A 922746-nucleotide genomic window follows, 5' to 3' on the forward strand; every position below is an offset into this window, starting at 1 on the left:
GAAGTAACCGTGCAACGAGTGCACCTGGTAACGCGGGTCGACGGTGCGCACCGCCGACACCAGCGACTGGCCGGCCACATGACCGCCGAAGGTGCGCTGCAGAAATCCCGATTCCGGGCTGAAGGTGCTGCCCCGGTAAATGTTGACCTCGAGCTGCTCGAGATCGAGGATCTCTTCGATCGACACTGACGGTTTACCAGCCGCGCTCGGCCAGGCGGTGCGGCTCCGCGATCTGCTCGACGTTGATGCCCACCATCGCCTCGCCCAGGCCACGAGAAACCTTGGCCAGCACGTCCGGATCGTCGAAGAAGGTGGTGGCCTTGACGATCGCGGCGGCGCGCTGCGCGGGATCACCGGACTTGAAGATGCCCGAGCCCACGAACACACCCTCGGCGCCGAGTTGCATCATCATGGCCGCATCGGCCGGAGTCGCGATCCCGCCTGCGGTGAACAGAGTGACCGGAAGCTTGCCCGCCCGGGCCACCTCGACCACGAGCTCGTAGGGCGCTTGCAATTCCTTTGCCGCAACGAACAATTCGTCTTGCGCCAAGGACGTCAGGCGACGGATCTCACCACCGATGGCGCGCATGTGCGTGGTCGCGTTGGACACGTCACCGGTGCCGGCTTCGCCCTTGGACCGGATCATGGCCGCGCCCTCGTTGATGCGCCGCAGTGCCTCACCGAGATTGGTCGCCCCGCACACGAACGGGACGGTGAACTTCCACTTGTCGATGTGGTGGGTGTAGTCGGCGGGGGTGAGCACCTCGGATTCGTCGACGTAATCCACGCCGAGGCTCTGCAGAATCTGCGCCTCGACGAAATGCCCGATGCGCGCCTTGGCCATCACCGGAATGGTGACCGCGGCGATGATGCCCTCGATCATGTCCGGGTCGCTCATCCGCGACACCCCGCCCTGAGCGCGGATGTCGGCGGGTACTCGCTCCAGCGCCATGACCGCGACAGCGCCGGCGCCCTCCGCGATGCGGGCCTGCTCCGGGGTGACGACGTCCATAATGACGCCGCCCTTGAGCATCTCGGCCATGCCGCGCTTGACGCGCGCCGTTCCCGTCACTGCCTGGCTCGACTGTGCGCCGCTGTCCACTAGCCCCTTCTCTCCTCGAACCATCGCGCTTCCACTCTAGTGGTGAGTGACAACCGAGTTTTCCCGCCGTTTCCGATCAGTGTTCGACAGCTGTTCAATTGGTGGGTGCGGCGACAGCCACATTGTGCTACATATTGCGACAGCTATTTGCGCAGGCCGTAGCAGCTGGTGCGAATCAAAGGGGTGCCATCCCTGGTCACACCGGCAGTGGCGGTGGGCCGAGAAGAGGCTCGGATATGTTGCCGGATTTCGTGCTATTGCCGCCGGAAATCAATTCCGCGCGCATGTATGCCGGACCGCGCTCGGGAACTATCTGGGCAGCGGCGGCGGCCTGGGACGCATTGGCCGCTCAGCTGGCGGCAACGGCAAGCGCCTTCCAGTCGACGGTGTCGACGCTGACCGGCGGGGCGTGGCAGGGTCCGGCGTCGATGACGATGGCCTCGGCGGCCGCCCCGTATGTGCAGTGGTTGACCGGCACGTCGGCAAAGGCAGAGCTGGTGGCCGTCCAGGCCCGGGTATCGGCGGGTGCGTTCGAAACGGCGTTCACCGCCACGGTGCCCCCCGAGGTCGTCGCGGCCAATCGCGCCCTGCTGATGACGCTGATCGCGACCAACATCCTGGGGCAGAACACCGCGGCGATCGCGGCGACCGAGGCCGAGTACACCGAAATGTGGGCCCAGGATGTGGCGGCCATGACGGGCTACGACGCCGGCACCACCGCGGCCCAGGCCGGATGGACACCGTTCAGCGAGCCGCCGCTGACCCTGACGAGCCTGCCCACCCCGACGTACACGTCGTTCCTCGAGCAGCTGATCAACTCCGTGGTCAATTCGCTGGCCCAGCAGCTGACGAACCCGATGTCGCAGCTGCAGATGCTCTCGACGCCCGCCCAGTTCGCGATGCAACCCATGCAAATGGCGATGGGCCAGCTCATGTCCGGCGCCAATCCCCTGATGAGCGCTGCCGCCGGCGTCCCGGCGATCGATCCGGTGCTGGCGTCCACGGTCAGTCCGGGGGTGGGCGGTGGCGCGAGCGCGGCGCAGCTCACCGGCAGCGTGGCCTCGGCAGGTATGGGCCGGGCCGCCACGATTGGGCCGTTGTCGGTGCCCGCAACCTGGGCCAATGCCACGCCGGCCGCGCCCCAGGTTCCCGCCGCGACCGGGGTGGCTGGGGTGGCCGGGGCCGCGGCGGGCCCGGTATCGGCGAGTGTGGCCGCAACGTCGCCGCTGCCCTCGATGAACGTGCCCGGGCGATTGATGAGTGCCGTCACTCCGGCGGTCGCCGCGTCCCGCAAGGGTCTGGTGCCCCGCCCGGTGCTGGACTAGCCAGGGCCGCCCGATGGCATACGTGATCACCGACCCCGACGCGATGGCCACGGCAGCCGACGAGTTGCAGAACATCGGTGCGTCGCTCGAAGCGACGAACGCGGCCGCGGCGGCTCCGACGACGGGAGTGCTAGCGCCGGCTACGGATTCGGTATCGGTGCGCACCGCGGCATTCCTGGACGCGCAGGCGGCGCAGTATCAGGCGCTCAGCCAGCAGGCGGAACTGTTCCACAGCCAGTTCGTGCAGACCCTGATCGCCGCGAAGAACGCCTATGCCGAAACCGAGGTGTCCAACGCGGCCGCCATGCAGTCGACGTCGGGCCAAAACATCGCGCTGATCATGGGCGGCACCGGGAACCCGTCACCGGATCTCAACTACATGACGTCCATCGAACAGGCCTACCTCGCCCAGAACTACTCCGGCTACACCCTGATGAGTCTGCAAACGCCCGAACAGTTTTGGCCGGTGACCGGCATCAATGACGTCACCTTCGGCAGGTCTGTCTACCAAGGCTTCGCGATACTGAACAACGCGATACTCGAGCAAACCAATCTCGGCAATCACGTTGTCGTGGTTGGGTATTCGCAGAGCGCGACGATAGCGAGCCTGGAAATGCGCTATCTGCAGGCACTTCCGGCCATCCTACAGCCGCGTTCGGACTTACTGAACTTCATGTTGCTGGCCAACCCGAACAATCCGATGGGCGGCATTCTGACGCACTTCATCCCCGGCTTCGGTACGTTTAACTGGCCGACACCGCTCACGACGTCCTATGCGACCTCGATTTTCACCTTGCAATACGACGCCGTCGCCGACTTCCCGATGCACCCGTTATGGCTTCCGTCGGACGTCAACGCGCTGTTCGGCTTCCTGAACCTGCACGGCACTGTGCCGTACCTGCCCGCGGCACAAGTCGCCAATGCCATCCCGAGCCAGATCGGCAACCTGAGCTTCTACTTCATGCCGACCGCGCAGCTACCGCTGCTGGATCCGCTGCGGATGCTGCCCATCCTGGGAAATCCGTTGGCCGACTTGCTGCAGCCGTTCCTCAAGCCGATCGTCGACCTGGGCTACGCGCCCGGGTTCCTGCCGGCGCTCAACCCGGTCAGTGTTGCCGGCTACGTCAGTCAGGGTGCCGCGGCCGGAATCACGAACCCGCTGGTTGCCGGACTACCACCGCTGGCCTCCAACGCCATCGCGAGCGGGTTCTAACTCAGCGGATGGACTGCAGCTGGGGCAACCGGCCGGGTGCGTCGTTGTCGGCCACCGCGATCGCGTCGCCAAGCAGTTCGGACAACTGGCGCGGGTACACGGTCTGTCCCGCGGCCACCAACTCGGCGATGTCGTTGGCGTCGCACCAGCGGTGACAGTGGATGTAGCGACGTTCCAGCTCGGTTCGGCCCGTGCAGACCGGCTCGAAGCGCGTAGCGCGCCGCACGAAGAAGAACTCCTCGCTGTCGATCAGGGCGCCGTTGAATTCGAAGACCTCGTCGCGTCGCCAGATCGGCCCGAGCATCTCGGCCGCTGCCACCTGTAAACCGGTCTCTTCGGCCAACTCTCGCGCGGCGGCCACGGCCAACCGTTCGCCCGGGCGCACCTCCCCACCGACGGTGAACCACCACCGCGGCGCCGATTCCTCGATCGCCGGATCCGAGCCGCAGAGCAACAGGACCGCGCCGGTCTCATCGAGCAACACCACCCGCGCCGAGGTCCGGTGTTTGGGCACCCCATGACCGGTGTACGCCAACGCGTGCGGTCGCTCAACGATCTCGAAATAGCTTGGCAGCGCGGCTGTTCCGCCAAGCCGAAGGGCGCGCACCGGGCGCCGTGCGCCCAGCGCGAGGGTGTCGCGGACCGCGTCGTTGTGGAATCGGCGGGCCAGCAACACCCGGGCCTCGGCGTCGGACCACTCGGCGATGAGACCGGCCGGCAGCGCCGCCGGGTCGACCATCGCCAGTGCCGCCGACAGCTCGTTTTCGGCGTTCTCCCGGGATTGACGGGGCGCCCGCTCGGCGGCGTCGGCCAAAGCGGCCAGCCGTCGGCCTTCGGCGGAGCCACCGTAAGCGTCGATCGCCACGGCACGCGCGACGACCGCACGCCGCGCCAGCGCGCTGTCGAGGGCCTGCCAGGACAGGTCGTAGCGAATGTTCAGTCGGTTCAGTCGGTGCGCTGTCTGCAGCGCCCAGACGCCGACCGCCGCCAATACGAGGATCAGCACGATCAGCAGGGTGATGACGAGAAGCGGCCAAGCCATCAGCCGGCCACCTTGACCTTGACGCCCGAGCCGGCGACCGTCTCGTACACCCGCATGATCTGGCTGGCCACCACCGGCCAGTCGTAGCGGGCGACCGCTTCGCGGGCCGCGGCCACGTAACGTTCACGCAGCGCGTCGTTTTCGAGCATCTCGATCAGCCCGTCGGCCAGTCCGACGGCATCGCCGACCGGCACCAGCCGTCCGGCGTCGCCGTCGCGCAGCACGCGGCGGAACGCATCCAGGTCGCTGGCCACCACCGGCGTACCCGCGGCCATCGCCTCCACCAGGACGATGCCGAAACTCTCGCCGCCGATGTTGGGCGCGCAGTAGACGTCCGCACTGCGCATCGCCGACGCCTTTCCGGCATCGTCAACCTGACCGAGGAAGCACATATGCTTCGCCAAAGATCCTGCTTCCGAACGCAATTCATCCTTGTCACCGTGGCCGACGATCAGCACCTGCAGGTCCGGAAAGCGTTCCACCACCCGCGGTAACGCCTCGAGCAGCACCTCCATGCCCTTGCGCGACTCGTCGAAGCGGCCCAAGAACAGCACCGTCTTGCCGGGCCGCGGATACCCGTCGAACCGGGGCGCCGAGGCCAGTGCGGCGACGTCGACCCCGTTGGGTATCTCGACCGCGTCGGTCCCGAGCGCCTCCATTTGCCAGCGCCGGGCCAGGTCGGACACCGCGATGCGGCCGACGATCTTTTCTTGCATGGGCCGCAGCAGGCCTTGAAAGACCGACAGCGTCAGCGATTTGGTGGTCGAGGTGTGAAAGGTGGCCACGATCGGGCCTTCGGCGATGTTCAGGGCCAGCATCGACAGGCTCGGCGCGTTGGGTTCGTGCAGGTGCAGGACGTCGAAAGCGCCTTCGGCAAGCCACTTCTTGACCTTGCGGTGGGTCGCCGGGCCGAACCGGAGCCGGGCCACCGAGCCGTTGTAAGGAATCGCGACGGCCTTGCCGGCGGAGACGACGTACTCGGGCAGCACGGCGTGCGGCGACGCCGGAGCCAGCACACTGACCTCATGCCCTTGGTCGCGCAACACCTCGGCCAGCTGCAAGACGTGCGACTGCACCCCGCCCGGCACGTCGAACGAGTAGGGACAGACCATCCCGATCCGCATCAGGCTTCCTTCAGCCAGGTGCGTCTGTCCTCGGAGAGGTCGGCCAGCCACTGCGGCTGCAGCATGTGCCAATCCTCGGGGTGGGCGGCGATGTTCTTGGTGAAATGATCGGCCAGCAACTGGGTGACGGTTCTGACATCCCCGCTGGAACAGTCCAGCGGCGGGGAAATGGAGACGGGCCAGCCGTCCGGCTCGTTCCAGCAATGCGCCGCGCACAGCGCCGCCCCGGTTTCGATCGCGAGCTTCGCCGGCCCGGCCGGCATCCGGGTGGGTTCGCCGAAGAAATCGACTTCGACACCGGTGCGGGTGAGATCGCGCTCGGCCATCAGGCACACCACCCGGTTGGCTCGCAGCCGCTCGCACAACACCTCGAAGGGGGGCCGGTCGCCGCCGGACAACGGCAGCACTTCAAAGCCGAGGCTTTCCCGATAGGCGATGAAACGCCGGTACAGCGACTCGGGTTTGAGTCGTTCCGCGACAGTGGTGAAGGTGCCGCGGGTCTGCGCCAGCCACACCCCGGCCATGTCCCAGTTGCCGCTGTGCGGAAGGGCGAGCACCACTCCCCGGCCCGCGGCCAAGGCCGCGTCGATATTGTCGGCCCCCCGGAACGTCTCGTCGATCCGACGTGCCAGCACCCGGTGGTCCATCGTCGGCAGCCGGAAAGCCTCGCGCCAGTAGCGGCCGTAGGACGCCAGCGAGGCCCGCATCAGCGTGTCCGGCACCTGCGCGGGCGACACCCCGATGACCCTGGCCAGGTTCTTGCGCAGCTGGTCAGGGCCGCCGTTGCGCGCCGCGTAGCGGGCGCCGGCGTCGAATACGTTGCGCGCGGCGAACTCCGGTACCGTTCGCACCGCCATCCAGCCGGCGGCATAGGCCCAGTCACTCGCGGTCCTGGTCAACAGGTCGCGCGGCGCCGTGAGGGCCTTCAGGCCGGCTGGAGTGGAGATCACGGCGTGCCCGCTTCGCTGCTGCCCGGACTGGGCGGTAAGGGTTCGGCCGCGCCGGGCGACGTCCGCACCCTGTGCAACCGCTGCAGGCAGGTGACCACGCTGGCCGCCGCCAGCACCCACATCGCCACCGGCAGCGCCGGCGGCCAGGCGATGAACGGAAAGTCCGACACACCGGCGCCACCCAGCACGATGATCAGCCGCTCCGGTCGTTCGATGATGCCGCCGTCACCGCACAGCCCGCTGGCCTCGGCCCGGGCCTTGATATAGGAGATCACCTGGGAGGTGACCAGGCAGATCAATGTCGCTGCCGCCAGCGGTTTGTCGTGCAGGCCAAAGACAATCCACCACAGCAGCCCGCCGAACACCGCGCCGTCGCTGATGCGGTCGCATGACGCGTCCAGCACCGCACCGAAGCGGGTGCCACCGCCCCGCTCCCGCGCCATCGCGCCGTCGAGCATGTCGAATACCGCGAAGAACCAGACCACGCATGCGCCGGCGAACAGCTTGCCCATCGGGAAGAGCGTCAGCGCCCCCGCCACCGAGGCAACGGTGCCCAGGACGGTGACCGCATCCGGGGTGAGACCGATTCGCAGCGCCGCCCTGGCTGCCGGAGTGGTGAGCCGGGCGAACGCGGCCCGAGACAGGAAGGGCGCCTTACTCACGACTGTTTAGCCCACTCCGTCGCGAGCAGCTGACGCGTTTCACGCAGCAACTGCGGGATCACCTTCGCGCCGCCGACGATCGTGATGAAGTTTGCGTCTCCGCCCCAGCGCGGCACCACATGCACATGCAAATGTTCGGCCAGCGACCCGCCCGCCGATGTCCCCAAATTCAGGCCGACGTTGAAGCCGTGCGGCCGCGACACGTTCTTGATCACCCGAATCGCCTTCTGGATGAAGGCCATTAGCTCCGCACTCTCGGCGTCGGTCAGGTCTTCGATCTCAGACAGCCGCCGGTAGGGCACCACCATCAGGTGCCCGGGGTTGTACGGGTAGAGGTTGAGCACGGCGTAGACGAGTTCACCGCGCGCGACCACCAAACCCTCTTCGTCGGGCAGTTGCGGAATGTCGGTGAACGGCTCCTCGGCTTTGCCGTTGTCGCGCTTCGTCGGCGCCTCGGCCAGATACGTCATCCGGTACGGGGTCCACAACCGCTGCAGGTGGTCAGCCTCGCCGACACCCCTGTCGAGAATGGTGTCCTCGCCGCGATCGGCGCTGTCCTGCTCACCCACCGCCGGCTACCTTCACCAGTTCTTGTGTGGGAGCGGCGTTCTCGCGGTCCGCGATCCACTTCACGATGGTATCGATCGCAGCGTCGAGCGGCACGCCGTTGATCTGGCTGCGGTCACCGAAGCGAAAGCTGATCGCCCCGCCCTCGACGTCGCGGTCACCGGCCAGCAACATGAACGGGACGTGCTGGTTGGTGTGGTTCACGATCTTCTTGGCCATCCGGTCGTCGCTGGTGTCGACCTCGACCCGGACACCTCGCGACCTCAGTTGCGCGGCAACATCTTTCAGGTAACCCGCGTGTTCGTCCGCGACCGGGATGCCGACCACCTGAACCGGCGCCAGCCACGCCGGAAAGGCCCCGGCATAGTGCTCGGTGAGAATGCCGAAGAACCGCTCGATGGACCCGAACAGCGCCCGGTGGATGAGCACCGGCCGCTGCCGGGTGCCGTCGGACGCGGTGTATTCCAGCTCGAATCGGTCCGGCATGTTGAAGTCGAGCTGAATGGTCGACATCTGCCAGCTGCGCCCCAGCGCATCCTTGACCTGCACCGAGATCTTCGGGCCGTAGAACGCCGCACCACCGGGGTCGGGAACGAAATGCAACCCGGAAGCCAAGGCGACCTCCCGCAGGACTTCGGTGGCCTCGTCCCACATCTCGTCGGAGCCGGAGTACTTCTCCGGGTCTTTGGTGGACAACTCCAGGTAGAAGTCGTTGAGCCCGTAGTCGGCCAGCAAGTCGAGCACGAACCGCAGCAGCGAGGTCAGCTCGTCACGCATCTGCTCTCGCGTGCAGTAGATGTGGGCGTCGTCCTGAGTCATGCCGCGCACCCGGGTCAGCCCATGTACCACGCCCGACTTCTCGTAGCGGTACACGCTGCCGAACTCGAAGAGCCGCAACGGAAGCTCGCGGTAGGAGCGGCCGCGTGACCGATAGATCAGGTGGTGCATCGGGCAGTTCATCGGCTTGAGGTAGTAGTCCTGCCCGGGCTTGCGCACCGTCCCGTCCGCGTTGAACTCCGCATCCAGGTGCATCGGCGGGTACATGCCGTCGGCGTACCACTCGAGGTGACCCGACGTGATGTACAGCTGCTCCTTGGTGATGTGCGGGGTGTTGACGAACTCGTACCCGGCCTCGATGTGCTTGCGCCGCGAGTACTCTTCCAGCTCGCGGCGGATGATGCCGCCCTTGGGGTGGAAAACCGCCAGGCCGGAACCGATTTCGTCGGGGAAGCTGAACAGGTCCAGCTCGACGCCCAGCTTGCGATGGTCGCGCCGCTGCGCCTCCTCGAGCAGCTCCAGGTGCTTGTCGAGCGCCTCCTGCGACTCCCAGGCGGTGCCGTAGATGCGCTGCAGGCTGGCGTTGCTCTGGTCGCCGCGCCAGTAGGCGGCCGAACTGCGGGTGAGCTTGAACGCCGGGATGTGCTTGGTGGTCGGAATATGCGGACCGCGACACAGGTCACCCCAGACCCGTTCGCGGGTACGGGGATTGAGGTTGTCATAGGCGGTGAGTTCGTCGCCGCCGACCTCCATTATCTCGGCCATCGTGTCGGTTCCGATGGACTTGTCGTCGACGAGTTCGAGCTTGTAGGGCTCGCTGGCCAGTTCCTGGCGCGCCGCATCCTTGGATTCGTAGACCCGCCGGTCGAAGAGCTGGCCGTCCTTGACGATCTGGCGCATCCGCTTTTCCAGCTTGGCCAGGTCTTCTGGAGTGAACGGCTCCGCCACGTCGAAGTCGTAGTAGAAGCCGTCCGCGATGGGCGGCCCGATGCCCAATTTGGCCTGCGGGAACAGGTTTTGTACGGCCTGGGCCAGCACGTGTGCGGCCGAATGCCGGATGACGCTGCGGCCCTCGTCGGTGTTGGCCGCGACCGGGACCACCTCGGCGTCGGTGTCGGGCGCCCAGCTCAGGTCGCGCAGCTTGCCGTCGGCGTCGCGCACCACCACGATCGCGTCGGGGGTACCCCGGCGCGGCAACCCCGCCTCCCCGACCGCCGCGGCCGCGGTAGTCCCGGCAGGAACCCGGATGGGGGCTGCTGGGACGGACTGTGCGGAGGCGCTCATCGGGTTGGTCTCCAGGGTTTCTGCGGGAATAGATCAGTGATTAATCGATGCCATGCTATCGGGGCGCGCCCCGACAGGCCCAAGCCGTTACGGCACCGGACTTTCCCGCCGGCACGCATGATCGCTCGGCCGACCCCGCCCCGCGGCGATCCGATCGAACCCCTGCCACCACTTCGCGTTGCCCGGACGCCATCTTGGTGTGCGCTGGCAGTCACCTTCTGTTCATCTAAGTAGGTTGCCCGGCAACGGTATTCGGCCGACCTTGTCCCCCAATCGGTGACGCAATTCCAACCCATTGGCGGATTCCGCGCCGGGCTCGGTCTTCCTAGCCTTATCGCCATGGCCACCGCCAGCGTCACCAGGTCTGTCGATCCTCGGCAGGGAGTTTCGATCGCGTACCAGATCAGCCCCGGTCCGTGCGCTGACTGTTCGGAATGGCTGGTGCTGGTCCACGGCACCTTGCAATCCAAGGCCGTGTGGGAGCGCTTCGGATATATCGATGAGCTGACCCGGCATTTCAACGTCGTGACCATCGATGTGCTGGGCCACGGACAAAGCAGCAAGCCGCATTTTTCGGCGCTCTACGACACGACGTTTCTCGCGCTCGACATTTGTGCGGTGTTGGACGATATCGCGATCCAGTCCGCCCACTACATCGGATACTCGCTGGGCGGCAGAATCGGCTTGGCGATGGCGATGCTTCATCCGGAACGGATTCGTTCGCTGGTAGTCGTCGGATCGTCGCATTACCCTCAGCACGACCTCGTTGACAGGTTCTTCTGCCGTGGCGCGATCGAAATCCTCGAGACCGACGGAATGCGTGCCTTCGTTGCTCAATGGCAAGAGGCACACGATTTCGTACTGAGCGCCAAAAGCCTCGACCGCTTGGCCGGTCACGATCCCCTGGCACTCGCCGCCTACCTGCGCTCCTGCCAGTCGGAGTCGGGCATCGACCAGCACCAACTGTCGGCGATCAAGATTCCCACGCTCATCTGCGTCGGCACCGACGACACTTTTCGTTTCGACGAATCAGTCGAACTGGCGAAACTCATTCCCGGCGCGGAGTTTTACGCACTCGCGGGCAAAGACCACGGTCAAACGATAACGGCGGGCGCGCCCGAACTTCTCGCACAACTGACCATGTTCTTCGGTGCGCGATACGCCGATGTCGAGGCCACCGGATGGGCCGCCTGAGCTGACCCCCTAGGGCTGGCCGGGTTTGAGTTTCACGAACAACGCATCGGCTTCGGCCAGCAGCGTGTCGCCGTCGGTCAACCTGCCCGACACAAAGATTTTGCGGCCGTCGGCCTGGTCGATGCCGGCGTCGAACTGCAGCTCTTTTTCGATCGGCACGATATTGCGGTAGTTGATCTTCAGGTAAGCGGTGCGCTGACGGGGGCTGCCGGTGAGCACCGACGCGGTCAGGCCGAGCACGGTGTCGAACAGCATGCCCAGCGACCCGCCGTGCACGGCGCCGTTGCGGCCCAGGTGAAACCGCCCGAAGCGGGCCGTGCCCTCGATACGCCCGTCCTCGGTCTTGCGGGACGACAACGGCACGGTGAGGATATTGCCGCGCACCGGCAGGTCCATCCGCCGGCCCGACGGCGACGCCCATTCGTCGGCGTCGTACGGGCTCAGCAGCGCGGACAGCTTCTCCAGTGTGTCCGCGGCCTCGCTGATGACCTCGTCGGGCGCGTCGACGGCACGCGCGTGGTCTTGCAACTTGCGCACGGCGTCGATGAACCGGCCGTAGTCGGGCCCGCCCTGAGTCGTCGGTACGGGTGGATTGAATCCCCCGCCGGGGTGTTTCTGATGCTCGACGGCCACCAGAACACCGTATTGGGTGCCCTGCTACTGCGCTCCGGCAGCCGCCAGGGTCTCGAACTCGTCGTCGCTGAGCGTGATCTCGGCGGCGGCCACGTTCTCCTCCAGGTGCGCCACCTTCGACGTGCCCGGAATCGGCAACATCACCGGCGAGCGCTTCAGCAGCCAGGCCAGGGCCAGCTGCGACGGTGACGCGTGGTGGTCGTCGGCGATCCGTTTCAGCGGGCCGTCGGCAGCGGCCAGCGGCCCGGCCGCCAGCGGGAAGTACGGGATGAAGCCGACACCCTGTTCGGTCGCGGCGTCGAGTAGCGGTTCGGCCCGGCGGACCGTCAGGTTGTACATGTTCTGCACCGACACGATCTGGGTGATCGTCTGCGCCTCGTTCAGCTGATCGACGTTGACCTCGGACAGCCCGATGTGGCGGATCTTGCCCTCGTCCTTCAGCTTGGCCAGCTCGCCCACCTGGTCGGCCAGCGGCCACTTGGGGTCCACCCGGTGCAGCTGCAACAGGTCGATGGTCTCCACACCCAGGCGGCGCAGGCTCATCTCAACTTCCTGCCGCAGGTAGGCCGGGAAACCCATCTCGATCCAGACATCCGGGCCCGTCCGCAAAAAGCCGGCCTTGGTCGCGATCACCAGGTCGTCGTAGGGATACAGCGCCTCGCGGATGATCTCCTCGGAGATGTAGGGGCCGTAGGAGTCCGCGGTGTCGAAGAGGTCCACGCCCAGCTCGACGGCGCGGCGCAACACCCGGATGCATTCGTCGCGATCGGCGGGTGGGCCCCAGACGCCCTTACCGACGATGCGCATCGCCCCGAACCCGAGGCGGTTGACGGTCAAATCGCCGCCGAAAGTGAACGTTCCGGACGCTTCGGCAACAGTTTTCGAGTTTTGTGCAGTCACGCATCCGACCGTACGCTCCAAGCGCATTCGCGCATTCGCGCATCCCGGCGTGGCAAGCTGGCCGGGTGGACCTTGCAGCACTCGAGGAACTACCGCTGACATACCGGGAGGTCGGTGCGACCGCGTCGGGTGAGCAGCCCGCCGGATATCACCATCAACACGTCGAGCGTCAGATCGGCACCGGCAGACCGCGATTCGAGCAGGCCGCCGACGCCGTACTGCACTGGGGCATGCAGCGCGGGTCCGGCCTACGCGTACAGGCCAGCTCCGAGGTCGTCGTGCTCGACGCGGTGGTCGTGGTGCGGCTAGGTTTTCTGCCGGCGCCGTGCCGAGTCGTCTACCTGGTCGACGAGCCCGACCTCCGCGGGTTCGGCTACGGCACCCTGCCCGGCCACCCGGAGTGCGGCGAGGAACGCTTCGTGGTGCGCCGGGACCCGGCGACCGACGCGGTGTTCGCCGAGGTGTCGGCGTTCTCCCGGCCCGCGACGTGGTGGAGCAAGGCCGGCGGACCGGTGGTGAAGATCGGCCAGCGCGTCATCGCCAAGCGCTACCTGCGTGCGGTCTGACCGCTACGCCCCCCAGCCGGCCAGCAGCCGGCGCGCGCCGGTGCACATCGCGTCGATGACCTCGGCGACCGACGCGTCGTCGCGGATCATGCCGACGCCCTGACCGGCGTCGACCGGGGCGATGCTGCGGTCGTCGGCGTCGATCGCGGCGGCCAGCTCGTCACAGGCCGGCGCATCGAGCGTGTCCTCCTTACCGGTCCACCGTGCGACGAAGTCATTGCTCAGCACGCGCGACGGGAATCGCGCCGGCCACGGCAGGCCCTTGGCGACATCGAACGCCCGGGTGACCGCGGTGTCGGTCGACCGGGCCGCGATCAGCGCCTCGCGGCTGCCATCGCCGGTCAGCGCCTCCGGACACGCCGCCAGGCGCGTGCCCACCCAGGCGCCGCTGGCCCCGGCGGCCAGCACCGCGGCCAGGCTGCGCGCCGAGGCGATACCGCCACCGGCGAGCACGGGCACCGACACGGCGTCCAACACGTCGTCGAGCAACGGCAGCGTGCCGAGCTTGGTATCGCCGTGCCCGCCGCCCTCGGAACCGCGCGCGACCAAGATGTCGATGCCCGCGTCCACCGCCTGACGGGCGCCGAGTGAGTCGTAAACCTGTGTGACAGTGGCGATTCCGGCGTTGTGCGCGTGAGCGACCCACGACCAGTCGGTGCCGAAGCTGACCGACAGCAGGACGGGCCGCGCCGCCAGGGCGTCATCGAGCAGGCCCGCCTCGGTGCGCATCACCCAGTCCACCAGGCCGATTCCGAACGTGCCGTCGACGTGTTGCAACTGGGCCGCCAGCAGCTCCCTGGTCGCGACGCTGCCCATGCCGACCATGCCCAGACCACCGGCGGCGCTGACCGCCGCGGCCAGCCGGCCACCCGCGACGCCGCCCATCGGGGCGTTGACGATGGGCACCCGCAGGCCGAGCTGCGTTGACCAGGGCGTGGACAACATGTCAGCTAGTGCGCCGCACCGGGCTGGCTTTTCAGCACGGTCAGCATCACCACCGAATCCTGCACCGCGTGCAGGGCATGGCGCCGCGGCGGAATCGCGATATGGTCGCCGGTTTTGCCGTCCCAGGAGTCCTCGCCGGCCGTCAGGCGCACGTGACCCTGCAGCACCTGCAACGTCGCCTCGCCGGGGCTGTCGTGTTCGGACAGGTCGTGGTCGGCGAGCAAGGCGAGCACGGTCTGCCGGAGTTCGTGGTCGTGGCCGCCGTGGATGGTGTGTGCGGCCCGTCCGCTGTGCGACTGCCGGGCTTCGGCCAGTTTTTCGGTGGCCAGGCTGGTCAGTGAGATCGATTCCATTGGTGCGTCCCCTTGGTGTGACGGTGGGCTATCCGTGGTTTCAAGCGGTCAATAGGAGTATCCCCGCCACGATCAACGCCACGACCTTGACCACCTCTAAACCGACGTAGGCGTAGTGGGCGCGGGACCGGGGCGCATCCAGCCCGGCGAGCACTTGGTCCGAGCGTTGGGTCAGCTTGGGGCGCACGGCGATCAACTGGATCGCCAGCATGGCGTACGCGACGGCAAACGCGACGCCGATCCGCATCGGCATCGGGCCGTCCACCACGACCGCCAGGGTGACGATGGCGAACGCGACCTCGACGGTGTTGAGCGCGCGAAAGACCAGGCGTCCGATACCGAGCCCGATCTGCAACGTGACGTTCGGCGCCCGGAATTTCAGCGGTGCTTCCAGGAACGAGATCGCCAGCACCATGCCGAGCCAGACGAAGGTGACCGCCACGGCGACTGCCATTTCGGTGCTCACAGCTAGGCCTCCTGCAACTCGAGATGTGCGATACACAGATCGGGTTCGACGAACGCGTCGAGACGCTCGACGGCGACCGGGGCACCCCAGGTTTCCAGGGCGCCCTGCATGAGCCCAAGGTGCACGGGACAGACGACGGCAGTGCGGTTTTCGGCGAGCTCCAGGAACGGGCAGTGCCGCAGGCCGACCTGTTGCTCCCCGTCTGCTCGCCGGCGCTCCGGTGCGAAGCCAAGCTGATCGAGCACGTCGACCAGGTGGCCGATGGCCTTGTCCGGGCTCGGCGCATCCGCCGACGATCCCGCACCCCAATCCAGCTGGCGCCCCCACGCCCGCCCGGCGGCCAGCGCCTTGGCGGCGGGATCCGTATCGGACGCGAACGCCATCGTCAGAATCTCGGCCAGCAACCGGTAGTGCCGCGTGCCGCCGCGATCCATCTGCCGGACCGCCCGGAACATCAGGGGCGGACGCCCCGGACCCTTGCGGCCCGGCTCAACCCGTTCCACCCGGTCGTCGCCGACCAGGCTGTCGAGGTGGAAGCGAACGGTGTTGGGATGCACGCCCAGCACGTCGGCGATCGCGACGATGGTCATCGGCTCCCGGGACGTTCGCAGTATCCGCAGTACCTCACGACGGCGACTCGCGGACTCCCCCGTTGACGTGGCGATGCTTCTCACGCTCCTTCGGAAACGTCGGCTTTCGGCTCGGCGGCGACCAGCGGCGCATCGACGCCGAGTGCACCCAGCTTCGCCGCTCCGCCCGGTGACCCCAGCGGGGCGTCGCGCCCCGGCAGGGTTTCGGAGAAAAACGCCTCATTGTCGGCCAGGTGCGGCTGCAGCGCGTCGGGCAGGTCGTCCTCGTAGTAGATCGCCTCGACCGGGCATACCGGCTCGCAGGCGCCGCAGTCCACGCATTCGTCGGGATGGATGTACAGCGCCCGGGCACCCTCGTAGATGCAATCCACCGGGCATTCGTCCACACATGCCCGATCCATCACATCGATGCAGGGCTTTCCGATAACGTACGTCATGCGCTAGAGTTTACACAATCACGATTGTGAAAACTAGGAAGGACGGGAAAGGCCATGGCTCCCATGTCAAGTCGCGCCGACGACAGCGTTGCGGGCCACTGGCTGCTGGCGCGGCTGGGGAAACGCGTCCTTCGCCCCGGCGGCGTCGGGCTCACCCGCACGATGCTGGCCGGCGCCGAGGTGACCGACGCCGATGTGCTCGAGCTGGCGCCGGGCCTCGGCCGCACCGCCGCCGAGATCCTCGCCCGGACGCCCCGGTCGTACGTGGGCGCCGAACAGGACCCCGAGGCGGCCGAGACGGTTCGTGGCGTGATCGCCGGGGCCGGGTCCGGGACGGTCCGGGTCGCCGATGCCGCGGACACAGGATTACCCGACGCCAGTCGCGACGTCGTGATCGGCGAGGCGATGCTGACGATGCAGGGCGATGCCACCAAACACGCCATCGTCGCCGAGGCCGCGCGCGTGCTGCGTCCCGGCGGCCGCTACGCGATCCACGAACTCGCACTGACCCCCGACAACGTCTCCGAGGAGATCAGCACGGAGATCCGCCAGTCGCTTGCCCGCGCGATCAAGGTGAACGCGCGGCCGCTGACCATCGCCGAATGGTCAGGGTTGTTGTCGGATCACGGCCTGGTCATCGACCGCGTCGTGACCGCGCCGATGGCGCTGTTGCAACCGCGGCGGATCATCGCCGACGAGGGGCTTTTCGGCGCGCTGCGGTTTGCCAGAAACCTGCTCCTCAATCCGGACGCCCGCAACCGGGTGCTGACGATGCGCGCCACGTTCCGCGAGCATCGCGAGCGACTGACCGCTGTCGCGATTGTCGCCCGCAAGCCGGACGACGAGTAAGGTCGATTGCTGCGGACGCCGCATTCGACGCCGGCGTTGAACTTAATCGACATTATCGTTGGTTTTAATCAGCAATTTCCCTGGCATATATCCATGTACCCCTAGGGTATGTGCCGTGTCCGACCCCTCGGCGTACACCGGGTACGCGCATGCCTCGCGCGGCCGTCGTTCGTCGCCTCACTCGGGTGACGACCGGGAGAAGGCGATTCTGGCCACCGCCGAGCGGCTCTTGGAAGAACGGCCGCTCGCCGATTTCTCCGTCGACGATCTGGCGAAAGGCGCGGGCATCTCCCGGCCCACCTTCTACTTCTATTTCCAGTCGAAAAACGCGGTGCTGCTGTCGTTGCTGGACCAGATGAACACCAAAGCGCACGCAGCCCTCAAATCGCTGCGCGCCAAGCTGTCCGGCGACCCGGCGACGCTGTGGCGCGACCGCATCGAGGCGTTCTTTGAGGTCTCGGGATCGCACCGCGCGGTTGCCGTGGCCGGTGCGGCGGCCAAATCCACCAACCCCGAGGTCCGCCAGCTGTGGTCGGCGCTGATGCAGAAGTGGATCTCGTTCACCACCACCGCGATCAAGGCCGAACGTGAGCGCGGCGCGGCGCCGGACACCATCTCGGCCGAGGATCTGTCCATCGCGCTGAACATGTTGAGCGAGCGGGTGATGGCCGCGACGTTCACCACCGAGGAGCCGGCGATCCGCGAGGATCGGGTGATCGACACGCTGGTGCACATCTGGCTGGCCAGCATCTACGAGGACGGCGTCGCCTCCGCCGGGCTGGCCCTACGGGGTACCGCGGCTTCGCTTGCCGAGTACCCGCTCGGCGCGACCTAGGGTCTCGTCGATCAACCGGTCGACGGCGCCGAAATAGGTTGACGACGGCGGCTTCCCGGCCAAGTCGGCGATTGCCCGCTGTTCACCGAGAACGTCTGCCGCACCGAGGTTCTCGGCCATCCGCGCGGCATGCACCCGCAGCCCGGCCAGCAGCTCGCCGCACTGGGAGCCCGCGATCACGGTCCGCCGGGCCAGGGTCCGCAGCGTGTCCCATTCGGCATGCCAGGCGCCATCGGGGCGTTCGTCAATGGCCAGCGCCGCCGCGGTGTGCAGGGTCGCCGCCAACTGCGGTGCGGATAGCGCGGCCCGCCGAATCAAGATGGACAGCACCGGATTACGCTTGTGCGGCATCGACGACGACCCGCCGCGCCGTTCGGCGGCCGGCTCGCTCAGCTCGCCGATCTCCGGTCGAACCAGAATGACCACGTCCGAGGCGATCCGGCCCCAGCTATCGGTGCACCCGAGCAAGGCATCCGCCGCCGCGGTGACCGGCGCCCGGGCGGTATGCCATGGCGCTCTGGCGCCTAGGCCCAAAGCGGCTGCCGCACTGCGCATTGCCCGCTCCGCAACCTCCGCCGGATCGCCCGCGCCGGTGCGCAACGCCGCGAGTTCCGTCGTGGCCGACCAGGTTCCGACCGCACCGCCGACCTGGACCGGGGTGGACAGACCGGAAAGCCGTTCATACGCGTCGACGACACCGTTGCACCATCCGGCCGCCTTGGCGCCGAAGGTGGTGGGCGCGGCGTGTTGGGTGAGCGTGCGGGCCACCATCGGGGTGCCCCGATGCGCGTTCGCGAGGACGGCCAGTGTTGAAACCTGTTCGCGCAGCTGTGTTCCCAGCTCGTCCGCGACGGCGCGTACTCCCAGCATCAGCGCGGTGTCCACGACGTCCTGGCTGGTGAGCCCGCGGTGGATCCACGGGCCGACACCGGGCTTGGCACGCTGGCGCAGCAACTCGACCAAACCGACGATCGGGTTGCCGGTGTTCTCGGCGGCGACCGCGAGCGCCGCCACGTCCTCGTCGTCCACCAAGTGCGACAGGTCGGCATTTTCAGCGTCGGCGGGCGCCAGGCCGGCGGCGGCTAAGGCACTCAGCCAGGCGGATTCCACCGCCACCATCGACCGCAGCAGCGCCCGATCGGTCATGTGCTCGCCGGCGCGGTGATCTCCCGGCCACAACAGATTGGTCATCCCCCAGCGCCCCGATACGCCAGAAACACGGTCTCGCGTGGACCCTGCAAGTGAATGTCGAACCGGTATTCCGCTCGACTTTCGGCGACACACAACAAGGTTGCTCGCCGGTCGGAATCGACGGCCCGCAACACCGGGTCGGCGGTCAGGTCTGCGCCGGGCAGATACGCGCGAGTGAACAGTCGGTCCAACAATCCGCGAGCGAAGACGGTGAGGGCGAAGAACGGCGGCCGTCCCGGCGCCACGGTCGTGAAGCTGTAGCGCCCGGCGGCATCCGTTGCGGCCCTGCCCCATCGGGCGTCGGCTTGCCAGAGTTCGACCACGGCGTCCGGGATCGGCTCGCCGGCCCCGTCTTGGACCGTGCCGTGCAGCCGGATCGCCGCGACGTCCGAATCATCGACCAACACACTGTCGCAAGGCAACCCGAGGTCGAGGAAGGGTCCGACGGTTTGCCCTGGGGTGCAGGCTAATTCAGTCATGCTCGGCCTCGGTCCAGGTGCTGCCCGCCAGCACGATGTCCCATCGATACCCGGTCGCATACTCCGGCTCGGTGAGGCCGTGGTCGTAGCCGGCGATCAGCCGTTGGCGCGCAACGGGATCCACGACCGATTGGAAGATCGGGTCCAGATCGAATAGCGGGTCGCCCGGGAAGTACATCTGGGTGACCAGGCGTTGGGTGAATGCGGTACCGAACAGCGAGAAATGGATGTGCGCCGGGCGCCAGGCGTTGTGATGATTGCGCCACGGATAGGGGCCGGGCTTGACGGTCAAGAATCGGTACGTCCCGTCGGGCCCGGTCAGGCAGCGGCCCGCCCCGATGAAGTTCGGGTCCAGCGGAGCGGGGTGCTGGTCGCGCTGGTGGCGGTAGCGGCCGCCGGCGTTCGCCTGCCAGATCTCGATCAGCTGGCCGGCCAGCGGTCGGCCGGATTGGTCGAGCAGCCGCCCGGCCACGATGATGCGCTCGCCGATCGGCTCTCCCGGATGGCCGGCCGTCAGGTCGGCGTCGCGCGGATCGACACCACGCTCGCCGAAGCACGGCGCGCAGCGCTCGAGCTCGTGGGGATCCACAAGCAGCAGAGGTTGTTTCGGATGGCGTAGCGCGCTGCTGCGGTACGGCGGATAGTTCAGCCGCGGCCCGGGGCCCGCACTCGCGCCGTCGACATGCCGGGCCGCGATTTCGGCGATCTCCGCCGTGATGTCAGCCTGCGACGCGACGCGCTCCGGTGCGGCCCTCACGAAGCGTGAGGCTACCCGCCCAATTGACCAGCCCGGGCATTCTGCGGGATTCTACTTAGAAGAAGATATTTCTGTATAGCAGAAGTGATGAGGTACCCGTGGCAGACGATTTCGAGGACGGCGTGTTCGAGAATGTGCGCCGCGGCATGATCCCCGCGCACATCTACAACGACAAGCAGCTGTTCGGCCTCGAGAAGGAGCGGCTGTTCAGCCGGGCGTGGACGTTCGTGGGCCACGAATCGGAGATCCCGCAGGACGGCGACTACGTGGTGCGCCGGGTCCTCGACGATTCCTTCATCCTCACCCGTGACGCCAAGGGCGACATCCGGGCGATGTTCAATATGTGCCTGCACCGCGGCATGCAGGTGTGCCGGGCGGAGATGGGGAATGCCTCCAACTTCCGGTGCCCGTATCACGGCTGGACGTATCGCAACGACGGACGGCTCACCGGCCTGCCCTTCCACCGCGAGGCCTATGGCGGCGACGAGGGCTTCACCAGGAGCGCCCACGGCTTGCTGCCGGCACCGAACTTCGCCAGCTACAACGGCCTGCTGTTCATCAGCATGGATCCGCACGCGAAGCCCTTGGAGGAATTCCTCGGCGACTTCCGGTTCTATTTGGACTTCTACACCAAGCAGAGCACCGGCGGCCTGGAAGTGCGGGGGCCGCAGCGCTGGCGGATCAAGGCAAACTGGAAGATCGGCGCCGAGAACTTCTCCGGCGACATGTACCACACACCGCACACGCACGCGTCGATCGTGGAGATCGGCCTGTTCCGAGAACCCAAGGCGCAGAAGCGCAAAGACGGCGCGACCTACTGGGCGCAACGCGGCGGCGGGACCACCTACAAGCTGCCGCCGGGCAGCTTCGAGGAACGAATGCGCTATGTCGGCTATCCCGACGAGATGATCGAGCGGATCAAGGGCGTGTGGACACCGCAGCAACAGCGGGTCGTCGGCGAGGACGGGTTCATGATCTCGGCGGCCACCTGCTTTCCCAACCTGAGCTTCGTGCACAACTGGCCCCGCGTAAGAGACGGGGTGCACGACCGGCATGACGAGGTGCTGCCCTTCATCTCGATCCGCTTGTGGCAGCCCATCAGTGAGAATGAAACCGAAGTCTGCTCGTGGTTCGCGGTGGACTCCGCCGCGCCACCGCAGTACAAATTGGATTCCTACAAGGCGTATCTGATGTGCTTCGGCTCGACCGGCATGTTCGAACAAGACGACGTGGAGAACTGGGTGTCGCTGACCACCACCGCGGGCGGCTCGATGGCACGACGGCTGCTGCTCAACAGCCGGATGGGCCTACTGTCCGACGATCGCCCGGTGGTCGAGGCGCTGCCCGCCGAGTCCTTCCACGGCCCGGGGCGCGCGCAGGTCGGCTACAACGAGTACAACCAGCGCGAGTTGCTCAAGTTGTGGGCCGACTATCTGCAGGGGGTCGGCGTATGAGCCCGAATTTTTCACGAAAGGCCTTGCCGTCGTTACCTTTTGATGACCCCCGGCATCTGCAGGCGCATCAGTTTCTGGTCGACGAGGCGTACCTGCTGGACGCCCAGCAGTACGAGCTGTGGCTGGAAACCCTGACCGACGATATCCGCTACGTGATGCCGGTCCGTGTCACGACCGCACGCGGCGCCGGGTTCGACACCTCTCCGGGGATGGCGCATTTCGACGAGGACAAGTACTCGCTGCGCCAGCGAGTCGCGCGGATGGGCACCGAACACGCGTGGGCCGAGGACCCGCCGTCGCGGCTGCGCCACTTCGTCACGAATGTGCGGACATTCGAATCCGACGACGCACACCTGGTGGTCGAATCCGCCGAACTGCTGTTCCGCAGCCGCGGCGACGTCAACGAGAGCGCGCTGCTGTCCTGCGGTCGCGAAGACCTGCTGCGCTGGTGCGATGATCGATGGAAACTCGCGCGGCGCAGGATCGACGCCGACGAGTCGGTATTGCGGATGCAGAACCTGGCGGTGTTCCTGTGAACGACGAACTCGAGCGGTTGACGGCAGGCGCGGTCGGCGAACCGATCACGGTCGCAAACGAATTCACCGAGGTCGTGATACGGCGAGTCGACACCCGCAATGGATCGAGACTGCTGATCCGCGCACCGCGAACGGGGCGGTGGATCAGCCTGGACGCACTAGAGGTGGAGGCACTGACGTGGCAGAACCCGGCAACGATGGCGGCGATGGTGGGGAACTCTCAAGCGCCGCTGCTCCCCGACCCGGAGTGACCACTTGGTTGCACGACAAACGTGCATTGGTGGTGGGCGGCGGATCCGGAATCGGCCGGGCCGTTGTCGACGCCTTCCTCGGCGAGGGATCCAGAGTTGCTGTGCTGGAACGTGATCCGCAGAAATGTGGCGCGCTGGCCGGGCAGCTGCCCGACGTTCGGGTGGTCGAGGGAGACGCGATCACCAGCGAGGCCAACCACCGCGCGGTCGCCGCGGCGGTCGATTCCTTCGGCGGGCTCGATATCCTGGTCAACTGCGTGGGCGTCTTCGACTTCTACCGGGGCGTGGCCGATCTCGACGCGGACAACCTGGCGGACGCATTCGACGAAATGTTTCGCACCAACGTGCTGAGCCATCTGCAGTCCGTCAAGGCGGCGATCCCCGTGCTGCGCAACGGGACCGAGCCGTCGATCATTCTGACCGAGTCCGCGTCGTCGTACTACCCCGGCCGCGGTGGCGCGTTGTACGTGTCGTCGAAGTTCGCCGTGCGCGGGCTGGTGGCGTCGTTGGCGCACGAGCTCGCGCCGCAGATCCGGGTCAACGGCGTGGCACCCGGCGGCACGCTCAATACCGACCTGCGTGGCCTGAACAGCCTGGGACTCAAGGACACCCGCCTCGACGACTACCCCAACCGGGCGCGCGACGTCGCCGCCCGCACCCCGTTGAACGTCGCGCTCTCCGGAGCCGACCACGCGTGGTCGTTCGTGTTCTTGGCCTCGGGCCGGTCGCGCGGCATCACCGGTGAGACCATTCACCCGGACGGGGGATTCGGCATCGGCACACCGAAAGTGGAGCCACGATGACCGGCGAGCTGGACAGCCAGCGCGCGCTGGTCGCCCTGGCCTGCCGGGTCGCCGCCGCCCGCGGCCTGGTCGACGGGATGCTCGGGCACCTGAGTCTGCGCGTCGACGACGATCACCTGCTCGTGCGCTGCCGCAGCGACTCCGATACCGGTGTGGCCGACACCGCGCCCAGCGACATCCGCCTGATCCGATTCGACGGCAGTGCCGGCGCAAGTGGCGAACTCGACGGGTACCGCGTCCCCAACGAATTGCCCATCCACGTCGAGACCATGCTGGCTCATCCGCGGCACCGGGCCGTCGCGCACCTACACCCACCGGCGGTCGTCGCCGCGGATCTGGCCGGCATCACGATTCGGCCGATCTACGGGGCCTACGACATTCCCGGCGCCTGGCTCGCGCGCGACGGCGTGCCCGTTTACCGACGCGCCGTGTTGATCCGCAACAGCGCGCTCGGTAAGGACATGGTGGCCGCGATGGGTGACCGGCCGGTGGTGATCCTGCGCGGACACGGAATCACCAGCGCCGCAGCCACTGTGCCGCAAGCAATCCTGCAGGCGATCAGCCTCGACGAGCTGGCCCGAATGTCGTTGCGGGTGCGTTCGGCCGGAGGCACGCTGCACGACATCGACGACGCCGACTGGGACGACCTGCCCGATTTGGGGCCGGCCTTCACCGCCGATGCCGCCTGGCGCCACGAGGTCGCCCGGCTGCGAGCCCACTGACCTCGAAGGTCACAAGTTCATATCCTCCGGCGACACTCGACGGTTACAGACCGGATTGCTCGCGCGCCCCGCTTAGCCTTGCAAAGGTTTCAACCGGATCAAGGAGTGCACACGTGACCGAAATGGACCGGCGGCGGTTCCTGGTCGCGCTGGCAGCCACCGTCGCTGTCACGGGGATCTCGTTGTCTACCGCGAACGGCCCCAAAGAAACGGTGGCCCGAGCCGACGTGATCGGATCCGCGCCCAACCCGGTCGCACCGGCGCCGCCGAAGTTGTTGCCGCCGCCGGGCCCGGAGGCGCGTGTCACCCTGCCCGGCGGCTCTGTGCTCAAACAGCTTCCCGGCAACGGCGATCTCTTGGCGTGGACGGTCGACGACGGCGTCGACACCGATGTGGTGCGGGCCTACACCCAATTCGCCAAGGACAGTGGCGTGCGGCTGACCTATTTCGTCACCGGCGTCTTTCGCTCCTGGACGGAGAATGCCGCGCTGCTGCGCCCGCTCGTCGAGTCCGGGCAGATCCAGCTGGCCAACCACACCTGGACGCATCCGGACCTGACGAAGCTGTCGCCGAAGCAGATCGCCGACGAACTGAAGAGCACGGACGAGTTCCTGCGGACTACCTATGGCGTGGACGCCGCACCGTATTTCCGTCCGCCGTACGGCCACCACAACGCGGTCGTCGACGCGGTGGCCGCCGACCTCGGCTACCAGGTACCGACGCTGTGGAACGGCGACTTGCGCGATTCCGCAGTGCTTTCCGAAGACCAAATCGTCAAGCTCGCCGACCAGTACTTCGCGCCGCAAAACATCGTGATCGGCCATCTCAACCACGCACCGGTCACCCATGTGTACGGGCAGTTGGTGGAGATCATCCGGGCCCGCCAGTTGCGCACCGTCACGCTCAACGATGTTTTCCTCCGAGCCGAAATCCCTTATCGGACACCGAGTTTCGCTAGCTGAGCAGCCGTCTCAGCCCAGCTGATCGCCAATCTCCTTGGCCGCCTTGATCAGTACGGCCGCCGTGGACGCGTGCTGCGCGCTGTCGAGCCGGTGCTGTGGAGCGGCCGCATTGAGCGCGAGTCGCAGGCCGGGAGCGCGGGTCGGTATCGGTACCGCGACCGAGGCGACGCCTTCCTCGCTCTCCTCCCGGTTGATGGCGTAGCCGCGCTCGCGGATGCGGGAGAGCTCGTCCTCCAACTCGGCGCGGCTGCCGATCGAACGCGCGGTGATGCGCTCCAGTTGCTCGTCGGGCAGCAGCGCATGCAATTCCGGCCGCGACAACTGGGCCAACATGACCTTGCCCGTCGAGGTGCAATGCGCCGGCATCGTGCGGCCCAATCGGGAAGCGACCCGGACGGCGGCCGGGCCCTCGACCGCGGCGACGAAACGGACGTTGGCGCCGTCGAGCATCCCGATGTGCGTCGTTTCCCGGAGCTGGTCGGACAGTCCGCGCATGACCGGTGTGGCGGAGCCCTGAATGTCGATGCGGCTGAAGATCGCAAACGCCACACCGGTGAGCGACGGACCGGGCAGGTAGGCCTTGGACACCGGGTCCTGGCGGACGAAGCCGCGATAGGTCAGCATCGCCAGCAGCCGGTGCGCGGTGGACGATGCGACACCGAGATAGCGGGTCGCCTCGCTGAGCCGGATCTGAGGCTGCTCGCCCAGCAGGAGCAGCAGCTTCAGCGCGTTGTCGACCGATTCGATCGGGTACTGCGGCACAAGAGAATCGGCCGCCGGCTCGTTCGCGGCCTGCCGCTCCTTCTTCTGCACGAGTTCACGGTACTCAGTGGCCGCAATCGCCACACCCGTCTCTGTCCGAGTGGGCATGCAATCTGCCCGCCTCCGAGCGACAACGCCGCGTCGGCGACACGACGGCCCCCATCAACTCCTCAGTTGTCGCTCAGAGGCGGGCATAACGGCAACCGCCTCCGCCGAAGGCCATCGACAGCCACCCCGGGCCGCACGCCTCACAGCACGCTCAGGACCGACGCGCCGAGCAACCCCGCCACGACGACCACGACCGTTGCTGTCGCGATGGCCTTCCATCCGAAGCTGCGCGCGACCATTGCGACACCGGGCACGCTGATGGCGGGCAGGGTGATCAGCAGCGCCCCGAGCGTGCCCGACGAGGCGCCCAACAGTGCCAGGCTCTGCAGGATCGGTATCTCCCCCGCCGTCGGAATGACCAGCAGCGTGCCGACGATCGCGGCGAGCAGAACGATCAGCAGGCCTTGGTGCCCAGGGCGAGTCAGCGTCACCAGCCACCCGCGGAACGCCCCGACGACAAGCACCATGATCGCGTATTCCGGCAACAGCACCAGACACAAGCAGAGCAGTGAGCGCACGAATCGTGCTGCGGCCCCGGCAGATTCGTCATCATCCGGCGCGATCGCGTCAGTCGGCGGTGGTCCGACCCCGCGGGCACCGGTGACCAGTCCCACCGCCACCCCAACGCCGATTACCGTCGCGATGCCGACGACTGCCCTGGTCAGCGACCATTGCCAGGGAGCCACGAAGAACAGGAAAACCAGTACCGCGGGATTCAGCAACGGGTTCCCGAGCCAGTAGGCGATGGCCGCGGTGCGCGTGACGCCGTTGCGCCGCAACGTAACAGCAACCGGCGCGGCACAGCACGTGCACATCATCGATGGAGTGCTCGCGACTCCCCCGGCCAGCGCGCTCGAGACCAAACCGCGCCGGTTCAACACCCGCGGCAGCCACGCCCGCGGCACCAGCGCCTGCACCGAGGAACTGATCAGCAGCGCCACCACCAGCGCCGGCCAAATCGAGGCAAAGTACGCGTGAAAAAACGTCGTCGCCGCGTGCCACGTCGGAGCGTCCCCGGCCCGCACGCCACCGACCGCCAGGATGCTCGACCCCGACCAGTGATGAGTCCGCTGCGCCGCCAAGGCTTTGCCGACATACGGCGTCCACTTCGCCCACAGCAGACCGACCACGAACACACCCAACGTGACGAGAACGCCTATTGTGACGCTCGTGCGACCCCGGCTCGAGGTGCGTTCAGACATCTTGTGCGGCTTGGGCTTTCGCCCACCGGTAGTCGGCCTTGCCGGACGGTGACCGTTGCAGACGGTCGCGGAAGACAACCGCCTTCGGCAGCTTGTAGCGCGCGATATGACGAGCTGCCTCGGCGACGATGCTGTCGGGGTCGGCGTGCTGCCCGTCGGCCAGCGCGACGATCGCGACGACTTCGTTTCCCCACCGGGTGCTGGGTCGGCTCGTCACCACCACGTCGTACACCGCCGGGTGCTCGGCGATCGCGGCCTCGACCTCTTCGGCGAAGATCTTCTCGCCCCCGGAATTGATCGTCACCGAATCGCGGCCCAGCAGCTCGATCTCGCCGTCGGCGAACCAGCGGGCACGATCGCCGGGCACCGAGTGCCGGATCCCTTCGATCACCGGAAACGTCCGCGAGGTCTTTTCCGCATCCCCCAGATATCCCAGCGGGATCTGGCCCTGCTGGGCGAGCCAGCCGATCTCGTCGGCGCCCGGCGACAGGATCCGGGTCAGGTCCTCGCTGACCACCACGGCACCCGGGTTCGGGGCGAAGCGGCCGGTCGCGCTCTTCTGGCGATTGGAGGCCTGGACCATCTGGGCCCCGGATTCCGAGGCGCCACCCGCGTCCAGGATCGTCAGGTGCGGCAGTAGGTCCAGGAAACGCTGCTTGAGCGGTGCGCTGAGCGCGGCCCCGCCGGTGACCACGACGAGCAGCCCGGACAGGTCGTAATCCCCGGACTCGAGTTCGTCGAGCAGCGGCCGCCCGAAGGCGTCGCCGACGAAGGACACCGACATCACCCGTTCACGGCTGGCCAGCGCCAACGCCTCGGCCGGATCGAAGTGGGTGGTCGTCGGAGCCATCACGAACGGCCGGCCGCCACACAGGCTGATGAAGGACGCCCACTGCGCCGCGCCGTGCATCAGCGGTGCGCACGTCATCGAGCCGGGCCCCTGCAGCCGTGATCGCTCGACGACGTCCTCCAGGCTGGTCACCGGCTCGCCACCCCACGCCGGCCGTCCGCCCATCGCGTTCATGTAAATGTCGTGCTGGCGCCACAACACCGCCTTGGGCATCCCGGTGGTGCCGCCGGTGTAGAGGATGTAGAGATCGTCGGGCGACAACGCAACATCCAGCGGCTCGTCGGACACCGACGCCAGCAGCTCCTCGTAGCGCACCGCCCCGGGCAACGGGGCGTTTCCGGACTCGTCGTCGACGTGGATCAGCCGCATCGGCGGCAGCTGAGATTTCTGCAGCGCCCCGGCTAGCGTCGGGCCGAACCGCGCCTGATAGATGACCGCTTCCGCACCGGCATTGCCCAGCAGATAGACCAATTCGTCGGCGACGTAGCGATAGTTCACGTTGAACGGGGCAACCCGCGCCAGGTACGCGCCGAGCATGCCCTCGAGGAACTCGTTGCAGTTGGCCATATACAGCCCGAGATGACTCTGCCCCGATTCGTGCGGCGCCAGCTCGTGGCGCTCGCGGTGCGCGCCCAGCCCCCATGAGTGCAGTGCCCGTGCGAGCCGCCGGGCGCGTTCGTGAGTTTGCGAGAAAGTGAATCGTCGGTGTCCAAATACAATGCAGTCGCGATCGGGATTGGCGGCCGCCACAGCCGAGAACACTTGGGCGAGATTGAATTCCATTGACTCTCCTCACGCCGAGCGATCCGGCGTGAGCCACGCTACAACAGCGTTTCGCGGCGGATATCGCGCATCAGAATTCGGATCGGGATTAGTCTCGTGGGCGTGTACGGGGCTAGTGAGGCCGGATACCGCCGATTCGTCGCCATCGGTGATAGCCAGACCGAGGGCCTATGGGATGGTGACGAAACCACCGGCCTGCTGGGATTTGCCGACCGACTCGCCGTCATGCTCGATTCGCTCTACCCGGGGTTGCAATACGCCAACCTCGCGATCCGCAGCAAGCGGCTGAGCGACGTGCTCCGAGAGCAGGTCCCGCAGGCGCTGGCGATGCAGCCGGATCTGATCACGGTGTGCGCAGGGATGAACGACGTCATCCAGCCCGGGCGAACCTTCCCCAATGCCCTTGCCGAGCTCGATATCCTCTACGCGGCGCTCGCCACATCGGGCGCGACGGTGGTGACGACGACGTTCCCGAACGTCGCGCAATTCCTCCCGTTCGGCCGGATCGTGTCAAAGCGGCTTGCCCGCATCAACAATGCGATCACCGAGGCCGCCGAGCGTCACGGGTTCCGGCTCGTCGATCTGTTCAACGCGGCATCGATGCGCGATTGGGACACGTGGAGTTACGATCGCGTCCACGCGTCCCCGAAAGGGCACATCTTGTTCGCCGCCGCGGCCGCGGAAGCTCTGAATTTGCCTAACAGCAGCCATGATTGGGCCATGCCGCACCCCGACCCCACGCAGTTGTCGGTCACGCCCGGCGGCTACGGAAAGCTGCGCTGGACGCAGGAGAACTTCTTCCCTTGGGTCTGGCGCCGGATGCGCGGCCTGTCCGCGGCCGACGGGCGATTCCCCAAACGCCCGGAGTTGGAGCCCGTCCGCGTCCTGGATGACGCCGCGCCCACCGACGACATTGCGGCCCGCGGCCCGCATCCCTGAGGCATCCTTGACCCATGAACGTCGAGGCTTTGCTGCATTCCATCCCACCGCTCGCGGTCTACCTCGTGGTCGGGGGTGTGGTCGGGGTGGAAAGCCTGGGTGTGCCGCTTCCCGGCGAGATCGTTCTGGTCAGCGCGGCGCTGATGTCGTCTCATCACGACCTTGCCGTCAACCCGATCGGTGTCGGCGTCGCCGCGGTGATCGGCGCGGTGATCGGCGATTCGATCGGCTACTCGATCGGGCGTCGCTTCGGCATGGGGCTCTTCGACAGGCTGGGCCGGCGCTTCCCGAAGCACTTCGGTCCGGGGCACGTCATGCTGGCCGAGCGCCTGTTCGATCGCTGGGGAATCCGGGCGGTGTTCTTCGGGCGCTTCATCGCGCTGCTACGGATCTTTGCCGGGCCGCTGGCCGGCGCGCTGAAAATGCACTACCAGCGGTTCCTGGCCGCCAATGTCTCGGGCGCCATCTGCTGGGCGGGGGGCACCACCGCGCTGGTTTATTTCGCGGGCATGGCCGCCGAACGATGGCTGGAGCGGTTCTCCTGGATCGCGCTTGTCATCGCGATCATTGTCGGCCTCATCGCCGCAATCTTGCTGCGCGAACGCACATCTCGCGCGATCGCCGAACTCGAGGCCGAACACGCCGCGCAGCACGGAAGCACCGCCGCCGACCCGGCTTGACTGCTCGGGCGGCCGAGCTAGCCGGCCGCCTCCTCGATCTCGACAACGGTCGCCGGCCGGTGTTGCTCGATCAGAACAATCGCCATCTTCTGGGCGCGCCGAGCGGCCTCCAGGTCGCCGACGGCCGCCAGCACGATGGCCCCCTTCATCAGGATGTGCCACGACGAGGCGAAGTCCTCGACGTCGGTGAGCCCGGCCGCCAGCGCCCGGCGGTGCACGATGTCGCGGACGTGTTCGATGTGCGCGATGCTGGCTTGCCCGGCGGGGTGATCGGCGCCGAGCTCCAGCAGCACATTGATGAACGAGCAGCCTTCAAAGCCGTCGCGGAGCTGGAACCACTCGTGCATGACGTCAAAGATCGCCAACAGCTGTTCCTCGGGCGTCGTGCCGCGCTGCTCGGACTGCGCCTCGATCAGCCCGTGCGTCCAGATCTGTTCGCGGCGCTCCAGGACGGCCAGCACGAGGTCGTTCTTCGTCGCGAAATGCCGGTACAGAGTCGCCTTGGCCACGCCGGCCCGCTCGATCACCTCATCGGTGCCGACCGCACGAATTCCACGCCGGCTGAACAGCTCATATGCCGCATTCAGAATACGTTCATGGGCAGACGGAGCGGCAGGCACGATATCGGAGGTTGCCATATTTCGGCTTACGATACTCTTAGCCGCCACAGGTAGACAGACCGCCCTGTCTCGTTATACAAAGGAGATCCGCAGGTTCGCGGAAAGTCTGTCTTCAGACCCCAGGACGGACATCCATCGCGGCGCCATCGGTGCCGGTCGATTAGGAGTCCCAAATGAAGACATTTACCGATCTCGCTCCCCCCGCGTCTAGCCCGCGTTTGATGCTCAGCACCCGGCTGGTCTACGAGCTTGGCGATCCGCACAGCACGCTGCGGGCGACCACAGATCGCCGCGGCGCGGCCGTGCTCATCTATGCGGGCGGCGAGATCGACGCCTGCAACGAAGAAACCTGGCGCCGCCTGGTCAGCGAGGCGGCCGGCGTCGTCACGGGCCAAGGCCCGCTGATCGTTGACGTCACCGGACTGGATTTCATGGCCTGCTGCGCGGTCGAGGTGCTGGCCGAGCAAGCAGAAATCCTCCGCCGGCGCGGGGTCGAACTGCGGTTGGTCAGCCCGCAGCGGATCGTTTCCCGAATTGTCGACGCGTGCGGGCTCAGCGCCGTGCTGCCCATCTACCCGACCGCCGACTCCGCGCTGGCTCGGTAGCGACATACATTGAGCCACAGTCGCCTTCTCGGGCCGAAAGGCTGATCGGGCTGGATGCGTCACGTACCCACCTTCGGCGTGGAGGAGGAGTTCCTTCTCGTCGACCCCGAGACCGGCGAACCGGCGCCACGAAATAACGAGGTGGCCGCGGCGGCCCAGCGTCGTGGCGTGCAGCTGCAGCTGGAATTGACCAGCTGCCAAGTCGAAACCACCTCAGGTGTGGCCGCGAGCAGCGCGGAACTCGGTGCGGAACTCACACTGCTGCGGCGCACCGCGGCGCAGGCCGCCGAGGCCACTGGAGTACGGCTGCTGGCCCTGGGGCTACCGCCCGTCACACCGCACGAATTTCCCGTCACCGACACCGAGCGTTATCGGGAGATCGGTGAAAAGTACGGGATGGTCGCGCATGAGCAAGGTATCTGTGGATGCCACGTGCACGTCGAGGTACCCGGCCGGGCGGCCGCCATCAAGGTCAGCAACTGGCTGCGACCGTGGCTGCCGTCTTTGCTTGCGCTGTCAGCGAATTCGGCGCTGTATCGCAATACCGACACCGGCTACGCCAGTTGGCGCAGCATCCTGTGGCGGCGCTGGCCGGCCGCCGGCGCGCCGCCGTTCTTCGCCTCGCCGGAGCAGTACGACCGCACTGTGCGCATGCTGATCGACAGCGGGGTGATCCTCGATCGCAAGATGGTCTATTGGGACGTGCGCCCGTCGGCGAACTTCCCGACGGTCGAGGTGCGGGTGGCCGACGTACCGGCGACGGTCGAGGAGACGGTGCTGCTTGCCACGTTCATCCGGGCCGCGGTGATGACGGCGCTCGAGGCCGACGGCCGCGGCGATGACGGCGGGCGGCTGCCGCCGGCCGTGCTGCGGGCGGCGTACTGGAAGGCCGCCCACGACGGACTGTCCGGACACTTGATCGACTCGGTCGACAGCGCGGTGCCGGCGCGTCAACGACTGGACGCACTGGTACGACGGATCCGCCCGGCGCTGGACGAACTCGGCGAATACGACCGCGTCACCGAAGAACTCGACCGCATCATGGCGCAGGGCAATGGCGCGATGCGGCAGCGCGAGGCCTGGCAACGGCGCGGCGACATGATGGACGTCATCAACCAGGCCGCGGCCGTCACTGCGGGCTGATCGCGCTAAATCGTGACCAGGCGATACAGACCGATCAGGCCGACCACGATGATCGTGGCGCGCAACGCATTCGGCGACAACCGGCGTCCGTAGCGCGCTCCCACCCAGCCGCCGACCAGCGAGCCCACCGCGATGATCCCGGCAACCGGCCAACTGATCCGATCGAAAGCCACCAACGTATAGCCCACCGCTGCAACGACATTCACCAATAGCGCCAGCAAATTTTTCGCCGCGTTCATGCGCTGCACCGACTCCGGCAGCAACGCCCCCATGACGCCGACCAGCAGGATGCCCTGGGCGGCGGTGAAGTAGCCGCCGTACACGCCGACGGCAAACGTTCCGATGACGAGTACCGCCATCCGCGCCGGCGTGACATGCTCGGGCGATCGTCCGGCGTCTTCGGCCCGGCGGCGCGCCCAGGACTGAATGCGCGGCCCCGCCAAGACCAGTAATAGCGCGAGCACCAGCAATACCGGCACGATCTCGGCGAATACCGTCTCGGGCAGATGCAGCAACAGAAACGCGCCCAGTGCGGCGCCGGCCAGCGATGCCGGGATCTGCCAACGCAATCGATCCCATTGTCCGCCCAGTTCGGCGCGGTAACCCCAGGTGCCCGACACACTGCCCGCCACCAAACCGGTGGCGTTGGACATCGTGGCCGTGACCGGCGGATAGCCGAGGGCGACGAGCGTCGGGAACGTGATCAAGGTCCCCGATCCGACGAGCGCATTGATTGCGCCGGCGGCGAACCCGGCCAGGCCGATAAGAACGACATGCGAAGCCAACACTTCCAAAAACTTTAGTCGGCGCCCGCATTGGGCCGGCATTCGTGCAGCTCTACGGCTTTCGGTCAGGCCGGGGGTGCTTCGGAGCCACGCCCAACGCCGGTGCGCAGCTTGACCGAGGCCGAATACGCCAGGCTTCGGAAATGCAGCACGGGGTCGTCGGACGGTTCGATGCCGTCGGTCACCCGCATCGGGTCGAATACGACGATGTCGCCGTCGTGTTCGCGCTCGGTGTCGAGGCCGGTGATTTCCAGGGTGCCGACGGTGACCGTCTCCACGCTTCGCCATGGCGCCGACGGGTCGATCGTCGAGTCCTGCGGCCCGGCGATCTGCACGCGGTAGTCGAACCGGACCGGCCCTTGGGCCAGACGCGTATTCAGCTCGTCGGTGAGGAAGTCGCGGCCCACACCGCGGGCATCGGATCCCGACAGGTAGCTCTCGCCCGCGGCCGGAATCAGGTGGTAGCGAACAAATCTGGCGTTGCCGTCGACGCTGATCCACCGGAAGGCGTGCAGGCCGTGGTACTCGATGGTGGCATAGCTGGCCGGCACCTTGTTCGCGTCGCGCACCACCGGCAACGCACCCAGCAGCCGGGGATGGGTAACGAAGTACTTCGCCATGCGCAGCGGCGTCGTCAGACCGGGCCGCATCGCCTTGAGCAGATCGACGAAGCCCTCCGGCTTGTCGGAGACGAACAGCCGGGCGGTCTGCGTCGACACGTCGGTGGTGGATCCGTCGGGCAGGGTGAACTTCACCGCCATCCCGCGCACTCCCGATGCGCCGTCGGGCTGTTTCGGGTTGCCCGATCCGTTGGAGAAGCGGATCAGCGCCGGGACTTCGCTGCCGTCGAGATGCTTTGCCCGGGACAGGGCCGCCGCATCGCGGGTTGCCGTGAACGTGCCGCGGTACAGCGTGCCTTTCGCGTGCAACGCCCGAGCGCCCGGTTGAGCTCCCCCGGTACCTCGAATCGCCTCGATCGCATCGTCAGGAGTGACCATGCGCGAATCTTAAGGCGCTATTCGGGAAAGCCGAAGAGTTTGACGACTCCGTGATCGCGGCCCGCGGTGTAGCCGCCGTCGACGGCGATGGCCTGACCGCTGACGAACGACCCGTCGAGCGACAACAGGAACGCCGCCATGGCCGCGACCTCGTCCGGCCGGCCGAGCCGTTGCAGCGCATGCTCCTCGGTGATCGAGGCCAGCGGACCTTCCATCCCCGGCAGCCCGAAAACGCTTTGGGCCATTGGCGTATCGATGAAACCGGGGCAGATGACGTTTGCCCGGATGCCGCTCGGGCCGTAATCGAGCGCGATGTTCTTGGTGAGCAGCACCACCCCGCCCTTGGCCGCGTTGTAGGAGCTGCCGCCCGCGGTGCCTTCCAATCCCTCGATGCTCGCGACGGTCACGATCGAGCCGCGTTCGCCGTCGACCCGGTCCTGCTCGATCATCTTGGCCAAAGCCGCCTTGGCCACCAGGAACGTGCCGGTGAGGTTGATCCCGATCACGCGATCCCACTCCGCGCGGTCGAGCAGATGGACGGGGCCGCCCCCGGCGACACCGGCGGCGTGGAAGGCGCCGTCGAGGCGGCCGGGCACCGCGGCCAGCACTGCCTCGATGGCAGCCTCGTCGGTCACGTCGGCCGTCACGAAGTGGAAGTCGGGTCCTAAGTCGGGTGGGGATTCCAGGTCGGCCCCGATGACTGTTCCGCCCTCGGCTATCAGCCGCCGCGCGGTAGCCAGGCCGATGCCCGACGCTGCGCCCGTGACGACGAACGTGCGATGACGGGCGCGATCAACATTGACCATGTGTTGATTCCTTCATCAGGGGGTTTGCCCAGCAATGGTTACATACGTTGTCAACAGGATTCTGCTAGGCCGTAACTCCCAGTGTCCCACTAGCATTTTCCATGTGGAGTTGCGTCACCTTCGTTATTTCGTAGCAGTCGCTGAAGAGCTGAATTTCGGTCGTGCCGCCAAGCGGTTATGCATTGCCGGACCATCGCTTTCGCAGCAGATCAAGGTCCTCGAGCGGGATCTGCGGGTGCGATTATTCGATCGCGACCGGCGTTCGGTCACCCTCACAGCAACGGGTGCGGCGTTGCTTCCGCTGGCCCGCACGCTGCTGGATCAGGCAGATCAGTTGCGCCGGTCGGCAATCGGGCTGTCGCTGGCCGAACCCGTGCGGGTCGGCTATGCGCAGTGGCTTCCCCCGGACCTGGCCGATCGAACCTCCTCGGTGGCGAAGGTGCACATCGACACGTGGGTGCTGCCGTCGCACGCTCAGGTCACTCGGGTCGCCGAGGGCGGCGTCGATTTGGCGATCTGCGGGGTGCGCTCTTCCGACCTGGACCGGCATGGCCTGAATGCGCATCTCATTGGCGCCGAACAGCTCTACGCGGTCAGCGTCGGCTCGGACACTTCTCCGGTCGACGCGGCCGACGCGGTTGTGCTGCTCGACGCCGACTCCGGCAGCTGGTTTTCGTGGAACCGGTACGGGGAGCAATTCGCCAGGGAGACTGGCGCTCGCACGGTGCGAATCAGCGACGGCGGGCTCGCTGCCCCAATGTTTTTCGAGCACGTCCGCCGACTGGGCCGGCCGGTGCTCAGCTCCCCCAAGGCCCAAACCGCCGCGCTGCCGGCCGACCTCGTGCAGCGCCCGATTGCCGCGCCCGCACCCTACTGGACGTGGTCGCTGGTGTGGCGGCGCATCGAGAACCGCGAAACCGTGCGTGGGGTGATCGACGCGCTGACCGCCGCCGCCGACCTGCCCGACCTTGACGAGGCTTGGCTGCCCTTCACCGACCCCTACCGGTCGCGGACGCGAATCGCCTTGGCAACGGCGTGATTACGCGGCTCACACCGTGGAGCTGATGCGCTCGGAAATCCCCAGGATCGACTTTCCGTAGACCTCATAGCCGACCGTCGCCTGCAGGCCCGCGTGCCGCGCCGCGGTGTTGGCGTCTCGCCAATACTGTTGCAGTTGGCTGGATTCCACGAAACTTCCGGCACCGTGCGCATCAACCAGGATCGACAGCGCGTCGACGACCTGTTGGGCGGCATAGCCGAGCCGGGCGCGGAATTCCGCACGGGCGGCGTAGCCGAAGGTTCGGCCATCGGCCGCGGCAGCATCGAGCGTGGCGGCCATGTCGTACGCGTGCAGCCGCGCCGTGGACAGCCGCATCGTCGCCTCCGCGATGCGTATCTGCAGCCCAACGGATTCGCGTTGCCGCGGAATCGTGGTACCGGCCAACGGCTTGGTCTGCGCGTTGTCCACCACGAAACGCAGCGCCGCGCGGCCGACTCCCAGCAGCGGGGCCAGCAGGGGCACCATCACCGCCGGAACCGACGGCAGCCGGTACATCGGCTCGTCAACCGGCAGCGGCCAGTCTCCCTCGGCTATCGCGCCGAGGGAGACCGCCCGGTCGTCCGGGACGAATACGTCGTCCCCGACCCATGTGTCACTGCCGGTTCCCCGCATACCGACAGTGCGCCAAGTGTTTTCCAGGGTCAGCTCCGCGGCCGGCATGGCGCACAGCATCGCCTCCTCCGGCTCGCCGGGCAGGACCGCGCCCAACAACGCCCAGTCCGCGTGATGGGCGCCCGACGCGTAGGGCCATCGCCCGGAGACGCTCAGCCCGCCCGGCACCCGCTGAGCGCGCCCGGGGTGGGTCGACCCCGCGAACCGTGCGTCGGGATTCACGCCGAAGAACTCCTCTTGAGCCGGTGGCGAGTACCGCGCCCCCATCCAGCTCCCGGTCGCGCCGAGCACGACCAACCACGACGCGGAGGCGTCGGCCTCGGCCAGCGCCTCGCCCACCTCCAGCACGGTACGAACACCGGCGCCGTAGCCGCCGAAGCGCTTGGGCGTCTGCAGCCTAAACATCCCGGCGTTGGTGAGGGCGGCGTTGACCGGGTCGGGTAGCCGGCGAAGCGCTTCAGCCGTTGCGGCGTGCTTACCCAAAATCGGTTGCAATGCGCGGGCTTGGGCGACGACTGCCTCGTGGGTCGGGAGGTCGCGGGCCAGGACACTGTGGTTCATCACAGCTAATCATTCGCGGTGTGCGGCGCCTTTAGCCATGACCGGTTTGCTCCCAGGATAGAGGCTCCTACTCTCACCGAACTCGTTGTGGACACGGTGACTAGCCTTGGCTTGACTGAACTTGGGGAACCCATTGAGCTTCGATGAGCGGAGAGAGTAATGCCACCAGCCGACGTCAGCACCGGCACGACGGAGACGCTCGTCGGAATGGTCGAGCAGCACGCGGGGCACCGGCCCGACGACGTTGCGATCCACTTCGGCGAGCGGCAGTGGTCGTGGGCACAGTGGGCGTCGCGGATTCGCCAGGCAGCCGGAGTGCTGCGGGCCACCGGTTTGCGGCGTGGCCAGGTGGTGGCTTTCCTGGACAAGAACCACCCCGCCTGTCTGGAAATCCTGCTGGGAGCCACCTCGATCGGCGCGGTGGCCACGATCGTCAACTGGCGGGTGATCGGCGACGAGCTCGTCCACGTGCTCAATGACAGCGGCGCGCGCGTGCTTGTCGTCGGCGCCGAGCTGGCGCCCGCGGTCGAGGCAATCCGCGCGAAAGTCCCGGGCGTGGAGCGCATCATCGTGGTGGGCGGCCCCGACGACGAATACGAGTCTCTGCTCGCCGGGGCGTCACCCGTCGACGTCGATCCCGACGTCGCGGACACCGACGCGGCCATCACGATCTACAGCTCGGGCACCACCGGGCGCCCGAAAGGTGTTCAGCTGACCCAGCGTGCGCTGGTCAATCACATCGTGAATCTGTCTCCGCCGTTCCCGTTTTCGGAAGGGGACGCCAACTTGGTGGCCATGCCGCTCTTCCACGTCGGCGGTATCGCGTACGCCTTTTTCGGCATCCGGGCGGGCGCACCGACGTTCCTGACTCGTGAGCCTGAGGCGGCGACACTGATCGGTGCCGTGAAAGCCGGTGCGACGCATGCCTTTTTGGTGCCGCCGGTGATCGGTCGGTTCCTGGATGCCGGACAACCGGCAATCGCGGCGATGTCGGGTTTGCGCTACCTCGTCTACGGAGCGGCACCCATGCCCCTGCCGTTGCTACAGCGCGCGCTCGCGGCATGGCCCGAGATGAACTTCGTGCAGGTGTATGGACAGACGGAGCTGTGTGGCGCAATCGCGGCGCTGGACGCGGACGACCATCGCAATTCCAGTCGGCCCGAGCTGCTCACGTCGGCCGGAAAAGCAGCCCAGGGCAACGAGATTCGCATTGTCGATCCGGAGTCGGGCGACCTGCTGCCGCACGGCGAGTCCGGTGAGATCTGGGTGCGCAGCGATCAGCGCATGATCGGGTATCTGAATCGGCCCGAGGCGACCGCCGACACCATCACCGCCGACTACTGGCTGCGCACCGGCGACATCGGGCGCCTCGACGAGGACGGCTACCTTTTCATCGAGGACCGGCTCAAGGACATGATCATCACCGGCGGTGAGAACGTGTACGGCCCCGAGGTGGAAAGCGTGCTCCTCGAACATCCCGGGATCGCCGATGCCGCAATCATCGGTGTGCCCGACGATCATTGGGGCGAATCGGTCAAGGCGATCGTCGTTGCCGACACCGAGTTGGAACCCGCCGAGATCATCGAGTTCTGCCGCCAGCACCTGGCCGGCTACAAGTGCCCGAGAACGGTCGATTTCGTGGCCGAACTGCCCCGCAATGCGAGTGGCAAAATCCTGAAAAACCAACTCCGCGAACCATATTGGAAGGATCGCGCCCGCAAGGTGTAACGCCGGGCTGCACGATCCACGACGAAAGGGTGATATGAGCAGGCCGTTCGAATCCATCAACACCGGCGTCGCCACTCATATCGGCCGCTACGCCGACGCCGTCCGCGTCCCCGCGGGCTCCGAGGTCATCTACACCTCCGGCACGCCCGGACTGCGTCCCGACGGAACGCTGCCGAAGGACTTCACCGAAGAGGCCACCCAGGCGTGGCGCAACGTCGAGGACGCGCTGAAGCGGGCCGGCGCGAGGTTGTCCGACATCGTCAGCGTGCGGCAGTGGCTGACCGACGCCGCCGACATTCCGGCCTACGCGGCGGTGCGCTCGTCGGTGATCAGACACGAACCCGTGTTCATGCTCGCGGTGGTCCCGGCGCTGGTCTGGCCGGATATCCGGGTGGAAGTCGAAGTCACCGCGATCCGCCGACCGGCGATGTTATAGCCTGCTCTCGACCCGATATCGATTCTCCGCGAATGCAATCAGGGGCGACATGGGCGATGTAGTCGACGCGAAGCGACGGGACGGCGCGATCGCGGTGCTGGGTGGCCCTACCACGGTCATCGACATCGCGGGCCGCAGGATCGTGATGGACCCGACTTTCGATCCGCCCGGCCCCCATGACTACCTGAACAAACTGACCGATCCGGCGGTGAGCGCCGACGACCTGGGGCAGGTCGACGTGGTACTGATCAGCCACGACCAGCACCCCGACAATCTGGACACCGCCGGCCGCCGGATGGCCGAAGCGGCGCCGCTGATCGTCACCAACCCCGGCGCCGCGGGCCGCTTCGGGCCGCCGTCGGTGGGGCTCAAGCCGTGGCAGTCCTTTTACCTGCCCGGTGGACCCGGACGCGTTGCGGCACAAGCGGTTCCGGCCGTGCATGGTCCGGCCGACGGCGTGCGCGACATGGAGGGCCACGTCAACTGTGAGGTAACGGGTTTCGTGCTGTACGGGCCCGGCCTGCCCACCATCTATCTGAGCGGGGACAACGCCTCGATGAGTGCGGTCGGCGAGGTAGCCGATCGTATCGGCGAAATCGATGTCGCGGTGCTGTTCGCGGGGGCCGCGAGCGTGCCGACCAAAGAGCGCGGGCGCCCGCTGACGCTGACCTCGGCCCGCGCGGCCGCGGCCGCCGAAGTCCTGGGCGCCAAGGTGGTGATACCGGCGCACGTCGACGGCTGGGCCCACTTCAGCGAGGGCCCGGCTGAACTCACCGCGGCGTTCGACCAGGCGGGTATCAGACGACTGCTGCGCACGGCCCCGCACGGCGAGTGGATCGACCTGAAGGACTAGGCGCGCAACCGCGTCACAGCCGGCCCTCGGTCCGCAGCTCCGGGTGCACCCAGTCCGGCGAGCGCCGCTCCTTGAACGCGCGGACGCCTTCGCGCGCCTCCGCGTCCATCAGGCTGCTGGTCATGCCGATGCGGTCGTAGAGGCCCAGATAGTTGTCGATGCTGGATTTGATGACGTTGCGGGCGCGCGGCGCGGTCCGGCAGCTCTGCGCAAGCAGGTCGCGGGCCACCTCGAACAGGCTCTCGTGCGGCACGACCCTGGTCACCAGTCCCCAGTCGAGAGCTTCCTGCGCGGTGAGCACCCGGCCGGTGAACATCAGGTCGCGGGTGCGTACCGGCCCGACCAGACGCAGCAGCATCTGGCTGTAGTAGGTGTCGGCGTAGCCGCGGAACAGCTCGGGAACACGGAAGGTCGCCCGCTCGCTCACCACGGACAAATCGCTGCAGAGCGCGATCTGCATGCCGCCACCCTGGCATAGCCCGTTGACGGCGGAGACGATCGGCTTGGCCGAGGTCCGCACCGCGTCGAACGGCGTGACGTCCATCCCCAGCGCGGCGCCGAAGGTGATCCAGTCGTCGACACCTCCCCCGCCGGTCATGTCACCGCCGGGCGCGAAGACGTCCCCGGTGCCGGTGATCAACAGCCCGGCCAGGCCGGGGTCTCCGTTGACAAGGCCTACGGCATAACGGATTCCGAAGTACATCGCCGGCGTCATCGCGTTGCGCGCCTCGGGGCGATCGATGGTGCACACCCCGATCGGTCCCTGGCGCTCGAAGGACAGATACGGGGTGCCCAGCCAATCCCCGTCGGGGGGCAGGGGTGTGCTCTGCGGGGTCTGCGTCACGGGATCCCTCTCGCATCGGCTCGCTACTGAAACTCTTACAGTATGCGCAAGACCCGGCACCGCCGACGGCCGCCTCTACACATATGGCAACGTCGCGACCTCGGTGATCTCGGACATGCTGAAGAGCAGGTTGCGATGCTTGTCCTGCAGCGCGGTCGTGGACTCGCCGACCGGCTTTCCGCACTGGGGGCAGGTCGTGATGAAGCGCGGCTGGTCCTCTTCGTCCGGCCAATACCGGCGCGGCCCCACCTGGGCGCCGGGGTCGTAGACGACTTGGTGTTGCGGGGCCTCTTTGAGAATCCGGCCCACCGGATGCGTTTGCGGGCACTCGAGTTTCAGCGTGCCAATACCTTCGTTGTTAACCATTGCTCGTCCCCGTCCTTAGTTTCGTCCGATGCTCATTGTTGTCCTCACGCGCTGGGCGTGAACGTGTAGGTCTCGCCGTTGGCGAGGTAGACGAATTTCGTCTGCGCCGACGAGGCCTCGGCGGCCTTCTTGAAGTCGTCGAGGCCCGAGAGAAACACCGAGAAGTCGTTGTAGTGGATCGGGATCGCCGTTCGCGGTTGGGTGATCTCGACGGCCCGGACGCCCTGCTCGCCCGTCATTGTGACGACGGTGACCAGGAAGGTCGTGCCACCGGTGTGGATCAGGCCGAGGTCGATGTCGGGGTAGCGGCGCGGGATGTCCTCGAGGTCGTCGACGAGCATCGTGTCCCCGGTGATGTAGAGCCGGTAGAGCTGCTCGCCGTTGCGGCTGAAGTCGAGCAAGTGACCATTGACCGGCATCAGCAGCTCATTGACCGCCTCCTCGGCGGAGTGTTTGCCCGGCATCGCGGTGATCGTCAGCGTCGCGTCACCCTTGTGCACCTGCAGGGATTCCCAGGTATCCAGCGGGTAGCCCCGTTCGAAGCCGAGGGCACCGAGCTTGCCCACCGCGTCGGCCGTCGAGACGATCGGCAGTGTCTTGTCTAGTTCCTTCGCTGCGACGTCGTCGAAATGGTCACCGTGGTAGTGCGACAACACGATCAGATCGATCGGGGGCAGGTCGGCGATCTGGCAGGCCGGCTCGACCTCGCGGCGCGCCCAGATGCCATGGCCCAGAAACACATGCTCGCCCTTGTGCAGGAAGGCCGGATCGGTCAGGATCGTCAGGCCGCCGAAACGGATCAGGGTGGTGGCGTTGCCGATGAAGTAGACATCGCCCTCGGTGAAATCCGCTGTCCCCGTGCTGGTTAGCTCTAAGGAAGTCATTCTGCCCTCTCCGGCATGAGCTGGTGTTGTCGCCGCTTCAGTCTGAGCCAGATCGCACGGGCATGCCAGGGGGTGACTAACCTCAGCCACATGCCCGCGGATGCCAAGCACTCGACCAAGGTTCGCATCCTGCGCGCCACCGCAGAGCTGATCGCCAAGCAGGGGTACGCCGCCACCTCCACCCGCGATATCGCGGCCGCCGTCGGAGTCGAGCAGCCGGCCCTCTACAAGCACTTCTCGGCCAAAAGCGACATTTTCGCGGCACTGGTGCGCCTTGCCCTGGAGTGGCCGGGCGAGCTGGCCGATGAGCTTGCGACGCTGCGCGCGCCGGCGGTCGTCAAGCTGCACCGCATGTTGCGGGAATCCCTTGACCATCTGCATACCTCGCCCGAGGTGGTGGTCTCGGTCATCGCCACCCCAGACCTGTGGCAGGACCGCTTCAGCGCAGAGCAGCAGCTGGCCGCGAAGATCGAGCACGCGCTCGCCGATCTGATCGAAGCGGCGCAGGCCGAAGGTGACGTGCGGGCCATCAACCCGGTATCGGCGTCGAGGCTGTTGCAGGCGCTGTTCGACGCGCTGACGCCGTCACTGAAGGTCAGCCCGGACGAGATCCTGGATTTCGCGATGGTCGCACTCCTGGCCGACCCCGCTCGGTTAGACGAAATCGCTTCTGCTGCAGACGGTTTAGACGTCCAGACCACCCGACCGAGCATCGAGATCTAGCCGCTCGCCGCCTTGAACCAATAAGCCGGCGCGCTGTCGCGGGCTCGCTTTTGCGCGCAACACCTAGGCCACGCCGCCGGCGGCGTCCAGTTTGGCGGCGAACAACGCTTGACATCTGGTTATCGACTGATAACCTATGTTCAAGTTATCAAGCGATAACCACACCGACCGCAGTAAGCAGCCAGGAGACGAATCGCGATGACAAAGACGCTGAACGTGGAGTACGCGGAGCTGATCGCCCGAGCAGGCGAGCTCGACGTTCCAATAGCGGGCGTACCGACCGAAAACGGCCACGCGCCGTGCGCTCTCGAGCTGGCCGCCCGGGCGGCCCAACAACTCGGCTTCTCCGCCGACAACATGCGGATCTACCTGGACGCCGGCGAACGCGAGCACGGACGACTGGCGCAATCGCTGCGGAATGCGGCCAAAGCCTACGAGGAGACCGACGAGCTGGCGGCGGACGCCATGGTCAACGAGACGTCCGTGGCCGCGGTAGCGCCCCGTCACCCGGATCGCGACGTGGAGCCGGTGATGCTGACCAGCACGGTTGCCCTAGCGGCCTCGGACCCCATCCCCTACTACCCGACCAAAGAGGCGGCGAAGGCCCTGATGCAGGGTGACCAGGGCAGATCTCTTCTCGACTTCGCGGATGAGTGGGCGGCCTACCTGCGAACGCTGTCACACGCCAGCTTCCGGTTCCGCCCCTTCACGGATTGGGACAGCGACGCGAGCGACGCCGTCGAACAACACTTTGATCTGGATCGGGCGTGGTTGGACCAGATGGCCAGACTGTGCGGCCAGTTGTCCACCCAGGCCCGAAACCTCGTTGCGGCGCACCGTTGGGCAGTCAGCGAGCACCCCACCCTCGCGCAGCTGCGGCAGCTCGACGAGCGATGGATCTCGAACCAGAGCGTGCCGGGCTGGGAACGATGGGGGAAACCTTCGCTGCTACGGCTCTACGCGCAGTACCAGGCGAAGTCGGAGGCGGTGCTGGCCGAATACGAGCAGCGGGCGGCTTTGGCGCCGGTCAATCCGCCGCGGCCTCCCGTCGCCTACCAGATCGATGAGCCGGCCGCGCCCGGCCCGCGACCCGGACCCGGTGACGCCCTCCCCCTCCCGACCGACGGTCTGCCCTCCTTCCCGGGCGGTATCCCCGCTTTGCCGTCCGGCGGTGCGCCGCAGGCGCCGAGCGACTCGAGGCTGACCGACGCCGTGACGAACTCCAAAGCGTCGGCGGGGTCCGCCAAGGCGGGGCTCAAGCCGGCATCGATCGGCGCCGGCCTTCCGGCGATGCCGAAGATGCCGTTGCAGCTCGCGCCGGACTCGGCGGCGATGTCCCGGCCCTTCGCGGTCGCCGGCGGCGGTGTCCCCATCCCGGCCGCGTACGCGGCATTGAACAAAGGGGGTGCGGGTATGGGAATGCCGATGGGCGCCGCGCCCGCCGGCCAGGGTCACGAGGCCGGTAAGAGCAAGCGCGTGCAGCAGGAGGGCGAGGCGCTGTACACGGAGGACCGGGCCTGGACCGAGGGCGTTATCGGTCGACGCCGGGCCTCATAAATTCAGCGCGGGCAGCACGAGAGTGTCGGTGACTTGCCGCAGGAACTTCGCGTCGACGGTTTGTCCGTTGACTACTCGCAGCAGGCTCATTGCCGTGAGGACGTTGGCGACCAGCGACCAGTCGCGGTCGGCGGGGATTTCACCGCGGGCCACGGCGCGGGCCAGAATAGTCGTGATCTGACGTCCGCCCCGCAGCAGCATCAAATCGTCGATAGCCGTGGCGAGTTGGGGATCGCGAGTGGCTTCCAGCGCCACGCGCAGCAGTAGGTCGTTGGTGATCAACCCGTTGTCGAAGCGCACCGCGCGGTCGATGAGCACTTCGATGTCGCCGGCCAAACTCCCGGTGTCGGGGGCGTCCTCGGTACGCAGATCGGGTCGCCAGTAGACGAGGACATCGGTGATCAACGCGGCCTTCGACGACCAACGCCGGTAGATCGCGGCCTTGCCGACACCGGCGCGCGCGGCGATGTCGTCCATGTTCGTGGCGTCGTACCCGTTCTCGGTCAATGCGGCAAGAGCGGCGTTGAGGATCGCGGGATCACGGGATCGGTCCAGCTTGCCAACTGTGCGTTGGCGAAGCTTCGATTCCATCTCACTCATGACGCTGCCCTACACGTTCGTCAGTTGCGGGACGGGCTCGGTGTTGCTCTCCGGCTCCGGGGTCTGCTTCTTGCGCATCTTGAAGGTGTCCAGCGGCCACCAGAACCAGCGGCCCAGCGCGGCGGCGATCGACGGCGTCATGAAGGCCCGCACGATAAACGTGTCGACGAGCAGGCCTATCCCGATCGCGGTGCCGAATTGCCCGATCACCACCAGATCGCTGACGACCATCGACGCCATGGTCGCCGCGAATATCAGGCCGGCCGCGGTGACCACCCGGCCGGACGCGCCCATGCCCCGGATGATGCCGGTGTTGAGGCCGGCCGGTATTTCTTCTTTCAACCGGGAGACGAGCAGCAGGTTGTAGTCCGACCCGACGGCCAACAGAATGATGACCGTCAGCGGCAGCACGATCCACTGCAGTCCCACCCCGAGGATGTCCTGCCAGAGCAGCACGGACAGACCGCATGCGGTGCCCAGCGACGCCAGCACCGTACCGACGATCACCAGGGATGCCACCAAGCTGCGGGTGATCAGCAGCATGATCGAGAAGATCAGGATCAGCGTTGCGATGCCGGCGATCGTCAGGTCGATCTTCACGCCGTCCTGCATGTCGCTGTACATCGAGGCGGTGCCGGCCAGCGACACCTTCGCGGACTCCAGGGGAGTTCCCTTGATCGCGTCGGCAACCGCCTGCTTGACGCCCTGGACGTGGCGGATGCCGTCCACCGAGGCGGGGTCACCCTGGTGAGTGATGATGAACCGGACCGCCTTACCGTCCGGCGAGACGAACATTTTCAGTCCGCGTTTGAAGTCGGGGTTTTTGAAGACTTCCGGCGGAAGATAGAAGCTGTCGTCGTTCTTGGCTTCGTCGAAGTAGTTGCCCATCATCGTCGAGCCTTCGGCGTTCTCTTGCATGTGCTGCTGGATACCCGCCATGGAGCTGTGGGTGGACAGCATGAAGTCGCGCATTCTCTGCATCGACTCGATGGTCTTGGGAAAGTCGGCAAGCAGTTGCGGCATCAAGGTGTCGAGCTTGTCGATGTCTTTGGTTGTTTTCCCAATGTCGTCGGCCATCACGTCGATGTCGTCGAGCGTGTCGAATATCGACCGCAACGAGAAACACACCGGGATGTCGAAACAGTGCTTCTCCCAATAGAAATAGGACCGAAACGGGCGCCAGGTGTCTTCAAAATCGGCGACGTGCTGCCGCACTCCCTCGATATCACCTTGCAAGACGTGCATATCGCCGGTCATCTCGTGGGTGGTTGCGGTCATCTCCTTCATGACGCCATACATGTGCTGCATGACGGCGATGGTTCTGCCCATCTCGTCGGCCTGCTCGAGCATCGACGCCATGCTGTCGTTCATGAATTTCGCGGTCTGCAGGGTGCTGGAACTGTTCATGGCGATCACGAACGGGATCGAACTGTGCTCGATCGGCGCGCCCAGCGGCCGGGTGATGGTCTGCACCCGCCCGATGCCGCGTTCGTGGAAGACGCTCTTGGCGATTCTGTCGATGATCAGCATGTCCGCCGGATCGCGCAGATCATGGTCGGCTTCGACCATCAGCAATTCCGGATTCATGCGCGCCGGGGTGAAATGCCGCTCGGCCGCTGTCTGCGCGACGTTTGCCGCGATGTCCGGCGGGGTGAACTTCTTGTCGTTGTAAGTCGGGACATAGGTCGTCAGACTGATGAACCCGATCACCGCGACAAACGACGCCACGACGATGATCGGCACCGGCCACCTCGTCACCATGGTGCCGACCTTGCGCCAACCCCGTTCCGACACTTGACGTTTCGGATCGAAGAAACCGAACTTGGACGCGACCGTGAGCAACGCGGGAGCCAGCGTCAGGCCCGCCAGCATCGTCACCACCAAGGCGATGGCGCACGGTATGCCCATCGTCTGGAAGTACGGAAGCTTGGTCGCGGTCAGGCACAAGCAGGCGCCGACGATCGTCAGACCCGAACCCAGGATGACGTGCACCACGCCGTTGTAGGCGCTGTAGTACGCCTGCTCTTTGTCTTCGCCGCGTGATCGGGCTTCGTGATAGCGGCCCAACAGGAAGATGAAATAGTCGGTTCCCGTGGCGATGGTCAGCATCGTGACCATGCTGACGGCGTACGGGGTGAGGCCGATGATGTTCAGATTGCCGGCGGTAGCCACGATGCCTTCTGCGGCATAGAGCTCGAAGCGGACCAGAATCAACGCAAGGATCGCGTTCTTCAGCGAGCGATAGATGATCAGCAGCATCACGAAGATGACGCCGATCGTGATCAGCGTCATCAGGTCCATGCTGTTGTGGGCGGCGATCAGCGTGTCGGTATTGAGCGCGGTGTTGCCGGCCACGTAGGCCTTGACCCCGGGCGGCGGCGGGACCTCGGCGACGATCTTGCGGACCGCGGCGACCGATGCGTGGGCGGGGGTGGTGCCCTGCGCACCGTCGAGGAAGACCTGCACGTAGGCGGCCTTGCCGTCCGGGCTCTGGGAGCCGGCGGCGGTCAGCGGGTCACTCCAGAAATCCTGCAGGAACTGGACATGCTTGCTGGCCTTGAGCTTGTCGACGATCTTGTTGTAGAAGATGTGCGCGCTGTCGCCGAGCTTCTCGTCGCCTTCCAACACGACCATCGCCGAGGAGTCGGTGTCGAACTCCTGGAACTTGTGGCCGATGTTCATCATGTCTTTGAACGCGGTCGCGTCCCGCGGAGTCATGGGCACCGAGTGCTTGCCCGCCACCTCGCCAAGCGCCGGCGTGAACAGCGTGGTGCCGACCGCGACGAGAACCCAGAACAGGATGATCGGCACCGCCGTGACGCGGATCAGGCGGGCGATGCGGGAGCGAGAGCCGGGCTCGTTACTCATACGGATTTCACCAAGCAGTAGATGAAGGGTTGGTATTCGTCGAGGCTGCGGTCGTCGCGGACTTGGCCGTCGACGATGACCCGGCATCGAATGTGGCGCATCCCGGTGTCACCTTGGGCGACGATGTTGGCCGACATCGACGGCAGGGTCGTCACGATGGTGTACGACCACGGCAGCGGGGCGTTTTCGACGAGGTGGGGTTGCCCATTTTCATCGAGGTAGTTGACGCTGACGCTGCCGCCCGATGGGGCCGTGACCTCGTAGGTGATGTGCTTGGGATTGAAGGGCTTCGTCTCGGCATTCACTTCGCCCCTCGCGACGGCGGTATTGGCACCGAAACTGGCGCGAACGCGAAGCACGACGTATCCGCCGAGTGCGATAACCACGACAAGGAGTAGCGGTATCCACGCCCGCTTGAACAGTCGATACATCCGCCACCTCCTCCACTACCGGCCACTGCCGAGCGCCGCACCCGCAGACGGAACTTGAGTTCCACTTTTGGGTAGTTCAGAACTGTACAGCATTGGGGAGTGCTCCAGCGAGACAGGTTGCCCGGGACTTCCGGACGTAGCGCCGGCGTCCGCGCAACGCGCGTGCGGCAGTGTGCGGGCTTGAATCCCTTGGATGCCGGGATGTTTGGGTGAGGTCAGCGCTATAGCAGCGCGGTGATCTGCGGCATTGCTGCGCGGGCCGCAACGCGCCCGGCCTCGCGGGCCGCGTCTATCTGGTGGAACTCCAGGAACCCGATGGCACGGATGTCAGGGCGGATGACGACCTGCACCTGTGCTAGGGCGGATTCGACAGCCATCTGGCCACCGATCGCCATCGTGCGCAGGAGGGTGTCGCCGATGCCCGGCACGTTCGGCGGACTGTCCGGCCGCGTCGAGGAGTCGTCGGGCTCAAACCCGACGTTCACCGCGATCAGTGGGCCCTCGGAGCCCGCCAGTGCAACGGCGGGAATGCCTTCCAGCACAGCGCCGTCCACATGCAGTTGACCGTTGTAGACCTGGGGCGGATAGAGGCCAGGCACTCGCAGCGAACACCCAACGGCATCGGCGAGTGGGCCCCGGCGGTGCACGACGGCTCGTCGGGCAACCAAATCCACACTGACACAGCGGAACTGCTTCGGCAGCTCCTCCACTAGCCGTTCTCCGAAGGCATCCCGCAGCAGGGCCGCCGTGCGTCGACCACGAATCAACCCCTTGATCGGCACCGTATAGTCGCCGAGCGGATTACGCCGAACGAAGCACTCGTATATCTGCGCATCCACGGCCGCCGCATCAAGGCCGGCGGCTGCGGATGCGGCAATGATCGCCCCCATGCTGGTACCGGCGAACCGATCGACCGTGACCCCGGCCCGTTCCAGCTCCTCGAGTACCCCGATGTGGGCAAGACCGCGTGCGCCTCCGCCTCCGAGAACCAGCCCAATTGACCGGCCCGCGATACGCGCAGCCAACGGGCCCAAGTCATTTGGCAGGCGCCGGTGGTCGACCGCATGAACCGATCGCGGCGTAATCAGCTCCTCCCAGAGGCGGCGATGCTCCCGGCTGGCGGGCGAACCGGCCAACACGAGGTCGGCGCCGACCGCGCGCGGCGGCAGCGGCGCCGTCGGTGGTGCCGGATCTCCGGCTACGAGCACAATCCGATCGGCGACGCGCAGGCAGAACTCCAGCCAGCCCGCGTCGTTGACCGAGGCATGCAGCACTACCCGGTCCGCGGCTTGCTCGGCGCGATCGAGGCCATCGCGGTCGACTCGGCCGGGATCCACTACCCGAAGCCGCGCCGACAGCGCGGTAACCAGTGCACTGGCCACCGACTGCACGGGCGCGTCGGCGCCGACACCGATAACCGCGACAACCACCGCGGGTGAGGTCGGGCGAGGCGCGGCCGGTGGCGGTGCCTGGTGCAACCGGATTGCCAACGCCCGAATCAGCGCCGTCAGCGCGCCACGCTCGGCGATCCGGTCAAACTGGGCCCAGGTGAGCCGCAGCAGCGTGGAGTCACGCAGGGCCCGAATCGACGCTGAACGGGGCGCGTCGACGAGCAGGCCGAGCTCGCCGACCACCTCGCCGCGGCCCAGTTCTCTGAGCACGATGTCCTGCTGGAGCACCTGCAGGCGACCCCGGCACAGCACGTAGAGGCAGTCCGACGCATCACCCTCGTGAAACAGATACGAGCCGGCCTGCAGCTCAACCTCCTCGGCGTGGTGCGCGAGTTCCGCTACGGTGACCGCGTCCAGTCCGGCGAACAGGGGCAGACGCCCGAGCAGATCGGCGTCATTGGTTACTGCCGGCACTCGCTCGACCGGTGCGACCGCCCGCGACGGTCCCGAAGGCTCGAAATGCGGCGCGACCGCGGACGCCGGCTTGACAGCCTGGGCATGCTCGTTGCGGGTGCTGCCCAGGAATACGGCTCCGATCGAGATCGCGAGAAAACAGCATGCGGCCATGACCCATCCCCGCCGTAGGGCCTCCTCGGAAGCGCCATGCTCCGTCTTCCCGATCAGGATCACCAGCACCGCGACGCCGGTCGCCGAACCGAATAGGCGTGCGGCGCCGTTGACAGCCGACGCGGTGGCATAGTTGGCGCCCTCCGGAAGCCGCGCCAGCGCCGCACTACCCAGCAGCGGCGAGACCGCGCCGAGGCCGATCCCCTGCAGCAGTTGGCCTGGCAACCACACATGGAGGAAATCGGGTTCGGGCCCGACGCGTAACAGGTACCACCCCAGGCCCGCGGCCCAGATAAGAGCGCCGACCATGACGATGACCCGATGCCCGCGCCGGTCGGCGACGCGGCCGAGCACCGCCGCGATCACGGCGGCAACCAGCGCGGCGGGCGCGACCGCCAGAGCCGCCTTCAACTGCGAGTAGCCCCATACGTAGTTGAGGTAGAGCACATGGGTCAGGAAGTAGCTATAGGAACCGGCGACCGCGACGGCCGACAGGAGGTTGCCCGCCACGAATGACCGGATGCGCAGCAACGCCGGATCGATCAGCGGCACGGGGTGAGACCGCGAGCCCATCACGAACCCGACCAGAGCCAGCCCCCCGGCCACCAACGAGCCGGTGACTCCGGCGCTCGTCCAGCCCCACTGCCCGCCCTTGACCAACCCGAGAGCCAACAGCCCGAGCGCCACGGCCAGCAGCGTCGCACCGCGCAAATCGGGTAGCCGCCGGCGTCCCGGAGCACGGCTTTCGACGAGCACCCGCGAGGCGACCGTCAGCATGGCGATGCCCAGCGGAAGATTCGCCAAAAACACCCACCGCCAGCCTCCCCACTGCACGAGCAGCCCACCGATCGGCGGGCCCAGGCCCGCCGCGATTGCTGCTGCCGCACCCCACAAGGTCACCGCGTGCGCGCGGCGTGCAGCGCCGAAGCCCTCGACGACCAGTGCCAGAGACGCGGGTACCAGCATCGCCGCCCCGACGCCCTGGAGCACGCGGAAGCCAACCAGCGCCTCGACGCTGCCTGCGGCGGCACATAACCCGGACGCAACCGTGAACAGCGCGACTCCGAATACGAATATCCGCCTGCGTCCGAACGCATCTGCCAGCCTGCCCGCCACCACCATGAAGACCGCAAAGACGAGGCTGTAGCCGTTGAGTATCCAAGACAGACTGCCGATGTCAGCAGCCGGGAAGGATCTTCGGATGTCGGGAAACGCGACGGGAACGACGGTCGTGTCGAGGAAAGTCAGGAAGGCGCCGGAAGAAGCGACCAGCAGAACCGCTACCGGCGACGGCTGGCGGCGATGGGTCAGCAGCACCAAGTCCCTGGCGGTCCGCAAAGAAAAGCGCGTCCCACCGACGCGCACGCGGCGACGGGGTGTGACCTCGGCGACCGAGGGCACTGGCCCATCGCTCATCGTTCAACCTCCCTGTCCTCGCGGCAGTCTACGGTTAGACGGCCTCCGTATCGATCCGATTCGCCCGGTCGGCACCGAAGTTGCGGGCCCCCAGCGTATTAGGCGGTTATAGTCCAGCGATCAGAACCTGATGGGAAGCTCATCATCGTCATAATCGCGCGTTCTCAACGTCGATTCTCGTTGAGGCAGTTCATTGTTCACCTTCACGACACTGTCAACACCTGAAATGCCGAGGGCCGACACGGTAAAATCCCGCCCGTGCAAACGAGATTGCGTTTTGCGGGGTGGTTTCTCCCATTGTCGATGCCCCTCGGAGTTGGCCCCATGAACAGCAAGGCGCGCGTTGAGGCAGGGACGCTGCACGTGAAGATGGGGTGGGCCTTTAACGCCGACATCCCGTTGACGTCGATCACGAGTATGAAGGCGATCACGAGGGCCGAGGCGAAGAGCGCCCGGATTTACGCGCTTGGTGTGCACGTTTGGGGCGACCGCTGGTTGGTCAACGCGTCGTTGGACGGGCTGGTGGCCCTGACGATCGAGCCAGCAGTACAGGCGACGGCGTGGCGAAAGTCGGTGCCGCTCAAGGAGTTGTGGGTCAGTGTGGCTGACCCAGATGTGCTCATCGCCGCGTGTACGGCGAACTAGCCGGATCGCACGCGTCAGTGTCGTCGTAAACTCGTTCTCGAGTTTCGTTGTGGCCCAACATGATCCCTGCTCAATGGTCGTCCTTTGGCAGCAGCAGCGCGCGGACCAAGGGTCGGGGCCCGACGGGGCGAAGTAGCTCACTGGCCGGGCGGGGCCGCACTTTCTGCGGCCACCAAAACCAGCGTCCAAGCAGCACCGCGAGGCTCGGCGTCATGAAGGAGCGCACGATCAGCGTGTCGAACAGCAGACCCAGCCCGATCGTGGTTCCCATCTGTCCGATGACCCGCAAATCGCTGAAGATAAACGCGGCCATGGTGACGGCGAATACCAGGCCGGCGAACGTCACGACCGAGCCCGTCCCACCCATTGACCGAATAATTCCGGTTTTCAAGCCGGCCCCGATTTCCTCTTTGAACCGGGAGACCAGCAGCAGGTTGTAGTCCGATCCCACCGCCAAGAGCAGAATCACCGACATCGCAAGCACCATCCAGTGCAGTTCAATGCCGAGAAGGTCCTGCCAGACAAGCACAGAGAGCCCGAAAGAGGCGCCCAGCGAAAGCAACACGGTGCCCACGATGACGACGGCGGCAACCACACTTCGGGTGATGATCAGCATGACGATGAAAATCAGACCGGCCGCGGCCATCCCGGCGATCAGGAGATCATATTTGGCGACTTCGCGGAGGTCCTTGTTCGCCGAGCCGGTGCCGCCGAGGTAGATCTGGGCGCCCTCCAAAGGGGTTCCCTTGATGGCCTCCTCGGCGGCCCGCTTGATGGGGTCGACGTGGGAGATGCCTTCGAGGCTGTCGGGGTTTCCCACATGGGAGATGATGAAGCGCGCGGCCTTGCCGTCCGGTGACAGGAACATTTTCTCACCCCGCTTGAAGTCGGCGTTGTCGAAAACCTCGGGCGGTATGTAGAACGAGTCATCGTTTTTCGCGGTGTCGAAGGCCTTTCCCAGAGCGGTTGAATTCTTGCTCATGGTGTCCATCTCGTTGTAGAACGACGACATCGTGCTGTGCATGCTCAGCGTCATGTTCTTCATGACCTTCATCGACGCGATCTCCGGTGGTACCTGCGCTTGCAGCTGCGGCATCAGCGAATCGAGGACGTCAAAGTCTTTCGTCAGATCTGCCAGCTTCTCGCTTAGCTTGTCGATGCTGTCCAGTGCGTCGAAGATCGACCTCAGCGACCAGCACACGGGGATGTCGAAGCAGTGTTTCTCCCAGTAGAAATAACTCCTGATCGGCCGCCAGACATCTTGGAAATCTTCGATCCGATTTCTCAATTCATCCGTGACAGCCGAAACGTCATGCGTTACACCGTCCATGTGGTGAGTATTTTTGACCAATTCGCCCATGACGTTATACATGCGCTGCAGTGCATCCATCGCTTGCTGCATCGCGTCAGCTTGCGTCAGCATGTCGGCCATGCGGTCCTTCAGATACTTCATGTTCTCGATCTGCCCCGTGTTTTGCATGCTGATCAAGAACGGTATCGAGCTATGCGCGATAGGAGTGCCCAAGGGCCGGGTTATCGCCTTCACCTGCGCGATGCCGGGGATGTGAAAGACGCCTTTGGCCACCCTATCCAAGATGAGCATGTCTGCCGAATTCCGCATATCGTGATCCGACTCGAGCAACAGGATCTCGGGATTTATCCGCGCCGATGGAAAATGTCGGTCCGCCGCCGCGTACGCGATATTGGCCGGCGTATCGTTAGGCAAGTAGAAACGAAGGGCGTAATTTGGCTTGTATCCAGGCAGGGCCAGCAGGCCGATAAGGGCGACCGCGACCGACACCACGAAAATCGGTGCGGGCCAACGGACAATCGCGGTTCCCGCCCGTCGCCATCCCCGAGTGTCCATGTTTCGCTTGGGGTCGCAAAGCTTGAGGAAACTGCCCATGGTCAATATGGCGGGCGCCATCGAGAGGGCGCCGAGGACCGCGACAAGCATGGCGATTGCGCACGGAAATCCCAGCGTTTGAAAATAGGGGAAATGAGTGAAGCTGAGACAGAACATTGCGCCGGCAATGGTCAGGCCCGAACCCAAGACCACATGGGCTGTCCCGTGATACATCCTATAGACGGCCGTTTCCCTATCCGTGCCGGCGTGACGCTCTTCTTGGTAACGGCCAAGAAAGAATATCGCATAGTCGGTACCGGCGGCGATGACTATCAGCACGACCAGGTTAACCGCGAAGGTTGAAAGCCTAATGATGTCATAGTGAGCCAGAAAGGCGACTATTCCCCGAGCGGCGCCCAGCTCAATAAATACCATCGCCAGGACCACTATTACGGTGACAATAGAGCGGTAGAAAAAAAGCAACATCAAAAAAAGCACCGCGATACTTATCAGGGTGACCTTTGCGATACTTTTGTCGCCGACCTCGGACTGATCGGCAGTGACCGCCGCGGGGCCGGCGACGTAGGCCTTGACGCCGGGCGGAGCCGGTGTGGTGCCCACGATGTGCCGCACGGCCTCGACGGATTCGTTCGCCAAGCTCTCACCTTGGTTGCCCGCTAGAAACACCTGGACGTAGGCCGCTTTGCCATCCGAGCTTTGCGAGCCGGCCGCCGTCAGCGGATCCCCCCAGAAGTCCTGGACGTGCTCGACGTGCTTCTTGTCCTGCGAAAGCTTGCGGACCAGCTCGTCGTAGAAACGGTGGGCCACATCACCGAGCGGCTGGTCGCCTTCGAGCACGATCATGACCGCGTTATCGGAATCGAACTCGTGGAACACCTGGCCGACACGCTTCATCGCCTGCAGCGAGGCCGCCCGCTGGGGGGCCACCCCTACCGTGTGACCTTTTGCAACCACTTCGAGTTGCGGCACGGCGATATTCACAATGGCGGTGAGCCCCAGCCAGAACAGGACGATCGGCACCGCAAACCGGTGGATCGTCCGCGACAGCAAAGGCGGGGACACAGATGGTGTGGGTTGGTCGCTCATGCGGACTTCACCAGGCAGTACGTCTGGGCTTTCACTCCGCTAATGGGCCTTTCGTCCTTGACGACCCCATTCACGATGATGCGACAGCCGATAAAGTCTGCGTCGCTCTGAGCCACCACATTGACACTGACTGAGGGCGCCGTCGTGGTTACCGAAAGCGACCACGGAAGCGTGGTATCGAGAATCTGCTGCGGCTGAGCGTCTACATCTAAGTAGTTGATGGTTGCGACGGCACCGGGAACGCCGAAGACTTCGTAGGTCACCTGCTTGGGGTTGAACGGCTTGGTGTCATCAGACATGGCACTGACAGCCGGCGGGCGGGGGTCAACGCCAAAGATGCCGCGCACCCGATAGACGGCCAACCCCACGACAGCCACCACGGCCACGATGATCAGTGGCATCCACATTCGTGTTACCACGCTCGTAACCGAAATGCCTCTCACCCAACGCCTTCCGTTAAACCCACGAACACTCTTGCCCGGGCTTCCCTTGAAAACATGGGCTTCCTTACGCCGTCTGGGGTCGTATGGCCGTGATCTTCTCGTAGTCGACGGTTGGCAGCAACCTGACTGAAACTGTGTCGACGCCGGGGCGCCTGTTGCCTCACGTCGAAATGAATCGCCCCGGCGTGCCCGGTCACTTTGTTTTTGAGCTCCCGACCGGACCGTGGGGCCGGTGTTCACCGTAGTGCGCCGCCTTCGGTTCCGCTGGTGAAAGTCTCGGTACCGTCCGTATTGTCTGTGGCGGTTTGGATCAGTGACGCGTCGGCCAGCGGCTTGTTCTTCAGCGCCGTAGTTTGGCGGCGGTCTCGGGCGAATTCTTCAGCTGCTGCCGTTTACCCGAATTGGCTCTATTGGCTACCCGATGAGCGCAATTGACTTGTCGCCGGGGCCCGGGGTGGGTAGGCATGGCCAGCAAAGCCCTTGCCGGGCACCGGCATGGCCCGTGGTAGCCCATCCGGCGACCGGATCGAGCAAAAAATGTCGCCCTGACCGGCATAAACAGCTTGTGTGGTCCCGGCTGGGATCGAACCAGCGACCTTCCGCGTGTGAAGCGGACGCTCTTCCACTGAGCCACGGGACCGGCACCGAGAGGCGAACGAGGGAGAAGACTAGCACGAACCGCCGGTTACCAGCACGTGCCTTATGCGCCTCCCGGGGTCGCGCTATAGCCTAGAGCGACAACGCGCCGAGAGATTTGTGTGCGCCCGTTCAGGTGGACTATCGTCGTCCTTCGCACCGGGCGACGATCTCGCCCGTTGCGCGCGGATGTAGCGCAGTTGGTAGCGCATCACCTTGCCAAGGTGAGGGTCGCGGGTTCGAATCCCGTCATCCGCTCGAAGGTGTAAGAGGCATCAATCCCCCGCGGTGGAGTGGCCGAGTGGTGAGGCAACGGCCTGCAAAGCCGTGCACACGGGTTCGATTCCCGTCTCCACCTCCAAATTTTTCTCCCAGCGCGATTAGCTCAGCGGGAGAGCGCTTCCCTGACACGGAAGAGGTCACTGGTTCAATCCCAGTATCGCGCACCAGAGTTCCACGCAGCTCATCTACGGTAGTTAGATACACAAACAACAGGCCCATGACCTCAATGTGACCTGACCATCCTCGATGGACTACGAGACAGCATTCGACGCAGATACTGAATGCCCTTCAGGCCAACACGATCCACCCGCCGCTCCCATCGTGGAGTCCGGCATGGCAAAAAGTAGTGCCGCCGCCCGGTCAGGTAGCCGCCTCCGGCGGCACGCCCGTTTCCCGTCGCATTCCCGGCTTAGGCTCGGAGGTATGAGTGTGGACGACGACGAGGCCGACCGCTGGCGAGGCCTCACCGCTGGGGGTGCTCGGTTCCTCGCCGACGCGATGGAGCGTTACGAGGCGACGACCCTTGGTGGGCTGCTAGAGATATGGCGCTGTGAGGGTGTCACCGTCGAGGGCGTCGAATCCGGTCCGGTGGAGGCGCTGGTACGCGCCGAACTTGCCTACTTGGGTATAGACCCCGATACCAGGCCACCGCACCTGACCGTGATTGACGGCGGGACGCCGTAGCCGATGCACGCGGCGACGTCGTCGAATTCGGTTCCAAGCACCATCGGGGAACCAAGCAAAGAAGTAACGTTCCGCCTGCTGTCAGTTTGCCAACTAGAGAGGAACAACTCGTGGATGACGAATGGCAGGTAGTGGAGGGAACCGGAGGCTGGATGGCCATGCCGGGGTTCGGTGAGATCGACCCGCGTCGTGACAACGAAGCGGGGGGACGCCAGTACTTCACAGCCAAGACCGACAACGGCGAGGTCGCACAGGCGAAGGGCGAATTCATCACCGAAGGCCCTGCAACTTGGCACTACGTGCCTGACTCGCCCTTCTGGTTGGCCGACAGTACCGGGCGCTGCGTTGAGGTCGAGATCTCCCACTTGCCGGGAGGCTGCTACGCCGTGAACTATCGCCCCGGACACTGGCCCACCGACCTGACCGGCGGCTGGTAGCTCACCCGGTCCGTAGTTTCTTGGTGCTCCATTGCCCCAGCTCTGATCGCCAGGTGACGGTCACCTGGACCTGCTGACGCTGCTTGCCGTCGATGAATTCTGCAAGGGTTCTCTCGGCTTTCCGCCGAGACTCACTGCCCTCCGGTCCCATGAAGAGGTCTGGGCCCTTCACGAGTGCGGGGCCGTCTTCCGCCCGACTGGGCAAGCGGAACTCGACGTAATGTGGCCGCTCGTCGGAGGAGTCGATTTCGTCCCGATACGGCCGCACCACATCAGCTTCCTCGGTCACGTGCTCAATTCCATACCTGGCTTTAACGGTCACTTCGTACGCGTTGTCCTCGCCAACGTTGACAACCCGGAACCGACCGGGGTCATCGTTCACTCGGCCGGCTATCCAGTCCACCACGGATCTCTCGGTGGCCAACACGTTCGCTGAACGCGCCTCTGAGACGGCCTTTCGCCCGTAATGGACTGCCGCCCAGAGTGAGCCACCGGCCAGGATGACCGTAGCGATGGTGAGCAGAAGCATGGCGACGTTCACAGTGCTGAATGGTATGGCGTCGAATCCGGTAACTCCGTGGCGTTGCTTGAGGAATTAGCAATCATCGTCACCCTCCCATGCCGCAAAAGATGCCACCGCAAACATTGGCATGCCCCGACGGCTTGTCCGCACGCTGGAATACGGTGTGCGGGTGTCGCGTGGAGGATGGGTCCAGCAGAGCGGCGTCGAGACGATGCTGGCGCAGGCGTATGTGCGTGCACGCGGCGGGTACGTTGCGTTCCTCGACGAGACATTCCAGCTTGATGACTCAGATGCTAACCGCCGCGCCGAGTTCTACATGCTGTCCGCGGTCGTCGTTCATCGTGACGATCTCGCGGAACTCCGCGGAGGTCTACGCGAGGTCGTTGGTGGAGATTTCTGGCACACCTCCGACGAGCTAAAGACCCCCGAAGGTAGCGCTCGCGCGCGGCGTGTCGCCGAGTTTTTAGGTGACCCCCAAGGCAGCGAGGTGGGGATCGTAGCTATCAAGACCCCCGTCGCCGAGGGTGCGGGTGACGCCGCGCGCGCTGCCTGTTTCCGCCAGGTTGGGCGAATTCTGTGCGCAGGAGGCACGCCGCTGGTCGACGAGGGGGTGCACCTGATGATCCTTGAGCAGCGCCGTATGCAGAGAAACCGCAGCTACGACACCAGCATCGTCAAAGACCTGCGGAAGGAAGGCGCACTCTGCCGGCACTGCCATATGATCCAGATATCGCCAAAACACGAACACTTGCTGTGGCTTCCAGACTTGGTCTCATCGGCGGTACGGCACCATCACCTGGGCCAGAAGAGCGGCGTCGACCTGTTTGCGCCGCTGGCGCACATCCTGCACGTATCGAACTGCCCCTAAAAACAGAGCAGCCCCGGCGTGCCGTAGCTATAGACCGGGGCCAGACAGATCGTGGGGCCGAAGCCGCAGAATCCGTACCTTGCTCGCCTAAGAGTATGCCACTTCCATGATCACGTGTCCACAACTCCATCGAGGGATACGTCCTGTTCAGCGCACTGGCGGCCAGATGTGCGACCGGTCACACCCAGGCCTGTTTTTATTTTCCGCGGCGGTAGATAGAGAGACCGCGACAGGGGTCGCGCATTGTCGCCGCTGAAAATCCGCAGTTCAACGGCCGCACGTGCAATAGATCACGATCAAGCTGAGGTTCATCACTCGGACTCGTCTGGGTAGTCGATGGTGTGCCGCAGCGCGCTGCGCAGGACCCTGATGCGGTCGGGATCCGGAAGCCCTATCTCCGACTGCGGCGCGATCCGCAGTTCACCGCGTTCAGCAAGGTCCCGCAGCTGCTGTTGCTGCTCTTCCGGCAACCTGTCGACGTACTCCTTGGCCATCACCGTCGAGCCGCGAACCACACCCAGATTCCGGTCGGAGTTCGGATGCACGTCGGGGCAGTCGGCCATGCAGCAACCGCACCACGTGTACTTGGCGAGTGTTGAGTCACCGGGATCCTCGCTGCGGATCGACGGCTCCACGCACCGCCCGTCAGCGGTGGGATGCTGCTCGGGGCAGGCGCACCGCTCAGAGGGAATGGCCTCGGTCATGGCTGCAGCATGACACGGCGCACCGACAAGGGGCGACCGAGTTTCGTTGCACAATGCGACCTGTATCGAGACCCCTAGTGGTGCGTACATCCTCCTGATCCGGCGCCGAGGTCGACACGCCACACCACCAGGTAAAGCGTGGAGGGAATACACCACGCGGGGCTCGTTTGCTATTGCGATGGGGGCAAGGGGTTTCACTCCCCTTAGTGCTTATCTCGAAGCCGCAGGTCAACCGCCATAAAGGTTTGCCCGGCACCGTCCGCGTCAAATTGCATGTCAGCAAATCCTGGATGCGCAACTTTGCTCCGACGCATCGAATTCACTTCAGTGAAGTTAAGTCGATTAATCACAACGTATTTGGATCTTTATAGTGCATTTGAGATGGCTTTAACATCTCACCTCACGGAATCACTCCGCAAATTTAGCTGGCTATGAGAGCCGGGCCCCGGCGACTGCGTCAACAGTCCCGGGGCGTGACCGACCGGAAGGGGTCGATGACATGAGTATTGCTCCACAAATGCCTGCCGCCAACATCCCGCTACCCGCCGGCGCTGTGTTCGGTGACGTGTGGGAGGACGGCCATCGCGTCGTTTTCGGCGCGAACCGCGGCACGGATCACCTGGTTGTTGAGGCGACGACGCTCCAGCGCACTGACGGCACCATCGCGGAGCGCGGGAGACGCGACGGACGCCCTATCGATGCGCCGCATCTCGTCGTGCACGACGACACAGGCTCGGTGATCAGGGTCTACCTGGATCAGGCCGCTGGTCTGATTGCTGGATTGGCTGAAGTCGTCGGTGATCTCGAGCGCTGGATTGACGAGACGGCCGATGCTGGCGATCACACCGCGAGACAGGTGAGATACACCCTGCTCGAGGCCACGCAGCTGCTGCTCGGCGAGAACCACGGGCTGCGCAACCCGCAACTCTGGGTCGCCAGACGACTCCGGTCCGGTGAGTTCACGGGTCAGAGGATCGGACGCCAGTGGTTCATGCGGCCGGCCGACATCGAAGCCGCGCAGGATGCCATGGCCTCCAAGCTGAAGCCCCAGCCAGCGCTCGAACCCGAGCCGGAACCAATGCCGGCCCCGCTCATCGTGATCGACGGACTGTCCGCACGCAGCCGCAACCGGTTGATGAGAAGTGCTGGTGCATAGGCATGCGCTCAGGGACTTGGTCGAAAGATAAGGATTCGCTTTACGTTTCGCGGTCTAGAGAGTTATGACTGCAGCATGGATGATCTGCTGACTTCGGCAACGGGGTTGCGTACGCGGCCGGCACGGGAACTTGCTTGGTCACTCGACGGGGACGGGGGTACTCGCGCGGTGCGTACCCCCGCCCAGCGCCGTCCTGAACCGTCCCAGCCGCCTACGGAGCCGGTGTCGTGGGGGTGGGCGTGGGCGCACGTGGCTGCGTTGCTGTTGTCGTGCTTGGGCGCCGCGTTCGTCCTCTGGGTGGTGTTGTCGATCTGGCTGGCGCCGACCGACCACCAGCCGCTATCCCCGGATGCCAACGTCACGCCGCCACCCGCAGACGTGTGAACCGGATACCGGTAGGTGACGTCCAAGTAAGTAATCGGCCCGTCCTCGCCTCCCTTCGCGGGCGGGCAGGTTTTGCTCAATTCTGTCGGCGGATGGTCGTAGGGTTTGAGAATGTTCCTCCACGTCTCGTACCTTGACAACGAGCCCACGCCGTCCGTCTTCTCGATACCGCTGAGCAAGAGTCCGGGTGGCAGTACCCGAGAAGCGACTATTGTCGTGGACCCGTTCGGACCCGATCGCGCGGCCATGTTCGAGGAAGGCTACGAATTCGACCCGGACAATGTGCCGACCCCGGAAAAAGCGGGGATCAGCCTCAACCTTTCATTAGCGGAGGCAGAGGAATTGGCACGACGATTGGTCCTCGTTGTGCAGGCGGCGAAACAGGGCGAATTCAGCGGTATGGGCGAAGAGCTCAACCGCCACACGCGTGAAACACGACTAAAAGAATCGTGGGACGCGCTCATGGCTGACGACCGTGATGAGTAAAGACGCGACCTAGGATCGGCGGACCGAGATCTCACCGATGGGTGTGTCGGTGCTGAGGGCGATGAGTTCGCGGGCCATTTGTTCGATTTCGCCTTCGTGCCGGGCTTGGGTCAGTTGGTCGATCTCGGGTACGTGGATCATGTACCAGCGGCCATCGCGGGTGACGCTGTAGTCGTAGGTACGCACGGGCGGCCTCCTTCGCGTGGGCAAGAGAGCCACCTTAGCCGCAGGTGCGCAATTTTCCCACCTCCGACGTGTTGCCAGATACCCTGTGGCGCATGGGATGCACCGTCGATGAGTAAGAAGGGCGACAACAGGCGCGCCAAAGAGCGCGCCAAGCAACGGGCTAAGTCATTGCGCCGCCGTACCAACCCCCCGGATCCGAACCGCACCCCGAAGCCGAAGCCGAAGCCAGAACCTGTTGCCGAGCAACAGATTACGCCTGGACAACCACTCAAGCGGATGGGGCCACCCGGCTCCCCGAAGCCGAAGACGCCTGCCGGCCCAATCACGCCGGACATCCTGTCGAAATCCGAATACATGTCGATCGAATGGCCACCGGTAGCGCCGGGCGCTCCGTCCATCCAGTTCTCAATGAAGATCACCAAGCGCACCGTGAACCGCACCCGCAAGACGATCGAGATCGAATCGATACCCCTCGAAGACACCATCCACCCCAGGACGCTGCCCTTCGACCCACCGTTGCAGCAGTACGGCAAAGGTGACGCGAAAGGTTTCCGCCACAACTGGGAGAAGTTGGACTACGTGTTCGGGCTACCCGACCCCTACGCCTTCCCCCAAATCCAGGTGCAGCAGGAAGACCGCGAAGGCATCGAGCGGTATATCAAGATGTGCCGGCGGCTTGCGACTTTCAGCGTGATCAACGACGAAACCAAGTTGTCCGCGGCCGCACCCACGGGCCCCGACAGTTGGCGCGTCCAGGTAGTGGACTACCCCAGCGACGAGAGCTTCATGGGCACATCCGCCGCTTTCCGACAGCTGCACAACGACGGTGAGACAGCCTCATTCACCAACGCGCACAATGCCTTGTTCAAGGCAATGAAAGCGTTGCCGGAAAAACACCAATCCACGATCAAATATGTTGTGCCGCAATGGCGTGCCGCCCGCGGCAAGCTGATGAACCAGATGCTCCAAACGCTCACCGCGCTCAAAGCGGGCAATGCTACCCTCGACAACCCGGTCAGCTACGGCAACGTCAACCCCGACGAACTGATACGCACCTTCAACTACGGTGACTCGCTGCATTTCGGAGATTCACGCGGCCAGCTGGATGACTTGCTGGCAGACCCGTTTCATGAGGCGTACTACAAGTACGCCGCCTTGCTCTCGATCGTCGGACTAAGCCATCTATACTTCGGTTTCGCCGTCTTGCTCGATCGTGCGCTTGGCGGCGTGGCCTGACAAGCGTGCCGCATTGTGGTTCGCAAAGTTGTCGGTGGCGCCGAGTAGCGTCCGCGGTGTGAACCTTCGTGAGCGGGCGGTATTCAAGGCGGCGCAGGATATCTGGGCTAGACGGGTAGACCGGTCTCCGCTGACGCCATCGCGCAAGCAACCGGATTCGACGACGAAACTACGCAGCAGATATTGGAGGCGCTTGATGCTAAGGGATACTTTAGCGATGCGCTTCGCGGCGACGACAGAATCGACGCCCTAGCTTTTGATCACTTGTCAGCAAGGCGCCGATTCAATTCTGCGGATCGCGCGGCGACGAATTCGACCGCTTCGACGACGCGGGCCCGGCGCTCCTCGGCGGTAGCCTTACTACCGTCGTCGCAGGTGGGGTCTGGTGTCTGCCCGTCGTGCACGGTTCCATCATCCCACCCTGCGTCTTAGGGTGGGATGACCATGACAGATCAACCAGATCCACCCGAGAATCCGGTCGCCCGCATCATCCGTGATTATCTTGGCGGCGGCCGGCAGGACCGGCTCATCAAGGCTCAGGAGGTTGTGTAAGCCGTCGCCCAGCAGATTCAACCCGTCGGTGTCCCGAGTGAGCGTCATCAACCCACCGCCGCCCGCGCAATGACTTGCAGCGCCGAAAAGCGTTCTGCGCCAACGAGACTACGAAAGCGTCGCTTATGAGAAATCTCGGCCACCTTCTGCCCCCGAGAATCACAGCAGTCGTCGTTGCGATAGCCTTGGCGCCTCGTCATCGAGCAAAAACGTGTCCTCAGCCTTACTGCCGTCACCCTCGGCGGCCGATCCCGCCGGCTTCGTCTCCGGGCAACTTGGACCGACGGACCGTGGCCTCTAACTGTTGGCGAAGGCACGCTCGCATGCGAAAAACTCGGTGCACACCTACGCCGGGTAACTTTCACTACCGGCGGCGCCATCTACCGGGTCAACGGCACCGCTAAGGCGGCTCACAAGTACGCACACCTAGACCAAATTTGGCGTGACAACCCGGACATCCCCGGCACCAAGATCAATATCGGGCCACTACTCGACCGCGGGTTAGCCCTGTGTTAGCAATCGGCCCCATCGTCGCCAGACGAAAGGCTAACCTCCCAATCCATGAGGATTTTCGCTGCGCTAACCACGGCATTCCTGCTCGCCGGCTGCACATCAAATAGCGCACAGCCACCGTCGACCATCACCGTGACAGCGTCGTCGCCGGGTAAATCAACCGCCGCGTCGGGGCCGATCACCCTGCCGGACTTCACGAATCAGAACGCTGAGATCGCCCGGAAGAAACTTGAGAGCCTCGGCTTAACCAACGTAAAGCTGACCTCGGCTAACCCGAAATACACCTTCGTCATCCAAGCGGCGAACTGGACCGTCGTGAGCATGGAACCTCCGGCCGGAACCGTTGTACAGCCCGGCGACCCAGTCATTGTGAAGGTAACCAAACCATGAAGACCATGCGCGACCTAAGAGGTGGTTCGGCTTGCGCGTAACCAGACTCGTCGTTCGGACGTGGCGTAACCTCCGCGACGTCGATCTGCAGGTAGACCCCACAGCGCCCTTGGTTTGTCTGGTCGGTGAGAACGGGACCGGCAAGAGCGCCATTCTTGAACTGCTATCCACCGCGGCGCACCAGTTTGGTATTGCTCAGGGCGTCGAGATGGCCCGCGGCGACCCGTTCGAAGAAGAGCACGACATCGAAGTCGTCGTTTTGGTGCCGCGGACGGATCTGGCGGAGCTTCCCGAGCATCTAAGAACACGACTCGAAGCCGACGGCGAGGAATGGAACGGCGAGCTTCATCTCAAAAGCCGCCGTGTCCTCGCGACTGGCGCTAACGAGAGGATCGTGACGGCTGGCGGAGTTTCTGCCCAGGACCCCTCTGCCGAGCTCGCTCACTTCGTAATGAACCAGATCCGGCAGCGCCTAGAGACGCAGCATCTTTACCTCGATGCCGACCGGGCCTATCCGCCCATACAGATCGAGCCACACCGCCTTGCCGATATTTACCAACAACAGTGGGAAAACCCTGAATTCACACGCCAATGGAGCCACAGGCCCACGCGGACGCTATACGAGGAGTGGATCAAGTACTTCATCGGCGTCGAGGAGCGTACCGCTACCCAGCACATAACAGGCATCCGGCGGGCTCGGGACGCGGGAACGGCCGAGCCGGTCTTCGTTGACCCTTTTGACAGCTTCCGCGACACATTGAACGAAGTGCTACCGCACTTACGTTTCGTGGGCGTCGAAGCGACTTCGCAGCGACGCACTCCGCTCTTCGATAGCGCTGGAATGGAGCTCGCGTTCTCTCGTCTTAGTGGAGGCGAGCGCGAGATCGCCTTTTTAGTAGGTCAACTCGAGCGGTTTCGGCTTCGACGTGGACTGCTGCTCATCGATGAGCCAGAGCTCCATTTAAATCCCGACCTTCTCCGCAATTGGTTGGCCTTTTTACGCGACACCGTAAAGGACGGACAAGTCTGGATTGCGACGCACTCGCTTGAGGCGGTCGAAGTGGCAGGGCCAAGTTCGACCTTCGTCTTTGAACGCGATGCAGCCGCCCGGACGGTCACCAATCCAACCCTGCTCCAGGGACGACCAGTGCTATCGGCGCTGTCGGCCGCGGTTGGATCGCCGGCGTTCGCCATAAGCAGACTTCGATTCGTCTACATCGAGGGCGACCGGCAAAGCCGCGAGCGTGAACGCTTTTACACCGTGTGCGGTGGCCAGGATGTCAACCGCTTCCTCGAGGGCGGGAGCTGCGGCGAGGTGCTGCGGCGACTTCAGTACCTGAAGGATTTGGCCGCGGACACGGACGAACAACTGCACATCGGCGGCGTGATCGATCGAGACTTTCGCCCGGCGGCCGAGCGGCTGCAGATCCAGGCCCAGTCACCTGTACACGTTCTCGGATGTCACGAGATTGAAAATCTCTACCTCTACCCCGAGACAGTGGCTGTGCTTCTGGAAAGGAGCGGCCGCCAACCCGACGAAGCCCGGGTTGTAGTACAGGCCTGCGCGGACGAACTAGCGGGTCTATGGGTGGTACAACATGCTGCAGCCAGGTTCCCGAAGGACAACGACGTTCCCAAAACAGCGATGAGTGCTCTGAGTGACGCGAACAAATCACAGCTGGACGCTGACTGGAATAGCCGACGATCGGTATCTGTGGCCGCAATCGCGCCTGGGGTGCAACAAGATTGGGGACAACTATTGGACGCTGCAAAAACTACCTACGAGACCGACCGGCTGACCGACGACTGGTATCGACGATGCGTAGGCAAGCAGACACTCGCAAAACTCGCCGACGCATTGGAATTCAGGTCCACCGATGCTGTTGAACGACAGGTAGTTTCGTTATGGAACGCCGACGGCGCCGCCTTGCCCCCCGATCTACTCAAACTGCGCGAGTACGTAAACGGACTCGGTTGAGCTGACGACGCCGGATTGCGGTGCTCACGTGGTCTTCCATACCAGCGGTAGGCGGTCCGGTTTTGTCGCGCCCTGGCAGACGATGGCCGGCGTGAAGCCGGGCTCGATCTCGAATTCCGTTATGCGCTTTAGCCATTCGTTCAGGAAGATCGTTAGCTCCGTGTGGGCCAGATGGAAAGCGGGGCAACGATGGATCCCGGCGCCGAAACCCAAATGACGCTGCCGTCGCACCGCGCCGCCGTCAGCTGTCAACACCAACTCGTCACCGCTGTCTTCACGGCCCGCGCTCTCCAGGGCCAGCCACACCACCGCACCCGGAGGGATGGCTACATCGCCGAAAACGACCTCCCGGGTGGTACTGCGCCAGATCGCCGGGCTCGAAACCGCGAGACTAAACGTTCGCGACGTAACGACCTGCGAGAACGTGGAAGTGTTGACGACCCGCAGACAACGCCGTGGACGATTCCGACATACGCGCGGAGATGGTGGCTGCGTGGTGCTTATCGCCCGTATTCGGATTTGATGCGCCCAGACGTACGCCGATGTGGGCGCTACCGTTCAACCATGGCCGAGTACCCCGCACAAGCCTTGGACCTGTCGTGGTTCTACACGCTCAATCTGCACGACCGGGTCAACCTGCTGAACAATCCGCGTCAATCACTCATAGCTCAGTTCGTTGAACGCATTCTCGCCCAAGTCAAACAGCACGGGATACAGCAAGAGGTCGTCGACGAATCACAATGGAACGGCACCTCCAGCTGGAGGCTCGATGAGTCAATGAGGGCAAAGCTTGAAGAGGAAAGTCAAAAGCTGGACAGGTGGTTCGATTCACTGACACCCACCGAGCGCAACCACGTCATTGCGCACCGTCGCGACGAGGGCTCGCAAGCCGCGACCACGGCGTCGGGCGTCGACGTACGCATGGCCCATGCCTATCTCGACATGAAGGCAACGAAACTTGGTCGACCCTGAGACGACGAGGTGCTGCAGCCGTTCGTCGCGCCGCGGTGACCCTCACCCGGTGAGGATCGTCGGGAAGGGGCTGCGCTCGGCGGGCAGGTCGGCGGGAAAACACGGCGAGATCGCCTGCAGCGTGGGCGCATACCCGGGCTGATACCGAGCGACGATCTGCAGGATGTATCCGTCGGGCGCATAACCGAACCGGTTGGGCTTGTAGAAGCCGTCTCGCTCGTATACCTGCCAGCCCCAGCTCTTCCAGATGTCGCCGGTCTTGGCGACGAGCATGTTCGTGTCGGTGCCCGCCGGTAGCGTGAGGTCACCGTTCGTCGCGAATTCCATTGGCGGGGTGCCTGTTTCAACATCCTTACACGGGTGAACGGTGCCACCACCGGCGTAGCGGCTGGCGTCCAGCGTTGTTCCGGGCGGTAACGCCTGCAGTGTCTTCTTGAGGTAGCCGATCACCGTATCCTGGGCCTGCTGTTGGGTTTTCGGGACGACGGGCTCGAGCTTCCATCCCGGCGGGGGTGGTGGTGTTGCTTCCATGGATGGTCCTCCAAGGGGAGTGGCGCCGGTCGGTGTGGGCGATCCCGGCGGGCGGTCGTGGCTGCAGGCACCGACGAGCATGACGATCAACGCGGCGCCGAGAACTCTGGCACGGCTCATCACGCTCAGCCTCCCCCGGCACTCGGAATGGCCTGCGGCGGTGGAACGCCGGCGATGACCGCACCCAAATTGAGCAGTGCTGGGTTTCCCTCACTCCAGTAGCTGCTGTGGGCCGCCACGCTCGGGGTCAGTCCGAGCGGGTCGCTGCTCGGTCCGGCCGCCGCGAACAATCGCGTCGCACCGAAGTCGTTAGCCGCGGGATCGTGGCCCAGCGTCATGTCGGTCACCAGCTCGATGATGTCATTGCGGGCCCGCATGGCATAGACATTCGCACCAGGATCCAGACTCAGGTCGCCGGCATGCGCGACGAGCATGCCGGGGCTGCCGACCGCGACGACATTGTTGGCGTCGAGGTGATGCCCACCGGATGCGGCCGCACCGACCAACGTTGAGCCGTAGCTGTGCCCGATCACCGTGTCGATCGACGGCGCTCCCACGTGCGAGGCGCGCTGCCCGCTCTCGAAGGCATCCAACGCTCCCCCGCCCGCCCGGGCCCGATCGGGCCACGCCGCTTCGAAGAGATCCATCGGACGGTCGTAGCCCATCCAGGTCGTCACCGCCACATCGCCCGGCCGCAAGTTGGGGTCGGCCACCATCGCGGAGTTGTACATCGCCAGGGACTTCAGGTCGCTGCCCTCGAAGGCCGCGAGGTCTTGGCCGGTGCCGGGCACCAAGATCGCATTGCGCTTGGCGTAGTCGGGGTTTCCGATGGCCACCGCCCCGTGGCCCTGGTCATCGATCAGCCCGAGGTAGCGCCGCACGCCGTCCTTGCGGTCCAACGCGGTCTGCACCGCCTGGTAGCCGTCGAGGCTGTGCCGGGCCGCCAGCAGTTGGGGGGCCAGCGCGTTGAATTCGCCGGTCGTCGCGTCGCTGTGATCACCCATATATATCTGGGCCGCCAGTTCGTCGACGCGATGCTGCAGACGGTCGGCGTCGGCCTGCGTTTGTTGCGCAAGCTCGGGCAGATGAAGCCGGTTGTAGTGATCCCTGCCGAGATGGTCCTGGGGATCCCACGGCATTCCGGGGTGATTGCCGATGTTGTGGTCCTGGCCGTAGATCCAGTCCTTCTCCTCCGGCGTGAGCTTGTTCCAGAGGTCGGCGAACTGCTTGGGATCCTGCGGCACCGGCTGTTCCAACGCCCGTTGCACGTCGGGCCGGTTGTCATGGGGCCCAGTCGGAATGGGTGCGTCGCCGTCGGCCATATTGATCGCCGTCGCCAACTCCTGGTCCACGGCGTTGGCCTCGGCCACGATCGCGTTCAACCGGGTCTGCAGCTCGGCACGCTGCGTCTGCATCTTCGCCCATTCGGCTGCGGTGTAACGCAATTGCGGAATCGCCACCACCTGGCTGGTCGCGGCGTCGACTTGTAGCCGAGCGGCGGCCGCGTCTGCGCGCAGCTTCGCGAGGTCGCCCTTGACCTTGTCGATTCCGCCGGCGGCCTGCTCGGCGGCCTGTGCGACCGCGAGCGCCTCGTTCCCGTGCGCGTCGAGGTCTTGTCGAACTGCCGCGTTCTGGTGCGCGGCGGCTTCTCGGGATGCACCCTCCCAGGTGGCGAACACCGAGAGCGACGCCAACTCACGAGAGGTGCCGAACGCGCTCTGCGAGCGCGCGGACGCCGCGTGAAACACCTCGCGCACCGCTTCGGCGTTCCACCGGTCAATGTCTGCGACCGATAAGGCCATACCCCACTGTTCTCAGCCGCGCCCACTGAGCGCGGCGGCCCGGGCAGCAACATCGGCGAGTGCCTGCGCCCGCGCCGCCTCGGCGATCGCATGCTGGACCGCGGCGTCTTGCAGCGCGAATCCATGATCGCCGACCTTGCCCACCAACGCCTGTGACACCGGCAGCCACCGAGCCGCCCGCGCGCTCAGCGCGGTCGCCGATGTACCGGTCCACCCGTACTGAGCCGCCTCCATCCGGTTGTCGGCGGTCAGGAACCCCGCCGCCAGATCCTCGGCGTGACCGCTGACCTGCCTTCCCGAAGTCGTCAACTGCTCCACATCGATCTTGATGTCAGGCACCGTCGGATCCCCCTCCCGGCTGGTGATAGGCCGCAATCAAAGGCCCGCATCAGTAGCCGGAGCGTAGGCGCACCGGGCGCTGAACGCACTTCACCCCCGTCCAGCGGTCGCCGGCGACGGCCTACATGCCGACAGTTGTAACTTTCCGGGGTAAAGCGGCCCGTAGGTATGAATTCGCCGCTCGGCGCAGACTCGGGGAATTACTCATAACGGAACTTACGAGAGCGTCAAACTCGAAGGTATGGATTTGCCAAAGAGGGCAGACTTGACGATTTATCAAGACGTTATTGGTTGCCAACGATCGACGCCAAAGTCGCTGGAATTTCTTGATTTTGGCGGATTAGATGTCTTAGGTTTGTGGTGCTCCGGGCGGAAATCATTAACGTTGCAGCGGGAGGGCAAAATGCAGACCATAGCGCTAGTAGTTGTGGCGATGATTGGCGCGTTCATGCTCGTATTCGGCTTCGGCAACGTTGGCTGCTTCAGCGAGTGCGCCGGCAACGCGAGCGGAATCAAGTGCTCTTCCTGCGACTCTCCGTCCGACGGCCAGACCAAGCTGGGCTACCACTACTCGGCCCACTAGCGCTTCCACGAGCACCGGCGAGTCAAACACCGGTGCTGAGCCTGCTCAGTCACCAGGCAATCTGCCGATCCCGATCGGCATCACGATCTGTTCAGGTGCCATCAAAGCCAGGGCAACCTTTGCAATACAGTTCTGCCAATTTCCCCGACAATCATGATCGACCCGTGCGCTATCAAGATCGGATTAATCTGTAGTTAAGATCAGATAACTGCCAATCAAGATCATTCGCTCGGGAGACCAAGATCGATCGCTGAGCACGCATCGGGAAACATATGAATTCTCTCGAGCTGCCGATTTCGCCGGTACGCCGTGGCGAAGTGTGTGGTAATGCCCAGTCGCCTACTCCCGTGGGCGTCGGGGGAATTCGGGGCCCGATCAAGCGGCCACAGAGTTCATGGATCGCTCACCGCACTTGGGTGGCGCGCAATTACCCGATGGCCAATCCGCCGGTGGCGATGATCGCCAGAACCAGCTGCGGGCCACCCCAATGGTCTTGACAGACAAGAGAATTCGACAGCACTCCCGTACGATCGCCGCTGCGGCATGAGAATTCGCGCTTCGCCGTATTGAGAGTGTCAGCCGAAAAATTAAGTGAAGCGGCCACCGAGGATCCTCCCGGTGGCCGCCTCGTCGGCCATTAAATGATGCTAGCTTTCGGTCGCGATTCGCGTGCCGTTTTCGCAAGTTCTTGCCGAGATCTGAAACTCGCAGCACAGACGCCCACAACAGCGCAGGTCACGGCCCCCGGCGGCGGTACGTGATGCTGTTGTGGCTGCGGGTCTTTCAGCGAGCCAGCGGCTTGTAGAACACCAAGCCGTTGCCCTTGTTGTCGTAGACCACGGCACGGCGTTCGTGGGCATCGTCGTACGGGCCCTTCACGATGCCGCCACCGCTGGCCTCAACCGCCTTGGCCGCCGCATCGACATCAGCGGTCTTGATTCCGACGACGACCTGCCCGGGTATGGGATGGTCCACATCGGTCGCCAGTGCGAGGGTGACCGGGCCACCGTCGAGAGCCGCGAAATGGGCGCCATCGCGGAATTTCAGTGGCATTCCCAAGGTCTCGCTGTAGAACCGGATCGATTCGTCCAAGTCGTCGGTCGACAAGATGATCATCTTTACTTCGTGCTCGCTCATCGGGTGCCTCCTGTGCACTGAGTTTCCACCCTAGGCAGCAATCGTGCCCCGGGTCAGCGGCGGAAGACCACCCATCGCATCGCGCTGTACATGTACACCGCTTCGCACAGGCCCGCCACGATTCGCGACAGCTGGTATTGCAGCCCGATGGCCGACAACAGCGTGGTCACCCCGAGGATGAAAGCCAGGTAGTTGATGACGACCACCACGACATAGACGGCGACCTGGGACCCGACCGCGCCGTGGGACTGAAAGTTGAAGGTGCGGTTGAGCACGTAGCTGAGCGCAAACGCGCACGCGTAAGCGACCGAGACCGCGATCGGCACCGCAAGGTCGAGCCCGTCACGCAGCGTGGTGAGCAGCGCCAGATCGACGCTGAAGGTGAAGCCGTTGATCACGCAGAAGCCGAGAAAAGTCGGTGCGATCACCGAGCCGAGCCCGAACGGAAGCCGGCTGACCACGACCTCGCAGAACTTGTGGAATCGGTCGACCGGGCGCGCCCTGTTGACCTGCGATTCGGCTGTCACGCGGCTACCGTCCCATGACCGGGTATCCGCGACGTGATCAGTTGGCCAACTCTTCGCTCGCCGGGCGCATCACTTCGCGGGCAGCTTCACGACCCGGTCGCCGGTGTAGTCGGTGATGTAGATGTTGACGGCCTTGTCCACCGCGATACCGCTGGGGTGGTTGAGCCCGACGAAGGGCAGCACGCTCTGCCGCTGTGTCCCGGCCTCCATCTTGAGCACCCGGTTATTCGTGTAGTCGGTGACAAAGATGTCGCCCCCGCTGTCCACCGCAACACCGCTGGGGTCCCCGGGGGTGAACAGGCCGCTGAACGGCACCACGGACTGGGTGGTCGAGTCGGCCGCCAACATCACCACCCGGCTGTTGCCCGAGTCGGCGATGTAGACGTTGCGCGCGTTGTCCAGCCCCACGCCCTCGGGCCCGTTGAGGCCGGTGAACGGCAACTCGATCGGGGTGTTCGAGCCGGGGGCCAGCTCCAGCACCCGATTGGCGTCGGTGTCAGCGAGATAGAGAGCACCCGCATCGTCCGTCGAAACACCCTGGGGCCGGTGCAGGCCGGTGAACGGCAGCTCGATCGGGGTGTTCGAGCCGGCCGCCAGCTTCAGCACCCGATTGTTGTTGGTGTCAGCGACATACAGGTTGCCGGCGTTATCCGCCGCCACGCCCTCGGGCGAGTTGAGACCCGGAAAGGGCAGCTCGATCGCCGTGCTCGAGCCCGCCGGCAGCTTCAGCACCCGATTGTTGGCGTCGTCGGCGACATAGACGTTGCCGGAGGTGTCCACCTCCACATCGGCTGGGTGACCAAGCCCGTTGAACGGCAACGTGACTTGCGGGCCGTAGGGAGGACCGCGGTGCTGGGCGGGCGCCGCGGTCCGCGGGCCGTGCAGCCACACGGCGATCACCACGGCAGCGACAACGACAACCACCGTCAGCAGGGCAGCCGGAATCACGATGACCGGCCGGCGCCACCACCGGCGCGGCGGGCCCTCGTCGTCGGGTTGCGGCAGCTCGAAGGGTTCCCCCCAGTCGGGCGGTTCGTCGGCAGGCGGAGCTGGGGGCGCCGCGAAATCCGGGTCGCCGGCCGGCGGGACCCGCGGTTCCATCGGCGGCAGGGCCGGCTCCTCGTAGTACGGGGCGGCCGGGGCCTGCGGTGGGGGCATCGGCGGGGGTGCGTCCCGACGGTGTCGGTCGGCCGGTGCGGTGATGGCGTCGCGGGCGGCGTGGGCCAGCTCGACGGCGGTGGCATACCGGTTGGCGGGGTCTTTGGCCATGCCGGTGGCGATGACGTCGTCGAGGCGCGGGGGCACGCCGCGCTGGGTGACAGACGGTCGAGGCGGCGGCGTGCTCAGGTGCGCGGCGAACAGCCACGTGTCGCCGGCGAAGGGCGGCTGTCCGGTCAGGCATTCGTAGAGCACGCAGGCCAGCGAGTAGACGTCGGCGCGGGGGTCGGCCTCGCGAGCCCCGGATCGCTCGGGCGCCATGTAGTGCCAGCTGGCTATCTCGTTGTCGGAGTTCGACAATCGCGTTTCGTACCAGGGCGCCAAACGGGCGATCCCGACGTCGACCAGATAGGCGAAGTCGTCGCGATCGAGCAGGATGTTGGAGGGTTTGACGTCGCCGTGCACCAGACGGACCGCGTGCGCGGCGTGCAACGCCTCGGCCACCTGCTCGATGATGTGCACGGCGCGGGCCGGCTCGACCGGCCCGTCGGCCAACACCTGTTTGAGGTTGCGGCCTTCGATCAGCTCCATGTCGATATACAGGTGCTGGTCGATCTCGCCGAAATCGTGGATCGGAATGATGTGCGGGTTGTTCAGCCGTGCGGCCGCGGTCACTTCCCGGCGGAACTGCTCCGCGATCGCGGGATCGGCGGCAAGCTGTGGCGGAAGCAGCTTGATCGCGGCAGTGCGGTCGGCGATGTCGGTGTCATAGGCGCGCCACACCTCCCCCAGGTCGCCCCGGCCCAACAACTCGACGAGCCGATAGCGACCAAACCCCTTTCCCTCCACCGGCTCACCATACCCAGCCGGGTACGTATTGGGATGTCACGGCCGGGCCGTCTTCCGGCAGGTGTCGAAAGCGAGCCGCCTGCGGTATCCGGTTCCCCCACACGGTGATTGGGATCGACGCCGCCTGGAGCGTTCAGCAAACTTTCACTCGAATAACATCACGGTCACCAAAAGCGACTGATGGCGACCCGAAATGCCCACAACGGCCTCGGACCCGAAGTGGCCGGTCTACGACTTGGGCGCTTTTTGGGCGTCGATATCCATGTCCGGGCAGAACGCCTCGACCGCGGCGAAGGCGATCACCTTCGTCTGCTGCTGGCTGTAGCCCATGTTCTGAATACGCTGCAGGGCCTGATCCGGTGGGAGGAGGTTGTTGCGCAGCTCGTTGCACAGATTCGTCCCTATGTGGACGATCGAGTCGTGGTTGGCGTACTTGATGTTGTTCTGGTCGAGGTAGGAGATGTAGTCGGCCGTGTTTTCCGGCTCAGCGTTCGCGACTGCTGGCACTGACCACAGCAGTGCGGACAGGGCGATGGAGGACGCCGCTAGTGCTGTTTTCATGGATCTGAGCATAGAATCACGCCCGAACTTTTACGTGAACTACAAGCAAACGACAGCCCTCACGACCCGCCGCAGCAAAAATCGACAGCGCGAGTTGCCACGCCGATTCGACCAGGATCGCTAGAGTTCCCGAGTTAATGGCAAGACTGACCGACCTCGCCCCTCCCGCGACCCGGGCGACCGTCAAGAACATCGCGGCCGGGATGCTCTGCGCCGCCGGCGTACCGGCGTTGGCCCGGCGGCGTCACCGCGATGCGCTCGCGATCGTCATGTTCCATGGCGTGGAAGACGAACCGCTGTCGCCGGCGTGCTGGCATGTACTGGACTCGGCCAGGTATCGCCGTCAACTCGAATACATCCGCGAGCACTTCAACGTCCTGCCGCTCGAGGAGGCCCTCGAACGGCTTGCCGCGGGGACGTTGCCGCCGCGCGCGATGGCGATCACCTTCGACGACGGCACCCGCAACCTCGCCACGCACGCGGTCCCGGTGCTGCGCGAGCTGGGGTTGCCCGCGGCGGTGTTCCTGGCGACCGGCCCGATGGGGAGCGACGAAACCCTTTGGCCCGACCGGCTTTGGCTGGCGATCGCACGCACCAGCGCGACCGAGGCCGATCTGAGCGCGCTCGGTCTGGGCACTCGCTCGCTCGACGGGACGGCCAGCCGTGGCGCTGTCTATGCGGCCGCGGTCGCCCGGCTGAAAGACTTGGCCGACGCACAACGGATCGCGGTGCTGGACGAGATTCTCGGCGCACTGGACGACGGCGGCGCCGGTGGTCCGTTCCGGATGCTGTCCTGGGACGAAGCACGTGAGATGGCCGACGACGGTCTGGTGACGCTCTATCCGCACACGGTGACTCACCCGATCCTGGCCCGCTGCAACGACGACAAGGTCGAGCGGGAGATCGCGGATTCGTGTGCGACGCTGGAGCGTGAAACCGGTCTCACCCCAACGATTTTCGCTTACCCGAATGGGCGCCTGCAAGATTTCGATGCCCGCGCGAAGGACGCCTTGCGCCGCCGCGGGGTGCGCTGGGCGCTGTCGACGACATTGGGTTTCGCCGATCGTGGCTGCGACCCGATGGCGTTGCCGCGGTTGGCGGTGGGCAGCGATTCGTCGTTCGGCTACTTCCGACTGATGGTCTCGGGCGGGCTGCCCCGCCGTTAGCGCGTCACCGCGACGCGGCGGCAAGCCACAGGTCGTGCAACGCCTCCCGCCAGTGGGCGACGTCGAACTCCTTGGCACGCGTATACGCCGCTGCCGCCAGGCGATTACGCAGCTCGGCGTCGACGATCAGGGACTGCAGCGCCGCCGCCAGTTGCTCGGGCTCGCCGGGGCTGATCAGTACGCCGTTCACTCCGTCGGTAACCACCTCCGGTATGGCCCCCACCGCGGTGGTCACCGGCACGACGCCGCTGGCCATCGCCTCCAGCACCGCCATCGGAAGGCCTTCGCTGTAGCTGGGCAGCAGAAAGATCGCCGACTCGGCCAACAGCCGATCCCGCTCGTCGGGACCGACCCAGCCGACAACCGCGATGGTGTCCTCGAGTCCGCTGCCGCGGACCAGCTCGCGCACCTCGTCCACGTCCCCGTCGCCGGCCAGGGTGACCCGCAGGTCGTCCCGAATATCGTTGGGCAGCATGCCGATAGCACGAACAAGGTCGTAGCTGCCCTTGTTTTCGCCCAGCCTGCCCAGCGCCACCGCCCGCAGCGGCTGCTCGGTGCGCGGGGACGGGGCCAGGGCAGGTACCACCACGGGGTTGTAGAGCACGCGGGTGCGGGACTCGTCGACGCCGAGGCTCGCGCACGATTCCTTGACGTGGAATTCGCCGAGCACCACCGAATAGTCGGCGCGCAGCGCCAGGCGTACGGCGCGACCCACCGGCCGCGGTAGCTCGTCGAGCCAAGAGAAGAAGTACGTGGTGTGGCCGTGGACGATGGTCGGGACGCCGCGCAGTCGCGCGACGAACAGCGGCACGGCCTTGCGGACGATGCTGCCGCGCCACGAATAGTGCACGTGAAAGACGTCGACGAAGCCGAACAACAGCAGCGCGGATGCTTTGAGCATGCCCGATATACCCGTCCACATCCGCACCGCGAGGGAAGCGTCGTTGTAGGTGGGCACCAGCCGGACGCGGAACCGTGCGTCGCCGTCCTCAAGCAGCAGACGCATCATCGTCGCCATGCCGCCGCGGCTGTTCGGCCCGGCCGGGGCGTTCCCGATCGTCAGCACCCGGACCGGAAGGCGCGCTGGCGCCTTCATTTGCGTGTCACCCCGCGTACCCCCCGATCAAGCTAGCTTCACCACAGGACACTGCGAAACAGCAGGGCGTCCGCCACGAGTCCGACACCGACGACCAGAAACAATATTCGCACCGAAATCGGGCCGTAGCGAGTAAGGCCGCGCACGATCGCACGCTGTATCCGGACGGCTCGGGTGGTCTTTCGAGTGGCCAGAAACAGAATCACCAGCGACGGCGTGAGCGCCAGCGTCCAGTAGACGTAAATCAGCAGCGGCCACATCGGCGGTCGCGGATGCAACGCGGCGAGCATGGCCAACCCGGTGAGGTACGGAATTGAGGTCGGCGCCTGCCCGGTGCCGATCGCGGCGCCAAGAATCCCGAGCAGCCAGGGACGCTGCCGCATGGCCGCCAGCGCCCACCCCGGAGCCGACGTTTGCGCGGTCAACGGAAAGTAGGCCAGGCACATCAGCACCACGCCCAGCAGCAGCTGGCCCCAAAACCGAAGCGCCGGTGTGATTTTGAAGTCAACCGCGTGCGTCAAGAAGCCGAGTCCGAGGACCGTGCAGACGCCGAACGTGGTGGTGATCGCGAACAACCCAACGACGAAGCTCAAGCCGCCAGGGAGCGGCGATCGGCGATCGAGTCGGCTGGCGTAGACGACGGCTGACACGACACCCACGTTGAGGACATTCAGCGAGTCGAGGAAGGCCAGACCGGCGAGCGCCAGCAAAAGAGCTTCCATGTTCGCACCGAAGTTACTGCATCGCGTCCCGGACCGCCTTCACGTGCGGACATAACGGGGCGTCCGGTTGAAAAATAAGAGGAAAGTAAGAATGTCACGTGCGCGCTGTCGCGGTACCGGCTTGCGCTGGACCGGCACGACCGGCAAGGTCGAACGGTCGACGTGTAGGTATCTCCGCAAGTGAGGTTCTCCCTTGAAATTTGCGCTCGCCGGCTACGGCAGCCGCGGCGACATCGAACCCTTCGCGGCCGTCGGCAGGGAGCTGCTGCGTCGAGGTCACGACGTGTCCATGGCGGTCACGCCCAACATGATCGGCTTCGTCGAATCGGCGGGGCTTACCGCCGGTGCCTTCGGGCCGGATCCGCCGCAGAACAAGGACTTCTCGCACACGACGCTGCAGAACCCGATCCTGATGATGTCCGCGTTCACCGAGAGCATCCGAGCGGCGTGGGTGCAGTGGGGCACGTCGCTGCTGGCGCTCGCAGACGGTGCCGACCTGGTGTTGACCGGAAAGAGCGAGCAGGGACTGGCCGCCAATGTCGCTGCACACCATGACATTCCGCAGGCCGCGCTGCACTTCTTCCCGGACGGCGCGGCGAGCCCCAACGAGATGCTGGCGCGCCTTGGGGTCGAGGCCGAAGATGCTCAGCGCACCGAACTGGGCCTGCCCGAAGCAACCGGGTCGCCCGCGCTGGAAATCCAGGCCTACGACAAACTCTGCTTTCCCGGACTGGCCCAACAATGGGCGGAACAGGGTCTGCGCCGGCCCTTCGTCGGCTCACTGACTTTGGAGTTGCCGGCGGATTCCGACGCCGAGGCCTTGTCATGGATCGACGCCGGGACGGCACCGATCTACTTCGGCTTCGGCAGCGGCGTACGGGTCACCTCGGCCGAGACGGTCGCGGTGATCGCCGAGGCCTGCGCACAGTTGGGTGAGCGCGCGCTGATTTGCAGTGGCCCCAACGACTTCACCGCCGTTCCGCATTTCGACCACGTCAAAGTGGTCGGCGAGGTGAACCATGCGACCGTCTTTCCGGCGTGCCGCGCGGTCGTCCACCACGGCGGCGCCGGCACCACGGCCGCGGGCCTGCGGGCCGGAGTCCCGGCGTTGATCCTCTCGCTCGGGGTGGACGATCAGCAGGTTTGGGCGGCGACCGTGCAGCGGTTGAAAGTCGGTGCGGGCCAGGAGTTTCGGGCGACCACCCTGGATTCGTTGGTTGCGGAGCTGCGGTGCATCCTCGCCCCGGAATACGCCACCCGGGCCCATGCGATTGCCGCCCTGATGGCCGCGCCCGCCGAAAGCGTCACCCGCGCCGCCGATCTCCTGGAGGAGGCCGCCCGCGCCGGCCGCTAGTGTTATATCAGCCACGGCTGTATTGTTTGGCCTATGCTGACTTGTGAGGCGCGGGAATCGGCGCTGGCCCGACTGGGGCGGGCGCTGGCGGATCCGACGCGATGCCGGATTCTGGTGGCGTTGCTCGACGGCGTGCGCTACCCGGGCGAATTGGCGTCCCAGCTTGGCTTGACCCGATCGAACGTTTCCAATCACTTGTCGTGCCTGCGCGGGTGCGGTTTGGTGGTGGCCACCTACGAGGGACGACAGGTCCGTTACGCATTGGCCGACGCGCACCTGGCCCGCGCCCTGAGGGAACTGGTCCAGGTGGTGCTCGCCGTCGACACCGATCAGCCGTGCATTGACGAGCCCGCGGCCAGCAAGACGGGTACGGCGCGATGAACGACAAGGATGTCCCGAGCCCGGTTGGCCCGACGTTGCCGATGTCGGCGCCGGAGACAGACTGCTGCAATGACGGATGCTGCAGCACCGAGACCACGAATCTCGTTGACCCACAACGGCGTGCCGTGTTATCGCGACGCGTGCGGCTGCTCGTCTCTGCCACGATCACCTACAACATCGTCGAGGCCGTCGTCGCGCTCTCGGCCGGCGCGGTGGCGTCGTCGGCCGCGTTGATCGGGTTCGGGCTGGACTCGGTGATCGAGGTCTCCTCGGCGGCCGCGGTGTACTGGCAGTTCTCCGGGAGCGACCCCGAGGCCCGCGAACACGCCGCGCTGCGGGTCATCGCGCTGTCGTTCTTCGCATTGGCCGGCTACGTGACGGTCGAATCCATTCGGTCGCTGGCCGGCGGCGAAACCGCTGGATCCTCCACCGCCGGAATTATTTTGGCGGCCGTGTCGCTGGTGGTCATGCCGCTGCTGTCGTACGCACAGCGCCGCGCCGGCCGCGAGCTGGGTTCGGCCAGCGCCGTCGCCGACTCCAACCAGACCCTGCTGTGCACCTACCTGTCCGGCGTGTTGCTGGTCGGGCTGCTGCTGAACTATCTGTTCGGCTGGGCCTGGGCAGATCCCGTTGTGGCGCTGGTGATCGCCGCCGTGGCAGTCCGGGAGGGCCGGACCGCCTGGCGGGGCGAGCACTGCTGCTGACTTAAACGTGCTGGGCTGCAGCACATTTAGTGGGTTAGCCGGGCAGCCCGGCCTTGATGGCCGCGTCCTGCTTGCGCGCCACATCCAGAGCAACCTCCGCCGGCACCGGGTCGTTCGGCGCGCTCTCGAACTCGATAAGCGCGACGACCTTGCCCTCGCCGAAGATCACCGACGTCTTCGCCTTGCTGCCGTCGGGCGAGGGCCCCGAAACGATCGTGCCGCCGACGCCCACGTCGGCCGGTGCCGGCGTCGCACCCTTGATCGCGCCGTTCTGCGGGTCGACGTAGGACTTGGTGAGCGAGTCACGGTCCTTGTCCGCCGCGCCGGGGTCGGGATAAACCAGCAGCGAGTCGGTGACGCTGCGCGAACCGGCCTGGTTGGTGAACACACCCTCGATGCCCGGCGCCGGGTCGGTGAGCGGCCGCGTCTTGGGCGGGTTGAAGCTATCGCCCGGCACCACGATGTCGGTGGCCTTGATCAGCAGGCCGCTGTAGTCCGTAGGCTGCGCGGCACCGCTGGTCGACGTCGATGCGGCCGACGAGGACGTCGCGGACGAACTCGTGGTCGACGATTTCGATGACGACGACGGGCTGGGCGACTTGTCGCCGCCACACCCCGTGACCGCTACGCCGACCACCAGCGTGGTTGCCGCCAGACCCGCTGCGGCCACCGATACCTTCTTCACGATTGACTCCCTTGAGTGTCGTCCCGATTTGCTAGCGTCTCGCGCAACATAGCGGATCCTGGGTGAGCTGGAAATGAATCACCTTCAACAATTCCCCGATTAACAAACCACACCGCGGCGCCGAACGCTACCGCCAGGGCATCGGTCGCATTGCGGGAATCCGAACGGCGGTCGATGGCTTGCCGGGCGCTCAGCCCCGGCGGAACCGTTCGCGCATTTGCGGGTCGTTCTCCCACCACAGCCCCGAGGGGGCGGCCTGTTCGCTCTCGGCGGCGTCCGTGCGGTCCAGCTCGGCATCGACCTGGACGGCGTTCGCCCGTTCGTCGCGTGACAACGCGCGCATCAACAGCAGCACGAACGGCAACCCGACCACATCGCCGAGAATCCACAGCACCCCGGCGCCGATGGTCTGGTCGAGCCGCTGATCCGGACCCCAGGAGCGGTGCAACGCCGAGTAATACGCCGAGGCGATCAACGAGCCCTGCCAGATGACCAGCCCCAGCAGCCCGTCGCCCAGCGTCTCGGCGACCGAGATCAGCAGCGAGATCAGCTGCGGGTATCTGCGGGGCACCGGATCGGATTGCAGTCGGGCGTAGAAGTAACCAAACCCTATGACTACCAATACTATTCGGGTAGGCACGCCGATCCACTCGTGTTCCAGGGCCGCCGTGTACCAGGGCGTCAGGTAGAGCAGCCAAGGCGTGGCGAGCATCGCCAGCGACGTGGTCAGCGGGTGCACCAGCACGCGGGCCCAGCGCGTCCCCAGCACCCGGTCGATGCGCTCACGGCCGACCGCGTCGCGCAGGACGGTGATCGGCCTGCCCTGCGCGAGGAAGAACGGCACCACATACAGCAGTAGCAGTACCTGCAGCGCACGCATCCAGAACAGCAGGTAGGCGTAGCTGCCGATCGCGCCGACGGTGGCCAGGGCCCAGAGCACCATGCCGACGCCGAAGCATCCGGCCTGCGCCGATCCCACAGCTCGGGTGTCGGTTCGGGTCCGCCGGTAGCACCAGGCGTACGTGACCGCGATCAATACGATCGCGGTGGCCGAGGTGGGATCCAGATACCAGGTCCGAACCAGGGCGCCCCATGTCAGCGGGCCCGGATCAATGGGCATAGCCCCCAGGGTATTGCCGCCGCTTAGTTGCCGGCCGCGCCCTCGGGCTTGGGGCCCCGACCCTCGCCGGTCAGGTAGTGGGGGCAATACGAACCGGCCGCGATGGCCGTGAACTTCGCCGCACCGTTATCGGCAAATCCGGGATTGTGCAGCTGGAGATTGTTGACGATTTCCTGGTCCGAATGTCCCGTGTCGACCAGCTCACACACCGTCTTGCCGACCGATATCGCGGCGGCCGGGTCCTGGAAGGTGAGCCCGGCGTCCTTGAGCTCCTTGAGGAAGGCGGCGTCGGCCGCCGGGTCGGGCGGTGGGCTGGGGCTCGGGCTGGGGTCGGCGTGGGCGGGAACCGCCAGGGCAATTGTGATGGCGACGCTGAGCAGCATCATGAGGCGACTCATAGCTCCACGATCCCAGAGATGCGTCCGATGTGCATCCCGCCTAGTCTCCCGCGCGGCACGGCTTCAGATGGTGTTGGCTAGGACGACGTGGCTGCCATCTTGATTGTTCTCGATGTCTTTGTCGGCATCATCGCCGTGGTCGGGCTGATTTTCACCTGGAATCGGCTGCGCGGGCGCCGCAGAAGATCGGGCGCCAAAGGCGTCGTCCTGGTCGTCGATCGCCTCACCCCGCGCCGAAAGAATATTGTCCGCCTGCAAGTGAGCCTGCGGATGGTCGGACCGACCGTGCGCTACGAGGTGGGACTCGATCTCGAAGCGGACGGCAACCCATTCGACGTGTCGACGCCCAAGCCGGAGATACGTCCGTCGATGGGCTGTGAGGACGACGAAATGTCTTGGGGTTTCGAGCTTTCCGAAGACGAGCTGGACAACGTCTGGATCGTCGCCTCGTGGATGGCCGCCGAAAACGCCGACCTCCAGATGGCCGCGATCGCGTCGAATCTGGGCACGGCGGAAACCTACGAATGGCGGTGGGCGGCCGACTGGCGCATCTCGGGCGCCGGCCACTGGCGCAAACGACGAAGCCCGACGACTCCCCCACGCAGCATGGTGGGCATGGGGCCGCTGGAGCTGGGCCGGGCACCCGGGCGGGGGCGCGCAGCGCGACCCACGGCGGACCCCGAAGAACAGGACTAGCGCGCCGCTACTGTGGGCCGCTGGTGGCGGTGGTGTGCGGCAGCGCGCTGGGGCAGTAGGCAGTGGCCGCGATTGCCGCGAACTTGGCGGCGTTGTCCTCGCGCAGGCCGGGGTTGCGATCTTCGACGGTCTTGACGACATCGACCATCTGCGTGCCCTGACCGACCGCTTGACACACCCACTTACCCGCCGCGATCGCCCGGGCCGGATCCGGGAAGGTGACACCGGACGCCTGCAGCGCGGCAAGGAATTGATCATCCATCGGATCGGCGTACGCCGGGGCGGCCGTGCCGACCATGGCGACGGCGCTTATCAGCAGCAGGATGCGTCTCATAGCCTCCTGATCGTCGCAGACCAGCGGCAAACTCGCATCCCACTCTTGCGCGCCGCCGACAAATGGCGCGCCGCGACCGACCGAGCGCTGGTCACGACGGCTGACCAGGGTCGTCGACGCCGTCCAACCCCTCCCGTTCGGCGGAGTCGGTGTGCAATTATTCGAGGATGCGCCGCTGGCTGATCGTCCTGTCGACCTGGCTCGTCGCCGCCGCGAGCGTCACCGCGGCCGGCGTTGCCGCTCCGCGCGCGTGGGCGGGGGACGCGCCGATCGGGCACATCGGCGACACCCTGCGGGTGGACACCGGCACCTACATCGCCGACGTCACCGTCAGCAGCGTGGCTCCCTGCGACCCGCCGCCCGGGTTCGGCTACACCCGCAGCGGCGTTCCGATCAAAAGCTTCCCCGGCAGCACCCCCACCCGCGCCGACGTGGCGGTCCGCGCGATCCAGGTGCCCAACCCCTACGTCATGGCGGCCGCGTTCAGCTTCGACGGCGTGACTCCGTTCGCCGACGCCTACAAGCCGCGCGCCAGCGACGCACCCGACGCGCTGGACAACGTGCTCGGCAACGCGCCGAACGGCGCGATCGTGCGCGGCGGGGTGTATTGGGACGCCTACCGCGATCCGGTCTCCAACGTCGTGCTGCTGGACCGCAAGACCGGCAGGCACCTCGCGCAGTGGAACCTCTGACACTGGCCATCCAGCGCGTCGCGACGGATTCCGTCGACGTTACAGAGCTGGCTAGCGTTGCGGCCCTTACCTTTCCACTCGCATGCCCGCCCACGGCGACGCCGGAGAACATCGCGTCCTTCGTCGACGCCAACCTGACGCCCGCCCGCTTCGGCGACTACCTCACTGATCCGAACCGGGCGATTCTCACCGCGCGGCGCGACGAGCGAATTGTCGGTTACGCCATGGTTGTTCGCGGGGTCTCCGACGACGCCGGCGTGCAGCGAGCGGTCGACATCCGGCCGGCCGCCGAGCTGTCCAAGTTGTATCTGCTACCCGACTACCATGGCAGCGGGGCATCGGCGGCGCTGATGGAAAGTGCGCTGGCGGCCGCCGCCGACTGGAACGTGCGCTGCGTGTGGCTTGGCGTCAGCAAGGCAAACCAACGCGCACAACGCTTTTACACCAAGAGCGGATTTAAGATCAATGGCAGCAGGACGTTTCAGGTGGGCGATCACCTCGAAAATGACTACGTCATGATTCGCGAGGTTGGGTAGCCGCGGCGGTCAGCGCCAACAACCGTGAGGTGGCCCGCAGGTACTTCTTTCGGTAGCCGCCGGCCAGCATCTCTTCGCTGAAGATGGTGTCCAGCTTCGCGCCGGACGCCACCACCGGAATGCCGGCGTCGTACAGGCGATCGGTCAGCGACACCAGCCTCAGCGCGACGTTCTGATCGTCGATGCCGTGCACGCCGGTCAAGAACACCACCGTGACACCCTCGATCAGGCTCAGGTAACGCGACGGGTGCATGGTCGCCAAATGCGCGCACAGCGCATCGAAGTCGTCCAGCGTCGCCCCCGCCACGCCGGCGGCGCGCTCGACGACCTCGTCGTCGGACAGCGGCTGCGGCGCGGGCGGCAGACCGCGGTGCCGGTAGTCCGGGCCTTCTATCCGCACGGTGGTGAAAATGCTTGCCAGCGTGTTGATCTCACGCAGAAAATCCTGAGCGGCGAAGCGGCCCTCGCCCAGCTGCTCGGGCAGCGTGTTGGAGGTCGCGGCCACCGACACTCCCCGCTCGACCAACGACGACAGCAGCCGCGAGACCAGCGTGGTGTTGCCCGGATCGTCGAGTTCGAACTCGTCGATGCACACCGCCGTGTAGTCGGCCAACAGGTCGATGCATTCGGCGAAACCGAACACCCCGGCCAGCTGGGTCAGCTCGCCAAACGTCGCGAACGCCTTTTCGCGAGGGCCGGGCAACTGGTAGTAGGCCGAAGCCAGCAGATGCGTCTTGCCGACCCCGAAGCCGCCGTCCAGGTAGACGCCCACACCGGGCAGCAGCGCCCGTTTGCCGAACAGCTTTCGCCGGCCCGCGCGGCGCTCGGTGGCCTGACGGCAGAAGTCCTGACACGCCACCAGGGCGGCGGCCTGCGTCGGCTCCGCGGGATCGGGGCGATAGGTCCCAAAGCTCACGTCGGCGAACGTTGGGGGCGGCCGTAATTGGGCGATCAGCCGTTCCGGCGACACGCTCGGATGCCGATCGACCAGATGCTGCACGCGCCCGGAACCATCCGCCGACGTGGACCCGTGCATGCGAAAACTCTAGCGGCGTGCTGCAATCGTCCTCATGCCCGACGCTGGCACCGGCAGAGCCGCCGAGATTCCACTGACCCTGCTCGGGTCGGGGCGCGAACTCGACGACGGCGAACTCCCCCAGCTCTACGCCTACCCGGACGGGGACAAGACCTGGGTACGGGCGAATTTCATCACCAGCATCGACGGCGGGGCCACCGCCGACGGCAAATCCGGGTCGATGGCCGGGCCCGGCGACCGCGTCGTCTTCAACCTGCTGCGCGAACTCGCCGACGTGATCGTCGTCGGCGCGGGCACCGTGCGGGTCGAGGGCTATTCCGGAGCGCAGCTCGGCGTCGCCCAGCGCCAGCAGCGGCAGGCCCGACAGCAAACCGAAGTCCCGCAATTGGCCATCGTCACCAAGGCCGGTCGACTGGACCGGGATTTGGGGGTGTTCACCCGGACCGAGGTGGCGCCCCTGGTGCTCACCTGCACGGCCGCCGCCGACGAGACCCGCCGCCTGCTGGGCGACCTGGCCGAGGTCGTCGACTGTTCCGGCAGCGATCCGGGCAACGTCGACGAGACCGCGCTGCTGGCGATCCTGCGGGGGCGCGGCTTGCGTCGCGTGCTGACCGAAGGCGGGCCGATGCTGCTTGGCTCGCTGATGCAGCAAGACCTGCTCGACGAGCTGTGTCTGACGATCGCGCCGTATGTCGTCGGCGGGCTGGCCCGGCGCATCGCGACGGGCCCCGGCCAGGCGCTGACCCGGATGGACTGCACCCACATCCTGACCGACGACGCCGGCTATCTGTACACGCGCTACGTCCGGGCATAGCCGGGCGAAACAGCGCGGCATGGCTACTGTGGTCGGCATGAGTCGGCACTTCTGGTCCGCGACCACCCTGGTCGCGGTCACCGCGCTGCTGACCGCGTGCGTTCCGGGCCTGGCCGCCGACCCGCGCTTCGCGACCAATGCCGGTGCCCGGCCGCAGGGCGCGGCCCCGACGAAGCCCCCGCCCGCCGGTCCGCCACCGATCGCCGCCCCCAAGAACGACTTGTCGTGGCACGACTGCACGTCGAAGGTGTTCAACGACGCCGGCGTCCGCAACGCCCCCTCCGGTGTCCGGCTGGATTGCGCGACCTACGACGCCGACCTCGACCCGGTCAACGGCGGATCGGGAACCGTGACCGTCGGCGTGGTGCGCGCCCGGTCGAACCAGACTCCGAACGACGCCGGCCCGGTGGTCTTCACCACGGGCACCGACCTGCCGTCGTCGGCGCAGCTGCCGGTGTGGCTCTCCCGGGCGGGCAACGATCTCGTGGCGGCCCACCCGATCGTCGCCGTGGACCGCCGCGGAATCGGCATGTCGAGCCCGATCGACTGCCGGGATCACTCCGACCGCCAGGCGATGCGCGATCAGGCGCAATTCCAGAGCGGCGACGACCCGGTCGCGAATCTGTCCGACATCTCCAACACCGCCACGACCAGCTGCACCGACGCCATCGCGCCGGGCGACAGCGCCTATGACAACTCGCATGCCGCCTCGGACATCGAACGACTGCGCAGTCTCTGGGATGTGCCCTCGGTCGCGTTGCTCGGCATCGGCAACGGCGCCCAGGTCGCGCTGGCCTACGCGGCGTCGCGGCCGGACAAGGTCGCCCGGCTGATGCTCGACTCCCCGATTGCGTTGGGGGTCAACGCCGAAGCGGCCGCCGAGCAACAGGTCAAGGGCCAGCAGGCCGCGCTCGACGCCTTCGCCGCGCAATGCGTCGCGGTGAACTGCGCGCTGGGTCCCGACCCCAAGGGCGCCGTCAGCGCGCTGCTCGCCGATGCCCGGGCCGGCAGGGGGCCCGGCGGTGCCTCGCTGGCCGAGGTCGTCAACGCCATCACCGTCGCGCTGGGCTTCCCGTCCGGCGGCCGCGTCAACGCCACGACGAGCCTGGCCAACGCGCTGGCCGCCGCCCGCTCCGGCGACACCAACCAGCTGACCAGCCTGATCAACCACGCCGATGCCACCCAGGACACCGACGGTCAGTTCGTCAACTCCTGCAGCGACGCGATCAACCGGCCGACCCCGGACCGCGTTCGTGAACTCGTGGTTGCCTGGGCCAAGCTCTATCCGCAGTTCGGCACGGTCGCCGCGCTCAACCTGGTCAAGTGCGTGCACTGGCCCACGATCTCGCCGCCGGCACCGCCCAAGGAACTCAAGGTCGACGTCGTGTTGTTGGGCGTGCAGAACGACCCGATCGTCGGCTCCGAAGGCGTCGCCCAGACGGCGGCCACGATCATAAACGCCGGCGCGGCCAGCCGTCGGGTGATGTGGCAGGGCATCGGCCATGGAGCCAGCATCTATACGCCTTGTGCGGTCCCGCCGCTGGTCGGCTACCTCAACAGCGGCAAGCTGCCCGCAACCGACACGTACTGCCCCGCCTGATTCTCCGGTCCGGCGCGCCGGTGTACGGTGCGCTGGTGACGGCAGCTGATTCGACTCGATCCGGCTTGCGCGACCGGGCGCTGGCCGCGTTCAGCCCACCGACTGGCCCGCCTAGTACGGCGACAATCCTGCGGTCGGTGCTGTGGCCGGTGGCTGTCATGTCGGTGTTGCACCGCAGCATCATTCTGACCCTCAACGGCAATATCACCGACGACTTCAAGCCGGTGTACCGCGCGGTGCTGAACTTCCGGCACGGCTGGGATATCTACAACGAGCACTTCGACTACGTCGACCCGCACTACCTGTACCCCCCCGGCGGCACCCTGCTGATGGCGCCCTTCGGCTACCTGCCCTTCTCGCCATCGCGCTACCTGTTCATCCTGATCAACACCGTCGCGATCCTGATCGCCTGGTACCTGCTGCTGCGGCTGTTCAAGTTCACGCTGTCCTCGGTGGCCGCGCCCGCCCTGCTGCTGGCGATGTTCTGCACCGAAAGCGTGACCAGCACGCTGGTGTTCACCAACATCAACGGCTGCGTGCTGCTGGCGGAGGTGCTGTTCTTGCGCTGGCTGTTGGACGGGAAGGTTAGCCACCAGTGGTGGGCTGGGTTGGTAATCGGCCTGACGCTGACGCTCAAACCCGTGCTGGCCCCGCTGCTGTTGCTGCCCCTGCTCAACCGCCAATGGCGAACGCTGGTGCCCGCTTTCGTCGTGCCCGCCGTCATTAACGCGGTCGCCTGGCCGCTGGTCAGCGACCCGATGGACTTCGTCACCAAGACGCTGCCCTACATCGGGGGCGTCCGCGATTACTTCAACAGCTCGATCGAGGGCAACGGCGTGTATTTCGGCCTGCCGACCTGGCTGATCGTGTTCCTGCGGCTGCTGTTCACGCTGCTGGCGATCGGCGCGGTGTGGCTGCTGTACCGCTATTACCGCACCCGCGATCCACTGTTCTGGTTCACCAGCTCATCGGGCGTGCTGCTGTTGTGGTCGTGGCTGGCCCTCCCGCTGGCCCAGGGCTACTACTCGATGATGCTGCTCCCGTTCTTGATGACGGTGGTGCTGCAGAACTCGCTGATTCGAAACTGGCCGGCCTGGCTCGGGATCTACGGCTTCATGGCGCTGGACGACTGGCTGATCTACCGATACATGCGATATGGCCGCGCGTTGCACTACCTGAAGATCACCTACGGCTGGTCGCTGCTGCTGATCGTCGCGTTCACCGTGCTGCTCTTCCGGTACCTGGACGCCAAGGCCGACGACCGGCTGGACGACGGGATCGATCCGCCCTGGCTGACGGCCGAGCGTGAACGAGCTAGCGTGGATGCATGACTTCCTCCGACGTGTCGCAGCCCAAGGTGCAACTGTCTGACGACGAGTGGCGCAAGAAACTCAACCCGGAGGAGTTTCAGGTACTGCGTCGGGCCGGCACCGAGCGGCCGTACGTCGGTGAGTACACCGACACCAAGACCCAGGGCGTCTACGAGTGCCGGGCCTGCGGGGCGGAGTTGTTCCGCAGCACGGAGAAATTCGACTCGCACTGCGGCTGGCCGTCGTTCTTCGACCCGGCCAGCTCGGACGCGGTGATCCTGCGCCCCGACCACTCGATGGGCACCACGCGCACCGAGGTGATCTGCGCGAACTGCCACAGCCACCTCGGTCACGTGTTCGCCGGTGAGGGTTACCCGACGCCGACGGATCAGCGGTACTGCATCAACTCGATCTCGCTGCGCCTGGTGCCGGCCGAGGCTTAGCGTTTCCCAGCCGTCACAAGAATCGGTGGACATGCCGATCTGCCCGCCTCTGAGCGACAATCCCCCGCGGCACCCATGCTTCTCCGCGGCGCCCATGCTTCTCGCCGGCCGCTGCGAACCCGGTTGTCGCTGTGAGGCGGGCAAAAACCCACTGGCCTCCGCTGGTGACAGATGTGACGGATAGCGGCTTGCCGGCCGACCCGTCGCACGCTTTCGTGGCGGCGTCGGCTGCTGTACCGTTGCCCCAACGGTAAGGGTGTACAGCTACGGATCGGGAAGTGGCGAACATGACCAAAGACGACATGATCCTGATCAGCGTCGACGACCACATCGTCGAACCGCCGGACATGTTCAAGAATCACCTGCCTAAGAAGTACGCCGAAGAGGCGCCGCGACTGGTGCACAACCCAGATGGCAGCGATAGCTGGCAATTTCGCGATGTGGTGATTCCGAACGTGGCGCTCAACGCGGTGGCTGGCCGGCCGAAGGAGGAGTACGGGCTCGAACCGCAGGGGCTCGACGAGATCCGGCCCGGGTGTTGGCAGGTCGATGAGCGGATCAAGGACATGAACGCGGGCGGGATTTTCGCCTCGATCTGCTTTCCGACATTTCCCGGGTTCGCCGGCCGGCTGTTCGCCACCGAGGACCCCGAGTTCGGCCTGGCCTTGTTGCAGGCCTACAACGACTGGCACGTCGAGGAGTGGTGCGGGGCGTATCCGGCCCGGTTCATCCCGATGTGCCTGCCGGTGATCTGGGACCCCGAATTATGCGCGGCCGAGGTGCGGCGCAACGCCAATCGTGGCGTGCACGCGCTGACGTTCACCGAGAACCCCGCGGCGATGGGCCGGCCCAGCTTTCACGACGACTACTGGACGCCGCTCTGGGAAGCCTTGGTGGACACCGACACCGTGATGAACGTGCACATCGGCTCCTCCGGAAAGCTGGCAATCACCGCGCCCGATGCACCGATGGACGTGATGATCACGCTGCAGCCGATGAACATCGTGCAGGCCGCCGCGGATCTGCTGTGGTCGGCGCCGATCAAGAAATACCCCGACCTCAAGATCGCCCTGAGCGAGGGCGGCACCGGGTGGATCCCGTATTTCCTGGAGCGGGCCGACCGCACCTACGAGATGCACTCGACGTGGACGCACCAGGACTTCGGCGGCAAGCTGCCCAGCGAGGTGTTTCGCGAGCACTTCTTGACGTGCTTCATCAGCGACGACGTCGGAATCCAGCTGCGCCACCAGATCGGCATCGACAACATCGCGTGGGAGGCCGACTACCCACACAGCGACTCGATGTGGCCCGAAGCGCCCGAACAACTGTGGGATGTTCTCGGCGGGCACGGTGTCCCGGAATCCGACATCGACAAGATGACGCACGAAAACGCCATGCGTTGGTACTCGTTCGACCCGTTCTCCCACCATCCGCGCGAGCAGGCCACGGTGGGCGCGCTGCGTCGCGCGGCCGAAGGCCATGACGTGTCCATCCGCGCGCTGAGCCATCACCAGAAGGGCGACCGGGTCACGAACGCTTTGGCCGAAGCGACCCGCGGCAACGCTTAGTCGACGCGGGTGGCGTGGACTTCCCAGAACGGGGCGTGCACCCGCCCATTGACCAGCCAGGGTTCCATCGCGCGGAACCGTTTCAGCATGTCCTCCGCCTGCTCGGCCATATCGGGATTGCGCGCGGCCATCATCTCGATGCTCTCCGCGCTGATGTTGACCTGGTAGGTGGTGGTGCCCAGATAGGTGATCTCCCAGCCGCCGGCCGGCAGCACGTCACGAAAGTCCTTCTCGGACAACGACCGCATCATCGTGAAACCGTTGACGTCGTGCGCGCCGAACTCGAACATATACAGCCGCGCACCCGGCTTGGTTGCCCGCCGCAGCGCCTGCGCGTACGTCTGTGCAAGCTCGGGCTCGCTGCTGAAGGTGTGATAGAACGCGCAGTCGACGACGGTGTCGAACCGGTTCTCCAACCCTTCCAGCTTGGTGGCGTCGGCCAGCTCGAAATTCACTGACACACCGGCTTTTTGGGCGTTATCCCGGGCCCGCTCCAGGGCGGTCGCCGACCCGTCGATGCCGGTCGCCGAGTACCCCTTGGACGCGTAGTAGATCGCGTGATGCCCCGGGCCGGTGCCCGGGTCGAGCACCTCACCCTTGATCGCGCCCAGCGCGACCAGCTGCCGGACCACCGGCTGCGGACCGCCGATGTCCCACGGCGTCGCGGCGGGCAGGCCATGCGACGTCCGCTCGTCGCGGTACATCTCCTCGAAACGGGTGGGATCGTTCGGGTCGAAATCGGTTGTCATGGCAGTGAATTCACCAGCTGCTCGATCGGCACCCGCGGCCCGGTGAAGAACGGGGTCTCCTCGCGGGTGTGCCGCCGGGCGTCGGTCGCGCGAAGTTCGCGCATCAGGTCGACGATGCGGTGCAGTTCGGGTGCCTCGAAAGCCAGGATCCATTCGTAGTCGCCGAGCGCGAACGCCGGAACCGTGTTGGCGCGGACGTCCTTGTACTCACGCGCGGCCATGCCGTGCTCGGCCAGCATGCGGCGGCGTTCCTCGTCGGGCAGCAGGTACCACTCGTAGGACCGCACGAACGGATACACGCAGATGTAGGCGCCGGGCTCCTCACCGGCCAGGAACGCCGGAATGTGGCTCTTGTTGAACTCCGCCGGCCGGTGCAGCGCCACGCTGCTCCACACCGGCGCGCTGACCTGGCCCAGGGCGGTGGTGCGGCGGAAGTCGGCGTAGGTGGCTTGCAACGCTTCGACCCGCTCGGCGTGCGTCCAGATCATGAAGTCGGCGTCGGCCCGCAAACCCGCGACGTCGTAGAGGCCGCGCACCACGACGCCGCGTTCTTCCTGCTGCTTGAAAAACCGGGTCGCGTCGTCGATTACGGCGTCGCGCTGCTCACCGAGCTCACCGGGTTCCACCGAGTACACCGAGAACATCAGGTAGCGAATCGTCGAGTTGAGAGCGTCGAAGTCGGTCTTGGCCATGAGACCTATCGTGCCACTTCCGTGTCCGCAACCTCGACGGCCCTGATCACCCGCTCAACGGCCTTACCGGCCGCGCCGATACAGGCCGGCACGCCGATCCCGTCGAGGTAACTGCCCGCCACGGCGATCGTCGCCGGCAGACCGGCACGCAAATGCGCGACGACGTCGGCGTGGCCCGGCCCGTACTGGGGCATCGCCTCGATCCACCGCTGCACGCGCGCATCCACCGGCTCGACGGCCAGCCCGAACACGGTGGCCAGGTCGTCGACCGCCCAGGCCAGCAGCTCCCCGTCGGAGGCGGTGGCGGCCAGATCGTCGCCGAATCGCCCGAACGACAGCCGCAGGAATTGCAGGTCGTGCCGGATGCCCCATTTGCGCGACGACAAGGTGATCGCCTTGCCGCGCAACTGCTCACCGCTGGCCGCCAGCACACCGGAGCACTCCGGGAACGCCGTGTCGCCCGGCACGGCGAGCGCGACCACCACCGACGACGCGCTCTCGATGCGGCGCGCCGCGGCGTACGTCTGTGGAGCCACACGAGAGATCAGGCGCGCCAGCCGCGGGGCGGGGATGGCCAGGATCACCGCGTCGGCATTCCACTGCGCGCCGGTGTCATCGCGCAACGCCCAGCCCTGCCCGGCCCGGTCGAGCCGGTCCACCGCGGCCCGAACCCACCGCGGCCGGCCGCGCTCGACGAGCTCGTCGATCAGCACCTGATAGCCGCCGTCCAGCGCGCCGAACACGGGCGCGCCCGTAGCCGGCGGCAACCCCTGGCGGACCGCGTCGGTCAAGCTGGTGGCGCCGCGATCCAGCGCCGCCGCCACGCTGGGGGCCGCCGCCCGCAGCCCGATCGTGGCCGCCGAGCCCGCATACACCCCGCTCAGCAGCGGGTCGACGGAACGCGCCACGGTCTGCTCGCCGAACCGGTCGCCCACCAATTCCGCCGCGGCCGGGTCGCTTCCGGGTTGCCAGTCCAGCGGGCGACCCGGCTCGGCGTCGATGCGCGCGACGGTGGCGTCGTCGACCAGTCCGGCCACCGACGCCGCCGACGAGGGAATCCCGACGACCGTGGCCGCCGGCAGCGGGTGCAGCTCGGCCTGGCTGTAAATCAGCGGGCGGGCGCCGGTAGTGCCTAGTTGACGATCCGACAGGCCCAGCTCGGCCAGCAGTGCCGGCATCTCGGGCCGGCGCAACACGAATGCCTCGGCACCCAGGTCCACCGGCCGTCCGCCGAGCTGCTCGGTGCGCAAGATCCCGCCGAGCCGCTCCCCCGGATCGAACAGCGTGATGCTCGCGTCGTCCCCGGCCGCCACACGCAGCCGGTAGGCCGCGGTTAGGCCGGAAATACCGCCGCCCACAACACAATACGACCGGGGGGTCATAGCGAGTGGACCAGTGACACCAGGTCGGTCAGCACGCCGGGGTCGGTCTCGGGCAGCACGCCGTGACCCAGGTTGAAGACGTGGCCCGCCGCACCGGCGTCGACAGCGCGGCGGCCATCGTCGACGACGGCGCGCGCCGCACGTTCCACCACCGGCCAGCCCGCCAGCAACACCACCGGATCGAGGTTGCCTTGCAACGCCGTGCCGGACCGCACCCTGGCGGCGGCATCGGTGAGCGAGGTTCGCCAATCCACCCCGACGACCGTCGGGCCGGCTTCGCCCATCGCGCCCAGCAATTCGGCCGTCCCGACCCCGAAATGTGTCATCGGCAGCCCGTGTTCGGCCAACGTCGCGAACACCCGGGTGCTGTGCGGCAGCACGTATTGGCGGTAGTCGGCCAGCGACAGCGTTCCCGCCCACGAGTCGAACAGCTGGATAGCGTCCACCCCGGCGTTGATTTGGCCGCGCAGGAATTCCACGGTGAGATCGGTCAGCTTCGACATCAGCGCGTGCCAGCTGGCCGGTTCGGCCAGCATCATCGCCTTGGTGCGGGCGTGGTTGCGGCTGGGGCCGCCCTCGACCAGGTAGGACGCCAGCGTGAAGGGCGCACCGGCGAATCCGATCAGCGGCACCTTGCCCAGCGCGTCGACCAGCAGCGAAACCGCCTGGCAGATTGGCTGAATTGCGTGCGGTTCAAGGGGTTTCATCGCTTCGATGTCGGCGTCGGTGCGGATCGGGTGTGCGATCACCGGTCCGACATCGGGGACGATGTCCAATTCGATGCCCGCGGCCCGCAGCGGAACCACGATGTCGGAGAACAGGATCGCGGCGTCGACGTCGTGGCGCCGGATGGGTTGCAGGGTGATTTCGCAGACCATCTCGGGCTCGAAGCACGCCCCCAGCATGCTGGTGCGTTCGCGCAGCGCCCGGTATTCGGGCAGCGAGCGCCCGGCCTGCCGCATGAACCACACCGGCACCCGGCCGGGTTTGCGGCCGGTGACGGCGGCCAGGTAGGGCGATTCGGGAAGCTCGCGACGAGTGCTCATCGGTCTCAATGCTGCCACTGTGCTGGTCTCAAGGCCGGGCGGCACCCCTGGAGCACCAGGCCATGCTGCGTAACATCAACCCGGTGTCAGTCGCACCGATCTCGGTCAATTACGACGAATTCCCCAGCCTCCGCTTTGAGCGCGGCGACAACGGTGTCCTCACGGTGGTTCTCGACGCTCCCGGGCTGAACTCGGTCGGGCCACAAATGCACCGCGATCTCGCCGACGTTTGGCCGGCCATCAATCGCGATCCCGACGTGCGGGCCGTCCTGATCCGTGGTGAGGGCAAAGCGTTTTCGTCCGGCGGCAGTTTCGACCTGATCTCGGAGACCATCGGCGACTACGAGGGCCGGATTCGCATCATGCGCGAGGCCCGCGACCTGGTGCTCAACATCGTCAACTTCGACAAGCCGATGGTCTCGGCGATCCGGGGCCCCGCCGTCGGCGCCGGCCTGGTGGTGGCGCTGCTCTCGGACATCTCGGTGGCCGGGCGAACCGCCAAGATCATCGACGGGCACACCAAGCTCGGCGTGGCGGCCGGCGACCATGCCGCGATCTGCTGGCCGCTGCTGGTCGGCATGGCCAAGGCCAAGTACTACCTACTCACCTGCGACACCCTGCTCGGCGAGGAAGCCGAGCGCATCGGCCTGGTATCCCTCTGTGTCGACGACGACGAGGTGCTCCCGAAGGCAACGCAGGTCGCCCATGATTTGGCACAGGGAGCCCAGAACGCGATCCGGTGGACAAAACACAGCCTTAACTACTGGTATCGCATGTTCGCGCCCGCCTTCGAGACGTCGCTCGGCCTGGAATTTTTGGGTTTCAGTGGTCCCGACGTGCAAGAAGGCCTGGCCGCGCATCGGGAGAAACGACCGGCCCGATTTAACGGCTGAACAACCGTCTGAGCAGGCTAAACGGCGATTGATGACGACGTGACACAACCAGGTAACAGCTTGGTCGCGACGGGTTTGGAAATCGGCGCGCCTGTCGCGGCGTGTCAGGCGATAGGTCTAGCGTCGAACGCTGTGACCCGCGCATACGACGATGCGGAGCGGGAGCGACGAGGAGGAGTTGCGCCAGTGACCTCAGTCGAACCGGCCCCATTCCGCGAGGCGGTGGCGGCCATGAACGCCGTGAACGCCCGGCCGGAGATCGAGCTGGGCCCGATCCGGCCGCCGCAACGCCTGGCGCCCTTCAGCTACGCGCTGGGGGCCGAGGTGAAGCACCCCGACCTCGAGATCGTCCCCGAGCGGTCGGAGGGCGACGCGTTCGGCCGGCTGATCCTGCTCTACGACCCGGACGGCGCCGACGCCTGGGACGGCACCACGCGTCTGGTCGCCTACATCCAGGCGGACCTGGACTCCACCGAGGCCGTCGATCCGCTGCTGCCGGAAGTGGCGTGGAGCTGGCTGGTCGACGCGCTGGAGGCCCGGACCGACCAGGTCACGGCACTGGGCGGTACCGTCACCGCCACCACCTCAGTGCGCTACGGCGACATCTCCGGGCCGCCGCGCGCCCACCAGCTCGAGCTGCGGGCCTCGTGGACGGCGACCACACCCGCCGTCGGCGCGCATGTCGAAGCGTTTTGCGAGGTGCTGGAGCACGCCGCGGGACTCCCGCCGGCGGGAGTCACCGACCTGAGCTCGCGGTCACGCGCCTGACATGGGCGAACCGGCGGACCCTAGGCCCGACGGCACCGCGCCCGACAGCAGCGCGCCCGGCAGCGCCGAACCCGAACCCACCCCGCTGCTGCACCCGGCCGAGGGCGTACCCGAACTCTCGGTGACCGTCGGCCAGATCGCGGACGCCGCACAATTCCTGGACAGCGGGCGTGGGCCGTTTGCGGTGGACGCCGAGCGGGCGTCGGGTTTCCGCTACTCCAACCGCGCGTACCTGATCCAGATCCGGCGGGCCGGTGCCGGGACCGTGCTCATCGATCCGGTCAGCCACGGCGCGGATCCGCTGACGGCGCTGCGGCCCGTCGCCGAGGTGCTGGGCACCGACGAGTGGATCCTGCACGCGGCCGACCAGGATCTGCCGTGTCTGGCCGAGGTCGGCATGCGCCCGCCCGCGCTGTACGACACCGAGCTCGCCGGGCGCCTGGCCGGATTCGAGCGGGTGAACCTGGCGGCGATGACCGAACGGCTGCTGGGGCAGGGCTTGGTCAAGGGTCATGGCGCGGCCGACTGGTCCAAGCGGCCACTGCCCGCAGATTGGCTCAACTATGCGGCGCTCGACGTGGAACTGCTGGTCGAACTGCGTGCGGCGATCGCCGCGGAGCTGGCCGAGCAAGGCAAAACCGATTGGGCTGCACAGGAATTCGACTATTTACGCAGCGTGGGAAGCAGGGAGGCCACGCCGCGGCGCGACCGCTGGCGGCGCACGTCGGGCATCCATAAGGTGCGCGACCGCCGGGCCCTGGCCGCGGTGCGCGAACTGTGGACCACCCGCGACAACATCGCCCAGCGCCGCGACATCGCGCCGCGCCGCATTCTGCCGGATTCGGCCATCATCGAGGCCGCGATCGCCAATCCGAAGACGGTCGAAGACCTGGTCGCGTTGCCGGTGTTCGGCGGGCGCAATCAGCGTCGCAGCGCGGCGACGTGGCTGGGCGCGCTGGAAGCGGCCCGCAAGAGTCAGGACCCGCCGGAAGACGCCGAGCCGCCGAACGGCCCGCCGCCGCCGGCGCGGTGGAGCAGGCGCAAACCGGAGGCGGCCGCCCGGCTGGAGGCGGCCCGGGCCGGGCTGTCGGAACTGTCGGAGCGGGTGAACATTCCGTCCGAGAACCTGGTTTCGCCCGACCTGGTGCGGCGACTGTGCTGGGACTGGGCGGACGCGCCCGACCCGGTCGAGGCCGTCGAAGAGTTCTTGTGCACCGGCCAGGCGCGGGCCTGGCAACGCGAGCTTGTCGATCCCGTGCTGGCGACCGCGCTACAGCCGCCACCCAAGCCCGAGCCCGAGGGCTAGTCGAGGTGCTCGCGGATCTCCGCTTCGGACTCCGAACTGCCCAGGGCGGCAACCCAACCGGTGATCCGTCGGGCCACGCCCTGGTCGGTCAGCCCGAGATCGGCCAGCACCTCACCGCGTGAGCCGTGCTCGTAGAACTCCTGATCCAGGCCGACGTCGCGGCACGGGATGTCGATCTCCGCGCGGCGCAGCGCGGCCGAAACCGCTGACCCCACACCGCCATTGACGCCGTTGTCCTCACATGTGACGAGCAGTTTGTGCTGCACCGCCAGTTCGAGAACACCCTCGGAGACCGGCAGCACCCACCGCGGATCGATCACGGTCACACCGATCCCCTGGTTATGCAGCCGCTTGGCCACCGCCAGCGCCATCGAAGCGAACGCACCGACAGCCACCAGCAGCACATCGTGGTTCAGCCCGTTGGCGGGCACCGCGAGCACATCGACTCCCGACCGTTGCTCTACGGCCGGAATATCTTCGCCCACATCGCCTTTGGGGAACCGCAGCGCCGTCGGGCCGTCATCCACCTCGAGCGCCTCGCCGAGTTCTTCGCGCAGCCGGGTGGCGTCGCGCGGGGCGGCCACCCGCATGCCGGGCACGATGTTCAGCATCGACAGATCCCACATGCCGTTGTGGCTGGCGCCGTCGGAACCGGTGACCCCGGCGCGGTCGAGCACGAGGGTGACGGGCAGCTTGTGCAGCGCCACGTCCATCATGATCTGGTCGAACGCCCGGTTGAGGAACGTCGAGTAGATGGCCACCACCGGGTGCATCCCACCCATCGCCAGCCCGGCCGCCGACGTCATCGCGTGCTGTTCGGCGATGCCGACGTCGAACAGGCGGTCCGGGAACCGTTGCCCGAACGCCGTCAGTCCGGTCGGACCGGGCATCGCCGCCGTGATCGCCACGATGTCGCGGCGCTTTCTGGCGTATCCGATCAGCGCCTCGGAGAAGGTCGCCGTCCAGCCCGGGCCGGGGATCTTGGTTGCCTGGCCGGTGGTCGGGTCGATCGGTGCCGTGGAGTGCATCTGTTCGGCCTCGTCGGCCTCGGCCGGGGCGTAGCCCATGCCCTTGCGGGTGGCGACGTGCACAATCACCGGGCCGCCGAAGCCGCGGGCCCGGCGCAGCGCGGCTTCCACGGCGCGTTCGTCGTGACCGTCGACCGGGCCGACATACTTCAGCCCGAGGTCGGTGAACAGCAGCTGCGGGGCCAGCGAGTCCTTGATGCCCGCCTTCACGCTGTGCATGAAGTGGTAGCAGATCTCGCCGATCAGCGGCACCGCCCGCACCACGTCACGGCCCTTTTCCAGCACCTGTTCGTAAGCGGGCTGCAGCCGCAGCATGGCCAGGTGATCGGCGACACCGCCGATCGTGGGTGCGTAGCTGCGGCCGTTGTCGTTGACGACGACGATCACGGGGCGACGGGAGGCCGCGATGTTGTTCAGCGCTTCCCAGCACATGCCGCCGGTCAGCGCGCCGTCCCCGACGACCGCGACCACGTGCCGGTTGCGGTGCCCGGTCAGCTCGAACGCCTTGGCCAGGCCGTCGGCGTAGGACAACGCCGCACTCGCGTGGCTGGACTCCACCCAGTCGTGCTCGCTCTCGGCGCGCGACGGATAGCCCGACAGGCCGCCCTTTTTGCGCAGGGTCTCGAAGTCCTGGCAGCGGCCGGTCAGCATCTTGTGCACGTAAGCCTGGTGGCCGGTGTCGAAGATGATCGGGTCGTGTGGTGAGTCGAACACCCGATGCAGCGCGAGCGTCAGTTCGACCACGCCGAGGTTCGGTCCCAGATGGCCCCCGGTCGCAGCCACCTTGTGGATCAGGAACTCGCGAATCTCCTGAGCCAGATCGCGAAGTTGCTGTTGCGAAAGGTACTGCAGATCAGCGGGGCCGCGGATCTGTTCGAGCATCAGGTCAGTCTACGCAGCCGAGGCCGGATCTAGCCTCCTACGAGGGGCCGAACAGGTCGACCAGGGTGTCCCGAAGTTCGGGATCGGCCAGGACGACGACCTCGTCGCCGGCCTCCAGTTCGGTGTCACCCCGCACCGGCACCAGGCCGGTGGCGCGGACGACGATGCTCACCCAGATATCTCCGGCATGGTCACCGAGACCCTCGATGGTGCACCCCTCGGCAACAGACCCCGAGGCGACGCGCAGCCGATGGACCCCCTCGGGTTCGTCCTGGAGCCGGACACCTATCTCCCATGGCTGCGTCTCGACGGTGCGCATCGGCAGGCGCAGCAGTTGTGCGATCCCGGGCACGGAGCTGCCTTGCACCAGAACGGAGAAGACGACGACGACCACCACGATGCCGTACAGACGCTCGGCGTCGGCGACGTGGGCGGCCCGCAGGAACTCGCCCAACAGGATCGGCACCGCACCCTTGAGCCCGGCGACAAGGATGAAGGTGCGTTCGTTTCGCTGCAGCCGGACCGGAATCAGGCATGCGCCCACCGCGATCGGCCGAATCACCACGGTCAGGGCCACGCCGAGGATCAGCCCGGGAATCCACACGTCGGGATGGGCAAGCACGTTGAGATCGACGGTCAAACCCAGTACGGCGAACGCGACGATTTCGGCCAGACCGGCCAGGGCGGCGTGGAATCGCTTGATGTCGGGTTTGTAGGGGGCGCGAGCGTCGCCGATCACGATGCCGGCGACGAACACCGCCAGAAATCCCGAGCCGTGCGCGAGCGTGGCAATGCCGTACAGCATCAGGCTGGATGCCAGCGTCCGCAGCGAGTAGAGGCCTTCACTCGGCAATGCCACCCGCCGCATGAACACGAGCAGGGCGCGGCCGCCGACGACGCCGACGACCAGGCCGATCGCCATTTGCAGAACGAATTGGACTCCCACACTGGCGAAGCCGGCCGCGCTGAGGCCACCGGCGGCGATCAGGCTGCCCATCAACGAGATGCCGACCGGATCGTTGGCGCCGGACTCGCCCTCCAGGATGGTGCTACTGCGACCGGCAATCTCACGCTTGCCCAGGACGGAGAAGACCACGGCCGGATCGGTGGGAGCTACCGCGGTGGCCACGAGTACCGCAGGGAACCAACCGATTCCGCACGCGTAGTGCAGCACGACTGCCGCGCCGGCGGCGGTCAGGGCGGTGCCCACGACGCCGACCGACAGGATGGGGAAGACCGCCGCGCGGAAGCGCGCGAGCCCGATGTGCATTCCGCCGTCGAACAACACCAACACCAACGCGATGGTGATGATCCGCTCGACGTTCGGCTCGGACGGCGACTGCACCGCGGGCACGGCGTGCACGGCCACGGCAGCGCCGACCAGCACGAGCAGGGCGACCGGGATTTTGACTCGCTCGGTCAGCCGGTTCGCCAACACCGCAACCAAACCGACGGCACTGCAGAACAAGACGATGAGTGCGTAGCGGACTGTCTCGTTCACGATGACGGCAATCCGCCTGCCCGGGTCAGCAGCGCCACGCACTCGGTGTGATGAGTCAGCGGGAAAGCATCGAACACCTTGATCTTCTCGACGGCATAGCCATGACCGAGGTACAGGCCGATATCACGAGCGAAAGACGCTGCCTCGCAACCGATATGCACGATGCGCGGAACCCCGGCTGCGGCCAGCAGGTCGATCACGTCGCGCCCGGCACCCGATCGCGGCGGGTCCAGCACCGCCACGTCGGCGCCGGCTTTTTGCATCGACACCGCGCGCCGCACCGAATCGGTGACGATGTCGAGCTGCGGCAGATCAACCAGCGCGGCCCGCGCGGCACGCGTCGACGCGCGGGAGGTGTCGACGGTGAGGACCCGCCCGGACTCCCCCACCGCATCGCCCAGGGCGGCGGCGAAAACCCCCACACCGCCGTAGAGATCCCACACGCTCATGCCGGCGCCGGGCTGCGCCCAGTCGGCGACCAGGCCGCTGTAGACCCGCGCCGCATCGCGGTGCGCCTGCCAGAACGCGGTCACCGGCACCTCCCAGCTGCGCCGCCCGACGCGCTGGGTTGCCTCGTAGTTGCCCTGCACCACATTGGTCGTCGTTCGCCCGCCCTGGCGCAGGGTGCGCACCACATGCCGGCGTCCGTCGTCGTCGACGGCGACGTGCAGCTGCGCAGTCGGAGACAAATCGGCCGCCGAACAGGCCTGGGCCAGCCCGTCCAGCATTCCCGGCGGCAACTGCGCGCAGCGCAGGTCGGTCACCAGCTCGTCGCTGTGGTAGCGGTGAAACCCGGGGCGGGCGTCCGCGCCCACCTCGAGGCGCACCCGGGTGCGCCAGCCGGTCGGGCCGGAATCCGAAAGCGGTTCCGCCTCACCGCTCCAGCGATGGCCGCCGAGGCGCTCCAACTGGTTGGCCACGACTTGCGCCTTGAGCATCCGAACCGCCTCCGGGGCAGCGAATGCCAGATCACAACACCCGGCGCCATCGACCCCCGCGATCGGACACAGCGACTCGGTCCGGTCCGCCGATGCCTCGAGGACTTCGACAACCTCTGCGTGCCAATAGGATCCGCGGTCCGCGGTGACCCGCACCCGCACCCGTTCGCCGGGTAAGGCGTAGCGCACGAATACCACCCGGCCTTCGTGGTGGGCCACGCAGCTGCCGCCATTGGCGGGGGCACCGGCAACCAGCGTCAGCTCCCCGGGTGACGGCGACGGCTCGGCACTCATACGTTTTCCTCGTCGAGGCGCTTCAGTCGAAGATTCCGCGGCGGGCGTCACCGGGAGCCGCGTGCGGCTGCAGGGTCTTGAGCCGCTCCGACGAACTCAATTGCCAGGGAACCGAAGTCACCATCACGTTGGGCATGAACAGCAGCCGGCCCTTGAGCCGAAGGGCACTCTGATTGTGCAGCACCTGCTCCCACCAATGGCCGACGACATACTCCGGGATGAAGACCGTCACCACGGTGCGCGGCGAGTCCTTACTGACCCGCTTGACGTATTCGAGCACCGGACGGGTGATGTCGCGATAGGGCGAGGCGATGACCTTCAGCGGCACGCTGATCTCGCTTTCCTCCCAATCATGCACCAGCGCACGGGTTTCCACGTCGTCCACGCTGACCGTGACGGCCTCGAGAACATCGGGGCGGGTCGCGCGCGCATAGGCCAGTGCCCGCAGGGTCGGTAGATGCAGCTTCGACACCAGCACCAGCGCGTGGTTGCGGCTGGGTAGCACCACGTCGTGCTGGGCAGCTCGTTGCTCCTCCAATTCCCGGGAGACGGTGGCGTAGTGCTTACGGATCATCTTCATGATGACGAACAGCACCGTCATCGCCACGATGGCGATCCACGCCCCGGCAAAGAATTTGGTGACCAGGACCACCAACAGCACCGCACCGGTGGACAGCAGGCCGACCGTGTTGATCACGCGCGAGCGCTTCATCTGGCGCCGCACCTTCGGGTCCGTCTCGGTGCGCAGCAGCCGGGTCCAGTGCCGGACCATGCCGATTTGGCTCAGCGTGAAGGATATGAACACCCCGACGATGTAGAGCTGGATCAGCGCGGTCACCTCACCGCGGAACGCGACGACGAACGCCAGAGCCGCGGCCGACAGGAACAGGATCCCGTTGGAGAACGCGAGGCGGTCTCCGCGCGTGTGCAATTGGCGCGGCAGGTAGCTGTGCTGCGCCAGCACCGAGCCGAGTACCGGGAATCCGTTGAAGGCGGTGTTGGCCGCCAGCACCAAGATCAGCGCGGTCACCGTGGCGATGAGCAGAAACCCGATGCGGAAGCTGCCGAACACGGTCTCGGCCAGCTGCGTGACCAGTGTCTTCTGCATGTAGCCGGCCGGGGTGCCGGTCAGCTGCGTGGCGGGATCGTCGACCAGCTGCACGTGTATCTGCTGGGCCAGCACGATGATGCCCATCAGCAGCGTCACCGCGATGACACCCAGCATCAGCAGAGTCGTTGCGGCGTTGCGCGACTTGGGTTTCTGGAACGCCGGCACGCCATTGCTGATCGCCTCGACACCGGTCAGCGCCGCGCAGCCCGACGAGAATGAGCGGGCGAGCAGGAACGCGAACGCGAACCCGACGATCTGGCCGTGCTCGGCATGCATCTGGAAGGCGGCGGATTCGGCCCGCAGCGGGTTGCCCAGCACGAAAATCCGGATCAGCCCCCACCCGATCATCACGACGACCCCGACGATGAATGCATAGGTCGGGATCGCGAAAGCCACCCCGGACTCGCGGATCCCACGCAGGTTCAACGCCATCACCACCACGATGGCGACCACGCAGAACCACACCTTGTTCTCGGCCACCAGCGGAACCGCCGAACCTATGTTCGCCATCGCCGACGAGGTCGAAACAGCAACGGTGAGAACGTAATCCACCATCAGCGCACTGGCCACCACCAGGCCGGCGGTCTCACCCAGGTTCGTGGTGACGACTTCGTAGTCGCCGCCGCCGGACGGGTAGGCATGCACGTTCTGCCGGTAGCTGGCCACCACGACCAACATGACCGCGGCCACCGCCAGCCCGATCCACGGCGTCAGCGCGTAGGCGGCCGCTCCGGCCACCGAGAGCATCAGAAAGACTTCCTCGGGCGCATACGCCACCGAGGACAGCGCGTCGGAGGCGAACACCGGCAAGGCGATGCGCTTGGGCAGCAGGGTGTGGCTCAGCCGGTCGCTGCGTTGCGGCCGCCCGATGAGCAACCGGCGCGCTGCGGTTGAAAGTTTGGACACGAGAGCCAAGAGTAAGCGCAACAGGCCATGCCGGTAGCGTTCCGTGGGCGAGAATGTTCCCGACGGAAATCGGCTGGCCACAAAGTTTGCCGATGGATTGACACTTACTCCGACCCAGCCGAGAGGACCTGACGTGCGGGTGGTTGTAATGGGCTGCGGCCGGGTGGGCTCGTCGCTGTCCGACGGGCTGTCCCGAATTGGCCACGATGTCGCGGTGATCGACCGTGACAGCTCGGCGTTCAACCGGCTGAGCCCGGAGTTCGCCGGCGAGCGGGTGCTGGGCCAGGGGTTCGACCGCGATGTACTGCTGCGAGCGGGCATCGAGGAGGCCGACGCGTTTGCCGCGGTGTCAAGCGGGGACAACTCCAACATCATTTCGGCGCGGTTGGCTCGCGAGACGTTCGGCGTTAACCGGGTGGTGGCCCGCATTTACGACGCCAAGCGCGCCGAGGTCTACGAACGCCTCGGTATCCCAACGATTGCCACCGTGCCGTGGACCACCGATCGGCTGCTCAACGCGCTGACCCGGGAGAGCGAGACCGCCAAGTGGCGGGACCCCACCGGCACGGTCGCCGTCGCCGAGGTCGTCCTGCACGACGACTGGGCGGGGCGGCGCGCCACCGATCTGGAGCAGGCCACCGGCGCGCGCGTGGCGTTTGTGATCCGGTTCGGCACCGGCATCCTGCCCGAGCCGAAAACTGTCATCCAGGCCGGCGATCAGGTCTACATCGCCGCGATCTCCGGCCGCTCAGCCGAGGCGGTGGCCATCGCTGCCCTACCGCCCGCCGAGGACATCGATTCGGGGGCGGGGCATTGAGCCCGCACCGCCCGACCGCGACTAAGGAGCGCCCTAGATGAAGGTAGCTATCGCCGGTGCGGGTGCGGTCGGCCGCTCGGTCGCTCGCGAGCTGATCGAGAACAACCACGACATCACCCTGATCGAACGCAACCCCGACCACGTCGACGTCGACGCGATCCCTGCCGCGCACTGGCGGCTCGGCGACGCCTGCGAACTGAGCCTGTTGGAATCGGTGCACCTCGAGGATTTCGACGTGGTGGTCGCCGCGACCGGTGACGACAAGGCCAACGTGGTGCTGTCCCTGCTGGCCAAGACCGAGTTCGCGGTGCCCCGGGTGGTGGCCCGGGTCAACGACCCCCGCAACGAATGGCTGTTCACCGACGCCTGGGGAGTCGACGTCGCGGTGTCCACTCCGCGGATGCTGGCGTCGCTGATCGAAGAGGCCGTGGCCGTGGGCGATTTGGTGCGGCTGATGGAATTCCGCCGGGGCCAGGCCAACCTGGTCGAGATCACCCTGCCCGACGACACGCCTTGGGGCGGCAAGCCGCTACGCCGCCTCGAGCTGCCCCGGGACGCCTCGCTGGTGACCATCCTGCGCGGACCGCGCGTGATCGTGCCGGAGGGCGACGAGCCACTGGAGGGCGGCGACGAGTTGCTCTTCGTCGCGACCACCGAGGTCGAAGAGGATCTGCGCAAACTACTGCTGCCGGCGGTCGCGCCGCCTGCCAGCTAGTCGGCGACGGTGTCGGCGTCGATCGCCGGGCCGAACGCCTCGCCGGTGCCGGCGATCGCGCGCTGAGCGGACTTGATCGCGACATAGGTCACCAGCGCGGCCAGCGCGGTCAGCGGCCAGCCCATCCCGATGCGCGCCGCGGCCAGCCAGCCGGTCTGGTCGGCGTCGTAGAGCAGTCGCTGAACGACGAACCGCGCACCGAAGACCAGCACCCAGCACAGCGTGGCGATGTCGAACGCGTAGACGGCCCGGGACACGTCGCGCCAGCCGCGATCACGCCCGGTGGCCCAGCTCCAGGCGTAGCCGACCAGCGGCCGGCGGATCACGACGGAGACCGCGAAGACCACCGCCCACAACAGCGAGACCCAGATGCCGAGCAGGAAGTAACCCTTGGACGCCCCGACGATGTAGGCGATCAGCGCGCAGACGGCGACTCCGATGAACCCGGAGAAGGCCGGCTGCACCGATTCGCGGCGAATCAGCCGCCACACCAAGACCAGCGCGGCCACCCCGAGTGCGGTGCCGATCGCGGACACCAGGCCCAGCAGGCTGGAAGCCGCGACAAAGGTGACGACGGGCAGCGATGAGTAGATGAGACCGCCCACCCCGCCTAGCTGGCTCAGCAGGCGTTCTGGGTTGATGCGGTTAGACGTGTTACTGGGCAGAGTCAACGCTGAATTTCGTAGTGCGGGTTGTAAATGGCCTTGGTTCCGTTCTCCAGCTTGCCCATCCGGCCGCGCACCCGCAAAGTGCGTCCCGAGTCGATGCCGGGGATGCGGCGCTGGCCCAGCCATACCAGGGTCACCGTGTCGCTACCGTCGAACAGTTCGGCCTTCACGCCGCCCGCGCAGCCCTTGCCGTTACATTCCACGCTGCGCAGCGTGCCCACCATCGTGACTTCTTGGCCACGTTCGCAGTCGATCACGCGCTGTGCGCCAGTGCTGGCGACCTCGTCGGACAATTCCTCGGAATCGCGTTGCTCCGGGTCCTCCGTCAACCGACGGGTGAGGCGGCGCAAATAACCTTGAGCCCCCATGGCCACTCCTGACAATTCCGAAAAAGCTGCGGTGCTTTCCTCTGTGCCAACGGCCACCGTAGACCCGATAGTTCCCCGGCGCCAACCGAATCAAACTGTGATTTTGGAACGTTCGTCGCGCCGGGCAATATCGGAGCGTGGGTGTCGATCTGCGCGGTGTCACGACCGTGCTGTTGCCCGGAACCGGATCCGACGACGTTTACGTCAATCGGGCGTTTTCCGGACCCGTGCGCAATGCCGGCGCACGGCTGGTCACCCCGGCGCCGCGGCCGGATCGTTTGGTCGACGGATACCTGGCCGCGTTGAACGACGCCGCGCGCGAAGGTCCGATCGCCGTCGGCGGAATCTCGATCGGGGCCGCGGTGGCGGCGGCGTGGGCACTGGCGCATCCAGGCCAAACCGTTGCGGTGCTGGCCGCGCTGCCCGCCTGGGCGGGGCCGCCGGGGTCGGCGCCGGCCGCGCTGGCGGCGCGGTATTCGGCGTCACAGCTGCGCGCCGATGGTCTGGCCGCAACGACCGCACAGATGCGAGCCTCCAGCCCGGCCTGGTTGGCCGAGGAGCTGACCCGGTCCTGGCTTGCCCAGTGGCCGCTGCTGCCCGATGCCATGGACGAAGCGGCCGCCTATGTCGCGCCCACCTGTGACGAACTCAACACGCTTTCGGCTCCGCTCGGCGTGGCCGCAGCGGTCGACGATCCGATCCATCCGCTGCAGGCCGGTGTCGACTGGGTCGCCGCCGCGCCACACGCGGCGCTGCGGACGGTGACGCTCGACCAGATCGGCGCGGACAGCGCCGCGCTCGGGGCGGCCTGCCTGGCGGCGCTTGCCGACGCGTAGCCGTCAGAGGCGGGCTAGCCGCCGGTGGTGGTGCGCAGCTGCTGCATGGCCGATCCATCCACGCTGCGGCGCGCGGCCGGCTCGCTGGGCGGCTCTTGCGCGTCGGGTTCTCCGGAGGCCTGCTGCGCCTCGGCCTGCTGCACGGCGGCCTGACGCAGCTGCTCGGCCATCGGCTCGGGAAGGTTCACGGCCAGCGGCGTGCGCACCGGCAGCGGGGTGTCGCCGCGGCGAACCACGGTGTCCGCCAACGCCGCCCGCGCCTCGTGCTCGAGTGCCTCGATCGTTTCGTGCGGGCCGTTGATGACGCAGCGGATCATCCACCGGTAGCCGTCGACCCCGATGAAGCGCACCACGCCCGAAGCGGTGCCGACCACCTCGCGGCCCCACGGGCCGTCCTTGATGCTGACTTCGGCCGAGTCCTTGCGCAGCGAGTCGGCGAGCTCGGCGGCCACCTCACGCCACAGGCTGCCCGTCTTGGGGGCGGCGTAGGCGGCGATCGTGAACCGGCCATTGGGCGTGACGACCCACACCGCACTCGGGACGCCGGTCTCGGTCAGCTCGACCTGGAGCTGGCCGGCTTCGGGCATCGGGATGAGCACCGAGCCCAGATCGAGCCGGGCCAGCTCCGCGACCGACGGGTCGTCGAAGTCGTCGATGTCGAACGGGCCCTCCACCTCGTCGTCGAACTCGTCGTCGACCGGGTCGCCTGCGGACTCGGCGTCGACCGGCGCGACGGCCGTGTCGTCGCTGTCGTCGTCTTTGCCTGAACGTTTACCGAATGCCATCACAAACTCGCATGTCCGCCGGAGGAACCGTGACCACCATCGCCACGGGATGTTTCGGCCAGCCCGGCCTCGTCGAACGACCCGACCTCGACCAGCTCGACCAACTCGACCCGCTGCACCAGCAACTGGGCGATCCGATCGCCGCGATGCAGCACGATCGGCTCGGCCGGGTCGAGGTTGATCAGCGAAATCTTGATCTCGCCGCGATAGCCCGCGTCGATCGTACCCGGGCTGTTGACGATCGAAAGTCCAACCCGCGCAGCCAATCCCGAGCGCGGATGCACCAAGCCGACCATTCCGAACGGGATGGCGACCGCCACACCAGTCCGGACCAGGGCGCGGTGCCCCGGGTCCAGCGTGACGTCTTCGGCGGTGAACAGATCAACCCCCGCGTCGCCGTCGTGTGCACGGCTGGGCAGCGGGAGCTCAGGGTCGAGGCGAACAATGGCCAGACTGGTCGACACGGGGCCAAAGACTACCCTTGACCGCGTGTCGAGTACGCGCGTCGCGCCGCACAGCGTGCGATATCGCGAGCGGCTGCGGGTCCCATGGTGGTGGTGGCCACCGGCCTTCGCGCTCGCGACGCTGATTGCTGTCGAAGTCAATTGGGGTGTCAGGGCGCTCCCCGACTGGCTGCCGTTCGTCGTGCTGTTCATCGTGGCCGTCGGGGCGCTGCTGTGGCTGGGCCGTACCGAGATCCGGGTCACCGCCGGCGACGACGGTGTGGCGCAGCTGTGGGCCGGGGAAGCCCACCTGCCGGTCACCGTGATCGCCCGATCCGCGGAGATAGCGCCGACGGCGAAGTCGGCGGCACTGGGACGTCAGCTCGACCCCGCGGCGTATGTGCTGCATCGCGCATGGGTCGGACCGATGATTTTGCTGGTCCTCGATGACCCAGACGACCCGACGCCGTACTGGATGGTGAGCTGCCGTCACCCCGAGCGGGTGCTGTCGGCATTGCGCAGCTGACTTACGCCGCGCAGTCGGTGCAGATCATCACGCCGTTCTTCTCGCTGGCAAGTCGACTGCGGTGCTGCACCAAAAAGCAGCTCGAGCAGGTGAACTCGTCGGCTTGTTTCGGAATGACCCGAACCGATAGTTCCTCGCCAGACAGGTCGGCGCCAGGCAGTTCGAAGTTCTCGGCGGACTCGGATTCGTCCACGTCAACAACGGCCGACGCCGCCTCGTTGCGTCGAGCCTTGAGCTCCTCCAGCGAGTCCTCCGAAACGTCATCCGTTTCGGTACGCCGTGGAGCGTCATAGTCGGTAGGCATCGTCCAATCCCCTCACATGCCTGCGTTACCTCAAGCAACGCTTTGTACCAGCGTCGAACGCATCCACCAAACGATTCGTGCCCGGATCCCGGTGTATTCGGTTGTGATTTACCTCACACCCCCGAATTGACCCTCATATTTGCCTTTAAACAGTGGATTTAGTGTGCGGCTAGAGTGCACCTGTGGTCGCACAAATCACCGAGGGTACAGCCTTCGACAAGCATGGTCGGCCGTTTCGGCGACGCAACGCCCGACCCGCGATTGTCGTGCTGGTTTTCCTGGTGTTGGTGACGGGCGTCGCGTGGACGGTGGCGCTGACGCGACCCGCGAAAGTTCACGAAGCGCAATCTTGCAACCCGCCCCCACAGCCGGCGACCGGATCGGCGCCGGCACAACTCGGCGAGCAAATGTCGCGCAGTGCGATGGCCGACGTGTCGCCGGCCAAACTCAGCGACACCAAGGTCCGGGTTCTCAACGCCAGCGGCCGCGGCGGCCAGGCCGCCGATGTCGCCGGCGCGATGAAGGACCTGGGCTTCGCCCAGCCAACCGCGGCCAACGACCCGCTCTACGCCGGCGCCCGGCTGAATTGCCAGGGCCAGATCCGCTTCGGGACGGCCGGACAGGCCACCGCCGCCGCGGTGTGGCTGGTCGCCCCGTGCAGCGAGCTGTTCAACGACAACCGCGCCGACGACTCCGTCGACCTCGCGATCGGCACGGAGTTCAGCGCGCTGGCCCACAACGACGACATCGACTCGGTACTGGCCAGCCTGCGTCCCGGTGCTACCGGCTCGTCGGATCCCTCGCTGTTGTCGAAGATTCACGCCAGCAGCTGCTGACTCAGTCCTCGATCGGCGCCAGGGCGTCGAATCGCTCCAGGGCCGCCAACAGTGCGTCGGCGATTCCGGGCGCGGCCGCCACGACCAGTCCGGCGCCGCCGACCTGCCCGTCCGGTGGCGGCACCAACACCCGCGCGCCGGCCTCGGCGGCGATCAACGCGCCCGCCGCGAGATCCCACACCTGCAGCCCGTGCTCGTAGTAGGCGTCCAGCCTCCCGGCCGCGACCATGCACAGGTCCAGCGCCGCGGAACCGATGCGACGCACGTCGCGGACCAACGGCAGCAGCTGCGCCAGCAGCGCCGCCTGGGTGGTGCGGCGCCCGATCGAATACCCAAAGCCGGTGCCCAACAAGGACATCGACAGATCGTCGACGTCGGCGCACCGCAACGGGTGCGTGCCCTGCGCGTCGATGACGTGCGCGCCGAGACCCTTTGCCGCGGAATAGATCCGACCCCCGACGACGTCGGCGACCGCGCCGGCCACCGACACGCCATTGACCTGCACGCCGACCGACACCGCGTAGGCCGGGATGCCGTAGACGAAATTCACCGTGCCGTCGATCGGATCGAGCACCCAGGTGACCGCGTCGTCGGAGACTGCTCCCGGCTCGGCCGGCCCCCCGCCCTCTTCCCCGAGAATCGGTTCGCCAGGCCGTAATTCGGCCAACCGATCGCGCAGCAGCCGTTCGGTCTCGGTGTCGACCACCGTCACCGGATCGGTCGGTGTGCTCTTGGACCGCACCGCGTCACTGTCGGTCCCGCCCGCGTGGGCGCCGAACACCTCGGCGCGGCGAGACCGCACGAACTCGGCGGCTTCGGCGGCCAGCGTTTCGGCCACCGAGCGCAACTGCGCGGGAACTTCGTCGGATCGCGTCACCGGTCCATCGCAACACAGTCGGCCACCGCGGCGCAGACCGGCGATGCCCCTATCGGATTGCCCGACCGCAACGCCCGTCGTCGTTAGCTAAGGTGTGACACAGCCCAATCTCGCCAAGGAGATGTCGATGACGAGCACCGACTCGGACACGGACACGCCCGGTAACGGGGCAGCCTCCGGCACGCCGCAGCGTCGCGGATTCGGCATCGACGTCGGCGGCAGCGGCATCAAAGGCGGAATCGTCGACCTGGACACCGGCCTGCTGATCGGCGACCGGGTCAAACTGCTGACACCGCAACCCGCCACGCCGCCGGCCGTCGCCGAGACCATCGCCAAAGTCGTCAACGAATTCGGCTGGACCGGTCCGCTCGGCGTGACCTACCCCGGCGTCGTCACCGACGGCATCGTCCGGACCGCCGCCAACGTGGACCGCGCCTGGATCGGGACCAGCGCGCGCGACGTGATCAGCGCCAAGCTGGACGGCCAGGCGGTCACGGTTCTCAACGACGCCGACGCGGCCGGGCTCGCCGAGGAGCGCTACGGGGCGGGCAAAGGGCACGAGGGCCTGGTCGTGTTGCTCACCTTCGGAACCGGCATCGGGTCCGCCCTGATCCACAACGGGAAGCTGATACCCAACACCGAGTTCGGCCATCTCGAAGTCGGCGGCAAAGAGGCCGAGAAGCGCGCGGCGTCCTCGATCAAAGACAAGAGGAAGTGGAGCTACCCACGCTGGACCGAAGAGGTGACCAGAGTGCTGATCGCGATCGAGAACGCGATCTGGCCCGACCTGTTCATCGCCGGCGGTGGCATCAGCCGAAAGGCCGACCAATGGGTGCCGCTGCTGAAAAACCGCACCCCGGTGGTGCCGGCGGCATTGCTCAATACCGCCGGGATTGTCGGTGCCGCGATGGCGTCGACCGCGGACGTGACGCACTGAATTTTCCCCGCTAGGGCGGTACGAGCGCCCACTGTCGTTACAATGGTCCACGGCGACCGCCCGACAGAAAGCGTGCGACCAGTCACGCTCATACCAACGCCGACATTCGACATAGCAGACACTTTCGGTTAACCATGCCCAAACCCACCGAAAGTGAGTCCAACCGAAGGGGTGTAAGTGGCAGCGACCAAGACCAGCGCGGCAACCGATGAACCGGTGAAGCGCACCGCCACGAAGACTCCTGCCAAGCGGCCCGCAGCAAAGGCCGCCAATGGCGCCGCGCCGGCGAAGCGCGCGACCAAGACCGCTCCGCGGGCCGCCAAGCCCGCCGATGACACCGAGGCAACCATCGAGAAGAAGCCCCGCACCCCCGCCAAGGCCGCCGCGGGCAAGGCGCCGGCGGGCCGCGGCACCAAGGCCGCAGCCAAAGACGGCGACGACGAGAACCCGGAGGGCGTCGACGAGAACGCCGCCGAGGAACTCGACGGCGAACCCGACCTCGAAGTTGTCGAGGACCTCGACATCGAAGCCGAGCTCGTCCTCGACGACCTCGAGGATGTCGTCGCCGAGGAAGCCGACGCCGAAGTCGTCGTTGACGGCGACGCGGACGACGACGCCGAAGAGAGCGCGACCGTCGCGAAGCCGGCAGTGGCCAAGAAGCCGGCCGACGAGGACGAGGAAATCGCCGAGCCCTCCGAAAAGGACAAGGCGTCCGGCGATTTCGTCTGGGACGAAGACGAATCCGAGGCGTTGCGGCAGGCCCGCAAGGACGCCGAGCTCACCGCGTCCGCGGACTCGGTTCGTGCCTACCTCAAGCAGATCGGCAAGGTGGCACTGCTTAACGCCGAGGAAGAGGTCGAACTCGCGAAGCGGATCGAGGCCGGTCTGTATGCCACCCAGCTGATGGCCGAGCTGGTCGAGCGCGGCGACAAACTGCCCGCCGCCCAGCGCCGCGACATGATGTGGATCTGCCGCGACGGCGACCGCGCCAAGAACCATCTGCTGGAAGCAAACCTGCGACTCGTGGTGTCGCTGGCCAAGCGCTACACCGGCCGCGGGATGGCCTTCCTCGACTTGATCCAGGAAGGAAACCTGGGTCTGATCCGCGCGGTCGAGAAGTTCGACTACACCAAGGGATACAAGTTCTCCACCTACGCGACGTGGTGGATTCGCCAGGCGATCACCCGCGCGATGGCCGACCAGGCCCGCACCATCCGCATCCCGGTGCACATGGTCGAGGTGATCAACAAGCTGGGCCGCATTCAGCGCGAGCTGCTGCAGGACCTGGGCCGCGAGCCCACGCCTGAAGAGCTGGCGAAGGAAATGGACATCACGCCGGAGAAGGTGCTGGAGATCCAGCAGTACGCCCGTGAGCCCATCTCGCTGGATCAGACCATCGGCGACGAGGGCGACAGCCAGCTGGGTGACTTCATCGAGGACAGCGAAGCGGTCGTGGCCGTCGACGCGGTGTCGTTCACGTTGCTGCAAGACCAGCTGCAGTCGGTGCTCGAGACGCTCTCGGAGCGCGAAGCCGGAGTAGTACGGCTGCGCTTCGGTCTCACCGACGGCCAGCCTCGTACCCTCGACGAGATCGGCCAGGTCTACGGCGTGACCCGCGAGCGCATCCGCCAGATCGAATCCAAGACCATGTCGAAGTTGCGCCACCCCAGCCGCTCCCAGGTGTTGCGCGACTACCTCGACTGACCGGAGTTACCCGACGACCAGCACACCGGGGTGTGCTCATCTAGGGTGTGGGCGTGGCCGTCGGTACTGGCGTCAAATCTGGGTCAGTAGCGCGTCGCCGAAACGCACTCCTACTGCTCGCGTTAGTGATGTTCGCCGGCCTAGTGGCGTTGGCAGCCCTCTCGTTTGAGCAGGAGGGGCACGCGTCGGGCGTGTCCGGCGATAGGAACCTGACCGACGGCGTTCGGGTCCATGCCAACCTCGAAAAGATGGTTCCCGGGGATCCGCAGTTAACGGTTCGCCTCGATTTCGAACCGAGAGGACGCTACGCCCAGGATGGGGTCTTCCTTGCCCAGCGCGTCCGGGTTGTCGCGGTCGGCGGCGCCGGTCTGGTTGACGAATCGTTCGCCGCCGGCGGCGTGATGACGCCCAGCACCCTCCCTGTTGCGCTCGAGGGCGGCGATGTCAGCCAGTACCCCTTCGATAGTTACAGCGCGCTTTTCGGTGTGCGCGTCCTCACCGGTGATGGCGCCCCGGTCCCCTCGGTGCTGATCGTCGACGGGTCTATCCATGGCTACACCATCGACATTGCGGAGCCCACCCGGGAGCCGAACGGCGGCAACGACTTGACGATCGGCGTCTCCCGCGGATCCGCTACATGGATATTTGCGGTGTTCATCATGATGCTGATGTGGACGGTGACGGGCCTCGCGCTGTTGCTCTCGGTGAAGCTGATCCGCACCGGTGCCGCGATCGACACCCCACTGATTTCACTGCTGGGTGTGCTGCTGTTCGCCTTTACGGCCATCCGCAACTCGATGCCCAACGCACCGGCCCTCGGCGCGCTCGCCGATTACCTGTCCTACTTCTGGTGCGAGGTGGCACTCGGTCTCGGCCTGGTCGCTCTGCTCATCTTCCGGATCCGCCGAAGCTGAGTGCCGCTCCGGTCCAACAGCGCAAATCGACTGTCTTGCAACATGTTCCGTAGTCGTATCTACGCCGATGAGCTGGCGGAGGCTACTGTGGCCGGATGTCCGCCAACCGCAAACTCATCTCGTCACGATCCGACTTCGAAGCGACGGTCGGGTACTCGCGCGCGGTGCGGGTAGGCCCGTACGTGGCGGTTGCCGGCACGACCGGCACGGGACCCGCGGATGACATCGCCGCTCAAGCCCAGGACGCCTTGCGCCGCATCGGAATTGCGCTCGACGAGGCGGGCGCATCGCTGAACGACGTGGTTCGCACCCGCATCTACGTGACCGATATTTCCCGGTGGCGCGAGGTCGCGGCGGTGCACGCGCGGGTCTTCGGGGAGATACGGCCGGCGTCAACGATGGTCGAAGTCTCGGCGCTCATCGCGCCCGAGCTGCTGGTGGAGATCGAAGCCGACGCCTACCGGGAGCCGGTAGAAGGGTCCTGAGCACCCGCGATCGGGGCGAAGGTTCCCCCGGGATCCGGCGAATAAACGGTGACCCATTTCACAGCGGCGACAGGCAGCGGTCCGTACAGGTGCGGGAACAGCATCGCCGCCGGATCCGTCGGCACGCCTGGCTCCCACCGCACGGGCGAGTCCAGCAAAGCCGGGTCGATGTGCAGCAGCACCAAGTCCCGGCGACCGTGGAAGAGCCGGTTGGCCGGCAGATGTACCTGCTCAGGCGCGGAGAGATGAATGAAGCCGGCACCGCCGGCCTCGGGGCGGATTTCACCCCGCGACTTGGCGTCCGACCACTCGTCGGTTCCGCACAGGTGTACGAGCTGGTCAGGAGCGAAGGTCACGGTCGTTAACTCTAGAAAGCCCGACGAAACCCAACGTTTACAGCCCGTGAGAAACGACACACCTGATAACGATCGGGGAACAACGCTAAAACGCCGAACGTCTGAGAAAGTGGATCAAAGAGAACGGAGAAGCCCAATGATTGCAACTCTGACAACACGCGAGCTGACTCGAGCCGACCGCTGCGATCGCTGCGGTGCCGCAGCCCGCGTACGCGCCAAGCTGCCTTCTGGAGCCGAACTTCTCTTCTGCCAGCACCACGCTAACGAGCACGAGGCAAAGCTTGTTGAGCTCGCCGCCGTGCTGGAGGTCAGCGAAAGCTAGTCCCAGCGAAACTCACCCGTTCACAATGTGAGGTGTGGGCGCACTCGTCGGTAATGCTGGACCGGTATGAGCGAGCAGACCGCAAAGCCGTCGCGCCACCACATTTGGCGAATCACGCGTAGGACTCTGGTAAAGAGCTGGGACGACTCCATCTTCGCCGAGTCCGCACAGGCGGGTTTTTGGTCGGCGCTGTCGACACCTCCGCTGCTGTTGGGAATGCTGGGCAGCCTGGCTTACGTGGCTCCGCTGTTCGGGCCGGATGCGCTGCCCAGCATCGAGAAGAGCGCGATTTCGGCGGCGCACAGCCTGTTCTCGTCCAGCGTCGTCAACGAGATCATCGAGCCCACCGTCCGCGACATCACGGCGCACGCCCGCGGCGAGGTGGTCTCGCTCGGCTTTTTGCTGTCGCTGTGGGCGGGGTCGTCGGCGATCTCGGCCTTCGTCGATTCCATCGTCGAGGCCCATGACCAAACGCCGCTGCGCCACCCGGTGCGCCAGCGGCTGTTCGCGCTGTTCCTGTACGTGGTGGGCCTGGTCGCCGCCGTGGTGGCCGCGCCGGTCCTGGTCGTGGGTCCGCGCACGGTGTCCGAACATATCCCGGACGCCTTGGCCAACGTGCTGCGCTACGGCTACTACCCGGCACTGGCCCTTGGACTGATGATGGGGGTCGTCATTTTGTACCGGGTGTCGCTGCCGGAACCCTTGCCGACGCACCGGCTTATCTTCGGCGCCATCCTGGCAACCGCCGTGTTCGTGATCGCGACGCTGGGCCTGCGGGTCTATTTGCGCTGGATCACCAGCACCGGCTACACCTACGGCGCGCTGTCCACACCGATCGCGTTTCTGTTGTTCGCCTTCTTCGGCGGTTTCGCGATCATGATCGGCGCCGAACTCAATGCGGCGATCCAGGAAGAATTCCCCGCGCCCCGCACGCACGCGCACCGGCTGCGCAAATGGTTGTTCGCGCGTTCGCCCGCCCTGAAGAAGACCGCCGAGGCGTTATCGAATCCGGTGACGACGAATCCCGCCACCCAGGACCGCGATGTGGTGCCGGCGGAACCGCCGACCTGATCAGCCCTTCTTGAGCTGCTCGTAGATCTTCTTGCAGTCCGGGCACACCGGTGAGCCCGGCTTGGCCGCCCGCGTCACGGGAAAAACCTCTCCGCACAACGCGACCACATGGCTACCCATCACCGCGCTCTCGGCTATCTTGTCCTTCTTGACGTAGTGGAAGTACTTGGGGGTGTCGCTGTCGGTCCCGTCGTCGACGCGTTCGTCGGTATCGGTGCGTTCGATCGTCTGCGTCTGCATACCTGACATTGTGCCTGCCAAGGCGCCCCAACCGGAATCGGCCAGATGTGGGACAGTGGAGTAATGAGGCGCGGCCCGGAGTTAGGGTTCGACGACGACGGTCGTCCGGTTCTCATCACCGCCGCCGAGCCGTCGTACGAAGAGCAGCATCGCGCGCGCGTCCGTAAGTACCTGACGATCATGTCGTTTCGCGTCCCGGCACTGATCCTGGCCGCACTGGCCTACGGCGCCTGGCACAACGGCCTTATCTCGCTGGCAATCATCGCCGCGTCGGTGCCACTGCCCTGGATGGCCGTCCTGATCGCCAACGACCGGCCGCCCCGCCGCAAGGACGAGCCCCGGCGGTTCGACGATTCCGCCCGGCGCACCCCGTTGTTCCCGACGGCCGAGCGACCGGCACTCGAGGCGCCGCGACCCCCGCAGCCGCAACCGGGCTCGCCCGGCCGCGAGTACAACCCGGGCCACGAATACGACGCCGGCCCCGGTTAATCGGCGCCAGAACACACTTCTCAGGACATTCTCAGGTCGTCGGCACATTTGTGCACGTCAAAGCGTGTGAGATGACGGCGGCGTGGGAACTCTCAGGGCTGATATGTCGTTTAACTCCATGACAGCTACAAGCCAATCGGGAGGCCGCCATGGCGAATGCCATCACAGGCAGGATCGACACCAGCGATCTAGATGCTCAGAGCCCTGCAGCGGACCTCGTGCGCGTATATCTGAACGGCATCGGGAAGACGGCGTTGCTGACCGCCGCGGACGAAGTCGAACTGGCAAAGCGCATCGAGGCCGGACTGTATGCCGAGCATCTGCTCGCAACGCGGAAGCGCCTCGGCGAGAACCGCAAACGCGATCTTGCCGTCGTCGTACGTGATGGTCAGGCCGCGCGCCGCCACCTGCTGGAAGCGAACCTGCGTCTGGTGGTTTCGCTCGCCAAGCGCTACACCGGCCGGGGGATGCCGTTGCTCGACCTGATTCAGGAGGGCAACCTCGGACTGATCCGCGCGATGGAAAAGTTCGACTACACAAAGGGATTCAAGTTCTCGACATACGCCACGTGGTGGATCCGGCAGGCCATCACCCGCGGTATGGCCGACCAGAGCCGCACCATCCGGCTGCCCGTTCACCTCGTCGAGCAGGTCAACAAGCTGGCGCGGATCAAGCGGGAGATGCACCAGAACCTGGGACGTGAAGCCACCGACGAAGAACTGGCCACCGAGTCTGGAATTCCGGTCGAGAAGATCAACGATCTGCTCGAGCACAGCCGCGACCCGGTAAGCCTGGACATGCCGGTCGGTTCCGAGGAAGAAGCCCCGCTGGGCGATTTCATCGAGGACGCCGAAGCGATGTCCGCGGAGAACGCGGTGATCGCCGAACTGCTGCACACCGACATCCGCAGTGTGCTGGCCACTCTCGACGAGCGCGAGCATCAGGTGATCCGGCTGCGTTTCGGCCTGGACGACGGCCAGCCGCGGACGCTGGATCAGATCGGCAAGCTGTTCGGTCTGTCCCGCGAGCGGGTCCGTCAGATCGAGCGCGACGTGATGGCCAAGCTGCGCAACGGGGAGCGCGCCGATCGGCTGCGCTCGTACGCGAGCTGAGGCGCCCCACTCAGCCAGGTAGCGCCGACAGTATGCCCGCCGCAATTACGCGGCGGGCATACTGCTTGCCTAGGGCATGCGTTAAGCCCATTTCGGCAGCTGGCCAAGTAGACTCGGCGTCAATGGAGGGTGCTGAATGAACGACCTGGTTGATACCACCGAGATGTACCTGCGAACCATCTACGACCTCGAGGAAGAGGGCGTAACGCCGCTGCGTGCCAGGATCGCCGAACGGCTCGACCAGAGCGGGCCGACCGTCAGCCAAACCGTCTCCCGGATGGAGCGCGACGGACTGCTCCACGTGGCCGGTGACCGGCACCTGGAACTCACCGACAAGGGCCGGGCACTGGCCGTCGCCGTCATGCGCAAGCACCGCCTCGCCGAGCGACTGCTCGTCGACGTCATCGGGCTGCCGTGGGAAGAAGTGCACGCCGAGGCATGCCGGTGGGAGCACGTGATGAGCGAGGATGTCGAGCGCCGGCTGGTGAAGGTGCTCAACAACCCGACCACCTCCCCGTTCGGCAACCCGATTCCGGGTTTGCTGGACCTGGGCGTAGGCCCGGATTCCGGTGCCGACGACGTCAACCTGGTCCGGCTGACCGAGTTGCCGGCGGGATCGCCGGTCGCGGTCGTCGTCCGCCAGCTCACCGAGCATGTTCAGGGCGACATCGATCTGATCGCGCGGCTCAAGGACGCCGGCGTCGTGCCGAACGCGCGCGTCACCGTCGAAACCGGGTCGGTTGGGGTCACCATCCTGATACCCGGCCACGAGAACGTCACGCTGCCGAACGAGATGGCGCACGCGGTCAAGGTCGAGAAGGTCTGATCCTCTGCTAACCCGCACAGCGGCCGAATGCCCGCCGCGGCGGTAGCCGCACCCCGAGCCGCTTGGCCAGCCGGTACCCGGTCGCCGCGAGTTCGCGGATCTGTTCCGGTCGCAGACCGGACTGCAACGCCATGTCCAGCATGCCCGCCATCCGATGGTCCGGATCGCAGCGCAGCGCGGCCTCCAGCGACACGCCGGCCAGCGGGCCGTCGCCGCGGACGTAGGCGCTGAACGCGAGCAACACCAGCGCTTCGATCCGCCACGGCGCGGGCAGGACCCGCGCCAGCGACGCCCACAACGCCTCGGCTTCCCCGGCTTTCTCGCCGACTGCGAGGGCGTACAACGTGTCGCGCACCTGCACGTCGTTCAGCGCGCAGCCCAGGGCGGCCAGCTCGGCGTCGGACAGCGATTGCCCGCCGCCGACGCGACCGGCCGCGGCCATCGCGCTCTCCAGGTCGCGACGGCTACAGCCCGTGGGATCGGTGCGATGCGCCGCCGCGCGGGTGGCCGCCTGCCGGCTGAGCAGACCGGCCAGCGCGGCGGTGCGGGCCGGATCCTCGACGGCCAGCACCGCCTGCAGGTCGGCGCGACGCGCATACAGCCGCCGGCCGTCCAGCACCGCCGCAGCGGCCAGGGGCGACGCGGACGGATCGTCGACCGTGCCTCTCGCGCCGCAGTCGTCCACGCAATGCCAGCGCCCGCCGCGGGCCACCCGGTCCACCACGTGCGCCGCCCGCAGCTCAATGTTGTGCTCCGACAACACCTCTGCGAGCATCGCGCACAGCTGCCGGTACTCCTCGTTGCACTGCGGGCATCCGGCGCCGTCCTCGTTGACGATCACCGCGATCGCGGCTTCGGGCGCCGCCGAGGCGGCGACCTCGGCCAGGTGCCCGATCCGGCCGGCGAGCTCCGGACCGAGGTCGACCCTCAGCACGGCTCCCAACTCGCCGCCGTCCAACGACACCAAGACCAATGAATTCTCTGGAACGAAGCCGAGAACGGCCGGTAGCGCGGCGATCAGTGCGCCGGGGCGGTTCAGCTCGAAATCGGGTGCGTGCGGTCTCATGAGGCCCAACGCTGGTGGCCGCCACCGTCAGACCGCGCTCGCGCAACGCCGTTGAGCCATTCGTCTGTGGAGAAAGTCTCGACTGTGGGCTCTATCGTCTATCCCATGGGATCGATGCAGGAATACGACATGATCGTGATCGGCTCGGGGCCCGGCGGACAGAAGGCCGCCATCGCCTCGGCCAAGCTGGGCAAGTCGGTGGCGATCGTCGAACGCGGCCAGATGCTGGGCGGCGTGTGCGTGCAAACCGGCACCATCCCGTCAAAGACGTTGCGCGAGGCGGTGCTCTACCTCACCGGGATGAGCCAGCGCGAACTCTACGGCGCGAGCTACCGCGTGAAGGAGAAGATCACCCCGGCCGACCTGCTGGCCCGCACCCAGCACGTGATCGGCAAGGAAGTGGACGTGATCCGCAACCAGCTGATGCGCAACCGGATCGACCTGCTGATCGGACACGGGCGATTCGTCGACCCGCACACCGTCGAGATCGAAGACCCCACCCGACGCGAAAAGCTAACCATCAGTGGCAAATACATCGTGATCGCCACCGGCACCCGGCCGGCGCGGCCGTCCGGCGTCGAGTTCGACGAACACCGGGTGCTCGACTCCGACGGAATCCTCGACCTCAAGTCGCTGCCCACCTCGATGGTGGTGGTCGGCGCCGGCGTGATCGGCATCGAATACGCGTCGATGTTCGCCGCACTGGGCACCAAGGTCACCGTCGTCGAAAAGCGCAGCGACATGCTGGACTTCTGCGACCCCGAGGTCATCGAGGCGCTGAAGTTCCACCTGCGCGACCTGGCGGTGACGTTCCGCTTCGGTGAGGAGGTGACCGCGGTCGACGTCGGCACGGCCGGCACCATCACCACCCTGGCCAGCGGCAAGCAGATTCCCGCCGAGACGGTGATGTATTCCGCTGGGCGCCAAGGGCAGACGGACCACCTCGATCTGCACAACGCCGAGCTGGAGGCCGACAACCGCGGCCGGATCTTCGTCGACGATAACTTTGCGACCAAGGTGCCCCACATCTACGCCGTCGGCGATGTCATCGGCTTCCCGGCATTGGCCGCCACCTCGATGGAACAAGGCCGGCTGGCCGCCTACCACGCGTTCGGCGAAGCGTGCGAAGGCATTACCGACCTGCAGCCGATCGGCATCTACTCCATTCCCGAGGTCTCCTACGTCGGCGCCACCGAGGTGGAACTGACCAAGGACGCGATCCCGTATGAGGTCGGGATGGCCCGCTACCGGGAGCTGGCCCGCGGCCAGATCGCCGGCGACTCCTACGGCATGCTCAAACTGCTGGTGTCCACCGACGACCTCAAGCTGCTCGGGGTGCACATCTTCGGCACCAGCGCGACCGAGATGGTGCACATCGGACAGGCCGTGATGGGGTGCGGCGGCACCGTCGAGTATCTGGTCGACGCGGTGTTCAACTACCCGACCTTCTCCGAGGCCTACAAGGTGGCCGCGCTCGACGTGATGAACAAGGTGCGCGCGCTCAACCAGTTCCGCCGCTGACGATCTAGCAGGTGTCGTCCAGGTCGACCGGTATCGGATCGCCCGGACCGCCGGCTTCGGCGCGGGCCAGTAGCGCAACGATGTGGTCGTCGAACGGCGCGGAGTAGGACACGTTCTCGGCGCATCCCCCGCGTTCGAGTCCGCCGATCAGCCCGACGACGGTGGTGCCGCTGACCCACGGTGCGCCGCTGGTGCCGCCGACCAGCCCCTGACAGACCAATGAGGGAAAGCCGCCGTCGGTGACCGCGGTGCTGCCCTGACAGCCGATCGGCGAGCCGCCCACACCGGTCGGATAGCCCACCACTGTGACGTGGCTACTGGGCGGCGGGGCCATGCCCAGGGTCAGCGCCAAACCGGCCCGCGACTCCACCGAACCACCGTGGTCGCTGTTGACCCGCGCGATCGCGTAGTCGGCGTGCGGATCTTTGCTCGCGACCCAGCGTGGATCCAGGTAGACGTTGTCGGCCGTCCAGAGATCGGGTGGCACGCCGTCGCCGGACAATCCGGGCACGAAGGTGATCTGGGCAGCTCCGGCCAGGCAGTGCGCGGCGGTCAGCACCAGGTTGCCGGCCGCGGAATGCAGCACCGAGCCCGTGCACACGTGCTGGGCGCTGCCATCCAGGAAGATTGCCCCCACCCGCCGGTCCGGATCCACCGGGCCCGCAACCGCGCCCGGTTCGGGCTGGCTGAGGCGCTGGACGGTCTTGCTCGTTTTCGGCGCCTGCGTACTGGTGGGCAGCGACATGTGCAGCACCGGTCGCCCGCACGACGCCAGTAACGTCGCCAGGCCGACCAGTGGGCATAGCAGCAACATCCGGACGCGCATCGCGTCCCATCATGCCCGACCAGGCCGGTGGAAGCTGAATTCGACGCCTCGCGCTGCGACACCTAGATTTGCTGGCAGATGCGGTACCGCCGGAAGTGTTCCATCCGGATTACGTTCGAGCGTCATCCCGTTTCAAGTACTGGTGCCTGTTGATTCGGGGGACACTGGTTAGGGCACCCTGGAGAAACCCCCGAGAGGAGGCAAACCCGATGTCTAACGAGCACAGCGACGACGATCTGTATTACCAGCCGGGCCAACCCGGTATGTACGAGCTGGAGTTCCCGGCTCCCCAGTTGGTGACATCGGACGGCCGCGGCCCGGTGCTGGTGCACGCTTTGGAGGGCTTCTCCGACGCCGGCCACGCGATACGGCTGGCCGCTACCCACCTGAAAGCCGCCCTGGACACCGAGCTGGTCGCGTCGTTCGCGATCGACGAGCTGCTGGACTACCGCTCGCGCCGGCCGCTGATGACCTTCAAGACCGACCACTTCACCAGCTACGACGACCCGGAGCTGAGCCTGTACGCACTGCGCGACAGCGTCGGCACCCCGTTTCTGTTGCTGGCCGGGATGGAGCCGGATCTCAAGTGGGAGCGCTTCATCACCGCGGTGCGTCTGCTGGCCGAGCGGCTCGGCGTGCGGCAGACGATCGGCCTGGGCACCGTCCCGATGGCCGTTCCGCACACCCGGCCCATCACGCTGACCGCGCACTCGACCAACCGCGAATTGATCACCGATTTCCAGCCGTGGATCTCGGAGATCCAGGTGCCCGGCAGCGCGTCGAACCTGCTGGAATACCGGATGGGTCAGCACGGACACGAGGTGGTCGGCTTCACCGTCCACGTCCCGCACTACCTGACGCAGACCGACTACCCCGCCGCCGCCCAGGCGCTGCTCGAGCAGGTCGCCAAGACCGGGTCGCTGGACCTACCGCTGTCGGCGCTGACCGAGGCAGCAGCCGAGATCCGGGGCAAGATCGACGAACAGGTCGAGGCGAGCGCCGAGGTCGCTCAAGTGGTGGCTGCACTCGAGCGCCAGTACGATGCCTTCATCGACGCTCAGGAAAACAGGTCGTTACTAACACGCGACGAAGACCTTCCTAGCGGCGACGAGCTTGGTGCCGAGTTTGAGCGATTCCTCGCCCAGGAGGCGGAGAAGAAGCGCGACGACGACAACCCGGCGTAAACGCCCGAGGGGACGCGACAGCAAGGTGGCGAGATGACTGAGCGGAAGCGCAAGAGCAATCTTCGTCCAGTGCGCGAAGTGACCACCCCCCGGCTCGAATACCGCACCATCCACGGGTACAAACGAGCGTTCCGAATCGCCGGCTCCGGGCCGGCGATTCTGTTGATTCACGGCATCGGCGACAACTCCACGACGTGGAATACCGTGCAGGCCAAGCTCGCTCAGCGGTACACGGTGATCGCCCCCGATCTGCTGGGACATGGGCAGTCCGACAAACCGCGCGCCGACTACTCGGTGGCCGGCTACGCCAACGGAATGCGCGATTTGCTGTCCGTGCTCGATATCGAGCGGGTGACCATCGTCGGTCACTCACTCGGCGGCGGCGTGGCGATGCAATTCGCTTACCAATTCCCCCATCTGGTCGAGCGGCTCATCCTGGTCGCCGCGGGCGGTGTCACCAAGGACGTCAACGTCGCGTTCCGGTTGGCCTCGCTGCCCATCGGGACGGAAGCGCTGGCGCTGCTGCGGCTGCCCCTGGTGCTGCCGGCGGTCCAGCTGGCGGGACGAATCGCGGGCCTGGCGATCGGATCCACCGGGTTGGGCCGCGATCTGCCGAATGTGTTGCGCATCCTGGATGACTTGCCGGAGCCGACGGCCTCGTCGGCGTTCAGCCGGACATTGCGGGCCGTGGTGGACTGGCGCGGACAGATCGTCACCTTCCTGGATCGATGTTATTTGACCGAGGCCATTCCGGTGCAGATCGTCTGGGGCACCAAGGATGTGGTGGTCCCGGTCCGCCATGCGTGGATGGCGCACGCCGCGATGCCGGGCTCCCGCCTGGAGATCTTCGCCGGCTCCGGCCACTTTCCGTTCCACGAAGACCCGGCCCGCTTCATCGACGTCGTCCAGCGCTTCATCGACACCACCACACCCGCCGAATACGACCAAGCCGCGCTTCGCGGGTTGCTGCGCACCGGCAGCGGCGAACGCACGGTCACGGGGTCGGCCGACACGCGCGTCGCGGTGCTCAACGCGATAGGTTCCGACGAGCGCAGCGCGACTTAGATAATTGGTTTGACCCGGCCCGTACAGTCGGGCCATGGGCATCGATGTGACGGTGTTGCGTGTCTTCACCGACCGAGACGGCAAATTCGGTAATCCCTTGGGCGTCGTCGACGCCAGTCAGGTCGCGCCTGCCGATCGCCAGCGGCTGGCCACCCAATTGGGTTACAGCGAAACGGTATTCATCGATCTTCCGGCCGCCGATTCGGCCACTGCCCATGCCGCGATCTACACCCCGCGCACCGAGCTTCCGTTCGCCGGGCACCCGACCGTCGGGGCGTCGTGGTGGCTGCGGTCAATCGGTAGGCCGATCAACACGCTTGCGGTGCCGGCCGGCATCGTGCAGGTGCACTACGAGGGTGATCTGGTGGGCGTCCGGGCCCGCTCGGAATGGGGCCCCGAATACGCCATGCACGAATTCGATTCCGTCGAACAGCTTCTCGCGGCCGACCCAGTCGATTTTCCCGACGACGCCGCGCACTACTTGTGGACCTGGATCGACCAGTCCGCCGGCTCGTTGCGCTCCCGAACGTTCGTCGCGAATCTCGGTGTGCCCGAGGACGAAGCGACCGGCTCAGCCGCGCTACGGATTACCGACCATCTCAGCCGCGACCTGAGCATCACCCAGGGCAAGGGATCGAGGCTGGAAACCGTCTGGAGTCCCGAGGGCTGGGTTCGCGTCGCCGGCCGCGTAGTCAACGACGGTGTGACACAACTCGACTGAGCGGCTCAGGCCTTTCGCTGCAACACCGCGGCGAGATGATGCTGCAGGGGTTGCCCGACCGCACCCATCTGCACCGAGTACGAAAGTTGATCACCGTCGATCCGCAAGGTTCGGCCAAGCGCGGAAACCTCTTTGGCGGTCGGAGTCAATCCGACCGATGTAGTGGCCAGCTCGATTTCGATGAGATCGCCGGTCACGGAAAAGGAGCCGACCTCGATTTCGGTGACACCGCTGGGATGAGCCAGCACCAGCTCGACATGACCGGGCGCCGGCACACGAAGGTAGCCGGTCTCGGCATGCATCGGTTTGCCGTCGGCTGCCCCTTTGGTCTTTTGCGCGTAGGCCAGAAACGGTTTGCCCACATGGGAAAACACAATCTCTTCGAGATACTCGAAAGGCTGGATCGTCGGGTATTCGCCCGAACCACGGCCGGCCCAGGTGCCGAGCAGTGGCGCGAGGGCCGCGAGATCGGGATGCAAATCGCCGGGCATGCGGGTCAGCTCGGTGTCGATACTTTGCGATGCTTGCGAAGCGCCGCGATCTCGCGTTCGAAATCGTCGGCCGACGAAAAGGACCGGTACACCGAGGCGAAGCGCAGGTACGCCACCTCGTCCAGGTCACGCAACGGCCCGAGGATCGCCAGGCCGACCTCGTGACTGGGGATCTCCGGGGAGCCGGCGGCACGCACGGTGTCTTCCACTTGCTGGGCCAGCAGATTCAGCGCATCCTCATCGACCTGACGGCCCTGGCACGCGCGGCGCACACCTTTGATGACCTTTTCCCGGCTGAACGGCTCGGTGACACCGCTGCGCTTGACGACGGCCAGAACCGCGGTTTCTACCGTGGTGAAGCGTCGCCCACACTCCGGGCAGGACCGCCGGCGCCGAATGGCTTGGCCTTCATCGGTTTCCCGAGAGTCGATCACCCGCGAATCGGGATGGCGACAGAACGGGCAATGCATGACCGCTCCTTCGCTGTGCCGGCATCTCGGAAGAACACTCCGAGCGTACCTGTGCGCTCCCCCGCCGGGCCAATGCAGCCACGACACGTCCGCTGCCACCGACGGGAGAACCGAGGAGCCTTGGCGTAGAGCAGTTTTCGCACTACCGGCCGTGCGGTCAGCCGACCGGTGCGATCAGGGTCTGACCGGCGGCCAGTGCCGGCGAGCTCAGGTTGTTGAGTTCGCGGATACGGTCGGCGACCTGACGGGCCGGCGCTTCCGGCGCAACCCGGTGTGCCACGTCCTGCAGGGACTCGCCCGGCTCGACCTGCACGACGGACAGCCGGTCCGGCACGGGAGCCGCCGCAGCGCCGGCGTCGCCGTTGGCGATCTGACCGAGATTCGCGACCAGGCCCAGCCAGAGCGTGATGATTCCGGCCATCAGGGCCAGCCCCACCGTCGTCCCGAGCGTGACCGGACGGCGGCGATGCGGCGCGGCCGACATCGAGACGCCGGTACCGCGGTAGCGCATCGGCGCCCCGGCCGGCCGGGACTGCACGGACCTGCGCGCCGGCAGCACGCGATCCTGGTCATAGCGAGGCCGTGCGACCGGCCCATCGCTCGGGCGCCGCACGTTGCTGGTCCGCGGTGAGACTGTGTGCATGAGCGTCATGTGCGTTCCTCCGGTCAACTAATCCTCGCTCGTGTGTTCGACACTATCGCTCGTGTGTTCGAAATCCGAACATTTGAGCGAAGCGTGTCGCACGAGCAAAACGCTAGACCACGCCACCGACAACTTCTGTCCGATCGCTGTCAGTGCCATGCAGCACAAGTACCCGGTCTTTTCGAGAGTTACACCATTGTTATTCGAGGAGTTACGCGGATCACTCCCCCGGACCCGCCGAGCGGCGACACGCTAGTCGAACACATGTTTGATTCTTGGGTTCATGGGGGCTACATTCAGTGCCATGAGCGACAGCAACGACACCTCAGCAACCCGCACCGGCGGCCGGTTGCAATCCGTGGATTCATCGCTTACCCAGCGCCAACGCACCATCTTGAACGTCATCCGCGAGTCGGTGACCAGCCGTGGATATCCGCCGAGCATCAGGGAGATCGGCGATGCGGTCGGCCTGACGTCGACCTCCTCGGTGGCTCATCAGCTGCGCACCCTCGAGCGCAAGGGATACCTGCGCCGCGACCCGAACCGCCCCCGAGCCGTCGATGTGCGCGGCGCCGACGACGTGGCGGCGGCTGCGGCGCCGACCACCGAGGTCGCCGGGTCCGACGCGTTGCCGGAACCCACGTTCGTCCCCGTGCTCGGGCGTATCGCGGCCGGTGGACCGATCCTGGCCGAGGAAGCCGTCGAGGACGTCTTCCCACTTCCCCGCGAACTGGTCGGCGAGGGCACGCTGTTTCTGCTCAAAGTTGTCGGCGACTCGATGATCGAAGCCGCGATCTGCGACGGCGACTGGGTGGTGATTCGGCAGCAGAACGTCGCCGACAACGGCGACATCGTCGCCGCCATGATCGACGGCGAAGCGACCGTCAAGACGTTCAAGCGCGCGGGTGGTCAGGTGTGGCTGATGCCGCACAACCCGGCGTTCGATCCGATCCCCGGCAATGACGCGACCGTGCTCGGCAAGGTCGTGACGGTGATCCGCAAGGTATAGCGCCGGGAAGTCCGGCGCGTCAGTCGGCCTTCACGAAGCCGTTGACCAGCGCGGCTTCCTCGGTGGTGAACCAGATCTCGGCAAGCGTGTCGTGGTAGAGGTCGCTGTCAGGCGTGTAGTACAGGCCGAAGCGAGGGCTCGCCTTGATCGGATAGCCGTCGGGTATCTGGTACGGGTCTTCCAAAGGCAGGTGGATCGTCGGGCGCCCGACCGGGCCCAGTGCACCGATGGCCGCGGCCGGCGCGAAGTCCGCCTCGTCGTCGGCGTCCGCGGCCGCGTGCCGCCCGGCTCTGGGCGAGACGCCGGACGCGGCTCCGAGCGCAGCCGCAAGGCCGGATGCGCCCCCGCCCGCGGCAGCACCACCCGCGCCGGCACCACCCGCAGCGGCCGCACCGCCCGCGCCGGCAAGATCCGGAGGCGTGTGCGGCACGGCGACATCGGGATACGCGGCCTCCGGCTCTTCGGCGGGGTAGGCGGCATCGGGATGGCCGGCACCGGGGCGAGCGGCGTCGAGTGCGGTGTGCGGGACGGCGACGTCGGGATAGGCCGCGTCCTCATCCTCGGCAGCCGGATAGCCCGCCTCCGGGTAGGCGGCATCCTCTTCGGCGAATTCCGGATAGCCCGCCTCGGCGGCGGCACCCGGATAGGCGCCTTCCGCAGCGTCGGTGTAGTCGTCCTCCGCGACGACATCCGCCGATGCGACCTCCGGCACATCGGCGCCGTCGGGGTAGCCGGCTTCCGGGAGCTCGTCGCCGTAGCCGGCCTCGAACAGGTCGTCCGCCGACACCAGCGGGATGGAATCGGTGTCGACCGAGTCGGGATCCCGCTCGTCGACCCCGAACTCGTCCCATTCCTCGTCGGATACCGGCCGCGCCGGCTCGTCGTACCCCGCGTCCTCGTCCAGCTCGGCCGTTTCGGGTGAATGCGGCCACCGGGCCAGCGGCGCGTCATCGGCGTCCCGGTGCTCGGGTGCGTGCGCGTCGCTGAACGACAAGTGTTCGGTGGAGCCATCTCCGTAGCCGGGTTCCCAGCGCGGCTCACCCGAGTCGTCATAGCCGCCGACGTCGACGTCGCGCTCCAGGTCGTAGGGCGCGCTGTTGCGCCCGGCGCGGTGCCGGCGCCACCGCAACGCGACGAACACCGCGAGCAGCACCAGAATCAGCAGCGGGACCAGGGCGAACAGGTACCACCAGCTCCAGCTGAACCACTTCTTGGCGTGCGCCGGCATCGCCGTACCGCTCGGCTGGTTCTGCCCCGACACCTGCAAGCCGGACAACAGCGGAGCCAGGTTGGCCGGGTCGGTGGAGAAGGTGTTCTTGGCGCGGTTCCACGAGATCTTGCCGCCGGTGAACTTCTGCGAGATCACATCGCCGTCGACGGACTGGTCGCCGACCGGCGCGCCCAGCTTTCCGGTGGGACCACGCAGCTTGTCCCACGCGGCCTTCATGGCACCGCGCACCACGAACGCGCCGTGGTCGGAAGTCCAGAAGATCACCGGCTTGTCGGCCGCCGAGAACGTGACGATCCGGCTGTTGGGGCTGACGCCGCCGTCGGACTCGTTGGCGGTCGGGAAGCCCAGGTCGCTGCTGACCGGGCCACCTACCGCCTCGTACTTCGCCAGAATGTCGCTTTCGACGGCGGCCGCCCCGGTGCCCGGGCTGAAGAACACCTTGCCGCCGGCGAAGTTCTGGACGATGCCGTCGCCGCCGATCGGATTCTGACCGCCCTGCTTGGCGCCCAGCGGACCGTTGACGCCGCCGGCCGCGCGCCAGGCCATGTTGATGGCCGCGGCGGGATCGATCGCTACCTGCAGACCCTTGAGCTGGTCGGCCAAATTCGCTGGCTCAGTGGTGAATTCCTTGGTTTTGCGGTTCCACGAGATCTGGCCGCCGCCGAACTTCTGCGAGGACACCTCGCCGTCGTAGGTCTCGTCGGAGACCGGGGCGCCGAGCACACCGCCGGAGCTGCCGAGCTTGTCCCAGGCGGCGTTCAGGGCACCGCGGACGACGAACGCGCCATGATCGGGCGTCCAGTAAATCACCGGCTTGTCGCTGGCCGAGAAGGTCGCCACTCGGCTGTCGGGTCCCGCCAGCCCGGGCACCTCATTGATGGTCGGAAAGCCCAGATCGCTACCGGCCGCGCCGCCCAGCATGTCGTACTTTTCCAGGATCGGCCCGTAGATGAATTTGGCACCGGTGGCGGTGGTGAAGTACATCTTGCCGCCGTCGAAGTCGCATACGAAGCCGTCGGCGACGGGGTAGACATCGCCCTTGCGGGGGCCCAGTGGTGAGGTGTCGCCGCCGGCCTTGCTCCACTCGGCCATGATCGCGGCTTCGGCGTCACCGATCGGCGACGCGGAAACGGTAGGTGCCATTAGCACGATGGCCAACGCGGTGGTCGCCACGCTGATCAGCGCCCGACCGGCGAGCCTGCGCACTTGACCTCTCTTCCCGTTCACCAAGCCTCCCAGCCGACGGATATGCCCTTATGTATGGCCATGCCCGTACCCTGCGGCCCCTGCGAGCGGTTGGTAACCCAAACCCGGGTTACGAACCCCACCGAGTTCGTATTATCGCCGGGCTCGCATAACTTTGCTCCAGCGAACGAGAAATACGAAGGCAATTCGCGAATATTACGAAAACGGAGACCACTCCGATGTCGAAATGATGCCGGATGACGATCATGTCGCGACCGGCCCTGCCCCAGAACACGCCGAGGGCGGGTGATTACGCGCTCCAGGTGGCCCAGGGACATGCGCCGACCGTAGGCGGGGCGCCGGCCATCCACTCGAGCAAAGGAGCTATTCATGGGCAACGACTATTTTGCCGCAAACCCAAGCAATGACAGCGTAAGCCGACTAGTTGTGCTTGGTTCGTGTCACCTTCCGCGCGGGCATCGCGCGCCCGTCCACGAATCGTCGTTGCGTGACAGCGAGATTGGTTCACCGCCGCCGACGTTAGCCGATGGGGGTCGCGATCATGCGGCTAGACCCCGAGGCTGCGCCCGATGATCTCCTTCATGATCTCGGTCGTACCGCCGTAAATGGTCTGCACCCGGGCGTCCAGATAGGCACGCGCGACTGGATATTCGCGCATGTAGCCGTAACCGCCGTGCAGCTGCAGGCAGCGGTCGATCAGGTGGACCTGCTTCTCGGTGCAATACCACTTGGCCATCGCAGCCTGCTCGGCCGTGAGTTTGCCCTCAAGGTGCAGCGCGATGTAGTTGTCGACCATGATCCGCACCACGGTGGCCTCGGTCGCCAGCTCGGCCAACACAAATCGGCTGTTCTGGAAGCTGCCGATCGGCTTGCCAAAGGCCTTGCGCTCCTTGGTGTACTGCAGCGTCTGCTCCAGCACGCTCTCCATCGACGCGGCGGCCATGATGGCGATGTTGATCCGTTCCTGGGGCAGGTTCCGCATCAGGTAGATGAAGCCCTGGCCCTCCTCGCCGAGCAGATTCTCGGCCGGCACATGCACATCGGTGAAGGACAGTTCGGCGGTGTCCTGTGCGTCCAGGCCGATCTTGTCCAGATGACGGCCGCGCTCAAAGCCTTCCATGCCGCGTTCGACGACGAGCAGCGAAAACCCTTGAGCGCCTTTGTCCGGATCAGTCTGGGCGACCACGATCACCAGGTCGGAGTTGATTCCGTTGGTGATGAACGTCTTTGCACCGTTGAGCACATAGTGATCGCCCTGTTTGACCGCGCGAGTCTTGATGCCCTGCAAGTCGCTACCGGTTCCCGGCTCGGTCATTGCGATCGCGGTGATCAGTTCCCCGGTACAGAACTTGGGCAACCAGCGCTGCTTCTGCTCGTCGGTCGCCAGCGACAGCAGGTACGGCGCCACGATGTCGTTGTGCAAGCCGAATCCGATGCCGTTGTAGCGCCCGGCGGCGGTTTCCTCGGTGATGATCGTGTTGTACCGGAAATCGGGATTGCCACCGCCGCCGTATTCTTCGGGCACCGCCATGCCGAGGAAGCCTTGTTTGCCGGCCTCGAGCCACACGCCCCGATCGACGATCTTCGCCTTGTCCCATTCGTCGTGATGCGGGGCGACGTGGCGATCCAGGAAAGCCCGGTAGGACTCGCGGAACAAGTCGTGCTCGGGCTCGAACAGGGTGCGCTGGAACTTGACGGCAGTGCTCATCGATGACCTCCGGCGAATGGGACTTGCCGCCCAACATATACCAACCAGACGGTTGGTCGGCAGCTGACCCCGGGCCGTTCGGGGTCAGACACTCGCCCGCCGATGCCGCCGCGTCGCGGCTAGGAGACCTCGTCGCCGGCGGCGCCGAATTGCCGCAGGCTCGCGGCCAGCGCCACCGGAACCCGGGCCTTGATCCGCGTCCCCTCGGAGTTGTGCTCGGCCTGCTGGACGCGACCGTCGGCGTGCACGCGCGCCACCAAATCACCGCGGTCATAGGGAATCACCACGTCGACCGCGGTGTCGGTGGGAGCGGCGAGCTCGGCCATCCGACGGCGCAGCGCGTCGATGCCGTCGCCGGTGCGTGCGGAGACGAACACCGCACCCGGCAGCCCGTGCCGCAGCTTGGCCAGCATCAGATCGCTGGCGGCGTCGGTCTTGTTCACCACCAGCAGTTCGGGCGGCGAATCCCCCTTATGGTCGGAGATCACCTCGGAGATCACCTGACGCACCGCGTTGATCTGGGCGAACGGGTTGACGTCGGAACCGTCCACGACGTGCACCAGCAGATCGGCGTCGACGACCTCCTCCAGCGTCGAGCGGAATGCCTCGACAAGCTGGGTGGGCAGGTGCCGCACGAATCCGACCGTGTCGGTCAGTACGAACGGACGGCCGTCGTCGAACTCGGCGCGCCGGGTGGTGGGCTCCAGGGTGGCGAACAGCGCGTCCTGCACCAGCACCCCGGCGCCGGTGAGCGCGTTGAGCACGCTGGACTTGCCGGCGTTGGTGTAGCCGACGATCGCGATCGACGGCATGTCGCTGTGCAGGCGGCGACTGCGCTGGGTGTCCCGGGCCTGCTTCATGTCCTTGATCTCGCGGCGCAGCTTGGACATCCGCTCGCGAATACGGCGCCGGTCGGTCTCGATCTTGGTCTCACCGGGACCACGCAGTCCGACCCCGCCGCCGCTGCCGCCGGCCCGGCCACCGGCCTGCCGGGACATCGACTCACCCCAACCGCGCAGTCGCGGCAGCATGTACTGCATCTGCGCCAGCGACACCTGCGCCTTGCCCTCGCGGCTGGTGGCGTGCTGGGCGAAGATGTCGAGGATCAGCGCAGTCCGGTCGATGACCTTGACCTTGACGGCCTTCTCCAGCGCGGTCAGCTGCGCGGGCGACAGCTCGCCGTCGCAGATCACGGTGTCGGCGCCGGTGGCCACGACCACTTCGCGCAACTCCTGGGCCTTGCCCGAGCCAATGTAGGTCGACGGGTCGGGCTTATCGCGGCGCTGGATCAGCCCCTCGAGCACCTGCGAGCCGGCGGTTTCGGCCAGGGCGGCCAGCTCGGCCAGGCTCGCCTGATTGTCGGCCGCGGTGCCCTCGGTCCAGACGCCCACCAGCACGACGCGCTCCAGCCGCAGCTGTCGGTACTCGACCTCGGAGACGTCGGTGAGTTCGGTGGACAGCCCGGCGACGCGGCGCAGGGCAGATCGGTCTTCGAGAGCGAGTTCGCCGACGCTGGGCTCGGACGCGGGACGACCAGCGGACCGATCGTGGTACGGAGTTTCAGGATGTGTCATAGGCAATTAGCAATAGTGCACGCGAAATCCGTGCCGTGCATCCAAATTATTGGGCGTTCCACCAGTCCTCGCTAACTAGGCCACGGGCCAACAGCACCGACGGCCCCCGCAGGTAGCTGGTGGCGTCGGTGATCGTGACGACGACGTCACCGCCGGGCACGCGCACGGTCAGCGTCCCGGTGTCGGCCCCGGCGTCGGCGAGTGCGGCCACCGCCGCCGCAACCGTTCCGGTTCCGCAGGAACGGGTTTCGCCCACCCCGCGCTCGTGGACCCGCATCTGCACCACGCCCTCGGCGGCCGCGGTCAGCACTTCGACGTTGACCCCTTCCGGGAACTGCGCCCGATCGAACTGCACCGGCGCGGCGACATCCAGCGCGGCGAGCTCGTCGCCGGTCAGCTGGGGGTCGACGCACGCCAGGTGCGGATTGCCCACGTCGATCGCCAGCCCGCTGAAGCGCCGGCCACCGACTATCGCCTCGTAGGCCGGTCCCCCGCTGCCCAGCCGGTTGGCCTTGCCCATGTCGACGGTGACGTCGGCGGTGGTGGCGTCGGCGTGGTGCAGGGTGACCATCCGCGGCCCCGCCAGCGATCCGACGACGAACTCGTCGCGGGACTCCAGCCCGCTGGCGCGCAGGTAATGCGCGAACACCCGCACGCCGTTGCCGCACATCTGCGCGGTCGACCCGTCGGCGTTGCGGTAGTCCATGTACCAGTCGTCCGCACCGACGCCGTCGGGCAGTCGATCGAGCACGCGGGCCTTGAGGACAGCACCCGCGGTGGTGATCCGCAGCACGCCGTCGGCACCCAATCCGCGGCGGCGGTCGCACAACGCGGCCACCCGTGCCGCGGTGAGCCGCAGCTCGGCGTCGAGGTCGGGCAGCAGCACGAAGTCGTTCTGGGTGCCGTGGCCCTTGGCAAAGATCACCTGTTTAGGGTACGTGGCGCCAGGCCCGCAGGGTGTCCGCGACGAGGCGAGCCCGGTCGGACTCGGTCGCCGCGCCCACGTCGACCCAGTGCACCCGGTGGTCGCGCCGAAACCACGACCGTTGCCGTCGCACGTAGCGGCGGGTGCCGACAAACGTCAGCTCCTGCGCGTCACGCAAGGCTTCGGGCTCGTCGGCATCCAGTGCGGCGAGCACCTGCGCGTAGCCCAGCGCGCGCGACGCGGTGACGCCGTCGCGCAGGCCCTCACGCAGCAGGGTGCGTACCTCCTCGACCAGACCGTGGGCGAACATGATGTCGGTTCGCCGGGCCAATCTCTCGTCGAGAATTGTTGTGTCACAGTCTAATCCGACGATCGCAGTGCCCCACCGGGGAGCGCCGATCCGGGGGGCGGACGCCGCGAACGGCTGGCCGGTGAGCTCGACGACCTCGAGCGCGCGCACCGTGCGGCGGCCATCGGTGGGCAGGATCGCGGCGGCGGCGGCCGGGTCGCGGCGGGCCAGCTCGGCGTGCAGCATGCCGACTCCGACCTCCGCGAGGCGCTGCTCCCAGCGCGCCCGCACCGCGGGATCGGTCGCGGGAAACGTCCAGTCGTCGAGCAACGACTGGACGTAGAGCATCGAGCCGCCCACGATGACCGGCACCGCGCCGCGGGCCGCGATCGCCTCGATATCCGCGGCGGCGGCTCGCTGATACCGGGCGACGGTCGCGGTCTGGGTGACGTTCAGGACGTCGAGCTGGTGATGCGGGATGCCGCGGCGCTCGTCGACGGGCAGCTTGGCGGTGCCGATGTCCATGCCGCGGTAGAACTGCATGGCGTCGGCGTTGACGATTTCGGCGCCCACCTCGCCGCTGAGTTGCTCGACGGCGTCGAGGGCCAGCTGCGACTTGCCGGTCCCGGTGGGGCCGATGATCGCCAGAGGTCTCATGGCTGCCAGGCTCCGGCGAAGTACCCCACACCGTAGGGCGCTCCCCGGTACAGCTCCTTGGCCGAACGCGGCCCCGGCTCCGTCAGCCCGGCCAGCACCTGAAAGGCGACCCGCCCGAGAATCTGGTCCGACAACCGGCCCACGGCTGCGTTGTCGCCGTTCGCCAGGGCGTCGTCGAGATCCAGCTGGGTGTCGGCGCTGCCGGGGTCATAACCGCCGGGCGCGCCCGGTGTCAGGGTGTTCGCGCCGTCGGCGACGACCAGCACGCCGACCGGATCGGGCGCCTGGTCGATCTCGGCGCGCAGCTGTCTGCCCAAACCCAGCGCGGTGTCGACGTCAAGGCCGGCGTCGTAGACGCGCACCTGCGCGACGGCCTCGGGCCGGGCCTGGCCGCGCAGCCAGCCGGCGATCAAAGCACAGAGCGGGAAGTCGGCCACGGACTCGGGAGGTTCGGCGGCCCGCGGCGAGAGCTGGACCCGCACGTCGGCTCCGTAACCCGCAAAGCTGCCGATCCCGTTGGGGCCCAGCACATCGTCGGCGTCGCCCGTCCCGATCGCGACCCACCGCGACGGCAGCAGCGCGGCAGCTGCCAGCACCGCCGTGGCCAGGTCGGCCAACTCGGCGGCCGCTGCCCCGGCGAGTTCGGGGACCAGCATCGGCGTGGAGGGAACGATCGCGATGGCGCTCAGCACCAGATCAAACTAATCGACGCGCACTAGGTCAACAGGCCAGCCGGCCGGGCCGTTGCGGTCAGCTGCTGCACTCCGCCTCGGCGAGCCGGACCTCGCCCGATCTGCGCAGTGCCTTTTTCGCCAGCTTCTCCGCGAGACTGCTCGACATGGTCGCGGCCTCACCGCGGGCCAGTGCCACGGTCGCGACGGCCACCACCACGACGCCGAAGCCCAGCACGACCTTCGCTGTCCCGTTGCAGTCCAGGTACTCACCGAGCACGGCCATGCCGAGGATCGAACCGACGACCGGTTTGGCCACCACGGATGTCGGCAGTGAGGCGGTCAGCGAACCGGCACGGAACGACGACTGCTGGAAGATCATGCCCGCGAGCGCGGCGGCGATCCACGCGTAAAACTCGGGCGCGGTCAACAGCGCACCGACGCCGTCTCCGACAATCACCACCACGGCTTTGGTCAGCACCGCGAACAGCGCCAGCGACGAACCGGCGACGATGGCCAGCAGCACCGCGGCCACCGCGCCGTGCCACTTCCGCGCGCCCCACAAGCAGAACGCCAGCGCCGGGCCCATCACCAGGGCCACCACTATCCAGGTTTGCACCGAGCCCCGCGAGGCACCGGGATCCGGATCGCCGACGACGACCACCACGGCCAGCGCGGCGGCCAGCAGCAGCGCCCACGTCCATTCCCAGCGGGTGACCGAGCGCCGGGTCATGCGTGCGTAGATCGGCAGCGCGAACAGCAGGGCCGTCACCTGCAGCGACGTGACCAGCATTACGGAGCCCATGGTCAGCGCGGCGGCCTGCAGCGCGTAGTTGGCGATCGCGCCGCCGGCGCCGAGCCACCACTTGCCGTCGCGCACCGACATCCGGAAGAGCTCGAGGTGGCCCACCGGCTTGTCGGTGATCTCCTGCGCTGAACGCTGACGGACGACATTCCCCAGCGCTGACGCGAACGCGGCGAGCAGGGCGAGAACAACCGCGATATCTGTCTTCTCCATCTGCGACCTCCTCCCCGGCGCGCGGCCCCGTGGGCCATCCTCTGCGGTGGGTATTCCCTACCCGTTTCGGAACCGTTTCCGTCGTGTACGCAGTGAAATCACCCGCGCTACTTCGGAAGAAACGGTCCTGCGCTATACCTAGTTCACGAACCTATGTACCGGCTGTGGCACCGCTGTGGCTGGCTGGTGACGCCCGATAGGACCGAGAACCCCCAATGGTGTCATAGCCGGACCCCACCCCCGCTATCTTGACGGCACCCCTTTAGCCCCACAAGTACCAACAACACCAATTGTCTATCACGGTACCGGGCTTCGCGTGGTCGCCCTATGGCCCCGGTAACGGTGGAATCGAACCGTTATCCGGGCCGGGTAACGGGATCTAAGCCGGTTGCTCGGCGGCGCCATCCAGCGCGGCCTCGACGCGTTTGCTGGTTGCGACGGCGTCGACGCGGGCAAGCTCGACGGTGGCGGCCGCCACCACCATCGCGGCCGCGATCAGGGCGACCATCCCGCCGCGGCCGGTGTTCAGTGTCTCGCCGAGGACGATGACACCCAGCAAAGCCGCCACGACGGGCTGGGACACCTGCAAGGTCGGCATCGAAGCGGTCAGCGCGCCGGCCCGGAACGCCGACTGCTCCCACGCGAAACCTCCGAGCGCGACCAGCAGCCAGGCGTACAACTCCGGGCTGACGAACACCGCCCAGCCGCCTTCGCCGAGCCGATGGACGACTCCCTTGGTGAGCACCGCGAAGATCCCCCAGAGCGAACCCGAGACGAAGGCGAACAGCACCGCGGCCAGCGTGCCGCCCCGGACGCGGGCCGCCACGATGGACCCGATCAGCAGCGGCCCCAGCACCGCCACGACGTAGGCCCAGGTCTGCAGCGACGCGTTCGAATGACCCGACCGCGGGTTGCCGACCGTCACGATCACGCACACCGCGGCGGTCAGCACGGTGGCCCAGATCCACTCCCGGCCGGACACCGTGCGCTGGGCCAATCTCGCGCTGATCGGCAACGCGAACAGCAGCGAGAGGACCAGCAACGCCTGCACCAGCAACACCGAGCCCTGGTCCAGCGCGGCCGCCTGCAAGGCGATGCTCCCGATCAGGATCAGCACGCCCCACCGCCACCGTTGATTGCGGGCCAGCTTGGCGAACAGCTGCATCTGGCCGAGCGAGGTGTCGGTAATCCGGTGCGTCGCGCGTTGCTGGAGAACGTCGCCGATCGCGACGCACAGCGCGGAACTCAACGCGAGCAGCGCGGCGATATCCACCTTGTCCATGTGCCGATTCTCTCCGAAGTAGCGGGCGGTTCACGAGTGAACATGCTGGGTGCACCCACCGTTTCACGGCGGGTCGTTCAGCTGGCGATCATCAGGTTGCGGCATACGGCCCGCCAAGCTGCTTGAATACTGGTGGAATCGGTGACGGAGCAGCTGTCGATACAGCAGGTCTCCCGACCGTAGAGGCGCCGCTAAGCGCGGCAGATGCGCGGGTAAGCAAGCGCGCGAAAGGGTGTAGAAGATGGTGACGAGCGCATGACCGACGACGAGTCCCGCCCCAGCGACGCGCCCAAGCCGGCACCACGTCCCGGGCCGCGACCGGGTCCCCGTCCCGGGCCGACACCGCGACCCAGCGCGCACCCGGTGGTGTTGCCCCCGACCAGCAACCCGCACAAGTACGGACGCGTCGACGACGACGGGACGGTGTGGCTGGTCAGCTCGGCCGGCGAACGCATCATCGGCTCCTGGCAGGCCGGCGACCGTGAGGCGGCCTTCACCCACTTCGGCAGGCGATTCGAGGACCTGAGCACCGAGGTCACGCTGATGGAGGAGCGGCTGGCCTCCGGGAGCGGCGATGCACGCAAGATCAAAGCCAACGCCGCCGCGCTGGCCGAGACGTTGCCGACGGCCTCCGTGCTGGGCGACATCGACGCGCTCGCGGGCCGGCTGACCACCCTGGTCGAGCACGCCGACGCCACGGTCGCCGCCGATCGCTCCCGTCGCGACGAGCATCGGGCCGCGCAGACCGCCCGCAAGGAAGCGCTGGCCGCCGAGGCCGAGGATCTGGCCACCAACTCGACGCACTGGAAGGTCGCCGGGGACCGGATGCGCGAGATTCTCGACGAATGGAAGACGGTCACCGGCCTGGATCGCAAGGTCGACGACGCGTTGTGGAAGCGCTATTCCGCGGCGCGCGAGGCGTTCAACCGGCGGCGGGGTTCGCACTTCGCCGAGTTGGACCGCGAGCGCGCGGGCGTGCGGCAGTCCAAGGAGCGGCTGTGCGAGCGGGCCGAGGAGATGTCCGATTCGACGGACTGGGCCGGCACCAGTGCCGAATTCCGCCAGCTGCTGACCGAATGGAAATCGGCGGGGCGCGCGACCCGCGAGGTCGACGACGCGCTGTGGAAGCGCTTCAAGGCCGCCCAGGATGCGTTCTTCTCCGCCCGCAATGCCGTGACGGCGGAAAAGGATGCGGAGTTCGCGGCCAACGCCACCGCCAAGGAGGCGCTGCTGGCCGAAGCCGAGAAGATCGACACCAGCAACCACGAAGCCGCCCGGGCGGCACTGCGGTCGATCGCCGACAAGTGGGACGCGATCGGCAAGGTGCCGCGGGAGCGGTCGGCCGACCTGGAGCGGCGGCTGCGCGCCGTCGAGAAGAAGGTGCGCGACGCCGGGGAGGCAAGTTGGGTCGACCCCGAAGCGCAGGCCCGAGCCGAGCAGTTCGCGACCCGCGCCGAGCATTACGAGCAGCAGGCCCGCAAGGCCGCGGCGGCCGGCCGGAGCAAGGAAGCTCAGGAGGCGCAAGCCAACGCCGAACAATGGCGGCAGTGGGCCCAAGCCGCCGCTGAGGCGCTGACCCGCAGGTCCTAGCGGCTCTCGGCCTGGTCCGGGGGCGTCTCGGCCCCGGGGTCAGCGGGGGTGTCCTGGTCGCCCAGGGTTTCCAGCAGCGTCCTGGACTGTTGCTCGGCGCTGATCCGGCGCCGCTGCTCCTCGGCCGCGAGCTGCACGATCGTGCGCGACCACACCACGCGGGCCCAGTGGAACGTCAACAGAATCACGGTGATCCATGCCACCCACAGCCCGATGCCGGGGCCGGGATGACCGGCGGCCGCGGTCTGGCGTGACCACACCGCCAACAGCCCGGTCGCGCTGGCTATCGACGAGCCCGCCAGCGCGATCCAGGCCAGCGCCCAGCGGCGGGTCAGCAATGCCAGCATCGAGAATCCGACGCCGAAAACCAGTGCCAGCCAGGCGAAGACCTTCGAAGGCAGCGACAGCGCGGCCGCACCGGCGCCGTGACTGCTGAACAGCACGTCCCAGCCGCGGACCTGGCCGGTATGCGGCAAGATGAACGATCCCAGCAGCACGAACACCAGGATGGCGACGATGAATGCCCTTGGGCCGGGGTCGATTTCGCGTGCGACGCGGCGTTCTGCGGCCTCGATCTCGGCGCGCAGTGCGTCAAAGTCCGTGTGTTCTTTAGTCATCGGGTACATCCCAGGGGTTCGACTTGTTCAATGGCCGGCCCAATGCCGGGCATGCCCAACCCGATGCCGCGCGGGCGCCGGCCGGCCGCGTGCGCGTCACCGGCTCTGGTGCGACGGTGGGTCAGGATGCCGGCGTCGGCGATCAGGTGGTGCGGCGCGGCCTCGGTGACCGCAGTGGTGATGATGTCGCCGGGGCGCACCGAGGCGTCGGCGGTGAAGTGCACCAGCCGGCCGTCGCGCGCCCGCCCCGTCATCCGTGCGGTGCGGGCGTCCTTGCGGCCCTCGCCGGTGGCGACCAGCAATTCGACGGTCTGGCCGATCAGTTCGCGGTTGCCCTCCAGCGAGATCTGCTCCTGCAGCTCGATCAGCCGCATATAGCGTTCCTGCACAACGGTTTTCGGTAGCTGCTCGTCGAGTTCCGCGGCGGGGGTGCCGGGTCGCTTGGAGTACTGGAAGGTGAACGCGGCCGCGAACCGGGCCCGGCGCACCACGTCGAGGGTGGCCGCGAAGTCCTCTTCGGTCTCCCCGGGGAATCCGACGATGAGGTCGGTGGTGATGGCCGCATGCGGCATGGCCGCCCGCACCCGGTCGATGATGCCGAGGTAGCGCTCGGCGCGATACGAGCGCCGCATCGCCCGCAGCATCCGGTCGGACCCCGACTGCAACGGCATGTGCAGCGCCGGGCAGACATTCGGCGTCTGCGCCATTGCCTCGATGACATCGTCGGTGAACTCCGCCGGGTGCGGCGAGGTGAACCGCACGCGTTCCAGCCCGTCGATGCCGCCACAGGACCGCAGCAGCTCGGCGAAGGCCCCATGGTTACGGGGCAATGCCGGATCGGCGAACGAGACGCCGTAGGCGTTGACGTTCTGCCCCAGCAGCGTGACTTCCAGCACGCCGTCGGCCACCAGCGATCGCACCTCGGCCAGGATATCTGCCGGGCTGCGGTCGACCTCCTTGCCCCGCAGCGACGGGACAATGCAGAACGTGCAGCTGTTGTTGCAACCGACGGAGATGGAAACCCAAGCGGCATAGGCAGATTCGCGGGCGCTGGGCAGCGACGACGGGAACTCCTGGAGTGCCTCGACGATTTCCACCTGGGCGACTTTGTTGTGCCGGGCCCGGTCGAGCAGGGTGGGCAGCGACCCGATGTTATGCGTACCGAAGACCACATCGACCCAGGGCATCTTGCGCAGCAAGGATTCTCGGTCCTTCTGGGCCAGGCAGCCGCCGACCGCGATCTGGAAGTCGGGATTCTCACGCTTGCGCGGGGCCAGATGGCTGAGGTTGCCGTAGAGCTTGTTGTCGGCGTTTTCACGCACCGCGCAGGTGTTGAAGACCACCACATCCGCGTCGGCGCCCTCGTCGGCGCGGTGGTAGCCGGCGGCCTCGAGCAGGCCCGCCAACCGCTCGGAATCGTGGACATTCATCTGACAGCCGTAGGTGCGCACCTGGTAGGTACGCGCCGAAGCCACTGTCGAAGTCACGGGGCCATGGTACGGCGACCGGGGCCTACCCCATTAACGCGCAGCTAGACGCGGCGGCGTTCCCGTTCGGCGTTCAGCTCGGCGAGGACAACCTCGCAGGCCAGGTTCTGGCTGTAGCCACGGCGGGCCAGCATTCCCACCAGCCGGCGAGTGATCCGCGCGTCGTCCCCGCTGAGCGTGTCCCGCCGCAACTTGGCCCGCACCAGCTCTTCGGCCCGGTCTCGCTCGGCACCGGCGTCAATGCCGGCCAGTGCCGTGTTGATGAGCTCTTTGTCGACGCCCTTGGTGTGCAGCTCGGCGGCCAATGCGCGCCTGCTCTTTCCCGCCCTGGTGTGCCGGGACTGCACCCACTGCTGGGCGAAGTCGGCGTCATCCACCAGCCCGACGGCGGCCAGCCGGTCGAGCACCCGAGCACTGACGTCGTCGGGGTATCCGCGTTTCGCAAGCTGACCGGACAACTCGGCCCGGGTGCGCGACCTCGCGGTGAGCAGGCGCAGGCACAGTGCCCGCGCCTGCTCTTCGCGGGAGGGCTCAGAAGTCGACGGGTGCGGGCAAGACGTCGTCATCGGTCACCACGGCACCAATGCCCAGCTTTTCCTTGATCTTCTTTTCGATCTCGTTGGCAACGTCGCCGTTCTCCACCAAGAAGTTGCGGACGTTCTCCTTGCCCTGGCCGAGTTGTTCGCCTTCGTAGGTGAACCAGGAACCGGACTTGCGAATGAAGCCCTGGTCCACACCCATGTCGATCAGCGAGCCTTCCCTGCTGATGCCACGGCCGTAGAGGATGTCGAACTCGGCTTGCTTGAAGGGCGGCGCCACCTTGTTCTTGACGACCTTGACCCGGGTGCGGTTGCCGACCGCGTCGGTGCCGTCCTTGAGCGTCTCGATCCGGCGCACATCCAGGCGCACGGACGCGTAGAACTTCAACGCCTTTCCACCCGTGGTGGTTTCGGGGCTGCCGAACATCACCCCGATCTTCTCGCGGAGCTGGTTGATGAAGATCGCCGTGGTTTTTGAATTGCTCAGCGCGCCAGTCATTTTCCGCAGCGCCTGGCTCATCAGCCGGGCCTGCAGGCCGACGTGGCTGTCGCCCATCTCGCCCTCGAGCTCCGCGCGCGGCACCAGTGCGGCCACCGAGTCGATGACCAGAATGTCCAGGGCGCCGGAGCGGATCAGCATGTCGGCGATCTCCAGGGCCTGCTCCCCGGTGTCGGGTTGGCTGACCAGCAGGGAATCGGTGTCAACGCCGAGTTTCTTGGCGTAGTCCGGGTCCAGGGCGTGCTCGGCGTCGATGAACGCCGCGACGCCGCCGGCCGCCTGGGCATTGGCCACCGCGTGCAGGGCGACGGTTGTCTTACCTGAGGACTCCGGGCCGTAGATCTCCACGACCCGGCCGCGGGGCAGGCCACCGATGCCCAGGGCCACGTCCAGCGCGATGGATCCGGTCGGAATGATCGAGATCGGCTGACGTGTCTCGTCGCCGAGACGCATCACCGAGCCTTTGCCGTAGCTCTTCTCGATCTGGGCCATTGCCAGTTCGAGGGCCTTTTCGCGGTCGGGCGCTTGCGCCATGGTGTCTCTCCTGTAGTCGTCGTTCTCTGACCGGTATCGGTCGGTTGGCCGTGACACTAGAGAGACCCACCGACAAGTCATCGTCGAACGATCCCCACAGTAGACGAACACCTGTTCGATTCAAGTTCGACACGCCGCGGGAGTTACGTGTGGCAATATCGGCTACCGAAAGGGCGCCGACGGGCTGCATGAACTTGAGGAAACCGGTGCGAATCCGGTGCGGTCCCGCCACTGTGATCGGGCACATCCGAGACCCGAGAGCCAGATACTCACCGCCGGCGCTTCCTCACTAGACGCTGGGGCGGATCTCCCCAGAGAGGCTGGATGCGCACGCATGGATATCTCCGGCGAGCTTGCCGAAATATCTTCCTACAAAGGGTTTTTCGCGCTGACCGTGGGCGGCGCGGGGACAGGTTGGCACCCGGTCCGCCAGGACTACGCCGACGGCTTCGCCGGTTTGATCGACACCACCGCGAAGCGCTACAACACGACGGACGTACGGATCGGCGCCTCGCTGGTCCACCTCGGCCACGCCACCCGGCTGTGGTCACCGGTGCTGGCCTGCGCGTTGGCCCACGGCGTCGTCCCGGACCTCAAAGACCTGGAACGCGCCGACGACGGCGCGCAGTTGCGCCTGCCCGAGCCCGCCGGAGAGCCGGTCGAGCACATCTCGGCGGAATTGTTGTATCGCCTTGTGGTGCAACACCATATGCAGCCGTTCGCGGCCGGCCTGCAGGTCAAACTGGCGCCCGCACTGCTGGCGGGCAACATTTCGTCCGCGCTCGTCGGCGCATCGCGCGCACTGCTCATGGCCCGGCCCGACCTGCGCGCGCGGATCGTCGAGAGCACCGAGTCGCTGCTGGAAACCGGCGTGCTGTCGGGATCCGGCGCGATCACCGGCTCACATCTGGGCTTCAAGCGCGACAGCTGCTGCCTGTTCTATCGCCTGCCCGGGCGATCCGTCTGCGGTGACTGCGTGTTTCGCGAGGCACCACGGTCCAGCAGGCGTTGAGTGTGCAGCCAGGGCGGGCAGTGTGCGCCCAGGGCGGCCTGGATGCACACTCGCGAGCGGGCGAGCGGGTCAGCGGGTAAGGCGGCTCACCACTGCTCGCGGGGCACGTCGAAGTCGACGCACAACGCCCGCCAGACGTCGCGGGGTTCGGCGCCGTCCTCGATCGCCTGGGCGGCGGTCCGGCCCTCGAAACCCGGCAGCACGTGATCTACCAGCACCGATGCGCCGTACGCCGCGCCAAACCGCAGCACCACCCGCTCGTTGAACTCCGTCAGCCGCACGCCAGCCAACATACCGAGCACGGTCATTTCGCGAGCGCCAGCGCCTGGTGGCATACCCGCACCGGGTCGGCGACGCGGTGGAGGCCGGACGCGGCGGTGCGGGCGGCCTCGCGGTAGCGGGGGGTTGCCAACACGTCGTTGACCGCCTCCACCAACACCTCGGCGGTCAGCGGCCGAATCAGCCGCGCGCTGCCCTGCCGCATCACCCGGTTCGCGATCTCCCACTGGTCGCCGCCGCCGGGCACCACCACCAGCGGCACGCCGGCCAGCAGCGTCTTGGCCACCATTCCATGACCGCCGCCGCAGATCACCAAATCGGCGTGTGCCAGCAGCTCGTCCTGACGCCCCAGCCCGACGAGGGCCCACGGCGGCACGGTCAGATCCGGTCCGGCCAACCGGGACACCAGCAGGCGCGACCCCACCGGCAACGTCTCCCCCGGTGTCAGGCACCCCAGCGCGACTTCGGCCAGACCTTCGGTCCCGATCAAGGCGGTCGACGGCGCGATGACGATTACCGGCCCGGAGCCGGCGGGCACTTCGAGGATGTGATCGGTCGGCTCGAAGTGCAGCGGCCCGACCACGACGGCCTCGGCCGGCCAGTCCGGGCGGGACACTTCCAGCGCGGGCAGCGTGGCGATCAACCGTCGCAGCGGCCCGGGATCGCGCGCCGGCAGGCCGATCTCGGCCCGGGAGATCTCACGCTGCGCCAGGCCCGCACGCACCGAGCGCGCCGTCAGCGCCCGCATCGTGGCATCGCGCAGCCGGCCGCGGACGCCGGTACCGGGCGCCAGCCCGCTGCCGATCGGTGGCAACCCTTTCGACGGCAGGTACAGCGGGTGCGGGCTGAGCTCGATCCACGGGATCCCGAGCAGCTCGGCGGCCATGCCGCCGCCGGCCGTGATGACGTCGGACACCACCAGGTCGGGTGCCAGGTCGCGCAGCGCCGGCACGTTGAGCACCGCCATGGCGGCCGCACGCCGGTGGATTCGGGCCCCGGCGTCGAGGTCCTCGTCGGTCGCGGTGAGGCCGTCCAGCGCGACCGCCTCGATGCCGGCGGCGCGGGCGGCTTGGATCCATTCCTCGCCGGTGAACAGGGTGGGCTCGTCGCCCGCGTCCCGGAAGCGCTGACACAGCGCGATCGCGGGAAACGAGTGCCCGGGATCCGGCCCGGCGACCACGGCGACTCGCACCGCCTTACCCTGCCACAGCGCCCGGCGCCCACGCGCCTACGCTGGCACCATGACCGAGCTGACTGGGACAGCCGTCGCGAACACGCGCACGGTCGAGACTTTTCTGAACGCCCTGATGGATGCGGACTTCGAGACCGCGGATGCCTCTCTGGACGACAACCTCGTCTACGAAAACGTCGGATTGCCGACGATCCATGGCCGGGCCCGAGCCATGAAGCTGTTCCGCCGCATGGACGGCCGCGCGGGATTCGAGGTCAAGTTCCACCGCATTGCCGCCGACGGCGACGCGGTGCTCACCGAACGCACCGACGCGCTGATCTTGGGCCCGCTGCGCCTGCAGTTCTGGGTGTGCGGCGTGTTCGAGGTGCACAACGGGCGAATCACATTGTGGCGGGACTACTTTGACTTCTTCGACATGACCAAGGCGTTGCTGCGCGGTCTGGCCGCGGTAGCGATTCCGTCGCTGAGACAGACGCTCTGACCTAACGGCGCGGTAGTCCGCCGAGTTCGTCGAATGCCTGCGCCCAACCGGTCAGGCGATCGGTGGCCTCGACCAGTTCGGCCCGGTAGCGCTGGTGTGCGGCCGCGAGCCCGGCATCGGCGTTACCGTTCGCCGAAGAAACCAATTGCGCTGCGGCGGTGACCATTTCGTTGTACTGCCGGACGCCGGCGCTGAGCTGCGCGGTGAAGGCGTTGATGGTCGGCACCAGATACGCCCGCGACGATTCCGAGTTGTGCGCCGCGCGCTCCATCGACACCACTTCCGCGGCGGTGGACGCCATCGCCGCCGAGGTCCTGTTCGCCGCCGCGGTCAGGTCGCTGATCTCGGCGGCCGGCAGCATGGCGCCGCGCTCGATGACGCCCAGCAACGAGAAGAACCCGCGCTCGGAGGCGCCGAGCGCATACATCGCGGGTCGCGCCGCGGAGCCGGGGGGCGGCAGCCGGCGGGTGCTGACAGGCCGGCTGGCCGGCAGCGGCTCGGACTTCAGCCAGTGGTAGCGGAAGAACAACAACGTCGCGGGAATCACCTCGAGGACCGCGATCGCACCGGTGATCTGCAGCAGCAACACGAACCAGCCCCACCACGCCAGCACGGCCGTGACCAAACCCCAGAACACGCTGCCGACGGCGAAGATCCAGGCCCACCGCAGCGCGCGACGACGACGGCGCAACAGCCGGGCCCGCGGATCGGAGGCCGCGCTGATCTTCTGGGCGACGAAGCCGAAAAGGTCGGCGGCGGTGTCCAGCCCCTGCTGCAACACTGCCCGCACGAGGCCGTGCTGCGTTGCCTTCACCGCCATGTCACACCGACCGCTGGGCTACTGACCAAAGGGTTTCTCGGCGACCTGTCCATCGGCGCCCTCGGCGGGCGCGGGGGTGGCCGGGATGGCTCCGGGAGCCGCGGGTGTGCCGCCCGTCGGCAGGGCTTCGCCACGCATCGAGGCGCGGATCTGCTCGAGCCTGGAATGACCGGCCATCTCAACGCTGGCCTGCTGGACCTCGAGCATGCGGCCCTGCACGGAGTTCTGCGCGAGTTCGGCCGAGCCGATCGCGTTGGCGTAGCGCCGTTCGATCTTGTCGCGCACCTCGTCGAGGCTCGGGGTGTTGCCCGGGGCGGCGATCTCGCTCATCGACCGCAGCGACGCGCTGACCTGCTCCTGCATCTTGGCCTGCTCAAGCTGACTGAGCAGCTTGGTGCGTTCGGCGATCTTCTGCTGCAGCACCATGGCGTTGCGTTCGACGGCCTTTTTGGCCTGCGCCGCCGCGCCCAGGGCTTGGTCGTGCAGCGCCTTGAGGTCTTCAACGCTTTGCTCCCCGGTCACCAGCTGGGCCGCGAACGCCTCGGCGGCGTTCGTGTACTCGGTGGCCTTGGCGGCGTCTCCGGCGGCGGTGGCCTGGTCGGCCAGCGTCAGCGCCTGACGCACGTTGACTTGGAGCTTCTCGATGTCGGCCAGCTGCCGGTTGAGCCGCATCTCCAGCTGGCGCTGGTTGCCGATCACCTGTGCCGCCTGTTGGGTCAACGCCTGGTGGGTGCGCTGGGCTTCCTCGATGGCCTGCTGGATCTGGATCTTGGGGTCGGCATGCTCGTCAATTTTCGAGTTGAACAGCGCCATGACGTATTTCCACGCTTTGACGAACGGATTGGCCATGAGTTAGCTCCGCCTTCGCTTCTTGTGCCGGTTGGGCTTGCCGCTCAATTTAACGGGTTGGAGCCGATCGCCCCACCCTCAGGCCACCGCGAGCGACGCAACCTGCGGGATGACCACCTTGGTGGTGGCGTCGATGGTGGACGCGCTGGCCTCGGCCGTCTGCGCGGCTGCCGCGCGTTCCTCGTTCGCCATCCGCTCACCGGCGTCGGTGAGCACCGTCGACAGCGGAACCTCCAACGCGTCGCAGATCGCGTTCAGCAGCTCGCTGGAGGCCTCCTTGCGGCCACGCTCCACCTCGGAGAGATACCCGAGGCTCACCCGCGCCGTGTCCGATACCTCGCGCAGCGTCCGTCCCTGTGTCGTTCGGGCCAGGCGCAGCACCTCGCCGATGACCTCGCGAACCAATGGCGACATCCTGCTCTCCTTCGTCCGGCAAAGCCGCTCCATCAGGACAACGCCGGCACCGGCCGTCTAGGTTCCCGTCCGCCGCACTTCCTTGACGGTCGAGGCCACGTAGTCGATCCCGGTGACCACGGTCAGCACGATCGCGGCGGCCATCACCACCGAAGCCGCCACCAGGAACGGCCCCGACAGCGGCAGCACGAACAGCCCGATCGCCACCGCCTGGACAAAAGTCTTGAGTTTGCCACCCCAGCTGGCCGGTATGACGCCGCGGCGAATGACGGCCAGCCGCAACACCGTCACACCGATCTCGCGGATCAGGATCAAAATGGTCACCCACCAGGGCAGGTCGCCGAGCATCGACAGTCCCACCAGCGCGGATCCGATCAGCATCTTGTCGGCGATCGGATCGACGAATGCGCCGAATTCGGTCGCCATGCCGTAGTTGCGGGCCAGCAGGCCGTCCAGCCGGTCGGTGATGCACGCCACCGCGAACACGACGAAAGCCACGATCCGCGCCACGGTTTCGTGGCCGCCCCCGGCGAACAATGCGAGCAGGAAGATCGGAACCAGCACCAACCGCAAAAGCGTGAGGACATTGGCCAGGTTGGCGATGCTGACGCGTCGCGCCACCGGTCCTGTCTGCGGCTGCCCCGACACGGCAACAGAATAGCTGTTGACCAGCGCACCCGCGCCAGATGTCAATACTGTTACCCGTGACCGAACGTTCTCGGGATAGCCAGCAGGTCGTCGTCCGGCGCGCGCGAACATCTGACATACCCACGATCAAGCACCTCGTCGACACCTATGCGGGCAAGATCCTGCTGGAAAAGGCCCTGGTGACGCTGTACGAGGCCGTCCAGGAGTTCTGGGTGGCCGAGCTGGACGCCCGCGTGGTCGGCTGCGGCGCGTTGCACGTGTTCTGGTCGGATCTCGGCGAGATCCGCACCGTCGCGGTCGACCCCGCGGCGACGGGCCACGGTGTCGGCCACGCGATCGTCACACGGCTCCTCGACGTCGCGCGCGAGCTGCAGCTGGAACGGATCTTCGTGCTGACCTTCGAAACCGAGTTCTTCGGCAGGCACGGATTCACCGAGATCGAGGGCACGCCGGTCACCGCCGAGGTGTTCGAGGAGATGTGCCGCTCCTACGACATCGGTGTGGCCGAGTTCCTGGACCTCAGCTACGTCAAGCCGAACATCCTGGGCAACACCCGGATGCTGCTGCTGCTCTAAGCGCTACCCGCCGTCGTCATCGGATCCGTCGGCGTTGGCGCCGCCGCGGATCAGCGCCAGCGTTCCGGCCAGCTCGTCGGGTTTGACCAGCACCTCGCGCGCCTTGGAGCCCTCGCTGGGCCCGACGATGCCGCGGGTCTCCATCAGGTCCATCAGCCGGCCGGCTTTGGCGAAGCCGACCCGCAGTTTGCGCTGCAGCATCGAGGTGGAGCCGAACTGGCTGGACACCACCAGCTCGACGGCCTGCAGGAAGACGTCCATGTCGTCGCCGATGTCCGGGTCGACGTCGGTGCGCTCGGCGGTGGGCTTGGCGGTGGTGACGCCTTCGGTGTATTCGGGTTCGGCCTGGTCCTTGCAGGCGGTGACGACGGCGTGGATCTCCTCGTCGGTGATGTAGGCGCCCTGCAGCCGGACGGTCTTGTTGGCACCCATCGGCAGGAACAGGGCGTCGCCCATCCCGATCAGCTTCTCCGCGCCCTGCTGGTCCAGGATCACCCGGCTGTCGGTCAGCGACGACGTCGCGAACGCCAGCCGCGACGGCACGTTGGTCTTGATCAGCCCGGTGACGACGTCGACCGACGGCCGCTGGGTGGCCAGCACCAGGTGGATGCCGGCGGCGCGGGCCTTCTGGGTGATCCGCACGATCGCGTCCTCGACGTCGCGCGGCGCGGTCATCATCAGGTCGGCCAGCTCGTCGACGATCGCGACCACATACGGGTACGGCCGGTATTCGCGCTGGCTGCCCAGCGGCGCGGTGATGGCGCCGGATCGCACCTTGGCGTTGAAGTCGTCGATGTGACGCACCCGCGACGCCTGCATGTCCTGGTAGCGCTGCTCCATCTCCTCGACCAGCCAGGCCAGCGCGGCGGCCGCCTTCTTCGGCTGCGTGATGATCGGGGTGATCAGGTGCGGAATGCCTTCGTACGGCGTCAGTTCCACCATCTTCGGATCGATCAGGATCATCCTGACCTCTTCCGGGGTGGCCCGCGTCAGCAGCGACACCAGCATGGAGTTGACGAAGCTGGACTTACCGGAGCCGGTGGAGCCGGCCACCAGCAGGTGCGGCATCTTGGCCAGGTTCGCCGAGATGAAATCGCCCTCGATGTCCTTGCCCAGCCCGATGATCAGCGGGTGGTGGTCGCGGCGGGTCGAGGGCGCGGTGAGCACGTCGGCCAGCCGCACCATTTCCCGGTCGGTGTTGGGCACCTCGATGCCGACGGCGGACTTGCCGGGGATCGGCGCCAGCATGCGCACGCTCTCGGTGGCCACCGCGTAGGCGATGTTCTTCTGCAGCGCCGTGATCTTCTCGACCTTGACGCCCGGTCCCAGCTCCACCTCGTAGCGGGTGACCGTGGGACCGCGGGTGCAGCCGGTGACGGCCGCGTCGACCTTGAACTGGGTCAGCACCTCGCCGATGGCCTCGGCCATGACGTTGTTGGCCGCGCTGCGCTTCTTCGGTGGGTCGCCGGGGACCAGCAGCTCCATCGAAGGCAGCGTGTAGGGGCCTTCGACCACCCGGTCCTGCACCGGGGTGTCCTGCTTTTTGGCGGCACGACGGCGGGTCTTGGCTTCGCCGGGTCGCAGAGCGGGCTCGGGGATGGTGGGAGTTTCGTCCGGCAGCGGGTCGTCGAGGGCGACCGGCGCCTTGTCGGCCGACGGCCACGCCTGCGGCTCCTTGTCGAGCGCGCCGTCGTCGTAGTACCCGTCGGAAAAGTCTTCGCGCGCTTCGCCATCGGCGTAGTCGTAGTCGTCCTCGTCGGCGTAGAGCTCGTCCACGAACGGCGTGCCGAACAGTGCTCGCATCATTTCGGGCAGCTCGCGGATCGTCGTGCCGGTCAGCAACAGCAGCCCGAACATCGCACCGATGAACAACAGTGGCGCGGCGATCCACGGCGTCAGCCCGTCGGCCAGCGGGCCGCCGATCGCAAAGCCGATGAATCCCGCTGCGCGACGGCGTAATTCGGGGTCGCCCGGTGAACCCGACCAAAGGTGGCGCAGACCGAGCAGCGAAAAGCCGATCATGGCAGCGCCCAGGATCAGTCGCGGCCGCGCCTCGGGATTGGGTTGGGTGCGCATCAGCAGCACGGCCACCGCGCCCAGGACGGCCGGCAGCGCCAGGACGCCGGCACCGATGAACGTGCGCAGCACCGCGTCGACCCACGCGCCGATCGGTCGCGCGGCATTGAACCATGAACTCGCGGCGACCACGACGGCAAGGGCGAGCAGCACCAGCGCGATCCCGTCGCGGCGGTGGCCCGGATCGATGTCACGGGCCCGCCCGATCGACCGTGCCGCGCCGCCGGTCCCCCGGGCCGCCATCAGCCAGGTCGCCCGCAGCGCGCGCCCGCCGGTGATCCCGGCGGCGACGAGCAGGGACCGGTTGTGCCGCTTGGCCGGCCTGCTCGGCTTCCTGCCGGCCTTCTTGCGGGCAGGTGCCGGTCGCGCACTTCGTGACCCGCTGGAGCGCGAAGTGGCCTTTGACCTGCTCGTTCGAGTTCCGGAGCGGGCAGCGGTCTTACTAGCCATGGGGTCCAGCCTAGTCGCACTAGCCCCATATTCACCATCTGCCACACGGGTCACAAAACCGTGACAATTCGGACATCGGGGCGCCTCGGCGGGCCCCGAAATGACTGATACCACTGCCTTCCGCCCGCGGCGGACATGCCGGCAGCCGGCAATTCTCGGTGAGTAGGGTGACAACCATCCCCACCGTTACCCCTCAAGGAGCTCCGCATGCCCGTCGTCGTCGTCGCCACCTTGACCGTCAAGCCCGAGTCCGTCGACACCGTCCGCGACATCCTCAAGACCGCGGCCCGAGAGGTGCACGAGGAGCCGGGCTGCCAGCTGTATTCGGTGCACGAGTCGGGTGAGACCTTCGTCTTCGTCGAGCAGTGGGCCGACGAAGAGGCGCTCAAGGTGCACAGCGCCGCGCCCGCGGTGGCCAAGTTGTTCACCGCGGCCGGCGAGCACCTGGCCGGGGCGCCGGACATCAAGATGCTGCAGCCGGTTCCCGCGGGCGACCCGGACAAAGGTCAACTGCGCCGGTGACGGTGCGGCCGCTCGACGGCAAAGTCGCGCTGATCACCGGTGCGGCCCGCGGTCAGGGCCGCGCGCACGCGGTTCGACTGGCCTCCGACGGGGCCGACGTGATCGCCGTCGACATCTGTGCGCCAATCGCCAGCGTCCGCTATGCCCTGGCCGCGCCCGAGGACCTGGCGGCCACCGTCAAACTCGTCGAAGACACCGGTGCCCGCATCGTGGCGAAACAGGCCGATGTGCGTGATCGCGCGTCGCTGTCGGCCGCGGTGCAGGCCGGCATCGACGAGCTCGGCCGACTCGACATCGTGGTGGCCAACGCCGGTATCGCGCCGATGCAATCCGGTGACGACGGCTGGCGTGATGTCATCGACGTCAACCTCACCGGCGTCTACAACACCATCAAGGCCGCGATACCCACCATGGTCAAACAGGGCAGCGGCGGGTCGATCGTGCTGATCAGTTCGAGCGCCGGGCTGGCCGGCGTCGGCAGCCCGGACGCCGGTTCCGTCGGCTACGCCGCCGCCAAGCACGGAGTGGTCGGGCTGATGCGGATATACGCGAATCTGCTTGCCAGGGAAATGATTCGGGTCAACTCGATCCACCCCTCCGGCGTGGAGACGCCCATGATCAACAACGAGTTCACCCGGGAATGGCTGGCCAAGATGGCCGCCGCGACCGACACGCCCGCAGCGTTGGGCAACGCCATGCCGGTGGAGACGCTGGACGCCGAGGACATCGCCAACGCGGTGGCGTGGCTGGTGTCCGACCAGGCCCGCTACATCACCGGCGTGACCTTGCCGGTCGACGCGGGCTTTTTGAACAAGTAGCGGCCATGGCCCGAAACCCCGCTGCGCAGACCGCTTTTGGCCCGATGGTGCTGGCCGCCGTCGAGCAGAACGAACCGGCCGGGCGTCGCCTGGTCGACGACGACCTCGCGGACCTGTTCTTGCCGGCCCCGCTGCGCTGGCTGGTCGCGACTACCCGAGCGGCACCGATCCGCCGGCTGATGATTCGCGCATCGGAATGGGCCGGCCCCGGGCTGTGGGCGAATCTGGCCTGCCGCAAGCGTTTCATCGCCGACAAGATCACCGAATCGCTCGATGACATCAATGCCGTGGTCGTCCTCGGCGCCGGACTCGATACCCGCGCCTACCTGCTCAACCGGCGGGTCCGCATCCCGGTCTTCGAAGTGGACCTGCCGGTCAACATCGCCAGGAAGGCCAAGACGCTGCAGCGGGTGCTGGGCGGTCCGCCGCTCTCGGTTCGTTTGGTGGCCTTGGATTTCGAGCGCGATGACCTGCTCACCGCCCTGGCCGAGCACGGCTACCACACCGACTACCGGGCCTTCTTCGTCTGCGAAGGCGTGACGCAGTACCTCACCGAGGCCGGTGTGCGGCGAACACTCGACGGACTGCGCGCGGCCGCTTCGGGTAGCCGGCTGGTGTTCACCTATGTCCGCCGCGACTTCATCGACGGGACGAATCGCTACGGCACCCGCACGTTGTACCGCAAGGTCCGTCAGCGTCAACAACTTTGGCATTTCGGTTTGGACCCCGACGACGTCGCCGGGTTCGTCGCCGAATACGGTTGGCGGCTGATCGAGCAGGCCGGACCGGACGAACTCATTGCGCGCTACGTCGAACCCACCGGCCGCAAACTCAGGGCGTCGCAGCTGGAATGGTCGGCGTATGCGGAGAAGACGTAGCGTCGCCGTTACGGCGTGATCAGCGGTCCAAGAGCTGTCTGTCGATGTTCTCGCTCGCTTCGCCGTCGGCGCTTCCGTAGACGGCCTTCGCGGTGCGCAGCTTGCCGGCGAGCTTGGTCGAGGCCTGGCTCATGGCGTCGGCGGTCTTTTTCCGCGCCGCCGCGGCCTTGGTGAAGGCCACGTTGGACACTCCGCTGACGACGCCGTGGGTGACCCAGGTGGCGACTTCCACATTGGCGCCCGCCGATGCCGGGGTCGTGGCCTGGGTGGCCGCTTGGTCTTGTTTTGTCGCTAATGTGTCGAGGTGTTCTGGTGTGACGGCTAGGTCGGCCATGGTTACTTCTCCTTCAACGCTGATCTACTGAATACCGCTGGGCTGCAATGACTCTTCGCTACGGGCCGGCGCCACCGCAATAGGTGCGCGCTCGGCCGCACCCGCGCCCACGGCGCCGCCCGCGGGGGCGGCTTCTTCGCCGACGAGCTCGGGCCGCACCGGCTCGCGCTCCTGCGCGTCCGTTTGGGCGAGCTGACGCAGCTGTCCCCTGGCCTGGTTGACCAGAGTGTCGGGCTGAGACACCCGGCCGGACAGGTTCGTGGACTGCCCCGACATCGCGGCCGCCTGAACCAGCGTGGGCATGGTGCCCGTGGGCGTGGACGGGGACGCGTAATCCGCCGCGGGTGCCGCGGGTGCGGCGGCGCCGCCAGGGCCGGCAGCGCTCAACTGAGCGTCTTGCCGCACGCGTTGCTCAGCGCGTTCGCCGGCCGGGGCGGCCGGCGACGCGACGGGCGGGCCGCCGGCGATGGCGGATGCCGTCGACAGGCCGGCCGAGATGGCCTCGAAGCTCGACACCGTGGACCCGCCCACGACGGACACCGCCGACTGAGCAACCGAATCGTTTTGCACGATCCCCGCGACCAGCTGCGCATAGCTGTCGGCCAACGCATCCGCCTTTTTACCGTTCTCGATCGAATAGCCGAGCAAAGTCCCCAGGAAGGCGACGGCAGCCGAAATCCCCAAACTCGCAACCGTGATGGCGAAGATTTTCGCCACGGCGGGGCCGGCCGGGGCTGGCACCGCCACCGTGAGAATCAACTCGATGATGAGAGCGGTTGTAAGGAGATCGTTCAATATGCCGAAAGCCAATTGCATATGGGTGACCCACTCGCCCTGGTTTTTCACCAGGGCCGCCAGCTGGCTATCCAGATCGGCCATTTTCTGCGCCACACTCTGCAGTGCCGTGTCCAGGTCGGCATAGGCTTCCGACGCGTCACCCTCCCAACCGGTGTCGGGAAGTGCGGACTTCAGCTGTCCGGCGAGTGAAGTGAATTGCTGTGAACCGGTTTTCAGGGAAGCACCATCGTAGGGCGTCCCGAATCCGGTCGTCAGCTGCAACAGCTGGACGGTGGTGATGGTCCAGGAGATGATGCTAGCCGCTTTGGCGAAGTCGTTGACGCCCTCTTTTCCGCCCATCCGGGCCTGCATCTGGATCAGATCACCCTGAGACATGTTCTTGATGTAGCGAGACATCACCTTGCCGCCGATGGCAGCCCCAAAGGACCCAAGGTCGGCCGCGGTATTGGTCGCCGTCGCCGCGTAGCCTTCAGCGCCCGGTTCAGAGCCGCTCCAGCCACCGAAATCGAGGCCCAGGCCAGCGCCTTGTTGACCCAGGTTGGCCAGGCTGGTGATGCACCTGGCGGCGGACGCAAATATAGACATCGGAGATTCCCTTCATGGTTGACCGCCCCTGTCGACGATGAACCTAAGCAACAGTTGCGTATACGAAGCGTAACCCCGGTTCCGGTGTGGTTACGACACCAATTTTTTGCGCGACAATTGCAAATGAAAATTGGATTCACTCAAATAAACTTGCGGTAAACGTGTGCATTCGGAACGGAAAATCGGCTCTAAACTCAAGGAGATACTGGACCGAAAACGTGACCAGTCGACACCGGACCAATGCTGCTCCCGACACGGAAGGACGCCGATGACCGCCCAAATTCACCCGCAGGTCGCTGAGGCACTGCAGCAGGCAGAGCAATTTCAGTCGATTCTCGACGACCATCTGCATCGAACGGACACGGATACCTTCACGGCCACCGACGAAACTGAAACCGTCACCGTGACTCTGAATGCGCAGCTGGTGTTGATCGACCTCAGTATCGAGCCGGGCCTGCTCAGGCTGGGCGCCGAGACGGTCCAGGAGCGCATTAACGACGCGCTACGGAAAGCGGAGGCCGCGGCGACCGCGACCAACGAGGCCGAGGAAGAGCGTCTGGTCGCGTCGCTCGCCGAAATTACCGGCTCGCTGAGCAGCATCTTGGGCGTGACCTGATCGGGCTGCGCCGGCGTCAGCGCACCGGAAAGTACTGCAGCAGTTTATGTTTCGTGCAAGCGCGTCACACTTCGATCACGGTCGGCACGATCATCGGGTGTCGGCGATAGGTTTCGCCCACCCATTTGCCGACGGTGCGCCGTACGCCCTGAGCGATCCGGACCGGGTCGGTCACGTGGGCGGCGGCCAGCGCTTCGAGTTCTTCGGAGACCTTGCGTACCAGGGGCTCGAGCGCCTTGGGATCCTCGGAGAACCCGCGCGAGTACAGGTGCGGCGTCGTCGCCGCACGTCCGGTGCCGCGAGTGAGCACCACCGTCACCGCGACAAACCCCTCGGACAGGATAAGCCGCTCGCCCAGCGTGATATCGCCGACATCGCCGGTGACCAGCCCGTCGACGAACATCATGCCGACCGGCACCGCGCCGGCGATCGATGCCCTGCCGCCGACCAGATCAACGCTGACACCGTTCTCGGCCAACAGGATTGACTCCTCCGGCACCCCGGTGCTGGCGGCCAGCTTGGCATTGGCCCGCAGCATGCGCCAGGTGCCGTGCACCGGCATCACATTGCGGGGCCGCACGCCGTTGTACAGGAAGAGCAGCTCGCCGGCGTAGGCGTGGCCCGAAACATGCACCCGGGCTTGGGCATTGGTGACCACCCGGGCACCGATCTTGGACAGCGCATCGATGACGCCGTAGACGGCCTCCTCGTTGCCGGGGATCAGCGACGACGACAGCACGACCAGGTCCCCCGCGGTCAGCGTGATACTGCGGTGTTCGCCGCGCGACATCCGCGACAAGGCCGCCATCGGCTCGCCCTGGGTGCCGGTGGTGACCAGCACCACCCGCTCGGGCGCCATCATCTCGGCCGCCCCGATGTCGATCAGGTCGGAATCGTCGACTCGCAGGAACCCCAAGTCCCGGGCGATGCTCATGTTGCGCACCATGGACCGCCCGACGAACGACACCCGCCGGCCCAAAGCCACTGCGGCATCGATGATTTGCTGCACCCGGTCGACATTGGAAGCGAAGCAGGCCACGATCACGCGACCTTCGGCACCGCGGATCAGCCGGTGCAGGGTCGGGCCCACCTCGGTCTCGGACGGCCCGACACCGGGATGCTCGGAGTTAGTCGAGTCGCACAGGAACAGGTCCACACCGGCGTCGCCGAGCCGCGACATGCCGGGTAGATCGGTGGGCCGGCCGTCGAGTGGGGTTTGGTCGAGCTTGATGTCGCCGGTGTGCAAAACCGTTCCCGCGCCGGTGTACACCGCTATGGCCAGGGCATCGGGGATGGAGTGGTTCACGGCGAAGTATTCGCATTCGAACACGCCGTGGCGGCTGCTCTGTCCCTCTTTGACTTCGACAAAAACCGGCTTGATGCGGTGCTCGCGGCACTTGGCCGCGACCATCGCCAGGGTGAACTTGGAGCCGACCACCGGGATGTCGGGCCGTAGCTTGAGCAGGAACGGGATCGCCCCGATGTGATCCTCGTGCGCATGCGTCAGGACCAGCGCCTCGATGTCGTCGAGCCGGTCTTCGATGTGACGCAGGTCGGGCAGGATCAGGTCGACGCCGGGCTCGTCGTGCGTGGGAAACATCACGCCACAGTCGATGATCAGCAGCCGGCCCAGGTGCTCGAAAACCGTCATGTTGCGGCCGATTTCGCTGATGCCACCGAGCGCGGTCACCCGCAACCCACCTGCGGTCAACGGACCTGGCGGGCTGAGGTCTTCGTTCACCTGTCGATCACCTGAGTACCGAGGCAGCGCGCATGTCGGCGGCCAGCGCGTCGATCTGCTCCGGTGTCGCGGGTACCTGCGGCAGCCGGGGATCGCCGACGTCAATGCCCTGCAGGCGCAGACCCGCCTTGGACAGCGTGACGCCGCCCAGCCGGCCCATCGCGTTGCACAGCGGAGCGACCGCGACGTTGATCTTGCGGGCTGTGGCGATGTCGCCGGAATTGAACGCGGACAACAACTCTCGGAGCTGGCCAGCGGCCAGATGAGAGATCACACTGATGAAGCCGATCCCGCCCATCGCCAGCCAGGGCAGGTTGAGCGCGTCGTCCCCGGAATAGTAGGCCAATCCGGTTTCGGCGATGATCTGGCCGCCGCCGTGCAGATCGGCCTTGGCGTCCTTGATCCCGACGATGTTCGGGTGCGCCGCCAGCGCGCGGATGGTGTCGAATTCGATCGGAACAACCGACCGCGGCGGGATGTCATACAGCAGCACCGGCAGCTCGGTCGCGTCGGCGACGGCGGTGAAATGTGCGATCAGCCCGCTCTGCGGCGGCCTCGAGTAGTACGGCGTGACCACGAGCAGACCGTGCGCACCTTCGGCGGCGGATGCCTTGGCCAGCTTGATGCTGTGTGCGGTGTCGTAGGTGCCCGCGCCGGCGATGACGCGGGCCCGATCGCCCACGGCTTCCAGCACGACGCGCAGCAGCTCGAGCTTCTCTTCGTCGGTGGTGGTCGGCGACTCGCCGGTGGTACCCGAGACGACCAGGCCGTCGCAGCCGCCGTCCACCAGGTGGTTTGCCACCCGCGCCGCGGCGGCGGTGTCCAGCGAGCCATCGGCGGCGAACGGCGTCACCATTGCGGTCAGCAAGGTGCCCAGACGCGCGGGGGCATCGAATCCGACGGAACTCACGGTCCCAGATTACCTGGCGGTGCCAAGCCGATTTCGCCGCCGCGCGCGTCAGGCTTCGGTGGCTAGCGGGCTGGTCGCGACCTCGGTCCCATCGGCCAGGGTGGAGATCTCGAAATCGGCGAATACCGCCGGTGCTACCTCGATGAGCTGACGCAGGCATTCGATGGCCAGCCGCCGGATTTCCACGTCGGCATGCTCGCTGGCGCGCATCGCGACGAAGTGCCGCCAGGCGCGGTAGTTCCCGGTGACGACGATGCGGGTTTCGGTGGCGTTCGGTAGCACGGCGCGGGCCGCCTGCCGGGCTTGCTTGCGCCGCAGCACGCCCAATTTTTCACCGGGCGACGCCCCGGCGAACTTGGCTTCGAGCTTGGCCAGCAGTTCGGTGTAGGTGGCGCGGCTGGCGTCGGCGGCCGCGGCCAGGATCTCCCGCAGTTCGGGGTCGTCCTCCAGGCCCGGCGGCACGACGATCTGCGAGTCCGCCTCCGGCACGAAGCGCTGCGAGAGCTGCGAATAGGAGAAGTGCCGGTGCCGGATCAGCTCATGAGTCAACGACCGCGAAATGCCGGTGATGTAGAACGACACATTCGCGTGCTCGAGCACCGAGAAGTGGCCGACGTCGATGATGTGTTTGATGTAGCCGGCATTGGTCGCGGTCTTGGGGTTGGGTTTCGACCAGCTCTGGTAGCAGGCCCGGCCGGCGAACTCGACCAGCGCCGGCCCGCCGTCGGCATCGGTGGTCCACGGCACGTCCGGTGGAGCCAAGAACTCGGTCTTGGCGATCAGTTGCACGCGCAGCGGCGCCGTCTCGGCCACGGCGCTTACCTTAGCGGGGGTCTTGCTTGATCCGGGCCTTGCCCGACATCAGCAACGGCAGCAGGGCATCGCGGAAAGCCGACAGCCGCAGGGATTCGCTGCGCCGCGCGTGACACAGCGCACCCAGACCGGCGATCGTCTGCGCCGCATCGGCGGTCAGGCGCCGAACGTCGTGCACCGCGACATCCATCAGGTCTCGCGGCGCAATGCGTTGGTGGCTGGTCGAGGTTCCGGCGACCTGCTGCTGCAGTCGCTGCGAGACGCCGGGTTGCCGTACCGCGGCCCACAGCGCCGAGGTGTCGACACCGTCGGGTTTGAGCACGACGAATTCCGTACTCGCCACTGCCATTTCGGCGGGCAGTCGCACCACATTCCAGATCCGCGGGATCCGCGGGTTCAGCTTGGCGAACAGCACGCACGGTTCGGTCAGCTCGAGCTTGCCGCTTTTCACGGTTGCGCGATCGACGCGCCGGGGTGTGGCGCCGTCGTCGAACGCCGGAAGACTGAAATGCGCGACGACGTCGTCGAATCGCTCCGGTCCGCGCACCACTGTCGACCGGTGCGCCAGACTCGACAGTGGCACGTACTCGGAGACCGACTCGACGAGGGCGAGCATCAGCCGCTCGGCGGCCGCGATCACCCGTTCGTTCGCGGCGACCTTGTCGTCGAAAGCGCCGAGCAGCGCGGCGATCCGCTGCCGCTGGCGTCCGGGAACGGTCCGCACCGATACGTCGCGCAGGATGGCCTGATTGAGTAGGGGCTGCCCCGATCCGGCCCGGTGATCGCCCAGCCTGCAGGTTTGCAGCGCGTAATACCAATAGCGGGTCTCCGCGGGCTCTTTGGCCCGGCACACCAGCGCGTTGTCGGTGACCCACACATCGGAATCGCAGTAACGCACACTGCCGCAATAGGATCCGACGCGACCGAGCACGATCAGCGGGCCGCTCGCATTGGGTTGCGCGGCATAACCGATCGCGCCGTTGGCGCCGTAGACGGGAATCCGCCCATCGGGCACCCGCGCCGGCGAGCCGCTTCCGGTGCGGAAGTCGAGATACTGGCCGAGCGTCGCCGTCAGCACAACCGACGCACCTGCTGTCGCACCACCGATTCCAACCGCGCGGATTCGTCCAGCGCCGTCAGCAAGTCCTGGGTCAGCCGGGCGACCTTTGCCTCCGCCGGCTCCGCGTCCTCCTCGGCGGTGGGAGCACCGACATAGCGTCCCGGTGTCAGCAGGTAACCGGCGGCGGCGATGTCGTCGCGCGATACGGATTTGCAGAACCCCGGAATATCCTGATAGCCAACGCCCTTCGCGGCGGCCGACTTCGAGCCGCACCAGGCGTGATAGGTGTCGCCGATCCGGACGACTTCCTCGTCGCTGAGTGCGCGTTCCGCGCGGTCGACGAGATAGCCGAGCCCGCGGGCGTCGATGAACAACACCTGCCCGGACCGGTCTCCCTTGTCCGTCGCAAGAAACCACAGGCACACCGGAATTCCGGTGCTGCGAAACAACTGCGCGGGCAGCGCGATCATGCAGGACACCAGGTCCGCGTCGACGATCCGCGCGCGAATGTCGCCCTCCCCGAGCGCGTTCGACGACATCGAACCGTTGGCCATCACCACCCCGGCCTTGCCGCCCGGCGCCAGCTTGGCGAGGATGTGCTGAATCCAGGCGTAGTTGGCGTTGCCGGCGGCGGGAACACCGAAGCGCCAGCGGGGGTCGTGTTCGTCGCGGGCCCAATCCTTGATGTTGAACGGTGGATTGGCCATCACGTAGTCCATGCAAATGCCGGCGTGCAGGTCCTCGACGAACGTGTCGCCCCGGGCCAGGCCCGCGTTGTCGATGCCGTGGACGGCGAGATTCAGCTTCGCCATGCGCCAGGTCTGCTCGACGCCCTCCTGACCGTAGATGCGGACATCTTGGGGGTCGCCGTCGCGGGCGGCGATGAAATTCTCGGTCTGCACGAACATCCCGCCCGAGCCGCAGCACGGGTCGTACACCCGGCCGCCCGCCGGTTCCAGGACCTCCACGATCAGCCGCACGACACTGGGCGGGGTGAAGAACTCGCCGCCCCGTTTCCCCTCCGCCCGAGCGAAATTGCCGAGAAAGTACTCGTAGACCTCCCCCATCAGGTCGCGCGGACGCTCTTGCGGGCGCAGTCGCGCGTCGTCGAGCAGACGCACCAGCTCACCGAGCCGGCGCTGGTCGAGGTCTTCGTAGATGCGCGGCAGCAGTCCGGCCAGGGCCGGGGTCGCCGCCATCATGGCGCCCATCGCATCGTCGACGAGCCGACCGATGTTGTCGGCTTCCGCGTTGTGCGCCAACATGTTCCATTGCGCCTCGTTGGCGTACTGAAGGAACACCAGCCCGAGCACGACGTCCTTGTACTGGCCGGCCGACAGGGAGCCGCGCAACTTGTCGGCCGCTTTCCAGAGCGTGGCCTTGAGTTCCTTGTCGGTCGCCATCAGCTAACCCGCTTCGCGGCGGTGCGCAACTGCGCGGCCAAGTCGCCGCGGCCCGAGACGGTAAACCCGCCCAGGCCAAGCCAGGACGCCATCGAACCCAGCTCGCCGGCCAGCGCGGCGGCCACCCGGGAGCGCGGCGCCTGCGGCTCGCCGAACGCGCCCACCACCCGCAGCGTGTCGGCGGCGCGATCGGCCTTGAGGTCGACCCGCGCCATCAGCTCACCGTCCACCAGCAGCGGCCACACGTAGTAGCCGTACTGGCGCTTGGCCGCCGGCGTGTAGATCTCGATGCGGTAGTGGAAATTGAACAGCCGCTCGACCCGGGGCCGGAAGAAGATCAGCGGGTCGAACGGACATAGCAGCGCGGTGCCGCGATCCAGCCGGGGCACCGATCGCCGGGCATGCAGATACGCGGGCGCCGACCAGCCGTCGACGTCCACCCGCTCGATCTCGCCGGCCGCCACCAGCGCCGCGATGGCGGGTTTGACCTGCTGCGCGGACAGCCGGAAGTAGTCGCGGATGTCGGCCTCGGTGCCCACGCCCAGCGCGGTCGCCGCGCGCAAGCAGAGCTCGCGGAGGGCTTCGGCGTCGTCGACCTGGCGGGCCAGCACGCTGGCCGGCAGCACCCGCTCCACCAGGTCGTAGTGGCGGGCGAACCCGACCCGGGTGGCCGTGGTGAGCACCCCGGAGGCGAACAGCGCCTCGGCCACCCACTTGGTGTCGCTGCGGCTGCCCCACCAGCTTCCTCGCGGGCCGGCCGTTTCGGCCTCGAGATGGGCCTCGATCTGTCCGGCGGTGCTGGGCCCGAGTTCGCCGACGGCGCCGACGATCTTGTCGGCGAGCTTTGGATTGGCCTTGACGATGTGGGTGCCCCATCGGCCGTGCCGGTACTGGCGCATCCGCCAGCGCAGCAGCGGCCAGTCGTCGACGGCCATCAGCGCGGCCTCGTGCGCCCAGTACTCGGCCAGCAGCCGCGACGAACGGGGGCCCCAAGCGGCGCGGTCCAGCACGTCGCGGTCGTAGGGGCCGAGCCGGCTGAACACCGGCGCATAGTGGGCACGCACCGCCACAGAGACTGAATCCAGTTGCAGCACTTGAATTCTCGAGATCAGCCGGCGCAGGTGGGCGCGGGTGATCTCACCGCCGGGTCGCGGCTCGGTAAACCCTTGGGCCGCAACGGCTATCCGCCGGGCCTGCGCAGCGGTCAGCCTCCTGATCGACACGCGCCGAGAATACCGGTCAACCGGGCGCCTTCAGCGCAGGCTCACCCCGCGCTGAGCTTCTCATCCTCCGGCACCGCGGCACTGGCCTGCGTCGGATTCTTTTGGTCGTGGTACGCCGCCTCGAGAGCGGCCGGAATCGTTTCCAGGTCGCGATAGACACCCATCAGTTGTTCCAAGACCTTGATCCGTTGCTCGCTCGCGGCGTCCACCGCGCGGCGAGCCTCCTCGCGATCCCGGTCGACGCGCGCCTTGGCGTCGGCGAGCAGCTGCTCACGAGCCTGCTGGGCGTCGTCGCGCATGCCGGCCAGTTCGGCCTCGAGCGTTTCCTTGGTTTCGCGATACTGCGCCTCCATGGCCTTTTGCTGCGCGGCCAGATCCGCCAACACCTGTCGGTGCTTGCGTTGTTCGGCCTCGATTTCCGCTTCGGCCGCGGTGATCAGCGCCTCCGCCTCGGCCCGCGCCTCGGCCTGCATCTCGGAAATCTCGTCGACGGTGCGCGCCAGCATCTTTGCCATCCGTTGCTGCATCGCGTGGGGCGCGGGCGAGGTATCGGTGAGCAGGGCGACCTCCTTGCGCAGCGCGGCCGCTTCCTCACCGGAGTCCTTCAGCCGGGCTCTCAGACTCTCGACGTCGTTGAGCAGCAGATTCTGCTTGGTGGTCAACATCTCGATGTGGGCGTCGACCGAGGCCGCGTCATAGCCCATGAACTTGCGGCTGAATGCCATTGCCGGTTCGGTGATCACTGCCAATTTCCCCTCCCTGGAAATGCCGTAAACCGCGCTGCGCCGACCCCACCGACCCCCGTCGAGTATGTCAGGCCCGGCCGTCGAGGCCGCGGCGAGCGCTCAGGGTCGACGATAGCTGTGAAACCGATACCGCAGGCCAGAGCGGCTGACCTGCCATTCCCCCGTCTCGCCGAGCCACGTCTCGTCGAGCATCGGGGCCAGCGCGTCCTCGTCGTCGAGCACCAGGTCGATCTCGATCTCGGTGACCTCGCATCGGGTGGCGCGCGGCAGCGCGAGGTGGTAGACCTGGGCGCCGCCGATCACCCACGCTTCGGGGTCGGTCAGGGCGGTATCCAGGGAGTCAACCACTTCGGCACCGGGTGCGGTGAAGTCGTCCTGGCGGGACAGCACGACATTCCTGCGCCCGGGCAACGGCCGCACCTTGGCCGGCAACGAGTCCCAGGTCCGCCGGCCCATGACCACGGTGTGGCCCACCGTCACCTGCTTGAAGCGGGCCAGGTCTTCGGGCACATGCCAGGGGATGTCGCCATTGCGGCCGATGACACCGGATGTGGACTGAGCCCACACCAGACCCACTTGGCAACAGCGCCGCTTCTCCTCATCGCTCCGCTCTGCATCGTCGTCGGCGCGCGTCATACAGCGACGGGAGCTTTGATCGCCGGGTGCGGATCGTAGTTCTTGACGACGACGTCGTCGTAGGTGTAGTCGAAGATCGAATCCCGTTGTGCCAAAAGGAGTTCCGGGTACGGTCGCGGATCGCGGCTGAGCTGGGTCCGCACCTGGTCGAGGTGGTTGTCGTAGATGTGGCAGTCACCGCCGGTCCAGACGAACTCGCCGACGCTCAAGCCCGCCTGGGCCGCCATCATGTGGGTGAGCAGCGCGTAGCTGGCGATGTTGAACGGAACACCCAGAAACAGGTCCGCGCTGCGCTGGTAGAGCTGGCAGCTCAGCCGCCCGTCGGCCACGTAGAACTGGAAGAACGCGTGGCACGGCGGCAGCGCCATCTGCGGGATTTCGCCGACGTTCCACGCCGACACGATGTTGCGCCGGGAGTTCGGGTCGGTGCGCAGCAATTCCAGCGCGGCGCTGATCTGATCGATGTGCTCACCCGACGGGGTCGGCCAGGATCGCCACTGCACGCCGTAGATGGGGCCGAGATCGCCTGTGTCGCTTGCCCATTCGTCCCAGATCGTGACGCCGTGCTCCTGCAGCCAGCTGACGTTGGAGTCGCCGCGCAGGAACCACAGCAACTCGTAGACCACCGATTTGAGGTGGACCTTCTTGGTGGTCAACAACGGGAAGCCGGCGGACAGGTCGTAGCGCAACTGCCGGCCGAACAGGCTGCGGGTTCCCGTCCCGGTGCGGTCCGATTTGGCCGAACCCGTCTCGAGGACCAGGCGCAGTAAGTCCTCGTAGGGAGTGGGGATCGGCACGCGGTCAGCTTAGCCGCGATTGTGCGGAGTAGAACGGGTGCCATGCCGAACATTACCGACACCATCACCACCGCCGACGGGACCTGCACCGTCCAGCTATTCACCCCCGAAGGCCCGGACACCCAAGCCCCCCACCCCGCCGTGATCATGTACCCCGACGCCGGCGGCGTCCGCGATACCTTCCAGCAAATGGCGGCCAAACTGGCCGGATTCGGTTACGCGGTGCTGCTGCCGGACGTGTACTACCGCAACGCCGACTGGGCACCGTTCGACATGGCCAGCGTGTTCGGCGACGAACAGGAACGCAAGCGGCTGTTTTCGATGATCGGCAGCCTCACCCAGGACAAGGTCACCAGCGACGCCCGGGCGTACTTCGACTACCTGGCGGCGCGCCCCGAAGTGTCCGGCGAACGCTTCGGGGTGTGCGGCTACTGCATGGGTGGACGCATCTCGGTGACGGTGGCCGGCCGGGTTCCGGACCGCGTGGCCGCCGCGGCGTCCTTCCACGGCGGCGGCCTGGTATCCGACACCGCGGACAGCCCGCACCTGCTGGCTCACCGGATGAACGCCACGATCTACGTGGGCGGCGCCGAAAACGACGCGTCGTTCACCACCGACCACGCCGAACAGCTCGACAAGGCGCTGACGGCGGCCGGTGTGCGGCACACCATCGAGTGGTACCAGGCAGCTCACGGCTTCGCGGTGCCCGATAACGCCCCTTATGACGCGGCCGCCGCGGAGCGGCATTGGGCGGCGATGACGGAAGTCTTCGGTTCGGCCCTGCCGCGCTAGCGCTTTTCCAAGCTCACCGCGTCGAGCAACAACTTCGCGGCCGCCGCCGCACCGTCGGTGCGCATCGTGGCCGCCACCTCGTTCGCGCGGGCGCGGGTGTCGTCTGCCAGGACCAGCTCGAGTGCGGCCGGCAGGGAGCCGTGCGGCGGAGTCGGACCGTCGCATGCGGCGCCGATGCCCAGCTCGGCCACCCGGCAGGCCCAGTACACCTGGTCGGCCCCCTGCGGCACGACGAGCTGGGGCACGCCCGCTCGGGCTGCCGTCGTCGTCGTGCCGGCGCCGCCGTGGTGCAGGACGGCGGCCACCCGCCCGAACAGCGCCTGCTGGTTGACCTCACCGACAGCCATGCAGTCGTCGCGGTCATCGATGGGGGCCAGGTCGGCCCAGCCATGGGAAAGCAGCACACGCCGACCCTGGGCGCGGATGGCCTCGATCGCCATCGGGACGACGTCCTTGGAACCCCACAGCGGCATGCTGCCGAAGCCCACGTACACCGGCGGGGTGCCGGCGTCCAGGAACTCCTCCAGCTCCGCCGCGAGTGGGCGCTCGTCGTGCAGCAGCCACGCCCCGGTCTGCACGACGTGCAGGTCCGCCAGCGGCTGCCATGGGCCCAGCGCCGGGTCGGCGGCCAGCCACGGGTGGTCGGTGTAGGCGTAAGTACGTACGTCGCTTACCGGGGGCAGACCGATCGCCGCCCGGTGGCTGTTGAGCGTCGGGCCGAACAACGTATTGGCGTTGTGGGCGTTGTGGTTCCACATCACCCGGTTATCGATCTCGCTCGTCCCCATGCCGCGGCCGACGTACTCCGGCGGCGGGTGGTAGGGCGATGGCAGGTGGGTCGGATGGTAGCTCGCGTAGACGTAGTGGATGCCGAGTTTGTCGGCCACCGACCGCGCGCCGGCCGCCGTCCACACCAGGGCGGTCGACACCACCGCGTCGCATCCCTGCGCGACGTCGGCGACCGTGTCGAACTGTGCGGCGAGCAGCCCGAGCACATGCCCGCGCACATCCTCCTCCGACGACTGCGTCGCCGCGGTCGTCACCGCGCGTACCGACGGGCCGAATCCCACCAGCGGAATCCCGAAACCGGCTGCCCGCTCGGCAAATTCGTCGTCGGGCGGCGCGCACACCACCGCTTCCGCGCCGAGCGCCTGCAGCTGCACCGCGAGTCCCAGCAGTGGTTCGACGCCGCCGCGCGAATCGTATGTCGACAACAAGACGCGCAAGTCGCTACTCCCTCAGGCGATTACGAGACCGGCAGGTCCACCAGGCCGGCCAGCCGGGCCCGATGACGGTAAGCGGTACCGAACGCCAACTGATCGCTCTTGGCCCGCTTGAGGTACAGGTGGGCCGGATACTCCCAGGTCATACCGATGCCGCCGTGCAGCTGCACACACTCCTCGGCGGCGTGCACCGCGATTCCGCTGCAGTAGGCCTGCGCGATGGCCGCGGCGATGCTCGCGTCGGGATCTTCGGAAGCGCAGGTATCCGCGGCGTAGCGCGCCGCGGCCGTCGCCGAACCGACCTCGAACCACAGATCCGCCAACCGATGCTTGATCGCCTGATAGGACCCGATCGCACGGCCGAACTGCTTGCGCTGCTTGGCATAGGCCAGCGTGGTCTCGAAGCACCACTGCGCCACCCCGAGTTGTTCGGACGCCAGCAGCGCCGCACCGGTCTCCAGCGCGGCCGCCACGGCCGCGTCCGCCCCGGGGCCGGCTCCGACCAGGGTTGACGATGCCGCCGAAAACTGGACATTAGCAAGCGGTCTCGTCATGTCCAGGGCCAGCAGCGGTGACACCTCGACCCCCGGCGCACTGCGGGAGACGGTGTGTAACTCGATGCCGTCGGCGCCCGCGACCGGCACCACCAGCACGTCGGCCTCGGCGGCGCCGGCGACGCTGCTGACCGTCCCGGTCAGGCCGTCGGTGCCGCTGCTCACCCCCGCGATCGGATCGCCGGGCGCGGTGGACAGCGGCACCACCAGCGCCGCGGTCGGCTCGCCTTGGGCCAGCGCGGACAGGGTTTCGGTCTCGCCGGCACGCAACAGCGCGACCGTGGCGAGCACCGCGCTGGACAGGAACGGTACCGGCGCGACCGCCCGGCCGATCTCCTCCATCACGACCGCGGCCTCGCGCGCACTCGCGCCGGCGCCGCCGAGCGACTCCGGCACCAGCAGCCCGGCCACCCCCAGCTCAGCGGCCAGCCGCCGCCAGACACCGGAAAAGTCTTGTGGCGTTGGGTCATACGCCCGGGTCACCACCTCTGGCGCACACTGTTCGGCGAACAGTTGGCGGACGCTGTCGCGCAACGCCTGCTCGGTGTCGGAGTAGAGCAAGTCCCCGATGCTCATCGGTCCAGGTCCTTCCAGGCGACATCCTTGTCGACGCGGTGTTCGCCGGGCAGCCCGAGAATCCGCTCAGAAACGGTGTTGCGCAAGATTTCCGACGTGCCGCCCTCGATCGAGTTGCCGCGCGCCCGCAGGTAGCGATACCCGGGTTCGCGACCGATCAAGTCGACGACTTCTGTTCTGCGCATGGTCCAGTCGTCGTACTGCAAGCCGGACTCGGCGTGCAGCTCGATGTCGAAACCCGAAAGAGCTTGCGCCAGTTTGGCGAAGGCGATCTTCATGCCGGCGCCCTCCGGTCCGGGCTGGCCCGCGACGGCCTGCTGTCCGAGCCGTTGCCCGGCCAGTCGAAGTACTTCGGCCTCCACCCAGAGCCGCATCAGCTCGTCGTGCATCGCGCCGTTGCGCAGCCCCGGCTCGTCACGCCACGCCCGGGTGATCTTCCCGATGATCCCGCCCTCGCGCGGAACGCCGGAGCTGGCACCGATCGCGACCCGCTCGTTGTTGAGCGTGGTGGTCGCGACTCGCCAGCCACCCCCCACCGGGCCAAGCCGATTCGCGTCGGGCACCCGGACATCGGTGAGGAACACCTCGTTGAACTCCGCCTCGCCGGTGATCTGACGCAGCGGCCGGACGTCGACACCCGGTTGCGTCATATCGCAGACGAAGTAGGTCAAACCCGCGTGCTTGGGTACCGTCGGGTCGGTACGGGCGACCAGGATGGCCATCTGCGCGTGCTGCGCCATCGATGTCCACACCTTCTGCCCGTTGACAATCCAGTCGTCGCCGTCGCGGACCGCGCGCGTGGCCACCCCGGCCAAGTCCGACCCCGCACCGGGCTCGCTGAACAACTGACAGTAGACCTGCTCGCCGGTGAACAACGGGCGCAAGAACTTTCGCTTCTGCTCATCGGTGCCGAAGGCCGCGATCGTCGGGGCCGCCATGCCCATCCCGATGAAGTTCTTCACCGTGCCGCCCACCGGCGCGCCGGCCGCGGACAGCCGCGCGTTGACCGCTTCCTGCGCTTTGCGCGGCAGATCCAGCCCGCCGAAGCCCTGCGGCAGGTGTACCCAGGCCAGGCCGGCATCGAATTGCGCGCCAAGGAAATCGCGCGGCTTGGTGGTCGCCGGGTTGTGTTCGTCCAGCAGCGCCTGTATCCGTTTGTCGAGATCGTCCGGACTCATGATTTGCTCCCGGGCCGCATCTGGAAGCCCTGCGCGCCGCCCAGCAGCAGACCGCCGTCCATGACCAACGTCTCACCGGTGATCCAGCTCGCCGCGTCGGAAACCAGGAAGGCCACCGCGTTCGCCACATCCTCGGGCTCACCGATGCGACCGAGCGCAATCTGCGACGCCAGCGGATCCTCGTGGTCCTTCCACAGCGCCTCGGCCAATTTGGTGCGAACGACTCCGGGAGCGATGGCATTCACTCGTATGCCCGGCGACAGTTCCAGGGCCAGTTGTTTGGTGACGTGAATCAGCGCCGCCTTGGTGGCGTTGTACAGCCCCATCGCCGGGGACTGATGCAGCCCGCCGATGGAGGCGGTGTTAACTATTGCGCCTCCGTGCTCGCCCATCCATGCCTTGACAACAAGCGATGTCCACAGCAGCGGAGCCCACAGATTGACTTCGAAGATCTTGGTGAACCGCGCGTGATCCTGGTCGATCAGCGGGCCGTACGCCGGATTGGTGCCCGCGTTGTTGATCAAAATGTCGACGCTGCCGAACGTTTCCAGGGTGAGGTCCACGCAGTTGCGCGCGGCCTCCTCGTCGGCCGCGTGAGCACCGACACCCAAGGCCCGTCCTCCGACTTCCGCTGCGGCCGCAGCCGCGGCCTCCTGCTTGCGGGCGGTCAGCACCACATTGGCGCCCGCGGCCGCCAACTGCTGCGAAATAGCCAATCCGATTCCGCGCGAGGCCCCCGTGACAATCGCAGTACGGCCGGTCAAATCCAGTGAGGTCATCGTTGTACACCTTTGTTTGTGGGGGCCCGAGTTCGCTAGCGGAGAGCGTCGATTGCCATCAATAATCTTTTCCAGAGAGGTTTTGTCCGCGCGCGTGCGTGGTATGCGAGTCGCATGTTAGCGAAATTGACCTTCCTGAAACCACTGGTGGTCGGCGGCGCTGTTGCCGCCGCAATCGCTGCCGCACCGATCGCCGCTGCGGATAGCTTTGCGACCGGCCCGACAATGAGCGGCCCGGCGCCCACCCACGTCATCTTCAAGGACGACCCGGGTGGCGGCGGCTGCGACCCCAACGGCAACTGCGGGTCCGGTGGCCAGAACAGCGGTCCGGGTGGCGGCCCGGGTGGCACCGGCTGCATCCCGGGCGTCGGCTGTGGCTCCGGCGGCCAGAATGCCGGCCCGGGTGGCGTTCCCGGCGGCACTGGATGTCTGCCGGGCGTTGGCTGCGGATCCGGCCACGCCTGATTCCTCTCCGGCACGACCCTTCAGGCTCCCGTCAGCCTGGTGATCCAGGCACGGGAGTCTGAAGGGTCGATTACGTCATCCAGCTCGAACGTCGTGGCGGCCCGAAGAGCCTTACCGTGTTGGTAGGCCGCCGCCACAAGCTTTTCGAATAACTGCTCACGTTCGGCGGCATCGGCCGCGGCGGCCAGCTCCTTGCTGAAGCCGAGGCGTACCGCGCCTTCCAAGCCCATGCCGCCGATCTCCCCCGTCGGCCAGGCGACGGTGAATTGCGGGGCGTGAAAAGAGCCGCCCGCCATGGCCATTGCGCCCAATCCATAACCCTTGCGCAAGATGATCATTCCCAGCGGCACCGTCAGCCGCGCACCGAGCACGAACATCCGGCCGAACCGGCGAACCGCCGCCTGCTTTTCCGCGTCCGGCCCGACCATGAATCCCGGTGTGTCGCACAACGAAATCACCGGCAGCCGAAACGATTGGCACAACGTAAGAAAGTCGCCGGCCTTGTCGGCGGCCTCGGCATCGATCGCACCGCCCAGATGGTGGCTGCTGTTGGCCAGCAGCCCATAAGCCACGCCCTCGACCCGGACGAGCGCGGTGACGATGCCGACGCCGTAGTCGGGGCGCAGCTCGAGGACGGAGCCGACGTCGACGATCGACTCGATCGCCCGGCGCACGTCGTAGGCGCGTAACCGATTCTCCGGCACCACATGTCGGGCCAGCCGTGGCTCCGGGGCTGCCCAGTCGGCGACGCGGCCCTGAAAGTAGGACAGATATTGTTTGGCCAGCGATACCGCGTGCGCCTCGTCCCGCGCGACCAGGCTGACCACCCCGTTGTGCCGCTGCACGTCGATCGGGCCGATCGCCTCGGGCGGGTACACCCCGAGCCCGCCGCCCTCGATCATCGCCGGCCCGCCCATTCCGATGTTGGCGTCCGGGGTCGCGATGATCACATCACACACCCCGGCCAGCGCGGCATTGCCGGCGAAGCAACGCCCGGAAACGATGGACAGCAACGGCACCCGGCCGCGCAGCCCGGCGAGTACCCGGAAGGTCGGCACGTCCAGCCCGGCCGCACCACCGACGTCGGTGTCGCCGGGCCGTCCGCCACCGCCCTCGGCAAAAAGCACCACCGGCAAGCTCTTTCGGGCGGCCACGTCGAAAACCCGGTCCGTCTTGGCGTGGTTGCGCATGCCCTGCGTCCCGGCGAGCACGGTGTAGTCGTAGGACACCACGACCGCCTCGGCAGCCGCCCGCCCGAATCGATCGGCGCCGATGGTCGCCAATCCGGCGACCAGGCCGTCGGCCGGGGTGTTGGCGATCAGATCCTCGTCCGAGCGCCGGCTGCGTTGCGCGGCAATGGCCAGCGCGCCGTATTCGACGAAGCTGCCGTCGTCGATCAGGTCGGCGATGTTCTCCCGGGCGGTGCGGCGACCCTGCTTGTGCCGCTTGGCGACTGCCGCGTCACGGCCCTCGTCAAGGGTGCGCAGATGGCGTCGCCGGAGTTCGTCGAGGTCGGCACGAGGGCGGTCGAGATCGACTGCGGCGATGGCGGATTCGTCGCCGGTGCTGGCTCCGGTGCGGGCGAAGACCACCAGCGGATCTCCGGTTCCGACGACCTGGCCGGGTGTCACGAGATTGCGGATCGTGCGCAGCGCATCCGGCGCGACGAGCACATGCTGCATTTTCATCGCTTCCAACACGACCAGTTGCCCGCCGGGCGAAACCTCGGTGCCCTCGGGTGGGATTTCGACCACGGTGCCGGCCAGCTGGGCGCGCAACGCTTCCTCACCGGGATACAACTCGACGGACGCCACCCGCGTGTCGTGCTCGTGGGTCAGCGCCGCGGCCGCCAGTTCAGGCAGCTTCGCGTCGAGGAAGCCCGTCGTCACCTCGCCCGACTGAATCTGCTTGTCGGACAAAAGCTCTTGTAGGAAGGCGAGGTTTGTCCGGACACCCTCGACACCGAACTCGGCCAGCGCGGTGCGCGCCTTGCGCAGCGCCGCCGGGAATGACGAACCGCGGACATGGGTGATGACCTTGGCCAGCAGGGAGTCATAGCGCGCACTCAACGCCAGCCCGGTCCGGCCGAAGGTGTCGACGCGCACTCCCGGACCACTCGGCGGTGAGAACACCGTCAAGACGCCCGCCCCGGGTAGCACGGTCCCATCCGCCGTCAGGGTTTCCATGTTGACCCGGGCCTGTATCGCAATGCCGCGCCGGGCGGCCGGCTCGCCGATGACTTCGTCACCGTCCGAGGCGATTCCGGACGGCAGCCCCAGCTGGTAGTAGGAGGCACCGCCGGCGATGGCGAGCGCGGCGGCCACCAGGTCTACCCCGGTGGTCTCCTCGGTGATCGTGTGTTCGACCTGAATGCGGGGATTGACTTCGAGGAAGACGAACTTCTCACCGGCCACCAGGAATTCCACGGTGGCCAGCCCGCGCAGGCCGGCTCTGCCGCACAGCCGGGCCGCGGCCAGGTGCAGCTCGCGACGCAGCGCATCCGAAAGTCCTTGCGCGGGCGCTATTTCGATGATCTTCTGGTAGCGCCGCTGGATGCTGCAGTCACGGTCGCCGAGGGCAAGCGCATGCGTTCGTGGCCCGGCCGGCGCGGCGACAATCTGCACCTCGATATGCCTGGCGTCCTCGAGTAGCGCCTCGGCGAACACCGCCGGATTGCCGAATCCCAGTTGCGCTTCCGCGGCACACTGGCGGTAGGCGTTGTCGATCTGGTCGGCACTGTCCACCCTGCGCATACCGCGGCCTCCGCCGCCGGCCAGCGCCTTGATCATCACCGCTCCGTCGTGGGCGGCGAAGAATGCCCGGACTTCCTCGACGCTGCTCGGCCCCACGGTGGCCGGCAACACCGGCACGCCGGCGGCGACCGCGGCGGCACGCGCCGACGATTTGTTGCCGACCACCTCGAGCACGTCGGCGTCCGGCCCCACGAACGTGTACCCGGCGACCGCACACGCACGAGCGAAATCGGCGTTCTCCGAGAGGAAGCCATAACCCGGATGAATCAGCTGCGCGCCGGCATTTTTCGCTGCCGCCAGTATCGAGGACTGGTCCAGGTAGGCGTCGGGACCGCTGCCCGGCAGACCGATCGCCTCGTCCGCCGCATGCACATGCGGACTCTCGGCGTCGTCCTCGGCGTAGACCGCGATCGTTTGCATGCCCAACTCGGTGGCGGTGCGGATGATCCGAAGCGCGATCTCGCCGCGATTGGCGATCAGCAGCGTCGCGTTCATCGGAGCGGATCGCCCCATTGCACTTCGCCGCGAAGCCGGGCCTTGAGTAGTTTGCCACCGGCGTTGCGCGGCAGCGCTTCTGATGCCACCATGACGTACTGCGGAACCTTGTAGTCGGCCAGCTGCCCGCGGCAGTGCTCCAAGACGGCCGACACGTCGATTTGTGTGTCACCGCCGAACAGCACGGCTCCGACCTTTTCCCCCATCACCTCGTCGGGCACCGCCAGCACGCAGGCATCCGCGACGGTGGGTGCGCCCAGCAGCACCGCCTCGACCTCGACGCTGGAGATATTCTCGCCGCCGCGATTTATGATGTCCTTCAGCCGGTCGATGATGTGCACCCGTCCCGCGGCGTCGACCCGAGCCACGTCGCCGGTGTGCAACCAACCGTCGACGATGCTGGCCGCGGAGGCATCCGGTCTATTCCAGTACCCGGCAGTCACATTGGCTCCACGCACCACCAACTCGCCCACCATGGGATCGTCTCCGCTGGGGATCACGCCGAGGTCGACGGCGGGGACCGCATACCCCACCGAGTCGGCGTGGTCGAAAGCATCCCGGTCGGGCAGCACGGTGATCAGCGAGCCAGACTCGGTCATGCCGTAGCCGTTGAACACAACGGCTTGCGGAAACGCGTCTTTCACCGACTGCACCAACGATGGCGCGATCGGCGCTCCGCCGTAGCCCACCCACCGGACACCGGACACATCGGTGTCGGCGAATTCCTTGTGCCGCAGCAATAACGAGTAGATCGCGGGGACGGTCACCATCAGGGAAATGCGCTCGGCGGTCAGCGTGGCGATCAGCTCGTCCAGGTTGAGCGAGGGCATGATCACCGATGCTCCCCCGACCCGAACAGCGACCAAAAGCTGAGTGTTGCAACCGGTCACGTGGAACAGCGGCACCGAGATCAGGGTGCGCAGCCCCTCACCGGCATCGTGGGAAAAGCCCGCACTCCGAACCGCATTCTCGGTGTTGGCCACAAACGCCTCGTGCGTCGTCGGCACGCCCTTGGGCCGGCCGGTCGTGCCCGAGGTGTAGAACAATGCGGCCGTGTCGGCCTTTTCGAGTCCCTCGGCCACATACGGTTGCCCGTCGGGCAGCGGCGCATCCGCGGCCAAGTCCACCCGCGCCCCCGAATCCGACAGCACGAACTCGACCTCGGGCTGCGCCGAGCGCGTATTGACCGCCACCGCGATGCCGCCGGCCATCACCGTGCCCCAAAACGCCAGCACCCAGTTGATTCCCGCCGGGTAGCGCACCGCGACACGGTCACCGCGTTGCACACCGGCCGCGCGCAGTCCGCCGGCGACCCGCGCGGCGCCGTCCCACAGTTGCCGGTAGGTCAATCGCCCGGCACCCACTTCGACGACGGCCTCGCTGTCGGGGCGGTGGTCGAGCTGCTCGGCAAGCATGTCCAGCAGCGTGGCCGGCAGATCGTCGTAGCGCGGGACACCGTCGCTGTCGCGGGACACGCCCGTCGCCGGAAATGGGTTCTGATCGCGCGGGACTTCAATCACTGGAGGCATACCCGATCCTTACTATCCGGTGTCCTATCGTGATAGCGGTGACGATCGACGATTCCGCCATCATGCCCGAGGCGTTCTTCACTGTCGATGGCGACTCCTACGTTCCGGGAGCGCTGACGCAAGGGCCGTGGGGTGCGGCGATGGGCGGTCAGATCGTCGGGGGCCTGTTGGGTTGGGGCATAGAACAATCGGGCATCGATCCCGACTTCCAGCCCGCCCGGCTGACGGTCGATCTGTTGCGACCGGTGCTGCTGCGGCCGGTGCAGATTCACACCTCGATACAGCGAGAAGGGCGCCGCATCAGGCTGGTCGACGCCGCACTGATTCAGCGCGACACCGTCGTCGCGCGGGCCAGTGCGCTGTTTCTGCGCCGCGGTGACCATCCCGATGGCCAGGTGTGGTCCTTTCCGGTGCAGATGCCGCCGCTGCCGACGTCCTACGACGGCTTCCCGGCCGACATGCCGTTTCTCATCTGGGGATACGGGGCCACCTTCGAAGGCAGTCCCGGCATCGCCGCGGGCGAGTGGGAGCAGTCCCACGCCCAGAAGTTCGCCTGGGCCCGGCTTTTTCGCCCGATGGTGCACGGCCACCCGCTGACGCCGTTTACCCGCCTGGCCTTCGCCGGTGACATCACGAGCTCGCTCACGCATTGGGGCACAAGCGGATTGCGCTACATCAATGCCGACTACACCGTCACCGCGAGCCGATTGCCCGACGGCGAATTCATCGGGCTGGCCGCCCAAAGCCACTACGGCACCGCCGGGGTGGCCACCGGCGCGGCCACCCTGTTCGACTGCCACGGCCCGATCGGCACCAGCTCGGCACTGGCCGTGGCCCAGCCGGCCGACGCGTTCAAACCGACCCACACCTAGCCCATCAACGTCGCGGCGAGCGTTCCGCCCAGCTCGTACGCTTGCTCCCGCACCGCGGCGTCGACGGCGCCGACCACCTCCAGCACCTCGGCGGCTTGGGCCAGCGACAGCCCGCTGGCCAGCTTGTTCACGGCCGCGGCAGCGCCGACGGTGTCGTTGTTCCCGTGCACCCACAGCCCGTAAGGACGGCCCGACACATGGTCGAGGCTCGGGTAGTACACGGTGTCGAAGAAGTGTTTGAGCGCACCGGACATATAGCCGAAGTTGGCGGTGGTGCCGAACAGATAGCCGTCCGCATCGAGCATGTCGGGCAGTGTCGCGGCCAATGCCGGCCGGGAGACGACGTCGACGCCGTCGATCTCCGGATCGTTGGCTCCGCCGAGCACCGCTTCGAGCAGCTCGCGGGTGGCCGGCGACGGAGTGTGGTGCACGATCAGCAGCGTCTTGCTCACGGGCGTGCCTCCAACTCGACGGCCGTCTTCATGGCCTCGCGAGCGCGACGGCGATCCCCCGCGTAGTCGTAGGCCCGGGCCAGCCGATACCAATGCCGCCAATCGTCGGGATGGGCTTCCACCTCGGTGCGCACGGTGGCGAACAGCTCGTCGGCCGCAGCGCGCTGGATACGACCGGACGGCCGCCGTGGCAGTGCGCTGGCATCGAGTTCCATTCCGTCGTCGGCGATCAGGCGGGCCAGCTTCTGGTGCGCGAATCCGGCCCGCAGCGTGGTGATCATCGCCCACAGCCCGATCACCGGCATGATCAATACCGCCAGCCCGAGGCCGACGGCGGCGGCCCGGCCCGAGGCGATCATCGCGACGGCCAACCGCCCCAGCAGCACGAAGTACAGCAACATCGCCGCGCACAGGAACGCGATCAGCAATTGCGTGCGCAGCGACCTGCTCATTGCAGGTTGAGCAGGGGCTCCAGCCCCACCGTCAGCCCGGGGCGTTCCCGAACTCGGCGCACCGCCAGCAGCACGCCCGGCACGAACGACGTGCGGTCCAGGCTGTCGTGGCGGATGGTCAACGTCTCGCCCTCCGTGCCGAACAGCACCTCCTGGTGCGCGACCAGCCCGGCCAGCCGCACCGAGTGCACCGGAATCCCGTCGACGTCGGCGCCACGCGCACCCGGCAGGCCGGTGCTGGTGGCATCGGGGTTGGGCGGCAAGCCTTTTCGGGATTCGGCAATCAGCTTGGCGGTTCGGGTCGCGGTGCCCGACGGGGCGTCGGCCTTGTGCGGGTGATGCAACTCGACGACCTCTGCGGAGTCGAAGAAGGGGGCGGCCTGCTTCGCGAAATGCATGGACAGCACGGCGCCGATCGCGAAGTTCGGCGCGATCAGCACGGAGGTATTCGGGCTGTCGGCAAGCCAGGACTCGACCTGCTGCAGCCGCTCGGCGGTAAAGCCGGTGGTACCGACCACGGCGTGAATTCCGTTGCCGATCAGGAACTCTAGGTTGCCCATCACCACATCGGGGTGGGTGAAATCGATCACGACCTCGGTATTGTGGTCGGTCAGCAGGCTCATCGGGTCGCCGGCGTCGACCTCGGCGGACAAGGTCAGGTCCTCGGCGGCCTGCACACCGGCCACCATCGCCGACCCGACTTTGCCCTTGGCTCCCAGCACTCCGACCCGCATGTTCTTCACCCTAGACGGGCGGTCCCGCGGGCTTTGTCCACAGTCGCGCCTTTGTCCACAGGCGGCGTTACTGCGCTGGTTCGAGCCGATCAACCGGCATAAAATTCGAACATGTATTCGATCGAGCTTCCGGACGAGGTGTCCGCTGCCCTGGACACGCTGGACGCCGGCGACGCCGCAATCCGCGGCCTGGACTTCGATGCATTGAGCCCCGCCGGCCGGCTGCGCGTGCTCGAACGGATGGAGGCCTCGCGCCGACGGCAGATCGCGTCGAGCCACGACGTCATGGCGAGCCTGGCCATGGAGGAACCGGCCGCCGTGGGTGGCCCGATCCACAAGGTCATTGCCGATTGCCTTCGAATCAGTTACGCCGAAGCTCGCCGACGGGTTCGGGATGCCGAACAGCTCTCTGCGCGTTTGACTCTCACCGGCCAAGAGTTGCCACCGGAGCTCCCGGCCACCGCCACGGTTTGGCGAGAAGGCCGGCTCGACGCGCAGCACCTGCGCGTAATCCAGACTTTCGTCCGCGACCTCCCGGACGCGACACCCGCCGATACCGTCGAGGACGCCGAGCGATTTCTGGCCAAACAAGCCACCAAACTTCGCCCCGATCAGCTGGAAAGGGCCGCACATCGGATTGCGCTGCACATCAACCCCGACGGGAAGTTCTCCGACTCCGACCGCGCACGCCAGCGCGGCTTCGCGTGGTGCGGTCAGCGCCGCGACGGGATGAGTATCGGAAAACTCATCGCCTCACCGGAATTGCGTGCCAATCTCGACGCGTGGTTCGCGCGATTCGCCGCGCCCGGCATGTGCAACCCGGATGATGAATACCCTTGCACCACTGACGAACCCGCCGATGATCTGGTTAGCCATGATGCGCGAACGCCGGGACAGCGTCAGCACGACGCGCTCAATGCCTTGGTACGAGGCCAGTTGGGCGACCCGAAGCTCGGTCAGCACAACGGGTTGCCGGTCAGCGTCATCGTGTCGACTACGCTGCAGGAGCTGACGACGGGCACGGGCCGAGCGGTGACGGGCGGTGGAACGCTGCTGCCCATGCGAGATGTGATCCGGATGGCCAGCCATGCCTACCACTACCTTGCCGTATTCGACGAGCATCAAAGTCGGCCACTGTATCTGGGCCGATCCCGCCGAGTTGCCACACCGGATCAACGCGTGGTCCTGTACGCCAAGGATCGCGGCTGCACGCACCCGGGCTGCGACGCGCCCGGCTATTGGTGCGAAGTCCACCATGTCGACGAATGGGCCGCGGGCGGCGGAACCGATGTCGATAACCTCACGTTCGCATGCAGACCCCACCACAAACTAGCCGGAACGGGTTGGCGAACAAGGAAATTAACCAACGGCCGCACCGAGTGGATCCCGCCGCCGCAGGTTGACCTCGACGCGCGCACCAACGACTACCACCACCCGGAAAGAATTCTGGGTGACGACGAAGCGTGCTGAGGCTAGAGGTTGAACCGCCCGGCGAATCCGCGCAGCGGAAGGTCCGCACTGGTGATCAGCCCCGGCGGTGCCGCCACCACCGACCTGATCGAGGCGAGGGCGGGCATGCCGGTCACGGTCATGCCGATGGAAGCGAAGTTGTCCGGGTTGGACAGGTCCACGCCGGGCTTGGGGAAGATCATGTGCTTGTTGTAGACGCAGGGATCGCCCTTGATCTGAGTGATGTAGCAGCCCTTGATATCCCAGTGCGGATCGGTGTGCGGCGTCATCTGCCATTCCAGATGCGTCTCTACCCGGGGCACCCCGTCGACCATGCCCTGGTACTTGATGTAGTTCCCGCCCAGGGATCCCTTGGGCAGGATGTACCAGCCCAGGTCGACATCCTTGGTGCAGGCTCCCAACTCATAGCTGAACTGGACCTCGTCGAGTTTGACGTCGAAGCAGTCGGCCATCATCAGCACACTGTCGGCGAACACGCGGGTGTACTTTTCCAGCTTGGCCGGGATCGACGGATCATCCACGGGCAGGCCATAACCCACCTCGATCCAGGTGTCTTTGGAATGGTGACACGACACGTCGACGGACTCGATCGTGGTGACGTTTTCGATGTCGGCGACGTCGGCCGAGCACACTACGCCGAGGATCTGGTTGAGCCCCGGGTTCATCCCGGTGCCGTAGAACGTCGCACCGCCCTTCTCGGCGGCCTCGGCCAGCAGCTGGCTCACCAACTTGCCGGACGGGTGCGGGTGGTTGGTGTCGCGGTGCCACCCGGTGATCCAGTCGGCGGTGGTGACGATATCGATGCCCGCCTCGAGCACCTCTAAGTAGAGATCCTCGTCGGGGAACACACCGTGAAACGTCAGCACGTCGGGCTTGGCGGCGATGATCTCCTCGATGGTCCCGGTGAACTTCACCCCGTTGGACCCCACACCGGCGAACTCGCCCGTGTCCTTGCCCACCTTCTCCGGCGAATAAGCGTGCACGCCAATGAGTTCGAGATCGGGCTGGGTCGCGATCCGCCTGATCATCTCCGAACCGACGTTTCCACTTCCGACCTGGAAGACGCGAATCGGTCCAGCGGGTGCATTCATTGCGTTCAGCCTTTCTGGGATGCTGCGTACACTTCGGCGGCACTGCCACCGATGCCGTCGGGATAGAACTGCTTGGCCCACTTGCGAATTGCGGTGAACCCCTCGTACTCGTCGGTGGCCAGCGCCGGCGGATCCGAATACCGTTGGTGCTGCCAGATTTCGACGTCCTGCTCGAACTGCCGGATGACTTCTCGGCCGAACTCCTGGGCCTTCGTCTCGGCCCGGACCGGATCCTTATGCGGCGTGCGGCCGATGTACACCATGAACCGGACATCGGAGGTGCACTCGTCGACCGGGGTGATCGCCGAGATGGTGCGGTTGTCGACCATGCCCCAGCTCTTGGTCACGGCGATACCCAGCCCGCCGTTGATGGCCTCGACGCCGCTGTTGACGTCCTCGATCCGCTGTCCGTCGTCACCTTCGAAGGTGATCGTGAAATCCACGAAAGACACCGGCTCGGCGAAGTCGTGGCGGGTGAAGACCGGCACGATGGGCGTGTTGTGCACATACTTGAAGTGCGCGAAGTCCACCCCGTTTTCCAGCACGTACTGCGGATGCAGCTCCAGGCCGGCGCGGTACAACCGCTGCTGCGGGTAGTAACCGTCGGTGCCGCTGCCATCGCCGAACGCGGCGAACACGTCCGGGGCGTCGAAGAACGGCTCGCGACGCTCGACGTCGTGCCAGATGTAGACGGACTCGTTGCGCTCCACCACGGGATAGGTGCGCACTCGGCGGCCCCGGTTGGGGCGGTCCTGATAAGGAATGCACACGTTGCGGCCCTCGTTGCTCCACTGCCAGCCGTGGAACGGGCACTGCAACACCTCGCCGACGACCTTGCCGCCGTAGCCCAGATGCGCACCCAGGTGCTCGCAATAGGCATTCATGACCGTGAGCTGGCCAGAGTCGGCCCGCCAGGCAACCATCTCCTGGTCGAAGTACTTCATCTTGTGGACGTCCCCGACGCCGATCTCCTCAGACCAGGCGACCTGGAACCATCCGGTGGGTTTCATCGACAACGGCGGCTTTGCCATCAGAGCTGCCCTCCTCGCATACGAATGATAGCGGCGCCGGCCAACAATCACAGTACCCTCTATGAAAAAGTTAGTCTGCTCGGCCGTCGCAGGCAAGCCATCGATTAGGATCGGCCGATGGCGCAGCGGGCTACCAGGCACGTCTCGGAGGCCGGCATCGTCGGCCGGCGGCCGAACCGGCGCGGCAGCGCTACTCGCGAGAACATGCTCGAGGCCGCGCTGCGGTCACTGGGCTCGGGCGAACCGGGCTCGGTGTCGGCCAATCGCATCGCCAAAGAGATCGGCGCCACCTGGGGCGCGGTGCAGTATCAGTTCGGCGACACCGACGGTTTCTGGGCGGCCGTGCTGCACCGCACCGCCGAGCGACGCGAGGCGACGTTCTCGACCCTGTCGACACCGATCCGACCGAACGCGCCCCTGCGCGAGCGCGTCAGCGCCATCATCGAAACCCTCTACCGCGGTCTGGCGTCGCCGGATTCACGCGCGATCGAAAATCTGCGCGCGGCCCTCCCCCGCGATCCCGACGAGCTGGAACGGCTCTACCCGCGCACCGCCGCGGAGTTGTTCTCCTGGGGCAAGAGCTGGCTGGAAACCTGCCAGAACGCCTTCGCCGGACTCGACGTCGACCCGGACCGGGTCCGCGAAGTGGCCGCACTGATCCCGGGCGCGATGCGTGGCCTGGTGTCGGAGCGTCAACTCGGGTCCTACGCCGACCTGGACATGGCCCGGCGAGGTCTGACCAACGCCCTGGTCGCCTATCTGGAGCACTCCGGGGTCGAATGACCTTAAGGTGGCCGTGTGAAATCCAAGGACGTCAAGATCCGTAGAGCCGGGCCAAGCGATTTCGAGAAGGTCGCGGCGATGCACTATCCGGTGTGGCGGCAGTCCTTGGCCGGAATCCTGGAGGATCACGTGCTCGACGTGATCTCGACACCGAAATTGTGGGCCACGGTGAAATATCCGGAAGCGCTGATGCAGCCGGGGTGGGGCATGTGGGTTGCCGAGTCTCGCGGCAAGCTACTGGGGATGACGGTCTTCGGGCCCGACGCCGCCAATCCCAACGACGTGAAAATCGACGCCCTCTACACCGCGCCAGACGCAAAGGGGCTCGGCGTCGGTGTGCGCCTACTCAACAAGGCCGTGCGCTCGAACCCGTCGGGTGACGTGATCTTGTGGTGCGCGGAAAACAACGCCGAGGCGCGACAGTTCTACGAAGAAAATGACTTTCAACTTGACGACCGCACCCTGGTCTGGGAGCCGCTGCCCGGTGTGAGTGTGTCCCACGTCGGCTATCGACGTCATCAACAGGCGCCCGAAGACTGACCGCTCAGGCGTCGATGACGAGCAGGTCGGCTTTGGCGCGCGACACACAGACCAGCATCTCATCGTCGCCCACCGCGGTGCGCCCGCGGTGATCGACCTGTCCGGCAAGCACTTTGACCTTGCACGTCCCGCAGAAGCCCTGCTGGCACGAGTACGGAGTGGTCGGATCGAGGTCGCGCATGACGTCCAGCGCGGACCGATTGGCCGGAACACGCAGCAACCGCTGCGAGCGCGCGAGCTCGAGCCCGAAGGGGACGCCGTCGACGACCGGCGGCGGGCTGAATCGCTCGTAATGCAATGGTGCGTCGGCGTGTTCGTTGCGGGCCATCCGGACCGCCTCGAGCATGGCGCCCGGGCCGCACACGTAGACGGCCGTCGTCGGCCCGACGCCGACGAGCAGGTCATCGACGTCGGCACACCGGCCGTGTTCGTCGTCGGCCCAGACGGTCACCCGGTCCGGCGCCACCGCCACCACTTCGTCCAGTAACGGCATGTACTCCCGGCTGCGCCCGGCATAGATTGCCCGCCAGGTGATTCCGCGCTGCTGGGCTACCTGGATCATCGGCAGAATCGGCGTGACGCCGATGCCGCCGATCACAAACAACACCTCGCGCTCTGCCGTACCGAGGTAGAAGGCGTTACGCGGGCCCTCGAATACCAGCGTGTCGCCCACGTCGAACGCATCGTGCATTTCGATCGAACCACCCCCGCCGTCGGCGATCCGGCGGACGGCGATGCGGTAGTCCGTGCGACGCCCGGGCGGACCGCACAGCGAGTACTGGCGTCGCCGCCCCGACGGCAGCACCACGTCGAGATGCCCGCCGGGGGTCCAGGACGGGAGCAATCCGCCGTCCGGGTCGGCCAGCGTCAGCGCGACCACGTCGGGCGCGACGAGTTCGCGCTTGGTGACGACGGCGGATTGGGTGCGCCGCACCGGCTTGATCCGCGCGGGCTCCCACCGCGACACCGCGTTGAATCCGTCGTACAACACCCGGATCCCCCACAGCACCGTGCCGAGGCGGTCGCGTTCGCGCCGGCCGTACAAGTCGGCGGGCCGACTGGTCCAGATGCTTTCCCGCACAGGCAAATCCCTTACGTCGGTCGAATGTCCAACCGCGCGAGCAGCCGAATCGCTCCCGGGCTGATCCGGCGCATCGCGTAGCCGATCCTGGACTCGGCGGCGATCGGTAACACCGCCGGGCCGGTCTTGATCGCCTTGACGATCGCCTCGGCGACGGCTTCCGGAGTGTAGTTGCGGCGCCGGTAGGCCACGTCGGCCTTGTCCCGGGCGCGCTCCTGTTCATCGTCCGACATCCCGGCATAGACAGTACTTTTCGCGATATCGGTGTTGACGAATCCGGGGCACACCGCAGTGACGGTGATGCCCTCGTCGGCGAAATCGGCTCGCAGCGATTCGCTGAACCCCAGCACCGCCGCCTTCGAGGTGCTGTAGGCGACCATGGATTTCGAGGGTAGGTAGGCCGATGCGGAGGCCACGTTGATGATCGTGCCGCCCTCGCCACGTTCGACCATCTGCGCGCCGAAAGCCCTGCTGCCGGAGATGACGCCGCGCAGGTTGATCCCGATGATGTCCTCCCAGTTCCCCGGGCTGGTCTCCAGAAACCGGCCGGCCATTCCGATGCCGGCATTGTTCACCAGGATGTCGACCACGCCGTGATCGTTAAGGACTTGTGCGGCAAGGTCGTTCATCGCCTCTTCGTCGCTGACATCGGCCTGGTACACCGCGGCCTCGGCGCACGCGGCACGAACGGCGTCCGCGGTTTCGTTGGCCGCGGCGAGGTCTCGATCGACGATGACCACCTTGCGGGCACCGTGACGGGCCAGTTCCACCGCGGTGGCCCGGCCGATGCCGGCGCCCGCGCCGGTGATCAGCGCGAGCTTGCCCGGTATCTCGTGCGGACCGGCGAGTACGGACGGCGCACTGGCGGGGACCGTGCCACCGGCGCTGCGATCGATCCACTCGCTGGTCAGCCGGGCCACCACGTCGGGACGCGACGTCACCACCCAGTGACCGCCCTCGATCGAAACCACTCTGCCCCCAGCGGGAATCGCGCCGGTAAAGCGCTGCAGAGCAGGCGTCACGAACAGGTCCATCCGCGGCACCAGCACCTGGACCGCGACGTTGGTTTTCGGTAGTTCGCGTCCCGGCAACAGCATCGGCGACGGCATGTTGGCCCGGTACAGGTTCAACCCGTTGACATAGTCGGCGATCGAGCGCGGCGTCGCGCGGCGTTGACTACGCGTGCTCGATCGGCCGATGCGTTCCACGGCCTCAACGACTTTCACGCCAATTCCGGAATGAAACGCCACTTCGGGCACGCCCGGGCACAGAAAGAAGCCGATGTAAGTCGACGCCATCAGCTGCCCCGCGACCTGGCCCAAAGTCCGGGGATTGCGCGCCGACCGCAAGAACCTGCCCGCGTACTGCAGGTGGGGGCCCGAGATCGAGGTGAACGAGGCGATCTTGTCCATCACCGATTCGTCGGTGATGGCCGCCCAAGCCTGAATCGAGCCCCAGTCGTGCGCCAGCAGGTGGACCTGCTCGACCCCCAGGCTATCGATCACCGCTGCGAGATCGGACACCAGATGCTCGAAGGCATAGCCGGATTGCTTTGCGGGACGCGATGATTCGCCGGCACCGCGCACATCGTAGGCGACGAAGTTGTATCGGCCGGCGTAGTTCTGCGCGAACTCCTCGGCGACCGGATCCCAGACGTGGTGGTTATCGGGCCAGCCATGAATGGCGAGGATGGTCGGGCGCGTTGCGTCGATTTCGGTGTAACGATGGACGGCCAGGGCCACGCCGTTGGATGCGGTGAATCCGAAGTTGATGGTCATAGATCAGTGCGATGCCCTCGCTGCAGGAGAGACGGCCAGATAGTCGACTGCTTGCCCAAGCCCGCCCAACTGCGAGGGGTGGAAGCCCGGCCGGTAGTAATCGGCGATACCACGCACGAATCGTAGCGGGCCGGGCAGCAGGCCCCGGCGGGCCGCGTTGACGTAATCGCGCCAGCGCGGCTTGGCGCCGGGCGCCAGCAGTGGATCCACCGAATACAGGAAGCGCACGCCGCGAATCCAGAGCAGCAACATCGCCGGCGAGACGACCAGCTGCGCGCGCACCTGCCGCCAGTACCCGGCCTGCAGATGCTTCATGGTGTCGAAGGCCACCGCCTTGTGCTCGACTTCCTCGGCGCCATGCCAGCGGAGCATGTCCAGCATCACCGGATCGGTACCGATCGCATCGTGCGCCGGAGTGTTCAGAATCCACTCGCCCAAGATCGCGGTGTAGTGCTCGATCGCGGAGATGAACGAGACCTGCTCGAGCAGCCAACTGTCCTGGCGCCGCTTGCTCCACCCCGGCCGCGACCCCAGCACCTTCTCGAACATCCACCTGACCTGGCCGGTGTAGGGCGTCACGTCGATACCCCGCGCGTCGAACCGGTCGAGCACGCCCGAGTGCGCCTGAGAATGCACCGCCTCCTGGCCGATGAATCCCTGCACGTCCAGTCGGAGCTGGTCGTCGCGGATCAACGGCAGCGCCCGCTTGAACACCTCCACGAAGAACTCCTCACCCGCGGGCAGCAGCAGGTGCAAGACGTTGAGCATGTGCGTCGTGAACGGCTCGTTGGGCACGTAGTGCACCGGTAGCTTCGCCCAGTCGAATGCGACATCACGCGCCTCGAGCACGAGACGCTCATGGTCGAGCGACGCGTCGTGCGGACCCGCGGCCTGGTCGTCGACGGTGAACATATGGCCCCCTACCTGCGCGTTTACTCCGACCAAAAGTCGTCTCGGTGAACATCGGGCATGACAAGTATAAGTTCGCGCCGCGGATATGCGAAACCGCCGGTACCGGGTTTCTGCCGCGCTGTCTAGATCGGCGCTGCCCCACGGAGATGTTCGAAGATCAATGAGGTCTGAGTTCCGGCGACGTCGGCGTCGGCGTTGAGGTTCTCCACCACGAACGACCGCAGGTCCTCGGTGTCGCGGGCCGCGACGTGCAGGATGAAATCGTCTGCACCGGCGAGGAAGTAAACGTCCATCACCTGGCGCCGGCCCCGGATCTGGTGGATGAAGCTGCGGATCTTGCCGCGCGCGTTGGACTGCAGGGTCACCGAGATCATCGCCTGCAGCGGCATGCCCGCCGCGACCGGGTCGATGTCGGTATAGAAACCCCGGATCACGCCGAGGTCCACCAGCCGACGTACCCGCCCGTGACATGTCGACGCCGCGATCCCGACCGCCTCGGCGAGCGCATTGTTGGTGATACGGGCGTCGGCGTGCAGCAGGCTCAGAATTCTGCGGTCCACGGCGTCGAGGTCGGCGGGCCGAACATCCTTCGGTACATCACCCAGTCCATCCACGATATCCGTTGACTTATCAGTCATATGCCGATCTTATGGAATTAACATCAGCCTGTTTGCCGCTTGGTCGAAATTTCTTCACAATTGAGGCATGCGAGTCGGTATTCCCACCGAGACCAAAAACAACGAATTCAGGGTGGCCATCACCCCGGCTGGCGTCGCCGAACTGACGCACCGCGGCCACGAGGTGCTCGTCCAGGCCGGCGCCGGAGAAGGGTCGGCCATCACCGACATGGAGTTCAAGGCGGCGGGCGCGCAGCTGCTCAGCACCGCCGAGCAGGTGTGGGCCGACGCCGACCTGCTCCTCAAGGTCAAGGAACCGATGCCGGCCGAGTACGCGCTGTTGCGCTCCGGGCAGGTCCTGTTCACCTACCTGCACCTGGCCGCGTCGAGCGCCTGCACCGACGCGCTGTTGACCTCCGGCACAACGTCGATCGCCTACGAGACCGTGCAGACCGCCGACGGCGCGCTGCCATTGCTGGCCCCGATGAGCGAAGTCGCCGGCCGGCTGTCCGCTCAAGTCGGGGCGTATCACCTGATGCGGACGCGGGGTGGCCGCGGCGTGCTGATGGGCGGGGTGCCGGGCGTCAAGCCCGCCGACGTCGTCGTCATCGGCGCCGGCACGGCCGGTTACAACGCGGCCCGGGTGGCCAGCGGCATGGGAGCCAGTGTGATGGTGCTGGACCTCAACATCGACAAGCTGCGGCTGCTCGACGCCGAGTTCACCGGGCGCATCCAGACGCGCCACTCGTCGGCCTACGAGCTCGAAGGTGCCGTCAAACGCGCCGACCTGGTGATCGGGGCCGTCCTGGTGCCCGGCGCGAAGGCGCCGAAGTTGATCACGAATTCGCTTGTCGCACAAATGAAACCGGGTGCGGTGCTGGTGGACATCTCGATCGATCAGGGCGGGTGCTTCGAGGATTCGCGGCCCACCACCCACGACGACCCGACGTTCGCGGTGCACGACGCGGTGTTCTACTGCGTGGCCAATATGCCCAGCGCGGTTCCGAAGACCTCGACCTACGCGCTGACCAACGCGACGATGCCGTACGTGCTCCGGCTCGCCGACCAGGGCTGGCAGCAGGCATGCCGGTCGGATCCCGCTCTGGCGAAAGGCCTCTCGACGCACCAGGGCGCGCTGCTGTCGCAGCGGGTGGCCGCCGACCTGAGCCTGCCGTTCACCGAGCCGGCCGGCGTGCTGGCCTGATTCTCAGCCCTGCCCGGTCAGCCAACCCAGCACCGATTTCGTCACCTCGACGATCAGCGGCCGCAGCGCATCGGCATCCCGATTCGCCGACTGCGAGCGCGTCATCAGCGACAGCGACGCGCGTTGCCCATTTGGCCCGTAGACCATGCCGACGTCGTTGGTGCTGCCGTAATCCCCGGTGCCGGTCTTGTCGGCGGTGGTCCACCCCGGCGGCAGGCCGGCCCGCATGCTCGAGGTGACATTGCCGCGCATCCACTGTTCCAGCTGGCTGCGCTGGGTATCGCCGAGAACCGTTCCGGTGAGCAGGTTTTGGACTCCGGTGCCCAGGGCCCGCGGGGTGCTGGTGTCGCGCGGGTCGCCGGGGATCGCGGTGTTCAGTTCGATCTCCCACCGGTCGAGCCGGGTGCGCTGGTCGCCGATGGAACGAGCGAAGTCGGTGATCGCAGGCGGTCCGCCGATCTGCGCCAGCAGCAGGTTGGCGGCGACGTTGTCGCTACGCTGCAACGCGGCCGCACACAGCTGCGCGAGTGGCATGCTGTTGCCGGCCTGCGGCGCGGTCACCGGCGAGTTGGGCAGCAGCGCGGCGGGATCGATGAAAACCGGTTGTTGCAAATCTAATTCGCCGCGCTGCGCCTTCTGCAGCACCCGCGCCGCGGCATAGGCCTTGAACGTCGAGCACATCGCGAACGGGTCGTCGTCGCGATGTGCCAGCGCGCGCCCCGACCCGAGATCCGTCGCGAAAAGCCCGATGTACGCATTGAATTGGCGCTCGAGCTCGGCCAGGCGATCGTAGACCTGCGCCGGATCGGCGTGCGCGCTTGCGCAGGCGCTCAGCGCCGGGACCGCCAACGCGGCCAGCAACATCCGCCGGCGTGTCAGTTGTGGCACGGCGGGCTAGTCGTTGGGCGTGAGGCTCGCGACGATATCGGCCACCGGACCCGGCTGTGCGTCGCGGAACGACGTTCCCGCCCAGAGGTTCATGCCCTGCGGATCTTCCCGCTCGGCCGCGGCTTCCCGGATCGGCAGCGTCATCTGGTTGACCTCGGGATAGCCCAGCGGCGCCACGTTGTCGAACAGACGAATGAATTCGTTCTCCAGGCTGCGCGCGTACCGGCCCGAGAACGCGCGCGTGACGATGGTCTTGGCGAAGAGTTGATTCTTCATGGCGACGCGTTGCCCGGTGGTGGTTCCGGCTTCGTCGGTGAGCAGCAGGGCGGTTCCCACCTGTGCGGCCACCGCTCCCCTGCGCAGCACGCCCGCGACGTCCTCGGCGGTGCCCAGCCCCCCCGCGGCGATGATCGGGATGTCGCGATGTGCCCGGTGGATGCGGTCGATCAGCTGATGCAGCGATTCGCTGCCGGGGTCCATGTCGGGCGCGAAGGTGGCGCGGTTCCCGCCCGCGTTCGGACCCTGGACCACCAGGCTGTCCGCGCCGGCGGCAACGGCCACCCCGGCCTCGTAAAGCGATGTCACCGTGACCATCACCAACAGCCCAAGCGCTCCCAACCGCCGGATCACATCCGGCGACGGCACGCCGTAGGTGAAGGACACCAGCTCGGGGCGTAGGTCGGCGACGACTTCGAGCTTGCGCGCCCAGTCGTCGTCGTGGCCGAATTCGGGCCGGCCCACATAAACCTGGTAGTGCTCGGCGATCGCTTCGAGTGCTTCCGCGTAGAAGTCCAGCGCTACCCAGTCGGCGACACTGGGTTGCGGCACAAGCAGGTTCACACCCAGCGGGCCGGTGGTAGCGGCGCGCGCCGCGGCGACGTTCTCAGCAAACTGATCCGCGCTCACGTACCCGGCGGGGACGAAACCAAGTCCGCCCGCGTTGGACACCGCCGCCGCCAATGCCGGGCTGCCGGGTCCGCCCGACATCGGTGCGCCCACGATGGGCACCGCGATATCCCAAAAACCCAGTACCATCCGGCTAATTTACCATCGCCCGAAGTTGTTGCGGCAGAGATCGTTTCGAAGCATACGGCCCGAGGACCGCGGCACCGTAGCGCTTGGTCAGCAACTGGCCCGCCACCGCGTTGACCTGATCGACGGTGACGTCGTCGATCTTCCGCAGGGTGTGCTCGATGCTGCGGTGCTTGCCATAGTTCAATTCACTGCGACCGATGCGGCTCATACGAGAACTGGAGTCTTCCAGGCCCAGCACCATCCCGCCACGCATGGAGCCCTTGGCGATGCGGCATTCGGCCTCGGTGATGCCGTCGCGAGCCACCGATTCGAGCACGTCGGTCGTCACCCGCATCACGTCGGCGAACCGCTCGGGCAAGCACGCGGCATACACCGAGAGCGCACCGCTGTCGGAGAACATGTCGACCGAGGAGTAGACCGAGTAGGCCAGCCCGCGCAGCTCGCGAACCTCTTGGAAGAGCCGGGAGCTGAGCCCCCCGCCCAGCGCGGTGTGCAGCACCGACAACGCCCAGCGATGTTCCCAACCGCGTCCGGGGGTGCGCACGCCCAACAACACGTGGGTCTGCTCGGCGTCCCGTTTGGCCACCGACAATGCGGGTTGGCCGCCGACTCGTCCGGCGCCCTTGCGTGGCGAAATGGGCTGGCGCCCACGCACCAGACGCGCCCCGAAGTGCTCGCGCACCAAGCCGACCACCTCGTCGTGGTCGACATTGCCGGCCACCGCGACGACCATCCGTTCCGGCGTGTAGCGCCGCATGTGGAAGGAGTGCAGTTGCGACCGGGTCATCGCCGACACCGACTGCGCGGTACCGATCACGGGACGCCCGAGCGGATGATCGCCGAAGAGCGCCGAGAGGAACATGTCCCCCAGTGCGTCCTCCGGGTCGTCGTCGCGCATCGCGATTTCCTCGAGCACGACATCGCGTTCGAGCCCGACGTCTTCGACGGCGCAGCGGCCGTTGAGGACCACGTCGGCGACGAGATCGACGGCCAGTTCGAGGTCACTGTCGAGCACGTGCGCGTAGTAGCAGGTGTGCTCCTTGGCGGTGAACGCGTTCAGCTCGCCGCCGACGGCGTCCATCGCCTGGGCGATGCCCACCGCGGTGCGGGTCGGCGTCGACTTGAACAGCAGGTGCTCGAGGAAGTGCGCCGCACCGGCAACGGTCGCGCCTTCATCCCTCGATCCGACACCGACCCATACCCCGACGGACGCGGAACGCACCGCGGGCAGGTACTCGGTGACCACCCGCAGGCCGCCCGGCAAGGTGGTGCGGCGCAAGGTGGCCTGCGGTGCAGGTTCAGCCTCGGCGGCGTGCTTGCCCCGCCGCAGGGCACCCGATCGGCCGGGGCGCGCCCCGGCCGAGTCGTCAGCTGCTGGCCGTCGCGGCATCGGCTGGCGCGGTCTCCTGAGGAGCATCGGCGGGTGCGGCGCCGTCTTCTTCGACCAGGACCAGCGAGATCTTGCCCCGCTTGTCGATATCGGCGATCTCGACGCGCAGCTTGTCGCCGACGTTCACCACGTCCTCGACCTTGGCGATGCGCTTGCCCCTACCGAGCTTGGAGATGTGCACCAGACCGTCACGGCCGGGCAGCAGCGACACGAAAGCACCGAAATCCGTTGTCTTGACCACGGTTCCGAGGAATCGCTCGCCCACCGTCGGCAACTGCGGGTTGGCGATGGCGTTGATCCGGTCGATCGCGGCCTGCGCCGAGGGGCCGTTGGTGGCGCCGACGAACACGGTGCCGTCGTCCTCGATGGAGATCTGGGCACCGGTCTCTTCGGTGATCGAGTTGATCATCTTGCCCTTGGGGCCGATGACCTCACCGATCTTGTCGACAGGCACCTTGATGGTGGTCACCACCGGCGCGTACGGGCTCATCTGGTCGGGCTCGTCGATGGCCTCGGCCATCACCTCGAGGATGGTCAGCCGCGCGTCCTTGGCCTGCGCCAGCGCACCCGCGAGGACCTGCGACGGGATTCCGTCGAGCTTGGTGTCCAGCTGCAGGGCCGTGACGAAGTCCTTGGTGCCGGCGCACTTGAAGTCCATGTCGCCGAATGCGTCCTCGGCACCCAGGATGTCGGTGAGGGTGACGAAGCGGCGCTCGGTCTTGCCGTCGACCTCGACGTCGTCGGAGACCAGGCCCATCGCGATACCGGCCACCGGCGCCTTCAGCGGCACACCGGCGTTGAGCAGCGCCAGCGTGGACGCGCAGACCGAACCCATCGACGTGGAACCGTTGGAGCTCAGGGCTTCCGACACCTGACGGATCGCGTAGGGGAATTCCTCGACGCTGGGCAGCACCGGGATCAGGGCCCGCTCGGCGAGCGCGCCGTGCCCGATCTCGCGCCGCTTCGGCGAACCGACGCGGCCAGTCTCGCCGGTGGAGAACGGCGGGAAGTTGTAGTGGTGCATGTAGCGCTTGGAGGTTTCCGGCCCCAGCGAGTCGATCTGCTGAGCCATCTTGACCATGTCCAGCGTGGTGACACCGAGGATCTGGGTCTCACCCCGCTCGAACAGCGCGCTGCCGTGCGCGCGCGGCACGATGGCGACCTCGGCCGACAACGCACGGATGTCGGTGATGCCGCGACCGTCGATGCGGAAGTGGTCGGTCAAGATGCGCTGGCGGACCAGCTTCTTGGTCAGCGACCGGAACGCGGCGCTGACCTCTTTTTCCCGGCCCTCGTAGGTCGCCGAGTCCTTAGTGAGCCGCTCGAGCACCTCGGCCTTGAGCTCGTCGGTGCGCGCGTCGCGCTCGGCCTTGCCGCCGATGGTCAGCGCCTTGGCCAGCTCGTCGGTGGCCACCGAGGCGACCGAGTAGTAGACGTCTTCCTGGTAGTCCGGGAACGTCGGGTACTCACCGACGGGCTTGGCGGCCGCGTCGGCCAGCTCCTGCTGCGCGGTACACAGCGCGGCGATGAACGGCTTGGCGGCCTCCAGGCCTTCGGCCACAACGGTTTCCGTCGGCGCCTGCGCGCCACCCTCGACGAGCTCGATGACCTTTTCGGTGGCCTCGGCCTCGACCATCATGATGGCGACGTCGTTGTCGATCTTGCGGCCGGCCACGACCATGTCGAACACGGCATTCTCAAGCTGCTCGACGGTCGGGAACGCGACCCAGGTGCCGTCGATCAGCGCGACGCGCACGCCCCCGATGGGGCCGGAGAACGGCAGCCCACTGATCTGGGTGGAGGCCGACGCGGCATTGATCGCCAGCGCGTCGTACAGGTCGTTGGGGTCCAGGCTCAGGATCGTCACCACGACCTGGATCTCGTTGCGCAGGCCGGAGATGAACGACGGCCGCAGCGGGCGGTCGATCAGCCGGCAGGTCAGGATCGCGTCCGTAGAGGGCCGGCCCTCGCGACGGAAGAACGAACCGGGGATGCGCCCGGCGGCGTACATCCGCTCCTCGACGTCGACCGTCAGCGGGAAGAAGTCGAAGTGCTCCTTGGGGGACTTGCTGGCGGTCGTCGCCGACAGCAACATGTTCTCGTCGTCGAGGTAGGCGACGACGGCGCCGGCGGCCTGCTGGGCCAGCCGGCCGGTCTCGAAACGAATGGTGCGGGAACCAAAGGTTCCGTTGTCGATTGTGGCGGTCGATTCGAACACGCCTTCATCAATTTGAGCTACAGACATAGGTGTCCGTACAGCCTCTCTAGGTTATTCAGCTTTTTCGCGTGGTCACACGCAACCCGCAGAGGGTTCGGAGCAACCCTCGCGAAACTAGAGTCTGAATGCGGCTACGGCCATCGATCGAAGCGGCCGACCTGCCCCAGATCCGGAGAGCCCGGCTGCCACTACCGAAGACCGCCCGATACAGACCGGGCTGCTTCCGTCGTGACACGCTGGAACGGAACACACGGATCTGTGCGTACCGCACCATTTGTTCGGGCCAGACAGGCCCAGAACGCTCTCACTCTACACTGGCGAACTTGGCTGGCCAGGAAGGCGTGGGAGAGGGCCAAGCGTCAGCGACGCAGGCCCAGCCGATCGATCAGCGAGCGGTAGCGCTCGACGTCGATCTGCGAGATGTACTTGATCAGCCGGCGCCGGCGACCGACCAGCAGCAGCAAGCCGCGCCGCGAGTGGTGGTCGTGCTTGTGCACCTTGAGGTGCTCGGTCAGGTCGGCGATCCGCTTGGTCAGCAGCGCGATCTGCGCCTCCGGCGATCCGGTGTCGGTGTCGTGCAGGCCGTATTGGCCCAGAATTTCTTTTTTCTGTTCGGCAGTAAGCGCCACGAAATAACTCCATCAATAGGTCCGCGAAGGTTCAAATGTCAGGCACGGCCGCCGCGAACCGCAGCACGCGCCGATGTCGTCCGGCAGTTTAGCAGCCAAGAGGCGCCCGCCCCGAATCGTCGGCGGCGCGGTGTCAGTCGCCGACGAAGTCGAGCGCGTCGTCAAACGCGTCGAGCGCGTCTTTGAACGCGTCCCTGAACGCATCGTTGAGCGCGTCGACGTCCAGCTGCGGTTGGATTCCCGAGGTTCCCGCCAGGCCGGGTGACGACGCCGATATGCCGCCGAATCCGGGCAGGGCCGCGGGAGTCGGCGCAACCGGTGGCAGCACCCCAGGAGCGACGGTCGCGGGGCCGAACAGGCCGGTGGGGCCCGCCGAGCCGCCGGGCAAGACGGTGATGATGTTGCCGGGGCCGACGACAAAGAAGCCGCCCTGCGTGATGGGAACGGTGTTGCCCGCGTTGACGGTGAGGTAGCCGTTGACGATGAGGGTGCCGCCGTTGTCGACGAGGAGGGTGGCGGTGGCGCCGTTTCCGGTGCCGCTCACGCCGACGGTCACGGTGCCGTCGGGGCTGATGGTGAAGGTGCCGCCGTTGCTCACGGTGAGGATGCCGCCGTCGGTAAGGGTGAAGGTGCCGCCGCCGTCGACGGTGACGGTGCCGGCGTCGGCGAAGGTGCTGCCGTGGGCGACGGTCAGGGTGCCACCGGGGTTGATGGTGATGGTGCCCTGGTCCAAGACGGTGACGACACCGCTGGGGTCGACGGTCAGCGTGCCACCGTCGGCGACAACGCCGCCGGGCGTGATGGTCAGGCCACCGCCGTCGACTGCGAGGGTGCCCCCGGGGTCGATGGTCACTGTGCCGCTGTCGATCAGGGCCCCGTTGGGGTCGACGGTCAGGAGACCGCCGCCATCGACGGTCAGGGCGCCGCCGGGACTGACGGTCACGCTGCCGCCGCTGTCGACGTCGAGGGTGGCGCCGGAGTCGACGGTCAAACTCCCCGCGTCACTCAGGACACCACCGTGGCTGACGGACAGCGTGCCACCGGCGTCGACGTCGAGGGTGCCGTTGACGTTCAGAGTCCCGGCGTTTTCGACGGTGAGGGCGCCGGCGTCGTTCAAGGCGCCGCCGGCATCGACAGTAAGGGTGCCGCCGTCGTTGAGGATGCCGCCGTTGGCGATGTCGAGGGTGGCGGTGTCGTTGACGGTGAGGACGCCGTAGTCGCTGAGGGTGCCGCCGGGTTGGATGGTGAGGCTGCCGCCATCGGTGAGGCTGCCGGTGCTGTAAACGGTCAGGGTTCCGGCGTCGTTGAGGGTGGCGCCGGGGTCGACGGTGAGGATGCCGTAGTCGTTCAGGGTGCCGCCAGGTTGGACGGTGAGCGCGCCATCGTTAGTGAGGGTGCCGGCATTGCTGAGGGTGCCGTAATCATCGAGCGTGGCGCCGGGTTGAACGGTGAGGCTGCCGTCGGCGGTGACATTAAAGGTGCCGCTGTTGGTCAGGGTGCCGGAGTCGGTGAGAGTGCCGTAATCGTTGAGCGTGCCGCCGGTGTTGATGGTCAGGTTGCCGTTGTTGGTGAGAACACCGCCGTCGTTGAGGATGCCGCCGCTGTTGACCGTCAGAGTGCCGTAGTCATTGAGCGTGGCGCCGGGTTGCACGGTGACCGTGCCGCTGTTGGTCAGGATGCCGCTGTCGTTGACAGTGCCGCCGGTGTCGATCCAGAGCTCGCCGCCGGTGTCGACCGTGAGAGCGCCACCGTCATTGACGGTGAGGGTGCCGCTCTCGTCGTAGAAGCCGCCGGTGTCGATGGTGAGGCTGCCGCCGTTGGTGAGGTTGACTGCCCCGCTGTTGTACAGGGTGCCGCCGTCCGTCAGCGTTCCGCCGTCGTTGAGGACGGCTCCGGTGGCGATGTGGAATGTGCCGCCATGGTCGACGCCCAGCGCGCCCTCATTGGTAAGGGTGCCGTAGTCCCAGAGGGTGCCACCGGATTGCACGGTGAAGCTGCCGCCGTTGTCGACGGTGAGGGCGCCGGACTGGTCGACAGCGAGGATGCCCGCGTCGTTGAGGACGCCACCGGATTGAACCGTCACGGTGCCGGCGTCGGTGAGGGTGCCACCGTCGCCGACGCTGATGGCGCCACCGGAATCGACGGTGAGAGTGCCGCCGCCGTCGACGCTGAGCGTGCCGCCGTCGGTGACGCTGAGGCTGCCCGCGTCGGTGAGCGTGCCACCGCTGGAAACGGTCAGGCTACCGCCGTCGTCGAGTGTGCCGGTGCTGTAGACGATCATGGATCCGGCCTCGTTGAGAGTGCCGCCGGGGTGGATGTTGAGTACACCGCCGTTGCCCAGGCCGACGTTGTCGTTGAGGGTGCCGAAGTCGTCGAGTATGCCGCCGTTGTCGATGAACAGGTGGCCGCCGTTCGTGAGGGTGCCGCCGTTGTTGATGGTGAGACTGCCCGCATCGTCGAGAGTGCCACCGACATTGACGTTGACGGTGCCGGCGTCGGTGAGGGTGCCACCGTTGTAAACGGTGAGGTTCCCGCCGGTATCGACGGTGACGGTGCCGGCGTGGTCGACGGTGAGGGTGCCGAGGTCGTTGAGCCCGCCGCCGTTGGTGATGTTGAGGGTGCCAGTGTCGTTGACGGTGAGGGTGCCGTAGTCGTTGAGGGTGCCGGCGTCGTTGAGAACCGCGCCACTGTTGATGTTGAGGCTGCCGCCGTCGTTCAGGATGCCGCCGGCCTGGATGTCGACGGTGCCGTAGTCATCAAAGACGCCGCCGTTGACGTTCAACGTGCCGGCGTCGTTGAGTTGGCCACCGGTTTGGACGATGAGACTGCCACCGTCGTCGACGGTGACGGTGCCGCCACTGTGGACGAAGACGCCACCGCTGTTGGTGAGGGTGGCGGCGTCGTGAACGCTCAGGGAGCCGCCGTCCTCGACGTCGACGACGCCGGGGCCGTCGACATTGAAGGTGCCGCCGTCGTCGAGGACGCCGCCGTTGTAGACGGTCAGGAATCCGTCCTCGTTGAGGGTGGCGCCGGGATGGACGGTGAGGGTGCCGTAATCGTCGAGGGTGCTGTCAAAGTTGACCGTGAGGGTGCCGTAGTCGTCGAGGACGCCACTGGACTGGACGGTCAGGGCACCGGCGTCGTTGAGGGTCCCGGCGTCGGTGACCGTAAGAGTGCCGCCGCTGTTCACGGTGAGGGCGCCGCCGTTGTCGATGGTCACGCTGCCGTCGCCGACGGTCAGGGTGCCCCCGGAGTCGACCGTGAGGGCACCGCCGTCGGTGAGGCTGCCGCCGTTGCTGACCGTGAGGGAGCCGCTGTCGGTGAGCGTGCCGCCGGCGTTGACGGTAAGGCTGCCGGAGTTGGTGACGCTGAGGGTGCCGTTGTTGGTGACAGTGCCACCGTCGGAGACGGTGAGGGAGCCGCCGTCGGTGTAGGTGCTCCCGCTGTCGATCGTCAGGGTGCCTTGGTCGGTGACGGTGACGGTGCCGGCGTCGGAGGTGAGCGTGCCGCTGTTGGTGAGAGTGCCGCCGTCGTCGAGAGTGCCTCCGGGGTTGACGGTCAGGGCACCGTTGTTGGTGAGGGTGCCACCCGAGTCGACGCTGATGTTGCCGTAGTCGGCGACGATCCCGTTGTTGGTGAACGTGCCGTAGTCGGCGACGACGCCGTTGTTGGTGAGAGTGCCGCCGTTGGTGAAATTGCCGTAGTCGAATAGGGTGCCGCCGTTATTGAGAGCGCCGCCGTCGTCGACGGTGAGGGTGGAGAAATTGGTGAGGGTGCCGTTGTTGGTGAGCGTGCCGCCGCCGTCGACGGTAAGAGTGCTGGCGTCAATGAGGCTGCCGCCGTTGTCGACCGTCAGGGTGCCGCCATTGGTGACGGTGAGGGTGCCGGCGTCGGTGAGGGTGCCGCCGTTGCTGACGGTGAGGGTGCCGCCATCGGTGAGGGTGCCGCCGCTGTTGATGGTGAGCGAGCCGCCGTCCGTGAGGGTGCCGCCGTTGGAGACGGTAACTGTGCCGCTGTCGATGGTGAGGGCGCCGTCGTTGGTGAAGGTGCCGCCGTTGTTGACGGTGAGGATGCCATCGTTGGTGAGGGTGGCGCTGTCGTTGACGGTGAGGTAGCCGGCGTTGTGGACGGACAGGGTGCCGTCATTGGTCAACGTGCCGCCGCTATTGATGGTGAGGGTGCCGTAGTCGTCAAGAATGCCGCCGCCGTGGACGGTGAGCGTCCCCTCGTTGGTAACGGTGCCGGCATTGGTGAGAATGCCGTAATCGTCGAAGGTGCCGCCGGTGTCGACGGTCAGGGTCCCATCACTGCTGACGGTCAGGGTGCCGCTGTTGGTGAGGGTGCCGGAGTCGGTGAGGGCGCCGTAATCGTTGAGGGTGCCGGCGGGATTGACGGTCAGGGTGCCGTCACTGTTGACGATCAAGGCGCCGCCGTCGTTGAGCGTGCCGCCGGCGTTGACAGTCAGCGTGCCGTAATCGTTGAGCGTGCCGCCGTTGGTGACGGTCAGGGTGCCGCTGTTGGTAAGGATGCCGCCGTCGTTGAGAGTGGCGCCGGTTTCGACGTAGACCTCGCCGCCGGTGTTGACCGTGAGGGCGCCCCCGTCATTGACGGTGAGGGTGCCGCCATCGTCGAGGAAGCCGCCGGCGTCGACGGTGAGAGTGCCGCCGTCAGTGACGTTGATAGTCCCGCCGTTGGACAGGGTGCCGCTGTCGGTGAGCGTGCCGCCGTCGTTAAGGACGGCGTCGGACAAGACGTAGACGGTGCCGCCGTGGTCGACCGTGAGGGTGCCGCTGTTGGTAAGCGTGCCGTAGTCGTAGAGGCTGCCGCCGGATTGCACGGTGAGGGTGCCGCCGTCATTGACCGTGAAGACGCCCTCGTTGTTGAGGATGCCGGCCTCGTTGAGGGTGCCGCTGTTGGTGAGGGTGGCATCGGGGTAGACGGTCATGTTGCCGGTACTGCCGTTGGTGAAGGTTCCGCTATTGGTGATGCTGGCGTCGGAGTAGACGTTCAGCCCCCCGTTGTTGGCGAATTGGCCACTGTTGATGAAGGTGCCGGAATCGAGGAGGGTCCCGTTGCTGGTGAAGCTGCCGCCGTTGGTGAAGGTGCCGCCTTGTGTGATCTCGATGAAGCCGCCAGCGTCGGTGGTGACCGTACCGCTGGCGTCGACGTTGAAGGTGCCGCCATCGACGAGAGTGCCGCCGTTGCTGATGGTCAGGCTGCCGCTGTCGGTGAGGGTGCCGTTGTTGATAAGTGCGGCCCCATCACTGACCGTGAGGGCGCCGTTGTCGGTGAGGATTCCGCCGTTGCTGATGCTCAGGGTGCCGCTGTCGGTGAGGGTTCCGCCGGAGCTAACGGTCAGGGTTCCGCCGTCGGTGACGGTGCCGCCGCTATCGACGGTCAGGGCGCCCCAGTCGGTGAGGGTGGCGCCGTTATAGACGGCGAGGATGCCTTCGTTGTTGATGGTCATGGTGCTGCCGGGACCGACGTAGATGCTGCCGTAGTCGTTGAGGGCGCCGCCGTCGGTGACGGTGAGAGTGCCGGGGTTGACGCCCAAGATGTCGCCGTCGTTGAGGACGCCGCCGGAGCTGACCGTGAGGTTGCCGGCGTCGGCGAGGGCGCCGTTGTTGGTAAGGACACCGCCGTTTTCGATGGTGAGGCTGCCGCCGTTGTCGATGGTGAGCGGGATGCCGCTCTGGACGGTCAGGGTCCCGGCGTCGTTGAGGGTGGCACCGCTCTGGACGGTGAGGGCGCCGGCGTCGTTGAGAGTGCCGCCGCTATCGATGGTCAGGCTGCCGGCGTCATTCAGCGTGCCGCCGCTCGAGACGTTAAGGATCCCGTCGTCATTGACGGTGAGAGTGCCGGCGTTGTCGAGGGTGCCACCGGTTTGGACGGTCAGGGTGCCTGCATCGTTGAGGGTGCCGCCGCTTTGGACGGTCAGGCTGCCGGCGTCGTTAAGGGTGCCCCCGGATTGAACGGTCAGGGCGCCGGCGTCATTCAGCGTGCCGCCGCTCGAGACGTTAAGGATGCCGTGGTTATTGACGACGAGGGTGCCGGCGTCGTTAAGAGTGCCGCCGGATTGGACGGTCACCGTACCGACATCGGTCAGCGTGCCACCGGTTTGGACGTTCAGGGTGCCGGCGTCGTTGAGGGCGCCCCCGGTATAGATGTTCAGACTGCCGGAGTCGTTCAGGACGGCACCGCTCTGGACGGTCACGATGCCCTGGTTATTGATGATGAGGGTGCCGGCGTCGTTCAGGGTGCCGCCGGATTGGACGGTCAGAGTGGCGGCATCGTTGAGCGTGCCACCGGTTTCGACGGTCAGAGTGGCTTGGTTGTTGACCGTGAGGACGCCGGCGTTGGTGAGGGTGCCGCCGTTGTTGACGGTGACCGTGCCGGCGTCATTGAGGGTGCCGCCGGCTTGAACAGTGAGAGCTCCAGCGTCGTTGAGAGCGCCCCCGGTCTGGACGGTCACGGTGCCGTGATTGCTGACGATGAAGGTGCCGGCCTCGTTGAGAGTGCCTCCAGTTTGGACGGTCACGGTTCCGGCATCGTTCAGCGCGCCGCCGCTATTGACGGTCAAGGTGCCGCCGTCGGTGACGGTGACGGCGCCGGAGTCGTTGATAGCGCCCCCGGTTTGGACGGTCAGGGTGCCGCCGTCGTTAACGGTGACGGTGCCGTTCGATGTGACGCCCAAGGTGCCGCTGTTGGTGAGGTTGCCACCGTCGTTGATCGTGACCGCGCCGGCGTCGTTGATCGTCCCGCCGGTCTGCACGTTGAGCGCGCCGGAGTCGGCGAGGGTGCCGCCTGGATTGACGGTCATGGTCCCGGCGTCGTTGAGGGTGCCGCCGGTTTGCACGGTGAGCGTGCCGGCGTCGTTGAGGGTACCGCCGGTGTTGACGGTGACTGTGCCGCCGTCGCTGACGGTGAGCGCGCCGTTGGACTGAACGGTCAGCGTGCCGCTGTCGGCGAGGGTGCCACCGTCGTCGACGGTGATCGTGCCGGCGTCGGTGAGGGTCCCGCCGGTTTGGACGTTGAGGGTGCCGGAGTTGGTGAGGGTGGCGCCGTGATTGACGTTGAAGATCCCGGCGTCGTTCAGGGTGCCGCCAGTTTGGACGTTGAGGGTGCCGACGTCGGTGAGGGTGCCAGCTCTGGTGAATGTGCCGCCGGTGGTGCCCTGATAAACGTTGAGAGTGCCCCCGGACTGGACGTTCAGGGTGCCGGTGTCGGTGAGGACGCCGCCGGTGGGGTTGGTGGCGGTGCCGTTGAAGACATTGATCGTGCCGGCGTCGTTAAGTGTCCCGCCGGTCGGGACGTTGAGGGTGCCGTAGTCATTCAGGACGCCGCCGTTGACATTCAGCGTGCCGGAGTCGGTGAGGGTGGCGTTTTGGCTGACGGTGAGGGTGCCGCCGTTGATGTTGAGGGCACCGCCGGTGTTGACGGTGAGGTGGCTGGTGGCACTGATGTTGATAGTGCCGGCGTCGTTGAGGGTGCCGTCGGGGCCGACCGTGATGCCGCTAGCGACGTTGATGTTGACGGTGCCGTAGTTGCTCAAGGTGCCGGTGTTAGTGATGGTGCCATTGTTGGTGAGCGCGATGGAGCCGCCGTCGTTGACGGTCAGGGCGCCGCCGTTGGTGAATGTGCTGCCACTGTTAACGGTGAGGGTCCCGCCGTTGGTGAGCGTGCCGCCGTTGATGGCGGTGCTGCCATTACTGACGGTCAGGGTCCCGCTGTTGGACAGGGCGCCGTCGGGGCTGACGGTCAGGGTGCTGCCACCGTCGACAGTGAGGGTGCCACCGTTTGTCAGGGTGCCGTCGGCGCTGACGGTGAGGCTGCCGCTATTGAGGTTGACAGTGCCGCTGTTGGTGAGGGTGCCGGCATTGGTAAGGGTGCCCGGACCAGTGACGGTGACGGTGCCACCGTTGGTAAGAGTGCCGCCGGTAGGGATGGTGAGAGTGCCGGCGTTGGTGAGGACACCGCCGGTGTTGACGGTGAGGGTGCCAGCGTTCGTAAGGGTGCCGGCATTGGCAAGGGTGCCGCCGGTGTTGACGGTGAGGGTGCCCGCGTTGGTGAAAATGCCGCCGGTTTGGACGGTGAGGGTGCCGCCGGTGTCAACGGTGAGAGTGCCGCTGTTGCTGAGGGTGCCGCCGAAGCCGACGGTGATCGACGTGTACGTTCCGCCGGGACCGACGGTGACGGTTTCGCCCGAGCCGATGGTGAAGGTCTGGCCAGAGCCAATGGTGAGGTTTCCGTTGGCGTCGACGGTTCCGCCGTTGGCGGCGGGCTGTGCCAGCTGGGTCAGGTTTTGGGTTTCGGCCTTCGCCGTGTCGGCCGCGCTCTGCGCCACCGCGCGAGTCTGAGCATCCTGCCCGCTGTCGTTGGTGGTCTGCGGCGGTTCGTCGTACGAGGTCAAATCGCCGGCGGCCGACGCGTCGACGGCATAGCCGTACATCGCGGTCGCGTCCTGGACCCACATCTGCATGTACTCGGCCTCGGTGGCCGCGATCGCCGAGGTGTTCTGCCCAAAGAAATTCGTCGCCACCAACGCCGCCAACTGCACCCGGTTGGCCGCGATCAGCGGCGGGGGCACCGTCATCGCGAACGCCGCCTCATACGCCGCCGCGGCCGCATACGCCTGAGCCGACGTCTGCACAGCCTGGGCGGCACTGGCTTCCAGCCAGGCCACATAGGGCTCGGCCGCCGCCGACATCGCTATCGACGACGGGCCCACCCACGCCTGGCCCAGCCCGGAGATCTGCGCGGAATACCCGGTAGCGGCGGACTCCAGTTGGGCGGCCACCGCCTCCCAGTTCGCGGCCGCCTCCAGCATCGGCCCCGACCCGGGGCCGGTGTACATGAGTTCCGAATTGACCTCAGGCGGCAGCAACCCAAAATCCACGACAGCTCCCCTTATATGGCGTGTTGAGAGTCGGCACAGCTCAGCCCGTGCAGCGAAACTAACACGGAACCCAAGTGATCACTTAGTAAATAATCCGACAGACTTAAGAAAACCAAGTGACCACTTGATTACGTCGGCTGAAAGATCCGGCTGGGCGCGACGGCGCCGCCCGCGCGCGCTCAGTCGGAGAGCAGGTTGCGGGTCCGGTCGGTGTCGGCGGCGATCGCCTCCACCAGTTCCTTCACCGAATCGAACCTGTGCTGTCCGCGGATGCGGGCGACGAAGTCCAGGGCGACATGCTGCCCGTACAGGTCGGCAGTGGTATCGAGGACGAACGCTTCGACGGTGCGGGTGCGTCCGGAGAACGTCGGATTGGTGCCGACGGAGACGGCGGCCTGATAGCGCTCGCCAGGGACGACGGTTCCCGTCACCGGCCCGTGCCCGAGCACGGTGAACCAGGCGGCATAGACGCCGTCGGCCGGGATCGCCGAGTACATCGGCGGCGCTACGTTCGCGGTGGGAAAGCCCAATTCGGCCCCCCGCCCGTGACCGCGGACCACGACGCCTTCGACGCGGTGCGGGCGGCCCAGTGCCTCGGTGGCCGCCACCATGTCGCCGGCGTCCACGCAGGAGCGGATATAGGTCGACGAGAACGTCACGGTCTCGTTGCTGAGGTGCTCGGACAGCAGTGACATCGACTCCACCGCGAACCCGAACCGCTCACCGGCCTTCCGCAGGGTGCCAACGTTGCCCAGCGCCTTCTTGCCGAAGGTGAAGTTCTCCCCCACCACGACCTCGACGACGTGCAGGTTCTCCACCAGCAGCTCGTGGACGTAGCGCTCCGGCGTGAGTTTCATGAAATCCGTGGTGAACGGCATCACCAGGAAGACGTCGACACCCAATTCCTCGACGAGCTCGGCACGCCGGGTCAGGGTGGTCAGCTGCGCCGGGTGGCTGCCCGGATAGACCACTTCCATCGGATGCGGATCGAACGTCATCAGCACCGCCGGCACGTTGCGTGCCCGCCCGGCTTTCACTGCGTGCGCAATCAATTCGGCATGACCGCGGTGCACGCCGTCGAACACCCCGATCGTGAGCACGCATCGGCCCCAGTCAGTGGGGATCTCATCTTGGCCGCGCCACCGCTGCACGACCGCAAGCCTACGGTGCACACCGACCCGACGCGCCGTAGGATCCCGATTCCGCAGCACCGGCGTGCGCGTTTCGCGATATCGACGCCGACTGTGCCGGTCAGCACGCCACACCAGACGTAGATTGCCTAAACTTTTCGGTTGTGAGGGCTGACGAAGAGGCTGGCGGTCTCACCGCGGTCGGCCAGGACTATCTCAAGGTCATCTGGAATGCCCAAGAGTGGTCCGTGGAAAAGGTGAGCACCAAGATGCTGGCCGACCGGATCGGGGTGTCGGCCAGCACGGCCTCGGAGTCGATCCGCAAACTCGCCGAGCAGGGGCTGGTCCACCACGCGAAGTACGGCGCGGTGACCCTGACCGACGCCGGCCGGCGTGCGGCGCTGGGGGTGGTGCGCCGGCACCGGCTGCTGGAGACCTTCCTGGTCAACGAGCTCGGATACGGCTGGGACGAGGTGCACGACGAGGCCGAGGTGCTCGAGCACGCGGTATCGGATCGGCTGGTGAACCGCATCGACGCCAAGCTGGGATTCCCGCAGCGCGACCCGCACGGCGACCCCATCCCGGCGTCCGACGGCCAGGTGCCCACCCCGCCGGCGCGACAGCTGTGGGCGTGCGGCGAGGGCGAAACCGCGACGGTCGCCCGCATCTCCGACAAGGACCCGGAGATGCTCCGGTATTTCGACAGCGTCGGGATCAACCTCGACTCGCGGCTGCGGGTGGTGACCCGACGTGAATTCGCCGGCATGATCTCGGTCGCGATCGAAGCGGCCGACGGCGCCGAGATCACCGTCGACCTGGGCAGTCCGGCCGCCCGGGCAATCTGGGTCGTCGCCTAGCCTTCAGTCCGCCAGCAGACCCTTGGCGATGTGGGTGACCTGCACCTCGTTGCTGCCGGCGTAGATCATCAGCGACTTCGCATCGCGGGCCAGCTGCTCGACCCGGTACTCGGCCATGTAGCCGTTGCCGCCGAACAACTGCACGGCCTCCATCGCCACCTCGGTGGCCGTCTCTGAGGAGTACAGCTTGACGGCCGACGCCTCGGCCAGCGTCAGCGGCTTGCCGGCCTGCTGGCGTTCGATGGTCATGAACACCATGTTCTGCACGTTCATCCGGGCGACTTCCATCTTGGCCAGCTTCAGCTGGATCAGCTGGAACTGCCCGATGTTCTTGCCCCACAGCGTGCGGGTCTTCGCGTAATCCACACAGAGCCGGTGACATTCGTCGATGATGCCCAGCGCCATCATCGCGATCCCGATCCGCTCGGCGGCGAAATTGTCGCGGGCGCTTTCGCGTCCGTCCCCGCTGGCGTGCTGCTCGTTTTCGCCGAGCAGCCGGTCCGGGCTCAGCCGCACGTTGTCGAAGAACAGCTCGCCGGTTGGCGACGACATCATGCCCATCTTCTTGAACGGCTTGCCCTGCGTCAGGCCTTCCATCCCCGCGTCGAGCACGAACACCAGCACCGGCCGGTTGCGTTTGTCCACCTTGCCATCCGGAGACGCATCGCCCTCGTCCAGCTTCGCGTAGACGACCAGCACGTCGGCGTAGGGCCCGTTGGTGATGAAGGTCTTCTGCCCGTTGAGGATGTAGTCCTGTCCGTCGCGCTTGACGTAGGTCTTCATGCCGCCGAACGCATCCGAACCGGAGTCCGGCTCGGTAATCGCCCACGCCGCAATCTTTTCCAGCGTCATCAGCTCGGGCAGCCAGCGCTCTTTCTGGGCCAGCGTGCCGCGGCTCATGATGGTCGCCGCGCCCAGGCCGAGGCTGACCGATGCGGTGCTCAGCAATCCGATACTGACCCGCGCGATTTCGGAAACCAGCACCGCGACCATGGATTGCTGGCCGCCCATGCCGCCCGAATCGTCTGCGCTGTCCCGCTTTTCGCCCCTGGGTTCACCGCTGGCCTTGGCACGCTCGCGGTCCAGCATCTTCTTGACCGACTCGGCGGCCATGGCGTCGAGGCCGAACTGGCTGAAAAACTTCCGCGCGATCGGATACGGCGACAGCGCACCGGTTTCCAGTTCGTCCAGATGAGGGCGGATTTCCTTGTCCACGAACTGACGAACGGCATCCCGCATCATCACGTCGGTGTCGGACCACTCGATCATTGCACTCCCCCCGGCCGCTTAGCGCTCAGCGCTCGGCCCGCTGGTACGCGGTGACGACCGCGGCGCCACCCAGCCCGATGTTGTGTTGCAGTGCGGCGCTGACGTTGTCGACCTGACGCTTGTCGGCCAGGCCGCGCAGCTGCCAGTTCAGTTCGGCGCACTGCGCCAGCCCGGTCGCACCCAGCGGGTGACCCTTGGAGATCAGGCCACCGGACGGGTTGACCACCCAGCGTCCGCCGTAGGTGGTGTCGCCGTTGTCGATCAGCTTGGCCGCCTCACCCTCGCCGCACAGACCGAGGGCTTCATAGAGCAGCAGCTCGTTGGCCGAGAAGCAGTCGTGCAACTCGATCACCTGGAAGTCCTCCGGGCCCAGACCGGACTGGTCGTAAACTCGTTGCGCCGCTTGCACATTCATGTCGTAACCGATGAGTCCCTTGGCGCTGCCGTCGAAGGTGGACTTGAAGTCGGTCGTCATGGCCTGTCCGACGATCTCCACCGCCTGGCCGGCCAGTCCGTGGCGGTCGACGAATCCCTCCGAGGCCAGGATCGCCGCACCCGAACCGTCCGACGTCGGCGAGCACTGCAGCTTGGTCAGCGGGTCGTAGATCATCTTCGCGCCCAGGATGTCGTCGAGGGTGTACTCGTCCTGGAACTGCGCGAACGGGTTGTTCACCGAATGCTTGTGGTTCTTGTAGCCGATCTTGGCGAAGTGCTCGGCGGTGCTGCCGTACTGCTTCATGTGCTCGCGCCCAGCCGCGCCGAACATCCACGGCGCCGCCGGGAAGGCGAACTCGCTGATCTCGGCCATCGCCTTGACGTGCTTGTCCATCGGGTTGGTGCGGTCTTCGTAGGTCGTCGCCAGCGATCCGGGCTTCATCTTCTCGAACCCCAGCGCGATCGTGCAGTCGGCCAATCCGCCGCGAATCGCCTGTGCCGCCATGAACAACGCGGTGGAGCCGGTCGAACAGTTGTTGTTGACGTTGACGATCGGGATGCCGGTCAGGCCCAGTTCGTAGAGTGCGCGCTGCCCCGCGGTCGACTCACCGTAGACGTAGCCGACGTAGCCCTGCTCGATCTCGCTGTAGTCGATGCCCGCGTCTGTCAGCGCGTTGGTCCCCGACTCCCGCGCCATGTCCGGGTAGTCCCAGCCCTCGCGGCGGCCCGGCTTCTCGAACTTCGTCATGCCGACGCCGATGACATAAACCTTGTTGGACATCTTGCTGGACATTTATGCCCCTTCCGAACGGTAGGCCGCCTAGTCATCCCAGTGTGCAACGCGGCCCAACCAACCGCTCGGCCGGGACCCGCTAGAGCGTCGCGGTCGTCCCCTGCTCATTACCGCCCCGCCTGCGTAGGCTCGGATGAAGACCCACAACGAAAGACTCATGACTATGAAGGCAACGGTTACCCCGGACGCCGCCCACGCCATCGCGGACATCGCCCAGCGCCACGGGCTCTCTCAAGAAGCGGTGTTGTCCATGCTGGTTGCGCTGCGCGCCGGTGGCGGCACCATGGCCCAGTTCTCCATTCCCGAGCTCGGCGGCGGCGGGCAATGGATGCGCGGCGGCATGACGATGGTCGGCGACATGTTCGACAACGCACTCAAGGCCCGCGTCGACGCCCTGTGCAACGAATTGGCTCAGCTGCTTGCCACCACCGCGGTATTTCCACCCTCGACCGCGCACGCCGAGGCGGGGCTGTTCGGTTCGAACAACTGGTGGCCCGCCGATCTCGGCGTCCCCAGCTCCGCGGGCGGACAGAACGACGTGCGCTACGCGTTCTTCCCCGGCAGTCGGCGGCTGGCGATCCAGATCGGCGGTGTCACAAGGGTTTTCGATACCGGTGAGCACCACATCGGTGGCGTGCAACAGCAGCAGGGCGGCGGGTACGGCTCGGTGATCTTCACCAGCCAGCTGGGCACCTTCGGGGTGTCCAGCTTGCGGGACCTGGGTGTGCAGCAGGCGGCGCACAGTTCGGGCGCGACGCCACCCCCGGCCGCGGCCCAAGCCGCAGCGCACCCGCCGCAATACCAGTCGCAGCAGCAATCCGGCCCGCCGCCACAGTTCGTTCCCGAGATGCCGCGGTCCGCACCGGAGGCACCGCCGGCCAAGCCCCCCTCCGCCGGGTCCGAGGATCCCGCGACCATCGTCGCGGCCATCGAATCGCTCGCCGGGTTGCACCAGCGCGGCATCCTCTCCGACGAGGAGTTCAGCACGAAAAAGGCCGAACTGCTCGGCCGACTCTGACCCGCTAGAGCGTCGCGGGACGAATCACCACGACGGACTTGGTCCGCGAACCCTCGTCGCGCAGCAGCGCGATGACCCGGCCGTCGTCGTCGCTGGCGGCATACACACCGTCGATGCCGGCCGGCGACAAGGACCGCCCGTGGCTGGCCGCCTCGGCTTCCTCGGGGGTCAGGACGCGGCGCGGGAACACCAGCAGGCACGCGTCGTCCAGCGTCCAGCTCAGCCGCGGCCCCTCGGCGAGTTCGTCGAGCGTGCGCGCCTGGTCCAGCTCGAAGGACCCGACGCGGGTGCGCCGCAACGACGTCAGATGCCCGCCCACCCCGAGCGCGGACCCGAGGTCGCGGGCCAGCGCGCGGATGTAGGTTCCCGACGAGCAGTCGACATCGACGTCGAGGTCGATGACGTCGCCGGACCGCCGGGTCGCCGACACCTCGAACCGGTCGATGCGTACCGGGCGGGCCTTCAGTTCGACGGCCTGGCCCTCGCGGACCAATTGATACGCGCGCCGGCCGCCGACCTTGATCGCGCTGACCGCCGACGGCACCTGCTCGATATCGCCGCGGAACCCGGCGACCGCGGTGGCGATCGCCTCGTCTGTCACGTGTTCGGCCGAGATGCTTTGCAGCAGTTCACCTTCGGCATCCTCGGTAGAGGTGGTCTGGCCCAGGCGGATGGTGGCTGCATACGACTTCGAGGACGCCGTCAACAGGCCGAGGATCTTGGTGGCGCGCTCGACCCCGATCACCAGTACGCCGGTGGCCATCGGGTCCAGTGTGCCCGCGTGGCCCACCCGGCGGGTGGAGAAGATTCGTCGGCAGCGCCCCACCACGTCGTGGCTGGTCATTCCGGCCGGCTTGTCGACAATGACGATGCCTGGGCCGGTGGGGCTTTCGGTCATAGGACGATCGCGGTGAGCACGAGTTCGCGGTCGACCGACCAGCGGCCGCGCAGCGCGGTCAGCGGCGGACCCGACAGCGCCTCCGGATCGATCAAGATCTGCGAGACGAACGTGCCGCCGGCCGGGCCGTCGGCCTCGAAACTGATGTGGGCGTCTTCGAAACCCAGCCATCTCTTGGTCAGGGGGTACCACGCCTTATACGTTGCTTCCTTGGCGCAGAACAGGATTCGATCCCAATGCAGACCGTCCGGCATGGCCTGGGGAATTTCGGTGCGCTCGGCCGGCAGGCTGATCGCATCCAGCACGCCGTTGGGCAGCACGTCGTGCGGTTCGGCGTCGATGCCCACCGAGCGCACCGCGGCACTGCGCCCCACCACCGCACCGCGATACCCCGTGCAGTGGGTGAGGCTGCCGACCACGCCGTCGGGCCAGCAGGGTTCGCCCTTGTCGCCCTTGAGGATTGGCACCGGCGGCAGACCCAGCTCACCCAGCGCGATCCGGGCGCAGTACCGGACGGTGACGAATTCGTTGCGCCGCTTGGCAACCGACTTGGCGACCAACGGCTCTTCTTCGGGCAACGGGGCCAGGCCCGGCGGGTCGGAGTACACCTCCGAATACGCCATCGAATGCGCCGTTTCGACGGTCGCCGGCAACACCGACGACACCAGCATCTCTGCGGTCATCCCGATTGCCGCTGCCGCAACTTTTCCCGGAACTGCGCGGCCTGCGCCTTCATCTCGGGAGTGATCACGAAGTGACCGCCGAAGTCGTTGAGGTAACCCGGGGCGTACTGCGGGTCCGGCAGCACCTGGCGCAGCCAGCTGTAGGGCTTGCGGCGCCGCCACTCCCGCGGGTAGCCGACCGAGACTTCCTCGAAGCGCACGTCGTCGTACCAGGTAGTCCGCGGAATGTGCAGGTGGCCGTAGACCGAGCAGATGGCGTTGTAGCGGGTGTGCCAGTCGGCGGTCTTGGTGGTCCCGCACCACAGCGAGAACTCCGGGTAGAACAACGCGTCGCAGGGCTCGCGCACCAGCGGGAAATGGTTCACCAGGACCGTCGGCGTCATCCAGTCGAGCTGTTCGAGGCGGGCCCGGGTGATGTCCACCCGCTCGCGACACCAGGCGTCGCGGGTGGGGTACGGCTCCGAGGAGAGCAGGAATTCGTCGGTGGCCACGATGTTGTTCCGGCGCGCGATTTCCAGGCCTTCGGCTTTGCTCCGCGCCCCCTCTGGCAAGAAGGTGTAGTCGTACAGCAAGAACATCGGCACGATCGTGGCCGGACCGCCGCGTTCGGTCCACACCGGGAAGGGATGTTCCGGCGTGACCACGCCCATCTCGTCGCAGATGTTCACCAGGTAGTCGTAACGCGCCTTGCCGAAGACCTGATTCGGATCGCGATTGGTGGTCCACAGCTCATGGTTGCCCGGCACCCAGATCACCTTGGCGAACCGGCGTCGCAGCAGGTCAAGGGCCCAGCGGATCTCGTCGGTGCGCTCGGCGACGTCGCCGGCGACGATCAGCCAGTCATCCGGCGAGGACGGATGCAGCGATTCGGTGACCGGCTTATTGCCCATGTGACCCGTGTGCAAGTCGGAGACCGCCCACAGTGTCGGCTGTCCCCCGTTAGTCGCGTCCCGCGTAACCACAAGTAACCAGCCTAACGATCCGGCGCGGTGACCCCCGGTCCCGCTGCGACTTTCGGCCGTCACAACCTGTCAGTTAGAACAAGTTCAGGTTTGGCTGTGACCTCGCGCACGTGACTTGTACACTCCCGGCAAAGGGATGGCCGAGGGCAGGGGTGTCATGTTTTCCAAGGTGCGCCTGGTCGGGGCGCTCGGTGCGGTGCTGACAGCGGTCATTGCGGGCACGGTTGGCTTGCAAGGCGCGTCGCCCGCCCCGACCGGCGGCAAGGCCGTCGATCTGCGGTCTACGGCACAGCCGCTGGAAACCACGATGAAGAGTCCGATCATCGCCACCACCGACCCGAGCCCGTTCGATCCGTGCCGGGACATCCCGTTCGACGCTTTGCAGCACCTCGGGCTGGCGTTCACCCCGCCCGAGCCGCAGGACGGGCTGCGCTGCCAGTTCGACGCGGGCAACTACCAGCTGGCCGTCGAGCCGATCATCTGGCGTACTTACGAGCAGTCCCTGCCGCCGGACGCCCTGGAGACCACCATCCAGGGACACCGCGCCGCAACGTACTGGGTGCTCAAGCCGACCTACCACAACAGCTACTGGTTCTTCTCCTGCATGGTGGCCTTCAAGACCAGCTACGGGGTCCTGCAGCAGGCGCTGTTCTACTCGACGGTGTACTCCAACCCCGAGGTGGACTGCCCGTCCACCAACCTGCAGCGGGCCAACGACCTCACGCCGTACTACAAGTTCTAGCCCGGCCCCGCGTGGGTCGGCACGATCTGTTGTGACTGAACCGTTTTCGAGTCGCAGCAAAGTATCGATGCCGGTCGGCCGTAACCTGATGGACGTGAGTACGACGTCGACTCGTTCCGGGGAACCCGCGCTGCACAGCCTGACTCAGGCCGGCGTCAACGCCGCGAGCCGGCTGCTGGGTCTGCGGCCGGCCACCACCGGTTACACCGTGAATCGAGTCGAAGTCCCGATGCGCGACGGGATGCGGCTGGTGGCCGATCACTACGCACCGACCACGTCCAGCCCGGCCGGCACCGTGCTGGTGCGCGGACCCTACGGGCGGGGATTTCCGTTCTCGCTGTTGTTCGCCCGGCCGTACGCCGCGCGGGGCTACCACGTCGTAGTGCAGAGCGTGCGCGGCACGTTCGGGTCCGAGGGTGTTTTCGAGCCGATGGCCAACGAGGCCGCCGACGGCGCCGACACCGCCGCATGGCTGGTCAAGCAGCCGTGGTTCACCGGCCGCTTCGCCACCATTGGCCTGTCGTATCTGGGTTTCACGCAGTGGGCGTTGTTGCAGGACCCGCCGCCGGAACTGGCCGCGGCCGTCGTCGCCGTGGGCCCGCACGATTTCCACGCCGCGGTGTGGGATACCGGCTCGTTCACCATCGACTTTCTCGGGTGGAGCAACATGGTGTCCCACCAGGAGGACGCCAGCCGCCTCCGGGCCGGGATCCGCCAGCTGCAGGCCCCGCGCAAGGTCGCACGGGCGGCCACCGGGGTGCCGTTCGGTGAGTCGGCGCGCGCACTGCTCGGCACCGGGGCGCCGTGGTTCGAATCCTGGGTAGCGCACCGCGATCAGGATGACGCGTTCTGGGAGCCAATGCGCTGCGGCGCCGCGCTGGACCGCGTGCAGGTGCCGGTCTTGCTGATGGGCGGCTGGCAGGACGTCTTTCTGGGCCAGACGATGCAGCAGTATGCGCACCTGCGCCGCCGCGGCGTGGACGTCGCGCTCACGGTCGGCCCCTGGACCCACACCCAGATGCTCAGCAAGGGCCTGTCCAGCAGCGCGCGCGAGACCCTGGACTGGCTGGACACCCACCTGGCGGGCATGTCCCCGAGCCGCCCCAGCCGGGTTCGCGTCTGCGTCACCGGCCAGGGCTGGCGCCACCTGCCCGACTGGCCGCCCGTCACCTCGCAGCGCGCGCTGTACCTGAGGCCCGGCCGCTACCTGGACGACACGTCGCCCACCGACCTGCCGAAGCTGCCGCCGGCGACGTTCCGCTACGACCCCGCCGACCCGACACCGACCACCGGCGGTCCGCTGCTTTCGCCGGCCGGCGGCTACCGCGACGACAGCCGCCTCGCGCTGCGCGACGACGTGCTGACCTTCAACAGCGCGACCCTGCTGCACGATCTGTGCGTGTACGGAAGTCCGGTCGTCGAGCTGGCGCACCGCTCGGATAACCCGGATGTCGACCTGTTCGTCCGGGTCAGCGAGGTCGACGCCAAGGGCCGGTCGCGCAACGTCAGCGACGCGTACCGGCGGCTGGGCGCGCACGCCAAGACCGTCAAGATCGAACTCGACCCGATCGCGCACCGCTTCCGCGCCGGCTCACGCATCCGGCTGCTCATCACCGGCAGCTGGTTTCCGCGTTACGCGCGCAACCTGGGCACCGGCGAGCCGACGCTGACGGGTCGGCATTCGAAACCGGCCACCCACACCATCGCCTACGGGCGGTCCCGGCTGCTGCTTCCGGTCGGTCCGCTCGACCTGTCAGCCAACGGCGTCGCGAACCCTGGCAGCGACCTCGGCTAGCGCGGCGTCGTCGTGCACCGGCGCCCCCACCGCCGGGCGCGCCGACAGCTGCACCCAGCTGGTGCAGCCCCCGTAGTCGGGCGTGCGCGTCAGGCGGATCGGCTCGATCAGCGGACTCACGGACACCACCAGCGCGGCGAGCTTGTGTTTGGGCCGGAAATCGAGCCGGTCGGCGCGCACCGACTCGGCGGTCCAGATGTGCAAGTCCTCGATCTCCGCGAGCCGCTCCGGCCGGTTAACCGCCAGTGCCGCAACCACTTTCGCTGCCGCACGGATCACCAGCCGATCCTCGGTACTGTCGGTCGCCGCCGCGGCCAGCAGGTCGCGATGCTCGGGCCGGACCCGGCCGGTGTGGCTGTGCGCGACGGTCGGAAACAGCAAGAACTCACCGGCTGCCACCTCGAACCGCTTCTCCCCGATGCCGCCCTTGCGCAACAGCACGTACTGGCGACCGCGCAGCAGTGCATGCACGGCCGCGCTCCACTCCTTGAGTGCGGGCGTCGTTGCGGTGAGTGTCATTTCGTCGCGGCGAGGCGGGCGACCACCTCGGGTCGGCGCAACGGCGGCACGGTCTTGGGCGGCTGACGGCGCGGCGGCAGGGACTCCAGCAAGCGGGTCGTGGTCTGCGTGACCTCGGCGACCGCGGCCTCGAACGCCTCGACGTTGGCTGCCGACGGGCGCGTGATGCCACTGACTTTGCGCACATACTGGCGCGCGGCCGCGGCGATCTCCTCAGCCGTGGCCGACGGCTGCAACCCGCGCAGTTCGGTGATATTCCGGCACATCCCTCAACGATAGGCGCAGCGCGCGACCCTCTACGGTGATGCCATGAGCGACGACATCCTGCTGATCACCACCGACGAGCGGGTGCGCACCCTGACCCTGAACCGGCCGCAGTCGCGCAATGCACTGTCCTCGGCGCTGCGGGATCGGTTCTTCGGGGCGCTGACCGACGCCGAAACCGATGACGACGTCGACGTCGTGATCCTCACCGGGACCGATCCGGTGTTCTGCGCGGGGCTGGACCTCAAGGAGCTGGGTGATTCGACGGCCCTGCCCGACATCTCGCCGCGGTGGCCGTCGATGACCAAGCCGGTGATCGGCGCGATCAACGGAGCCGCGGTCACCGGCGGGCTGGAGCTGGTGCTGTACTGCGACGTCGTAATCGCGTCGGAGCAGGCACGCTTCGCCGACACGCATGCCCGGGTGGGCCTGCTACCGACCTGGGGCCTGTCCGTGCGGCTGCCCCAGAAAGTGGGCATCGGCCTGGCCCGGCGGATGAGTCTGACCGGCGATTACCTGTCGGCCGCCGATGCGCTGCGCGCCGGACTGGCCACCGAGGTGGTGCCACACGACCGGCTGCTGGCGACCGCACGTCAGGTGGCCGCCTCGATCGTCGGCAACAACCAGAACGCGGTACGCGCATTGCTGTCCTCCTATCACCGCATCGATGAGTCGCAGACCAGCGAGGGCCTGTGGCTGGAAGCCATGGCGGCCAGGCAATTTCGGACCAGCGGCGACGACATCGCCGCCAATCGCGAAGCGGTGCTGCAACGCGGTCGGGCGCAAGTCCGGTAACGGCGCCCGCCACGCATGCCCGAACCGACCCGCGGACGGTCCACCGCCGACATCGTCGCGACGGCGCTGCTGTTTCTCGGCCAGCTGGCGGCGAGCGCGCTGCTATTCGTCCCGGCAATGCTGGGGACAACACTGGCCACCTGCGGCGCCAACTGCGACAGTGCCGAGGTGAGCCGCGTCGTGCACAGCACCTGGACCGGGGCGCTGATCATGGTGTCCGGAGTGGGGATTGCGCTGCTGGTGGCGGCCTGCGGAACACTCGTTTCCGGCCTGCGCGGGACCTTGATGTGGAAGTGGCCGGCGCTCGGGCTGGCGATCGTGATGGGCTGCTTTTTGATCACGATGGGCCTGTGGGTGAACCCCACGCCCGGGACCGGTTGAATCACCGGTTATCGCCAGCCGCAGCAACACCCAATACGATCCAAACAGCTACCCAACCCAGCGAGCACGGCAGGAGGAATCGATGCGCATTATCGTCGACCTCACGATGCGGGTTCTTGGCATCCTGACCCTGGTCATCGTGTCGGCGATCGCATCCGGGCAGCACGCGTGGGCACAGCCGCCGCCACGTTTTCCCAGTCTCGACGGATTCACCGCGGTTCCGGCCGACGGCTATCTCACGACGTCGCTGCCGGGCAGCTCACCCCGGATAAGTTTCTCGGCCCCGAACTCGGTGGTGTGCGACTTCTATGGCGGGCCGGCGCCCGCCCCGCAACCATCACAGGACATTAAGTGCAATGGCGAAGTGCCCGGAATAGACGACATTCTCTTTCCCGGCGGCGGCCACCCGAAACCGGGCGACTGCGTGGAGGGCTCGGTGAATTTCAAGGGACCCGGCTACGCACTGAGCCGGATGTCCTACGGCGGCTGCGGCGGCAGCCCGGCCGCACTGCCGTATGCCGGTAAGGCATTGGCCGCCGGGCAGAAGTTGTCCTACCTCAACGTCACCTGCGCCGTGGGCGCCGACAACCTGATCGCCTGTCTGGATACCACCAGCGGGGACCACGGATTCGTGCTGCAGACCGTGGGAAGCTGGGCGTTCTAGCCCAGCCCTAACCGAGCGCCGCGCGCAGCGAGGCCACCACATCGTCGATCGACCCGGCGGTCGAATAGCCGGCGGCCAGCCGGTGGCCACCGCCACCGAACACGGACGCGACCGCGGCCAGGTCCACATCGGCCTTGGCCCGCATCGACACCGACCATTGTTGCGGGTCAACCTCTTTGAACACCGCGGCCACCTCGGCCTGCTGCGTGGTGCGCACGATGTCGACGATGCTCTCGACTTCCTCCGGACGGGAGTTGGTCCAGTCCTGGTTGTCGACGACCGCGTAGACCAGCCCGCGCCCCCCGACCGCATCCGGCACCAATTGCGCCGAGCCGAGCACCCGGGACAGCAACGGTAGCCACCCGAACGGGTGGGTGTCCATCAGCGTTCGGCTGATCTTGGCGTTGTCCACACCGAGCTCGACCAGCCGGGCGGCCAGCCGGAACGCGCGGGCGCTGGCCCAGCGGAACGAGCCGGTGTCGGTGGTCAGCCCGGCGTAGATGCAGTGCGCGACATCGCGGTCGATCGGCTTGCCCCAGGCGTCAAGCAGCTCGGCCACCAAAAACGTCGTGGAGTCCGCCGACGGGTCGACGAAGTTGGCGGTGCCGAACATCTCGTTGGAGGCGTGGTGATCGATCACCAGCAGCGGCTGGTCCGGGCCGGCCAGTTCGCCGAGTGCGCCGAGCCTCTTGCGGCTCGGAACATCCACCGTCACAAGCAAATCGACATCGCGGCGCATCGTGTCGGGGCTCACCAGCAGCTGGCACCCGGGCAGCGAACGCAGCGACTCCGGCAGCGTCGCCGGCGCGGCGAAGCTGACCTCGACCTGTTTGTCGCTTCTGTCGAGCACGGTGGCCAACGCCAATCCCGCGCCGATCGTGTCGGCGTCGGGATGAACGTGGCAGATCACCCCGATTGTCGTTGCGGCCGAAAGCAACTCGGCGGCGCCGACCGCATCTACCCGCGACCCCGTGATCGGGACGCGGGCCAGTTCAGTCTTCGGGTCGATGGTCGTCACCGGCGTCCCCAGCGTCGTGCCCGCCCGCTGCCGCTCCGCTCTCACGGTATGGATCGGCCTCCCCGGCCGGCTTGGCTCCCACCCGAACCCGCGCCACGTCCTCGTCGGCGGCGCGCGCACGAGCCAGCAGCTCGTCCAACCGCTGCACGGTGTCCGTGGTCGTGTCCCGGGTGAACGTCAACGTGGGAGTGAAGCGCACGCCGGTGCCCGCACCGACCATGGTGCGCAACGTTCCCTTGGCCCGGTCCAGCGCGGCCGCGGCCGCCTCGTAGTCGGGCTCGTCGTCGAGCGTGGCTCCCATGACGGTGTAGAACAGCGTCGCGTCGTGCAGGTCGGCGGTCACCTTCGCGTCAACGATGGTCACCCCATCCAGGCCCGGATCCTTGATCTCGAATTCGATCGCCGAGGCGACGATCGTGTTGATCCGTTTGGCCAGCCGGCGCGCCCGTGCCGGGTCCGCCATCAGGCGCGCTCCTTCTCGACGAGCTCGAAGGACTCGATGATGTCGCCTTCCTTGATGTCGGAATACGTCAGCGTCATACCGCATTCGAAGCCCTCGCGAACCTCGGTCACGTCGTCCTTCTCGCGGCGCAGCGACGAGATCGTCAAGTTGTCGGCGACCACGATGTTGTCGCGCAACAATCGGGCCTTGGCGTTGCGGCGCACGATGCCCGAGCTGATGATGCAACCGGCGATGACACCGACCTTCGAGGACCGGAAGATCGCCCGGATCTCGGCACGGCCCAGCTGGTTCTCCTCGTAGATCGGCTTGAGCATGCCGCGCAGGGCCTTCTCGATCTCGTCGATGGCCTGGTAGATCACCGAGTAGTACCGGATGTCCACGCCTTCGCGGTTCGCCAGCTCCGTCGCCTTGCCTTCGGCACGCACGTTGAAGCCGATGATCACCGCATCCGAGGCCGACGCCAGGTTGACGTTGGTCTCGGTGATGCCACCGACACCGCGGTCGATGACGCGCAGCTCCACCTCGTCGTCGATCTCGATGCCCATCAGGGCCTCTTCCAGCGCCTCGACGGTACCGGCGTTGTCGCCCTTGAGGATCAGGTTCAGCTGGCTGGTTTCCTTCAGCGCGGCATCCAGATCGTCCAGGCTGATCCGCTTGCGGGACCGGGCCGCCAGCGCGTTGCGCTTGCGGGCGCTGCGCCGGTCGGCGATCTGGCGGGCAATGCGGTCCTCGTCGACGACCAGCAGGTTGTCCCCGGCGCCGGGCACCGACGTGAAACCGATGACCTGCACCGGCCGCGACGGCAGCGCCTCGTGGACGTCCTCGCCGTGCTCGTCGACCATCCGCCGGACCCGGCCGTAGGCGTCGCCGGCGACGATCGAGTCACCGACCCGCAGCGTGCCGCGCTGGATCAGCACGGTGGCCACCGGTCCTCGACCGCGGTCCAGGTGCGCCTCGATCGCCACACCCTGGGCTTCCATGTCGGGGTTGGCCCGCAGGTCCAGGGCTGCATCGGCGGTCAACAGCACCGCCTCCTCGAGCGCCTCGATGTTGGTGCCCTGCTTGGCCGAGATGTCGACGAACATCGTGTCGCCACCGAAATCCTCTGCCACCAAACCATATTCGGTGAGCTGGCCGCGGATCTTGGCCGGGTCGGCACCTTCCTTGTCAATCTTGTTGACTGCCACCACAATCGGCACGTCGGCCGCCTGCGCGTGGTTGATCGCCTCCACCGTCTGCGGCATCACGCCGTCGTCGGCGGCGACCACCAGGATCGCGATGTCGGTGGCCTTGGCACCGCGGGCACGCATGGCGGTGAACGCCTCGTGACCCGGGGTGTCGATGAAGGTGATCAGCCGCTCGCTGCCCTCGAAGTCGACCCCGACCTGATAGGCGCCGATGTGCTGGGTGATGCCACCGGCCTCGCCCTCGCGGACGCTGGCATTCCGGATGGTGTCCAGCAGCCGGGTTTTACCGTGGTCGACGTGACCCATCACGGTCACCACCGGCGGACGGGTCTGCAGATCGTCCTCGCCGCCCTCGTCCTCGCCATAGGTGAGGTCGAACGACTCCAGCAGCTCACGGTCTTCGTCCTCGGGACTGACGACCTGGACGACGTAGTTCATCTCGCTGCCCAGCAGCTCGAGCGTCTCGTCACCGACCGACTGGGTGGCCGTCACCATCTCGCCGAGGTTGAACAGCGCCTGCACCAACGAGGCCGGATTGGCATTGATCTTGTCGGCGAAGTCGCTCAGCGATGCGCCGCGGGCCAGCCGGATGGTCTCGCCGTTGCCGTGCGGCAACCGCACGCCACCGACGACCGGCGCCTGCATGTTCTCGTACTCAGCGCGTTTCGCCCGCTTCGACTTGCGACCGCGCCGCGGCGCGCCGCCGGGACGGCCGAACGCACCGGCCGCACCGCCACGCTGGCCGGGACGGCCACCGCCGCCACCACCACCGCCGGGGCCACCGCCACCGGGACGGCCGCGGAAACCGCCGCCGGCGCCTGGTGCGGCTCCGACGCCACCACCACCGCCGCCGCCGCCGCGGTAGTTACCGCCGCCACCGGACCCGCCACCGGGACCGCCGCCGGGACCACCGGGACGGCCACCGCCGGGACGGGGGCCGCCGCCACCGGGACGTGCTCCCGATCGCTGGAAGCCGCCACCGCCACTACTGCCACCGGGACGCGGCGGCATGCTGCCGGGCGAAGCACCACCAGGCCGCGGTGCGCCGGGTCGGGGAGCCCCCGGGCGCGGCGCCTGCGGACGCGGAATGGGCCGGTCGACGGGCTGCGCCGACGAGAACGGGTTGTTGCCGACGCGCGGGGTGCGCGCCGCCGGCTTCGGGATCGGTCCGGGCCGCGGGCCGGGCGTCGCACCGGGCGCCGGGGCCTCTTGGCTGGGCGCCTGACCGCCGAGTTCCGGCGGTTTCGGCTGTCCGGGGGCCGGGGCCGAGGGACGCGTGGGTGCCGGCGCGGGCCGTCTGGGCGCCGGCGTCGGCGCTGCGGGCGTTTCGGTCCCCGAAGCCGCGGAAGCCGCCGGGGCAGGCGCGGCGGAGGGGGCAGCCGGTACGGCCGAGTCAGCGGCCTTCGCGGGTGCGGCGCTCGCCTCACCATTGCCGGAGGGCTTTTGAATCGCCCTGTCCAGGGCCTTGTCGAGCGAGCGGTCCGGGCTCTTCGGCGCGCTCTTGGCGCCGCCCGCGGGCTTGCTCCCGCCGAACGACTCGCGCAGCCGGCGAGCTACCGGGGCCTCTACGGTCGACGACGCGGATTTAACGAATTCGCCCTGATCATTCAGCCGGGCGAGAACTTCCTTGCTGGTGACACCGAGTTCCTTAGCCAACTCGTGTACGCGGGCCTTACCTGCCACTACATCTCCTGTCTATGAGGCGACAGCAGCGGGCCGCGCCTCGGGTTTAGCTATGACGCATGGTCATCGGGACTTCACGGTGTGCTCATGTTCTTCGCTACCTGTTCTGTTGCCGGGCGAGTCGGGCACCCCTAAGTGCTCGACCAACGCGGATGTGTCCGGTGGACGGTCGATGCGCAGCGCTTTGGTGAAAGCCCGCCGCCGAATCGCTTCGTGTACGCACCGCGGTACGGGATGCAGCCATGCACCCCGCCCCGGCAGGCGAGTCGCCGTGTCAACGATCACGGCATATTCGCCGTTCCCGGTAGACACCGCCACCACTCGGAGCAATCGGACGGCCAACTCTCGCTTCCGGCACCCCACACACGTCCGCACGGGTCCACCCATGTGTCTGTGCGCCGAGGCCGAAGGCTTGCGCTGGATCACGGCTCAGTCTAGCGTCACGGAACCGATGGTCAGAACCACCCGCAACCGCACCGTAACCTGCGCGCCCGATCCCGGCCGCGACCGCGACAAACCGGCTTCACCAAACTCAAACGCGCAGCGGTGACGTCGGGCTAGTGGTCGTGGGCCATCGGGTGGCTGGCACCGTGTTCGGGCTGGTCCTCCCCTGCGGCACCGGCGGGCGAATCGCCGCGAATGTCGATGCGCCACCCGGTGAGCCGGGCCGCCAGCCGCGCGTTCTGCCCCTCCTTGCCGATGGCCAGGGACAGCTGAAAGTCGGGCACCACCACGCGGGCGGCGCGGGCGGTCTGGTCGATGACCGACACCGAAACCACCTTCGCCGGCGACAACGCGTTGGCGACGAACCGGGCCGGGTCCTCGTCGTAGTCGATGATGTCGATCTTCTCTCCGGAAAGCTCGCTCATCACGTTGCGGACCCGCTGCCCCATCGGACCGATGCAGGCGCCCTTGGCGTTCAGTCCCTGCACCCGGGACGCGACGGCGATCTTGGAGCGGTGCCCCGCCTCGCGCGCCACGGCCACGATCTCCACCGACCCGTCGGCGATCTCGGGGACCTCCAGCGAGAACAACTTGCGGACCAGGTTGGGGTGGGTGCGCGACAACGTGATCAGCGGCTCACGCGAACCCCGCGTCACGCCGACCACATAGCAACGCACCCGGTTGCCGTGCTCGTAACTCTCGCCGGGGACCTGTTCGGCCGCCGGGATGACGCCCTCGGAGGCTTTGGTCTCGCTGCCCATCCGCACGACGACCAGACCGCGGGCGTTCGCGCGGCTGTCGCGCTGAATCACGCCGGCGACGATTTCGCCTTCGCGGGTGGAGAACTCGCCGTAGGTGCGCTCGTTCTCCGCGTCGCGGAAGCGCTGCAACATCACCTGGCGCGCGGTGGTCGCGGCGATGCGGCCGAAACCCTCAGGGGTGTCGTCCCATTCGCTGATGACGTTGCCGTCCTCGTCCACCTCGCGGGCCATCACCTTCACGACGCCGGTCTTGCGGTCGATCTCGATCCGCGCATCGTTCTGGTGGCCCTGGGTGTGGCGGTAGGCGGTCAGCAACGCCGACTTGATCGTCTCGAGCAGCTCGTTGACCGAGATACCCCGGTCCACCTCGATCGCGTGCAACGCCGCCATGTCGATATTCATGCTCCGGCCTCCGTTCTCCGGGTCTCACCCACACCCGCCAGATCCAGCTCGGCTGCCGATGGCGACGAAAACTCGACCTGGACAACAGCTTTCGCGATCTGAGCGAGCGGGATGTCACGCACTGCCCAGTCGCGGCCGTCGCGGACCACCAGCGCCACCGCGTCGGCACCGGTCTGACCCACCCGGCCGGTCAATTGCGATCCGTCCGACAACTCCAGCTCGACCTTGCGGCCGCGCGCACGGCGGAAGTGTTTCTCAGTGGTGAGCGGACGGTCCACGCCGGGCGAGCTGACCTCGAGAACATAGCTGTCGCCGATGCCGTCCAGGCCGTCCAGGCCGTCCAGCAAAGCCGACGCCGACCGTGACAGGGTCGCAACGGTGTCCAGGTCCAGGGCGGTGTCGCCATCGGCAATCACCGTGATTCGGGGCGGACGCACCCGGGGATCGATGACCACATCTTCGATTTCATAGCCAGCGCGCGCGAACTCGCCACCGAGTAGCTCGATCACCTGCGTCTGTGACGGTAGCCCGGTGGTCACGGCGAGCTCCTCATCTTGAGTTGTCCGGTCATCTAGCTGATGTCGCCGCCCAGCCATCTTCGGGCGGCGTCCGGCGTCCCGGTGGAACGCATAGCTGCCGTTCCGCGAGAACCAGCTACTAACGATACGCCAGGAATCGCGTATGACGAGGTGATCGCGTAGGTCGAGGTCCACCGCAGCAGGCCCGGCACGCGGCCAATGGCAGGATGTTGCTGTGCCTAGCGCTGTACCCGTCACCAACAGGCGGGGTGTGCTCGCCGGGGGTGCCGCGCTTGCCGCGCTCGGGGTGGTCGTATCCGCCTGTGGCGAGTCCCCGCCGAAACCCCCCGCGGTCGAACAGCTGCTGGGTCCGTTAGACCAGGCTAGACACGACAGCACGCTTGCCGGTGCCGCCGCCGCGGCCGTCGGCGTTGCGCCGCAGATCGCGGCCGCGCTGTCGGTGGTCGCCAACCAGCGCGCCGCGCACGCCCGCGCGCTGTCCACCGAGATCGCCCGGGCGGCTGGCAAGCTCACCGCCTCATCGAGCGAGACGACCAGCCCCACCCCCAGCCCGGCCGCCCCCGCCGGGCCACCGCCGCCGCCACCCCCGGTGTCCGACGTGATCAACGCACTGCGCACCTCGGCGGACAACGCCACTCGCCTGGTGTCCTCCGAGTCGGGCTACCGCGCGGGACTGCTCGCCTCGATCGCCGCGTCGTGCACGGCGTCCTACCTGGTTGCGCTGGTACCCGGAGGGCCGTCGATATGACCTCGGGCAACGACGCCGACAATGCGGCGCTCTGCGATGCACTGGCCGTCGAGCACTCGACCATCTACGGCTACGGCATCGTGTCCGCGCTGTCGCCGCCGAGCGTCAACAACCTGGTGGTGGAGGCGCTGCTGACGCATCGTCAGCGTCGCGACGACGTGATCGCCATGCTGGCCGCCCGCAAAGTCACCCCGCCTCCTGCCGCCGCCGGCTATCAGTTGCCACTGCTGGTGGGTAGTCCGGCCGACGCGGCTCGCCTGGCGGTGCGGATGGAAAGCGACGGTGCGACGGCGTGGCGCGCGGTCACCGAACACGCCGAGACCGCCGAGGACCGTGCGTTCGCCGCGACGGCCCTGACACAGAGCGCGGTGATGGGCGCCCGATGGAACCGCATCCTGGGCGCCTGGCCGATCACGACCAGCTTCCCGGGCGGCAACGAATAGCTCCGGCTAGCCGGTCTCGCGGCGATCGCGAGCGCGGCGCAGCCGGGAGCATGGGGGCACCTCCCGCTTGCGGGGGAGGGTCGCCGCTATCCAGCAAGCGCCGCCACGATGTCGGTGGCCAGCGAGGCCCCGGCCGCCAGCTCGCGAGTCTGCCCGCCGAAGCGGTCGCGCAGCTCCACCACGCCGTCGGCCCACCCCCGCCCGACCACGACGACCCAGGGCATCCCGAGCAGCTCGGCGTCCTTGAACTTGACGCCGGGCGAAGCCGTGCGGTCATCCAGCAGCACCTCGAGCCCCAGCCGGTCCAGATCGGCGGCCAGCGCCGTGGCCCCTTCGCGCGCCTGCGGGTCTTTGTTGGCGATCACCAGGTGCACGTCGAACGGCGCGATCGAGGCCGGCCAGCGCAGACCCAGCTCGTCGTGCTGCTGCTCGGCGACGACGGCGACCAGGCGCGATACCCCGATGCCGTAGGAGCCCATCGTCAGTCGCACCGGCTTGCCGTCCTCGCCGAGCACGTCGGCGGTGAACGCATCGGTGTATTTGCGGCCCAACTGGAAGATGTGGCCGATCTCAATACCGCGCGCCATGACCAGCGGGCCGGCCCCGTCCGGAGACGGGTCGCCTTCGCGCACCTCGGCGGCCTCGATGGTGCCGTCGGCGGTGAAGTCACGTCCGGCCACCAAGCCGACCACATGGCGGCCCGGCTCGTCAGCTCCGGTGATCCAGCTGGTGCCGTCCACCACACGTGGGTCGACGAGATAGCGAACCTCGTTGGCCTGCAACGCCTTCGGGCCGATATAGCCCTTGACCAGAAACGGGTACTTGGCGAAGTCCGCGTCGCCGAGCAACGCATATTCGGCCGGCTCCAGCGCGGCGCTCAGCCGTTTGTCGTCGACCTCCCGGTCACCGGGCACCCCGATGGCCAGCAGCTCCCACTCCCCGCCGGGCTGGCGGACCTTGACCAAGACGTTCTTGAGGGTGTCCGCCGCGGTGACGGTGCGACCCAGACCGGCTCCGTTGGCCCACTCGACCAGGGTGGCGATGGTCGGGGTGTCGCCGGTGTCGTGCACCACGGCCTCGGGCAATCCAGCCACGACTTCCGCGGGCTTGGCCTCGGGCTGGGCGGTGATCACCGCTTCGACGTTGGCCGCGTATCCGGATTCCGCGCAGCGGACGAAGGTGTCCTCGCCGATCGGGCTCTCGGCCAGGAACTCTTCCGACGCGCTGCCGCCCATCGCGCCCGACACCGCCGACACGATGACGTAGCGGACCGCCAGCCGGTCGAAGATGCGCTGGTACGCCTCGCGGTGTGCGTGGTAGGCCGCCTTGAGCCCGGCCGCGTCGAGGTCGAAGGAGTAGGAGTCCCCCATGACGAATTCCCGGGCCCGCAGGATGCCGGCCCGCGGCCGCGCCTCGTCGCGGTACTTGATCTGGATTTGGAAGAGCGTCAGCGGAAAGTCCTTGTAGGAGCTGTACTCGCCCTTGACGGCCAGGGTGAAGAACTCTTCGTGCGTGGGAGCGAGCATGTAGTCGTTGCCGCGGCGGTCCTGCACGCGGAACACCCCGTCGCCGTATTCGGTCCAGCGATTGGTCGTCTCGTAGGGCCCGCGCGGTAGCAGCCCGGGGAACAGAATCTCCTGCCCGCCGATCGCGTTCATCTCCTCGCGCACAACACGTTCGATGTTGCGCAGCACCCGCAACCCCAGCGGCAGCCAGCTGTACAGCCCGGGGGCAACCTGGCGGATATATCCGGCCCGCACCAGCAGTTTGTGGCTGGGCACTTCGGCGTCGGCGGGGTCGTCGCGCAGGGTGCGCAGGAACAGCTCGGACATCCGGGTGATCACAGCGGGCCAGCCTAGCGTGCGGCGGGTTTCACGCCCGCGGGCACACGGCGACCGACTCAGCGGGTTTCGCGGCTAAACCTGGTACCAGCGAGAACGCGCTTCAAGATCGCCCAGGCACATTGCAACGGACCCTTTGTACTGCAGTCGTAGAACCGCTCTAGACCAGTTCTACACCGTATCTAAATGGGTTTATTGATACATATCATCCGATAAAGGACGATATATGTATGACTGACATTACCTCGTATACGGCATCCCAGATCCTGGGAGTGTCGACACGTGAAGTGCGTCGGTTGGCTGCTGAGGGTCGTATTCAGGGCCCGCGTTACGTGGGTAGGACGTTGGTGCTTGACGCCGCAGAAGTGCACCGGTTAGCGCGCTCCCGCAGGCGCCCGGGACGGCCGTGGTCGGAGAGGGTCACGTGGGCGGCGTTAAGTGTTTTGTCGGGGAAAGATGCGGATTGGCTGTCGGCGGCGGAGCGAACACGTTTGATGCACCGACTTCGAAAGGTCACGGCTGAAGACCTTGAGTATCTTGCGATGCACCGCGCCCGAGTAAGGCGTTTTCGCGCGCGGGAGTCTCAGCTCGATGACCTTGGTGAGTATGTCGTTCCCACAGGTGGTGCGGCATTGAACGACGCACAGCTAAGGCTGTTGGGGCTTACCGGGGCTGAGCGACACCTCGACGGCTACGTGCCGCTGTCGGAGGTAGAAACCTTGAAGGACAAGTTCGGGCTGGTTGAGGATCCTTCAGGAAATGTGACCTTGCGGGCGGTAAGTATCGAGGATGCGTTCGAGGACGGCACCACTCCGGCTGCGGCAGTCTTTTTGGATCTGGCGGGTTCGCTTAATACACGAGAAAGCGCTGCGGGATTGCGAGAAGCCGACGCTCTGATTGCCGCTGTGGCCGCAACAACCGCGGCGTATGGGCAGAACTAAGCCCACTTCATAGCACGACTGGATAGCGATCAAGGCGCGCCCACACCGCCCGATACTTTCACCAAGCAGATTGCCGAAACAGTCAGCAACCGCCACAGTGATATCCGCTCAAAGCACGATCACTTGCGGAACGGGCAGACCGGCGACGGCCCGCCGGGAGCTAGATCTCGCCGGCGTCGATGGCTTCCTTGACCTCTTGCGCGTGCGCGACCTGCTCCGGGGTGTACCCGATGAACAGGGCGGCAAGGCCGACGATGACGGCCGTTCCGGCCACCCACAGCAGGCCGTAGGTGTAGCCGTGGTCGAGCGCGGTCAGCTGAGCGTCGTTCATGAACTTCACCGGGCCGGTGGTACCGCCCAGGTACAAGGTGCGCGAGGTGATGACGGCCTGGATGACGGCCAGCACCAGCGGGCCGCCCAGGCTTTGCAGCATCAGCGTCATCGCCGACACCGGCCCGATCTGGTCGAAACCGACGCCCGCGATCGCCGCGAGCGTCAGCGGGACGACGACCATGCCGATGCCGATTCCGCCGACGACGATCGGCAGCACCAGGTTCGGGAAGTAAGGCACGCCGCGGTGCATGAACGCCGAGCCGTAGATCATGGCGAGCAGCAGCAGCCATCCGCCGCCGATGGTCAGCACCCGCGGCGAGAACCGCGACACCAGCTGCGAGGAGATGCCGAGGCCGATTCCCATCGCGATGACGAACGGGATGAATCCGACGCCCGCGCGCAGCGCGCTGTACCCCAGGATGTCCTGGACGTACAGGCCGATGCAGACGGTCAGGCTGAACATCACGCCACCGGCCAGCAGGATCGCGGCGAACGTGACCAGCCGGTTGCGGTCGCGGAACAATTCGAACGGCACGACGGGGTTCTCGGCGGTGCGCTCCACGATGGCGAACGCGATCGCGGCGGCCACGGCCACCACACCCGAACCGAGGGTGATCACCGACAGCCAGCCCTTTTCCGGGCCCATCGAGAAGGCGAAAACCGCGGCGGTGCAAGCCAAGGTGGCCAGCATCGCCCCGGCGGCGTCGAGCTTCATCCGCTCCCGGTTGGTCTCGCGCAGCGCGGTGCGGGCCAGGTAGATCATCACCAGCCCGATCGGCACGTTGACCAGGAAGGCGAGCCGCCACGACCATTCGGTCAGCGCCCCACCGACGACCAGGCCCATCACCGAACCGATCGCGGTCATCGCGGCGAAGACTGCCGTGGCCGCGTTGCGAGCCGGGCCCTTGGCGAAGGTCGTGGCGACCAGGGCCAGACCGGTCGGCGATGCGATGGCCGACCCGACACCCTGCAAGAGCCGGGCGACCACCAGCGTCACCTCATCCCAGGCCACCGCGCACAGCACCGAGGAGATGGTGAACAGCGTGACGCCGACGATGAAGGTGCGTTTGCGGCCGATGGTGTCGCCGAGGCGGCCGCCCAGCAGCATCAGCCCGCCAAAGGTCAGCACATACGCGGTGATCACCCAGCTACGGCCGGCGTCAGACAGGCTCAGCTCGTTTTGAATCTTAGGAAGCGCGACGATCGCGACGGTGCTGTCCATCGTTGCCAGCAGCTGCATACCGCCGATGGCGATCACGGCCGCGATGAAGCGACGCGAGGGCAACCAGGTCGGGTAATACCTGCTAGTGCGCGTGGTGGCGGTCCCGGAAGAGGTTTCGGACGGACGCTGGGTGCGCTCCGGTGCCGGACGATCGGGGCGCACAGCAGACCAATTTTGGGCCGCGCGCTCAGTGTCGTTGAGGGCCGTCATAACGGGTTACCTTACAGTAATCTTAAGAATCGTTTAAACCCCGAACGCCGCCACGGGCCCGATCACGATGATCGCGGGAGGTCTGATCCCTTCCGCCCGAACCTTCTGCGGCGTGTCGGCCAGCGTGGCCCGCAACGTGTGCTGCGCCGGAGTCGTTCCGTGCTGAACCACCAGTACCGGCGTATCCGCAGGTCGCCCGCCTTTTAGCAGCACGTCGACGAAGAGTTCGATGCGTTCGACGGCCATCAGCAAGACGATCGTGCCCGACAATGCGGCCAGTGCATTCCAATTCACTAACGATTCGGGATGCCCGGGCGCCAGATGCCCGCTGACCACCACGAACTCGTGATTTACCGCCCGATGAGTGACCGGAACGCCCGCCAGCGCGGGCACCGCTATGGCACTCGTCACACCGGGGACCACCGTGACCGGAATGCCGGCGTCGACGCACGCGATCACTTCCTCATAGCCGCGGGCGAACACGAAGGGGTCGCCGCCTTTGAGGCGGACCACGAAGCGTCCGGCGCGGGCCCGCTCGATCATCACGTCGTTGATCGCGTCCTGGGCCATGGCCCGCCCGTACGGGATCTTGGCGGCATCGATGACTTCGACGTGCGGCGGCAGTTCGGCGAGCAGTTCGGGCGGCGCCAGCCGGTCGGCGACCACGACGTCGGCCTGGGCGAGCAGCCGTCGCCCGCGGACGGTGATCAGCTCGGGGTCACCGGGGCCGCCGCCGATCAGCGCCACCCCGCCGCGCACGACATCGGAGCTCTCTGGGCTTTCCGGCGCGATTGCCCCGGTCTGCAGCGCCTCGCGGATGGCCGACCGGATCGCGGCCGACCTGCGGTGCTCGCCACCGGCCAGCACCCCCACCGACAGCCCGGCGTACTCGAACGACGCCGGGGTCACCGCGGTGCCCTCGATGGCGATGTCGGCGCGCACACAGAAGATCTGCCGGCTGTCGGCCTCGGCGACCACGGCCTCGTTGACCGCCGCGTCGTTGGTGGCCGCGATCGCGTACCAGGCTCCGTCGAGGTCACCGTCGCGGTATTCGCGCACCGTCAAGGTGATTCCGCTCATCGCCTCGACAGCGGGGGTCGCGGTCCGGGTGATCACGTGAACGTCAGCACCGCTGGAGATGAGCAGGGGTAGCCGCCGCTGGGCGACCGAGCCTCCGCCAACCACGACGACCTTCTTGCCGGTCAGCCGCAATCCGACGAGGTAGGGGCTCTCGGTCACCCGGCAAGCCTAGTAGTTGCCTCGGCTGACGCCGCGAACGTAACGCCACGGCGTTTTTTCGCCTCAATTCCACCGTGGCGTTACGCTCGCGAGCTCCCGGGTCGCGAGCTCTCAGGGCGCCCGCCCGCGGCGCGTGCGACGAAACGCGCCACCGCGTCGGGCACCGCGGCGGGGTGCGTGTGCAGGTACGACGCGTGTACCCCGGCGTGCACCACGCCGTCGCGCATCGGCGTTGCCTCGGGGTCCGCGGCCCGGTACACCCAGGCGGGCTGGTAGCTCTGGGTGAAGCTGATCTCGGTCCGGTGGAATTCGTGCCCGACCACCCGCGCCCCGGCGGGATACAGCGCCGAATCGGCCACCGCGACCGCGTCGCGATACGCCAACTTCAGCTGCGGGGTGAACCGCGCCGAGCCGCCCAGCACTCCGCACATCGGGTACCCGTCGAGTTCGGAGGCCAGGTAGATCAGACCGGCGCATTCGGCGTGCACCGGTGCGCCGCGGGCTGCCAGAGCGTGAATCTGTTGTCGTACCACATCATTGGCGGAAAGGTCGGCGGTGAACTGTTCGGGGAAGCCGCCGGGCAGCAGCACGGCGTCGGTGCCGTCGGGCAGCGTATCGACCAGCGGGTCGAACTCGACCACGTCGGCGCCGGCGGCGCGCAGCAACTCGGCATGTTCGGCGTAGCCGAAGCTGAAGGCCTTCCCGGCGGCCATCGCGACCGTGGCGCGGCGGCCGGCCGTCTCCCCCACTGCGGCAACGGGATCCCACGGCGCGCCGCTGTTGCCGCTTCGGGCGACCGCCAGCACCGCGGCCAGGTCGACGTGCCGCGCGATCAGGGCGGTCATCGCCTCGACCGCGAGCCGGGCCCGCCGCCCGTATTCGACCGCGGTGACCAGGCCCAAATACCTTGACGGCAGCTCTAATTCGGCGGTGCGCGGTATGGCACCCAACACCGGGATACCGGTCTGCTCGCAGGCCTGACGCAGCACCTGCTCGTGTCGGGGCGATCCCACCCGGTTGAGAATCACCCCGGCGATCCGGGTTGCGGTGTCGAACGTTGAAAAGCCATGCAGCAGTGCGGCAATGCTGTGGCTCTGGCCGCGCGCGTCGACCACCAGGATCACCGGTGCACCCACCAGGGCGGCGACGTGAGCGGTGGAACCCGGCGGCGGGGACGTCGGGTCGGACCCGATCCGCCCGTCGAACAGCCCCATCACGCCTTCGATCACCGCGATGTCCGCGGCCGCGGAGCCGTGCGCGTAGAGCGGGCCGATCAGCGCTTCCCCCACCATCACCGGGTCGAGGTTGCGTCCGGGCCGACCCGCGGCCAGCCCGTGATAGCCGGGGTCGATGAAGTCGGGGCCCACCTTGAACGGCGCGACCGTATGCCCGGCCTCGCGCAACGCCCCGATCAAACCCGTTGCCACCGTGGTCTTTCCGCTGCCCGATACGGGCGCGGCGACGACGACCGCCGGGGCATTCACCACTCGATGCCCTTCTGACCCTTGCGTCCGGCATCCATCGGATGCTTGACCTTGGTCATCTCGGTGACCAAGTCGGCGGCCTCGACCAGCCGCGGCGGGGCGGCGCGTCCGGTGATCACCACATGCTGATGGCCGGGCCGGGCTCCCAACACGTCCACCACCTCGTCGACGTCCACCCAGCCCCACTTCAGTGGGTAGGTGAATTCGTCGAGCACATAGAAGTCGTGGCGCTGTTCGGCCAGCCGGCGCGAGATCTCCGCCCAGCCGTCGGCCGCCGCGGCCACGTGATCGTCCTCGCTGCCGGATCTACGCGACCAGGACCAGCCGCTGCCCATCTTGTGCCATTCGACCGCTCCCCCGACGCCGTGCTCGTCGTGCAACTGGCCGAGTTGGGAGAAGACGGCTTCCTCGCCCACCTTCCACTTCGCGCTCTTGACGAACTGAAACACCGCGACGTCGAGGCGGGCGTTCCACGCGCGCAACGCCATTCCGAACGCCGCGGTCGACTTCCCCTTGCCGTCGCCGGTGTGCACCGCCAGCAGTGGCAGATTGCGCCGGGCCCGGGTGCTCAGTCCGTCGTCCGGAATCTGCAATGGGGTTCCCTGTGGCATAAGGGCACACCTCCTTGTCGCGACCCGCCGCCTAGGCCGCGCTGCGCACGGCCCGGGTGAGTTGGTCGGCGTGCAGTTGCTCCAGCCGGACGGTCGGCGCGCCGAGTTGGCGGGCCAGCTGCCCGGCCAATCCCAGTCGCACGTAGGACGTTTCGCAGTCCACCACCACCGCCGCCGCACCCTCGGCGACCAGTCGCGACGCCGCGATTCGACTGCGGCCCAACGGGTCCGGGCCCGCGGTGGCCCGGCCGTCGGTGAGCACCACCACCAGCGGCCGCCGCGCCCGATCGCGCGCCCGTTCCCGCACGATCAGCTCGCGCGCGGCCAGCAGTCCCTCGGCCAGCGGGGTCTTACCGCCGGTATCGAATCGGGCTAGCCGCCGGCCCGCGATATGCGCCGACGACGTCGGCGGAAGCAACAGCCGCGCCTGCTGCTGTCGGAAGGTGATCACCGCGACCTTGTCGCGCCGCTGGTAGGCGTCGCGCAACAGCGACAGGGCGGCACCGCTCACCGCTGCCATCCGGTCGCGGGCGGCCATCGACCCGGACGCGTCGACGACGAAGATCACCAGGTTGCCTTCGCGTCCCTCGCGCACGGCGCGGCGCACGTCGTCGGGTCGCGGGCGCAGCGGCCCGGCTCCGGCGCGCTCGGCGGCCGACAGCAAGGTGGCGAAAAGGTGCAGTCCGTGCGCCGCGGGATCGTTGGCTTCGGCGGCGGCCACCACACTCCCCGCGCGGTTGCGGGCCCGCGAGCGACGTCCGGGCGCTCCTGCGCCGACGCCGGGAACCGTCAACGCGCGGGTACGAAACGTTTTCGACGGCGGGGCACTGGGCCGCGTCGCGGGCGGCCGGGGCTTCGCGGTGGACGACGACTCCTGTTGTGAGACAGGGTCATTGGTGGACTGCCCGCCGCCGGGCGGGTCGGGATCGGGCTCCGGATCGTCACCGGCCCGCGCCAAGGCCTCGTCCAGCTGCTCACGGTCGATGCCCGGGTCGTCGAACGGGTCCCGGCGGCGCCTATGCGGCAGCGCCAGCTCGGCCGCCACCCGGATGTCCTGCTCCTCGACGGTGGTCACACCCCGCCAGGCGGCGTGCGCGACAGCGGTGCGGGCCACCACCAGGTCGGCTCGCATCCCGTCGACGTCGAACGCCGCGCACAGCGCCGCGATGCGCCGTAACTCGTTGTCCGGCAACACCACATCGTCGACGAGCGCGCGGGCCGCGGCGATCCGCTGGGCCAGCTCGGCGTCGTCGGCGGCATACCGCGTGGCGAACCCGTCCGGGTCGGCCTCGTAGGCCAGCCGCTGCCGAATCACCTCCACCCGCACCTCGACATCACGAGAGGCATGCACGTCGACCGTCAGCCCGAACCGGTCGAGCAGCTGCGGGCGCAGTTCGCCTTCCTCCGGATTCATCGTGCCGATCAGCACGAACCGGGCCTCGTGCGTATGCGAGATGCCGTCGCGTTCGATGTGCACCCGCCCCATCGCGGCCGCATCGAGCAGCACGTCGACCAGATGGTCGTGCAGCAGGTTGACCTCGTCGACGTACAGCACCCCACCGTGGGCACGCGCCAGCAATCCAGGCGAAAAGGCATGCTCGCCGTCGCGCAGCACCCGCTGCAGATCCAGCGAGCCGATCACCCGGTCTTCGGTTGCACCCAAAGGCATTTCGACCAGGCCCGCTCCGGCGCCGTTGCTTCCGGTCGCCGCGGACAACAGCGCGGCAAGTCCGCGCACGGCCGTCGACTTGGCGGTGCCCTTCTCGCCCCGGATCAGCGCGCCGCCGATTTCCGGGCGTACCGCACACAACAGCAGCGCCAGCCGCAATTGATCGTGGCCGACGATCGCGCTGAAAGGGTAGGGCCTCACGGCTTTGCCGTCAGGCCGGAGCCGGGCCGCAGCATCGGGACGTGCGGAACCCCGTCGTCCATGAAATCGTCGCCGTCGCGGACAAAGCCATGGTGGGCGTACATCTCGGCCAGATAGGTCTGCGCGTTGATCCGGCACGGATAGTTGCCGACCTCGGCCAGCGCGGCGCGCAGCAGCCGGGTGGTGTGGCCCTGACCCCGCGCACTGCGTTTGGTGCACAGCCGCCCGATCCGGAACACCTTCTCCCCTCCGGCGTGCTCCTCCATCAGCCGAAGCGTGCAGATCACGTCGCCGTCATGCGTTTCCAGCCAGAAGTGCCGGGTCTCGGCGAGCAAGTCGCGCCCGTCCAGCTCCGGATACGGGATGGCCTGCTCGACGACGAACACCTCTACCCGTAGCTTGAGTAGCTCGTAAAGGGTTTGCGCGTCAAGGTCTTTGGCCCAGATGCGGCGAAGCGCTTCGGTCATTGGCGCCGCTCCTCCTCATCGCTTCGCTCTGCATCGTCGCCGTCGCAGGTCATTGGGCGCCGCTCCTCCTCATCACTTTTTGCATCGCTGTCCGGCGCGGTTCATGAGGCGTTCAACTGTAATACCTTGGTGCTCCACGTTCTCACCTCGTCGTAGAGTGCCGGTTCGTTGGAGAGCTGGGCTCCCAGCGAGGGCACCATCTCTTTGAGCCGGGGCAACCAGGACGGGTAGCGGTCGGCAAAGCAACTCGCCAGCACGTCGAGCATGATCGGCACAGCGGTTGAGGCGCCCGGCGAGCCGCCGAGCAGTCCGGCGATGCTGCCGTCGGCCGAGCCCACCACGGTGGTGCCGAATTCGAGCGCCCCGCCGGTGGCCTTGGCCCGCCGGATCACCTGCACGCGCTGACCGGCCACCGTCAGCTGCCAATCCGAATCCCGCGCACCGGGAGCGAATTCGCGCAGCGCATCCATCCGGTCGCGTTCGGTGAGCCGCAGTTGGCGGATCAGGTAATTGACCAGCGTCATCTCGGTGATGCCGACCCCCAGCATCGACACCACGTTGTCCCACCTGACCGAGCGGGGCAAATCGCTGACGTGACCATGCTTCAAGAACTTAGGCGACCAGCCGGCGTAGGGCCCGAAGACCAGCCACGACTTGCCGTTGACGAACCGCAGGTCCAGATGCAGCGCCCCCAGCGGCGGGGCACCGGGCGAGGGGACGCCGTAGACCTTGGCCCGGTGCGCGGCGGTCAGGTCCGGGTCGTCGGTGCGCAGGAACCGGCCGCCGATCGGGAAGCCGGCGAAGCCTTTGACCTCTGCGATGCCGGACTTCTGCAACACCGGCAGCGCCTCACCCCCGGCCCCGACGAACACGAATTTTGCGTTCAGCTTGCGCTTTTCGCCGGTGCGGCGATTGCCGATCTGTAGCGTCCAGCCGCCGTCCGACGCACGGGTCAGGTTGCGGACCTCGTGGCCGAACAGCGCGGTGACGCCACCCTGCACGCAGAAGCCGATGAGCTGCTTGGTCAGCGAACCGAAGTCGACGTCGGTGCCGTCGGCGGCCCAGTTGAGCGCAATCGGCTCGGAGAATTCACGTTTGGCGGCCATGAACGGAAGCCGGCGGGCGAACTCGTCCGGGTCGTCGACCAATTCCGTACCCGCGAACAGCGGGTTGGGAGCCAGCGCCTGCTGGCGCCGCCGCAGATAGTCGACCCGCTGCGCGCCGTGCACGAAACTGACGTGCGGTACGGCGTTGAGGAAGCGCCGATCGGTGAGGATGCCATTCTCGACGGCGTAGGCCCAGAACTGCCTGGTCACCTGGAATTGCTCGTTGATCGCCACCGCTTTGGTGATGTCGATCGAGCCGTCGCGCTCCGGTGTGTAGTTCATCTCGCACAGCCCGGCATGCCCGGTGCCTGCGTTGTTCCACGGGCTGCTGCTTTCCGCGGCGACGGCGTCGAGCCGCTCGATCACGGTGATCGACCAGTCCGGTTCCAGCCGCCGCAGCAGCGCGGCCAGGGTGGCGCTCATGATGCCGGCACCGACCAGCACGACGTCGCTGCGCGCCGTTGTGTCTGACACCGAAACGCTGGTCCTTTCCTGGTCCTTTCCCAGCCGGTCATTCAGGCTATCCCGCCCGACGCGCCCGCACCGACCTGAAGCCGCCGCGACCAGCAAAAGCATGCGTCACGCTAAGCTGGCCTGGTGACTGGCTGGGTGCCCGACGTCCTGCCTGGGTACTGGCAATACACCATCGCTTTGGGACCCGATCCCGCCGGCGAGGGCGACATCGTCGCAACCCTGATCCGGCGTGGCCCCGGAACCGGAGCTACCGGCGGTCTCGAGCACGCGGTGCTGACGGTGCACGGTTACACCGACTACTTCTTCAACACCGCGCTGGCCGATCACTTCGCCGGCCGCGGTTTCACCTTCTACGCATTGGACCTGCAGAAGTGCGGCAGGTCGCACCGCGACGGCCAGACCCCGCACTTCATCACCGATCTCGCCCACTACGACACCGAACTCGAACGCGCCCTGGCCGTCATCGGCGAGCAGGGCCACGACGTCCAGGTCCTGATGTACGGCCATTCCGCCGGCGGCCTGATCGTGCCGCTGTGGCTGGACCGGTTGCGCCGGCGAAACCCAAAGGCCCACTCCGGCATCGGCGGATTGGTGCTCAACAGTCCGTTCCTGGATCTGCACGGCCCGGCGGTGCTGCGCCTGGGGATGACGTCGGCGATGATTGGCGGCCTGTCGCGGGTGCGGTCCAAAGTGGTGTTGCGCGCCACCAGCAAGGGCGGTTACGGCACCACCCTGCACCGCGACTACGCCGGCGAGTTCGACTACAACCTGCAGTGGAAACCGTTGGGCGGCTTCCCGATCACCGCGGGCTGGCTGCACGCGGTGCGCCGCGGCCAGACCCGGCTACACCGCGGCCTCGACGTCGGGGTGCCGAACCTGATCCTGCGCTCGGACCACAGCGTGACCGAATCCGAGGACCCGACGTCCATGCAACGCGGCGACGCGGTCCTCGACGTCGGCCAGATCGCCCGCTGGGCGGGCTGCATCGGAAACCGCAGCACGATCGTTCCGGTGGTCGACGCCAAACACGACGTGTTCCTGTCCCTGGAGGGTCCGCGCGAAATCGCCTACCGGGAAATGGATCGCTGGCTGGACGGCTACCTGCGCATCACCAACACCGACGCCTCGGCATCATTCGGAAGGATGTGACGGCGTGGAGACCTATGACGTCGCGATCATCGGAACCGGTTCGGGCAACACCATTCTCGATGAACGCTTCGACGACAAGCGAGTGGCGATCTGCGAGCAGGGCACCTTCGGCGGCACCTGCCTGAACGTCGGGTGCATTCCGACCAAGATGTTCGTCTACGCCGCCGAGGTCGCCCAATCGATCCGGGAGGCGTCCCGGTACGGCATCGACGCGCGCATCGACCGGGTGCGCTGGGACGACATCGTCTCGCGAGTCTTCGGGCGCATCGATCCGATCGGGGTCGGCGGTGAGGACTATCGAACCTCCGCGCCCAATACCGACGTGTACAAGCAGCACACCCGATTCGGTCCGGTCCAGGCCGACGGGCGCTACCTGCTGCGCACCGATGCCGGCGACGAGTTCACGGCCGACCAGGTGGTGATCGCCGCGGGGGCACGGGCGATGGTGCCCCCGGCGATCCTCGAGAGCGGCGCCCAGTACTACACCAGCGACACGATCATGCGAATCTCGGAGTTCCCAGAGCATCTGGTGATCGTCGGGGGTGGTTTCGTGTCCGCCGAATTCGCGCACATCTTCTCCTCACTCGGCTCGCGGGTCACGCTGGTGGTCCGCGGCTCCGCCTTGCTGCGGCATTGCGACGACACCCTCTGTAAACGCTTCACCCGCATCGCGTCGAGCAAATGGGAACTGCACACCCACTGCAATGTCGTGAGCGCCGAGAACCAGGGTTCGGGCGTCGCGGTGCGACTCGACAACGGCCACACCGTCAACGCGGACGCCCTGCTGGTCGCGACGGGCCGGGTCTCCAACGCCGATCAACTCGACCTCGAGCAGGCCGGTATCGCCGTCGAGGACGGTCTGGTGGTCGTCGACGAGTACCAACGAACCACGGCGCGTGGGGTTTTCGCCCTCGGCGACGTCTCCTCGCCGTATCAGCTCAAGCACGTCGCCAACCACGAGGCGCGGGTGGTGCAGCGCAATCTGTTGTGCGACTGGGACGACACCGCGGCGATGACGGTCACCGACCACCGCTACGTGCCGTCCGCGGTATTCACCGATCCCCAGATCGCCTCCGTGGGGCTGACCGAAAACGAAGCCATTGCACAGGGTTTCAAAATATCGGTCAAGATCCAGGACTACGCCGACGTCGCCTACGGCTGGGCGATGGAGGACACCACCGGAATCGTCAAGCTCATCGGCGAGCGTGGCACCGGGCGCCTGCTGGGTGCCCACATCATGGGCCACCAGGCCTCGTCGATCGTCCAGCCGTTGATCCAGGCGATGAGCTTCGGGCTGACCGCCCCGGAAATGGCGCGCGGGCAGTACTGGATCCACCCGGCGCTGCCCGAGGTGGTGGAGAACGCGCTACTGGGCCTGCACTGATCTTCGCGCCGACTCGCCACGCTGGCATTGCGGGCACAGGCCACGCAACGTCAGACCGGCCCGCTCCGACAGGGCGAACGCACTGCCCTCCATCGCGTGCTCGAGCGCGGAACTGAGCTGACCCGCGGGCACTTCGATGATCGAGCCGCACTGCGTGCATACCGCGTGGTGATGGGGGGCGGTCGCCAGCCCGTAGGTCGTGACGCCGCCGTCGAGGGTCAGCGCGTGCAACACCGCCTGCTCGACCAGGGTGGTCACCGTGCGGTAGATGGTGGCCACGTCGGGTGGCTGGGCGCCGGGCGGCAGGGTGGCCCGTACCCGCTGGTGGATCTCCGCGACCGAGAGGTGTCCGTTGACGGGCTCGAGCACCGCCAGCACCTGAATCCGCGACATCATCCGCCGCAACCCGCGGGCGCGCAGGAAGTCGCCGATGCGTTCGGTGACCGCGGGGTCGAGCGCCGACGGGTTGGAGGTCACCCGTTTAGTGTTGCGCCGGACATCCCGGATTGCCAGTCTTGGACACCCCACAACAGGGCAAGCCGTCTTGCGAATTACTTGCATCCAGCTCGGGGACAAACTTAAGGTCGAGGCGATGGCCAGTACCGAGCTCCGTGCGCCACGGACCAGATTCAGCTTCCTGACACCCGCGGAATGGGGGCGTCTAGCGGTAATGCTCGCGGTGATCGTCGCGCTGCATCTCATCGGCTGGTTCACCCTGCTCCTGATCGTCGAACCGGCGCGACTCAGCGTGGGCGGCAAGGCTTTCGGTATTGGCGTCGGGCTGACCGCCTACGCTCTCGGGCTGCGGCACGCCTTCGACGCCGATCACATCGCCGCCATCGACAACACCACCCGCAAGCTGATGAGCGACGGCCAGCGCCCCCTCGCCGTCGGGTTCTTCTTCTCGCTGGGCCACTCCACCGTGGTGTTCACCCTGGCGATGCTGCTGGCGATCGGGGCCAAGGCGATCGTCGGGCCGGTCGAGGACGACTCCTCGGCGCTGCATCACTACACCGGCCTGATCGGCACCAGCGTCTCCGGCGTCTTCCTCTACCTGATCGCCATCCTCAACGTCATCGTCCTGGTCGGAATCCTGCGGGTGTTCCTGCGGTTGCGCCGCGGCGAATACAACGAGGCCGAGCTGGAACGGCAATTGGCCAGCCGTGGATTTCTCAACCGATTCCTGGGCCGCTTCACTCGTTCGATCACCAAGTCCTGGCACATGTATCCGATCGGTCTGCTGTTCGGCCTGGGCTTTGACACCGCCACCGAGATCGCCCTGCTGGTCCTGGCCGGCACCAGCGCCGCGGCCGGGCTGCCCTGGTACGCGATCCTGTGTCTGCCGGTGTTGTTCGCCGCCGGCATGTGCCTGCTGGACACCATCGACGGCTCGTTCATGAACTTTGCGTACGGGTGGGCGTTTTCCAATCCGGTGCGCAAGATCTACTACAACATCACGATTACCGGGCTGTCGGTCGTCGTCGCCCTGTTGATCGGCAGCGTCGAACTGCTCGGCCTGTTCGCCGAAGAGCTGGGCTGGCGGGGTCCGTTCTGGGACTGGCTTTCCGGCCTCGATCTCAACACCATCGGCTTCGTCGTCGTCGGCATCTTCGTGATCACCTGGGTCATCGCACTGCTCGTCTGGCGCTATGGCCGCATCGAGGAGAAGTGGGCCGCGCCCGCCCAGAGCACGCCCTAGCTCATTTCGACGGGTATTCGTCGTGGCCGCACGGGTGTAGAAACGACTTCATGCGCCCGCGCCCGATTCCGGTGACCGGCGATGCATGAGCTCTCGCTGTGCGAGGCGATCGCCGGCGTGGTCAAGACGCATGCCGACGGGCGGCACGTCGACGTGGTCCGCGTCCGGGTCGGCGCCCTTCGCCAAGTGGTTCCCGATTCGTTGTCGTTCTGCTGGACCCTGGTGCGGGAATCGGAGAACATGCCGGACGCCGAGCTGGAACTCGAGTGCATCGGCGCCGAGGTGCGCTGCCGCGCGTGTCATCGACAGTCGGAGATCACCTCGGCCTGGTCGATTTGGTGTCCGCTCTGCGACAGCTCCGATGTCGAGGTGCTGCATGGCAACGAGTTCCTGGTGACGTCGTTGGACGTCTCATGAAAAGGGGCCCGTGGCGTCTTTAGATGCCACTTCGAAAGGTGTTGAGCATGGGTAGGTTTCATCGGCACGACGACGGCACCGTGCACACCCACGACCGCGATCACGTTCCCCACCAGCACGACCACGGCGATCACTCTCACTACGAAACCGGCAAGCAGCGCATCGACGTGCTGGAGGCAATCTTCGCCGAGAACGACGTTCTCGCCGACGCCAACCGGGCGGCGTTCGAGAGCAACGGGATCCGCACGCTCAACTTGATGAGTTCACCGGGGTCGGGAAAGACGACCGTCCTTGCGGCAACGCTCGACGAGCTCGCCGGCCAGTTCGCGATCGGGGTGATCGAGGGCGACATCGCCACCGACCTCGATGCGGCCAAGCTCAGCGGCCGCGGCGCCCAGGTGTCGCTGCTGAACACCAGTAACGGCTTTGGCGGTGAATGCCATCTGGACGCACCCATGGTCAATCGCGCCCTGCCGGGCCTCGACCTTCGGAGTCTGGATTTGGTGATCATCGAGAATGTCGGCAACCTGGTCTGTCCGGCGGAGTTCGACGTGGGCGAGCACGCCAAGGCCATGGTGTACTCCGTCACCGAGGGCGAGGACAAGCCGCTGAAGTATCCGGTCATGTTCAGGTCGGTGGATGTGGTGTTGCTCAACAAGATTGACTTGGTCCCCCACCTGGACGTCGAGGTGGACCGATACATTGCGCACGTCCGCGAGGTCAACGCGACCGCGACGATTCTGCCGGTGAGCGCGCGCACCGGCGCCGGCATGGGCGCCTGGTTCGGCTGGCTCAAACGTTTCGCCGAGGGCGCCGTGGACTGAACGTGGCCGTCTTGCAAACCATTTGCAAGACAATGCCATTGCCCATCACGCGCGAGACCTACTCTACCTCGTAGTACTTAGCCGAACTCAGCGGTTCACAACGTCGACGTCGGATTCTCGAAACGTCTTGCCGCACAACACAACCAGCACCGATGGCGAGGGCGGGAAAACATTTGTTTAACTGCCGGCCAAGGGGGAACCGTTGACAACCCCGGAGGGCGGGAGTAGACCCAAAAACAGCGCTGCGCAAGTGGGCCGACGGTCGACTCCGGCGGCGCAGGGGCCCCAGCCCGGCCCCGGAAAGCTGCAGTATGCCAACGGAAGCAGCAGTCAAAGCAGAAGAAACGTTGATTCATGTGCTATGGATCAACGCGGGCCTCAGTTGTGACGGTGACTCGGTGGCGTTGACTGCCGCCACCCAGCCCAGCGTTGAGGAGATCGCTCTCGGAGCTCTTCCCGGTCTCCCCAAAGTTGCCGTGCACTGGCCCCTGATCGACTTCGAATGCGGGCCCAACGGAGGCGCGGACGACTTCCTCGAGTGGTTCTTCAGGGCCGACCGCGGTGAATTAGAACCGTTCGTGCTTGTCGTCGAGGGATCCATTCCCAACGAGAAGATCAAGGACGAGGGGTATTGGTGCGGGTTCGGCAACGACCCCGCCACCGGTCAGCCGATGACCACCAGCGAGTGGCTCGACCGGCTGGCACCCAAGGCCACGGCGATCGTCGCGGTCGGGACCTGCGCGACCTACGGCGGCATCCACGCGATGGCCGGCAATCCGACCGGAGCGATGGGCGTACCCGACTATCTCGGCTGGGGCTGGAAGAGCAAGGCCGGAATTCCGATCGTCTGCGTACCCGGCTGCCCGATCCACCCGGACAACCTGTCCGAGACGCTGACCTACCTGCTGTACATGGCCACCGACCAGGCGCCGATGATCCCCCTCGACGACGCGCTGCGGCCCAAGTGGCTATTCGGCAACACGGTGCACGAGGGGTGTGACCGTGCCGGCTATTACGAGCAGGGTGATTTCGCCACCGAATACGGATCGCCGAAATGCATTGTCAAACTTGGCTGTTGGGGCCCGGTCGTGAAATGCAACGTGCCCAAGCGCGGATGGATCAACGGAATCGGCGGTTGCCCGAACGTCGGGGGGATCTGCATCGGGTGCACGATGCCGGGGTTCCCCGACAAGTTCATGCCGTTCATGGACGAGCCGCCGGGCGGCAAGCTCTCCAGCACCGCGTCAGGGTTGTACGGGACCGTGATTCGCAGTTTGAGGGGTATCACGGCCCGAACCGTCGACAAGGAACCGCGCTGGCGCCACAAGGGCACCGAGCTGGTCACCGGGGCCCGCCGCACCTGGTAGGTCGCGGCGCGCTTCGTCTCGATTTCACGACCTTAAAATGCAGCAGCCCGTGGGGCAGAGAGCAGTAATGCGATGACAACCATCATTCCCAAGCCGACGCAAGAGAAGAAGGAACCGGGCCAGCTCGTCGAAATGGCATGGGACCCGATCACCAGAATCGTCGGCAGCCTTGGCATTTACACCAAGATCGATTTCGAGAACAGGGAAGTCGTCGAGTGCCACAGCACATCGTCGATCTTCCGCGGCTACTCGATCTTCATGAAGGGCAAGGATCCGCGCGACGCCCACTTCATCACCAGCCGGATCTGCGGGATCTGCGGCGACAACCACGCCACCTGCTCCTGCTACGCGCAGAACATGGCCTACGGCGTCAAGCCGCCACACCTGGGCGAGTGGATCGTCAACCTGGGTGAGGCCGCGGAATACATGTTCGACCACAACATCTTCCAGGAGAATCTGGTCGGCGTTGACTTCTGCGAGAAGATGGTCGCCGAGACCAACCCGAGCGTGCTGGCCCAGGCGGAGAAGACGGCCGCACCGCAGGCCGGCGCGCACGGCTACAAGACCATCGCCGACATCATGCGCTCGCTCAACCCGTTCAGCGGCGAGTTCTACCGTGAGGCGCTCGCGGTGAGTCGCTGGACTCGAGAGATGTTCTGCCTCATGGAAGGTCGCCACGTGCACCCTTCCACGCTGTACCCGGGCGGCGTCGGCACCGTCGCGACGATTCAGCTGATGACCGACTACATGACCCGGCTGATGCGCTACGTCGAGTTCATGAAGAAGGTCGTGCCCATGCACGACGACCTGTTCGACTTCTTCTACGACGCACTGCCGGGCTACGAGAAGGTCGGGCTGCGCCGCACGCTGCTCGGCTGCTGGGGCTCCTTCCAGGATCCCGAAGTCTGTAACTTCGCATACAAGGACATGGAGCGCTGGGGTAACGCGATGTTCGTCACCCCGGGCGTGGTGGTCGACGGAAAGCTGGTCACGCACTCGCTGGTCGACATCAACCTCGGCATCCGGATCCTGTTGGGCAGTTCGTATTACGACGACTGGACCGACCAGGAGATGTTCGTCAAGACCGATCCGCTGGGCAACGCGGTGGACCGTCGGCACCCGTGGAACCAGCACACCAACCCGCATCCGCAGAAACGCGACATGGCCGGCGGCAACTACAGCTGGGTGATGTCACCGCGCTGGTTCGACGGCAAGGACCACCTGGCGCTGGACACCGGCGGCGGCCCGCTGGCGCGGCTGTGGTCGACGGCGCTGGCCGGCCTGGTCGACATCGGTTACGTCCAGGCGACCGGCAACAGCGTCAAGATCAACCTGCCCAAGACCGCGCTGAAGGGACCGGTGGAGTTCGAGTGGAAGATTCCCAAGTACGGCAGTAACACGATCGAACGGGACCGCGCCCGGACCTACTTCCAGGCCTACGCGGCGGCGTGCGCGCTGCACTTCGCCGAGCAGGCGCTGGCCGAGATCCGCGCCGGGCGCACCAAGACCTGGGAGAAGTTCGAGGTGCCCGACGAGGCCATCGGCTGCGGCTTCACCGAGGCGGTCCGCGGCGTGCTGAGCCACCACATGGTGATCCGGGACGGCAAGATCGCGAACTACCACCCCTACCCGCCCACCCCGTGGAATGCCAACCCGCGCGACAGCTTTGGCACGCCGGGCCCCTACGAGGACGCCGTTCAGGGTCAGCCGATCTTCGAGGAGAACGGCCGGGAGAACTTCAAGGGCATCGATGTGATGCGCACCGTGCGCAGCTTCGACCCCTGCCTGCCCTGCGGTGTGCACATGTATCTGGGGAAGGGCAAGACCCTGGAGAGACTGCACACGCCAACGCAATCACCCGCCGGGGAGTGACATGGCGGATCGCCCGGAAGGCCCCGACAGCGACACACAGTGGCGTAACGCGGGCGATCGGATTCAGACACTCCTGGATTCTTGCGCGGCGGGTGGCACGGCCGCGTATGAGCGTGCGCAGCAGCTGGTCCGGGAGGTGGTCGGGCTCTACGGAGCCGGGCTGAATCGGATCATGCAACTGGGTGATCCCGAACTGACCGAGCGGCTGGCCACCGACGACCTGGTGGCCAGTCTGCTCCTTGTTCACGGCCTGCACCCGCACGATGTCCATCGCCGGGTCTCCGACGCGCTGGACCGGGTGCGGCCGTACCTCGGTTCCCACGGCGGCGACGTGGATCTGCTGGAGATCGCCGATGGCGACACCGTGCGGCTGGCGTTCACCGGCAGCTGTAAGAGCTGCCCGTCGTCGGCGGTGACGCTGGAGCTCGCCGTCGAGGACGCGGTTCGCGCCGCGGCGCCGGAGATTTCGGAGATCGAGGTGGTCGCGGCCCAACCCTCGTCCGAGCCGACCGTGATTCCCGCGGAATCACTGCTGGCGCATGTGCATTCGAACGGCTCGACGGTGCATTCGAACGGATCCAGCTGGCATCCGCTGCCCGAACTTGCCGAGTTGGAGCCCGGCGACGTCGCGGGGTTCCTGGTTTCGGGCACCACGGTGGTGGTGTGCCGGGTCGGCGACCTGCCGCTGGCCTACGTCGACCACTGTCCGGTGTGTGACGACTCGCTGGCGGGGGCACAACTGCGCGAGACCCTGCTGGGCTGCCCGCGCTGCGGCACGCAGTTCGACATCGTGCACGCGGGCGCCGGCCCCGACGGAGCTCACCTCGAGCCGCTGCCCCTGCTGCTTCGCGATGGGGTGCCCTCGGTGGCGCTGGCCGAATCGATGGGAGCCCGCGCATGACAACTCCCTATGACGTGCTGGCCCGCATCAAAAGTGGCCGGGCGGCTCCCGAGCCGGCCGGCGAACGCTGCGAAATGTGCTCGGAGAGCATCGCCGACGAACACTCGCACGTGGTGAACGTGGCCGGCCGGCAATTGATGTGCGTGTGCCGGGCCTGCTATCTGCTGTTCACCGATGCCGATGCCGAGTTGCGCTACCGCGCGGTGCCGGACCGGTATCTGGCGTTCCCGAATTTCGCGCTGGACCGGCGGGCCTGGGACGCGCTCCAAATCCCGGTCGGCGTCGCCTTCTTCTTCACCAACTCCGCGCTGTTGCGCACCGTGGCGTTCTACCCCGGCCCCGCCGGGGCCTGCGAATCCGAGCTCGACCTCGACGCCTGGAACGCCATCCGCGCGGCCGACTCCCGGGTGGGCCTGCTCACCGACGACGTGGAGGCGCTACTGGTCCGGGTCCCCGAGAGCGACGAATTCGCGCAGCCGCAAAGCTATCTCGTCCCGATCGACGCCTGCTACGAGTTCGTCGGCCGGCTGCGCATGCTGTGGCGGGGGTTCGACGGCGGACAGGAGGCCCGGCAGTTCATCGACGAGTTCTTCTCGCAGATCGCGGCCCGCGCTTCGGAAAGACTCCCGGGGACGCCGCCATGACCGCCGAGGTGACCTACCGCATTCTCGACGTGGCGCCCGAACCGTACGCGGTCAGCCCGGTGCTCACCGCCCGCGTCGACGTCGTCGCCGACGGGGACGACCCGGTGCACGCCATCGCGCTGCGCTGCCAGGTCCGTATCGAGCCGCCGCGCCGCTCGTACTCCGACGAGGAGGCGGCCGGGCTGACCGACTTGTTCGGGCCGCGGGAACGCTGGGCAAGCACCCAACACAGCTTCCTCTGGCAGCACTGCACCGCGATGGTGCCCGGATTCGCCGGGCACACGACGGTGCTGCTGTCGCTGGATTGCACCTACGACTTCGAGGTCGCCGCCGCCAAGTATTTGCACGCGCTGCGCGACGGCGCGGTGCCGCTGCAATTCCTGTTCAGCGGAACCATATTCGTCAAGTCCGAGCGCGGCTTCTCGGTCCAGCAGGTGCCCTGGGACCGTGAGCACCGCTACGACATGCCGGTGCAGGCCTGGCGGGCGCTGATCGCGCAGCACTACCCCAACACCGGCTGGGTGCGCCTGCGCCACGAGACCATCGCCGCGCTGGCCAACTACAAGTCAGCGCAGGGCATGCTCGACCTCGACCACGCGGTCACCTCGCTGCTGGATGCGCAACGGACGACGACATGACGACGTCGAGCTGGGACCGGGCCCGCGCCGTCGCCGACGCGGTGCTCTACGAGGGCTACCTGCTCTATCCGTACCGCGGCACGTCGAGCAAGAACCAATCGCGTTGGCAATTCGGCGTTCTGGGACCGCCCGGCGCGGCCGACGCCAGCCTGGGCGAAGACGATGCCCTGGCGGCGCAGTTCCTGGTCCAGGACGCCGAGGCGATCACGCTGGTGGTGCGTTTCCTGCAGCTGCAGCACCGTCGGGCCGAACGCGAGCTTACGGACGGGCGATTCGAACCCGTTGCCGAGCTAACCACACCGTCCGGCTCCTGGCTGACGTGGGACGAAGCCGTCGAATGTGAGAGGTCCTTCGGCCCTATTGCCCTCGACGATCTACCGTGGACACTGCCGGTTGTGGCAGAAGCGGCGACCGATACCGAACTCCTCGACGGCGGTCGCCTGGTCCGCGAACGCAAGCGGATCCACGGCGAGCTGACGGTCTCGGCCGAACCCGACGGCGCGGTGCGCCGGGTATCGGTGCGGCTGAACAACATCGGCGACACCGCGGCGGACAAGGACGACGCGATCGCGCGGTCCATGATCGGCAGCCACCTGATCGCCGAAGTCATTGGCGGCCAATTCGTCTCGATGCTCGAGCCGTCGCCGGACGCGGCCGACGCGGTGTCCCGGTGCGGCCAGCACCGCTGCTTCCCCGTGCTGGCCGGCCCGCCCGGCAGCCAGGACATGCTGCTGATCTCGCCGATCATTCTCTACGACCACCCCGAGGTCGCCGAGCAGAGCAATGCCGCGCTGTATGACTGCACCGAGATCGACGAGATCCTGACCCTGCGCGTGATGACGATGACCGACGACGAGAAGGCGCAGGCCCGGGCCACCGATCCGCGGGCGGCGCGGATCATCGACCAGTGCGACGCGATGTCGCCCGACGCGATGGCGCGCCTGCACGGCGTGCTGCGCGATCCGCACCGGCCCGGTATTCCCGCGGGCCTCGTCCCGGAGATTCCCGACGGGGTCGACTGGTGGGATCCGCTGGCCGACAATGCCGTTCGGCCCGAAATCGACGCGGTGCTGGTGAACGGGATCCGGGTCGCCCGGGGCAGCCGGGTCCGGTTACGGCCGCGGCGCAACGCCGACGCCCAGGACATCTTCGTCGCCGGCAAGACCGCCCGCGTCACGTCGGTGCACGAGGACGTCGAGGGCAACAAGCATGTCGGGGTGGTGGTCGAGGACGACCCGGCCGCCGAACTGCACGACTGGTACGGCCGCTACTTGTACTTCTCCCCCGACGAAGTCGAGCCGCTGCAAGCGGCACACAACAGCCCAACCCCTGAAAGGAGTTCGACATGGAAGTCGTAGGTTGGATATTCATCGCCGTCATCGCCCTGGTGGTAGGGATCGCGGTGATACTGGGAGTGGTGTCCATGCCCGATGCCCGGCGCTATCTCAAATTACGGCGGATGTAGCCGCATCGGAGACGGGGATGACCGCGCGCATCCTGGTAGCCGGGATCGGCAACATCTTCCTGGGCGACGACGGATTCGGCTCCGAAGTGGTCCGCCATGCCGGGCTGCCACAAGACAATCCGGGTGTCCGGGTGACCGATTACGGCATCGCGGGCATGCACCTGGCGTACGACCTGCTCGAGGACTGGGACACGCTGGTCCTCGTCGACGCGGTACCCAGCCGAGGCCGCCCGGGCACCCTGCACGTGTTCCAGGCCGACCATGACTATGGCTGCGCCACAGTTGGTTTCGACGGCCACAGCATGGATCCCGCCGCGGTGTTCGCCAGCCTGCGCGCACTCGGCGGCAATCCGCCCTACACGGTTGTCGTCGGATGCGAGGCCGGCAGCGTCGAGGAAGGCATCGGGCTCACCGACCCGGTCGCCCGGGCGGTACCGCGGGCCGTGCACGCGATCGGGGAGATCGTCGCCGCGCTACAGATTCCGACGGCCTGCCCGGTGCCCGAGGAGTGCTGAGATGTGTTTGGGGATACCCGGTCAGGTGATCAGGATGCTGGACGGCTACGAGGGCCAGCTCGCCCTGGTCGACGTCACGGGCGAGCAGCGCAAGGTCAACGTCGGCATGTTGCCGGAAGAGACATTCGAATGCGGTGACTGGGTGATCATCCACATGGGCTTCGTGGTCGAGAAGACGGATCGGGCCGGCGCCGAGCAGGCGATGGCCGGCCTCGAACTGATGGGCCGGGGCGGCGGCGATCCCACCCTCCTGGAGGGCGGTTGAGATGACCGACGCCCCCGTGCTGCTGCGGTCCGACTTCTCCGGTACCCAGGTCCGGCAGCGCTTCACCGTGACCGGTGTAGTTCAGGGGGTGGGTTTCCGGCCCTTCGTCCACCGGATCGCCGGCGAGCTCGGCCTGGCCGGGTTTGTCGGCAATGACTCCGGCGCAGTCTTTCTCGAGGTGCAGGGCGCACCCGCGCGGGTGCGGGAGTTCGGTCGCCGGCTGCATGACGAGGCCCCGCCGCTGGCCCGCATCGCCGCCGTGCACGTGACGGATTTGACGGCAGACACCGGTTGCGGGCCCGATTTCCGGATCGTGGCCAGTCAAACGATTGCGGGTGCCACCACACCGATTCCGCCCGACATCGCGGTGTGCGACGACTGCGTCGCCGAGCTGTTCGACCCGCGCAACCGGCGCTACCGGCATCCGTTCGTCACGTGCACCAACTGCGGACCGCGCTTCACCATCATCCGCGAATTGCCGTATGACCGCCCGGCCACCACGATGTCGGCGTTCCCGATGTGCACGCAATGTGCGGCCGAATACCACGATCCCGCCAATCGCCGGTTCCACGCCCAGCCGATAGCCTGCCCCGACTGCGGCCCCTCGCTGTGGTTCCGGTCGCCGGCCGGGCGGGTCACCGGGTCGGACGCGGCGCTGGCGGCCGCGCAACGGGCGCTGGCGGCGGGCGCGGTGGTCGCGATCAAGGGCATCGGCGGCTACCACCTGGCCTGTGCCGTCGACGACGAGACGGCCGTCGGCGCTTTGCGGTCACGAAAAGCGCGGGGCGCCAAGCCCTTCGCCATGCTGGTCCGCAACCTCGATATCGCGCGCCGCTACGCCGATATCGACGACGCCGAGGCCGCGGTGCTGCTCAGTCCCGCGCGCCCGATCGTACTGTTGCGGCGCCGCCCGGGCGCACCGGTTGCCGAGGCCGTTGCGCCGGCCAGCCCGCTGCTGGGACTGATGCTGCCGTACTCCCCCGTGCACCACCTACTGCTAACCGCCGTGCCCAAAGCCGGCGCGCCGGTGCCCGAGGCGCTGGTACTCACCAGCGCCAACCGAACCGACGAACCCATCTGCTTCAGCGACGACGATGTCGCGTCCAGGCTTTCGGGACTGTGCGATGCGATCCTCGATCACGATCGGCCCATTCACGTGCCGTGTGACGACTCCGTGGTGCGCGTCTTGCCGGACGAGGGGGACGGCGTCGAGCTTCCGATTCGGCGGTCGCGCGGTTACGCCCCGCTGCCGGTCGACCTGGGGCGCGGCGGTCCGTCCGTGCTCGCGGTGGGCGGCGAACTGAAGAACACCTGCTGCCTCACCGACGGGTCGCGCGCCTACCTGTCCGGTCACATCGGCGACATGGCCAGCTGGGAGACGCTGCGGGCGTTCGAGCGAGCGGTAAGTCAACTCAGCCAAATCCGCGGTGAGCCGGCCCGATTGGCCGCCGACCTGCACCCGGGGTATCACACCCGAAGCTGGGCCGAGCGTCGCGCCGGCGATCGACCGCTGGATCTGGTCCAGCACCATCACGCGCATGTGGTGTCGTTGTTGGCCGAACACGGGCGCATCGGTGAACCCGTCGTCGGCGTCTCCTTCGACGGCACCGGTTACGGCTGCGATCAGACGATTTGGGGCGGCGAGATCCTCGTCCTCGGTCCCGACAGCCACCGCTTCGTGCGCGCGGGCCATCTGCTCCCGGTGCCGCTGCCGGGCGGCGACGCCGCCGTGCGCAATCCGTGGCGGATGGCGCTGTCCCAGTTGTGGATGGCCGGCATCGACTGGACCCCGGAGCTGGCGCCGGTCGCCGCCGCCACGGTTGAGGAATTGCGGCTCACCCGTTCGCAATTGGAGAGCGGCGTGGGATGCGTGCCGTGTACGAGCATGGGCCGGCTGTTCGACGCGGTCGCCTCGCTGTTGGGAGTGCGGCACCGCATCGACTACGAAGGCCAGGCCGCCATCGAGCTCGAGGCGCTCGCCGAGCGCGCCGACGGCCCCGGGCCGTCGCTGCCGCTGACCGTGCGGGCCGACGGGGTGATCGATCCGGCCACCCTCATGCAAACGACGGTGTCGGCGCTGCGTGCGGGCACACCACCGGCGTTGCTGGCTGTCGCGTTCCATCGGGCGGTCGCGATCGCCGTTGCCAGGGTGGTCACGCAGGTCGCCGGCCCGATCCGGCTGGCGGGCCTCACCGGCGGCGTGTTCCAGAACGTGCTGTTGCTGCGGTTGTGCCGTGAACTGCTGCGGCGCAATGGGTTTGAGGTGCTGACCCATCGCACCGTTCCGCCCAACGACGGCGGGTTGGCGTTGGGTCAGGCGGCGATCTCGATGCTCACCGCACTCGAGGAGGGTAGGGCATGACGACGATCACCGCGATCGACCGCGGACTGGATGCCGAGTTGGCCGAAGACCTGGCCGCCACCGCCTTCACGTTGGCCAAGCGGTTCGCCGCGGGCGCCACGATGTGGTCCATCGCCCCGGCCTGGGAGCCGCACGCGCTGCACATCGCGGTCGAGTTCGTCCATCCGGTGATCATGGGGAAACGGGCGTTGCCCGCCGTCGCGCTCACCGGGCCCGATTTGGTTGATCTGGTACGGGTTTCGGTGCGCCCCGGCGACATCGTGATCGCGGTCTCCGGCGCGGACAACGCGGACGTTCGCTCGGTGATGCGCCGCGGCCCCGCGTGGGGCGCCACCACGATCTGGATAGGCAGCGGCGAACGGCCTCGGGCAGGCATGGCCGATCACGTGCTGTGGCTGGACGACCCCGACCCGCGAGTGCCCGCAACCGGCGGGTTCGTGTTGTTCTATCACCTGCTGTGGGAACTCACCCACGTCTGTTTCGAGCACTCCGGTCTGCTCAAACCCGAATGCGTGCAGGAAGTTTGCGTGACGTGTAGCGACGAGGGCCGCCTCGGCGAGGTGACGGCCGCCACGGCCGACGGGACCGCCACCGTGCGCACCGCGCGCGGAGTCGAGAACGTGGTCACCACCCTCGTCGGCGCCGTCCGCTCGGGCGATTTGGTGCTGGTGCATGCCGGCACCGCGATCAGCCGGATCGAGGAGGACGCTCGATGAGCCACGACGAATCCACCGACTTCCTCTACCCGTTCATCGACGCCCAGGAGGACGACCCGACGTCGCTGCTCGTCGACCTGGCCGCGTCGGCGCGGGCGAAAGCGGCCGAAAGCCTGGCGTTGCGGCGCTCCACCCTGGAAGCCAACGCCGACCTGCTGGACGCGGCGGCCACCGAGACCGCGCGCCGGTTCGCGGCGGGCGGACGGATGTTCACCTTCGGAAACGGCGGCAGCTGCACGGATTCCACGACCCTGGCCGGCTTGTTCGCCCGGCCGCCGATCGGCAAGTCGCTACCGGCCTGGTCGTTGACCGCCGATCAGGCAATCGTGACCGCCCTGGGCAACGACGTCGGATTCGAGCTGGTGTTCGCCCGTCAGCTGATCGCCCGCGCGAAGGCCGGTGACATCGCGATCGCGATGTCCACCAGCGGCAATTCGCCGAATCTGCTCACGGCGCTGGCCGAGGCGCGCCGACGCGGGCTGTACACCATCGGATTCGCCGGTTACGACGGCGGTGCCTTCGCGAACAATCCAAATGTGGACGCCTGCTTCGTCGTTCGATCGCAAAGCGTGCACCGGATCCAGGAATCGCAAGCGCTGCTCGGCTATCAGCTGTGGTTGGCGGTTCACGATCGATCCGGCGATCAAGGTCTGGGGGCCGCATGAAGAACTCAGCAGGCGAATACCTTTCGTCGGGGCCACGCTTCGCCGAGGGCGAGGTGATCGAGCGGATCGAGTCGTTCCGCCGGCGCCGCCCCCGGTTGCTCGACGAGCACGTGACGCTGGCGCATGGCGCCGGCGGCAAAGCGTCGGCGGCATTGGTGGACGCGGTGTTCATCGAGGCGTTCCGCAACCCGGCGCTGGAGTCACTCGGTGACGGCGCGGTGCTGACCCTGCCCAGTGGCGAGCGACTCGCGATGTCCACGGATTCCTTTGTGGTGCAGCCCAGGCGTTTTCCCGGCGGTTCCATCGGTGAGCTCGCCGTTCACGGCACCTGCAACGACCTGGCGATGACCGGCGCCGTACCGGCGTGGATATCGGCGGCGTTCGTGCTCGAAGAGGGCTTTGCGATCGCCGAGTTGAAGGAGATCGTCGCCGACATGGGGGCGGCCGCCGTCAAGGCCGGGGTGCAGATCGTCACCGGCGACACCAAGGTAGTGCCCAAAGGCGCGGCCGACGGGCTGTTCATCACCACCGCCGGAGCCGGCGTCATCCCGGCCGGACGCACGCTGTCGGCGGGCTCGGTCCGCGTCGGCGACAAACTGCTGTTGTCCGGGTCGATGGGCGATCACGGCATGGCCGTCATGCTCGCCCGGGGCGACCTGGCCATCGAAGCCGACATCGCCTCCGACACCGCCAGTCTCAGCCCGCTGGTCGAATTGCTGATGGGCGCCGCGCCGTCCACCCGCTGGCTGCGCGACGCCACCCGCGGCGGGGTGGGCACGGTGTGCAACGAACTGGCGCAGGCCTGCGGTCTCGGGGTGGTGCTCGATGAGGATCGACTTCCGTTGCAGCCCATGGTAAATGGGGCGTGTGAGTTGCTCGGCATCGATCCACTCTATGTCGCCAACGAGGGCAAGTTCGTCGCCGTCGTCGCGCCGGACGAAGCCGAGGCCGCACTGGCCGCGCTGCGGTCGCATCCGCTGGGCGCGCAGGCGGCCGAGGTCGGAGAAATCGTCACCGAACCCGCGGAGAGCGTGGTACTGCGCACCGGATTCGGCGGGACGCGGATCGTCGACATGCTCGTCGGGGATCCGTTGCCCCGAATCTGCTGACCAAGAAAGGAAGCCGACATGTGCCTTGGAATTCCGGGCCGGATTGTCGAGATCACCGATCCCGCCAACTATTTGGCGAAGGTCGACGTCAGCGGCGTCCAGCGCACGATCAGTGTGCGCCTGCTGGAAGGTGACCTGCCCGAGCCCGACGAGTGGGTGCTGGTCCACGTCGGGTTCGCGATGGCCAAGATCGACGAAACCGAGGCGCTGCTCACCTTGGCCGCGATCAAGAAACTCGGCGACGCCTACACGACCGAAATTGCGGCCTTCGACTCGACGGCCATTATTTAAGGGGACGGCAATGAAATTCGTGGACGAATTCCGCGATCCCGCGGCGGCCCGCAAGCTGCTCGTCGCCATCGAGCACCTGGCCGGGACCGGCGGCGACCACTTCAAGTTCATGGAGGTGTGCGGCGGGCACACCCACACCATCTACCGACACGGCATCGAGCACCTGCTGCCCGACAACGTCGAATTGGTGCACGGCCCGGGGTGCCCGGTGTGCGTGATCCCGATGGGTCGCATCGACGACGCGATGTGGCTGGCCGGTCAGCCCGACGTGATCTTCACCTGCTTCGGCGACATGATGCGGGTGCCCGGTTCGAACGGAAGCCTGTTGGACGCCAAGGCCCGCGGCGCCGACGTCCGGTTCGTCTACTCGCCGCTGGACGCGTTGAAGATCGCGATCGACAACCCGGACCGCCACGTCGTGTTCTTCGCGATCGGGTTCGAGACCACCGCGCCGTCGACCGCCGTGACGCTGGTGCGGGCGCGCGACCTGCGCCTGTCCAACTTCAGCGTGTTTTGCAATCACGTCACGATCGTGCCGCCGATCAAGGCCATCCTGGAATCGCCGGACCTGCGGCTGTCCGGCTTCATCGGCCCCGGGCACGTTTCGACCGTGGTCGGCAACCGGCCGTATCGATTCGTCCCGGACGTGTATCGAAAGCCGTTGGTGGTGGCCGGGTTCGAGCCACTGGACATCCTGGCATCGGTCGCGATGCTGCTGCGACAGATCCGCGAGGGCCGCTGCGAGGTGGAGAACCAGTACAAGCGGGTGGTGCCCGAAGACGGCAACCCGGCCGCCCTGGCGTTGATGGGCAAGGTGTTCGCGCTGCGTCCGCATTTCGAGTGGCGCGGCCTGGGCTTCATCTCACAAAGCGCGCTGCGGCTGCACGACGACTTCGCGGAGTTCGACGCCGAGCTGCGGTTCGCGATGCCCGGCGTGCGGGTCGCCGACCCGAAGGCATGTCAATGCGGCGAGGTGCTCAAGGGGGTGCTGAAGCCTTGGGAATGCAAGGTTTTCGGCACCGCGTGCACCCCGGAGACCCCGATCGGGACGTGCATGGTGTCCCCCGAGGGCGCGTGCGCGGCCTATTACAACTTCGGCCGCATGCACCGCGACGCGGTCAAGCTGGTGGCGCGCTCTTGAAGGTCTTGAACCACCGGGGCGCCGAGATGTTCGCCCGCTACGCCTATGCGCCCAACGCGCTGGGCTATTGCGGTCCGCCCCTGGGCGCGACCTTGCGGGACGGCTCGGTCGATCAGGTGCGCGTCGCGGCGACGACGTTCTCCGGGGCCTGGCCGTATCTGCGGGTGCTGTCCGCGCTGACCGGTATCGCCGACCCACTGGATCATCGCCTGGTCGAATCGTATTGGCTCGGCGGCGGCGTCGGCGCCGGCATCGATCCGCGGGACTTCTTCGACGAGTTGCTGGCAATCATCGGCCCCCAGGCCGGCCGCTACTGGTCACACCTGACCTCGGACCTGGCCGGCGAAGCCGCCGGCAACCACTGCTTCCATGTATTCGGGGTGTACCCGTGGACGCGGTTTCTGGGCCGAGGCATGGACGAACACCCGCTCGGTGTCCTGGACAGCTGCCGGATCACTTGGGGCACAGTTGTTTCCCGAACCGGAGACGACGTCGAGGTGAGGTGCCGGCGGCTGGTGTGGGATGGTCAGGCGCTCGCGCTGGCCGAGCCGTCGGCGCAAGCACTCGAGGTCTGGGCCGACGGGTACAGCGCGGTGCCCGATGTGGCCGTCGGTGACGAGGTCGCGGTGCACTGGGGCCGGCTGTGTGGCCGGCTGGACCCGCAGCAGGTGCGCGCGCTCGCCGACAGCACGGACCGGCAGCTGCGGCTGACCAGTCAACGGCTGGCGCACGTCTAGTCGTGCCAGACTGGGGCCATGTCTGGTCCAGCGCTTGGTTCCCTGTGCGATGTGCTCCCGGCGGCGGCCGCACTGCTCGGGGTCCCGGATGCCGTCGACCGGTTGGCGGTCACGGAATCGGTTGCCGAACAGGTTGATCGGGTCGCGGTCGTGCTGGTGGACGGCCTGGGCTGGCACCTGTTGCCGGAATTGGCGGGTAGCGCGCCGCTGCTTGCCTCGGTGCTCGCCGGCGGCGTGGGACGGATCAGCGAACTCACCTGCACTTTCCCGTCGACCACCCCGAGCAGCCTGGTGTCGCTGGGCACCGGCGCGCGGCCGGGCGAACACGGCATCCTGGGCTTCACCCTCAACGTCCCCGGCACCGAACGGGTACTCACCCACATCTATTGGCGCTCGGACTCACCCTGGGCCCCGCCGTCGGCGCAATGGCAGCCGTTGCCGACCTGGTTCGAGCGGCTGCAGCGATGCGGGGTCGCCGCACGGGCGGTGCTGCCAGCGTTGTTCATGGGCAGCGGACTGACGGATTCGGCGTACCGCGGCGCCGACTTTCGCCCGAGCAACCCCGACGACGACTACGCCCAGCTGGTCATCGACGAGCTGGGCGCGGCACCCGGCCTGGTCTACGCCTACACGGCCGACCTGGATACCGCCGCGCACCTGTTCGGTATCGGATCACCGCACTGGCATCAGGCGGCCGCGCGTGTCGACGCACTGCTGACTCGTCTGGTCGACGCCCTGCCCGCGAACGCGGCGCTGCTGGTGACCGCCGACCACGGCGGTCTCAATGTTCCGCCGCAGGCCCGCGTCGACCTGGACACCGACACCCGGCTGAGCGAGGGAATCCGGGTGGTCGCGGGTGAACCGCGGGTGCGCTACCTGCACACCGCGCCGGGCGCGGCCGCCGATGTGCACGCGACGTGGAGCGCGGTGCTCGACGGCCGGGCCGACGTCTACAGTCGCGACCAGGCGGTGGCCACCGGGATGTTCGGACCGGTCGACCCGGGGCATCTGGCGCGCATCGGGGACGTCGTCGTGATCTGCACCGGCGACACGGCGGTGCTGGCCACCAAGCGCGAGCCCCCGGAAGCGGCCCGCCTCATCGGGTTTCACGGCGGAGCCACCGCAGCCGAAATGGCGATCCCGCTCATCGTTTTCGGATAAGCCGCATCACTGAGAAACGCGACAGCGCATTTTAAAATGGTTATCGCGCAACTTTTTTGGGGCCGATAAGTCCGGTGTGATCAAGGACACGGGGATCACCAAAATGCACAACAGACTCGGATCGACCTCACAGCTGGGGCCGGCCGATGACCAGTTTGGTCCGGTACAGTCGGGCCACTGTGAACGTTCGAGGCGCTAGTCATTCTCGGCGGTGGCAGCCGGCCATCGCCGTTATTGCGGCGCTCAGTCTGTTTGCCAGTCTCATCGCCGGTTCCGCGTTGCGGTCCCAATTTTCGGCGGCCACCCTGCCCGAGCCCGCGGCCTGGTCCCAGCCGGCCCCGAATTCCGCGCACTCGCACACTGATAGCGAGTCCGCTGCCACGATCCACCTTCAACATGCCAGTTCATGGGATGTGTCGCCGGCCAACAAAAAGCCATTCCACAGCATGTGGATGACGCACGACCGCCCCGACGTGTGGACACGCCTACCGTCGAGCTGCCCGCTGTCCGTATTGCCGGATTCGTTTGCTAGCACAGGTTTTGAATCCGGCGATATTCACGCCGGCGCACCCGCGGCCGAATGCGCCGGACAACAAATACTCGCGCTGCTTTGCGTAGCTCGCCGCTGATAGCACGGCACTGGCACTAGCCTCTTGGGCCGCCTCACTTTTGCCGGTGCGGCGTTGTGAGGCCGATTACAACTTGTACAGAACCACACCGCAGCAGCCCAGCGCGGCGTTCTATTTCGCAGCAGTGTTTTGAAGGGGGAAGTCCATGTTTTCAGCGCTACCGCCGGAAACCAACTCGGGGCTAATGAATTCGGGGCCCGGCTCGCGGTCGATGATGGCCGCCGCCACGGCGTGGCACGAGCTGGCATCCCGTCTGTATGACACGGCGAAGCGATGTAGTTCGATAACCCGCGCCGCGGCAGCCCACGTCGCATGGCTCAATGATGTTGCGGCACAGGCTGAGCAAACGGCCGCCCGGGCTAAGTGGGCCGCGGACGCCTACGACTTGGCGTTGGCCGCCATGGTGCCCCCTTCGGTAATTCGGGCCAACCGCATGCTGCGGACGTGGCTGGCCGAGACGAATTGTCTGGGCCAATCCAGCCCGGAAATCGCGGCCGCCGACAGCGACTACGACCAGATGTGGGCCCAGGATGTGGACACGATGCACACCTATGCCCGGGCCTGTGCCGACGCCGCGACCGTGACACCGTTCGTTTCGCCGCCACCCACCGGCGTGCAACCGGCACCCGGCAGCCGAGCGCTAGTAGTGGCGCCGGACGTCATTTCGTGTGGCTACCAAGTGATCTCGACAATTCCCGACGCTCTCGACGCGCTGTCTGAGGCGTCTGGGGCACCGTCGGCGGCGTTCGACACATTCCTTTCGCCGGTAACCTCGTCGCTGTCGAAACTCGGTTCACTGTGCGCGCCATCGGACTTCGCGATCAACCATCTGAATTCCCTGAACAAGAGCGCCGCGCTGAAAAGCGCGGCAACGTTGCTGTCGCGGTTACCGATCCGCGGTCGTGCGGTGTCGGGCGTCGGGCGGGCGGCATCGGTCGGGACGCTGTCCGTGCCGCCGAGCTGGATCGCCAAGACGCCGCGCCCGGCCACCGTCGAACACGGCTGGGGTTACGAGCCAATGCATTTGGTCGAAACCGGCGAGCGGCCGAAATGGCCGCAGACCCGTTAGTGGCGCGACGCGATCCGCGTGCTGGACGCGTACGAGCTCGCGGCGTCGACGATCGCCTTGAACAGCCGCAGGTCGTCGAGGAACTGCTCGGGATGCCATTGCACCGAGACCACGAAGTTGTCCCCGGGCACCTCCAGCCCTTCGACGACGCCGTCGGCGTCCCAGGCGCTGACGATCAGGCCGTCACCGACCTTGTCGACGGCCTGATGGTGATAGCACCACGCGTCGGCGGACTCGCCGAGCAGGTCGGCCAGCCTGGTGCCCGCGACCGTGCGGACTCCCAACTTGGTGAAGCGCCCGTAGCCCGCGTGATGCCCGCGGTGGCCGAGCACGTCGGGCAGGTGCTGATGCAGCGTTCCGCCGAACGCGACGTTGAGCATCTGCGTGCCGCGGCAGATGCCCAGCACCGGCACCCCGCGGTCCAGCGCGCCCCGCAAGAGCGCGAATTCAAACGCGTCGCGGACCGTGCGGGGTGCGTCGGTCTTCGGATGCGGCTGCTGGCCATAGGCGGCCGGGTCGAGGTCGTAACCGCCGGTGATCACCAGCCCGTCCAGGCTGTCGAGCAGGCTCTCGACGACGTCGGGGTCCACCGGCTGCGGCGGCAGCAGCACCGCGACGCCGCCCGCCTTGATGATGCCCTCGAAATAGTTCGCGCCCAGATAACCGGCCGGGATGTCCCACCCGTCGGACTGCACTTGCTCGAGATAACTGGTCAGGCCGATGACCGGCCGAGGCGTTCCGGAGGCGTTCACGCGCGCTACCAGGTGCTGGTGCGCAGCACGATCTCGGCTGCCAGCTGCGCGGTCGATTCTTGGGCATTGCGCCGTCCGAGCAGATCCACCGAGCGGTAATCGGCGTAGACGAACCGCTGGCTGTTGCCGGCCACCGTCCGTCCGGCCGGTGTGCTGACCAGCACGGTGGTGCCGATCTCCACCGGCGGACAGTGGTCGTCACGGACCACGCCGTTGACGTCGGCCACTCGCGGGTGTCCGCGGTCGACGACGACCAGGCCGACAAACCGGCCCAGTTTGGTCGCCGCCAGCTCCCAGGCGATGTCGCCGCCGGCGCGGTCGCCCACCACCACCGCCCAGCCGATGCCCAGCCCGTCGAGGATGCCGATCACCGACTTCGGGGTCAGCCGTGGGTCGAGACCGATGACGATGGTGCGCAGCGACGCGGTGTGGAGGCGCTCACAGACCGCGTCATAGGCGGCTAACTCGCGCTGTTCATCGCCGAGGATGACGACGACGACACCCTTCTCGGGACCGGACACGCCGACCGGGACGGGAAACCCGTCGAGCGTGGTCATCATCGAGGGCACTTACGCACGCTACAGCCAATATTGACACTGCGCGAGGTTTCTCCGGCGCCGCGCGAGCCGACGGCGCTACGGCCGCAGTTGGCTTGCGATGTGCGGTCGGGGCGGCGGGCCGTCGAGCAGGCCGAGGACGGCGTCCACATCGAGGTGGGACGCCAGCAATCCGGCGGCCACATCCAGTTGGGCGTCGCGTCGCGCCGCGACGTCGGTGTCGTCGGCGACAACGAACCTTGTCCGTCCGGCGGCCGCGGCGACCTCGGTCAGCCAGTCGCGGCGAAAGCCGTCGTTGTCGAGCAGCCCGTGCCAGTGCGTGCCGAACACCGCGCCGTGTGCGAGGCCGTGCAGGTCGTCGCCCGCCTGAAACCACGGCTCGTTGATGTAGCGGGCAAGCCGGCCGTGGTGGATTTCGTATCCGCGCAGCGGCCGCTCCCAGCGCCGCAACACCTTGTCCGCGGCGAACACGACGTCGGCGTCCAGCAGGCCCAGCCCGTCGACGAGCCCGGCGCCGGATTCCACGGTGTCGTCGATGCGCCGGCACAGCATCTGGAATCCCCCGCAGATGCCCAGCACCGCCTTGCCGGCCCCGGCGTGCTCGGTGATCGCGGCGGCCAGGCCCTGATCGCGCAGCCAGTGCAGGTCGGCGACGGTCGCTTTGCTGCCCGGAAGCACCACGAGATCGGCGTCGGCCAGGTCGGCCGGGTCGCTGATCCAGCGCACCAGCACACCCGGCTCGCAGGCCAGCGCCTCGATGTCGGTCGAGTTGGAGATGCGGGGCAGCCGGACCGCGGCCACCTTCAGCCACTCGCCGCCCAGCGGCGGCGCCGGCCTGCCGACGACGCGATGCGCGACGACCGACAGCGAGTCCTCGGCGTCCAGCCACAGCTCGTCGGTGTAGGGCAACACCCCATAGGTTGGGCGGCCGGTCATTTCGAGGAGTTGGCGCAGCCCGGGCTCGAGCAGCGCGGGGTCGCCGCGGAACTTGTTGACGACGAAGCCCGCGATCAGCGCCTGGTCGTCGGGCTCGAGCACCGCGACCGTCCCGAACAAATGAGCCAGCAGGCCCCCACGGTCGATGTCGCCGACCAGCACGACGGGCAGGTTCGCGGCCCTGGCCAACCCCATGTTGGCCAAATCCGTGGCACGCAGGTTGATTTCGGCGGGCGAGCCGGCGCCTTCACAGATCACCACATCGAATTCGTCACGCAGCGAAGCCAAGTCGTCGGCAACGACCTGGGCGAGCCGGTCACGATGCTCGAAATAGCCTGCCGCGGTGACCGATTCGGCGACGTGTCCCCGGATCACCAGCTGCGACGTCCGGTCGCTGCCCGGCTTGAGTAGGATCGGGTTGAACCGCACGCTGGGCTCCAGCCCCGCGGCCCGGGCCTGAATCGCCTGGGCCCGGCCGATTTCGCCACCCTCGACGGTGACCGCGGAGTTGTTGGACATGTTCTGCGCCTTGAAGGGCGCGACCCGCACGCCCTTGCGGGCCAGCAACCGGCACAGGCCCGCGACCACCACCGATTTCCCGGCATCGGAGCTGGTGCCCGCGACCAGCAGAGCGCCGTTCACGTGCGCGAACGACTCAGGCGACCGTGAGGATTTCGACGCCGGTGTCGGTGACCAGCAGGGTGTGTTCGAACTGTGCGGTCCACTTGCGGTCCTTGGTGACCACGGTCCAGCCGTCATCCCAGATTTCGTAGTCCAACGCGCCGAGGTTGATCATCGGTTCGATGGTGAACGTCATTCCGGGCTGGATCTCCGCGGTGACCGACGGCTGATCGTAGTGCAGCACAACCAGTCCGTTGTGAAACGTGGTGCCGATCCCGTGACCGGTGAAGTCGCGAACCACGTTGTACCCGAACCGATTTGCGTAGGCCTCGATGACACGGCCGATGACCGACAGCGCGCGCCCGGGTTTGACGGCGTTGATCGCCCGCATCGTCGCCTCACGAGTGCGCTCGACCAGCAGCCGGTGTTCCTCGGACACGTCGCCGGCCAGGAACGTCGCGTTGGTGTCGCCGTGCACTCCGTCGATGTAGGCGGTCACGTCGATGTTGACGATGTCGCCGTCGGCGATCACCGTCGAGTCGGGGATGCCATGGCAGATCACCTCATTGAGCGACGTGCAGCACGACTTCGGGTAGCCCTTGTAGCCCAGCGTCGAGGGGTAGGCGCCATGGTCGACCATGTACTCGTGCGCGATGCGGTCCAGCTCGTCGGTCGTCACCCCGGGCGCGACCGCCTTGCCCGCCTCCGCAAGTGCCGCGGCCGCAATCCGGCCGGCGACGCGCATCTTCTCGATCACCTCGGGCGTCTGCACCCACGGCTCGGTGCCCTCCTTGGCTGTCGGCTTGCCGACATACTCGGGGCGCGGGATGCGGTTGGGCACCGGCAGAGTCGGGGACAACACTCCGGGCGAAAGCGCGGTGCGAACAGGCATGCCGCTAGCTTAATCGCGTCTTTCTCGAGCGTGCCGAGCGTCACGCGTGCAGTGGCGCTGGTGAGCGTGAAGCCAAGGCGCCACTAGCGCACATTTCCCGCCGTCACGGCACACTCGAGGCTGTCAGCGCGCCCGCGATGGCCAGCGCAGCGAGCGGCGCGGTCCGTGGATGGTCACCGAGCCGCACACCACCCGCCCGGTCAGCACCACATGCGGCCGGCCCTCGCCGGGGGCGTCCTTGCGGCGGTCGCGGGCACTGCCCACATAGACCTCGACGTCGTCGATCGACGCACTGGCGCCATCCGGCAGCCAGATATCGACCGAGCCGAACCGCACGTCAAGCTCGACGACCACCACCGGGCCGGCGAACCGGGCCTTGGTGAGCTCGAGTTTGACCGATCCCAGCCGGCGTACCAGCGCTAACCGGGTGGGCACCGTCCACTCGCCGTGCCGCTTGAGCGAGCCGGCCCAGCCACGCAGCTCGATCCGATCCGTGGCCGAGGTGACGATCGCGCCCGGCCCGGGCAGATCACCGACCAGGCCGTCCAGCTCGCCCTGGGTGCGCGCATAGGAGACCCGCGACGAGCGCTGCTCGAACTCCTCGATATCGATCAGCCCGAGCGCAACCGCGTTGTGCAGCCGCCGCATCGTGCCGTTGCGGTCCGCATCGGAGACGCGCAACGTCACCATGTCCCCGCCGGTATCCGTCATGTTCGCAATTTACCGCTGTCGCGGGCCTTTGAACCGGTCACGCCCCGGCGCCTCAGGCCAGATAGCCCGGCGGCAGCGACTCGAACATGAATTTGGTCATCCGGACCGCCCATTCCGAGCTGCCGCCCCCGACGATCAGCGCGGCGAAGGCCAGATCGCCGCGGTAACCGGCGAACCAGGAGTGCGACCCACCCGGGAACTCGGCCTCACCGGTCTTCCCGTAGATCTCGCCGCAGCCGTTGATCTCCTTGGCGGTCCCGTTGGTGACCACCAGCCGCATCATCGGCCGCAGCGCGTCGATCATCTTCGGGCTGATCGGGGTGCTGTCGCCCTCGACCGTTGTCGGACGGCCCGCGATCAGTTGCGGCACAGGGGTTTTCCCGGCCGCGACGGTGGCCGCCACCAGAGCCATGCCGAACGGACTGGCCAGCACCTTGCCCTGGCCGAAGCCGTCTTCGGTGCGCTCGGCCATGTCGACGGTCGGCGGCACCGACCCGGTCACCGTGGTGATGCCGTCCACCGTGTAGTCGACCCCGATCCCGTATTGGGAGGCCGTCTGGGTCAGGCCGCGGGGCGGCATCCGGCTGCTCAACTCGGCAAACGTGGTGTTGCAGGAACTGGCGAACGCGCGCGACATCGACACCACGCCGAGGTCGAAGCCGCCGTAGTTGGGGATGGTGCGGTGCCCGATGTCGAGATGGCCCGGGCAGCCGAGCATCGAATTGGGCGTGGCCATGTCGCGGTCGACGGCGGCGCCGGCGGTGACCATCTTGAACGTCGACCCGGGCGGGAACAGGCCGTTGGTGGCGGGCAGGCCGTCGGCGTCGGCCCCGCCGTTCTGCGCAATCGCCAGGATCTCCCCCGTCGACGGCTTGATCGCGACGATCATCGCCTTGCCGCCCTTGTTGTCCACGGCGCGCTGGGCGGCGTTCTGCACCACCCGGTCCAAGGTGATCGACACCGACGGCGCCGGCGCTCCTTCGACCTCGTGCAGCACCGCCACGTCGACGTTGTTCTGGTTGACGCTGACCACCCGCCAGCCCGCCTGACCGTCGAGTTGGTCGATCACGGCCTTCTTGACTGCGCCGACGACGGCCGGCGCGAAATGCGGGTCGGTGGCCAGCATGTCGGCCTGCGGGGTGACCACGATGCCCGGCAGTCTGCCGATCGCGGGAAACACCTTGTCGTTGTCGGCCGGGAGCAGCGTGACGCCCAGGTCCACCTGGTGGGACGTCGAACTGGCCTGCTCGGCCAGCAGCTGCGGGTCGGTCAGCGCGTTGTTGAAGGGCCGCAGCACGTCGACGATCGTGTGGGTGGTGAAGCTCAGCGACTGCGGCGCCCCAGCCTGGGTGGCGTCCAGCGTGTAGTGATAGCGATAGCCCGGCGCCAGCACATCGCTGCCCCCGAGTTCGTTCACCGAGGCGCGCCGCGGCTGATCGGCGCGCAACGCGAACGTCTGGTGCTCACCCAGCTTGGGATGCAGCCCGTTCGGGGCCCAGCGGACCTCCCAGCGCCCCTCGTCACGGGCCATCTTGAGCTGGCCGTCATAGCTCCATACCCGGTTTTTGGGCAGCTGCCAGCTGAACCGATAGCTGACCGTGCCGGTGTCCTCGGCGTACTTGGAGCTGAGGATCTGCGCGTCCAGGTGGGTCGCCTGCAGCCCGGCCCAGGCCGCGTTGAGCGCCTCGCGGGCCTCGTTGGGGTTGTCGCTGAGTTGGGCGGCCGTCGCGGTGTCGCCAATGGCCAAGGCGCGGAAGAACTTCTCCGCGGCGGGGCCGGGGCCGTCGGGCCGCGGCGTGCATCCAGACAGCGCGGCGGCCGCGACGAGCAGCAGGGCGACGGCGGCCGAAACAACTGATACTGGTGAGGTTTTTGTGGCCATCGTGACTGATGTTAAGAACTGAGGCGTCTGCACCCCCGCAGACACACCGAGACCTCACCGTGATGTAACGCGGGGAACGTCCGTTGTGCCGAATGCCCGGCCGGCCGGGCGTCCGCGGCCGAGTGTGCGGCCAGCCGGGCGCTCGCGCGGAAGGCGCTGGTCCGGAAGGCGCTGCCGGCTAGTCCAGCAGGACCGTGGCGAAGGTGCCGACCTCGGCGAAGCCCACCCGGGCGTAGGCGGCCCGGGCCACCTCGTTGAAGTCGTTCACGTAGAGGCTGGCGATGCGCCCGCTGCCGACGATCACGGCGGCCAGCATCGCGGTGCCGCGAGAGCCGAGCCCCAGGCCACGCCACTCCGGATGTACCCAGACGCCCTGGATCTGGCCCACCGCAGGCGATTGCGACCCGACCTCGGCCTTGAAGACGACCTGACCATGCTCGAACCGGGCCCAGGCGCGCCCGGCGGCGATCAGGCTGGCCACCCGGCGGCGGTAGCCGCGGCCGCCGTCGCCGAGCCGCGGGTCGATGCCGACCTCGCCGATGAACATGTCCACCGCGGCCACCAGGTACGCGTCCAGCTCCTCGGGCCGCACCTGGCGCACCTCGGGGTCGAGCTCACACATCGGGTGTTTGGTCAGCGCCATCAGCGGTTGGCGTTCGCGCACGTCACGCGCCGGCCCCCAGGCCGTCTCGAGCCGCTCCCACATCGGCAACACCAGGCTGGCCCGCCCGACCAGCGAGGAGCAGCGCCGCGTCCCGCCCATCGCCTCGTCGGCAAACGCATTCAGGTCGGCCGGCAGCCCGCGCAGCGGGATCAGGTTGGCGCCGGCGAAGCACAGCGACTCGTCCGCGCCGCGGCGGGTCCACAGCTCCCCGCCGATCGCGCCGGGGTCGATGCCGTGATCGGCGACGCGGGAGGCAACCATGCAGGACCCGATCGGGTCCTCGTCGAGTACCCGCCACACGGCCGCGGCGTCACGCACCACGGACACCCGTCTGTCGCCGACTAGGCGAAAAAGGGGCGGAGCCGACATCTGGCGAACTCTCTGTGGTGCGAACTGTAGGCCAGCAAGAGCGAACTGGTCCCAATCAGCTTACGGTGACAATTGGCGTCCCGCTTGCTGTTGTGCCAGGACCGTTATCACTTTCCGTGGCCTCGCCCATTTCGGAAGCCAACCGCATCGCCTCTTCGATCAAGGTCTCGACGATCTGTGCTTCGGGAACGGTCTTGATCACCTCGCCGCGAACGAATATCTGGCCCTTGCCATTTCCCGAGGCAACGCCGAGATCGGCTTCGCGGGCCTCCCCCGGGCCGTTGACGACGCACCCCATCACCGCGACCCGCAACGGCACGTCGAGCCCGTCCAGGCCCGCGGAGACCGCGTTGGCCAGGGTGTAGACGTCGACCTGGGCGCGACCGCACGACGGGCAGGAAACGATCTCCAGCCCGCGCGGCCGCAGGTTCAGCGATTCGAGAATCTGGATGCCGACCTTGACTTCCTCGACCGGTGGCGCCGACAAGGACACCCGGATGGTGTCGCCGATCCCCCGCGACAACAGGGCGCCGAAGGCCACCGCCGACTTGATCGTGCCCTGGAAGGCCGGCCCGGCCTCGGTCACGCCGAGGTGCAACGGGTAGTCGCACGCCGCGGCCAGCTGCTCGTAGGCGGCGACCATCACGACGGGGTCGTTGTGCTTGACGCTGATCTTGATGTCGCCGAAGCCGTGGTCCTCGAACAGCGAGGCCTCCCACAGCGCCGACTCGACCAGCGCCTCGGGCGTGGCCTTGCCGTACTTCTCCATGAACCGCTTGTCCAGCGACCCGGCGTTCACGCCGATGCGGATCGGGATGCCGGCCGCGCCGGCCGCCTTGGCGACTTCACCGACCCGGCCGTCGAATTCCTTGATGTTGCCCGGATTGACCCGCACCGCAGCACATCCGGCGTCGATCGCGGCGAAGATGTACTTCGGCTGGAAGTGGATGTCGGCGATCACCGGGATCTGGCTGTGCCGGGCGATCTCGGCCAGTGCGTCGGCATCCTCCTGACGCGGGCAGGCCACCCGGACGATGTCGCAGCCCGCCGCGGTCAGCTCGGCGATCTGCTGCAGCGTCGTGTTGACCTCATGGGTCTTGGTGGTGCACATCGACTGCACCGAGATCGGGGAATCGCTGCCGACCCCGACGTCGCGGACCAGCAGTTGGCGCGTCTTGCGCCGGGGCGCAAGGGTGGGCGCCGGCGCCTCCGGCATGCCCAGGCCAATGTCCACTGTTCGAATTCCTTCGGCTAGTTACTGAAAGAGCCTGATCGGGTTGACCAGATCGGCGGTCACGGTCAGCAGCATGTAGCCGACCACGAAAACCAAGACCACATAGGTCGCAGGCATGAGCTTGAGGTAGTTCACCGGCGCCGCCGCGACCATGCCGCGGGCCGACCGGATGAGGTTGCGGATCTTTTCGAACACCGCGACGGCGATGTGACCACCGTCGAACGGCAGCAGCGGCAACAGGTTGATCGCGCCCAGGATCAGGTTCAGCTGCGCCAGGAAGAACCAGAACGCCACCCACAACCCGTGGTCGACGGTGTCGCCGCCGATGATGCTGGCGCCGACGACGCTCATCGGCGTGCCCGGGTCGCGCTGTCCGCCGCCGATCGCATGCACCAGCGCGCCGACCTTGGTCGGGATCGCGACCAGCGCCTTGCCCACCTCGGCCGTCAGTTCGCCGGTGAAGGCGAAGGTGGCGGGGATGGCGCCGAGCACGCCGTAGTGCGTGGGCGTGACCTTGACGGCACCGACGCCCATCGCGCCGACCGTTGAGGGTGCGGGCTTTCCGTCCTGCCCCTTGCCTCCGGTGGTCAAGTAGCGCTGCGTTTGGGTGATGTCGACGTAGGCGGTGATCGGGGTGCCGCCACGTTCGACGACGACCGGCACGGTGCCGTGCAGCTTGCGGATCGCGGCGGCCATGTCGTCGAAGGTGGACACCGAGGTGTCACCGACCTTGACGACAACGTCGCCCGGGCGGATGCCGGCCAGCGCGGCCGGACCGGCGCCGGTGCAGTCACCGAGCTTGCCAGGCGCGACTTCTGGTGCGATACAAGCGGTTTCGCCAACGATCGCCCGGGTGGGCGGGTGCAGGTTGGGCAGTCCCCAGATCAGCGCGATCACGTAGATCAGGGCCAGGCAGATGATGAAGTTCATGCCCGGGCCGGCGAACAGCACCGCCACCCTCTTCCAGGTCTTCTGCTTGTACATGGCCCGGTCGGTCTCGTCGGGCGCGAGCTCCTCGACCGGGGTCATCCCGGCGATGTCGCAGAAGCCGCCCAGCGGCACGGCCTTGACGCCGTACTCGGTCTCGCCGCGCCGCGTCGACCACAGCGTGGGGCCGAAGCCGACGAAATAGCGGCGCACCTTCATGCCGGTGGCACGGGCGACCCACATGTGGCCGCACTCGTGCAGGGCCACCGAGATCAGGATGGCCAGCGCGAACAGCACAATGCCGATTGCGAACATCATCAGGCGCTAGGACCTTTCTAAGACCATTCCCGAGGCCCTTTTGGAGACTCCCGCGGGGCTTGTAGTTGCGATTGCGCGCTGCGCTCGCTCCCGCGCCCAGCGCTGCGCGTCCAGTACCTCATCCACGGTAGCGGGTAAAACGGCCCATTGGTCGGCGGCGCTCAGCACGTCGGCGATTGTTCTGACGATGGCCGGAAAGCCGATGCGGCCGTCCAGGAAGGCCGCCGCGGCCTCTTCGTTGGCGGCGTTGTACACCGCGGTCATGCAGCCGCCGGTCTCGCCGGCCTGCCGGGCCAGCTCGACGGCCGGGAACACGTCGCTGTCCAGCGGCTCGAATTCCCAGGTAGAGGCGGTGGTGAAGTCGCAGTACGCGGCCGCCCCGGGCACCCGCCGCGGCCAGCCCAGCGCCAGCGAGATGGGCAGCTTCATGTCCGGCGGGCTGGCCTGGGCGATCGTCGAGCCATCGATGAACGTGACCATTGAATGAACAATCGACTGAGGGTGCACCACGACCTCGATGCGGTCGTAGGGAACGCCGAACAGCAGGTGGGTTTCGATGAGTTCGAGGCCCTTGTTCACCAGCGACGCCGAGTTCAGCGTGTTCATCGGGCCCATTGACCAGGTCGGATGGGCACCGGCCTGCTCGGGGGTGACGGCCTCCAGGTCGGCGGCCGCCCAGCCGCGAAACGGTCCACCCGAGGCGGTCAGCACCAGCTTGGCGACCTCGTCGGGAGCGCCGCCACGCAGGCACTGGGCCAGCGCGGAGTGCTCGGAATCCACGGGCACGATCTGCCCCGGGCGCGCCGCCTTCAGAACCAGCGGACCGCCGGCGATCAGCGATTCCTTGTTGGCCAGCGCCAGCCGGGCGCCCGAGCGCAGTGCCGCCAGGGTCGGTCGCAGGCCCAGCGCCCCGACCAGGGCATTGAGCACGACGTCGGCCTCGGTCTCCTCGACCAGCCGGGTGACCGCGTCGGGCCCGTGCCACCGGACATCACCGAGCGCCGCGGCGGCGCGCTCGTCTGCGACGGCGATGTTGGTCACCCCGGTTTCGGTGCGCTGACGGGCCAACGTGTCCGGGTTTGCCCCGCCGGCCGCCAGCCCGACCACCTCGAAGCGATCCAGGTTGGCGGCGATGACCTCCAGCGCCTGGGTGCCGATGGAGCCGGTGCTGCCCAACACCAGCACACGGATCGGACCGTCGTGCGTTGCGGTGGTCGGGGTGCTCACCCACTCATTGTGCCGCTCGGTGCTCCCTCGAGGCATTACCCCGTCGAGTTTTCGCCCGACATGCAAAGCAAGCGATTGTCGGACCCATCCGTGACGTGCGTCACTCCGAATCACTTCTGTTAACCGGGAGGACGGCGATAAGGCCGTGTTGAGCAAAGGAAGCAATAGTCACATGATCAACGTGCAGTCCAAGGCAGTTGCGACGGCGAGCCTCGCAGCTATTGCGATCGTGGGTTTCTCGGGGTGTTCGAGTAACAAACCCGCGGCCCAGAGTTCGACCAGCGCGACAGCTACCAGCAGCATGGCGATGTCCGCCACCACGTCGGCAACAGCGGACCCCGCCGCGGACCTCATCGGGCCGGGGTGCTCGGCTTACGCGGCGCAAAACCCCTCGGGTCCGGGTTCGGTGGCCGGGATGTCGCAGGATCCGGTCGCGACGGCGGCGTCGAACAACCCGATGCTGACCACATTTACGTCCGCGTTGTCGGGCAAGCTGAACCCGGGCGTGAACCTCGTCGACACCCTGAACAACGGGCAGTACACGGTGTTCGCCCCGACTGACGCCGCATTCGGCAAACTTCCGCCGGCCACGGTCGACAAGCTCAAGACGGACGCTCCGCTTCTCAAGAGCATCCTGACCTACCACGTGGTGCAGGGTCAGTTGAGTCCGGCCAAAGTCGACGGCACCCACGCGACCCTGCAGGGCGCCAACTCGACGGTGACGGGTCAAGGAAACGATCTCAAGGTCAACGACGCGGGCGTGGTGTGCGGCGGGGTGCACACCGCGAACGCGACGGTGTACCTGATCGACACGGTGCTGATGCCGCCGGCCTAGTACCGTTCGCCGAACACAAGGTAGGGCAGCCCGCCGAGCGGGTTGCCCTACCTTGTCGTCTACCCGGGTCACGGTACCGAAACTCGTTGCCGCCCTTACCAATCCATGACCACAGCGGCGACGAATACCAACCATGTTGACCCTTGCTTTGGTCGGCTTCCTCGGAGGCCTGATCACCGGTATCTCACCCTGCATCCTGCCGGTGTTGCCGGTGATATTTTTCTCGGGCACCCAGCGCGGCGGCGCGGTGACGTCACCGGAATCCGAAGGTGCCGTGGCGGTTCGGCCGAAACGCGACCTCTCCGAGACCCTGCGGCCGTACCGGGTGATCGGCGGTCTGGTGCTCAGCTTCAGCGTGGTGACCCTGCTCGGCTCGGCACTGCTGTCGCTGCTGCACCTACCGCAGGACGCCATCCGCTGGATCGCGCTGGTGGCGCTGGTAGCGATCGGCATCGGTCTCATCTTTCCCAGGTTTGAGCAGCTGCTCGAGCGACCGTTCGCCCGCATCCCCCAAAAGCAAATCGCCAACCGCAGCAATGGTTTCGGGCTCGGTCTTGCGCTGGGCGTGCTTTACGTCCCCTGCGCGGGACCCGTCCTCGCCGCCATCGTCGTGGCCGGGGCCACCTCAACCATCAGCGCCGGCCTCGTCGTGCTGACCGGCGCGTTCGCGGTCGGCGCCGCGCTGCCGCTCCTGTTCTTCGCGTTGGCCGGCCAACGGGTGGCCCAGCGTGTCAAGGCTTTTCGGAGCCGACAGCGCGAGATCCGGATCGCCGCGGGAATCGTCACGATCCTGCTCGCGGTCGCGCTGGTGTTCGACCTGCCCGCCGCGCTGCAGCGGGCCATACCGGACTACACGGGCCCACTGCAGCAGAAAGTGGGCGGCGCAGACCAAATCCGCGAGAAGCTGAACCTCGGCGGCATCGTCAACGCCCAGAACGCGCAGCTGTCGAACTGTAGCAATGGATCGCCTACCCTCGAAAGCTGTGGTCCCGCACCCGATCTCAAGGGAATCACCGAATGGCTGAACACCCCGGACGGCCAGCCGATTGCCCTGAATTCGTTGCGCGGCAAAGTTGTACTGATTGATTTCTGGGCCTATTCCTGCATCAACTGCCAACGCGCCATCCCGCATGTCGTCGGCTGGTATCACGCCTATCGGGACAGCGGTTTCGAGGTCATCGGCGTGCACACCCCGGAGTACGCGTTCGAGAAGGTGCCGGACAATGTCGCCCGAGGCGCGGCGGATCTGGGTATCACCTATCCGATCGCGCTGGACGACGGCTTCAGCACCTGGACGAACTATCGCAACCGATACTGGCCGGCCGAATATCTGATCGACGCCAACGGCACAGTGCGCCACATCAAGTTCGGCGAAGGCGACTACAACGTGACCGAGAAGCTGATCAGGCAGTTGCTCACCGATGCGAAGCCGGATGTCAAACTCCCCCCGGCTGTCGACGCGGCCGACACCACCCCGCAGCCTGGCCTCACGCCGGAAACGTATTTCGCCGTCGGCAAGATGGTGAACTACGGCGGCGGCGGCAGGTACGACGAAGGCCATGCGACATACGAATTTCCGCCGGCCTTGAAACCCAACAGCTTTGCCTTAGCCGGACCGTGGTCACTGGACTATCAGGGCGCGACGGCCGACGGCGATAACTCGGCCGTCAAACTCAACTACCAGGCCAAAAACGTCTACATCGTCGCCGGCGGAACCGGAACCCTCACCGTGGTGCGGAACGGACAGCCGACGACGGTGCCGATCAGCGGGCCGCCGACGTCGCATCGGATTGTCGCCGGCTACCAGGTGGGTCCCGGAACACTCGAGGTGCGGCCCAGCCGTGGGCTACAGGTGTACTCCTTCACCTACGGGTGATCTCAGGTTGCAATCAATCCAACGGCTGATCTGCTCCGAAGAACTGATGCCGGGGTTCAGCCAGACGGGGTGGACCTCCCGGCCTATCAGGGGAGTAAATGGCCATGAAAGTTCACACACGAATTGCGGCAACCGGTTTCGCCGCCGCCGGAATCTTGGGCCTCGGAGTCAGTGTCTCGCCGAGCGCCGCGGCCGCCGATTTGGTCGGTCCGGGATGCGCGGACTACGCGGCGGCCAATCCCAGCGGCCCCGCCTCGGTGGACGGGATGTCGGGGGTCCCTGTCGCGGTCGCGGCGTCGAACAACCCCCAGCTCACCACACTGACCTCGGCGCTGTCGGGCAAGCTCAACCCGGAGGTGAATCTGGTCGACACCCTCAACAGCGGCCAGTACACCGTGTTCGCGCCGACTGACGCCGCGTTCAGCAAGCTTCCCGAATCCACTATCGGTCAGCTGAAGACGAATGCGGCCATGCTGAAGAGCATCCTGACCTACCACGTGGTTGCGGGCCAGCTGAGCCCGGCCAAGGTCGACGGCACCCACGCGACCCTGCAGGGCGCCAATGCGATGGTGACCGGTCAGGGCAACGGCCTGAAGGTCAACAACGCGAGCGTGGTGTGTGGCGGGGTGCCCACCGCGAACGCGACGGTGTACATGATCGACACGGTGCTGATGCCGCCGTCGTAGACGCCTAGCAGCACATTGCTACGGCGCTGCATCTGTGCCGAGGTTGGTGGCCAACCAGATTCAGACGGTCGGTCACCAACCCGCGCCGAGCCGTGCCGACGCTGCGCGGCCTGTGCCAGAATATCGGCGTAAGACGATCCGATCCGAAGGGAATCGCCGTGGCCAGTACCGAGGTGGAGCACTACAACGGCGTCGACCCGGCCGAGGTGCCATCCGCCGCGTGGGGATGGAGCAAGATCAACATCCGCACCTGGCACGGCGTCGGCGTGTTCGGCGTCATCTTCCTGCTGGCGATGCTGCGCGGCAATCACGTCGGCCACGTCGAGGACAACTTCCTGATCGGGTTCGCCGCCCTCACCCTCTTCATCCTGGTGCGCGACTGGTGGGGTCGCCGGCGCGGCTGGCTCCGGTAGCCGTCAACCCCTGCTCAGCGCCGCGCTCGGCGGTGCCACGTGTTCACCAGTGCGGCAGCCAGCAGCGCGATCAACGCCACAATCCACGGCCACACGCCGTGCTGATGTACCCAGCCGGCCAACAGGCCCTGTAGCCGCCCGGCCGCAAGAATCACCGCGTCCCGGGGATCGGCCGCGGTGTTCAGCAGCCGTAACTCGTAGAGGCCGTAGTAGCCGACATAGAGCCCCACCAGCACCAGCAGCGCGCCGCCGATCCGGTTGACGAACGGCAGGATTCGCCGCAGCCGGTCGGCCAGCGCCGAGCTCGCGGTGGCGGCGGCGACGGCGAGCACGCCGACGACCAAGGTCAGGCCCGCGACGTACGCCAGATAGATCGACGCCCCGGTGAGGACCGACCCACTGCGCAAGCCCGCGGCGGTGACCGCCAGAAACGGCCCGATCGTGCACGACAGCGAGGCGATCGCATAGCTGATGCCGTAGCCGTACATGCCCACGATCGCCGGCCCGTGCTGTTTCGGAGCCCACCGCGGCCCCAACGGCCGCGGCGTCAGCGCGGTCAGCTCGCGACCCGACAGCAGCCAAATCCCTAGCCCGACAAGCACAATGCCGATCACCACGGTTGCGTACGGCAGGTACCGCTGGACCGTCGTGGCCGCCGAGATGGTCAGCGCGCCGAACGCGCCGAACACCGTCAGAAAACCGAGGGCCATCCCCGCGGTGGCGCCCAGTGCACGCCGCAGGCCGCCGAGCGGGCTGGAGTCTTCCCCGGTGCGCTGGCCGCGCACCACCAGCAGCAGGTAGGCGGGCAGCATCGCGAACCCACACGGGTTCACCGCGGCCACCAACCCGGCAGCGAATGCCAGACCGACGAGCCCCTGGTTCACTTCAGCGCGGCTACCCGGCCGGCCAGTTCCTGCTGGGACATCGCCGAGGTGGGGTTGTTGACGAACGTCGAGCTGCCGTCCGCCCGGTAGAACACGTACGCCGGCTGCCACGGCACGTTGTAGCGGGCCCAGATCGAGCCGTCGGCGTCGTTGAGGTTGGTGAAGTTCAGGCCGTACTTGGAAACGAAGGCCTGCTCAGCGCCGACGTCCGAGTGCCCGGCGATGCCGACGAAGGTGACACCGGGATTGGCGGCCGCCACCTGGGCCACTCCCGGAGCTTCGGCGTTGCAGAACGGGCAGAACGGTGCCCAGAACCAGAGCACCGCCGGTTTTCCTTGGAGGCCGGCGCCGTTGAACGGCGCACCGCTCAGCGTGGTTCCGGTGAACTGCAGCCGATCGTCGGCGGCCTGCGCCCGCGGTGCGGCCGACACCAGGACAACCGCGACAAGGCCCGTCACGATGGCCGCGGCAAACATCTTGAAGCGCGCTAACAAGCGAACCGTCATGCCAACCCCCTTTGCTGAACTACTAACTCACAACACGTCGTAGCCGACCGCATGGTTCAGCCCTTCTCGAAGGCAAGCTGTCCGCACGCGGCGCTGATCTCGCGGCCCCGGGTGTCCCGGACCGTGCACGACACGCCTTTTGCCCGGACCCGCCGGACGAACTCGCGCTCGACGGCCTTGGGGCTGGCGTCCCAGTCACTGCCCGGGGTCGGGTTGAGCGGAATCAGGTTCACGTGCACCAGGGGTCCGAGCGCGCCATGCAGTCGCTTGCCGAGCAGGTCGGCCCGCCACGGCTGGTCGTTGACGTCGCGAATCAGCGCGTACTCGATCGACACCCGCCGGCCGGTCACGTCGCCGTAGTAGCGGGCCGCATCGAGCGCCTCGCTGATCTTCCAGCGGTTGTTGACCGGAACCAGCGTGTCGCGCAGTTCGTCGTCCGGGGCGTGCAGCGAGAGCGCCAGCGTCACGCCCAGCCGTTCGTCGGCGAGCTTGCGGATCGCCGGCGCCAGGCCGACCGTCGACACCGTCACCGAGCGGGCCGAGATGCCGAAGCCGTGCGGCGGCGCCTCGGTGATGCGCCGCACCGCGGCCAGCGTCCTGGCGTAATTGGCCAGCGGTTCTCCCATGCCCATGAACACCACGTTCGACAGCCGGTCCGCGAACTCGTCGCGCAGCGCCACCGCGGCGGTGCGCACCTGTTCGGTGATCTCGGCCGTCGACAGGTTGCGCGTCAATCCGCCCTGGCCGGTTGCACAGAACGGGCACGCCATGCCGCAGCCCGCCTGCGACGAGATACACACGGTGTTGCGCTGCGGATAGCGCATCAGCACCGACTCGAAGGTGGTGCCATCGATGGCCCGCCACAACGTCTTTCGCGTCTGACCGGCGTCGCAGGTGACTTCGGCGGCGACGGTGAGCAGGTTGGGGAACATCGTCTCGGCGATCACGTCGCGCACGGCCGCCGGAAGGTCGGTCATCTGTCGCGGATCGGCGATCAACCGGCCGTAGTACTGGTGGGCGAGCTGCTTGGCCCGAAACGCCGGCAAGCCGAGTTCCGCGACGGCCGCCGCGCGGCCCTCCGCGTCGAGGTCGGCGAGGTGGCGCGGCGGCCTGCCCGCGCGCGGCTCATCGAACACCAATTGTTGGACCATGACCTGTCCAGTATCGGTCAGTGACGGCTTAGGGAACCAAGGTGAGCACGATCCAGGCCGCGACGGCCGAGGGCAGCACACCGTCGAGCCGGTCCATCAGCCCACCGTGGCCGGGTAGCAGCCGGCCCATGTCCTTGATGCCGAGGTCCCGCTTCACCTGGGACTCCACCAGGTCACCGAGCGTGCAGCTGAGCACCAGGACGAGGCCCAGCAGCGCGCCAATCCAGGCTGGTTTGCCCGCCAATAGGGTCGCGGTCAGGATCGCCGCGGTGATCCCGAAGACCAGTGAACCGGTGAATCCCTCCCAGGACTTCTTCGGGCTGATCGCCGGGACCATCGGATGCTTGCCGAACAGCGCCCCGATGGCGTATCCACCGGTGTCGGAAGCGACGACGGTGATCATCAGGCAGAACACCCGTCCGGCGCCGTCGTGGGGATAGACGAGCAGGACGCCGAAGGAGGCGAACAGCGGGACCCACGCGGCCAGGAAGACGGTGGCCGATGCGTCGCGCAGGTAGTTCGACGACAATCCGGCGGCGGGATCATTGCGGCTGGGATCCCGCATGAACAACCGCCAGACATTGCAGGCCACGACGGTGCCGCCGAAGCCTGCCAGCGCGCCGGCGGCATGGAAGGGCCAGGTCAGCCAGACGGTGACCTGGCCGCCGATCAGCAACGGGATAACGGGAATGACGTAGCCGGCCTCGCGTAGCCGTCGCACCACCTCGTGGCTGGCAATGAAAATCGCGATGGCCACGATGAGCACCCAGAACCGCGGAGCGAATACCAGCGTGGCGACGAGCAGGCCGCCGATCGCCGCGCCCACCGCGATAGCGGCGGGCAGATCGCGTCCGGCCCGGGACGTCTTCTTGGCCGGCTGCGGCGTCGTTTCCTTGGCCTCCCGCGCGTCGGACGGGCTGCCTGGGCCGGCATCGGAGGTTGGCACGGACTTGGTTGCTGAGCGGCCGCTAGACCTCCAGCAGCTCGCCTTCTTTGTGTTTGACCAGCTCGTCGATCTGGTTGACGTACTGCTGGGTGGTCTTGTCCAGGTCCTTCTCGGCGCGGCCGACCTCATCCTCGCCGGCCTCCCCGTCCTTGCGGATCCGGTGCAGTTCTTCCATCGACTTGCGACGGATGTTGCGCACCGAGACCTTCGCGTCTTCTCCCTTGCCCTTGGCCTGTTTCACCAGCTCTCGGCGACGTTCCTCGGTCAGCTGCGGTACCGCCACCCGAATCAGGGTGCCGTCGTTGCTCGGATTCACCCCGAGCTCGGAGTTGCGAATCGCCGTCTCGATGGCGTGTAGCTGGTTGGCCTCGTACGGCTTGATGACGACCAGCCGCGCCTCGGGGACATTGATGCTGGCCAGCTGGGTGATCGGCGTGGTCGTGCCGTAATAGTCGATGACGATCCGGGAGAACATGCCCGGATTGGCGCGGCCGGTCCGAATGGTCGACAAGTCGTCACGGGCCACCGACACTGCCTTCTCCATTTTCTCTTCAGCGTCGAAGAGAGCCTCATCGATCATTCGCGTCTTCCCCTCAGGTGGTGACTAGCGTTCCGATCTTCTCACCAGCGACCGCCCGAGCGATATTGCCGTTGGTCAGCAGGTTGAACACCAGGATTGGCATGCCATTGTCCATACACAGGCTGAACGCCGTGGCATCGGCCACCCGCAGCCCCCGGTCGATGACTTCCCGATGGCTGATCGCGGTGAGCAACTCCGCCTCGGGGTTCACCCGCGGGTCCTCGGTGAACACGCCGTCGACGGCCTTGGCCATCAACACCACGTCGGCGCCGATTTCCAGGGCGCGCTGCGCGGCCGTGGTGTCGGTGGAGAAGTACGGCAGCCCCATGCCGGCGCCGAAGATGACCACGCGGCCCTTCTCCAGGTGGCGGACGGCCCGCAACGGGATGTAGGGCTCGGCCACCTGGCCCATCGTGATCGCGGTCTGGACTCGGGTGTCGATGCCTTCCTTCTGCAGGAAGTCTTGCAGTGCAAGGCTGTTCATCACAGTGCCGAGCATGCCCATGTAGTCCGACCGGGTGCGCTCCATTCCGCGCTGCTGAAGTTGTGCGCCACGGAAGAAGTTGCCGCCGCCGATCACGACGGCGACCTGTACGCCGTCGCGAACCACCTCGGCGATCTGGCGGGCGACCTGCGCCACGACATCGGGATCCAGCCCGACCTGGCCGCCGCCGAACATCTCGCCGCCAAGCTTGAGCAATACGCGCGAATACTTGGCGCGCGGCTGGCCGGAAGGTTGTCCGTCGTCGGGTGAAGAGGTCGGCACGCCGTTAGCGCTGGTGGGCTCGGGCTGCGTCATCAGACTCCTCGCATGACAGTGCCATCCCAGGCGACCCACACCCGGAACGGCAGTTCATATCCTGCCCCATCGCAGCACAATCTGGCGCCAGCGGGGTGAATTATTTGCGCGTTTGGCGAACCGGGTGGCTTTCGGGAGCCGTCGGCGCAGGTCACAGCCGAATGCGGTGCCATCGCGACTTTGCTTCGGGCATCGGATGTTTGAGCTCCCGACGGCCTGGGAATCCGCACCAACGCGGCGGGGAAATCGTGGTCTTGAGAAGCAGGGCCGGAACACGCCGTATGACGGAATCGATCGTTTAGCCGATCGTACGAGCGCGTCAGTCGCGCAGCTGTCGCACGCCAATGAGAAGGAGTTATTTCATGGCGGACAAAGAAAACTCTGGACCCGCGGAAGCGGTCAAGGGCGTCGTCGAAGACGTCAAGGGCAAGGCCAAGGAAGCTGCCGGCGCTCTGACCGGTCGCGATGACCTTACCCGCGAGGGCCAAGCCCAGCAGGACAAGGCGGAAGCCCAGCGTGACGCGGCAAAGAAGGAAGCCGAAGCCGACGCCGCACGCGGCGCCGCGAAGGTAGCCGAGGAGCGCCAGAAGGCCAACCAATAGCTTGATTCGAAGATGGGTCCGGCCCGTATTGACGGGCCGGACCCGTCGACTTCTCTGGGGCCATTTTCGGGTCTACCCAGGCAAAACCATCTCCACTAACCACCCCCTTCAGCAGTCATTCGCCCGAACGCGAGCAACAAACAGGGCATAGTTGTGTGCTGAATGGGGTACTCAGCGCTGCGCTGGCGGACACCTCCCTGAGGTGCCGACGCGGTTTGGGGGCGGCGACGGACCCTCATGAGGTTTGGAGATGTCTTTGGACGTGCTACTGCTTTCCAATGCCGACGATTTCGCGTCGGCATTACCAACCCTCGAATCGTTGACGCAAACGATTCGTCGCGTCCCGCTCTCCGACGACCTCGACGGACATCATGACAGTGCCGACGTGGCGATCATCGACGCGCGCACCGACCTGGCGGCGGCCCGCAGTGTCTGCCGGGGCCTGACGGCCAACGCGCCGGCCATCGCGGTCGTGGCGGTGGTCGCCCCGGCGCACTTCGCGTCGGTGGACGTCGACTGGCGCATCGACGATGTGATGTTGCCCGCCACCGGCGCGGACGAGCTGGAGGCGCGGTTGCGCCTGGCGATCAAGCGACGCCGCAGCGCAGTGGACGGCTGCTTGAAGTTCGGTGACCTGGTCCTGCATCCGGCAAGTTTTGCCGCGTCGCTACGCGGCACGGATCTCAGCCTAACGGTCACCGAGTTCCGATTGCTGAATTTCCTTGTGCAACATGCCGGTCGGGCATTCAGCCGCACCCGGCTGATGCACGAGGTGTGGGGGTATGACTCCAACGGACGCGTCCGCACCGTCGACGTTCACGTGCGACGGCTACGCGCGAAGCTTGGGACCGAACACGAATCGATGGTCGACACCGTGCGTGGCGTCGGCTACATGGCGGTGACGCCGCCGCACCCGCAGTGGATCGTCAACGACACTCCGCCGAGTCCGTACCTGAACGGCCGCACCCACCACTGACGCGCGTTGCTGTTCAACACATTTCGCGAATACCCTGGCACGCATAGTTGTGCGCGCCATCTGTTAGGGCACTCAGAAGCCTTGCGACGGAAGCTATTACGCAGACCTCCCCGCGCCACGGTGTGTGTGGCGCGGGGAGGGTATGCGGCAGCTAAGCTTTAGCCGGGCTTAGGTGTTCGCGCGCGCGTTGGGAGCCGGGCTCGGCAGCGCGCCAGGTGCCGGGGTGGTGTTCGGCATGTTCGGTGCCTCAGCCGGCGCCGGGCCACCCTGCATGTTCGACGTCCAGATCAGGATGTCCTGGGTGCCCTCGTTGTAGACGACGCCGTTCGGCGGTGCGCCGGTCACGTCGAAGTATAGCGTTCCGGTCGACTCGCTGCCCTGCTGAATCGGCGCCGGGTTAAGGCTGCCCGGGGCACCAACCTTGTCGATCACCCGGTAGTTCTGACCATTGGGCCCGCGGGCGATGAAGTCGTTGACCATCGGCGTGACCAGACCGCCTTCGGACTTGGCGGTGACATCCGCCTGGTAGAGCGTGCCCTTCGGCGTGTAGCCCGGAATGGCCATCGTGCTGGGCTGCAGGTTGCTCACGGTGTAGTTGGTGACCAACGGCCCTTCGATGAGCTGTTGACTGGTGCCAAAGCCCTGGATGTTGGGCGGCGCCGCGGAGGCGGTCGCCGCGGTGAAAAGGCCGACAGCAGCAATACCGGCGGCTCCGATCACCGATTTCATAGCATTAGAAGTGAACTCCATAGCTAAATACCTTTCAGTCGAATCGTTACCATTTATTTCTCACGATGATTTCCCCCCGGCACGGGTCATCACCGCACCATTGCCGCATAGCCAATTCCCGACGGGCCCAAACATCACGGCTTTGAGCTGCGATAACGCCACTAGAACCGGTGTAAATTATTTCGCCCCAGAATGCGCACACACCTCACCGGACAAGTTCAGCCCCAAATGCCACATTCGAGGTTTACCGCGCAAAAAGAAGTCCCCCGCGCCAAAACAGCGCGGGGAACTTCGTTGCAAATTCGCAGATCGCACCGGCTAAACGTGGCGCGTCCAGACGAGGAAATCGTCGTCGCCATCGGTGTACACCACACCGACCGGCCGCTGGCCGGTCACGTCGAAGTACAGTTCGCCGGACGTCTGTTGACCCTGGTCGATCGGACTGGGATCAAGACCGTTGGGAACAGGTCGTGTGTTGACGACCTGGTAGACCGTGCCGTTGAACGCCCTTGCCATGAAGCGAGAGAGTTGCGGCTGGACCGTTCCGGCATCCGATTTCGCCGTGACGTCGGCCTGGTAGAGCTGCCCGGCGGGCTGGAATCCCGGAATCGTCGCATCGCTGGGCCGCAGATTGCTCACCGTGTAGTCGGTGATCAGCGGGCCGTCGATGGCCTGCTCGGTGGCTCCCAAGGCCTGGACGTTGGCACCAGCGGTTGCCGCCGTGAAGATGCTCGCTGCGGCGATCCCCGCCACGCTCAGCGCCGCTTTCACTGTCGTCGTGGTGAATTTCATTGCGCCTCCCTGTCTCTCGTCATCCACCCGTACTGCGGCGATACCCGTCGGCATCCGCGCGCCAAACGACGCGACGTGGGTGGGGTCGCCGAATTGAGTCGACGTTCAAGCGCCATGCGCGCGATATTTACTTCCTATTCGCCGCTGCGTAATCACCCTCGTTGGGCCGTGCTTACGTCGCGCCGCCGCGCGGATATGTCAATATCGCTGACATGGCTGCGACCGACGATGCTCCGCTTGGCTACCTGCTTTACCGCGTGGCGTCGGTGCTGCGACCCGAAGTTTCGGCCGTGTTGAGTCCGCTCGGCCTGACACTTCCCGAATTCGTTTGTCTGAGAATACTTTCGATGTCGCCGGGGCTATCCAGCGCCGAACTGTCGCGCAGCACCAATGTCACGCCGCAAGCGATGAACACGGTGCTGCGCGGGCTGGAAGAGGTCGGCGCGGTGGAACGGCCAACGTCGGTGTCCTCCGGGCGTGCGCTACCGGCCACGCTGACCGGTCAGGGACGCACGCTGCTGAAACGTGCGGAAACCGCGGTCCGCAACGCCGACGACCGCATCCTGGCCAAGCTGACCGCGACGCAGCAGCGAGAGTTCAAGCGGATGCTGGAAAAGCTCGGCTCGGACTGACTCGGGTTATCCGGCCGTTTGGATTCGTGCCCACGGCCGCGCCTCTTCGAGTTCGTAGGCCAGTTCCAGCAGCAGCGCGTCCTGCCCCAGGTCGGCGGCGAGCATCATGCCGACGGGCATCCCCTCCGCCGACTGGGCTATCGGCAACGAAATCGCCGGATCTCCGGTGACATTCTGCAGCGGTGTGAACGCCACCCAGTCGATCAGCCGGTCCATGACCTGCTGGTACTCGGTGGGCGCCAGGTGACCGACTCGCGGGGTCGAATCGGCGAGCGTCGGAGTGAGCAGCGCGTCATAGGTTTGGTAGAACTCGGCGCTGTTCCGCCGCATTGTGCGCAGTCGCATGATCACCCCCGGCAGCCGGTGCAGGTTGCGGCCGGTGTGACGTTCCAGGCCGAGCGTCAAGGCGTCCAGCCGGCTGCGGTCGAACGTGTCGCCGAACGCGCGCCGCCCGGTACGCACCTGCATCAGCGCGAGAAATCCCCAGTACAAGATGAAGTCGTCCACGAAGCTGTCCGGCACCGGTTGGTAATCGATGTGTTCGACGCGGTGTCCCAGCTCTTCGAGCACCCCGGCGGTCTTGAGGGTCAGCTCCCGCAATTCCGGGCCGCACTCGCGCAGCACCGAACGGGTGGCCACCGCGATCCGCAGCCGCTGCCGGCCGGGTCCGGTGACGTCGCCGATCGGCGCCAGCTTGGCGTTGCGCCAGATGCGTTCGGCTTCCCGATAGAACGCAGCGGTGTCGCGCACGGAGCGGGTCAGCACGCCGTTGGCGACGATGCCGACCGGCATCCGGCGCAGCTCCGCATCAAGCGGCAACCTGCCGCGCGACGGCTTGAGACCGACAATCCCGTTGCAGGCGGCGGGAATTCGGATCGAGCCGCCGCCGTCATTGGCGTGTGCGATCGGCACCACTCCGGCCGCGACGAACGCACCCGAACCCGACGATGAGGCCCCGGCCGTGTAGTCGGTGTCCCACGGGTTGCGCACCGGCCCCAGGCGGGGGTGCTCAGCGGCCGCGCTGAACCCGAATTCCGACATCTGCGTTTTGCCCAGCGACGTCGGTCCGGTGGCCAGATACACCCGGGTGAACTCGCCGTCGGCCACAGCGTTGCGCGGCGCCCAGGCGTCGGCACCGCGCATCGTCGGCTGACCGGCGACATCGACGTTGTCCTTGAGGAACGTCGGGACGCCTTCGAAAAACCGGGCAGAACCGTTCGGGGCACTGGCGGACGCGGTCGCCCTCGCCTGCTCAAATGCCTTGTACGCCAAGCCGTTCAGGGCAGGGTTGACGGCCTCGGTGCGTGCGATCGCCGCCTCGACTGCCTCGGTTCTGCCGACCCAGCCAGCCCGGATGGCCTCGCTGAGGCCGGTAGCGTCGAGATCGCCGAGGGCGTCGCCACCGAAAGCGTGCACGCGTCGCATAGCACTGACGCTAGCCGCTCACGATGCGCGCTTTAGGCCTGACCCACCTCGAAGCGAACGAACCGGGTCACCGTGACACCGGCCTCGTCGAGCAGCGCCTTGACGGTCTTCTTGTTGTCGGAAACCGACGGCTGCTCGAGCAGCACGGCGTCCTTGAAGAAGCCGTTCAGCCGGCCCTCGACGATCTTGGGCAGCGCCTGCTCCGGCTTGCCCTCTTCTTTCGCGGTCTCCTCGGCGATGCGCCGCTCGCTGGCCACCACGTCCGCGGGGACGTCGTCGCGGGTGAGGTAGCGCGCCTTGAGCGCGGCGATCTGCAGCGCCACGGCGTGCGCGGCCTCGGCGCCATCACCCGTGTACTCGACCAGCACGCCGACGGCCGGCGGCAGGTCCGCCGCACGCTTGTGCAGGTAGGTCTCGACGGTGCCGTCGAAGAAGGCGGCCCGGCGCAGTTCCAGCTTCTCGCCGATCTTGGCGGACAGGTCGGCGATGGCCTGCTCGACCGTCTTGTCGCCCACCGGGGCGGCCTTGAGCGCGTCGACGTCGGCAGCCTTGGATTGGGCTGCCGCGGAAACGATCTCGTCGGCCAGCTGCTGGAACTCCGCATTCTTGGCGACGAAGTCGGTCTCGCTGTTCAGCTCGATCAGCGCGCCGCCCTTGGCCGCGACCAGGCCTTCGGCCGTGGCGCGCTCGGCACGCTTGCCGACATCCTTGGCGCCCTTGATCCGGAGTGCCTCGACGGCCTTGTCGAAGTCGCCGTCGCTTTCGGCCAGTGCGTTCTTGCAGTCGAGCATGCCGGCACCGGTGAGCTCCCGAAGACGCTTGACGTCGGCAGCGGTGAAGTTCGCCATATCAGCCTTCCGTGGGGGTTGTTTCGGTTGCAGCTCCAGCGGCGTCGGTGGTGGCTGTGGTTGTCGCGGTCGTGGTCGCCGAAGCCAGCAGCTCCTGCTCCCACTCGGCGAGCGGCTCGGCGGCCAGCGAATCCCCAGCCTCGGGCTTGCCGTCGCCGCGGCCGACTCCGGCACGCGCCTGCAGTCCCTCGGCGACCGCGGAGGCGATCACCTTGGTCAGCAGCGCCGCCGAGCGGATCGCGTCGTCGTTGCCCGGGATCGGGTAGTCGACCTCGTCGGGGTCGCAGTTGGTGTCCAGGATCGCGATGACCGGGATACCGAGCTTGCGGGCCTCGCCGACGGCGATGTGCTCCTTGTTGGTGTCGACGACCCAGATCGCCGAGGGCACCTTGGCCATGTCGCGGATACCGCCGAGGCTGCGGTCCAGCTTGTTCTTCTCGCGGGTCAGCATCAAGATTTCTTTTTTGGTGCGGCCCTCGAAACCACCGGTCTGCTCCATCGCCTCGAGCTCCTTGAGGCGCTGTAGCCGCTTGTGCACGGTGGAGAAGTTGGTGAGCATGCCGCCCAGCCAGCGCTGGTTCACGTACGGCATGCCGACGCGGGTGGCCTCGGCGGCGACGGACTCCTGCGCCTGCTTCTTGGTGCCGACGAACAGCACGCTGCCACCGTGGGCGACGGTTTCCTTGACGAACTCGTACGCCTGGTCGATGAACGTCAGCGTCTGCTGCAGGTCGATGATGTAGATGCCGTTGCGGTCGGTGAAGATGAACCGCTTCATCTTGGGATTCCAGCGACGGGTCTGGTGCCCGAAGTGGGTGCCGCTGTCGAGCAGCTGTTTCATGGTCACGACGGCCATGGTGATGTCATTCCTTTATGTCGGTTGTCGCCCGGCGACGGGTGTAGCCGGGCCCTAGCGTCTGCTGCGATGCCGGACCCTGTTACGGGACCGCCCGGCACGCGGTGCGAACTCCTAGTGGAACGGGAGACGCGGGGCAGACGCGCGAAGTCAGCCCGCGAACGAGCTGCGTCGAGCAGTTTACACCGACTCAGCTGGTGCTTTTTCCCCAGCACGTATCCACAGTGGGGCGTGCGTGCACAGATTGGGCAAACGTGGGTGGCCGTGTCGCCGAAGCCACGCTGAACTCGTGGGGTGCGATGGGCGGCGCTGATCGTGTGCGTGGCGCTGATCAGCGCAATCCCGGCGGCGGCGGACGATGTCCGGCTGGATTGGCCGCTGCGGCCGGCCCCGGCCGTCGTCCGGGACTTCGACGCGCCCTCGCCCGACTGGAAACCCGGGCACCGCGGTGTGGACCTGGCCGGACGTCCCGGTCAGCCGGTATACGCCGCCGGCAGCGCGACCGTGGTGTTCGCCGGGCTGCTGGCGGGACGGCCGGTGGTGTCACTGGCCCATCCCGGCGGATTGCACACCAGCTACGAGCCCGTCCGGGCTACCGTCCACGTGGGTCAGCAGGTGTCGGCGCAGACGATGATCGGCGAGCTGATCGCCGGGCACGCCGGGTGCCGGGCCTCGCAAGCTGGACGGGCCTGTCTGCACTGGGGCGCGATGTGGGGTCCGGCGTCGGGCGCGCACTACGTCGATCCGCTGGGTCTGCTGAGGTCCACTGCCGTCCGGCTCAAGCCGCTCGAGGACTAGCTGTACCGACCACGGCCGTTCTCGGCCGTCGAGTGTGCAGCTACGGCGCCATGAGCGCACACTCGCCGTCCTGGCTGCACACTCAACGGGCTGGCCTCGATGTCAGGCGCGGGGGTGGGCCTGGTCGTGTACCGCCCGCAACCGCGACACCGCGACATGGGTGTACAGCTGGGTGGTCGCCAGGCTGGAATGGCCCAGCAGCTCCTGGACGACCCGCAGGTCGGCACCGCCTTCGAGCAGATGCGTGGCGGCGCTGTGCCGCAGACCGTGTGGCCCCATGTCGGGCGCGCCGTCCACCGCGGCGATCGTCTGGTGCACGACGGTGCGCGCCTGGCGGACATCGAGCCGGCGGCCCCGCGCGCCCAGCAGCAGCGCCGGCCCGGAATCCGCGGTGGCCAGGTCGGGACGGCCGTCGGCCAGCCACGCGCGCAGCGCCTCGGCAGCCGGCACGCCGTACGGCGCGGTGCGCTGCTTGTTGCCCTTACCGAGGACGCGCACCGTCCGTTGGCGGGTGTCCACATCGTCGACATCCAGCCCGCACAGTTCGCTGACCCGAATGCCGGTGGCGTACAACATCTCGACGATCAGCCGGTCCCGCAGAGCCAGCGGATCTCCTTGCTCGGCACCGGATTTCGCGGCGGCCATGGCGTCCAGGGCCTGATCCTGACGCAGCACCGCCGGCAGCGTGCGGTGCGCCTTGGGCACCTGTAGCCGCGCGGCGGGATCGACGGTGAGCAGGCCGCGCCGAACCGCCCACGCGGTGAACGTCTTGACCGCCGAGGTGCGGCGGGCCAGCGTCGTGCGCGCGGCCCCGGCCAGCGCCCCGCTGGACAGCCACGTGCGCAGCAGCGGCAGGCTCAGGCCGTCCAGGGCTGCGCCGTGGCCGTCGAGAAAGGTGAACAACGAGCGCATGTCGCCCAGATACGCGCGACGAGTATGCGCGGAACGGAGGCATTGCAGTTCCAGGTACTCGTCGAATTCCTCGAGGATCGCCTGCACTCCCCCACGGTCGCAGGCCTGGGCCGCCGCGCGTCAGTCGACGCGCCGAAGCGTGTCCGGGGTGAGATCTTTGAGCGCCGGATAGCCGTCGACGGCCATGATCAGGTCCGCTTCGGCGAGCAGGGTGCGCAGCACGTGCACGATGCCGTCGACTCCGCCCAGCGCCAACCCGTAGGCGTACGGCCGCCCGATCCCCACCGCGGTCGCGCCCAGCGCCAGCGCCTTGATCACATCTGCGCCGCTGCGGATCCCCGAGTCGAACAGCACGGGCAGCCCGTCGGCCGCCTCGACCACCCCGGGCAGGCAGTCCAGCGCGGGCAGACCGCCATTGGCCTGGCGGCCGCCGTGGGTGGAGCAGTAGATGCCGTCGACGCCGCCGTCCTTGGCGCGCCGGGCGTCGTCGGGGTGGCAGATGCCCTTGACCAGCAACGGCAGCTTGGTCAGCGACCGCAGCCAGGGCAGGTCATCCCAGGTCAGGGGGTTTCCGAACACCTGAACCCAGCGCAGAATGGCGCCTTGCGGGTCTTCTTCGGGTGGGCGTTGCAGGCTGGCGCGAAAGACCGGGTCGCTGAAGTAGTTGTTCAGGCAGTGGCCGCGCAGCTGCGGGAAGTTCGAGGTGCGCAGGTCACGCGGGCGCCAGCCGGTGACCCAGGTGTCCAGGGTGACGACGATGCCCTTGAATCCGGCCGCCTCGGCGCGCTGCACGAAGCTGGCGGCCAGGTCACGGTCGGTCGGGGTGTAGAGCTGGAAAAACCCGGGTGTGTCGCCGAATGCGGCCGCGATGTCTTCCAGCGGGTCGACGGTCAGCGTCGAGGCGACCATCGGGACGCCGGTGCGCGCCGCCGCGCGGGCGGTGGCCAGGTCGCCGTGGCCGTCTTGAGCGCACAGCCCGATCACGCCGATCGGCGCCATGAACACCGGCGACGGCAAGGTCAGGCCGAACAGCTCCACCGTGAGGTCACGATCCCTGGTCGCGTTGAACATGCGCGGGATCAGTCCCCAGCGCCCGAACACCTCACTGTTGGCCCGCTGCGTGCGTTCGTCCCCGGCGCCACCGGCGACGTAGGACCACACCGAGGGCGGCAGTGCCAGCTCGGCCCGGGCCTCCAACTCCGCGAAGACCATGGGCAGCGTGGGCACCACCCCGGCCAGGCCCTGGAAGTAGATCTCGTTCTGATAGTCGCCGAATGCCATGGGATCGAGAATGCCAGGCGGCCGTCAGGCTGACGAGCTCGCCGACTCCGCCTCGGCCAGTTCCTTCTTCCACTGCCGGAAGGTCTCTTCGGTGCGGCCGCGTCGCCAGTAGCCAGAGATCGACGACGCCCACTTGGCGTCCACCCCACGCTCTTTGCGGATGAATGGCCGCAGATTGTGCATGACGGCTTGCGCTTCGCCGTGGATGAAGACGTGCACCTGCCCGGGCAGCCACAGCGTGGTGGTGACCGCCTCGATCAGCGGCGCGAAATCGCCGGCGCGATCGTCGCCCACCAGATCCGCGCGCCCGCCGCGATAAACCCAGTTCACCTGCACACCCTCCGGTGCGGTCAACTCGAGTTGGTCGTCGGGGCCGGCCACTTCGATAAACGCCTTACCAATTGCATTGGAGGGCAACGCTTCCAGCGCGGTGGCGATGGCCGGCAACGCCGACTCGTCACCGGCCAGCAAATGCCAATCGGCCGCGGGATCGGGTGTGTAGGCGCCACCGGGGCCCATCAGATAGATCACCTGACCGGGCTGCGCCGAGGCCGCCCAGGCACCCGCCACGCCGTGCTCGCCGTGCACCACGATGTCCAGCGAGATCTGGCAGGCGGCGGCGTCGACCTTGCGAACGGTGATCGTCCGCACCGAAGGCCTTTTGTCCGGGGGCAGAACGGCAAAGCTGTCCTGGGTCAGCGGCTGGGGCAACCCGGCCACGTCGATGTCCTCGGCGACGAATACCAACTTGACGTAGGAGTCGGTGAAGTTGCTCGGCACGAAGGTGTCGAACTGACTGCTCCCCAACGTCACACGCTTCATGTGCGGCGCGATTTGTTGGGTACCGACGACTTCGAAACGTTGAAGTGGTCGACCTGCCACGTGTCCTCCTGTTCCGACCCGGCCCCAGCCGACTATACGAGTCGGGCCGTCGCCGCAGGTCGGCTGCCACCAGCCCGGACAATTCGCCAGCACCCGCCGTCGCGCTCGGCCAATCCGGCCACTTCCAGGATCGCCAGCGGTCCCAGCACCTGCTCGGGCATCATCCCGGACGCGATGGCGATGTCGTCGATCGTTGTGGCACCGCGCCCCGGCAACGCCTCGTATACCTGACGCTCGGCCTCGCCCAGCCCGTCCAGCGCCGTCGCGGGCCGGGGTTCTTCGAACGCGAGCTCGCCGATGTGGCCGACAAGTTCGACGATGTCGTCGGCCCGGGTGACCAGCTCGGCCCCGTTGCGCAGCAGCGCGTGACAACCTGCCGACGCCGACGAGGTGACCGGTCCGGGCACCGCGGCCACCACCCGGCCCAACGCCCTCGCCCAGGCGGCGGTGTTCGCGGCGCCACTGCGCAGCCCCGCCTCCACCACCACGGCGGCCCCCGCGACGGCGGCGACCAGGCGATTGCGGGTCAGGAAGCGGTGCCGGGCGGGCCTGAGGCCGGGCGGGTATTCGCTGAACAGCAGGCCGTGCTGACCGATGCGATGCAGTAGGGCCGAATGCCCGGCCGGATAAGGGATGTCGATCCCCCCGGCCAGGACCGCCACGGTGATTCCGTCGCTCGTCAGCGCCGCGCGATGGGCCGCACCGTCGATCCCATAGGCGCCGCCGGAGACGACCGCGACGTCGCGCTCGGCCAGCCCCGCCGCCAAGTCGGCGGTCACCTGTTCGCCGTAGGCGGTGGCCGCGCGGGTACCGACCACCGCGGCCGCGCGTTGCGTCACCTCGTCCAGGCGCACGGGACCCAGCGCCCACAACACCATCGGTGGCGCGCCGCGAGGTCTCGACCCGGCGCCACCGAATGCCGAGAACGCGACCAGCGGCCATTCCGGGCAGTCGGGGGTGATCAACCGGCCGCCGCGGCGGGCGAGCAATTCGAGATCCGCTGTGGCCCGGTCTATTTCCCGCCTGGCCGCGGTGCGCCGCGCCAGCTCGTCACTGACCAGTCCGCGCCGGACCCGGTCGGCCGCCTCGACCGGGCCGACACACCCCACCAGTGCGACGAGTTCCGGGCACGGCGGCTCGGCCACGCGAGACAGGTACGCCCAGGCCGGCCAGGTGGGATCGTCGAACGCCGCGGTCATCGTTGTGCTCCCAGCTGCCGGAAGCTCAGCGCGGTGGCCACCTCATCGAGCCCGGGCGCGGTCCGGCCGGCCAGGTCGGTGAGGCTCCACGCGACGCGCAACGTGCGATCGAGCCCGCGAATGCTGAGCAGCCCGCGCTCCACCGCGAGGCGTAGCGGATCCATTGCCTTACTGCCGGGCCGGAATTTTCGCCGCAACAGCGTGCCGCTGACTTCGGCGTTGGTGCTGACACCGTGTGGCCGCCAACGGGCAGCGGCCGTGTCGCGGGCCTGCGCCACCCGCTGACGCACCTGCGCGGAGGATTCGCCGTCGGCGGCCGCGAACGCGCCGGCCCGCACCTGATGCATCTGCACCCGCAGGTCCACCCGATCCAGCAATGGGCCCGAAAGCTTGCCCAGATAGCGCCGTTTGGTCGCGGCCGGACACATGCAGTCCTGCGGATCGGCCGGTGCGCAGGGGCACAGGTTGGCGGCCAGTACCAGCTGGAACCGGGCCGGGTAGCACGCCACCCCGTCACGGCGTGCGAGACGAATGAGCCCATCCTCCAACGGCGTTCGCAATGCTTCCAGCGCGCTGACGCTGATCTCGGCGCATTCGTCGAGGAACAGCACTCCGCGGTGCGCCCGGCTGACGGCGCCCGGGCGGGCCATCCCCGATCCTCCGCCGACGAGGGCGGCAACGCTGGAACTGTGATGGGGTGCCACGAACGGCGGCTGGGTGATCAGCGGCGTGTCCCCGGACAACAGCCCGGCCACCGAGTGAATAGCGGTGACCTCCAGGGCCTCACTGTCGGTCAGTCTTGGCAGCAATCCCGGAAGGCGTTGCGCCAGCATTGTTTTGCCGACGCCCGGCGGCCCGGTCAGCATCAGGTGATGCGCCCCGGCGGCAGCCACCTCGACGGCAAAACGTGCCTGCGCCTGACCCACCACGTCGGCCAGATCCCCCACTGGCTCCGGGCCCGTGGCACCCGGGCTGATCCGCTCGTCCAGCCGGGCCGACCCACCGAGCCAGCTCTGCAGTTGCCCCAGCGTGCGAACGCCCCACACGTCGATGCCGTCGACCAGGCTGGCCTCCGCCAGATTGTCCACCGGGACAACGACGGCCGGCCAGCCGTCACGTTTGGCGGCCAGCACCGCGGGCAGCACCCCACGCACCGCCCGGATCCGGCCATCCAGTGACAGCTCGCCGAGCAAGACCGTCTTCTCCAGGCGTTCCCACGGGTTCTTGCGCTGCGCTGACAGCACCGCCGCCGCGAGGGCTATGTCATAGACCGATCCCACCTTCGGCAGGGTCGCCGGGGACAGCGCGAGCGTGAGTCTGGCCATGGGCCAGCTGTTTCCGCAGTTGGTGACGGCCGCGCGGACCCGGTCACGCGACTCCTGCAGCGCGGCGTCGGGCAGGCCGACGAGGTGGACACCCGGCAGCCCCGAGGTGATGTCGGCCTCGATCTCCACGATCTGACCGTCCAGTCCGCGCACCGCCACCGAGAACGCACGTCCCAGCGCCATCAGCCGATTCCCTGCAGATGCGAGATCTCCGGCATCCGGCCCGGATATCCAGGCCCGATCCGCACCCCGATCACATCGATGCGGATCGCCGCCCAGCGCAGGTCCTGAGCGGCCAGCCACAGTCCCGCCAACCGACGCAATCGGCGGACCTTGCGGGGCGTGACGGCGTGCGCCAGACCGCCGTACCCGTCGCCGGTACGCGTCTTTACCTCGACGAACACCACCGTGCGGGTGGCGTCGTCGGCGGCGATCACGTCCAGTTCGCCGTACCGGCAGCGCCAATTGCGGTCCACGATGCGCAGCCCCATCCGCGTCAGGTATTCCGCGGCGAGGGCCTCGCCCATCGCTCCCAATTCGATCCGGGTCATCGTCTTTTCGGCCTCGGAGGCCTTCACCGTCGTCATGCGCCAACCGTGCCCGCCTGGCCCGACATGACAGGCCGTGACGGGCCCCGTGGACCCGGCCTTACGACCGGTTATCCCCAGTCGGGCGCCCATCCACAGCCTCCTGGCCGGAAGTGATCGAACTTCGGCCCGCCGAGACCTCACACACGCTGCCCGCGCGCAGGCACGATCGAGTCGTGACATGCGAAAACACCGCCGCGCCGGTCGTCGACACCGCAACATCCGCGGCGCAGTTCACCCTGATCGGCGGTCCTACCGTGCTCATCCGCGTCGCCGGGTTGTGCTTTGTCGTGGACCCGACCTTCGATCCCCCGGGCCCGCATGCGGTGGGAAGGCGGATACTCACCAAACTGACCGGGCCGGCGGTGCCACTCGACGACCTGCCAGCGGTCGACGCGGTTTTGCTGTCTCACGCAGGCTGCTGTATCAGCGCGTCCTGCTGGCGCAAAGACTGCTGGAAGAGAGCGAGCTGTCCATCGACGACATCGCCAGACGGGCCGGATTCCGCAACGGCGTCACCCTGCGGCGCCACTTCCGCCGGCAGGTCGGCACCAGCCCACTGCACTACCGAATGAAGTTCCGACCGCGGACCCCGCTCGCCGCCGAATGCGGTTGACGCTGCGCGGCAGAGGTTTTCGGAGCCGCAGCTAGGTGATCCGGTCCGCGCGGGTGTAGACGTTCATCGAATCGGCACGCAGGAACGCCACCAGCGTGAGCCCGGATTCCTCGGCCAGGGACACCGCCAGCGACGACGGTGCCGATACCGCGGCCAGCACCGGAATCCCGGCCAGCACAGCCTTCTGCGTGATCTCGAACGACGCCCGCCCGCTGACCAACAGCACCGCACCGGCCAGCGGTATCCGCTCGTGTTCCAGCGCCCAGCCGACGACCTTGTCGACGGCGTTGTGCCTGCCGATGTCCTCGCGGACCACCAGCATCGTGCCGTCGGCGTCGAACAGCGCCGCGGCGTGCAGCCCACCGGTGCTGTCGAAAACCTTTTGCGCACTGCGCAGTTGGCTCGGCATCGCCTTGAGGGTGGCGGCGGTAACCGAGACGGGATCGTCCGCCGGGGTAAAGCGGCTGATCACCCGGACCGCGTCCAGTGACGCCTTCCCGCACACCCCGCACGACGAGGTGGTGTAGAAGTTGCGGGTGACATTGAGATCGGGCGGATTCACCCCGGGGGCCAGCGTCACGTCCAGCACGTTGTAGGTGTTGGCGCCGTTCTCACCGCGGCCGCCACAGTAGCGGATGGTCTGCACATCATCGCGGCGCACGATCACGCCTTCGGTGAGCAGAAAGCCTTGCGCGAGTTCGATATCCGAACCGGGCGTCCGCATCGTCACGGTGACCGGCGTGCCGTTGACGCGGATCTCCAGCGGCTCCTCCACGGCCAGGGTTTCGGGCCGGGTGATCGCCTGACCTGCGTTAAGGTGCGTTGCGCGCCGGCGCGCGGTTACGTTGCCCACTGGGTCAATACTCCGACTGGGCGCTGAAACCTCATTAAGCCAAACTACATTGGCCCCCGGCCGGCCGCCCGGGCGGCGATCACACCGTCTAACGTGCAGCCATTTCGACACCGAGGGGTTACGTTTGCTTTAGGGTCGATCTGGCTCGTCGGTTGGATGGGTACGCGGAACATAGCGGGTAGGGCGTGCGTTAACTCGGGCTCGACGTGAGTCACCCGGCGATGACGCCGGAAATGAGGCACGACATGGCAGATGAACCACAAGGCGACGCGTCGATGCCGGGCGGAGAGAAGGCCGATCCGGCGACGGTCTTCTCGGCGCTCGCCGAGATCATTTATCAGGGCTCCGACGCCAAGGAGATGTACGCGGCCATCTGCGTCGCCGCGACCCTGGCCATCCGCGGCTGCGACCACGCCAGCCTGTTGGTGCTCGACGGCGATCGGTACGTCACGGTCGGCGCGAGCGATGCACTCGCCGAGAAAATCGATGCGATGGAACTGGAGGCCGGCGACGGCCCGTGTCTGGACGCGATCGAGGAGGAGACTCCCCAGATCGATGCCGACCTGACGACGGCGCCGCTTTGGCCCAAGCTGGCGGCCAAGCTGCTCGCGGAGACACCGGTGCGCGGGGCCATGGGATTTCGGCTCCTGGTCAACAAACGAAAGGGGGCCGCGCTCAACCTGTTCAGCGACACCGCCAACAGCTTCGACGACGAATCGGCCGGACGGGCGGCGGTGCTGGCATCGTTCGCCAGCGTGGCCATCAACGCGGTGGCTAAAGGGGAAGACGCCGCCAGCCTGCGCCGGGGACTGCTCAGCAACCGCGAAATCGGCAAGGCCGTCGGCATGCTGATGCTGCTGCACGACCTGACCGAAGACGAGGCGTTCGACCTGCTGCGCCGGCACTCGCAGGCCCTGAACATCAAACTGGCCGACGTCGCGCGCGAGGTCATCGAACGTCGCGGCGGCCTGCCGTCCACCAGCGAGCCAGAGCTGCCGCCCGCCAACTGAACTATTCGGGGAGCCGCAGCTCGGGCTTCTCGACTTCTTCGATGTTGACGTCTTTGAAGGTGACCACTCGCACCTGCTTGACGAACCGGGCCGGCCGGTACATGTCCCAGACCCAGGCGTCGGACAGGCGCAGTTCGAAGTAGACCTCGCCGTCGGCGTTGCGCGGCACCATTTCGACGCTGTTGGCCAGGTAGAAGCGCCGTTCGGTCTCCACGACGTAGCTGAACTGGCCGACGATGTCCTTGTATTCGCGGTAGAGCGAGAGCTCCATCTCGGTTTCGTACTTTTCGAGATCTTCGGCACTCATCTGCTCAGACGTCCTTTTCCCTGCCAGTTACCCGGACCCCCCGTTCGCGACAGCATGGTCGCCGGGTGAGAAGCCTGCATCTATCTTTCCTCACCGGTGTTCGCCACGCTCGCCCGGAGGGTCCGGTTTGCATTCGGCCACCACCCGCGTGTGGGAGCCGTCCCCCGATAGCGAGGCCACGCGCCGGACGTTGATGAACGAATAGCGGTGCTCGGCGCAGGGCCCGAGCCGGGTCAGCGCCGAGCTGTGCGCGGCCGTGCTGTAGCCCTTGTGGTCGGCGAAGCCGTAGCCGGGGTGAGCGGCGTCCATCGCGACCATCAGCCGGTCCCGGCTGACCTTCGCCAGCACACTGGCAGCGGCGATGCAGGCCGCGGCCGCGTCCCCACCGATCACCGGCAACGACGGCATCGGCAGCCCGGGCACGCGAAAGCCGTCGCTGAGCACGTAGCCGGGGCGCACCGACAGGCCCGCCACCGCGCGCCGCATGCCTTCGATATTGGCGACGTGCACACCGCGCCGGTCGACCTCCACCGACGGGATGAACACCACGTGATAGGCCAGCGCGTAGCGGCAAATCAACGGGAACAGCTTCTCCCGCATCTTCTCGGTGAGCTTCTTCGAATCATCAAGGGCAGCAAGGCTTTCCAGACGATTCGGGCTCAGCACGCAGGCCGCCACCACCAGCGGACCCGCGCAGGCGCCGCGGCCCACCTCGTCCACACCGGCCACCGGGCCCAAACCGCTGCGATGCAGCGCCGACTCCAGGGTGCGCAGGCCGGTCGATTTGCGGATCACCGTCCGCGGCGGCCACGTCGTGGCCATGGCTATTGGCCTTGCTGCGGGTTCACCGAACCCACGCCACCCCATCGCGTCGGCGGCCAGACGATGAACCTGGCCTTGCCGATGACGTTGGCCACCGGCACCGTCCCCGACATCGGATCGCCGGTGCACAGGATGCCTTTGAGCGCGTCGGTCGGAGTGCTGGTGCAGTGGGCGCGCGAGTCCGCCGAGTGGGTGCGGTTGTCACCCATCACCCACAACCGTCCATCCGGGACGGTCACCGGCCCGAACTCGCTGCCCAGGCACGGGTACACCGCCGGGTCGGCCATCATCGTGGCCGGCTTGAGGTACGGCTCCTTGAGCGGCTTGCCGTCGACCGTCAACCCGGTGTCGGCCCGGCATTGCACCGTCTGCCCGCCGACCGCGATCACCCGCTTCACCAGGTCGTTCTCATCCGGGGGCACGAAACCGATGAACGACAGGGCGTTCTGGACCCAGCGCAGCGCGGTGTTGGGAGACCGGATCGACTTGTATCCGGTGTTCCAGGACGGCGGTCCCTTGAAGACGATGACGTCGCCGGGGTGCGGCGAGCCGAAGCGGTAACTGAGCTTGTCGACCATGATCCGGTCGCCGACACAGCCCGAGCAGCCGTGCAGCGTCGGCTCCATGGACTCCGACGGAATCAGGTACGGGCGCGCCACGAACGTCAACATGACGTAGTAGAGGACGATCGCGGTGACCGCCAGGATCGTCAGCTCGCGCAGCGCGGACTTCTTCTTGGGCTCCGGCTCGTCCGCGTCGGACTCCTCGTCCGGTTCGGGCACGCCGGCCGCCTCGGCGGTGGGCTCGTCTGGGGCGCGCGTGGAGATCTTCGGCTCCGACTGAGCAGGCTCGGACTGGGGCTCGGGTGAGTCCGTGGAATCCGTCACGAGATCAGAGTAGCCAGCGCGGTGTGGGTGTTTGTAAAGCGTCTTCGAAACCAAATAGGCGTGCCGCAGCGACCGCCGCGACGCGCCCGGTCAGCGCTTTTCCTTGATCTTGGCCTTCTTGCCACGGAGTTCACGCAGGTAGTAGAGCTTGGCGCGGCGGACATCGCCACGGGTCACCACCTCGATGTGGTCGATGTTCGGCGAGTGCACCGGGAAGGTCCGCTCGACGCCGACGCCGTAGCTCTCCTTGCGCACCGTGAAGGTCTCGCGGACGCCACCGCCCTGCCGGCGCAGCACCACACCCTTGAACACCTGGACACGCTCCTTGGCGCCCTCGATGACCTTGACGTGCACGTTGATGGTGTCGCCCGGGCTGAAGGCCGGGATGTCGTCGCGCAGCGACGCCTGATCGACGAAGTCCAGCCTGTTCATGCGAGTGACACTTCCTTGAGGTCGCGGCGTGCGGCAACTGCCCGCACGCAGGGGTGGTCGTTAAGCCGATTTCGGGCTTTGGGTCGTATCTCGCAGCAGGCAGGAAGCGGCCCGGCTGGCCGGCAGCCGCTGGAGACAACTGGTCAATTGTGCCAGACACCCGGCGTGCATTGAAAATCACAGGTAAACCCTGCGGTTCATGCCGCGCCGAAGGCGCTGGTGAGTGGTACATATAGCTGGGGTCAAACACGCCAGTCACTACCCGAACTCGAAGACGCCCGGGCAGATTGCGGTACGGCCGCCAGGATTACGTCAGAGGACATGGGAGAAGAACAGATGCGTGTACGCCCGCACACCGCGCTCGCCGCCATCGCGGCGGTGACGCTGGTGCTGGCCGGGTGCGACGAGGCAAGGCTCGCGATAAAAGCCCAGACCAAGGTATCCAGCAACTCCTCCAGCGCGTCCGATCACCAACCGCAACTCATCCAGCTGCTGCTGGACACCATCGATGCACCCGGGTTGCCCGCGGCGCCCCCGGTACTGCCCAACGGCTCGTTCGGCGGGCTGCAGGCACGCATCCAGCAGGCGACCGAGCAGGCCGCCGCCGCCGGGGCCACCCTCTCGGTGGGCATCCTGGACCGCAAGACGCATGAGCTGCTCTCCAACGGCAACACCCAGATCATCGGCACTGCGTCGGTGGCCAAGCTGTTCATCGCCGACGACCTGCTGCTACAGGAGGCCCAGGGCAAGACCACCCTGTCCCCCGACGACCGTCAGGCACTCGACGTGATGTTGCAGTCGTCCGACGACGGCGCCGCCGAGAGGTTCTGGGGTCAGGGCGGCGGCGACAACATCATCACGCAGGTGGCGAACCGCTACGGACTGTCGTCCACCACCCCGCCGTCGGACGGGCGGTGGTGGAACACGATGAGCACCCTGACCGACCTGATCCACTACTACGACGAGCTGCTCGACGGCGGGGGCGGCCTGTCCGCGGACCGGGCCAAGATCATCGTCAACGACCTGGCCCGCTCCACCCCGACCGGGATTGACGGATACCCGCAGCGGTTCGGCATCCCCGACGGCCTGTTCGCGGAGCCGGTGGCGGTCAAGCAGGGCTGGATGTGCTGCATCGGCACCGAGTGGATGCACCTGTCGACCGGCGTGGTGGGCGCGGACCGCCGCTACATCGTGGTCGTCGAGTCGCTGCAGTCCTCCGACGACGCGACGGCGCGCGACACGATCACCCGGGCCGTCAAAACGATGTTCCCCAACGGGCGCATCGAGCCCGCGCGCATCTAGTCGCCGCCCGGCTCGAGATCGGGGCGGCGCTCGCGGGTGCGCTGCACCGAAACCTCCCGGCGCCATGCGGCGACGCGCGCGTGATCGCCGGACAGCAGCACGTCGGGCACGTCGAGCCCCCGCCAGCTCGGCGGCCGGGTGTAGCTGGGCCCCTCCAACAGGCCGTCGAGCACCGGCGAGTGCGAATCCTCGAGATGCGACGCGGGATTGCCCAGCACGCCGGTCAGCAACCGCAGCACGGATTCGATCATCACGACCGCCGCCGACTCGCCTCCCGGCAGCACGTAATCACCGATCGAGACCTCCTCGACCCGCATGCGGCGCGCGGCATCCTCGACGACGCGGTGGTCGATGCCCTCGTAGCGCCCGCAGGCGAACACCAGATGTCCCTCGGCACTCCAGCGCTGGGCGGTGGCTTGCTTGAACAACGCGCCGGCCGGGGTTGGAACGACTAGTAGCGTTTCGCCGGAACAGATTTCATCCAGCGCCTCGCCCCACACCGGCGCCTTCATCACCATCCCCGGCCCGCCACCGTAGGGTGCATCGTCCACCGAGTGGTGCACGTCGTGGGTCCACCCCCGCAGGTCATGGACTCGCAGGTCGACCAGGCCCGACGCAATTGCCTTGCCGGGCAACGATTGCCGCAGTGCGTCCAGGTAGGCCGGAAAAATCGTCACGACGTCTATGCGCACCGGCTACTCCAAGTCCAGCAGGCCCTCGGGCGGATCGATTTCGACCAACCGGTCGTCCAGCGATACCGACGTGACGATCGCATTCACGAACGGCACCAATACTTCCCGGGTTTCGTCGCCGTCGGTGCGACGCACCGCCAGGAGCTCTCCGGCCGCGGTGTGCAACACCTCGGCAACGACCCCGACGTCTTGTCCCGTCGTGGTGCGCACCCGCAAGCCCTCGAGCTGGTGGTCGTAATAGGTGTCCGCCTCGTCGATCGGCGGCAGGTCGTCGGAGTCCACCACGAACAGGCTGCCGCGCAACGCATCCGCACCGTCGCGGTCGTCCACTCCGGCTAATCGCACCAGCATCCGCCCGCCATGTTCGCGCGCGGCCGCGACCACGTAACTGCCCTCTGCTCCGCGACCGCGGGATTGCTTGGCGCGCAACGTACTACCCGATGCGAAGCGGTCGGCGGGGTCGTCGGTGTGAACTTCCACGACCACCTCACCGGTGATGCCGTGCGCTTTCACGACGCGCCCGACGAGCAGCTCCATGAGCCTCCCGGCCTACTGGTCGGTGTCCACCACGTCAACGCGGATACCGCGGCCACCGATTCCGGCGACCAGCGTGCGCAACGCCGTCGCGGTACGTCCCCCGCGACCAATCACCTTGCCCAGATCCTCGGGGTGGACGTGCACCTCGACAGTGCGCCCACGCCGGCTCGTCACCAGGTCGACCCGAACATCGTCGGGGTTGTCCACGATTCCGCGGACCAAATGTTCAACAGCGTCGACGACGACGGTACTCATGCGTCCGTCAGCTTTCCGTCGAAGACTCGGTCGGTTCGGGCTGCTCGCCGCCCTCGGCGGGCGCTTCAGCGGCCGGCTCGACCGGGGCCTCGGCGGTGTCAGCCTCGCCCGCCGCGGCGGTGGCTTCCTCGGCTTTTGCGGCCTTCTTGGCCGGGGCCTTCTTCTTCGGCTTCGCGGCCTCGGTGGTCGGCCCGCCGTCCGCCTCGGCCAGCGCGGCGTTGAACAGCTCCAGCTTGCTGGGCTTGGGCGCGGCGAGTTGCAGGCTGCCTTCGGTGCCGGGCAGGCCCTTGAACTTCTGCCAGTCGCCGGTGATCTTCAGCAGCTTCACGACGGGCTCGGTCGGCTGTGCTCCGACCGACAGCCAGTACTGGGCCCGCTCCGAGTTGATCTCGATCAGGCTGGGGTCTTCCTTCGGGTGGTACCGGCCGATCACCTCGATCGAGCGGCCGTCGCGGCGGTTGCGCGCGTCGGCGATGGCGATGCGGTACTGGGGATTGCGGATCTTGCCAAGCCGGGTGAGCTTGATCTTGACAGCCATGATTAAGCGATTTCTCCTGGGTAGTCACGCTGCAATTCAGCGACCCAGGCGGGTTGCCCGGGTCCGGTTTTGCCTCGCGTGCATGACCGCCGTACAAGCACCCCGGCTTCGGGGCGGGTCGCGCGGCGGACAGCCGCCTATTGTGCCAGAACGAGGGGCTTCGACAGAAATTCGCCCAGCCGCAGGTAGTGGGTCAGCTAGTCGGACGCCGGTTACCGCGATCCGCCTCAGTGCCCTGAGCCACGCGGTTGGTTGGCCAAAAAACACCGCACTCGGGTAGCGGCATCGTTGGGCGCAACTCCCATATCGATCAGCCGCTGAGTTATTTGGGCCGAAGGTACGCCGCCATCGAAATCGTTCGTCATCACATGCATGCTGGGAAACCAGACTTCTGCAAGGACCCCCGGCGGCGGGGGCTTCGCGTCGCCTCCCAGGCAAGCGACGTAACCATCGATGCCGGTGTCGGCGTGAGCGGACGACGCCCCCATTAGCACGACCGGGGCCATGAGCAGGGCGGCGATGGCCATGCCGACCGCCGCGGCGACAGAGATGAAACGCATGCTCATAAGCTATCGCGCCGGGTGACCACCTGCGCACGGTTGGCAGAAATTCGCCCGGCACGACGCTCCGCGGCCTCACATGATCTTCTGGAAGACCTTCGTCTCGACCCGGCGCGTCATCCGCCAGCCCTGCTCGGTGCGCACGAACTCGTCGTCGTACCAGAGGCCGCAGAACATCACCTGGTCCTTGTCGCCGGGAAAAACCATCGGGTTGAAGCAGATCACCCGTGAGGAGGCCTTATCCCCGTCGATCTGGACCGAGAAGTTCCCGAGCATGTGCGCATACACCGGGAAGGTCGGCAGCACCTCCGACAGCCACTTCTTGACCTCGGGATAACGGCCTTCGATTCCGCCCAGGGCCGTGTAATCGATGTACGCGTCTTCGGTGAATACCTTGTCCAAATCGTCGAATCGCCGCTGATCGATCGCGGTGGAATAGTCCACCATCAGCTGCTGGATCTCCAGACGGTCGGAAATTTCGGCCAGGCTCAACATGCATCGATTCAACACCCGGGGTGCCGGGCCGGCCCAGGCACCCCGAAGACGCGTCAGTTCCCTTGTGTTTCAACGTGTTTCGCAACCGCGGCAGCAGGTGGGTTGCGGAAGCTGATCGCCAACCGGTTGTAGGTGTTCATCATCCCGATTGCGATCGTGAGGTCGACCAGTTCCTTCTCGTCGAAGTGCGCCGAGGCGGCCGCATACGCGCTGTCGGGCGCGCCGGTGCTCGATATCAGCGTGACGGTTTCCGCCCACGCCAATGCGGCGCGCTCGCGGCTGTCGAACAGCTCACCGGCTTCCTGCCACACCGGAACCAGCGCGATCTTTTCGTTCGACACCCCCAATTGGCGCAATTCCCGCGAGTGCATGTCGATGCAGTAGGCGCAGCCGTTGATCAGCGACACCCGCAGGTACACGCAGGTCAGCAGCACCGGCGACAGACCCGACTGACTCACGTAAAGGTGCACCCCGCCCAGTAGTTTCACACCCCGCGGGGCCGCGGCTTCGTAGTCGATTCGTTCACCCATACCGCTCGATTCAACACCGTCGCGCGGGCCGGGGACCGGGCGGCTAAATCGCAGTACCGCGCAAAGCCCGCAGGGTGAATAATCCCAGGTATGAAAGCAGGGATCGCCTGCTTAGCAACGACAGCGTTGCTGTGGGCCGCCCTGGGTGTGCCCGGCTTGGCCGACCGCGCTGCCACGGCGGCCCCGGGGAGCTGCGCGCCGGGCAGCTCGTGTCAGCGCTGGTGCCCGGGCGACCCGGATCCCGCGGGCCGGCCGATCCCCTGGGACCCGAACGTCTGCCACGACTTCTACTGGGACTACGCGGGCGTCCACGACACCGGCACCGGTGTCTTCTACTCCTGGTCATCGCTGCCGTTCAAGCACCCGCCGCCGCCCGGACCGGTGCCGACCCAGACGTCTTATCTCCCGCTGCCCACGCTGCCGTTCTGCCCTGTTCCGCCCTGGTGTCCGTGAGGCGACAGGCGTCGGCCAGGCCCGGAAGTTAAACTTTGCGGCCATGCGGAAATTCATCGCCGCAGCTGCTGCGCTGCTCACGGTCGCCGGTGTCGCCTCTCCCACGTCGCGGGCCGACGATATGCAGCCGATCGGCTCGGTGCCGATCCCCGACGGCCCGGCCCAGACCTGGATCCTGGCCGACCTCGACAGCGGCCAGGTGCTGGCCGGTCGCGATCAGTACGCGGCTCACCCGCCCGCGAGCACGATCAAGGTGCTGTTGGCGCTGGTGGCGCTGGACGAGGTGCACCTGGATTCCACCGTCGTCGCCGACGTCGCCGACACCCAGGTCGAGTGCAACTGCGTCGGCATCAAACCCGGCCGTACCTACACCGCACGGCAGCTGCTCGACGGCCTGCTGCTGGTTTCCGGCAATGACGCCGCCAACACGCTGGCGCGTCTGATGGGCGGCGCCGACGCCACGGTGGCCAAGATGAACGCGAAGGCCGCCTCCCTCGGGGCGACCAGCACGCACGCGGCCACCCCGTCCGGGCTGGACGGGCCCGGCGGCTCCGGGGCCTCGACCGCGCACGACCTGGCCGTCATCTTCCGGGCCGCGATGGCCAACCCGATGTTCGCCCACATCACCGCCGAGCCGTCGGCGATGTTCCCGGGCGACCACGGCGATGAGCCCATCACCAACCAGGACGAACTGCTGACCCGCTATCCGGGCGCGATCGGGGGCAAGACCGGATTCACCAACGCGGCCCGCAAGACCTTCGTCGGTGCCGCTTCCCGCGGTGGACGCCGGTTGGTGGTCGCGATGATGTACGGAATGGTCAAGCCGGGCGGACCGACCTATTGGGATCAGGCAGGCAGCCTGTTCGACTGGGGTTTCGCGCTCAACCCGTCGTCCAGCATCGGCTCACTGTAAGGAGTCCTCGTTCGGAACCAGCCCGGTTATCAGCTTGGATAGCAACGCAATTCGTTGCTCTTCGATATCGGGCTCCGGGAAGATCCCGCGCACGATCGCCGCGCCGTCGAAGACGTTCGTCATCAACGCCACCAGCACCGGGAAGGTCTCCTCGCCGATGGCCTCCGCGCCCGGCAGCGCCCGCGCGGCGTCGAGAATCTTCGCGGTGTACTGCGCCAGCACGTCGCGCAGATGGGCGTTGAGCTTCTCGTCGGTGCGCGCGGCAATCATCAGTTCGTAGAGCACCGCGTTCGTGGCGCCGCCGGTGATGTCCCGCAGAATCGTCAGCGCCGCTTCCAGCGCCGGCCGGTCGGCCGGAATTTGGGCGACCTGCTTGGTGAAGGACTCCACCTGCCGGCGCAGCACCTCCGACGCGGTCGCGGCCATGAAGTCGCTCATCGTCTCGAAGTGCCGGAACAGCGCGCCGACCGACACCCCGGCCCGCTTGGTGATCACGGCCGCCGATGCCCGCGCGTATCCGACCTCGACGATGCTGGCGATGGACGCCTCGAGGAGCCGCCCGACGGTCTCCTCGCGGCGTTGCTGCTGGGTTCTTGCCATCTGAGGCCGCTCAGACCAGTGCGGCCGAGTGCCGCGTGCGCTGACCCGCCCGCAGGTAGCGACCCGACTTCACGGTCTGCCCGTAGCCCGCGCGGAACTCGCCCGCGCGGAACACCACGGCGCCGCCCACGCCCGTCGCGACCACGGCCTCGTCGTTGCGATTGACCATGCGCCGCAAGCCGCCGTAGAAGGGGACCTCTTCTTCGTGGTAGGCCTCGACCTCGTCGTTCAGGCCGGCCGGGTCGATCACCACGAAGTCCGCCCGGTCGCCCTGCCGCAGGGTTCCGGCGTCGATGCCGAACCAGTCCGCCAGTTCACCGGTCAGCCGGTGCACCGCCCGCTCGGTGGACATGAACGGCGCACCCGCCCGGTAGGCGTCGCGAGTTCGCTTGAGCAGCTTGATCGGAAAGTTGTAGAAGGCCATATTGCGCAGGTGCGCACCGGCATCCGAGAAGCCCATGTGCACGCTGTCCTCGTTGGCCAGCGCGTTGAGCAGCTTGGGCCGGTGGTTGGCGACGATGGTCGTCCACCGCACGTTGCGTTCCCCGTTTTCGACGAGCACATCGAGGAAGGCGTCGAGCGGGTGCAAACCGCGCTCGTCGGCGATCGCGCCAAAGCTCTTGCCGATCAACGACTTATCGGGGCACTCGACGATGACCGCGTCGTGGAAGTCGCGGTGCCACAGCGACGGGCCCAGCTTGATGCGGTCGAACTCTTTGCGGAACTTGCGACGGTAGCCCTGGTCGGCCAGTAACTCGTTGCGCTGCAACTGATCGCGCAGATGCAGGGCGGCCGTGCCCGCGCCGAACTCTTCGAAGACCGGCAGGTCGATTCCGTCGGAGTACAACTCGAACGGCACCGGCAGATGCTGGAACCGCACGCTCGAACCCAGCAGCTTGTTCGCCAGCCGCGTTGCCGGCCCGAAAACGTAGACGGCCAGCGGGTTCGACTTGGCGTCGGCGGACACCAACAGACTCATCCGAACCCCCTTGCGGCGTCCGAACATTCGGCTGCTGGCCAGGAAGAACAGCACGGCCGTGGCCGCATTGTTGACGTCGGGCGCGCTCTGCAACATCCGGCCGCGCTTGCGCAGCACCTTGATCAGCTTGCGCCGCTCCCGCCAGGTCGCGAAGGTGGACGGCAGCGCCCGCGAGCGGTAGCGGTCGCCGTCGAGTTTGTCGATCGCGGCGTCCATGCCCGACATGCCGAGCATTCCGGCCTCGAGTGCCTCGTCGAGCAACGTCGCCATCTTCTGCAGTTCGGCGTCGGTGGGCTTGACGGTGGCGTCGGTGGCCCGATCGAGTCCGAGCACCGTGCTGCGCAGGTCCGAATGACCAAGCAGCGAACCGATATTCGGCCCGAGCGGCAGCGCGTCGATGGCCGCGACGTACTCCGCTGCGGTGGTCCAGGTCCGGTTGGTTTCCAGCGCGCCCAGGACGTAGTTGCGCGGCACCGCCTCCACCCGGCTGAACAGGTCGGCGGCGTCTTCAGTGTTCGCGTAGACCGTCGACAGTGAGCACATGCCCAGCAGCACCGTGGTGACGCCGTGGCGCACCGACTCGCGCAGACCCGGATCCAGCAGCACTTCGGCGTCGTAGTGGGTGTGCACATCGAGGAAGCCGGGCATGACCCACTTGCCCGCCGCGTCGATCACCTCGGGGCAGCCGGTCTCGTCCAGCGGTCCGGTCGACACCGTGGCCACCACGCCGTCGCGGATCCCCAGCGTGCGGGTGTGCGGCGCGCTGCCGGTTCCGTCAAACCACAAACCGTCGCGGATGATCACGTCGTAAGTCATGTCGCCTCCAAGTTATGTTGCAGCGAACCTAGCATAGATAGTGAGCACTCGCAATCTTTTTCCGGGAAACGCCACCCTGCGGGCCAGAAGCGGCGGGTTTAGCGAGGCTTGGGCGGCGTCCCGGGTGGCTTCGGGGCACTCGGCGGCGCGGGTGCGCCGCCGGTCGGCGGGCCGGCGGGTTCGGGCACCGATACGGGATCCGGCACGTAGATGCCGGTCGGGGTGTCCTCGGCCCGGCTCAGCTTCGCGGGCACCCGGACCGTCGCCCCGCGCTGGCCGCACTCGTCGGTTTGCACGCCAAGTTCCATTTCGCCGACCAGGTCACCCTGCGGGTTGGGACGCAGCACCAGCTGCTGCACCGTGGTCTGCGACTTTGCTGCTCCGCCGGCTGTTTCACATGGAAACGGTGCGGTCTCCGGCCGCGACTGCCATTGACCATCGGTGAACCGAAAGACGACAGGACGACCGCCCCCGGCCGGCTGGCTGTGGTCGTTGTTGTCGAGCAGGATCGCCGCAGCCGAGCAGTACGACGGCGTGCACGACGAGCGGAACGCCCACCAGGTGGTCACGTCCGGCGGTTGCGGGTTCGGCGTGTAATTGAAGGTCTGCTTGGACCGCTGCACCTCGAGGCGATAGGTGCCGTCCAGTGCGGCAGGTGGACCGGACGGGGTGCTGGGCGGCGGCAGGGCGACCGCAACGGAGGCGCTGGCCGGGGCGCTCGCCGCGCGCGCCGCGGTCGACTCCATCTTTCGCCCGGTGATGATCCCGAACGCGAACAGCCCGATCAGCGCCACGATCGCGGCGGCACCGACCACGATCTTGCGGGTCCTGCGCCGGGTCGGCAGGGCGGCCGGGGTCTGATCGCCGTCGCTCGTTCCCGGCGGTTCCGGACCGGCGCCGAACGGTCCGATCCGCGCCAGGTCCTCGTCGTCGGGCCAGCCGTAGGCGGGGTATTCGACGACGAAGCCGGCCTCGGGACTGCGGTCTGCCGTCTCGACCACGGACAGTGCGTTGGCCGCGTCGGCGAACGCTCGGCAGCTCGCAAAGCGGTCGACGGGTCGTTGGGCGAGCGCTCGCGAAAACACCCGATCCAGCTGCGCCAACTCCGGGCGCTGGTCACTGAGTTTGCGCGGCGCCGCGGTCAGCAAGTCGCGCAGCGCGGCGGCCGGATTGAGATACTCGGTCGGGGGCGCGCCCGTCAACAGGTGAAATGCCGTCGCCGCCAACGCGTACTGGTCGGCGCGTCGACCGACGTCGGCTCCCATCAACTGCTCGGGGGCGGCGTAACCGACCGTGCCGACCGGGATATGGGAGCCGACCACCCCGGAGTGCTCGCCCAGTGGCCGGGCTATTCCGAAGTCCGACAACAGAATCCGTTGTTCGCCGTCGGCCGGACTGGTCAGCAGGATGTTCGCCGGTTTGACGTCACGATGCAGCAGGCCGCGCTGGTGGGCATAGTCCAGCGCGTCGGCCACCGCGGTGATGATCGCGAGCACTTCACCGACGGGCCACACCGCCGGAAACCGGTCCTTCAGCAGCTGCGCGGCGTTGCTGCCCTCGACGTAGTCCATCGCGATCCAGAGCTGCCCGTCGAAGTCGCCGCGGTCGTGCACCTCCACGATGTGCTGGTGATGCAGGCCGGACACCGTCGGGGTCTCGGACAGAAACTCCCGGCGGAACTGACGGTCCGACGAGAGCGCCGGCGACAGCACCTTCAGCGCCTGCCAGCGTGCGGAACGAGGATCCTGAACAAGGTAGACATCACCAGTCACCCCGGATCCGAGCCTTCGAGCGACGGTATACCCGGCAAAAACCGCGCCGCTGGCCAACGCCATCGGCTCAGTCTATCCGCCGCCGCGGCACTCCGCTGATCAGAGGCACGGATGCCCTAGGGCCGAAACGTGTTGCCGCGCAGGATCACCAGGTCGGGTTGGCTCAGCACACCGGGACCCTGGCGGGGGTCTTGCGAGTAGCAAACCAGATCCGCGGACGCCCCGTGGTCCAGGCCCGGACGGCCCAGCCAGCGCCGGGCGTCCCAGCACGCGGCGCCCAGCGCATCGGTGGCGCTCATCCCGATCCCCTTCAGCGCCTCGACCTCGTCGACGATCCGGCCGTGGGCGATCATCGTGCCGGCGTCGCTTCCGGCGTAGATCGGCACGCCCGCATCCGCGGCCGCCGCGATCCGCTCGGGGCAGCGCGCGTACAGATCGCGCATGTGCGCGGCGTAGGTCGGGTAGCGCTTCGCCGCGTCGGCGATGCCGGTGAAGTTGTCGATGATGTTGATCAGGGTGGGCACCAACACGGTTCCGTGCTCGAGCATCAGCGCGATGGTGTCGTCGGTGAGTCCGGTGCCGTGCTCGATGCAGTCGATCCCGGCTTTGATCAGCCCCGGCATGGCCTCGTCGCTGAAGACGTGGGCGGTGACGCGGGCGCCGTGCGCGTGTGCGGCGTCGATGGCCGCCTTGAGCACGTCGTCGGACCACAGCGGGGCGAGGTCCCCGACGCCGCGGTCGATCCAATCGCCGACCAGCTTGATCCAGCCGTCGCCGCGACGGGCCTCCTCGGCCACCGCCGCAGGCAGTTGCCATTCGTCGTCGAGCTCGCGCGCGAAACCCGGCGAGTAGCGCTTGGGCCGGGCCAGATGTTTTCCGGCCCGGATGATGCGGGGCAGATCGTCGCGGTCGTCGAGGCTGCGGGTGTCGGTCGGCGAGCCGCAGTCGCGCAACAGCAGCGCGCCGACGTCGCGCTCGACCTCGGCCTGAACGATCGCGTCGTCGAGCGGGATTTCGCCGTCGTGGCCGAGCCCGACGTGGCAGTGGGCGTCGACCAGCCCGGGCAGGATCCAGCCGCCGTCGAAGACGGTGTCCGCCCCGGCCACCCGTTCGGTGCTGATGTGACCGTCGACGATCCACAGTTCGATGGCGGCCTCGTCGGGCAGTGCCCGGCCCCGCACGTGCATGCGCACCGCGCGGCTACTTCTTGCCCGGGAACTTCAGCTTGGAAAGATCGAAGTCGGCCAGGCCGGGCGGCAGCTCGTTGAGGCCCTCGGGCATCTGGGACAGATCGGGGAATCCGGCGGGCATGCCCGGCATCCCCGGCATCCCGGCGCCGAGCGGGTTGCGGGCCTTGGGCGGCGTCGGACCGCGGCCCCCCTTCTTGCCCTTCTTGCCTTTGGCTCCCTTGGCTTTTCGCGTCGCAGACTTGCGACCCATGCCCGGAATGCCCATGCCGCCCAGCATCGAGGACATCATCTTGCGGGCCTCGAAGAAGCGGTCGACCAGCTGGTTGACCTCGGACACCGCCACGCCCGAACCGTTGGCGATGCGCAGCCGGCGCGACGCGTTGATGATCTTGGGATCGGCACGCTCCTGCGGCGTCATTCCGCGGATGATGGCCTGTAACCGGTCGAGCTGCCGGTCGTCGACCTCGGCCAGCGCGTCCTTCATCTGCCCGGCGCCGGGGAGCATGCCCAGCAGGTTGCCGATCGGCCCCATCTTGCGGATCGCGAGCATCTGTTCGAGGAAGTCCTCGAGGGTCAGCTCGCCGGAACCGATCTTGGCCGCGGCGGCCTCGGCCTGCTCGGCGTCGAAGACCTGCTCGGCCTGTTCGATCAGGCTGAGCACGTCGCCCATGCCGAGGATGCGGCTGGCCATGCGATCCGGGTGGAAGACGTCGAAGTCTTCCAGCTTCTCGCCGGTCGACGCGAAAAGGATTGGGACGCCGGTGACCTCGCGGACCGACAATGCGGCACCACCGCGCGCGTCGCCGTCGAGCTTGGTCAGCACCACGCCGGTGAAGCCGACGCCCTCGCGGAACGCTTCGGCGGTGGTGACGGCGTCCTGACCGATCATCGCGTCGAGCACGAAGATCACTTCGTCGGGATCGACGGCGTCCCGGATGGCCGCGGCCTGGCTCATCAGCTCGTCGTCGATACCGAGGCGGCCGGCGGTGTCGACGATGACGACGTCGTGGTGTTTGGCGCGCGCTTCGGCGAGTCCGGCCGCCGCGACGGCGACCGGGTCACCGGGGCCCGATTCCGGGGACTCTCCCGGGTGCGGCGCGAACACCGGCACCCCGGCGCGCTGACCGGTGACCACCAGCTGGTTGACCGCCGCCGGACGCTGCAGGTCGCAGGCCACCAGCAGCGGCGTGTGCCCCTGGCCGCGCAGCCAGGCGGCCAGCTTTCCGGCCAGCGTGGTCTTACCGGAACCCTGCAGGCCCGCCAGCATGATGACGGTCGGCGGTGTCTTTGCAAACGCCAATTGTCGGGTCTGGCCGCCGAGGATGCCGATGAGTTCTTCGTTGACGATCTTGACGACCTGCTGCGCCGGGTTGAGGGCACCGGACACCTCCGCGCCCCGGGCGCGCTCTTTGATCCGGCCGACGAACGCCCGCACGACGGGCAGTGATACGTCGGCTTCCAGCAGCGCGAGGCGGATTTCGCGGGTGGTGGCATCGACGTCGGCGTCGGTCAGTCGACCTTTGCCGCGCAGCCCCTGTAGGGCACCGGTCAACCGGTCGGAGAGCGATTCAAACACCCCGCCAGCCTAGCGGGCGCACGCATGACGCCATCATCGTCACGCTCGCCCGCCGGAAACGCTTGACGGCGCCGTCGCGGACAGCAAATGTCAGTTCATGCTCGAGGTAATCGACAAAGGATCCTGCAGCCAAGACCACCCGGTGCCGTTGCTCTTCGTGCACGGCGGCTGGCACGGCGCGTGGTGCTGGGACGACCACTTCCTGGACCACTTCGCCGACGCCGGCTACCGCGCGGTGTCGATCAGCCTGCGCGGGCACGGCACCAGCCCCACCGCCAAGCCGTTGACCAAGGTTTCCGTCGCCGACTACCTGGACGATCTGCGTTCGGTGGCCGACGACCTGGGTGGCCAGCCGGTGCTGATCGGCCATTCCCTGGGCGGCTTCGTGGTCCAGCGCTACCTCGAACAGCACAGCGCCCCGGCCGCGGTGCTGCTGGGCTCCGTGCCGCCGAAGGGGGTGCTGAGCTTGGCGATGCGCGTCTGGCGTCGCCGACCGTCGATGACCCTGGAAGCCTGGAGTGACCCGACGCTGCTGAAATTCCTCGCCACCCCCGAGCTGACCCGCGAGTACCTCTTCTGCGCCGACACGCCCGAGGCCATCGTCGAATCCTGTCGGCAACGCGCCGGAGCCGAGAGCGTTCGCGCCGCCATGACCGATCCGATCGTCCGCCGCGTCCGAACCCGGCGGGTGAGGACGCCGATTCTGGTCCTCGGCGCGCTGTATGACGGCTTCGTCAGCGTCGACGAGGTGCGCGCCACGGCGCGCGCGTATGCGACCGAGCCGGAGTTCTTCGCGATGGGCCACAACATGATGCTGGAACCGGGCTGGGCCGACGTCGCCGAACGGATAGACGCGTGGCTACAGAGCCGCGATTTGGCGAACCCGGCGCGGCTTTCGGGATAACCTGGCATCGTCTCTTTCGAGTCGTTCCAACGCCGAAAAGCGTTGCCATGCTACATTTCACACCCGCCGTCACACCGGTTATCATCGCGGGCCGGGGCCTAAGACTGTTGAAAGGGCGCGACCTGCGAACGGCGCGCCGGAGGGGAGCTGTGTCGATGCAGCCGGTCAGCGCCGCCGACGCGAGCGTTGGAGTCGACACCGCACCGCTGCGAGGCTGGCAGCGCCGCGCGTTGGTGAAGTACGTGGCTGCCGAACCACGCGACTTCCTCGCCGTGGCCACCCCCGGATCCGGGAAGACGACGTTCGCGCTGCGGGTGATCGGCGAACTGCTGAGCAGTCGCGCCGTCGAGCAGATCACCGTCGTGGTACCCACCGAGCACCTCAAGGTGCAGTGGGCGCAGGCCGCGCTGCGTCACGGCATTTTCCTGGACCCGAGATTCTCCAACACCAGCGCGGCGACCTCGCCGGAGTATCACGGCGTGATGGTCACCTACGCCCAGGTCGCGTCGCATCCGACGCTGCACCGGGTGCGCACCGAGCAGCGCAAGACGCTGGTCGTTTTCGACGAGATCCACCATGGCGGTGACGCGAAGACCTGGGGCGACGCCATTCGTGAAGCCTTCGGCGACGCGACACGCCGACTTGCCTTGACGGGCACGCCGTTTCGCAGCGACGACAGCCCCATCCCGTTCGTCACCTACGAATCGGGAGCCGACGGGATCCGCCGTTCGCAGGCCGATCACACCTACGGCTACGCCGAGGCGCTGGCCGACGGCGTGGTGCGCCCGGTGGTGTTCCTCGCCTACTCCGGGCAGGCACGCTGGCGCGACAGCGCCGGCGAAGAGCACGAGGCGCGCCTGGGCGAGCCGCTGTCCGCCGAGCAGACCGCGCGGGCCTGGCGCACCGCGCTGGACCCCGCCGGCGAATGGATGCCCGCCGTGATCACCGCCGCGGATCAGCGGCTGCGCCAGAAGCGCACGCATGTGCCCGACGCGGGCGGCATGATCATCGCGTCGGACCAGACCGCGGCGCGCGCGTACGCCAAGCTGCTGACGAGGCTGACCGGTGAGGCACCCACGCTGGTGCTCTCGGACGATCCCGGGTCGTCGGCGCGGATCTCCGAATTCTCGGAGAGCACCACGCGCTGGCTGGTCGCGGTGCGCATGGTCTCCGAGGGTGTCGACGTCCCCCGGCTGTCGGTCGGGATCTACGCCACCAGCGCCTCTACCCCGTTGTTCTTCGCCCAGGCCATCGGGCGCTTCGTGCGGTCGCGGCGGGCGGGCGAGAGTGCGAGCATCTTCGTGCCGTCGGTGCCCAACCTGCTGATGCTGGCCAGCGAGTTGGAGGCCGAGCGCAACCACGTGCTCGGCGAACCGCACCGCGAATCCCTCGACGACCCGCTCGACGCCGATCCGGCGGTCCGGGAACAGAACGAAAAGACAGAGCTGGAAAAGGGTTTCACCTCGCTGGGCGCCGACGCCGAACTCGACCAGGTCATCTTCGACGGGTCCTCGTTCGGCACCGCCGCCCCGGCCGGAAGCGACGAGGAGGCCGACTACCTCGGCATCCCGGGGTTGCTCGACGCCACCCAGATGCGGGCCCTGCTGCACCGCCGCCAGGACGAGCAGCTGCAGAAACGGGCCGCCTCCGGGCAATCCGCACCGGTGCCGTCGGGGTCTGGGTCCATGCACGGCCAGCTCCGCGACCTGCGTCGCGAACTCAACGCCCTGGTGTCGGTCGCCCATCACCGCACCGGCAAGCCGCACGGATGGATTCACAACGAACTACGCCGGCGCTGCGGTGGGCCGCCGATCGCCGCCGCGACCCGCGATCAGCTCAAGGACCGCATTGTGGCTGTGCGGCAACTGAATTCGGAACTGACGTAGCGACCGCGCAGCGGCTCACTCGGTGACGGGCCCGTCGACGACTGCGTCCGCGGAGGCACCCAACACCGCCAACAGATGCTTCTCCACCGCGGCTCGCGCGGCAGCGGCGTGGTCGCCGGTCACCGCGTCCAGGGACTCGCCCGTCATGGTCACACAGAAGACATCGGCGGCCGTCGATCCGAACGTATTGACCTTCGCCCAGGCGATGTCCGCTCCGGCCCGCTCGAGCGCCTGGGCCAGCAACGCGAGCAACCCGATCCGGTCCATCGCGCGCACTTCGACGACGAGTTGGCCGGCCGCGGCGGCATCGAGCCACAGGATGCGGGGCGGCGCGGTCGAACGAGTCAGCGGCGCGCCGGCCTGAATCTCGCCGACCCGGGCCATCGCCGAGTTGGCGGCGTCGGTGTCGCGCTTCTCTAGCGCGCCAAGGACATCGACGTCACCATTGAGAGCGCCGACAAACTGCTGACGCAGCAGGCCCGGTTCGGGCGGCGAACCGAACAGCGGCGACACCACGAATTCGGTGATCGCGACGCCCTCGTGGGTGTTGACCGTCGCGGAGTGGATCCGTAGCGAGTTCAGCGCCAGTACCGCGGCGGCTTTGGACACCAGTCCGCGTTGATCCGGTGCGACCATCACCGCGTGCAGGCGTTCGGACTCCCCCGGCGTGATCTCGACATGTACCCCGTGGTTAGCAGCGAGTGAAAGATAGTGTGGGGCAGTCGGTTCGACCTCCGGCAGCGGCTCGCCCGCCATCACCATCCGGCAGCGACGCACCAGGTCCTGCATCAGGGAGGCTTTCCAGTCGCTCCACACGCCCGGCCCGGTTGCCTTCGAGTCGGCCTCGGCGAGCGCGTGCAGCAACTCCAGCAGTTGCGAATCCCCACCCAAGGCCTCGGAGACGGACTCGATGGTTGCCGGGTCGTTGAGGTCGCTGCGGGTCGCGGTGATCGGCAGCAACAGATGGTGGCGGACCATGCCGGCCAGTGTCTCGATATCCCGGGGCGCCAGCCCCAACCGCTCGCCGATCGGGTATACCAAATCGGCGCCGAACACGCAGTGGTCGACGCCGCGCCCCTTGCCGATGTCGTGCAGCAGCGCACCGAGCGCCAGCAGGTCCGAGCGCGCGACGCGGGTCGTCAGCGGCGCCGCGTTGACGGCGGTCTCGACGATATGACGATCCACGGTCCACACGTGGGAAACGTCGCGCGGCGGAAGGTCGCGGACCGCATCCCATTCGGGAAATAGCCTGCCCCACAAGCCGGTTCGGTCCAGCGCCTCGAGCGTGTCCACCATCGGGGGGCCCGCCAGCAGCACCACCAACAGGTCGTCCAGGGCCTCCCGCGGCCACGGCGTGGGCAGGTCCGGAACGCTGGTGGCCAGCCGGCTGAGGGTGGCCGCCCCGATCGGCAAGCCGCTGTCCGCCGAGGCGGCGGCCACCCGAAGCACCAGTCCGGGATCGCGTTCGGGTTGCGCCTCGCGGGCCAGCACGATTTCGCCGTCATACTCGACCACGCCCTCGTCCAGCGGTCGCCGCTTCGGGCGCCGCACCAGGGCGGAGATGCCGCGGCGCGGCAGTGCGTTCTGCGCGGTCCGCAATCCGCTCTCGGCGTGGTATGCGATGGTGCGGCCGACGTCAGAAAGCATGCGCGCCAAAGCAAATCGGTCACCAATATGCAGGGCGGCGCTGATCTCGTCGGCGAACTGGGCCAGCAGCTGATCGCGTCCGCGGCCAGACACCCGATGCAGTTCGGTGCGGACGTCGAGCAGGGTCAGATACGCATCGTCGAGTGATCCGCCGGGAATCTCCGGACGGCTCATGCCGCGGCGGTCGATCAGTTGAGCCACGCCCAGCGCGTCGAGTAGTTGGACGTCACGCAGCCCGCCGCGGCCCGATTTCAGGTCGGGCTCGGCGCGTTGCGCGATTCGGCCGCATCGCTGCCAGCGGGCGTTGGTCATTTCCACCAGCTCGTCCATCCGGGAGCGAATTGCGGTGCGCCACTGCTTCCTTGCGCCCGCGATCAACTCCTCGGACTGGGTTGCGTCGCCGGCGATGTGGCGAGCGTCCAGCAATCCCAGGGCGGCGATCATGTCGCCGTTGGCGACGCCCAGCGTTCCGGAGACGGTGCGCACGCTGTGGTCGAGCCGAACGTTGGCGTCCCACAACGGGTACCACAGCCCGTCGGCGACCCGCTGCAGCACATCGTCAGAGACGTTGTTGTGCAACAGCATCAAGTCCAGATCGGAATAGGGCAGCAGCTCACGGCGCCCCAGGCCGCCGACTCCGACGAGCGCAAAGCCACTGGTTTCGGTGATGCCGAGCTCGGTGGCCTTTGCGATCAACCACGCCTCGTGCAGATCCAGCCAAGCGTGCCTCAGCTCGGCCGCCTGCATTGTGCTGCCCTCAGACAGCAGCGTACGCCGTGCAGCGGCTAAATCGCTTGCCCCGGAAGCGATTTCTGCATGCACGGCGTCCGCTCCAGATTCCCGGTCGGGCTCGTTCGGTTTCATAACCTCCCGGCCCGCCCGGGCTGGATCCTCAACTTACGATTAACGTCATATCGCATCGGTCCCGCGCTCACCGGTGCGCACTCGCACGATGGTTTCCACGGGGCTGACCCAGACCTTGCCGTCACCGATCTTGCCGGTTCGAGCGGCCCGGACAATGCTGTCCACGACCTTGTCGACGACGGAATCGTCGACCACGACCTCGATCCGGACCTTCGGCACGAAATCGACCGAGTATTCAGCACCCCGGTAGACCTCGGTGTGCCCCTTCTGCCGTCCATAGCCCTGGACTTCGCTGACCGTCAGCCCGAGGACTCCCGCGTCCTCCAGGCTCGTCTTGACGTCATCAAGGGTGAACGGCTTCACGATCGCGGTGACCAGCTTCATTTCTACTCCGCCTCCACTTTCTCGGCCGCCACAGCTTCGTCCAGTCCGTTAGCGCTGTCCGGCAGGCTGGCACGGGGAAGAACCGAAGAGGTGGTCACGGCGAAATCGTAACCGCTCTCCGCGTGCTCGGCCTCATCGATGCCTGCTGCTTCCGCTTCCGGATTCAGCCGCAGCCCAATCGTGTACTTCAGGATGAAGGCGATGATAAGCGTCACCACGAACGAGTAGCCAAGCACGCTGAACGCGCCGACCGCCTGTTTTTCCAGCTGATCCCAGCCGCCGCCGTAGAACAACCCCTTGGACACGCCCGCGACGCCGTTGATCGCCACGCTCTCCGGGGCAGCCAGCAGGCCGACCAGCAAGGTGCCGGCCAGACCACCGACCAGGTGCACGCCGACCACATCCAGCGAGTCGTCGAAGCCGAGCTTGAACTTAAGCCCGACCGCGAGCGCGCACACCACACCGGCGACCAGGCCGATGATCAGAGCGCCCAGCGCATTGACCGACGAGCAGGACGGGGTGATCGCGACCAGCCCCGCCACGATGCCCGATGCCGCTCCCAGCGTTGTCGCCTTACCGTCGCGAATGCGCTCGGTGAGCAGCCAGGCCAGCATGGCCGTGGCCGTGGCGATCGTGGTCGTCATGAACGTCGCACCCGCGGCGCCATTGGAACTCGTCGCCGAACCGGCGTTGAAGCCATACCAGCCGAACCACAGCAGACCGGCGCCGAGCATCACGAACGGCAGGTTGTGCGGACGGAACAGCGTGGTGGGCCAGCCTTTGCGCTTGCCCAGCACCAGCGCCAGCGCCAGGCCCGCGGTACCGGAGTTGATATGGACCGCGGTTCCACCTGCGAAGTCGATCGCGTGCAGCTTGTTGGCGATCCAGCCACCCTTCTCGGCCGCGAACCCGTCGAACGCGAAGACCCAGTGCGCAACCGGGAAGTACACGAACGTCGCCCACAGTCCGGAGAACACCAGCCAGGCGCTGAACTTGAGGCGGTCGGACACCGCGCCCGAGATCAGGGCGACGGTGATGATCGCGAACATCAGCTGGAATGCCACGAATACGGTCGCGGGCAGCGTGCCGGCCAACGGAATGTCCGTCGCGGCAGTGCCTTTGGTGGGATCGGCGGCTACGGCGTTGCCACCGATCAGGCCCTTGAGGCCCCAGTACTCGGTGGGGTCACCAATCAGGTTGGCCTTGTCAGTACCAAACGAGACTGAATAGCCATATAGAACCCACAGCACCGTCACCACACCCATGGCGCTGATACTCATCATGAGCATGTTGAGCACGCTTCTCGCGCGCACCATGCCGCCATAGAAGAACGCCAAACCTGGCGTCATCAACAACACCAGCGCTGAACTCGCCAGCATCCATGCGGTATCACCGGTATTGGGCTGGCCCATTACTGGGAAACTCACTCGCTATCACCTCCGGTCGGCCCTGAACGGGTCATCAGACATGTGCCTGATGACCTGATCCAGAACCTTGCGCAATAGTTGTTTCCGAGATGGGGCCACCGTGTTTCGGCGTCATTAACGAAACGGCCGCCGTGTAAGGGATTTCAGCCGAGCAGCGCGTCCACGAATGCGGCCGTCTCAAAAGGCGCCAAATCGTCGGGGCCTTCGCCGAGGCCGACCAGTTTCACCGGCACGCCGAGTTCTTGTTGCACCCGGAAAACGATGCCGCCCTTGGCCGTTCCGTCCAGCTTGGTCAGCACCGCGCCGGTGATGTCGACGACGTCGGCGAAGACCTTGGCCTGAGCCAGACCGTTCTGCCCGATCGTCGCATCGAGGACCAGCAGCACCTCGTCGACGGCGGCGCGCCGGGTTATCACGCGTTTGACCTTGTCCAGCTCGTCCATCAGGCCCACCTTGGTGTGCAGCCGCCCCGCGGTGTCGATCAGCACGACGTCGGCGCCGGCCTCGATGCCCTTGTCGACGGCGTCGTAGGCCACCGCCGCCGGGTCCGAGCCCTCCGGTCCACGCACCACTTCGGCGCCCACCCGGGACCCCCAGGTCTCGAGCTGATCGGCGGCCGCGGCCCGGAACGTGTCGGCGGCGCCCAGCACGACACGCCGGCCGTCGGCCACCAGCACCCGCGCCAGCTTGCCGACCGTCGTGGTCTTTCCGGTGCCGTTGACGCCGACGACCAGCAGCACCGACGGGTGGTCGTCGTGGGGCAGCGCCCGGATCGAGCGATCCATATCGGGTTTGAGCTCTTTGATCAGCACGTCGCGCAGCACCGCCCGCGCGTCGGCCTCGGTGCGCACGTTGCTGCTGGCCAGCCGGCTGCGCAGCTGTGCGACCACCGACTCGGTGACGACCGGGCCCAGGTCGGCGACCAGCAGGGTGTCCTCGACGTCCTGCCAGGAGTCTTCGTCCAGGTCGCCGCCGCCGAGCAAGCCCAGCATGCTGCGCCCGAGCGCGTTCTGCGATCGGGCCAGCCGGCCGCGCAGGCGTTCCAGCCGGCCGTCGGTCGGCGCGATCTCGTCGATTTCGGGGGCTGGCTCAGCCGCCGGCGGTTCCGGCACCTCAGCGGGCGCGGGTGCTTCGGGTTCGGGCTCCGGCAGGGCCTGCGGCGCCGCAGGTGCTTCGGGTTCGGGCAACTGGACGTCGGAGATCGTGCGCCGTGGCGCGTCGCGCGGGGTGGACGCGTCGTCCCCCACCGCGGGCAGCCCGGTGGTGTCGATCGTCGGTGCGCTCTGGCTGAAGGTGATGCCCGACGACGCGGTGTAGCCCCCGGATCGGTCGAGTGCGGTCGGCTCCGGCCGGCTCAGGCTGATCTGCCGGCGACGGTACCGGGTCAGCCCCAGGACCAGCGCAGCGATGACAACCAGGGCGGCAACGACGGCGATGGCGATCCAAAGACCTTGTGACACGCTGACATTGTTTCAGGGCCACGGGGGCGAACTCACAGCGGCAGCCGCCGGGGACGCCGCTAAGAAGAAGTAGTGGCGAGCTGCTGGACCTCTTGTCCACGCATGCGCTGCGAGATCACCGCGGTAATGCCGTCGCCCTGCATGGTCACGCCGTACAGCGCGTCGGCGACCTCCATCGTCGGCTTCTGGTGGGTGATGATGAGCAGCTGCGAGCGCGCCCGCAGCAGCTCGAACAGCGAGATCAGGCGGCGCAGGTTGGTGTCGTCGAGCGCGGCCTCGACCTCGTCCATGATGTAGAACGGCGACGGGCGGGCACGGAAGATCGCGACCAGCATCGCGACGGCGGTCAGTGCCTTCTCGCCACCGGACAGCAAAGACAGCCGGGTGATCTTCTTGCCGGGCGGACGCGCCTCCACCTCGATGCCGGTGGTGAGCATGTCGTCCGGGTTGGTCAGCCGCAGCCGGCCCTCGCCGCCGGGGAACAGCACCGTGAAGACTTCCCGGAATTCGCGTTCCACGTCGACAAACGCGTCGCTGAACACCTGCAGGATGCGGGCGTCGACGTCGGCGACGACGTCGAGCAGATCCTTGCGGGCCGCCTTGACGTCTTCGAGCTGGGTGGACAGGAAGTTGTAGCGCTCCTCCAGCGCGGCAAACTCCTCGAGCGCCAGCGGATTGACCCGGCCCAGTTCGGCCAGTTCCCGCTCGGCGCGTTTGGCCCGCCGCTCCTGGGTCGGCCGGTCGTAGGGCACCGGGGCGGGCGCGGTGACCTGCTCGCCGCGCTCACGGGCCAACTCGAACTCGGCCATCTCCAGTTCGGAGGGCGGCAGCGCGACCTGCGGGCCGTACTCGGCGACCAAATCCGCGGGGCTCATGCCGAACTGCTCGAGCACCATTTGTTCGAGCTGCTCGATGCGCAGCGCCGCCTGGGCGTTGGCCACCTCGTCGCGGTGCAGCGAATCGGTCAGCGTGGCCACCCGGGTGCCCAGCGTGTGCACCTCGTTGCGCACCGCCGCCATCGCCGTCGACCGCGCCTCGCGTTCGGCGACCATGGCGTCGCGGATCTGCGATGCGGAGACGACCACCCGGTTCAACCGCGCCGCCAGCAGCCGGCCCGCGTCGGCCACCGCCGCGGCCACCGCCGCCGCCCGCAATCGCGCGGCGTGGGCCTGCTGGGCGCGCACCCGCGCCTCACGTTCGGCGGCGGCCGCACGGCGCAACGAATCAGCCCGGCCGCGCACGGCGTTGGCCCGTTCCTCGGCGGTGCGCACCGCGAGCCGGGCCTCCACCTCGACGCCGCGGGCGGTGTCGGCCGCGGCGGCGATTCGCTGACGATCGACGGGGTCTTCCGCGGGCGTGTGCTGGCTGGCCTGCGCGTTGCGCAGCCGGGTTTCGAGTTCGGTGACCTCTTCGACGGTCTGGGCGCGTCCCGCCTCCAGCTCCTCACGCTGACGCAGCAGCCGGTTCCAGTCTTCCTCGGCGGTCCGGGCGTCTTGACCGAGCCGGCCCAGCTGCTCGTACATCGCCGAGATCTCGGTGTCGGACTCGTTGAGCGCGGCGAGCGCCTGCTCGGCGGAGTCCTGCCGGCCACGCTGCTCGGTCAATGCGCCGGACAGGGCGGCGCCGAGTTGCGCCACCTGCGACTCGGCCACGGCCAGCTCGCTGCCGGCCTTGTCGATCTCCGAGGTGAGCTCCAGCGTCGACGGCTTGCGGTCCGAACCGCCGCTCACCCAGCCGCGGCCGACCAGGTCACCGTCGGTGGTGACCGCGCGCAGCTGCGGGCGGCCGGCCACCAGATCCAGCGCCGCGCCCAGGTCGTTGACCACCGCGACGCCCGACAGCATGGCGACCATCGCGCCGCGCAGCCGCTGTGGCGCCTCGACGAGGTCGAGCGCCCAGAGCGCACCGTCGGGCAACGAACCAGCGTGCGGGGGTTGATCGTTTTCCGGGCCAGGCCAGTCGCCCAGCACCAGTGCCGCGCGGCCTCCGTCAGCTTGCTTGAGCGCGGCGACCGCCGAACGGGCCGCGCCGAAGCTTTCGGCGGCCAGCGCGTCGGCCGCCGATCCGAGCACCGCCGCCAGCGCCGCCTCATACCCGGAACGGACCTTGACCAACTTCGCGACTGGACCGAAAAGTCCTGCGCCACTGTGGTTTTGGGTAAGCCACGCCGCGCCATCCTTGCGCTCGAGCCCCACCGAGAGGGCATCGATGCGGGCTCGCAGCGACGCCACCCGGCGCTCGGCTTCCCGCTCGCCGGCCTGCAGCTCGGTGACCCGTTCGTCGGCCAGCCGCAGTGCGGCCACCGTCCGCTCGTGGTGTTCGTCCAGGCCGACCTCGCCCTGATCGAGTTCGCCGACGCGACCCTGCACGGTTTCGAACTCCGCCCGGGTCTGCTGCGCACGGGCAGCGCCGTGTTCGATGCGCTCGGACAACTTGGCCACGCTGTCGTCGATCGATTCGACCCGGGCCCGCATGGTCTCGACCTGACCGGCCAGCCGGGCCAGGCCCTCGCGCCGGTCTGCCTCGGCCCGGACGGCGGCCAGGTGGGCCCGGTCGGCCTCGGCTGCCTCGCGCTCGCGCTCGGACAAGTCGGCGCGGGCGGCCTCCAGCCGGGTACGGGTGGCGGCCAGCTCGGCCAGCAGCTGCCGCTCGGCGGCCGCGACCTGCTCGGCCTCGGCGTCCAGTGCGTCCGGGTCGGTGTCGCCGGTCGCCACCGGCTCGAGATCCAGGTGCTGGGCGCGTTCGCTGGCGATGCGCACCGTGGCGCCCACCCGTTCGGCCAGGGCGGACAGCCCGAACCAGGTGTGCTGGACCGACTCGGCGCGCACCGAGAGCTCGGCCAGCGCGGTCTCGTGCGCGGTCAGCTCCTCGGACGCCACGGCCAGCCGGCCGGCGGCCTCGTCGTGCTCGCGGCGCATGGTGGCCTCGGCCTCCAGGATCGCGTCCCGCTGCACCTGCCGATTGACCAGGTCGTCGGCGGCCAGCCGCAGCTTGGCGTCACGCAGGTCGGCCTGGATGGTCTGGGCGCGACGGGCCACCTCGGCCTGGCGGCCCAGCGGCTTGAGCTGGCGTCGCAGCTCGGTGGTCAGGTCGGTGAGCCGCGCCAGGTTGGCCTGCATCGCGTCCAGCTTGCGCAAGGCTTTTTCCTTGCGCTTGCGGTGCTTGAGCACACCCGCGGCTTCCTCGATGAACGCCCGGCGATCCTCGGGCCGCGACTGCAGGATCTCGTCGAGCTTGCCCTGCCCGACGATCACGTGCATCTCGCGGCCGATGCCGGAGTCGCTCAGCAGTTCCTGGACGTCCATCAAACGGCAACTGGTGCCGTTGATTTCGTATTCACTGGCGCCGTCGCGGAACATCCGCCGGGTGATCGAGACCTCGGAGTACTCGATCGGCAGCGCGTTGTCGGCGTTGTCGATCGTGACGGTGACCTCGGCGCGGCCCAGCGGGGCGCGGGACGAGGTGCCGGCGAAGATGACGTCTTCCATCTTTCCGCCGCGCAGCGTCTTGGCGCCCTGCTCCCCCATCACCCACGCCAGGGCGTCGACCACGTTGGACTTGCCGGAACCGTTGGGTCCGACGACGGCGGTAATACCGGGCTCGAAGCGCAGAGTCGTCGGCGAAGCGAAGGACTTGAAGCCCTTCAGCGTCAGACTCTTGAGGTACACGGCGAGCCAGACTACCGCCCAAATTGCCCGAGTCGCCGTCACCGAGGGGTGTCGGCTCGCTCGAAATCCGCGTCTCACCCACGCCCCCGACGCACTGGCCACAGTGGCCACTTCAGTCACTGAAAGGGGGCCATTTTGTCGTGGCTGGTGTGACTCACCGAGCGGCTTAACGCTCGACGAATCCCTCGAATTGCTCGTGTGGCTGCGACCAATCGGCGACGACCTGGTCGACATGGCCGGGCCGCGGCGGCCAGGAATGGCCGCCTTCCAGCAACTCCAGCAATTTCTCGCCGGCCTGCCGGGGTCCGTGGGCGACGACCAGGACGCGGCCGTCGGCCTGGTTGGCCGCATAACCGGTGAGGCCGAGCTCCAGCGCCCGGCAGCGGGTCCACCAGCGAAAGCCCACCCCCTGGACCATGCCGTGCACCCAGGCGGTGAGCCGGACGTCAGGACCCGGCATTGTCGTTCTTGGAAGTGATCTCGAACTTGACCGTGGTGCCCGCCTTCAGCGTGCGCCCGACGGTGCAGACCAGATCGATCGCCCGGTTGACGACCACCAGCAGGCGTTCCTTCTCGTCCTGCGACAATCCCGACAGGTCCACTTCGAGGGTTTCCGACAGCAGCGGATAGACCTCTTCGTCGCGGTCGGCGTCACCGGAAACCCGGACCACCGCCCGGTAGTCGTCGCCGAGCCGGCGGGCCAGCGGCTGGTCGCTGGACATCCCGCTGCACGCCGCCAGCGCGATCTTCATCAATTCACCGGGGGTGAACACACCTTCGACGTCCTCGGAGCCGACGAGAACCTGCGCGCCCCGCGAGCTCTGGCCGGTGTAGCGGCGTGTTCCGGTGCGTTCGACCCACAGTTCCGTCATGGCTCATTTCTACCGGGGCCGTGCGAATACGCCCTCAGCGGACTATCAACGACAGCAGCTTCTTGCCGAAAGACGTTGATTTCGAATCGTTTTCGGAAGAGACGACCACCCGATCGTCGACCCGGTGCCGCAGTTCGCGCTCCAGCGCGTCGCGCAGGGTGGAGGACGCGCCCGGGCATCCGTCGCAGGAGCCGGCCATCCGCACGATCACGTTGTGGCCGTCGACCGAGACCAACTCGATCGAACCGCCGTGCGAGGCGGCCAGCGCACCCACCTGCCCGGCCAGCAGCTCCTGCACGACGGCTTCCAATTGTCCTGCGGGGACCGATGTTTCGTCAACGGTCCAGCCCGCCAAGTCCAGCAGTGCCTCGCCAAGCGCCGCGCCAATTTCGTCGCCCCGCTCACGCCAGCTGCTGTCCGCGGAGATCGTGATCAGGATGCCGCCGGCTCCCACCACAATTTCGTCGACCACGCCTGTGCCCAGCAAGGCGCCCAGCTTGCCCGGGGCGACGCGGACCGTGCCGCGCGGCGGCAGTTGCTCGGATGAGACCACCCAGCGCAGCCGACGCGGATCGTTGGTGGCCGTGGCGTGGATCGGAATCATGCGCCCAGCGCTATCGCGACTTGTCGGGCGAGGAAAGCCATCACCCAGGCCAGCACGAACATGTAAGACCATGCGATCGCGGGCCATCGCCACGAGTTGGTTTCACGCCGCATCACCGCGACGGTCGACATGCATTGCAGCGCATAGATGAAGTACGCCATCAGCGCGATCACGGTCGGCGCGGTGAACACCTTATGGCCGTTGTCGTCGGTCAGCGAAACCAGTGCCTCGTGCGGATCGTCGGGACTCTCCGCCGCCGCGACCTGGCCCAGGGTGGAGACGAACACTTCACGCGCCGACATCGAACCGAGCAGCGCGATGTTGACGTGCCAGTCGAAGCCGAGCGGTTTGAACACCGGTCCGACAAATTTCCCGACGTCGGCGGCCAGGCTGTGGTCCATCACGTAGGCGGTCGCGTCGGTCGGCGACATCTTCGCGGTCTCGGCCTCGCGCGCCGGCAGGTTGAGCAACACCCACAGCACCACCGACGTCCCCAGGATGATCGTTCCGGCCTTGCGCAAGAACATCTTCGCCGAATCCCACATCGTGATCAGCACGTTCTTGGGCGACGGGAAGCGATACGGGGGAAGCTCCATCGTGAACGGCAACAGGTCACTGCGCAGGATCGTCGATTTGAACACCGCCGCGGCGATCAGCGCGGAGGTGCCACCGCACACGTAGAGCGCGAACATCGCCACACCCTGCGCACTGAACCCGCCCCACTGAGTCTTCGGGGAAACGAGGATGCCGACCAGCAGGGTGAACACCGGAAGCCGGGCCGAACAGGTCATCAACGGCGCCGTGATGATGGTGGCGATCCGGTCCTTCGACGACGGCAGCGTCCGGGTGGCCATGATCCCCGGGATCGCGCAGGCGAACGACGACAGCATCGCGACGAACGCGCGGCCTTCCAATCCCGTCGCCGCCATCACCCGGTCCATCAGGAAGGCGGCGCGCGCCATGTAGCCGACGTTCTCCAGCAGCGCGATCAGCAGGAACAACAACACGATCTGCGGGAGGAACTGAAGCACCGTCCCGACACCGCCGATCAGTCCCTGGCCGAGCAACCCGCGGATGACGTAGTTGCCGACGTGGTTGCTGACCAGGGTTCCGAGCTGGCCGAGCCAATCGGCGACCTGATCCTGCAGCGGCGCTGCGACTGTGAAGACGACCTGGAAGAAGCAGAACATCACCACGAAGAAGATGACGGTGCCCCACAGCGGGTGCAGCACGATCGCGTCGATCCGCCGGGTACGCCGATCCGGTTGCGGGGCAGCATAATCGGCGGCCTTCAGCACCGAGCGGCCCCACGCGTCGATGGCGACGTCCTCGGCCGGCGGCAAAACCGGGGGCCGTTGCCATTGGCCGAAGTTCACCAGCTGCGAGCGCAAAGTGTCGATGCCAACGCCGCGGTTGGCGATGACCGCGAGGACCGGGACGCCCAGCGCCGTCGACAAGGCGTCGATGGCGATGCCGCCGCCGCGCGCGGTCAACTCGTCGGTCATGCTCAGCACCAACAGGCACGGCAGGTCCTGGCGCAGTACCTGCGCGATCAGGATGATCGAGCGGTGCAGTGTGGTGGCGTCGGCGACGATCACGATCCCGTCGGGCCGGCCGTCGCCGTAGACCTCGCCGCCGAGCAGGTCGGACACCACCTGCTCGTCCGGGCTGATCGGGTCGAGGCTGTAGGTGCCGGGCAGGTCCTCGATGGCGACCTCGACGCCGTCCACCTTGGCGATGCCGACGCTGCGCCCGACGGTGACGCCCGGGTAGTTACCGGTCTTGGCCCGCAGTCCGGTCAGGTGGTTGAACACAGAAGTTTTGCCCGCGTTGGGACTTCCGACCAAAGCGATGCGCGCCATTCCGGTAACGGCGACCGCAGAGCCGCCTTCTTCGTGGCACGACGACGTCATGCGTCGCTGCCCGTCTCGATTTCGATCAGTCGCGCCTCGCGCCGTCGCAGGCACAGCTCGGTGTCCTGGACGCGGTAGATGGTCGGGTCGCCCATCGGGGCCCGGCGGATCACTTCGACGTCGGAGGCCGGCCGAAATCCCAGTTGCCGCAGGCGGCCCGCCACCATCGGAGATACCGCCGGCGTCAGGCCGACGATCGTTGCCCGCTCGCCCGGCGACAGCTCCGCTAGCACGGTTGGCGAACCCGAAAAACGATCTGCGTCTCGCGCCGATTCGCGCATTACCCGCCCCAACGCCGGAGGTTCATCATCCTGGTAAGGATAGCCTCACGATGCTGAGGATAGCCTCAGCTTTTGCCGAAATGGCATTAACCGCGTGGGCGTGGCTGACACCGCGGACAGTAGAACGACGACCGGTTCATGAATTTCTCGCGGCGCATTACCGCGCCACAGCGCCGGCAGCTTTCGCCTTCGCGCCCATAGGCATCCAGGGAGCGGTCGAAGTAACCCGACTCGCCGTTGACGTTGACGTACAGCGAATCGAACGAGGTGCCGCCCTTGGCGAGCGCCTCGCGCATCACGTCCGCGGCGGCCGCCAGCACGGCGGTCAGCTGGCGGCGGGTCAGCGTGTCCGCCGCGCGGGCACCATGAACTTTGGCCCGCCACAACGCTTCATCGGCATAGATATTGCCGATACCCGACACCACCTGCTGATCCAGTAGCTGGCGTTTGATCTCGGAATGCTTGCGCCGCAACACTTTCACCACCGCATCGACGTCGAAGCGGGGGTCCAGCGGGTCGCGCGCGAGGTGCGCGACGGGCGTCGGCACCACGCTGCCGTCGACGTCCACCAGGTCGGCGAGCATCCAGCCCCCGAAGGTTCGCTGGTCGGCGAAGCTCAGCAGCGTTCCGTCATCGAGCACTGCGGAGATCCGGACGTGATCGGCGCGCGGCACCGCACCGAGCAGCATCTGCCCGCTCATGCCGAGGTGAACGACCAGCGCGGTATCACCGTCGAGCAGCAGCCACAGGTATTTGCCCCGTCGATCGGTTCCGTCGATCCGCGCGTCGAGCAGCCGGGCCGTGAGGTCGGCGGGTCCGGCCTCGTGGCGGCGCACCGCGCGGGGGTGGTGCACCCGAACCGCGGTGATCGTCTTGCCCACAACATGGGCCTGCAAGCCGCGGCGCACCACCTCGACCTCGGGCAGCTCGGGCATCTATACGGGCGTTTTCCCCGCGGTGTCCAACGCTTCCAGCGTTTTCCAGGTCGCGGCGGCCGCCTTCTGCTCGGCTTCTTTTTTGGAGCGGCCGACACCCGACCCGTATTCGGTCTCCATCACGACGACCACGGCCGTGAATTCCTTGTCGTGGTCCGGGCCGGTGGAGGTGACGTGGTAGGACGGCGCGCCCATCCCGCGCGCCGCGGTGAGCTCCTGCAGGCTGGTCTTCCAATCCAGCCCCGCGCCCAGCGTGGGCGCGGCATCCAGCAGCGCACCGAACAACCGCAGGATCACCTCGCGCGCCGTTTCGATGCCGTGCGCCAGGTAGATCGCACCCAGCAGCGATTCCATCCCGTCGGCCAGGATGCTCGACTTGTCGGCTCCGCCCGTGTTCGCTTCGCCGCGCCCCAGCAGCAGGTGAGCGCCCAGTCCGCCTTCGCATAGGTGCCGCCCGACGTCGGCCAGCGCCTGGGTGTTGACGATGCTGGCGCGCAGTTTGGCCAGGTCACCTTCCGATCGGTCGGGATGACGGTGGTAGAGCTCGTCGGTGACCGTCAGGCCCAGCACGGCGTCGCCGAGAAACTCCAGCCGCTCGTTGGTCGGCAGTCCGCCGTGCTCGTAGGCGTAGCTGCGGTGCGTCAACGCCAACGAGAGCAGTTCCTCGGGCAGGCCGACGCCGAGCGCGTCGAGCAGACTTTGCCGGGAGGTCACCGGTCACCCCGAGCGGTATCCGGGTCGCCGGTGTCGTCGGACAGCATGTCCACCAGCTTGGACCATCGCGGATCGATGGTGTCGTGGTGGTGGCTGGGGTCATCGGCCATCACCACGCCGCATTCGGGGCACAACCCGGGGCAATCCGGCCGGCATACCGGTGCGAACGGAAGGTCGAGCGCGACGGCATCGATGATCGGCTGCTCGAGGTCGATGCGGTCGTCGACGACCCGGCCGACCTCGTCTTCCTCGGTGGTCGCCTCGGTGGCGGTGTCCGGGTAGGCGAACAGTTCGGTCAACCCGACCTCCACGTGCCCGTGCACCTCGGTCAGGCACCGCGAGCACTCGCCGAGGGTGGGCGCCGACACCGTCCCGGTGACCAGCACGCCTTCCGACACCGACTCGACCCGCAGATCCATGTCCAGCGGAGCGCCCTGCGGGATCGCGATCATGTCCAGTCCGATGCGCAACGGGCTGGGCACGGTGTTACGTAACGTCACCATCGATCCCGGTCGGCGCCCGAGCCGCGTGACGTCAACCGTCATCGGCGAGGCCGGATGATGCTGCGCAGTAGTGCTGTGTTGGCGCGCCATAGGAAAAATCTTACGGCGCCGTCGAGATGCCCCGGGCGGCACTTCGGCCATTCGCCCAGGTGGCCCGCTCGGCACTGGGCCGAGAGCGCTACCCGCTAGCGCGTCGCGTAGTCGTGCGTGCCGGCCGCCGTCCGGAGTTGGTGGCGACCGCGGCCCACCGAACGAAGCGTCCCGTTCAGGAACTCCTCGAACTCCGCGAGCTTGTTATCGACGTAGATGTCGCACTCACCGCGCAGCCGGTCGGCCTCGGCGTGTGCGGTGTCGATCAGACGCGTGGACTCCGCGTTGGCGGCCTGCACGACCTCGTTCTGGGAGACCAGGCGCTGCTGCTCCTTGATGCCCTCTTGCACGGCCTTCTCATATGAGATGTTGCCGTTTTCGATCAGCCGGTCGGCCTCGGCCTGGGCGCGGCCGACGCTGGCCTCGTACTCGCGCTTGGCCGCCGTGGCGATGCGCATGGCCTCCTCGCGCGCGTCGGCGACCATCCGCTCGCTGTGCTGGCGCGCCTCGTTCACCATCCGGTCGGCCTGCGCCTTGGCGTCGGAAAGCAGTCGGTCGGCCTCCGCGCGAGAGTGGTTCAGCAACGACTCCGACTCGGTGGTTGCCGAGGAGACCATGGAGTCGGCGTGCGACTTGGCGTCGGAAAGCATCGAATCGCGGGCATCGAGCACGTCCTGGGCGTCGTCCAGCTCGCCGGGAATCGCGTCTTTGATGTCGTCGATCAACTCCAGCACGTCACCGCGAGGCACCACGCAGCCCGCCGTCATCGGCACGCCGCGGGCTTCTTCGACAATGGCGCCCAATTCATCCAGCGCTTCAAAGACTCGGTACACGGCCATGCCCTCCTGGCTTCGTTGTTGTTACCAGTGTGCCTGGTGTTACCTCTGTGACGGCGGTGGCGACACCGGTGTGTCGGGCATTGGCCGCCGGGCTTGCCACGAACGTGCCCCGCACCGCCGCCCGGCGGGCGGGGTACTCCATTGCCCGAATTGCAACGCGACGTGGCAAACGCCCCACAAAAACGGATTCTTCCAGGAATTCCGCGGCACCGCCTGCGCAGGTCGGGATGCTTGTCGTTACCCGCCGAGCCGATCGTGTGGCAGCGGCCGGTCGACCCACCGCACCGCGATAGGCTGAGCCGGTGAACGGGCCCACTGACCGAAATAGCGGCAGCGCGAGCACGCGAACGCTATTTATCTTTCCGCATGCCGGTGGATCTGCGACCTATTACGTTCCGTTTGCCAAGGCGTTCTCCGCCGATATCAAACGGGTCGCCGTGCAATACCCCAGCCGGCGCGATCGCGGCCTGACCGAGCTCGCCAGCATTCCCGAGCTTGCCGGCGAAATCTTCGACATGATGGCGCCGGCGGCGAAAGCCGGAGGTCAGGTGGCATTTTTCGGCCACAGTATGGGCGGGCTGGTGGCCTTCGAGGTGGCGCTGAGATTCCAAGAAGCCGGACACCCGATCAGCGCGCTGTTCATATCGTCCTGCGCAGCACCGGGCCACATCCGATACAAGGAATTGCAGGGTTCGGACCACGAGATCTTGAGCTTGGTCGCCCAGGTCACCGAGACGAATCCCGAGCATCTGGCAAATGACGAATTCGCCTCGAGCATCCTGCCCACGTTGCAAAGCGTCCGGACCATTGCGGCCTATACCCGGCCTCCCGAGATAAAGCTGACATGCCCGATCCACGCATTCGTCGCCGATGACGACATCATCGTGGCCGACGAGAACATGACGGCCTGGGCGGATCGCACCACCCAGGAGTTCTCCATCCGGGTGTTCCCCGGGGATCATTTCTACCTCAATGCGAATTTGCCGGAGCTGGTGCGCAACATCGAGGAAGTGGTCCTCGACCCCCGCGGCGAAAGTTAGCTGGCGAGCCGCCATCGGGCGGCCGCACGCCCCGGATCGATCGCTGCCGCGCATTCGCCGCAACTGCCGGTCGACACCGGGACAACTCCGGCACGGCCGCCGAAATTCCTGCCGAACGGCTCACCGATTGACTGCCGGCATCCCGCTCATCCCCGGGCTGCCCGGATCGCTCCCGGTGAAAATGGTGCGCAGGTCCCAGAACACGTCAGCCCCGCGACACCCGTCAGCACGTGAGATTCGTCTCACTCTAATTACTATCTGCCACCTCCGCCCCACCAGCACCACCCGTCACGCTTACTGGTACCCCATTTGAGCTGCGGTAACGCGAAACTCTGGCACTATAGTAGACACGCGCAAAATAGGGCAGCATAGGCCCACACCTAAAATCTGTGGATTTGTTAAATCCCAAGACTTCCCCATGAAAGACTGCTTACGTTGGTCAACGAGACGGATGGTCGGGGTGGACGATCGTTGCGCCGTGGCCGTCCAACTCTTACGCGCCGACGTTTCGGCCAGCAGCTGCCGTGTCACCGGGGGCGCTCCGCAGGGGAGCCGCGAGAGCTGCTGAATGGAGCGTCATGGGGGGTGCGTGTAGATAGCACCCGCAGCGACATGGAAGGTGAAGCGAACCGGTGACCGAGTCTTCCATGCCTGCTTTGCTGCAGGAGCCGGCCGAGCGACAGCTCGATACGGCGGCAGTTACGTTCAGTCAGCGTGCGCGATACGGCTCGCCCGGCGGGCGTGAGGCCGCATGACGTCGAGCATCCGGGGCGAAGCCGACCTTCGCCACTGGCTGGTCGACTATTTGGTGACGAATATCGGCCGCACGCCGGACGAGGTCGACCCCGAACTGTCGCTGGCCGACCACGGCGTGAGCTCTCGCGAAGTGGTGGTGCTTTCGGGTGAGTTGTCGGAGTTGCTGGGCCGGAAAGTATCTCCGGTCGACTTCTGGGAGCACCCGACGATCAATGCGCTGGCCGCACACCTGACCGAGCCGGCACCCGCCGCCGACGTGGACGCCGCGCTCAAGCGCCCGGCGCCCAATTCGCTCGACGAACCGATCGCCGTCATCGGGATGGGGTGCCGCTTCCCCGGCGACATCTCGGGACCGGACGCCTTGTGGGAGTTTCTCTGCGAACGCGGTTGCACGATCTCCGAGGTGCCGCCGCAGCGCTGGCAGCCGTTCGACAACGGCTCACCCGAGGTGGCGGCGGCGCTGGCCCGCACCACCCGGTGGGGGTCGTTCCTGCCCGACATCGACGCGTTCGATGCGGAATTTTTCGAGATCACGCCCCACGAAGCGAACAAGATGGACCCGCAGCAGCGTCTGCTGCTGGAAGTCGCCTGGGAAGCCCTGGAGCACGCCGGCATTTCCCCGAGCTCGCTGAGCCGAACGCAGACCGGAGTGTTCGCCGGGGCATGCTCGAGCGAATACGCTGCGCTCACGTTGGGCGATCTACCCCGGGTCGACGCGTGGAACAACACCGGCGGCGCGATGAGCATCATCGCCAACCGGCTCTCGTATTTCCTCGACCTGCGCGGCCCGTCGGTGGCCGTCGACACCGCATGCTCGTCGTCGTTGGTGGCCATCCACCTGGCCTGCCAAAGCCTGCGCACTCAGGATTCGCACCTGGCGATCGCGGCCGGGGTGAATGTGTTGTTGTCCCCCACGATATTTCGCGGTTTCGACCAGGCCGGCGCGCTGTCGCCGACCGGTAAGTGCCGCGCGTTCGACGCCGCGGCCGACGGGTTCGTGCGCGGTGAAGGCGCCGGGGTGGTCGTGCTCAAGCGGCTGACGGACGCGCAACGCGACGGCGACCGGGTGCTCGCCGTGATCTGCGGCTCGGCCGTCAATCAGGACGGACGCTCCAACGGGCTGATGGCCCCCAACCCCGCGGCCCAGATGGCGGTGCTGCGCGCCGCCTACAGCAACGCCGGGATGCAGCCGAACGAGGTCGACTATGTCGAAACTCACGGCACCGGGACGCTATTGGGAGATCCGATCGAAGCGCGCGCGCTGGGCACCGTGCTGGGTCGCGGACGTTCCGAAGACTCTCCCCTGCTCATCGGCGCGGTGAAGACGAACATCGGCCACACCGAGGCGGCCGCCGGGATCGCGGGCTTCATCAAGGCGGTCATGGCGTTGCAGCGCGGCCAGATTCCGCCGAACCAGCGGTTCGAAAGTCCGAACCCGCACATCCCGTTCACCGACCTGCGCATGAAGGTCGTCGACACACAAGTGGAATGGCCCCAGACGCAGCATCCGCGCCGGGCCGGGGTGTCTTCGTTCGGATTCGGCGGCACCAACGCGCACGTGGTACTCGAGCAAGGCCAAGAGGTGGCACCGGCGCCACTGCGCGGACCAGATCCGAATATCTCGACCCTGGTGGTCGCCGGTAAGACGCCCCGACGGGTGGCCGCGACGGCGTCGGCGTTGGCCGAGTGGATGCAAGGCGCCGGGGCCGACGTGGCCCTGGCCGACGTGGCTCACACGCTCAACCATCACCGGGCCCGGCAATCCAAGTTCGGCACGGTGGTTGCCCGCGATCGCGCCCAAGCGGTGGCCGGGTTGCGCGCGTTGGCGGCGGGCCAGCATGCGCCCGGGGTGGTGGGCCCAGCGGAAAACGACGAAGCGCGGCCGGGCACCGTGTTCGTGTACTCGGGCCGCGGATCGCAGTGGGCCGGAATGGGCCGCCAATTGCTGGCCGACGAGCCCGCGTTCGCCGCGGCGGTCGCCGAGTTGGAGCCGGTATTCGTCCAACAGGCCGGGTTCTCGCTGCACGATGTGCTGTCCAGCGGCAAGGAACTGGTCGGTATCGAGCAGATTCAGCTCGGCCTGATCGGCATGCAGTTGACGCTGACCGAGCTGTGGCGCTCCTACGGGGTGGAACCCGACGTGGTGATCGGTCACTCGATGGGTGAGGTTGCCGCCGCGGTCGTCGCCGGGGCGCTGACCCCCGCCGAGGGCCTACGGGTGACGGCGACGCGCTCGCGGCTGATGGCGCCGCTGTCGGGACAAGGCGGCATGGCACTGCTCGGACTCGATGTGGCCGCCACCGAGGCATTGATCCTGGAGTACCCACAGGTGACGCTGGGGATCTACAACTCGCCCAGCCAGACCGTGATCTCCGGGCCTACCGACCAGATCGACGAGTTGATCGCCCGGCTGCGCGGTCAGAACCGCTTCGCCAGCCGGGTCAATATCGAAGTGGCGCCGCATAATCCGGCCATGGATGCGCTGCAGCCGGCGATGCGCGCGCAGTTGGCCGACCTGGCTCCGCAGACGCCGACGATTCCGATCATCTCGACCACCTACGCGGATCTCGACACTCGTCCGGCCTTCGACGCCGAGCACTGGGCGACCAACATGCGCAACCCGGTGCGCTTCCAGCAGGCCATCACCGCCGCCGGAACCGACCACCACACCTTCGTCGAAATCAGCGGACACCCACTGCTGACCCAGGCGATCAGCGAAACCCTGCACAGCGCCCAGCACGGAAGCAAATACGTGAGCATCGGTAGCTTGCAACGCAACACCGACGACACCATCAGCTTCCGCACCAGCGTCAACACCGTGCGCACCACCCATCCGCCCCAGACGCCGCACCCTGCCGAGCCGCACACCCAGATTCCCACCACTCCTTGGCACCACACCCGCCATTGGATCGACGTCACCCCCATCGCCTGGCAGTCACCGGAATCTGTGCACCGCAACGGTTCTGCGCTACCCAGCGCGGCGGACGGCCAGCTCGACGACAGCTCATACCAGCTGTCATGGCCGGCTATTCCGTTAGCTTCTCCCGAGCTGGTGGCCGCCACCGACCGCGGACGCTGGTTGGTGATCGGCGATCCCGAGCTGGCGACCCAGCTGGCCGCGGAAACGGTGGCCGCAGACGCCGACCCGGTGGAATTGGCCGAGGCGCTGGGCGAAGTCGACCACGTCTTGTACGCGCCTGCGGTCGCCGATGATTCGTTCGACGTGGAGTTGGCCTATCAGTTGTTCGACCAGGTGCGCCGGCTCGTCGAGGTGCTGGCCGCCGGCGACTCGTCGGAGACGTTGTACCTGATCACCCGCAATGCCCAACCGGTCTTCGACGGCGATCGCGCCAACCCCACCCACGGACTGCTGTGGGGTCTTGGCCGCACACTTGCCCTCGAGCACCCCGAAATCTGGGGTGGCATAGTCGATTTCGATGCTTCGGTGCCGGCAGCGGTAGTGGCCGGGCGGCTACTCGAGGAAGTCGACAGCACCGACGGCGAAGACCAGGTCGTTTACCGGCGCGGCGCGCGCCAGGTGGCCCGGCTGCAGCGGCGGACCTTGCCAACCGAATCGCCGGTCGCGCTGGACGCCGACGGCAGTCAGCTCGTCATCGGGGCGACCGGGAACATCGGTCCGCACCTGATCCGCCAGCTCGCCCGGATGGGCGCCAAAACGATCGTCGCGGTATCCCGCAACCCGGGCTTGCGCCTGCAGGCACTGACGGAAACCCTTGCCGCGGCGGGCACGAACCTCGTCACGGTCGCCGCCGACGCCACCGACGAAGCCGCGATGAGCGCGCTGTTCGCCCGGTTCGGCAGCGACTTGCCGCCACTGCAGGGCATCTACCTGGCGGCCTTCGCCGGCCAGCCCGTCTTGCTCAGCGAGATGACCGACGACGACGTGCGGGCGATGTTCGCACCCAAACTCGATGCCGCCGCGCTGCTGCATCGGCTGTCGCTGACGACGACATCACTGCGCCACTTCGTGTTGTTCTCCTCGATCTCCGGGCTGACGGGTTCACGCTGGCTCGGCCACTACGCCGCCACCAGTGGATATCTGGACGCGCTGGCGTACGCCCGTTGCGTCATGGGGTTGCCGGCGACCACGGTCAACTGGGGACTGTGGAAATCGCTGGCCGACGCCGACGAGGCCAGTCAAGTCAGTGTGGGGTCCGGGTTGCTGCCGATGGACGACGAGGTTGCGATCGGGGCGCTGCCGTACCTGATGAGCCCCGCAGCCGGAGTGCATTCCGTTGTGGTGCAAGCGGATTGGCCGCTGCTGGCGGACGCATACCGGGCCCGCGGATCGCTGCGCATCGTCGACGACCTGCTGCCGGTGCCCGGTGACACGGCCATGCCGGAAAGCGAGTTCCGCATCTCGCTGCGCGCCTGCGAGCCGGAGCGCCGCCACACCATGTTGTTCGACCGGGTCGCCACGCTGGCCGCCAAGGCCATGGGACTGCCGCCGACCGAGGCACTCGATCCGTCGACCGGGTTCTTCCAGCTCGGAATGGACTCGCTGATGAGCGCGATGCTGCGGCGCGCGCTGTCGGACGATCTCGGTGAGCCGCTGCCGGTATCGGTCGTTTTCGACTACCCGACCGTCTACAGCCTCACCGACTATCTGGCCACCACGCTGCCCGAGCTGGATACAGACGCCGAACCCGTCGCCGACGCCTACGACGAGCTCGACGAGGACGAGCTGCTGGCCGAACTTTCGGAAAGGCTACGAGGCTCTCGATGACCGCCGCCACACCGGACCGCCGGGCGATCATCACCGAGGCGCTGCACAAAATCGATGATCTGACCGCGCGGCTGGAAATCGCCGAACAGGCGAGCACCGAACCGATTGCGGTCGTCGGAATGGGCTGCCGGTTGCCCGGAGGAATCGACAGCCCCGAAAAGTTCTGGGACTTGTTATGCGACGGGCGAAGCGGCATCGTCCAGGTGCCACCGGAACGGTGGGACGCCGACGCCCTGTTCACCGAGGATCACACCGTCCCCGGCACGATCTGCAACCGTGAGGGCGGCTTCCTGTCCGACTGGCAGCCGGACGAGTTCGACGCGGAGTTCTTCGCCATCCCACCGCGTGAGGCGGCCGCGATGGACCCGCAGCAACGGTTGTTCCTCGAAGTCGCCTGGGAAGCCCTGGAAAACGCCGGGATTCCGCCGCACACGCTGCACGGCACCCAAACCGGAGTTTTCGTCGGGGTCACCGCGTACGACTACATGCTGAAGATGTCGGGCGCGGTGCGGCCCGACGAGCTGGACGCCTACCTGTTGACCGGAAACTCGGCGAACTTCGCCGCCGGGCGCACGGCCTACCTGCTCGGCGCCCGCGGTCCCGCGATAGTGCTGGACACCGCGTGCTCCTCGTCGCTGGTGACGATCCACCTGGCCTGCCAGAGCCTGCGCTGGCGAGAAAGCGACACGGCACTGGTCGGCGGGACCAACCTGCTACTCAGCCCGGTGGCCAGCATCGCGTGCTCGCGGTGGGGAATGCTGTCGCCGGAAGGCCAGTGCAAGACCTTCGACGCCGGCGCCAACGGCTATGTGCGCAGCGAGGGCGCCGGCGTGGTGGTGCTCAAGCGATTGTCCGACGCGCAACGAGACGGCAACCGCATTCTCGCCGTGGTGCGCGGTTCGGCGGTCAACCAAGACGGCGCCAGCAGTGGGGTGACGGTGCCCAATGGCCCGGCACAGCAAGCACTGCTTCGCCAGGCGCTGACGGTGGCCAAGCTGACGCCGGCCGACATCGACTACATCGAGGCACACGGAACGGGCACCCCGCTGGGCGACCCGATCGAACTCGACTCGCTGAGCACGGTTTTCGGCGATCGGGAAGGCCGCGCGCCACTGGTGCTCGGAGCCGTGAAGACCAACCTCGGCCACCTGGAGGCCGCCGCCGGGATCGCCGGATTCATGAAGACCGTGCTGTCCGTCGGACATGGCCGCATTCCCCGGAACCTGAACTTCACCGAGCTCACTCCCCATGCCAGCCAAGGTGTTTCGCGGCTGCAGATCGCCACCGAAGACATGGAATGGCCGTCGACCGAGCAGCCGCGCCGGGCCGGGGTGTCGTCGTTCGGGGTGAGCGGGACCAACGCGCATGTCGTGATCGAGCAGGCGCCATCTTCGGCGCCCGCGCCGGAGCAAGATCCTCAGTCGGTGCCCGCACCGCAGCGGGACCCGCAGCCCGCGGTGACGACGCTGGTGCTATCCGGCAAGTCGGCGCAGCGGGTGGCAGCGACGGCATCGGTGCTCGCCGACTGGATGGACGGCCCGGGCGCCGCGGTGCCGCTGGCCGACGTGGCGCACACGCTGAACCACCACCGGGCCCGCCAACCCAAGTTCGCCACGGTGACCGCCGTCGACCGCGACCAGGCGGTGGCGGGGCTGCGCGCGCTGGCCGCCGGTGATCTCGCCCCCGGTGTGGTCGGCTGCCCGGAGACCGCCGTCGGACCGGGCACCGTATTCGTCTACTCGGGCCGCGGATCTCAGTGGGCCGGAATGGGGCGCCGGCTGCTGGCCGACGAGCCCGCATTCGCCGCGGCTATCACCGAACTCGAGCCGGTTTTCGTTGCGGAGGCCGGTTTTTCGCTGCACGACGTGATCGCCGGCGGCACGGAGTTGATCGGCATCGAGCAGATCCAGCTGGGTCTGATCGGGATGCAGCTGGCGCTGACCGCGCTCTGGCGCTCCTATGGGATAACGCCGGATCTGGTGATCGGCCACTCGATGGGAGAGGTGGCGGCCGCGGTGGTGGCCGGCGCGCTGACGCCCGCAGAGGGGCTGCGAGTGACCGCGACCCGGTCGCGGCTGATGGCCCCGTTGTCGGGGCAGGGCACCATGGCCATGCTCGAACTCGACGCCACCGCCACCGAGCTGCTGATCGCGGATTATCCGCAGGTCACCTTGGGGATCTATGCCTCGCCACGGCAGACGGTCATCTCGGGGCCCACCCGACAGATCGACGAGCTGATCGCCAAGGTGCGCGCCCAGGGCCAATTCGCCGGCAAGGTCAATATCGAAGTGGCCCCGCACAATCCCGCAATGGACGCCCTGCAACCGGCGATGCGTGCCGAGCTGGCCGGTCTCACCCCGCGGCCACCGACTATTCCGATCATCTCGACCACCTACGAAAACCTGGATCGCCCAACGACATTCGACGCGGAGCACTGGGCGACCAATATGCGTAACCCGGTGCGCTTCCAGCAGGCAATCAGCGCCGCCGGCGCCGCTCACCACACGTTCATCGAGATCAGCGGGCATCCCTTGCTGACCCACGCCATCACCGAAACCCTTGCCGCGGACGAGGGTGACGGCTATCTGAGCATCGGCACCCTGCAACGCGATGCGCACGACACCCTGACCTTCCACACCAACCTCAACGCCGCCCACACGACCCGTCCACCGCAGACCCCGCACAACTGCGGACACCAGACCGTGCTGCCGACCACCCCCTGGCAGCACGGCCGGCACTGGATCTCCCCCAGCACCACGGCACACCACGCGCCAAACACTCACCCGCTGCTGGGCTTTGGTGTCACCGACCCCACCAACGGCACTCGGGTATGGGAATGCGAGCTCAACCCCGACCTGTTGTGGCTCGGCGATCACGTGATCGACGATCTGTGCGTGCTGCCGGGTGCGGCCTATGCCGACGTCGCGTTGGCGGCGGCGACGGAAGCATTCGCGGAATCGGCAGACGCCGAAGACCGGCCGTGGATGATCCGGGAGCTCAGCCTGCATCAGATGCTGCAGGTGACCGATGGCACGGTCCTCGTCACGACGCTCACCGGCAACGAACAGACGTGCCAGATCGAGATCCGCACCCATAGTGCCTCGTCGGGATGGACCAAGCACGCCACCGCCACCGTGGCGCGCGAGACCGACAGCCAGCTAGCCGGTGCGACCGTCGAGTTGAATGATGTTGCGGCCGAGATCAACCCCGACGAATTGTACGAGCGGCTGCGTGCCGCCGGGCAACAGCATGGACCGGCGTTTCGCGGCATCACCGGCCTGAGCGTGGCATCCTCGGGTGCCGCGCGCGCAGACGTACGGCTCCCCTCGTCGGCCAGAGCCGGTTCCCGCAACTTCGTGCTGCACCCGGTGATGATGGACATCGCGGTGCAGGCACTCGGCGCCACCCGGGCCGCGACCGATCTGGCCGGCGGGCAGAACGCCCGGCAAACCCTGGTGCTGCCAATCCGTTTCGCGGGCATCCACGTGTACGGCGACATCGCCGACGGTGTGTGTTCGACCGGCTCACTTGCGGCCACCGACAGTCCGGATCGGTTGCTCGGCCAGGTCGTGCTGACCGACGCGAACGGTCAGCGGCTACTCGTCATCGACGAAGTCGAAATGGCGGTGCTCGGGTCGGCCGGCGGTGCGGCACACGATCACCTACTCACATTGGAGTGGGAGCCGGCGCCGCTGGACAAAGCCGTCGCCAGTCTCGGCGGGTTGTTGTTGATCGGTGAGCCCACCGCGAGTGATCCGCTGCCGCAGGCATTGCAGTCGTCACTGAGCGACAGCGTCGCCGAAGTCGACGTAGTGTCCCCGACCGACACCGCGACGCTGCGCGCGGCGATCACCCGAAACCCTTGGGACAGCATCGTCGTGCTGTGCCCGCCGCACGCGGTCGACGAATCGCTCTCGGAGACAGCTCAACTGGACCTGGCGCTGGCGCGCACCCTGCAGATCGCGGACATCGCCAAGACCGTGACCCGGATGGGCGCCCGCAACAGCCCGCGACTGTGGATCGTCACCCGCGGCGCACAGCAAGTCGTAGCGGGCGAGTCGGTCACGTTGGCGCAGACGGAGCTTCGCGGCATCGCACGGGTGCTGACCTTCGAGCATCCGGAGCTGAAGACAACGATCGTCGACGTCGAGGCGAACGGTGCCGACTCAGTGGCCGCGCTGACGAGCGAGTTGCTCGCCGGCTCCGATGCCGACGAGGTCGCCTTGCGCGACGGGCATCGCTACCTGAACAGGCTGGTGCCGGCGCGCACCACAGCCAAGGGCGAGCCGCTCGGCGAAACCCGGCGGGCGAAAGTGAACCTGGACGCCGGTGGCGCGGTACGGCTGCAGATCGATGAACCCGGACGCCTGGATGCGCTGAGATTGCATGCGGTGAAACGGATTCCGCCGAACGCCGACCAGGTAGAGGTACGCGTGGCCGCGGCGGGCCTCAACTTCAGCGACGTGCTCAAGGCGATGGGTATTTACCCCACCCTGGACGGCGCCCCGCCGATCATCGGCGGCGAGTGCGCCGGTGTCGTCACGGCCGTCGGCAGCGACGTCGACTCTGTGCAGGTGGGGCAGCGGGTCATCGCCATCGGCCCGGGCAGCTTCGGCTCGCACATGACGACGGTCGCCGACCTGTGCACCCCGATCCCCGACACACTGCCGGATCCCGAGGCGGCCGCGTTCGGCATCGCGTATCTGACCGCCTGGCACTCGCTGGTTGAGGTCGGGCGACTGGCCCCCGGTGAACGGGTGCTCATCCATTCCGCCACCGGCGGTGTGGGACTGGCCGCGATGGCGATCGCCAAGATGGTCGGCGCCCGGATCTACACCACGGCCGGTTCGGATGCCAAGCGCGACATGCTGGCCGCGCTCGGCGTCGAGTACGTCGGCAATTCGCGCACCGCTGACTTCGCCGACGAGATCCTGGAGATCACCGACGGCTACGGCGTGGACGTCATCCTCAATTCGCTTCCGGACGAAGCGATTCAGCGCGGCGTGCAGATCCTGGCGCCCGGGGGCCGGTTCATCGAGCTGGGCAAGAAGGACGTCTACGCCAACGCCACCTTGGGATTGGCGGCACTGACCAAGAGCGCGTCCTTCTCCGTCGTCGACCTCGATCTGAATCTGAAGCTGCAGCCGGCGCGCTACCGCGCGATGCTCACCGAAATACTGCGGCACGTCGCGGACGGCAAGCTGCAGGTACTTCCCGTCACCGCGTTCTCCCTCGAGAGCGCGGTCGACGCCTTCGCATTGATGGCGTCCGGACGGCACACCGGCAAGATCGCCGTCACGATACCGGCCACCGGCAGTATCGAAGCGATAGCCGAAACTCCGCAGCCACTGGTCAGCCCGGACGGCGGCTACATCATTGTGGGCGGCATGGGTGGCCTCGGTTTCGTCGTGGCGCAGTGGCTGGCCCAACAAGGCGCGGGATTGATTGTCCTGAACGGACGTTCGGCGCCCGGTGCGGACGTGGCGCCGGCGATAGCGGAACTGAGCGCCGCGGGGACCCGGATCGAAGTGGTCACCGGTGATATCGCCGAACCCGGCACGGCCGATCGGCTGGTACAAGCGGTCCACGACGCCGGCTTCCGGGTGGCCGGAGTCTTGCACAGCGCCATGGTTCTCGAAGACGAGATCGTGCTGAACATCTCGGATTCGGCCGCGCGGCGGGTGTTCACCCCGAAAGTCACCGGCAGCTGGCGGCTGCATCAGGCCACCGCCGAACTGGACGTCGATTGGTGGCTCACCTTCTCGTCGGCATCCTCGCTGCTGGGTACGCCCGGCCAGGGAACGTACGCCGCCGCCAACTCATGGGTCGATGGTCTGGTCGCCTACCGGCGCTCGCGCGGACTGCCGGCCGTCGGAATCAACTGGGGCCCATGGGCCGAGGTGGGCCGCGCCCAGTTCTTCGCCGATCTCGGCGTCTCGCTGATCACGGTCGAAGAAGGTCTGGCGGCCATGCAGCAGCTGCTGTCGGTCGACCGCGCCCGCACCGGCGTCATCCACCTCGACGCGCGGCAGTGGTTCCAATCCTTCCCCGCCGCAGGCGGTTCGTCGTTGTTCGCGAAGTTGCACGACTCAACGAAGCTGGAGCGCCGCGGCGGCGGCGCGATCCGTGCGGAATTGGATGCCAGCGACCCGGCCGAACGCCCGGATCGGCTGGCGGCCGCGATCGCCGACCAAATCCGCGCGGTGCTGCGCTCCACCGAGTCGATCGATCACGATCGGCCCATGGAGTCGCTTGGCCTCGACTCGCTGATGGCCCTCGAGCTGCGCAACAGGCTGGAGGCGAGCTTGGGCACCACGTTGCCCGCCGCCCTGGTCTGGGCATACCCGACGATCCACGATCTCGCCGGTGCCATGTGTGAACGCCTGGGCTACGAAACGGTGGCCGAACCTGGCCCCGCGGCGGACGCGGACGCGGAAGACGAGCTGTCCGACGAGGAATTGGAATTGCTGTCCGACCTCGTTACGGCGAGCGAGCTGGAGACGGCAACTGGGGGCAGTGAGTAATGACAAGTCTTGCCGAACGCGCGGCACAGATGTCCCCCAAGGCGCGCGAGGTGCTCGCGCGTGAGCTGGTTCGCGCGGGAACGGCATTTCCGACAGATGTTGCCGAGCCGATAGCAGTAGTCGGGATCGGCTGCCGGTTGCCCGGGAATGTGTCGGGGCCCGAAAGCTTTTGGCAGCTGCTGATCGATGGCCGCGACGCCGTCGGCGAGGTGCCGGCCGATCGGTGGAACGGCGACGCGTTCTACGACCCCGATCCGCAGGCACCGGGACGAATGACGACCAAATGGGGCGGCTTCCTCGACGACGTCGCCGGGTTCGACGCCGACTTCTTCGGCATCACCCCCCGCGAGGCCGTCGCGATGGACCCGCAGCAGCGGATCTTGCTCGAGGTCGCCTGGGAGGCCCTCGAGCACGCCGGGGTGCCACCGGATTCGTTGAGCGGCAGCCGAACCGCCGCGATCATGGGTGTATCGGCGTGGGATTACACGATCCTCAACCTCGAGCGCAACACCGAGATCGACGCGTACATGAGCACCGGAAACCCGCACAGTGCCGCGGTGGGGCGCATCTCGTACCTGTTGGGACTTCGCGGTCCGGCGGTCGCCGTCGACACCGCGTGCTCGTCGTCCTTGGTGGCCATCCACCTGGCCTGCCAGAACCTGCGGCTGCGGGAAAGCGACATCGCGCTCGCCGGCGGGGTGCACCTGTCCCTGTCGCCGTTCACCAGCATCGCATTGTCCAAGTGGTCGGCCTTGTCGCCGACCGGTCGGTGCAAAACCTTCGACGCGCTGGCCGACGGATTCGTGCGCGGCGAGGGCTGCGGCGTGGTGGTGCTCAAGCGGTTGGCCGACGCCGTCCGCGACGGTGATCGGGTGCTGGGCGTGGTACGCGGTTCGGCGATCAACCAGGACGGCCGGTCCAACGGCATGACCGCACCGAATGCGGCCGCGCAGCGCGACGTGATCAGCACCGCGCTGCGGATGGCCGACGCCACGGCAGACAGCGTGAACTACGTCGAAACCCACGGCACCGGAACGATTTTGGGCGATCCAATCGAATTCGAGGCGCTGGCGGCGACCTATGGCGGGGGCGACGGCCGCTGCGCGCTCGGTTCGGTCAAGACCAACATCGGGCATCTGGAAGCCTCGGCCGGCGTCACCGGATTCATCAAGGCGATCCTCTCGGTGAATCGCGGATACATTCCGCGCAACCTGCACTTCAACCGATGGAACCCGGCGATCGACGCGTCAACCACGCGGCTGTTCGTGCCGACCGAGGGCACCGCGTGGCCCACCGAAGGCACCCGCCGGGCGGCGGTGTCGTCGTTCGGACTCAGCGGAACCAACGCACACGTGGTGGTCGAGCAGGCGCCGGCGTCGTCCGCACCACCCTCGGTCGAGCCGGTGGTGTCCACGTTGGTGGTGTCGGGCAAGACGCCGCAACGGCTCGCGGCAATGGCCCCGACACTGGCCGACTGGATCGCCGGACCTGGAGCCGCGACACCGCTCGCCGACATCGCGCACACGGTGAATCATCGCCGGGCCCGGCACAACTGGGTCGGCACCGTCGTCGCGCGCGATCACGCCGCCGCGGTGGCCGGACTGCGGGCATTGGCCACCGGCACGCCGGCCCCGGGTGTGGTGGCCGCCACCGAGGCCGGTCACGGATCCGGCACGGTGTTCGTCTACTCCGGCCAGGGCGCGCAGTGGGCCGGCATGGGCCGCCGGCTGCTGGCCGACGAACCCGCCTTCGCCGCTGCCATCGCCGAACTGGAGCCTGAATTCGTTGCACAGACCGGCTTTTCGCTGCGGCAGACGCTGGCGGACGGCAGCCCGGTCACCGGCATAGACAAGATCCAGCCGCTGCTGGTGGCCATCCAGTTGGCGCTGACCGCGCTGTGGCGCCACTACGGCGTCGTACCCGACGCGGTCATCGGACACTCGATGGGTGAAGTGTCGGCAGCGGTGGTGTCCGGAGCGCTGAGCGCCGCCGAGGGGTTGCGGGTGATCGCCACCCGCTCAAAGCTCATGGCGCAGTTGTCCGGCCAGGGCGCGATGGCCCTGCTCGAACTCGACGCCGCCGCCGTCGAAGCGCTGATCACCGACCACCCGGACGTCACGCTCGCGGTACACGCCTCACCCAGCCAGTCGGTGATCGCGGGCCCACCCGACCAGGTGGACGCGGTGATCGCGGCGGTGACCGCCCGTAACCTGCTCGCCCGGCGCATCGAGGTCGACGTGGCCTCCCATCACCCGATCATCGACCCGATACTGCCGCAATTACGTTCGGCACTAGCCGATTTGGCCCCCAAGCAGCCGACCATCCCGATGATCACCACCACGATGGAAGGTCCCGCACCCCTGCTGGACGCCGACTACTGGGCGGCCAACCTGCGCAACCCGGTGCGTTTCCACCAGGCCATCACTCAAGCCCGTGGGGGCGCCGACGCGCCCTACCCCACTTTCATCGAGATCAGCCCACACCCGTTGCTGACTCACTCGATCAACGACACCCTCGGTGGGGCCAACGCGCACACCCTCGGCACCTTGGCGCGCGACACCGACGACACGGTCACCTTCCACGCCCAGCTCGCGGCGCAGCTCGTCGCCACGTCGAAGACGCCGACGAACACCGCCGACGGTCGGCTGGCCGACATCCCGGTAACTCCTTGGGAGCACACCCAATACTGGATCGCCGACCGGTCGGCGGTATCGACCTCCGTAGCCACCCACCCGTTGCTCGGTGTGCACATCGAAATTCCGTCCAGCCGGGACCACGTCTGGCACGCGGACGTCGGCACCGAGGTGTCCCCCTGGCTCGCCGACCACAAGGTGTTCGGACAGGCGACCATGCCCGGCGCCGGGTTCACCGAAATCGCCTTGGCCGCAGCCAGTGAGGCGTTGGGCGTGCCGGCCCACGCCGTGTCGCTCAACCAGCTCGAGGTCGAGCAGATGCTCACCCTGAACGACCACACCCAGTTGACCACCCAGTTGATGCGTGGTGCCGACGACAAGATCCGGATCGAAATCTATTCCCGCTCAGCCGGTAACGACTGGACCCGGCACGCAACGGCCAGGGCCGAAGTGCGGACACCGGAGATCCCCCAGGCCTCCCCCGAACAGCCCGCACCCGCCGGCGGCGGCGAGACGGCGATCAATCCGGCCGAGGTCTACACCGCACTGCGGCAGGCCGGTCAATTCCACGGTCCCGCTTTCGCCGCGCTGACGGCCGTGCACCGACTGCCCGGCGGTGCAGTCGAAACCGAGATCGTTCTTCCCGACGAGTCGCCGTGGCACCCCGACTTCCGGCTGCACCCGGTCATGCTGGACGCTGCCCTGCAGAGTTTGGCGGCCGCGATACCCGACGACGAACTCGCCGGATCCGCCGAAGCCAGCTATCTCCCGGTGTCGTTCGAGTCGGTGCGGGTGTACGGCAATCCCGGCCGGCGGGCCCGGTGCCGGGCCCAGCTGTCCGGCCTTGACGAAGGCGGCGCGGGAAAGCTCGGCAGAATCGTCCTGACCGACGACGCCGGGGTCGTCACAGCGGAGATCAACGACATCTATGTGCGCCGTGTCGAACGGCGCAGCGTGCCACTTCCCCTGTCGCAGAAGGTCTTCGATACCGCCTGGGTGCCCCGCGCGGTCAGCGCCGGGCCTGCCGACATCCCCGGCAGTTGGCTGGTGCTCACCGCTGGGCAAACACCCGAGGCCGACCAATTCGTCGCGGGATGGCGTTCACCGGCGCACCAGGTCGTCACGGCCGACCTGCACGACGAATCCGCCGTGCTCGCCGCATTCGCCGAGACCGCAGGCGATCCCGAGCGGCCACCCGTCGGCGTGGTCGTATTCGTCGCACCCAACCCGAGCGTGACCAACGACGGCATCGCCGCGTCGCGCGAAACGGTGTGGGCGGTCTCGACCGTCGTGCGCGCGATCATCGGCGGCTGGCATGGCCAGCCGCCGAGGCTGTGGCTGGTATCCGGCGGCGGCCTCCCGATCGGTGACGAAGCGGGCCAGCCGGGGGTCGGCGCACTGAAAGGCCTGGTGCGCGTGCTGGCCTACGAGCATCCGGAATTGCGCACCACCCTGGTCGATCTCGACCTCACCCGCGATCCCGTCACCGCGCTGAACGCCGAGCTCGAATCCGCGGTGTCCGGCTCGATCGACGATGTGATCGCCTGGCGAGGTGACCAGCGCTACGTCGAGCGGCTGTCCCGCGCGACGCTCGACGAGCCCACCCGCGACGACGTGGTCCGCGCTGGAGCGTCCTACATCATCACCGGTGGCCTGGGCGGTCTCGGTTTGGTGTTCGCGCGCTGGCTGGCGGACAGCGGTGCGGGCCGCATCGTCCTCAACGGCCGCAGCGAGCCCTCAGACGAACAGCGCACAGTGCTGGCCGAACTGGAACGCAAAACCGAGATCGCGGTGGTCTTAGGCGATCTGGCGGTCGACGGCGTGGCGGAAAAGCTGGTGGCCGCCGCGGGCGAATCGGCGCTGCGCGGCATCCTGCACGCGGCCGCGGTACTCGACGACAGCTTGGTGTTCTCCATGACCAAGGACAGCATGGAGCGCGTGTGGGCACCCAAGGTCATCGGGGCGCTGCGGATGCACGAAGCCAGTGTCGGTTGTGAATTGGACTGGTGGCTCGGATTTTCGTCCACCTCGTCCCTGCTGGGCGGTCCGGGACAGGCCTCGTACGCGTGCGCCAGCGCCTGGCTGGACGCCCTGGTCGACTGGCGCCGGGCATCGGGGCTACCCGCGACGGTGATCAACTGGGGGCCATGGGCCGAGGTCGGGCTGGCCCGCACCCTGACCGGCGGGCCGCTGGATCCCATCACCCCTGCCGAGGGCGTCGCGGCGCTGGAGCCGTTGCTGGCCACCGGTCGCTGCCACACCGGCGTCGCCCGGCTGCGTGCCGACCGGGCACTGATCGCCTTCCCCGAGATTCGCAACCTCGGGTACTTCACCAACGTGGTCACCGAACTCGAGGCCGCCGGCGACGGTGGCAACTGGGCCGGACCCGAGGCACTGAGCGGCCTCGATCCCGCCGAAGCGAAATCGGCGATTGCGGACCGGCTGCACGCACGCATCGCGGCGGTCATGGGCTATGCGGAACGATCGGCCGTCGACGCGGACCTGCCTCTGGTCGAGTTGGGCATGGATTCCCTTATGGCGGTGCGTATCCGCAACTCCGCGCGGGCGGATTTCGGTGCCGAGCCGCCGGTGGCGCTGCTGCTGCAGGGCGCGACACTCAACGATCTCACGGCCGAGCTGCTCCGCCAGCTTGGGCTTACCGGTGACGCGCAAGCACACCAGCAAGAGGGTGCTGTTCGCGACCGGGCACAACAGCGCGCGGCGGCGCGCCAACAAGCCGCACAGCGGCGGAAGCGAGGACGCTAGTAATGAGCACGAACGCGGAGTCTTACTCAGAGACTTTGCCGGACAACGCAATCGCGGTGATCGGCATGGCCGGTAGATTCCCGGGCGCCAACAATGTTTCTGATTTCTGGGACAACCTGCGGCGCGGCGAGGAGTCGATCGTCACGCTGTCCGAGCAAGACCTCAGGGCTGCCGGCGTGGGCGATGAGGTGCTGGCGAACCCCGGGTACGTGCGGCGCGCGCCGCTGGTCGACGGGTTCGACGAGTTCGATGCCGAGTTCTTCGGGTTCCCACCGCAGCTCGCGCGCAAGCTGGATCCCCAACACCGGTTGTTCCTGCAGTGCGCATGGCATGCGTTCGAAGACGCCGGCTGTGACCCAGCAGAATTCGACGGCTCGATCGGCGTGTACGGAACCAGCTCCCCCAGTGGATATCTGATGCACAACCTGGCGTCGCACCATGGCGGCGGCGCCTTCATGGCAACCGGACTCGACTTCGAGCAGTTCAACCTGTTCCTGCAGAACGACAAGGACTTTTTGGCCACCCGGGTATCGCATCAATTCGATCTACGCGGGCCGAGCATCTCGGTTCAAACCGCGTGTTCGTCGTCGCTGGTTGCGATCCATCTGGCCTGCCAGAGCCTGCTGTCCGGTGAATGCGACATGGCACTGGCCGGAGGGTCGTCGCTGGCCATCCCGCACCGTGTCGGCTACTGGAATTCGCCGGGCGCGATGGTGTCGGCGGCCGGCCACTGCCGGCCCTTCGACGTGCGAGCCGATGGCACGGTCTTCGGCAGCGGCGTCGCGATTGTGGCGCTCAAGCCCTTGCAGGCCGCCATCGATGCCGGAGACCGGATTCACGCCGTCATCCGCGGGTCGGCGATCAACAACGACGGATCCATGAAGATGGGGTACGCGGCCCCGAATCCGGCCGCGCAGGCCGACTGCATCGCCGAAGCTCATGCGGTGTCCGGTATCGATGCCTCGACCATCAGTTATGTCGAGACGCATGGAACCGGCACGGCGCTCGGCGATCCGATCGAAGTCCAGGGCCTCAAGGCCGCGTTCGCCGTGTCCGAGACGCCGCGGCCGGGCCCGTGTGTCCTCGGCTCGGTCAAGTCGAACATCGGCCACCTGGAGGTGGCGGCCGGCGTGGTGAGTCTGGTCAAGGCGATTCTGTGCCTGAAGCACAAAGCGATCCCCGGGACGCTGCACTTCACCAGCCCCAACCCGGAACTGCATCTCGACGAAACTCCGTTCACCGTGCGCAGCGATTACGGCCCATGGGAATGGGACGGAGTACGCAGGGCCGGTGTCAGTTCGTTCGGGGTGGGCGGCACCAATGTCCACGTCGTTCTGGAAGAAGCACCCGAAGAAGCACCGGTTCCGGCCGCCGACCGTCCCCAGGTGCTGCTGCTGTCCGCCCGAACCACTGCGGCACTTGAGGAGTCGCGTGCCGCCCTGGCGACGACGCTGGCCGGCCCGGATGGCCCAGACCTGGCGGAGGCGGCGTTCACCCTCTCGGGTCGTCGCAAGCACGGCATCACGATGGCGGCCGTGGTCCACGACCGCGAACACGCCGCGAAGGTATTGCGGGCGGCCGAGCACGACAATGTTTTCGTCGGGGAGTCCGTCGTCCGTGGTGACGCCGACGAATCGACCTCGGACCGAGTCGTTTTCATGTTTCCCGGGCAGGGCGCTCAGCACGTCGGGATGGCCCGCGGGCTCTACGACACCGAGCCGGTTTTCGCCGAACACTTCGACGCCTGCGTCGCGGGATTCCGCGACGAGATGGGAATCGACCTGCGTGCGGAGATATTCGGCGACGCCGCAACGGATTTGGAACGCATTGACCGTTCCCAGCCCGCGCTGTTCACGGTGGAATACGCGCTGGCGAGGCTGGTCGACACCTATGGCGTGCGGGCCGGCGCGTACATCGGATACAGCACCGGCGAGTACATCGCGGCCACCCTGGCCGGAGTATTCGACCTCGAGACGGCGATCAAGACGGTGGCCTTGCGTGCCCGTCTGATGCACGAATCCCCGCCGGGCTCGATGGTCGCCGTGGCATTGGGCCCCGACGACATCGCCGAGTACCTCTCCCCCGGGGTCGACCTCTCCGCGGTCAACGATCCCGGCAACTGCGTCGTCGCCGGGCCGAACGACCAGATTCGCGCGTTCACCCAGCGCCTGCGCCAGGACGGCATCACCGCTCGACGGGTCCGCGCGACCCACGCATTCCATTCCAGCGCAATGGATCCCATGGCGGCGCAGTTCCAGGAATTTCTCTCCGGTGTCGAACTTCGCCGTCCGAACACGCCGCTGCTGAGCAACCTGACCGGTACCTGGATGACCGATGAGCAGGCCACCGACCCGGCCAGCTGGGCGCGCCAGATCAGCGCCACGATCAGGTTCGCCGACGAACTCGACGTGTTGCTGACCGATCCGGACCGGGTCCTGGTCGAGATGGGCCCGGGCGGCAGCCTGACCGGCTCGGCGATCCGGCACCCCAAGTGGTCGAGCAAGCACCGCGCCGTGCGGCTGATGCGTCACCCGGTGCAGAACACCGATGACCGCGACGCCTTCTTGCTCGGCCTCGGCCAGCTGTGGGCGGCCGACGTGGCGGTGGACTGGTCACCGATCACCGCAGGAGTGCAGAGCATCGTCAGCCTGCCCGGCTATCCCTTTGCGCGCGAACGGCATTGGATCGATCCGAAACCTTTCGCGTGGACCGAGGCGCCCGTGGAGATCAACGGTGCGTCCAGCAACGGCGCGACCGTCGTCGCGGCGCCGGTCAACGGTCAGTCGGCCACCGAGGCGACGTTGCATCGGATCTGGATGCAGTGCCTGGGCGTCACCTCGCTGGACCGAAACGCCAATTTCTTCGATCTCGGCGGAGACTCCCTGATCGCGATCGGCATCTCGACGAGTGCCAACAACTCGGGCTTGACCATCACCCCGCAGCATCTCTACGAGCACCCGACCTTGGCCAGCCTGGCCGCCGCCCTTGACGCCGAGTTCACCGGCGCCGGGCTGACGCAACCACCGGACGCCGAAGCGTATTCACCGGTGCCCGCGAATATCGCCGGTTTCCTCGAACACGGTGTGCAGGAAGCCGGTCGCTGGCGGGTCCCGCTGATCTTCTCACTCGCCCCCAGCGTCGGGGTCGAGGACGCCCGAGCCGTGCTCACCGCGTTGGCGAACCACCATGACGCGTTGCGCCTCGAGCTCGTCGACCGCGCGGGCACCTGGGAGCAGCACATCGCCGCGCCACAGGAATTCGCGCACCTGTCGACGCGAACCCTGCCCGACGACGTGGCGGCCGAGCCGGCCGCGCAGCGCGCGGCGGTACTGGACATCGTCGCCGAACTGGTGGCCCAGGATGACCTGACCGCTCCGTTCACCGCGACCTACATCGGCGGCGACAACGGTGCCTACCTGGTGTTGTCCGCCCACGAGATGATCGCGGACATCGCCTCTCGCGAAATCCTGCTGACCGATCTGTTCACCGCCTTGTCCCAACACCTTGCGGGCGAAGACATCGTGCTGCCCCCGAGCAGCGCCGGATGGCGCGATTGGTCGCTGCGGACCGGGGCCCTGGCGACACATCCGGCGGTGGTGGACACCCGCGACTTCTGGCTGCAGGGCTTGACCAAGGCGACGGTGCAGCTGGGCGATCCCACGATCACCGGCCGGCCGCGCGCCGGCGACCTGCTGAGGCTGCCGTCGACGCTGGACGTCGCGGAGACGGCCGAAGTCGACGATGCCCGCCGCAGGCTCGGGGTTTCGATCGAGGAAGTCCTGCTGGCGGCACTGGGCCGCACGATCGCCCAAACGGTCGACGAGGGTGTGGTTTCGGTCGACCTGGAGGGCACCGGACGTTCGGTGCTGAGGCCGGACGTCGACCTGCGCAGAACCATCGGCCGGTTCACCACGATCTTCCCGGCCGCGCTGCGGTGCACGAAGGGCGGGGATGCGACCGAGCTGCTGTCCGGTGTCAGCGACACCCTGAAATCCGTGCCGCACTTCGGGGTCGGATACGGACTGCTTCGCTATGTCTACGCGCCGACCGCGCGCACGCTGGCCGCCGCGGGCGGCTCGGACATCCACCTGCGCTACGTGGGCACCGTCCCGGAGCCGCCGCCGCTGGACGCGCCGGTCCAATTCGATTCCGACGCGGCGCTGCCGGTGCGGGATCCGATTCCGGGTCTGGGCCACGCGATCGAACTTCGGGTGTACCGGCATTCGGGGGCGCTGCATCTCGATTGGTGGTACGACGCCCGCCGCGTTCCGCTGCAGCGGGCACAGGCGCTCGTCGAACGTTTCCCGATCGCATTGCGGGCCCTGATCTCCGACGCTGTCGACGCCATCCCCGACGACGCCGATACGGGTTCGCAACCCGTGGAACTGGCCCTGGTGGACCTGTCGTCGTTTGACGCGAGCTGAGGGGAGCTCAATGAGCAACGCACAGAGGGACTTTGACAAGGCCGTCGTCGTCGACAAGGTGCGCAAGACCTTCGGCGACTTTGTGGCCTTGCATGAAGTCAGCTTCGAAGTGGCCCGCGGTGAGGTACTCGGCCTGCTCGGGCCCAACGGGGCCGGCAAGACCACGCTCGTGGATATCTTGTCGACCCTGAGCCGCCCGGACCAGGGCCGTGCGCTGGTTGCCGGCTATGACGTGGTGTCCGAGCCGGCCGGTGTGCGCCGGTCGATCATGCTCACCGGGCAGCAGGTGGCGATCGACGACACGCTGACGGGTCTGGAAAACCTCTTCATGTTCGGTCGCCTGTACGGACTGAAAAAGGCCGACGCGCGCAGGCGCGCCAAGGAACTCATCGAAGAATTCGATCTGGTGTATGCCGGCGATCGGCGGGTGAAAACGTACTCGGGCGGGATGCGCCGACGTATCGACATCGCCTGCGGCTTGGTGGTCCCGCCCCAGGTGGTGTTCTTGGACGAGCCGACCACAGGCCTGGATCCCCGTAGCAGGCAAGGTATTTGGGATCTGGTCGGCAATTTCAAGGGCCGCGGCATCGCCACGCTGTTGACCACGCAATATCTCGAGGAAGCCGACGCGCTTGCCGATCGGATCATCGTGATCGACCACGGGCGGATCATCGCCGAGGGAACGGCCGACGAGCTCAAGGCGCGCACCGGCGGCAGCTACTGTGAGATCGTCCCGCGGGATTTGCGCGATCTGCCGGCGATCGCGGACATCCTCGGCTCGCTGTTGCCCGACGAGAATCGGGCCGCCCTGACACCCGAATCCGATCGGATCGCGATGCCGGCCCCGGACGGCGCCAACACGCTGCTCGAGGCCGTGGGGCGCCTCGCCGCTGCCAATATCGGCGTTGCCGACATCGCACTGCGGCGCCCGTCGCTGGACGACGTATTCCTGTCGTTGACAAAGGATTCCGCCAAATCAGGCAATCCGGTTGCGGAGGCGGTCGGGTGACCGCCACGGGCGTCGTGCGACCCCACCCGTCGATGCGTGCCCAGTGGTGGGTGCTCACCATGCGCTTCATCGCACCCACCCTGCGTAACGGTGAGCTCGCCATCACGATCGCGGTCTCGGTGGTGTTCACCGCCGGCTTCTACATCCCGTTGCACCAGATCATGGGCAATGTCACCAGGGGTGTGGCCAGCAGCTACGCGCAGTACTTGATGCCGTTGATCGCATTGGAAGCCATCACGTTTGCCGCCATGTCGACAGCGTTTCGGGCGGCGACGGATTCGGTGCTGGGCGTCAACCGCCGGTTCAGATCCATGCCGATCCCGCCGTTTACCCCGGTGGCCGCCCGGATCTCGGCCGCGCTGTACCGGTGCGTGGTTTCGTTGACGGTGGCCCTGATCTGCGGTTACACCATAGGATTTCGCTTTCGCGGCTCGGCCGTAGACAGCGTTGCCTTTTGCGTGTTGGTGCTCGTGTTCGGGGCGGTGCTGTCTTTCGCGGCCGACCTGTTGGGCACCGGATCCCGTAATCCCGAGGCCATGGCACCAATGCTGACGTTGCCGCCGTTGATCTTTGGACTGCTGTCGGTCGGTGTTCAACCGGTGGAGCAGTTTCCGCACTGGGTCCAGCCCTTCGTTCGCAACCAGCCGATCTCCGCGCTTGTCGACAGCTTGCACGCCGCGGCCGGCGACGTCGCACCGTTTGGTACGCCGGTTACCTGGTCCGTGCTGGCGCCGACGCTGGCGTGGTTGGGCGGGTTGGCCACGCTGCTGGTCCCGGTCTCGGCGATCGTATTGTCGAAGCGGGCATGATGACTTTGGTATACGAGGAGACCGCGCGGGTCGGTACGGACGACCGCGTGCACGAGAATTCCGTGCGAGTGCTGGTTCCGCAAACCCTGGTCCAGACCCGCCGGATACTCACGAAGTGGTCACGCGACATCACCGCGATCATCATGGTCACGGTGTTGCCCGTGCTTTTCCTGATCACAATGAATATTGTTTTGGGCCACGCAGTTACCCAGGTTGCCGGGTATGACGCGCTGTTCAACACGGTTCCGATGAACGTGCTCGCCGCCGCGGTCAACGGATCGGCGGTCGGCGCTATCGGGCTCATCGGGGAGCGCGACGACGGTCTGCTGCGCCGACTATGGGTAGTGCCCGTACACCGCGCGTCGGGCATCTGCTCGCGGATCCTCGCCGAGATGGTCCGGATCGTCATCACGACGGGGATCGTGCTGGCCGCGGGGATGGTGCTGGGTTTCCGGTTCAAACAGGGCCTGCTCCCGACCTTGACCTGGCTGGGGATCCCGGTGCTGTTCGGACTCGCCTTCGCGACCCTGATCACCACGATTGCCTGGTATGCGTCGAAGAACTTTCTGCTCGAGGCGATTACGCTCGTGCACCTGCTTGCGATCCTGTTCTCGACCGGGTTCCTGCCGGTGGACCAATTTCCGAAGTGGATACAGCCGGTGGTCACGCACCAGCCGATCAGCTGTGCGATCGACACGATGCGCGCATTAGCGCTAGGCGGTCCGGTGGCCTCGCCGATGATCGAGACACTGCTGTGGGCCGCCGGCATCACCGCGGTATGCATCGCACCAACGCTTTCGGGCTATCGACGGGCCAGCACACGCAAATAAGGGGGTTTCCGCAGTGTTCTCCGGATCCGTGATCCGTAAGCTCGCGCACAGCGAAGAAGTGTTCGCCGTCAATGAGACCTATTTTGGGTTGACAATTCAGATCATTGGAGACGTCGATATCGATGCGATGTCCGATGCCTTCGACGCGCTGCTGCAGTCGCACCCGGTCTGGGCAGGCCACCTGGAGAAGGCCGACGACGGTCGACACCAGATTGTCGCCGAGGATCTCATGCACCCCGGAATCTGGATCGTCGACGACCACACGTCGGAGTCTGCGATCACCGGCATGCGCCTGGACCAGAGCCAATCCCTGCTGAACCTTCGGCTGAAAGCCGGCAGCGGACAGAGCGAAATCACCCTGTATGCACACCACGCGCTGGCCGACGGGCACCATGTGTTCGGCCTGTTCGAAGAGCTGTTGTCCCGCTATACCAACGTGGTGGAAACCGGTGATGCCGGGCCGGTCGTCGCAGCGCCCGCGCCCGAATCGCTCGAGTCGCTGCTCGAACAGCGTGGCGTGGCCAAGCAGCAGCGTTCGGGGCTCGAACGGCTTTTCCCGGCGGCGTTCGCCTACGACTTGCCTCCGGTCGAGAAGCCGCTCATCGTGCCGAATTCCGATTTGATGCAACACATTCCGGTCGCCCGAATCCGGTTGACCGAGCAGGAGACGTCGGACCTCGTGGAGTTGGGGCGCGCCAACCTGCTCAGCCTCAACTCCCTGGTGGCCGCGGCGCTGCTGCTGGCCGAGTGGGAACTTCGCAATACCCCGCACATTCCGATTCCTTACTTCTATCCGGTCGACCTGCGCTATCACCTGACGCCCCCGGTCGGTGCGACCGAAGGCACCATGCCACTGGGCCTGGCGAGCTATCTGGCCGAAATCGGGCCCGACACCGATCTCGTCGGCCTGGCCGGCGGCATCGTGGACGCGTTTCGAGACGACCTGTCCGAAGGCCTGATCCAGCAATCGTCGCTGCACTTCAGTCTGAACTACGAGGGATCCCTGCCCGGGCTTCCGCCGTTCGTGATGTGCACCGACGTCGGCTCTATTCCCGGCCTGCGCACGCCGGAAGGCATTGAGATCAACGACGTCGGCGGCGAATTCCACTTCGCGGCCCACGCTCCGGTCGACCTCTACAGTTGCTGGACCTTCGCCGGCCAGCTGTACATCGAGCGCCATTCGAACCTGCCGGGCCACGAGAAGTCCCTGGACGCAATACATTCCCTGTTGTGCGCGGCTCCGGCCGAGGACAGCTGGATGATGGAGTGACCGCCGAGCGTGAGTTCGACATCGTCTTGTACGGTGCCACCGGCTTTTCCGGCAAGCTGACCGCCGAGTACCTGGCGCGGTGCGGGTCCCAAGCGCGCATCGCGCTGGCCGGCCGGTCCGGCGAACGTCTGCTGGCCGTGCGGCAGACCCTGGGTCCGACCGCAGGGGATTGGCCGGTGATCGCTGCCGACGCGTCGCAGCCGTCGACGCTGCGCGCGATGGCCACCCGAACACAGGTGGTCCTCACGACCGTGGGTCCCTACGCACAATTCGGCCTGCCCCTGGTGGCCGCCTGCGCCGCGGCCGGAACGGACTATGCCGACCTGACCGGCGAGCTGATGTTCGCCCGCAACGCGATCGACCAATACCACAAACAAGCCATCGACACCGGCGCCCGCATCGTGCTGTCGTGCGGATTCGACTCGATCCCTTCGGATCTCAACGTCTACCAGCTCCATCGCCGGGCAACCGAGGACAACGCCGGCGAACTCACCGACACGATGCTGGTGCTGCGCGCGTTTCGGCAGACCGGGGCCTCCGGCGGCACGCTCGCATCGTATCTAGGTGCCATGCGAACAGCGTCAATCGACGTGCAGGCACGCCGACTCGTCGAGGATCCCTACACACTCAGCACCGACTTCGGCGCTGAACCCGAACTTGGTCCGCAACCGGACTTTTCGTGGCATCGCGGACGCGACGTCGCACCCGAACTGTCCGGCTTCTGGGTCGGCGGTTTTTTTCAGGCCCCCTACAATGACCGAATTGTTCGGCGCAGCAATGCGTTACAAGATTGGACCTACGGCCGGCGGTTCCGCTACTCGGAAACGATGAGTCTGGGTAAGTCTTTTGTGGCTCCGGTCGCCGCCAGGGCCGTCACGGGCGCTCTGACCGGCGCCTTCCGCTTGGGCAATCGACATGCCAAGCGATTACCCCCGCGGTTGATGGAGCGGATTCTGCCCAAGCCCGGCGCCGGTCCGAGCGATCTCTCCCAACGCCGTGGTCACTTCACGATGCAGACGTACAGCACGACGACGACGGGCGCTCGCTACCGGGCGACCTACGCCCAGAACTGCGACGCATACCACGCGACGTCGGTGATGCTCGCGGAGAGCGGGCTGGCGCTGGCAGTCGATCGCGATCGGCTCTCCCCGTTGCGGGGGGTGCTCACTCCCGCCGCGGCCATCGGCGACGCACTGCTCACCCGGCTGCCGGCCGCCGGGGTGTCCGTGTCGACGACTCGGTTGGCCTGAGACCCGGATTGACCGGACCCGCGAAAGTGATCCGTCGGGACCGGCTGATCAGTCGGTCAGTCGGACGGTGATAGTGACCCGGCCTTTTTGGTCGCGTTCGGCCACCGCATGCCCGGTCCGCTCGGTCCCGTCGAGTTGCAATGTCACTGGGCCGCCGTCACCGATGAAGTTGCGCCACCACGTCTTCGTCTCAGGCAGGTTGGCGCGAATGGTGATCTCGTCACCGGTGCGGCGATATGCGACCGGGGTGCTAAACCTGCGTCCGGAACGCCGGCCCGCGTAGCTGAGCATGGCGATGTTGCGATTCACCAGCCCGCCAAAGCGTCGTGAGGTAGCCACCGCAGCTACCGGCGCGTTGAAAAGAGGCGCCGCGCGCATCAGTAGTCGTCCAAGAGTTTTCGGTCGTGTAGTCATAGTCACCAGTGTCCTTTCACGTGTGAAACCGAGCGGGGAGAAGTCGCGGGCCCGGGTCAGGCGATCAACGCGAGGCAAAGCGCGGCGAGTGCAAGACCCTGCAGGATGGCGCGAGCGTTGATGATCCGATCCCAATTTGCCTGCAGTGCACGCACATGCGGCAGCACCTGGCCGCTATCAGCGGCGGCGGTGAGCTCGCGGTTGATCGGCGCGCTGACCCGGGTGTAGAGCAGCAGCCAGACCAACAGCAGCACAACGGCGGCACCGGCCGGGATGGCCTGAGCCCAGTTCGCGGCGAGCGCGGCTAAGACGGTGCTCGCGGCGGCCGCGACGACACCGATTGCCCCCGGCACGGGCATTCGCCGGTCGCCGTAGCGGTGCACGAACCCGGTCACTTCCCCCAGTACCCGATCGTCAACGCGGGCCAGCGCGGGTCGCAAGACCAGCGCGCAGAACGCGTCGGTGCCGTAGACCACCGCGACGCCCATAATGGCAATCAGCGCCGCGAGCTGCGCGAACTGTGACAACGCCATGTCGAAACTCCTTTCTATTTGCCACCGCTAGAGATACTAGCGATGCTAGATCCACCCTCGCCGCGATGTCAATAGCAGCGCTATTGGATCTAGCGATGCTATGGTCGGCTATGCCTATCGAGGACCGTCGTGCGCGCGAGCGAGATGAGCGACGCCGGCTGATCATCAGTACGGCGCGGCGGCTGGCCGAAGCCGAGGGATGGGATGCCGTCACCACGCGTCGGCTGTCCGCCGAGATCGAGTACAGCCAGCCCGTTCTTTACTCGCACTTCGCCAACATGGATCAGCTCGCGCAGGCCGTCGCCGTCGACGGATTCGGCGAACTGGCCGAGGCGCTGCACACCGCGCGCACCGGCGCCGCGACGACCACCGAAGCGCTTCGACAGCTCGCGCATGCCTACGTCGACTTTGCCCGACAAAACCCGGCGCTATACGACGCGATGTTCACCCGCTCGACCACATTGCACTTCGCTGCCGACGACACACCGCCCGAATTGGAAGCGGGCTTCACCGAGCTACGCATTGTGGCTGCAGCACTTGCAGAGCACCAAGACGCGGACACGCTCGCCGAGGTGCTCTGGTCGGCGCTGCACGGACTGGTCACCCTCACGCGCAATCGCCGGCTACGTCCAAGCCACGAGGCCGACCGCGTCGACCTTCTGATCGCTCAACTTGCGTCCCAACGCGAAACGCTGCGCTGAGCAGACATCGCCCGGGTTTGCCGTCAGGCTTTCGCTACGACCTCGCCGGCCACCAGCGTCTCGGCCAGGTGCACGCTCAAAGCATGGGCCGTGTTGTGGGTGGCGATGGCCTTGGGAGTGATCCGGACACCGGTCTCGGCTTCGATGCGGGTCCGCAGCTCCAGATTGCCCAGTGAGTCCAGTCCGTGTTCGACGAACGGGCGGTCCGGATCGACGGTGCGGCGCAGGATCAGGCCGGTCTGCTCGGTGATCAGACGCTGAAGCCGGGTGGGCCATTCGTCCTGCGGCAGCGAGCGAAGTTCGGTACGCAACGTGGTCCCGGCGGCCTGGTGCGGTCCCGCGTCCTGGAAGGCTTCCGCGAACGGGCAGTGCCCAACCAACTCGGCCAGCCAGGACGTGCCCGTCGTCGGGACGTAGCCCGTGTAGCCGCGGTTATAACGCAGCAGCTCTTGGAATGCGTACGCGCCTTCGTCGGGAGTGATCATGTCGGTGCGCCCGCCCGCTGCCAGGTGCGTGGCACGCCCAACCTCGCCCCACGGCCCCCACGCGATGGCGAGCGCCGGCAGGCCCAGGCTGCGCCGCCATACCGTGAAGGCATCGACCCAGCTGTTGGCCGCCGCGTAGGCGCCCTGTCCGGCCGAGCCCACTAGCGCGGCCGCGGAGGAGAAACAGCAGAACCAGTCCAGTGGCTGGCCGGCCGTCGCGTGGTGCAGGTTCCATGCGCCGTAAACCTTTGGCGCCCAGTCACGGTCGATCACCTCGTCGGTGAGGTTGGCCAGAGTGGCGTCCACGACCACCGCCGCGGCATGCAGCACCCCGCGCAGCGGAAGCCCGGTGGCCGTGGCCGCTGCCACCACCCGGGCCGCGGTGTCGGCCTCGGCCATGCTGCCGGACTCCACGACGACGTCGGCGCCGCCGGCGCGGATCCGCTCAATGGCCTGCCGCGCCTTGGGAGTTGGGTTGGCCCTGGCGGTGAGCACGATCCGGCCGCAGCCCGCCTTGCCCATCTCGGTGGCCAGGAACAGCCCGAGTCCGCCCAGGCCGCCGGTGATGATGTAGGAACCGTCGCCGCGAAATACGCTGGCCCGCTCCGGGGGTACCAGCACGGTACTTTGCCCCTCGCGCGGGATGGACAGCACGAGTTTTCCGTTGTGCTCAGCCGCACCCATCACGCGAATTGCCGTGGCCGCCTGGTCAAGTGGATAGGCGGTGTGCTCGAGCGGCGGTAACTCGCCGTCTCCGACGAGCCGGTACACGGTACCCAGCAGGTCCCCCACCTGCTGGGGGTGGCTGGCAGCCATCAGCGCGAGGTCGAGGTAGTGGAACGTGAGGTTGCGGCGGAAGGGATACTGGCCCAACCGGGTATCGCCGTAGACATCGCGCTTGCCGATCTCCACGAAGCGGCCACCGATCGCCAGCAGTTCGAAGCCGGCGCGTTGGGCGGCACCGGTGACCGAGTTGAGCACGACGTCGACGCCGTACCCGTCGGTATCGCGGCGGATGAGGTCGGCGAATTCGGTGCTGCGCGAGTCGTAGACGTGCTCGATGCCCATGTCGTGCAGCAGTGCACGCCGTTGCGGGCTGCCCGCCGTGGCAAAGATCTCCGCCCCCACCAACCGGGCTATCGCGATCGCGGCGCGCCCCACCCCGCCGGTTGCGGAGTGGATCAGCACTCGCTCCCCGGGCTTGATCCTGGCCATGTCCTGCAGGCCGTACCAGGCGGTGGCGTAGGCCGTCGTGGCCGCCGCGGCCTGCTCGGCGTCCAGGCCGGGCGGCAGTGTCACGGCAAGTTTGGCGTCACAGGTGACGAACGTTGCCCAACAGCCGTTTTCGGACACGCCGCCGACGCGGTCACCCACCTGACGGTCGGTGACGCCCGGCCCGACCGCGGTGACCACGCCCGCGAAGTCCATACCCAGCCGCGGTTGACGCCCGTCGACGCTGGGGAATCGGCCCATGGCGATCAGCACATCGGCGAAGTTGAGGCTGGACGCGGTGACCGCGACCTCGATCTGGCCCGGCCCCGGTGAGGTGCGTTCGAACGCAACGAGTTCCAGGCCTTCCAGGTCGCCGGGAGTGCGGATCTCCAGGCGCATGCCGTCGAGCTGATGGTTCGCGATGGCGGTGTGCCGCTCGTCGGGTCGCAGCGGGGCCGAGCGCAGCCGCGCGGTGTACCACCGCCCATTGCGCCAGGCGGTTTCGTCCTCGTCCGAACCAGCCAGCAGCTGGCGCGCCAGCTGTGCGGCGTCCGTAGCCTCATCCAGGTCGATCTGGGTGGCCCGCAGCTCGGCATCTTCGGCGGCGATCACCCGCATCAGCCCCCGTAGCCCCGCTTGTTCCAGGTTGAGCGGGTCATCGGGCAACACGGTCTGGGCGTTGCGGGTCACGACATACAAACGGGGCGGGTCCTCGGATGCTTCGGTCAGCGCGCGGGCGATCCCGACCAGATGCCGCACCTGCTCGCGGCCGCGGGCCGGGCACTGCTCATCGTTGTCGTCGGATGCCGGCCCGGCCAGCACCACCACACCGGCGGCATCGCCTATCGGCAGGCCGGGCTGTCCACCGTTCGGCCAGCGACCGGTTTCGCAGTGCGCACCTTCGGTTTTCAGCGCGTCGGCGAGCCGGGCGGCCAACGAGTCATCGGCATCGGAGGCCGTCAGCAACAACCAGGTCCCGGCCGCACCGTCCGCCGCGGCGGGCAGATCGTGCGGCTCCCAGTCGATCGTCAGCAGGCGCTCGGCCAGGACTCGTTGGCGTGTGCCGCTTTCGGAGACGTCGCTACCCACGCGCAGCCCACGCACGATCAGCAGCACGGCCCCGTTCTCGTCGAACACGTCGAGGTCGGCTTCCATCCCGATTTGGTTGGCCTCGGTCACCCGGCTCAGGCAGTAACGGGCGTTCTGCAGCGACCCGTAGCTGCGCAGCCGGCGCACCCCTAGCGGCAAGAGCAGACCGCCGTCGGCGATCTCGCTGCTGCGCGCATGCGCCGCGACCGACTGGAAGCAGGCGTCGAGCAGCGCGGGATGCACCTGAAAAGCGTTGTGCTGCAAGTTAACCTGCTCCGGGGGTCCGACTTCGGCCAGCACGGTGCCGTTCGCGGTATTGGCGGTGTGCGCGGCCGCCAGACCCGCGAACGCGGGGCCGAACCGGACTCCGCGGTTGTCGAACCACGCCCGCAGCTGCGTCCCGTCCACCCGGTTCGGATGTGCGGCGAGCAGGGCGGCAACGTCGTGTACCGGTGGCTGGCCCAGCTCGTCGATGGCCTGCAGGGTCGCGGCGGCTCGCCGCGTGTACTCCCCCTCCTCATCGGTTTGCACCGCGAAGGAGACGACACCGGGAGCCTGCACCGACGCGTCGGCGCTCAGCGCGGTCTGGCCGTCGAGCAGCAACATCTGTTCGAACCGGATATCGCGGACCTCCGACGCGTCACCCAGGGTCTCGCGGGCCGCAGCCAGCGCCATCTCGCAGTACGCGGCTCCGGGCAGCGCCGGCACGGCGTACACCTGGTGGTCGGCGAGCCATGGCTGTGCCGTGGTGCCGACTTCGCCCTGCCAGACATGACGTTCGGGCTCCTCGGGCAGCCGCACGTGCACCCCCAACAGGGGATGCACCGAAACGGTGCGACCTCCGGCCGCCGCGGTTTCGCCAGCCGGCAACTGCGCACGATGCTCTCCGGCGCCGATCCAGTGGCGGGTGTGGTGCCAGGGCGAGGCGGGCAGGCACGGATGTGGTTCGGGCGGGTGCGGGGTTTGCGGTGGATGGCCGCGGTGGCTCGCGTTGAGGTTGGTGTGGAACACCAGCGTGTCGTCGGCGTCGCGCGCCAAGGTGCTGACGATCCGGTAGTCACCGGTGCCGAGGGTGTCATTGATGGCGTGGGCGAGCAAGGGGTGTGGGCTGATTTCGATGAACGTGGCATGGCTGTCACCGGCCGTGCCGATGGCCTGGCTGAACCGAACCGGGTTGCGCAGGTTGGCCGCCCAGTGGTCGGCGTCGAACGCCGGCGTCTCATCGGGTCCGCTGGTAGTGCTGATCACCGGGATGGCCGGCGCATCCGGGGCTAAATCGGCTAGCGCAGAACATAATTCGGGCAGGATCGGCTCGATGATGCGGTGATGGGAGGCGACGTCGACCTCGACGCGCCGGGCCAGCCGGTCGGCGTCGGCCACTACCGCAATCACCGCGTCGACCTGATCGGGCGGCCCGGCGATCACCGTCTGGCTCGGCGAGGCATACACCGCGATGCTCACCTGCGGGTAATCGACCAGCAGCTTCTCGGTGGCCGCGGCGTCGGATTCCACCAGCGCCATCGCCCCCTGGCCGGACAGCCGTGACATCAACCGCGACCGGGTGGAAATCACCCGCAAGCCGTCGGCGACGCTCAAGGCCCCGGCCACCACGGCCGCGGTGACCTCACCCATCGAATGTCCGATCACGGCGTCCGGCTCTACGCCATAGGAGCGCCACAGCGCCGTCAGCGCCAGCTGCACACCCACCAGCAGCGGCTGAATCCGCTCGATGCCGGTCACCGGCTGGCCCTCGGCCAGTACCTGCTGCAGCGAAAACCCGGCCTGGGCAACGAATATCGGCTCCAGCTCGGCGACCGCCGCGGCGAAAGCCGGCTCATCGGCCAGCAACTGCCGGCCCATTCCCGCCCACTGGGAGCCCTGACCGGAATACACGAACACCGTGCCTGGCCGCGACGTTCCCGGGTACGGGGCCACCACCCCGTCGGCCGGCATGCCCGCAGCCAGCGCCCGCAACCCAGCGGTCGCCTGGGCACGATCGCGCGCACAGACGGTGCCGAACAGCCCGTGCCGGGACCGGTGGTGGTTTAGCGTGTGCGCGACGTCGGGCAATGCCACGTCCGCGCCGTCGCCGTCCATCCAGTCGGCCAACGTCGACGCCAGCGAGCTCACCCGCTCGCTCGTCTTGCCCGACAACACCAGCGTGCTCACCGCCGGGACTGGTTGGGACGCAACGGGATCCAGATCCGGGGCCTGTTCAACCACCACGTGGGCATTGGTGCCGCCGAAGCCGAACGACGACACGCCCGCTCGCCGTGGCAGCCCGGTCTGCGGCCAATCCGTGGGTTCTGCAACGACTTTCAGACGCATCTCGTCGAACGGGATGTGCGGATTCGGCGTCCGGTAGTTCATGTTCGGCGGGATGTGCCCGCGGTGTACCGCCAGCACCGCCTTGATGAGGCCGGCGATTCCGGCCGCCCCCTCCAGATGACCCATGTTCGATTTGACGGCGCCGAGCAGCAGCGGACCGTCTTCGGGACGTCCGCGACCCAGCACCGTGCCCAGCGCACGCGCCTCGATGGGATCGCCCAACAGTGTTCCGGTGCCATGGGTCTCGACATAGTCGACCTGATGTGGCGCGACGCCCGCGTTGGCGCACGCCGCGCGCAGCACCGCCATCTGCGCGGCCGGATTCGGTGCCATCAGCCCGTTGGACCGGCCATCCTGATTGACCGCCGATCCCCGCACCACCGCCAGCACCCGATCCCCGTCGCGCACGGCGTCGCTGACTCGCTTGAGGATCACCGCGCCGCAGCCTTCGCCGCGGACGAATCCGTCCGCGTCCGCGTCGAAGGATTTGCACTGACCCGTCGGCGACAACGCTTCGGCTCCGTCGAAGCTGCGGAAGATGGCCGGCGACAACAGCAGGTTCACGCCCGCGGCGATGGCCAGATCGCAATCCCCGGTGCGCAGGCTCTGACATCCCATGTGCACGGCCACCAGCGACGACGAGCAGGCCGTGTCCACCGACACGGACGGACCGCGTAGATCCAGGAAATACGACAGCCGATTGGCGATGATGCTCAGCGCGCCGCCGATGTTGCTCCACGCGTCGACACGACTGAGGTCCGTTCCGGCCAGATACCCGTAGTCGGTCGCGCACGCTCCGGCGAAAACCCCCGTCTGCGATCGCCGCAGTGATTCCGCGGGAATCCCGGCATGCTCCAAGGCTTCCCAGGCCACCTCCAGCAACAACCGCTGCTGCGGGTCCATCGCCGTCGCTTCATGCGGGGAGATCTCGAAGAATTCGGCGTCGAAACCGTCGACATCGGTCAACACCGACGCCCATCGGGTGGTGGCGGCCAATGCCGTCGCGATCTCGGGCGAACCGTCGTCGAACGGCAGCCATCGGTCGGCAGGCACCTCGGATACCGACGAACGGCCCTCACACAAGAACCGCCAGTACGCGTCCGGCCCGGAAATATCCCCGGGGAACCGGCATCCCAAGCCGATCACCGCGATCGGCTCGTCGGCCCAACCGCGCTCCGCCGAGACCACCTGGGCCTCGGACTCCGACTCGGGTGTGGTCAGAAACTGCACCAATTCGTTGATCGTGGGGTGCTGCCAAAAATCCAACGGCGACACCGGCCGGCCAGCGACCGTCGCCAACTCCCCCGAGAGCACGACCGCGTCTCGCGAGCCCACTCCCAAGTCGTTGAACGCCACATCGAGGCCGACATCGTCACGATCACAACCGATCTCGGTAACGAGATAGTCGATCAACCAGCGCTCTAGCCCCCCGGCCTCGTCAGGACCGGCCGATGTCACGCCGAAACGTCCAAGCGCTCAAACTCTTCGAGCCGATAGGACTCGACACACGTCGAGCGGCGCACCTTGCCACTCGTCGTGAGCGGAAGCGAACCGGGCGCCACCAGAACGAGATCGGCGATACGGACGCCGTGTGCGCTCGATATCGCGGCGGCGACATCGCGCCGTATCGAGCGGAGTTTCTGCTGAGCATCCTCGTCGGAGCCGGCCCGGTTCTTGACCTCCGCGATGGCGACAAGCTGCTCGGTGGTGTCATTGGCGACCGAAATCGCGGCCACCCGGCCCTTGGTGATCTGCCCGATCGTCGATTCGATGTCGTCCGGGTAGTGATTGCGCCCGTCCACGATCAGCAGGTCCTTGAGGCGGCCCATGATGAACAATTCGCCGTCGCAGATGAACCCCAGGTCGCCCGTCCGCAGCCAGGGACCCTCCGGTGTGCCCGCCGACGGGGTGGTAATCCGTGCACCAAAAGTGCGCTTGGTCCGCTCCGGATTGCGCCAGTACCCGTTGCCGATGTTCGACCCGTGCGCCCAGATCTCGCCGATGACACCGGATGCCGTCTCGGTCTTGGTTTCGGGATTGACGATGCGCACCAGTGGCGACTTCATGGCGCCGTAGCTGATCAGGTCGCTACCGCCTTGCTCCTCGGTGCATGGCGTGGCTTGGCCGCCCGACAGTTGCTGGTACTGGAAGCGCACGGATTTGGGCGCCTGCCCCGTCTTCGCGCTGGCGACGTACAGCGTCGCCTCGGCGAGCCCATAGGACGGCCGGATGGCCGTCTCGGGCAGGTTGTATCGGGAGAATCGCTCCATGAAGCGCGCGATCGAGGCCGGCTGCACCCGTTCACTGCCATTGGCGAGCCCCACCACACCGCTCAGATCGAGCCCGGCCATGTCGTCGTCCGATATTCTGCGCACCGCCAGGTCGAAAGCGAAGTTCGGCCCGCCGGAGAACGGCCGGGGACTGCTCGCAAGCAGCCTCATCCACCGAGCCGGCTCGATCAGAAATGCGATCGGACTCGTCAACACCGCGGGACGTGCCCACACCGTCGGGAAGCAGATGCCCTGAAGGAGTCCCATGTCGTGATAGAACGGCAGCCACGACACCAGCGTCTCCGGCGGCCCGGAAACGTCGAACAAGCCCGACTCGAGCTGCTGGCAATTCGTCACCACGTTCTCGTGAGTGATCACGACACCGGCCGGCTGGCCGGTCGATCCCGACGTGTACTGCAGATACGCTTCCTTGGGATGCGCGTATTCGGCCGGGCTGAATTCACCGGCGGAGTAAAAGTCGAGTGAGTCGATTTCGATGACCGTCGGGGCGGCCGAACCGCCGTGCGACTCAGCATATTTGACGACCCCGTCAACGACAGCGGACGTCGTGATAATGGCGGCCGGGGTGCAATCCTGCAGTGCCGACGATATGCGGCTGTCGTGGGCGCCGAATTGCGGGACCGACAGCGGAACCGCGATGAAGCCCGCCTGTAGCGCGCCCAGAAAGCCAACGACGTAGTCGAGGCTCTGCGGAGCCAATATCGCAACCCGATCGCCCGTGGTCCCGCAGCGGCGGAGCTCCTCGGCAACGGTCAACGCGCGCCGGTGCAGCTGCGACCAGGTCAAGCTTTCGGCGAAGCCTTTCGGATCCACGTCATAGTCGATGAATGTGAATGCCGTGTCATTTGGCTGCCGGCGAGCATTTTCGCCCAGCACCGCAGGAATGGAGGACTCGAGTACGGACATAACGCTACCTTCCGATTTCTTTCAAAATATTGGTGCGCATCACGTCCCCCACGCGATACCGCGGCCCGGTCTTTTCGCAGCACCACCCATGCCGCTGACCGATACGAACTTCTATGTTGGCAGCACCACCCTGGATAAGAAGAATTCAAAGATGGGGCGGGTGTCTGCGGGATCGTCGGCGACCGCGACTCCCGTCCGCGACCGCGTCGCTTTCGCGACCGCACCGACTTGCGCTCCGACTACCGCGGGCTCCACCCTGTATTCGACGAAGTGTACCGCCGCGCGGTTCAGCAACGATCCAGTCCGCTCGCGCTCTTCCGGCGACGGCGCTACCGCGCTCCGGGCGCTGAGCTGACATGAGCGAGCGCCCGCGGTCATGACCACCTCCACGGCGAGGAACCTACCCGTTCCCGCGCGGCCACGTTGGCGAATCGGCGAACTCGTTGACCAGCCAATATCGCCGGACGACCTGGACGCTAGTCCCACAAATAGTTGATGCGGCTCACGATCAAAGTCGTTTCTCGGGCATCCCGACCGTCTCTTCGGGTCCGCGGCCGCATGGGCGAAATTCTCGCGGATACGCGATGATCAGCGGGAAGAGAGGGAGCGGGCCCATGGCAGGCAAGGCGCTGGCAGCAATCGAGCATGCCCTGGCGCTGGCCGGGTCAATGACGTGGGAAATCCTGTGGGCGCTGATCCTGGGCTTCGTGCTGTCGGCGGTGGTGCAGGCGGTGGTGCGGCGCTCGACGATCGTGGCGCTACTCGGCGACGACCGACCACGCACCCTGGCGATAGCGGCCGGTCTGGGGGCGGCATCGTCGTCGTGCTCCTACGCCGCCGTCGCCTTGGCCCGGTCGTTGTTCCGCAAGGGTGCCCATTTCACCGCCGCGATGGCATTCGAGATCGGTTCCACCAACCTCGTGGTCGAGTTGGGCATCATCTTGGCGCTGCTGATGGGCTGGCAGTTCACCGCCGCGGAGTTCGTCGGCGGCCCGCTGATGATCGTCATCCTGGCCGTCTTGTTCCGGCTGTTCGTCCGATCCCGCCTCGTCGACGCCGCGCGCGAGCAGGCCGAGCGGGGAATTGCGGGCTCGATGGAGGGCCATGCCGCAATGGACATGTCCATCAAACGGGACGGCTCATTTACCCAGCGACTGTTTTCCGCTGAGGGCTTCACCTCGGTTTCGCACGTGTTCGTCATGGAATGGCTGGCGATCCTGCGCGACCTGGTGCTGGGTCTGCTGATCGCCGGTGCCATCGCGGCGTGGGTACCCGAAGCCTTCTGGCGGGAATTCTTTTTGGCTGACCACCCGGGCTGGTCGGCAGTGTGGGGGCCGATCGTGGGCCCCGTCGTGGCGATCGTGTCCTTCGTCTGCTCAATCGGCAATGTGCCGTTGGCCGCGGTGCTGTGGAACGGAGGCATCAGCTTCGGCGGCGTGATCGCCTTCATCTATGCCGACCTGCTGATCCTGCCGATCTTGAACATCTACCGGAAGTACTACGGCACCAGGATGATGCTGACGTTGCTCGGCACCTTCTACGCCTCGATGGTCGCCGCCGGCTACCTCGTCGAATTGCTGTTCGGCACAACGAATCTCATTCCGGCCCAGCGCAATGCCACCGTCATGGAGGCGTCGATCTCGTGGAACTACACCACCTGGCTCAATATCGTGTTTCTCGTTCTCGCGGTGGTGCTGGTCGTCCGGTTCGTCACGTCCGGGGGGATCCCGATGGTACGTATGATGGGCGGCTCCCCGGAGGCGACTGAGGGTCACCATCATCACTGACGGTGCGGCGTCGGGTTGATCGGGCCGCCATCCATCGATCGGTGCCGATCATGTCGCGCCAATTCGTCGCAACGGCATCCAGGGCGTCCTCGATGCAAGCCCAGATGGACTCCAGGGGCGAAGCACCCGGGGCTGCGGCCGCAATTCGGTTCTCCGCGGCCTGGTTTGGCGGGTTCGGCGCATCGCTGAACGGAGCCAGTGCATTGACGGCATCGATGACGCGGCGACGGCGTTGCGCATAAGGCCAAGCCGCCAGCTCGTCGGGCATAATCGGCCGGCCGAAGATGTAGTCCTGCGCGGCATGGCGATACGGAACCTCGAGCTTTCCGTCCACCGGCTCCTCCGGCAATCCCCCGGCGAAGTACACCGGCACGATCGGCAGTGCCACCTCAATCGCCATGTCCAGCAACGTCGAGGTGAGCCGCTCGACGCGCTGACCCGAGCGGACCTGCCGAGTTCCGTCGGCGTGCACCATCGTCGACGCCCGGTGGGTGCTGACGTCGCGCTTGATCTGCTCGACCAGGCTGAAGAACTGCTGCGGACTATGCTGATCGAAGTATCGGATGGTGCTCAGGTCCCGGCCCGCCACCGCATCGATGAGCCGCAAAAGATCACCGATCCAACGGTTTTCGTGCTTCGCGTGGGCGATCGGCACCACTTGCGTGCCGGTCAGCCACGACGCGATCGTGGTGCCCAACAACGATTCGACCTGTACCTGGTGGTTGCCCAACAGCAACACCGGGCGTCCCTGAATCGCCGCCATCGCAACCGGATCCGTCACGACGACGTGTCTGACGTAGCGCGACAACAACGCCCAGTGCAGCAGATCGCCGAACCCGTCCGGCTCGATTCCCAGCATGGCCGTCCACCGGTCGCGCACCGGTCGCCAGTCTGTCTGCAACGACGCGCTGGCGCGGCAGACCCGCGGGCCGGGCCGCTCGATCTCAACCGAGATCCGCTCTAGCGGCAGCGCCGGACAGCTCACCTGCCCGTCGACGAGGAGGACCTGCGACGGGTGGATGGCGTTGTCGGCGGCATCGGCAATCGCTTCCTTGGTCGCGATCTCGACAAGCAGCGAATCCCCTTGGCTGTCAGTGCAATAAACCGTGTTCAAGGTGCCCTTGAACCAATCCAGCGTGGCCGCGCGCTCGGCATCCAGGGTGACGGTGCCGTGGCCGAGCCGCTCGCTCAACGACATCCCCGGCACCGGCCGGCGCTCGGCCAGGAACGCGCGCCGCTTCAGGCCGTGGGCTTGGGCGAGCGGCCCCTTGGACAGCAACATTTCGACGAGCCGGATGTATGCCCAGGGCTTACCCGCGACGCTCAGCCACAGATCGATGACCGGCATGCGGGCTTCGTCGTCGTCAAAACCGACGAATCGAGATTCGACGTCCACTGTCCCCGTCACCGGGGCGTCGCTGTAGAACCGGGCCCACACGACACGGCTCGGGAACGCAACGGTCGGGTCGGCTGCATCCGAATATGACTCGACGGCAACATCTTTCGATGTCCACACACTCATCGCGGCGTGCGGGACGATATGCAATGCGCCGTCGAGCAGTCCCGGCTGCAGCAGCCCCACCGGAACCGTGCAGCGCTCGACGGCAAGCGTGCCAGACGAGCCGTTGCGGCCGATGCGGGCACCGTCCATCAGCGTCGCGAAGGCCGGCCCGTGGAACACCGCGCTGGTGTCATACGGCGTGGCAAACGGCGCCGCCTCCTGCAGCGGAGGCTGGGTTGACGGTCCCTGCGGGTAGCTGGCCGCGGTGACGATCGTCGCGTGTGCGTGCGTCTCCCAGCGCGACAACTTCGCGTTCGGCGCATCTCGCCACACCTGCAGCCGGCCCTCGAATCGACCGGGCTCGACCGGCTCGACGACCACCCGCAGCTGCTTGGGCGAATCGATGATGATCCAGCGCACCACCCGCACGTCGGTGACGTCGACGACGTGGGCGGTGCCCACGGCCCGGCTGGCCGCCTGCGCGAACAGGTCCAACACCGACATCATCGGCAGTGACGGAATGACATACGTCGGACAGTGATCGGTGATCCAGGTGTCGTGGGCCGGGTCGATGGTCATCCCCACCGTCGTGGCCTGAGCCGTCGTCGGTTGGGCAGCGGGTGACGGTGCCGCGGCGCCCGGTGCCGGGACGGCCGGTGCCGTGGTGGACGAGCCGAGCTGCGCTTGGGAGTGGTGCGGCGGCGCCTGACGCGTGATGCGCATGCCGAGGTTGCTCGCGCTGTAGATGCGCTTTCCGTCCACCCACAGCGACGCATCGGCGACGGCCAGTATGCCGGGAACACCACCCTCGTCGCGTGCGATGCGGGTGATCTCCACCTCCGACGTGATCTGCTTGTTGGTCGGCACGATCTGCCCGCGATAGCGCCACGTGATCGCATCGTTGAGCGCCACCGGCTCGAAACGCGCCGACGGTCCCGCTTCTTTGCCCAGCCCGTGATCGAGCATCGCGAATTGCAGGAGTTGCAGCATCATTTCGATGCCCAGCGACCCCGGCTGCACCGGGTCCTGGCAGAAGTGCGCCTTGAAATACCACTCGGCGGGGTCGACGTCCTTCACGCCGCGCCACCGCCCGAGGCCGGCGTCGCCTTCGGTGGGCCAACGGCCCGTCACCCGGTCGACCATCAACAGCATCGGTTCCGCCAGCCGCGCACCCGGGCCGAAGAACTCCTGTGGGCGGGTGTGCAGATCCACGGTGGGTGCGTCGCACGCACGCTGCACCAAAGCGCGCTGCTCATCGGTGACTGGCAGCCCCACCTGGTTCTGCAACGCTTCGCGGCGGAAATATCCGAACACCGTGTCGAAGGTGTAGATGGGTCCGTCGTCGGCGTGGATCTCGCCGTCGAAACTCACGATGATGGTTCCGGCCGCCTGGGCGATGCTCTTCAGCGAGACCTTGGTGCGCAGCGTCCCGGTCGACGGGGTGATCTCCCGATGCTGCCGACCTGTTCCGTCGAGGTTGCGGAAGTACAGGTCGCGTTCGCTTTCCAGCGGGCAGCCGACATAGCTGGCCAGCCAGCCGCAGGGTTGCAGCGCGACCTCCATCAGCACCGCGTTGGGCATCGTCGGCGTCCCATTTGCGGCGAAATACCAAGCGTCGCTGGGAACGTCGTACTCGACGACGACCTCCGCACCGGCCTTCACGACGCCGATCTCGCCGACCAGCTCGGTGACCCGGGACATGAAGTGGTACGGCGGCCCGGGCAGCCGCGCCACCTTCCGGTGCGAGTCGAACTTCTCGAACAACGGGCCAAAGGCCAACGACGGCTTGGCGATCGCACTGGCAAGCATCGCCTGGTAGTCGAACCTGAAGCCGTTGGCTTCGGCGACAGGCTTGGGCTCGACGTATCCCTGGAGTTCCTTGGTGCCCAGATCCATCGGCCAGCCGGGTGAGAGTTTCAGTCCCATCCGGCGGCAGTGGAACGCCGGCAGGCCGTCGACGGTGACGAGCAGGTCGGCGAACAGGGTGGGTTCGGGACCGGCGAGGACTTCCCGCACGAACACCTCGTAGACCAGCTGGCGTGATTGCGGGGTGACCTGACCGCGGCAGACCAACTTGTAAGTCTCATACGGCACGGGTTCAAACCGCCACCCGTCGCACTCCAGCGTCATGCCGAGGGCGGTCATGTAGATCGCCATCGTCTGCATCACCGCCTCGAACATCAAGGTGCCAGGCATGCACGCGTCATTCTTGAAATGGCCGGAGAAATACCACTTTTCGGGAGTTACCTGCGCGACGGCCCGCAGATAACCCCGGCCCCACGGCCCGCCCGAGAAATCGATTTGAGTCACCTCGTCGACGAACAGCATGTCGCCGCCGGCGATCCCCGGCGTACGGGTGTGGCTGGCGGCGCGCTCGAAGCCGGCCCCGAATGTCCGCCAGATCTCGCCGGCCGCAATCGCTTCCAGGTCGGCACGCGGCAGCGAGGTGCGCGAGGTCTGTGACGGTGTCGGTTCCATCGGTCCGTCGACGGTCTCGTCCTCGGGACGCCAAAGCACCCCGCCCGACGCGGCCAACTCCTCGTCGGAGAAGAACCCCGCCTGGCCGTTGCGCATCGACATCCGCTCGACGCCGTCGATCGTGCAGTCGTAGTGGAAGAAGAACATGCGGATGTCACCCTGACGGGCGTGGCCGTCCACGTGGATGTCGAACCGCAGTGTGTCGCCGATTTCGGGCAGCCCACCCAGATAGGTCACTTCGCAGCCCAGCAGCCGATACACCCGGTCGCTTCGGTTGGCGAAGTCCGCGCCCATCCAAGAGATGAGCATGAGGTCGGCTTGTCCGCTCTCGATCATGATGCCGGCGGGCATCCGGCCCTGGTGCAGCCACCAGGAATCCGGCGTGACATCGGTTTCGGTCCATAGTGTTCCGGTCCCGTTCTTGCCCGGCTCGGCGTCGATGCCCAGCAGGCGATCCGCCAGCAGCAGCGGCGGTTCCGGCATCCGCACCTGTCGAAGGTAGTTGTCCTGCACCGTGAACGCCTGGCCGTAAATGTCGGAGATCTTCCCCGACGCGTGCACCCGCAGGCCATCCTTGTCGAGCGTGAGGCCCACCGGCGCGCGCTTGGCGGTCGGCGCCGGAACTCGCTTATCGGCGGGCCGAGCCGGCTGAACCGCCTTGCAGGAACCCGCGAGCGGCAACTTGTCGATCACATTGTGGGCCAATGGCTTCGATGCCGCGTCGCCATTGTTCGAATGTGACGCGGAGCCGTCGTGGTCAGAGCCATTGCGGACACTCCCGGCAGCGGTGGTCGCGTGAGTGTCGATGTCGTACGCAACCGCCAGCGGTTCCGGCGGCGTCTGCGCGGCCAGGGCCGCGCCCAGCGGCGTCCGCGCCACTGCCTGCTCGGCCTTGGGCAGCGCCGGGGGAACCGGGAGGTGTGTCGCCATTCGCTGCTCCCCTTTGTTGACGATCGGGCGTCCCGCGGTGTCCGGCGGAACTGCTACGGAAGGTGAATTCTGGTCAAAAGCACCATCGTTCGGCAGAAGAACCTCGGGAAGGTGACCGGGAAAGCGCAGCCAGGTCGACTTTCCCGACCCGGATTCGTTCACCGTCCGGTGGGTGTCGAGCGCACTGGCATCATGCTGTGTCGCCGGCGCTGGCACCAGCACGATTTGCTGCTCCTGGCCGGCCAGCGCGTTGAGCGCGATCACGACTTCCCGCGCCTCCGACGACCATGGCGTGCCATCGGGCCGCACCCCAAGAAATCCGTACAGAGCGCCCGCGGCGACGTGCAACAGTCCGGAGGCGGCGTGGGCGTGGCCGAGTAGCGGCGAGAGATTCAGGGCGCCGGGTGCGGTGCCCAACCGAAGGCAATCGCCGTGTGGCCGTTGGCCTACGGACAGCGTGGCAAGAACCGTATCGTGATCACGACGTGCATCGTCGGCGCGCTTGAGGACCAATACCACGGCGGCATCGCCGGATATCTGCTCGCCGGATCCGAGTAGCACCTTGGCCGCCGCTTCGTGCACGGGTTCGCAACTGAGGTCCACCGCCCCCACCACGGCCGCGTCGATCTCACCTCGGCGTAATGCGCGGGCGGCCATCTCCAGTGCCGTGGTGCCGGACAGTTCCTCACGGGATACCGTGAAACTCGGCCCGCGAAGATCGAACTGGCTGTTCAGCCGGTTGGCCACAATATTCGGCATGGCGCCCACCACACCGGCGGCGGTCCACCCTTGGGCGACCGCGTCGCGCGCCGTCGCCAGCAGATCCGGGTCATCGATCTCGCCGGCCAACCGCCACCGCACGCCGAGTCGGGCCACCTCGGCGTCGCAGCCCATCCCGACGATGACGCTTGTCCGGTCCGGTGGCAGATCTTTGATCAGACCACCGACATTCATGGCCGCACCGAGCAGGGCGATTTGCTGAGGCAGGGTCTGCTTGAGATCGGTGGGTGGGAAACGTGTCTGAGTGAGGTCGAGGCAAACCTCGGTCATCCGCGCTCTGACGACACCGTTGTCGTCGGGACGGGGAATCGGCTGGTTCTTGACCAGATGTTCTGCTACCGAAGATGTTTCGTGCCCATCGCCTACTAGCAGGCCAAGCCCCACGATCGCGATTTCACCATCGGCTTCATTGGGGGCCACCGGCCATCTCGATTGGGCGACGGGCTGGTTGGCGGGTTCGATCCATTCTTCGAGCAGCAGATGGGCGTTATTGCCGCCGAAGCCGAAGTTGTTGATCGCGGCGCGACGTGGTCCGACGCAATGCCAGGGTTCGGCATCGGTGAGCAGACGGAACGGAGAGTCGGCGATAAACGGCAGCGGATCGTCGGCATGCAGGGTCGGCGGACGTATCCGGGCGCGCATCGCCGCGAGCACCTTGATGGCGCCCGCCGCACCGGATGCCGTGATGGAGTGCCCGAGATTGGATTTCAGTGATCCGATCGGCACGTTCGTCATTCCGGCGAAGATGCGTGCCATGCTCATCAGTTCGGTCAGGTCGCCACGTGCGGTTCCGGTGGCATGGCACTCGATCAAGGAGATATCTTGCGGCTCAAGCTCGGCCATCTCGTAGGCGAGCCGCATCGCACGTTCTTGCCCTTCTTGCGAGGGCACCAGCAGACCGCGCCCGCGGCCGTCGTTGCTGAGGCCGACCGCCCTGATGACGCCCAATATGTGGTTGCCGTCAGCAATTGCGTCATCGAGCCTTCGGAGCACCAGAATCGCCGCGCCTTCGGCAGGCACCAAGCCGTCCGCGTCCTGATGGAATGGACGCGACCGCCCCGAACGACTCAGCGCCTGCAGCGCGCTGAAGCCGACGTGCAGTAGCAAGTCGCTGGCACCGTTGACGCCGCCCGCCAGCATCACATCCGCGGTGCGGTCGTGCAGCCGGTCGCACGCCAGCTTGATGGCGTACAGAGAGGAGGCGCACGCGGCGTCGAGGGCGGTAGTGCCTCCCGTCAACCCAAGCGCGGTTGAGATGAGATGGGCGGGCAAACCGGACATGAACCGATTGCGCCAGTCGATCTTGTGTTCTTTTCCACGCCAGACCTTTTCGGCCAGATCCGTCATCGTTTTCGTCGGATAGCTCAAGTTGCCGAGGACAACCCCGGCCGAGCCGGGGACCTCGCCGGCACGCCAGCCCGCGCCGTCGATGGCCTGCCGGGCCGCCTCGACGGCCCAAAGGTAGAGCGGATCGAGTCCATCGAACTCAGCGGCGTCGACGAGAAGACCCCGAGGCGCGAAAACCTGTTCAAAGCCCCGCACATACCCGCCGCGGTCGGACCAGGTGTGGTCCAGGAAGGCCGAGTTCTTCTGGTCGCGCAGGATGTGCTCCGCCGATACGCCCCAATAGCCCGGCTGCGCAGAGCCAAGCACGTCGCGGCCCGTGCGCACCGTGTCCCACAACCCATCGGGACTCAGGCCGCCGGGAAGAACGCAGCCCTGGCCGACGATTGCGATGGGTTCAAATTTCAAGACGGCTCCGCAGCATCGGTCACGTTGGATCAGCTGCCGTACGGGTACATCTCAAGTCGCTTGATGCTGGCAACCAACAGGTTGTCCGCGTCGACCAGGTCCAGGTCGCAAACGGCTCGGCTGTTCTTGGCCACACCGTTGGAGAGCACGCAACGCAACCCATCCCCCAGCGCACCAGCTCGGTAACGCACGATCTCGCCCACCCGCAGCGGCAGCACCTTGGCCCCGAGTTGTTCATGGCTCCATACCAATGCCGCTTGCAGACAGCCGTCGAGCGCGGCCGGATCGGTCGCCCAGCCTTCGCCTGGCCAACCCACCACCGTCAGCCCGTACAACGGCGCCGTGGCGGTCGACGTCTGGCATTCGACGCTCTCGAGGACCTGGAAAGCGGGGCCATGGAAGAGCGCGCCGTTGGTGTAGCAGGTGTCGCGGTTCAGCTGCCGGCCGCCGATGGGCGCGGCCGCGGGCACCGGTATTGCCATTGCACCCGAGCCCATTTCGACCGTCGCCGAATAGTAGGCGGTCGATCCCGAAGCGTCGGATAGCGTGCACGCCAGCCGATGTGGGTGATCTTCCACCGACGCGCAACGCACCAGCAATGCATCACCGCGTTGATCGATGTCGTGCAGTGTCACGCCGCGCAGCACTCGAAGGTCGAAAATCTGATCCACCCGTTGGCCGGGCCGGCAAGCTTGCGCCATCCGCACGAACCATTCCAGCGCTTGCACGATGGGCAGTACCACGTTGCCCTGAATGCGGTGGTCGAGCAGATACGGCTGGCGGGCCGCCTGGGCCACCACCCGGGCGACCCGACCTTCGGCCGGCACCGGATGGGTTGGCACACCTGCCAGTACGCCGTCGCCGAGAATCACCTCGGGACTAACGGTCTGCGCGTCCAGCACGTCGGAGACGAAGGCCCGGGCACCGTCGGCCAGCGGGATCAAGGAGATTCCCCGGGACTCGAACATCGCCTTGAGGCCGGGTGTCACCATCCCGGAATCCCAAGGGCCCCAACCCAATGCCCGGACCAGGCAGCCAGGACCGCGGCGGGCCTGTTCGGACAGGGCGACCTTGTTGAGGATCTCGTTGGCCATCGCGTAGTCACTTTGGCCGACGTTGCCGCTGCGCGCCGCCACCGACGAGAACAGGCAGACCAGCTTCAGCGCATCGGTGGCCGTCGCATCGAGCAGCGCGCACAGACCGCCGACCTTTGTCTCGAAGACACGGTCATATCCATCCAAAGTCTTCTTGTGCAAAGGCGCATCGGCCAATACACCGGCTCCGTGGACCAACCCGGTGATCGGCCCGAAGTCGGCGCGCACGCCGTCGAGCAGCGCACCGAGTTGAGACGCGTCGCGAACGTCGGCCGTGGCGTACCGGACCCGGGAGCCGGCGGCGGTCAGGGCGGCGAGGGTGGCGCGCACCTCACGATCGGCCAGGATGCGCCGCACCTGTTGTTCCAGCTGTTTCGGTGTGAGCTTAAGTCCTTGCGCCGCAGCACTTGTCAGCAATGCCCGCTTGAGCTCGGCGTCGGTTGTCAGCCCTTGCGCGGCCGGTGGCTCGTCGCCGAGTTCGGTGCGCCCGATCAGCACGAAGCTGGCTTGTGTCTGTTCTGCCAGGGCGATCACCGAGGCCGCCGTCACCCCGCGGCCCCCGCCCGACACGACGATGACGTCGCGCTGGTCGATCCGACGGGTGTGCGTGGCCACCGGGGTTGCGTCGGCGACAATGGTGACCCGTCCGTGCGTGCTGCCCAGGCCGACTTCCAGTTCGGCTCCGCCAGCTAATATCTCGTGGGCGATGTGCTCGGCGATGGCAATCGGGGTCAGCTGCCCGACCGCGATGTCGATGGCCTTGACTTGCGCTTTCGGCCATTCTTGTGCGGCAGTCTTGGCCAGGGCGCCGATGCCACCGGCCCAGGCGCGCGAGCCCGGCTCGGTGAGCAGACCGAAGGTGCCGCCGGTGTCCTGAACGGTGACGAAGACGCCGCCCTGCTCCTCGAATCGCGTGGCGACGCGTTGCGCATGGGCAAAGACCACCCGGTTGAGGGCCAGCGTGTCTGCGCGGCTGGTTGTATGTTGCAGGCCGCCGAGGTGAATCACGGCCTCGGCGTTGACGTTCGGCTCGGTCACGGTGCTGGCGCTAATGCCGTGGGTGCGCAGGATGGCCGCCAGAGCCTCGCCGACGCCGGGTGACGTCGCGACGATCTCCACGTTGGCGGCGCTGTAGAGCCCTGGCATTGCCATCCCGCTGGCCGGAGCAGCAACTGCGCGCACCGCGTGGCGGGCGATCGCTGCTCCGGCTAACTCAAAAGGGAGGCGGTCACCCGCTACGGTGCCGTTGGGGATAGCCGGGGCCGGTGGTGGCGCATGCATTGGTGGGGCGCCGTTATGCGCGACGGGGACCACCGAGGACTGCAGGTAATCGACAATCTCCTGCAACGTCCCCAACGCCGCCATCGCGCCAGTCTCCACATCAGGCAACGCCGGCACCCGCTCCTGCACCGCCGACAAAATCTCCACCCGCTTAATCGAATCGATGCCCAAATCCGCCTCTAACGCCATCGACAAATCAAGCATCTCAACCGGATAACCCGTCTTATCCGCCACCACATCCAACATCTGACCCACCAAATCCACACCCACCGGCACAGGCGCACCGACCGCAGCCAGCACAGCGGGAGTCCCGTTGTGCGCCACCGGAGCCACCGGAGCCATCAAGGACTGCAGGTAATCCACAATCTCCTGCAACGTCCCCAACGCCGCCATCGCCCCAGTCTCCACATCAGGCAACGCCGGCACCCGCTCCTGCACCGCCGACAAAATCTCCACCCGCTTAATCGAATCGATGCCCAAATCCGCCTCTAACGCCATCGACAAATCAAGCATCTCAACCGGATAACCCGTCTTATCCGCCACCACATCCAACATCTGACCCACCAAATCCACACCCACCGGCACAGGCGCACCGACCGCAGCCAGCACAGCGGGAGTCCCGTTGTGCGCCACCGGAGCCACCGGAGCCATCAAAGACTGCAGGTAATCCACAATCTCCTGCAACGTCCCCAACGCCGCCATCGCCCCAGTCTCCACATCAGGCAACGCCGGCACCCGCTCCTGCACCGCCGACAAAATCTCCACCCGCTTAATCGAATCGATGCCCAAATCCGCCTCTAACGCCATCGACAAATCAAGCATCTCAACCGGATAACCCGTCTTATCCGCCACCACATCCAACATCTGACCCACCAAATCCACACCCACCGGCACAGCAGGCGCAGACGCCACCGGCGCAGGCGCAGCGACCGCAGCCACCGGAGCCGGAGTCCCGTTAAGCGGCGCCGTCGATGTCCCGTTATGCGGCGCAGCCGGCACGACCGGGGCAGCCACCACCAACGGAGTTCCGTTGGCAATAGCGGGAGGTGCGGCCACCGCCGACGGGACGACCAGACCTTCCAAAACGCGCTGTAGCTGGTCGAATCCGTTGCGCAGCGTTCCTACCGCCGCGATCAGCTCCGTCACCGCTTCAGCACTCAGCGCGGGTACGGCCGCGGGCGCCGCGACGGGTCGCGGAGCCGGCAGAGTCAGCGCCGCGGGTGCAGGCAGCACGGCGGTGGCAGCAGCCGCGCCGACATGCGCGCCATGACCATTGCCGTTGCTGCCGGCGTGCCCATTGAGCGCGGCCGCGGCGGGCGCTACCGGCAGAACCGTCGGGGCAACCGGAAGCGGCGGCTCGGCAGCCGGCGCCGTGCCGTTCACGTGGCCCACGGGGGTAATTGATTCAGATGGCATGAATTTGGACTCCGATTCGGTCCTGTGTCCGTTGCTGCGGTCACTGCGGTCGAGAGTGATGTCGATATCGGATGGCCGCCGCACCGGCTCGTCGCTGATTGGCGGCCTTCCATAGTTGGATCCGTTGATCTTGAGGGTCAGTTTCGGCTGAACGCGGTTACGCGGATCGTCGCCGACGCGATAGTCGGCCCAGAGGCGCTCGAAATTCATCGGGACGCCGGCCGCCACGAGTTGGGCTAATCCGATCCACAGTGATCGAACGCCGTTCTTGCCCTTGGCATCCAGGGACACCGCGGAATGCTCCTCGCCGGCGAGGCACTTGCCGACGAGATTGGTCAGCACGCCGCCAGGACCGACCTCGATGAAGGTGCGTGCGCCGGCACGCCACATCGCCTGGATCTGCTCGACGAACCGCACCGGCTGGGCAATCTGGTTGGCGAGCGTGGTCCGCATTTGTTGCGCGTCACCGGTATACGGCTGCGCCGTCGCGTTGGCGTAGACCGGCACCTCGGGCACGCCGAACGCGACATCGGCGAGGAAGGAACCGAACGGAACCGCTGCGGGGCTGACGATGTCGGAATGGAAGGCCGTCGCGACATCCAGGCGTCGCGCGTTGATGCCCGCCGCGGCGAATCGCTGCGCCGCATGTTCGATGGCGGTGCTGTTGCCAGAAAGCACCGCCTGGTTGGGCGCATTGTGGTTGGCGATGACCACCGGGAGCCCCCACTCCCCGATCAGTTGGCGGACCTGGTCGACGGGCGCGGTCACCGCACACATCGCTCCATCGCTGTTGATGGCCGCTTCTGCCATCAACTCACCACGCTTGCGCGCGATTTGAAGGGCGACCTCGCCGCTGAAAACACCGGCGGCACAGAGGGCGCTGACTTCGCCGAAGCTGTGTCCGCCCACGGCAACGGGTGCGATGCCAAGAGCACGGATCACCGAGAGCAGGCTCAGGCTGTGTGCACCAATGCCTGGTTGCGCCCACTCGGTTTTCGTCAGCTCGGCCGACTGCGACGCGCGCTCGTCATCGGTGAACGCCGTCTTCGGCCAGACAACCTCGTGCAGATCGCGATCGGCATTCAACCGGTCAGCGCGGGCACATTCCCACGCCGACAATGCGGGCTCGTGGAGCTGCGGCAAGTCGGCACCCATGCCGACGTACTGGCTGCCCTGGCCCGGAAACAGCAAGGCGACGGGCCCGGGTCGTTGCGCCGAATAGAAGTAGCCCCTCGGCGAGGCGAACGATAGCGGCACATCCGCTGCGCCGAGCTTGACCGCGATTTCGTTCAGCATCGTCTGCAAGCCCGGGACGCTGTCGGCGACGACGGCCAGGCGGTGGGGCTGCGCAGCGTTGTAGGCGGCTTGCGTGCTGCGCGCGATCCAGCCGAGCATGTCGGGACTATCGACCAGTGATGCCGATAGCTGTGCGGCTTGTTCGGAGAGCGCTGCCGCGGACGGCGCGCCCAGCACGACCAGTTCGGAATCCCAGGACCGGTATCGCCAGGCACGCTTTCCGGTGCCCAGGTACTCCTCGACGGCGACGTGAAAGTTGGTGCCGCCGAAGCCGAACGAGCTGACCGAGGCGCGCCGCGGGACACCCTGGTCCGCCATCCATGGCTTGGCTTGCGTCGAGAGGTAGAACGGCGACTGCTCGATCTCGAGGGCGGGATTCGGCCGATCGATCTTGATGGTCGGCGGCAAGGCCTTGTGGTGCAGGGCCATCACCGCCTTGAACAGGCCGCACGCCCCTGCCGCACCCTTGGTGTGTCCGACCTGAGACTTGACCGAGCCGAGTGCGCACCATTGCCGATCCGCTCGCCCCGACTCGTTGAAGACCTCGCGCAACGCCGCGAACTCGGCGGCATCTCCGGCCTTGGTACCGGTGCCGTGCGCCTCGACCAGCCCAACGGTTTCCGGACCGTAGCCGGCAGCGGCGTAGGCGCGACGAAGAGCTTTCGCCTGACCCGCGGGACTTGGCGCATAGATGCTCTTTGCCCGGCCGTCCGACGAGGTGCCGAGGCCACGGATCACCGCGTAGATCCGGTCGCCGTTGCGCTCGGCGTCGTCGAGACGCTTGAGCGCGAACATCGACAGCCCCTCGCCGAGCATCGTGCCGTCCGATTGGTCGGAGAAGGGACGGCAGTCGCCACTGGCCGACAGCGCGGTGACCTTCGCAAAGCACATGTACATGAAGATGTCGTTGAAGGCGTCGACTCCACCGGCGATCACCATGTCGGATTCACCGAGGTACAGCTCGTGCAGCCCCACCTCAAGAGCGGCCAACGAGCTGGCGCACGCGGCGTCGACGACGCAGTTGGTACCGCCCAGATCGAAGCGGTTGGCGATGCGCCCGGCGATGACGTTGCCGAGAAGTCCGGGGAACGTGTTCTCCTGCCACGGCGCGTAGTTAGCCGTCACCCGTTCGCTGAACGCCGCGAGCTCGCGTTCCGAGAGACCGGCGGCCCGCAGTCCTCGCTCCCACACCGGGCGGTGCAGACGACCGCTGATGTACGTGATGAGCTCGGTGCCGCCGGAGGCGCCGAGCACCACGCTGATTCGCTCGCGGTCAATGTGAGAAAAATCACCGCCGGCGGCGTCCTCCAATACCTGCTGCGCAACCCTTAGTGCAAGAAGTTGGGCGGTATCGGTTGCGGGCATAACGTTCGGCGGAATGCCGAAATCCATTGGCGAAAAGTCGACATCCGGCAAGAATCCCCCGCGGCGCGCGTATACCTTGTCCGGCATATGCGGATCGGGGTGGTAGTAGTCGTCAATGCGCCAGTGCGACTCGGGGACCTCGGAGAACAGGTCGACGCCGCCGATGATGTTGCGCCAGAAGCGCTCGGCTTCGGGAGACCCGGGAAACAGCGCGCTCACACCAACAACCGCAACAGGGGGGTGTTTTGATGCCATCGATCACCTTTGCATTGGCTAGACGAGCAACATCGAGTGTTTACTTGCGGCACACACCGAGACTGATCGTCGAGGTTTTGCTGCATTGACCTGCACCCCCGGGCAGGCCTAGCGCTCGCCGGGACCATATCAGAACGCCGGGTCTTGTACTGACGAACAGTCAATACCGCTTGGCCGTCTTTCAGGCGGGCGGTGATCGGGCGGTTTCCTGGGTTGCCTGCGGAAAGCGACGGGGTGATGCTGGTGGGTCGGACGAGGCATTTCCGTGCTACGAGACCGCGCTCGCTGACGCCGCGGAGCCGCCGCCGGTGGGGCTCGCTTGCTATTTGCCGGCGCATCACGGGCCGTCGCACCGGCGTCACCGCAGGCTTATCCGACAAATATCTGGTTGATCGCAAATGGCGCCGTATCCGGTTACCGGCTGGTAACTGAGCGCGAATCCGGTATTGGTCACGTTCGGCTGATTTCTCCGGAAGTTGCATCGGAAAATTTGCCAAGGTGGTGAAATCGGGTGCATGGCAGATATGCCGAACCAATTCGGCAATACCGCCGTCCGACGCATTTCCTCGTCGCCCAACGTTCGAGCAACATTCGAGCGACCACTCGGGGTTTATGCGCGCCGAAACCAGATCTTCTTTGCCGAATTATCGGACCGATCTTGGTCAAACCCCACGTCAGCGGCCCATGATTCGGAAACGCCGCCGAAGTGGCCGCCCAAGGCCAAGCATCAGGTTACTCACGGGTAATTATCGGCGGCGGGCCGAAAACACCTACAAAGACAGCGGGCGCGGAATGTAGTTGAATGCATCGGCCGGAACAGGAACACCGCATTTGCGGGCCTGATGGGCGCGGCTGATGTGGGTGGCCCCCTCGAGCAGATTCAGCGCCACCTGGTCGACGGTCCGGTGTTCAGCCTGCTCCAGGTAGCTACCCGCCACCCAGCTGTTGAAGGCTCCCATGGACGGGCCACACCAGATCTGGTAATCCAGGACACGATCGGGTTGGCCATCGATCGCCCACCGGCTTGACTTGCCGAGGTACCAGCGGAACACCAGCCCCATCTGATACTTCGAGTCTCGATTCGCGAGCTCGAGCACCGCGGGGTCGCGCTGCTCCCAGTACTGATGCGTTTCAGCCCACACGTCCCCGACACTCTTGCCGAGAATCTTCTCCAGCTCGGCGCCGTGCTTGTCCACCACGGCACTCAGGTCCGGGTTGCCCGCGTACCACTCGTAGAGCTTCCGCGCCCGCGGGCCGAACATGGCACCACGTTTGAGGACCTGCAGATTCACGCCCATCTCGAACATGTCGGAAGCCGGGGCCATCATCACGTCGGCCACGCCGGCCTTGGCGAGCATGCCGCGGGCGTGTGGGGAGAGGCCCGACTCTATGCACGCCTGATTGACCGAGCCGGTCAGCACGTAGGCAGCACCCATCGCGAACGCTCCGGCAACGGACTGCGGTGTACCAAGACCCCCGGCGGCACCCACGCGTATCCGGGACGCCAGGCCGTGCTGCCGCGCCAGCTTGTCCCGCAGCAGCACGATCTCCGAGAAAAGCGCTGGCAGCGGGCGATTGTCGGTATGCCCTCCGCTGTCGGCCTCGACCGTGATGTCTTCGGCCACCGGGACATATTGTGCGAGCTCGGCTTCCCGCTCGGTCAACTTGCCGGCCGCGACAAGTGCCGATACCAACGCTGCGGGCGCGGGCTCCATGAACATGCGGGCGACCTCGGGACGCGAGATCTTCGCCATCACGTGGTTGTTGCGAACGATCGCGCCGGCCGGGTCGGTCGACAGACCCGATAGGGCGTAGTGGACGACTGCGGGGGTGAGTTTCATGAACGCCGAGGCCTCGACGACGCGGACGCCTCGTTCGATGAACAGCTCGGCGACCCGTCCCTCGAGCGCAACCTCGTTGGGAGAGTGGATCAGGTTTGCGCCCCAGGCAAGGTTTCTGCCCGCCAGCCTGGTCGAAATGTCGGCCAGCCCGCGTTCGACGGCCGCATACGACAGGCCGCCCGCGCCGAAGAAGCCCAGCATGCCGGCCTCCGCGATGGCCACCACCAAAGCGGGTGTGGCGATGCCGTTTGCCATGGCGCCGGTGACATAGGGGAAGCGGATCCCGTGGGACTCGCAGAACTCGCGGTCGCCCAACCATTCCGGATAGATCGGGGGCAGGGTCCCCATCAGGGATACGTCGGACCCACCGGCACCGACCAGTTCACCGCCCATCGCAAGGCCGAGCTGGCCGGTGGCGTCCTCGCGGACGACATGAACCGGGTGGCGCACGTACTGCAGGATGTGAGCGATGTCTGGTGGCGCGAATGCGGCCGGCGCAGTGCTCGGGCGCCACCCGCCCAGGGACGGGCTCACGCCTGCCTCGGTGCGATCGCCTAATACAGCGGTAGGTCGCTCATTCACTGCCGAGTCCTTCCATCACAGTGTTGACGCGTTATCCCCCGCGGTAGCCGTGCATTAAATCAAGAATGAGCTTCTCACGAACCACTATCGAGCGAGTGAGGAATCCTCATCATCGGGTCGGGCCGGCATTGAGCCCCGACTCATCTCGATCGGCGCTGAGCGGGCTCGATGGTCAGCGATCGCCGGAGAGCCGCTGGCGCAGACGGCGATTCACCGACTCCGGCAGCAGCTTCGAGACGTCGCCGCCCATGATCGCAACCTCTTTGGCCAACGACGACGACACGAAGGAGTACTGCGGCGCGGTCGCCACGAAGAAGGTGTCGACATTGGCGATGTGCTTGTTCATCTGCGCCATCTGCAACTCGTATTCGAAATCGGTGTCGGTGCGCAGGCCCTTGACGATCGCGGTCATCCCGTGGGACGTGACGAAGTCCACCACCAGGCCTTGCCCGACCTCGACGCGCAGGTTCGGCAGATGAGTCGTCGCCTCCTCGATCATCGCGACGCGTTCGTCGATCTCGAACATGCCCTTCTTGGCGGGGTTGGTCAGGATCGCCACGACCACCTCGTCGAATTGACCCGCGGCGCGTTCGAAGACGTCGATGTGGCCCAACGTCACCGGGTCGAACGAGCCCGGGCATACGGCGCCGCTCATAATCGACCAAGGTAGCAGGGCGGCTCAGTCAAATTCGCCCAGCTCCAAACGGGTATCGCCGTACACTCGCTCCGGCCATCGGGTCCAGCCCTGCGGCCAGGTCAGCGGCGCGCTGGCGGCGGCACGCTCGATGACCGCGACCGTTGTCGCACGCACCCAGCCATGCGCGCTCAGCGCGGCCAGGACGCCCTCGACCTCGGCGGTCTCGATGTCGTAGGGCGGGTCGGCCAGCACCAGATCGACCGGGGATCCGGCCCCGCCCGCCAGCACCGCGGCCACCGCACCTCGGCGCAGCGTCGCGCCGGGCAGACCCAGAGCCTCGATGTTGCGTGCGATGACGGCCGCGGTGCGCGGATCGGACTCGACGAACAACGCGGACACCGCACCGCGCGAGAGCGCTTCCAGACCCAGCGCGCCCGAACCGGCGTAGAGGTCCAGCACCGCCAGGCCGCTCAGATCCCGCCGCGCGGTCACGATGTTGAACAGCGACTCGCGCACCCGATCGGTGGTCGGCCGGGTTCCACGCGGCGGTACCGCGATGCGTCGCCCACCGGCGGCGCCGCCGATGATGCGCGTCAGCTCAGCACCACCAGCAGATCTCCGCCCTCGACCTGCGCGGTGCTCGACACCGCCACCCGCGCGACGGTGGCGTCTTTCGGAGCCGTGATCGGGGCCTCCATCTTCATCGCCTCGATCGTGGCGATGGTCTGGCCGGCGCTCACCTGATCGCCCTCGACCACCGAAACGGTGACGACCCCGGCGAAGGGTGCCGCGATGTGGTCGGGATTGCTACGTTCGGCCTTCTCGGCGGTCGGGATCGTGCTGGCAATGCTGCGGTCGCGCACCAGCACCGGGCGCAGCTGGCCATTCATGATGCACATCACCGTGCGCATGCCACGCTCGTCGGGTTCGGAGATGGCCTCGAGCCCGATCAACAGATCGACCCCGCGTTCCAGCGTCACCTGATGCTCTTCGCCTTGGCGCAGTCCGTAGAAGAACTGATTGGCCGACAGGTGCGAGGTGTCGCCGTACGTGTCCCGGTGCTCCTCGAATTCTTTTGTCGGGCCTGGAAATAGCAGCCGGTTGAGCGTGGCTTGACGTTTGTGCCCGGTCAACGCCAGGACAGCCTCGTCCTCCGCGCTGAGCTGCTCAACGGGCTTGGCGGGCCCGCGGCCTTCCAGTGCGGCACTGCGCAGCGGCTCCGGCCATCCACCGGCCGGGTCGCCCAGCTCGCCGCGCAGGAATCCCAGCACCGATTCCGGGATATCGAATCGAGCTGGCTCCGCTGCGAATTCGTCGGCGGTGAGCCCCGAACCCACCAGAGCCAGCGCCAGGTCACCGACCACCTTCGACGACGGGGTGACCTTGATCAGCCTGCCCAGCACCCGGTCGGCGCCGGCGTAGGCCTCTTCGATCTCTTCGAACCGATCACCCAATCCCAGCGCAATCGCCTGCTGGCGCAGGTTCGACAACTGACCGCCCGGGATTTCGTGGTGATAGACCCGTCCTGTCGGGCCGGGCAGCCCGGATTCGAAGGGCGCGTACACCTTTCGGAGCGCCTCCCAATACGGCTCCAGTGCGCATACCGCCGCGAGCGACAGGCCGGTGTCGTGCTCGGTGTGCGCGGCGGCGGCGACGATCGAACTCAGTGCCGGCTGGCTGGTGGTGCCCGCCAGCGGCGCGGCGGCGCCGTCGACGGCATCGGCCCCCGCGTGCCAGGCGGCCAGGTAGCTGGCCAGCTGGCCGCCCGGGGTGTCGTGGGTGTGCACATGGATCGGCAGGTCGAACCGGCTGCGCAACGCACTGACCAGTCGGTGTGCGGCCGGTGGCCGCAGCAGTCCGGCCATGTCCTTGATGGCCAGCACGTGTGCGCCGGCGTCCACGATCCGCTCGGCCAGGTTGAGGTAGTAGTCCAGCGTGTAGAGCCGCTCACCCGGGTCGGACAGGTCTCCGGTGTAGCACATCGCGACTTCGGCTATGGCCGAACCTGTTTCGCGGACGGCGTCGATCGCCGGGCGCATCGAGTCCAGGTTGTTCAGCGCGTCGAAAATGCGGAAGATGTCGATACCGGTCGCGGTCGCCTCTTCGACGAACGCCGACGTGACCAGTTCCGGATATGGCGTGTAGCCCACGGTGTTTCGGCCCCGCAGCAGCATCTGCAGGCAGATGTTGGGCATCGCCTCGCGCAGCGTGGCCAGCCGCTCCCAGGGGTCCTCCTTGAGGAAGCGCAGCGCCACATCGTAAGTCGCACCGCCCCAGCACTCCACGGACAGCAGCTGCGGCATTGTCCGGGCCAGATAGGGCGCCACCATCATCAGCCCGCTGGTGCGCACCCGGGTCGCCAGTAGCGACTGGTGGGCATCGCGGAAGGTCGTGTCGGTCACGCCGACCGCCGGCGACTCGCGTAGCCAGCGCGCAAAACCCTCGGGCCCCAACTCGACCAGCCGCTGCTTGGATCCGGCCGGCGGCGCCACCTCGAGGTCGACCTCGGGCAGTTTGTCGTGCGGGTACACCGTCGACGGGTGGGTGCCATGCGGATGGTTGACCGTCACGTCGGCCAGGTAGTTGAGGATCTTGGTGCCGCGGTCCGCCGACTCGCGCGAGGTCAGCAGTTGCGGCCGCTCATCGATGAACGACGTGGTGATCCGGCCGGCCTGGAAGTCCGGATCGTCCAGAACCGCTTGCAGGAAAGGAATATTCGTCGATACCCCGCGAATCCGGAACTCCGCGATCGCGCGACGGGCCCGGGACACCGCCGTATGGAAGTCGCGGCCCCGGCAGGTCAACTTGACCAGCATCGAATCGAAGTGGGCGCTGATCTCCGCGCCGAGGTTGGTGCTGCCGTCCAGGCGGATGCCGGCGCCACCGGGGCTGCGGTAGGTGCTGATCCGGCCGGTGTCGGGGCGGAACCCGTTGGCCGGATCTTCGGTCGTGATCCGGCATTGCAGTGCGGCACCGTGTGGCCGGACGTTCTCCTGTCGCAGACCCAGATCCTCCAGCGACTCGCCGGACGCGATGCGCAACTGGCTGGACACCAGGTCCACATCGGTGATCTCCTCGGTCACGGTGTGCTCCACCTGAATTCGGGGATTCATCTCGATGAAGACGTAGTGACCGCTCTCGTCCAGCAGGAATTCCACGGTGCCCGCGCAGCTGTACCCGATGTGCCGGGCGAAGGCGACGGCGTCGGCGCAGATCTTGTCGCGTAGCTCGGCGGAAAGGTTTGGCGCGGGGGCTAATTCGACGACCTTCTGGTGGCGACGCTGCACGCTGCAGTCGCGCTCGTGCAGGTGGATCACGTTGCCGGCGTTGTCGGCCAGGATCTGCACCTCGATGTGGCGCGGCTTGATCACCGCCTGCTCGAGATAGACCGTCGAGTCGCCGAACGCCGACTCGGCCTCACGGCTGGCGGCCTCGATCGCTTCGGGCAGTGCATCGACGTCGGTGACGCGGCGCATGCCTCGTCCCCCACCACCGGCAACGGCCTTGACGAACAACGGAAACCGCATGTCCGCCGCCGCCGACACCAGCTCGTCGACGGACGCCGACGGTGCCGAAGAAGTGAGCACCGGCAGCCCGGCTTCGCGGGCGGCGGCGATTGCCCGCGCCTTATTTCCGGTCAGCTCAAGGATTTCGGCGCTGGGGCCGACGAACGTGATACCGGCGGCCGCACAGGCCGCCGCCAATTCCGGATTCTCCGACAGAAAGCCGTACCCGGGATAGACGGCGTCGGCGCCGGCCCGGCAGGCCGTTTCGACGATCTCGTCGACCGACAGGTAGGCGCGCACGGGATGACCGACGTCGCCGATCTGATAGGACTCGTCGGCCTTGAGCCGATGTTGCGAATTGCGGTCCTCGTACGCGTAAACGGCGACGGTGCCGACGCCGAGTTCGTAGGCCGCGCGGAACGCACGAATAGCGATCTCGCCGCGGTTGGCCACCAACACCTTGGAGATCACGTTCGGCCCCTTACTTTCGCCCTGCCACGGTTCAGTTACCGGTGTTTACAGCAGCGTCGACCAGTAGTCCCAGAACCGCACCACGATCAGCAGAAACACCGCGGTAAACCATAGCGCGGTGATCGACCACCGCCATTGATAGAGCACCCGCGCCGCGGTGCTGTCGCGACTGGCGAGCACCGGTCGAAACGCGATGGATCCGACCACCACCAGCAGCGTGATCGTCATCGCCCAGACCACCATGCAGTAGGGGCACAACGCCCCGATCCGGTACAGGCTCTGGTAGATCAGCCAGTGCACGAACACCGCACCAACCAGCAGCCCGACCGCCAGCAGGGTCCAAAACCATTGTGGTATCGACACTTTCGCCACCGCAAGGACGCCGACAACCAACACCACGGTGAACGCCACGATGCCCAGCAGTGGGTTCGGGAAGCCCAGCACCGACGCTTGCGGCGTGATCATCACCGATCCGCACGAGATGATCGGATTGAGATTGCACGACGGCACGTAGGACGGGTTGCGCAGGATGTCGATCTTCTCCACCGTCAGCGTCATGGAGGAGATCAACCCGACCGCGCCGGCGATCAGCACCCACCATGCGCTGAGCTTCGGTACGGATGAGTCACCCGTCGAAGCCGGTGTCGGGTCGCCGGATCGCTCGGCGGATTCGACCGACACCGCGACCGTCACGAAGCCGCGGGAGCGACGGCCGTGTCGATGCCCGGAACGTCACCGACGATGGTCTTGATCTTGGCGACCAGTGCGTCGGGCGTCGACGGGTCGTAGTTCTCGCCGTTGATCTTGATCGTCGGGGTCGCGGTGATGCCCGCGGTCGAGGCTTCCCCACTGACCTTGGAAAGGTACTTCCCGCTGTTGATGCAATCCGGCACCTTGCCGACGACGCCGGCCTCGCGGGCCAGCTCGATCAATTTCGCGTTGTCGGGGAAATTGGGCCCCCGCTCGTCGGGCTGGACACCGGTGCTGAACAGCGCGGTGTGAAAGCGCCGGAACGCATCCATGTTCTCGTCGGCGACGCACAAGGCCGCCGCCCCGGCCCGCGACGAATAGTTCTGGCTCTTGGAACTGTCGAGAATGGCCACCATCGAGTAATCGGCCGCAATGGCACCCGCGTCGATCAACTTGGACACCGTCGGTCCGAAAGTGCGCTCGAAATTACCGCAGGCCGGGCAGAGGAAATCCTCGTAGAAGGTCACGACCGCCTTGGGGTTGGTTGTCCCGGGCTGGGTGACCAGCTTGCTCGACGTCACGCGGACCGTGTCGCCCTGACCGGCGACGCCGCCCTTCTTATCGTGATGCGACGTCACGATGTAGAACACCAGCGCGACCGCGAAGATGATGATGAACGCGGTGCCGCCGATCTGAATGAGCCGGCCGGACTTCCCGTCTGACGCCTTCAGGTCGAATCGGGGGGGACGTTTCGATTTGTCGGCCACAGCTTCGGTGATCCTTCTGTGTTTGGGTCGGCTTGCGGGCGTGTCCGTAAGTCGGAGACAGCGCTTCTAGATTACCGGCGAGCGCAGTTGAGCAAATCAGGCCCGGCTCAGGTGAGCGCGCAGAGCAGAAATCAGATCGCTGGTGGCCGCCGCGCTACCGCCCCCAAGCTGAAACAGGCTGGCGAAACCGTGCGTCAGCGAACCCAGCCGCCGCAGATCCACCGCGGTGCCCGCGTCCTGCAGCGCCGTCGCGTAGCGCTCGCCTTCGTCGCGCAACGGGTCGAATCCCGCGACGGCGATCAGCGCGGGTGCCAGCCCGGACAACGACTCGGCGAACAGCGGCGAGACGCGCGGGTCCGTCGCATCAATGCCGGTACCGCGCAGGTACTGAGCGTTGAACCAGTCGATGTCCCGCTTGGTCAGCAAGAAACCGCGGGCAAACAGGCTCAGTGACCGGGTCTGCGCGCTGAAGTCGGTCCGCGGGTAGATCAGCCACTGCAGCAGCGGGGCCGGGCCACCCTCGTCGCGCGTTAGCAGGCAGACGAGGGTGGCCAGGTTGCCGCCCGCGCTGTCTCCGCCGACCGCGACACGCCCGGGGGTCGCGCCGAGTTCGGCGGCATGCTCGTGGGCCCACTTGAACGCCGCATAGGCGTCGTCGATCGCGGCCGGCGCCGGATGCTCGGGCGCCAGCCGGTAGTCGATCGACAACACGTGGACACCGGCGTCACGGCAGGTCAACCGGCACAGCGCGTCGGCGGTGTCCAGGTCGCCGAGCACCCAGCCCCCGCCGTGATAGAAGACCAGCAAGTCCGAGGCCGCCCCGCTGGCCGGGCGGTAGTGTCGCGCTCCGATCTCGCCGGCCGGTCCGGGAATTGTCAGGTCGTCGACCATCACGTGAATCTGGGGCCCGGGCAGCGACAGCAGCGACTGACGCATCAGCGCGCGAGAGGCCACCGGGTCGCCGTTGACGGCCAATCCGTCGATACCGCCAAGGCGCAGACCAGACAGCATCAGCTGCAGGGTGGGATCGAGCGTGTTGCCGTCGATGATGATCGACCGGCCGCCGAACATCACCCGCTTCGCCGGAGTAGGAATCCACGGAATGGCCTTGACGCCAACGTTGGTGACAACGTCCTGCCTGAGACCGGACCAGCGAGTCGATGCGCGCTTGGTCTCCAAATGCAGGTCCGGTGCGCCTGGCAGACTCTGTGTCATGGCAGCCCCCTTGGTCACACTCAATGACGGTCATGCGATCCCCGCCGTCGGGTTCGGAGTCTTCCAGGTCCCTCCGGCGGAGACCGAGCAGGCGGTGAGTACAGCGCTGCAAGCCGGGTACCGGCATATCGACACCGCCGCCGCCTACCGCAATGAACGGGAAACCGGGCGCGCGATCGCCGATTCCGACGTGCCGCGCGATCAACTCTACGTGGTGACCAAACTGTGGAACTCCGAGCAGGGCTACGACAGCACGTTGACGGCCTTCGACGCCAGCATGGACCGGCTTGGCCTCGACTACCTCGACCTCTACCTCGTTCATTGGCCGATGCCGGCGCTGGGAAAGTTTGTCGAAACCTTCAAGGCATTCGCCCACCTGCGCGACCAGGGCCGGATCCGCTCCATCGGAGTCAGCAATTTCGAGCCCGAGCATCTGATGGTTCTGATCGATGCCACCGGCATCGTTCCCGCGGTCAATCAGATCGAGCTGCACCCTCGTTTTCCCCAGACGGAATTGCGAAAAGTGCACGCCCAGCGCGGAATCGCGACCGAGGCGTGGGCGCCGCTGGGGCAAGGTGCGCTGCTGACACATCCGACCGTCACGGCCGTCGCCGAAGGATCTGGGCGGACACCCGCCCAGGTGTTGATCAGATGGCATATTCAGCTCGGTAATATCGTGATCCCCAAGTCGGTCAACCCCGCACGGATTGCGAGCAACTTCGACGTGTTCGATTTCGAACTCACCGCCAACGAAATGGCGACGATTTCCTCGCTGGACGACGGAACTCGGCTTGGTCCTGATCCACGAACCTTCAGTTTCACAGGTAGGTGAATGACGTTGACTGGCGACGCGGGCCTCGCCGTGCCCTCGATCTCTCTCAATGACGAAAATACGATGCCGGTGCTTGGCCTCGGCGTCGCGGATTTGTCGGAGGACGAGACCGAACGTGCCGTCTCGGCGGCACTGGAACTCGGCTGCCGACTGATCGACACCGCGACGGCGTACGGCAATGAAGCCGCGGTCGGTCGCGCGATTGCCGCGTCCGGGATTCCCCGTGCGGAGCTGTTCGTCACGACCAAACTGGCCACCGCCGACCAGGGCCTCAAGGGCGCGCAGGATGCCTGCGACGCCAGCCTGGAACGACTGGGCCTGGACTACCTCGACCTGTATCTGATTCATTGGCCGGCCGCCTCGCACGGCAAGTATGTGGACTCCTTCGGCGGGCTGCTCCAGCTCCGCTCGACCGGACACACCCGCTCGATCGGTGTCGCCAACTTCACCGAGGAATACCTGGAGATGGTGATCGACCTGGTGTTCACGACGCCGGCGGTCAATCAGATCGAGTTGCACCCGCTGCTCAATCAGGCCGACATGCGCAAGACGAACGCGCAGCACAACGTCGTCACGCAGTCCTACACACCGCTGGCGCTGGGCAAGTTGGACGACAACCCGACCGTGAACTCCGTCGCGGGCGAGTACGGCAAGACGGCCTCGCAGGTATTGCTGCGGTGGAACCTGCAACTGGGCAACGCGGTCGTCTTCCGCTCGGCCAATCCCGAGCACATCGCCACCGACTTCGACGTGTTCGATTTCGAATTGGCGGCCGAGCACGTGGACGCGATCAACGCGCTCAATGACGGAACTCGGTTGCGCCCGGACCCAGAGACCTACGAAGGCGCGTAGGAAGCCGCACGGCCGATCACACGCCCCCTGACGGCCAGGTGCGGTACGACCGGACCGGGCGCAGCTATTCGCGCACTCGACGTCCCGACCCACGCGTCGCCGCGGTGATCGACGAGGCGCTGCTCGAGATGACGACAGTCGCGAATGTCGGCGCCGGCACCGGATCCTACGAACCGGCGCAGACCGTGGTCGCGGTGGAACCCAGCCGGGTGATGATCGCGCAGCGGCCGCCGGGCTCCGCGCCCGCCATTCGGGCCGTCGCCGAGCGGCTGCCGATTCGCTCGAACGCCGTGGACGCCGCGCTTGCCGTGCTGACCGTCCACCATTGGGCCGACCTCGCCAACGGCATCGCCGAGATGCGGCGTATCGCGCGCCGACGCCTTGTCGTCTTCACCTGGGACCACGACGTGATTAGACGATTTTGGCTATTGAGCGAATATCTGCCCGCGGCCGCGCAGACCGACGCCGAGCTGGCCGTCCCGATCACGAAACTGGTTTCCCTGCTGGGCGATCCGCGGATCATCCCGGTACCCGTCCCGCACGATTGCGTGGATGGCTTCGGCGGCGCCTATTGGCGCCGACCGCACGCCTACCTCGATCCGGCCGTTCAGGCGGGCATGTCTCTGTTTGCCCTTACATCGGAAGCGGCTCTGCAGCAAGGTCTTTCACGGCTGCGCGTGGACCTCGGCAGCGGCTCATGGGATCGCCAACACCAGGATCTGCTGGACGCCGACCAGCTGGACCTCGGCTACCGGCTGCTCGTCGCCGAGGTTGCCGAAACGCCACCGACTGTGAATGCGAGCTAGAAACCACCGAGCGGCGTGTCGCCGTCCGGCAGGAGGCCTTCACCGCCAAGTACGGCGTCGCCATGGGTGCCGGCAACGTGTGACTCCAGGGCCGTCACGTCGAGATCGAATTCTTCAACCGTATCCTGTTGTCATTCAACGACATACACCCGACTTGGCTCACGTTTCGGGGTTCACGGTGGTTGCGGCGGGTGGCCAACGTGCGCACCGTGAAGACCGCCCAAGGCGCATGACGGCGTGGCGCTGTCGCGCACCTGTTGGTAGTGGATGATGGTCGCTTCCGGCGTGGTTTGGGTGGCCGAGTTTTGTCGTACCCGGCTGCGATGATGGGGTCATGTCTTCGACCGCATCGTCTTGCGCCGTTGTATCGCGTCCTGATGAGCGGCTTGAGGTGTTGTTTGACGAGTTGGCGGAGTTGACCGGTCAGCGTAATGCGATTGATGGGCGCATCGTGGAGATCGCCGCTGAGATAGATCGCGACGAGCTGTGTGGGGTCACCGGCGCGCGGTCGGTGGCGGCGTTGATGGGCTGGAAGACCGGCTCGTCGTCGGCAAACGCCCACACGATCGCCACGGTGGCGCGTCGGTGGGCGGAGTTTCCGCGGTGCGCGGCGGGTATGCGGGAGGGTCGGCTGTCGTTGGATCAGGTCGGGGTGATCGCGGCGCGGGCGGGCGGGGGCTCTGATGAGCATTATGCGGAGCTGGCGGCGGTGGCGACGGTCGGCCAGTTGCGTACCGCGGTGAAGCTGGAACCGCGACCCGAACACGATTCTGCCCGGCCAGGCCCGCGGGCCTCGATCACCCAGAGCTCTGATGAGGAGTTCACGTGGTGGCGGATCAAACTTGGGCACCTGGACGCGGCGAAGTTCGATGCGGCGTTGGCGTCTTATCGTGATGCGCTGATCGCCGAGTGGAAGCACGATCACGACACTGGCGACGGCGCCTGCGATCAGGTGCCGCCGGTGCCGGGCACTGTCGAGGCGTTTATGCACCTGGTGGAGACGGGGTGGGACGCCGAGGCGGCCCGCCGCCCCCATGGGCAGCACACCACTGTGGTGGTGCACGTCGATGTGGACCAGCGTGCCGCCGCGCTGCATCTGGGTCCGCTGCTCACCGACGCCGAACGCCGATACCTGAGCTGTGATGCCACCTGTGAAGTCTGGTTCGAACGGGACGGCGAGGTCATCGGCGCCGGGCGCGCGACGCGGGTGATCAACCGGCGGCTTCGCCGCGCCCTCGAGCACCGCCACCGAACGTGCGCGGTTGCGGGCTGCGGCGCCACCCGCGGACTGCACGCACACCACATCCGCCACTGGGAAGACGGCGGCCCCACCGAGTTGGCCAACCTGGTACTGGTCTGCCCGTATCACCATCGGCTGCACCACCGCGGCGTCATCACCATCACCCGAACCGCAGACGATCTCATCGTCACCGACAACGCCGGCCGATTACTGAGCCCGGGATCGCTGGCGCGCCCACCAACGCAACCCCCGCCCGACGTCCCACCATGCCCCGGGCCCACCGGCGAACGCGCCAACTGGTGGTGGTACCAACCGTTCCAACCGCGACCGTCACCAACAACCAACTAGGCTCGTTGCCGGCCCAAGCACCAGCACCGGTTCGAAGCCCAAACAGGTTGGGGCATCAAGAAATTCGTTCCCGATACGCGCAGCCGGCCCGCCACGCCGACGACCTGACCCGCACCGCCGGCCCGCAACCCGACAACCTCCGCAAACCCTCACCGCGATCCGCGCCTCGAGAAGCCAACTTGAGCTAAGTCGGGTCGAGATCGAATCCCTCAACGGTATCCTGTTGTCATTCAACGACATAACAGACCGTGCCGGCCGCGGCGCCGGTGTCACCGACCAACCGCGCAGGAATGATCGACAATGCCTCAACATCTTCGCGAGACCGCTTGCAAGAGAACGAACTAGACGGCGCACCCTCTGACCCAAGCCGAGCCGGTTGGCGCTGTGCGACGAGACGAACAAGAACTGGGCCGATGACAAACGGGAGTGAAGACGAACGTAGTCAAGCCACCTGATGATGCGAAACGCGCTGCCCGGTGGGTTATTAGGTGGCAGCGTAGGTGGGGCCAGTCTTTCCCGGAAACAGCTTCACGATCCCTGGAGGACCGCGCTGCGCCAGGCCAAACGAACGGCGCTTTCAACTCTTAGGACACGTTTCAGCGGCCTGACGAAGCGCACCCGCGGACGCCTGATCCACCGGCAGCTGGTAACCACGCAACACCGCGATGAACTGCATCGCGTACTGACAGGCGAACGCGCGGTTGGGCGGCATCCATTGACCCGGCGGCAGGTCGCCCTTGTCCTGATTGGCCTGACCCTGGACTGCCAGCAGGTTGGCCGGGTCGTTGGCGAAGCGCAGCCGCTCGGGATCCGGCCAGCCGAAAGCTCCCATGTCCCAGGCATAGGCAAGCGGGACGATGTGGTCGATCTGCACCGACTCGCCGACCTTCGCGCCGCGCTGGAAGGCGATCGTGGTGTTGGTATACGGGTCGTGCAGGGTACCGGTGGCCACGGCAGTGGGGCACCGCTTGACGGCCACGTAGGTCTTGTCGACGAGATCTCGGTCGAGGATGTCGTCGCGGGTGTCGCATCCGTTGCGCCCGCCCGGGGCGTCGTTGTTGTCGTCCCAGGAGTCGCCGAAGGCCGCCCGGCGGTAGTCGTAGTGGTGCACCCTCAGCGGCGCTACCGCAATGCCGGCCAGCACATCGGCTCCCGGCGCCACCGTGGGCACATCGGCGCGCGCGGCGACCTCCGCGTGCCTGGCCGACGTCGACCCCAGCGTTTGATAAGCGACCAGCACCGCGAGCGCCGCGGCCGCCGACAACCAGAGCAGCATTTTGCGGTTCACGACTTGTCCAGGTATTCGATGCGGTCGGTGTCGGTGAATTGTGCTGCCAGCGAAGCCAATCCAGGGTTTTGGGGGTTGTCCTGATACACCCGGGTGCAGAATTCTCGGGCCGCTTCGATGAACGCCAGGTGGTCGGCCAGTGACAGCAGCCGCAGGGTGATCGCCCGGCCGGACTGGTTGCGGCCCAGCACATCTCCCTCCCGGCGCTCTTTGAGATCCAGCTCGGAAAGCGCGAAACCGTCCAGTGTTCCGGCCACCGCATTAAGCCGCCGGCCGGCCGGCGATCCCGGCGAGCTCCAGCTGGCCAGCAGGCACAGGCTCGGATGCTGGCCGCGGCCGATGCGGCCACGCAGCTGATGCAATTGGCTGATGCCGAACCGGTCGGCGTCCATCACCAGCATCACCGTGGCATTGGGGACGTCGACGCCGACCTCAATGACGGTGGTGCACACCAGCACGTCGGTCTCACCGGCGCGAAAGGCGGTCATCGCCGCATCCTTCTCGTCGGCGGGCAACCGTCCGTGCATCAGTCCCAGCCGCAGGTTCGCCAGCTCACCGGAACGCAGCCTTTCGAAAAGCCCCACGGCGGTCTCCGTCGGTCGCGCGTCGTCCTCCCCCTTCTCCGCCTCCTCGCTCTCATCGATGCGGGGCGCCACCACGTAGGCCTGCCGGCCGGCCGCGACCTCCTCGCGGATGCGCCCCCAGGCCCGGTCCAGCCAGGCCGGTTTGTCCTTGACGAAAATGACGTTGCTGGTGATGGGCTGGCGGCCGCGGGGCAGCTCGCGCAGTGTCGAGGTTTCCAGGTCGCCGTAGACGGTGAGCGCGACGGTGCGGGGGATCGGCGTTGCCGTCATCACCAGCAGGTGTGGCGTAATGCCTTCGGGGGCCTTGGCGCGCAACCGATCTCGTTGCTCCACGCCGAATCGGTGTTGCTCGTCGACCACCACCATGCCCAGGTTGTGAAACTCCACTACATCCTGCAGCAGGGCGTGCGTGCCGATCACGATACCGACCTGGCCGCCGGCGATCTCACGGCGTACTTGGTTCTTCTGCACGGTCGACATCGATCCGGTCAGCAGCGCGGCGCGGGTCGCATTGTCGGCCCCGCCCAGCTGGCCGGCCATCGCCAGCGGACCGAGCACGTCGTTGATCGACCGCAGATGTTGTGCGGCAAGGACTTCCGTCGGTGCTAGCAGCGCGCACTGGTAGCCCGCATCGACCATCTGCAGCATCGCCAGCACCGCGATGATCGTCTTGCCCGAACCGACCTCGCCCTGCAGCATCCGGTTCATCGGACGACTGGCCGCCAGCCCCTCGGACAGCACGTCGAGCGTTTCGCGCTGCCCCGCCGTGAGCTCGAAGGGCAAGCGTCCCAACAGTTCCGCAGCCAAACCGTCCGACTGCCGCGGCGCCGGTGGTCCCGATTGCGACAGCTCGCCGTGCCGCCGTGTTACCAGCGCCCACTGCAGGCCGACGGCTTCGTCGAAGGTCAATCGCTCACGCGCACGGCGGCGCTGCCCCTCGTCCTCGGCCAGATGGATCGCGCGCAGCGCCTCGTCTTCGGGCATCAGCTCGTGTTCGGCGATCAGCTCCTCGGGCAGCGGATCGGTCACCGGATCGAGCACCTCGAGCACCTGGCGCACGCACGCGAAGATGTCCCAGCTCTGCAGCTTGGTGCTGGCCGGATAGATCGGGAAGAACCGGCGTTCGAACGCCGACATCAACAGCTCGCCGCTGACGGCCTGCGAGGTGTCGGCGATGGTTTTGAGCGACTTGCTGCCGCGGTTACGTCCGGTCGGCGAGTCGAGGATCAGAAAGTCCGGGTGCGTCAGCTGCATGACGTTTCTGAAGTAGCCGACTTCCCCGGACAGCATCACCCGCGTGTCCTTGGTGAGGTCCTTGCTGAGGTAGTCGGCGTTGAAGAACGTCGCGGTCACCTTGCTACGGCCGGACCCCACGGTGATACGCAGGCATTTGCGCCTCGGGTTCTTCTTCATCGGGAACGAGTGAGTGTCGGTGATGGTGTCGACGAGGGTGATGTGCTGGCCCTCTTCGGGCCGCTCATCGTCGGCATCCCATTTCGCGGCGCCCTCGGTGTAGCTGCGCGGGTAGTGGCGCAGCAGGTCGTCGACGGTCCGGATGCCGAACACCTCGTCGAGGGGGCCCGCGGCTTTGGCGCCCAGCACGTAGTCCAGGCGAGTGCTCAGCGACACCACGGTCACTCGACGCCGATCAGCAAGGCGTCGCCGCGATGGCCGGTGCGGTAGATCACCAGCTCGGTGCCCGGATGATGGTCGTGCACGTGCTGGTGCAGCGTGTTGGTCACCGCGGCGTCGTCGATGCCGGTACCGACCAGCACGGTCACCAGGTCACCGCCGGAGGCCAGCAGCAGATCGAGCAGGCCGATCGCCGCCCCGGCCGCATCGGCGGCCACGATCAGCACCTCGTCGCCCGCGATGCCCAGGCCGTCGCCCGGCTGACATCGTCCCGCCCAGGTCAGCGCGCTCTCGGTGGCGATGCGCACCGATCCGTACCGGGCACCGCCCGCGGCGCGGGCCATGGTGTAGCCGTCGTCGACCGCCTGCCGGTCCGTTTCGTGCACGGCCAGCGCGGCCAGCCCCTGCACCATGGACCCGGTCGGTATCGGCACCACGTCGATGCCCCAGCCGATGGCCGCGGTGCAGCCGGCGACCAACTCCTCGGCGGCCACATAGCCATTCGGCAGCACCATCACCTGTGCGGCACCGGCGTCGACGACGGCCCGCATCAGCTGGTGCGCGCTGATACCCGTGGTCGGGTCGCCCGCCTCGGGCGCGGGTTGCAGCACGTGGGCGCCCTCCCCGGCGAACAGCTCGGCGGCGCCGTCTCCGTCGACGACGGCCAGCACCGCCCGTTCCCTGGTCCAGCCGCCCGCGGGCAGCCCGATGCCCCCCGAGCTCAGCGCGGAGATCACGATCCGGCTCAGCCGTCCGGCCGCGAGGCCCGCTTCGACCGCGGCGCCGGCGTCGTCGGTGTGCACGTGGACCGAGTAGGTGGCTTGGTTGGTAAACGGCGCGGCAGCGATGGCTACCGAATCACCCAGGTTCGTCAGCCGGTCCCGCAGGGAATTCGCGGCCGGCGGATTACACCCGTCCAGCCGGTACATGACCTCGAACTGCGGTGTTGGCCGTTCGGGAGGGCCCGCCGTGGGCTCGATGCGCGGCGAGAGCTCATAGACCGTGCGGGCGGGCGCCGGTCCGCCGACCGTCGAACGCAGCGCGTCGAGCAGGACCAGCAACCCCCGCCCGCCGGCATCCACGGCGCCGGCGTCGGCCAGCACGTCGAGCTGTTCAGGGGTCTTTTCCAGCGCGACCACCGCCGCGTCGCCGGCCGCGGTGATCGCCGAGGCCAGCCCGTCGTTCGCGCACTTCTCGACGGCGTCGGCGGCGGCCCGCAGCACCGAGACGATGGTGCCGGGAATCTCCTGCCCACCCATCGAGGTGATGACCAGCTCGACGCCGCGCTGCAACGCCGCCCCGAGCAGCACGGCGTCCAGGTGCGGCAGTTCACCGCCGGATTCGGCGGCCGCGGTCGCGGTGACGTCGGCGATACCGCGCAGGATCTGCGACAGGATCACCCCGGAGTTGCCGCGGGCCCCGTTGAGCGCGCCCACCGACAGCGCCGATGCGGCCCGGGCGACGCAACCGGGGCCGCCGTCCGCGCCGACGCCCGCGTTGGCCTCGGCCAGTGCGGAACGCATCGTGAACAGCATGTTTGCGCCGGTATCGGAGTCGGCGACCGGGAACACATTGAGGCGGTTGATCTCGTCGATGTGAGTGATCAGGTCGCTGACGGCGGTGTGCGCCCAATCCCGCAGGGCCGGTGCGTCGAGCAGACGATCCGAACTGCCCACTGTCACCCACCTCCTCCGCCGACCGGCCTATTGAGCCTAGCCAGCGGCCGCGACAGCTTCAGAGGTAAGCCAACCGTCTGTGTGGATCGTTTTGGTGGTTGCCCACCACAGTCGGTATCCTGGGCTGTCGCGGCGCGATCTATCCGTGCCGGACCCCCGAACATTTGAGGAGCTGGAACGATGGCCGCTGTGTGCGAAATCTGCGGGAAAGGCCCCGGCTTCGGCAAGTCGGTGTCGCACTCCCACCGGCGCACCAGCCGGCGCTGGGACCCGAACGTCCAGACGGTGCACGTCGTGGCGCGTCCCGGCGGCAACAAGAAGCGACTCAGCGTGTGCGCGTCCTGCATCAAGGCCGGCAAGGTCCTACGCGGCTAGGCGCCGCGCCTACATGACGATGTGCCCGGCGTCGACGGGTATCGACACGCCGGTCACGTAGCGCGCCCGGGGACCGACCAGCCACAGCACCGCCTCCGTCACGTCTTGCGGCTCGACCAGCGGTACGTCGGGCAGCAGCATCTGCGCAACGGCCGGGTTCGGATTCTCCAGCATCCGGTTCACCACGAAGTCGTTGAGGATCATCGGCGTCGAGACTCCGCTCGGGTGTACCGAGTTGACCCGAATCTTGTGCGGCGCATAGGCATTGGCGGCCGACCGCATCAGCCCCACCACGCCGTGCTTGGACGCGGCGTAGGCGAACATCGCGGCGGTACCGTCGCCACCCCGTCCGGTCAGGCCCTGCGACGAGCTGACCAGCACGATCGAACCGCCCCGGCCCTTGCGGATGATCGACGGCACCGTCGCCAGCAGCGTGTGCCAGACGCCCTTCAGGTTGGTGTCGACGATCGAGTTGAACACCGGCTCGGAACGGGTCTCGGTGTCACCGATCGCCACCACCCCGGCGTTGGCGATGACGATGTCCACCTCGCCGAGATCGTCGATCCCGGCCCGCACCGCGGACTCCAACTGCGCCAGGTCACGGACGTCGGCGACGACGGACACCGCCTTGCGGCCCGCGGCTTCGACGAGTTTTACGGTCTCGTCGAGGTCCGATTTGGTGCCCAGCGGGTAGGGAATCGCGTCGATGTCGGCGCAGATGTCCACGGCGATGATGTCGGCACCCTGTTCGGCCAGCGCCACGGCGTGGCTGCGACCCTGGCCGCGCGCCGCGCCGGTGATGACGGCGACGCTGTTGTCGAGTTCGCCCATGCCTATACCTCCAGCCTTGTGCCGGTTTCTTGCTCGGCGAACGCCACCAGCAGGGCCGCCTCGTCGTAGTCGGACGCCAGCGGTGTGCGGCCGATCAGCGCCGGCTCGCCGCGCAGCCCGAACCTGCCGCTGACACCAACGAAGCTACCCGGCGGCACCGGTTCGCTGATGCAGTACAAGGTGGACGCCGCACCTTCATCGATGTCGTTGGCGAACCGGTCGGCCACCACCGTGACGGCCTTTTGCACCAACGACATCAGCGGCGCGTCCGAGACATTCGAGATGTTCGAGGCCACCCACCCCGGATGCGTGAGCTGGGTGACGATCGGCGATCCGGCGGCGCGCAGCCGGCGATCCAGCTCGAGGCCCCACAGCATGACCGCGAGCTTGGACAGTGCATACGACCCCAGCCTCGTCCACTTGCTTCGGCGCAGGTGCATGTCGTCGAGTCGCAGCGTGGCCGACTTGTGCGCGTCGGAGCCGACGTTGATGATCTGCGAGCGCACCCGGGGCAGCAACAGATTGGTCAACGCGAACGGTCCGAGCAGGTTGGTGCCCAGCGTCATCTCGAAGCCGTCGACGGTTTCTTTGCGGCGGTCGGTGAGCGTGCCGGCGTTGTTGATCAGGATGTCGATTTCCCCGTCGACCTGATCGGCGAAAGCACGCACCGACGACAGGTCCGCGAGATCGAGCTTGATCACCGACGTCGAGCCGTTCATCTCGGCGGCTCGTTGCTTCCCCAGGTCGGTGTTGCGCACCGCCAGGATCACCTGGGCGCCGGCTTTGGCCAGCGCGTGCGCGGTGCCCAGCCCGACCCCGTTGGTTGCTCCGGTCACGATGACTCGCTTGCCGGTCAAGTTGCCGAGGCGGCTCGGCGTCCAAGGTAACGTCACGGCGACTAAGAGTAATGGTCGGTTCTATGTAAGTTGGGTCAGTTCTGCCAACATGGTCTGCAAACGGCACAGGAGTGGCTTGGCATGAGTGACAGCGGGCGCGACATCACCAACCTGATCTACACCTACGCCGAGCTCCTCGACGGGGGTGACCTGGACGGGGTGGCCGGGCTTTTCGCGCATGGCCGCATCTGCGGCGTGGAGGACGGTCCGCCGGAGACGGTGTTCGAGGGCTCCGCCCGGGTGCGGCAGATGTACGAGATGGCCACGCGCATCTACGAAGACGGCACCCCGAAAACCAAACACAACACGAGCAATGTGCAACTGCACATCGACGAGGCCGCGGGCACCGCGCGCAGCACGTCCTACTACTGCGTCACGCAGGCCACCCCCGACCTTCCGCTGCAGGTGATCGTCACCGGGCATTACAAGGACACGTTCCAGCGACTGGACGGCGCCTGGTGGTTCGACAGCCGCATCATGTTCGTCGACCAGGTCGGCGACGTCAGCCAGCACCTGAAGTTCTGAGCGCGTGGCAGCCTCGAGCGACTTGGGCGGCGCCTTCGACCCCGCCGGCGTACTGGCCGACGCGCAGCGCAAAGAGGCGCTGACCGACTGGGGCCCCGGCGAATTCGAGGGTCCGCTGCGGGTGCTGCTGGACGACTACGCGCGCGCCGACCTCAACGCCATCGGCGTGCACATCCTGCGCTCGGGCATCGTGCACAGCCTGCGCATGCGGCTTCGCACCCAGGAGTGGATCCGCCGCCACCCGGAGATTCTCTCCGAGCGGGTCGCCGCACCGATCGTCGTGGTCGGAATGATGCGCAGCGGCACGACGCTGCTGCAGCGACTGCTGGCCGCCGACCCGCGTTTCGTCTGCGCCTACGGCTGGGAAGTCGTCGAGGTCGCGCCCCGGCTGGACTACCGGTTCAGCGATGTCGCCGATCCGCGCATCGCGATCAGCGAAGCGCGCGAAGCGAAGTCCCGCGAGCTGGCACCGGATCTGTTCGCCATCCACCCGATGTACGCGCGCGAAGCCGAAGAAGAGATCGTCTTTCTGGCCGACGCGTTTCTGTCCCACGTGCCTGAATCCGGTGCGCACCTTCCGCATTACCGGTCCTGGCTGGACGAGCAGGACTTCTCCCCCGCCTACGACTACCTGCACCGCATGCTGCAATTCGTCCAGTGGCAGAAACGCCAGCGCGGGCAGCAGGCCCAGCGCTGGGTGCTGAAATCGCCCGCGCACCTTGGCTATCTGGACCTGCTGCGCACGCGGTTCCCCGACCTGCACGTCGTGCACATGCATCGCGACCCGCGCACCACGATCGCGTCGGGGGCCAGCCTGAACGCCACCCTGCACGCGATGCACGCCGACACGGTGGACGCGCCTCGCGTCGGTGCGCAATGGCTGGCGCGGATGGGCTGGACCAATGACCGGGCCATGTCGACCCGCGACAGCTGGTCAGACGACGCTGCGGTGGTGACCGACATCGGGTTCGACGACGCGGTCGCCGACCCGATCGGGCAGGTGGCCCGCGTCTACGACGCCGCCCGCTTGCCGTTCACCGCCGCCGCCGAGGATTCGATGCGGCGCTGGCTGGTGCAGCGTCCCCGCGAAGCCGCCCGCCCGCCCTACGGGCTGCAGAACTACGGCCTGCGACCCGAGCAGGTCGACGAGCGATTCACCTTGTACAACAAGCGTTTTAGACAGCACATCGGAGGAACTGCGCATGCCTGACGATCCCGTCTCGACCGCGTCCCAGCGCGAACAGGAGCTGGCCGCCCTCGACTTGATCGAGCACCCCACCGTCAAGGCCGCCTATCGCACGGTGGCCGAGACCTGGCTGGGCCGTGCCAAGGCGTCCGAGGCGATGCGCGAGCGATTCGACGATTCGTTCGCCGAGGTGATGTTCTCCGCGGCGGTATGGTCGTCCAATCAGGACAAGCTACGGCCCAAGGTCAGCTGCATCACGCGGCTGGCCCACCCGGTGGAGGGCCGTCGCATTCCCGGATCGCGTTGGGGCATCGACAATCCCGACAGCGTGTACCGGGTGATCCCGATCTCGGGCGACGAGCGCTACGAGATCCGCGGCCGCGTCGGCGCCCACCGCATGACCGAGAACTACTTCACGCTCTGGGATGCGCGGATGGGCACCGTCGATGTGCTCAACGGCCGCACCATGGCGGTCGACTCCGACGGCAGCTACACCATCACCGTCGATGCCGACCCGGCCAACGGGCGGCCCAATCACGTGCGGAGCACGCCGGAGGCCCACGAGTTCTACATCCGCGACGTGCTACTGGACTGGGGCCGCGATGACCCCAATCACATCGAGGTGCAACGACTTGGCGGCTCACCGGCAACGCCGGCGCGCACGCTCGACGAGCAGGCCGAGGCGACCGCGGCGATGATGGATTATTTCGCCAACTTCACCGGCAAGCTCAGCCATGGCGTGTACAAGATGCCGGCCAACCATTTCAACCTGGCCTGGTCGGCGGACAAGGTCGGCGCGATGCGTAATCAGGTTTACGTGATGGGCCGCTTCGAACTCCAGCCCGACGAGGCTTTCGTCGTCGACCTCAGCGACGGTGGCGCCGAGTACTTCACCGTGCCGCTGAGCAATATCTGGGGCACCACACTCGATCTCGTCGATCGCACCGGCAGCCTGAACAAGGCGCAGTCGGTCCGTAACGAGGACGGCACCTACACCTACGTGATCTCGCCGGTCGACCCCGGCGTCGCGAACTGGATCGACTCCGACGGCCTGCGCGAGGCCATCCTGACCCTGCGCATGGCGGAGTTCGGCGAGAACGGTCCCCGCGATGACCTCGGCGCGCGCGGCCGGGTGATCAAGCTCGACCGGCTCGATGCCGAGGTGCCGCACCTGCCGCGGGTCAGCGCGCAAGACCGGGCCGCCCAACTGGCCGACCGGCGCGCCGCCTATCTGCGCCGGCTGCCGGAAGGGACGGCCTGAGATGGCGCGCTGGCTGATCACCGGTTGCTCCACCGGTTTCGGACGCGAGATCGCCCGCGCCGCACTGGAAACCGGCCACAGCGTGGTGGTGACCGCGCGGCGGGCCGATGCGGTGGCCGATCTCGCCGACGAATTCGGGGACCGGGCGGTAGCTGTCGCGCTCGACGTGACCGACGCCGCCCAGATCGCGGCGGCGGTGTCGGCGGCCGACGAGGCGTTCGGCGGGATCGACGTCCTGGTCAACAACGCCGGTCACGGTTACCTGTCCTCGGTGGAAGAGGGCGAGGACGCCGAGGTTCGAAAGTTATTCGACGTCAACTACTTCGGAGCCGTCGACATGATCAAGGCGGTGCTGCCCGCGATGCGCGCCCGGGGCGCCGGCCACATCATCAACATCTCGTCGATGACCGGCCTGGTGGCCAACCCGCCCAACGCCTATTACTCGTCGACCAAGTTCGCGCTCGAGGCGGTGACCGAAGCACTGGCCACCGAGGTGCGGCCATTGGGCATCAAGGTGACCGCGATCGAGCCGGGCGCGTTCCGTACCGACTGGGCGACGCGCTCGATGAAGGAGTCGGGCAGCCCGATAGCCGCCTACGCCGACGTGGCAGCGCGCAAGGACCTGATCAAGCAGTTCGCCGATCACCTGCCGGGCGACCCGCGCAAGGTGGCCGAGGCGGTGCTGATGGTGACCACCCTCGACGAGCCACCGCTGCGGCTACTGCTGGGCCGCGATGTGCTGAAGGCGATGCGCGACAAGATCACCGCGATGTCGGCGTCGATCGAAGAGTGGAAAGCCGTCACGAAGGACGTGAACTTTCCCGAGTGAGCGCCGGCCGCTGCGCTCAGGGCAGCCGCCAGTCGATCGGGTCGGCTCCCATCCCGGCGAGCAGCTCGTTGGCGCGGCTGAACGGACGCGACCCGAAGAATCCGCGCGAGGCGGACAGCGGCGAGGGGTGTGGCGACTCGATCGACACACAATTGCCCTCTGCCAGAACAGGTTTGAGCGTCGACGCGTCGCGGCCCCACAGGATCGCCACCATCGGCTGCGACCGCCCGACCAGGGCGCGGATCGCGCACTCGGTGACGGCTTCCCAGCCCTTCCCGCGATGCGATGCCGGGTTGCTCGGCCGAACCGTCAGCACCCTGTTCAACAGCAGCACGCCGCGCTGCGCCCAGGGCGTCAGATCGCCACACGAAGGTGGCGGGTAACCCAGGTCGGCCGAGTATTCGTCGAAGATGTTGGACAGGCTGCGCGGCAGTGGCCGCACCTCGGCAGCCACCGAGAAGCTCAGGCCCACGGCATGCCCGGGTGTCGGGTAGGGGTCTTGCCCGACGATCAGCACCCGCACCTGGTCGAATGGAAAGGTGAAGGCGCGCAACACGTTCGGACCCGCGGGCAGGTATTTGCGGCCGGCCGAAATCTCGTCTCGCAGAAATTGCCCCATCTTGGTCACCTGCTCGGCAACCGGCTCGAGTGCGGCGGCCCAACCCTGCTCGACGAGTTCACTCAATGGACGTGCGGTCACGCTCCACCCTAACCCTCGAACGACTGCCAGCCCGCGTATCCCTGCCACTGCGCGCCGTCGACGAGCACCCGGGCCGGGCCGTCGAGCACCTGCCCGATGACGCGCCACCCGGGTGGCACCGGGCCGGCGAAAGAGGCCACCAGGGCGTGGTCTTCGCCGCCGCCCAGCACCCACGACCATGCATCGATGCCCGCCGCCGCGGCGGCCGCGCCCAGCGCGTCGCGATCGGGAGCCAGCGCCGCGGTCGACAAATCGATACCCACCCCCGACGCGTCGGCCACGTGCCGCAGATCGGCGACCAGACCGTCGGAGATGTCGATCATCGCCTGCGCACCCGCATCCGCGGCCACCGCGCCCTGCCCGTAGGGCGGCTCGGGCACCAAATGACGGGCACGCAGTTCGTCGAATCCGCTAATGTCGTTGCACCACAACGAATATCCCGCTGCCGAGCGGCCCAATTCACCGGTGACGGCAACCACCGCACCGGGTTTTGCTCCCGAGCGCAGCACCGGCGCCCGGCCGCCCAGGTCGCCCAGCACCGCCACCGACAACACCCATAGCGGCGCGCTGACCAGATCGCCGCCGACGATGCCGGCCCCGATTCGCGCTGCCTCGTCCCACATTCCGTCGACCAAGGCGTCGGTGTCCGCTATCGCGGTATCGGCGGGCGCACCGAAGCCGACCACGAATGCCGTGGCCCGTCCGCCCATCGCCTCGATGTCCGCGGCGTTCTGGGCGATGGCCTTGCGGCCGACGTCGTGCGGCGTGGACCAGTCCAGCCGGAAATGCCGGCCCGCCACCAGCATGTCGGTCGAGACCAGGCTGCGGCCGTCACCGGCCGACACCACCGCCGCGTCGTCGCCGGGACCCACCAGCACGGTGTGGGGCTGAACGCGGCCACGCACCAGCCGGTCGATGACGGCGAACTCACCGAGCTGGCCCAACGTGGGCGACTCCCCGGAAACTTCTTCGCGCACGTAGCCTCCTGCGGCGCGCATCGGCCATGCGCGGCCCTCGTCCAGCGGTCCGACCTGCGGTAAGTTTGTCCCTGCCCGCGTGAGCGGACGGCGCCAGTGTATGAGATGGGAGGTGCCCGGGTGGTCGATGCTCCGGGCGTCGACGGCCGGGCGATGATGACCGGTTCGGACTCCGAGGACCCAGGCGGACCGCCGCGGGCCCTGCTGATCGCCGCGGTTGTGGTGGCGGTCGTCGCGATCGGCGTCGTGCTCGTCATCGCGGCAACCCGCGAAGCGCCGCCGCAGCCGGTCGCGCTTCCCTCCGTGCCGGCTCCGCAGGCCGGAAGCCCGGCATGCCACGCGCTATCGGCCGAGCTGCCGCAGCGCCTCGGCGACTATCAGCGCGCGCCGCTGGCACAGCCGGCACCCGAGGGCGCGACCGCTTGGCGCACCGGAACCGGCAACGAGCCGGTGGTATTGCGCTGCGGGCTCGACCGCCCGACCGGCTTCGTGGTGGGATCCGCGATCCAGGTCGTGGACCGGGTGCAGTGGTTCGAGGTGGCGGCCGATCAGCAATCCGCCGGTGACGCAGGCAGATCCACCTGGTACACGGTGGACCGGCCGGTGTATCTGGCGCTGACCCTGCCGTCGGGATCCGGGCCGACACCGATCCAGCAGCTCTCCGAGGTGATCGACCACACCATCACGGCGGTGCCCATCGACCCGGCCCGGCCTGCTGCGCGTTAGCGCAGACCCGTGCCCCGGACCAAGGCCGTTTCCACCATGGTCGCCAGCAGACTCCGATAGTCGATGCCGCTGGCCGCCCACATCCTCGGGTACATCGAGATCGTGGTGAACCCCGGCATCGTGTTGACCTCGTTGATCACCGGCCCGTCGTCCGTGAGGAAGAAGTCGACTCGGGCCAGGCCCTGGCAGTCGATGGCCTTGAACGCCCGGATCGCCAATTGGCGCACGCCGTCCGCGATGTCGTCGTCGACCTTGGCGGGCACATCCAATTCCGCTGCGTCGTCGAGGTATTTGGTAGCGAAGTCGTAGAAGCTGTCCTCGCGTCCGCGCACGCCGGCTACCCGGATCTCCCCTACCGTGCTGGCTTCTATTGTGCCGTCTGGCATTTCGAGCACACCGCACTCCAGCTCGCGACCGTTGATCGCGGCTTCGACGATCACCTTCGGATCGTGCCGGCGGGCATCGGCCACCGCGGCGGCCAGTTCATCCCAACTCGCCACCCGGTTGACACCGATCGACGACCCACCGCGTGCGGGTTTGACGAACACCGGCAGGCCCAGCCGCTCACGCTCCTCGGGGGGCAGCGCCTGCTGCGACGGGCGCAGCACCGTGTACGGGCCGACCGGAATTCCCTCGGCGACAAGCAGCTTCTTGGTGAATTCCTTGTCCATCCCGACGGCGCTGGACAGCACGCCGGCGCCGACGTACGGCACGCCGGCGAGTTCGAGCAGCCCCTGGATCGTGCCGTCCTCGCCGTAGGGGCCGTGCAGCACCGGGAACACCACGTCGACCGATCCCAGCACTTCACTGGCGCCCGGCGGTAGTGACACCAGTTGGCCGCTGCGCCGCGGGTCGGCCGGCAGCGCCAGCTCGGTTCCCGATTCGGTGGTCACCCCGGGCAGTTGCCGGTTGCTGATCGCCAGCGCGTCCGGGTCGCCGTCGGTGAGCACCCATGACCCTTCGGGGGTGATGCCGATCGCGACCACATCGAATCGCTGCGGGTCGAGGTTGCGCAGGATGCTGCCCGCCGACACACAGGAGATGGCGTGCTCGTTGCTGCGCCCACCGAACACGACGGCGACACGCACCCGGCTACCCCCTGACACGGAGGGCCGGTTGGTCGCATCGCTGGCGTTCACAACCTGGAGAGGCTACCGGTTGGCAGGCCGAGAGGTCGGAGCGCCGACCCGTAGCGGGGGTTTTGCCGGACCACCGGCCGGCAACGCGCTCACTCCGGCTTGGTGCTGCGGCCGAGCAGCAGGGCCATCGCCTCGTCGACCGAAAGGCCCTTGTGGCAGACCCGGTGCACCGCATCGGTGAGCGGCATCTCGACGTCGTAGCTGGACGCCAGCGCAAGCACGGATTCGCACGACGTCACGCCCTCGACGACGTGCCCGTCCTTTCCCTCCAGCGCCGACTGCATGCTTGCGCCCCGCCCCAGGCGCTCACCCATCGAGCGGTTGCGCGAATGCGGCGACGTGCAGGTGGCCACCAGATCACCCACACCGGCCAGGCCGGCCAGCGTCGCGCCCTTGGCGCCCAGCGCGATGCCCAGCCGCATGATCTCGGCCAGACCGCGGGTAATGATCGCCGCGGCGGTGTTCTCGCCCAGGCCCACACCGGCGGCCATCCCGCACGCGAGCGCGATGACGTTCTTGCAGGCTCCGCCGATCTCGGTCCCGACCACATCACTGTTGGTGTACGGGCGGAAGTACCCGGTGTTCAGCATGCGCTGCAGCGCGACCGCACGGCCGGAGTCGCTGCACGCGATCACCGTGGCGGTGGGTTGGCATTCGGCGATTTCGCTGGCCAGGTTCGGCCCGGAGATCACCGCGATCTGCGACGGGTCTGCGCCGGTCACCGAGACGATGACCTGGCTCATTCGCATCAGGGTGCCCAGCTCGATGCCCTTGGCCAGGCTGACCAGGGTCGCGCCGTCGGCGATCAGGGGAGCCCACTGCTCGAGGTTGCTGCGCAGGTTCTGGGCCGGGACGCCCAGCAGCACCGTCGTCACTCCGCGCAGCGCCTCGGCCGCGTCGGCGGTGGCCCGGATGGCCGGTGGCAGCTCGGTGCCGGGCAGGTAGGCGGGGTTGTAGCGGGTGGCGTTGATCTGCTCGGCCACATCGGATCGCCGCGCCCACAGCCTGATCTCGGCTTCCGGCGCTCCGGACGTTTCGGCGGCCTCGGCGAGCACCTTGGCCAGCGACGTTCCCCATGCTCCGGCGCCCATCACCGCAACGGCGCCCGCTGTGCTGGCCATTTCCCATCCCATTCGGTCATCAACGCGGCATCTGCAGCCGCTACACCCTAGAACAGGGACGGGCGGCCGTCACCATTGATGCTCGCGACCGGGGCGACATCACACGCTGGCAGGATTGACGTCATGAGCGGCGCGCAGACCGATGGTGCCGGCGATGTGGCGTTGATCATCGCCGTCAAGCGGTTGGCCGCCGCCAAGACCAGGCTGGCTCCGGTGTTCTCGGCGCGGACCCGCGAGACCGTGGTGCTGGCCATGTTGGTGGACACCGTGACCGCCGCGGCGGGGGTCGGATCGGTGGGCTCGATCACCGTCATCACGCCCGACGAGGACGCAGCCGCGGCGGCCGCGGCGCTCGGTGCACAGGTGATCGCCGACCCGACACCCGAGGGCCACGAAGATCCGCTGAACCATGCGATTGCCACCGCCGAACGTTCGGTGGCCGAATCCTTCTCCAATGTTATTGCCCTGCAAGGTGATTTGCCCGCACTACAGACACAAGAGCTGGCCGAGGCGATCGCTGCCGCACGCCAGCACCGGCGCAGCTTCGTTGCCGACCGGCTGGCGACCGGCACCGCCGCACTGTGCGCATTCGGCACCGCGTTGGATCCACAGTTCGGGTCGGATTCGGCCGCGCGGCATCGTCGTTCGGGTGCGATCGAGCTGACGGGCGCGTGGCCCGGCCTGCGCTGCGACGTCGACACCCCCGCCGATTTGATCGCCGCCCGCCGGCTCGGCGTCGGAGGGGCAACCGCCCGCGCCATCGGCCACGCCTGAAAATCCGAACGTGGCAAACCTGTCCGGGGGATGAACGGCGCGCCAACGGCGGATGGATCTCTACCGAGCGCTAGCAGCACCACCCGGTGATGAGCAATGATTCCTTGGTGACCGAAATCGAAGCTGAAGCACGGCTTGACGAAACTGTGTGGCAACCCGGCGACAGCGCCCTGGGAGCACCCCCCGCTACGACCCCCGCGGCGATCGACGATGCGCTGCCGGAAGACCGTTACCTCAACCGGGAACTGAGCTGGCTGGACTTCAACTCGCGGGTGCTGGCGCTGGCCGCCGACACCTCGCTGCCGCTGTTGGAACGAGCCAAATTCCTGGCGATCTTCGCGTCGAATCTCGACGAGTTCTACATGGTCCGGGTCGCCGGCCTCAAGCGTCGCGACGAGATGGGACTGTCCGTCCGCTCGGCCGACGGCCTAACGCCGCGTGAGCAACTGGCCCGCATCGGCGAACAAACGCAGCGGATCGCGACCCGGCACGCGCGCGAGTTCCTCGACTCGGTGCGACCGGCGCTCGCACACGAAGGCATCTATATCGTCACGTGGGCCGATTTGGATCAGGCTGAGCGCGACCAACTGTCGACCTATTTCAACGAGCAGGTCTTCCCGGTCCTGACCCCACTCGCCGTCGACCCGGCGCACCCGTTCCCGTTCGTGAGCGGGCTGAGCCTGAACCTGGCCGTCACGGTCAAGGACGACGGCGGTCAGCACTTCGCCCGAGTCAAGGTGCCCGACAACGTCGATCGCTTCGTCGAACTCGGTCGTGACACGGACGGAAACGAGGTAATCCGCTACCTGCCAACGGAAGAACTGATCGCGGCCTTCCTCCCGGCGCTTTTCCCGGGCATGGAGATCGTCGAGCATCACGCGTTCCGCATTACCCGTAACGCCGATTACGAGGTTGAAGAGGACCGCGACGAAGACCTGTTGCAGGCGCTGGAACGGGAATTGGCGCGCCGGCGGTTCGGTTCGCCGGTGCGGCTCGAGATCGCCGACGACATGACCGAGAGCATGTTGGAGCTGCTGCTGCGCGAACTCGACGTGAATCCCGGTGACGTCATTGAAGTCCCCGGGCTGCTCGACCTCTCGTCGCTGTGGCAGATCTACGGAGTCGACCGTCCGGCACTCAAGGACCGGACATTCGTCCCGGCCACCAGTCCCGCCTTCGTCGATCGCGAAACGCCGCGCAGCATTTTCTCGACGCTGCGCGAAGGTGATGTGCTGCTTCACCATCCGTATGAGTCGTTCTCGACGAGCGTGCAGCGATTCATCGAGCAGGCCGCCGCCGACCCCAACGTGCTGGCGATCAAGCAGACGCTGTACCGCACCTCGGGTGACTCGCCGATCGTTCGGGCGCTCATCCAAGCCGCCGAGGCCGGAAAGCAAGTCGTGGCAATGGTGGAGATCAAGGCACGCTTCGACGAGCAGGCCAACATCCGCTGGGCACGCACCCTTGAGCAAGCGGGCGTGCACGTCGTCTACGGGTACGTCGGACTCAAGACGCACTGCAAGACCTGCCTGGTGGTGCGCCGCGAAGGCTCAACCATCCGGCGCTACTGCCACATCGGGACCGGCAACTACAACGGGAAGACGGCGCGACTGTACGAGGACGTCGGTCTGCTCACGGCATCCCCCGACATCGGGGCCGACCTGACCGACCTGTTCAATTCGCTGACCGGCTACTCGCGCAAGGTCTCCTACCGCAACCTGCTGGTTGCCCCGCACAGCATTCGCACCGGCATCATCGAGCGCGTCGAGCGCGAGGTTGCGGCCCACCGCGAACACGGCGGCGGCCGGATCCGGGTGAAGATGAACGCTCTGGTCGACGAGCAGGTCATCGACGCGCTGTATCGCGCGTCGCAAGCCGGCGTGCGGGTCGAGGTGGTGGTGCGCGGCATCTGCGCGCTGCGCCCTGGCACCGAAGGCTTCTCGGACAACATTGCGGTCCGTTCGATCCTCGGCCGATTCCTGGAGCACTCGCGGATCATGCATTTCAGTCGCATCAACGAATTCTGGATCGGTAGCGCCGACATGATGCACCGCAACCTCGACCGGCGCGTGGAGGCGCTGGTTCAGGTCAAGGATCCGAAGCTGACCACGTATCTGAACGAACTGTTCGAGTCCGCGATGGACCCGTCGACGCGGTGCTGGGAGCTCGCGTCCGACGGGCAGTGGATCGCGTCGCCACGGGAAGGTCACTCGGTGCGCGACCACCAGGAGTCACTGATGGAGCGGCACCGCGGCGCCTAACGCTATGTGGTAACTTTCCAGGCCACCCAAAGGCCGGCGTGGCGCTGGCCGAATTGACCTGCAGGAGTGTGGTGTCGGACCAGAACTCGTCAGGCGGTCGGCGCTCAGGGAAGCGGACTGTCTACGCCGCGGGCGCGGTGCTGTGGCGACACAGCAGTGCTGATTCAGACAACCCCGAGCTCGAGATCGCCCTCATCCACCGTCCCCGCTACAACGACTGGTCGCTCCCCAAGGGCAAAGTGGACCCGGGTGAAACGGCACCGGTGGCCGCGGTACGCGAAGTGCTGGAGGAGACCGGACACCACGCCATCCTCGGCAGGCGGCTCAACAAGGTGAGCTACCCGATCGACCAGGGTGTCAAAAAGGTGTACTACTGGGCGGCGCGCAGCACCGGTGGCAAATTCGAGCCGGGCAAAGAGGTCGACGAACTGATCTGGTTGTCCGTCGCCGATGCGATGAAGAAACTCGACTACGCCCAAGACCGAAACGTGTTGCAGCGCTTCACAAAACAACCGGCGGACACCCGCACCGTGTTGGTGGTACGGCACGGCACCGCGGGCCGGAAGTCGCGCTTCTCCGGAGACGACACCAAGCGGCCGTTGGACAAAAAAGGACGCGCGCAGGCCGAGGCGTTGGTCGCGCAGTTGATGGCGTTCGGCGCCACCGACGTGTACGCCGCCGATCGGGTGCGCTGCCACCAGACGGTTGGACCGCTCGCCGAAGAGCTGGGTGTGACGATCGAGAACGAGTCCACCCTCACCGAGGAGTCTTACGCCAAGAATCCCAAACGCGGCCGGCACCGGATGCTGCGTATCGCCCGCCACAAGGGCACACCGGTGATCTGCACGCAGGGCAAGGTGATTCCGGATCTGATCACGTGGTGGTGCGAACGCGACGGGGTGCACCCGGATAAGTCGCGCAACCACAAGGGCAGCACGTGGGTACTGTCGCTGTCCAAAGGCCGACTAGTGGCGGCCGATCACATCGGCGGCGCGCTGGCCGCCAACGTTCGGGCCTGACACACGAAATACCCTTCGGGGCAGCGATGCTGCCCGAAGGGTATTCGCGTCTGAACTAGGTTGACCTACTTGCGACCGCGCTTGGCAGCAGCCTTCTTGGCCGGCGCCTTCTTCGCAACCTTCTTGGCCGGAGCCTTGGTTGCGGCCTTGCGCACCGGCGCCTTGGCAACGACCTTCTTCACGGCCTTGACCGCTTTCTTGACCGGAGCCTTGGTCACGGCCTTCTTGACCGGAGCCTTGGTCGCGGCCTTCTTGGCCGGAGCCTTGGTCGCGGCCTTCTTGGCCGGGGCCTTGGTCGCGGCCTTCTTCACCGCAGCCTTCTTGGCGGGAGCCTTCTTGGCAACCTTCTTGGCTGCGCCTGCAACAACACCACGTTTCACGGCCGGTCCTTCCGACGGGAGGCGCTGTGCGCCAGCAACAACCGCTTTGAATTGAGCACCCGGGCGGAACGCGGGGACGGACGTCGGCTTTACCTTCACCGTCTCACCGGTACGCGGGTTGCGGGCCACACGTGCTGCGCGGCGCCGTTGTTCGAACACACCGAACCCGGTGATGGTCACGCTGTCGCCCTTGTGCACCGCACGCACGATGGTGTCGACAACATTCTCGACGGCGGCGGTCGCCTGCCGACGGTCCGAGCCCAATTTCTGTGTGAGCACATCTATGAGCTCTGCTTTGTTCATCCAAACCCTCCGAAGCCAGTGGTCCCATTTTGGGAACCGACTAGCGAACACGGTAAACCCTTACCCAGCAAATTGCCAAGCGCCACGCGCAATTTCACGGCTAAGCGACAGGAAATTCCGCAATCCGGTTGCCGCCCTTGGTCGGTGACGCAGGCGAAAAATAAGCCTTGCTAGGTAAGGTGATCGGGGCGGAATTCGACCCCGATCAACCGTTCATGGGGTCGGCAGAGTGCGCGGTTTCCAATCCGGACGGGCCGTCTCGAAAGACTCGAGCTCGTCGAGTTTCTGCAGCGTAAGGCCTATATCGTCGAGTCCTTCGAGCAGTCGCCACGCGGTGTGGTCGTCAATCTTGAACGGCAGCACCGTCGTTCCCGCGGTGACATTTCGATCTTGAAGATTGGCAGTGATTTCCAGTCCCGGACTCTGCTCGATGAGCTTCCAAAGCAGTTCCACGCCGTCTTGGCTGACTTCGGCTGCCAGCAGCCCCGCCTTACCCGCGTTGCCCCGAAAGATGTCACCGAATCGAGACGAGATGACTACCCGGAACCCGTAGTCCATCAATGCCCATACCGCATGCTCGCGCGACGATCCGGTCCCGAAGTCGGGTCCGGCGACCAAGACCGAGCCTCGGTCAAATGGACTGAGGTTGAGCACGAATGACGGATCCGACCGCCATGTCGCGAACAAGCCGTCCTCGAAACCGGTTCGGGTGACGCGCTTCAAATACACCGCGGGAATGATCTGGTCGGTATCGACATTGGAGCGCCGCAGCGGCACGCCGATCCCGGTGTGGGTGTGAAAGGCTTCCATCTTCGCCTCGATTTCGTTTTCAGTTCAAGTCAGCGGGAGCGGAAAGGGTGCCGCGGACCGCGGTTGCCGCGGCGACGGCCGGTGACACCAAATGCGTACGGCCGCCTTTACCCTGCCGCCCTTCGAAGTTGCGGTTCGACGTCGCGGCGCAACGCTCGCCGGGGGCAAGCTGATCGGGGTTCATGCCCAGGCACATCGAGCAGCCGGCCTGCCGCCATTCGGCGCCGGCGGCGGTGAATACCTCACTGAGCCCTTCGGCTTCGGCTTGCGCGCGCACCCGCATCGAGCCCGGAACGACCAGCATTCGCACGCCCTGGGCCACAGTGCGACCGCGCAGCACCTCGGCCACCACCCGCAGATCTTCGATCCGACCGTTGGTGCACGACCCGACGAACACCGCGTCGACGGCGATCTCCCGCATCGGCATGCCCGCCCGAAGGTCCATATATGCCAACGCTTTCTCCGCGGCCTGCCGCTCGTCGTCGTTGGTCATCAGATCGGGGTCCGGCACCGCCGCACCCAATGGCACACCCTGGCCCGGGTTGGTCCCCCACGTGACGAACGGGGTCAACGACTCCGCATCGAGATAGACCTCGGTGTCGAACACGGCGCCGTCGTCGGTGCGCAGCTGTTGCCAGTACTGCAGCGCGGCGTCCCATTGCGCGCCGGTGGGCGCGTGCGGGCGGCCCCGCAGGAATTCGTAGGTCGTCTCGTCCGGCGCGACCATTCCGGCCCGGGCCCCGGCCTCGATACTCATGTTGCAGACCGTCATCCGGCCTTCCATGGACAGCGATTGGATCGCGCTGCCCCGATATTCGATGACATGACCTTGCCCACCGCCGGTACCGATCTTGGCGATCAGCGCGAGGATGATGTCCTTGGCGCTCACGCCGGGCGGCAATTCGCCGTCGACATTGACCGCCATTGTTTTGAAGGGCCGCAACGGCAACGTCTGGGTTGCCAGCACATGCTCGACTTCCGAGGTGCCGATGCCCATGGCAATCGCACCGAATGCGCCGTGGGTCGACGTGTGACTGTCCCCACAGACCACCGTCATTCCCGGCTGGGTCAACCCCAATTGCGGTCCGACGACATGCACGATGCCCTGCTCGATATCGCCCATCGGGTATAGGCGGACACCGAATTCGGCGCAGTTGCGCCGCAATGTCTCGACCTGAGTGCGCGATACCGGGTCGGCGATCGGCTTGTCGATGTCGACGGTGGGCACGTTGTGGTCCTCGGTGGCGATCGTCAGGTCGGTCCTGCGCACCGGTCGGCCGGCCAGGCGCAGGCCGTCGAACGCCTGCGGGCTGGTGACCTCGTGCACCAAATGCAGGTCGATGTAGATCAAGTCCGGCGCGCTGCCCTCACCCGAGACCACAACGTGGTCTTCCCATACCTTTTCGGCCAGGGTGCGCGGCTTGCCGCCTGGTGCGTCGGTTCCCATCGTGAACTCGCCTCTATTCGCCTCAATCGCGGCTCGCCGATCAATCTGGGCTGTGATCTCATAATGCGAGACGCTAGTATCTCTCTATGAGACAGCATAGCGGCATCGGCGTCCTGGATAAAGCCGTGGATGTGCTGCACACGATCGCGGAATCGCCCTGCGGGTTGGCCGAACTGTGCGAACGAACCGGTTTTCCGCGAGCCACCACGTACCGGCTTGCCGCCGCGCTGGAGGTACATCGCCTGCTGGCGCGCGACGACGACGGGCGTTGGCGGTTGGGTCCCGCGCTGACCGAATTAGCCGCCCACATCGACGATCCGTTGCTGGCGGCGGGCGCGGCAGTGCTCCCCCACTTGCGCGAAACCACCGGCGAAAGCGTGCAGCTGTACCGCCGCGAGGGCACGTCGCGGGTCTGCGTGGCCGCCCTGGAACCGTCTGCAGGCCTTCGCGATACGGTGCCGGTCGGGGCTCGGCTGCCGATGACGGCGGGCTCTGGGGCCAAAGTCTTGCTGGCGCACAGCGATGTCGCCACGCAAAAAGCGGTGCTGCCGACGGCGAAGTTCACCGACCGGACGCTGGCCGAAGTACGCCGGCGCGGTTGGGCGCAAAGCGTCGCCGAACGCGAGCCGGGGGTGGCGAGCGTGTCCGCGCCGGTTCGTGATGGCCGCGGCGTGGTCGTCGCCGCCATCTCGGTATCGGGACCCATCGACCGGATCGGCCGGCGACCCGGAGCGCGTTGGGCCGCCGACCTTCTCTCGGCCGCCGACGCCATGGCTCGCCGTCTCTAGTCACCTCGCCTCTAGTCGCCTCGCCCGCTCGAGTGTGCGTCCTGGGCGCCCTGGGCGCACAATTCCCGCCCTCAGCGCACACTCGAAAACCGCCGCTGACAAACTGACGCCATGGGAACCAATCAGCGCGCGAGCATCGTCATGTCCGACGATGAGATCGCGGACTTCGTCGTCAAGAGTCGTACCGGAACAATGGCCACCATTGGCTCCGACGGCCAGCCGCATTTGACCGCCATGTGGTACGCCGTCGTCGACGGCGAAATCTGGATCGAGACAAAAGCCAAGTCTCAGAAAGCGGTCAACCTGGCCCGCGACCCGAGGGTGACCTTCCTGATCGAGGACGGCGACACCTACGACACACTGCGCGGGGTTTCCTTCGAAGGCGTCGCGGAGATCGTCGACGACCCGGACGTCGCGCACCGCGTCGGGGTCAGCGTGTGGGAGCGCTACACCGGCCCCTACACCGACGAGATGAAGCCGTTCGTCGAGCAGATGATGAACAAGCGGGTCTGCGTCCGCATCGTTGCGCGACGGGCGCGCTCGTGGGATCACCGCAAACTTGGATTGCCGCCGATGCCGGTGGGTGGTTCCACCGCACCGGCCGTGCTGGGGACCGGCCAGTAATTTGTAGCCCCGATGGGATTCGAACCCACGCTACCGCCGTGAGAGGGCGGCGTCCTAGGCCGCTAGACGACGGGGCCAGAACCGATCCGAGCTGCCAGCATAGCTCACCCGACGGGGGCCACCTAATCACTCGGCATCTGCTTGCAGGCTGACGGATTTGGCTGGGGTACCAGGACTCGAACCTAGAATGGCGGTACCAGAAACCGCTGTGTTGCCAATTACACCATACCCCATCGGCCACCTAAAACCGCTGGTCAGAGCATGCTCTGCGGGCTAGCGCGCCAGCTTCTGCAGCCACTCTGCCAGCCGTTGTCGGCCGACGAGCAGACTACCAAAGATTTACCCGACCCCCTCGCGCGCCGCCCGCAACCTGGCCAGGCTGCGGTCGCGGCCGAGCAGCTCCAGCGACTCGAACAGCGGCGGGCTGATCGTCGTCCCGGTCGCGGCGACCCGGATCGGGCCGAACGCTTTGCGCGGCTTGAGCGCCAGACCGTCGATCAGCGCGGCTTTGAGCGCCTCCTCGATGTAGGTGACGGTCCAGTCCGTCACGCCGTCCAGGGCCGCCAGCGCGGCGTCCAATACGGCGACCCCGTCGGGACCCAGCTCCTTGGCCGCGGCCTTGGGATCGATCGCGTATTCGTCGTCGTTGAGGAACTTCAGCAGGTCCCACGCGTCGCCGAGCACCACGATGCGGGTCTGCACCAGCTCGGCCGCGATAGCGAATTCCGCCTCGTCGAGCCCCACCCGATGGCCGTGCACAGCGAAGTAGTCGCGCAGCCTGCCGCTGAAGTCGGCCACGTCGAGCATCCGGATGTGTTCGGCGTTGAGCGCGTCGGCCTTCTTCTGATCGAAGCGGGCCGGGTTGGAGTTGACGTCGACAACGTCGAACGCGGCCACCATTTCGGCGAGGCTGAACAGGTCATGATCGTCGGCGATCGCCCAGCCCAGCAGCGCAAGGTAATTCACCAGGCCTTCGGGGATGAACCCGCGGTCGCGATGGGCGAACAGGTTCGACTGGGGGTCGCGCTTGGACAGCTTTTTGGTGCCCTCGCCCAATACCGTTGGCAAGTGGGCGAACTCCGGAGTTCGCTCGGCCACCCCGATCCGGATCAACGCCTGGTACAGCGCCAGCTGGCGCGGCGTCGACGGCAGTATGTCTTCGCCTCGCAGCACATGGGTGATCTTCATCAGCGCGTCGTCGACCGGATTGACCAAGGTATATAAGGGATCTCCGCTGGCGCGGGTCAATGCGAAATCGGGTACCGAGGCCGCCGCGAACCGGGTGGTGCCTCGCACCAGGTCATCCCAGGCGAGATCTTCGTCGGGCATCCGCAGCCGTACCACCGGCTTACGTCCTTCGGCCAGGAACGCCGCGCGCTGCTCCTCGGTCAGCTCACGGTCGAAGTTGTCGTAGCCGAGCTTGGGGTTGCGGCCGGCGGCCACGTGACGCGCCTCAACCTCCTCCGGCGTCGAAAACGCGTGGTAGGCCTCGCCCGCGGCGAGCAGCTTGTCCACCACCTCGCGGTAGATGTCGCCGCGCTGCGATTGCCGGTACGGGCCGTGGGGTCCGCCGACCTCGGGTCCCTCGTCCCAATCCAGGCCGAGCCAGCGCAACGCGTCGAGCAGCGCCAGATAGCTTTCCTCGCTGTCGCGTTGGGCGTCGGTGTCCTCGATGCGAAAGACGAAGGTGCCCCCGGTGTGCCGGGCGTAGGCCCAGTTGAACAGCGCGGTGCGGACCATCCCGACGTGCGGAGTGCCGGTGGGCGATGGGCAGAACCGGACCCGAACATCCCCTGGCGCGGTCACGACTTTCCTTTTCGGACCACGGGATTGGAGAGGGTGCCGATGCCCTCGATGGAAACGGAGACGGTGTCGCCGTCCTCGATGGGACCGACGCCGGCCGGGGTCCCGGTGAGGATCAGATCGCCCGGCAGCAGCGTCATCACCGCCGAGATCCATTCCACGATGGCGCCGACGTCGTGAATCATCAGCGAGGTGCGGCTGTCCTGTTTGACTTGGCCGTTGACCTCGGTGCGCAACGCGATGTCGGCCGGGTCGACGTCGGTGACGACCCAGGGCCCCACCGGGCAGAAGGTGTCGTGGCCCTTGGCGCGAGTCCATTGACCGTCGGCCTGTTGCTGGTCGCGCGCCGACACGTCGTTGGCGATCGTGTAGCCCAGGATGTTGTCGGCGGCCTGAGCGGCGAGCACGTCCTTGCACGGCCGGCCGATCACCACCGCCAACTCCCCTTCGAAATGCACGGGTGATGCGTTGGCGGGCAAGCGAATCGGCACGTTCGGTCCGATGATGGCGGTGTTGGGCTTGAGGAAGATGATCGGATCGGCCGCGGCCGGGCCCGTTGCGAAGCTTGCCATCTCGGCGATGTGGTCGCTGTAGTTCTTGCCGACGCACACCACCTTGCCGGCAAGCATCGGGGCCAGCAGCCGGACGTCGTCGACCGGCCACGAGCGGCCGGTAAACGTCGGCGTTCCGAACGGGTGCTCGGCGATCTCACGGGCAGTCATCGCGCTGGGATCCTCCAGCGGACCCTCGATGCTGACGAAGGAGACACCATCCGGGCTGGCGATTCGACCTAGGCGCATTCATTTGAGCCTAGTGACGGTCGCGAGCGCGGCGTCAGCCGGGCGCTGCGGGCCGCCACCCATTGAGCCTAGTGACGGTCGCGAGCGCGGCGTCAGCCGGGCGCTGCGGGCCGTGTGCGAGCATGAGCGAATGCCCACGGACCCGGAGGTTACGGGCCTGAACGCCGGTGCGCGCTGGTCGATCATGATCATCTCGCTGTGGGTGACGGCAAGTTCGTTCCTCTTCATCAACGGCATTGCCTTCTTGATTCCCTCGCTCGAGGGCAAGCGCGGAATTCCGCTGACCGAGGCGAGTCTGTTGTCGTCGATGCCCAGCTGGGGCATGGTCGTGACACTGATCGGTTGGGGCTATGTGCTCGACCGCGTCGGCGAGCGGCTGGTGCTGACGCTGGGTTCCGCGCTCACCGCGGCGGCGACCTACGCCGCCGCCGCGTCCCATTCGTTGGTGGTGGTCGGTGCCTTTCTGTTTCTGGGCGGCATGGCCGCCGCGAGTTGCAACGCCGCCGGTGGCCGGCTGGTCTCCGCGTGGTTTCCGCCACACCAGCGCGGCCTGGCCATGGGCATCCGCCAGACCGCCCAGCCGTTGGGTATTGCCCTGGGCGCATTGGTGATGCCCGAGCTGGCCGAACACGGTCTGGGCGCCGGGCTGATGTTCCCGGCATTCGCGTGTACCGCCTCGGCGGTGGCCAGCGCGATCGGAATCATCGATCCGCCGCGCAAGCCCCGGCAGGTGGCCACCGAACAGGAATTGGCCAGCCCGTACCGGGGATCGTTGGTGCTGTGGCGAATCCACGCGGTGGCGGGCCTGCTGATGATGCCGCAGACCGTGACCGTGACGTTCATGTTGGTGTGGTTGATGCGGCACCACGGCTGGACCGTCGCGGAGGCCGGCGGTGTGGTCACCCTCTCGCAGGTCCTTGGCGCACTGGGCCGTATCGCTGTGGGCCGGTGGTCGGACCGGGTCGGCTCGCGGATGCGACCGCTGCGCGTCGTCGCCATCGCCGCGACCCTGGCGTTGTTCCTGCTCACTCTCGCCGATGACGGCGATTGGGGCTTCGAAGTGCCGGTGATGATCGCCGTCTCGGTGATCGCGGTGTTGGACAACGGATTGGAAGCAACGGCGATCACCGAATTCGCCGGGTCGTTCTGGAGCGGACGCGCGCTGGGAATCCAGAACACCACACAGCGGCTGGTGGCCGCCGCGGGCGCGCCGCTGTTCGGTGTCTTGATCGACGCCGCCAGGTATCCGACGGCTTGGGCGTTGTGCGGCCTGTTCCCGTTGGCGGCAATACCGTTGGTGCCCGCCAAGCTGCTGCCGCCGGGCCTGGAAACCAGCGCAGCGGCTACAGCCCGGCAGCGATCAGTTCGCCGACCTCGGTGGTGGAGCGCCGTTCGCTCCCCCGAGACGCGAGATACGTCTCGACCGCCCGGTCCACCCGGCTAGCGGCCTCGGTGTCGCCGAGGTGGGCGAGCAGCAGCCCCACCGAAAGGATGGCCGCGGTCGGATCGGCGACGCCCTTGCCGGCGATATCGGGCGCGCTGCCGTGCACCGGCTCGAACATCGACGGATTGGTCCGGGTCGCATCGATATTTCCACTGGCGGCCAAGCCAATTCCGCCCGACACCGCGGCGGCGATGTCGGTGATGATGTCGCCGAACAGGTTGTCGGTGACGATCACGTCGAAGCGCCCGGGGTCGGTGACCAGGAAGATGGTGGCGGCGTCGACGTGTTGATAGGCCACCTCGACGTCGGGATATTCCGCACCGACCTCGGCGAAGACTCGCGACCACAGTTTCCCGGCGAAGGTCAGCACGTTGTTCTTGTGCACCAACGTCAGATGCTTGCGGCGCTGCCGGGCCCGCTCGAAGGCGTCGGCCACGACGCGGCGCACCCCGAATGCGGTGTTGACGCTGACTTCGGTGGCCACCTCGTGCGGCGTTCCGACCCGGATCGCGCCACCGTTGCCGGTGTAGGGGCCCTCGGTTCCCTCGCGCACCACCACGAAATCGATAGCGGGATCGCCCGCGAGCGGGCTGCTCACGCCCTTGTACAGCTTGGCCGGCCGCAAATTGACATGATGGTCGAGCTCAAAACGTAGGCGCAGCAACAGCCCTCGCTCCAGCACACCGCTGGGCACCGACGGGTCACCGATCGCGCCGAGCAGGATCGCGTCCTGCTCGCGAAGCTCGGCGAGCGCCGACTCCGGCAGGAGTTCGCCGGTGGCGTGGTAACGCCGCGCGCCGAGGTCGTATTCGGTCTTCTGTACGCCCGGCTTGACGGCGTCAAGGACCTTGACCGCCTCGGCGACGACCTCCGGCCCGATCCCGTCCCCGCCGATAACCGCGAGTTTCACGAAAGATCAACCACCTCAAGCTTGTTGGCGCCCACCGCCGACGCGATCTCGGACCGGACGTCGCCGGGCACGTCGCGGTCGAGCCGCAGCAGGATCGTCGCGCTGGAGCCCTCGGCGTCCTCGGAGAGCTGTGCGGCCTGGATGTTCACCCCGGCCGCACCCAGCAAGGTGCCGATCTTGCCCAGCGCACCGGGCTGGTCGGCATAGTTGATCACCAGGTTGGTGCCCTGGGCCCGCAGATCGAAGTTGCGGCCGTTGATCTGCACGATCTTCTCGACCAGCTGCGGACCCGACAATGTGCCCGCGACATTGACCCGCGAGCCGTCGTGGCCGACCACCCGCACGTCGAGGACACTGCGGTGGTTCGGGCTTTCCGAGGCCGTGCTGATCTCGGCCGTCACGCCACGCTCGGCGGCCAGCGCCGGCGCGTTGACGAACGTGACCGGATCCTCGACGACGGCCGAGAACAAACCGCGCAGCGCCGAAAGCTTCAGCACCTCAACATCTTCGGAGGCTAGCTCGCCGCGCGCCTGCACCGACAGCGAGGTGGGAGCGCCATCCGAGAGCGCCGCGGCCAGCAGCCCCAGCTTGCGCGCCAGGTCCAGCCAGGGAGCTACCTCTTCGTTGACCACGCCGCCGCCCACGTTGACCGCGTCGGGGACGAACTCCCCGGCCAGCGCCAGCCGCACGCTCTCGGCGACGTCGGTGCCGGCCCGATCCTGCGCCTCGGAGGTGGACGCCCCCAAATGCGGCGTCACCACCACTTCCGGCAACTCGAAAAGCGGGCTGTCCGTGCAGGGTTCGGTGGAGAAGACATCCAGGCCGGCCGCGCGCACATGGCCGCTGCCGATCGCCTCGGCCAGCGCCGCCTCGTCCACCAGGCCACCGCGGGCGGCGTTGACGATGATGACGCCCGGCTTGGTCTTGGCCAGCGCCTCCTTGTCGATCAGGCCGGCCGTCTCGGGTGTCTTGGGCAGGTGCACCGAGATGAAATCGGCGCGAGCCAGTAGTTCGTCCAGCGCCAGCAATTCGATGCCGAGCTGGGCGGCGCGGGCCGGCGACACGTACGGGTCATACGCGACGATGTGGGTGCCGAAGGCCTCGATCCGCGCGGCGACCAGCTGGCCGATGCGGCCCAGGCCCACGATGCCGACCGTCTTGCCGAAGATCTCGGTGCCGTTGAACTTCGACCGCTTCCAGGTGTGTTCCCGCAAGGTGGCGTCGGCCGCGGGGACCTGGCGCGCCGCGGACAGCAGCAGCGCCAGGGCGTGCTCGGCGGCGCTGTGGATGTTCGACGTCGGCGCGTTGACGACCAGCACCCCGCGCTCGGTGGCAGCGTCCACGTCGACGTTGTCCAGGCCCACTCCGGCGCGGGCGACGATCTTCAGCTTGGGGGCGGCGGCCAGCACCTCGGCGTCGACCGTGGTGGCCGAACGCACCAGCAGCGCGTCGGCCTCGGGCACCGCGGCCAGCAGCTTCTCCCGATCCGGACCGTCTACCCAGCGCACCTCGACCTGATCGCCCAAGGCGGCCACAGTTGATTCGGCGAGTTTGTCGGCGATTAACACAACAGGCAAGTTCACGCGGCCAGCCTATCGGCTGTAATTGACCGATGGACGTCACCATCGTCGGCAGCGGACCCAACGGGCTCAGCGCGGCCGTGATCTGCGCCCGCGCGGGACTCAAAGTGCAGGTCGTCGAGGCGCAGCCGACGTTGGGCGGCGGTGCTCGCACCGCGGCCGACCCAGAATTTCCCGGAGTCCAACACGACATCTGCTCGGCGGTGCACCCGCTGGCGCTGGCGTCGCCGTTCTTCGCGGAGTTCGACCTGCCCGCCCGCGGCGTCCGGCTGGCGGTCCCCGACATCGCCTACGCCAACCCACTGCCGGGCCGGCCCGCGGCGATCGCCTACCGCGACCTCGAACGCACCTGCGCCGAGCTGTCCGACGGCGCGTCCTGGCGACGGCTGTTGGGCCCGCTGGTGGCCGACTGGCATCCCGTCGTGGAATTACTGCTCGGTGACAAACGCTCGGTGCCCAGCTCGTTGCCGTCGGCGCTGCGCCTGGGGCTGCGGATGCTGACTCAAGGCACGCCGGCGTGGGGGTCGTTGGCCGGCGAGGACGGCCGCGCCTTGTTCACCGGCGTTGCCGCCCATGTGCTTTCGCGAATGCCGTCCTTGACGGCGGCCGGCGCCGGGTTGATGCTGGCGACGCTCGCCCATTCGGTCGGCTGGCCGATTCCGGTGGGCGGCAGCCAGGCGATCACCGACGCGCTGCTCGCCGACCTGCGCACGCATGGTGGCGAGGTGACCGCGGGCGTCGAAATCACCGAGCCGCCAACCGGTGTCGTCGCCTTCGACACGGCACCGACCGCGTTGCTACGGATATACGGCGACGCATTGCCGGATCGGTACGCTAGAGCGTTGCGCCGCTATCGATTTGGACCCGGTGTTGCCAAAGTCGATTTTGTGCTCGGCGACGAGATTCCGTGGTCGGATCCGCGCCTGAGCCACGCTCCCACCCTGCATCTGGGCGGCAGCCGGGAGCAGATGGCACGCGCCGAGAAGGAGATCGCGGCCGGACGTCATGCGCAGTGGCCCATGGTGCTGGCCGCCGCCTCGCACGTCGCCGATTCCGGGCGCATCGACGCGGCGGGGCGCCGTCCGTTCTGGACGTATGCCCACGTCCCGGCGGGCTCGACCCTCGATGCGACCGAGGCCGTCACCGCGACCATCGAGCGGTTCGCTCCCGGCTTTCGCGACGTCGTGGTCGCCGCCCGCGCAGTGCCCGCCGCCCACCTGACCGACCACAACGCCAACTACGTCGGCGGTGACATCGGGATGGGCGGAAACTCCGCGTGGCGCGCGATCGTCGGGCCCACACCGCGGCTAGACCCTTGGCGCACACCGATTCCCAAGGCGTATCTGTGTTCGGCGGCCACCCCGCCCGGTGGCGGCGTGCACGGGATGGCCGGCTACTTCGCCGCCCGCAGCCTGTTACGCCGCGAATTCGGCATCGACAAACTGCCCTTTTTGGGGCCCACTTCCCGGGCCTAAGCTGACGACCGTGACCAAACTCGCGATCATCTACTACTCGGCCACCGGCCACGGCACCACGATGGCCAACCGCGTCGCCGCAGCGGCCGAGGACGCCGGCGCCGAGGTCCGGGTGCGTCCCGTCGCCGAGACGCGCGATCCGGAATCCTTCGCGCAGAACCCGGCCTGGACGGCGAACTACAACGCCACCAAGGACCTGCCCGCGGCCACCGGTGACGACATCGTGTGGGCCGACGCCGTGATCTTCGGTTCGCCCACCCGGTTCGGCTCACCGGCGGCGCAGTTGCGCAATTTCCTGGACTCGCTCGGCGGACTGTGGGCCGACGGCAAGCTGGCCGACAAGGTGTACGCGGGCTTCACACCGCGAACACCGTGCACGGCGGCCAGGAGACCACGCTCGTCGCGCTCTACCTCACGCTGATGCACTTCGGCGGCATCCTGGTGCCGCCGGGATACACCGATCCGTGCAAGTTCGTCGACGGCAACCCCTACGGGGCCAGCCTGGTCACCACGCACGACAACATCGAGGACATCGGCGACGTCACCGGCACCGCGCTGGAGCACCTGGCGCGCCGGGTCGTGACGATCGCCGGGCGGCTTGCGCCGTAATCCCGTTTTTGCCGCGCTAACGTCGATCTCGACGAAGTGAGAACCTAGGCCGTCTCGGTGATCGGGCGGTCCACCCAGCTCATCAGGTCGCGCAGCTTCTTGCCGGTGACCTCGATGGGGTGCTCGGCGTTCTCCTTGCGCAACTGCTCGAGCTGCTTGTTGCCGCCCTCGACGTTGGCAACCAATTTCTTGGTGAAGTCGCCATTCTGGATGTCGCGCAGGATCTCTCGCATCCGGTCCTTGGTCCCGGCGTCGATGACCCGCGGGCCCGACAGGTAGCCGCCGAACTCCGCGGTGTCGGACACCGAGTAGTTCATCCGGGCGATGCCGCCCTCGTACATCAGGTCGACGATCAGCTTGAGCTCGTGCAGCACCTCGAAGTACGCCATCTCCGGCGGGTAGCCCGCCTCAACCATCACATCGAAACCGGTCTTCACCAATTCCTCTGTGCCACCGCACAACACGGCCTGCTCACCGAACAGGTCGGTCTCGGTCTCGTCTTTGAAGGTGGTCTTGATGACGCCGGCCCGGGTGCCTCCGATGGCCTTGGCGTAGGACAGCGCCAGCGCCTCGCCCTTGCCGGTCGGGTCCTGGTCGATGGCGATGAGCGCCGGCACGCCCTTGCCGTCGACGAACTGACGGCGGACCAGGTGTCCGGGCCCCTTCGGGGCGACCATCGCGACGGTGACGTTGCCCGGCGGCTTGATCAAGTCGAAGTGGATGTTGAGGCCGTGACCGAAAAACAGCGCGTCGCCGTCGTTCAGGTTGGGCTCGATGTCGTTGGCGAAGATCTCGGCCTGGGCGGTGTCGGGCGCCAGCAGCATGATCACGTCGGCCCACTTGGCGACCTCGGCCGGGGTGTCTACCGCCAGCCCCTGCTCCTCGACCTTGGGCCGCGACTTCGAGCCCTCCTTCAGGCCCACCTTCACCTGCACGCCGGAGTCGCGCAGGCTCAGCGAGTGTGCGTGCCCCTGACTGCCGTATCCGATGACGCCGACCTTGCGGCCCTGGATGATCGACAGGTCTGCGTCGTCGTCGTAGAACATTTCTAATGCCACTGTTGAATCTCTCCTTGTGTGTTACTTAGCGGTGCCGATACCGCGCGGTCCACGGGAGAGCGACACCACTCCCGATTGGACGATCTCGCGGATACCGAACGGTTCCAGCACTCGTAGCAGCGCCTCGAGCTTGCCGCGGGTCCCGGTGGCCTCGACGGTCAGCGAATCCAGTGATACGTCGACTACCTTGGCGCGGAACAGGTTTGCCGCCTCGATTACCTGGCTGCGGGTACCGGAATCGGCCCGCACCTTGATCAGCGCCAATTCGCGAGCCACCGAGTTGTCCTCGTCCTGCTCGACAATTTTAATGACATTGATCAGCTTGTTGAGCTGTTTGGTGACCTGTTCGAGCGGAGTCTCCTCGGCGGAAACGACGATTGTCATCCGCGACATGTCCTTCTGCTCGGTGGCACCCACAGCCAGCGACTCGATGTTGAAACCACGCCGCGAGAACAGCGCCGCGACGCGCGCGAGCACACCCGGCTTGTCTTCGACCAACACCGAAAGCGTGTGCGTCTTGGCGTACATCAGGCGTGTCCTTCGGTTTCGTCGTCGAACAGCGGCCGAATTCCACGGGCGTGCTGAATCTCGTCGTTGCTTGTCCCGGCGGCCACCATCGGCCACACCTGCGCGTCGGCGCCGACGATGAAGTCGATCACGACCGGGCGGTCGTTGATCGCGCGCGCCTGGTTGATCGCGTCGATGACGTCTTCTTCACGCTCGCAACGTATTCCGACACAACCCAACGCCTCGGCCAGCTTCACGAAGTCCGGGATGCGGTGCGAGTGGGTGGCCAGGTCGGTCTGCGAGTAGCGCTCCTGATAGAACAGGCTCTGCCACTGCCGCACCATGCCCAGGTTGCCGTTGTTGATCAGCGCGACCTTGATCGGCACGCCCTCGATCGCGCAGGTGGCCAGCTCCTGGTTGGTCATCTGGAAGCACCCGTCGCCGTCGATCGCCCAGACCTCGGCTTCGGGACGAGCGACCTTGGCGCCCATGGCAGCCGGGATGGCGAAGCCCATGGTGCCCAGCCCGCCGGAGTTGAGCCACGTGCGCGGCTTCTCGTAGGAGATGAACTGGGCCGCCCACATTTGGTGCTGACCCACCCCGGCGACATACATGGCGTCGGGCCCGGCGATCTTGCCCAGCTGCTCGATCACGTACTCCGGGCTCAGGCTGCCGTCGCTCTGCGGACCGTAGCTCAGCGGATACGTCGACTGCACCCCGTCCAGATATGCCCACCATGCGGTCATGTCGATCTTGCCCGGGGTTTCGTACTGGCGCAGCATCGCGATGAGGTCGCTGATGACGGCTTTGACGTCGCCGACGATCGGCACGTCGGCGACCCTGTTCTTGCCGATCTCGGCCGGGTCGATGTCGGCGTGGATGACCTTCGCTTCGGGCGCAAAGGAATCGAGCTTTCCGGTCACCCGGTCGTCGAATCGGGTGCCCAGCGCGATCAGCAGATCGCTGCGCTGCAGCGCCGCCACCGCGGCGACCGTGCCGTGCATGCCCGGCATGCCCAGGTTCTGCCGGTGGCTGTCCGGGAAGGCGCCCCGCGCCATCAGCGTGGTGACCACCGGGATCCCGGTGAGCTCAGCCAAATCCCGTAGCTGCTCGGTCGCGTCGCCACGGATCACGCCGCCGCCGACATAGAGCACCGGCTTACGCGCACGCGCGATCAGCTTCGCGGCCTCACGGATCTGCCGGCTGTGCGGCTTGATGTTCGGCTTGTAACCGGGCAGATCCATCCGCGGCGGCCAACTGAACGTGCACGGGGCCTGCAACACGTCCTTGGGGATGTCGACGAGCACCGCTCCGGGACGCCCCGAGGAGGCGATGTGGAAAGCCTCGGCCAGCACCCGGGGAATGTCGTCGCCGTTGCGGACCAGGAAGTTGTGCTTGGTGATCGGCATTGTGATGCCCGAGATGTCGGCTTCCTGGAAGGCATCGGTCCCGATCAGCGACCGCCCCACCTGCCCGGTGACGGCGACGACGGGGATCGAATCCATCTGCGCATCCGCCAGCGGGGTCACCAGATTGGTGGCGCCGGGGCCCGAGGTGGCCATCATGACGCCGACCTTGCCGGTCGCATGCGCGTAGCCACTTGCCGCGTGACCGGCACCCTGCTCGTGCCGAACCAGCACGTGCCGCAGCTTTTTCGAGTCGAATAGTGGGTCGTAGACCGGCAGGACGGCGCCGCCCGGGATCCCGAAGATGACCTCGACGTCGAGTTCCTCCAACGACCGGATTACCGACTGGGCACCGGTAAGTTGGTGCGGTGCAACATGTTTCGCTTGCTTGGCCGGAACCTTTGCGGCGTCTTCCGCGGCGCCCGGCGTCCAGTCGTCGCCGTTTTGCGACTCGGGTGTCTGTGACCTGGTAGGTGCGCTCACTCTGGTGATTGTCCTCTTAGTCCTGATTTGGCTGTGGAAGTTTCGTTGATACGCAAGAAAAAACCCCCGTCAGCTCTCGCTGATCGAGGGTTGCGCGTTGGTGCCGGATCGCTTCACATGCTGAAGGAACTAGTCACGCACCAACGCGCGGACTAATTACTACGAGCATCCCGGGCTGTCCGGTGGTATCCATAGCGTCCGACGGTAGCCTTCGCACTGCTCAACCGTCAAATCCGGTGCGGCGGGCACCAATCGTGGGCATGCTGGTAGCCACCGGCGGCGGCGCGAAATAAGCGACGCAGGCCGGGGTGAAATGATGCTCGGGTGGCTTCTGGTTCTACCGCCCCGACACCCGCGCCCATAGTGATCAAAATCTCACCGATGGCCCATCTCGCCGTCGGATTTCTGGCCCTCGGATTGCTGATCCCGGTGCTGGCCTGGCCGCTATCGACCCCGCTGCTGCTGATCCCGGTGCTGTTGTCCGCATTGATCATCCGGCTCCGCACTGTTGCCGACGACCACGGCGTGACGGTGCGAAACCTGCTGGGCAGCCAGACGGTCGGCTGGGACGACATCGAGGGGCTGCGCTTCCACCGGGGTTCGTGGGCACGCGCCAAGCTCAAGAGTGGAGCGGAACTGCGCTTGCCGGCGGTCACTTTCGCGACGCTCCCGCAGCTGACGACGGCCAGTTCCGGGCGAGTACCCAATCCCTATCGGTGACCGCCTTAACGGGCGATTCAGGCGATCGGATTGACTCCGTTGAGCAGCACCCACACCGCGATTCCGGCGGCGATGCCGGCGAGCAGGGCCACAAACGACCCGATGAAAGGCCGGTGTGCCCATCCCCGGTTGGCGTCCAGGCCATAGCGGCCGGGCCCGGCCAGGATGATCGCGACGGCGAGCAGGATCAGGGTGATCTGGTACTCGTGCCCCTGGGGCAAGAAGTACGAGAAGGTGTGCGGCCGCGCCGAGATGCTGACCAGCAGCTCGTTGATCAGGAACGCCAGCGCGCCCGCCGCGGCCACCGGGGTGAACAACCCCAGCACCAGCAGCACGCCCGCGGCGATCTCCCCGCCCGCACTCACGTAAGACAGGATGTCGGCGTGCTGGTAGCCGGCGTCGGACAGTGAGTTCTTGAAGGCGCCCAATCCTTGACCGCCCCACCAGCCGAACAGTTTCTGCAGCCCGTGCGCGCCGAGCACCACCCCGAGGCCGACCCGCAACACCAGCAAACCGAGATTCTGGGTGCCGCGCCGACCGATCGCGCGTTGCCGTTCGTAGTCCTCACTCGGATCGATCTCGGCGGGTTCGGCTGCCAAATGCCGCGGTGCCTGCTGCGGCTGGACGTAGGGCAGCGGCTCCTGCTGGTCGAGGACGTTGTAGGCCGGCCCAGCGGGGCTGGCGACCTGATTCGGGTCTTGGTACGGGATGACGGTGGTGGTTCCGAAGTCGCCCGGATACCCGACCGGGGTCAGGTCATCTTCGGGGTCGACCAAGCGCGCTGCGGCGGGGCGTCCCGGGGCCGGCTCCGGAACCTCGCCGGGCCGCTGCCAGGGTGCGTCATTCGATTGACCGGTCACGGGTGCCAGGGTAAGGGCATTTAGGCCTGAATTGGGGATTTGAGCGGCGCTTTCGCCGGGTTATTGACGCTCAGATAGGGAAACCGGCCCAGATTGGCCGGAAACGAGCCCGGCGGCGCCGAAGAAAGGGTCCGTGGGTGCCGAAAACGGGCTCCGCCGCGGGCCAGCCGCGATCGGCGTCCGGCCGTCCCCGCGGGCACGCCTGTGGCGCCGGTGCCCGCCCTATCCGTAGCCTGTCGATCATGCGTTTGGGGTGGCCGGTTCGCTGCGGGCTCGCTGCGCTGTGCGCGGCCGTGCTGGTCGCGACGGGCTGCGCGCGGTTCAACGATGCCGCGTCCGCGCCCTTCACCACCGCCCCCGAACTCAAGCCCCAGCCCAGCTCGACGCCGCCCCCGCCGCCGCCGCTGCCGCCCACGCCGTTCCCCAAAGCGTGCCCCGCCCCCGGGGTGATGCAGGGCTGCCTGGAGAGCACCAGCGGCCTGATCATGGGGCCCGACAGCAAGACTGCATTGGTGGCCGAGCGCACCACCGGCGCGGTCAAGGAGATCTCAGTCAGCGCCGAGCCGAAGGTGAAACTGGTCATCCCGGTCGACGGGTCCGGGGATGGCGGCCTGATGGATATCGTGCTGTCGCCGACCTACTCGCAGGACCGGCTGATGTACGCCTACATCAGCACGCCCACCGACAACCGGGTCATCCGCATCGCCGACGGCGACATCCCCAAGGACATCCTGACCGGGATTCCCAAGGGCGCCACCGGGAACACCGGAGCCTTGCTGTTCACCAGTCCGACCACGCTGCTGGTGCTGACCGGCGACGCGGGTAACCCGGCGGTGGCCGCGGACCCGAAATCGTTGGCCGGCAAGGTGCTGCGCATCGAGCAGCCGACCACGGTCGGTCAGGCGCCGCCGACGACCGCGCTGTCCGGCGTCGGCTCGGGCGGCGGATTGTGCGTCGATCCGGTCGACGGCACGCTGTATGTCGCCGACCGCACCCCGACCGCGGACCGGTTGCAGCGCATCACCAAAGCGTCGGAGGTCTCCACGGTGTGGACGTGGCCGGACAAGCCGGGTGTGGCCGGCTGCGCGGCGATGGACGGGACCGTGATGGTCAACCTGGTCAACACCAAAATGACGGTGGCGGTGCGGCTTGCGCAGAACACGGGTGCGGTCACCGGCGAACCCGACGTGGTCCGCAAGGACACCCACGCCCACGCGTGGGCCCTGCGGATGTCGCCGGACGGAAACGTCTGGGGCGCCACCATCAACAAGACCGCCGGTGACGCCGAAAAGCTTGACGACGTGGTGTTCCCGCTGTTCCCGCAGGGCGGCGGCTTCCCGCGCAACAACGACGACAAGGCCTAGATTTTTCCGCGAGCGTTAGGCCTGCCCGCAGGCGGCCAGCACCAGCTCGCGCACCCGGGCCGCGTCGGCCTGACCCCGAGTGGCCTTCATGACCGCGCCCACGATCGCACCGGCCGCGGCCACCTTGCCGCCGCGAATCTTTTCCGCCACATCGGGATTGGCGGCCAAGGCCTCGTCGACCGCGGCCTGGGTGACCGAATCGTCGCGCACCAGCGCCAGACCACGGGTGGTCATCACCTGTTCGGGTTCGCCCTCTCCGGCGAGCACACCTTCGACGACCTGGCGGGCCAGCTTGTTGGACAGCTTGCCTTCGTCGACCAGTACGATCACCGCGGCGACCTGGGCGGGCGTGATGGCCAGCTCGTCCAATTCGATGTTCGCCTCGTTGGCCTTCTGCACCAGGAAGTTTCCCCACCAGGAGCGCGCCTGGGTGCTGGAGGCGCCGTGCTTGATGGTGGCGGTGACCAATTCGACCGCGCCGGCGTTGACGAGATCGCGCATCACCTCGTCGGAAACACCCCACTCTTCCTGAATCCGCTTGCGGCTCAACCAGGGAAGCTCGGGGATCGTCTGGCGCAACCGCTCGACCAGTTCGCGGCTGGGCGCGACGGGCTCTAAGTCGGGCTCGGGGAAATACCGATAATCCTGCGCCGTTTCCTTGGCGCGGCCTGATCTGGTGGAGCCGTCGGCCTCCTGAAAGTGCCGGGTTTCCTGCGTGATTGAGCCGCCGGCCACCAGAACGGCGGCCTGGCGCTGCATTTCGTAGCGCACCGCGACCTCAACGCTTTTCAGCGAGTTGACATTCTTGGTCTCGGTCCGGGTGCCGAACTCGGTCGCACCGGTCGGCTTCAGCGAGACATTGGAATCACAACGCATCGACCCCTGGTCCATCCGGACGTCGGATACTTCCAAGGCGCGCAACAAGCCTCGCAATGCCGTCACGTATGCCCGGGCGATCTGCGGCGCGCGGGCCCCGGCTCCCTCGATGGGCTTGGTGACGATTTCGATCAACGGCACGCCGGCGCGGTTGTAGTCGATCAGCGACGTCGTCGCGCCGTGGATGCGTCCCGTCTCGCCGCCCAGGTGGGTGAGCTTGCCGGTGTCCTCTTCCATGTGGGCGCGTTCGATCTCGACCCGCCAGGTGGTCCCGTCTTCCAGTGGTGCCTCCAGGTAGCCGTTGATGGCGATCGGCTCGTCGTACTGCGAGATCTGGTAGTTCTTCGGCATATCCGGGTAGAAGTAGTTCTTCCGGGCGAAGCGGCACCACGGCACGATCTCGCAATTCAGTGCCAGCCCAATGCGGATCGCCGACTCGACCGCGGCCTGGTTGAGCACGGGCAGCGAGCCGGGCAGCCCCAGGCACACCGGGCACACCTGGGTGTTCGGTTCGGCGCCGAACGTGGTGGAGCAGCCGCAGAACATCTTGGTCGCGGTGGACAGCTCGACGTGTACTTCCAGCCCGAGCACGGGATCGAAACGTGCGATGACGTCGTCGTAATCCAGCAGCTCAGCCGGTCCGGAAGTAACAGTCATGGAAAAGATCCTAGTGGTGGTGCAGCGGACCGCAGGTCCGGGCACAACAGCTCAAGCTCGGGGCAGGCGTGGCTACCGCCAGGACCGCGGCGCGGCATCGCGCCCCACCGGCCGGCCGGCGGCCATGTCGCCCAGCGCGGCCGCCATCTCCAGGTAGCCGCGCCGGCTTTCCTTGCTCAACTGGTCCAGCCCCAGCTCGGTGCCCCCGTGCACGTGCCGATCGAACGGCAGTATCACCGTGGCGGCCACGCGCGCGGCCAGCGAGTCGAATTCCTTGGTGACCACGCCGTCCAGCCTCGCCGGCTCGGTGTAGTTCATGGCGAGCACCGTTGATCTCATCAAGCGGCGATATCCGTTGTTGGACAACCACTCCAGCGTTGTCCTGGTCTTGCGTACCGCATCGATCGAGGTGCCGCTGACCACCACCAGAGCGCGCGCCTCGGGCAGCACGGCGTCCATCACGCTGGAGTTGATCGCCTTGACGCAGTCCACCAGCACCACCGAATAGTGTTTGCGCAGAATCGAAAACGCCTTGGCGATGTCCTGGCGCTCCAGCCGCCAGTCGGTGCGGCCGTAGTCGGGCAGCCCCAGCACTTCCAGGCCGAAACTGTTCATGTGGGTGTGCGCGCGCACCTCTGCGTAGTGGGTCACCGAATCGCGGGCCAGCAAGTCGGCCAGGCTCAGCGGGTTGCGGCGGCCATGACGGTCCGCCAGGTCGCCGGCGTCGATGTCGACGGCGATGACGCGGTCGCCGCGCGCCTCGGCCAGCGTCGAGCCGAGCGCTTCGACCACGGCGGTCTTGCCGACGCCGCCTTTGAAGTTCAACACCGCGATCGGAAACGCGCCGCCGATCACGGCATTGGCGCGTTGCCGCAGTTCCTGTTCATACGCGACTTTTTTGTCCGGCCCGAGGTCGATTCCGGTCACCCGATGAATCACCTCTCGCCAGCTGAACCTGCTCCGCTCCGGCTCCCGGTGGTCCAGGCCGTCGAGGGCGGTCCCGCCCAGCGTCAGGTCGCGGCGATACGGCGCGGCGGCCCGACGTGCCCGTGCCAGCCGGGACGGGGTCAGCACACCTGCTGACCTGGTCGGCGGGTCGGACGGGCGATAGCGCGGTTCGGGCACCGTGGCCGCAGTCGGGTCGGCATCGGCGCGCCAGCTCGGCACCGAAGGCCCCGGTCTCGCGGAGCCGGACGGGTACGCCGGAGCCGCGGACGAGGCATTGATTCCGCGAACCCCCTCGCGGTTGCTCATAGCGGCTGGTGTAGCCATTTCGACCTGCCGGTTAAACCAGGGCGATCTGCCCGTTCACGGATGCTGACCGATCGAGCGGCAAATTCCGGGCGATCGTTCAGGTTCCCGCTACCCGTTGTTCGCCGTCGGCGCGCCTAGAGCCGGTGCGCTTGCTTCAGGACCTGTGCGGCCCGTTCCCCGATGACCACGCACGGCGCCATCGTGTTGGTCGCGGTGATCTGCGGCATGATCGAGCCGTCGGCCACCCTGAGATTCTCGATCCCGTAGACCTTGAGGTTGCCGTCGACCACGGACGTCGCGTCGCGGCCCATTTTGGCCGTACCAACCTGGTGAAAGAACGTGGTCGCCGCGTCCCGAACGAACTCCTCCAGGGCTGCTCCCCGCAGATTTCCGGGCATGACCTCGCGTTTCACGTACGGCCGCAGCGGCGCACTGTTGCCGATTTCGCGACACCATTGCACACAGGCGATCGCTTTTTTCACGTCATCGGGATCGGCCAACATGTTGGACTCGATGCGGACCGGGTCCGTCGGGTCGGGGCCGCCGAGCCGTATCCGGCCCCGGCTCTTCGGATGAGTGAGCGCGGCGTGGAACGTCCAGCCCGCCGCGGGAAGGCCGAACCGGGCCGCCGTCTCGTCGGTGGCATAGGGCACTTCGACCTGCCAGGCGAAGACGTCGGGGTGGGTCAGCCCGGACACCGTCTCCCCGAGCACGACGACCTCGGCCGCATTGTTTCGCGGTAGCGCTGCCTCGCGGTATTCCCACATGCAGTCGAAGGCCACGTGATCCTGAAGGTTGCGACCCACGCCGGGCAAGTGTTGACGCACCGCAATCCCGACGCGGCTCAGTTCGTCTTGGTCGCCGATACCGGAGAGCATCAGCACCTTGGGGGTGTGGTTCGCGCCCAGCGACAAGACGACTTCCGCATCGGCATCGATGCGGCGGCTGGCTCCTTGATGACGAATTTCCACGCCGACGGCTTTGCCGCCGTCGACAACGACCCGCTGCACGAGCGCATGCGTCAAGACGGTGAGGTTGGGCCGGTCCATGACCAGGAAGGTGTAGGAGCGAAACACGGACTCCCGCTGCCCATTTCGTATCCGAAGATCTCCGAGCGCCGCGCCCGCAGTGCCCTCCATCATCCGCCCGTTCGCGGACGGGTACACCGCTGTTCCAGTAGCCTTTGCGGCGTCCAACGTCGCCAGGGCAAGCGGATGGGGATCCGGTGCGGGCTGGACGAAAACCGGCCCCCCGAGTCCGCGGTACGCCGGATCCGGTGTGCCCTGCCAATCTTCGATGTCGCGGTAGATGTCGAGGACGGACTCGTAGCTCCACGCCGGATCGCCCGCTTCGGTGGCGAAATGGTTCCAGTCGTCGCGGTGGCCTCGGATCCAGGCCATCACGTTGATACTCGAGCTGCCGCCCAGGACCTTGCCCATCGAGTGCAGAATCGCGCGGTTGTTGATGCTGGGGTTCGGCTCGCCGAGAAAACCCCAGTCGCGTTCGGAACCGAAGTTGGCGGTCCATTGACCCGGGGCGACGACATCGGGGACATTGTCGTCGCCGCCGGCCTCGACAAGCAGAACGTCGGTATCCGGGTTCTCGGCCAACCTTCGCGCGACGACCGAACCGGATGAACCCGAACCACACACGATGAAGTCGTACCGCGGCTTCAGCGCCGCGGTCAGCCTGGCCTGATTGACGGCAACACGCTCGGCGAATGTGTTGTCTACGTTGAACCCGAGGTTGACATCGAATTCAATTGCCGCGTCCTGCATCTCGCCTCCGTTACGTGGGCGGTTCCCTATTGCTACCCACTATTGGTCGGATCGAGGTGCACGTCTTGCCCGCACGCGCCAGGATCTTGCAGACTTGCGCAGCGCTTAGCTCAACGCCCAGACGCGATACTCCCGCGGCGATCGACCATGCACTGCCTTGAACAGCCGAGAAAAGTTCGCCGCATTGGCCAGACCCCACCTCGCACCGATCACACTCACGGGTACGGCGGCCAATTCGGCGTTCGCCAGGTCTTTGCGACAGTGCTCGATCCTGCGGCTCCTGATCCACTCGGTGACGGTGTGACCATCGTTTTCGAACATCCGCTGCAGGTGGCGAATCGAAATGTGATGCGCCGTCGCGATTGTCGGCACATCCAGATCCGGATCGCCGAGGTTTCGCTCAATGTAGGCCAGTATTCCCAGCATCATGTCGTACTGGTCTTGACTGCGGCCTTCCGGACGTTCGCACGCCAACTGCTCGCAAAATGAGGCCTCCAGCATGTCAAAGACCGCATCGGCCAACCGGATGTTGGGCGCCTCGGGCTTTTTGGTGACCTGCTTGGCGAGTTCGACGAGAAACGGAGTCAGCAGCGCGCCCATTCCCTGCCGGCCGTTGAAGCTGCGGGCCGTGAGCCGAGAGAGTTGTGCCGCCGGGATACGCAGTAATTCGCGAGGAAGAAGCACGCTGAACATCTGGAATTTCCCGTCGACCGCGAATTCGAACGGTCGCGTGGTGTCATACATGACGTAATCGCCGGGCAACAGGTTTGCTTCGCGGCCATCCTGACGGACCACGCAGCGGCCCTCGGCATGGACGCCGACCTTCAAATACTCGGCACTGTGCGGCTCGAAGTGCACAGGCGCGGCGCGCCGCAGCTGGCGCGGTGTTCGGCGCAGCACCACCCCACCGTTGAACTGCAGCCGGTTGATCCGCACCGCGCCGAGGCTCGAGGTGTCCAGCTTTGCCCGAAAGGCGTCGGCATCGTCCGTCGACACCGCGACCGGGACGAACGTATCCCCCACAAGCTGGTGAAACGCCTTGAAGCGCTGTTGCCCGCCGCGCCGCTCAGATTTGCTATCGGTCATGACCGTGGACAACGTCTCAATCGCGGAATTTGTTCACCGCTGCCCCAACCGCGTCAGCCGAAGAACGCGGCGGCCTCGTCATGGCGGGCGTCGGGCACCAGCTTGAGGTGGCGGGTCGCGTCGGCCAGCGAGACCCGGCCGATGTCCTGCCCCTGCAGCGACACCATCTGGCCGTATTCGCCGGCGTGCGCGGCGTCGGCGGCATTGACCCCGAACCGGGTGGCCAGCACCCGGTCGTAGGCCGTCGGGATACCGCCCCGCTGGACGTGGCCCAGCACGGTCACGCGAACTTCCTTGTTGATCCGCTTCTCCACCGCGATGGCCAACTGCTGGGCGATGCCGGTGAATTTCTCGTGGCCGAATTCGTCAATCCCGCCCTCCCGCAAGGGGATCGAACCGGGGATCGGCTTGGCTCCCTCGGCCACCACGCAGATGAAGTGCGAATCCCCACGCTGGAAGCGGCGTTTGACGAGCCGGCAGACATCCTCGATATCGAAGGGCTGCTCGGGAATCAGCGTCATGTGCGCCCCGGACGCCAGCCCGGCGTTCAGCGCGATCCAGCCGGCGTGGCGGCCCATCACCTCCACCAGCATCACCCGCTGGTGGGACTCGGCCGTGCTGTGGAGGCGGTCGATGGCGTCGGTGGCCACCGTCAGCGCGGTGTCGTGACCGAAAGTCACGTCGGTGCAGTCGATGTCGTTGTCGATCGTCTTCGGCACGCCGACCACGGGAACGTTCTCCTCCGACAGCCAGTTCGCGGCCGTCAGCGTGCCTTCACCGCCGATCGGGATGAGCACGTCGATGCCGTTGTCGTCCAGGGTCTGCTTGATCTGGTCCAGCCCGGCCCGCAGCTTGTCGGGGTGCACGCGGGCGGTGCCCAGCACCGTTCCGCCCTTGGCCAGCAGCCGGTCGTTGCGATCGTCGTTCTGCAGCTGGATGCGCCGGTTCTCCAGCAACCCGCGCCACCCGTCTTGGAAACCGACCACCGACGAGCCGTACCGGGCGTCGCAGGTGCGCACCACCGCCCGGATGACCGCGTTAAGCCCCGGACAGTCGCCGCCGCCGGTGAGAATTCCGATCCGCATCTGTTCATCTTGCCCGCACCCGCGCTCCACGGCGCGATGTGGGGCACCGCGCGGCTAAACGGTCGGCGCCGCCGGCAGCGGTCCGCGCGCGGCCTCGTAAGCGGCGCCGACGCGATAGAGGCGGTCGTCGGCCAGCGCGGGCGCCATGATCTGCAGGCCCACCGGCAGTTGATCATCCGGCGACAATCCCGACGGCACCGACATTCCGCAGTGCCCGGCCAGGTTCAGCGGCAGCGTGCACAGGTCGAACAGGTACATGGCCAGCGGATCGTCGACCTTCTCCCCCAGCCGGAAGGCGGTGGTCGGGGTGGCCGGCGACACCAGCACGTCGACGGACTTGTACGCCTCGTCGAGATCGCGGGCGATCAGGGTGCGCACTTTCTGCGCCTGGTTGTAGTAGGCGTCGTAGTAGCCCGCCGAGAGTGCGTAGGCGCCAATCATGATGCGGCGCTTGACTTCTGGACCGAATCCCGCGGCCCGCGTCAGTGCCATGACCTCCTCGGCGCTGTGGCTGCCGTCGTCACCGACCCGCAGCCCGTACCGCATCGCGTCGAAGCGCGCCAGGTTGCTGGACACCTCCGACGGCAGGATCAAGTAGTAGGCCGCCAGCGCGTAATCGAAGTGCGGGCAATCGACTTCGCTCACCTCGGCGCCCAGCGCGGTCAGCCGCTGCACCGCGTCCTCGAACGACGCCAGCACACCGGGCTGGTAGCCCTCGCCGCGCAACTGTCGAACCACACCGATCCGCACGCCACTCAGATCGCCTGCCGCGCCGGCCTTGGCGGCACCGACCACGTCGGGCACCGCGGCATCGATGGAGGTGGAGTCCATCCGGTCGTGGCCGGCGATCACCTGATGCAGCAGCGCGGTGTCCAGCACGGTGCGCGCGCAGGGGCCGCCCTGATCCAGCGACGACGCGCAGGCCACCAGGCCGTAGCGGGACACCGTGCCGTAGGTGGGTTTGACCCCGACGGTCGCGGTCAGTGCGGCGGGCTGACGAATCGAGCCCCCGGTGTCGGTGCCGATCGCCAGCGGCGCCTGGAAGGCGGCCAGTGCCGCCGCGCTGCCACCGCCGGAGCCGCCGGGCACCCGCTCGAGGTCCCACGGGTTACGGGTGGGGCCGTAGGCCGAGTTCTCCGTCGACGAGCCCATCGCGAACTCGTCCATGTTGGTCTTGCCCAGGATCGGGATGCCGGCCGCGCGCAACCGGGCGGTGACGGTGGCGTCGTACGGCGAACGCCAGCCCTCCAGGATCTTGGATCCGCAGGTGGTGGGCATGTCGACGGTGGTGAACACGTCCTTGAGCGCCAACGGAACGCCGGCCAGCGCCGACGGCAGCCGCTCGCCGGCCGCCACCGCCTCGTCGACCGCGGCCGCCGCCGACAGTGCCTCGTCGGCCGCGACGTGCAGAAACGCGCTGTACCGGTCGTCGGTCGCCGCGATCTGGTCCAGGCAGGCCTGGGTGATCTCGACCGACGACAGCTCCTTGGCGGCGACCTTGGCGGCCAGCGTGGCGGCGTCGGATCGGATGATCTCGTTCACTCGCTGTCCCCCAGGATCTGCGGGACGGCGAACCGGCCGTCCACGGCTTCGGGCGCCGCGGCCAGCGCCTCCTGCTGCGTCAGGCACGGCCTGATCTCATCCGGGCGGGTGACGTTGACGGCCTTGAGCGGGTTGTCGGTCGCCTCGACGCCGGTGACATCGACCGCCTGGATCTGACTGACGTGGGTCAGGATGGCGTCGAGTTGGCCGGCGTAGCTGTCCAGCTCGGTATCGGTCAACGCCAGCCGGGCCAGCTTGGCCAGGTGCGCGACCTCGTCGCGGGAGATCTGGGACACGAGCGAAAAGCCTAACCGGGATGCGCACGCAACCACGGCCCGCACCCCACCCTGCGGAAATGCCGTGCGCGCGGCACTGTGCAAAAGTGGGCGCGTGCCGTCGTATCTGTTGCGCATCGAGCTCGTCGACCGCCCAGGAAGCCTGGGCGCGCTGGCGGTGGCGCTCGGTTCGGTGGGCGCCGACATCCTGTCACTCGACGTCGTGGAGCGCAGCGCCGGTTATGCGACCGACGACCTGGTCATCGAACTGCCCGCAGGCGCGATGCCGGACACGCTGATCACCGCGGCCGAGTCGCTGAACGGCGTGCGGGTGGACAGCGTGCGCCCGCACACCGGCCTGCTGGAAGCGCACCGCGAGCTGGAACTGCTCGACCATGTCGCCGCGGCCAAGGACAAGGCGGCACGGCTGCAGGTGCTGGTCGACGAGGCGCCCCGGGTGTTGCGGGTGAGCTGGTGCACGGTGATGCACAGTGCCGACGGGGAGCTGCAGCGCCTCGCCGCCAGCCCGGGTGCGCCGGAAACTCGCGCGGTGTCGGCGCCGTGGCTGCCGATCCAGGAGGCCGTGGCGCTGGACGGCACGGCCGAGTGGGTGCCGCAGGCCTGGCGCGACATGGACATCACGATGGTCGCCGCCCCGCTGGGCGACTCGCACACCGCGGTGGTGCTGGGCCGTCCGGGCCCCGAATTCCGGCCGTCGGAGGTGGCCCGGCTGGGTTATCTGGCCGGGATCGTGGCGACCATGCTGCGCTGAGCGATCAGTGCGACCCCGACTTCGATCCGGCCAGCACGGTGTCGTCGTCGTCCCAGAGCAGCAGTTGACGAACCGCCGGGCGCGGACCGTAGGGCCGCAGCATCGTGCTGGCCGGCCGCGGCCGCACCACCTGGGGCCACCAGAACCAGCGCCCGAGCAGCCTTGCGATCGAGGGCGTCATGAAGGAACGCACGATCAGCGTGTCGAACAGCAAGCCGAGGCCGATCGTCGTCCCGATCTGGCCGAGCACCAGGAAACCGCTGAAAACAAAGGCACACATGGTGACGGCGAAGACGATGCCCGCCGAGGTGACCACCGAGCCGGAGCCGGCCATCGCCCGGATGATGCCGGTATTGAGGCCGGCATGAATCTCTTCCTTGAACCTGGAGATCAACAGCAGGTTGTAGTCGGAACCGACCGCCAGCAGCAGGATCACCGCCAGCGCCAGCACGACCCAATACAACTGAATGCCGAACAGGTACTGCCACACCAGAACTGACAGCCCGAACGAGGCGCCCAGCGACAGGGCCACCGTGCCCACGATGACGACCGCGGCGATCAGGCTGCGCGTGATGATCATCATGATCAGCAGGATCAGGCTCAGCGCGGCGAAGGCCACGATCAGCAGGTCGTACTTGGCGCCGTCCTGGATGTCCTTGTACGTCGCGGCTGTCCCACCGAGATAGATCCCCGCATTCGCCATCGGGGTGCCCTTCAAGGCCTCATGCGCGGCCTTCGCGATCGGGTCGATGTGCGAAATGCCTTCGGTCGTCGCGGGATCGCCGTCATGCGTGACGATCATGCGAGCGGCCTTGCCGTCGGGCGAGAGGAACAGTTTCAGCCCGCGCTTGAAGTCGGGGTTGTTGAACACCTCGGGCGGCAGATAGAAGGTGTCGTCATTCTTGGCCGCATCAAAGGCCTGCCCCAACGCCGTCGAGTTTTCCAGCGCGAGCGCGTTCTGAGCGTAGATGCCCGACAGGGTGGCGTAATTCGCCAGTGTCAGATCGCGATTGGTCTGCTGGCTGTCGATCTGCGGCGGGATCAGCGCCACCAGTTTGGGCTGCAGCGCGTCGAGCTTGTCGAGGGAAGCCGTGAGGTTTTCGAATTTCTCGGTGAGTTGGTCAATGCCGTCGAGCGCGTCGAACAACGATCTGAAAGCGGCACAGGCAGGAATATCGAAACAGTGCTTCTCCCAATAGAAATAGCTGCGAACCGGCCGGAAGAAGTCGTCGAAATTCGCGATCTTGTCGCGCAGGTCCTGGATCGTGGCGAGCGTGTCGTGAAAGCTTTGCGTCTCGTCGTGGGTGGTGCCGGCCAACTGTTGCTGCAATACGTACTGCTGTTTGAGGATATTGATCGTTTTCGACAGTTCGTTGGCCTGCTTGAGGGCGTCGTCGGCCCGATCTCGTTGGTAGGTCAGGTTTTGCTGCTGCGCCGCGCTCTGATTGCTGACCACGAACGCGAGCGAGCTGTGGACGAGCGGGGTACCCAACGGCCGGGTGATGGTCTGCACCTGCGCGACCCCGGGGACGTGAAACACGGCCTTGGCCACCTTGTCCAGGATGAGCATGCTCTCCGGGTTACGCATGTCGTGATCCGTTTCGACCATCAGCAACTCGGGCTCCAGCCGGGCGCGCGAGAAGTGTTTCTCGGCGGCGGTGTAACCGATATTGGCCGGCGCGCTTTCGGGCATGTAGGGACGAGTGTCGTAACTGGTCTTGTATCCGGGCAAGGCGATCAGGCCTACCAGGGCCAGCGCGCAGGCGGCCGCGAGAACGGCGCCGGGCCAACGGACGATCGCGGTGCCGATCCGCCGCCAGCCGCGGGTTCTCATCGCCCGTTTGGGGTCGAAGATGCCCGCCTTGGACCCCAGGAAGAGGATCGCGGGCCCCAGGGTGAGCGCCGCGAACAGTGCGACGAGGACGCCCAAAGCGGCTGGGATACCTAGACTTTGGAAGTAGGGCAGCCGGGTAAAGCTCAGACAGGCCACCGCGCCGGCCACGGTGAGCCCGGAGCCCAACACGACGTGGGTGGTGCCGTGATACATGGTGTAGAAGGCGTTTTCGCGTTCCTCACCGGCCTCGCGCGCTTCTTGGTAGCGGCCCACGAAAAATATCGCGTAGTCGGTTCCGGCGGCGATCACCAATAGCGTCAAGATATTCGTCGCATAGGTCGACAACCCGATGATTCCCTCGTTTCCGAGGAAGGCGACAAGACCTCGGGCGGCGGACATTTCGATCAGGACCGTGCCGAGAACCAGCAGCGTGGTCAGCACCGAGCGGTAGACGAAGAACAACATCAACGCGATCATCCCGATGGTGATCGCGGTGACCTTCGCGGTCCCCTTGCTGCCGACGTCGAACTGGTCGGAGATCAGCGGCGCCGCGCCGGTCACATAGGTCTTGACGCCCGGCGGCGGCTTCATGCGCTCGATGATGTCGCGGATGGCGCCGACACCCTCGTTGGCCAGTGCCGAGCCCTGATTACCGGCGAGGTTCACCTGAACGTAAGCGGCCTTGCCGTCGCTGCTTTGCGATCCCGCTGCGGTGAGAGTGTCACCCCAGTAGTCCTGGACATGCTCGACGTGCTTTTTGTCCTGCTCGAGCTTGTGGATCATCTCGTCGTAAAACCGGTGGGCGTCCGCACCGAGCGGCTTGTCGCCTTCCAGCACGATCATGGCCGAGCTGTCGGTGTCGAACTCGTGGAACGCTTGGCCGATGCGCTTGATCGCCTTGAGCGATGGGGCATCGGGCGAGTTCAGCGCCACATTGTGGGTCTTGCCCACCTCTTCCAGTTGCGGCACCGCGATGTTCGTCAGGGCGGCCACCGCCACCCAGAAAAGCAGGATCGCCCACGCGAGCCGGCGGATGGTGCGCGCCACGAAGGGCCGCGTCTGCTGTTCGTTGGTTTGGTTGCTCATCCCGACTTATCCAGGCAGAAGGTGTAGGCGTCGACTTTGTTGACGGTGCGTTGATCCTTGACTTCACCGTTGACGGTGATGCGGCAACCGAGGGTGTCCCCGTTGCCTTGCGCCACGACGTTGGCGACGACCGCGGGCTCCGTCGTGGTGATGGTGAACGACCACGGCAGCGGTGCGTTCTTGACTTGCTGCGGCTGGGCGTTGACGTCGAGATAGTTGATCGTCGCCGTCGCGCCCGGCGCGCCGAAGACTTCGAGCACCACCGACTTGGGGTTGAACGGCACGATCTCGTTGGCCAGACCGCTGTTGGCCCGCGTGTTGTCGTGCGAGCCGAAGATTCCGTGCAGGCGATAAATGCCGAAGCCGGCGACGGCGACCACGAGTATCGCGACCAACACGATCCAGCCCTGCCTAAGCAAGGTGGACATTGAAACCGCCTTCACCCGTCGGCCTTTCGATGGTCGGGCGTTCTCGATCACTCTAGGACTACGACCGTTGCCTCGCGCGAACGCGATCGACCGGTATCACAGTACGGTACTGGACCGTACTGTACAAGAGACGCGCCCGTACACATTTCTCGACGGACGACCGACTCGAAGGTGGCTGCGGCGTTACCGGGTGTTTCTGGTCAGACCCGGGATCAGAAACCCGTCGACGAGCGCTTCTACGGTGCGGCGGGTGGGCGGCCGGTCGGGGATGATCGACCGGAAGATCAGGTAGCCGGGCAACAGGTCCCAGAGCTCATCGGTGATGACGTCTTGGGTGATCTCGCCGCGATCGACGGCCTGCTGCAGCACGTGCTGGATCAAGGCTTTGCGTTGCTTGAGGAACTGCTCCTGCAGCGCGTCGTTGAGCGCGGGGTGCCGCGACACCTCGACCATCACCGCGCGGATGGTGCTGGCGTGCTGGCGTCCGTGTTCGCCGCAGACTTCGCCGAGATTGATCAAATCGCCGCGCAGGGTGCCGGTATTCGGCGCGACCGCGACCTCGCGGACGCCCTCGATGAAGGCGGCCAGCACCAGTTCGGCTTTCGAGGGCCAGCGCCGGTACACCGTGGCCTTGCTGGCGTGCGCGGCGCCGGCGACGGCGTCGATCGTCAACTGGTCATAGCCGTGTTCCTGCAGGAGCTGCAACGTGACCGCCAGCAGTTCGGCCTCGCGCGGAGACCATGGCGATGGCTCCGTGCAATGCTCGGCCGTCTGGGTCATAGCGCCCACCATAGATCCGCAACCACAGTACGGACTAGTACTGCCCTGTTAATCGGCTGTGTTGTCCGACTGCGGGCCGTCGGCCAGCAGCTTGCGAAATCCGTCCTCGTCGAGGATCGGCACACCCAATTCGACCGCTTTGTCGTATTTCGAACCCGGCGAATCGCCGGCGACGACGTACGCGGTGTTCTTCGACACCGAACCCGCGGCCTTGCCGCCGCGGGACACGATGGCCTCCTTGGCTTCGTCGCGGGAAAACCCGTTCAGTGAGCCGGTGACCACGATGCTGCGCCCCGCCAGCGTGCGCGGCGTGCTGGCGTCGCGCTCGTCGGCCATCCGCACGCCGGCCGCTTTCCATTTGTCGACGATCGCGCGGTGCCAGTCGACGGTGAACCATTCGGTGACCGCGGCGGCGATGGTCGGTCCGACGCCCTCGACCGCGGCCAGTTCCTCCGTCGACGCCGACGTGATCGCGTCGAGGCTGCCGAACTCGGTCGCCAGGGCGCGCGCGGCCGTCGGCCCGACATGGCGGATCGACAGCGCGACCAGCACTCGCCACAGCGGCTGCGCCTTGGCCTTGTCGAGGTTGGCCAGCAGGCGCTTGCCGTTGGCCGACAGCGTGCCGGCCTTGGTGGTGAACAGCTCGGTGCGCAGCAGGTCGTCCTCGACGAGGGTGAACAGGTCGCCCTCGTCGGAGATCACTTCGGCGGTCAGCAGCGCGGTGGCGGCCTCGTAACCCAGACCTTCGATGTCGAAGGCGCCGCGACCCGCCACGTGAAATACCCTCTCCCGCAACTGCGCCGGGCAGGCTCGGGAGTTGGGGCAGCGGATGTCGGCGTCGCCCTCCTTGGCCGGGGCAAGCAGGGTGGCGCACTCGGGACACCGGGTGGGCATGACGAATTCGTGTTCGGTGCCGTCGCGCAGATCGGCGACCGGACCGAGCACCTCGGGGATCACGTCGCCGGCCTTGCGGATTACCACGGTGTCGCCGATCAGCACTCCCTTGCGCTTGACCTCGGCGGCGTTGTGCAGGGTGGCCATCCCGACCGTGGAGCCGGCGACCTTGACCGGCGTCAAGACCGCGAACGGGGTCACGCGTCCGGTCCGGCCGACATTGACCCGGATGTCGAGCAGCGTGGTCTGGACCTCTTGCGGCGGGTACTTGTACGCGATCGCCCACCGCGGCGCTCGCGAGGTCGACCCCAGCCGGCGCTGCAGTGCGACGTCGTCGATTTTGACGACCACACCGTCGATTTCGTGATCGACGTCGTGGCGGTGCTCGCCCCAGTAGGCGATCCGCTCCAGCGCACCGGCGGCGTTGTCCACCCGGGTGGTGTGGACGGAGACGGGCAGACCCCAGGCACCCAGCGCGAGATAGGCGTCGTGCAGGGAGGCCGGCCGGAATCCTTCGGTGTGCCCGACGCCGTGGCAGATCATCCGGAGCTTGCGGCGGGCGGTCACCGCGGGATCCTTCTGCCGCAGCGATCCCGCGGCGCTGTTGCGCGGGTTGGCGAACGGCACCTTGCCGTCTTCGACCAGCGCGGCGTTGAGCGCTTCGAAGTCGGCGATCCGGAAGAACACCTCCCCGCGCACCTCGAGAACATCGGGGATCGGATAGTCGTCGCTGGCCGTCAGCCGTTCCGGGACGTCCTCGATGGTGCGCGCATTGTTCGTGACGTCCTCGCCGGTGCGGCCGTCACCCCGGGTGGCCGCCCGGACCAGCCGGCCATCGCGGTAGACCAGAGCCAGCGCGACGCCGTCGATCTTGAGTTCACACAGGAAGGGCACGTCGTTGCCGACCTCGGCGTGGATGCGTGCGGCCCACACGTCGAATTCCTCGGTGCTGAACACGTTGTCCAGCGACAGCATCCGTTCCAGGTGCTCGGCCGAGGTGAAATCGGTGGCAAATCCCGCGCCGCCGACCAGCTGAGTCGGCGAATCGGGGGTACGCAGCTCGGGATGCTGCTCCTCGAGCGCGCCCAATCGCCGCAGCAGGTCGTCGAAATCCGCGTCGGAGATGACCGGCGCATCGCGCACGTAGTAGCGGAACTGGTGTTCGCGTACCTCGTCGGCCAGGTCACGCCATTGCCGCCGAGCCTCGGGTGCGACGGGGTCAGCTTCTGGCGAACTCACCTTGGCAGGCTATCGAAGCCCTCCGACACCGTTCCTAGATGGCGTCGGGTTCCTCGGCGAACGCCTCGGCGGCCTTGCGGGCCAGTTCGATCGCGGTGCGGGCCCACTGCGGCGTCGCCGCGGCCAGACCACAGGCCGGGGTGACGCCGATGCGCTCGCGCAGCGCCAAGCGGCCGAATCCGAGCCGATCGGTCACCGCGACGAGGGCGGCGGCCACCTCCTCGGCGGACGGCCGCTTAGCCGGGGCCGTGGCGGCCACTATCCCCAGCATCACGGTGCGACCCGATTCGACGAACGCCGCGATCCCGTCCAGGTCTGCGGCCCGCAGCGTTGCGGCGTCTACCGATATCGCGCTAATTGCGCTGCACACCAACAGATCCCACGGCAATTCGGCCGCGCAGCTGTGCAGCAAAACCTCGGCGCCCACCGTCTCGGCGCAGGTGTCGAGCAGCGCGCGGGCCACCGACTCGTCCAGCGCGGCAACCGGACTCAGCGCGGTGACCCCGCTAACCCGTCCAGCCAGCGCGGCGGGCAACGACGGCTCGTCGAATTGCACCACCACCGGTGTGTCGAGGCGGCGCGACAGCGCCGCACGATGGGCGGCAACGCCTTCGGCCAGCGATGCCGTCAGGTCACGCACCGCGCCGGGATCGGTGAGGGCCCGGTGGCCGTTGGGCAGCTCGAGCCCGGCGGCCAGTGTGATCGGGCCGGGCGCCTGAACCTTGACCACCCGTCCGCCGCCGCGCAGGCCGGCCGTCTCCCAGGCTTCCTCGAGGGCATCCATGTCCTCGTCCAGGAAGCTGATGGCCCGTCGGGTCACCGCCCCGGGCCGGGCGGTGATGCGGTAACCGCGCGGCACGGTGTCGATCGCCACGTCGACCAGTAGCGCGCCGGCCCGCCCCAGCAGGTCGGCACCCACTCCCCTGGCGGGCAGCTCGACCACGTGAGCCAGCGCGGCCGCCAACTCACCGACGACGACCTCCGCCGACGGCCGCGCCGCGGCGCCGGGCCACGAACCCACTCCGGTTGCCGTCGCGAAAACACTCACCGGGCAACCGTATTCGACGTCACATCGGACCCGGACGGCCAGGGGTGTGTTGTGGCCGGCCGGCGCGGCTACGCTCAAAGGTTTAGAGGGGTGCAAAACGGTGTGGCGCAAGGCAAGATTCGCGTGGCCGCTGCTCATGTGTGGCGCGGTTGTGCTGACTGCGGCGTGCACCCGGGTGGTGGATGGCACCGCATTGCCGGGGTTTACCGGCGGCGCCAGGGGTGTCAACGGGGTCAATGTCGACACGATTCTGCTGGACCAGTCGCGGATGCGTGCGATCACCGGCGCCGGCGAGCACCTCACGATCATTCCCTCGATGGATGGCAGCGCTCCGGTCGACATCGACACGCTCGCCGAGACCACGCCCCGGGCCTGCCGCTTCATCTTCGCCGAGACCGCGACGTTTGGGCCCGAGATCGAAGAGTTCCACAAGACCACGTTTCAGGACCCGCCCGACGGCGCGCTGATCTCTGAGGGCGCCGCGGCCTACCGCGATGTCGTGACCGCGCAGCACGCCTTCACCGCTCTGGTCTCGACCGTCACCGACTGCGCCGCCGGCTCGGCCGGCCAGCTGTTCGTCGGCGACTGGAAGGCCGATACCACCTCGCTGCACCTGGGGCCGGGCGGCTGCGGCCGCGACTACCGGGTGCTGTCGGTGGCCTTGGTGGAAGTCACCTTCTGCGGCTTCCCGCAGTCGGTGTCCGACATCGTGATGACGAACATCGTCGCCAACTTCCCACGGTAGCAACTACTTTCACGGAATTCCTGGTGCGGCAACGGCTTTCGTTGTCACCAGTGCGCCGTGGTCTCCAATTCGAAGTTCGGGTGGCCGCACTGGATCCACATCGCGACATGCAGGGCGGTGACGGCCGCAGAGACCGTCAGGGCGGCGATCGCCAGCGCAAAACCCTGCTGCCCACGGTGTTTGACCTGCCACATACCGACGAGGGCGAGAACGCTGCTCACGACCGGGCTGGCGTACATGCCCATGATGCTGAGCACGAAAGCCGCCACGGCAAGGCCGTTGGTCTGCACTGTCTGCACCGCGTGCGCTGAATGCGCTGAATGCGCTGCGATCTGGGTCTCGTTCATCGTCACTCGTTCCTTCCCCGCTCGGGGGGTCACCCGATTGTCGACACGAATATTCTCCGCAAGCGCTTGGAGAATCCTTGGAACGCGACGGCGACGGCCGCCGAGTGCGGAAGATCAGCGCGACGTGCTGGCGATGGTGGCGCTGCCGAGTACTTCGTCTCCGGCCGAATCCGGGCGGTACAGCACGACCGTCTGGCCGCGCGCCACCCCGCGTATCGGGACGCGCAACCGCACGCAGAGCTCGCCGCGAATCAATTCGGCCACCGCACTCGCGGTCTCGCCGTGAGCCCGCACCTGGACCGCGCACTCGATCGGACCCTCCGGGGCGGCTCCGGCGGTGAACACCGGATCCCGTCCCGTCAGCGCGTGCACTTCGAGATCCGCGGCACTGCCCACGTGCACCGTCGCGGTGTCGGCATCGATGGCCGTCACGTAGCGCGGCAGACCGTCCGGCCCGGGACCGGCGATGCCTAATCCCTTGCGCTGACCGATCGTGAAACCGTGCACCCCGTCGTGATTGGCCAGCACCGCACCGTCGGCACTGACGACGTTCCCCCGGCGAACGGCGATGCGCTCGCCCAGAAAAGCGCGGGTGTCCCCCGACGGGATGAAGCAGATGTCATGGCTGTCCGGCTTGTCGGCGACGGCCAGGCCGCGGCGGGCCGCTTCCGCACGGATCTGCGGCTTGGGAGTGTCGCCGATCGGAAAAGCGGCGTGGCGCAACTGCTCTGCGGTGAGCACGGCCAGCACGTAGGACTGATCCTTGTCGTGGTCGACGGCGCGGCGCAGCCGGCCTTCCGACAGCCGGGCGTAGTGGCCGGTGACGACCGTGTCGAAACCCAATGCCAGGGCACGCGCGGAAAGCGCCGCGAACTTGATGCGCTGATTGCAGCGCACACAGGGGTTGGGCGTCTCGCCCCGCGCGTACGACGACACGAAATCGTCGATCACGTCTTCGGCGAACTTCTCCGCGAAATCCCAGACATAGAAGGGGATTCCGAGGACATCGGCCACGCGGCGCGCGTCCGAGGCGTCTTCTTTCGAGCAGCAGCCCCGCGAGCCGGTGCGCAGCGTGCCGGGCGCCGACGACAGCGCCAGGTGCACGCCGACCACATCGTGCCCGGCATCGACCATCCGAGCGGCGGCGACCGACGAATCGACGCCACCGCTCATCGCGGCAAGAACTTTCACCCGGATGCTCCTGCAGCGGCCAGCGCCGCTCGCCTGGCCCGATCCACGGCGGCGGGCAGCACCCGCAGCACCTCGTCGACGTCGGCGTCAACACTGGTGTGCCCCAACGACAGGCGCAGCGAGCCACGAGCGGTGGCGGCGTCGGCGCCCATCGCGATCAGCACGTGCGAGGCCTGCGGGACGCCGGCCGTGCACGCCGACCCGGTCGAACATTCGATTCCGTTGGCATCCAACAACATCAACAGCGCGTCACCTTCGCAGCCGCGAAAGGTGAAGTGGGCGTTACCCGGAAGCCGTGACTCGCGGGACCCGTTGACGCGGACGTCGTCGATCTCGGCCAGCACACCCTCGACCAGGCGATCGCGGAGCGCGCGCAGTCGTACGCTGTTGGCCTCCAGGCCGTCCACGGCGAGCCGGATCGCGGCCGCCATTCCGACGGCACCGGCGACATCCGGAGTGCCGGAACGGATGTCGCGCTCCTGTCCACCGCCGTGCAGCAGCGGCGCACAGGCCACGTCCCGGCGCAGCAACAGGGCGCCTACCGCCTGTGGACCGCCGAACTTGTGCGCCGCAACGCTCATCGCCGACAGCCCGCTGGCGGTGAAGTCGACGGGCAGCTGCCCGACCGCCTGTACGGCGTCGCTGTGCATCGGGACGCCGAATTCGGCGGCGACGGCCGCGAGTTCGGCGATGGGCATGATGGTGCCGACCTCGTTGTTGGCCCACATCACCGAGACCAGTGCGACGTCACCGTGGCTCTGCAGCGTCTCGCGCAGTGCCGCCGCCGACACCGAGCCGTCGGTGGCGGTGGGCAGCCAGGTCACCTGAGCACCCTCGTGCTCGACAAGCCAGTCGACCGAATCCAGCACCGCGTGGTGTTCGACCTGGCTGGTGATGATGCGCAGCCGGCGCGGATCGGCATCGCGGCGGGCGCGGTAGATCCCCTTGACGGCCAGGTTGTCGCTCTCGGTGCCGCCCGCGGTGAAAATCACCTCCGACGGGCGCGCGCCCAGCTTGTCGGCGATCAGCTCGCGGGACTCCTCGATGCGGCGCCGCGCCGTGCGGCCGCTGGTGTGCAGCGACGAGGCGTTGCCGACGGTGCCGAACACGGCCGTCATCGCCTCGATGGCGGCAGGGTGCATCGGGGTGGTGGCAGCGTGATCGAGGTAGACCATGACGCGCCCCAGGATACCGGGCCGGCCGGGACCCCTAAGCGGCGAGCACGTGGCGTTGACCTGGGCGCTGCGCCACTCCGACGCCCACCGCCGACTGGCAGCGGCGGGCCAGGGCGCGGCGATCGGTGCCCGGCAGCTGCAGAGACTCCACGTGAACATGCGCCAGGGTGCGGCGCTGGGAGATCAGCCGGCACATCGCCGCCCACAAGGTGTCGTCCCCGACGAAGGCCGGAGCGGTCGAAATCAGGCCGTCGACGTGGTGATACGTCAACCGAAGCGGCTGGACCGGGCGACCGGCGTCGATCGCGGCCTGGAACATCGCCGGGTAGAACGACCCGCAGGCCACCCCGCACCACGTGGTGCCCTCCGGAAAGGCCACCACGGTCTGGCCCGCGCGCAGCCGCTCTGCCACGGTGTCCACCACCTCGGGCAACTGCCGCAGGCTGGCCCGTTCGATCGGAATGATCTTCAGCAGGCGCGCCGCGAGCTCGCCGAACATGTCAGCGCGGGCGACGTACCACCCCGGTAGCACCGCACCCAGGGCAAAGACGTCCAGCCAGGACATATGCGGGCCGACCACCAGGACGCCGCGCAGGTTCCGGATCGGAGCGCCCGACACACTGATCCGGATCCCGAAAACCCGCAGCAGCATCTGGCAGTAGAACCGTCGAATCCGCATCTGCCCCGGCCCCGGCACCAGCGCCAACGGCGCCCCCAGCACCAACAGCAGCACCAACATCAGACGAAGCGTTACCCGCAGCACCACCAGCCACCGCGGCGACGCGGGGGCGGCGCCCACGCAGGTGCTGTCGCACGTCGCGCGCGGCAGCCAGGCGTGGTCGGTGGCGACCGCGGGAGCGTTCATCGGTCGCCGCCCGCCATCTCCGAAGCCGCCGATACCGACCGCAGTCGTCGCAGATACCGGGTATCGGCCTGGCCTTTGTCCAGCAGCACGCAGAAGTCGCCGACACCGAAGTCGGGGTCCAGGGCCGGCTCGCCGCAGGATTTGGCGCCCAGCCGCAGGTAACCGCGCATTAGCGCCGGAACCGAAGGCCGCGGCGGCGGCGCGATCTCGTCGAGCGTCTTGCCGTCCAGCACCACCGGCCGGTGCGGGTACACCCGATACTCCGGCGGCGCGGCGTGCCGGCTCCGGACGAAATCGCGCACACCCCGAAGCTGGCTGCCCGGTGCGTCGTCATCGCTTTCGCCGGCGATCGGCACCGACACACACCCGATCACGTAGTCGTAGCCATAGCGGTCCAGGTAGGCCAGGATCCCCGCCCACATCAACAGCACGACGCCACCGTTGCGGTGGCCGTCGCGGACCACGGCGCGGCCCATTTCCACCAGCGACGGCCGCAGCGGGTCGAGCGCGCGAAGGTCGAATTCCGTGGCGGTGTAAAGGCCTCCGGCCGCAATCGCACCCGATGGCGCCAGCATCCGGTAGCAGCCCACCAGTTCGCCGGTGTCGTCGTCACGCACCAGCAGGTGATCGCAGAACTCGTCGAAGCGGTCCACGTCGCGGTCCCCCGCACCGGACTCCGGCAGCGCGAAACCGGGCGTGCTGGTGAATACGTCGTACCGGAGCCGCTGCGCCGCCTCGACCAAACTGGGGTCGGTGGACAGCAACAACGAGTAACGCGGCCCAGAGGAGCTGGTCGCAGCTCCGTCCGGCTTATCACTCGGTATCAGGACAGAAGCAATGCTCATGGGGAACAACGTGGCGCAATCGAGGAGCGAATCGGCATCGAAGCTATGACGTGTCGGTGCACGCAAGATGACGAAATGTGTTCCCGCGGTGAAGTGTGGCGAACATAACGCCGACGCTGGCGCGTACGTAATACCCCCGAGATAACGTCAACACAATCTATGGCTAAGCGGGTTTGGTCCCCGTATTCATAAGAGCGGCAACGCAATAAACCCCCGCACGTTGATCGCTATTAACGTGCTCGCCAATTTAGAGCGAATAAGATGCCCCAGCCCGGGGCGCCATGTTTGATGTAGGCGTGCTGCAGACCTCGAAGCTGAATATCCAAGCGCGGGCGCTACAAGATAGCCGATTGGCCAGCCTGCGCTTCTATGCCGCCTGCAATAGACTGCCGTTCTTCAGGACTGTCGAATCCGCTCCCGGACCGACGGCCGTCATCGAAGGAAAGACCCGAATCATGTTCGGGTCGAACAATTCTCTGGGCCTGTGCGGCGATCGGCGATTGGTCGAGGCGGCCAACCGGGCGACCGAGCTCTATGGGCCGGCCTGTGGGGGTGCGCCGCCACACTGCGGCACCCTCCGGGTGAAGGTCGAACTCGAAGAGTTGTTGGCCGACTGGTACGGAACCGAGGCGGCGCTGGTCTTCAACAGCGGCTATTTGGCGAATGTCGGTGCGATCACTGCCCTATTGGGTGCGGCCGATCTCGCGTTTCCCGACAGCGAGGCGCACATGTCGCTGCACGACGGGATCCGGCTCTCGGGCGCCAGCTCGCGGTACTTCGCGCACAACGACCTGGATTCACTGGAACGCAACCTGATCCGCACGGCCGAGCGCGGCGGTACGAAGTTGATCGTGATCGACGGCCTCTACTCGATGCAGGGCGACGTGGCACCGATGGAACGCATTGTCGCGCTGGCCAACAAATACAACGTCGCCCTCTACGTCGACGAGGCGCACAGCCTTGGCGTCTTCGGGGCGAACCGAACCGGGATCGCCGAGGAGTTCGGCTGCGCCAAGGACGTCGACGTGTTGATGGGCAGCATGTCGAAAGCGATCGCCTCCACCGGTGGCTTCATCGTCGGATCGCACGACCTGATCGATGTGCTCAGATTGCGTTCCAGCCAGCACATGTTCACCGCCACCGGGGCGCCGGCGGCGATGGCGGCGAGCATCGCCGGGATTGAGATCATTCGCAGCCTCGAGGGATCCCAGCGCGCGGAAGCGGTCCTGGCCAACGCCCGCGCCCTGCGCGACGGCCTGGTGTCGCACGGGCTACAGGTGCGGGCGGGAATCGTGCGCGCCGACGGCTCAGACGTAGTGGCCCCGCATGTTTCGGTGTGGATCGGCCCGGAGGCGCGGGCGATCGAGGCGTGGAACGACGCGTTCGACAATGGCGTCTTCTGCTCACTGGCGGTTGCACCCGCGGTCGGTGAGAACGACGCCCTGATGCGCTGCTGCGTTTGCGCCACGCACTCGCCCGCGCAGATCGAGCGAGCCGTCGATGTCATCGCCTCGGCCGTGCATGCCGCCAGCGACGATTAACGGTCGATTCTCGAATGTTATTGGTGCCCAGCCGTTTTGATTGATCGACCCGAGATAGGACACCGCACGGCTATGAGTAGATTCACTGACCGCATCGCGAAGGTGGCCGCGGATTCCAGCCTAGGCTTGCGCTTTGGCACCGCCGGCAATCTGCATTTCACCGGCTGGCACGACATTTATGAGACGGCGGGCAAAGTCGCGGGCCGGCTGGCTGCCGAGGGGGTCGCGCGCGGCAGCAGGGTGGGCGTGCTGGCCGCCAACGCCGAAGATGTCGCACCCGTCGTCCAGGGCATCTGGAGGCGGGGTGCGGCGATGACGATGCTGCAGCAGCCCACGTCGCAAGCCGACCTCAGCGAGTGGCACGACGGCACCCTGCGCGCGCTGAGGTTGCTCGGCGCGCAGTGCGTCCTGGTGGGACGGCCGTTCGTCGCCGTCGCCGAGGCGCTGCGCGCCTCCGGATACCGCGTCATCGAGGTGCCCGAGACGTGGACCGGCGCCGACACGGAAGACGAGCCGACCGACGAGGACGATGTCGCGATCTACCAGCTCACCTCCGGATCGACCGGAGACCCCAAGGCCGTGGCGATCACGCACCGCAACCTGTACGCCGACATCGCGGCCATGGTGGCCGAAGTCGGCCTGGACGCGAGCGTCGACGTCACGATGAGCTGGCTCCCGCTCTCGCACGACATGGGCCTGATCGCCTACCTGCTGTCGCCGATGTTCGCCGGCAATGCGGCGGTCTACATCCCGCCCACCGAGTTCGTGAAGTCGCCGTTGGCCTGGCTGCAAATCCTGACCGAGCAACGGGCCACCGTCACGGCGGCGCCCAATTTCGCGTACTCGATCGTCAGCCGCCGGCTCCGGGCGGTCAGCGACGGCGCCTACGACCTGAGCGCGCTGCGCTGCGTAGTCTCGGGCGCCGAGCCCATCGACCCGCTCACGATGTACGAGTTCGCCCAGCAGGCCGCGCGCTTCGGCATGCGGGTTTCGGCGATCGGCGCGGCGTACGGCCTCGCCGAGGCGACGGTGGCGGTGTCGTTCTCCCGCGTGGATCGGCCGCTCGCGGTCGAGAACGTGTGCGCCGACGAACTGGAGAACCAGGGCCGCGCGGTCACCGGGTGCGCATGCGGCGCGGCGAAAAAGGAATTCGTCGTGCTGGGGCGTCCGATGTCCGGGGTTGAGGTGCGCATCGCCGACGAGGACCGGGGCACCCGGCCGGCGCGGCACCTGGGTGAGGTCGCCATCCGCGGCGACGCGGTGACGCGGCACTACCTCACCACCGACGGTGCGGTGACCGCCGTCGACGCGTACGGCTGGTTCTACACCGGCGACCTCGGCTACCTGACCGACGACGGAGAAATCGTGGTGTGCGGGCGCCGCAAGAACGTCATCATCGTCGCCGGCCGCAACATCTTCCCGTCCGACATCGAGCGACTGGCCGCCTCGGTCGACGGCATCAGGACCGGCGGGGTCGTCGCGTTCGGGGTCACGCTCGCCGATCAGCGCGAGGAGATCCGGATCGTCGCCGAGACGGTCCAGGAGGATCCGGGCGACGGCGCCCACGAGATCCGCCGCCAGATCGGCCGGAAGGTACGCAGCGCAACGGGATTGAGCCCGACGGTGCTGCTGGTCGGCAGGGGCATGGTTCCGAGGACACCGTCGGGCAAGATCCGCCACGTCGCAGCCAAAGAAATGTTCGGAGAGGTCGGTGCACTGTGAGTAGCGTGAATGATTCCGTCGTCTCGATCATCACCCGGCTGGCGCCGGACCGGATGGCGCCGGTGGGCACCGACTCGCATCTCGTCGACGACCTCGGCTACGACTCGCCCCGCAAGATGGAACTCGTCGCCACCCTGGAAAGTCACCTCAAGATGCGGCTGAAAGACCCCGAGACGCCGATCGACACCGTGCGCGAGGTCATCGACTGGGTCAACGCCAACATCGCCGACGAAGCGGTAGCCGACTGACCGACGGCCACACGACGCAAAAGCCCCCGACGCGACGTGCGCGCGGGGGCGTTTGCGTTGAGCCGAATCAGCCCTTGCGAGCCTTGACCGCGTCGGTCAGCTGCGGGGCAACCTTGAACAGGTCGCCCACCACGCCGTAGTCGGCGATCTCGAAGATGGGCGCCTCTTCGTCCTTGTTGACCGCGACGATGGTCTTCGAGGTCTGCATGCCCGCCCGGTGCTGGATCGCGCCCGAGATGCCCAGCGCGATGTAGAGCTGGGGCGAGACCGTCTTACCGGTCTGGCCGACCTGGAACTGGCCCGGGTAGTAGCCGGAGTCGACGGCGGCACGCGATGCACCGACGGCCGCACCCAGCGAGTCCGCCAGCGCCTCAACCACATTGAAGTTCTCCGCGCTGCCGACGCCGCGGCCACCGGAGACCACGATGGTGGCCTCGGTCAGCTCCGGGCGGTCGCCTGCGACGGCGGGCTCGCGAGCGGTGATCTTGGTGGCGTTCTCGGCGGGAGCCGGCACCTCGACGCTAACCTCTTCACCCGCACCCGCGGACGGCTCCGCGTCGATCGCGCCGGCCCGCACGGTGATCACCGGGGTGTCACCGTTGGCCTGCGCCTCGACGGTGAACGCGCCACCGAAGATGGAGTGGATGGCCTTGTTGCCCTCTTTGACGTCGACCACGTCGACCAGCAGGCCGGAGCCGAGCCGGGCCGCGAGCCGGCCGGCGACCTCTTTGCCGTCGGCGTTGGCCGCCAGCAAAACCGCTGCCGGAGAAGCAGATTCGACCAGCGAGGCCAGCACGTCGACGACCGGGGTGACCAGGTACTTGTCGACGTCGTCGGACTCGGCGACATAGATCTTGGCGGCGCCGGCTTCCTTCAGTGCGTCGGCCAGCGGCGCGGCCGTGCCCGGCGCGCCGACGACGACGGCGGACGGCTCGCCCAAAGCGCGCGCGGCAGTGATCAATTCGGCGGTGACTTTCTTCACCGCGCCTTCAGCGTGCTCAACGAGCACCAATACTTCAGCCATGGGTTATCTCGCTCTTCTCGTCTTAAGGGAACTGGGTTAGATGATTTTCTGGCCGACCAGGTACTTGGCGATCTCGTTGCCGCCTTCACCTTCGTCGGTGACCTTCTCACCCGCGGTCTTCGGCGGCTTCGGTGTCGAAGCCAGCACGGTCGACCCGGCGTTGGCCAGGCCGACCTCGTCGCCTTCGACGCCGATCTCGGCCAGGGTCAGCACCGTGACCTCTTTCTTCTTGGCGGCCATGATGCCCTTGAAGGACGGGAAGCGCGGCTCGTTGATCTTCTCGGTGACGCTGACCACCGCGGGCAGCGTGGCCTCGAGCGTGAACACGCCGTCGTCGGTCTCGCGCTCGCCGGTGACCTTGTCGCCCTCGAGCGACAGCTTGCGCAGGTGGGTCAGCTGCGGCAGACCCAGGTACTCGGCGATAATGGCCGGGACCGCACCGCCGGTGCCGTCGGTGGCCTCGTTACCGGCGATGACCAGCTCGGTGCCCTCGATGGTGCCCAGCGCACGGGCCAGCGCCCATCCGGTCTGGACCACGTCCGAGCCGTGCAGGCCTTCGTCCTTGAGGTGAACGGCCTTGTCCGCCCCCATCGACAGGGCCTTGCGAATGGCCTCGGTGGCGCGTTCGGGACCGGCGGTCAGCACGGTCACCGAGCCCTCGCCGCCTTCGCGCTCACGGATTTGCAGGGCCTCTTCGACGGCGCGCTCATTGATCTCGTCCAGCACCGCGTCGGCGGCCTCTCGGTCCAGCGTCCAGTCGCCGTCAGTCAGCTTGCGCTCCGACCAGGTGTCTGGGACCTGCTTGATCAGGACCACGATGTTCGTCATGAGTGTGGTTCGTCCTCCTTGAAGGAGTCTCGCAGCAGCCAGCCACGAGACTTTCAGTACGCGTTTTGCAGCGCACGGTCGTGTTACTACTGGGTAACTTTGTGCGGCCTGCCATCACACCATAGCGGGTCGTACTGCGGGTTCTTGCAGGCCCGCCTCCCCCCGCGAGCGGGGGCTACCCGCGCAACGGTTCGCGAATCCGACACTTCGCGTTAGCCTCCCTATGCAATGAGCGCATTCGTCCCCGACGTTCCCCACGGCACCTCCGACCGCAGTTCACCGGCGGTCGATGCGGTGTTGACGCTGACGGGCGAGCGCACGATCCCTGACCTGGACATCGAGAACTACTGGTTCCGCCGCCATCAAGTGGTGTACCAGCGACTGGCTACCCATTGTGTGGGCCGTGACGTGCTCGAGGCCGGATGTGGCGAAGGTTACGGTGCCGATTTGATCGCCGGCACCGCTCGGCGGGTCGTCGCGGTGGATTACGACGAGGCGGCGGTGGCCCATGTCCGGGGCCGCTACCCGCGGGTGGAGGTCATGCAGGCCAACCTGGCCGAGCTGCCGCTGCCGGACGCCTCGATGGACGTCGTGGTGAATTTCCAGGTCATCGAGCACCTGTGGGACCAGGCCCAATTCGTCAAGGAATGCGCCCGGGTGCTGCGGCCGTCGGGGTTGCTGATGATGTCCACGCCCAACCGGATCACCTTCTCCCCGGGCCGCGACACCCCGATCAACCCGTTTCACACCCGGGAATTGAACGCCGACGAGCTGACCGAGCTGCTGGTCGACGCCGGGTTCACCCGGGTGTCGGTCAGCGGGCTGTTCCACGGCGCACGGCTGCGCGAGATGGATTTGCGTCACGGCGGTTCGATCATCGACGCGCAGATCGCATTGGCGGTGGCCGGCGACGAGGGAGTGCCGTGGCCGCCGCAGCTGGCCGCCGACGTCGCCGCGGTCACCATCGACGACTTCGACCTGGTCGCAGCCGGCGACCGCAACATCGATGACAGCCTGGATCTGATCGCGATCGCGGTGCGGCCGTGAGTGATTCCGCGACACCGGTGCCCGGCATGTTCACGCTGGTGCTGCACACCCACCTGCCCTGGCTGGCCCACCATGGCCGCTGGCCGGTCGGCGAGGAATGGCTCTACCAATCCTGGGCCGCGGCCTACCTGCCGCTGCTGCGGGTGCTGCGCACATTGGCCGACGAGGATCGCCACCGGCTGATCACGCTGGGGGTCACCCCGGTGGTCAACGCCCAGCTCGACGACCCGTACTGCCTCGACGGCATGCAGCACTGGCTGGCGAACTGGCGGCTGCGGGCGGCCGAGGCCGCCAGCGTGCGGTCGATTCCCAAATCGAAGTCGGCCGGCTACCAATCCTGCACGCCGGAAGCGTTGCGGGAGTTCGGAGTTCGCGAATGCGCGGAGGCCGACCAGGCACTCGACGACTTCGCCACCCTGTGGCAACACGGCGGCAGCCCGCTGCTGCGCAGCCTGATCGACGCCGGGACCGTGGAACTGCTCGGCGGCCCACTGGCCCACCCCTTCCAGCCGCTGCTCGCCCCGCGGCTGCGCGAATTCGCGCTGCGTGAAGGCCTGGCCGACGCGCACCTGCGGCTGGCGCATCGCCCCGGCGGCATCTGGGCGCCCGAGTGCGCCTACGCCCCGGGGCTGGAACACGACTACGCCGCGGCGGGGATCACCCACTTCATGGTCGACGGCCCGTCGCTGCACGGCGACACCGCGCTGGGCCGGCCCGTCGGCGACACCGACGTGGTGGCCTTCGGGCGCGACCTGCAGGTCAGCTACCGGGTGTGGTCGCCGAAATCCGGCTACCCCGGGCACGCCGCGTACCGCGACTTCCACACCTACGACCACCTCACCGGGCTCAAGCCGGCGCGAGTCACGGGCCGCAACGTGTCCTCGGAGGCCAAGGCGCCGTACGACCCCGAGCGCGCCGACCGTGCCGTCGATGTCCACGTCGCCGACTTCGTCGACGTCGTGCGCAGCCGGCTGTTGAGCGAGTCCGAGCGCATCGGGCGCCCGGCGCACGTGATCGCGGCCTTCGACACCGAACTGTTCGGCCACTGGTGGTACGAAGGCCCGACCTGGCTGGCGCGGGTGCTGCGGGCGCTGCCCGCCGCCGGCGTGCGAGTGGGCACGCTGCGCGACGCGCGGTCCGGCGGATTCGTCGGCGAGTCGGTCGCGCTGCCGCCCAGCTCGTGGGGCTCGGGCAAGGACTGGCAGGTGTGGGCCGGCGAGAAGGTGGCCGACCTGGTCCAGCTCAACACCGAGGTCGTCGACACCGCGCTGAGCACCGTCGACAAGGCGCTGTCGCAGAACTCCGACGGGCCCACCCCGCGCGATCGCGTAGCCGACCAGATCCTGCGCGAGACCCTGCTGACCGTGTCCAGCGACTGGCCGTTCATGGTCAGCAAGGACTCGGCCGCCGATTACGCGCGCTACCGCGCCCATCTGCACGCGCACGCCACCCGCGAGATCGCCGGGGCACTGGCCTCGGGCCGGCGCGACACCGCGCAGCGGCTGGCCGACGGGTGGGGCCGCGCCGACGGCCTGTTCGGCGCCCTGGATGCCCGAAGGCTGCCCCGATGAAAATCCTGATGGTGTCGTGGGAGTACCCGCCGGTCGTGATCGGCGGGCTGGGCCGCCACGTGCATCACCTGTCGACCGCACTCGCCGCCGCCGGCCACCAGGTGGTCGTGCTGTCGCGCCGCCCGACCGGCACCGACCCCAGCACGCACCCGTCGTCCGACGAGATCAGCGAGGGTGTGCGGGTGATCGCCGCCGCCCAGGATCCGCACGAATTCGGTTTCGGCACCGACATGATGGCCTGGACCCTGGCGATGGGGCACGCGATGATTCGCGCCGGGCTGCCGCTCAAGAGATACGGCACCGACCGGTCCTGGCGGCCCGACGTCGTGCACGCCCACGATTGGCTGGTCGCCCACCCCGCGATCACGCTCGCCCAATACTATGACGTGCCAATGGTTTCCACGATCCACGCGACCGAAGCCGGCCGGCATTCGGGCTGGGTGTCCGGCGCGATCAGCCGTCAGGTGCACGCGGTCGAATCATGGCTGGTGCGTGAATCCGATTCGCTGATCACGTGTTCGGCGTCGATGAGCGACGAGATCACCGAACTGTTCGGCCCCGGCCTGGCCGAAACCACGGTGATCCGCAACGGAATCGAGGCGGCCCGCTGGCCGTTCGCGCCGCGGCGTCCCCGGACCGGGCCCGCCGAACTCCTTTACGTCGGGCGCCTCGAGTACGAGAAGGGTGTGCACGACCTGATCGCCGCGCTACCGCGGATCAGGCGCACCAACCCGGGCACCACGTTGACCATCGCCGGCGACGGAACCCAGCAGGACTGGCTCGTCGAGCAGGCCCGTAAACACCGGGTACTCAAGGCAACTCGCTTCGTCGGGCACCTGCACCATGACGAACTGTTGGCGGCGCTGCATCGGGCCGACGCCGCGGTGTTCCCCAGTCACTACGAGCCGTTCGGGCTGGTAGCACTCGAGGCCGCCGCGGCCGGTACCCCGCTGGTGACGTCCAACATCGGCGGCTTGGGCGAGGCGGTGATCAACGGGCAGACCGGGGTGTCGTGTCCGCCGCGCGACGTGGCCGGCCTCGCCGCGGCGGTGCGCACCGTGCTCGATGATCCGGACGCCGCGCAGCAGCGGGCCAACGCCGCCCGCGAACGGCTCACCTCGGACTTCGATTGGCAGACGGTCGCGAGCCAGACCGCGCAGGTGTATCTGGCGGCCAAGCGCGGCGAGCGACAGCAGCTGCCCCGGCTGCCGATCACCGAGCACGCGCTGCCCGACCGCTGAGCCTCACGCGTCGTCGATGCCGACCGAATGGGCGCAGTAGCGCCAGAGTCGTTCGCGCTCCCGCTCGCCGTGCCTCGTCATCGGCAGATAGTGCTCCGGGCGGGGCCGCCGGTCATGCCAGAAACCGCCGCCGGGTGGCGCCGGTTCGGTCGCGGCCAGCCAGATGGCAGTGTCGGCCGCCTGTTCGGGGGTGCGCAACAGCGGGCCGGTGAGCGCCCGGAAAGCGGGGAGCGACGTCGCCACCCCGGGAGTATCGGCCCACCCGGGGTGCATGGCGCAGACGCGGATGCCGTCGTCGGCCCAGTGGCGGGCCAGGATCGGGGTCAGCGCCACCTGCATGCGCTTGGTCCGCGCATACGCGGTGACACCGCGGTAAGGCTCGTCGAAGTATTCGGGGTCGTCGGTGGGCAGCGACTGGGCGTACATCCCGCCCGAGGACATCAGGATCACCCGCGGGTCCTCGGCGCCGCGCAGCACCGGAAGCAGGCACTCGGTCAACAGCACCGGACCCAGCACATGCGTGGCCAGGGTCACCTCGTGCCGGTCGACGGTCTCGGTCCGCTCGGACGGCAACACCCCGGCGTTGTGGATCAGCACATCCAATTGCCACACCCTGGCGGACAAGTCGGCCGCAAAGGCACGCACCGCCGCGAGGTCGGATACGTCGCACACCTCCACCTGCACGTCGGCCTCGGGGTTGGCGTCGACGATCTCCTTGCGGGCCTGCTCACCGCTGATCTCGTCGCGGACCGTCAACAGGACCGTGGCGCCCAACCGCGCCAGGCCCGTCGCAATCGCTTTGCCGATGCCGCGGTTCGCGCCGGTGACGAGCGCGGTCTTTCCCTTCAGCGCCTGCGGCGGCGGGTCGTCGGGCCATCCCCGGCTGCGCAGTTGATAGCCGATGCGGGTATAGCCTCCGACGATTGACCGGTCGAGGGCGGCGTCGAGCAGGGACCGCAGTCCGCCATGAATACTCATGCATTCTCTTTACCCACCACGGCACAAGGCATGCTCTCGTCGTCATGGGGTACATATCGAACGATGGGACTGGAATTTTCGAGCGTGGTCGATGCGCCGCGCGACGACGTGTTCGCCTGGTATGCACGCCCGGGTGCTTTCGAGCGGCTGTCGCCGCCCTGGTCGCCGATGCGGCTGGTCACCGAGGCCTCGTCGCTACGAGACGGGCGGGCCGAACTCGCCCTCCCGGGCGGGCTGCGCTGGGTGGCCGAGCACCAGGCCGACGGCTACGACCCGCCGCGGCGCTTCGTCGACACCATCGGCAGTGCCGGGCTGGCCTCGCTGCCGGCCCGCATCGCCGTGCGGTGGCGACACGTCCACGAATTCGACGACCTCGGCGGCAACCGGACCGAGGTGATCGACCGGGTCCAAACGCCGGTGCCCGGTGCCGCGTTGCGCCCGATGTTCGTCTATCGGCACCGCCAGCTGGCCGACGATTTGGCCGCCCACCAGCTGGCGGCAGAGCACGGTCTGGCCCCGTTGACCGTGGCGGTCACCGGGTCGTCGGGACTGGTCGGTGCGGCGGTGTCGGCGTTTTTGTCCACCGGCGGACATCGCGTCGTCCACCTGGTTCGCCGCACCGCACGCGGCAGCGACGAACGTCGGTGGAATCCCGACGATCCCGACCCGGATCTGCTCGCCGGGGTCGATGCGGTCATACATCTGGCCGGCGCCTCGATTGCCGGCCGGTTCACCGACCGACACCGGAAGGCGGTGCGCGACAGCCGGATTGGCCCGACCCGTCGGCTGGCCGAACTGGTAGCCAGCACGCCTGACCGGCCTTCGGTGCTGATCTCGGCCTCGGCCGTCGGCTACTACGGATACGACCGCGGCGACGAGGAACTCACCGAGGCCAGCGAGCGCGGCGACGGGTTTCTGGCCGACGTCGTCGCGGACTGGGAGGATGCGACCGCGCCGGCCGCGCAGGCCGGGGGGCGGGTGGTGCAGGTGCGCACCGGCATCGTGCAATCCCCCCGCGGCGGCACGCTGAAGCTGATGCGTCCGCTGTTCAGCGCGGGACTGGGCGGCCGGCTCGGCGATGGCCGACAGTGGTTGTCCTGGATAGGGATTGACGACCTGATCGACATCTATCACCGGGCGCTGTGGGACACCACGATGTCCGGTCCGGTGAATGCCGTTGCCCCGCAACCGGTTCGCAACACCGAATACACCCGCACGCTGGCCCACGTGCTGCGCCGGCCGGCGGTGCTGCCCGTTCCGCCGCTGGGGCCCCGGCTATTGCTCGGCGCTCAGGGTGCCCGCGAACTGGCTTGCGCCAGTCAGCGCGTCACCCCGCAACGGCTCGGCGCGGCGGGCCACCGGTTCCGCCAACCCGACCTGGATGCGGCCCTGCGTCACCTGCTCGGGCGCACCCCGCGGTGAGCCCGCCGGTTGCCGCGAATCACCGCCCGGGACCGCCCAATTCGCCCTGGAAGCGTTGCATGGCGGCGATCAGCGCGGCGAACACCCGATGAGCGGCCGCGAGATCGGCGTCGGGCAGCTCCCGCATGGCCTCGCGGACGTGTGCGCCCAGCGGGGTGAAGAACAACCGCGCCGTGTCGAGGCCGGGCTCGGAGAAGCGCAGGAGGACTTTGCGCCGGTCCTTGGGATGCGAGTCGCGCCAGATATGGCCGGACCCGATCAGCCGGTCCACCAGATAGGTGATCGCGGCACCCGACAGCCCCATCCGTTGGCTGAGGTCCCCCGACGTCATCGGCCGCCCGCTGGTTTCGGCCACCATGATGTGCAGCAGCGCACGGAAATCGGTGGGCCGCACGTCGTGAGATGCCGCGAACAGTCGGCCGATCTGGTCCGATTCGGTTGACATCTCGCGCAGATCGGCCGACATCAGCGACTCCAGAGCCTGCCGGCCGGAGGGTTGTTGGTCAGCGTTCATACCGGTCAGCAGCATATCTACACCGGCCGGTCATTTCAGTTGTTTAATGTTTAATTGACTGAAATGGTGGAAAAGCTGGTGTCGTGATGTGGGAGAGTCTGGCCGCAGCCGTGACGGGCCGGCGTTCGTGGCGGCCCGGATTGGCCGCGGTCCTGCTGGGCATCGGCTTCATCGTGTTGATCGGCGCAAACGCGTCGGCCGGCCGGGCGCCGCTGTCGGTGCCCGACGACTCCGACTCCGCGAAGGTCGACGCCTTGGCCCGCCAATTTTCCGGGGGCGATCAGGTTCCGGTGCTTTTGGTGGTGAGCCGCGCCGACGGGGTACCGCTGGATTCCGCCGACGTGGCCGCGACCCAAGCGGCCCGCGACCGGATGCAGGGGGTCGTCGCGCCCTTCGCGGCGACCAACCCGCAGCCGCCGATGGTGTCGGCGGACGGCAAGGCGGCCATCGGTGTGGTGCCTATCCGTGCCGACCTGTCCGGCATGGTGCTCAACGACGGAGTCGCCGCGCTGCGCACCGCCGCCCATGCCGGCCTGCCCGCGGATCTACAGGCACAGATCACCGGCGGCCCGGCATTCGGCGCCGATATCGCCAACGCGTTCACCGATGCCAACATCACGCTGCTGGCCGTCACCGCGTCCGTGGTGGCGCTGTTGCTGATCGCCACCTACCGCTCGCCGGTGCTGTGGCTGGCACCGTTGCTGGTGATCGGCTTCGCCGACCGGGTCGCGGCGGCGGTGGGCACCGCGGTGGCGTCACTGACCGGGCTGAGCTTCGACGGCGCGACCTCCGGGATCACCAGCGTGCTGGTGTTCGGAGCCGGCACCAACTACGCGCTGCTGCTGATTTCCCGCTACCGACAAGAACTTCGGAGTCACACCGACCACCGCGACGCGTTGCGCCTCGCGGTGCGCAGGGCCGGACCGGCCATCGTCGCGAGCAATGCCACGGTGGTGCTGGCGTTGCTCACCCTGCTTTTCGCGTCGACGCCCAGCACCCGCAGTTTGGGAGCGCTGGCGGCGTGTGGACTGGTGGTCGCCGCGGTGTCCGTCTTGGTGGTGCTGCCACCACTGCTCGCGTTGTGCGGCCGGCGACTGTTTTGGCCGCTGGTGCCTGAGCCCGACGGCGCCGCCACCCTCGATTCCGGTGCCTGGCACCGGGTCGCCGAACAGGTGGCCCGTCGTCCGGCCCTCGTCGCCGTGGTCTCGATCGCGGTGCTGGCGGCACTGGCCAGCGGCCTATTGGGGACTCGAATCGGGTTGTCGCAGACCGAACAGTTTCGGGTGCAAGCAGATTCGGTGTCCGGCTCCGACGTGGTGGCCGCGCACTTTCCCGCCGGGCTGGCCAATCCCACGCTGGTCGTCGCGCCCACCGCTGCCGCGTCGCAGGTGCGAACAGCGATCGCCGCCACCCCCGGGGTGGTCTCGGTGACCGACGCGGGCCAGTCGGCATCCGGACTGACGAAATGGTCGGTGGTGACCGATGCCGCACCGGCGTCGGATCGCGCATTCACCACCATTGCCGCGCTACGCAATTCGACGAAATCCTCCTCCCCGCGCGCGCTGGTCGGCGGTCCCGACGCCCAGGCACTCGACGTTCGCGATGCCGCAGTGCACGACCGGCTGATGCTGATCCCGGCGATCCTCGCCGTGATTCTCGTTGTCCTGTTCGTGTTGCTCCGCTCGGCACTCGCGCCGCCCAACCTGCTGTCGGCGACGATTCTCGGCGCGCTGGCCGCGCTCGGTCTCGGTGGCTGGACCAGCTTGCACGTCTTCGGATTTCCGGCGCTGGACAACAGCACTCCGCTGTTCGCGTTCCTGTTCCTGGCCGCTCTCGGCGTGGACTACACCATCTTCCTGGTCACCCGTGCCCGTGAAGAGGCGACGCGACACGGAGCGCGCGACGGCATGATCCGCGCGGTCTCTGCCACCGGGGGCGTGATCACCAGTGCGGGAATCGTTTTGGCGGCGGTCTTCTGCGTACTGGGCGTCTTGCCGCTGATCGTGATGACCCAGCTCGGCATCATCGTCGGCCTGGGAATTCTGCTCGACACCTTCATTGTGCGCACCCTGGTCATACCCGCACTGTTCGCCCTGATCGGCGATCGCATCTGGTGGCCCGCCAACCCGGTCGACGCCAAAGACGTTGAACTGCAGGATAACCCGATACAACAGGAACGGAGCAGGCTGTGAAGCGCTCGACTCTCGCCGCGACGACGCTCGCCGTGGCCGTGGCCGCAGGAACCGGAAGCATCGCCAGCCCCCGACGCGTGCCCGCCTGGTACATGCGACTGCGCAAACCTGCCTACCAGCCGCCCGGCGTGGCCTTCCCCGTTGTCTGGACCGCCCTGTACGCCGACATCGCGACCACCTCCGCGGTGACGTTGGACAAATTCCGCGCCGCGGGACAGCACGATAAGGCGCGCGGCTATGCCGCGGCATTGACCGTCAACCTGCTGCTCAACGCCGGATGGAGTTGGCTGTTTTTCCATTTCCACAAGCTCGGGGCGGCCGCGCTCGGTGCGGCCGCGCTCACTGTCAGCAGCGCCGACCTTGCCCGCCGGGCCGCCGCGGCCGATCCCCGCGCCGCAGCGGCGCTCGCGCCCTACCCATTGTGGTGCGCCTTCGCCACCGTGCTGTCCACCCATATTTGGCGACTCAACCGCCGCGACCAATAATGCCCGCGCTCTTGTGGTTTCGCCGCGATCTGCGATTGCGCGATCATCCCGCGCTGCTCGCCGCGGCCGAAAGCCAGGACGTACTCGCCTGCTTCGTGCTCGACCCCCGGCTCGAGAAATCGTCGGGCCGGCGCCGCCTGCAGTTTCTGGGTGACACGCTGCGGCAGCTGCACGACGACCTGAATGGCCGCCTGCTGGTGACCCGCGGGCACGCGGAAGAGCAGATTCCCCTCATTGCCAACAAGATTGACGCGACGGCAGTGCACGTCTCGGAGGATTTCGCGCCGTACGGAAAACGCCGTGACGAAAAGGTCCGTGCGGCACTGGGTTCGGTGCCTTTGGTGGCAACGGGATCGCCGTACCTGGTTTCGCCGGGCCGCGTCACCAAGGACGACGGCGAACCCTACAAGGTATTCACGCCGTTTCTGCGGAAGTGGCGTGAAGTCGGCTGGCGCAAACCCGCGGCATCCGGCGCCGATTCGGCACGCTGGCTCGATCCGGTTCGCGTGGTCAGGCAGTGCAAGATCCCCGACCCCGGCATCAAGCTCGGCTTCGATGCCGGTGAAGCGGCGGCACTTTCGCGATGGGAACAGTTCGTCGGCGACGGGCTGGACCGTTACGCCAGGGACCGTGACCGGCCCGACCTTCCGGGCACCAGCGGGATGTCGGCGCACCTGAAGTTCGGCACCATTCACCCCCGAACCATGCTTGCGGCGATGAACTTGCGTGCGGAAGGGCCGCAAACATACCTGCGAGAGTTGGCCTTTCGCGACTTCTATGCCGGGGTGCTGCATTACTGGCCGGCCAGCGCCTGGAGCAACTGGAACAGCGACTTCGACAGCATCGAGACCGATACGGGTGCGGGCGCCCAACGTCGGTTCGCAGCCTGGAAGGCCGGTGAAACCGGGTTTCCGATCGTCGACGCCGGGATGCGCCAGCTGCGCGAGACCGGCTTCATGCACAACCGGGTGCGGATGATCGTCGCATCGTTTCTGGTCAAGGACCTGCATCTGCCGTGGCAGTGGGGTGCCGAATGGTTCCTGGATCAACTCACCGACGGCGACATGGCCAGCAACCAGCACGGCTGGCAGTGGTGCGCGGGGTGCGGCACCGACGCCGCGCCGTACTTCCGGGTGTTCAACCCGATCACCCAGGGCGAAAAGTTTGATCCCGCAGGCGATTACATCCGGCGCTGGATCCCCGAGTTGAACACTGCCGAGGACGTTCATTTGCGCAAAGGCGTACGGCCACAAGGATATCCGGAACAGATCGTCGACCACAGCGTCGAGCGGGCCGCAGCGCTGCGCCGCTACCAGGGCATGGGTTCCTAGAAATCTTTGCCGAAATCACCTACCTGCAGCTGTTTGGCATGTAATTATCAGCCGATTCACAGTCGTCAAGTCAAAGCGCCAGGGAGGCGATATGGCCCGCTCGATCGTTCGGACGTTGCTGATTTCAGGTGCTGCCGCGGGGCTGATGGCCAGCGCCGGCGCCTGTTCATGTTCGATCGGATCGTCGTCGCATTCGGTGGCGAAGAAGGACGTCGCCAGCCAGATCACCGAGAAGTTGACCGATGCCCAGGGCAACAAACCCGACTCGGTCGACTGCCCGAGCGACCTGGACGCGAAAGTCGGTGCGCAGCTGAATTGCTCGATGAAGGTCAAGGGCACCACCTATGGCGTCAACGTCACCGTGACCAGCGTCGAGGGCAGCAACGTCAAGTTCGACATGGCGGAGACGGTCGACAAAGCCCAGGTCGCCAGCACGATCAGCAACAACCTCACCCAGCAGTTCGGGACCACGCCCGAATCGGTGACCTGCCCCGACAACCTGAAGGGCGTGACGGGCGCGACGCTGCGGTGCAAGCTCGTCAGCGACGGCAAGACCTACGGGGTGAACGTGTCCGTCACCGGCGTCGACGCCGGCGTCGTCGACTATCACTTCGTCGTCGACGACCAGCCGTCATCGCCCTAACGATCAGTGGCCAACTGCCGCAAAGTACCCCACCACTCCCAGCAGTTCAGCCACGGCGGATGTGGCTAGCGTCGCGACGGCGAAGGGCCAGCCCGACCGTCGGCGCACCAGCCGGATGATCGTCGCGATACACCCGATGAGCACACACGCGGCCGCCACCAATACAGAGATCACGACCGACGCCGCGGCGTGCTCCGCGCTGCAATGCTCGGGCGGGCAGTAGTCCGTGAAGGCCAGGAACATGAACTCCATGCCGGCGCCCACGCCCCAGCCGACGACAGTAACGACCATCAGCACGATGGACAGCGCCACATCCCACCCGGCACGTGCCGGTTTGGGAGCGTAGGGACGCCAGCCCGGTGACGTCAGTGGGCCGCCTTCTTACGTTCGATATCCGCCAGGGCGGCGGCCAATTCGGCCCGCTGCGCGGCCGAACTCTCCCAGGACAGCTGCCGGTTCTTGACCACCTTGGCCGGCGCGCCGACCGCGATCGAGTAGTCGGGAACGACGCCGCGCACCACCGCGTGCGAACCGAGCACGCAGCCCCGTCCGATCGACGTGCCACGCAAGACCGTCACCTTGACCCCGACCCAGGTGTCGGGTCCGATGCGGATCGGGGTCTTGATGATGCCCTGGTCCTTGATCGGCAGGTTGATGTCGTCCATCCGGTGGTCGAAATCGCAGACGTAGCACCAGTCGGCCATCAGCACCGAATCGCCGAGCTCGATGTCGAGGTAGCAGTTGATCACGTTGTCGCGGCCCAGCACGACCTTGTCGCCGAACCGCAGCGAGCCCTCGTGCGCGCGGATCGTGTTCTTGTCGCCGATGTGCACCCAGCGGCCGATCTCCAGCTGCGACAGCTCGGGTGTGGCGTGGATCTCGACACCCTTCCCGATGAACACCATTCCGCGAGTGATGATGTGCGGATTGGCCAGCTTGAATTTCAGCAGCCGCCAATAGCGCACCAGGTACCACGGTGTGTACGCCCGGTTCCTCAGCACCCACTTCAGCGAGGCCAGCGTCAAGAACTTGGCCTGGCGTGGGTCTCGCAGCCGGTGGCCCCGCCAACGGCGGTGTACCGGGGCACCCCACATGCTCGTCACAGCCGGAAAGCCTAACGCGGTCAATCAACGGTGCGCGAACCGCCACGGGTTACCCTCACCTGTACTCAATCGCTGCCGAACGGCCGGGTCCGCCCTCGAGCGGCCCGCCTTGGACGAAGGATTTGGGAAACCCAAGGTGCTTGCCCGACAACACGTCAGTGGGCTTCGGCGTTGCTCATCTGTAGTGCTGGCAGCTGTGCTGGCCACTGGGCTCGGCGGTTGCGGAAACACCGACTCGTGGGTGCAGGCCGCTCCCGCGCCGGGCTGGTCGGCGCAATACGCCGACGCGGCCAACAGCAGCTACACCTCGACGGGCGGCGCCAACAAGCTGTCCCTGCAATGGACGCGGTCGGTCAAGGGCAGCCTGGGGGCCGGACCCGCCTTGGGCTCGAGCAATTACCTCGCCCTGAACGCGCAGACTCCGGCCGGATGCTCGCTGATGGAATGGGAGAACGACGACTACGGCCGGCAACGCTGGTGCGTGCGGTTGTTCCAGGGCGGCGGTTTCGGCGGTCCTTTGTTCGACGGCTTCGACAATCTCTACGTCGGCCAGCCTGGAGCCTTCCTGTCCTTCCCGGTGACCCAATGGACGCGGTGGCGCCAGCCGGTGATCGGAATGCCTTCCACCCCAAGGTTTCTCTCGGACGGACAACTGCTGGTCAGCACACACCTGGGACAGGTGCTGGTTTTCGACGCACACCGCGGCATGGTGGTCGGCAGTCCGCTGGACCTGGTCGACGGGGTCGACCCGACCGACGCGACCCGCGGGCTGGCCGATTGCGCCCCGGCGCGCCAAGGCTGTCCGGTCGCGGCCGCGCCGGCCTTCTCGGCGGCCAGCGGGGTGGCGGTGCTCGGCGTCTGGCAGCCGGGCGCTCCGGCGGCCGAACTGGTCGGGCTCAAATTTCACCGCGGGCAGACTCCGCTGCTGACCCGGGAGTGGAGCACCGACGCGGTCGGCGCCGGCGTGATTTCCAGCCCGGTGCTGTCGGCCAACGGATCGACCGTCTACGTCAACGGCCGCGACCAACGGCTGTGGGCACTGTCGGCCGCCGACGGGAAACCGAAGTGGTCCGCGCCGCTGGGATTCCTGGCCCAGACGCCGCCCGCGGTCACCCCGCAGGGCCTGATCGTGTCCGGCGGTGGACCCGACACCCGGCTGGTGGCCTTCAAGGATGCCGGCGATCACGGCGATCAGGTCTGGCGCCGCGATGACGTCACCCCGTTGTCGTCGTCGGGGCTGGCCGGTGGCGGCGTCGGTTACGCGGTAGTGAGCGGGCCGCCCCACGACGATGCTCCCGGCATGTCGTTGCTGGTGTTCGACCCGGGCAACGGCCACCCGATCAACAGCTACCCGCTACCCGCGGCCACCGGCTACCCCGTCGGAATCGCGATCGGCACCGACCGCCGGGTGGTGGCCGCGACCAGCGACGGTCAGGTTTACGGCTTCGCGCCGGCCTAAGCCCGCTAAACAGCCAGCGGCGGGATCGCGTTGCGCGGCACCTGGGCCTGACAGGGGCCGGCGAACGCGGGCAGCATCTCCCCCGGCGCGAAATAGAAGATCAGCTGATCGTCGGTGATGGCGAAGTTCTGATAGTGCGACGGGTCCCGGCCCGACGACGGCAAGATCGCCGCACTCAGCGCGTTCTGCCGTTCCAGGTCGCGCACGACCAGCGGGAAGATCGTCTCCAGCGGCGACGTGTTGGGGGCGAACAGGTTGTCGAAGGTGATGGGCTGCCTGGTTCCGAGGTTGTAGTTGAACGTCTTGTACCAGGTGGACGTGTGCGATCCGCCGACGTCCTGGAAGAACTTGAGCACCACGCTGCGGGTGTTGTGCGGCGGCTGACCAGCGAAGTGTTGCTCGGTGGTCGCCTCCATTTGGTAGGGCTGGTCGCGGGGCCCGGTGGTCTGCGCGACGGCGAGGAATCCGTCGCGGTTCTGCGCGATGTAGTCGGTCAGCGGCTGCTGGTCGGGATAGTCGGCCGGAAACGTCATGTTCAGCGTGTAGGTCGAGCCGGTGGTATGGATGTGGCACAGCTGTCCGGCGTCGACGGTGCCGCCCACGCTGGCACACGATGGCGGGTCGGCGGCAGCCGGCCAGCCCAGCAGAACCGTGGTGACCAGCACCGCGGCCGCGATCAGATAACGCATAACTCGAATTGTCCTCGTCGATTCAAAAGGCGAGGTCCCCCGGAAAGTGACCGCCGACAGCGTACAGGGGCACTACCGCGACGGGCGGCACACATACGCGGTCGCACGCGCGGCAGCCCCGGAGCCCAGGCGGGTGATGACCACCGACAGGGACCGGCTGCCGCGCGGCCGCAGCCGTCGCCGCAACGCATCGGGGTCAACCCGCACACCGCGCACCAGGATCTCCAGCGCCCCGCAGTCGCGCGCGGAAAGCGCCTGCCGGAGCCGGCGCTCGTCGAACTCCAGCTGCTCGAGTAGCTCGAAGCCGCGGACGTCCGGCGGCAGTCGGTCGCCGGACAGATAGGCGATGTCGGGGTCGAGTTGCCATAGCCCGTGCCGCGCGCCGTAGTGGCGCACCAGGCCGGCCCGGACCACGGCGCCGTCCGGGTCGACGATCCATTGCCCGGCCGGACGCACCCCGCAGTCGTCGGGCTCGGTGTCGTTGATCTGTTCGCCGCGATCCAGGACGCTGGCGCGTCGGCGCACACCCGGTTCGGCCAGCCGGCCTCCCCACAGGCACGCTTCGCGCACCGAACCGCGATACGACGTCACCTCGATTTCGCCGTCGAAACCGAGCCGTGCCAGTTGATCGAAATCTATTCCGGGAGCGCACTTTACGACGAGATCACGGCCCCGGTAGCAGTCGATCAGTTCGCCCAGGCCCGGCTGGTAGTCACCCGGGTTGAACCGGCGTTGCCCGCCGCTGCGGCGCGCCGGGTCGACGACGACCACCGCCTCGCGGGTCACCGGGCGCAGCGCGTCGGCGCGGCAAAGGACCGCGCCGGGGCCCAGATTGTGGGCAGCCATCGCCAGCCGCACCGGGTCGATATCGCTGCCCACCGCGTGGACACCCGCGTCGCGCAGCGCGGCCACTTCGGTGCCGATCGAACAGGTCGCATCGTGCACCACCGCGCCGGCCGTGCTCAGCCGTCGGGCCCGGTGCAGCGCCACCGGCGCCGCGGTGGCCTGCTGCAGCGCTTCGTCGGTAAAGAGCCAGCCGGAAACCCCCAGCTCCCCCAACTTGTCGGCGGCACGGCGGCGCAGCAGCGTGGTTTCCACCAGCACCGGCGCCCGGTCGCCGAAACGAGCCCGCACGGCGGCGACATCGGCGATCCGGGTGGCGTCGGTCAACGCGAATTCGGCGACCGCCGCCAGCGCCGCGACACCCGATTGCGACCGCAGGTAACCGACGTCGTCGGCGGTGAAGCGCAGGCCAGCACTCAGGAGGGTTTGACCCCGGTGACCATCACGTTGTAGAACCAGCCCTTCGGCGCCACGTGCCGCCAGATGTTGGCGTCGACCCAGCTCAGCGCCTTCCAGCCGTTGAAGGCGAATTTTGCCCAGCCCCAGCCCAACCGCCCCGGCGGCACCGACGCCTCGAAGGTGCGGACCGGCCAGCCGAACATCGCGGCGGTGAACTCCTCGCTGGCGGTCTCGACCTGCACGGCGCCGGCGTTGGCGGCCATCCGCTCCAGGTCCTCGGGGGCGAAGGTGTGCAGGTCGACGATGGCTTCCAGCGCCGCGACGCGCGAGGATTCGTCAAGCTCGACCTGCGGGCGCCGCCAACCGCCCAGGCCGGGCAACTTGGTGACGTTGGTGGCCACCCGCCAGGTCAGCGTGGACAACGAACGGGCGTAGACCTCGCCGGCATTGGTCGGCTCGCCGGCGAAGACGAACCGGCCGCCGGGCTTGAGCACCCGGATCACCTCGCGCAGCGACAGCTCGACGTCGGGAATGTGGTGCAGCACGGCATGGCCGACCACCAGGTCGAAGGTGTTGTCGTCGTACGGGATGCCCTCGGCGTCGGCGACCCGGCCGTCGATGTCCAGGCCCAGCGATTGCCCGTTGCGGGTGGCGACCTTGACCATGCCGGGTGACAGATCGGTGACCGACCCGCGCCGCGCCACGCCGGCCTGGATCAGGTTGAGCAGGAAAAACCCTGTGCCACAGCCTAATTCGAGAGCACGGTCATACGGCAGTTCACGCTGGACCTCGTCGGGCACGGCGGCGTCGAAGCGGCCGCGGGCGTAATCCACGCAGCGCTGGTCGTAGGAGATCGACCACTTCTCGTCGTAGGTTTCGGCCTCCCAGTCGTGGTAGAGCACCTGGGCGAGCTTGGTGTCGTGCCGCGCGGCTTCGACCTGATCGGCCGTCACCTGGGCCGCCGGAGTTACGTCGGTCATGCAGGGCAGCCTAATCGGCGACCGATCCGCCGTGGAACGAGGTGAAGTGCTCATCGCCAGTACCGGCCTAAACTCATCGACGTGGCCGATGCTCTTCGGGTCAGTGATGCGGGGCTTCAGGTATTGGCGGCGCACTGCGAGACGATTTCGGCGGAGTTGGTGGCAGCGCCTCCGCTGCCCCGTGTTGGGCGACCAGTTCAGTCGACATCCGGCGCCGTCGGTGCTGCCCATGCGGCCCTCGATGGAGCCATCACCGTCTTGGCCCGACGTGCGCAGACAAGTGCAGTCAAATCCGCCATGGCGGGCGCTGAATTTGCCGCGAACGACACCGCGGGTGGGCTAATCACCGAATTCCGCGACTACTCGCCTCCCTCATAGCAGCCAGAGTCGACAAGGCTCGCATTTTGTCTGAGCGGCGCGGCAGCTAACCGGAAACGGCGTTGATGCCGGCCTTGGCGGCGGCCAGCGCGTCACGCGGCCCCTCCAGGAAGCGCCGCGCCCACACCGCGGCGGCGTCGTACACGTCGTCGGGGGCCACCATCTCGTCGATCAGGCCCAGCTCCAAGGCCTCCTCGGCGTCGACGAAACGCCCGCTGAACACCAGCTCCTTGGCCTTGCTCGCCCCGGCCGCATGGGTCAGGCGCGCCATGCCGCCACCCCCGGGGATCCGGCCGGCCAGAATCTCGGTCGCCCCGAATTTCACGTTGTCGCCGCTGATCCGCCAGTCGGCGGCCAGCGCCAGCGTCAGCCCCGCACCCAGCGCGTAGCCGGTGACCGCCGCGACGGTCGGCTTCGGGATGGCCGCAACGGCGTCGACGGCCTCGGCGCGCACCCGGTCGGCGAACTCGGCCTCGGCCGCGCTCAGCGTCTGCAACTCGGGCAGGTCGTCGCCGGCCGAGAAGATCTCGTGACCGCCGAACAGGATCACCGCGGCGACGTCGTCGCGCCGCCCCAGCTCGGCGGCGGCGGCCGCGATCTCTCGGTAGACCTGCCGGGTCATCGTGTTGGTGGGCGGCCGCGACACCAGCAGGACGGCCAGGCCGGCGTCCTGCGAGCCGTCACTGACCACGACGTGGACGAACTCGCTCAATGCCGCCACCCCATGCCGCCCTTTTCCCGGGCCTGGTGGTAGCGGTCGGAGTCGAAGAACTCGAAGATCCAGTTATCCCCCTGGATCTCCAAATGTGGTTGCACCGGGACGATTTGGCGTTCGACGGCCAGCACTTCGGCGACCGTGCGTCCCGCGAGCGAGTCCAGCTGGGTCCAGGTCGGCGGCAGCAGGAAGCAACTCCCGGCCTCGAAGTCGTCGATCGCGGCCTGCGGTGTCGACCAGCCGGCCCGGTCGGATTCGGTGTTCTCCCCGTCGGCCCGCTGGCCCTCCGGCAGGGCGCCGACGAAGAAGTAGGTGTCGTAGCGACGGGTGCGCTCGGCTTCCGGGGTGACCCAGTTGGCCCACGGCCGCAGCAGGTCCGAGCGCAGCACCAGGTTTTCGCGGCGCAGGAAGTCCGCGAACGACAGCGTCCGGTCGTCGAGGGCGCGGCGGGCATCGGCGTAGACCGAGGCGTCGCGGACGATTCCGTCCGGGTCATCGGCGGGGCCGGCGAACAGCACCCCGGACTCCTCAAAGGTCTCCCGGGCCGCCGCGCACACCAGCGCCGCGGCCAGCTCGGTGTCGATGCCGAACCGCTGTGCCCACCAGTCCGGCGGCGGACCGGCCCACGCGATATCGGCATTGCGGTCGCGGTCGTCCACCCCGCCACCGGGGAAAACCATCGTGCCGGGGGCGAACTCCATGTTCGAATGGCGGCGCATCAGGAAGGTCTTCACGCCGCCGGGCACGTCGCGGATCAGCATTACGGTGGCCGCCGGCCGGGTCGGTAGCGGCTCGGGGATGGTGTTCATTCCAGCCTCCTCCGGTGCGCCGCGCGGGTACGGACCCGCCGCGCGAAGTACCGCCCGTCGATCACGTCCAGAGCGATCGACTGACCGAAAGCGGCCGATAGATTCTCGGCGGTCAGCACGTCGGCCAGCAACCCCGCGGCCACCACCCGTCCCTCCGACAGCAGCATGCAGTGGCTGAAGCCCGGCGGAACCTCCTCGACGTGGTGGGTGACCAATACCAGGGCGGGCGCGTCGGGGTCGGCGGCTAGGTCCGTCAGCCGCGACACCAATTCCTCGCGGCCGCCCAGGTCCAGGCCGGCGGCGGGTTCGTCGAGCAGCAGCAACTCCGGGTCGGTCATCAGCGCGCGGGCGATCAGCACCCGTTTGCGCTCCCCTTCGGACAGCGTTCCGTAGGTGCGGTCGGCGAGGTGCTCGGCGCCCAGGCTCTCCAGCATGTCGACGGCCCGTTGATGGTCGACGTCCTCGTAGCGCTCCCGCCAACGGCCCAGCACCGCGTAGCCGGCCGAGATGACCAAGTCGCGCACGACTTCATCGGAGGGGATTCGCTGCGCCAAAGCCGAAGAGCTGAGCCCGATCCGGGCCCGCAGTTCCGACACGTCGACCCGGCCCAGCTGCTCGCCGAGCACGAACGCGATGCCGGACGACGGGTGTTCGGCCGCCGCCGCGATGCGCAGCAGCGACGTCTTGCCCGCCCCATTGGGACCGATGATCACCCAGCGCTCGTCGAGTTCGACTGCCCAATCCAGCGGCCCGACCATGACGTGCTCGCCGCGTCGCAGCGAGACATTTCTGAAGTCGATCAGCAGATCGGGGTCGGCTTCGGCAGTGCCGGTTTCGGAGCTTTCGGGACCGGTTTCGGGCACCCGATCATCGTGCCGTACCGCGAGAGTGGGATGGCTGCCGGGTCGGTCCAGTGCGCACCTACTCGGGCGGAATCTCGACGCGGCGCACTTCGCCGTCGACGGCATCGGCGGCCTCGATCTCGCCGCGGGTGACGCCGAGCAGAAACAGCACCGTGTCCAGATACGGGCTGCTCAACGACGCGTCGGCGACCGCACGCAACGCCGGCTTGGCGTTGAACGCCACCCCCAGCCCGGCCGCGGCCAGCATGTCGATGTCGTTGGCGCCATCTCCGACGGCGACGGTCTGCGCCATCGGCACCCCGGCCTGTTGCGCAAAGTCCCTCAGCGCCTTGGCCTTACCGGGCCGGTCGATGATCTGGCCGACCACCCGGCCGGTGAGTTTGCCGTCGACGATCTCGAGCTCGTTGGCCGCGACGAAGTCCAGCATCAGCTCCTCGGCCAGCGGTTCGATGATGCGCCGGAACCCGCCGGAGACCACGCCGCAGTGATAGCCCAGGCGCCGCAGCGTCCGCAGGGTGGTCCGGGCGCCGGGCATCAGCTCCAGCTGATCGGCGACCTCGTCGATCACGGTGGCGGGCAATCCCGCCAGGGTCGCGACCCGCTCCCGAAGCGACTCCGCGAAATCCAGCTCACCGCGCATCGCGGCCTCGGTGATCGCGGCGACCTTGCCCTCGGCGCCGGCCTTGGCCGCCAGCATCTCGATGACCTCGCCCTGCACCAGCGTCGAGTCGACGTCGAACACGATCAGCCGTTTGGCCCGCCGCTCCAGGCTGTAGTCCTCGACCGCCACGTCGACGCCCTCGTTGGAAGACACCTTGTTCAGCGCGGTCCGCAGCGGGCCGTCGGCTCCCGACGGCACCGAGACCCGCAACTCCAGGCCGGTCACCGGATAGTCGGAGACGCCGCGGATCAGGTCGATGTTGACGCCGAGCGCCGCGACTTCGCGGGCCACCGCGCCGAACGCCCCCGCCGTGATGGGCCGGCCCAGCACGAAGATGGTGTGCGTGGACGGCTCGCGGATGATCGGCACGGCCTCGCTGCGCTCGATCGTGACGTCGAGGCCCACCGCGTGGATGGCGTCCTCGACGTCGTCGCCCAGCACGATGCTTTCGGCGACTTCCGGTGGACAGCACAGCAGCACGCCCAGTGTCAGACGGCCCCGGATGACGACCTGCTCGACGTTGAGCAGGTCGATTCCGTGCCCGGAGAGCGCGTCAAAAAGCGCCGACGTCACACCCGGTTGATCCACGCCGGTGACGGTGATCAGCACCGACACCTTGGGTGGTGTGTTCACTCGCGATTGCCGCCGCGATGGGCCATTAGCTGCGGACGTCGACGTCGTCGAGCTTGGTGACGTCGTGGCCCTCTTTCCCGTGGGACCGACCGACGTGCGACTCGGCGCGCATGCGCTCCACCATGTGCGGGTAGTGCAGCTCGAAAGCCGGCCGCTCCGAACGGATTCGGGGCAGCTCGGTGAAGTTGTGCCGAGGCGGCGGGCAACTGGTTGCCCACTCCAGCGAGTTGCCGTAACCCCACGGGTCGTCGACGGTGACCACTTCGCCGTAGCGCCAGCTCTTGAAGACGTTCCATACGAACGGGAACATCGAAGCGCCCAGGATGAATGCTCCCACCGTCGAAACGATGTTCAGTCCCTGGAAACCGTCGGTGGCCAAGTAGTCGGCGTAGCGGCGCGGCATGCCTTCGTCGCCCAGCCAGTGCTGCACCAGGAACGTGGTGTGGAAACCGATGAAGGTCAGCCAGAAGTGCAGCTTGCCCAGCCGCTCGTCGAGCAGCCGCCCGGTCATCTTCGGGAACCAGAAGTAGATTCCGGCGAAGGTGGAGAACACGATGGTGCCGAACAGCACGTAGTGGAAGTGCGCGACCACGAAGTAGCTGTCGGTAACGTGGAAGTCCAGCGGCGGGCTGGCCAGCAGTACACCGGTCAGTCCACCGAGCAGGAAGGTGACCATGAAGCCGATGGAGAACAACATCGGCGTCTCAAAGGTCAACTGGCCCTTCCACATTGTGCCGACCCAGTTGAAGAACTTGATCCCGGTCGGCACCGCGATCAGGTACGTCATAAACGAGAAGAACGGCAGCAGAACGGCTCCGGTGGCGAACATGTGGTGCGCCCACACCGCGACCGACAGCGCGGCGATCGACAGCGTCGCGTAGACCAGCGTGGTGTAGCCGAAGATCGGCTTGCGGGAGAAGACCGGGAAGATCTCCGAGACGATGCCGAAGAATGGCAGCGCGATGATGTACACCTCGGGGTGACCGAAGAACCAGAACAGGTGTTGCCACAACAGAACTCCGCCGTTGGCCGAGTCGTAGATGTGGGCGCCCAGGTGGCGGTCTGCGGCCAGTCCGAACAGCGCCGCGGTCAGCAGCGGGAAGGCGATCAGCACCAGGATCGAGGTCACCATGATGTTCCAGGTGAAGATCGGCATCCGGAACATCGTCATCCCGGGTGCGCGCATGCACACACAGGTGGTGATCATGTTGACCGCACCGAGGATGGTGCCCAGACCCGCGACGATCAGTCCCATGATCCACAGGTCGCCGCCGGCGCCCGGTGAGTGGATCGCGTCGGTCAACGGCGTGTAGGCGGTCCAGCCGAAGTCGGCCGCGCCGCCCGGCGTGATGAAACCGGCCATCCCCATCGTGGCGCCGAACAGGAACAACCAGAACGAGAAGGCGTTCAGCCGCGGGAACGCCACGTCGGGCGCACCGATCTGCAGCGGCAGCACCAGGTTGGCGAAGCCGAACACGATCGGGGTCGCATAGAACAGCAGCATGATCGTGCCGTGCATGGTGAACAGCTGGTTGAACTGTTCATTCGACAAGAACTGCAGACCCGGCGCGGCCAACTCGGTGCGCATCAACAGCGCCAGCAGCCCGCCGATAAAGAAGAAGATGAAGCACGCGACGCAGTACATGATGCCGATCAGCTTGTGATCGGTGGTCGTGATCAGTTTGTAGATCAGGTTCCCTTTGGGACCGGTCCTGGCCGGGTACGGCCGAACGGCCTCGAGTTCTCCCAACGGGGGCGCTTCGGCTGTCAACAGCTCCTCCAAACATCCATCCCAGACAGGGGTTCCCTCGAATCTTAGCCCCCGATCACGCCGCTGGCAGGCCTGGTCCTACAAACTGTCGTAATTGGCTCATCCGGGGCGCCGGGCCGAGCCGGCAGACCGGTTCCGAGCTGGCCAGATGTTAGCGTCGAACGCGTGCAATCCGGCGGTAGGCGACCCACCCTGAGGCCCATCAAGGGACCCGTCAAGCACCACCTGGTGGCCATCGCCGCGATCGCGGCGGCCGGGGTCATGGTGTGCAGCGGTTGCGGATCCGGGCAGTCCGGCTCCAAGGGGCCGTCGACCCGGCCGCTGGTCACACCCACCACGCAAATCGCGGGCGCCGGGGTGCTCGGCAATGACCGCAAGCCCGACGAGTCGTGCGCGCGGGAGGCGGCGCCGGCCGATTCGGGGCCGGCGACCCGGCAGGCCCACAACGCCGCGGGGGTCACTCCGGACTCGGTCCAGGTGCCCGCGGAGGCGCAGCGCATCGTGGTGCTTTCCGGCGATCAGCTCGACGCCCTGTGCGCGCTCGGCCTGCAGTCGCGGGTGGTCGCCGCGGCGCTGCCGGACGGTTCGTCGAGTCAGCCGTCCTATTTGGGCGAGGCCGTGCACGCGCTGCCCGGTGTCGGCAGCCGGAGCAATCCCGACGTGCGCGGGATCGCCGCGCTGCACCCGGATCTGATCCTGGGCTCGGTCGCGCTGACGCCGAGGACCTATCCGAAGCTGGCGGCGATCGCCCCGACGGTGTTCACCGCGGCACCCGGCGCGGCGTGGCAGGACAACCTGCGCATTGTCGGCGGCGCGACGGCACGCAGCGGCGCCGTCGACGGGTTGATCGGCGGTTTCACCCAGCGGGCCAACCAGATCGGCGCCTCCCACGACGCCGCTCACTTCCAGGCGTCGGTTGTCCAGCTGACCGATAACAGCCTGCGGATCTACGGCGCCAACAACTTCCCGGCCAGTGTGCTCAGCGCGGTCGGGGTGGACCGGCCGGCTTCCCAGCGGTTCACCGACAAGCCCTACATCGAGATCGGCGCGACCGACGCCGACCTGGCGAAGAACCCGGATTTCTCGGCGGCCGAGGCCGACGTCATCTATATGTCCTGCGCCACCCGCGCCGCTGCCGACCGGGCCGCAACGATTTTGGACAGCGACCCGTGGCGCAAGCTGTCCGCCAACCGCGACAACCGCGTTTACATCGTCAACGACGAGGTATGGCAGACCGGCGAGGGCGTGATCGCGGCCCGGGGCATCGTGGACGACTTGCGCCTGGTCAACGCGGCTATCAACTAGCGGCAGCCGGTCCGTACGCACACCTCGTCATAGGCTCATGTGCGGCACCCGATTGGCCTAAAACCGTTACCTTAGCTAAGCTTTTCTCGGACGCAATCGAATCGAAGAGGGATTTGCCATGAGCACTGTTTCCGCGTATGCCGCCACCTCGGCGACGGAGCCACTGACCAAGACCACGATCACCCGCCGCGATCCGGGCCCGCACGACGTCGCGATCGACATCAAGTTCGCCGGCATCTGCCACTCCGACATCCACACCGCCAAATCCGAATGGGGCGTGCCGAACTACCCCGTCGTCGTCGGCCACGAGATCGCCGGCGTGGTGACCGCCGTCGGCGCCGAGGTGACCAAGCACAAGGTGGGCGACCACGTCGGCGTGGGCTGCATGGTGAACTCCTGCGGTCAGTGCAGCAGCTGTAAGGCCGGTCTCGAGCAGTACTGCAAGCGGGGCGCGACCTTCACCTACAACTCCACCGACAAGGACGGCACCCCGACGATGGGCGGCTACAGCCAGGCCATCGTCGTCGACGAGAACTTCGTGCTGCGCATCCCGAACTCGCTGCCGCTGGACAAAGCGGCACCGCTGCTGTGTGCGGGCGTCACGCTGTTCTCACCGCTACGCCACTGGAAGGCCGGACCGGGCACGCGGCTGGCGATCATCGGGCTGGGTGGTCTCGGCCACATGGGAGTCAAGCTGGGCGCGGCGATGGGCGCCGAGGTGAGCGTGCTGTCGCAGTCGCTGAAGAAGATGGAAGACGGGCTGCGCCTGGGAGCCGGCAACTACTACGCCACCGCCGAGCGCGACACGTTCAAGAAGTTGCGCGGCAGCTTCGACCTGATTCTGAACACCGTCTCGGCGAACCTGAAGCTCGACGATTATGTGGGCCTGCTCGACGTCGACGGCACGCTTGTCGAATTGGGCATCCCCGAGCACCCCATGGAGATCGGGGCGTTCCCGCTGGCGCTGGCACGCCGCAGCCTGTCCGGGTCGAACATCGGCGGTATCGCGGAAACCCAGGAGATGCTCGACTTCTGCGCCGAGCACGACGTGACCCCCGAAATCGAGGTCATCGAAGCGGATTACGTCAACGAGGCCTACGAGCGGGTGCTCGCCAGCGACGTGCGCTACCGCTTCGTCATCGACATCTCAACCCTGTGACGCGCCCTCGGCCACGTCGTCGCGCCGCCAGCCGATCTCTTCGGCCGCGGCGGCGTGCTCGTCGTCGGGAGCAACCGAGCTGACGCTGATCCCGGCCAGCGGCCAGCCGGCGGCGGCCAGCGTGGCGGCCACGCGCTGAATGTCCTCTTTGCCGGGCTCGGTGTGGGTCACCTTGGTGATGAACTCGGCGATCTCGTCCTTGCTGACGACGCCGTCAGCTCCTGGCTGCGATTCCTTCGCGGCGATCTTGTGAGCGACCTCTTCGATCTGCTCGGGGGTTAGGGGGGTGCTCCGCAGCAGGGCGAACAAGGCCACCTGGTCGGGGCCGGGAACGCCTTGCGGGTAGCCGACGTCCAGCCAGCGGATCACTGATTTGAGGAATTTCGCGTGCTTGTGAGCATGATGTTCCGACACCCCACCAGTCTCACGGTAGGGGTGCCGCCGTGGCGTCGGACCTTGGTGACAATTCACATGCCGTTCACGACCTGAACATCTGGCGCTAGAAATCCGGCGTCGGCGGTCGGCGGGCCGTCCGGGCAAAATCCATTCTCTTTGCTGCTCCAGCGAATTACGATGAGCGAGCCGGGGGACGGCCCGGGCCCGGCCCGGCAGAACGGAGTGGTCATGTCTGGTCTCACGAGCAAACTCCTCGTCGCCCTGGTTCTCGCGTTTACCTCCGTCGCGACCGCGGGATGCACGATCAACTGCCCGGACGGCATGGGCGTCTGCGGCATTAGCTGAAGCCTCCCACGCCTGCGGCGGGTGCCCGGCAGACCGCATCGCGGTACCGCTAGCGGTGCAGCCCTGCCCTGGCCGCACACCGTTGGTCACGACCTGGCGGAGGGACGAACCCGGGTGGCCACGAAGTGGAAGCGTCGTAGTAGATGCACCTCAACGACGCGCCGCTGAGATTGGCGGCTTTCAGGTTGGCCCCATACAGCGCGGTCTGATCGAAGTTTGCCCCCGCAAGGTTGGCGCGATCCAAGTCCGCGCCGCTCAGATCGGCGCCCTCCATATCAGTTTCCGAGAGATCGGTAGCGACAAGATTCGCGTTGATGAGCCGGGCGTAATTGAAACTGGCGCGGTGCAGATTCGAGTTATTGAAGATTGCTCCCTCGAGGTTGGCATCGTCGAAGTTGGCGTTCGCCAATTGCAGCCCGCGCAGGTGTTGCCCGCTCAGATCAAGACCGCCGAATGGTCGCGGCTGATTGGGATCGGCGGTCGAATGGTCGCGGACGAATCGGAGATTTTCCAGCCGCAACGCGCGGTCCTCGCGAGCGTCATCGAGTAGGGCCTGTCCCTTGATGGTGCCGGCCGCCACGATCGCACCGGTGACCAGCGCGACGACAGTGGGAATGACGAGTTCGGTTAACCACCAACGTATTCCGTGGCGCTTTCGGACACCGTCCGGCGGCGGATTCGGGGAGGGCGCCGGCGTCGGCAGTGGGACGTGCCGGGGTCCTGGGCGGCCGGCCACCTCGGGCCGGTTGCGCCGCGGCCTACTGCATTCGCGGCATCCACCATTAAACGGAAGCGCTTGGGTTTTACGGTCTCGAACGTCGATAGCCGTTGCCATGGGCGGCAGGCTATCGGCGTTCGCCTAAGACAACGCAAAATGTGGGCATCCAGCTAGTTGCGCATCAGCCGTTCTCCTCGCGCAAAGCTTGCATCGCCAAGTTGTTGAGCAATTGCCGGCCAACATCGGTGCGTAACTGCGGCAGCATCGCGGAGACGACACCGGCGGCGGTGAGCGCGAGGCGGACCAGACCGTCCGGCGCGCTGGCCGCGTCGCCCAGCACCTCATACTCGACGCCGGGATCTTCCGCATGCTGTGCCATCGCCATCCGGGCCACCAGCCGGTTGTCGGCGTCGAGATCGAACTCATCGGCGGTGGACGCCGAAGTCAGGGTTTGGCCGATCTCCGCGATTTCGTTTGGTTCGCACAACTGAGCCACCAGCTGCCAAAAGATCGACACTGTGGCGCGGATCAACTGCGGAAGCCGTTCGCCCGGAAGGACCTCGTCGTCGATGATGACGCGCATGCCGGCCTCGTCGCCGCGCTCGCCGTGCTGAATCAGCGCCAAGGCGCGACGGAAGTCTGTTGCACCCACGGGATCGTCACTGCTCACCCTGCACATCCTGCCCTGACCTGGACTTGCCTAATTCTTGCCAAATTCACATGTGATCCATCGCACAGCGCATACACTCGTCCAACTTTCATTGCCGCACCCTAGGCGATGCTTTGACGAACGAGGACCGTCCATGGCCACCACCAACGCGATAACAGCGAACGCAGACCGCACCCCCAAAGCGCTTCAGATCGTGAAATTTGTCGTGCTGTTCTGTCTCGCGCGGCTTGTGAAGGTGACCGACTGGTGCGTTCCCAAGCGGTTCTCGAAAGTCGAGACCACGCCCTTTATCGACCCTTCCCAATTCCCATGGCACGAGCGCATCGTCGCGGAGTGGGTCACGGTGCAGTCCGAGCTGAAGGCCATACTGTCGGATGCCGAGACGATTCCGAGTCACCAGGACATCATCGAGACGGCGAAGCCGATCACCAACGACGATAAATGGCTCAGCCACTTTTTCTACATCTACGGCCAGCGCTTCGAAAAGCAGTGCGAACAATGCCCCGAGACCACTCGCCTGCTGCAAGACATACCGGGCATGAAGACCGCGTTCTTTTCAATCCTGTCCCCCGGCAAGAGGATTCCGCCGCACCGGGGCCCGTATCGCGGCGTCATGCGCTACCACCTCCCGCTCCTCGTCCCCCGGAGCGGCGAATGTGGAATCCGCGTCGGCGACCAGACCGCTAAATTCGAAGAGGGCGTGTCGCTCATGTTCGATGACACGTACGAGCATGAGGTGTGGAATGACACCAGCGAAACCCGCGTGGTCTTGTTCCTCGACATCACACGACCGATGAAGTTTCCATTCAACATCGTGAATTCGGCGATTATCGCCCTTATAGGGTGTTCGCCCATGGTGCGAAAGATGCGAAAGAAACAGCTCGCATTCGATCGCGGGATCTCGCCGTCGGCCGATACCGTGCGCGCGTCGAGTTAGCGCCGCGGTTAGAAGTCCCAGTCCTCGTCTTCGGTGTTGACGGCCTTGCCGATCACGTAGGACGAGCCCGAGCCGGAGAAGAAGTCGTGGTTCTCATCGGCGTTGGGCGAGAGCGCCGACAGGATCGCCGGGTTCACGTCGGTCTCGTCGCGCGGGAACAGCGCCTCGTAGCCCAGGTTCATCAGCGCCTTGTTTGCGTTGTAGCGCAAGAACTTCTTGACGTCCTCGGTCAGCCCGACCTCGTCGTAGAGGTCCTGGGTGTACTCGACCTCGTTGTCGTAGAGCTCGAAGAGCAGTTCGTAGGTGTAGTCCTTGAGTTCGGCGCGCTTGGTCTCGTCGACCAGCGCCAGGCCCTTCTGGAACTTGTAGCCGATGTAGTAACCATGGACGGCCTCGTCGCGGATGATCAGCCGGATCATGTCGGCGGTGTTGGTCAGCTTGGCCCGGCTCGACCAGTACATGGGCAGGTAGAATCCGGAGTAGAACAGGAAGCTTTCCAACAGTGTGGAGGCCACCTTGCGCTTGAGCGGCTCGTCGCCCCGGTAGTACTCCATCACGATCTCGGCCTTGCGCTGCAGGTTGGGGTTCTCCTCCGACCAGCGGAAGGCGTCGTCGATCTCGGCCGTCGAGCACAGTGTGGAGAAGATCGAGCTGTAGCTCTTCGCGTGCACCGACTCCATGAACGCGATGTTGGTGTAGACGGCCTGCTCATGCGGCGTCAGCGAATCGGGAATCAGGCTGACCGCACCGACGGTGCCCTGGATGGTGTCCAGCAACGTCAGCCCGGTGAAGACGCGCATCGTGAGCTGCTTCTCGTTGGCGGTCAGCGTTCCCCACGACGGAATGTCATTGGACACCGGCACCTTCTCGGGCAGCCAGAAGTTTCCGGTCAACCGGTCCCAGACCTCGGCGTCCTTCTCGTCTTGTACCCGGTTCCAGTTGATCGCCGAAGCGCGGTCGATCAGCTTCATGTTTTCGGTCACCAGAACCCCACTTCACACACTGTTTTGGCTGCTGAACTGCTTGCTGTTACTCGGACCACAAACACTACCCCTGGGGGCCGACAAGCCGGCGCAACACAAGAAGTTGTGTCTACGTGTCGCAGCTTTTAGTCCAATCCGGCGTGTTGCAACGTGTGCGTGAGGCCGTCTTCCAGCGCGCTCAGCGCGATGTCGGTCAGCCGGCTCAGCTCGTCGATGTCCTCACCACCTTTGCTCATCCACGCTTCCAGCGAGGCAAACACCGCGGTGGCCAAACTGTGTGCCGCGATGTCGGCGATCATCGCCCCGTCGGCCGTCGGCTTCGATCGTTCGTGGATGAATCGGCTGATCTCGTCGGCGACCTGGTCGCGCATCCGCCCGATGTGCGTGGTGATGATGTCCTGGTCGAGGTCGCGCGAGCGGATGGTGGCGGCTTCACGGACCATCGCGAAGTCAAAAGGGAAGGCGTCCACGGCTTTTCGCACCGACGCGGTGATGGGCTCGCCATGCGGGCGCAGTGCCAGCGCGCGAGCGAACCACTCGAACCCGATGTCGTAGTCGGCGAAGATCACCGCGTGCTTGGACGGGAAGTGCCGATAGAAGGTTCTCTCGGTCACCCCGACATCGGCGACGATGTCCGAAACGCTGGTTTGGTGCACGCCGTCGGCGACGAAGCGCTTCATCGCCGCCTGCAAGAGCGCCTGACGCGTGCGCTGACTACGAGATTCCACGTCGTCAGCATCCACCAAATGTCACCATTGACGCAAATATGTCACATGTGACATTGTGCCTCTGTCGACGGATTATCACCGGAGGAGTGAGCATGGCTGACTATGACGCGATCATCATCGGAGCAGGTCACAATGGTTTGGTTGCCGCGAATGTGCTGGCCAAGGCCGGCGCGAAAGTGCTTGTCCTAGAACGCGCACACTTCCTCGGCGGCATGGCCGCGACCCGCGAACTCTTCGACGGCTACAAGCACAGTGTCGGCGCCTGGGCCGTGCTGATCTGGCGCCAGGAGATGACCGAACGCCTGGAGCTGACCAAGTGGGGCTTCGAGCTGATGGATCAGTGGACATCGACATGTACCTTCGGCGACGCCGAGGACACCCCGTTCGTGATGTACAACGACCTGGAGCGGATGGGACGCCATCTCCTCGAGGATCACGGAGCCGACGTCGCGACCGGCCTCGGTGGGTTGTTCGCCCACATCGGGCGCTTCGCACCGTATTTCGTCGACTCGGCGTTCGGCCCGCCGCTGGACATCATCGAGGTGATCGCCTCCCAGCCCACGCCGCAGGACCGCCACGACTTCGCCCAAATGTGGTACGGCAGCACGATGGACACGGTCCGCCGCTTCCTGGCGCCCGACCAGGGCCGCTGCATCCAGGGCTCGCTGGCGGCGATGTCGATCGACGCGTTCGACGGCGGCCCGTGGACCCCGGGCTCGAATGCGTCGACGCTGTACCACTACCTGATCGGCGGCGGCAACGTCGAATACATCATGCCGCGCGGTGGCATCGGCTCACTGAGCACCGCGCTGTGCCGGCGCGCCGAGTCGCTGGGCGCCGAGGTGCAGATGAAGCAGCACGTGAAGGAAATCCTGGTCGAGAACGCCCGCGCCACCGGGGTCGAGTTACGCGATGGCACAACGATTTCCGCTGACGTTGTGCTGTCGTCGCTCGACCCGTACACCACCTTCGTGAATCTGGCCGGCGCGCAGAACTTTCCACCGGACTACATCCGCAAGATCAAGGAGATCAACTTCAACCTGGGCTACATTCAGGCCCATCTCACCATTGACCAAGCGCCGCAATGGATCGAGCGCCTGCAGCCCTACCTGCAGGACAACGGGCAATGGTGTCCGACCGTCGCTTATGCACCGTCGCCGGAATACATCAGCGACGCGTGGGAGCAGTACCGCAAGGGCATGCTGCCCGATGCACCTCCCACGTACCTGTACATCCCCAGCATGGTCGACTCGTCGCTGGCGCCCGAAGGCAAGCACAGCGCAACGATTTTCACGCCCTACTTCCCGACCGGGCTGGACGCCGACGAAAACCGAAGCTGGAAAGAGCAATACGCGGACACCTGCGTGAAAATCTTTGACACGTATGCGCCGGGCTTCGCCGACTCCGTCACCAACCGCGTGGTGTTCTCCAACCGCTACTTCGGCAGCACCTTCAGCGCACACGCCGGCGACTACTCGCATGGCCTGCTGCAGCCCAACCAACTGTGGACCGGCCGCGTGGTCGAGGGGGCCGACAAGTTCGCCACCCCGGTCGACGGGCTCTACCTCTGCGGACAGTGCACGCATCCGGGTCCGGGGGTGACAGGCATCCCCGGGTGGAACGGCGCCGAGGCCGCGCTCACGCACCTCAACGCGCGCGTCGCGCAGGCGTAGCACCTCGCGGATCACCGCCGAGGCCGCGACGTGCGCTAAGCGGGTCGGCCTCGATCAGATCTGAGTGATCGTGCAGTCATGGAAACCCCAAAGCTGAATCCTGTCGGCGTCGGTGGTTATCTTGATCTCGACGGGACCGCTCCCACCAGCCGGGACGATGAACGTGAACGTGGTGGGTCTGGCGTTGTCCTCGAAGCTGGCTGCCACGCCCGGCCCTGCGACGTGGTAGTACCCCGGGTAGTGCGGTCCTACGGCAATGCTTGTCGCCCGGCAAGTGACCAGAACCCCTCTCCCCGTCGGCGCATTCGCCAGCGTGAGCCGCAGATACGGCTCAAACTGCGCGTTGCCCGAGAAGGTTCCGACCGAGGCGAATGAATTGCTGCCAGCGGTGTAGTAGGCGACGGTCTCGAAATCGAGCCATGCGACTCCGTCGACCGCAGGCCGGCGCGGGCTCAGCGTGGCGAGGGTCGTGAGCGGGGCAAGATCCAACCCCGGCACCGCGTCGCCCACGGCGTCGAGAATCTCGCGTTGACCGACTGGTACTGCCACCACCGGAACGCGATTCACCTGCATGCCAGGCTGCTTCTCAAGCTCTCGCAGGCGAGCAACCAACGCCTTCGGCAGCGAAGCTGCCACACTCAAGTCCGACATTTCCTGCTCCTCTCGTGACACGTAATCCGTTGTCTCGAAAAGATTTATCGCGCAATCGGAACGCGAGATAGCGTAGTCGGCTACTTCATTCGGGCGATTGCGGCCGGTTGAGCAGGAGTCGGTGATGTGGAATCCGGTGGCCCCGGTCTCTTTGCAGCGCACTCCGCGCGATGTACCATTTGGTACATGTTTAACGAAGACAGCATCGAGATCGATGCCGCGCCACAGTTGGTATGGGATGTCTTCACCGATGTCGAGCACTGGCCCGACTGGACCGCGTCGGTGACATCCCTTGTCGGACTGGACGGACCCGGCCTCGCCGTCGGCAACCGGTTCGCGATCAAGCAGCCCGGCATGCAGAAGCTGGTCTGGCGGGTCACCGAGATCGACCCCGGTTTGTCCTGGACGTGGGTGCAACGCTCCCCCGGCTCGCTGGTGACCGCCCGCCACGACGTCACCGGTCAACCCGACGGCCGCACCCTGGTGCGCCAGCAACTCGACCAAAGCGGTCCGCTCGGAGCGCTCGTCGGGCGGCTGATGGCCAAGAAGACCCAGCGCTTTCTCCAACTGGAAGCCCGAGGACTCAAGGCCCGATCGGAGCAGCTCAGCCGCGTCAGTGGTCCGCACCCCTGACGTTGGCCGGCGCCGACATCTCCTCGACGCGCTGATCGACGAGTTCGCCGACGGCGGCATCGGCGACCGCTCACTGCGCGAGGTAGCCGGCGCCGTCGGCACCAGCCATCGAATGTTGCTGCACCACTTCGGGTCTCGGGAGGAGCTGCTTCTGGCAGTCGTCGAGGAGGTCGAGCACCGCCAGATGGGCCTGCTCTCCGAATTGCCGACGGATCCGGCCGAAGGCTTCGCCGCGATGTGGGCGGATCTACGCCGGCCCGAGCTACGCCGGTTGGAGCGGCTCTTCTTCGAGTGCTACGCGCGCGCCGCCCACGGCGAAAAGCCGTTCGCCCAAATGATTCCCGGCGCAGTCAACGACTGGCTGGGCGCGGTGGTTGCCACCGCGGAAGGGCCGCCAAACCCTGCGATGGTGCGACTCGGGCTGGCCGTCACCCGGGGGCTGCTGCTGGATTTGGTGGCCACCAACGACGACGCCGGGGTGGACGCGGCCGCGAGTGCGTTCGTAAACCTGTTGCGCCGCTGAACTATTTCGCTTTGGGCAACACCGAGATGAGCGTGTCGACGAGTTCCTCGGCATTGGTGTGCCACTTGTCCAAATCCATGTGGCCGCTCAAATCCAAACCCGTGATGCCATGGGCGCTGGTCAACAGCAGCGCCCCATACCGTCGCGCCTGCGCAGGACCCGTAATGCGACCCACGACGTCGAGAAACAGATCCTGCGCGCGTTCGGCCACCCGCATCGCCTCGGTCGGGTCTCCCGCCGGCGGGGTGAACATCAGCCGGTACAGGTGGGGCCGGGTGCGGCCGAGGGTGATCAGCGACAGTAGACCGGAGCGCAACGACTCCTCGGGTGAATCGTCGCCATCGACCAAAGCCTGAAGGAGGTCGCCCAATTCGCTCAACGCGTTCGTGGCCAGGACCGCGAGCAGCGATTCCTTGTCGGCGAAGTGGCGATACGCCGCCGAGTGCGAAACACCGGCCCGAGCGCCCACCTCACGCAGCGTGACCGCTTCGACTCCGCCGAGGTCGAGTAGTACCTCCGCGGCGTCGAGCAGCGAGCGGCGGGTCGCCGCGGCACTCTCCGCTCGTGTCGTCACCCGCCGAGCATAGGCCAGCGTTTCAGTTGACAATGTCAACTCAAGCGCCTAGCTTCAGTTAACAACGTCAACTCAAAGACCCGCCCCGGATGGAGACCATCATGAATTCATCGAATCGCGCCGACCGTCAGGAGCTGATCGTCGTGACCGGCGCGTCTACGGGAATTGGCGCGGCGACGGCTAAAGAGTTGGCGGGCAGAGGTTTTCACGTGCTAGCCGGTGTACGTCGCGACGCCGACGCCGACGCGCTAGTAGCTGACGGGCTTGAGGGGCTAGAACCGGTCATCCTCGACATCACGATGGAATCGGATGTGGCCGCGGTCGCGGACCGCGTCGCGGGCGACCCGCTGCGTCGGCCGCTGCGTGCGCTGATCAACAACGCCGGCATTGCGATCAACGCTCCGGTGGAAACCTTGCCGATTGCCCAGTGGCGCAAGCAGTTCGAGGTCAACCTGTTCGGCCACATCGCGATGACCCAGGCGCTGTTGCCGGCTTTGCTCGTCAGCTCCGGCACCGTCGTGAACATCAGCTCCGTCGGCGGGAAGGTGGTCTTGCCGACGTACGGCGCCTACGCCGGTTCGAAGTTCGCCCTCGAGGCGGTCAGTGATGCGTTGCGGCGTGAGGTCGCCGAGCTCGGCATCAAGGTGGTCGTCGTCGAACCCGGCGCGGTCAAGACCGAGATGGCCGAGCGCGGAATCGCCACCGCGGAGGGACTGTTGGCGGAACTGACCGCCGCCCAACTCGCACGTTACGGCGACCTCGCGGCCGCCGTCACGGCACAGGCCCGATCGTTCGGCGAGATCGGCGTTTCGAGCGAACACGCCGCGAAGGTGATCGCCAAGGCGGCCACCGCGTCTCGCCCGCGGACTCGCTACACGATCGGGCGTGACGCCGCGATGCTGGTGCGGATCAGCCGCGTCGTCTCCGACCGGGTGCTGGACCGGATCGTGCGCCTGAACCTGCGGTCCTTTGCCAAGCAATCAAGCGAACAACCCAGCGCTGCAACGGCTTCGGCCGACGTCTAGCCGATCATCACTCGGCGGTGTGGACGATCAGGACGTCGATCTTGGACCTGCGGGAGACCTCCGAAGGGACTGATCCCAGCAGCCGCCCGGCGACGCTGGCGAGCCCGACGTTGCCGACGACCAGCAGGTCAGCATGGGCCTCCTCGGCCAGCTGCACCAGCGCGTTGATGGGGGCACCGACGACCGACTTCTCCTCCACGCTCTGGGCCCCGGCTTTGCGCGCCCGGATCGCGGCTTCCCGCAGGATCGCGTAGTAGGGGGCCTCGCCCACCGTCCGGTAGTCCTGACCGTGGTCGCTCCCCGGCGGGATGGCGTAACGGCCCTTCTCCTCGGGGACGGGGGGATGCGCCGTCGCGACGATCAGTTTCGCGCCGTTATCCGCGGCAATCGCGGCCGCGCGGTCCACCGCACGTAGCGACGAGTCCGAGCCATCGGTGCCGACCACGACGGTCTGATAGGCGCTCAATTTCCCTCCCAGTGTCCCAGACGAAGGCTGAACTCCCAGACTAGGACGAATTGGTATTGGTGAATAGCCTGGGGTTTCTGCCTACTTGGCGGGGCTCAGCTCTGGACGGCCGCCGCGCGGTTGGCGCGTGAGCCGGTGCGCACGCCGAAGAACTCATACTCGTCGGGCTTGACCGAATGGGTCGCCCGCCAGTACTGCCAGGTGTAGCCGCCCCACAACACGGTGTTCTTGCCGTGCTCGTCGAGGTACCAGCTGCTGCAACCGCCGCTGTTCCACACCGAGCCCTTCAGCTGCTCCTGCAGCTCATCGTTGAACTTGTCCTGCGCCGCACGGGTCGGCGACAGCGCCTGCGCGCCGAATTTGTCGCACTTCTTGATCGCATCGCCGACGTAGCGGATCTGGGACTCGATCATGAACACCACGGAGTTGTGCCCCAGCCCGGTGTTGGGGCCGAGCAGGAAGAACAGGTTGGGCATGTCGGCGACGGTGATCCCCCGATGCGCGCCGATGCCCTCGCGGTTCCACCGGTCGACCAGGTCCTCGCCGTGGCGTCCCTTGATCTGGACGTAGGTGTAGGAGTCGGTGACGTGAAAGCCGGTGCCGTAGACGATCACATCGACCCCTCGCTCGGTGCCGTCGGCCGTCACGATCCCGTCGGGCGTGATCCGGGTGATGCCCTCGGTGATCAGTTCGGTCTTCGGGTCGGCGACCGCGCCGTAATACGTTGACGAGTTCAGGATTCGCTTGCAGCCGATCCGGTAGTTCGGGATCAGCTTGCGGCGCAGCTCGCGGTCCTTGACCGAGCGGCGGATGTTGTATTTGCAGTACACCTCAATGAATTTCAGCAGGTTCGGCCGCTTGGTCATACCGATAGCCAGCGCCTCCTGGCCCCAATAGATCGCCAGCCGCACCAGCGCCCGTAGCCCCGGAACGGTCGCCATGGCGCGGCGCACCGCAACCGGGAGATCCGGGTTCGACCGCGGGACCACCCACGGCGGGGTGCGTTGGTAGAGCTGAAGTTCGCCGACCTGCCCGACGATCTCCGGCACGATCTGGATCGCGCTGGCGCCGGTCCCGATCATCGCGACCCGTTTGCCGGTGAGGTCGACGCTGTGGTCCCACTGGGCGGAATGGAAAGCGGGACCGCGGAATTCGTCCCGCCCGTCGATCTCGGGGACCGACGGGATGTGCAGCGCGCCGGCGCCGGAGATCAGGAACTGGGCGACGTATTCGCGTCCGTCAGTGGTGAACACGTGCCAGCGGTGCTCGTCGTCGTCCCAATGGGCGCGGTCGACCAGCGAATTGAACTCGATGTAGCGGCGTAGCCCGTATTTCTCGGTGACTCCCTTGAGGTAGTCCCAGATCTCGGGTTGGTAGGAGAACGGGTTCTTCCAGTCCGGCTTGGGTTCGAAGGAGAACGAGTACAGGTGTGACGGGATGTCGCATGCGCACCCCGGGTAGCTGTTGTCGCGCCAGGTGCCGCCGATGTCGTCGGCCTTCTCCAGGATCACGAAGTCCACACCCTGCTGCTGCAGCTTGATGCCCATACCGAGGCCGGAGAACCCGGTCCCGATGATCAGCGCGCGGGTATGCACGGGCGTCGGGGCCTCGCGCCCCGGAACTGGGTTTGCTTCGGCTTGTGTCAATGCATCGGTCACGGTGGATCGGTCCTTCTATTGGCCTATCAGCTCGCGCGTTAGCCGGCGCACCTCATGTCTACCTCCGGGTGGCTAACGCAAATACCCAGTACCCAGGGTATCGGATACGACGAGTGTTGCCGATGGCTGTGGCGATGTCAACGCAGTCGCCGCTGCTCAGCTGGCCGCCGGGTTGCTTCGCACGGCGCTGTGCACCGGCTGATCGGGGTCAACCGCGATGCCCAGTGCCTCGGCGGTGCCGACGATGACCCCCATCATGATCGTGGTCAGATGGGCCACGAACTGATCGCGCGGCATGCGCCGCGGGCTGCCGGGTTCGCCCAACCACCACTCGATGGACGACGCGGCCGACCCGAAGGCCGCGTGCGCGGCCAGCTCGAAGGCGGCATGGTCGAGCTTGAAGTCCCGGAGCTCGTTGTCGAACATGTCGGCCATCGTCAAGGTGATCTGACGGCCCTCGTTCAGCGTGCGCACGGTCGACTCGGTGGTCGCTCCGGAGCGCGCCGAGATGAAGACGCGCAGCACGTTGGGATGCTGGTCGACCAGGGTGACGTACTCGTCGACGCTGCGCCGGACGATCTCGCGGGCCGAGTCGTTGGCCAGGTCGATCGACGGGAAGATCGCCGCCCACAGCATGTCGCGCAGCCGCTCGCCGATCGCCTGGAACAGGTCCGACTTGTCGTGGAAGTGGCGGTAGATCTTCGGCTTGGCGGTGCCGGCCTCTTCGGCGATCTCCCGCACACTGAGCTCCGGACCCAGCCGGTCGATCGCCCGGAACGCGGCCTCGACGATTTCGCCGCGCACCTTCTTGCGGTGTTCACGCCAACGCTCGCTGCGCGCGTCGACCTTCGCCCCCGGCTTCACGCTCGGGTGGGGTCTAGCGGGTCGGGGCATTCTCACCACATCAAGCACCATACCGCGCTGTAGCCGCTGACCTGCGCAGACTCGTCGCCAGGCGTCACAGCATGCAGGACACGCAGCCCTCGACCTCGGTTCCTTCCAGGGCCATCTGCCGCAGCCGGATGTAGTACAGCGTCTTGATTCCCTTGCGCCAGGCGTAGATCTGCGCCTTGTTGACGTCGCGGGTGTTGGCGGTGTCCTTGAAGAACAACGTCAGGCTCAGACCCTGGTCCACGTGCTGGGTGGCCGCGGCGTATGTGTCGATGATCTTCTCGTAGCCGATCTCGTACGCGTCCTGGTAGTACTCCAGGTTGTCGTTGGTCAGATACGGCGCCGGGTAATAGACCCGCCCGATCTTGCCTTCCTTGCGGATCTCGATCTTGGACGCGACCGGGTGGATCGAGCTGGTCGAGTGGTTGATGTAGGAGATCGACCCCGTCGGAGGCACGGCCTGCAGGTTCTGGTTGTAGATGCCGTGCTGTTGCACCGACTCCTTGAGGCGCAGCCAATCCTCTTGCGTTGGAATGCGAATCTCGGCCTCGGCGAACAGTTCCCGCACCCGCTCGGTGGCCGGCTCCCACACCTGCTCGGTGTACTTGTCGAAGAACTCGCCCGACTTGTACTTCGAGCGCTCGAAGCCACCGAACGCGTGACCGCGTTCGATCGCAATGCGATTCGATGCCCGCAGCGCGTGATACAGCACGGTGTAGAAGTACATGTTGGTGAAGTCGATGCCCTCTTCGGAGCCGTAGAGAATCCGCTCCCGGGCCAGGTAGCCGTGCAGGTTCATCTGCCCGAGGCCGATGGCGTGAGAGTCGTTGTTGCCCTGCTCGATCGACGGCACCGACCAGATGTGGGTCTGGTCGCTCACCGCGGTCAGCGCCCGGATCGACACCTCGATGGTCTGCGCGAAATCCGGCGAATCCATCGCCTTGGCGATGTTCAGCGAGCCGAGGTTGCACGAAATGTCCTTGCCCACTTTGGCATAGGACAAGTCTTCGTTGAAGATTGACGGCGTGGAGACCTGCAGGATCTCCGAGCACAGGTTCGAGTGGGTGATCTTGCCCTCGATCGGGTTGGCCCGGTTCACCGTGTCCTCGTACATGATGTACGGGTAGCCGGACTCGAACTGCAGCTCGGCCAGCGTCTGGAAGAACTCGCGCGCCTTGATCTTGGTCTTGCGAATGCGCGCGTCATCGACCATCTCGTAGTACTTCTCGGTGATCGAGATGTCGGCGAACGGAACGCCGTAGACCCGCTCGACGTCGTACGGCGAGAACAGATACATGTCCTCGTTGCGCTTGGCCAGCTCGAAGGTGATGTCGGGAATCACCACGCCCAGGCTCAGCGTCTTGATGCGGATCTTCTCGTCGGCGTTTTCGCGCTTGGTGTCCAGGAACCGGTAGATGTCCGGGTGGTGGGCCTGCAAGTAGACCGCGCCGGCACCTTGGCGTGCGCCCAGCTGATTGGCATAGGAGAACGAGTCCTCGAGCAGCTTCATGATCGGGATGACGCCCGAGCTCTGGTTCTCGATGTTCTTGATCGGCGCACCGTGCTCGCGAATGTTGCTCAGCAACAACGCGACTCCCCCGCCGCGCTTGGACAGCTGCAGCGCAGAGTTGATCGAGCGCCCGATCGACTCCATGTTGTCCTCGATGCGCAGCAGAAAGCAGCTCACCGGCTCGCCGCGCTGCTTCTTGCCCGAGTTCAGGAACGTCGGGGTGGCCGGCTGGAACCGGCCGTCGATGATCTCGTCGACGAGCTTCTCGGCCAGCGTGGTGTCACCGGAGGCCAGCGTCAGCGCCACCATGACGACGCGGTCCTCGAAGCGCTCGAGGTAGCGCTTACCGTCGAACGTCTTCAGCGTGTACGAGGTGTAGTACTTGAAGGCCCCGAGGAAGGTCGGGAACCGGAACTTCTTGGCGTAGGCCCGGTCCAGCAGCGTCTTGACGAAGTTGCGGCTGTACTGGTCGAGCACCTCGCGCTCGTAGTAGTTCTCCTTGATCAGGTAGTCGAGCTTCTCGTCCTGATTGTGGAAGAAGACCGTGTTCTGGTTGACGTGCTGCAGGAAGTACTGATGCGCGGCCTCGCGGTCCTTGTCGAACTGAATCTTGCCGTCGGCGTCGTACAGATTCAGCATCGCGTTGAGCGCGTGGTAGTCGGTCTCCCCCGGCAGCGCGTGGGCTCCGGTGGTTACAGGCTCTGCAGTGACGGTTGGTGGCACGTCTGGTCCTTCCAGAAATCTTCCAAGCCCGCGCGAACGGCGTCCACGTCGTCCGGGGTACCCATCAGTTCGAAGCGGTAGAGGTAGGGCACGCCACATTTGCGGGAAACCACGTTGCCCGCATAGGCGAATTCGGCACCGAAGTTGTTGTTGCCCGCGGCGATGACGCCGCGGATCAACGACCTGTTGTGCTCGTTGTTCAAAAAGGCGATGACCTGCTTGGGGACATAGCCACCGTTGTTGATGTCCGGCGTGGCCTTACCGCCGCCGTACGTGGGCAATATCAATACGTACGGTTCGTCGACCTCGATGCGGCCGTGCAGCGGGATTCGCGTGGCAGCAACACCCAGCTTCTGAACGAAGCGGTGGGTGTTCTCCGACACCGACGAAAAATAGACCAGGTTGCGCTGCGTGCTATCCATGGCACCGCAACCTCCTTACTTGCTCATCTACTACGTCAGGCGCTGAGCGCGGCTCCGGCGAGCGCCTTGATGCGATCGGGCCGGAAGCCCGACCAGTGGTCGTTTCCTGCCACCACGACGGGGGCCTGCAGATAGCCCAACGCCATCACGTAGTCACGCGCCTCGGTGTCCAAGCTGATGTCGACCTTTTCGTAGGCCAGACCCTGCTTGTCGAGCGCCTTGTAGGTGGCGCTGCACTGCACACATGCCGGCTTGGTGTACACGGTGATGCTCATTGAAGCCGCTCCTCTGTGGGGAAGGAAGGTCGGAAAATTTGCTATGGACTGGCAACTGCTTGGGGCACTACATCGCCGCTATGTTCAGCGATCCGTCAAGCTCCCAGATTCCCGTCCTGCGGCCCTCGGTTCGAAGCCCTTGCTTCGACGTGTTCGAGCCGATTCCGGGAGGTTCACTGGGCCGTGCTGGCTTGGCGAACCTGGGATCTGCCGGCCTTCGAAACACTACACCTAGTGGCTGACAAGATCTGCAGATACAAGATGTTCTGAATAACAATTCTGAAATTCCCTGGTCGTAAGCCATGTCACACCGACACGCCCCGGCGTGTCGCAGATCACAAACCCCGCCTGGGACGCCCATGGGTAGAGGTATAGCACCGGCCACCGACAACGAGCCCGCCGTCCGCACAGCTACCCGCCGCTAGCAAAGCCGCCAGCACGAGCTGGCGGCTTTAGCTATTCACTTCCTCGAACGCTGCTGGTCACCGGGCGGGCGGCTTGTTGGATACCGCCAAATTCAGCCGACTTCGGCCGTGAGCTTGCCAACCGCGTCACGCACATTGGCCACCAGCTCGGCATGCTCGGCGGCCGGCTTGCCCTCCAACGTTGCGAACGGCACCGACAGTTTGATGCCCTCGATCACCCGCGCGCCGGCGATGCCGAACGACTTGCGGGTGTCGTCGTGCGCCCAGACGCCGCCGTACCGGCCGAACGCCCCACCAATGACGGCCAGCGGCTTGTCTTTCAGCGCACCGTCGCCGAACGGGCGCGACAGCCAGTCGATGGCGTTCTTGACGACCGCCGGATAGCTGCCGTTGTACTCGGGCGTCACCACCAGGGCCGCATCCGCCTCGGCCGCCGCGGCGCGTAACGCAACCACCGGCGCGAGCGCTGCGGCCTCGGCATTCATCGAGTCGTCGATCTCCTCGTTGTAGAACGGGAGGTCGCCCAGCCCCTCGAACACGGTCACCGTGACATCGTCGTCAGCCACGTCAACCGCCAGGTCGGCGATTTGACGATTTATTGATGCCGCGCGCAGGCTTCCTACCAACGCGAGGACTTTGATTTCCGCCACTGTTTCGTTCCCTTCGGTTGATGGTCTACATCTTCGCATGAGTTAAGCGGACTATAGTCCGTTTTATTCCGGCCGCGTTAAAGTGCAGTGATGAGCGGTGTCGAGAGGTTGGGCGAATTGCCCGTGTCAGCTCGACGCGAGCTGCCCCAGGAGCGGGGTGACGCGGCGCGCAACCGGGAGCTGTTGCTGCAGGCAGCACGGCGCCTGGTCGCCAAGCGCGGCGCGGACGGGGTCACGATGGACGACGTCGCGGCGGCCGCCGGAGTCGGCAAGGGCACGCTGTTCCGCCGGTTCGGCAGTCGGGCCGGCCTGATGATGGTGCTGCTCGACGAGGACGAACGCGCCAGCCAGCAGGCCTTCCTGTTCGGCCCGCCGCCGCTGGGACCCGACGCGCCGCCGATGGATCGACTGGTGGCATTCGGCCGCGACCGCCTGTGCTTCGTGCACACCCACCACGCGCTGCTGTCGGCCGCCAAGGGCGACCCGCTTACCCGGCACGTCGGGGCCGCGGCGGTGCAGCGCACCCATGTGCGGGTGCTGTTGCAGGCGGCCGACACCAGCGGCGATCTCGATGTGCAGACCGACGCGCTGCTGGCCCTGCTCGACGCGGATTACGTTGAGCACCAACTGAATTACGGCGGCCACACCCTCGAGAGCCTGGGCGATGCCTGGGAGAGCCTGGCGCGCAAGCTGTGTGGGCGGTGACCTGACCGGATGGCCTCGCCGACGACGAGCTGGGTCCTGCATGTCGATCTCGACCAGTTTCTGGCCTCGGTCGAGCTGCGCCGTCATCCCGAGCTGGCCGGGTTGCCCGTCATCGTCGGCGGCAGCGGCGATCCCTCCGAACCGCGCAAGGTCGTCACCTGCGCCTCGTACCAGGCCCGCGAGTTCGGGGTACACGCGGGCATGCCGTTGCGCACCGCGGCTCGGCGCTGCCCGGATGCCACGTTCTTGCCGTCGGATCCGGCCGCCTACGACGCGGCGTCCGATCAGGTGATGGGGTTGCTGCGCGACCTGGGGCACCCGGTCGAGGTATGGGGCTGGGACGAGGCCTACGTGTCGGTGACGGCGGCCGATCCCACCGAGGTCGCCGAACAGATTCGTACGGTTGTCTTTTCGGAAACCGGGCTATCTTGTTCGGTCGGCATCAGCGACAACAAGCAGCGGGCGAAAGTGGCCACCGGCTTCGGGAAACCGGGCGGCGTTTTTACGCTCACCGACGCCAACTGGATGGACGTGATGGCCGATCGTCCAGTCGACGCGCTGTGGGGCGTGGGCCCCAAGACAGCGAAAAAGCTTGCAGCGCTTGATATCACGACGGTACGAGAACTGGCCCATAGTGATACCGAGCTGCTGACGTCCACCTTCGGACCACGTACCGGCCTGTGGCTGCTGCTGCTCGCCAAGGGGGGCGGCGACGCGGAGGTCAGCGCCGAGCCGTGGGTCCCGCGCTCGCGCAGCCACGTCGTCACGTTTCCGCGCGACCTCACCGACCGATCCGAAATGGACTCGGCGGTAACAGAATTGGCCAGGCGGGCCCTCGATGAGATCGTGGCGGCGGGACGCATCGTCACCCGGGTGGCGGTCACCGTGCGCACCGCTACGTTCTACACCCGCACCAAGATTCGCAAGCTGCCCGTGCCGACCACCGATGCCGACGTCATCGTCGCAGCAGCGCGCAACGTCCTGGATTTGTTCGAACTCGACCGTCCGGTCCGGTTACTCGGGGTGCGACTCGAATTGGTCATGCCGGCCTAGTTGCGCCGGACCGGGCCGAAGCGCCCGGGTGAAGATGACGTTCACCTGGCGCATCGCCACGCTGTAGGGCCACCACGCCAGCCGCTTGAAGGCGTACAGCGCCCGGATGTCCTGCGAGGTGTAGATCAGGTATCTGTTCTTCGCCACCCCGGCCAGGATCTTCTCGGCGGCCCTTTCCGGCGACACCGCATGCCCGCTGAACCGGTCGATCCACCGGCTGACCTTGGGGTCGTCGCGGTCGACGCCCGCGATCTCGACCGTGTCGACCAGCGGCGTCTTCACCGCCCCGGGCACCACGACGGAGACCCCGATGCGATGCCGGGCCAGGTCGAAGCGCAGCACCTCGGACAGGCCGCGTAATCCGTACTTGCTGGCGCTGTAGGCGGCGTGCCACGGCAGCGCGACCAGCCCGGCCGCCGACGACACATTGACCACACGCCCACCGCGGCGGGCCGCCACCATCTGCGGCACGAACGTCTCGATGACGTGGATCGGACCCATCAGGTTGATCGCGACCATCTTGGTCCACTGCTCGTGGCTGAGCCGGTCGACGGTCCCCCAGGCCGACACTCCCGCGATGTTCATCACGACGTCCATGCTCGGATGCGCGGCGTGGACGTCGGCGGCGAACGCCGCGACCTGGTCGTAGTCGGCGATATCCAGCACCCGGTGCGCCGGCACCTGTGCGCCCAGCGCGCGGGCGTCGGCCACGGTCTGGGCCAGCCCGTCGGCGTCGCGATCCGTCAGGAACAACTCGGCCCCGTGCGCCGCCAGCCGCAACGCGGTGGCCCGGCCGATGCCGCTGGCCGCGCCGGTGATCAGACTGCGCTTCCCCGCGAAATACCGCGCGGGTCCCCTCTGCGCCATGTGGGTGACGATACCGCCGGTAACGACTGGGCCGCGTTATCCGCGGCCGCCACCCCACAAGGAGTTCAGCCACAACTGCTCGAGAAGCCGGACCCGGCGGTCGAGATCGTCGTCGCGGCCGACGAAGATCGGGTCGCCGGTCAGCGTCAGGGAAGTGGTGCCGATCAGGGTGCGCACCAGCGTCGGGATGTCGTCGCTGATCGGATTCGCGGTCCCGGCTGCCATCTCCGCTTCGACGATCGCGACGATGTCCCGCAGCACCACCTCGAGCTGCTGCTCGAGCATGCTCTGGATTGCGACGTCGGTGTAGCGGGCGGCATTGCAGGCCGTCATCACCGGGTCGTTGTGCGCGTAGACCGCGGCGGCGCTGCCCACCATGCGCTTGGCGAACTGCTCCGGTGACTCGTCGGGCTGGCGGGGGGCGAAAAACTGGGTGAGTTCTTCGAGCTCTTGGGTGGCCTCGGCCACGATCGCCGCGAGCACCGCGTACTTGGAGTCGAAGTAGAAGTAGAAGCCGGACCGGCCCACCCCGGCCCGAAGACTGATGGTGCTGACGGACAGCTCCGCGAACGGCCGCTCCTGCAGCAATTCACGCACCGCGGCCATGATCGCCTGCCGGTGCTTGTCGCCACGCCGCCGCGTCGCCGGCTCGCCCGGTTCCGCGTGGCTGCTCATCCCCTGACCTTGCACCACACCACTCCAAAAGCAAACTTGACAGCCGTCAACTTTGTCCCGAAGGATAGTGGCAAGTGACGGATGTCACCAGCCCCGGGTCCGCAAAGGAGCGTCCATGCCCGCCACCATCAGCACCCCGCATTACCTGCTCGACCAGGCGAAGCGCCGGTTCACGCCGTCGATCAACAACTTTCCCGGCATGGGGATGGTCGAACGCAAGCTGCTGAGCACCCAGTTCCCGGAGCGGAAACTCGCCGACCCACCGCCGGGCAGCGGGCTCAAGCCCGCCATGGGTGACGCGGGGCTGCCGATCTTCGGGCACATCGTCGAGATGATGCGCGGCGGCCCGGAGTATCTGCTGCACCTCTACCAGACCAAGGGTCCGGTGATCTTCGGCGACTCACCGGTGCTCCCGGGTGTCTCCGCGCTCGGCCCGGACGCCGCGCAAGTCGTCTACTCCAACCGCAACAAGGACTTCTCGCAGCAGGGCTGGGTGCCGGTGATCGGGCCGTTCTTCCACCGCGGGTTGATGCTGCTGGACTTCGAAGAGCACATGTTCCACCGGCGGATCATGCAGGAGGCCTTCGTGCGCTCCCGGCTGGTCAACTATGTCGAGCAGATGGACCAGGTGGTGTCGCAGACCGTCGCCAACAACTGGGTGGTCAACGACGCGCGCTTCCTGCTCTACCCGGCGATGAAGGAGCTGACGCTCGACATCGCCTCGATGGTGTTCATGGGCCACGAGCCGGGCACCGACCACGAGCTGGTGACCAAGGTCAACAAGGCGTTTGCGGTTACCACCCGCGCGGGCAACGCGATCATCCGGACACCGGTGCCGCCGTTCACCTGGTGGCGCGGACTCAAGGCGCGCGAGCTGCTGGAGAATTACTTCCGCGAACGGGTCAAGGAGCAGCGGGCGACGCAGGGCGACGACCTGCTGTCGGTGTTGTGCCGAACCGAGGACGAGGACGGCAACAAGTTCTCTGACGAAGACATCATCAACCACATGATTTTCCTGATGATGGCCGCCCACGACACGTCGACGTCGACGGTGACGACGATGGCCTACAACCTGGCGACCCACCCGGAATGGCAGCAGCGCTGCCGCGAGGAATCCGACCGCCTTGGCGACGGACCGCTCGACATCGACGCGCTGGAGAAGCTGGAATCGCTGGACCTGGTGATGAACGAGTCGATCCGGTTGGTGACGCCGGTGCAGTGGGCCATGCGGCGTACGGTGCGCGACACCGAGCTGCTGGGCTACTACATACCCGAAGGCACCAACGTCATCGCGTACCCGGGAGTTAATCATCGGTTGCCCGAATTGTGGACGGACCCAATGAAATTCGATCCGGAACGATTCACCGAGCCGCGCAATGAGCACAAACGGCACCGCTACGCGTTCTCACCGTTCGGCGGGGGCGCCCACAAGTGCATCGGAATGACCTTCGGGCAATTGGAAATCAAGACGATTCTGCACCGGCTGCTGCGCAAGTACCGGTTGGAGCCGCCCCGCCCGGGCTACAAGTGCGAGTGGGATTACGGCGGCATGCCGGTGCCGAAGGACGGCATGCCAATTCTGTTGCGCCCGCTCTGAACTCGAGCATCGGCAAACTCAGGCCAACAGCCGATTGGCGCACGCGATCAGCGCGCGCAACGCCGAGTCTGTCGGGTCCTCGGACAGGCCCACAGCCCATTCGGCACGGATGCCGTCGCTGCCGCAGATGAACGTGGCCGTACACCCGTCCGAAGCCATCTGATGAAACTTCAACGTCTCGATCGCGATCCCGCGCTCGTGCAGCATCGTGGTGAGTGCGGCGATCGGCCCGCTGGCGGCAGCGGTCGAGGTGCGGATGCAATCGCCGACGGCGATCATCGCCCGGAAATTGCGGGCCTGTGGACCGAGCCGCCCGGTGGGTCGCTCGGTGTCGGCACACACCCAGTGCCCGAGCCGCAGCGGGCCGGCGGTGTGGCCGTAGGCCGTCACGAAGTCTTCCCACGTCATCGCGCCGGCCTGTTCCCGCAGGCCGCGCGGTAAGGCGACGCCGAAGTGATCACCGAACCATGCGTTGGCGTCGCGCCGGCGGGCAGGAACGCTGGTGAGATTCGGCGCCGGAATGCGCAGTGGCCTAGAAAAAGGCTGGGTAACAAGAGGCTGGGTAAGAGGCACGGTGTCGGTCTTCTCTGGTCATAAGGAACGACCGACGGTAGTAGCTTTCGACCCACAGCGGGGGGTCGGTCTGGATCAGACCCCGCTGCGGGTACTGGCTACTACGGCACTCGTGAGAAGACGCACGATCGCGACATTAGACGCCGTCCGTCCGTTGGTGCAACTTTATTTCGGGCAGGGTGTCCCGCATACCTGACCTAATCGGGTTTACACGGGTCGAATAGTGGCTATCCCGTCGTCGCTTAAATCCACCCCCTCAGCGGAAAGGCACAACGATGAAATCGACGGCAGCCGAGAAGGCGCTTGACGCGGCGGCCATGGCAAGAGGGTTCATCGAAGTGTTGCTGGTGCCGACCCGATTTTCCTCGGCGTGGGAACGAATCGCGGCCGCCCAGCACTGATCGAACAGCAGGTTTACCTGCGTCGAATAGCGGCTATCCCCTCGTCGCCTCAGCCGCGAGCGGCTATGCATCCCTCAGATGAAAGGCAACGACAATGAAGTCGATGACCTCCAAGAAGGCCCTTAAAGTTGCCGCAGCAGCGGTCGGGCTGGTCGCAGTGATGCTCGTACCGAGTGGGTGTTCAACGGCGGTGGGCGGCACGGGTGGCAACGGCGGGCTGACCATCTCCCTCTAGCCGACTTAGGCCGACTTCCGACGGCGCCCTTTGGAGCTGCCGTCGGCAGGTTTCCATTGCGTGAACGCCATACATTCGTGTCTTGCAGCGTCGTCACCACGCAAAATCCTCTATTGCGTTGTGCCAGTGCACATATGACAAAACCCGGACGTGAGAAACGTCACGAAATCTGGTTTACACGTGCGTAACAGCGGGGTATGCGGAGGTGTCCGTAACCGTAACGGCGATTTGTCCCCTCTCGGAAAGGCACGACGATGAAGTCGCAATCCACCAAGAAAACGCTTAAAGCCGGCGCAGCCGCCCTCGGGGTGGCCGCCATGCTGATACTGCCGACTGGATGCTCGACCGCCGCGGGCGGCGCGGGCGGTGGCGGCCTTGTTGGTGGCTCCAGTGGCGGGCTCTTAGGCGGAGTTATTGGCGGCCTAGGCCTCTGACCTTTCGGGCAGGCGGCCCGCTGGGAACCTCGGTTCCTGGCGGGCCGCCTTCCTTTTCAGCTGATTGGCCCGGCCGAAGAATTCAGCCGCAGGTATGCCTGAATCGTCGTTCCGGTGCTGGCGGTGTGGGTGCGGACCAGATCTGAGATGGCGTTGACCAGAAACAATCCGCGGCTGGCTGGGCCGGTCGGACCGGGGTCGAGGCGTCCCACCAGCGGATCGTCGAGGCGCCCGTTGTCGCGGGCCTCGCACACCAGGTGGTCATCGTCGCGCCAAAAGGCCAGCCGGCACGCGCCGTCGGTGTACATCAAGCTATTGGTGGCCAGCTCGGTGGCGACCAGTTGCAGGTCTTCGATGCCGTCCTGGGACAGTCCGACCCAGCCGGCGTAGTTGACCGCGAACGACCGCGCCGGGCGCAGGTCCGCGGATTTGCGGACCATGTAGGTCACGGCGCCCGGATTAGCGGCAAGGGGCTGGTTGCACTGCGCCAGCACGTCATCCGGCGCGTAGTCGGCGCTGGCTTGCAGCGAGCCGCATTTCCACAGCAGCGGATGGGTCGCACGGGCGCTTGCCAGCACATCGTCGTCCAGCCGTTCCGCATCGTAGAGACACAGCGCGGTCAGCTGGCGACCTTCAAACGCGCTGTTGACCAGCGCTTCATGCTGCTTGCAGGCCAAAAACTCGTCCGCCGTGCGCTCCGGCCAGCAAACCTGGCTGACAATGCGCGCGCGCCGGTCGGCGTTCTCCTCGACAAACGAGCCCTCCAACGCCAGAAATCGGCTGGGGTTGCGCGCGGCCTCGGCGATGTCGACCAGCTGCAGCCCGGCCGTCGAGCCCTCGCCACCCAGCGCGTCACGTATCAAGCCCAGGTAGTCCCCGGGCACCGCTACGAGGACCGGCTCGTCCAGCGCCAAACCTTCGAGCACGAAGGGCACCACTGTGTCCAGGTACTCCCGTTGCGAGTGGTAGAGGAGCGCGGAATGAACGAAGCCTTGACGCCCGTTCTCCGTGCCCCTGACCATTTCGGCGCTCCCGCTTTCAATCACCAATGCCAACCCCCTGCCGGACCGGCTCCCTTTACGTATCCCCGCGCCCCATTACCAATCCCAAGTACCCCGCACGCGCGTTCCCTACGCAGGAAAGTGATCACAAACCAGCCTCGAATAACCGGACGACGTCCGTCACAGCCACCAGGAGGCAGCGGCGTCGAGATGACGACGAATGCGGTAGCGCGCCAAGCTGTCGTCTCCGGCCGTGATCGCGTCGAGAATCCGCAAATGCGCGTGTTCGACGGCGGCGAAGTCATCCCGGGCGGGGGGCTCTTGCCCGGTGCTGGACCAGTGCCGGCGAAACAGCTCGACGATGATCCTCAAGAACAGGTCCAACAGCGCGTTGCCGGCCAGCTGCGCCAGTCCGATGTGGAACCGCAATTCCTCTGACGAGGCCTGGCGCGCATCATCGGCGATGTGCGGCGTGGCGACGAGCGCGGACCGGTGAGTGTGCAGGAAGGCCGCCACCTCGGGTTCGGCGCGGCGTTTGACGACCTTGACGACGTTGTCGATCTCGATGGCGTCGCGCACGCAACGCAGGTCTTCGCGGCTCGGCTTTCGGAATTGCAGGTACAGCGCGATGGTGTCGATGCTGGCCTGTGCATGGGGCTTGGTGACGACCAGCCCGCCACCGGGCCCGCGGCGCATCTGCGCGACCGAGTGGTATTCGAGCAGTCGCACCGCTTCGCGTAACACCGCGCGGCTCACCCGGTAGCGCTCCAGCAAAGCCGTCTCGGTGCCGAAGACCGAACCGACCTGCCAGCCGCCGGAGCCGATCTCGTCGCCGATGCTGGCCGCCAGCACCTCCGCCATCTTCGCGCGCGGAAGTCCGCTGTCGGCCGGCTCAGGTCTGCGGCCGGCCCGCCCGGCCCGCCCCGCCCCCGGGTGATGCTCTTGCAGCCAGGCGTTCACCGCTTCGACGTGTCGCTCGGACAGCGTCTTGGCACGGGCGGAATCGCCGGCGGTAACGGCGGCAACGATTTCGGAGTGGTCGTGGTGCATGTAATCGAGTGCCTCGATGGCCTCACTTGCCGAGTCGGTGCGCGACCGCAGGGCGTAGCGGGTGGTCAGCCTCATCAACACGTCGATAAACAGTTGGAGGACCGGGTTTTTCGACTGCTCCGCCAGCGCGATGTGGAACTCGTCGCGCGGTGCCGGCAGACCCGGCCGCCACTGTTCCGCGGCGCGCAGCACTCCGCGCAACCGCTCGATGCCGGCTTCGTCGATCCGCTCCGCCGCAAGCGAGGCCGCCAACGGCTCGAGCACCAGTCGCGCGTTGAGCAGATCGGCCAGCGTGGTGCCCAGGTATTCGAGATAGATGACCACCGCGCGAGTCGCGGGTCCCGCGTCCGGCTCGCTGATCAGCAGCCCGCCGCCCGGACCGCGCCGCGTCCGGGCCACCCGATGGTGCTCGACGAGGCGAACGGCCTCCCGCAGCACCGACCGACTCACCCCGTAGCGCTGTTGCAGCGCAGTTTCAGAACCCAGCGATTCTCCGACGGGCCAGCCGCGGCGAACGATGTCCGCCTCGATGTCGCGCGCAATCGTCGAAGCCAGCTTTTTTGTCCCGCCCGCGGCCGGCGCGGGACTTATCTGAAGCTCAATACTGGACTCCCACAAGCTTTCTCAGCAGGTGAGCAGCATGCAACCCGCGACCGGACCCCCGCCAACCGAAACCACGCCGACCTCGGGTCGCTGCGACACCTGCCGCTCCCCCGCCTCGCCGCGCAACTGCAGGCATCCTTCGTGCAGTGCCCAGTAGCCGTGCATGCGCCCGGCCGAGAGTTGGCCGCCGTAGGTGTTCAGCGGCAGTTGCCCGTCGCGGGCAATCCGCGCGCCGCCCTCGACGAAGGGGCCGGCCTCGCCGTCACCACAGACGCCCAGGGCTTCTAACCAGGCGATCGTGAGATAGGTGAAACCGTCATACAGCTCGGCAACCGCAAGATCGGCGGGTTTCAGATCGGTGCGCGACCACATCTGCGCCGTCGCATCCGACATCGCCATCTTCGGGTAGTCGTCGCGGTGGAACCAGCCACCGGCACCGTCGGACCCGCCGATCGCCTCCACCCGCACGGGCCGGTGCGGGCAATCGGGCCCGTACTCGGCGCTGGACACCACCACCGCGATCGATCCGTCGATGGGCACATCGCAATCCAGCAGCCCGAACGGCGTCGACACCAGCCGCGCCCCCAGGTAATCGGCCATCGTCATCGGCTCGCGGTAGACCGCAAGCGGATTCAGCGCGGCGTTGCGCCTGCCGTTCAGCGCCAACCAACCCAGCTGTTCCTTGGTGGTTCCGTACAAGTCCATGTGGCGGCGGCAGTTCAGCGCCAGCCAGTTCGCGGCCGAATACGCTTGGGCCGCAACCAGATCGTTGACGTCGTCCATCGCGCCGACGGCGGGGCGCTCCGCGCCCTCTGGTGTCTCGAACATTCGCGCCAGCGGCGGGGCGGGCGCGTTTTCCTCCTGCTTGACCGGCACTGTGCCGCCGAGCATTTGGATGGTTCGGTACACCACCACATGCCGGGCACGCCGCTCGGACACCGCGCGGCATGCCGACATCACCGGGCTCAGCAGTCCGCCGGTACCGAACCCGCTGCCGCAGTCGGCCGCATCGATATTGAGTTCGGCATTGACCTCTTGGGCCGGAGTGTCACCCAACGTCGCGATGCCGTCGATGTCGGCGGGCGCCAGGCCGGCGTCGGCGATGGCGCCGCGCACCGCCTCCATGGTGAGGTCGCGCCCCGGGATACCGGTCCGCCGGCCGATGCGGGAAATCCCGATACCGGACACGATCGCGTCTTTTTCGAAATATGTCATCTGCACCGCCCGTCAGAGGTGAACCCGTCGCACGCACCCGAACCAATAGAGTGTACTGTATTGCCCGTGTCAGCCGAGACGACATCACCGCTGCTCATCGAGCACTGCAACGATTGCTCCCGCTGGGTGCACCCTGCGTCCGGCGAATGCCGGCAGTGTGGCGCCACGTTGGTCGCGCGCCCGATTTCCGGACAGGGCACGGTCTTCACCTTCACGGTCAACCACCATCCGTATAACCCGGAGATCCCGGTCCCCTATGTGATCGCCATCGTCGAGCTCGCTGAACAAGCCGGGCTGCGGGTTGCTGCCAATATCGTTGACTGCGAACCGGATTCGGTGACCTGCGGAATGCCGGTCCGCATCCTGCCGGAGAAGGGCGCGGGCGGCGCGCCGTTATTCGCACCGGCCTAACGGGCGCGAGTCAGTTGATCAGCGGGTCGCGCGGCATGCCGAGAATCCGCTCGGCGATCTGATTCCGGGTCACCTCCGAGGTACCACCGGCGATCGACATGCCACGGGCACCCATGATCATCCGGCCCGCCAACGCGCCGGGTCCCTCGGTCAACGCGACCTCGGGCCCCAGCAGTGCCGCCGAGATCGCGGCCCCGTCCACCATGTGTTCGGCCAACTTGAGTTTGGTGACGTTGCCTTCCGGGCCCGGGCCCGCTCCCTCCACGCTGCGGGCGGCGCGGCGTAGGTTGAGCAGCCGCAGCGCGTGGTCGTCGGCGAGGAAGTTTCCGACGCGAATCTTGGCCCCCGCCAACTGATCTGGCCGCTGCTGGGCAAGGCCGATGAGCAACTCGTCGATGCCTGCGTAGAAGGACCCGCTGCCGCCGATGCTGACGCGTTCGTTGCCAAGCGTTGCGCGAGCGACCGTCCATCCCGTGTTCGGCGCGCCGACTACATCTTCGTCGGGAACAAACAGATCGTTGAAGAACACTTCGTTGAAGTCCGAGTCACCGGTCATCTGGCGCAACGGACGCACCTCGACCTCGGGCGCCTTCATGTCGACGATCACCGTGGTGATGCCGGCGTGCTTGGGTGCTTCGGGATCGGTGCGCACGGTGGCCAGCCCGCGCGCGCAGTAGTGGGCCCCGCTGGTCCACACCTTTTGGCCGTTGATCTTCCAGCCGCCCTCGACCCTGGTGGCCTTGGTCCTGATGGACGCCGCATCCGAGCCCGCTTCCGGTTCGGAGAACAGCTGGCACCAGACTTCGTCTTTGCGCAGCGCCTTCTCCACGAATCTTTCGATCTGCCAAGGCGTCCCATGCTGGATCAGCGTCAGAATCACCCATCCGGTGATCCCGTAGTCGGGGCGCTTGATGCCCGCCGCGCGAAACTCCTCCTCGATCACCAGCTGCTCCACCGAGTCAGCGGCGCGGCCCCACGGCTTGGGCCAGTGCGGCATCACGTAGCCGGTCTCGATCAGCTTGTCGCGCTGAGCCTGCTTGTCCAGCGCGGCGATCTCGGCGGCGTCGGCGTGGATGCGGGTGCGTAATTCTTCGGCCTCGGGCGGCAGGTCCAGACTGTTCTCCCGCACGCCGCCCGACGCGGTGCGATCAAAGACATCGGCGGCCGGTGCGTCGCCGCCGAACAGGGAGGAGGTCACCAGCGCCCGGCGCAGATGCAGATGGGCGTCGTGCTCCCAGGTGAAGCCGATACCACCGTGCACCTGAATGTTGAGCTCGGCATTGCGCGCGTAAGCGGGAAAGGCATGCGCGGCAGCCACTGCCGCGCTCAGCCGAAACTGATCCTCGTCCTCTGCAGCCGCGCGCGATGCGTCCCAGACCGCGGCAGTCGCCGACTCCGAGGCCACCAACATGTTGGCGCAATGATGCTTCACGGCCTGAAAAGTCGCGATGGTGCGGCCGAATTGCTGGCGCACCTTGGCGTAGTCGACGGCGGCCTCGACGCAGTCGGTCGCCCCGCCCACCGCCTCAGCGGCCAGCAGGGTCCGCGCCCGGGCCAGCGCCGATTGCCGCGCCCCGACCAGGACGTCGTCGGGACCGACGCTCACGTTGTCCAGCCGGACACGTCCAGAACGCCGGGTGGGATCGAGGTTGCCGGGCACCTCGACCGAGACACCGGACCGGCCGCGTTCCAGCACCAGCACGTCGTCGCCCGCGGCGATCAGCAACAGCTCGGCGAGCCCGGCGCCCAGCACGATTCCAGCCTCGCCGCTGGCGGCGCCGTCGGTGACCTTGACCCCGCTGTTCAGCCCGATGCCCGCGGTGACGGTTCCGTCGATCAGGCCGGGCAGCAGCCGCGACTTTTGTTCGCTGGTGCCATCTTTGGCGATCACAGCCGACGCGATCACGGTCGGGACGAACGGGCCCGGGGCGACCGCGCGGCCGAGCTCTTCGATGACCACGACGAGCTCGGGCAATCCGTAGCCGGAGCCGCCGTGTTCCTCGTCGACGTGCAGACCGAGCCAGCCGAGCTCGACGATGTCGGGCCAGAACGTGGGCCGGCTCTCGTCGGGGCTGTCCAGTAGCGCGCGCGCCGCGGGGCGTGCCTTCTGCGAAGTCAGGAACGAGCGAGCGACCTCGGCGAGCTCACGATGGTCGTCGGTAAGTGCGATACCCATGGGGACCTCCTCGCGCCAGTACCCGCCCCGCACCGTCGCCGGGTGGTCAGCCGGCCCCGCTCCGAGGGGGAGCGGGGCGGCTGCCTAAAGAGTGTACTTATTGCGCCCGGGCCTCTAGCGGCCCCCTGCCGGGGGTCTCTACTTGGGCGCGAAGCGCTGTCCGGCGTCCAGCCGCAGGCACTGCCCGTTGAGCATCGGGTTGTCGACGATGGCCAACGCCAGCTTGGCGTACTCCTCGGGCCGGCCCATCCGCTTGGGGAAGGCCGCGTCGCGGGTCAGCGTCGCCGCCATCTCGTCGGGAACCATCGAGGTCAGGCCGGTGAGGAACAGGCTCGGGGCAATTGCCAGCGCGCGGATCCCGATCGATCCCAGGTCGCGGGCCATCGTCAGGCACATGCCCGCGATCGCTGCCTTGGCGGCGGTGTAGGCGACCTGCCCGATCTGGCCCTCGAAGGCGGCGATCGAGGCGGTGTTGATGATGACGCCGCGCTCTTCATCCTCGGGCTCGTTCTTGGCCATGTGCGCGGCCGCCAGCCGGCTGATATTGAAGGTGGCGATGAGGTTGAGATCGATAACCGATTGGAAGGATTCGAGGTCGTGCGGGCCGGACTTGGTCAGCGTGCGCTTGGCGATGCCGCCACCGGCCGTGGTGACCACGACATGCAGGCCGCCCAGCTTGTCGACCGCGGTCTGCAGTATCTCCTCGGTGCCGGTGAAGTCGGTGACGTCGACCGGGTAGAACGCGCCACTGATGCCCTCGGCAACCGCTTTACCGTCGGAACCCTCGCGGTCGAAGATCGCGACATCCGCGCCGCGCTCGGCGAACAGTTCGGCCGTGGCACGACCCATCCCCGACGCGCCGCCGATGACGACGGCCTTCTTCCCATTGATCTCCATCCGGACGTCTCCTTTTTGGGTTGTCAGATCCTGTGCAATCTGTAACGTTACGTAGGAACGCTAGCGTGTCCGCTCGGACGGGTTGTCACCGAGCCATGCCAAGCTGACGATCGTGCTCCTTATCGAGGTGGTAGCCACGTCGACCGACGTCGGCGCCACATCGTCCCGGCTGACCAAGGTCGCGCGCATCGCCGAGCTGCTGACCCGCGCCGCACCGGACCGCGAAGTGGTCGCGATCGTCGTGTCGTGGCTCTCGGGTGAACTCCCGCAACGTCAGATCGGCGTGGGCTGGGCGTCGTTGCGGTCGCGGCCGCCGGCGGCTGCCGAACCGCAGCTCACCGTTGCCGGAGTGCATGCCACCTTCACCGAGATCGGCGCGGTCGCAGGCAAGGGATCGCAGGCGCGGCGTGCCGAACTGCTCGCGACGCTGTTCACCGCGGCGACCGAATACGAGCAGACGTTCCTGGTGCGGTTGCTCAGCGGTGAACTGCGCCAGGGTGCGTTGGCCGGAATCATGGCCGACGCGGTCGCCAGGGCCGCCGACATCCCGGCCGCCGCGGTCCAGCGTGCGGCGATGCTGGGCGGGGATCTGCCCTCGGCAGCGGCGGCGGCCCTGTCCGGTGGCGCCGTCGCGCTGCAGGCCTTCACCCTGCGGGTGGGCCAGCCGGTCGACCCGATGCTGGCGCAGACCGCGACCAGTGTGGCCGACGCGCTCGAACGCCATGGCGGCACAACGATTTTCGAGGCAAAGCTGGACGGCGCACGGGTGCAGATCCACCGCGCCGGGGACACGGTCACCGTCTACACCCGAAGTCTGGACGACGTCACCGCCCGGCTGCCGGAGGTGGTGGAGGCGACGCTGGCGCTGCCCGTCACCGACCTCATCGCCGACGGCGAGGCGATCGCGCTGCGCCCCGATGATCGACCGCACCGCTTTCAGGTCACCGCATCCCGGTTCGGCCGATCGGTCGACGTGGCCTCAGCCCAAGCGGCGCAACCGCTTTCGGTGTTCTTCTTCGACATCCTGCACCGCGACGGCGTCGATCTGCTCGATGCACCGACCACCGAGCGGCTCGCCGCCCTCGACGCGCTGGTACCGCCCCGGCAGCGGGTCGACCGGTTGGCCACCTCTGATCCCGATGCCGCCGCTGCCTTCCTGCAGGCCACGCTGGCCGCCGGTCACGAAGGAGTGATGGCGAAGGCGCCGGGTGCGCCCTACCTTGCCGGCCGTCGCGGCGCGGGCTGGCTCAAGGTCAAGCCGGTCCACACGCTCGACCTGGTGGTGCTCGCCGTCGAATGGGGTTCGGGACGCCGAACCGGCAAACTGTCCAATATCCATCTGGGCGCCCGCGACTCGACAACGGGCGAATTCATCATGGTGGGAAAGACTTTCAAGGGCATGACCGATGCCATGCTGGAGTGGCAGACGGCGAGGTTCAGCGAGCTCGCCGTCGGGTCGATGGACGGCTATGTGGTCCAGTTACGCCCCGAGCAGGTCGTCGAAATCGCGCTCGACGGCGTGCAGCGCTCGACGCGCTACCCGGGCGGGCTGGCGCTGCGGTTTGCCCGGGTCGTGCGCTACCGCGACGACAAGAGTCCGGCCGAGGCCGACACCATCGACAACGTCCGTGCGCTGTATTAATTCAGCCGGGCGACGCGCTGCGCATCGTCGTAGGGTTTGACCGTGACTGTGCACGACAAAGATGTCAGCTACATCCGCACCGATGACGACCTGCCGCCCGTCGCCATTATCGACCGCTCCCCCATCAGCCTCCGGCACAAGATCGTCTTCGGGATCATCGCGGTGATCGGTGCCGTCGCCTGGGCGATCATCGCGTTCATTCGCGGAGAGGCGGTGAACGCCGTCTGGATCGTGGTCGCCGCGATCTGCACCTACATCATCGGGTTCCGGTTCTATGCGCGGTTGATCGAAATGAAGATCGTCCGCCCCCGCGACGACCACGCCACCCCGGCCGAGATTTTCGACGACGGCGCCGACTATGTCCCGACCGACCGGCGGGTGCTGTTCGGCCATCACTTCGCCGCGATCGCCGGGGCGGGACCACTCGTCGGTCCGGTGCTGGCCACCCAGATGGGCTACTTGCCCTGCAGCATCTGGATCATCGTCGGCGCGGTTTTCGCCGGCGCCGTCCAGGACTACTTGGTGCTGTGGATCTCCACCCGGCGCCGGGGCCGCTCGCTGGGTCAGATGGCCCGCGACGAGCTGGGCAACATCGGCGGCGCGTCCGCGATCGTCGGCGTCCTCGTGATCATGGTGATCATCATCGCGGTGTTGGCGCTGGTGGTGGTGCGTGGTCTGGCCCAGAGCCCGTGGGGCGTGTTCTCCATCGCGATGACCATCCCGATCGCGATCTTCATGGGCTGCTACCTGCGGTTCCTGCGCCCCGGGCGGGTGGGCGAAGTGTCACTGATCGGCTTCTTGTTGCTGATGGCCGCGGTCGCCTCGGGGAGCTGGGTCAGCGAAACCTCTTGGGGCGCATCCTGGTTCACCCTGTCCGCGGTCACGGTCTCCTGGTTGATCACCGTCTATGGCTTCGTGGCGTCGGTGCTGCCGGTGTGGTTGCTGCTGGCGCCGCGCGACTACTTGTCGACGTTCATGAAGGTCGGCGCCATTGCCTTGCTGGCCGTCGGCATCTTTATCGCGCACCCGCTCATGGCGGCGCCCGCGGTGTCGCGGTTCGCGTCCAGCGGCGACGGCCCGGTGTTTCCCGGGGCGCTGTTCCCGTTCCTGTTCATCACCATCGCGTGTGGCGCGCTGTCCGGATTTCACGCGCTGATCTCCTCAGGGACGACGCCCAAGCTGCTGGAGAAGGAAAGCCAGATGCGCTTCATCGGCTACGGCGGCATGCTCACCGAATCGTTCGTCGCCGTGATGGCGCTGATCAGCGCGTCGATCCTGGACCAACACGTGTACTTCGCCCTCAACGCCCCCGCCGCACAGACCGGCGGCACCGCGGCCACGGCGGCGCACTACGTCAACGGACTCGGCCTGTCCGGAACTCCGGCGACCGCGGACCAGCTCAATCAGGCCGCCGCCAGCGTGGGCGAAAAGTCGATCGTGTCGCGTACCGGCGGGGCGCCGACGCTGGCGGTCGGCATGTCCGAGATCCTCTACCGGGTTTTCGGCGGCGCGGGCCTCAAGGCGTTCTGGTATCACTTCGCGATCATGTTCGAGGCGCTGTTCATTCTGACCGCCGTCGATGCGGGCACCCGGGTCGCGCGCTTCATGCTGTCCGACGCACTCGGCAACCTTGGTGGTCCGTTGGCCAAGCTGCAGAACCCGAGCTGGCGCCCGGGCGTATGGGGTTGCAGCCTGGCAGTGTGCGCGGGATGGGGCGGCATCCTGCTGATGGGCGTGACCGATCCGCTGGGCGGCATCAACACGCTGTTTCCACTGTTCGGCATCGCCAACCAGCTGCTCGCGGCGATCGCGCTGACCGTGATCACGGTGATCGTCATCAAGAAGGGGCTGCTGGCGTGGGCGTGGATTCCGGGCGTCCCGCTGCTGTGGGATCTGACGGTCACGCTGACCGCGTCGTGGCAGAAGATCTTCTCCGCGGATCCGGCGATCGGCTACTGGTCCCAACACGCCCAGTATTCGGCCGCCAGGCACGCGGGCAAGACCGCGTTCGGGTCGGCCAAGAATGTCCATCAGCTCGACGAAGTCATCAGGAACACCTTTATCCAGGGCACCCTGTCGATTCTCTTCGCGGTCGTGGTGATCATCGTGTTGGTCGCCGGAATTGTCGCCGCGCTCAAGACAATTCGCGGCAACGGCAGGCCGTTGACCGAGGATGACCCGATACCGTCGAAATTGTTCGCGCCCGCGGGCCTGATTGCCACCGCCGCCGAGCGGGAGGTGCAACGGCAATGGGACGCACCGCAAGCCTCGATGCCGTCCGGCGAGCGCCACGCCGGACAGATCTAGAGCCCCGAAGTTGCTTGCGGCGCCCTAAGATTGTGCGGAATGAGAGTCGGTATCGACTTCGGCACCACCCACACTGTCGTCGCGCTCGTCGACCGGGGTAACTACCCGGTCGTCTCCTTCGACGGCGTCGACGCCTGGCCTTCGCTGATCGCCGCCAACGCGGCCGGGGAGTTGCGCTTCGGTGTGGACGCCGCCGCCGTGCGCCATGATCGCCGGTGGTCGGTGCTGCGATCGATCAAGCGCCTGCTCAACGACGCCGGACCGCAAACCGAGGTGACGCTGGCCGGCCGCAGCTACCGGTTGACCGAATTGCTCACCGGATTTCTGGCTCAGCTGAAAAGCGACCTTCTGCAGCGCTCGAATGGCAGCCTGACACCGGGTGACACCGTCGAGGCGGCCATCAGCGTGCCCGCCAATGCCTCCAGTGCTCAGCGCCTGCTGACGTTGGATGCGTTCGTGGCGGCCGGTTTTCACGTCGTCGCGCTGCTGAACGAGCCTTCCGCCGCAAGTCTCGAATACGCCCATCGATACCGCTCCACCATCACCGCCAAACGCGAATACGTCCTGATCTACGACCTCGGCGGCGGCACCTTCGACGCATCGTTGCTGAAGATGACCGGGCATTCGAACGAGGTCGTGATCAGCGAGGGGATCCAGCGTCTGGGCGGTGACGATTTCGATGAGGCGATTGTGCGGCTCGTCTCCGACGGCGCGAAACTGCGCGACGTGGATGCCGGCGCGCTCGACCTGCTGCGCGAGGAGTGTGCGGTGCGCAAGGAGGCGGTCGGACCTCAGACACGCCGCTTCCTGGTCGACCTGACGGGGATCGACGCCGGGGTCGATCGACCACCGTTTTCGTGCGGCATCGACGACGTCTACTCGGCTTGTGGGCCGCTCGTCACACCCACGATCGACCTGCTCAACCGGATCCTGCACGACGGTAGCCGGGACGTGGCGTGGTCGGAGGTCGCCGGCATCTACGTGGTGGGCGGGGCCGGCGGCTTTCCCCTCATCTCCCGGATGCTGCGCGCCACCTTCGGCGAAAAGCGGGTGAAGCGTTCGCCACACCCGTTTGCCGCCACCGCCATCGGCCTCGCCGTATTCCTCGACAAGCAGGCCGGTTTTGCATTGTCCGAACGCTTTTCGCGGCACTTCGGCGTCTTCCGCGAGGCCGAAGCCGGCGCCGGCGTCGTCTTCGATCCGATCGTGGGCAAAGACGTCTCGCTGCCCGCCGAAGGCGATACTCCGCTCATCGTCCGGCGGACATACCGGGCCGCACACAACATCGGGCATTTCCGCTTCGTGGAGTGCAGCCGCCTGGTCAACGGCCGCCCCGACGGGGACGTGACCCCCTACGATCCGGTTCTGTTCCCCTTCGACCCCGCGCTCTACGACCGCGACGACCTCGGGCGCCAGCCGGTCGGCCGGTGGACAGACGGGCCGGATGTCGAGGAACGCTACGTCGTCGCGCCCAGCGGCGCGGTAGAGGTGACGCTCACGACGCAGCCGGGCGGCTTCATGCGCACGTTCCGCCTGGAGCGGTGTGCCGCTGCCGGGTAGTTCATGATATGGCGGCGGCTGTCGACATACTCTCCTCGAAGCCAATCGAATTCGCCAGCTCGCCATGGTCTTTCGCGTATATGCGGTAACTGGCCTCGTCGCCCTGCGCGCGGGCCAGCAGGGCCCGCAACCGCAGCATCGACAGCTCGTTGAACACATAGCCCGGGTCGGTGCGCACCGCGCTCAACCTGTCGATGACCGCGCCAACCTCATCCAGATCGCCGGCCATGCCTCGGCGCAGCAAAAGCTCTCCCAGCAGTTCGGCCGACATACCCAGGTAGAGCATCCCCGAGGTCGCATGCAAGTCGTCAACTAGGTTGCGGCACAACTTAATCGCTCCGTCAAGATCGCCGGCATCCGCTTGTGCACGAGCGAGGTGAGTGTCGATCGGCGGCAGCATCGTCATGCTGAGCCGCTCTTGTGCGCTCAACTCCCGAACCGCCGCGAAGAGCTCGAGCCCCTCTGCGGTGTCGGCGTTTTCGTGATGGATGAGCACCACGCCACGGGTGAACCGCGCGAAGCCCACGGTGAAGTCGTCGCCCGAACGTTCGGCGATGCGCACCGCTTCGGCGGTATCGCGCAAGGCGTCGTCGCCCAGCGCGATGGCCCCGTACATCACCGGCACGTACTTGTACATCGTCACCGTGGCGTGGGTGATCGCGTCGCATCCGCGCGCCATGGCCATCGCCTCGTCGGCGTAGCGCCGCCAGCCGGGTATTCCCATGGAGCACTTGATAAAACTGCACATCGCCGTGGCTATCGCCAGCGGCGATCCGACAATGAAGTTACCCGCGTTCGCATCGCCGGCCGCCAATTCGACCACCCGTTCGCCGACCCGCAGCGCCTCGGCCATCTCCCCGGCCTGACAGTGGGCCAACACCCCGGGATGGGACATGCCCATCAGCAGCGTCGGGTCGCCGATCGATTCGAGCAGTGCGATGTGCTCGGCGCCCAGCCGCGCGGCTTCTCGGACCTCGTTGTGCAACGTCCACGACATGACTTGCCCGGCCATGCCGAAGGCCAGTGACACCTTGTCCCCGGCTTGGGCGCACAACTCGTCGAGTTCGGAAAAGCCGGTGTCGGCCACGCTGCCCCCGATCAGCCACATGCTGGCGCACAACGCCGCCCGCGGTGCGATCCGCATCCCCAACACCTCGGGTTCGTCGCGCGGCAACCGATCGGCGACCCGACGGGCCCGTTTCCAGCTCAAATGTGCGGACGCGATATCGCGGGTGCTCAACCATGTCCCCGCACGGATATGCCAGTCGTAGGCATCGCGCAGGTCGCCGGCGGATTCCAGATGCTCGGCCACCCGTTCCGCATTGGCATCGACGGCGTCGGGATCGCGCTCCTGGATGATTGCGGCCAACCGCCGATGTAACCCGGCGCGAGCGGACCTGAGCTGAGAGTCATACGCGACCGAACGGATCAAGCCCTGACGAAAGGCATACTCCTGGGACTGGGGAGCACCGAGCACGGCGAGATGCGCTCGCCGAGTGACGATTTCGTCGATGAAATCGCCCTCGACGAGTTCGTCGACTCTGGCCTGCACACCCAGGCTGGTGAGCACATCGGCGCTGAACCGATCACCGATCACCGCCGCGGCGCAGAGCGTGCGCTTCGCCGGCGCGGACAGGCGATCGATCCGAGCGGTGACCGCGGCCTGAACCGTAGCGGGCACGGTGATGTCGGTGACCTCGGTGGTGCACCGAAAGGCCCCGGGCTGCCCTTCCAGCACACCCCGATCGCGGAGGTCGCGGACGATCTCCTCGGCGAAGAACGGATTGCCGGCCGCTTGCTGGGTGATCGCCTTCGCCACCGCGGCGACCGACGAATCGGCACCGATCAGCTCGCCGACCAACGCGGCCGTGTCCGAATGATTCAGCGGCTCAACGACAATGGACCGTGCCCCGGCGATCACTTTTAATGCGCCGCTATACTCCGGGCGCTGAGTGATGAGCAACACGGATCGGGTGTCGTGCATCTCGGCCGCAAGATCGGCCAGGATCGACTGGCTGGCCGGGTCGGTCCAGCGCGCGTGCTCGACGATGCACAGCGCGGGCCGCACCCGCTCGCGCACAATGCGGATGACCAGCGCGCTCAGCCGTCGACGACGCGCGTCGGGGTCGAGCGCGGCCGACGCGGCTGCTGGATCTCGGCTTCCGAGCAGGTCTGCGAGCAGCAACAGGTCCTGCTCGTCACCGTCAGAAGCGAGTTCTCGCAACGCCTCTCGGGCTTCTTGGGCATCCAGATCGTGAAAGCCGGTCAGCGAGCGGAGCAGCCGCGCGACCACCATGAACGGTATCTCGGCGCAGTGCGACTCGGCGGCCACCGAGACGACGTCCATGTCCCGTCCGGCCGCCACGGCCTCGACCTCGCGGGCCAGACGGCTCTTTCCGATACCGGCCGCGCCGGCCAGAATCACCGTGCTGCCGCGGCCGTTGATCGCACGCTGCAGAGTCTCGTCCAGTGCGGCCATCTCCGGGCGCCGGCCCACCAGAGCCGCTTCGACTCGATCGGTGCGTCCCGCACCGATCCCGATTAGTTGCCTCGCAACGACCGGGTCTTCGCGGTTCTTGATCCGAATCAGCTCCGGCTCGCCCAGCGACGCACAGTGCTCGACCAGTCTGGCGGTGGACTGACTCAGCATCACACCCCCCGGCGGCGCCGCCGACTCCATCCGCTGCGCCATGCCCACTTGCTCCCCGACGGCGGTGTAGCTCCACGGTTCGGCACCAACCGCACCCGCGATGACGCGCCCGGAATTCAGCCCGACCCGAAGGGACAGCGCGATCGCATCTCGGCGCTTGACCTGCTCGGCCAGCGAGGCGGCCTCGCGCTGAATGTCCAAGGCCGCCAGGCATGCTCGAACCGCATGGTCTTCCAGCGCGACGGGGGCGCCGAACAGCGCCATCACACCGTCTCCGTTGAACGAGTTGATCGTGCCGCCGTAGCGGCGCACCACATCGGATGAACGCCGCAACAGGTCGGACATGATTTCCCGCAATCGCTCCGTGTCCAAGGCCGCCGCCAGGTCCATGGAGCGCACCACGTCAGTGAAGATGACCGTCACTTGCTTGTACTCGGCCAGCTCTCCGACGGTTGTTGCCGGTCGCCCGCACTGGTCGCAGAATTTGGCGTTGGCGCGCAGCTCGGTCCCGCACGCCTCGCATGTCACTGCCGGCATCGCTAACGCCCCTGTCGGAAGAAACCGAGATTCAGCATAGGGGCCGGTGAATGATCTCGCAGGGTTGCCGAAACCGGCCCCGTGCCCGGTCCGGGTTGTCGGCGCCGTTACTGGAGCTAGCGTCGGATGACATGGCAGAGAGATCGTGACGCCCTGTCCACTCCCGAACGCCGCATCCAGAAGATGATGGGCTTTGTTCACCTAAGCAATACGCCGAATTCATGCAGCAGCACCGCTTTTCGAGGGGATGGTGGTCGCCAACAGGATAAACCTGACCGAGCTGTGGTTCTCGGTTTCTCATGAAGTGGTGGGCGAACCGGATCCGTTGATTGTGGGCCGCGCGCTGACCGGCTGAGCTAGAAAAGATGCGGTGCTGATTGCGCCACGACACCGAAGAGGACCGCCCATGCAAACCTGGCTCATTACCGGCTGCTCAACCGGACTCGGCCGAGCGCTCGCCGAAGCTGTCATCGATGCCGGCCACCATGCCGTCGTCACCGCACGAGACGCCGCAAAGGTCTCCGACTTGGCAGACATCGCGCCCGATCGGGTGCTGCCCATCGCACTGGACGTCACCGAGCCCGACCAGATCGACTCGGCCGTACAGCAGGCCCAAGAGCGGTTCGGCGGCGTCGACGTGCTGGTCAACAACGCCGGCTACGGTTATCGCGCCGCAGTCGAAGAAGGCGACGACGACGAAGTCCGAACCCTGTTCGAGACGCACTTCTTTGGCGCCGTCGCGATGATCAAGGCCGTCCTGCCCGGCATGCGGGCGCGCCGCAGCGGCGCGATCGTGAACATCTCCTCGATCGGTGCTCAATTGACGCCGGTGGGGTCCGGCTACTACGCCGCCGCGAAGGCAGCGCTGGAGGGGGTAAGTGGCGCGCTTCGCGGCGAGCTGGCCCCACTGGGCATTTCGGTGACCATCGTTGAGCCGGGCGCATTTCGCACCGACTTCGCCGGACGCTCACTCGTCCAGTCGGCCACTGTCATCGACGACTACGCCGGAACCGCCGGACAGCGTCGCAAGGAAAACGACACGATGGACGGCACCCAAGCGGGCGACCCCGCCAAAGCCGGCGCCGCGATCGTTACCGCCGTCGACTCCAGCGAGCCGCCCGCGTTCCTGCTGCTGGGGCCCGACGCGCTCGCGTTCTATCGCTACACGGCCGACGCCCGCGCGAGCGAAATCGCGAAATGGGAACAACTGACCGCCGGCACCAACTTCGGCTGAACGCCCGCGTCAACGCCGATCGTCGGAGGCGATGCGTTTGGCAAGCACCCGTGAGTGTTTCGCCACATAACCGATCAATCCGGGCCGGGTCAAGATCCCGTGGAAATACCGTCCATCGGCCGCGGGTGCCGGCGCCAAATGAACAGGTACGCCATCGAAACCGAGCACGACGCCGCGGTCACCCATATCGTGCCCTTTCGTTAGCTCGTCATGGTTGGCGCGCGCGCAGATCCTTGCGCAGAATCTTGCCTGTCGGCGACTTCGGAATCTTTTCGACGAACTCGACCTGGCGAATCTTCTTGTAAGGAGCGACTTTTCCTGCGACGAAGTCGATGACCTCACCTTTCGAGAGTGCGACGCCACCCTGCCGCACCACGTATGCCTTCGGGATCTCCTCACCCGAAACGTTGTGGATGACACCGACAACCGCGACGTCGGCGATACCCGGGTGGGTCAACAGGAGCGCCTCGAGTTCGGCGGGTGCGACCTGATAACCCTTGTACTTGATGAGCTCCTTGAGCCGGTCCACGATGTACACGCAGCCCGCGGCGTCCACTCGCGCCAGATCACCGGTATGGAGGAAGCCGTCGGCATCGATGATCTCCGCGGTCGCGGCAGCGTTTCCCAGATAGCCGGCCATCACATTGGGTCCGCGGAAGCAGAGCTCGCCCGGCTCACTCAAGCCCGAAGCGGGAACAGGTATTTCGTCCCCGGTCTCGATGTCGACGATCTTGCTCTCCGAGTTCGGCACGGTCCACCCACAGGAGCTGACGGGAGCCTCTACGCCCGCGGGATGCCGACCTTCCAGCGGAATCACGTGGCTGGCCGGACTTAATTCGGTCATCCCATATGCCTGCACGACGCGGCAGCCGAGTCGCTGCGTCACCGCCTTGGCCAATTCTTCGTCCAGCGGCGCGGCCGCCGACGTGAGGGTGTGCAGCGAAGACAGGTCGAAGGAATCGACCATCGGGTCTTTGGCTAACGCGACGGCCACCGGCGGCACGATGTAAGCCTGTGTGACGCGGTACTTCTGGATGGCAGCCAGAAATTCGCCCAGGTCGAAGGCCGGCATCACGATCAGCCGCGCTCGGTCTCGCAGCGCGGCACACAACAGCCCGGTCAATCCGTAGCTGTGAAAGAAAGGAACCACCGCGATCAGTGTCTCATCGGGACCCACGCCTGACACTGGGTGCAATTGGGCTACGTTGGCGACGAGGTTGCGATGGGTCAGCATCACACCCTTGGGTTTTCCGGTGGTCCCCGAGCTGAAGGGAAGCACCGCCACATGTGTCGCGGCATCGAAATCGATCTCCGGACCGCCACTGCCCGTTGGGTTTACGCAAACGTCAATATCGAGCAGCAGAACATCGATACCGGTGAGGCCGGCCGCTTCCTCGGCCTGCGTCCGAAATCGTGATGCCGCGATCAACAGTCGCGCACCCGAATCCCGTAACTGACGCACGATCTCGTCCACGGTGGACAACACGTTGATCGGCGTGGCCGTTGCGCCGGCCCGCAGGATTCCGTGCAGGGCCGCCGCGAACGCCGCACTGTTCGACGACAGCAGCGCCACTACGTCGCCCACACCGATCCCCCGCTGCGCCAATACGCCGGCGAAGGACTGGATCTGGGCGACCAGCGCGCGGTAGCTCAGTTCGGTTCCGGTTGCGGTCTCGACAAGGGCAACACGATCGCCGTCGGCCTCGCCGAGGTCGCCGAACACGTAGTCGTACACCCCGGTGTCCGGGATGACGACGTCGGGAAAGGGGCTTACGAAATTCATGATTCCTCCGCATCAGGGATGATTTCAGTCGCGGCCGGCTTAGATGATCTTGTCGGTCAGACCAATTGGGTTGGTGAAGATGACCTCGTGGCTTAGCGGCACCTGGACCCGCCTCGGCCACCCTGCAGACAACGTCGACATTCCTACCCCTCACACCAGCGGAGCGATACGTTCGGACACGCCCAGCAGTGACTTTCCGTAGATCTCGTAACCGACGAAGGAATTCAATGCAGCGTGTCGCGCCGCGACGTTGGCATCGCGCCAATACTGCTGCATTGCACTGGAATCGGCGAAGCTTCCCGCCCCGTGGACATTGATCAGCGTCTGTATCGCTTCGAGTACTTGCCGGGCTGCGTAGCCGCACTGCGCACGCGCTTGAGCACGAAGCGGATACCCCGCTTCGCCGTTGACGATCTCGCCCGCATCCAATGCGTCGGCGACCTCGTAGGCGTGCAGCCTGGCGGTCCGCAGTTTGAGTTCCGCCTCGGCGACCTGTATCTGCACACCCGCCGAATCACTCTGGTGGACAAAGGATGTGTTGGACAGTGACTTCGACGGAGCCGTTTGAAGCACCAGGTCGACAGCCGCTTGACCAAGACCGAGCAGCGGCCCCACCAGAAGCAGGGCGGCCATCGGCGCCAACGGAAGCCGATACCCGGATTCACTTCCCGACATCCCCCCGCTCGCCAATGTCTCGAAAGCGATCGCGCGGTGTTTCGGCACGAAAACCTCTTCGGCCAACAATGTTTGGCTCGCCGTGCCGCGCATACCGGCCGTGTGCCAGGTGTCGCGCAGTCGCACTTCGGACGCCGGCACGAAGCACAGAAAGGTCTCCATGCCGGCGTTGTCCTGATCGGGCACCACGACGCCAATGGATGCCCAGTCGGCATGCGGTGCACCCGACGCGTACGACCAGCTTCCGCTGACCGAGAATCCGCCATCCACCCGGCGCGCGCTGCCCGGGGCCAGTCCGCCGGCGATCCGGGAGTCGGGCGCACCGAAGATCTCGGATTGGGCCTGCTCCGAGCCATGCCTCGCCACGACCGCTGCCGTGGCTCCGATGCTCACCAACCATGCCGCCGATCCGTTTGCCTGCCCGAGCGTTTCAGCGATCTCGAGCATCGTCCGTTGCCGGGCGTGTACACCCCCGAATCGGCCCGGCTTGAGCAAGCGGAAAAAGCCGGCGTCGGTCAGGGCATCAATCGCCTCGTCCGGCAGCTTGCGCATGGCTTCACTTGCCAACGTGCTTTCGCGAAGCAGCGGCTGCAATCGCACCGCGCCCGCCAACAGTTCCTCGTGTGATGCGGGACACTGTGCTGGCGATGTAGTCATCTCACTCCGATCGCATATCCGAAATCCGTTGTCGGGTAACGCTTTCACAGCGAGGCTAGAGCCGCTAGAGCCGCGATACCTCTTATCAGTACAGTTCGCGCAACGTTTGAGACACTTTGCTACGCGTACTTAGGTTCGGCCTCCTACCGAGGCCGGCAATCCGCGAATTCTGGAAAGTGCCCGAACCGCAATCGATGTGACGTCCGCCACATTAAGCGATCCGTACAGGCACTCGCCGCGAATGCCCGAGTAGTCCGGTCAACCGGACTGCGAAGCAGCAGAAGCGGAGTTCGAAATGGGCGAGAAAAGCCAACCGTCTATCGGTACGGAACTCAAGACAACCGACGCCTTCAAGCAAGTCGCCAAATTCTTTCCGTGTCTGCAAACGCTCGGCCCCGCGGACCGTCGGAAGCCGTTTTCGCTGACCCAACGCGCCGGCATCGTCGAGCCGATTACGGTCATTGACCTGGCCTTCAACGTGGATGCCTGTATCCACTGCACTCACGACCGACCGTTTTACCAAGTCAATATTCTCGCGTCCGGACAAATGGAGCTATTCCAGCGCGGCTCCTCGATTACCTATGCGCCCGGTCTTGCCACTATTTGCCTGCCCGAGGGAGAACTGCGCGTTCCTCGCTGGCATGCGGGCTGCCGAATGATTGCATTGCGGGTGAGCCGCAATGCGCTCGAGGACACGCTCAGCGAGGCGCTCGGACGCCCGTTGACCACACAGATCGAATTCAAGCCGTCCATGGTCACCACCAAAGGGCCCGCCCGCAGCTGGATGCACATGTTCACCGTGTTCGCCCAGGAACTCTTTCGAACTGACAGCGCTCTGGCACAACCGCTGGTGGCAACGCCTTTCGTGGACAGCTTGCTCCATGCACTGCTGCTCGCCGCGGACCACCCCTACCGGGCCACACTCGCAGAACGTACCAAACTTGTTGCACCCCTTACTATTCGACCCGCAGTCGACATCATCGAGTCGGAGCCCCAGCTGCCCCTGACGGTTGCATCCCTGGCTGCCGAATGTCACGTCAGCTCGCGCGCCCTGCAGCAGAGCTTCATTCGCCACATGGGCATGTCGCCGACGACTTACCTTCGGCAGGTGCGGTTGAGGCGCGCACATCAGCAACTGCTCGAGTCCGATCCCTCGGTCGAAACGGTGGCCTCGATCGCCAAGCGCTGGGGATACTCCAACCCGGGACGGTTCGCCGCGGCACACGCCAGCCGATACGGCGAAACACCGGCGGCGACGCTGCGTCGGTCGGGGCGGTCAACCGCCCTGTCGCAGCACGGCGCCGCCACGGCGTAACCACCGGCCTGATCTCCCGACGGGACCCGAGAATGGCTTCGCTATTTTGGAGAGGGTTATTCTCCAAAGTCGAGAGACGGATTACGATCAGTACGAATCCGCCGTATCGAACCCCTCGCACAACGATCGGAGCCCAACATCGACGCCTGGATTCTCGACGCGGTACGCACGCCGCGCGGGCGGGGCCGCCCGGACGGCGGACTGCACGACGTACATCCGCAGACGCTGTTCGCCACCTGCCTGACGGCGCTGGCGAAACGTACCGGTTTCGACCCCGCGAACGTCGATGACGTGATCGCCGGCAACGGCATCCTGTCCGGTGACCACGGTGACGACATCGCGCGCCTGTCGGTTCTGCTGGCGGGCTGGCCCGAGACCGTGCCGGGGATGACGCTGAACCGCTTCTGCGGTTCGGGTCAGCAAGCGGTCACCGTCGCGGCGTCCTCGATCGCTGCGGGCGCCGACGATCTGGTGATCGCCGGCGGAGTCGAATCGATGTCACGGTGGGACGTCACGGCCGGAGTGCCGACGATCGACGGCAACAACGCCGACTTGCGGGCGCTCCATCCGACTGTTCCGCAAGGTATTTCGGCGGATCTCATCGCGACCCTCGAGGGTTTCACCCGCGAGGTCGTCGACACCTACGCCGCACTGAGCCAGAACCGCGCCGCCGCCGCGATCGACGAGGGACGATTCGATCGCTCCCTGGTCGAAGTGGCCACACCCGACGGTGCAGTCGCCCGCGACGAGCACCCTCGCCCCGGGACCTCCGCCGAGACCCTGGCGCGCCTGCGGCCGGCGTTCGCGGCGATGGGCGCGACAGGTGTCGACGGTGAGCACCGCACGTTCGACGAGATCTGCCTTCAGCGCTACCCCGGCATCGACCACGTCGACCACGTTCATCACGCGGGAAATTCCTCGGGGGTGGTCGACGGCGCGGCGGCCGTGTTGCTCGCGTCGCCGAACTGGGCGCGCGCCAACGGTGTACAACCGCGCGGTCAGATCCGGGCCGCCGCCGCGATCGGCAGTGAACCGATCATCATGCTCACCGCACCCGGGCCGGCCGCGCAGCGCTGCCTGCAGCGGGCCGGCATGACCGTGGCGGACATCGACCTATGGGAGATCAACGAAGCATTCGCCGCCGTCCCCCTCAAGACAATCCGCGACCTCGACATCGATCCCGACCGGGTCAATGTCAACGGAGGCGCGATCGCACTGGGCCACCCGATCGGCGCGACCGGCGCGATGCTGATCGGGACCGTCCTCGATGAACTCGAACGCCGGGACCTGACAACAGGACTGGTGACGATGTGTACCGGCGGCGGCATGGGCACCGCGACGATCATCGAGCGGGTGTGACCCGAATATGACCAAGCCGAGCACGCTCGACCTCGACCGGCCGCGCGACGGCGTCGTCGTCCTGCGGCTGAACCGCCCCGAGCGGCTCAACGCCATCAACGAGGTCATGCAAAACGAATTGACGCAGTTCCTAGCCGATTTGGCCGACGACAGCGCGGCGCGCGCCGTCGTTCTCACCGGCGCCGGTCGGGGCTTTTGCGCCGGGCTCGATGTGCGCGACTTCGGGCCCAGCATGCTCGAGGCCAGCGCACCCGCGCTGGACCGGATGCGGTTTCAGGAGGGGATGGCCGCACTGGCCGAAGCCCTGCGTGCGCTGCCCCAGCCCGTCATCGCTGCGGTCAACGGCCCGTGCGTGGGCGCGGGATTCGCGCTGTGCCTCGCCTCTGACATTCGAATCTGTTCGACGGCAGCATCATTCGGAAACGCCGCGATCCTGCTCGGGTTGTCGGGCGCTGAGATGGGCATGAGTTACCACTTGCCCCGCATCGTCGGGACCAGTGTCGCTGCCGACTGGATGCTCACCGGCCGTACGGTATCGGCGGCCGAGGCCGACCGGCGCGGTCTGATCAGCGAGCTCGTCGAGCCGGATCGGCTGACCGACCGTGCGGTCGAGTTGGCATCGCTGATCGCCGACCTGTCGCCGCTGGGCGTGCAGCTGACCAAGCGTGCGCTGCAAGTCAACACCGATGCGCCGAATCTGTCCTCGGCGCTGGAGCTGGAGAACCGCAATCAGGTGATCTCGCACGCCACCGAGGAAGCGGCCGCCCGCCGGCAGAAGTGGTCCAAGTGAGCGGTCCGCTGCGCGGGGTCCGCATCGTGATGATGGGCGGGCTCGGACCGGCCCCGTTCTGCGGGATGTTGTTGGGAGACTTGGGCGCAGACGTCGTCCGCGTCGATACCCTCGCGGGCGTTGACGGTCCACTCCCCGTCGACTACACGGTCCGCCGTAGCCAGCGCTCGGTTGCCGTCGACGTGAAAGATCCCCGCGGCCGCGACCTCGTCCACCGACTGGTCGCCGACGCCGATGCCTTCGTCGACGTGTACCGCCCGGGCGTGGCCGAACGGCTGGGCATTGGCCCCGATGCGCTGCGGACGCACAATCCTCGTCTCGTGTACGCACGCATGACCGGCTATGGCCAGGACGGACCGCTGGCCGGGCATGCCGGCCACGACATCAATTACCTCGCGCTGGCCGGTGCCCTGCACGGCATCGGCACCGCCGAAACACCCATTCCGCCACTCAATTTGGTCGCCGACTACGGCGGCGGCGGAATGCTGCTGGCGGTCGGCCTGCTCAGCGCGATTCTGGAGGCCCGCGAGTCGGGCGAGGGTCAGGTGCTCGACGTTGCGATGGTCGACGGCGTCGCAACCCTGCTGGCACCGTACTTCGGGATGGTGCCCGCCGGCACCTGGCGCGACCGCCGCCAGGACAACCTGCTCGACGGTGCCGCGCATTTTTACGGCGCCTACGCCACCGCGGATGGACAGCACATCGCTGTCGGCGCGATGGAACCCAAGTTCTACACCGAACTCTGCGATCGTCTTGGCGTCGACGTGCCGCACGACGACGACGAGCCGGACACCTGGGCCGCACACCGCGCGGCACTGGCCGCTCGCTTCGCCGAGAAGTCTCGCGGCGAGTGGGAACAACTCCTCGACTCACCGGGATGCTGTGCGACACCGGTGCTTTCGCTATCGGAAGCGCCCCGGCACCCACACCTCGTCACCCGGGAAACCTTCCTGGCCGTCGACGGGATCACCCAGCCCGCGCCCGCTCCACGCTTCTCGCGTACCAGGCCCGATGCGCCCTCGTCGCCGTCGTTGCCGGGCGACCACACGCACGCCTTGCTGCGCGAGATGGGATTCGATGAGCGCGCCGTCACCGAACTGGTGCACGCCGGCATCGTGGGACAAAGCGTGGCGCAAAGCGTTGACGAACGAAGGGAATGACTGATGTCGTGGGATTTCTCCACTGATCCGGAGTGGGCACAACAACTTGAATGGGTCGAGGACTTCGTGCGCACCGAGTGCGAGCCCATCGACCTGATCGTCAAGGAGTCGCACGACCTCAACGATCCAGTGCGCCAGGCGCTGATCCCCCCGCTGCAGGAGATCGTCAAGGACCGCGGGCTGTGGGCCACTCACCTCGGTCCGCATCTGGGTGGCCCTGGCTTCGGTCAGGTGAAGCTGGCTCTGCTCAACGAGATTCTGGGTCGCTCGGAATGCGCGCCGATCGTGTTCGGTTCGCAGGCACCCGATTCCGGCAACAGCGAGATCCTCGCGCACTACGGCACGCCCGAGCTCAAGTCGCGTTACCTCGAGCCGTTGCTGGATAACCGCATCGTGTCCTGCTTCTCGATGACCGAACCGCAGGGCGGCGCCGACCCGAAGGTGTTCACCACGTCCGCGGTCCCCGACGGCGAGCACTGGATCATCAACGGGGAGAAGTGGTTCTCGTCGTTCGCCTCGATGGCGTCGTTCATCATCGTGATGGCGATGACCGACCCGGATGCGCCGCCGTATCAACGCTATTCGATGTTCGTCGTCCCCGGTGACACGCCCGGCATCAACGTGATGCGCGACGTCGGACTGGGGTATCAGCCCGCCGGCGGCGGGCGCGAGGGCTACGTCCGTTACGAGAACGTGCGGGTGCCGGCCGATCACATGCTGGGCCCGCGGGGTGGCGCGTTCGTCGTGGCGCAAACCCGTCTCGGCGGCGGTCGCATCCACCACGCGATGCGCACGGTCGGCCTGGTTCGCCGAATCTTCGACATGCTCTGTGAGCGGGCCGTGTCCCGCTACACCCAGGGCGAGGTGCTCTCCAACAAGCAACTCGTGCAGGAGATGATCGCCGACTCCTGGATGGAGATCGAAGCATTCCGGCTGCTGACCCTTCAAACCGCTTGGAAGATCGATCAATTCAACGACTACAAGGCGGTGCGCGCCGATATCTCGGCGGTCAAGGCGATGATGCAGAAGGTGCTGCATGACGTGTCAGCGCGGGCGCTTCAGCTACACGGTTCGTTGGGCACCACGCATGAGATGCCGTTTGTGCAATACCTGGTGGAATCCTTCGTACTCGGCCTCGCCGACGGCCCGACCGAAGTGCACAAGGTGACGCTGGCCCGCATGTTGCTCAAAGACCGGCAGCCCGCGCCCGATCTGTTCCCCTCCGAACACCTGCTGCGGCTGCGGGCGGCCGCCGAGGCCAGGTTCGCCGACAAGCTGGCGGGCATCCCCCGCGGCTAAACCGCTTCGGTAGCGCCGTCGATCATGACGACGATTGCTGCGGCACCAGGGCAAGAACGGGAATCGTTCGGGTGGTTTTGCGTTCGTAGTCGGCGAAGCCCGGATACCGCGAGGCTTGAACGGCGTATGTCTGGTCGCGTTCGGCACCATGCAGTTCGACGGCGTGAACGTCGACGAGATCGTCCCCTACCTCAATCTTTGCGTCGGGGTGAGCCACGAGATTGTGGTACCACGCCGGGTTACGGTCGGCGCCGGCCGCGGATGCGAACACCAGGTAGCGCTGACCGTCGGCCAGGTACATCATCGGATTCACTCGTTCCTCGCCGCTACGAGCTCCCTTGCTATGCAACAGCAGCACCGGTGCGCCTTCGAACTGTCCGCCGAGCCGGCCGTGGTTGGCGCGGAACTCTTCGATGTTGCGACGGTTGAAATCGTCGTCGGTCACGATGCCTCCCCAAAACGCCTCACCCATTGAGTTATTGGATTGTATCCGGGCAGGCGGCTGGTGCTCAGACGGCTGTGGTCACGCCGACATAGGACAACACCACGTCGGACAGATCGGTCATTCGGGTCATCGTCGCGTAGGAGCGGATGAACGACTGGCCCACGCAACCGTCGATCTTGACGTGGAAGTTGCTGATCATCACCCAGGGATTGGAGCCCCTGAACTGCTTTTTGGTCACCGGCACGACGATCACGAAGCCGGGCTTGAGCCCCACGTTGATCGAGCCGCCCACCGGGGTGGAAAGCACCGGCAGGAAGTTTCCCGGTACGGGAATCAGGCCCGTGAAACCGAGCGACGGTGTGAGGCCGGCATTACCGCCTAACTCGACGCCGTTGGACGTGCTCATGTCGATGCCGCAACCGATCTCGTAACCCACTTCGAGGAGGCCCTGCGCCTGTTCGGGGCCCCGCAGCGAACCGACGAATATTCCACTGGACAGGTACTCGCGAGACGAGACGGCGGTGGTCAGGGGTGCCACGGGAACTTGCATCTCGTCCTTGGCGCCGAGGCCCAGGATCCAGCCGTCGGGTGTATTGACGGTCGCGGGAGGATTCGAGGGCACCCGCCCGTCGTTGGCTCCCGTCGCGGCAACTGGCTCGGCCTGTGGATCGCCACCCGCCGCCGGAGCCACGATCACCGACATCGCGACGCACGCGGCAACCACCGCAGCACGACGTACGACCAGGGCAATCGGCCTCACGGGCAACAAGGTATCCGCCGAAATATTCGAGGCGGAGAACTCGCTGGCCGGTCCGGCGAAGTTGTGTTGCGTTCGTAACTGATATGCGATGTCGGCCCGGCACGCTGGCCATGCCCCCCATAGCCGGTCAGATCGCTAGAATTGTGGGAGCGATACCCGGCAAACGACAGAGAGGGCGGCGATGAAGACTCGGTCCTACGCCGGCATGCTGCTTGCCGGCGCGATCGGCGCGGCGCTCGTGGGCGGTACCGGGGTGGCGCAGGCCGACCCCTCGACCCCGCCGATGCCGCCGACATTGAACCAACTGGAAACGGTGGACGATCCCGGACTGTTCACCAACCCGGCCGATCGGGGCCGTCCGCTGGAGAAGAACTGGGACGGTTTCGGAATGTATTGCCAAAATATTTTTGTCCGGTGCGGGTAATCGCCGCGCTCACTGCACCATCGACCGCGCCCGCTCGAGCAGCCGTGGCAACGCAGGCGCCATCGCTTCCCACTCTTCGCGCGGCGCACTCCTTCGGCGGTTGTGTTTGACGATCAGCGACCAGGTCGCCGCCGACTTGAAACAGGCCAGCGCGCTGAACCAGGCCAGGTCGGCGACCTCGTGCCCCAGCTCATCTTGGTAGATCGCGGCGAGTTCGGCGATCGGCGGTGCCATGCCGGCGGCGGCCGGAACACGTTGGTACGTCTCGGGATCGCAGTTGATCAGAAACCAGCCCGCATCGATTCGCGGATCACCGATCGACCAGATCTCCCAATCGATCACCGCATTGACACTCGCCCCAGCCGCCATCAGATTGCCCAGCCGGAAGTCACCGTGTACCACGCTGGGCGCGATAGCGTTTGGCGCACAACGCAATAACGCATCGCGAACACGCTGCCAGCCGGGGACGAGTGCCGCATCGACGGTCCGCAAGGTCTGGCACCAGCGCTCGACCTCCGAGACCGGATCGATGACCGGTTCCCCACCCAGCCCGAGACCGCTCGGCGACAGACTGTGCAGCGCGGCCATGGCCCGGCACGCATTGCGGTAGCGTTCGGCCATCTCCGGCGAAGGCGGGCACCCGTCGAACAGCGGCTCGACGCAGTCACCGTCGACATGGGACATCACGAACAGCGGCGGGATCAGGGGTGGATCTCCCGGATGCTCCCACAGCACCTCGGGCACCGGAACCCTAGTCGCGGCAAGCGCTTTGAGAATGCGGGACTGGCGCAACACGTCGCGGTGCGCGATCGGCTCGACCCCCGGCGGCGCGAGCTTGATGACCACCGGGTTACCGGATCGCGCACCCCGAAAGGTGAAGCTGGAAGCGCCACCGGCCAGCGCGGTGACGTCGGTGACGTCGGCAGCCGCGAGTCGCCGGCGCAGCTCGTCGAGATCGACCTCGACCATCAGCCGGCGGGCTGAAACCAGCCGACCTCGGCGAGGAAGGTCTGGGTATGCGCGATGCGACCGGTCAGGGTTTTCGGGTCTCCCGTGCACAACCGGAACGCCGTCTCGGTGATCAGCTCGATGTCCTCGGTGTCCGTCTTGGCCAGGTCGAGGGTGCCCGCCCCCGGGGTCGCGACGGGATTGGACGGAGCGGCGGCGTTGACGGCGATGCCGTCGTCATACAGTTCTGCGGCAAGGCTTTTCGTTAGCCGGTTGAGCGCGGCCTTGACTGTCCCGTAGATGCCGAAGCCGGCGGTTCGGTCGAATTCGGAGAAGGGCGGGCCGGGCGGGAGATCGCCGCCGACCGAGGTCAGGTTCAGAATCCAGCCCCGCCCGCGGTCGCGCATCGCGGGAATTGCCAACTGGCTCAGCTGCAATGGACCGAGGACATGCATTTCCATCATCAGCCGGGCACGCCGTTCGGGAAACGCGTCGAGGGGCCGTAGGAAGGTGACCGCGGCATTGTTCACCAGGATGTCCGGCGCGCCGACAGTGTCCACCACTTCACCGAACAGCCGCTCGCGTTCCTCGGCTTGGGACAGATCTGCTTGCACGGCGATGGCCCGGCCTCCCGCGGCCACGATCTCGTCGACCGTCTCGCGTAGCGATCCGTGGTATTTGGGATCGGGGTCCATCGTGCGCGCGGTCAGCGCGACCGTGGCGCCTCGCGCGGCCAACCGTGCGGCGATCGCCTTACCCAACCCTCGGCTGCTGCCGGTGACCAGGGCCACCAATCCGTCGCATCGTTGGTTCGCGGTCATCGTCGAGCCTCCTCGGGACGGTCCGGTAGACGGAAATGGCTTCTCCAATATAGAGAATGTCATTATCACTGATTTATCCGGACTACAAGCGCGGTGCCCGGGCACCGTGGCCTAAATCGTGGGGATTGCGTCTTTTTAGCCACTCACGACATGGCGAGGGCGGCCCTTACGTTCTGTTCATGCAGGTCATATCGACTCTTCCCGACACTTCCGTCGCACAAGCCGCCATCCGGCTGGCGCAGTCGACCGAGGCGGCGTCCGTCTTCAACCACAGCGTGCGCAGTTACCTGTTCGGTGAACTGGTCGCCGCACACGAAGGCATGCGCGCGGGCGCGGACTACGACGGGGACGCCCTGTTTCTGGGCTGCGTGCTCCACGATCTCGGTGCCGGCTCCGCGGCGGCGGGCAAGCAGAGGTTCGAAGTCGAAGGCGCCGACCTGGCGGCGGCCCTGCTGACCGACCACGGCTGCGAGCGCGCGCTGGTGGACGCCGTGTGGGAGGCCATTGCCCTGCACACGTCAATGGGCATCGCCGACCGGCGCGGAGCGCTGTGCCACCTGGTGCGCAGCGGTGTCGGCGTGGATTTCGGCCGCGACGCCGAGTTCATCGACGAGGACATTGCCGCCGGGATCCACACCCGCTATCCGCGGCTAGCCATGGCGAGCACGCTGATGGATGCGATCGTCGCGCAGGCACAGCGCAGCCCCGAGGCAGCGCCGCCCTACACCTTCCCCAACCAGGTGCTGCGTGAACGCCAGACCGACGGCGTCACCCTGCTGGAACTGGCCGCCTCGCATGGCCGCTGGGGCGACTGAGTCCGATTCAGCGTCGACGCCGAGCGTCGATCGAATAGCGACCCCCGCCGACAAAGACCAACAGGAAAAAGCCAAAGCAGAACAGAATCGCCGGCGTTCCGCCGTTGCCGGCCGGTGGATCACCGATGGGCCACCACGCCTTCGGTTGATGCATCCAGAAGTAGGCCACCGCCATGTGACCGGAAGCGATGAATGCCGCTGCGCGAGTGAATAACCCGGCACCGACCAGAAGACCCGTCACGAGTTCGATGACGCCGGCATACCAACCCGGCCAGGTCCCGACGTCCTCGGGCGATATCGTGCGGACGGGCCAGCCGAACAACAGCATCGAGCCATAGCCGGCGAACAGGAATCCATAGACCAACCGGAACAGGCTCAGCACGATCGGCGTGTAGCCGGCCAGCCGGTGGTCGAGTTTTGTCGTCACAAGGCAAACCTTACGGACGTCGTCCAGGTGAAACGTGGTGTAGACACATCCGTATGCAAGGAGGCGCATTCACATACCTGCTCCTGTTCGGCGCGATCATCGCGGAGGTGGTGGCGACCAGCCTGCTCAAGAGCACCGAGGGCTTCAGTCGCCTGTGGCCGACCGTGATCTGTCTGGTCGGCTACGGCGTCTCTTTTGCACTCCTGGCGTGGTCGATCCAGCGCGGTATGCAGACGGACGTCGCCTATGCGTTGTGGTCGGCGATCGGCACGGCCGCCATCGTGCTGATCGCCGTGCTGTTTTTGGGCTCCCCGATATCCGTGACGAAGGTCGTCGGCGTCGGGCTGATCATCGTCGGCGTGGTCACGTTGAACCTGTCCGGCGCGCATTGATCGCGCCGACGGTTTCGGTCCAGGTGAGCAGTCGCTGCCACAGCCGCAGCCGACTCGACGCCATGTTGTGGCAGTGCGCGCTGTGGGCCAACACAAACGTGGTGATGTCGGGGCTGCTGCAATACAGGGCCGCCTCGGCGCGCGGGTTCGGCGAGACGTCCACCGCGCCGTAGCCGAGGAGCACGGGGACGTCGATCAGCGCGGCGTGCTCGGCGACCACACCGGGAATCATGGCCGTTCCGAATATCCGCGGTACCACCGATTTCGTGGTCACGGAGTCGGCCGCCACGACATCGGCGGGGACGTCGTCGAGATGAAACCAACTCTGCATGTGCTCGCGCGGGCCTTCGAAATACGCTTGGGGAAGAGCCGAAAGGATCTCCTGCGCAAGCACTGCGCGGCCGCCTGCCGTAGCGGCGCGGGCAATGAACGCCGGGTCCAGGTTCAGCGGCGCGACATGCTGATTGGTACATCCGAAGATCGCCAGCCCCGTATAGCTGGGGAACAGTGCTTGCTGAGTGATCGCCAGGTAGCCGCCCAGCGAATGCGCGACGGCGACCGGCGGCGCGTGGTCCCCGGTTGCGGCGGGCAGCGCGGAGATGGCGCAGGCCAGCGCGGCAGCGATATCGTTGAAATCGAAATCTCTTGTGGGCTTTGAGCTTTCGCCGGTGCCCAACGGATCGACCGTCAGGACCGCGTAACCGTTCTCGGTGGCGAACTCGGCAAAGCTGTAGCCGCTTTGGCCGGCGACATGGAAATCCCAGTATTCGCGGCTATAGGTGCCACCGGGCAGGCAGACCAGCACCGCGGGGGCCGCGACGCGGTTGCGCGCCGGGTAGTAGGTCGCGGCCAGCGATGCCTGCTCCTCGATCACCTCACTGACATCGAAACGCAGCGGCGTTCGGACATGCGCAGAAGTCATGGCGAGCGTTTCCTTCGCGGTTGGTTCGCGACATCACACTAGCCGGGTGCAACCTCTGACATGCGCGTTCACCCGCCGTGACCAGGACTCCAAGGATTCGTGGAGGCCGGCGGGAGAACCTCCTCTCATGATCAGGATCGCGACCGTAGCCCGCGCCGCTGCCGTTGCGCTGCTGACCGGCGCTGCCGCACTGGGTCTGGCGACGGGCACAGCCCTGGCCACTCCCGGTTTCCCCGGCCCGTCCAGCAGCGGCGGCATCCTCTACGGCGATCCGGCGGCGGCCGGCCCGTTCTGGCGCTATCAGCAATACGACGACGACTGCGTCGAGATGGCGGTCGCCGACGTGGTCGGAGAACTGACCGGCACTCAGCCGTCCGAGGAGGAAATCGTCAAGCTCGCCCAGGCAACGCCCAGCAGCGTTCACCCCGGACCGATCTACAAGAAGCCGAAAAAGCACCATACCGGTGGAGGCACCTCGTTCGACGACGAGCCGACGCTGCTGGCGCACTACGGAATCCGCGCGGTGAGCATCGACAAGGAAACCGGCGCACCGACCCACGGCCCCGCCAGCATGAAGGCGCTGGAGCAGGATCTGGCCAAGGGTCGCAAGGTCATTGTCGGGGTCAACGCCGAAGTCATCTGGGGTGACCTCGTCGAGGACAAAACCTCGGACGGACAACCCGAGGCCAACCACGCGGTGGTGGTGACTGGTGTCGACACGGCGACCGGCCTCGTCCACCTCAACGACAGCGGCAGCGAGCAGGGCCGCGACGAGAAGGTCTCGATCGACGTCTTCGTCCGAGCATGGGACGGCAGCGACGATCAGATGACCGTCACCAGCTAGGTGCGCGGGTCGTCAACGGCGCGCTCAGCAGGCTGAGCAGCGCGTCGGTCACCTCGCGGGGGCGTTCCTCCATGATGTAATGGTCGGCGCCGCGCAGCCGGATCAGTTCGGCGTGCGGAATGCCCTCGGCCAGTTCGCGTGCGGTGCTGAACGGGATATAGGGGTCGCGGTCGCCCCAGACCACGGAGACCGGGCAGCGGATGGTCCCAAGCCCCTCCGCGAGCCACGGAACGGCGGGGACCTCGTAGTGGGCGAAGAATTCCCAAAACGTCCGCCTGCCCTGAGCGGTCCTCATCCAACCCAGGTATTCGGCTTCCAGCGCGGTGTCGAAGCAACCGATTTGGCGGTAGCGGGCCAGTGCCCGGTGGTGCAGCGCGGCCAGCGGAAATCGCCGTGCGGCCGCCGCTACCGCCGGGCGGGTGGCGATCCAGTGTTGGCCCTGCGAAAAGCGGTAGAACCACGGGCGGAAAATGCCGTGCGCGCGAGTGTTCAACAGGGCGAGCCGCAACACTCGTTCGGGATGGCGAATGGCATAACCCAGTCCGACGAAGCCACCGTAATCGTGGGCACACAGGTTGAATCGTTGCCATCCCAACTGCTGCGCAAATCGTTCGATCCACTCCACTTGGTTGCCGTACGTCGGTGCGGTCGACGGCGGATCGGACCGGCCGAAGCCGGGCCAGTCCGGCGCCACGACATGACGGCCGTCGGCCAGCGCCGTGATCTGGTGGCGCCAGCAGGACGCGCTCTGCGGGTAGCCGTGCAGCAACAACAACGGCTCTCCGCTGCCAGCGGCCACTCCGGACACCCTGCGCCCGTCGACATTCCACATGGTGGAAACGTATTCGAATTCGACTCCGCGCTACCCCACGCTTTGAGACGGACCGCGCTCCATTACCGCCACCGCAAGCAACTGTTGCCAGAGCAATAGTTTGCTGGCATTGTCAGGATCAAAGTAGCTGTATCACAACATGTCTCAAACCGCCGCGGTCGGGCGGGTGTCTGTGACGCGCTGAAATGGGGAAGGTCATGAAGATGCGGGCGGCTCGGATGCACGGATACAACGAGCCGCTGCGGCTCGAGGAGATCCCCGTCCCCGACATCGGCCCGAACGAGGTCCTGATCAAGGTGGCAGCCGCCGGCATGTGCCGCAGCGATTACCAATTGGTCGACGGCTATTTCCGCGAAGGCTTTCCGCTCACGTTCCCCATTACGCCGGGTCACGAGGTGGCGGGGCGGGTGCACGCGGTGGGTGCCGACGTGCCCGCATCGGCGGGGCTGGCCGACGGGACGCTGGTGGTGGTCAACCCGAACTGGGGTGATGGGCAATGCCGGCAATGTCACGAGGGCAATGAGCAACTCTGCGCTGCCGGACAGCTGGCGGGGTTCGGGCCGCCCGGCGGATTCGCGGAGTACATGCCGGTGCAATACCGACATGTCATCGCGGTACCGGAGCAGGCCGATCACACCCCGCAGACGCTGGCCCCGCTGACCGATGCCGGGCTGACGCCGTACCGCGGCATGAAGAAGCTTGCCGCGGCCGGAAAACTCGGCGGGGGCCGCACCGTGGTCGTCAACGGCATCGGCGGTCTCGGGGGCTATGGGGTGCAGTACGCCCGATTGCTCGGCGGCGGGGCGACGGTGGTGGCGTTCGCGCGTAACGACGACAAACTCGCCGTCGCAAAGGAAAACGGCGCCCATCACACCGTGAACACGCGAAACAAGACGGCCGAAGAGGTGCAGAACGAACTGGAAGATCTGACCGGCCGCAGAGAAGTCGATGCGGTGCTGGACTGCGCGGGAGCCAAAGAGTCACTGGAGCTTGGGTTTTCGATCCTGGGGAAGGAAGGCGCGCTCACCTGTGTCGGCCTGATCGGGCAGCAGGGCGCACAGGTACCCATATTTCCGTTCGTGAGCGGAGAGAAGTCGTACTCCGGATCGTTCTGGGGCAGCCACAACGACTTGACCGAGGTTCTCGCGCTCGCCAGCCAGGGGCTGATCAAACACCACATCGTCCCGGTCAAACTGGACGACATCAACGAGCGCTTGGATGCGTTGGGGCGCGGCGACGTGGTCGGACGCGCGGTCGTCATCTTCGACTGAACACCGCCTTTATCTCCGGTGCTGCCAGCACAGGCTTAAACTCGGACGATGGCTACGGGAGCCAGCCCGTTGGGTGAATACCTGCGCGCGCGGCGACAGCAGGTGCGGCCCGAGGATTGCGGGCTGGTTCCCGGCACTCGCCGCCGCGTCGCTGGTTTGCGCCGCGAAGAGCTGGCAATGCTCGCCGGCATCAGCGCTGAGTACTACCTGCGCCTCGAAGTGGGCCGCGACAAGAATCCGTCACCGCAGGTGCTTGATGCGCTCGCACGAGCCCTGCAGTTGGACGCCAAAGCCACGCATCATTTGCACAACCTCGCCAACCCAACCGGATCGGATACCCCCCAGCTGGTTGCACGTGCCTACGAGTTAGCCGAATTGATCGACCAGTTTTCGATGCCGGCCTTCGTGGCCAACCGGTACCTGGATGTGTTGGCGGCCAACGCGATTGCCAGCGCGCTGTCACCAGAGTTCACACCGGGACGAAACTTCCTGCGCTGGCGACTGTCCGAACCAGCCGCCCGCGAGCTCTACATAGATTGGGACGAGGCGACGGCTAGTGCCGTGGGCGGTTTGCGGGAGCTCAGCGGTCACTTTCCCAACGATGCTCGCATGCGGGCATTAACAGATGAACTGTGCGCTCTCAGCCCACGGTTCTGTGAACTATGGTTCGACGGCACGGACGTCGGTTACCACTTGCAGACCCGCCACTTCCGTCATCCTCTGGTCGGCGAGCTTCTTCTCCACACACACCGGTTGAACGCGCCGTATGCCGGCGGGGATCACGTGGTGATGTTTCGCGCCGACCTCGGCAGCGACTCGCATCGAGCACTCGAGAAGCTGCGATCTTTGTCGTCCTTGGCGGATTAGTGGCCTAGTCGCGTTGGCGCGCAATGTAAATCGCACTTTCTCCCGAAGCGCTCGCTATGCTGCGAGCTTCAATCGCCTTGACGCTGTTGGAGAACGCCTTACCCAAGGACCCCTTGCCGACGGTTCCCAGCACGAATGACAGCACCCGTCCCTTCAGGTTCTTCCCCTCGCGGACGATGACGACATCGATGTCGGTCGTTCCGCCTGGCTGCCGGGTGAGCGTGTAGGTGTAGCCGGAGGCTCCGCCGAACACATTGGAATCGATGGTCGTGAGCTTGACGTGATTCGGGTCCGACCAGTCGTAAAGCAATCGTTCCCAGATGCCGCCCGACCCCTCCGTGACGTCGGCCGCAACGGGGCCGCTGTCATGCACCGTCAGATAGGCATCGGCGCTGTTCTTGAAAATCTTCGACCGTCCCGGTCCGAAGTCGGTGAGCCCGGCGATGAACTGCTCGGGGGTCGACGTGGTCGACGCGTGAAAGTGGATGACGGACATGACAAATTCCTTTCTCAATGAGGTTGGGTACCTGCGCCAATCAGCAAGCTGCGCAGATTCGAAATTCCAGCGACCGGCGCACCAGCCGATCCCGATTGATACCTGGTATTGACAGGGACACTTTGGAGCCGAAACCTCGGCCTATGATCGATCGATGTCGGGCCTGCTTGATGCCGTGCTCGCGGCACACGGAGGACTTGGTCGCTGGCGCCAGTTCGATTCGATGGAGGCGACCATCGTCAGTGGCGGCAAGTTATGGGAGGTCAAGGGCCAGCCGCAAGATCCGACGCCGCGGAGAATGACTGTTGCGCTGCAACGCGAATGGGCTTCCGTACAACCATTTGGTGCGGCCGACCAGAAAACCGATTTCACGCCCGAGCGCATTACGATCGAAAAGCTCGACGGCCGAATCGTCGCCGAGCGGCACGACCCCCGAGAATCGTTCGCCGGCCACGTATTGACCACTCCGTGGGATCCGTTGCAGCGCGCCTACTTTAACGGCTACGCCCTATGGACCTATCTGACCACACCGTTCTTTATGACACTGCCCGGATTCGTGGTCAACGACATCGATCCCGTCGAAGACAACGGTGAGCGCTGGCCAGGACTGCAAGTGCGTTTTCCCGACCACTTCGCCAGCCACAGCAGCGCCCAAGAGTTCTACTTCGGCGATGACCACCTGCTGCGCCGCCACGACTACCGTGTCGACGTCGCCGGCGGGTTCGCCGCGATCCAATACGTCTACGACCCGGTGGAGGCCGACGGCATCAAGCTGCCGTCCAGGCGCCGGGCGTATCGCTGTGACGACAGCGGCCGGCTGATGCCCGACGAGCTCATGGTGTCGATCGACGTGAGCGACGTCCAGCTCAGCTGATCCGGCCGGCCTTCGCCGCCGACGACAGCGCCGTTTCGTCGCCAGTACGTGGGCTTGCGTTCACGCGGCGGTCGTCATTTTCGCGCCTGGTGTGCAAACACCGCTGACAGACTGACGAACTGCGCGCGGCCGGGCAGATCGGTGCGATACTGCCACCACATCTAGGGAGTAGGACTCACATGACCGATCTCGATCAGACCCCCTCCGACGCTGTGTCTGCCACCGGTTCGCGACCGGCGGAACTCGCCGAGCACTCCCGCACCGGGATGGGCGCCCCCGCGCTGCAGCGCGCGATCACCGATCACCTGCGTTACTCGATCGGCCGGCCGGCCGCGGCCCTGCGGCCCGAGCACTACTACCGGGCGCTGGCGCTGGCGGTGCGCGACCGCATGCAGGACCGCCGGGTGGCGTCGACGCAGACCTCGCTGGATCTCGGACGCAAGGTGACCTGCTATCTGTCGGCCGAATTCCTGATGGGTCCGCAGCTGGGCAACAACCTGCTGAACCTGGGCTTGGAAGGCGCGGCCAAGTCCGCGCTGGCCGCGATGGGCCAGAAGCTCGACGAGGTGCTGGCCTGCGAGGAGGAGCCGGGGCTGGGCAACGGCGGCCTCGGCCGGCTCGCGGCGTGCTACTTGGACTCGCTGGCCACCCTGGAGCGCCCGGCCATCGGCTACGGCATCCGCTACGAGTTCGGGATCTTCGACCAGGAGATCCACGACGGCTGGCAAGTCGAGCAGACCGACAACTGGCTGGATCGCGGAAACCCTTGGGAGATCGCTAAACCCGACGTCAACTACGTGGTCAAATGGGGCGGACACGTCGAGCACTACACCGACGACGCCGGACGCGAACGCTCCCGCTGGGCTCCCGGGCTGATGCTCAAAGGCGTCGCGTACGACACGCCCATCCAGGGCTACGGCGTCAATACCTGCAACGTGCTGACGTTGTGGAGCGCGCGGGCGGTCAAGTCATTTGCGTTGGACGCCTTCAACACCGGCGATTACTACAAGGCGGTCGAGGACGAGGTCACCTCGGAGACGGTCACCAAGGTGCTCTACCCCAACGACGAGCCGGAAGCCGGCAAGCGGCTGCGGCTGTTGCAGCAGCACTTCTTCGTGTCCTGCTCGCTGCAGCACGTCCTGCACATCATGGATGATCTTGCCGACGCGGGCGTCCGGGAACTCCCCCAGCGATTCGCCTTGCAACTCAACGACACTCACCCTTCGATCGGGGTCGCCGAGCTGATGCGGCTGCTGATCGACGAGCGGCTGCTCGAGTGGGAAGAGGCCTGGGACATCACCGTCGCGACGTTCGCCTACACCAACCACACCCTGCTGCCGGAAGCCCTGGAGACCTGGCCGCTGGAGATGTTCGGCGCCTCGCTGCCGCGCCACCTGGAGATCATCTACGAGATCAACCGGCGGTTCCTCAACGAGGTGCGCACCCGGTTCCTCGGCGACGCCGACCGCGTCCGGAGGATGTCGCTGATCGGTGAGGACGGCGCCAAGTTCGTCCGGATGGCGCACCTGGCGACCGTCGGCAGCCACGCGATCAACGGCGTCGCCGCGCTGCACTCGGAGCTGCTGAAAGAGAGTGTGCTCAAAGACTTCTACGAGATGTGGCCGGAGCGATTCAGCAACAAGACAAACGGAGTGACACCGCGCCGCTTCCTCGCGCTGGCCAACCCCGGGCTGCGCGAGCTGCTGGACCGCACGATCGGCGAGGGCTGGCTGACCGATCTCGGGCGTCTGCGCGGACTGGAGCCCTTCGTCGACGACTCCTCGTTCCGGGCGCAGTGGCGAGACATCAAGCGCACCAACAAAGCTCGGCTGGCCTCGTTCATCCGCACGGCGACCGGTGTCGAACTGAACCCGGAATGGATTTTCGACATCCAGGTCAAGCGCATTCACGAGTACAAGCGTCAGCATCTCAACCTGCTGCACATCGTGGCGCTGTACTACCGGCTCAAGCAGAATCCCGAACTCTCAATTCCGCCGCGGGCCTTTATCTTTGGCGGCAAGGCAGCTCCCGGCTATTTCTTGGCCAAGCGGATCATCAAGCTGATCAACGCCGTCGGAGAGACGATCAACAGCGACCCGGACGTCAACAAGTTCCTGAAGGTCGCGTTCATCCCGAACTTCAACGTGCAGAACGCGCACCTGATCTATCCGGCCGCTAACGTGTCCGAGCAGATCTCCACCGCAGGCAAAGAGGCCTCAGGTACCGGAAATATGAAGTTCATGATCAACGGCGCCTTGACGGTCGGCACCCTCGATGGCGCCAACGTCGAGATTCGCGAAGAAGCCGGGGCGGAGAACTTCTTCCTGTTCGGCCTGACCGTCGACGAGGTCGAGGCACTCAAGGCAGGTGGCTACCGCCCGGCGGATTACATCGACAGCAACGACGAGCTGAGCGCGGTGCTGAATCTGATTGCGGACGGCACCTTTTCGCACGGCGACACCGAGGTGTTCAAGCCGCTGGTGGACAACCTGCGCTACGACGACCCCTTCCTGGTGTGTGCCGACTATGCCTCCTACGTGGAATGCCAAGCACGCGTCAGCGCGGCGTGGCAGGACGGGGAGTCGTGGACCAAGATGTCGATCCTGAACACCGCACGCAGCGGCAAGTTCTCATCCGATCGCGCCATCGCGGAGTACTGCGACGACATCTGGAAGGTCTGGCCGCTGACGGTGAAGATCTGAGCCGTTCGGGGCTAGGGGCGCGGGCGTCTAAGCTTTCGGCATGCCGATTCTAGGAGACGCAACTACCGTCACAGCGCGATTGACGAAGTCCGCATCCAACGCATTGCGGATCCAACTCGCCACTTCCGACGGCAGTGAATTGGCGCGCGCCCAGCAAAAGGGCGGCGCGAGCGTGCTGTTCGGATTCAAGAACGGCGGCAAAAGCGACTACACCCTGTCCACCGCTGCGGGCGACGAACTTCGGATCGCGGTGGCAGGTACCACGACCATCACCCGACAGGATTCACCCATCGGCAGAATTGTGCCGGCCGACGGCGCAGCCAGGTTAGAAGACGGCGGTGGAACCGTTCTGGCGGTGGTTGCGCCGCACTCCGGCTTCAAGGCCGACCGCGCCTGGCATCACCGGATCCTGTCTCCCGCCGGTGACGAACTCGGTGTCCTCACCTTGATTACGGTGCACACCGGCTGGCACGACATCGATTCCGAGGCCATGCAATTGCTGTTCGATTACAACGTCAATGCCCAGAAGACCCCGTCGGCGGGTGCGCTGCTAAAACTTCGCGCGCGGGTCGCGCCAGAACTCGGCGACGTCATGGCCGCGGCGTGCGTCGACTTCTCTGTGCTGCCGCGCGGGTACGTCGCGTAAGGCGCGACGTGCCGTAGGACTAACCGATCTCTTTGGCGACGTAGACGATGATGTAACCCACCGGGATGCCGGTGCGCTCGGCGATGCATTCGCGCGCCACCAAGTCCACCGTGGCCCGGCGACTAGCGCGGGCAACAGCAGCTATTTCGGGGATCCGGACGAGCCACCCATCGGTCTCTCGAGTGATCTCGATGTCAAAGCACTGACCGACCTTTGGGAAGGTCACACGCTGAACGCTACGCGGCGATTGCGCACGTCGCAGGGTGGGCTGAATAAGCATTTGCTTTTCCTGAGTCGACAATGGGCCGCGCGCAAGAATAATGCGAAACGGTGCAAAACACCTAATCGGCCGACCCCACTGGGCTGTGGCTGTGATCTCGGCGTTGTGTGACCGTAATCAGTGGAACCCCGGCACGACGTGGCACCGAAACCAAGCCCGGTCACGGGTCGCGAGGCAGCCCCAACAACCGTTCGGCAATGATGTTCAGCTGCACCTCCGAGGTGCCTCCGTAAATCGTGGTTGCCCGGCTGGTCAGGAGGTACTGGGCCCACTCGCCCTCCAGCACTTCAGGATCGCCGATTGCGCCGTCGACGCCGAACGACCCCAGCCCGAACTCCGCGTAGTGCTGGGCGGTGCGCATCGAGAGCAACTTGGATATCGCGGCCGAGGGCAGCGCATCACCACCGGCAAGCGTCAGCAGCGTCGAGCGCAGATTGAGGACCTTGCCCGCGTGCCCTTCGGCGATCAACTGGCCGGCGCGGTTCTGCGTAATCTGGTCGAACTGGCCGTCGCGCATGAGCTCGACAAGACGGTCCAGGCTGGCGAGATTGGGGTTCTCGGCGCTGCCGATAGTCACTCGCTCGGCGGTCAGCGTGTTGCGGCTGACCTCCCAACCCCGGTTCACCTCGCCGAGCACCCGGTCGTCCGGCACGAACACGTCGTCGATGAATACCTCGTTGAAGAATTCGATGCCGGTGAGCTCACGCAACGGGCGCACGGTGACACCTTCGCTGGCCATGTCCAGCAGAAAGTAGGTGATGCCGTTGTGTTTTGGAGCGTTTGGCTCCGTTCTCGCCAGCAGGGCACCCCACTGCGCGTACTGGGCCAGGGTGGTCCAGATCTTCTGGCCCGTGATTCGCCAGCCACCGTCGACCTTGACGGCCTTGGTGGACAGGCCGGCCAGATCCGAACCGGCACCGGGCTCGGAAAATAGCTGGCACCAGATCATTTCACCGCGCAGCGTCGGCGGCAGGAAGCGCTGCTTCTGCTCTTCGTTGCCGAACGCGACGATCGATGGGACGAGAAAGCTGGCGATGCCCAGTATTGGGCGCCGAACGCGGCCGGCGCTGAATTCCTGCGCGGTGATGATCTGCTCGACCGGGGTGGCCGAACGGCCCCACGGCTTCGGCAGATAAGGCATCACCCAGCCGCCCTCGACGATCGCGGTGGTGCGCTGGTCGGCCGGGATCGCCTTGATGGCAGCGACTTCGGCGCGGACCTCCGCGCGAAGCTGCTCGGTCTCGGGGTCCAGGTCGATGTCGAGCTTGCGCACGCCGGTGGTGGTGGCGGTGTCGACGACGCGCTGCGGATAGTCGGCGGCGCGACCGAACGCGGCGACCAGCCCGAGCGCCCGGCGGTAATAGATGTTGGTGTCATGTTCCCAGGTGAAGCCGATCCCGCCGTGTACCTGGATGCAATCCTGGGTGCAGGTTTGGGCGGCGGCCGGGGCCAACGTGGCAGCCACTGCGGCGGCGAATTCCGCTGCGGATTCTGGCTTTTCGATCCCCTCGTCGAGGGCGCGAGCCGCGTCCCACACCGCGGCGGTGGCCCGCTCGGTGCGGGCGAGCATCTCGGCGCACTTGTGCTTGACCGCCTGGAACTGACCGATGGGCCGGCCGAACTGCTCACGGATCTTGGCGTAGGCCGACGCGGTGTCGGTGGCCCAGCGCGCAACGCCGACGGCCTCGGCCGACAGCAGCGTGGAAGCGATGGCACGCGCGGCGTTGGTGCTCAGGTTGCCGAGCACGCGGTCGTCGCCGACCTCGACGGCGTCGGCCCGGACATGGGCGACCGGCCGCAGCGGGTCCACGCTTGCGACCTGTTCGATGACGAGCTGCCCGGCGTCGAGCGCCACCCATACGGTGCCGACGTCGGTGGACACCGGCAGCACGAGCAGCGTCGCCTGCGCGGCCGCGAGCACCGAACGCGCTTGACCCCCGACCACCAGAACATCGCCCTGCCGCGTGGCCGTCAGCGACGAGTTTGCGCCATCCAACGCATACGTGGCGATCGCCGCACCCGACGCCAGGTCGCCGAGCAGCGTCGAGTCGGGATCGTGGGCCGCAATCAGGGCGCTGGCGATCGCCGACGGGACGAACGGGCCCGGCACCGCACCGCGGCCGAACTCGGCTAGGGCCACTGCCAGCTCGAGGATGCCGAACCCTTGTCCACCAACGGATTCCGCCAGGTGCAGGCCATGGAGTCCCTGGTCGGCGGCGGCCTGCCAATAAGGCGGAGGCGTGGCAATCGGTGTTTCCAGCGCTTGATGCAGCACCTCGGACGGCGCTATGCGCGCTACCAGCGACCGCACCGAATCGGCCAGGTCCTGGTGTTCGGCGGTGATCCCAATGGACATGAGGCTGAGATTACGCGGGCACATCGCTTTGTAACGCCCGGCCTGGTCATTTCCATGCGCGAGGCCCGGCGGTACGATCCGCGATGGCCCGCTGCTTCGAGTCCGGAGGACACATGGTCATCGATCTCTGGGTGAATTCGCTCTCCAAGGAGGCTGCGGCCGCGTTTTTGGGCAAGTCCGGTTTCGGGTCGGTCGAGGGGTTCTTCGGCGTCGATGTCCGAGACGGGATGACCCCCGTCGACCTCGTGGCGGAGATGGACCGGGTCGGCGTCGACCGGGCGGTCTTGAGCACCTCGCTGTCCACGGTGGACGACGACACTTTGGCGTTTGCCGCCGAGCATCGCGACCGGCTCTACCTGGCCACATCGGTCGATCGTCCGGCGCGGCCCCGGCAGCAGAGCATGGCCGTACGCCGGCGGGCCGCCGAGGGAACCGTTGACCTCGTGCGGGTGTCACCCCTGGTCGACCAGTACCCCCTCAACCACGCCCTCTACTACCCCATCTACGCCACCTGCGAGGAGTTGGGCCTCCCCGTCTCGATCAACGTCGGCATCCCCGGGCCGAGGGTCCGGTCGCGGTGCCAGGACCCGGTACTCCTCGAAGATGTACTGATCGACTTTCCCGATCTGGTCGTCATCGGCGCCCACATGGGCCATCCCTACGAAGAACTGCTCATCGAGTACATGCTCAAATGGCCCAACCTCTACCTTTCGAACTCGGCCTATCTGGCCAAGTACATGCATCCGTCGATGACCAAGTTCATGGGGTCACGCCGTGGCCGGGGTCGGGTCCTGTTCGCCTCGGACCATCCGTTCCTCCCCATGGAACGGGCACTGCAAGCCGCCCGGGCGCTGGCCCTGGACGACGGGCCGATGGCCGACTTCCTTGGCGGCACCGCCGAGCGCCTCCTGCGGCAGCCGGCACATGGTTGACCTGCTACCCGACCAGCTGCGGCTGATGGCATCCGCCTACCCCGACGAGGTGGCGTACCGGAACCTCGGCGACGGATCGTCGATCACGTTCGGCCGCTGGGAAACCGAGTCGAACCGGCTGGCCCACGGTCTGCAGGGCAAGGGCGTCCGGAAGGGCGACCTGGTCGCCATCGATCTCGAGGCGGGCCAGATCCTCGACTTCATCGTCACCTATAGCGCGGTGCACAAGATCGGTGCCGTGTCCGTGCCGATGAACAATCGGCTCTCGCCGCCCGAGATGCGGGCCATTCTCGAGCACGCCGAAGTTACCGCCATCGTGTGCAGTCGCGCGTTCGAAGACGCCGTCGCCCCGCTGTGGGGCTCGCTGGCGTCGTTGGCCGTCGTGGCTACCGTCGGTCCGTCGGAGCACGGTCGATTCGCCGACCTCGAGGACCTGAAGGCCGACGACCCCTCGGCCATCCAGGTACCCATCGACGAGACCGACCTGGCCGACGTGATGTACACGTCCGGCACCACTGGCATGCCGAAAGGTGTTGCCGTGCGGCATGGCAACGTCGCGTTGCTGCCCAACGCGCTACCGCGATGGAACGGATTGAAGTGGCTCAGTGCCACCCCGGTATTCACCTTCGCCGGACTCGGCTTCATCTACAACCCGATGAAGGCCGGGATGACTGTGCTCTACCTGCCAAAATTCGACGCCGGGCGGTGGCTCGACATCGTCGCGCGCGAGCGGCCGGTGATCGCCTTCGTGGTCCCGGCCATGGCCAGGCTCCTGATCCACCACCCCGAGTTCGACTCGGCCGATCTCTCGAGCCTGAAGCGGCTCGTACTCGGGAGCGCACCGCTTTCGCCGGACACCGTCGAGCGTTTACAGGCCCGACTACCCGGCGCCGCCGTTCTCAACAGCTACGGCATGACCGAAGGCGGGCACGCCACCTTCACGATGGATGCCGACGGCGCCCGCACGCGGCCGGGTGCCGTCGGGCGGCCCACGCCGCCCGTGGAAGTGCGCATCGTCGACGACCAGGAACAGATCCTGCCTATCGGAGAGATCGGCGAAGTCATCACCCGCAACCCGGCCGGCCATCGCGAGTACTACCGCAACCCCGAGGCCACCGCGCGCATGTGGGAGGGCGGCTGGTTGCACACCGGCGATCTCGGCCGCCTTGACGCCGACGGCTACCTCTACATCGTCGGGCGCAAGAAGGAGATGGTCGTCCGAGGGGGGATGAACATCTACGCAGACGACGTCGAGGCGGTCCTGCAGGCCCACCCGGACGTGGTCGAGGCCGCAGTGGTCGGTATTCCGCACGAGGTGCTGGGTGAGGACATCGCCGCCTACGTCGTCGTGCGACCCGGGGCGACACTATCGACCGCCGAGCTGCAGGGCTTTGCCGGCGAGCGCCTCGCCGACTATAAGGTGCCTCGCCGGGTTCACTACCTTGCGGCACTCCCGAGAAACCCCGGCGGCAAAGTGCTCAAGTCGCAACTGAGAGGCTGAAAGTACATGCAGGACCACAGATTTGACTTCGTCGTCGATGGAACGCCCGAAGAAGTTTGGGACGTGATGTGGAAACAAACCCGGGCCGGTATCCAGACCGACACCGTGAAGATCGAGATCCTCCATCCAGGGGACGAGGAAGGCAACGGGCTGGTGCGGCACTGCCACTTTCCCGTACCGAAGTATTTGCTCTCGGGCGGCAGGGCCCAGTCCTGGGAGTGGATCACCGAGGCCCAGCGCCCGGTGTCGTGGCGGTACGACGCCATCGGCAAGCCGCTGTGGTCGAAGGCCTCAGGCTGGACCCGGCTGGAGGATGTCGGGGACGGCAAGACCCGGGTCTACTTCCGCGAGACCTACGAGGTGTTCAACCCGTTGATGCGCGCCCTGTTCGAGAAGCGGGTCCACCACTTCATCTCCGACGGCAACGACAAGTTGATCGAAGCCGGATTGGTGCGCGCTCTCCAGAAGCTGCGCGCGCGCCAGGAGAGTGGCCCCGAGGGAGCGGCTTGATCGCATAGTTCTGAGCTGGATGTCATTGGTAGCCGGGCAAATCCGGCACACCGCTGGAGGTCAGCCAGCCACCGCCGTCGACAACCAGGACGGCTCCCGTGACGTACGACGCCGCGTCGCTGGCTAGGAACAGCACCGTCTCGGCAACCTCGGTGGTCGAGCCGGGACGCCGCAGCGGGTTCTGGATGGCGCGGTGCTGGTCGTCGCCGGCGATCCTGCGGACCCCCTCCGTCCCCGACATCGCGCCGGGGGCAACGACATTGACCCGGACCCCGTCGGGCCCCCATTCGATCGCGCAGGCGCGGCTGAACGCATCAACCCCGGCCTTGGCCGACACGACGTGCGCCTGCAGCGCCATGCCCCGGTACTGGATCGCGGCGCTGATGTTGACCACGGCGCCACCGTGCTCGCGCAGCCAAAGGTCATATGCGGCTTTGGAGACGTTGAAGGTGCCCACCAGGTCGATGTCGACCACCGCTTTGAATCCGTTGACGCTCAGATTGCTGATCGGGACGGGGAAGTTTCCGGCGGCATTGTTGACGACGACGTCGAGTCGACCGAAGGCGGCCAGCACGTCCTCGACGACGACCGAGACCTCGTCGCTGCGACGGACGTCGCAGACGCCGTAGACAGCCTCAATCCCCTCTTCCCGCAACGCCCTAACCGCGGCCTGAAGATTGGGTTCCTTTCGGCTGCAGATGGCCACGCGAGCGCCGTGCGCTCCCAAAACCCGGGCGGTCTCCAGCCCGAGCCCGGTAGCCCCACCAGTAACCAGCGCCACCTTCCCCTGCAGGAGATCTGTCCGAAATGGGCTCGGGCGCAGCGTCATTCGGATTCCAGTTCGGAGATGAGGTCGGCGAGGGCGAGGATCCGCTGAGCGTCGCGCACATGGAGGCTTTCGATCATGCGGCCATCGACGGCGATGACGCTGTTCCCCGCCTCCTGCGCCTCCTGGTAAGCCACGACGATCTTGCGGGCGTTGGCCAGCTCCTTTTCCGAAGGACCAAACAATTCATTCGCCGGGGCAACCTGGGACGGATGGATCAAAGTCTTACCGTCGAAACCCATCTCGCGGCCCTGCTGGGCCTCGGCCCGGAAACCGGCTTCGTCGGCGATGGTGTTGAACACACCGTCCAAGATGGCCTTCCCCGCCGATCGCGCCCCCAACACGGCCAGCGCCAACGCGGGCACCACCGGTGCGCGTCCGGGCACGTGCAGGCCATGCAGGTCATTCACCAGGTCGTTCGTGCCGACCACCAGTACAGCCAACCGATCGCTGGCCGCGGCGATCTCCTCCGCCCGCAAGATGGCTCGGGGCGTTTCGACCATCGCCCACAGCTGCAATGACTGCGGCGCGTCCAGCGCAGCGAGGGCATCGGCCAGCGCCTGGACCTCTTTTCCGGTCTCCACCTTCGGCACCAGCACCCCATCGGCGGCCGAACCGGCCACGGCGGCGAGATCGTCGTCGTGCCAGTCGGTGCCCGCGCCGTTGATTCGCACCACAACCTCGCGAGGTCGATAGCCGTCTGACGAGACGGCCTCACACACCTTCGCTCGGGAGTCGACTTTGGCGTCGGGGCCAACCGCATCCTCGAGGTCGAATATCAGCACGTCGGCCGGCAGCGATTTGGCCTTCTCGAGTGCTCGATCTTTGTTGCCGGGGAGATAGAGAGCGGATCGGCGCGGGCGGGGCGTCGGTGCCATGGGGTTAGCGTAGAGCTTTCGCCTCGCCCGCCCGGACAGTGGTGGCGGCCCGGATTACGGAAACGCCACGATTTTGTCGCTCAATTCGCGGCATTGTCGCGACGCGCGAAATAGGCCAGTGAGAAACCACGTTTACAGGTTTATGCTGATACACGCGGCGCAATGCCGACCAAAAAGGTAGGTCGAAGCATGAGCACGGACAAAGTTAACCGCGGCATTCTTCTCGCCATCATGGCGCTGGTAGCCATCGCCTACATCGCGCTCTACGAGCAAGCCTCAACCAACTTCAGGGTGTACGTGCCACTGTGTGTGGCGGCCTTGGTGGGACTGCTGGTCCACGACGCGGTGAGCTCCCACAGGCCCCGGAGGCACTGAGCCCTACGCGGGAAGCCCTACGCGGGCTGGTAAAGGGTTTCGAGTCCCTTAGCTCGAACTTGCAGCCGCGGTGACCTGCGGCGAGAGGCCTCGCGACTCCCACGTCGCGCAATCGTGATCTGAATCACCCATCCTTAGCGCGCACCGCACCGAATTACGAAATATGAGTGAACTCGAGCGCGCCGACGATCTGGCGGTGCGAGTCTTCTGGTTCCTTGGCGACCACTGGCTCGGCCACCACGCACCCACCGACGAAGAATTGGCTGAATTGCGAGCCGCAGCGCTCGGCTTCTCGGAGGCGGCACACGACAGCGACCCGGCGGTATCGAAAGCCGGCGACTTGGCCGACGCCGTCCTCGAGATGTTGTCCCCGCTGCGCACGCCGGACAGCCACGCGAAACTGAGGACCGCCAGCGAGGCCTACCAGCAGGCAAGGCTTGGCCAATGACCAGACAAGCCGGCGGCCGCGTCGATCGTCATTCGGCGCCCACACGCCCTGATGAAACCGGTGACGTCAACGGGCTCGCCGCGGTGTCCCCGCAGGCAGTGGGATGGTTCCGCTTCTACTTCGACGACCGCCGGTGGGAGTGGTCTGAGCAGGTGCAGCGGTTGCACGGGTACGAGCCGGGAACCGTGACCCCGACAACCGAGCTGGTGCTTGCGCACAAGCATCCCGATGACCGCGATCAGGTCGCGGCGACCATCGACGCCATCATGCACACCCGCGGGGCGTTGAGCAGTCGGCACCGCATCATCGACACCGGTGGCGCGGTGCACTGGGTGGTCATCATCGGGGATCAGTTCTTGGACGGTCGTGGCGTGGCGATCGGCACCCACGGCTTCTACCTCGACGTCACCCCGACGCACCTTTCACGCGAGGACGCCATCACCGCACGGTTGGGCGAGATCGCGGACAAACGTGCGCCGATCGAGCAAGCCAAAGGCATGTTGATGCTCGTCTACGACCTCGACGAAAACGCCGCATTCGAGTTACTCAGCTGGCTGTCCCAGGAAAACAATGTCAAATTGCGCGTCCTCGCCGAACAAATCGGTGCCACTTTGCGCGCAACCGCGGCCGGTGCAATCGTCGATAGAGCCATTTTCGACCATGCATTGATGACCGCACACCGTCGCGCCGATTAGAGCGAAACCGGTCGCGGGAACTTCTGCAGCACCGCCGACGTTGCTTGAGCCGTGACAGCAACGGGTTTTCACGAGGGCGAGGTGGCGACCCAACGCCGAGCGGGTGTCGAAACGGTCGCAAAACGCCTGGAGAACATGCTCGGTGCACACGGTTTGTCCGCCGGCGCGGCGCAATTCTTGACGACGCAGCGGTTTGCCGCAATCACCGGACGTGACCGCGAGGGGATGCTGTGGATCTCCCCGTTGTCCGGGCAGCCGGGGTTTTTGCGCGGCGCCGACGACCAACTGCAGATTTCGGCCGTTCCGCGCGAGGGTGATCCGCTGCACCGGTTGCCGGTCGGCCAACAGGTCGGGTTGATCGCCATCGATTTCGCCGCCCGGCGCAGAATGCGCATCAACGGCAGCCTCACCGAGAGCGACGACGCCGGCATGATGGTGCATGTCGACCAGGCCTACGGGAACTGCCCGCAGTACATCCACCGCCGCGACGTCAACGTCGCCGCGGTCACTACCACTTCGGAAATGCCAAGGCATGCAACGTCTTTGAGCGCCGTCCAGCAGGCGATGATCGAAGCATCGGACACCTTCTTCCTGGGCACAACGCATCCCACCCGCGGCAGCGATGCGTCGCATCGCGGCGGTCCCGCGGGATTCGTGCGGGTCGACTCCCCCGGACGGCTGTGGTGGCCGGATTACCCGGGCAACAACATGTTCAACAGCTTCGGCAACCTGGCGGTCGACGACGAGGCCGCCCTGTTGTTCGTCGAGTTCGCGAGCGGCGCCAGCCTGCAGCTGTCCGGTACCGCCCAGGTGGAGTGGACCCGCCCCGGCGCGGCCGGTGACGACGGTGGCGTGGGACGTCGTGTCGTGTTTACGGTTGGCTCAATTGTCGGGCTGGGAGATCTGCGTCGCTCAATGGTCGGTTAGCAGGCTCGACTTCCCTGTTGCGCCTTACGATCCGACGGTGGAGCAAAACGAGAAAACCCCGTCGGGCTCAGTGCCCGGCGGAGGTGAGCTGGTGATCCGCCTCGAGCAGCATCCACGCGCTCAGCTGTATCGAGAGATCGCGGCTCGGGTTCGGCGACGACGAGCGCGACGAGTCCGCCAGCTGGGTAAAGGTTTCCAGACCTGCCGGCGCGGTGACCGGGCGGTTCCAATGCGCACCGAACAGCGGCAGCCCGTCCACCTCGGCGCGGTTGCCCCAGGCCGCCCGCGCGGAGGCGTGCACGAGCTGGGCGGCGGTGGTGTCGCCCAGGGCCAGCGCGGTCTGGGCGAGATACCTGGCGAGGATGCCCATGAACAGCCCGGAGTCGTTCCCGTTGCACCCGGCGATCACGCCCCCGTGGGCGAGCCTGTCGGCGGTAGCGGCGACGAGCACCGCGGCGCGGTCACGATGGCTCGAATCGTTTGTGCGCAGGGCTAATTCGGTCTCCAGCCCGATGGCCACGCCCTGACAGTAGGTCAGCAGGGAGCGGTCCATCAGCCCGCTGGGTTCGTGCACGCCGTCGAAGATGAGGCCGCTTTCGGTGTCGCGCAGCCGGGTGTGCAGGAAATCGGCGAGTCGTTCGGCGCGGGACAGCTTGCCCAGGCGCGCCATCGCGATGCCGGTCGGACCGATCCCGGAGGTGCTGTAGTAATCGTGGCCGATCTTCCAGGGCACCGCGCCGACGGCCGGGTTCCAGCCGTTGAGCAGGGCGTTCCGCAGCTTCGGAACGGCATCGTCGAACCGGACGCCGAGCAGCCTGTCGGCGCGTTCGAGCGCCAGCACCAGCCACGACATGTCGTCGCAGTACCCGTTGGTCCAGCCGGTCAGATTGCGGGTGTGAATGCCGCGCGCGATGGCGCTGATCCGGTCGATGCGGTCGGGGGTGCGTGCGCGGTACGCGGCATCCACCGCGCAGTCCAGCAGGTGGGCCTGCCACCAGTAACACCAGCGCGCCAACAACAATTGGTCGAACAGGGACGACGGCCAGTGCAGCGTGCCCAGTTGCACCCCCGGCTGCCACCAGAGCGTGTGCACGTGTCGCTCCATGACCGCCCGCTCCGCCAAATCCGCCCGCTCCCCGGGCCCCACCGGGTCAGGGGCCGACTTCGCCGTAATCGCCGCCGCCTGCGTCGGCTGGTTCACGGCGGTGAGTGTGATCGCGCCCGCGATCGCGAAAAGCAAACCGCGCCGGCTGATCCCCTTGTTCGGGCGATCCATCCGCTCGAGCTCCCCTTTGCTGGACAACGATCGCGGCCGGAAACCGTGCAACTGATTTTATTCCGACATCAACGAAATCCTGAAGAGTCAGAAACGGGCGCGTCCTCGACATCTGAGACACGCGAGCACGCGTGACGGTAACCCTGCGGGTTCGCAGCAGGCGACAGTCCCGCGACTACGGTGCAGGCGGGATGCGATGCCCCTGCGCCAAGGAGCCCGGGTGGCGGATCGTGTTGCGCCCGAACTTGCGATTGTGCATGGGTTCGCGTGCCGACTTCTGGTGTTCGAGCTGCCGGATCAACTCGTGCTTGGCTTGGTGAATAGCGCGCGTGATGTCGGGGTTGTCGGCGACGGCCACCAGCGGCGGCAGACCGGGCAAGGTGGTTCGCAGCGTGACGCGCTGCTCCTTGCGGCCGCGGTTCTGCAACGAGACTTCCAGGCTGACGTTAAGCGGGTCCCACCGGCCCAGATGCGGCTCGAGCGTCGCCAACGCCTCCAGCACGTGTGGGCGTTCCTTGGACACGAATCCCGCGCCCATGTGCAGGACGTACTCGCCGAGCGGATTGTGCGCTCTGTTGGCGGACCTTTTCATCATGCTGATGGTGACCTCATCTCGGGCGATCTGGCTGCTGAATCATCGTGTCCAGCAGCTGCGGAAGTTGCGCGGTGGCGATGCCGATGGAGCGGTCGGCGATTCCGTAAGGGATCACCAGAGTGTCGGCGTGAACGAGCGCGCCGCAGGAGTAGACGACGTTCGGCACGTAGCCGTTCTGTTCGTCGTGGGCGGGGCTGAGCAGCGGGTGCCGCAACCGGCCGAGCACCCGGGCCGGGTCGTCGAGGTCAAGCAGAATCGCGCCGATGCAATACGTGCGCATGGGTCCGACGCCGTGGGTGAGCACCAGCCACCCCACGTCGGTTTCGATTGGCGGGCCACAATTTCCGAGTTGCAGCGCTTCCCATGGCTCGGCCGGCTGCTGGCACGGCGATGCGTTCGTCCAGACCGCCAGATCGTCGGCGAAGGCGACGGTGTTGGTCTCGCGGTCGGATCGCGACATGGCGGCATAACGGCCGTTTATTCGCCGGGGGAACAAGGCTAAACCCTTGTTGGCTGCGGCCTTCCCCACAAGCGGCCCGGAGGTAAAGCACCGGAAGTCCTTGGTCTCGAGCAGTTGTTGGCTGATATGGGAGCCGCTGTAGGCCGTATAGGTGGCGTAGTAGGTGACTGAGCCGTCGTCATCGACGAAGCGAACGAAACGAGCATCCTCCATGCCGGCCTGTTCGGCCTCCATCGACGGCCACAGCACTCGCTCGGAAACCGGTACGTCGCTGGGGAATTCGACGGCGTAGGACCGCCTGGCGATCGTGCGGATCAGGGCGGCCGTGAGCTCCCCGTGTCCGCGGGTGCTCAGGTGGGCCCGGAGACTGTCAAGCCGCTCGTCGAGGTCGGACAGCGTGAAGCGCTCGCCCAGCGCATTGAAGACGTAGTCCGCGGCCTCGCCGGCATTGCCGATGCGGCCCAGTTCGCCGCGGAACACCGCGGCGTCGAGCAGCGCGCCCGACACGCTTCCGGTGGTGGCGAAGGGGGCCGGCTCGTCTATCGTGGCCCGGCCCGCGGCGTCGACGACACCGGTGCGAAACCCGATTGACGAGCGGTGTCCTTCCCCGATCCCGCGCACGCTCATCACGAATCGCAGGCTTCCTGCTGCCGTGCCGGTCTGGTCAGGGTGGGCCACAATGCTGGGGTTGCACAGCGCCGCCCCCTCGATGGCGTACTCGCTGGTAAAAGTGGCGCCCAGCAACAGCATTCGCGCATCGGAGAGGTGTACGCCGGGATCCAGGCGGTCGGCGAGCTCGTTGGCGTGCCGACGGAACGTGCCCACGAGGTCACGGTGGCGTCCGTCGAAGCGGATGACCACATCGTCCAGGGACGACCGAACCTCGTCCTCGGTCAGGGCGAGGATGCGCTTGAGCACCACTCCCGCTCGTGACTCCTGCAGCTCGAAGCCCTCCTGGCCGGGCACGAAGAGCCGGGTGATCACCCGCGCCGGATTGGCCGCGACCCGGTAAGGTTCGCGGATGACGAGGCCGGTCCGCATCAAAGTCATTGTGGGACCAGCGAAAAGCGCTGTGCGTGCTGCAGGGTGGAGATCACCGCAAGGGTCGATTCGGCGCCCTGGTTGAGGTTGACGCACTCGGCGAGCAATCCGTCGAAACCACCACCGGTCTCCGTGTCCCACATGAGCAACCCGGAGTCGTTGGCGCCCTGGAACCAGGCGACGGCCGACCGGATCGCGTCCGGCCAAAGCGCCCGCGGTTCGGCGGCTGCGGCGCGTGCGCAGGCGTCGGCGAGGGTGGCCACCTCGATCGGCTGCTGGTCGAAGGCGGGCCGGCTGTCCTGCGGTCCCCGGCCGCCCACGGGGGTGGGCGAAAGGTGGCCGTCAATCGTTTCGTTGTCGAGCAGCCACTCCAGCAGATCCAGGCCACGCCGTTTCAGGTCCACGTCGTCCAGCGCGACGCCGGCAGCGATCATCGCCTCGGGGAGAATCGCATTCGCGTAAGTGAGCCTTGGCTCGGGCCATGGCCAGTCGGACTTGGTCTCGGGTCTCACGGCACTGGCGGCGTAGTCGGTGAGGAGTCGAAGGGCCGCGGAATTACCGGGCTCGAAGCCGAGCAGTTCGGCGGCGCCGACGGCGGCGAACGCCCTCGCGCGCGGCCACGGTGACCTGGCCTTGGCAGCGCGCTCGAACTGAATCACGGCCAGTCGGCGCACCAGGCTGACGCTGCTGTGGGCGGCGGCGGTGCCGAGCCCCCAGATGCAGCGGCCCCAGTGGTCGTCTGTGGTGGGCTGGTCGGTCCAATGTCCGGCCTGGTCCAGCCGGTTGCGGCAGGAGCCGTCGTAGTACTGCGCGTCGTTCAAGAACTGCAGGGCCTTGCGGGTGAGGCCCTGCACGGCACCCGATGCGTCGGGCTCGCGGGTGCTGACCACGAGCACCCTGGCCATGTCGTCGGTGCAGTACCCGTGCTCACGGCGGGGCTCGGTCATGCAGGCGTGTTCGAAGGTGGCGCGATGGTCGGTCATTCGCAGCAGGTGTGCGAACTCCGGGGTGGGCGCGGTGCCGGTCACGTCAGCGCGGACTGAGTAGCAAGCAGCCGTTGCGCCACGCCGACGTAGGCGTTGGCGACGACGGGCCAGGCGATGGTCGGGGCCAGCCCACGGGCTTCGGCGGCCATGGACTCCGCGACGTGCGGATCGGTCAGCAGCCGGCGCAGCGCTGCGAGCAGTGCGTCGGGTTCGTCGTGGGCGACGACGGTGCCCGCGCCGCTGCCGAGGAGCTCGACCGCGTGCGGGAAAGCCGTTGCCACGATCGGGCGGCCACTGGCGACGGAGTCCACCAGCACACCCGAGGTCACCTGGTCCTTCGAGTCGTAGGGCAGGACGACGACGGTGGCCGTCTGGATGAGCGCGGTGAGCTCGTCGGGGGTGCGGTACACGGGGTCGAAGAACACCGAATCGGCGACGCCGAGGCGTTTCGCCTGCGCGACAAGCGCTTCGCGATACCTTTCCCCCTGCGCGGCGAGGACCTTGGGGTGAGTCCGGCCGGCGATGACGTACCGCGGCGAGTTGGGCAGGTTCTGCAGCGATGCCATGGCGTCGATGACCCGCTCGATGCCCTTGCCCGGTCCCAACAGACCCCAGGTCAACATGGTCGGCCGGTCGGGATGCGGCACGCCGTTGGTCGTGGGGAGTGCCGCGCCGTGCGGAATGACGGTGACCTTGTGGCCGTCGACGGCGAAGACTGCGTGCAGGCGTTGGCGGGCCACCTCCGACATCACGATCACTTGATCGGCCACTGCCATCACCGATTCGAGCACCGAAAGTTGGTGCGGTGTCGGATGTTTGAGCACCGTGTGAACGACGACGATCGACGGGACGCGCAATCCGGCCATAATCTGGACGACTTCGTCTCCGTCGAGACCGCCATAGATGCCGTACTCGTGCTGGATGACGGCGACGTCGCTCTGGTTGAGGAGCTCGGAGGTTGCCGCTGCGGAGGAAGCCGAGCCGTTGACGAGCTCGCCGGCAACGTTGGGCTCCTGGCAGACGTCACCGTCGGCGATGCGCACGACATTGACGTCGGCGCCTCTGGCCGTTAGTCCGTTCACCAGGGCCGCGCTAAAGGTCGCCAGGCCGCATGGTGTCGGCGAGTAGGTGCCGAGGATGCCAAAGCTCGGCACGTACGAAAAATGTTGCATCCCAAAGGGAGCAATCAATGGCTGAAACAAAGATCGAACATTCAAAATTATCCCGACTGAGCGGTTAAAACGATGTGTCCGGCGTGAGCGGATGCTCGGGCAGATCAGCGTCAGAAGCTGAGCCATTCCGGATCGGCTGGGAGTACCAGCACTCTCGACGGTACACCCTCACCGGCGGAAAGGCGTGGTCGCGCCTTGTTGCCGGCATTCGTCAGGCTGTGCGCGGCACTCCTGGTCGAGTACAGCGTCGTCAGGAGATCCACAATCGGCGACATCGCGACCGCGTCACCCGTGCAGCAGTTGCGCGAACGGCATCAGCAGCGGTAGACGCGCTCGGCGTTGGCGGCGAAGAGTTTGTCGCGGGCGTCGTCACCCAGGCTGGAGGTGATGGCGGAGTAGGAGGTGTAGAGCTCGTCGAAGGTGCCGTGCATCCCGTCGACGGGAAAGTTGCTTGCGAAAAAACAGCGATCGACGCCGAATGCGTCGATGACGTGCTCGAGCCACGGACGCTGAACATCGACCGACATCGATCCCAGGGGCATGGCCAGGCCGGAGAGCTTGCACAGCACGTTGTCGCCGAGACCGGCGAGGGCATCGATGCCCTCTGCCCACAGCGCACGCTCTTCGTCGGAGCCGTTCCGCGGCCAGCCCGCATGTTCGACGACCACCACGAGGTCGCCGTGCTGCTCTAGCCCCTTGGCTGTTGCCACCAATTGATCGGGATGGGTCATCACCTCGTAGAGGAGCCCGCGCTCCTGAAGGGCGCAAAGCACATCCCCCGGGGGAAGGGAGGCTTCGGACACTCCCATCGGGCGGACGCCCCGAAGGCGAGGCGCTGCAAGCTGTTCGTCCACCGCGGCCACCGCTTGAGCGACAGTCTCCGCGGGCGGCAGGCCGCCGATGATCGCGTCTGGATGGCCGGCGGTGTCAGCGCGCCGGTCAAGCTCGAGGGTCTCGTCGATTGAGTGCCTGCCGGTGGCGGCGGCGACGTTGACCAGCTTCTCGACGTTCCAGCCGGCGGACTCGGCCAAGTAGGTAGGGACGTCGAAGCGGCGTGACATGCCCGAAACGTCGCCCAGGTTCAGCTGGTCTTGGCCTGCCGAGAGGTAGGGATACCAGTCGGTGCGTGCCGGATCCCATAGGTGCACGTGGGCATCCACGATGCGGGCGGGTCTGGAGGTCATCGCGGCTGAACCACCTCTTGCAGCGTTGCGTCGAACCATTGGGGCAACGCGGGGCCGCCGAAGCTGATGCTGCCGATGGGCCGCGGGTGGCTGCGCAGCCCGAATCGCCCTGCGCTCGTCATCAATTCGGCTCCGGCGAGACCGACAGCCTCCGGGCTGCACACCAGGTGCGCGACCAGCTCGGCGGGGACGTCGTCGGACTCCGCGCTGACGGCGAAGGGCAGGACCAGATCGGCGGTGGCCTTGCGTCCGGCTCGCGCGAGCTGCGCTGAGGCCTGGGCGCGGCTGCGGCCGCCTGCCGTGGTGGCCTCGGTGATGGTCACCAGGCGGATCGGGCGGTCCGCGGTCGCGGCGAGTTCGGCGACGGCACGCGTCCACCGGGCATCGGCGTGGATCTGCTGCACGATGTCGTCGTGTTCGGAGAGGATGCTCTCCCAGCCGCCACCTGTCGCCGCGTGCCCGCCCGCAAGGGCGACGACGACCGCATCGACGCCGGCCAGCGCCGCGGGCGAGTCGATCAGCTGACACAGCACGCCGCGCGCCTCAAGCGCACCCGACACCGCCTTGGCCACCTCAGGTCGGTCGGCGGCGACAGCACACGAGCGCACCGCGGCGATCGGGGGCTCGTCGGGGGGTCGCTCGTCGAAGACCGATCCGAATCGGGCATTGCTGCCGCCCCCGCTGACCTGGCGGGCCTCGGCCGGGGCCAGCGCGAGGGTGATCGCGGCCTCGATGACGTGCGCCAGGGAGGGCACGCCGTCGCTGCGCACCACCTCAAGCAGTCGGGGCTCCTCGATCACCGCGACTTCGGACCCGCCCGCAAAGAGCACCTTTCCACGGCATGACGTGAAGGTGTCGGCGACCAGGTGGGCGCCGAGCGGACCGAGGTGCTCGGGCGCGGGCATCGAGCCCAGGGACAGTCCGCCGGTAGCCGCGCCGCTGGTCGGCAGTGTGCCGCCCAGCGCGGCGGCCACCATGCGAGTAGCGGCGATCGGCGAGATGGCGTTGATGACCACGCCCTCAGGGGCGTGCCGACCCAGCTGCCAGGTGAGTGAGGCGACGGCGCGCTTGGCGCAGCCGTAGGCCCCGCCGTCCGCCGATCGCCACCCCGATCCGGAGGTGACACCGAGGATGTGGCCGCGCCCCGCCGCTGCCATCAGTGGCAGTGCCGCGGCGAGCACGTTGCGGTAGCCGTCTAGGTGCACCGAAAGGACGCTGAGCCAGTCGTCGTCGCTGCCCTTGGCGAAGCCGGTGGGACGACTGATACCTGCGACGTTGACGACGGCGTCGAGGCCACCGAACTCCTCGGCGAGTTCGCCGAACAACGCGCGAATTCCCGGTCCATCGGTGACCGACACCGCCGACGCCCTTGCCGCCCCCCCTGCTGCAACGATGCGACCGGCGGTTGTCTGTTCGGGTTGGGGGAGTTGTTGGGAGCCGTCGACCGAGACCAGTGGATCGAGAGTGACGACGAAAGCACCTGTGCGGCCGATTGATTCGGCGATGGCGGCGCCGATGCCGCCGCCGCCGCCGGTGACGACGACCAGGCGTTGCCGATTGCTCACGCCAGATCCAGCCCCGAGAGTTCGCCCGACGCAAGCCATCCCTCAAGCAGCTCACGGTAGGCGAAGTAGTCGCCGAAGCCCCGACCGAAGTTGCTGTCGCGGGGCCTTAACCCGCCCGGATCGCCCTCGTTGTTGATACGGGACGGCGTGCAGGCCGACATGACGGCGCTGGGGTCGACGTAGGTGTCGACGATCTGCCGGATCCAGTCAGCCTCGGCCTCGGCGCTCACGTCGAATACCGCAACGCCCTGCTTCTCGAGCAAGGCCACCACGCCGGCAATAACCTCTGCGCCCAGCACGGCGATCTGCGTGTAGTTGACGGTGACGACCGATTGTTGCCCCGGGGCGGGCATCACGAACATGTTGGGGAAGCCGCGGCTCATCATGCCGAACAGGCTGGCGGCGCCGTCGGCCCACTTCTGCGCGAGTGTGGTGCCGCCCCGGCCGACGATGTCGTGGCCGACGCGGCGTTGCAGTGGGGTGAGCTCGGCTTCGAATCCGGTGCCGTAGACGATGCAGTCGACGTCGTACTGCTGCCCACCGACGACCGGCCCGCGCTCGGTGATGTGCTCGATGCCTGCGGGGCAGTCGATGAGCGTGACGTTGGGGCGGTTGAACGCGCCGAAGTACTCGTCGTGAAAGCACGGCCGCTTACAGAGGTAGCGGTAGTACGGCTTGAGCGCGGCCGCCACGTCGGGGTCGGTGACCAACTCGTCGACCCGGCGCCGATGTTCCTCCATGATGGCGAAGTCGAGCTCCTCGGCGTTGCGCATAAACTCCTCGATGCTGGCGCCCTTTATCCGCGGCGGGTTCTGCACCGCCGCATAGTGATGCGTCCACCCGTCGTCGGTGAGGTCGGAATCGACCGGCCGGCCCAGCATGATCGACTGGAAATTATCCATCCGCGCCTTCTGCCAACCCGGCGCCAACCCCTGCGCGAAGGATGGATCGGTGGGGCGGTTTCCCCGAACCCCGATCGCCGAGGGCGTGCGCTGGAAGACATAGACGTGTCTGGCTGCCTCGGCGAGCGGCGGAAGGGCCTGCAGCCCGCTGGCTCCGGTTCCGATCAGGGCGACGGCCTTGTCGCCGAGGCCGGTGAGCGCCTCGCCAGGGCCGCCGCCGGTGTAGCCGTAGTCCCACCGCGCCGTGTGAAATGCGCGACCCGCGAAGCCGTCCATGCCCGGGATAACCGGGAGTTTCATGAGATTGAGAATCCCCACGGCGAGCACGTAATAGCGGCAGGAGAGTTCGTCACCCCGGTCGGTGTGGACCGTCCACCTGCCGGCGTTGTCGTCCCACGTGGCCCGGGTGACGCCGGTGTGGAACAGGGCGTCAGACACCAGTTCGAAGCGGTCTGCGACGGCCTGCAGGTGCTGGCGGATCTCCTCGCCGTAGGCGTAGCGCCGGGTGGGGATGTAGTCGAGTTCCTCGAGCATCGGAAGGTACTGATAGGACTCGACGTCGCACATCACGCCCGGGTAGCGGTTCCAGTACCAGGTGCCGCCGACGCCGCCGGCCGCATCGACGATCCTGATGCGCGCGATACCGGCCTTGCGGAGATGGGCTCCTGCGAGCAGCCCGGCGATGCCGCCTCCGACGATCACCACGTCGGGGTCGTCGGTGACGGGCTCACGCTCGAGGTAAGGGGTGAACGGGTCGGCGCGGTACCCGGCGATGGACTCGTCGTGGGTCAGATCGCGGATTGCTGTGCGCCCGGGGACCAGGCGCTTGTCGCGCTCTGCGAGGTACTTGGCATGCACAACTTCGGGGTCAAAGGCCATGACCCTCCCTTTCGCAGCGGCATCTGATGTTACAAAAAATACGGAAGGCGTAAATTGCTTCGCACGGGCCAGGACCCCAGGTCGACATGATGAAGCGCGCCTCAGCTGGTGCTGCGGTGCTGCCGCAGTGCCGGGACCGGAGTCCGAGGTACCGGACGGTGGCGGCGGAGCGTTGACACCATCGGCGTCGTGATGGGTATGTCACTGTGACCGACCGAGCTTCAGCATGCCTTCGCTCATGACACCAACTTCTGACGGCTTCCAAAACTGCTATTTGTATAAAAATAATAGAGAAACACTCGGCATCCCGGTGCACTGGGCCCCGACCGTAACGGTAACCGTTGCTCTAAACGGTAACTGTTATCGTTACCTCAACGGTAGTGTGACGATATCTCCCCGACTTTCACATCTACGTCTTGGGGGTGATGCGATGCACTGCATCGTCGATGCAGGGAGGCGAATGCCGACCGTGAGGTGCGGCATCGGCCTGCAGCACAAAACAACGACACGAAGGAACGGGCGTGCGAAACGCGATCATCACCGGCGGAAGCGGCGGCATCGGCAAAGCGTGCGGCCGCGAGCTTGCCGAGCGAGGCTACGAGGTCGTGCTGTGTGCACGCGGCGAGGCGGCGTTGAGCGCCGCTGCCGCCGAAATCGGCGCACGATACGTCGTCGCTGACGCTGCCGACCCGGCTAGCTTTGCCGCAGTGACTGCAGGTTTGGATCGGGTCGACCTGATCGTGCACGCCGCCGGCGTGCTCGGCGGCACGTACGCGCGCAAGCAATCCTTCGCCCAATGGCGCACGACGATGGCGGCCAATCTCGACTCATGTTTCGTCCTCACCCAGGCCGCACTGCCCCTGATGGCGCCCGGATCGCGCTTCGTGTTCATCTCATCGTCAGCCGCGCACGAACCGATGCCGTCGCGCACCGCGTATTCCGCCTCGAAGGCCGGCATGAATGCGTTCGCCCGGGCGTTGGCGCTCGAGGTGGATCGAGACGGCATCGCGGTACACGTGGTGACGCCGGGGCCGGTGCAAACCGAGATGCTCCAAGATGTTCCGTTCGAGATGTACGCCATCGGCGTGGCCGATGTGGCGAACGCGGTGGCGTGGCTCGACACCGTCGACCCATCTGTCGACCTACCCGAGATTCGGCTCAGCGCCGTCACCCGGGGACCTTGGGCCAGACCGCCCGTCGTGCCGATCGAAGTTCACCGGCGCGCCGTGTCGAGCTGACCGGACCGTTTGGGCCCTTCAAGGGCACCTCATCGAAGAGCCCAAATTGTCTTGCGATGCGTGTGCCAGCTCACTGCGTGACCGTCAAACGGCTCGGCGTTCCTCCTTACGGGCTTGACGGGCGAGTAGGCGGTCGCGTTGTTCCTCGAACTTGATTACTTGGCGTTGAAGGCCTTCCAGGTAGGCCGCGAGTTGCTCACGGCGTTGTTCACCTCGGGACGTGAAGTCGTCACGTTTGAAGATTCGCCATTTGCGTAGGTTCGGTGTCACGACGTCGTCAAGATGCTGGCGTGGGTCATAGATGCCGTGTTTGGCCATCAGCACGCCGTTGCGGCGGAAATTGGGCATACCCTGTCCGGGCATCCGGAAGTTCTCGATAACATCGGCAACCGCCTCAACGGCCTGATCGGGTGCGAGATCAAGCGCCGCGCCGCACATGTTCCGATAGAAAATCATGTGTAGATTCTCGTCGGCGGCGATACGTCGCAGCATCCGGTCTGCGATCGCGTCGTTGCACGCCTTACCCGTATTGCGGTGACTGATGCGGGTGGCAAGTTCTTGGAACGTGACGTAAGCGATCGACAGGAGAAAGTCGGTCTTGTGTTGCGCCTCTTCCTCGGCGGTGGCTCCGAACCCGTTTGCCACATGCTCCATGCGCGCCTGCTCCAGTGCCACCGGGTCAACGCCACGAGTGACGACGAGATAGTCCCGGATCGCGATCGCATGCTTGTTTTCCTCGGCCGTCCAACGGCCCACCCACGTTCCCCAAGCGCCATCAAGGGAGAAATTCTGAGCCGCCTGGCGGTGATACGACGGCAGGTTGTCCTCGGTGAGGAGGTTGGTGATCATTGCCGCCTTCGCGACCTCGCTTAGCTGCGACTGCTCCGGCGCCCAATCCACGCCACCCAGCTCCGCGAAATTACGGCCGCGATCCCAGGGCACATAGTCATGTGGATGCCACTCGACGGCCACTGATAAATGTCGATTGAGATGGGCTGCTGCGATCGGCTCCAGCTCGCGCAGTATCTCCGGATCGGTCAACTGTCTCAACATTGCACCTTGGCCTGTAGTCGCAGAAGCCCACGGCGAGCGGAAGTTGCCTGGCAATGCGTTCCGCGTCGTGGGTCGGTGGTTGCCGAGCCTCGCTGTGGCGGTAAGTCTCGAATTGGCCGACCGCAACGCTGCGGCTTGCACCGACCGAATATTACTGCAATCAGTGCAATATTGCAATCGATGCAAAAATACGGTCTATGCAATTAGAGCTGTGTGACGAGCGCCGCCGCTCTACTGTGTAGCCATGGAGCCTGCACCGGCCGGTTCGCATCGAGAGCAAAAGCGCGAGCGCACCAAGGCAGCAATCTTCGAGGCCGCCGTGGGTCTGTTCGAGTCGCACGGTTACCACGAAACGACCATCGCCGATATCGCCGCCGCCGCTGGCATCGCCCCGCGCACCTTCTTCAGCTACTACGCCAGCAAGGACGAACTGGTCTTTGACGAGGCCGAAAAGCGGATCGGCGCGGCGTACAAAGCGATCGCCGATCGCCGATCCGATGACAGTGCCGCAGAGGTGCTGCTGCGGTCTCTCACCGATCTCCTCGAGGCAGGTCACGACTTTGGGGGTAAGCACAGCGAGCTGCGGGCTCGGCTCGTCCAAACCGTCCCGGCCATCCGCGGGCGCGCCCTACAGCTTCAAGTCGACGCCCAACGCGAGATTGCCCGACTACTACACGATGCGTACTCCGACGAGCTGGACCAGATCACCACCGGCGCGTTGGTCGGCGCCTTCGTCGGCGCGGTCAACGGTGCCGTGCAAGCGATGTATGACACCGGGGTTCCGGCCGACCCCGAAACCCGGTCGGCCGTGTTGCGGCGAGCCGTCGAGGCCTCATTGCCCGCGTGGGCTACCCGCCCACGCTCGGGCGCGTCCTAGCCGCACAACAGACCCTCACCCCGCGGTGCGGATCCGCAATCCGTTGCAGAGCAGTCGATCTCGTCGTGGACGCTGACCAGTGCGACACCGGCGAGGCGTCCAGCCACGACCTAGATCGTCGCCTCGTATGCACGCCGGCATCACCAGCGCGCTTCGTTGCGGGTCCCGTCGGTGCTCACCATGACGGTGGTGCCGACGAGTTCGTGGGACTCGGCATCGGTGAGCAATTCGGGTTCGTGCACGCGAGCGAGTGCGCGACCGACCGCGGTATCGAGGACAACCAGTCCGCTCTGTGGCGAGCCGTCCCTGCCATGCGCGACGGTGTATGCCAGCACGTCGCCGGGCCCCGTCCATGTCGTCAGGAGCGGCTTCCGCGGCTGCGCCGCGTCGACTTCGGACTGCAGCACGGCGGGGTCCGGCGGCTCTGTCGGTCCCGATGTCGAGGACCAGACGGCCGCCACGTGCTTAGCCAGGTGCATTCCGACGCCGGTGATCAGCGCATGTCCCGGCCGCTGTCGCAATCGGTCGAAAGCGCTGGCGATGGCGTGCAATTGGTAGGCGCTGCCCGGTCCACCCGCGTACGGCAAGCCGCCCGTCACGGTCAGGCCACGCGGATCGTCGAGGGCGAGCCCGAGCGCATCGGCCCCAAGCCGTACCGACGAGGGGAAACAGGAGTACAAGTCGAAGACGTCGATACTGTCCAGACCGACGCCCGCCATGCTCAGGGCATGCCTGCCCGTGACCGCCATCGCTGCCGACCGGGACATGTCCGCCCGCTCAGCGATGCTCTCGGGATCCTCGGCGTAGGCCCAACCAGTCAGGTAGAGGCGCCGGTCTTCGCTGACGCCCAGCTCGTCAGCCTTCTCGCCGGTCGCCAGCAGCAGCGCGGCGGACATATCGACATCCATCACCGCGACCTCGTGTTTGGTGTACGGCCAGCCGACGTAACGATTGTCCGATGTGGGTGTCCCGACGGTTGCGGCATCCAGGGCGATAGGTCGCCACGCGTGCGGATTGTCGGCCGCGACCCGGCTCATCGCCGCCATCACGGTGGCGGCCTCGGCAGCATCCTCCGTCAGCGATGCGCCCAGTCGTGCCCGGCGGGCGGTGTCCCACAGCGGAAACGTCTCCCACGCCTGCAGTACCTGGTGGGCCGTCTCGGCGGGGTGCGGCGGCGTCCACGGGAACGGTGACGACTCGCGGTAGCTCCACGGCAGCCGCTCCCCGTTCTTCTTGGCCGTACGCAGCGTTGCCAGCGCCTCGCCGCCGACGATCAGTGCCAGATCCAGCTCGCCGCGTAGCATCGCCTCGGCGGTCTGGTTGACCAGCAGTTGCGGGGTGGTGCCACCGATACCGGAGTAGACCCGGTGCCGCGGCGAGGCGCCCAGTACAGTCGCGAGCCGACCCACCGGATCGTCGTAGGGCCACGTCTGGCAGTACACCACCTGAAGGGAATCGATATGCGCCAGAACGTCATTGGCGCCCGCCGCCGCGGCGGCTTCCCGCCCGCGGGCGGCCCAGCTGTCCAACGGTTCGGGCGCACCGCCACCGCGGACCGTATGCTGCGAGGCGCCGATCAGACAGAGTGAGCGCGGCGAGTTCGTGGCCATCAACGCCCGGACCACTTCGGTTGGCGTTTCTCGGCGAATGCCCGCGGCCCCTCCTTGGCGTCTTCGGTCGCAAAGATCTCCTGGGAGATCCGTGACTCGATCTTGTATGCCTCGCGCATGTCCACCTTCAGGCCTTCCAACACGCTGCGCTTGGTGGCCTGGACCGCGAGAGGCGCGTTCTTGGTAATGCGCGCGGCGTACTCGAAGGCCTTGTCCAGCAGGGCATCCTCGGACACGACCGCATTGAGCAGGCCCATCCCGTAGGCCCGCTGTGCATCGATGCGGTCGGCACACAGCAGCAACTCCATGGCCTGGGCGTACGGGATCTGGCGGGGTAACCGCACCGTGGTTCCGCCACCCGCGAACAAGCCGCGGGCGGGCTCCAGCACACCGAAGGTGGCGTGCTCACTGGCTACCCGGATGTCGACGCCGCCGAGCATCTCCATGCCGCCCGCCACGCACGGCCCGTTGATCGCGGCGATGATCGGCTTGTAGATCTTGCTGCCGCGCAGCACGGCGTCGGTGCCGTCCGACAGCGAGTAACCGTTGACCGAATCGACGTCACCCGCCTTGATCTGCTTTGCCAGCGCGGTGATCTCGGGAACATAGGTCTTCAGGTCCGCCCCCGACATGAAGCAACGTTCGACGCCGGTGAAGATCGCGACCCATGCACCATCGTCGGCCGCAAAGCGCTTCCACGCCTCCGCCAGCTGATGGAAATGCTCAAGATCACACGAGTTCTTCGCCTCTGGCCGATCGAGGGTAATGAGTACGACGTGTTCGGCGCTGTCGCGGGCCCCGAGTTGGTAGTGGACGGGCACAGGATCTCCTAGGTCGACATGGGCTGGGGGTAAGCCGCGATGCGGTCGTGGGCCACGAACTCCTCGTGGAGGTCCGCACGGTCCTGCGAGGTCATCAGACGGTATCCGTCCGCGCGCGGAGGACGCCACCAGACTTCGTCTTGGCACAGCCACGCCTCGCGTCGCAGTGGCTTTTTGTCGGTTTTGCCATTGCCCACCACTGGCAGCTGTGGGGTGATCCGCACGAACCGGGGCGCCCACTTGGTACCGAGATCGGCTTGTGTTGAAAGGAATTCGGCGAAGTCAGCCGGGTCAAACTTGTGGCCCGGAACCATCTCGACGGCGGCTAGTACCTGGTCGCCGGCCAGCGGATCCGGCACACCGACTACAGCGGTGCCGGTGACAGCGTGGTAGCGCGCGATGATCCGCTCAATGGGGGCGGCGGTGAAATTCTCCGAGTCGACCCGCAGCCAGTCACCGACGCGGCCGGCAAACCAGAAGACGCCGTCTGGATCCCGGTAGGCCAGATCCCCCGAGAAGAACGATCCATCGCGTAGCCGGTCGGCCTCGGCTTCGGGGTTGCCCCAGTAGCCTTCGAACGCCCCGGCCGCGTTGCGCCGAACCAGTTCTCCGATTGCGCGCTCGCCATTGGTCAGCCGTCCACCGTCATCGAATTGCGCCGTTTGGCATTCCACCCCGGCCTCGTCGAGGACGACGATGTCGGCACCGGCCGGGGCGACGCCAAGTGCGCCCGGCTTGCGACATGGCAGCAGAACGATGGCGCCTTCGCTTGACCCATACCCGCTTATCACCGCGGCCCCGAATCGCTTGCTGAAGGCGGCGGTGTCGCGGGGCGACGCCTCGGGTGCGAGCACGACGTACAGCCGATGGTCGCGGTCATGTTCGCTGGGCGGGGTCGAAAGCACATAGCTGAGTGCTCGCCCGACCGTCGAGGTGAACGTGACCCCGTACCGGCGGACATCGTCGAGCCACGCTGTCGCCGAGAACTTGTCGCGCAGGACAAGTTTCGCGCCCGCACCGAGCGCGGGAAACAGCGTCGCCGTCAGCGCATTGCCGTGGGTCAGCGGCATCGGGCAGTACAGCACGTCCTTGCGGCTCACCCCGGTTGCCGCGTCCCTGGCGAAACGCGCCTGGCTGCGCACCGCGGCCTTGGGTGCCGATGTCGATCCGGAGGTGAACAACAAGAACATCGGCGACGATGGCGCAGGATCGTCGGCCGGCAGGGGGGCACCGGTGTAGCCGGCCCACGGTTGGTCTTCAACGCGGACCACGTCGGCGTACAGATCGGCGTACATGGCGTCCGCAAGGACGAATTGACATTCCGTGTGCTCGATATCGCGCGCCAGCTCGGCACCGCGCCGGGCCGGGTTCACGCCGACGACGCATGCGCCGACGAGCGCGGCACCCAAGGTCTGGAACACAAACTCGGGCACATTGGGCAGCAGCACTCCGATATGGGGCGGTCGTGCCGGATCGAGCGTCGCGCGCAGCCACGCCGCCCGTACGGCCGCCTCCGCGACGACCTGACGCCAGGTCCAAGATTGCTCACCGTAGAGCAGACCCACATTGTCGTCCTCAGCGCGCGCCCGGACCAGGGCGGCAACCGTCAAATCTGACCGTTGCAGAGCGGAATTGGGTTGCGGCGCCACCGCACCAGGGCCGTTTTGCAGCGTCCCTTTTGGGCCGGGCACCGCCCGGTCACCGACGGATTCGCGAGATCCCGGTGTCATCCCCCGCGCACCTCGATCATCGCCGAGCGATTGACTTTCGTTGCGGCGGTGCGGGGGATCTCGTCGACGAACTCGACGGTCTTTGGCACCTTGTACGCAGCCAGCCGACTCTTGGCATACGCGATGATGTCTTGCGCGCTAGGCGCTCGGGCCGCGTCGCGGGGCTCGATAACGGCGTGCACCCGGCGTCCCCACTCGGGATCGCGCAGGCCGATCACTACGACGTCGGCGACTTCTGGATGATCGACGAGGGCGCTTTCCACCTCGGCCGGAAACACATTTGCGCCACCGGTGATGATCATGTCGGTTCGGCGGTCGGCGATATAGAGGTACCCGTCGGCATCAAGGTAGCCGATATCGCCTGCTGTTCGGAAGCCATCCTCGGTAGCGGGCAGCAGGGGGGCGCCGCCCAGGTACTCGTAGAGTCCACTCATGGGCGCCTTCAGGTAGATATCGCCCATTTCGCCCACCGGCGCGAGTGATCCGTCGGGACGCTGGATGCGGATCTCGGTGTCCCGGAATCCGCGGCCGACGCTGCCGGGGTGGGCGAGCCATTCGTCGCCGCGGAGGGCGGCCAGGCCAAGGTTTTCAGTCATCCCGTACGCCATCACGACCTGTTCTGGGCTAAGCAGTTCGAACCAGCGGCGCAGCAAGGTGGGGGGCATCAGCGCGGCCCCCTGCACCATCCAGACCACGCTTGAGAGGTCGCGGTCATCGATACCCGGCGTGTCGGCGATGCGGGCCAGCATGGTGGGAGTGGCGGTGAAGTTGGTGACGCGATACTTCTCGATAGCGTCGAGGGCACCTGCGGCACTGAACTTTTCGAGTATTACCAACCGATCACCGCTCAGCAGATACATTAACGTGTTGAATCCGTTGGTGTGATACATCGGGCCGGGAACCAGAATCGTCTGGGGCCGGTCGACGGTAGCCCAGTGCTCCAGGAAAGGCACTCCTTGCCGACCGGTCCAGATCGCCGGCTGCAAGTCGACGATCACTTTGGGTAGGCCGGTCGAACCGCTGCTGCAGATGCCGTTGATGGAGGGTGAGACCGCCGGCGGAACCGGTTCACCGGACTGGTTCTGCGCCGATGCCGCCATCGTTTCACGAGTGCGCGTGTCCAGTGTCACCGCGGGGCCGATGATCTCCAGCAATCTGTCGCGTTCCCATTCGGGCAGGTCCCAGCGCATCGGGATCGGCACGGCCCCGATCGTCCAGCATCCGAGGCTGGCCAATACCAGGTCAACAGAATTCGGTGTGGCGAGCACGATGTAGGAGCCGACGCATGCGCCGGCATCGACGAGGGCCCGCCCCCACTGGTTGGCCCGGCGATCGAGTTCGCTCAATGTCACGTTCGCGGCAGTACCATCGATCGCCACCATCGTCAGCCCGATCCCGTCGGGGTCGGCCAGGGCGCGGTCGTGGAGTCGCTGACCGAACGAGATTCCACTTTGTGCGACGGCCGGATGCGCTTCGGCTTCAACGGAATTAACGTCAGAGAGACCCATCAAGCTCCATTCGATCGTCATGTCGGTCCATCAGCGGCCTGGTCGGCGGTTACTTGGTCAGCGGATCGCGCGGCAGGCCCAGCAGGCGCTCGGCGATGGTGTTGCGCATGATTTCCGATGTTCCGCCGGCGATGGTCAGGCAACGCGAGTACAGGTAGGCCCCGGTGAGTTCCGGGGCCGCCCCAACCACCGCGGCCGTCCCGGCCAGTTCCATGCCGAGCTCGGTCTGATGTTGTGCGCTCTCGGCGGTGAGCAACTTGGCGACGTTGGCCTCCGGTCCCGGCGCGGCCCCTATGATGGCGCGGCTGGCCCGCCTGAGGTTGAGCAGCCGCAGGGTGTGCGATTCGGCGATCACCTCGCCGGTCCGGCCTACCAGCGCCGCGGCCGTCTCGGCGGGTGCGCTGTCGAGCAACTTGACCAGGTCGTCGGGGCTCAGGCCGGGAATGCCGGCGCCGCCCGCGATCGAGACCCGCTCGTTGCCCAGGGTGGCACGTGCCACCGCCCAGCCCCGGCCCTCCTCACCGACCACATCTGCGTCGGGCACGAAGACGTCGTCGAAGAACACCTCGTTGAACAGTGCGTCGCCGGTGAGTTCGCGCAGCGGCCGTACACTGACCCCCGGGCTGGACAAATCGATCGCCATCATTGTGACGCCGGCATGCTTGGGGGCATCAGGGTCGGTGCGCACGGTGGCCAGGCCCCACTGGCATTCCTGCGCCAGGCTGGTCCACACCTTCTGGCCGGTGACCGTCCAGCCGCCCTCGACGCGCCGGGCCGACGTGCGCACCGCCGCGGCATCCGACCCTGCTTCAGGCTCGGAAAACAGTTGGCACCATTGAGTCCGGCCGCGCAGCACCGGCTCTACCCAGCGCGCCCGCTGCTCGTCGGAGCCCGCTTGGGTGATGGTAAGCATCACCCAGCCCGTGATCCCCATCGTCGGCAGGTCGACGCCGTTGAACTCTTCTTCGATCACCAGCTGCTCGACGGCGCCGGCCTCCCGGCCCCAGGGCTTAGGCCAGTGTGGGACCAGGTAGCCGGAATCGACCAGGTAGTCCCGCCGTCGCTCGGCTGGCAGCGACTGCAAGGTCGCGACCGCCTTCCGCGCAGCCTGCCGGTAGCTGTCGGCTTCGACCGGCAGGGTGAACGAAGCACCCTGAGCCACACCGGCACGTTGGGCCGCCACGACGTCGTGCAGGGGATCGGCGCCGTCGGTGGCCAGAGCGGCCAACGTGCGGGACCGCCGCAGATACAGATGGGCGTCGTGCTCCCAGGTGTAACCGACCCCACCGTGCAGCTGAATGTTTGTCTGCGCGGCGAACACTTGCGCGCGGATGGCATGCGCCGCAGCCACCGCCCCAGCGAACCACGCACTGTCCAGGTCGCCCGAGCGCGCGGCATCCCAGGTGGCCGCGGTGGCCTGTTCGGCATTAATGAGCATGTTCGCGACGTGGTGTTTGACCGCCTGGAAGGTGCCGATCGCGCGACCGAATTGTTCGCGCACCTTGACGTAGTCGCGAGCCATCTCCACACACGCCCAGGCCGAGCCCACCGCCTCGGCGGCGGCCAGAATGCGGAACACGGTGCGGGCCTTGCGCCCCGCCCCACGCAGTACCCGGTCCGGCGCGACGACAACGCCGTGCAGCGTGATCGCGCCGACCGTACGGGTGCTGTCCAGTCCCGGCAATGCGGTGACACTCACCCCTTCGGCGGCGGCGTCGACCACGACGACGTCCTCCCCCGCCAACAGGACAAGCAAATTGGCCTCGGGCGCGCCCAGGACGGCCTGGCACCGGCCACTGGCCACAAGATCAGAGTCGACGGCGACGCCGCCCGAAAGGCCGAGTGCTCCCACCGCGCTACCGTCGGCCAGACGTGGAAGTGTTTGTGCGCGCACCGAATCGGGGGCGCAACGACCGATCACCAACGATGCCGCCACCGTCGGCAAGAACGGTCCGGGGCAGAGCTCATGACCCTGGGCTTCCAGGACGATCGCCAACTCCGCCGGGCCGAAGCCAGAACCGCCATACTGCTCACCGATCGCCAGTCCGTGCCAACCTAATTCGGCGGCAACACTCCAGATCTCACCGTCGGATGGGGCACCGCCGTTGAGCGTCGCCCGCGCGGCCGCACGGCTTTTGACACGGTTGAGCGCGCCGAACACCGACTCGGCGAGATCACGGTGCTCCTCGGTGATGGCCAGCCTGGAGTTGCTCATTGGGGATTCTCCTGCAGAGCAGGCAATTTGCTTGCGCTGACTATGGTTTGGAGCTCGACATACTCGTTCTGCCCCTCTTCGGCGAACTCCCGTCCAATTCCGGACTGCTTCATCCCGCCGAACGGACTCTTGATGTCGAGCATGTACATGTTGATGCCGTACGTCCCAGTCTGGACACTCGCAGCGATTTCCAGACCGTGCGCGGCATTACGAGTGAAGACCGATCCGGCGAGCCCGTACTCGCTGTCGTTGGCAATCCGCACCGCGTCGGCCTCGTCGCGGTACTTGATGACGGTCAACACCGGCCCGAAGATCTCCTCCCGGGCGATGCGCATGTCGTTGGAGGCATCCGCGAAAAGTGTGGGGCGGACGAACCAGCCGCGGTCGGTTGGACTGTCCGCTCCCCCGAGAATCAGTCGCGCACCCTCCTCGACACCGCTGCGGATATAGCCCTGCACCCGCCGCTGCTGCCGTTGCGTGACAAGCGGTCCGATGTCGGTCGTCGCGTCGGCCGGATCACCGACCACCAGGCCTGACATCATCTCGGCCAGTGCGTCGACCACATCGTCGTGGCGTTTTTCGCTGACCAGGATCCGAGTCTGCGCAACGCACGCCTGCCCGTTGTTCATCAGGCTGGCCATCTTCAGCGCGGCGACGGTCCGGGCTATATCGGCGTCGTCGAGGATGATGGCCGCCGATTTACCACCGAGTTCGAGGCTGACCCTCTTGAGTTGCTCGCCGCAGATCGCCGCGATGCGCCGGCCGACGGCCGACGAGCCCGTGAAGGCCACCTTGTCGACGCCGGGGTGGCGCACCAGCGCCTCGCCGACATCACCGCCACCCGGCAGCACCGACACCACGCCCTCAGGTAACCCGGCTTCTTCGATCATTTCAGCGAGCCACAGTGAGTCCAATGGGGTTTCGGGCGCGGGTTTGACGATGACCGAACACCCCGCAATCAAAGCGGGAACGAGCTTGGGGATGAGCAGACACTGGGGCACGTTCCACGGCACGATCGCGGCCACCACACCGATCGGCGCCCTGCGCAGATGGACCTCACCCAGCCACCCCTGGCGACGCTCCTGCCATGGGAACCCCCGCCCCACCTCGAGCGCGAACTGCATCATCGACAGCGGCCCCGTCGCCTGGCCAAGTCGGGAAAAGCTGCTGGGCGAACCCATCTCGGCGGTGATGAGATCGGCCATGTCGTCGACATGGCTCCCATAAACAGCGGCCAGTTTTTCGATCTTCTCCATCCGCTCCAGCGGCGACATCTTCGGCCATGGACCACTGTCGAACGCCCGGCGCGCAGCGGCGACCGCTTTGTCGACGTCGGCCGCGGAGGCGCTCGGCACTTCAGCGATGGGTTGCTCGGTGTAGGGCGATATCACCGAAATGCGTTCCGCGGCTGACGAAATCTCCCAACGGCCGCCGATGAACAGCTTGTCGTATGACGGAATCCTCACAGCGGTATCTTTCGCTCGGCCGGGCGCGGGCATCATTGAGACGCCAATGTCGACTCCTTTGAAGAGTTTTGCTCATACGATTGATCGGCCCATGCACGAAATTCCGTGATGGCCGACTCTCCCCGGGCCAACTGTGGCCGGTCGCGGAAGACCTTGTTCTCCCAGATTGGGATGTCCTGCTCGATCTGTTTGCAGAAATCGCGGACGAATCCCATTCCCATCCGGGTCATTTCGCCGGTCTCGGGTTCGGTGAGCACGAAGAATGTGTAGCGCGCATCGACATACTCACCGTCGATCGGGGTGACGGTGAGCACTGTGCAAGACCGCCCGAGTCCGTGATGTCGCACCACGTCGACGCCGATACCGAACAGCTGCGAGTCCACTGATCCGCTCACCGGTCCACGTGGGGTCTCGAAGTTCACTTCTGCAACCGCGCGAAACTCCGCTGGCCCACCGGTTTCCAGATTGAGTTTGCCAAACGCGGAAACACCGTGCACGGTCGCGAAATGCGCTATGTCGACAGTGTTCTCGAACACCTCTTGGGGATGGGACCGGAACTTCCACCGAGCCGTTTCCGGTGCGTGAAAGGTAAACGCCGCATCTTCGCTCTCCGGGATCTTCGGCAGTTCCCATTCCGGGTCGGCGCCGCTTGAGGAGTGCCAGACGAAAATCATGCCGGCCCGCTCGGCCGTGGGCCACGACCGCAGCCGCGCCACCCGGTTGACTGTCTTCGCATACGGGATGTCGACATTGCGGCCGTCGCCGTCGAATTTCCAGCCGTGGAAGGGACACACCACACAGTCCTGCGAGACTGTCCCGCCTACGCCGATGTCGGCACCGAGGTGCGGGCAATACGCGTCAAGCACCTGGGCTGCCCCCGACTCTCCGCGGTAGCAGATCAGCCGGGTGCCGAAGTAGTGCAGTGGGATGACCTCGCTGTTGTCGACCTCACGGCTGTAGGCAACCTGAAACCAACCCTTGGGATATTCCGCGAACGGGAATCGCGATTCGGCCCGGCCCGGCACCCGTGTCACCACCTTGTTACGACGCCAACATTTCTATTGATACTAACATAGTTAAAATAGCAGCCTGAGCTGTGGTCAGCTCTACGAGGCGGCCTTGGGAAATCGGCCGAAACACTCTGCGGGCCATCATCGTTGGGCAATCGGGCGGACACGATGGTGCCTGGAGTCACGCCAGCTCGAGCGCCGAATTTCTCACTGAACTCTCCAGCTATGGCTTCGACCGAAACTGTTATGGTGATCATTACGGTAACAGGTTACCGCATGCGATCTCGCGACATCCGGTCGAGAGGCTCCGCTCCATCCCACTCCCGGAGAAAGGTTTGACCGATGAAAGTAAGCGATATGGTGCTGGTCAGCGTCGATGATCACGTTGTGGAGCCGCCGGACCTTTTCAAGGGGCGCTTGCCCGCCAAATACGCGGAGCTGGCGCCGCAGTTCATCACCAATCCGGATGGCACCGACGTCTGGGAGTACAACGGCGAGACGGTCAGCAATGTGGCGCTCAACGCCGTCGCGGGCCGGCCGAAAGAGGAGTACGGGATCGAGCCGACGTCGTTCACCCAGCTCCGCAAGGGCACCTACGACCACAACGAGCGCGTGAAGGATATGAGCGCCAACGGCGTCCTAGGATCGCTGTGCTTCCCGTCCTTCCCTCAGTTCTGCGGGCAGCTCTTCGCTCGCACCGAGGACAAGGACGTCGCCCTGGCGATGGTCCAGGCCTACAACGACTGGCATATCGATGAGTGGTGTGGCAGCCACCCGGGCCGCTTCATCCCCTGCGCGATCCCCGCCATCTGGAATCCAGAGGTGATGGCCGCCGAGATCCGGCGAGTGGCGAAGAAGGGTTGTCACGCGCTGACTTTCAGCGAGAACCCATCCAAGCTGGGCTGGCCTTCCATTCACTCGGAGCACTGGGACCCTGTCTGGAAGGCGTGCAGCGAGGAATCGGTTGTGGTGTGCATGCACATCGGTTCGTCGTCTCAGCTGACCATCACCTCGCCCGATGCACCGATGGACGTGATGATCACACTGCAGCCGATGAACATCGTGCAGGCCGCCGCTGACCTGGTGTGGTCGAACGTGCTGCGCAAGTACCCGGATCTCAAGATCGCGCTGTCCGAGGGCGGCATCGGCTGGATTCCGTACTTCCTAGAGCGCATCGACTACAACTACGACCGGCACCACTTCTGGACTGGGCAAGACTTCGGCGATAAGTTGCCCAGCGAGGTGTTCAACGAGCACGTACTGACCTGCTTCATCGACGATAAGTTCGGGCTGGCCAGCCGCGAGTACCTGAACATGGACATGGTGACCTGGGAATGCGACTACCCGCATTCGGATTCGAACTGGCCGGAGTCGCCCGAGATCTTCGCACAGTCCGTCCTCACGCTCAGCGATGAGGAGATCGACAAGATCACCCATCTGAACGCGATGCGCCAGTACCACTTTGACCCGTTCACAGCGTTGGGCGGCCGGGAAAACTGCACGGTGGGTGCCCTGCGTGCGCAGGTGGAGGGCCACGACGTCGCAATCCGGTCGCAGCGCCGTGACGGCGACGACGGTTCGCACGCCACCAAGGCCGCCGACCTGATGAAGATGGCGATGGCACATTCCGACTAGCCAGAGTCCAGTGTCGAAACGAGACGCTATTGAGGTTCAGTTACCGTCCGGCCTACCGAATCGAATACGGTATCGTTGCCTTCGAGCGACCGTCGGGACAGAGCCAGCCGAACGCGCCGAACCTCGGCACCGATGGTTATCAGCTGAGGAGCAAAAGGTGGCCAAATCCAGCGCTGTCGCAGCGTCAGACGGACTGGGCGCCAAGCTCAAGCGGCGCCCGCGGGGGTCGCTAGACGTCGAGGACATCATCACCGGCGCGTTCGAGTTGGCCGAGGACGTGTCCGTTAGCGGGCTGAGTATGCCCGTTGTCGCCAGGCACCTCGGAGTACCGCTGACCAGCATCTATTGGCACTTCCGTAAGAAGGAAGACCTGCTGGACGCGATGACGGATCGCGCTATCAAGCAGTACCACTTCACGACACCGTTCGAAGGAAGCGGGGCCTGGCAGGACGCGCTGCGTAACCACTTTCGGAAGATGCGGCGCGTCTTTCAAGAGAACCCGGTGCTCTGCGAACTCGTGTTGATGCGCTCCGGCGAACTGAGTCCGGAGGCGACCCACGCTTCCGTCGACAACCTGGAGAAGGTGGTCAAGACGATGGTGGATGACGCCGGATTCAAGCCCGACGACGCATTGACCGTCTACCTTGCGCTGTCCGCACACACCCGGGGTACCGCGATGATCGAACGCCTCAACGCCAGCCAGCAGCAGGGCGGCCGTCGGCGCCTCACCGGAGTGACCACCGCGCACCCATTGCTCAACAAGCTGGAGACTAAGGGACACACAATCGACGACGTTGAGTTCGAGTTCACCCTCGACGCGATCATCAAGCGTGCCGACGACGGACTCGCGTTGGCCGCGAAGCGGAATGAACGTGGGGCGAAGTAGAGCCTGCTGGTGCTGATGAACCGCACGCTCGTCATCCGCGGGGCATGAGATGGCGCGTTTGCGCGTCGTGCAGTGGACCACCGGCATCGTCGGCGCCTCTGCGCTTCGCGCGATCCTCGACGACGACCGGCTTGAACTCGTCGGAGTCTTCGCCTACGGGGCAGAGAAAGTCGGCCGGGACGCGGGCAATCTGGCGGGGCGGCACGACACCGGGGTACTGGCCACCAACGACGTCGACACGATTCTCGCGCTAAGGCCCGACTGCGTGGTGTACATGCCGCACTGGCCCGAGGTCGATCTTCTCGAACGCATACTCCGCGCAGGCATCAATGTGGTTACCACGGCTCGCCTCGTGAGCGGCGAGCATTATCCGGCTGACGCGGGTACGCGCCTGCGGGCCGCTGCGGCGGCCGGTGGCGTCACCCTTGTCGGGACGGGGATGAACCCGATGTACGTTCCCACCCTTGCGCTCGCGTCCACTGCGATGTGCCGTGAGGTTCAGTCCATTCGCGTCACCGAGTCGCTCGACTGCGTCGGGTACGCGAGTGCGGCGATGTGGAAGGGCTATGGGTTCGGCGGTCCCCCAGACACCGAAAGACTTCGCGAGATCCTTTGGGCCGCTGAGCCTGACTATCGCGAGGCGCTCGACCAACTGGCCGGTGGGATCGGGCTGCGGATCGACGACTACGACCTCGCCGTGGAGTGCGCAGTCGCTACAGGCGACCGCGATCTGGGGTTCATGCGCATCGACGCCGGCACGGTGTGTGGTGTCGACGCGACGTGGACCGGCCGCAGCGAGGGCTCCCCCATCGCGCAAATGCAGACGGTCTGGACACTTGGCGGCATCTTGGGAGCTCGACAAGAACCCGAATGGAAACTGCTTCACGGCTACAGGATTGACGTGCAGGGCGAGCCCAACGTGACGCTCAAACTCGCGTTTCGCCCCGACGACTACGCCAACTTCGACATCGGTACGACGACGGCGATGCCCGCAATCAACGCGGTGACGGCGGTCGTCGCGGCACGCAGCGGGGTGCTGTCCATCGCCGAGCTCCCGATCGTCACCGCGCAAGGGAAAGTGCAGAAGCCGACCGCGTAAAGCGACTTCCTGCAATGAGTCGCAGCGGCCGGTAGCTCAGACGAAGTCGGAACCGCCATCGACGTTCACGGTTGCGCCGGTGACATAGCCGTTGCGCCGGGATGCCAGATATGTGGTTATGGAGGCGATTTCCTCAGGCAGGCCAGCACGGCCAAGATCGCAGGGTTGATGGAAGTTGTCGTCGATCCACTTCATCACGTGCACGGGGTTGCTGGCATCCAGGCCGTCGCTGGCAAGGATGTCTTTGAGGTTTTCCGTGAAGCTGGCAGTGACGATCGTCCCTGGACACACGCAGTTGACTAAAATGCCTTCCTTGGCAAGGCTTTTCGACAGATTTTTGGTCACGCTGCTCAGAGCCGCCTTGGATGCTGTGTACGCGACGATCCGTGGATTCTGCCGCTGAATCGAATGAGCCGAAAGGGTCACGATGCGGGCCCACTCTGCGGCGCGCAGCATCGGCAGCGATGCGCGGACCGACCGCACACCCGACATCGTGCCGAGCGCGAACGCGGCGTCCCAGTCCGTGTCGCTCATCTCCTCGAAATAGCCATCGCCCGGGCCGATGGTGTGCACCAGGCTGTTGAGTTGGCCCCACCGCTGCGACACCTGCGCGAACCCGTCGGCGATGGAGTCGGCGTCAGCCATATCGACGCTGATCCCGATGGCCTCGGGAGCACCGGCTGCGCGCAATGACTCGACCGCGCTGTCCAGTGCCACCTTGTCTCGGGCCATTACCGCGACGCTGGCACCCTCGGATGCCAGGGTCTGGGCAATGGCTAATCCCATGCCCTTGCTACCGCCGGTGACAACGGCTTTCGATCCAGCCAATCCCAGGTCCATCGTGACTCTTTCTGTTCGGTGCTGTTGTAGGTAATGGTGTGCAGCTATTCATGTGCCGGGCTGCGGATCGCCCCGAGCGGCAAGGACTTCCGCGACCGCATCGGGGCTCGCGCCCATTGCGCGCAGGCAGGCGCGCAGTACCCGCCTACGGACGTCAGCTTGCAAGGTATCTTGCGTGGCCCATTGCCGTTGGGTGCACGCCCACACCGCGCCTTGCACGATCTCGGCGTCTATCGGCGGATCGATATCATGAAACACGCCCTCACCCAGACCACGTTCGAGTTGCTCGATGAGCGGCTTCAGCATTGTGCCGAACGCCGCTTGAACGAGTTCGGGTGAGGTGAACATCAATGTTTGTGCCTCTAGCGACACCTGACGCAGGCTTGAGCCGATGCGGTTGTCGAAAGCCACATCGAGTCGCGCGTCAATCCAGGCGGCTACCGCGTCTATCGTCGTCGCGCTCGCTCGCATTTTGCGCCGCAGCCTGCGCGTCTCGGTGACAGCAGCTTCCATGAAAACCGCAGACACGAGATGGTCTTTGGATTCGAAATGCCGGTAGAAAGCGCGGGTGCCCAACTGGCACCGCCCAAGCACCTCGGCGATGTTGAGACCTCGCACCCCTTGCTCGCGGACAATTTGAGATGCGACCGCCAGAATCGCACGGCGCACATCGGGATCGGGACCCAGTTTGTCGCGCCGCCGGGCGACACGGCCGGCAGCGTGCCGACTGTTCTCTGTCACTGGTTCAGCCTGCGGCACATTCAAGTCCATCGCACGCTTACGCGCCGAAACCGTGCTGTGGAACGTGCCGTACGGGATCATCTGGCCGCGAACACATCGGGGAAACGACGTTCCAGTGTGTTGCGCACGCCGTCACGCCAGTGGACCGCGCACGCTCCGACGAAATGACTCGTGTGAGTGTGATATTGGCTGCGGCGCAACACACTCCGGTCAAGCTGTGGCATCGTAGGTGGCGAGGTATTCGGCGAAACTGGCCCGGACCCGGTCGGGCGTCAGGCCGTAGTCGGACAGGTCGTAGTCGTGCGCTCCGCGAGAGCCTGGTTTGTGCCCATCCGCCCACTGCTCAACCGAGCGCAAGGTCGCGTCGGTGAACCTCAGGCCCAGCTGCTTGTAGGCGCCCTCCAGCGTGCCGACCGGGTTGACTTGCAAATCAGCGAAGGAAACGTCGGCAAAACGGTTGTCGCCGAACCGCTTACGGAATTCCATCGCCCGCCGCACGCCCTCAGCCCAGCTCGCGAGCTGCTCGGCGCCGAGTTCCTCGGCGTCGTCGCGGTCGCTGCTCCAGCTGCGCACATATTTGATGAGGCTGCACACCGAAGCCATCACCTTGGCCGGATCACGGTGGCTCCACATGAATTTCGCGTTCGGATAGGCTTCGACGAGCGCATCGAGGGCGAAAATATGAACAGGCGTCTTGAGATGCCATAGGTTCGGCTTGCAGTGCCACTGCAAAAGCTTGAGAACCCGCCGGTGGAAGGTGTATGTCTCGCGCATGTCGCAGTCCATCAGCCACGACAGATAACTCGGAACGCGGACCACGCCGTCAAAGTGAAAGGTACGGAAGCTCATTCCCATCAGATCCTGACATTCGGTGGGCGCCGTCGCTTCCGAATTGTAGAGCGCCTTCATCAACGGGAACATTTCATAGAGCATCTCCGTGCCTGCTTCAGCCTGTGCGATCCGTGGATCGCTGTGCTGGGTGGCCTCCTCCGGCGGAGGCGTCGGCTGCTGTGATTCCCACATGCGCAGCGACCGGAACTGCGGATCGGCGGCCACCAATTGACTCAATGCTGTTGTGCCGGTGCGGGGCAAACCGATCACGAAGACCGGACCGTCGACGACCTCGTCTTCGATCTCAGGGTGCTGTTTGTAGGCGTCCTCTATCTTGAGACGCTGAATCAGGGCGTTGCTGATGGTGGCGTGCTGGATCACCCCGCCCATGTCGTTGAGGTCAGCCTCGGTATTCAGCGCCTCGACGGTCCGCTCGAGCCCCTCCCGATAGTAGGGCGAACCGAAATCGTCCAGTCCGGTTGCCGCTCGCGCGCCATCTTCGAGATCGTCAGCTGAGAATGTCACCGTGCGAACCTTTCGTGTACTGCGCGTCGCCGCGCCCTGAGGATTGCTTGCCGCTCTTCGGGTTTGACGATTTTGGTGTCGGCCGGGAGCGCCGAGGCGATGCTGTCGAACTTCACCACTTGCGCGTTCGGTGTCGGCGCTGTTTGCGTGCGCACGCAGCGCAGGATCATCGCTCCATTGCTGTGGCCCGCGGTGTCGAGCCAGTTCGCGACCCCGGGATCGCGGGCGCTCAGCACCACTCGCACCAGCCCATCGGAATCCACCGCCGCCTGCTGGGCGTTCAGGCTGGACTGATGGCGTCCATAGTGGATGGTCTCCCACCACGGATTGCCGAGCGAATAACTCCAGTAGACGCCTTCGGGCGGTTCGACCTCGAGGATCAGTGCCTCGTCGGGATCCAGCGCCCAGCGGCCGATCACGGGCCTGTTCTCGGCCGCGGCGCCCATCGCGCTGCGATCGATTCCTGGCAGAAACCCGTTGACGGGGGGCGCTTCGCCGAAGTCCAGGAAGAACTTCAAGTTGTCGTGGACGAAATCGCCCAGCGCGACCAGTTGCCGCGACACGGCGGCATCCTGTTCGACGGGGCGGTCTTTCGCGCGCGCCGGATCGCCGATTCGCTCGATCTGCAACGACGAGGGCACCTCGGTGTCCCAGTCGTAGAAGAAGTGACGCACCGTCAGCGTGGGATGCTCGCCTTCGATACGCATCCAGTTCCCGCTCCGCTCATCGGCGGACAAGATGACTTCGAAGTTTCCGTCGGCGTCTACCTCGAGTTCGTCGACCAGCGCATTCGACGTCGAAACGATGCCGTTCATCGTCTGTAGTCCGACATAGCGGGCGGTGCCGCGATTGCCATACAGCCGATAGCTCTCGCCGCCGCGCAGCGCCGATCCGGTGTACAAGCCGTCCGGGCACTCCATCCCCCAGGTGATGATGTCATCGGTGCTGGTGGCTCGGACGCCGAGGACCGGATCGGGGTCGACCCGCAATGCTGTGTCGATACCGGCTGCCAGCAGAACCAACAAATGCCGCATGCCCGCCGCCAGATCAACCCGGTTTCGGCTCACCGGGTCGGATTCGACGATCGCTGCGGAACTCGTCAGCCGCTCCGTCAAGTACGACCACGCCTGCGGCAAGTCCAGCTCATCCTCGCCGGGGCCGCCTGACATCGATGCCTCGGCAATCGAGAACGGCAGCCATGCCATTGGCTTGTCGCGATCAGCCACGATTCCTCCGCTTCCACCGCCCCGGGAGCCCTATCCGAAAATAATGTTTTCAGTTTAGGCGTATGCACTGTCACACGTGGTTGCGATGATTGTCAACGGCGGCAACCGAGCGCGGCCACTGCACACCCGCGATTTCGCCGGCATGCCACGCGCACTGCGTTGAGCCTCTGCGGTTTTCCCGATTCCGACGGGGAGACGCGCGCCAAAGAGCACCTGCGCTGCGACGGCGTTGCCCGCCCGCGACGACCTCAGCGGTTCGCCATGGGGGTGGTGACGCGCCCAACGTTCCGCAGCACATATATCGTTACCGTAACCTATACCGCAAGGATCACATCTGTTGATGCGGGAATCACGCGAAACTGCAGGGGAAGCGGGATTTGATCGGCCGCGGAAGTGGTCAATCAACCCAGGAAGGTGACCCGGTGAAGATACCGAACGTCCACGATCCATTGTTCTGGCAGGACCAACCCGATGATGAGCTTCGCGATCTCCGACGCACCTGTCCGGTCGCTGCTCATCAAGACGAGGACTTCTGGGTCGTCGCCGGCCACGAGGACATCTCGCGGATCAGCAAGGACCCGGGAACATTTAGCTCTGCCAAGGGCGTCCTGATCGGCGATCGCAAAAGGGAGGTCGCTGCGGCTGACTCGATCCTGTACATCGACCCGCCTCGGCACGTCACCCAGCGGCGAATTGTCAACCGGGCGTTCACCGTCCGTCGGGTGGCCGAGTTGGCGCCGGTCGTAGAGCAGCTAGTCAGGGACGCCTTGGACGCCATCGACCCGACCTCACCGGTCGACGCGGTCGATGCGATCAGCGCTCCGGTGCCGATCCTGATGATCGCGCACATGCTTGGTGTCCCCGCCGAGGACTTGCCGACGTTCCGCGCTTGGTCTGACGCAATCGCTATCGCCGCGACCGACCCCACCGATCCGCGGGCCATGGCAGCGGTTGACTTCTTTACGTACTTCAGCGAAAAGCTCGATGCCCGAACGGTTGAACCGAAAGACGACCTACTCAGCGCGATCGTGGCCAACTCCGAACTGACGCGGGCCGAACAACTCAGCTTCTGCATGACCCTGCTGGTCGCGGGTAACGAGACAACGCGCAATCTCATCAGCGGTGGGCTGGCCGCTCTGGCTGATCATCCGGAACAGCGCGCCAAATTGGCGGCCGACGAGTCGCTGATTCCTGCGGGGGTCGAGGAGATGCTGCGCTGGGTCACGCCGATTGTCGCTATGTCACGTACCACAACCTGCCCGGTCGAAATCGGAGACGAGAACGTCGGCGCGGATTCGTATCTCATCATGCTTTATGCCGCGGCCAACCGTGACGAGAAGGTCTTCGGCGCCGATGCACACGAGTTTGACGTGACCCGCTCGCCAAACCCGCACCTGGCGTTCGGAATCGGCGAACATTTCTGTCTAGGGGCACAGTTGGCGCGGCTGGAGGCCGGGATCGTTTTCACTGAAATCTTGCGCCGATGGCCCAACTACCGGGTGCTCGACGGCCGGCAGATGGGCGCGTCGACACTGCTGCGGGAAACCGTCAAATTGCCAATACTGTTTCAGCCCAATGAATGAGGCCACGCTGATGACTTCGGTCGATTCCCCGGAGATGACGCTCTTCGCGTCGACCACACGGGCGTTCCTCGACCGTGAAGCACCCATCGCCCGCGTGCGGGAACTGCACGAAGCCGGCACCTCGTTCGAACCCGACTGGTGGCGCCGCGCAACCGAACTCGGCTGGACCGCGCTATTGGTCCCGGAAGAATTCGGCGGTGGCAGCGTCTCGGGCAACGGCATCGGTGACTTGGCCCTCGTTGCCCGCTATCTGGGTCACACGGTCGCGCCGGGCCCGCTGCATCCGGTCAGTGCCGTGCTGACCGGACTCGTAGCAGCGGCCACGGGCGACGCCGTTGGCGGCGACCGACCAGATCATTCATCGACCATCGAGTCACTGGTCGAAGGCACCACCATCGCATCGTGGGCGGTGTACGAGCCGGGCCGCGGCTGGGATCCCCTTGCCGCCGAAGTCACGGCGACGGCCACCGAGTCCGGGTATCGGATCGACGGCGTGAAGGACCGAGTCGAAGCCGGCGGCGAATGCGACTTGCTGCTGGTTGTGGCCCGCGCTGACGATGGCTTGCGCCAGCTTCTTGTTTCAGCAGACGTCCCCGGGGTCAGCATCGAACAGGAACCGTCGATCGACCTGGTCAAGCACTACGCACGGGTGAGCTTCGACGGAGTCGAGGTTCCGGTGACGGCCCTGGTCGGCACAGCAGCACAGACACCCGTGATCGTCGATCGGCAAAGCCAGATCGCCCAGATCCTGCAGTGCGCCGAAGTGGTCGGCATCCTCGACGCGGTACTCGACTTCACCGTCCAGTGGGCGCTCGACCGCAACTCCTTCGGGCGTCCGCTCGCGTCCTACCAGGCGCTCAAGCACCAGTTCGCCGATATGAAGATGTGGCAGGAAGCGTGCCGGGCCACTACGAACGCGGCAGTGGCCGCCGTTGCCGAGCGTTCGCCGGCGGCGGCACGAGCTGCCAGCATCGCCAAGTCATATGTGGGCGAGCGGGCCGGCGTGATCCTGCAGCAATGCGTGCAATTGCACGGTGGCATCGGCGTCACGTGGGAGCACGACCTGCACGTCTATCTGCGGCGGGTGGCGCTTTACCGCTCGCTCTACGGCACGCCCGAGGAGCACAACCTCCGCGTGTATGCCTTTGAGGAAAGGCAAGCAGAAATGCATCGAGAAGGGTCTGGATCCGCGACATGACCAATCCGCAGCCAACCACGACCGAGTCATCGACGGCCGGGGCCACCGAGACGGTGGCCGAATTTCGCAAGCGGGCCAGGACCTGGCTGGCCGCCAACATGGCGCGCGCCCCGAAGAATCCCGCAGACTTGCCCATCCACCGCGACGAGGATGCGTCGTGGGCACGCGCCCGCGAGCTGCAAGGCATGCTGTTCGACGGCGGTTTCGCCGGCATCTGCTTCCCGCGTGAGTACGGCGGCCTCGGCCTGGATTACGCCTATCAGAAAGCATTCGACGCCGAATCGGAGGGCTACGAACTCCCCCTCATCCTCAATGCACCCAGTTTCGCCATCTGCTGCGCCACTTTGCTCGACACCGGATCTGAGGAGCAAAAGAAGGCACACATCGGGGCCGCGTTACGCGGTGAGGAGGTGCTGGTGCAGCTGCTGTCGGAGCCCAGCGGCGGTTCGGATCTGGCGGGCGTGATCACCCGCGCTGACCGCAAAGACGGCAAGTGGGTGCTCAACGGAGCGAAAATCTGGAGCAGCGGAGCCTTCGCCGCCGACTACGGACTGTGTCTTGCCCGATCCAACTGGGACGTGCCCAAACACGAGGGGCTAACGATGTTTTTAGTCCCGATCAACCATCCCGGCATCACGCTGCGGCGCATTAAACAGGTCAACGGCTCGCTGGAGTTCTGCGAGGAGTTCTTCGACAACGTGGAGCTCGGCGATGACGCAGTGGTCGGCGGAGTCGACGACGGCTGGGCGGTAGCCTCGCGTCAGCTCTTTCACGAGCGCCGCGCGGTGGGCAAGGGCTCCGAGTTTTGCAGTGGCATCGGCATCGAGAACTTCGACAGCAAACCCGCCGACCTTGTCGACTTGGTCAACCAAACCGGACAGGCAGGCAGCGAGCGGGCCCGGGAACTGGCAGGCCGCGCCCTTGTGCATCGCGCGGTCCGCGATCACCTCGCCGAGCATGTCTACCACGCCGTCCTCGACGGCTCGTTGCCTCAGGCCGGCGGATCGCTGTTGCGGCTATGCCTGGGCCTTACGGCGAGTCTGGTGTCCGACATCGCGCTGACGATCGCGGGCACGGCGGGCGTTGTCGGCACGTCGCCGGAGGCATTCACCGTCGGAGAGCGGTACCTGTCGCGTCAGGGTGACTCCATCGGCGGCGGCACCACCGAGATCGCGCGCAACATCATCGGTGAGCGGATCTTGAACTTTCCTCGTGAGTACGCCGCGGACCGCGGCGTCCCGTTCAACGAGGTACACAAGAACCGGGCCAAGTAACCAACCGCGGTCCTAAAGGATGGCGCTGACGTCCTTCGCCTTGGCGATGTCGTCCCAATCGATACCGAGTTCCATCAAAATCTCTTCGGTGTGTTGTCCATGCTCGGGTGCGCGGGCGGGTTCGGGTGGAGTCTCGCCGAACTGCACCGGGGCGGCGACCGTCCGATACTCATTGCCCTGATCGTCAACGTTCGTGACCAGGTAGCCGTTCGGTCCGGTCTGCGGGTCGTTGAGGGTCTCACGCGGTGTCGCATAGGACGCCCATACGCCCGGCTCGTCCTCGAGCGCTTTTTGCCAGTGCTCGAGGTCGTGTTCGGCGAACTTCTTGTTGAGGATTGCGACGGCTTCGTTGGTGTGGGCCACCAGGTTGGCCGAGGGCACGAATCGCTCGTCGGTGGCGAGTTCGGGCAGGCCGATCCGGTGACAGAAGCCGGCCCAGAACTTGTCGGGCTGCAAAAAGACCAGCTGGATCCACCGGCCGTCCTTGGTCTTGTAGCGGTTGACCACGGGGTTCAGCGCGACGCCAGGAGGAGCCCCCGGGATGCCGTCGGCGTCGAAGAAGTCGGCTACCAGAATTGATGGCGCGATGGCCCACATCGCCTGCGCCAGCAATGACGAATCGACGATGGTGGCTTCGCCGGTGCGCTCGCGGTGGAACAGCGCCGCACATACTCCGCCGGCCAGGGTTGCGCCACCCTGTAAGTCGCCGAAGGCGGGACCCTGAACGGCTGGATATTCGGAGCCGAACGGCGTCAGCGTGTAGGCCACTCCGCCGCGGGCGGAGTAGGTGGCGCCGTCGAAGCCGCCCTGGTTTCTGTCCGGACCGCGGACCCCAAGGCCCGATCCTCGCGCGATGATGATGTCGGGATTGAAGGCACGAATGTCTTCGACGGTGAGGCGCGCGCGCTCGAGGGCGCTGGGCAGCCAGTTGGTCAGCAGCACGTCGGCGGTCGCAAGCAGCCGGCCGAAAAATTCGCGGCCGATCTCGGATTTGAGGTCGATCGCGATGCTGCGCTTGCCCCGGTTGCCCAGCTCGAGCATGAAGTCGGCGTCCACTCGAGCGGCCTCGCGGGTGAATCCTCCGACGACAAGCGCCCGGCTGGGGTCGCCGAACTCGACGCTTTCCACCTTGATCACGTCCGCCCCCCAGTCGGCCAGTGCCACTCCGGCCGACGGCACATAGGTCCATGAGGCCATCTCGATAACCCGGACCCCGCTGAGTACGCGCGACATGAACAAACCTTTCGATAAGCCTGTCAAGGGACGTTGCGGGCGTTCGCCGCGCTCCGTTGACACGACGTTACCGTAAGATCTACCGTTATCATCACCAAAGACTTACCGGTACTCTCACCGAAGCGGCCGTAGCCATGCTGCCACAGCCACCCGCGGAGGTCGGGGTACCGGCTGTCCAAGGGCTGAAGCGCCAACTGGAGGGACGAATGGAGTTCACGCTGCCCAGCGCGCTGGATCCGCGTCCGCCTACGGATGCGGCACCTTGGAGCTGAACGTCCGGCCGGTCCCGATCCCAGACTCGGTGAGCGAGTTCTATTGGGACAGCGCTAAAAAGGGGAGCCTCGCAATCCAGGGGTTCGAGGGGATGGACCTGCTCCAGCATCCCCCGAGCGCCGTGCCCGAGGTACCTGGCGGCGGCCCACCACTCGACCAAATGGTCCCGGTCGCCGTCGAGGTCAGCGGGCGGGGAACCCTCTTCTCATTCACCATCCTGCGGCAGCCCTTCCACCCTGGGTTCGTCGACGCGATACCGCTAATGATCGGTCTTACCGAGCTGGACGACGCGCCCGGTGTCCGGATCCTGACCAACATCGTCGAGGCGCAGCCCGTCGAGCTTCGGATCGGGTTGCCGATGGAGGTCGTGTTCGAACGTCGCGGCGATATGGCGCTGCCGCAGTTCCGCCCTGTCCGAGAGCTTGCCTAGTGATCCCTGACAAAGCCGCCATTGTCGGCATTGGCTACTCGACCGTGCACCGAGAGAAAGGCGTCGACGGACGCCCCTTGGCCGTGGCCGCCGCCCGCGCCGCGATAGCCGACGCAGGGCTTCAGGTGCGCGATGTCGACGGGGTTTTCCAGTACGCCGGCGATGAGCACTCATACGACATGGCGCGGATGCTGGGGATCGAAAACCTGGTTGCCTACGGCGATTTCGCGCCCCGTGGCCCCGCGGCCCTCGGGTCGGCGCTCGGCGCGCACATGGCTGTGCTGTCTGGCGCGTGTGAGGTTGCGCTGGTGGTGCGCTCGGTGACCCGGGAGTGGGGCCACATCTCGATGGAGATGGCACTGCCCCCGGCTTCGGGGCCTTGGCAGTGGGATCTCCCCTACGGCGTTGCCGGCGGGATGATCCCGATCATGGCGATGAAGAAACGCCGGCGGATCGACACTCTCGGCGGAAGCGAAGAGGACTACGGGCACATCGCGATCAATGCGCGCCGGTGGTCGGGCCTCAACGAGCGCGCCGTCGTGCGCGAGCCGTTGACGATGGACGACTATTTCAACGCTCGCATGATCTCCGACCCGCTCCGGTTGCTGGACTGCGATTACCCCGTGACCGGCGCCTGCGCCGTCATCATCACGACTGCCGAGCGAGCCTGCGACTCACCGAAGTTGCCGGTCTGGATCGACGCCGCGGCGATGGGCACCGGATGGAAACCGGACTGGACCTATACCGACGATTTCCTCTTCGGCGGCACACAGCGCTGTGCGGAGACCATGTGGAAGCGATCGACCGTCACCGCCGCCGATGTCGACGTCGCCCAGCTCTACGACGGCTTCACCCATATCGCCCTGTCCTGGGTTGAGGCGATGGGCTTTTGCGGTGTAGGCGAATTCGGCGGTTGGGTCGACAAAGGCGCGACGATCGGCCCGGGCGGCGCCCTGCCACTGAACACCCAGGGCGGTCAGCTGGCGGAGGGCCGGTTGCACGGCCTGAGCTTCCTCGCCGAAGGTGTCGCACAATTGCGCGGCGAATGCGGCCAGCGGCAGGTTGCCGGCGCCGAGGTTGCAGTGGTCGCCAACGCACACGGACCGCACTGCGCGTCATTGGTGCTGACCAGATGAAGCAATGGAATTGGGGATCGCCCAGGAGTCGGCGGATAGAACGGCGTCGAACGTGTCGAGCTGTGCCTGAAAACAAAAACTGACCGCTACCGCCGAGTTGACGGTCGCGAACACAACGAACGAACAGGAGTAATGGTGGGAAGAGTTGAGGGCAAGGTCGCGGTCATCAGTGGCGCGGCACGCGGGCAGGGCCGGTCCCACGCGCGGCTACTGGCCGCCGAGGGCGCCGACATCATCGCTATCGATGTGTGTGAGGACATCGCGTCGAACGACTACCCGTTGGCCCGACCAGAAGACCTCGACGAAACCGCCCGCCTGGTGGAGAAGGAGGGCCGCAAGGCCTACACCGCGATTGTCGATGTCCGCGATCGGGCCGCGCTGTCGGCGGCCATCGATAACGGGGTGACCGAACTGGGCAAACTCGACGTCGTAGTGGCCAACGCCGGGATCGCGCCGCTGACCAAGGGCGGTCCGCGGCAGGCCTTCGTCGACGCCGTGGACGTCGACCTGGTCGGCGTTCTGAATCTGGTTCACGTCAGCCTCAAGCATCTCAAGGCCGGTGCGTCGATCATCGCCACCGGCTCGCTGGCCGCGTCCCTCGCGTCGCAGAACACCAGCGGGATGGACGCCGGCCCCGGCGGCGCTGGCTACGGCTTTGCCAAACAAGTGGTGTCCCACTACGTCAACAACCTCGCGTTGCAGCTGGCGCCCGAATTCATCCGCGTCAACGCCGTTCACCCCACCAACGTCAACACCGACATGCTGCACAGCCCGCCGATGTACGCGGCCTTCCGGCCGGACCTGGACAACCCCACCCGCGAGGACGCGGAGGCGACGTTCCCAATCATCAACGCCATGCCGGTTCCGTATATCGAACCGGAGGACGTCAGCGAGGCCGTGCTGTACCTGGCCTCCGACGCCGCGCGTTATGTCACCGGCCAACAGCTGCGCATCGATGCGGGTGGCGCAGTGAAGGCCATCCCGTGGTCGGGCTAACAGATCGACACGACTTCCAAGCATCGGTGCGGTGGTCGGTGTCGGATGATGTCGGCTCAGCACCGCGCGGTCGACCCCTGGTAGTGCGGCGCAAACCACCTATACCCACCGACGACTGAAAGCAGGCGAATCACTGTCAGAGACAATGAAATTCGGCATCACCCTGGCCAGGGCAAACTCGTCGCTGTGGCCGGAGTTGACGCAGCGCGCGGACAACCTCGGATTCGAGTCGGTCTGGATTCCGGAACATCTGGTGCTGCCGGTTCAGATGGCCGGCAGCCCGCACAAGGGTGATGAGCACCCGCCAATCCCACCCCAAACGCCGGTGTTCGACGCGCTGAACTACCTGTCGTTCCTGGCGGGCACCACACAGAACATTCGGTTCGGCACCCAGGTCTACAACATCGGTCTGCGTCATCCGTTCATCAGCGCACGCGCCGCAGCCACTCTCGACATCGTGTCGGACGGGCGGTTCGAGTTCGGCGTCGGCGCGAGCTGGCTACGCGAGGAGTGGGATGCCACCCAGTTGGATTTCGCCACCCGCGGCGCCCGGATCGACGAGACGCTGCAAGTGTGCTTCGCGCTATGGACGGAACCTGTTGTCTCCCACCACGGTCGGTTCTTCGATTTCGACGAGGTGATGTTTGAACCCAAGCCGGTCCAGCCGGGTGGACCGCCGATCCACGTCGGCGGTGACGGCGCGGCCGCGTTGCGGCGGGTCGCCCGCTACGGCGACGGCTGGCTGCCGATGAACCACACTCTGGACATGCTGCCGGCATCGCTGCAGAAGCTCGGCACGCTGTGGGACGAGCAGGAAAGATCGGGTCGCCCACAGATCAGCATCGGCCTGCCGGTGGAATCCACCGACGACGTGCGCAGGCTGGCCGACGCAGGCATCGACCGCCTGATCATCGCTCCGTGGCAGCGCACCAGCGGAGCGCTTGACGGAATCAGCCGATTCGCCGACGAGATCATCGGCCGGCTGTGAAAAGACGACCCCGGGGGGTGTGACCCGCTTTGGTTCAGGTTACGGTAGGAGTTACCGTAGCTGTGCGGCGGCCCGAAGAGGCCACCACCAGGTTGGCGGTGGGATACGGAGGATCCATGCAAAAGGCGCTCGCACCCGAAATTTCGACTTGGCCGAATGAGGAGCCCCAACTGCTCGGCAGCCGCTGCAGCGCGTGCGGCGCGACCGCGTTCCCCGTGCAGCAACGCTGCGCGAAATGCAGTAGCGCCCAGATGTCAGAACTGCCGCTTCCGCGGCGCGGGACTCTGATCGCCTGGACGACACAGGGATTCGCGCCTGGCGCGCCGTTCGCTGGCCCGACGGGCAACACGTTTACCCCATTCGGCGTCGGCCTCGTGCAACTCGATGACGTGATCCGGGTGGAGGCCAGACTCACCGAGAGCGACCCGGTGAAGCTGCGATTCGGCATGGAGGTTGTACTGACGATGGTCCCGCTGACCACCGACGACGAAGGTAACGAGATCCTGACGTTTGCCTTTCGGCCCGTGTAACGGATTCGCGCAGAAGGAGTTTGACAATGAACGACGTGGCCATCATCGGTGTCGGGTTGCACCCTTTCGGCCGGTTCGACAAGTCCGCGGTGCAGATGGGTGCGGAGGCGATCCAACTCGCGCTCGCCGATGCCAACCTCGATTGGCCAGACATCCAGTTCGCCGTGGGCGGGAGTCATGAGGTGTCCAACCCTGACGCCGTGACACGGCTCGTCGGACTCACTGGAATCACCTTCACCAACGTATTCAACGCGTGCGCGACCGCGGCCACCGCTATCAAGGTGTGCGCCGACACGATCCGGCTCGGCACACACGAGATCGGCATCGCCGTCGGGCTCGACAAGCATCCTCGCGGCGCGTTCAGTGACGACCCGGCAACCATGGCTTTGCCGCAGTGGTACGGCGAGAACGGGCAATTCGTCACCACCAAGTTCTTCGGCATGAAGGCCAACCGGTACCTGCATGACCACGGGATCTCACAGCAAACGCTAGCCAAGGTGGCTGCTAAGAACTTCCGCAACGGTTCGCTGAATCCGAAAGCGTTCCGCCGCAAGCCGATACCCGAAGAAGCGATTCTCGCCTCAGCGGTGCTGAACTACCCGCTGACCCAATACATGTTTTGTGCGCCGGACGAGGGGGCGGCGGCGGTGATCATGTGCCGCGGCGACATCGCACACCGATACGCGTCGAAGCCGGTGTATCTGCGAGCTGCTGAAATCCAGACCCGCCGTTTCGGTTCCTACGAAGTGCACGCGACCTCCGCACCAGTCGAAGAAACACCCTCGCCCACCGTGTACGCGGCACGGGCCGCTTTCGAGGCGGCCGGGCTGGGGCCAGCCGACGTCGATGTCATCCAGCTGCAGGATACCGACGCGGGTTCCGAGGTGATCCACATGGCCGAGGCCGGATTCTGCGCCGACGGCGACCAGGAGAAGCTGATCGCCGACGGGGCCACCGAGATCAGTGGTTCGATGCCGGTCAATACCGATGGGGGGCTCATCGCCAATGGCGAGCCGATCGGCGCGTCGGGGCTCCGTCAGGTCCACGAGCTCGTCGTGCAGCTGCGTGGCCAGGCCGGTTCCCGGCAAGTACCAGGGAAACCCAAAGTCGGGTTCGCTCAGGTATACGGCGCTCCCGGTACAGCATCCGCGACGATCGTTTCGGTCTGACACATGGCTACCTCAGGCCTTCACGCACAGCGTCGGCGAGAGCGTCGAGTATCTCGAGCAGCTCACCCGACTCGTCGTCGGATAGCACATTGAGAAGCGGACGCATCTCGCGATCCAGGTAGTCCAATGCGTCCTTCGTGTGCCGGCGCGCGATCAGCGACCGCAGCTCGTCAATCGCCGAGTCCAAATTCTCGGGCGCGGAGTCGCTACGGGCGAGCTGCGTTGCCAGGACGTCAACCAACTCCCAATCCCGGTACATCGCGTTGGTGGCCTCGGCGATTCCGAAACCTGTGACGGCCCGTCCCGCCATGGTCCCGCGATAGTGGTAGGGACCTTCGATGTATTCGATCGGCAGTGCGTGTGCGGGAACGCGAACAACAGGCTCGCAGGTCAACTCGAGTTCGAGTTCCTTGGAACTGATCCTGTGGCGGTCCGGCAAGTACCGTGCGCCTGAGGGCGGTCGTACCAGAGTGCGAATCTTGTTGGGCCAGCGCACATAACCGGTCGTGGTCACTTCGAGATCCTCGACGCACGCAGGTGCGGATCCGTCAGCGTAACTAGCCGTGACACCGCTAAAGGGCACCACGGCATTGCCGATTCGGCGGTCGAATTGCCGCCACACGCTCAGGTCGACGCCGTTGTCGAGGCTGATGGTGTGCCACTCGTGGGCTTGTCCGCGGGCATCGCCGCCAGTAGCCCCGCCGCCGGCATAGCGAGGGAACCACTGCCGGTCGACGTGGCCCGAATGCCCGACGACCTCTTCTGCCACGTCACCCCAGCGCAGCGTTCCCACCATCCGCATGCCGGTCTGGAAGTAGGAATAGGTGTCGTCCTGGAGACAGGCGACGATCTTGCCGTTGTACGTTGATCCGCCGACCGGCACCGGGGGACGTGTGGGCGTCACGTGCAATCGCAGTTCCATTCCGGCGCCGTCATAGTCGCGGCCGAAAGCTACGAAGTCATACGTGTAGGGCATCAGCTCCCCCGCGCTGTCGCGGCATGCCGCCCATACGGTTGTCCCCGCACTGCTGTCGTACCTTAGATCCAAGTAGCCCTCCGCACTGGTCAGCTTGGGGTGCGCGCCGGGTTCCATGTTTTTCGGCGGCATGTCGTAGTCGGTGAATGTGCCGTAGGTGGCTCGGTCGACATCGAACAATGCGAACGTGTGAAAGTCGGCGACTACGTCTCCGCCGGGACGGTTTCTGTTGAAGATCGCAATGAACGCAAAATGCCGCCCGGAAGCTTCGACCGTCAGATGCCCAGCGAGGTACCAGGTATCCGACTCGTAGTCAGGGTGAGTGCCTTCCGCGGCCGGGAAATCGAGCTGCGAGTCACTCGGCACCAGACGGTAGGGGTACCGGCGCCAGTCGCCCTGCATCGACTCGTTGATGTCGTCCATCCGCACTTGCCTCAACCTCGATGTCTCTTTACTCGTTGACGATTACAGTCCGGATGCCCGCGCCGCGAACCAGATCGTCGAACGCGTGGTTCACGTCCTCCAGCTTCATCCGCCCGGTAATCAGCTGATCCAGCGGAAGCCGTCCAGTTCGCCAGAGGCCGAGCAGGAGTGGGAAGTCGCGGCTGGGAACTACTGACCCGTATTGACAGCCGACCAGGGTCTTGCCATGCATGTAGAGGTCGTAGGCCGACAGAGAGATCAGTTCGTCAGGCGGCGTGGCGCCCACGATGCAGGTTGTGCCGCCACGGCGGGTGCCGCTGATCGCGGCCTCGATGGTGCCGCGGTGACCGACGGCCTCGAAGACGAAGTCCGCGCCTCGGCGGCCCGTAATCGACCGAATCTGTTGGACCACATCGCCGTCGGCCGGATCGACCGCTGCCGTGGCGCCCAGCGAGAATGCGGCATCCCGGCGAGAAGCAACCGGGTCGACCGCGATGATCACGGCGGCGCCGCGAACCTTTGCTGCCATCAGGGACGCCAGGCCGACGCCGCCGAGCCCGATCACGGCCACCGAGCTGCCGTGGTCAACCGGTGCGGTGTTCAGCGCGGCGCCTGCCCCGGTGGCGACGCCGCAGCCGATTAACGACGCGACCTCCAGCGGGATTCCGGGGTCGATCGGGACGACGGCCCGCGCCAGGCAGTTCGTGGCCGTTGAAAAACTGGATACGCCCATCGCCGTAAATAGCGGCGCACCCTCAGCGTCCGTGGCATATGGCATCGCGTAAACGTCGCGGATGGCATTTCGGCACAGGTGCACCTCGCCCTGCTGACAAAACCAGCACTGCCCGCACGCCGCCACCCAGGAAATCACCACGTGGTCCCCCGGTGACACGTGATGCACTTCGGAGCCCACCGCTTCGATGATGCCCGCGCCTTCGTGGCCCAGGACGCATGGTGTGCCGACCGGGAGTGCGCCGGTGGCTTGCGACAGGTCGGAGTGGCATACACCGCTGGCAGCGATCCGCACCCGAACCTGGTCGGGCGCAATCGGTGCGAGCGTGATGTCCTCGATGCTTAACGGCCATCCGATCGCGCGAAGGATGGCACCGCGTTCGGCCATGGTGTGCACCTCAATGTTGCGCGAGATCGGGTTGCGGGGCACTGACCCGTGGCGGTTCTCCCGGAAGAGCCTTCACGGTTTCCGGAAATCCGTAGAGAGCCATAGCGTTACCGCGCATGATTCGTTCACGCTGGTCAGCCGGGAACCGATGCACCGCCCACGTTGGAGCGTCGAAACTCCAGTGCGGATAGTCGGTCGAGAACATGACGTTGTCACCAAGATCCATCATGTCCATGTACTCGCGGAAGATCCCAACCTGCACCTCCTCGAGCGGCTGAGTGGTGAAATAGACATGCTCCCGGACGTAGTCCGACGGACGGCGACGCACGTGCGGCAGGTCGGATCGACGCTGCTCCCAGATGCGATCCATCCGTGACATCGCCGGCATCGCCCAGGTGAAGCCGCCCTCCACGAATACGACCCGCAGATCGGGATGCCGGTCGAACGCCCCGTCGAAGACCAGGCTGATCAGGTGGGACACGTAGAGCAGCGGCCAGGAGGCGAAGAAGTCATGCCAATGGGCAGGATTGCCGACGGGGTAATGCGGAATCAACTCGAACGGTGTTTGGCCCATCAGGTGGGTGGCAACGGGAAACCCGTTGCGCGCTGCCGCCTCGTAGATCGGGTCGAAATGCGGGTTGCCGAAGGGGATTCCTCTGGTTTGCGGGGTGATCAACACCTCGGCCATATAAGGGTGGCCGGCCCAGCGCTCGATCTCCCGTCCGGACTCCGCGGGGGTTTGAGCACTGACGCTGATCGATCCCCGCCAGCGTCCATGCCAGTTGTTTTTGCCCAGCCAGATGTCGGCCAACCAGTCGTTGTGCGCGGTCTTCAGGACGTGCTCGGCCTGGGGAAGCTTTGCGTCACACATGGGTTCGAGGACAGCGATGCTCACCCCTGCGTCCAGGAGAAGTTGCTTGGCGGCGAAATCTGGGTCGGTGCCAGCGAAGCCGCCGTTGGGTGGCATCGAGTCAACCCGCATCGAACTCGTCTTGAACGCTTCAGGGGTGTCGTAAAAGTGCGGGAGGGGCGTCTTGGCATTCCCGGTCGGCCAGATCTTGTCGACCCATTCGGGCGGTGCATACGACTTGATTATGTCGGTCGACACCGGCAACGGATGTACATCAGTGTCTACGATGGTGACGGCTACCTCGTCGGCGGCGATGTCGGACCGGGGCCGTTCAATGGTGGTCATGTGACCCTTTCCTTCGTGAGCGAGGCGAGGCCGAAAAGGTCACTCGCATTGCGCCAGAGCACTTTTTCCCGTTGCACGTGATCGAGTCCGGTGACCGCGTCCTGCGGTGACGTCGTTGACCAATGCGGGTAGCTCGACCCGTACATCAGCAGGTCTGCCTTGTCCGAGAAGTCCAGCCATCGCTGCGCCTGCGAGGGATCGGTTGGTCCGTCGAATGCCGATGAGCAAAACCGGACATGGTCTTTCAGATACTGGCTCGGGTATCGGTCGACCCATGGCGTCTGATCGCGGTTGGACAGCCAGAACGTATCCAGCCGCCAGATCAGTGGCGTCAGGATGTCGTAGCCGCCGTCGGCGAACGTGAAACGCAGGTTTGGGTGGCGTCCGAAAACGCCCTCGACGATCAGCGTCGCGAGGTGGACGAAATAGTTGAGGGGCATGAGTGCGGCATAGCCTGGGTAGGTGTCGGCATGGCCGGCGAACGTCGGCGCCCGGTCGACGCCGTTACCGCCGTTGATGTGCACGGCCACTGGGAGGCCCTGGGCGGCAGCGGCCTCCCAGATCGTCTCGAACATGGGCTTGCCGTAGGGCTCTCGGGACTGCATCGGCACCCCCACCTGGACCATCTTGGGGTGAGCGCCGAGTCGCTCGATCTCGGCGACCGCACCGCGCGGATCTTCAGGGTTGACTCGGATGGTGCCGAGCAGCTTTCCGGTGGTGTCGGTATCCAGCCATCGCTCGATGAGCCAGTCGTTGGTCGCCGCGCAGATGCGGCTGTTCAGCAGGTAGTCGGCGATGTTCCCCCGGGTGAGCGGGTTGAGGATGGCGAGGTCCACGCCGCCTTCGTCGAACAGATGGCGGCACACCGTGTCACGGTCCGAGCCTGGGTATTTCCCGTCGTAGAGGTCGGCGCGATAATCCCCACCCGGGGCCTGGTACCACTGCTGCTCGACGTCGGGAATAGCGCGTTGCTGGTACGCGGACGCGATGTATTTCCGGATCTCGGCGTTATAGCGGAAATGCGGCTGAACATTCGTATCAATGATGAGACTGGGATCGCTCATGCGGTCAGATACACCGTCCCATCGGTTATCTCGACGGCATAGGTGCGGGTTCGCCTGCGTGGATGCGCAACGGTTTTGCCAGTAGTGATGTCGAATTCCCACTGGTGCCATGGACAACGGATGATCTTGCCGTCATTGACTCGTTTTAGGTGGCCGGGTTCGTCGGGTGCGTACTCGTTGGTTCCGCCGACTAGTCCCTCGCACAGGGGCGCGCCCTCGTGTGAGCAATAGTTCGCGATCGCATACACGGTGCCGTCGATGTTGTATACGCCGACGCCAAATTTCCCTACCGGCACGATCTTTGAGGCGCCAGGAGGTAGTTCGTCGAGTGCGCACACGGCGTGCCGTTGCATCATGGGCGAGTCCCGATCGCGGTCGCGCTCAGCTGCTGGACGAACTCGGTGATACCGGGGGCGAGCAGCGGCCACCGCTGGAACGGTGAAGCACCGCTGGCGAATGCATTGTCAGCGGATCCGCCTAACAGGGTTGCGGGGCCGAAATCGACCTCCCGCAGCAGACCAGCCAGAGCGTCGGCCCACAGCGCGGACTCTGATTCCGCGTCGAACGACACGCTCGAATGCCCGCAGTTCGGCCGGTCCCACAGCAGCACGCTGAAGCCGTTTTCGGCGAGGGCTTCGCCGAGTTCCCGTATTCCGCCGGCCTCCATTCCATAGCGCCCGCCCGGCGTCAGGACGATGCGTGGACCTTCTCCCAGGATCTCGAAGGCGATCTTCAGGGCACCGACCTGAGTCTCGGGCACCTTAACCTCCTTGTTGACCGGGCAGACCTGGACATGGGCCAGCACGCCTTGCGCAGGCAAAATACGATAGTTACCATGATCGTTACCGTTAACGTTACTGTTAACAGGTAGCCCGCGGCAACCCGCCCGGGAGGCTGCCCATCAGCTTCAGGGTGGCGGCCATGCGGCGCGGCTGTCGGCCCGCCCCACCAGGAGGACCGCCACCGAAGATGCCTTACGTCATCACGCAATCCTGCTGCAAGGACGCGTCTTGCACCGCGGTCTGCCCGGTGAACTGCATCCATCCGCGACTCGATGACGCCACATTCACCACCGCGGAAAGTCTTTACATCGATCCCGATGCTTGCATCGAGTGCGGGGCGTGCGTCGAGGAGTGCCCCGTCGACGCCATCGTCGCCGACGACGAGTTGACCGACTCCCAGCTGCGCTACCTGGATATCAGCTCGGCTTATTTCCAGAGCCGCACGCACAGCGCCGACGACTTGCGCATGACGGTTCTGCGCCCCGGCGCCGATCTGTCCGGGATTCGGATCGCGGTCGTCGGGTCCGGTCCTGCGGGCATGTACGCCGTCTGGGAATTGCTCGAACACAAAGGCATCGCGGTGGACGTCTACGACCGCTCATGGGCACCGTTCGGGCTGATTCGCACGGGGGTGGCTCCCGATCACCCGGAGACGAAATCGATCACCGACCTGTTCGAGCGCGCCGCACGCAAACCCAACGTGACCATGCACCTTGGCGTCGAGGTCGGCACCCACGTCTCGCATGAGGAGTTGTCGGGCGCCTACAGCGCCGTTATCTACGCCACCGGAGCCTCTGCAAACCGCACGACCGGCCTGCCCGGCGCGCATCTCAACGGCGTGCATTCGGCGACTGGGTTCGCCGGCTGGTACAACGGCGATCCCGACCAAGCAGATCTGGTATTCAACCTGTCCGGCGAACGTGCGGTCATAATCGGCAACGGCAATGTGGCACTCGACATCGCACGCGTGCTGCTCACCGATCCCGCTGAGCTCATAAACACAGATATCGCCGAGCACGCCCTGAAAGCATTGAGCAAGAGCAACATCCGTGAGGTTGTGATCGTCGGGCGGCGGGGTCCTGCTCAGGCGGCGTACACCAACCCCGAACTGATCGCCCTGCTCGACCTCCCCGGAGTGGACGTGATCATCGACCCCGGCGACGCGGTCATCGATCCCGTCACCGCACAGCAGCTCGCGCAGCCGGAAGTCGAGCCGGCTGCCCTCCTGAAAGCTGAACTGGTTCAGGAGATTTCGCGCCGGCCGACCACTGGCGCGACACGGCGGATCGTCTTGAAGTACCGGCGTTCACCGACACGCTTCTGCGGGGCGAAGCAACTCTCCTCCGTCCGCCTGGCCCGAAACACGCTGGTGTCCAATGATGACGGCCGAATCAGAGTCCAGACAGGTCCGGAATCCGACGAACTCAGCACCGGCCTGGTGTTCGAGTCGGTCGGACACCATGGTGTTCCAGTCAAGGGCGTGCCCTTCGATTTGGCGCGCGGCGTGATTCCCAACCACCGGGGCGGCGTGTTGGCATCGCCCGGGGGCGAGTCGCTCCCAGGCGTCTACGTGACGGGTTGGATCAAACGAGGTCCATCGGGTGTGATCGGCAGCAACAAGCGATGCGCCCGGGAAACGGTGGCGCATCTGGTGGCAGATGTGGCGGCCGGCGCGGTCGTCCCGGCCCCCGACCAGAGCAGCTTCCGCGAGTTGCTGCGGCAGCGACAGCCAAACGCCATCGGCTTCGATGGCTGGCGGCGGATCGACGCCGCCGAGAGGCGGACCGGCCAACGGACGGGACGACCGCGCATCAAGCTCACCGAGCCCGCGGCGATGTTGCGCGTCGCGACCCAGGAGGAACAGTACCCGCCGGACCGGCCGGGCCTGAATGAGAGCACGAGAGGTTCATACACACACCAATGATGCTTGAACACAGCGATTTCCGTATTCGAGGCGCCCGCCGGGCTAGGAGGATGATTTGACCGTTTCACAGGTTGTTTTCGACCCGTTTTCTGACGATTTTTTCAACGCGCCATATGAGACCTACCGGCGGCTGCGTGATGAGGCCCCGGTCTATTACAACGACGAGTACGATTTCTACGCGCTGACCAGGCACGCCGATGTCGCGGCCGGATTGAAAGATTTCGAGACGTTCTCGTCGGCACGTGGAATCGACCTCGAAATGGTGCAGTCTGACAACCCGGTGCCGCCGCTGGTCATCATGATGGACCCGCCCGCACACCGACGGATGCGTAACCTGGTCAACAAGGTCTTCACCCCCCGCGCCATCCAACGTCAACAACAGATGGTCACCGAGCAGATCGAGCGGTTCCTCAGCGCCGCCGACCCGGAGAATTTCGATGTGGTGCAAGACTTCTCCGCGTTGTTTCCGGTCGAGGTGATTACCGGGATGTTGGGTGTCCCGGCAGAGCTTCGCCAACAGGTCCGGCTGTTGCTCGACAAGCAGCTCGAGCGGGAATACGGCAAGATCGGAATGCCGGAGGCCGGACTTCAGGCGGGTATCGAGACCGCGCTGATGTACTACAACATCATCCAGGATCGCCGTGCCGAGCCGCGCGACGACATGATCAGCTCGCTGATCGCCGTCGAGGTCGACCGTGAGGACGGCACCAAAACCAAGCTCGATGACGTCGAAATCACCGGTTTCGCATCGCTGTTGGGCGGGGCCGGCGCCGAGACAGTGACCAAGCTAGTCGGCAACGCGGTCGTCACCTTGGCTGAGCACCCTGATCAGTGGCAGATGTTGCTCGATGATCGCAGCAAGATTCCGGCAGCCATAGAGGAGCTGCTGCGCTGGGAAGCACCCGCCCAGTATGTGGTGCGCTACAGCATGAAAGAAGTCGAGTTGCACGGCACCACCATCCCGGCGGGCAAACCCGTCATGCTGGTCGCGGGTTCAGCGAACCGGGACGAGCGCGCCTTCACCGACGCCGATACCTTCGACATCGAGCGTGATCGCGGCGAGGCGCAGAACCTCGGGCTGGGCTACGGCATACACAGCTGTCTGGGTGCCGCATTGGCACGGATGGAGAGTGCTATTGCGCTCGATAAGCTGCTCGATTTCATGCCCCGATATGAGATTCAGCACGACGGGTTGAAACGCGTCGCCATGACGAATGTGACTGGCTGGCACAACGTGCCGGTGCGAGTGCAGCGATGAGAGTCGATATCGGCTTTGGCCTCTGTGAGGCGAACGGCATATCGGGACCACCATTGGATGCGACTACGCTCCCTGCGGGTAACCGCACGGAGCAATCGGCAGGTATGCCATGGGACTCGATGAGGACACGTGAACGTCTTGAGGTCTTGTGGGCAAGCTGATCGGATTGTTCTAGGAGAAGGGCGCCCTAAGTGGTCACCCGCGAGCCGGAATCTGGCTCTGATCGCCCTGGGAGCCTCCGCCGAGGCTAATCGGCTATCGAGTCTGGGTCTAGCCGGTCGACAGGCACGCCGTTGATGTAGGTGGCTCGACCCATGCCCATGGAGAAGTCCGAGGACTCGACGGTCATCAGGTTGAAGAAGACATCCTCCGGGCGGACGCGGAGCTTGTCCTGCAATTCGCCCACGACGGCCTTATAGAACGCGGCCTTCTGATCGCCGCTAGCGACATCAAGAAAAATCAATTGGATGAAGATGCAATTCTCGGACCGGTAGTAGCTCAGGTAATCCGCGTCGAACAGGAAGTTCTCCGGCTTGTGCTCTGAGATGACCTGGAATCGGTCCTCGGGAACCCCAAGGCAGGTGATCATCTGCTCGTACACAATGTCGGCGATCGTACGTCGGTACTCGGCGGACTTGCCTTCAATGAGGTCGATGCGGGCCAGAGGCACAGTTGTATCCTTCCACTCGGTTCGTTGCCGCAGAAAAGGTCCCGGCGTTGCTTGCATATGGAGTCATTTTGATAGCGGCACACCGGATTTCCTAGCTCTGACAACGTCGCGAGGCCTCGCTGGCGCTTTCCCGGCACGGCGTTGAGCTTCGCGACGTCCACCTGGACCGACGTTAAATGGATTCTTAGCGATAGTTAGAAGCGCTTGCCTGTTCCATCCAGTCCCATAGGGCCCGCTCGCGATCGGCGTCGTATGACTCGCCGGAAGACGCCGTGGCCTGGGTGCGGTGTATGTAGGAGCCGGTGGGAGCTGTTGTCACACCGAGGATTACGTCGGCGAGTTTGCGACCTGCGACCGGTGCGGTGTCGACGATGGGCGTGGCCTCCAGAACCGGAATGATCCATTTCATCAACAGCGGGAGTGCACCGCCTGCATCTCGGGAGAGCCCCGTGCCCGTCACGAGACTCGGGTTGTAGGAGACGATGTCGATGCCTTCAGGTAGTCGGCGGGCCCATTCGTGTACGAGGTGGATGCCGGCCAACTTGCTCGTTGCGTAAGCGCGGCGGCCTGCGCGGACGTGGCCGGGCCGGTTGAATGCGCCCGGCTGGGAGAGGACCTCGGGAGTTGACCATCGGGGTGGGGGCAGCGTGCCGCCGGTGTGCCGGAAGTCGCCGAAGTGAGCGTCGCTGACAGTGACAACGATGCGCGCCGGTGCTTGAAGGTGCGGGTGCAATCGTCTCAGGAGCAGGTGGGTCGACAAGACGTTGACGGCGAAGGTCGTCTCGTACCCGTCGACGGTGGTGTGGAGCGCGTCGGCGAGGTGGACGCCGCCGTTGCAGACGACGCCTCGAAGAGCGGGAAGCTCACCGGCGTCGAGGAGGTCCTCCAGCTGTGCTGCGGCATTTTCGATGCTTGCCTTGCTTGCGAGATCGGTGCCGATCATCGACACCTCGGGTGAGATCTCTTGCAGGCGGGGGAGTGCCTCGGCGCCGGAGGTTTCTCGCGCTAAAAGCACTAGGTGAATCTCGGGACTGCGGCGCAGGATGTCGCGCGCCGCTTCGAACCCGATTCCCCGCGTGGCGCCAGTCATGACGATGGTCTGGGTGGTTGCGCTCATGTGCTCAATGTGCGGGACCTCGTGCGGGCGGGCAAGGCCTTGTCGAGCCTGGTACCGGCAGGGCCATGCTTGTTGGGTTCCGCCGCACATGGCCGAAGGCACAATAGTGGCGTGCAGGCCACGTGACGAGCAATGACCGGGCGGACTTCGGGGAGTACTTGCGTCGTCGACGCTCTCAGATGGCGCCCCCGGGTCGGCCGGGCGGCGCGCGGGCGTCACACCGGCGGGTTCCGGGGCTGCGCCGCCAGGAGCTGTCCGATGTCGCCGGAATCTCCGTCGAGTACTACACACGCCTCGAGCAGGGTCGTGCGCCGCGTCCCTCCCGCGAGGTTCTCGCGGCGTTGGCAAGAGCCTTCGAACTTTCGGGCGTCGAAAGGGCCCACTTGTTTCGACTCGCCGGTGAACTTCCCCCCGAGCCCGACGCTCCCGACACCGAGGTACGTCCGGGTCTGCTGCGATTGATGCGCAGTCTCGATGACAGCACACCGATCACTATTCACGACGGACACTTGGACCTGTTGGCGCACAATGCCGCCGCAGCAGAACTCTTCGGGCCGCTCTCTATCGGAGGGCCGTATGGTCGCAACATTGTCTACCAGTGCTTCACGGCTGCACCACTTCGCGACGTCCTCGGTGAGGACGGGACCGACCAGCTCGCAAGCGAGTCCACGGCTCAACTCCGCTTGGCGCTGAGTCGGTACCCCGATGATGGGTATCTACAGTCCCTGTTCGGCGAGCTGTCCGCAATCAGCGCAGCATTCCGCGCCCATTGGGAGCGTGGTGAGGTCGGCGCGCGGCGGTCAGCGGTCAAGCGACTGCGCCACCCGACCCGTGGCTGGCTGAGTTTCGACAGCGAGGTGTTACACGATCCCGAGCGCGACCATTGGGTGATGCTCTATACCCCCCGCGACACCCCCTGACCCTGCGACCCCGGAGCGATACCGCACACATCGAATACTGCATCTCCGAAAGTTCGTGTGCCGACCGCGGCCTGAGACTCCAGTGATGTCCTGACTCAACAGGTTTAGCCTGCGGCGTGCAGCTGACGGCCCGGCATCGGCATCACCCACGCCAACACCCCGGTACTGATCCTCGTCGCCGCCACCACCGTCACCGTCATCAGCAAAACCGGCCACCACGTCCTAAGCAGCCACCACATCGACCCCGACAAAAACTATTGGCGCAACCAAAACAAAAACCCCGGCCGATGGCCGGGGAATCTGTAACCCATGTCGCGACTCAGAACAAAGAGTGGTCCTCCGTGAAGCTCTTTCGAACCAAAATGGACACTTTGTCAAATTAAGTAGTTTGGCTAGCTTTCTTGCCCATAACAACAGGGGTCAGGCATCGCCGCAGGTCAGGGCTACGGTACCGCGAAAGTACCGCATGACCCGCCAACTCAGCCGGGCCGAGCTGCAGCAGATCATCGAGCTCTACCGCTCCGGTCTGTCTACGTACAAGTTGGCGGCGCGCTTCGGGACGAACCGCCACACCATCGCCAGCCATTTAAAGCGCGGTGGAGTGACGCTGCGCTCCCCATACGACCGGCCGACTTAAGCCGCCCGCCGGTCCTCGTCGTCGAGGTCCTTTTTGGCAATGGCGATCGCTGCCTTCACGAGCAGACGCAGATCCGGTTCCGGTCGAACAACGCTGCGGACGATGATGCCCTGATTACCCCCGACCAGCATCGTGTCTCCGCGGCTGAATCTGGCATAGGCCCGGCCGGCCCGCTGCGGCAACGACGGATCGGCCACCTTGACCGCGCGCCGATGGACGAGCAGCTCGGATTCGGTCAGGTCCGACGCCGGCTGGTAAAAGCGGTGCAATGACCCGCCAGCTGAGCCCGGCCGAGTTGCAGCAGATCATTTGAGCTCTATCGGCTTGGCACGTCCACCTACAAGCTGGCGGCACAGTTCGGAACGAATCGCCACACCATCGCCAGCCACTTGAAGCGGAGCGGGGTGACGCTGCGCTCCCCCTATGACCGGCCACGCTAAGCCGCACGGTGGTCCTCGTCCTAGATCTCCTTTTAGCGATGGCAATCGCCGCCTTGACCTGCAGGCGCAGATCCGGTTCCGTTCGGACCAAAGCGCGAACGGGCAGTACCCGGTCTGCGACCGCGTGCACGCTGACATGGTGTGGTAGTAGGGAACCGAACGGGCGAGTCTCCCGGTCAATTGGCTAGGTTTGCCATCAGGCGGGGCAACTTCACTCGCTCGACAAGCCGAGGGGCGCGCACTGGAACTGGGGAGTCAATGAGGACCGAATTCTTTGGGCGGACACCCGAACAGTGGGATGAGTTCGTAACGGCCAGCACGGACCTGCTGCTGGAGCACGGAACACGGATCTACTACAAACAGCTCAACGACACTGTGGCAGAGCGAACCGGGCTGCGGCCGTTCAACCTAGACGACATTCACGAACGTTCGGCACTTGGGCACGTATTGGGCGATGTCAACCATCGCACCATCGATGACATCGAGGCCGTCATGGGAAAGCGCGCGATGCTCAGCGCGCTGGTTTGGTTAAAGGAAGGCAGAGACCAGTTCGGCACGGGCTTTTACAAGTGGGCCGTGGACAACGGTCTGTTGCCGCCGAATCCAGGTGACGACGTACGGCTTGTATTTGCGGCTGAACAAACTGGTCTCGCGCAGAGCTATTGCCGCGCCCGCAGAAGGCGCAGGAGGGGCCTAGTCGGTTGATGGACATATATCGGACCTGCGACAAGGACGTTGATTGTATGACAATGGCGTGATCTTGTTCAGCAGAATTCGAAGCCCAGGTCGCTGATTCATCGTCACAGTTAGCCCTGAGTCAGTTTATTCCGAACACAATGTTGCCTGGTATGTAAGTTGATGTTTCTGTGGCAGATGGGTCGTGACGATTCGTTTCCTCACCCTGTCCTCCAGAAATCGATATTTATTCGTATGCCGGAAATCGCGATCCGAGAATTATTCCCCATTGCCTTATTGACTCCCGAGCGTCACCGCGATTCTCCGCCGCAAGTGCAAGATCCGCACGATCACGAGCCGCACCAAGCGCCGCGTTGACCAGCGTCCGATTGGTCGAGGTCAAATAGGTCGAGAGGTCTCCACCGTAACCGGCGGGATCCTGCACGCTTAAGTTGTACTGATTGTAATCGAAGAACAGCCGCAGAGCCTCTCGCCGATTGGTACCGAGAGTTGCGAATGTGCGAGCTGCCATCATTTCGAGATGAAATGAAGATAGATACGAGCTGTGTGCCTTATTCCACTGCTTAGCAACCACCACGAAGCGTTTCAGATTACCGCCCAACTCACTGTTTCGACGGTTTACATAGGTTTCATGTTCTATCGGATTAGTGGACAGCCAGCCTCCGCTGCCGTCCGGTATTTTATAGTATCCATCTGAAATCTTCACGACAGCAGCCACATCAACCACCAGTCCATCTGAATAAAATAGACGGACCGCCTGACCACGCGCGCCGATCTTTTTTACCGTAGAGCTCGCAGACAAACTACTTCGGACTCGATACAAGAAGTCAGTCGAACTGTATTGATACGTCCTCTGCCACAAGTCATCGTCGACGTGCAGATGAACAAGAAGATCCATATCATCGAACGGTCGGCTTGCAGTGTGACGTCCGAGCGAACCGATCAGCTTGGCGGACTGGAACTGTATCGTTGCCGTTGAGGGGAATGCGGCTTTGAGTGTGTTGACGACGTTCGTACGCCTATCGCTAACCTTCTGACTTATTGCGTCATCTTCTTTGATGGCATCGTAAAACTCGTCAAATGCCTGCGCTGTCGTCGTTGCCATACGCCTATTCCCCTTTTGCCCTCTTTGCTAACTGGTTGGCTGCGGACTTCATTGCAAGTTCATTGCGTTTGCGCGACACCCAATAGACCGAGTCCGGTACCTGTGGAGCGTTCCGCCGAAGGTCAAACAGTCTGCCTTGCCAGACCAAAGCATCCTGAGGATCGAGACCACCAGCATCCCCCGCAATCCGCTGTTCAAGCGTTGTCACAAGGTCCCTGCGATCCACAGCAGCGCGGCGAAGGCTCCGCCAGTACTCCCACACATCCAGAAACGGAGGAAGAAGGGGCATCACGATTCCAAGGATGAACTGTGCTGCCGTCAGCTTGAACAAAATGCCAGCTGCAATAAGGGCGACAGTCCACACGGCCATGCCGAGGACCCATACTTGAGCCGTCGCCTTGAGCAATCGGTCGGAATAGGACGCGTTCGCGCGCTGGCAGATCGCGACCGCCAGGAGTCCGTCCTGGCTCGTGTCGATCGGATACCAATCAGTGAGTTTCTGTTTATCCGCCCTGCTAAGGACGTCAGCATCGGGGCCGGCGAGAAGTGATATTTCTTCAAGCGACGGCAGCGCAGCGCGGTCGCCGCTCGACGGCATGCCGAAAATGAGCTGATCGAAGACTTCTTGAACGGCAGCCGCCTGTTCAACTTTTCTCTGCTCCAGCCTCGACAGAGCAGTCCTGCCGATGAATATCCAAGCACCGGCCACTGCACCGGCAGCCACCGCCAGGTTAGGCCAGACCACCGAAACCACCGGAGCAACGATGGCAATCACCAGCATGCCAAGCCAGCGGAGCCCAAGCCAGCGCTTCGATTGTGAATACAGTCGGCGTTGTGCCAGCAAGAGTTGCAAAGCCTCAGCAGAATTCTGGCGGTCGGCAATCTCCCGGCCAGTCGGCGGAACGTACTCGTCCTGGTTCTGCGAATTCAAGATGCCACCTTTCTGAACACTTCGATTTGCGCTCATTATATTATATTCTAAATTGTGCAAGATTTTGACTAGTATTCATTTATGCACGTAACTGCAGACGCTTTCGATCGCGGCATAAATAGCGCGCGATCCACTTGCGAATAGCTTATGCTTAAAATCAACAACCTACTCACGTCGATACGGCCAACCGGCCCGACTGTCGCGGCTTTGTTCCGAACCGTCTGTGACCATGAGGATGAGCACCCGTATCAGCTTGCGCAATCCCTACTTAACTCCATCGGCACGAATCTAGTACTTCGGCAACGCCAATAGATTATCCGTCCACTCGTGGTCTGCATATGTGCGAATGTATGCAGGTAAGTGCTGTGGATGCACCGTTCCGACATAGGCGTACAGCGACCGATTTGTTTGGGAGCGAACAATCGCCTTATTCGCATCGGACGTGTCTAACCATTCGACCATCGCCTCACGCGTGGCCCTCTTAGTCTGCCCACTCCCATTCACGTATTTCACCTCCGCGATGTGCTCATGGCGTTCGCCGCCAACCATATGCCGCTCAATTATTTCAATCATTTCTGCCTCCGAATATTGTGATTACTGTGGACGAATATGCTGTACTACGAAAACCACGACGAGAGCACTATCAGTGCACCAAGGCAAGATAGGACATACCGCGGAGCCTCCGACACGTATTAACGCATCGTTTAATTGCGGGCACAAACAAAACGAATCGAGCTTACTGGAGCTACTCTTCCATAAATGGGCGATGTGAAACTGGACCTACCGGCGCTTCCGTCTCGCTTGGGCCAACGCACTTCCTGCAAGCGATTTCACTGCCGCCGAAGACCGCGAGCTGCGAAGAAGTTTTGAAGCTGTCTTCGCGACTCTGCGGCTGGTTTGCTTCGCGCCCGACGATTTCCGAGCCATCTGATACCTCACTCAGCCCTGCGTCGATCTGATGCCACTAAGACGTGCGAACGCCGCGACACCGATCCAAGCCATGGCACTCGCCTCAGGACCTCGACGGTGCCAGCCGCAGAGCATTCACCGCAGCCCAACAGGATGACATATTCAGAGCGCCGCGGCAACCGGGGTACTTGTCGCCTCCAGTCCGGCGTGATCGACCCAGCAGTTAGTCCACGCGAACAGCAAGTGATGGTTTGAGTTCGCGCCTTTTGTCGACGCACGCCCGTACGCTATGCCCCGAAAGGTGGTCGGGGATGGCTAATGAACAACTCAAGGACCAGGTCCTCCGGTGTGCTGATGACGATGACTCGCTCAGCGAGCAGGCGCGCCTCGCCTTGTTGGCGGCCTTCGAAAACCCCAATGAGCTGTCGGAGATACTCGGCGGAGAGCAGGCGGCATCGAGTATGCCGACACCCCTGTCAGCGGAGGAAAACCAGCGCCCAACCCCGGTCGGCGCGTTCCTGACATCAATTGTCGTGCGCGGGTTTCGAGGCATCGGCCCGACTACGACGGTGCCGCTGCAGCCGGGGCCAGGCCTGACAGTCATTGCCGGTCGCAATGGGTCAGGAAAATCGACTCTCGCGGAAGCGCTGGAGCTCGCATTGACTGGCGTGAACTCCCGCTGGAGGGACAAGACCGCAGTCTGGTCGCAGACCTGGCGAAACCTGCACGCCGGCGAACCCGCAGAGATCCGAATCGGCATCGCGGAAGAAGGCTCTGGCACAACGGTTATAGGCGTTGACTGGCCGAAGGGCGCCGAGGATGTTGTCACCGAGAAGAAGGCTTGGGTTCAGCGGAGCGGCCAAAAGCGCGAACCAATTGACGTTCTCGGCTGGAACCAAGCACTAGAGATGTACCGGCCGATACTCAGCTACGACGAACTTGGCCAGATCTTGGAGGGCAGCCCAAGCAAGTTCCACGACCAGCTCTACAAGCTGCTCGGTCTTGAGCAACTCACCGATGCGATCGGCATCCTCGACAGCGAGGTGAAGTTGCAGAAACAACCCGGCGCAGATCTCAAGATCTCGCGGGATGCACTCAAGATAACCCTCGCGGACCACCAGGATCCGCGTGCTGCGACCGCGTTGACGCAAATCACCAAGTCGAAACCAGATCTTGATTCCGTGAGACCACTGATCACGGAGGGAGCTCGTTCAACGCTTCCGCCCGCCTGGCAACAGGCGCAGCAGCTCTCCGCACCGTCCAGTGAAGCTGTTACTAACGCATCTACGGCCCTGCGATCGGCAGCCGCGACCGAGCAACAGCAGACCGCCCGCTCCGACGCACTTGCCACTGACCGCAGCCGACTACTGAGCGCCGCGCTTACATACCACCGCAATCATGGCGATCAACCGTGTCCGATCTGCGGTGAGGGGTCGTTGGATGCAGAGTGGGCAGCGTCGGCGCAGCGCACTGTAGAACTCGATCAAAGCGCTAACCGGGCACTGACCACTGCGCGCGCTGCAACCGAAGCGGCGCGCCGCGCTCTGATCGAAATCATCCGCGCGGTTATTAAACCCCCGGTCGCTGACGACACTATGTCCACTCTGAAGGCCGCCCATGACGCCTTCGATCGATGGTCGAATTTTCCGATCGGCGATGATGCCGCGCTCGCCGAGCACGCCGAGGCTGCCCTGCCGCAAATCGATCGTGCCTATAACGCGCTCCGTGACGAAGCGTCCGCTTTGACCAGTGCCAGAGAGGACGCATGGGGGCCCATTGCCATCCAACTCGCGGAGTTGATCGGTCGTGCCGAAAAGGCAGCCGAGGCCGCCCCCAAACTCAAGATCGCCACTGACGCGCTGAAATGGCTGCAAGCGAACGCTAGTCAACTCCGCAACGAGCGAATCGCCCCTCTGGCCGAAAAAGCTCGAGCAATCTGGGCAGCACTCCGTCAGGAAAGTAATGTCGACCTCGGCGCCATCCGATTGGAAGGACAGAAGACTCATCGCCGAGTAGTACTCGAGGCTGCGGTCGACGGCGCCGAGACTGAGGCATTCGGCGTCATGAGCCAAGGCGAGCTGCACGCCTTGGCACTTGCCGTCTTCTTACCACGAGCTACCTTGGAGGAGAGTCCGTTTCGCTTTGTCGTCCTCGATGACCCAATTCAGGCGATGGATCCATCCAAGATCGAGGGCTTCCTCGAAGTGCTGAACGAGCTCGCCGTCGACCGGCAAGTCATCGTCCTCACGCACGACGACCGGTTACCGGCAGCGATCCGAAGGTCGAGAGCACAAGCTCGAATCCTTGAAGTGACACGCGGCGCCAATTCTCTGGTCGCGGTTACCGATTCGAGCCGACCAGCAACTAGGCTGCTCGATGACGCCTACGCTATCGCGGCCGACGACGCGGTTCCCGACGCCATCAAGAAGGCGGCAATTCCGGTGCTGTGCCGGGAAGCCCTGGAATCTGTCGCGTGGGACGCCTTCTGCGCCGCGGGACTTATTGGCGGTCGGTCTTCCGCCATCCTGGAGGCAGATTGGCAGGGACGAACAAACACACGCATGCGCGTTGCAAGCGCCGTGGATCCGTCGGACCCCACTGCGGTCGATAAATGGATAGGCGGCGGGAGTGCCCGCCAGGCCGCTATGGCAGTCGCCACCAAAGGAATTCACGGCGGCGTACAGGACTATAAAGTGGCCGTCCAGGTGACCAAGACCGCAGTCAACGACCTGAGCCGCCTGGCGCGATGACCGACCGCGAGGGGTTACTCGCTTACGCCGACAAACTGTTGAACGGCTCTATCGACCTGGGATCCCGCAACGCGCGAACGGCGGCACTTCTCGCGCGTTGCGCTTTCGAAGACTGGCTGAACGAGCAGTGCACTACCTGGGCTCCTCCGTCAAGCTATCCCAAACCGACGACTGCCTCCAGGCTGATAGTCCTCGGTGCTCTGCGGGGCACCGAAACGGGAGAAGAGGCGAAGCGACTATGGGCAAGCCTCAGCCGAGCCGTGCATCACCACGCCTACGAGCTTCAACCGTCCATGGCCGAAGTGACATTTCTGGTGCAACGGGTTCGCTCCTTGCACGGAGTGAACACATGAACATGCGGACAGCCCGTGAGTTTTCTTCCGCCATCCCCGCCCCGTCAGCGGTGCCACATTTCCAAGTACGTCATCGATGCCGACATCAAGGACGCATTTGGGAGGTCGTGCTGAACGAGATGAGCTGGAATGCGACCCATGTTGATGGTCGAATCCGCGGCAACTTGTCGTGAGTGTCGGCTACGTTTGGGCTCGGAACAGCGCCGGAGGGGAGCCGAGTAGGAATGCCGAGCGAACTCGACAGAGGTGCAATCAGGAATAATCTTGACGGGTTCGCACACCGTTGGCGCACGAAGATTGACTCATGGTCACCGACCGAACGTGGGCATTCTGAGTCATCGCACGCGCAGACGTTCTGGTCGGATCTATTGCGCCAGTTCGGCGTTATCCCCGAACGCTTCAGCCTGTTCGAGCACGATGCCAAACGGGCATCAACGGGCAATACAGGGTCGATCGACGTGTTCTGGTCCGGTGTATTCATCGGTGAAGCCAAGTCGATCAGCAACGACTTGCAGGCGGCCTTCGACCAGGCGCTGGATTACTTGTCGGGTGGCTCGATTGCGCAACATGAGTGGCCCAAGTTCGTGATTGTGACTGACTTTGAGCGTATCCGCGTCGACAAGCTGGGTGACGCCTCGTGGTCGTTGGTCATCCCACTCAACGAGATCGCAGATCATGTCGACCAACTCATTTTCCTGGCTGGCCTTGAAGTCATCACGAAGAAGGAGGAAGCCGACGCATCAATTCAAGCATCGAAGCTGATGGCTCAGCTCTACACCGCCATGGTTGGCGAGGACGCAGACGAGGGGGTCGGTGAGGAAGCGCCAACAACGGCCGCCGAGGAAGACGAAGCGGTGCAGTATGCGTCGATGTTTCTGACCCGCGTGCTGTTCATGCTGTACGGAGACGACGCGGGCCTTTGGGAAGAGGACCTGTTCTACAGATTTGTCACTTACGACACTACTGCCGATAATCTCGGCGGCCAGCTATTCAGCTTATTCAAGGTGTTAAATACTGTTGAGATAAAACGGAAAAACGTTCCCGCTTCGATGGCGGCGTTTCCATTTGTCAATGGGTCGCTCTTCAGCGACAAGATGGATCCACCCTTTTTCACCCCGCAGATGCGCGAAGCGCTCCTTGCCGCCTGCCGGTTCAGGTGGACGCAGATCAGCCCGGCATTGTTCGGTGCGATGTTTCAGCTTGTCAAGTCGAAGAAGGCACGACGACAGCAGGGCGAGCATTACACGTCAGAGGCCAACATTCTTAAGGTCATTGGTCCGCTATTCCTCGACGAGCTCAACGCGCGCGCCAATCGGCTCATTACAAACAAATCGACGACTATCAAGGAACTTCGCGAGTTTCGCGACTCGCTTGCCCAACATATCTTTGTCGACCCCGCCTGCGGATCAGGCAACTTCCTCAACATTGCTTACGCGAGGCTGCGCGAACTCGAAACACGGGTCATCGTCGCGATCCGGGACCGCGAGGGGCAGACAGGCATGTCACTCGATGCAACGCTCGAAACCAAGGTCACGATCGATCAGTTTCACGGCATCGAATTGAATTGGTGGCCAGCCAAAATCGCTGAAACAGCTATGTTCTTGGTCGATCATCAAGCGAACCGACAACTCGCGTCGGCGATCGGAGCTGCACCGAACCGGTTGCCGATCACGATCACCGCCCACATCCATCATGCTGACGCGCTTGAGGTCGACTGGTCGGACTTGATTCCGGTGCCGAAGGGTAGGACATACATCTTCGGCAACCCGCCATTCATCGGCCACGAGACGCGCACGAGCGAACAAGCCGCGCAGTTGCGCAACCTTTGGAAAACCGACGAGATCGGTAGACTTGACTACGTAACGGGTTGGCACGTAAAGACATCTGCCTTCCTGACAGATAATCCAGGCGACTGGGGCTACGTCACCACTAACTCCGTAACACAAGGTGACCAGGTTCCACGGCTATTCGGCGCGATTTTCGATGCCGGATGGAAAATCAAGTTCGCCCACCGCACCTTCGCTTGGAACTCGTTGGCTCCCGGCGCAGCAGTGGTGCACTGCGTCATCGTGGCGTTCACCAAAGACCGTACGGCCAAGCAACGATTATTCGATTACGCCACCGTAAAATCCGACCCTATCGAAGTACGCGTTGAGCGGGGTCTTAATGCTTACTTGATTGATGGCCCAAATGTGTTGGTGACAAAGGCAAGCAAGGCGCTCTCAACCGAGATTGCAAAGGCCGCCTTTGGCAACATGCCCCGCGACGCCGGCAACCTGTTGGTCGAACCTGAAGATTACGAAGCGGTCATTGCCGACCCGATAGCAGCCAAGTACGTTCGTCGGTTTCTCCAGGCGAACGAATTGATCTACAACGAGGACCGATGGTGTCTGTGGCTGGCTGGCAACGACTTCGATCCCGGCGACATCGCTAAAAGCCCGGTCTTGAAGAGCCGACTTGAAGCTGTGAAGGCATTTCGATCCAAGAGCACGGCCGCGAGCACTCGCGAGATGGCCAACACACCATACCTATTCGGACAACGCTCCCACACAAATACCCCGCAGATCGCGATTCCGCGGCACGTTGCGAATGACCGGCGGTACTTTACGGTGTTACGTGTCGGCCCCGAAGTAATCATTGGCGATGCCAACTTCGCGATGCCCGACGACACAGGATTGCAGTTCGGCCTGATTTCGTCGTCGATGTTCATCACCTGGCAGAAGGCGGTGGGCGGTCGCATCAAGTCTGATCCCCGTTTCGCCAGCACGCTTACGTGGAACACGTTTCCGGTTCCATCGCTGAAGCCAGCTGAGCGCCAGCTCATCGCCCTCGCAGGTAAGGCCGTGGAGTCCGCTAGGGCACTCCACCCTGAGCGGTCGTTGGCCGTCGCGTATGACCCGCTCGCGATGGACCCGAAGTTGATCAAGGCGCACGATGATCTCGACCGGGCGGTCGACAAGGTCTTCGGAGCTACAAAGCGTCTGAGCACCAATGTGCAGCGGCTCGAGCTGCTTTTCGCGAGCTACGAACGGCTCACCACGAGCCAGACGGAAGCTCACGAGGCGAAGTAGAGGGTCGAGCGGCCACGTCGGGTTTATCCAATCGTCGCCGATTTCCATGAATCGATCGTGCGCGGCCGAACAGCATGACGCTTGCTACAGACGGCCTTCGGGAATCACCAAAGGCCAGAACGAAATCCAAGCCGCTGGCGGAACTCCTGGATCTCCGTATACCCCGGCTGCTTGACCTTCGGGCGCCGGATCGGCTTTGCAAACGGGTCGCACTTGGCGGCGTAGTCCTGGCACCAGCTCATCCACTCGGATGCGGCTGCACGATCGTCGGGGTCGGTGATCTGTTCGACCCGGGCGGCCATCTCCGCTAGGTAGCGTCGGAGCCGTCCCGCCAACTCCCAGTGGTCGAGGTCTGCCTTGAGACGTTCACCAAGAGCGTGCTGGACGTAAGCCTCATGGGCGAGTTCTTCTTCGCGGGCCTGCCGAGCCTGCCGCTCGATCTCGGCGCGGCGTTCAGCATCCTTACCCTCGGCGTCGACGACAGCCCATCGCTCGAAAGTCATCATCACGTCCGGCAGCCGACTCTGTAACGACAGCGTCTTTGTCTCGGTCCAGGACTCCTTGGAAGAGAAACGGCTAGTGGTATCGACCGCGATCTTCAGGCGGTTCGCCGGAACGAAGTCGTACTTCGGAGGCCGGCTCCACGAATAGAGCTTTTGTCGTTCCAACTCTTCACGCGTCGGCGTGTGGTCGACCCGGTCCTGCGGTTGCCAAATATGTAGCGAGCACTCGATGTCACCCACCGTGAAAATCAAGTCGCCACTGAGCTTGGTGTTCTCGTGGCCATAACCGCGGTAATTCTGGCGCGTCACGCGCACGGCGTAGCCGCGGGCATCCGCTTCGCGGGCCAGCGCATGCAACAGCCGAAAGGCTCTCCCCCGCAACTCTTTTTCGATGGAGTCGAGTCGCTTCTCATCGCGCAACGACGCCACCGCCGGGTGCCAGCGCCCGATCCGCTCGGCTGCAACGACGTGCGACGGCGGTTCCGTCTGCCAATCCGACACCGACGAAAGCCGAAAGACGACATGGTGATACGACTTGCCGCGCGCCATGACGACTTCTTGACCGTCGGGCGCCATTCCCCGGCGGTTGATGATGCCGACCAGGCTCCGGTAACTGGTGGTGTCGTCTTTCGTGTCGCGTTCCAGCATCCCGCCCGCATCGATGATGTCCTTGATCAGCTTGCGGGTGGGAGTTAAGCCTTCGCGAGGCGTCGGCTTTTTGGTCCGGCCGGCAAGCTCGTCTGAGGTGAGGGGCGTCACGGGTCGCTTGGCAACCGCCGCCGGTCTCACGGGGGTATCCAGATCCACGAGCTGACTGCGACGCCGCTTGGCGAAATGACCAGGCGGGTAAGTACCGTTCGCCAGGTAGTACTCACCGGCTGGCAGGACGGCGGCGCTCCAGGTACCGCCGCGCTTCGATACCATCGCCAGACGCCGCGAGGCGAGCGCGTTTGCGGTCGTCTTGAAGGTGAAGTCGGTCCACCGGCCGTCAGGGCAACCGTCACTGATCCAACGCAGGACTTCCACCTGACGCTGATTGAGCGGAATGTCGAGTGCCACGTGGGAGATTGTCAGCTCCCCCGGTCGAGGACCGCGAGCCGGGAAGGCTACGCGCACGGTTTCCTCGGGACGAACTGGTGATCAGTTGTGCCGCGGCAGGTAGAGCACATCCCTTTGAGTGCGATGACAGCATCGGAGAGCGAGAGCGGGACGGAAGCGAGGTTGCGGTGCCTGAAGAGTCGCCCGCCAGCTGACGTGTGACGACCGTCATCGATCGATGGACGGGTCGTCCAGGCCAAGTAGGCGCCACAGCAAGCGGTAGCCCCCGCCGAGCACGCCCAACTCTGCACATAGCTTGCGCACTCGCCGGATAGCGGCGAGATTGTCAGCTTTGGTGGTGGGGTTGTTCGTATAGGCCTGAGCAAGCACCCCTTTTGGAATGCTGTATTTCGCGACCAACTGCGGCGAAGGCCGAAGCATCATTCTGGCCATGACCGACAGGATGATCGGCGCCCCTACACCGAGCTGGAGTCGGCCATACCACTTGAGTTTCGTTGCCCGTGTCTTGAGGTAGCTCCGCGCGAAGGAGAGATGACGGGCCTCCTCGGTGACGTGGATTCGCATCACCCGTTCGAGAACCGGCGGCAGATCGTTATCGCAGCGCAGAACCTTGCGCTGGACGTAATCGATTGGCTCTTCACCGCCGAGGACGAATACGAAGAACAGCGGCGGGAACCGCTTACCGAGCGCGATGACAAGGCGCGCACCCAGACGGGCATAAAGCGGCAGCCGGGCGGCATCAAAACCGCTGCGGTTGACGAATTCCTGGAACATCAAAGAGTGCTGACACTCTTCGATGACCTCGTGGTAGGCATACCTGAATTCGGGGGCACCATTGGGAAGCGTTCCGGCGAACTCGAGCAGTCCCTGCTTGAGGATCCGCTCGAACTCGATCCCGGTCTTCATCATCGCCACGGCGCCATCGAGGCCAAGGCCCAGTCGTTGCTCCGTCGGCAGAGATTGGTACCACTCCGTGCACGCAAGCGGATCATCTGACGGCAACTCCCAGCGGGGGTCCGTGCGATCGATCTTGAACTCGGCGGAATCCCAGTCGATGTCGCCATATGCGTCGAAATGGTGGGTGACCGAAAGGGCGGACAGCCGCGCAAGCAGTGCCCTGTACCGGCCGGCGTTGCTATCACGAACGTCACTGTGTTCGGGCAGTGTTGCTGAAATGGTCATGAAGGTAACGCTAGGGCGCCGAACCTGGTGTTTCGTCCGACTGCGGTCGTGAAAATCCCTCCTACCGTGGGTGGAGAACCCCTCGTCTTGAAGGACGATGCGAATGTCGCTTGCTACGTCTTAGGCTAAGGAGGTGAGCGTGATCGAGAGGGTGGCGGACTATGTGCGTCGCCGCTCGCGTGAGATGGGTATCGATTATCCGGTCGTGTATTTCGTCATCTCTTGGGTCGCCCAACTGGCTTCGTTTGGTCTCGCCGCCAGCCAGCGAGTAGTTGCCGGAGCACCGTGGATTGCCGTCTTGGCCGCCGCGATCTGGCTGACCCAGCTGATCGTCTTCTGGCCGAAGAGCTCCGCCGAAAACCTGTGGTGCGCGACCGCGCAGATTGGCGCAACGGTGGTCCTGTTGGTGCATCCGATCGAAAAGGACTTGGCACCTGTCATTCTCATTGTAACCGTCGTGACGATTTCGGCCATTGCGTCGTTTGCAGTGAGCGTAGTAGTCACCATCGCCGCGCTGATAACGCTGGCCGTCCCGACAGTCGCGGGCACGCTCGATTGGGGAATTCCCTATATGGCCGGTGTTGCGTGGGGCGCATTGGCAGGGCGCATGATGCTGATGCAACTGCGGCTTCTGTGGCGTGAACGCGACGCGCGGGAGGCCGACGCGGAACAGGCGGCAGGTGAAGAGCGCCGCAGGATCGCACGCGAGATCCACGATGTCATCGCGCACTCCCTGAGCATCACGCTGCTAAACCTCACGGTTGCCCGCCACGCCCTCCAGCAAGACCGCGACATCGCCGACGCGATCGAGGCGCTCGAAGACGCTGAACGTGTTGGGCGCCAAGCGATGTCCGATATCCGTCTTACAGTTGGGCTGTTAGGCACCCGACCGTCAGGTCCGACACCCGAACCCGGCATCGACGACATCGCCGAGCTCGTCGAGGACTTCCGGCGCGCAGGGATGATGGTCCATTACGACGTCGATGGCGCTCCCCAATGGGCCTCGGCAGCAACTGGACTCAGTCTCTACCGCATCACACAGGAGTCGCTGGCGAATGTCGCCAAACATGCTCCCGGTGCCGAAACTAGCGTCCACGTCGCTATCACGAACGAGTCGGCGACTGTTCGCGTCGCCAACACTGCTTCCCATCCGTTGGCCGTGTCCGATGCCGGATCCGGCATCCGCGGTATGCGGCAGCGTACCGAGATGCTTGGCGGCTCGTTTCGCGCCGGACCGGTGCCACCGGGATGGTTGGTTCACGCCGAGGTACCCACAGACGGCACCGGAGTGCGGTCATGAGCACGGATGACATCGCGGTGCTCCTAGTCGATGACCAGGAGCTAGTACGTTCCGGGCTGAGAAGAATGCTTCGGCCCAAAAGTGGTTTCAAGGTGGTCGGTGAGTGCTCGGACGGATCCGAAGTGCCTGCCGCTGTGGCCCAGTTCGAACCCGACATCGTCGTGATGGACCTGCGAATGAAACACGTGAGCGGGATCGAGGCGACCCGGTCGATTCAGGCGCGGGATCACCCACCGCCAGTCCTCGTTCTTACGACGTTCGACGACGACGAGCTGTTGTCGGGTGCGCTGCGTGCCGGTGCCGCAGGCTTCATCCTCAAGGATTCGCCGGCTGAGGAGCTCATCCGAGCTATTCGGGCTGTCGCCGACGGCGAAGCGTTCCTCGACCCTGCGGTTACCGGCCGCATCCTCACGACCTACCGTGCGGCAACGCCACGTGGCACAACAGCCTCCGTCGAGCAGCTGACCGCTCGCGAACTCGATGTGCTCGCACTCATCGGCCAGGGACGCACCAATACCGAGATTGGCCGGGAGCTGGGAATTTCGGCGTTGACTGTTAAGACCCACGTCGGCCACATCTTCGTCAAGCTCGGACTACGCGACCGCGCGGCAGCAATCGTGTATGCATTCGACCGAGGCATCGTAATGCCAGAGTGCGACGGCTGACTCATGAGATGACGAGTCCGAGCAGTCGCGGGGCACTTTGCGCCACTGAACGCAGCCTCGCTGATTCGTCCTCCGAACACGTTGCACAGCACAGCGTTTGCGCGCAGCGTCAGTCGCAGCCGATTGTCCAAGAACTCACTTCTGTCGTCGTCGTTGGGCTAACTCGCGGCGACTGCGACTGCGACTGCGACCGCGACCGCGTTGAGCTGACGTTGGCAGTGCGACGCCGCAGGCGAGCGCTGGCAACTCGGCGGTGCGCTTGCGCTCCGTGGCCGCAACCGACGCGCCTGGCGTCACCCACAGAGTGAAGGACCAATCATGTTGAATCCCCGTTGCATAACCGATCAGTAACTCTCGACGAAGACGATGCAATGTGATCGACCGAACTTCGGGAGGGTTGGGCGGTCGAGACAAGGTCATCGGCAGTGGGCGCGAGACAGCAATCGGGGCATTATGACGACAATCACGGGGTCGGGGCAGTTCACAATCAATGCGGCAGCAGATCGAATCGAGAGCAACGAATGGTTGCGCGGATTCATCGACCGATACATTGCTGCGTGGAGTTTGAAGGACGGCGCAGCGGTTTCGACGTGCATGACAGAGGATGCGATTTGGCACGAACCCACAACGGCGAAACCGGTCGAGGGTCGTTGCAGGGTAGCTGATTTCGTCTCGGAGACAGTGCGTACCTTTCCGGACATCTGCCACTCTAACCCGTTCCCACCCGTAATCACCGCAGACGCGAAGGCTGCACTCGTGCCGTGGCGGATCACTGGCACTCATCTGGGCGTGATCGATCCACCCGGATTCGCAGGGACAGGAAAGACCATTGACGTGTTCGCGATCGATATTTGGCAGTTCCGGTCCGGACTGATTTGGCGCGGACAATCGATATGGAATCTTGCGGAGATGCTTCAACAACTGGGCATTATGCCGGCGCGTGGCAGCGCAGCCGAACGTGCGCTCGCCCGAGCTCAGCGATGGCGGTCGAAAGTCGGTTTGTAGCAATGTCGGACGTGAAAAGGCCAAACAAACATAGATACAACAGGTCCCATCATCAGGGATCCGCAACACAGATAAGGAACACAATGCTGAAAATCAGTCGCATGAGTGTGCGCCGACAAGCCGTCGGCGTCTGTCTACTCGCCGGTCTATCTACAACGACGATCATGGCGCCAACGGCGTCCGCAACGCCTGACTGCAGTCCTGCCGCATTGAATAACACCGTCACTTCGGTGACGAGCTCGGCCCACCGGTACCTCGACGTTCACCCAGAAGCCAATGCAGTGGTGAAGGCAGCGGAAAACCAACCGCGCGCGGAGGCGGCAACCAATCTGCGTACCTACTTCACCGCTCACCCGCAGGAGTACTACGACCTGCGGGGCATCCTGGAACCGATCGGTGACATTCAGCGCCAGTGCAATACAACCGCGCTGTCACCATTCTGGGAGTCGGCCTACAACGAGTTCATGGCCGGCTGACCGTCGCTGACAACTCGCCACGCTCTCCATCCAAGGCGCTGGTGTATTGGACCCGTACCCTAAGTAGTGGCACCACCTGGTCGCGACGTGGTCTAAAGTGGTGCGCTCAGGTATTGCACTCGGCTTGCACGCGTACCCGTCCATCTCAGGTCGGTGCGCGGTCGGCACCGACGTACTGCCGCGGCTACTCCCGCGCGCTGGCCCGCCAGTTACTACGACCCGCGCCGAGCCAAGAATCTGTCAACCGTTGATGTTGATCGTTCCGGTTAGCCTGATCGCTTACCCGATCCTGGCGCCTCGCCGGCGCGGTGAAGTTGTCCCCCACCCGGACCACCATTCATAGTCGCAGATTCAGTCGCGACCTTCTTGCAGCCGAGTCTTTGGGCGAACCGGGGGGTGGAGTGCACCATCGTCTCGATCTGGCCGCCCATACCGGATCGGTCCACGTCGTCGCTGTGTGGTCGTTGACGGCTTTGAGACAAGGGCCGGCGAACAGCTCACATGGGAGCCGCTCGTCGGAGCGCGCCGGATAGGCCATTGAAGTCGCCGCCCGGCAATGAATTACGTTGCCCTACCGGTTTTTACGATAACAGCCAGCTCACACCATCAGCGACGCCGCAATTGCCGCGGCCGCAACGAGAGTCGGCCGACGCCATAACCGCGTGAGTGTGCTGCGAGCAACTCGTGTCGTCAGGTGCTTCGCCCTTGTGCTGGGGGACGGAGCCGTGAGACGTCAGTTAGTTGTTGGGCCTACGAAGCATGAGTTCAATGGGAGGGGCACCTAGCGGTGTGACCTGTTGCAGGGTGACGAAACCATGTCGTCGGTAGAGTCGCGCGTTGTCAGCAGTCGACGCTTCGAGGTAGGCAGGCAAATTCCGTTCATCGCAGAGTCGTTCCACCTCGGCTAGGAGTGACGCACCGACTCCCTGTCCTTGCGCCGCCGGAACGACGCCACCGTAGGGCAGGTAGAAATGCGGTTCGCGGGGATGTAGCCGCTCAAGCACAGTAAGCATGCCGAAGGCGTGGCCAAGGCGGCGTCGAAAAATCCCTGCATAGCCGAGACCATGACGGGCCTGGGTATGCATCGGTTTCCGCCAGTGACCTGGTGGCAGCATCAGCAACGCCCCGAGGTTGCCCGTGGAGTCGGTCGCCACGAAACTGCATAGGTGAGGCAATATCAGGCGCGCCTCGACGGCGAAGAATCGCTGCAACGCTTCTGGCCGCCGGCCGGGGTCGGGAACCAACCACCCGTATAACGGGTCATTTTGGAATGCTTCGGCCAATACGTCGGCAACGGCATGGCATTGCGATTGGCTCGCGCGGGTGATCCGTCGCCCGTGATCGACGGCCTGCGGTGTCATAGTGCACTCCCTATGTAGCGCGCCCCCCACAGTGGCGCATCTAAAGCAGCGAGTCGGCAGAGATCCTTGCAGCATTTACATTCTGTTCTCATAGTCACGTTCTTTCGCTCCTTCTTAGTGATCTTTCCTTTAGGCTAGGGTCGACCATCGTCGTAAAAGTCTGTGCCACAAGGCCATCGAGCGACGACCGTGATCGATCCAAAGTAACGCTTCGCTCGCCTGTACATATACGCCGCTTTCTTAGCGCCAGTCCCGTCGAAGCGCTGTGCAGACGCGGGCCCGCCAATGCCGGCTCCGGTAATCACGAGGTTCATGCCGACTTCGCCGTGAATTGCAATGGCGGCGTTTTCGATTCAATCGGATGGACAGCTGCGCTGACCCGGCGTGTCCAAGGCAAGCGTGGCAACCACCAGTTGGCACGTCCCATTAGCTTGACCAGTGCGGGCACCAAGAGCATACGCACGATGGTGGCATCGATGAAGATGGCCAATGCCATGCCGAGCCCGATGATCTTAATCATGCTCACACTCGACGACCCAAGTGCTGCCGTGACGATGATCATCAGTGCTGCCGCCGCTGTGATGACTCGGGCTGTTTGCGAAACACCCACCCGCACAGCCTCTTCAGTTGTTGCTCCGTGCTCGTGGGCCTCCATCATTCTGGACATAAGGAACAACTCATAGTCGGTGGACAGCCCGAATACGGCACCGATGACCACGATCAACGACGGCAAGGGCAACGGACCGGCATCTGCGCCGAAGAGTTCGGCACCGTGTCCATCTTGGAAGACCCAGAGCAGAATGCCGATCGTGGCTGCAAGGCTAAACATCGCCATGGCTACCGCCTTGAACGGCAATACGATCGAGCGGAATGCCATGAACATGATCAGCAGCGTCGCACCAAGCATGACCGCCAGCATCAGGGGGATGCCGCCCACTATCGCAATATCGCTGTCGGCGCCGCTCGCGTTCTCGCCCCCGACGAGGACAATCGGACCGGGTGGGCCGGAGATGTGCCGTAACGATTTCACGGTATTCCTCGCGGCCATCGTGAAGTCTGGCTTGGACAGCACAACGTGCAGCAGAACGAAATCCTTTGCCTTGGACTGCACAAGAACAAAGCGGACGCCGTCGGCTCGTCGGGTGGCGGACATCACCTGGCTCACCGCTTCTTGCGACGGCGGCGCCCCATTCTCGCCACGCACCATGAGCGTCGCTCCGTTGGTGGCATTGGGAAACTCCGATGTCAGTGTGGACTGAGCGATGCGGACGGGGCTACCCGTTGACAGGCCGCTGATATCGACCTGGCCGGGTTTGACGCCAAACAGAGGCCCGGCCAAGACGAGCAAGACTCCGACGACAACAGCTGCGGCAATTATCGGACGTTTCATCACCCGGTCAGCGACAGCGCTCCAAAATCGCGCGGTCCTTGCCTCGTTCAGCCGCTGCGCACCGCGCCCGACTGACAGCGCGTTTATGCGGTGGCCAAGGATTGCCAGGACAGCGGGGACCGCGGTGAGCGAGATAAGCGCAGCGATATCAACCGCCGCGATCGCGCCAAATCCCACTGACCGCAGCGCTGCAACGGGGGCTGCGAGCACTCCAGCGAACGCGCACGTCATCAAAAGGGTCGAGAATGCTACCGCCCGTCCGGCGGTCCGAACCGTTCGCTGTGCGGCGACAACCGGCGAATGTCCGTCGTTAAGCTCTTCGCGGAACCGGCTCACCAGAAACAGGCCGTAGTCGATTGCGAGGCCGAGTCCGAGCACAGAGGCAACGTCAAGCGCGAACGCGCTCACGTCGGTATAGATCGATATCAGCCGCAACGCTCCCAGAGAGCCGAAAATTGTAAGGCCGCCAACGACAACCGGAACCGTCGCGGCGACGAAGCCGCCGAAAATTACCAGTACGAGAAGTAGCGTCAAGGGAACTGCCACCGACTCTGCCAGCATGACATCGCGTTTCGACTCGGCGTTGTATGCATCGGTGACCGCACTGATTCCGGTGAACTGGGTTCGAATTCCAGGCACGGTCAGTTCGCGCGTGAGCTTCATGTACGCCTTGAGTCTGTCTCCATCACCGCCTCTGAGCGAAAGCACTGCAAGAGCCTTGGTTCGGTCAGTCGAAACGAGCGCCTGACGAATCGGACCCGACGCCGTCCAATACGACTCGATTGGTCTGGCAAGCACGTCAGAGCTCACAGCCTTGAGTCGATCGAGGACTTGGGGCCGTATGTCCTCGAGCGAGCGCCCCGCGGGGGCCGTATAGATCGCGACAACGTCTGGTGTCTGGCGGCCGAGATCCGACGCTATCAGGTTGTCCACCTGCGCGGACTCGCTGTCGGGGTCGGTGTAGCCGGCCAGGTTCAGTCGATCAAGCACCCCGAGTCCCCACAACCCGCTCAGCAGGACGACCACTACCGCCATGACCGCGACGAGCCAAGGCCGTACGAGGATGAGGCGAGCCCATGTTGTCATTTTTGCTCCCGAAGGTCAGCGGCGGACATTCGCGCCCGCGCGGTTGTTCGATACAGGGCCGAACGGGCGAACACGCCCGTTCCGCCCCTCGGCATGAGTTCGTCGCGACGGAGTATCACGTAATCGCGGAGGAGTGTGTTCGCCAGACAGTCGCCAGGGTGAGCAGCAACTCCAATCAACCCGGTCGAAGCGCGAACTGCGATGGCCATTTGACTCCTCCTCACGTGTACAGCGCTACCTAGGTCGTGCGAACTACTTTGTCGAGTTCCTCGACCGCCGTTTCCAATTGGTCGGTGGTGTGCTCGCTTGTCGCGAAGAAACGCAGTCGCTCCTCTCCTTGCGGCACAGCTGGCGCGAGGATCGCATTGACATTGATTCCCGCTTGAATCAGCTTGACCGACGCCAAAGCGGCGCGCCCGATCTCGCCCATGATCACGGGAACGATCGGTGTCCCTTGTGCGACTCCTGTTTCAAATCCACGGTCAATGAACAACTTCCAAAGATGGCGCCCGTTCTCCTGCAGTCTCTGGACACGCTCTGGCTCCGCTTCAAGCACCTCGAGCGCGGCCAGGGCGGCGGCGATCGCCGAAGGCGCCGGCCCTCCTGTGAACATGCTCAATCCTGGTGCCGAATACTTGAAAGCCATGACAAGATCGCGCTTTCCCGCGAGGAAGCCGCCGCAGCTGCCGAGTGCCTTCGACAACGTGCCCATCCAGATGTCGACCGCGTCGCCGGCAAGGCCGTACACCTCGCGCATCCCAAATCCTCGACCGCCGAGAACGCCGAAGGAATGTGCTTCGTCGATCATGATCACGCAGTCGTATTTCCTTGCCACCGCGATGAGCTCTGGCAGCAGCGCTGTATCGCCCTCCATGCTGTAATGGCCCTCGAGCACCACCATCGCCCGCTCAGCGCTACTCCGCGACATCTTCAGCACCGCCTCCAGCGAGGTCGGATCGTTGTGTCGGAAGTTGACTCGTCGGCACCCTGCCCATTGCGTACCGGACACCAAACTGTTGTGCACGAGCGAGTCGCAGAATGCAATATCGCGCGGCCCCAGCAAGTAGCCGATCACCGCCGCATTCGTGAGGTATCCGCTCGTTGTCGCAATCGACTCCTCGACGTCGTAGGCGCATGCGATGCGCCTTTCGAGTTGTGCGTACAGCGAGATTTCGCCCGACACGACTCGGCTGGCCGACACCGAGGTGCCGTAAGTATCGATGGCGGCTTTGGCGGCCTCGGAAACATGCGGATGGCCGGATAGCCCGAGATAGTTATAACTGCTGAAATTCACCAGTTCGCGGCCGTACTTCTGCACAGTGGTCGCATTGACTCCCTCGTGCGGTTCGAGGTACGGGTTCGGGAGGCCAAGACGCTCGATGTGGGAACGAAATTCCAGACGGTGTCGCGTAGTTACCACTTCGGGGTGGTCGTCGAACGACGCCGGCCGACGGGTCCTGGTGCGTGTGTGTACGCCGTTCCTGTCACGGGTCAATGCAAGTGATTCGATGCTCATGCTGCTTTCGCCTCCTCCTTGTTCTCAAGTTCTGCTGCCATCTTGTTGCCGATAGAGGAAAGGCCCAGCCCAAGACCGCGAGCCATCTCCACGGGCGAGAGTTCGACGCCGATCAACTTGCTGGTTCGGGCGGCGAACTCGACCGCCATCAACGAGTCGATTCCAAGTTCCAGCAGCGGGGTCTCCACATCCACGGCGTCGGTGGATACGCCCAACACGACTGCCATGACTTCGGCGAGCGCGGCTGCAACGGCCGCACCGCGCTCGTCCGCCGGCAGTGACAAGATCTCGGCCCTCAGTGCCGCCGCACCGTCCTGTTCGGCGGCGGCTCCAGTGGCGAACTCGGCGAAACGTGCTGAGTGCGTCACCGCGTAGGTGGTCGCGACCGCCATACGCCAGTCCATATCGACGATCGACACGTGCGAGAGATCGAGGCGAAGACATTCGGCAAGGTAGTCGGTCGCCACGTCCATATCAATCGGCTGCAGGCCTACGGCCGACAGATACCGGACCGTCTCTTCGTTCGCCTCGGCCATGCCGCCCCCGGACATCGAGCCCCAGTCGACGCACAAGGCTGGCTCGCCGCGAGAACGCCGGCTGTGTGCCAGCGATTGCAGAGACGCATTCGCGGCCGCGTAGCACACTTGAGGAAAGCCACCAATCAGACCGCTAATCGATGACCAGAGGACGAAGTGGTCGAGGTCGACCTCCATCTCGTGCACCGCGTGATCCAGGTTCATCGCGCCGGCGACCTTGGGCGCAAACACATTTGCGGCGACCTCTGCAGTGATTGACTTGACGGGAGAGTTGTCCACCACCCCGGCGGCGTGGAACACACCGCGCAACGGAACGCCCCTGCCTTTGGTCCGCTTGACCATAGCCGCGACCGCGTTGTAGTCAGCGATGTCGAGACGCTCTTCTGTCACCTCCACACCGGCGTCGGCGAATGCAGCCATCTGATTCTTGGCTTCCACGCTCGACGGACCGCTGCGCCCGACCAGAATCAGGTGGCGCGCACCCTCTCGCACGAGCCAGCGGGCTGTCGCCAGACCGAACGCGCCAAAGCCGCCGCTAACCAGATAGGCAGCGTCCGAACGGATTCCGACGGCGGGGATTTGTGGGCGCAGTTTCGGCGCAGGCTCGTCGAGGTCGAGCACGACGCGTCCAATTTTCTTCGGACGCGCGACGGCGTCGAACGCGGCAGCAACATCGTTGATCGAATACATGTGATACGGCAGATGCTGGTAAATCCCCGCCTTGAACTTCTCGATCAACTCGACTGTTTTGGCGCGGACAGCCTCCGGGCGGAACTTCATCATGCGATCCAAATCAAGCGCAATGAATGTCAGATTGTGATCGAATGGACGAAGATCGATGACGCCACCGCTATAGATGTCAACCTTGCCAATATCGACCACTCGCCCGAATTCGGCTGCAACCCTGAGGTTTTGCCGGACGATTTCACCTGGTGCGCTGTTCAGGACAACGTCAACACCGCGCCCTTCGGTGATCCGCATGACGTCATCGACAAAGTTCATCGATCGCGAGTCGATGGCATGGTGTGCGCCAGCCGCCAGTACGTGCGACCGGCGCTCCTCACTTCCGGCCGTGGCAATCACCGTGGCGCCAAGCGACCGGGCAACTTGGAGGGCGGCGAGTCCGACGCCACCGGCGGCGCCATGAATGAGCACTGTTTCGCCGGCCCGAATGCGAGCAGAGTCGACCAATGCGAATTCTGCGGTGAGGAAGGGAACGTTCGAGCTGCACGCCCCGGCCTCCCATGCGCCGGGCAGAACCGTTGCGAAGTTCCGGTCGATCGTAAGGAATCGACGAACCATGTTGCGGGCGCACACACCAACCCGATCGCCGACAGCGACATCACTGACTCCCGGACCAATCCGTACAACGGTCCCAGCACCTTCGAGGCCAATATCCATACCGAAGAATGTGTCTTCCATATCCTTTGCCGTGAGGACGCCGAGCACTTTGAACACGTCCTTGGGGTTCAACCCGATCGCCTCCATCCGGACCTCGATTTGTCCGTCCAGCGGATCGACCCGACCGACCTCACGCCATGCCAGATCCTGCAGCAAGCGACTGTCGGGCGATTCCAGCGCGAACGACACCTCCGGATCATTGAGAGTTCGCAGTTCGTCCCGGGACTCAAGGTGCTCGACCAGGTTCTTTCGTACGCGAAGGACCCACCTGGATCCCAGAGACAGGCACACCTCGTCCGATTCATCCTGTCCCTCAGCGGTTCTGAGGGCTTCAGCGACGACTTCGTCGGCGCTCGTGTCCGGCCCGGTGTCGATCAGTCTCCATTTCGACATCGGTTGCTCGTTCAGCAGCGAACGCCGCGCACCGACGAGCGCCGCATGCGCCATGTCGGCCTCGACACTGCTGCCCGGCAGGCAGAACCCGTACGTGGTGACGATGGCCGCCCGGATGTCGAGGGCTGGCCGGTTCGATTCGTCGCCTCCTGCTGTCGATTGATCCAGCAGGGCGCTGGTGGCCCTGGCAACGCACGCCACCGCGGTGACGTTGGCAGATCCGTCGAATCCGGTGCCTGCAACGACGATAACGTTGGCCCGTTCGGTTCCGCTCGCCGCGATTCCGTCGCGCAACATCGCTGCGATATCGTCCTCCAGCCGAGGCAGCAATGGATCCGAAATTCGGTGTGATCTAGCGTTGGGATGCCTATCGGCAATCGGCGCAGCCCACGGAGACGCGACGTCACCCAGGGCAATAACAAGAGTGAACTCGTCGGCGGCATCGGCCTCGGCGGTCAGCGGGTCAAGGCTGTCGCACAGCTCCCATCTCGGCTCGTAGAAGAGCTGGCCAAGCCGGTTGCGGATCGAGGCCGGTGGGGATACCGGCCGGAATTCGACACCCGTCATCGCCACAATCTGACTTCCGTCGGCATCGATGAGATCGACATCCGCCAGCAGCGGATCGATGCCGCGGCGGCGCACCACCACAGTTGCCGCCGATCTCGGAATGGGACCGAAGCGCCGTACGGAGTGAACCGAGGCGGGGACAATTGCGCCTTTGGTGGCCGTGCCAGATCCAGCGCCAATCGCTGCGACACACTGCAGTGCAACATCGAGTACCGCTGGATGTACAAGGTGCGCAGTATCTCTCGCCACTGAGGTATCGATCGTCGCAACGACAGCATCGTCGCCAACCCGCGCCTGTACTATCCCCTGGAACGCACTGCCGTATTGAAGTCCGTGGGCCGCAAGTGCCGGATACATGTCCCGACCGTTGATGACGATCGTGGCGTCGCCTTCCGGTGGCAATTCGACATCGGCCGACCTGACCGGGCCCTCGACGAACCGGCCATTCGCGTTCATCGTCCAAACGGTTCCAGTACCGGTGCGGGAGGAGATCGTGAAGCGTTTGGTTGCATCCTCGACCGTGAGTCGAAGAACAGGGACATCGTGGGGATCGATCACCAGCGGAGTGACGAATCGAATGTCTTCGAGTGCGAGATCCTCACGCCCAGTGCGGATCGCAGCTGCGCTCAGCGCGGCGTCGAGGTAGGCGGCACCGGGAAGGACGACCAAACCCTCCACGACATGGTCCTGCAACCACGGCAAACCTGCGACGGAAAGGTCCACAGTCCATTCCGACGCTGACGTCTCGCGACGCTGACCCAGCATCGGAAAGCGGGAGTCCGACGCCATACGCTCGCGCACCACGCTGTCCGACTCGGTCCAGACGTGAGTCTTCTGCCACGGATAAGCAGGCAGTGCCACATGGGGGTTCACCGACGAGCCACCCGGTACCGTCGATCCGTCCAGAGCTCCGGCCGTGTACAACTCGGCTATCGTGTGGCGCAAACTAACGAGATCCCCCTCTTTGCGGCTCAACGTGCCAATCGATGCGCCGGTCTCGCCGGCACGCACGAGCATCTCTCGAATATTCCCGCTCAACACTGGATTTGGGCCGACTTCGAGGAAAACGCGGTAGCCGCCTTTGACAAGGCTGGTGACAGTATCGGCGAAGCACACTGGTTCTCGCACATTCCGGCACCAGTAGTTCGCGTCCCATTCCGGGCCAGAAACCGGACGGCCGTGTACGGTCGAATACAGCGGGATGGACGGTGTCTTAGGCTCCACATCAGCTAGCGTCGAACGTATCTCATCGAGGATCGGATCCATCAGATGGCTGTGGTATCCAACCTCAACTTGCAGGAGGCGCGCGAACACCCCTGCCTCCGCGAGCTTTTCGTACATGCGCTCGATTGCTTCGCGGCTCCCGGCTAGGGTTACGGCCGTTGGACCGTTCACGGCGGCAACCGAGATTTCGTCCCCCGCGGGGATCTCAGCCACAGCATCCGCCGGCGTCAGTCCAACGGCAAGCATTGCTCCGGTCGTCGTGGCCTGCAACCGAGAACGGTGATAGCTCACGCGTACCGCATCTCGGAGACTGAGCGCGCCGGAGACGTACGCCGCGCTGACCTCGCCCACACTGTGCCCGACCACCGCCACCGGGTGCACTCCCAGTTTCGCCAGTTCCGCAACGAGTGCAACTTGGACGAGGAAGTTTGCAGGCTGAGCGATCTCCGTATTGGTGACCTTAGAGTCCTCTTCGGCCCGAGAAAGTTCCTCGACGATCGACCAGCCCGCAATCGCGCCAAATTCGTCATCGATGACGCGGGCCATCCGCGCGAATTCACCGTCTGCCTGCAACAGGTCACGACCCATTGCCCACCACTGGGGACCCATCCCGCTGAATACGAAGACGGGCTGCGCGGCATCGCTGGCGATCGCACGCGTGGGCTGACGACCTTCCCCTTGCGCGAAATTCTGCAGCTTGGTCAGTAGATCGTCGGTGTCCGAATAGTCGAACGCGCTTCTAAATTGATGATGCGCCCGCCGTGTCCAAGCCGCAGCGACCAACGAGTCGAGATCGGCCCCGGCTTCCACCAACGCTGCAAACCGTCCCGCCAGCTCGCGCACTGCAGCCGGATTCCGAGCTGAGATCGGCAGGACCGGAAAGGTCGCGGCGGTTGCAGCACTCTGGGGCGGTGCGGCCGCCAGAACGGCGTGCGCATTCGTACCGCCGTAGCCAAAGCTATTGACAGCCGCGAAGACTTTGTCGCGTCCATCGCGAATACGTTGCACCTCAGTCGGGATGCTGATGTTGAGATCGTCAAATGGAATGTCAGGATTTGGGTTCTCGAGCCAACCTTGCGGCGCGATCGCGCGGTGGTGCAGCGTCAGTGCTGTCTTGATGACTCCCGCGATTCCTGCCGCAGCCTCCAGGTGTCCGATCGATGCCTTTACCGATCCGACGGCCAGTGGCTCCTGCCGGCCAGGGATATTGCCATAAACCTTTCCGAGAGCAGATACTTCGAGCGGGTCGCCGACGGGAGTTCCGGTGCCGTGCGCTTCGACATACGCGACGTCATGTGGTTCGACCCCTGCATCTGCGCAGACGCGCCTCGCTAGATTCTCTTGAGCGATGGGATTTGGGACAGGTATCGCCGCCGTCTTTCCGTCTTGATTGACTCCCGTGCCGCGCACCACGGCGTAAATCCGGTCACCGTCTCGTTGCGCGACGTCAAGGCGCTTTAGTACGACCACTCCTGCACCTTCACCACGCCCGTAGCCGTCGGCGGACGCATCAAAGGCCTTACTACGGCCATCGGGAGATAGGAACCGCCCCTTGGACATCGACACGTAGGCCTCTGGTTGCGTTATTGAATTCACACCACCCGCGAGCGCAAGATCGCATTCGCCGGTGAGGACGGCCTGGGTGGCCTGATGAAACGCGACCAAGGACGAGGAGCAAGCAGTATCGATCGTCATGCTCGGACCTTGCAGGTCCAGGACGTAAGAGATTCTGTTGGATAAGAGCGTGAACGTGTAGCTCATCGCGGTGTGACCGGAGATGTCCATCCGCGCTGCCATACCACATCTTTTTATGGCGTTGTCAGCCGTGAAAGCCCCGATATACACACCCACAGGACGGCCGGATACACAGGCGGCAAGGCCGGCATCGTCCAACGCCTCCCACGACACCTCAAGTAGAAGCCTCTGTTGGACATCCATGATAGAGGCTTCGCGTGGGGAGATTCCGAAGAACTCGGGATCGAAATCCCAGAGCGAGTCGGTCAGGAAACCGCCACGGCGCGTGTACATCCGACCCGGTGCATCAGGATCAGGATCGTAGTACTTATCGACATTCCAACGGTCGGCTGGGATGTCGACGACTCCATCGCCCTTGTCCAGCAGGAAGTTCCAATAACTCTCAGCGTCGTGAACGCCACCGGGAAAGCGGCAGCCGATACCGACAATTGCTACCCCGTTCATGCGATCTCCATTCCAATGCTTGTGTACGTCAACGCTTGGTAGGTTAGGAACAGGCGGTAATGACGCGGTTACGGCGTTTAGTGATCGATTGATCGAAGGGCTCGGCATAGTTGCGAAAAGACTTCATTGCCATGTTCTTTCGCGCCGTTACCAGTAAAGATCCGCGTTCCGTTGGCAAGTGGGATCGCGATGGTACTGGCCAGCGTCGGTGACAGCCCACACATCCACATCCGGATAACGGGACTACCCAGCCGATGCGCGCAGAGTGCAACGCAAACACGCAAATGCACGTCATACGATTGGGCTGCGCCTGCCGTTGAAGCGCATGCATCCGCGGCCACCGCTACCACGTGCGTGTGCTCAGCGCGGCGACCTCTGCGTAGGAGCCGGTGCACATATGGCGACTTCGCGACCACGAGAGGCTGAGTCACCGTGAAGGCGTTCGCGAGACGACGGCACGCACTCGTGGGCAGGGACGGGTTGTGCGACGGCGAGGCGATACGCGGCCACCGTTGCGGGTTCCGGTGCGACACCGAGATCTTCGTTAAGCCGGTTGGCGCACAATAGAAACCAGCTCCGGGCTCGCTCGTGTTCACCAAGTCGGCCATGCAGTGCGATCAGTGTCCGGTAGCTTGCTTCGTGGTGACGATCGAGGTCGAGCGTTCGACGGCATAATGCGATCAATTCGGCAGTGTCGTCGTCCTTCTCTGCGATCTGCCGCAAGGCTTGCAGGGCACGCAGAGCGAGTGATTTCAAATACTCGCGATGCTCGATCGCCCAATCCCAAGCCTCACCCTCAAGGAAATCACCCGTATATAGGCACATGGCATCTGAGAGGTCGCGCCATGCCACATTAATGCGACCCGACCTGACGGCACGTAGACCATCGATCACCAGCCGCTCGAATTCCGTGACGTCGAGCCAGACATCGTCTAGTTCGAGGATGTAGCCGCTGCCGCGACACAAGAGTCGCATTCTTCCCGAATCGTCGCGGCTCGCACCAAGCGCACTGCGCAGCCCGTGGCAAGCTACCTTCAGCGAACTCGAGGCACTACCCCATTCCGCGTCGGGCCAGAGCACCTCATACAGGCGATCACGCGTTACGAGTCTGCCTCGGTGAATCAAAAGGTATTGGAACAGGTTCCGCGATCGTCCAGCTCTCCACCGAACCACCGGTTGCCCGTCAATCTGGGTATCGAATCCGCCAAAGAATCGTGCGGTCAGACCATACGGCGGGTCAAAGTCCTCCGAGTCGTCGATCGGCATAGAAATTGTCATGGTTGAAAGCCTTTGGGTTTGCCCATCCGCCTGCCAGCGGCTGCATACCGCTCAAAGCAACAGAAGGTCGCGGGCTTCGCCGACCGCGTTCGGATCGAAAACGAATCCTCTCCAATCGCGTTCGTCCAGTCGACATGTCGTGCATGCGTTACACATGCGGTCTCCCCGAAGACATCCATATCGCGAAGGCGAGATCCGCCAGTGCGAGCTATGTCCGCAGTACTACTGATCGAAGTAGCGCTTGCTGTCTTTCTACCTAAAATCGTTGCACTCACTTTTATTCCCCCTGACTCTTTGGTCCTGCCTCGTTGTGGTCTTTATCCGAGGTGTCCAGCAGCGATACGGGCTTTACGGCGGGTTTCCCTTCCCGCGCCCGTACGGCGAATCCGTTCTTGGAGGCGTCGTTCGGGTCGCGGACGCTCGGTCTCACGAGGCGACGAGGTCGCGCAAGCTGGCGGCAACATGTCGCACAGCCTTTTCGTCGGAGGGCCGGCGGCAACGTGCTCGTTAACAGTTAACATGCGGAATGCCTCGACTCCGTCATGCGAGTTGCGCCACTGATCGGCGAACATGCGGCCTCCGGCAAGGCGGAGCGGCCTACCGGTGATCGCTATCGGCTCATTGCCGCACAGATCGCTCATCATCTACCTTGGGGATCGAGGGGGTTGTTGTTTATTTGTCTGTCTGCCAGCATTCACACGGGATATTGGATCAATTCACGCGGAATATTACAAATCTAATTGCGCGCTATATACCCGGCGACTCTGAGCTCAAAACGTAAGAGCGAGGCCTTGGTGATATGAGAAGGACCACAGCGGCAAGCGTGACGAAATCAATGGACCATCGGGCGCATCACATGCACAATATCCCGCCCTTTGGCGCCCTGCGATGCGCGCAGAAGCTGTCGAATTGCGGCTGAAGCCCAACTGGGCCAGTGCCGATTGCAATTGGCAGGTCGTAGGTGGCTAGAGGGTTTCTTGGCCAGTCCGTTCGCAACGGGTCGGGCTGCGGGATGAGGGCCATTCCGCAAGACTTGCGCCCGGTTATAGAGCTGTGGCACAACAGTTTACCGCTGAGATGACGGCACTATGCGCCGACGTCGCCCCTCGTCGTAACGTGCGGGAGCTTCGAGATCGGGGCCACGATAATTGCCAGAGAGGATTCGACCATCCGCGACACCATCATTCGTGAATGATTGGCAGTCGCAAGCAACTCGCCAGAAGCAGCACCTCGATTTTCCCGAATTGCGGCGCCTTTTCACTGCGGTCCGGACAAGATTCAATACGGTGGCACACAGCGCCTTCTGCGTCGAAGGCTTTTACCGACGAAGCGTGTGGATGGTTTCGGAGAAGTCAGCGCGGCATGTTGAAAACTTGGTTTCAAGGGTCGCCACGATCGGGCTTTGCTTCTTTCTGAACTCTTTCGAATAACGTCAGCTGACTGCGTTGCAGTTATCGCGCTCGTGACCGGTTACGCCAGCACCGTGTTTCACCGCCATCCGGTGCCGGTAGACCACTTCGGCATGATCGTTGACGAGGCGCTGGATGCGGTCAAGCACTTCCCGCAGATCACGTGCGCTACGGCTGACCTGGATCTCCCACCCGGTTGGCAGGTCCGTCGGGCTCGCGGCTCTGCTCCCATACGCAGAAAACAGCTCGGCGGCAAGCTTTCGGGCATGGTCAGCGAAGTCGTTGCTGACCGACAGCAGCACGCTGCGCAGCTCGGCGGCGGCAGCCAGTGCCTGGCGGGACGCCACGCGCGCCCTGTATGCGGATTGGCGGCACGCTTGCGAGCAATAAATTTGTGGTCGACCGATCTCTGGCGAGTCGAACATCTGGCCGCACATCCGGCACGTCGGCCTAGACGGCCAGGATATCGCGATGGCCGAGGTGGTACGCATCGGCGTTATCCTTTCGCCGAGATGGTTGGCAACTGTCCGGGACTTGATAGCACTTTGCTGTCTACCGAGGTCGTTACAGCCGTTCCTGGTGGGGGATTTCGGGCAGGACGACGCCGTGGTCGTAGGCGTAGACGATCGCTGCGGCGCGGTTGCGCACGTCGAGTTTGCCGAAGATGCGCCTAATGTGGCCTTTGACTGTCACTTCGGAAATATGCAGCTCGGCGGCGATTTCGGTGTTGGTGCGAGCCCTTGCAACGAGCCGCAACACATCGAGCTCGCGAGCGGTCAGTTCGCTGGTGGCGTCGCCGTATGTTGCGCGCGTGGCTGTCCGGTAAGTGCTTAACACCCGCGAGGTCACTGCAGGGTCGAGATAGCTTTCACCTTTCGCGACGGAACGCACAGCTCGGATCAGCTCCTCGGCCAGGGAGTCTTTCAGCACGTAGCCGGTCGCGCCGGCGCGCAACGCCCTTGATAACAGCTCGTCTTCGTTGAACGTGGTTAGTGCAAGCACCGGCGGGCCGTCATGAATCGCGAGCTGACGAGTCGCTTCGATGCCGTCGATGCGCTTCATCCGCAGGTCCATCACCACGACGTCGGGACGATGGGCTGCTACCGCGTCGAGCACCTGGTCTCCATCGGAGCATTCGCCGACAATGTTGAACCCATCCTTACGCCGTAGAATCCGGCGCAAACCGGATCGGACGAGTTCCTGGTCGTCGACCAATAGCACCGCGACCTCCCCAACGTCGGCATTCACGACAGCCACGACCCGTTGCGGCTCCCGGGGCTTCCGTTGCTAAGCGGAATGTCGGCACACACCAACCACCCGTCGACCGACGGACCTATATCGATAGCTCCGCCCAGCAGTTCGACCCGCTGGCGCATCCCGCGAAGACCCCGGCCTTCACAGGTCGGGGTAGCGCTAACGGCTATCGGTAGCTTGTTGACAATCCGCAATACAGCGGAGCGCCGCGAGATAGTGAGATTCATCGACGATTCCGATTCAGGAGTGTGTTTGGCAATGTTGGAAAGCGACTCCTGGGCGATGCGGAACAACGCAAGACCAACAGCAGCTGACACCGCATCGGTGGACCCGCGCATATGAAAAACGACTGCAAGGCCAGCGCAGACGAAGTCATCGACCAACTCTGGAATATCACCAATACTCGGTTCGGGCGCGAGCTTCATGGGCGCACTGTCGAGAAGCCCGACGGTGCGCCGGATATCGGTCATCGCTTGACGACCAAGCTGCTCGGCCTGCTGCAATGCCTCTACGGCATCATCGACATCGCGATCTTGCTGCAATCCCCGGCGGGCGCCAGTGACGTGCAGGAGTGTGACGCTCAGTGAATGGGCGATGACGTCGTGCACCTCGCGCGCGATGCGCCGGCGTTCATCGGCGGCGGCGTGCTCGGATATCGCCAACTGAGCCTGCTGTTGCTTGATGAGCAGCTGTTGCTGCACGCGCATCAAGTACCCGACCAGCCACCCCATTGCGACGAAACTCAGGTACAGCGCCACCGCGTCGAGCCGGTGCGTCGCCGATGCAATCGTCAGCATTGCGGCGGCCGTCGCGGTGGCCAACAAGCCACCGAAGGGGGTTGTCAGTGCTCCGACCACACAGACGCCCAGTACCAGCAACAGCGGCGCGAAATCGGCAGTCACGGGCGTCGAGGTGGCAAACAGAAAAATGCCGGTGGCTGCAGACAAGGTCGACAACATTAGTGCCGAGCTGAAACTGAACTTGATTCCCGAACCGTAAAACAACGCCAACGGCGAGACGGCGATAGCAACTGCGATCAGCGCGGCCGGTTGGTCAGCACGCTGACGCTGTAATGCCGCAGCGACGACAATCAGCACCACGCCGACGTGGACGACGATCAAAAACGACCACCGGTAACCCGGTGGGATTAACTCGCCACATCGGCGGAGTCGATGCCGTATGTGCCCTGCCAGCGCAGTCAGCATCGGCTCATATTACGATGCCGGTCCTCCGTACCACACCGTTCTGCGGGCGGCTTGGCTTCTCCGCCCCTGGTAGGGGCTCTCTCCGCCCCTGGTAGGGGGTGACTGGGATGATGCACTGCTACCGGTCCGGGTGTCTGCCTCGGCCAGACCCTCCCAACGCCCCAGGGCGCGAAAGCCCCGACATGGCGAGGTTCCGTTTACTGGGCGGTGAGGATCTCGGCGGACTTCAATCTGAGGATGCTACTGGCGCGGTTGCTGATCTCGCACTTATCGCGTTCGCTGGGGGTGGCGCAAATGTTGCGTTCCCGGCCGGTGCGCAGCATGTCGTTCTGCAAACCTCACTGTTTAAGCGACACTTCGGACTCAACAGCACTCCAACACTGTGCCCCGAGATGGTTGACCCGGAAAGGTATTCCGAGAGTTCATCCTCGCCCGTGTCCGCCTGTTCCAGCGGCGAGGGTTTCGCAAAGGGGGCAGCTTGGTATCGGCTCCGGTCTGAGCGAGCGCTTGATCCGGAAATCACTGCTCAGAATTGGCCCGGAACCAACACATGGTCTAGTTGCGGCGGGTACGTAGGGAATTGATTTGTCCCTCACAGTCTGAACATCTCACGGTGCATAGCCGGTTCCTCGACGAACGCTTCTCGGCGCGGCGGATAGTCGTGCCGCGTTGGTCGCGGAGGTAAGGTAAATCTGCCGAGGACCAAACGTACGGCCGCGTAGGTGTGCACCAGATTAGCCGCCCAGGGTCGCGTACTTGTGTGCTGCAACAAGGCAATAGCGTCGACATCGCAGTTGGCCGGCGCGTCAGGACCGAGGCCGGATGCCAATGTTTGACCGTTGGCCGTGACGTCCTTATCGCCGTGAGTGCGATCGTTTGCACGCTCGATGACGTCTAGATCGGCGTCAAAGTCGATGTCATATGCCATGATTCGACGCTACGAAATCAGCGACACGATTCGCATCGTGCCCAAGTCGGTTTCTTGGAACCCCACCGCGGTATGAGATCTCCTACCGCAGTAGCAGCATCTCGCCCGTCCGGGGGCACGGTGCGACACGTCCGAACGCCGACCGACAATCTACTACATCTGTAGAGAGATAGCGGCGAAATCCGCCCAGCATAGTGCGCGGATCCTCCCGAGACCGCTCCTCCGCCACGCAGGTGCGCGAATCGCAGATCACCACTCTGACATCATGTTTCGGCGGCCTTATCTCCGACAATGGCGATGCGATTTCGCTCAACGATGGCGGTGGCGCGGTCATGATCGTATGCGGCGACATCGATATCGATCCCTTGGTCGCCACCCGCGAGCTCAACAATGAGGCGGCACGTCCGCCGATCAACACCACACGGACCCCGGTCCCGACGAGGCAATCGCACTGCAATCCGCGCTGAATCAGCTCGCCCCTGAGCACCGGCCGTGACTGGGAATCGCACACCGATCGCCACCACCTACAACCCCTGCGCGGACCTCTCGACCATCCTCGTGACTGTGAGGATGTGTCCGGCGGGACGCCAGGCACGGTGTCCACTACGGTGCCCGCCGCGTTAGAGACCTAGTTGCTTTCGGAGAGCGTCAACATCTGATTGAGCCTTGTCGAGGATGTCTTTCGCTGCTGCCGGGCGGTAGCGGTAGGTCTTGTCGTCTTCGATGATGACCAGGTGACGGTCTGCGCCCAGGAGCTTGTGTGCCTTCGGGCCATTGCCGTGGGCCGCGCATTTGCGTGGATGGTTTCGTCATCGGTGGTGCCGATTTCGAGATGACCACCCGCCTCGACGATGGCCTTCATCAGCTTGCGGGTCGGAGTCAACGCTTCAGGCGGCGTCTTGTCTTTGGACTGACCCACATGTGTGTCTGGGGCGATTGGCGTCACGGGCCGCTTGGCGACCACTGCCGGCTTCGTTGGCGTATCGAGACCTACGTGCTGGTCTCCACGCCGCCTGGCGAAATGCCCGGGCGGGTAGTGACCGTTCGCCAGGTAGTACTCACCAGCCGCCAATATGGCTGCGCTCCAGACACCGCCGCGCTTCGACACCGTCGCGAGGCGCCTGTAGGCGAGCACGTTTGCTGTCGTCTTGAGGTGAAGTCGGTCCACTGGCCATCAGGACAACCGTCTCTGATCCATCGGAGAACATCCAGTTGCCGAGTATTGAGCGGAGTATCCAGTGCCACAAGGCATTCCATCACTTGTCGACAGGTGGCGTCGACACCACCTGTGCGGTGTCAGGATCCGGTGGCTTGCGCGCGTCGGAACTCCTGCACCTGGCGCACGGCGTCTTTGACTCCGAGATTGCCCTTGATGACCCGCATGATGATGGTGTCGCGGGAGGGATCGATCCGGCCGAAGCCGATCCGGAGTTCCGCATCGGCAGCCGCCAACCCGGCGCGCGACAACTGCACCGCGACATCCGGGTGCTCGCCGCCGGTCAGCCGGATCCAATCGGCCATGTCGTCCAGCCAGGTGAGCAGCCAACGCTTGAGGAGACGCTCTGCGCGGTCAGTCTCCTCGGGCGTGTAGCGACCGCGCCGAGTCCGGCGTGGATCGATCGCGTACTGATAAATAGCGCTTTCGATCGCACCTGGCTCGTGGCGCGCCGATGCGGCTGAACGACTTCGTCGCGCAGCCTTCGCCAGCGCACCCTCGAATCCCCCATCATCAGCCAAAGTCGGATGCTCGATGTCCGCCGAAACGCCATAGTCCTGATCGTCGATACGGCGCGGCGGAGAGCCTGCGAACTTGCGCCGCAAGCGATCGGCAACTTTGGCATCGACAGTGCTGCTTGCAGACTTGACGAACTCGCCAAGCTCATTAAACTCGGCCAACACTTGTTTCGCGGTCAGCCCTAATTCCTTCGCCAGCTCGTGAACACGAATACCCACAACCAGAAGGATATGCGGCGGGTCCGACATACACGAGTATCCGAGCCGTGGCCTGGCTGATCGTCGCGCAACATCCGCGTCTTGAGCTGCCCCAACGACTGTTGAAAGAATCTTCGGTCACACGCCCGCCAACGGCGCCAACAGTATTGCGTCAGCCGCGGTTTGGCTGCTCATGCCACAGCAGACCGCCGGGCTCAGTGGAACCGATGCCGTATCCGGTCAGCCACAAGCCGTAGTCCGTCTCGTACCAGTCGACCGACCCCTCAGCCACGTCGCCCGTGGGGTAAGGATTGCTGTCCTCAGGCTCTCCACGATGTGCAGCAGTCCGGCCAATGCAAAACGGGCACTCATCGTGGTCATCGAAAAACTCCAGCGCCTTGTCCGTGATCCGCAGCTTCCTGCCGTCCGGCAAGTCAAAGTCCTCGTCGTCACTCTCCGAGCCGTCGTCCATAAAGCTATCGTCGCAGCCACCACCGACAGCACGCCGAATCGATTCACGACGGTTGCCAACCAGGTCGTCAGTTCATCCTTCGTGGCTGAGCTGCAGCCCAACGTGCTCGGCAGTTTCGTGATGCCAGCGCTCATGACGGCCGAGTTGCACACGCTGCGCCCCTTGCTCGACCTTGATGTCGTCCAGTTGGGCCATCACGTCATCGAACCGGCGATACATCTCGTCTGCGTCAGCTTTCTTCGCTAGTTCCGCATCGAGTTTATCGAAGCGTTCAGTCACGTACCTGAATAGTCTGGAGAATTCGTCTTGCGTCATATCTAAACCAATTATATTGCAAATCAACGACCTTGGGAATATTGGTTTGAATCTACTTGCAATAACGACGGACTCATCAAAACTCAAAGGGCACCGCGCATTGGATGCGCGGCGGATGACTTGCTAAAGCTCCCAGGTGAAGCTCGGCAGAACGTCCGCGCGTATCGCGCAGACATACGACGCTTTTGACCCCGGTGCGGTGTGGGGTACGAGGATGCGAAATCCGCTGTTCGTTTCGAACGGCTCTTGCCAGGCGAGCGGTTGGCCCTTGTCGGCAACCAGTTTGAAGTAGTTCTCGCTAAATGTGTCCGTCCCAAGGCTGGTAGGGCCGATCATAAAGCGGGCCTGACGTTGTAGGTTCGGATCGTATTGATAGTCATCGTCGGCGACTGCCCCCGTGGGCTCGCTTTTGAGGCGACACAGTCCTGGGGTGCGACGCCCTGGACGGGCGAGGGTGAAGATCGAGATTGGGACCCGCCCCGAATCGGTGATGGTGGTATGCCAGACGGTCCAGGTGGTGAGGTTCACCTCTTTGAACACCTTGATCAGTCGGGCCACCACGAGTTTGAACATGGCCTTGGCCCCAAGCGCTATTAACGCCACCAGTGGGTGCACCACTGCCGAAAGCGCTGTCGCCGCCAGCGCGTCGCTGGGAAGCGAATTGACGGCGCGCCCGACCAGCTCCTCAATCCGGTTGCGCGAGTTGTCGACTTGCTCACCGATCAAGTCATTTATCTGCTCCTGCTTCGCCTCCACCCGGGCCGCGATCTTGCTCGCGAGGCGTACCCGTGGCCCCTCCATGAGGTGCAGGGTGAACGCCCACGCTCCCGTCGGCGAACTGAGGGAATCCCAGTAATACGACGGGTGTTCGTCGTCGATCGTCGCTCGATACCCACCACCGGCACCAACTTGGCCGGGTCGTTGCGCGTTTCCTTCAAAGCCGACGAAAAGTTTGTGACCGTAGGTCGCCTCGAGTGCACCCACGTGGTCGCCAAAAAGATAGGGGTGCGCGACCCGCGCGCAGTAGATCGGCTTTCGACCGCCGAGTGCCGATGGCCGCTCAAGCGAGCATGACGCCCTCCAGTGGAAGGAACTGCCGGGTTTGGCTTTCTCCTTGAGCCATTTGAGAGTTTGGTCGTAAATGTTTGCGCTGCGCTCGGATGTCCGGCCCGAATCGATAAAGCTGCGCGCGGCGGTGTCGACATAGTTGCGCTCGTTTGTGAATAACTCTGCATCGGCTTCGGCGGCTTCCGCCACCGCGTCCTGCACCACGTCGGCCAGTGCCTGGGGGGTCAGCGGAAGCGTGTCAGCTGCCAGCGCCACGCGAAGGCTGTCAATCGCGCTCGGTGACATGTCCAACAACGCACCAAGGCGGTCGACGTAGAGCGGCATCTGCTCCTCCAGCACACTCCGAGCCAGATATGCGCTGGCCGCCATCAAGTCCGACAGGGCCGGATTACTGTCTGCGACGATATCGGCAAACGCCAGCCATCCCTCAAACGGCGCCTGGAATACTGGCCCGGAACTCTCCGACTCAAATGAGGTCGTGGCATCTCTCGCGACGGGGTCAACAATCGTCGTGCGTTCCTCGTAGTGCGACGTCATTGTGCGCCTCCATATGCCGCCCATCTGCCAGACAATCTGATCACGCAACATCTCACCGAATGGCCAATTTTGGGCAAACGTTCATTTACCATTCCGAAGTTGGAAGATGACTCCCTGCGGTAAGCAGTGATAGGAGCGTTGCGGACGGCCTGCCAGGCCGCAGCTTGCCCCCAGGGCAATCTGTATCCGCCAAGACGGACGACGACCGCAGGCCCCAGGGCCTTCCGCGATCAAAGCCCTTATCGTTGCTTTGACTTGCCGCGCCGACGCGTGGCTTGAGTAGTCGGTTGGGGAAGCTTCGCCCAGTCCTTCAGCCATTCGTTGGGGGCGAATGTCTTGTCCTCGTAGTGCTTTTGCAGCGCTGACGTTGATTGTGCGGTCATCTTCGATGCTGCGATCTCTTCGCCCCCGCCTTCCTCCCACGCTGAACGCCAAAGCACGGCCAAGGTTCGCGCGCCATCCGCGAGCCGCGCAACGGTTTTCGGGCCGAAGGCTTTCCATAGCGCTTCCGTGCGGCCAGCGCCGGGATGGCTGTCGTAGGTGTCGAGGATGTCATGCGGGGCGATGGCCTCAATCGTCCGCTTCATCAGTGCGACGACCGTCTCGGCGGCGTGGTCCGAGCCGGTGATCAAGTTTGGGCCGCCCTCGTCACCGGCGTGGTAGCCGTCGAGAGCTTTGTTGACCCCGGAGACGACTTCTGGGGCGAACTGGTCGAGCATTTTGGTTTCGTATTGCCCGTGCACACCGTCGTCGGTGGGGTCGTCCGGTTCGCCATGGTGCAGCCGTGACACATGCAGCGGCTGGCAGGCATCGCCGACATAATGGGCCAGCACGCCGGCCGCCGCAACGTATAGCGTGACGTTCTTTTCGCGCACCGCGTTGACCATGATGTCGTAGAGCTGGGCTACCCGAAATGGCAAGGCGCCGCGATGCTTATCTTCGGGCGGCCTGGGCAGATCGTTATAGAAGTCGGTCCAGCCCTGCGGTGCACGCCATTTCGGATCGCCGTTGTCCCACAGCTCCAATAAGGTGCTGTGGTCGGCGACGCTTCCACCTGGCTCGTCCATGTCGGCGAAATGACTCGGCGCATCCTTGGGTCGCGTGTTGCGCCAGACCAGATCAGGCACGTCGGCCAGCGCGACGAATTCGTCGCGGTGCGCCGCCGACGGTAGCTGGCCTTTGGAGATGTCGTCGTCGGACACGGCAATGCGGTCGAGGTTGGCCGTCAGCAGCGTGGCGAGCTTAGTGCCGGGTTGCCCGAGTGTGCAGGCCGATGCGGCGATCTTGTAGTGCCCGACCTTTCCCCAACAGAGGCTGTGATCGGCGAGCGAGTCGTCGTTGAGCAAAGTGACGCCGAGCGTCTGGGCGACGCCGGCCAGGGTAGAGGCCAGCACGTAGTCGGTCGGTTGGCCGCCATCGGCATCCAGCACGACTTGGCCACCCCACTGCATCGCGAGGGGGCTGACCACCGGTAGTTCGTGTGACGCGAACTGACGAACGTGGGGTCCGCCCGGGACATTGGAATCGGCTTCTTCATCCCATACCCACACGGCGCCGGAATCGCCTGGGCGCGAGGCGATGTCGTCGTCCTCGGTGCGCGAGCCAATCAATAATTCGGCGATCTCGTCGACCCCGCCGACGCTGCGCCAACGGTGAAACAGGCCCAGGATGGAGCCGCGCAGTGGTCCGCTCGCCGCACCGGTTGCCTTCACCGGGCAGCCGATCAACGACAGGCCGACAGTATCGACGTTCAGGTCGATCAGGTCGCTATCACACCGAGCCCATACAGCTGGCTAGTCCAACCGTCGACCGAGTCCAGTTCCACCAGCCCGGCGTCCACGTCGAGCTCGGCGCGGGTGGCTGCGATGCCCGGATACAGACTCTGCAGTGACCGGCGCGTTGCCACGCTGGCGACACGACCGATCGGTACCGTGCGGCCCTGTTGCGCGACGGTCACCATCGACCGGGCAGGTCCCAGAACGTGGCGCGACGTCAACGCGTAGACACGCGAACCGTCGGTGACCAGCGCCCCGATCGTGCCCATCCGTCGCCGTCCCTGCTCATCGGCGAACAATGGCAACCCGGGCCCCTTGGTGATTGATCCGAACCGCAGCTGTGGTTGGCGACCGGTGCCGCCAGCCAATGGCGTCTGCACCACGCACGTCGGAACCTGACGCCCATCGGGCAAATACAACCGGTTGGGTATCACCTGATCGATCCCGTCAACGCCCGGTGGATCGACCATCCACTCCCGTACAAAGACCAGCACGCATGGCCACGACCATTTAGTGATCGCGCTGTTGGCGAGGGTTCGTGGCTTCTTCGACCACGACGGGCTCCCGGCACCGGGGTCGGTGAACCGAGGATCGTCGCGGCGAATGAGGTACCGCCCCAATGCCGTTCCCACCACGTTGGTCAGGTTGGCTAGATGGACGTGGTAGGCGTCACGCGCATCGGCCAGATCCCTTAGCGACAATGCTTCGAAATCCACGCTGCGAGCAAATCGGCTGTTCACGACCATCCCCTTTAGCCGTGCAGTGATGATGGGTGGCTGTCGCGGTGCTATCGAAGCCGGTAGCAGCCGCTATGACTATCTCCGCACTCCAGGGAGCCGATTTGCCACAAACCTACCGAAATTTCACGTGCTGTTTCATTTGACGCTGTCGAGCAAACTCTGCTAGGGCGGAGTTCGTAAGACTCTGCACATCCACCCATTCAATCCCTCAGCTCGCATAAACATGGCTCAAAACGACGGCGACAGGTCATGCGGACTCGGTAACGGGGATTCGCCGCTCGGTGAGCGCATGAGCGATTGTGACGCTCCCGGCGGCGATTTAGACACGCGGCCAATTTCCGTAAGTATGGAAGAAGTTGTACGTGGTGGTATCCCATTGCCGCCCCTCATTCCAGACACGGAAAGGCGTCGATGTCATCCACTGCGTCGACTGGATTGCGTTGCAGCGGTTGTCACCATTGTCGTAGATACCGGCGCCACTATCGCCGGGAATGATGTCAAGATCGTGCTGGTACCGAGTGCCAAAGGAGGTGCCGGTGAAGCTTCCGCCTTTGACCCACGGCGAAGGAACCGGTTTGTCGCTTGGATAACCGATGCACGTCTTCGAACCGTCGAACTTCTGGCCAGTCCCGAACCAGCCAGTCTGGTCGCCAAGGCGCGGCCTCGATGGGCTGAACTCCAAAACGGCGAAGTCCCAACTCCAGTCGCCGCTGTTCCAGGGCCCCTGTTTATTCCACGCCCCGGGGAGCGTGAGACTGTCGGCGAGGAAGCTGCCGAAAGGAGCAGTTGGCGCCACCGTGTCGGCGCCGAAGATAATGCTGGCGGACGTGATCCAGCCGTCGTTGTAGAAGCAGTGCGCGGCGCACAACGCCGTGCTCGGACCGATCATCGTTGCTGTACAGCCCTGCGATAGGTAGGCGTTCGCCGATCCGGGAAAAAACCGCGGATTGTCAACCCGTCGTCGATCGTCTGGACCGACGACAAAATACGGTCTCGCGAAGGCGCTCTTGCCTCCCCACGACCCTGACGTATTAGGAACCTCATCCATCGCCAGAATGAGATCCGCGACAACGTAATCCGGTTCCTCTAGCTGGTACTCATACGTCCCCACGAGTCGCCGAGGCTGCAGTTTCTCGGCCAATTCGTCTCGGCTCATGGTCCGCGGGTCTGGCGGTGGCGACTGGCGGTCCGCCTCGACGATTCGCCGCTGCTGCTCCATCTCCGCGATGTTGACTTCCTTAGGCTTGATCTCCTCCACCGCGATCCAGCGCCGACCATTTGCATCTGTGAAATCAGCGCCCGCTGCATGTTGGGACGTCGGACCGAGCATCACATGCCCCGAAGCATCATCGTTCATTGTTGGCCTCCCTAAGAGTGGTGATGGCGAAAGTGTGCTCCGTGCGCCAACTCATAGGCATGCGTAGTCGACTACTTGATTTGCACGAATGCGTTTGTCGTCCAATCGAAGCGAAGTCAGACGTGCATCCACGGAGCGGTCCGTGCATCTCTGCGTTTCACTCCGTATTCGCCCTCCGGTTCACAAATCGTCCCGCAGGTGCAACGATTCCTCTGATGGCTGAACACGATGCCGCCCAGGCCATGGAACTGGTCCGGGCGCTATGCGATTAGCTGGGCAAGATGAACCGACGACTTGTCTGGCTAGAACACCACGGCTCCAAAATGGAGGCTGCAGCGCTGCGACGAGATGTCCACCAAGCGCAGAGCCACATCAATCGCCTGGAAACCAAGTATCTACGCGGAGACGAGCACAGATCGGAGGCTCAGCTCACTCGACAGGCTCTGTGACGCGTACGTACGGGCGGCTGTGACGCGGCGCTGTCACGACAGCCACTCAGTCAGGTTATCCGAATTTGTATCTTGCGTGCGGACTCGATCATGGCGTCAACGGCGATCTCAGCGAGCCGGTCGGCATCGACGACCGGTAGTGCGGCGTCGTCGCAGATCGCACGGCTGATATCGGTGATGAGGTAGGTACGAATATCGTTGACGCGTTTGGGCGGGGCAGCTAGCACTACGGCGTGGGCATACTTACCGCATGACCAACACCCGCGTCGACCTGGCCGAGAAACTGAACCTGTTGTCCGAGTACTGGTCGCCAAAGACCGTTGCGCAACTGAATGATTACGAGATCAAGGTCGTCAAGATTCAAGGCGAATTCGTCTGGCATAGCCACCAGGACACCGACGAGCTTTTCCTCGTTCTGTCGGGCCGGCTGACGATCCAACTCCGAGACCGCAATATTGTGCTTGAACCGGGTCAACTGTTCGTTGTTCCGCGCCGGGTCGAACATTGTCCGATCGCCCATGAGGGGGAGGTTCACGCCGTGCTCATCGAGCCGATGGGGACAGCGAACACCGGCGACGCCGGCGGGCCCCTCGCTGCGACCCGCGAGACCCTCTAACGACGTATCCGCCAACCGCGCAACACCATCCGAACTCCACGGAACCACAATCGTACCGGGAAGAATGCGGTGCATGGAGGAACACGATTTTGTGGCTCTATCGCGCGACGGTTATGACCGCACAGCTACTGCGTACGCTGAGCGGTTCCGTCATCATCTTGACGATAAGCCGATCGATCTGGCGATGGTGGGTGCGTTTGCTGGCTTGCTCGCGAAAGGCGAGAACAAGCGCGTCGTCGACGTGGGGTGCGGCAGCGGAGTGCCGACTGCCTTGTTAGACCGCCTTGGTGTTGAAGCGTTCGGGATTGACTTGTCTGCGAAAATGATTGATGAAGCACATTTTTTCGTCGTCGACCTCAAGACGTTGAAGATTGGCTGGTGTGTGCAGGATTTCGTGTCTATGCCCAACTGGTGCGCCAACCCGATGACGACGGGTTCGAATCCACCCCGCACGCCTATCTCATTGCACGAAAGACCTAGCGGGACAGCGGAGTTAGTCGGCGGCGGCGCAGGTTTAGGCAGCGGCCAAGTGCGGAGCACAGCCCGCCGCAACGACGGCAGATGGTCAGGGTTGAAGCCCCTAGGGTTCTGCCCGCATGGCCCACGCGGGAACTACCAGGTTCAGGATCGCGGAGCTTGGTCGCGGAGGTCGATGTTGCCGCCGTCGCGGGTAAACCCTTGCTCGGGACGCAGCGTGTAGTTCGAGGGGATGTCAGCGGTCTTGTAGTAATTGTAAAACAGTTCGGCGGCTTCATCGGCCTCGAAAATCTCGTGACGACTGCGCATTTCGGTGCTGCGCGGCAAAACGATCGGAACGTCAAGAGAGGCATCGCCCTCGTCGTGGGGATGGCCAACGACATAGCGCACCCAGTCGACCCCCCACTGCGACCCGCCCGCCTTGCAGATCTCGACCGTCAGCGTGTCAGCGCGTCCGGCCGCCTGAATGTATTCCCTATTGCGACCCGCGGCCACGGACTGGTCGTAGTCCATCCCCGGTCCCAAGGCCCACAGCACCAGCGCGAATCGATCACTACCGTTGAGACGGCTCAGCCGTGTGCCGAACTCGCCGACGTCAGCGTGGCTGTCAAAAACGACGACGTTGCCGTTGCCGTACTGCATGACATGGGTAGCGACCGCCACGAACACATCGTATAGGGCTGCGCCGACGTCGTCTGCCCTAGGACGGCGCGAGGCATTGCCATGACTGGGTGACGCTGAAGCGAACAGATTCGGCCGTCCCGTTAGTCCGGCACCTCCGTCGGTACGTGCTGGCCACCGATTCCGAGTCCGGGGATCCCAGCCCCTCCGCCGCCACCTCCGCCGAAGCCGCCGGAACTAGGTCTGGGCGCCACCACAGGTGGAGGCGGCGGCGCAACGGGTCGCGGCGCGACAGGTGGAGGCGGCGGTTCCGGCACGCGGGGCGGCAGAGGCTCTCCGACCCTTGGCAGCGGCTCGGGTGCGAACTGCGGGGCCCGCAGTTCGCGGGTGCCGATGACTTCGACGGGTTGGCCGTTCAACGTGCCCTTCGCCGGGTTTTGCGGCGAAACTTGACCGTCGAAGACCCGCTGATTTGGGGAAAGGGAGGCAGTGCCGGACTTCACTTCGATCCCGGTGTACTCGCCGGGGTGGCCGGGGACGGGCTCGAGGGCGTCGTAATAACGATAAATTGGCTGTCCCGTCTGAGGATCGATAACGGTCACTCTGATTTGCTGCCTGAGCAGTTGCCTACCCGTTGCAGCTTCTTCGTCCTGGAGCGCCTTTTCTGCTGCTGCCGCGCCATCGGCGCTGCCGGTGTTGCCGTCGCTGTATTGGCCGAGACCGTTCCGTCCGGGGTAGCGAGGATTCGGGTCGTATGGTCCCGGCGGGGGCGGGTCTTGCTTCCAGTGGTTGTCCACGGCGTGCACATGGTTGTCCTTCGGGGGGCTGCCGAAGGACGGGTTTTGCGGGAAGGTGTCGCGGATTCCGGCTACGGCGGCGGTGATTTTGCCGGCGACTTGTTGGTCGAGGCCGACAAGCTGTGCAGCGCGTTGACGGATGTCGGCGGCGAACGCTTGCGCTTGAGCTTGCCGGGCGGTCCGCTGCGCGGCCGATCCGCCGGTCATGCGATCGGTGACCGAAAGGTCTTCGCCCACTTCGAATCCGGCGGCGCGGGCGTCTTCGACGGCGTATCGCACGCGGGAGCGGGCCGCATAGAGATCTGAGGCCCCGCTGCGCGCGACGCGGGCCGCTGCCTGTAGCTGGTCGACTGCTGCGCTGGTCGTTTGAAGGTCGGCATGTGTCGCGGAGCGCAACTTTTCGGCGGCTTCGCCGCTCCAATCGACCGACATGGAATCTCGCCAAACCCGTTGGGCCACCCCGTAGCTGCGTTCACTCACACTGTCCCAGTGAGCGGCTGCTTCGGTGAGATGGTCGGTGGGCCAGGACAGCAGCGCTGAGAGGGCGGGAACTCCCGCGACCGCGGTCATGGCTACACGCTGGTCACCGACGGAGCCACCGCAGCAGCCTCGGCGGCCGACTCAGCTTCGTTGGCGAGATAGCCAGCATCGGCCGCGGTGACCCCACTGACGCGTGTACCCACCCGAGCGGCCAGGCCGGCGGTGAACGCTGCGACATCAGCGTGGGCGGCATTGACGGCGGACGCGCTGACCTGACACGACAACCCCACCCCCGCTGGCGCTGCCGTGCTGGTTAGTTCGCCCACCGCAGCATCCCAGCGAGTGGCCATCGCCTGCACACCCGCAGTGTCGACACGCAACGTCGGCTGCATAAGCGAAGTGTAGGCAAGCGAGCCTTGCGCGAACCAGTCACCACCATGACCGCTGCCAGCATCGATCTCCGCGATTCACCGGGATGACCCAACTCGGTGCTCATGCACAAGGGCCGCATAACTGACCCGGCGGACTTCACGTCAGGCCGTCATCATGACGAGATGCGCTTCTATGTCACGCCCGTACCGTCAGAACCCAATGGCCGACACCTCAGAACGTATCCCTCGACTGGACTCACCGGTTAGTCAACTGAGCGGTGATATCAAGCGCGGCGCCAGGGTCATGATGGTGGTCGGTCGTGTTTCGGCACTCGCCATAGAGGATGATTTGTCCGCGAGTGTGGTCAGACGGCAAAAACTCAAATTTGCGGTCACGCCGTTTTTGTTCAGGTTAGTGCCAGTGCTGTCGACCGGCGGGGCGCCTTCGCTCCCGCCGGTCGGCGTCGCCGAACGGATGTGCTAAAACTACGCGTCCGGGTCGCCTTTCCCATGATTAGCGGTCAGGGGTTCACTCGGCGATCCTGTTGCGGGTGGCAGCAGGTTGTCGATGCACGCGTACATGGTGAAGGCATGTTTCGGACTGATCGGGACTAGCGGCGGCGGACCCAGAGTACGGCGACCAGGGATTGCCTGCCCCTTGCACTCCAGGCAGCAAACCTTCGGTCACAACCTATGGTCCCACGGACCTAGATCGGGACGGAGGCCTGAAACGATGGGTTGTCACAACAACGCGCGTGAGCGCCCCGGTACGTGACCGACATGACACAACAGGGCGGAGTCGAGCACGGCTGGCTCGTGTTGTACTTAGTACCAGGCAAAAGTCCGGTTGTCGAAACACTCGTCAAGCAAGGGGGTATTGTATTGGTAGCCCCGGCTAGAGAGAGGGACCGATCATCGTTCTGGCGCCGGTTCGTTCCCCTTCGGGCGTCGACGACAATCCCTGGGTGAACCTCTCTAGCAAACCGTAATCTTGACATAAATGCCAGTTAGATGCTCTAATTAAATGGATGGAACAACTGAATATAGCCAGGTCATTAAATAGCAACAGACCGCCCGAGCTTGCCGAGCTGGGCCGCCTCCCGCCGAACCAACTTGAAGGGATCGATACAACGATGACGACTCCGTCCGCTGAGGCCCTTCTGCTCGATGCTATCCAGGCCGACGAAGACTACACACCGCGCTCAATTGATGAATCCGCACAGGAATCAGCGAAACGGCTTGAGGCTATTAAGCGCGAACGCGCGATACGGGACGCTGAGCGCGGTGCGAAGCTGCTCGCTAAACGAAGTGCAGCCAAACGAAGCAAGCGGAGCTAGGTTAGCTGGACGTCGAGCGCCCTCTCTCCGAGATCTGTTAGATCCTTGACGAGGTTCTGCATCTTGCCTACGTCATTGTTCGGTAACGCGGTCTGATCTTTCGCGCACGACGACACCAGCGTGATCGCCCCGGCGAAGAGGCGCATGTCGTCTCGGTCAAGGTAGATAGGCACCGCCAGGAATGACTGCCAGTAGGAGTCCTTCGATAAGCCCAGCTCGGCCGCTCCGAGGTGCATCACGCGCCCTTCGGTGAATGACCGGACAGTTGCGCGGCTTGAATTGACGGCGAGGTCCGCACGCTTCATGGTGGTCCGGTCCATCGGTATGCCCATCGACGAGGCCCAAATTTTCAGTTGGCGCTTATTCCGTACATCGTCGCGGGCCCAAATCTCTAATTTAAATGACTCGTCGTTTCGCGCATTGCGATAGTCAGCCGCAATATCTCGAACTTTCTTACGCAGGTTTCTATGCACCCCGATGGTATTTTCTGCCGTCGCCGCCTCGACGCTCCAGCTTTCCCACCAGCGAAGCAGACGTTGGTCGTAGGCAAATTTGGAGTCTGCTTTCAAGTACTCCCTTGCGCCATTGACCGTACAAACGGCCAACTCTTCAAAGAACTGGGCGGTTTGGAATTTGAAATCCACAGGCAGCATCTTGTCAAGGCCGAGGCGCACACAGCGAGAACCAATATGCTCAATTAATCTCGCCATTGTGTCTCCATCGACTCCGGATATACCGAAGGATGAAATAGGGGTAAGGTACACACGATACTGAGCGCCCTTCCGCTTGTTATCTGCATCAAGCGCGAGGGCCTCGATTAGTGGTGGATCGGTGAGGCTTGCACCTACGATGACTAGTGCAGAATCTGCTAACCGTAGATATCGAAGTAGGACTTCTACTGTCCGGCTACGCGTCTCCGCATAGTCCAATTCGTCAACGACGATCGTACCTTGGGGCGAAGCCGACTCGGGCAGTCTCCCGTGCAAGTACACAAGGTTGATGTCGGCCGACGGATAGCTATTTGGCACGCGAGGCCCCAAGACGTGCTTCTTGTACGATGGAGCGGGTTTCGTGCGAGTCCTAATGCGACTAAGCTCTTTTTGGATCTCTTTTTCTAGGTATATATCATAATTTGTGGTGATAAGAGTCACTTGAGACCCGATGCTGGTTGCGGCAACTGCATAACGCGCGATATTCGTTGCTAGAGCGCCACTCTGCCACCCACTTTGTTCGTACAGTTCATTTCGTAGCCAATTGTGAATTTTCGATCGACACTCAAGTTGTTTCGGATATCGCACTTCGCAGTAGCCAGTAAGGATAGTTGCAAGCCTCTGCGCATCTATCAGTTGCGGCAACGCTTCAATGTCAGCTTCGCTGATGTAAAGGTCGTCTCGGTTCTCCGGCTTCGTGGGACGGAGTGCCGATGATATCAACTTCTTCCAGCCCAGGCCCGTCCTGTCGATCGTTACGCCCGCTCCACAATACACAATGATGTGCTGGCGCTTGACGATCTCGGCTACGGACTTTTTGGTCGTTTCGCCCGAAAAGAAAGGTTGGGGACTACGTTCGAATTCTTGATCGCTCATGACAAGACCGACTCTCCATTCCCCATTTGTTTCGGCGCGCTGTTGAAATCTCGGCAGACTTGGGACATTTGCGGTCCGCCAGAAAACGGGATCGCAGCCTCAGATCTCCACAAAGTCGGGCGGTACACGCTGCTCGATACCGTGGCTCCAGGCTTTCTGGCCAGGCAGCTCTGACTGTTGTCATAGGAGGATTGTGCCCGACAAGTCGGTGGCCGCACCGCAAAATCGAGTAAGGCCGGGAGCCTGATGAGCGACGCCTTACGTTAATGTCCTCATCGGGATGCAATTCGAGAGGACATCTGGCGAACGCCCCAACTGCGGCGAGGCGCATCCGGATCCGCGTCGCATGCCGATCGCAGCGGAAGGAAATCGGATGACGACGACTAGCCGAGAGCGTCCTGCGACCCAGAGGGTCGGCATCTTGGTCTTTGACGGTTTCGAGCCGATCGACGTGTTTGGATTTGCCGAAGCCTTTTCCATCGCACGCTTCCTTGGCCAAGGCTATGCCGCCGAACCGCCGTACCCATTCGAGACCGTGCTGATTGCTAAGCAGGTTGCGACGGTGAAAAGCATCAACGGGCCCTCGGTCATGCCGGACTGGGACTTCGCGCGGGCGCTCAAGGAGCCGCTCGATGTCCTCATGGTGCCAGGTGGCGGAGGTGTCTGGCCGTTGCTTAACGCCGAGGCGGATATTGAAGGGGTCGCGGCGCTGCTGGACTGGATGCGTGCCATGGACGACAAAGTGCACATTATGGCGTCGGTATGCGTAGGTGCCGCCGTTCTGGCGAAGTGTGGCTTCTTGGATGGCTTGCCCGCCGCGACGAACCATGGCGCATTCGCGTGGGTGGCCCAGCACGGCCCGCGCGTGCTCTGGGACAACGTGGCGCGATGGGTCGATGCCGGCAGATATGTCTCTTCTGCAGGAGTCTCTGCCGGCACCGATCTCGGCTTCTATCTGGTATCGCGGCTGGCCGGCCGAGCAGTCGCCGAAATCGCAGCGATTTCGGCCGAATACGATTGGCACCGCGATCCCTACCAGCCGATCTGCTATCCGCAGCAAGCCAGCATTCCGGACACCGATTAATGGACTCTCGCCTGCGCTGCTGCGCGGCGACGCCTTTTGCAACGACGACTCGACGATCACGAGGGGACCGACTAACTACCGATCGCCGCTATCTCTGCTGGGAGGGCTCACTGGAATCCGCGGCCGACCACTGGCACCGCAGTGCCCAGCATGGGCGCGGCGGTGGTCGGCAGATCGGAGGCGAAGCTGACCGCTACGGCGGCTACCGCTGCGCGCGGAATCGTTTGCGCCGGAAGGAAAGCCCCGTCCTCGCTGAGGTCGTCGATTAACTTGTCGATCAATTCCTTGTTGACGCCTGGCATCACGAACAGGTGGGCATAGTCGAGGCTGCTATCGCTTTGGTATGTCTCGGTGGAGAGCGAGTATTTGAAGACCAGCGAGTCGGCGGGCTTGAGGAAGCGGACCGTCAGCGCCAGCGGGGTGCGAGCGACGTGCAGATCCCTGTCGAGTTTGTTGGCGAGAGCGGTCAACTCTTGGACGGCATAGTCGGCGACTTGCAGGGCTTCCAGCGCCCGGTCCACCTGATCGGCTTGCGAGTAGCGTGCCAGGTGTTCCCACAGCAGCACCGCGGAGAATCCGTTGCGTGATCCGGCGAAGGTTGTGTCCGGGCTGCCAATGTATACGGGTATATCGGGTGGCTGGAGTTGATATTTGGTCTTGGTCATATAGACGCCGCACGGCCATGGAGCCCCGATCCATTTATGTCCACTCATCGAGATGGAGAACACGTGCTCGATGGCGAAGTCGAAGTTGGGGATCGGCGGCAGGTTCGCCACCCGGTGGCCGCCAGCTTGCTTCGCCATGCGCAAGTAGGGCAGGTACGCTGCGCCCAGGGCGCCGTCAACGTGGATCCAAAACCCGTGGCGCCTAACGGTTTTACCGTGCGGCGTGCCATCGGGCAAGTGCAGAACGCGTTCGTACATACCGTGATTGCGCATGATCTGGACAATGCGCGGCTCGATGTCGCCGACGGGGTCATAGGCCCCCTTGAAAGTGGTACCGGCGTTCAGACTGATCAGTGCGGGATACCCGCGGGCGGCGAAGAAGTCCACTAGCGCGCACAACTTGTCCACGTCGATAGAGCCGGGTCCGCTGTCGCCGTCGACCGACGGTACTTCGTCCGGCCATGGCCCCCCGAACGGACATTGATCGGCGTACAGGCTTTTACCGAGCTGAGCGAACGTTGGGATACCTAGTACCCGCACCACTTTGGTCAGCGAGTAGTGCGTGTCGGCCGAGTAGAACGCGACGGGTGTGCATTGGGTACCGGTGTCTGTGCCGTTCTGTTGGCCGACTTCCCCTTCTGTCACATCCGCGCTGTCCACCGGAGACGCCGCGATCGCCGAGACCCAGAGCAATCGGGTCGGATCGGTCGGGTCGAGGACGAGCGCACGGCCCTTGAGATAGTCGCGAGCGTTCCATAATCCGTAGAGGTTTGCTTCGGTCGACCCCATGCTGAGCAGGTATCCCCAGTACGACTCGCCATCGTCTGGGCTGTGCGGGGTCTTGGCGCGCCACAGTCGCGCGAAATAGTCCAACACGTCGCGCTCGAACTCCTTACTGTTCACGGTGAAGTTTCCTTCGGTGAACGGATCTCCGAGGTTGTTGACATGATGGTCAAGCATCCACGCCAGCTGCTGGGAGTATTCGGCGTGCTGGTTGGCCTGATAGCCGAGGAAGGAACCCCCTTGCCGCTCGATGTACTGGCGGTAGGATGCGATTGTTTCGTCGCGCTGATCCGGTGTTAAGCCGTTGTCGCCCAGCGAGTATGGCCGCTCCCAACGGCCCGGTTGCCCTGTGTCCGCGTCTGGGCTGACGACGCCGCGGAACGATGACAGGTAAGACGGGCGGGACGGGCCGTCCACCCTTTCGGGTTTTCCGGCGCCGCCGCGGTCGTCATCACTGATAACGTCGGTCATAGCTACTCCCGGTTGTTTGTGTCCGATTGACTTGGCGCCCTTAGCTTGTGCCGTCAGGGCTGAGTGTCGACTGCGCGGACCGCAACGGCGCGCACCACGTCGGCTTGCTGTTCGCGAATCAGTCGACTCAGCGGGGCCGGCACATCAGACCGCGCCAAAAAGGCCTTGGCGGCGTCGATGCCATCCTGGCTGATGTCCCACGTCGGGTAGAGGCCGGTGACGATTGTCGACGCGACGGCTTCGGGTCGGTTGTTCCACACCGCAACAAGGGAATCGAGGTAGAAGTAGCGAACCGTGTAGGGGGCAAGCAGTTCTCCCTGGCCGGGCGCGGCGAATCCGGCGGCGAGGGCGCGGGCATCGCTGTTGCTGATGTCCTCGGTTTCCAGCACCTGACGCCAAACCCTCTCCTTGTTCTCGGCCACAGGTTGCGCCGCCCTGGCCTGCAGAGCGTTCAGGCGACCGGTATCACTTGAATCTCTCTGAGACTGAGCCTCGATGAACCGGTCTGCGTCATCGATACCGGCGGTGGCCAGCGCGATCACGAAGCGCCAGCGAAGGTCGTCGTCCAGCCGAAGACCTGACAGGCCGATCTTCCCCAACTGGTTGGGATCGGTGACGTCGAGCAAGGCGGACAACACCTCCGTGTGCCGGGGGAACAACACCCCGGAGCGTTGCCGCTCCTTGAGGCGGTCTGCGCCGAGCCCGTTGATGAAGACCAGCTGCTCATCGGATCCGGCTTCGGCGCCACGGGCGAGTTCCAGCAGCCTGTCAGCGAACGTGGGCCAGCCTTGCGCGCTGGCCCAGGCCGGCTGAGCATAGGAAGCCAGCGTGGTCTGCGTCTGCAGGATCAGATTTTGGACGACGGCCACTTCATGTTCGGCGTGCACCGTCGATGTCACCAGTGCCGCGAAGTCGCGCGGCCGCAATGCGCCGTTGCGAGTCATTTCCCACATCGTGGACCAAACTTGGGCTCGGGGTAGCGAGTCGGCGATGTCGCCGATGCGGCTCAACGCGGTGTCCAGCGAGCCTGCGTCCAGGTGCAGTGAACAGTAAGTGTCGTCGTGGTCGTTGACGAGAATGAGTTTCCCGCGCGCAACCCCGTGTAGTTGCGGGACTTCGGTGCGAGCGCCGGTCGCATCGACGGGGATCGGTTTGCCGACGAGGGCAAGCTTGCCGGTGCCGTCGTCCTCATATTGCGCGATCTGGATTCGCTGCGCGCGGGGTTCGCTACCTCCGGGCTGGGCATGGGTTTGGTTCACCGCGAAGCGAGTGAAATTGCCGGAGTTGACGTCGAAGTCGGCGCGCAGCGTGGTCAGCCCGGTGGTCTTGAGCCATTGTTTGGCCCATGCGTGCAGATCGCGGTCCGTGGCTTTTTGCTGTAGCGCGTCAAGCAGGTCCTTCAACGTGGCGTTCCCGTAGGCGTGGGCAGTGAAATAGTCTCGCAGCCCACTCAGGAAGTGCTCGCGCCCGATGTAGGCGACGAGCTGTTTGAGGGTGCTGGCGCCCTTGATATAGGTAATGGGGTCGAAGTTGGCGTAAACGAAGTCGAGGCTGGGCACGTCGTCGGCCACCGGGTGGGTTGTCGGCAGCTGATCTTGCCGGTAGGCCGTGGGCTTTTGCACGTTGGCGAATGTGGTCCACGCTTCGGCAAAGTCGGTGGCTTCGGCCAGGCACAGGTTGGACGCCCAGGTGGCAAACGATTCGTTAAGCCACAGATCATCCCACCACTCCATCGTGACCAGGTCGCCGAACCACATGTGTGCCATCTCATGCAGCAATGTCTCGGCCCGCCTGGCTTTTTGGGAGCGGGTGACCTGGCCGCGGAAGACCAGGTCGTCAGTGAACGTGACGGCGGCGACGTTCTCCATGGCGCCGGCGTTGTAGGCGGGACAGAACACTTGGTCGTACTTGCCGAAGGGATAGGTGACGCCAAAGTTGCTGTGGTAGAAGGCGAATCCTCGCTTAGTCAAAGCGAACAGCTGCTCGGCGTCGCGGTCCATGTTGTCGCGCAGCGATTTGCGGCAGAAGATGCGCAGCGGAATCTCAATGGCGCCGGGCTTGTCGGTGTAGCTGTCAGCCCAGCCAACGTAGGGTCCGGCGATGAGGGCGACGAGGTAAGTGCTGATTCGGGCGGTCGGTGCGAACTTGTGCACCTTGGTGTTTCCGGCGGCGTCGATGTCGACGGCCAGAGTATTGGCGACCACCACCCAGGCTTCGGGAGCGACTACGGTCAGCTCGAAGCTGGCCTTGAGGTCGGGTTGGTCAAAGCACGCGAAAACTCTCTTGGCGGCGGCCGTTTCAAACTGCGTATAAAGATAAATCTCGTTGTCGGAGGGATCCTGGAAGCGGTACAACCCTTCTCCGTCATGGGAGTAGGTGTAGTCCGCCTCCACCACGAGGCTGTTGTGGACCGCGAGGTCCGTCAACGTGAGGCCCTGATTATCGTCATAGCCCGTGATGTCGATCGCGACGCTGTTGAGGACTGCGCTACGCACGGCGCCTGAAGCACCGAGCACCATGTCGATGAAGGTTCGCGCACCGGGCTGCGCAGTGAATGACACCGTGGTGGTGGTGTGGAAGCTGTCGGTGCTAGAGGCGCCGTTGCAGTCGGCGAGATCGATGAGAATTTGGTAGCTTTCGACCTCGATGGCTTTTGCCCGCGTCGCCGCGTCCTGCCGGGTGAGATTGGCTGATCGGCGCGTTGACGGGTCGCCTACCGGAGGCGCGGCGCCGGGATCCACTGTTGTCATCGCAACGTCCTCTCCTTCGGGTCGCCTGCGTCGGTGGGATGAGTCGTGGCGTGTTGCATTACTGGTTGATCGTCCTGCAGTGAAAGTATCGGCGGTCACCGTCTCTTGTGCGAGTAGTGTGGTACCTGTTGTCCTGCCAACCGCTGCCCGGGCGGGCCCGGCGTTGTACGTCGCCCGAGGCGGTGCCGGATCGCCCAAATCCGCAGCACTCTGCAGGCGAAGTGACCGACACGCAGACGGCGGACCCGAGAAGGGCGGCTCCACGGACAACGGCAGGCGAATTCTTGCCGACTCGGCTCGCTTAAACGACTGACGTCAGGCACGCGGTGAGGTGAAATGGGAAGGCCCCCGCAGGCGATCCTCCGCGGGGCCTGTCGAGAACTCCGTCCGCATCAAAGGGGATTCGAAGTGAACGGCGCACAACCGCGCGTTCGGCGATCGATCTGGGAACTGCAAGACGACTACATTTCCGGCAAAAAGGAGCCGCTGGAAAAGCTGTGGCGGTCCTGGAAAGCCATCCAGGAGCTGCCGGCAGATGACCCGAAGTCGTTTTTCAAACTGGCGGGTTACCACGGCGAACCGTTTCGCGGCGCCGGCTGGGGTAGCTCACTGTATTGGGGCGGCTACTGCCACCACGGAAACGTATTGTTCCCAACCTGGCATCGGGTCTACCTGTTCATGCTGGAAAAGGCGCTGCAAAGCGTGCCGGGATGCAACGATGTCATGCTGCCCTACTGGGATGAAACCAGCAACGATTCCCTCAACCACGGTGTCCCCTGGGCGCTGACCCGAGAGCACGTGGAACTTGACGGGCAGACCATCGACAATCCGCTGCGGTCGTTTCGCCTCACGGCCGCAATCACAGACCACATCGCCGATGATGTCGCCGACTACAGCAAGCCCAAAGGCTATGAGACACAGCGCTACCCGCGTTCGGGTCTGGTCGGGCCGAACGACAGGGACAACACCGAAAAGCACAACAGCCGCTACCAAGATCACGACGATTGCGTGACCCTGCTCAACGAGAACGTCCGCGACTGGCTGGCCGGGCACGTCGTCATCGACGGACAACGAACAAATCGGGGACAGGTGGCCGCGAAGTACCGGCAATGCCTTGAGGCTCCCAACTACACAGTCTTTTCCAACACCACGTCGGCCGCCGAGTGGAACGGCAATCACGAACCGAGGGTCATCTCACTCGAAGCGCCGCACAACAGCATCCATCTGGCCGTGGGCGGATTCGAGGTGCCTGGTCAACCCAGTAGTTCGCCGATCTCGGGCGCCAACGGTGACATGGGTGAAAACGACACAGCCGGGTTTGATCCGATCTTCTTTTTCCACCACTGCTTCGTGGACTACGTGTTCTGGACCTGGCAGCAACGACACGGTCCGGTGGAGATCATGGCCGAATACCCCGGCACCAATTCGGTGGACGGCCAAGGCGCTACCCCCGGCGTGGCCCCCAACTCATGGCTCGACTTAGACAGCCCGCTCAATCCGTTCTGCCACGACGGTCGGCCTTTTACCTCACGGGATTGCCTGGACACCGAACGCCAGTTGGGCTACACCTACAGCCCGGGTTCACTGGCCCGTGCCGGCGCGGCCGCGGCGGTCGCAGCACCGCGCGCCCCGGCGAGGGTCGTTGCCGTCTCCGGGATCAACCGAGCCCCGGTGCGCGGGTCTTTTCTTGTTTCGGTCTTCGGCAACGTCGACGGACGCCGGGTCCACCTGGGAACCGAGGCGGTGCTCAGTCGCTGGAACGTGCAGTATTGCGCCAACTGCCAGACCCATCTGGACGTCACGACCTACATCGAGGTCCCGGTCTCGGGCACGCCCGCGATAGCAGCGGTTTCCGATGCCGCGCTCGCCGAGCCGTCCACCTACGACCTCCAAGTCACAACGCGTGACGGCGACTCCATACTGCCGGGGTCCGCATCTCCCGCCGCGGCGGCCCTAACGGCCAGCCCACCGACTGCCGCATCGCTTGCGCTTGCCCACTCACGGCTGGAAGTGCATTAGTTCAGCGATGGAGGCACCGACACGAGGGCGTCGGCTGCGAGGGTTCTCACTAACAAGGAGTTTCGATGAATGAATCCCTTTTCACTGAACCCAACGTGGCGCGATATGTGTTACGGGCGATCCGTGATGAAGGCGTCGAGCACGCTTTCCTCGTCACCGGATACAAAATTGCGCCTTTCCTGTCGCAGTTCGACGAGGCGAAGGTCACGCCGATCGTGGCCTGCCATGAGGCGGGCGCGGTGTACATGGCGGACGGCTACGCACGCGCGACGAAGAATTTCGGTCTGGCGATGGGCATCGGCGGTCCCGGCGTTACGAACATGGTCACCGCTGTTGCGGCGGCGTATTCGGATCGTTCGCCTGTGTTGATCCTGGCCGGCTACATCCCTTTCACCTTGGAGGGACAAGGCGCATTCCAGGACTCGAGTAGCACTGCAATTGAGGATCGTCACCTGATGTGGGCCATGACCAGCTTCGCTGAAGTAATTCCCTCGAAGGACCTCGCCGGTTCCTTCCTGCACAAGGCCGTCAAGGCAATGAAGGGCGTGGAAAATCGCCCGGCCTTTCTCTCCGTGCCCCGCGACCTACAGCTGCAAAATCTGCCGTACGACTACACACCCCTAAACAGCGTGCAGGCTCCGCGCATCCTCGACGCGGATGCGGCAGCCAAGACACCGGACCTTCTGTCGCATGCGACTCGGATCACGATTCTGGCCGGCAACGGCGTGGTGTGGTCGAACGCCGGGGAGGAGATCGCATCCTTCGCTTCGGCCTACCAGATTCCGGTGGTGACCACGCTGCGGGGCAAGGGCGCGATCCCCGAAGACCACCCGCTCGCGATGGGCGTCTTCGGCTCAGGAGGCAGCCTGTGGTCAAACCAGGTGGTAATGGGATCGAGCACGACGGGCGCCGGTTCGGAAGTGTTAATTGTGCTGGGAGCCACGCTAAATGAACACAACACGCACGGATGGATGGATGCCTTCGTGCCCAGTAAGGCGATGGTTCGCGTCGACATCAACCCGAACACCGTGATCGGTAAGGAATACCAACAGCTCTTCGTCATGGGTGACGCGCGCGCCTTCATGGAATGGCTGAAGACGCATCGTGCGCTCTATCACGACTCCCTGACATCGACAGTGGGGGCCCGTCGGTCGTGGCTCGATGCCATTCGCCACACGCCGTACCACGACACCGAGGCGGACCGGACCTCCGACGCGGTGCCGATGCATCCTGCCAGAGTAATCGCCGAAATGCGCAAAGCCGCGCCCAGAGACACCGTGGTGACGGTGGACTCCGGCGCGCACACCTACTTCACCGGCCACCACTGGAAGAGTTATCACCCCAATGAATTCGTGCTGCTCGCCACGACAGCCCCCATGGGGGCCGCCGTGCCGATGGCCATCGGCGCCAAGATCGCCCGGCCTGGGCAGCCCCACTGCGCGGTGGCCGGTGACGGCTGCATGCTCATGCACGGCATGGAGATCCATACCGCCGTCCGTTACCAGGTCCCCGTGGTTATCTTGGTGATCAACAACAGCGCGCTCGGAAACAACTACTTGGCCGCCCTGCACCAAAGTGCCGAGGCCCTCCGTTTGACCGAGATTCCCACGGTGGATTGGGCGGCATTCGCCAAGAGCCTGGGCGCCGACGGGGTGGTAGTCAAAGACCCAGCGGATCTGCCTGCCGCCTTTGAGCGCGCATTCAAAGCGGCGGGACCGTTCGTGGTGGATGCCCGCTGCGACCCGAAATGTCCGACGCCCAATACGCAGGAAGCCCCATGGGTCTAGCCGCAAGCCCGGACCTACCTTCACGCGAACCTGGACATACCGCTGCCTGCGGGTGGTGCGGCCGCCCGGTTTCTGGGCTGGCCCAACCGATCTCCGCGTGTGACGTTGCCTGGTCAGACCATCGTGCGCTGGCGCCAAAATGGCGCGCCTGCCCATCGCCGTTCCAGCCCGTAGAGGTAGGCGCGGTTGGCGAGGTAGTCCTCGAACCTGGCGGCGACCCGCTCGGTGTAACCCCAAGGCGGCGCGCTGCAGCTGGCTGCGGCAGCGATCACCTCAGTGGCATCGGCAGCGTCGGCCAACGCCTTGAAAATGCCTTGCGCGGCAATCGGATCCAGCGAGGATGCTGCATCGCCGATCGCAAGCCAGCGGTCCCCCTCGACCCTGTCGAGCGTCGCGGAGGCAACCGGGTAGGTGCGGAAACGCTCCTCACCGAGTCGGCATGCGTCCAGGCGCGGCGCCAGCAGCGTGGTGCAGCCGAGCAGCTCACGCCACCGGGCATAGTCGGCAAGCCGCGCGCCACGCGCTGCGTGCCGGTCGGTGACCAGCACCGTCACGATGCGATCGTGCGGAAGTCGCGCGCAGTACCACCATCCCTGCGCGGTCGCCTCGACGAGGGTCTGCGCGGTGAATGCCCCCGATCCGATATCCGCGAGGCGCACGATCGCAACCATGCGGTCGTGCGTGCAGCGTCTCGCGCCCTGCCGGCGGGCAAACCAGGCAGCACAGCCGGTTGCGTCGACGACCCAGGCGGCGCGAACCCGCCGCGTGCCCTGCGAGCGGTGCCGCAGCGTCACGATGAACCCGTCATCGGCGGCGTCCACAGCAACAGCCCGCGTCGCGGTCCACATCGACGCTCCCGTCTCCCGCGCCCGCGCCCGCAGCATCGCTTCGAATCGGGGACGATCGATATGCCACGCCGGCCCGATGGGGTTGAGGATGAAATCGTTGTACCCGGGCTTGTTTCGGCCCCAAAACGACACGCTGCCCGGGCAGCTGCAGTGCCCATCGGCACGAAAGACGTCGCTGAGACCAAGCCGGTCCAGGGCAAGCAGGATGTCGGGCGGCACACTCTCCCCGAAGCGTTCCACCGTCTCGCCACCGGCTTCGGCGACGACGACGTCCAGCCCAGTCCTTAGCCGAAGGTCGATCGACACGGCCAACCCGGCCGGCCCACCACCGATGACGAGAACATCACACCGGGTGGCGATCCGGTGCCCCTCAGCTCAACCCAGCAGCGGCGGAGGGGTCGTTGGCGTTGAACGGCCAGTCGGGCACCACATTGACCGACTGCCCCGCGGTTGGTAGGCGGCTTTCCGCCTCGAGGTAGAAGTCCGCCGGATAGTCGTCGCCGGTGATCGCTGTGCCTTGCAAAACGATGCCGATCCGATCCCACTTCTGCACGGAATCCAACGGATCCTGGAAGGTGGCCGTCGTCTTGGGATCGGTGGTCAATGTGCCCGGGCCGCGAATGGACCAGACCTGATCGGGCAGCACACCGCCGACCACGTCTGTCGCCGGGTACACGGCGTCGGGCCGCTGCGACGGCCACGACCAGTAGAGCGTCAGCTCGTTACCGTTGGTGGTGTTGACGCCCGCGGTGTTGATCTTCGTCTGATGGATCGAACAGGAGTTGTAGTCGGTCTGCCAGGGGATCGCCATGAACTTGGAAATATCGCCGGGCTCTAGCCCCTCGGTCTTGCGGAAAGGGAGCCAACCGACGGTCAGGACCGGCTTTGGCCTCCCATGCTCGTCTAGCTGAAGCTTCTCGTATCTACTGGGGTCGTATGCGTACTTGACCCGGAAGGGCCCGCAACGCGATGTCCGCCAATCCGTCTGGTACATCTCCGGTCGACGGATCGGGTGGCTGACCTCGATGCCCGGCACGTAGCGTCCGCCGAGGCAGTTGCTCAGCGCCGCCATGTCGAGGTATTCGCCCGGTCCGAGCTTGCTGCCGGTGCCGGTGCCGAGCTTGTCTTTGCTCCACTGCTTGAGGAAGAAGTACTGGGTTTTGGTCACCGTGAGGAAGGCCTGCCCGGCATCACCCAGCGACAGCGGCATCAACGGGACGCCCACATCGAGCTCGTCCTTGTTCGGGTCCCGGATGTAGGCGAGCCCGGCCATGATTGTTTCGTCCGCCTTGTCGTCGGCTTTGATCTGCTCGACCGCGTGGTGCGCCCGCACGGCCAGCTCAGGCAGATTCGCGGTCCACCGCTGCAGGGCGGCAGCGCGGAAGATCGGGTAGATGTCCGCGTCGAACGACGGATGGTAATCGTCTTGGTAGGCGCCTTCTCTGCCTTTTGCGGCTATTTTGTAGATCTCCGGTTGGAGGTCGAGCTCGCGCACCCAGGTGTCGTAGACGTCGTCCCAGACCGACACCACGTTGCGAATCTGGGGTGCGTAGGCGGGGTCGGTGCACACGACCCAGGCGCCGACGGCTTCCTCGGGTGAGTGTTCGTCGTCATCGAACAGAATCGTCGCCGACACCGGGCCGTCGGCGGCGTCGTCGAACCACCCCCCGTTGTTCAAATCGCCGGTGAGCGGCATCGGCTGCCCGTATTCGTCGTGCCACGCCGCCGTCCGGCCTTTGCCGGGCAGCACCAGCAGGCGCCCTCTTGCGTCGGTCGTCAGCTCGCCGAGGGTGTCGAGCGGTCCGCTGGGTTGGAACAAGGGGTCATCCGGGAAGGACTGCTGCGGGAAGGACTTTGGGTAATCGTTGCGCTCGCTGATGCCGCCATGTCCGTCGGAATAGCTGACCGGTGCCGTCGGCTCGAACGAGAACGAGACCCGGCCACCCACGCTGGACATGATCGCGCGGGGCCCGGGATCGATCACCAGTTTTCTCACCCGCGTCTCCGGGTCGACCGACGTTCCGTCGCCGTACTCCTCGGGGTTGCGCAGTTGCGGAACCTTGGGGCCGACGTAGACCTCCTCCCCGCGGGCGTTCACCTTGTATTCGGCGTAGGCCTTCACCCCTTGGGCGTTGACCACGTTGTAGGCGTTGGCTTTCTTGTTGGCCAGGTGCACGGTCCAGATAACATCTTTGACCCGCCGGCCGTCGGGCAACGTGTCGCCCTTCACGATCTCCTTGACGGGCCACTTGCTGGGGTAGGTGTCTTCGGTGTCTGGGTGTTCGATCGTGTAGGCGAAGATGCGGAAGCGCGCGGCTTGGCGTTTCAGGTTGCCGTCGCGGTCGCGCAGATCGTCGCTGGTGATGGGCTTTTCGGTGTCAGGGTTGATCGGCAGGCCACCGACCGCGTCGCTATGGGGGTCCGCTGGCATGGGCAGCCCGGCGCTCGTCTCGGGAGACAGGTAGTAGTCGTTACTGGTTCCCAGGCGGGCGAAGTTGATCGCCGGGTGAAGCTTGAAGACCGTTTTAGCTTGTGGAGCCGTTTTGGCCTGTGAGGTCATAGAAACTCCTGTCTGACAGATCGATGGACGCCAACTGCGGGGACGCCAACTGCGGGGACGCCAACTGCATGGACGCCAACGGGGTCGTGTCGGTGAACTTCGGGGTCACGCCGTTTCTCCAGCAGGTGAGGATGTTGGCGCCGAGCGTCACCATCAGGGGAACGAAGTCGTCGGGGTGGTTGCCGGCGAACAGCTCGTTGAGCGCTGTGACGAACGCCGCGAAGTTGTCGATCAGGATCCGCTCGAGGTGGCCTTGGGCGGTGGTGTATTTGTCGGGGTCGGTCACCGGGACAGTGTCGGGATAGATCTTGGGAAGAGGCTTGTGCTTGCGGATCTGGCGGAACTTCTCGTAGTGGCTGAGCGTCGGATACCGGTCGTCGGCGGTGTTCTCATTCGGCCGGTGGATGGGGTCGTCGGCCTTCGCCGCCTCACCTTGGTCGCGGATGACGTCCAGCAGCATCAGGACCTGCGCGAGACCTGCCTCGCCGCTCGAATCCACCGTCACGCGGGGCAGCCGGCGGTAGAAGGCCGAGAACATGTCGACCTGTCGTCGGCCCCCCACGATCGGGGCTGACTTCAGCTGCCTCGCGCCGAATTCGAGGGCGTCGTAGAACTGGCCGATGCTGTCGTACTCGGTCATGTTGCTGCGGTATGCGGGTTTGGATCCCGTCGACCAGTCCGGGAACTCGATGAGGCACATGGTGTTCACGCGAGATTTGTCGAGCGGCCCGATCGCGGCGTTGCGCGGTTTGTATTCGTCTCTGGGGTCAGAAACCGCGGTCGGGGTCGACGATGGAGTGAAATCGAATTGGAGATAGGGGACCTCGTTGGGCTCGTAGGAAAACCACGCGGGGTTGAGCCATGGGCTGCGGCCGTACGCATTGGCGACGTTGGCGACCAGTTGCAGGTGCAGCATCTCCTGGTGAAGCACCGACTGGAGATGCTGGTAGGCCAGGTTCGCCCGATCGACAATCGAGAACATCGCCGCCATGTAGTAGGGGATCGTCCACGCTTCGAGAAAAGCCGCCATCTGCAGGTGACCGCACAAGGCGTCGAGTGTCCACTGGTCTTCCGGAATTTCCGGCATGACGCTTCCCCTCGCTTAGCTCGACGCCTGGGCCAACCCACCTCGTATCGCAAGCCGGATGGCGCATGCGAATGCTAACCCGATTTAGAGGTGATCGGATGCAATCCGACCCACTAACAATGCTGTCACACGGCGTTTATCTTTCGTTTCCATTTCGCTCGATCGGATCGCGTCCTTGGCGGGATGCTGTGACTAATTACTTAGCCTCAAAATATCCGGGCGTGGCGGTCCGGAAGTAGCGTTCCTTTCCGAAAGGATTGGCCTCGACTCATATCACCGTCTCGGCGCCATGAAAATTGGGATGAAAGTCGAGCGGGAAGTGCTGCCCGCGCTCAGGGTGAAAGTTGTGCTTGAGCGTAAATGATCGCGATATACCGGGCTGGCACGCGGCTTGACATGCGCTCCTTGCATCACGCGAGCGGTCCGTCGGGCTCGTCTGCTAGGGGTTCGCAGGAGGTGACATAGCCGGCGTCGACGTTGGTGGCCTATAGCTCGATACTTATCTTCGGTCCTCTAGGTCGTCGCACTGGCGTGAGCGGTTTGAAGGATGCGTTGCCGGACAGGGATACGTTGTCGGCGAGCCAGCCGCACGCGAAATAGCAGAAGTCTGCATTGGGGTGGTCGCGATAGCGGCCGCCGGTGTCGTAATCGTCGGCGAGTAGACGCAATTGGGCCTCGATGGCTGCGCGGGCATCAGCCATCGTGCCACTGGCTAGTTTGGCGACGCCGTTGACGATTGCGTCGCCGATCGGGTCGGACATTCCGTGTGGCGGCAGGACTGGGACAGCGATCGTGAAGCCTAGCCAGGCGACGATCCCCCCGTTGTTCACGGCATTTGGTCCGAGGTTTCGGCCCGTTTTGCAAGCAACAGACACGACCGCTTTGCCTTTGGCGGCCGAGACGTTCGACCCATCAACGGTCACCGTCCCACTTGTCGTCCACTCGTCGCTGGTGCCGTGTCCGAAGTATAGGACAAGCCGTGCGGTTGGTTCGGCGAGAGCGGCGAGGATATTCACCGTGTTCGCTGGTGAACAATCGTTGACGCACGTCCTTTCGGTGTGCAATCCCTGGGCGAGGTCGGCATTGAGGCGGTTGTGCCAATTCGCGGCTAGCCGGGCGTTGCCGTCGTCGCTTGGGCAGACGCCCACATATTCACCCATTTTCGTGGTACCGGGCGGATTGGTAGAGGCGGTTCGTGACGCTCTCGATGCCTTCCCGGCGCACCGCATGCTCAAGCATCTCCAAGAAGGCGGTGCCGTCTGCGTTGCGCGGGTCTCCTATCGCGTCGAGCAGCTCATGCGGTGTCAGCAATTCGCTGTCTTGCAAAAACATTCCGCCGCCCTGCAAGAAGCCGAGCACCGGCACGTCCGGTGTGGCGTCTGCCCAAGTGGTGAGAGCTCGTGTGAGTTGAAGGAACTCGTCCGTGGTGAATGCCATCGTGCTCGCTCTGCGGATCCGCGGTGGGCCTATCGGTCTTCGGTGTAGACAAGCCTCATTGTAAGCGGCGAGTTCACCGATGTCGGCAGCCGCTTTCGGCGAGCGATTCTTATTAAGTCCTGATTCACCGATCAGCCGCCACAACCCGCTCGTCCGACACTCATTGTCAGAGTAGCGTCTATGGGCGCCACGCGCGATCAACAGCAGGCGCTCTCGCGAGCGTTCTCGGAGGTGAACTATGGTCAGGAAGCGCATCATTGCCTACTACATGAATGAGGCCGAAAGCGATGCCGCCCACATGGCAATGCCGGACGCGGAATCGACTGATTCCTACGTCGTTGGCGAAATTGACGAGACGGCCATCAATGGCCTGTCGGCACAAGGTCTCATCATCCAGGAGATGCCTGATGCCGCACCGCCGCCGCTTGGTGTTCTCTCACCGTCCCTGATGGCCGCCGCTGACAGCCAAGTAGAGTTCGTGCCCGAGTTCGATCCGACGCGGGCCAACATCTACACAATTTTGCTCGCCGGCCCGCTTCTTGAAGCCTGGCGGCAGCAGTTTGACGCCCTCGAAGTCGAGATCGTCGAGGCCATCGGCCCGCAGACCTACACCGCAGTACTCGGGCCGACGCAGCTTGGCCCAGTCAGTAACCTGCCTTTCGTCGTCTCGCTACATGTGCATGTCGAATCAGAGCAGGCACCACCGATCCCGGAGTCACGGTCGGGACCGCCCGTCGACTCCGGCTCCGCCCGGATCGTGACTTACGATATTCGCCTCAAATCGCCCGAGGACGCCGACCAAGTGCTGGCCCATCTCGCCGGCCGCGAAGCGATTGTCGCCGGAGTCCGCGGACACAAGATGCGCATTGTTGTCAAAGACGACTCGCCGCTGCTTTCCGACTTGCGCGCAATGCCGGAGGTCTATCGGCTGGAAGAATATGTCCCGCCCAAGCTCAGCAACGACCGGGCGCGTGCTCTGCTCGGCATCGACGCACCCACTTCGGGCAATCCGACGACGGCGACGTCCAACATCCCGTTCGACGGCCGCGGCCAAACCGTCGGCATCGCCGATACCGGCCTTGATGACCGGCATCCCGATTTCCAGGGGCGGCTTGTCGGAATATCGGCCCTGGGGCGGGTTGGCGACCACTCCGATCCGATTGGCCACGGCACCCACGTGGCGGGCAGCGTCGGCGGCGACGGGACCGCGTCTGCCGGGAAAATCATGGGCATGGCTCCGGCAGTCAGCATCTTCTTTCAATCGATTCTTGACGCCCAAGGACGGCTCGGCGGGCTGCCGTGGGATCTCAACGACCTCTTCGACGAGGCCTACCAGGCGGGCGCGCGCATTCACAACAACAGCTGGGGCGCCGCTACGGCCTCGCGCTACACCTTTAACTCGACCGAAATCGACGAGTTCGTCGATTCGCACCGCGACATGACCATCGTGATCGCGGCCGGCAACGAGGGCACTGCAAGACAGCCGTTCAACAGCAGGCCTGGGTTCGTCGACTGGCTCTCGATCGGCTCTCCGGCGACCTCCAAGAACGGCGTCACCGTGGGGGCGAGCCAGACGGATCGCACCAGCGGCGGGTATTCCAAGCTCACTTGGGGCAAGGCTTGGCCCGCAGATTTCCCGATGGCACCGATCGCGACCGAAATGACTTCGGGCGATCCGGAGTCGATGGCGGCCTTCAGCAGCCGCGGCCCTTGCGACGATCGCCGAATCAAGCCCGACGTGGTCGCGCCCGGCACCAACATCTCTTCGACGAAGTCCTCGCGGGCGCCGCTGGCAGAGTTCTGGGGAAGCGTCCCCGGCTATAACGGCCGGTACGCTTATATGGGCGGAACCAGCATGGCAACCCCGATCGTCTCGGGCTGCCTGGCCCTGATTCGCCAGTATTATGTCGACGAACGCGACAGCGACCCTTCGGCGGCGCTGCTTAAAGCAACGCTCATCAATAGCACCCGACGACTTACAGGATCGACCGCCGTCGCCGACTTTGCGGCACTGCCAAACTTTCACCAGGGCTTCGGCTGCGTCGACATGCGTTGGGCACTACCCAATCCTGGCGCGCCTGATCTACGGCTGGAATTCCGCGACACATGGAAGGACCCCACCCAGCAGTTCACTTCCACGGGGCAGTCGTTGCGGTACGTGATTACCGCTGGGGACGCTCGTCCACTGCGGCTCTGCCTCGCTTACACCGACATTCCTGGGCGCGCGTTGCAAAACGACCTTAATCTCTTCGTGCAGTCACTGGCCACCGGCCAGAAGTGGGTCGGCAACCAAGATCTGCCGATGCGGCTGTCACCGGTCGATGCCGAAAACAATGTCGAGATCGTGCGCATCGATGAGCCGCCGCCGGGCGGGTACCTGATTCAAATCGCGGCGACCAATCTACTCAGCACGAAGGGGCAGGACTTCGCGCTGGTGGTGACCGGCGACCTGAAGTCCGGCATCTCGGCATTCTCACGTAGCTCATCGACGATGGCGTCGCGACCCGGCACTTGACCTTCCTTGTCGCTGTCTCCCCCGTGATGCGGTTAGCAACGCCACCAATGCAATGGGCGATCACCGACGACCAAGCAATCGTGGCGGCATTCGTCCTAGTGATGGCCCGGGGTTCGGGGACGAGCAATAGCCGGGCCTCTCCGCAACACCAGAAAGGCGCTCCAGGACCTTTCTGTTGCTGCGGCAGCCCTTCGGGAATCGGCAACAGCATTACGCGCGAACCGAGCTGTCGTTCTATCGGGGATCGGGTCAACTCACCGCCGCGAGAACGTAATGCGGTCTAGTTCGCGCTGGCTGCCCTGCTCGTAGAACTTGGCGAACCACGGCTGTGCGGCACCGGAGATCGCTATCGGCTTTTGTAGTTGCAGCGTTTCCTTCTTCGTCGCTGCCACCTGAGTTTTCGGCTGACCGGATTGCTTCATTCGGTCCCGGAAGTTGAGGTGATCGAACAGGGTGAGCGCATCAATCGCGTACGCGGTGGCCACCCGCTGATTCTCAATGGACAGCAGATGATCGCCGTTTGCTTCTTCACCCGAGGGCGCGAAATTGCTGGATCCCGTGTAGACCTTGGCGCCCGGCTGATCGAAGTCGACGACAACAAACTTGTTGTGAATGTTGATGCCCGCGCCGCCGGACCACTCGGACTTGAACGGCTCGGGAGCGTGCTTGGACAGGTAAGCGAAGTCGACCAGGCCGATCTCGCCGTCGGGTTTGTGTATTTCCATACCTGTGGCTTCGTTGACAATGCCGTAGCTGAACACGGGCCGACCCATCAAGTTATCCAACGCTTCTCGCACGGGCCCCGATTTGGTCTGGTTCATGAAGGCGAACGAGTAGAACACGCTCGACGTTGCCTGCTGGATCGCTCCACCGACCGGTGCCAATGACAGATTTGAGGACTTGTGCGGGGAGAAGCACACCTTGATGGTCGGCTGCCCCGACTTCTTGACAGCCTGCCACTTGGCGGCCAGGTCGACGTTAGAGAATCCGGCCATGTCGCCGAAGGCTTCGTCGAACATGTCGGCGAACAGTGCTGCCACATCGGGGTCGGTGAAGACGTACATGTTGTTGGCCTGGATGTAGAGGCCGCGGAAGGAGAAGTTCGTCGATCCGCCGAGCACCCGCAGCGGCGCGCCGTCGCTGAGGCGGCGGGCGATGAGCACCTTGTTGTGCTGCAGGTTCTGGAAATGGCCGCGGTGCACGTTGTCTTGCCCGGCGCTGGCAATCAGCCGGGTCGCCGCTTCGGTCTCTGCCGTGCCAGCGCCACCGTGGCCCTTGGAGTCGTCGATGATGATCCGCAACCGGTTACCGAGCGCCTCGAGACGCGCGAGAATATCGGGTTCGTTGAAGTCGTAAGCCATCGCGTCGATGCGCACCGTCTGGTCGTTGACTGCCCAGTCCAAGTAGTCGAACAGCAGCCGATAGGCCTCGAATCCCAACCATGCGTAGATATCAAATTTCGCGGTGACTTCCGCCTTCTTGGCGGTGAACTCCAAACCTTGGTCAGGCTTGGCCGGGATGATGTCGTTGCCGAACCCAAAACGGGCCTTCTTGTCCTCAAAAGCCTGCGAGGACGCGAAGTTTCGGGTGAAGCCCACGTCGAGGAATCCCGGAAGCGTCACCGGCCCAAGCTCGATCGGCAGTTCGATCGACAACCCCTGCCTCAGGGTGCTGTCCGGGTTCATGTGCATCTTGGTCACCCGGTAGGTGTAGATGCCGGTCTTGGATTCCCACGGAAAGTGCACCCACCGAAAGGTCTGCAGCGGGGCCTCCAAGGTCGGGAAATTGCGGAAGCCGTCGACCGCATCAGGAGCGTCGAACGACAACCGGTTGCGCAAAGTCTGAAAGTCGGTGCTGTCCGGATCGCGAAACTCGACGGCGAAGCCGACGAAGTCATCCTCAGGCTCGTCGACATCGAACCCGAGCAGGCATGCCGACTCCCCGCGCCATAGCTTGACCCGAAATCCGCCAACTTCATTGAAGGCCGAGAAGTCACTCATGGCTACCTTTCTTAACGATGGTGTGGTGATGGGCGGCCTATCCGCTGCCGATGAGCCACCAATTCGAATGTGGTCTGGACGTCCCGGCTCTCACGGTCGGCGTAGCGACACACCTTGGGGCTGGAAAGATCTGGTGCGGCGTTCCGACCCGCGGACTAACTGTTCTACCCAGTCCTTGGCGCGCAACGGCGACCACGGACAACCTCAAATGTGCGGTGGCCGAATGGGATACAGACGGTAAACGCCTTGTGGATATCAACCTGCTGCCATAGGGGTAAGTGACAACGACCAGCATCGCAATCCTCCGGCAGGCTGATGATCGACCTCTTACATCGTCATCGCAGGCGAAGGCGCCCACAAGAGTATTCCGCTACCTACTTATGGCTGTGCACGCACCAGGACGAACCGGCTCATGAGTTAATCCACCGGAAGCGGTAAGCCGCATCTCGCGTTGAGTTGCGTCGACGTCCGGGCGGTCACGGCGCATACTCCTCGGGTGGACGATCTGGAGCCGCTGACCGGCCCCGAGGAACAGCTCCTGGAAAAGCTGCGAATGGGTGAGCCGTGCACATTTCTGAGGGACGGCGACGTCGGTGACACTGAGGTCGACAAGGCGAGCTGGGGCGACGAACGTCTCGTCCGGGCAGCCGTGCTGAAGTCGTTGCTGTCGAACGCAGCGAATGCGTGGGGTGTCAGCGCTGGCTCGGCCGTTGACTTGTGCGGGGCCGTGGTGAAGGGCGATCTCAGCGGGTTCGAGGGAAGTCAACTGCCGCCAATCCGCTTTGACTGCTGCAGATTCGATGACATCGTGGACCTCAGCAAGACGACGTTCACCAGCGACGTCAGCTTCCGGGGAGCGACGTTCACTGATGGCGTGAACTTCGGCGATGCGACTTTCAGCGGCGGCACGGGGTTCGATGCAGCTATCTTCAGCCGTGACGCCGATTTCCGGAAAGCAACGTTCACAGGGAAAGCCGGCTTCAACGGCACGACCTTCGAGGGCCACGCGATGTTTGGCGAGGCGACCTTCATCGATGACGCCTTTTTCAGTACAACGACGAACGGCGAGACAAAGACAACGTTCAAGGGCAACGCCGCGTTCCAAAATGCAGTCTTCAGGCGCACGGCCATGTTCAGCGAGGCGACCTTCGAGGGCAACGCCTGGTTCGACGGCGCAATCTGCACAGGCAACACCTGGTTCACGAATGCGAGATTCGCAACCGACGCCATATTCAGCGAGGCGACCTTCACCGAAGCCATCGGGTTCCTCGCAGCGACCTTCCTTGGCCTGGTGGATTTCACCGGTGCGCTGGCGGACGAAATGCGCTTCACCAGAACGGTCTTTTCCACCGCCGAACCCGGGCCGTGGACCGCGTCCAAGGTTCTGCTCGACCAGGCAGTACTAACTGTTCGCAGCCGTATCCCGATAACTACGATGACATTAGACGCCTCCGGGCTGCAAGCCCGAGAGGGTGCCGATCTTGTTCTTCGTTGCCCAACAGTCGATCTCGGCCACTCCGAATTCATCCGCCGCAGTCTAATTTCCAGTCCGCCAGTCGCACAAGGGATTCCGGACCGTTTGCCCCAACCACCGGCGGATAACTCCCCCCGGGAGGCAGCGCGGGCCGAAGCGGCGACAGCGATGATGAACCTCAGAGCGAAACTCGAAAAGGAGTTGTCTGACTCGCAGACCACTGCCGCCGAACCGAATGCCCTACCCGTGACCGTTCCGCACGAGGCAGTCCGCAACGGACCGCAGTGTCGCGTGATCTCACTGAAAAGAGCGAATATCAGCGAACTCGTTCTGTGGGACGTCGCCCTCGATGACTGCGAGTTCGCCGGAGCACTCGGCTTGGACAAGCTTCGCGTCGGACCCGGCTGCTCGTTTCGGTGGACGCCGAAAAAATGGAACGGGCGACCGATGAACCGACGCCGCATCCTCGCCGAGGAGCTGAAATGGCGCCGGGCACATGACCGCAGCCTGAAGGCGCCGAAGGAGAAGATCGATTTTCCGCCAGCGCCTGATATCTCCGAGGTCTACCGCGATCTTCGAAAGGGGCTTGAGGAAAGCAAGAACGAGCCGGGTGCCGCCGATTTCTACTACGGCGAGATGGAGATGCGCCGACTCGCCGGCCGCGAGCCCACCGCCAGCGATACGACCCGCCGACGCAATCCGCCGTCGTGGGCTGAGCGAATCCTCCTAAGTTTGTACTGGGCAGCCTCCGGATACGGGCTACGCGCCTCCCGCTCCATCATGACGTTTGTCGTGCTTCTCACTGCGGCAGCATTGGTATTCACCGTACCGACCTTCAGAAGCGCGCCGCCACAACCAATAGAGATTGCCAAAGTCGACCTGAAAACCGGAGCGGTGACGAACAAGGCGCCGCCTCCTCCGAAGGTGCTCCCGTTTTCGACCGCGCTCGAATTCGCGGCCAGGGAGAGCATTTCACTGCTTCAAAGCCGCGGCAGCTCCGACATCGCACCGAAGGGCTTCGGCACGATTGTTGATTTCATCCTTCGCCTTGCCGGCCCGGTACTGCTTGCGCTGACACTTCTCGGGCTCCGCGCCAGAATCAGGCGATGAGTTTGCGCGTCCAATAACCCGGGGCAGCCGGCTTGATAAATAGCGGCGCGTCAGCCCGACGCTAACCGTCGCTCGGCACAGGTAGTCCACGCACAAGCTCGCCCGCATCGATCCCGAGGCCCTCGGCAATCTTCAGAATGTTGTGCAGAGTTAAGTTGCGCCGGCCGCGCTCGACCTGGCCGAGATAAGACCAGTGGAGCCCGATCGCCTCGGCGGCCTTCTCCTGGCTCAACCCAAGCTGGTGCCGCCGCGCCACTACACGACGACCAAATTCGCGGGTCGCTGGCGAGATCGGCGATTCGGATGGGGCGGGCATTCCCCAACCCCATAGGTAGCAAGACTATCTATCCAGAGACTATGAATCCCAATACTTTGAATCCTGGTATATTTCTCCTGCCGTGGACCAGCACAGACGGATTCACCCCGCCATTGCCGACCCACGGTGCGCACCGCTACCCAATTGCCGAGACCAGAGGGGGTTCACCATCGTCATTCGGCATCATCTCCGTCAGGGCCGCCTTGCCAAAGGCGATCCTCACGAAGACAGATTTGGGCCCACAGCCGAATTGGCAAGCGCAGACTACCGAGCGGTATCGGCATGCACATGAACCGATTTCGCGATTTGGCGCCGACGATCCACCGCCAGCGGCTCGTCATAGAGGGCTATCCCAAGACACCCATCACCGATGAGGATATAAAGCGGTTCCTCTCCCGGCTGTCGCATGAGCTGGACATGAAGGAACTCATCGAGCCGGTGACGCACCGCAGCGACACGTACGGCTGGGCCGGCTGGATTCACTGGGAAACATCGGGTGCCCACTTTTACGCGTGGGAACAGCCGCTGCTCTTCTTCAGTGTCGACATCTATACCTGCAAGTCTTTCGAGCCGGACAGGGCAGTGCAATTCACGCGGCGCTTTTTCGAAGCGCGCGACGTCACGGCCAAGGAGTTCTGAATGTCAGGCCTGGCCGCCCAGGAGCCGTGCGCGACGTTCCGCTACGACCTGCCCAGTGAGGACATCGCCGCACTCACCGAAAAGCTGATAGCGACCAAGCTTTCGGCTACGGACGACGGCGTGGTGTGCTACCGCGTGTCAGGCCGCAGCCCGTACTCCGACATCGGCCGCGCTGTTGAATGCCAGGTGTTCCGTGACGCCTTCCCCGGAAACGACGCGGCGTTCATGACGAGAGAGTACGGACCCTACGAGGGCGCCAGCTTTTTCTTCCTGTCGGTCGATAGGGAGAAGAAGACGCCAGTCGGCGCACTGCGCATCATCCGCTACTCCCCGGCGGGACTCAAGACCCTCAACGACCTCGCCCGGCCAGACTCCCCCGTGCAGCTCACCGCCGCTGCAATCCAGTGCGGTCACCAGATCGACACGTTCGAAAGTGTCTGGGATATCGGCACGTTCGCGATCCTCAGCGATTACCGGCGCAGCGGCGCCAGCGTGAGCCTGCAACTCTACCGCGGCATGTACGCCACGGCGCTCGAGGAAGGCATCGACCACCTGATTGCGATCTTCGACAAACTGCCGCTGCTCGCCGCCACCGAGTACCTGGCCATCCCCATCGCGCCGCTGTGCGGCACGGACTACTTTTCCTATCTGGGCTCCGCAGAGAGCCGGGCAATTTACGGCCACATTCCGAGCTTCGAGCCGGCAGTGAGTCGGCGCTTGATCGGGGCCAAGGACGACCCAGACGCCGTGCGGGCACTCCGCAGGCTTCGTGACGGCACCGATGATCACTTGCTGCTATTCGACAATGACTATAAAAACTAGTTAATCTATCGTACTATTGTTTTTGATGGATTTGCTTATCCTCGGCCTGACTTGTATTACCAATCTTACGCTTGGATCTATTGTCGTCTTGCAAAATAGTCGCGGTGGTATGCAGCGCTCGTTTGGCCTGATGACGGCAGCGATTTGCCTTTGGATCATTGCCAACTACTTAGCGAATAATCCGTTCGGCAACAGCGTCGCAGTCGCCGATATCTCCAACCGGCTGGCGTATCTCTTCGCCGGGCTGCTTGTTTTCTCAGGCGTGCTGTTCACGTATTACTTTCCGGCGCGCCGCCGGCCACGTAAGGCCGAGGCCGCCATCGTTACCCTCAGCGGCGTCCTTCTGTGCGGCCTGTCGCTGACCACCTACGTCAGCGGGGTCGTCAGCCGCGACGCGTTCGGGAATCTGGCCTTCTCGATAGGGTCCGGCCTCTGGCTCTACATCGTCGTCTTTCTTGCCGCCGTCGGTTATGCGGCGTGTAACTTGCTCGTCGCTCCCGGAGCACGCAGCAAGCGGACGAAGCGCCAAGCCCGCTTCGTGTTGTTCGCGTTCGCCGCGTCAGCACTCACGGGACTCGTCCTGAACGTCATTCTCCCTGTCGTGGTTTCCACTTGGCACACAACGCGATTCGGTCCGCTGGCGACCATCATCCTGGTCAGTGCAATCAGCTACCAGATCGCACGGCGTGGCCTGTTCGACATCCGCCTCGCCACCGTCAGGACCGTCAGCTACGCGGCGAGCCTGCTGACGCTGTCAGTCGTGTACTACTTTGTCGCATACCTGATCTCAGCGACCGTTCTCGGCGGCCATCTCGCCCGCGTCGTCGATACCAACCCGGTCACCGTCATTCTCGTGCTGGCCTTCGTGCTGGCGTTCCTGTTCCGGCCGGTCAAGCGCTTCTTCGACACGGTAACGGACGACATCTTTTACCACGATCGCTATCAGGTCGAAGATTTCTTCGCCCGGTTCGGCGAGCTGCTCGCGTCCGCCGCCGATCTACGCGCCCTGCTGGAACGCGCCGCGGCGGAGCTGGCGGCAACGTTCAAGGCAGAGCAGGCATTTTTTCTGCTCTATCACGCTGATGAGGTGATCGCGCGGCACTTGTCGGCCGGCACCTCCGGACATACCGCGCTGACGGCCCACAATGTTGCACTGCTCGATCACTACGCCGCGGACGACGGCCGGTCACCCCTGATCGTGAGGGAGCTGCTCACCGACAATCATGGCGCCCTACGGCGAATGCTCCGGCGCCACCGCCTTGCCGTGGTAATGACACTCCGCCACGAAGGGGCAGTCTTCGGCTACGTCGCGCTCGGCGACCGTCTCAGCGGCACCTACACGAAGCGCGATCTCGACACGCTGGTCGGCACCAGCAACGAACTGGTCATCGCGATCCAGAATGCGTTTTCGCTCCGTCGGGTGACAGACCTGAACGAAACGCTGGAGCAGCGAATCGACGCCGCGACAAAGGAATTGCGGCGATCGAACGCCAAGCTGAAGCACCTAGACGAGGTCAAGGACGAATTCATGAGCATGGCAAGCCACCAGCTTCGGACACCGCTGGCCGGTGTCAAAGGCAACCTCAGCATGGTGCTCGAAGGTGACATGGGGCCGCTTCTGCCACAACAAGAGCGGGTCCTGCAAGACGCCTTCACCTCAAGTGACCGGATGGCGGGGCTGGTTGCCGACTTCCTGAACGTATCGCGGATCCAGACAGGCAAGTTCATGATCGAGAAGACCTCATTCGATCTGCGAACCGTGGCCGAGCAGGAGGTCGATCGCCTGCGCCAGATGGCCGCCACCCATCACATGAAGCTGCAACTCAACGTGGAAGGAGACGATTTCATCGTCATTGCGGACGAGTCCAAACTCCGGCAGGTCATCATGAACTTCATCGACAACGCGATCTATTACTCACATCCGGACACCACCGTCAAGATCAACCTTGTCAGGACGAAAGAAGCGATAGACCTCACCGTCGTCGATAACGGCATCGGTGTACCCAAGGCCGAACAGGCGCGGCTGTTCAAGAAGTTCTTCAGAGCCAAGAACGCACGCGCGCAGCGGCCGGACGGTACGGGTGTCGGGCTGTTTCTCGCGCAGAAAGTTGTTGCAGCGCATCATGGAACGCTGATCTTCAGCTCAAAGGAGGGCCAGGGAAGCACCTTCGGCTTCAGCCTGCCGTGCGGGACTCCTGCATCGGCGGCACGATCAAGGTGAGAGAATGAAAACGGCGTCACCGGGCAGCGGGGCCGAGGGTCGTTAGGCCGCCTGGAATATTTGCTTGCTGGCGGTTAGCGCGCGGACGGTATTACTCGGTACGACGACCGGCTCAACCCGGTAAGGCGCCAGTCAAGAGCTGGGCAGCTGAGTTCGGCACGACCCACGCGACCGGATAAGACCTGCCGCAGGCGCGATGCTGGAAACCGCCGAACGCCACGGCACGCGACGCGTGGTTAGTGACGCATGTCAACGAAAATTCGGGCGAACCATCCAACGAGCGTCGTCACAAATCCTGTCAATAATGATTACGCCACGGGTCCCCCGTCGGCGAACCTGGAACCCAGGCCGGACTCGCTTTAGCACGACTATATGCATCAGCTATCAACGCTCGGACCGGCTCCGTTGCTTCCGCCAGTGTTGAGCCAGCTCGATGATCTGATAACTGCTTTGTGCGGGCCCTAATCGTGCCGAGGATCGCGGCGGAGAGCTCTGCTTCACCGATCCTGCCCTCGGCGTACAACTGATCTGTCGCTACAATTACGGCATTCAGGGGCTCCACCCGCCCGTATGGTGCCACATCCTTGTATCGTAGGCTGATATCAAGAATCGCAAATAGCGCTATGCGTATGGTGTGTCGAGCTGCGGCATTTGTTGATAGCGATGAGATGACGCGCGCTAAGTGATATTGACATGCGTGACGCCCGACATCGAATTTGGGCTGACGCACCAGATTATTCTTTGCGGTGTTCCTAATGTAATGCGCGATATGAAGCGAGATTGCGATACGGTCTCTCGGAGCGTTGGTGCCATAGTAGCCAAGAAGCGGTATCGTCCTGCGACGCCATTCAGCTGGGCCTTTACGGTCCGATGGCCATCGGTGCCCATACGACTTTGGAACTAGACTCGCCAGCTCTCCGATTAGTTTTCCAAGAAGTAAACGATCTCCACTGCTGAAGGCTAACTGAGCTAAGTCGTGAAACGGACGAAGAGGGTCCGTCCGGGTATAGTTGAGGCCGTCACTTGCAAGTGCATACCTATATTCGCCGTCTTCCCGCCACACTCGGGCCAAACGATAGTTCAGAAACTGCCTTCTTGAGGATTTCTTGAGAATTACTCTCGCCACGGCGACAGTGTCAAGATTCTCAATTTGACGAAGCCCGACCGGAATGACTAGACACGAGACATAAATCGTGAGCGCTATCTGGATTTTGATCAATTTATCGGGATTTTCACCAACGGTGAGATACAGAATGCTCAAAGTACCGATCACGCCCGATGCAGCCAGAGACGTGAGCATAACGATCGCATCGTAGGTCGGGTAAAGGCTTCTCAGGGCGCTATTCGTTCCCCCTGTCGGTCGCGTGTTAAGAGATAGGAAGAAGATCGCACTGAACAGACCACCGAGTGTCGCGACCGTTCCTAGCATCGCCGTCGCAGCAGCGGTCAATGTCGATCGGTCAGTCGATGACATCGCCATGCTGTTTCCGGTGAATAGGAGTATTAACGTTGTGATCAGCGCACAATTTGCGAACCAGAACGTTGTCCGCCGTAGCATAGTTAGCGCCATGAGACCTCTTACTAGCGATCGAGGTATTCGCGTAGCCGCGTCGCTGTGCGCAGAACTAGATCAGGAATTATAACAGGCGCTATGTATCCCTGGGCGGCGTAGCTATATAATCGATCTAACTCAGAGACAAGACGTCGCACATATTCGTCCCGCGGACGGTCGATAAACTCTAATGGGCGCCCAATAGGAGGACATGCAGTGACGTCGACAGCGGGAAACTGCTTACAGAATGTCGCGATACATCTGCGCATCAAGAAAGGCTTCGATACAGCGATAATTCGCTTTGGTTCGAGACCAATCTCCGCTAATTTCGCCATACCGTACGCCACATTCTCACCAGTGTTCGAGGCCGCGTCCTCGATGACAATCGAATTGCGCGTCACACCGCCGCCAACCATCCTGTCCGCGAATGTCTGTGCTTCGGACTTCTCGAAATGCGCAGAGTAGGCACCTTGCTTTCCGGTGACAAGAACATCACTAGCGGCCCCCTCGCACCATAAAGCTGCCGCACGTTCTGGGACTTTCAAATCATTACCGCCAAAAACAAAGATGCAATCGTGTCTGCCGCGAATGGAGTCCTGCGGTGCAAGAAATTCCCATAACGGCATCAGTAATGCGGTGTACTCGTCGCTGGATAGACCGGGTTGATTCATAGCTAACATTAGCTTAAGGCTTCGAGGTTTGAACGTCAATCGCAGTTGGAGTCTAGACACCCGAAAGACATTTAGGACGACGCGAGAGGAAGGCCTTGTCTCTAACCTACCAATTGGGTGCGGCGGATGACCATAACACTTGGTCGCACTCGACACTGCACCAAGGCCAGGGGTCACCACCGTGTATAGCATCTGCCCAGTGCTATCGCGACAAGAAGTTTCACACTCACTCGATAGAAGCACTGGTAAAGTTTCGCATCTAATACCATATAGCATCCGCGATATTAATTGACAATTCTTCGATTTGAATTCAAAATCACAATTGAATGTATCGTGACGGTGCGCCATATATACCACTTATTTGCCCTTCGCCAAGAGAAGCTGGTGGTTGCCCGATTTCTCCCGAGAACTTTCATCTAGAAGTCGACGACACTCAATTGAGTTACCAACCGGTCAAATCGGCGACGACCGATATTTTCGGGGTGTGGTACAGCAAAGAATACTGGGACATCCGCAGTACGGGGACCGCAATATTGTCAGTGCCAGCGGACTCCGATCTTGCCGAAATGGCGCGGAGGCTCGACCCGAAGGAGGAGGGCAACGCCAACACGAGGCGAGTCGGCAAGCTGCTGTGTGAGCGCGTCATGCACTGTCGAGGGATTACCGAGGACGGCCAGTGCTGGGCGCTCGGAACCCAAGCCGTCGCGACTGTTATTCGGCAGGTCACGCACGAGATAGCAGTACCCCGGAGGACCAATGACGGTGGGCAAGGAAGTCACTCCTCAGAGTGTCCGCCGCTCACGACGATTGACAGCACCAAACCGAGCGCGTAGCGATCTGGGAAGTACTCCCAACCTTGATCGTCCACCATCTTCCAATGCACTTGCGAGGCGCCCGCCAGGGGCTGGGAGCGCACGGGCACCGTGATGTCGACCTCCTCTCCCGGTTGCGTGTCTGGAATCCTCACGCGCGAGAGGGAAGTCGGCACGCCGTGCCCTGTCGGTGACCCACGGCGTGCTAGCCACCGGCCAATCCACGCGACCGTGCCGCTATTGCGGATCCGCCAAGTCTTTTCAAATTCGTGGTAGGGAGGCATGAGCATGCCATCTGGGATAGTGATGTCGGCGACGAAGGTTGATGCGTCGCCGGGGATCGGGTAGTTCGGCCTTTTGTCCATCGGCAGTCGTTGTGGCGGCCGACTTTCTGTCAGCATGGCGTTGTATAGGCCCCAGGCTTGTCCATCACCACGGAATTGTTCTTCATAGAAGGCCACGATCTTGCCGTTGGCAGGGTCGCGGCCTTTTTCGACGTTGTTCAGATGGGTCGCGCTGACACCTATGCGCCGTGCCGCTTCGGCCTGCGACATGCCACCTGCTTTGCGCAGATATCGCAGCTGCTGGCCAAGGGCGAGCTGGGCGCCGTCTGATCGCATACGCCAAGGATCGTTTGGAGTTCGCCAAAGCTCAAGGGCCGGTTCTAGCTTCGCCTTACGGCGTCAGATAGACGTCACAAAAGTGAAGGAGCTCTTCGACATGGCGGTCCCTGTAATCCGTCCCTCGACCAATCTCGTCGCGCAAGTTCCCGAAGGCTTCACCCGCGCCGAGGGAAAACAACTGACGCGGCTTCAGAACGCTGAGCTGGCTCATGGCCTGGTGACGGCCACCCGCGTCCAGGCCGCTGCCACCGTCGCCGGCATCGGCTTGCAAGCCGCCGGGATGTTGTCGCGGGAGGCCATATTCCAGGCTGACGGCGACCCTGCGACCGCGAATCGTCTGAACTTCATCGTCGACCAGTTCGCCAATTACGTCGGCAACGAAGTCGCCCGGTTCGGACGGTGAGGGCGGCCACCATGACTATCACACTGTTAAGCCCAGCGAACCCTCCGGGGGACGACCCCCACGAAGCCAAGACCGTCTTCAACCAGGTCATGCAGTCCACCGCTGCGCTGACCGAGGCACTCGCGGCGATCGTCTGCCGACACAGCGATTCCGCACCAGTCAGCAGCGACTACGTTCAGGATCTCCTCGCGGTCTTGTCCACGGACATACTCGACTGGATTTGGCGGTGGCCGTCATGAGCACCGCTGCGGAGTTCCTGCTCACCTGGGTTGCTTACTTGACCGTGGCAGCAGCCGTATACGCAGCCACACTCCTCGGAATGGACGCGCTGCTGCAGGCGCGGGTTGCCCACCACCGTCACCGAGCGGCGCTGATTCGGATCAACAACGAGGCAGCGCTGGCCGTGCAGCGGATCGGCGCCGCGTTCCTGGTCGCGCGCCAACTGATCGGTGACGATGCCACCGAGAGCCGAGGAGGTCACCGATGATCACCCTTGATCATGGTAATCGCCTCGCCGCTGCCGACGAGATCACCGACGCCAGCCAAGTTCTGGGCGATTTCATCGTCCAGGCCGCCGAACGCACGGCCGAGGAGGTTGGCTTCGGTTACGTCTTAACCTCAGACGCACCGGACAACTATTCCGCGCTGGCTGCAGCGTATGAGCGAAGCGCCACTACCGGAGCCCCGCTGCCGGTCTCCTCCGACCACAGCACGGACCTCATCTACCGGTCACCGGATATCAATGGGGCGCTGCGTTTCTGGCATGACGTCAACCACGTCCGACGTCGGCTCAACTTCGGTCTCGTCGACGAGCTCGAACTATCTCTCTGGCACCTCGGCGAACTGGAGACGGCCGGCTATTCCCGAGGCTGCTTAGTATGGCGGCTGCTCCATGCCGATCTCACCGGACAGGCATATGTGCAGGCGTTCGCCCGGCGATTCCCCTTGGGTCAGCGCCGCTTCGTGACCGGTTGCGTCACCGCAGGTTTCGATCACGGCCTGCTCGCCGAGCTGCGAGAGGCGGCGCCGACGTGAACCCCGATCCGAGTCATTGGGTGGGCCGCCTGACCGGCTGGTGCTTCAACATCCTTGCCGCTGCGATCGCACTCTGGTGTGCGGTTAAGCTCATCACTGCCATGTGGCCGACATTGGCCACAATTGTCGGAATCGCGACGATTTTCGTCGTCATTATTCGCATTGTTGTTTATTACACATCGCAGAAATATTGACGAAGATGCTCACGCCTACCTCAGTAAAGGTGCAGCTCAACAGGTTAAGCGGCCAATCAATACTATTGCATAATTATCCACTTTGTTGCATAATCCAAACATACCTTTGATTTAAAACAAAGGCAGCAATTAACGAAACCCCAATTCCGAAAGGAGGACACCTATGTCTAAAACAGGAGAAATCAATTACCGTCGCGGCGAACGAAACTTCGAGCGGCACATCACCGTTCGCAGCATCGACCGGGACCCGCCGGATCTGCGCAAGCTGAGCCGCGCGGTCATCGCCATCGCCCTGCGTGACGCCGAAGCCCAAGCCGCGGCTCTCGCCGCTTTGAAGGGCAGCGTCGACTCCGCCATCGAAACCCCTTCGGCGACAGACAAATCTGATAACACGGAGCATCCGAATGCCTGAGCCGCGCGACGCCACGGCGTCGGCCGGTTCGCTGGTCTGGCAGCAATTGTTCTGGCCGCAGCCGCTTTCCGAAGCGATTGCGTTCGGACTGCTACGCCACTGGGCGGCGCAAATCCACGCCCCGCAACTCATCTTGGAAGCGCGCGCCGACATCACCGGCGTGGAGTACCTGATCGGCAGTCAGCTCCGGCATGCAGCGGCCGTCCGCCGTGCTGTCGAGCAGCTGGCCGATGGCGCCATCGTCACCTCGTTCGAGGCCGACGATCGCCACGACGTCGCCACCGTGCGCCGTATCCAGTTGAGTACCAACGCCCGCCAGCTCGAGCCCGCCGACGCGGTGGCATCACAGCGCTCCATCCTGCACGCCCTGACCGCAGTAGGGAAGGGTGAGCGCCTGACCATCCAAATCGTGCTCGGACCGCGCCGCCATCCCAAGGACGCACCGGCCGCACCGACGCGCGACAACCAGCCGGTGGTGTCCAAACTGCTGCACGGCGTCCTGACCGACACGCGCCCCGGCGCCCGACAAGCCTTGGCGCACAAGCTCGGTCAACATGCCTTCACCGCCGCCGTCCGGCTCGGCGTCCAGGCCCCAACCGCCGAGCGCCGCAAGTCACTGCTGCTGGGCCTCGCCGCCGCCATCGGCACCACCGAGGCTCCCGACGTCCGCGTCACCCTCCGCCAGGAGAAAGCCGATCGGATGAATACACCACGAGCCTCGTGGTCAATGTTCACCCCGTCGCAGCGCCTGACCGTGACTGAAGTCGCGCGCCTGACCGGGTGGCCTATCGCTGACCACGACGAGCACTTCCCGGGCCAGCCGCCGCTGCATCCGCGTCCCGTCCGGCCAAGCGCCACAGTCCAATCCGGGCAGCGGGTCGTGGCCGAAGCCTCGGCACCCGGCGCCGGCAGCCCGATCGGCTACGACGCCGCCGACGCGTTGCGCCACACCTGGGTCATCGGACCCAACGGGGTGGGCAAGTCGACGCTCCTGCTCAATCTGATTCTGCAGGATCTCGAGGCCGACCGGCCCGTGGTCGTCATCGAACCCAAGGACCTGATTGCCGATCTGCTGGCGCGCATCCCGGAGAAGCGCAAGGGCGACATTGTCTTGCTCGACCCCTTCGATGAGGCACCGGTGGGGATCAACCCCCTCGACGCGGCCCACCGCCACGGCCGCTCCCCCGAGGTCGTCGCCGACAGCCTCTTCGGCACCTTCAAAGCTATCTGGGGCGACAGCCTGGGCCCGCGCAGCGCCGACATCCTGCGCAACTGCCTCACGCTGCTGGCGAGCCGTGACGACGCCTCGCTGGTGATGCTGCCGCTGCTCCTCAGCAACCCCGGCTTCCGCCGCCGCCTGACCCGGAACGTCATGCAGCAGGACCCGTTTGCCGCCGGACCGTTCTGGCAATGGTTCGACAGCCTCTCCCCCGAGGCCACCGCCACCACCATCGCCCCGCTGAGCAACAAGCTGCGTCCGCTACTGAGCAAACCCCTCAGAGACATACTGGCTCAGCAACATCCCAAGTTTAACGTCCGCCAAGTCCTGCGCGAGAAGAAAGTGCTGTTAGTTCCGCTCCAGAAGGGTGTCATCGGGCCGGAGAATGCCCAGCTGCTCGGCGCCCTCGTGGTGGCGGAGCTCTGGCAAGCCATCCGCGAACGCGCCGGCAGCCCTGAAGCCAGCCGCGACCCGGTGATGGTCTATATCGACGAGGTCCAGGACTACCTGCGGCTGCCAACGGATCTCGGCGACGCACTGGCCACCGCCCGCAGCCTGGGTGCCGGCTTCCACCTGGCGCACCAATACGAAAAGCAGCTGCCCGGAGCCATGCTCGACGCCTTTCGCAACAACGCCCGTTCCCGCATCTGCTTCCAGCTGCAGGCCGGTGATGCCAAGGAAATGACCGCCGGCCAATCGGTGCTCACCGTCGAGGACTTCACCCGGCTGCCGGCCCACCACGTCTACGCCAGCCTGGTCCGCGACAACGCTGTGCAGCCCTGGGCGTCCGGCGTCACCAAACCCGCACCGGTGCCGAGCTGCGACCCGGCCGACATCCGCCGCCGCAGCCGCGAGCGTTACGGCCAACCGGTTGCTGACATCGAAGCCAGTTTCACCGCACTCGTCGACACCGCCGCAGAAACGGACAGCACCAACGACATTGGCGCGCCGCGACGCAGCCGGAGGCAAGCATGAACAGCTACCCCCTCGCTTACCCCCTCGCGCCAAAACCGCGCGGCCGATCACACCTGGCAGACGCGCAAAACCGTCCGACAGGGTCGGGGAATAGTGGTGCCCCACGGGGCACCACAACGCCCGCCAGACGGTCCCCAGCGCGACGCATCTCTGCCACCGGCATCGATGCCATCGCCAGCCACCTCACCGACCGTGACCGCGCCATCCTGCGTTCGGTCCAGCAACATCGGTTCCTGACCGTCCGGCAGATCCAATCCCTGCATTTTGCCGATCTCGCCCCAACGTCAGGCCGCCGCACCGTCAAACGTGTCCTTGCCCGCCTGCGCGATCTGCGCGTCTTGGGAGCCCTGATGCAACGCGTCGGCGGCGTCCACGGTGGCTCGCAGGGACTCGTCCACTATGTCGATGGCATCGGCGACCGCATCCTGCGAGGCCGCTCCGGACGTGACGCCCGCCGGACCTACGAGCCCAGCGCCCGCTTCGTCAACCACCGGCTGGCCATCGCCGAACTCCACGTCGCGCTGATTGCCGCCGACCGTTGCGGCGAGCTGAAACTGACCGATGGTGCCGTCGAGCCCGCCACCTGGCGCACGTTCGTCGGCGTGGGCGCCGCCCGCCGCACCCTCAAACCCGACCTCTATGCCGAAACCGCCACCGAGGGGGATCTTGTCCACGCCTGGTTCATCGAGGTCGACCTTGGCACCGAGCACATCCCGACGCTGCTCGCGAAATGCCGGGAGTACGAGACATATCGGCAGACCGGGATCGAGCAAGACCGCCACGGGGCCTTTCCGCTCGTCGTCTGGTCAATCAGCCATCCCGAACCAGCAAAGGCCGAACGCCGCCGCCAGGCGCTGGCCGATGCCATTGCCGCCGACGGCAACTTGCCGAGCGCATTGTTCCGCATCGTCGCCCCCGAACACGTCATTTCGCTCATCCGCAACGGAGGTGCCCTGTGAGCGCGTCCAACCAACTGGCCCGAAACCGGATCATCGTCGGCGACGCGATCGACCGGTTGCGCCGTCTGCCGGGTAGCTCTGTCGACAGTGTCGTCACCAGCCCGCCGTACTTTCGCCTGCGCGACTACGCCGTTAAGGGCCAGCTCGGTCTCGAGTCCGATGTCGACCTGTGGGTCAATCATCTGCTGACGCTCAGCGCTGAAATCCACCGCGTCCTGGTCCCGACCGGCACCTACTGGCTCAACCTCGGCGATGCCTATTCGAGCCACCCGTCCCAAGGCGCCGATCGCAAAAGTCTGCTGATGGCACCCGAACGCGTCGCGATGCGGCTGCAGGAGGCCGGCTGGATCATCCGCAACAAAATCGTCTGGGCCAAGCCGAATCCCGTGCCCAGCAGCGTGCCAGACCGCCTCAACTGCACCTACGAAGTCATCTACGTCCTCGCCAAGCAGCCGACGTACTTCTTCGACCTCGAGGCCATCCGGCAGCCGCACCTGTCAGCAGTCAACCGGAGCCGAGCGGCGAAGCCGGGCAGGCCATCACCTGACGCGTGGCTCGGACCGAACGCCATGGCCGCTTCGGGCCTCCATACGCTGAAAAGCCAAGGACGGGTAGGGCATCCGCTCGGCAAGAATCCCGGCGACGTCTGGACGATCGCGCCCGGCCGCTACCGCAGCGCCCACCACGCCGTCTTTCCGCAGGAACTCGCCGAACGCATGATCGCGGCAGGCTGCCCCGAAGCCCGCTGTGTCCGCTGCCGCCAGCCATGGAAGCGCCGCGTTATCCGATCAGTTGGCGGCAGCGCCAGCCGCAGCGCGCTCGTTCCGACCTGCCAGTGCGGCGACCGGAGCGAACCGGGACTGGTGCTCGACCCGTTCATGGGCAGCGGCACTACCGCCGTCGCCGCCGAAAACCTCGGCCGCGACTGGCTCGGCGTCGAACTCAATCCCGTGTTCGCGGACGTTGCTCGGGAACGGATTGCTGCCACCCGTCAGCACTCCCAGATCCCACCACCCGAGAGGGCAGCCGCATGAGCCGGCGGCTGCCTCGTCGGTGTCATGCGGCCGTACGAGTAAGCGCACTAAGCGTTTACCGGCCGCACAGCACCGAGGAGGTCGCTATGTCCACACCCGACGAGTCCACCAAAGGCGTCAAAACCCTTGGCATCAAACTCAAGTCGGACGTCCACGCGCAGCTGAGCTTCATTGCCCAGCTACGCGACGGCACCATCACCGATGAAATCCAGATCGCCATTGCCGAGCACATCGTTCGCGCCAAAGAGGATCCGGAACTGGCCAGCAAGGCAGCTGAGGCACGCGCCGAAATCGAGCGCGAAGCCGCAGCCCGCCAACAGGCCATCGCCACCTTGTTCGCCGACGGCGGCGAACCCGGCACGACCCGCCAGGGCCGCGCAGTGAAGGGAGGTAATTCACCGGCAGCATGACCGTGCCCTCGTAGGACACCGCGTCGCTTCCGGCGCACCATGGGGCCGGCGGGAAGCAGATCGAGCTATCAGGCTCTCTGCTTCCCGTCCGGCCCTCTTACACCAATCACGCAAGAAAACGAACCGCCAAGAAGGGAGTTGACCATGTATGAAACATATTTGTCCACAACATAATCCGAGACCAGCGCTGACACCTGCATCCGCTCGCCATCAGCATCACCATCCGTACGCGATCCCCGTCACGCCGATCGGGGACACTGATCTCCGACTCGTCGGATCGCCGAGGATACGGTCGGTCGCGCCGCGACCTCGTTGCGCAATCTACAACGCATACCAGGCGAAAATCGCTGCGGCGGATATCGGCCGTGACCGAGGACAGCCTGTCCTTGCCATCCATTACGCTAGTCTCACAACGTATTTCGCAATTGAATTTGATAAGTTGTTCATTATACAATGGATAATACAAAGGGAGACAAGCGAAATGAATCCCGCTCAGACGGTTCAGTTGATTAACCTAATCTCCAAGAAGCGTACAGAATGTGGCTTAAGCGTTGCTGAAGTGGCCCGCCGTGCCCACCTCGATGTGGGTGCCGTGTGGCGTATCGAGCAGGGCATGATCGCAACGCCGAAAGCCGAGAGCCTCAAGGCGATCGGATCCGTGCTGGGCATTCCGTCCATCGACCTGTTCACGATCGTCGGGTGGATACGGGCCGAGGATCTGCCGGGCGTCGCGGTGTACTTTCACGCCAAGTACCCGGCTTTGCCCGACGAAGCCATCCATGCCATTGATAGCCATGCGGTGGCGGTCGCCAAGGACTATGGGGTCAACGTCGATGCACCCGAGGGCGGGACACGCGATGGCAATCAAGGACGCCGAGAGGAAGGCTGACCGTGAACGACGTTGCTTCTGGCGAGGCACTCCCTTACGCCGGGAATACCAAAGTCGCCGTCTCCTACGCCCGTGTTTCGACGAAGGATCAGGCGCAGCGCGATGGCGATCCCGAGGGCTACTCCTTGCCAGCGCAACTTCAGGCCAACCGGCGCAAAGCCGACTCGCTCGGCGCTTCGGTAATCGAGGAATTCGTCGAGCGGGGAGAGTCGGCAAAATCGGCGGATACTCGGGCCGAGCTGCAACGCATGCTCGCGTACATCAAGGAGCACCCGGTCGATTATGTGATTGTCCACAAGGTAGATCGCTTGGCTCGCAACCGTCTTGACGACGCACAGATCCACGTTCTCATCCAGAACGCCGGGGCGGTCCTTGTCTCGGCGACGGAGAGCATTGACGAGACGCCGTCGGGGATGCTGCTTCACGGGATCATGAGTTCGATCGCCGAATTTTATAGTCGCAACCTCGCAAACGAAGTCGTCAAAGGTATGGAGCAGAAGGCCAAGACGGGCGGCACCCCCGGCAGAGTGCCGCTCGGCTACCGCAACGTCCGCAGGATCACCGATGAGGGCGGCGAAGTCCGCACCGTCGAGGTGGACCCCGAACGCGCGGAGTTGATCACGTGGGCCTTCACGGCCTACGCCAGCGGCGACTGGACGCTCAAGCAAATGACCGAGGAACTCGAACGCCGCGGGCTGACGACCCGCCCGACGCCCCGGTCACCGGCACGGCCCATCAGGTTCAACTCGCTGCACAAGATCCTCACCACCCCGTATTACAAGGGGGAAGTCACGTACCGCGGCATCCGCTATCCGGGCCGCCACCAACCGCTGATCGACGAAATCACTTGGGAGCGTGTGCAAGACGTCCTCTCGTCGCACGCGACCGGCGAGAAGCAACGCGAGCACCCGCACTACCTGAAGTCCAGCATCTTCTGCGGCAAGTGCGGGAGCCGCCTAACCATCACTAACGCCAAGAACCGGCACGGTGAGGTATACCCCTACTTCATTTGCATAGGACGACACCAGAAGCGAACCGACTGCACTCAGCGCGCCCTGCTGATCTCGCTGGTCGAAGAGCGCATCGAAGAGCACTACGAGCAGTTCCAACTTGATCCAAAACTTCGCGACCCGATCGAGAAGACCCTCGTCGATGAATTCTGGTCCCAGCGCATGAAGCTGCGGTCCGAAAACCACCGTCTGACAACACAGAAGGAGCGGCTGACCAACGAACAAGCCCGGCTTCTGCAGGCGCACTATGCCAACGCCGTGCCGCTCGATCTGCTCAAGACGGAGCAAGACCGGATCGCACGCCAACTAGCCGACATCGATTCGCGCTTGGACGCCGCAGCGATTCAGTTCGACGAGCTTGAAAAGCACCTCCAGAAGGCCCTGGACTACGCATCCAATGCCCATAACGCCTACATGCAGGCCGGACCACAAGAACGAAGACTGCTGAATCAAGCATTCTTTACGCGAATCGAGGTGTCCGAGGACGACATTAAATTTGACCTTGCTGAGCCGTTCAAGACGCTGCTCAGTGGAGAAATGGCCGCAGCCGCGCAACACCACGCTGCGCCACAAAACACCCCTCCGCTGACTCAGCCAAGACGCCGATCTGATCTGACCGCCACCATCCTTGACCAAGAGACCGAGAAACCCGCGCACGTGGGCGTGGGTTTCTCGGAGGCAGGGCCAACTGGTTATTTTTTGGGCACGGGTTTGAAAGAAACCGTTTTGGTGGAGCTAAGGGGATTCGAACCCCTGACCCCCACACTGCCAGTGTGGTGCGCTACCAACTGCGCCATAGCCCCGAGAAGTTGTGCCAATCGAAGCTACACCACTGGCCACTGTCCATCAAAGTTGCTGCTCAGGCCGCATCGAGCTCGGCCTCGGGCGGTAAGAACTCCAGCACCGGCCGCGTTTCCGGCGACACCACCCAACCGAAGGCCGCAATCACCAGCACAATTCCGCTGATCGTGAAGCCCCAGCTGTAGTCCAGCTGCTCGGCGACCCAACCGACCGCCATCGACCCGACGATCGCGCCCAGATCCGTCACCATCTGCACCGCCGACACGGGAAGGCCCGCGCGCGCCTCACTGCCCAGAATGTCGGCGACCGCGGCCTGCAGCGGCGACATGAAGATGCCCGTCGTCGCACCGCTGACAAACGCCGCGACCATAAACGCCGGCAACGACGACACGAGGCCCAGCCAAACGGTCGCCACCCCGGACGTCGTCAGGCCGATGATCAACAGCGTGCGCCGGCCCATCCGGTCCGACAGGTAGCCGCTGGGGACGACGGCCAGCGCATTGCCGCCCGCGAACGCCGCGAGCGTCCAGCCGATTACGCCGACGTTGCAGTGCATCACGTCGGAGAGGAACAGCGGAACCAGCGCGATGCGCAGCCCGAATGCCGACCACCCCGTCGCGAAATTGGACAGCAGCGCCGACCGATACGCGCGAACCCGCAGCGCCTGTCGCATCGTCACGGTCGACCGGGTCGGGGGCGGCGGCGCGGCCAGCGCCGAATTCCGCAGGCTGTAAAACAGCACCACCGCCACACCCAGCAGCGCGACGCCGTACACGACGAACGGCGCAGTCAGCCCCCAGCCCGCGGCCAGGCCGCCGACCGCCGGCCCGCCGACCGCGCCAATCATGAATGAGGTGGTGAACAGGCCCGCGATCCGCCCGCGCGCGTCGGCCGGGCTGATGTGGATCATCAGTCCCAACGCCGAGACATAAAACATTGTCGACCCGATGCCGCTGAGAACACGGAAGAGCAGTAGTTGCCAATACGTCTGGGAAAACGCACACGCCGCGGTGGAAAATGCCACGATCAGCAAACCACCGATATAGATGCGCCGCTCACCCAACCGCTGTGCCAGTAACCCGCTTACCGGTGCGAAACACAGCCGACTCAACGAAAAGACGGTGACCAAGAAAGTCACCGCCTTAATGCTGACCCCGAAGGTTCGCGCGAAGGTCGGCAGCGCCGGCGATACGACGCCATAGCCCAGCGCGATCATGATATTCGCCCAGCTGAGTATCCAGACTTCCCGCGGCAGCTGAACAGAACGTGATCCGCGCCCCCCTGCGCGGGCACGACAGAGGGTAAAGGTCACCCAATGACTTTATTAACTACCTCGCGCGCACTTTCTTGCACCTCGGCCAAATGCTCGGGCCCGTTGAAGGATTCCGCGTAGATCTTGTAGACGTCCTCGGTGCCCGAAGGCCGCGCAGCAAACCACGCATTGGCCGTCGTCACTTTCAGTCCGCCCAGCGCGGCACCATTGCCGGGCGCGGCGGTCAGCTTGGCGGTGATCGGCTCTCCGGCCAACTCCGTCGCGGTCACCTCTTCGGGCGACAGCTTGGAGAGCCGCGCTTTTTGCTCGCGGTCAGCGGGCGCGTCGACCCGCGCGTAGTACGGCGTGCCGTACTTGTCGGCCAGCTCTTGATACCGCTGCGACGGTGTGGATCCGGTGACGGCCAGGATCTCGGAAGCCAACAGCGCCAGGGTGATGCCGTCCTTGTCGGTAGTCCACACCGATCCGTCGCGCCGCAGGAACGACGCCCCCGCCGACTCCTCGCCGCCGAAACCGATGGTCCCGCCGATCAGGCCGTCGACGAACCACTTGAATCCGACCGGCACCTCGACGAGTTTGCGTTCGATGCCGGCGACCACCCGGTCGATGATCGACGAGCTGACCGCGGTCTTGCCGACCGCGATGCCCGCCGGCCAGGACGGCCGATGCGTGTAGAGGTAGTCGATGGCCGCGGCCAGATAGTGGTTGGGGTTCATCAGCCCGGCGTCCGGAGTGACGATGCCGTGGCGGTCCGAGTCGGCATCGTTGCCGGTGGCGATCTGGTAGCGGTCCCGGTTGGCGATCAGCGAGGCCATCGCATTCGGGGAGCTGCAGTCCATCCGGATCTTGCCGTCGTGGTCGAGCGTCATGAACCGCCACGTCGCGTCGACCAGCGGATTGACGACGGTGAGGTCGAGGTTGTGCCGTTCGGCGATTGCGCCCCAGTAATCCACGCTGGCCCCGCCCAGCGGGTCGGCGCCGATCCGAACTGCGGCCTTGCGGATCACGTCGAGGTCGACCACGTTCGGCAGGTCGGCGACATAGGCGTCCATATAGTCGTGGCGCTGAGTACTCTGCAGCGCGCGGGCCAACGGAACCCGCTTTACCCCTGAGCCCCCAGCACGCAGAATCTCGTTGGCGCGCTTGGCGATTGCGTTGGTCGCGTCGGTGTCGGCCGGGCCGCCGTTGGGCGGGTTGTACTTGAACCCACCGTCGTAGGGGGGGTTGTGCGAAGGCGTCACGACGATCCCGTCGGCCAGCGCTTCGGTCCGGCCGCGGTTGTAGCTGAGGATGGCGTGGCTGACCGCCGGAGTCGGCGTGTAGCGGTCGGCCGAGTCGATCATCACGACCACGTCGTTGGCGGCCAGCACCTCGAGCGCTGACACCCACGCCGGCTCCGAGAGGCCATGCGTATCGCGTCCGATGAACAACGGCCCGGTGGTGCGGTGCGCGGCACGGTACTCGACGATCGCCTGAGTGATCGCCAATATGTGGGCTTCGTTGAACGCGCCATTCAGGGCCGAACCGCGGTGGCCCGAGGTGCCAAAGGCAACCTGCTGGGCGACGTCGTCGGGGTCGGGTTGGATGGAGTAGTACGCCGTGACTAAATGGGGTAGGTCGACGAGGTCTTCGGGCTCGGCCGGCTGACCGGCTCGTGGGTTGGCCATGTCTACAGATTGTGCCCGTGTCGGACGCGCCCGTCGCTCTACGCTGCGTAGCGCATTGGCAAACGAAAGGGAACCAACGAGTGGCACGACCTGACTATCGCGAGTTGGGTGCGGTTTTCGCCGGCGGAGCAGTGGGCTCGATGGCCCGCGCGGCGGTGAACACTCTTGCCCAGCCAGACCCGGCGACGTGGCCCTGGCCGACGTTCGCGGTCAACATCGTGGGTGCTTTCCTGGTGGGTTTCTTCACCACCCGCCTGCTGGAACGACTGCCGCTGTCGAGCTACCGGCGCCCGCTGCTGGGCACCGGATTGTGCGGTGGCTTGACGACTTTTTCGACGATGCAAGTCGAGACGCTGAAGATGCTCGAACATGGTCATTGGATGCTGGCGGTGGCCTACACCGTCACCAGCATCGGGCTCGGGTTGCTGGCCGTGCATCTGGCCACCGCTTTGGTACGCCGGGTCCGGGTGCGCTCATGACGGCGACGATCTTGGTCTGGGCAGGTGTCGCGCTGATCGGCGGCATCGGCTCGGTGTCACGTTTTCTCGTGGATCGCACGGTCACCCGCCGGGTGGCACGGCCGTTTCCGGTCGGCACGCTGGCGGTGAACATCAGCGGCGCCGCGCTGCTCGGATTCCTCGGCGGCCTGGCGTTGAGCAAGGACGCGGCATTGCTGACCGGCACCGCCTTTGTCGGCGCGTACACCACCTTTTCCACCTGGATGCTGGAGACCCAGCGACTCGGCGAGGAACGCCGGATGTGGGCGGCGGTCGCCAATATCGTGGTCAGCGTCGTGCTGGGCATCGCCGCGGCTCTACTCGGACAATGGTTGGCGGAGCAGCTATGAACCAGCCCTGCCTGAAATTGACCGCGTACTTCGGCGAGCGCCAACGCGTCGTCGGCGACGACAGCCGCTTTCTGGCCGACGCGATGTTCGATCTGTTCGGCGCCAACGACGTTGCAACCAGCGTGATGCTGCGCGGTATCGCCAGTTTCGGGGCGAGCCATGAGCTGCGCACCGACGTGTCGTTGAGCCTGTCCGAGGATCCCGCGATCGCGATCGCCGCGGTCGACACGGAGCCCAAGATTCGCTCCCTGGTCGACGAGGTATCCGCGCTGACCGGCCGTGGGCTGCTGACGCTGGAGCGGGCGCAGCTGGTGACCCGGCAACGGGGTACCGACGCGCTGGGCGCCCTCGACACGCACAACGGCGACGCCGCGAAACTGACGGTGTACGTCGGCCGCCAGAAGCGCGTCGCCGGGAAGGCCGCGTACTACGCGGTCTGCGACCTGCTGTATCGGCACGGATTCGCCGGTGCCATAGCGCTTCTCGGCGTCGATGGCACCGCACACGGACAGCGCCGCCGGGCGCACTTCTTCGGCAGCAATGTCAATGTCCCGATGATGATCATCGGCATCGGGTCGACTGAGCAGGTTTGCGCTGCCGCAACGGAATTAGCCGATGTGTTAGCCGATCCGCTGCTGACGATCGAACGGGTTCGATTGTGCAAGCGCGACGGTGAGATGTTCGGACGCCCACAGCAGCTGCCGATGACGGACGACCACGGACGAACCCTGTGGCAGAAGTTGATGGTGTATACCGCCGAAGCCACCCGGCACGACGCGCTGCCCATCCACCGCGCCCTCGTGCAACGGCTACTGCATTCGGGAACGGCTCGCGGGGCGACGGTGCTGCGCGGCGTCTGGGGATTTTATGGTGACCATAAACCGCACGGGGACAAGCTATTTCAGATCGCGCGGCGGGTCCCGGTGATGACCATCATCGTCGACACCCCCGAGTCGATCGCGCGCAGTTTCGAGATCGTCGACGAGGTGACCGGCCGCCACGGGCTGGTCACCAGCGAGATGGTTCCGGCGGTGCTGTCGCTCGACGAGACGCGACGCGTCGGCGACATTACCCTGGCGCAGCACGACTACTGACGCCAAACCCATTCGCGTACAGCATCTTAACGGTGCGGATGACACAGCGGGATGAGGGCTTTGTCCTCGTCGATCAGCTGGCCCATGCTGGTGTGGTAGACGGCTTGCCGGGTGAGTAGCTCATCGGTGGACCGAGGTGCGAACGAGTCTCGTCGCACCTCGGTCACCAGCGCTACCGCATCTGTGGAGATCTTGGCGATGCGGTGCAGATGCGGTGCGAGGTCCGACGCTGACACCTGCTGCGAGTAGGCGACAAGCTGATCCGACCAGTCCTGGTACTTGTCCAGGCCGGGGCCGCCGGGAGTGATCAACGAGGCATCGAGCATGTCGGGGTGCTCATGGATGAAGCCCACCACCGCGTTGGCGGTGCGGCAGTCCCGGCTGGGCTGGCCCTGCCGATACACCGCGAAAACCCCCGCGAACACGGCGGCGACGACAACCACGGCAAAAGCGATCCGATACCGCAAACTTGGCGGCGGAGCGGCGGAGTCGTGCGCCTGCGCCAGCAGCGCGAGTGCTTGCGGGCTGGAATCGGCTGCCGAGCGCAGTAGCTCGAGGCGTGCGGGCAACGGGCGTGCTTTGTGGATCGCCCAGGCCATTCGAGCCGCCACCAGCAACGCCAACCCGATCCAGGTCAGCCCGGCCCGCGCATTGTTGCCGACGAATTCCAGCGTCGCGGCCACCACCCACAAGACCGGCACGACCCACGCCAACCTTCGCTGCCACCGTGGCACCCGGCGCTGGTAGGCCATCGACAGATTGCCGATCCGGATCGCAGCCGCCAAAACGACCGGGTCCGTCGGAATCTCACCACGACGCAGCGCCTTGCCGGCTTGCAAGCGTTGCGCCAGGTCCAGTCCGGTCACGGTCAGCGCATAGCTTTGCTGAATGGGGCGCCGGGCACGGGTCATCAGCGCGGTCACGATCATGCTGAACACCAGGATCGACAGCAGTGGCCAGGTCCAACCGGAGGCCGCGAAGCCGGGCAGTCCGAGCGCACAGATCACCGAAAGCGTGACCGTGAAGATTGCGGCATTCACCAGCCACAGCACCCACCACGGCGCCACCACGAGCCGAGCCCACATGGCTACTCACTTTCGCAGAGACAGATCAGCTCTCGCGGGTCCGGGGCACGTCGTCGGGGGTACGGGGCAAAACGTACAGTGCCATCCGCCGGTTGGACATGTCGTGCTCGCCGAGAAATACGCAGCCGCCGCGCTCACAGAACTTGCGCGCCACGACGTTGCGGTGGTCGGGATCGAACATGATTCGGCGACATTGCGGTTCAAGGGTGAAGAGACTGACCAACAAGTGCGGCAGCAGATAGCTGACGTGTCCCTGACTCAGGTAATCCAAATCGGCTACCGCGACGTGTAGGCCCAAATCGTAGGGATCCCACTCGTATCTCGCCGCGATGGAATCCTTTGCTGCCCTGTAGAGTTCGAGATAACCGCGGTCTATCCCGTCCAGGCTGGCCAGCAGGGGGCGGGAGAAACTGCTCTCGAGTTGCGCACGCAGGTAACGACGCCAGCGCTCAGCCGGCCAGGGATACTCCCACGATTCGGCCAGGTGCGGTCGGTTCATCCACGCGGAGATCATCTCGGCATCGGCGTCGGGATCGGCGAGACGCAGACCGTACGGCTCGGGCAGTTGCGGCATCGGCGGCGGCGCGACATTCCGGACCTCTGCGCTGATGTCGGTCAGTTGCCGGGGCAGGATCACTTCAAAATCTGTCATGTCTTCCGCGCAGCCTACCCCCCTCGTCGCAGGCCTAACTGCGATTTTTGATCCACCGATCGGCAAGCGCGGCAACCCAGCCGGCGACCGCGTCCGCGCGCTCGGGCGGGGACGCGACCAGGACCAGCTCGTCGACGCCTAACTCAGCTAACGCGTCGACGTCGCGGTCACGCGGATCGCGCAGCGCCACCGCCAACCGCAGCTCGGCACGGTCGCGACCTGCCTCGGTGCAGCACCGATCCAGCTTGCCAACGCAATCGCGCACCGCCGCCACATCGTCGAGATTGAACCCGTACCAGCCGTCTCCCCAGCTTGCTACCCGCTGAAGTGCTGGATCGCTGTTGCCACCCAACATAATTGGGATGCGACGACCGCGAACCGGCTTGGGATTCACCCGGATCGAGTCGAAGCGGACGAACTTCCCGTCGAACGAGGCGACGTCGTCGCGCCACAATGTGCGCATTGCGGCAACGTATTCGGCCGTGCGCGCCGCGCGATGCTCGAATGGCACTCCGAGAGCAGCGAATTCCTCTTTGGACCACCCGACCCCCACGCCCAGCTTCAGCCGCCCGCCGCTCAACCGATCCAGGCTCGCGGCCTGCTTGGCCATTACCACCGGATTGTGCTCGGGCAGCAGTAAGACGCCGGTCGCGATCGTGATCCGCGACGACGCGGCCGCGGCGAATGCCAGCGCGACCATCGGGTCAAGCCAATCAGCTTGTGCCGGAACGGCAATGACGCCATCATCGGAGTACGGGTAATGCGAGGCCGATCGGTCCACCATGACGACGTGCTCACCCGCCCAGAGAGTGGCGAAACCGCTTTCGTCCGCGCAGTAGGCGACGGCATCAATCACCGCCCGATCGGCGCCGGCCCCGATTCCCAGCGCGTGCAATCCGAGCTCCATCGCACGATCGTCTCACGCCGAGTTTCAGCGGCCCTTGAGCAAATTCGCCAACACCGCCGCGTGGCTGCCGTCCAGGTCGCGGGTGGCGCTGACCAGGGTCACGACACCACGTTTGGTCAGCTCGCGCAGCTCGTCCAGCGCGGCCTTGTCGCTCAGTTCCGCCTGGTAGCGCGACGCGAATTCGTCGAAACGATCCGGCTGGTGGTGGTACCACTCACGGAGTTCTTTTGACGGCGCAACGTCCTTGCACCAGATGCCCACCCGTGGGTCGTCCTTGCGGATTCCCCGCGGCCAGATGCGATCTACCAGGACGCGCTGGCCGTCGGCGGGGTCGATGTCTGCATAGATGCGTTCGACCCGGATGCGGCTTTTGGCGCCCACCCCACCAGCGTAGCCATGGCAGCGAAGAGAACCGCCGCGTCGATGCTCGTAGTCTGGACGACGTGAGTGTTGCATCGGAGGTCAGCGTCCCCCTGCAAGACCGCTTCGCCCGCGAGCTGCCCGAGATGGGTGTCCGCTGGCAGTCCCAGACGACACCGGCCCCGCAGCTACTCGTCCTCAACGAGTCGCTGGCGACGGGACTCGGCCTCGACGCCGCCTGGCTACGGAGCCCCGACGGCCTGCGATTTCTCGTCGGCAACCTGCTGCCCACCGGGGCGGTTCCGGTGGCCCAGGCCTACGCCGGGCACCAGTTCGGCGGTCTCGTCCCGCGGTTGGGCGACGGACGGGCGCTGCTGCTGGGTGAGCTGTCCGACGGGTACGGACGCGTTCGCGACATCCACCTCAAAGGCTCCGGCCCGACTCCGTTCGCGCGCGGTGGCGACGGCCTCGCGGCGGTGGGCCCGATGCTGCGCGAATATCTGCTGAGCGAAGCGATGCACGCGCTGGATGTGCCGACGACACGCTCCTTGGCCGTGGTCGCCACCGGGCGGCCGGTGCAGCGCGAGACACTCCTGCCGGGTGCCGTGCTCGTCCGCGTCGCCAGCAGTCACCTCCGGGTGGGCAGCTTCCAATACGCGGCCCTTGCCCGCGACGTCGACTTGCTGCGGCGCCTCGCCGACCATGCGATCGCCCGCCACCATCCCGGGGCGGCCGACGCCGAACATCCTTACCGCGCACTGTTCGAAGCGGTGGTCGGTGTCCAGGCCGCCCTGATCGCGCGGTGGATGCTGATCGGATTCGTCCATGGGGTGATGAACACCGACAACACGACGATCTCCGGCGAGACGATCGACTACGGTCCATGCGCGTTCATGGAGGCTTACGACCCCGACACGGTCTTCAGTTCGATCGACCAGTGGGGGCGTTACGCCTACGGCAATCAGCCGGCCATCGCCGGGTGGAACCTGGCCCGGTTCGCCGAGGCTTTGCTCCCCTTGCTCGCCGACAATGTCGAGGAGGGAATCGCGTTCGCCGAGCAGGCATTCGGCGTATTCCAAACCGAGTACGACGCCACCTGGTCGTCGGGCATGCGTGCCAAACTCGGATTACCCCCAAGCATCGAAGCCGGTGCCCTCGCGCCGCTGGTCGACGAGTTGCTGCCCCTGCTCAAGGAAAGCCACGTCGACTACACCTCGTTCTTTCGCCACCTCGGCCAGGCGGCCCGGGGCGACGCTGAACCCGCGCGCAGTCTCTTCCTCGACCTCGCCGGCTTCGACGACTGGATGTCGCGCTGGAGAGCGTTGGGGCCCGACGCCGAATCGATGGATCGCGCCAACCCGATCTACATTCCGCGTAACCACCTGGTCGAGGAGGCCCTGACCGCGGCGACGGCAGGCGATCTCGGCCCGGTTGAGCGGCTCCTCGACGCCGTGACCGCTCCCTACGACCAACGGCCGGGCCTGGAGCGCTACGCCAGCCCGGCCCCCGAAGATTTCGGCACCTATCAAACCTTCTGCGGCACTTAGCTTTACGTCAGCTTAGCGAACTCGGCGTGTAGCTCATCCAAATGGCGAAGCGTCTCGTCGCGGGGCTCGGTCGGCAGCTCCACCAAAACCTGCTCGACCCCGATATCGTGATAGCCCGCAACGGCTTTCGCCGTCGATTCGCCCGCGTGAATATTGATCACCGGCACGTCGTGCCCGGCCACCGCGCGCAATTCTTCGAGCTGACCCGACAACGCATCCGGCGAGGGGGCCATCGAGAGCCAGCCCGCATTGAGCCGGGCGATGCGCTTGAAGCCCGCCGGCCCCCCGCCCAGGTACAGCGGCGGATACGGCTGCTGCACCGGCTTGGGCCAGCTGTAGATCGGGTCGAAGTCGACGAATTCCCCGTGGAACTCCGCCTTCTCCTGCGTCCAAATCTGGATGATTGCGTCCAGCCGTTCGTCGACCACGCGTCCTCGAACCGAGGGATCAACACCGTGGTTGGCGATTTCTTCGCGCAGCCAGCCCACACCCACGCCGAAGCGAACTCGCCCGTGTGACACCAAATCAAGCGATGCGACTTCTTTGGCCGTGTGAATCGGATCGCGCTGCGGGACCAGGGCGATACCGGTGCCCAAAAGCAGGTTCTCGGTCGCGACCGCCGCCGCCGTCAGCGCCACGAATGGATCCAGCGTGCGGTAGTACTTCGGCGGAATCGGGCCACCGCCCGGGTATGGGGTTTTCGCATCGACCGGGATGTGCGAATGCTCCGCCAGAAACAGCGACTCAAACCCTCGCTGCTCGAGCGCGCCGGCAAGCTCGACGGGGCCGATTCCCTCGTCGGTGACAAATGTCAGGACACCAAACCCCATGCTCCGCTCCCCTCGTCAACCTTCGACGGTCACCAGTCAACCGCATCGAAGCTCGCGTGTCATCGGATCAGATCCCGGGTGAGCCGAAGTCGTGCGACAGTTTCGGAGATGACAACAGACGTTGCGGTGATCGGCGCCGGGCCGAGCGGACTGGTCGCCGCGCGTTGGCTGTTACAGCAGGGATTTGAGCCGACCATCTTCGAGCAGGGCCCGTCGCTCGGTGGGCAGTGGGCGGGCTTGGAGGGCCGCAGCGGCGTGTGGCCGAGCATGCACACCAACAGCAGTCGTACCGTCACAGCCTTCAGCGACCTCGCGCACACGACGGACCACGTCTATCTGTCCAACCGCGAGGTCCTCGACTACTTGCACCGCTACGCCGACACGTTCGGGCTCACGCCGCGCATCCGGCTCGGCACCCGGGTCGAACTGATCAGACGAGACCCGGCCGGCTGGGTGGTGACCTTCGCCGGCACAGACCAACGCTTTGAACGAGTTGTGGTGGCCAGTGGGCGGTTTCATGCCCCCGCCATCCCTGCCGTGCCGGGGCTCGAGACCTTCTCCGGCCCGGAGAGAGCCATCTCCACTTATCACTACCGCGATGGATTGACCTATCGCGGCAAACGGGTTCTCGTCGCGGGCTGCGCGATCAGCGCCCTGGAAATCGCGTCAGAAGTCGCCGAGCTCGGCGCGGCGCGCGTCGTCGTGACTCAGCGACGGCAGCGCTATATCGCGCCGAAGTTCACTGCGGGAGTCCCCTCCGACCACCGGCTCTACACCCGATACGGCGCCTTGGCGACCGAGAGGCTGGCCGCGGCCGATGTCGACCAAATGCTCAAAGAGATCGTCGTCGGCGCCGCGGGCAGCCCGGCTCAGTACGGCGCACCCGCACCCGACCCCTTGTTCTCCACGGCCGGCCTGACGCTGAGCCAGCACTACCTTCCGCTCGTTGCCGAAGGCCGAATCTCCGTGCGGCCCTGGATGAAATCCGTCGCGGGCCCAACCGTGACTTTCGCCGACGGGCATGCCGAGGAATTCGACGGGATTGTCTTCGGCACCGGCTACCAGCTGTGTCTGCCGTTCCTGACTGACGACATCCAGGCGATCCTCGACGTCGACGCGGTGCACATGGATGCCGACCGCTACACCTTTCATCCCGACCTACCGGGCTTGGCATTCATGGGCCTGTGGGACCAGTCGGGCGGATACTTTGTGCCGCTGGAACTTCAGGCCAGATGGATCGCCTACACGTGGGGCGGCGCGATCCCGGCAATCAGTGTTAGCGGGCAACGGTCGGCGATCGATGCCTATCGCGCCAGTCGAGGAACACCGCAGAAAACCCGGATGGACCTCGCGGCATTGATCTTCGCCCGCGCCGCCGGAGTCGAGCCCAGCCTGGATAACTGGCCGCAGCTGCGCCGCGCACTGCTGTTCGGCCCCCTTGCGCCGAGTTGTTTCCGGCTCGAGGGCCCGGACGCCTTGCCCGACGCGGCCGAGCGGTTCGCCCGCGACGCCGCCCGCTTCGGCGCCATCACCTCAATCGACATGACTGAGCGCGAACAGAGCCAGTGGTCGCAGGTCCAAGCCGCTGACCCGGTAGCGGGCCTCAGGCCGCCGACGTCTCCACCGCTTTAGGCCCGCGCCGCGCCGCGCCCCACAGCCCGACGCCGATTCCGACGACGGCGCCGCCCAGGCCGATCAGCTGTTGGGACCGCCTGAGCTCGCTGTGGACACTCAGCCCACCCAGCAGATCGGCCGCGTCGGCCCCGCCAGAGGCCAGGAACCAACCGCGAGTGTTCTTGCCGCGCAGCGCCGCTGAGGCAAGCAGCCCGCCGATCAACGCGTCGCGATAGCCCATCGATCTCAGCAGGAGTCGCGCCGTCGGGGTCGGCTCCCCCGGGTCGCCCCAGAGCTTGTTCGCGCCAAGGGGGTCGACGAGAAAATGCACACCTGAAGCGAGTCGGATACTGCCCGCGATAAGCGCGGCACGGTCGATCGGCATGGCCGCAGCCTATCCCTGCCTCACCGGGCCGCGGTAACCCCGTCCGCTCCCGCGCCGACGGCGTGTTTGGCAAGGCAGGCCGCACCGGGAGCGCAGCTTTCCACGACCGCCTGTAGCTCGTCTGCGGTCAGCCGACCCGAGGCGCCGGTGAACTTCGGGTCGATAACGCTGGTGCCGAATTCGAGCCACTTCGGGTCGGCTTCGACATCCAGGAAACTCGCCAACTGGACCAGGGACGAATGGGTGTCGGCGACCAGGTCCGCGTAAGACAGCGGAAGGTAGCGGTCTGCGGACAGGTCGGCGAGTTCGGATTCGCCGGTGACGATCAGCTCGCTCCACATCCGGCCGAAGCGGGTGATGGGCAGGTTCTGGCCCATCAGGGTGTCGACCTCGCAGGTGTCACCGACCAGAGACGCGAGCTCGATCGGTATCGCCGTCGGATCCAGCCGCAGACCGGGGTGGCGACGCTCCGGGTCGAGATCGAGAAGCTCCAGCGCGTCTTGAATCAGCGCCATCAAACGAAATCCGGTGTGCTCGCTCATCGAGACCGCCGTGTCCGGACCGTTGCGGTACAGGTGCACGAACTTGGCATCGGGGAACGTCTCGCGTAGCCACGGGACGCTGCTCAACGACATGGCTGACCGCTCCACCACGACGGTCCCACCGAAATGCCTTGCAAGCCAGGCGAAGAGTCGCTCATAGTGCAGCCGCGACGGCTGCTCCGGCCACGTCGGAACCTCCGCGGCGAGGGCATCGAACACGCCGTCGGGGTCCGACGACAGATGCGGCAGCGTCATCATCGAAATCGCGGGGATCCCGGTCGTGTTCGCATCGAATCGGGTTCCCTGCAGTCGCGGATAGACGAACTCCGGCATGGCAGAACCACCCCGGACCATGGAGTCGAAGATCGGGTGCGGCTCGGCGAGCATCCGCCAGAACTGTTCGCCCGACAGGATGTAGTCGGCCGCCGACGACGCGCGCACCGACAGGTCGAACTCGTTGAGGCTGAGCACATCCGGGTGCGCGGTGAGGATTCGCGACAGTGCGGTCGATCCGCTTCGTCCCACCGTGACAATGAATGTCAGCCCTCGAATCAGGGGCGCCGCGTCAGCGCTATGCGCAGTGACGTCGAATGGGCCCTCGACTGAGACCAGGGGTGCGACCGTCGACGCCGACTCCCGGGGTTCGTGCTTCTCGGGTTTGATCGTGAGGTAGCGCTTGTACCGGCCCACGCTTCCCAACAGATAGTCGAAGTCGACGATCGTCTCGCGGTGTGGCTCGCCAATGACAGCTCGCGTACCGGCCGTGTCATAAGTCCGGCTGTGCCCCAGGTAGGGAAAGAACCCGCTGGCCCACCGCAGCCGCCGTTCCAACAGATTGGGATCCTCGATCGGGCCCTCGACCAGCGTCAGGGGGATCGGCGAGAGCGCGTTGAACAGCTCCACCAGCGTTTGCACCGCGACGTCGTGGTGGTGGGCGACGTGGTAGGTGCTCAGGCCGTCCGGGGCCAGCCGCATGAGGCGGACCATCTCGTCGGCGGCTTCGTCGGCCGGCATGTAGTTCAGATGGCCGTTGAGATCACCACTGAGTCTGATCGACATTTTGGTGCGCAATGGCCGCCCGGAGACTGAGAACAGGCGCATGCCGCTGTCCGCGGACGTCGATAGAAAGGAAAGCGGGTGCAGCGGGAAGTCTGGATGTGGTGGGCGATCGACGATCAGGGCGCTCGGCCGCAGCACCACGACCCGGCGCCCCGTGCGCTGCGCCCAGGCCCGCACCAGCGACTCGGACTCGAATTTGGACTGCTCGTAGTTGTTCTCGAAGCCTTCGGCGTCCCCCAGCTCCGTTTCGTAGATCAGACCCGACTTGCGCTTCCCGGCGACGAAGGCGGTCGACACATGGAACAGATCCGGCTCGCGCGATCCGGCCTCAGCAAGTTCGAGAATCCGGGTGGTTCCGCCGACGTTGGTAAGGCGCAGGTCGGCGAGGTCGGCGTCCAGCTCGATGCTGCCCGCGCAATGGAGGATGGCATCGGCACTGTCGGCAAGTTCCTGGAATCGGTCCTCGGATAGCCCCAGTCTGGGCGCGACGAGGTCCACCGGCACGACGGTGAATCGGTCGCACAGCTCCTGCTCGGTCCACACCTGCCCATCGGTGACCGCCAGCGGCAGAGCCTTGCTGATGCGGGCGATTGGCTCCGACTGCGGCCGGGTAAGCAGCGTGAACGTGTCGTCCCCGCGAAGGAGTTCACCCAGGATGTGAATCCCAAGAAACCCGGTCGCGCCAGTGATCGCCCAGTGCATTGACACCCGTCCTCGCGCGAAACTTCGCGCCGAAACAGCCCGAATACCCCCCTCGCGAACTTACTTGCCCGGCAGAGGTGCCGCCATCCGATACGCCAACTTGAACGCGTTACCGCAGCTCGTAGGCCTGCCGAACGCGGGCGAGACCTGTCGGCAGCCGTAGGTTGTAATAGGTTTCCTGTCGTCGCCGATTCATCAATGAGAGACTTTGGAAGCGTTGCCTGGACATCACCTGCTCTCGCGGCAGGTTGACGCATCACCAGAGGAGACAAAAACTAGTGACAGCAGCTGCTGGCGCGTCGGGGAGGACAGCGTGGTCCAAGGGGATCACGGCTGACGTGAACGCCGACAACTTCTGCTGGTTGAGGGCCGCATGAGCGATCTACGCGTGGGCGACGAACGTCGCACGCCTTTCGTCGCGCGGACGATCCATGCGTTGTCCGTGCCCATCATTTTGGCGTGGCTGGCGCTCACCGTGATCGTGACGATGGCCATCCCCTCGCTCGAGAAGGTGGAGCAAGAGCGTTCGGTATCGCTGAGCCCCAAAGATGCGCCGTCAATCCAGGCCATGCAGCGCTTGGGCAAAGACTTCAAGGAATCCAATTCCGACGCCTTGGCGATGATCGTGTTGGAGAGCCAGCAGCCGCTGCGCGACGATGCTCACCATTACTACAACCAATTGCTCGCTCAATTGGAAAGCGATCCGGAGCATATCCAGCACATTCAGGACCTCTGGGGAAATCCGGTCACGGCGAGCGGCGCGCAAAGCGAGGACGGTAAAGCCGCATACGTGCAGCTGAAGCTGGCCGGCAACCAGGGCACCAGCCTGGCGAATCAATCAGCCGACGCCGTCCGCGACATCGTGAACCGGATTCCTCCACCGGCGGGGCTCAAGGTCTATGTCACCGGCCCCGCGCCGCTTATTTCGGACCTGAATCACAGCGGTCAGAAGACAATCCTCAAGGTCACGCTGGTGAGCCTCGCGGTGATCTTCATCATGCTGCTGCTCGTCTACCGATCGCTTATCACGGTCATTCTGTTGCTGTTGATGGTCGGAATAGAACTGCAGGTGGCGCGCCAAATCGTCGCATTCCTTGGGGATATCGGCGCCATCAGTCTGTCTACTTTCGCCGTTAATCTGCTGATCACTCTGGCGCTCGCCGCCGGAACCGACTACGGGATATTTTTCGTCGGCCGCTATCAAGAGGCACGCCAGGCCGGCGAAGATCCGGCAACGGCCTATTTCACGACTTACCGAAGTACCGCCAAGGTTGTCTTGGCGTCCGGGTTGACGATCGCCGGATCGGTTTTCTGCCTCAGCTTCACCCGGATGCCCTATTTCCAAACGATCGGTATCCCCTGTGCGGTGGGCATGCTGGTGGCGGTGGCGATTGCGCTCACGCTGGTTCCGGCCGTGCTTGCCATCGGTGGCCGATTCGGCCTGCTGGAGCCCAGACGAAGGATTACGGATCGGCGCTGGCGCCGGATCGGCACCGCGGTCGTCCGGTGGCCGGGTCCGATTTTTGCCGCAGCGTGCGCGGTGACGCTGGTCGGCCTGCTCGCCCTGCCGGGATATACGACCAATTACCACGACCGGGTGTATCTCCCCGAGGACCTGCCGACCAACCAGGGATACGCGGCCGCCAATCGACACTTCCCGCTGGGCCGGATGTTGCCCGAGTTCGTGTTGATCGAGTCCGATCACGATATGCGCAATCCCTCGGATTTCCTGGTATTGGAGCGACTGGCCAAGGGTGTACTCGCGGTTCCGGGCGTTTCCCGCGTGCAATCTGTCACCCGGCCCTCGGGGACCGCGATGGCGCACACGACCATCCCGTTCCGGTTCGGCGTCATGAACGCAAGCCAATTGGTGAACCTCGAATATCAAAAAGCTCGCATGAACGACATGCTGACGCAGGCCGATGAGCTGAACAAAACGATCGGCATCACGACGACGCTGTATCACCTGATTCTGCAGCTCAACGCCATCACCCACGACCTAGCCGGCAGGACGCACGAAGTTCAGCAGATCACGGGCGAGCTAAGAGATCAGATTTCGAATTTCGAGGATTTCCTGAGGCCGATCCGCAGTTACTTCTACTGGGAAAAGCACTGCTACGACATTCCCGCGTGTTTCGCGATCAGGTCGCTTTTCGATTCGTTCGACGGTATCGACGCGATCAACGACAAGCTGGGCGAACTAGTGGTTAACCTCGACAAAATCGACGTGCTGATGCCAAAACTGGCCGCCGAGCTGCCGATTCAGATCGAAACCATGAAGAGCATGCGCAACATGATGCTGACGATGCATTCCACGATGACCGGAATCATCGGTCAGGCCGACTCGCAGGGCAGTATCTCGACGGAGATGGGCGAAGCCTTCGACGCGGCGAAAAACGACGACACTTTCTACCTGCCGCCGGAGATTTTCAAGAACCCCACCTTCGAGCGCGTCATGGGACTGTTTTTGTCGCCGGATGGCAAAGCGGCGCGCATGACCATTTCGGATAGGGGCGATCCCGCTACTCCCGAAGGCATCGCCCGCGTCGCCCAGATCAAGACGGCGGCCGAGGAGTCGCTTAAGTCCACACCATTGGAGAACACCAGCATTTATGTCGGCGGCGTCTCCGCGACCTACAAAGACCTACACGACGGCTCCCGATACGACCTGATGATCGCCGGAATTGCTTCTCTCTGCCTTATTTTCGCGATCATGCTGATGATCACGCGAAGTTTTGTGGCAGCGATGGTGATCGTGGGGACGGTAGTGACTTCGCTGGGGGCGTCCATCGGATTGTCCGTGCTGCTCTGGCAGCACGTCATCGGGCTCGGGCTGGAATGGCTCGTATTGCCGATGTCCGTCATCATTCTGTTGGCGGTGGGATCCGACTACAACCTGCTGCTCGTCTCCCGAATGAAGGAAGAACTCGGCGCCGGTATCAACACCGGCATCATTCGGGCGATGGGCGGTACCGGAAAGGTCGTCACGGCCGCGGGCCTGGTCTTCGCCGTCACGATGGCCTCCATGGTGGTCAGCGACCTGACGGTGATCGGCCAAATCGGGACCACGATCGGTCTGGGCTTGCTGTTCGACACCCTGATCGTGCGCGCGTTCATGACGCCATCCATCGCCGCGCTGCTGAGACGCTGGTTCTGGTGGCCGTTGAAAGTGCGGCCGCGGCCGGCCAGTTACCTGCTTCGCTCCGAAGGGCCCCGTCCGATGGTGCGCGCTCTACTCGGCACCCGGGCGCCCGACTAACACCCCGAGTCGTCGTTCGCGGCCCGTACCATGGCCGTCATGTCCGAGCCGGTACCAGCTACCGACAAGACTGTCGGGCTCGACGGCAGCGAGACCGTTGCCGCGCCCACTTCCGTGGAGCCCGAGGCGGCCACGTCGACGAACTCGGCCGGGTTGGCGTGGTCGCGCGGCGATGACGACGTCGATACCCCGAGCGATGCACCGAACCAGCGTCAATCGTGGCGTGCTACCTGGCGCACCGCCGCCGCCCTGCTCGCGGTCGGGCTGGTGATCGCCGGTGCGATTGTCCTTGGGCGCTCGCTGTTGACCACGCATCCCAAACCCTCAGCGCCCTCACCTACCGCGGCACCGACATCGAAGGCGGCCCCGGCTCCGGGAACGGCATCGACAGCCGCCCCGTCTTCGATTGTGTCGACACCAGGTCAGGACAATAAATACGTTCAGGACCTCAACGACCAGGGAATCTCCTTCGCCAATCCGGACGCCGCCATCTACAACGGCAAGATGGTGTGCGCGAACATCCGCCTGGGCATGACGGTGCAGCAGATAATCGCAGATTTCCGGGCCACCAACCCCGCGCTGGGCAGCCATGCCGAGACGTACGTGACCATTTCGGTGCACGCCTACTGCCCGCAGAACAGCAACCTGGTTGGCAGCGGGCCCTAGCGAAATCGCCCCGCCAGCGACAACAGCTGCACGACCGCGACGCCTGCAAGAGACCCGCACTCATCGTGTCCCCGCCATTGCGTTGGAGGGTACCCGATGTCACGACTTCGGGGTGAACTCGATGTGCAGTGCTTCCAGCCCGCGCAGGATGTACAGCGGAACGTAGCTGAAACGACGGTCCCCCGGTGGACCGTGCTGGGCTTCGTCGATCCGAATATCGTTGAGCCGGTCCAGGATTCGTTCGATCGTGACGCGACCCTCGATCCGCGCCAGCGGCCCACCGGGGCAGCTGTGCACGCCTCGCGCGAACGCCACGTTTTGGCGTGCGTTGGGCCGGTCGACTCGCAGATCGGCCGGGCAGTCAAAGTGGCGCGGGTCCCGGTTGGCCGCACCGGGCAGCAGCATCATGGTTGTGCCCGCGGGCAATTCAACGCCGCCCAGGGTCGTGGTGGTGCGAGTCAACCGGAAGTCGCTCTTGATCGGGCTTTCCAGCCGCAACATCTCCTCGACGAAGTTGGGAATGCGATCGCGGTTGCTGCGCAACGTATCCTGCAACTCCGGATCCTCGGCTAAGATGCGAAGCGCGCTGGACAGCAGCCGCGCGGTCGTTTCATGGCCCGCGATGAACAGGAACGTGGCAATACGGACCAGATCGACGACCTCGGGTAGCGAGCCATCCGGGAAACATTGGGTGGCCATTTCGGTCAAGATGTCCTGGGCGGGGACCGCTCGCCGGTCGCTGATGTAGGTCGTGAACCACTTGTCCAGGTAGGCAAGGGGATTCATGTTCACCGAACCGTCATCATCACGCTGCGCCCACGCCGGGTCCTCCGCGGGACCCGTGCCGGCGAGCAGTTCACGAAACATCGAATGATCGGCCTCGGGCACACCCAACAGGTCGGCGATGACCAGCAGCGGAAAGGGCTGGCCGAACGCCGAGGCGAACTCACAACGCCCGTCGGCGATGAACTCGTCGATCAGTTGATCGGCGAGGCGCCACATGAACTCTTCGTTCTCCTTAAGCCGCTTCGGGGTGAACAGCCCGTTGAGCAACGCGCGGTGCGCGGTGTGCCGGGGCGGGTCGAACGAGACGAGGTGCTCACTCATCGGAAATCGATCACGGTGGGATTCGATGAGGTCGGAGATGTCGTCGCCGGAGACGTTGAACGGCAACGGGAATGGCCCCAGGGATGAGTTCACCGCGGAATAGGTCGCGCTGTCCCGGTACACCTCGACCAGTTCGTCGTAGCCGGTCACCGCGACGACGCCACTGCTGGGCACGTGCATCACCGGGCACTGCGCGCGCAGAAACTCGTAATAGGGGTATGGATCTGCGGCCACGCCGGAATCGCTGAAGAAGTTGACTTCGCCGAAGTCCCTCATCCCGCGACGTTAACACTACTTACAACTAGTGTAAAGTGTGTAAATGTGGACGGCGTCGACACAGCGGACCCGATGCGTGAACGCATCCTGCGGGCCACCTTCAAGGTGCTGTGCCGCCACGGGTACACCAAGCTGAATTTGTCCGATGTCGCCGGCCAGGCCGGCATCTCGCGCCCGACCCTCTACAAGTTCTTCTCGTCCAAAGAGGACCTGCTGTCCGCCTTCAGTCTCTTCGAATTGCATTTGCTGCGTGCGGATTTGGGTCGAGCGATCGAGGGCCGAGCCGGTAGTGAGAAAGTCGAGGCCCTGCTGCAGTTCCTGGTCGGCTTCCATGTGTCGTACCAGATGCGGGGGCTCATCGAAATCGAGCCGGGTCTGGTACTAGACCAGATGGCAAGAGCACTACCGGCATTGGTCGAGCTGGTCGCGCCCGCGCTGGCCGGACAGGTCCGCGACCCCGAGGTCGTGGCGATGACGCTGGTGCGCCTGGCGGTATGTCACTACCTTGTTCCCGGCTACGACGATGCCCGGCTACTCGATCAACTACGCGCCGCCGCGGGAGTACGGTAACCGGCCATGGGACGAGCGGGACGGGTTCAGGGCAAGGTAGTGCTGATTACCGGCGGTGCCCGCGGCATGGGCGCTTCCCACGCGCAGGCGCTGGTGGCAGAGGGTGCCCGCGTGGTAATCGGCGACGTTCTCGACGACGAAGGCCACGCGGTCGCCGAAAAGCTCGGGGAATCAGCGCTTTTCGTTCATCTTGACGTCGCGGATGCGGATCAGTGGGACCAGGCCATCGACGCGGCGGTGACGCGATTCGGGCGGCTGGACGCGCTGGTGAACAACGCCGGGATCGTGAAGCTGGGCTCATTGCGCGGCTCCTCGGTGTCCGACTGGCACCGGGTACTCGACGTCAACCTCACCGGCGCTTACCTGGGGATGCGGGCCGCGATCGAACCGATGATCGCCGCCGGCGGAGGATCGATCGTCAACATCTCGTCGGTGGAGGGATTGGCGGGCAGCGCCCACCTGCATAGCTATGTGGCCGCGAAGTTCGGGCTGCGCGGCATCACCAAGTCGGCCGCGGTGGAATTGGCGCAGCACAACATCCGAGTCAACTCCATCCACCCGGGCCTGGTGCACACCCCGCTGAGCCAGGGCGTCACCGAGGAGTTCATGCAACCCATTCCGCTGCGCCGGGGCGCCGCGCCGGCCGAGGTCTCCACCTTTGTCGTGTTCCTGATCAGCGAGGAATCCGCCTACGCCACGGGAGCGGAGTTCGTCGTCGACGGTGGCTTGACGAGTTACGTACCCGCCAAGATTTAGAGCGCCGCTGCAGTCGTCGAAAACGCTGTCGCGGTGTGGAGTGCTGCACTAGCCTTCCCGGCGTGAGGAGCCATCAATGACATGGACCAGCCTGCTCAAATCAGCCGCGATCGCAGCGGCACTCACCGCGCTGGCGTCGCATACACCGGTCGCGCACGCCGACCCCGACCCCATCTCCGTCGCCTCGTACCTGGCCACCCTGAACTCGTACCAAGTCCCCTACGACAACCCTGGACGCATGATCGACATCGCAAACAACGTCTGCTTCCAGGCGCGCGGCGGGACAAACTTCGACGCTATCGTCCCGAGGGTGGCCAGCGATGGTTACGCACCTGGACAAGCCCGCATTGTCATCGGGGCCGCGGTTATGACGTTCTGCCCCGACATGCAGCCGGCCTTGGATCGGTGGATCGAGAGCCGGTAAACCCCATCGTTGATCACATCGGCCACATCGGCACCGAAAGGGTTGGGCTAGAACACTTCTGAGATGCGATATCGCGTGGGCTATCGCAATTAGAAGACGGCGAACCAGATCGCGATGTATTGGCAGATCGCCGCGACCGCGGTGCACGCGTGGAAGAACTCGTGATAGCCAAATGTCCTCGGCCACGGGTCGGGCCAGCGCAGCCCATAGAACACCGCACCGATGCTGTACAGCGCGCCGCCGACGGCCAGCAAGACGGTCGCGGCGACGCCGGCGTTATGCAGGATCAACGGGCTGTACCAGACCGCAACCCAGCCCAGTAGCAGATACAGCACCACGCCGAGCCAGCGCGGCGCCGACGGCCAAAACAGCGTCAGCGCAATTCCGGCCGCCGCGCCACCCCACACGACCGCGAGCACCACGTACCCCGTCCCGCGTGGCATGTCCAGCCTGGCGAACGGTGTGTAGCTGCCGGCGATCAAGACAAAGATCATCGAGTGGTCGAGCCGTCGCATCCACTGTCTGGCGGTCACCGACTCCCAGTAGACGCGGTGGTAAATGGCGCTGACGGCGAACATCGCCACAATCGACAAGGTGTATGTCAGCGTCGAGTGCCCGGCCCGCTTGGATTCCAGCGCCCACGAAAGCGCCACCAGCGCGCTACCCGCAAAGAAGGCAGCTACGGCGCAATAGACGTGGATCCAGCCACGTAGCCGTGGCCTCGCAAGCACCGCCGAATTGCTTTGGTAACTCATTGTCCCCCCACCGGTGACATCGTCCTGCCGTAGCGTGGGCAATGGTTGTGTCGCACCTATGAATTACCTGTACGCGCGTGACGCGAGAGCCGGTGATATGTTCCGGCCACGACGTTGCTGCCGCGCCCAAGGAGGTTCGTTATCCGGACGAGCATCTGGTTTCGCTGGATGGCCAGGTACGGTGCACCGCGCGCGTTCTTGGCGGTGCAGGCTCGCCGCGGACAACCCTTGGCGCGGTTTCTGCTGGGGCGAGCCCGCGGAAGCGAGATGTATCGCCTGGTCGAGGACATCAGGCAACAGGGCCGCCTGGTGCGACGGCCGTTCGTGTGGGTGAGCGCCGACCACGAAATCTGCCGGATGGTGTTGCGCGACGATCGGTTTGGGGTGACCAACATCGTGAATGCGCCTATCCCGCAGCCTTTTCCAGCATTGCTGGAACGAACCGATCCGGGCCTGCCCAACCCGGTGGAGCGTCCGGCGATGGTGATGTCGAATCCCCCGGATCACACGCGTTATCGGCGCTTGTTTGCGCAGAGCTTCACGCCACGGGCCATCGACAGGCTCGGCGCTCGAGTCGAAGAGATCACGGCGGAACTGCTCGATGGTTTAGAGCGCAATCCCCGGCCCGACCTGGTCGCCGATTTCGCGACGGAACTTCCGGTCGCCGTGATCACCGAGATCCTGGGTTTGCCAGTCGATGCGCGCCCGCAGGTGCGCGAATGGGGCTACAGCTTGGCCCCGCTATTGGATTTCGGCACCAGTTGGAAGACGTTTCGCTTCGCCGTCGAGCGTCTGCGGGAGGTCGACCGCTACGCCGCCCAATTCATCGAACGCGCGCGTGACGGTGAGTCGCGCGACGATCCGTTCAGCCGAGTGGCCGCCGGCAGCGAGCTGACGCATCGCGAATTCGCCGCCAACGCTGCGCTTCTGGTCGGCGCGGGGTTCGAGACGACAGTTAACCTGATCGGCAATGGAATCGTGCTGCTGCTTCAGCATCCCCGCCAGCTAGCTCTCTTGCGCGACGATCCGGAGCTGTGGCCGGCGGCAGTCGAAGAGATTTTGCGATTCGAAAGCCCGGTGCAGATGCTGGTGCGTACCGCGCGGCGCGACGCCGAGGTCGCCGGGGAGCACATCCGCGCCGGCTCGATGTTCGTGCTATTGATGGGCGGCGCCAACCGCGACCCACGCGTATTCAGCGACCCCGGCCGGTTCGACATCACCCGATCCAACGCACGAGACCACGTGGCGTTCGGTTCAGGCATCCACGGTTGCCTCGGTGCGGCCCTGGCGCGGATCGAGGGCGTCATCGCCCTGCGCACCCTATTCGAGCGATTCCCGAGCCTGAGCCTGCGCGAGCAGCCCGAACCACTCGAGCTGGTCACCTTGCACGGATTCAAACGCCTACCAGTCGAATTGCGAACCCGGCCGACCGGAGAAGCGCAGTCCGTCAGGTAGCGCCGGCCACGAAATTCCAGACCGGATCTACGATGACGCCGGCGGCTGGGTAATCAGTTCCCCAGCGTGTTGGGGGCAGTAGGCGTTCACCGCGATCGTGGTGAACGCGACCGGGCTGTCCCCCTTGAATGCAGGATTGCTCTCCTCCAGGTCCTTGATGACCTCGGTCTCGGGCATGCCTTCATCCATTAGTTTGCATTCGCTCCTGCCAACCCCGATGGCGACGGCCGGCGTCTGATACGTGATGCCGGCGTTCTTCAGCTCGGTCAGAAAGTTCGCATCCGGACCCGGATCAGCCTGTGCCGGTGCGGCAACGGCGATGACGGCAGCAAAACTCGCAAAAACGATAACCCCTCGCATCGCTTCATCTTCCTACAGGCTCGCGCCGTTGTCTCGTCGACCGTATTTGGGATCGGTAGTCGCGGCCGCCCGATGTACTCATCGCAATCGCAAGGCCACCCAGGCAGCGAATGTGCAACAAATCGGGACAACGAAAGGAGCCCCGCCGTGACTAGCCTCTATGCGCTCAAGCCGTGGTTCACCAAGCGGTTGACACCCATCGTCGACGCCGCCGTAGCGCGGCGGGTCTCGCCGGATGTGTTCACCGCTGCGGGCGTGACCGCGGCCGCTGCAGCCGGCGTCGCGGTCGCGTTCGGATGCTGGCCACTCGCGACGCTGTTCATGGTGCTGCGGCTGGCCGGGGCCAACCTCGACGGCGCGGTGGCCCGCGCCCGCGGCGTGAGCCGGCCGTGGGGTTTCGTCGTCAACGAGATCGGCGACCGCACGGCGGATCTGTTCGCGTTCGGCGGCCTAGCTGTGTGGGCGGCCCGGCAGCACGGCCCAGGACTGAATTGGCTGTCTTGGCTGGTGTTCCAGGTGCTGGTCGCCGCACTTGCCGCGACGCTTCCCACGTTCGCGTCGCTGGCCGCGGCGGCTGCAGGCGCAACGCGCCGCAACGGCGGCCCGCTGGGCAAGACCGAGCGTTGCCTATTCGTGGTGCTGGGCACGGCCTTTCCGGTCATCATGCCCATCCTGCTGGCGCAGCTGGTGAACGGTTCACTCATCACCACGGCGCTGCGACTGCGTGCGGCACACCGCGAGGTCAAGGCCCAACGACCTCAGCACGTGGTGTTGGTGGAGCACATCGATGCGGTCACGCAGCCGATCAACACGATCACCCAGCCGCTGAACTTCGTCACGCAACCCCTCACCGGAGTGGCGGCATGACCGCGACCCGGATGCCGAGCGTGCTTCGGCACTGGCTCTGGCGGACCGTGTGCGCCGCCTCGGGTGGACTGACCGTGACCGGACGCTGGCGCGCGGCGGGTGGTTGCGTCGTGGTGGCCAATCACAGCTCGCATGCCGACTCCGCGGTGCTGCTGGCGGCGCTTTCGCCGGCAGCTCGTCCGGTGATCGGGGCGGCGGCCGACTACTGGTTCGCCGTGCCCGCGCGGCGCGTCATCGCCACCTCACTGATCGGCGTCCTGCCGGTGCGGCGATCCGGTGACGGCAACTACGCCGAGCTGCTCGCAGCGGCCGGCCCCGCGCTGAAGGCCGGGCGCGCCGTCGTCATCTACCCCGAGGGGACCCGGTCGACCGACGGCACCATCGGGGAGTTCCGGTCCGGTGCACTGCGACTGGCGCGCGATTGCGGCGTGCCGATCGTTCCCGTCGCGATCGCGGGCACCGCCGACGTGCTGCCCAAGGACGGCCGCTACTCCCCCGCCCCGATGCACGTGCACATCGGCGCGCCCCTCGACCCGCATACCACGTCGGCCCCGCAGCTGCGGGCACGCGTGCTGGCCCTGCATGCGGAGTCCGGGGCCGACGTCGCCGACCGCTATGCCCTCGCGTCCTGAGATGACGATCATCGAGCACTACCTCTCGTTCGTGCACCGCGATCGGCGGATGCCGCTCAACGTCGACTTGGGTCCGCTGCACATCCACCTCTACTCGCGGGCCGTGTTTCTGCTGTGGGTCACGGTGGCGATCCTGGCCCTGGCCGGCATCGTCGTTCTGGTCTCCCGCAAGCGGGAGTTGATCCAGAAGTGGCGCACCTGGGCGCTGATCGCGCCTGCGGTCGGCCTTCCGGTGTGGATCGGCCACGGCACCACCGCCGCGCTGGCGGCAGGACTGGCCGTTGTCGCGGTGGCCGAATACGCGCGATTGGTAAGGCTGCGCCGACTGGATACCTGCGTGCTGGTCACGCTGGCGGTGCTCTACCCGATCGCCGCCTGGTTGCGTCCGTCGCTGTTGCAGCTCGCTCCCGTCGTCGTGCTGCTGTGTGCGGTGCCCTCGGTGCTCGGCGGCGACGTCGAGCACGGCGCCAAGCGCACGGCTTTCGCCGGGTTCGGATCGGTGTGGATCTGCTGGTCGCTTGCACACCTCGTCATGGTGTGGCCGGACGCGTATTTACTCTGCTTTGCCGTGGCGGCCACTGACGTCGCCGCCTGGTGTGGCGGAAAGGGGTTGCGCCGCATGGCTTGGGCGCGTCGGCCGTTGTCCCCATTGAGCCCCAACAAGACGGTCGGCGGGATGGTCGGGGCGATCATCGGCGCGTTCGTCATCCTCACACTGTTGGGCACTATTTCGATCGGACTGCTCGTCGCCGTCTCCCTCGGTGGCCTTTTCGGCGACCTGCTGGAGTCCATGCTGAAGCGACAGGCCCAGGTCAAGGACGCCGGCTGCTGGCTGCCGGGCTTCGGCGGTCTGCTCGATCGGATCGACTCGTTGTTGCTGGTTCTCCCATTGGCCTACCTACTCGGATGAGGAATCTGATGACCTGTTCTCTGGCTCCCACGATCAGCTCCCGCATCTCGCCGGCCACCACGGTCGGCGGACTGGACGTACGCGACGTGAGCCTTACTCTAGAGCGCAATATTGTTGCGCTGGAGCGGATTTCGTTCACCGCCCGCCCCGGTACGTTGACTGCGGTGATCGGCCCTTCGGGTGCGGGTAAGTCCACGCTCGCCAGAGTGATCACCGGAGCCGCACGTCCGACCAGTGGCGCGGTGGCATTGGACGGGCGCGACCTCCACACCACACGAGCGTCGCTGCACAACCGGATCGGGATGGTGCCCCAAGACGACGTGGTGCACCCTCGGCTCACCGTCAGGCAGGCACTGGAGTTCGCCGCGGAACTGCGGATGCCCGCCGACACCGCCGCCTGCGATCGCCGTCAGGTGATCGCGTCGGTACTCGAGGAACTCGAGCTGACACCTCACACCGCGACCCGCATCGAAAAGTTGTCGGGCGGGCAGCGCAAGCGTGTGTCAATTGCCTTGGAGCTGTTGACACGTCCCTCGCTACTGGTGCTCGACGAGCCCACGACGGGGCTGGATCCCGCACTGGACCGCGCCGTCATGACGATGCTGCGCCGGCTGGCCAACGCGGGTCGCGTGATTGTGGTGGTGACGCATTCGTTGACCTTCCTTGATGTGTGCGACCAGGTATTGCTGCTGGCACCCGGCGGCAGGACGGCATTCTGCGGTCGTCCGCACGAGATCGGTTCGGCCATCGGGGCCAACGACTGGGCCGACATCTTCAGCATCGTCTGCGCCGATCCCGACGGCGTTCGACGGCGCTTCACCGAAGACGTCGGATCGCACGCCGAACTCACGGCGGTCATCTGCGATCAGCCCGCGCAGCCGGATGAACCCGCGCGCGCCGGCCGATGGCGCCAGGCATGGACGCTCGCACGCCGGCAGGTCCGGCTTCTTGTCGCCAACCGTGGTTATTTCGTTTTCCTCGCCGTACTGCCGTTCATCGTCGGCCTGTTGCCGCTGACCGTGGCCGGCCACGCCGGACTCGGCCACGCGGATGGCTCAGTGCCGCTTGAGCCGAAGCACGTCATTGCCTTGACGAGCTTCGCCGCAATCCTGATGGGCATCACGCTTACCGCGCGCGACCTCGTCGGTGAACGCGCGATCTTCCGTCGCGAGCAAGCGGCCGGATTATCTTCCACCGCATATCTTCTGGCGAAGATCGTGGCTTTCGGCGGGGTCGCGATGATGCAGTCGGCGATCCTGGTTCTGATCGTTACGGCACCCGGGATCGGGAAGCCGGGGCCGTCGAGGGCGGCGGTACTGGGCAGCCCGATGTTGGAGCTCTTCGTCGACGTGGCGGCAACATGCGTGGTGGCGATGGTTGCGGGGCTTGCGATTTCGGCGTTGGCGGGCACCAGCGATCAGGTCATCGCGCTGCTGGCGATGACACTGATGGCGCAGCTAGTGCTCGCCGGTGGGTTCATCCCGGTGACGGATCGCCCGCTGTTCGAGACCCTCGCCTGGTTCACGCCCGGGCGATGGGGCTTCGCGGCCACCGCGGCGACGGCGGACCTGACGCACCTCGTGGTGGGAATCGCGAACGATCCCCACTGGCACCGCACCGCGCCGGCATGGCTTTTGGACATGACCATGTTGGGAGTGCTGGCCGCCGCCTTCGCCGGCTTCGCGTGGTGGAAATTGCGACCCATAGTGCGAGCCTGATCTAAACGTCGTAGTAGAGCTCGAATTCGTAGGGCGTCGGCCGGAGGTTGAACGGCGCAAGCTCGTAGTCGCGCTTGAAGCTGATCCACGTCTCGATCAGGTCGGGCGTGAAAACTCCTCCCTCGGTGAGGTATTCGCTGTCTTGCTCCAACCGGTCGATCACCGCCGCCAGTTGGGTGGGCGCCTGCGGGATCTCCGCGGCCTCCTCGGGTGGCAGCTCGTAGAGGTCCTTGTCGACCGGGGGTGGTGGCTCGATCTTGTTCTTGATGCCGTCCAGGCCGGCCATCAACTGGGCCGCGAACGAGAGGTACGGGTTGCCCGACGAGTCGGGAGAACGGAACTCCAGCCGCTTGGTCTTCGGGTTGGTGCCGGTGATCGGGATACGCACACACGCCGAGCGGTTGCGCTGGCTATAGACCAGGTTGATCGGGGCCTCGTAGCCCGGGACGAGCCGTTTATAGGAGTTCACCGTCGGATTCGTGAAGGCCAGCAGCGACGGCGCGTGGTATAGCAGGCCACCGATGTAGTGCCTCGCGGTGTCCGACAGCCCGGCGTATCCGGTTTCGTCGTACATCAAGGAGCTGCCCTCTTTCCACAGCGACTGGTGGCAGTGCATGCCCGAGCCGTTGTCACCGAATAGCGGCTTGGGCATGAACGTCACGGTTTTGCCTGCCTGCCAAGCGGTTTGCTTGACGATGTACTTGAACATCTGTAGATCGTCAGCCGCGTGCAGCAATGTGTTGAACTTGTAGTTGATCTCGGCCTGTCCACCACTGCCCACCTCGTGGTGTCCTTTCTCCAGAAGAAAGCCGGCGTTGGTCAGATGGGTGAGAATCTCATCGCGCAGGTCGACGTAATGGTCGGTGGGGGCAACCGGGAAATACCCACCCTTGGGACGGACCTTGTAGCCGAGGTTCGGGCTGCCGTCGGCCTCGGTCGCTTCTCCGGTATTCCACCAGCCGGATGTCGCGTCCACCTTGTAGAACGAGCCGTTGGTGCGTGAGTCGAAGCTCACCGAGTCGAAGATGTAGAACTCGGCCTCCGGGCCGAAGTACGCGGTGTCGGCGATGCCGGAGCTGATCAAGTAGTTCTCCGCCTTGCGGGCGACATTGCGGGGGTCGCGCGAGTAGACCTCGAGAGTGAAAGGGTCGTGCACGAAGAAGTTGACGTTGAGCGTCTTGCGGGCACGGAACGCGTCGATGGTCGCGGTTTCCGGGTCGGGAAGCAACAGCATGTCCGACTCGTGGATCGACTGGAACCCGCGAATCGAGGAGCCGTCGAACGCCAAGCCTTCCTCGAAGACGTTCTCGTCGAAGGCGTAGATCGGAATTGTGAAGTGCTGCATGGTGCCTGGCAGGTCACAGAAGCGGACGTCGACGTACTCAACGTGCTCATCCTTGGCGAGTTTGAAGATGTCGTCGGGCGTCGTTTCGGACAAGGACTGCTCCTTTGTGTAGTGGCGCGACAGCGCTTTCTACGCCTCAACTATTTCGTCCGCGTGACAAACCCAAGTCGAACCTGTTGCACCTCAAAAAGACTTGTGGGACATCGCCGTTGACTTCTTTCGCCCGGCTCCTTCAGGTGGCGTGTTTCGGCGTTGTAGCCGATAGTCATATGAGCCAGCGGACGCTGGTGTCAGCGGAGGCGGACAGAACGACAGCGCAGAATGGGCGAGATCTTTCAATTCCATCGCGAAATAATCGTCAGCGGCGACGACCCGCTGTCGAAGACGATCGCCGAAGAACTACGCGGCGCGGGCGCGCGGATCATCAAGATCAACACCGCAGCCGATCTTCTGGGTGCCGGGGTACATCGCGCGCGCGCCGTCGTCTGCGCTGGACCCAATGACGCCGTCAATCTCGAAATTGCCTTGTTGGCAAGAGAATACAGCCCGAATGTCCGCGTGGTGGCACGTCTGGCCAACGACGTGCTGCGTGAAGCGGTGACCGCCGTCAACGGCCCCGGCGCGATCTTGGACGTCGCCGACCTCGCGGCACCATCCCTCGTCGAGGCAGTGCTGTCGCGTAACGCGCACCAGTTCGACACGGCCGGTATCGAATTCGTCGTCTGGGGATCCGAGGCGCCCCACGACGCGACGCTCCGCGAGATCTACGCCGACCTGGCCCCGGTGGCGGTGGTTCACGGCAAGAACTCACCCGCCCCCGGCGAGGTGGTGCCATGTCCCGGGCGGGATCTGCAGGTCTATGCCGGCGACTGGACCTCGATGATCGGCGTCAAAGACGAATTGGAAGCCCGCGGGATCGCGGTGCCTCCCGCGACCGCGACGCGCTCGCGTCACTCCCGGGTGCGGCGCGCCATCGATGCCGCGCGCGCGATGCGCGACGACGTGAACCCGCTGCTTTTTCCGTCGTTGGCCTTCGCGCTGTTCCTCACGATCGGCTCTACCGCCGTGGAGCACTTCACCTATCAGCACCAGCAGATGTCGTGGATCGATGCTCTCTACTTCGCCTCCGAGACCATCACGACCGTGGGCTACGGCGAATTCAATTTCGGCCAGGAGTCCGTTTTCCTGCGGCTGTTCAATGTCGGGTTGATGTTCGGCGGCGCGATCGTCACCGCCATCCTGGTCGCATTTCTCGCCGACCTGATGCTGTCCCGGCGCTTCGTCCAGACGGCCGGGCTGCGCCGGGCACGTCACATGCGCGACCACATCGTCGTGATCGGCCTGGGCTCCATTGGCGTCCGCGTCGTCAGCGATCTGACGGCCGCCGGATACGACGTCCTTGTCATCGAACCGAACGTGAACAACCGCTTTCTGTCGACCGTTGCCGAACTCGACGTTCCGGTGATTTTCGGTGACTCGGCGATGCGCCAGACGCTGGAATCGGCCCGCGTCGATCGCGCCCGCGGAGTGGCGGTGGTGACTCAGGACGACATGGAAAACATCGAGACCGGGATCGTCTTGCTGGAGATCCTGGGATCCGATACCAAGGTGCCGATCGTCATGCGTGTTCAAGGCCGTGCGCTGGGCACCGCGGTGAATCGACGGTTCGGTTTCGAAAACGTGCGGTCGATCGTCGACCTGGCGGCCCCGTGGTTCATCGGCGCGGCGATGGGCCTGCAGGTGCTGGGCACGTTTTGGGTTGGGCAGCGCTCCTTCATGGTCGGCGGAATGCTCGTGGCGGCGGGCAGCGAGCTCGATGGTCTGCGAATGGTGGATTTGTCCACCCAGACGCGGGTCATCGCGATCACTCGACCGGAAGGGCCGATTCGGCTGCGACCCCGCCGCGACGCCCTGCTCAAAGCCGGCGACACCGTCTATGTCATCGGCCCGTACCGCGAGTTGATCGCGACGCTGCGAAAGGGCCAGCCTCCGCCGCTGACCGCCGTCAACGGCGAGCGCGCGGCGACATTGGCCGCGGCGCGTTCGGCGCACAGAACGGACGTGCGCCTGCCCAGATGGGCGCCCGACCGGGAGGCTTGAGTCGCGCGGGGCTGGTCGCCGCGCACATATAGTCGGATGGTTGACGGTGCCGGCGGAGGCGTATGGACATGCCCTTTGACGATGCAAGTGCGTCGCGCGTTTCGGCTGCCGAACACGCGGATTCGCTGGTTGCCGCCGCCCGCAGCGACCCGGCGGCGCGGCTGGCGCTGCTGCGCCGACTCTACGAGGTCCCGCATGGTGTGGATCGGGGCTACCTGCCCTACCGGCGCGCGGCATCGGCGTTCATGGGATGGCAGCTGCGTCGTGGGCTGCTCAACCCCCAGGACGACGCGTGCCCGGGCAGCCCGTGGTGGCGAGCTGTGAACGAGACCCTGTTGCGCGACACGGCCGAGGCCCGGGCTTTCGCGTTCGGGCATCCGGGCGAGCCCACTTCGCCCGCGGTCGGCACTCACCTCGACTTCATCCGGCAACCAACCGCACGCAACTGGTACCGCGCGCACAACGCCTCGATCGCCGCGGCCTATTTGGCCAACGAGGCACTGGCCCGTCAGGAAACGCGGGTGGAACGGTTCTTCATCAACGTCGTCCTCATCCGGGTGCTCTACGCCCATGCCCTGGTGGCCGCGCCGCGCCTGGCCCTGGGCTGGCTCGCCCCGTTTGGGCGCCCCCTCGGCGACCCCCGCTTGGGCATGACCGGGATCTTCTTGTCGCTTTCGCGCATCCTCCCGGACCGCTATCCGCTCGGCGATGACGCGGAAACGTACATCGCGCTCGAGCATGGCTTCGGCCACCTGCTCGACGTCGGAGTCATCCAGCCCAGGTGGGGTCGCCTCTACGAGTGGTCCTCGGACGAGCTGGGCCGCCCGGGGCTTCGCGACCTGTTAGCCGGTAACACGCCGGCGTATGCGTGGGACAGCGAGGACGCCGAAATCTGGCAGTTCACACCGTCCCGCTTGGCCCGTGCCGCACGTCGAGTAATACCGGCCTGAGCTTTCTCAGTGGTGCCGCGCAGATTCGAAACCGCTTTTCTGCCAACGATTTTGGGGTCAGGCGTCACGCCTTAGCCGCCGTAGCTGCCAATCTTTGCGGCATACTCATCGAGCAACCGAAGCGATTCGTCGAGCGGCCGGCTGGGCAATAGCAGGGCTAGCCGTTCGAAACCCAATCCCTCGGCCGCGCGCCAATAGTCGGGGTCGGCCGGAGTGCCGAACATTGCCAGTGGCACGTCGCGTCCGCTGCCCTCACGCAGCTGATCGATGCGATGGCGTAGCCGCTCCAGTGGCAACGGGTTGGATATCCAACCGGCATCGTGGCGAATCACCCGCTTGACGGTGGCGTCGGAGTCGCCGCCGATGAAGATCGGCGGGTGCGGTTTCTGAACCGGCTTGGGGCGCTGGTAGGAAGCGTCGAAGTTGACGTACTTGCCGTGGTACTCGGCGGGTTCGGTTGTCCACAGCGCTTTGATGGCCTCGATGCGTTCGTCGAGCAGTGCGCCACGGGTCTTCGGGTCCGTGCCGTGATCGCGCAACTCTTCGATGTTCCAGCCCGCGCCGACGCCGAACACGAAGCGGCCGCCCGAGATCAGGTCGATGCTGGCGGCTTCCTTTGCCGTGATGATCGGATCGCGTTGGATCAGCAAGGCGATCCCGGTGAACAACTCGATGGACGAGGTCACCGCGGCCGCCGCGGCCAGCGTCACAAACGGATCGAGCGTCCGATAGTAGATCGACGGCAGTTCGCCACCCAGCGGATAGGGAGACTCCCGGCTCGCCGGAATGTGCGTGTGCTCCGCAATCACCAGCGAGGCGAAACCCCGCTCTTCGATCGCGCGTGCCAGCGACAACGTGTCGATAGTGTCGTCGTTGACGAACGTTGCGATTCCGAACTTCATGGTCGCCCTCATCTGTCGCCGTTGGACTGCCCTCTGTCGTGATGGGCAACGCCCGCAAGCACGACGCTAATCCCGATGAGGTGTCTGCGGTATCGGTCGGGTTGCCGTCGTCCCACTAGCCACACTGGCCTCTAGCGTGAGGAGGTGTCGTTGTGCCCACCTCCGAGCGACACGCCTCGCGACACGGCGATTGTCGCTGTGAGGCGGGCACATTGGGCACCGACCGGCAAAGCGACTGAGGTGAGTGCTACAGCGGTTCGCCAATGTCGGGCAGTAATGAAATGTCTTCGGGCTGGCCATTACGGAAAAGTGCGGCAAGCTCACGCACCCGCCTTTTCGCCCAGTCAGCATTAAACTTGATATTCGTACTTGAAGCGCTCTGTGCGGTCGCCAACACGTTTTGCTGCTTGGCTCGTCACCACGCCTTCCGTGTACCAGTAGAGAAGGTCATCAAGGCTGCCTACCCGGTCGAAACCTAGTTTGCCGCGCTCGTAGTACGTGAAGTGATACGAGCCGTCATCGGCGACGTAGATATTCAGATCGTCACGTGTCCGGAACCCAACAGGCATGGGTCGAACACCGAGCTTCTCCGACAATCGATCAATCTCGGCTTGAAGTTCCGCAGATTTACCATCCAGGCGTTCAACCACATCCCGCTCCCTTACCGGCCTCGAAACCCGCGTGGAATCCAAGCTGAATCAACAGAGGTTCGAGAGTGGATCGGACTTCCCGCCAAGAACTCTTGTGTCATATCCGGCCGCCCGTCACCTTGTCTCCCTATTCCGCAGCCGTCGACCGGAGTGCGTCATGGGCGGCCGCAAAATGCACCTTGAAGAGCGCCTCTAGCCAGGACATCACTTCGTTGTCGTCGGCATCGAGTCCAGGCGTTGCCAAGGCGTCATGCGCGTCGCTGAGCAGCAACATGAACTGCCATTTCTTTGATCGGTTCACCAAGCCGAATTCGTTCGGTGCATCGAGCGGTGCGAGCATGAAGTCTATCCCGCCATCCCGGGCCGACCAACAAATCTGGAGTTTGCAGTCTTGGCCGCGGTAGTAGACGGCCCATGCCGGGCGACCTCCGTAAATCTCGGTATCTTGTATCTCGTCAAGCTTGAAACCGGCACGCGACAACGTGGGCTCCAAAAACCGTTCCAGTTCAGCTGGTTTCATGGTTACCTGCCTCCTACATAAACCCATACGTTCCCGCGCTGCTCGTACCCGAACGCCGCAGCGTTGTTTTTCAGGAAGTTAATCTCAAGAGCTGAGTAAGATCGTCTCTGCACGTTGGCTAACTGTTCAACGCTATCGAATCCCTCAGGCAAGGCGAATTCGATGCGGGGCACAGCGTTCTCCATTTGACCGCGAAGGAACTCCTCGTTGACTTGCCATACAAGGCCCCGAGATTCAGATTCACCCAGTCCATAGGTCATCGCATCCCAGGCCGGGTCGCCGGTGCTGAAGAAGATTCCACCCTGACCCCTGGCTTCGCCAATGTAGCCTGCCTCCAAGCCACCGAATTTACCCAGAACAACCCGATCTGGATTGTCGCCAACGTAGTGAGTCGACATTTCCGCGACTTGCCGAGCGAGGTTTGTGGTGGGCTCTCCGTGCGTAAAGGCGAAATTGAGATCCTGCCCCGCTTCCCCCGCTAACGGGTGGAAAGGGATTTGGTGTTCGAAACCGACCGCCGTATGCGGTAAATGCGTTGGGCCATAATCGATTGCGGCCGCTGCGTCGATGTCGGCCAGTTTGCCTACGCCTGCGACTTCCGGACCGAAGAGCATCGCGGGCAAGGACACCGCGGCATCGGAGGCCTTGCCGCCCAGGTAGTAGGCCGCGCTCGGCGAGTTCAAGGCATTTTGCGCTTCGCCGATGACCGCCCCCGCTGGGTTTTGGACAGTCTCGACGGTGCCTTGGACCATTTGCTGCCACGCCTCGAGCGCGCCCGGCAGTCCGCGATTTCCTACGCCGAGAAGGTTGTGAACACTCTCTTCAGTTGCAAACCAGCGGTCACCGAATCCTTCGCCAAAGCCCGGAGGCGGCCCTGGCTTTGGCGCGGGAGGCATGTAGGGCGGAATTCCGCCCTGATCGATCCATCGCTGAGCACCGGCCACCGCTTCGTTCACGCGTGCCTCGATCTGATCCGGCGGCACGCCATCGCCAAGCATCACCTTGCGCAACAACGCCTTAGCGCTCTCCAACTCTGCTGGACTCGGCTGAGGCAGCGGAACCGGGCCAGCGGGCAACAGCATCTCGTTCAACGACCGCGGTTTGCCGGCTCGTGCGGGAACCAGCGGCCCCTTCGGAAGCGGCGTGCCGCCCGGCGCCACGGCTGCCGGAGCCGGTGAGTCCTTCGGCGGGGCACCACCGGGCCGCGCGTCCGCCGGCATCAACAGGTCTTGCCACGTCTTCGGCTTGCCGGCGGGAGTCGAGGGATCCTTCGGCGGAGCACCTCCTGGCGGAGCGTCCGCGGCGCCAGGAGGCAACAGCATGTCTTGCCAGGTCTTCGGCTTTCCCTCGGGCGAAGGCGGCCCTTGCGGCGCCGGAGCACCACCTGGCGCGGATCCGCCGGCATCCAGCGAGACAGCCCCGACGGCCGCGCCGATCGCGGTGGCCAGCTCGTGGTCGGCGGTGTGCGCATGCACCTTGCAGGCACTGAGCTCTCCCTGCAAGGTCTGCAGCTGGTTGAAGAGGTCGATTCGATTCGGCGGAATCCCCTTGGGACCAACGTCGATTCGCCAGTCCGGCGTGATGGACCAGCCGTTAGCCTGAGCGGCCCCTTCGATCTGATCCAGCTCGCGCTTGCACGCGCTCACGTCCGCCTCGGCCTGCGACACCGCCGCCGCCACCTGCCTGGATTCCGCGCCGTCGGCCTCGATGTCGCGGCGAATCTTGCCCACGTCGACGCGAAAAGCGTCCCCCGCCTCACCCTGCCAATCGGCCAGCACGTTGTGGGCCTGTTGCAGGCTCTCCCCCAAGCGCTGCAACGTATTAGCGCGCCCGGTGGCCGTCTCGAACACCGCGCGAATCGCGTTCAGATCCCAGCGCTTGACGTCGGCAGGGGTCAGCGACGCCACCCGGCTACCCCTATTCCCGCACCGACCTGAGCATGCTGGCCGAACCGTCCTCGTTCGTGGAGAAACCGACCATCGCTTCGGCGACGCTCGTCCCCAACCCACCCACCTGGAGCTTGTGTTGGCTGTGCCGGGCCTCCCACCGGGCCGCGAGCTGACCCAGGGCAAGCTGCGAGGACCCGATCCAACCCGGCGCGGCCTCGGCCAGCCCGTCTTCGTGTCCTACGAAGTCCATAGCGGCTTCGCCGAACCCGTTGAGCACATGGTTGCTACCAACGTGCAGCGCAACGAGGTCGACATTCAACTGATCAGCCACGATGACCCCCCTTCCGGTCCCCACACGGTGCCGTGAAGCTTAGCCCGTTTGGTGACGTCACGCCCTTCACCCTGGCTCGTCCGCCCTGGTGCTCTGCATGAGCGACCGTGACGGGTTCAATGGCGGAAAGCACAAGTCACTGACCCTGCTCGAGCAGCTGGGCCGTACGATTCGCACGCTGGACGGGAAGCGCCTTTGGAGGTTTCGTGAGTCAACACCATCCCCTTGACCGATACGCGGGTTCCTGGGCGCTGGTTACCGGCAGTGCCGGCGAGCGCGGGCTGGGCTTTGCTTATGCGCGCGAAATTGCCAGTCGCCGAATCAATCTCGTGCTCGTCGACATACTGGCAGAGGAACTCGAGGCCCGGGCCGCGGCGCTTCGAACCGAGTACGGCGTCGAAGTCCGCACTATCGCCGTCGATCTGGGCGACTTGTCGGTCTATCCCACAATCATCGACCAGCTCGCCGACATCACCGTCGACATCCTTATCTGCAATCACATGTTCACCCCGAAGGACACTCCCAAAATCCTGGACATGTCGTTGGACGTTCACAACGCCATGATCGATATCAATGCGCGCGGTTACGTAAACCTCATCTACCCCTTCGCACATCTGATGACGAGGCGGGGGCGTGGAGCCATCGTGATCGTTTCGTCGGGCGCCGGCCTCATTCCCGCGCCGTACACCGGCGCGTACGCCGCCAACAAGGCTTTTCAAACCGTCTTCGGTGAGGTGCTGTGGTACGAAACCCGCGGTACCGGCATTGATGTACTGGTCATGTCCGCCGGCCTGATGGACACGCAAGGCGACGCTTTATCGCAGTATCCGCGGTGGCAGATCGCCGACCCGCGAGACGCGGCGGCCGAAACGCTGAGGGCCATTGGCCGTAAGCATCTCGTCATGCCCGGACGCCCGAACCGCTTCGTAACTCTGCTCACCACCCGGTTGCTGCCACGTCGCCGCGCCGTAGTGACGATGGGGCGCTTCATGGAACGTGGGTTGGGGAAGGACTAGCTGGGGATCTTGGCGATCTGAGCGTCGGACAACTTCACGACCTCGCCGGGCAGCGGCCGAGCGAAGGTGTGAACGGAGTCCAGGAACGACGGGCTGCTGCCTTCGGTCACCGCCCAGTGGAGGAACGCCTGCAGCGTCTGTGCCGTGGCGGGATCCTTCTGGTTGCTGTACACGACCGCGTACAGGTAGTTGACGATCGGGTATCCGTCCGCGGCGGGCCCGTTGACCAGCGAGATCGCCTGGTTCGGCGGGGTCTGGGAGGCGAAGCTGGCGGCTTCGGCCTCAACGCTGTGAGCATCAGCCAGCAGGAAATTACCGGCAGCATTGCCCAATTGCGCCTCACCCAGTCCCTTCTGCTGGGCCACGTCGATGTAGCCGGTGCCGTGGTAAGTGACACAGCCGGGGCTCGCGGCACAGCCGTTCAGCATGCCCGCTTTGCCTTCGGCATCGTCTTCAATCTGCGCGCCCGGTACCGCGGGAAACTCGACCGTGGTGCCGACGCCGGGCGACTTGCCCCAGCCGTCGGGGTCTTGCTTCGCCAGGTATTGGGTGAACAGGAAAGTGTCGCCGGACCCGTCGGAACGGTGTAGCGGAATCACCGCGGTGGCAGGCAAGTTCACGCCGGGGTTGAGGGCTGCGATCTGCGGATCGTTCCAGGTTTTGACGGTGCCCTGGTACATCGCCGCCAGCACTTTGCCGTCCAGCTTGAGGTGGTCAGTGAGGCCGGGCAGGTTGTAGCTGACGTGCAGCGCCGACACGGCCACGGCGATGTTCATCAGCCCCGGGTGTGCGGCCAGGTCGCGTTCGGACAGGTAGGCGCCGGAGGCGCCGATGTTTACCTCGCCGATAGCCGCCTGCGCGATTCCGAAATCGGACACGGTGCCGTCCGTCGTGATCGTGACGTTCGGATATTTCAGGTGATAGGCCGCGGCCCACGCATCCATCAAGGGGTAGAGGTCCTTGGAACCGGTTTCCCACAGCGTCACCTTTGACGTCGGGGGCGCAGTGGCAATCGTCCGCGTTGGAGCCTGCGACGAACCGGCGGGTTTGCCCGACCCGCAGGCCGCGGCGACCAAGACCAGCGACACCACAGCGAACATCATGCGGAAACGAATCTTCACGTCCTCACCCTTGTTTTCGGCTACTTGCCGCACACGTACTGAGGCAGGCATCGACGACGTGCTCGACGTGCGGACCATACCCCTTCAGATTCTGCTCCGCCCTAGCCGCCAATGCGTCGCTCACCCGGGTGCGCAGTTCGACGCCGTTTTGTCGTCGCTCATCTCTATCATCGGCTCATGCATAGGGCGTTATCGATCATCGCCGCCGCGACTAACTTCCGGGGCCTGCCAGACATTTCCACTGCATGAAGACCGCGTTCGTCTTTCTCCCGCTCTACTTCGGGCTTCTTCTCGGTTTCTTCACACACCGCGTCGCACTGGGCCTGGTAGGTGCTTGTTGTGGCCTGCTTTTCGCGGGCTTGATACAACCGGCCTACCGTCGATCGCGGCGGCGACTGCGGACCTATGCGGGCATCGGGGAAATTGACGCGATGGAGGGCGTGGAGTTTGAAGACTACGTCGCCGCGCGAATGCAACGCGCGGGCTGGGAGGTCAGCTTCACCCCTGCGGTGGGCGACTACGGCGTCGACCTGATCGCGCAAAAGGACGGCCAGTATGCGGCGATCCAATGCAAGCGGCACGGCAAGACGGTCGGAGTCGCGGCCGTCCAGCAAGTGGTAGCGGGTGCGCGTCATCACGGGTGCACGCGGAGCATCGTGGTGAGCAATCAGGAGTTCACCACAGCCGCAAAGCAATTGGCCAACACACACGGCTGCCAATTGATTGGCCGCAAGGCGTTGCAGAGCTGGGTCCCCGCGCCCACAGTAAAAGCGTTGCGCGACTGAGGATTTAGATCAGGGCGTCAAGCGGCGAAGTCGCCGACGATCGTCATCTTGTTGCCATCAGAGGCGGTGGCGAAGCCGGCTGCGGTGTATGCGCAGTTCAGGATGATCGCGCGGTGTGGAGGGCTTTGCATCCACAAGTCGAGCGCTTGGCTCGGATTCGCGGCGGATCCGGTGCCCCAGAAGACGACCTCACCGCTGTAGGGGGTCCGATATCCCGCGTCCGTGATACGCACCTGCGGTGACGAGCCGTCCGAACCGATATGACCGTTCACACCGTTGCGCAGCATGTCGTTGGCATGCCGCTGCGCTGCTTCTGTCAAACGCGGGTCGTCGCCAATCGCGCCGCACCCTTCGCGAACCCGGCTGACGCCGCTGTACAGCGCGGTCCCCGAACCGTCGGCGCGCGCGGCAAAATTACCCGTCCCGGGCGCCGTTACGAACAAGGCGCCGAGCGAGAGCACGGCGATAACCTTGACTTTCATCGTCATGTTGCCTGCTGCCACGCATTGTTTTTCGGTCTTTGGCGGGCAAACGTTACCGTCTCGTGACCATGGAAGGTAGAGACCGGCAATCCGTTCGCTACGCGGACGCTCTACCAGGCAGTACGGCTTGACAGTGCCACTTAGTGGGAAAAGGAAACTGACCAGGAGTCATGGTCCTGGCTAGTAACTTCTCGCTGGGGCTACGACAGACGGAATCGATCGCGGTGCGCGCCCGCCAGTGCACGGCCAGGGCCCCGATCGTGGGCTGGGTGCCGGTGTCCGGCGAAGACGGACGGGCAATCGTGGCTGGACGAGATCCGCTGACATGAAACAGATTTCATGTCGGGCATGCCAGGCGCGAGCGTGCTATTCCGCTAAACAGTGGAGCGGGTACCCGCGTTCGCTACGCAAGTCACAGATGTGGGCTATTCTTGTCATGAGGTTGAGTTCACAGCCTGTGGACCGCCCGGTAGCGCATCCGCTAATTCTCCGCATTGATCACGGATCTTAACGACTGGCTTAAGCCTCCTTTCGATTCGATCGAAGCGAACCGAGCCCACCTTGAACCCACGATCGAAAAGAGAACCACAAATGATCGCTCCCCTCGCTCGGCACGCAGATAACTGCGGCTTTACGCCCGACAGTTCCATCGTCCATTGCAACGGTGCCCTAATGCGCGCTCATTGCCGCGACCAGGCGACCATCGTGAAGATCACTGGCGAGATCGACGCCACCAACATCGACCGCTTCTCCGATTACATCCGCCGCTTCACTGAAGGGGCAACCGGCCTGATCGTCGACCTCAGTGGGGTTGAGTTTCTTTGCGCCAGAGGGATTTCCGTTCTAGTCAGGCTCAACAACGACTGCCATATCACGGGAACCCGGTGGGCAATTGTAGCCAGCCCAGCTGTCAGACGGCTCCTACACATAGGTGTCCTGGGCGATGTGTTGCCTACGGTTAACTCCGAGCGCCAAGCTCTCAAAGCTGTTGCTAACCAAGGGATCACTGCCCTAGCGGCGTCATAATCACGAGCGTGATCGAAGGCCGAACCCAGCCCGCCGCTGGGTTCCCGCCCCGGTGAGCCTGAGGCTTACCGGGGCGGTTCGAATGAGGACTACGCGCCTTGACCGCACCACACATCCGTCGGCGGGCGCCTAAACGCCGAGAGAGCAATCTCTCACAAATCGAGCAAACACCGATCACGAGTAGAGCCGACACCGATTACGAGTAGAGTGAGCCCTGGTTGACAGTCCAGCCGGCCCGGAGCACGTCGCCCCTCCAGCGGCAGCGTGAGAGCAATCGCTCGCGACCGGGCAATTCGGTGTTTCCTCCTCGAAAGTTCACAATGCACGCGCGTCCTAAACGGACTGTCACCCGGCACTCCCCCACGCGGGAACCTGTCGGCTCGAAGGCTTCGACAGCTTCGACGGTGGAACGCCGGATGCCCCTTAACGACGGTGCGATCTCGTACACCAAGGCCGGAACCGGACCAGTGGTACTACTCATCCATGGTTTGGGCGGCACCCGCCGCACCTGGCAGCACCTAATCCCCGGCCTGGCGCGCACCCACACGGTGATCGCGCCTGATCTTCCTGGCCACGGCCTATCCGACCCGCCAGCCGGAGACTATTCGCTGGCCGCGCATGCCTGCACGATGCGTGATCTGCTGCTCACCCTGGGCCATCCTCGGGCGAACATCATCGGCCATAGCCTCGGGGGCGGTGTCGCACTCCAGCTCGCCTATCAATTCCCGGAACGCATCGAGCGCGTCGTCCTAATCAGCAGCGGCGGTCTCGGCGCCGAAGTCACACCCATGCTGCGGGCAGCGACCCTCCCCGGCGCGGACACCGTCGTCGCCGGGCTCAGCACGATCCCGGCCGCGCTCACCGAACGACTCTTCGGCGCCCTACCCGCTCTCGTCGGACACTCTGATACCCGCGTGCTCGCCGGCGCGCTGCGCGGGTTGACCGACGACCAGCAACGACAAGCGTTTCTGCACACTGCCCGCACCGTCGTACACCGTCGGGGGCAGACGGTTGGGGTCGGCCACCAACTGGGCCTCCTTCGGGAAATCCCGTTGCTGGTCGCCTGGGGCACGAACGACAAAACCATCGCCCCGCACCACCACGATGCGTTCGCCAAACGTGTCCCCCACGCGGTGACCGCGCAGATCCCCGACGCGGGACACTATCCGCACGAAACCGCTCCGGCACAGCTACTTTCGGCGATACAAACCTTCGTCGCCGCGACCCAGCCGTTCCGATACGTCGAGAACAGATGGGTGCAGCTGCTTTCCTCCACCGAGCTGGCTGACACCCGCCACCCCGCGACCCCGCCCAGGCATGTCGCTTCCTGCGACCACCAGGTACGGCAGTGATGGCGATTTCAGACGTAGCCGAATACGCCCACCTGAGCGCCGCAGACGTCGAGGCGCTCGCCCTCCAATTGGACGCTATCCGTCTCGAGATCGAGGAATCGCGCGGCGCCAGCGACAGGACCTACATCCAGCGCACCATCGCGTTTCAGCGCTGCCTCGACGTCGCCGCCCGCATCGCGATCGCGACCAGCAGAACCAGGCCCGGGTGGATGCTGGGAACGCTCGCTCTCGCAGCGGCAAAGAGCATCGAGAACATGGAACTGGCCCACAATATCGGCCACGGCCAATGGGATTGGATGAATGACCCCGAAATCCATTCCACCACTTGGGAATGGGACATGTCGGGGCCGTCATCGCAGTGGAGGTACTCCCACAACTACCGGCATCACGTCTTCACCAACGTCGTCGGTATCGACGACGACCTTGGCTACGGCGTTCTGCGGGTCACCCGTGATCAACAATGGAAACCCAGCAATCTGATGCAACCGCTGCGCCATCTGGTGCTGGCGCTGGTTTTCGAATGGGGTGTCGCGCTGCACGGGTTCTACTCTGAACGAGATCGTGCGCAGACCGACGCCGAGAAGTCCGCTTGTGCACGGGATCTGCGCGGAAAAATGGTGCGTCAGGCGGTCAAAGACTACCTGTTGTACCCGGTGCTCGGAGGGCGGCGCTGGCGGCGCGTCCTAGTCGGGAATGCGCTGGCCAACACGCTACGCAACCTTTGGGCATATGCGGTGATCTGCTGCGGTCACTTCGCCGACGGAGCCGAGAAGTTCACCCCTGAGACCCTGGAAGGCGAGACCAAGCCGCACTGGTATCTACGACAAATGTTGGGCAGCGCCAACTTTCACGCTGGACCGGTGCTCGCGTTCATGAGTGGAAACCTCTGCTACCAGATCGAACATCATCTCTTCCCCGATCTGCCCAGCAATCGCTACGCTCAAATCGCGAGCCAGGTGCAGGCCATCTGTGCCGCTTACGATTTGCCCTACACCACCGGCTCGCTGCCCCGGCAATATTTGCAAGTGCTGCGCACAATCGTCGAACTGGCTCTCCCCGACCGGTCTTTGCGCGCCAAATCCGATGACGCTCCCGAGACCGCGTCCGAGGAGCAAATTCGCTGCGAATTCTCGCTGACAACCACCGTCTGAATCGCCGCGACCCAGCGAGAGGCCGTCGCGGGGGGCGCCCTTAAAGCTTGTCGAGTCGGGGAAAAAGGATTTCCTGCGCCAAGAGCTGCAGAGCGGCTGCGATCGGAATAGCAACGAGAGCTCCGACAATCCCCAGTAGTGAGCCACCGATCAAGGCGGCCACCACCGTCATGAGCGCCGATACCTTGACCGCTCGCCCGATGATCTTGGGCACCAAGAGATAGTCCTCGGCGAGGCGGAACACCACGAAGAACACGATGGTTCCGACACACACCGGAAGTGACATAGTGAGCGCGACGGCCGCGACGACGACACCGGCGATGGTCGACCCGACGACCGGGATCAAGTCGAAGACGGCCACAAAGATGCCCAGCAACAGCGGGTAGGGAACTGAAAAGGCCATCAGCCAAATGAAGGTGGCGACCCCGGCGATGATCGAGATCAACACGTTGCCTAGGACGTAGGCGCCCACCTTGGCGAAGACCTCGTCGCCGATGAGGATGGCGCGGGGTCGCCGGCTGTGTGGCACCAGCCGGTACAGGGTGGTGCGGATGCGGGGCATGTCGACCAGGAAGTACACCGTCAACACCGCGACTATGAGTATGTCGGCAACTGCTTCGAAGACGGCGGTTCCCGCACTGACCACATCGTTGAGGATCGACCCACCCGAGCCGTTGACGCCGTCGGTGATCCGCTGCTGCAGATGGAAGCGGTCGTTAAGCTTGCCGACCGCCGAGGAGTGGTCTTGGGCCTGCTGAACGTAGTGCGGCGCTTGGTGTATCAGCTCGCCCGCCTGTTGGGCAAGCGGAGGAATCGCGGCACCGACGAAGGCGCCCAGCAGCGCCAGGAAGATGGCGAACACAAGCGTGGTCGCCGCCCACCGCGGCAGCTTGTGGTTGACGAACCAGGAGGCGGCCGGTTCAAGACCGAGCGCAAGAAAGAACGCGACCCCGATGAGGACCAGGATCGAGGACATGGATTCCAGGACACGGACCGCCCCGTAGGTAACGGCGACACCGGCGGCCGCTGCCATCCCGACGAAAAACGGGGATCGCCGGTCGAAGCGGCGTCCCGGCCGGCCGAGGGGCTCCTCGTCGGAACTCATTTCGGCAGCCATCGTTTCCGCCTCGGCGACGGGACCGTCCTGCTGGTGCGGTTGGGCGACCAGATCGCGATCTACCTCAGTGTCGCGGCCCTCGGTAATGAGATCGTTTTTAACTCCAGCCATTGGCGCCTCCGCTAATCCGTCCGCCGACAAACTCCGCAGTCGCCGAGTACCCGTTTCCCGAGCGGCGAACAGGTGAGTTTCGATCGGGTGCACGTCTTGTGCTTGCGTTCCTGTTATCGGGGTATTCGCCAACGGACGCAGAAAATTCGGATGTCCGACAGCGCGGCTACCGAATCGTCTCCTTTTCAACGCCCACATCGCCTGGAGAACGCATGCCCGCACCACGTAAGCCCGACCAGTCCAGTCCAAAGGTGACCAGTCCGACCGGTGTCACCAACGGCCAGAAGCCCGACATCGATCCTCGGGCCCAGTCCGGTGAATTCCTGACCACCGCGCAGGGCCTGCGGCTGCCCGACACCGATCACTCGTTGAAGGGCGGAGACCGCGGTCCGACGTTGTTGGAGGACTTTCATCTGCGGGAGAAGATCACCCACTTCGATCACGAGCGCATCCCGGAGCGCGTCGTGCACGCCCGCGGGGCCGCAGCGCACGGCGTGTTCGAATCGTATGGCACCGCGAAGTCGGTCACCAAAGCGGGATTCCTCGGCAAGAAGGGCACGAAAACCGATGTCTTCACCCGCTTTTCAACCGTTCTAGGTTCGCGGGGTTCGGCCGACACGGTCCGTGACACCCGAGGGTTTGCGGTGAAGTTCTACACCGAGGAGGGCACCTTCGACCTGGTGGGCAACAACATTCCCGTTTTCTTCATCCAGGACGGTATCAAGTTCCCTGACATCATCCACGCTGCCAAGCCTCAGTCTGATCGGGAAATCCCCCAGGCGCAGTCCGCGCATGACACCTTCTGGGACTTCGTGTCGCTGCACACCGAGGCCACCCACCACGTGTTGTGGAACATGAGCGATCGGGGTATCCCGCGCTCTTACCGGACGATGGAGGGGTTCGGAGTGCACACCTTCCGGCTCGTCAGTGCCACCGGAGAAACGAGCCTGGTGAAGTTCCACTGGAAGCCGGTCGCCGGAGTGCATTCCTTGGTGTGGGAAGAGGCGCAGATCGCCGCTGGGTGCGACCCGGACTTTCACCGCCGCGACATGGCCGACGGCATCGAGGCCGGCGCGTTCCTCGAGTTTGAGCTCGGTATCCAGGTGATGCCCGATGACGGCAGCGACAGCTTCGAAGGAATCGACCTGCTCGACCCGACCAAGCTAGTTCCTGAGGAGCTTGCCCCGGTGCAGCTGATCGGGAAGATGACCTTAAATCGCAACCCCACCAACTACTTTGCCGAAACCGAACAGGTCGCCTTCCATACCGGCAACCTGGTACCGGGTATCGAACCCACCAACGATCCGCTTATGCAGGCCCGATTGTTCTCCTACCTGGACACCCAGCTCACCCGGCTCGGCGGCCCGAACTTCGCGCAGCTGCCGATCAACCGGCCACACTGCCCGGTCAATGACATGCTCCGCGACGGGATGCACCAGACCGCCATCCACACCGGGCTGGCTCCTTACCACCCCAACAGCATCGACGGTGACGAGCCGCTGCTGGCCACCGAGAAGGACGGCGGATATGTGTCCACCCCCCGGGTGATCAAAGGATCCGCGGTACGCGCACAGCCAGCCTCCTTCGACGACCACTTCTCTCAGGCGACGATGTTCTACCGCAGCCTGAGCCCGATCGAACAAGCCCACGTGGTGGAGGCGTTCACCTTCGAATTGGGCAAGGTCTACGAGCGGGACATCAAAGAGCGCGAACTGCAGGTGCTGGCCAACGTCGACACAGATCTGTGCGAACAGGTGGCCGCGGGTCTGGGTTTGGCGGCCCCGAAAGGCAAGCCCGCGGAGGACGTCGTCGTTTCGCCGGCGTTGGTGCAGATACTTGCCGAGCCCGGACCGATCGATGGACGCAAAATCGGCATCATCGCCGATGCGGGCTCCGACCTCGCCGGCGTGTCGAAGGTGGTGAAGTCGGCCGCCGGGCTCGGTGTCACCGCGCTGGTGATCGCCCCCGTCGGTGGCGTCTTGAAGGCTGGTCGTCGCAGCGTCACGGTGGACCGGACGCTGTTGACGGCGCGGTCGATCGAGTTCGACGCGCTCGTCGTGGCCGACGGTACGACCGCGACCGCCGATATCAAGCTGGTTGTCCTGCTTCAGGAAGCGTTCCGGCACTGCAAGGTAATCGCGGCGTGGGGCGACGGCGTCGCAATCCTGAGCGCGGCGGGGATCACTCCGGCGGACCCCGGGATAGAGATCGCCGACACGGTTGACGCGGCCTTCACCGCCGCGCTAGCCGCCGGATTGGGACTGCACCGCGCTTGGGACCGGGCCGGCCTGGTGATGACCTCGGCCGCGCCCCCAGCCGGCTGAGCAAGCCGGCGCGGACGCCCCGCAGAATGCTTACAGGACTTAGCAATTCACTCTGATGCCTTAGGAGACACTTGACATGAAGGCAGTCACCTGGCACGGCAAGCGCGACGTTCGCGTAGAGACTGTGCCGGATCCGATCATCGAAGAACCCACGGACGCGATCATCGAAATCACGTCCACCAACATCTGCGGGTCCGACCTGCACCTGTACGAAGTGCTAGGCGCCTTCATGAATCCCGGCGACATCCTGGGCCACGAACCGATGGGGATCGTCCGCGAAGTGGGTCGCGATGTGAACAACCTGGCGGTCGGCGACCGGGTCGTGATCCCGTTCCAGATCTCCTGCGGCAGTTGCTATATGTGCGACCAGCAGCTCTATACCCAATGTGAGACCACGCAGGTCCGCGACCAAGGGATGGGTGCTGCTCTATTCGGATACTCCGAGCTCTACGGCAAGGTCCCCGGCGGACAGGCCGAACTGCTTCGGGTGCCACAGGCTCAGTTCACCCACATCAAAGTGCCTGAGGGGCCGCCGGATTCGCGATACGTCTACCTGTCCGACGTCCTGCCGACCGCGTGGCAGGCCGTCGCCTACGCCGATATCCCTGACGGCGGGTCGGTGACCGTGCTCGGTCTCGGGCCGATCGGCGACATGGCTACGCGCATCGCCGCGCGCTTGGGCTACGACGTCATCGCGGTCGACCGGGTCCCGGAACGATTGGCCCGAGCCGCGGCCCGCGGCTACCGCACCGTCGATCTGGAACAGGCCGGTGACAAGGTCGGTGACCTGATCCGCGATCTCACGCACGGCCGCGGCACCGACTCGGTGATCGACGCTGTCGGGATGGAGGCGCACGGATCACCGGTCGCCAAGCTGGCCCAACATGTGACGGGCCTGCTGCCCGACGCATTGGCAAAACCGATGATGCAGAAGGCAGGTATCGACCGCCTCGGTGCGTTGTATTCCGCGATCGACATCGTCCGCCGCGGCGGCACGATTTCCTTGATTGGGGTGTACGGCGGAATGGCCGACCCCATACCGATGCTCACCTTGTTTGACAAGCAAATCCAGTTACGAATGGGTCAGGCCAACGTCAAGAAGTGGGTGGACGACATCATGCCGCTGCTGGTTGACGACGACCCGCTGGGTGTCGACAGCTTCGCCAGCCACACCCTGCCCTTGGCCGAGGCGTCGCACGCCTACGAGATCTTCCAGAAGAAGCAGGACGGCGCGGTCAAGATCATCCTTAAACCCTGAGCGGGAAACGCCCTGTGCTTCAGTCGAATTCGCTCGCCTGGTGTTGTGAATTAATGTTCCCCTAAAGCCTACGCCGCCGGGATTGCCCCCAGCGTCACGGGAATCGCCATGTCAGATGTACGAACTACCGGCCCGCAGCGTCGAGCTGGCCTTGGGTCGCCTGCAGCAACTCCTCCCAGGACCTCTCGAATTTCTCGACCCCGTCGTTCTCCAGCGCCAGGAACGCATCACGCAGGTCGATACCGACGGCCTCGAGGTTGTCGAACACCGACTGGGCGGCCTCGGATGTCCCGGTGACGCTATCGGCGGTAATGACTCCGTGGTCGGCGACGGCGTTAATCGTCTTCTCCGGCATGGTGTTAACGGTGTTCGGGCCGATGAGTTCGGTGACGTAGAGGGTGTCGGAGTAGTCGGGATTCTTCACACCGGTCGATGCCCACAGCGGGCGCTGCACCCGAGCTCCATCACCCTTGAGAGCTTCGTAGCGGTCGCCACCTTCAAAGACCTCTTGGTACGCGGCGTAGGCCAGTCGGGCGTTGGCCACCCCGGCTTGGCCGCGCAGCGCCACAGCCTCACTTGTGCCGATGGCTTCCAGGCGTTGGTCGATTTCGGTGTCCACCCGGGAGACGAAGAATGATGCGACGGAGTGGATGGTGGACAGGTCGTGTCCCGCCGCTTTGGCGGTTTCCAAACCGGCCAAGTAGGCGTCCATCACGAGCTTGTGCCGCTCGACGGAGAAGATCAGCGTGACGTTGACCGAGATGCCTTGTCCGATCACGGCGGTGATCGCCGGCAGGCCGTCTTCCATCGCGGGAATTTTGATGAACAGGTTGGGCCTGTCGACGATCTTCCACAGCTCGACGGCTTGCGCGATGGTTTTGTCGGCATCGTGCGCGAGCCGCGGATCGACCTCGATGGAGACTCGGCCGTCGACACCGTCCGAGGCCTTCCATTGCGGCGTGAGCAGGTCGCATGCCGAACGCACGTCATTGGTGGTCACCGCGCGAACGGTCGCCTCGACGTCGGTGCCGTGCTTCGCCAGTTCTGAGACTTGAGCGTCATAGGCGTGACCCTGGGACAGAGCTGCCTGGAAAATCGACGGATTGGTGGTCACGCCGACGACGCATTTCGTGTCGATCAGCTCGGCGAGGTTGCCGGACGACAATCGCTCTCGGGACAGGTCGTCCAGCCATACCGATACCCCGGCCGCGGATAGAGCGGCGAGGTTGGGGTTCTGAGTCATCTTCGTTACGTGCCTTCCTAGCGACGAGAACTGTTGTATTACAGGTATTTCCGCTCAACCAGTCAAGCCCCCGCCAGAGCGTGACGCTGCTGGCGGGGGCGACACTGAACGCAGGAGCTACGCGACCCGCCCGCGTGTTGCGGCAGGTCCGGCGACGACACCGGTGTCAGCGTGGTTGCGGCGCTTCAGTCCGGCGAGTCCGAACAAACCCGTCAGGCCGAGAAGCCCCCACAGCCCTGTCTTGTCGCTGTGTTCTTCGGTGTTGTTGTTATTGCTGTTGTCCGCCAACGTCGTTGTGGTGGACGAAGGCATTGGTGCACTGGCTACGGTGGCGTTAGCAACGCCTGCCCCGCCGAACAACAGGGCCCCCGAGGCAGAAATTACCGCAATGGTCTTACGCATGTTTACTCCTGACTGGTTTTCTCGATCGACAACGAGCTGGGCTGACCGAGAGCGAATTCGCGAACCAGTGTGTTCTAGTCCATGCGAAGGCGATGGAAGCAAAACTTCAGCATCGCAATGGATAACGTACCCAGCGAGAGGCTGCCGAAACGCACCACCGAGGCAGTTTTCGCCGCGTCGCCGCTGTTGAAGCCTATCTGGCGCTGGTGGTGGACCAAAGCGCCAGCGCTGTCGGAGGATTCAGTTGCTGTCGTTGCGCGTTTCTATGACACGGTTGGCAACTTCGGCAAGTTTGGTTTGACTCTCCTGCGATAGCAGTCGCAACATCTCGAACGCACGCACGTCATCGACGCCGTAACGCTCCATGATGATGCCTTTGGCTTGACCAATACGGTCTCTGGTCGACAACGCCACTTGCATCTGCTCGCCGTGACGCGTGGCCAAAATCCCTGCGGCACCATGGGCGGCAAGCACTGCGCCGGTGGTCTCGGCATCGGTGTCCCAGGCGTTGGCCCTGAACGAAAACAAGTTCAGCGCGCCGGCCGTGCGGTCTGCGGTGTACAGCTTGAAAGACAGGCCACTCAGCACGCCAAGCTTCACAGCCGCAGGTGCATACCGTGGCCAGCGCGACTCCGTACGGAGATCGTCACTTCGCACCACCGTTTCCTGAAGAGCGGCCTCGGCGCAGGGCCCTTCGCCGAAATCGTGCTGCAGCCTGTCGAGTTCGGCAGCCAAACCGGCGGTATCTGCCAAAGACTCGAAATCTCCGCCCTTTTTCACGAGCAGAATTCCCGAAACATCGGCTCCTGGTATTAGCTCCACGGCCGTCGCGGTTACATCGTTGAGTATCTGCTCGAGAGTGCGAGGCGCGGCAATCATGCGTGCAAGCTCGGCCATCCGCACAGCGAGGTCGTGCCGGCGGGTCGGGTTGGAAGCGTCCATGTGATCCGTTTACCCACGATTTAACCGGCAACGCGACCAGCCATCGGAAACTCATCGACGGATGCCACGGGAGCACGTGCACTTCGGGCCTCTGTCACGGCACCGTGATGCGCCGCCTGCAGGTCACGGGTTCATTACGATCAACATTGCGGTTTCGTAAGGAGCTCTTCGTCTTTCTAAGAAATCTCAGCAAATGGTGAGCATATTTTGTTGTGCGCGTGACACATGGGCCCGCTGTGGTGGCGGCAGCCCGCGTTAAGTGGCGATGAAAGGTTCGCGTGTTCGTTCCATGCGAACGCCGCCTTATCTGCTCCCGCTACTTTGGATTCCGGGACGAGCAGTGTTCCCGGCAATCAGTCCAGATCAATGCGAAGGACAACACTGATCATGAAAATCAGCAGTATCGTCGCGCGCCGGCAGCTAGCCGGCGTCAGCGCCGGGTGTCTGCTCGGGGGAATGGCGATGGGGATCGCCGCTGCACCGCTGGCGGCCGCAGCACCTGACTGCAGTCCCAGCGGTGTGAACGCCACCGTTTCCTCAGCGACCGGCTCGGCACAGCAGTACCTCGCCGGGCATCCGGAGGCCAATCAGGTGGTCATGGCGGCCTACGGCCAGCCGGCTCCACAGGCCGCGTCCAGCCTGCGCGGCTACTTCACCGCGCATCCGAACGAGTACTACGACCTGCGCGGCATCCTGGCGCCGATCGGCGACACCGAACGGCAATGCAATGTGACTGCGCTGCCAGCAAATCTAGAGTCGGCCTACCACGAGTTCATGGCTGGCTGATCCCGCCCCGAGCGACCCGCCACGATGCTGTGGCGGGTCGTTCTGCGTTGGGGTGCAACGCATTACGGACGATCTAATACCGCCACCGAGGCCTCAGCGATCGACCCCTTCATGACCGGAGCGGACCAGCGCGTTGCCGGGAAGCAGAAACCCGGGCAGCTCGAGCTTTCGGACCGCCCGTAGCGCCCCTGAAGGGACTACCCGTTTGAAGAAGACACCGGCGTCGAACGCAGTGCGTACTTCCTTGACGTAGGAACTCGGGATGCCGAATCGGATCAGGCCTTGGCTGACGTCGACGAGGTCAGCCCGCCGAAAGGTCTCTACCAGCGCTGCGTGGGGTCGGGCCGGACCGTACCTGGAGAGTCGATGATGTTCGGCAATGACGAGCGCCAGTTCGTCGGACCAATTCTCCCGGCCGGTCTCTCGCAGCCACGCGTCCTGCGTCTCGATCGACGGCACTAGATAGTCGAGCGTGTCGAACGCGGCCAGGTCATGAAACGCTGCGGCGATCGCGAGCTTGTCGTCGCGGTCGGGTACGGATGGAGCGAGCGCGCGGGCGAAGTTCACGATGCGGTAAACGTGCGCTTTGTAGGCGTCGTAGCCGGCGTCGTCGCCGCGAGCGTGCTGGCGGTGAGACTCGAGGATCTCGTCGGCCAGGGGCAAGCTGCGGAGAATCTCCGGCGTGGTCACGGCTTGAGCGTACGTGCGGTCCCGCCGTCCTCCACTGGTCATACTGCCGGGAATCGAAACCGACGCGTTAACACCGGGTCAAAACGTCCAACTCTTTTTCGGGTCGATGACGCTACGCAAGCGTCCCCTATATGTGAGCATGTCCGGCGTGGGCACGCATCGATCGACTCGACTCGCGGGTTGGGCATGCGGTATGGGCCGCGCCGGCAGGGCAAGGGTCGCGCTGGCGGTGATGCTAGCGATGTCGAGCGCGGCCTGCGGGTATTCGAATTCACCCCCTAACGCCAGCCCGTCGTCGGCGGCGGCGCCGACCACGGTGGCCCATGATCCGGCACAGTATTCGGCGGGCCCTTGCCCGGCCACGCCGCAGCCCGTCCCCGAACTGCAACGGGCGCACTGCGGGGTGCTGGTGGTTCCCGAGAACCGCACCAAGCCCGGCGGGCGCACTCTGCGGTTGCCGGTGGCCGTCATTCCCGCGGAAACCCAGCCGGCGGCCGCGGACCCGATCGTCTTCCTTTACGGCGGGCCGGGCGGGGACGCGATTCTGAATGCCCCCGGCTCCGAGGGTCCTAGCTTCAACCACAATCGGGACATCATCCTGATGTCGCAACGCGGCACCCACTCGGCGCAGCCCTCGCTGACCTGTCCGGAACTCGATCAGTTCATCGCTCGCCGAGTGGGTTTGGTATACGACGCTCCGTCGACCGGCGACGAATATGTGAAGGCCGTGAAGGCGTGCCACGACCGATTGGCCGGCGGCGCCGACCTGTCCGCATTCAATTCCATCGAGAGCGCCCATGACCTGATCGATCTGCGCAACGAGCTGCACATCAATCAATGGAATGTGTTCTCGCACTCCTACGGCACCGAGCTGGCATTGATCTACGCCCGCATGGATCGACAGGGCATGCGGTCCTTGGCTCTGGACGGATTGACACCGCCCTCACTCGCATCGCCAGCGTGGACCTGGGGCAGCGCGCGAGAAGCATTCGACAACATGATGAGTGCGTGCACAGTGCAGCCGGCGTGCCAAGCGCGCTATCCCGGACTTGGCGACGCCATCATCGGGCAGCTCAATCAACTTGAGGCACATCCGGTTACCACCACCGTCAAAGTCGACGGAGTTGGTGACACCAAGGTGGTCATCGACGGTGGGGCTTTATTCAGCAGCTGGCTGGTCCCCCTGGGCACCCACTTTCCTGCTGACGTGCCTGCCGCGATTGACGAACTCGCGCACGGCAATCCGACGCGCATCGCTCAGCGTCTGGCGAATACCTATGCCAATCCCAATGCCGTCGGGATCATGGCTTGGGGCCTCACCCTCAGCGTCTGGTGCAGCGAGTGGATTCCGTTCGAGTCCGAAGCCGACCAACTCCAAGCGGCCCGGCATAGTTTTGCCGCGTTGCCCGACTCGATGCGGGCCCAGGCGCCGCAACTGCCCTTTTTGCGCAAGGCGTGCGAGGCATGGAACGTGCCCGCGGCCTCCGAATGGGTCCGGGGGGTCACTGACAGCGACGTCCCGGCGCTAGTGCTGTCAGGCAGCTACGACGGGCAAACGGGAGCTGCGTCGGGTCAGTATGTCGCCCAGCGTCTTTCGCATTCCACCGTGGTGACGGTCCCGGGCGTTGCGCACGGGATCTACGTCGATCCCTGTGGAGCCGCGGTCGTCAATTCGTTTTTCGACAATCCAGGGCGGCCCGACACCGGCTGTGTCAACACGACACATCCGCCGGACTACTCCGTCAATCCCCCGCCATCGTGACGCCGGCACCGCAGGCATCGCGGCGCGCCGTGCTGGGTGGGGCCCTAGCGGGAGCCGCGGCTCTGGCACTGTCGTCGTGTTCGTCTAAGCCGTCATCCGCGCCGACGACCAGCAGCACGGCGACCGGCCTCAATGCGTCGTTTGACGAGCTGGGCGCCAAGATCAACGCGGGCATGAAGGCCTACGCGATTCCGGGTGTCGCGGTTGCGATTTGGACCGGCGGGCAGGAATACGTCAAGGGCTACGGCATCACCAATATCGACCATCCGACACCTGTTGACGGCGACACTGTCTTCCGAATCGGTTCCACCACAAAGACATTCACTGGTACGACGATGATGAGGTTGGTAGATCAGGGCAAGGTGGATCTGGACGTGCCGGTGCGCCACTATATCCCTGACTTCGCGGTGGCCGACGCGTCCGTCGGCGCCACGGTGACGGTGCGCCAACTGCTCAATCACACCTCAGGCTGGAACGGTGATGATGTGCAGGACTTCGGGCGCGGCGATGACGCGCTGACGCGCTACGTCGGCTCGATGACGCGACTAACGCAGCTGACTCCTCCCGGCAGCGTCTTCGCTTACAACAATGCAGGTTTGGTGGTGGCGGGGCGGATCATCGAGCTGGTCAACGGATCGACGTACGAGGCGGCGGTGCAGGACTTGCTGCTCGACCCGCTGCAACTGGGCCGCACGCACTACTTCTCAGATCAGATCATCGGCCTCAACGTCGCGGCGGCGCACAATGTGGTCGACGGCAAAGCGGTTGTCGACACCGACTTTTGGGCCTTCCCCCGCAGCTGCAACCCCACCGGCGGGTTGATGTCCACCGCGCGAGACCAGCTGCGCTACGCGCGGTTTCACCTCGGCGACGGAACGGCACCCAATGGCACCCGGCTGCTGAGTCAGCAAGCGCTGCTGGCGATGCGCTCGAACCCGGGCGCCGGCGGAACACTGCAGGTAGAGCTCACCGGGATGGGCGTGACGTGGATGCTGCGGCCCTCCGCCGAGAACGTGACCATCGTCCAGCACGGCGGCACCTGGAGCGGGCAGCGGTCGGGATTCTTCCTGGTGCCCGATCGCAACTTCGCCATGACCGTGCTCACCAACTCCGAGAGCGGATCCCAGCTGACGACCGACCTTTTCGCCGGCGACTGGGCGTTGCACAGCTTCGCCGGGATCACCAACCTGCCGGCATCACCGCGACATCTCAGCGACGCCGATCTGACACCCTATCTAGGGCGGTACATCGCCCAACAGATCACCGAATCGGGCGACCTGGAGCAAGCTGTCATCGACTTCCGGGCAGGGGACGGTCAACTCGTCGGCATCATGGGCGATGGCAAGGCCAACAACGCCCCGGACGACCAGAACAGCACCAAAATGGGCCTCACCTTCTATCGGCCCGACTACGGACTCGACCTCGGAGCCGATAACAAACCCACAGGTACGCGGTCCAATTTCGTTCGCGGCCCGGACAACAACGTCGCCTGGTTCCGCTACCACGGACGCCTGTTCCGACGCCAGTAGAAGTGAGGCGGAGATGGCGGACGGGCGATGTTTGACCTGATCGTGCGCGGTGCCCGCTTCGGCACTGCCGACGGGCTGCGATCGCCGAGCTTGCGCAGCCGTTATGGGGCCTCAAGGCCGGGCGTATGACCTTCCGGCGCGAGCGCCCGATGCTGCTGCCGCCGGGTTAGTGGCCGGCCTCGATGGCGGCAACAGTCGCCGCCGCATCGGACCCACAGATGTGTTGGAGGTTCACGGGTCCCACGGCCTGTAGATCGTTGATGCGCCGCTTGAGATCCCCCGACGAAAGATGGGCGTACAGGTTTGCGCCCGGACATGACGTTGCGGCCAGGTCGCGGTGGCCAGCCAGGGTGTCGGTGGCGATGTGAAAGGTTTGGGTGGCCCAGGCGAACGCCAAAGCGGCCGAGTGGAGTTGGGCCTCCGGGACGACTTCTTGGTCGAAGTCTCCTTCGCAGAGGACCAAGAAGTGGCCTGTCGTGTCGTAGTCCGTTGCGGTGTCACCCGCGATCTGTGGCGTGCGCAGTTCGTAGATGTTGCCGTCGCGGTCGATGCCGACGTGATAGGCGATGTCGACCCATCCCTTTTGGTCTTGGTGGTAGCGCTGATCTTGGCGGAGGCGCCCCGGGGCGTTGCGGTTGTCGCCGAGGACGACGGCCTCGTGATGCAGGGTCATGCGAGTGATGGTGTGCGACCTCCCACCGGGGCGGGCGGGACGAGCACCCCAGGCATCCCGGCACAACATCTCGGCCGACGCTGCGCTTACTGCGCGCGCGGGTGCGGACGTTGGCGCAGCAGACGAAAGCGCGGGCGCGATCGGCGAAGGCGGCGCCCCTGGCAGACTCGGGCGAGGGGCGAAACCGGCTACCGATTCCGAGCACCCGCCCACGAGCGCTGCGGCCCCTGCGCCACCGACCAGCCGGAGCAACCCTCGCCGGCTGATCGGCTCGGGGCCGGCGCCGCGCCGACCGGAAGAGACAGTGTCCACTACGGACACCATACGAAGCTCCCACGGCCGCCGGGGATGCAACGGCGAAACGCGACTGACCCCGACCAGCTACCAGTTGCTCGGCGAGTAATCCTTCAGGAAACAGCCGCGCAGATCTTCGCCGGCCTCCCCACGAACGATCGGGTCGTACACGCGGGCGGCACCGTCGACGAGGTCGAGCGGGGCGTGAAACCCCTCCTCGGCTAGCCGCAGCTTCGTCGGGTGTGGACGCTCGTCGGTGATCCACCCCGTATCGACGGCGGTCATCAAAATGCCGTCCTGCTCTAGCATTTCGCCGGCGCTGGTGCGGGTGAGCATGTTCAGGGCGGCCTTCGCCATGTTGGTGTGCGGATGCCCCGGACCCTTGTATTTGCGGCTGAACTGCCCCTCCATCGCAGACACATTCACGACGTACTTGCGGCGGGCAGGTGAAGCGGCCATCGCCGGACGCAGCCGGCTCACCAGAATGAACGGCGCGGTCTGGTTGCACAGCTGAACCTCGAGCAGCTCCATCGGGTCGACCTCGTGCACGCGCTGAGTCCAACTGTTGATGGCTGCGATATCGGGCAGCAGGCCACCGGCGTCGATTGCGGTGCCCGCCGCGATCCGGTCCGGCGACGCGCTTCGAGCGGCGAGGGCCAATTCGGTTACGGCGTGCGGAGTTTGGTGCTCTGCGAGGCTTCCGGCAAGTGCCGCGGGATGGGCGTCGCTGACGCGGTCGAATGTGATCACGTCGACGAGTTCCGGCGCCGGGGTGCGCTCGGCCTCGACGAGCGCCGCGTACGAGCCGGGGGCTCGGCGAACTGTCTGAGCGGCGTTGTTAATCAGGATGTCCAGCGGGCCCTGCCCGGACACGGTGTCCGCGAGCGCGACGACCTGAGCCGGGTCGCGTAGGTCGATGCCCACGACGTGTAGCCGATGCAGCCAGTCGGCGCTATCGGGCATCGTGGCGAAGCGGCGCACGGCGTCGTTCGGAAAGCGGGTGGTGATCGTCGTGTCGGCGCCGTCGCGGAGCAGCCGCAGCGCGATGTACATGCCGATTTTGGCGCGGCCACCCGTGAGCAGGGCGCGCCTACCGGTGAGGTCGGTGCGCGCATCGCGCTTGGCCCGGTTGAGCGTGGCGCACCCCGGGCACAGCTGGTGGTAGAAGGCGTCGACCACCGTGTAATGGTTCTTGCAGATATAGCAGGCGCGTGAGCGGCGCAACGTGCCCGCGGAAGCGCCGATCGCAGTCGACACCAACGGCAGGCCCTGAGTCTCGTCGTCGATGCGGCCGGGCGCGCCGGTCGCGGTAGCGGCGACAACGGCGCGGTCAGCGGCTGCCACCGCGTCGCGCTTCGCATCGCGGCGGGCCTTCTTGACTGACTTGAATATGTGCGCCGTGGCCCGACGCACCGTGACGGCATCGGGGTGCTCGGGCGGCAACGACTCGATGTCGGCCAGCACCTGTAGGCAAATGTCGAGCTTGTCGGGGTCGATCGCGTTCACGTGGGAAGACTACGGCGTTCGTCGTGTCAGCCGCATACGGCATCGCGGCGCGGACGGCGAGGTCGCGGATCGGCGCGGCGGTAGATTGCCTGGGTGAGCGATGACCGGGTTTCTGTTCAGATCAGCGCCAGCGGCGTAGCCGATGTAGCGATGGTTCGCGCCAGCAAGCACAACGCGCTCGACCAGCCGATGTTCGAAGGGCTGATCAAGGCCGCCGAGCAGGTGGCTTCCGATGCGTCGATCCGCGCCGTGGTCCTTCATGGCGAGGGCAAAAGCTTCTGTTCGGGGCTGGACGTCGCCAGTTTCATGGCGGGAAGCGGGGGTACCGGTGTCCTGCTTTCTCGTGACGAAGGCCGGCTCGCGAATTTCGCTCAACGGGTGGCCTACGACTGGTCGCTCGTGCCGGCCCCGGTGATTGCCGCGATTCACGGCAACTGCTTCGGCGGCGGTCTGCAGATCGCACTCGGCGCCGACATTCGGATCGCGGCACCGGACTCGAAGCTGTCCATCATGGAGATCAAATGGGGACTCGTGCCGGATATGGGAATCACGCAGTCACTGCCGCGGCTGCTACCGATCGACGTCGCCAAGGAATTGACGTTCAGCGGGCGAATCGTCTCCGGCAGTGAGGGATTCGCGCTGGGGTTGGTCACCCGCACTGCAGCGGATCCGCTGGCTGCGGCACTGGAGTTGGCCGCGGAGATCGCGGGGAAGTCGCCCGACGCCGTCCGCGCCGCCAAGCGGCTCTATGACCAGACCTGGCCCGGAAACGACCCCGCGGGCGCGCTGACCTTGGAATCCGAGCTGCAATCTGGGCTGATCGGTTCACCCAACCAGATCGCGGCGGTCACCGCCGGGATGTCCGGAGAGCCGCCGGTTTTCACCGATCCGACATCGTGAACTGAGGCCCAGGCAGGCGAATTACGCTAGGCCGACTATGTCGAAGAATCACACGACGACGACGTCGTGCACCACGCCCCCGGAATCGACAGCTTCACTCTCCCCGCACACGGGAGCCTCATCGGAGGCGATTACACCAGTCAGATACCGCGCCAACGCTGTTGGTGTCGGATGATCGAAGACAATTCTGGTCGGTAGCTTCAGGCCGCTGATCGATTTGAGCCGGTTCCGGAATTCGACGGCACCCAGCGAATCGAAGCCCAAATCCTTGAACTCCTGATCTCCACCAACCGCGTCCGCGGAGGTGTATCCCAGCACGGCGGCCGCGTGCGAACACACGATGTCGAGCAGTTCGCGTTCCTGTTCGGCTGTGCTCATCGACGCGAGCCGCTGTCGAAGATTAGAAGCGGATTCGACTGCGGCAGCGGTGCGCCGGGTGGCGCGGATCAGACCGCGGAACATCGGTGGCAGTCCCGTGCCCGCCGGATCGGACCGGATGGCGGTGCGGCTGATTTGTGCCGACATCACGAACGAGCGTGCTTGCCAGAGCGCCGCATCGAACAGCGCGAGGCCGTCCTCTGAGGACATCGGGATAAATCCCATACGAGACAGGCGGGCCCGATCGCGCTCGTAGAGATGCCCTGTCATCCCGGTGGCTTGTGCCCACCATCCCCATGCCAACGACACACCCGGCAGTCCTCGGTGCCGGCGATGCTGCGCGAGCCCATCGAGAAACGCGTTCGCGGCCGCGTAATTGGCCTGACCCAGGGAACCGAACAGGCTGGCAACCGAGGAAAACAAAATGAACGCCGACAGGTCCATGCCCGCGGTGAGTTCGTGCAGGTTCCACGCGGCATCGATCTTCGGCCGCAGCACCGCCTCCAGGTGGCGTTGTGTCTGAGCCCCGAACACGGCGTCATCGAGCACCCCGGCGGCGTGAATGACCGCGGTCAATGGGTGTTCGGCAGGTAACCGGGCCAGCAGCGCCTGCAACGCATCCCGGTCTGCCGCGTCGCACGCCGTGATCTGTACGGACGCGCCGAGCTCGGTTAGTTCGGACTCGAGCGCGGCAGCACCGTCAGCCGCCGGGCCCCGCCGGCTGATGAGCAATAGATTGCGCACGCCATGGCGAGTCACCAAATGCCTCGCCAGCAGCGCACCAAGCACACCTGTGCCACCGGTAATCAACACCGTGCCTTCGGTGTTCAGCGGCGTGGGCACGCTGAGGACCAACTTGCCGACGTGGCGCGCACGACTCAAGAATCGATAGGCATCCAACGCGTGTCGGATGTCCCACGAATGCGCCGGAAGGGGAGCCAGTTCGCCGTTGTCGAAAAGCTCTACGAGTTCGCCGAAGATCTCCTGGGAGCGGTCGGGACCGGCCTCGAAGACATCGAAAGCGCGATATTGAACGCCCGGATGCCGTGCGGCGATCTCGTCGGATGCGCGGATGTCGGCCTTGCCCATCTCGATGAATCGCCCGCCGCGCCGCAGCAGTCGCAGCCCCGCGTCGATAAATTCGCCGGTCAGCGAATTGAGTACGATGTCAAAGCCCGCTCCGCCGGTAGCTTCGGAAAATTTCTGCTCGAACTCAACCGTGCGCGAATTCGCGATGTGGTCGTCGTCGAATCCCATGCCGCGCAGGCGTTCCCATTTAGCCGGGCTGGCCGTCGCGTACACCTCGAGGCCCCAACGCCGGGCCAGTTGCACCGCCGCCATACCAACCCCACCGGTCGCGGCGTGCACCAACACCCGCTGGCCCGCGCTGGCATGCGCCAGATCTGCCAATCCGTAGTACGCGGTGAGGAACACTGCCGGCACCGCCGCTGCCTGCGCGTAGGACCACCCCGACGGGATCGGCGCGAGCATCCGATGATCAGCGACGACAACAGATCCCGCGCCGAAGAACATACCCATCACCCGATCGCCAGGGACGAACCGGACCACATCCTCGGCGACCTCGAGCACGACGCCGGCACCCTCGCCGCCGACGTCGGCGTCAGGGTCCGGGTATACACCCAGTGCAGTCAGGACATCCCGGAAGTTCACTCCAGTGCTCCGCAGGCCGATGCGCACTTCACCGGACTCCAGGCGGCGATCGGACTCAGGCCACGGGCGAAGGAAAAGGTTCCGCGAATCCAGCGTGCCGTTGCCGAGGGTGCTGAGTCGCCAGGTGGCGTCCGCCTCAACGAGTTGCGCGCTCCCGACGCGCTCGTCGGAGAGCCGCGATAGCCGCGGCGCAAAGCAGACGCCATCGCGGAGCGCGAGTTGTGACTCATCACGACTCATGGCTTCGCCGACCGCCACATCGGCTTGGGACCAGTCGTCGATATCGACCAACCATATTTGGCCGGGATTCTCGGCCTGTGCGGCACGCAACAACCCCCATACAGCGGCCTGACCGAGATCGGCGACGTCTTCGGATGAGTCGATCGCGATCGCCCCGCAGGTGAGCACGACCAATCGCGCGTCGTCGCCACGGTCTTCGTTTGACAGCCAATTCTTGGCTCGATGCAGCGCATGTGTCAGCGTCTGTCGGGTCCCCTCGGGCAGCGCTAGATCGGTTGCAACCGTTGTCAGGCAACGCAATACGGTTACGTTATCCGTAACGATCTCTTCCGTGCCGCCCTTGGGCGTTGCGAGCGCAACCCAATCAAGTGCATACAGTGCATCCTCGGCCACAGTGCTCACGCGAAACTGACTGGGAGAGACAGCTTTCAGGGCAAGCGAATCGATACGGCCGATCGAACCTCCCCGTGTGTCCATCACAACGATAGAAATCCGGTCGTCCTCGTCAAACGCGATCCGTGCCCGCACCTGCGTTGCTCCGACCACATCCAGTGAGACGCCTTGCCATTCGAACGGCAGCCGGGCGGCCTCCGATGCCGCCAGGATGCCACCAACAAATGCCCCGTGCAGGACAGCATCGAGTAGCGCCGGATGCAAACCGAACCGGCTCGCGTCGGACCTCTGTTGCATCTGCTCCGGCAGCATCGCCTCCACGAAGACTTCGCCGTTATGACGCCACGCCGAGCGCAAGCCGCGGAATGTCGGGCCGTACTCGTATCCCCGGGCAGCCAGCGCTGGATACAGCTCGGAAATATCGATACGTTCCGCGCCGGCAGGCGGCCATTGTTCGATCTCCGCGTGGCCGGTGGGCACGGCGTCCGGGCCGAGCACACCCTCGGCATGGCGCGTCCACCGCCGCTCCACACCATCGTCGATTCGCGAGTAGATTCCAACCGGACGCTCGCCGGACTCAGTCCACTCACCGACGACCACTTGTACTGCTACACCGCCGTGTTCGCCGACGACCAGCGGAGCCAGCAGAATGAGCTCATCCACCCGCGGGCTTGCCGCGTATTCGCCCGCGTGTAGGGCCATCTCCACCATGGCCGCACCCGGCACTAGCACCGTCCCGAATACCTTGTGGTCGGCGAGCCACGGGTGAGTCGCGAGCGATAGTCGGCCGGTGAGAATGATTTCATCCGAATCTGCCCGCACCACAACGGCACCGAGTAGGGGGTGCTCCGCACCGGTGATGCCGAGACCGCTCGCGTCGACGACTCCGGGGCCGGGGTCCATCCAGTAGCGCTTGTGTTCGAACGCGTAAGTGGGCAAGTCGATGTGACGCGCGCCAGTGTCTTGGAACATGGCCGCCCAGTTGGGCGATTTCCCGTTCACGTGGGCCTCCGCAGCGGAAAGTAAGGCCCTCCGCATGCCGCCTTCATTGCGTCGAAGCGTCCCGACGACGGCGTGGTCGTCGCCGTAGTCCTCCAGTGATTCTTCGATCCCGATCGTCAGCACTGGATGCGGGCTGGATTCGATGAAGGTGTCGAAGCCGTGCTTGTGCGCCCATCGGACGGCCTGGTGGAATAACACCGGTTGGCGCAAATTGGTGAACCAGTAGTCGCCATTCAGGCTTGACGTGTCCACCTCCGTGCCGGTGACCGACGAGATAAACGCGATATCGCCGCTTCGCGGCCGCAGCCCTGACAGCGACTCGCTCAGTGTCTCCCGCAACTGATCGACCTGAGCCGAATGGGAGGCGTAATCGACGGGAATCCGCTTGGCCTGCACCTCGTCCCGCTCGCATCCGGCAATGAGCTCGTCCAACGCCGCCGCATCCCCGGTGACGACGGTCGAACACGGACCATTATGCGCGGCAACGGAAATCGATCCGGCCCACGGTTCGATGAGCGCGAGAACCCGTTCAACCGGTTGTGCGATCGAGACCATGCCACCGGATCCCGCGATTTCAGTGAGTGCCCTGCTACGCAACGTGACGACCTGCGCCGCCTCCCGCAACGAAAGGGCACCTGCGACGTAGGCCGCCGCTATCTCGCCCTGCGAATGGCCGATGACCGCATCCGGTTCGATCCCCTGCGCTCGCCACTGGGCCGCCAGCGACACCATCACCGCAAACAGGACTGGCTGCACGACATCGACCCGGTCGAGATCCGGGGCACCGGCGCCCTTGCAGACAACCTCGAGCAGCGACCAGTCGACAAACTCAGCGAAAGCCTTGTCGCAGAGCCGCATCTGGTCGCCGAACGCCGGCGCGGAGTCCAACAGTTCGACCGCCATGTCCGTCCATTGCGATCCCTGACCGGGGAAGACGAAAACGGTTCGACCTGTGGCAGCGGCGTTTCCGGCGACCACGTTGGGTGCAGGTACGCTGCCGGCGATCGCCGTCAACCCGCTCAACAACTCGTCACGGTCGGCTCCGACCGCGACCGCGCGGTGGCCGAATAATGCCCGGGTGGTGATCAGCGAGTACGCCACATCGCCCGGATTCAGGTCGGGGTGCTGCTCGACGAAGGACCGCAACCGAGCCGCTTGCTCAGCCAACGCGGACGCCGACTTCGCGGATAATATCCAGGGGACGATGACCGGACGCTGGGCCGCCGACTCTTCGGTGGCAAACTCCGCGGGCGCCTGTTCGAGTATCACGTGAGCATTCGTTCCACTGATGCCATACGACGACACGCCGGCGCGGCGCGGCTGGTGCGGCTGGTCGGGCCACGCGCGGGCGCTACCGACCACCTCGATCGTTCCGGACGACCAATCCACCTGGGGTGTAGGCGAATCCAGATTCAGCGTCGCAGGCACCACCCCGTGCCGAATCGACTCGATCGCCTTGATCATCCCGGCGACGCCTGACGCCTGCTGCGAATGCCCGATGTTCGATTTGACCGAGCCGATCAGCAGTGGCCGCGCAGCCGAGTGCGCATTGCCGTATGTGGCCTGCAGGGCCCTGGCTTCGATCGGGTCGCCCACCTTAGTTCCTGTGCCATGCGCCTCGACCACGGCGACGTCGCCGGCACTCAGGCCTGCGTCCGCCAGGGCTCGCCAGATCACCTTTTGCTGTGCCGAACCACTCGGGGCAGACAGCCCGTCGGAGGCTCCGTCCTGGCCGACGGCGCTACCCCGGATCAGCGCTATCACTGGGTAACCGAGGCTGCGCGCAGACGACATCGTGGCCAACACCAGCACGCCGGCACCCTCGGCGACGCCGAACCCGTCCGCCGCCGCGGCGAATGGCTTGCATCGGCCGTCTTCGGCCAGCGCGCCGTGCCGCCCAAGGCCGACGAGGATGCTCGGTGAGCACACCACGGTGGCCCCGCCCACCACCGCTAAGCGACATTCGGCCGACCGCAACGATTGCATCGCGAGGTGTACCGCCACCAGAGATGACGAGCAGGAGGTGTCGACCGTGACCGCTGGGCCCTCGAGCCCGAGCGTATAAGCCACTCGGCCCGACGCCACGCCGGTCGTGGTGCCGGTCGCGAGATAGCCGGCAAATCCCTCGGTTTCGTCGCAGATACGCGGGCCGTACTCCTGTCCGCCCACACCGAAGAAAACCCCGGTATCGCTGCCGTGCAGTGAATTCGGGTCGATTCTGGACCGCTCCAGAGCCTCCCAAGCCGCCTCGAGTAGCAGTCGCTGCTGGGGGTCAATGGCTTCGGCTTCGCGCGGGCCGATCCCGAAGAACGCCGGGTCGAAATCACCTACATCTGTGAGGAACGACCCTGCCCGGACATAGGTGGCCCGTGGTGCGTCGGGGTCGGGCCCAAACAGTGCGTCGAGATTCCATCCGCGGTCGGTCGGAAACTCCGAGTTCGCATCGCGCTCCTCGATTAGCAGCTGCCACAGATCGTCCGGGGAGTTAACGCCGCCCGGGAAGCGACAGCCCATGCCGAGAATCGCGATCGGTTCAGCGCCGCGCTCATGCCCATCCGTAAGGCGGTGGTTTGGCATGTCGCTCCGTTCGGTTCGGGATTATTTCAATGACGCAGTGGGCCTGATTTTTCACAGCAGTTTCATCGGCGCCGGGCGCCTGATCGCCATTCGGAATCACAGACTTCCCCGCGACGCGATGAAGAAAGTGAGCACTTTCTCCGCTTAGGTCCTCTGGAAGTCGCCATACGTGCACGCCCGCGCGAAGCTACTTGACGCAGCTTGCCGGGCCATGCCCTCGACTCGAGTCTCCCCGCCGTGAACTCGCGCCCAGTCTCGCAGCAGCGCGAAACCAAGCCAGACACCCGACACTACCGTCCTCCATCGACGTGGAGGCGGTTTCGGAGAATTCAACGCTATGACCAGCGAATATTTGGTGGAGCTGCCGGAAATCGAACTCGGCGGATGAACCGCTTTGAACAGCGAAAATACCGACATTCAGTGCGCGAAGCACCCGAAACTACGTGGGCGCGACCTGTGGATACGTGAACGGGCGATGCGAGCACCAAAGATCCGTCCGACTGCTTAGCGTGCTCGATCCAGTCAACTGGAGACGCGCAGACTCTTTCGCTCCTCAAGCTCATCTTCGGTAACCCATTCGCGCAGCGGTTGCCCGGGGACGCACAACAATGTGAGGACGAAACGACAAGGAATGTCGGTGCGGTTATTCGCGTCCTGATAGTGGATCACGTTGCCGCCGGGTCCCCAGAACGCATCTCCGGCACGCACGACCCGTGGCGCTTCACCCTCTAGCTCGAACAACATCTCGCCGTCAATCATGTAACCGAATCCCGGACCGCCGGGAACCCGATGTGGCGGGTAACCAGGGGCGCCCGGTGGGTGGTTGATGACGTCGCATCCCGCGACATTTGTTATCCCTCTTGTCGTTGCGAATCGAACACATCTGTTGCGCCCCATGGGATTTCCCTAGCTGCTAGAGTTTGCGCCGATCCAGTCGGCGTATCGAGTAGTGAAGATGGTGGCGTTCTCATCGGGTGCGAGGGTGCGATCGTCGATCACCGCGCCGAAGTATGGCGCCCGGGCATCAGTCAGGACCCGACGTTGGTCACCATTGGCGGCGAGGCCCATGCGGACAAAGTCGTCCATTCCCATCGCTTCGGGTCCCGCGATCTCCGTGACTTCGTTGGTCGGACGCCCGACAGCCGCGCCGGCCACGGCGGTGGCGACATCGTCGGCGGCGATGGGACGGAACAGCGCGTGTGGCAGCCTGACGATGTCTCCGTCCGTCGCGGAATCGGCCAAGCCGATGGCGAATTCGTAGAACGGAGTTGCTCGCACGATCGAATATGGCTGACCCGAATCTGTGATCAGGTTCTCCTGGGCCGCTTTCGCGGTGTTGTAGCCGCTATCCGGCATGATCTGCGCGCCCACTACCGACAACGCGACATGGTGTTTGACTCCCGCTTCCTGTTCAGCAGAAAGAAGATTCCTGGTCGTGGTTGTGAAGAAATGCATCACAGGTTCATCGTCGAACACTGGTGAATCGGCGACGTCGACCAGGACATCCGCCCCGGCGACGGCGTCGGCGAGGCCTTCGCCGGTGAGTGAATCGACACCTGATCGGCGTGAGGTGGCGACCACGTCATGTCCCTGCGCGCAGAGCTTGGTCGCTACTTTCGAGCCGATAAGCCCACGACCGCCAATGACTACGACCTTCATGATGACCCTTCAAAGTTTGTGTTGGACTGGCTAATTCACAGCAGGGCAAGTTCTCGCGCCCGGCTCACTGCCGCGCTGCGGTGCTCAACGCGGAGCTTGCGATACACGGCGCGCTGGTGGGTCTTCACTGTATTGAGCGAGATGTATAGCCGCGCACCGATCTCGCGTCGCGATAACCGGGTGGATAGCAAGCGAAGAACCTCGAGCTCCTTGGGGGTTAGCTCCTCACCGACCGCGCAGCCGCGCACGCCGCTGTTGAATTCGTTGACGGATTCCGCGGCGATCAGGTCAGCATTGCGCGCGATGTCACCGGCAGCGACCAGGTGGCGCTCTGCCTCCTCGATGAGGCCCTCGGCCTCGAACCAGGCCGCGGCTCGTCGGTGCAGATCGGCGACGAGATCGGGCTCGCTGCGACGCAGCTCGGTGCGCAGCAACTCGGCGAACAGCTGGTGGTAGCGATACCAGTGACGGGACATGTCCAACGGCAGGACGAACAGATTTTCGCGCTCGATCTGCTCCAAGACCGAGGCCGAGTCAGACGTTTGCAGCATCGCGTCGCACAGCGCACCGCTGAGTCGTCCCAAGAGCGAGGTCCGCAGCAGAAAGTGCCGGATGTGCGGCGGCTGACCGTCTAGCACCTCGGCGATCAAGTAATCGACGATATGACGGTTGTCGCCGGCGAAGGTCTGGATAAATGCTTCCGCGTCGGTGCGACCGGCCAACGACAGCCCAGCGAGATACAGTCCCGCGGCCCATCCCTCCGTGCGGCGAAATAGCAGTTGAACTTGTGCGTCTGTCAACTTCAAGCCGAGCACGCCGTCAAGCAGGTCCGCGGCTTCGCCGGCCTGGAAGCGCAACTCCTCGGCCCGCAGCTCCAGCAGCTCGCCGCGGGCCCGCAACCGCGCCAACGGCAGCATGGGATCCGAGCGGGTGGCGATGACCAGCTGAAGAGTCTGCGGCATCCGTTCGACGACAAAACCCACCTGCTCGTGCACGGTCCGATTTTCAACAAGGTGATAGTCGTCGAGGATCAACGCGATCTGGTAATCGATGGCGGCCAACGCGTCGAGCAGGGTGGGCAAGACCACCTGCCGAGGGTCGGCACCCATCTTGATGAGCTCCAACGCACGCGGCGCCACACCCCGGCTGGCCTCGCCCAGCGCCGCGATCGCGCAGGCCCAAAATCGCGCCGGATCATTGTCGGACGCATCGAGGGACAGCCAGCCCCGCCGACGGCGGTCATCGGCTCCGCTCGCCCATTGCGCCAGGAGCGTCGTCTTGCCCCAGCCCGCCGGCGCGCTGAGCAACGTGAGCTTGCGAGAGGGTTCCGCCGAAAGCTTTTCGATCAGGGCCGCCCGTTCGATGAGCCGAGCGCGGATGGCGGGTGGCGCCGACTTGGCGGCAAGCAGCGCCTCCGGCCCGCCGGCTTCCCTCGGTGCCTCGCCTTCGTACCCGAAGAGGGTCGGCGTGACGCACAGCAGATCGGCGAAATTAGAGCTGCCCGCGACAATCACGCTTCGAACGCTAATCGCGGTGTCGCGCCGATCGTGGGCCACTTAGGCACGACGAGATGGGGCCAGTTGAGCCGCATGATTTAGGGCAGCAGGCGGATCAGAGCGTCCAGCGCCGCTGACCATGCGCTGGGCGCGGGCGCTGCGAACCCGATCACTAAGCCGTTCCGCTTGCTGCCGTCTTCGGGATGGCGAAACAGATCAAGACCCTCCACGCCGAGCCGGCGCCAAGCGCGTTGACGCGACAGCGCGCTCTCGTCGGCCCCGGCAAGCTCAAGCATCACGTGCAGACCCGCGGACATTCCTGCGACGGTGGTCGTCGGTGATGACCGGGCAACCGCGGCGACGAGTTGCTCACGGCGGCGCCGGTACTGGGCGCGCATTGTGCGAATGTGTCTGTCATAGGAACCGGATGCGATGAATTCAGCCATCGCCAACTGGTCAACAAAGCTGGAGGTCTCCTCGCGTTCACCCCTTTGCCGGCCCACCGCATGGATAAGTCGGTCTGGCAGCACCAGCCACCCGAGCCGAAGCCCCGGCGCCAGCGACTTGCTCGCCGTCCCCATATAGATGACACGTTCGGGATCGATGCCGTGCAGCGCACCGACAGGGCTGCGGTCGTAGCGGAATTCGCCGTCGTAATCATCTTCGATGATCAGTCCGCCGGTACGTCGCGCCCAATCAACGACCGCGGCGCGGCGGTCGGGATGCAAAGGCACGCCAAGCGGGAACTGGTGCGACGGCGTGAGCAGCACAGCGCCGGCGTCCGCGATGCCGTCGAGAGCCGTGACGTCAGCGCCATGAGAGTCCACTGTCAGCGGGGGGCAGCGCAACCGCGCTCGAGCGAGCGACGCCCGCTGTGCGCGCAGGCCAAATGCCTCGTTGGCAACGGCGGCGACGCCGGCTTCTGCCAGCGCGCGGGCCACGAGGTTCAATCCTTCAGCGGCGCCGCTGCAGATGACGATGTTGCCCGGTCGGGCCCGAACTCCCCGAGCACGAGCAAGGTACTGGGCAAGGGCGCTGCGGAGCTCCGGCCGCCCATTTGAGTCGGTGTAGCCGAACGCCTCGAAGGGTGCAGTATTCAACGCGCGCTTGACCGCACGACTCCACTCCGTCCGTGGAAACGAAGACAGGTCTGGATGTCCCGGTCGGAAATCGTGGTCCAACTGGGGCTGTGTCTGTCGCATCGGGGGTGACGCGACGGACCGGACGACTTCGGCCGCGCGTTGGGCAACCAATGTGCCCGAGCCATGTTGCGATGTCAGCCACCCCTCCGCGATCAGTTCGGCGTACGCACGAGCAACGGTGTTCCTCGCGACACCGAGGTCGGCGGCCAGCGCGCGACTCGAGGGCAACTGGATGCCCGGCACCAATCGGCCCGAACGGATCGCGTCGCGAATGGCTTCCATCACACCGTCACGTACCCTGCCGCCGGGGCGATCCAGGTAGAGATCCAACCCGGCGACCAAGCCTTGTGATCCGGTCGTTGCGTGCATGTCAGTGCTCGTGTTCGTTACCCACGACGCTCCCCACGTCGGTGATCCCGTCCAGGGCGTCATCCCTCCTAAAGCGACACTAAGACTACGCCGGACAGTGTCCGCTGTATTGCATCGCTCGCCCAGTGATGCCTTTGGAGTCACCCGGGTGAACTAACTCGCCGGGTGATGACGACTCACCCGTCGTCGGTGAATGCTGGCTCAGCAGATGACGAGCGGAGGGCCAAGTGCAGCCGACGATCTACCAAATCCGCATTCGAGGGCGCGTGACAGAGCGGCTGGGGTCCGCATTAGAAGGGATGCGGTTCGAGGCGGGTACGACCGAAACCACTTTCACCGGTGAAATCCGCGACCAGTCACAGCTTTACGGGCTCCTCGACCGGGTCCGTGACCTAGGCCTTGAGCTCGTCAGCGTACAGCCGCTGCCCGCGGCTGACCCGACAACAACCCACAACAGGAAGGACCTGTAATGCAAGCCATCACTGTTTCAGATCATGACGCCGGTGTCGCCGGCCTGTCGCTGACAGAACTGCCCTACCCGCAGGCGGCCGACAACGAAGTCGTCGTCCGGGTACACGCAGCGGGTTTCACACCCGGGGAACTTGACTGGCCGCACACCTGGATCGACCGCGCGGGTCGTGACCGGACACCGAGCGTGCCCGGCCACGAGCTGTCGGGCGTCGTAGCTGAGTTAGGTTATGGCACCACACTTTTGAGTGTCGGTCAGCGAGTGTTCGGGCTCGCCGACTGGGCCCGCAACGGCTCGCTCGCGGAGTACATCGCTATGGAAGCCCGTAATCTCGCACCACTGCCGATGGACATCGACCATACTGTCGCCGCGGCGCTGCCGATCTCCGGATTGACCGCCTGGCAAGGCCTGTTCGACCACGGCCGCCTCGCCGCTGGACAAACGGTTCTGATCCACGGCGCCGTGGGTGGGGTCGGGTCGATCGCGGTGCAGCTGGCGCGTGAGGTCGGTGCGCGGGTCATCGGCTCCGGCCGGACAGCAGACCGAGACCGGGCGTTGGAGCTCGGTGCCCACACCTTCCTCGACCTGGAGACCGAAAAGCTGGAGGATGCAGGCGAAGTCGACGTGGTGTTTGACGTGATCGGCGGAGAGGTCCTCGAACGATCGATCGATCTGGTGCGGGCCGGCGGAACACTCGTCACCATCGCCGAGCCGCCGAAGACTCAACCGCACGATGGGCGGGCGATCTTCTTTCTTGTCGAAGCCGATCGCAGCCAGCTCTCCGAGCTCGCCACGCGAGTACGGGATGGCCGCCTCAAGCCCGTCGTTGGCGCCGTGTTGCCACTCGCCGAAGCTGCCGCCGCTTTCACTCCCGGCAAGCGCATCCCCGGCAAGACGGTCCTGCGCGTCGCCGGAGAGTGAAAATGATGGCCCGAAAGATATCGCTCGGCGCACTGACACTTGCGATGACGCTTGCGCCTACGGCCCATGCCGAGCCGACGCCACAGAATGCGCGTCAAAATCCGGTTGTCCGAACAGTTTTCAATCAACCTACCGATGTTCCGGGCAAATCACTTGAAGCAGTGACCGTCAGCTATCCGGCGGGTGCCAAAAGCGAGGCTCATCACCACGCGAAATCGGCGTTCATCATGGCGTACGTGATCTCGGGAGCGATCCGCAGCCAAATCGAAGGTCAGCCTGCGCGCGTCTATCACGCGGGTGAGACGTGGACTGAAGATCCCGGCGCCCACCACACGATCAGTGAAAACGCCAGTGCCACTGAACCCGCTGAACTACTCGCGGTCTTCCTGGTCGATACCGGAGACGGCCCGCTCACCACCGACGACACCGAGCCGCCTCGCTAGCGGCGCGAAATTCGACGGCGCTCTCAGACAATGCCGATGATCAACGCACGCAACGGATCTGATGCCCAGTCAACGTCACGTGCCGAACGGCCCCCGCAATGACGTTGCGCGACGCGGCACCCACCAGCCGGGCAATGGTCGTCGCGGTGATGGTGTCGATGGTCGCGTTCCTCGACTCCACCGTGATCAACCTGGCTTTGCCGGCCATCGAGCACGACCTCGGCGGGGGCCTGGCGTTCCAGCAATGGATCGTCGACGGCTACCTGTTGGCGATGGCGGCCGCGATTCTGCCCGGCGGCTCCATCTCGGATCTGTTCGGACGCGTTCCGGTGATGCGGTTCGGGCTGCTGGCGTTCGGGGCGGGCTCGGTTCTGGCGGCGGTTGCCACCTCACCGGCGATGCTGATCACCGCGCGCGTCATCCAGGGCCTGGGTGCGGCGTTTCTCGTGCCGAGCTCGCTGGCGCTGATCAACACGGTGTTCGACAAAACACACCAGTCCGCGGCGATCGGCGTCTGGACCGGGTGGACCGCAACCGCCTTCGCGTTGGGTCCCCTGCTGGGCGGACTGTGCGTCGATTTCCTTGGTTGGCGTTGGATTTTCGTGTTGTCCGCGATCCCCATGGCGGTCGGGTATGCGCTGACGTTCTGGCTGTGCCCGATGTCGGGGCGAGTCGAAGGAGCCCGAGTCGATACCGCCGGGGTGGGCCTATCGGCGGTAGGGCTGGCCGCGACCGTGTATGCGTTGATCGAATCGCAACGCGATGGCTGGACCGACCCGATGGTCATCACACCATTGGTGATCGGGATTGCCGCACTGGCCGGCTTCGTGGGCTGGCAGCGCCGCAGCAGCCTCCCGATGCTTCCGTTGCCGCTGTTCACCTTTCGCAACTTCGCTGCCGCCAACCTAGTCACCGCGTTCGTCTACGGCGGACTGACGCTGGGCTCGCTGGCGATTGCTTTGTACACCCAAGAAATCGGCGGCTACTCAGCCACCGCGACGGGGCTGGCCACCCTGCCGATCCCGGCGCTGTCGTTCGTGTTCGCCCGTCATGTCGGCCGCATCGCCGCGCGGGTGGGACCGCGCGTCTTCCTGATCGTCGGTCCCGCCGTAGCGGGAACCGGGCTCCTGCTGATCCGCCCGAAACCTCATGGATTCCACGCGATTACCGACCTGGTCCCCGGGATGACCGTGCTGGCCATCGGGCTGGTCGCGACCATCACACCGCTGATGTCGGTGACGCTGGCCTCGGTTCCGACCGAATACAGTGGCCTGGCGTCGGCGATCAACAACGCCGTCTCGCGGCTGGCCACGCTGGTGTCGATCGGGTCCATCGGCTTGATCAGTGTTGGCTCGGCGAGCGCCAGCGGATTCGCCCACGTGTTGGAGGTGAGCGCCGCACTATTCGCCGTGGGCGCGTTGTGCGCGGCGCTGTTGATAGCCAATCCCCCAGCCGGGTACCAGCCTGTGCCCTGCGATATCGCGGCGTTGTGCCGCGACCGTCCCGGTGCGCAACCCGCGCTGGCCAGCAGCCCCTCGGCCGCGGCCGAACCATCCCCTCCGCCCTGATCGTTCACCCGCTCAACGGCAAGAATGGCGGCCACCGCGGGAATCAACTTAATCACGATGGCGTTCGCCTAGCGGTGGCCTACGCGACGAAATGCCTTAATATCAGCCGATCGAGAACTCCTAAGCGGAGGGCACGGTGATGACGATCCTCAAGCGTGCATGGGTTGTGCTGGTCGTGGTCGTGGCGGTGATCATCGGCGGCGTTGCGGTGGACCGACTGCACGACGTCTTCCCTGGACCCGGTCTGGCCAAGCCCGATCCCCGCGATGCGACCCCGCCATACGCAGCGAAGACCGCGATCTACGAAATCCTGGGACCACCCGGGACGACCGGCGTCGTCAACTGGATGGATGCCGACGCCCAGCCTCAGAAAGCCAACTTCACCACGTTGCCGTGGTCGCAGACGATCGTCGCGGAAATGCCCGGCATCTTCGCCTACGTCGTCGCCCAAGGTGACGGCCCCACCATCAGCTGCCGGATCACCGTCGACGGCAAACTGGTCGATCAACAGCAGGTCAACACCCGAAACGCGCAGGTTTCCTGCTTGGACAAGTCCGCATGACGGACAATCCGAGCGACACGAGCGACACCGACGAGATTCCCGTCGCGCCGCGCGCCGAAGTTGAGCGCAAACCGCGCATCGCCCACACCATCCGCGTGTTGGGGCTGCCGATCGTCGTGATCTGGCTGCTGATCGCGGTCGGCGTCAACGTCTTCGTCCCACAGTTGGAGAAGGTTGCCGAGGACGTCTCGGTGCCGCTCTCGCCGTCGGACGCGCCTTCGGTGACCGGGATGAAGCACATCGGTGAGAAATTCAAGGAGTACGACTCCGACAACCTCGTCCTGGTGACCCTGGTCGGTGACAAACCTCTCGGCGAAGATGCTCACCGGTATTACGACGAGCTGGTCAAGAAACTGCGGCAGGACACCAAGCACGTCGAGCATGCGCTGAATTTCTGGGGGCAGCGGTTTACGGCCTCGGGTGTCGAGAGCTATGACCACAAGTCCGCCTACGTCCAGGTAAACCTGCGTGGTGACCAGGGCGGCGCCGTGGGCGACAAGTCGGTTGACGCGGTTCGCCAGATCGTCGCGGACTTGAAGCCGCCGCCAGGGGTGAAGGCCTACGTCGCGGGTCAGGGAGCCCTGACCGACGACACGATCGTCGTGGGTAACGCGAGCCTGTTCAAGATGACGATCATCACCATCATCATCATCGCGATCATGCTGATGTTCGTCTATCGGTCCATCGGCACTGTGCTGCTGACGATGGTGATTCTGTTCGTCGGACTGGCCACCGGCCGAGGCGTGGTAGCGCTGCTCGGCGACACCGGCATCATGGGGCTGTCGACCTTTGCCGTCAACCTGCTGACGGCACTGGCCATCGCGGCCGGGACCGACTACGCGATATTCATGGTGGGCCGCTACCAGGAGGGTCGCGAGCGGGGATTAGACCGCGAAGCCGCCTACTACGACACCTTCGCCGGGGTCACCAAGGTGGTGCTGGGTTCGGGTTTGACGATCGTCGGGGCGCTGGCCTGTCTGCATTTCACCCGGCTGCCCTACTTCAGTTCACTGGCGTATCCGTGCGCAATCGGTCTGCTGGTGGTGGTGGCCGCCGGGGTGACCCTGACACCGGCGCTGATCGCGTTCGCGAGCGGCTTCGGTCTGTTCGATCCGAAGCGAAAGTTCAACTACACCCGGTGGCGGCGCCTGGCGACGGCCATCGTGCGGTGGCCGGCACCCATCCTCGCCACCTCCGTCATCCTGGCGATTGTCGGCGCCCTGGGATTGTCGGGCTTCAACCCGCGCTACAACGACCTGTACTACCTACCGAAGAGCGCATCCTCGGTTCAGGCGTACGACGCGGCCGATCGACACTTCACCCAGGCGCGGCTGAACCCGGACCTGATGATGATCGAATCGGACCACGACCTGCGCAATCCGACCGACATGCTGGTCCTGGACAAGATCGCCGGAGCCATCTTCCGGGTGCCCGGCATCGAACGCGTGCAGAGCATCACCAGACCTCTTGGACCGCCGATCCAAGATGGATCAGTTCCGTTCCAGCTCAGTGTGCAAACCGCGCCGATCCGCAGCAACCTGAACTACCTCAAGGACCGCGTCGGCGACATCAAGAAGATCACCGGCTTCCTCGACACCCAGATCACCCTGTTGGAGCGCCAGTACGCGGTGACCCAGAAGCTCGCGGACGCCGCGGACCACAGCTCGAAAACCACGGGAGAGACGGCGGCCATCACGGACGAAATCCGGGACCACATCGCGGATTTCGACGACTTCTGGAGACCGATTCGCAGTTACTTCTACTGGGAGAAGCACTGCTACGACATACCCATGTGCTGGTCGCTACGCAGCCTGTTCGACGCCCTCGACGGTTTCGATCAACTGGCCGAAAAGTTCCACGCCCTCACCAGCGACCTCAACAACACGGCTACAGCGACGCGCGAATTGCTGGCGATCATCCCTGAGAATATCGCCGTCACCAAGGCGATCCGCGACACGACTCTGACCATCTACAGCACGTTCGACAACCTGGTCGATCAGTTCGACCGGCTGACCGACACGAACGCCGTGATGGGCAAGTCCTTCAACGACTCTCAGATCGAGAGCCTGTTCTACCTGCCGCCCGAAATCTTCCAGAACCCGGACTTCCAACTGGGGCTGAGCTTGATGGTGTCGCCCGACGGCAAGGCTGCTCGCTTCATCATCACTCACTCGGTGGATCCGGCGACGACGGAAGGAATCGCGTCCGTCGACAAGGAGCGCAACGCGGCCAAGGAGGCACTGAAACTCACCTCGCTGCAGAATGCCGACATCTACCTCGGCGGTACGGCCGCAACGTTTTACGACATCGCCAACGGCGCTAAGTACGACCTGCTGATCGCCGGGATCGCCTCGATAGTGCTCATCTTCATCATCATGGTGATCGTCACCCGCGCTTTGGTCGCGGCGGGCGTGATCGTCGGCACGATCGTGATGTCGCTGGGGGCCGCCTTCGGGTTCTCGACACTGATCTGGCAGCACCTTCTCAATTTCCAGTTGCACTGGGTAGCAACCGAATTCGCACTTATCGTGCTTTTGGCGGTGGGGTCGGACTACAACTTGATGTTGGTGTCCCGAATCGAAGAAGAGATCGGAGCCGGCCTGAAAACGGGACTCATCCGCGGGATGGGTCTCACCGGCCCGGTGGTGACCGCGGCCGGTCTCGTGTTCGCCGTCACCATGGCCACGATGATCACCAGCGATCTCCGGGCGATCGGCCAGTTCGGCACGACGATCGGACTCGGCCTGATGTTCGACACCTTCGTCGTCCGAACGCTGATCACGCCTTCGATCATGGCGGTGATGGGACGTTGGTTCTGGTGGCCGAAGCGGGTACGGGTCCGGCCGGCCAGCCAGATGCTTCGGTCCGTCGGGCCGCGCCCGCTGGTTCGTGCACTGTTGCACCAGCCGCGGCATGCGGTCCCCGTGGAGCCGCAGACGTAACGTCTGGCACAGCACGCGAGCGCGCGGTTCGGCGTGAATCGAGCTGGGACGTAACGGTCTACGTTTCGCGCCGCGTCGCCTTGGCGGCTTCGCGTCGAGCCTTCTCTTTCACGTGGGTCGAGCAGTTATGCGACAGATCGCAATAGAACTGTTCACTGCACTCATGCGAACAATAGTTTGATGCGTACGGATGCCAGTCGGGATCGGACAGGTCACGCCGTCGTTCGTTCGCATCGAACGTGTGGCCGCAATGCACGCAGGTCTTGATCTTGGTCTTGGCCTTAACCATAACGGTCAGAATACGCGCCTTGACCTTAGAAATCGGTGCTGATTTCAGAACGACGGATTGTTAGCGGACGCAATTGACGCAACCGCAAATTGCCGACGGCACAGCCGAATCCATCCGCATCCATCCACGCTTCGATTCGCGGCGGCGCACTAATCACCCGGGTGAACAGGTCGTTCGGGTGATGACAGCTCACCCCGCCTGGCCCCAGTCTCAGTACGAGCCAGAACACACGGGATTGTCACCCCGTTTGTGGGGCCGCCGCCCCGGCCGCGGACATCGCGCGTTGTCGCGCAGGACGGCGGTCCAGGCAGAGCCGTCAGGAGAACCAGGAAGGCACCCCGAATGCATTTTGAGGCTAGGAAGGTCGTTGTTGTCGGCGGCAGCGCCGGCATCGGTCGGCAGGTCGCCATCGACGTCGTCGATCACGGCGGGAGCGCGGTGATCGTCGGACGCTCGAAAGCGCGCGTCGACGACACCGTCGCTGAGCTGACGAGCCGGCGTGGCCAAGCCTGGGGCATCGCCGCCGAGCTGACGGATCGGGCTGCGGTCGCGGATGCGCAGCGAGCGCTTTCCGAGCATCACAGCGACACGACGCTGCTCGTCAACGCGGCCGGATTCTTCATCCCGAAGCCGTTTCTCGAGTACGACCAACAGTTCTACGACTCGTACATGGAGCTCAACTATGCCTTGTTCTTCCTGACGCAGACCGTCGTTGGCGCAATGATCGCCAACGGTGAGGGCGGCGCCATCGTCAACATCGGCAGCATGTGGGCACATCAGGCCATGGGCGTGACCCCATCGGCTGGGCACTCAATGCAAAAAGCCGGGCTGCATGCGCTCACCCATAACCTGGCCATCGAGCTTGCCGGGCACAAGATCCGCGTCAACGCGGTGGCACCGGCCGCCGTCAAGACCCCCGCGCTCGAGCGGTGGGTCCCGAAGGACGAGATCGACGCCACGCTTGACACTTTCGCGCCGTTGCATCCCCTGGGACGCGTTGGCACGCCCGCCGACGTTGCCAACGCCGTCACCTATTTGCTCTCCGATGAGGCCAGCTGGGTCACCGGCGCGATTCTCAACGTCGACGGCGGCATCATGGCCGGCCGTAACTGAAGGAGGGCTGAAATATCTTGGCGCGCCGGATGATTGATAGTGAGACGGAGGGGTTGCTGTGGCGATCGATATCTTGAGGCCGGGCGGCCCGCCGGCTAAGTCTGTCGGCCGCACCGAGGGCAAGTCCGTGTTCGTTGGGACGATCGGTGTCCGCCATATCGTCGATTGGGCTCAGGCACAAGGACGCTTCGCCGTCCTCGAGCACCCGATGTCACCGCGAGCCCTAGCCTCGGCGCTTCATCGCCACCACAACGAAGATGAGTACAGCTGGATCATCGAGGGACGCGTCGGCGCATTGCTCGGCGATGAGGTGCTGTACGGCGAACCCGGCGACTTCATTTTCAAGCCACGCGGCCAATGGCATACGTTCTGGAACGCGGGCGATGAGCCCGCCCCGAGCTATGCAAACGCTTCGGCTTGAAGTTGCCGGGTCTACCGATTTGATGACCAACCTCGGGATTCGCAATTCCTTTGCACACCAACACATTACACACGAATAAGGAGTATTGAGATGACCACCATTACCCCGATCCTCACCGGAGTAGGCGCTCACATCGCTCCCGGATACGCTGACGCTGTCGCCGTATCCGGTTGCAGCACACAGATTTTCGTGTCCGGGACGCCCGGGCTGCGCGAAGACGGCACTCCGCCTGAGGACTTTGTCGACGAAGCCCGGCTGTGCTGGGCCAACGTCGAAAGCGCGCTCGGCAAGGCCGGCGCCAAGCTCAGCGACATTGTCAGTGTGCGCCAATGGCTCACCAGCCGCGACGATCTGCCGGCCTACCTGCCCCTGTTCACTGAGATCATCCACCACGAACCGGCCGCCATGCTCTCCATCATCGACGGGCTGGTGTGGCCGAACCTGCGCCTGGAAGTCGAAGTCATCGCCATCCTGCCGGCAACTGGTGCCTGACGCCGCCGTCGTCGCCAGCGGGTTACGTGGTCGGCTCCAGGCCAGCCGCGTGAAATGGTTCTTGAATCTGTTCGCATCCGTTCGACGTCAGATCGTTGGACTGAGTCCGTTCGACTTGGATCATGGCTCGGCGTGGACGGTTGTCGAAGAGCAGTTGGGTGACATCCGGACGCGCGTAATGGCCCACCGGATCGAGGAAGTTCTTCGCGGCGTCGATGGCTGACAAGTCGATGTCGGCGAACACCAGCCCCTCCTGCTGTGGATCGAGTGGTTCGGTAAGCAACGAGGTGTCGGGTCCAAAGATCCGTGCAATCCCACCTCCGCCGGTGTAGATGGGGCACCCACCTCCGGTAGCGGTCGCAAACGTTTGTGCGCCTGCGTCGGTCATTATTTGCGAGGCCAACAACACGAAGGTGCTGCCCTCGTGGGCATACGTCCGTGTCGCGGAAATGATCGCCTCGCTGCTGAGCGCAGGGACCTGACCGAGGACGCCGAGACACGGCCACCCGGCGACGTGTACCTGTTCCTTCTGCGCGTACATGGCGAACTTCGACAGCGGCTGAAGGTGTTCGAAGCAATTTAGCGTTCCGAGCCGGCCGACCGGGCTGTCCACCACCTGGAGGCCGCTGCCGTCGCCCTCGCCGAATAGCGCTCTCTCGATATGCGTTGGCTTGAGCTTACGACGATGAAGCAAAACCTCGCCGTCGGGGCCGATCAGAATCTGCGACATGTAGAGGGACCCGCCGTCCTTCTCCGAGAAGCCGACGACCACCGTAATACCAAGCCGCAGAGCGCATTCCCGGATCCGGCGGATGGGTTCACCGTCCACGGCAGTCGAGTTTGCGTGATAGCGGGCGACGAATGCGGCTTGTTCGTACACGGGATGCGACCAGAGAAAGACCGGATAACCGGGAAGCCAGGTCTCGGGAAAGCCGACGAGTTGTCCCCCGCCCTGCGCTGCTGCCTCCATCAGCCGCAACGTTTTATCCGTCGTTGCGTCGATATCCAACCAGACCGGCTCGGCTTGAACGGTCGCCACTCGATGCACTGTCATGATCGGCCTCATTTCTCGACTACGTGGTCATGTGCATCAAAACCCCGTTGATTGGCCGATTATTCGGACGTCGTCACTGTCCATCGCCCGGACCCGCCGAGCTTGTGGGACTCGTTGGGGTTACCGGGCTCGTCGAGGTGGCAGGACTCGTTGGGCTCACGGAGCTCGTAGGCCGCACCGGGCTCGTAGGACTGGTTGGGGTCGCAGGACTGGTTGGGCTCACGGAGCTCGTAGGACTCGTTGGGCTCACAGGGCCCGTAGTAGTCGTGGGCGTGGGAGTCGCAAGGCCTGGGCCTACGCCACACCAGTCCGCCACATCTTTCGGGTACTGCTCGAGCGGTGGAGGACAACGCTGCCCCGGCGGGAAATTGGCGCCGGCGTTGAGCAGATCGCAGGGCACATAGACCTGCTTGCCCGTTTGAGTGTTCGTCAGACACTTCGTCGGCGGCTGGCCATGGGCGTTGACGGGAATGATGGCCGCCGCCGCCACCGCGGCGAGCGCCCAACCAAGACGGCGATAGGTCATGAGAGCTCCTCATTCTGGCTACCAGGTTCATCACTGGAGTTCACTCGTGGTGATCCCGTCGGGCGTGCGCAACGTGACATCGCCGTCGTATGACGATTAAAGCCGCTCACCCCAGGCATAATCCAACCCACAGGCTTAGCTGGGGCGCGTACCTAATTTATCGCTTTGAACAGTACATTCTCAGTGGAGCTGGCGGGAATCGAAACCGACGCTCTACCAGGGCTAGATGCTCTCTGAACTGCGGGTTGGTTCCATTTCGGTGCAGTTCAGTCCCCCTCGCTACCTGCCGGCTTCGCCATCGAGTCTTGACGGCGCCAAGAGCCCCCATAGTCATCGGGGAAGCGGCAAATATCCTCCGCGAATTCGCTGTGGTGCTGAAAGAGAAATCCATGTGCGGCGTCAGGATAGAGCTTCGTAACCTCGGTTGACGTGCGACCGGACTTTCTAGATCGAGCGCTGCAGCATCACTTGGCCATTGTCGGCCAAAACCACTTGCACTGAGGCGATTTGGTTGACCGTCGTCGAAATGGTGCCGGCGGGTGTTGCCGTGTGGCCTGGGATCGCCACCCAAGTCGCCAGCCGGGTTTGGCTGCCGTCGCGACCGACCACGACCAGCGCCACCGTGTTGTGGTGGGCATCCGGCGGAGCGATGCACACGAACTCCAGCGCGATGTATGTTCCCCACTGCCGGCTGGTGAGCGATACCGTCGAGGCGAGCAGGGTCGTCCCGACCTGGGCCATCGGCTGCGCCGACACGGTCGTCTGCGGCGCCGGAGCGTTCGTGAAATAGCTATGAAAGCCGATGAATACACTGATCGTCAGCACGACGGCCGCAGCGGCCGATGCTGTCCAGGTCGTCAGGCGGGTTCGGCGCCGGACCCAGCGCACCGTGGCCAACAATGATGACAGCAACGCCGGTGACATCTGCGGTGCCTCGGACGCGTGCCCGGCCTCGTTGATCGCGGCGACGGCCTTGCGGTCGAGCTGGGACAGTATTGCCGGGATGCCGCTGAGTTCGGCGACGGCCTGCCGGCATGCTGGGCAGTCGGCCATGTGCTCCTCGAATGCGCGCCGATCGGCGGCTGACAGGGATCCCAGCAGGTAGGCGGCATCCCACATCGCGTGGCGGTGGTTGTCATCGACGAACACATCCCGGTCATCGGGCGGGCCAAGTCCCTGTAGCGACGTCATCATTGCACTCCGTCTCCAGCCGCCCTCGAGCACTGGGGACCAAACACGCGGGAGGACTGCAGCGCGGTCTTGGTTTCACACGAATCAGATTGCTTCACTTGGCCTTCGGGGCCGATGAGCGGCCGATAGGTGGTAGGGATGGCATCGTGTCACCGCTCCCTGCAGCGTGAGTCGGAGGGCCTGCACGGAGTGGTGCAATCGGAAAATCACTGTATGTTCGGCGATTTGGAGGTCGGCGGCGTTTCCAGATCCACTCTGCCGGCGACTCTGGGCACTTGATCACTTCTTGCTATTGATACGAGTCAGACATCCGGCAAGTTCACAAGTCGGGACCGGCCACCTACTGAGATCATCTACGGTTCCCGCACGTAGACCGTAACTTTGTACTTTGGCTGGTCGGCGTACTGGTTTGGTCTGATTTATCGGCAACCGCATGATCGAGACGCGCGTGGGCATTTCGTGACGATCTCATGGCTGGAGGTTGCCGCCGACAGACGTGCTCCAAGCGGCCATCGGCCGCCGACCATTTCGGTCGAGAGTACGCTCAATTGGCGGTCCGTTGTTGGTGGCCACCCGCGCGAAGGAAGCTCTGCCGTAGCGATTTTGGACGCTGTGCCCGTTCCACCATCCGTGCCTCAGAACCTGGGATAAACTCTCCGGCCGCTGTCAAATTGCTGTCAATTCAAGGTATTTCGTCGTCCGCTTAGGTGAGCTACAACACGATCCGGCGCCGATTGAACTTATTCCCAGACGACTACGTCGAGCCCAGTAGATAGACAACATCACTCCTGCAGTGACAAAACAAACCTGGAGCCGAATATGAGCGCTTACATCACCGCCACCGGCAGCTTTCTGCCCGGCGACCCCGTGCCTAACGACGAAATCGAGGATTACATCGGCAAGGCGGGACGCTCGACCTCTGATCTCAAGGACATCACTCTCGCCAACTGCGGCATCAAAACGCGCCACTACGCGATCGACAAGAAGCAGCAGACGGTCATCTCCAACGCGGCGATGGCAGCCAACGCCGTTCGGAGCGCAGCCGAGCGCGCCGGCCTCGGTCCCAACGATGTCGAATTGCTTTGTGCCGCGACCACATTGCCGGACCTGATGGCGCCAGGACATGCCAGCATGGTGCACGGCGAGCTGGGCTACGGCCCACTCGAAATCGCAACCCTGCACGGGATCTGCAGTTCAGGGATTATGGCGCTGAAGAACGCCTACCTGCAGGTGGCGATCGGTGAGAAGCGCACCGCGATTAGCGTGGCCAGCGAGTTCGCGTCCCGCTTCTTCAAGAACTCCCGTTATGAGGAGATGGGCGTTGTCGCCGAGGAGGGGACCCTCCCACTCGAAGCCGCCTTCTTGCGCTACATGCTCTCGGATGGGGCCGGCGCAGTGGTAATCCAGGACGAGCCCAAAGCCTCTGGCATCAGCCTGCGCATCGACTGGATCTCGCTGACGTCGTACGCGAACACCGAGAAGACGTGTATGTACGGTGGCAGTCCGGACACGGGCGCCACGAAGTCTTGGGGGGACTACGCGAACGCGTCCGAGGCCGCCGCCGACGGGGCGTTGGTCCTGCGACAGGATCTTTCCCTACTGCCACACCTGGTGAAGGTTGGTGTCGACGAGTATGACCGCCTGCTCCGACTGGGCAAATTCGATCCGTCGACACTGACTTGGATCCCAGCACACTATTCGAGCGAGCGAATGAAAGACACTGTGATGAAGGAGTTCTCGCGACGCGGCATTGACGGTGGCCGGCCCGAAATGTGGTACAGCAACCTGACGAGTGTCGGAAACATCGGCAGTGCTTCCATTTACGTCATCCTCGACGAGATGATGGAGCAGGGCCTGATCAAGGACGGCGACACGATGCTGTGCATGGTCCCGGAGTCCGGCCGGTTCGCGGTCTCGTTCATGCATCTCACCGCGGTGTCGTCGGAAACCCCACGGTGACCGGGGCGTCGGAAGCCGGCCCGACCGAGCGGCTGCGCCATCGGGCAGTCGTCTATCTGTACACGCAGACGGGGCAGTTGCGCGAGACGGCCCAGGCATTGACCGCCCCGCTGGAGGCGCGTGGGTGGGACATCCGTTGGGTCGACGTGCGCCCGCGTGACGCGTTCCCGTTCCCCTGGCCAATTCGACGATTCTTCGGAGTGTTTCCGCAAGCGGTGGATCCGCAGGCGCTCGTGGAGCTCGTCGAGCCGGCGGGCGGCTTCGACTCGGCTGCAGACGAATTGGTCATCCTGGCCTACCAGGTGTGGTACCTGGCGCCCTCGCTTCCAATCCGATCGCTGCTGAAAACACATCCCGAGGCGGTCCGTGGCCGCACCGTCGTCTCGCTGATCGCATGCCGCAACATGTGGTATTCGGCGGCAATTGAAGCGTCCGGGCTGCTGCGATCCGCGGGCGCCAGGCGCGTCGACGTAGTCGCCGCCACCGATACGCGAGGGTCATCGACGACCCTGGTGACCACTCTGCGCTGGCTGCTGACCGGAAAACGCGCGCCGTTTCTATGGTTTGGGCGGGCCGGGGTCGGCGATGACGAACTCACCAGGGTCGCCGCCGTCGGGCAGTGCATCGCTGAGTCGCGGCGATGCCCGCAAGATGCGGCGCCCATCGTGCCTGCGTTGGCTGCGGCGGACGTCCTTGCCGGCACGGCGTTTCGTAGGTGGGGCGCAACCGTCAGATCCATGCGCCGATTCGGCGGTACCGCGCACGCAGCGACTCTGCTCACGTTCGTCCTCAGCCTGGGGATCGCCATCGTGATTGGTCTGCCGTTGCTCGCATTCGCGGCAGCCGTGGGCGGTGAACGCTTCGCCACCCGCGTTCGCGGGTTCGTCTACGGTCGGATCTCCTTCGATCTGCCGGTATTCGACCAGGTGGTGAGCGCATGACTGGAGCAGCAGCCCGTGCCGGGACGACCGGTAGCGGCGAGTCTGGAAGGGAGGCAACGATGACCGCTGAGACCCTCGATTATCAGGACCTCGTGGACTGGCTGTCCGCGAAGGTGGCCGGGCAGCTCAACGTGGCGCCGGACACCATCGACATCGACACCCCGTTGGCCGATTACGGAATTGACTCCGCCGCGAGTCTGACGCTCTGCGCCGACCTGGAGTTCGAGAAGGGAATCCCCGTCGAAACCACGATTGTGTGGGATTACGCCACCATTGATGCCATCGCGGCGTACCTCGTCACCGAGCGGGTGCTGCCATGATCCCGATCGCCGTGGTCGGGGTCGACTGCCGCTTTCCCGGCGCGCCCGACAAGGACGCGTTCTGGCGGCTGCTGCTGGATGGCGTTGTGGCCGGCAGCGAAGTGCCTTCGCAGCGTTGGGATGTCGACGCCTACTATCGCGCCGACGGTGCTCCCGGATCGATGAACACCCGGCGCGGCCATTTCATCGACAATGTCGACACATTCGACAACGACTTCTTCGGGATAGCGCCCGTCGAGGCGGGCGCGCTTGACCCGCAGCAGCGCCTGCTCCTGGAATCATCCTGGCGCGCAATCGAAGATGCCGGAATCGACCCGCGGTCGCTGACCGGCACCCCGACCGGGGTCTTCGTCGGCATCATGTCCAGCGAGTGGAGCAACCTGCAAATTCTCGACTTCGCCGGACTCACGGCGTTGCGCGGCACGGGCAGTGGCTATTTCATGACTGCCAACCGCATCTCCTACCACCTGGGCCTCACCGGACCAAGCGTGGCCATCGATTCAGCCTGCTCTTCCTCATTGACTGCCGTACACCAGGGCTGCGCGGCACTTCGCTCGGGCGAGGCCGATACGGTTATCGCGGCCGGTGCGAATCTCATTCTGACACAGTCGCTTTCGATCTTCTATACCCAGGCAGGGCTGTCCGCGCCGGATGGTCGCTGCAAGCCGTTCGGGCTGGGCGCTGACGGCATCGGGCGGGGCGAGGGCGTGGCCGCGGTGGTGCTGCGCCGACTCGACGACGCCCTTGCCGACGGGCAACCGATCTATGCGGTCGTGAAGAGTTCGGTCACCAACCACGACGGCCGCAGCAACGGCATCACGGCCCCGAGCCGCCGGTCTCAGGTGGAGCTGATGCGCCGAGCGCTGAGCCTGGCCGACGTCGATGCCGGCCAGATCGGCTTCGTCGAGGCGCACGGCACCGGCACGGTGCTCGGCGACATGATCGAAGCCAACGCTCTTGGCGACGTGCACAAGACACGAGTCGGAGAGCCCTGTCTGCTCGGTTCCGTGAAGGGAAACATCGGGCACACCGAGGGCAGTGCGGGGATCGCGGCGTTCATCAAGACGTGCCTGGCGTTGCACCATGGCGTGCTGCCCCCGACGGTGTTCGGCGACAGCGCCAATCCGGCCTTGCGACTGGCCCAGCACGGTCTGCAGTTGGCCGACGGTCCACGAAAGCTACCGGTGAACGGCACGCTGGGCGCGGTGAGCTCGTTCGGCCTCGGCGGCAGTAACGCGCACGCGATTCTGGAGACGGCCCCGGCCACGGCGCTGCCCGTCCCGGGTGCGGCCGGGGTCCTTACCATCTCAGCGCCGTCAGCGCAGGCGCTGCGGCGCAACGCCGAGTCGATGACGGCCGCGCTGGAGACCCTCGACACCACGCAGGTGGCCTCCTGGTGCCGCTCGACCAACGTCGTCAAGCGATCAAACCGGCATCGCCTTGTCGTTGCAGGCGATCGCGACACCCTGGTTGACGGGATTCGCCAATTTACGGACGGCGCCGGTGAGGATCTGGTGTCGTCGGCCCCGCCGCACCGGGCCCCGGCCAGCGTCGGGATCCTGTTCTCGGGTCAGGGTTCCCAGTACCCAGGCATGACACGGCGACTCTACGATGCTCATCCGGTCTACCGGGAGAATCTCGACTCCGCGGCTGCCGCCCTGGATCCGCACCTCGGATCGGATCTGCTCGCAACGATGTTCGGCCGCGCAGCCGGCCTTGATCACACCAGCCTCGCGCAGCCCGCGTTGTTCGCCGTGTCCTACGCGCTGGGAAAGACTCTGCGAGACAGCGGAATCCGGGTGACCTTCGGGATCGGTCACAGCGTCGGGGAGATCGCCGCAGCCTGCGTGGCCCGTGTGCTCACCCTCGACGCCGCCGCCAAGCTCATCGCGACGAGAGCGCGATCGATGGGCGCGTTGCCCGCAGGTGGGGCAATGATCGCGGTCGACCTCGGCGTTGAGCAGGTGGAAGCACTCGTCGCTGAAGAGCCCGGGTGCGGGATCGCGGCGGTCAATGGGCCGCACTCCCTGACCATCTCCGGGGACCTCGACGCCGTGGCACGAATACAAACACTGGTCCGGCAACGGGGCGGCAAAGCGGTCAATCTGGCGGTGTCGCACGCCTTCCACTCGCCGCTCATGGAGCCGATGGTGGCCGACTTCCGGCGCGAGATAGCCGGCCTCGAGCCAGCACCCGCCGAATTTCCGTTGTTCTCCACGGTGCTCGGCCGCGAAGTCAATGGCACCGAGATGACGGTCGACTACTGGGCCGCACAGATCTGTTCTCCGGTGCTGTTCTTCGACGCGGTCCAGGCCGCCGTCAGGACCGGACGCGCCGACTATCTCGCCGAGGCCGGTCCCAAGTCAGCGCTGCTCACACTCGCCCGACAGGGCGGGCTCCCGCCGCAGACCCGCTCGCTCACGTTGTGTAGCGGCCCGGAGTCGGACGGGACAGAACTGCTCGGTGTGGCTGCCACGTTGATGCGCGACGGCTACTCACCCGATTTGGCGGCGCTGTACGGCGGACCGGCCGGGCCGCCGCAGCGGATCCCGCCCTACGTCTTCGATACCTCCAGCCGGTTCTGGTTCGACGGCCCGATCACCTACCCTCGACGGCCGGTGCAGACCGCCGAGGCTCAAAGTAGCGGTCCAGTCGACGAGCCTATGGATACCGAGCAACCGCAGACCGGTGCGGAGGGTGGGGTTCTCGCGCTGATCGCCGATGTCGGCGGCTATTCGGTCACCACGCTCAGCCGATCCAAACGGCTCGCGGACGACTTGGGTTACGACTCGTTGCTGCAGCTTCGCCTCCTGGACCGGCTGCGGGCGGAATATCCGCCACTACACGACATCTCTGTCGCCGAGGTGCTGCCGAGGATTCACAGCGTCGGTGATCTCACCGACTTCGTGATGGAGCGGCTCGATGAGGCCGGCACAGCACGATGACGCCCGTCGAATTGGTGTGCTTTCACCACGCCGGTGGTGGGGCCGCGTCGTTTCATCCGCTGCGCCGAGCGCTGGCGAACATCGGCGCCGAGGTGGCATTTACCGCCGTGACTCTGCCGGGACGGGAGTCGCGCCGCGACGAGCCCCGCCATGTCGACGCCGAGACCTGCGTGCGGGCGCTGGGCGGCGAGCTCGACGAGCTGTTGCGCCGGCCCCACGTTCTGCTGGGTCACAGCATGGGCGCGACACTCGCGTATCTACTGGCGCAACAACGCATCTCATGCGGCCTGCGGACACCGGAGGCGGTCATCGTCGCGTCCTGCCGCGCCCCGCACCTACCCCCTCCCCGGCTTGATCTGCAGCTGCTCGGCGATTACGCGCTAGCCACCGAGCTCGCGCGCTATGGCGGGCTGCCGACCGAAGTCCTGAACCGACCGGACTGGCTGGCGCTGCTGATGCCCACCGTTCGTGACGATCTGCGGATCTGCCAGTCCCACTGGCGAACCGATGCGCCACCGCTTCCGTGTCCACTACACATCGTCGGGGGAATCGGCGACCCGGTCGCGCCGCCTGACACGGTGGCCGCCTGGGCGTCGCACTCGGTGCAGCCTCAACCGGTTCGCTTTTACCCCGGCGGCCACTTCCTGTTCCGTTCGCCGGAACCGGCATTGGTAGCCACCATTGCGCGTGTCGCCGAGGAGGCGGCACGGGAAAGGAACTTACTCCCGTGAGCGTATTAACCCGCGAAATGTCCGCCGCAGCAAGATTTTCGCCGCGCCACTTGACCGCAGGCACGGTCGCCGACCCAGTTCGCTTGACCTGGCGTGAAGTCCACGAACAGGCGAAACGGATGGCCGGCGGTCTGGCCGCGCGGGGAATACGCCGCCAGGGATCGCTCGCTGTGCTGGCCACCGATGCCGCTGATATCGCGCCGCTCGCGCAGGCAGCCTGGCTGAGTCGCGCCGCGGTGACGATGCTGCAGCAACCAACTCCCCGCACCGACCTGGCGGTCTGGCTGGAAGACACGGTTCGTGCGACTGTGATGATCAAGGCCGACGTGGTCGTCATCGGGGAGCAGTTCCTGGGTGCACTGGATCCGCTGACGGCTCAGGGACTACAGGTCTGCACGGTCGAGTCCTTGCGTCGCGCCGACCCGATCGAACTCGACATGTCGGACCACGCCGCCGAGTCGGATATCGCATTGCGGCAGTTGACATCCGGATCAACCGGCGTGCCCAAAGCCGTCGAGATCAGTCACGGCAATCTCGCCGCGAATGCCGTCGCCTTGCACGACGGGCTGGAACTCGACATCAACACGGACGTGATGGCGAGCTGGCTGCCACTGTCGCATGACATGGGGATGATCGCCTTCGTATGTTTCCCCATGCAGCTGGGTATCGAAACCGTCGTCGTCCCACCGGAGGAGTTCCTCAAACGGCCGCTCGTCTGGGCGGAGTTGATCAGCAGGCACCGCGCGACCATCACCTCAGGCCCCAATTTCGCGTACTCCGTGCTCGCTCGCGTGCTGCAGCGCGCCGACCCGGGCGCCATCGACCTTTCGTCGCTGCGTATCGCGGTGAACGGAGCCGAACCGATCGACCACCGCGACATGACCCACTTCTCTGCGATCGGCGCGCGCTTCGGACTGAGCCCGACGGCGCTGACGCCCGCCTACGGACTCGCCGAAGCCACATTGGTTGCGTCGCTGGGGTCGGCGCACGACCAGGCGACCATCGACCAGGTCTCGCGGCAGGCCATTGCGGAAGCGCACCGCGCGCAGCCGATCCAAGACGGCTCCTCGGATGTACAGCGTGTGGTGTGTGTGGGGTTACCGGTGACGGGCCTGGATCTGCGGATAAGCCGGAACGGAACAGCGTTGGCGCCCCGAGAGATTGGCGCAATCGAACTAAGCGGCCCGATGATCGCCGAACGATATCTCACCTCCGACGGTCTAGTGCCACTGGCCACCGACGGGTGGTTCGACAGCGGAGACCTGGGTTACCTCGACGAGGAGGGGCGACTCTATGTCTGCGGTCGCACAAAGGATCTCATCGTGCTGGCCGGCAGGAATCTTTATCCGCACGATATCGAGCGCGCGGCCCAGAGCGTCGACGGCGTGCGAAAGGGCTGCGTGATCGCGCTACGTGTCGACACCGATCGAGAAGGCTTCGCGGTGCTGGCCGAAGTACGCAACGCGACCGACGATGAGGCGCGCACACGGATCAGCCGCGAGATCGCCGCCCGGGTGAGCAGTCAAGTCGGGCACCGCCCGCGTGACATCCTGTTGTTCCCCGCCGGCGCCTTGCCGAAGACACCGTCCGGCAAGCTACGCCGCAGCAGCGCTCGAGCACTGCTCCCGACGTACACCCCCGCCCCGACTATCCGCGAGCCGGTTGGGCCTCAGGGGGATCGCAGATGAGCGACACCTGCGATGTGCTTGTCGTCGGCGCCGGACCGGTGGGCGCCACGGCGGCGCTGCTGCTTGCGAGCTATGGCATCGACTGCACCGTGGTGGAATCACGCCACGAGCCACAACGCCACCCCGCTGCGCACGTGCTCTCGACGCGGTCGATGGAGATTTGGCGCGAGATCGGCCTCGAGCGCGACATCCGCGGATTGAGCGCCCCCATCCACGAGCTGCGGTGCATCGCGTACTGCACCACCTTCGCCGGGCCCGAGCTCGGGCGGGTGCCACTGGCCGACTTGCCCGACGCGCAGATGGATGCGATCGAATCGATCAGCCCTACCCGCAGTGCACACCTACCCCAGAACGTGCTGGAACCGCTGCTCTGGCAACGCCTGCGCAACAGTGATCGCATCAATCTGTGTACCGGCTGGCGGTACCAGTCCCACACCGACGGCCCAGACGGCGTCGAGGTCACTGTCGCCGACACCACTGCCGGATCCCGCCGAACGATCGTGGCGCGCTACGTCATCGCGGCCGACGGTGCAGCCAGCACTGTGCGGCGTGCGCTAGGGATCACGATGGCGGGCCCGATCCTTCAGAACGTGGTCAGCGTCCTTTTCTCCGCCGATCTCGAGGCTTTCCGCCGCCACCGCCGCGGCCCGGTCATGTGGACCCACACCGCCAAGGGCCTGGGCGCCACCATCGTGCACCGGGCGCCGGACGACCTCGTTTTCCAGATCCCCTACTTTCCGCCGTTTGAGTCGGTGGCAGACTTCACGGCTGCTATCTGCCGCAGGCACATAGGCGATGCGATCGGCGATCCCGCTGTCCGCGTTGACATCAAGTCGATCCAGACGTGGGCGATGACCGCCCAAGTCGCCACCGACTACCGGGCGGGCCGCGTGTTCCTGGCTGGCGATTCCGCGCACCGGTTTCCGCCCACCGGCGGGCTGGGACTTAACACCGGCGTCGCCGATGTGCACAACCTGGCCTGGAAGCTCGCCTGGGTCCTCGCCGGGCACGCCGACGAAGCACTGCTGGACACCTATGACCGAGAACGCCGCCCGGTCGGCGCGGCCGCCACCGCCGACTCGGTAGCCAACTTCGACGGAATGTTCGATGTCGTTGCCGCACTGGGGTTACCGCGCCGTGCAGTGCGCATGCTCCCACAAGTCGTCGCTGCTATTCCGGAGTGGGTACCGCGACGTCCCGTGCGTGCCTTGATCCGTGGGATTACCGCGCTGGGATATCAGCGGTTTCGCCTGGCCGAGTCGCCGGGCCGGATCGGTCAGCGGATCCGCCGCCGGACCGCGGCGGCGATCGCAAAGCAGGGCCCGCACTATCGCAGCTGGGGACGCGACCTCGGGGTGCGTTACGAGCGTGGCGCCATGATCGGCGATCGACTGTCGCCACCTGCCAGCGACCCAGAGTTCTATATCCCCTCTGTGCGCGCCGGCGGCCGGCTGCCGCACATCTGGATTGAGGACGGTGATCGGCGGGTGTCCACTCTGGATCTGGTCCACCACGACGACCTGACACTACTGGTGTCCGAAGCGAGCCATTCCGTGTGGTCGATTGCGGCGGAAAGGCTTTCGTTGTCGGTGGTGCCGGTCGGCGATGCTGGGCACGACATATTTCACACCGGCGTCGCTGGCGCCGATCCGGACGCGCTGCTGGTACGCCCCGATGGCCATATCGCCGCCGTGCTGCACTCGGAGCGGGATGGCGTTCCCCTGCTGCGGCGAGCATTGCACGTCGTCGGCACCTTTGCACCGAGCCGCAAAGGACTGATCGCATGAACGACGTTGCGGCACCAGCTGTCGAGCTGGTGCTACTCACCCACCGGCCGGCGGAGATGACGCAGTGGTGGGCGGCATTGCTCGGCGGGACTCCCCGGCCGCTGAATGCCAGGATGACCGCCATCCATGGCGACTACCTGCGGGTGGTGATCGAGCGTTCACAGATCGCACTTGACTACCATCCCGAAGCCAGTGGTGTCACCGCCATTAATCTGGCTATGAGGGATGTGCAGGCGGCATGTCCGGCATTGAACAGGTTGAGCCAGTTGGGTTCTCATCCCCATCGCGCGACCGGTCAACCCGGGGTGACAGCCCTCTGGTTCCGCGATCCCAATGGCACCGACATAGCCCTGCAACTGCCTGTGGCCATCGGGCACCATGCCACCGCAGCCGGTGTATGGCCCGATGAGGTGGACCCCAAAGACGTGCTTGCCTATATCAACAGCCAAACATCAGCCACGATCCACCAGCCGCCCGAATCGGAATAGCACGCCGTGTCACATCACACTATTCGGCCGAACGGACCAGACGCCCGAAGGGAGACGATGGAAGTCCTGGTACATCACTAGGCGCCGAAATACTATGTGAGCTCTCCATTTTCGGCTGACGCTCGCGCAACCGCTCGCTCTAGGTCAAGGTCATGGTCACTATGTCTACAAGAATTCCCCCCACAAAATTGGTGCGACTCGTTGAGCGTGCTCGCCATCGTCTGGCACTGATCCAGCTACGGATGGTCCCGCCCTATGCGGCGATGATGGAGTTGATCGTCAGCGCCTGGACGTCACAAGCCATCGCGGTAGCCGTGGAGCTCCGTATCGCCGACGCTCTCGACAACGGGCCGATGCGGTTGGAAGAGTTGGCGTCTCGGGTGGAGGCGGATCCCGACGCGCTGCGCCGACTGCTACGGGCATTGATCGGCCGCGGCATATTTCGTCAGCGCCGTGACGGTCGCTATGCGCTCAACGCGCTCGCTAAGTCGTTGCGTGCCAACGCTCCGCTGTCGGCGGCGGCGATGGCCCAGATGGTGGGTTCGCGCCAACACCGCGAACATTGGAGCTATCTAGTAGACGCGATCAGAACTGGCAAGGCGGTTCTTCCGGTCCTGCACGGCATGGAAGCCTTCGACTACCTCGTCGGGCAGCCCGAGCTCAATGAAGTTTTCAACCGCGCCATGGCCGACACCACCGAGATGGCGGTGGATTACCTGATGGCCGCCTATTCGTTCGACGACTACCAGACCGTTATCGATGTTGGCGGTGGGGTCGGCCGCCTGCTTTCTGCCATCCTCAAGGCGACCCCGACCGCGCGAGGGGTTCTCTACGACCTGCCGCATGCCCTCGCCGAAGCCCCACCAGTGTTGCGTCAGCACAACGTCACAGATCGAGTGGAGTTACTGGAGGGATCGTTCTTCGACAGCGTTCCCACGGGTGGCGATGTCTACGTGCTCAAGATGATCCTGCATGACTGGCCCGACGACAAGGCGGTTGAGATTCTCCAGAGCGTCCGCTCGGCGGCGAAGGTCGGCACAAAGGTATTGGTGATCGATTGCGTGATCCCAGACCACGATCGCGAATTCTTCGGTCATTGGACGGATTTGGAGATGCTGCTGCTGCAGGCTGGACGCGAGCGAACGGTGCCGGAGTACCGCAGTCTTCTCGAGCGCGCCGGATTCCGGCTGACCCGATGGGTGCCCACTGCCTCACCACTGAGCTTCGTCGAGGCCGAGGCCGTCTAGTTCAGATGTGGGGATCACACTGACGGCATTGAACAACTCAGGGCGTGCGACCGTTGTGGTAGTAGAAGATCGCAGTATGTCGACACCGCAGTGGGCGAACAGCGAGATAGGTTGCCTGTCCGATGATTTGGACGGCAGCACCGAAACGAAAGGATGATTCCCGATGACGTTCTCGCTGGCCCTGTCCGATGAACAGCAACAACTGCGCGATTGGGTGCATGAGTTCTCCCACAAGGTAATTCGCCCGGCCGCGTTCGACTGGGATGACCGCGAGGAGACCCCGTGGCCGATCTTGCAGGAGGCCGCCGGCATCGGGCTCTACGGCGACGACATTTTGATGACACTCCTGGGAGACCCGACTGGACAGGGCTTTCCGATCCTGGCCGAGGAGCTGTTCTGGGGTGACGCCGGAATCGCGCTGTCGATCATGGGAAGCACGCTCGCCGCCGTTGGCATCATCGCTTCCGGCACCGCCGAGCAGATCGCGCACTGGGTGCCCCAGTGTTATGGCACCGACAAGGACGTCAAGGTGGGCGCGTTCTGTTCGTCAGAGCCAGAGGCCGGCTCCGATGTGGCGAACATGCTGACCACGGCCAAATATGATGAAGCGTCCGATGAATGGATGATCTCAGGCCAGAAGGCGTGGGTGACAAACGGTGGCGTAGCCGACGTTCTGGTAGTCCAGGCGGTGGTCGAACCTGGACTCGGCGCACGCGGACAGGCGGCGTTCGTCATGAGCGCCGACACTGCCGGCATTGCGGCGCCGCGGAAGCTGCGCAAGCACGGTTTGCGTGCCTCAAACACCGCGGACATATTCTTCGACGCCGTGCGGGTTCCGGGCGGTGCCCTGCTCGGCGGCAAAGACAGGCTCGACGAGAAGCTCGCGCGTGCACGCGAAGGTCGGAAGACGTCCCAGCAGGCGGCGATGGCAACCTTTGAGCTGTCGCGGCCCACCGTCGGGGCGATGGCGGTCGGAGTCGCCCGTGCGGCCTACGAGTACGCACTCGACTACGCGAAGGAGCGGGTTGTCTTCGGGCGACCCATTATCGAGAAGCAAGCCATCTCGTTTCTCCTCGCCGATATCGCCACCGAGATCGACGCGGCGCGGCTGCTCGTCAGGCGCGCGGCATGGATGGGCGCAACCGGTCAGAAGTTCGCCTCCGCGGAGGGGTCAATGAGCAAGCTGAAGGCCGGCCGGGTAGCGGTGTGGACGACGGAACGCGCCATCCAGATCCTCGGCGGAAATGGTTACACGCGCGAATACCCGGTCGAGCGGATGCACCGCGACGCTAAGGTCTTCGACATCTTCGAGGGAACCGAGCAGATCCAACAACTGGTTATCGCCCGCTCGATCAGCGGGCTCCGGTTGCAGTGAAACCGGCAGGTTGGCCCAAAGCCCACCGGAACACGCCCGCGCCGGCTTCAACGGACGCTGCGAGGAAGCTGACGCCCAAGCCGCGTTCCGACGCATCTGCCGCGAACCCATCGGGCCGTTAGCCGAGCCCTGGCAGCTCGGCCCCCCGTTCGCTGCTGTGAAGAGACCTACATCGGCGCCGGCCTTTTTGACGGCGTCCTTACCCACGGTGGCGGGCGATCCGCCCGCTGTGGCTGAAGCGGGCGGCGCGGCGCTGGATGCGGTGCATTTGTCCCCGGGTGCGGTGTGGCCGCCCGGCCAGGTGCATCGGGTCGGCGTAGAACACCGTCTTGGTCACCTCGACGATTACCAGGTAGACGATCGTGAACAGGACCAGCGCCGCGAAGAACAGCCACGGCAGGGTAGTGAACCCGAGTTGGTGTGCCAGCGGTGAGACGGTGAGCGCAACGCCGATGACGACGACCGCGAATGCGGCCAGTGTTAACACCAGACCGGGTCTGCTGCGGACGAACGGCACCCGCCGGGTGCGGATCGCGAAGATGATCAGCGTCTGGGTGGCCAGCGACTCCACGAACCAGCCGGTGCGGAACTCCACCGGCCCGGCATTCAGCATACCCAGCATCAATCCGAACGTCAGGAAGTCGAACAGCGAGCTGATCGGACCGAACGTCAGCATGAACCGGCGGATGAACGCGATGTTCCAGTGCGACGGTGCGAGCAACTGCTCCTCATCTACCCGGTCGGTGGGGATCGCCAACTGGGAGCTGTCATAGAGCAGGTTGTTCAGCAGGATCTGGCTGGGCAGCATCGGCAGGAACGTCAGCACCGCAGAGGCGGCGGCTGCGCTGAACATGTTTCCGAAATTGCTTGAGGTGCCCATTAGCACGTACTTGATGGTGTTGGCGAAGATGCGCCGACCCTCGGCCACACCCATCGCCAGCACACTCAGATCCTTCTCCAGCAGCACCACGTCGGCGGCGTCTTTGGCAACGTCGGCGGCGGTGTCCACCGAGATCCCGACGTCGGCCGCGTGCAGGGCTAGCGCGTCGTTGACGCCGTCGCCCAGGAAGGCGACCGACCGTCCGGTGCGCCGCAACGAGACGATCAGCCGTGCTTTCTGCTCGGGCGAGATCCGGGCGAAGATGGTGTTGTCGCGCGCCGCGTCGTCGAATCTGGCGTCGTCGAGGGTGTCCATCGCGGCGCCGGTGACCGTGCCCTTGGACGGCAAACCCAAATCGGCGCATACCTTTTCGGCGACCTTAGGATTGTCCCCGGTAGCCACCTTGAGTTCGATGCCCAGCGCCGCCAGTTGTGCCAGCGAATCGCGCGCCGCGGCCTTCGGCTCGTCTGCGAACACCAAGAAGCCATCCAGCACAAGGCCGCATTCGTCTTCGGCGGTGAGCGCGGTCAGCTCCGGCGCGGGCTTGCTGGCCACCGCCACCACCCGGCGGCCGCTGGTGAACAGTGTGGCCAGCGTGCCCTGCGCCGCGTCGGGTACCCCCTCGCATTTCTGCAGCACTTGCTCGGGTGCGCCCTTGACCACCAGCACGCGGCTGCCGGCGTCGTCGAGGAGTGTTGAGGTTGCCCGCCGAGCATGGTCGAACGGCAGCGTGGCGACTCGCTGGACGCCTGCTGTCAGCAGGCCCTCAGCGGCTGGGGACTCCCACAGTGCGGTGTCCATCGCGTTGGCGCTGACACCGCCTGATGCTGCGTCGACGTCGGTGGCCAGCAGACCCGCGCGCAGCACCGCGTCATCGTGCGTACCGGCCGGGTCGACGGCATCGACCAGGCTGATTCGGCCCTCGGTCAGGGTCCCCGTCTTGTCGGTAATCAATATGTCGATGTCGCCGAGATCCTCGATGCAGACCAGTCGTTTGACCAGAACCTTGAGCCGCGCCAGCCGCCGCGATCCGGTGGCCAGGCTGGTGCTGACCACCGCGGGCAGCAGCTGCGGCGTGATACCCACCGCGATCGCCAGCGCGAACAACACCGAGTCGATTACCGGCCGACGCAGCAACAGGTTGGTGACCAGGATGAGCACGGTCAGTGCCAGCGCCACCCACAGCAGCAGGTAGGAGAATCGGCGCAGACCGGCTTGGAACTCCGTTTCGGGTTGCCGTACCCCCAAGCCGGCGGCGATACGGCCGAACTCGGTGTTCACGCCGGTTGCGTACACAACACCGAGGCCCTCGCCGGCGCTGACGATGGTGCCGGCGAATGCCAGATCGGTCGAATCGGCCAGGCCCGCATCGGCATTGACCGGCGGCGCCGACTTCTCCGAGGCCGCCGACTCGCCAGACAAGATGCTCTCGTTGCATTCCAGGCCATTGACCTCGATGAGCCGCACGTCTGCGGGGACCACTTCGCCCAGGGCGAGCCGGATCACGTCACCGGGCACCAACACGGTCACATCGACCGTCGTGAAGCGCCCGTCGCGGCGCACCGCGACCGTATGATGTACCCCGGAATGTAGTGCAGCCGAGGCGCGTTCGGCGCGATACTCGTTGACGAAACCCAGCCCGATACTGGCGGCCAGGATGACGCCGATAATGATCGCCTGTTTGCTGTCGCCGAGGAAGAAGGACAGCACGGCGGTGGCCGCAAGCAGCCCCAACACCGCGCTGCGCAACTGGCGCCCCAGCACAGCAATCGCGCTCACCCGATGAGTGCGAACAGCATTCGGGCCGTCGCGCAGCAATCGGGCCGATGCCTCCGCGCCAGACAGCCCGCCTTCCGAGGCGTCGAGCCACCGCAGCACCTCAGCGACCGGTGCGGCCCCCACCCGCCCGGTGGTCAGCGTCGCGTGTTCATCCTCAATCGTTGTCACCGCGTGTCCTTGCTAGCGCTGATTCGATGAGCAGCGTGCTCTCGGCAGACGCTTCTGCCTCGACGCCCTCATTCCAGCCACCGCCCAATGGTGTCAGAGGGCGCCCTTGATGCCGACGCCGGTCGAGTTCAGGGATCGGGTCAGCAAGGCCTGTGGCCGGAGAACAAGTTGGACTCACTGCTCGCTCAGATGCCACATCGCGGCGGCAAACGAGATCGCATCCTTCGACGACTGACGCGCGCTTACTTACCGGTGAAACGGGGCTCGCGCTTAGCCGCGAAGGCGGCCAACCCTTCCTTGGCGTCGTCGGAACGCATCACCTCGACGACCAAGCGCTGCTCGATCCCGCGGGCATCCTCCTCGTCAATCCACCCGCTGTTGATCACCGAGGCCTTGGCGTTGCGGATCGCCAGCGGGCCGTTGGCGGCAACGCGGGCCGCGAGTTGACGTGCCTTGTCCAACGACTTGCCGGTCGGCACCACATGCCCCACCAAGCCGAAGTGGTAGGCCTCGGCGGCGGTGAGCGGTTCGCCGGTCAGAATCATCTCCATCGCCTTGGTATAGGGGATCTGTCGCTTGAGCCGCACGGTCGACCCCGCTCCGGCGATCAACCCCAGCTTGACCTCGGGCAGGCCGAAAACCGCGTGCTCTTCAGCGATTCGGATGTCGGTCTGCTGCAACATTTCACAGCCACCGCCCAAACATGGCCCGTTGACAGCGGCAATCAGCGGCTTGGCCAGCGAACGGCTCAGCAGCAGACCCTCACTGATGATGCTGCCAACGGATTTGCCCTCCGGAACCAGCGCAGAACCCTTGCCGCCCTTGGCTCCCCGGACCATCCACCCGTCGGCAAGGTCGCCCCCCACACAATAGGACGATCCCTCGCCCGTGAGGATGGCGACGCGGATGCCATCGTCGGCGTCGATCTCGTCCCAGGCCTGCGCCATCAAAGTGATCATCGCCGGCGTCAGCGCGTTCTTGCGACGCGGGTTGTTCATCGTCAGCACGACGACGCCGCCGTCACGCTCCACCTTCAATTGCGGTTCGTCCGCCTGCGATTCGTCGGCCACGTTAGCTCCTCCACCTTCCGGTCGACACCCATACCCACGACGGCATCGACCTTCACTATCTATCAAGGCTGCACGGGAAGGGACGGGGCCTGTGTCCGCATAGACGACATCGCCCACAGAATGCTCATGACCACGAGGTAGGCGGCGGCGTAGCCGAGAATGGCTGGGTTGGAATGGCGCACAGCCTCTTGGTCGTCGTCGCGGCGCGACCGTCGCCGTTGGTTGAACAGGACAACGGTGGCGATAACGGCGTGCACGGCCAGTTCAGCGCGGTAGATGATCCCGACCACGATCGTGCTGTGCGATAGCGCGCCCGCGATCGTGGCGGGCAGCGGTAGCACCGCAGTTTCGTTTTCGAGCCTTGACGCCGTCAAGAGCGAGCTTGCGGGGTCCACTCGGTGCCTTTGGGCCTTCAGCTTGCATCTCTTCGGCCCTGACAGTCACGGCCTCCTTTGAGTGATTCTGCTGGTGGGTAGATAGCCGATCAGAGAAGAACTGGAATGTGGCAACCGTCGCGTGGCGCGATACTGGTAGGCGTCGATGGCTCAGCAGCATCGCTGGGAGCCGTCCGCTGGGCGGCCCGTGATGCAGCGCTGCGGAATGTGCCGCTGGCTCTGGTCCATGTCGTCGATGCCCCCTTACCGGAGTGGTTCGAGGTAGCAACGCTGGCCGGCTTCAGGCAATCGCAGCAACAGCGGGCACGCGATTTCATCGAGTCGGCGATCGATGCCGCCGAGGAGAGCGCTCGTGAGTGCGGTCCAGTGCAGATCGATAGCAAGGTATTCACTTCGGCCTCAGTCCCCGCGCTGGTCGACCTGTCCACAGGGGTGGCGATGGTCGTGGTCGGCGATAGACGACATAGCGGCGAGTTGGCTCGCAGCTTCCTGGGCTCGGTGAGTTCGGCATTGGTCTACCACGCGCATTGTCCAGTCGCCGTGATCCACGACGACGAAGCCACGATTGGTTGTGGTGCGCGCGCGCCGGTGCTGGTGGGTATCGACGGCTCACCGGCATCGGAGGCGGCGACTCGTATTGCATTTGAGGAAGCCTCCCGACGAGGTGTCGCCCTGGTGGCTTTGCACGCCTGGGCTGACTCCCGGGTGTCCGGCTCCACGAGGGTGTTCCAAGACTCCAAGTGGGACGCTCAACTAGCCGAGGAGGAAGAGACGCTCGCTCAACGGCTAGCGGGTTGGCGCGCCAGTTATCCCGACGTGGCGATCCATCGCAGGATCGAAATTGGTGATCCGGCACGTTGGCTGATCGACGCCTCCGAACGGGCGCAACTGATCGTGGTCGGCAGCCACGGCTGCAGCCGACTCAGGGGCAGGTTGCTGGGATCCGTCGGGGCTGCGGTGGTCAAACGGGCCAAGATCCCGGTGATCGTGGCGCGCCAGTCTTGACGGCGGCCGTTGTGGGTTAGCTTGACCCAAAAGTGGTAGCAGGAAAAGAAAACTGGCCAGGGCTTTATGGCCCTGACCCGCAATGAAGAAGGGCCGCATCTCTGCGGCCCTTCTTGTGGAGCTGCCGGGAATCGAACCCGATGCTCTACCAGGCATTCTGCATTCTGAACTGCTGTTTCGTCACGTCTCGTTCCCGTTCAATCCCGCTCGTTACCTGCTGCTTCGTTTCGTGTCTTGACGGCGTCAAGAACAGTCACCGGCGCCCGCGAGTTGCCGACCCATAGGCTTCGTGGTCGCAGTCGCAGTCGCCCAAGGCGAGCGTCGACTCCCCTGTCTCCTCTGCGTCACCATCACCCTGGATTCACCTCATGACGTAGGGGAACTGCGGGTGCGGATGAACGCCGTGCAGATCTCGGTACGACGGCGGCTGGCGCTCTCCCTCGTCCTTGATCCCGTACTTGACGGCTAGCTCCGCACCGATGAGCGTCTGCCCGCTCAGGTCCGCGAGTTCTGGGTCGTCGTAAAGCCTTGAGATGACATGGCCGGTGAGCTCCGGAGTCTCGGCCGTGTCGAGGATGTGGCCGAGTTTCCCTGGATTCGTTGCCACGATCTCCCGCACCCGCTGAGTTAGCAGTGACCCCATCCAGATCGACACGGCAGCGATGCCGGTCCCTTCGAAGTCCACCGCCATGTCTGCCGCCATTTTGTCGGTGCCCGCTTTGGGGACCCCGTATGCGGGACCGAAGGCATAATGGACCGCTCCCGAGGAGGACGTGAAAACGACGAGACCTTTGCGCTGCGGCAGCATCAGGGGCACAGCGAATACGGTGGCAACGTAGCTGCTTCGTAATCCGACAGCGAGTGTGTCGATGACATTGAGGGGCTCGTCCCAGAACTTCGTCCGTGCCATCATCTCGTCACGAATGATCGCGGCATTGTTGACCAGTACGTCGATCTTGCCGTGTTCGCGACCGACCCGCTCGAAAAAGTCCTTCACCTGTTTGTCGTCGGCGTGATCGACGCGGACTGCAATGCCATTGCCGCCCAAAGCATTTACTTGTTCAGCGGTTTCTTGGATGGTGCCGGCAAGTGCGGACTCCCCGGAACTTTCGGTGCGACCGGTGAGGTACACGGTGTAACCGTGGCTACCCAGAGCGCTTGCGATACCCGCGCCGGCTCCTCTGCTGGCGCCGGTGACGACGGCGATACGGTTCGTGTTCGAGACCAATTGTTCTCCTCGTTCTGCCAACCCCCGACACCAGCCCGATCGGTCACGCCATCTACAGAACTGCCCCACCGTTGACGCCAATGACTTGACCGGCGACGTAACCGGCAGCGTCTGAACACAAGAACGCACACAACGCCGCGACGTCCTCGCCCGTTCCGAGCCGTCCTGCCGGGATAGCTTTCGTCAAGACCTCGGCGGGCGGCAGTTTCTTGGCGAGCTGCTGCTCGCGCAACATTGGCGAATCGATGACGAACGGCGGCACGGTGTTGATGCTGATCCCCCGTGATGCGTACTCGCGGGCAACCGTTTTGGTGAGTGCGATGACGCCGCCCTTAGTGGCCGAGTAGTGGCCTTGGCCGACCGCACCCTGCTGCCCCGCGGCGGACGAGATGGTCACGATTCGGCCCCATTTGGCCGCCGCCATATCGGAAAGCGCTGCTTGTAAGCAAAGAAATGTGCCTGTCAGATTGACTGCCAGGTAGCGGTTCCATTCCTCGAATGTGATCTTGTCGAAACGGGTGAAGCCGGCGATGGCGGCACTAGTGACAAGGATCTCTACGGGGCCGAAAGTCTGTCGCACCGTCTCAAAGGCTCGAGTAACGGCGACCGGATCGGAAACGTCGACCTGAACGCCGTGGGCGGTGCCACCATCAGCTTGTAGCGCGCTGGCCACCTTGTCCGCGGCTTCGCCATTGAGGTCAAGGACGGCGACCCGTCGACCGTTTCGACCGAACTGGGTTGCGATCGCCTGCCCAATGCCGGATCCCCCACCGGTAACCACCGCTACCCGATGCGCCGTACTCACAGAGTCCTCCTGCTATACAGTCGTACTGCACCTTCTTTGTACGACTGTATAGCACATTCAAGGACGGCGGGTAGCACGTGAATACGCGAACTCTGATGTCATACAGGCCAGGATGACGCGCCGCCAGACCTCACTGACGCGACCGAGATGGCCTCCGCCCGCGGCGCGTTGATCGGGTCTCGATGGAGTCGAGATGCTTCTCGATCGCCTTGACCACTTCGTTGTGCGCGCCATCGACTCCGACCCCCTCCTCGAGATTCAGGAACTTAGGGATACCCGTCACCAGCAGAGCCACCGCCCCCAGCGAAAGACCACCATCGAGGCGCGCCCCTTTGCCGAACTTTCTCGCAAGCGCCTCGACTTCAATCGCCCGCACCTGGTTCGTGACATCGGCGATGGCGGACTGAATCGACTTACGGTGGTTGCCCAGCGCCAAGAACTCGGTCATGAGGGCGCCGCTTGCTTCGTCCCAGCTGAAGTCCCACAGCGCATGCAGCGGATCGTCAGAGCGGGCTTCAAGCGCCTTGGCCAACACTGCGAGGTTGCGTCCGGAGTAACGCTGGATAGCGCCGAGAAAGATGTCGTCAAGGGATGGGAAGTAGTACTGCACGAGGCTTGGTGTCACCCCAGCCTTGGTGGCCAACGCCCGGTAGCTCACGCTGGCGTAACCCTCCTCCAGCATCAGCTTCTCTACGGAATCGAGAAGCAAATCGCGAGTCTTGGATGTTTCCGCGCCGACGCGACGGGGCGCTGCTGCCATGGTCACCTCACTTCCAGTTGAAGCTATTTTCACACTCGCCATCCGCTGTACACTCGTATAGTCTCACAGTCGTGCGCTGTTGCCGTGCTTAACGGCCGCGGCGCCCGACGACCAGGAGACGCATGACTGCCGACACCGACCTCAGCATTCTGCGGCGCGACGTCCGGTACTTACTTGATCGCACCGCAATTCACGACTGCATCGCACGGCACGCACGGGGTTGCGATCGCCACGACGCGGACCTCATCAGCGCGGCATACCATGAAGACGGCGTCGACGAGCATGGCTTTGCGGTCAACTCGGGACCCGACTACGGAGACTGGGCCAACAAGACTCACGCCGAGACTTCGATCGTGCATACCCACAACATCACCACGCAATCGATCGAGATCGACGGCGACACTGCGCATGCCGAGAGCTACGTTATCGTCGTCCTCATCGGTCCCGATGGTGGCAGCGCGCAATTCATCACGGGCCGCTACTTGGATCGGTTGGAACGTCGAGATGGCGAGTGGCGCATAGTTGTTCGCCGGTCAACTGTAGAGGGAATGTTTCTAGCCGATGCCCGCGTGTTGCATTCGAGATTCTTTAGGGAGAAGGGTTACCTAGTCGGCACCCGCGATCGCCAGGACTTGTCCTACGAACGGCCGCTGACGATCACGAGCCCGGCGCCGGCCCGCTGGTAGATGATGAATGGAGCCGAAGGGAACGAAGCCGCGATCTGCGTGGGTCAGAACGTAGTCGTCATGCTGGTGTTCAAATGCCAGCAGGCCCAGGCGCGCCGTGCATGTACAGCGTTTGACCCGAACAGAAACTCGATGCATCGGACGCGAAGAACAGCACCCCATATCCGATTTCATCTGGCTCGCCCAGGCGCCCCAAGCCATTTGTCATGGCGATCGCCTCGGGGTCGAGCCCATAGCGGGCCGCGTCGTCCGTCAACGTCGCTGCACGTACGGCTCCCACGGCAATCGCATTGACGCGAATACCCTTACGAGCCCAGGCGCCCGCCATCGACCCAGTTAAGTTGTTGACGGCCGCCTTCGCCGCACCGTACGGGGCGGCGTGCGGCATGCCCAACAGGCTCGCTCCAGACGAGATGTTCACGATGGCGCCCTTGCCTTGCTTGATCATCGGCGTGGCCGCGGCGCGGGAGAGATACCAGACGGCACCGAAGTTGAGGGCGAGTGTGCGTTCGAAGTCGTCGTCCGGCCACTTCAATATGGACTTGGTCTCCGCGCCGCCCGCACAATTCACCAGGATGTCAATGCGGCCAAACTCCTGCAGCGTTGCGTCGATAAGTCCCTGACATGCTTCGGCAGTGGTGACGTCGGTGGACACCGCGATTGCTCGCCTCCCAAGAGCTTGCGCCTCTTTGGCGGTCGATTCGAGCGGATCGGGACGACGACCAGCGAGCACGACATCGGCTCCATGCTCGGCGAGCACCAGTGCCGAACCTCGCCCAATTCCAGTGCCACCGCCCGTGATCAGCGCAACCCGACCTTCGAGAGAGAACCGATCGCTCACCTGACCATTCCTCCGTTCGTGTTGACTGTACGATCGTACAGCAGATGCTATATGGTCGTACAGTAGCGGATGAGGAGAGACGTTGAGCGAGCAGCTTTATTACGACCCGTGGGATGTCGAGATTGATCTCGATCCCTATCCGATCTACCGACGACTACGGGACAATGCACCGCTCTATCACAACGAGCGCCATGACTTCTGGGGAGTGAGCCGTTATGCCGATGTCGAGGCGGCCCTTAAAGATACGAATAGGCTTAGCTCAGCCAAAGGCGACATCCTTGAGGTAGTCAAGACCGATCCGGTAATGCCGCCTGGGGTTTTCATCAATGAGGACCCTCCTTTGCACACCATCCATCGTGCGTTGGTATCGCGAGCCTTCATGCCGAAGAAGATGCGGGCACTTGAAGACAAAGTGCGCACGTTCTGTAAAACCTGCCTCGATCCGCTGACCGACAGGCAGAGCTTCGACTTCGTCATCGATCTGGGGCGCGAACTGCCGATGCGCACGATAGGCATGCTCGCCGGCATCCCCGACTCCGAACAACCATCGGTGCGCGCCGAGGCACATCGCGTCCTGCGGAACGAGCCGGGCAAACCCCTGTCGGTGGACAAAGACCACTACTTCGACGGCGACATGTTCACCGAGTACGTCGCCTGGCGCGAGAAGAATCCATCCGACGATCTGATTACAGAGCTACTCAACGTCGAGTTCGAGGACGAGACCGGGAAGACGCGTCGGTTGACCAAACAGGAACTGTTGATATTTCTGACGGTCGTCGCAGGCGCTGGCGTGGAAACCACGGGTCGATTGTTCGGGTGGATGGGCAAAGTGTTGGCCGAGCATCCCGATCAACGCAAGGAACTCGTCAACGATCACTCCCTGATCCCTGTCGCAATCGAAGAACTCCTGCGCTTCGAGCCGCCTGGTCCACATGTCGCCCGGTACGTCGCAACCGAAGATGTGTCGTTCCAAGACCAGACGGTACCGGCCGGCAGCGCACTGCTCATGATGCTGGCCTCCGCCAATCGCGACGACCGCCACTTCGATGATCCCGATCGCTTCGATATCCACCGAAAGCCCGGCGCGCACCTGACCTTCGGCCGCGGAGCCCACTTCTGCGTGGGAGCCCCTCTGGCCCGACTGGAGGGCCGGGTGGCACTGGAAGAGGTACTCAAGCGATTCCCAGAATGGCAGGTCGACCTTGACAACGCCCGCCGCTCGCGCACGTCGACTGTGCGGGGGTGGGACTCTATGCCCGCAATCGTCGGCTGACGCCGGCTAGCTCGTACGACAGAGTCCGGCCATCCTGGTATTGCCCGGGCCGGAGGCGCGCGCACCAACCCGGGACAGCAGGGCCATGAATGTTGATGAAATAAGAAAACTGGCCAGAGCTTGTGGCTCTGACCAGCATCTTCTTGTGGAGCTGCCGGGAATCGAACCCGGGTCCTACGGCATTCCCTCAAGGCTTCTCCGTGCGCAGTTCGCTATGCCTCTACTCGGATCTCCTGATCACGCGAACTAGCCAGGATGACGATCCCAGTCGCTGTTTGATGTCCCCACGGGTCCCGCGACCGAACCCGTGGGTGGGTCCCTCTAGCTGATGCCAGGGTCCGGGCCGAGGGCGCTCCCGGTCTGACAGACACGCAATCGCTTAGGCAGCGAGAGCGTAGTCGCGCTGATGAGAATCGGCGCTTATAAGGTTGCAACGACGCTTACGGTGGTCTCTTGCCTGCACCGGCACGCTTCCCTTGATTCGATGCGCGAAGTCGAAACCGTTCAGCCCCTTGTCTTGTGTTTTCGCGCTCTATCTTTTTGCACCCACCGCTTTTCGGCAGGACACTCCATTGTACGGCCCTACCAACCAGCGGCAACGGAATTATCTTCCCGTGCCAGGCTGCGGTCAGATCACGAAGTTCAGCCGCTCGACGATCCGTGCCGCGACGTCCCTGTCACCAGCGAGTTCGACGTCTTGCGGGCGCGCGGGGCACATCGGGCGCCCGCCGGCGAGCCGGGTGAACTGCAGCGCGTCCACCCGCACGGTGGCGGTCGGCTCCTGCTCGCCGAAATCAGCCACCACCTGGGCGCGCCCGTCGACAGTGACGCGGATGCTGCGCGCCAGCGGACCGGTCAGGTCGAAATGGATGCGGGAACCGTCGGGCGCTTTGGCGAGTTTGCCGACGACGAAGCCCAGGGTGGCAGCGACCTCATCCAGCGATAGCCGCGACGCCGCCCCGGCCAGCTCCGCATCCGAGGACGGCCGCTGAATCGCCAGGCGGATGTCTTGCTCGTGCATCCAGCAGTCGAAGACCCGGATCCGCATGAACCGTCCATAACTCTCCGGCCCCGCGGGCGTGATCGTCTCGGTGTTCCAGGTTTCCTCGGACATGTCCTGCAGGACCTTGCGGCGACCTTCGGTCACCACGCGGAATTGCTCGAGAACACTGCCACTGGATTGGGTGCCGAGGTGGCGGACCCAGCACTCGTTCATCGCCCCGATGTCGTTGCGCACATGGTCGAGCGCCTTGACGTCGATGTCGGGTTCGGGCGCGGCGATGCCCGCGAGGAACGATTCGGTGCCGATGATGTGCGACACCACGCCTTGCACGTCCCAGCCCGGCAGCGGCGTCGCCGCCCGCCACTGCGCCTCGGGCAACCCCGCGAGCAGCGCATCGATGGAGTCCCACACCGCGAACAGACCGTTCAGCACGTCGGACTTGTCGAGAATGGTGACAACACGCGTGGCCATGGTCGGATGCTAGGCCGATTAACGACCGAACGTTAGCCCCACTCGCGTCAGAATCAGGCCCGCGATCGTCAACATGACCGCTACCGCGGTCGCCCAGGTCAATCCACCGAAGGCGGTAACCCAGGCCCCGAGGCCGATCACGAGCAACGCATGGACCAGGCGGGCAACGACAAAGCCCCGCTCCCGTAAGACCGACACGAGCACTGGGCGGGGTATGGCGTACAGGAGCCGACCAAGAATGACGATCAGCGCCGCGGTGAGCACTCCGGTAGCCACCCGAAGCGTCACCGTGGAATGACCGTCGTCGTGGCTGAACCCGACGAATTGGATCAGCACCGCCAACACGGTGGCAACGACCGTCAACCGGCGCAACATCTTCGCGAGCACCGCGCCGATATTCCTGCGGACGAGGTCGCCCAGTGCCGGATCGCTGCCCGCGGCACCGAGAAACCCGCGCAGGGCGTGGCCGAACTTGCCGCGCTGCAAGCGATTGACCGCCATATTGTTCAGCGCCGCGGCATGGCTTGCATCCAGCGCCAACGCCTGCCGGTACGACTCGGTCGATTCCCCGATGCGGCCCAGATCATGCAGGATCGAGCCCCGCAGCACGAGCCCGTCGGGACTCGCGGGGTCAAGCCGCAACGCCTCGTCGACGACCACCAGCGCCGAATGCAATTGGCGGGACTTTTGCAGCAGTCGAGCGTAAACCCGGTGTTGCAGAGGCTCATTCGGATGAGTTTTCACTCCCTGCCAAGCCATCCACAGCGCGTCAACGTAGCGGCCGAGGCCATCGAGCGACAACGCGTAGATCCGCATGGCCAATTCGTGCTGCGGTGCGACAGCCAATGCGGCGTATGCGCTGCGCGAGGCGCCGTCATAGTTTTCGAGCAGGTATTCAGCGCGCGCATGTTGAGCTAATAGGCCGGGATCGTCGGGGTGCTGCGACAGCGAACGCCGCAGAACATCCCGACCGCGTTCATAATTTTCGGTGTCGAAGTACGCCTCGGCAATGTGAATGGCTTGGTCGGCTTGGTCGACACCGGGCTCCGATGTCATCGACGGTTACCTAATTTTCCTGCGCCGCAAGTATTTTGCCAGATCGTCGTAGGTCCCGTCGTTGTTGGCGAATTCGACGATGTTGCGCGCGACCTCGAACCACGGCCCGGTGCTGGGTCGGATCTGTGCGGCCGCTTCGTCCACGTCGGCCATCGTCACCGGGCGAACCTGTCCGCTGCGCATCGACGCCGACATTGCCAATTGCGTTGCGCTGTCGCATATATGCGCAAGATCGGCACCCGAAAAGCCATCGGTACGCTTCGCGATCGATTTCAAATCGATGCCCGCGACCGGCCGATCTTTCAGGTGCGAGCGCAGAATCCCGGTCCTGGCCTCGGCGTCGGGCAATCCCACGAAGATCATCCGGTCGAACCGGCCGGGCCGCCGCAGCGCCGGGTCGACGTCCCAGGGCGCATTCGTGGCACCGAGCACGTACACCCCGTCGTTGATCGACGTGGCCGAGTCCATCTCTTCCAGCAAGGTGTTGACGACGGGGCGCATCCCGGAGCTGCCACTCAACGCCGAGCGCCGATGACCTAAGGCATCCAGTTCGTCGAAGAACAGCACGCAAGGCGCGTTGCGGCGCGCGCTGTCGAAAACCGAACGGATGCTGCGTTCGCTCTCCCCGAACCAATGGTGCAGAACGTCGGCGATCCCCACCTGATAGAAGTTCGCCCCGAGTTCACCGGAAATAGCTTTGGCGATATAGGTTTTGCCGCAGCCGGGCGGCCCGTAGAGCAACAGGCCACCGCGTGCCGAGACCTTGTATGCCTTCATCAACTCGGGATTGCGGATCGGGCCGAGCAGTGAAAGTTCAATCTGCCGTTTGACATCGGTCATGCCCGCGACATCATCGAGCCGCACTCCACTGCGCTCCAGGACGTCGAAGTCGCCTTCGTTGACGACATCGGCGGGCGCCTCGACGAAAGCCGGCTCGATGATGTCGGCGACTTGCCGCTCGGCGCTAGACCAATCGAACTGGGCATCGCCGGCAGATCGCCCCGTCACGGGTGCCCCCTCGGCTGCCGACTGCGCAGGCGCCGCAAGCGCCGTGCTGCAGCGCTGTACCAGGCTCAGCGCGTTGGCGTTGCCGGCGTCCTGACTCAGCGCCGCGCTGCAATGGCCCAGCGCCTCCGCGTAGCGCCCCCGGTCCGCCAGCAAACCGGCCAGATGCAACCGCAACTCGACCACATCGGGGCTGCGTTCCACGGCAGCGGCCAGCTCCCGAATTACCGGGTCTTCACCCAACGTTTTCTCCCGACCTAGTCCCGCCGGGACCATAGTAGGTCGCGCGAGCGAAGTTAGTTGGCGGCGATCATGGCCACAGATCCCATGGCCATCACCATGCCTATCCCCTGCCAGCGAGAGACTCGCTCACGCAACACCATCATCGCCAGCACGACGGTGGCTGCCGGATACAGCGAAATCATGATGCTGGCCAACGACAGCAGCCATGACTGCAGCGCTATCAACTGGGTCACCAGGGCACAGATGTCCAGCAAGGCAATGGCCAGCGCCAGCTTCATCGACTGGCCCCGCGGCAGCCGCAGATTACGTCTCGAGGCGGCCAGCACGGTGATCACCACAGTGGCAGACAGCCGAGCGAACATCAGCGGCCAAAGCTTGGAGTCGTGCGGCGACTGGTGCAAGAACACCAAGTCCAGCCCGAACGCACACCCGGCCAAAATCGTGAGCCAGGCCACTTTCGGCGTGAAACGGAACTGCGTCTTGCCTTCGACCGTGGCCTCACGACTGACCAGCATCACCGCGACGATGGCCAGCACGACCCCCGCCGATGCCGCCGGGCCGGGCCTCTCCCCTAAGGCGACGCCGACCGCCACGGGTACGGCGGCGTTGAGCACGCCCGCCAACGGCGCGACCACCGAGATCGGGCCGGAGCCGAGTGCGGCGTAGAACGCCCACATGCCGAACGCCTGACCGACGCCGTACAGGCAGCCCCAGAAGATCGCACCGGAATGAATCGGCCCGCCCACCGCGAGGGCCAGCAGGCCCAGCAACACCGCCTCGACCGGGTACGCGGCGAGCATCACGCGCAGCGCCGCGACCCGCCGAGCCGCTACGCCGCCCATAAAATCGCTGACCCCGTACGAGACGGCGGACAGCTGCGCGTAAGCGGCTCCGATCAGTTCATACCCTTTGCTCGGCGACCCAGTTCACGTAGTACTTCACGCTGGGCGTCACGGCGCGCCATGTCCTGACGCTTGTCATGTGCTTGCTTGCCTCGCGCTAATGCGAGTTCGACCTTGACCTTGCCCTCGGAGAAGTACAGCGAGAGCGGCACTAGGGTGAGGTTACCATCGCGGATTTTTCCGATGAGCGTGTCGATCTGTCGCCTATGTAACAACAACTTTCGATTGCGACGAGGATCATGGTTCGTCCAGCTACCGTGTTCGTACTCGGGAATGTGCAAGTTACGCAACCACACTTCGCCATCATCGACGGTTGCGAACGCATCGGCGAGCGAGGCTTGTCCTAGCCGCAGACTCTTCACCTCGGTGCCGACTAAAGCCACTCCGGCCTCGAAGGACTCCAGGATCGAGTAGTTGTGCCGCGCTTTGCGATTGGAGGCCACAATCTTTTTGCCGGCCGGCTTGCCGCCGTTCGCCTTGGCCCCACTGGACTTTTCGGCCACAGCTAACGCCGTACGTACAGGCGCAGCGTCGCGTAAGCCGTCAGTCCGGCCATCGACACGCCGAGCCCCAACAGAATCGGAGAGATGTAAAGGATGTCGGCGTAGTCAACGCGCGCAATCAGATTGGCTTGGTAGAACTGGTTTAACGCGTTGTCCAGGAACAATGCGCGCACCACCAGCAATCCGCCAACCGCGATCCCCACGCCGAGGGCCGCGGCGAGCATCGCCTCTACCAGGAACGGCAGTTGGGTGTACCAGCGACTGGCCCCCACCAGTCGCATGATCCCGATTTCGGTGCGCCGCGTATACGCCGCAACCTGAACCATGTTCGCAATCAACAGGATCGCACCGACAGCCTGCACCAATGCAACGGCGAACGCGACATTGCTCAAGCCGTCCAGGACCGCGAACAGCCGGTCGATCAGGTCTTTCTGATTGAGCACCGAAAGCACCCCGGGCTGGCCCTGCATCGCGAGGTCAAAGTCCTTGTGCTGCTCGGGATTGTTCAACTTGACGATGAACGACGCGGGAAATGAATCCTTGCCCGCAACGTCCTTGTACTGCGGGAACTTTCGGATGGCGTCGTCGTAGGCGTCCTGACGATTAAGGAAGCGAACCGATTTGACGTCATCGCGGCCCTCGATCTTCGTCCGCAACGCCTTACACGGATTAGTGCTGCACGCCGGATCATTGGCGGAGACGTCTTCGGTGAGGAACACCTGCGTCTCGACGCGGTCGAGGTAGATGGCGCGCGAGTGCTCGGCCAACCGAACCACCAGTAGACCGCCGCCGAACAGGCCGACCGAAATCGCGGTCGTCAGGATCATCGCGACCGTCATCGTCACATTGCGACGAAGACCGGTCAGGACCTCGTTGAATAGGAAGCCGAAGCGCACTAGCGGTCCATCCCGTAGACGCCACGCTGCTCGTCGCGAACCAGCCGGCCCAGCGACAACTCCACCACGCGCTGGCGCATCGAGTCCACGATGTGGTGGTCGTGCGTCGCCATCAGCACCGTCGTCCCGGTGCGGTTGATCCGCTCCAGCAGGTCCATGATGTCGTTGCTGGTGTCGGGGTCGAGGTTGCCGGTCGGTTCGTCGGCCAGCAGCACCAACGGCCGGTTGACGAACGCGCGCGCAATGGCCACCCGCTGCTGCTCACCACCCGACAGCTCGGTCGGCAACCGATTGGCCTTGCCGGACAGCCCAACCGTCTCGAGCACATCGGGCACGACCCGGTTGATCTGATCGGCGCGCTTACCGATGACTTCCAGCGCGAAGGCGACGTTTTCATACACCGTCTTTTGTTGTAGCAGACGAAAGTCCTGGAAAACGCAGCCAATCACCTGACGCAGCTTGGGCACATGTCGCCCGGGCAGCTTGTTGACGTGGAACTTCGAGACCCGCACGTCTCCGGTGGTCGGCGTCTCCGCGGCCAGCAGCAGCCGCATGAACGTCGATTTGCCCGACCCCGACGGCCCGATCAGGAAGACGAATTCACCCTTGTCGATTTTGACGTTGACGTCGTCCAACGCCGGACGCGCCGACGCTTTGTACTTCTTGCTGACATGGTCAAGGGTGATCATCACGGCACGCCAGTGTAGCGGTGAATTTCGCTGAACCGCGAAGATCAGCGCGCCGGTGGAGCCGTTGTGGGCGACGGCCCCGGCCCCGGCATCGGTTGCTGTGGGGGTGGTGCAGTGGGACTCGAGCTGGGCGGACAGAACGGCGGCGGCAGCAGGCAGGGCAGCTGGAACGGTGGCGGTGAGGTGGTCGTCGGGGGCGGCGGCACCAGGGTGGTCGGCGTGGGCGGCTCGGTGCTCGTCGGAGTCGGGGCGAACGTCTTGCTGGGTGCCGGCATCTCCACCCTGGTACGCGGTACCCAGGTGTAGTTCGGGTCCGGCACGAAACCCGGCGGCACTACCTGCGGAGCGGGTGGCTTGGGAGCCGGCTCCGGGCGGTTGGCGTCATAGACCCACCAGACGGCGAGAAAGGCGAGGATCAACGCCACCGTCGAGGTGCGCATCCGGCCACCGAACATGTAGCGCGGCCAGCGGCGGTCCTCGTCGCGGTGCTTCTCGAGGACGTTGAGGGTCAGCTTCACGGTTTCACCGACCCGTGCGCGACCTCGTGTGCTGCCTCTGCGGCCTGCGCGGCGGGGACGCCGGGGTCGTCCTCGACGACGCTCACCGTCGCCTCGGCGGTCGTGACGATGCCCGCGCGGCCGAGTGCCCGCATGACCAACACCCGCAACTGACGGCCCGCCTCGAACTGTTTGCCGGGCAGCGTGCGGGCCACCATGCGCAGCGTGACGGTGTCGACCTCGATGCTTTCCAGGCCCATCAGCGTCGGCGCGTCCAGCAGCAGTTCACCGAGGAGCGGGTTGTCCAGTGCGCGGTCGCACACCTCGTGCAAGACCTCGTTGACCCGGTTGAGGTCGGCACTGGTCGAAACGGGGATGTCCACCACCGCGCGCGCCCAGTCCTTGGACAGGTTGACCGTTTTGACGATCTGACCATTGGGGATGGTGAACAATTCGCCGTCCGACGAGCGCAGCCGGGTCACCCGCAGCGTCACATTCTCGACGGTGCCGCGCGCTGGGGCGTTGATGCCGCTGACCGTCAACTCGACCAGGTCACCGAAACCGTATTGCTTTTCCACGATGACGAAGAACCCCGAGAGCAGGTCCTTGACCAGTTGCTGGGCGCCGAAACCCAGCGCCGCACCCACCACGGTGGCGGGCGCTATCAGCCCACCCATCGAGAATTGCAGCACGTCGGCGACCTCAACGACGCCCCAGATCGCGATGATCACGATCGAGACCCACTGGATCACCGAGGCCACGGCCTGGCGGTGCTTGGTCGCCTCCGAGCGCACCAGCGCATCGCTTTCGGCGAAGCCGACGTCGAGCTGCCGGGTGACCTCCTGGGCGACCCAAGTGACGAAACGGACCGCCAGGATCGCACCGATAAAGACCATGACGATGTGCAGACCCTGGTCAAGGATCCAGCCACCGATGTGGCCGTGCCAAAAGTTGTGCCACGGCTGCGTCATCGCGGTAGCAAGAAGAGTTGTATTAGTCGTCATCTTTTCGGTTGCGCCACCGGATCCCCGCTTCCAGGAACCCGTCGATGTCCCCGTCCAAGACGGCCGCGGGATTGCCGACTTCGTACTCGGTCCGCAGATCCTTGACCATCTGATACGGGTGTAATACGTAGGAGCGCATCTGGTTACCCCAGGAGCTGCCGCCGTCGCCTTTCAGCGCGTCCAGCTCAGCACGTTCTTCTAAACGCTTGCGCTCCAACAACTTTGCTTGAAGAACTCGCATCGCCGCAACTTTGTTCTGCAATTGCGACTTTTCGTTCTGACAGGTGACCACGATACCGGTCGGGATGTGCGTGAGTCGAACCGCCGAGTCCGTGGTGTTCACCGATTGACCGCCGGGACCGCTGGAACGGTACACGTCAACGCGCAGATCGCCTTCCGGAATATCGATGTGATCGGTGGTCTCCACCACCGGCAGCACCTCGACTTCAGCGAACGACGTCTGACGCCGACTTTGGTTGTCGAACGGGCTGATCCGGACCAGCCGATGGGTGCCCTGTTCCACCGACAACGTGCCGTAGGCAAACGGCGCGTGCACGGCGAAGGTGGCGCTCTTGATCCCGGCTTCTTCGGCGTAGGAGGTGTCGAACACCTCGACGCCGTACTTGTGTTGCTCGGCCCACCGGATGTACATCCGCATCAACATCTCGGCCCAGTCCGCGGCGTCCACCCCGCCGGCGCCGGAGCGGATGGTGAGCAGCGCCTCGCGCTCGTCGTACTCGCCCGACAGCAGGGTGCGCACCTCGGCGGCTTCAATGTCGGCACGCAAGGCCTTCAGCTCGGTGTCCGCCTCGGCCAGCTCGTCGGCGCCGCCCTCCTCGGCGGCCAGCTCGTAGAGCACCGGCAGGTCGTCGACCCGCTGCCGCAACTGCTCGATGCGGCGCAGCTCACCCTGGGTGTGCGATAACTCGCTGGTCACCCGCTGCGCGTTGGCCTGGTCGTCCCACAGTTTGGGATCGGATGCCTCCTGCTCGAGCTTCTCGATGCGGCTGCGCAGACCGTCGACATCGAGCACCCTCTCCACCGTGGTCAGGGCGGAGTCGAGAGCGGCGATATCGGCTTGACGGTCGGGTTCCACAGCCGACCACGTTACCGGCGCGCTGGTCCGCCGCGAATGCTCAGGTCACGACGCGCAACACATCGACCACCTGCCGGGGTCCACCGTCTAGCATCGAATCACCATCTATGTGCGCCCGCGACTGCGACGCCCAGCCCGTTCTCAGCCCCTCGCGTCGCAGCCGGGCATGAACAGAAGGCTTGGGTATGCGTCGATTCCATGTCGCCATCGTCGGCTCCGGACCGTCGGGGTTCTTCGCCGCAGCATCTTTGCTGAAGGCCGCCGATAGCTCCGATGAGATCGACGTCGCGGTCGACATGCTCGAGATGTTGCCGACGCCGTGGGGGTTGGTGCGCTCCGGCGTCGCGCCCGATCACCCCAAGATCAAGTCGATCAGCAAGCAGTTCGAAAAGACTGCCGGTGATCCGCGCTTCCGCTTCTTCGGCAACGTGGTGGTGGGCGAACACATCGAGGCCGCCGAACTCGCCGAGCAGTACGACGCCGTGATCTACGCGGTCGGGGCGCAGTCCGATCGTTCTCTCAACATCCCCGGTGAGGAGCTGCCCGGCAGTGTCGCCGCCGTCGATTTCGTCGGCTGGTACAACGCACACCCGAACTTCGAGCAGATCTCCCCCGATCTGTCGGGCGCCCGGGCCGTGGTCATCGGCAACGGCAATGTCGCCCTCGACGTCGCACGAATTCTGATCACCGCCCCCGACGCGCTGGCGACCACCGATATCGCCGATCACGCGCTGGAATCGCTGCGCCCCTGCGGTGTGGAAGAAGTGGTGGTCGTCGGCCGGCGCGGACCGCTGCAAACCGCGTTCACCACGCTGGAGTTGCGCGAGCTCGCCGACCTCGAAGGCGTCGACGTCATCGTCGATCCCGCGCAGCTCGACGGCATCAGCGACGAGGATGCCGAGGCCGCGGGCAAAACCACGAAGCAGAACATCAAGGTGTTACGCGACTACGCCAACCGCGAACCCCGCCCCGGGCACCGCCGCATGGTGTTCCGGTTCATGACCTCGCCGATCGAGATCAAGGGTGACGAGCGGGTGGAGGGAATCGTGCTCGGCCGCAACGAGTTGGTCGCCGACGAGAGCGGGCGCGTAGCGGCGAAGGACACCGGTGAACGCGAGGAGCTCCCGGCGCAATTGGTCGTGCGCTCGGTCGGTTATCGCGGCGTGCCCACCCCGGGTCTGCCGTTCGACGACAAGAGCGCAACCATCCCCAACACCGACGGCCGGGTCGACGGCCGCCGCAACGAATACGTGGTCGGCTGGATCAAGCGAGGGCCGACCGGCGTCATCGGCACCAATAAAAAGGACTCCCAGGACACCGTCGACACTCTGATCGACGATCTGACCGGTGCTGACGGAGCGTCCGAATTCCCGGACGACCACGCCGGCAAACTGGCCGACTGGCTGGCCTCGCGCCAGCCGAAGCTGGTCACCTCGGCGCACTGGGACATCATCGATCGCCACGAGCGTGCGGCCGGCGAGCCGCACGGGCGTCCGCGCGTCAAACTGCCGAGCCTGGAGAAGCTGCTAGGGATCAGCCACGGCTGATCGCGCAATAGCGTTGGGGCTGAGCTCGATTCAGCGCCTGAGGACAACGAGGCCCGCGCCGGCGAGCAATGCGACGATGGCTGCGGCGATAGCCCACCCGGCGCCGGCAAGCCACCAGATGACGCCCAGCACCGCGAGCGCGGGCGACACCGCGAAGAGCACCAGGACCGGGTGCTGCCGGATCACTTCAAGTGCACTTCTCGCCCGGATCGGGTCGATGTCTTTGCCCGCCATGGCTAAAGAATGCCATCTCAGAAGCACAATGCAAGAAGATCCTGCGGCGACCTGGCACCACAAGCGATTTCGCCAACTAGCCCGCGGGGGCCTCGGGCGGGGCGAATTTCCAGTTGTCGGGATTCTTCGAGGAATACACCACCTGATGCAGCTCGCCCATGCTCGGCCATTGGTCGACGTCGACCGCCATCCGCCAGTAGACGGGGAACTCGTTGACGGTGGGTCCATTGATGACCCCTGCGATGGTCACGAATTGCTCGCCAGCGACGTCGGGCCGCGGGCTCACGCCGGTCACCAACAACGTGCCATCGAGGAGCTCACCGCGCGGGCCGCGCGGGATGAACCGCTGGGCAACAAATCCCCCCAGCACCGCGACGAGCAGAAGCAGCAGACCGAATTCCCACACGCCGCCATCGTAGGACGCCCGACGCGACGTTCGGCGGAGTTGACCTAGGACCCTACTGTCGCATTCTGATTCGCCGTAGCGTCGACTTCGAACTGCCGAGGAAAGGTGAGGTCGATGACGGATGAACCCGCGGTCGTCTTGTCGGAAGACGAGAGTTGGCGCAGGTTGGGCGGCGTCGCCCTGGGCCGACTGGTGACCAGTTTCGCCGGTGAGCCCGAGATCTTTCCGGTGAACTATGCGGTGCAAGACCGAACGGTGCTGTTTCGCACGGCCGAGGGCACCAAATTGTTTTCCGCCGTGGGGCACAACGTTGTGGTGTTCGAGGCCGACGACCACGACGTCGCCGAAGGCTGGAGTGTGATCGTCAGGGGCCGCGCCCGGGTGCTGCGCACCGCCACGGAGATCGAGGAAGCCGAACGCGCCCAGCTGATGCCGTGGACCGCAACAGTCAAGAAGCATTACGTCCGGGTGACCCCGACCGACATCACCGGGCGCCACTTCACCTTCGGCCCGGAACCCGACCTGAACGCAAGCTTCGCCTGATCCGGTCAGCTCGCGAGCAGCGCGTCGAGTTCCTGTGCGTCAACGCCGGTCAGCCGACGGTGCATCGCCCACGCGATCCTGGCGGCCTGCAGTTTGGCCCGCTCGGCCGCCGGCCCTCGATACATCTCGTCGACGGTGTCGCGCCAGACGGTCAACCAACGCACGAAATGCTTGCCGGACAATGGAGTTCGCTGGTGAATGACGCGGTGAGCGGTGAGTGCGCTGCCGCGGTAGCGCCCCGCGCGAAACAGCACGGTCTCCCAGAAATCGCACATGGTTGGGATGTGCGCGTCCAATCCCTCGGACCGCAGCTCGGCGAACGGCTCGATCAGTACCTCGTCGATCAGCACCCGGGCGTAGAAGCGGCGCAACAGGGCCTCGACGTCGGCGCGGTCGACAAGATCCTGCATCGTTACATCATGGCGTTGCAAGGATTAGCGGCGTGAGGGCCAAAAGTCTCTTCGTGCCCGCCGTGGTAGGACTGCTGGCATGAGTCAGGACGATCTAGCGTTGGCGATGACGCTTGCCGACCGGGCCGACATCCTGACTCGCGACCGGTTCGGCGCGCTGGACCTGCGCGTCGACACCAAGCCGGACCTGACCCCGGTCACCGACGCCGACCGCGCGGTCGAAACCGAGGTACGCAAGGTGCTGGGGCGCGAGCGGCCCGACGACAGCGTCGTCGGCGAGGAATTCGGCGGGAGCACCACGTTCACCGGCCGGCAATGGATCATCGACCCGATCGACGGCACCAAGAATTTCGTGCGCGGGGTTCCGGTGTGGGCCAGCTTGATCGCATTGCTCGACGACGGCGTCCCAGTGGTCGGAGTCGTGAGTGCTCCGGCGCTGCACCGCCGATGGTGGGCGTCCCGCGGCCACGGCGCCTTCGTCTCCGCCGAGGGTGCGCTGCCGCGGCGTCTGTCGGTTTCCTCAGTGGCACAACTAGATTCGGCGAGTCTGTCGTTTTCCAGCCTGTCGGGCTGGGCCGACCGCGGCCTGCGGGACCGCTTCATCGAGCTGACCGACGCCGTATGGCGGGTGCGCGCGTATGGCGACTTCTTCTCGTATTGCCTACTTGCCGAGGGGGCCGTCGATATCGCGGCCGAACCGGAAGTCTCGGTGTGGGATCTGGCCGCGCTCGACATCCTGGTGCGCGAGGCGGGTGGAACGTTCACCGGGCTGGACGGCGTCGCGGGCCCACACCGCGGCGACGCTGTGGCGACAAACGGCCTGCTACACGAGCGCGTGCTACGCGACCTGGGTGTGAACTAGCTAACAAGCGCGCTTTATCTTACTCCGGAGTAAGATAGTCTCCTGACTGCATCGCCCCAACGACAGAGGCTGCTGAAATGACGGACACCGTTTCCGGCTCAAACACCTCCCGCCCGCGCGGAAAACGGCGCGGCCGCAAAACCGGCGTCGGGATGCAACCGCACAGACGCACCGGGATCGACATCACCCTGGCGCTGCTAACCCCGCTCGTCGGCCAGGAATTTCTGGACAAATACCAGCTGCGCGACCCGCTGAATCGGGGTCTGCGCTACGGCACCAAGACGGTCTTCTCCACCGCCGGCGCCGCCTCCCGGCAGTTCAAACGGGTCCAGAACCTCCGCAGTGGACCCACCCGGCTGAAGTCCAGCGGCAAGGACTTCTACGACCTGAGGCCCGACGACGAACAGAAGATGATCGTCGAGACCCTCGAGGACTTCGCCGAAGAGGTGCTGCGGCCCGCGGCGCACGACGCGGACGAGGCGGCCAGCTACCCGCCCGACCTGATCGCGAAGGCCGCCGAACTCGGCATCACCGCGATCAACATCCCCGAGGACTTCGAGGGCATCGCCGCACACCGCTCGAGCGTGACCAACGTGCTGGTGGCCGAGGCGCTGGCCTACGGCGACATGGGTTTGGCGCTGCCCATCCTGGCGCCGGGCGGCGTGGCATCCGCGCTGACCCACTGGGGCAGCGCCGACCAGCAGTCCACCTATCTGCCCGAGTTCGCCGGCGAGAATGTCCCGCAGGCCTGTGTGGCCATCGCCGAACCGCAGCCGCTGTTCGACCCGACCCGGCTAAAGACCACCGCGGTGCGCACGCCGAGTGGATACCGGCTCGACGGTGTGAAGTCGTTGGTCCCGGCCGCGGCCGACGCCGAATTGTTCGTCGTCGGAGCGCAACTCAACGGCAAACCGGCGCTGTTCATCGTCGAGTCGGGCGCCAAAGGCCTTACCGTCAAAGCAGATCCGAGCATGGGCATCCGTGCCGCGGCCCTGGGCCGGCTCGAGCTTTCCGGGGTGTCGGTGCCGCTGAATGCCCGGCTGGGCGAAGACGAAGCCACCGATGAGGACTACTCCGAAGCGATCGCGCTGTCCCGGCTGGGCTGGGCGGCGCTGGCCGTCGGCACCTCGCACGCGGTCCTCGACTACGTCATTCCGTATGTAAAGGAACGCGAGGCATTCGGCGAGCCTGTCGCCCGCCGCCAGGCCGTCGCGTTCATGTGCGCCAACATCGCGATCGAGTTGGACGGGCTGCGGCTGATCACCTGGCGCGGCGCCGCGCGTGCCGAACAAGGCCTCCCGTTCATCCGCGAAGCGGCCCTGGCCAAGCGGCTCGGCGCCGACAAGGGCATGCAAATCGGCCTGGACGGCGTGCAACTGCTCGGCGGCCATGGCTACACGAAAGAACACCCCGTCGAACGCTGGTACCGCGACCTGCGGGCCATCGGCGTCGCCGAGGGCGTCGTCGTTATCTAGCTCCGCACTAGCGAAAGATCAATCATGGCAATCAATCTGGAACTGCCCCGCAAGATGCAAGCGGTGATCGACAAGGCGCACCAGGCCGGCGCGGAAATCATGCGACCGATCGCGCGCAAGTATGACCTCAAAGAGCACGCCTACCCGGTCGAGCTCGACACACTGGCCAGCCTGTTCTCCGGGGCCGCCGAATCCAACGCGATGGGACTCGCGGGAGCCGAGGCGTTCCGTAGCAGCGAAAGCAAGGAAGAAAACCGCAACGGCGCCAACATGGCGGCGGTGCTGCAGACGCTGGAGGCTTGCTGGGGCGACGCGGCGATGATGCTGTCGATTCCCTATCAGGGCCTGGGCAACGCGGCGATCAGCGGCGTGGCCACCGACGAGCAGCTGAACCGGCTGGGCCGGGTCTGGGCCGCGATGGCCATCACCGAACCGAGCTTCGGGTCCGACTCGGCGGCCGTGTCCACGACCGCCAAGCTGGACGGCGACGAGTACGTGATCAACGGCGAAAAGATCTTCGTCACAGCAGGTTCGCGGGCCACGCACATCGTGGTGTGGGCGACGCTGGACAAGTCGTTGGGCCGCCCGGCAATCAAGTCTTTCATCGTGCCGCGCGAACATCCCGGTGTCAGCGTCGAGCGACTGGAGAACAAGCTTGGCATCAAGGGCTCCGACACCGCGGTGATCCGGTTCGACAACGCGCGGATCCCCAAGGACAACCTGCTGGGCAATCCCGAAATTGAATCGGGCAAAGGGTTTTCGGGCGTCATGGAGACCTTCGACAACACCCGGCCGGTCGTCGCCGGCATGGCCATCGGAATCGCCCGGGCCGCCTTGGAGGAGCTGCGCAAGATCCTGACCGCAGCCGGAGTGGAAATCGACTACGACCGGCCCGCGCACGCCCAAAGCGCCGCCGCGGCCGAATTCCTGCGGATGGAGGCCGACTGGGAATCGGCCTACCAGCTGACCCTGCGTGCGGCCTGGCAGGCCGACAACAAGATCCCCAACTCCAAAGAAGCGTCGATGGCCAAGGCCAAGGCAGGGCGGGTGGGCACCGACATCACCCTCAAAGCAGTCGAATTAGCCGGCACGGCCGGCTATTCGGAGCAAACGCTGTTGGAGAAGTGGGCACGCGATTCGAAGATCATGGACATCTTCGAAGGCACCCAGCAGATTCAGCAACTCGTGGTCGCCCGCCGCCTGCTGGGCCTCTCGTCCGCCGAACTCAAGTAGCGATCGGACGCGGAGGGCCGGCCTCGTCGCGCCCGAGCAGATCGAGCTGCCACCACGCAACGTCGTGCCAGGCGCCCAGTTTCCACCCCACCCGCCGGTAGTGACCGGCCGGGGCAAAACCGAACGCCGCATGCAACGCGTTGCTGGCCTCATTGGGTTGCGCGATACCGGCGAACGCTTGCCGAAAACCGCGCTCTGCCAACCGATGTAGCAATTCGGCGTAGAGCATCCTGCCGCCACCGGCGCGTCGCGCATCCTGGGCGAGATAGACCGTCGTCTCGACGGCCCACCGATACGCGGCACGCGGATTGAACTGTTGCGCATAGGCATACCCGAGGATTTTCCCGTCCGCCTCGAGCACCAGCCAGTCGTGCAGCGCCAGCGCCCTCGCGATGCGGTCCGCCATCTCCCCTGCCGTCGGCGCGTCGGTCTCGAACGAGATCGCGGTGTCCAGCACGTAGGGCCGGTAGATGTCGGCACACGCCGCGGCGTCGGCCGCGGACGCGCGTCGAACGCGCATCAGGCGGCGACTGCGTTCAGCTGCTCGCGGGTGTCGTCGTCGAGCTCGATCGAAGCGACGTCGAGGTTCTCCTCGAGATGCCCCAGCGAGGAGGTACCCGGAATCAGCAGCACGTTGGGCGCCACGCTCAGCGTCCATGCCAACGCGACCTGCGCGGGCGTGCGCCCGAGTCGCTCGGCGGCATCGCGTACCTGCTCGTGACTGAGCACCGGGTTCGGCTGCATGAATGCCGCGCCCAACGGGAAGAACGGAACGAAGGCGATTCCGCGCCTGGTGCACTCCTCTAGCACCGCCGCCGAGTCCCGGTGGATGAGGTTGAAAGCGTTTTGCACACAAGCGATCTCGGTGCGGTCCAGGGCATGCAGCAGGTGTTCGCGGTTGATGTTGCTGAGCCCGATGCCGCCGATCAATCCCTCGTCACGGGCGTCGATCATGACCGAGAGCTGGTCGTCGAACAGCTGGTCGGGGCCGTCGCTTTCGAACAGTCGCAGATTGACCGCGGCCAATTGGTCGACGCCGAGCGTGCGCAAGTTGGTTTCGATGTCTCGGCGCAGTTCCGCCGGCTCCTCGACCGGCAGCCAGGCGCCGGCATCGTCGCGCCGCCCGCCGACCTTGCTCACCAAAGCCAGGTTGTCCGGGTAGGGGTGCAGTGCCTCGCGGATGAGTTCGTTGGCGACGTCGGGACCGTAGATCTGGGCGGTGTCGATGTGGTTGACGCCGCGTTCGACGGCCCTGCGCAGCACCGCCAGCGCCTCGTCGCGATCGCGCGGCGGCCCCATCACACCGGGGCCGGGCAGTTGCATCGCCCCAAACCCGACACGGGCTACCGAAAAGCGACCAAGCGGAAACTGATCCATACGGTGAGGTTAGCCGCGCGCCGGGGACCCCTCGGCGCGGCGTCGGCCGATGACGCCCTCAGTCCACGCCCGGTCTTCGGTGTAAAGCGCTCCGTCCTCCGATGGCACCCGTTTGCCCTTGCCGGCACCCTGGCCCTGACCGCCCTGACCGCCCATCGGCATGCCACCCATACCGCCGCCCGCCCCATTCAACTTGGCGTACCCGGCCGGGACCTGGATGCCAGCACCCGCGGCCGCTGGAGCCGCAGCGGCTGCCCCGGCTGCCGCTCCGGTGTTTGTCCACGCTTGCAAGGGCAGTTTCGGAACGGCGGCCCCACCGCCGCCGCCGCCGAATGACGCCGGTTTGACCGGCGCCCCTTTCGGCAGGCCCTTCCCCGCTGCAGGGAGCGGCGGCACCGCGGCACCGTTCAACGCCGAACTGTCGGGCGTTGCCGGCGTTCCGCCCGTCGGCAGCGAAGGCATCGCGGGCAGGCCGGAAAGGCCGTCACCCGAGTTCAGCCCGTCAGTCAGGTCCCCCAAATCGAGGTCGCCGGAGCCAGCTCCGAAGTCGGCTATGCCGACGACGGTCGGGAACATGCTTGGATTCACCGGCGGCAGGGGTAATTGCGCGTTGTCAACGTAGATCTTCAACGCCTCTTCCGACTTATCCTGCAGGACTTGATACCACTCAACCGCGTAATGGACGTCCTGCGGAGCGTTTTCGACATACCACTTGTACCAATAATCGCAGTTCGATATGTCGAAGGGTCCGGGGTGTTCTCCGGGAATGTAGCTGATGTCGCTATCGCCGTTCGGATTGTGGTAATACGAACCGTTCGCGGCCCGAAGCTTTTTCTGGGCGTCGACAACTGTGAGTGCCTGCTCACCGAGCTTGCAGCACAGTTGCACCATCCCGAATATCCATTGCCGCTGTTGTTCGAAATTCGACTCGACCGCCGCCCGGGCGTCACCCTCCCAGTCGAGAAACGGCCGGAACCGGTACGCCTCCTGCTGGAGCGCCAGTTGGAAGGTGGTCCATTCGTGGGCAAACGCATGGAAGGCCGCGCCTTGGTCGCCGTTCTCGATATCCATGACCGCCTGCCTGACCGCGTAGTACGGGTAGTCAAACGGTGCGGACATCGGTATTGGCGCAGGCGGGTTGAACGACCAATCTTCGTCCGGGCCACTTCCGCTCGCGGAGGCCGGCGTGAGGTTCGACATGGACCCTTCGGTGTTGATCGCGTCCGCCCCTCCCTCGTCGACCTCTTGGTAGGCCTTGGCCGCGTCCCGCAGGGATTTCGCGAGGGATTTCCATTCCCTTGCACAACCCTTCAGATAAAGGCGGATGGCATCGGCGGAAAGTGCAATCTGGGTGGCCGCATCCTTGGTGTAAGAAAGGGCACACGGCGGGGCCGGGTTGATGGCCGGGATGGTGGGGAGCGGTTGCTCGAGTTCGGCGGCACGGGCCATCAACTCTTCGTATTCGACGCTCAGCGTCTGGGGCTGTGTCATGGCAGACCGTCTCCTTAAGAGCGCGATTCGAAAATTTGGCGTTTTGGCCCTCGTTGGCGTCCAACACGCATAACTATTCCGGCGCAGCCAGCCGAGGTCCCTCGCGCAAATGTCGGGTCCGGTGGATGAGATGTCCTCCCCCATTTGGGGGAGGAAAGTACGCACCGGTTGGCGCAAACCCCCTCCTCGCCGCCTCCGCCGGGCAAGAATGAGGACGCGCCTGTCGTCGGGGCGAGCGCACACGTGATCTCCGAGAGCCCGTGGAGCGCAGCCGATGTCACATCAACCAGACCGCGTCAAAGTGATCGTCGCCGATGACCACCCGGTAACCCGGGACGGCATCGTCCGGGCGCTGAAGGCGAGCGGGAAGATCGACGTGCTCGCGGAATTGGGCGACGGTCGCGCCGCGCTGGCCGCGATCCGCGAGCTAAAGCCCGCGGTGGCGCTGATCGATTACAAGATGCCCGAACTCAACGGGCTCGACGTGATCCGGGCGGTGGCGCGGGACGATTTGGGCACCTGTGTGGTGTTGCTCAGCGCTTTTGACGACAGCTCGGTCATCTACCAGGCCCTCGCCGAAGGCGCCGCGGGCTACTTGACGAAAGACTCGGACAGCGAAGAAATCGTGGCCGCCGTGCTCAAGTGCGCGAAGGGCGCGACATATCTGCCGACGGAATTGGCGGGGGCCCTGGCGGGTGAGGTGAAAGTTCGAGCCCGCGGAGACTCGGCGTTGTTGACACCGCGCGAGAGCGAGGTGGTGCGCATGATCGCCGCAGGCATGTCCGTCCCACAGATTGCCGCACGGCTGTTTGTCTCGCCGAGCACGGTGAAGACGCATGTGCAGAACCTCTACGACAAGCTCGGTGTTTCCGACCGGGGAGCCGCGGTGGCCGAGGCGATGCGACGCCGGCTGGTGGAGTGAACTCATCCGGGCAGTGGCAACTCCATGCAGACGTGTGTTCCCGCCGCGACGTCGACCACCCGCAGGGTTCCGCCGGCGGCCTCCACGCGCGCCCGCTGCGAAACGAGACCGATGTGCCCGTCGGCGAGGCGGCGCATCGCAATGTCACCGGTCATTCCCACGCCGTCGTCGATCACATCGAGATGGCATGCTCCCTCGCGGATCTTGAGCTTCACCGACGCGTGCGTCGCCTCGGAGTGGCGGACCACGTTGGAAAGCAACTCGCGAACCACCCCAAACACCATCGGGTCGGTAGCGTTTCGGCCCGGGTGATCAATGTCGGTCGTGATCGCGATGCCCACCCGGTCACCGGTGAAAGCGGCCAGCTTTTCCACCGCGGCGCCCAATCCGACTTGCTCGAGCACGGCCGGATGAAGCTCGAAAGTCGCCTCCCGCAATCGCCGTGAGGCGTCGTCGAGACTGCCGACCGCTCGGTGCAGCGGCTCGGCGGGCGTCTTCTTGGCGAAGTCGACGATGTCGCGCCGGGCCGCCAGGACGTCCTGTAGGGGCCCGTCGTGGATCGCTTCGGAGATTTCCCGGCGCTCGGTTTCCGAGGCGGTCATCGTCTCGGCGAGCAACGCATCGCGGGACGCCGTGATTCTGGCTAGTTCGGCGACGTAACGTCGGCGGAACAGAACGGCGTGTAGGGCTGTGCCACAGATGAATCCGTATATCGCCACGATGACCAAGGTCTTCGGCCAGCCCAGTTGATGCGGAATGACCGGGTCTTGAAGTATCGACGCGGTGAATGCGACGAACGCGAAGGTCAGGCCGACGGTGGCGCGCCACCCCGACAGATCCAGGGCGACCATGCGCGGCACCATCACCAGCAGCAGCAGCGGAATGTGCCCGCCGGGTGACAACAACTTGTAACCGACGATGAACACGACATCGACCATCGCGAAGAGGAACAGCGTGCGGTCGGTGGCCATCGACCGACTCGCCGGGGAGTGCGCGAAGACCAGAATGCCCGTCGCAATGAGCGCGTACACCGTGACCACCGCGTCGTCCGGTGCCCAGCTGATGAAATCCGTGTGGACAAACGAGTCCGCGATCATGATCGCTACGACGACCATGCGTTGTACCGACGCGACCCGCAATGAACGCCAACGATGTTCACTGAACACCGCGTCCAGCTCCGTGTCGGTGGTCCCGCCGCGCAGGGCCTTGCGAATCGTCCCGGACTCTGACACTTGCGACGGCTTCACTGCCATCCCCTAGATCGGCGGCCTGACTCGGGCTATGACCCGCCAAAGCCTATATGGGCGACTGAAAAGCGACCAAGCGAAAGCTCGGCGCCGGACGGGGCTAACGTCGTCGTATGGACGCTTTTCAGGCGCTGGTAGCCCGTCAAGACGGTGACCGGATCAGCGCGTCGGTCGAAACGCTGCGCCCGTCCGACCTACCGCCCGGTGAAGTGACGATTCGGGTGCTGTTTTCCAGCGTCAACGTCAAGGACGTGGTCGGGGTTTTGGACCGACTGCGTGCGGGCAGCTACTCCGGCCGCGCAGTGGTACGTGTCGCCGGCGGATTCTGAGCTGGCAGTAGGCTATTCGAGCGCTGGCCGGAAGATTCCGGCCCGATCAATGACGGAGGCGACATGCGCGCAGCACGGGTGACTCGGCTTGATGGTCCAGACGCGATCGAGGTGGCCGAGGTCGACGAACCCACCGGCGACGGGATCGTCGTGGAGGTGCATGCCGCCGGTGCCGCGTTCCCGGACGCGTTGCTGACCCGCGGCCTCTATCAATACCGGCCCGAGCCGCCGTTCGTGCTGGGAGCCGAGATCGCCGGGGTCGTACGATCGGCGCCGGACGGCGCACACGTGCAACCCGGCGACCGGGTTGTCGGCCTGACGATGCTCAACGGAGGCATGGCCGAGGTTGCCGTGCTCTCCCCCGACCGGGCGTTCAAGCTGCCGGACAACGTGAGCTTCGAGGCGGGCGCCGGCCTGCTGTTCAACGACCTGACGATGTACTTCGCGCTGACGGTGCGCGGCCGCCTGCAAAAGGGCGAAACCGTGCTGGTGCACGGCGCGGCCGGCGGGATCGGAACCTCGACGCTGCGGCTGGCGCCGGCGCTCGGGGCGTCGCGCACCATCGCGGTGGTCAGCACCGAAGAGAAGGCCCAGATCGCCACCACGGCAGGCGCGACCGACGTGGTGTTGGCCGACGGCTTCAAGGACGCGGTGAAGGAATTGACCAACGGCCGCGGCGTCGACATGGTCGTGGACCCGGTTGGCGGAGACCGGTTCACCGATTCGCTGCGTTCGCTGGTTGCGGGAGGACGGCTGCTGGTCGTCGGCTTCACCGGCGGTGAGATTCCCACAGTGAAAGTAAATCGGTTGCTGCTCAACAACATTGATGTTGTCGGTGTTGGCTGGGGCGCCTGGACGGGGACACACCCCGGGGCGTTGGACGAGCAATGGGCCGGACTCGAGCGCCTGCTCAGCTCGGGCCAGTTGGCTGCGCCGCAGCCGGAGGTCTACCCGCTGGAGCAGGCCGCCGCGGCGGTCGCGTCCATGGAGAATCGCACCGCCAAAGGAAAAGTCGTCCTACGCGTCCGCTGAACCCGTGGTTCGACCGCCACCGATTCCGGCGGAGGGGCGCCACGCTTTGCCCGCCTCCGAGCGACAACGAACGAGTCGGGAGCGGGTCCAGCCATACTTGTCGCTGTGAGGCGGGCAAAAAGCCGCACCCTTGTGCCCGACCAAAAGAGAAAGTAATGTCACTTTTAGTTTTATCGGCCTGACGAACCCGCCCACCACCCGGGAGTCACCATGGAATCCTTCATTCACCTGCGCAAAGGCAAGACGCCGCATCGCCTGCACGCCGACCTTGACGGCCTAAAAGACGACGAGCTCGGCCGCGGCGGATTCACCGGACGGACGGCCAACATCTACCGCCGCCACGACCCCACCGCCTACCGATCGTCCGGACCGCTGCGCCCGGTCGACGTGCTGTCCAGCGAGCTCAAGCCCAGCGATGCCACCGACGCCAACGGTGGACCGCTGCTGATGTTCAGCAACGACGACTGCCGCGTTCTGCTGAGCCGTCGGCACGAACCGATGCCCTACTTCGCCCGCCACGTCGACGGCGATCTGCTGTCCTTCGTCCACCAAGGCGCCGGACTACTGGAGACCGAGTTCGGTCCGCTGCGCTACCGGGAGGGCGACTGGGTCTACATCCCGAAGGCGTGCACCTGGCGCCAAGTTCCGGATCGCGAAACCACGCTGTTGATGATCGAGGCCACCGACGAGTTCCGGGTGCCACCGCCCGGCCCACTGGGCCGGCACTTCCCGTTCGACCCGTCACAGGCCACGATTCCCGAGCCGGCACCGATCGAGGACGACGGCCGCGACGAGTACGAGGTTCGGCTTGTTCACGAGGGCGGGCCGACAACGCTTACCTACCAACATAATCCGATCGACGTCGAAGGATGGCGCGGCGACAACTTCGCGTTCACCTTCAACATCGACGACTACAACGTGATCACCTCCGACAGCGTCCACCTGCCGCCGACGGTGCATCTGTTCATGCAGGCGACCGGCGTGTACGTGATGAACTTCCTGCCCAAGCCCGCCGAGGGCGTGGCCGGCACCGAACGCACACCCTGGTATCACCGCAACGTCGACTACGACGAAATCGCGTTTTTCCACGGCGGCTCGCTCTACGGCATCCCGATGCCACCGGGCCTGATTTCCCATGCGCCGCAAGGGGTTCACCACGGTGCGCCGGAGAAGGCGCGCGAACGAGCGCGCCGCAAGTTCGACGAGCATTCGCGCGTCGACTGGCAGGTCATCGCAGTCGACACCCGCCGGCGCCTGACACCGTCACCCGAAGTACTGGCACACGATTTAGGACAACACTGATGAGTCAAGCCGTAAGACAAACGGTCAAACACGACTACGAAAGAATCCCGTATCTGGTTGCTTTCCAGAACAATTCCAACGTCCGCGACGTCTACGGCGGTCTGGCCGAGATCACCGTGCTGGAGAGCTATCTGCTCAAGCCTAAAGACAAGCCGTCGGACACCGTCCTGGTGTTCATGCACCCGATCGGCGGCGGCGCCTATCTGCCGATGATCAACGCGCTGGCCCGCGCCGGCCACCACGTCATCTACTGCAACAGCCGGTTCCGCGGCACGGATTCGGCACTGCTGATGGAAAAGGTGGTCGAAGATCTCGGCGAGTGCATCAAGGACGCCAAGAACCGGCTGGGCTATACCAAGGTGGTGCTGGCCGGGTGGAGCGGCGGCGGCTCGTTGTCGGTGTTCTACCAGCAGCAGGCGCAGCACGCGACGATCACGTCGAGCCCGACCGGCGACGGGCCCGACCTGACGAAGCTGGAGCTGCCCGCCGCCGACGGCATCATGCTGCTGGCCGCCCACATCAGCCGGCACGGCACGCTGACCGAGTGGCTCGACGCCTCCATCCTCGACGAATCCGACCCCACCAAGCGTGATCCCGAGCTGGATCTGTACAACCCCGACAACCCCAACCAGCCGCCCTACACCGAAGAATTCCTGGACCGGTACCGTCGAGCTCAGATCGACCGCAACCGCCGCATCACCGCATGGGCGAAAGAGAAGCTGGCTGAATTGACCGCTCAGGGCCGCCCCGACGACGAGTTCGGATTCGTCGTGCACGGCACGATGGCCGACCCCCGCTGGCTGGATCCCACCGTCGATCCCAATGAGCGCACACCGGGAACCTGTTACCTGGGCGACCCCCGGGTGGTGAACATGAGCCCGGTCGGGCTGGCCCGCTTCTCGACGCTGCGCGGCTGGCTGTCGCAATGGAGCTACGACGAAGCCCGCGGCGACGGCGTGGACTGCGGGCGCGACATCGCGATCCCCGCGCTGGTGATCGGCAACCTGGCCGACGACGCCTGCACACCCAGCCACACCCGGCGGCTGTTCGAGGCGATCGGGCATCACGACAAAGAGCTGCACGAAATCCCAGGCGCCACACACTATTACGCTGGCCCGGACCAGCGCGACAAGTTGCGCGCGGCCGTCGACATCGTCACCGACTGGCTGATCAGGCACGAATTCGCGAGCGCCGAATGAGCGTGAGCGGACCGCTGGACGGCATCCGGGTGCTCGAATTGGGCACCTTGATCGCGGGTCCGTTCGCCGGCCGCTTGCTCGGGGACATGGGCGCCGACGTCATCAAGGTTGAGCCGCCGGGTGCACCGGACCCGCTGCGCAACTGGGGCCAGGCCGAACACGAGGGGCACCACGTGTTCTGGACCGTCGCCGCGCGCAACAAGAAGGCCATCACGCTGGACCTGCGCCGGCCGCGCGGCCGCGAGCTGTTCCTCGAGCTCGTCGAGAAGTCCGACGTCGTGGTGGAGAACTTCCGTCCGGGCACGCTGGAGAAGTGGGACCTGGGCTACGACGTGCTCAGCGCGCGCAACGCCGGCATCATCCTGGTCCGGGTGTCCGGCTACGGGCAGACCGGGCCCGACGCCCACAAGGCGGGCTACGCCTCGGTCGCCGAGGCCGCCAGTGGACTGCGACACCTCAACGGTTTTCCCGGCGGACCACCGCCCCGGCTTGCGCTCTCGCTGGGCGACAGCCTGGCCGGCATGTTCGGCGCCCAGGGCGCGATGGCCGCACTGTACCGCCGCAGCGTGACCGGGCGTGGACAGGTCGTCGACGTCGCGCTGACCGAATCATGCTTGGCCATCCAGGAATCCACGATTCCCGACTACGACGTCGGTGGCGTGGTGCGCGGACCGTCGGGCACCCGGCTGGAAGGCATCGCGCCGTCCAACATCTATCGCAGCGCCGACGATTCATGGGTGGTGATCGCCGCCAACCAGGACACGGTGTTCGCCCGGCTGTGCACGGCGATGGGACGCCCGGAGCTGGCCGGCGACGACCGGTTCGCCACCCACACCGCGCGCGGCCGCAACCAGGACGAGCTCGACAAGATCATCGGCGACTGGGCCGCCGAGCGACAACCTGGGGACATCGTCGAAACCCTTTCTGCCGCAGGCGTGATCGCGGGCCCCATCAACACCGTCGCAGAGGTGGTCGAAGACCCGCAACTGCGGGCGCGCGGCATGCTGGTCGAGCACTACGACGAACGCCTCGAACGTAATGTGTTGGGGCCCGGCGTCGTTCCGGTGCTCTCGGAGTCGCCGGGCGGTGTCCGCCACGCCGGGCCGGCCTGCCCGGGACGACACAACGACGACATCTACGCGGGGCTGCTGGGCAAGACCGCCGAAGAGCTCGAGGCGTTGCGAGGCGAGGGGGTGCTGTGAACCGGCACGTTGATATCCGTGAGGTGGCGCTGCGCGACGGGCTGCAGATCGAAAAGCCAATCCCGTTGTCGGCCAAGCTGGAATTGCTCGCGGCGGTGGCCGCCACCGGCGTGCGCGAGGTGGAGGTCACGGCTTTCGTGTCCCCGACGAAGGTGCCGTCGATGGCCGACGCCGCCGAACTCGCCGCCGAGCTGCACAACTACCCCGACATCGAATTCTCCGCCCTGGTCGCCAGCCCCAATGGTGCCAAGCGTGCCGTTGCCGCCGGACTGCGGTCGATCGAATACGTGGTGGCCGCCGACGACACGTTCAGCACGGCCAACGTCGGGCGCACCAGCACGGAAGCCGCCGACCAGATCGACGAGATCGTCGCGATCGCGCACGGCAGCGGCGTCACGGTCGAGGTCGTCATCGCGACCGCGTGGGACTCGCCGTTCGAAGGCCCCACCCCACCGCAGCGGGTGCTGGAGATCGCTGCGGCCGCCCGCGACCGCGGAGCCGACCGGCTGTCGATCGCCGACACCATCGGCACCACCACCCCGGGCCGGGTGAGTTCGCTGATCGCCCAACTGCGTCCGGTGATCGGCGACGTGCCGCTGGGCGCACACTTCCACAACACCCGCGGCGCCGGGCTGGCCAGCGCGTACGCGGCAGTCACCGCCGGCGTCACCCGACTGGACGCCTCGGTCGGCGGGCTGGGCGGTTGCCCGTTCGCGCCCGGCGCCACCGGCAACATCGCCACCGAAGACCTGGTCTATCTGCTGACCGACAGCGATATCGACGTCGACGTCGACCTGCAGGCCGCGATCGCCGCCGCCGGCGTCGCGAAATCGGCTGTCCGCCATGACCTGCCGAGCGCGCTGCTGCGTGCGGGCGACCGGATCCGGGACTGATGGGTGTGTCCGCCCCCGATGCGTCGCGGGAGCTGACATCCAAAGGCCGCCAGACCAGGCAGGCCATCGAACAGGCCGCGCGAAAACTGTTTGCCGAACGAGGATTTCACGGCACCACGCTGGCCGATATCACGTCGGCGGCGGGAAAATCTCCGGCGGTTTTCTACCGGTATTTCGCCGACAAGGAAGACCTGCTGGCCGCGCTGGCGGAGTCTTTCCTGCACGACGTCGTGGCCCCGTCCGGGTTGAGCGTGCACCTGCCGGATTCCGCAGACGACGACGCGTTCTTCACCTCGGTGGTCACCGGCTACTGGAACATCTTCAAGCAGAACATCGGCATCATGATCGCAGTCTCGCAGTTGGCGGCCACTCAGCCGCGGTTCGCGGCTGTGCAGAACGAGTTTCGCAGGTTCGGCATGGACATCGTGGCCGCCTCGGTGCGGCGCGCCCATGACCAGGGCTACAGCAGCGAGCTCAACCCGCAACACACCGCGGCCGCCATCGCGCTGCTGTTCGAGAACTTCACCACCGTCTTCGTCGGGCAGTCTGGTCTCGGGATGGAGATCAGCGACGAGGACGCGATCGCTACCCTGTCGACGGTGTGGAAGAAGACTCTCTATGGCGCGTAACGCGAGAACCTCGAGGAGATGACTATGGATTTCACTCTTCCAGAACACCTTCCGAGCGTCCTGGCCGAGATGGATGCGTTCATCGAGGCCGAGATCAAGCCGCTGGAACGCGAAAACATCCAGTATTTCGACCAGCGCCGGGAGCATGCCCGCACGGATTGGGACAACGACGGCATCCCGACTGAAGAGTGGGAGGAACTGCTCGCGGAGATGCGCCGGCGTGCCGATAAGGCGGGCTGGCTGCGCTACGGACTGCCGGCCTCGCTGGGCGGCCGCGACGGTACCAACGTCGACATGGCGGTGATCCGGGAACACCTGGCGCACAAGGGACTTGGGCTGCACAACGACCTGCAGAACGAGTCGTCGATCGTCGGGAACTTTCCCCAGGTGATCATGATGGAGCGGTTCGGCACCGACGAGCAACGCCGCGTGTGGTCCGAGGCGTTGATCACCGGCAAGCGGTCCATGGCATTCGGACTGACCGAGCCTCAGCACGGTTCCGACGCGACCTGGCTGGAAACCCACGCCCAGCGCGACGGTGACAGCTGGGTGATCAACGGCTCCAAGCGGTTCAACACCGGCGTCCACCGCGCCACCCACGACTTGGTCTTCGCCCGCACCTCCGGCGAGCCGGGACAAGCCCGGGGTATCACCGCGTTTCTGGTCCCGACCGACACGCCCGGATTCACGGTCCCCTACTACTGGTGGACGTTCAACATGCCCACCGACCACGGCGAAGTCGAATTGACCGATGTGCGAATCCCCGCCGACGCGGTGCTCGGTGAGGTCGACCGCGGCCTCGAGGTCGCGCAAACGTTCCTGCACGAGAACCGGATTCGCCAAGCCGCCAGCAGCCTGGGTGCGGCGCAATACTGCATCGATCGTGCCGCCGAATACGCCGCCAAGCGCATCGTGTTCGGCAAGCCGCTGTCGGTCAACCAGGCCGTGCAATGGCCGCTGGCCGAGCTGCAGACCGAAGCGCAGATGGTGCGGCTGCTGGTGCAATTCGCCGCCTGGCACCTGGACCGCGACCACCACCTGGAGGTGTCGGACAAAGTGTCGATGGCGAACTATCGCGCCAACCGGCTGGTCTGCGATGCCGCCGACCGGGCCATGCAGGTCTTCGGCGGCCTCGGCTACAGCCGTCATGAGCAATTCGAGCACATCTACCGCCACCACCGCCGCTACCGAATCACCGAGGGCGCCGAGGAAATCCAGATCCGCCGAGTGGCGCAGCGGCTGTTCAAGTTTGGCAAGCAGTGACCGAGGAGCTGGCCGCCAAACTGGCACCCGTGTTGGTGCCAATACTCGGCGCCGACACCGCGATCGAGAACCTACGCGCGCTCACCGGTGGTGCCAGCCGCACCACGTGGGCGTTCGACGCGGTCACCGGCGGTCAACGCCGCGCGCTGATCCTGCGCATCGGCCCACCCGATGACGTGCACGCCGGCATGGAGCTCGAGGCCCGCTCGCAGGCCGCTGCCGCCGCGGCCGGTGCGCCGGTCCCCCACGTCCTGGTCGCCGACGATTCGCCTGCCGCACTGGGCAATCCGTTTCTCGTCTGCGATGAGATCAAGGGCGAGACGATCGTCCGGCGCATTCAACGCCAGCTCGATACCGCCAACGGGCACGCCCGCCGCACCGAGCTGCTCCGGCAATGCGCGCAGGCCCTGGCCGCCATTCACCGGGCCGACCCGCGAATTCCCGGCCTGGCCTACGAGGACCAGCTCGTGGAATACCGCGAACGGCTCGACGCGATGAACGACACCACCGCCACCTTCGAATGGGCCTTTCGCTGGCTGGCCGCCCACCGCCCGCAACAATCGGCGAGGGTGCTGGTGCACGGGGACTACCGGATGGGAAACCTCATCGTCGACGGGTCCGACCTGGCCGCGGTCCTCGACTGGGAGCTGGTGCACCTCGGCGAGGCCTATGAAGACCTGGCCTGGTTCTGCATCCGCGCCTGGCGGTTCGGCGCTCCGGCCAGCCTTGGCGCCGGCGGCCTCGGCAGCATCGAGAGCTTCGTGCGCGACTACGAGCTGGCCAGCGGGACTACCGTCGACCGGGTGGCGCTGCACTGGTGGCTGGTGCTGGCCACGCTGCGCTGGGGTGTCATCTGCCGCTTCCAGGCGGAGCGGCATTTGAGCGGTCAATCCCGTTCGGTCGAGCTGGCGACGATAGGTCGCCGGGTAAGCGAGACGGAGTGGGACATCCTCAACCTGCTCGAGGAGGTCAGGTCGTGATCGGCGCTTACGGCCGCCCGCTGGCGGCCGAACTCGTGGCCGCGGTGGCCGAATTCCTGGAAACCGACGTCCGGGCGGCGACCAGCGGACAGGTCAACTTCCACTCCCGGGTCGCCGCCAACGCGTTGCGCATCGTCGAGCGCGAACTGCTCGACGAGAGCGAGGCGGAATCGCGAGCCGCGCTGGCCGGCTTGGGTTTCCCCGACGAGGAACAACTTGCCGCCGCCATCCGGGCCGGCGAGCTGGACGAGCGCGCCGCCGACGTCCTCTCCGGCCTGAGGACCCTGGTGCGCAATCGGTTGGCGGTTGCCCATCCCGGATACGACAGCGAATAGGAGCCTGCCATGCCCGCCGCTACTGCCGAGGTCGTCGTCGACACGGCCGACCAGCTGTTCTCGTCGATCGTCGACGGCGACAAGGCCGCGGTCGATCGGCTGTGGAGCGACGACATCGCGGTGTGGCGGGTGGGCGCCAGCCGGGACAACGACAAGGCCCGCGCGCTGAAAGTCATCGACTGGTTCATCGGTGTGACCACCGAGCGTCGCTACGAAATCCTCGATCGCCGGCTCTTCGACGACGGATCGATCAGCGGCTTTGTCCAGCAGCACGTCCTGCACGCCACCGGTCAAGCCGGCCAATCGATCTCCATGCGCGTTTGCATCGTGATCAGGGTGGGCACAAATGGTCTGATCGACCGGATCGACGAATACTTCGACCCCGCCGAGATCGCGCCGCTGATGAGGTGAGACGGACTATGACAACGCTGGAAACACTGCTGAACGATCCCGACCTGGCCGGGGTATGGAACATCGTTGCGGACCGGTCGGCCGTGACGTTCAAGATCAGGAACATGTGGGGCCTGCTGAACGTCAAGGGCCGCTTCACCGAGTTCGCCGGCGACGGACAACTCACCGGCAATGGCGCGGTCTTCGGCCGCCTCGACATCCATACCGCGTCGGTGAACACCGGTATCGGCCGTCGCGACGAGCATCTGCGCTCGGCCGATTTCTTCGATGTCGAGCGCTTTCCCGAGATCAGCGTCGTCATCACCGGGGTACACCCGACCGAAGGCAAGGCGGCGGAGCTGCGCGCCAGCTTGACCATCAAGGGCGTCACGGCGCCGGTATCGCTGCCCGTCACCGTCACCGAGGCCGGCGACGGTTCTATCCAAATCTCGGGCGAAACCAAGATCGATCGATCCCAGTTCGACATCGGCTGGAACAAGTTCGGCGTGATCGCGCCGACGGCGAAGGCGGCGGCGCAGGCCGTTTTCGTGCGGTCCGGCCAATAAAGCCGGGCACGCACCAGTAGCATCTGCACCGTGCCCGACGCCACCATCGCTCTGCGGATACTCGTCTACAGCGACAACCCCAACACCCGCGACACAGTGAAGCGGGCACTGGGCAAGCGCCTGCACCCGGATCTGCCCGAGTTGAACTACGTCGAGGTGGCTACCGGCCCGATGGTGATCCGCACCATGGATGAGGGCGGCATCGATCTGGCCATCCTCGATGGCGAAGCGACGCCGACCGGCGGCATGGGAATCGCCAAACAGCTCAAAGACGAACTCGAGACCTGCCCGCCGATCCTGGTGCTCACCGGTCGTCCGGACGACGCATGGCTGGCGACCTGGTCACGCGCCGAGGCCGCGGTGCCGCATCCGATCGACCCGATCGTGCTGGGTCGCACGGTGCTCGGGTTGCTCCGCGCTCCCGCCATCTAGCCCCGCGGCCCCGCTTCGATACCGGCCGACGGCCGAGCGTTCCCGACTGCCCGCCGATCACTTGTTGGCTAAACTCGGCGAAGACCACAGCCGAGTGATTACCATCACCCCGAGCACGTGTCCCAGCCACCTCAACGCTATGTTGAAGATCACTGCGACGGGCTACAGACCCAGCTCGTCACAGCAGCCCGGTCGCCGCCTGGTCGCTTTATAGGCGGCCCACGACGGATCTTGGAGCGAGTTGAACGTCTACATACCCATCCTGGTGCTCGGCGCAATCGCCGCCGCCTTTGCTGTGGGCTCGGTGGTGATCGCGAGCCTGGCCGGCCCGTCGCGCTACAACAAGTCGAAGATGGCGGCCTACGAATGCGGAATCGAGCCGACCGAGACGTCGGTGAGTGGCCCGCATGCGACGCCCGGGCAGCGGTTTCCGGTGAAGTATTACCTGACCGCAATGCTTTTTATCGTGTTCGACATCGAAATCGTGTTCTTGTATCCGTGGGCCGTCAGTTACGACGCACTGGGAATGTTTGCTCTGGTCGAGATGGTGGTGTTCATGCTCACGGTCTTCGTGGCCTACGCCTACGTGTGGCGCCGCGGCGGCCTGACATGGGATTGAGGTAAAACCGTGGGCCTGGAAGAACAGCTACCCGCCGGCATCCTGCTCGGGACTGTCGAGAAGATCGCCGGCTACGTCCGCAAGAACTCGCTGTGGCCGGCAACGTTCGGTTTGGCCTGTTGCGCGATCGAGATGATGGCAACGGCCGGACCACGGTTCGACATCGCACGGTTTGGGATGGAGCGGTTTTCGGCAACACCGCGCCAGGCCGACCTGATGATCGTGGCCGGGCGGGTGAGCCAGAAGATGGCCCCGGTGCTGCGCCAGATCTACGACCAGATGGCAGAACCGAAATGGGTGCTGGCCATGGGCGTCTGCGCGTCGTCCGGCGGGATGTTCAACAACTATGCGATCGTTCAGGGCGTGGACCACGTGGTTCCGGTGGACATCTACCTCCCCGGCTGCCCGCCTCGTCCGGAGATGCTCTTGTACGCAATTCTCAAGCTGCACGAGAAGATTCAGGAAATGCCGCTCGGCGTGAACCGCGAGCAGGCCATCGCGGAAGCCGAGCAGGCGGCACTGGGCGCCCGGCCCACCATCGAGATGCGTGGACTGCTGCGATGAGCTCACCGGAGCAGGACCCGAAGGTAGCCGCCAGCGAAGTGGGCGGCGCGCTGCCCTCGCCCGACGAAGAAGTGATCAACGTACGCCGTGGCATGTTCGGCATTTCGGGTTCGGGTGACACGTCCGGATACGGACGCCTGGTTCGGGAGGTCACGCTCCCGGGCAGCAGCTCCCGCCCGTACGGCGGTTACTTCGACGACGTGGTGGACCGGCTCGCGGACGCCCTCAAGGCCGGCGACATCGAATTCGAAAACGCCATAGAGAAAGTCGTCGTCGACCGCGACGAACTGACGTTGCACGTGCGCCGCGAGGCACTGCCCCAGGTGGCCCAGCGTCTGCGTGACGAACCCGAACTGCGCTTCGAGATGTGCCTGGGTGTCAACGGCGTGCATTACCCGCACGAGACCGGCCGCGAATTGCACGCGGTCTACCCGCTGCAGTCGATCACGCACAATCGCCGCGTCCGGCTGGAAGTGTCTGCGCCCGATGGTGATCCGCACATCCCATCGCTGTATGGGATCTACCCGACCAACGACTGGCACGAGCGCGAGACGTATGACTTCTTCGGCATCATCTTCGACGGACATCCGTCGCTGACCCGCATCGAGATGCCGGACGACTGGCAGGGCCATCCGCAACGCAAGGACTACCCGCTCGGCGGAATTCCCGTCGAGTACAAGGGAGCACAGATACCCCCGCCCGACGAGCGGAGAGCGTACAACTAATGAGCACAATCACTGACTCGACGCCCGATGGCGGCGCCGAAACTGTCGTGGTCGCCGGCGGCCAGGACTGGGGGCAGGTCGTCGAGGCCGCCCGCGCCGCGGATCCCGGTGAACGCATCGTCGTCAACATGGGGCCACAGCACCCGTCCACCCACGGGGTGTTGCGGCTGATCCTCGAGATCGAAGGCGAGACCGTCACCGAGGTCCGCTGCGGAATCGGCTACCTGCACACCGGAATCGAGAAGAACCTCGAATACCGGTACTGGACGCAGGGTGTCACCTTCGTAACCCGGATGGATTACCTGTCACCGTTTTTCAACGAGACCGCCTACTGCCTCGGCGTCGAGAAGCTGCTCGGCATCACCGATGAGATCCCGGAGCGGGTCAACGTCATCCGCGTCATGATGATGGAGCTCAACCGGATCTCCTCGCATCTGGTCGCGCTGGCCACCGGCGGTATGGAACTGGGCGCCATGACACCGATGTTCGTTGGCTTCCGGGGACGCGAGATCGTCCTGACCCTGTTCGAAAAGATCAGCGGTCTGCGGATGAACAGTGCCTACATTCGCCCGGGCGGGGTGGCGCAGGACTTACCGCCCAACGCCGAAGCCGACATCGTCGAGGGCCTCAAGGGGCTCCGGCAGGTGCTGCGCGAAATGGGCGATCTGCTCAACGAAAACGCCATCTGGAAAGCGCGGACCCAGGACGTCGGCTACCTCGACCTGGCCGGCTGCATGGCGCTGGGCATCACCGGCCCGATCCTGCGTGCCACCGGATTGCCGCACGACCTGCGCAAGAGCGAACCCTACTGCGGGTACGAGAACTACGAGTTCGACGTGATCACCGCCGACACGTGTGATGCCTACGGGCGCTACATCATTCGCGTCAAGGAGATGTCGGAGTCGATCAAGATTGTCGAGCAGTGCCTGGACAAGCTGAAGCCGGGGCCACACATGGTCGAGGACCGCAAGATCGCCTGGCCCGCCGACCTGAAGGTAGGCCCCGACGGCATGGGTAACTCGCCCGAACACATCGCCAAGATCATGGGCGGCTCGATGGAAGCATTGATCCACCACTTCAAGTTGGTCACCGAGGGCATCCGGGTGCCGGCCGGCCAGGTCTACAGCGCGGTGGAATCACCCCGCGGCGAACTCGGCGTGCACATGGTCAGTGACGGCGGAACCCGGCCTTACCGAGTGCATTACCGGGATCCCTCCTTCACCAATCTGCAGTCGGTCGCCGCGATGTGCGAGGGCGGCATGGTCGCCGACTTGATCACCGCGGTCGCCAGCATCGACCCGGTCATGGGCGGAGTCGACCGATGACGGCGCCGGTGGGTGGAAACGGCTCTGGCGAGCGGGTATTCATCCGGCTGGGGCCGCCGCCGGAGGAACCCAACCAGTTCGTCGTCGAGGGTGCGCCACAGTCGTATCCGCCCGAGGTCCGGGCGCGGCTGGAGGTCGACGCCAAGGAGATCATCGGCCGCTACCCCAACAAGCGTTCGGCGTTGTTGCCGTTGCTGCACTTGGTCCAATCGGAGGATTCCTACCTGACACCCGCTGGCCTGGAATTCTGCGGCGAGCAGCTCGGACTGACCGGCGCCGAGGTATCGGCGGTGGGCAGTTTCTACACGATGTACCGACGCGGCCCCACCGGCGATTACCTGGTCGGCGTCTGCACCAACACGCTGTGCGCGGTCATGGGCGGCGACGCGATATTCGATTCGCTCAAAGAGCATCTCGGCATCGGCAACGACCAAACCACCTCCGACGGGTCGGTCACCCTGCAGCACATCGAATGCAACGCCGCGTGCGACTTCGCGCCCGTGGTGATGGTCAACTGGGAGTTCTACGACAACCAGACCGTCGAATCCGCGCGCGGACTCGTCGACTCGTTGCGCTCCGGCGAACCCAAAGCGCCCACCCGCGGTGCGCCGCTGTGCAAGTTCCGCGAAACGTCGCGCATCCTGGCCGGTCTCGCCGACGAGCGGCCCGACGAAGGCCAGGGCGGCGTCGGCCCGGCCACGCTGGCCGGGCTGCGGGTGGCGAAGGAGAAGGGCATGGAACCCCCGCCGGCTCCCGGAGGCAAGTCATGACCACCCCGCTGACCCCGGTCATCAGCCGCTACTGGGATGACCCGAAGTCGTTCACGCTGGAGACCTACCAACGTCACGACGGCTACAAGGCGTTGCAGAAGGCGCTGGCAATGGAGCCCGACGCGGTGATTGGGGCCGTGAAGGACTCGGGCCTGCGCGGTCGCGGCGGCGCAGGCTTCTCGACCGGAACGAAGTGGTCGTTCATCCCGCAGGGCGACTCCGGCCCGGCCGCCAAGCCGCACTACCTGGTCGTCAACGCCGACGAATCAGAACCCGGTACGTGCAAAGACATTCCGCTGATGCTGGCGACGCCCCACCTGCTGGTGGAGGGCGCCATCATCGCCTCCTACGCCATCCGGGCCAGCCACGCCTTCATCTACGTGCGCGGCGAAGTGGTGCCGGTGCTGCGCCGGCTGCAGAACGCGGTCGCCGAGGCTTACGCCGCAGGCTTTTTGGGCCGCGACATCAACGGATCCGGCTACGACCTGGAGCTGGTGGTACACGCCGGTGCTGGCGCCTACATTTGCGGTGAGGAAACCGCGCTGCTGGAGGGTCTGGAGGGTCGACGCGGCCAGCCCCGGCTGCGCCCGCCGTTCCCCGCCGTGGCAGGGCTTTACGGCTGCCCCACGGTGATCAACAACGTCGAGACCATCGCCAGCGTGCCGTCGATCATTCTCAACGGCGTCGAATGGTTCCGGTCGATGGGCAGCGAGAAATCGCCTGGCTTCACGCTGTATTCGCTGTCCGGGCACGTCACCCGCCCCGGCCAGTACGAAGCCCCGCTGGGCATCACGCTGCGCGAGTTGCTCGACTACGCCGGTGGCGTCCGCGCCGGACACCGGCTGAAGTTCTGGACACCGGGCGGATCGTCGACACCGCTGCTGACCGACGAACACCTCGACGTGCCACTGGATTACGAGGGTGTGGGCGCGGCCGGCTCGATGCTGGGCACCAAGGCGCTGGAGATCTTCGACGAGACCACCTGCGTGGTCCGCGCGGTCCAGCGTTGGACCGACTTCTACCAGCACGAATCGTGCGGCAAGTGCACGCCCTGCCGGGAAGGCACCTTCTGGCTCAGCCAGATCTACGCGCGCCTGGAATCCGGCAAGGGCACCAACGAAGATCTCGACAAGCTGCTGGACATTTCCGACGCGATACTCGGAAAGTCGTTCTGCGCGTTGGGAGATGGCGCGGCCAGCCCGGTGATGTCGTCGATCAAGCACTTCCGCGACGAGTACATCGCCCACGTCGAAGGGGGCGGCTGCCCGTTCGACCCACGAGACTCCATGCTGACGGCGAACGGAAAGGCGTGACGCCCCGATGACACCCGCCGGTGACGATGCAGTGGGGGCACGCCCCCTCGCCGCCGTACGGCTGGGGGTACCCCCACCCGCTTGCGGGGGACGAAGCGATGAGGAGGAGCGGCGCTCATGACAAGTGCGGCCAAGACCCAGACCGGTGACGAGACGACTCCGCCCGACATGGTCACGCTGACCATCGATGGCACTGAAATCAGTGTTCCCAAGGGAACGCTGGTGATTCGCGCGGCGGAGTTGATGGGCATTCAAATCCCGCGGTTCTGTGATCACCCGCTGCTCGACCCGGTCGGCGCCTGCCGGCAGTGCATGGTCGAGGTCGAGGGCCAGCGCAAGCCGATGGCGTCGTGCACCATCGTGTGCACCGACGACATGGTGGTGCGCACCCAGCTCACCTCCGAGGCCGCGGACAAGGCTCAGCACGGCGTGATGGAGTTGCTGCTGATCAACCATCCGCTGGACTGCCCGATGTGCGACAAGGGCGGCGAATGCCCGCTGCAGAACCAGGCAATGTCCAACGGCCGCACCGATTCTCGCTTCGAAGATGTCAAGCGTACCTTCGCCAAGCCGATCAACATCTCCTCGCAGGTGCTGCTGGACCGCGAACGGTGCATCCTGTGCGCGCGCTGCACGCGGTTCTCCGAGCAGATCGCCGGCGATCCATTCATCGACATGCAGGAGCGCGGCGCACTGCAGCAGGTCGGCATCTACGCCAACGAGCCGTTCGACTCCTACTTCTCGGGTAACACCGTGCAGATCTGCCCGGTCGGCGCCCTGACCGGCACCGCGTACCGATTCCGGGCCCGGCCTTTCGATCTGGTCTCCAGCCCCAGCGTGTGCGAGCACTGCGCCGGCGGCTGCGCCGAGCGCACCGACCATCGGCGCGGCAAGGTGCTGCGCCGGCTTGCCGGTGACGACCCCGAGGTCAACGAGGAGTGGAACTGCGACAAGGGCCGGTGGGCATTCCGGTACGACACCCAGCCCGACGTGCTCACCACTCCCCTGGTCCGGGACGACGACGGCACGCTGCAGCCGGCGTCGTGGGCGCACGCGATCGTGGCGGCCACCCGGGGATTCGAAGCCGCTCGCGGAAGCACCGGTGTGCTCGTCGGTGGCCGAGGCACCTGGGAAGACGCCTACGCCTACTCCAAGTTTGCGCGAATCACGTTGGACACCAACGACATCGACTTCCGGGCCCGCCCGTACTCGGCCGAAGAGGCGGAGTTTCTGGCGGCGCGCGTCGCGGGCCGCCAGCTCACGGTCAGCTTCTCCGATCTGGAATCGGCGCCGGTGGTCGTGCTGGTCGGGTTCGAGCCCGAGGACGAGGCACCGATCGTCTTCCTGCGGCTGCGCAAGGCCGCCCGCAAGCACGGCGTGCCGATCTACGCGGTCGCCCCGTTCGCCACTCGCGCGCTGACGAAGATGTCGGGCCGGCTGCTCCAAACCGTGCCCGGCGCGGAACCATCCACGCTGGACGGCCTGGCCACCGGCGAGGTGGGTGAGCTGTTGGCAAAGGCCGGCGCGGTCATCATGGTCGGTGAACGCCTGGCCACGGTTCCGGGCGGCTTGTCCGCGGCGGCCCGGCTCGCCGATGCTACCGGGGCCCGGCTGGCCTGGGTGCCACGGCGCGCCGGGGAGCGGGGCGCGCTGGAAGCCGGCGCACTGCCCGGGCTGTTGCCCGGCGGTCGTCTGGTCGCCGACGACACCGCTCGCGCAGAGGTGGCCGCGGCGTGGAATGTCGACGAATTGCCGTCCGCCCCTGGGCGTGACGTCGACGGCATTCTGGCCGCCGCGACGGACGGCAGCCTGGGCGCGCTGCTGGTCGGCGGTATCGAGCCCGGCGACTTCGCCGATCCGGATGCGGTACTCGCCGCGCTGGACGCGGCCCGCTTCGTCGTCAGCCTGGAACTGCGGCACAGCGAGGTCACCGAACGCGCCGACGTGGTGTTCCCCGTCGCCCCGACGACCCAGAAGGCGGGCGCATTCGTCAACTGGGAAGGCCGATTCCGGCCCTTCGAGCCCGCACTGCACGGCAGCACCCAGCAGGCCGCCCAGTCCGACCATCGAGTCCTCGACACGCTGGCCGACGAAATGGGCGTGTACCTCGGCATGACCAACGTCGCGACGGCCCGCGAGGAAATGGCAGCGTTGGGCAACTGGGAGGGTGAGCGTGCAAGCGGCGCAACGGTTCAAGCACCGGCGCCGCCACAGCCCGGCCAAGGCGAAGCCGTGCTCACCGGCTGGCGGATGATGCTCGACAAAGGCCGTGCACAAGACGGCGAACCGCATCTGGCGGGGACGGCACGCAAGCCCGTCGCGCGCCTGTCCGCCGGCACCGCGACGGAGATCGGCGCGGCGGAGGGCGACACGGTCACGGTCAGCACGTCGCGCGGCTCAATCAGCCTGCCGCTGAGCATCACTGACATGCCCGACCGGGTGGTGTGGCTGCCGCTGAACTCGCCGGGCTCGGCGGTGCAGCGGGACTTGGGCGTCACTGCCGGCAGCGTCGTGAAGATCGGAGTGGGCAAATGACCGGCTTCGGACACGACCCCTGGTGGCTGGTGCTCGGCAAGGCGCTGGCCATCTTTGTGTTCCTGATGCTGAACGTGTTGGTCGCAATCCTGCTCGAGCGCAAGATCCTCGGCTGGATGCAGCTGCGGCCCGGCCCCAACCGGGCGGGCCCGTGGGGTGCCCTGCAGAGCCTGGCCGACGGAATCAAGCTGGCGCTCAAGGAGAGCATCACTCCCCGCGGTGTCGACTGGTTCGTCTACATGGCGGCGCCGGTCATCTCGACGATCCCCGCATTCACCGCGTTCGCGTTCATCCCGTTCGGTCCCGAAGTGTCGGTGTTCGGTCACCGCACCCCATTGCAGCTGACCGACATGCCGGTCGCGGTGCTGTTCATCCTGGGGCTGTCGGCGATCGGCGTCTACGGCATCGTGTTGGGCGGCTGGGCATCCGGCTCGACCTACCCGCTACTGGGCGGGGTCCGCTCGACCGCGCAGGTCATCTCCTACGAGGTATCGATGGGGCTGTCGTTCGCGGCGGTCTTCCTGTTCGCCGGCACCATGTCGACGTCCGGGATCGTCGATGCACAGAACGGCGTCTGGTACGTATTCCTGTTACTGCCATCGTTCATCATCTATCTGATCTCGATGGTCGGCGAAACCAACCGCGCCCCCTTCGACCTGCCGGAGGCCGAGGGTGAACTCGTCGCCGGATTCCACACCGAGTACTCGTCGCTGAAGTTCGCGATGTTCATGCTGGCCGAATACGTGAACATGATGACGGTTTCGTCGCTCGCCACGCTCATGTTCTTCGGCGGCTGGCATGCCCCGTGGCCACTGAACATGTGGGATGGCGCCAATACCGGCTGGTGGCCGGTGCTCTGGTTCACCGCCAAGATGTGGGTCTTCCTGTTCATCTACATGTGGCTGCGCGCCAGCCTGCCCCGGCTGCGCTACGACCAGTTCATGGCCTTGGGCTGGAAACTACTCATCCCTGCGTCGCTCGTCTGGGTGCTGATCGCGGCGGTCATCCGCACGCTGCGCAACGAGGGCTACGCGCATTGGACTCCCCTACTGGTGGTGTGCAGCATCGTCTTCGCCGTGGCGCTGGTGTTGTTGCTGCGCAAGCCATTCAGCACCCCGGGCAATCGCGCATTGGCACGAGAGCTGCGCAAGCGTGGCGACGCCCTACCGCTCCCACCGGCATTCCCGACACCACCGCTGCCGGCCAAAGTTCTGACGTCGTCAGTCAGTGCGAGCAAGGAGAAAGCACATGGCTAAATTCCTCGACGCCGTCGCCGGCTTCGGCGTGACATTCGCCGCGATGTTCAAAAAGACTGTCACCGAACAGTATCCGGAGAAACCCGGCCCGGTCGCCCCGCGCTATCACGGCCGTCACCAACTCAACCGGTATCCCGACGGCCTGGAGAAGTGCATCGGCTGCGAGCTGTGCGCCTGGGCCTGCCCGGCCGACGCGATCTACGTCGAGGGCGCCGACAACACCGACGAGGCAAGGTTTTCGCCGGGAGAACGGTATGGCCGGGTGTACCAGATCAACTATCTGCGGTGCATCGGCTGCGGTCTGTGCATCGAGGCCTGCCCGACCCGCGCGCTGACGATGACCAACAACTACGAGATGGCCGACGACAACCGCGCCGACCTGATCTACGAAAAGGACCGACTGTTGGCGCCGCTGCTGCAAAACATGCTCGCGCCGCCGCACCCCAGGGCCGAGGGTGCCACCGACAAGGACTACTACCAGGGCAACGTCACCCCGGATGGCTTGCGCAACAACGCCGGAGACGCAAGGTGAGCACCGTACTTGCCACCAACCTGGCGACCGACCTCATCGTTCGCACCTCCACCGGCGAGGCGGTGGCGTTCTGGGTGCTGGGCGCTCTCGCCGTGATCGGCGCGATCGGAGTGGTCACGGCCGTCAATGCCGTGTACTCGGCGATGTTCCTGGCGATGACGATGATCATCCTGGCGATCTTCTACATGATCCAGGACGCACTGTTCCTGGGTGTGGTTCAAGTGGTGGTCTACACCGGCGCCGTGATGATGCTGTTCTTGTTCGTGCTGATGCTGATCGGCGTGGACTCCGCGGAATCGCTGAAGGAAACGCTGCGCGGACAGCGCGTCGCCGCGGTGATCACCGGGGTCGGGTTCGGCATTCTGCTGGTCGCCGCGATCGGCAAGGTGACGACCGGGGGCTTCGTCGGACTGACCACCGCGAACGCCAACGGCAACGTCGAAGGCCTGGCGGCACTGATCTTTTCGCGTTACCTGTGGGCGTTCGAGCTGACCAGCGCGCTGCTGATCACCGCCGCGGTCGGGGCGATGGTGCTGGCGCACCGCGAGCGTTTCGAACGTCGCAAGACGCAGCGCGAACTTTCGGAGGAGCGGTTCCGGGCTGGCGGCCGCCCCACCCCGATGCCCAACCCCGGCGTCTACGCACGCCACAACGCGGTCGACGTGGCCGCGCTGTTGCCCGACGGCTCGTACTCGGACGACTCGGTGTCGACCATGCTGCGAACCCGGGGCGCGGACGGCAAAGAAACCCCCCGCCGACAAGCCATCAAAGGTGGTGCATCGTGAATCCGGCTAACTACCTTTACCTTTCGGCGCTGCTGTTCACCATCGGGGCCTCCGGTGTGCTGCTGCGCCGCAACGCCATCGTGATGTTCATGTGCGTGGAGTTGATGCTCAACGCCGTCAACCTGGCGTTCGTCACCTTCGCGCGCATGCACGGCCACCTGGACGGGCAGATGATCGCGTTCTTCACGATGGTGGTGGCCGCGTGCGAGGTCGTCATCGGCCTGGCCATCATCATGACGATTTTCCGTGCCCGCAAATCGGCGTCCGTCGACGACGCGAACCTACTCAAAGGCTAAGAACGCCAAAATGACACACATGACGTGGCTGTTGGTGGCACTGCCGCTGGCGGGCGCCGTGATCCTGCTGTTCGGCGGCCGACGCACCGATGCGTGGGGCCACTGGCTGGGTGTGCTCGCCGCACTGGGGGCGTTCGGCGTCGGCGCCAGTCTGCTGTCGGACTTGCTGAGCCGAGACGGCGAGCACCGCGTCATCCACCAAACGGTGTTCACCTGGATCCCGGTCGATCAATTCCAAGTCGACTTCGGGCTGCAGATCGATCAGTTGTCAATCTGTTTCGTGCTGCTGATCTCCGGCGTGGGATCGCTGATCCACATCTACTCGGTCGCCTACATGGCCGAAGACCCGGACCGCCGAAGGTTTTTCGGATACCTCAACCTGTTCCTGGCCTCGATGCTGCTGCTGGTCGTCGCCGACAACTACCTGGTGCTCTACGTCGGCTGGGAAGGCGTCGGCCTGGCGTCCTACCTGCTGATCGGTTTCTGGTACCACAAGCCGTCGGCTGCCACGGCGGCGAAGAAGGCGTTCGTGATGAACCGGGTCGGCGACGCCGGCCTGGCCCTGGGCATGTTCTTGATGTTCAGCACGTTCGGAACGCTTTCGTATGCCGGGGTTTTCGCCGGCGCCCCGGCCGCGAGCAGCGGCGTGCTGACCGCGATGGGGTTGCTGTTGCTGCTGGGCGCCTGCGCCAAGTCCGCACAGGTCCCGCTGCAGGCCTGGTTGGGTGACGCGATGGAGGGCCCGACTCCGGTGTCCGCGCTGATCCACGCCGCCACCATGGTGACCGCCGGTGTGTACCTGATCGTGCGGTCCAACCCGCTCTACAACCTCGCTCCCGGAGCGCAACTCGGCGTCGTCCTCGTCGGCGCCGTCACCCTGCTGTTCGGGGCGTTCATCGGCTGCGCGAAGGACGACATCAAGCGCGCGCTCGCGGCGTCGACGATGAGCCAGATCGGCTACATGGTGCTGGCCGCGGGACTCGGCCCCGCCGGTTACGCATTCGCGATCATGCACCTGCTCACCCACGGCTTCTTCAAGGCCGGTTTGTTCCTCGGGTCGGGCTCGATCATTCACGCGATGCACGAAGAACAGGACATGCGCCGTTACGGTGGGCTGCGCGCCGCCCTGCCCGTCACGTTCGTCACCTTCGGGCTGGGATACCTGGCAATCATCGGTGTGCCGCCGTTCGCGGGCTTCTATTCCAAGGACGCCATCATCGAGGCGGCGCTGGGAGTGGGCGGCGTGCGTGGCTACACGCTGGGCGGGGCCGCGCTGCTGGGCGCGGGCATCACCGCGTTCTACATGACCCGGGTGATGCTGATGACCTTCTTCGGTGAAAAGCGTTGGGCGCCCGGCAGTCACCCGCACGAGGCACCTGCCCTGATGTCCGGACCGATGATCCTGCTCGCTTTTGGCTCGGTGTTCTCCGGTGGCCTGTTCGCCGTCGGTGGCGCCCTGCCGCACTGGCTGGAACCGGTCGTCGGTGCGCACGAGGAAAGCACGCACACCCTGCCGGCCTGGGTCAGCACCACGCTGGCGCTGGCGGTGGTCGCGGTCGGAATCCTGGTGGCGTATCAGAAGTACGGCAGGGCAGAAATCCCCAGAGTGGCTCCCGTTCAGGTGTCGGCACTCACCACGGCCGCACGCAGAGACCTGTACGGCGATGCCTTCAACGAGGAGGTATTCATGCGCCCTGGCGCGCAGTTGACCGACGCGCTGGTCGAAGTCGACAACGAGGCTGTGGACGGTTCGGTCAACGCGCTGGCCGCGCTGGTGGGCCGGACCTCGAATCGCTTGCGGGGGCTGCAAACCGGCTTCGCCCGTTCCTACGCATTAGAGATGTTGGCGGGCGCCACCCTGCTGGTCGCGGCGATCCTGGCGGCGCAACTGTGGTGAGCGCAAACTTTCCGTGGCTCTCGGTGCTGTGGCTGGTGCCGCTGGCCGGTTCCATTCTGATCATCTTGTTGCCTCCCGGCCTGCGGCAGGTCGCCAAGTGGACCGGCGTGGTCGTCAGCCTCCTGACGCTGGCGGTGGCGCTCGTTGTCACGCTCGGATTCAAAACCGGCGGCGCCCCTTACCAATTCCTGGAAAAGCATCCGTGGATTCCAGCGTTCGGCGCCGGCTACAGCCTCGGTGTCGATGGCATCGCGGTGGTGCTGATACTGCTGACCGCGATTCTGATTCCGCTGCTACTGGTGGCGGGCTGGAACGACGGCGGCGAGGGCACCCGAGGCGTGCACGCTTACGTCGCCTTGACCCTGGCCATCGAGTCGATGGTGCTGATCTCGGTGATCGCACTGGATGTGCTGCTGTTCTACGTGTTCTTCGAGGCGATGCTGATCCCGATGTACTTCCTGATCGGCGGCTTCGGCAAGGGAGCCGGGCGGTCGCGGGCCGCGGTGAAGTTCTTGCTGTACAACCTGTTCGGCGGCCTGATCATGCTGGCCGCGGTGATCGGGCTGTATGTGGTGACCGCGCAGCACGGCTCGGGCACGTTCGACTTCCGCGAAATCGTGACCGGCATCTCCTCGGGCCGCTTCGCCGGCGTGGACCCCGCGGTGTTCAAGGCGCTGTTCCTGGGCTTCATGTTCGCGTTCGCCGTCAAGGCCCCGCTGTGGCCGTTCCACCGTTGGTTGCCCGACGCCGCGGTCGAGGCCACTCCGGCGACCGCGGTCTTGATCACAGCGGTGATGGACAAGGTCGGCACGTTCGGGATGCTGCGCTACTGCCTGCAGTTGTTCCCTGATGCGTCAACGTATTTCCGTCCGCTGATCGTGACATTGGCCATCATCGGGGTGATCTACGGCGCGATCGTCGCGATCGGGCAAAAAGACATGATGCGCCTGATCGCCTACACCTCGATCTCGCACTTCGGGTTCATCATCGCCGGAATTTTCGTGATGACCACCCAGGGGCAGAGCGGTTCGACGCTGTACATGCTCAACCACGGCCTGTCGACGGCGGCGGTGTTCCTGATCGCCGGATTCCTGGTAACCCGGCGTGGCAGCAGGTTGATCGCGGACTACGGCGGTGTGCAGAAGGTGGCGCCGATTCTGGCCGGCACCTTCCTGGTCTCGGCGATGGCCACTCTGTCGCTGCCCGGCCTCGCGCCGTTCATCAGCGAATTCCTGGTCCTATTGGGCACTTTCAACCGGTACTGGCTGGCCGGCACGTTTGGGGTGACCGCGCTGGTTCTGGCGGCGATCTACATGCTCTGGCTTTACCAGCGGGTGATGACCGGGCCGGTGGCCGAAGGCAACGAGCGCATCACTGATCTGCGGCTGCGCGAGCTGATCGTCGTCGCACCGCTGATGGCGCTGCTGTTCGTTTTCGGCGTCTATCCCAAGCCGGTGCTCGACATCATCAATCCCGCTGTGGACCACACGATGATCACCATCGGCCACCATGATCCCGTGCCGAGCGTGCCAGTGGGCGTACCCCGGACAGCCGAAGGACCGCACCGATGACCCTTCCCACCCCCAGCATCGAGTACTTCCTGCTGAGCCCGATGCTCATCGTCTTCGGTATCGCGGTGGTCGGTGTACTGGCTGAAGCGTTCCTGCCCAGGAACATTCGCTACGTCTCCCAAGTAACACTGGCCCTCGGTGGTTTGATCGCGGCGTTCGTCGCCGACATCGAGGTCAGTCGCTCCCTTCCGGCGTCCGGTCGCAGCGCGGTGTTGGGTGCGGTAGCCATCGACCGGCCGGCGCTGTATCTGCAAGGCACCGTGGTGTTGGTGGCGGTGCTGGCCGTCATCTTCATCGCCGAGCGCAGCAACCTCGCCGCAACCGCCAACAAAGTCAAGGTCGCGGCGGGCGTGTCCGGGCAAGCTTCCGGATTGGATGCCTTTACCCCGCAGGCTTCCGCGGTCCCCGGCAGCGACGCCGAACGTGAGGCCGAACGCGCCGGCGCCGCCCAGACCGAACTCTTCCCGCTCCTGATGCTGTCCGTCGGCGGCATGATGGTGTTCCCGGCGGCCAATGACCTCTTGACGATGTTCGTCGCCCTGGAAGTGCTGTCGCTGCCGCTGTACCTGATGTGTGGGCTGGCGCGTCACCGCCGGCTGCTGTCGCAGGAAGCGGCGATGAAGTACTTCCTGCTGGGCGCCTTCTCGTCGGCGTTCTTCCTCTACGGTGTGGCGCTGATCTACGGCGCGACCGGCACGCTTTTGCTGCCCGGCATCCGGGATGCGCTTGCGGCCCATGGTGATAGCTCGATGGCGTTGGTCGGCGTCGCGCTGTTGTCGGTCGGCCTGTTGTTCAAAGTGGGTGCGGTGCCGTTCCACTCGTGGATTCCCGACGTGTACCAGGGCGCACCCACGCCGATCACCGGCTTCATGGCGGCGGCCACCAAGGTCGCGGCATTCGGTGCGCTGCTGCGAGTCGTCTACGTCGCATTGCCGCCGCTGCACGAAGAGTGGCGTCCGGTGCTGTGGGCGATTTCGATCCTGACCATGGCCGTCGGCACCGTCACCGCGGTCAACCAGACCGACGTCAAACGCATGCTGGCCTATTCGTCGGTCGCCCACGTCGGTTTCATCCTCACCGGTGTGATCGCCGACAACCACGCCGGTCTGGCGGCCACCCTGTTCTACCTGGTCGCCTACAGTTTCAGCACGGTCGGCGCGTTCGCCATCGTCGGTCTGATTCGCAACTCCGACGGCGTCGAGGACGCCAAGCTGTCGCACTGGGCCGGACTTGGCCAGCGTTCCCCCATTGTGGGCGTGATGCTTTCGATGTTTCTGCTGGCTTTCGCCGGCATCCCCTTGACCAGTGGATTCATCAGCAAGCTCACGGTGTTCAAGGCCGCCGCCCAGGGCGGTGCCGTGCCGTTGGTCATCATCGGTGTGATCGCCAGCGGGGTCGCCGCGTACTTCTACGTCCGGGTGATCGTGCTGATGTTCTTCACCGAGCCGACCGACGACACCCCTCAGGTCGTGGCACCCGGCATCCTGAGCAAGATCGCGATCGCGATCTGTGCCGCGATCACCGTGATTCTGGGGATCTTCCCGCAACCGCTGCTCGACCTCGCGGATCACGCCGCACAGTTGCTGCAGTAACTCGCTGACTCGCGGGCACTCCCGCAATCAGATCGGATGCCTTCTCCCCGATCATGATGGCGGGCGCGTTGGTGTTGCCGGCAGTGATGGACGGCATGACCGACGCGTCGGCGACCCGCAGGCCGTCGACCCCGCGCACCCTGAGATCTGGTGCCACGACGGCGTCGTCGTCGACGCCCATCCGGCAGGTCCCGACTTGATGGTGGTAGCTGCCGACGGCACGGCGCACATAGGCGCGGAGATGGTCGCGGGTGCGTGCCGCCGGTCCGGGCGCGACCTCGGCATACCGCCAGTCGCGGAAGGCGGAACTGGCCCCGATCTCACGGCAGATCTCCACCGCGTCGACCAGCGCCTCGATGTCGTAGGGTTCGGCCAGAACATTGGGATCGCATTGGGGCGGGGTTGCCGGATCGGCCGATGCCAGCCGGAGCGTGCCCCGCGACCGGGGGCGAATGATGCCGGGCGCGATCGTGTATCCGTTGTGCGGCACGGGGTAACTCTCGGCCGGGTACACCAGGTGCATGAACAGCGGCTGCAGGTCGGGGCCGGGACCCCGCCAATAGGCGCTGGACGTGAACAGTTGACACTCGAGCAGGTTATGGCGCGGCGGCTCCATCGGCCGAGATGCCTCGTAGACATTGCTCACCAGAAGGTGGTCGTGCAGGTTCTCGCCCACCCCGGGAAGATCGACGGTAGCCTTCACGCCCATTTCGGCGAGATGCTCGGCAGGGCCAATACCACTGAGCATCAATAGCTTTGGCGACCCCACCGTACCCGCGCTCAGCACCACTTCGCACTCGGCCGATGCCTGCAGAATCTGCCCGCGCACGGAGTACTGCACTCCGACCGCGCGCCCGCCGCGGATGATGACATGGTGCACCAGTGCCCCGGTGGTGACCGCCAATCGCGGATTCCCCCGCATCGGGGCCATGAAACTGCGCCATGCGCTGACCCGGCGCCCGTTGCGGGTCGTCACTTGGCTGTAGCCGACACCGACTTGGTGCGGACCATTGAAATCGTCGATGACCTGGTGCCCCAGGGCATTCGCGCCTTCGATGAACGCAACCGACGTCGGGTTCGGTCGAGTGATCCGCTCGACCGACAGCGGTCCGCCCGCACCGTGCCACGGGCTCGCGCCGTCCACGTGATCCTCCGAGCGCAGAAACAGCCCGAATACACTCTCGAAATCCCAACCCGTACAGCCGAGTTGGGCCCAACCATCGTAGTCACTGCCGTGTCCACGTATGTAGATCTGGCCGTTGATCGAGCTGCTGCCGCCCAATACCTTTCCCCGGGGCCAATACAGGCGTCGATCGTTGGCATGCCGTTGCGGGGTGGTCATGAAAGCCCAGTCCGCGCCGCTGTGCAGCAACGCGGGCCATCGGGAGCTGATGCGGATATCGGGGTTGGTGTCGGCGGGACCGGCCTCCAGCACATGCACCGAGTAACCGCGGTCCAGCAATCGGCGCGCGACAACACTGCCCGACGCACCCGCGCCCACCACGATGAAATCGGTCGTGTGTGTTCGGTGACTCACTGTGGCTTCCCTCTGTAGTACGGCGCCGTCTCGTCGACACCGCGTGCCACCACATACTGCTCATCCCGCGGACCGGGCGGCCAGGACCAAAAACCTTGCAGGTACGTGGAACGACCTACAAAAACGCCCGAAGCCAGCGGATACTCACGATGACTCGCGGCGTTGTCACGCCTGACGCGTGATCAGCCCAAGAACGGGCGGGTGGCCAGTACGTAGATCGCCAGCACCGCCAACGGGGCCGCCAACGGCACCCACGGCAAGTGCAGCGGGAACGACATCGCCACCACGCCGACGAAGGTAAATCCCACGGCGCCAACAAGTGTCGGCCAACTCGCCATGACAACGGCGTCCGGCATTGCGGCCGCATGGCGGGAGATCAGGTAGGTGGCCGCACACAGCCCCGAAAGTCCCACGAACACATGGGAGGGATCGGAGACCACGATCGCCGTCACGCAAAGCAACACGGCAACCGTTGCGGCGGGCCGGAACACCATCCCGACCCCCACCGCGGCCAGCGCCGCCACTGCCGTGCCCACCGCAGGTCCGTGGGAACCGACCGCGGCCAGGCCGACCATCAGCAGGCCGAATGCCGTCGCCAGAGCATGGACCCCGAATCGCGCGCCGGACGACATGACTACCGCCGCAGCCGTCCGCGCACCCGGTGGCGGCGATCCGGCATCACGCCCATCGACTGTTCCAGGGTGTGATCTGCCCGCCAGGAGACGATGTCGACGCCGAGGGTCGCCATATCGCGATACATGGCCGAGCGCTGTAACGCCCAAAGCCGATCCACCAGCGGGTCCTGTTCGTCTTGGAACGGCGAGACATCCAGGGTGTCGACGGCGATCACGACATGACCGCGTTTGCGCAAATCGATCAGCGCCAGTGCGAATTCCGTGTCGAGCAGTGTCGAGAACGCGATGACGATCGCTCCGGCGGGAACCGCCGCGCGCGGGGCCAGTGTGCCGGTGGTGTTTTCGAATCGGTCGCCCGCACCGAGCACGGTATCGAGGACCCGATAGAACTGGCGCTGTCCGATGTCGGCGCCGAGCCACCGCGGCCGATTTCCGCCGAGCGTGACGATCCCCGCGCGATCGCCGTAGCGCAGCGCGGTCTGCACCACCTGAGCTGCGCCGCGCGCCACTCGTTCGGTCGCATCACTGGCCGGGCCCGCCGGCTGCCGATACCCGTCGATCAGCACCACCACGTCGGCGGCGCGGTCGGTCAATCGCTCCGTCACGTGCAACTGGCCACGACGCGCGCTGACCGGCCAATTCACCGCCCGCAGTTGGTCACCCGGAACGTAGGGACGAATATCGGCATACTCGACACCCGGGCCGATATGCCCGGTCAGGTGGGCGCCGAGGCGGTCGAGCAACTCGGTTCGCGGGATGGGCGTCGACTGCGGCGGCGTCAGCGGAAACACGATGACATCGGCGGCATCGACGGTCGCCGTTCCCGTCAGCAGCCCACCACGCGCGACCGCATCTACGCGGGCGCGGATCGAGTATCGGCCCCAGCGCTGTGCCACTGCCGCAACCACTTTCGCGTGCCGGGAAGCCGAATCGAGCACTTCGAGCTGCATGCCCTCGACGGCGGGAACCGTGAGCTTGACCGCCCAGGTAATGGGCGCCCCGGCTTCCTGCGCTGCCGACAGCGTCACCCGCGCCTGCTCTCCTTCGAAGCATCGCTGCGACTCCGGCTCACCGTGCACATAGATCTTCGGCACGGGATGTTGCCAGCTGATCGAACACAGCACCCCGAGCAGAGGCGCCGCGAACGCGATGAGCTGCCAATGCGCACCGATCACGGCGGCAACCAGCGCGACACCCGCGCAGGTCGCAATCGCCCGCGTCAATGGCGATGCGCGCCAGCGGAACTCGGCTTCGCGACCGTTCACGGCGAGCTCATCGGCGCACCCTCGTTGGTGCGAGGTACCGGTAAGCGCCGCAACAGTTCTCCGACGACGTCGGCGCCCTGAATCTTGCGCACCCACATCTCCGGGCGCAGGGTGATCCGGTGGGCGACGGCCGCGACCGCGAGAGCCTTGACGTCCTCCGGAATCACGTAGTCGCGCCCTAGTAGCAGCGCACGCGCGCGGGCGAGCTGAACCAGGTCGAGTTCGGCACGCGGGCTGGCGCCGACGGCGACCTGCGGATGGCGCCGGGTGGCGGTGGCCAGCGAGACGACGTAGTGCAGCACGTCTTCGTGCACCGTCACCTGCTCGACCGATTCGCGCATCGCCAGCAGATCCTGGGCGTCGACCACCTGATGGACCGTCGGCTCGGCCGAACCACGTTCGAGACGGCGCCGCAGCATCGAGGTCTCGTCGCGCTCGGAGAGGTAGCGCAGTTCCAGCCGCATCGCGAATCGATCCAGCTGCGCCTCCGGTAACGGGTAGGTGCCCTCGTACTCGATCGGGTTGTCGGTCGCCAGAACGATGAAGGGCGTTGGCAGCTTATGGGTTTCGCCGTCGATGCTGACCTGGCCTTCGGCCATCGCCTCGAGCAGTGCCGCCTGGGTCTTGGGCGGGGTGCGGTTGATCTCGTCGGCGAGCAGCAGGTTGGTGAAGATCGGGCCGGCCCGGAACGCGAAGTGGCCCGACTGCATGTCGTAGATCGTCGAACCGAGCAGGTCCGCCGGCAGCAGGTCCGGCGTGAACTGCACCCGGGTGAATCGCAGACCCAGCGCGGCGGCAAAGGATCTCGCGATCAGCGTCTTGCCGAGTCCGGGCAGATCTTCGATGAGGACGTGGCCGCGCGCGAGGACCGCCGTGAGGATGAGGGTCAGCGCGGACCGCTTTCCCACCACCACGCGTTCGATTTCGTCGAGCACCGCCTCGCAGTGTGCGGTGGTCGTACTGGCTGGCATCGCGGCCGGCATCGTGGCGCCCTCGGTCATACCTGCTCCAACCTCCGGAGGATCTCTTCGAACGTGGCCCGGCCGGGACCAGGCTGGTGGTCAGCAGTGCGGCTGATGTTGTTGGGATTGACCCATTCCCACAGTTCGGCGCCGAACAGCATGCTGCCGGTCGACTGAAATGCCTTCGGGTCCTTGGCCAGTCGTTGGCCGGTCGCGATTTCGTACCGGCGGGCGAGCATCGGACGCAGATGCCGATCCCAGTCCGCTCGGGTGGACTCGGACCAGCGAATCGTCGTCTCGGTGGTGGCGAGCCAGCGGCGCAACGAATCTCCGAGATCGTCGGGGTCCGGCTCGGCCGCGGGCTCCATCCCGTGTCCCAGCAGCCTACGCACATCGAGCAGCACCAGAGCCAGGGCGACGCCCGACGCAGCCAATATGAAGGGGCGATCGTGCACGATCAGCACCAGAAGCTCCGACCCCACGATTAAGCAAACACCCAGAGCTATAAGCCTTTTCATACGGGACTCCGAAGTTCCGCGAGAACCAGGCGAAGCACCTCGACCGCTACGTCCCGATGCCCCTCATTCATCACATGGGGACTGAACCGCGCTTCCTCGAACAGATTCACCAGCTGAACGGCGTTATCGATATGCAGCGCATGGAGTTCGACGGCGCGGGCCAACACCTCGGTCGGCGTGTCGAAGTCCTGCGGAGCAGCTCCGGGAACATTCGCGAGCTCACGTTCCATCGCGGCATAGCACGCGATGATCGCCTCTCGCGGGTCTCGGTCCAGGTCCGCCATCGCGGCCAATCCCTGTTCGGCGGCTCGCACCAGGGACTCCGAACTCCGCGGCGGCGGCACATATTCGGCGTCATCGTCGGCCGGGGTGTGTAGGGTCGCGGCGCGGAATCGCCGCCGCGACATGATCAGCGTTGCGACGACGAGTAACAGCATCATCGGAACCGTGGCGGCCAGCAGAATTTTCAGCATGCCCTCGCCGTCGTTGCGCGGGGGCGGGTGCTGCGGCGCCGGCGCGCCGGTCGGCGGCGCTGCGCCGGTGTCCGGTGCGGGCTGCGCGGCAGGGGTACCGTGCGGCAGCGATAATCGGGCCAGCAGCATCGCAATCAACAGCCACCCGACAATCACCGCGAGCCCGATCAACACGACGCGCCAGCTCGGTCGCCCCCGGCCGGTACCGAGCATCGCGGAGATATCGCCCGTCTTCGGCGCCATCGCGCGTGGGTCCCGTAGTCGCGCGATCACCGCGACCGCGAGCAACGCGAGCGCCGCACTTAGCAGGACGACGATGAATACCAGCGCCGCCCGGCCACTGCCCTCCGCGTGCGTCGCACGATCGCGTGCCGGAAGGTATCCGCGCAGGGCAGCGGCAACGACGATCAACAGCACGATGAGCGCAACGACGCGCCCCGTCGGCTTATCGGGCATTTGGCACACCACTCGCCGGTTTTCCTATGCCGTTGCGGCACAGGCTTGATTCATACTTGCACGTCAGGCGGGAAAATCGCTAGGCCGCGGTGAAGGGCCGGAAACTGCCGTCGAGAACCTCGTGGTGTCCGATGGTGCGCCCGGTGACGGTAGCCGGGTTCACGAGCGCCAATTGCGCCGCTGCCCTTGCGAATTCATCTTCGGTCGCCGTGTCGGTGAACGCTGTCGCATAGTACGACAGGCCGGGCGTCATGATCGGCTTCGAGGGTGCCAGCGCGTTGACGGCGATGTTGTGGTCGGCCAGATCAAACGCGGCACACTGGGTGAGATGCTCGAGGGCTGCCTTGGAGCCCCCGTAACCAGGCAGGACACCGCCGCTTCGCTCGGGATAGGGTCCGTCGCCGGGCAACCGCGACGCCACCGAGGTGATGTTGATGATCGCGCCGCCGCCCGCCTCGATCATGTCCGGGGACACCAGCTGCATCAACTCGTAGGCCGCGAATACCGCGATGTCGAAGTGGCGGCGGAATGCGGATAACGGCGTGCTGACGAACCCCGGCCAGCCGGGTTTGGCGGCGCCGGCCGGTTTGGCCGACTTCGCACGCGGTTGTCCACCGGGCACCGGCGGGCGGCCGGGGGCGGTGAAGGCCGCGTTGTTGATCAGAACAGTGATGGGGCCCAACGCATCTCGCGTCTCGCCCACCAGCCGGGCGACGTCGTCCCGGTCGGTCAGATCGGCGCGAACCGCCACCGCGCGCCCGCCCGCCGCTTCGATCGCGCCGACGGTCTCGCCTATGGTTCCCGGCAGCCGGTCATCCCACACCTGCTCGGTGCGCCCGGCCACCGACACGGCCGCGCCGTCGGCGGCAAGCGCCAGCGCGATCGCGCGGCCCAAGCCACGGCTGGCGCCGGTGACGATCGCGGTGCGCCCGGCAAGTCGCTGCGTCATCGCGTTACCCCGTGCACGACGATGGCGGTGGTCTGCTGCACCCACGCGTCATCCAGCTTTTCGTCCGGGCGCAGCAGCATCCGCAGCATCGTCGCTCCCCCAATCAGCTCGATCAAGCGGTCCGGGTTGACGTCGGGATGCGCTTCACCTCGGTCAACGGCCTCGCGCAGCCGCAGCTGTACCGCGGCGAACAGGCCGGTGAAGCGCGACATCACCCGCGCGTTGAGTTCAGGATCGGCCGTCATGTCGGCCACCAGACCCGTCAGCGCGGCCCGCACCACCGGAGTGGTGAACACATCCCGCGTCGCCTCGATCATCATCCGCAGATCCGCGGCAAAGTCACCGGCCGGGGCCTCCAGCGCGCTGGGCGCGGTCGGAAACGCCGCTTCATGCACCAATTCGGCCTTGCTCGACCACCGGCGATACAACGCCGATTTCGTGGTGCCGGCCCGTTCGGCGACCGCGGCCAGGGTGAGATTCGAATAGCCGATTTCCACAAGCAGTTCCGCAGTCGCCGCAAGGATGGCAGAGTCAATACGCGGATCCCTGGGGCGCCCAGCACCTGGGGCCTTGTCAAGGTCGGACGGGTCTGCTTTCATAACGCTACCTACCGTATCGTAATTGCCGCGAAGGTCTCAACGAAGGAGGCACCCCGTGGCCAATGAACCTGTGCTCGACAACGTCGACCGGCTTCAGCGCTCCAGCCGCGACGTCACCACGCTGCCGGCGGTGATGTCGAAATGGCTGTCCACCGTCCTGCCCGACGGGGCGGCGCCCGAGGTCACTGTCGAAAGCGGCATCGACTCGACGGGCATGTCGTCGGAGACGATCATCCTGACCGCCCGCTGGCGCGACGGCGGAAAGTCGATCGAGCAGAAGCTGGTGACGCGCGTCGCGCCCAGTGCCGAGGACGTGCAGGTCTTCCCCACCTACCGGCTTGATCACCAGTTCGAAGTGATCCGCAAGGTCGGCGAAATCACCGAGGTCCCGGTTCCGCCGGTGCGCTGGCTCGAGCCCACCGGCGAGGTCCTGGGCACACCCTTCTTCGTGATGGACTACGTCGCCGGCGAGGTGCCGCCCGACGTGATGCCCTATACCTTCGGCAACAACTGGTTCGCCGACGCGCCCGTCGAGCGGCAGCGCGAACTTCAGGACGCCACCGTTGGCGTACTGGCAAAGCTGCACTCAATCCCTAACGCTACGAGCACGTTTGGATTCCTGTCCGAGGGCCTGGGGGCACCTCCCGCTCGCGGGGGAGGCGATACCGCGCTGCGCCGGCACTACAACTGGGTGCGGGACTGGTACGACTTCGCGGTGCCCGACATCGGCCGCTCGCCCCTGCTGGAACGCACGTTTAGTTGGTTGGAAGACAACTGGCCGACGGAAGTCGACGCGCGTGAACCCGTGCTGCTGTGGGGTGACGCCCGGGTGGGCAACGTCCTGTACCGCGACTTCCAGCCGGTGGCGGTGCTGGACTGGGAGATGGTGACGCTGGGTCCCCGCGAGCTCGATGTCGCGTGGATGATCTACGCGCACATGGTATTCCAGGAACTCACTGGGCTTGCGGGGCTTCCTGGATTGCCCGATGTGATGCGCGAGGAGGACGTCCGCGCCACCTATCAGCGGCTCTCCGGAGTTGAGGTGGGTGACCTGCGCTGGTTCTACGTGTACTCCGGCGTGATGTGGGCTTGCGTGTTCATGCGCACCGGTGCGCGGCGAGTGCACTTCGGCGAGACCGAAAAGCCCGACGACGTCGAGTCGCTGTTCTACCACGCCGGATTGATGAAACGTCTTATCGGAGAGGACCAGTAATGCTCGGACCGCTCGACGAGTACCCGGTACACCAGATTCCCCAGCCGATCGCGTGGCCCGGCTCCTCGGACCGCAACTTCTACGACCGGTCCTATTACAACGCCCACGATCGCACCGGAAACATCTTCTTGATCAGCGGGATTGGCTACTACCCCAACCTCGGCGTCAAGGACGCGTTCGTGCTGATCAGGCGCGGAGACACGCAGACCGCGGTGCACGTTTCGGATGCCATCGATTCCGACCGGCTCAACCAGCACGTCAACGGCTACCGCGTCGAGGTCATCGAACCGCTGCACAAACTGCGGATTGTGCTCGACGAAACCGAAGGCATCGCAGCCGATCTCACCTGGCAGGGTCTGTTCGACGTCGTCCAGGAACAACCGCACATTCTGCGGTCCGGCAACCGGGTCACGCTGGACGCGCAGCGGTTCGCGCAGCTGGGCAGCTGGAGCGGACACATCTCGATCGACGGCGAGGAAATCACGGTCGACCCCGACACGTGGCTGGGTAGCCGCGACCGGTCCTGGGGCATCCGCCCGATCGGTGAGGCCGAGCCGGCCGGACGACCGGCCGACCCGCCGTTCGAGGGCATGTGGTGGCTATACGTGCCAATGGCTTTCGACGACTTCGCCATCGTGCTGATCATCCAGGAACAGCCCAACGGGTTCCGATCGCTCAACGACTGCACCCGGATCTGGCGCGACGGCCGCGTCGAGCAGCTGGGCTGGCCACGGGTCAAGATTCACTACACCTCCGGCACCCGCATTCCGACCGGCGCCACGATCGACGCGACCACTCCGGACGGCTCCCCGGTCCACTTCGACGTCGAGTCCAAGCTGCCGGTGCCCATTCACGTCGGCGGCGGCTACGGCGGCGATTCGGACTGGATACACGGAATGTGGAAGGGCGACAAGTTCGCCGAACGCCTCACGTACAACATGACCGACCCGGCAATCATCGGTCGCGCCGGCTTCGGGGTCATCGACCATGTCGGTCGCGCGGTCTGCATCGAGGGCGACAAGGCTCCGGTCGAAGGCTGGGGCCTCTACGAGCACGGCGCGCTGGGCCGCCACGACCCGTCCGGGTTTGCCGACTGGTTAACGGTTGCGCCGTAACCGGTCTCGGTACGCCGCGCCGGGGTGATCGGCCGCCAGTAGCGGCCCCGTGCCGCCCAGCCGTTCGCGCAACGTGCTGCGTGCGACATGTTCCGGCAGCCGTCCGCGGCGACGCAGCTCCGGCACAACCAGTTTCGCGAAGTCCACGAAGGTGCCCGGCGTCGTCACATAGGCGAGGTTGAAGCCGTCGACATCGGCCTCGTCGACCCAACGCTCGAGTTCGTCGGCGACCTCGGTGGGCGAGCCGACCAGCACCGGACCGCGACCGCCGATGCCGATCTCTTCGGCGAGTTCCCGCGCCGTCCAGGTGCGCTCGTCGGTGGTGAAGGACGCCAGCGCCGAACGGTTGGCGTCGGTCTCGCTGTAGCGCAGCGGATCGTCGTCACCAAGCTCGGCCAGGTCCACCCCGGTCCAGCCGCCGAAGAGTGCCAATGCGCCTGTGGTGCTGACAAATTGGCGGTATTCGGCCAGCTTGGCCAGCGCTTGCTCACGTGGTTCGGCGACGACCGGGGTCACCATGGTGAACACCTTGATGGAGCGGGGGTCTCGGCCCAATTCGGCAGCGGCCTCCCGCAACGCCCGCACCGGGCCGCGCACGATCTGCGGCGTCGGGCCGGAGATGAAGGCGGCCTCGGCGTTCGCCGCGGCGAATTTCACACCCCGCGGCGAGGCACCGGCCTGGAACAGCACGGGTGTGCGCTGGGGCGACGGTTCGCACAAAAACGGCCCCGGGACCGAGAAGTAGCGGCCCTTGTGCTCGATGTCGTGCACCTTGGCCGGGTCGGTGAACACGCCGCGCACGGGGTCGCGCACCACCGCGTCGGATTCCCACGACGCCTCCCAGAGCTTGTAACAGACCTCGAGATACTCGTCGGCGATCTCATAGCGCTGGTCGTGCGGAATCTGGGCGTCCAGGCCGAGATTGCGTGCCGCACTATCCAGATACGAGGTGACGATGTTCCACGCCACGCGTCCGCCGGTGAGGTGATCCAGCGTCGACAACCGGCGCGCGAGCGCATAGGGCTGCTCGTAGGTCAGCGACAGCGTGATCCCGAAGCCCAGGGTCTCGGTCACCGCCGCCATCGCCGAGACGGCGGCCGTCGGGTCGTTGACGGGGAACTGCGCGGCATCGAGCACCGCCGCGTCGCGCGACGCGCCGTAGACGTCATAGACGCCCAGCACGTCGGCGAGAAACAGCGCGTCGAAGCCGCCCGCTTCCAGGATTCGGGCCAACTCGGTCCAATAGCCGAGCTCGCGATACCGATAGCCCTGATCCTCGGGGTGACGCCACAGCCCCGCCGACTGGTGCCCGACACAAGCCATGTCGAAGGCATTGAGATAGATCCTGCTCATCGCGCTCACTCGATCTGATCCGCATATGTTTCCCGTGCCGCGCAGGCCGCGGCGACGGTGATGGCCGCCAGCACCGCGAAATACCCCACGATCAGCCACGGTCTACCCCCGCCGGCGACCAGCAGCGCCGCCGCGATCAGCGGCGCGAAGCCGCCCGACAGCACGGCGCCAATCTGATAGCCCAGCGACGAACCACTGTAACGCACCCGGGTGTCGAAGAGTTCGGCGAACCAGGCCGCTTGCGGACCATACATCGCGTCGTGAACGACGTTGACGCCGAACACAATCGCGAGCACCACCGCGACTGCCGACCCGCTTGCGGCGGCCACGAAGAACAACGTCAGAGCCACCACTCCGGCCAGCGCGCCGAACAGATAGGGCGGACGTCGGCCCAATCGATCGGACAGCAGCGCCCAGCCCGGTGTGCTGACCAATCCGAGGGCAGACGATATCAGCACCGCGATCAAACCGACCCCGCTGCCCTTGCCAAACGAATCTTGCAGGTAGGTAAGCGAATACGTGGTGAGTAAGACGAACAACGCGATCTGAGACATTCGTAGCCCGGTGGTAATCAGCACATTACGGGGCTGCCGGCGCAGCACCTCCAGCACCGGCAACGCCGAGAGCTCGTCGCGTTGTTTGAGGCGGTCGAAAACCGCGGCGTCGGTCAGCCGGAGCCGGATGAACAACCCGATCACCACCAGAATCGCACTGAGCAGGAAAGGAATTCGCCAGCCGTATGCCAGGAACGCGGCCGCGCCGGCGGCCTTGCGAGTCAGGAAGAAGACGGACGTCGCCAGCAACATGCCAGCGGGAGAACCGAGCTGGGTGAAGCTGCCGAACAGTCCGCGCCGGCCGGGCGGCGCATGCTCAACCGAAAGCACGGCGGCACCACCCCACTCGGCGCCCACGGCCAGCCCTTGCAACACCCGCAACGCCGCCAACAGTGCCGGTGCGAGCAGCCCCGCTTGGGCGTAGGTCGGCAGCAGCCCGATCGCGGTCGTGACGAGGCCCATCGTCAGCAACGCGATGACCAGAACGGCCTTGCGCCCCAACCGGTCCCCGAAGTGGCCCGATACCACGGCGCCGATTGGCCGGGCCCCGAAACCGGCCGCGTAGGTGGCAAAGGAGGCCAATGTCCCGGCCGTCGACGAAACATGGGGAAAGAACAGCGGTTTGAACACGAGCGCCGAAGCCGTCGCATACAAATAAAAGTCGTACCACTCGATCGTGGTGCCGATCATGCTGCCCAGAGCTATGGTTCGCAGCTGTTTCCGTGCGTCGGAAGTAACGGCGGGCTCAGTAAGGATCACGTGAACGCAGATTAGCCGGGGTGTCGACGGCGGCATACGGTTGCCATCGCCGTGATGCGAACGTCTGCACGTACCGCTCTACCGCCGGCGCGGCACGATGCGGTTCACTGGAGGGCGTGACAAAGCCGTCGTGGACTGTCGATGTCGTGGTGGTCGGGGCTGGTTTTGCCGGCCTAGCTGCGGCGCGAGAGCTGACGCGACAGGGTCACGACGTGGTCGTCTTCGAGGGCCGTGACCGCGTCGGCGGGCGTTCGTTGACCGGTAGCGTCGCGGGATTGCCGGCGGATATGGGGGGCGCGTTCGTCGGCCCGACCCAAGACGCCGTGCTGGCACTGGCGGCCGAACTACAGGTCCCGACCATTCCCACGCACCACGACGGCAAGAACCTCATCCACTGGCGCGGCTGGACCCGCTCCTATCAGGGCACCATCCCCAAGCTTTCGCTGACCGGATTGCTCGACATCGGCCGGCTGCGTTGGCAATTCGAACGAATCGCGCGCAGCATTCCGGTTGACGCGCCGTGGCAGGCGCGCCGCGCCCGCGAACTTGACGCCCTGTCGTTCGGACAGTGGTTGCGCTCGGTTCGCGCCACCGCCTCGTCGCGCGACCTGATGGCGATCATGGCCCGGGTGACCTGGGGATGTGAACTCGATGATGTGTCGATGCTGCACGCCGCGCGCTACATCCGCGCCGCGGGCGGTCTGGACCGGATGCTCGATGTCGAGGATGGTGCCCAGCAGGACCATTTCCCGGGCGGCAGCCAGCAAATCGCTCGGGCGGCGGCGGACGAACTGGGCGCGCGCGTCGTGCTGAACGCCCCGGTGCGCCGCATCGAGCGGCACGGTTCCGGCGTCACGGTCACCTCCGACGGTGGCACGGCCGACGCCGGGTTCGTCATCGTCGCGATCCCGCCGGCCCATCGCGGGGCCATCGAGTTCACTCCCCCGCTGCCAGCCGAGTACCGACAACTGGTCGAGCAATGGCCACAGGGCCGGCTCAGCAAAGCCTTCGCGGCGTATTCGACACCGTTCTGGCGGGCCAACGGATTCTCGGGGCAGGCGCTCTCCGACCGGGGCCCGGTGTTCATCACGTTCGACGTCAGCCCGCAGGCCGACGGTCCGGGCATCCTGTTGGGCTTTGTCGACGCCCGGGCGTTCGATTCGTTACCCACCGACCAACGCCGCCGCGACACACTGCGTTGCTTCGCGTCGCTGTTCGGCGACGAGGCACTCACACCTCTCGACTATGCGGATCATCGTTGGGGCACTGAGGATTTCGCTCCGGGTGGCCCGACCGCGGCGGTACCGCCGGGGTCGTGGACGCGATTCGGGCCCTGGCTACGCGAACCGGTCGGGCCGATTCACTGGGCCGGCACCGAGACCGCCGACGAGTGGACCGGGTTTTTCGACGGCGCCGTCCGGTCCGGCCAGCGGGCGGCCGCCGAGATCACCGCCCTGCTATGAGCTGATCTGCGCGACCGGCAGGGTCACCGATTCGGCCAATAACCGCAGCTGGCCGGTGACCTCACGGTGGTGCTCCAGCATGGAGCAGTGACCGCCGGGCAGCTCGACCAGGCCGATCACGTTGGGCGCGATGCGGGCGATCTCGCGCGACGCGGCGATCGGCGTCAGCCGGTCGTCCTCGCTGCCGATGACCAGCGTCGGCACCGTCAACCCGGTCAGGTCGAGGTGCCGCGAGCCCAGGGATTCGACGAGCATCCTCGTGCAGCCCCCGCGCCCGGCGGCCGGGGTCTGAACGAACAAGTCGTGGATGAGTCTGGCGGCACTCGGGTCGGCGTCCTTGCCGACCGCGAGCATCGCGATCAACGAGCGGGTGGCGAGCAGGGCCGGACTGGGAATCGGGACCCCACCGAACACATTGATCAGGCCGCGCGCGGCGAGCGAGCGGGCCGGCGACAATTGACCCGGCACAGCGAACAGCTTCACCTGGCGCACCAGGTCGCCGGTTGTCGTGTTGATCAGTGCGACGGCATCGGCGCGCCGGTGGACTTTGTGGCGGTAGCGGGCCGACCACGCGGCGATCGTGATGCCGCCCATCGAGTGGCCGGCGAGCACGGCACGCTCGTGCGGTGCCACCGTCGCCTCCAACACGCAATCCAGGTCGGACGCAAGGTGTTTGAGGCTGTATCCGCAGCGCCGCGGAACCCCGCTTCGGCCGTGGCCGCGGTGGTCGAACGCGATCACCCGGTAGTCGGTGGCCAGGTCGGCGATCTGATATGCCCAGGCCCGGATCGCGCAGGTGATGCCGTGGGTCAGCACGATCGGATAGCCGTCCGGCGGCCCGAAGACTTCCGCGTGCAACGGGGTGCCATCGACCGCGCGGACGGTCAGGGTGCGGCTCGGCGGTAAAACGCCGGGTAACGGGTCAACCACACGAATCGATCGCCGAGCACTCATCGCCAGCTCCCCCCGTCGAACACGGCCCCGTCGCCGCACTCTGGATGCAGTGATCCTATAACGGCACGGGCGTCCAACTATGCAATTTCGGTCAAACCCGCGCGCCCGAATCGCAGCACACAATTCGTCGCTAACGAGCAAACCTCGGCGCGGCGCCGGTTTCCGTGTGAGAGGCTAACTGTCATGTCCCCGATGTCCCGTCGGGCGGCGCTCACAGCAACGATGAGCGCGGTCACTGGCGGGCTGCTGGCTGCCTGCGCATCTGGTCAACATTCGGCGTCGCCACCACCCCCACCGCCGCCGGAGATCAAACCGGACACTCAGTCGGTCCTGATCGTCGGCGCCGGCATGGCGGGCCTGGCCGCTGCGCGCAGCCTGGTCGACGCGGGCTGGCCGGTTCGCTTGATCGAAGCCCGCGATCGCATCGGCGGCCGCGTCTACACCAACCGCGACTGGGGCGTGCCGATCGAGATGGGCGCGTCCTGGATCCACGGCACCACCAACGGTCCGATGATGGAACTGGCACGCAAGGCGCACGCCGAGGTCATCCCGACCGACTATTACGGATGGGCGAAGCTCGCGGTGGATCGCAGCCTGCCGCCGGTGGACTACGACGACGACGCCTGGCGCAAGTTCGTCGAACGGGCCTGTGACCGTGTCACCGGCGGGAGTCTCGGCGCCGCCGTCGACGCCGCGGCCAAACGCGCAGAGCTTTCCAGTTCGGACCGCGCCCAGCTGGCATTCTTCGTCGCCACCGAGATCGAGGACGAATACGCGGCCGGCGCAGATCAGCTCTCCGCCAAGACATTTGACACCGGCGACTACGCCGACGGCGACCAATCCGTCATCACGAACGGCTATGACGCCCTGCCGAAGCTGCTCGCCGACGGACTTCAGATCGTTCTCAATACGCCGGTCACCGCGATCACCCGACGAGACAGCTCCGTCACCGTGCACGCCGGAAACCAATCCTTTGACGGCCCCGCCGTGATCGTCACCGTTCCCCTTGGGGTGCTCAAAGCCGGTTCGATCGCCTTCGACCCGCCACTGCCCGACGGACATGCTCGCGCGGTCAGTGCCTTGGGGTTCGGCGTGCTGTCCAAGAGCTTCTTCCGGTTCGACCGGCGAACGTGGAAGACCGACAACGCCTTTTATCTCTTCATGGGGACCGACCCCGGCGCTTGGGCGCAGTGGTTCACCCTGTCGAGCACCGCCGGGCCGATCGTGGTGGCATTCAATGCCGGCGAACGCGGCCGCGCGGTGGAGTCGTCGTCGGTCGCCGATATGACGGCCCGGGCGCTGCCGATCGCACGCCAGCTCTTCGGCGACAACGTCTCGCCGGTGGAAGTCCGGACATCGAGTTGGAGCACCGACCCGTATGCGCGGGGCAGCTACTCATTCCACGCGCCCGGCTCCGGCCTCGACGACCGCCACCGCCTGCGGGAACCGATCAGCGATCGGCTGTATCTGGCGGGTGAGGCTGTCGACACCAAAAACCCGTCCACCGTCATTGGGGCCGTGGTCAGCGGCCGGTATGCCGCCGACCAATTGATGCAGCGGCTGAAGAGCTAGCGCGCAATATCAAGGCCTTCAGTAGTTTTCCAGTACGGCGATATTGCGCCAACTCGGCCACGTCGTCTCCCAGGCCCGGTGGATGCGGCCGTCGACCGACCGATGGTCTTGTAAACCGACCACTGGTCGGTTATGATCTCACCATCCGTCCGTGGAGGTAGCCATGAGCCAGCCAGATCCGTCGCAGATTCGGACCCGGATGTTCGCGCGCGCGTTCGGGCCGTTCTTTCTGATCGTGCCGTCGATCGTTGCGGTGCGTGCGTCGTCGCAAATGCCCGTGCTACTGCACGAATTCAGCATCAGCCCGATCTGGCAGTGGGAGCTGGGGGCCATCCTGCTGATGTGGGGCAGCGTCATCATCGCCTTTCATCAGTATTGGCGCAGTGTCGCAGCGGTTTTGGTGTCGCTGCTGGGATGGTTTCTCGCCATCCGCGGGATATTGGTCCTGGCGATTCCAGACGTCTACGACTCGGCCGGTAAGTCGCTAGAAGAAAATGCCATTCCGGTGGTGCGCGGCATCTTCGCCGTGATCGCGTTGGTGGGCCTGTATCTGACCTACGTAGGTTGGATCGCGAAGCCCGCCGAGCAGAATCAGCCGGATGCCGCGGGTAGTTAAGCATCCCGACGTTCGCCGTGCCGAGATCCTGGATCGTGCCGCGGCGCTGTTCGTCGCGCGCGGCTACGACAATGTCAGCCTCAACGACCTGATCGCGGATGCCGGTGTCTCCAAAGGCGCTTTCTACCACTGGTTTCCGTCGAAGGAAGCGCTGATTACAATGCTGGCCGAACGCAGCGCCCGCGGCCAACTGGCGGTCATCGAAAAGGCGGCTGCGGACTGCGACGGTAATGCCTTGGGTCGGCTGAACACCGCGCTGCAAGCCGGTTTTGACGTCAAGATGCAGATGGGGACACCCGAGCAATTGGCGGCGATGGTCTCGCTGCTGCGTCCCGAAAACGCGCATCTGTACGGACGCATCGTCGCGGTGACCGAAGAGCTGAGTCGGCCGCTGCTGACGCGAGTGATTGCCGACGGAGTGGCCGAGGGGGTCTTTCACACTTTCGATCCCGAAGGTGTCGCCGACATGATTCAGGGCCTGGCCGCACGCACCAGCTCCAATGTGGTCCAGATCGTCGACGCCACCGACGCCCGTGGCAGGGCGCATGCCATCGAGGTGTTGACCGCCCGGTTCAAGCTGCACGGGTTGGCCGTCGACCGGGTGCTCGGGCTTCCCGACGGCAGTATCACCGTGCTCAGCCGGGCCCAGGTCGAGATGATGGTTGCGGCTCTGCCGCGTGATTACTGAGGCGGCGATTGGGCATAGCTGATACATGACGGCACCACAGACAATCCAACGCTCGAAGAGCGACACCATCGCCACGGTCATCATGTTCGTGCTCGCCGCGATTGCCGGAGTCGTATCCGTTTCGTTTTCCTTCTTTTTCGTGATGGCCACCGATTCGTGCACCGGCAAGAACTGCGACACGTCGGCCCTCGACTGGGCCTACGCGGTGACCTGGGGCGGCGTCGGGATCGCGGCCATCGTCGCCGTCGGTGGCATCATCGTCGCGGCGGCACGCAAACGGGTCATGTGGGTGTGGCCAACCATCGCGCTGGTACTGATCATCGTCGCGGTCGTGATCGGTGCACTGCTGGCCAACTCGGTCGTTCCGCATCAGTAGCTAAAGCGTTGCGCTCCAGCAGAACTCGGTGCTACTTCTCGAGCGCCTTCGCGCAGGCGTTCAGGATCGCGAGAAAGCTTCCGCGCAACAGCCGACGGCTGACCGCCTCGAGCACTTTGCCGCCCGCCGCGGCCGGATGGGTGTAGTTGGTCAGCCAGTCGACGTGCGTCGCGTCGCCCGCGGCGGTGAACGTCAAAGTGCCGCCTTCGTGGTTGAACGGCGGGATCGACTTGACGATCAAGTAGGCATAGCTGTGCGGCCGGTCGTAGGCGGTGAGCTCTTCCCGGAAGAAGGTGCCGACGCCGATCACCTCGCGCAGCGCCCCCGGGCCGGGTCCCGACGTGCCTTTGGCCCAATACCCCCTGAGGGCCAACGGAGCGGCAGCCAGGTGAGCCGGGTCGCTCAACCAGTCGAAGACCTGGTCCACCGGTGCTGCGATCGTCCGTTCCAAATGAATCTCGACCATCAGAACTCCCACCTGGCAGTAACGGCATCGACCCCACGCCATGCTAATCGCCGGTCGTGTTCGCGCGGGCGCGCGCGACCACCGGCAACGACGGACTCCTTTGCGGTGATACAAAGCACCTCGATCAGCACCGGCCAGGCGCGCCCAGGAAATTTTGCTGGCACCCGCTTCGGTTGGTCACGATTTGGTCACGACGTGCGAGTTATGGCTGAATGAGCCCGGGCTGGACGAGAACTGCTGTCAGCGCGGGCGTTAGCTGCAAGCTCTGGCGTGGCGTTGCCGGCATTGACCTCAGCTACCTTGGATTCAGGGGAGTCGGGAGTCCCGCGATCAATTCGGATCGATTCGAAGGGCACAATCAATCATGAATTTCAGCAATTTCGTCGCGCGTCGACGAGTCGCCGGCATCAGCGCCGGCTGCCTGCTCGGGGGAATGGCCATCGGCCTCGTCGCCGCGCCGTCGGCGGCCGCCGCCCCCGACTGCAGCCCCGCAGGTGTCAACGCCACGGTCTCGTCGGTGCAGAGTGCGGCGGAGCAGTACCTCTCCGCGCACCCGGGCGCCAACCAGGTAGTCAGCGCCGCCTACGGACAGCCGCGTCCGGAGGCCGCGTCCAGCCTGCGCGGCTACTTCACCGCGCACCCGCAGGAGTACACCGACCTGCGCGGGATTCTCTCGCCGATCGGCGACACCGAGCGCCAGTGCAATGTGTCGGCGCTGCCGGGGAATCTGGAATCGGCCTACCACGAGTTCATGGCCGGCTGATTCCGCCAGCAACGACCCGCCACAAAGCCGTGGCGGGTCGCTGTGCATCTGCGTCGAATCACGTCACCGGGTACGAGCAGGGACTGACGATCGCGGCAGCCGCGCAGCGAGCCAACCGTGCCCGTCGCCCCGAGGTCGCTCAGGAAATTGTGGAGAAGGCCACCCGCATGCTGATCCGCCGGGTAGCCAAGGGCGGCAGCGCATCCCGGCTACCCGGCCTGGCCAAAAGCGCCTGATTCAGGTTTCATCGCGGGCAGGCCGGGCATCCTCGCACAAGGCGTCCTAATGACTGGAGGGTGATTATCGTGCCGAACCCGTCGCTCAAGAACGAGAAGATGTACCGCGAACTGCGCAAACAGGGCAATTCGGAGGAAAAGTCCGCACGGATCTCCAACGCTGCCGCGGCGCGGGGTAAGTCCGCGGTCGGCCGCAAGGGCGGCCAGGCCGGCTCCTACACCGACTGGACGGTGCCTGAACTGAAGAAGCGCGCCAAAGAGCTTGGCATCTCCGGGTATTCGGGCCTCACGAAGGACAAGTTAGTCGCAAAACTGCGTAACCACTGAATCCACGTCGGCACTCAGCCGGTGCGGCCGAGCCCGCCCACGCGAAGCGGACGCTCAAGGAGAACAGTCCTCCCGTCATTCGTCATCTGTTTAAGCAACGACGAAATGGGCAATCGCCTGGTATGTCAGCGCCAGCGTTCCGGGTGTACGGCCGAGCCGTCGTAGTGATTCCTGCCCACAATGAAAAAGCCGATCTACCAGCGTGTTTGCGCGCGGTACTGAGGGCGACCCGGTGCGTGCCGATTCCCGTTTCGGTCGTGGTGGTGCTGGATGCCAGCGATGACGACAGCGCGAAGTTGGCCTGCCGGTACGGGCCCGATGTGCACTTCGTCAGCGTCGATGCCCGCAATGTCGGTGCCGCGCGGGCGGTCGGCTTTTTGCACGGCCGCTCGCTGGGCGACGATGACGACGAGTGCTGGTATGCCACCACCGATGCCGACAGCCGGGTGGATCCCGGCTGGCTGACCGATCAACTGGAGCGCGGTGCCGACATGGTTCTCGGCGTGGTCCGAGTTACCAACTGGCGCCAGCATTCCTCCGACGTCGCGGACCGCTACATGAAGGCTTACCAGGCCGACCCGCCGGGCGGGGACGGACAGCACAGGCACATTCACGGTGCGAACATGGGATTCAGCGCCCGGGCGTACTGGCGGGTTGGTGGCTTTCGCGCACTGGTCTCGGGCGAGGATGTCGACCTGGTCGAGCGCTTCGAGGCCGCCGGGTACCGCATCCATCGAGACATCGACCTATCGGTGGTCACTTCGGCGCGAACGCAGGCCCGGGCCCCGCACGGATTCGCGCATCACCTCAGGCAACTGAGCAGATCGGCGGCGGGTGATTGCGCGTGACCGCGGGACTGGTAAAGCACTGGCAGGACTCGGGAAAACTTGAGTTGCCGCTGCCCGCATCGGGACGCACCGCGGAACGCTGGCAACAATTGGCATTGCTGGCCGCAGACGACATCGTCGCGGCCCGAATCGCCGAGGCGCACGTCGACGCCGTCGCCATACTCAACGAACTGGGCGGCAAACCCCCGGACTCGGACCAGCTGTGGGGTGTGTGGGCAGCTGAGTCCCCGGACGCGGTGCTGCGAGCCACCGATGTCGGCGGCGGCGCCTTCACCCTGAGTGGCACCAAGGCGTGGTGCTCAGGGGCCGGGTTCTGCACACATGCTCTCGTCACTGCCCGGCTGGACGACGGAAGCCGGAGCCTGTTTGCGGTGGCGCTCACCGAACCTGGCGTCAAACCGTTACCGAGCACGTGGTGGAACGCCGGAATGGCGGGCGCCGACACCCGGCCCGTGCAATTGACCAACGCGCATGCCATCGCCGTCGGCGATCCCGGTGACTACCTCAATCGGCCCGGGTTCTGGCACGGAGCCATCGGCGTGGCGGCTTGCTGGCTCGGCGGCGCACGTAGGGTTGCCGAGCCGCTATATCGCTGTGCTGAACGCGAATCCGCGGACGCTCATTCGCTCGCGCACCTCGGCGCCGTCGACGCAGCGCTTTCGGCGGGGGAGGCAATGCTGAACACCGCTGCGGCCCAAATCGATTCCGATCCGTTCGACCGGTCCGGTACCGCTCAACTACTGGCTCGCCGGGTCCGGGCCATCGTGGAACAGGCGGCCGATAAAGCCATCACCCGGACCGGCCGCGCGCTGGGACCGGGACCCTTGTGTCAGGACGGCCGGCATGCACAGCGGGTCGCCGACTTGACCATCTACATCCGACAAAGCCACGCCGAACGGGATCTGGCCGAGCTCGGGCAGCTGGCCGGGCGGCGGCGTTGACCATGATGACCGTACCGATGAGCAATTGCGCCAGATTTGCGGCTCGCCCGCTTACCAGTGGCGGCACGCCGGCGCCGATGTGGATGGCAGCCCTTGATCGGGCACCCCTGCCGGCATTGGATCTTTCCGGGTGCCCCGGCCTGGTCGTTGTTGCCGCTCACCCCGACGACGAGACCCTCGGCTTGGGTGCGACGATCGCACAGCTTGGCGCGTCCGGCGTGCAGGTCCAGGTGGTGTCGGTCAGCGATGGCGGTGCCGCGCAGCCGAACGCGACATCGTCGGGCCAGATTCGTCTGGAAACCACGCGAAGGCATGAATTATGTAGAGCAGCACGTGTTTTAGGGTTTCCCGCACCGCACTCACTAGGCCTGCCCGACGGCCGGCTGACCGATCACGAGAATGCGATCACCGATTCACTCGTCGATGTACTCGAAGCTGGCGGGGCACCGCCGTGGTGTGCTGCCAACTGGCGCGGTGACGGGCATCCCGATCACGAAACTGTCGGGCGCGCGGCAGCCGCGGCATGTGAACGCACCGGCGCCATGCTGCTCGAATTTCCGATCTGGATGTGGCACTGGGCGGATCCCGGTGATTCGGCGGTACCGTGGGACCGCGCCCACGCGATACACGTATCCGATGGGGCGCTGCTCCGCAAACGCGATGCCGCACGATGCTTTCGGAGCCAATTCGAGGCGAGTCCGGATTCACCACCCGTGCTGCCGCCGTTCGTGTTCCCGCGACTGATGGCAGTGGGAGAGGTGGTGTTCCGCTGAGCACCCGGCTACCCGACGCCTATTTCGACCAGCTGTACGCCGCCGCTGAGGATCCGTGGCAGCTGGCCACCCGATGGTATGAGCAACGCAAGTACGCCATCACCCTGGCTCTGCTGCCAAATCTCCGATACCGGCACGCTTTCGAGCCCGGCTGTTCAATCGCTACGCTGACAGCGCAGCTGGCGCTGCGTTGCGACCGGGTGACCGCGGTAGATGTAGTTGATGCGGCGGTGCGTAGTGCCGATGCGCGCCTGCAGGGAGCTGGGTGCCGGGACCGTGTGACCCTGGCCCGGTCTTCTCTCGATGCGGCTTGGCCACCTGGCCCCTTCGATCTGGTGGTGCTCAGCGAGGTGGCCTATTACCTGGAAGCGGAGACGCTTGCGGAGGTGCTGCGCCGTGAATGCGCCCGGTTGCCGGCGGGCGCGAATGTGGTTGCCGCACATTGGCGTCACGAGGTGGCCGACTATCCGCTCACCGGCGACCAGGCCCACGCCGTTATCGTGAAAACGCCTGGGCTGACATCGATGGGTTGCTACCGGGACCGCGATGTCGTGATCGAGGTGTTCGTCACCGGTGACGGCCGCTCGGTGGCACAACGCGAAGAGGTACCTGGCGCCGGCTAACCGAAAAGTAGCGCACAGCGCGATTCATCTGTCACCGGAAGGCTTGTCGGGTTCAGCACTCGCAGCGATTCGATGCTGAACCCGCTCAATGTCATACAGGGAGGGCATCTCGTCCGTGACCTGAGTGATCGCCACCCCCACCTCGACATTGTCGGTCGGCGGACGTTTGCGCGAACTGAACCGCTGCACGATCGCGGTGATCTCTTCGTCGGTCACCCGCGACGGCAGTAGGGCCAGCAATGGGATGTAGCCAAACGCACGAGCGCGCGTGGGGTAACCGTCACGTAGAAACTTGACGATGCTCGATACCCGATCGCCCAGGCCCATCTCCCTACCTCGCTCATCCCGCCCGACGCTCAAACGCCCGCGCTCCTCGGCAGGGATAACCCGATAGCAGAATTTAAAACCCCCCGGCCGGCAGGTGCCCCCGGCTAACCGACGTCCACCGCGATCTCGCGTGCGGGTTCAATCAGCGCACCGGTTTTCACCAGAGCCTCGATCTCGTCGGCGGTCAGGCCGAGCTCTTTGAGGATCTCTTCGTTGTGCTCGCCCTGGCGCGCGGGTACCTGGGTGGTCAGGATGCCGTCGTCGCCGCTGAAGTGCCAGGGCGGCGCGGGGATCGTGATGCTGCCGCCGTGCCGGTCGGAGACTTCTCGGGTGACTCCCCATTCCTTGGCCCACTCGGTTTCGCTGAACTCGGCCATGTCGCGCAGTCGACCGGTGGCGATCTTGGCCTCGTCGAACTGCGCATCGAGCGAGTCCATGGAATCGAAGGTATAGATCCAGGTCTGCACGATCGCGTGCAGCGCCTCCAGGTTCTGGCGGCGCAGCTCGGGCGTGCGGAACCGCGGGTCGTCCGCGAGATCGGGACGCCGCATCGCGTGCAGGTAGAACGGGAAGCTCATACTGCCCACCAGGCTCATCGGCGAAACGAACTGGTGGCCTTCGGGACTGGTGAAAAACGCGCAGTCGGTGGCGCCCAGGATCGGCGTCTCCTCGCCCAGTTCGACGTCCGAAAGGTCGTAGTGCACTCGCTCGTTGAGCGACGTGAGCACCGCCGCCATCGCTACGTCGACGTATCGTCCCTCGCCAGTGACCCGCCGATGCTGCAATGCCGCCAGCACTGCGATGGCGGCATGCAGCCCCGCGTAGATGTCGCCGTGCGACAGCGAGTCCGACCGGCGATCGGCGCCGTCAACACCAAACTGCCGCAACGTGTTCTGGGTGAACCCGACCTCGGCTTGCACGGTCGGCGCGTAGGCCATGCGGGTTCGCCACGGCCCCGTTTGCCCGTATCCGCTGATGGAGGCGTAGACGACCGCGGGATTGCGCGCCGCCACCGACTGATAGTCCAAGCCGAATGAGGCCAGGGCACCCGGGCGGAAGTTCTCGACGATGATGTCGGCGGTATCGCACAGCGCCAGCACCGCTTCGCGAGCCTCGGGCACATTGAGGTCGATGCTCAGGTTGCGTTTGCCGGCGTTCTGCTGGGCGCAGTAACCGCTGATCTCATCCTGTCGCGGAAACGCGAAGCGACTGATGTCCCCGCGGGGCGGTTCGATTTTGATCACTTCGGCACCCAGGTCCAGCAGATGCTTGGTGCAGTGCGGACCGGCCAGCACCCGGGTGAAATCGATCACCCGGACGCCTTCGAGTGGCCCCCCTTGCTTTGAAGTCATGATTACCGTCCCCCGAAACGCGCGGCACCGGGGCCTTCGGCGGCCAGGGATGCCAGCCCGATCTTCAAGTCCTCGGATTTCCAAATGCCGGACTGCAATTCGTGCATCGCATCGTCGGTCGCCGATACCCCATGCGAGACCGCGTGCGAGACAATCGCTTTGGTGGACGCGTGCGCGACGGTCGGCCCGTTGGCAAGCTCATGGGCAAGCGCACTGGTTACCGCGGCAAGTTGGTCGTCGGCAACAACGCGGTTGATGATGTTCCAGCGTTCCAGCGTGCGGGCATCGTAGCGGCGAGCGAGCATTGCCATCTCCTTGGCACGTGCCGCGCCGGCGCGCTCGGTGACCCGTTGGATTCCCCCCATCAACGGGTTCAGCCCGATCGATGCCTCGACGTTGCCGATCTTGGCCGACTCGCTGGCGACGATCAGATCGCAGGCAAGTGCCAGCTCCAAGCCGCCGCCGAGGCAGACACCGTGCACGGCGGCAACGATCGGAATCGGTAGCGAATCGAATTCCCTGAGCAGTTCCACGACTCCGAGCGTGGGGGCCTCGCCGCTCTCGGCGCTGTCGAAAATTGTCACGTCGGCACCGGCACAGAAATTGCGCAGACTGCTGCGCAGCAGCACGGCACGGGCCCGCTGCTCGGCCGCCCATCGAATTCCGTCGAGCAAGGCGTCGAACAACGCTGTTCCCAAGAAGTTGTGTGGGGCGTGCTGCATGGTCAGCACGGCGACATGCCCATCCATCTCGCGGGCCACCGGCGCTGAATCCCGGTCCGGGGCGTGGACCGGCGATATCGCGCCGGCCGGTTGATCCAGGGTCTGTTCGGTCACGGGAATCACCCAATTCTTACTATGTCGTCCGTCATACTTATGATGAACCTAACGGTAGAACCACTTGTGGTAGATCGTCAAGAACTATGTATGATGGGCGACATGCCAAAGCGAAGTGACAGCAAGGAGCGGATGATCGCGGCGGCTCGCCGGCTGTTTCGCGAGCACGGCTACTTCGGGACCGCGCTGTCCGACGTCGTGGCCGAGAGCTCGGCACCGCGGGGCTCGCTGTACTTTCACTTTCCCGGCGGCAAGGAGGAACTCGCCACCGAGGTAGCGCTGCTGCACTCCGCCGACGCCATCGCCCACATCAACCGGGCCGCGGGGACCACCGGCACCGCCGCCGAACTGATCGCGGCGTTCCTCGGCCGTCCCCGCGACGAACTCATCGCCAGCGACTACCGCGAAGGCTGCGCCGTCGCCCCCATCGTCATCGAATCCACACCGGCCTCGGCGCAGCTCACCGACACCGCCCGGCGTGGCTTCCAGGATCTCATCGCCACGTTGGCCGCACGTCTGAACGAGAAGGGCATTCCCGAAAGCCAGGCTAGGCAGCTCGCTCTCAATGCCGTCACCGCCATGGAAGGTGCGCTCATTCTCAGCCGGGTACTGCGCAGCCCCGAGCCATTCGATGCCGCCATCGCCGAACTCGCCGCCAGCACCGAGGCCGTCGACGGGACACCGGTCCGATGACGACGATTACAACGGCGGATGAGTTGCGCACCAACCTGATTGGCGCCTGGACGTTGCAGTCGTACGAAAGCAGCGCGCTGGACGGCTCCGACGTGAGCTACCCGCTGGGCGTGGATGCCCAGGGCTTCATTATGTACACCCCGGACGGCTACATGTCGGCCCAGCTGATGCGCGCCGGCCGGGCGCCGTTCGAACGCGACGATCCGCATCACGCGCACGACAATGAGCTCGCCGTGGCGGCCGGTGGGTATATGAGCTATGCCGGCCCGTTCTCGGTCGTCGAGGACGGCCTGATCGCTCACCATGTCGAAGTCAGCTTGCTGCCCAACTGGATCGGCGGAATCCAATACCGCACGGCCCAGTTGCGGGACTCCTGCCTGGAACTCGGCCCGCCCGACCCGATCGTGATCAACGGCGCGCCCCGCAGGGCCAAGCTGGTGTGGCGGCGCACCTAACGGCAGAACTACCGATGGGCTAGGTCCCGGTACTACAGTCTGGGCAGGATCGCAGACGAAGGAGGCCGAGACGAACCCTCAGGATCCGTTCGGACACAATCCCTTTAGCCCGGAGTCCTTGAGCTACGATCCGCTGGGCCGCGCCCCCTACGCCCCGCCGCCGGTGGGACCGCCGGTCTTCGTGCCGCCACCGCTGCCGCCGCAGGGCCCGCCCGTCAACACCTTCGCGACGTTGTCGCTGGTGTTCGCGTTCGTATTCGCCCCTGTCGGTGCGATTCTCGGACATCTGGGCCTCGCGCAGATCCGCCGCACCGGTGAGCTCGGACGTGACCGCGCGCTGCTGGGGCTGTCCCTGTCGTACGGGTTCATCGTGCTCACCGTCGTCGCGCTGGCCGGGTGGGCCACGCTGTCCACCCTCGCCGTCTATCGGTCCAACCAGGCCGCGGCGCCGGCGACCACCGCCGCCCCTGTCACCACCAGCGAGTCACCGCCAGTGCCGACGGTCGCTCCGGACGACGTGAGCAAGCTGCTGCCGAAGCTGGATGCCCTCAAAACCATCACCAACGACCAGAACCTGGAGGCCGGCGAGACGTCGGACCGTCCCGGCAAGTCCACCAAGAACGCCAGCATCGACCGCCCCCAGTGCTGGGGCAGCATGGTCCCCGGGGCGCCCGAGGCCTACACCGCCGACGCCATCCAGCGCTACCGCGGGGAATCATTCTCCGACACACAAACCTTGCTGAAGTCGATCCAGATCAGCGAGGTGGTCATCGCGTTTCGGGATGCGCCCACCGCCCAATCACAAGTCACGAAGCTGGTCGACGATTGGCGCCAATGCGGCGGGTCGCCCGTGACACTGACCGCCCGGGGCGGGCCCACCTACACGCTGTCGCTCAGTCCTCCCGCCGACGCCGGCAACGGCATCACCACGATGGATTTGGAGCCCAAGGGCTTGAAGGTGCGATTCGTGCGGGCGGCGGCGGCCAAAGCCAACATTGTCGTCGACCTGTTCGTCGTCAGCCTCGGCACGACCGATGCCAGCGGCCCCCGGCAGATGGCCGTGAGCATCGCCAACTACATCCTCAACAAGATCCCCGCCTGACCCCCGCGCGTGCTCACCCGGCCCAGTACGGTGAGCACCATGAAATATCTCGAGGTCGACGGAGTGGGACAGGTCAGCCGGATCGGGTTGGGCACCTGGCAATTCGGCTCACGCGAATGGGGTTACGGCGACGAGTACGCCGCCGGTGCCGCCCGTGACATCGTGCAGCGCGCTCGCGCGACGGGCGTGACGCTCTTCGATACCGCCGAGGTTTACGGGCTGGGCAAAAGCGAGCGAATCCTCGGCGAGGCGCTCGGCGACGAGCGTGCCGAGGTTGCGGTGGCCAGCAAGATCATGCCGGTCGCACCCTTCCCCGCGGTGATCAAGCAGCGCGAACGGGCCAGTGCGCGGCGGCTGCAGCTCGACCGGATCCCGCTCTACCAGATCCACCAGGCCAACCCGCTGGTTCCCGATTCGGTGATCATGCCGGGCATGCGCGACCTCCTCGACAGCGGCGACATCGGCGCGGCCGGCGTCTCGAACTATTCGCTGGAGCGGTGGAAAAAAGCCGATGCCGCGCTCGGGCGTCCCGTCATCAGCAATCAGGTCCATTTCTCGCTCGCGTTTCCGAAGGCGCTCAAGAAGTTGGTGCCGTTCGCCGAACAAGAGAATCGGGTCGTGATCGCGTACAGCCCGTTGGAGCAGGGACTGCTGGGCGGCAAATATGGCGTGGACAACCGTCCCGGAGGCGTCCGCGCGATCAATTCACTGTTCGGTACCGAAAACCTGCGCCGCCTCGAGCCGTTGCTGCAGCTGTTGCGCGACGTCGCGAAGGAAGTCGACGCCAAGCCGGCACAGGTGGCGCTGGCGTGGCTGATCAGCTACCCGGGCGTGGTCGCCATTCCCGGCGCGTCCAGCGTCGAACAGCTCGAGTTCAACGTGGCCGCGGGCGACATCGAGCTGCCCATCGCATCGCGTGACGCACTCACCGAGGCGGCGCTGGCGTTTGAGCCGGTCTCGCCGGTTCGCTTCCTGACGGACCTGGCGCGGGAGAAGCTAGGGCGTCGCTGACGCGGGGGCTAGTGCCGGGGTGCCGGCGGGGGCGCCCCTGGCGATGACGATCGGCATCGAGGTCGATGAGTTGGTGCTCAGGATCGTGTGCACGACTCCGATCAGGTCCTCGATGGGCATCAGCTTGCCGGGCATGCAGCGATCCGACACCCACACCGGGACGGCCCGCATGGCCAGTTCCATATCCCAACCGGCGTTCATCCCCGTCGCGGCCTCGCCCTCGCCGCCGGCGCACTCCCCCACGATGAGGTTGGTGAAGCCGACGTCGGGGTGTTCGGCACGCCACGCGTCGACCAGTCGCTCGAGCGCGGCCTTGCTGACGCCGTAGGCGCCCAGACCCTGCCAGGACGGCCCGTAGGGACCGGCGTCGGAGGACAGGTAGACCGCCTTGCCCGCGGACGCGGTCAAGTGCGGTATCGCTGCCGACGTCACCAGCGACGCCCCGATCACATTGGTGTCGAAGATGCGGCGCCAGGTTGCGGCATCGGTGTCGACCAAGCGGACCAGCGGGCTGATCGCGGGCGTGAACACCACGTTGTCGATGCCGCCGAGCGCGTCAACGGTCTTCTCGATGGCTGACCGACACGAGGCCTCGTCGGTGATATCGCACTCGACGGCGACCGCGCCGGGCCCGGCCTCCTTCGCGGCGGTCTCGAGGCGCTCGCGCCGGCGCGCCAGCAGCGCCACCTGATCGCCGCGCTGGGCAAGCCCGATTCCAATGCAGCGCCCGAGGCCACTCGATGCGCCAACCACCACTGTCCTTGACATATTTGCCCTCTCCTGTAACGAGCCCGCTGCAGGCACAGCGTATCCATCAAGTGCGGAGCATGTGACTGAAGGGCGGATTTTCGGCTGCATGCGGCGCCAAACATGGTGCGTGCCTTGAGAAGTGAATCGCGGTCAAGCGCGGCGCGTCCGGCGCAGCGATCGCTGCGCCGAAAATCGGGTGAGGCCGTTCTGGTCGGCGGATTTCTCCTGATACATCGCCGCGTCCGCCCGGGCCGTGACCGAGGAAACCGGCTCACCGGGGAGGGCAATGGTGGAACCGATGCTCAGAGTCGCGTAGATCGCGTTTCCCGCCACGTGGATGGGTTCGGCAGCGTGGCGGCGAATCGTGTCGGCGATCTCGGCGACCCCGTCGACGCCGTGGACGCCGGGCAGCAGCACGAGTATTTCGTCGCCTCCCGTCCGCCCGACCGTGTCCCCCGATCGGACGCATTCGTGGATCCGGGCCGCCAAAGTCGCCAGCACGACGTCGCCGATGCCGTGTCCCCACGTGTCGTTGATGTCCTTGAAGTGGTCGACGTCGCAGAACAGGATGCCGACGTATGTCCCGGCGGGTCGCGGTTCCTGTAGCTCAGATTCGAGGCGCACCATGGTCTCGGCCCGGTTGGCCAGCCCGGTGAGGATGTCGAAACGGGCTAAGCGCTCGAGTCGCTGCTCGGTCTCGACCTGATCATCGGCGAGGCGCAGCGCCGCGATCAGCCCGTCGGCATTGCCCTCAGCGTCGACATAGAGTTTCGCGTGGCCGTCCACCCAGCGGTACCCGGAGTCGACGGAGCGGACCCGAAACCGCTGGATGACCGAATCGCCGTCGGCAATACTCTGCAGCGCGGTGACGACTGTCTCGAGGTCGTCGGGATGAATGCGGTTGTTGAAGCCCGAGCCGAGCCACTGTTGGGGCGGCCCGCCTAGCGCGCCCACGACCGACGGCGAGACCCAAGCAACCTCCCGCCCGCGCAGGTGCACGATCACGTCCACGGCGTTGTCGGCAAGGATCCGATAACGCATCTCGGCGTCAGCGCGCAGGTTGCTGACCGCTTCCTTCTCTATCAGCAGACGTTGCTCGCGCTGGCTCAGGAAGAACGTAACGGCCCCGACAATGGGTGACGCGCTGCTGTCGGCGATGCCGGTGGACTACCGCGTCTCGCTATCGGGAAGAGCCTGTAGCACCACGGCGGTGTGCGGTTCCACGGTGAGCGTGCCACCGCCGGGCAGTTCGTCCGCGGGCGTCGTCTCCTCGGGTCCGGTGTACACCACGAGGTTCCACGCGGCGCCGAATTCTTTTGGGGGAAGGGTGAATTCGAGCGGCTCGTAGTGAGCATTGAAACAGAGCAGGAAGGAGTCGTCGAGCACCCGCTGCCCCCGGGCGTCACGGCCGGGAATGCCGTGCCCGTTGAGGAATACCGCGACGGACTTGGCGAAGCTCGCGCCCCAGTCCTCGTCGGTCATCTCGTCCCCATCCAGGGCGAACCAGGCGATGTCGGGCAGTCCGTCCTGGCCGCGGCGGCCCACCGGCTTGCCCGAAAAGAATCGCCGCCTGCGGAACACCGGATGCTTGGCTCGCAGCGCCGACACGGTGCGGGTGAACTCCAGCAGACCGGTGTCGGCGTTGGCCCAATCGATCCAGGTCAGCTCGCTGTCCTGGCAGTAGCCGTTGTTATTGCCGCTCTGGGTGCGGCCGAGCTCGTCGCCGTGGCAGATCATCGGCACGCCCTGCGACAGCAGCAGCGTGGTGAGGAAGTTGCGCTCCTGGCGGGCACGCAGTTCGTTGATCTCGGGATCGTCGGTCGGCCCCTCGGCGCCGCAGTTCCACGACCGGTTATGGCTCTCGCCGTCGTTGTTGTCCTCGCCGTTGGCCTCGTTGTGCTTCTCGTTGTAGGAGACCAGATCACGCAGGGTGAACCCGTCGTGGGCGATGACGAAATTGATCGAGGCCACCGGCCGGCGTCCGGTGTGCTCGTAGAGGTCGGCCGATCCGGACAGCCGGTAGGCGAACTCGTCGAGCGTGGCCGGCTCGCCACGCCAGAAATCGCGCACGGTGTCGCGGTACTTTCCGTTCCACTCCGTCCACTGCGGCGGGAAGTTGCCGACCTGGTAGCCCCCCGGCCCGACGTCCCACGGTTCGGCGATCAATTTGACCTGGCTGACGGTCGGATCCTGTTGCACGAGCTCGAAGAACGTCGACAGCCTGTCGACGTCGTAGAACTCGCGGGCCAGCGTCGAGGCCAAGTCGAACCGGAAACCGTCGACATGCATTTCGGTCACCCAATAGCGCAGCGAGTCCATGATCAGTTGCAGCGAGTGCGGATGCCCGACGTTGAGGCTGTTTCCCGTGCCGGTGTAGTCCATGTAGTACTGCTTGTCGTCATCGACCAGGCGGTAGTACGCGGCGTTGTCGATGCCGCGCATCGACAGCGTGGGTCCCAGGTGGTTGCCCTCGGCGGTGTGGTTGTAGACGACATCGAGAATCACCTCGATATCCGCTTCGTGCAGGGCGCGCACCATCGCCTTGAACTCCTGCACCTGCCCGCCCGGCGACGCCGCGCTGGTGTACTTGAAGTCGGGCGCAAAAAATCCAATTGTGTTGTAGCCCCAGTAATTCGACAGGCCCCGCTCGATCAAGGTGGAGTCGTTGGCGAAGTGGTGCACCGGCATCAGCTCGATCGCGGTGACACCCAGGCTCTTGAGGTGGTCGATGATCACCGGGTGCGCCACGGCCCCGTAGGTGCCGCGCATCTGCTCGGGGATGTCCGGATGTGTCTGCGTCAGACCCTTGACGTGCGCCTCGTAGATGACCGTGTCGGCATACTCGTGACCCGGCGGGCGGTCGTTGCCCCAGTCGAAGTACGGGTTGATCACCACCGACTTGGGCATGCTGGTCGCAGAGTCGTCGTCGTTGCGGCTGTCGGGCTCGCCGAAGTTGTAGCTGAACAGCGACTGGTTCCAGTCGAAGGTGCCGTCGATGGCCTTCGAATACGGGTCCAGCAGCAGCTTGTTCGGGTTGCAGCGCAACCCCTCGGCCGATTCGTACGGGCCGTAGACCCGGTACCCGTAGCGTTGACCGGGTTCGATGGCCGGTATGTAACCGTGCCAGACGTAGTAGTCGACCTCGGGGAGGGTGATCCGCGTCTCGGCACCATCGGCGTCGAACAGGCACAGCTCCACCCGCTCGGCCACCTCGCTGAACAGGGTGAAGTTGGTACCGGCGCCATCGTATGTGGCGCCCAGCGGGTATGCCTTGCCCGGCCACAGTTCACCGGTGGGCGTCGGAGCAGGCGCGTCTGCCCTGGCCACGTCTGCTCTGGTCATGGCGCACTTGATACCCGGCTGATGCGGTGGCCAAACCGCGAGCCCGCCTGCCCGCGCGACAGCGCGCCCGCCGGACCGCACGAAAGACTATGGCGGACAATATGTTTACCAACCCACAGCGCGCTACTGCAGGTCAAAGCTCGATTTTCGCGATTCTTTCAGCGGATGCTCGCTGTCAATGAGCATCTGCGCGGTGTCGATACCTATGTCATGCTCGAAAGTTTCTGTGCACACTGCTGATTCGCGTGCCACACGCCAGGCACCTAGCCGATTTTTCGTCGCACCACCGTTCGAAAGCCTCGGATTACCAATTAGGTAAGTCGACCCTGGGAGCGCACTTCTGTGGCGCAGCCCTCAGCGCTGTTTAATCTCGCGCCGTGTCGGGCAGTCGGCCATCGTGGAAAGCGAAAACGGCGAAGAGATGCTGGAGCCAGCGGAAAGCCTGGACTCCGACGAGGTACGCAACGACGACGGTGACGAGGTGGTCGATCCCCCCGACGAGTGGATCGAGGCCAGTGATCATCAATCACTCGACCAAAAATTAGCGGCGGAGACATCGGAGAGCCCGCGCGATGATGAGCCGTCCAGACAGGCACACGACTCGGACGCAGGCGGGGCGCTCGAGGTTCTCAGCGATGACGATCTAGACCGCATCGACCCGTCTGTGCACGGCCGGGAGAAGGGTCAGATCGACGGGACCCCGGAAGACGGCGACTCGTTCTTCAACGTCGAGCGGTGAGCTGGACACCGGTCAGGTCGCGGCCTCGGCCCCCGGTTCTCTTTCGGATCTGGCAGTCTTCGCGGCGTTGCGCAAAGTGCGGTTGTTAGAGCGCAGATCGCTATTTGCCTCGGAGAGCGAGGCGTTGTCATCTTCGAGATTGAGAATGCGCGCGATACCGGCCAGGTTGATCCCGGCATCAACCAGCGCGCTGATGCGCCGCAGCCGGGCCAAATCGTCAGCACTGTAGCGCCGCGTCCCGCCCTCGCTTCGAGAGGGCGTGAGGAGGCCGTAGCGCTCATAGAGGCGTAGCGACTGCACCGCGACGCCGGAAAGCTCGGCGGCGACCGAGATGCCGTACACACCATGGTCGGACGCCGGCGCACCGGTGACGTCTGGAGGATCAGCCATGGAGCACCTCCTCGATTGCTCGCACAGAAAAACTGTTTATCACACTTGCACTGATCCGTCGATGGTGTTATATAAAACCTATGCCGTAAGGCATAGATAGATGCTGGCCCACAGCAACAGATTGGAGACAGAGATGACTGCAATGCTGATGCGTACCGACCCGTTCCGTGAACTGGACCGTTTCGCACAGCAAGTACTGGGCACGGCCGCCCGCCCGGCCGTGATGCCGATGGATGCGTGGCGCGAGGGCGAAGAATTCGTGGTCGAATTCGACCTGCCCGGCATCAACGCGGACTCGCTGGACATCGACATCGAACGCAATGTGGTGACCGTGCGCGCCGAGCGGCCGGCCCTCGACCCCAACCGGGAAATGTTGGCCACCGAACGCCCGCGCGGGGTGTTCAGTAGGCAGCTAGTGCTGGGCGAAAACCTCGACACCGAGAAAATCGAGGCCTCCTACACCGAAGGGGTTCTGCGCCTTCGCATCCCGGTCGCCGAAAGAGCCAAGCCGCGCAAGATAACGATCGGCCGCGGCGACGGACGCACGGCAGTCCACGACAACGTAGGAGCACGGGAGGTAATCGACGCCTGATCGAACGACGGGCGCAGGCGGCGGTTGCCATCGAATACCGAAAGGTCGCGGCGACCGCCGCCCGCCGCCGGTCACAGAACTGCGGCGACTGTTATGAAATGATTTGAAGCCGTCCTCGGCGTTGAACAGTCAGCGCCATAACGACCGACGCCGTCCCTTCCGGGTCGTCGCATCCGCTGGTAGCCATCCGGTTTCGATGCGGCACTCGCGACGGGCGCCGGTCGTCCGGTGATCTGAACCCGAGGAGACGAAGTCGCGATGAGTTGGGACCTCAACGGCCAGTCGGCCGACGTCGAACAAGCCCTCGCCGGCGGTGCGCCGCACCGAGCCGGCTGGTTCCGGTTCTACTTTGCCGACCAGCGCTGGGAGTGGTCCGAGCAAGTACAACGGTTGCACGGATATGAGCCCGGCAGCGTTAACCCGACCACCAAACTGGTGCTGTCACACAAACACCCGGACGACCGTGGGCAGGTCGCGGCCACCATCGATCAGATCCTCAACACCCATCAGGCGTTCAGCACCCGCCATCGGATCATCGACACCGGCGGACAGGTGCGCCACGTCGTAGTCGTCGGCGACCAGCTCCACGACGACCGGGGCGCCGTGATCGGAACGCACGGGTTCTACGTCGACGACTCTCCATTGCCCGACCAAGCGCGCGAAGACCTCGTCACGGCGAAGCTGGCCGAGATTACCGAGCAGCGCGCCAGTATCGAGCAGGCCAAAGGGATGTTGATGCTGATCTATGGCCTTGGCGACGGTCCGGCTTTCGACTTGCTCAAATGGCTGTCTCAGGACGCCAATATCAAGCTGCGACTGCTGGCAGAACAGATTTGCGAAGACTTCCGCAGCCTCGGTCCGCGCGTCAGTTCACAATCGGACTTTGACCACTTACTGCTCACCGCGCACGAGCGCGTAGACCCGGCGATTCGATAGGAATCGTCAAGGGCAAAACGGGATTTGCTATGACTTCTTGCTCGGAATGACGATGACGACGATCAAGGTGAGGATCGAGAAGAATAGCCCAAGAATTCCCCACCCCAACGGATTACGGCCCTTCATCGCGGCGATGAGACCACAGACGATTGCGGCGATCACGCTGCCGATGAAGACGAAGATTCCCTTGATTCCCCGCAGAATGAAACCTGCCGCAACGGGATCCGAACTAGCCAGAATGACCGAGTGCAACATGTTTAGGTCCTTTCTTCGTGAGAAGTTGTTACCGAATACCCTCACAAAGGCCCACCAAACAAATTGCGCTTCTAGAGTCCACCGGAGAAATCGGCGGTGATCCAGCGGTCGGGCCGGATGGTGAAGAGCACGCTTTCCTGCCCCGCAAGGCTGCTAACGAATGCACGCCCGCCCTCCTCGCCGAGGTAGCGGATCGCGATCTCCTCGCGGACGTCGAGCGGGGTCGGCTTGGCGGTCTCGACCACGGTGCCCTCGACGACCACATATTGGTATGGCGGCTCCTCGCGCTGCACGACCAGCGTCACTACGCCGGCCCGCTCGATGAGCTTGGCCTTACGAGATGACGCGCCGGTGTTGACCCGGACGTTTCCGCCAGGAACGTAGTCGTACCAAATCGGGACACTGGCCGGCGGACGACCGTCTTCGGCGGCGACGGACAACACACCGACATGCAATGCGGCGAGGAACTCTTCACGCTGGGGGATGTTGAAAGCAGTCATGGCCGAGTAAAACACACCAGCCAGGGCCGGCTATTCCCGCTAGTTGGTGAACAATGCGGGGATCTTGACGACCAGCTCGTAGACGCCATAGCCGAACGGCACTCCCACCCACAACCAGCTGACCACACCCAGCAGCTTGGGCGGTGCCGATGTCGCCTCGATCGATCGGTCGGTCATCGTCCGCCCTCCCCGGAAGTCGCGCTGGCCCGCTTTCGTGTATCCACCCCTGCCACAGCGAAGCTGGGCGGCCGTGGAATACGAATCAGCTCGTTGCAGACCACACCGATCAGCAACAGAATCACCATGATCGTGAACGACCATCGGTAACGCTCGGGGCCCACCACATGAGCGGCAATGCGATTGTCGGCAATCGCATTGACGATCACCGGTCCGAGCACGCCCGCGGTCGACCACGCGGTCAGCAGCCTGCCGTGGATCGCCCCGACCTCGAGATAGCCGAACAGGTCACGCAGGTAGGCCGGCACCGTCGCGAAACCCGCGCCGTAAAACGACAACAGCAGGATGCACACCACCAGGAACAGCGGCTTGCTCGCGTTTTGCGCGACGATCAGGACCACGTAGAGCACCGCCCCGAGACCCAGATAGAGCCGGTACATGTTCTTGCGGCCGGCGGCGTCCGAAGCCGTGGACCAGAGGATGCGTCCCAACGAATTCGCCAACGACAGCATCGCGACGAATCCCGCCGCGGCCGCGGTCAACGCCGCGGGTGAAGCCGCATGGGGAAAGTAATCCCGGTAGATGGGTGCCGCCCGCTCCAGGATGCCTATCCCCGCAGTGACGTTGAAGCACAACACAATCCATAGCAGCCAGAACTGGGGCGTCTTGATCGCCTCATTGGCGGTGCGATCCGGCCCCGCGGCATGCGGCATCTTCGACGCGGCCACTCTGACGATGGGCGGTTCCCACTCGTGCGGTGGCACACGCACCAGAAGGACTCCCACCGACATGAAGGCGGCATACACCACGCCCATGACCAAGAACGTCGCGGCCAGCCCGTGCCGATCGGTGCCGAACCACTTCATCAACTGCGACGACCAGGGCGAGGCGATCAGCGCACCACCGCCGAACCCCATGATGGCGAAGCCGGTTGCCATGCCCGGCCGGTCGGGAAACCATTTCATCAGGGTGGAAACCGGTGAGATGTAACCGATTCCGAGGCCGATCCCACCGATGACGCCGTAGCCGAGGATGATCAGCCACATCTGGCCGATCTCGGCGGCCACCGCCGAGACGAGCAAACCGCCGCAAAAGCATGCGGTCGCCACGAACATCGCCCAACGGGGGCCTCGCCTTTCGACCGTCGTGCCGAAAACGGCCGCCGACACGCCCAGCATCACAATGCCCAACGTGAACGGGATGGCACTCAACAGCCCTGATGCTCTTAGTGTTTCATGCAATGGGAGCTTGAAAACGCTCCAAGAGTAAACGCTGCCGATCGCTAGGTGTATCGAGAGCGCGGCCGGTGGAACGAGCCATCTACTCCATCCTGGGCTGGCAACGATTCGATCGCGCGACAGTACTCCAGCAGACTCCATTGTCCTCTTCTCACAGCGGGCTCCCCACGCATCAGAACGCTCGTTGGTTTCCTGTCTGTGACCAATTGTTAAGCAAGACAGAAACATCCGACAGCGTCTTGGCGATGCTTTGTGGAGCTACTGCCGACCGTTCTCGGCAAGTCAACCCGATGCTAGCCAGTCAGCTCAGCGGCGAAGTCAAGGAAAAGCTGTGAAAACGCTTGTAGTCAAAAGAGACTAACGCGTGGCCCGCCCCATCAAGAGGGGATGGACGATACGCGGCATTCCGCGCCACACGGCATCGTCGGCCGTGACAGCAAATCCGCAGGCGCGCATCAACTCCCCGGTCGGCCGGTTGCAGCAGCACCCGCCGGCGAAGGCGCGCCAGGGGCGGAACAGGTAGTCCTGCCACGCCGCAAGCAACCGTGAATTCGCCCGCACGTGTTCGACGAACAGCAACTGCCCACCGGGGCGCAACACGCGAGCGATTTCGCGCAACGCGCGTTCAGGATCCTCGACGGTGCACAGGACGAGTGTGGAGACGACGGTGTCCACGGACTCATCGGTAAGCGGTAAGCACTCCGCGGGCGCATTGACGATCCGCGCCGGACGGGCATGCCGCTGCAGGCGACGGGCGAGCTTTCGGCGCATGGCCGGTTCGGGCTCCATCAGCACGAGATCATCGATGCCGTCGGGATAGTGCGCGATGTTCAGCCCCGTCCCCGCACCGATCTCGACGACGCGGCCCCGCGCGCCGCTCACCAGCGCGCGCCGCCGGCGGCGCATGCCCGCCAGCTCGCCGAGCCACACGAACGGGTCGTACACCAACGCCATGATCCGCAGCCATGCCGCCGACGGCGGGCGCACTTCTAGTTCGATCGTGGTCTCAGTCATGGCGCAAAAGTAGCTACGGCCACGGGGTGCGCGCATCGCCCAACGCGGCCATCTTTCGCCGATGGCCCGTTTCGGCTAGGTCAGAGAAGTCCGAGGCGCGCAGCCTCGGCAACCGCGGCCGTGCGCGACGTGCGACCCAGCTTGCGGCGGATGTTGGCGACGTGGCGGTGCACCGTGTGCGGGCTCAGCACGAGATGCTCGGCAATCTCGCGATCGTTGAGACCGCGCGCGAGGCAGCCGAGAATCTCGCGTTCCCGGGCGGAGAGCAGGACCGGCTCCGGCTCGCTCGCGTGCTGCGGCGGCGGCAGCGACGGCCCCAGCGCCTCGCGGCAGGCGCGCGCGACGGAATCCACGTCACCGTGCCACGGGAAGTGGGCGGTGCCGGGCAGCGAGATCAGGGCAGCGCCCGGGATCGCGGCCGCGACCTCACGCCCGAGCCGGTGCGGCACGGCGCGGTCGTCGCGACGATGCACGACCAGCGTCGGCGAGCAGACCTTCGGAAGGTACGCCCGCACGTCGAGGCGATAGACGAGCCCCAACAGCGCCGCGGCCGCCTCGGGGGTCGCTGCTGCGCGCTGCAACCCCGCAAAGCGTTCGTGCTCGGCAGATTCGGCGGCACCCAGGAACATGTTGCTGAGCAGACGGGAGCCGAGCCCCCAATGCGCGCGGACCGCCGCGATGATCGCGTCGCCCACTTCCGGTGCGGTGATGGCCGAGCCATCGGCGTACGAGCCGTACAACACCAGCCGTTCGACACGCTCGGGATACGTTGCGGCAAAAGCGATTGCGGTGCAGCTCCCGCAAGATCCACCCAACAGCGATACGCGCTCGTACCCGAGCTCGTCGAGAAGCGCGCGCAGCATCGCCACTTCCCCGTCCAGGGTTAGGTCCGAATCTTGCACCGTGCGGTCCGACATGCCGACGCCGAGCCGGTCGTAGCGGATCAGGGTGTATCCGCCGGCAACACCTTCCCAGAATCGCCGGAAGCCGGCACTCTCCCAGTCAAGTTCGAGGTGGCTCACCCACCACGCCGGAGCGACAAGTGGTGGACCGTCCCCGCGTACGTCGAACGCCACGCGGCGGTCGCCAACGCGGAGAAACCGGATCTCGGACTTTGCCAGCATCACAACGAGCGTACGACGTTGCGGCCGGCGAAAGGACCGTTATCGAAAGGCTAGAGGAGTCCGAGCAATTGCAGGTCGGTGACGTATTTGACGATGATCGGCGCCGACACGTGGGGGATGTCATTGTCGGGCCCGATTTTGGCTTCCTGCACCGCGGCACGGAACCGGTCGGTCGACGCTGACCCGCCGCGCATCGGCGTTGCGGGCCGCACATATTGGGGGCCGGCCGAGTGCAGTAACTGCAGCACGCTGTTGTGTCGCTGCCGATCGGGCAGGCCACGCAGGCCGGCCTCGAACCGCCGCAACCATTCGTCGAAATCGTCGATGCGCTCGATGGGGTAGCCGGCTTCGATCAGCCAGTCCACGTATTCGTCGAGCCCGATGCCGTCGTCGTGCGGGTTCATCACGTGATAGGTCTCGAACCCGTCGACGGTTTGGGCGCCCAGCACGGCGATCGCCTCGGCCACGAATCCGACGGGCAGCCCGTCGTAGTGCGCCCGTTGCCGGTTGCCGCTGGCGTCGCGCTGGTAGAACGAACCGGGCGCGACGCCGGTGGCCACCAGGCTCAGCACCATCCGCGTGACCAAGTCCGAGACGTTGAGCTGGCCCAGGTAGCTGGTGTCGGCCAGGATCATGCCGCTGCGGAACACCAGCACCGGCAGCCCGAACTGTTCATGGGCCTCGCGCAGCAGTACCTCACCGGCCCACTTGCTGTTGGCGTAGCCGTTGACAGAACTGCCGTCGTTCATCCGTGTCGGGTTGATGACCCGGATATCGGCGTCCTCGGTGAAGGCCGACCGCTCAATCGGGTCGCCGACGTTGGCCGTCGACACATAGGTGTAGGGCTTGAATTTGGTGGTCAGCGCCAGTCGGATCAGCTCGGCGGTGCCACCGACATTGGGTCCGAACAGCTCGCTGTAGGGCAGCACACCGTTGACCAAAGCGGCCGAATCGACAATCAGGTCAACGGTTTCGGCCAGATCCTGCCACGTCTGCTCGTCGAGGCCCAGGTTGGCGTGGGCCTTGTCCCCGGCGATGACCCGCAGATGACCGGCGGCCAGTTCCTGAAAGTGCGCCAGCAGCCGCGGATCCCCGCTGTCGAAGATCTTCTCGAGGCGTCGCAGCGCATCCGCATCGGACTTGCCCCGCACCAGACAGATCAGCGTGCCGTCGACCAGTTCCAGCTGCTCGAGCCATTGCAGCACCAGATAACGCCCGAGGAAGCCCGTCGCGCCGGTCAACAGCACCGTGTGCACCTGCGTGCTCGGGCCCCGCAGCGCTCCGGCCGCTGAAAGCGCTGCAGCGTCAAGGAATTTGTCCAGGGTCAAATCCGCGGCGTGGATCTGGTCCGCATGGGCACCGTGCACGGCCACAAAGCGCGGATCGACAGTGTGGCGGTCCAGCTGTTGACTCAAGGCGCTGACCGATGGCGCGTCGAACAGGATGCGGACGGTGAGGTCAGAGTCGAGGGCCTTGTTGATCGCGGCGATCAAACGCATGGCCGAGATGCTGTCTCCGCCAAGGTCGAAGAACGAGTCGTCGACCCCGACCCGCTCGACGCCAAGGGTCTGGGCGTAGATGCCGGCCAGGGTTTCCTCGACCGCGTTGCTCGGGGCGCGGTAGTCGGTGTGGTGGTATTGCGGCTCGGGCAAGGCGCTGGTGTCGAGTTTTCCGTTGACCGTCAACGGCAGCGCGTCGAGGACTACGATGGCGGCCGGGACCATGTAGGCCGGCAATCGCTTGGCCAACCGAGCACGCACACCAGCGACATCGACTGCCCCGGTGACGTATCCGACCAATCGTTTGGCGCCGGGACGGTCTTCACGAGCGATCACGACCGCGGCCTCGATGCCATCCAAATCGCTTAGCGCTGACTGGATTTCGCCTAGCTCGATGCGGTACCCACGGATCTTGACCTGCTCGTCGGCGCGCCCCAAATACTGCAACTGCCCGTCAGCGCCCCAGCGCACCAGGTCCCCGGTGCGATACATACGTTGTCCTAGTGCGCCGCCGAACGGACAGGCCACAAATCGTGACGCCGTCAACCCGCCCCGACCAAGATATCCAGCACCCAAACCATATCCGGCCACATACAATTCACCGACCACGCCCGGGGCTACCCGGCGCAACCATCCGTCCAGCACGAACAACGCCGCCCCGGGCACCGGCGCACCAATCGGCGGTGTCCCCGACCCAGCAGTCAGCGGCGCACTGACGGTCACGCACAGTGTCGTCTCGGTCGGCCCGTAGGCGTTGGTCATTACCCGCCCCGGCGCCCACCGATCCACCAACTCCGCCGAGCAGGCCTCAGCGGCAACCACCAGGGCTGCCGACTCCAAACCTTCGGGCGACAGCGCCGACACCGCCGATGGCGTCTGATGCAACACGGTGACTTGCTCGTCAATCAGCAAGGCCTGGAAGTCTTCTGGGAAGGCGGCCACCGACTCGGGGATGATCAGGAGCCGCGAGCCGTGCAACAGCGCACCCCAAATCTCTTCCACCGAGGCGTCGAACGCATAGGAGTACCACTGCGACCACACCTGCCCCGGACCCGATGGCAGGCCGACATGCAACGGGCCTAACAACTGAGTCACATTGTGATGACTGGTGAGCACGCCCTTCGGGACACCCGTGGTTCCCGAGGTGTACACGATGTGGGCGATGTCGTCGGGAGTCGGTGCCGGTAACGCGGTGCACGGCTGGGCCTTCAGCGTGGGATCGTCGACGTCGACGACCGGAATACCGGACGCATGAAACCGATCGGCCAGCTCCGCGGTGGTCACCGCCGCGATCGGCGCCGCGTCGGCCAGCACGAATTCGATGCGCGCATCCGGCACCGCCGGGTCCATCGGCAGGTAGGCCGCCCCCGACTTCAGGACGGCTAAGATCGCCACGATCGCCTCGGCCGAGCGCGAAAACAGCACCGCCACACACTCACCCGGACCCGCACCCCGCCCAACCAGCAAGTGCGCCAACCGATTAGATGCCTCGTCAAGCTCCCGATAGGTCATCGTGTGACCGGCACAGCTGATCGCCACCGCGTCGGGCGTGCGAAGCACCTGTGCGGCAAACAATTCCGGAATCGACGCCCCGGTCACCGGCCGGCTCAACACCGCCCGGTTACCCAGCACATCCAGCCGGTCTCGCTCGGCCGTATCGAGCAGATCTACGGACGATAACCGTCGCGACGGATCGCCCACCATCGCCGCTAACAACCGCTGCAACCTATCGATCAGTGCGGCAACACTTTCGGCGTCGAAAAGATCGACGTCGTATTCGACGCGCAATGCCATTTCGACGCCCGGCGCGGCTTGCAAGGTCAGTGGGTAGTGAGTGGATTCATTGCTGGTGAATCGCGTGACGGTCAGCTCGCCGGGCCCCGCCGATGCGCTGGCGTCGATCGGGTAGTTCTCGTAGACGAACAAGGTGTCGAACAGCTGGTCGTGACCGGTGATGCGGTGGATATCGGCCAGCGCCACGTGCTGATGTTCCAGCGTGTGGTTGTGGGCGGTGTGCAGTTGGCCGAGCAGCTCGGCGGTGGTGGTCGACGCCGTGACGCGGGCCCGCACCGGCACTGTGTTGATCAGCAGTCCCACAATCGATTCCGCACCGGGCACATCGGTGGGGCGACCCGAGACCGTCGCGCCGAAGGCCACATCGTGCTGGCCGGTCAGCCACATCAGCAGCTGCGCCCAGCCGGCCTGCAAAACGGTGTTGACGGTGGTGTGGCGTGCGCGGGCGAGTTGGGCCAACGCCTGGGTGGTCTGCTTCGACAGACTAAAGGATGTGTGGCCGCGCCGCCCCTGCGCATGCTGCGAGCCGACCAGCGTGGGGGTGTCAAAGCCGGCGAGCGCCTCGCGCCAGGCCGCCTCGGCGGCAGCGGTGTCTCGATCGTCCAGCCAGCTGACGAACCTGCGGAACGGCACCGGTGCGGGCAGTCGCTGACCGCTGTAGCTTGCGAAGATCTCCTGCAGCACAATCGGTAGCGACCAGCCGTCGAGCACGATGTGGTGGTTGGTGAGCACGAACCGATATTGGTTCGGCGCTGTGCGGATTAACGCCGCCCGAAACACCGGCGGATTGGCCAGGTCGCAGACCGCGATGCGTTCGTCGGCGCACAACCGCTGCACCTGCTCCTCGACGTCGCCGCTGTTGAGCTCGAGGTATTGCCATACGGGCGCGGGGTCGGCGGGAATGATTTGCACCGGCGGGTCGAACTGCGGGCAGAAGCGTGCTGCCAGGTTGGGATGGCGGGCGACGACGGTGTGCACCGCCTCGCACAGCCGGACCTGGTCCACCCGCCCGGTCATGCTGATGTTCAGTTGTGGCGCATACGGATCGACACCGCTGCTCTGCGCGATGGTCGCGTGGAAGAACAGCCCCTGCTGCAGCGGGGTCAACGGGAGCATGTCGGCGATGCGATGCTGCTGCTCGAGCTCGCCGAGCTGCTGCTGGGTAAGCCGGGCGGGCAGGATGTCCGTCGGGGTCAGCCCGCCCCCGCCGCTGCGCACCAGCGCGCAGATACCGGTCAGGGCGTCAAACCACAACTGGCTCAACCGGTTTACCTGGTCGCGGTCCAGCACGGAAGGCGCCCAGGTCCAGTCGGCGTGCAGGTGCGGGCCGGCTTCGGTGTCGAGGGTTCCGGCGTTCAGTGTCAAGGTGTGGCTCAGCGGCATCGGCACCGCCGTCGCCGCGGTGGTGGCCGACAGCGCGGCGACGCTGGGCCGCCACAAATCCGCGGTCAACTCGGCGAGACCGCCGAGGCGTCCGAGGTAGTTGAACGCGATCGACGGGTCCGGCCCGCTCAGGTCTACCTCGTCGTTGAGATAACGCAGCAATCCGTAGGTCACGCCATCGGGCAAGGCGCGCAGTTGTTCTTTGGCGTCTTTGATCACCGCCGCGAGCGCGGCGTCGCCGGCGGTTACCTGGGTCCAGATCAGCCCACCGACGCTCAACGCCACCGGGTACTTGGCGGTGAACCAGCCCACTGTGCGTGACACGTCCACCTGGGCGTCCGCCAGCTCGTGGCGCCCATGGCCTTCCACATCGATGCCGATCGGCGCGCCGCCGGTGCCCAGAAATTCCGCGCACGCCAGGCCGAAGGCAATCACCAGAATGTCTTGCACGCCAGCGTGAAACGCCCCGGGCACCTCGCCGAGCAGCACGCGGGTGGTCTCGCCATCCAGCGACAGCGACAGCCTCCCGGCGTTGGCGTAGGTGTCCACCTCGGGCTGCACCGCCGGTAATGCCGCGGCGGTCGCGGCGACCGTCCGCCACACCTCGGCGCGCTCCGCGATGTCGGGGCGGCGCGCGTAGGCATCGAGCAACGATGACCAACGGGCAAACGATGTGCCGCCGGCCGGCAATACGACCGGCTGCCCGCTGCGGTGCAGCACCCAGGCAATATTGAGGTCTTCCAACAGAATTCGCCACGAGACCCCGTCGGTGGCGAGGTGGTGAATGATCAACGCCAGCTGGCTGGTCGAGGTAATCCACAGCGCGCTGACCATCACCCCGGCCGCCGGATTAAGCCGCGACCGCGCCTTGACCAACGTCGCGTCGGACAACGCCTCCGCGATGTGCAGGCAGTCTTGGGCGCGCACCGAGCCCGGCTCGGGCACCTGCAGTGACCAACCCCCGGCGCCGTCGTCGTCGACATAGAGGCGCAGCATGGCATGCCGGTCCAGCAGGGCCTGCAGCACGACGCCGAAGTCGGCAGCGGTAACGCCGGTGGGGGCTTGGATGATCATCGTCTGGTTGAACTGGTCGACCGGGCCGTCCACGCCGTGCAGCCAGCGCATGATCGGCGTCGAGACGACCGGTCCGACGCCCTCGTCGGCCACGTCGTCCTCGCCGGTGGCGATCGTGGCCACGCGGGCCAGACCGGCCACGGTTTGTTCGACGAATATGTCGCGCGGGCGGCACAGCACTCCGGCGGCCCGCGCGCGGGCCACGATCCGCATCGACAGGATGCTGTCGCCGCCGAGGTCGAAGAACGAGTCGTCGATTCCGACGCGTTCCAGGCCGAGGACCTCGGCGTAGATGGCGGTCAGGATTTCCTCGACGGCGTTGGACGGTGCCCGGTACTCGGCGTCGCGGTACTCCGGTGCCGGCAGCGCCCGGGTGTCGAGTTTGCCGTTGACCGTCAACGGTAGGGCGGCCACCACCACGACCGCGGCCGGCACCATGTAGGCCGGCAATCGCGTTGCCAATCGGGCACGCGCGCCGTCGACTTCGACCGATCCGCGAACCACCTCGGTGACATAGCCCACCAGCCGTTTGTCGCCGGGCCGGTCCTCGCGAACCACCACGACCGCGGCCTCAACCCCGTCCAAACCGCTTAGCGCTGCCTGGATTTCACCCAACTCGATGCGATACCCACGGACCTTGACCTGCTCGTCGGCCCGCCCGACATAGCGCAACTGCCCGTCGGGACCCCAGCACACCAGATCCCCGGTGCGATACATCCGCTGCCCAGATGCGAACGGGCAGGCCACAAACCGCGACGCCGTCAACCCCGCCCGGCGCAGATAGCCCAGCCCGACGCCAAGGCCGGCCACGTACAGCTCACCGACGACCCCGGGTGCCACCGGCCGCAACCGCGCGTCGAGCACGAACAACGCCGCACCCGGGATCGGCACCCCGATGGGTACCACGCCGTCCCCCGCGCGCAGGGGAACACTGACCGTTACGCACAGCGTGGTCTCGGTCGGCCCATAGGCGTTGGTCATGAGCCGCCCCGGCGCCCACCGATCCACCAACTCCACCGCGCACGGCTCGGCGGCCACGACCAGCGCGGCGGACTCCAGGCCTTCGGGCGTCAGCGCCGACACCGCCGACGGCGTCTGGTGCAACACGGTGACCCGCTCGTCAATCAGCAAGGCCTGGAAGTCATCCGGGACCGCCGCCACCGACTCGGGCACGATCAGCAGTCGAGACCCGTGCAACAACGCACCCCAGATCTCTTCCACCGAGGCGTCGAACGCATACGAATACCACTGCGACCACACCTGCCCCGGACCCGACGGCAGGCCGACGTGCAACGGGCCCAGCAGCTGGGTCACGTTGTGATGCGTGGTCGCAACGCCTTTGGGTACACCCGTGGTGCCCGAGGTGTACACGATGTGGGCGATGTCGTCGGCGGCCGGCGCCGGCAATGCCGCGCCGGATCGCGTGCGGATGCCGGGATCGTCGACCTCGATCACCACCAGCCGATGGCCATCGAAACGCCCGGCCAACTCGGCGGTGCTGATCGCCGCGATCGGCGCGGCGTCGGTGAGCATGAACTCGATGCGCGAATCGGGCACCGCGGAGTCGATCGGCAGGTAGGCCGCCCCCGACTTCAGAACGGCCAAAATCGCCACGATCGCCTCCGCCGATCGCGGAAGCAGCACGGCCACGCAGTGACCCGGCTCCGCGTCAAGCTCAATCAACAAGTGCGCCAGCCGATTAGAAGCCTCGTCGAGTTCGCCATACGTCATCGTGCGACCCGCACAGCTGATCGCGACCGCTTCGGGGGTACGAACCACCTGTGCGGCAAACAATTCCGGAATCGACGCCCCGGTCACCGGCCGGTCGAGCACCGCCCGATTGCCGAGCAGGTCCAACCGTGCCCGCGCGTGGTCATCAAGCAGCGGAACCTCGCCGACGATCACGGACGGATCAGCCACCAGGAGACGGTCGAAGAGCGATTCCAGACGGGTGATGTGCCCGGCGATCTCGTCGTCGGCATACCGGTCTGGATTCCACGCGAAGTGGACCCGCGGCGCGCCGTCACCCCACTGCGGATAGATGTTGACCGCGATGTCTTGGATGGGGAAGTTGCTCAATATGTTGCAGATGGCTTTGGAAGGGCCAAAATAGAGCGGGGCCGCGAAGTCGAGCACGTTGATCGTCGGGCCGAACTCGAGGTTCGTGTCCAGACGATTTCCGATGATGTCCGGGAAGCGCCGAAACTGTTGATGCCGCAGCGCCCCAACGACGGCCTTGCCGACCCGATCGGTGAGCGCGCCGATCGTGTCGCCGTCAGAGACATCGACGACCAGGGGCACCATGTTCGACACCATGCCCGCGCAGTTTTTGAGTGCCGCGGTCGTCCGTGCCGAGACCGGCAACGACAGCGAGACATTCTGTTGCCCGGTCGTTTTCGCGATGAACACCGCCATGGCCGCGACAACCCGTGCGACGTCGAACTGGCCCTGCCCGTCCTGGTGCTGCGGGCAGTCCAGTTCACGCACCAGCGGGTGGCGCGGCGCCACCGACCGTTGCCGTCCCGACAGATCGATGACTTCCGGGGACCCGCGCAGGACGCTCTGCCAGTACTCGGCATCGGCGTGACTGCGTGAAGACTGCTGATATTTCTCATCCGCGGCACGGATCAGGGCGAACTCCGAGAAATCAACCTCGCCGGTATGCGCCGCCGCACCCGAGTAGACCTCCGCGACGTGCCGCACAAAACTGTAGGCGCCGAAGCCGTCGAACAGGACGTGGTGCACGCGCAGGTAGAAGTAGGACAGCGCTTCGGTGATCCGCAGCAACACGAAGTTGGTGAGCCGGTCCCGAACCACATCGACGGGCCGACGGTAGTCGTCGTCCATCCAGCTACGGGCGGCGGCCACCGCGTCGGACTCGGCACGCAGATCGACACATTGCAGGGTCTGCGGCACCGAATGGTCGAGCACGAAGACCGGTTCGCTAGCGTCTAGGGTAAGCCGCGCACATGGTGTGCCGAACCGGGTGGCCGCCGATTCGCAGGCGGCCATTAGCTTTTCGGCATCGACATCGTGGTTGATCTCGACATAACCCGCGAAATTGTAAGGGACTTCGGGTCGGAGTTCTTGGGCAACCCATATCGAACGCTGCGCCGGGGTCAACGAACCCAGCGTGTCCTGTTGCTGACCGTAATTGAGCATTTACGAGGAACCGAAATAGTTAGCCGCGCAAGAGTTTTTGGTTGACCTCCGCACTATGGGTTGCTATCCAGGTAGCCCCCACGCCGAAAGTATTTTTCCCCAGAGCATTCGACTCCGTCCGACGAGCGGACACGCGTGATCAGCAGGCCGCGGTTGCGGCCCCGGCGCACGTCAGGCCCGCATGCCACCACGCCGCCTTCCTCCTGCACCATCACCCGGCCCGCCGTGCCGCCGTAACGGGCCTCGGAAACACGCGCCTCCAGAACTTCGATCCGCTCCCCGCGGTAGAAGGTGAACGCTCGCGGGTAGGGGTCGGACAGTGCACGCACAAACCGCTCGAGATCCTCGGCAGGCCAACTCCAGTCGATCAAGCTGTCGCGTTCCGAACGCTTGTGGAAGTACGTCCGTTCGGCCTTGTTCTGCGGCCGAAAGACCGCGGTGCCGGAATCCAGAGCGGTCAACGCCTCGTCCAGCGCGCCGGGTATCAGATCCATGCCCCGCATGACCAACTCGGTGCCGGTATCGGCCGGGCCGATCGGCAGCGAACGCTGCACCAGGATTTCGCCGGTGTCCAGACCGTCGTCCATCCGGTGCACAGTCAAACCGAATTCCGACTCGCCACTGATCAACGCCCACAACACCGGCGAAAAGCCGGTGAGTTTCGGCAGCAGCGAATCGTGGAAGTTCAAGGTGCCGTGCGGCGGAAGGTCATACAGCTCCGCCGGCATCCGGTGGTACCAGCTGTTGACGACGATGACTTCGGGCTCGAAGTGACTGACCAAATCGATGGTCTCGGCGTCAACCCGCTCGGCGAAATGCACTGGAATGCCGTGCTCGCGGGCGAGTTGGTCGACCGGCGCGGACCAGATCGCCTTATAGGATTCGTCGCTGGCCGGATGGGTCACCGCGAGTACGACCTCGTGCTCGAGATCGATCAACGCCTTAAGGGTTTTGTAGCCCCACGTCTGGAATCCGAAAAACACAATGCGCATGACGCCAAAACCCACTCACTGTTCGCCCCGGCCATGACGGCACTCCGCGGAGCACCATCCACAAGCAGGGAAGCTTACCTTAGGCTTCCCTAAGTTAGCGACCCGGCAGCTGCGGCATGAACGCGAAGGATCAGTCCTCGGGGGCCGGCGTCTGCCCCAGTGGCTTCTTCGGCAGAAAGGCGGCGGGGATGATCGTGCACGCCGCCAGCGCGACGGCCACGACAAACACCATCGTGTAGGCGTGGGCCAGCTGTACGGCGCCCATGTCGTTATGGCGATTGAGCTGGTTGGTCAGCAGGACGGCCATCAATGCGGCGCCAATCGCGCCACCCAGCTGATCGTTGATACCCAGCAGCGTCGTGGCCCGCGCGATCTGATGCGGCGCTAATGACTGCACGCACCCCGCGGACAGTGGCGTCGCGGCGCAGCCAATTCCCAGCCCCATAATCAGCAGGCCGACCAACAATATTGGTGAATAGTCGGCTTGCCGGGCGACTCCGATGGTGAAGACGCCCAGGCCCGCCGCCATCAGCGGGAAACCGATCAGCACCATCTTGCCCGGCCCGAATTTGTCCATGACAGCCCCGGCCACCGGCGTGGTCGCGACGACGCCGACGCCCATCGCGATCAGGTGCAGCCCCGACTGCATCGGAGTCTGGTGCAGGGCGACCTGGAAATAGCTTGGAACAAGCAGCAGGACGCCGACGTAGGTGGCGGCGAAGAGGAGCAGCGTCACGTTGGCCAAGGTGACCACCCGGTTGCCGAACAGCCGCAGGTCGACCAGTGGGTGATCGGTGCGACGCCAAGCATGAATGATGAAGGCAACGATCAATGTCAAGCCAACTGATACCGGCATCAGCACGTGCGGGTCGGCGAGGCTCTGATGCTCGGGAATGGATGACACCCCGGCCAGCAATGCCGCAAAACCGGGTGACAGCAGCAGTAGGCCGATCACATCGAGGGCCTCCGAGGGCGCCGGACGATCCTTCGGAAACATGACTGCCGCGAGCGCCAGCGTGCTCAGCCCGATGGGCAGGTTGATCAGGAATATCCACTTCCAGCCATAGGTGCCGATCAGCCATCCGCCCAGGATCGGCCCGCCAATGGGGCCGAGCAGGAAGGGAACTGCTCCCACCGCGACCAGGCGGCCGAGCCGCTTGGGGCCCGCCTGGCGGGTCACGATCACGAAACTCAATGGGGACAAGATGCCGCCGCCGACGCCCTGAAGTACCCGAAACACGATGAGCAGCAGTATGTTTGGCGCGATCGCGCACAGCAGCGACGCCAGCGTGAATATCGCGACCGCGCCCATGAAAAGTCGCTTGGTGCCGAACCGGTCGACCGCCCACCCCGTTACCGGGACGACGGCCGCGAACGCGAGCAGGTAGCCGGCGATCGTCCACGAGACGACGGCCGGAGTGGACCCGAATTCGGCGGCAAAGGTGCGCTGGGCCACCGCGACCGCGGTCGCGTCCAAAAACCCCATCAGCGCCGCCAGACCGCACACCGCACCGACCCGGAGCAGCCTGGCATCTAGCTTGTCGGGGTGGTCGGCCTCACCCACGCCTGATTGCCCGATGGTTGCCGAAGACGCGTCGTTCATAGCGTTGCCGAGCATATAGACGGCAACTGAATGCGTTTTGCCGACGTTGCGTCGGCGGCCATCCCCGCCGGAGTCTAGCCCTCGGGCTTGTCAGAATCCTCGGACTCGTCAGAATCCTCCGATTCATCGGAGGCTTCCGACGCGTCGGATTCATCGGACTCGTCGAGCTTGTCGGCGAACTTCGTCAAGAGCCCGGCTAGGTCGCGGGCCTCCTCGGATGCCAAAAAGTCTTCGAATACTTGTTTGTCGCCGTCTGAGATGCGCTCAACGTGCACTGCGTTGTTCTCAATTTCGACGTCCCAGCGACCGCCCTCGTGACTAGCCATGCGATGCCGCCTTCCGGACTAGTGGCCTGCTCTCAAAATTGGCGCCCCGCGCGCTACTGAACCGTTTACCCACTTTGGGCGGCCTGGCCGCGAGAATCACGTTGCATTAGCGTCATCGGCGTGACCCTCAAAGACATCGCCCTGATCACCCTCGACGGCCAGCCGACCACGCTGGCCGAATTGTCCGACGGCGCAACCCTGGTGGTGAACGTCGCCTCTAAATGCGGACTGACCCCGCAGTACACCGCACTGGAGAAACTGGCCAAAGACTTTGGCGACCGCGGCCTGACGGTCGTTGGCGTCCCATGCAACCAGTTCATGGGCCAGGAGCCGGGCACGGCCGACGAGATCCAGCAGTTCTGCTCGACGACGTACGGCGTGACGTTCCCGCTGCTGGCGAAGACCGACGTCAACGGCGATGACCGCCACCCGCTGTACGCCGAGTTGACCAAGGCCGCCGATGCCGAAGGCGGGGCGGGAGACATTCAGTGGAACTTCGAGAAGTTCCTGCTCTCTCCCGGCGGTGAAGTGGTCAACCGATTCCGGCCGCGCACCGAGCCCGACGCCCCCGAGGTCATCACCGCCATCGAGGCCGTGCTGCCCCGATAGACCGCTCTGCTCCATCACGCGGGATCGCCGATTTGACAAGGTGATGTAACGTCGCGCAAAAAGGTACCGACGGCCTGGGCGAGCAAGCTCGGGGTCAGGGGCGCCCTCGGTCCGCAAGGAGCGGAGGGCTGCAATGGCTGTATGGGCGCGCCGGTTATGGCAGCAGTCCGATCAGTTCGACTGGTTCAGCGCCTACCTAAACGATCGCAACCTCGAAACACAGTGGCGGGCAGCGACGTTCGGCTGCGCGGTACTGCTCGCGGCGCTGCCGATTCTGATGCTCGGGAGCCCGGCCGGGCCTAACCATATCGGCACCGTGTGGCTGTCGATCGTCGCGGCGGCATCCGGCGCCATCAGCGCAAGCCTCTGGCTGAGACGGTGGCCCACCCGCAGACAATCACTACTTCTCTGCCTGATGGCCAGCGCCTCGATCGCTGCGATCTGCCTGGCACAGTCCAACCCGTACGTCGGGCTGGAGGGGTGCCACATCTTCGCCATAATCGGCGGATACATCGCCTACTTCCACACCGCCAGACTCTTGGCCGGCAATCTCGCTGTGGCCGTAGCCTGCTCAGCGATCCTGGCCGAACGACTCACCGCCGTCAGCGGAGACCTGTCGCTGGTGGCAGCGTCCCTCATCACCGTTGGAGCGCTCAATATCGGCGTGCCCTTCGGAATCCATTCGCTGGTGCATACCTTGAGAACTGATCTGCGCAGCTCCGACCGCGATTCGCTGACCGGCCTGCTCAACCGGCGCTCCTTCTACCATTCGGCCTACGAACTGCTGATGCGCCATCACGGCGTCGCGGACAGGTACCTGATCGTTGCAATGGTCGACTTGGACAACTTCAAGCAACTTAACGATGCCCGGGGCCATGCCGCGGGCGATCAGGCGTTAGTCGACGTCAGCGCCACGCTTCGGAATCATTGCAGTGCCACCGCGGTGATCGGCCGAGCCGGGGGGGAAGAGTTCGTCGTCGCCGACATCGATAGTGTGACCAACCCCGCCGCCATGGCCGAGCGACTTCGCCAGGCCATTGCCGATCTTCCAATTCAGATCACCGCCAGCATCGGTACCGCCAGCGCGCCGGTAGACACCGTCGTGGGTCAGCGCCTCATCGATGGTCTCGTTGGCGCTGCAGATGCTGCCATGTATGACGCCAAGCGCGCCGGAGGAAACGGGGTGCGGCACCGCGACGATGTGCCGTCTCCAGGCTGAGTCAGCGGATAGGACTCTCAGGTCGAAATCCTTCTCGGTACTCGGTCGGGGACATCCCGTAAGCGGCTTTGAAAATTCGGGAAAAATGGGCCGAATTGTGCAGCCCATGGCGCGCCGCGATCGCGCTGACGCTCTCCCCCAGCAGCCTGGCGTCCTCGAAGTCTCGTCGGCAGCGTTCTAAACGCCTCGATCGGATCCAGCCGGCGACAGTCAATCCTTCTGCCTCAAAGAGCTTTTGCAGATACCGAGGCGAAATGTGCAACGCGGCCGCGACCTGTGACGTGTCAAGGTCCGGCTCCGCAAGGTGCGTTGCGATGAAAGTTCTTGCGCCAGCTAATAACCCGGCACGTGCCGGAATTCGGCCAAACTGCGTGCTGTCGATCGCGACGGCGCTGATCAGATCGAGTATCGCATCTTCCATCATCGGCGTCATGGACAGTGCGCCGGTCAGCAACCTCGGTTGAAGCGCAATCAGAAACTGCGAGACCAACGCCCCGACGCCCCGGTCTCCCGGAATGCGTTGTGCAGACGCCTTTGTCAGTTCGTTTGAGGAGATCTTCAACGAGGTGCGGGGAAACATCAGCACCAGCGTGTCGAACGCGCTCGCGTAATGCATCGCATACGGAGCGCTGGTGTCGTACACAGCGAAGTCCCCTGGATTCAGAACGGCCTCGCGGCCATTCTGGACAATGAGACCTCTCCCGCGCAGCTGCACACTGACCTTCACGCCGCCCATATCGCCGCGGCGGATGTTTGCGGGGGTGCGCCGGAAATCAAGCGCACTGCTGGACAGCGCACCAATGTTGATCGCCCCGACTGTGGCAATTGCCAATTCGCCGGTGACGTTGTAGTCGTTTGCCGTGGACACTATGTCGACGGGCACGAACGTCGCAGCCACATCCTCGCGCCAACGTCCGCAACCCCCGCCGCTGAGGCCGGAGGCGGCCCGCCGCGCCCGCGCGGGCAAGTTCCTGCTCGGCGGTCCAGCAATCGACGACGCACATGTCGCCGGGTGTTGTGGCCGCTCGGTCAGATCCGTCCCGCTATCCCTTCTACCGAAGTCCGCACCAGGATAGGCCGCGCTGTCGATTCGCGCACAGACGCCGACGGCGAACACATCGGCACCCTCCTCGGCGAATCGCGCGACGAGGCAACACCCCCTAGCGCCAGCGCCAGCGAATCTGGACGAGCACCGAGCAGTGGTTGCGTCAGCGCTCGCACTGCGATCACCACTTGCAAATGTTGACGCGTCATCTCTGTGGAGGGTTCTCCTCGGCTAACCCTTCGCGACGAACCGGGCGCTCCAATGTCTCGGACCAGTTATTGCCGCTGAGTCACTTCGAAAGCTCCCAGCGATCCGCAAGATGATCAGGTATGGCGAACGGCGCCCGCTCGCCACCCCGCTCGAGTTCGAACATCCCGCGCAGCAGATCGCGTGCGAATGGGCGGGCGATGTCCGACACAAAGTCATAACGCCCGGAATCGCGCTGTCCCGGGCGGCCAAAAACGCGGACATAAAACCAGTTGGTGACGCGCTGCAGCCGCCTTATGTCGCCTCCACGATTCGATTTCGGCACGAGCACCAGGTCCGCGGTCTTATCACCGATCAGGTGGCGGATCAATGGGGGGATCGTGTCGTCGAACAGATGACCGGGCGTCAGTTGGTCGAGCAGTACGAGGAGCGCACGGGTCATGTCCTGCCCTTCGGGTGATGCCTTGAACTGCCTGCTCCGGACGAGGTCAACGAGCGCGTTGGCCTCTTTGACGTCGGATACCAATAGCTCATCGCACACGCCGATCTGGTGCGCGACGACTTTCCACAAATGCAGGTATGCGTCCTTGTCATCCGCGGACACATCCACGCCCAGGTGATTCATCGGTTCGCCAACGACATACCAGAAAACCAGGAACGTCGCCGCCAAGTCCTCCTGGTTGATCGGTGTGCCCCAGTCGCGATGCCACAGCTTGGGCTGCTGTTTGCGGCGCTCCTGGATCAGCAGGCGCACCGCCGCGTGCATCAGCCGAACCTTCTGGATGGTGCGCCGGCCTTTGCCGTCCTCGTCGAGGCTGCCAACGCTGAGCACGTCGATCAGGAACTGGCCGGTCTCCAGCACCCGTCGGCGTGCGTTGGTATCGAGCTGCGCGGTCAGGTACAGCACCTTCACAGCTTTGGCTGCCGCGTACGACGACGGGAGCGAAGCGCAGAACAGGCACAGCGTGATCAGGGGACCAAATTTTTCGAACACCTCCTGCCCGTGCCGGATCTTGCTCATGTCGGCCCACTCAGGCAGGTTCACAGTCTCTTTCAGGTAATCCTGGACCTCGTCGGGCAGATCCGCGGGGACCGGCTGATCGACGCGCACCAGCGTCTGCAGCACCGCGTTGACGGCGCTGACACCACTCCGGTTAAACACCGCCTCGACCGCACGGTCGGCAACGGGGTCGCCTTTCAGGCGCATTTCATCGAGCTTTGCGTTCGTCAACCCAGAGTCTCTTTTCGCGCGCGCCATACGCACAGCATGGCAGATTTAGCGTTCTTCGCAGATTTTATTTTCGGGGTGAGAGAATGCCGCGGAACAGCGACGAGCCCAAGACGACAGGGCTTGAGTCCTGCTTCCTGACAATCCACCAAATGACGTTGGGATGGCCGGCTAGGTAACTGGTGCAGAAGTATTCGACAACGATGCGGTGCCCAAATTTCAGAGGACATCGAAATCCTCGAGGTGAATGTTGACGCCGGTGCCGACTAGAAGCGTCGCGAATACCTATATGTCACGTTAGTCTTGGAGACTCTTGTTGCCACCACATTTGTCTCCGAGTTGTGAGGACTGACGAGATGGTCAACGCGAATGACGAATTCATGCACGAGCCTGGACCGCACCGTGTCTGGCAAGAAAGCTTCTTTTTCAGTTGGTTCGATCCCCGCTCGGACGCAACGGGATTGGCCCGTATCGGATATCGCCCCAGCAATCACACCGCTGACGCGCTGCTTTACACCATGCGAAACGGCCGGGTTGAGGGTGGCTACGCCAGACTCAACGCCCGCTACACCGGTACCCCCGATCCTGGCCGCCTCGGCATCGGGGATCTGGAGTTTCACATGAGCGAACCGATGTCGAAGTGGCGGGTACTGCTGAGGGGCCGCGACGAGGTGGATCTGACCTTTACTGCGCTGCACGCGCCGTACGATTTTCGCGCCGAAGCGCCTCCGGGCCAATACATTCCGCCCGGAATTGCCGACGTGCACATGGAGCAGTCCGGGCGGGTCACAGGCACGATAAGGATGAACGGAGTGACCTACGAGATTGATGGCCTCGGTCAGCGAGACAAGTCCTGGGGGGACCGCGATTGGCGCACCATCGAAGGCTGGAATTGGATTCCGATGCTGTTCGGCCCCGACTTCACCATGAATTGCACCCTGCTGATCAACGATGGCCGGGCATACCCCTGCGGCTACATCCACCACGATGGCGCGAACCACGCGGTGACGGAGTTGGCCGTGGACTACGGAATGGCCGGCCTTCATGTGCCGAGTACATCGCGGATCACGGTCACCGACGTCAGCGGCTTGCGGCTTGAAATTCAAGGCAGCGCCACCGCCCAATCATGCTTATACCGAAAGGGTTTGGTGATCCAAGAGTCAGCGTCGCGCTTTGAAACGACCGTCGACGGTCAGCGCCGCATTGGGGTTGGCCTGACCGAGCACGCGTGGCACGGCGGGCCACTCGGCCTGCTACGGGTGCTGCCGCGTATGGGCCCAGCGGCGCGGATGGTCATGCGATGATCAGCGAGCTGGCATCCGCCACCCACACGGGGTTACTGAGTTAGCAGCCAAGGCCGACGGTGCAACCCTTGTCCGCTTGTACTGCAGGCATGGGTTGTGTCGGGAGCCGTTCGCCCGACTCCGCTGCACGCGAGGCGCTGCCCGGCCATCGATGTGCCGCTGTCATTGCATTTCATCCGCCCAAGCTATGTGTCCGTCAAACTCAAGCGATCTCGCCGTCTCGCTGTGTCGATCCCTGAAGTCCGCATAAGCCGCAGCATCGCCGTGAGCCCGCGCCAGTAGAGCTTGCAGTCGCAGCAGCCAGATGTCGCGCATCACGAGACCGTCATGGGCTGGCGCGGCTGCGAACTGCTCGACCACGGCCTCGGCTTCGGCCACGTCAGGCTCGGCCCCGCGGTCCAGCAGTGTCTCGACCAGAACAGCCGTCGCTGGATCCCTCCAAACCCCGCCCGCCAGCGGCTGTCCCTCGCGCATGAGCGATATGGCGTCATCGCGATCTCCGCCTCTAGCCCTCTCGCGTGCCAAGTACATCTTGACGATTGGCAATTCGCCCAGGTTGTGTTCCTGGCGCACGAACGCGTCGCCGACTTCCGCGAGCAGCTTCTGCCCGCGGTCGCGCTCCGCAGCCGTTTTGCGGTGCACCAACGCGATGCCCAGGGCCATCTGGGTGTAGGCCAGTGCGACATCATCACCGGATCGTTCGACAATCCGTAGGGCATCTTCGGTCTCGCGCACCGCCCGATCGTCGGCCGTCAGGACTCCAAGCGGTATCCCCGCGTTGTAGATGTAGGCAACGGCCAGGGCGTGTGACATCGGGTCGGCGCCGCGGGCCAAGGCGAGGCCGTGCTGCAGGTCATCTCGCCATCCTGGGCGGCCCAGACAATAGCGGGCAATAGCCCGCGTCGTAAAGGCACTCGCTAGCGGAGACCCGATAATGAAGTTGCCTGTAGACGGGTCGCCGTGGGCCAGGTCGATGACTCGTTGTGACCAGCGCAGCACGTCACCCAACTCACCACTTGAACCTTTGGCGAAAATAGCCGCGGTGGACAGCCCCACCGTCAAGGTCGGATCGCCGATCGACTCGGCGAGGGCCCAGGCTTCCGATGCCAGCTGCGAGGCCTCCCGCACTCGGGCCTGATGCGCGTGATCCATCACCAGCCCCGCC

The 922746-nt window shown here is 65.7% G+C and carries 830 protein-coding genes, 7 tRNA genes, 1 other RNA gene, 13 pseudogenes and 1 riboswitch (2 of these 852 running past the window's edge); of the genes and pseudogenes, 376 read left to right on the forward strand and 475 right to left on the reverse strand.

Going from position 1 to position 922746, the window contains the following annotated elements:
- Together tesB and pdxS are read right to left on the reverse strand one after the other, a co-directional pair.
- Positions 1–186, reverse strand: the 5' portion of a protein-coding gene (gene tesB, locus LMQ14_RS16970) for an acyl-CoA thioesterase II (protein WP_267730712.1). The gene continues 651 nt to the left of window position 1, outside the view; 186 of the gene's 837 nt are visible here — the first part of the coding sequence; its start codon is at positions 184–186; its stop codon lies beyond the left edge, outside the window.
- Positions 187–193: 7 nt separating this feature from the next.
- Positions 194–1072: a pyridoxal 5'-phosphate synthase lyase subunit PdxS gene (gene pdxS / locus LMQ14_RS16975; RefSeq protein WP_420714690.1), complete on the reverse strand. Its 879-nt coding sequence runs from the start codon at positions 1070–1072 to the stop codon at positions 194–196.
- Positions 1073–1338: 266 nt separating this feature from the next.
- On the opposite strand from pdxS, the gene LMQ14_RS16980 reads away from it, so the two are divergent.
- Positions 1339–2427, forward strand: coding sequence for a PPE family protein (locus LMQ14_RS16980; protein ID WP_267730714.1), 1089 nt, complete (start codon positions 1339–1341; stop codon positions 2425–2427).
- Positions 2428–2440: 13 nt separating this feature from the next.
- A complete protein-coding gene (locus LMQ14_RS16990; protein ID WP_324291063.1) occupies positions 2441–3640 on the forward strand; it encodes a PE-PPE domain-containing protein in 1200 nt (399 codons plus the stop codon).
- Position 3641: 1 nt separating this feature from the next.
- Here LMQ14_RS16990 and LMQ14_RS16995 read toward each other — a convergent pair whose 3' ends face one another.
- The 6 genes from LMQ14_RS16995 to thrS are packed head-to-tail and all read right to left on the reverse strand — an operon-like array spanning position 3642 to position 10046.
- Positions 3642–4682 carry an NUDIX hydrolase gene (locus LMQ14_RS16995; RefSeq protein WP_267730715.1) on the reverse strand — a complete coding sequence of 347 codons (1041 nt, stop codon included), beginning with the start codon at positions 4680–4682 and terminating at the stop codon, positions 3642–3644.
- Positions 4682–5806: a glycosyltransferase family 4 protein gene (locus LMQ14_RS17000; protein WP_267730716.1), complete on the reverse strand. Its 1125-nt coding sequence runs from the start codon at positions 5804–5806 to the stop codon at positions 4682–4684. The genes LMQ14_RS16995 and LMQ14_RS17000 overlap by 1 nt, the downstream gene beginning before the upstream one ends.
- Positions 5806–6756 (reverse strand): phosphatidylinositol mannoside acyltransferase, encoded by a 951-nt coding sequence (locus LMQ14_RS17005; protein WP_267730717.1) that lies wholly within the window; start codon positions 6754–6756, stop codon positions 5806–5808. Before LMQ14_RS17005 ends, LMQ14_RS17000 begins: the two co-directional genes overlap by 1 nt.
- Positions 6753–7418 (reverse strand): phosphatidylinositol phosphate synthase, encoded by a 666-nt coding sequence (gene pgsA / locus LMQ14_RS17010; RefSeq protein WP_267730718.1) that lies wholly within the window; start codon positions 7416–7418, stop codon positions 6753–6755. The genes LMQ14_RS17005 and pgsA (LMQ14_RS17010) overlap by 4 nt, the downstream gene beginning before the upstream one ends.
- The gene (locus LMQ14_RS17015) at positions 7415–7987 is read right to left on the reverse strand and encodes an HIT family protein (protein WP_267730719.1); all 573 of its coding nucleotides are present in this window, start codon (positions 7985–7987) and stop codon (positions 7415–7417) included. The genes pgsA (LMQ14_RS17010) and LMQ14_RS17015 overlap by 4 nt, the downstream gene beginning before the upstream one ends.
- Positions 7980–10046, reverse strand: a complete 2067-nt coding sequence (thrS, locus tag LMQ14_RS17020; protein ID WP_267730720.1) for a threonine--tRNA ligase — start codon at positions 10044–10046, stop codon at positions 7980–7982. Before thrS ends, LMQ14_RS17015 begins: the two co-directional genes overlap by 8 nt.
- A 339-nt stretch (positions 10047–10385) precedes the next feature.
- Here thrS and LMQ14_RS17025 point away from each other — a divergent pair, with 339 nt between their 5' ends.
- Complete coding sequence (locus tag LMQ14_RS17025; RefSeq protein WP_267730721.1) at positions 10386–11240, forward strand: alpha/beta fold hydrolase; 855 nt, start codon at positions 10386–10388, stop codon at positions 11238–11240.
- A gap of 9 nt (positions 11241–11249) precedes the next feature.
- On the opposite strand, the gene LMQ14_RS17030 is transcribed toward LMQ14_RS17025, so the two are convergent.
- Both LMQ14_RS17030 and LMQ14_RS17035 read right to left on the reverse strand, forming a co-directional pair.
- Positions 11250–11876, reverse strand: coding sequence for a PaaI family thioesterase (locus tag LMQ14_RS17030; RefSeq protein ID WP_267735562.1), 627 nt, complete (start codon positions 11874–11876; stop codon positions 11250–11252).
- A gap of 21 nt (positions 11877–11897) precedes the next feature.
- On the reverse strand, positions 11898–12800 hold the full coding sequence (locus LMQ14_RS17035; protein ID WP_267730722.1) for an aldo/keto reductase: 903 nt from the start codon (positions 12798–12800) through the stop codon (positions 11898–11900).
- Positions 12801–12838: 38 nt separating this feature from the next.
- Between LMQ14_RS17035 and LMQ14_RS17040 the strand changes: the two genes are divergently transcribed.
- Positions 12839–13339, forward strand: a complete 501-nt coding sequence (locus LMQ14_RS17040; protein WP_267730723.1) for a DUF1990 family protein — start codon at positions 12839–12841, stop codon at positions 13337–13339.
- Between the two features lie 3 nt (positions 13340–13342).
- On the opposite strand, the gene LMQ14_RS17045 is transcribed toward LMQ14_RS17040, so the two are convergent.
- The 5 genes from LMQ14_RS17045 to fdxA are packed head-to-tail and all read right to left on the reverse strand — an operon-like array spanning position 13343 to position 16130.
- Positions 13343–14284: an NAD(P)H-dependent flavin oxidoreductase gene (locus tag LMQ14_RS17045; protein WP_267730724.1), complete on the reverse strand. Its 942-nt coding sequence runs from the start codon at positions 14282–14284 to the stop codon at positions 13343–13345.
- A gap of 5 nt (positions 14285–14289) precedes the next feature.
- A complete protein-coding gene (locus LMQ14_RS17050; RefSeq protein ID WP_267730725.1) occupies positions 14290–14637 on the reverse strand; it encodes a cupin domain-containing protein in 348 nt (115 codons plus the stop codon).
- A 40-nt stretch (positions 14638–14677) separates the two neighbouring features.
- Positions 14678–15091 (reverse strand): hypothetical protein, encoded by a 414-nt coding sequence (locus tag LMQ14_RS17055; RefSeq protein ID WP_420714691.1) that lies wholly within the window; start codon positions 15089–15091, stop codon positions 14678–14680.
- Between the two features lie 14 nt (positions 15092–15105).
- Positions 15106–15777: a helix-turn-helix transcriptional regulator gene (locus LMQ14_RS17060; RefSeq protein ID WP_267730727.1), complete on the reverse strand. Its 672-nt coding sequence runs from the start codon at positions 15775–15777 to the stop codon at positions 15106–15108.
- Complete coding sequence (gene fdxA / locus LMQ14_RS17065; RefSeq protein WP_267730728.1) at positions 15774–16130, reverse strand: ferredoxin; 357 nt, start codon at positions 16128–16130, stop codon at positions 15774–15776. The genes LMQ14_RS17060 and fdxA overlap by 4 nt, the downstream gene beginning before the upstream one ends.
- 54 nt (positions 16131–16184) lie before the next feature.
- Between fdxA and LMQ14_RS17070 the strand changes: the two genes are divergently transcribed.
- Both LMQ14_RS17070 and LMQ14_RS17075 read left to right on the forward strand, forming a co-directional pair.
- Positions 16185–16979, forward strand: a complete 795-nt coding sequence (locus LMQ14_RS17070; protein ID WP_267730729.1) for a class I SAM-dependent methyltransferase — start codon at positions 16185–16187, stop codon at positions 16977–16979.
- Between the two features lie 115 nt (positions 16980–17094).
- A complete protein-coding gene (locus tag LMQ14_RS17075; RefSeq protein ID WP_420714529.1) occupies positions 17095–17814 on the forward strand; it encodes a TetR/AcrR family transcriptional regulator in 720 nt (239 codons plus the stop codon).
- Here the strand turns inward: LMQ14_RS17075 and LMQ14_RS17080 are convergent.
- From LMQ14_RS17080 to pcaH, 3 genes are read right to left on the reverse strand one after another with little or no spacing between them, the layout of a single operon-like run.
- Positions 17764–19005 carry a lyase family protein gene (locus tag LMQ14_RS17080; RefSeq protein WP_267730730.1) on the reverse strand — a complete coding sequence of 414 codons (1242 nt, stop codon included), beginning with the start codon at positions 19003–19005 and terminating at the stop codon, positions 17764–17766. The genes LMQ14_RS17075 and LMQ14_RS17080 overlap by 51 nt on opposite strands.
- Positions 19002–19484, reverse strand: a complete 483-nt coding sequence (locus LMQ14_RS17085) for a carboxypeptidase regulatory-like domain-containing protein (RefSeq protein ID WP_267730731.1) — start codon at positions 19482–19484, stop codon at positions 19002–19004. Before LMQ14_RS17085 ends, LMQ14_RS17080 begins: the two co-directional genes overlap by 4 nt.
- Positions 19477–20241, reverse strand: coding sequence for a protocatechuate 3,4-dioxygenase subunit beta (pcaH, locus tag LMQ14_RS17090; protein WP_267730732.1), 765 nt, complete (start codon positions 20239–20241; stop codon positions 19477–19479). The genes LMQ14_RS17085 and pcaH overlap by 8 nt, the downstream gene beginning before the upstream one ends.
- Positions 20242–20387: 146 nt before the next feature.
- Between pcaH and LMQ14_RS17095 the strand changes: the two genes are divergently transcribed.
- The 6 genes from LMQ14_RS17095 (at position 20388) to LMQ14_RS17120 (ending at position 24969) form a co-directional block, all read left to right on the forward strand.
- A complete protein-coding gene (locus tag LMQ14_RS17095; RefSeq protein ID WP_267735563.1) occupies positions 20388–21695 on the forward strand; it encodes a Rieske 2Fe-2S domain-containing protein in 1308 nt (435 codons plus the stop codon).
- Entirely contained in the window at positions 21692–22231 is a 540-nt protein-coding gene (locus LMQ14_RS17100) for a 3-phenylpropionate/cinnamic acid dioxygenase subunit beta (RefSeq protein WP_267730733.1), read from the forward strand. Before LMQ14_RS17095 ends, LMQ14_RS17100 begins: the two co-directional genes overlap by 4 nt.
- On the forward strand, positions 22228–22482 hold the full coding sequence (locus tag LMQ14_RS17105) for a dihydrodiol dehydrogenase (protein WP_267730734.1): 255 nt from the start codon (positions 22228–22230) through the stop codon (positions 22480–22482). Before LMQ14_RS17100 ends, LMQ14_RS17105 begins: the two co-directional genes overlap by 4 nt.
- On the forward strand, positions 22479–23285 hold the full coding sequence (gene hcaB / locus LMQ14_RS17110) for a 3-(cis-5,6-dihydroxycyclohexa-1,3-dien-1-yl)propanoate dehydrogenase (RefSeq protein WP_267730735.1): 807 nt from the start codon (positions 22479–22481) through the stop codon (positions 23283–23285). Before LMQ14_RS17105 ends, hcaB begins: the two co-directional genes overlap by 4 nt.
- Positions 23282–24007 carry a class II aldolase/adducin family protein gene (locus tag LMQ14_RS17115; RefSeq protein WP_267730736.1) on the forward strand — a complete coding sequence of 242 codons (726 nt, stop codon included), beginning with the start codon at positions 23282–23284 and terminating at the stop codon, positions 24005–24007. The genes hcaB and LMQ14_RS17115 overlap by 4 nt, the downstream gene beginning before the upstream one ends.
- 122 nt (positions 24008–24129) lie before the next feature.
- The gene (locus LMQ14_RS17120; protein WP_267735564.1) at positions 24130–24969 is read left to right on the forward strand and encodes a polysaccharide deacetylase family protein; all 840 of its coding nucleotides are present in this window, start codon (positions 24130–24132) and stop codon (positions 24967–24969) included.
- 9 nt (positions 24970–24978) lie between these two features.
- On the opposite strand, the gene LMQ14_RS17125 is transcribed toward LMQ14_RS17120, so the two are convergent.
- The 3 genes from LMQ14_RS17125 to LMQ14_RS17135 form a co-directional block, all read right to left on the reverse strand.
- Positions 24979–25839: an IclR family transcriptional regulator gene (locus LMQ14_RS17125; protein ID WP_267730737.1), complete on the reverse strand. Its 861-nt coding sequence runs from the start codon at positions 25837–25839 to the stop codon at positions 24979–24981.
- A gap of 140 nt (positions 25840–25979) precedes the next feature.
- Complete coding sequence (locus tag LMQ14_RS17130; protein WP_267730738.1) at positions 25980–27041, reverse strand: permease; 1062 nt, start codon at positions 27039–27041, stop codon at positions 25980–25982.
- Positions 27034–28674 carry an acyl-CoA synthetase gene (locus tag LMQ14_RS17135; protein ID WP_267730739.1) on the reverse strand — a complete coding sequence of 547 codons (1641 nt, stop codon included), beginning with the start codon at positions 28672–28674 and terminating at the stop codon, positions 27034–27036. Before LMQ14_RS17135 ends, LMQ14_RS17130 begins: the two co-directional genes overlap by 8 nt.
- Positions 28675–28776: 102 nt before the next feature.
- Between LMQ14_RS17135 and LMQ14_RS17140 the strand changes: the two genes are divergently transcribed.
- Together LMQ14_RS17140 and LMQ14_RS17145 are read left to right on the forward strand one after the other, a co-directional pair.
- Entirely contained in the window at positions 28777–29613 is an 837-nt protein-coding gene (locus LMQ14_RS17140; protein WP_267730740.1) for an SGNH/GDSL hydrolase family protein, read from the forward strand.
- A gap of 14 nt (positions 29614–29627) precedes the next feature.
- The gene (locus LMQ14_RS17145) at positions 29628–30293 is read left to right on the forward strand and encodes a DedA family protein (RefSeq protein WP_267730741.1); all 666 of its coding nucleotides are present in this window, start codon (positions 29628–29630) and stop codon (positions 30291–30293) included.
- A gap of 17 nt (positions 30294–30310) precedes the next feature.
- On the opposite strand, the gene LMQ14_RS17150 is transcribed toward LMQ14_RS17145, so the two are convergent.
- A complete protein-coding gene (locus tag LMQ14_RS17150; RefSeq protein ID WP_267730742.1) occupies positions 30311–30931 on the reverse strand; it encodes a TetR/AcrR family transcriptional regulator in 621 nt (206 codons plus the stop codon).
- Positions 30932–31086: 155 nt separating this feature from the next.
- On the opposite strand from LMQ14_RS17150, the gene LMQ14_RS17155 reads away from it, so the two are divergent.
- Both LMQ14_RS17155 and LMQ14_RS17160 read left to right on the forward strand, forming a co-directional pair.
- Entirely contained in the window at positions 31087–31518 is a 432-nt protein-coding gene (locus LMQ14_RS17155) for an anti-sigma factor antagonist (RefSeq protein WP_420714530.1), read from the forward strand.
- Positions 31519–31572: 54 nt separating this feature from the next.
- A complete protein-coding gene (locus LMQ14_RS17160; protein WP_267730743.1) occupies positions 31573–32661 on the forward strand; it encodes a glutamate--cysteine ligase in 1089 nt (362 codons plus the stop codon).
- Between the two features lie 5 nt (positions 32662–32666).
- On the opposite strand, the gene LMQ14_RS17165 is transcribed toward LMQ14_RS17160, so the two are convergent.
- Genes LMQ14_RS17165 through LMQ14_RS17175 form a run of 3 tightly spaced genes read right to left on the reverse strand, consistent with a single transcriptional unit; the run spans position 32667 to position 35250 of the window.
- Positions 32667–33488 carry a sulfite exporter TauE/SafE family protein gene (locus tag LMQ14_RS17165; RefSeq protein ID WP_420714531.1) on the reverse strand — a complete coding sequence of 274 codons (822 nt, stop codon included), beginning with the start codon at positions 33486–33488 and terminating at the stop codon, positions 32667–32669.
- A gap of 23 nt (positions 33489–33511) precedes the next feature.
- On the reverse strand, positions 33512–34444 hold the full coding sequence (locus LMQ14_RS17170; protein WP_267730745.1) for a catalase family peroxidase: 933 nt from the start codon (positions 34442–34444) through the stop codon (positions 33512–33514).
- A 17-nt stretch (positions 34445–34461) separates the two neighbouring features.
- The gene (locus LMQ14_RS17175) at positions 34462–35250 is read right to left on the reverse strand and encodes an SDR family NAD(P)-dependent oxidoreductase (RefSeq protein ID WP_267730746.1); all 789 of its coding nucleotides are present in this window, start codon (positions 35248–35250) and stop codon (positions 34462–34464) included.
- A gap of 103 nt (positions 35251–35353) precedes the next feature.
- Here LMQ14_RS17175 and LMQ14_RS17180 point away from each other — a divergent pair, with 103 nt between their 5' ends.
- Positions 35354–36289 (forward strand): LysR family transcriptional regulator, encoded by a 936-nt coding sequence (locus tag LMQ14_RS17180; protein WP_267730747.1) that lies wholly within the window; start codon positions 35354–35356, stop codon positions 36287–36289.
- Positions 36290–36298: 9 nt separating this feature from the next.
- On the opposite strand, the gene LMQ14_RS17185 is transcribed toward LMQ14_RS17180, so the two are convergent.
- Positions 36299–37483 carry an acyl-CoA dehydrogenase family protein gene (locus LMQ14_RS17185; protein ID WP_267730748.1) on the reverse strand — a complete coding sequence of 395 codons (1185 nt, stop codon included), beginning with the start codon at positions 37481–37483 and terminating at the stop codon, positions 36299–36301.
- 159 nt (positions 37484–37642) lie between these two features.
- On the opposite strand from LMQ14_RS17185, the gene LMQ14_RS17190 reads away from it, so the two are divergent.
- From LMQ14_RS17190 to LMQ14_RS17200, 3 genes are read left to right on the forward strand one after another with little or no spacing between them, the layout of a single operon-like run.
- Complete coding sequence (locus LMQ14_RS17190) at positions 37643–39211, forward strand: long-chain-fatty-acid--CoA ligase (RefSeq protein ID WP_267730749.1); 1569 nt, start codon at positions 37643–37645, stop codon at positions 39209–39211.
- Between the two features lie 34 nt (positions 39212–39245).
- Positions 39246–39647, forward strand: a complete 402-nt coding sequence (locus tag LMQ14_RS17195) for a RidA family protein (protein WP_267730750.1) — start codon at positions 39246–39248, stop codon at positions 39645–39647.
- A gap of 49 nt (positions 39648–39696) precedes the next feature.
- A complete protein-coding gene (locus tag LMQ14_RS17200) occupies positions 39697–40500 on the forward strand; it encodes an MBL fold metallo-hydrolase (RefSeq protein WP_267730751.1) in 804 nt (267 codons plus the stop codon).
- A gap of 13 nt (positions 40501–40513) precedes the next feature.
- Here LMQ14_RS17200 and LMQ14_RS17205 read toward each other — a convergent pair whose 3' ends face one another.
- The 3 genes from LMQ14_RS17205 to LMQ14_RS17215 all read right to left on the reverse strand — a co-directional run bounded on the left by LMQ14_RS17205 (position 40514) and on the right by LMQ14_RS17215 (position 42594).
- Positions 40514–41344, reverse strand: coding sequence for an enoyl-CoA hydratase/isomerase family protein (locus tag LMQ14_RS17205; protein WP_267730752.1), 831 nt, complete (start codon positions 41342–41344; stop codon positions 40514–40516).
- A 75-nt stretch (positions 41345–41419) separates the two neighbouring features.
- Complete coding sequence (locus LMQ14_RS17210) at positions 41420–41710, reverse strand: hypothetical protein (protein ID WP_267730753.1); 291 nt, start codon at positions 41708–41710, stop codon at positions 41420–41422.
- Positions 41711–41754: 44 nt separating this feature from the next.
- Positions 41755–42594, reverse strand: coding sequence for an MBL fold metallo-hydrolase (locus LMQ14_RS17215; protein ID WP_267730754.1), 840 nt, complete (start codon positions 42592–42594; stop codon positions 41755–41757).
- A gap of 90 nt (positions 42595–42684) precedes the next feature.
- On the opposite strand from LMQ14_RS17215, the gene LMQ14_RS17220 reads away from it, so the two are divergent.
- Positions 42685–43317: a TetR/AcrR family transcriptional regulator gene (locus LMQ14_RS17220; protein ID WP_267730755.1), complete on the forward strand. Its 633-nt coding sequence runs from the start codon at positions 42685–42687 to the stop codon at positions 43315–43317.
- Positions 43318–43515: 198 nt separating this feature from the next.
- Positions 43516–44874 (forward strand): PPE domain-containing protein, encoded by a 1359-nt coding sequence (locus LMQ14_RS17225; protein WP_267730756.1) that lies wholly within the window; start codon positions 43516–43518, stop codon positions 44872–44874.
- Here LMQ14_RS17225 and LMQ14_RS17230 read toward each other — a convergent pair.
- The 4 genes from LMQ14_RS17230 to LMQ14_RS17245 all read right to left on the reverse strand — a co-directional run bounded on the left by LMQ14_RS17230 (position 44869) and on the right by LMQ14_RS17245 (position 52207).
- Positions 44869–45474, reverse strand: coding sequence for a TetR/AcrR family transcriptional regulator (locus tag LMQ14_RS17230; RefSeq protein WP_267730757.1), 606 nt, complete (start codon positions 45472–45474; stop codon positions 44869–44871). The two genes, LMQ14_RS17225 and LMQ14_RS17230, sit on opposite strands and share 6 nt — an antisense overlap.
- Before the next feature lie 9 nt (positions 45475–45483).
- Entirely contained in the window at positions 45484–48342 is a 2859-nt protein-coding gene (locus LMQ14_RS17235; protein ID WP_267730758.1) for an RND family transporter, read from the reverse strand.
- The gene (locus LMQ14_RS17240; protein WP_267730759.1) at positions 48339–48773 is read right to left on the reverse strand and encodes an MmpS family transport accessory protein; all 435 of its coding nucleotides are present in this window, start codon (positions 48771–48773) and stop codon (positions 48339–48341) included. The genes LMQ14_RS17235 and LMQ14_RS17240 overlap by 4 nt, the downstream gene beginning before the upstream one ends.
- A 221-nt stretch (positions 48774–48994) precedes the next feature.
- The gene (locus LMQ14_RS17245; protein WP_267730760.1) at positions 48995–52207 is read right to left on the reverse strand and encodes an MFS transporter; all 3213 of its coding nucleotides are present in this window, start codon (positions 52205–52207) and stop codon (positions 48995–48997) included.
- Between the two features lie 303 nt (positions 52208–52510).
- Between LMQ14_RS17245 and LMQ14_RS17250 the strand changes: the two genes are divergently transcribed.
- Entirely contained in the window at positions 52511–52852 is a 342-nt protein-coding gene (locus LMQ14_RS17250) for a hypothetical protein (protein WP_267730761.1), read from the forward strand.
- A 70-nt stretch (positions 52853–52922) separates the two neighbouring features.
- Here the strand turns inward: LMQ14_RS17250 and LMQ14_RS17255 are convergent, their stop codons facing one another.
- The 3 genes from LMQ14_RS17255 to LMQ14_RS17265 all read right to left on the reverse strand — a co-directional run bounded on the left by LMQ14_RS17255 (position 52923) and on the right by LMQ14_RS17265 (position 56888).
- Complete coding sequence (locus LMQ14_RS17255) at positions 52923–55805, reverse strand: RND family transporter (protein WP_267730762.1); 2883 nt, start codon at positions 55803–55805, stop codon at positions 52923–52925.
- A complete protein-coding gene (locus tag LMQ14_RS17260; protein WP_324291064.1) occupies positions 55802–56206 on the reverse strand; it encodes an MmpS family transport accessory protein in 405 nt (134 codons plus the stop codon). Before LMQ14_RS17260 ends, LMQ14_RS17255 begins: the two co-directional genes overlap by 4 nt.
- 610 nt (positions 56207–56816) lie before the next feature.
- A tRNA-Val gene (locus LMQ14_RS17265) sits at positions 56817–56888 on the reverse strand.
- A gap of 181 nt (positions 56889–57069) precedes the next feature.
- On the opposite strand from LMQ14_RS17265, the gene LMQ14_RS17270 reads away from it, so the two are divergent.
- The 5 genes from LMQ14_RS17270 (at position 57070) to LMQ14_RS17290 (ending at position 58287) form a co-directional block, all read left to right on the forward strand.
- A tRNA-Gly gene (locus LMQ14_RS17270) sits at positions 57070–57142 on the forward strand.
- Between the two features lie 29 nt (positions 57143–57171).
- A tRNA-Cys gene (locus tag LMQ14_RS17275) sits at positions 57172–57245 on the forward strand.
- Positions 57246–57258: 13 nt separating this feature from the next.
- Positions 57259–57333: transfer RNA gene (locus LMQ14_RS17280), tRNA-Val, on the forward strand.
- A 256-nt stretch (positions 57334–57589) separates the two neighbouring features.
- A complete protein-coding gene (locus tag LMQ14_RS17285) occupies positions 57590–57850 on the forward strand; it encodes a hypothetical protein (RefSeq protein WP_267730763.1) in 261 nt (86 codons plus the stop codon).
- A 110-nt stretch (positions 57851–57960) separates the two neighbouring features.
- Positions 57961–58287 carry a hypothetical protein gene (locus tag LMQ14_RS17290; RefSeq protein ID WP_267730764.1) on the forward strand — a complete coding sequence of 109 codons (327 nt, stop codon included), beginning with the start codon at positions 57961–57963 and terminating at the stop codon, positions 58285–58287.
- A gap of 1 nt (position 58288) precedes the next feature.
- On the opposite strand, the gene LMQ14_RS17295 is transcribed toward LMQ14_RS17290, so the two are convergent.
- The gene (locus LMQ14_RS17295) at positions 58289–58828 is read right to left on the reverse strand and encodes a hypothetical protein (protein WP_267730765.1); all 540 of its coding nucleotides are present in this window, start codon (positions 58826–58828) and stop codon (positions 58289–58291) included.
- Positions 58829–58979: 151 nt separating this feature from the next.
- On the opposite strand from LMQ14_RS17295, the gene LMQ14_RS17300 reads away from it, so the two are divergent.
- Positions 58980–59678 (forward strand): hypothetical protein, encoded by a 699-nt coding sequence (locus LMQ14_RS17300; protein ID WP_267730766.1) that lies wholly within the window; start codon positions 58980–58982, stop codon positions 59676–59678.
- A gap of 311 nt (positions 59679–59989) precedes the next feature.
- Here the strand turns inward: LMQ14_RS17300 and LMQ14_RS17305 are convergent, their stop codons facing one another.
- Positions 59990–60382 carry a hypothetical protein gene (locus LMQ14_RS17305; RefSeq protein WP_267730767.1) on the reverse strand — a complete coding sequence of 131 codons (393 nt, stop codon included), beginning with the start codon at positions 60380–60382 and terminating at the stop codon, positions 59990–59992.
- A 499-nt stretch (positions 60383–60881) separates the two neighbouring features.
- On the opposite strand from LMQ14_RS17305, the gene LMQ14_RS17310 reads away from it, so the two are divergent.
- The 3 genes from LMQ14_RS17310 to LMQ14_RS17320 all read left to right on the forward strand — a co-directional run bounded on the left by LMQ14_RS17310 (position 60882) and on the right by LMQ14_RS17320 (position 62408).
- A complete protein-coding gene (locus LMQ14_RS17310; RefSeq protein WP_267730768.1) occupies positions 60882–61538 on the forward strand; it encodes a hypothetical protein in 657 nt (218 codons plus the stop codon).
- Between the two features lie 75 nt (positions 61539–61613).
- Positions 61614–61922 (forward strand): hypothetical protein, encoded by a 309-nt coding sequence (locus LMQ14_RS17315; protein ID WP_267730769.1) that lies wholly within the window; start codon positions 61614–61616, stop codon positions 61920–61922.
- A gap of 111 nt (positions 61923–62033) precedes the next feature.
- On the forward strand, positions 62034–62408 hold the full coding sequence (locus LMQ14_RS17320; protein WP_267730770.1) for a hypothetical protein: 375 nt from the start codon (positions 62034–62036) through the stop codon (positions 62406–62408).
- 9 nt (positions 62409–62417) lie between these two features.
- On the opposite strand, the gene LMQ14_RS17325 is transcribed toward LMQ14_RS17320, so the two are convergent.
- Positions 62418–62594 (reverse strand): hypothetical protein, encoded by a 177-nt coding sequence (locus LMQ14_RS17325; protein ID WP_267730771.1) that lies wholly within the window; start codon positions 62592–62594, stop codon positions 62418–62420.
- A 168-nt stretch (positions 62595–62762) separates the two neighbouring features.
- Between LMQ14_RS17325 and LMQ14_RS17330 the strand changes: the two genes are divergently transcribed.
- The 4 genes from LMQ14_RS17330 to LMQ14_RS17340 all read left to right on the forward strand — a co-directional run bounded on the left by LMQ14_RS17330 (position 62763) and on the right by LMQ14_RS17340 (position 67263).
- Positions 62763–63830 carry a hypothetical protein gene (locus LMQ14_RS17330; RefSeq protein WP_267730772.1) on the forward strand — a complete coding sequence of 356 codons (1068 nt, stop codon included), beginning with the start codon at positions 62763–62765 and terminating at the stop codon, positions 63828–63830.
- A gap of 750 nt (positions 63831–64580) precedes the next feature.
- The gene (locus LMQ14_RS28305; RefSeq protein WP_420714692.1) at positions 64581–64898 is read left to right on the forward strand and encodes a DUF2511 domain-containing protein; all 318 of its coding nucleotides are present in this window, start codon (positions 64581–64583) and stop codon (positions 64896–64898) included.
- A gap of 45 nt (positions 64899–64943) precedes the next feature.
- A complete protein-coding gene (locus tag LMQ14_RS17335) occupies positions 64944–65285 on the forward strand; it encodes a PASTA domain-containing protein (protein WP_267730773.1) in 342 nt (113 codons plus the stop codon).
- 31 nt (positions 65286–65316) lie between these two features.
- Positions 65317–67263, forward strand: a complete 1947-nt coding sequence (locus tag LMQ14_RS17340) for an AAA family ATPase (protein WP_267730774.1) — start codon at positions 65317–65319, stop codon at positions 67261–67263.
- 24 nt (positions 67264–67287) lie between these two features.
- Here LMQ14_RS17340 and LMQ14_RS17345 read toward each other — a convergent pair whose 3' ends face one another.
- The gene (locus tag LMQ14_RS17345; protein WP_267730775.1) at positions 67288–67569 is read right to left on the reverse strand and encodes a hypothetical protein; all 282 of its coding nucleotides are present in this window, start codon (positions 67567–67569) and stop codon (positions 67288–67290) included.
- Between the two features lie 258 nt (positions 67570–67827).
- Here LMQ14_RS17345 and LMQ14_RS17350 point away from each other — a divergent pair, with 258 nt between their 5' ends.
- Positions 67828–68235, forward strand: coding sequence for a hypothetical protein (locus LMQ14_RS17350; RefSeq protein ID WP_267730776.1), 408 nt, complete (start codon positions 67828–67830; stop codon positions 68233–68235).
- Positions 68236–68277: 42 nt separating this feature from the next.
- Here the strand turns inward: LMQ14_RS17350 and LMQ14_RS17355 are convergent, their stop codons facing one another.
- The 3 genes from LMQ14_RS17355 to LMQ14_RS17365 are packed head-to-tail and all read right to left on the reverse strand — an operon-like array spanning position 68278 to position 70907.
- On the reverse strand, positions 68278–68886 hold the full coding sequence (locus tag LMQ14_RS17355) for a hypothetical protein (protein WP_267730777.1): 609 nt from the start codon (positions 68884–68886) through the stop codon (positions 68278–68280).
- A gap of 5 nt (positions 68887–68891) precedes the next feature.
- Entirely contained in the window at positions 68892–70568 is a 1677-nt protein-coding gene (locus tag LMQ14_RS17360; RefSeq protein ID WP_267730778.1) for an alpha/beta hydrolase, read from the reverse strand.
- Between the two features lie 12 nt (positions 70569–70580).
- Entirely contained in the window at positions 70581–70907 is a 327-nt protein-coding gene (locus LMQ14_RS17365; protein ID WP_267730779.1) for a WXG100 family type VII secretion target, read from the reverse strand.
- A 241-nt stretch (positions 70908–71148) separates the two neighbouring features.
- On the opposite strand from LMQ14_RS17365, the gene LMQ14_RS17370 reads away from it, so the two are divergent.
- Positions 71149–71490, forward strand: a complete 342-nt coding sequence (locus LMQ14_RS17370) for a hypothetical protein (protein ID WP_267730780.1) — start codon at positions 71149–71151, stop codon at positions 71488–71490.
- A 783-nt stretch (positions 71491–72273) separates the two neighbouring features.
- On the opposite strand, the gene LMQ14_RS17375 is transcribed toward LMQ14_RS17370, so the two are convergent.
- The 4 genes from LMQ14_RS17375 to LMQ14_RS17390 form a co-directional block, all read right to left on the reverse strand.
- Positions 72274–72627 (reverse strand): VOC family protein, encoded by a 354-nt coding sequence (locus LMQ14_RS17375; RefSeq protein ID WP_267730781.1) that lies wholly within the window; start codon positions 72625–72627, stop codon positions 72274–72276.
- A 53-nt stretch (positions 72628–72680) separates the two neighbouring features.
- Complete coding sequence (locus LMQ14_RS17380) at positions 72681–73154, reverse strand: GtrA family protein (RefSeq protein WP_267730782.1); 474 nt, start codon at positions 73152–73154, stop codon at positions 72681–72683.
- 69 nt (positions 73155–73223) lie between these two features.
- Positions 73224–75161, reverse strand: coding sequence for a serine/threonine-protein kinase PknD (locus tag LMQ14_RS17385; RefSeq protein ID WP_267730783.1), 1938 nt, complete (start codon positions 75159–75161; stop codon positions 73224–73226).
- Between the two features lie 228 nt (positions 75162–75389).
- The gene (locus LMQ14_RS17390; RefSeq protein ID WP_267730784.1) at positions 75390–75722 is read right to left on the reverse strand and encodes a DUF732 domain-containing protein; all 333 of its coding nucleotides are present in this window, start codon (positions 75720–75722) and stop codon (positions 75390–75392) included.
- Positions 75723–75859: 137 nt separating this feature from the next.
- Here LMQ14_RS17390 and LMQ14_RS17395 point away from each other — a divergent pair, with 137 nt between their 5' ends.
- Positions 75860–76888 carry a polysaccharide deacetylase family protein gene (locus LMQ14_RS17395; RefSeq protein WP_267730785.1) on the forward strand — a complete coding sequence of 343 codons (1029 nt, stop codon included), beginning with the start codon at positions 75860–75862 and terminating at the stop codon, positions 76886–76888.
- Positions 76889–76892: 4 nt separating this feature from the next.
- On the opposite strand, the gene LMQ14_RS17400 is transcribed toward LMQ14_RS17395, so the two are convergent.
- The gene (locus tag LMQ14_RS17400) at positions 76893–77984 is read right to left on the reverse strand and encodes a glycosyltransferase family 4 protein (protein WP_267730786.1); all 1092 of its coding nucleotides are present in this window, start codon (positions 77982–77984) and stop codon (positions 76893–76895) included.
- A gap of 38 nt (positions 77985–78022) precedes the next feature.
- Positions 78023–78706 (reverse strand): GAP family protein, encoded by a 684-nt coding sequence (locus LMQ14_RS17405; protein ID WP_267730787.1) that lies wholly within the window; start codon positions 78704–78706, stop codon positions 78023–78025.
- Positions 78707–78899: 193 nt separating this feature from the next.
- Between LMQ14_RS17405 and LMQ14_RS17410 the strand changes: the two genes are divergently transcribed.
- Genes LMQ14_RS17410 through LMQ14_RS17420 form a run of 3 tightly spaced genes read left to right on the forward strand, consistent with a single transcriptional unit; the run spans position 78900 to position 81145 of the window.
- Positions 78900–80060 carry a glycosyltransferase gene (locus tag LMQ14_RS17410; RefSeq protein WP_267730788.1) on the forward strand — a complete coding sequence of 387 codons (1161 nt, stop codon included), beginning with the start codon at positions 78900–78902 and terminating at the stop codon, positions 80058–80060.
- Positions 80061–80093: 33 nt separating this feature from the next.
- Positions 80094–80441, forward strand: coding sequence for a Cd(II)/Pb(II)-sensing metalloregulatory transcriptional regulator CmtR (gene cmtR, locus LMQ14_RS17415; protein WP_267730789.1), 348 nt, complete (start codon positions 80094–80096; stop codon positions 80439–80441).
- The gene (locus tag LMQ14_RS17420) at positions 80438–81145 is read left to right on the forward strand and encodes a cation transporter (RefSeq protein ID WP_420714533.1); all 708 of its coding nucleotides are present in this window, start codon (positions 80438–80440) and stop codon (positions 81143–81145) included. Before cmtR ends, LMQ14_RS17420 begins: the two co-directional genes overlap by 4 nt.
- Positions 81146–81179: 34 nt before the next feature.
- Here the strand turns inward: LMQ14_RS17420 and LMQ14_RS17425 are convergent, their stop codons facing one another.
- The 3 genes from LMQ14_RS17425 to LMQ14_RS17435 form a co-directional block, all read right to left on the reverse strand.
- On the reverse strand, positions 81180–81830 hold the full coding sequence (locus LMQ14_RS17425; protein ID WP_267730790.1) for a hypothetical protein: 651 nt from the start codon (positions 81828–81830) through the stop codon (positions 81180–81182).
- Positions 81831–82020: 190 nt separating this feature from the next.
- On the reverse strand, positions 82021–82950 hold the full coding sequence (locus LMQ14_RS17430) for a cytochrome c oxidase assembly protein (RefSeq protein WP_267730791.1): 930 nt from the start codon (positions 82948–82950) through the stop codon (positions 82021–82023).
- Between the two features lie 23 nt (positions 82951–82973).
- Entirely contained in the window at positions 82974–83348 is a 375-nt protein-coding gene (locus LMQ14_RS17435; RefSeq protein ID WP_267730792.1) for a DUF732 domain-containing protein, read from the reverse strand.
- An 87-nt stretch (positions 83349–83435) separates the two neighbouring features.
- Here LMQ14_RS17435 and LMQ14_RS17440 point away from each other — a divergent pair, with 87 nt between their 5' ends.
- The gene (locus LMQ14_RS17440; protein WP_267730793.1) at positions 83436–84044 is read left to right on the forward strand and encodes a hypothetical protein; all 609 of its coding nucleotides are present in this window, start codon (positions 83436–83438) and stop codon (positions 84042–84044) included.
- 7 nt (positions 84045–84051) lie between these two features.
- Here LMQ14_RS17440 and LMQ14_RS17445 read toward each other — a convergent pair whose 3' ends face one another.
- A complete protein-coding gene (locus LMQ14_RS17445) occupies positions 84052–84378 on the reverse strand; it encodes a DUF732 domain-containing protein (RefSeq protein WP_267730794.1) in 327 nt (108 codons plus the stop codon).
- Positions 84379–84545: 167 nt separating this feature from the next.
- Between LMQ14_RS17445 and LMQ14_RS17450 the strand changes: the two genes are divergently transcribed.
- Together LMQ14_RS17450 and LMQ14_RS17455 are read left to right on the forward strand one after the other, a co-directional pair.
- A complete protein-coding gene (locus LMQ14_RS17450; protein ID WP_267730795.1) occupies positions 84546–85070 on the forward strand; it encodes a hypothetical protein in 525 nt (174 codons plus the stop codon).
- On the forward strand, positions 85058–85606 hold the full coding sequence (locus tag LMQ14_RS17455; RefSeq protein ID WP_267730796.1) for a GNAT family N-acetyltransferase: 549 nt from the start codon (positions 85058–85060) through the stop codon (positions 85604–85606). Before LMQ14_RS17450 ends, LMQ14_RS17455 begins: the two co-directional genes overlap by 13 nt.
- On the opposite strand, the gene zapE is transcribed toward LMQ14_RS17455, so the two are convergent.
- Positions 85584–86642 (reverse strand): cell division protein ZapE, encoded by a 1059-nt coding sequence (zapE, locus tag LMQ14_RS17460; RefSeq protein ID WP_267730797.1) that lies wholly within the window; start codon positions 86640–86642, stop codon positions 85584–85586. The two genes, LMQ14_RS17455 and zapE, sit on opposite strands and share 23 nt — an antisense overlap.
- 34 nt (positions 86643–86676) lie before the next feature.
- On the opposite strand from zapE, the gene LMQ14_RS17465 reads away from it, so the two are divergent.
- From LMQ14_RS17465 to LMQ14_RS17485, 5 genes are all read left to right on the forward strand, one after another.
- Positions 86677–87456: a pyrimidine reductase family protein gene (locus LMQ14_RS17465; protein ID WP_267730798.1), complete on the forward strand. Its 780-nt coding sequence runs from the start codon at positions 86677–86679 to the stop codon at positions 87454–87456.
- Positions 87457–87475: 19 nt separating this feature from the next.
- On the forward strand, positions 87476–89056 hold the full coding sequence (locus LMQ14_RS17470) for an alpha/beta hydrolase (protein ID WP_267730799.1): 1581 nt from the start codon (positions 87476–87478) through the stop codon (positions 89054–89056).
- 20 nt (positions 89057–89076) lie between these two features.
- The gene (gene aftC / locus LMQ14_RS17475) at positions 89077–90387 is read left to right on the forward strand and encodes an arabinofuranan 3-O-arabinosyltransferase (RefSeq protein ID WP_267730800.1); all 1311 of its coding nucleotides are present in this window, start codon (positions 89077–89079) and stop codon (positions 90385–90387) included.
- Positions 90384–90809: a peptide-methionine (R)-S-oxide reductase MsrB gene (gene msrB / locus LMQ14_RS17480; RefSeq protein ID WP_420714534.1), complete on the forward strand. Its 426-nt coding sequence runs from the start codon at positions 90384–90386 to the stop codon at positions 90807–90809. Before aftC ends, msrB begins: the two co-directional genes overlap by 4 nt.
- A 287-nt stretch (positions 90810–91096) precedes the next feature.
- Positions 91097–92377, forward strand: coding sequence for an amidohydrolase family protein (locus LMQ14_RS17485; protein ID WP_267730801.1), 1281 nt, complete (start codon positions 91097–91099; stop codon positions 92375–92377).
- On the opposite strand, the gene LMQ14_RS17490 is transcribed toward LMQ14_RS17485, so the two are convergent.
- The 4 genes from LMQ14_RS17490 to hemE are packed head-to-tail and all read right to left on the reverse strand — an operon-like array spanning position 92374 to position 96246.
- Positions 92374–93126: a class I SAM-dependent methyltransferase gene (locus LMQ14_RS17490; RefSeq protein WP_267730802.1), complete on the reverse strand. Its 753-nt coding sequence runs from the start codon at positions 93124–93126 to the stop codon at positions 92374–92376. The genes LMQ14_RS17485 and LMQ14_RS17490 overlap by 4 nt on opposite strands.
- The gene (hemQ, locus tag LMQ14_RS17495; protein WP_267730803.1) at positions 93123–93818 is read right to left on the reverse strand and encodes a hydrogen peroxide-dependent heme synthase; all 696 of its coding nucleotides are present in this window, start codon (positions 93816–93818) and stop codon (positions 93123–93125) included. The genes LMQ14_RS17490 and hemQ overlap by 4 nt, the downstream gene beginning before the upstream one ends.
- A 5-nt stretch (positions 93819–93823) precedes the next feature.
- Positions 93824–95200: a protoporphyrinogen oxidase gene (locus LMQ14_RS17500; protein WP_267730804.1), complete on the reverse strand. Its 1377-nt coding sequence runs from the start codon at positions 95198–95200 to the stop codon at positions 93824–93826.
- A complete protein-coding gene (hemE, locus tag LMQ14_RS17505) occupies positions 95197–96246 on the reverse strand; it encodes a uroporphyrinogen decarboxylase (protein WP_267730805.1) in 1050 nt (349 codons plus the stop codon). The genes LMQ14_RS17500 and hemE overlap by 4 nt, the downstream gene beginning before the upstream one ends.
- 98 nt (positions 96247–96344) lie before the next feature.
- On the opposite strand from hemE, the gene LMQ14_RS17510 reads away from it, so the two are divergent.
- The 3 genes from LMQ14_RS17510 (at position 96345) to LMQ14_RS17520 (ending at position 99213) form a co-directional block, all read left to right on the forward strand.
- Complete coding sequence (locus LMQ14_RS17510; RefSeq protein WP_267735569.1) at positions 96345–97139, forward strand: enoyl-CoA hydratase/isomerase family protein; 795 nt, start codon at positions 96345–96347, stop codon at positions 97137–97139.
- Positions 97140–97271: 132 nt separating this feature from the next.
- Positions 97272–97907: a DUF3000 domain-containing protein gene (locus LMQ14_RS17515; protein ID WP_267730806.1), complete on the forward strand. Its 636-nt coding sequence runs from the start codon at positions 97272–97274 to the stop codon at positions 97905–97907.
- Position 97908: 1 nt separating this feature from the next.
- Complete coding sequence (locus LMQ14_RS17520) at positions 97909–99213, forward strand: ribonuclease D (protein WP_267730807.1); 1305 nt, start codon at positions 97909–97911, stop codon at positions 99211–99213.
- Here the strand turns inward: LMQ14_RS17520 and dxs are convergent.
- From dxs to LMQ14_RS17540, 4 genes are read right to left on the reverse strand one after another with little or no spacing between them, the layout of a single operon-like run.
- Positions 99210–101123 carry a 1-deoxy-D-xylulose-5-phosphate synthase gene (gene dxs / locus LMQ14_RS17525; RefSeq protein ID WP_267730808.1) on the reverse strand — a complete coding sequence of 638 codons (1914 nt, stop codon included), beginning with the start codon at positions 101121–101123 and terminating at the stop codon, positions 99210–99212. The two genes, LMQ14_RS17520 and dxs, sit on opposite strands and share 4 nt — an antisense overlap.
- A 37-nt stretch (positions 101124–101160) precedes the next feature.
- Positions 101161–102624: a cation:proton antiporter gene (locus tag LMQ14_RS17530; RefSeq protein ID WP_267730809.1), complete on the reverse strand. Its 1464-nt coding sequence runs from the start codon at positions 102622–102624 to the stop codon at positions 101161–101163.
- Positions 102621–103856, reverse strand: coding sequence for a class I SAM-dependent RNA methyltransferase (locus LMQ14_RS17535; protein ID WP_267730810.1), 1236 nt, complete (start codon positions 103854–103856; stop codon positions 102621–102623). Before LMQ14_RS17535 ends, LMQ14_RS17530 begins: the two co-directional genes overlap by 4 nt.
- A 22-nt stretch (positions 103857–103878) precedes the next feature.
- Complete coding sequence (locus LMQ14_RS17540) at positions 103879–105873, reverse strand: APC family permease (protein ID WP_267730811.1); 1995 nt, start codon at positions 105871–105873, stop codon at positions 103879–103881.
- Positions 105874–106006: 133 nt separating this feature from the next.
- On the opposite strand from LMQ14_RS17540, the gene LMQ14_RS17545 reads away from it, so the two are divergent.
- Together LMQ14_RS17545 and LMQ14_RS17550 are read left to right on the forward strand one after the other, a co-directional pair.
- Entirely contained in the window at positions 106007–106690 is a 684-nt protein-coding gene (locus LMQ14_RS17545) for a potassium channel family protein (protein ID WP_267730812.1), read from the forward strand.
- A gap of 37 nt (positions 106691–106727) precedes the next feature.
- Positions 106728–107405, forward strand: coding sequence for a potassium channel family protein (locus LMQ14_RS17550; RefSeq protein ID WP_267730813.1), 678 nt, complete (start codon positions 106728–106730; stop codon positions 107403–107405).
- Here the strand turns inward: LMQ14_RS17550 and LMQ14_RS17555 are convergent.
- Complete coding sequence (locus LMQ14_RS17555; protein ID WP_267730814.1) at positions 107402–108076, reverse strand: DUF3159 domain-containing protein; 675 nt, start codon at positions 108074–108076, stop codon at positions 107402–107404. The two genes, LMQ14_RS17550 and LMQ14_RS17555, sit on opposite strands and share 4 nt — an antisense overlap.
- Positions 108073–108441, reverse strand: coding sequence for an OB-fold nucleic acid binding domain-containing protein (locus LMQ14_RS17560; RefSeq protein ID WP_267730815.1), 369 nt, complete (start codon positions 108439–108441; stop codon positions 108073–108075). The genes LMQ14_RS17555 and LMQ14_RS17560 overlap by 4 nt, the downstream gene beginning before the upstream one ends.
- 137 nt (positions 108442–108578) lie before the next feature.
- Between LMQ14_RS17560 and LMQ14_RS17565 the strand changes: the two genes are divergently transcribed.
- On the forward strand, positions 108579–109277 hold the full coding sequence (locus LMQ14_RS17565; protein ID WP_267730816.1) for an alpha/beta hydrolase: 699 nt from the start codon (positions 108579–108581) through the stop codon (positions 109275–109277).
- Positions 109278–109291: 14 nt separating this feature from the next.
- On the opposite strand, the gene LMQ14_RS17570 is transcribed toward LMQ14_RS17565, so the two are convergent.
- Positions 109292–110062, reverse strand: coding sequence for a DUF3710 domain-containing protein (locus tag LMQ14_RS17570; protein ID WP_420714535.1), 771 nt, complete (start codon positions 110060–110062; stop codon positions 109292–109294).
- Entirely contained in the window at positions 110062–110526 is a 465-nt protein-coding gene (dut, locus tag LMQ14_RS17575; protein WP_267730818.1) for a dUTP diphosphatase, read from the reverse strand. Before dut ends, LMQ14_RS17570 begins: the two co-directional genes overlap by 1 nt.
- A 25-nt stretch (positions 110527–110551) precedes the next feature.
- Here dut and LMQ14_RS17580 point away from each other — a divergent pair, with 25 nt between their 5' ends.
- Positions 110552–111031: a DUF3093 domain-containing protein gene (locus LMQ14_RS17580; protein ID WP_267730819.1), complete on the forward strand. Its 480-nt coding sequence runs from the start codon at positions 110552–110554 to the stop codon at positions 111029–111031.
- A 1-nt stretch (position 111032) separates the two neighbouring features.
- On the opposite strand, the gene LMQ14_RS17585 is transcribed toward LMQ14_RS17580, so the two are convergent.
- A complete protein-coding gene (locus LMQ14_RS17585; RefSeq protein ID WP_036468275.1) occupies positions 111033–111335 on the reverse strand; it encodes a DUF4193 domain-containing protein in 303 nt (100 codons plus the stop codon).
- A 182-nt stretch (positions 111336–111517) separates the two neighbouring features.
- On the opposite strand from LMQ14_RS17585, the gene cei reads away from it, so the two are divergent.
- Complete coding sequence (cei, locus tag LMQ14_RS17590) at positions 111518–112171, forward strand: envelope integrity protein Cei (protein WP_267730820.1); 654 nt, start codon at positions 111518–111520, stop codon at positions 112169–112171.
- 1 nt (position 112172) lies between these two features.
- On the opposite strand, the gene LMQ14_RS17595 is transcribed toward cei, so the two are convergent.
- Entirely contained in the window at positions 112173–113048 is an 876-nt protein-coding gene (locus LMQ14_RS17595) for an inositol monophosphatase family protein (protein WP_267730821.1), read from the reverse strand.
- Positions 113049–113175: 127 nt separating this feature from the next.
- Between LMQ14_RS17595 and ppgK the strand changes: the two genes are divergently transcribed.
- The 4 genes from ppgK to LMQ14_RS17615 all read left to right on the forward strand — a co-directional run bounded on the left by ppgK (position 113176) and on the right by LMQ14_RS17615 (position 117088).
- Positions 113176–113985, forward strand: a complete 810-nt coding sequence (gene ppgK, locus LMQ14_RS17600) for a polyphosphate--glucose phosphotransferase (RefSeq protein ID WP_267730822.1) — start codon at positions 113176–113178, stop codon at positions 113983–113985.
- Between the two features lie 177 nt (positions 113986–114162).
- Entirely contained in the window at positions 114163–115689 is a 1527-nt protein-coding gene (locus LMQ14_RS17605; protein ID WP_267730823.1) for an RNA polymerase sigma factor, read from the forward strand.
- A gap of 47 nt (positions 115690–115736) precedes the next feature.
- Positions 115737–116603 carry a DUF4436 family protein gene (locus tag LMQ14_RS17610; RefSeq protein ID WP_267730824.1) on the forward strand — a complete coding sequence of 289 codons (867 nt, stop codon included), beginning with the start codon at positions 115737–115739 and terminating at the stop codon, positions 116601–116603.
- Between the two features lie 95 nt (positions 116604–116698).
- Positions 116699–117088 (forward strand): RidA family protein, encoded by a 390-nt coding sequence (locus tag LMQ14_RS17615; RefSeq protein ID WP_267730825.1) that lies wholly within the window; start codon positions 116699–116701, stop codon positions 117086–117088.
- Here the strand turns inward: LMQ14_RS17615 and LMQ14_RS17620 are convergent.
- Positions 117061–117444: a DUF952 domain-containing protein gene (locus LMQ14_RS17620; protein ID WP_267730826.1), complete on the reverse strand. Its 384-nt coding sequence runs from the start codon at positions 117442–117444 to the stop codon at positions 117061–117063. The genes LMQ14_RS17615 and LMQ14_RS17620 overlap by 28 nt on opposite strands.
- A gap of 136 nt (positions 117445–117580) precedes the next feature.
- Here LMQ14_RS17620 and LMQ14_RS17625 point away from each other — a divergent pair, with 136 nt between their 5' ends.
- Both LMQ14_RS17625 and LMQ14_RS17630 read left to right on the forward strand, forming a co-directional pair.
- Positions 117581–117766, forward strand: coding sequence for a DUF7455 domain-containing protein (locus tag LMQ14_RS17625; RefSeq protein ID WP_085226720.1), 186 nt, complete (start codon positions 117581–117583; stop codon positions 117764–117766).
- A 66-nt stretch (positions 117767–117832) separates the two neighbouring features.
- A complete protein-coding gene (locus LMQ14_RS17630) occupies positions 117833–118837 on the forward strand; it encodes a YihY/virulence factor BrkB family protein (protein WP_267730827.1) in 1005 nt (334 codons plus the stop codon).
- Here the strand turns inward: LMQ14_RS17630 and LMQ14_RS17635 are convergent, their stop codons facing one another.
- Complete coding sequence (locus tag LMQ14_RS17635; protein WP_267730828.1) at positions 118838–119077, reverse strand: DUF3039 domain-containing protein; 240 nt, start codon at positions 119075–119077, stop codon at positions 118838–118840.
- A 45-nt stretch (positions 119078–119122) separates the two neighbouring features.
- Between LMQ14_RS17635 and LMQ14_RS17640 the strand changes: the two genes are divergently transcribed.
- From LMQ14_RS17640 to LMQ14_RS17650, 3 genes are all read left to right on the forward strand, one after another.
- Positions 119123–119566: a DUF3099 domain-containing protein gene (locus LMQ14_RS17640; RefSeq protein WP_267730829.1), complete on the forward strand. Its 444-nt coding sequence runs from the start codon at positions 119123–119125 to the stop codon at positions 119564–119566.
- A 149-nt stretch (positions 119567–119715) separates the two neighbouring features.
- On the forward strand, positions 119716–120678 hold the full coding sequence (gene sigB / locus LMQ14_RS17645; RefSeq protein WP_090601317.1) for a sigma-70 family RNA polymerase sigma factor SigB: 963 nt from the start codon (positions 119716–119718) through the stop codon (positions 120676–120678).
- Between the two features lie 136 nt (positions 120679–120814).
- Entirely contained in the window at positions 120815–121504 is a 690-nt protein-coding gene (locus tag LMQ14_RS17650) for a metal-dependent transcriptional regulator (RefSeq protein WP_267730830.1), read from the forward strand.
- 7 nt (positions 121505–121511) lie between these two features.
- Here the strand turns inward: LMQ14_RS17650 and LMQ14_RS17655 are convergent, their stop codons facing one another.
- On the reverse strand, positions 121512–122570 hold the full coding sequence (locus tag LMQ14_RS17655; protein WP_267730831.1) for a DUF4192 domain-containing protein: 1059 nt from the start codon (positions 122568–122570) through the stop codon (positions 121512–121514).
- Between the two features lie 114 nt (positions 122571–122684).
- On the opposite strand from LMQ14_RS17655, the gene sthA reads away from it, so the two are divergent.
- Positions 122685–124091, forward strand: coding sequence for a Si-specific NAD(P)(+) transhydrogenase (gene sthA, locus LMQ14_RS17660; protein WP_267735570.1), 1407 nt, complete (start codon positions 122685–122687; stop codon positions 124089–124091).
- A gap of 4 nt (positions 124092–124095) precedes the next feature.
- Here the strand turns inward: sthA and LMQ14_RS17665 are convergent, their stop codons facing one another.
- Positions 124096–124917 (reverse strand): trypsin-like serine peptidase, encoded by an 822-nt coding sequence (locus tag LMQ14_RS17665; RefSeq protein WP_267730832.1) that lies wholly within the window; start codon positions 124915–124917, stop codon positions 124096–124098.
- 209 nt (positions 124918–125126) lie between these two features.
- Between LMQ14_RS17665 and LMQ14_RS17670 the strand changes: the two genes are divergently transcribed.
- From LMQ14_RS17670 to LMQ14_RS17680, 3 genes are read left to right on the forward strand one after another with little or no spacing between them, the layout of a single operon-like run.
- Positions 125127–126101, forward strand: coding sequence for a proteasome assembly chaperone family protein (locus tag LMQ14_RS17670; protein WP_267730833.1), 975 nt, complete (start codon positions 125127–125129; stop codon positions 126099–126101).
- Between the two features lie 33 nt (positions 126102–126134).
- A complete protein-coding gene (locus LMQ14_RS17675) occupies positions 126135–127166 on the forward strand; it encodes an alpha/beta fold hydrolase (RefSeq protein WP_267730834.1) in 1032 nt (343 codons plus the stop codon).
- A 34-nt stretch (positions 127167–127200) separates the two neighbouring features.
- Positions 127201–127887, forward strand: a complete 687-nt coding sequence (locus tag LMQ14_RS17680) for a PhzF family phenazine biosynthesis protein (protein ID WP_267730835.1) — start codon at positions 127201–127203, stop codon at positions 127885–127887.
- Between the two features lie 5 nt (positions 127888–127892).
- Here the strand turns inward: LMQ14_RS17680 and LMQ14_RS17685 are convergent, their stop codons facing one another.
- From LMQ14_RS17685 to LMQ14_RS17695, 3 genes are all read right to left on the reverse strand, one after another.
- A complete protein-coding gene (locus LMQ14_RS17685) occupies positions 127893–128378 on the reverse strand; it encodes a peroxynitrite isomerase (protein ID WP_267730836.1) in 486 nt (161 codons plus the stop codon).
- A gap of 5 nt (positions 128379–128383) precedes the next feature.
- Positions 128384–128848, reverse strand: coding sequence for a transcriptional regulator NrdR (nrdR, locus tag LMQ14_RS17690; RefSeq protein ID WP_090601310.1), 465 nt, complete (start codon positions 128846–128848; stop codon positions 128384–128386).
- A 157-nt stretch (positions 128849–129005) separates the two neighbouring features.
- Positions 129006–129500, reverse strand: coding sequence for a LysM peptidoglycan-binding domain-containing protein (locus tag LMQ14_RS17695; protein ID WP_267730837.1), 495 nt, complete (start codon positions 129498–129500; stop codon positions 129006–129008).
- 295 nt (positions 129501–129795) lie between these two features.
- Here LMQ14_RS17695 and lexA point away from each other — a divergent pair, with 295 nt between their 5' ends.
- Positions 129796–130500, forward strand: coding sequence for a transcriptional repressor LexA (gene lexA / locus LMQ14_RS17700; protein WP_267730838.1), 705 nt, complete (start codon positions 129796–129798; stop codon positions 130498–130500).
- Between the two features lie 19 nt (positions 130501–130519).
- Here lexA and LMQ14_RS17705 read toward each other — a convergent pair whose 3' ends face one another.
- The 8 genes from LMQ14_RS17705 to LMQ14_RS17740 form a co-directional block, all read right to left on the reverse strand.
- Positions 130520–132937, reverse strand: a complete 2418-nt coding sequence (locus tag LMQ14_RS17705) for an LGFP repeat-containing protein (protein ID WP_267730839.1) — start codon at positions 132935–132937, stop codon at positions 130520–130522.
- A gap of 547 nt (positions 132938–133484) precedes the next feature.
- On the reverse strand, positions 133485–134645 hold the full coding sequence (locus LMQ14_RS17710) for an acyl-CoA dehydrogenase family protein (RefSeq protein WP_267730840.1): 1161 nt from the start codon (positions 134643–134645) through the stop codon (positions 133485–133487).
- A gap of 119 nt (positions 134646–134764) precedes the next feature.
- A complete protein-coding gene (gene hflX, locus LMQ14_RS17715) occupies positions 134765–136219 on the reverse strand; it encodes a GTPase HflX (RefSeq protein WP_267730841.1) in 1455 nt (484 codons plus the stop codon).
- A gap of 46 nt (positions 136220–136265) precedes the next feature.
- On the reverse strand, positions 136266–137144 hold the full coding sequence (dapF, locus tag LMQ14_RS17720) for a diaminopimelate epimerase (RefSeq protein ID WP_267730842.1): 879 nt from the start codon (positions 137142–137144) through the stop codon (positions 136266–136268).
- A gap of 4 nt (positions 137145–137148) precedes the next feature.
- Positions 137149–138090: a tRNA (adenosine(37)-N6)-dimethylallyltransferase MiaA gene (gene miaA / locus LMQ14_RS17725; RefSeq protein WP_267730843.1), complete on the reverse strand. Its 942-nt coding sequence runs from the start codon at positions 138088–138090 to the stop codon at positions 137149–137151.
- Positions 138087–138782: a hypothetical protein gene (locus LMQ14_RS17730; protein ID WP_267730844.1), complete on the reverse strand. Its 696-nt coding sequence runs from the start codon at positions 138780–138782 to the stop codon at positions 138087–138089. Before LMQ14_RS17730 ends, miaA begins: the two co-directional genes overlap by 4 nt.
- A 58-nt stretch (positions 138783–138840) precedes the next feature.
- Complete coding sequence (locus LMQ14_RS17735) at positions 138841–139779, reverse strand: DMT family transporter (protein WP_267730845.1); 939 nt, start codon at positions 139777–139779, stop codon at positions 138841–138843.
- Positions 139780–140158: 379 nt separating this feature from the next.
- Positions 140159–141061 carry a DMT family transporter gene (locus LMQ14_RS17740; protein ID WP_267730846.1) on the reverse strand — a complete coding sequence of 301 codons (903 nt, stop codon included), beginning with the start codon at positions 141059–141061 and terminating at the stop codon, positions 140159–140161.
- 255 nt (positions 141062–141316) lie between these two features.
- On the opposite strand from LMQ14_RS17740, the gene LMQ14_RS17745 reads away from it, so the two are divergent.
- Positions 141317–142651 (forward strand): DUF349 domain-containing protein, encoded by a 1335-nt coding sequence (locus LMQ14_RS17745; protein ID WP_267730847.1) that lies wholly within the window; start codon positions 141317–141319, stop codon positions 142649–142651.
- Here the strand turns inward: LMQ14_RS17745 and LMQ14_RS17750 are convergent.
- The 4 genes from LMQ14_RS17750 to recA all read right to left on the reverse strand — a co-directional run bounded on the left by LMQ14_RS17750 (position 142648) and on the right by recA (position 146327).
- Positions 142648–143277 carry a hypothetical protein gene (locus LMQ14_RS17750; RefSeq protein ID WP_267730848.1) on the reverse strand — a complete coding sequence of 210 codons (630 nt, stop codon included), beginning with the start codon at positions 143275–143277 and terminating at the stop codon, positions 142648–142650. The two genes, LMQ14_RS17745 and LMQ14_RS17750, sit on opposite strands and share 4 nt — an antisense overlap.
- A complete protein-coding gene (gene miaB, locus LMQ14_RS17755; protein ID WP_267735571.1) occupies positions 143265–144698 on the reverse strand; it encodes a tRNA (N6-isopentenyl adenosine(37)-C2)-methylthiotransferase MiaB in 1434 nt (477 codons plus the stop codon). The genes LMQ14_RS17750 and miaB overlap by 13 nt, the downstream gene beginning before the upstream one ends.
- A 101-nt stretch (positions 144699–144799) precedes the next feature.
- Positions 144800–145321: a recombination regulator RecX gene (recX, locus tag LMQ14_RS17760; RefSeq protein ID WP_267730849.1), complete on the reverse strand. Its 522-nt coding sequence runs from the start codon at positions 145319–145321 to the stop codon at positions 144800–144802.
- The gene (recA, locus tag LMQ14_RS17765; RefSeq protein ID WP_267730850.1) at positions 145287–146327 is read right to left on the reverse strand and encodes a recombinase RecA; all 1041 of its coding nucleotides are present in this window, start codon (positions 146325–146327) and stop codon (positions 145287–145289) included. The genes recX and recA overlap by 35 nt, the downstream gene beginning before the upstream one ends.
- A gap of 163 nt (positions 146328–146490) precedes the next feature.
- Positions 146491–146619, forward strand: a riboswitch (cobalamin riboswitch).
- Between the two features lie 42 nt (positions 146620–146661).
- On the opposite strand from recA, the gene LMQ14_RS17770 reads away from it, so the two are divergent.
- On the forward strand, positions 146662–147339 hold the full coding sequence (locus tag LMQ14_RS17770; protein WP_267730851.1) for a (2Fe-2S)-binding protein: 678 nt from the start codon (positions 146662–146664) through the stop codon (positions 147337–147339).
- Between the two features lie 86 nt (positions 147340–147425).
- On the opposite strand, the gene LMQ14_RS17775 is transcribed toward LMQ14_RS17770, so the two are convergent.
- Together LMQ14_RS17775 and LMQ14_RS17780 are read right to left on the reverse strand one after the other, a co-directional pair.
- The gene (locus LMQ14_RS17775; RefSeq protein ID WP_420714693.1) at positions 147426–147620 is read right to left on the reverse strand and encodes a DUF3046 domain-containing protein; all 195 of its coding nucleotides are present in this window, start codon (positions 147618–147620) and stop codon (positions 147426–147428) included.
- 23 nt (positions 147621–147643) lie between these two features.
- Positions 147644–148810 carry a glycosyltransferase gene (locus LMQ14_RS17780; RefSeq protein ID WP_267730853.1) on the reverse strand — a complete coding sequence of 389 codons (1167 nt, stop codon included), beginning with the start codon at positions 148808–148810 and terminating at the stop codon, positions 147644–147646.
- Between the two features lie 49 nt (positions 148811–148859).
- On the opposite strand from LMQ14_RS17780, the gene LMQ14_RS17785 reads away from it, so the two are divergent.
- On the forward strand, positions 148860–149291 hold the full coding sequence (locus LMQ14_RS17785) for a limonene-1,2-epoxide hydrolase (protein WP_267730855.1): 432 nt from the start codon (positions 148860–148862) through the stop codon (positions 149289–149291).
- A gap of 1 nt (position 149292) precedes the next feature.
- Here the strand turns inward: LMQ14_RS17785 and pspM are convergent, their stop codons facing one another.
- The 4 genes from pspM to pgsA (LMQ14_RS17805) all read right to left on the reverse strand — a co-directional run bounded on the left by pspM (position 149293) and on the right by pgsA (LMQ14_RS17805) (position 152022).
- The gene (gene pspM, locus LMQ14_RS17790) at positions 149293–150111 is read right to left on the reverse strand and encodes a phage shock envelope stress response protein PspM (RefSeq protein WP_267730857.1); all 819 of its coding nucleotides are present in this window, start codon (positions 150109–150111) and stop codon (positions 149293–149295) included.
- 18 nt (positions 150112–150129) lie between these two features.
- On the reverse strand, positions 150130–150960 hold the full coding sequence (pspA, locus tag LMQ14_RS17795; protein WP_267730859.1) for a phage shock protein PspA: 831 nt from the start codon (positions 150958–150960) through the stop codon (positions 150130–150132).
- A gap of 78 nt (positions 150961–151038) precedes the next feature.
- Complete coding sequence (clgR, locus tag LMQ14_RS17800) at positions 151039–151374, reverse strand: transcriptional regulator ClgR (RefSeq protein WP_267730860.1); 336 nt, start codon at positions 151372–151374, stop codon at positions 151039–151041.
- Positions 151375–151431: 57 nt separating this feature from the next.
- Positions 151432–152022 carry a CDP-diacylglycerol--glycerol-3-phosphate 3-phosphatidyltransferase gene (gene pgsA, locus LMQ14_RS17805; protein WP_267730861.1) on the reverse strand — a complete coding sequence of 197 codons (591 nt, stop codon included), beginning with the start codon at positions 152020–152022 and terminating at the stop codon, positions 151432–151434.
- Between the two features lie 56 nt (positions 152023–152078).
- On the opposite strand from pgsA (LMQ14_RS17805), the gene LMQ14_RS17810 reads away from it, so the two are divergent.
- Positions 152079–152597 carry an amino-acid N-acetyltransferase gene (locus LMQ14_RS17810; protein WP_267730862.1) on the forward strand — a complete coding sequence of 173 codons (519 nt, stop codon included), beginning with the start codon at positions 152079–152081 and terminating at the stop codon, positions 152595–152597.
- Positions 152598–152600: 3 nt separating this feature from the next.
- Here LMQ14_RS17810 and LMQ14_RS17815 read toward each other — a convergent pair whose 3' ends face one another.
- A complete protein-coding gene (locus tag LMQ14_RS17815; RefSeq protein ID WP_267730863.1) occupies positions 152601–155123 on the reverse strand; it encodes an FtsK/SpoIIIE family DNA translocase in 2523 nt (840 codons plus the stop codon).
- A gap of 207 nt (positions 155124–155330) precedes the next feature.
- Here LMQ14_RS17815 and LMQ14_RS17820 point away from each other — a divergent pair, with 207 nt between their 5' ends.
- From LMQ14_RS17820 to LMQ14_RS17830, 3 genes are read left to right on the forward strand one after another with little or no spacing between them, the layout of a single operon-like run.
- On the forward strand, positions 155331–155645 hold the full coding sequence (locus LMQ14_RS17820; RefSeq protein ID WP_267730864.1) for a putative quinol monooxygenase: 315 nt from the start codon (positions 155331–155333) through the stop codon (positions 155643–155645).
- The gene (locus LMQ14_RS17825) at positions 155642–156463 is read left to right on the forward strand and encodes a mycofactocin-coupled SDR family oxidoreductase (RefSeq protein WP_267730865.1); all 822 of its coding nucleotides are present in this window, start codon (positions 155642–155644) and stop codon (positions 156461–156463) included. The genes LMQ14_RS17820 and LMQ14_RS17825 overlap by 4 nt, the downstream gene beginning before the upstream one ends.
- Before the next feature lie 5 nt (positions 156464–156468).
- A complete protein-coding gene (locus tag LMQ14_RS17830) occupies positions 156469–157341 on the forward strand; it encodes an SAM-dependent methyltransferase (RefSeq protein WP_267730866.1) in 873 nt (290 codons plus the stop codon).
- A gap of 19 nt (positions 157342–157360) precedes the next feature.
- Here LMQ14_RS17830 and LMQ14_RS17835 read toward each other — a convergent pair whose 3' ends face one another.
- Together LMQ14_RS17835 and LMQ14_RS17840 are read right to left on the reverse strand one after the other, a co-directional pair.
- On the reverse strand, positions 157361–157675 hold the full coding sequence (locus LMQ14_RS17835) for a type VII secretion target (protein ID WP_267730867.1): 315 nt from the start codon (positions 157673–157675) through the stop codon (positions 157361–157363).
- A 24-nt stretch (positions 157676–157699) separates the two neighbouring features.
- Complete coding sequence (locus tag LMQ14_RS17840; RefSeq protein ID WP_267730869.1) at positions 157700–159058, reverse strand: EspA/EspE family type VII secretion system effector; 1359 nt, start codon at positions 159056–159058, stop codon at positions 157700–157702.
- A 268-nt stretch (positions 159059–159326) separates the two neighbouring features.
- On the opposite strand from LMQ14_RS17840, the gene LMQ14_RS17845 reads away from it, so the two are divergent.
- Positions 159327–159674, forward strand: a complete 348-nt coding sequence (locus tag LMQ14_RS17845; protein ID WP_267730871.1) for a YbaB/EbfC family nucleoid-associated protein — start codon at positions 159327–159329, stop codon at positions 159672–159674.
- Between the two features lie 64 nt (positions 159675–159738).
- Here LMQ14_RS17845 and LMQ14_RS17850 read toward each other — a convergent pair whose 3' ends face one another.
- From LMQ14_RS17850 to LMQ14_RS17890, 9 genes are all read right to left on the reverse strand, one after another.
- Positions 159739–161415 (reverse strand): ribonuclease J, encoded by a 1677-nt coding sequence (locus tag LMQ14_RS17850; RefSeq protein ID WP_267730873.1) that lies wholly within the window; start codon positions 161413–161415, stop codon positions 159739–159741.
- A gap of 7 nt (positions 161416–161422) precedes the next feature.
- Positions 161423–162325 (reverse strand): 4-hydroxy-tetrahydrodipicolinate synthase, encoded by a 903-nt coding sequence (gene dapA / locus LMQ14_RS17855; RefSeq protein WP_267730874.1) that lies wholly within the window; start codon positions 162323–162325, stop codon positions 161423–161425.
- A gap of 48 nt (positions 162326–162373) precedes the next feature.
- The gene (gene thyX, locus LMQ14_RS17860; RefSeq protein ID WP_267730875.1) at positions 162374–163138 is read right to left on the reverse strand and encodes an FAD-dependent thymidylate synthase; all 765 of its coding nucleotides are present in this window, start codon (positions 163136–163138) and stop codon (positions 162374–162376) included.
- 10 nt (positions 163139–163148) lie between these two features.
- Positions 163149–164216 (reverse strand): restriction endonuclease subunit S, encoded by a 1068-nt coding sequence (locus LMQ14_RS17865; RefSeq protein ID WP_420714536.1) that lies wholly within the window; start codon positions 164214–164216, stop codon positions 163149–163151.
- Complete coding sequence (locus tag LMQ14_RS17870; protein ID WP_267730876.1) at positions 164210–165601, reverse strand: type I restriction-modification system subunit M; 1392 nt, start codon at positions 165599–165601, stop codon at positions 164210–164212. Before LMQ14_RS17870 ends, LMQ14_RS17865 begins: the two co-directional genes overlap by 7 nt.
- Positions 165601–166824, reverse strand: coding sequence for a winged helix-turn-helix domain-containing protein (locus LMQ14_RS17875; protein ID WP_267730877.1), 1224 nt, complete (start codon positions 166822–166824; stop codon positions 165601–165603). Before LMQ14_RS17875 ends, LMQ14_RS17870 begins: the two co-directional genes overlap by 1 nt.
- 41 nt (positions 166825–166865) lie before the next feature.
- Positions 166866–167567, reverse strand: a complete 702-nt coding sequence (locus LMQ14_RS17880) for a cell division protein DivIVA (RefSeq protein WP_267735574.1) — start codon at positions 167565–167567, stop codon at positions 166866–166868.
- 102 nt (positions 167568–167669) lie between these two features.
- Positions 167670–168206, reverse strand: coding sequence for a dihydrofolate reductase (locus LMQ14_RS17885; RefSeq protein WP_267730878.1), 537 nt, complete (start codon positions 168204–168206; stop codon positions 167670–167672).
- Entirely contained in the window at positions 168203–169003 is an 801-nt protein-coding gene (locus LMQ14_RS17890) for a thymidylate synthase (RefSeq protein ID WP_267730879.1), read from the reverse strand. Before LMQ14_RS17890 ends, LMQ14_RS17885 begins: the two co-directional genes overlap by 4 nt.
- A 42-nt stretch (positions 169004–169045) precedes the next feature.
- Between LMQ14_RS17890 and LMQ14_RS17895 the strand changes: the two genes are divergently transcribed.
- Positions 169046–169795, forward strand: coding sequence for a dienelactone hydrolase family protein (locus LMQ14_RS17895; RefSeq protein ID WP_267730880.1), 750 nt, complete (start codon positions 169046–169048; stop codon positions 169793–169795).
- Here the strand turns inward: LMQ14_RS17895 and LMQ14_RS17900 are convergent.
- Genes LMQ14_RS17900 through LMQ14_RS17915 form a run of 4 tightly spaced genes read right to left on the reverse strand, consistent with a single transcriptional unit; the run spans position 169792 to position 174105 of the window.
- The gene (locus tag LMQ14_RS17900; protein WP_267730881.1) at positions 169792–171021 is read right to left on the reverse strand and encodes a glycosyltransferase; all 1230 of its coding nucleotides are present in this window, start codon (positions 171019–171021) and stop codon (positions 169792–169794) included. The two genes, LMQ14_RS17895 and LMQ14_RS17900, sit on opposite strands and share 4 nt — an antisense overlap.
- A 20-nt stretch (positions 171022–171041) precedes the next feature.
- The gene (locus LMQ14_RS17905) at positions 171042–172148 is read right to left on the reverse strand and encodes an acyl-CoA dehydrogenase family protein (RefSeq protein WP_267730882.1); all 1107 of its coding nucleotides are present in this window, start codon (positions 172146–172148) and stop codon (positions 171042–171044) included.
- Positions 172145–173326: an acyl-CoA dehydrogenase family protein gene (locus LMQ14_RS17910; RefSeq protein WP_267730883.1), complete on the reverse strand. Its 1182-nt coding sequence runs from the start codon at positions 173324–173326 to the stop codon at positions 172145–172147. The genes LMQ14_RS17905 and LMQ14_RS17910 overlap by 4 nt, the downstream gene beginning before the upstream one ends.
- The gene (locus LMQ14_RS17915) at positions 173323–174105 is read right to left on the reverse strand and encodes an SDR family oxidoreductase (RefSeq protein WP_267730884.1); all 783 of its coding nucleotides are present in this window, start codon (positions 174103–174105) and stop codon (positions 173323–173325) included. The genes LMQ14_RS17910 and LMQ14_RS17915 overlap by 4 nt, the downstream gene beginning before the upstream one ends.
- 135 nt (positions 174106–174240) lie before the next feature.
- On the opposite strand from LMQ14_RS17915, the gene LMQ14_RS17920 reads away from it, so the two are divergent.
- A complete protein-coding gene (locus tag LMQ14_RS17920; protein ID WP_267735575.1) occupies positions 174241–174570 on the forward strand; it encodes a PE-PGRS family protein in 330 nt (109 codons plus the stop codon).
- Positions 174571–174590: 20 nt separating this feature from the next.
- Here the strand turns inward: LMQ14_RS17920 and LMQ14_RS17925 are convergent, their stop codons facing one another.
- Entirely contained in the window at positions 174591–177818 is a 3228-nt protein-coding gene (locus LMQ14_RS17925; protein WP_267730885.1) for an acetyl-CoA carboxylase family protein, read from the reverse strand.
- Positions 177815–179347, reverse strand: coding sequence for a class I adenylate-forming enzyme family protein (locus tag LMQ14_RS17930; protein ID WP_267730886.1), 1533 nt, complete (start codon positions 179345–179347; stop codon positions 177815–177817). Before LMQ14_RS17930 ends, LMQ14_RS17925 begins: the two co-directional genes overlap by 4 nt.
- Before the next feature lie 38 nt (positions 179348–179385).
- Here LMQ14_RS17930 and LMQ14_RS17935 point away from each other — a divergent pair, with 38 nt between their 5' ends.
- Positions 179386–180219: a thioesterase family protein gene (locus LMQ14_RS17935; RefSeq protein WP_267730887.1), complete on the forward strand. Its 834-nt coding sequence runs from the start codon at positions 179386–179388 to the stop codon at positions 180217–180219.
- Here LMQ14_RS17935 and LMQ14_RS17940 read toward each other — a convergent pair.
- Genes LMQ14_RS17940 through dapB form a run of 3 tightly spaced genes read right to left on the reverse strand, consistent with a single transcriptional unit; the run spans position 180216 to position 181857 of the window.
- Positions 180216–180671: a flavodoxin family protein gene (locus LMQ14_RS17940; protein WP_267730888.1), complete on the reverse strand. Its 456-nt coding sequence runs from the start codon at positions 180669–180671 to the stop codon at positions 180216–180218. The two genes, LMQ14_RS17935 and LMQ14_RS17940, sit on opposite strands and share 4 nt — an antisense overlap.
- Positions 180668–181123, reverse strand: coding sequence for a hypothetical protein (locus LMQ14_RS17945; protein ID WP_267730889.1), 456 nt, complete (start codon positions 181121–181123; stop codon positions 180668–180670). The genes LMQ14_RS17940 and LMQ14_RS17945 overlap by 4 nt, the downstream gene beginning before the upstream one ends.
- A complete protein-coding gene (gene dapB, locus LMQ14_RS17950) occupies positions 181120–181857 on the reverse strand; it encodes a 4-hydroxy-tetrahydrodipicolinate reductase (protein ID WP_267730890.1) in 738 nt (245 codons plus the stop codon). The genes LMQ14_RS17945 and dapB overlap by 4 nt, the downstream gene beginning before the upstream one ends.
- 111 nt (positions 181858–181968) lie before the next feature.
- Here dapB and LMQ14_RS17955 point away from each other — a divergent pair, with 111 nt between their 5' ends.
- Complete coding sequence (locus tag LMQ14_RS17955; protein ID WP_267730891.1) at positions 181969–183327, forward strand: HNH endonuclease signature motif containing protein; 1359 nt, start codon at positions 181969–181971, stop codon at positions 183325–183327.
- Between the two features lie 2 nt (positions 183328–183329).
- Here LMQ14_RS17955 and LMQ14_RS17960 read toward each other — a convergent pair whose 3' ends face one another.
- Together LMQ14_RS17960 and LMQ14_RS17965 are read right to left on the reverse strand one after the other, a co-directional pair.
- Positions 183330–184418, reverse strand: coding sequence for a dihydrodipicolinate reductase (locus LMQ14_RS17960; protein ID WP_267730892.1), 1089 nt, complete (start codon positions 184416–184418; stop codon positions 183330–183332).
- A 5-nt stretch (positions 184419–184423) separates the two neighbouring features.
- Complete coding sequence (locus LMQ14_RS17965) at positions 184424–185449, reverse strand: Rieske 2Fe-2S domain-containing protein (RefSeq protein ID WP_267730893.1); 1026 nt, start codon at positions 185447–185449, stop codon at positions 184424–184426.
- A gap of 204 nt (positions 185450–185653) precedes the next feature.
- Here LMQ14_RS17965 and LMQ14_RS17970 point away from each other — a divergent pair, with 204 nt between their 5' ends.
- Together LMQ14_RS17970 and LMQ14_RS17975 are read left to right on the forward strand one after the other, a co-directional pair.
- Positions 185654–186232, forward strand: a complete 579-nt coding sequence (locus LMQ14_RS17970; protein WP_267735576.1) for a TetR/AcrR family transcriptional regulator — start codon at positions 185654–185656, stop codon at positions 186230–186232.
- 15 nt (positions 186233–186247) lie between these two features.
- On the forward strand, positions 186248–186772 hold the full coding sequence (locus tag LMQ14_RS17975) for a GNAT family N-acetyltransferase (protein WP_267730894.1): 525 nt from the start codon (positions 186248–186250) through the stop codon (positions 186770–186772).
- A 4-nt stretch (positions 186773–186776) separates the two neighbouring features.
- Here LMQ14_RS17975 and LMQ14_RS17980 read toward each other — a convergent pair whose 3' ends face one another.
- The 4 genes from LMQ14_RS17980 to LMQ14_RS17995 form a co-directional block, all read right to left on the reverse strand.
- A complete protein-coding gene (locus LMQ14_RS17980) occupies positions 186777–187853 on the reverse strand; it encodes a PDR/VanB family oxidoreductase (protein ID WP_420714537.1) in 1077 nt (358 codons plus the stop codon).
- A gap of 11 nt (positions 187854–187864) precedes the next feature.
- Complete coding sequence (locus LMQ14_RS17985; protein ID WP_267730896.1) at positions 187865–189631, reverse strand: SDR family oxidoreductase; 1767 nt, start codon at positions 189629–189631, stop codon at positions 187865–187867.
- A 3-nt stretch (positions 189632–189634) separates the two neighbouring features.
- Positions 189635–190543: a metal-dependent hydrolase gene (locus LMQ14_RS17990; RefSeq protein ID WP_267730897.1), complete on the reverse strand. Its 909-nt coding sequence runs from the start codon at positions 190541–190543 to the stop codon at positions 189635–189637.
- A gap of 122 nt (positions 190544–190665) precedes the next feature.
- Positions 190666–191181, reverse strand: a complete 516-nt coding sequence (locus LMQ14_RS17995; protein WP_267730898.1) for an Lrp/AsnC family transcriptional regulator — start codon at positions 191179–191181, stop codon at positions 190666–190668.
- 67 nt (positions 191182–191248) lie between these two features.
- Between LMQ14_RS17995 and ald the strand changes: the two genes are divergently transcribed.
- Positions 191249–192364, forward strand: a complete 1116-nt coding sequence (gene ald / locus LMQ14_RS18000; RefSeq protein ID WP_267730899.1) for an alanine dehydrogenase — start codon at positions 191249–191251, stop codon at positions 192362–192364.
- A 3-nt stretch (positions 192365–192367) separates the two neighbouring features.
- Here the strand turns inward: ald and bla are convergent, their stop codons facing one another.
- The 7 genes from bla to LMQ14_RS18040 form a co-directional block, all read right to left on the reverse strand.
- Positions 192368–193252: a class A beta-lactamase gene (bla, locus tag LMQ14_RS18005; RefSeq protein ID WP_267730900.1), complete on the reverse strand. Its 885-nt coding sequence runs from the start codon at positions 193250–193252 to the stop codon at positions 192368–192370.
- 6 nt (positions 193253–193258) lie between these two features.
- Complete coding sequence (locus tag LMQ14_RS18010) at positions 193259–194287, reverse strand: nitronate monooxygenase (RefSeq protein ID WP_267730901.1); 1029 nt, start codon at positions 194285–194287, stop codon at positions 193259–193261.
- A 4-nt stretch (positions 194288–194291) separates the two neighbouring features.
- Positions 194292–195677 carry a M16 family metallopeptidase gene (locus LMQ14_RS18015; RefSeq protein ID WP_267730902.1) on the reverse strand — a complete coding sequence of 462 codons (1386 nt, stop codon included), beginning with the start codon at positions 195675–195677 and terminating at the stop codon, positions 194292–194294.
- Complete coding sequence (locus tag LMQ14_RS18020) at positions 195655–197922, reverse strand: polyribonucleotide nucleotidyltransferase (RefSeq protein ID WP_267730903.1); 2268 nt, start codon at positions 197920–197922, stop codon at positions 195655–195657. Before LMQ14_RS18020 ends, LMQ14_RS18015 begins: the two co-directional genes overlap by 23 nt.
- Before the next feature lie 332 nt (positions 197923–198254).
- Positions 198255–198524 (reverse strand): 30S ribosomal protein S15, encoded by a 270-nt coding sequence (gene rpsO / locus LMQ14_RS18025; protein ID WP_036468159.1) that lies wholly within the window; start codon positions 198522–198524, stop codon positions 198255–198257.
- Positions 198525–198657: 133 nt separating this feature from the next.
- Positions 198658–207420 (reverse strand): PPE domain-containing protein, encoded by an 8763-nt coding sequence (locus tag LMQ14_RS18030; RefSeq protein WP_324291065.1) that lies wholly within the window; start codon positions 207418–207420, stop codon positions 198658–198660.
- Between the two features lie 179 nt (positions 207421–207599).
- Positions 207600–208571, reverse strand: a complete 972-nt coding sequence (locus LMQ14_RS18040; RefSeq protein ID WP_267730904.1) for a bifunctional riboflavin kinase/FAD synthetase — start codon at positions 208569–208571, stop codon at positions 207600–207602.
- A gap of 143 nt (positions 208572–208714) precedes the next feature.
- Here LMQ14_RS18040 and mntR point away from each other — a divergent pair, with 143 nt between their 5' ends.
- Positions 208715–209407 carry a manganese-binding transcriptional regulator MntR gene (gene mntR / locus LMQ14_RS18045; RefSeq protein ID WP_267730905.1) on the forward strand — a complete coding sequence of 231 codons (693 nt, stop codon included), beginning with the start codon at positions 208715–208717 and terminating at the stop codon, positions 209405–209407.
- 3 nt (positions 209408–209410) lie between these two features.
- Here mntR and LMQ14_RS18050 read toward each other — a convergent pair whose 3' ends face one another.
- Positions 209411–210676 (reverse strand): acyl-CoA dehydrogenase family protein, encoded by a 1266-nt coding sequence (locus tag LMQ14_RS18050; RefSeq protein WP_267730906.1) that lies wholly within the window; start codon positions 210674–210676, stop codon positions 209411–209413.
- Between the two features lie 25 nt (positions 210677–210701).
- A complete protein-coding gene (locus tag LMQ14_RS18055; RefSeq protein ID WP_420714694.1) occupies positions 210702–211892 on the reverse strand; it encodes a lipid-transfer protein in 1191 nt (396 codons plus the stop codon).
- A 175-nt stretch (positions 211893–212067) separates the two neighbouring features.
- Here LMQ14_RS18055 and LMQ14_RS18060 point away from each other — a divergent pair, with 175 nt between their 5' ends.
- Positions 212068–212922 (forward strand): SHOCT domain-containing protein, encoded by an 855-nt coding sequence (locus LMQ14_RS18060; RefSeq protein ID WP_267730908.1) that lies wholly within the window; start codon positions 212068–212070, stop codon positions 212920–212922.
- Between the two features lie 4 nt (positions 212923–212926).
- Here LMQ14_RS18060 and truB read toward each other — a convergent pair whose 3' ends face one another.
- From truB to LMQ14_RS18075, 3 genes are read right to left on the reverse strand one after another with little or no spacing between them, the layout of a single operon-like run.
- Positions 212927–213820, reverse strand: a complete 894-nt coding sequence (gene truB, locus LMQ14_RS18065) for a tRNA pseudouridine(55) synthase TruB (protein WP_267730909.1) — start codon at positions 213818–213820, stop codon at positions 212927–212929.
- Positions 213817–214503, reverse strand: a complete 687-nt coding sequence (locus LMQ14_RS18070) for a 4'-phosphopantetheinyl transferase family protein (protein ID WP_267730910.1) — start codon at positions 214501–214503, stop codon at positions 213817–213819. The genes truB and LMQ14_RS18070 overlap by 4 nt, the downstream gene beginning before the upstream one ends.
- Complete coding sequence (locus LMQ14_RS18075) at positions 214500–215393, reverse strand: metallophosphoesterase family protein (RefSeq protein WP_267730911.1); 894 nt, start codon at positions 215391–215393, stop codon at positions 214500–214502. Before LMQ14_RS18075 ends, LMQ14_RS18070 begins: the two co-directional genes overlap by 4 nt.
- 229 nt (positions 215394–215622) lie before the next feature.
- Between LMQ14_RS18075 and LMQ14_RS18080 the strand changes: the two genes are divergently transcribed.
- Both LMQ14_RS18080 and LMQ14_RS18085 read left to right on the forward strand, forming a co-directional pair.
- Positions 215623–216207: a DUF3558 domain-containing protein gene (locus LMQ14_RS18080; RefSeq protein WP_267735578.1), complete on the forward strand. Its 585-nt coding sequence runs from the start codon at positions 215623–215625 to the stop codon at positions 216205–216207.
- 94 nt (positions 216208–216301) lie between these two features.
- The gene (locus LMQ14_RS18085) at positions 216302–218002 is read left to right on the forward strand and encodes a CocE/NonD family hydrolase (protein WP_267730912.1); all 1701 of its coding nucleotides are present in this window, start codon (positions 216302–216304) and stop codon (positions 218000–218002) included.
- Here the strand turns inward: LMQ14_RS18085 and LMQ14_RS18090 are convergent.
- A complete protein-coding gene (locus LMQ14_RS18090) occupies positions 217961–218521 on the reverse strand; it encodes a DUF1802 family protein (protein WP_267730913.1) in 561 nt (186 codons plus the stop codon). The two genes, LMQ14_RS18085 and LMQ14_RS18090, sit on opposite strands and share 42 nt — an antisense overlap.
- Entirely contained in the window at positions 218518–218787 is a 270-nt protein-coding gene (locus LMQ14_RS18095; protein ID WP_096286228.1) for a DUF2277 domain-containing protein, read from the reverse strand. The genes LMQ14_RS18090 and LMQ14_RS18095 overlap by 4 nt, the downstream gene beginning before the upstream one ends.
- A gap of 43 nt (positions 218788–218830) precedes the next feature.
- On the opposite strand from LMQ14_RS18095, the gene LMQ14_RS18100 reads away from it, so the two are divergent.
- From LMQ14_RS18100 to LMQ14_RS18110, 3 genes are all read left to right on the forward strand, one after another.
- Entirely contained in the window at positions 218831–219580 is a 750-nt protein-coding gene (locus LMQ14_RS18100; RefSeq protein ID WP_267730914.1) for an enoyl-CoA hydratase, read from the forward strand.
- 15 nt (positions 219581–219595) lie between these two features.
- Positions 219596–219961 (forward strand): hypothetical protein, encoded by a 366-nt coding sequence (locus LMQ14_RS18105; protein ID WP_267730915.1) that lies wholly within the window; start codon positions 219596–219598, stop codon positions 219959–219961.
- A gap of 82 nt (positions 219962–220043) precedes the next feature.
- Positions 220044–220625 (forward strand): hypothetical protein, encoded by a 582-nt coding sequence (locus tag LMQ14_RS18110; RefSeq protein WP_267730916.1) that lies wholly within the window; start codon positions 220044–220046, stop codon positions 220623–220625.
- A 7-nt stretch (positions 220626–220632) separates the two neighbouring features.
- On the opposite strand, the gene LMQ14_RS18115 is transcribed toward LMQ14_RS18110, so the two are convergent.
- From LMQ14_RS18115 to rimP, 6 genes are all read right to left on the reverse strand, one after another.
- Positions 220633–221643, reverse strand: a complete 1011-nt coding sequence (locus LMQ14_RS18115; protein WP_267730917.1) for a DHH family phosphoesterase — start codon at positions 221641–221643, stop codon at positions 220633–220635.
- Positions 221618–222106 (reverse strand): 30S ribosome-binding factor RbfA, encoded by a 489-nt coding sequence (gene rbfA, locus LMQ14_RS18120; RefSeq protein ID WP_267730918.1) that lies wholly within the window; start codon positions 222104–222106, stop codon positions 221618–221620. Before rbfA ends, LMQ14_RS18115 begins: the two co-directional genes overlap by 26 nt.
- Entirely contained in the window at positions 222106–224976 is a 2871-nt protein-coding gene (gene infB / locus LMQ14_RS18125) for a translation initiation factor IF-2 (protein WP_267730919.1), read from the reverse strand. The genes rbfA and infB overlap by 1 nt, the downstream gene beginning before the upstream one ends.
- A 63-nt stretch (positions 224977–225039) precedes the next feature.
- Positions 225040–225363, reverse strand: a complete 324-nt coding sequence (locus tag LMQ14_RS18130) for a YlxR family protein (RefSeq protein ID WP_420714538.1) — start codon at positions 225361–225363, stop codon at positions 225040–225042.
- 170 nt (positions 225364–225533) lie between these two features.
- A complete protein-coding gene (gene nusA / locus LMQ14_RS18135; RefSeq protein WP_267730921.1) occupies positions 225534–226583 on the reverse strand; it encodes a transcription termination factor NusA in 1050 nt (349 codons plus the stop codon).
- On the reverse strand, positions 226580–227122 hold the full coding sequence (rimP, locus tag LMQ14_RS18140; RefSeq protein WP_267730922.1) for a ribosome maturation factor RimP: 543 nt from the start codon (positions 227120–227122) through the stop codon (positions 226580–226582). The genes nusA and rimP overlap by 4 nt, the downstream gene beginning before the upstream one ends.
- 214 nt (positions 227123–227336) lie before the next feature.
- Between rimP and LMQ14_RS18145 the strand changes: the two genes are divergently transcribed.
- Entirely contained in the window at positions 227337–227870 is a 534-nt protein-coding gene (locus LMQ14_RS18145) for a hypothetical protein (protein ID WP_267730923.1), read from the forward strand.
- A complete protein-coding gene (locus LMQ14_RS18150; protein WP_267730924.1) occupies positions 227867–228313 on the forward strand; it encodes a ferritin-like domain-containing protein in 447 nt (148 codons plus the stop codon). Before LMQ14_RS18145 ends, LMQ14_RS18150 begins: the two co-directional genes overlap by 4 nt.
- 86 nt (positions 228314–228399) lie before the next feature.
- Here the strand turns inward: LMQ14_RS18150 and LMQ14_RS18155 are convergent, their stop codons facing one another.
- Positions 228400–230157: a proline--tRNA ligase gene (locus tag LMQ14_RS18155; RefSeq protein WP_267730925.1), complete on the reverse strand. Its 1758-nt coding sequence runs from the start codon at positions 230155–230157 to the stop codon at positions 228400–228402.
- Between the two features lie 629 nt (positions 230158–230786).
- On the opposite strand from LMQ14_RS18155, the gene LMQ14_RS18160 reads away from it, so the two are divergent.
- Entirely contained in the window at positions 230787–231095 is a 309-nt protein-coding gene (locus LMQ14_RS18160) for a hypothetical protein (RefSeq protein ID WP_267730926.1), read from the forward strand.
- A gap of 160 nt (positions 231096–231255) precedes the next feature.
- On the opposite strand, the gene LMQ14_RS18165 is transcribed toward LMQ14_RS18160, so the two are convergent.
- From LMQ14_RS18165 to mqo, 7 genes and pseudogenes are all read right to left on the reverse strand, one after another.
- Positions 231256–232860 (reverse strand): MFS transporter, encoded by a 1605-nt coding sequence (locus LMQ14_RS18165; protein WP_267730927.1) that lies wholly within the window; start codon positions 232858–232860, stop codon positions 231256–231258.
- Positions 232861–232882: 22 nt separating this feature from the next.
- Positions 232883–234099: pseudogene (gene cobA, locus LMQ14_RS18170) on the reverse strand (uroporphyrinogen-III C-methyltransferase).
- Positions 234100–234179: 80 nt separating this feature from the next.
- Positions 234180–235583, reverse strand: a complete 1404-nt coding sequence (locus tag LMQ14_RS18175; RefSeq protein WP_267735579.1) for a cobyrinate a,c-diamide synthase — start codon at positions 235581–235583, stop codon at positions 234180–234182.
- Positions 235580–236194, reverse strand: a complete 615-nt coding sequence (cobO, locus tag LMQ14_RS18180; protein ID WP_267730928.1) for a cob(I)yrinic acid a,c-diamide adenosyltransferase — start codon at positions 236192–236194, stop codon at positions 235580–235582. The genes LMQ14_RS18175 and cobO overlap by 4 nt, the downstream gene beginning before the upstream one ends.
- A 31-nt stretch (positions 236195–236225) precedes the next feature.
- Positions 236226–238064: a magnesium chelatase subunit D family protein gene (locus tag LMQ14_RS18185; RefSeq protein ID WP_267730929.1), complete on the reverse strand. Its 1839-nt coding sequence runs from the start codon at positions 238062–238064 to the stop codon at positions 236226–236228.
- Positions 238061–238531: a GNAT family N-acetyltransferase gene (locus tag LMQ14_RS18190; RefSeq protein ID WP_267730930.1), complete on the reverse strand. Its 471-nt coding sequence runs from the start codon at positions 238529–238531 to the stop codon at positions 238061–238063. The genes LMQ14_RS18185 and LMQ14_RS18190 overlap by 4 nt, the downstream gene beginning before the upstream one ends.
- A 101-nt stretch (positions 238532–238632) precedes the next feature.
- On the reverse strand, positions 238633–240060 hold the full coding sequence (mqo, locus tag LMQ14_RS18195) for a malate dehydrogenase (quinone) (RefSeq protein WP_420714695.1): 1428 nt from the start codon (positions 240058–240060) through the stop codon (positions 238633–238635).
- A gap of 174 nt (positions 240061–240234) precedes the next feature.
- On the opposite strand from mqo, the gene LMQ14_RS18200 reads away from it, so the two are divergent.
- Entirely contained in the window at positions 240235–241260 is a 1026-nt protein-coding gene (locus LMQ14_RS18200) for an alpha/beta hydrolase (RefSeq protein ID WP_267730932.1), read from the forward strand.
- Between the two features lie 4 nt (positions 241261–241264).
- On the forward strand, positions 241265–242644 hold the full coding sequence (gene mtr / locus LMQ14_RS18205; protein ID WP_267730933.1) for a mycothione reductase: 1380 nt from the start codon (positions 241265–241267) through the stop codon (positions 242642–242644).
- Here mtr and LMQ14_RS18210 read toward each other — a convergent pair.
- Entirely contained in the window at positions 242627–243121 is a 495-nt protein-coding gene (locus LMQ14_RS18210) for a Fur family transcriptional regulator (RefSeq protein WP_267730934.1), read from the reverse strand. The two genes, mtr and LMQ14_RS18210, sit on opposite strands and share 18 nt — an antisense overlap.
- Before the next feature lie 115 nt (positions 243122–243236).
- Here LMQ14_RS18210 and LMQ14_RS18215 point away from each other — a divergent pair, with 115 nt between their 5' ends.
- From LMQ14_RS18215 to LMQ14_RS18310, 21 genes are all read left to right on the forward strand, one after another.
- Positions 243237–244343 (forward strand): HoxN/HupN/NixA family nickel/cobalt transporter, encoded by a 1107-nt coding sequence (locus tag LMQ14_RS18215; protein ID WP_267730935.1) that lies wholly within the window; start codon positions 243237–243239, stop codon positions 244341–244343.
- Between the two features lie 81 nt (positions 244344–244424).
- Positions 244425–244760, forward strand: coding sequence for a hydrogenase maturation nickel metallochaperone HypA (locus LMQ14_RS18220; RefSeq protein WP_267730936.1), 336 nt, complete (start codon positions 244425–244427; stop codon positions 244758–244760).
- A gap of 47 nt (positions 244761–244807) precedes the next feature.
- On the forward strand, positions 244808–245584 hold the full coding sequence (hypB, locus tag LMQ14_RS18225) for a hydrogenase nickel incorporation protein HypB (RefSeq protein WP_267730937.1): 777 nt from the start codon (positions 244808–244810) through the stop codon (positions 245582–245584).
- Between the two features lie 311 nt (positions 245585–245895).
- Complete coding sequence (locus LMQ14_RS18230) at positions 245896–246951, forward strand: hydrogenase expression protein HypE (protein WP_267730938.1); 1056 nt, start codon at positions 245896–245898, stop codon at positions 246949–246951.
- 72 nt (positions 246952–247023) lie between these two features.
- Positions 247024–248823, forward strand: coding sequence for a nickel-dependent hydrogenase large subunit (locus LMQ14_RS18235; RefSeq protein ID WP_267730939.1), 1800 nt, complete (start codon positions 247024–247026; stop codon positions 248821–248823).
- A 1-nt stretch (position 248824) separates the two neighbouring features.
- The gene (locus tag LMQ14_RS18240) at positions 248825–249724 is read left to right on the forward strand and encodes a NifU family protein (RefSeq protein ID WP_267730940.1); all 900 of its coding nucleotides are present in this window, start codon (positions 248825–248827) and stop codon (positions 249722–249724) included.
- Positions 249721–250368, forward strand: a complete 648-nt coding sequence (locus LMQ14_RS18245) for a DUF5947 family protein (RefSeq protein ID WP_267730941.1) — start codon at positions 249721–249723, stop codon at positions 250366–250368. The genes LMQ14_RS18240 and LMQ14_RS18245 overlap by 4 nt, the downstream gene beginning before the upstream one ends.
- On the forward strand, positions 250365–251006 hold the full coding sequence (locus tag LMQ14_RS18250; protein ID WP_267730942.1) for a DUF6084 family protein: 642 nt from the start codon (positions 250365–250367) through the stop codon (positions 251004–251006). The genes LMQ14_RS18245 and LMQ14_RS18250 overlap by 4 nt, the downstream gene beginning before the upstream one ends.
- Positions 251003–252364 carry a hypothetical protein gene (locus LMQ14_RS18255; RefSeq protein ID WP_267730943.1) on the forward strand — a complete coding sequence of 454 codons (1362 nt, stop codon included), beginning with the start codon at positions 251003–251005 and terminating at the stop codon, positions 252362–252364. The genes LMQ14_RS18250 and LMQ14_RS18255 overlap by 4 nt, the downstream gene beginning before the upstream one ends.
- Entirely contained in the window at positions 252352–252471 is a 120-nt protein-coding gene (locus LMQ14_RS28310) for a DUF6893 family small protein (protein ID WP_420714539.1), read from the forward strand. Before LMQ14_RS18255 ends, LMQ14_RS28310 begins: the two co-directional genes overlap by 13 nt.
- Before the next feature lie 17 nt (positions 252472–252488).
- Positions 252489–252986 carry a hydrogenase maturation protease gene (locus LMQ14_RS18260; protein ID WP_267730944.1) on the forward strand — a complete coding sequence of 166 codons (498 nt, stop codon included), beginning with the start codon at positions 252489–252491 and terminating at the stop codon, positions 252984–252986.
- A 1-nt stretch (position 252987) separates the two neighbouring features.
- Positions 252988–253251: a HypC/HybG/HupF family hydrogenase formation chaperone gene (locus LMQ14_RS18265; RefSeq protein ID WP_267730945.1), complete on the forward strand. Its 264-nt coding sequence runs from the start codon at positions 252988–252990 to the stop codon at positions 253249–253251.
- A 1-nt stretch (position 253252) separates the two neighbouring features.
- Positions 253253–255613, forward strand: a complete 2361-nt coding sequence (gene hypF / locus LMQ14_RS18270; RefSeq protein WP_267730946.1) for a carbamoyltransferase HypF — start codon at positions 253253–253255, stop codon at positions 255611–255613.
- Positions 255610–256329 (forward strand): HypC/HybG/HupF family hydrogenase formation chaperone, encoded by a 720-nt coding sequence (locus tag LMQ14_RS18275; protein ID WP_267730947.1) that lies wholly within the window; start codon positions 255610–255612, stop codon positions 256327–256329. Before hypF ends, LMQ14_RS18275 begins: the two co-directional genes overlap by 4 nt.
- Entirely contained in the window at positions 256326–256994 is a 669-nt protein-coding gene (locus LMQ14_RS18280; RefSeq protein ID WP_267730948.1) for a D-sedoheptulose-7-phosphate isomerase, read from the forward strand. The genes LMQ14_RS18275 and LMQ14_RS18280 overlap by 4 nt, the downstream gene beginning before the upstream one ends.
- A complete protein-coding gene (gene hypE / locus LMQ14_RS18285; protein ID WP_267730949.1) occupies positions 256991–258103 on the forward strand; it encodes a hydrogenase expression/formation protein HypE in 1113 nt (370 codons plus the stop codon). The genes LMQ14_RS18280 and hypE overlap by 4 nt, the downstream gene beginning before the upstream one ends.
- Before the next feature lie 18 nt (positions 258104–258121).
- On the forward strand, positions 258122–258394 hold the full coding sequence (locus LMQ14_RS18290) for a HypC/HybG/HupF family hydrogenase formation chaperone (protein ID WP_267730950.1): 273 nt from the start codon (positions 258122–258124) through the stop codon (positions 258392–258394).
- 10 nt (positions 258395–258404) lie between these two features.
- Entirely contained in the window at positions 258405–259535 is a 1131-nt protein-coding gene (hypD, locus tag LMQ14_RS18295; RefSeq protein ID WP_267730951.1) for a hydrogenase formation protein HypD, read from the forward strand.
- A gap of 26 nt (positions 259536–259561) precedes the next feature.
- Complete coding sequence (locus LMQ14_RS18300; protein ID WP_267735580.1) at positions 259562–260272, forward strand: DUF6390 family protein; 711 nt, start codon at positions 259562–259564, stop codon at positions 260270–260272.
- Positions 260273–260290: 18 nt separating this feature from the next.
- The gene (locus LMQ14_RS18305) at positions 260291–261433 is read left to right on the forward strand and encodes an alkaline phosphatase family protein (RefSeq protein WP_267730952.1); all 1143 of its coding nucleotides are present in this window, start codon (positions 260291–260293) and stop codon (positions 261431–261433) included.
- 774 nt (positions 261434–262207) lie between these two features.
- Positions 262208–263131, forward strand: coding sequence for a PPE family protein (locus LMQ14_RS18310; protein WP_267730953.1), 924 nt, complete (start codon positions 262208–262210; stop codon positions 263129–263131).
- On the opposite strand, the gene LMQ14_RS18315 is transcribed toward LMQ14_RS18310, so the two are convergent.
- From LMQ14_RS18315 to dxr, 10 genes are all read right to left on the reverse strand, one after another.
- On the reverse strand, positions 263128–263883 hold the full coding sequence (locus tag LMQ14_RS18315; protein ID WP_267730954.1) for a gamma-glutamyl-gamma-aminobutyrate hydrolase family protein: 756 nt from the start codon (positions 263881–263883) through the stop codon (positions 263128–263130). The two genes, LMQ14_RS18310 and LMQ14_RS18315, sit on opposite strands and share 4 nt — an antisense overlap.
- Before the next feature lie 5 nt (positions 263884–263888).
- Entirely contained in the window at positions 263889–264443 is a 555-nt protein-coding gene (locus LMQ14_RS18320) for an alpha/beta hydrolase (protein ID WP_267735581.1), read from the reverse strand.
- Positions 264444–264518: 75 nt separating this feature from the next.
- Positions 264519–266018 (reverse strand): cobyric acid synthase, encoded by a 1500-nt coding sequence (locus LMQ14_RS18325; RefSeq protein ID WP_267730955.1) that lies wholly within the window; start codon positions 266016–266018, stop codon positions 264519–264521.
- A 13-nt stretch (positions 266019–266031) separates the two neighbouring features.
- Positions 266032–266889, reverse strand: a complete 858-nt coding sequence (gene map / locus LMQ14_RS18330) for a type I methionyl aminopeptidase (protein WP_267730956.1) — start codon at positions 266887–266889, stop codon at positions 266032–266034.
- Between the two features lie 123 nt (positions 266890–267012).
- Positions 267013–267600, reverse strand: coding sequence for a DUF1707 SHOCT-like domain-containing protein (locus tag LMQ14_RS18335; protein ID WP_267730957.1), 588 nt, complete (start codon positions 267598–267600; stop codon positions 267013–267015).
- A 52-nt stretch (positions 267601–267652) separates the two neighbouring features.
- Positions 267653–269482: a penicillin-binding transpeptidase domain-containing protein gene (locus tag LMQ14_RS18340; RefSeq protein ID WP_267730958.1), complete on the reverse strand. Its 1830-nt coding sequence runs from the start codon at positions 269480–269482 to the stop codon at positions 267653–267655.
- A 178-nt stretch (positions 269483–269660) separates the two neighbouring features.
- Positions 269661–270515 (reverse strand): GNAT family N-acetyltransferase, encoded by an 855-nt coding sequence (locus LMQ14_RS18345; RefSeq protein ID WP_267730959.1) that lies wholly within the window; start codon positions 270513–270515, stop codon positions 269661–269663.
- A gap of 55 nt (positions 270516–270570) precedes the next feature.
- Positions 270571–271749, reverse strand: a complete 1179-nt coding sequence (gene ispG, locus LMQ14_RS18350) for a flavodoxin-dependent (E)-4-hydroxy-3-methylbut-2-enyl-diphosphate synthase (protein ID WP_267730960.1) — start codon at positions 271747–271749, stop codon at positions 270571–270573.
- 21 nt (positions 271750–271770) lie between these two features.
- Positions 271771–272994: a M50 family metallopeptidase gene (locus tag LMQ14_RS18355; RefSeq protein WP_267730961.1), complete on the reverse strand. Its 1224-nt coding sequence runs from the start codon at positions 272992–272994 to the stop codon at positions 271771–271773.
- A 6-nt stretch (positions 272995–273000) separates the two neighbouring features.
- Entirely contained in the window at positions 273001–274257 is a 1257-nt protein-coding gene (gene dxr, locus LMQ14_RS18360) for a 1-deoxy-D-xylulose-5-phosphate reductoisomerase (protein WP_420714540.1), read from the reverse strand.
- Positions 274258–274522: 265 nt separating this feature from the next.
- Here dxr and LMQ14_RS18365 point away from each other — a divergent pair, with 265 nt between their 5' ends.
- From LMQ14_RS18365 to LMQ14_RS18380, 4 genes are all read left to right on the forward strand, one after another.
- Positions 274523–275056, forward strand: a complete 534-nt coding sequence (locus LMQ14_RS18365; protein ID WP_420714696.1) for a fasciclin domain-containing protein — start codon at positions 274523–274525, stop codon at positions 275054–275056.
- Positions 275057–275189: 133 nt separating this feature from the next.
- The gene (locus LMQ14_RS18370; RefSeq protein ID WP_267730964.1) at positions 275190–276932 is read left to right on the forward strand and encodes a cytochrome c biogenesis protein DipZ; all 1743 of its coding nucleotides are present in this window, start codon (positions 275190–275192) and stop codon (positions 276930–276932) included.
- Positions 276933–277036: 104 nt separating this feature from the next.
- Positions 277037–277618, forward strand: a complete 582-nt coding sequence (locus LMQ14_RS18375; protein WP_267730965.1) for a fasciclin domain-containing protein — start codon at positions 277037–277039, stop codon at positions 277616–277618.
- 158 nt (positions 277619–277776) lie between these two features.
- Complete coding sequence (locus LMQ14_RS18380; RefSeq protein ID WP_267730966.1) at positions 277777–278031, forward strand: DUF2631 domain-containing protein; 255 nt, start codon at positions 277777–277779, stop codon at positions 278029–278031.
- Positions 278032–278045: 14 nt separating this feature from the next.
- On the opposite strand, the gene LMQ14_RS18385 is transcribed toward LMQ14_RS18380, so the two are convergent.
- The 6 genes from LMQ14_RS18385 to pyrH are packed head-to-tail and all read right to left on the reverse strand — an operon-like array spanning position 278046 to position 282897.
- Positions 278046–278915: a cytochrome c biogenesis CcdA family protein gene (locus LMQ14_RS18385; RefSeq protein ID WP_267730967.1), complete on the reverse strand. Its 870-nt coding sequence runs from the start codon at positions 278913–278915 to the stop codon at positions 278046–278048.
- Positions 278912–279421 (reverse strand): protein disulfide oxidoreductase, encoded by a 510-nt coding sequence (locus LMQ14_RS18390; RefSeq protein ID WP_267730968.1) that lies wholly within the window; start codon positions 279419–279421, stop codon positions 278912–278914. The genes LMQ14_RS18385 and LMQ14_RS18390 overlap by 4 nt, the downstream gene beginning before the upstream one ends.
- Positions 279422–279477: 56 nt before the next feature.
- Positions 279478–280572 (reverse strand): 23S rRNA (adenine(2503)-C(2))-methyltransferase RlmN, encoded by a 1095-nt coding sequence (rlmN, locus tag LMQ14_RS18395; RefSeq protein ID WP_267730969.1) that lies wholly within the window; start codon positions 280570–280572, stop codon positions 279478–279480.
- Between the two features lie 28 nt (positions 280573–280600).
- Positions 280601–281518: a phosphatidate cytidylyltransferase gene (locus LMQ14_RS18400; RefSeq protein WP_420714541.1), complete on the reverse strand. Its 918-nt coding sequence runs from the start codon at positions 281516–281518 to the stop codon at positions 280601–280603.
- A gap of 22 nt (positions 281519–281540) precedes the next feature.
- The gene (frr, locus tag LMQ14_RS18405) at positions 281541–282098 is read right to left on the reverse strand and encodes a ribosome recycling factor (protein ID WP_267730970.1); all 558 of its coding nucleotides are present in this window, start codon (positions 282096–282098) and stop codon (positions 281541–281543) included.
- A 13-nt stretch (positions 282099–282111) separates the two neighbouring features.
- Positions 282112–282897 (reverse strand): UMP kinase, encoded by a 786-nt coding sequence (gene pyrH, locus LMQ14_RS18410; RefSeq protein WP_267730971.1) that lies wholly within the window; start codon positions 282895–282897, stop codon positions 282112–282114.
- 362 nt (positions 282898–283259) lie between these two features.
- On the opposite strand from pyrH, the gene LMQ14_RS18415 reads away from it, so the two are divergent.
- Positions 283260–283499, forward strand: a complete 240-nt coding sequence (locus LMQ14_RS18415; protein ID WP_267730972.1) for a CsbD family protein — start codon at positions 283260–283262, stop codon at positions 283497–283499.
- 250 nt (positions 283500–283749) lie between these two features.
- Complete coding sequence (locus LMQ14_RS18420; protein WP_267730973.1) at positions 283750–284475, forward strand: winged helix-turn-helix domain-containing protein; 726 nt, start codon at positions 283750–283752, stop codon at positions 284473–284475.
- A 168-nt stretch (positions 284476–284643) separates the two neighbouring features.
- Here the strand turns inward: LMQ14_RS18420 and LMQ14_RS18425 are convergent, their stop codons facing one another.
- Together LMQ14_RS18425 and LMQ14_RS18430 are read right to left on the reverse strand one after the other, a co-directional pair.
- Positions 284644–285225 carry an MPT63 family protein gene (locus tag LMQ14_RS18425; protein WP_324291066.1) on the reverse strand — a complete coding sequence of 194 codons (582 nt, stop codon included), beginning with the start codon at positions 285223–285225 and terminating at the stop codon, positions 284644–284646.
- A gap of 297 nt (positions 285226–285522) precedes the next feature.
- Complete coding sequence (locus LMQ14_RS18430) at positions 285523–285996, reverse strand: MPT63 family protein (protein ID WP_267730975.1); 474 nt, start codon at positions 285994–285996, stop codon at positions 285523–285525.
- 212 nt (positions 285997–286208) lie between these two features.
- Between LMQ14_RS18430 and LMQ14_RS18435 the strand changes: the two genes are divergently transcribed.
- On the forward strand, positions 286209–286628 hold the full coding sequence (locus tag LMQ14_RS18435; RefSeq protein WP_267730976.1) for a MarR family winged helix-turn-helix transcriptional regulator: 420 nt from the start codon (positions 286209–286211) through the stop codon (positions 286626–286628).
- Positions 286629–286634: 6 nt separating this feature from the next.
- Here LMQ14_RS18435 and LMQ14_RS18440 read toward each other — a convergent pair whose 3' ends face one another.
- Genes LMQ14_RS18440 through rpsB form a run of 3 tightly spaced genes read right to left on the reverse strand, consistent with a single transcriptional unit; the run spans position 286635 to position 289757 of the window.
- Positions 286635–288053: an amidase gene (locus tag LMQ14_RS18440; protein WP_267730977.1), complete on the reverse strand. Its 1419-nt coding sequence runs from the start codon at positions 288051–288053 to the stop codon at positions 286635–286637.
- A 32-nt stretch (positions 288054–288085) separates the two neighbouring features.
- The gene (tsf, locus tag LMQ14_RS18445) at positions 288086–288901 is read right to left on the reverse strand and encodes a translation elongation factor Ts (RefSeq protein WP_267730978.1); all 816 of its coding nucleotides are present in this window, start codon (positions 288899–288901) and stop codon (positions 288086–288088) included.
- 1 nt (position 288902) lies between these two features.
- Positions 288903–289757 (reverse strand): 30S ribosomal protein S2, encoded by an 855-nt coding sequence (rpsB, locus tag LMQ14_RS18450; protein WP_267730979.1) that lies wholly within the window; start codon positions 289755–289757, stop codon positions 288903–288905.
- 294 nt (positions 289758–290051) lie between these two features.
- Here rpsB and LMQ14_RS18455 point away from each other — a divergent pair.
- Positions 290052–290546, forward strand: a pseudogene (locus LMQ14_RS18455) (M23 family metallopeptidase); the annotation flags it as partial.
- Between the two features lie 111 nt (positions 290547–290657).
- Here LMQ14_RS18455 and LMQ14_RS18460 read toward each other — a convergent pair.
- Genes LMQ14_RS18460 through LMQ14_RS18485 form a run of 6 tightly spaced genes read right to left on the reverse strand, consistent with a single transcriptional unit; the run spans position 290658 to position 296741 of the window.
- Positions 290658–291554, reverse strand: a complete 897-nt coding sequence (locus LMQ14_RS18460; RefSeq protein ID WP_267730980.1) for a tyrosine recombinase XerC — start codon at positions 291552–291554, stop codon at positions 290658–290660.
- Positions 291555–291587: 33 nt separating this feature from the next.
- On the reverse strand, positions 291588–292748 hold the full coding sequence (locus LMQ14_RS18465) for a lactate 2-monooxygenase (RefSeq protein WP_267730981.1): 1161 nt from the start codon (positions 292746–292748) through the stop codon (positions 291588–291590).
- A 24-nt stretch (positions 292749–292772) separates the two neighbouring features.
- A complete protein-coding gene (locus LMQ14_RS18470) occupies positions 292773–293630 on the reverse strand; it encodes a siderophore-interacting protein (protein WP_267730982.1) in 858 nt (285 codons plus the stop codon).
- Positions 293631–293662: 32 nt separating this feature from the next.
- Positions 293663–294829, reverse strand: coding sequence for a DNA-processing protein DprA (gene dprA / locus LMQ14_RS18475; RefSeq protein ID WP_267730983.1), 1167 nt, complete (start codon positions 294827–294829; stop codon positions 293663–293665).
- A complete protein-coding gene (locus tag LMQ14_RS18480) occupies positions 294826–296337 on the reverse strand; it encodes a YifB family Mg chelatase-like AAA ATPase (protein ID WP_267730984.1) in 1512 nt (503 codons plus the stop codon). The genes dprA and LMQ14_RS18480 overlap by 4 nt, the downstream gene beginning before the upstream one ends.
- The gene (locus LMQ14_RS18485) at positions 296337–296741 is read right to left on the reverse strand and encodes a YraN family protein (protein WP_267730985.1); all 405 of its coding nucleotides are present in this window, start codon (positions 296739–296741) and stop codon (positions 296337–296339) included. Before LMQ14_RS18485 ends, LMQ14_RS18480 begins: the two co-directional genes overlap by 1 nt.
- A 181-nt stretch (positions 296742–296922) precedes the next feature.
- On the opposite strand from LMQ14_RS18485, the gene LMQ14_RS18490 reads away from it, so the two are divergent.
- Positions 296923–297357, forward strand: a complete 435-nt coding sequence (locus LMQ14_RS18490) for a helix-turn-helix domain-containing protein (RefSeq protein WP_267730986.1) — start codon at positions 296923–296925, stop codon at positions 297355–297357.
- 31 nt (positions 297358–297388) lie between these two features.
- Here the strand turns inward: LMQ14_RS18490 and fdhD are convergent, their stop codons facing one another.
- On the reverse strand, positions 297389–298210 hold the full coding sequence (gene fdhD / locus LMQ14_RS18495) for a formate dehydrogenase accessory sulfurtransferase FdhD (RefSeq protein ID WP_267730987.1): 822 nt from the start codon (positions 298208–298210) through the stop codon (positions 297389–297391).
- Between the two features lie 245 nt (positions 298211–298455).
- Here fdhD and LMQ14_RS18500 point away from each other — a divergent pair, with 245 nt between their 5' ends.
- Entirely contained in the window at positions 298456–299220 is a 765-nt protein-coding gene (locus LMQ14_RS18500; protein ID WP_267730988.1) for a GAF and ANTAR domain-containing protein, read from the forward strand.
- A gap of 1 nt (position 299221) precedes the next feature.
- Here the strand turns inward: LMQ14_RS18500 and LMQ14_RS18505 are convergent, their stop codons facing one another.
- The 4 genes and pseudogenes from LMQ14_RS18505 to rplS form a co-directional block, all read right to left on the reverse strand.
- On the reverse strand, positions 299222–299527 hold the full coding sequence (locus LMQ14_RS18505) for a DUF2469 domain-containing protein (protein WP_007171389.1): 306 nt from the start codon (positions 299525–299527) through the stop codon (positions 299222–299224).
- 80 nt (positions 299528–299607) lie between these two features.
- Positions 299608–300349: pseudogene (locus LMQ14_RS18510) on the reverse strand (ribonuclease HII).
- A gap of 2 nt (positions 300350–300351) precedes the next feature.
- The gene (lepB, locus tag LMQ14_RS18515) at positions 300352–301236 is read right to left on the reverse strand and encodes a signal peptidase I (RefSeq protein ID WP_267730989.1); all 885 of its coding nucleotides are present in this window, start codon (positions 301234–301236) and stop codon (positions 300352–300354) included.
- A 90-nt stretch (positions 301237–301326) separates the two neighbouring features.
- The gene (rplS, locus tag LMQ14_RS18520; protein ID WP_267730990.1) at positions 301327–301668 is read right to left on the reverse strand and encodes a 50S ribosomal protein L19; all 342 of its coding nucleotides are present in this window, start codon (positions 301666–301668) and stop codon (positions 301327–301329) included.
- A gap of 336 nt (positions 301669–302004) precedes the next feature.
- On the opposite strand from rplS, the gene LMQ14_RS18525 reads away from it, so the two are divergent.
- The gene (locus LMQ14_RS18525; protein WP_267730991.1) at positions 302005–302970 is read left to right on the forward strand and encodes a hypothetical protein; all 966 of its coding nucleotides are present in this window, start codon (positions 302005–302007) and stop codon (positions 302968–302970) included.
- Here LMQ14_RS18525 and trmD read toward each other — a convergent pair.
- From trmD to LMQ14_RS18560, 7 genes are all read right to left on the reverse strand, one after another.
- Positions 302967–303662: a tRNA (guanosine(37)-N1)-methyltransferase TrmD gene (gene trmD, locus LMQ14_RS18530; protein ID WP_267730992.1), complete on the reverse strand. Its 696-nt coding sequence runs from the start codon at positions 303660–303662 to the stop codon at positions 302967–302969. The genes LMQ14_RS18525 and trmD overlap by 4 nt on opposite strands.
- A 3-nt stretch (positions 303663–303665) precedes the next feature.
- Positions 303666–304199 carry a ribosome maturation factor RimM gene (gene rimM, locus LMQ14_RS18535; protein ID WP_267730993.1) on the reverse strand — a complete coding sequence of 178 codons (534 nt, stop codon included), beginning with the start codon at positions 304197–304199 and terminating at the stop codon, positions 303666–303668.
- Positions 304200–304211: 12 nt separating this feature from the next.
- Positions 304212–304454 carry an RNA-binding protein gene (locus tag LMQ14_RS18540; protein ID WP_025736282.1) on the reverse strand — a complete coding sequence of 81 codons (243 nt, stop codon included), beginning with the start codon at positions 304452–304454 and terminating at the stop codon, positions 304212–304214.
- A 7-nt stretch (positions 304455–304461) separates the two neighbouring features.
- Positions 304462–304992, reverse strand: a complete 531-nt coding sequence (gene rpsP / locus LMQ14_RS18545) for a 30S ribosomal protein S16 (protein ID WP_267730994.1) — start codon at positions 304990–304992, stop codon at positions 304462–304464.
- Between the two features lie 227 nt (positions 304993–305219).
- Positions 305220–305552: a hypothetical protein gene (locus LMQ14_RS18550; RefSeq protein WP_267730995.1), complete on the reverse strand. Its 333-nt coding sequence runs from the start codon at positions 305550–305552 to the stop codon at positions 305220–305222.
- Between the two features lie 75 nt (positions 305553–305627).
- Positions 305628–306047 (reverse strand): nuclear transport factor 2 family protein, encoded by a 420-nt coding sequence (locus LMQ14_RS18555; RefSeq protein WP_267730996.1) that lies wholly within the window; start codon positions 306045–306047, stop codon positions 305628–305630.
- A gap of 53 nt (positions 306048–306100) precedes the next feature.
- Positions 306101–306577, reverse strand: coding sequence for a carboxymuconolactone decarboxylase family protein (locus LMQ14_RS18560; RefSeq protein WP_267730997.1), 477 nt, complete (start codon positions 306575–306577; stop codon positions 306101–306103).
- 90 nt (positions 306578–306667) lie between these two features.
- Here LMQ14_RS18560 and LMQ14_RS18565 point away from each other — a divergent pair, with 90 nt between their 5' ends.
- Together LMQ14_RS18565 and LMQ14_RS18570 are read left to right on the forward strand one after the other, a co-directional pair.
- Positions 306668–307030 (forward strand): hypothetical protein, encoded by a 363-nt coding sequence (locus LMQ14_RS18565; protein WP_267730998.1) that lies wholly within the window; start codon positions 306668–306670, stop codon positions 307028–307030.
- Positions 307031–307073: 43 nt separating this feature from the next.
- On the forward strand, positions 307074–307943 hold the full coding sequence (locus LMQ14_RS18570) for a D-alanyl-D-alanine carboxypeptidase family protein (RefSeq protein WP_267730999.1): 870 nt from the start codon (positions 307074–307076) through the stop codon (positions 307941–307943).
- Here the strand turns inward: LMQ14_RS18570 and LMQ14_RS18575 are convergent.
- From LMQ14_RS18575 to ffh, 5 genes are all read right to left on the reverse strand, one after another.
- Complete coding sequence (locus tag LMQ14_RS18575) at positions 307935–308543, reverse strand: TetR/AcrR family transcriptional regulator (protein WP_267731000.1); 609 nt, start codon at positions 308541–308543, stop codon at positions 307935–307937. The genes LMQ14_RS18570 and LMQ14_RS18575 overlap by 9 nt on opposite strands.
- Positions 308544–308553: 10 nt before the next feature.
- The gene (locus tag LMQ14_RS18580) at positions 308554–310338 is read right to left on the reverse strand and encodes an N-acyl-D-amino-acid deacylase family protein (RefSeq protein WP_267731001.1); all 1785 of its coding nucleotides are present in this window, start codon (positions 310336–310338) and stop codon (positions 308554–308556) included.
- A 98-nt stretch (positions 310339–310436) separates the two neighbouring features.
- Positions 310437–312110 (reverse strand): serine/threonine-protein kinase, encoded by a 1674-nt coding sequence (locus LMQ14_RS18585; RefSeq protein WP_267731002.1) that lies wholly within the window; start codon positions 312108–312110, stop codon positions 310437–310439.
- A 116-nt stretch (positions 312111–312226) separates the two neighbouring features.
- Positions 312227–313297, reverse strand: a complete 1071-nt coding sequence (locus tag LMQ14_RS18590) for a metal-dependent hydrolase family protein (RefSeq protein ID WP_267735583.1) — start codon at positions 313295–313297, stop codon at positions 312227–312229.
- Positions 313298–313310: 13 nt separating this feature from the next.
- Positions 313311–314876 carry a signal recognition particle protein gene (gene ffh, locus LMQ14_RS18595; protein ID WP_267731003.1) on the reverse strand — a complete coding sequence of 522 codons (1566 nt, stop codon included), beginning with the start codon at positions 314874–314876 and terminating at the stop codon, positions 313311–313313.
- Positions 314877–314973: 97 nt separating this feature from the next.
- On the opposite strand from ffh, the gene LMQ14_RS18600 reads away from it, so the two are divergent.
- The gene (locus LMQ14_RS18600; protein ID WP_267731004.1) at positions 314974–315780 is read left to right on the forward strand and encodes an alpha/beta hydrolase; all 807 of its coding nucleotides are present in this window, start codon (positions 314974–314976) and stop codon (positions 315778–315780) included.
- Positions 315781–315935: 155 nt separating this feature from the next.
- A complete protein-coding gene (locus LMQ14_RS18605) occupies positions 315936–317666 on the forward strand; it encodes a DEAD/DEAH box helicase (protein ID WP_267731005.1) in 1731 nt (576 codons plus the stop codon).
- Between the two features lie 15 nt (positions 317667–317681).
- Here the strand turns inward: LMQ14_RS18605 and LMQ14_RS18610 are convergent, their stop codons facing one another.
- From LMQ14_RS18610 to sepIVA, 14 genes are all read right to left on the reverse strand, one after another.
- Positions 317682–320177 (reverse strand): [protein-PII] uridylyltransferase, encoded by a 2496-nt coding sequence (locus LMQ14_RS18610; RefSeq protein ID WP_267731006.1) that lies wholly within the window; start codon positions 320175–320177, stop codon positions 317682–317684.
- A 45-nt stretch (positions 320178–320222) separates the two neighbouring features.
- Entirely contained in the window at positions 320223–320561 is a 339-nt protein-coding gene (locus LMQ14_RS18615) for a P-II family nitrogen regulator (protein WP_267731007.1), read from the reverse strand.
- 2 nt (positions 320562–320563) lie between these two features.
- Positions 320564–321973, reverse strand: a complete 1410-nt coding sequence (locus LMQ14_RS18620) for an ammonium transporter (protein WP_267735584.1) — start codon at positions 321971–321973, stop codon at positions 320564–320566.
- Positions 321974–322131: 158 nt separating this feature from the next.
- Positions 322132–323448: a signal recognition particle-docking protein FtsY gene (gene ftsY / locus LMQ14_RS18625; RefSeq protein WP_267731008.1), complete on the reverse strand. Its 1317-nt coding sequence runs from the start codon at positions 323446–323448 to the stop codon at positions 322132–322134.
- A gap of 59 nt (positions 323449–323507) precedes the next feature.
- Positions 323508–327116, reverse strand: coding sequence for a chromosome segregation protein SMC (gene smc, locus LMQ14_RS18630; RefSeq protein WP_267731009.1), 3609 nt, complete (start codon positions 327114–327116; stop codon positions 323508–323510).
- Positions 327117–327282: 166 nt separating this feature from the next.
- Positions 327283–327576, reverse strand: a complete 294-nt coding sequence (locus tag LMQ14_RS18635) for an acylphosphatase (RefSeq protein ID WP_267731010.1) — start codon at positions 327574–327576, stop codon at positions 327283–327285.
- Positions 327563–327988, reverse strand: coding sequence for an OsmC family protein (locus LMQ14_RS18640; protein WP_267731011.1), 426 nt, complete (start codon positions 327986–327988; stop codon positions 327563–327565). The genes LMQ14_RS18635 and LMQ14_RS18640 overlap by 14 nt, the downstream gene beginning before the upstream one ends.
- Positions 327989–328022: 34 nt before the next feature.
- Complete coding sequence (locus LMQ14_RS18645; RefSeq protein WP_267731012.1) at positions 328023–328592, reverse strand: NifU family protein; 570 nt, start codon at positions 328590–328592, stop codon at positions 328023–328025.
- Complete coding sequence (feoB, locus tag LMQ14_RS18650; protein ID WP_267731013.1) at positions 328589–330505, reverse strand: ferrous iron transporter B; 1917 nt, start codon at positions 330503–330505, stop codon at positions 328589–328591. Before feoB ends, LMQ14_RS18645 begins: the two co-directional genes overlap by 4 nt.
- Positions 330502–330738: a FeoA family protein gene (locus tag LMQ14_RS18655; protein ID WP_267731014.1), complete on the reverse strand. Its 237-nt coding sequence runs from the start codon at positions 330736–330738 to the stop codon at positions 330502–330504. The genes feoB and LMQ14_RS18655 overlap by 4 nt, the downstream gene beginning before the upstream one ends.
- A 134-nt stretch (positions 330739–330872) precedes the next feature.
- A complete protein-coding gene (mutM, locus tag LMQ14_RS18660) occupies positions 330873–331721 on the reverse strand; it encodes a DNA-formamidopyrimidine glycosylase (RefSeq protein ID WP_267731015.1) in 849 nt (282 codons plus the stop codon).
- The gene (gene rnc / locus LMQ14_RS18665; protein WP_267731016.1) at positions 331722–332435 is read right to left on the reverse strand and encodes a ribonuclease III; all 714 of its coding nucleotides are present in this window, start codon (positions 332433–332435) and stop codon (positions 331722–331724) included.
- Positions 332432–333028, reverse strand: a complete 597-nt coding sequence (locus tag LMQ14_RS18670; RefSeq protein ID WP_267731017.1) for a YceD family protein — start codon at positions 333026–333028, stop codon at positions 332432–332434. The genes rnc and LMQ14_RS18670 overlap by 4 nt, the downstream gene beginning before the upstream one ends.
- 95 nt (positions 333029–333123) lie before the next feature.
- A complete protein-coding gene (gene sepIVA / locus LMQ14_RS18675) occupies positions 333124–333861 on the reverse strand; it encodes a cell division protein SepIVA (RefSeq protein ID WP_085226306.1) in 738 nt (245 codons plus the stop codon).
- 308 nt (positions 333862–334169) lie between these two features.
- Here sepIVA and LMQ14_RS18680 point away from each other — a divergent pair, with 308 nt between their 5' ends.
- The 10 genes from LMQ14_RS18680 (at position 334170) to LMQ14_RS18725 (ending at position 361925) form a co-directional block, all read left to right on the forward strand.
- The gene (locus tag LMQ14_RS18680) at positions 334170–334907 is read left to right on the forward strand and encodes a thioesterase II family protein (RefSeq protein WP_267731018.1); all 738 of its coding nucleotides are present in this window, start codon (positions 334170–334172) and stop codon (positions 334905–334907) included.
- A gap of 751 nt (positions 334908–335658) precedes the next feature.
- Positions 335659–340410, forward strand: a complete 4752-nt coding sequence (locus LMQ14_RS18685; RefSeq protein ID WP_267731019.1) for a type I polyketide synthase — start codon at positions 335659–335661, stop codon at positions 340408–340410.
- Positions 340407–346934: a type I polyketide synthase gene (locus LMQ14_RS18690; protein WP_267731020.1), complete on the forward strand. Its 6528-nt coding sequence runs from the start codon at positions 340407–340409 to the stop codon at positions 346932–346934. The genes LMQ14_RS18685 and LMQ14_RS18690 overlap by 4 nt, the downstream gene beginning before the upstream one ends.
- The gene (locus LMQ14_RS18695) at positions 346934–352333 is read left to right on the forward strand and encodes a type I polyketide synthase (RefSeq protein ID WP_267731021.1); all 5400 of its coding nucleotides are present in this window, start codon (positions 346934–346936) and stop codon (positions 352331–352333) included. Before LMQ14_RS18690 ends, LMQ14_RS18695 begins: the two co-directional genes overlap by 1 nt.
- A gap of 2 nt (positions 352334–352335) precedes the next feature.
- Positions 352336–356757, forward strand: coding sequence for a type I polyketide synthase (locus LMQ14_RS18700; RefSeq protein ID WP_267731022.1), 4422 nt, complete (start codon positions 352336–352338; stop codon positions 356755–356757).
- A gap of 10 nt (positions 356758–356767) precedes the next feature.
- Positions 356768–357766: an ATP-binding cassette domain-containing protein gene (locus LMQ14_RS18705; RefSeq protein WP_267731023.1), complete on the forward strand. Its 999-nt coding sequence runs from the start codon at positions 356768–356770 to the stop codon at positions 357764–357766.
- A gap of 32 nt (positions 357767–357798) precedes the next feature.
- Positions 357799–358575, forward strand: coding sequence for an ABC transporter permease (locus LMQ14_RS18710; protein ID WP_267735585.1), 777 nt, complete (start codon positions 357799–357801; stop codon positions 358573–358575).
- Positions 358572–359405, forward strand: a complete 834-nt coding sequence (locus LMQ14_RS18715) for an ABC transporter permease (RefSeq protein WP_267731024.1) — start codon at positions 358572–358574, stop codon at positions 359403–359405. Before LMQ14_RS18710 ends, LMQ14_RS18715 begins: the two co-directional genes overlap by 4 nt.
- Positions 359406–359418: 13 nt before the next feature.
- Positions 359419–360675, forward strand: coding sequence for a phthiocerol/phthiodiolone dimycocerosyl transferase family protein (locus LMQ14_RS18720; RefSeq protein ID WP_267731025.1), 1257 nt, complete (start codon positions 359419–359421; stop codon positions 360673–360675).
- Positions 360672–361925 carry a saccharopine dehydrogenase family protein gene (locus tag LMQ14_RS18725; RefSeq protein WP_267731026.1) on the forward strand — a complete coding sequence of 418 codons (1254 nt, stop codon included), beginning with the start codon at positions 360672–360674 and terminating at the stop codon, positions 361923–361925. The genes LMQ14_RS18720 and LMQ14_RS18725 overlap by 4 nt, the downstream gene beginning before the upstream one ends.
- Before the next feature lie 48 nt (positions 361926–361973).
- Here the strand turns inward: LMQ14_RS18725 and LMQ14_RS18730 are convergent, their stop codons facing one another.
- Both LMQ14_RS18730 and LMQ14_RS18735 read right to left on the reverse strand, forming a co-directional pair.
- Entirely contained in the window at positions 361974–362339 is a 366-nt protein-coding gene (locus LMQ14_RS18730; RefSeq protein ID WP_267731027.1) for a nitroreductase/quinone reductase family protein, read from the reverse strand.
- 56 nt (positions 362340–362395) lie between these two features.
- Positions 362396–362872: a DUF1772 domain-containing protein gene (locus LMQ14_RS18735; protein WP_267731028.1), complete on the reverse strand. Its 477-nt coding sequence runs from the start codon at positions 362870–362872 to the stop codon at positions 362396–362398.
- A 110-nt stretch (positions 362873–362982) separates the two neighbouring features.
- On the opposite strand from LMQ14_RS18735, the gene LMQ14_RS18740 reads away from it, so the two are divergent.
- Complete coding sequence (locus LMQ14_RS18740) at positions 362983–363573, forward strand: TetR/AcrR family transcriptional regulator (RefSeq protein ID WP_267731029.1); 591 nt, start codon at positions 362983–362985, stop codon at positions 363571–363573.
- Positions 363574–363596: 23 nt separating this feature from the next.
- On the opposite strand, the gene pks2 is transcribed toward LMQ14_RS18740, so the two are convergent.
- Positions 363597–370145 carry a sulfolipid-1 biosynthesis phthioceranic/hydroxyphthioceranic acid synthase gene (pks2, locus tag LMQ14_RS18745; protein ID WP_267731030.1) on the reverse strand — a complete coding sequence of 2183 codons (6549 nt, stop codon included), beginning with the start codon at positions 370143–370145 and terminating at the stop codon, positions 363597–363599.
- Positions 370142–371884 carry an AMP-binding protein gene (locus LMQ14_RS18750; protein ID WP_267731031.1) on the reverse strand — a complete coding sequence of 581 codons (1743 nt, stop codon included), beginning with the start codon at positions 371882–371884 and terminating at the stop codon, positions 370142–370144. Before LMQ14_RS18750 ends, pks2 begins: the two co-directional genes overlap by 4 nt.
- 614 nt (positions 371885–372498) lie before the next feature.
- Between LMQ14_RS18750 and LMQ14_RS18755 the strand changes: the two genes are divergently transcribed.
- Positions 372499–373671 (forward strand): permease, encoded by a 1173-nt coding sequence (locus tag LMQ14_RS18755; RefSeq protein ID WP_267731032.1) that lies wholly within the window; start codon positions 372499–372501, stop codon positions 373669–373671.
- Here the strand turns inward: LMQ14_RS18755 and LMQ14_RS18760 are convergent.
- From LMQ14_RS18760 to LMQ14_RS18800, 9 genes are all read right to left on the reverse strand, one after another.
- Complete coding sequence (locus LMQ14_RS18760; protein WP_267731033.1) at positions 373595–381112, reverse strand: beta-ketoacyl synthase N-terminal-like domain-containing protein; 7518 nt, start codon at positions 381110–381112, stop codon at positions 373595–373597. The two genes, LMQ14_RS18755 and LMQ14_RS18760, sit on opposite strands and share 77 nt — an antisense overlap.
- A 29-nt stretch (positions 381113–381141) precedes the next feature.
- Positions 381142–387783: a type I polyketide synthase gene (locus LMQ14_RS18765; protein WP_267731034.1), complete on the reverse strand. Its 6642-nt coding sequence runs from the start codon at positions 387781–387783 to the stop codon at positions 381142–381144.
- 806 nt (positions 387784–388589) lie between these two features.
- Positions 388590–390194: a PfaD family polyunsaturated fatty acid/polyketide biosynthesis protein gene (locus LMQ14_RS18770; RefSeq protein ID WP_267731035.1), complete on the reverse strand. Its 1605-nt coding sequence runs from the start codon at positions 390192–390194 to the stop codon at positions 388590–388592.
- A gap of 220 nt (positions 390195–390414) precedes the next feature.
- Positions 390415–390897, reverse strand: coding sequence for a pantetheine-phosphate adenylyltransferase (coaD, locus tag LMQ14_RS18775; protein ID WP_267731036.1), 483 nt, complete (start codon positions 390895–390897; stop codon positions 390415–390417).
- A 24-nt stretch (positions 390898–390921) separates the two neighbouring features.
- Positions 390922–391476 carry a 16S rRNA (guanine(966)-N(2))-methyltransferase RsmD gene (gene rsmD / locus LMQ14_RS18780; RefSeq protein ID WP_267735586.1) on the reverse strand — a complete coding sequence of 185 codons (555 nt, stop codon included), beginning with the start codon at positions 391474–391476 and terminating at the stop codon, positions 390922–390924.
- A complete protein-coding gene (locus LMQ14_RS18785) occupies positions 391473–394856 on the reverse strand; it encodes a pyruvate carboxylase (protein WP_267731037.1) in 3384 nt (1127 codons plus the stop codon). Before LMQ14_RS18785 ends, rsmD begins: the two co-directional genes overlap by 4 nt.
- Before the next feature lie 45 nt (positions 394857–394901).
- Positions 394902–395549, reverse strand: coding sequence for a vitamin K epoxide reductase family protein (locus LMQ14_RS18790; protein ID WP_420714542.1), 648 nt, complete (start codon positions 395547–395549; stop codon positions 394902–394904).
- Complete coding sequence (locus LMQ14_RS18795) at positions 395546–396313, reverse strand: DsbA family protein (RefSeq protein WP_267731039.1); 768 nt, start codon at positions 396311–396313, stop codon at positions 395546–395548. The genes LMQ14_RS18790 and LMQ14_RS18795 overlap by 4 nt, the downstream gene beginning before the upstream one ends.
- Positions 396314–396409: 96 nt before the next feature.
- Positions 396410–397528, reverse strand: a complete 1119-nt coding sequence (locus tag LMQ14_RS18800) for an alpha/beta hydrolase (RefSeq protein ID WP_267731040.1) — start codon at positions 397526–397528, stop codon at positions 396410–396412.
- Here LMQ14_RS18800 and LMQ14_RS18805 point away from each other — a divergent pair.
- The 4 genes from LMQ14_RS18805 to LMQ14_RS18820 all read left to right on the forward strand — a co-directional run bounded on the left by LMQ14_RS18805 (position 397527) and on the right by LMQ14_RS18820 (position 401606).
- Positions 397527–398360: an aldo/keto reductase gene (locus tag LMQ14_RS18805; protein WP_267731041.1), complete on the forward strand. Its 834-nt coding sequence runs from the start codon at positions 397527–397529 to the stop codon at positions 398358–398360. The genes LMQ14_RS18800 and LMQ14_RS18805 overlap by 2 nt on opposite strands.
- The gene (locus tag LMQ14_RS18810) at positions 398361–399212 is read left to right on the forward strand and encodes an aldo/keto reductase (RefSeq protein ID WP_420714543.1); all 852 of its coding nucleotides are present in this window, start codon (positions 398361–398363) and stop codon (positions 399210–399212) included.
- 38 nt (positions 399213–399250) lie between these two features.
- Positions 399251–400018, forward strand: a complete 768-nt coding sequence (locus LMQ14_RS18815; protein WP_267731042.1) for a class I SAM-dependent methyltransferase — start codon at positions 399251–399253, stop codon at positions 400016–400018.
- A 334-nt stretch (positions 400019–400352) separates the two neighbouring features.
- Complete coding sequence (locus LMQ14_RS18820; RefSeq protein ID WP_267731043.1) at positions 400353–401606, forward strand: HNH endonuclease signature motif containing protein; 1254 nt, start codon at positions 400353–400355, stop codon at positions 401604–401606.
- Positions 401607–402183: 577 nt separating this feature from the next.
- On the opposite strand, the gene LMQ14_RS18825 is transcribed toward LMQ14_RS18820, so the two are convergent.
- Genes LMQ14_RS18825 through LMQ14_RS18835 form a run of 3 tightly spaced genes read right to left on the reverse strand, consistent with a single transcriptional unit; the run spans position 402184 to position 406786 of the window.
- Positions 402184–402894 carry an HNH endonuclease family protein gene (locus LMQ14_RS18825; RefSeq protein WP_267731044.1) on the reverse strand — a complete coding sequence of 237 codons (711 nt, stop codon included), beginning with the start codon at positions 402892–402894 and terminating at the stop codon, positions 402184–402186.
- The gene (recG, locus tag LMQ14_RS18830) at positions 402891–405110 is read right to left on the reverse strand and encodes an ATP-dependent DNA helicase RecG (RefSeq protein WP_267735588.1); all 2220 of its coding nucleotides are present in this window, start codon (positions 405108–405110) and stop codon (positions 402891–402893) included. The genes LMQ14_RS18825 and recG overlap by 4 nt, the downstream gene beginning before the upstream one ends.
- A gap of 2 nt (positions 405111–405112) precedes the next feature.
- Positions 405113–406786: a DAK2 domain-containing protein gene (locus LMQ14_RS18835; protein WP_267735589.1), complete on the reverse strand. Its 1674-nt coding sequence runs from the start codon at positions 406784–406786 to the stop codon at positions 405113–405115.
- A gap of 180 nt (positions 406787–406966) precedes the next feature.
- Here LMQ14_RS18835 and rpmB point away from each other — a divergent pair, with 180 nt between their 5' ends.
- The gene (rpmB, locus tag LMQ14_RS18840) at positions 406967–407161 is read left to right on the forward strand and encodes a 50S ribosomal protein L28 (RefSeq protein ID WP_267731045.1); all 195 of its coding nucleotides are present in this window, start codon (positions 406967–406969) and stop codon (positions 407159–407161) included.
- Between the two features lie 9 nt (positions 407162–407170).
- Here rpmB and LMQ14_RS18845 read toward each other — a convergent pair whose 3' ends face one another.
- A complete protein-coding gene (locus LMQ14_RS18845; protein ID WP_267731046.1) occupies positions 407171–407992 on the reverse strand; it encodes a mycofactocin-coupled SDR family oxidoreductase in 822 nt (273 codons plus the stop codon).
- 2 nt (positions 407993–407994) lie between these two features.
- Complete coding sequence (locus LMQ14_RS18850; RefSeq protein WP_267731047.1) at positions 407995–408885, reverse strand: SDR family NAD(P)-dependent oxidoreductase; 891 nt, start codon at positions 408883–408885, stop codon at positions 407995–407997.
- An 84-nt stretch (positions 408886–408969) separates the two neighbouring features.
- On the opposite strand from LMQ14_RS18850, the gene LMQ14_RS18855 reads away from it, so the two are divergent.
- The 4 genes from LMQ14_RS18855 to LMQ14_RS18870 are packed head-to-tail and all read left to right on the forward strand — an operon-like array spanning position 408970 to position 412689.
- The gene (locus tag LMQ14_RS18855) at positions 408970–409413 is read left to right on the forward strand and encodes a nuclear transport factor 2 family protein (protein WP_267731048.1); all 444 of its coding nucleotides are present in this window, start codon (positions 408970–408972) and stop codon (positions 409411–409413) included.
- A gap of 4 nt (positions 409414–409417) precedes the next feature.
- Positions 409418–410623, forward strand: coding sequence for a sulfotransferase family protein (locus tag LMQ14_RS18860; RefSeq protein ID WP_267731049.1), 1206 nt, complete (start codon positions 409418–409420; stop codon positions 410621–410623).
- On the forward strand, positions 410616–411860 hold the full coding sequence (locus LMQ14_RS18865) for a hypothetical protein (protein ID WP_267731050.1): 1245 nt from the start codon (positions 410616–410618) through the stop codon (positions 411858–411860). The genes LMQ14_RS18860 and LMQ14_RS18865 overlap by 8 nt, the downstream gene beginning before the upstream one ends.
- A gap of 1 nt (position 411861) precedes the next feature.
- Positions 411862–412689 (forward strand): oxidoreductase, encoded by an 828-nt coding sequence (locus LMQ14_RS18870; RefSeq protein WP_267731051.1) that lies wholly within the window; start codon positions 411862–411864, stop codon positions 412687–412689.
- 16 nt (positions 412690–412705) lie between these two features.
- On the opposite strand, the gene LMQ14_RS18875 is transcribed toward LMQ14_RS18870, so the two are convergent.
- Positions 412706–413389: a uracil-DNA glycosylase gene (locus LMQ14_RS18875; RefSeq protein ID WP_267731052.1), complete on the reverse strand. Its 684-nt coding sequence runs from the start codon at positions 413387–413389 to the stop codon at positions 412706–412708.
- 8 nt (positions 413390–413397) lie between these two features.
- Positions 413398–414387: a thiamine-phosphate kinase gene (locus tag LMQ14_RS18880; RefSeq protein WP_267731053.1), complete on the reverse strand. Its 990-nt coding sequence runs from the start codon at positions 414385–414387 to the stop codon at positions 413398–413400.
- Positions 414388–414519: 132 nt separating this feature from the next.
- On the opposite strand from LMQ14_RS18880, the gene LMQ14_RS18885 reads away from it, so the two are divergent.
- A complete protein-coding gene (locus LMQ14_RS18885; protein ID WP_420714697.1) occupies positions 414520–415092 on the forward strand; it encodes a DUF3515 domain-containing protein in 573 nt (190 codons plus the stop codon).
- Here LMQ14_RS18885 and LMQ14_RS18890 read toward each other — a convergent pair.
- On the reverse strand, positions 415089–416198 hold the full coding sequence (locus tag LMQ14_RS18890) for a D-alanine--D-alanine ligase family protein (protein WP_267735591.1): 1110 nt from the start codon (positions 416196–416198) through the stop codon (positions 415089–415091). The two genes, LMQ14_RS18885 and LMQ14_RS18890, sit on opposite strands and share 4 nt — an antisense overlap.
- 122 nt (positions 416199–416320) lie before the next feature.
- Entirely contained in the window at positions 416321–417352 is a 1032-nt protein-coding gene (locus tag LMQ14_RS18895; protein ID WP_267731054.1) for an NAD(P)H-dependent glycerol-3-phosphate dehydrogenase, read from the reverse strand.
- A 123-nt stretch (positions 417353–417475) separates the two neighbouring features.
- Between LMQ14_RS18895 and cofC the strand changes: the two genes are divergently transcribed.
- From cofC to LMQ14_RS18910, 3 genes are all read left to right on the forward strand, one after another.
- A complete protein-coding gene (cofC, locus tag LMQ14_RS18900; protein WP_267731055.1) occupies positions 417476–418126 on the forward strand; it encodes a 2-phospho-L-lactate guanylyltransferase in 651 nt (216 codons plus the stop codon).
- An 86-nt stretch (positions 418127–418212) separates the two neighbouring features.
- Positions 418213–420387: an RNA degradosome polyphosphate kinase gene (locus LMQ14_RS18905; protein ID WP_267731056.1), complete on the forward strand. Its 2175-nt coding sequence runs from the start codon at positions 418213–418215 to the stop codon at positions 420385–420387.
- 71 nt (positions 420388–420458) lie between these two features.
- Positions 420459–421406, forward strand: a complete 948-nt coding sequence (locus LMQ14_RS18910; RefSeq protein ID WP_267731057.1) for an NUDIX hydrolase — start codon at positions 420459–420461, stop codon at positions 421404–421406.
- 65 nt (positions 421407–421471) lie between these two features.
- On the opposite strand, the gene LMQ14_RS18915 is transcribed toward LMQ14_RS18910, so the two are convergent.
- The 3 genes from LMQ14_RS18915 to leuC form a co-directional block, all read right to left on the reverse strand.
- Positions 421472–422089, reverse strand: a complete 618-nt coding sequence (locus tag LMQ14_RS18915; protein WP_267731058.1) for an HU family DNA-binding protein — start codon at positions 422087–422089, stop codon at positions 421472–421474.
- Between the two features lie 213 nt (positions 422090–422302).
- Positions 422303–422899 (reverse strand): 3-isopropylmalate dehydratase small subunit, encoded by a 597-nt coding sequence (gene leuD / locus LMQ14_RS18920; protein ID WP_267731059.1) that lies wholly within the window; start codon positions 422897–422899, stop codon positions 422303–422305.
- A 19-nt stretch (positions 422900–422918) separates the two neighbouring features.
- The gene (leuC, locus tag LMQ14_RS18925; RefSeq protein ID WP_267731060.1) at positions 422919–424346 is read right to left on the reverse strand and encodes a 3-isopropylmalate dehydratase large subunit; all 1428 of its coding nucleotides are present in this window, start codon (positions 424344–424346) and stop codon (positions 422919–422921) included.
- 86 nt (positions 424347–424432) lie between these two features.
- On the opposite strand from leuC, the gene LMQ14_RS18930 reads away from it, so the two are divergent.
- Together LMQ14_RS18930 and LMQ14_RS18935 are read left to right on the forward strand one after the other, a co-directional pair.
- Entirely contained in the window at positions 424433–425134 is a 702-nt protein-coding gene (locus LMQ14_RS18930) for an IclR family transcriptional regulator (protein WP_267731061.1), read from the forward strand.
- 111 nt (positions 425135–425245) lie between these two features.
- A complete protein-coding gene (locus LMQ14_RS18935; RefSeq protein WP_267731062.1) occupies positions 425246–425758 on the forward strand; it encodes a pyridoxamine 5'-phosphate oxidase family protein in 513 nt (170 codons plus the stop codon).
- A gap of 4 nt (positions 425759–425762) precedes the next feature.
- On the opposite strand, the gene LMQ14_RS18940 is transcribed toward LMQ14_RS18935, so the two are convergent.
- The 4 genes from LMQ14_RS18940 to LMQ14_RS18955 form a co-directional block, all read right to left on the reverse strand.
- Positions 425763–425835: transfer RNA gene (locus LMQ14_RS18940), tRNA-Glu, on the reverse strand.
- An 81-nt stretch (positions 425836–425916) separates the two neighbouring features.
- Positions 425917–425991, reverse strand: a tRNA-Gln gene (locus LMQ14_RS18945).
- Between the two features lie 106 nt (positions 425992–426097).
- Positions 426098–427564 (reverse strand): glutamate--tRNA ligase, encoded by a 1467-nt coding sequence (gltX, locus tag LMQ14_RS18950; RefSeq protein WP_267731063.1) that lies wholly within the window; start codon positions 427562–427564, stop codon positions 426098–426100.
- Complete coding sequence (locus LMQ14_RS18955; RefSeq protein ID WP_267731064.1) at positions 427561–428361, reverse strand: fumarylacetoacetate hydrolase family protein; 801 nt, start codon at positions 428359–428361, stop codon at positions 427561–427563. The genes gltX and LMQ14_RS18955 overlap by 4 nt, the downstream gene beginning before the upstream one ends.
- A 130-nt stretch (positions 428362–428491) precedes the next feature.
- On the opposite strand from LMQ14_RS18955, the gene LMQ14_RS18960 reads away from it, so the two are divergent.
- Entirely contained in the window at positions 428492–429805 is a 1314-nt protein-coding gene (locus LMQ14_RS18960) for an MFS transporter (protein ID WP_267731065.1), read from the forward strand.
- Here LMQ14_RS18960 and LMQ14_RS18965 read toward each other — a convergent pair.
- Positions 429705–430715 carry a 3-isopropylmalate dehydrogenase gene (locus LMQ14_RS18965; RefSeq protein ID WP_267731066.1) on the reverse strand — a complete coding sequence of 337 codons (1011 nt, stop codon included), beginning with the start codon at positions 430713–430715 and terminating at the stop codon, positions 429705–429707. The two genes, LMQ14_RS18960 and LMQ14_RS18965, sit on opposite strands and share 101 nt — an antisense overlap.
- Positions 430712–432298 (reverse strand): phosphoglycerate dehydrogenase, encoded by a 1587-nt coding sequence (gene serA, locus LMQ14_RS18970; RefSeq protein WP_267731067.1) that lies wholly within the window; start codon positions 432296–432298, stop codon positions 430712–430714. Before serA ends, LMQ14_RS18965 begins: the two co-directional genes overlap by 4 nt.
- Positions 432299–432327: 29 nt before the next feature.
- Here serA and LMQ14_RS18975 point away from each other — a divergent pair, with 29 nt between their 5' ends.
- Both LMQ14_RS18975 and wrbA read left to right on the forward strand, forming a co-directional pair.
- Entirely contained in the window at positions 432328–433770 is a 1443-nt protein-coding gene (locus LMQ14_RS18975) for a phytoene desaturase family protein (protein ID WP_267731068.1), read from the forward strand.
- Positions 433771–433780: 10 nt separating this feature from the next.
- Positions 433781–434379: pseudogene (gene wrbA, locus LMQ14_RS18980) on the forward strand (NAD(P)H:quinone oxidoreductase).
- A gap of 44 nt (positions 434380–434423) precedes the next feature.
- Here wrbA and ilvC read toward each other — a convergent pair.
- Genes ilvC through LMQ14_RS18995 form a run of 3 tightly spaced genes read right to left on the reverse strand, consistent with a single transcriptional unit; the run spans position 434424 to position 437833 of the window.
- Positions 434424–435425 carry a ketol-acid reductoisomerase gene (gene ilvC / locus LMQ14_RS18985; protein WP_267735592.1) on the reverse strand — a complete coding sequence of 334 codons (1002 nt, stop codon included), beginning with the start codon at positions 435423–435425 and terminating at the stop codon, positions 434424–434426.
- A 33-nt stretch (positions 435426–435458) separates the two neighbouring features.
- Positions 435459–435965 carry an acetolactate synthase small subunit gene (ilvN, locus tag LMQ14_RS18990; protein WP_090601096.1) on the reverse strand — a complete coding sequence of 169 codons (507 nt, stop codon included), beginning with the start codon at positions 435963–435965 and terminating at the stop codon, positions 435459–435461.
- Positions 435965–437833: an acetolactate synthase large subunit gene (locus tag LMQ14_RS18995; protein ID WP_267731069.1), complete on the reverse strand. Its 1869-nt coding sequence runs from the start codon at positions 437831–437833 to the stop codon at positions 435965–435967. The genes ilvN and LMQ14_RS18995 overlap by 1 nt, the downstream gene beginning before the upstream one ends.
- A gap of 381 nt (positions 437834–438214) precedes the next feature.
- Here LMQ14_RS18995 and LMQ14_RS19000 point away from each other — a divergent pair, with 381 nt between their 5' ends.
- On the forward strand, positions 438215–438553 hold the full coding sequence (locus LMQ14_RS19000) for a PH domain-containing protein (RefSeq protein ID WP_267731070.1): 339 nt from the start codon (positions 438215–438217) through the stop codon (positions 438551–438553).
- A gap of 17 nt (positions 438554–438570) precedes the next feature.
- Here LMQ14_RS19000 and LMQ14_RS19005 read toward each other — a convergent pair whose 3' ends face one another.
- Positions 438571–439413: a DoxX family protein gene (locus tag LMQ14_RS19005; RefSeq protein ID WP_267731071.1), complete on the reverse strand. Its 843-nt coding sequence runs from the start codon at positions 439411–439413 to the stop codon at positions 438571–438573.
- Between the two features lie 242 nt (positions 439414–439655).
- Between LMQ14_RS19005 and LMQ14_RS19010 the strand changes: the two genes are divergently transcribed.
- On the forward strand, positions 439656–440777 hold the full coding sequence (locus tag LMQ14_RS19010; RefSeq protein WP_267731072.1) for a PQQ-dependent sugar dehydrogenase: 1122 nt from the start codon (positions 439656–439658) through the stop codon (positions 440775–440777).
- A 15-nt stretch (positions 440778–440792) separates the two neighbouring features.
- Here LMQ14_RS19010 and gatB read toward each other — a convergent pair whose 3' ends face one another.
- The 7 genes from gatB to gatC form a co-directional block, all read right to left on the reverse strand.
- Positions 440793–442310 carry an Asp-tRNA(Asn)/Glu-tRNA(Gln) amidotransferase subunit GatB gene (gatB, locus tag LMQ14_RS19015; RefSeq protein ID WP_267731073.1) on the reverse strand — a complete coding sequence of 506 codons (1518 nt, stop codon included), beginning with the start codon at positions 442308–442310 and terminating at the stop codon, positions 440793–440795.
- A 72-nt stretch (positions 442311–442382) separates the two neighbouring features.
- The gene (locus LMQ14_RS19020) at positions 442383–443564 is read right to left on the reverse strand and encodes a MinD/ParA family ATP-binding protein (RefSeq protein WP_267731074.1); all 1182 of its coding nucleotides are present in this window, start codon (positions 443562–443564) and stop codon (positions 442383–442385) included.
- Between the two features lie 134 nt (positions 443565–443698).
- A complete protein-coding gene (locus LMQ14_RS19025; protein ID WP_267731075.1) occupies positions 443699–445342 on the reverse strand; it encodes a GMC family oxidoreductase in 1644 nt (547 codons plus the stop codon).
- A gap of 105 nt (positions 445343–445447) precedes the next feature.
- Positions 445448–446428 carry a helix-turn-helix domain-containing protein gene (locus tag LMQ14_RS19030; RefSeq protein ID WP_267731076.1) on the reverse strand — a complete coding sequence of 327 codons (981 nt, stop codon included), beginning with the start codon at positions 446426–446428 and terminating at the stop codon, positions 445448–445450.
- Between the two features lie 53 nt (positions 446429–446481).
- Positions 446482–447513: an ATP-dependent 6-phosphofructokinase gene (locus LMQ14_RS19035; RefSeq protein WP_267731077.1), complete on the reverse strand. Its 1032-nt coding sequence runs from the start codon at positions 447511–447513 to the stop codon at positions 446482–446484.
- Positions 447514–447567: 54 nt separating this feature from the next.
- Entirely contained in the window at positions 447568–449055 is a 1488-nt protein-coding gene (gene gatA, locus LMQ14_RS19040; RefSeq protein ID WP_267731078.1) for an Asp-tRNA(Asn)/Glu-tRNA(Gln) amidotransferase subunit GatA, read from the reverse strand.
- Positions 449052–449351: an Asp-tRNA(Asn)/Glu-tRNA(Gln) amidotransferase subunit GatC gene (gene gatC, locus LMQ14_RS19045; RefSeq protein ID WP_267731079.1), complete on the reverse strand. Its 300-nt coding sequence runs from the start codon at positions 449349–449351 to the stop codon at positions 449052–449054. Before gatC ends, gatA begins: the two co-directional genes overlap by 4 nt.
- A gap of 94 nt (positions 449352–449445) precedes the next feature.
- Between gatC and LMQ14_RS19050 the strand changes: the two genes are divergently transcribed.
- Complete coding sequence (locus LMQ14_RS19050; protein WP_267731080.1) at positions 449446–450102, forward strand: amino acid-binding protein; 657 nt, start codon at positions 449446–449448, stop codon at positions 450100–450102.
- Positions 450103–450106: 4 nt separating this feature from the next.
- Here LMQ14_RS19050 and LMQ14_RS19055 read toward each other — a convergent pair whose 3' ends face one another.
- The 5 genes from LMQ14_RS19055 to LMQ14_RS19075 form a co-directional block, all read right to left on the reverse strand.
- Complete coding sequence (locus tag LMQ14_RS19055) at positions 450107–453022, reverse strand: RND family transporter (protein WP_267731081.1); 2916 nt, start codon at positions 453020–453022, stop codon at positions 450107–450109.
- Entirely contained in the window at positions 453019–453450 is a 432-nt protein-coding gene (locus tag LMQ14_RS19060) for an MmpS family transport accessory protein (RefSeq protein ID WP_324291067.1), read from the reverse strand. Before LMQ14_RS19060 ends, LMQ14_RS19055 begins: the two co-directional genes overlap by 4 nt.
- 183 nt (positions 453451–453633) lie before the next feature.
- Complete coding sequence (locus LMQ14_RS19065; protein WP_267731082.1) at positions 453634–454242, reverse strand: TetR/AcrR family transcriptional regulator; 609 nt, start codon at positions 454240–454242, stop codon at positions 453634–453636.
- 36 nt (positions 454243–454278) lie between these two features.
- Positions 454279–456363: an NAD-dependent DNA ligase LigA gene (gene ligA, locus LMQ14_RS19070; protein ID WP_267731083.1), complete on the reverse strand. Its 2085-nt coding sequence runs from the start codon at positions 456361–456363 to the stop codon at positions 454279–454281.
- A gap of 34 nt (positions 456364–456397) precedes the next feature.
- The gene (locus tag LMQ14_RS19075) at positions 456398–457411 is read right to left on the reverse strand and encodes a methionine synthase (protein ID WP_267731084.1); all 1014 of its coding nucleotides are present in this window, start codon (positions 457409–457411) and stop codon (positions 456398–456400) included.
- 136 nt (positions 457412–457547) lie between these two features.
- On the opposite strand from LMQ14_RS19075, the gene LMQ14_RS19080 reads away from it, so the two are divergent.
- Positions 457548–458156 carry a sensor domain-containing protein gene (locus LMQ14_RS19080; protein WP_267735594.1) on the forward strand — a complete coding sequence of 203 codons (609 nt, stop codon included), beginning with the start codon at positions 457548–457550 and terminating at the stop codon, positions 458154–458156.
- A gap of 44 nt (positions 458157–458200) precedes the next feature.
- Here the strand turns inward: LMQ14_RS19080 and LMQ14_RS19085 are convergent, their stop codons facing one another.
- The 5 genes from LMQ14_RS19085 to LMQ14_RS19105 form a co-directional block, all read right to left on the reverse strand.
- The gene (locus tag LMQ14_RS19085; protein WP_267731085.1) at positions 458201–458503 is read right to left on the reverse strand and encodes a DUF4190 domain-containing protein; all 303 of its coding nucleotides are present in this window, start codon (positions 458501–458503) and stop codon (positions 458201–458203) included.
- Positions 458504–458617: 114 nt separating this feature from the next.
- Positions 458618–459694 (reverse strand): tRNA 2-thiouridine(34) synthase MnmA, encoded by a 1077-nt coding sequence (mnmA, locus tag LMQ14_RS19090; RefSeq protein ID WP_267731086.1) that lies wholly within the window; start codon positions 459692–459694, stop codon positions 458618–458620.
- Positions 459691–460869, reverse strand: coding sequence for a cysteine desulfurase family protein (locus tag LMQ14_RS19095; protein WP_267731087.1), 1179 nt, complete (start codon positions 460867–460869; stop codon positions 459691–459693). The genes mnmA and LMQ14_RS19095 overlap by 4 nt, the downstream gene beginning before the upstream one ends.
- 34 nt (positions 460870–460903) lie before the next feature.
- The gene (locus tag LMQ14_RS19100) at positions 460904–461734 is read right to left on the reverse strand and encodes a lysophospholipid acyltransferase family protein (protein WP_267731088.1); all 831 of its coding nucleotides are present in this window, start codon (positions 461732–461734) and stop codon (positions 460904–460906) included.
- Positions 461731–462579, reverse strand: a complete 849-nt coding sequence (locus tag LMQ14_RS19105; RefSeq protein ID WP_267731089.1) for a GNAT family N-acetyltransferase — start codon at positions 462577–462579, stop codon at positions 461731–461733. The genes LMQ14_RS19100 and LMQ14_RS19105 overlap by 4 nt, the downstream gene beginning before the upstream one ends.
- A 296-nt stretch (positions 462580–462875) precedes the next feature.
- Between LMQ14_RS19105 and LMQ14_RS19110 the strand changes: the two genes are divergently transcribed.
- The 3 genes from LMQ14_RS19110 (at position 462876) to LMQ14_RS19120 (ending at position 466090) form a co-directional block, all read left to right on the forward strand.
- Positions 462876–464120: an aminotransferase class I/II-fold pyridoxal phosphate-dependent enzyme gene (locus LMQ14_RS19110; RefSeq protein WP_267731090.1), complete on the forward strand. Its 1245-nt coding sequence runs from the start codon at positions 462876–462878 to the stop codon at positions 464118–464120.
- 72 nt (positions 464121–464192) lie between these two features.
- Positions 464193–465842 carry a fatty acyl-AMP ligase gene (locus LMQ14_RS19115; protein ID WP_267731091.1) on the forward strand — a complete coding sequence of 550 codons (1650 nt, stop codon included), beginning with the start codon at positions 464193–464195 and terminating at the stop codon, positions 465840–465842.
- Between the two features lie 5 nt (positions 465843–465847).
- The gene (locus tag LMQ14_RS19120; protein WP_267731092.1) at positions 465848–466090 is read left to right on the forward strand and encodes an acyl carrier protein; all 243 of its coding nucleotides are present in this window, start codon (positions 465848–465850) and stop codon (positions 466088–466090) included.
- Positions 466091–466157: 67 nt separating this feature from the next.
- On the opposite strand, the gene LMQ14_RS19125 is transcribed toward LMQ14_RS19120, so the two are convergent.
- Both LMQ14_RS19125 and LMQ14_RS19130 read right to left on the reverse strand, forming a co-directional pair.
- Positions 466158–467114: an electron transfer flavoprotein subunit alpha/FixB family protein gene (locus LMQ14_RS19125; protein WP_267731093.1), complete on the reverse strand. Its 957-nt coding sequence runs from the start codon at positions 467112–467114 to the stop codon at positions 466158–466160.
- 36 nt (positions 467115–467150) lie between these two features.
- Entirely contained in the window at positions 467151–467942 is a 792-nt protein-coding gene (locus tag LMQ14_RS19130; protein WP_267731094.1) for an electron transfer flavoprotein subunit beta/FixA family protein, read from the reverse strand.
- 228 nt (positions 467943–468170) lie between these two features.
- Here LMQ14_RS19130 and LMQ14_RS19135 point away from each other — a divergent pair, with 228 nt between their 5' ends.
- Genes LMQ14_RS19135 through LMQ14_RS19145 form a run of 3 tightly spaced genes read left to right on the forward strand, consistent with a single transcriptional unit; the run spans position 468171 to position 471801 of the window.
- Positions 468171–468989 (forward strand): class I SAM-dependent methyltransferase, encoded by an 819-nt coding sequence (locus LMQ14_RS19135; RefSeq protein ID WP_267731095.1) that lies wholly within the window; start codon positions 468171–468173, stop codon positions 468987–468989.
- On the forward strand, positions 468986–470560 hold the full coding sequence (locus LMQ14_RS19140; protein ID WP_267731096.1) for a glycoside hydrolase family 57 protein: 1575 nt from the start codon (positions 468986–468988) through the stop codon (positions 470558–470560). Before LMQ14_RS19135 ends, LMQ14_RS19140 begins: the two co-directional genes overlap by 4 nt.
- The gene (locus LMQ14_RS19145) at positions 470557–471801 is read left to right on the forward strand and encodes a glycosyltransferase family 4 protein (RefSeq protein WP_267731097.1); all 1245 of its coding nucleotides are present in this window, start codon (positions 470557–470559) and stop codon (positions 471799–471801) included. Before LMQ14_RS19140 ends, LMQ14_RS19145 begins: the two co-directional genes overlap by 4 nt.
- Before the next feature lie 3 nt (positions 471802–471804).
- Here the strand turns inward: LMQ14_RS19145 and LMQ14_RS19150 are convergent, their stop codons facing one another.
- On the reverse strand, positions 471805–472779 hold the full coding sequence (locus LMQ14_RS19150; protein ID WP_267731098.1) for an SDR family NAD(P)-dependent oxidoreductase: 975 nt from the start codon (positions 472777–472779) through the stop codon (positions 471805–471807).
- Between the two features lie 63 nt (positions 472780–472842).
- Here LMQ14_RS19150 and LMQ14_RS19155 point away from each other — a divergent pair, with 63 nt between their 5' ends.
- Entirely contained in the window at positions 472843–474201 is a 1359-nt protein-coding gene (locus tag LMQ14_RS19155) for a TIGR01777 family oxidoreductase (protein WP_267731099.1), read from the forward strand.
- Positions 474202–474220: 19 nt separating this feature from the next.
- Here LMQ14_RS19155 and LMQ14_RS19160 read toward each other — a convergent pair whose 3' ends face one another.
- Positions 474221–474730 (reverse strand): MarR family winged helix-turn-helix transcriptional regulator, encoded by a 510-nt coding sequence (locus LMQ14_RS19160; protein WP_267731100.1) that lies wholly within the window; start codon positions 474728–474730, stop codon positions 474221–474223.
- Positions 474731–474801: 71 nt separating this feature from the next.
- Between LMQ14_RS19160 and LMQ14_RS19165 the strand changes: the two genes are divergently transcribed.
- The 4 genes from LMQ14_RS19165 to LMQ14_RS19180 all read left to right on the forward strand — a co-directional run bounded on the left by LMQ14_RS19165 (position 474802) and on the right by LMQ14_RS19180 (position 479366).
- Positions 474802–476907 (forward strand): MMPL family transporter, encoded by a 2106-nt coding sequence (locus LMQ14_RS19165; RefSeq protein ID WP_267735595.1) that lies wholly within the window; start codon positions 474802–474804, stop codon positions 476905–476907.
- Positions 476904–477392: a TspO/MBR family protein gene (locus LMQ14_RS19170; protein ID WP_267731101.1), complete on the forward strand. Its 489-nt coding sequence runs from the start codon at positions 476904–476906 to the stop codon at positions 477390–477392. The genes LMQ14_RS19165 and LMQ14_RS19170 overlap by 4 nt, the downstream gene beginning before the upstream one ends.
- Positions 477392–478723 (forward strand): cryptochrome/photolyase family protein, encoded by a 1332-nt coding sequence (locus LMQ14_RS19175; protein WP_267731102.1) that lies wholly within the window; start codon positions 477392–477394, stop codon positions 478721–478723. Before LMQ14_RS19170 ends, LMQ14_RS19175 begins: the two co-directional genes overlap by 1 nt.
- 91 nt (positions 478724–478814) lie before the next feature.
- Positions 478815–479366, forward strand: a complete 552-nt coding sequence (locus tag LMQ14_RS19180; RefSeq protein ID WP_267731103.1) for a DUF4333 domain-containing protein — start codon at positions 478815–478817, stop codon at positions 479364–479366.
- A 3-nt stretch (positions 479367–479369) separates the two neighbouring features.
- On the opposite strand, the gene LMQ14_RS19185 is transcribed toward LMQ14_RS19180, so the two are convergent.
- Both LMQ14_RS19185 and LMQ14_RS19190 read right to left on the reverse strand, forming a co-directional pair.
- On the reverse strand, positions 479370–479678 hold the full coding sequence (locus LMQ14_RS19185) for a hypothetical protein (RefSeq protein WP_267731104.1): 309 nt from the start codon (positions 479676–479678) through the stop codon (positions 479370–479372).
- A gap of 53 nt (positions 479679–479731) precedes the next feature.
- Positions 479732–480469, reverse strand: a complete 738-nt coding sequence (locus LMQ14_RS19190; RefSeq protein ID WP_267731105.1) for an acyltransferase — start codon at positions 480467–480469, stop codon at positions 479732–479734.
- 136 nt (positions 480470–480605) lie between these two features.
- Here LMQ14_RS19190 and LMQ14_RS19195 point away from each other — a divergent pair, with 136 nt between their 5' ends.
- Positions 480606–481928, forward strand: coding sequence for a PQQ-binding-like beta-propeller repeat protein (locus LMQ14_RS19195; protein WP_420714544.1), 1323 nt, complete (start codon positions 480606–480608; stop codon positions 481926–481928).
- A gap of 5 nt (positions 481929–481933) precedes the next feature.
- Here LMQ14_RS19195 and LMQ14_RS19200 read toward each other — a convergent pair whose 3' ends face one another.
- The 8 genes and pseudogenes from LMQ14_RS19200 to ctaD all read right to left on the reverse strand — a co-directional run bounded on the left by LMQ14_RS19200 (position 481934) and on the right by ctaD (position 490669).
- Positions 481934–482617: an esterase gene (locus LMQ14_RS19200; RefSeq protein ID WP_267731107.1), complete on the reverse strand. Its 684-nt coding sequence runs from the start codon at positions 482615–482617 to the stop codon at positions 481934–481936.
- Positions 482618–482689: 72 nt separating this feature from the next.
- Positions 482690–483919: a THUMP-like domain-containing protein gene (locus LMQ14_RS19205; protein ID WP_267735596.1), complete on the reverse strand. Its 1230-nt coding sequence runs from the start codon at positions 483917–483919 to the stop codon at positions 482690–482692.
- Positions 483877–484839, reverse strand: a complete 963-nt coding sequence (locus tag LMQ14_RS19210; protein WP_267731108.1) for a class I SAM-dependent methyltransferase — start codon at positions 484837–484839, stop codon at positions 483877–483879. The genes LMQ14_RS19205 and LMQ14_RS19210 overlap by 43 nt, the downstream gene beginning before the upstream one ends.
- Before the next feature lie 433 nt (positions 484840–485272).
- Positions 485273–485929 (reverse strand): annotated as a pseudogene (locus LMQ14_RS19215) (enoyl-CoA hydratase); the annotation flags it as partial.
- Positions 485926–486741, reverse strand: a complete 816-nt coding sequence (locus LMQ14_RS19220; RefSeq protein ID WP_267731109.1) for an NUDIX hydrolase — start codon at positions 486739–486741, stop codon at positions 485926–485928. The pseudogene LMQ14_RS19215 and the gene LMQ14_RS19220, both read right to left, overlap by 4 nt.
- Entirely contained in the window at positions 486738–487604 is an 867-nt protein-coding gene (locus LMQ14_RS19225; protein ID WP_267731110.1) for an ABC transporter ATP-binding protein, read from the reverse strand. Before LMQ14_RS19225 ends, LMQ14_RS19220 begins: the two co-directional genes overlap by 4 nt.
- 58 nt (positions 487605–487662) lie before the next feature.
- On the reverse strand, positions 487663–488898 hold the full coding sequence (gene serB / locus LMQ14_RS19230; protein WP_267731111.1) for a phosphoserine phosphatase SerB: 1236 nt from the start codon (positions 488896–488898) through the stop codon (positions 487663–487665).
- Positions 488899–488923: 25 nt separating this feature from the next.
- A complete protein-coding gene (ctaD, locus tag LMQ14_RS19235) occupies positions 488924–490669 on the reverse strand; it encodes a cytochrome c oxidase subunit I (RefSeq protein ID WP_267731112.1) in 1746 nt (581 codons plus the stop codon).
- Positions 490670–490930: 261 nt separating this feature from the next.
- Between ctaD and LMQ14_RS19240 the strand changes: the two genes are divergently transcribed.
- Positions 490931–491974, forward strand: a complete 1044-nt coding sequence (locus LMQ14_RS19240) for an iron-siderophore ABC transporter substrate-binding protein (protein WP_267735597.1) — start codon at positions 490931–490933, stop codon at positions 491972–491974.
- 118 nt (positions 491975–492092) lie between these two features.
- Positions 492093–493133 (forward strand): NAD(P)-dependent alcohol dehydrogenase, encoded by a 1041-nt coding sequence (locus LMQ14_RS19245; RefSeq protein ID WP_267731113.1) that lies wholly within the window; start codon positions 492093–492095, stop codon positions 493131–493133.
- On the opposite strand, the gene LMQ14_RS19250 is transcribed toward LMQ14_RS19245, so the two are convergent.
- From LMQ14_RS19250 to LMQ14_RS19260, 3 genes are all read right to left on the reverse strand, one after another.
- Positions 493122–493547: a DUF3349 domain-containing protein gene (locus tag LMQ14_RS19250; RefSeq protein WP_267731114.1), complete on the reverse strand. Its 426-nt coding sequence runs from the start codon at positions 493545–493547 to the stop codon at positions 493122–493124. The genes LMQ14_RS19245 and LMQ14_RS19250 overlap by 12 nt on opposite strands.
- 376 nt (positions 493548–493923) lie before the next feature.
- Entirely contained in the window at positions 493924–494709 is a 786-nt protein-coding gene (locus LMQ14_RS19255; RefSeq protein ID WP_267731115.1) for a pentapeptide repeat-containing protein, read from the reverse strand.
- Between the two features lie 64 nt (positions 494710–494773).
- Positions 494774–495262, reverse strand: a complete 489-nt coding sequence (locus tag LMQ14_RS19260) for a hypothetical protein (RefSeq protein WP_267731116.1) — start codon at positions 495260–495262, stop codon at positions 494774–494776.
- A gap of 133 nt (positions 495263–495395) precedes the next feature.
- Here LMQ14_RS19260 and LMQ14_RS19265 point away from each other — a divergent pair, with 133 nt between their 5' ends.
- The gene (locus LMQ14_RS19265; RefSeq protein WP_267731117.1) at positions 495396–496199 is read left to right on the forward strand and encodes an aspartyl/asparaginyl beta-hydroxylase domain-containing protein; all 804 of its coding nucleotides are present in this window, start codon (positions 495396–495398) and stop codon (positions 496197–496199) included.
- Positions 496200–496207: 8 nt separating this feature from the next.
- On the opposite strand, the gene nrdF is transcribed toward LMQ14_RS19265, so the two are convergent.
- Entirely contained in the window at positions 496208–497182 is a 975-nt protein-coding gene (gene nrdF / locus LMQ14_RS19270; RefSeq protein ID WP_267731118.1) for a class 1b ribonucleoside-diphosphate reductase subunit beta, read from the reverse strand.
- A gap of 125 nt (positions 497183–497307) precedes the next feature.
- Positions 497308–497925 (reverse strand): TetR/AcrR family transcriptional regulator, encoded by a 618-nt coding sequence (locus LMQ14_RS19275; RefSeq protein WP_267731119.1) that lies wholly within the window; start codon positions 497923–497925, stop codon positions 497308–497310.
- A gap of 77 nt (positions 497926–498002) precedes the next feature.
- On the opposite strand from LMQ14_RS19275, the gene LMQ14_RS19280 reads away from it, so the two are divergent.
- Positions 498003–499583 carry a phytoene desaturase family protein gene (locus LMQ14_RS19280; RefSeq protein ID WP_267731120.1) on the forward strand — a complete coding sequence of 527 codons (1581 nt, stop codon included), beginning with the start codon at positions 498003–498005 and terminating at the stop codon, positions 499581–499583.
- A gap of 54 nt (positions 499584–499637) precedes the next feature.
- Here LMQ14_RS19280 and LMQ14_RS19285 read toward each other — a convergent pair whose 3' ends face one another.
- Positions 499638–500396 carry a hypothetical protein gene (locus tag LMQ14_RS19285; protein WP_267731121.1) on the reverse strand — a complete coding sequence of 253 codons (759 nt, stop codon included), beginning with the start codon at positions 500394–500396 and terminating at the stop codon, positions 499638–499640.
- A 24-nt stretch (positions 500397–500420) separates the two neighbouring features.
- Here LMQ14_RS19285 and LMQ14_RS19290 point away from each other — a divergent pair, with 24 nt between their 5' ends.
- Entirely contained in the window at positions 500421–500867 is a 447-nt protein-coding gene (locus LMQ14_RS19290) for an SRPBCC family protein (RefSeq protein ID WP_267731122.1), read from the forward strand.
- The gene (locus tag LMQ14_RS19295; protein ID WP_267731123.1) at positions 500851–501390 is read left to right on the forward strand and encodes a TetR/AcrR family transcriptional regulator; all 540 of its coding nucleotides are present in this window, start codon (positions 500851–500853) and stop codon (positions 501388–501390) included. The genes LMQ14_RS19290 and LMQ14_RS19295 overlap by 17 nt, the downstream gene beginning before the upstream one ends.
- A gap of 1 nt (position 501391) precedes the next feature.
- On the opposite strand, the gene LMQ14_RS19300 is transcribed toward LMQ14_RS19295, so the two are convergent.
- Positions 501392–501964: a TetR/AcrR family transcriptional regulator gene (locus LMQ14_RS19300; RefSeq protein ID WP_267731124.1), complete on the reverse strand. Its 573-nt coding sequence runs from the start codon at positions 501962–501964 to the stop codon at positions 501392–501394.
- A gap of 101 nt (positions 501965–502065) precedes the next feature.
- Between LMQ14_RS19300 and LMQ14_RS19305 the strand changes: the two genes are divergently transcribed.
- Positions 502066–502989 (forward strand): SDR family oxidoreductase, encoded by a 924-nt coding sequence (locus LMQ14_RS19305; RefSeq protein ID WP_267731125.1) that lies wholly within the window; start codon positions 502066–502068, stop codon positions 502987–502989.
- A 7-nt stretch (positions 502990–502996) separates the two neighbouring features.
- On the opposite strand, the gene LMQ14_RS19310 is transcribed toward LMQ14_RS19305, so the two are convergent.
- From LMQ14_RS19310 to LMQ14_RS19340, 7 genes are all read right to left on the reverse strand, one after another.
- On the reverse strand, positions 502997–503455 hold the full coding sequence (locus LMQ14_RS19310; protein ID WP_267731126.1) for a universal stress protein: 459 nt from the start codon (positions 503453–503455) through the stop codon (positions 502997–502999).
- A gap of 95 nt (positions 503456–503550) precedes the next feature.
- A complete protein-coding gene (locus tag LMQ14_RS19315; protein ID WP_267735598.1) occupies positions 503551–505101 on the reverse strand; it encodes a flavin-containing monooxygenase in 1551 nt (516 codons plus the stop codon).
- 168 nt (positions 505102–505269) lie between these two features.
- Positions 505270–506007, reverse strand: a complete 738-nt coding sequence (locus tag LMQ14_RS19320; RefSeq protein ID WP_420714545.1) for a TetR/AcrR family transcriptional regulator — start codon at positions 506005–506007, stop codon at positions 505270–505272.
- 64 nt (positions 506008–506071) lie between these two features.
- Positions 506072–508237 carry a class 1b ribonucleoside-diphosphate reductase subunit alpha gene (gene nrdE, locus LMQ14_RS19325; protein ID WP_267731128.1) on the reverse strand — a complete coding sequence of 722 codons (2166 nt, stop codon included), beginning with the start codon at positions 508235–508237 and terminating at the stop codon, positions 506072–506074.
- On the reverse strand, positions 508207–508659 hold the full coding sequence (gene nrdI / locus LMQ14_RS19330; protein ID WP_267731129.1) for a class Ib ribonucleoside-diphosphate reductase assembly flavoprotein NrdI: 453 nt from the start codon (positions 508657–508659) through the stop codon (positions 508207–508209). Before nrdI ends, nrdE begins: the two co-directional genes overlap by 31 nt.
- A gap of 35 nt (positions 508660–508694) precedes the next feature.
- Positions 508695–508934, reverse strand: coding sequence for a redoxin NrdH (locus LMQ14_RS19335; protein ID WP_085226080.1), 240 nt, complete (start codon positions 508932–508934; stop codon positions 508695–508697).
- A 517-nt stretch (positions 508935–509451) separates the two neighbouring features.
- Positions 509452–510048 (reverse strand): NADPH-dependent FMN reductase, encoded by a 597-nt coding sequence (locus tag LMQ14_RS19340; RefSeq protein WP_267731130.1) that lies wholly within the window; start codon positions 510046–510048, stop codon positions 509452–509454.
- Positions 510049–510099: 51 nt separating this feature from the next.
- Here LMQ14_RS19340 and LMQ14_RS19345 point away from each other — a divergent pair, with 51 nt between their 5' ends.
- Positions 510100–510714, forward strand: coding sequence for a TetR/AcrR family transcriptional regulator (locus tag LMQ14_RS19345; RefSeq protein WP_267731131.1), 615 nt, complete (start codon positions 510100–510102; stop codon positions 510712–510714).
- A gap of 9 nt (positions 510715–510723) precedes the next feature.
- Complete coding sequence (locus LMQ14_RS19350; protein WP_267731132.1) at positions 510724–511767, forward strand: DNA polymerase IV; 1044 nt, start codon at positions 510724–510726, stop codon at positions 511765–511767.
- On the opposite strand, the gene LMQ14_RS19355 is transcribed toward LMQ14_RS19350, so the two are convergent.
- Positions 511729–512634: an SDR family oxidoreductase gene (locus LMQ14_RS19355; protein ID WP_267731133.1), complete on the reverse strand. Its 906-nt coding sequence runs from the start codon at positions 512632–512634 to the stop codon at positions 511729–511731. The two genes, LMQ14_RS19350 and LMQ14_RS19355, sit on opposite strands and share 39 nt — an antisense overlap.
- A 36-nt stretch (positions 512635–512670) precedes the next feature.
- Complete coding sequence (locus tag LMQ14_RS19360) at positions 512671–513309, reverse strand: TetR/AcrR family transcriptional regulator (RefSeq protein ID WP_267731134.1); 639 nt, start codon at positions 513307–513309, stop codon at positions 512671–512673.
- A 115-nt stretch (positions 513310–513424) separates the two neighbouring features.
- Between LMQ14_RS19360 and LMQ14_RS19365 the strand changes: the two genes are divergently transcribed.
- Positions 513425–514906, forward strand: coding sequence for a cytochrome P450 (locus LMQ14_RS19365; protein WP_267731135.1), 1482 nt, complete (start codon positions 513425–513427; stop codon positions 514904–514906).
- Between the two features lie 18 nt (positions 514907–514924).
- Here LMQ14_RS19365 and LMQ14_RS19370 read toward each other — a convergent pair whose 3' ends face one another.
- Positions 514925–515428, reverse strand: coding sequence for a homocitrate synthase (locus LMQ14_RS19370; protein ID WP_420714698.1), 504 nt, complete (start codon positions 515426–515428; stop codon positions 514925–514927).
- Between the two features lie 326 nt (positions 515429–515754).
- Between LMQ14_RS19370 and LMQ14_RS19375 the strand changes: the two genes are divergently transcribed.
- Together LMQ14_RS19375 and LMQ14_RS19380 are read left to right on the forward strand one after the other, a co-directional pair.
- Positions 515755–515880 carry a hypothetical protein gene (locus LMQ14_RS19375; RefSeq protein WP_267731136.1) on the forward strand — a complete coding sequence of 42 codons (126 nt, stop codon included), beginning with the start codon at positions 515755–515757 and terminating at the stop codon, positions 515878–515880.
- 103 nt (positions 515881–515983) lie between these two features.
- Complete coding sequence (locus LMQ14_RS19380) at positions 515984–516115, forward strand: hypothetical protein (RefSeq protein ID WP_267731137.1); 132 nt, start codon at positions 515984–515986, stop codon at positions 516113–516115.
- 490 nt (positions 516116–516605) lie between these two features.
- Here the strand turns inward: LMQ14_RS19380 and LMQ14_RS19385 are convergent, their stop codons facing one another.
- The 3 genes from LMQ14_RS19385 to LMQ14_RS19395 form a co-directional block, all read right to left on the reverse strand.
- Positions 516606–517595 carry a sensor histidine kinase gene (locus LMQ14_RS19385; RefSeq protein WP_267731138.1) on the reverse strand — a complete coding sequence of 330 codons (990 nt, stop codon included), beginning with the start codon at positions 517593–517595 and terminating at the stop codon, positions 516606–516608.
- Between the two features lie 135 nt (positions 517596–517730).
- On the reverse strand, positions 517731–519191 hold the full coding sequence (locus LMQ14_RS19390) for a FadR/GntR family transcriptional regulator (protein ID WP_267735600.1): 1461 nt from the start codon (positions 519189–519191) through the stop codon (positions 517731–517733).
- 33 nt (positions 519192–519224) lie between these two features.
- Complete coding sequence (locus LMQ14_RS19395) at positions 519225–520418, reverse strand: thiolase family protein (protein ID WP_267731139.1); 1194 nt, start codon at positions 520416–520418, stop codon at positions 519225–519227.
- A 66-nt stretch (positions 520419–520484) separates the two neighbouring features.
- Between LMQ14_RS19395 and LMQ14_RS19400 the strand changes: the two genes are divergently transcribed.
- Entirely contained in the window at positions 520485–520829 is a 345-nt protein-coding gene (locus tag LMQ14_RS19400; protein ID WP_267731140.1) for a Zn-ribbon domain-containing OB-fold protein, read from the forward strand.
- 10 nt (positions 520830–520839) lie between these two features.
- Here LMQ14_RS19400 and LMQ14_RS19405 read toward each other — a convergent pair whose 3' ends face one another.
- Together LMQ14_RS19405 and LMQ14_RS19410 are read right to left on the reverse strand one after the other, a co-directional pair.
- Positions 520840–523005 carry an acyl-CoA dehydrogenase gene (locus LMQ14_RS19405; protein ID WP_267731141.1) on the reverse strand — a complete coding sequence of 722 codons (2166 nt, stop codon included), beginning with the start codon at positions 523003–523005 and terminating at the stop codon, positions 520840–520842.
- Between the two features lie 138 nt (positions 523006–523143).
- On the reverse strand, positions 523144–523902 hold the full coding sequence (locus tag LMQ14_RS19410; RefSeq protein ID WP_267731142.1) for an SDR family NAD(P)-dependent oxidoreductase: 759 nt from the start codon (positions 523900–523902) through the stop codon (positions 523144–523146).
- Between the two features lie 112 nt (positions 523903–524014).
- Here LMQ14_RS19410 and LMQ14_RS19415 point away from each other — a divergent pair, with 112 nt between their 5' ends.
- From LMQ14_RS19415 to LMQ14_RS19425, 3 genes are read left to right on the forward strand one after another with little or no spacing between them, the layout of a single operon-like run.
- Positions 524015–525544, forward strand: a complete 1530-nt coding sequence (locus LMQ14_RS19415) for an ATP-dependent DNA ligase (RefSeq protein ID WP_267731143.1) — start codon at positions 524015–524017, stop codon at positions 525542–525544.
- Between the two features lie 36 nt (positions 525545–525580).
- On the forward strand, positions 525581–527851 hold the full coding sequence (locus LMQ14_RS19420; protein WP_267731144.1) for a carbon starvation CstA family protein: 2271 nt from the start codon (positions 525581–525583) through the stop codon (positions 527849–527851).
- 39 nt (positions 527852–527890) lie between these two features.
- Positions 527891–529411 (forward strand): Hsp70 family protein, encoded by a 1521-nt coding sequence (locus tag LMQ14_RS19425; protein ID WP_267731145.1) that lies wholly within the window; start codon positions 527891–527893, stop codon positions 529409–529411.
- Position 529412: 1 nt separating this feature from the next.
- Here LMQ14_RS19425 and LMQ14_RS19430 read toward each other — a convergent pair whose 3' ends face one another.
- Positions 529413–532598: an adenylate/guanylate cyclase domain-containing protein gene (locus LMQ14_RS19430; protein WP_267731146.1), complete on the reverse strand. Its 3186-nt coding sequence runs from the start codon at positions 532596–532598 to the stop codon at positions 529413–529415.
- Positions 532599–533004: 406 nt separating this feature from the next.
- Between LMQ14_RS19430 and LMQ14_RS19435 the strand changes: the two genes are divergently transcribed.
- Positions 533005–533832 (forward strand): oxidoreductase, encoded by an 828-nt coding sequence (locus LMQ14_RS19435; RefSeq protein WP_267731147.1) that lies wholly within the window; start codon positions 533005–533007, stop codon positions 533830–533832.
- Between the two features lie 208 nt (positions 533833–534040).
- On the opposite strand, the gene LMQ14_RS19440 is transcribed toward LMQ14_RS19435, so the two are convergent.
- Positions 534041–535615, reverse strand: a complete 1575-nt coding sequence (locus LMQ14_RS19440) for an AMP-binding protein (RefSeq protein WP_267731148.1) — start codon at positions 535613–535615, stop codon at positions 534041–534043.
- A gap of 150 nt (positions 535616–535765) precedes the next feature.
- Complete coding sequence (locus tag LMQ14_RS19445) at positions 535766–536842, reverse strand: acyl-CoA dehydrogenase family protein (protein ID WP_267731149.1); 1077 nt, start codon at positions 536840–536842, stop codon at positions 535766–535768.
- 400 nt (positions 536843–537242) lie between these two features.
- On the opposite strand from LMQ14_RS19445, the gene LMQ14_RS19450 reads away from it, so the two are divergent.
- From LMQ14_RS19450 to LMQ14_RS19470, 5 genes are all read left to right on the forward strand, one after another.
- Complete coding sequence (locus LMQ14_RS19450; protein ID WP_267731150.1) at positions 537243–538262, forward strand: AraC family transcriptional regulator; 1020 nt, start codon at positions 537243–537245, stop codon at positions 538260–538262.
- A gap of 150 nt (positions 538263–538412) precedes the next feature.
- A complete protein-coding gene (locus LMQ14_RS19455) occupies positions 538413–539621 on the forward strand; it encodes an acetyl-CoA C-acetyltransferase (protein WP_420714699.1) in 1209 nt (402 codons plus the stop codon).
- A 7-nt stretch (positions 539622–539628) separates the two neighbouring features.
- Positions 539629–540411, forward strand: coding sequence for an enoyl-CoA hydratase/isomerase family protein (locus tag LMQ14_RS19460; protein WP_267731151.1), 783 nt, complete (start codon positions 539629–539631; stop codon positions 540409–540411).
- The gene (locus LMQ14_RS19465; protein WP_267731152.1) at positions 540408–541571 is read left to right on the forward strand and encodes a CaiB/BaiF CoA transferase family protein; all 1164 of its coding nucleotides are present in this window, start codon (positions 540408–540410) and stop codon (positions 541569–541571) included. The genes LMQ14_RS19460 and LMQ14_RS19465 overlap by 4 nt, the downstream gene beginning before the upstream one ends.
- 3 nt (positions 541572–541574) lie before the next feature.
- The gene (locus tag LMQ14_RS19470; RefSeq protein WP_267731153.1) at positions 541575–542870 is read left to right on the forward strand and encodes an acyl-CoA dehydrogenase family protein; all 1296 of its coding nucleotides are present in this window, start codon (positions 541575–541577) and stop codon (positions 542868–542870) included.
- 22 nt (positions 542871–542892) lie between these two features.
- On the opposite strand, the gene LMQ14_RS19475 is transcribed toward LMQ14_RS19470, so the two are convergent.
- Positions 542893–543342 (reverse strand): nitroreductase family deazaflavin-dependent oxidoreductase, encoded by a 450-nt coding sequence (locus LMQ14_RS19475; RefSeq protein WP_267731154.1) that lies wholly within the window; start codon positions 543340–543342, stop codon positions 542893–542895.
- 37 nt (positions 543343–543379) lie between these two features.
- The gene (locus LMQ14_RS19480) at positions 543380–544060 is read right to left on the reverse strand and encodes an MspA family porin (RefSeq protein ID WP_267735602.1); all 681 of its coding nucleotides are present in this window, start codon (positions 544058–544060) and stop codon (positions 543380–543382) included.
- Positions 544061–544256: 196 nt separating this feature from the next.
- Between LMQ14_RS19480 and LMQ14_RS19485 the strand changes: the two genes are divergently transcribed.
- On the forward strand, positions 544257–544499 hold the full coding sequence (locus LMQ14_RS19485; protein ID WP_267731155.1) for a hypothetical protein: 243 nt from the start codon (positions 544257–544259) through the stop codon (positions 544497–544499).
- 9 nt (positions 544500–544508) lie between these two features.
- Here the strand turns inward: LMQ14_RS19485 and LMQ14_RS19490 are convergent, their stop codons facing one another.
- Both LMQ14_RS19490 and LMQ14_RS19495 read right to left on the reverse strand, forming a co-directional pair.
- The gene (locus LMQ14_RS19490; RefSeq protein ID WP_267731156.1) at positions 544509–545468 is read right to left on the reverse strand and encodes a phosphotransferase family protein; all 960 of its coding nucleotides are present in this window, start codon (positions 545466–545468) and stop codon (positions 544509–544511) included.
- Entirely contained in the window at positions 545468–546268 is an 801-nt protein-coding gene (locus LMQ14_RS19495) for an SDR family NAD(P)-dependent oxidoreductase (RefSeq protein WP_267731157.1), read from the reverse strand. The genes LMQ14_RS19490 and LMQ14_RS19495 overlap by 1 nt, the downstream gene beginning before the upstream one ends.
- Positions 546269–546447: 179 nt before the next feature.
- Between LMQ14_RS19495 and LMQ14_RS19500 the strand changes: the two genes are divergently transcribed.
- Positions 546448–547083: an HD domain-containing protein gene (locus LMQ14_RS19500; protein WP_267731158.1), complete on the forward strand. Its 636-nt coding sequence runs from the start codon at positions 546448–546450 to the stop codon at positions 547081–547083.
- A gap of 7 nt (positions 547084–547090) precedes the next feature.
- Here LMQ14_RS19500 and LMQ14_RS19505 read toward each other — a convergent pair whose 3' ends face one another.
- The gene (locus LMQ14_RS19505) at positions 547091–547510 is read right to left on the reverse strand and encodes a DoxX family protein (RefSeq protein WP_267731159.1); all 420 of its coding nucleotides are present in this window, start codon (positions 547508–547510) and stop codon (positions 547091–547093) included.
- Positions 547511–547563: 53 nt separating this feature from the next.
- On the opposite strand from LMQ14_RS19505, the gene LMQ14_RS19510 reads away from it, so the two are divergent.
- A complete protein-coding gene (locus tag LMQ14_RS19510; RefSeq protein WP_267731160.1) occupies positions 547564–547902 on the forward strand; it encodes a DMT family transporter in 339 nt (112 codons plus the stop codon).
- Here the strand turns inward: LMQ14_RS19510 and LMQ14_RS19515 are convergent.
- Complete coding sequence (locus LMQ14_RS19515) at positions 547874–548824, reverse strand: alpha/beta fold hydrolase (RefSeq protein WP_267731161.1); 951 nt, start codon at positions 548822–548824, stop codon at positions 547874–547876. The genes LMQ14_RS19510 and LMQ14_RS19515 overlap by 29 nt on opposite strands.
- Before the next feature lie 127 nt (positions 548825–548951).
- On the opposite strand from LMQ14_RS19515, the gene LMQ14_RS19520 reads away from it, so the two are divergent.
- Positions 548952–549668: a hypothetical protein gene (locus tag LMQ14_RS19520; RefSeq protein ID WP_267731162.1), complete on the forward strand. Its 717-nt coding sequence runs from the start codon at positions 548952–548954 to the stop codon at positions 549666–549668.
- Here LMQ14_RS19520 and LMQ14_RS19525 read toward each other — a convergent pair.
- Positions 549658–550500, reverse strand: coding sequence for an alpha/beta fold hydrolase (locus LMQ14_RS19525; protein WP_267731163.1), 843 nt, complete (start codon positions 550498–550500; stop codon positions 549658–549660). The genes LMQ14_RS19520 and LMQ14_RS19525 overlap by 11 nt on opposite strands.
- 203 nt (positions 550501–550703) lie before the next feature.
- Here LMQ14_RS19525 and LMQ14_RS19530 point away from each other — a divergent pair, with 203 nt between their 5' ends.
- Together LMQ14_RS19530 and LMQ14_RS19535 are read left to right on the forward strand one after the other, a co-directional pair.
- Entirely contained in the window at positions 550704–551771 is a 1068-nt protein-coding gene (locus LMQ14_RS19530) for an NAD(P)-dependent alcohol dehydrogenase (protein ID WP_267731164.1), read from the forward strand.
- Between the two features lie 48 nt (positions 551772–551819).
- Entirely contained in the window at positions 551820–552638 is an 819-nt protein-coding gene (locus LMQ14_RS19535) for a helix-turn-helix domain-containing protein (protein ID WP_267731165.1), read from the forward strand.
- A 4-nt stretch (positions 552639–552642) separates the two neighbouring features.
- On the opposite strand, the gene LMQ14_RS19540 is transcribed toward LMQ14_RS19535, so the two are convergent.
- Positions 552643–553134, reverse strand: a complete 492-nt coding sequence (locus LMQ14_RS19540; protein WP_267731166.1) for a hypothetical protein — start codon at positions 553132–553134, stop codon at positions 552643–552645.
- A 154-nt stretch (positions 553135–553288) separates the two neighbouring features.
- On the opposite strand from LMQ14_RS19540, the gene LMQ14_RS19545 reads away from it, so the two are divergent.
- The 3 genes from LMQ14_RS19545 (at position 553289) to LMQ14_RS19555 (ending at position 557356) form a co-directional block, all read left to right on the forward strand.
- Positions 553289–554008, forward strand: coding sequence for a hypothetical protein (locus tag LMQ14_RS19545; protein WP_267731167.1), 720 nt, complete (start codon positions 553289–553291; stop codon positions 554006–554008).
- Positions 554009–554274: 266 nt separating this feature from the next.
- On the forward strand, positions 554275–556710 hold the full coding sequence (locus LMQ14_RS19550) for a glycogen/starch/alpha-glucan phosphorylase (RefSeq protein WP_267735603.1): 2436 nt from the start codon (positions 554275–554277) through the stop codon (positions 556708–556710).
- Positions 556711–556789: 79 nt separating this feature from the next.
- Entirely contained in the window at positions 556790–557356 is a 567-nt protein-coding gene (locus LMQ14_RS19555; RefSeq protein WP_267731168.1) for a hypothetical protein, read from the forward strand.
- A 19-nt stretch (positions 557357–557375) separates the two neighbouring features.
- On the opposite strand, the gene LMQ14_RS19560 is transcribed toward LMQ14_RS19555, so the two are convergent.
- Both LMQ14_RS19560 and LMQ14_RS19565 read right to left on the reverse strand, forming a co-directional pair.
- The gene (locus LMQ14_RS19560) at positions 557376–557582 is read right to left on the reverse strand and encodes a long chain fatty acid-CoA synthetase Faa4p (protein WP_267731169.1); all 207 of its coding nucleotides are present in this window, start codon (positions 557580–557582) and stop codon (positions 557376–557378) included.
- Positions 557583–557796: 214 nt separating this feature from the next.
- Positions 557797–559992 (reverse strand): acyl-CoA dehydrogenase, encoded by a 2196-nt coding sequence (locus LMQ14_RS19565; protein WP_267731170.1) that lies wholly within the window; start codon positions 559990–559992, stop codon positions 557797–557799.
- Between the two features lie 113 nt (positions 559993–560105).
- On the opposite strand from LMQ14_RS19565, the gene LMQ14_RS19570 reads away from it, so the two are divergent.
- From LMQ14_RS19570 to LMQ14_RS19580, 3 genes are read left to right on the forward strand one after another with little or no spacing between them, the layout of a single operon-like run.
- Positions 560106–560924: an amidohydrolase family protein gene (locus LMQ14_RS19570; RefSeq protein WP_267731171.1), complete on the forward strand. Its 819-nt coding sequence runs from the start codon at positions 560106–560108 to the stop codon at positions 560922–560924.
- A complete protein-coding gene (locus LMQ14_RS19575; RefSeq protein ID WP_267731172.1) occupies positions 560917–562425 on the forward strand; it encodes a class I adenylate-forming enzyme family protein in 1509 nt (502 codons plus the stop codon). Before LMQ14_RS19570 ends, LMQ14_RS19575 begins: the two co-directional genes overlap by 8 nt.
- A gap of 6 nt (positions 562426–562431) precedes the next feature.
- Positions 562432–562935, forward strand: a complete 504-nt coding sequence (locus LMQ14_RS19580; protein WP_267731173.1) for a polyketide cyclase / dehydrase and lipid transport family protein — start codon at positions 562432–562434, stop codon at positions 562933–562935.
- A 22-nt stretch (positions 562936–562957) separates the two neighbouring features.
- On the opposite strand, the gene LMQ14_RS19585 is transcribed toward LMQ14_RS19580, so the two are convergent.
- Positions 562958–563764: an SDR family oxidoreductase gene (locus LMQ14_RS19585; protein WP_267731174.1), complete on the reverse strand. Its 807-nt coding sequence runs from the start codon at positions 563762–563764 to the stop codon at positions 562958–562960.
- Positions 563761–564639, reverse strand: coding sequence for an HpcH/HpaI aldolase/citrate lyase family protein (locus LMQ14_RS19590; RefSeq protein ID WP_267731175.1), 879 nt, complete (start codon positions 564637–564639; stop codon positions 563761–563763). The genes LMQ14_RS19585 and LMQ14_RS19590 overlap by 4 nt, the downstream gene beginning before the upstream one ends.
- 189 nt (positions 564640–564828) lie before the next feature.
- Between LMQ14_RS19590 and LMQ14_RS19595 the strand changes: the two genes are divergently transcribed.
- The 4 genes from LMQ14_RS19595 (at position 564829) to LMQ14_RS19610 (ending at position 567084) form a co-directional block, all read left to right on the forward strand.
- Entirely contained in the window at positions 564829–565014 is a 186-nt protein-coding gene (locus LMQ14_RS19595) for a hypothetical protein (protein WP_267731176.1), read from the forward strand.
- 163 nt (positions 565015–565177) lie between these two features.
- Positions 565178–565462 carry a hypothetical protein gene (locus tag LMQ14_RS19600; protein WP_267731177.1) on the forward strand — a complete coding sequence of 95 codons (285 nt, stop codon included), beginning with the start codon at positions 565178–565180 and terminating at the stop codon, positions 565460–565462.
- Entirely contained in the window at positions 565459–566157 is a 699-nt protein-coding gene (locus LMQ14_RS19605) for a PAS and ANTAR domain-containing protein (protein WP_267731178.1), read from the forward strand. Before LMQ14_RS19600 ends, LMQ14_RS19605 begins: the two co-directional genes overlap by 4 nt.
- Positions 566158–566208: 51 nt before the next feature.
- On the forward strand, positions 566209–567084 hold the full coding sequence (locus LMQ14_RS19610; protein ID WP_267731179.1) for a pyridoxamine 5'-phosphate oxidase family protein: 876 nt from the start codon (positions 566209–566211) through the stop codon (positions 567082–567084).
- A 67-nt stretch (positions 567085–567151) separates the two neighbouring features.
- Here the strand turns inward: LMQ14_RS19610 and LMQ14_RS19615 are convergent, their stop codons facing one another.
- The 8 genes from LMQ14_RS19615 to LMQ14_RS19650 all read right to left on the reverse strand — a co-directional run bounded on the left by LMQ14_RS19615 (position 567152) and on the right by LMQ14_RS19650 (position 577144).
- Positions 567152–568360 carry a glycoside hydrolase family 76 protein gene (locus LMQ14_RS19615; RefSeq protein ID WP_267731180.1) on the reverse strand — a complete coding sequence of 403 codons (1209 nt, stop codon included), beginning with the start codon at positions 568358–568360 and terminating at the stop codon, positions 567152–567154.
- A gap of 175 nt (positions 568361–568535) precedes the next feature.
- The gene (locus LMQ14_RS19620; protein WP_267731181.1) at positions 568536–568952 is read right to left on the reverse strand and encodes a hypothetical protein; all 417 of its coding nucleotides are present in this window, start codon (positions 568950–568952) and stop codon (positions 568536–568538) included.
- A gap of 16 nt (positions 568953–568968) precedes the next feature.
- The gene (locus tag LMQ14_RS19625) at positions 568969–570465 is read right to left on the reverse strand and encodes a glycoside hydrolase family 130 protein (protein WP_267731182.1); all 1497 of its coding nucleotides are present in this window, start codon (positions 570463–570465) and stop codon (positions 568969–568971) included.
- Entirely contained in the window at positions 570462–571484 is a 1023-nt protein-coding gene (locus LMQ14_RS19630) for a glycosyltransferase (protein WP_267731183.1), read from the reverse strand. Before LMQ14_RS19630 ends, LMQ14_RS19625 begins: the two co-directional genes overlap by 4 nt.
- Positions 571481–572614 (reverse strand): glycosyltransferase, encoded by a 1134-nt coding sequence (locus tag LMQ14_RS19635; protein ID WP_267731184.1) that lies wholly within the window; start codon positions 572612–572614, stop codon positions 571481–571483. The genes LMQ14_RS19630 and LMQ14_RS19635 overlap by 4 nt, the downstream gene beginning before the upstream one ends.
- A gap of 314 nt (positions 572615–572928) precedes the next feature.
- A complete protein-coding gene (locus tag LMQ14_RS19640; protein WP_267731185.1) occupies positions 572929–573798 on the reverse strand; it encodes an amidohydrolase family protein in 870 nt (289 codons plus the stop codon).
- Positions 573795–575363, reverse strand: coding sequence for an SDR family NAD(P)-dependent oxidoreductase (locus LMQ14_RS19645; protein WP_267731186.1), 1569 nt, complete (start codon positions 575361–575363; stop codon positions 573795–573797). The genes LMQ14_RS19640 and LMQ14_RS19645 overlap by 4 nt, the downstream gene beginning before the upstream one ends.
- Positions 575360–577144 (reverse strand): flavin-containing monooxygenase, encoded by a 1785-nt coding sequence (locus LMQ14_RS19650; RefSeq protein WP_267731187.1) that lies wholly within the window; start codon positions 577142–577144, stop codon positions 575360–575362. Before LMQ14_RS19650 ends, LMQ14_RS19645 begins: the two co-directional genes overlap by 4 nt.
- A 521-nt stretch (positions 577145–577665) precedes the next feature.
- On the opposite strand from LMQ14_RS19650, the gene LMQ14_RS19655 reads away from it, so the two are divergent.
- Positions 577666–578382: an SDR family oxidoreductase gene (locus LMQ14_RS19655; RefSeq protein ID WP_267731188.1), complete on the forward strand. Its 717-nt coding sequence runs from the start codon at positions 577666–577668 to the stop codon at positions 578380–578382.
- A gap of 84 nt (positions 578383–578466) precedes the next feature.
- Here the strand turns inward: LMQ14_RS19655 and LMQ14_RS19660 are convergent, their stop codons facing one another.
- Positions 578467–579435 (reverse strand): acyl-ACP desaturase, encoded by a 969-nt coding sequence (locus LMQ14_RS19660; protein ID WP_267731189.1) that lies wholly within the window; start codon positions 579433–579435, stop codon positions 578467–578469.
- Positions 579436–579679: 244 nt separating this feature from the next.
- Between LMQ14_RS19660 and LMQ14_RS19665 the strand changes: the two genes are divergently transcribed.
- Positions 579680–580312 carry a TetR/AcrR family transcriptional regulator gene (locus LMQ14_RS19665; protein WP_267731190.1) on the forward strand — a complete coding sequence of 211 codons (633 nt, stop codon included), beginning with the start codon at positions 579680–579682 and terminating at the stop codon, positions 580310–580312.
- 140 nt (positions 580313–580452) lie between these two features.
- Here LMQ14_RS19665 and LMQ14_RS19670 read toward each other — a convergent pair whose 3' ends face one another.
- From LMQ14_RS19670 to LMQ14_RS19700, 7 genes are read right to left on the reverse strand one after another with little or no spacing between them, the layout of a single operon-like run.
- A complete protein-coding gene (locus tag LMQ14_RS19670) occupies positions 580453–581922 on the reverse strand; it encodes an acetyl-CoA synthetase (RefSeq protein ID WP_267731191.1) in 1470 nt (489 codons plus the stop codon).
- The gene (locus LMQ14_RS19675) at positions 581922–582743 is read right to left on the reverse strand and encodes an enoyl-CoA hydratase-related protein (protein ID WP_267731192.1); all 822 of its coding nucleotides are present in this window, start codon (positions 582741–582743) and stop codon (positions 581922–581924) included. Before LMQ14_RS19675 ends, LMQ14_RS19670 begins: the two co-directional genes overlap by 1 nt.
- 8 nt (positions 582744–582751) lie before the next feature.
- Positions 582752–584473: an AMP-binding protein gene (locus LMQ14_RS19680; protein WP_267731193.1), complete on the reverse strand. Its 1722-nt coding sequence runs from the start codon at positions 584471–584473 to the stop codon at positions 582752–582754.
- Complete coding sequence (locus LMQ14_RS19685) at positions 584470–585981, reverse strand: class I adenylate-forming enzyme family protein (RefSeq protein WP_267731194.1); 1512 nt, start codon at positions 585979–585981, stop codon at positions 584470–584472. The genes LMQ14_RS19680 and LMQ14_RS19685 overlap by 4 nt, the downstream gene beginning before the upstream one ends.
- 49 nt (positions 585982–586030) lie before the next feature.
- Positions 586031–588196 carry an acyl-CoA dehydrogenase gene (locus tag LMQ14_RS19690; protein ID WP_267731195.1) on the reverse strand — a complete coding sequence of 722 codons (2166 nt, stop codon included), beginning with the start codon at positions 588194–588196 and terminating at the stop codon, positions 586031–586033.
- Positions 588193–589662, reverse strand: a complete 1470-nt coding sequence (locus tag LMQ14_RS19695) for an aldehyde dehydrogenase (protein WP_420714546.1) — start codon at positions 589660–589662, stop codon at positions 588193–588195. The genes LMQ14_RS19690 and LMQ14_RS19695 overlap by 4 nt, the downstream gene beginning before the upstream one ends.
- Positions 589663–589694: 32 nt before the next feature.
- Positions 589695–590696, reverse strand: coding sequence for a Rieske 2Fe-2S domain-containing protein (locus LMQ14_RS19700; RefSeq protein ID WP_267731197.1), 1002 nt, complete (start codon positions 590694–590696; stop codon positions 589695–589697).
- Between the two features lie 318 nt (positions 590697–591014).
- Between LMQ14_RS19700 and LMQ14_RS19705 the strand changes: the two genes are divergently transcribed.
- The 3 genes from LMQ14_RS19705 (at position 591015) to LMQ14_RS19715 (ending at position 594292) form a co-directional block, all read left to right on the forward strand.
- On the forward strand, positions 591015–592307 hold the full coding sequence (locus tag LMQ14_RS19705; RefSeq protein ID WP_267731198.1) for an amidohydrolase family protein: 1293 nt from the start codon (positions 591015–591017) through the stop codon (positions 592305–592307).
- A 157-nt stretch (positions 592308–592464) separates the two neighbouring features.
- Positions 592465–593193 carry a TetR family transcriptional regulator gene (locus LMQ14_RS19710; RefSeq protein WP_267731199.1) on the forward strand — a complete coding sequence of 243 codons (729 nt, stop codon included), beginning with the start codon at positions 592465–592467 and terminating at the stop codon, positions 593191–593193.
- Between the two features lie 49 nt (positions 593194–593242).
- Positions 593243–594292: a dihydrodipicolinate reductase gene (locus LMQ14_RS19715; protein WP_267731200.1), complete on the forward strand. Its 1050-nt coding sequence runs from the start codon at positions 593243–593245 to the stop codon at positions 594290–594292.
- 36 nt (positions 594293–594328) lie between these two features.
- Here the strand turns inward: LMQ14_RS19715 and LMQ14_RS19720 are convergent, their stop codons facing one another.
- The 4 genes from LMQ14_RS19720 to LMQ14_RS19735 form a co-directional block, all read right to left on the reverse strand.
- A complete protein-coding gene (locus LMQ14_RS19720; protein ID WP_267731201.1) occupies positions 594329–595132 on the reverse strand; it encodes an SDR family NAD(P)-dependent oxidoreductase in 804 nt (267 codons plus the stop codon).
- Positions 595133–595180: 48 nt separating this feature from the next.
- On the reverse strand, positions 595181–595954 hold the full coding sequence (locus LMQ14_RS19725) for a TetR/AcrR family transcriptional regulator (protein WP_267731202.1): 774 nt from the start codon (positions 595952–595954) through the stop codon (positions 595181–595183).
- 129 nt (positions 595955–596083) lie between these two features.
- A complete protein-coding gene (locus LMQ14_RS19730; RefSeq protein ID WP_267731203.1) occupies positions 596084–597229 on the reverse strand; it encodes a sulfotransferase family protein in 1146 nt (381 codons plus the stop codon).
- Positions 597226–598434 (reverse strand): DUF1214 domain-containing protein, encoded by a 1209-nt coding sequence (locus LMQ14_RS19735; protein ID WP_420714700.1) that lies wholly within the window; start codon positions 598432–598434, stop codon positions 597226–597228. Before LMQ14_RS19735 ends, LMQ14_RS19730 begins: the two co-directional genes overlap by 4 nt.
- A 443-nt stretch (positions 598435–598877) precedes the next feature.
- Here LMQ14_RS19735 and LMQ14_RS19740 point away from each other — a divergent pair, with 443 nt between their 5' ends.
- The 3 genes from LMQ14_RS19740 to LMQ14_RS19750 are packed head-to-tail and all read left to right on the forward strand — an operon-like array spanning position 598878 to position 602510.
- A complete protein-coding gene (locus LMQ14_RS19740; protein WP_267731205.1) occupies positions 598878–600038 on the forward strand; it encodes a cytochrome P450 in 1161 nt (386 codons plus the stop codon).
- A 10-nt stretch (positions 600039–600048) separates the two neighbouring features.
- Positions 600049–601236, forward strand: coding sequence for an acyl-CoA dehydrogenase family protein (locus tag LMQ14_RS19745; protein ID WP_267731206.1), 1188 nt, complete (start codon positions 600049–600051; stop codon positions 601234–601236).
- Complete coding sequence (locus tag LMQ14_RS19750; protein WP_267731207.1) at positions 601233–602510, forward strand: acyl-CoA dehydrogenase family protein; 1278 nt, start codon at positions 601233–601235, stop codon at positions 602508–602510. Before LMQ14_RS19745 ends, LMQ14_RS19750 begins: the two co-directional genes overlap by 4 nt.
- Positions 602511–602522: 12 nt before the next feature.
- Here the strand turns inward: LMQ14_RS19750 and LMQ14_RS19755 are convergent, their stop codons facing one another.
- Positions 602523–603743, reverse strand: coding sequence for a CaiB/BaiF CoA transferase family protein (locus LMQ14_RS19755; RefSeq protein ID WP_267731208.1), 1221 nt, complete (start codon positions 603741–603743; stop codon positions 602523–602525).
- 364 nt (positions 603744–604107) lie between these two features.
- Between LMQ14_RS19755 and LMQ14_RS19760 the strand changes: the two genes are divergently transcribed.
- The 6 genes from LMQ14_RS19760 (at position 604108) to LMQ14_RS19785 (ending at position 609265) form a co-directional block, all read left to right on the forward strand.
- Entirely contained in the window at positions 604108–604446 is a 339-nt protein-coding gene (locus tag LMQ14_RS19760) for a Zn-ribbon domain-containing OB-fold protein (RefSeq protein ID WP_267731209.1), read from the forward strand.
- Complete coding sequence (locus LMQ14_RS19765; RefSeq protein WP_267731210.1) at positions 604446–605582, forward strand: thiolase C-terminal domain-containing protein; 1137 nt, start codon at positions 604446–604448, stop codon at positions 605580–605582. The genes LMQ14_RS19760 and LMQ14_RS19765 overlap by 1 nt, the downstream gene beginning before the upstream one ends.
- Before the next feature lie 135 nt (positions 605583–605717).
- Complete coding sequence (locus LMQ14_RS19770) at positions 605718–606578, forward strand: mycofactocin-coupled SDR family oxidoreductase (RefSeq protein WP_267731211.1); 861 nt, start codon at positions 605718–605720, stop codon at positions 606576–606578.
- Between the two features lie 145 nt (positions 606579–606723).
- Positions 606724–607566: an LLM class F420-dependent oxidoreductase gene (locus LMQ14_RS19775; RefSeq protein WP_267731212.1), complete on the forward strand. Its 843-nt coding sequence runs from the start codon at positions 606724–606726 to the stop codon at positions 607564–607566.
- A gap of 116 nt (positions 607567–607682) precedes the next feature.
- Positions 607683–608096 (forward strand): Zn-ribbon domain-containing OB-fold protein, encoded by a 414-nt coding sequence (locus LMQ14_RS19780; RefSeq protein WP_267735604.1) that lies wholly within the window; start codon positions 607683–607685, stop codon positions 608094–608096.
- 26 nt (positions 608097–608122) lie between these two features.
- Positions 608123–609265 (forward strand): thiolase family protein, encoded by a 1143-nt coding sequence (locus tag LMQ14_RS19785; protein WP_267731213.1) that lies wholly within the window; start codon positions 608123–608125, stop codon positions 609263–609265.
- A gap of 7 nt (positions 609266–609272) precedes the next feature.
- Here LMQ14_RS19785 and LMQ14_RS19790 read toward each other — a convergent pair whose 3' ends face one another.
- From LMQ14_RS19790 to LMQ14_RS19815, 6 genes are read right to left on the reverse strand one after another with little or no spacing between them, the layout of a single operon-like run.
- The gene (locus LMQ14_RS19790) at positions 609273–610643 is read right to left on the reverse strand and encodes a lipocalin-like domain-containing protein (RefSeq protein WP_267735605.1); all 1371 of its coding nucleotides are present in this window, start codon (positions 610641–610643) and stop codon (positions 609273–609275) included.
- A gap of 49 nt (positions 610644–610692) precedes the next feature.
- Positions 610693–611784 (reverse strand): Zn-dependent alcohol dehydrogenase, encoded by a 1092-nt coding sequence (locus LMQ14_RS19795; protein ID WP_267731214.1) that lies wholly within the window; start codon positions 611782–611784, stop codon positions 610693–610695.
- A 10-nt stretch (positions 611785–611794) separates the two neighbouring features.
- The gene (locus LMQ14_RS19800) at positions 611795–612979 is read right to left on the reverse strand and encodes an amidohydrolase family protein (RefSeq protein ID WP_267731215.1); all 1185 of its coding nucleotides are present in this window, start codon (positions 612977–612979) and stop codon (positions 611795–611797) included.
- A complete protein-coding gene (locus LMQ14_RS19805) occupies positions 612976–614043 on the reverse strand; it encodes an amidohydrolase family protein (RefSeq protein WP_267731216.1) in 1068 nt (355 codons plus the stop codon). Before LMQ14_RS19805 ends, LMQ14_RS19800 begins: the two co-directional genes overlap by 4 nt.
- Positions 614040–614399: a Rieske (2Fe-2S) protein gene (locus LMQ14_RS19810; RefSeq protein ID WP_324291068.1), complete on the reverse strand. Its 360-nt coding sequence runs from the start codon at positions 614397–614399 to the stop codon at positions 614040–614042. The genes LMQ14_RS19805 and LMQ14_RS19810 overlap by 4 nt, the downstream gene beginning before the upstream one ends.
- Entirely contained in the window at positions 614396–614803 is a 408-nt protein-coding gene (locus LMQ14_RS19815; RefSeq protein ID WP_267731217.1) for an alpha/beta fold hydrolase, read from the reverse strand. Before LMQ14_RS19815 ends, LMQ14_RS19810 begins: the two co-directional genes overlap by 4 nt.
- A 209-nt stretch (positions 614804–615012) precedes the next feature.
- Between LMQ14_RS19815 and LMQ14_RS19820 the strand changes: the two genes are divergently transcribed.
- Together LMQ14_RS19820 and LMQ14_RS19825 are read left to right on the forward strand one after the other, a co-directional pair.
- A complete protein-coding gene (locus tag LMQ14_RS19820; protein ID WP_267731218.1) occupies positions 615013–616749 on the forward strand; it encodes an FAD-dependent oxidoreductase in 1737 nt (578 codons plus the stop codon).
- 55 nt (positions 616750–616804) lie between these two features.
- Positions 616805–618007, forward strand: a complete 1203-nt coding sequence (locus tag LMQ14_RS19825) for a cytochrome P450 (RefSeq protein WP_267731219.1) — start codon at positions 616805–616807, stop codon at positions 618005–618007.
- Between the two features lie 247 nt (positions 618008–618254).
- Here LMQ14_RS19825 and LMQ14_RS19830 read toward each other — a convergent pair whose 3' ends face one another.
- Together LMQ14_RS19830 and LMQ14_RS19835 are read right to left on the reverse strand one after the other, a co-directional pair.
- Positions 618255–618677 (reverse strand): tautomerase family protein, encoded by a 423-nt coding sequence (locus LMQ14_RS19830; RefSeq protein WP_267731220.1) that lies wholly within the window; start codon positions 618675–618677, stop codon positions 618255–618257.
- 184 nt (positions 618678–618861) lie between these two features.
- On the reverse strand, positions 618862–619794 hold the full coding sequence (locus LMQ14_RS19835; protein ID WP_267731221.1) for an SDR family NAD(P)-dependent oxidoreductase: 933 nt from the start codon (positions 619792–619794) through the stop codon (positions 618862–618864).
- A 122-nt stretch (positions 619795–619916) separates the two neighbouring features.
- Between LMQ14_RS19835 and LMQ14_RS19840 the strand changes: the two genes are divergently transcribed.
- Positions 619917–620714, forward strand: a complete 798-nt coding sequence (locus tag LMQ14_RS19840) for a helix-turn-helix transcriptional regulator (protein WP_267731222.1) — start codon at positions 619917–619919, stop codon at positions 620712–620714.
- A 104-nt stretch (positions 620715–620818) separates the two neighbouring features.
- Here the strand turns inward: LMQ14_RS19840 and LMQ14_RS19845 are convergent, their stop codons facing one another.
- Together LMQ14_RS19845 and LMQ14_RS19850 are read right to left on the reverse strand one after the other, a co-directional pair.
- The gene (locus LMQ14_RS19845; protein WP_267731223.1) at positions 620819–620953 is read right to left on the reverse strand and encodes a hypothetical protein; all 135 of its coding nucleotides are present in this window, start codon (positions 620951–620953) and stop codon (positions 620819–620821) included.
- Positions 620954–621347: 394 nt separating this feature from the next.
- The gene (locus LMQ14_RS19850) at positions 621348–621620 is read right to left on the reverse strand and encodes a hypothetical protein (RefSeq protein WP_267731224.1); all 273 of its coding nucleotides are present in this window, start codon (positions 621618–621620) and stop codon (positions 621348–621350) included.
- Positions 621621–622049: 429 nt separating this feature from the next.
- Here LMQ14_RS19850 and LMQ14_RS19855 point away from each other — a divergent pair, with 429 nt between their 5' ends.
- A complete protein-coding gene (locus LMQ14_RS19855) occupies positions 622050–622496 on the forward strand; it encodes a hypothetical protein (protein ID WP_267731225.1) in 447 nt (148 codons plus the stop codon).
- A 217-nt stretch (positions 622497–622713) separates the two neighbouring features.
- Here the strand turns inward: LMQ14_RS19855 and LMQ14_RS19860 are convergent, their stop codons facing one another.
- The 3 genes from LMQ14_RS19860 to LMQ14_RS28315 form a co-directional block, all read right to left on the reverse strand.
- Positions 622714–623592, reverse strand: a complete 879-nt coding sequence (locus LMQ14_RS19860) for an SMODS domain-containing nucleotidyltransferase (RefSeq protein ID WP_267731226.1) — start codon at positions 623590–623592, stop codon at positions 622714–622716.
- A gap of 4 nt (positions 623593–623596) precedes the next feature.
- Positions 623597–624523 carry an S-4TM family putative pore-forming effector gene (locus LMQ14_RS19865; protein ID WP_267731227.1) on the reverse strand — a complete coding sequence of 309 codons (927 nt, stop codon included), beginning with the start codon at positions 624521–624523 and terminating at the stop codon, positions 623597–623599.
- A gap of 288 nt (positions 624524–624811) precedes the next feature.
- Entirely contained in the window at positions 624812–625096 is a 285-nt protein-coding gene (locus tag LMQ14_RS28315; RefSeq protein ID WP_420714547.1) for a DUF3892 domain-containing protein, read from the reverse strand.
- Positions 625097–625743: 647 nt separating this feature from the next.
- Here LMQ14_RS28315 and LMQ14_RS19870 point away from each other — a divergent pair.
- A complete protein-coding gene (locus tag LMQ14_RS19870) occupies positions 625744–628182 on the forward strand; it encodes an AAA family ATPase (RefSeq protein WP_267731228.1) in 2439 nt (812 codons plus the stop codon).
- A gap of 577 nt (positions 628183–628759) precedes the next feature.
- Positions 628760–631606, forward strand: a complete 2847-nt coding sequence (locus LMQ14_RS19875) for a DNA methyltransferase (protein WP_267731229.1) — start codon at positions 628760–628762, stop codon at positions 631604–631606.
- A 104-nt stretch (positions 631607–631710) separates the two neighbouring features.
- Here the strand turns inward: LMQ14_RS19875 and LMQ14_RS19880 are convergent, their stop codons facing one another.
- Complete coding sequence (locus LMQ14_RS19880) at positions 631711–633168, reverse strand: hypothetical protein (RefSeq protein WP_267731230.1); 1458 nt, start codon at positions 633166–633168, stop codon at positions 631711–631713.
- Positions 633169–633375: 207 nt separating this feature from the next.
- Positions 633376–634350, reverse strand: a complete 975-nt coding sequence (locus LMQ14_RS19885; protein WP_267731231.1) for an AurF N-oxygenase family protein — start codon at positions 634348–634350, stop codon at positions 633376–633378.
- Between the two features lie 133 nt (positions 634351–634483).
- Between LMQ14_RS19885 and LMQ14_RS19890 the strand changes: the two genes are divergently transcribed.
- The 4 genes from LMQ14_RS19890 to LMQ14_RS19905 all read left to right on the forward strand — a co-directional run bounded on the left by LMQ14_RS19890 (position 634484) and on the right by LMQ14_RS19905 (position 637796).
- Positions 634484–635650 carry a sensor histidine kinase gene (locus tag LMQ14_RS19890; RefSeq protein WP_267731232.1) on the forward strand — a complete coding sequence of 389 codons (1167 nt, stop codon included), beginning with the start codon at positions 634484–634486 and terminating at the stop codon, positions 635648–635650.
- Complete coding sequence (locus LMQ14_RS19895) at positions 635647–636315, forward strand: response regulator (RefSeq protein ID WP_267731233.1); 669 nt, start codon at positions 635647–635649, stop codon at positions 636313–636315. Before LMQ14_RS19890 ends, LMQ14_RS19895 begins: the two co-directional genes overlap by 4 nt.
- A gap of 453 nt (positions 636316–636768) precedes the next feature.
- The gene (locus LMQ14_RS19900) at positions 636769–637320 is read left to right on the forward strand and encodes an ester cyclase (RefSeq protein ID WP_267731234.1); all 552 of its coding nucleotides are present in this window, start codon (positions 636769–636771) and stop codon (positions 637318–637320) included.
- A gap of 86 nt (positions 637321–637406) precedes the next feature.
- Positions 637407–637796: a heme-binding protein gene (locus tag LMQ14_RS19905; protein WP_420714701.1), complete on the forward strand. Its 390-nt coding sequence runs from the start codon at positions 637407–637409 to the stop codon at positions 637794–637796.
- 737 nt (positions 637797–638533) lie between these two features.
- On the opposite strand, the gene LMQ14_RS19910 is transcribed toward LMQ14_RS19905, so the two are convergent.
- From LMQ14_RS19910 to LMQ14_RS19990, 17 genes and pseudogenes are all read right to left on the reverse strand, one after another.
- The gene (locus LMQ14_RS19910; RefSeq protein ID WP_267731236.1) at positions 638534–639157 is read right to left on the reverse strand and encodes a GNAT family N-acetyltransferase; all 624 of its coding nucleotides are present in this window, start codon (positions 639155–639157) and stop codon (positions 638534–638536) included.
- Positions 639158–639467: 310 nt separating this feature from the next.
- Positions 639468–641633, reverse strand: a complete 2166-nt coding sequence (locus LMQ14_RS19915) for an MMPL family transporter (protein ID WP_267731237.1) — start codon at positions 641631–641633, stop codon at positions 639468–639470.
- 238 nt (positions 641634–641871) lie between these two features.
- A complete protein-coding gene (locus LMQ14_RS19920; protein ID WP_267731238.1) occupies positions 641872–643149 on the reverse strand; it encodes an aminotransferase class I/II-fold pyridoxal phosphate-dependent enzyme in 1278 nt (425 codons plus the stop codon).
- On the reverse strand, positions 643146–649469 hold the full coding sequence (locus LMQ14_RS19925) for a type I polyketide synthase (RefSeq protein ID WP_267731239.1): 6324 nt from the start codon (positions 649467–649469) through the stop codon (positions 643146–643148). Before LMQ14_RS19925 ends, LMQ14_RS19920 begins: the two co-directional genes overlap by 4 nt.
- Positions 649470–649829: 360 nt before the next feature.
- Positions 649830–650735 carry an AfsR/SARP family transcriptional regulator gene (locus LMQ14_RS19930; protein ID WP_267731240.1) on the reverse strand — a complete coding sequence of 302 codons (906 nt, stop codon included), beginning with the start codon at positions 650733–650735 and terminating at the stop codon, positions 649830–649832.
- 1444 nt (positions 650736–652179) lie between these two features.
- Positions 652180–652503: a hypothetical protein gene (locus LMQ14_RS19935; RefSeq protein WP_267731241.1), complete on the reverse strand. Its 324-nt coding sequence runs from the start codon at positions 652501–652503 to the stop codon at positions 652180–652182.
- 217 nt (positions 652504–652720) lie between these two features.
- Positions 652721–653404 (reverse strand): response regulator transcription factor, encoded by a 684-nt coding sequence (locus LMQ14_RS19940; protein WP_267731242.1) that lies wholly within the window; start codon positions 653402–653404, stop codon positions 652721–652723.
- The gene (locus LMQ14_RS19945) at positions 653401–654615 is read right to left on the reverse strand and encodes a sensor histidine kinase (RefSeq protein WP_267731243.1); all 1215 of its coding nucleotides are present in this window, start codon (positions 654613–654615) and stop codon (positions 653401–653403) included. Before LMQ14_RS19945 ends, LMQ14_RS19940 begins: the two co-directional genes overlap by 4 nt.
- Before the next feature lie 1556 nt (positions 654616–656171).
- Positions 656172–656711, reverse strand: a complete 540-nt coding sequence (locus LMQ14_RS19950; protein WP_267731244.1) for a hypothetical protein — start codon at positions 656709–656711, stop codon at positions 656172–656174.
- A 623-nt stretch (positions 656712–657334) separates the two neighbouring features.
- Positions 657335–657526 (reverse strand): annotated as a pseudogene (locus tag LMQ14_RS19955) (translation initiation factor IF-2 N-terminal domain-containing protein); the annotation flags it as partial.
- A gap of 121 nt (positions 657527–657647) precedes the next feature.
- On the reverse strand, positions 657648–657947 hold the full coding sequence (locus LMQ14_RS19960) for a hypothetical protein (protein WP_267731245.1): 300 nt from the start codon (positions 657945–657947) through the stop codon (positions 657648–657650).
- A 72-nt stretch (positions 657948–658019) separates the two neighbouring features.
- Complete coding sequence (locus LMQ14_RS19965; RefSeq protein WP_267731246.1) at positions 658020–658226, reverse strand: hypothetical protein; 207 nt, start codon at positions 658224–658226, stop codon at positions 658020–658022.
- A gap of 159 nt (positions 658227–658385) precedes the next feature.
- Complete coding sequence (locus tag LMQ14_RS19970; protein ID WP_267731247.1) at positions 658386–659867, reverse strand: hypothetical protein; 1482 nt, start codon at positions 659865–659867, stop codon at positions 658386–658388.
- Positions 659868–660106: 239 nt separating this feature from the next.
- Positions 660107–661594: a hypothetical protein gene (locus tag LMQ14_RS19975; RefSeq protein ID WP_267731248.1), complete on the reverse strand. Its 1488-nt coding sequence runs from the start codon at positions 661592–661594 to the stop codon at positions 660107–660109.
- A 32-nt stretch (positions 661595–661626) separates the two neighbouring features.
- Positions 661627–662358, reverse strand: a complete 732-nt coding sequence (locus tag LMQ14_RS19980; protein WP_267731249.1) for a hypothetical protein — start codon at positions 662356–662358, stop codon at positions 661627–661629.
- Positions 662359–662701: 343 nt separating this feature from the next.
- Positions 662702–663739: a trypsin-like serine peptidase gene (locus LMQ14_RS19985; RefSeq protein ID WP_267731250.1), complete on the reverse strand. Its 1038-nt coding sequence runs from the start codon at positions 663737–663739 to the stop codon at positions 662702–662704.
- Between the two features lie 499 nt (positions 663740–664238).
- Positions 664239–664415: a hypothetical protein gene (locus LMQ14_RS19990; protein ID WP_267731251.1), complete on the reverse strand. Its 177-nt coding sequence runs from the start codon at positions 664413–664415 to the stop codon at positions 664239–664241.
- A gap of 23 nt (positions 664416–664438) precedes the next feature.
- On the opposite strand from LMQ14_RS19990, the gene LMQ14_RS19995 reads away from it, so the two are divergent.
- Positions 664439–664804 (forward strand): cupin domain-containing protein, encoded by a 366-nt coding sequence (locus LMQ14_RS19995; RefSeq protein ID WP_267731252.1) that lies wholly within the window; start codon positions 664439–664441, stop codon positions 664802–664804.
- A gap of 184 nt (positions 664805–664988) precedes the next feature.
- Entirely contained in the window at positions 664989–665504 is a 516-nt protein-coding gene (locus LMQ14_RS28175; protein ID WP_324291139.1) for a class I SAM-dependent methyltransferase, read from the forward strand.
- Here LMQ14_RS28175 and LMQ14_RS20000 read toward each other — a convergent pair.
- From LMQ14_RS20000 to LMQ14_RS20010, 3 genes are all read right to left on the reverse strand, one after another.
- Positions 665426–665944, reverse strand: a complete 519-nt coding sequence (locus LMQ14_RS20000; protein ID WP_267731253.1) for a hypothetical protein — start codon at positions 665942–665944, stop codon at positions 665426–665428. The genes LMQ14_RS28175 and LMQ14_RS20000 overlap by 79 nt on opposite strands.
- A gap of 101 nt (positions 665945–666045) precedes the next feature.
- Complete coding sequence (locus LMQ14_RS20005; RefSeq protein ID WP_267731254.1) at positions 666046–667269, reverse strand: hypothetical protein; 1224 nt, start codon at positions 667267–667269, stop codon at positions 666046–666048.
- Between the two features lie 2 nt (positions 667270–667271).
- Positions 667272–667571, reverse strand: coding sequence for a hypothetical protein (locus tag LMQ14_RS20010; protein WP_267731255.1), 300 nt, complete (start codon positions 667569–667571; stop codon positions 667272–667274).
- A 199-nt stretch (positions 667572–667770) separates the two neighbouring features.
- Here LMQ14_RS20010 and LMQ14_RS20015 point away from each other — a divergent pair, with 199 nt between their 5' ends.
- Both LMQ14_RS20015 and LMQ14_RS20020 read left to right on the forward strand, forming a co-directional pair.
- Complete coding sequence (locus tag LMQ14_RS20015) at positions 667771–668034, forward strand: hypothetical protein (RefSeq protein ID WP_267731256.1); 264 nt, start codon at positions 667771–667773, stop codon at positions 668032–668034.
- Between the two features lie 544 nt (positions 668035–668578).
- A complete protein-coding gene (locus LMQ14_RS20020) occupies positions 668579–668887 on the forward strand; it encodes a hypothetical protein (RefSeq protein WP_267731257.1) in 309 nt (102 codons plus the stop codon).
- Here the strand turns inward: LMQ14_RS20020 and LMQ14_RS20025 are convergent.
- On the reverse strand, positions 668884–670473 hold the full coding sequence (locus LMQ14_RS20025) for an SIR2 family protein (protein WP_267731258.1): 1590 nt from the start codon (positions 670471–670473) through the stop codon (positions 668884–668886). The two genes, LMQ14_RS20020 and LMQ14_RS20025, sit on opposite strands and share 4 nt — an antisense overlap.
- 421 nt (positions 670474–670894) lie before the next feature.
- Here LMQ14_RS20025 and LMQ14_RS20030 point away from each other — a divergent pair, with 421 nt between their 5' ends.
- On the forward strand, positions 670895–671557 hold the full coding sequence (locus LMQ14_RS20030; RefSeq protein WP_267731259.1) for a DJ-1/PfpI family protein: 663 nt from the start codon (positions 670895–670897) through the stop codon (positions 671555–671557).
- A 107-nt stretch (positions 671558–671664) separates the two neighbouring features.
- Here the strand turns inward: LMQ14_RS20030 and LMQ14_RS20035 are convergent, their stop codons facing one another.
- Entirely contained in the window at positions 671665–673476 is a 1812-nt protein-coding gene (locus LMQ14_RS20035) for a pyridoxal-dependent decarboxylase (protein WP_267731260.1), read from the reverse strand.
- Between the two features lie 53 nt (positions 673477–673529).
- On the reverse strand, positions 673530–676226 hold the full coding sequence (gene pepN / locus LMQ14_RS20040; RefSeq protein ID WP_267731261.1) for an aminopeptidase N: 2697 nt from the start codon (positions 676224–676226) through the stop codon (positions 673530–673532).
- A gap of 408 nt (positions 676227–676634) precedes the next feature.
- Here pepN and LMQ14_RS20045 point away from each other — a divergent pair, with 408 nt between their 5' ends.
- Together LMQ14_RS20045 and LMQ14_RS20050 are read left to right on the forward strand one after the other, a co-directional pair.
- The gene (locus tag LMQ14_RS20045; RefSeq protein ID WP_267731262.1) at positions 676635–678245 is read left to right on the forward strand and encodes a tyrosinase family protein; all 1611 of its coding nucleotides are present in this window, start codon (positions 676635–676637) and stop codon (positions 678243–678245) included.
- 65 nt (positions 678246–678310) lie between these two features.
- Positions 678311–680032 carry a thiamine pyrophosphate-binding protein gene (locus LMQ14_RS20050; RefSeq protein ID WP_267731263.1) on the forward strand — a complete coding sequence of 574 codons (1722 nt, stop codon included), beginning with the start codon at positions 678311–678313 and terminating at the stop codon, positions 680030–680032.
- Positions 680033–680145: 113 nt separating this feature from the next.
- Here the strand turns inward: LMQ14_RS20050 and LMQ14_RS20055 are convergent, their stop codons facing one another.
- The 5 genes from LMQ14_RS20055 to LMQ14_RS20075 form a co-directional block, all read right to left on the reverse strand.
- A complete protein-coding gene (locus LMQ14_RS20055) occupies positions 680146–681186 on the reverse strand; it encodes an NAD(P)/FAD-dependent oxidoreductase (RefSeq protein WP_267731264.1) in 1041 nt (346 codons plus the stop codon).
- 64 nt (positions 681187–681250) lie between these two features.
- The gene (locus LMQ14_RS20060) at positions 681251–683440 is read right to left on the reverse strand and encodes a LodA/GoxA family CTQ-dependent oxidase (protein WP_267731265.1); all 2190 of its coding nucleotides are present in this window, start codon (positions 683438–683440) and stop codon (positions 681251–681253) included.
- Positions 683406–684527: a ferritin-like domain-containing protein gene (locus LMQ14_RS20065; protein WP_267731266.1), complete on the reverse strand. Its 1122-nt coding sequence runs from the start codon at positions 684525–684527 to the stop codon at positions 683406–683408. Before LMQ14_RS20065 ends, LMQ14_RS20060 begins: the two co-directional genes overlap by 35 nt.
- Positions 684528–685012: 485 nt before the next feature.
- The gene (locus LMQ14_RS20070) at positions 685013–685543 is read right to left on the reverse strand and encodes a hypothetical protein (protein ID WP_324291069.1); all 531 of its coding nucleotides are present in this window, start codon (positions 685541–685543) and stop codon (positions 685013–685015) included.
- A 136-nt stretch (positions 685544–685679) separates the two neighbouring features.
- Positions 685680–685964, reverse strand: coding sequence for a hypothetical protein (locus LMQ14_RS20075; RefSeq protein WP_267731267.1), 285 nt, complete (start codon positions 685962–685964; stop codon positions 685680–685682).
- A gap of 238 nt (positions 685965–686202) precedes the next feature.
- Between LMQ14_RS20075 and LMQ14_RS20080 the strand changes: the two genes are divergently transcribed.
- A complete protein-coding gene (locus tag LMQ14_RS20080; protein WP_267731268.1) occupies positions 686203–688479 on the forward strand; it encodes a S8 family serine peptidase in 2277 nt (758 codons plus the stop codon).
- A gap of 254 nt (positions 688480–688733) precedes the next feature.
- Here the strand turns inward: LMQ14_RS20080 and LMQ14_RS20085 are convergent, their stop codons facing one another.
- Positions 688734–690479: a phospholipase D-like domain-containing protein gene (locus LMQ14_RS20085; protein ID WP_267731269.1), complete on the reverse strand. Its 1746-nt coding sequence runs from the start codon at positions 690477–690479 to the stop codon at positions 688734–688736.
- A gap of 496 nt (positions 690480–690975) precedes the next feature.
- Between LMQ14_RS20085 and LMQ14_RS20090 the strand changes: the two genes are divergently transcribed.
- On the forward strand, positions 690976–693063 hold the full coding sequence (locus tag LMQ14_RS20090) for a pentapeptide repeat-containing protein (protein WP_267731270.1): 2088 nt from the start codon (positions 690976–690978) through the stop codon (positions 693061–693063).
- A 61-nt stretch (positions 693064–693124) separates the two neighbouring features.
- Here the strand turns inward: LMQ14_RS20090 and LMQ14_RS20095 are convergent, their stop codons facing one another.
- A complete protein-coding gene (locus LMQ14_RS20095; protein ID WP_267731271.1) occupies positions 693125–693379 on the reverse strand; it encodes a helix-turn-helix domain-containing protein in 255 nt (84 codons plus the stop codon).
- A 288-nt stretch (positions 693380–693667) separates the two neighbouring features.
- On the opposite strand from LMQ14_RS20095, the gene LMQ14_RS20100 reads away from it, so the two are divergent.
- From LMQ14_RS20100 to LMQ14_RS20110, 3 genes are read left to right on the forward strand one after another with little or no spacing between them, the layout of a single operon-like run.
- Positions 693668–694018 (forward strand): S-adenosylmethionine decarboxylase, encoded by a 351-nt coding sequence (locus tag LMQ14_RS20100; RefSeq protein ID WP_267731272.1) that lies wholly within the window; start codon positions 693668–693670, stop codon positions 694016–694018.
- Positions 694019–694840: a hypothetical protein gene (locus tag LMQ14_RS20105; protein ID WP_267731273.1), complete on the forward strand. Its 822-nt coding sequence runs from the start codon at positions 694019–694021 to the stop codon at positions 694838–694840. It begins immediately after the preceding gene.
- Between the two features lie 25 nt (positions 694841–694865).
- Positions 694866–697061: a sensor histidine kinase gene (locus tag LMQ14_RS20110; protein WP_267731274.1), complete on the forward strand. Its 2196-nt coding sequence runs from the start codon at positions 694866–694868 to the stop codon at positions 697059–697061.
- A gap of 298 nt (positions 697062–697359) precedes the next feature.
- Here the strand turns inward: LMQ14_RS20110 and LMQ14_RS20115 are convergent, their stop codons facing one another.
- The 3 genes from LMQ14_RS20115 to LMQ14_RS20125 form a co-directional block, all read right to left on the reverse strand.
- Positions 697360–698541 carry a hypothetical protein gene (locus LMQ14_RS20115; protein ID WP_267731275.1) on the reverse strand — a complete coding sequence of 394 codons (1182 nt, stop codon included), beginning with the start codon at positions 698539–698541 and terminating at the stop codon, positions 697360–697362.
- A 101-nt stretch (positions 698542–698642) separates the two neighbouring features.
- Positions 698643–699284, reverse strand: a complete 642-nt coding sequence (locus tag LMQ14_RS20120) for a YdcF family protein (RefSeq protein ID WP_267731276.1) — start codon at positions 699282–699284, stop codon at positions 698643–698645.
- 775 nt (positions 699285–700059) lie between these two features.
- Positions 700060–700716, reverse strand: a complete 657-nt coding sequence (locus tag LMQ14_RS20125) for an NBR1-Ig-like domain-containing protein (protein ID WP_267731277.1) — start codon at positions 700714–700716, stop codon at positions 700060–700062.
- A gap of 100 nt (positions 700717–700816) precedes the next feature.
- Here LMQ14_RS20125 and LMQ14_RS20130 point away from each other — a divergent pair, with 100 nt between their 5' ends.
- The 12 genes and pseudogenes from LMQ14_RS20130 to LMQ14_RS28320 all read left to right on the forward strand — a co-directional run.
- Positions 700817–701122, forward strand: coding sequence for a hypothetical protein (locus tag LMQ14_RS20130; RefSeq protein WP_267731278.1), 306 nt, complete (start codon positions 700817–700819; stop codon positions 701120–701122).
- A gap of 11 nt (positions 701123–701133) precedes the next feature.
- Positions 701134–701361 (forward strand): hypothetical protein, encoded by a 228-nt coding sequence (locus tag LMQ14_RS20135; RefSeq protein WP_267731279.1) that lies wholly within the window; start codon positions 701134–701136, stop codon positions 701359–701361.
- Positions 701358–701609, forward strand: coding sequence for a hypothetical protein (locus tag LMQ14_RS20140; protein ID WP_267731280.1), 252 nt, complete (start codon positions 701358–701360; stop codon positions 701607–701609). The genes LMQ14_RS20135 and LMQ14_RS20140 overlap by 4 nt, the downstream gene beginning before the upstream one ends.
- Positions 701606–702157: a hypothetical protein gene (locus LMQ14_RS20145; protein WP_267731281.1), complete on the forward strand. Its 552-nt coding sequence runs from the start codon at positions 701606–701608 to the stop codon at positions 702155–702157. Before LMQ14_RS20140 ends, LMQ14_RS20145 begins: the two co-directional genes overlap by 4 nt.
- A complete protein-coding gene (locus LMQ14_RS20150) occupies positions 702154–702351 on the forward strand; it encodes a hypothetical protein (protein ID WP_267731282.1) in 198 nt (65 codons plus the stop codon). The genes LMQ14_RS20145 and LMQ14_RS20150 overlap by 4 nt, the downstream gene beginning before the upstream one ends.
- A gap of 163 nt (positions 702352–702514) precedes the next feature.
- Positions 702515–702763 carry a hypothetical protein gene (locus LMQ14_RS20155; RefSeq protein WP_267731283.1) on the forward strand — a complete coding sequence of 83 codons (249 nt, stop codon included), beginning with the start codon at positions 702515–702517 and terminating at the stop codon, positions 702761–702763.
- Entirely contained in the window at positions 702756–704957 is a 2202-nt protein-coding gene (locus LMQ14_RS20160) for a type IV secretory system conjugative DNA transfer family protein (protein WP_267731284.1), read from the forward strand. Before LMQ14_RS20155 ends, LMQ14_RS20160 begins: the two co-directional genes overlap by 8 nt.
- Before the next feature lie 257 nt (positions 704958–705214).
- Positions 705215–705916, forward strand: coding sequence for a replication-relaxation family protein (locus LMQ14_RS20165; RefSeq protein WP_267735608.1), 702 nt, complete (start codon positions 705215–705217; stop codon positions 705914–705916).
- The gene (locus tag LMQ14_RS20170; protein WP_267731285.1) at positions 705913–706950 is read left to right on the forward strand and encodes a DNA-methyltransferase; all 1038 of its coding nucleotides are present in this window, start codon (positions 705913–705915) and stop codon (positions 706948–706950) included. Before LMQ14_RS20165 ends, LMQ14_RS20170 begins: the two co-directional genes overlap by 4 nt.
- An 86-nt stretch (positions 706951–707036) precedes the next feature.
- Positions 707037–707360 (forward strand): hypothetical protein, encoded by a 324-nt coding sequence (locus LMQ14_RS20175; protein ID WP_267731286.1) that lies wholly within the window; start codon positions 707037–707039, stop codon positions 707358–707360.
- 481 nt (positions 707361–707841) lie between these two features.
- Positions 707842–708249: a helix-turn-helix domain-containing protein gene (locus LMQ14_RS20180; protein WP_267731287.1), complete on the forward strand. Its 408-nt coding sequence runs from the start codon at positions 707842–707844 to the stop codon at positions 708247–708249.
- A 2-nt stretch (positions 708250–708251) separates the two neighbouring features.
- Positions 708252–709283: pseudogene (locus LMQ14_RS28320) on the forward strand (recombinase family protein); the annotation flags it as partial.
- Here the strand turns inward: LMQ14_RS28320 and LMQ14_RS20190 are convergent.
- The 5 genes from LMQ14_RS20190 to pgm all read right to left on the reverse strand — a co-directional run bounded on the left by LMQ14_RS20190 (position 709206) and on the right by pgm (position 713000).
- Entirely contained in the window at positions 709206–709547 is a 342-nt protein-coding gene (locus tag LMQ14_RS20190) for a hypothetical protein (RefSeq protein ID WP_267731289.1), read from the reverse strand. The pseudogene LMQ14_RS28320 and the gene LMQ14_RS20190 sit on opposite strands and share 78 nt — an antisense overlap.
- Positions 709548–709565: 18 nt before the next feature.
- Entirely contained in the window at positions 709566–709832 is a 267-nt protein-coding gene (locus LMQ14_RS20195) for a hypothetical protein (RefSeq protein WP_267731290.1), read from the reverse strand.
- Between the two features lie 154 nt (positions 709833–709986).
- Positions 709987–710062: transfer RNA gene (locus tag LMQ14_RS20200), tRNA-Ala, on the reverse strand.
- Positions 710063–710118: 56 nt separating this feature from the next.
- Positions 710119–711276, reverse strand: coding sequence for an MFS transporter (locus tag LMQ14_RS20205; protein WP_267735609.1), 1158 nt, complete (start codon positions 711274–711276; stop codon positions 710119–710121).
- 92 nt (positions 711277–711368) lie between these two features.
- On the reverse strand, positions 711369–713000 hold the full coding sequence (gene pgm / locus LMQ14_RS20210) for a phosphoglucomutase (alpha-D-glucose-1,6-bisphosphate-dependent) (RefSeq protein WP_267731291.1): 1632 nt from the start codon (positions 712998–713000) through the stop codon (positions 711369–711371).
- An 80-nt stretch (positions 713001–713080) separates the two neighbouring features.
- Between pgm and crcB (LMQ14_RS20215) the strand changes: the two genes are divergently transcribed.
- The 3 genes from crcB (LMQ14_RS20215) to LMQ14_RS20225 are packed head-to-tail and all read left to right on the forward strand — an operon-like array spanning position 713081 to position 714941.
- Positions 713081–713479, forward strand: coding sequence for a fluoride efflux transporter CrcB (crcB, locus tag LMQ14_RS20215; RefSeq protein WP_267731292.1), 399 nt, complete (start codon positions 713081–713083; stop codon positions 713477–713479).
- On the forward strand, positions 713476–713847 hold the full coding sequence (crcB, locus tag LMQ14_RS20220; RefSeq protein WP_267731294.1) for a fluoride efflux transporter CrcB: 372 nt from the start codon (positions 713476–713478) through the stop codon (positions 713845–713847). Before crcB (LMQ14_RS20215) ends, crcB (LMQ14_RS20220) begins: the two co-directional genes overlap by 4 nt.
- Positions 713844–714941: a DUF190 domain-containing protein gene (locus LMQ14_RS20225; RefSeq protein WP_267731296.1), complete on the forward strand. Its 1098-nt coding sequence runs from the start codon at positions 713844–713846 to the stop codon at positions 714939–714941. The genes crcB (LMQ14_RS20220) and LMQ14_RS20225 overlap by 4 nt, the downstream gene beginning before the upstream one ends.
- A gap of 26 nt (positions 714942–714967) precedes the next feature.
- On the opposite strand, the gene LMQ14_RS20230 is transcribed toward LMQ14_RS20225, so the two are convergent.
- From LMQ14_RS20230 to LMQ14_RS20245, 4 genes are read right to left on the reverse strand one after another with little or no spacing between them, the layout of a single operon-like run.
- Positions 714968–716026, reverse strand: a complete 1059-nt coding sequence (locus LMQ14_RS20230; RefSeq protein WP_267731297.1) for a hypothetical protein — start codon at positions 716024–716026, stop codon at positions 714968–714970.
- A 25-nt stretch (positions 716027–716051) separates the two neighbouring features.
- A complete protein-coding gene (locus tag LMQ14_RS20235) occupies positions 716052–716678 on the reverse strand; it encodes a GNAT family N-acetyltransferase (protein WP_267731299.1) in 627 nt (208 codons plus the stop codon).
- A gap of 34 nt (positions 716679–716712) precedes the next feature.
- Positions 716713–717585: an LLM class F420-dependent oxidoreductase gene (locus tag LMQ14_RS20240; protein WP_267731300.1), complete on the reverse strand. Its 873-nt coding sequence runs from the start codon at positions 717583–717585 to the stop codon at positions 716713–716715.
- Positions 717586–717609: 24 nt separating this feature from the next.
- On the reverse strand, positions 717610–717966 hold the full coding sequence (locus tag LMQ14_RS20245; RefSeq protein WP_267731301.1) for a DUF488 domain-containing protein: 357 nt from the start codon (positions 717964–717966) through the stop codon (positions 717610–717612).
- Between the two features lie 125 nt (positions 717967–718091).
- Here LMQ14_RS20245 and LMQ14_RS20250 point away from each other — a divergent pair, with 125 nt between their 5' ends.
- A complete protein-coding gene (locus LMQ14_RS20250; RefSeq protein WP_420714702.1) occupies positions 718092–719492 on the forward strand; it encodes a protein adenylyltransferase SelO in 1401 nt (466 codons plus the stop codon).
- A gap of 2 nt (positions 719493–719494) precedes the next feature.
- On the opposite strand, the gene LMQ14_RS20255 is transcribed toward LMQ14_RS20250, so the two are convergent.
- Positions 719495–720322, reverse strand: coding sequence for an LLM class F420-dependent oxidoreductase (locus tag LMQ14_RS20255; protein ID WP_267731304.1), 828 nt, complete (start codon positions 720320–720322; stop codon positions 719495–719497).
- 108 nt (positions 720323–720430) lie between these two features.
- On the opposite strand from LMQ14_RS20255, the gene LMQ14_RS20260 reads away from it, so the two are divergent.
- Positions 720431–721954, forward strand: coding sequence for a flavin-containing monooxygenase (locus tag LMQ14_RS20260; RefSeq protein WP_267731305.1), 1524 nt, complete (start codon positions 720431–720433; stop codon positions 721952–721954).
- Here LMQ14_RS20260 and LMQ14_RS20265 read toward each other — a convergent pair.
- Together LMQ14_RS20265 and LMQ14_RS20270 are read right to left on the reverse strand one after the other, a co-directional pair.
- Positions 721926–722321 (reverse strand): DUF4267 domain-containing protein, encoded by a 396-nt coding sequence (locus tag LMQ14_RS20265; RefSeq protein ID WP_267731306.1) that lies wholly within the window; start codon positions 722319–722321, stop codon positions 721926–721928. The genes LMQ14_RS20260 and LMQ14_RS20265 overlap by 29 nt on opposite strands.
- Positions 722322–722341: 20 nt before the next feature.
- A complete protein-coding gene (locus LMQ14_RS20270) occupies positions 722342–724624 on the reverse strand; it encodes an SDR family oxidoreductase (RefSeq protein WP_267731307.1) in 2283 nt (760 codons plus the stop codon).
- A gap of 373 nt (positions 724625–724997) precedes the next feature.
- Between LMQ14_RS20270 and LMQ14_RS20275 the strand changes: the two genes are divergently transcribed.
- Positions 724998–727883 (forward strand): RND family transporter, encoded by a 2886-nt coding sequence (locus LMQ14_RS20275; protein WP_267731308.1) that lies wholly within the window; start codon positions 724998–725000, stop codon positions 727881–727883.
- A 39-nt stretch (positions 727884–727922) separates the two neighbouring features.
- Complete coding sequence (locus tag LMQ14_RS20280) at positions 727923–728549, forward strand: DUF732 domain-containing protein (RefSeq protein WP_267731309.1); 627 nt, start codon at positions 727923–727925, stop codon at positions 728547–728549.
- A gap of 99 nt (positions 728550–728648) precedes the next feature.
- On the opposite strand, the gene LMQ14_RS20285 is transcribed toward LMQ14_RS20280, so the two are convergent.
- On the reverse strand, positions 728649–729932 hold the full coding sequence (locus tag LMQ14_RS20285) for a cytochrome P450 (RefSeq protein WP_267731310.1): 1284 nt from the start codon (positions 729930–729932) through the stop codon (positions 728649–728651).
- 45 nt (positions 729933–729977) lie between these two features.
- Here LMQ14_RS20285 and LMQ14_RS20290 point away from each other — a divergent pair, with 45 nt between their 5' ends.
- The 3 genes from LMQ14_RS20290 (at position 729978) to LMQ14_RS20300 (ending at position 731682) form a co-directional block, all read left to right on the forward strand.
- The gene (locus LMQ14_RS20290) at positions 729978–730502 is read left to right on the forward strand and encodes a TetR/AcrR family transcriptional regulator (RefSeq protein WP_267731311.1); all 525 of its coding nucleotides are present in this window, start codon (positions 729978–729980) and stop codon (positions 730500–730502) included.
- A 6-nt stretch (positions 730503–730508) separates the two neighbouring features.
- Positions 730509–731258, forward strand: a complete 750-nt coding sequence (locus tag LMQ14_RS20295; protein ID WP_267731312.1) for a glucose 1-dehydrogenase — start codon at positions 730509–730511, stop codon at positions 731256–731258.
- A 76-nt stretch (positions 731259–731334) separates the two neighbouring features.
- Complete coding sequence (locus tag LMQ14_RS20300) at positions 731335–731682, forward strand: DUF732 domain-containing protein (RefSeq protein WP_267731313.1); 348 nt, start codon at positions 731335–731337, stop codon at positions 731680–731682.
- Positions 731683–731771: 89 nt separating this feature from the next.
- Here the strand turns inward: LMQ14_RS20300 and trhA are convergent, their stop codons facing one another.
- Positions 731772–732437 (reverse strand): PAQR family membrane homeostasis protein TrhA, encoded by a 666-nt coding sequence (gene trhA / locus LMQ14_RS20305; protein ID WP_267731315.1) that lies wholly within the window; start codon positions 732435–732437, stop codon positions 731772–731774.
- Positions 732438–732605: 168 nt separating this feature from the next.
- Between trhA and LMQ14_RS20310 the strand changes: the two genes are divergently transcribed.
- Positions 732606–733892, forward strand: coding sequence for a cytochrome P450 (locus LMQ14_RS20310; RefSeq protein ID WP_267731317.1), 1287 nt, complete (start codon positions 732606–732608; stop codon positions 733890–733892).
- 27 nt (positions 733893–733919) lie between these two features.
- Here LMQ14_RS20310 and LMQ14_RS20315 read toward each other — a convergent pair whose 3' ends face one another.
- The gene (locus LMQ14_RS20315) at positions 733920–734252 is read right to left on the reverse strand and encodes a DUF732 domain-containing protein (RefSeq protein ID WP_267731318.1); all 333 of its coding nucleotides are present in this window, start codon (positions 734250–734252) and stop codon (positions 733920–733922) included.
- A 147-nt stretch (positions 734253–734399) separates the two neighbouring features.
- On the opposite strand from LMQ14_RS20315, the gene LMQ14_RS20320 reads away from it, so the two are divergent.
- From LMQ14_RS20320 to LMQ14_RS20335, 4 genes are read left to right on the forward strand one after another with little or no spacing between them, the layout of a single operon-like run.
- Positions 734400–735119: a CDP-alcohol phosphatidyltransferase family protein gene (locus LMQ14_RS20320; RefSeq protein ID WP_267731319.1), complete on the forward strand. Its 720-nt coding sequence runs from the start codon at positions 734400–734402 to the stop codon at positions 735117–735119.
- A complete protein-coding gene (locus LMQ14_RS20325) occupies positions 735116–735751 on the forward strand; it encodes a lysophospholipid acyltransferase family protein (RefSeq protein ID WP_267731320.1) in 636 nt (211 codons plus the stop codon). The genes LMQ14_RS20320 and LMQ14_RS20325 overlap by 4 nt, the downstream gene beginning before the upstream one ends.
- 1 nt (position 735752) lies before the next feature.
- On the forward strand, positions 735753–736661 hold the full coding sequence (locus LMQ14_RS20330; protein WP_267731321.1) for a phosphatidate cytidylyltransferase: 909 nt from the start codon (positions 735753–735755) through the stop codon (positions 736659–736661).
- An 8-nt stretch (positions 736662–736669) separates the two neighbouring features.
- Positions 736670–738379 carry an ATP-binding cassette domain-containing protein gene (locus LMQ14_RS20335; RefSeq protein WP_267731323.1) on the forward strand — a complete coding sequence of 570 codons (1710 nt, stop codon included), beginning with the start codon at positions 736670–736672 and terminating at the stop codon, positions 738377–738379.
- Between the two features lies 1 nt (position 738380).
- Here the strand turns inward: LMQ14_RS20335 and glnA are convergent, their stop codons facing one another.
- A complete protein-coding gene (gene glnA / locus LMQ14_RS20340) occupies positions 738381–739817 on the reverse strand; it encodes a type I glutamate--ammonia ligase (protein WP_267731324.1) in 1437 nt (478 codons plus the stop codon).
- 228 nt (positions 739818–740045) lie between these two features.
- On the opposite strand from glnA, the gene LMQ14_RS20345 reads away from it, so the two are divergent.
- Positions 740046–741824 carry an NAD-binding protein gene (locus tag LMQ14_RS20345; RefSeq protein ID WP_267731325.1) on the forward strand — a complete coding sequence of 593 codons (1779 nt, stop codon included), beginning with the start codon at positions 740046–740048 and terminating at the stop codon, positions 741822–741824.
- 68 nt (positions 741825–741892) lie between these two features.
- Complete coding sequence (locus LMQ14_RS20350) at positions 741893–742774, forward strand: hypothetical protein (RefSeq protein ID WP_267731326.1); 882 nt, start codon at positions 741893–741895, stop codon at positions 742772–742774.
- A 71-nt stretch (positions 742775–742845) separates the two neighbouring features.
- Here LMQ14_RS20350 and LMQ14_RS20355 read toward each other — a convergent pair whose 3' ends face one another.
- The 5 genes and pseudogenes from LMQ14_RS20355 to LMQ14_RS20375 all read right to left on the reverse strand — a co-directional run bounded on the left by LMQ14_RS20355 (position 742846) and on the right by LMQ14_RS20375 (position 747066).
- Positions 742846–743676, reverse strand: a complete 831-nt coding sequence (locus LMQ14_RS20355) for an LLM class F420-dependent oxidoreductase (RefSeq protein ID WP_267731327.1) — start codon at positions 743674–743676, stop codon at positions 742846–742848.
- Positions 743677–743923: 247 nt separating this feature from the next.
- Positions 743924–744245: pseudogene (locus tag LMQ14_RS20360) on the reverse strand (hypothetical protein).
- Positions 744246–744453: 208 nt separating this feature from the next.
- Complete coding sequence (locus tag LMQ14_RS20365) at positions 744454–744846, reverse strand: hypothetical protein (protein ID WP_267731328.1); 393 nt, start codon at positions 744844–744846, stop codon at positions 744454–744456.
- Between the two features lie 2 nt (positions 744847–744848).
- Positions 744849–746753, reverse strand: coding sequence for a hypothetical protein (locus LMQ14_RS20370; protein WP_267731329.1), 1905 nt, complete (start codon positions 746751–746753; stop codon positions 744849–744851).
- Between the two features lie 10 nt (positions 746754–746763).
- Positions 746764–747066 (reverse strand): RNA 2'-phosphotransferase, encoded by a 303-nt coding sequence (locus LMQ14_RS20375; protein ID WP_267731330.1) that lies wholly within the window; start codon positions 747064–747066, stop codon positions 746764–746766.
- A 206-nt stretch (positions 747067–747272) separates the two neighbouring features.
- Here LMQ14_RS20375 and LMQ14_RS20380 point away from each other — a divergent pair, with 206 nt between their 5' ends.
- Positions 747273–748082, forward strand: a complete 810-nt coding sequence (locus LMQ14_RS20380) for an SDR family NAD(P)-dependent oxidoreductase (protein WP_267731331.1) — start codon at positions 747273–747275, stop codon at positions 748080–748082.
- On the opposite strand, the gene pstS is transcribed toward LMQ14_RS20380, so the two are convergent.
- Positions 748079–749203, reverse strand: coding sequence for a phosphate ABC transporter substrate-binding protein PstS (gene pstS / locus LMQ14_RS20385; RefSeq protein WP_267731333.1), 1125 nt, complete (start codon positions 749201–749203; stop codon positions 748079–748081). The two genes, LMQ14_RS20380 and pstS, sit on opposite strands and share 4 nt — an antisense overlap.
- A 245-nt stretch (positions 749204–749448) precedes the next feature.
- Here pstS and LMQ14_RS20390 point away from each other — a divergent pair, with 245 nt between their 5' ends.
- Complete coding sequence (locus LMQ14_RS20390) at positions 749449–749988, forward strand: restriction endonuclease (RefSeq protein ID WP_267731335.1); 540 nt, start codon at positions 749449–749451, stop codon at positions 749986–749988.
- A gap of 17 nt (positions 749989–750005) precedes the next feature.
- On the opposite strand, the gene LMQ14_RS20395 is transcribed toward LMQ14_RS20390, so the two are convergent.
- The gene (locus tag LMQ14_RS20395) at positions 750006–750476 is read right to left on the reverse strand and encodes a CAP domain-containing protein (RefSeq protein ID WP_267731336.1); all 471 of its coding nucleotides are present in this window, start codon (positions 750474–750476) and stop codon (positions 750006–750008) included.
- 164 nt (positions 750477–750640) lie between these two features.
- On the opposite strand from LMQ14_RS20395, the gene LMQ14_RS20400 reads away from it, so the two are divergent.
- The 4 genes from LMQ14_RS20400 (at position 750641) to LMQ14_RS20415 (ending at position 753999) form a co-directional block, all read left to right on the forward strand.
- A complete protein-coding gene (locus LMQ14_RS20400; protein WP_267731337.1) occupies positions 750641–750799 on the forward strand; it encodes a hypothetical protein in 159 nt (52 codons plus the stop codon).
- A 262-nt stretch (positions 750800–751061) separates the two neighbouring features.
- A complete protein-coding gene (locus tag LMQ14_RS20405; RefSeq protein ID WP_267731339.1) occupies positions 751062–751496 on the forward strand; it encodes an STAS domain-containing protein in 435 nt (144 codons plus the stop codon).
- 416 nt (positions 751497–751912) lie between these two features.
- Positions 751913–752848 (forward strand): alpha/beta fold hydrolase, encoded by a 936-nt coding sequence (locus LMQ14_RS20410; RefSeq protein ID WP_267731340.1) that lies wholly within the window; start codon positions 751913–751915, stop codon positions 752846–752848.
- A complete protein-coding gene (locus LMQ14_RS20415) occupies positions 752848–753999 on the forward strand; it encodes a fatty acid desaturase family protein (protein WP_267731342.1) in 1152 nt (383 codons plus the stop codon). Before LMQ14_RS20410 ends, LMQ14_RS20415 begins: the two co-directional genes overlap by 1 nt.
- A gap of 40 nt (positions 754000–754039) precedes the next feature.
- Here LMQ14_RS20415 and LMQ14_RS20420 read toward each other — a convergent pair whose 3' ends face one another.
- Positions 754040–755227: an AI-2E family transporter gene (locus LMQ14_RS20420; RefSeq protein WP_267731344.1), complete on the reverse strand. Its 1188-nt coding sequence runs from the start codon at positions 755225–755227 to the stop codon at positions 754040–754042.
- 212 nt (positions 755228–755439) lie between these two features.
- Here LMQ14_RS20420 and LMQ14_RS20425 point away from each other — a divergent pair, with 212 nt between their 5' ends.
- Both LMQ14_RS20425 and LMQ14_RS20430 read left to right on the forward strand, forming a co-directional pair.
- The gene (locus LMQ14_RS20425; RefSeq protein WP_267731346.1) at positions 755440–757551 is read left to right on the forward strand and encodes a catalase; all 2112 of its coding nucleotides are present in this window, start codon (positions 755440–755442) and stop codon (positions 757549–757551) included.
- Positions 757552–757627: 76 nt separating this feature from the next.
- Complete coding sequence (locus tag LMQ14_RS20430) at positions 757628–758809, forward strand: zinc-dependent alcohol dehydrogenase (RefSeq protein ID WP_267731347.1); 1182 nt, start codon at positions 757628–757630, stop codon at positions 758807–758809.
- A 124-nt stretch (positions 758810–758933) separates the two neighbouring features.
- On the opposite strand, the gene tal is transcribed toward LMQ14_RS20430, so the two are convergent.
- From tal to LMQ14_RS20445, 3 genes are all read right to left on the reverse strand, one after another.
- Complete coding sequence (gene tal, locus LMQ14_RS20435) at positions 758934–760052, reverse strand: transaldolase (RefSeq protein ID WP_267731349.1); 1119 nt, start codon at positions 760050–760052, stop codon at positions 758934–758936.
- Positions 760053–760169: 117 nt separating this feature from the next.
- A complete protein-coding gene (locus LMQ14_RS20440) occupies positions 760170–760454 on the reverse strand; it encodes a WGxxGxxG family protein (RefSeq protein ID WP_267731350.1) in 285 nt (94 codons plus the stop codon).
- Positions 760455–760694: 240 nt separating this feature from the next.
- On the reverse strand, positions 760695–761396 hold the full coding sequence (locus LMQ14_RS20445; protein ID WP_267731351.1) for a GAF and ANTAR domain-containing protein: 702 nt from the start codon (positions 761394–761396) through the stop codon (positions 760695–760697).
- A 387-nt stretch (positions 761397–761783) separates the two neighbouring features.
- Here LMQ14_RS20445 and LMQ14_RS20450 point away from each other — a divergent pair, with 387 nt between their 5' ends.
- Positions 761784–762182: a heme-binding protein gene (locus tag LMQ14_RS20450; protein WP_267731352.1), complete on the forward strand. Its 399-nt coding sequence runs from the start codon at positions 761784–761786 to the stop codon at positions 762180–762182.
- Between the two features lie 93 nt (positions 762183–762275).
- Here the strand turns inward: LMQ14_RS20450 and LMQ14_RS20455 are convergent, their stop codons facing one another.
- Positions 762276–762872, reverse strand: coding sequence for an HD domain-containing protein (locus tag LMQ14_RS20455; protein WP_267731353.1), 597 nt, complete (start codon positions 762870–762872; stop codon positions 762276–762278).
- 148 nt (positions 762873–763020) lie between these two features.
- On the opposite strand from LMQ14_RS20455, the gene LMQ14_RS20460 reads away from it, so the two are divergent.
- Positions 763021–764634, forward strand: a complete 1614-nt coding sequence (locus LMQ14_RS20460) for an alpha/beta hydrolase (protein ID WP_267731354.1) — start codon at positions 763021–763023, stop codon at positions 764632–764634.
- Between the two features lie 173 nt (positions 764635–764807).
- A complete protein-coding gene (locus tag LMQ14_RS20465; RefSeq protein WP_267735610.1) occupies positions 764808–766163 on the forward strand; it encodes a serine hydrolase domain-containing protein in 1356 nt (451 codons plus the stop codon).
- A 166-nt stretch (positions 766164–766329) separates the two neighbouring features.
- On the opposite strand, the gene LMQ14_RS20470 is transcribed toward LMQ14_RS20465, so the two are convergent.
- Together LMQ14_RS20470 and LMQ14_RS20475 are read right to left on the reverse strand one after the other, a co-directional pair.
- Positions 766330–766836: an N-acetylmuramoyl-L-alanine amidase gene (locus LMQ14_RS20470; protein ID WP_267731355.1), complete on the reverse strand. Its 507-nt coding sequence runs from the start codon at positions 766834–766836 to the stop codon at positions 766330–766332.
- 381 nt (positions 766837–767217) lie between these two features.
- Positions 767218–768636 carry an SDR family oxidoreductase gene (locus LMQ14_RS20475; protein WP_267731356.1) on the reverse strand — a complete coding sequence of 473 codons (1419 nt, stop codon included), beginning with the start codon at positions 768634–768636 and terminating at the stop codon, positions 767218–767220.
- A gap of 150 nt (positions 768637–768786) precedes the next feature.
- Here LMQ14_RS20475 and LMQ14_RS20480 point away from each other — a divergent pair, with 150 nt between their 5' ends.
- A complete protein-coding gene (locus LMQ14_RS20480) occupies positions 768787–769536 on the forward strand; it encodes a crotonase/enoyl-CoA hydratase family protein (RefSeq protein ID WP_420714703.1) in 750 nt (249 codons plus the stop codon).
- 48 nt (positions 769537–769584) lie between these two features.
- Here LMQ14_RS20480 and LMQ14_RS20485 read toward each other — a convergent pair whose 3' ends face one another.
- From LMQ14_RS20485 to LMQ14_RS20505, 5 genes and pseudogenes are all read right to left on the reverse strand, one after another.
- Positions 769585–775797, reverse strand: a complete 6213-nt coding sequence (locus LMQ14_RS20485; protein ID WP_267731358.1) for a type I polyketide synthase — start codon at positions 775795–775797, stop codon at positions 769585–769587.
- 522 nt (positions 775798–776319) lie between these two features.
- A pseudogene (locus LMQ14_RS20490) lies at positions 776320–776628 on the reverse strand (cupin domain-containing protein); the annotation flags it as partial.
- A gap of 75 nt (positions 776629–776703) precedes the next feature.
- On the reverse strand, positions 776704–777456 hold the full coding sequence (locus LMQ14_RS20495) for an SDR family oxidoreductase (protein WP_267731359.1): 753 nt from the start codon (positions 777454–777456) through the stop codon (positions 776704–776706).
- A gap of 35 nt (positions 777457–777491) precedes the next feature.
- The gene (locus LMQ14_RS20500) at positions 777492–778970 is read right to left on the reverse strand and encodes a LuxR C-terminal-related transcriptional regulator (RefSeq protein ID WP_267731361.1); all 1479 of its coding nucleotides are present in this window, start codon (positions 778968–778970) and stop codon (positions 777492–777494) included.
- An 80-nt stretch (positions 778971–779050) separates the two neighbouring features.
- On the reverse strand, positions 779051–780463 hold the full coding sequence (locus tag LMQ14_RS20505) for a PLP-dependent aminotransferase family protein (protein WP_267731362.1): 1413 nt from the start codon (positions 780461–780463) through the stop codon (positions 779051–779053).
- 227 nt (positions 780464–780690) lie between these two features.
- On the opposite strand from LMQ14_RS20505, the gene LMQ14_RS20510 reads away from it, so the two are divergent.
- The 6 genes from LMQ14_RS20510 (at position 780691) to LMQ14_RS20535 (ending at position 787368) form a co-directional block, all read left to right on the forward strand.
- Positions 780691–780933, forward strand: a complete 243-nt coding sequence (locus tag LMQ14_RS20510) for a hypothetical protein (RefSeq protein ID WP_267731363.1) — start codon at positions 780691–780693, stop codon at positions 780931–780933.
- Positions 780933–781853 (forward strand): NADP-dependent oxidoreductase, encoded by a 921-nt coding sequence (locus LMQ14_RS20515; RefSeq protein ID WP_267731364.1) that lies wholly within the window; start codon positions 780933–780935, stop codon positions 781851–781853. Before LMQ14_RS20510 ends, LMQ14_RS20515 begins: the two co-directional genes overlap by 1 nt.
- A gap of 5 nt (positions 781854–781858) precedes the next feature.
- Positions 781859–782296 carry a cupin domain-containing protein gene (locus LMQ14_RS20520; RefSeq protein ID WP_267731365.1) on the forward strand — a complete coding sequence of 146 codons (438 nt, stop codon included), beginning with the start codon at positions 781859–781861 and terminating at the stop codon, positions 782294–782296.
- Positions 782297–782394: 98 nt separating this feature from the next.
- Positions 782395–783864 (forward strand): MFS transporter, encoded by a 1470-nt coding sequence (locus tag LMQ14_RS20525; protein ID WP_267731366.1) that lies wholly within the window; start codon positions 782395–782397, stop codon positions 783862–783864.
- A 139-nt stretch (positions 783865–784003) separates the two neighbouring features.
- Positions 784004–784426, forward strand: a complete 423-nt coding sequence (locus tag LMQ14_RS20530) for an MmpS family transport accessory protein (protein ID WP_267731367.1) — start codon at positions 784004–784006, stop codon at positions 784424–784426.
- A complete protein-coding gene (locus LMQ14_RS20535) occupies positions 784423–787368 on the forward strand; it encodes an RND family transporter (protein ID WP_267731368.1) in 2946 nt (981 codons plus the stop codon). Before LMQ14_RS20530 ends, LMQ14_RS20535 begins: the two co-directional genes overlap by 4 nt.
- A 58-nt stretch (positions 787369–787426) precedes the next feature.
- Here the strand turns inward: LMQ14_RS20535 and LMQ14_RS20540 are convergent, their stop codons facing one another.
- Positions 787427–787657 (reverse strand): ferric uptake regulation protein, encoded by a 231-nt coding sequence (locus LMQ14_RS20540; protein ID WP_267731370.1) that lies wholly within the window; start codon positions 787655–787657, stop codon positions 787427–787429.
- A 342-nt stretch (positions 787658–787999) separates the two neighbouring features.
- Here LMQ14_RS20540 and LMQ14_RS20545 point away from each other — a divergent pair, with 342 nt between their 5' ends.
- From LMQ14_RS20545 to LMQ14_RS20555, 3 genes are all read left to right on the forward strand, one after another.
- Positions 788000–788770: an SDR family NAD(P)-dependent oxidoreductase gene (locus tag LMQ14_RS20545; RefSeq protein WP_267731371.1), complete on the forward strand. Its 771-nt coding sequence runs from the start codon at positions 788000–788002 to the stop codon at positions 788768–788770.
- A gap of 58 nt (positions 788771–788828) precedes the next feature.
- Complete coding sequence (locus tag LMQ14_RS20550) at positions 788829–789191, forward strand: cupin domain-containing protein (RefSeq protein WP_267731373.1); 363 nt, start codon at positions 788829–788831, stop codon at positions 789189–789191.
- A 90-nt stretch (positions 789192–789281) separates the two neighbouring features.
- Entirely contained in the window at positions 789282–789683 is a 402-nt protein-coding gene (locus tag LMQ14_RS20555) for a Rid family hydrolase (RefSeq protein ID WP_267731374.1), read from the forward strand.
- 22 nt (positions 789684–789705) lie between these two features.
- Here the strand turns inward: LMQ14_RS20555 and LMQ14_RS20560 are convergent, their stop codons facing one another.
- The 3 genes from LMQ14_RS20560 to LMQ14_RS20570 form a co-directional block, all read right to left on the reverse strand.
- Positions 789706–790737, reverse strand: coding sequence for a carbon-nitrogen hydrolase family protein (locus tag LMQ14_RS20560; protein ID WP_267731376.1), 1032 nt, complete (start codon positions 790735–790737; stop codon positions 789706–789708).
- Positions 790738–790796: 59 nt separating this feature from the next.
- Entirely contained in the window at positions 790797–791042 is a 246-nt protein-coding gene (locus LMQ14_RS20565; protein ID WP_267731377.1) for a hypothetical protein, read from the reverse strand.
- A 665-nt stretch (positions 791043–791707) separates the two neighbouring features.
- Positions 791708–792457: an anti-sigma factor family protein gene (locus LMQ14_RS20570; RefSeq protein WP_267731378.1), complete on the reverse strand. Its 750-nt coding sequence runs from the start codon at positions 792455–792457 to the stop codon at positions 791708–791710.
- A gap of 816 nt (positions 792458–793273) precedes the next feature.
- Here LMQ14_RS20570 and LMQ14_RS20575 point away from each other — a divergent pair.
- The 10 genes from LMQ14_RS20575 (at position 793274) to LMQ14_RS20620 (ending at position 805935) form a co-directional block, all read left to right on the forward strand.
- On the forward strand, positions 793274–794413 hold the full coding sequence (locus LMQ14_RS20575; RefSeq protein WP_267731379.1) for a 3-oxoacyl-[acyl-carrier-protein] synthase III C-terminal domain-containing protein: 1140 nt from the start codon (positions 793274–793276) through the stop codon (positions 794411–794413).
- Positions 794410–795354 (forward strand): hypothetical protein, encoded by a 945-nt coding sequence (locus LMQ14_RS20580; protein ID WP_267731380.1) that lies wholly within the window; start codon positions 794410–794412, stop codon positions 795352–795354. The genes LMQ14_RS20575 and LMQ14_RS20580 overlap by 4 nt, the downstream gene beginning before the upstream one ends.
- A 59-nt stretch (positions 795355–795413) precedes the next feature.
- Complete coding sequence (locus LMQ14_RS20585) at positions 795414–795674, forward strand: acyl carrier protein (protein ID WP_267731381.1); 261 nt, start codon at positions 795414–795416, stop codon at positions 795672–795674.
- Positions 795671–798619 (forward strand): type I polyketide synthase, encoded by a 2949-nt coding sequence (locus LMQ14_RS20590; protein WP_267731382.1) that lies wholly within the window; start codon positions 795671–795673, stop codon positions 798617–798619. The genes LMQ14_RS20585 and LMQ14_RS20590 overlap by 4 nt, the downstream gene beginning before the upstream one ends.
- Positions 798616–799350 carry a thioesterase II family protein gene (locus LMQ14_RS20595; RefSeq protein WP_267731383.1) on the forward strand — a complete coding sequence of 245 codons (735 nt, stop codon included), beginning with the start codon at positions 798616–798618 and terminating at the stop codon, positions 799348–799350. Before LMQ14_RS20590 ends, LMQ14_RS20595 begins: the two co-directional genes overlap by 4 nt.
- A complete protein-coding gene (locus tag LMQ14_RS20600; RefSeq protein WP_267731384.1) occupies positions 799347–801038 on the forward strand; it encodes a fatty acyl-AMP ligase in 1692 nt (563 codons plus the stop codon). The genes LMQ14_RS20595 and LMQ14_RS20600 overlap by 4 nt, the downstream gene beginning before the upstream one ends.
- Entirely contained in the window at positions 801035–802825 is a 1791-nt protein-coding gene (locus LMQ14_RS20605; RefSeq protein WP_267731385.1) for an FAD-dependent monooxygenase, read from the forward strand. The genes LMQ14_RS20600 and LMQ14_RS20605 overlap by 4 nt, the downstream gene beginning before the upstream one ends.
- On the forward strand, positions 802822–803313 hold the full coding sequence (locus tag LMQ14_RS20610; RefSeq protein WP_267731386.1) for a VOC family protein: 492 nt from the start codon (positions 802822–802824) through the stop codon (positions 803311–803313). The genes LMQ14_RS20605 and LMQ14_RS20610 overlap by 4 nt, the downstream gene beginning before the upstream one ends.
- Before the next feature lie 242 nt (positions 803314–803555).
- Positions 803556–804560 carry a methyltransferase gene (locus LMQ14_RS20615; protein ID WP_420714548.1) on the forward strand — a complete coding sequence of 335 codons (1005 nt, stop codon included), beginning with the start codon at positions 803556–803558 and terminating at the stop codon, positions 804558–804560.
- 163 nt (positions 804561–804723) lie between these two features.
- Positions 804724–805935 (forward strand): acyl-CoA dehydrogenase family protein, encoded by a 1212-nt coding sequence (locus tag LMQ14_RS20620; protein WP_267731389.1) that lies wholly within the window; start codon positions 804724–804726, stop codon positions 805933–805935.
- Positions 805936–806134: 199 nt separating this feature from the next.
- On the opposite strand, the gene mgtA is transcribed toward LMQ14_RS20620, so the two are convergent.
- The 3 genes from mgtA to LMQ14_RS20635 form a co-directional block, all read right to left on the reverse strand.
- Positions 806135–808753, reverse strand: coding sequence for a magnesium-translocating P-type ATPase (gene mgtA, locus LMQ14_RS20625; RefSeq protein WP_267735611.1), 2619 nt, complete (start codon positions 808751–808753; stop codon positions 806135–806137).
- A 251-nt stretch (positions 808754–809004) separates the two neighbouring features.
- Positions 809005–809760 (reverse strand): enoyl-CoA hydratase-related protein, encoded by a 756-nt coding sequence (locus LMQ14_RS20630; protein ID WP_267735612.1) that lies wholly within the window; start codon positions 809758–809760, stop codon positions 809005–809007.
- A gap of 134 nt (positions 809761–809894) precedes the next feature.
- A complete protein-coding gene (locus tag LMQ14_RS20635) occupies positions 809895–810173 on the reverse strand; it encodes a hypothetical protein (RefSeq protein ID WP_267731391.1) in 279 nt (92 codons plus the stop codon).
- Between the two features lie 159 nt (positions 810174–810332).
- On the opposite strand from LMQ14_RS20635, the gene LMQ14_RS20640 reads away from it, so the two are divergent.
- Positions 810333–811232 (forward strand): universal stress protein, encoded by a 900-nt coding sequence (locus LMQ14_RS20640; RefSeq protein ID WP_267731392.1) that lies wholly within the window; start codon positions 810333–810335, stop codon positions 811230–811232.
- Between the two features lie 361 nt (positions 811233–811593).
- Here LMQ14_RS20640 and LMQ14_RS20645 read toward each other — a convergent pair whose 3' ends face one another.
- From LMQ14_RS20645 to LMQ14_RS20655, 3 genes are all read right to left on the reverse strand, one after another.
- On the reverse strand, positions 811594–812439 hold the full coding sequence (locus LMQ14_RS20645; protein WP_267735613.1) for an SDR family NAD(P)-dependent oxidoreductase: 846 nt from the start codon (positions 812437–812439) through the stop codon (positions 811594–811596).
- A 73-nt stretch (positions 812440–812512) separates the two neighbouring features.
- Positions 812513–813241 carry an SDR family NAD(P)-dependent oxidoreductase gene (locus tag LMQ14_RS20650; protein WP_267735614.1) on the reverse strand — a complete coding sequence of 243 codons (729 nt, stop codon included), beginning with the start codon at positions 813239–813241 and terminating at the stop codon, positions 812513–812515.
- 154 nt (positions 813242–813395) lie between these two features.
- Positions 813396–814025, reverse strand: a complete 630-nt coding sequence (locus LMQ14_RS20655; protein ID WP_267731394.1) for a TetR/AcrR family transcriptional regulator — start codon at positions 814023–814025, stop codon at positions 813396–813398.
- A 122-nt stretch (positions 814026–814147) separates the two neighbouring features.
- Here LMQ14_RS20655 and LMQ14_RS20660 point away from each other — a divergent pair, with 122 nt between their 5' ends.
- Positions 814148–814711: a nuclear transport factor 2 family protein gene (locus tag LMQ14_RS20660; protein WP_267731396.1), complete on the forward strand. Its 564-nt coding sequence runs from the start codon at positions 814148–814150 to the stop codon at positions 814709–814711.
- A 70-nt stretch (positions 814712–814781) separates the two neighbouring features.
- Here the strand turns inward: LMQ14_RS20660 and LMQ14_RS20665 are convergent, their stop codons facing one another.
- Entirely contained in the window at positions 814782–815552 is a 771-nt protein-coding gene (locus tag LMQ14_RS20665) for an SDR family NAD(P)-dependent oxidoreductase (protein WP_267731397.1), read from the reverse strand.
- Between the two features lie 82 nt (positions 815553–815634).
- On the opposite strand from LMQ14_RS20665, the gene LMQ14_RS20670 reads away from it, so the two are divergent.
- Complete coding sequence (locus tag LMQ14_RS20670; protein WP_267731398.1) at positions 815635–816825, forward strand: cytochrome P450; 1191 nt, start codon at positions 815635–815637, stop codon at positions 816823–816825.
- Between the two features lie 143 nt (positions 816826–816968).
- Here the strand turns inward: LMQ14_RS20670 and ssrA are convergent.
- The 11 genes from ssrA to prfB form a co-directional block, all read right to left on the reverse strand.
- Positions 816969–817337, reverse strand: a transfer-messenger RNA (tmRNA) gene (gene ssrA / locus LMQ14_RS20675).
- Positions 817338–817453: 116 nt separating this feature from the next.
- A complete protein-coding gene (locus LMQ14_RS20680) occupies positions 817454–818299 on the reverse strand; it encodes a maleylpyruvate isomerase family mycothiol-dependent enzyme (RefSeq protein ID WP_267731399.1) in 846 nt (281 codons plus the stop codon).
- Between the two features lie 18 nt (positions 818300–818317).
- The gene (locus tag LMQ14_RS20685; RefSeq protein ID WP_267731400.1) at positions 818318–819355 is read right to left on the reverse strand and encodes a tetratricopeptide repeat protein; all 1038 of its coding nucleotides are present in this window, start codon (positions 819353–819355) and stop codon (positions 818318–818320) included.
- Between the two features lie 6 nt (positions 819356–819361).
- A complete protein-coding gene (locus LMQ14_RS20690; RefSeq protein ID WP_267731401.1) occupies positions 819362–820603 on the reverse strand; it encodes an ATP-binding protein in 1242 nt (413 codons plus the stop codon).
- Positions 820604–820656: 53 nt separating this feature from the next.
- The gene (locus LMQ14_RS20695; protein ID WP_267731402.1) at positions 820657–821445 is read right to left on the reverse strand and encodes an EamA family transporter; all 789 of its coding nucleotides are present in this window, start codon (positions 821443–821445) and stop codon (positions 820657–820659) included.
- Between the two features lie 53 nt (positions 821446–821498).
- Positions 821499–822008, reverse strand: a complete 510-nt coding sequence (smpB, locus tag LMQ14_RS20700; RefSeq protein WP_267731403.1) for an SsrA-binding protein SmpB — start codon at positions 822006–822008, stop codon at positions 821499–821501.
- A gap of 2 nt (positions 822009–822010) precedes the next feature.
- A complete protein-coding gene (gene ftsX, locus LMQ14_RS20705; RefSeq protein WP_267731404.1) occupies positions 822011–822904 on the reverse strand; it encodes a permease-like cell division protein FtsX in 894 nt (297 codons plus the stop codon).
- The gene (gene ftsE, locus LMQ14_RS20710) at positions 822904–823593 is read right to left on the reverse strand and encodes a cell division ATP-binding protein FtsE (protein WP_267735615.1); all 690 of its coding nucleotides are present in this window, start codon (positions 823591–823593) and stop codon (positions 822904–822906) included. Before ftsE ends, ftsX begins: the two co-directional genes overlap by 1 nt.
- A gap of 44 nt (positions 823594–823637) precedes the next feature.
- A complete protein-coding gene (locus LMQ14_RS20715) occupies positions 823638–824111 on the reverse strand; it encodes a hypothetical protein (RefSeq protein ID WP_267731405.1) in 474 nt (157 codons plus the stop codon).
- Positions 824108–825094: a mechanosensitive ion channel family protein gene (locus tag LMQ14_RS20720; protein ID WP_267731406.1), complete on the reverse strand. Its 987-nt coding sequence runs from the start codon at positions 825092–825094 to the stop codon at positions 824108–824110. The genes LMQ14_RS20715 and LMQ14_RS20720 overlap by 4 nt, the downstream gene beginning before the upstream one ends.
- Positions 825084–826190 carry a peptide chain release factor 2 gene (gene prfB, locus LMQ14_RS20725; RefSeq protein WP_267731407.1) on the reverse strand — a complete coding sequence of 369 codons (1107 nt, stop codon included), beginning with the start codon at positions 826188–826190 and terminating at the stop codon, positions 825084–825086. The genes LMQ14_RS20720 and prfB overlap by 11 nt, the downstream gene beginning before the upstream one ends.
- A 185-nt stretch (positions 826191–826375) precedes the next feature.
- Between prfB and LMQ14_RS20730 the strand changes: the two genes are divergently transcribed.
- Positions 826376–827737, forward strand: coding sequence for an FAD-dependent oxidoreductase (locus tag LMQ14_RS20730; protein ID WP_267731408.1), 1362 nt, complete (start codon positions 826376–826378; stop codon positions 827735–827737).
- Between the two features lie 30 nt (positions 827738–827767).
- Here LMQ14_RS20730 and LMQ14_RS20735 read toward each other — a convergent pair whose 3' ends face one another.
- Positions 827768–827971, reverse strand: a complete 204-nt coding sequence (locus LMQ14_RS20735; protein WP_267731410.1) for a hypothetical protein — start codon at positions 827969–827971, stop codon at positions 827768–827770.
- Positions 827972–828047: 76 nt separating this feature from the next.
- Positions 828048–828377 carry a hypothetical protein gene (locus tag LMQ14_RS20740; protein WP_267731412.1) on the reverse strand — a complete coding sequence of 110 codons (330 nt, stop codon included), beginning with the start codon at positions 828375–828377 and terminating at the stop codon, positions 828048–828050.
- 114 nt (positions 828378–828491) lie between these two features.
- On the opposite strand from LMQ14_RS20740, the gene LMQ14_RS20745 reads away from it, so the two are divergent.
- The gene (locus LMQ14_RS20745) at positions 828492–828920 is read left to right on the forward strand and encodes a pyridoxamine 5'-phosphate oxidase family protein (RefSeq protein WP_267731413.1); all 429 of its coding nucleotides are present in this window, start codon (positions 828492–828494) and stop codon (positions 828918–828920) included.
- A gap of 5 nt (positions 828921–828925) precedes the next feature.
- Here the strand turns inward: LMQ14_RS20745 and LMQ14_RS20750 are convergent, their stop codons facing one another.
- Positions 828926–829330: a group III truncated hemoglobin gene (locus LMQ14_RS20750; protein WP_267731415.1), complete on the reverse strand. Its 405-nt coding sequence runs from the start codon at positions 829328–829330 to the stop codon at positions 828926–828928.
- 79 nt (positions 829331–829409) lie between these two features.
- Here LMQ14_RS20750 and hisN point away from each other — a divergent pair, with 79 nt between their 5' ends.
- The 3 genes from hisN to LMQ14_RS20765 all read left to right on the forward strand — a co-directional run bounded on the left by hisN (position 829410) and on the right by LMQ14_RS20765 (position 832900).
- Positions 829410–830192, forward strand: a complete 783-nt coding sequence (hisN, locus tag LMQ14_RS20755; protein WP_267731416.1) for a histidinol-phosphatase — start codon at positions 829410–829412, stop codon at positions 830190–830192.
- 77 nt (positions 830193–830269) lie between these two features.
- Positions 830270–831667, forward strand: coding sequence for an acyl-CoA dehydrogenase family protein (locus tag LMQ14_RS20760; RefSeq protein ID WP_267731417.1), 1398 nt, complete (start codon positions 830270–830272; stop codon positions 831665–831667).
- A gap of 24 nt (positions 831668–831691) precedes the next feature.
- Positions 831692–832900 carry an acyl-CoA dehydrogenase family protein gene (locus tag LMQ14_RS20765; protein WP_267731420.1) on the forward strand — a complete coding sequence of 403 codons (1209 nt, stop codon included), beginning with the start codon at positions 831692–831694 and terminating at the stop codon, positions 832898–832900.
- On the opposite strand, the gene LMQ14_RS20770 is transcribed toward LMQ14_RS20765, so the two are convergent.
- From LMQ14_RS20770 to LMQ14_RS20780, 3 genes are read right to left on the reverse strand one after another with little or no spacing between them, the layout of a single operon-like run.
- Positions 832893–833420, reverse strand: a complete 528-nt coding sequence (locus LMQ14_RS20770; protein WP_267731421.1) for an arsinothricin resistance N-acetyltransferase ArsN1 family B — start codon at positions 833418–833420, stop codon at positions 832893–832895. The genes LMQ14_RS20765 and LMQ14_RS20770 overlap by 8 nt on opposite strands.
- Positions 833420–834277 carry an oxidoreductase gene (locus LMQ14_RS20775; protein WP_267731422.1) on the reverse strand — a complete coding sequence of 286 codons (858 nt, stop codon included), beginning with the start codon at positions 834275–834277 and terminating at the stop codon, positions 833420–833422. Before LMQ14_RS20775 ends, LMQ14_RS20770 begins: the two co-directional genes overlap by 1 nt.
- Before the next feature lie 9 nt (positions 834278–834286).
- Positions 834287–835726, reverse strand: a complete 1440-nt coding sequence (locus tag LMQ14_RS20780; protein ID WP_267731423.1) for a PPE domain-containing protein — start codon at positions 835724–835726, stop codon at positions 834287–834289.
- Between the two features lie 316 nt (positions 835727–836042).
- Between LMQ14_RS20780 and LMQ14_RS20785 the strand changes: the two genes are divergently transcribed.
- Positions 836043–836690: a response regulator gene (locus LMQ14_RS20785; RefSeq protein ID WP_267731424.1), complete on the forward strand. Its 648-nt coding sequence runs from the start codon at positions 836043–836045 to the stop codon at positions 836688–836690.
- Between the two features lie 2 nt (positions 836691–836692).
- Here LMQ14_RS20785 and LMQ14_RS20790 read toward each other — a convergent pair whose 3' ends face one another.
- Entirely contained in the window at positions 836693–837937 is a 1245-nt protein-coding gene (locus tag LMQ14_RS20790; RefSeq protein ID WP_267731425.1) for a sensor histidine kinase, read from the reverse strand.
- A gap of 113 nt (positions 837938–838050) precedes the next feature.
- Here LMQ14_RS20790 and LMQ14_RS20795 point away from each other — a divergent pair.
- The 28 genes and pseudogenes from LMQ14_RS20795 to nuoN all read left to right on the forward strand — a co-directional run.
- A pseudogene (locus LMQ14_RS20795) lies at positions 838051–838200 on the forward strand (oxidoreductase); the annotation flags it as partial.
- 129 nt (positions 838201–838329) lie between these two features.
- The gene (locus LMQ14_RS20800; RefSeq protein WP_267731426.1) at positions 838330–839298 is read left to right on the forward strand and encodes an NADPH:quinone oxidoreductase family protein; all 969 of its coding nucleotides are present in this window, start codon (positions 838330–838332) and stop codon (positions 839296–839298) included.
- 210 nt (positions 839299–839508) lie between these two features.
- Positions 839509–840600, forward strand: a complete 1092-nt coding sequence (locus tag LMQ14_RS20805; RefSeq protein WP_267731427.1) for a homogentisate 1,2-dioxygenase — start codon at positions 839509–839511, stop codon at positions 840598–840600.
- Complete coding sequence (locus tag LMQ14_RS20810; protein ID WP_267731429.1) at positions 840600–841799, forward strand: alpha/beta fold hydrolase; 1200 nt, start codon at positions 840600–840602, stop codon at positions 841797–841799. Before LMQ14_RS20805 ends, LMQ14_RS20810 begins: the two co-directional genes overlap by 1 nt.
- Positions 841796–843001 carry a CaiB/BaiF CoA transferase family protein gene (locus LMQ14_RS20815; RefSeq protein WP_267731430.1) on the forward strand — a complete coding sequence of 402 codons (1206 nt, stop codon included), beginning with the start codon at positions 841796–841798 and terminating at the stop codon, positions 842999–843001. The genes LMQ14_RS20810 and LMQ14_RS20815 overlap by 4 nt, the downstream gene beginning before the upstream one ends.
- Positions 842998–843894 carry a hydroxymethylglutaryl-CoA lyase gene (locus tag LMQ14_RS20820; RefSeq protein WP_267731432.1) on the forward strand — a complete coding sequence of 299 codons (897 nt, stop codon included), beginning with the start codon at positions 842998–843000 and terminating at the stop codon, positions 843892–843894. Before LMQ14_RS20815 ends, LMQ14_RS20820 begins: the two co-directional genes overlap by 4 nt.
- On the forward strand, positions 843894–844523 hold the full coding sequence (locus LMQ14_RS20825; protein ID WP_267731433.1) for a TetR/AcrR family transcriptional regulator: 630 nt from the start codon (positions 843894–843896) through the stop codon (positions 844521–844523). The genes LMQ14_RS20820 and LMQ14_RS20825 overlap by 1 nt, the downstream gene beginning before the upstream one ends.
- A 24-nt stretch (positions 844524–844547) precedes the next feature.
- Entirely contained in the window at positions 844548–845786 is a 1239-nt protein-coding gene (locus tag LMQ14_RS20830; RefSeq protein WP_267731434.1) for an acyl-CoA dehydrogenase family protein, read from the forward strand.
- Positions 845783–846766 carry a phosphotransferase family protein gene (locus LMQ14_RS20835; RefSeq protein ID WP_267731435.1) on the forward strand — a complete coding sequence of 328 codons (984 nt, stop codon included), beginning with the start codon at positions 845783–845785 and terminating at the stop codon, positions 846764–846766. Before LMQ14_RS20830 ends, LMQ14_RS20835 begins: the two co-directional genes overlap by 4 nt.
- Positions 846763–847101 carry a DUF6285 domain-containing protein gene (locus LMQ14_RS20840; protein WP_267731436.1) on the forward strand — a complete coding sequence of 113 codons (339 nt, stop codon included), beginning with the start codon at positions 846763–846765 and terminating at the stop codon, positions 847099–847101. The genes LMQ14_RS20835 and LMQ14_RS20840 overlap by 4 nt, the downstream gene beginning before the upstream one ends.
- A gap of 9 nt (positions 847102–847110) precedes the next feature.
- Complete coding sequence (locus tag LMQ14_RS20845; protein WP_267731438.1) at positions 847111–847512, forward strand: nuclear transport factor 2 family protein; 402 nt, start codon at positions 847111–847113, stop codon at positions 847510–847512.
- 8 nt (positions 847513–847520) lie between these two features.
- A complete protein-coding gene (locus LMQ14_RS20850; protein WP_267731439.1) occupies positions 847521–848057 on the forward strand; it encodes a YceI family protein in 537 nt (178 codons plus the stop codon).
- A gap of 30 nt (positions 848058–848087) precedes the next feature.
- Positions 848088–848489 (forward strand): hypothetical protein, encoded by a 402-nt coding sequence (locus tag LMQ14_RS20855; protein ID WP_267731440.1) that lies wholly within the window; start codon positions 848088–848090, stop codon positions 848487–848489.
- A gap of 241 nt (positions 848490–848730) precedes the next feature.
- Positions 848731–849108 carry an NADH-quinone oxidoreductase subunit A gene (locus LMQ14_RS20860; RefSeq protein ID WP_267731442.1) on the forward strand — a complete coding sequence of 126 codons (378 nt, stop codon included), beginning with the start codon at positions 848731–848733 and terminating at the stop codon, positions 849106–849108.
- A gap of 9 nt (positions 849109–849117) precedes the next feature.
- Complete coding sequence (locus LMQ14_RS20865; RefSeq protein WP_036467525.1) at positions 849118–849672, forward strand: NuoB/complex I 20 kDa subunit family protein; 555 nt, start codon at positions 849118–849120, stop codon at positions 849670–849672.
- Complete coding sequence (locus tag LMQ14_RS20870; RefSeq protein WP_267731445.1) at positions 849669–850397, forward strand: NADH-quinone oxidoreductase subunit C; 729 nt, start codon at positions 849669–849671, stop codon at positions 850395–850397. The genes LMQ14_RS20865 and LMQ14_RS20870 overlap by 4 nt, the downstream gene beginning before the upstream one ends.
- Complete coding sequence (nuoD, locus tag LMQ14_RS20875) at positions 850397–851722, forward strand: NADH dehydrogenase (quinone) subunit D (RefSeq protein ID WP_267731446.1); 1326 nt, start codon at positions 850397–850399, stop codon at positions 851720–851722. The genes LMQ14_RS20870 and nuoD overlap by 1 nt, the downstream gene beginning before the upstream one ends.
- Positions 851719–852492 carry an NADH-quinone oxidoreductase subunit NuoE gene (gene nuoE / locus LMQ14_RS20880; protein ID WP_267731448.1) on the forward strand — a complete coding sequence of 258 codons (774 nt, stop codon included), beginning with the start codon at positions 851719–851721 and terminating at the stop codon, positions 852490–852492. The genes nuoD and nuoE overlap by 4 nt, the downstream gene beginning before the upstream one ends.
- The gene (gene nuoF, locus LMQ14_RS20885) at positions 852489–853805 is read left to right on the forward strand and encodes an NADH-quinone oxidoreductase subunit NuoF (protein ID WP_267731449.1); all 1317 of its coding nucleotides are present in this window, start codon (positions 852489–852491) and stop codon (positions 853803–853805) included. The genes nuoE and nuoF overlap by 4 nt, the downstream gene beginning before the upstream one ends.
- 16 nt (positions 853806–853821) lie before the next feature.
- Positions 853822–853926: pseudogene (locus tag LMQ14_RS28325) on the forward strand (hypothetical protein); the annotation flags it as partial.
- Positions 853923–856340 (forward strand): NADH-quinone oxidoreductase subunit G, encoded by a 2418-nt coding sequence (locus tag LMQ14_RS20890; RefSeq protein WP_267731451.1) that lies wholly within the window; start codon positions 853923–853925, stop codon positions 856338–856340. The pseudogene LMQ14_RS28325 and the gene LMQ14_RS20890, both read left to right, overlap by 4 nt.
- Positions 856337–857596, forward strand: a complete 1260-nt coding sequence (gene nuoH, locus LMQ14_RS20895) for an NADH-quinone oxidoreductase subunit NuoH (RefSeq protein WP_267731452.1) — start codon at positions 856337–856339, stop codon at positions 857594–857596. Before LMQ14_RS20890 ends, nuoH begins: the two co-directional genes overlap by 4 nt.
- Positions 857580–858128, forward strand: a pseudogene (gene nuoI, locus LMQ14_RS20900) (NADH-quinone oxidoreductase subunit NuoI); the annotation flags it as partial. The gene nuoH and the pseudogene nuoI, both read left to right, overlap by 17 nt.
- A gap of 20 nt (positions 858129–858148) precedes the next feature.
- Positions 858149–858913 carry an NADH-quinone oxidoreductase subunit J gene (locus tag LMQ14_RS20905; protein ID WP_420714704.1) on the forward strand — a complete coding sequence of 255 codons (765 nt, stop codon included), beginning with the start codon at positions 858149–858151 and terminating at the stop codon, positions 858911–858913.
- Positions 858910–859209, forward strand: coding sequence for an NADH-quinone oxidoreductase subunit NuoK (nuoK, locus tag LMQ14_RS20910; protein WP_025735676.1), 300 nt, complete (start codon positions 858910–858912; stop codon positions 859207–859209). The genes LMQ14_RS20905 and nuoK overlap by 4 nt, the downstream gene beginning before the upstream one ends.
- 10 nt (positions 859210–859219) lie before the next feature.
- Positions 859220–861106, forward strand: a complete 1887-nt coding sequence (gene nuoL, locus LMQ14_RS20915; RefSeq protein ID WP_267731456.1) for an NADH-quinone oxidoreductase subunit L — start codon at positions 859220–859222, stop codon at positions 861104–861106.
- On the forward strand, positions 861103–862677 hold the full coding sequence (locus tag LMQ14_RS20920) for an NADH-quinone oxidoreductase subunit M (protein ID WP_267731458.1): 1575 nt from the start codon (positions 861103–861105) through the stop codon (positions 862675–862677). Before nuoL ends, LMQ14_RS20920 begins: the two co-directional genes overlap by 4 nt.
- The gene (nuoN, locus tag LMQ14_RS20925) at positions 862674–864269 is read left to right on the forward strand and encodes an NADH-quinone oxidoreductase subunit NuoN (RefSeq protein WP_267731459.1); all 1596 of its coding nucleotides are present in this window, start codon (positions 862674–862676) and stop codon (positions 864267–864269) included. The genes LMQ14_RS20920 and nuoN overlap by 4 nt, the downstream gene beginning before the upstream one ends.
- Here the strand turns inward: nuoN and LMQ14_RS20930 are convergent.
- From LMQ14_RS20930 to LMQ14_RS20965, 8 genes are all read right to left on the reverse strand, one after another.
- The gene (locus LMQ14_RS20930) at positions 864196–865806 is read right to left on the reverse strand and encodes a GMC family oxidoreductase (protein ID WP_267731460.1); all 1611 of its coding nucleotides are present in this window, start codon (positions 865804–865806) and stop codon (positions 864196–864198) included. The two genes, nuoN and LMQ14_RS20930, sit on opposite strands and share 74 nt — an antisense overlap.
- Before the next feature lie 182 nt (positions 865807–865988).
- The gene (locus LMQ14_RS20935; RefSeq protein ID WP_267731461.1) at positions 865989–866438 is read right to left on the reverse strand and encodes a hypothetical protein; all 450 of its coding nucleotides are present in this window, start codon (positions 866436–866438) and stop codon (positions 865989–865991) included.
- Positions 866439–866440: 2 nt separating this feature from the next.
- Positions 866441–867706, reverse strand: a complete 1266-nt coding sequence (locus LMQ14_RS20940; RefSeq protein WP_267731463.1) for a DUF58 domain-containing protein — start codon at positions 867704–867706, stop codon at positions 866441–866443.
- A complete protein-coding gene (locus tag LMQ14_RS20945; RefSeq protein WP_267735616.1) occupies positions 867703–868677 on the reverse strand; it encodes an AAA family ATPase in 975 nt (324 codons plus the stop codon). Before LMQ14_RS20945 ends, LMQ14_RS20940 begins: the two co-directional genes overlap by 4 nt.
- 26 nt (positions 868678–868703) lie before the next feature.
- On the reverse strand, positions 868704–869186 hold the full coding sequence (locus tag LMQ14_RS20950) for a hypothetical protein (protein ID WP_267731465.1): 483 nt from the start codon (positions 869184–869186) through the stop codon (positions 868704–868706).
- Positions 869183–870115: a DUF4129 domain-containing protein gene (locus tag LMQ14_RS20955; RefSeq protein WP_267731467.1), complete on the reverse strand. Its 933-nt coding sequence runs from the start codon at positions 870113–870115 to the stop codon at positions 869183–869185. Before LMQ14_RS20955 ends, LMQ14_RS20950 begins: the two co-directional genes overlap by 4 nt.
- 79 nt (positions 870116–870194) lie before the next feature.
- The gene (locus LMQ14_RS20960) at positions 870195–871064 is read right to left on the reverse strand and encodes an SDR family NAD(P)-dependent oxidoreductase (RefSeq protein ID WP_267731468.1); all 870 of its coding nucleotides are present in this window, start codon (positions 871062–871064) and stop codon (positions 870195–870197) included.
- Entirely contained in the window at positions 871061–871663 is a 603-nt protein-coding gene (locus tag LMQ14_RS20965) for a TetR/AcrR family transcriptional regulator (RefSeq protein WP_267731469.1), read from the reverse strand. The genes LMQ14_RS20960 and LMQ14_RS20965 overlap by 4 nt, the downstream gene beginning before the upstream one ends.
- A 55-nt stretch (positions 871664–871718) precedes the next feature.
- On the opposite strand from LMQ14_RS20965, the gene LMQ14_RS20970 reads away from it, so the two are divergent.
- Positions 871719–872876: a phosphotransferase family protein gene (locus tag LMQ14_RS20970; protein WP_267731470.1), complete on the forward strand. Its 1158-nt coding sequence runs from the start codon at positions 871719–871721 to the stop codon at positions 872874–872876.
- A complete protein-coding gene (locus LMQ14_RS20975; protein ID WP_267731471.1) occupies positions 872876–873991 on the forward strand; it encodes a hypothetical protein in 1116 nt (371 codons plus the stop codon). Before LMQ14_RS20970 ends, LMQ14_RS20975 begins: the two co-directional genes overlap by 1 nt.
- On the opposite strand, the gene LMQ14_RS20980 is transcribed toward LMQ14_RS20975, so the two are convergent.
- Complete coding sequence (locus LMQ14_RS20980) at positions 873974–875344, reverse strand: LLM class flavin-dependent oxidoreductase (protein WP_267731472.1); 1371 nt, start codon at positions 875342–875344, stop codon at positions 873974–873976. The genes LMQ14_RS20975 and LMQ14_RS20980 overlap by 18 nt on opposite strands.
- A 5-nt stretch (positions 875345–875349) precedes the next feature.
- Complete coding sequence (locus tag LMQ14_RS20985) at positions 875350–876657, reverse strand: MFS transporter (RefSeq protein ID WP_420714550.1); 1308 nt, start codon at positions 876655–876657, stop codon at positions 875350–875352.
- Positions 876658–876773: 116 nt separating this feature from the next.
- Between LMQ14_RS20985 and LMQ14_RS20990 the strand changes: the two genes are divergently transcribed.
- Entirely contained in the window at positions 876774–878120 is a 1347-nt protein-coding gene (locus LMQ14_RS20990; protein WP_267731473.1) for a flavin monoamine oxidase family protein, read from the forward strand.
- Here the strand turns inward: LMQ14_RS20990 and LMQ14_RS20995 are convergent.
- Positions 878115–879074 carry an alpha/beta fold hydrolase gene (locus LMQ14_RS20995; protein WP_267731474.1) on the reverse strand — a complete coding sequence of 320 codons (960 nt, stop codon included), beginning with the start codon at positions 879072–879074 and terminating at the stop codon, positions 878115–878117. The two genes, LMQ14_RS20990 and LMQ14_RS20995, sit on opposite strands and share 6 nt — an antisense overlap.
- A 192-nt stretch (positions 879075–879266) precedes the next feature.
- On the opposite strand from LMQ14_RS20995, the gene LMQ14_RS21000 reads away from it, so the two are divergent.
- The 4 genes from LMQ14_RS21000 (at position 879267) to LMQ14_RS21015 (ending at position 882326) form a co-directional block, all read left to right on the forward strand.
- The gene (locus LMQ14_RS21000) at positions 879267–880646 is read left to right on the forward strand and encodes an NAD(P)/FAD-dependent oxidoreductase (RefSeq protein WP_324291070.1); all 1380 of its coding nucleotides are present in this window, start codon (positions 879267–879269) and stop codon (positions 880644–880646) included.
- Between the two features lie 163 nt (positions 880647–880809).
- On the forward strand, positions 880810–881262 hold the full coding sequence (locus LMQ14_RS21005; RefSeq protein WP_267731476.1) for a hypothetical protein: 453 nt from the start codon (positions 880810–880812) through the stop codon (positions 881260–881262).
- Positions 881246–881950, forward strand: a complete 705-nt coding sequence (locus LMQ14_RS21010) for a TetR/AcrR family transcriptional regulator (RefSeq protein WP_267731477.1) — start codon at positions 881246–881248, stop codon at positions 881948–881950. The genes LMQ14_RS21005 and LMQ14_RS21010 overlap by 17 nt, the downstream gene beginning before the upstream one ends.
- A gap of 25 nt (positions 881951–881975) precedes the next feature.
- Positions 881976–882326: a hypothetical protein gene (locus LMQ14_RS21015; RefSeq protein ID WP_267731478.1), complete on the forward strand. Its 351-nt coding sequence runs from the start codon at positions 881976–881978 to the stop codon at positions 882324–882326.
- Between the two features lie 31 nt (positions 882327–882357).
- Here LMQ14_RS21015 and LMQ14_RS21020 read toward each other — a convergent pair whose 3' ends face one another.
- The gene (locus LMQ14_RS21020) at positions 882358–882792 is read right to left on the reverse strand and encodes an SRPBCC family protein (protein WP_267731479.1); all 435 of its coding nucleotides are present in this window, start codon (positions 882790–882792) and stop codon (positions 882358–882360) included.
- A gap of 364 nt (positions 882793–883156) precedes the next feature.
- Between LMQ14_RS21020 and LMQ14_RS21025 the strand changes: the two genes are divergently transcribed.
- From LMQ14_RS21025 to LMQ14_RS21055, 7 genes and pseudogenes are all read left to right on the forward strand, one after another.
- Positions 883157–883555, forward strand: a complete 399-nt coding sequence (locus LMQ14_RS21025; protein ID WP_267731480.1) for a heme-binding protein — start codon at positions 883157–883159, stop codon at positions 883553–883555.
- A 62-nt stretch (positions 883556–883617) separates the two neighbouring features.
- Positions 883618–883791: pseudogene (locus tag LMQ14_RS21030) on the forward strand (DNA topoisomerase IB); the annotation flags it as partial.
- Positions 883792–883860: 69 nt separating this feature from the next.
- Entirely contained in the window at positions 883861–884118 is a 258-nt protein-coding gene (locus LMQ14_RS21035) for a DUF7218 family protein (RefSeq protein WP_267731481.1), read from the forward strand.
- Between the two features lie 122 nt (positions 884119–884240).
- The gene (locus LMQ14_RS21040; RefSeq protein WP_267731482.1) at positions 884241–884966 is read left to right on the forward strand and encodes a glycosyltransferase; all 726 of its coding nucleotides are present in this window, start codon (positions 884241–884243) and stop codon (positions 884964–884966) included.
- Positions 884963–885907 (forward strand): acyl-CoA dehydrogenase family protein, encoded by a 945-nt coding sequence (locus LMQ14_RS21045; protein WP_267731483.1) that lies wholly within the window; start codon positions 884963–884965, stop codon positions 885905–885907. The genes LMQ14_RS21040 and LMQ14_RS21045 overlap by 4 nt, the downstream gene beginning before the upstream one ends.
- A 2-nt stretch (positions 885908–885909) precedes the next feature.
- Positions 885910–886680 carry a PIG-L deacetylase family protein gene (locus LMQ14_RS21050; RefSeq protein WP_267731484.1) on the forward strand — a complete coding sequence of 257 codons (771 nt, stop codon included), beginning with the start codon at positions 885910–885912 and terminating at the stop codon, positions 886678–886680.
- The gene (locus LMQ14_RS21055) at positions 886578–887303 is read left to right on the forward strand and encodes an SAM-dependent methyltransferase (protein ID WP_267731485.1); all 726 of its coding nucleotides are present in this window, start codon (positions 886578–886580) and stop codon (positions 887301–887303) included. The genes LMQ14_RS21050 and LMQ14_RS21055 overlap by 103 nt, the downstream gene beginning before the upstream one ends.
- A gap of 24 nt (positions 887304–887327) precedes the next feature.
- Here the strand turns inward: LMQ14_RS21055 and LMQ14_RS21060 are convergent, their stop codons facing one another.
- From LMQ14_RS21060 to LMQ14_RS21070, 3 genes are all read right to left on the reverse strand, one after another.
- Positions 887328–887630: a DUF3349 domain-containing protein gene (locus LMQ14_RS21060; protein WP_267731486.1), complete on the reverse strand. Its 303-nt coding sequence runs from the start codon at positions 887628–887630 to the stop codon at positions 887328–887330.
- 104 nt (positions 887631–887734) lie between these two features.
- Complete coding sequence (locus LMQ14_RS21065; protein WP_267731487.1) at positions 887735–888982, reverse strand: CaiB/BaiF CoA transferase family protein; 1248 nt, start codon at positions 888980–888982, stop codon at positions 887735–887737.
- 2 nt (positions 888983–888984) lie between these two features.
- Positions 888985–889818, reverse strand: a complete 834-nt coding sequence (locus LMQ14_RS21070) for an enoyl-CoA hydratase/isomerase family protein (protein ID WP_267731488.1) — start codon at positions 889816–889818, stop codon at positions 888985–888987.
- 102 nt (positions 889819–889920) lie between these two features.
- On the opposite strand from LMQ14_RS21070, the gene LMQ14_RS21075 reads away from it, so the two are divergent.
- The 4 genes from LMQ14_RS21075 to LMQ14_RS21090 all read left to right on the forward strand — a co-directional run bounded on the left by LMQ14_RS21075 (position 889921) and on the right by LMQ14_RS21090 (position 893079).
- A complete protein-coding gene (locus LMQ14_RS21075; protein ID WP_267731489.1) occupies positions 889921–890511 on the forward strand; it encodes a TetR/AcrR family transcriptional regulator in 591 nt (196 codons plus the stop codon).
- On the forward strand, positions 890508–890966 hold the full coding sequence (locus LMQ14_RS21080) for a lipocalin-like domain-containing protein (RefSeq protein WP_267731490.1): 459 nt from the start codon (positions 890508–890510) through the stop codon (positions 890964–890966). The genes LMQ14_RS21075 and LMQ14_RS21080 overlap by 4 nt, the downstream gene beginning before the upstream one ends.
- Before the next feature lie 118 nt (positions 890967–891084).
- Positions 891085–892068 (forward strand): sensor domain-containing protein, encoded by a 984-nt coding sequence (locus tag LMQ14_RS21085; RefSeq protein WP_267731491.1) that lies wholly within the window; start codon positions 891085–891087, stop codon positions 892066–892068.
- A gap of 39 nt (positions 892069–892107) precedes the next feature.
- Positions 892108–893079, forward strand: coding sequence for an aldo/keto reductase (locus tag LMQ14_RS21090; RefSeq protein WP_267731492.1), 972 nt, complete (start codon positions 892108–892110; stop codon positions 893077–893079).
- Here the strand turns inward: LMQ14_RS21090 and LMQ14_RS21095 are convergent.
- The 3 genes from LMQ14_RS21095 to glgX all read right to left on the reverse strand — a co-directional run bounded on the left by LMQ14_RS21095 (position 893065) and on the right by glgX (position 897171).
- A complete protein-coding gene (locus LMQ14_RS21095) occupies positions 893065–893835 on the reverse strand; it encodes an SDR family oxidoreductase (protein WP_267735618.1) in 771 nt (256 codons plus the stop codon). The two genes, LMQ14_RS21090 and LMQ14_RS21095, sit on opposite strands and share 15 nt — an antisense overlap.
- Before the next feature lie 144 nt (positions 893836–893979).
- Complete coding sequence (locus LMQ14_RS21100) at positions 893980–894870, reverse strand: sensor domain-containing diguanylate cyclase (protein ID WP_267731493.1); 891 nt, start codon at positions 894868–894870, stop codon at positions 893980–893982.
- Between the two features lie 126 nt (positions 894871–894996).
- Complete coding sequence (gene glgX, locus LMQ14_RS21105; protein ID WP_267731494.1) at positions 894997–897171, reverse strand: glycogen debranching protein GlgX; 2175 nt, start codon at positions 897169–897171, stop codon at positions 894997–894999.
- A gap of 421 nt (positions 897172–897592) precedes the next feature.
- On the opposite strand from glgX, the gene LMQ14_RS21110 reads away from it, so the two are divergent.
- Positions 897593–897910, forward strand: coding sequence for a hypothetical protein (locus LMQ14_RS21110; protein WP_267735619.1), 318 nt, complete (start codon positions 897593–897595; stop codon positions 897908–897910).
- Between the two features lie 12 nt (positions 897911–897922).
- Here LMQ14_RS21110 and LMQ14_RS21115 read toward each other — a convergent pair whose 3' ends face one another.
- A complete protein-coding gene (locus LMQ14_RS21115; RefSeq protein WP_267731495.1) occupies positions 897923–898300 on the reverse strand; it encodes a MerR family transcriptional regulator in 378 nt (125 codons plus the stop codon).
- Between the two features lie 142 nt (positions 898301–898442).
- On the opposite strand from LMQ14_RS21115, the gene LMQ14_RS21120 reads away from it, so the two are divergent.
- Both LMQ14_RS21120 and LMQ14_RS21125 read left to right on the forward strand, forming a co-directional pair.
- Positions 898443–898892, forward strand: a complete 450-nt coding sequence (locus LMQ14_RS21120; protein ID WP_267735620.1) for an Hsp20/alpha crystallin family protein — start codon at positions 898443–898445, stop codon at positions 898890–898892.
- A gap of 258 nt (positions 898893–899150) precedes the next feature.
- On the forward strand, positions 899151–899828 hold the full coding sequence (locus LMQ14_RS21125) for a PAS and ANTAR domain-containing protein (protein WP_267731497.1): 678 nt from the start codon (positions 899151–899153) through the stop codon (positions 899826–899828).
- Positions 899829–899855: 27 nt separating this feature from the next.
- On the opposite strand, the gene LMQ14_RS21130 is transcribed toward LMQ14_RS21125, so the two are convergent.
- The 10 genes from LMQ14_RS21130 to LMQ14_RS21175 all read right to left on the reverse strand — a co-directional run bounded on the left by LMQ14_RS21130 (position 899856) and on the right by LMQ14_RS21175 (position 915969).
- Complete coding sequence (locus LMQ14_RS21130; protein WP_267731498.1) at positions 899856–900083, reverse strand: deoxyribodipyrimidine photolyase; 228 nt, start codon at positions 900081–900083, stop codon at positions 899856–899858.
- 71 nt (positions 900084–900154) lie between these two features.
- Complete coding sequence (locus LMQ14_RS21135; protein WP_267731499.1) at positions 900155–900583, reverse strand: pyridoxamine 5'-phosphate oxidase family protein; 429 nt, start codon at positions 900581–900583, stop codon at positions 900155–900157.
- Between the two features lie 39 nt (positions 900584–900622).
- Positions 900623–900760, reverse strand: coding sequence for an MFS transporter small subunit (locus LMQ14_RS21140; RefSeq protein ID WP_267731500.1), 138 nt, complete (start codon positions 900758–900760; stop codon positions 900623–900625).
- The gene (locus tag LMQ14_RS21145) at positions 900757–902139 is read right to left on the reverse strand and encodes an OFA family MFS transporter (protein WP_267731501.1); all 1383 of its coding nucleotides are present in this window, start codon (positions 902137–902139) and stop codon (positions 900757–900759) included. Before LMQ14_RS21145 ends, LMQ14_RS21140 begins: the two co-directional genes overlap by 4 nt.
- Before the next feature lie 216 nt (positions 902140–902355).
- Positions 902356–903012 (reverse strand): class I SAM-dependent methyltransferase, encoded by a 657-nt coding sequence (locus tag LMQ14_RS21150; protein WP_267731502.1) that lies wholly within the window; start codon positions 903010–903012, stop codon positions 902356–902358.
- An 80-nt stretch (positions 903013–903092) separates the two neighbouring features.
- Entirely contained in the window at positions 903093–904136 is a 1044-nt protein-coding gene (locus LMQ14_RS21155; protein ID WP_267731503.1) for an alpha/beta fold hydrolase, read from the reverse strand.
- 50 nt (positions 904137–904186) lie between these two features.
- Positions 904187–913048, reverse strand: a complete 8862-nt coding sequence (locus LMQ14_RS21160; protein WP_267731504.1) for an amino acid adenylation domain-containing protein — start codon at positions 913046–913048, stop codon at positions 904187–904189.
- A 53-nt stretch (positions 913049–913101) separates the two neighbouring features.
- Complete coding sequence (locus tag LMQ14_RS21165; protein WP_267731505.1) at positions 913102–914040, reverse strand: methionyl-tRNA formyltransferase; 939 nt, start codon at positions 914038–914040, stop codon at positions 913102–913104.
- A gap of 130 nt (positions 914041–914170) precedes the next feature.
- The gene (locus LMQ14_RS21170; RefSeq protein WP_267731506.1) at positions 914171–915658 is read right to left on the reverse strand and encodes a DHA2 family efflux MFS transporter permease subunit; all 1488 of its coding nucleotides are present in this window, start codon (positions 915656–915658) and stop codon (positions 914171–914173) included.
- A gap of 59 nt (positions 915659–915717) precedes the next feature.
- Positions 915718–915969 carry a hypothetical protein gene (locus tag LMQ14_RS21175; protein ID WP_267731507.1) on the reverse strand — a complete coding sequence of 84 codons (252 nt, stop codon included), beginning with the start codon at positions 915967–915969 and terminating at the stop codon, positions 915718–915720.
- A 120-nt stretch (positions 915970–916089) separates the two neighbouring features.
- Here LMQ14_RS21175 and LMQ14_RS21180 point away from each other — a divergent pair, with 120 nt between their 5' ends.
- Both LMQ14_RS21180 and LMQ14_RS21185 read left to right on the forward strand, forming a co-directional pair.
- A complete protein-coding gene (locus LMQ14_RS21180; RefSeq protein WP_267731508.1) occupies positions 916090–916578 on the forward strand; it encodes a glutathione peroxidase in 489 nt (162 codons plus the stop codon).
- A 316-nt stretch (positions 916579–916894) separates the two neighbouring features.
- Positions 916895–917797 (forward strand): GGDEF domain-containing protein, encoded by a 903-nt coding sequence (locus LMQ14_RS21185; RefSeq protein ID WP_324291071.1) that lies wholly within the window; start codon positions 916895–916897, stop codon positions 917795–917797.
- Between the two features lies 1 nt (position 917798).
- On the opposite strand, the gene LMQ14_RS21190 is transcribed toward LMQ14_RS21185, so the two are convergent.
- Positions 917799–918695 carry a helix-turn-helix domain-containing protein gene (locus LMQ14_RS21190; RefSeq protein ID WP_267731510.1) on the reverse strand — a complete coding sequence of 299 codons (897 nt, stop codon included), beginning with the start codon at positions 918693–918695 and terminating at the stop codon, positions 917799–917801.
- 436 nt (positions 918696–919131) lie between these two features.
- The gene (locus LMQ14_RS21195) at positions 919132–920280 is read right to left on the reverse strand and encodes an oxygenase MpaB family protein (protein WP_267731511.1); all 1149 of its coding nucleotides are present in this window, start codon (positions 920278–920280) and stop codon (positions 919132–919134) included.
- 353 nt (positions 920281–920633) lie between these two features.
- Here LMQ14_RS21195 and LMQ14_RS21200 point away from each other — a divergent pair, with 353 nt between their 5' ends.
- On the forward strand, positions 920634–921581 hold the full coding sequence (locus LMQ14_RS21200; protein WP_267731512.1) for a DUF7065 domain-containing protein: 948 nt from the start codon (positions 920634–920636) through the stop codon (positions 921579–921581).
- A gap of 162 nt (positions 921582–921743) precedes the next feature.
- Here the strand turns inward: LMQ14_RS21200 and LMQ14_RS21205 are convergent, their stop codons facing one another.
- Positions 921744–922746, reverse strand: partial view of an ATP-binding protein gene (locus LMQ14_RS21205; protein WP_420714551.1) — the 3' end only. The gene runs 2159 nt beyond the window's last position; the window shows 1003 of its 3162 coding nt (coding positions 2160–3162); its start codon lies off the right edge, out of view; the stop codon is at positions 921744–921746.

It is taken from the genome of Mycobacterium sp. Aquia_213 (assembly GCF_026625985.1).
In the GTDB taxonomy this organism is placed as follows: domain Bacteria; phylum Actinomycetota; class Actinomycetes; order Mycobacteriales; family Mycobacteriaceae; genus Mycobacterium.

Bases quoted from the DNA above. Each gene is read 5' to 3' on its own strand.
- LMQ14_RS16980 (WP_267730714.1), top strand. From the start codon at position 1,339: ATGTTGCCGGATTTCGTGCTATTGCCGCCGGAAATCAATTCCGCGCGC.
- LMQ14_RS16990 (WP_324291063.1), top strand. From the start codon at position 2,441: ATGGCATACGTGATCACCGACCCCGACGCGATGGCCACGGCAGCCGAC.
- LMQ14_RS16995 (WP_267730715.1), bottom strand. From the start codon at position 4,682: ATGGCTTGGCCGCTTCTCGTCATCACCCTGCTGATCGTGCTGATCCTC.
- LMQ14_RS17000 (WP_267730716.1), bottom strand. From the start codon at position 5,806: ATGCGGATCGGGATGGTCTGTCCCTACTCGTTCGACGTGCCGGGCGGG.
- thrS (WP_267730720.1), bottom strand. From the start codon at position 10,046: ATGAGCGCCTCCGCACAGTCCGTCCCAGCAGCCCCCATCCGGGTTCCT.
- LMQ14_RS17025 (WP_267730721.1), top strand. From the start codon at position 10,386: ATGGCCACCGCCAGCGTCACCAGGTCTGTCGATCCTCGGCAGGGAGTT.
- LMQ14_RS17035 (WP_267730722.1), bottom strand. From the start codon at position 12,800: ATGCGCTTGGAGCGTACGGTCGGATGCGTGACTGCACAAAACTCGAAA.
- LMQ14_RS17045 (WP_267730724.1), bottom strand. From the start codon at position 14,284: ATGTTGTCCACGCCCTGGTCAACGCAGCTCGGCCTGCGGGTGCCCATC.
- LMQ14_RS17050 (WP_267730725.1), bottom strand. From the start codon at position 14,637: ATGGAATCGATCTCACTGACCAGCCTGGCCACCGAAAAACTGGCCGAA.
- LMQ14_RS17055 (WP_420714691.1), bottom strand. From the start codon at position 15,091: ATGGCAGTCGCCGTGGCGGTCACCTTCGTCTGGCTCGGCATGGTGCTG.
- fdxA (WP_267730728.1), bottom strand. From the start codon at position 16,130: ATGACGTACGTTATCGGAAAGCCCTGCATCGATGTGATGGATCGGGCA.
- LMQ14_RS17070 (WP_267730729.1), top strand. From the start codon at position 16,185: ATGGCTCCCATGTCAAGTCGCGCCGACGACAGCGTTGCGGGCCACTGG.
- LMQ14_RS17080 (WP_267730730.1), bottom strand. From the start codon at position 19,005: ATGACCAATCTGTTGTGGCCGGGAGATCACCGCGCCGGCGAGCACATG.
- LMQ14_RS17085 (WP_267730731.1), bottom strand. From the start codon at position 19,484: ATGACTGAATTAGCCTGCACCCCAGGGCAAACCGTCGGACCCTTCCTC.
- LMQ14_RS17095 (WP_267735563.1), top strand. From the start codon at position 20,388: ATGATCCCCGCGCACATCTACAACGACAAGCAGCTGTTCGGCCTCGAG.
- LMQ14_RS17100 (WP_267730733.1), top strand. From the start codon at position 21,692: ATGAGCCCGAATTTTTCACGAAAGGCCTTGCCGTCGTTACCTTTTGAT.
- LMQ14_RS17115 (WP_267730736.1), top strand. From the start codon at position 23,282: ATGACCGGCGAGCTGGACAGCCAGCGCGCGCTGGTCGCCCTGGCCTGC.
- LMQ14_RS17120 (WP_267735564.1), top strand. From the start codon at position 24,130: ATGGACCGGCGGCGGTTCCTGGTCGCGCTGGCAGCCACCGTCGCTGTC.
- LMQ14_RS17125 (WP_267730737.1), bottom strand. From the start codon at position 25,839: ATGCCCACTCGGACAGAGACGGGTGTGGCGATTGCGGCCACTGAGTAC.
- LMQ14_RS17130 (WP_267730738.1), bottom strand. From the start codon at position 27,041: ATGTCTGAACGCACCTCGAGCCGGGGTCGCACGAGCGTCACAATAGGC.
- LMQ14_RS17135 (WP_267730739.1), bottom strand. From the start codon at position 28,674: ATGGAATTCAATCTCGCCCAAGTGTTCTCGGCTGTGGCGGCCGCCAAT.
- LMQ14_RS17145 (WP_267730741.1), top strand. From the start codon at position 29,628: ATGAACGTCGAGGCTTTGCTGCATTCCATCCCACCGCTCGCGGTCTAC.
- LMQ14_RS17150 (WP_267730742.1), bottom strand. From the start codon at position 30,931: ATGGCAACCTCCGATATCGTGCCTGCCGCTCCGTCTGCCCATGAACGT.
- LMQ14_RS17155 (WP_420714530.1), top strand. From the start codon at position 31,087: ATGAAGACATTTACCGATCTCGCTCCCCCCGCGTCTAGCCCGCGTTTG.
- LMQ14_RS17160 (WP_267730743.1), top strand. From the start codon at position 31,573: ATGCGTCACGTACCCACCTTCGGCGTGGAGGAGGAGTTCCTTCTCGTC.
- LMQ14_RS17165 (WP_420714531.1), bottom strand. From the start codon at position 33,488: ATGCCGGCCCAATGCGGGCGCCGACTAAAGTTTTTGGAAGTGTTGGCT.
- LMQ14_RS17170 (WP_267730745.1), bottom strand. From the start codon at position 34,444: ATGGTCACTCCTGACGATGCGATCGAGGCGATTCGAGGTACCGGGGGA.
- LMQ14_RS17175 (WP_267730746.1), bottom strand. From the start codon at position 35,250: ATGGTCAATGTTGATCGCGCCCGTCATCGCACGTTCGTCGTCACGGGC.
- LMQ14_RS17185 (WP_267730748.1), bottom strand. From the start codon at position 37,483: ATGAACCACAGTGTCCTGGCCCGCGACCTCCCGACCCACGAGGCAGTC.
- LMQ14_RS17190 (WP_267730749.1), top strand. From the start codon at position 37,643: ATGCCACCAGCCGACGTCAGCACCGGCACGACGGAGACGCTCGTCGGA.
- LMQ14_RS17195 (WP_267730750.1), top strand. From the start codon at position 39,246: ATGAGCAGGCCGTTCGAATCCATCAACACCGGCGTCGCCACTCATATC.
- LMQ14_RS17200 (WP_267730751.1), top strand. From the start codon at position 39,697: ATGGGCGATGTAGTCGACGCGAAGCGACGGGACGGCGCGATCGCGGTG.
- LMQ14_RS17210 (WP_267730753.1), bottom strand. From the start codon at position 41,710: ATGGTTAACAACGAAGGTATTGGCACGCTGAAACTCGAGTGCCCGCAA.
- LMQ14_RS17215 (WP_267730754.1), bottom strand. From the start codon at position 42,594: ATGACTTCCTTAGAGCTAACCAGCACGGGGACAGCGGATTTCACCGAG.
- LMQ14_RS17220 (WP_267730755.1), top strand. From the start codon at position 42,685: ATGCCCGCGGATGCCAAGCACTCGACCAAGGTTCGCATCCTGCGCGCC.
- LMQ14_RS17225 (WP_267730756.1), top strand. From the start codon at position 43,516: ATGACAAAGACGCTGAACGTGGAGTACGCGGAGCTGATCGCCCGAGCA.
- LMQ14_RS17230 (WP_267730757.1), bottom strand. From the start codon at position 45,474: ATGAGTGAGATGGAATCGAAGCTTCGCCAACGCACAGTTGGCAAGCTG.
- LMQ14_RS17235 (WP_267730758.1), bottom strand. From the start codon at position 48,342: ATGAGTAACGAGCCCGGCTCTCGCTCCCGCATCGCCCGCCTGATCCGC.
- LMQ14_RS17240 (WP_267730759.1), bottom strand. From the start codon at position 48,773: ATGTATCGACTGTTCAAGCGGGCGTGGATACCGCTACTCCTTGTCGTG.
- LMQ14_RS17245 (WP_267730760.1), bottom strand. From the start codon at position 52,207: ATGAGCGATGGGCCAGTGCCCTCGGTCGCCGAGGTCACACCCCGTCGC.
- LMQ14_RS17250 (WP_267730761.1), top strand. From the start codon at position 52,511: ATGCCCCTCGGAGTTGGCCCCATGAACAGCAAGGCGCGCGTTGAGGCA.
- LMQ14_RS17255 (WP_267730762.1), bottom strand. From the start codon at position 55,805: ATGAGCGACCAACCCACACCATCTGTGTCCCCGCCTTTGCTGTCGCGG.
- LMQ14_RS17260 (WP_324291064.1), bottom strand. From the start codon at position 56,206: ATGCCACTGATCATCGTGGCCGTGGTGGCTGTCGTGGGGTTGGCCGTC.
- LMQ14_RS17285 (WP_267730763.1), top strand. From the start codon at position 57,590: ATGAGTGTGGACGACGACGAGGCCGACCGCTGGCGAGGCCTCACCGCT.
- LMQ14_RS17305 (WP_267730767.1), bottom strand. From the start codon at position 60,382: ATGACCGAGGCCATTCCCTCTGAGCGGTGCGCCTGCCCCGAGCAGCAT.
- LMQ14_RS17310 (WP_267730768.1), top strand. From the start codon at position 60,882: ATGAGTATTGCTCCACAAATGCCTGCCGCCAACATCCCGCTACCCGCC.
- LMQ14_RS17315 (WP_267730769.1), top strand. From the start codon at position 61,614: ATGGATGATCTGCTGACTTCGGCAACGGGGTTGCGTACGCGGCCGGCA.
- LMQ14_RS17320 (WP_267730770.1), top strand. From the start codon at position 62,034: ATGTTCCTCCACGTCTCGTACCTTGACAACGAGCCCACGCCGTCCGTC.
- LMQ14_RS17335 (WP_267730773.1), top strand. From the start codon at position 64,944: ATGAGGATTTTCGCTGCGCTAACCACGGCATTCCTGCTCGCCGGCTGC.
- LMQ14_RS17350 (WP_267730776.1), top strand. From the start codon at position 67,828: ATGGCCGAGTACCCCGCACAAGCCTTGGACCTGTCGTGGTTCTACACG.
- LMQ14_RS17355 (WP_267730777.1), bottom strand. From the start codon at position 68,886: ATGAGCCGTGCCAGAGTTCTCGGCGCCGCGTTGATCGTCATGCTCGTC.
- LMQ14_RS17360 (WP_267730778.1), bottom strand. From the start codon at position 70,568: ATGGCCTTATCGGTCGCAGACATTGACCGGTGGAACGCCGAAGCGGTG.
- LMQ14_RS17370 (WP_267730780.1), top strand. From the start codon at position 71,149: ATGGATTTGCCAAAGAGGGCAGACTTGACGATTTATCAAGACGTTATT.
- LMQ14_RS17375 (WP_267730781.1), bottom strand. From the start codon at position 72,627: ATGAGCGAGCACGAAGTAAAGATGATCATCTTGTCGACCGACGACTTG.
- LMQ14_RS17390 (WP_267730784.1), bottom strand. From the start codon at position 75,722: ATGAAAACAGCACTAGCGGCGTCCTCCATCGCCCTGTCCGCACTGCTG.
- LMQ14_RS17395 (WP_267730785.1), top strand. From the start codon at position 75,860: ATGGCAAGACTGACCGACCTCGCCCCTCCCGCGACCCGGGCGACCGTC.
- LMQ14_RS17400 (WP_267730786.1), bottom strand. From the start codon at position 77,984: ATGAAGGCGCCAGCGCGCCTTCCGGTCCGGGTGCTGACGATCGGGAAC.
- LMQ14_RS17405 (WP_267730787.1), bottom strand. From the start codon at position 78,706: ATGGAAGCTCTTTTGCTGGCGCTCGCCGGTCTGGCCTTCCTCGACTCG.
- cmtR (WP_267730789.1), top strand. From the start codon at position 80,094: ATGCTGACTTGTGAGGCGCGGGAATCGGCGCTGGCCCGACTGGGGCGG.
- LMQ14_RS17420 (WP_420714533.1), top strand. From the start codon at position 80,438: ATGAACGACAAGGATGTCCCGAGCCCGGTTGGCCCGACGTTGCCGATG.
- LMQ14_RS17430 (WP_267730791.1), bottom strand. From the start codon at position 82,950: ATGCCCATTGATCCGGGCCCGCTGACATGGGGCGCCCTGGTTCGGACC.
- LMQ14_RS17435 (WP_267730792.1), bottom strand. From the start codon at position 83,348: ATGAGTCGCCTCATGATGCTGCTCAGCGTCGCCATCACAATTGCCCTG.
- LMQ14_RS17445 (WP_267730794.1), bottom strand. From the start codon at position 84,378: ATGAGACGCATCCTGCTGCTGATAAGCGCCGTCGCCATGGTCGGCACG.
- LMQ14_RS17450 (WP_267730795.1), top strand. From the start codon at position 84,546: ATGCGCCGCTGGCTGATCGTCCTGTCGACCTGGCTCGTCGCCGCCGCG.
- zapE (WP_267730797.1), bottom strand. From the start codon at position 86,642: ATGCACGGGTCCACGTCGGCGGATGGTTCCGGGCGCGTGCAGCATCTG.
- LMQ14_RS17465 (WP_267730798.1), top strand. From the start codon at position 86,677: ATGCCCGACGCTGGCACCGGCAGAGCCGCCGAGATTCCACTGACCCTG.
- LMQ14_RS17470 (WP_267730799.1), top strand. From the start codon at position 87,476: ATGGCTACTGTGGTCGGCATGAGTCGGCACTTCTGGTCCGCGACCACC.
- msrB (WP_420714534.1), top strand. From the start codon at position 90,384: ATGACTTCCTCCGACGTGTCGCAGCCCAAGGTGCAACTGTCTGACGAC.
- LMQ14_RS17485 (WP_267730801.1), top strand. From the start codon at position 91,097: ATGACCAAAGACGACATGATCCTGATCAGCGTCGACGACCACATCGTC.
- LMQ14_RS17490 (WP_267730802.1), bottom strand. From the start codon at position 93,126: ATGACAACCGATTTCGACCCGAACGATCCCACCCGTTTCGAGGAGATG.
- hemQ (WP_267730803.1), bottom strand. From the start codon at position 93,818: ATGGCCAAGACCGACTTCGACGCTCTCAACTCGACGATTCGCTACCTG.
- LMQ14_RS17500 (WP_267730804.1), bottom strand. From the start codon at position 95,200: ATGACCCCCCGGTCGTATTGTGTTGTGGGCGGCGGTATTTCCGGCCTA.
- hemE (WP_267730805.1), bottom strand. From the start codon at position 96,246: ATGAGCACTCGTCGCGAGCTTCCCGAATCGCCCTACCTGGCCGCCGTC.
- LMQ14_RS17520 (WP_267730807.1), top strand. From the start codon at position 97,909: ATGGGCGAACCGGCGGACCCTAGGCCCGACGGCACCGCGCCCGACAGC.
- dxs (WP_267730808.1), bottom strand. From the start codon at position 101,123: ATGCTCGAACAGATCCGCGGCCCCGCTGATCTGCAGTACCTTTCGCAA.
- LMQ14_RS17535 (WP_267730810.1), bottom strand. From the start codon at position 103,856: ATGAGTGCCGAGCCGTCGCCGTCACCCGGGGAGCTGACGCTGGTTGCC.
- LMQ14_RS17550 (WP_267730813.1), top strand. From the start codon at position 106,728: ATGAAGGTAGCTATCGCCGGTGCGGGTGCGGTCGGCCGCTCGGTCGCT.
- LMQ14_RS17560 (WP_267730815.1), bottom strand. From the start codon at position 108,441: ATGGGGGCTCAAGGTTATTTGCGCCGCCTCACCCGTCGGTTGACGGAG.
- LMQ14_RS17570 (WP_420714535.1), bottom strand. From the start codon at position 110,062: ATGGCATTCGGTAAACGTTCAGGCAAAGACGACGACAGCGACGACACG.
- LMQ14_RS17585 (WP_036468275.1), bottom strand. From the start codon at position 111,335: ATGCCTACCGACTATGACGCTCCACGGCGTACCGAAACGGATGACGTT.
- ppgK (WP_267730822.1), top strand. From the start codon at position 113,176: ATGACGAGCACCGACTCGGACACGGACACGCCCGGTAACGGGGCAGCC.
- LMQ14_RS17615 (WP_267730825.1), top strand. From the start codon at position 116,699: ATGTCCGCCAACCGCAAACTCATCTCGTCACGATCCGACTTCGAAGCG.
- LMQ14_RS17625 (WP_085226720.1), top strand. From the start codon at position 117,581: ATGATTGCAACTCTGACAACACGCGAGCTGACTCGAGCCGACCGCTGC.
- LMQ14_RS17630 (WP_267730827.1), top strand. From the start codon at position 117,833: ATGAGCGAGCAGACCGCAAAGCCGTCGCGCCACCACATTTGGCGAATC.
- LMQ14_RS17635 (WP_267730828.1), bottom strand. From the start codon at position 119,077: ATGCAGACGCAGACGATCGAACGCACCGATACCGACGAACGCGTCGAC.
- LMQ14_RS17640 (WP_267730829.1), top strand. From the start codon at position 119,123: ATGTGGGACAGTGGAGTAATGAGGCGCGGCCCGGAGTTAGGGTTCGAC.
- sigB (WP_090601317.1), top strand. From the start codon at position 119,716: ATGGCGAATGCCATCACAGGCAGGATCGACACCAGCGATCTAGATGCT.
- LMQ14_RS17650 (WP_267730830.1), top strand. From the start codon at position 120,815: ATGAACGACCTGGTTGATACCACCGAGATGTACCTGCGAACCATCTAC.
- LMQ14_RS17655 (WP_267730831.1), bottom strand. From the start codon at position 122,570: ATGAGACCGCACGCACCCGATTTCGAGCTGAACCGCCCCGGCGCACTG.
- sthA (WP_267735570.1), top strand. From the start codon at position 122,685: ATGCAGGAATACGACATGATCGTGATCGGCTCGGGGCCCGGCGGACAG.
- LMQ14_RS17665 (WP_267730832.1), bottom strand. From the start codon at position 124,917: ATGCGCGTCCGGATGTTGCTGCTATGCCCACTGGTCGGCCTGGCGACG.
- LMQ14_RS17670 (WP_267730833.1), top strand. From the start codon at position 125,127: ATGTCTAACGAGCACAGCGACGACGATCTGTATTACCAGCCGGGCCAA.
- LMQ14_RS17675 (WP_267730834.1), top strand. From the start codon at position 126,135: ATGACTGAGCGGAAGCGCAAGAGCAATCTTCGTCCAGTGCGCGAAGTG.
- LMQ14_RS17680 (WP_267730835.1), top strand. From the start codon at position 127,201: ATGGGCATCGATGTGACGGTGTTGCGTGTCTTCACCGACCGAGACGGC.
- LMQ14_RS17685 (WP_267730836.1), bottom strand. From the start codon at position 128,378: ATGCCCGGCGATTTGCATCCCGATCTCGCGGCCCTCGCGCCACTGCTC.
- nrdR (WP_090601310.1), bottom strand. From the start codon at position 128,848: ATGCATTGCCCGTTCTGTCGCCATCCCGATTCGCGGGTGATCGACTCT.
- LMQ14_RS17695 (WP_267730837.1), bottom strand. From the start codon at position 129,500: ATGACGCTCATGCACACAGTCTCACCGCGGACCAGCAACGTGCGGCGC.
- lexA (WP_267730838.1), top strand. From the start codon at position 129,796: ATGAGCGACAGCAACGACACCTCAGCAACCCGCACCGGCGGCCGGTTG.
- LMQ14_RS17710 (WP_267730840.1), bottom strand. From the start codon at position 134,645: ATGAGCACTGCCGTCAAGTTCCAGCGCACCCTGTTCGAGCCCGAGCAC.
- hflX (WP_267730841.1), bottom strand. From the start codon at position 136,219: ATGACACATCCTGAAACTCCGTACCACGATCGGTCCGCTGGTCGTCCC.
- miaA (WP_267730843.1), bottom strand. From the start codon at position 138,090: ATGAGACCTCTGGCGATCATCGGCCCCACCGGGACCGGCAAGTCGCAG.
- LMQ14_RS17735 (WP_267730845.1), bottom strand. From the start codon at position 139,779: ATGGAGAAGACAGATATCGCGGTTGTTCTCGCCCTGCTCGCCGCGTTC.
- LMQ14_RS17740 (WP_267730846.1), bottom strand. From the start codon at position 141,061: ATGGACAAGGTGGATATCGCCGCGCTGCTCGCGTTGAGTTCCGCGCTG.
- LMQ14_RS17745 (WP_267730847.1), top strand. From the start codon at position 141,317: ATGACCGACGACGAGTCCCGCCCCAGCGACGCGCCCAAGCCGGCACCA.
- LMQ14_RS17750 (WP_267730848.1), bottom strand. From the start codon at position 143,277: ATGTACCCGATGACTAAAGAACACACGGACTTTGACGCACTGCGCGCC.
- miaB (WP_267735571.1), bottom strand. From the start codon at position 144,698: ATGAATGTCCACGATTCCGAGCGGTTGGCGGGCCTGCTCGAGGCCGCC.
- recX (WP_267730849.1), bottom strand. From the start codon at position 145,321: ATGACGACGTCTTGCCCGCACCCGTCGACTTCTGAGCCCTCCCGCGAA.
- recA (WP_267730850.1), bottom strand. From the start codon at position 146,327: ATGGCGCAAGCGCCCGACCGCGAAAAGGCCCTCGAACTGGCAATGGCC.
- LMQ14_RS17770 (WP_267730851.1), top strand. From the start codon at position 146,662: ATGGATATCTCCGGCGAGCTTGCCGAAATATCTTCCTACAAAGGGTTT.
- LMQ14_RS17785 (WP_267730855.1), top strand. From the start codon at position 148,860: ATGACCGAGCTGACTGGGACAGCCGTCGCGAACACGCGCACGGTCGAG.
- pspM (WP_267730857.1), bottom strand. From the start codon at position 150,111: ATGGCGGTGAAGGCAACGCAGCACGGCCTCGTGCGGGCAGTGTTGCAG.
- pspA (WP_267730859.1), bottom strand. From the start codon at position 150,960: ATGGCCAATCCGTTCGTCAAAGCGTGGAAATACGTCATGGCGCTGTTC.
- clgR (WP_267730860.1), bottom strand. From the start codon at position 151,374: ATGTCGCCATTGGTTCGCGAGGTCATCGGCGAGGTGCTGCGCCTGGCC.
- LMQ14_RS17815 (WP_267730863.1), bottom strand. From the start codon at position 155,123: ATGGCTAGTAAGACCGCTGCCCGCTCCGGAACTCGAACGAGCAGGTCA.
- LMQ14_RS17820 (WP_267730864.1), top strand. From the start codon at position 155,331: ATGCCCGTCGTCGTCGTCGCCACCTTGACCGTCAAGCCCGAGTCCGTC.
- LMQ14_RS17830 (WP_267730866.1), top strand. From the start codon at position 156,469: ATGGCCCGAAACCCCGCTGCGCAGACCGCTTTTGGCCCGATGGTGCTG.
- LMQ14_RS17835 (WP_267730867.1), bottom strand. From the start codon at position 157,675: ATGGCCGACCTAGCCGTCACACCAGAACACCTCGACACATTAGCGACA.
- LMQ14_RS17840 (WP_267730869.1), bottom strand. From the start codon at position 159,058: ATGTCTATATTTGCGTCCGCCGCCAGGTGCATCACCAGCCTGGCCAAC.
- LMQ14_RS17845 (WP_267730871.1), top strand. From the start codon at position 159,327: ATGACCGCCCAAATTCACCCGCAGGTCGCTGAGGCACTGCAGCAGGCA.
- LMQ14_RS17870 (WP_267730876.1), bottom strand. From the start codon at position 165,601: ATGGCGACCGACAAGGAACTCAAGGCCACGCTCTGGAAAGCGGCCGAC.
- LMQ14_RS17885 (WP_267730878.1), bottom strand. From the start codon at position 168,206: ATGACGCGCGCCGACGACGATGCAGAGCGGAGCGATGAGGAGAAGCGG.
- LMQ14_RS17895 (WP_267730880.1), top strand. From the start codon at position 169,046: ATGCCGAACATTACCGACACCATCACCACCGCCGACGGGACCTGCACC.
- LMQ14_RS17905 (WP_267730882.1), bottom strand. From the start codon at position 172,148: ATGAGCATCGGGGACTTGCTCTACTCCGACACCGAGCAGGCGTTGCGC.
- LMQ14_RS17910 (WP_267730883.1), bottom strand. From the start codon at position 173,326: ATGAGTCCGGACGATCTCGACAAACGGATACAGGCGCTGCTGGACGAA.
- LMQ14_RS17915 (WP_267730884.1), bottom strand. From the start codon at position 174,105: ATGACCTCACTGGATTTGACCGGCCGTACTGCGATTGTCACGGGGGCC.
- LMQ14_RS17925 (WP_267730885.1), bottom strand. From the start codon at position 177,818: ATGAACGCGACGCTGCTGATCGCCAATCGCGGCGAGATCGCGCTTCGG.
- LMQ14_RS17930 (WP_267730886.1), bottom strand. From the start codon at position 179,347: ATGCCTCCAGTGATTGAAGTCCCGCGCGATCAGAACCCATTTCCGGCG.
- LMQ14_RS17945 (WP_267730889.1), bottom strand. From the start codon at position 181,123: ATGAGCAGGTCGCTGCGCACGCAATTGCTGATCGCGTTCCTGTGCGCG.
- dapB (WP_267730890.1), bottom strand. From the start codon at position 181,857: ATGCGGGTCGGAGTGCTGGGAGCCAAGGGCAAAGTCGGGTCGGCGATG.
- LMQ14_RS17955 (WP_267730891.1), top strand. From the start codon at position 181,969: ATGTATTCGATCGAGCTTCCGGACGAGGTGTCCGCTGCCCTGGACACG.
- LMQ14_RS17960 (WP_267730892.1), bottom strand. From the start codon at position 184,418: ATGAATGCACCCGCTGGACCGATTCGCGTCTTCCAGGTCGGAAGTGGA.
- LMQ14_RS17965 (WP_267730893.1), bottom strand. From the start codon at position 185,449: ATGGCAAAGCCGCCGTTGTCGATGAAACCCACCGGATGGTTCCAGGTC.
- LMQ14_RS17970 (WP_267735576.1), top strand. From the start codon at position 185,654: ATGCTCGAGGCCGCGCTGCGGTCACTGGGCTCGGGCGAACCGGGCTCG.
- LMQ14_RS17985 (WP_267730896.1), bottom strand. From the start codon at position 189,631: ATGACCATCAACTTCGGATTCACCGCATCCAACGGCGTGGCCCTGGCC.
- LMQ14_RS17990 (WP_267730897.1), bottom strand. From the start codon at position 190,543: ATGTTCACCGTCGACGACCAGGCCGCGGGTCCGCACGACGCGTCGCTC.
- LMQ14_RS17995 (WP_267730898.1), bottom strand. From the start codon at position 191,181: ATGACTGATAAGTCAACGGATATCGTGGATGGACTGGGTGATGTACCG.
- ald (WP_267730899.1), top strand. From the start codon at position 191,249: ATGCGAGTCGGTATTCCCACCGAGACCAAAAACAACGAATTCAGGGTG.
- LMQ14_RS18010 (WP_267730901.1), bottom strand. From the start codon at position 194,287: ATGGTACTGGGTTTTTGGGATATCGCGGTGCCCATCGTGGGCGCACCG.
- LMQ14_RS18015 (WP_267730902.1), bottom strand. From the start codon at position 195,677: ATGCCGCGACGGCCAGCAGCTGACGACTCGGCCGGGGCGCGCCCCGGC.
- LMQ14_RS18020 (WP_267730903.1), bottom strand. From the start codon at position 197,922: ATGTCTGTAGCTCAAATTGATGAAGGCGTGTTCGAATCGACCGCCACA.
- LMQ14_RS18050 (WP_267730906.1), bottom strand. From the start codon at position 210,676: ATGATCGAGTGGTCCGACACCGACGTGATGATGCGGGATGCCGTTCGT.
- LMQ14_RS18055 (WP_420714694.1), bottom strand. From the start codon at position 211,892: ATGTCCAACAAGGTTTATGTCATCGGCGTCGGCATGACGAAGTTCGAG.
- LMQ14_RS18060 (WP_267730908.1), top strand. From the start codon at position 212,068: ATGAAGGCAACGGTTACCCCGGACGCCGCCCACGCCATCGCGGACATC.
- truB (WP_267730909.1), bottom strand. From the start codon at position 213,820: ATGACCGAAAGCCCCACCGGCCCAGGCATCGTCATTGTCGACAAGCCG.
- LMQ14_RS18070 (WP_267730910.1), bottom strand. From the start codon at position 214,503: ATGACCGCAGAGATGCTGGTGTCGTCGGTGTTGCCGGCGACCGTCGAA.
- LMQ14_RS18075 (WP_267730911.1), bottom strand. From the start codon at position 215,393: ATGGGCAATAAGCCGGTCACCGAATCGCTGCATCCGTCCTCGCCGGAT.
- LMQ14_RS18080 (WP_267735578.1), top strand. From the start codon at position 215,623: ATGTTTTCCAAGGTGCGCCTGGTCGGGGCGCTCGGTGCGGTGCTGACA.
- LMQ14_RS18090 (WP_267730913.1), bottom strand. From the start codon at position 218,521: ATGACACTCACCGCAACGACGCCCGCACTCAAGGAGTGGAGCGCGGCC.
- LMQ14_RS18095 (WP_096286228.1), bottom strand. From the start codon at position 218,787: ATGTGCCGGAATATCACCGAACTGCGCGGGTTGCAGCCGTCGGCCACG.
- LMQ14_RS18100 (WP_267730914.1), top strand. From the start codon at position 218,831: ATGAGCGACGACATCCTGCTGATCACCACCGACGAGCGGGTGCGCACC.
- LMQ14_RS18105 (WP_267730915.1), top strand. From the start codon at position 219,596: ATGCCCGAACCGACCCGCGGACGGTCCACCGCCGACATCGTCGCGACG.
- LMQ14_RS18110 (WP_267730916.1), top strand. From the start codon at position 220,044: ATGCGCATTATCGTCGACCTCACGATGCGGGTTCTTGGCATCCTGACC.
- rbfA (WP_267730918.1), bottom strand. From the start codon at position 222,106: ATGGCGGACCCGGCACGGGCGCGCCGGCTGGCCAAACGGATCAACACG.
- LMQ14_RS18130 (WP_420714538.1), bottom strand. From the start codon at position 225,363: ATGGGTGGACCCGTGCGGACGTGTGTGGGGTGCCGGAAGCGAGAGTTG.
- nusA (WP_267730921.1), bottom strand. From the start codon at position 226,583: ATGAATATCGACATGGCGGCGTTGCACGCGATCGAGGTGGACCGGGGT.
- LMQ14_RS18150 (WP_267730924.1), top strand. From the start codon at position 227,867: ATGACCTCGGGCAACGACGCCGACAATGCGGCGCTCTGCGATGCACTG.
- LMQ14_RS18165 (WP_267730927.1), bottom strand. From the start codon at position 232,860: ATGACGGCCCTCAACGACACTGAGCGCGCGGCCCAAAATTGGTCTGCT.
- cobO (WP_267730928.1), bottom strand. From the start codon at position 236,194: ATGCCACAGGGAACCCCATTGCAGATTCCGGACGACGGACTGAGCACC.
- LMQ14_RS18190 (WP_267730930.1), bottom strand. From the start codon at position 238,531: ATGACCGAAGCGCTTCGCCGCATCTGGGCCAAAGACCTTGACGCGCAA.
- mqo (WP_420714695.1), bottom strand. From the start codon at position 240,060: ATGAGCGCCACCCTGGCCGCGCTGCTGCGGCGGCTGGAACCGGACTGG.
- LMQ14_RS18215 (WP_267730935.1), top strand. From the start codon at position 243,237: ATGGCCAGTACCGAGCTCCGTGCGCCACGGACCAGATTCAGCTTCCTG.
- LMQ14_RS18220 (WP_267730936.1), top strand. From the start codon at position 244,425: ATGCATGAGCTCTCGCTGTGCGAGGCGATCGCCGGCGTGGTCAAGACG.
- hypB (WP_267730937.1), top strand. From the start codon at position 244,808: ATGGGTAGGTTTCATCGGCACGACGACGGCACCGTGCACACCCACGAC.
- LMQ14_RS18230 (WP_267730938.1), top strand. From the start codon at position 245,896: ATGCCAACGGAAGCAGCAGTCAAAGCAGAAGAAACGTTGATTCATGTG.
- LMQ14_RS18235 (WP_267730939.1), top strand. From the start codon at position 247,024: ATGACAACCATCATTCCCAAGCCGACGCAAGAGAAGAAGGAACCGGGC.
- LMQ14_RS18240 (WP_267730940.1), top strand. From the start codon at position 248,825: ATGGCGGATCGCCCGGAAGGCCCCGACAGCGACACACAGTGGCGTAAC.
- LMQ14_RS18245 (WP_267730941.1), top strand. From the start codon at position 249,721: ATGACAACTCCCTATGACGTGCTGGCCCGCATCAAAAGTGGCCGGGCG.
- LMQ14_RS18250 (WP_267730942.1), top strand. From the start codon at position 250,365: ATGACCGCCGAGGTGACCTACCGCATTCTCGACGTGGCGCCCGAACCG.
- LMQ14_RS18255 (WP_267730943.1), top strand. From the start codon at position 251,003: ATGACGACGTCGAGCTGGGACCGGGCCCGCGCCGTCGCCGACGCGGTG.
- LMQ14_RS28310 (WP_420714539.1), top strand. From the start codon at position 252,352: ATGGAAGTCGTAGGTTGGATATTCATCGCCGTCATCGCCCTGGTGGTA.
- LMQ14_RS18260 (WP_267730944.1), top strand. From the start codon at position 252,489: ATGACCGCGCGCATCCTGGTAGCCGGGATCGGCAACATCTTCCTGGGC.
- LMQ14_RS18265 (WP_267730945.1), top strand. From the start codon at position 252,988: ATGTGTTTGGGGATACCCGGTCAGGTGATCAGGATGCTGGACGGCTAC.
- hypF (WP_267730946.1), top strand. From the start codon at position 253,253: ATGACCGACGCCCCCGTGCTGCTGCGGTCCGACTTCTCCGGTACCCAG.
- LMQ14_RS18275 (WP_267730947.1), top strand. From the start codon at position 255,610: ATGACGACGATCACCGCGATCGACCGCGGACTGGATGCCGAGTTGGCC.
- LMQ14_RS18280 (WP_267730948.1), top strand. From the start codon at position 256,326: ATGAGCCACGACGAATCCACCGACTTCCTCTACCCGTTCATCGACGCC.
- hypE (WP_267730949.1), top strand. From the start codon at position 256,991: ATGAAGAACTCAGCAGGCGAATACCTTTCGTCGGGGCCACGCTTCGCC.
- LMQ14_RS18290 (WP_267730950.1), top strand. From the start codon at position 258,122: ATGTGCCTTGGAATTCCGGGCCGGATTGTCGAGATCACCGATCCCGCC.
- hypD (WP_267730951.1), top strand. From the start codon at position 258,405: ATGAAATTCGTGGACGAATTCCGCGATCCCGCGGCGGCCCGCAAGCTG.
- LMQ14_RS18300 (WP_267735580.1), top strand. From the start codon at position 259,562: ATGTTCGCCCGCTACGCCTATGCGCCCAACGCGCTGGGCTATTGCGGT.
- LMQ14_RS18305 (WP_267730952.1), top strand. From the start codon at position 260,291: ATGTCTGGTCCAGCGCTTGGTTCCCTGTGCGATGTGCTCCCGGCGGCG.
- LMQ14_RS18310 (WP_267730953.1), top strand. From the start codon at position 262,208: ATGTTTTCAGCGCTACCGCCGGAAACCAACTCGGGGCTAATGAATTCG.
- LMQ14_RS18320 (WP_267735581.1), bottom strand. From the start codon at position 264,443: ATGATGACCACGCTCGACGGGTTTCCCGTCCCGGTCGGCGTGTCCGGT.
- map (WP_267730956.1), bottom strand. From the start codon at position 266,889: ATGCCTGTTCGCACCGCGCTTTCGCCCGGAGTGTTGTCCCCGACTCTG.
- LMQ14_RS18335 (WP_267730957.1), bottom strand. From the start codon at position 267,600: ATGACGGATACCGGCGGGGACATGGTGACGTTGCGCGTCTCCGATGCG.
- LMQ14_RS18340 (WP_267730958.1), bottom strand. From the start codon at position 269,482: ATGGCCACAAAAACCTCACCAGTATCAGTTGTTTCGGCCGCCGTCGCC.
- LMQ14_RS18345 (WP_267730959.1), bottom strand. From the start codon at position 270,515: ATGTCGGCTCCGCCCCTTTTTCGCCTAGTCGGCGACAGACGGGTGTCC.
- LMQ14_RS18355 (WP_267730961.1), bottom strand. From the start codon at position 272,994: ATGATGTTCGCAATCGGCATTGTGCTGTTCGCGCTGGCCATCCTGATC.
- dxr (WP_420714540.1), bottom strand. From the start codon at position 274,257: ATGCCTCGAGGGAGCACCGAGCGGCACAATGAGTGGGTGAGCACCCCG.
- LMQ14_RS18365 (WP_420714696.1), top strand. From the start codon at position 274,523: ATGGCGATGTCCGCCACCACGTCGGCAACAGCGGACCCCGCCGCGGAC.
- LMQ14_RS18370 (WP_267730964.1), top strand. From the start codon at position 275,190: ATGTTGACCCTTGCTTTGGTCGGCTTCCTCGGAGGCCTGATCACCGGT.
- LMQ14_RS18375 (WP_267730965.1), top strand. From the start codon at position 277,037: ATGAAAGTTCACACACGAATTGCGGCAACCGGTTTCGCCGCCGCCGGA.
- LMQ14_RS18390 (WP_267730968.1), bottom strand. From the start codon at position 279,421: ATGACGGTTCGCTTGTTAGCGCGCTTCAAGATGTTTGCCGCGGCCATC.
- rlmN (WP_267730969.1), bottom strand. From the start codon at position 280,572: ATGGTCCAACAATTGGTGTTCGATGAGCCGCGCGCGGGCAGGCCGCCG.
- frr (WP_267730970.1), bottom strand. From the start codon at position 282,098: ATGATCGATGAGGCTCTCTTCGACGCTGAAGAGAAAATGGAGAAGGCA.
- pyrH (WP_267730971.1), bottom strand. From the start codon at position 282,897: ATGACGCAGCCCGAGCCCACCAGCGCTAACGGCGTGCCGACCTCTTCA.
- LMQ14_RS18415 (WP_267730972.1), top strand. From the start codon at position 283,260: ATGGCGGACAAAGAAAACTCTGGACCCGCGGAAGCGGTCAAGGGCGTC.
- LMQ14_RS18420 (WP_267730973.1), top strand. From the start codon at position 283,750: ATGTCTTTGGACGTGCTACTGCTTTCCAATGCCGACGATTTCGCGTCG.
- LMQ14_RS18425 (WP_324291066.1), bottom strand. From the start codon at position 285,225: ATGGAGTTCACTTCTAATGCTATGAAATCGGTGATCGGAGCCGCCGGT.
- LMQ14_RS18430 (WP_267730975.1), bottom strand. From the start codon at position 285,996: ATGAAATTCACCACGACGACAGTGAAAGCGGCGCTGAGCGTGGCGGGG.
- LMQ14_RS18435 (WP_267730976.1), top strand. From the start codon at position 286,209: ATGGCTGCGACCGACGATGCTCCGCTTGGCTACCTGCTTTACCGCGTG.
- LMQ14_RS18440 (WP_267730977.1), bottom strand. From the start codon at position 288,053: ATGCGACGCGTGCACGCTTTCGGTGGCGACGCCCTCGGCGATCTCGAC.
- tsf (WP_267730978.1), bottom strand. From the start codon at position 288,901: ATGGCGAACTTCACCGCTGCCGACGTCAAGCGTCTTCGGGAGCTCACC.
- rpsB (WP_267730979.1), bottom strand. From the start codon at position 289,757: ATGGCCGTCGTGACCATGAAACAGCTGCTCGACAGCGGCACCCACTTC.
- LMQ14_RS18465 (WP_267730981.1), bottom strand. From the start codon at position 292,748: ATGGCATTCGGCGACTATCAGAACGAGATCTACTTCCAGGGCCTGGCC.
- dprA (WP_267730983.1), bottom strand. From the start codon at position 294,829: ATGACCGCGGCGTTCGACGATCCCACCTGGCCGGCCTGGGCGTACCTG.
- LMQ14_RS18480 (WP_267730984.1), bottom strand. From the start codon at position 296,337: ATGGCGCTGGGACGTGCGTTCTCGGTGGCGGTGCGCGGACTGGACGGT.
- LMQ14_RS18485 (WP_267730985.1), bottom strand. From the start codon at position 296,741: ATGACGACGGTGAAGGCCTCCGAGGCCGAAAAGACGATGACCCGGATC.
- LMQ14_RS18490 (WP_267730986.1), top strand. From the start codon at position 296,923: ATGCGAAAACACCGCCGCGCCGGTCGTCGACACCGCAACATCCGCGGC.
- LMQ14_RS18500 (WP_267730988.1), top strand. From the start codon at position 298,456: ATGGCAGATGAACCACAAGGCGACGCGTCGATGCCGGGCGGAGAGAAG.
- LMQ14_RS18505 (WP_007171389.1), bottom strand. From the start codon at position 299,527: ATGAGTGCCGAAGATCTCGAAAAGTACGAAACCGAGATGGAGCTCTCG.
- rplS (WP_267730990.1), bottom strand. From the start codon at position 301,668: ATGAACAGGCTGGACTTCGTCGATCAGGCGTCGCTGCGCGACGACATC.
- LMQ14_RS18525 (WP_267730991.1), top strand. From the start codon at position 302,005: ATGCGTGTACGCCCGCACACCGCGCTCGCCGCCATCGCGGCGGTGACG.
- rimM (WP_267730993.1), bottom strand. From the start codon at position 304,199: ATGGAGCTGCTCGTCGGGCGCGTCGTGAAAGCGCACGGCATCACCGGT.
- LMQ14_RS18540 (WP_025736282.1), bottom strand. From the start codon at position 304,454: ATGAGTACCGTCGTCGTCGACGCTGTTGAACATTTGGTCCGCGGAATC.
- rpsP (WP_267730994.1), bottom strand. From the start codon at position 304,992: ATGGCTGTCAAGATCAAGCTCACCCGGCTTGGCAAGATCCGCAATCCC.
- LMQ14_RS18550 (WP_267730995.1), bottom strand. From the start codon at position 305,552: ATGCGTTTCATCTCTGTCGCCGCGGCGGTCGGCATGGCCATCGCCGCC.
- LMQ14_RS18555 (WP_267730996.1), bottom strand. From the start codon at position 306,047: ATGTTGAGCCTGGCCGAAATTTCCGACCGTCTGGAGATCCAGCAGCTG.
- LMQ14_RS18560 (WP_267730997.1), bottom strand. From the start codon at position 306,577: ATGGGTGAACGAATCGACTACGAAGCCGCGGCCCCGCGGGGTGTGAAA.
- LMQ14_RS18565 (WP_267730998.1), top strand. From the start codon at position 306,668: ATGAAAGCAGGGATCGCCTGCTTAGCAACGACAGCGTTGCTGTGGGCC.
- LMQ14_RS18570 (WP_267730999.1), top strand. From the start codon at position 307,074: ATGCGGAAATTCATCGCCGCAGCTGCTGCGCTGCTCACGGTCGCCGGT.
- LMQ14_RS18575 (WP_267731000.1), bottom strand. From the start codon at position 308,543: ATGGCAAGAACCCAGCAGCAACGCCGCGAGGAGACCGTCGGGCGGCTC.
- LMQ14_RS18580 (WP_267731001.1), bottom strand. From the start codon at position 310,338: ATGACTTACGACGTGATCATCCGCGACGGTTTGTGGTTTGACGGAACC.
- LMQ14_RS18590 (WP_267735583.1), bottom strand. From the start codon at position 313,297: ATGCACGTGCGGGGCCGGGCACTGCCCGACGAGGCCGCCATCGAACTG.
- LMQ14_RS18600 (WP_267731004.1), top strand. From the start codon at position 314,974: ATGCTCGAGGTAATCGACAAAGGATCCTGCAGCCAAGACCACCCGGTG.
- LMQ14_RS18605 (WP_267731005.1), top strand. From the start codon at position 315,936: ATGCAGCCGGTCAGCGCCGCCGACGCGAGCGTTGGAGTCGACACCGCA.
- LMQ14_RS18610 (WP_267731006.1), bottom strand. From the start codon at position 320,177: ATGAAACCGAACGAGCCCGACCGGGAATCTGGAGCGGACGCCGTGCAT.
- LMQ14_RS18615 (WP_267731007.1), bottom strand. From the start codon at position 320,561: ATGAAGCTGGTCACCGCGATCGTGAAGCCGTTCACCCTTGATGACGTC.
- LMQ14_RS18620 (WP_267735584.1), bottom strand. From the start codon at position 321,973: ATGGGCCAGCCCAATACCGGTGATACCGCATGGATGCTGGCGAGTTCA.
- LMQ14_RS18635 (WP_267731010.1), bottom strand. From the start codon at position 327,576: ATGCCGGGTCCTGACGTCCGGCTCACCGCCTGGGTGCACGGCATGGTC.
- LMQ14_RS18640 (WP_267731011.1), bottom strand. From the start codon at position 327,988: ATGACGGAACTGTGGGTCGAACGCACCGGAACACGCCGCTACACCGGC.
- LMQ14_RS18645 (WP_267731012.1), bottom strand. From the start codon at position 328,592: ATGATTCCGATCCACGCCACGGCCACCAACGATCCGCGTCGGCTGCGC.
- feoB (WP_267731013.1), bottom strand. From the start codon at position 330,505: ATGACGTCGTCGTGCCACGAAGAAGGCGGCTCTGCGGTCGCCGTTACC.
- mutM (WP_267731015.1), bottom strand. From the start codon at position 331,721: ATGCCCGAGCTGCCCGAGGTCGAGGTGGTGCGCCGCGGCTTGCAGGCC.
- LMQ14_RS18670 (WP_267731017.1), bottom strand. From the start codon at position 333,028: ATGGCGCGCCAACACAGCACTACTGCGCAGCATCATCCGGCCTCGCCG.
- LMQ14_RS18685 (WP_267731019.1), top strand. From the start codon at position 335,659: ATGACGTCGAGCATCCGGGGCGAAGCCGACCTTCGCCACTGGCTGGTC.
- LMQ14_RS18690 (WP_267731020.1), top strand. From the start codon at position 340,407: ATGACCGCCGCCACACCGGACCGCCGGGCGATCATCACCGAGGCGCTG.
- LMQ14_RS18695 (WP_267731021.1), top strand. From the start codon at position 346,934: ATGACAAGTCTTGCCGAACGCGCGGCACAGATGTCCCCCAAGGCGCGC.
- LMQ14_RS18700 (WP_267731022.1), top strand. From the start codon at position 352,336: ATGAGCACGAACGCGGAGTCTTACTCAGAGACTTTGCCGGACAACGCA.
- LMQ14_RS18705 (WP_267731023.1), top strand. From the start codon at position 356,768: ATGAGCAACGCACAGAGGGACTTTGACAAGGCCGTCGTCGTCGACAAG.
- LMQ14_RS18710 (WP_267735585.1), top strand. From the start codon at position 357,799: ATGCGTGCCCAGTGGTGGGTGCTCACCATGCGCTTCATCGCACCCACC.
- LMQ14_RS18715 (WP_267731024.1), top strand. From the start codon at position 358,572: ATGATGACTTTGGTATACGAGGAGACCGCGCGGGTCGGTACGGACGAC.
- LMQ14_RS18730 (WP_267731027.1), bottom strand. From the start codon at position 362,339: ATGACTACACGACCGAAAACTCTTGGACGACTACTGATGCGCGCGGCG.
- LMQ14_RS18735 (WP_267731028.1), bottom strand. From the start codon at position 362,872: ATGGCGTTGTCACAGTTCGCGCAGCTCGCGGCGCTGATTGCCATTATG.
- LMQ14_RS18740 (WP_267731029.1), top strand. From the start codon at position 362,983: ATGCCTATCGAGGACCGTCGTGCGCGCGAGCGAGATGAGCGACGCCGG.
- LMQ14_RS18750 (WP_267731031.1), bottom strand. From the start codon at position 371,884: ATGTCCGTACTCGAGTCCTCCATTCCTGCGGTGCTGGGCGAAAATGCT.
- LMQ14_RS18755 (WP_267731032.1), top strand. From the start codon at position 372,499: ATGGCAGGCAAGGCGCTGGCAGCAATCGAGCATGCCCTGGCGCTGGCC.
- coaD (WP_267731036.1), bottom strand. From the start codon at position 390,897: ATGAGCGGCGCCGTATGCCCGGGCTCGTTCGACCCGGTGACGTTGGGC.
- LMQ14_RS18805 (WP_267731041.1), top strand. From the start codon at position 397,527: ATGGCAGCCCCCTTGGTCACACTCAATGACGGTCATGCGATCCCCGCC.
- LMQ14_RS18800 (WP_267731040.1), bottom strand. From the start codon at position 397,528: ATGACACAGAGTCTGCCAGGCGCACCGGACCTGCATTTGGAGACCAAG.
- LMQ14_RS18810 (WP_420714543.1), top strand. From the start codon at position 398,361: ATGACGTTGACTGGCGACGCGGGCCTCGCCGTGCCCTCGATCTCTCTC.
- LMQ14_RS18820 (WP_267731043.1), top strand. From the start codon at position 400,353: ATGTCTTCGACCGCATCGTCTTGCGCCGTTGTATCGCGTCCTGATGAG.
- rpmB (WP_267731045.1), top strand. From the start codon at position 406,967: ATGGCCGCTGTGTGCGAAATCTGCGGGAAAGGCCCCGGCTTCGGCAAG.
- LMQ14_RS18845 (WP_267731046.1), bottom strand. From the start codon at position 407,992: ATGGGCGAACTCGACAACAGCGTCGCCGTCATCACCGGCGCGGCGCGC.
- LMQ14_RS18855 (WP_267731048.1), top strand. From the start codon at position 408,970: ATGAGTGACAGCGGGCGCGACATCACCAACCTGATCTACACCTACGCC.
- LMQ14_RS18865 (WP_267731050.1), top strand. From the start codon at position 410,616: ATGCCTGACGATCCCGTCTCGACCGCGTCCCAGCGCGAACAGGAGCTG.
- LMQ14_RS18870 (WP_267731051.1), top strand. From the start codon at position 411,862: ATGGCGCGCTGGCTGATCACCGGTTGCTCCACCGGTTTCGGACGCGAG.
- LMQ14_RS18880 (WP_267731053.1), bottom strand. From the start codon at position 414,387: ATGCGCGCCGCAGGAGGCTACGTGCGCGAAGAAGTTTCCGGGGAGTCG.
- LMQ14_RS18885 (WP_420714697.1), top strand. From the start codon at position 414,520: ATGATGACCGGTTCGGACTCCGAGGACCCAGGCGGACCGCCGCGGGCC.
- LMQ14_RS18895 (WP_267731054.1), bottom strand. From the start codon at position 417,352: ATGGCCAGCACAGCGGGCGCCGTTGCGGTGATGGGCGCCGGAGCATGG.
- cofC (WP_267731055.1), top strand. From the start codon at position 417,476: ATGAGCGGCGCGCAGACCGATGGTGCCGGCGATGTGGCGTTGATCATC.
- LMQ14_RS18915 (WP_267731058.1), bottom strand. From the start codon at position 422,089: ATGAACAAAGCAGAGCTCATAGATGTGCTCACACAGAAATTGGGCTCG.
- leuD (WP_267731059.1), bottom strand. From the start codon at position 422,899: ATGGAAGCCTTTCACACCCACACCGGGATCGGCGTGCCGCTGCGGCGC.
- leuC (WP_267731060.1), bottom strand. From the start codon at position 424,346: ATGGGAACCGACGCACCAGGCGGCAAGCCGCGCACCCTGGCCGAAAAG.
- LMQ14_RS18930 (WP_267731061.1), top strand. From the start codon at position 424,433: ATGAGACAGCATAGCGGCATCGGCGTCCTGGATAAAGCCGTGGATGTG.
- LMQ14_RS18935 (WP_267731062.1), top strand. From the start codon at position 425,246: ATGGGAACCAATCAGCGCGCGAGCATCGTCATGTCCGACGATGAGATC.
- LMQ14_RS18955 (WP_267731064.1), bottom strand. From the start codon at position 428,361: ATGCGCCTAGGTCGAATCGCCAGCCCGGATGGTGTCTCCTTCGTCAGC.
- LMQ14_RS18960 (WP_267731065.1), top strand. From the start codon at position 428,492: ATGCCCACGGACCCGGAGGTTACGGGCCTGAACGCCGGTGCGCGCTGG.
- LMQ14_RS18975 (WP_267731068.1), top strand. From the start codon at position 432,328: ATGGACGTCACCATCGTCGGCAGCGGACCCAACGGGCTCAGCGCGGCC.
- ilvC (WP_267735592.1), bottom strand. From the start codon at position 435,425: ATGTTCTACGACGACGACGCAGACCTGTCGATCATCCAGGGCCGCAAG.
- ilvN (WP_090601096.1), bottom strand. From the start codon at position 435,965: ATGTACGCCAAGACGCACACGCTTTCGGTGTTGGTCGAAGACAAGCCG.
- LMQ14_RS19000 (WP_267731070.1), top strand. From the start codon at position 438,215: ATGGCCCATCTCGCCGTCGGATTTCTGGCCCTCGGATTGCTGATCCCG.
- LMQ14_RS19010 (WP_267731072.1), top strand. From the start codon at position 439,656: ATGCGTTTGGGGTGGCCGGTTCGCTGCGGGCTCGCTGCGCTGTGCGCG.
- gatB (WP_267731073.1), bottom strand. From the start codon at position 442,310: ATGACTGTTACTTCCGGACCGGCTGAGCTGCTGGATTACGACGACGTC.
- LMQ14_RS19020 (WP_267731074.1), bottom strand. From the start codon at position 443,564: ATGAGCAACCGCGAGGGGGTTCGCGGAATCAATGCCTCGTCCGCGGCT.
- LMQ14_RS19025 (WP_267731075.1), bottom strand. From the start codon at position 445,342: ATGCAGGACGCGGCAATTGAATTCGATGTCAACCTCGGGTTCAACGTA.
- LMQ14_RS19030 (WP_267731076.1), bottom strand. From the start codon at position 446,428: ATGACCGATAGCAAATCTGAGCGGCGCGGCGGGCAACAGCGCTTCAAG.
- LMQ14_RS19035 (WP_267731077.1), bottom strand. From the start codon at position 447,513: ATGCGGATCGGAATTCTCACCGGCGGCGGCGACTGTCCGGGGCTTAAC.
- LMQ14_RS19055 (WP_267731081.1), bottom strand. From the start codon at position 453,022: ATGAGCAACCAAACCAACGAACAGCAGACGCGGCCCTTCGTGGCGCGC.
- LMQ14_RS19060 (WP_324291067.1), bottom strand. From the start codon at position 453,450: ATGTCCACCTTGCTTAGGCAGGGCTGGATCGTGTTGGTCGCGATACTC.
- LMQ14_RS19065 (WP_267731082.1), bottom strand. From the start codon at position 454,242: ATGGTGGGCGCTATGACCCAGACGGCCGAGCATTGCACGGAGCCATCG.
- LMQ14_RS19080 (WP_267735594.1), top strand. From the start codon at position 457,548: ATGTGTGGCGCGGTTGTGCTGACTGCGGCGTGCACCCGGGTGGTGGAT.
- LMQ14_RS19085 (WP_267731085.1), bottom strand. From the start codon at position 458,503: ATGAACGAGACCCAGATCGCAGCGCATTCAGCGCATTCAGCGCACGCG.
- LMQ14_RS19095 (WP_267731087.1), bottom strand. From the start codon at position 460,869: ATGGTCTACCTCGATCACGCTGCCACCACCCCGATGCACCCTGCCGCC.
- LMQ14_RS19100 (WP_267731088.1), bottom strand. From the start codon at position 461,734: ATGAACGCTCCCGCGGTCGCCACCGACCACGCCTGGCTGCCGCGCGCG.
- LMQ14_RS19105 (WP_267731089.1), bottom strand. From the start codon at position 462,579: ATGAGCATTGCTTCTGTCCTGATACCGAGTGATAAGCCGGACGGAGCT.
- LMQ14_RS19115 (WP_267731091.1), top strand. From the start codon at position 464,193: ATGAGTAGATTCACTGACCGCATCGCGAAGGTGGCCGCGGATTCCAGC.
- LMQ14_RS19125 (WP_267731093.1), bottom strand. From the start codon at position 467,114: ATGGCTGAAGTATTGGTGCTCGTTGAGCACGCTGAAGGCGCGGTGAAG.
- LMQ14_RS19130 (WP_267731094.1), bottom strand. From the start codon at position 467,942: ATGACGAACATCGTGGTCCTGATCAAGCAGGTCCCAGACACCTGGTCG.
- LMQ14_RS19135 (WP_267731095.1), top strand. From the start codon at position 468,171: ATGAGCGCATTCGTCCCCGACGTTCCCCACGGCACCTCCGACCGCAGT.
- LMQ14_RS19145 (WP_267731097.1), top strand. From the start codon at position 470,557: ATGAAAATCCTGATGGTGTCGTGGGAGTACCCGCCGGTCGTGATCGGC.
- LMQ14_RS19150 (WP_267731098.1), bottom strand. From the start codon at position 472,779: ATGAGTATTCATGGCGGACTGCGGTCCCTGCTCGACGCCGCCCTCGAC.
- LMQ14_RS19155 (WP_267731099.1), top strand. From the start codon at position 472,843: ATGGGACTGGAATTTTCGAGCGTGGTCGATGCGCCGCGCGACGACGTG.
- LMQ14_RS19160 (WP_267731100.1), bottom strand. From the start codon at position 474,730: ATGCTGCTGACCGGTATGAACGCTGACCAACAACCCTCCGGCCGGCAG.
- LMQ14_RS19165 (WP_267735595.1), top strand. From the start codon at position 474,802: ATGTGGGAGAGTCTGGCCGCAGCCGTGACGGGCCGGCGTTCGTGGCGG.
- LMQ14_RS19175 (WP_267731102.1), top strand. From the start codon at position 477,392: ATGCCCGCGCTCTTGTGGTTTCGCCGCGATCTGCGATTGCGCGATCAT.
- LMQ14_RS19180 (WP_267731103.1), top strand. From the start codon at position 478,815: ATGGCCCGCTCGATCGTTCGGACGTTGCTGATTTCAGGTGCTGCCGCG.
- LMQ14_RS19200 (WP_267731107.1), bottom strand. From the start codon at position 482,617: ATGCGTTATCTGATCGCGGCCGCGGTGCTGGTCACCACGGTTCTGCTG.
- LMQ14_RS19210 (WP_267731108.1), bottom strand. From the start codon at position 484,839: ATGACCGACGTAACTCCGGCGGCCCAGGTGACGGCCGATCAGGTCGAA.
- LMQ14_RS19220 (WP_267731109.1), bottom strand. From the start codon at position 486,741: ATGAACACCATCCCCGAGCCGCTACCGACCCGGCCGGCGGCCACCGTA.
- LMQ14_RS19240 (WP_267735597.1), top strand. From the start codon at position 490,931: ATGGTGTGCAGCGGTTGCGGATCCGGGCAGTCCGGCTCCAAGGGGCCG.
- LMQ14_RS19245 (WP_267731113.1), top strand. From the start codon at position 492,093: ATGAGCACTGTTTCCGCGTATGCCGCCACCTCGGCGACGGAGCCACTG.
- LMQ14_RS19255 (WP_267731115.1), bottom strand. From the start codon at position 494,709: ATGGCAACGGCTATCGACGTTCGAGACCGTAAAACCCAAGCGCTTCCG.
- LMQ14_RS19265 (WP_267731117.1), top strand. From the start codon at position 495,396: ATGGCCACCACCAACGCGATAACAGCGAACGCAGACCGCACCCCCAAA.
- LMQ14_RS19280 (WP_267731120.1), top strand. From the start codon at position 498,003: ATGGCTGACTATGACGCGATCATCATCGGAGCAGGTCACAATGGTTTG.
- LMQ14_RS19290 (WP_267731122.1), top strand. From the start codon at position 500,421: ATGTTTAACGAAGACAGCATCGAGATCGATGCCGCGCCACAGTTGGTA.
- LMQ14_RS19305 (WP_267731125.1), top strand. From the start codon at position 502,066: ATGAATTCATCGAATCGCGCCGACCGTCAGGAGCTGATCGTCGTGACC.
- LMQ14_RS19320 (WP_420714545.1), bottom strand. From the start codon at position 506,007: ATGCCCCGACCCGCTAGACCCCACCCGAGCGTGAAGCCGGGGGCGAAG.
- nrdI (WP_267731129.1), bottom strand. From the start codon at position 508,659: ATGGATAGCACGCAGCGCAACCTGGTCTATTTTTCGTCGGTGTCGGAG.
- LMQ14_RS19335 (WP_085226080.1), bottom strand. From the start codon at position 508,934: ATGAGCATCACCGTGTACACCAAGCCGGCATGTGTGCAGTGCAGCGCC.
- LMQ14_RS19340 (WP_267731130.1), bottom strand. From the start codon at position 510,048: ATGCGAAGATGTAGACCATCAACCGAAGGGAACGAAACAGTGGCGGAA.
- LMQ14_RS19345 (WP_267731131.1), top strand. From the start codon at position 510,100: ATGAGCGGTGTCGAGAGGTTGGGCGAATTGCCCGTGTCAGCTCGACGC.
- LMQ14_RS19350 (WP_267731132.1), top strand. From the start codon at position 510,724: ATGGCCTCGCCGACGACGAGCTGGGTCCTGCATGTCGATCTCGACCAG.
- LMQ14_RS19355 (WP_267731133.1), bottom strand. From the start codon at position 512,634: ATGGCGCAGAGGGGACCCGCGCGGTATTTCGCGGGGAAGCGCAGTCTG.
- LMQ14_RS19360 (WP_267731134.1), bottom strand. From the start codon at position 513,309: ATGAGCAGCCACGCGGAACCGGGCGAGCCGGCGACGCGGCGGCGTGGC.
- LMQ14_RS19365 (WP_267731135.1), top strand. From the start codon at position 513,425: ATGCCCGCCACCATCAGCACCCCGCATTACCTGCTCGACCAGGCGAAG.
- LMQ14_RS19375 (WP_267731136.1), top strand. From the start codon at position 515,755: ATGAAATCGACGGCAGCCGAGAAGGCGCTTGACGCGGCGGCCATGGCA.
- LMQ14_RS19380 (WP_267731137.1), top strand. From the start codon at position 515,984: ATGACCTCCAAGAAGGCCCTTAAAGTTGCCGCAGCAGCGGTCGGGCTG.
- LMQ14_RS19395 (WP_267731139.1), bottom strand. From the start codon at position 520,418: ATGACATATTTCGAAAAAGACGCGATCGTGTCCGGTATCGGGATTTCC.
- LMQ14_RS19405 (WP_267731141.1), bottom strand. From the start codon at position 523,005: ATGGGTATCGCACTTACCGACGACCATCGTGAGCTCGCCGAGGTCGCT.
- LMQ14_RS19410 (WP_267731142.1), bottom strand. From the start codon at position 523,902: ATGGAGATCAATGGGAAGAAGGCCGTCGTCATCGGCGGCGCGTCGGGG.
- LMQ14_RS19425 (WP_267731145.1), top strand. From the start codon at position 527,891: ATGAGAGTCGGTATCGACTTCGGCACCACCCACACTGTCGTCGCGCTC.
- LMQ14_RS19430 (WP_267731146.1), bottom strand. From the start codon at position 532,598: ATGCCGGCAGTGACATGCGAGGCGTGCGGGACCGAGCTGCGCGCCAAC.
- LMQ14_RS19435 (WP_267731147.1), top strand. From the start codon at position 533,005: ATGCAAACCTGGCTCATTACCGGCTGCTCAACCGGACTCGGCCGAGCG.
- LMQ14_RS19440 (WP_267731148.1), bottom strand. From the start codon at position 535,615: ATGAATTTCGTAAGCCCCTTTCCCGACGTCGTCATCCCGGACACCGGG.
- LMQ14_RS19445 (WP_267731149.1), bottom strand. From the start codon at position 536,842: ATGCGCAAGCTGCCGGACGAGGCGATTGATGCCCTGACCGACGCCGGC.
- LMQ14_RS19450 (WP_267731150.1), top strand. From the start codon at position 537,243: ATGGGCGAGAAAAGCCAACCGTCTATCGGTACGGAACTCAAGACAACC.
- LMQ14_RS19460 (WP_267731151.1), top strand. From the start codon at position 539,629: ATGACCAAGCCGAGCACGCTCGACCTCGACCGGCCGCGCGACGGCGTC.
- LMQ14_RS19470 (WP_267731153.1), top strand. From the start codon at position 541,575: ATGTCGTGGGATTTCTCCACTGATCCGGAGTGGGCACAACAACTTGAA.
- LMQ14_RS19475 (WP_267731154.1), bottom strand. From the start codon at position 543,342: ATGGGTGAGGCGTTTTGGGGAGGCATCGTGACCGACGACGATTTCAAC.
- LMQ14_RS19485 (WP_267731155.1), top strand. From the start codon at position 544,257: ATGAAGACTCGGTCCTACGCCGGCATGCTGCTTGCCGGCGCGATCGGC.
- LMQ14_RS19490 (WP_267731156.1), bottom strand. From the start codon at position 545,468: ATGGTCGAGGTCGATCTCGACGAGCTGCGCCGGCGACTCGCGGCTGCC.
- LMQ14_RS19495 (WP_267731157.1), bottom strand. From the start codon at position 546,268: ATGACCGCGAACCAACGATGCGACGGATTGGTGGCCCTGGTCACCGGC.
- LMQ14_RS19500 (WP_267731158.1), top strand. From the start codon at position 546,448: ATGCAGGTCATATCGACTCTTCCCGACACTTCCGTCGCACAAGCCGCC.
- LMQ14_RS19510 (WP_267731160.1), top strand. From the start codon at position 547,564: ATGCAAGGAGGCGCATTCACATACCTGCTCCTGTTCGGCGCGATCATC.
- LMQ14_RS19515 (WP_267731161.1), bottom strand. From the start codon at position 548,824: ATGACTTCTGCGCATGTCCGAACGCCGCTGCGTTTCGATGTCAGTGAG.
- LMQ14_RS19520 (WP_267731162.1), top strand. From the start codon at position 548,952: ATGATCAGGATCGCGACCGTAGCCCGCGCCGCTGCCGTTGCGCTGCTG.
- LMQ14_RS19525 (WP_267731163.1), bottom strand. From the start codon at position 550,500: ATGTGGAATGTCGACGGGCGCAGGGTGTCCGGAGTGGCCGCTGGCAGC.
- LMQ14_RS19530 (WP_267731164.1), top strand. From the start codon at position 550,704: ATGCGGGCGGCTCGGATGCACGGATACAACGAGCCGCTGCGGCTCGAG.
- LMQ14_RS19535 (WP_267731165.1), top strand. From the start codon at position 551,820: ATGGCTACGGGAGCCAGCCCGTTGGGTGAATACCTGCGCGCGCGGCGA.
- LMQ14_RS19540 (WP_267731166.1), bottom strand. From the start codon at position 553,134: ATGTCCGTCATCCACTTTCACGCGTCGACCACGTCGACCCCCGAGCAG.
- LMQ14_RS19545 (WP_267731167.1), top strand. From the start codon at position 553,289: ATGTCGGGCCTGCTTGATGCCGTGCTCGCGGCACACGGAGGACTTGGT.
- LMQ14_RS19550 (WP_267735603.1), top strand. From the start codon at position 554,275: ATGGGCGCCCCCGCGCTGCAGCGCGCGATCACCGATCACCTGCGTTAC.
- LMQ14_RS19565 (WP_267731170.1), bottom strand. From the start codon at position 559,992: ATGTCCATTGGGATCACCGCCGAACACCAGGACCTGGCCGATTCGGTG.
- LMQ14_RS19570 (WP_267731171.1), top strand. From the start codon at position 560,106: ATGGTCATCGATCTCTGGGTGAATTCGCTCTCCAAGGAGGCTGCGGCC.
- LMQ14_RS19575 (WP_267731172.1), top strand. From the start codon at position 560,917: ATGGTTGACCTGCTACCCGACCAGCTGCGGCTGATGGCATCCGCCTAC.
- LMQ14_RS19580 (WP_267731173.1), top strand. From the start codon at position 562,432: ATGCAGGACCACAGATTTGACTTCGTCGTCGATGGAACGCCCGAAGAA.
- LMQ14_RS19585 (WP_267731174.1), bottom strand. From the start codon at position 563,764: ATGACGCTGCGCCCGAGCCCATTTCGGACAGATCTCCTGCAGGGGAAG.
- LMQ14_RS19590 (WP_267731175.1), bottom strand. From the start codon at position 564,639: ATGGCACCGACGCCCCGCCCGCGCCGATCCGCTCTCTATCTCCCCGGC.
- LMQ14_RS19595 (WP_267731176.1), top strand. From the start codon at position 564,829: ATGAGCACGGACAAAGTTAACCGCGGCATTCTTCTCGCCATCATGGCG.
- LMQ14_RS19600 (WP_267731177.1), top strand. From the start codon at position 565,178: ATGAGTGAACTCGAGCGCGCCGACGATCTGGCGGTGCGAGTCTTCTGG.
- LMQ14_RS19605 (WP_267731178.1), top strand. From the start codon at position 565,459: ATGACCAGACAAGCCGGCGGCCGCGTCGATCGTCATTCGGCGCCCACA.
- LMQ14_RS19615 (WP_267731180.1), bottom strand. From the start codon at position 568,360: ATGGATCGCCCGAACAAGGGGATCAGCCGGCGCGGTTTGCTTTTCGCG.
- LMQ14_RS19620 (WP_267731181.1), bottom strand. From the start codon at position 568,952: ATGAAAAGGTCCGCCAACAGAGCGCACAATCCGCTCGGCGAGTACGTC.
- LMQ14_RS19625 (WP_267731182.1), bottom strand. From the start codon at position 570,465: ATGACTTTGATGCGGACCGGCCTCGTCATCCGCGAACCTTACCGGGTC.
- LMQ14_RS19635 (WP_267731184.1), bottom strand. From the start codon at position 572,614: ATGCAACATTTTTCGTACGTGCCGAGCTTTGGCATCCTCGGCACCTAC.
- LMQ14_RS19640 (WP_267731185.1), bottom strand. From the start codon at position 573,798: ATGACCTCCAGACCCGCCCGCATCGTGGATGCCCACGTGCACCTATGG.
- LMQ14_RS19650 (WP_267731187.1), bottom strand. From the start codon at position 577,144: ATGGCCTTTGACCCCGAAGTTGTGCATGCCAAGTACCTCGCAGAGCGC.
- LMQ14_RS19660 (WP_267731189.1), bottom strand. From the start codon at position 579,435: ATGTTGAGACAGTTGACCGATCCGGAGATACTGCGCGAGCTGGAGCCG.
- LMQ14_RS19665 (WP_267731190.1), top strand. From the start codon at position 579,680: ATGGAGCCTGCACCGGCCGGTTCGCATCGAGAGCAAAAGCGCGAGCGC.
- LMQ14_RS19670 (WP_267731191.1), bottom strand. From the start codon at position 581,922: ATGGCCACGAACTCGCCGCGCTCACTCTGTCTGATCGGCGCCTCGCAG.
- LMQ14_RS19680 (WP_267731193.1), bottom strand. From the start codon at position 584,473: ATGACACCGGGATCTCGCGAATCCGTCGGTGACCGGGCGGTGCCCGGC.
- LMQ14_RS19685 (WP_267731194.1), bottom strand. From the start codon at position 585,981: ATGGGTCTCTCTGACGTTAATTCCGTTGAAGCCGAAGCGCATCCGGCC.
- LMQ14_RS19690 (WP_267731195.1), bottom strand. From the start codon at position 588,196: ATGAGCAACTCCAGGCTGGCCATCACCGAGGAGCACCGTGATCTCGCC.
- LMQ14_RS19705 (WP_267731198.1), top strand. From the start codon at position 591,015: ATGAAAGTAAGCGATATGGTGCTGGTCAGCGTCGATGATCACGTTGTG.
- LMQ14_RS19715 (WP_267731200.1), top strand. From the start codon at position 593,243: ATGGCGCGTTTGCGCGTCGTGCAGTGGACCACCGGCATCGTCGGCGCC.
- LMQ14_RS19720 (WP_267731201.1), bottom strand. From the start codon at position 595,132: ATGGACCTGGGATTGGCTGGATCGAAAGCCGTTGTCACCGGCGGTAGC.
- LMQ14_RS19725 (WP_267731202.1), bottom strand. From the start codon at position 595,954: ATGATCCCGTACGGCACGTTCCACAGCACGGTTTCGGCGCGTAAGCGT.
- LMQ14_RS19735 (WP_420714700.1), bottom strand. From the start codon at position 598,434: ATGGCATGGCTGCCGTTCTCGATTGCCGAGGCATCGATGTCAGGCGGC.
- LMQ14_RS19745 (WP_267731206.1), top strand. From the start codon at position 600,049: ATGACTTCGGTCGATTCCCCGGAGATGACGCTCTTCGCGTCGACCACA.
- LMQ14_RS19750 (WP_267731207.1), top strand. From the start codon at position 601,233: ATGACCAATCCGCAGCCAACCACGACCGAGTCATCGACGGCCGGGGCC.
- LMQ14_RS19755 (WP_267731208.1), bottom strand. From the start codon at position 603,743: ATGTCGCGCGTACTCAGCGGGGTCCGGGTTATCGAGATGGCCTCATGG.
- LMQ14_RS19760 (WP_267731209.1), top strand. From the start codon at position 604,108: ATGGACCTGCTCCAGCATCCCCCGAGCGCCGTGCCCGAGGTACCTGGC.
- LMQ14_RS19775 (WP_267731212.1), top strand. From the start codon at position 606,724: ATGAAATTCGGCATCACCCTGGCCAGGGCAAACTCGTCGCTGTGGCCG.
- LMQ14_RS19780 (WP_267735604.1), top strand. From the start codon at position 607,683: ATGCAAAAGGCGCTCGCACCCGAAATTTCGACTTGGCCGAATGAGGAG.
- LMQ14_RS19785 (WP_267731213.1), top strand. From the start codon at position 608,123: ATGAACGACGTGGCCATCATCGGTGTCGGGTTGCACCCTTTCGGCCGG.
- LMQ14_RS19790 (WP_267735605.1), bottom strand. From the start codon at position 610,643: ATGCAGGGCGACTGGCGCCGGTACCCCTACCGTCTGGTGCCGAGTGAC.
- LMQ14_RS19795 (WP_267731214.1), bottom strand. From the start codon at position 611,784: ATGGCCGAACGCGGTGCCATCCTTCGCGCGATCGGATGGCCGTTAAGC.
- LMQ14_RS19800 (WP_267731215.1), bottom strand. From the start codon at position 612,979: ATGACCACCATTGAACGGCCCCGGTCCGACATCGCCGCCGACGAGGTA.
- LMQ14_RS19805 (WP_267731216.1), bottom strand. From the start codon at position 614,043: ATGAGCGATCCCAGTCTCATCATTGATACGAATGTTCAGCCGCATTTC.
- LMQ14_RS19810 (WP_324291068.1), bottom strand. From the start codon at position 614,399: ATGATGCAACGGCACGCCGTGTGCGCACTCGACGAACTACCTCCTGGC.
- LMQ14_RS19820 (WP_267731218.1), top strand. From the start codon at position 615,013: ATGCCTTACGTCATCACGCAATCCTGCTGCAAGGACGCGTCTTGCACC.
- LMQ14_RS19835 (WP_267731221.1), bottom strand. From the start codon at position 619,794: ATGAGCGCAACCACCCAGACCATCGTCATGACTGGCGCCACGCGGGGA.
- LMQ14_RS19845 (WP_267731223.1), bottom strand. From the start codon at position 620,953: ATGTGGTGGCTGCTTAGGACGTGGTGGCCGGTTTTGCTGATGACGGTG.
- LMQ14_RS19855 (WP_267731225.1), top strand. From the start codon at position 622,050: ATGAGGACCGAATTCTTTGGGCGGACACCCGAACAGTGGGATGAGTTC.
- LMQ14_RS19860 (WP_267731226.1), bottom strand. From the start codon at position 623,592: ATGGCAACGACGACAGCGCAGGCATTTGACGAGTTTTACGATGCCATC.
- LMQ14_RS28315 (WP_420714547.1), bottom strand. From the start codon at position 625,096: ATGATTGAAATAATTGAGCGGCATATGGTTGGCGGCGAACGCCATGAG.
- LMQ14_RS19870 (WP_267731228.1), top strand. From the start codon at position 625,744: ATGGCTAATGAACAACTCAAGGACCAGGTCCTCCGGTGTGCTGATGAC.
- LMQ14_RS19875 (WP_267731229.1), top strand. From the start codon at position 628,760: ATGCCGAGCGAACTCGACAGAGGTGCAATCAGGAATAATCTTGACGGG.
- LMQ14_RS19885 (WP_267731231.1), bottom strand. From the start codon at position 634,350: ATGACCATTTCAGCAACACTGCCCGAACACAGTGACGTTCGTGATAGC.
- LMQ14_RS19895 (WP_267731233.1), top strand. From the start codon at position 635,647: ATGAGCACGGATGACATCGCGGTGCTCCTAGTCGATGACCAGGAGCTA.
- LMQ14_RS19900 (WP_267731234.1), top strand. From the start codon at position 636,769: ATGACGACAATCACGGGGTCGGGGCAGTTCACAATCAATGCGGCAGCA.
- LMQ14_RS19910 (WP_267731236.1), bottom strand. From the start codon at position 639,157: ATGACACCGCAGGCCGTCGATCACGGGCGACGGATCACCCGCGCGAGC.
- LMQ14_RS19915 (WP_267731237.1), bottom strand. From the start codon at position 641,633: ATGACAACATGGGCTCGCCTCATCCTCGTACGGCCTTGGCTCGTCGCG.
- LMQ14_RS19920 (WP_267731238.1), bottom strand. From the start codon at position 643,149: ATGAGCATCGAATCACTTGCATTGACCCGTGACAGGAACGGCGTACAC.
- LMQ14_RS19925 (WP_267731239.1), bottom strand. From the start codon at position 649,469: ATGAACGGGGTAGCAATTGTCGGTATCGGCTGCCGCTTTCCCGGTGGC.
- LMQ14_RS19930 (WP_267731240.1), bottom strand. From the start codon at position 650,735: ATGCCGATCGACGACTCGGAGGACTTTGACCCGCCGTATGGTCTGACC.
- LMQ14_RS19945 (WP_267731243.1), bottom strand. From the start codon at position 654,615: ATGCTGACTGCGCTGGCAGGGCACATACGGCATCGACTCCGCCGATGT.
- LMQ14_RS19960 (WP_267731245.1), bottom strand. From the start codon at position 657,947: ATGGACGACGGCTCGGAGAGTGACGACGAGGACTTTGACTTGCCGGAC.
- LMQ14_RS19970 (WP_267731247.1), bottom strand. From the start codon at position 659,867: ATGACGTCGCACTACGAGGAACGCACGACGATTGTTGACCCCGTCGCG.
- LMQ14_RS19985 (WP_267731250.1), bottom strand. From the start codon at position 663,739: ATGAACGATGATGCTTCGGGGCATGTGATGCTCGGTCCGACGTCCCAA.
- LMQ14_RS19995 (WP_267731252.1), top strand. From the start codon at position 664,439: ATGACCAACACCCGCGTCGACCTGGCCGAGAAACTGAACCTGTTGTCC.
- LMQ14_RS28175 (WP_324291139.1), top strand. From the start codon at position 664,989: ATGGTGGGTGCGTTTGCTGGCTTGCTCGCGAAAGGCGAGAACAAGCGC.
- LMQ14_RS20005 (WP_267731254.1), bottom strand. From the start codon at position 667,269: ATGACCGCGGTCGCGGGAGTTCCCGCCCTCTCAGCGCTGCTGTCCTGG.
- LMQ14_RS20010 (WP_267731255.1), bottom strand. From the start codon at position 667,571: ATGCAGCCGACGTTGCGTGTCGACACTGCGGGTGTGCAGGCGATGGCC.
- LMQ14_RS20015 (WP_267731256.1), top strand. From the start codon at position 667,771: ATGGCCGACACCTCAGAACGTATCCCTCGACTGGACTCACCGGTTAGT.
- LMQ14_RS20020 (WP_267731257.1), top strand. From the start codon at position 668,579: ATGGAACAACTGAATATAGCCAGGTCATTAAATAGCAACAGACCGCCC.
- LMQ14_RS20025 (WP_267731258.1), bottom strand. From the start codon at position 670,473: ATGAGCGATCAAGAATTCGAACGTAGTCCCCAACCTTTCTTTTCGGGC.
- LMQ14_RS20035 (WP_267731260.1), bottom strand. From the start codon at position 673,476: ATGACCGACGTTATCAGTGATGACGACCGCGGCGGCGCCGGAAAACCC.
- pepN (WP_267731261.1), bottom strand. From the start codon at position 676,226: ATGACAACAGTGGATCCCGGCGCCGCGCCTCCGGTAGGCGACCCGTCA.
- LMQ14_RS20050 (WP_267731263.1), top strand. From the start codon at position 678,311: ATGAATGAATCCCTTTTCACTGAACCCAACGTGGCGCGATATGTGTTA.
- LMQ14_RS20060 (WP_267731265.1), bottom strand. From the start codon at position 683,440: ATGACCTCACAGGCCAAAACGGCTCCACAAGCTAAAACGGTCTTCAAG.
- LMQ14_RS20065 (WP_267731266.1), bottom strand. From the start codon at position 684,527: ATGCCGGAAATTCCGGAAGACCAGTGGACACTCGACGCCTTGTGCGGT.
- LMQ14_RS20075 (WP_267731267.1), bottom strand. From the start codon at position 685,964: ATGGCATTCACCACGGACGAGTTCCTTCAACTCACACGAGCTCTCACC.
- LMQ14_RS20080 (WP_267731268.1), top strand. From the start codon at position 686,203: ATGGTCAGGAAGCGCATCATTGCCTACTACATGAATGAGGCCGAAAGC.
- LMQ14_RS20085 (WP_267731269.1), bottom strand. From the start codon at position 690,479: ATGAGTGACTTCTCGGCCTTCAATGAAGTTGGCGGATTTCGGGTCAAG.
- LMQ14_RS20095 (WP_267731271.1), bottom strand. From the start codon at position 693,379: ATGCCCGCCCCATCCGAATCGCCGATCTCGCCAGCGACCCGCGAATTT.
- LMQ14_RS20100 (WP_267731272.1), top strand. From the start codon at position 693,668: ATGAACCGATTTCGCGATTTGGCGCCGACGATCCACCGCCAGCGGCTC.
- LMQ14_RS20105 (WP_267731273.1), top strand. From the start codon at position 694,019: ATGTCAGGCCTGGCCGCCCAGGAGCCGTGCGCGACGTTCCGCTACGAC.
- LMQ14_RS20110 (WP_267731274.1), top strand. From the start codon at position 694,866: ATGGATTTGCTTATCCTCGGCCTGACTTGTATTACCAATCTTACGCTT.
- LMQ14_RS20115 (WP_267731275.1), bottom strand. From the start codon at position 698,541: ATGGCGATGTCATCGACTGACCGATCGACATTGACCGCTGCTGCGACG.
- LMQ14_RS20120 (WP_267731276.1), bottom strand. From the start codon at position 699,284: ATGAATCAACCCGGTCTATCCAGCGACGAGTACACCGCATTACTGATG.
- LMQ14_RS20125 (WP_267731277.1), bottom strand. From the start codon at position 700,716: ATGCGATCAGACGGCGCCCAGCTCGCCCTTGGCCAGCAGCTGCGATAT.
- LMQ14_RS20130 (WP_267731278.1), top strand. From the start codon at position 700,817: ATGGCGGTCCCTGTAATCCGTCCCTCGACCAATCTCGTCGCGCAAGTT.
- LMQ14_RS20135 (WP_267731279.1), top strand. From the start codon at position 701,134: ATGACTATCACACTGTTAAGCCCAGCGAACCCTCCGGGGGACGACCCC.
- LMQ14_RS20140 (WP_267731280.1), top strand. From the start codon at position 701,358: ATGAGCACCGCTGCGGAGTTCCTGCTCACCTGGGTTGCTTACTTGACC.
- LMQ14_RS20145 (WP_267731281.1), top strand. From the start codon at position 701,606: ATGATCACCCTTGATCATGGTAATCGCCTCGCCGCTGCCGACGAGATC.
- LMQ14_RS20155 (WP_267731283.1), top strand. From the start codon at position 702,515: ATGTCTAAAACAGGAGAAATCAATTACCGTCGCGGCGAACGAAACTTC.
- LMQ14_RS20160 (WP_267731284.1), top strand. From the start codon at position 702,756: ATGCCTGAGCCGCGCGACGCCACGGCGTCGGCCGGTTCGCTGGTCTGG.
- LMQ14_RS20175 (WP_267731286.1), top strand. From the start codon at position 707,037: ATGTCCACACCCGACGAGTCCACCAAAGGCGTCAAAACCCTTGGCATC.
- LMQ14_RS20180 (WP_267731287.1), top strand. From the start codon at position 707,842: ATGAATCCCGCTCAGACGGTTCAGTTGATTAACCTAATCTCCAAGAAG.
- LMQ14_RS20205 (WP_267735609.1), bottom strand. From the start codon at position 711,276: ATGATCGCGCTGGGCTATGGCGTCGTATCGCCGGCGCTGCCGACCTTC.
- pgm (WP_267731291.1), bottom strand. From the start codon at position 713,000: ATGGCCAACCCACGAGCCGGTCAGCCGGCCGAGCCCGAAGACCTCGTC.
- crcB (WP_267731294.1), top strand. From the start codon at position 713,476: ATGACGGCGACGATCTTGGTCTGGGCAGGTGTCGCGCTGATCGGCGGC.
- LMQ14_RS20225 (WP_267731296.1), top strand. From the start codon at position 713,844: ATGAACCAGCCCTGCCTGAAATTGACCGCGTACTTCGGCGAGCGCCAA.
- LMQ14_RS20230 (WP_267731297.1), bottom strand. From the start codon at position 716,026: ATGTGGGCTCGGCTCGTGGTGGCGCCGTGGTGGGTGCTGTGGCTGGTG.
- LMQ14_RS20235 (WP_267731299.1), bottom strand. From the start codon at position 716,678: ATGACAGATTTTGAAGTGATCCTGCCCCGGCAACTGACCGACATCAGC.
- LMQ14_RS20240 (WP_267731300.1), bottom strand. From the start codon at position 717,585: ATGGAGCTCGGATTGCACGCGCTGGGAATCGGGGCCGGCGCCGATCGG.
- LMQ14_RS20250 (WP_420714702.1), top strand. From the start codon at position 718,092: ATGGGTGTCCGCTGGCAGTCCCAGACGACACCGGCCCCGCAGCTACTC.
- LMQ14_RS20255 (WP_267731304.1), bottom strand. From the start codon at position 720,322: ATGGGGTTTGGTGTCCTGACATTTGTCACCGACGAGGGAATCGGCCCC.
- LMQ14_RS20260 (WP_267731305.1), top strand. From the start codon at position 720,431: ATGACAACAGACGTTGCGGTGATCGGCGCCGGGCCGAGCGGACTGGTC.
- LMQ14_RS20265 (WP_267731306.1), bottom strand. From the start codon at position 722,321: ATGCCGATCGACCGTGCCGCGCTTATCGCGGGCAGTATCCGACTCGCT.
- LMQ14_RS20270 (WP_267731307.1), bottom strand. From the start codon at position 724,624: ATGCACTGGGCGATCACTGGCGCGACCGGGTTTCTTGGGATTCACATC.
- LMQ14_RS20275 (WP_267731308.1), top strand. From the start codon at position 724,998: ATGAGCGATCTACGCGTGGGCGACGAACGTCGCACGCCTTTCGTCGCG.
- LMQ14_RS20280 (WP_267731309.1), top strand. From the start codon at position 727,923: ATGTCCGAGCCGGTACCAGCTACCGACAAGACTGTCGGGCTCGACGGC.
- LMQ14_RS20285 (WP_267731310.1), bottom strand. From the start codon at position 729,932: ATGAGGGACTTCGGCGAAGTCAACTTCTTCAGCGATTCCGGCGTGGCC.
- LMQ14_RS20295 (WP_267731312.1), top strand. From the start codon at position 730,509: ATGGGACGAGCGGGACGGGTTCAGGGCAAGGTAGTGCTGATTACCGGC.
- LMQ14_RS20300 (WP_267731313.1), top strand. From the start codon at position 731,335: ATGACATGGACCAGCCTGCTCAAATCAGCCGCGATCGCAGCGGCACTC.
- trhA (WP_267731315.1), bottom strand. From the start codon at position 732,437: ATGAGTTACCAAAGCAATTCGGCGGTGCTTGCGAGGCCACGGCTACGT.
- LMQ14_RS20310 (WP_267731317.1), top strand. From the start codon at position 732,606: ATGGCCAGGTACGGTGCACCGCGCGCGTTCTTGGCGGTGCAGGCTCGC.
- LMQ14_RS20315 (WP_267731318.1), bottom strand. From the start codon at position 734,252: ATGCGAGGGGTTATCGTTTTTGCGAGTTTTGCTGCCGTCATCGCCGTT.
- LMQ14_RS20325 (WP_267731320.1), top strand. From the start codon at position 735,116: ATGACCGCGACCCGGATGCCGAGCGTGCTTCGGCACTGGCTCTGGCGG.
- LMQ14_RS20330 (WP_267731321.1), top strand. From the start codon at position 735,753: ATGACGATCATCGAGCACTACCTCTCGTTCGTGCACCGCGATCGGCGG.
- LMQ14_RS20335 (WP_267731323.1), top strand. From the start codon at position 736,670: ATGACCTGTTCTCTGGCTCCCACGATCAGCTCCCGCATCTCGCCGGCC.
- LMQ14_RS20345 (WP_267731325.1), top strand. From the start codon at position 740,046: ATGGGCGAGATCTTTCAATTCCATCGCGAAATAATCGTCAGCGGCGAC.
- LMQ14_RS20350 (WP_267731326.1), top strand. From the start codon at position 741,893: ATGCCCTTTGACGATGCAAGTGCGTCGCGCGTTTCGGCTGCCGAACAC.
- LMQ14_RS20355 (WP_267731327.1), bottom strand. From the start codon at position 743,676: ATGAAGTTCGGAATCGCAACGTTCGTCAACGACGACACTATCGACACG.
- LMQ14_RS20365 (WP_267731328.1), bottom strand. From the start codon at position 744,846: ATGAAACCAGCTGAACTGGAACGGTTTTTGGAGCCCACGTTGTCGCGT.
- LMQ14_RS20390 (WP_267731335.1), top strand. From the start codon at position 749,449: ATGAAGACCGCGTTCGTCTTTCTCCCGCTCTACTTCGGGCTTCTTCTC.
- LMQ14_RS20395 (WP_267731336.1), bottom strand. From the start codon at position 750,476: ATGACGATGAAAGTCAAGGTTATCGCCGTGCTCTCGCTCGGCGCCTTG.
- LMQ14_RS20400 (WP_267731337.1), top strand. From the start codon at position 750,641: ATGGTCCTGGCTAGTAACTTCTCGCTGGGGCTACGACAGACGGAATCG.
- LMQ14_RS20405 (WP_267731339.1), top strand. From the start codon at position 751,062: ATGATCGCTCCCCTCGCTCGGCACGCAGATAACTGCGGCTTTACGCCC.
- LMQ14_RS20410 (WP_267731340.1), top strand. From the start codon at position 751,913: ATGCCCCTTAACGACGGTGCGATCTCGTACACCAAGGCCGGAACCGGA.
- LMQ14_RS20415 (WP_267731342.1), top strand. From the start codon at position 752,848: ATGGCGATTTCAGACGTAGCCGAATACGCCCACCTGAGCGCCGCAGAC.
- LMQ14_RS20420 (WP_267731344.1), bottom strand. From the start codon at position 755,227: ATGGCTGGAGTTAAAAACGATCTCATTACCGAGGGCCGCGACACTGAG.
- LMQ14_RS20425 (WP_267731346.1), top strand. From the start codon at position 755,440: ATGCCCGCACCACGTAAGCCCGACCAGTCCAGTCCAAAGGTGACCAGT.
- LMQ14_RS20430 (WP_267731347.1), top strand. From the start codon at position 757,628: ATGAAGGCAGTCACCTGGCACGGCAAGCGCGACGTTCGCGTAGAGACT.
- tal (WP_267731349.1), bottom strand. From the start codon at position 760,052: ATGACTCAGAACCCCAACCTCGCCGCTCTATCCGCGGCCGGGGTATCG.
- LMQ14_RS20440 (WP_267731350.1), bottom strand. From the start codon at position 760,454: ATGCGTAAGACCATTGCGGTAATTTCTGCCTCGGGGGCCCTGTTGTTC.
- LMQ14_RS20445 (WP_267731351.1), bottom strand. From the start codon at position 761,396: ATGGACGCTTCCAACCCGACCCGCCGGCACGACCTCGCTGTGCGGATG.
- LMQ14_RS20450 (WP_267731352.1), top strand. From the start codon at position 761,784: ATGAAAATCAGCAGTATCGTCGCGCGCCGGCAGCTAGCCGGCGTCAGC.
- LMQ14_RS20465 (WP_267735610.1), top strand. From the start codon at position 764,808: ATGAAGGCCTACGCGATTCCGGGTGTCGCGGTTGCGATTTGGACCGGC.
- LMQ14_RS20470 (WP_267731355.1), bottom strand. From the start codon at position 766,836: ATGACCCTGCATCACGAGGCCGTCGTCCTCGGCGACAACCGCAACGCC.
- LMQ14_RS20480 (WP_420714703.1), top strand. From the start codon at position 768,787: ATGGTTCGCGCCAGCAAGCACAACGCGCTCGACCAGCCGATGTTCGAA.
- LMQ14_RS20485 (WP_267731358.1), bottom strand. From the start codon at position 775,797: ATGCCAAACCACCGCCTTACGGATGGGCATGAGCGCGGCGCTGAACCG.
- LMQ14_RS20495 (WP_267731359.1), bottom strand. From the start codon at position 777,456: ATGAAGGTCGTAGTCATTGGCGGTCGTGGGCTTATCGGCTCGAAAGTA.
- LMQ14_RS20505 (WP_267731362.1), bottom strand. From the start codon at position 780,463: ATGCACGCAACGACCGGATCACAAGGCTTGGTCGCCGGGTTGGATCTC.
- LMQ14_RS20515 (WP_267731364.1), top strand. From the start codon at position 780,933: ATGCAAGCCATCACTGTTTCAGATCATGACGCCGGTGTCGCCGGCCTG.
- LMQ14_RS20520 (WP_267731365.1), top strand. From the start codon at position 781,859: ATGGCCCGAAAGATATCGCTCGGCGCACTGACACTTGCGATGACGCTT.
- LMQ14_RS20525 (WP_267731366.1), top strand. From the start codon at position 782,395: ATGACGTTGCGCGACGCGGCACCCACCAGCCGGGCAATGGTCGTCGCG.
- LMQ14_RS20530 (WP_267731367.1), top strand. From the start codon at position 784,004: ATGACGATCCTCAAGCGTGCATGGGTTGTGCTGGTCGTGGTCGTGGCG.
- LMQ14_RS20535 (WP_267731368.1), top strand. From the start codon at position 784,423: ATGACGGACAATCCGAGCGACACGAGCGACACCGACGAGATTCCCGTC.
- LMQ14_RS20540 (WP_267731370.1), bottom strand. From the start codon at position 787,657: ATGGTTAAGGCCAAGACCAAGATCAAGACCTGCGTGCATTGCGGCCAC.
- LMQ14_RS20545 (WP_267731371.1), top strand. From the start codon at position 788,000: ATGCATTTTGAGGCTAGGAAGGTCGTTGTTGTCGGCGGCAGCGCCGGC.
- LMQ14_RS20555 (WP_267731374.1), top strand. From the start codon at position 789,282: ATGACCACCATTACCCCGATCCTCACCGGAGTAGGCGCTCACATCGCT.
- LMQ14_RS20560 (WP_267731376.1), bottom strand. From the start codon at position 790,737: ATGACAGTGCATCGAGTGGCGACCGTTCAAGCCGAGCCGGTCTGGTTG.
- LMQ14_RS20570 (WP_267731378.1), bottom strand. From the start codon at position 792,457: ATGATGACGTCGCTACAGGGACTTGGCCCGCCCGATGACCGGGATGTG.
- LMQ14_RS20575 (WP_267731379.1), top strand. From the start codon at position 793,274: ATGAGCGCTTACATCACCGCCACCGGCAGCTTTCTGCCCGGCGACCCC.
- LMQ14_RS20585 (WP_267731381.1), top strand. From the start codon at position 795,414: ATGACCGCTGAGACCCTCGATTATCAGGACCTCGTGGACTGGCTGTCC.
- LMQ14_RS20590 (WP_267731382.1), top strand. From the start codon at position 795,671: ATGATCCCGATCGCCGTGGTCGGGGTCGACTGCCGCTTTCCCGGCGCG.
- LMQ14_RS20595 (WP_267731383.1), top strand. From the start codon at position 798,616: ATGACGCCCGTCGAATTGGTGTGCTTTCACCACGCCGGTGGTGGGGCC.
- LMQ14_RS20605 (WP_267731385.1), top strand. From the start codon at position 801,035: ATGAGCGACACCTGCGATGTGCTTGTCGTCGGCGCCGGACCGGTGGGC.
- LMQ14_RS20610 (WP_267731386.1), top strand. From the start codon at position 802,822: ATGAACGACGTTGCGGCACCAGCTGTCGAGCTGGTGCTACTCACCCAC.
- LMQ14_RS20615 (WP_420714548.1), top strand. From the start codon at position 803,556: ATGGTCCCGCCCTATGCGGCGATGATGGAGTTGATCGTCAGCGCCTGG.
- LMQ14_RS20620 (WP_267731389.1), top strand. From the start codon at position 804,724: ATGACGTTCTCGCTGGCCCTGTCCGATGAACAGCAACAACTGCGCGAT.
- LMQ14_RS20630 (WP_267735612.1), bottom strand. From the start codon at position 809,760: ATGAACAACCCGCGTCGCAAGAACGCGCTGACGCCGGCGATGATCACT.
- LMQ14_RS20640 (WP_267731392.1), top strand. From the start codon at position 810,333: ATGTGGCAACCGTCGCGTGGCGCGATACTGGTAGGCGTCGATGGCTCA.
- LMQ14_RS20655 (WP_267731394.1), bottom strand. From the start codon at position 814,025: ATGGCAGCAGCGCCCCGTCGCGTCGGCGCGGAAACATCCAAGACTCGC.
- LMQ14_RS20660 (WP_267731396.1), top strand. From the start codon at position 814,148: ATGACTGCCGACACCGACCTCAGCATTCTGCGGCGCGACGTCCGGTAC.
- LMQ14_RS20680 (WP_267731399.1), bottom strand. From the start codon at position 818,299: ATGGCCACGCGTGTTGTCACCATTCTCGACAAGTCCGACGTGCTGAAC.
- LMQ14_RS20685 (WP_267731400.1), bottom strand. From the start codon at position 819,355: ATGACATCGGAGCCCGGTGTCGACCAAGCCGACCAAGCCATTCACATT.
- LMQ14_RS20695 (WP_267731402.1), bottom strand. From the start codon at position 821,445: ATGGGCGGCGTAGCGGCTCGGCGGGTCGCGGCGCTGCGCGTGATGCTC.
- ftsE (WP_267735615.1), bottom strand. From the start codon at position 823,593: ATGATCACCCTTGACCATGTCAGCAAGAAGTACAAAGCGTCGGCGCGT.
- LMQ14_RS20720 (WP_267731406.1), bottom strand. From the start codon at position 825,094: ATGACGACTAATACAACTCTTCTTGCTACCGCGATGACGCAGCCGTGG.
- LMQ14_RS20730 (WP_267731408.1), top strand. From the start codon at position 826,376: ATGCGTCGATTCCATGTCGCCATCGTCGGCTCCGGACCGTCGGGGTTC.
- LMQ14_RS20735 (WP_267731410.1), bottom strand. From the start codon at position 827,971: ATGGCGGGCAAAGACATCGACCCGATCCGGGCGAGAAGTGCACTTGAA.
- LMQ14_RS20745 (WP_267731413.1), top strand. From the start codon at position 828,492: ATGACGGATGAACCCGCGGTCGTCTTGTCGGAAGACGAGAGTTGGCGC.
- LMQ14_RS20750 (WP_267731415.1), bottom strand. From the start codon at position 829,330: ATGCAGGATCTTGTCGACCGCGCCGACGTCGAGGCCCTGTTGCGCCGC.
- hisN (WP_267731416.1), top strand. From the start codon at position 829,410: ATGAGTCAGGACGATCTAGCGTTGGCGATGACGCTTGCCGACCGGGCC.
- LMQ14_RS20760 (WP_267731417.1), top strand. From the start codon at position 830,270: ATGACGGACACCGTTTCCGGCTCAAACACCTCCCGCCCGCGCGGAAAA.
- LMQ14_RS20765 (WP_267731420.1), top strand. From the start codon at position 831,692: ATGGCAATCAATCTGGAACTGCCCCGCAAGATGCAAGCGGTGATCGAC.
- LMQ14_RS20770 (WP_267731421.1), bottom strand. From the start codon at position 833,420: ATGCGCGTTCGACGCGCGTCCGCGGCCGACGCCGCGGCGTGTGCCGAC.
- LMQ14_RS20775 (WP_267731422.1), bottom strand. From the start codon at position 834,277: ATGGATCAGTTTCCGCTTGGTCGCTTTTCGGTAGCCCGTGTCGGGTTT.
- LMQ14_RS20780 (WP_267731423.1), bottom strand. From the start codon at position 835,726: ATGGCCCGTGCCGCCGAACTCGAGCAACCGCTCCCCACCATCCCGGCC.
- LMQ14_RS20785 (WP_267731424.1), top strand. From the start codon at position 836,043: ATGTCACATCAACCAGACCGCGTCAAAGTGATCGTCGCCGATGACCAC.
- LMQ14_RS20800 (WP_267731426.1), top strand. From the start codon at position 838,330: ATGCGCGCAGCACGGGTGACTCGGCTTGATGGTCCAGACGCGATCGAG.
- LMQ14_RS20805 (WP_267731427.1), top strand. From the start codon at position 839,509: ATGGAATCCTTCATTCACCTGCGCAAAGGCAAGACGCCGCATCGCCTG.
- LMQ14_RS20810 (WP_267731429.1), top strand. From the start codon at position 840,600: ATGAGTCAAGCCGTAAGACAAACGGTCAAACACGACTACGAAAGAATC.
- LMQ14_RS20815 (WP_267731430.1), top strand. From the start codon at position 841,796: ATGAGCGTGAGCGGACCGCTGGACGGCATCCGGGTGCTCGAATTGGGC.
- LMQ14_RS20825 (WP_267731433.1), top strand. From the start codon at position 843,894: ATGGGTGTGTCCGCCCCCGATGCGTCGCGGGAGCTGACATCCAAAGGC.
- LMQ14_RS20830 (WP_267731434.1), top strand. From the start codon at position 844,548: ATGGATTTCACTCTTCCAGAACACCTTCCGAGCGTCCTGGCCGAGATG.
- LMQ14_RS20845 (WP_267731438.1), top strand. From the start codon at position 847,111: ATGCCCGCCGCTACTGCCGAGGTCGTCGTCGACACGGCCGACCAGCTG.
- LMQ14_RS20850 (WP_267731439.1), top strand. From the start codon at position 847,521: ATGACAACGCTGGAAACACTGCTGAACGATCCCGACCTGGCCGGGGTA.
- LMQ14_RS20870 (WP_267731445.1), top strand. From the start codon at position 849,669: ATGAGCTCACCGGAGCAGGACCCGAAGGTAGCCGCCAGCGAAGTGGGC.
- nuoD (WP_267731446.1), top strand. From the start codon at position 850,397: ATGAGCACAATCACTGACTCGACGCCCGATGGCGGCGCCGAAACTGTC.
- nuoE (WP_267731448.1), top strand. From the start codon at position 851,719: ATGACGGCGCCGGTGGGTGGAAACGGCTCTGGCGAGCGGGTATTCATC.
- nuoF (WP_267731449.1), top strand. From the start codon at position 852,489: ATGACCACCCCGCTGACCCCGGTCATCAGCCGCTACTGGGATGACCCG.
- LMQ14_RS20890 (WP_267731451.1), top strand. From the start codon at position 853,923: ATGACAAGTGCGGCCAAGACCCAGACCGGTGACGAGACGACTCCGCCC.
- nuoH (WP_267731452.1), top strand. From the start codon at position 856,337: ATGACCGGCTTCGGACACGACCCCTGGTGGCTGGTGCTCGGCAAGGCG.
- nuoL (WP_267731456.1), top strand. From the start codon at position 859,220: ATGACACACATGACGTGGCTGTTGGTGGCACTGCCGCTGGCGGGCGCC.
- nuoN (WP_267731459.1), top strand. From the start codon at position 862,674: ATGACCCTTCCCACCCCCAGCATCGAGTACTTCCTGCTGAGCCCGATG.
- LMQ14_RS20935 (WP_267731461.1), bottom strand. From the start codon at position 866,438: ATGTCGTCCGGCGCGCGATTCGGGGTCCATGCTCTGGCGACGGCATTC.
- LMQ14_RS20945 (WP_267735616.1), bottom strand. From the start codon at position 868,677: ATGCCAGCCAGTACGACCACCGCACACTGCGAGGCGGTGCTCGACGAA.
- LMQ14_RS20950 (WP_267731465.1), bottom strand. From the start codon at position 869,186: ATGAAAAGGCTTATAGCTCTGGGTGTTTGCTTAATCGTGGGGTCGGAG.
- LMQ14_RS20955 (WP_267731467.1), bottom strand. From the start codon at position 870,115: ATGCCCGATAAGCCGACGGGGCGCGTCGTTGCGCTCATCGTGCTGTTG.
- LMQ14_RS20960 (WP_267731468.1), bottom strand. From the start codon at position 871,064: ATGACGCAGCGACTTGCCGGGCGCACCGCGATCGTCACCGGCGCCAGC.
- LMQ14_RS20965 (WP_267731469.1), bottom strand. From the start codon at position 871,663: ATGAAAGCAGACCCGTCCGACCTTGACAAGGCCCCAGGTGCTGGGCGC.
- LMQ14_RS20975 (WP_267731471.1), top strand. From the start codon at position 872,876: ATGCTCGGACCGCTCGACGAGTACCCGGTACACCAGATTCCCCAGCCG.
- LMQ14_RS20980 (WP_267731472.1), bottom strand. From the start codon at position 875,344: ATGAGCAGGATCTATCTCAATGCCTTCGACATGGCTTGTGTCGGGCAC.
- LMQ14_RS20995 (WP_267731474.1), bottom strand. From the start codon at position 879,074: ATGAGTGCTCGGCGATCGATTCGTGTGGTTGACCCGTTACCCGGCGTT.
- LMQ14_RS21000 (WP_324291070.1), top strand. From the start codon at position 879,267: ATGTCCCGTCGGGCGGCGCTCACAGCAACGATGAGCGCGGTCACTGGC.
- LMQ14_RS21005 (WP_267731476.1), top strand. From the start codon at position 880,810: ATGAGCCAGCCAGATCCGTCGCAGATTCGGACCCGGATGTTCGCGCGC.
- LMQ14_RS21010 (WP_267731477.1), top strand. From the start codon at position 881,246: ATGCCGCGGGTAGTTAAGCATCCCGACGTTCGCCGTGCCGAGATCCTG.
- LMQ14_RS21015 (WP_267731478.1), top strand. From the start codon at position 881,976: ATGACGGCACCACAGACAATCCAACGCTCGAAGAGCGACACCATCGCC.
- LMQ14_RS21020 (WP_267731479.1), bottom strand. From the start codon at position 882,792: ATGGTCGAGATTCATTTGGAACGGACGATCGCAGCACCGGTGGACCAG.
- LMQ14_RS21025 (WP_267731480.1), top strand. From the start codon at position 883,157: ATGAATTTCAGCAATTTCGTCGCGCGTCGACGAGTCGCCGGCATCAGC.
- LMQ14_RS21040 (WP_267731482.1), top strand. From the start codon at position 884,241: ATGTCAGCGCCAGCGTTCCGGGTGTACGGCCGAGCCGTCGTAGTGATT.
- LMQ14_RS21050 (WP_267731484.1), top strand. From the start codon at position 885,910: ATGATGACCGTACCGATGAGCAATTGCGCCAGATTTGCGGCTCGCCCG.
- LMQ14_RS21055 (WP_267731485.1), top strand. From the start codon at position 886,578: ATGCTTTCGGAGCCAATTCGAGGCGAGTCCGGATTCACCACCCGTGCT.
- LMQ14_RS21060 (WP_267731486.1), bottom strand. From the start codon at position 887,630: ATGGGCCTGGGCGATCGGGTATCGAGCATCGTCAAGTTTCTACGTGAC.
- LMQ14_RS21065 (WP_267731487.1), bottom strand. From the start codon at position 888,982: ATGACTTCAAAGCAAGGGGGGCCACTCGAAGGCGTCCGGGTGATCGAT.
- LMQ14_RS21075 (WP_267731489.1), top strand. From the start codon at position 889,921: ATGCCAAAGCGAAGTGACAGCAAGGAGCGGATGATCGCGGCGGCTCGC.
- LMQ14_RS21080 (WP_267731490.1), top strand. From the start codon at position 890,508: ATGACGACGATTACAACGGCGGATGAGTTGCGCACCAACCTGATTGGC.
- LMQ14_RS21090 (WP_267731492.1), top strand. From the start codon at position 892,108: ATGAAATATCTCGAGGTCGACGGAGTGGGACAGGTCAGCCGGATCGGG.
- LMQ14_RS21100 (WP_267731493.1), bottom strand. From the start codon at position 894,870: ATGCGTTATCGGATCCTTGCCGACAACGCCGTGGACGTGATCGTGCAC.
- glgX (WP_267731494.1), bottom strand. From the start codon at position 897,171: ATGACCAGAGCAGACGTGGCCAGGGCAGACGCGCCTGCTCCGACGCCC.
- LMQ14_RS21110 (WP_267735619.1), top strand. From the start codon at position 897,593: ATGCTGGAGCCAGCGGAAAGCCTGGACTCCGACGAGGTACGCAACGAC.
- LMQ14_RS21115 (WP_267731495.1), bottom strand. From the start codon at position 898,300: ATGGCTGATCCTCCAGACGTCACCGGTGCGCCGGCGTCCGACCATGGT.
- LMQ14_RS21120 (WP_267735620.1), top strand. From the start codon at position 898,443: ATGCTGATGCGTACCGACCCGTTCCGTGAACTGGACCGTTTCGCACAG.
- LMQ14_RS21125 (WP_267731497.1), top strand. From the start codon at position 899,151: ATGAGTTGGGACCTCAACGGCCAGTCGGCCGACGTCGAACAAGCCCTC.
- LMQ14_RS21130 (WP_267731498.1), bottom strand. From the start codon at position 900,083: ATGTTGCACTCGGTCATTCTGGCTAGTTCGGATCCCGTTGCGGCAGGT.
- LMQ14_RS21135 (WP_267731499.1), bottom strand. From the start codon at position 900,583: ATGACTGCTTTCAACATCCCCCAGCGTGAAGAGTTCCTCGCCGCATTG.
- LMQ14_RS21140 (WP_267731500.1), bottom strand. From the start codon at position 900,760: ATGACCGACCGATCGATCGAGGCGACATCGGCACCGCCCAAGCTGCTG.
- LMQ14_RS21145 (WP_267731501.1), bottom strand. From the start codon at position 902,139: ATGGAGTCTGCTGGAGTACTGTCGCGCGATCGAATCGTTGCCAGCCCA.
- LMQ14_RS21150 (WP_267731502.1), bottom strand. From the start codon at position 903,012: ATGACTGAGACCACGATCGAACTAGAAGTGCGCCCGCCGTCGGCGGCA.
- LMQ14_RS21155 (WP_267731503.1), bottom strand. From the start codon at position 904,136: ATGCTGGCAAAGTCCGAGATCCGGTTTCTCCGCGTTGGCGACCGCCGC.
- LMQ14_RS21160 (WP_267731504.1), bottom strand. From the start codon at position 913,048: ATGCTCAATTACGGTCAGCAACAGGACACGCTGGGTTCGTTGACCCCG.
- LMQ14_RS21165 (WP_267731505.1), bottom strand. From the start codon at position 914,040: ATGCGCATTGTGTTTTTCGGATTCCAGACGTGGGGCTACAAAACCCTT.
- LMQ14_RS21170 (WP_267731506.1), bottom strand. From the start codon at position 915,658: ATGCTCGGCAACGCTATGAACGACGCGTCTTCGGCAACCATCGGGCAA.
- LMQ14_RS21175 (WP_267731507.1), bottom strand. From the start codon at position 915,969: ATGGCTAGTCACGAGGGCGGTCGCTGGGACGTCGAAATTGAGAACAAC.
- LMQ14_RS21200 (WP_267731512.1), top strand. From the start codon at position 920,634: ATGGTCAACGCGAATGACGAATTCATGCACGAGCCTGGACCGCACCGT.